This is a genomic window from Streptomyces sp. SCUT-3 (assembly GCF_014083985.1).
Lineage (GTDB): Bacteria > Actinomycetota > Actinomycetes > Streptomycetales > Streptomycetaceae > Streptomyces_H > Streptomyces_H thermolineatus.
Window position 1 is genome coordinate 3,716,399 of the sequence record NZ_CP046907.1, and the last position, 919,044, is coordinate 4,635,442.

Consider the following 919,044-nt stretch of genomic DNA (forward strand, 5'->3'; position numbering starts at 1 on the left):
TGAACCGTGGCGCCAAACCGCAGGAGAAAACGGACATAGCGTTCGGATTCTCTGCGGTATGGCGCCACGCTTCGCCCGGGGTGGCCGTGGGGCCGGGGCGTGGGCGGGGTGGTTGCCCGGTGCTCGCTCAGGCGGTGAGCGGCTGGGTGGCGGCGAAGCCGACGAAGGCGGCCCACGCCTCGGGCGTGAAGGCGAGCGAGCCGCCTTCGCGGTCCTTGGAGTCGCGCACGTGCACCGTGCCGGGGGCGGCGGCGACCTCGACGCAGTTGCCGCCTTGATCGCCGCTGTGGCTGCTCTTGAACCAGATGAGATCGCCGGAAGCAGTCGTGCTGTGCTGGATGTTCATGAATCTCCTAGCACCTCGTCGATGAAGGACACCGACTCCTCGGGATTGAGAGCCTGCGCGCGGAGTGTGCCATAACGCTGCATCAGCGCGCTCACCTCTTCCCGGTCCGTGACGAGGAAACTGCCGCTCTGCCCCTCCACATAGGCCACATGGTGGCGGTCCGCCGTTTCCAGGAGAACGAGAGGGCCGTTGAGGCCGCCGTGCCTCTCCCGCCACAGCGGCATGACCTGGACGGAGACGTGGCGCATCTCCCGGAACGTTCTCAGTCGCAGCAGCTGCTCCCTCCACACTGTCGTTCCGCCGATGGGGCGGCGCAGAGCCGCCTCGTCGATCACAAAGCTCAGCGTTGGCGCGGGCCTGCGGTTCAGTAGTTCCTGGCGGCCGAGCCGAGCGGCCACCCGTTCCTCGCGTCCGCCGTGCCAACCGTGCCTCCGCCCGCCCGGTCACGGCCCGCGCCGCGTACAGAGGCGTCCGCCGCGCGTACAACCGTCCTGCCGTGCCGGTGCGGTTTGAAGCGTGCCGGGTGACGTGCGGGCGCGGCTGCGGCGAGGACGGACCCGGTGGTGAGGGATGGGCCCGGCCACGTACGGCCACGGGCACGTCCCCGCCGATCATCCGGCACCACGTGACACCGGATGGCGCCGAGTGGTGCCGCTCGGTGCCACTTGGTGTCGTGTGGTGCCATTCGGTGCCACTTCGTGGCTCCACGGGTGCGCGGAGAGGCGTGGCGCTGTGGTGAGACGAGTCTTCTTCTTCGCGTTTTCGCAGGTGAATGGAGGTTTACTGGACTCGCTCCAAGTGAGGTGCCATTTGGGCTTGATGGTGTGCCAACTTGGTGTCATCATGGCGTCATGGATCTCACCCCGTATGTCGACGCCCTCCGCCGCGAACTTGCGGTGGCCGCCGAGGCCGGCGGCGACGAAGCCCGCGAGCTGGCCGAGAGACTCACCGCCCCCCTGGAGTCGGCGACCCGGCTGACCATGCTCAACGTGCTCTCCGCCGCGATGGACGAGATCACCCGTGAACTCGCCCCCGGCTCGGTCGACGTACGGCTGCGCGGGCTCGACCCCGACTTCGTGGTGACGCCGCCGCCCGCCGACGGCGGCGCCTCCGCGGAGCCGGCCGCGCCCGCCGAACCGTTCAGGGCCCCGGCCCCGGCCGACGGCGACGAGGGCGGCACCGCCCGCGTCAACCTGCGTCTGCCGGCCCATCTCAAGGCACGCGCCGAGGAGGCCGCGGCCCGCGAGGGCCTGTCGGTCAACGCGTGGCTGGTGCGCGCCGTGTCGGCCGCGGTCGACGGCGGCGCCCGGCCGCGTACGGCGGAGAGGGCCCGGACCGTCGGGCAGAGCTTCACGGGCTGGGTGCGCTGACCGCGCCCCCGCTCGCACCACTTCACCCGCACCACACACCCGCACCACTTCACCCACGCCGCGTTTCACCGGCGGGGACGTTCCCAAGACCCAGGAGGACGGGACAGCCATGCCTTCTTTCGACACTCCCGAACCGATCTCGGCCACGGTGCACGTGGAGGCCGGGTCCGTCCGGTTCGCCGCGGGCGACCGCCCCGACACCGTCGTCGAGGTGCAGCCCCGCGACCCGAAGCGGGACCAGGACGTACGGGCGGCCGAGCAGACCGAGGTCACGTACGCGGGCGGCGTACTGACCGTCAGGACGCCCAAGCCTAATCTGTTCGGCCGCACCGGCACCGTCGACGTGGAGGTCGAGCTGCCCGCGGGCTCGCGCGTCGACATGACCGGCGCCTGGACCCAGGTGCTCGGCGAGGGCCGGCTGGGGGAGGTCCGTGTGAAGACCTCGTCCGGCGACGTCCGCCTCGACACGACCGGCCCGCTGAGGCTGACCGCGTCGCACGGCTCGATCACCGTGGACCGGGTCGAGGGCGCGGCCGAGATCGCCACCAGCTCCGGCAGCCTGCGCGTCGGCCTCCTCGACGGCCCCGCCGTCCTGAAGAACTCGCACGGCACCACGGTCGTCGGCGCCGCGACCGGCGAGCTGCGGGTGAGCGGCTCCAACGGCGACATCGAGATCCGGCGCGCCGAGGACTCGGTCACCGCCACCACCGCCCACGGCACCCTGCGAGTTGGCGAGGTCGCCTGCGGCACGGTCCGGCTGGAGACCTCCTACGGAGCCATCGAGGTCGGTGTCCGCGAGGGCACGGCCGCCTGGCTCGACGTCAGCTCGGGCGCCGGCCAGGTGCGCAACACCCTCGCCGCGTCCGAGGCCCCGGAGAAGGCCGAGGACACCGTCGAGGTCCGCGCCCGCACCCGTTACGGCAACATCGACATCCGCCGCGCCCAGGCCTGAGTGCCGCGTCCCCGACCGGTCCGTTCTCCATCCACTTCAGCTTTTGAGCGGAGGGCCCCATGCCTTCTTTTGTCATGCCCACATCCAGAAAGGGTGACGGTCGCCCGCCGCAGGCCGCCGTCTCCGCCGTCGGCCTGCGCAAGTCGTACGGGGACAGGACCGTCCTCGACGGCGTCGATCTGCACGTCCCGGCCGGATCCGTGTTCGCGCTGCTCGGACCCAACGGCGCCGGCAAGACCACCACCGTGAAGATCCTGTCCACGCTCGTCACCGCCGACGGCGGGCAGGCCCGGGTCGCCGGCCACGACATCGCCACGTCACCGGACGGGGTGCGTGCCGCGATCGGCGTCACCGGACAGTTCTCCGCCGTCGACGGGCTGATCACCGGCGAGGAGAACATGCTCCTCATGGCGGACCTGCACCACCTGCCCAAACGCGAGGGACGGCGCGTCGCCGCCGAGCTGCTGGAGCGGTTCGACCTCACCGACGCCGCGAAGAAGCCCGCACAGAGCTACTCCGGCGGCATGAAGCGCCGCCTCGACATCGCCATGACCCTCGTCGGCGACCCGCGGATCGTCTTCCTCGACGAGCCGACCACCGGCCTCGACCCCCGCAGCCGCCACACCATGTGGCAGATCGTCCGCGAGCTCGTCGCGGGCGGCGTCACCGTCCTCCTCACCACCCAGTACCTGGAGGAGGCCGACGAACTCGCCGACCGCATCGCCGTGCTCGACGACGGCAGGATCGTCGCCGAGGGCACCGCCGAGGAGCTGAAGCGGCTCGTGCCCGGCGGGCACGTCCGGCTCCGCTTCTCCGACCCGGCCGCGTACCGGAGCGCCGCCTCCGCCCTCCGCGACGCCCTCCCCGACGACGAGTCCCTCGAGCTCCGGATCCCCGGCGACGGCAGCCAGCGCGAGCTGCGCGCCGTCCTCGACCGGCTGGACTCCGCCGGCGTCGAGGCGGACGAGCTGACCGTGCACACCCCCGACCTCGACGACGTGTTCTTCGCCCTGACCGGCAGCACCGGCGTTCCCGACCGGTCCGACCGGTCCAACCAGTCCAAGGAGGATGTCCGGTGAGTTTCTTCTCCCTCGCCGTGCGCGACTCGTCGACGATGCTGCGCCGCAACCTGCTGCACGCGCGGCGCTACCCGTCCCTGACGCTGAACCTACTGCTCACGCCGGTCATGCTGCTGCTGCTCTTCGTCTACGTCTTCGGCGACGTGATGAGCGCCGGCATCGGGGACGGCGACGCCGACCGGTCCGAGTACCTCGCGTACCTCGTCCCGGGCATCCTGATGCTGACCATCGGCGGCACCACGATCGGCAGCGCGGTGTCCGTCGCCACGGACACGACCGAGGGCGTCATCGCCCGCTTCCGCACGATGGCGATCCACCGCGGGGCGGTGCTCACCGGGCACGTCGTCGGCAGCGTGCTGCAGTGCGTGACGAGCGTGGTGCTCGTCGGGGCCGTCGCCGTGGCGATCGGGTTCCGGACCGTGAACGCCACCGTCCTGGAGTGGGTCCTGGCGGTCGGGCTGCTGACGCTCGTCTCCCTGGCGCTCACCTGGATCGCGGTCGGCATGGGCCTGGCCGGCCCGAACGCCGAGGCGGCCAGTAACAACGCCATGCCGCTGATGGTCCTGCCGCTCGTCTCCAGCGCCTTCGTGCCGGTCGACGCGATGCCGGGCTGGTTCCGGCCGTTCGCCGAGTACCAGCCGTTCACTCCGGCCGTCGAGACGCTGCGCGGACTGCTGCTCGGCAGCGGCATCGGCCACAACGGGTGGCTGGCCGTGGCCTGGTGCGTGGGGCTGGCCGTGCTCGGCCACGCCTGGTCCAAGTCGCTGTTCAACCGCGACCCGAAGTAGCGGCCGGCGGCCCACGGGCCGCGCCAGGGCCGGGCCGAGGCCGGGCCGGGGCCGTGTCGCCGACATCGTGGGCCGGTACCTGCTCCGCACTCCCGTTCGTTCGTTCTGCGCATCGAGTACCACCGCGCGCAGAAGCGGGCGCCGCGCGTACAACCTTCCTGCCCTGACGGTGGTCCGACGTGTGCCGGGTGGAGTGTGTTCAGGCCCTGCCCGGCCCCGGGGAGCGTTCGCCGACTGGTCCCGTCGCATCCGCCCGCCTCCCGGGGCACCGGAGACGTCCCCGGTGCCCCGGGAGGCGCGGCACCGTCCGGGAAGGCGTGACACCGTTCGTGCCCGCCTCGCCGCCCGGGACGATCCGCAGTTCCCGCGGCGGGCAGTCGGCCCGCCGCGCAGACGCTCGACCCAGGGGTGGGAATTGATCACTTCGACATCGGCTGCTGCTCCGCAGCGGCACAGGTCCTCGGCCGCGCGGCGCGCTGCCACCGCGGCGGTGGCCGGGGGCATGGCGCTGGTGGGCGTGGGGCTCGCGGCGCCGGCCGCGCACGCGGCCGACAGCGATATCTCGTTCTCGAACGTCGTGTTCAACAACGGCAAACCCGTCGTCGTCGGCATCAGCGCCGAGGTCGAGGCTCCGCTGACGTACACGGTGAAGAGCAGCGTGGCGCTCGACAGCTGGTGGGTCGACGCGTACCGGGGCACCTACGGGACCAACGAGTACAAGCTCGCGGTCTTCACGACCCGGTGGGGCTGCGGCCAGTCCTCCGCGGGCGGCTACACCTTCCACGACTGCGACGAGACGGTGACCGTCGATCCCGACAACATGCCGGGCGGCAACGGCAACAAGCTCGTCAACAGCGACGCCACCGAGTGGAAGACCGTCGCCACGGCCATCAAGAAGGGCGGCGGCTACGACACCGACCTGCTCTCCGCTACGGTCCGCCTCCAGCGCGCCTCGCGCATCCAGAACATGAACGCCTCCCCGGAGCCCGTCGCCAAGGGCAAGCCGATCACCGTCACCGGCACCGTGCAGCGCGCCAACTGGAGTCTGCACCGCTACGACAACTACGGCGACCGCCTGGTGAAGCTGCAGTTCAAGCCCGCCGGCTCCAGCACCTGGACCACGGTCAAGTCGGTGACCGCCAGCAGCACCGGCTACCTGAAGACCACGGTGACCGCCGCCGAGGACGGCACATGGCGCTGGCGCTACAGCGGCAACACCACGACCGGCGCCAGCAACTCCTCCGGCGACTACGTGGACGTGAACTGACCCTCCCGGTGAGGACCCGTCGGCCCTCCCCGAGCGCGCCGAAGCCGAAGCCGACGCCCGCCCGCAGACACGACGCCGGCCTCCACGCCCCGTTGCGGGGCGTGGAGGCCGGCGTCGTGCCCGGCGCAACCGGGGCCGCTAGAAGACGCCCTTGTAGGTCCAGCCGGTGGCGATCTTCGTCCGGGCGGTGAAGGTGCCGTCGCCCTTGCCGTTGTTGCGGTAGAGGTTTCCGCTGCTGTCCCGGACGACCAGGTCCGCCTTGCCGTCGCCGGTGATGTCTCCGGCGCCGACGATCGCGGTGTAGGTCCCTCCCCAGCCGGAGAAGACCTTCACGCGGTCCTTCAGCTTCCCGGTCCCCAGGCCGTCGTAGCGGTAGAGCGTGCCGTCCTTGTGGCGTGCCAGGACGTCGCCGTGGCCGTCGCCGTTCAGGTCGCCCGCGCCGACGATCTTCGTGTACGAGGTCCAGCCGGAGCGGATCCTCTGCCCGGCCGCCAGCGTTCCGTCGCTCTTCGCGGCGAACAGGAAGACGTCCCCGGTCGAGGACTTCCGCGCGAGCAGGTCGGCCCGCCCGTCGCCGGTCATGTCGCCCGGCGAGGTGAGGACGTTGTACGCGGACCAGCCCGTGCCGAGGAACATGTACCGCGTCGAGGTGGTGGGCGGATGGCCGCACTTCGGCTTGTAACTGCGCAGCGAGCCGTCCGCCGTCCGCACGAGGACGTCGTTGCAGCGGTCGTTGTTCAGGTCGCCGAACGGCACGGCGACCACGGAGGTGGACCAGCCGCTCGCCGAGGTCTTCCCGGAGAAGGCGCCCTTACCGTTGCCGTGGTGGAAGGCCAGTTCGCCCGAGGAGTTGAGGGTGAGCAGGTCGCTGGTGCCGTCCGGCTCGAAGTCCGGACTCGTGTGGTCCCGGCGCACGGGGCTGCCTGCCCGCAGCGCCACGGTGCCCCGCACTTCCAAGGGATCGCCGGTGCCGTCCGCCGGGGTGACGGACAGCGTCCAGTCGTACGCCCCGTTCGGGAGGAAGCCCTCCCCGGGGGCCGAGTAGTCGCTCCCGTCCCAGCCGACGACCAGCTTGCCGCGTGCGGCGCCGCCCGTCGCGGTGTCCACCACCTTGCCGGTCGCCTTGTCCCGCACTGTCAGCCGCCACTTCGCCGAGGGCTTCGACAGCCGCAGCGTGGTGAGGGTTTTCGGTACGGAGTCGAAGGTGACGGGCTCGATGCGCGCCGCCTTGTCGGCCGGCGCCAGCAGGCTCAGGGGCTGCGTGGGCACCCCGGACGGCACGAGGTGCACACGCTCCTGGTCGTCCACGTAGGCGGCGTTCGCGCCGTACTCGTCCACGGTCCAGCGCACGTCGCGCTGCGAGACCCCGGTGTCGGGCAGCTCCCCGATGACGCGGCCGGCGGGCGTGCCGTCCGCGACGGTGGTGAGGGTCAGCTTCCCGGCCTGCTTGTCGTGCGTGACCACGTAGCCGTCGCCCAGCTTCGCCTCGCCGGAGGGCACGGGCACCGACTTCCGCGTCGTGCGGTCGTAGACCCCGGCCCCGCCGCCGGATCCGCAGTTCCAGTACAGCCAGCGGCCGAGGGCCTGCAGTTCCTCGGGCACGCAGCCCGCGCCTGTGGCGAGGGTCTCCGTCTGCTCCTTCGTCGTCAGGTCGAGGCCCGTGACGCTGCCGGGGGTGCTGTCGGCGGTCCACAGCACGCTGCCCCAGACCGCGGCGGCGCCGGGGGCGCGGGTCACGGTGGGTGCGGCGTAGTTGTCGATCCTGGAGACTTGCTGCCGGTCGGCGGTCGTGTGGATCACGTACCTGCCGGAGACGTCGGTGATCTGCCCGCCGGCGGGCACCGAGCCGTGGAAGTAGTCGCCGGAGGAAGGTCCGTTGGCGTAGAACCCGTCGGAGCCTCCCGAGTCGCGGGCCAGCCACGTGATGCGTCCGTCGCCGGTCCCGTGGATCTGGAAGCAGGCGACGTCCTGGGGCAGGCAGGTGCTGGGCAGCGAACCGGAGGGCGTGAACGGGCTGCGCTCCCCGTACTCGGGGGTGCCGGTCACGGCGACGGTCCTCACGTAGTCGTCGCGCTCCCCGTCGTTGGTGTCGGCGACGACGAGCCTGCCCTGGGCCAGGGCGATCCCCTGGATCTTCCGTGGCGGTTTGGGCAGGGGCTTGACCTGTGTGAGGGCGGGACTGCCGTCGTCACTGCGGTGAATCCGCCAGATGCCCCGGTTGTCGGTGGTGGTGCTGCCGATGGCGAGTGCGGTGCCGTTGGGAGCGGTGGCCACTTTGGATTCCGACGTGAGCAGGGGGACCGATGCGCCGCCCGCGATCGGCTTGGCCTTCACCACCGTGCCGATGCTGGGACGGTGCACCAGCCAGTCGCCGACGACGGTCAGGCCCAGCGTGGGGTTTCTGCTGCCGTCGCCGTCCAGTACGACCTCGGCCGGGGCCGCCGACAGGTCGGCGCGCGGCAGCACCAGCACCTTGGTGTTGGTGAGGTTGTGCACGACCACGTGGTCCGCGGACAGCGCGGCGTAGTGATAGTCCGCCGGAAGTTCACGGGTCCAGCTCAGGACCTGGCCGGTCTCGCGGTCGACGGACACCATGCGGTAGGTGTCGTCCAGCCTGGCCAGGAAGAACAGGGCCGTTCCCTCCGCCCCGCGGGGCGAGCCCAGGACCATGCCTGCGGGCAGGCCCTCGACCGTCGTGTCGAGGGTGGTTCCGTCGGGTTCCGGGGTCAGCAGGTGGACGACCCGGGTGGTCGTCCCGTCCTCGGCGGTGACGCTGTGGTAGCTGACGACCGTGGTGCCGAGGACGCCGAGTGTGCTCTGCCCTTCGGGCAGCCGGACCGTGCGTGTCGTCCCGTCGGTCGCGTCCCACAGGTCGATCCGGCCTTCGCTGTAGTGGTACGCGAGGACATCGCTGCCCGTTCCACTGGTGTACAGCGTGCCCCGCGTCGTCGGCGCGGGGACGGTCCTGCCGTCCGCGTATCGCGTCCAGACCGGGGTCGTGTAGCCCTCCAGCCGGTGGAAGACGCCCTGGTCGCCCGCCCCGTCGGTCCCTGTCGACGTGTCGGGGTTGAACAGCGACGCCGAGGTGTAGCTGCTGCGCAGGGTGGCCGGTACGACGGTCTCCTGCGGCGCGTCCTCCGCGGAGGCCGTCGGCAGCAGGGGGCTCAGCCCGGCGGCCAGGGCCGCCGACGCGGCGACGGCGACGGCCGCACGACGTGCGGCACGGTGGCGTACGAAGACATGACGGGCCAAGTGGGTCCCTCCCCGGGAGCGCGAGGGGGCGCGCACCGGCGCAGACGCCGACCCGGCCCCCCGGCCGTCGCGTCCCCCTCGGAAGTCGGCCGATCGTACAGCGTTTCCCACCGTGGCGTACCTTCTTCCCCGCCCTGGTGACACGCCGACAGGCCGCAGGAATAGGGGAGTTGGCGTGCGCGCCCGGGACGGCCGGGCCCTCGGCGCCGGCCCGGGACCGTCCCCGCGCGTCGTCGGTCAGCCGCTGCGGGGGAGGGCGGCGAGGAGGCGGGCGAGGTCGTCCTCGGTGTTGTAGTAGTGCACGGAGGCGCGTACGGCGGCGGGGCCGGGGTGGGGCTCGAAGTGCGGGCGGCCCTGGGTGCGGCTGACGTTGACGCCCTGTTCGCGCAGGGTGTGCATGATCTGTGCGGGCTCGTGGCCGTCGACGGTGAAGGTGACGATGCCGCAGCGGCGCTCCCCGCGGTCCAGGACCGAGACGCCCGGCCGGTCCGCCAGTTCCTCGCGCAGTCGGGCGGCGAGGCCGGTGATCCGCTCCTCGACGGCGTCCGCGTCCAGGGCGGTGGCGTACCGGACGGCGGCCGCCAGGCCGATCTGGCCGGCGACGTTGCGCTCCCACGTCTCGAAGCGCCGGGCGTCGGGCCGCATCTCGTAGCGGTCCGGTGCGGTCCAGCGGGCCGAGTGCAGGTCGAGGAAGGGCGGCTTCAGGTCCTCCAGGACCCGGCGCCGGACGTAGAGGAAGCCGGTGCCGCGCGGGCCGCGCAGGAACTTGCGGCCCGTCGCGGAGAGCATGTCGCAGCCGATGTCCTCGACGTCGACGGCCAGTTGGCCGACCGACTGGCAGGCGTCCAGCAGGTACAGGACGCCGGCCTGCCGGCACAGCCGTCCGATGCCGGCCGCCGGGTTGACCAGGCCGTTGTGGGTCGGCACGTGGTTGACCGCCACCAGCCGCACGCCGCCCCGGCCGAGTTCGGCGGCGAGGGCGTCGAGGGAGAGCTGCCCGTGCTCGTCGTCGGGGACGACGTCGACGCGCACGCCGTACCTCTGCGCCGCCTGCAGGAAGGCGATGGCGTTGCTGGCGTACTCGCTGGTGGTGGTCAGGATGCGGTCGCCGGGCGAGAACGGCACCGAGTGGAAGGCCATGTCCCAGGCGCGGGTGGCGTTCTCGGTGCAGGCGATCTCGTCGCGGTGCGCGCCGATCAGCTCCGCCACCGCGTCGTAGAACCCCTCGACGGCCTCCCGGGCGGCGTCGGCCGCCTCGTAGCCGCCGATCCGCGCCTCGAGGTCGAGGTGGCGGGCCACGGCGTCGGTCACCGGCCGGGGCGGGAGCGCGGCGCCGGCGTTGTTCAGATGTGCCCTGGTCGCGCAGCCCGGTGTCTCCGCCCGGGCCCTGTCGACGTCGATGCATGTGCTCATCCGGGGTTCCCCTCCCGTGCCGTGTCGCGGTGTCCGACGGCCCCACCCTAGGCCGGGCCGCCGCGCGGCGCGGCCGAACGGGCAGCCGGGGCGGGGGAGGGGCGCCTCGCGCGGGGCACCCTGCGCGACTCCCGGCGGACCCTGACGGGCCTTGACGGGCCCCGGCGGGGTCCGGGCCGGGGCCGGGTGCATGCGGGGGTGCCCGCGGGGCTGCCCCGCATGCGGCGGCGCTCCGGAGCCCTCCCCCCACGGGGGGCTCCGGAGCGCCTGCTTCGGTGCGGGCCCCTGCCGGGCCCGGGTTCCGGGCCCTGTGCCGCGCGCTGCGCGGTCCGGGGCCCGGTGGGGCGTCAGAGCTTCAGGCCCCAGGAAGAGGAGTCGTAGGTGAGGCCCGGGGAGACCTCGACGTCCAGGTTCTTGGCGTCGGCGGGGGTGTCGAAGGCGAAGACCACGCTGACCTTCTTGCCGGGGGCGACGGACCCGGTGAAGAGGCCCTCGACGCCGTCGTCGATGATCTGCTCGGCCTCGACCCCGTCCTTGCCGGCGCGGCCGTCGACGGTGAGCAGGGCGGTGTCGAACTTCTCCTTGCCCTTGTTCTCGACCACCACGGTCACCTTGTAGGCGTTGTTGCCCTTGGTGTGGCCGGCGGCCCATTCGCTGGGCTTGTAGGCCTCCGGCTCGTTGACGGTGACCCACAGCTCGTCGTCGTAGACCGCGCTGTCGCCGGCCGCGAGGACCTCCGCCTTCTCGGAGCCGCCCTTGCCGGAGCCCTCCTTGCCGCCGTCCTTGCCGGAGTCGCCGGAGGACTTGTCCTTGCCGGAGGTGGCGGTCGAGCCCTTGTTCAGGTCGTCCACGACGTCGTTGACGGCGGTGACGGTGGCGATGCCGACGACCACCGACAGGATCACGGAGAGCAGGCCGAGGATCGCGCCGCTGAGGGTCACGCCCTTGTTGGTGGCCTCGCCGCGCTTGGTGCGGCCGAGGCCGGCCAGGCCCAGGATCAGGGCGATCAGGCCGAGGATGCCGCCCAGCCAGAACATGAACGGGATGATCGCGAAGACGGCGCCGATCAGGCCGAGGATCAGGGCCGCGGTGCCGAGCCCGTTGCGGGCGGGGGCCGCCGGGCCCGGCGCCTGCGGGAACTGCCCGGGCTGGGGCGGGAGATGCATCTGCTGAGACATGAGGGTGCCCCTTCCGGGCGTCGTGGGAACTCCGTGGATCGCTGGGTCAATAACAGCATCTCTTGTGAACCGAGTCAACGTGAATGAGGATGTCTATTCTGTTCACGAGGCGAATCGAGGTGTCCGGAGCTCATGGGTATATTCAGGACCACAGGGGTGGCTGCACAGGACGGAGCCGGACGCATGCCGGAGAACGCAGCAGAAGTGACCGCCGCCGGGATCGCCCGGCTCGCCGGCGTCGGACGGGCCGCCGTCAGCAACTGGCGCCGTCGGCACCCGGACTTCCCGCAGCCGGTCGGAGGCACCGACGCCAGCCCCTCCTTCTCCCTCCCCGAGGTCGAGAAATGGCTGCGCGACCAGGGGAAACTCGCCGAGGTGCCGCTGCGCGAGCGGGTCTGGCAGCAGCTCGCCTCCCACCCCGGGGGCACGGCCGACGCACTCCGCCTGGCCGGCGCCGTCCTGCTGCTGGCGGCCGAACGCCCCGAGGAGTGGCGGGCCCTGTCCCGCGAGCCCGACCGAACGCTCCCCACCCGGCTGGCCGAGGCCGCCGCCGAGGTGTTCACACAGCGCTTCGGCGGCCCGCCCCCCGCCGCCCCCGCCACGGCCGTCACCGCCCCGGCCGCTCCCGGAGCGGCGGCGCACGCCCCGGCCGCTCCCGCAGCGGCGGCCCTCGCCCCGGAGGCCCCCGACCCGGCAGCACTTGCGGCAGCCGTCCCCCTGGTCCGCGCCGCGGGCCGGCTGGCCGCCGAACTCGGCCCGCGCCAGGCCTACGAGTTCCTCCTCGGCCGCCACCTCGACACCAACCCGCGCCAGTACACGCTCACCCCGCCCGGCCTCGCCGAACTCATGGCCGCGCTCGCCCTGCCCGGCACCGCGCGCCCCGGCGCCCCGCCCGTGCAGGCGTTCACCGTCCTCGACCCGGCCTGCGGCACCGGCGCGCTGCTGCGCGCGGCCGGCGACTGCGGCACGCTCCTGGGGCAGGAGGCCGATCCGGCCCTGGCGGCGCTCACCGCCGTGCGGCTCGCCCTCCGTACCCGTGCCGAGGTGCGGGTGCGTGCCGGGGACAGCCTGCGCGCCGACGCCTTCCCCGGCCTCGCCGCGGACGCCGTGCTCTGCCACCCGCCGTTCAACGAGCGCAACTGGGGCCACGACGAACTGACCTACGACCCCCGCTGGGAGTACGGGCTGCCGGCCCGCACCGAGTCCGAACTGGCCTGGGTGCAGCACGCCCTCGCCCACGCTCGCCCCGGCGGCACCGTCGTGGTGCTGATGCCGCCCGCCGCCGCGTCCCGCCGCTCCGGCCGCCGCGTCCGCGCCGACCTGCTGCGCCGCGGAGCCCTGCGCGCCGTCGTCGCCCTGCCCGCCGGGAGCGCGCCGCCGTACGGCATCCCCCTGCACCTGTGGGTGCTGCGCCGCCCGGACCCGGCCGGCGCCGCCGGGGCCGTCCCGCCGTCGCCGCACCTGCTGCTCGTCGACGCGGCGGGACTGCTGCCGGAGGGCCACGGGGGCCACGGCGGACACGGGGGCCGGGAGGCCCTGCCCCGGCAACTCCTGCGCGATGCCGTCCTGGAGGCGTGGGAGTCCTTCGACCGGCACGGGACGACCGAGGCGCGGCCCGGCGTCGCCCGCGCCGTGCCGGTCATCGAACTCCTCGACGACGACGTCGACCTCGCCCCCGCCCGGCACCTACCCCCGCCCGCCACCGACGACGGCCCGGAACTCACCAGCCTGCGCGAACGCCTCGCCGCCACCCTGCGGCACACCGCGGAGATCACCCCGGCCCCCGGCGTCCCGGTCTCCGGCGCCCCGGCCCCCGGCACTCCGGTCTCCGGCGCCCCGGCCCCCGGCACTCCGGTCTCCGGCGCCCCCGGCGCCCGGCGCCCGACGACCACCGTCGGCGAACTCGCCCGGGCCGGCGCCCTCCTCATGCGGCCCGGCGGCCCCGGCGCGGTCCCCGGCGGGGACGGCCCCGCCGTGCTGACCGAGCACGACGTCGTCGCCGGCACCGGCCCCACCGGGACCCTGCCCGCCGGAGCCCCCGAGGACCCGGTGCTCACCGAGGAGGGGGACGTGGTGGTGCCCGTCCTGGGACGCGGCGCCGTCGCCCGCGTCGTCGACCGGGAGACTGCCGGGGCCGCCCTCGGCCGCAACCTGTGGCTCCTGCGCCCCGACCCGGCCGTGCTCGACCCCTGGTTCCTCGCCGGGTTCCTGCGCGGCACCGCCAACACCCGCCGCGCCAGCAGCTACGCCTCCACCACCGGCCGGCTCGACGTACGCCGCCTCCAGGTGCCCCGCATGCCCCTGTCCGACCAGCTCCGGTACGGGGCCCGGTTCCGCGAACTCGCCGGTTTCGAGAGCGCGCTGCGCGAGGCCGTCGCCCTCGGGGAGCAGCTGGTCCGGGGACTCCACGACGGCCTCACCGACGGAAGGCTCAGCCCCTGAGGAGGGCCGGTTCGGCACACTGCGGCCCCGGCCGTCCGCGGCGGTCGATACGCTCTCGCTGACAGCAGGACCCCGACCGCCTGCCCGACCGCCTCCCGACCGCCCGACAGGTCATCACAGGAGTTGCCATGAACGGCCCCGGCGCCGCGCCGAGACCCCTCCCCGACGACAGAGTGGTGATCTCGCTGCGCGTGCTGTTCTGCGCGGCGGCACTGCTGTCCTGCGGCCTGCTCTCCTGGGTGCCGATGCTGAGGCTGGCCCTGCTGAGGCTGCGGACCGTCGACTGGGTCCTGTGCGGAGCCGTGTTCGCGGCCGCCTTCGGGCTGCTGGCGACGGTCGGCGAACTGCCGGAGGCCAGCCCCTGGTCGGACGCGGCCGTGGGGGCGCTCCTGCTCCTCTCCGTGCTCGTCACCGTGTACTACCTGGTGGTCGACATACGCCACCACGGCGAGCGGCGCGCACGGGCCGCGCAGGCGGCGCACGCCGCGCACGCCCCCTACGGGCAGCAGCAGTACGGGTACGGCTACCCGCACCCGCAGGCGCCGCACCCGCAGGCGCCCCCGCCGCAGCCGGGGATCCCCCACCAGCAGCCGTCCCCGTACGCCGCACCGCCCCCGCAGGCCCCGTACAACCCCTACCGCGACACCCCGCCGGGCGGCTCGCCCGCCGGTCCGCCCGCCCCCGCCGCGCCCGCGCACGTGCGGCCGCAGGGCGCCCCCGGACCCGCCGCGCCCCGGCGCATGGACCAGGTCCGCGCCGAACTCGACGAGCTCAGCGACCTGCTGCGCCAGGAGGAGGGCGAGCGGTGACGGGACGGATCGTCGCCGGCCGCTACGAACTGTCCACGGTGATCGGACAGGGCGGCATGGGCCAGGTGTGGACCGCCTACGACCGCCGCCTGGACCGCCGGGTCGCGGTCAAACTGCTGCGCCCCGACCGGGTCGCGGGCACCGCCGAGGCGGGCGACCTGCAGCGCCGCTTCGAGCGCGAGTGCCGGGTCACCGCCCAGGTCGACCACCCCGGCCTGGTCACCGTGTACGACGCGGGCAGCGACGCCGACGAGCTGTACCTGGTCATGCGGTACGTCGAGGGCGCCGACCTCGCCGACCACCTCGCCGAGAACGAGCCGTACCCGTGGACGTGGGCGGTCGCCGTGGCGGCGCAGCTGTGCTCGGTGCTCTCCGCCGTGCACGCCGTGCCCATCGTCCACCGCGACCTGAAGCCGCGGAACGTCATGGTGGGCCAGGACGGCGCGGTCACCGTCCTCGACCTGGGCGTGGCCGCGGTGCTCAACACCGACACCACCCGCCTGACCCGCTCCGGCTCGTTCCCCGGGACCCCCGTCTACATGGCCCCCGAACAGGCCATGGGCGGCGCCGTCGGCCCCCGCACCGACCTGTACGCCCTCGGCATCGTGCTGCACGAACTCCTCAGCGGCAACGTGCCGTTCCACGGTTCCACGGCCCTCGGCGTCCTCCACCGCCACCTGCACGAGGCGCCCGTCCCGCTGCGGCAGGTCCGTCCGGAGGTGCCCGAGCCGCTGGAGGCGCTGGTCCTGCGGCTGCTCGCCAAGGACCCGCAGGACCGGCCCGCCGACGCACAGGAGGTCTACCGGGCGCTCGCCCCGATGCTCCCCGGACCGCAGCCCGCCGTCCCCCCGGCACCCGGCGGCTCCCGGCCGATGGACCCCACCCGTCCGTTCGTCCGGCCGCTCGCCCCCTGGCCCGACCGCCCCGCCCCGCCCCCGGCAGGCCCCCGGCGAGCCCGCCGGGCGCTCACGGCTCCCCCGGCTCCCACGGCGGCGGCAACCCGGACCGCGGCGGCACGTACGGCAACGGCACGTACGGCACGTACGGCGCCCCGGGCACTTCCGGTACCCCCGGCGCTTCCGGCACGTACGGCTCCCACGGCACGTACGGTTCCCACGGCGCCTACGGTGCCCCCGGCGGCGCCCACGCGGGCGTGCCGGGCGCCGGGGGCCTGCCCGGCGGGCCGGCCGCCCCGGACAGCAGCGGCACCGGCTCCGGCCTCGCGGCGGCGGTCGAGGAGGTCAAGCACCTGCTGGACGCGGGCCGCATCACCCAGGCCGTCGACATCCTCGGCAACGCCCTGTCCGTAGCCGTGGCCCGGCGCGGCGAGGGCTCCCCGGCCGTGCGGATGCTGCGCAGGCACTACGCGGCGACCCTCATGGAGGACGGCCAGTACCGCCGCGCCCTGCCCGAACTGCGCACCCTCGCCGGCGAGTACGCGGCCGAGCACGGCGCCGCCGACCCGCAGGCGCTGCGCTTCCGCTACGAGGCCGCGCAGTGCCTGGAACAACTGGGCGATGCGGCCACCGCGCTGACCGAGTACCGGTACCTGCTGCCCCACTTCGAGGCCCGGGCCTTCGCCGACCCCGTCCTGCCGCTGGAACTGCGCCGCCGCATAGGCAACCTGCTGCTCTCCGTCGGCGACCGCGGCGCCGCCCGCGAGGTCCTGGTGCGCCTGCTCTACGACGCCGAGCGGCTGCACGGCCCGCACCACCCCTTCCCCGCGGAGATCCGCAGGTCCCTGGACTGGCTGAACCAGATCCGCGGCTGAAGGCCCCCTGTCCGCGCGGGCGGAGGGCCCGCTACCGTTCACGGATGGACCGACCCCACCGTCACCGCGGCGCGCCCGCGGGCGTGTTGCTCGCCGCGGCCCTCGCCCTCGCCGGCTGCACCCCCGCCGGCGACGGCCCCGCGCCCGGAGGCGGAACCGGGGCCGGCGGCGCGGGGACGGCCGCCGCCGCGCTCGGGGAGCTGGCCGTCGCCCCGGCCGGATCCTCGTCCGGCTACGAGCGCGACGAGTTCGGCCGCTCCTGGGCCGACACCGACGGCAACGGCTGCGGCACCCGCGACGACATACTGGCCAGGGACCTCACCGGCGTCGACCGCGAGGACGGCTGCACCGTCGTCTCCGGAACCCTCACCGACCCCTACACCGGCACACGGATACGGTTCGAACGCGGACGCAGCCGGATCGACATCGACCACGTCGTCGCGCTCTCCGACGCCTGGCCCAAGGGCGCGAGCGAGTGGGACCGCAGCAGGCGGACGCGGTTCGCCAACGACCCCCTCAACCTCCTCGCCGTCGAGGCCCGCGCCAACCGCACCAAGGGGGACGGGGACGCCACCGAGTGGCTGCCCCCCGACGAGTCCTTCCACTGCGCCTACGTGGCACGCCAGGTGGCGGTGAAGAAGAAGTACGAGCTCGAGGTGACGAAGGCCGAGAAGGCCGCCATGGAGAAGGTGCTGGCCGACTGCCCCGGTGAACGGCTGCCCACCGGCGGGAAGCCGCAGGCCCCGACGGCGGGGGAGACGGCGGCGGATCCGGGAGCACCGGGAGCACCGGCGGATCCGGGAGTACCGGCGGATCCGGGGGGACGGTGGAGTACGTGAACTGCGACGCCGTGCGCGAGGCGGGCAAGGCCCCGCTGCACCGCGGCGACCCCGGCTACACGGAACGCCTCGACCGCGACGGCGACGGAGTCGCCTGCAGCGACTGACCCGAGCCCGCAGCCGTCACCCCGCTCTCCGGGCCCGCTCCCGGACAGCTGCGGACAGCCGCGGACAGTCGTGGACAGCCACGGACAGCCCGGGGAAGCGGCGGACCGTCTCCGTTCCCGTAACCGTGCGGATCGTTCTGCGGAGTGCTGGATATCACACCCCCGCACTCCATATCCTCGATCAACGCCGGACCGGAGCACCGACGCCCGGTCCCCGCTGCCAGGAGGCCCCGTGATCCGCAGGTCCGTGTCGCTCCTCGCCGCCGCCGCTGTGCTGGGCGCGGCCCCACTGCTCAGCGCGTGCGGGACCCCGCACGCGGGCGCCGCCGCCGTGGTCGGCGGGGAGGCGGTCTCGGTGTCCGCGCTCCAGGCCAAGGTCAAGGAGGTCCGCGACGCGCAGGCCGACAGCGTGACCGCGGCCGGCGTGCCCGAGCCGAGCAGCGACCTCTCCCGCGCCACCCTGAACGGAATCGTCTTCGACAAGGTGCTGTACCGGGCCGCGGCCGACGCGGGCGTGAAGGCCACCCGGGCCGAGGTCCAGGAGGACTGCGCCGAGCGCGCACGGCAGGCCGGCGGCACGGAGGCGCTGCGCACCATGCTGCTGCAGCGTTACGGCATCGCCCCCGGTGAGGTGGAGGAGTTCTGCCGCAACCAGGCCACGGCGCAGAAGCTGGCCCGCAAGCTGGGCGCGGACCTGCAGACGCCGGAGGGGCAGGCCGTCGTCCTCAAGGAGCTGAGCACCACCTCCCGGTCCCTCGACATCGACATCAGCCCCCGGTACGGGACCTGGGACGACAAGGAGCTCTCCCTGAACGGCGTGAAGGAGGAGTGGCTGCGCCCGGCCGAGCCGCAGGGCGCGTAGGCCCGCCCGTACCCGGAGGACGTCGCCGTGCCCCGGCCGGAGCCGGGCCGGGCCGGGGCTGGATCCGGCGCCGCGTCCGTGCCCGGCTCCCGGCCCTGCTCCGGCCCTGCCCCTGCTCCGGCCCTGCCCCGGGCCCCGTTCCGGGGCGCCCGGCGGGAGGAGGCGCCGCGCGGGCGCAGGGTGCGGGTACGGTCGGGACTCGTGGCTGCTTCGAACGACGACACGCGCGAGGCCGGTACTCCCGGTACCGGCCGACTGGTCCTGCTCACCACCACCCACCGGATCGCCCCCGGCCTGCTGTCCTGGCCCGCCTGGAAGGTCCTGCACGAGGCGGACCGGGTGGTCTGCTCCGACCCCGAACACCCCCAACTGCCCTACCTGAGGGAAGCGGGGATCGCGGTCGAGACCGCCGCCCCGACCGCCCGGGAACTGGTGGACGACGCCGCCTCCGGGGAGGGACGCACCGTCGTCGTGGTCTCCGCCGCCGACGGCGAACCGGCCCTGACCGACGGCCTGGCCCGCATCGCCGGCTCCGGCCGCGACACCGTGCCGGAGCTGGAACTGCTGCCCGGCTCCTACGACCTGCCCGGCGCCCGCCTGCTCGACCTCGTGCACGTCATGGACCGGCTGCGCTCGCCCGGCGGCTGCCCGTGGGACGCCCGGCAGACCCACGCCTCGCTCGTGAAGTACCTCCTGGAGGAGGCGTACGAGCTCGTCGAGACCATCGAGGAGGACGACCGCGAGGCCCTGCGCGAGGAACTGGGCGACGTCCTCCTGCAGGTCCTCTTCCACTCCCGCATCGCCGAGGAGCACCCGGACGACCCGTTCTCGATCGACGACGTGGCCGGCGGCATCGTCGACAAGCTCATCCACCGCCACCCGCACGTCTTCGGGTCCTCCGGCGCCCCCACCACCCCCGCCGAGATCGAGCAGAGCTGGGACCGGCTGAAGGCCCAGGAGAAGCAGCGAGAGTCGGTCACCGAGGGCGTGCCGCTCGGCCAGCCCGCCCTGGCCCTGGCCGCGAAACTGGTGCAGCGGGTCCGCCGGGGCGGCCTCGACGTCCCCCTGCCCTCCCCCGGGACGGAGCCCCTGGGGGCGGAGGCCCCCGTCGCGGAGGTCACCGCCGCGGAGGCGGAAGGCCTCGACGAGGAGCGGGCGGGCGACCTGCTGATGGTGCTGGCGGCGCGGGCGGCCGAGCACGGTATCGACCCCGAGTCCGCCCTCCGGGCCGCCGCCCGCCGCTACCGCGACGCCGTCCTGGCCGCCGAGCGCGGCGCGGGCACGGCCGCCGGCTGAAGCACCGCGCCCCCGGCCGCCGGGCCACCGGGTCCCGGCGGCCGGCTGGTACCGCGGGCGGGCACTGCGGGCGGGCACCGTACCCCGGTGCCCGCCCGGCCCGGCTCGGCCTGCCCGGCCCGCCCGGCTCGCCCGGCCCGCCTCGGCGTCTGCCCGTCCCGTGCCGCGCGCCCGTCTCGTGCCGCCCGCCCGTCCGGTCCGAGCCGGTCAGCACGCCCCCGCCGCCGTACCGCAAAAGGGGGGCCGTGTTCCGGTACGGCGGCGGGGTAGGCGCGTGGGCATGACCAACGATCTGCTGAACCTCGCCGCACGCGACCACCTCGTCGGCATCTGGCCGATGGTGGTCGGCGTCGCCGTGGTCGCGCTGCTCCTGACGGCCTTCTGGTACGGGCGGCAGCGGCGGCTGCGCGAACCCCCGCCGCCCGTCGAGCCGCAGCCCCGGGCGGGTGCCTGGCAGACCCGCGAGGAGTACGGCCGCAACACCCCGCCGGACCACGGGCCCGGCCACCAGGACGGCGACGCCGACCGGGTCGGCTACGAATCCACCACCGAGCCGCACCCGGAGATGCCGAAGGACGGCCACCGCTACCTCCCCCAGGAGATCGCGGGGATGCCCAGCACCGGCGACGGCCGGGAGACGTCCCGCCGAACCGGCCCGTCCTCCGGCAACCCGGCGGCCGGAACCCCGCGCGACCACCGGAACCCCGGCCGTCCCTGACCCCGGGCCCCTCCCGGTCTCCGGCCCCTCCTGACCCGGGCCGCCCCTGACCCCGCCCGCCGCCCGCACCCCGTGCCGGCGGCGGGCGGGGTCTCCCCGTCACCGCATTCGTCCCGCCCCGCTAACCTCGTGTCCGTCGGAGACCGGCCACCGGCCCGTCGACCAGGGGGACTGATGCATATCGAGCTGCCGCACGACTGGCCGGCCACCGAGGCGGAGGCGATCGCCCTCCAGCTCTCGCTGGCGCCCCTGGTGGACCGCACGGGCCCCGGGCCGCAGGAGCCCCGCCTCATCGCCGGTCTCGACGTCGCCTACGCCGGCGACGGCCGGGACGGCACCCCGGCCACTGCGGGCTCCCCGCCCCTGCCGCCGTCCCCGGCTGCGCCGCCGTCCTCGGGCGGGGTGCGGGTGGCGGCGGGGATCGCAGTCCTGGACGCCCGCAGCCTGGAGGTCGTGGAGACCGCCACGGCCGTGGGCGTCACCGCCTTCCCCTACGTCCCCGGGCTGTTCGCCTTCCGGGAGCTGCCCGTGCTCCTCGACGCGCTGCGGGCCCTGCGCACCGTCCCCGACCTGCTGCTGTGCGACGGGCAGGGCGTCGCCCACCCCCGCCGCTTCGGTCTCGCCTGCCACCTGGGGGTGATCACCGGGCTGCCCGCCGCCGGGGTCGCCAAGACGCCGTTCACCGGTTCCTCCGCCCCACCCGCCGACGAGCGCGGGGCCTGGACGCCGATGCTCGACGGGGACGAGGTCGTCGGCCGCACGCTGCGCACACGCGCCGGCGTCAAACCGGTGCACGTCTCCGTCGGCCACCGCATCGACCTCGACACCGCCTGCCGCCACGTCCTGGCGGCTGCTCCGCGCTACCGCCTTCCCGAGACCACCCGCATCGCCGACCGTCTCAGCCGCGACGCCCTGGCCTCCGCCCTCCCCTGACCGGCGCCCCGCCGCCCCCGCCGCGTCGCCGTGATCCGAAGCGGGGTGGCAAAGCGCAGAAAAGCTGTCCGTTTCGCACCTTTCGCATTGCGGTTTGCCGCCTCGGTTCGCCTGTTCCACCGTTCGGGTGGGTGATGCGGTTGTTCACCGGGCGCCGGGTGTCCACAGGGAGCGCGAGGGGTTGCCCGTTCGTCCGCCGCAGAGGGTGTGCTCGGGGAGTGAACGCGAACCCGCCCTCCCTGGAATCCCTGGCCGCCCGCTCGGGCGGCATCCTGCTCACGGAGCGGGCCGTTGCGGCCGGGTGGCCCGAGTCCCGGCTGCGGTACCGGCTGCGGCGGGGCGGGTGGCACCCGGCCCAGCACGGCGTCTGGCTGCACCCGCAGCTCCGCCCGGACCTGCGGGTCCGGCTGCGGGCGGCGCAGTTGCGGCATCCGCAGCTGGTCGCCAGCCACAGGTCCGCGGCCGCGCTCTGGGGGTTCGACCTGTTGAACGAGGGGCGCGAAGAGCACGCGGAGGTCGAGCTGACCTGCCGCGCCGGACGCCGCCTCGTGCTGCGTGAGGCGCGGGTGCACCGGCTGCGCCTCGGGGAGGACGAGGTCGCCGTGCGGGAGGGCCTGCGGCTCACCGCCCCTGTCAGGACGGTCGCCGACCTGCTGCGGAGCCTGCCGCTGCACGAGGCGGTGATCGCCGCCGACTCGGCCTTCCGGCAGGGAGCGGCCTGCGTCCCCCAGGTCTTTGCGGCCCTGCGCGCGGACTCGCGGCGCAGTCGCACCGCTGACGCCCGGCGCGCGCTGGAGCAGTGCGATCCGGCGAGCGGCTCGGCGGCGGATAGCAAGGCCCGGCTGGAGATGCGCGGGGCGGGACTGTTCCCCGAGTCCCAGGTCGAGGTGGTCACCCCCTCGGGGCGTCTCTACCGGCTCGACTTCCTGTTCCGCAGGGAGGGGCTGGCGGTGGAGATCGAGGGCCACCGGTGGCACGGAACCAGGCTCGCCCACCGCCGGGACGCCGCCCGGTTCAACGACCTGGCCCGGTGCCCCGCCGTCCGCCGGGTCCTCCGCTTCACCGCCGACGACGTCTTCCACCGCCCCCGGCAGATGATCCGCACCGTCCGCAGAACCCTGTCCGCTCTCCCCCGACCCACTGAGACCCCGCCCCGTCGCCCCGCCGCGATCCGAAGTGAGGTGGCAAAGCGCAGAAAAGCTGTCCGTTTCGCTCCTTTCGCATTGCGGTTTGCCGCCTCGGTTTCGGTGGGGGCCGGGTACGGGCGGCGGGGCGGGGCGCGGACGGTACGGGCGGCGGGGGCGGAGTCCCGTGCGGGCATGCCACGCCGTACGGTCGAGGCATGCACGACCCCATCCCCGCGGCCTGCCCCGCCGGACCCGCCGGTCCGGCCGGTCAGGTCGGGCCCGCTCCCGAGCCGCCCGCCCTCTTCACCTGGGAGTTCGCCGCCGACCCGTACCCGGCCTACGCATGGCTGCGCGAGCACGCCCCCGTGCACCGCACCACCCTGCCCAGCGGGGTCGACGCGTGGCTGGTCACCCGGTACGCCGACGCCCGCCGGGCCCTGGCCGACGGGCGGCTGTCGAAGAACCCCGACACCCACAGCGGGCGCGCGCACGCCAAGGGCAAGGTCGGCATTCCGGGCGAGCGCAACGCCGAGCTGGTCTCGCACCTGCTGAACATCGACCCGCCGGACCACACCCGGCTGCGCCGCCTGGTCTCCAAGGCGTTCACCCCGCGCCGCGCGGCCGCCTTCGCGCCCCGCGTGCAGGAGCTGACCGACCGGCTGATCGACGGCTTCGCCGCGCGCGGCAGCGCCGACCTGATCCACGAGTTCGCCTTCCCGCTGCCCATTTACGCCATCTGCGACATGCTGGGCGTCCCCGCCGAGGACCAGGACGACTTCCGGGACTGGGCGGGCATGATGATCCGCCACGGCGGCGGGCCGCGCGGCGGGGTCGCCCGGTCGGTCAAGAAGATGCGCGGCTACCTGGCCGACCTCATCCACCGCAAGCGGGCGGAGCTTCCGGCGGAGGCGCGGCCCGGCGAGGACCTGATCTCCGGCCTGATCCGGGCCAGTGACCACGGCGAGCACCTCACCGAGAACGAGGCCGCCGCGATGGCCTTCATCCTGCTGTTCGCCGGCTTCGAGACCACCGTCAACCTCATCGGCAACGGCACCTACGCCCTGCTGCGCAACCCCGCCCAGCGCACCCTCCTCCAGGAGTCCCTCGACCGGGGCGGGTCGGCCCTGCTGGCCACCGCCGTGGAGGAGCTGCTGCGCTACGACGGCCCCGTGGAGCTGGCCACCTGGCGGTTCGCCACCGAGCCGCTGACCCTGGCGGGGGAGCGGATCGCGGCGGGCGACCCGGTCCTGGTCGTCCTGGCCGCGGCGGACCGCGACCCGGCCCGCTTCGACGGCCCGGACACCCTGGACCTCGCCCGCCGCGACAACCCCCACCTCGGTTTCGGCCACGGCATCCACTACTGCATCGGTGCGCCCCTGGCCCGGCTGGAGGCGCAGACCGCGCTGGCCACCCTGCTGCGCCGCCTGCCGGACCTGCGCCTTGCCGCGGACCCGGACGACCTGCGCTGGCGCGGCGGCCTGATCATGCGGGGCCTGCGCACCCTGCCGGTGGAGTTCACCCCCGAGCGACGTTGACGCCGCGGCAGGCGTCCGGGTCGGGGGCGGAGCCGGAGGGGACGAGGGCGGCGGCGATGATGCGTTCCGCGGTCCGCGGCTGGGCACCGCCCATGTGCAGGGTGTTGACGGAGTAGACGAGCCTGCGGCTCAGGTCCTCGGTGGCGCCGACACCGTTGTTGTAGCCGGGCCGGTCGCCGCTCTTGCCCCACACGGTCAGGCCGCCGATGTCGTACCGGGTCAGGCCGACGCTGTAGGAGGCCTTCTCCTTCCCCTCCGCCCCGTGCTTCCACACGTCGGGGACGGTGAACATCTCCGCCAGCTGCTCCTTCGGGACGACCTCGCCGCGGAAGAGCGCGGTGACGAACCGGTCGAGGTCGGCCGCGGTGGAGACCATCCCGCCGGCGGTCCACGTGAGGGAGGGGCTCGCCTCGGTGATGTCGACGTACCGGGTGCCGTCGGCGGTCTCCACGGCCTCGTAGCCGCGGGCGTGCGGGCCGCGCAGTTCCGGGCCGGAGGGCAGGGAGGTGTGGCGCAGGCCGGCGGGGCGCAGCACTTCCTCCTCCAGGACCTCGGCGTAGGGGCGGCCGGTGACGGCCTCGACGACCAGCCCGGCGACCAGGTAGCCGGTGTTGCCGTACTGCTGGGCGCTGCCGGGGGCGAAGACCTCCCTGCCGCCCGCTCCGCGCAGGCCGCCGATGACGACCTCGCGGGGGTCGAAGACGTCGTAGCGGTGCTCGAAGAACCAGTCGGGGTCCTTGTGGGGGATGGTGTTCCCGGGGATGCCGTGGGTGTGGTTCAGCAGCTGCCGCACCGTCACGTCCGGGAAACCGTCGGGCAGCAGGCCGGGCAGGTACTGCTGGACGGTCCCGTCGAGGTCGACCTCCCCCCGGTCGGCGAGCCGGAGCACGACGGCGGCGGTGAAGGTCTTGCTGATGCTGCCGATGCGGAACCGGGCCCGGTGGGGGACGGGCCTGCCGGTGCGCAGGTCCGCGATGCCCGAGGTGGCGCGGAACTCCCCGGCGGAGCCGCTGATCCGCACCAGCGCGCCGCTGACCTCCTCGTTCGGGACGTCCGCCAGGACCCGGCACAGCGCGGTGCGGTCCAGGGGCGGGAGGGAGGCGGTGGATGCGCTCGCGGGGGCGGAGGCGCTCGCGGGTGTGGGGGCGGCTGCGGCGCCGGGGGCGGCCGCACCGGCGAGCGCGGTGCCGGCGAGCAGCAGGGCGGCCGTCGCTGCGCGTAACGGCCGACGGCGGTTCGTCGTGGTGCTCGGGCCAGTGCGCACGGTGTCCTCCGGGACGTCGGTGAATGTGCGGACAAGCCTTGCGGCCCGGGCACGGCCGGGGCGTCGGGGAAGCCCCCGAACCGTCCCCGAACCGTGCCCGGAGCTTCCCCGGACCGCCTCGGGGGCTTCCCCGGAACCTCGTTGACCTGCCGCCAGGAGGGACCGTGACCCGAACGTGATCCCGGATACACGGACTTGTGATCGATGTGCGCTGCCGCTACGTTTCGCTGCAGTCCGCACGCGCGGGCCCCGCAGCCGGTTCGCCGAATCCCGTCACCGGAGTGCGGGCCGAGGTGCATGTCCGAGCGAACCGTCGACGGGAGCGGGGGAACCAAGGCAGGTCGCCGCGCCGCCCGTCCGGGGCGCGGCTCGGGGTGAAGCCGCACGCGCGGCCGGGCTACCTCACGGCCCGAACCCGACAGCTCACCTCGTAGGCGTCGGAGAGGGACGTATTACATGCTGCTGTCCGGCAACGGGCGCCACCGGCGCCCCCGGCAGGCCCCCGGATTCGTCGTCGCTGCCGGTGCAACCGGCGCGGGGGTGGCACTGCCGCTCCTCGGGGCCGGCGCCGCGAACGCCGCCCCGACCGAGATATGGGACCAGGTGGCCCAGTGCGAGACCGGGGGCGACTGGGGGACCAACACCGGCAACGGCTTCTACGGCGGGCTGCAGCTCAGCCAGGCCACCTGGGAGGCCTACGGCGGCACGGACTTCGCCGAGCGCGCCGACCTGGCCGACCGCGCCCAGCAGATCGCCGTCGCCGAGAAGGTCCTGGGCGACCGGGGGCCGACCGCCTGGGAGAGCTGCGCCGTGATGGCGGGGCTCGAGGCCGGCGGGGAGCCGGCGGACGTGCAGCAGGAGGCCTACGAGGGCCACATCGTCCTGACGCCCGGGGAGGGCGCGGAATCCGGGAGCGGCGGCGAGGACGCGAACGAGGACCTGAAGAAGGACCCGAAGAAGGACGGGGAGAAGGAGAAGGACGCGGGCGGGGCCGGGGACGGCGCCTCCGACGGGGCGCCGGAGGCGGGAGCCCCCGGCACCGGAGCGCCGGACTCCGCCGACGGGACGCCGGTGGACGGGCGGTACACGGACGGGGCGGACGTGGCGGACGGGGCCGCCGACGGCGGCCGGGGGGCCGCGGAGGGCGGTGCGGCAGGGGCGCAGGGCGGGCCGTCCCGCGACGCTGCCGGAGCGTCGGAGCAGGAGCAGGAGCGGGCCGGTGGCTCCGCGGCGGACGGCGCTGCCGCCGGGGGCGCGGAGGCCGGTGCGGCCGGCAGATCCGCCGATGCGGCCCCGTCCGGCGGTTCGGACGGGAGTTACGTCGTCCGACCCGGTGACACCCTCACCCGGATCGCCGACTCGCAGGGGGTCGACGGGGGTTGGCACGGCCTGTACTCGGCCAACCGGGAAGCCCTCGGCGAGGACCCCGATCTCATCATCCCCGGCCAGGAGCTGCGCTTCGGCAACTGACCGCCGCACGAAGGGCGGTACGGTCCCCGGCGGACCGTGCCGCCCTTCGTGCCGTTCCGGCGCACGGGGGACGACGGCCGGTCACCTGACGGGGCCGGGGGCCGGCGCGGCCCCGCGGTGCCTGCCGCACCGTGCCGTCCGCGCGGTCCCTACGGGGTGTGCTGTGTGGGCCGTTCGTGTCGTGTGGGCCGTACGGGGGTGGCGGGTGGTCCGGTGGGCACCTGCCGGACCAACGTGCTCACAGCACGCGAATTCTCCGACGCCGATGCTTCTGACCTGCACGAACATCGGCAAGAAGGTCGGCAAGCGGCTGATATGACGATCCGAATGGTTCACTGCGGCGCTTTGCTGATGACGGAATCGTGTGCTTAACGTCATTTCTGTCCGCATTGCGGATCCCGTCGGACGGTACGCCGAATCCTGCCGCCTGCCGCCGGGAACAGTTGTCGCGCAAGCGCCGTAGGCAGGAGCGGGGGAACCAGGTAAGCCGCCGGGGCCGGACACCACCGGTCCCGGCTAGGGGTCAAGCCGCCGAAGGCGGCCGGGCACTCACTGGCCCGAACCCGACAGCTCACCCCGCAGGCGCCGGTGAGAAACACTTCCATGCTGCTTTCCGCCACCAAGGGCCGTCACCACCGTTCCTCCAGAGCCGCCCGCATCGCCGCGTTCGCCGGCGTCGCAGGTTCCGCCGCCGCGATGCCGCTGGTCGTCGCGGTCTCCACCGCGTCCGCCGCCGACATTCCCACCTGGGAGCGCGTCGCCAAGTGCGAGTCGAGCGGCAACTGGAGGACCAACACCGGCAACGGCTACCACGGAGGCCTGCAGTTCACCCCCGCCACCTGGCGGGCCCACGGCGGCACCCGGTACGCCCCGACCGCGGACCGGGCCACCAAGGAGCAACAGATCGTCGTCGCCGAGAAGGTCCTCGCCTCGCAGGGGCCGGGCGCCTGGGGGACCTGCGGGGCCCGGGCCGGCCTGGCCGCGGGCGGCCCCCCGGCCGCCGTCGGTGACGGCGCGAAGAAGGGCGGTGAGGGGAACCGGTGGACCGCCTCGGGGAACGGGGCCGCCGGCAAGTACGACAAGTACGGCAAGTACCGCAAGGGGGCGGCCGGTAAGCGGCAGGAGGCGTCGGGCGGGGCTTCGGACGGCGCGTCGGGCAGGGGCTCGGGCAGGGCGACGGGCGGAGTGCCCGGGAAGGAGAACGGGACCGGGCGCGGTGCCGGGAACGGAGCCGGGAGCGGGGCCGCGTCGCGCTCCGATGAGCGCGGATCCGCGCAGGCCCCCCGGCCCCTTGCGGGAAAGGGAGCCGGGAGGGAGTCCGGGAGGGAAGCCGGGAGGGAGCCCGGGAAGGGTGCCTCCACCCACCGGGTGAAGAGGGGCGAGACGCTCTCCTCCGTCGCGGTGCAGCGGGACGTCGGAGGTGGCTGGAAGAAGCTCTTCGAGCTCAACCGGGACATCCTCGGCAGCCCCGACCTGATCCGCGCGGGCCAGGAGCTGCGCCTGCGCTGAGCAGGCGGAACGTCCGCGGTGCGGCCGCCCGGGCCGGGGCGGCCGCACCGCGGGCAGGCGGGGGTGCGGGCGGGCGGGTACCCGCCGGCCGGGGGGATTCCCCGAACGGCCGGTCGACTGGACCCGCCCCCGGGTACGGCTAGGCTCAGGGCTGGCAAGACCCACACATCCCTAAGGAGATGCTCGTGTCGTCCATCGACGTCGTCGTAGCCCGGGAGATCCTCGACTCGCGAGGCAACCCCACCGTCGAGGTCGAGGTCGGCCTCGACGACGGCAGCACCGGCCGTGCCGCCGTTCCGTCCGGTGCCTCCACCGGCGCGTTCGAGGCCCTCGAGCTCCGCGACGGCGACAAGGGCCGCTACCTCGGCAAGGGCGTCGAGAAGGCCGTCCTCGCCGTCATCGAGCAGATCGGCCCGGAGCTCGTCGGCTACGACGCCACCGAGCAGCGGCTGATCGACCAGGCGATGCTCGACCTGGACGCCACCCCGGACAAGTCCAGCCTCGGCGCCAACGCCATCCTCGGCGTCTCCCTGGCCGTCGCGCACGCCGCTTCCGAGGCGTCGGACCTGCCCCTCTTCCGCTACCTGGGCGGCCCCAACGCGCACCTGCTGCCGGTGCCGATGATGAACATCCTCAACGGCGGCTCCCACGCGGACTCCAACGTCGACATCCAGGAGTTCATGATCGCGCCGATCGGCGCGGAGTCCTTCTCCGAGGCGGTCCGCTGGGGCGCCGAGACCTACCACGCGCTCAAGGCGGTCCTGAAGGAGCGCGGCCTGTCCACCGGCCTGGGCGACGAGGGCGGCTTCGCCCCGAACCTGGAGTCCAACCGCGCCGCCCTGGACCTCATCGTCGAGGCCATCAAGAAGGCCGGCTACACCCCGGGCCAGGACATCGCGCTCGCCCTGGACGTCGCCGCCACCGAGTTCTACAACGACGGCGCCTACACCTTCGAGGGCAAGCAGCTGTCGGCCGCCGAGATGTCGGAGTACTACGCCGAGCTGGTCGAGGCCTACCCGCTGGTCTCCATCGAGGACCCGCTGAACGAGGAGGACTGGGACGGCTGGAAGACCCTCACCGACAAGCTCGGCGACAAGGTCCAGCTCGTCGGTGACGACCTGTTCGTCACCAACCCCGAGCGCCTGCAGCGCGGCATCGACAACCGCACCGCCAACGCCCTGCTGGTGAAGGTGAACCAGATCGGCTCGCTCACCGAGACCCTGGACGCCGTCGAGCTGGCCCAGCGCAACGGCTACAAGTGCATGATGTCCCACCGCTCCGGCGAGACCGAGGACGTCACCATCGCCGACCTGGCGGTGGCCACCAACTGCGGCCAGATCAAGACCGGCGCCCCGGCCCGCTCCGAGCGCGTCGCCAAGTACAACCAGCTGCTGCGCATCGAGGAGATCCTCGACGACGCCGCGGTGTACGCCGGCCGCGCCGCGTTCCCGCGCTTCAAGGGCTGACCCGGCCGGCGCGGGGCCCGAGGCGGACCCGCCGGTCCGGCCCGGGCCCCGCGCCGTCTCCTTCCGCGCGTCCCCGCCGGTCGGGCGGGGACACGTGACGCGGCACCCGGACCCGTGGTCCCATGGGTGCCGGCGGCGGACGCACTGCCGCCCGCAGCCCGCCGCCCGCCGGCGTGTGCGGGCCGGCCCGCACACGGAGCGTCCGCACACGACGAAGTTCCGGCGCACGACGAAGTGCCCGCACAGGACGAGGAGGGGTTGAGGACGTGGCCGCGGAACGGGACCGGTTCTCCACCGCGACCAGGCTGCGCGCCCTCGGCAGCCAGGCCCGGGCCAAGGTCTACCGGGCCTCCGGGATCCGCCCGGCCCGGCAGCCCCGCCGCAGCCGGCTGACCGGCCGCGCCGCGGTCCTCGCGCTCGTCCTCTGCGCCCTGGTGGTCGCCCTCGCCTACCCGATGCGCCAGTACATCGCCCAGCGCTCGCAGATCGCCGAGCAGCAGGAGCAGGCGCGCCTGGCCCGGGAGAGGGTCGAGCGGCTGCGCGAGGAGAAGGCGCGCTGGAAGGACCCGGCGTTCGTGAGGTCCAAGGCCCGGGAGCACCTGCACTACGTGATGCCCGGCGAGACCGGCTACGTCATGGCGGACCCGTCGGGGAAGGACGGCGACGACGGGCGGGAGCCGTCCGGCGCCGCCGCGGAGCGCCCCTGGTACGAGTCCCTGTGGGACGGGGTGGACTCCGCCGACGCCGAGGGCGGCCGCTGACCCGGCCCGCCCCCGGCCCGGGGCCTTCCGGTCCGGCCGTGGGGCCTTCCCGTCCGGCCGACTGACCACCCGCGACGGGCGGCCCGCGCAGCCTGCGAAAATCGTGGGATGGAAACGCCACCGCCCCAGACCGACCCGACCCCGCCCACCGAGGCCGACCGCGCCGCCGTCGGCGAACAGCTCGGCCGCGTCCCCCGCGGCCTGCGCGCGATCGCGCACCGCTGCCCCTGCGGGCTGCCCGACGTGGTGGAGACCGCCCCCCGCCTGGAGGACGGCACGCCGTTCCCCACGCTGTACTACCTGACCTGCCCGCGGGCCGCCTCCGCCATCGGCACCCTCGAGGCGGAGGGCGTCATGAAGGAGATGACGGAGCGGCTGGCGGCCGACCCGGAGCTGGCCGCCGCCTACCGCGCCGCCCACGAGGACTACATCGCCCGCCGGGACGCGGTCGAGGTGCTCGAGGGCTTCCCGAGCGCGGGCGGCATGCCCGACCGGGTCAAGTGCCTGCACGTCCTGGTCGGCCACTCGCTGGCCGCCGGCCCGGGGGTGAACCCGCTGGGCGACGAGGCGATCGCGATGCTGCCCGAGTGGTGGCGCAAGGGGCCGTGCGCGGGCGGCTGCGCCGCGGCGGGAGACGCCGAGGGCGCCGGGGGCGTTGGGGACGCCGGGGGTGCCGGGGACGCCGGGACCGCGGGGGAGGACGCATGACCAGGGTGGCGGCAGTCGACTGCGGCACCAACTCGATACGGCTCCTCGTCGCCGACGCGGACCCCGCCACCGGCGCCTTCGCCGAGCTGGACCGCCGGATGACGATCGTGCGGCTCGGCCAGGGCGTGGACCGCACCGGGCGCCTGGCCCCCGAGGCGCTGGAGCGGACCTTCGCCGCCTGCCGCGAGTACGCGGAGGTGATCCGCGAGCACGAGGTCCCGGTGGAGCGGGTGCGGTTCGTGGCCACCAGCGCCTCCCGGGACGCGGAGAACCGGGACGACTTCGTGCGCGGGGTCGTGGAGATCCTCGGGGTCGAACCGGAGGTGATCACCGGTGACCGGGAGGCGGAGTTCTCCTTCACCGGCGCCACCCGGGAGCTGGCCGGCCGGGACGACCTGGAGCGGCCCTACCTGGTGGTGGACATCGGCGGCGGCTCCACGGAGTTCGTGGTCGGCGACGAGCACGTCGAGGCCGCCTGCTCGGTGGACGTCGGGTGCGTGCGGATGACGGAGCGCCACCTCGTCGTGGACGGCGCGGTGACCGACCCGCCGACCGCCGAGCAGGTCGCCGCGATACGGCGGGACGTCGAGGCCGCGATCGACCTGGCGTCCTCCACCGTGCCGATCGGGCGGGCCCGCACCCTGGTGGGCCTGGCCGGTTCGGTCACCACGGTCGCCGCGATCGCGCTGGGCCTGACGGAGTACGACTCCTCCCGCATCCACCATGCCCGCGTCTCCCTGGAGCAGGTCCGCGCCGTCACCGAACGCCTGCTCGCGGCCGACCACGACGAGCGCGCGGCGATCCCCGTCGTGCACCCGGGGCGGGTGGACGTCATCGGGGCCGGGGCGCTGGTGCTGCTGGCGGTGATGGAGCGGACCGGGGCCGCCGAGGTCGTGGTGAGCGAGCACGACATCCTCGACGGCATCGCCTGGTCGGCGAGCGAGGCACATTGAGGGTCGGCGCCTGCCGGTGACGGTGGCGGTGGGGTCGGGCGGGGCGTCACAGGGTGCGGTAGACGTCCCGCCGATCGCCCACCTTGACGACCAGGACGACGAGTTCACCGTCGTTGACCTGGTAGGCGACCCGATAGCTCCCGACCCGGAGCCGGTAGAGCCCCGACGGGCCGGTGAGCTTCTTGACGTCGGCGTCCTGGCGGTACGGGTCATCACCGAGCGCGGTCAGCGCGGTCAGGATGCGCATGGCGTCGGGGCGGCTGATGGCCTGGAGCTGCCGCTGCGCCGCCGTGGTGAACCGGAAGGCGTACTTCACGCCGCCTCGCCGCTCTGCTCGGTGAACAGGTCCGCCAGCAGTTCCGCCATCGTCACGGTGGTGCCGCCCTCGGCCAGTACCGCTTCCGCTTCGCGCGCCAACATCACGTCGGCCGCTTCCTCAAGCGCCTCGAAGTCCGAGATCGGAACCACGGCCGCCACTGGGGCGCCGTTGCGCGTGATGACGGTCGGAACGCCTTCCTCGGCCCGGTTGATGTGGTCCGCGAGGTGTGCGCGGGCTTCCCGTACGGTCACGGTGTTCTCAGCCATGAGTTCAGTGTACGCGTTTGCGTGTACACGTGGGTGGGAGTCGCCCTCGTGGGCGGATCTTCGGCGGCGCCGCCCTCTTCTGCCGAAACCTGCTCCCTGGTGGGTGTTGTCAGGGAGGATCGACACCGGAGTCCGTTCCGGGTGGGACACGTCCATGGCGCCGGGCGAGAGGGGGCGTGGTGACTGAGGGAATGTTCGGCATCGACCCCTGGGCCATCGGCTGCCTCCTTGTTCTCCTGGGCCTCGGCATGCTGGGTTTCAGGCGGTTCCGGCGCCGGGCGGCGGTCGGCAGACTGGCTGCCCCTCAGCCGGGGCGACCGCAGTCGCAACCGGGACGGCCACGGCTGACCGTTGCTGCCGAACTCGCCGGCATTGCGGGCTTGGTCATTGCCGTGGTCGCCCTCATCAAGTCGTGAACGATCGGCCTTCCGCCGCCGGACTCCGATGCGGTGCAGAGGGCCGCGGCGCGCAGGGGTCGCGCTCGCGGGCGATCCTCGGTGACATCGCCCGGTCGGCAACTTCGTGAATTTCTTCACATGAAGAAGTGCCGGAACGTCGCCCCCGGCCGTCCGGCGGACCCCCGCCGGCGGCTCCGGGGGTCCGTCGAAACCGTCGGCGGGTTCCGGCCGGAGGGGACGAAACGGGGATTCGCGTCTCTCCCGGACCGTCATCGGCCCAGGTGGGAACGGGCGTTCAACGCCGGGCGCAGGGCTTCGGTTCCCGTTGCGCACTGTGTCCTGGGTCACGAAAGCGGGGCAGTGTAGCAGAGGCCTCCGCAAACCTTGTGAAGGGGCTCACGAGGTACCCCCGAAGGCGTGCTGGATACTCGATGCCATGAGCACCACGGAGCGTCCTCGCATCCTCGTCGTCGGAGGCGGGTACGTCGGACTGTATGCAGCGCGCCGCATTCTGAAGAAGATGCGGTTCGGTGAGGCGACCGTGACGGTCGTCGACCCCCGCTCGTACATGACGTACCAGCCCTTCCTGCCCGAAGCTGCCGCCGGCAGCATCTCCCCGCGCCACGTGGTGGTCCCGCTGCGGCGCGTGCTCCCCAAGGCCGAGGTCCTGACCGGCCACGTCACCTCCGTCGACCAGGACCGCAAGGTCGCGTCGATCACGCCGCTGGTCGGGGACCCCTACGAGCTGCCGTTCGACTACCTGGTCGTCGCCCTCGGCGCCGTCTCCCGCACCTTCCCGATCCCCGGCCTGGCCGAGAACGGCATCGGCATGAAGGGCGTGGAGGAGGCCATCGGCCTGCGCAACCACGTCCTGGAGCAGCTGGACAAGGCCGACTCCACCACGGACGAGGAGGTCCGCCGCAAGGCGCTGACCTTCGTCTTCGTCGGCGGCGGCTTCGCCGGCGCCGAGACGATCGCCGAGGTCGAGGACATGGCCCGCGACGCGGCGAAGTACTACAAGAACGTCAAGCGCGAGGACATGCGCTTCATCCTCGTCGAGGCTGCCGACCGCATCCTCCCCGAGGTCGGTCCCGAGCTCGGCAAGTGGGGCCTCAAGCACCTGCGCGAGCGCGGCATCGAGGTGCACCTCGAGACCTCCATGAAGTCCTGCGTGGACAAGCACGTCGTGCTGGCCAACGGCCTCGAGGTCGACGCCTCCACCATCGTGTGGACCGCCGGCGTCAAGCCCAACCCGGCGCTCGCCCGGTTCGGCCTCCCGCTCGGCCCCCGCGGCCACGTCGACACCGCCCCCACCCTCCAGGTCAAGGGGACGGACTACGTCTGGGCCGCCGGCGACAACGCCCAGGTCCCCGACCTCGCCTCCGGCGAGGGCGCCTGGTGCCCGCCCAACGCCCAGCACGCGCTGCGCCAGGCCAAGGTCCTCGGCGACAACGTGATCGCCGGGATGCGCGGCTTCCCGCAGGCCGAGTACAAGCACAAGAACATGGGCGCCGTGGCCGGCCTCGGCCTGCACAAGGGCGTGGCGCTGCTGTTCGGCAAGGTCAAGATCAAGGGCCGTCTGGCGTGGTACTTCCACCGCGGCTACCACGGCATGGCGGTACCGACCTGGAACCGCAAGCTGCGGGTGTTCGCGGACTGGACCCTCGCGATGTTCCTCAAGCGCGACGTCGTCTCGCTGGGCGCCGTGGAGAACCCGCGCGGCGGCTTCTACGAGGCGGCCGCCCCGGTGACCGCCGCGGCCGCGGCCAAGGCCGCGCAGTCGGCCGAGAGCCGGCCCGAGGCGCAGAAGGCCAACGCCTCCTGACCCGGAGTCGGGTCCGGCGGTGGAGCACCGCAGGAGCAGTGGAGCAGGAACAGTGGAAGGGCGTCCGCCGTCCGTGGGGCGGGCGCCCTTCCGCATGCCCGGAAACGGCCGGAAGGCCGCCGGGAGGGGCGACCGGCGCATTCATTGTGCTTCCTCGGGGTGAGGTGGGAGCGTCGCAGGATCGGCCGACCGGTTGCCTTCTGCTGTCATTCCCGGGACGGGCGCAGCCGGCGTCCGGATCGTCCCGGAGGTGAACACCGTGGCACACGCGGCCGGTCGGTTGTGCAGGATCCTCGAACAGGCGCTGGGGGCCCCGCCGCCGCTGCGCATTCGTGCCTGGGACGGCAGTACCGCCGGACCCCCGGACGGCCCTGCCGTCGTGCTGCGCGACCGCAGGGCCCTGCGCCGCCTGATGTGGCGGCCCGACCGGCTCGGCCTGGCCCGCGCCTGGGTGGCCGGCGAGATCGACGTCGAGGGAGACCTCTACGAGGCTCTGGGGCGCCTCACCGGCATCGTCCTGCACACCGGGAAGGAACCTCCCCGGAGCCCCGCGGCCCGGGTGCTGCGGGCCCTGGAGGCACCGGCACGCCTCCGCGACCCGGCGGCGCGCCGCGCGCTCGCCGAGGCCGTCCTGCTCGCCGGACCGGGACTGCCGCCGCGTCCGCCGCGGGAGGAGGCCCGCGCCCGCCGCGGCCCCCTGCACGCCACGCACCGCGACCGCGCGGCGGTCAGTCACCACTACGACGTGGGCAACGACTTCTACGAACTGGTCCTGGGCCCGAGCATGGTCTACTCCTGCGCCTACTGGGAGGGCCCGGGAGCGAGTCTGGAGGACGCCCAGCGGGCCAAGCTGGACCTGGTCTGCCGCAAGCTCGGCCTGCGCCCCGGGCAGCGGCTGCTGGACGTCGGCTGCGGCTGGGGGTCCCTGGTGCTGCACGCGGCCGAGCACCACGGGGCGGAGGCGGTGGGCATCACCCTCTCCGCGGAGCAGGCGTCGTACGCCCGCGAACGGGTCGCCGCGGCGGGCCTGGCCGACCGGGTCGAGATCCGGCTCCAGGACTACCGGGAGACCGCCGACGGCCCCTACGACGCGATCTCCAGCATCGGGATGGCCGAACACGTCGGCTCCGCCCGCTACCGGGAGTACGCGGACCGGTTGTACGCCCTGCTCAGGCCCGGCGGGCGGCTCCTCAACCACCAGATCGCCCGCCGCCCCTGGAAGGACGAGAGCGCCTACCGCACGGACGAGTTCATCGACGCCTACGTCTTCCCCGACGGCGAACTCGCCCCGCTCGGCACGACCGTCACCCTGCTGGAGGAGGCCGGTTTCGAGGTGCGCGACGTGGAGTCCCTCCGCGAGCACTACGGGCTGACGCTGCGTCGCTGGGTGGAGAACCTGGAGACCGGCTGGTTGCGGGCGCTGGAGCTGGTCCCGCCGGGCCGGGCCAGGGTCTGGCGGCTGTACATGGCCGCCTCCGCGCTGGCCTTCGAGCAGAACCGGATCGGCGTCAACCAGGTGCTGGCGATGCGCACCGGCCCGGACGGCGCCTCGGGGATGCCCCCGGTCCGCGAGCGGTGGCTGCTCAGGCCCGGCTGACCGGCGCCGGCACCCGCACCCGCGTCCCCGGCCGCGGCGGGGACGAGGGCGGGCGCGTCGCCCGGCCGGACCGTGGTGGCCCGGCCGGGCGACGCGCCCGCGCGGCGGGGCTTTCCGTCCGCTACGCGCTCTTGACGGCGTCCAGCATGTTCGTCCGGGCGGCCCGTCGGGCGGGCCAGACGGCGGCCAGGACGCCGACCAGGGCGGCCAGGACCAGGAACAGGCCGATCCGGTCCCACGGCACCGTCATCGCGTAGCCGTCCAGCTCCTCGCGGATCGCCCCGCCGGCGGCCCAGGCGAGGAACAGTCCCAGGCCGATGCCCAGTACCGCGCCGAGCAGGGAGATGAGCAGTGACTCCAGGCGCACGGTCGTCCGTACGCCGCGCCGGTCGAGGCCGACGGCCCGCAGCATGCCGATCTCCTGTGCGCGTTCGAACACCGACATCGCCAGGGTGTTCACGACGCCGATGACCGCGATCACCACGGCCATGGCGAGCAGCCCGTAGAGGATGTTCAGCAGCAGGTTGAGCTGCGCGCTGAACTCCTCGACCATGTCCTGCTCGTCCTGGACGAGGATGGCGGGACTGTCGCCCAGTGCCCGGCGGATGTCCTCGCGGACCTGCTCGTCGGGGCCGTCGGCCGTCCCCACCAGGACCTGCCGGTCGCCGACGCGGTCCATGTGGGCGTCGGTGAGGGAGGCGGGCACCAGCACGCCCGGGAGCGCCTGGGCCTTCTCGTACACGCCGCCGACGACGACCCGGTCCTTCGCCCCGTCCCGGTGCACCACCGGCACGGTGTCGCCGGTGCTCCAGCCCTCCGCCTTCGCCGTGGCGGTGTCCACCACGATCCGGCCCTCGCGCAGGGAGTCGACGGAGCCCTCGGTGAACTCCAGGCCGAGCAGGTCGCCGATGGTGCGGCCGTCCACCCCGAAGGCGAAGGCGGTGGAGCCGTCCAGTTCCAGGCGGACGTCGCGCACCGGGCTGACCGCGGTGACCCCCTCGACCTTCCGCACCGTGTCGGCGACCTCGGGGGACAGGGGCGCGAAGGTGGACATGGTGATGGTGTAGTCCGCCTTCAGGTGGCCGGCGGCCTGCTCGGTGGCGGTCTCCTTGACCGAGAGCGCGATCGTCGTCAGGCCGGTGATCAGGGTCAGGCCGATCATCAGGGCGGAGGCGGTGGCCGCGGTGCGGCGCGGGTTGCGCACCGCGTTGCGGCGGGCCAGCATGCCGGCGGTGCCCAGCGGGCGCAGCAGCGGGCCGGCGGCGGCGACGAGCGGCCGGGACAGCAGCGGGGTGAGCACGAAGACGCCGACCAGCAGCAGGGCCGCTCCCGCGCCCACCGCCGTCTTGCCGTCCGTCCCCTGGGAGTGGCCCAGGGCGGTGAGGGCGGCGCCGAGCGCGGCCAGTGCGGCGCCGATGGTGTTGCGCACCACCAGGCCGCGCGCGGACGCCGGGGCGTGGACGCTGCTCATCGCCGCCACCGGCGGGATCTTCGCGGCCCGGCGGGCGGGCAGCCAGGCGGCGAGTACGGTGACCAGCACGCCGACGGCCGCCGCGGTGGCGACCGTGCTGCCGGAGACGATCAGGGGGCCGTCCGGCAGCATGTTGCCGGCGGACTCCAGCGCGGCGCGCATGCCCACCGCGATGCCGATGCCGGCCAGCAGGCCGGTCGCCGCGGCGACCGCGCCGACCACGAGGGCCTCCAGGAGCACCGAGCGGGTCACCTGGCGGCGGGTGGCCCCCACGGCGCGCAGCAGGGCGAGCTCCCGGGTGCGCTGGGCGACGAGCATGGTGAAGGTGTTGGCGATGATGAAGACGCCGACGAACAGGGAGATCCCGGCGAAGGTCAGCAGCGCCGTGTTCATGCCGGTCGTCTGGTCCGCGATCATCCGCGCCTGGTCGCGGGCGGCCTCCCCGCCGGTGGTGGACACGGCGTCCTCGGGGAGGACCCGGTCGATCCGCTTCTCCAGCGCGGTCTGGGAGGTGCCCGGGGCGGCCTTGACGTCGATCGACTGGTACTGGCCGGGGGCGGTGAACAGTTTCTCGGCGGTGGCCCCGTCGAAGAGGAGCAGGGTGCCGCCGGCCGCGACGTTGCCGTCGTCGGTGTCGAAGACGCCGACCAGCTTCTTCTCCAGCACCGGGCCGTCGACGGAGAGCCGAAGGGTGTCGCCGACGCGGAACCCGGCCCGCTGCGCGGTGAGGCGGTCCACGGCGACCTCGCCGGCCGTCCTGGGTCCCCGGCCCTCGGTCATCGGGTGGCGGGGGTCCTCGCCGCCGGGGCCGGGGGAGTGGTTGGCGCCCGTGGTGGACCAGCCGTTGCCGAGCAGTTCGCCGTCCTTGCCGGACAGGGCGGCGAGCCCGGAGGCGGTGCCGGTCGCGGAGGCGGCGCCGGGCAGGTCGCGGACCTGCTCGAGCAGGTCCCGGGTCAGGGGCTTCGAGGGGTCGGACGGCTCGATCCGGACCGAGACGTCCGTAAGGCTCTTGACGGCGCTCTTTCGGAAGGCTTCGCCGGCGGTGTCGGTGAACACGAGCGTGCCGGAGACGAAGGCGACGCCGAGCATGACGGCGAGGACCGTCATCAGCAGTCTGGCCTTGTGCGCGAGCACGTTGCGCAGGGCGGTGCGGAACATGGGTGTCAGTCCTGGTGAAGGTGCGTGCGGGACGGTGGGACGAGGGGGCGTCGGGGCCGCCGGGGCCGCCGGGGTGTGCCGGGGCTGCTGCGGGTCCGGTCCGCGGGTCAGTTGGTGCGGCCCCTGGCCTCGAACTGCTTCATGCGGTCGAGCACGCCGTCGGCGGTGGGCCCGTGCAGTTCGTCGACGATCCGGCCGTCGGCGAGGAAGATCACCCGGTCCGCGTAGGAGGCGGCCACGGGGTCGTGGGTGACCATGACGACGGTCTGGCCCAGTTCGCGCACGGAGCCGCGCAGGAAGCCGAGGACCTCGGCGCCGGAGCGGGAGTCGAGGTTGCCGGTGGGTTCGTCGGCGAAGACGATGTCGGGGCGGGAGGCGAGGGCGCGGGCCACTGCCACGCGCTGCTGCTGGCCGCCGGACAGCTGCGAGGGCCGGTGCGACAGCCGTCCGGACAGTCCGACGGTGGCGATCACCCGTTCCAGCCACGCGGCGTCGGGCTTCCGCCCGGCGATGTCCATCGGCAGGGTGATGTTCTCGGCCGCGGTGAGCGTCGGCAGCAGGTTGAACGCCTGGAAGACGAAGCCGATCCGGTCCCGGCGCAGCCGGGTGAGCTGCTTGTCCTTGAGCGAGGCCAGTTCCACGTCGCCGATCCGCACGGAGCCGGAGGAGAAGGAGTCCAGGCCGGCCATGCAGTGCATGAGGGTGGACTTGCCGGAGCCGGAGGGCCCCATGATCGCGGTGAACCGGCCCGCGTGGAAGTCGACGCTGACGTTGTCGAGGGCGACCACCCTGGTCTCCCCGCTGCCGTAGACCTTGCTCAGGCCGGTTGCTCGGGCCGCCGCGACTGCGGTCGTGCCGGGGGCGTGGGAGGGGACGGCGGTGCTGCTGGTGGTCACGGGGGACTGCTCCTGACGGGGTACCAAAGGGACGTCCCCATGCTTTCGCCGACCCCTCCCCCGGGGCATCGGCCGCTGCTCCGGTTCCGGGGACGGCCTGCGGGCGGACACGGCGCGCCGGAGTCATACCTGGGGCTGACGCCCCCCTCTTCCGGAAGTCGGGGGGATGCCGGGGTCGGACCCCGAGGCCGCCCGTGGGGCGGGGAGGGCGATTTCGCGTCATTTGCCGCGGGGGCGGTGCGCGGTGCGGGAGCGGCGGGGGAGGCGCGGGGGGCCAGTTCCGGGTGTGTGCGGTCTTCCGGCGGCGTGGCCTGAATCAGCGTCAGGTCCTCATGAAATAAGACAACCTGGCGCCGAACGTGGGGTGTTGGGGTGGTCCGGCGGGCTAGGCTCGGCGTGCCCCCTGGGGCGGCCGCGGGCTTCGCCGCGTGCCGTTCGGTCCCCTGCCCGGATGGTGGAATGCAGACACGGCGAGCTTAAACCTCGCTGGCCTTCGCGGGCCGTGCGGGTTCGAGTCCCGCTCCGGGCACTGCGGCAGGCAGAGCGCAGGCAGCGCAGAGGGGGCACTCGCCGGCCGGACCCCGGTTTCGCCCTCTCCGTCCGTGGAAGATCCTCCCCTGGCACGAGCCATTTCTTTTGCCTACGCATTACTCTTGGCTCAACGCTGCAACGTGCAGCTCTTGGAGGAGTGAGATGAGGAGCAGCAACCCGGTCTTCTCGCGGCGGGGCTTCAGCCGCGACGACAACGCCTACGCGGGGTTCAACGCCCAGCAGCAGCCGGCCGGCAACCCGTACGCCGCCCAGCAGCCGGGCGGGAACCCCTACGCGCAGGGGCCGGTGGCCGGCAACCCCTACGCCGCCCAGCAGCCCCTCACCCCCGATCAGATGCAGCAGATGTACCAGGCCCCGTCCGCGGGCCCGGTGCAGACCGGTCGGATGACCATCGACGACGTCGTCATGCGCACCGCGACGACGCTCGGTCTGGTGATCGTCGGCGCGGTCGTGGGCTGGTTCGTCCTGCCCGTCAGCGAGCAGAGCTACGGCATCGCCGTCGGCGCCGCCCTGGCGGCGATGGTGCTGGCCCTGTGGCAGTCCTTCGCCCGCAAGCCGATGCCCGCGGTGATCCTGGCCTACGCGGCCCTCGAGGGCGTCTTCCTGGGCGTGCTCAGCAAGCTGTTCAACTACCAGTTCCCCGGCGCCCCGGTGCAGGCCGTCCTGGGCACCATGGCGGTCTTCGTGGCCATGCTGATCGCCTACAAGACCAGGCTGATCCGGGTGAACCGCCGGTTCGTCGGCGTCGTCATGGCCGCGGCCATGGGCTTCGTCCTGCTGATGGCGGTCAACCTGCTCTTCGCCGTCTTCGGCGGCGGCGACGGCCTGGGCCTGCGCTCGGGCGCCCTGGGCATCGTCTTCGGCATCATCGGCGTCGTCCTGGGCGCAGCCTTCCTGGCGATGGACTTCAAGCAGGTCGAGGACGGCGTGCAGTACGGCGCCCCGCGCAACGAGGCGTGGCTGGCGGCCTTCGGCCTGACCCTCACCCTGGTGTGGATCTACCTGGAGCTGCTGCGCCTGATCTCGATCCTGCGCGGCGACGACTGACCCACGCCCGCACGGGCGGCCGCCGGGGCCCGCGGAAGCGCACAGCTTCCGCGGGCCCCGGCCCTTTTTCCGGCGTGTGCGCGCACTACGCTCGTCGCATGACCGACTGCACGCCCCTGCTGGACGCCGTCGACCGGATCGCCGACCGCTTCCGCTCCCTCCCGCAGAGCAGGCTGCTCGCCGCGGCGGACGGGGGCGGCGCGAGCAGGGCCGCCCTCGGACTGGAACTCGCCCGCACGCTGGCCGCCTCGGCCCAGCGGGAGGAGTTCCCGGGGGCCGAGCCCCGGCGGATCCCGGACCTGGGCGTGTTCGCGATCGGCGACCAGATCGCGGTGGCCGGCCACGACCTCGCCGCGGCGCTCGCGGCCGGCGGCGGCCGCGAGGGTGCGTCGCCGGGAGAGGCGTCCCGGGAGGACGTGCTCCAGGAGGCGCTGCGGGCCGTCGCGGAGACGACCCGGCGCTGCGGACTGTGAACCGCTGCGGACTGTGAACCGCCGCGAACGGTGAACCGCCGCGGACGGTGAACGGAACGGGCCGCGCCCGGTGGGGGCGCGGCCGCGTCGGCACCGGGCACGGCCCGGGCGGGTGCGGGAAGGCCTTTCCCGGCCCCGGTGGGCCTCAGAAGGAGGCGACCACCCGGTCGGCGAGGACGTAGACGTTCTCGCCGACCTCGTCGCTTCCGTCGCTCCCGCCGCCGAGGTCGAAGGTGAGCGCGTACGCGCCGCCGACGGCCGAGCCGCCGAGCAGCACGGGCGAGCCGCCGGCCCGCAGCGACTCGATCAGCCGACCGGTCGCACGGCTGTCGCCGGGGGTCAGGCACAGGGTGGTGCCGTCCTCGAAGGCGTACACGTCCAGGGTGCCGAGCGGGCCGGGGCGGACGTCGGTCAGCGGGATGCGCTCCTCGGCCAGCAGGGCCATGCGCTCGGTGGTGCCGGCCGGGTCGGCGACGGTGGGGGAGGGGACGAAGTCCGGGTCGGAGGGGTGGCTGCGTCCCGCCGGGCGGCCGGCCACGGCCTCGCCGGCGGCCGCGCGCAGGGCCTCCCCCAGCCACTCCTCGGAGTCGCGGGCCGGGTCGGCGCCGTCCGGGCCGTCATCGAGGCCGACCAGGTCGGCCGGGCGGGGCCGGAACGGCGACAGCTCCACGTCCGTGCGGCCGTCGAGGAGGGGGGCGTCCGCGGCCTCGCGGGCCTCCTGGGCGGCCCAGAAGGCCCGGGCCTCGGCGAGTTCGCGCTCCCGTTCGTCGGCCAGCGCGGCTGCCACGGCGGTGCGTATCGCGTCGGAGTCGGCGGCGGAGCGGGCGGCGGGGATGCGTCCGGCGCCGGCCAGGGCCAGCTCGGCGCGGAGCGCGGCGATCTCGCGCCGGGTCCCGCGGAGGCCGGCCAGCGCGCAGGCGCCCGCGCCGACGGCGGCACCGGTGAGGAGCAGCAGCGGGACGAGGACGGTAGCGGTCACGGGGTCTCTCCTGACGATCAGCCTTCGCACGAAGGACAGACGTGTCCCTACAGGCTGCCTCAGAATCCATGGCGCAGTCAGTGTGCTACGTCACGAAAGGGGTGTTTGTCCTTTTCGTGACTCACTCGTGTCCCTGCCCTGACCTGGGAAAAGACGAAACCCCCGGGACGTAAATCACATCCCGGGGGTGTTTACCGTCCGTGAGGGACGGGTACTGCGAGCGTCAGCTCAGGCGCTCGACGACCATCGCCATGCCCTGGCCGCCGCCCACGCACATCGTCTCCAGGCCGAACTGCTTGTCGTGCCACTGGAGGGAGTTGATCAGGGTGGTGGTGATCCGGGCGCCGGTCATGCCGAACGGGTGGCCGACCGCGATGGCGCCGCCGTTGACGTTCAGCCGGTCGATGTCGATGCCCAGGTCGCGGTAGGACGGGATGACCTGGGCGGCGAACGCCTCGTTGATCTCGACCAGGTCGATGTCGCCGATGCTCAGCCCGGCGCGCTTCAGCGCCTGCTTGGAGGCCTCGACCGGGCCGTAGCCCATGATCTCGGGGGACAGGCCGGACACGCCGGTGGAGACGATCCGGGCGAGCGGGGTGAGGCCGAGCTCGCGGGCCTTGGTGTCGGACATGATCACCAGGGCGGCGGCGCCGTCGTTGAGGGGGCAGCAGTTGCCCGCGGTGACGGTGCCGTCGGGGCGGAAGACCGGCTTCAGGCCGGAGACGCCGTCCAGCGTCACGCCCGCGCGCGGGCCGTCGTCCTTGCTGACCACGGTGCCGTCCGGGGTGGTGACCGGGGTGATCTCCCGCTCCCAGAAGCCGTCGGCGATGGCCTTCTCGGCCAGGTTCTGCGAGCGGACGGCGAACTCGTCCTGCTCGGCGCGGGTGACGCCCTTGAGCGCGGCCAGGTTCTCGGCGGTCTGGCCCATGGCGATGTAGACGTCCGGGAGCAGGCCGTCCTCGCGCGGGTCGTGCCACTCGCCGCCGCCGTTCTCGGCGCGGGACTGGGTGCGGGCCTGCGCGTCGGCGAACAGCGGGTTCATGGTGCCCGGCATGCCGTCGGAGGTGCCGTTGACCTGGCGGGAGACGGTCTCCACGCCGGCCGAGATGAAGACGTCGCCCTCGCCCGCCTTGATCGCGTGCAGCGCCATGCGGGTGGTCTGCAGCGAGGAGGAGCAGTAGCGGGTGATGGTGCAGCCCGGCAGGTGGTCCATGCCGGCCTGCACGGCCACCACGCGGCCCAGGTTGTGGCCCTGCTCGCCGCCGGGCAGGCCGCAGCCCAGCATCAGGTCGTCGATGTCGCGCGGGTCGAGCGCCGGCACCTTCTCCAGGGCCGCCTTGACGATCGCGACGGTCAGGTCGTCGGGCCGCACGTCCTTGAGCGAGCCTTTGAAGGCGCGCCCGATCGGGGAGCGGGCGGCAGAGACGATCACGGCTTCGGGCATCGAAACTCCTCGGGTACGGCAAGGCTTTGCTGCAGCAAGGCTCGGCAGCACGAAGTTACCCATACGTAACGGTGTGCGTCACGGCCCGGGGACTGTGACGCGAGACTCTTTTCTAAGCATGCGCTCAGTCGGGTGGTCCGGCAATCACCGTTCCCGTGCCGGACCGCCCGCCCGGATCGCCGGCCGCCTCCCCCTCCACCTCCCCCTCCGTGGCCCCCCGCACGCCACCCGGCCCGGTTTCCTCCGGCCCGGTCTCCTCGGGGAGGCGCCGCCTGCGGCGGAACTTCAGCAGGGCCCAGCGGGCCGGGGGGCGGCCCGTCGACGTCGGCGGCGCCGGGGTGACCTCGGTGCCGCCCTCGGCCGCCGCCTGCACCGCGGCCTGCTCCACCGGCAGGATGCCCTCGCGGCGCGCCGCCTCCGGCCGCTCGTCCTCGGGCCACAGCCCCAGCGCGGCGCACAGCGTCGGCAGCACGGCCGTCGCCGCGGTGGCGTAGCCCTCCGCGGAGGGGTGGTAGTTGTCCGGGCCGAACAGCTCCGCCGGGTTGGCCGTGAACTCCGGGCCCAGCAGGTTGCCCAGCGACACCGTCCGCCCGCCCTGCTCCACCACGGCGACCGTCTGCGCCGCCGCCAGCTGCCGGCTCAGCCGCCGCGCCACCCAGCGCAGCGGCTGGTGGACCGGCTCCACCGAGCCCAGGTCGGGGCAGGTGCCGACCACCACCTCGCAGCCGGCCGCCCGCAGCTGCCGCACCGCGTCCGCCAGCAGCCGCACCGACCTCGCGGGCGGCACCCGGTCGGTGACGTCGTTGGCCCCGACAATCACCACCACCACGTCCGGGGGCGGCCCGGGACGGTCCAGCAGCACCCCGGCCTGCCGGTCCAGGTCGTCCGACCGGGCCCCCGGCAGCGCCACGTTCACCAGGTCCACCGGCCGCTCGGCGACCGCGGCCAGCCCCTGTGCCAGCCGCGCCCCCGGGGTCTGCCCGGCCAGCGCCACGCCCTGCCCGGCGGCGGTGGAGTCCCCGAGGACGCCCAGTAACAGCGGCCGGGCGCCGTCCGCGGCGAAGTCGGATCCGTAGCGGCCGTCCGCGAAGGGCGGCTCCTCCTCCCACCAGCCGACCGTCCGGCGCGCCAGCCGGGCCTCGGTCAGCAGCACGCCGACCGCCATCCCGCCCAGCAGCCCCACGCCCCCGCCGCCGTACGCCGCCACCGCCGCGATCCGCCGCACCCTCCGTGCCCTGGACGTCGAAGACATCGGAGCAGTCACCCCCCTGCAGGGACGCCGGGGCCGTCCCGGGCCGTCCGTATCGGCTTGCCCGTATCGCGGCCGCCTGCAACGCCCCCGGCCGCCTGGGGTGCTCCCGCCCCGCTCACCCGGGCCCGCGATTCCCGCGGGCCCGCCGGGAACCCTCCGGACGGCCATAGAGTTGGGGCCGTATCCAACGGAAGACCCCGGAGGCGTCGTGCAGTACCACGACTCGATGATCGACCTGGTGGGCAACACCCCGCTCGTCAGGCTCAACAAGGTGACCGAAGGCATTCAGGCGACGGTCCTGGCCAAGGTCGAGTACTTCAACCCCGGCGGTTCGGTGAAGGACCGGATCGCCCTGCGGATGATCGAGGCCGCGGAGGAGTCCGGTGCGCTGAAGCCCGGAGGCACGATCGTCGAGCCGACCTCCGGCAACACCGGCGTGGGCCTGGCCATCGTGGCGCAGCAGAAGGGCTACCGCTGCATCTTCGTCTGCCCGGACAAGGTCTCCACGGACAAGATCAACGTGCTGCGGGCCTACGGCGCCGAGGTCGTCGTCTGCCCCACCGCGGTCGACCCCGAGCACCCCGACTCCTACTACAACGTCTCCGACCGCCTGGTCCGCGAGACCCCCGGGGCCTGGAAGCCGGACCAGTACTCCAACCCCAACAACCCCCTCTCGCACTACCACTCCACCGGCCCCGAGCTGTGGGAGCAGACCGAGGGGCGGATCACCCACTTCGTGGCCGGCATCGGCACCGGAGGCACCATCTCCGGCACCGGCCGCTACCTCAAGGAGGTCTCCGACGGGCGGGTGCGCATCGTCGGCGCCGACCCCGAGGGCTCGGTGTACTCCGGAGGCACCGGCCGCCCGTACCTGGTCGAGGGCGTCGGCGAGGACTTCTGGCCGAGCGCCTACGACCGCACGGTGACCGACGAGATCGTCGCCGTCTCGGACAAGGACTCCTTCCGGATGACGCGCCGCCTCGCCAAGGAGGAGGGCCTGCTGGTCGGCGGCTCCTGCGGCATGGCCGTGGTCGCCGCCCTGCGCGTCGCCGAGCGGCTCGGGCCGGACGACGTGGTGGTCGTGCTGCTGCCGGACAGCGGCCGCGGCTACCTGTCCAAGATCTTCAACGACGAGTGGATGGCCGACTACGGCTTCCTCGGCGAGGGCGGCCAGGACCTCGTCGGCGACGTCCTGGCCCGCAAGGAGCACGGCGGCATCCCGCAGCTGGTCCACATGCACCCCGAGGAGACCGTCGGCGAGGCGATCGAGGTGCTGCGCGAGTACGGCGTCTCCCAGATGCCGGTCGTCAAGCCCGGCGCGGGCCACCCGGACGTGATGGCCGCCGAGGTCGTCGGCTCGGTCGTCGAGCGCGACCTGCTGGACGCGCTGTTCGCCAAGCGGGCCGCGCTGACCGACCCGCTGGAGAAGCACATGAGCGCGCCGCTGCCGCACGTGGGCTCCGGCGAGCCGGTGGCCGACCTGATGGCCGTCCTCGGCGACGCCGACGCGGCGATCGTGCTGGTCGAGGGCAAGCCGACCGGTGTGGTCAGCCGCCAGGACCTGCTGTCCTACCTGGCGGGGACGACGGACCGCTGATACCGCTACGCCGCCGTCACGCGGCCGCAGCACGCCCTTAACACGGGACCGGCACAGTGGTCGGTGTCGGCACGGCAGGAGCCCCGCACGGGGACCGGCCGTGCGGCACCGAGTACGGCGACAAGGAACCTCCGGAGCGGCTCCCGGACCTCCTGATCGCCCGGACGCGGCGGCCCCGGCCCGACCGGCCCGCCGCATCCCCCGCGGGGACCGCCGCCGTCCCGCCCCGGCGCGAGCCGGGGTGCGGCGGTCCCCGCCCGAACCCCCCTCCGCCCCCGGCCCGGGTCCGCCCGGTCCGGGGGCGTGCGCATTCGCCGGGCCCGTGTGCGCCGCCGGGGCGCGGTGCGGGAGCATGATGGTGCCGCGGCCGGCACGGGGCCGGAGCCGGCGCCCGCCCGGTGCCCGTCCTCCCGGCCGCTCGGCCCGCAGCGGCCCCGACGACCCCGGTGGCCCCGGAGTTCCGGTGGTCCCGGAACCCCGGAGCCCGCGGTGCCGTTCCGGCCGCGAACCGCGGCCGCGGCCGTGCCGCGAACCCCGGCGGGAGCCGGCTTCTCCATCGACGGAACGACGGAACGACGGAACGACGGAAGGACCCAGCCGTGCCCCTGCTCCCCGCCCTCACCGCCCCGGGGACCGCCGGCCTGCCCGGCGGGGACTCGCCCGACGCGCTCCGCGTCGCGGACCGCGCGCTCTCCCGCGAGGAGCTGCTCGGCGCCGCCGGCGCGGTGGCCGCCCGCATCGCGGGCGCGCCGGCGGTCGCCGTGCACGCCCTCCCCACCGCGCAGACCGTGGCGGCGGTCGTCGGCGGCCTGCTGGCGGGCGTCCCCGTGGTGCCCCTGCCCCCGGACTCCGGGCCGGCCGAGCGCGGCCACGTGCTGCGCGACTCCGGCGCGGCCCTGCTGCTCACCGGCGACCCCGGCGCGCTGCCGGAGGCGGACGGGGCGCCGGGCGGGGTGCCGGGCGTCGAGGTGGTCCCGGTCGGCACGGCGGACCGGGCGCCGGCCTCCGCCGTCCTCCCGGCCGAGCCCGGCGACGGCGCCACCGCCCTCGTCCTCTACACCTCCGGGACCACCGGGGCGCCCAAGGGCGTGCCGATCACCCGGCGGGCGGTCGCCGCCGGCCTGGACGGCCTCGCCGACGCCTGGGACTGGACGGCCGAGGACACCCTCGTGCACGGCCTCCCGCTCTTCCACGTCCACGGGCTCGTCCTCGGCGTGCTGGGCGCCCTGCGCACCGGGAGCCGGCTGGTGCACACCGGCCGCCCCACCCCGCAGGCCTACGCCGCCGCGGGCGGGAGCCTGTACTTCGGCGTGCCCACGGTGTGGTCCCGGGTCGCCGCCGACCCGGCCTCGGCCGCCGCCCTGCGCGGCGCCCGGCTGCTGGTCTCCGGCAGCGCGGCGCTGCCCGCCCCGGTCTTCCGCGACATCGAGCGGCTCACCGGCTCCCGGCCCGTCGAGCGGTACGGGATGACCGAGACCCTGATCACCGTCAGCGCCAGGGCCGACGGGCGGCGCAGCCCCGGCGCCGTGGGCCTGCCGCTGCCCGGCACCTCCACCCGCCTGGCCGGGGAGGACGGCTCCCCGGTCCCGCACGACGGCGCCACCGTCGGCGAGCTCCAGGTGACCGGCCCGACGGTCTTCGACGGCTACCTCGGCCGCCCCGACGCCACCGCCGCCTCCTTCACCGACGACGGCTGGTTCCGCACCGGCGACATGGCGGTGATCGAGCCGGACGGCACGCACCGCATCGTCGGCCGGGCCTCCACCGACCTGATCAAGAGCGGCGGCTACCGCATCGGCGCGGGAGAGGTGGAGAACGCGCTCCTGGACCACCCGGCGGTCCGCGAGGCGGCGGTCGTCGGCGCGCCGCACGAGGACCTCGGCCAGGAGGTCGTGGCGTACGTCGTGGCCGACGGGGTGACCGAGGCCGACCTGGTCGGCTTCGTCGCGGGCCACCTGTCCGTCCACAAGCGCCCGCGCAGGATCCGGTTCCTCGACGCCCTCCCGCGCAACGCCATGGGCAAGCCGCAGAAGAAGCTGCTGCCCCCGCTCTGACCTCCCCGCCGCCCCGGCCCCGCCCCGGCCGCCCCGTGCCGGCGGGGCCCGGAGGCCGCACCGGTGATCGGCGCGGCGGTCTACAGTCATGCAGAGGACAGGAGGGCGCGATGGCGAACAACGACGCACCGGAGGGCGCCCCCGCACCGGAGGGCGGGCCCGGGACGGCGGTCGGGCCCGGGACGGCGGTCGGCACCGCCTTCGCGCCGGGCACCGGGCCGGGCGCGGGACCGGAGGCGGGGCCGGGCGCCGGGCCGGGCGCCGCACCGGGGTCCGAGCCCGCGGCCGCCCGCCTGCTGCGGCTGTTCGAGGGGCACCGGCTGACCCCCACCCAGCGCCGCATCGCCCACTGCCTGGTGCGGCGGGCCGCCGACGCGCCGTTCCTGTCCAGCGTGGAACTGGCCGAGCTGGCCGGGGTCAGCCAGCCGTCGGTGACCAGGTTCGCCGTCGCCCTGGGCTTCGACGGCTACCCGGCCCTGCGCCGCCATCTGCGCGAGGTCACCCCCTCCGGGCGGGGGCCGGCCGCCCCCCGGGTCAACGAGTACCAGCAGGCGGTGCAGGCCGAGATCGAGAACCTCAGGCACCTGGCCGCGCTCCTCGCCGACCCCGCCCCCGTGGCCCGGGCCGGCCGCCTGCTCGCCGCCTCCCGGCCGCTGCCCGTCCTGGGCCTGCGGGCGGCCGGGCCGCAGGCCCGCGGCTTCGCCTACTTCGCAGCCAAGGTCCACCCGGACGTCCGCCTCCTCGACGAGGGCGGCACGATGCTGGCCGACCGCATCGACGCGGCGGCGCGCGCCGGGGCGTCCGCCCTGCTGTGCTTCGCGCTGCCCCGCCACCCCCGGGAGGTCGTCGAGGCCCTGGAGTACGCGCAGGCGGCCGGCCTGACGGTGATCACGGTCGCGGACAGCGCGTTCGCCCCCGTGGCCGGCCACTCCGACCTGCTGCTCCCGGCGGCGGTCGGCACCGGCCTGGTCTTCGACACCGCGTGCGCGCCGATGATGCTCGGGCGGGTGCTGCTGGAGTCGATGTGCGACGGGATCCCCGACGCCCAGGCGCGCCTGGAGGAGTTCGACGCGCGCGCGGCGGCCCGCGGCCTCTTCGCGGACTGAGCGGCCGTCACCGCGCCCGTGCCGCCGGGCGGGCCCGTGCGCCGCGTCCGTCCCCCGCGCCGTGTGCGTCCCCCGCGCCGCGTCGGTTCCGCGGGTCCGGGGACTCCCGTGCGAACCCCGCCGGGCCGTGACTACCATCCGGGCACCGGATCGATGACAGGGAGGTTCGTGGTGGTTCGCGGGGCGTACGCGCTGAGCCGGGTGGCGGTACTGGTGAGGACCTCGGGCACGTGGCTGTGGTGGACGGGGCTGGCGGCCGCCGCGGCCGGCGCGGCGGTGCCCGGCCTGACGGGGCGCCGGATCGGGCTGTTCGCGGGGCTGGCCCTGTTCGTGGTGGGTGCGGCCGTCTCCTTCCTCGTGCGGCAGGGCCGCTACCGGAGGCTGGCGGAGGAGGCGGTGAAGGTGCCGAAGGCGCCGGGCGCCGTCGTCCTGCAGGACCGCGCGGTCACCGCGCGGCTGTGGCTGCGCTCCCGGCGCCGGTGGCTGCTGCTCGCCCTCGTCGCGGCGGTCGCCTCGTCGTTCCTGGTACCGGTGGCCGCGGGGCTGCTGCTTGCCGGGCTCGGCGCCGGGCTGCGGTTCAAGGCGGCCCGCCTCGGCCGCCTGGAGAGCGAGCACGAGGTGCTGCTGTGGGTGCGCCCGGAGCAGGTGCGCCGCGGCCCGGCGGGCAAGGACGTCACCGGCTACGAGACCACCGGTGTCCGCGCCGGCGACGCCCGTCCGGGCGGCGCGAGGCGGTGAGCGGTCCCGCCCGCGCCGCCCGGCCCGGGCGGGAGCCCCTGCCGCCGCCCCGCTCGCCCTGCTCGTCCCGCTCTCAGGCGTGGGAGAGGGCGAAGGAGGTCAGGAACCCGGCGACGGTGATCAGGCCCATTGCCAGGTGGGTGTCCTCGAAGGCCTCGGGAATCATGGTGTCGGCGATCATGGCCAGGATCGCGCCCGCGGCGACGGCGGTCACCGCGGCGACCACGCTGTCGGGGAACCCGCCGACGACGGTGTAGCCGAGGACGGCCGAGACCGTGCTCGCCGCCGCGATGGCCCCCCACACCCCGAAGACGTAGCCCGCACTGCGGCCGGAGTTGCGCATGCCGGCCGAACTGGACAGCCCCTCGGGCACGTTGCTGATGAAGACGGCGGCCACGGTGACCGTGCTGACGGCCCCGCCGTCCAGCAGGCTCACCCCGATGACCGCCGACTCGGGAACACCGTCGAGCAGCGCCCCCAGGGCCAGGGCCAGGCCGGACCCGGCCTTCTGCGACTCCGAGGGCTGGCGCCGCTCGTCCATGTGCCCGGAGCGCTTGCGGTGCCGCGCCCCGCGCCGCGACAGGGCGATGTTGCCCACCGTGTAGGCGAGCGCGCCCACGACCGTGCCGACAACCGCCGGCAGCATCCCGGCCTGTCTGTACGCCTCGCCGACCAGTTCGAAGGAGACCGCGGAGAGCAGCACCCCGGCGCCGAAGGCCATCACCGAGGCGATCAGCAGCCGGGGGACGCGCAGGAAGTAGCCGAGCCCCGCGCCGATCAGCAGCGCGGAGCCGGCCACCAGGCCCCAGAGCCCCGCCTGCACCGTTTCGCCCACGGGGCCCCGGCTACCCGGTGCGCCGCGCTGTATTCCCCGGGTCACGGCGGCCGGTGCGCCCCTGCCGGGCCGGGTTCAGCCCTGCCCGGTCCGCCCGGCGCCCTCCGTACCCGCCGCGCCCCCCGCGCCCTCCGTGCGTTCGGCGTCCTCCGCGCGTTCGGCGCGGCGCAGGAACAGCCGGTTGACGCCCCACAGGGCGATGCCGACGACCAGCAGGATCCCGGCGCGGACGTAGACGTCGGCGGAGCGCTCGGCCAGGGGGCTGGCCAGGACCAGGCTGGTGATCGCGCCGAGGACGGGCAGCGCGGTGGGGGTGCGGAAGTGCTCGTGCCCGACCCGGTCCCGGCGCAGCACGAGCACCGCGACGTTGACCACCGCGAAGACGCACAGCAGCAGGAACGACGTGGTGTCGCCCAGGCCCTCGATCTCGCCGGTGGAGACCAGCGCGACGGCCAGGAGCGCGGTGAAGACGATGCCGGCCACCGGCGTGCGGCGGTGGGGCAGCACCTTGCCCATGGCCTTGGGCAGGACGCGCTCGTTGGCCATCCCGTACACCAGGCGGGAGGCCATCATCATGTTGATCAGGGCCGAGTTGGTGACCGCGAACAGGGCGATGAGCGCGAACAGCGCGGGCGGGAAGACGGCCCCCGCGGCCTTGACGACCTCCAGCAGCGGGCCGGATGAGGCGGCCAGCGTCTCGTGGTCCACCAGGAGCGAGGAGACCACCGCGACGAGGACGTAGACGGTGCCGGTCAGGGCCACGCCGAGGAAGATCGCCCGGGGGAAGGTGCGGTGCGGGTCCTCGGTCTCCTCCGCCATGTTGACCGAGTCCTCGAAGCCGACGAAGGCGAAGAACGCCAGGGCGGTGGCGCCCAGCACGCCGGACAGGGCTGCCGTGCCGGTGCCCGAGGCCTGGAAGTCGGTGAGCCGGGACGGATCGCCCTCGCCGTGCAGGACCGCCCACGCGCCGAAGCCGAGGACGACGAGCAGGCCGGTCAGCTCGACCAGGGTGAGCACGACGTTGGCCTTCACCGACTCCGAGACGCCGCGCAGGTTGAGCGCCGCCAGGGCGAGGACGAACACGATCGCGACCAGGGTCGGCGGGAGGCTGACGAACTCGGCGAGGTAGTCGCCGGAGAAGGCCCGGGCTGCGGCGCTCGCGGACGACAGCCCGGAGCTCATCACCATGAAGGCCACGATGAAGGTCAGGAACGGGACCTTGAACGCCTTCTGGGTGTAGAGCGCGGCGCCCGCCGCCCGCGGGTACTTGCCGACCAGTTCGACGTAGCTGGCGGCGGTGAGGATCGCGACGAGGAAGCCGATCAGGAACGGCAGCCACAGGGCGCCGCCGACCTTTCCGGCGACCTTGCCGGTGGTGGCGTAGATGCCGGTTCCCAGGATGTCGCCGACCACGAAGAGGACGAGGAGCTTGGGCCCGATGACCCGCTTGAGCGGGGTCTGCACGACGGAGGAGGTCATGAGGGACGTGTATATCCCACCGGTGCGCCCCGGAAGGGCCGGACGGCGCCGGGCGGCGCCGGGGCAGCACGGGGACGGCACCGGGCGGCACCGGGACGGTACCGGGCGGCCACGCCGTGTTGACTGACCTTATTCACAAAGGGAGTATGTGAATGGATACTTCCATCCGGTCGAGCGAGAGGCAGCCTGCGATGCCAGGACCGCGTACCGTCCGCGCCCCCCGGGGCCCCGTGCCGAGCGCCCAGGGGTGGCCCCAGGAAGCCGCCCTGCGGATGCTGCAGAACAACCTCGACCCCGAGGTGGCCGAGCACCCCGACAAGCTCGTCGTCTACGGCGGCACGGGGAAGGCGGCGCGGGACTGGCCCTCCTTCGACGCGATGGTGCGCACCCTGCGCGGCCTGAGGGCGGACGAGACGATGCTCGTCCAGTCCGGCCGCCCCGTCGGGGTGATGACCACTCACGAATGGGCGCCGCGCGTGCTCATCGCCAACTCCAACCTCGTCGGCGACTGGGCCACCTGGGAGGAGTTCCGCCGCCTGGAGGCCCTCGGCCTGACCATGTACGGCCAGATGACGGCCGGCTCGTGGATCTACATCGGCACCCAGGGCATCCTGCAGGGCACCTACGAGACCTTCGCCGCCGTCGCCGCCAAGAGGTTCGGCGGCTCGCTCGCCGGCACGATCACCCTCACCGCCGGGCTCGGCGGCATGGGCGGCGCCCAGCCGCTGGCCGTCACCATGAACGGCGGCGTCGCGATCTGCATCGACTGCGACCCCAGCCGCATCGACCGCCGCATCGAGCACGCCTACCTCGACGTGAAGGCCCACTCCCTCGACCACGCCCTGAAGCTGGCCGTCGAGGCCCGCGACGCCCGCCGCCCCCTGTCGATCGGCGTGGAGGGCAACGCCGCCGACCTGGTGCCGCGTCTGCTCGCCTCCGGCGCGCCGATCGACGTCGTCACCGACCAGACCTCGGCCCACGACCCGCTCAGCTACCTGCCCCTGGGCGTCGACTTCGCCGACATGGCCGCCTACGCGGCCGAGAAGCCGGCCGAGTTCACCGAGCGGGCCCGCGAGTCCATGGCCCGTCACGTCGAGGCCATGGTCGGCTTCCAGGACGCCGGCGCCGAGGTCTTCGACTACGGCAACTCCATCCGCGGCGAGGCGAAGCTCGCCGGGTACGGGCGCGCCTTCGACTTCCCCGGGTTCGTCCCCGCCTACATCCGCCCGCTGTTCTGCGAGGGCAAGGGCCCCTTCCGGTGGGCCGCGCTCTCCGGCGACCCGGCCGACATCGCCAAGACCGACCGCGCCGTGCTCGACCTGTTCCCCGAGAACGAGTCCCTGGCCCGCTGGATCCGCCTCGCCGGCGAGAAGGTCCGCTTCCAGGGCCTGCCCGCCCGCATCTGCTGGCTCGGCTACGGCGAGCGCGACCGCGCCGGCGAGCGGTTCAACGACATGGTCGCGAGCGGTGAACTGGCCGCCCCGGTCGTCATCGGCCGCGACCACCTCGACTGCGGCTCCGTCGCCTCCCCCTACCGCGAGACCGAGGCCATGCTCGACGGCTCCGACGCCATCGCGGACTGGCCGCTGCTCAACGCCATGGTCAACGTCGCCTCCGGGGCCTCCTGGGTGTCGATCCACCACGGCGGCGGCGTCGGCATGGGACGCTCCCTGCACGCCGGCCAGGTCACCGTCGCCGACGGCACCGCGCTGGCCGGGGAGAAGATCCGCCGGGTGCTCACCAACGACCCGGGCATGGGCGTGATCCGCCACGTCGACGCCGGCTACGAGCGGGCCGAGCAGGTCGCCGCCGAACGCGGCGTCACCGTCCCCATGCGGCAGGGCCACCCGGAGGGGCAGCACCCCTCGGAGGGGCAGCACCGCCCCGAGGGGGAGGACGCGTGACCGCCGCCCCCCGCACCCCGGCCTCCTCGCAGGCCCCCGGGGCCGCCGCGGGCGCCGCCGCCGGGGCCGCCGCGGCCCCCGGGGGCGGCACGTGCGGCGCGGACAGCTTCCTCGCCATGTGGCGGGACCTGCTGCCGGTCGGCCGGCACGCCCCCTCCGGCGGCTACCGCCGCCACGCCTGGACGCAGGCCGACGCCGAGTGCCGGGCCTGGTTCGCCGAACAGGCCCGCGCCCGCGGCCTGGCGTACGAGACCGACCGCAACGGCAACCAGTGGGCCTGGCTCGGCGACCCGGAGGCGGGCGACGCGGTCGTCACCGGCTCCCACCTGGACTCCGTGCCCGACGGCGGCGCCTTCGACGGCCCCCTCGGCGTCGTCTCCTCCTTCGCGGCCCTCGACGAGCTGCGGGCCCGCGGCGCCCGCCCGCACCGCCCCCTGGCCGTCGCCAACTTCGGCGACGAGGAGGGCGCCCGCTTCGGACTCGCCTGCGTCGGCTCCCGCCTGACGGCCGGGGCGCTGACCCGCGAGCAGGCGCACGCCCTGCGCGACGCCGACGGCACCGGCTGGGCCCGGGCGGCGGAACGCGCGGGCCACGACCCGGACGCCGTCGGCCCCGACCCCGAACGGCTCGCCCGCATCGGCGCGTTCGTCGAACTGCACGTCGAACAGGGCCGCGCCCTGGACCTGCTGGACGCGCCCGTCGGCATCGCCTCGGCGATCTGGCCGCACGGCCGCTGGCGGTTCGACTTCCACGGCGAGGCCAACCACGCCGGCACCACCCGGCCCGCCGACCGCCGCGACCCGATGACGACCTACGCCGCGACCGTCCTGGCCGCCCGCGCCCTGACCGGCACCACCGGGGGACTGGCCACCTTCGGCAAGGTCGCCGTCGAACCCAACGGCGTCAACGCCATCCCCTCCCTGGTACGCGGCTGGCTCGACGGCCGCGCCGCCGACGAGGAAACCCTGGCCGCCCTGGTGGAGGGCGTCGGGCGCGCCGCCGCCGAGCACGCCGCGCGCGAGGGCGTGCGGGTGGACGTCACCCGCGAGTCCTTCACCCCGGTCGTGGAGTTCCGCCACGACCTGCGCGACCGGATCGCCGAGCTGCTCGACCCGGAGCGGCCCCGGTCCGTCCCCGTCCTGCCCACCGGCGCCGGCCACGACGCCGGCATCCTGTCCGCGGCGGTCCCCACCGCCATGCTGTTCGTGCGCAACCCCACCGGGGTCTCCCACTCCCCGGCCGAGACCGCAGCCGAGGACGACTGCCTCGCCGGGGTGGGCGCGCTCGCCGACGTACTGGAGGGCCTGGCATGCCGCTGACCGACCCGCCCCCGGGGCCCGGGGAACCCTCCCGGGCCCCCTCCGGGAGCACCCCGGCGGGCCTGCTGTGGCTGGAGCACGCCTGGCTGGGCGAGGCGGTCGAGGACGGCGTGCTGGTGGAGACCGGCGGCGGCCGGATCACCGCCGTCCGCACCGGCGTGCCCGCACCGCCCCCCGGAGCGGAGGCGCTGCGCGGCCTGACCCTGCCGGGCCTGGCCAACGCCCACAGCCACGCCTTCCACCGCGCCCTGCGCGGCACCACCCAGGCCGGCCGCGGCAGCTTCTGGACCTGGCGCGAGGTGATGTACGAGGTCGCCGACGCCCTCACCCCCGACACCTACTTCGAGCTCGCCAGGGCCGCCTACGCCGAGATGGCACTGGCCGGCATCACCTGTGTGGGCGAGTTCCACTACCTTCACCACAACCCCGGCGGAACCCCCTACGACGACCCCAACGCCATGGGCCGGGCGCTGGTCGCAGCCGCTGCCGAGGCCGGGATCCGCATCACCCTCCTGGACACCGCCTACCTCTCCTCCGGCTTCGGCGCCCCGCCCGCGGGGCCCCAGCGGCGCTTCAGCGACGGAACCGCCGACGCCTGGGCCGAACGGGTGAGCGCGATGGCGGACGCGGGCCCGCCGGGACCGGCCGCAGCCGGGGGGCCGGAGCACGCCCGCACCGGCGCGGCGATCCACTCCGTGCGCGCCGTCCCGGCCGGGCAGCTGACCGTGGTCGCGGACTGGGCCGCCGACCGGGACGCCCCGCTGCACGTGCACCTGTCCGAGCAGACCGCCGAGAACGACGCCTGCCTGGCCGCCCACGGGGTCACCCCCACCCGCCTGCTCGCCGACCGCGGCGCGCTGGGCCCGCGCACCACCGCCGTGCACGCCACCCACCTGACCGACGACGACGTCCGGCTGCTCGGCGCCTCCGGCACCGGGGTGTGCATGTGCCCCACCACCGAGCGCGACCTCGCCGACGGCATCGGCCCGGCACCCCGCCTCTCGGCCGCGGGCTGCCCGCTGAGCCTGGGCAGTGACAGCCACGCCGTCGTCGACCCCTTCGAGGAGGCGCGGGCGATGGAGATGGACGAGCGGCTGCGCACCCGCACCCGGGGCCACTGGACGGCGGCCCGCCTGCTGCGCGCCGCCACCGAGGACGGCCACGCCGCCCTCGGCCGCCCCGACGCCGGACGGATCGCGCCCGGCGCCCCGGCCGACCTGACCACGGTCGCCCTGGACACCGTCCGCACCGCCGGCCCGCCGCCGCGACTCGGCGCCCAGACGGCCGTCTTCGCCGCCACCGCCGCCGACGTGCGGCACGTGACGGTCGGCGGCCGCGCCGTCGTCCGCGACGGCGTCCACCTGCTGGTCCCCGACGTCCCCGCCGCCCTCGCCCGGGCGATCGCCGCAGTCCGCCCGGACTGACCCGCCCCTCCGCCGGGCGCGGGGGCCGCCCGGCCCCCGCACCCGGCGCGTCCGGCGCGTCCGGCAGCCCCGACCGTCCAGTACCTCCCGGACCGCCCCGGCCGCCCCCGACAGCCCTCGACCGCTCCCGACCGCTCCCGACCGCCCCGGCAGAACCGAGGACCCCGTGCCCGCCGCTTCCGTCCCCGCTCCCACCGCCCCGCACAGCGCCGCCCCGGCCACCCTCGTCACCAACATCGGCAGCCTGGCCACCAACGACCCCGCCCTCGGCGAGGGCCCGCTCGGCCTGCTCGCGGACGCCGCCGTCGTCCTCGACGGCGACCGGGTCGCCTGGGTGGGGCGGGCCGCCGACGCGCCCGCCGCCGACGCCGTCCACGACGCCGGCGGCCGCGCCGCCGTCCCCGGGTTCGTCGACTCCCACTCGCACCTGGTCTTCGCCGGCGACCGCACCGAGGAGTTCAGGGCCCGCATGTCCGGCCGCCCCTACGCGGCCGGCGGCATCCGCACCACCGTCGCCGCCACCCGGGCCGCCGGCGACGAGCAGCTGCACGCCACCGTCGCCCGCCACACCGCCGAGGCCCTGCGCCAGGGCACCACCGTCCTGGAGACCAAGTCCGGCTACGGCCTGACCGTCGAGGACGAGGCCCGCTCACTGCGCGTCGCCGCCGCCCACACCGACGAGGTCACCTACCTCGGCGCGCACGTCGTCCCGCCCGAGTACGAGGACGACCCGGCCGGCTACGTCGACCTGGTCACCGGGCCCATGCTGGACGCCTGCGCCCCCCACGCCCGCTGGGTGGACGTCTTCTGCGAGCGCGGGGCGTTCGACGGGGACCAGGCCCGCGCGGTGCTGACCGCCGGCGCCGCCCGCGGCCTGGTTCCGCGCGTGCACGCCAACCAGCTGCACCACGGGCCCGGCGTGCAGCTCGCGGTCGAGCTGGAGGCCGCCTCCGCCGACCACTGCACCCACCTCACCGACGCGGACGTCGACGCCCTGGCGAACGGCCGCACGGTCGCCACGCTGCTGCCCGGCGCCGAGTTCTCCACCCGCTCGCCCTACCCCGACGCCCGGCGCCTCCTCGACGCCGGCGCCACCGTCGCGCTGTCCACCGACTGCAACCCGGGCTCGTCCTACACCAGCTCCATGGCCTTCTGCATCGCCCTCGCGGTGCGGGAGATGCGCATGACCCCGGACGAGGCGCTGTGGTCGGCCACCGCGGGCGGCGCCGCGGCCCTGCGCCGCACCGACGTCGGACGGATCACCCCCGGCGCCCGCGCCGACCTGGTGCTCCTGGACGCCCCCTCGCACGTGCACCTCGCCTACCGGCCGGGCGTGCCGCTCGTCCACGGGGTGTGGAGGGCCGGCCGCCCCGTCTGACCCGCCCGGCGGGCGGAAAAGAGCCCGGCCCCCGGATCAGGGTCCGGGGGCCGGGCGGTGCGGCACGGTGTGCGCTGAGGCGGGGCGGGGAGGTCACTCCTCGACCAGCAGCCCCTTGCGCAGCTTGGCGAGGGTGCGGGAGAGCAGGCGGGAGACGTGCATCTGGGAGATGCCCAGCTCCTCGCCGATCTCCGACTGGGTCATGTTGCCGACGAACCGCAGCGACAGGATCTGCCGGTCGCGCGGCCCCAGCTCGGCGATGAGCGGCTTGAGGGACTCGATGTACTCGATGCCCTCCAGCCCGTGGTCCTCGTAGCCGATGCGGTCGGCCAGCGCGCCCTCGGAGTCGTCCTCCTCGGGCTGGGCGTCCAGCGAGCTGGCCGTGTAGGCGTTGCTGGCGGCCATGCCCTCGACGACCTCGTCCTGCCCGATGCCCAGGCGCTCGGCCAGCTCGGCCACGGTCGGGGAGCGGTCCAGCTGCTGCGCCAGCTCGTCACCGGCCTTGGCCAGGTCCAGCCGCAGCTCCTGCAGCCGGCGCGGCACGCGGACCGACCAGCTGGTGTCGCGGAAGAAGCGCTTGATCTCGCCCACGATGGTGGGCATCGCGAACGTGGGGAACTCCACGCCCCGGTCCATCTCGAACCGGTCGATCGCCTTGATCAGCCCGATGGTGCCGACCTGGACGATGTCCTCCATCGGCTCGCTGCGGGAACGGAAACGGGAAGCGGCGAACTTCACCAGTGCGAGGTTGAGCTCGACCAGGGTGTTGCGCACGTACGAGTACTCGTGCGTCCCTTCCTCGAGCGTCTCCAGACGCCGGAAGAGCGTCTTCGACAGCGCCCTCGCGTCCAGCGGCCCCACCTCGTCGTACGGGGGGATCTCGGGGAGGTCCAGCCCTTCGAGATCCGGTGTGTGCTGGGTGGCGGGGTCCGTCGACGACACCGCCTGTTCTGTACGGCGCGTTTCGTCGAGCTGGGGTGCCATGTTCTCCTCCCTCGGTTCCGGCAATAAGGCTGCCGTTGCCTGCGTACCTGATGTTTTTTGCGGCGCCTCCTGGCCGGCATTCGGGTTTGTGCGTTGTTCAACCCCTACCCCTTCCGTACTCCGCCCCGCAAGTTCGAACAGTGCGGTTCCGGCGGCCCCGGGGACGGAAACGAAACGGGGAAAGATCGAGAAGCAGGGCCGGGAAAAAGACGGTAAGGGGGGTTGACTACCGGTCGGGGGTGCACAGGGCGTATCGTTCGAGCGCGCAGTGGCACCGGACCAGGAGGGCGCATGGAACACGGGATCGCCGGTACGACCGGTCGCGACCGGCTGCACGTCGCGGTGCGGCGGCAGGCGGAGGCTGCCGTGGTCACGCCGGCCGGCGAGCTCGACCACCACACGGCCGACCTGCTGCGGGCACCGCTGGAGGACTGCGTCGAGGCGGGCTGCACCAAGCTCGTCGTCGACTGCTCGAGGCTGGACTTCTGCGACTCGACCGGCCTGAACGTCCTGCTCGGCGCCCGGCTGAAGTACGAGTCCGCGGGCGGCGCCGTCCACCTCGCCGGCATGCAGCCGGCGGTGGCCCGGGTCTTCGAGATCACCGGCGCCGAAGCAGTCTTCTCCATCCATGACACAGTCGACGAGGCCCTGTCCGGCAAGTAGGGCGGATCCCTCGCACTGCACGTGCGGAAGAGAGGTGGTGTTCCTCTCGTCCCGCAGGGCAGGAGACCCCTCGAAACCGTCGGAGATCGGTGAGGTGAAGCGCTGATGAGCACCACCCGGCCCTTCGTGCCGGACGACCGCGGCCCCGGCGCGGGCGACGCGGCCGTCGCCCCGGCCGGCCAGGTGCGCAGGCTGCTGCTCGCCGGGGCCAGCGGGATCGTTCCGCTGGCCCGTGACTTCACGAGGCAGGCCCTGCACGACTGGGGCTGGATGCCCGCCGCGACCCCGGAGCACCGGGCCGCGGCCGAGGACGTCCTGCTCGTCGTCTCGGAGCTCGTCACCAACGCGTGCCTGCACGCCGGTGGACCACAGGAGTTGAGGCTGCGTTGCGGGGACTCCTCGCTGCGCATGGAGATCTCCGACAACGGCGCCGGCACCCCGGCCCCGCGCAGCCCGCACCAGGCGGGCCGTCCGGGGGGCCACGGCATGTTCATCGTGCAGAGGCTGTGCCGCGACTGGGGCGTGGCCCCCAATCCCGACGGCCGCGGCAAGACCGTCTGGGCAGAACTGACCGCCCCGTAGGGCGGTTCTTTTACGGGCGTCCGGCGGCGTTCCGGCGGGTTCCCGCCCGCCGTGCCGACGGGGCGTCACCGCCGTACCGGAACACGCAGGGCGTCGGAGCGTCACCGCTCCGACGCCCTGCGTGCGCGCCGTGCGCCCGGGGGCCCGCCGTCCGTGGCGGGCCCCCGGGCGCACGTCACCTCACTTCACGTCGCCCATGAGGGCGCGCACCTTCCTGGAGCCGACCATGAAGGCGCCCCCGCCGAGCACCGCGAGCACGCCCCACAGGGTGTAGTAGGCGGCGTCGCCCATCGGCTCGTTCAGCTTGGTCGCCCAGCCGTTGAGCGCGTTGCCGGTGGCGGTGGCCATGAACCACAGGCCCATGATCTGGCTCGCGAACCGGGCCGGCGCCAGCTTGGTGGACAGCGACAGGCCCACCGGGGACAGGCACAGCTCACCGAGCGTCTGAACCAGGTACACGCCCAGCAGCCAGAAGACCGTGACCTTCCCGGTGTCGCTGCTCGCGGCGGCCGCGCCCGCCAGGCCCATCAGCCCGAACGACCCGCCGATGAGCAGCATCGCCAGGGCGAACTTGGTCACCGTCCCCGGCTCGCGGCCACGCCGGGCCAGGGCCACCCACAGCGAGGCGAACAGCGGGGCCAGGACCACGATGTAGACCGGGTTGACGGACTGCAGCCAGCTGGCCGGGAACTCCCAGCCGCCGACCGTGCGCTCGGTCTTGTCGGCCGCGAAGATGTTCAGCAGCGAACCGGACTGGTCGTAGATCATCCAGAACAGCACCGACGTGACGAAGAACCACATGAAGGCGCGCACCTTCGAGCGGTCCTCGTCGCCCAGGCCCGGGCTGCGGAACATCACGGCGAAGTACACGACCGGGATCGCGATGCCAAGCACCGGCATCACGTTGACGACGTGCTCGAGGGTGAAGGTGCCCAGCGCCACGTCGACGGCGATCGCGGCGGCCGCCACGCCCAGCCACAGGCCGGCCTTGCGCAGCATCCTGCCGCGCTCCTCGGGCGAGGCCGGGGTCGGGGGCACCCGGCCCACGTCGCCAAGGTGCCTGCCGCCGAGCGCGTACTGGACCACGGCCAGCGTCATGCCGACACCGGCGACGCCGAAGCCCAGGTGCCAGTTCACCTTCTCGCCCAGGGTGCCGACGACCAGCGGGGCGACGAGGGCGCCGAGGTTGATCGCCATGTAGAAGATGGTGAAGCCCGCGTCGCGGCGGGCCCCGTCGCTGCCCCGGTAGAGCCCGCCGACCATCGTGGAGATGTTCGGCTTGAGCAGGCCGGTGCCGAGGGCGATGACGAGCAGGCCGACGTAGAACGTCCACTCGGCGGGGATCGCCAGGATGTAGTGGCCCGCGGCGATCACGACGCCGCCGACCAGCACCGCCCTGCGCGCACCCCACAACCGGTCGGCGATCCACCCGCCGGGCATGGCGAGCATGTAGACGAGCGCGTTGTAGATGCCGTAGAGGGCCACCGCGGTGCTCTCGGCCATGCCGATGCCGCCGTCGGTGACGGCGGCGGTCAGGTACAACACGAGGATGCCGCGCATCCCGTACCAGCTGAAGCGCTCCCACATCTCGGTCATGAACAGGGTGGCCAGACCGCGTGGGTGGCCGAAGAAGGTCTTGCCGCCGCCAGGGGTCTCCTGTGGCTGGGCGTCCCTCGTCAGGCTGGAAGCCATGGTGGGTTTCCTCGTTGGTGCGCGACGTGCGCGTGGGGACGCACGCCCGGACGGCGGAGCCGGCACCGGCGCGGGGCAGACCCTCCCCGTGCCCGGGATCGGAAGGCGCGTGGCGCGCCGGGCCCGCCGCGCACCGGGATCCACACCCGCACGGCGGGTCCGGCCCGTGGGTCGACGACTGACTGGGCCGGAAGGACACCGGCCCGCACCTGAACAGAGCTTTTGTCCGGCGGTGAGGCCGAAGTCCCTGTTGGTGTGCTCATGGGCGTTCGAACACTTTACATGGATTCAACACCTACTCTGCCACCTCCGCTTTCCGGCGAAACCGGGACGAGGAGTGACGGAAATCACCCCGCCCCGCCGGGTGTTGTGACCGACCCCCTACACCCGGTCCCCGGCGGACTACCATCGCCCCATGACCCGAGTACTGCTCGCAGAGGACGATTCCTCCATCTCGGAACCGCTCGCCCGGGCCCTGCGCCGCGAGGGCTACGAGGTCGAGGTGCGCGAGGACGGCCCCACCGCACTGGAAACGGCCCTCGCGGGCGGAGTGGACCTGCTGGTGCTCGACCTGGGCCTGCCGGGCATGGACGGACTGGAGGTGGCCCGCCGCCTGCGGAGCGCCGGCCAGGGCTTCCCCGTGCTGGTCCTCACCGCCCGCGCCGACGAGGTGGACACCGTCGTCGGCCTGGACGCGGGGGCCGACGACTACGTCACCAAGCCCTTCCGCCTCGCCGAACTGCTCGCCCGCGTCCGGGCCCTCCTGCGCCGCGGCCCCGCCGCCGAGCAGCAGAGCGTCACCACGCACGGCGTGCGCATCGACGTCGAGTCCCACCGGGCCTGGATGGGCGAGGAGGAACTCCAGCTGACGGCCAAGGAGTTCGACCTCCTGCGGGTCCTGGTCCGCGACGCCGGCCGGGTCGTCACCCGCGACCAGCTCATGCGCGAGGTGTGGGACACCACCTGGTGGTCCTCCACCAAGACCCTCGACATGCACATCTCCTGGCTGCGCAAGAAGCTCGGCGACGACGCGGCGAACCCCCGCTACATCTCCACCGTGCGCGGCGTCGGCTTCCGTTTCGAGAAGAACTGAGACGACCCGCACCGTGCGCCGCCGCCTGATCAGCTCCACGCTCGCCGTGGTCCTCGTGGTCATCTCGGTCTTCGGACTGTCCCTGGCCCTGGTCGAGGCCAGGACCATCACCGAGGGGGCCCGCGAGAGCGTCGGGGCCGAGGCGGTCCGCCTGACGGGGGTCGTCGAGAACCGCCTGGCCGCCGGCGAGGCCGTGGACTCCGGCACGCTCGCCGAACAGCTCCCGCCCGGCCGCCGCGCCCGCATCGACATCCCCGGCCGGCCGCCCGTCCTCATCGGCCCCCAGCCCTCCGGCGACGTCATCGAGGCGAGGGTGGAGGGGGCGCGCGGCGAGACCGTCACCGTCCAGCAGCCCCGGGCCGCGGTCACCGACGAGATCGTCCGGACCCTGCTGGTCATCCTCATGGTGTCGCTGCTGGCCGTCGCCGCCGCCGTGTTCCTGGCCCTCGGCCAGGCGCGCCGGCTCGTCAGCCCGCTCACCGACCTCGCCGAGACCGCCGAGCGCCTCGGCTCCGGCGACCCCCGCCCCCGGCACCGCCGCTACGGCGTCCCCGAGCTGGACCGGGTGGCCGACGTCCTGGACGCCAGCGCCGAGCGGATCGCCCGCATGCTCACCGCCGAACGCCGCCTCGCCGCCGACGCCTCCCACCAGCTGCGCACTCCGCTGACCGCCCTGTCGATGCGGCTCGAGGAGATCATCGCCACCGACGACCAGGACACGGTCAAGGAGGAGGCGGCCATCGCCCTCACCCAGGTCGAGCGGCTGACCGACGTGGTGCAGCGGCTGCTGACCAACTCCCGGGACCCGCGGACCGGCTCCGCCGTCGCCTTCGGCCTCGACGAGGTCGTCCGCCAGCAGGTGGAGGAGTGGCGCCCGGCCTACCGCAGCGCCGGCCGGGCCATCGTGTGCACGGGGGTGAAGGACCTGAGGGCGGTCGGCACCCCCGGCGCGGTCGCCCAGGTCCTGGCCACCCTCATCGAGAACGCCCTCATGCACGGCGCGGGCGCCGTCGTCCTGCACACCCGGGTGACCGGGAACCAGGCCGTCGTCGAGATCACGGACGAGGGCCAGGGCGTACCGGCGGAACTGGGCAGCCGGGTCTTCGAGCGCACGGTCAGCGGCCGCAACTCCACCGGCCTGGGCCTGGCCGTCGCCCGCGACCTCGCCGAGGCCGACGGCGGCCGCCTCGAACTCCTCCGGCTCAAGCCCCCCGTGTTCGCGCTCTTCCTCGGACGCGAAGCGGTCCGGGAGTGACAGGAGGGGCCTCGGACGCGAAGCGGTCCGGGAGTGACAGGAGGGGCCTCGGACGCGAAGCGGTCCGGGAGTGACGGCTCGCGGCGTGGTCACGCCGCGCGGCGGCGCACCCTCCGCTGCTCCTCCGGCCCCTCCCACCGCTGTCCGCGGGCTGCCCCCGCGGGGCCGGGGCCGGGGGAGGGGAGCGCCCGGAACACCCAGGTCCGGTAGGACCAGAAGCGGAAGAGCGTCCCCACGCCCAGTCCGACGACGTTCTTGGCCACGTTGTCCGCCAGCGTCGAGGTCAGGCCGAGACCGTAGTGGGACAGGGCCAGGATGCCGTTCTCGATCACCAGCCCGACGCCGCTGAACAGCAGGAACAGGGTGATCTCGCGGGTGCGGCGCGTCTTGTCGGTGTGCCGGTACGTCCAGTAGCGGTTGCCCAGGTAGTTCGTCCCGATCGCCACCGCGGTGGCGATCACCCCGGACCGCACGGTGGCCAGCCCGAACGTCTTCAGGCAGACGTTGAAGACGACGATGTTCACCAGAACGCCGAACGCCCCGACCGTGCCGAACTTGGCGATCTCGCGGAAGAGCCGTCCGACGCGGTTCCGCAGGGCTTGCAGTGCGCTCATGGTGTTCGCGGGCCCCGTCCGTCGGTGGTCGTCCGGTTCATGCTAGTGCGGGACCCCTACCCGCGAGGGTGCACGCCATGAACCCGGTGCGGACGTTCCCCCGCCCGCCCGCACCCGCCTCCCGCCCGCCCCCACCCGCCCGGGCCGGGCCGCCGACCGGGGCCGATACCCTGGGAGCGTGACATTCCCGGTAGTCGGCATGGTCGGCGGCGGTCAGCTCGCCCGCATGACCCACGAAGCAGGCATCCCGCTCGGCATCAGGTTCAAGCTGCTCAGCGACACACCCCAGGACTCGGCGGCGCAGGTGGTCGCGGACGTCGTCGTCGGCGATTACCGCGACCTCGAGACGCTGCGCGACTTCGCCCGCGGGTGCGACGTGATCACCTTCGACCACGAGCACGTCCCCACCGAGCACCTCAAGGCGCTGGAGGCCGACGGAATCCCCGTCCGCCCCGGCCCCGACGCCCTGGTGCACGCCCAGGACAAGGGCGTGATGCGCGATCGGCTCGCCGCGATCGGCGTGCCCTGTCCCAGGAACCGGATCGTCGCCGGTCCCGCCGACGTCGCCCGCTTCGCGGCCGAGGGCGACGGCTGGCCGGTCGTCCTCAAGACCGTGCGCGGCGGCTACGACGGCAAGGGCGTGTGGGTCGTCCGCGACGAGGCCGGGGCGGCCGAGCCGTTCCGGGCCGGCGTGCCGGTCCTCGCCGAGGAGAAGGTCGACTTCGTCCGCGAGCTGGCCGCCAACGTCGTCCGCTCCCCGCACGGGCAGGCCGTCGCCTACCCGGTCGTGGAGTCGGTCCAGGTCGACGGGGTGTGCAACGAGGTGGTCGCCCCCGCCCCGGGCCTGTCCGAGGAGCTGTCCGGCGAGGCCCAGCGCATCGCGCTGACCGTGGCCGAGGAGCTCGGCGTCGTCGGTCACCTCGCCGTCGAGCTGTTCGAGACCCGGGACGGCCGCGTCCTCGTCAACGAGCTGGCCATGCGGCCGCACAACTCCGGCCACTGGACCATGGACGGCGCGGTCACCTCCCAGTTCGCCAACCACCTGCGGGCCGTCCTCGACCTGCCGCTGGGCGACCCGCGCCCGCGCAGCCGCTGGACGGTCATGGCCAACGTCCTGGGCGGCGACTACCCCGACATGTACCCCGCGTACCTGCACTGCATGGCGCGCGACCCCGGCCTGAAGATCCACATGTACGGCAAGGACGTCAAGCCCGGCCGCAAGGTCGGTCACGTCAACACCTACGGCGACGACCTGGACGAGGTGCGCGAGCGCGCCCGCCACGCCGCCGACTACCTGCGAGGGACGATCACCGAGTGAACACCGGTCAGCCGCTGGTCGGCATCGTGATGGGTTCGGACTCCGACTGGCCGGTCATGGAGGCCGCCGCACGGGCACTCGACGAGTTCGAGGTGCCCTACGAGGTCGACGTCGTCTCGGCGCACCGCATGCCGCGCGAGATGGTCGCCTACGGGGAGCAGGCCGCCGGCCGCGGCCTGAAGGCGATCGTCGCCGGCGCGGGCGGCGCCGCCCACCTGCCCGGCATGCTCGCCTCGGTCACCCCGCTGCCGGTCATCGGCGTGCCCGTGCCGCTGAAGTACCTCGACGGCATGGACTCGCTGCTGTCCATCGTGCAGATGCCGGCCGGTGTGCCGGTCGCCACCGTCTCGGTGGCCGGCGCCCGCAACGCGGGCCTGCTGGCGGTGCGCATGCTCGCCGCCCACGACGACGAGCTGCTGGAGAGGATGAAGCACTTCCAGGAGGAGCTCAACGAGCAGGCCACCGAGAAGGGCAGGCGCCTGCGCAACAAGGTCTCGGGCAACGCCGGCTTCGGGTTCGGCAAGTGACCGCCGCGGGCCCCGCGGGCCCGGCCGGTCCCGCGGGGGCCGGTGCACGGGCCGCCCTGCTGGAACGCGCCCGCACGCTGCTGGCCGCCCACCCCGTCGCGGACGGCCACAACGACCTGCCCTGGGCGCTGCGCGAACAGGTCCGCTACGACCTGGACGCCTGCGACATCGCGGCCGACCAGAGCCACCGCCTGCACACCGACCTGGCCCGGCTGCGGGCCGGCGGCGTCGGCGCCCAGTTCTGGTCGGTCTACGTGCGCAGCGACTACGCGGGCGACCGCGCGGTCAGCGCCGTCCTGGAGCAGATCGACGTCGTGCTCCGCCTCGTCGACCGCCACCCCGGCGACCTGCGGCTCGCCCTGACCGCCGACGACATGGAGGCGGCCCGCGCCGAGGGCCGCATCGCCTCCCTCATGGGCGCCGAGGGCGGGCACTCCATCGCCTGCTCCCTCGCCGTCCTGCGCGCCCTGTACGCGCTCGGCGTGCGCTACATGACGCTCACCCACAACGACACGATCGAGTGGGCGGACTCCGCGACCGACGAGGCGCGCCACGGCGGCCTGACCCGCTTCGGCGAGGAGGTCGTCCGGGAGATGAACCGCCTCGGCATGCTGGTCGACCTCTCGCACGTCTCGGCCGGCACCATGCGGGACGCGCTGCGGGTCACCGAGGCCCCGGTGCTCTTCTCGCACTCCTCGGCGCGCGCCGTCTGCGACCACCCGCGCAACGTCCCCGACGACGTGCTGGAGCGGCTGCCCGCCAACGGCGGCGTGGCGATGGCGACCTTCGTGCCGAAGTTCGTCCTCCCCGAGGCCGTCGAGTGGACCGCGCGGGCCGACGCCAACATGGAGGCCCACGGCTTCCACCGCCTGGACACCACCCCGGAGGCGATGGCCGTCCAGCGGGCCTACGAGGCCGCCCACCCGCGGCCCGTCGCCACGGTGGCCACCGTCGCCGACCACCTCGACCACATGCGCGAGGCGGCCGGTGTCGACCACATCGGCATCGGCGGCGACTACGACGGCACGGCCTTCACCCCGAAGGGCCTGGAGGACGTCTCCGGCTACCCCAACCTGATCGCCGAACTCCTCGGCCGCGGCTGGTCCGGGACCGACCTGGCGAAGCTGACCTGGGGCAACGCGGTGCGCGTCCTGCGCGACGCCGAGGACGCCGCCCGCGACGCGCAGCGGCGCCGCGGCCCCTCCGTCGCCACCATCGACCGGCTCGACGGGCCCGACGGCACGGCCTGACACACTTGGCGCACCCGGCCCCGGAGCCCCGCCCGATGAACGGGCCGGGCTCCGGGGCCGGGTGCGCCGGGCGTCCGGATCAGGCGTTGGGGCGGCCCATGGCGCGGAACGTCCAGCCCGCCGCCCGCCACAGCTGCGGGTCGAGGGCGTTGCGGCCGTCGAGGACGACCTTCGCCGCGGCCACCTCGCCCAGCTCGACCGGGTCCAGCTGGCGGAACTCGCGCCACTCCGTCAGGTGCAGCACCACGTGGGCGCCGCGCACCGCCTCCAGCGCGCTCGGCGCGTAGCCGAGGGTCGGGAAGAGCCTGCGGGCGTTGTCCATGCCCCTGGGGTCGTAGACGGTGACCTGGCCGCCCTGCAGGTGGATCTGCCCGGCCACGTTGAGCGCGGGGGAGTCCCGCACGTCGTCGGAGTCCGGCTTGAACGCGGCGCCGAGCACCGCCACCCGCTGCCCCAGGAAGCTGCCGCCGACCGCGGTGCGGGCCAGCTCCACCATGTGGGTGCGGCGCCGCATGTTGATCGAGTCGACCTCCCGCAGGAAGGTCAGCGCCTGGTCGGCGCCCAGCTCGCCGGCCCGCGCCATGAACGCCCGGATGTCCTTGGGCAGGCAGCCGCCGCCGAAGCCGATGCCGGCGCGCAGGAACTTGCTGCCGATCCGCTCGTCGTGGCCGATCGCCTCGGCGAGCTTGACCACGTCGCCGCCGGCCGCCTCGCAGACCTCGGCCATGGCGTTGATGAAGGAGATCTTCGTGGAAAGGAAGGAGTTGGCCGCGTTCTTCACCAGTTCGGCGGTCGCGTAGTCGGCGACGACGAACGGCGAGCCCTCCTCGATCGGTGTCGCGTACACCTCGCGCAGGAGCTTCTCGGCCCCCTCGCTCGCCACCCCCACGACGATGCGGTCCGGGTGCAGGGTGTCCTCGACGGCGAACCCCTCGCGCAGGAACTCCGGGTTCCACGCCAGCTCGACCCCGGCCCCGGCCGGGGCCAGCTCGGCCAGCCGGGCCGCCAGCCGGGCGGCGCTGCCCACCGGCACGGTCGACTTGCCGACCACCAGCGCCGGCCGCTTCAGGTGCGGCGCCAGGGACTCGAAGGCGCCGTCCACGAAGGACATGTCGCACGCGTACTCGCCGTGCTTCTGCGGAGTGTTGACGCAGACGAAGTGGACGTCGCCGAAGTCGGCCACCTCCTCCCAGGAGGTGGTGAAGCGGAGCCGGCCCGTGGAGCCGGGCACACCGGCCACGTGACGGGAGAGCAGTTCCTCCAGGCCCGGTTCGTACATCGGCACCCGGCCCGCCGACAGCATCTCTATCTTGGCGGAGTCGACGTCCAGTCCCAGCACCTCGAAGCCGAGTTCGGCCATGGCGGCGGCGTGCGTGGCACCGAGGTAACCGGTACCGATCACCGTGACCTTCAGACTCATGCGCTGGTCCGTCCTCTTCCTGTTCCCGCGGCTGCAATGGGGCGTGCAGGCAGCATAGTCGGGCCCGTCCGCGCGGAAGCCGGGGCGAGGCGGCCCCGGGTGCGGCAGTGCCCGCGGGTGCGCGGGGGGCCCGCCGGGGGGATGGTGTTCGTGGGAGCCCCCGGCGGAGGGGGCCGGTACGGCCGGCGGCCGGTCCGCCGCCCCCGGCGCGCAGGGGGGTGAGTCCGATCTCATACCGGCGGAAGGTGTCCGCCCTGCGGACAGGCGGCCTACCATTCAACATACTTAACGGTAGTTAACGTACGTGGGAGTGAGGACACCTTGGCGGGTTCCACCGATTTCGACCTCTTCCGGACCTCCGAGGAGCACGAGATGCTCCGTGAGTCGGTGCGCGCGCTCGCAGAGGCGAAGATCGCGCCGTTCGCCACCGAGGTGGACGAGGAGGGCCGCTTCCCCCAGGAGGCGCTGGACGCACTGGTCGCCAACGACCTGCACGCCGTCCACGTCCCCGAGACCTACGGCGGCGCCGGCGCCGACGCGCTGGCCACCGTGATCGTCATCGAGGAGGTGGCCCGCGTCTGCGCCTCCTCCTCCCTCATCCCGGCGGTCAACAAGCTCGGCTCGCTGCCGGTCATCCTCTCCGGCTCCGAGGAGCTCAAGGCCAAGTACATGGCGCCGCTCGCCAAGGGCGACGCCATGTTCTCGTACTGCCTGTCCGAGCCCGAGGCCGGATCCGACGCGGCGGGCATGAAGACCCGCGCCGTGCGCGACGGCGACTTTTACGTCCTCAACGGCGTCAAGCGCTGGATCACCAACGCCGGCGTCTCCGAGTACTACACGGTCATGGCCGTCACCGACCCGGAGAAGCGCTCCAAGGGCATCAGCGCCTTCGTCGTCGAGAAGGGCGACGAGGGCGTCTCCTTCGGCGCCCCGGAGAAGAAGCTCGGCATCAAGGGCTCCCCGACCCGCGAGGTCTACTTCGACAACGTCCGCATCCCCGCGGACCGCATGATCGGCGCCGAGGGCACCGGCTTCGCCACCGCGATGAAGACCCTGGACCACACCCGCGTCACCATCGCCGCCCAGGCCCTCGGCATCGCCCAGGGCGCCCTGGACTACGCCAAGGGCTATGTCCAGGAGCGCAAGCAGTTCGGCAAGGCCATCGCCGAGTTCCAGGGCGTCCAGTTCATGCTCGCCGACATGGCGATGAAGATCGAGGCCGCCCGCCAGCTCACCTACGCGGCCGCCGCGAAGTCCGAGCGCACCGACTCCGACCTCACCTTCTTCGGCGCCGCGGCCAAGTGCTACGCCTCCGACGTCGCCATGGAGGTCACCACCGACGCCGTCCAGCTCCTCGGCGGCTACGGCTACACCCGCGACTACCCGGTCGAGCGCATGATGCGCGACGCGAAGATCACCCAGATCTACGAGGGCACCAACCAGATCCAGCGGATCGTCATGGCGAGGAACCTGCCGTAACAGGATCCTCGCAGGTCGCAGGCGCCTTCGCGGCCCCTCGGCAGGCCCTTCGGAAGGCCCTTCGGTCCTCCGCCCGCCACAGCCCCCGGCACGGTGCCGGGGGCTGTCGTCGTGAGGGGGCCGCCGCGGGCACGGCCCGCCGCCCGCGCTGGGGAGACGCAGGTCACACCCGTCCGTGTCACAGGGCGCCGGGCCGTTCCGTCCCAAGGGGTGCAGTCACCGACCGACACGGAGGAGCACACCATGGACGCGCGACTGGACTACTTCGCCGACCCGACCGCCGGCAAGGCCCTCAAGCACATCATGGCGGCGGGCAGGACGATCGAGGAGTCGCCGCTGCCGACCGCCGTGCAGGAACTGGTGGCGCTGCGCGTGAGCCAGATCAACGGCTGCGCCGTCTGCATCGACATGCACACCAAGGACGCCGCCGCCGCGGGCGAGACCGCGGTGCGGCTGAACCTGGTCGCGGCGTGGCGGGAGGCCACGGTCTTCACCGGGGCCGAGCGTGCCGCGCTGGAACTGGCGGAGGAGGCGACCCGGATCGCGGACGGGGCCGGCGGGGTCGGCGACGAGGTGTGGGCGCGCGCCGCCGAGCACTACGACCAGGAGCAGCTCACCGCCCTGGTGCTCATGATTTCCTTCATGAACATGGCGAACCGGTTGAACGTCGTCGCCCGGCAGCCGGCCGGCGACTACGTGCCGGGGCAGTTCCACTGAACGGCACCGGCCGTCGGCCCGGGGCCCACCTGCGGGCACCGGGCCGGCGGCCGGCCGGAGGAAGCCGCCGGCGCCGGCGGGCACGGCCGGGCGGAAGGACGTCAGGGAAAGGGGACCCGGCGTGAGCAAGGTGGAGGAGTTCGAGGAGCTGCGGCCGCTGCTGTTCTCGATCGCCTACCGGATCCTGGGCAGTGTGAGCGAGGCCGAGGACGCGGTGCAGGAGACGTGGCTGCGCTTCGACGGCTCGTCGGCCCGGCCCGTGTCGACCAAGGCCTTCCTGTCGGCCGTGGTGACGCGGATCTCCATCGACGTGCTGCGCTCCGCGCGGGTGCGGCGGGAGAAGTACGTGGGCCCGTGGTTCCCCGAACCGCTGCTCGGCGACCCGTACCAGGACCCGGCCCGGTCGGCGGAGCTGGCCGACTCGGTGTCGATGGCGGCGCTGCTGCTGCTGGAACGGCTCAGCCCCCTGGAGCGGGCGGTCTTCCTGCTGCGGGAGGTGTTCGGCTTCGGGTTCGACGAGGTCGCCGCGGCGGTGGAGCGGTCCGAGGCCGCGTGCCGGCAGCTGCTGGTACGGGCCCGGCGGCACATGGAGGCCGGGCGGCCGCGCTTCGAAGCGGACCGGAAGGAGCAGCGGGAGCTGGCGACGCGGTTCTTCGAGGCGCTGAGGAGCGGCGACGTGGACGGGCTGCAGAGCCTGCTGGCCGCGGACGTGCAACTGGTCGGGGACGGCGGCGGCAAGGCCCCGCAACTGGCCAGGGCCGTCACGGGCGCGGACAAGGTGGCCCGGGTGCTGAGCACCGGCCTGCCCCTGCTGTTCCGGATCGGCGTGACGTTCGAGCCGCACGAGGTCAACGGCCGGCCGGGCGCGGTCTTCCGCGACCGGGACGGCAGGGTCCTGCACGTCATGGTCCTCGAGGTGCTCGGCGGGCGGGTCCGGACCGTCCGCGGGGTGAGCAACCCCGACAAGCTCGGCCACCTCGGGCCGGTCGCCGACGCCTGGGCCGTCGACCGCGAGGCGAAGCGGGCCCGACGGCGGCCGCGCTGACCACGGGAGGGGCCCGGGCCGGCCCGATCACCGGCCGCGACGGCCGCGGTGGCCGTGGACGGAAGCGGGCCGGGAGTACCGGCTCACGCGCCGCCGAGGTCGCCGAGGAGGGCGGGCACGTCCAGGTCGACCGTGAACTCCCCGGCGACCGGAACGCCCTGCTTCCCCGTCACCACCACGGCCTCGCGGTAGGTGTCGCCCGACAGTTCGTGCACCAGCACGGCCGGCTCGGGCTCCAGCTCCACCCGCCAGTACGCGGGCACCTTGGCCTGGGCGTAGAGCGCGGGCTTGAGGATCCGGTCCGCGGCGCGGTTGAACGGGGAGACGATCTCCACCGTCAGCAGCACCGCGTCCAGCGGCACGCTGACGGTGTCCCGGCCCACCGCCCCCCGGTCCACGACGACGATGTCGGGGATGAACAGCCGCGAGTCGCCGACGACGTTCGCGGCCTCGGCGACGAGGAACGGCACGCCGGCGGAGGCGACGGCGTCGTCGATCCGGCGCGCAAGTTTCAAGGAAACAATCTGATGGGCCCAACCGGGTGCGGGGGACATCATGAGGACACCGTCCACCAGTTCGTAGCGGGCGCGTGCCGGGTGCTCGGGCAGGGCCAGGACGTCCTCCACGGTCCACGGACCGTCGTGGTCGTCCACGTGCTCGCGCTTCGTGACGCTCATGGCCGTCATCACCGCCTCCTCGCGTTCCTCGGCAACAGCATCGCATGCGGTCCTGTACGCCGCCGATGTTCGCGGGCCGAGCTCCGGGACGTGCCGCTTTCCGCTCCGCGCCACCCGCACGGGTGAACGAACGAGGCCCCGGCGCACGGAGCGCCGGGGCCTCGCCGGTGGCGGCCGGGGGCCGGCCGGCCGGGGTCATTTGGTGACGGTGACCTTCTCGTCGTTCTTCAGCTGCTCGAAGAGCGGCTTGGCCTTCGCCATGTCCCACTGGACGGCGGAGCCCTTGGGGGTCGGCAGGCTGGGGTTGGCCACGGGCACGTTCAGCGTCTGCCCCTCGCCCCCGGAGACGCCCTTCATGGCCCAGAACATCGAGGCGAGGTCGAGGACGCCCATCTCCTCGTCGACGATCACCGTCTCCAGCCCGGCGTTCAGCGTCGGGTAGAGGGTGAAGGGGTTGAGCACCGTGCCCGGGCCCGCGGCCTGGTTCGCCAGGGCGGACAGGAACTTCTGCTGGTTCTTGGTCCGGCCCAGGTCGCCCTCGGCCTCCTGGTAGCGCTGGCGGACGAAGGCCAGCGACTGGGCGCCGTCCAGCTCCTGGCAGCCCGCCTTCAGGTCGGCGCCGGAGTTCTTGTCCTTGACCGGCTTGTCCAGGCACATCTCGACGCCACCGAGCGCGTCGACGATGTTGGCGAAGCCGGCGAAGCCTATCTCCACGTAGTGGTCGATCCGCAGGCCGGTGTTGAACTCCACGGTCTGGGCCAGCAGGCCCGCGCCGTCCATCGAGAACGCGGCGTTGAGCTTGTTCTGGGTGGCGCCGTACTGCTTGCCGCTCTCCGAGCCGGTGAAGGCGGGGATGGTGACCCAGGAGTCGCGGGGCAGGGACATCAGGGTGTTCCCGTTGTCGCCGACGTGCAGGATCATCATCGAGTCCGTGCGCTTGCCGGCGGCCCGGCCCGTGTGCAGGTTCTTGCGGTCCTCGTCCGACAGGCCCTCGCGGCTGTCCGAGCCGACGATCAGGTAGTTCGTCCCCTCGCCCGCCTCCGGGCGGTCGGGGAGGGCCTCCAGGTCGACCTCGCGGCGCAGTTGGGAGCCGGCCCAGAACCAGGTGCCGCCCGTGACCACCAGCAGGAACACCAGCACGGCGACGAGCCCGCGCTTGATGCGGCGGACGGGGTCCGGGCGCTGCGCGGCGTACCCGGCGCCCCCGGGACCGCCGTGGCCCCCGGCGCCCCCGGGACCGCCGTGGCCCCCGGCGCCCCCGTGGTCGTCACGGCCTCCGCGGCCGCCCCCGTAGCCGTCGTCGTACCGCGGCTGGGGCGGGACGGCGGCGCTCCGGCCCTGGTGGCGGGAGGCGGCGGCGCGGCGCGGGGACAGCCCCGGCGGCAGCGGCGGCTCGGCCGGCGGCGGGGGGTAGGCGCCTCCGCCGCGCTGCACGTGCCCCATCACGCGTGTGGGGTCGGAGTCGCCGGTGCGTCGGCGCGGTTCCTCGGTCCAACCGTCGGGCCATCCGTTCATGCGCAGTAGTGTGCCCTGCCCGGAGCCGGTCCGGCAGACCCGGGGAGGGTCTGTAGCAGAGCTGATGCAGGGTGCTGGTGCGGGGTCCGCGGGCCCGGGGCGCCGTCGGCGCGCGGACCGTGCGGAGCTGCGGGGCGGGTGGGGCGGGTGTGATTCTTGAGGCAGGCGGGATGTGGGCGGGTGTCCGGCATCGCCCGGTTCGCACGGCATAGAGTGGAACGCATGATCGATCCTGTCGCACTCCCGGGGAAGCCCACGTCGGCCTCCCGCACCACGCTGTCCCACATCATGACGGCGAACGAGACGAACCTGCTGGGAACCGTGCACGGCGGCGTGGTCATGAAACTGGTCGACGACGCGGCCGGCGCGGTCGCAGGCCGCCACTCGGGCGGGCCCGCGGTGACGGCCTCCATGGACGAGATGGTGTTCCTCCTGCCGGTCCGCGTGGGCGACCTCGTCCACGTGCACGCGCAGTGCAACTGGACGGGCCGGACGTCCATGGAGATCGGCGTGCGCGTCATGGCGGAGCGCTGGAACGAGTCGACCCCTGCGCAGCAGGTCGGATCGGCGTACCTGGTGTTCGCCGCGGTCGACGCCGAGGGGAACCCGCGGCCGGTCCCCCCGGTGGTCCCGGAGACGGAGCGGGACCGTCGGCGGTTCCAGGAGGCGCAGATCCGGCGCACGCACCGGCTCGCCCGGCGCCGCGCCATTCTGGAACTGCGCGGCAGGCACCCGGACGAGTGATGCACGGCGTCCCCGGCGTCCCCGGCGTCCCCGGCGTCTCCCGAGGGGGCCGGGTGCGAGGGCGCGGCGACGCGGGGACGGCACGTCGGCGGCGGTGCGGCCGCGGCCGGGCGACCGCGTGTGCCGCCCGGCCTGCCCCGGGCCTCTCCGGGGGACGCCGGGCCGTCCCGCCTGCCGCCTGCCGCCTGCCGCCGGTCGCCTGCCGCCGGTCGTCAGTCGCCGGCCGGTCCGGCGGCGAGGCCCGCGTTCGAGTAGGCGCGGTCGCCGGTGATGTCCCTGCCGGCCCAGGGCGGCGCGGGCGGAGGCGTGTCCGGATCGCCCGTCCACTCGACCTCGGCCACCGCGAGGCCCGAGTGCGCGCCGGTGTACTCGTCGACGACCCAGCCGTCCGGGAGGGAGTGCCGCCGCTTCTCGAGCACCCGCCCGCCGCAGAGGGCGAGGAGTTCCAGGGCGTCCGCCACGGGGACGGGGTACTCGTACTCAGGACGCACCGGGCCGGTCCGGCGGCCCTTGACGGTCAGGAAGGCCGCGGTGCCGCTGACGACCCGGACCCGGACCTCGCGCTCCGGGTCCGCGCAGAGATAGCCCTGGCGCAGGGTGTGCGTCGCGCGGACCAGCACGCGCCAGCGCGGGTCGTCCACGCGGACGAGGTACTTGCGTTCGGTTTCCGTGGGCACGTCCCGGGCTCCTTCACAGGGTTCCGAGCATCAGCGCGATGCCCGTGACCATCACGGCCGCGGCGGCCATGCGCGGGCCGCCGAAGCGCTCCTTGAAGAGGAACGCGGCGATGACGGCCCCGGCTATCACGCTGAACTCGCGGAGCACCGCGACGGGCGCGAGCGGCGCCCGGGTCTGCGCCCAGAGCACCAGGCCGTACGAGAGGACCGAGAGCACACCCCCGACGAGGCCCGGCAGGAGCACGGGGCGCAGCCTCGGGGTCAGGGCGCCGCGCAGCCTGACCGCCGCGTACGCGGGGATCGCCAGGCCGTCGAGGACCATCAGCCAGGCGATGTAGCCGAGGGCCGCGCCGGCCTCGCGGACACCGACGCCGTCCACGACCGTGTACACGGCGATCATCAGGCCCGTGGCCGCGGCCATCGCCACGGCCGGACCGCTGGGCCGGTTCGCCCGGTCACGGACGCCCCACAGGGCCAGGCCGACGATCCCGGCCGTCGCGACCAGCACCCCGGCCGCGCTCGCGCCCCCCAGGTGCTCGTCCAGCGCGAGGACGGCGAACAGGGTGACGAGCAGGGGCGCCGTCCCCCGGGCGATCGGGTACACCTGCCCGAAGTCGCCCAGCCGGAAGGAGCGCATCAGCGCCACCTGGTAGCCGATGTGCAGCAGGACCGAGGCGATCAGGTACGGCCAGGCGGCCGGCGCGGGGAGCGGAGCCAGGCACGCCAGGACGGCGCCGGACAGGGTGCGTCCGGCGCCGACCAGGCTGAGGCAGGCCAGCTCGTCCTTGATGCGGTGGGTGATCGCGTTCCAGGAGGCGTGGGTGACCGCGGCGAACAGCACCACTGCGGCGACGAAGGGGCTCACGGCCCCACCGGGTCCGCCGCCGTGCCCGGTCCACCGCCCGGGGCCAGCTCCTCCAGGACCGCCGCACGGACGGACGGGTCGAGCATGTCGACGTTCGCCCGGTAGCAGCGCGCGCCCTCGACCAGGGCGGTGAGCTGCTTGCGCAGGGCGGCCAGGGAGCCGGTGAACGCGTCGAAGTCGCCGCCGTGGTGGGCCAGCAGGTCGTCCTTCAGGCCGTAGTTGACGACCGCGTCCGCGAACAGGCCGAGGAACAGGCCCGCCTGCTCGGCGGTGATCCTCTCGAACCCCCGGGGCCGCTCGGGGGCGAAGTCGGTGATCACGATGTTGCGGACGCGCCCGTGATCCCTCGGCGGGCCGGGGAAGAGGAGTTCCGGCGCGGCCACGAAGTCCCCGCTCTCCAGGTGTGGGGTGAGCACGCGCCCGTCGATCAGCTCCTCGAACTGCGGGGACCGCCGGACCCGGACCGCGGAGGGCACGGCGTGCGCCTCCCCGTCGCGCACCAGGACGTGCGTGTTGGTGAGGAACCGCGCCCCGTCCAGGCACGCCTGGGTGAGGAACACTGTCTTGCCGCCGGCGTTGGGGCCGACGAGGAGCGTGGCGCTGCCGTCCTCGAAGGTGAAACCGCCCGCCTTCAGGTGCAGGTACCCGTGGTCGACCGCGAAGTCGGTGAGGATCCGCTTGACGAAGTACGGCCAGACCGTGCGTTCGAGGCGCCGCCCGAAGACGTACGAGCGCCTTCCCTCGGTGACGAGGTACGCCGGATCGCCGAAGATGTGGTTCAGGTAGTAGCCGGAGCGGAAGCGCTTGGCCCGCAGCGTGCGGTCGCTCAGCGCGCGCAGCACCTCCACGTCGTACGGGTCCCGGTCCAGGTCGACGCAGACGATCTCGTGGTCCGGCGCGGTTCCGTCGGGCGCCTCGCGGGAGAAGTACGCGTAGGCGTCGAAGTCCTCCAGGTTGCTGGAGATCCGCACCGTGAGCAGGTTGAGGTCCACGAGCCGCGAGGAGCGGACCGGCAGCGCGCCCGAGCCGGCCGGACCGGCGACCGTCCCGGTGCCGGCCGCGGCGGCGGTCACTCCTCCACCAGGGTGTCGACGGCGGCGGTGATGCGTTCCACCGAGGAGAAGGTCTCGCGGGTGAGCAGCTCGTCGGGGAACTCGACGTCGAACTCGTCCTCCAGGGCGACGAGCAGGCTCACGCTCAGCAGCGAGTCCATGCCCGCCTCCCACAGGTCGGCTCCGGGGTCGACGCGGGAGACGTCGAGGGAGGCGCCCAGGACCGAGAGCAGGACCTTGCGGACCCGCTCCGTCGGTCCGGACGCGGCCGCGGCGGTGTCTTCCATGGTGTGCATGCTCCTGTCCGTGGGGGTGTCAGGCCGCCGCGGCGGCGCGGAACCGCTCGACCAGCTGCTGGGGGGTCCACTCCACGCGCTTGCCGGCGTGTGCGCCGCGCGGGGCGCAGGTGATGTGCAGCAGGGAGGGGACGCCGGGCTCGGGGCGTACGGCGGCCAGCTCTTCGGCCGACGCGACGGCGTACGCGGCGGAGTAGCCGGCGGCGAGCGCCATGCCGGCCGGGTCGGCGATGCGCACCGGCCGCTGGCCGCCGGTGCTCTCGTGGACGCCGTTGTCGAGGACGACGTGCACCAGGTCGGGGGAGTGTTCGGCGATCATCGGCAGGGCGCCGGGGTTCATCGCGAAGGAGCCGTCGCCGTCGAGGACGACGACGTGGCGGCCCGGCCGGGCCAGCGCCACGCCGAGACCCACGGGGGCGGCCATGCCCATGGACCCGACCAGGTAGAAGTTCTCGGGTCGGTCGGCGGTGTTGTAGAGGTCGCGGGTGATGAACCCGCAGGTGGACACGTACAGGGACGTGGGGAACTTCTCGGTGACCGCGCGGATCGCGTCCTGGATGCCGAACACGTTCAGATGCCTTCCTTGACGATGAGGACGGGAGTGGCACGCCCGTCCTCGGCGGCCGCCAGACAGCGCTCGACGGAGGCGTGGGGCTCGTTCGGGTCGAAGACGGTGTGGCGCAGGCCGAACACGTCCAGCAGGTTGAGCAGTTCGCGGCCGATGATGTCGTGCTCGACCGCGTCGTTCCCGTCGTGCCCGCGCCAGCTGACGATCAGCGGAACGTGCAGGTCGTAGATGAGGTTGAGCGAGGTGAGCACGTTCAGGGAATAGCCCAGGCCCGAGTTCTGCATGAGGACTGCGGGTCTGGCACCGGCCGCCGAGAGGCCCGCGGCGACACCGAGCGCCGAGTCCTCGCGGGGCGCGGGGAGGTAGGTGACACCCTCGGCGGGCCCGGCCCCGGACTCCAGCACCCGGAAGACGCCTTTGAGGAGCGAGCAGGGGACGCCGGTGAAGTGGGTGAACCCGTGGTCCACGAAGGCTTGGACGAGGGTCTCCGCCGCGTTCTCGCGGCCCGCGGCGGAGGCCGGCGGTGGTGCGGTGGAGGTCTGGGCTTGTGCCATGGGGAGGGGAACTCTCTTCCGGGGTACGGGTTCCACGCGACCGGCGGGGTGCGGAACACCTGACGCCGAACGGCGTTCGGTGCTCGGTGTTCCGCACCCCGTCCGGCGCGGGACGTCAGGGGCGGGGCGGGCCCGCGGGGCGCGGGCCCGCCGGAGCCGGCCGTGTCACGGCCAGGCGTTCAGCTCGGGGAGCGCCGCGGCCGGGTCGCCGTCCGCGACGGGCAGGACCCGGTGCGGACGGCCGGAGATCCACGCGGCCAGTGCGCGCAGCGGGCCTCGGACCACCACCGGGTCCTGGCCCCCGGCCGCGGTGGACCACTCCTCGCCGGTGTCGTCCGCGTTCAGCACGACCCCCTGCGGCAGCCGGGGCTGCAGGAAGGCGACGACGTGCGAGGAGAGCGCGTTGCTCCACTCCTCCGAGCCGTGGCCGACACCGAGGTCGACGGTGTGCAGCTCGACCTCCCGCCACCAGGCGAGCTGGGTCGCGAAGAGGGGCGAGTTGCGGTAGGCGCAGGGCAGTTCCCAGCCGTCGGGGCCGAGGGCGTCCCACGCCTCCTCGATCGCGGTCAGGCCCTCTTCCAGCTGCTCCCGCAGCCACTCGGCCGGCCGGCCGTGCAGCTCCTCGATGCGCCGGTCGCGGGTGGGCCGTCCGCCGTCGTACACCTCGACGGTCCTGCCCTCGGCGGCGTAACGCGCCTGGCGGGCGAACGCCCGGGAGAGGTCGGCGAGGTGGATCAGGACGTGGCCGCGCGTCCAGCCCGGGAGGTGGACGGCCTCGCGGGCGCGCTCCTCCGTGACCTCTGCCGCGGCGGCGCGCAGCCGGTCGTGCGCGACGCGGATCTCCTTCAGCCGCTCGGGCACGTCGATGCCGCCGTACTCGCGGGCCGTGTAGTCGATGGAGGTACTCATGACGGGTTCCTTTCGAGTTCCTTCGTCTCCCCTCCGGCCGGGGACTCCTGCGGCATGAAGGCGTGGATCCAGCAGAGGATGTCCCGGATCACGTGGTGGTCCTTGTTCGGCCGGAGAGCGCCGATCTGGTGGTACATGACCCCCTCGCTGGGCGGGCCCAGGAAGGTGATCCGGGGCTCGACACTGCCATCTGCGCGGACCGGATGGAATTCGGGGGTGAGATCCAGGCCACCGGGGACGAAGTCGGGTTCTCCGACACCGGGGTTGACCCACTTGCGGACGATGCCGCGGCGCAGCAGGTTCGGGTAGATCGGCATGACGTCGCGTTCGGCGTCGAAGCTGTGGACCCGGGCGTCGACGAGGGCGTCCGCGTACCGCACGGCGCCGGTGACGGGGCTGCCGACCCGGAACAGGCCGCGCTCCTCGTCGCACTCCACCCGGGCGCCCGGACCGACCGAGATGTCGACCCGGCCGCTCTTGATCAGCGCGGTGACCTTCTCCATCGCCTCCACCGAGGCGCCCTGGCACAGCCGGTTGTGGTGCGGGGTGTAGACGCCGAGGAAGGTGCGGTGCGAGGAGGCGAGCAGCCCGCCGAAGTCGACCGCTTCGATGACGACGCCGCGCATGTCGCGCCAGGCGGCGTCGGCGGCCGCCTTCGCCGGGTTGCTCAGATTGCCCTGGGAGGCCCAGCGGATGTCCCGGTCGAGGAAGTCGAGGAAGGTCTCGACGTACTCCTCGGGGCTCGCGTAGCCGGCTTCCGGCACCGGGACGGGGTTGATGGTCCGCTCCCAGGAGAACCGGTGCTCCGCCGCCCGCGTGGCGTGCCGCCACGGGGACTCGGCCGCGGCGACCGCGGCGGCGAAGGCCTGCGGGTCGCCGGCTTCGGAGAGCAGGGCTTCGGCCTGCTCCGCGCCGTACACGACCGTGAGGAAGGAGCGCACCGCCCGGTCGACCGGCGGCAGGCCGTCGGCGGACTCCCCGTCGAGGTGCGCCGCCTGCACGGTGCGGCCGGCCAGGACGTCGTCGACCCGCTCGGCGAGGCCCCGGGCCAGCTCCTCGACGGGCGCGACGAGGAAGGCGCCGGCCTCGTGGTGGTCCGCGAAGGCGTCGGCGTCGGCCAGGAACTTCTCGTACGCCGGCTGCGCGGCGCGCACCGCGGCCTCCCGGAACTCCGGCCCGTACAGCACGCCGTACTGGATCAGCGCCATCTCCAGCAGGATCAGCGGGAAGACGTGCCGCTCGAAGTCGAGCTGGCGCTTGGGGGCGCCGCCGATGACGTTCGGCACGCCGACGGTCCGCCGCAGTTCGGCGACGGCCGCCGTGGTGAGGAAGGGGCCCTTGTACTCCAGGGCCGCGATGTCGCGTTCCTTCTCGTTGTACGGCCGGGCGAAGGTGAACAGGCCGGAGCGGCTGAAGGCCACGATCGAGTCGGGTTCGGCGCCGCACGGGCGGTAGACGAGTTCGCCGTCCGCGTCGCGCTCGAACCTGCCGCCGCGGCCCTCGGTGAGGTACAGCAGCACGTCGATGCCGGTGAGCCCCATGCCCAGGCAGGCGACCGTCGTGCCCGGGCCGGTGTGCGCCGGGGTCAGCGACCGCTCCAGCGGGTACGCGGAGGGGATGAAGTGCGCCGGGTGCTCGGCGGAGAACCGGGCCAGGGGGGCCTGGCGCGGGTCCAGCTCCGGCCGGTTGGACGAGTGCCCGGTGAGCATGAGCACGTAGTCCGCCTCGTACGCGGGAGCGCCGTCGGCGGTGAGGACGGCGAACCGGTCGCCGCGCTCCTCCAGGTCGACGACCTCGGCCTGTCGCAGGGTCACCTCGACGCCCTCGACGGCGCGCAGGATCTCCACGTACACGGTGAACTGGTCGCGCAGGGCCTCACCGTGCACGAACCGCCTGGGCCAGTCCTCGGCGACCACGTCGTAGAGCGGGTCGCCGGTCTCCTCGAACTTCCTGCGGCACCACTGGAGCAGCGTGGGCCGCTCGCTCGTGGGGAGCAGGGGCCCCGCGTCGACCACGCTCTCGTCGGCGGCGAACGCCACCTGGCCGACGACCCGGTTGAGGTAGCTGGTCCTCGTCTGGTCGGGGCTGTGGACCTGGCCGGGCCCGAACTCCCCCGAGAGGTCGTAGATCACGATCTCCAGGGCGGCCGCCTCCCGGCGCCCGCGCACCAGGGCGGCGAGGCGTTCCAGGACGTACGTGCAGGTCGGGCCGCCGCCCACGATCGCCAGGTGGATCGGCGCAGCGTTCACGGAATTGTCGGTTGCCACCGGCTCACCGCTCCATCTCTCTTCTCGGCTGGGGTCAGGAATGCGAGGCCGCGCACCGGGCGACGACCTGGTCGAAGGCGCGGAAGAAGCCGGCGATGTCGTCACCGGTCAACTGGCCCATGTTGGCGAGGCGGAACACCCCTGCGGACTTCTCCTGGGTCGCGTAGATCACGTAGCCGTGCTCCTTGAGCCCGTCGTGCAGTTCGTCGTACGTCATGCCGTTGGACAGGTGCGCGTTGGTGATCGAACCGGCCCGCCGGTCCGGCGGCAGGAGCAGCTCGATGCCGCGCTCCTCGAGACCGGCGCGGATCTCGGCGGCGCGGGCCGCGTAGCGTGCGGTCCGGGCCGGGACCCCCTCGGCGAGGGTGAGGTCGAGGGCCGCGTCGAGGGCGCGCAGCACCTGGACGGCCGGGGTGAACTGCGGGCTGCCCCCGAGGACCTGGGCGCGGTAGTTCGCCGACAGGTCGAAGTAGAAGGTGCGGGCGGGCACGTCCGCGAGCGCCTCGAGGCGCTCCCGGGGGGCGCAGACGAAGCTGATGCCCGGCATGCCCTCCAGGCACTTGTTGGCGGTGCCGACGCACCAGTCGACGTGGTCGCGGACGACGTCCAGGTCCTCGGCGCCGAGGCTGCTGATCGCGTCGACGATCAGGGAGCGCCTGTGGCGGGCGACCAGCGCGCCGAGTTCGCGCAGCGGGTTGAGCATGCCGGTGCTGGTCTCGTGGTGGACGACCGCGACGTGCGTGATGTCCGCGTCGGCGGCGAGCGCGCGGTCGACCGCGTCGAGGTCGACGGGGACGGCCCAGCCGAACTCCAGCCGCACGCAGGCGATGCCGTGGGTGTGCGCGATGCGCAGCAGCCGCTCGCCGTAGTGGCCGTTGTCGAGCACCAGCAGGCGGCCGTCGGCGGGGAGGACCGAGCTGATCACGGCCTCCAGGGCGGCCGTGCCGGAGCCGGTGATCAGGACGGTGGCGTGGCTGTCCGGGCCGGCCCCGCACACTTCGGTGATCTTGCCGCCGACGCTGCCCAGGAGCGCCTGGGTCTCGGGTTCCCGGTGGCACTCGTCGGGGCCGGCCATGGCGGCGCGGACCCGGTCGTGCACGTTGACGGGCCCCGGGTTCAGCAGGACGACGCGGCCGGGCCGTCCGGTTGTGCCGGTCATGTGAGGTCCTCCTGGGACGGTTCGGCGGCGGCGGAGGCACGGCGCCGGATCAGGGTGCGGGGCACGTCGTGCGGCCAGGCGTCGAGCGGGGCGAAGAGGTGGCGCAGCCCCCCGGGGCCGCGGTCGCCGCGGGTGATGACGCACTCGGCGCCGCGGCGGGCGTGCGCGGCGAGCGCCTCGACCTTGCCCTCCATGGCTCCTGTGGCGTCCCACGCGTCGTCCCAGAACAGCTGCCGCACGGCGGTCAGGTCGTCGGGGTCGAGGTGCGGCAGCACGGGGCTGTCCGGGTCCTGCGCGAGGTGGATGCCGGACACGTCGGTGAGGGCGACGACCCGGACGGGGCCGGGGGCCGCGGCGGCGTCGAGCACCACACCGGGGACGTCGTCGCTGCTGAGGATGCGCAGGGTGCCGGCGGCGGTGACCACGCAGTCGCTGGACAGGACCGGCAGCGCACCTTCGGCGAGGAGCCGGGACACCACACCGGTCTCGGTGACGACGGTGCCGTCGGGCAGCTCGTTGAGCATCGAGGTCGTCTGGAGCGGCACGGCCCGCACCCCGCGGGCGCGGAGCGCGGTGGTCCACGCCCAGCGCATGCGGAAGGCCGGTTCGGTCAGGGCGACGGCCGCGTACGGGTCGTTCTCGGCCGCCTTGATCCGCAGGCCGACGGGGTGGCACAGGGCACCGCCCCCGGTGACCAGGACGATCCGGCCGGGGTGCTCGGCGACCAGCTCGGCGACCATGGCCGCGTACTCGTCGACGGCCGCGTGGTCGGTCTCCCCGCTGTGCCGCTTGTCGGAGAGGAGGCTGCCGCCGACCTTGAGGACGAGCAGCCCCGGCTCCCGGCCCGGTGCGGGCTCCCGGCCCGGCGCCGCGGCGGGGGCCGGGGGCACGGCGGCGGTCACCGGAGCGGGACGTTGGAGACGGTCCCGGCGGTGTGCCGGCGGGCGTTGAACAGCCTCTCGAGGAAAGGCTGTTCCCAGCGGGCGCTCTGCCCGTCGAGGGAGCCGTACAGCTCCAGGTAGTCCGTGTCCTCGGGGCGCAGGGCGTCCAGGACGTGCGCCGGGACGGCCTCCGGGTAGAGGACCGCGGTGAAGTGCAGCGCGTAGTACACGATCTCCTCGGCGCCGACCGACACGACCCGCTTGAGGAACCGCTGCCAGGCGTCCTCCCCGCAGCCCTCCGCCACCAGGGCGAGGTCGAGGAACTTGCTCAGCTGGAGGTCCTGGCGGTCCTCGATGAAGTGGAGACTGGTGGCCTCCTTGTGCAGGTGCGAGCAGAGGTCGAGGAGCCGGTCGTCGGGCGCGGGCTCCCAGGCGGGGGCGCCGCACAGGACGGCGGGCACGGCCCGGTCGAGCAGTTCGGCGGCGCCGGCGCTGATCCCGGACTTCTTCTGGAAGATGTCGTGGCAGATGTCGACGTTGAAGTCGGTGATGTCGGGGCGGCCGCCGGGCTTGCGGTACGGCAGCTGGTTGCTCAGGTTCATCTTCCAGAACGCCTGCGTCTCGCGGCTGTACGGCTCGATCCGCTCGCCGTCCTCGGCGACCCTGCCCTGGATGTAGCCGAGGCGGAGCAGGACCTCGTGGGCGGCGCGCGCGTCCTCGCGGGACAGCAGCACGTCGAGGTCGGCGATGCGGCGCAGCGCCGGGTCGCGGTACTCGCCCTCACCGAGGGAGAAGCCCTTGCGGACCGCGAACCTCAGTCCCGCGGAGGAGAGTTCGGCGAACACCCGGCCGAACTCGTCGGACAGGGCCTGGTTGCGGGCCCTGTTGGCGAGGTAGGCGCCGATGAAGACCCACGGGTAGGGGAAGCCCGGCTGCTCGCCGGCCTTGCGGTCCAGGCGGTGGCGGTCGACGTGCCGGCCGACCAGCGGCAGCAGCTTGTGCCAGGCGGCGGCCTCCAGGAAGGCGCCCCAGTCGAGGTCGGGGCTGCCCGCCAGCTCCCGGATCGCGGCGACGTCGTCGGGGCCGAGGCGCAGCCGGGCCATCCTCAGCAGCAGCCGGGAGTGCGCGGGCAGGTCGTCGGCGGTCAGGTCACGAGAAGCGGTCTTGTCTGCCATGTCACACCTCTGCAGGGGACGTGCCGTCCTGCGCGAGTCGTCGCAGCGCACGGTGGTCGGTCTTGCCGTTGGGGGTCAGGGGGAGCGCGTCCAGCTCGGTGAGCCGGCGCGGCACCATCGCCTCGGGGAGGGAGTCGGCCAGGTGGGCGAGGAGCTCCTCGGGGGTCACGGGTCCGCGGACCGTGTAGTGGGCGGCGAGAACGGGGCGTCCGTCGACGACGGGCACGGTGACGGCCGCACGGTCGACGGCCGGGTGGCGCAGCAGCACGGCCTCGACCTCGTCGAGCTCCATGCGCACGCCCGCGATCTTGACCTGGCGGTCGACCCGGCCGAGGTAGAGCACGACGCCCTCCTCGAAGCGGGCGAGGTCGCCCGTGCGGTAGAGCCGGCCGGTGGGCGAGTCCGGGTCCAGGGTGTCGGTGAAGAACGCGCGGGCATTGTTGTCGGGGTCGTTGACGTAGCCGAGTCCGACGACGACGCCGCCGACGAAGAGCTCCCCGGCCTCGCCGGGCCCGGCGGCCCGCCACGGGCCCCCGTCCTCCTCCTGCACCAGCAGGTAGAGCCGGGCGTTGGCGACGGGCCCGCCGACGGGCAGCCGCGGCCGGGCGGTGTCGGCGGCGGTCACCTCGTGGTGGGTGACGTCGTCGGAGCACTCGGTGGGCCCGTAGGCGTTCAGCAGGCGCACGTGGGGGAGGGCCGCGAGGGCGCGGGCGGCGAGCTCGGGGCGGAGCTCCTCGCCGGTGGAGATCAGCCGGCGCAGGGAGGGGAGCACCGGGCCCCGCCGCTCGGCCTCGCCGACGAGCCAGCCGACGACGGTGGGGACGAGCTCGACCACGGTGACGCCGGTGCGCTCCAGGACGGTCCTCACGCGGCGCGGGAAGTCGAGGTCCTGCTGCTGTACGACCACGACGGCACCGCCGACGAGGAGGGGGGCGAGCATCTGCCAGACGGAGATGTCGAAGACCAGGGGTGCGGTGAACGCCAGCCGGTCGTCGGCGGTGAGCTCCAGGTCGGCGACCTTGGCCCACAGGTGGTTGACCATGCCGCGGTGCTCGACGGCCGCGCCCTTGGGGCGCCCGGTGGTGCCCGAGGTGAAGATGCAGTACCGGGCCTCCGAGGACTGGTCGCGGCCGTCGGGGGTGTACGGGGCGACGGCGGCGTCCGGTCCCGGGGCGGCGACGACGGTGGTGCCGAGCCCGGCGGCCGCCTTGACGGCGGTCTCCCCGCCGTGACCGCCGTCAAGGCCGCCGGAGTTGTCGAGCAGGAACCCGGCCGCGCTGCGCCGGAGGACCTCGGTGACCCGCTGGGCCGGCCAGTCGGTGGCGACGGGCAGGTAGACGGCCCCGAGCCCTTCGAGGGCGAGGAAGGCGGCGATCGTGTCCGCGCAGCGGTTGCCGACGACGGCCACGACGCTGCCGGCGCCGCAGCCGGCCGAGGCGAGGGCGGCCCGGAACCGTGCGGCGCGGGTCAGCAGCCCGGGGTAGGTGAGGGTGGTGTCGCCGTCGACGACGGCGGGCGCGTCCGGGGTGGCGGCGGCGAAGCGCGCGACGTGGTGGAGGACGCCGGAGGCGGTGTCGAACTCCGCGGACCGGCCGAGGGAGAGCGCGGTGGCGCGGGCCGCGGCGCCCTCCGCGAGCGGCAGCGGGGCGAAGGCCGGCACGGCGGGGGCCGGGGAGGCGGCGGCGGGCCGGGGGGTCATGACGCCCCCGCGCTCTGGTGGCGGTCCAGCTCGTGGAAGAAGCCGTCGACGGCGACGGCCTCCCCGGCGGCGACGGCCGTCCGGTGGACGTGGGCGCCGACGACGAGGTCGAGGATGCCGAGTCCGAAGGGGGAGAACACCACGGTCCGGTCTGCGGGGGCGGTGAGGCCGCCGGTGAGCACGTCGTACAGCGTGCCGTGCAGGAAGTCCCTGTTTCCGGTGCGCTGTTCGGCCAGGTGCACCGAGGTGTCGGCCTTCAGCACGTGCTCGACGTCGTCGACGATGTTGACGCTGTCCAGGATGACGTCGGTGCCCAGGTCGCGCAGCGAGACGTGGAGGACCAGCGGGTTGTGGGAGAACCAGTCCGGGTCGTTCACGTGGGGCACGGCGGCGGTGGTGGCGAAGACGACCAGGTCGCAGGAGCGGACGAGGTCCTCGGCGGAGGTGTGGACGCGGACCGGCCGACCGGTGGGCTCCAGGACCTGCCGGGCGAAGGAGGAGGCGTAGTCGCCGCTCAGGTCGAAGGCGTGGTACTCGTCCACGTCCCAGGCGAGTTCGGCCAGGTACTCCTGGATGAACCGGGCGATCAGGCCGGTGCCGAAGAAACCGATGCGGCGGGGTGTGCTGCCGCGCCCGGCGGCGATCCGGCGGGCCGCGGCGGCGGCCGACGCGGCGGTGCGCACCGCGCTGATGATGGACCCCTCCAGGCAGGCGTAGGGGTAGCCGGTGGCCGGGTCGTTGAGCAGCAGGACGGCCGAGGCGCGCGGGATGCCCCGCTCCAGGTTGGAGGGGAAGCTGGAGATCCACTTGATGCCGTCCACGCCGTCGGCGTCGTCCGTCCCGCCGACCGAGGCCGGCAGGGCGATGATCCGGGCGGTGGGCCGGTCGGGGAACCGCAGGAAGTACGAGGGCGGGTTGACGGTGCCGCCCTCGCCGTGGCGCCGGTAGGCGTCCTCCACCAGGTCGACGACCTCGGCCCGGCGCCCCTCGAGGCTGCGGTGCACCGCAGCGCCGGGTACGACGGAGAACCGCGGGGGCCCGCCCTGCTGCTCAGCCATTGCTCTCTTCCTGTTCCTTGTCGAGGTCGCCGTAGGTGCTGCGCACCCAGGCGTCGTCGTAGACCGTTTCGATGTAGCGGTCGCCCATGTCGGCGGAGATGGCCACCGAGGTGAGGGTGGAGCCGGGGTCGTGCTGCTCCAGCCAGCGGGCGGCGCCGCTGACGACGGTTCCGGTGGAGCCGCCCAGGAGGAACCCGTGCCGGGCGAGACGACGGCACATCCGCACGGTGTCGTGCTCGTGGACCCGGACCACCTGGTCCACCCGGGCGGCCTCGATCAGGGGCATCGGCTCGCTGGCGCCGAGGCCCGGCAGGTAGCGGGGGCCGGAGGGCATGCCGAAGTTGACCGAGCCCACGGTGTCCACCGCGACGATCCGCACGCCGGGGCGGTTGTCCCGGAACCACCGGGCGCAGCCGGTGAGGGTGCCGCCGGTGCCGGCGCCGATGAACAGCACGTCGAGACCGGGGAACCGCTTGGCGATCAGCGGCGCGGTGTTCTCGTAGTGGGCCAGCCAGTTGGCGGGGTTCTCGTACTGGTTGAGCCACACGTAGCCGGAGTTGCGGGAGCACAGCTCACGGACGAGTGCCTTGCGGGCGGTCAGGTAGCTGCCGTCCGCGTCGGGCCGGTCGACGACGACGACCTCGCTGCCGAGGGCCCGCATGAGCTTGACGGTCGCGGGGTTGCACTTGGGGTCGGTGACACAGACGAACCGCAGGGAGCGGGCGGCCGCGACCACGCTGAGCGCCACTCCGAGGTTTCCGGAGGACGATTCGACGAGGGTGGAGTGCTCGTCGACCAGGCCGTTCCGGACGGCCGACGTGATCATGGAGGTGGCGGCCCTGAGCTTCACAGAGCCGGCGAAGTTGAAACCCTCGCACTTGAGGTGCAACGGGATGCGGAGCGTGTGTCCGAGGTCGACGTAGACGTCGCTGTCGAACAGTTCGTCCGCTGTGGAGATGATGGCCAAGAGTCGTTTCCGCTTCTTTCGTCCCGCCCCCTACGGTCCGTCCCGGCGATCAGACGTCGAGCTTCTGCCATGCCTCCAGGCGCTGCAGGGCGAAGATGTCCTGGACGGAGGCGATGGAGTTCTCGACCGCCGTGGAGTCGCCGGTCTCGTAGACGGAGCGGTAGGTCTCGCGCAGCGCGCTGACGGTGGCGCGCAGCCCCTGGTTGGCGTAGATGACCACGGAGACGCCGGCCTGCTTGATCTCGTCGATGTGCCAGTTCGGATAGGTCGTCGGCACGATGACCACCGGGCAGCGGAAGTCCCAGCCCTCCAGGAACCCGACGATCTGGTCGCGGGTCTTCGTCTTGGAGTGGACGAGGACCGCGTCCGCGCCGGCGTCGGCGTAGGCGCGGCAGCGTTCGAGGGCCGCTTCGACGTCGAGCCCGCTGATGAGGGCCTCGGTGCGGGCGATGACGAACATCTCCCGGGTGGCCTGGGCCCCCTTGGCGATGCGGATCTTGTCGACGAACTCCTTGGTGCCGAGAAGGGTCTGACCGCCTGCGACGAAGCTGTTCATCTTGGGGAACAGCTTGTCCTCGATGCAGATCGCGGTGATGCCGGCCGCCTCGAACTCGTGGACCATGTGCGCCACGTTGAGGTTGCCGCCGTATCCGGTGTCGCAGTCGGCGACGACCGGGATCCGCAGCGCTTTTTGGATGTTGGCAGCCGCCTCGAGGTACTCGGTCATGCTCAGGATGCTCGCGTCGGGCAGAGCGCGTGACGCCGACACCTCGAGGCTGGACGACCAGACGGCCTGGAATCCGGCCTCCTCTGCGAGCAGCCCTCCGAGGGCGTGGTTGGCACCCGCCACACGAACAATTTCGTTCTCGGCCAGAACAGAGCGAAATGAAGGATAGGTGGACCGCTGCACGCCTGAGACTCCTGAATCGTTCGATGTGGTGGATCGAATCGCGATCTGCGCCGTTCTGGGAATTGCTGTAGCAATTAATAGGCAATTCTTTGCCCGGTCTTCAGTTGCCTTTAATCGGGCTTGTAGCCGGACGGCATGGGAGTGAAGGTAGGGCGGCGGCCCAGAGATGTCAACAGTCTTGTCAACGACTTGCCTACATGGTGCAATGCTTGCCGGGCCCGCCGTGGGTCACCGGGAATCCCAGAGAGGAACAGCAGAGAATGAGCACCACGCTCGTACCCGCGCACCCCCGCACCCTGGAGGTTCCGACAGAGGCTTTCCACACCTTCTCCGAGCAGGCGCAGCGCGAGGTCGCCGCCTACGTCGCCCGGCTCGACCGGGACTTCCCCACGGGCCGCGTCGACGCGATCGACGTCGACCTCGGCGCCGTCCCGCTCTTCACGGCGGAGGTCGACGCCGTCCGCCACGTCGTCGACGACACCGTGCACTTCATCGTGTACGACCGCGTCGCCGGCGTGGACAGTCTCCGGGGACAGGCGCTGTACGCCTGGGTCCTCGGCACCGCCCTCGGCCGGCCCATGGTCCAGAACACCGACGGCTGGCGGCTGATCGAGGTCTACGACCGGGGCGTCCGCAGGACCATCGAGGACGGCGCCCGCTACCACCAGACCAAGCAGGGCTCGTACATGCACAACGACGCCGTCAACGACGTCGACCCCATCGACTACCTGCTGCTGTCCTGCGGCCAGTCCGCCTACATCGGCGGCGAGAGCATCCTCGTGGACGCCAAGCCCGTCCACGAGGTCCTGGAGCGGCACCCGGACGTCCTCGCCGTCCTCACCCAGGACTTCTGGTTCGAGAAGCGCGGCATGTCGCTGTCGGAGGAGACCGGCTTCTTCCGCTCGCCGATCATCCGCTACACCGCGGACGGCGAACCCCTGGTCCGCTACTTCCGCACCTACATCGAGGTCGCCCACGACAAGGTCGGCGAGCCCGTCACCGACGAGCAGCGTGCCGCGCTCGACTTCTTCGACGCCGTGCTCGACCAGTCCTCGGTGCAGTACCGCGTCCGCCTGGAGCGCGGGCAGACCCTGGTCTCCGCCGACGACCGCTTCCTCCACACGCGCACGGCGTTCTACGACCGCTTCCCGCCCCGCGAGATCGACATGGCCGGCGACCGGACGGACGAGGTCAACCGCTACATGTTCCGGATGTGGTCCACCAAGGCCTGACGGCCCCCCGCCGCGCCCGAACATCCCGAATTGCCAAGGAGACCAACGATGCACCCGCGTGAGGCCCTCCGGGCGGTGGGCCACGACCTGGCCGCCGAGCTCCGGCGGAACCGCCCGAAGGACCAGTTGGCCGCGTCCGGCGAGGTGCAGGCCTGGCACCGCACCAGCGGCCGGCTCGCCGAGGGCCGCGTCAGCGACATCAGCGTGCAGTGGGGACAGGCCACCGCGGCGCGGTACGTCACGCGCGAGACGTTCCTGCACCGCTCCGTCTCCGGCTTCGACCCGTCCGTGGCCCGGACCGCCGCCGGGGGCGGCGGCACCGCCCCGGACGGCTCCCGGGCCGCCGGCGCCGGCCTCCACGACCCCGGGCCCGGCCGGGCCCCCGCCTGGACCGAACCTGGTGCGGCACTCACCGCCCTGCGCGAACTCGAGCAGGCCGCCCGCGACTTCGACCCCACCGTCGCCCAGGTCGTCATCGACTTCGAACTCGCCGAACAGGACCTCTGCCTCGTCGACTCCGAGGGCCTCGTGCACGACGAGACCCGGCTGCTCAGCTACCTCACGGTCCGCGTCATCGCCCGCAAGGGCGGCCGCGTCGCCACCGGCTTCTACACCCCCGGCGTCAGCGGCCCCCTCTCCGGCATCGACATGCGTGCCGCCGGGGCCGAGGTCGCCCGCCGCGCCGTCACTGGCCTGGCGGCCCGGCCCGCCCCCGTCGGCCGGATGCCCGTCGTCGTCGCCGGCGGCCGCGGCATGGTCCTGCTCCACGAGGCGTGCTGCCACCCGCTGGAGGGCGACGAGGTGCTGCGCGGCTCCGTCTACGCCGGACGGATGGGCGAGACCATCGCCTCCCCGCTGGTCACCCTCAGGGACGACCCCACCGTCCCGGGCGCCGTCGGCTCGTACGCCTACGACGACGAAGGGGTGCGTGCCACCCCCACCACCCTGATCGAGGACGGCGTCCTCACCGGCTGGCTCACCGACCAGGAGTCCGCTGCGCGGCTGGGCCTCGCACCGAGCGGCAACGGCCGCTGCACCACGGCCCTCCAGCCGCCCCAGCCGCGCATGACCAACACCTGTCTCGCCGCCGGCACCTCCACCGTCGACGAGATCATCGCCTCCACCGAGTACGGCATCTACGCCGAACACGTCGGCGGCGGCGAAGTCATCGAATCCACCGGCGAGTTCACCTTCCGGGTGACCAACGGCCATCTGATCGAGAACGGGCGGGTCACCGACCCCGTCGAGGAGACCACCATCACGGGAACGGGAACACAGGTGCTGAGGGACATCGACGCCGTCGCCGACGACAGCACGGTGGGCGCGGCCAAGTGCGGCAAGTTCGGCCAGTGGGTGACGGTCGGCGTCGTCGGACCGACTCTCCGGGTCGGCTCCCTCCTGGTGGGAGGCACGAACCGATGACCGCCTCCCGGGAACACACCGCCGGCGTCGGGACGAGGACCTGCGCGAGCGAGGTCCTCCTCGCCGAGGCCGCACGGCACGGCGCCGACGCCGAGGTCTGGACCGCCCGGCACGAGACCGACGAACTCGTCTGCCGCGCCGGGACCGTCGAACGCCGCAGCGAGGTCTCCTCCGGCGCCACCGCGCTGACCGTGTGGGCCGAGGGCAACGAGGGCTACGCCGTCCGCAACGCCCCCGGCGCCACCGACCCCGCCCTGGTCACCACCGCCCTCGACGTCGGCCGCGTCCTCGCCGCCGGGAACGCGGTCCCCGCCCCCCGGGCGGACCGCGCCCCCCGCACCCCCGCGGCGGCCCCCCCGCCCCGGATCGGCGCCGACGCCGCCGAACGCCTGCGCGCCCTCACCGGGGGCGCCGGCGACCTGGAGGTCGAGCTGCGGGCCCGTGCCGACCGCACCCGCGTCCGGCTCCACCGCGCGGGCACCGGCCCCGCCGAGTACGACACCGGCGTCGCGCAGCTCTTCGTCCGGATCACCGCCCGCGGAGAGGGCACCGGCTACATCGGCCACCAGCTCTTCGGCCGCACCGTGGAGGAACTCCTCGACGAAGCCGAGCGCACCGAACTGCCCGGACTCACCTCCCTCGCCCGGGTCCTCGCCTCCCGGCCCGCCACCGCCCTGGACCACGACGACCTGCTCGTCGACGGCCGGGTGCTCTCCCGGCTGCTCACCCTCGTCGCCCCCGCGTTCCTCCTCGACTCCGTCCTCGAGGGCCGCTCGCCGCTGAAGGACCGCGTCGGCGAACGCGTCGCCTCACCCGGTGTCACGCTCCTCGACGACCCCACGTCCGCGGACTGCCCGCTCCCCACCCCCTGGGACGGGGAGGGGACCCCCACCGGCCCCACCGTGCTCGTCGAGGACGGCATCCTGCGCGGCTTCCTCTCCTCCCGCCGCACCGCCGCCGCGGCGGGCGCGCCCGCCACCGGCTCCGCCCACCGCGGCGCCAACGGGGAGATGCCGACCGTCCAGCCCGGCCACCTCCTGCTGAGCCACACCGACGACCTGGGCACCGAGGTCCGCCCCGGCCGCACCGTGCTCCACGTGGTCCAGGCCAACGGCGCCCACACCTCCAACCCCATCACCGGGGACTTCTCCATCGGCGCCAACGCCGTGCTCGTCGCCCCCGACGGCACCCGGCGCAACGCAGGCAACACCACCCTCGCCGGCAACGTCTTCGAACTGCTCCGCTCCATCGACGGACACGACGGCCGCGTCCGGGTGAACCGCAGCAACAACTCCTTCATAGCCGGCCCCGGCGTCTGGACCCGCAGCCTCACCGTCGGCCACCAGGACAGCGCATGAGCCTCCTGAAGAACCCCGAGTTCCGCCTGTTCTGGGGCGCGCAGACGGTCAGCATGGTCGGCACCAACATGACCAGGGTCGCCATCCCGCTCCTCGCGGCCGGCACCCTGTCCGCCACCCCGTTCCAGATGGGGCTGCTCCAGGCCGCGCAGACGGTGGCCTTCCTCCTCGTGGGCCTGCCCGCGGGCGTCTTCGTCGACCGGTCGCGGCGCCGCCCGATCCTCATCGTCTGCGACCTGCTGCGGGCCCTGCTGATGGCGGTGATCGTCCTCGGCTTCGTCCTCGACCTGGTCACGTTCCACGCCCTGCTCGCAGTGACGCTCCTCGTCGGCCTCGCCACCGCGTTCTTCGAGATCGCCTACCAGTCGTACATCCCCGTCGTCGTCGGCAGGAACAACCTGGTCGAGGGCAACGCCCGGCTGGAGAGCACCAACGCGGTCTCCCGGCTGGCCGGCCCCACCCTCGGCGGCGGGCTGGTCCAGCTCGCCGGCGCCGTCGCCACCGTCTCCGTCCAGGCCGCCACCCACGTCGTGTCCGCGTTCCTGCTCTCCCGCATCCGCACGCCCGAGGCGGTCCCGGAGCGCACCGAGCGGCGCCGCATGGGCGCCGAGATCCGCGAGGGCCTCCGGTTCGTCCTGCGCGAACCGGTCTTCCGGGCCATCACCGGCTCCGCCGCCACCTACAACTTCTTCTACGCGGTCTCCCTGCCGCTGGTGATGCTGCTGCTGGTCGACGAGATGGGGCTGTCCGGCACCGCCGTCGGCGTCCTGATGGCCGTCAGCGGCGTCGGCGGGGTGCTCGGAGCCTCCTTCGCCGACCGCCTGGGCCGCCGGTTCGGCCAGGTGCGCATGATGTGGACCTCGTACCTGCTGACCGTGCCCACCGCGCTGCTCATCCCGTTCGCCGAGAGCGGCTGGCGGAGCCTGCTGTTCGCCGTGCCCTGGTTCGTCATGAGCTTCGGGATCGTCGTCTACAACGTCGGGCAGGTCAGCATCCGGCAGCAGCTGTGCCCGCCGGAGCTGCTCGGCCGGATGAACGCCAGCGTGCGCTTCCTCGTCTGGGGAATCCTGCCGCTCGGCTCGATCGCCGGCGGGGCCCTGGGCGAGTGGCTCGGGGTCCGCGGCGCCCTGCTCGTCGGCGGCATCGGCATGAGCGCGGGCGTCCTGTGGCTGGTCCTCTCCCGGCTGCGCCCCCTGCGTGACATCCCCGCACCCGAGGAGTCCCCGTCGGCGGACGGCACTCCCCTGCGCGCCTGAGACGTGCCCCACCCTCCTGGAACGACCGAATGGAGTACCCAGTGTCCCCCCGTTACGTAGTGTTCATCGACTCCCCGTGGACCGGCGCCGGCCAGGACTGCGCACGCTTCCTGCTGGAGCAGGGCATCACGCCGGTCATCCTGGCCGCCGAACCGGAGCACCTGCACCCCTCGCTGCTCCACGACTACGCCGAACTCGGTGTGGAGATCCGCGCCTGCGACGTCGACTCCGCCGACGCGATCGTGGCCTTCTGCGAGGAGCTCGCCACCAGGGGCGAGCTCGTGGGCGTCACCTCCGTCTACGAGTACTACTGCGACATGGGCGCCCGCGTCGCCGCCCGGCTGGGCCTGGCCGGCCCCGATCCGGCCGCCGCCGCCGTCTGCCGCTCCAAGTCCGCCATGCGCGAGGCGATGGCCGGCGTGCCCGGCCTCAACCCGCTGTTCCGGGTCGCCGGAACGCCGGAGGCCGCCGCGGCCGCCGCCGAGGAGATCGGCTACCCCGTCGTCGTCAAGCCGCTCGACCTCACCGGGAGCCTGTTCGTCCGCCGCTGCGAGAACGCGGAGGACGTCACCGCCATCACCGCGGAGGTCATGCGGCTCGGCGAGTACCTCGGCCACACGGTCACCCCGAAGGTGATCGTCGAGGAGTGCGTCCCGGGTGCCGAGTACTCCGCGGAGATCATGCACGGCAAGGTCCTCGGCCTGACCGAGAAGATCGGCAGCGAGCCGCCGCTCTTCCTGGAGATGGGCCACGTCTTCCCGGCCTCCCTGCCCAGGGAGCAGGAGCGCCTGCTCGTCGAGAAGGCCGAACTCGCCGTCAAGGCCGTCGGCATCACCTGGGGCCCGTCCCACGTCGAACTCAGGCTCACCGCCGACGGCAAGGACGCCCGGGTGATCGAGGTCAACGGCCGCATCGCCGGGGACCGCATTCCCGAGGCCGTCCGCATCGCCAGCGGCGTCGACATGTGCCGCCTCCACATGACCGCGCTGCTCGGCGGCACGCCGGACCTGACGCTGAACGCCGACCGCACAGCCGCCATCCACTTCCTGATGCTCCGCTCCAGCGGCCACCTCGACGCGGTCGACGGGACGGAGGAGGCCCTCGCCCTCGACGGCGTCCACGAGGTGCACCTGCGGCCCGGCGTCCAGGCCGGCATCGACTACCGGGCCAACGGCTCCAACCGCGACCGGGCCGCCTGGATCATCGCCGAGGGCGCCGACCGCGAGCAGGCCCTGGCCCGCGCCCGCGCGGCCGGCGACATGCTGACCTTCACCTGGTCGCCCCTCGACGAGACCGCCCCGGAGGCGTAGGGCCGTGTCCCGCACCGCTTCCGCCACGGCGCCGTCCGCGCCCCCGGTCCGCACCGTCCCCGTGCACTTCTGCGCCGCCGGCCCTGTGCCGGCGGACGCGGGGGCGGACGGCGCGGTCGAAGTGCCGCTGACCTGGAGCCAGCAGTACTACCTGGCCGAGGTCGACGCCGCCCGGACCCACGGGCGGGGGCTCAACGTGCCCCGCCTGTACCGGCTGCGCGCGGGGACGACCGAGGACGACGCCGCCGCCGCGCTGCGCGGACTGGTCGAACGGTACGAGGTGCTGCGCAGCCGGATCGTCCGGGACGGGCCCGGCGGCGTGCGCCAGCGGGTGCACACCCGGGGCACCCTGCACCTCGCCGTCCACGAGGCGCCCGCTGCCGCCGGGGACCGTGCGCGGGCCGTCCTCGACGCGCTCGCCGCCCCGCCCCTGGACGTGACGGAGTGCTGGCCGCTGCGCGCGGCGCTCGTCACCGAGGGCGGCCGCGCGAGCCACCTCGCCCTGGCGTTCAGCCATGTCGCCGTGGACGCGTACGCGCTGGTCCCGGTCTCCGCGTACCTGGTCGAGCGGATCGCCGAGGCCGATCCGGTGGCCCGCACCGCCCCGGCCCCGGGCGGTCCGTCGCGCGGGCCGCGCGAACAGGCGGCCGCCGAGGCGTCCCCGGCGGGGGAGAGGGCCGCGCAGCGGGCCCTGCGCCTCGCCGAGGAGGCGTACCGCCGCACGCCGGGCGCCCCGCGGCCGGCGGGCGCCCCTCCGGCCGGGCCCCGGTACCGGTTCCTCCGCCGCCGCTCGCCCGCCCTGGACCTCGCCGTCGGCGCCGTCGCAGCCCGCACCGGGGAGTCCCCGGCCACCGTCCTCGCGGCCGCCCTGGCCGCCCTCGACGCGACCAGGGCCGCTCCCGTACCGGGTGACGGCACGGCCGCCACCCGGTACGGGACGGTGCAGCTGATCTCGGCGAACCGGCTGCGGCCCGAGACCGCGGCGGCCGTTCTGCCGTTGTCCCAGCCCGTGCCCTGCTGCGTGGACACGGCCGGAGCCACCTTCCACGAACTGGTGCGCCGGACCGCGGCGGCCTCGCTGCGCGCCTTCCGGGCCGGCGGCTGCCCGCCCGACCGGCTGGCCGCGCTGCTCCGAGCCGTGGAGGAGGAGCGCGGAGTACGGCTGGACGCCGCCCCCACCCTCAACCATCGGCCGCGCTCCACGGCCCTGCCCGTCCGTCCGGCGACGGCCGCGGAACTCGCGGACGCCGCGGCGGGGGCCGTGACGGAGGAGGCCGACGCCGATCCGTGGCGGGCCGGCCACTACCTCAGCGCCGACGTGGACGCCTTCGGCATCCGGCTGCTCCTGCAGGTCGACACCGCGGTCCACCCACCGGGGTGGGCCGAGCGGTGGACGGACGCCCTCGAACGGCTGCTGTGCGCGGCGGCACTGGACGCGGACTGCCCGGCGCTGCCGGAACCGCCCTGCCCGGCGCCGCCGGACGCGAACCCGCCGGGCCCGGACCTCCCGGCGGGCTGACCCCGCCACGAGAAAGATTTGGGAGTACGAAAGATGGCAGACGATCAGCAGCGCACGGTCCTCCTGGTCGGGGCCGGGGTGATGGCGGAGGGGTACCTGCACGCGGCCCGGGCCATGGGGCTGCGGGTGGGAGTCGTGGAGACCCCCGCCCGGCACGCGGCGCTCGCGGACCGCTTCCCCTGCATCGTGGACTTCGAGCCCGTCGACGAGGCTGCCGCCGGCCGGGACGAGAGCTGGACGGCGCCCGCGGCGACGCTGGCGGCCCGGTTGCGGCCGGACGCCGTCTGGGCGTTCGCCGAGCCGCACGTCCTGGCCGCTGCGATGGTCCAGCACCGGCTGGGGCTGCCCGGTCCCGGGCTGGACGCCGCGGTCGTCTCCCGCAACAAGGCACTGCAGCGCGCCGAGTTCGGCCGCACGGGCCTGCCCCAGCCGGCCCACCGCCACACCCGGCGGCTGTCGGAGTCCACCGGCTGGGCCCTGGAGCGGCTGCCCGTCGTGGTCAAGCCGGTGTCCTCGCAGGGCAGCCAGGGCGTGGAGCGGATCGGAACCCCGGACGACTGGGCGGACGCGGTCGCCCGCCGGGACGCCGAGGGACCGCTGCTCGTCGAGCAGTACGTCGAGGGCCGGGAGTACAGCGTGGAGGCCCTGGTGCACCGGGGCCGGGTGCTGTTCACCAACCTGACCCGCAAGGAGACCACCGGCCCGCCGCACTTCGTGGAACTGCTCCACGAGGCGGGCCACGGAGCGGACCGCCCGGTGCTGCGCAAGGCGGCGGACGAGCTGTGCCGCGGTGTGGTGGCCGCGCTCGGCATGGTGACCGGCGTCGCCCACCTGGAGTTCCGGGCGGTCGCCGACGACGAGCCGGTGATCATGGAGGTGGCGGTCCGCACCCCGGGCGACCACATCATGGAACTCGTCGCCCGCGCGCACGGGTTCGACGTCTTCGGGGCGTGCCTGCGTCTCGCCCTGGGCGAGGAGCCGTCCGTGCCGGACGGCCACGGCCCGGTGCGCTCGGCGGGCAGCCTCTTCCTCTCGTCCCCGGGCACGGGCACACTTGCCGCACTCGACCTGTCCTCGTGGGCGGGCCGTCCGGAGGTGGCCCGGTACGACGCCAGGCTGGCGCCGGGTGCGCGGGTGCGTCCCGCCGAGGACTCGGGGGACCGGCTGGCGTGGGCGGTCCTGGACTGCGACTCCCCCGGCCGGATGCGGGAGCTGGCGCGGGAGCTGGCCGCCGGGGCCGTGGTGGAGCTCGCCGAGGACGCGGAGCCCGCCGCCGGCGTGTGAGACCCGCCTGCCCGGAGGACCGCACCACCGTACTTTCCATGTCAAGGAGCATCATGTCCCAACAGCACGTGCTGATCGTCGGCGGCCGGATCGAGAACATCCGCAAGGCGAAGGAGCAGGGCCTGGGCGTCGTCCACCTCCAGCAGCCCGACCAGTTCACCACCGAGCACGCCTCCCTGGTGGACGCGGCGCTGCTCGTGGACTACACCGACTGGTCGGTGACCGGTCCCCTGGTTGCCGCCGCGCACCGCGTCTACGGCTTCACGAGCGTGGCGACCACGACGGAGGCCGGTGTGGAGCCGGCCGGCCGGATCAGCGACCTGCTGGGCCTGGGCGGGGTCTCCCACGAGGTGACCCGCCTGCTGCGGGACAAGCTGAGCATGCGCCGGCACCTGGCCGCCGCGGCCCCGTCGATCTCGGTCGCCGCGGAGGAGGTCGGCGACCGCGGGAGCCTGGAGGCCTTCGGCGCGCGCCACGGGTACCCGTTCATCGTCAAGCCGGTCGACGGCATCGGCAGCCTGGGACTCCAGCTGGTCGAGTCGGCGGACCGGCTCGACGAGGTGTGGGAGACGATCGCCCGGCTGCGCCACTCGGACCACCAGTTCGCCCGTTTCTTCCCGCTGGAGCGCTTCCTCATGGAGGAGTACATCTCCGGTCCGGAGCTCAGCGTGGAGGCGTTCACCTTCGGGGGCCGCCACGTGGTGGCGGCCGTCACCGAGAAGCTGACGTACGACAACTTCGTGGAGCTCGGGCACGTGGTGCCGGCCCGGATCACCCCGGCGGACGAGGCGGCGGTCGTGGCGTGCGTGACCGAGTTCCTGGACGCGGTGGGGGTGGCGAGCGGTCCCAGCCACACGGAGGTGCGGCTGTCGGAGCGCGGGCCGCTGGTGATCGAGTCGCACAACCGGCCGGGGGGCGACCGGATCAGGGACCTGGTGGAGGAGGCGTACGGCTTCGACATCGAGAGGTACACGGTGGCCTGGCCCGGTGGGGGGCTGCCGGCCCTGGAGGAGCGGCCGGCCCCGCTGCGGGCGGCCGCCACCCGGTTCCTGGGGGCCGAGCCGGGCACGGTGACGGCGGTCGAGGGGCTGGAGGCGGCCAGGTCCCTGGCCGGAGTGCTCGACGTGGATCTGGCGGTGGAGCGGGGGAGCACGGTCCGCCCGCTGCGGTCGAGCTGGGACCGCCCGGGCCAGGTGATCGCCGTGGCCCCGGACGCGGACGCCGCGGTGGCGCTGTGCGAGAAGGCGTGCGCGACGGTCCGGATCAGCACGGCGCCCGACCCGGCGGAGTGACCCGTGGAGTACGAGGAGGTGACCACCGAGGAGGAACTGCGGGAGCTGGTCGGGCCGGCGAACCCCGTGGTGTTCCGCAAGGCGACGCCGGTTCTTCGCACGTACGAGAGCGAATGGATCCGGAACTCGCCTTTCTGCCTGATCGCGACCGCCGCGGCCGACGGGACGTGCGACGTCTCCCCGCGGGGCGATCCGCCGGGGTTCGTGCGCATTCTCGACGAGCGGACGCTCGCGGTGCCCGACCGGCCGGGAAACCGCCGGCTCGACACCTTGCGCAACGTGCTGCAGAACCCGAGGGTGGGAATGATCTTTTTGATTCCGGGGCGGGGCGACACGCTCCGGGTCAACGGCCGCGCGCGCCTGGTCCGCTCGGCCCCCTTTCTCGACGACATGACGGTCCGGGGGAACCGGCCGGGGCTGGCCCTCGTGGTGAGTGTCGAGGAGTGCTACTTCCACTGCGCCAAGTCGTTCATGAGGGCGAGGCTGTGGGACACGGACTCGTGGGCTCCGGAATCGGTTTCCTCGCGGGCCCGGATCGCCCGGGCGACGGAGTGGACCGAGGCCTCGCTGGAGTCCCTGGAGCGCCGCTACGGCCCCGAGTACGAACAGCGTCTTTATCCCGGGTCCCCCTGAGGAGTCGATGAAGATCCAGTGAAGCCGGTGTGTACGGGCCGAGAATTTTCTCCCTTGCCAACTCTTGTCAAATGTTCATCAGAATCGATATGTTGACACCGCTCCGCCGCAAGCGATCACTGAGTTCCGGCAAAGGATTTCCATGAAGAAGACCTTGGTTGCTCGTGCATTGGCTCTCGCCTTTTTCGCTCTTCTCCTCGCGGGGACGCTGCCGGCGGGCGCGGGGGAGGCGCGGACCGCTGCCATCGGCGCCGGCAGCATGATCGACTGGCCGTAGTCCGCCGCTCGCTCTTCGCTCGTTTCTGGAGTTGCGAGGCTCCCGGGGGTGCGGTTACCAACGCGAGTCAATCTTTGTCACAATGTGTCGGGGGAGCTAGAATAGCTCCCCCGACACATTGTGTGGAGCATTGGACGAAACCCTCGAAGACGGTGGTCGCATGCTGGAGCAACCTGGCTTTGGACGACGCCTGCGTCAACTGAGGCTGCAGCAGGGCAAGACCCAGGCGGAGCTGACCGGGCCGGGAATGTCCGCGGCGTACCTCTCCCGTCTGGAGTCGGGTGCCAGGTCTCCCACCCGGCGCGCCGTCGACTACCTCGCGGACCGCTTGGACGTCCCCGTCGAGAGCTTCACCGAGGACAGGGGGGACGACCTCTCGGACCTCGTCGCGACCCTGGCGTCCCGGCCGGACGGTGAGCGTGACGCCGAGATGCGCGACCTCCTCGCGGACGGACTCGAGCGGGCCGCGGACGCGGACTCCTCGACCCGCTGGCAGGCGTTGGCCCTGCTCGCCCAACTGCACTCCTCGTTCGGGGAGTTTCCCGAAGAGCGCAACGTCCTCGAGGAACTGGCCAAGCTCACCGAGGAACTGGCGCGTCCCGTGCTCCAGATCTACACGAAGCAGCGGGTGGCCCGGTGCGCCCGCAACCGCGGCGACATGGAGCTGGCCCGGCAGGCGGTCCGCGAGGCCCTGGAACTGGGCGAGCAGCACCGCGTCCGGGTCCCCGCCGCCGATCTGCTCCGCAGCCGGCTGCTCCTGGTCTCCGCGGAGGCGGAACTGGGCAACGTCGACGAGGCGAAGCGGCTCAGCCTCGACATCCTCGCCGCGCTGCCGTCCGAGCGGGGCGCCCTGACCGCCGAGGCGTACTGGACCGCCGCCACCGTGAGCACCCGCCAGGGCGATGCCGAGGGGGCGCGCCGGTACCTGGACAAGGCGATCGACGCCCTGGACAGCCGGGAGGACATCACCCTCTGGATGCGGCTCCGGCTGGGAGCGGCCTCGCTCTGCCTCCAGAGCCTGCCGCCGAGACTGGACCGGGCGCAGGAGCTGCTGTCGGTCGTCGAACCGGTACTGGACTTCGCCGGGCCGCCGCGGCACCGCCAGGAGTTCCTCTTCCTCCGGGCCCAGGTGGCCTTCCAGCAGGGTGACTCCGGCCGCGCGGCCGAGCTCGCGGAGGAGGCCGGGAAGTGCCTCCAGCTCTTCACGTACCGTGACCGGATCCGCTTCCGGATCCTCCGGGAGAGGCTGGCCGCCCGCTCCGGCGACATGCACGCGGTGACCCGGCTGAAGGAGCTCGCCACCGAGGTGCAGAGCACCCGGATGCCGGAACTCGTCGCCGAGGTGTGGCGGGCGGCGGCCGAGTGCGCCGCGGAGACCGTGCCGTCCACCCGCTGAGGGGACGCCGCGGTGGACGGCGCCACCGGGGCCCTCTCCCGCCCGGGGCGCGGCGGGCGTCACGGGTCGCAGAGCACCTGGTCGCCGGTGACCGCGCCCGTGCCGTTCGCACCGGCCCGGTTCAGGGGGTCCGCCGACCGGACGGTCCGCACCTTCCGCTGCGCGAAGTCGCTGCCGACGGTCACCAGCATCGTGGCGCCCCGGCCCTCGACCGGTTCCAGCCGGGCCCCGGGCAGCGCGGCGGCCAGCGACCGCACCGAGCGGTCCCAGCGGGGGTCGTAGCTGACGACGGTGTGGGTGACGTCGGTGCGCCCGGCGTTGCCCGCCGGGCCCGCGGTCAGGAAGCCGGTCGCGCGCAGCGCCCTGTGGGTGCGCGCGCCGAGGCCCGGGACGGCCGTGCCGTTGCGGACCTGCACGCGGACCGAGGCGGGGTCGACGTCGACCGGCACGCCCTCCCGCCGCTTCGGGGGCCGGCGGTCCGCGCGGTCCGCGAGGGGGCGGTCCTCGCGGACCGCGGCGAAGAGCTTTCGGGCCTCCTCCTCGTCCCACCGCACGGCGGAGCCGCCGCCGGGCACCTTCACCTCCTTGCCGGACAGGGGCACCGAGACGAACTCCGAGGAGCCCGGCTCCAGGTCCTTCATCGCCCGCCCGAGGAGGAGGAGGTCCCCGGCGGTGAGGCCCTCGTCGGCGCGGACGGAGTCCAGGAGGGTGCGGGCGAGCCGACCGAGCCGGACCGGATCGGTCAGGAAGCCGCTGCCGGCCGCCGTCTCCACGAGCTGGGCCAGGAAACGCTGCTGGCGGTGCATGCGGCCGAGGTCGGAGGAGCCGTCGAGGTGCCGGGCCCGCACGTACTGCAGGGCGCGGCCGCCGTCGAGGACGGTGGTGCCCGCGGGCAGGTCCAGTCCGGAGTGCGGGTCCTTCAGGGGGTGCGTGGTGCACACGGGGACGCCGCCGACGAGGTCCACGGTCTTCATGAAGCCGGTGAAGTCGACCTCGACGTAGTGGTCGATGCGCACCCCGGTCATCCTCTCCACGGTCCGCACGGTGAGGCCGGGGCCGCCGCGGGCGTAGGCGGCGTTGATCTTCCCCGCGCGGCCGGCCTGTCGGCCCGCCCGGCCCGCCCGGCCCGCCCGGCCCGTGGGCTCGACGCGGGGCGGCAGGTCGGCGTAGGAGTCGCGGGGGATGCTGACCACGCTGGTGCGGTCGCGGTCCGCGGACACGTGCACCAGCATGATCGTGTCGGTGCAGTTGCAGGGTTCGCCGCCCAGGCGCAGTTCCTTGCTCCGCGCGGGGTCCAGGCCGTCGCGCCCGTCGGTGCCGACGAGGAGGAAGTTCAGGCCGTCGTCGTCTCCGCCGCCGGGGCGGGCGGCCGTCCCGGCGAAGGGGTCGACCCGGTCGATGCTCGAGTCCAGCCGGTCCGCCAGGGACCAGCCGATCCCGCTGGTGGCCAGGACCGCCGCGGACAGGGCGAGGGCGCCGCGCGCCGCCCAACGGGGCCGGCGGCGGCCGTGCGGGCGGTTCCGAGCCCGCGGTACGGCCCGGTGGGCCGTGTCCGCCGCGGGGCGCCGGAGCGGCCGTGCGGGCTCGGGCGGGCGTGACGGCCGGGTGTTCGGGGACGGCATCAAGCACACCTCCGGGAGGGGGAGCCTGGGCCGGTCAGGCTAGGAGCGGCCGGTGGGCGCGGAGGGGTCCACACGCCGCCGTCCGGTCCCGGCCACACAGAAGGATGAACGTTTCTCCTCCGGTCTCTTCCTGTCCCCTCCGGCCTCTTCCGCCCCGCGCCGCCCGGCCCGGCCCCGCGGCCCCGGGCCGCCGGACCGGGATCCCGGCCGGGCGGGGTACTGTGTGCCGCGATATGACTGCGACGACTGACAACGGCTCCGCCGCCGAGCCGCTCCCTGCGGTTTCCGTGATCATGCCGGTGCTCAACGAGGAACGGCACCTGCGCACCGCCGTGCGGCACATCCTGGAGCAGGACTACCCCGGCGAGACCGAGGTCGTGATCGCCCTGGGCCCGTCCACGGACCGCACCGACGAGATCGCGGCCGAGCTCGTGGCCGAGACGGCCTCCCTGCCCGACCGGCGGGTGCGCACGGTCCCCAACCCGACCGGCCGGACCCCGGCGGCGCTCAACGCCGCGATCGCCGCCTCCGGCCACCCGGTCGTCGTGCGGGTGGACGGCCACGGCATGCTCAGCCCCGACTACGTCTCCACCGCGGTCCGGCTGCTGCGCGAGACCGGGGCGGCCAACGTCGGCGGCATCATGCACGCCGAGGGGGAGAACGACTGGGAGCACGCGGTCGCCGCCGCCATGACGTCGAGGATCGGCGTCGGCAACGCCGCCTTCCACACCGGCGGCGCCGCCGGGCCCGCGGACACCGTCTACCTGGGGGTCTTCCGCCGCGAGGTCCTGGAGCAGCAGGGCGGCTACAACGAGGAGTTCATCCGGGCCCAGGACTGGGAGCTGAACTACCGCATCCGCGAGGCGGGCGGGCTGATCTGGTTCTCGCCCGAGCTGCGGGTGTCCTACCGGCCGCGCCCCAGCGTCCGCGCGCTCGCCAAGCAGTACAAGGACTACGGGCGCTGGCGCCGCGTCGTCACCCGCTACCACCGCGGGTCGGTGAACCTGCGCTACCTGGCGCCGCCGGCGGCCCTGCTGGCCATCGCGGCCGGCGCGGTGGCGGGGGCCCTGCTGCACCCGGTGGGCTGGATCGTCCCCGGCGGGTACCTCGCGGCCGTCGTCGTGGGCTCGGTGCCGGCGGGCAAGGGCCTGCCGGTCGCGGCACGGGCGCGGATCCCGCTCGCCCTGGCGACCATGCACATGTCCTGGGGCTGGGGCTTCCTGACCAGCCCCAGGTCCCTGGCCCGCAAGGTCATCGCCAGCCGCCGCCCGGCGCCCGCCGACGGCGGCGCGGGCACGGCGGCGGCCGGGGCCCCCTCCGACACCCCGGCCTGACCGGCCCGCCGGCCCGCCGGGCCGCGGACTTCCCCGGCCCGGCGGGCCGGGGAAGTCCGCCCCGGGAAGCCGCCCGGCAAAGCCCGTGTCGGCTACCAGGAGTACCGCGGGTTGACCTTCATGCAGGCCCCGTCGTCGGCGGCGTTGAGCGCGGAGGCGCTGTCGGGGGCCTTGTCGTCCTGCCCGGCGGCGGGCTTCTCCGGGTACGTGCGGCCCTCCCGCCAGTCGGCTCCGACCACCACGGTCACCGACTGCACGGCGGACGACTTGCGCACCGCGCTCCCCGGAACGCCGAGGGCCTCGGCCACCAGCTTCGCGTCGGCCTCGAGGTCCGCGGACGGGTAGGAGACCGTGGTGTCCGCCTGGGACTTGGGCACGGCGTCGGCCGCGGCCTGCGTGAAGCCGTCCGCGGTCAGCAGGCCGGCCACCGCCGCGGCGCGGCCGGGGACGGGCGCCTGGGCGACGGTTCCGGTGCCGTTCAGCACGGTGACCGCGATCCCGTCGCGTGCGGCCGGGGCGTCCTCGGGCCTCGCGGAGCCCTTCTCCTTCTTCCCCTTCTTCCCCCTGCCGTCCAGCGGGGTGTCGCTGCGGATCATCGAGAACAGCTTCTCGGCGTCCGCGGTCGGTATGACGTGGGCGCCGGGGTTCTGCGGGTCCTGCTGCCACGGCATGGTGGTCATGGTGATCCGGTCGGTGGGGATCTTCTGCAGCTGCTCGCCCAGGTCGTACAGCTTCTTGACGCTGCCCAGCCCGTCGTCGACGGTCAGCGCCTTTGTGGCGGCCTCGGCGAGCGAGGTGAGCCTGCCCGGGTCGGTGAGCTTGGTGCCCGACTTCAGCTGGCGGATCATCGCGTTCAGGTACATGTGCTGGCCGTGGGTGCGGCCGATGTCGCTGCCGTCCTCGAAGCCGTGGCGGGTGCGCAGCCACTGCAGGGCCTGTTCGCCCCTGATGGTGTGGTCGCCCTCGGTGAGTTTCAGCCCCGAGTCGGAGTCCTCGACGTTGGCGTCCACGCAGACCGGCACTCCGCCGACGGCGTCGGCCATGGACACCACACCGGCGAAGTCGATCATCATGAAGTGGTCGACCGGGATGCCGGTCAGTTCCTCCCAGGCGGCCACGGTGCAGCCCGGACCGCCGTGCTGGAGGCTGGAGTTGATGGTGTCGTCGGTCTCCGGGTAGACGGTGCCGTCGTCCGGGTCGGTGCACTTGGGGATCTTCACCCGGGTGTCGCGGGGGATGCTGACGACCGAGGCGTTGCTGCGGTCGGGGGAGACGTGCAGCAGCATCTGCACGTCGGCCAGCGGTTTGCGGCCGGCGTCCTTCTTGGCCCCGCCGAGTTTCTGGTTCTCCTTGGACGCCCGGCTGTCCGAGCCGAGCAGGAGTATGTTGAGCGGCGTCTGCCCGAACTCGTTGGCCTCGGCCCTGTCCAGCCGGTTGTCGCCCAGGTTGAGGCGGTCCTTGTCCAGGTTGCCGTTGAGGTGCTCGTAGTAGACGTAGCCGGCGCCCGCGCCGGCGAGGACGGCCGCGGAGACCACGACCGCCGTCCACTTCAGGGCCTTCCGGCCCCTGCCGCCGCGCCCGTCCGGGAGCGGCGGGGCGACGGCCCCGCCGCCGGTGCCGCCCGTGTGCGGCGTGCCGGGCCGCGCGCCGGGGACGGCGCCGTCCCCGGGCCTCCTCGGCCCCGGCGTGAGGGGACGGGTACGGGCGCCTTCGCGCATCAACGGCCTCCTGGTGGCCCACTCGTCGGTCGAGGACCGCGCCGGACCCGGTGGTCCGGCGCGGTGCGCAGCCGCAGCGTGTGCCGACCCGTCGCACTGCTGCATCGCGGATGTGTGGTCAGATCCTGACACGTCCGGGCGAGCCGGTTCGGTTGCCCCCCGAACCGCACCGGCGCCGCACAGTGGCCTCCGTCACACCCGGAGTGCGGTGTCACTTGGCGCAGACGTTCTCGTCCCCGCCGTTGACGCTCTGCACCCCCTCGGGGGCCTTGGTCGGTGCGGCGATCGGCGTCCCGGCGCCCTCGTAGTCCTTGCCCAGGGTCAGCGTCATGGGCTCGTCCTCCGCCGCCGCGCTCCCGGTCTCCTTCAGCGCGGAGTCGGGCAGGCCCATCATCTCGGCGAGGGTGCGCGCCTGGTCGCCCTGGCCGGGCGCGTACTCCAGGGTCGTCCCGGCCTGCGTGGCGCCGGCGTTGCCGCCGTTGCTGGAGAGGGCCACCCCCTGGTCGTTCTGGAGCCAGGCGACGGTGTCCTGGGCGGCGCCCACCGGCCCGCCGCCGTTGACCACGGTGACCCGGACCTCGGAGGGGTCGGCCTTCGAGGTCTCGGTGGGCTTCGGGGCGGACTTGCCCTTGGACTTGTCCTTCTTCTTCACCTCGGTCAGCGACCGGTCCGCCCTGATCATGGCGAACAGCGGCTTGGCCTTGGCCTCGTTCAGCTCGACGGTGGCGCCGTCGGCGCTGTCGACCACCGGCACCGTGGCGAAGGTGATGTTCTTGGTGTTCACCTGGCTGAGGTCCTGGGCCAGGCTCGTGAGCTTCGCCACGCTGCCTATGCCGCTGTCGACGGTGAGCGCCTTCGTGGCCGCGTCCGCCAGCCTGTACAGCTTCTTCGGGTCCGTGAGGGTGTCGCCGGACTTCATCTTGCGGACCATCGATCCGACGAACTGCTGCTGCAGCTCGATGCGGCTCAGGTCGCTGCCCATGCCGACCGAGTAGCGGGTGCGCACGAACGCCAGCGCGTCCTCGCCCTGGACGACGTGCCGGCCGGCCGTGAGGTTCAGCTTCGACTTGGAGTCGTTGATGTCCTTGGCCACGCACACCTCGACGCCGCCGATCGCGGTGGAGAGCGTCTTGACCGCGTTGAAGTCCACCAGCATGAAGTGGTCGACCCGGATCCCGGTCAGCTCCTCGACGGTCTTCCAGGTGCAGCCGGGGTCCCTGCCGCCCTGGCCGAGGCTGGTGTTGAACCGGACCTGCTGCGTGCCCGGGATCGACACGGCGGAGCCGTCCGCCTGCTTGGTGGAGCAGTCGGGTACGTCCACCAGCATGTCGCGCGGGATGCTCAGCACGGTGGCGTTGGTGCGGTCCTCGGAGACGTGGAAGAGCAAGGTGGTGTCGGCGTGCCCGACGCTGCCCTCGTCGCCGTACTTTTTGCCCAGTCCCTGGCGGCTGTCGGTGCCGATGACCAGGATGTTCATCGGCCCGTCCGCGCCGGCCGGGCGGTCGCCCCCCAGGTCGACGTCGACGGTGTTCAGGTTGCCGTTGAAGTGCTGGTAGGCGTAGTAGCCGCCGCCGCAGCCCGCGACGAGCAGGAAGCCGAGGCCGCCCGCCGTCCAGTGCAGGGCCTTCTTGCGGCCGGCCTTGGCCTTGCGGCGCCCCGTCCCCCGCTCCTGCTCGGGGGCCGGCCTGCGTCCGCGCCCCGCCGCGGCGCGGGCCGCCCGGCGGCCCCCGGACGGCGGCTGCTCGGCAGCGCGCCGCTGCTCGGGTACGCGGCGGGATCTTCCGGGGGAGGCCGTCGGGGCGCCGGCTTCCGCCGTGCCGCCGGTGGTTCCGGTGGTTCTGTCGGACGTGCCGGTCCCCGGCCGGTCGTCCTGGACCAGCCGCAGCTGGTAGCTGCCGGTGTCCGGATCGAACACCCACTGGTCCGCGGGGTCGATGTCTCCGGAACGGTCCGGGCCGTCCGGGCCGCTGTACCTACGGCCATGCGAGTCCACGGTCGCCTGTGCCCTCCGTCGGTGCCACGCGGCGCCTCCCCCAAGGCGCACTACGGTCGATACGTGCGCGTGCCGGCCACGGGACCAGGCCGGACGGCTCACATTAGCCGCCCAGTCCAGCGCCTGAACACGCCGATGACAAGTTCCGATCCCCTACAACTGGTCAAACCTTCCAATATCCGCAGAGGTCGTTCCGGCTCCGTGTGTCACTTTCCGCCGCATACGTCCCTTCCGGCCGTCGTCCCGTCGAACGACGGTGACGACGAGGGGGACGCGGACGCGGAGGCCGACGGCGACGCGGAGTCCCCGGTCCTGGCCGAACCCGCCTGCTGCACCGGTCCGTCCGCCGCGCTCCCGAAGGGCCCGGCGGCCCGGACGTGGCCCCCGCCGGCGGACGGGGAGCCGTTTCCGGCCTCCGGCGTCCCCTCCCCGGACTCCTTCCCGGACTTCTCCCCGGAGTCCTTCCCGGCGGCGACCTCAACCGGCTCGTCGTTGCGCAGCGCCTCGAACAGCTCGTCGGCGGCCGGCTGGACCAGCTGGTCGCGGTTGGCGTTGAGGGCGTACGGCTCGCGCGGCACGGTGAGGAAGACGAAGTTCTCGGTCGGGGTGGAGCGCAGGCCGGAGGCCAGCTCGTACAGCTCGCCGATCGAGTCCAGGCCGCCGCTCGCGGTCAGGGAGGAGGTGGCGGCGCTCGCCAGCGGGAACAGCCTGGCGGGGTTGAGCAGCACCCCGTTGCTCTGCACCTTCTGCACCAGGGAGGCCAGGAAGGCCTGCTGGCGCCCCATCCGCTCGGTGTCGCTGCCGTTGCCGAACCCGTGCCGGGCCCGCACGTACGCCAGCGCGTCCTCGCCGTACAGCGTCTGGCGGCCGGCCGGGAGGTCCAGCTTGGCCTCCTTGTCGGTCACCGGCTCAGTCAGGCAGACCTCGACGCCCTCCACCGCGTCGACCATCTCCTTGAACCCGGTGAAGTCGACGATCAGGTGGTCGTCGATCCGGATGCCGGTCAGCTGCTCCAGGGTCAGGATCGTGCAGGCCGCCCCGCCGAACTGGAACGCCCAGTTGAACTGCGCCTTCTGCGCGGCCGTGGCGGTGCCGTCGTCCGCGGTGCAGGAGGGGATGTCCACCATCAGGTCGCGCGGGATGCTGACCGCCGTCGCGCTGCCGCGGTCGGCCGCGACGTGCAGCAGGATCGTGGAGTCCGAGCGGCGCCCCTCGGCCCTTCCGTACTTGCTGTTGCCCCCGCTGCGGTCGTCGGAGCCGATCAGCAGGATGTTCAGGGCCTCCTTGGCCTCGGCGACCTGCTGGGGCCGGTCGTCCTCGTGCCGGAGCAGCTCGTCGGCGGTGGCGTCGTCGGTGCGTATGTTGGAGTCCAGGCGCTGGAAGCCGTACCAGGCCACTCCTGCGGAGGCCAGCAGCAGCAGAGAGGTGGCGAGTGCGACGTGGCGCAGGATCCGGCGGCGCCGGGGGCGCTTCGGCCCGTCCGGCGCCCCGGATATCGCGCCGTCGTCACTTCCTTCCGTGTCCGCTGCGGAGTCCTCCGGAGGCGCGGGAGTGTCTGCGGTCGTGGTCACCTGTAGAGCTCTTCCCTGAACAAGTCGTGGGTGCCGGGAGCGTTTCCGCCGATGCCCGTGCGGAGGCCGGTCCGGCGGGCGCGTGTCGGCGGACGCCTGCCGGTACACGATGCAGACTCCCGGGAGCCGTCAAAGGTTGTGCGCCCCGCGGCAATTCGCCGGCCGGAAACCGCGGGGCGCCTCCGTCAGGCCCGGACGGCCCGATGGGTCACCCGCTCGGCCTCCCCGCGCCGGTCGAGCTCGCCGGGCGCGGCGCGGTCGGCGTTGCGGCACAGCACCACGGAGCCGCCCGCCGCCAGCGGGGCGAGCAGACCGGCCGCGATCCCCTCCCAGTCGTCCATGTCCAGAGCGGACAGCAGCCGGGAGTCCGCGTCCAGCCCCAGGTCCCGCGCGCTCCGCACGGCCCGCTCGACGACCTCGGCGCCGGTCAGCTCCTCGCCGCCCACCTCCAGTGCGGCGGCCGACGGGTCGACGGGGACGTGGGGGACGAAGCGGTCGCCCTGCCCGGGGACCTCGGCCGCGTAGTCGGCGAAGCCCTGCGGAGGCTGCGGGAAGCGTCCGCCGAGCGGCCGCAGGGCGAGCGCCACCCGCTCCCCGGCGCACGCCGCGGCGGCGTCCAGGGTGTCCGGGCCGCTGACCACGAGGTCGCAGCCGGCCGGGTCGCCCCCGGGGACGGCCACCACGCCGGTGGAGAAGCACGCCATCAGCCAGACGGCGGTCTGCCAGTGGGCGGGCAGCAGCAGGGCCAGGCGGTCGCCGGGCTCGGCGCCCAGGTCCTCCTGCAGCAGGTTGGCGGTCTTGGCGACCCAGTTGTCGAAGGTCGTGACGGACAGCTCCACCCGCTCGCCGGTGGCGTCGTCGTAGAAGGTGACCAGCGGGCGCGAGGGGTCCGAGGCGAGCGCGGAACGCAGCAGGTCGGCGGGGGTCCGTTCGGTCTCGTTCATCGCCACAAGGGTACGCGGCGCGGTCCGACGGGGAATCAGGAACCTTCGGGGTGAAGTGTCCTGAAAGTACGTACTGCCGGGTGTGAGGGGGTGGGTTGGCGATTGCTTTTCATATCGCTTATGCAAGCATCTGTCCCATGCGTCCATTTATTGCTTCCGCGATCGGTGCCCTCTGCGCGGTCGGGCTCGCCGTCACGCCGGCGCTGTCCGCCGCCCGCGGGCCCTCCACAGCCGCCCCCGGAGGAGAGGACGTCCCGTCCGCGGGCGGCGTCCACACCCTCCCGCTCCGCCCGCTCGCCACGGCCCGCGCCGCGGGACCGGCCGTGCGCGGAGTGCCCGCGCAGTCCGTCGAGCCCTTCTCCCTCCTCGGCGTCACCTGGGACGACGCCGGGGAGGACCTGCACGGCGCCGTCCGGGTCCGCACCCGCGACGCGGGCACCGGGACCTGGTCCGAATGGCAGGAGGTGCAGACGCACCGCGACGACGCACCCGACCCGGTATCGGCGGAGCGGGCCGCGGACGGGGTCCGCGGCGGCACCGCGCCGCTGTGGGTCGGCCCCTCGGACGGCGTGCAGGTCCGCGTGGTCCCCGCAGTCGCCCGTCACGCGCACGGGGACGCCCACGCGCACGGGGACGCCCGTGTTGAATCCCGGCGCGGCCGGGGCGGCCGGAGCGACGACCCGCTGGGCGACGTGCTGGACGCGCTCCCCGACGGCATGCGCCTGGACCTGATCGACCCGGGAGGGTACGAGCCGGGCCCGCCCTCCGGCTCCGGGGACCGGGACGACGGCCCCCGGGAGGACGAGTGGTCCCACGAGGACGACGACCCCCGCGACGACGACGGCACCGCGCCCAGGCCCGGCATCGTCACCCGCTCCGGCTGGGGCGCCGACGAGAGCATCCGCGAGAGCGGCTACGCCTACACCGACACGGTGAGGGCGGCGTTCGTCCACCACAGCGGCACCGGCAACGACTACAGCTGCGACGAGGCACCCTCGGTCGTCCGCAGCATCTACCGCTACCACGTGCAGAGCAACGGCTGGCGCGACGTCGGCTACAACTTCTTCGTCGACAAGTGCGGGACGATCTACGAGGGCCGCGCCGGCGGGGTGACCCGGGCCGTGCAGGGCGCCCACGTCCTGGGCTTCAACACCGACACCATGGGCGTCGCCGTCCTGGGCACCTACTCCTCGGCCCGGCCCACCGCCGACGCCTTGGACGGCGTGGCGAAACTGACTGCGTGGAAGCTCGGCCTGTACGGACGCGACGCGGGGGGCCGCACCACCCTGGTCTCCGGGGGCAACGGCAAGTACCCGAAGGGCGAGAGGGTGAGTGTGAGAGTGATCTCCGGTCACCGGGACGGGTTCTCCACCGACTGTCCCGGGGCAGAGCTCTACAACCGGCTCGACCGCGTCCGCGACCTCGCGGCGGACCTGCAGGGCCGGTAGGGGGCGCCATGGGGAGTGCGCCGGTGGGGACCCGTTGCGACGGGCCCGGATCCGAGCTGCCTACACTGCGCGTCCCTGTCGAAGACGACTCGGACCCCGGTTAGGAAGCAGGAAGACCACAGGTGACTGAAGCCATCCTCCTGGTCGGCGGCAAGGGCACACGGCTGCGCCCGCTGACGGTGCACACCCCCAAGCCCATGGTTCCAGCGGCCGGGGTGCCCTTCCTCAGCCACCAGCTGGCCCGCGCGCGGGAGGCGGGGGTGGAGCACATCGTGTTCGCCACCTCCTACCTCGCCGAGGTGTTCGAGCCGTACTTCGGCGACGGCTCCGCGCTCGGGCTCCACCTCGAGTACGTCACCGAGGAGGAACCGCTGGGCACCGGCGGGGCCATCCGCAACGCCGCCGAACGGCTCACCGGCGCCCCCGGGGACCCCGTCCTGGTCTTCAACGGGGACATCCTCACGGGCCTGGACATCCGGGCCCTCGTCGACACCCATACCGGCAGCGGCGCCGACGTCTCCCTCCACCTGACCCGGGTCGAGGACCCGCGGGCCTTCGGGCTGGTCCCCACCGACCCGACCGGCAGGGTCACCGCGTTCCTGGAGAAGCCCCAGACGCCGGAGGAGATCGTCACCGACCAGATCAACGCCGGCGCGTACGTCTTCGACCGCGCGGTGATCGACGCCATCCCCACCGGGCGGCCGGTCTCGGTCGAGCGGGAGACCTTCCCAGGGCTCCTGCGGGACGGGGCGCACCTGCAGGGCATGGTCGACTCCACCTACTGGCTGGACCTGGGCACCCCGCAGGCCTTCGTGCGAGGGTCGGCCGACCTCGTCCTGGGCCGCGCCCCCTCGCCCGCCGTCCCGGGCCGCTGCGGGGACAGCCTGGTCCTCGACGGGGCCGACGTGGCGCCCGACGCCAAGCTGGCCGGCGGCACGGTGGTCGGCCCCGGCGCGGTGGTCGGCGCGGGGGCGCGGATCGACGGCAGCGCGATCCTGGACGGCGCGGTCGTCGAGCCCGGCGCACGGATCGTCGACAGCCTGGTCGGGGCCCGCGCGCGGATCGGTGCCCGCACCGTCGTGCACGACGCCGTCGTCGGCGACGGCGCGGTCGTCGGCGCCGACAACGAGCTGCGCTGCGGCGTCCGCGTCTGGTGCGACGCGCGCATCCCCGACGCCTCGGTCCGCTTCTCCTCCGACCAGTGACCCGGGCCGTCCCGTCCGCCGTCCCGTCCGCCGTCCCGTCCGCCGGGCCGCCCGGTGCTGTCCGTGCGTGCGTCCGTGCGTGCAGGCCGGGCGGCGGGGCGGCCCGGCGCCGGTAGCCCGTCCGGGTTAGTCTCGACGGGCACCCGCACCGGATCAGGACTGTCCGTGGAACTCACCGACCGGCCCACCGCGAGCCCCGCGCGGCCCCCGCACGTCCCCGCCCCGGGCCGGGAACGCGGCCCCGCGGCGCCCCCCGCCCCCGAACTCACCCGCACCTGGCGCCCGCCCGGCCCGCTGGACCCCGCGCTGGTCCTCGGCGTCCTGCGCCGGGGCCCCGGCGACCCCGCGCTGCGCACCGCGGCCGACGGCTCGCTGTGGCGGGCCTCCCGCACCCCCTGCGGCCCCGGGACCCTGCGCGTCGCGCGTCGCCGGGGCGAGGACCTCGTGGAGGCGTCCGCCTGGGGGCCGGGCGCGCCGTGGCTCCTCGACGCGCTCCCGTCGCTCCTCGGCGCCGACGACGACCCCGCCGCGTTCACCCCGCGCCACCGGGTCCTCCTCCACGCCCACCGGCGCCACCCGGGCCTGCGGCTGGGCCGCACCGGCCTGGTCCTGGAGTCGCTGATCCCCGCGGTGCTGGAGCAGAAGGTCACCCTGAGCGAGGCGCACCGCGCCTGGCGGCTGCTGCTCCGGCGCCACGGGGAGCCGGCCCCCGGCCCGGCGGGGTCCCCCGCCGAGGGGATGCGGGTCATGCCCGACGCGCGCACCTGGGCGCTGATCCCCTCCTGGGAGTGGCACCGGGCCGGCGTCGACGGCAAGCGCTCGGCGACGGTCCTGCGGGCCGTACGCGTCGCGCCCCGGCTGGAGGAGGCCGCGGGGATGGACGGCGCGTCGGCCGCCGACCGCCTGCGGCTGGTCCCCGGCATCGGCCCGTGGACCGCCGCCGAGACCCTGCAGCGCAGCAACGGCGACCCGGACGCCGTCTCCGTGGGCGACCTGCACCTGCCCGGCCTCGTCGGCCACGCGCTGGCCGGCGCGCGCACCGACGACGCGGGCATGCTCGAACTCCTGGCCCCCTACGCCGGCCAGCGCCACCGGGCCTGCCGGCTCGTCCTGCTCTCCGGCGTGCGCCCGCCCCGCCGCGCCCCGCGCGCCGCCCCCCGGGACATCGCCCGGCTGTGAACGCGGACCGGCCCCCGGCCCCGGCGGGCCGGAGGACCGGAGAGCCGCAGCGCCGTGCAGCACCGGCGGGAGGGCCGGGAGGGCCGGGAGGGCCGGGAGCCTCAGCGGACCTCGACGAACGCCTCGGCGGTGCGCTCCGGCCGCGGCCTCGGCGGGGCGGCGGGACGGCCGACGGCGACCGCGCCCATCGGGTCCCAGCCGTCCGGCAGGTCCAGCGCCCTGCGCACCACGTCGCGGCAGAACATCGTCGACGACACCCACGCCGAGCCCAACTGCTCGCCGGCCAGGGCCACCAGCAGGTTCTGCACCGCGGCACCGGCGGCCACCACGAACATCTCGCGCTCGGCCGCGCTGCGCCGCTCGTCGGGGTAGTGGTGGGCGCCGTCGGCGACCAGGCAGGGGACGACGAGGTACGGGGCGCGCCGCAGGACGTCGCCGCGCGCCACCCGCCGCTCGATCCGCTCCGGCGGCAGCCCGTCGGCGCGCAGGTCGGCGATCCACGCCTCGCGCATGGCGTCCAGCAGCCGGGTGCGCGCCCCGGCCGACTCCAGCAGGACGAACCGCCAGGGCGTGGTGTGGTGCGGCGCGGGTGCGGTGACGGCCGCGGCCACCGCGCGGCGCACCGCTTTGGGGTCGACCGGCTCGTCGGTGAACTCCCGCACGGTGCGGCGCAGGTGGACGGCCTCGCGCACGGCCTCGGAGGTGCCGAGCCGGAACAGGTCGGCGGCGGCGTCGCGCACCAGCGGACGGGCGCCGTCGCCGTCCTCCGGCACGGTGAGGCGGTCCAGTCCGCGCACGACGGCGACGGGCAGCCCGCCGGTCTTGCCCTTCACCAGGTCGGCGGCGGCCGCCAGTTCGTCGGCGACCGCGGTGACGGTGACGGCCAGTTCGTTGCCGTGGGCGTCGGTTCCGCCGCGCAGGTCCTCCAGGGCGTGCAGGCCCGCGGCGCCGATCGCCACGTCGGTGAGGCCGTTGCGCCAGGGCCGGCCGAAGGTGTCGGTGATCACGACCGCCACGTCCACGCCCAGCCGCTCGCGCAGTCCGGCACGCAGCCGCCGGGCGGAGGCGTCGGGGTCCTCCGGGAGCAGGAGCACGGTGCCGGCCGGGGTGTTGGAGGCGTCGACCCCCGCGGCGGCCATGACCAGGCCCCTGCGGTCCTCGACGATGCGCAGCCGGCCGCGGCGGGCCACCACCCGCACCGTCTCGGCGTCGATCGCCGCCTCGCGGTCCTCGGCGCGCACGACGCGGCCCTCCGCCTTGCTGACGATCTTCGAGGTGACCAGCAGCACGTCCCCGTCGGCCAGGCCAGGGCCGCCCCCGGGCCCGGCCGCGTCGGCGGCCGCGCCGGCGACCAGCGCGGCGAGGTCGTCGCCGGGACGTATCTCGGGCAGGCCCGGCAGGGCCCACGCCCGGAACGAGGGCGCCCCGGACGGCGGCGCGGGACGGCCGGCCGTCACGCGCGCACCTCCTCGGCCAGGTCCAGGGCCTCCTGCGCCATCCGCGCGGTCGCATCGGTGTCGGTCATCATCAGCGGCACCGCGCGGCAGCGGATGCCGGCCTCCTCGACCTCGGCCGCCGAGGCCGCGTCGACGGTGTCGACCAGCCAGCCGTCGAGCAGGCCGCTGCCGTAGTGCCGGGCGACGGCGGCGGCGGTGGACTCCACGCCGACGGCCGCCAGCACCTTGTCGGCCATGCCGCGCACCGGCGCACCGCCGACGACGGGGGAGAGGCCGACCACCGGCACGGCCGCGTCGGCGATCGCCTCGCGGATCCCGGGGACGGCCAGGATCGTGCCGATGCTGACCACCGGGTTCGACGGCGGGAACAGCACGACGTCCGCCGCGCCGATCGCCTCCAGCACGCCGGGGGCCGGCGCGGCCCTGTCAGCGCCGACCGGCAGGACGGCGTGCGCGGGCATCGAGGCCCGGTGCCGCACCCAGTACTCCTGGAAGTGCACCGCCCTGCGGCCCGAGCCGTCGGGGGAGTCGATGAGCACGTGGGTCTCCACCCGGTCGTCGCTCATCGGGATCAGCCGCACCCCCGGCCGCCAGCGGGCGCACAGGGCCTCGGTGACCGCGCTGAGCGGGTAGCCGGCCGCGAGCATCTGCGTGCGGACGATGTGGGTGGCGAAGTCCCGGTCGCCCAGGCCGAACCAGTCGGGGCCGACGCCGTAGGCGGCCAGCTCCTCCTTGACCGACCAGGTCTCCCCGGCCCGCCCCCAGCCCTTCTCCTCGTCGATGCCCCCGCCGAGGGTGTACATGACGGTGTCCAGGTCGGGGCAGACCTTGAGGCCGAACAGGTGAATGTCGTCCCCGGTGTTGCCGACGACGGTGATCTCCGCGTCGGGAGCTGCCTGCTTCAGGCCGCGCAGGAAACGGGCGCCCCCGATGCCTCCGGCCAGTACCACGATGCGCATGGGGGCAGTCTGTCAGCCGGACGGCCGCTCCCCGTCGCCGGGAGCGGTGCGGGCCCGTCCCGCTCCGCCCGTTCCGGCCCCGGCCCGCACCCCGGAGGGGGCGCCCGGACCGGCGGAACCCGAGGCGGCGGCGGGGACGGGGCCGTACGGGGTCATCCGGGTCAGCCCCGGCGAGTAGAGGTGCAGGCTGACCGCGGGTTCCAGCGAGTCGTTGACGACCTCGTGCACGTGTCCGGGCGGGAGGACCCGCTGCGCGCCCGCCCCCAGCGACCTCCGCCGCTCGCCGCCCAGGCCCAGCGAACGCTCCGTCAGGCGCCCGCGGAGCACGGTGAGCACGCCGGACGAGGCGCCGTGGTCGTGCAGCCCGCTGCCCTGGCCGGGGAGCCAGCTCAGCAGCCACAGCTCGTGCCCGGGGCCCCGGTCCAGCAGGTGGTACCAGCGGGTGGTGGCGTCGTAGTCGACCAGGGGCTCCCAGCGCTCCCGGTCGGCGGCGACGGCGCGGGCCAGGCCGGAGAACTCCGCCACGGTCACCGGGTGGCGGGGTACGGGCGGCAGCAGGTGGGGGACGGCGAGCGGGTCCCCGGCGATCGAGATGTCGGACAACCGGGGAGCGGCGTCGGGGGCGACAGCAGGGGCGGGGGCGACGGCGGGGGTGCGGTCGGTGGCGCGGTGCACGGTGGTCCTCGGGGGAGAAGGCAGGAACAGGCGAGGGATGCGCGTGAGGGGGGTGCTGCGTCGGATCCGCCGGTGTCCGGCCGCTCGACGGCGGGGCCGGTGGATCAACGGGCCGGACGGAACCCGGCCGGGGCGGTCAGCGGCAGCAGCAGGTACAGCGGTGACAGCCGGTACAGCAGTGACAGCCGGTGCGACAGAGGCACGGAAGGAAGCAGTGGCTCGGCACGGCGCGGCGGGACTCGGCCTGGCGAGTCCGCAGGGGCACGTGGGTCACTGACACGCGGTCCAGGACACCTGGTCGCTCCCGCGTTTGTCAACCTGATGGTCAAAGAGGGGGGTTTGTGTCCCCTGAACCGGTTGTCCGATCCGCTGAAAGGTTTGCTCACCAGGAACCGGGGGAGAAGGCGCAGCATCCGACCCCCGGGCGGGTTCCGGTGCCCCCCCTCGATTCAGGTTGATTTGCACACTTTCTGCGGGACCTTGGTTCTGCGGAGTGAATAAGCGGCCCAATAGCAGATTCCGGCTTGACTGCCCCGGATCGCCGCACTTGTAATTCAACCCGTGTCGTTCGGCCGTACCGGCAACGGCTGCATCACGGGGACGCACAGAGGAGCGAGGGGCGCGCATGACCGAGCTTTTCCAGCTACTGCTGGGCGAAGAGGTGGAAGAAGAGGAGCTCGGGTGGCAGGAGCGCGCATTGTGCGCCCAGACCGACCCGGAATCTTTCTTCCCCGAGAAGGGCGGTTCCACGCGTGAGGCCAAGAAAGTCTGCCTCGCGTGCGAGGTCCGCTCCGAGTGCCTGGAGTACGCACTCGCCAACGACGAGCGCTTCGGCATCTGGGGAGGCCTCTCCGAGCGCGAACGCCGCAGGCTGAAGAAGAGCGCCGTCTGAGGCACGCGTTCCGCAGTCCGGCCCCGGCCGTCGACCCCGGACGCATCGGACGCATCGGACGGACGGATGCGGTCCGCCGCCGGACCACGGTCCGACGACCCGGGCGGAGGTCCGTGCGTGAGCCGTTAGTGTGGGGCCCCGTCCGAGACGTGCGCGCGGCCCGCGGGCCCGGTGCGCGTCCACCGCAGTCCAGCGAACCGGGGCCCGTACCTCGATGTCCGTGCACAGTCATACGGCGGCTCAGCACCCCGCCGACACACCTGAGTTCCCGCGCCACGTGGTCACCGCGGTGCTCGTCGCCCACGACGGCGCCCGCTGGCTCCCCGACGCCCTGGCCGGCCTGACCGGCCAGGAACGCCCGGTGCAGAGCGTGATCGCCGCGGACACCGGAAGCTCCGACGCGTCCGCGCAGTTGCTCGCCGACGCGCTCGGTTCCGACCGCGTCGTGCACCTCGCCCGGCGCACCGGATTCGGCGCCGCCGTCGCCGAGGCCGTGCGGGTCGCCGGCCCGGTCCCGGTGGAGAGCCTGCCCCACCTGTACCGCCAGGGCGGCTGGAACCCCGCGGCCCGCGCCTGGGACGACGACCCCGACCGTCCCGGCCCCGGCGAACCCGTCCAATGGCTGTGGCTCCTGCACGACGACTGCGAACCCGCCCCGGACGCCCTCGCCGAACTCCTGCGCGTCGCCGACTCCAGCCCCTCCGCCGCGATCGTCGGCCCCAAGCTGCGCAGCTGGTACGACCGCCGCTCGCTCCTCGAGGTCGGCGTCAGCATCGCCCGCAGCGGCCGCCGCTGGACCGGCCTGGAGCGCCGCGAACAGGACCAGGGCCAGCACGACCAGGTCCGCCAGGTCCTCGCCGTCTCCTCCGCCGGCATGCTGGTGCGCCGAGACGTGTGGGAGGAACTGGGCGGGTTCGACCCCGCCCTGCCCCTGATGCGCGACGACGTCGACTTCTGCTGGCGGGCGCAGTCCGCCGGGCACCGGGTCCTCGTCGCCCCCGACGCCGTGCTCCGCCACGCAGAGGCCGCCTCCCGCGAGCGCCGCCCCGTCGACTGCGCGGCCGACCGCCCGCACCAGGTCGACAAGGCCGGCGCCGTCCACACCCTCCTGGCCAACACCCGGGGGCCCCTCCTCGCCTACGTCGCCCTGCGGATCGTGCTCGGCACGCTCCTGCGCACCGTCGGCTACCTCGTCGGCAAGGCGCCCGGCCAGGCACTGGACGAGATCACCGGACTCCTCGGCGTCCTGCTGCGCCCGGGCAGGCTGATCGCTGCCCGCCGCCGCCGGGGCAGGCCGCAGGCGGACCCGGCCGAACTGCGCCCCCTCTTCCCGCCGCCCGGCGCCACCGTCCGGCTCACCGTCGAGCAGTTCGCCGGCAACGTCTCCGGCCGGGTCGAGCCCGAGAGCCCGCGCGGCCGGCACGGAGCCGTGGAGAGCGGCCCCTCCGACGAGGACGGCGACTTCATCGAGGTCGAGCAGTTCGCCCGGCTCAAGCGGATCGCCCGCAAACCCGCCCCGGTCCTGTTCGCCGTCCTGCTGCTCGTCTCGCTCGTCGCCTGCCGCGGCCTGTACGGCACCGGGGTGCTCTCCGGCGGGGCCCTGCTGCCGGCCCCCGATGCCGCCTCCGAGCTGTGGTCCCGCATCGCCGAGGGCCGGCACACGGTCGGCGTGGGCGGCACCGCCTCCACACCCCCCTACCTGGCCCTCGTGGCCCTGCTGGGCACCTTGATGCTCGGCAACGCCGGCCTGGCGGTGGCCGTCCTGCTCGTCGGCTCGGTACCCCTGGCCGGCCTCAGCGCCTACTTCGCCTCCCGGCCGCTGGTGGAGTCCCGGCTGATCCGCGCCTGGGCAGCCGTCGCCTACGCCTTCCTGCCCGCCGTCACCGGCGCGCTGGCCGGCGGCCGCCTCGGCACCGCGGTGCTCGCAGTGCTCCTGCCGCTCACGGCCCGCGCCGCCGTCGCCGCGACCGGCCTGGCCCTCGACCGCGACCGCATCGCCGACGGCGCCCGGCCCGGCTGGCGCGCCACCTGGGCGTTCGCCCTGCTGACCACCGTGACCACCGCGTTCACCCCGGTCGTGTGGCCCCTCACCCTGGTGCTGTGCGCCGCCGCGATCGCCTTCCGAGCCGCGCGCGGCCACCGGCAGCTGCTGGTCCCCCTGCTGCTGCGCGGCGCCGCGGTCCTGGGCACCCCGGTGCTGCTGCTCGCGCCCTGGTCGCTGGCCCTGTTCACGCACCCCGGCCGCTTCCTCCTGGAGGCCGGCCTGCCCTACGGGGGCGACCCCGCCTCCGCCGCCGACCTGCTGCTGCTGAACCCGGGCGGCCCCGGCACGGTCTCCGGATGGCTGATGGCCGGCGTCCTGCTGGCCGGGCTCGGCGCCCTGCTGCGCACGGAGCGGCGCACCGCCGTCCTGGGGGCGTGGGCCGTCGCCCTGGCCTCCCTGGCCGCCGCCGTGCTGCTCAACGGAGCCTCGGTCACCCCGGCCGACGGCACCGCCCCCGGCACCGCCTGGGCCGGCCCCGCCGTGCTCGTGTACGGCCTCGCCCTGCTGACCGCGGCGGCCGTCGGCGCCGAGGGGGCCCGCGAGCGGGTCACGGCGATGGACTTCGGCTGGCGCCAGCCGGCCGCCGCCCTGACCGCCGCGGCCGCGGTCCTCGCCCCCCTCGCGGCCTCCCTGACCTGGATGGTCGCCGGGGCCGAGGACCCGCTGCGCCGCGGGCGGACCGACCAGGTCCCCGCCTTCGTCGCCGAGGAGAGCACCAACCAGGACCGGGCCCGCACCCTGGTCGTCGACGGCAGCGCCGGCACCGTCTCGTACGCGCTGGTCCGCGGCGCCGGCGCCGGACTCGGCGACGCCGAGGCGGCGGTGGGCGAGGGCGGTGACGCCCGGCTGGGCACCCTGGTGGGCAACCTGGTCGCCGGCTCCGGCGCCGACCAGGCGTCCCAGCTGGCGAACTACGCCGTGCGCTACGTCCTGGTCCGCGACTCCGCACCGCGCTCCTACAAGAGCGTGCTGGACAGCACCCCCGGCCTGAGCCGGCTCAGCCAGAGCAACGGCATCTCCCTGTGGCGGGTCGACCGGCCGGTCGCCCGCGTCACCGTCACCGACGAGGGCGGCAAGGTCACGACGGTCGCCTCCGGCCCCGTCGAGGTGCACACCGACGTCCCCGCGGGCGACGGGAAGCGCATCCTCCGCCTCGCCGAGGCCGCGGCACCCGGCTGGACCGCCACCCTCGACGGCAAGGAGCTCGGCCCGGTCACCCTCGACGACTGGGCCCAGGGCTTCGCGCTGCCCGCGCAGGGCGGCCGGCTCGACATCACCTACGACACCCCCCTCGCCCACACCGCCTGGGTGTGGATCCAGGGCTTCCTGCTGCTCGTCGCCGTCGTGCTCGCACTGCCGGGACGCCGGCGCGAGGTGGACGACGACCTCCCCGAGGCCGAGGACACGGCAGCCGAGGACCTCGGCGAGGGCCGCAGGGCCCGGCGGCTGCGGGCGGCAGCCGAGGCGGAGGCGGCCGCACGGCCGCCCGGGGCGCCGCAGGACCCCGCGTCGGACGACGCCGCAGGGGACGCCGCCGGGGACGGGCACGGCCCGTACGCGGCCGTCCCCCGCCAGGCGGGGCCGCCGCCCGGGACCGCCGGCCCGGCGGACGCCGAGGACCGGCAGGAGCAGTACGGGAACGAGCAGTACGGGCAGGAGCAGTACGGGCAGGAGCAGTACGGCCAGGAGCAGTACGGCTGGGCCGGGGACCGGCAGCCGGAGCCCGCGGAGGGCCAGGCCCCCTACGCCCAGGACCCGTACACCCAGGCGCAGTACGCCCAGGAGCAGTACGCCCAGGCCCCGTACACCCAGGACCCCTACGCCCAGGACCCGTACGCGCAGGGCTTCCCCGCCGGGGACTCCGGCGCCGGGCACCCGGGTCCGGAGCAGCACCCGGGCTCCTACGACTACGCGTACGACCCGGCCGGCCGGGAGCCGCAGGCCGCCCGGCCCCCGCAGCAGTACGCCGCCGAGGGCGGCACGACGTACGGCGGCGAGCAGGACCGCCGTGACGGGAGCGAGAAGTGAACCGCACCACCCTCTCCCTGGCCGGGACCGTCGTGGCCCTCGCCGTGGTGACCGGAGCCGCCGTGCTGACCGCGCCGCAGGCCGGCCGGGCGGACACGCCGGCCCCGGCCGCCCGCAAGCCGGTGGAGCGCTCCACCCTGGCCTGCCCGGCCCCGACCTCCTCCGACTACGGGTCGACCACCTACACCGTCTTCACCCCCGAGACCGGGACCGAGGGCGCCAGCCGGCGCGGCACCGCCCAGCTGGCCCCCGCCGTGCAGGGCGGCGACGGCGGCGACGAGGGCGCCCGGGGCACCCCGGAGGCGTTCGTCGAGCTGCTCAAGCCGGGGAACCCGGTGGTGAAGGAGAGCAGCAAGGCGGACACGCCCGCGCTGGTCGGCACGGCCGACGGCATCCTGGCCCCCGGGTTCTCCGCGCAGCTGACCACCGTCGTGGACGCGGGACCGGGGCGGGGCCTTCTCGGCACGGCCTGCCAGGCCCCCGACACCGAGTTCTGGTTCCCCGGCGTCAGCACCGGGAAGGACCGGCAGGACTACGTCCACCTGACCAACCCGGACGACGACGCGGCCGTCGTCGACCTCGAGCTGTACGACGCCAAGGGCCTGCTGGAGACCCCGGCGGGCGACAACATCACCGTCCCGGCGCGCTCCACCACCGCCGTCCTGCTGTCGACGCTGACCGGCGACCCGACGCAGAACCTCACCCTGCACGCCGTGGCGCGCTCCGGCCGGATCGGGGCCGCGGTCCAGGCGGCCGACCGCGAACTGGGCAGCGACTGGCTCCCCGCCTCCGCCGATCCCGCCGCGACCGCGATGCTGCCCGGCATCCCCAAGGACGCGGGAGCCGTGCGCCTGGTGCTCCACGCCACCGGCAGGGAGGACGTGGACCTCGCCCTGCGCGTGTCCACCCCCAGCGGCACCATCACCCCGGCGGGGCACGAGTCGGTGCGCGTCAGGGGCGGGACGACCACCGCCGTCGACCTCGGCGACATCGCCCAGGACGAGGTCGGCTCGCTGATGCTCCGGCCGACGGAGAAGGGCGCCACGGCGCCGTTCGCTGCCTCGATCCGGGTGGTCCGAGGCGCGGGCGACCGGCAGGAGTCCGCGTTCGTGGCGGCCGCCGACCCGGTGGGGGGACGCGCCGTGTCGCCGGACAACCGCCGGGAGGGCTCCGCCCTGTTCCTGACCGCGCCGGAGAAGGGCGCGAAGGTGAGGATCACCTCCTCGCCAGTGGGGGGCGGCAAGGCGGTGTCGGAGACCGTGACGGTCAAGGGCGGGACGACCCTCGACACCCCGCTGCCCCAGCCGTCGTCCGGCAAGGGAGCCTTCGCGGTGACGCTGGAACCGGTCTCCGGGGGCCCGGTCTACGCGGTGCGGATGCTGGCGCCGCCCTCGAACAGCATCCAGCGGTTCACCCTCCAGACCCTCTCCGACGACCGCGGCACGGTCTCGGTGCCGAGGGCCGAGCAGGACCTGTCCGTCCTCACCGCCGGCTGAGCCCCGCCCGGGTGCCGGGGCGGCCGCCCCGGCACCCGGGCCCGGGCGGGCGGGGCGGCGTCAGTCGTCCTGCCCGTAGCGGGGGTCGACGGTCTCGGGGGAGAGGCCGAGCAGCTCGGCGGCCTGCTCGACGACGACGTCGTGCACCAGCAGGGAGCGCTCGTCGCGGCCCTTGGCGCGGATCTCCACCGGACGGCGGTAGACCACGACGCACCCGGGCGAGCCGTCCCGCGCGGGTACGGCCAGGCCCAGCGGCACGGTGTCCGCGGCGCCCGGCCCGGGGCGCCCGTCGGGGACGTCCCTGGTGACGAAGGCGACGTCGGCCAGCTGCGGCCAGTGCCGGCGCAGGCGGTCGGCCGAGTCCTGGACCAGGTCGTCGAAGGCGACGGAGCGCGGGACGGACAGCGGTACCTGCGGGGGCGCGACGGGACCGCGCATCCCGCGTCCGTGGCGGTCCCGGCGGCGTGGGCGTGCTGCGGGCGGTCGGGGAGAGGCGGGCGTGTCCATCACCTCAGAGGGTAAGCCGTCGAACGGACGCCGAGGGGCTCCCCGGACGCTTTCGGCGGGGGTTCCCCGGCCCGCGCCCCCGCCGGAGGCTCCCGCGGGGCGGCGAAACGCCCCTTTCGCCGCGACACGAGGACACCGGGAGGGGGAGAGTCGTCGCGGCCCGCTCAAGAGTGCGGTACCGTCCAACATCGTGAGCCCTGTACGTCGCTGTTCGCGCACCGCGTGCGGTCGTCCCGCCGTCGCGACGCTGACGTACGTCTACGCGGACTCGACCGCCGTCCTCGGACCGCTCGCCACCTACGCCGAGCCCCACTGCTACGACCTGTGCTCGGAGCACTCCGAGCGGCTGACCGCCCCCCGCGGCTGGGAGGTCGTCCGGCTGGCCGTCGACCCCGGTCCGGCCCGCCCCAGCGGCGACGACCTGGAGGCCCTGGCCAACGCCGTGCGCGAGGCCGCCCGCCCTCCCCGGCGCCCCGCGGCCAACGACACGCCGACGCCCGGCTCCCGCAGCACGGACCCGATGGAGGTCGCCCGCCGCGGCCACCTGCGGGTCCTGCGCTCCCCCGACTCCTGACGGCGGCACCACGCCACGACGCCCCGGCCCCGGCCTTGGACCCGACTCCGGCCCCGGGCCCGCACTTGTGCACGGACCGTGCCGCACCGGTGCGGGACTCGTGAAGGGTTCTTCCGTTCCCCGCGGGTAGGTTGGGAACACCTGACCGCTTCGCCGATCGACGGCGCCTGCCGAGACTGGAGCTGCTGTGCCCGATCTCTCCCAGATCGTGAAGGCCTACGACGTTCGCGGCGTGGTCCCCGACCAGTGGGACGAGTCGTTGGCCGAACTGTTCGGGGCCGCGTTCGTCCAGGTCACCGGCGCGAGCGCGATCGTGACCGGCCACGACATGCGCCCCTCCTCGCCGGGCCTGTCCCGGGCCTTCGCCCGCGGGGCCGCCTCCCGCGGCGCCGACGTGACCGAGATCGGCCTGTGCTCCACCGACCAGCTGTACTTCGCCAGCGGCCACTTCGGGATGCCCGGCGCGATGTTCACCGCCAGCCACAACCCGGCGCAGTACAACGGCATCAAGATGTGCCGGGCCGGCGCCGCCCCGGTGGGCCAGGACACCGGACTCGCCGAGATCCGCGAGCTCGTCGAGGGGTGGGCCGACACCGGCCTGCCCCCCACCGACGCCGCCCCCGGGAGCATCACCTCGCGCGACACCCTCGCCGACTACGCCGCCCACCTGCGCGGCCTGGTCGACCTGACCGCCTCCCGCCCGCTGAAGGTCGTCGTCGACGCGGGCAACGGCATGGGCGGCCACACCGTCCCCACGGTCCTGGCCGGCCTGCCGGTCGACCTCGTCCCCATGTACTTCGAGCTGGACGGCACCTTCCCCAACCACGAGGCCAACCCCCTCGACCCGAAGAACATCACCGACCTGCAGGCCGAGGTCCGCAGGACCGGCGCCGACATCGGCCTGGCCTTCGACGGCGACGCCGACCGCTGCTTCGTCGTCGACGAGCGCGGCGAACCCGTCTCCCCCTCCGCCATCACCGCGCTGGTCGCCGCCCGCGAGCTGGCCAAGCACCCCGGCGGCACGGTGATCCACAACTGCATCACCTCCTGGTCGGTGCCCGAGGTGGTGAAGGAGAACGGCGGCACCCCGGTGCGCACCAGGGTGGGGCACTCCTTCATCAAGGCCGAGATGGCCCGCACCGGCGCCGTCTTCGGCGGCGAGCACTCCGCCCACTACTACTTCCGCGACTTCTGGAACGCCGATACCGGCATGCTGGCCGCCCTGCACGTCCTGGCCGCCCTGGGCGAGCAGGACGGCCCGCTGTCGCAGCTGGTGGCCCAGTACGACCGCTACGCCGCGTCCGGCGAGATCAACAGCACCGTGGACGACCAGGCCGGCCGCGCGGCCGCGGTCAGGGCCGCCTATGCCGGCCGCGACGACGTCGAGCTCGACGAACTGGACGGCCTGACCGTCACCGGCGACGGCTGGTGGTTCAACCTGCGCGCCTCCAACACCGAACCGCTGCTGCGGCTCAACGTCGAGGCGCGGGACGGGGCGACCGTCGCCGCCGTCCGCGACGAGGTCCTCGCGATCGTCCGGGCCTGACGACCGGCCCGCCCGCGTCCGACGACCGGCCCGCCCGCGCCGTGCCGCCGCCCTGACCCCTCGGGGACGGGCGGCGGTACGCTGCACGCGTCCCGCCCGACCGACCGCAAAGGCCCACCGTGAAGCTCGAACCCTTCTTCCTCGACGTCGCCGCCTGCCCCCAGTGCCACGCCCCCCTGCGGGCCGACGAGGAGGCCGAGGAGCTCGTCTGCACCTCCGACGAGTGCGGTCTCGCCTACCCGGTCAGGGACGGCATCCCCGTCCTCCTCGTCGAAGAGGCCCGCCGCTAGCACCCGCCGCCGGTACCCGCGGCCGGTACCCGCGGCCGGCCCGGCCGCGCCACCGGCCCCGGCCCTGCCCGGCCGGCCCTGTGCCCGTCCCGGCCCGCCCTGCGCCCGCCTCCCGCCCGCCCTGCGCGTGTACTCCGTCCGAGTGAGCGTCCGGCCGCAGGCACCGCCTGCCGCGGGCCACGCGCGGCACCCGGCCCGTGCCCTGCCCGCTCCCGGCCCCGGGGCCGCTCCCGCGGCGCCCGGCGCATCCCGCGGAGCCGCTCCCGCGGGGCGTCGGTTCCGGCCCGGTGGGTACGGTTGATCCCACGGCGACCGCCTGGAGAGAGGACCGGAACCCATGCTGGACGAGTCACTCCTCGACGACGGCGCGGCACTCGAAGAGCGGGACCGCAGCGGGCTCCTCCTCGGCGCCGCAGCCGCCGGAGCCCGTGTGCGCATCGCCCTCCGCCTGGCCCAGGAGGCCGGAGCGGCCGGTCTCACCCCCGACGGGCGCCCCCGCAGCCTGCTAGTCGCGGGCCACGGGGACACCTGCCACGTCGGCGACCTGATCGCCGCCCTCGCCGGCAACGTCTGCCCGGTCCTCACCCTCCACCCCACCGGCGACACCGCCGCCGCCCGCCCGGCCCCGCCGCCGGAGGCCCCCGCCGTCGGCGGGCCCGCCGTCCCCGGTACCGTCCTCGACCTGCGCTGGTCCCTGCCCGGCTGGGCCGGCCCGCTCGACCTGCTCATGATCGGCAGCTCCACCGGCACCGAACCCGGCCTGGTCGCCCTGGTCGAGCAGGCGTACCAGCACGGGAGCACCGTCGTCTGCGTCGCGCCGCCGGGCACCCCGCTCGCCGACGCCGTGGCCCAGACCCGCGGCATGGCGCTGCCGTTCGCCCTCTCCACGGTCGGCCTGCCCGAGCCGCCGGCCGCACCGGAGACCACCGCCTTCCACGACCCCGGCCGGTTCTGGGCCATTCTCGTCCCGCTCCTCGTCCTCCTGGAGCGGCTGGGCATCACCCGGACGACCACCGAAGAACTGGGCGCCCTCGCCGACCGGCTCGACGCGGCCGCCGAGCGCTGCGGCCCGGCCGCCGCCGTCCACCTCAACCCGGCCAAGGCGCTCGCCGTCCAGCTCGCCGACTCCCTGCCGCTGCTGTGGAGCGAGGGCGCCGTCCCGTCCGCGGTCGCCCGCCGCTTCGCCGCCCTCCTCGCCGAACGGGCCGGCCGCCCCGCCCTCGCCGCCGAACTGCCCGAGGCCCTCCTGACCCACCGCGGCCTGCTCTCCGGAGCCTTCGCCGGCGAGGCGCACACCGACGACTTCTTCCGAGACCGGGTCGAGGACCCCGCGCCCCTGGAACTGCGCATCGTCCTGCTGCGCGCCAACGACGGCGAGGAGTCCGCCCCCGGCCCGGCCCACCGCCTGGCGGACGAGCACGAAACACCCCTGAGCGAACCCGCCGCGTCCGCCGCCGGCCCGCTGGAGACAGCTGCAGATCTGTTGGCCCTCGCCGATTTCCTCTCCGTTTACCTGGCGGTGGCCGACGCCGGTAGATCATGACCCCATGAGTGTCGACCGCCTGACCAACACGGTGCGGCCCTACGCCTGGGGCTCCGTCACAGCCATCCCCGAGCTGCTCGGGACCGAGCCCACCGGCGAGCCGCAGGCGGAGATGTGGATGGGCGCCCACCCCGGCGCGCCGTCCCTGCTCGACCGGGGCGCGGGCCCCGTCTCCCTCGCCGACGTGGTGGCCTCCGACCCCGAGGCGGAGCTCGGGGCCGCGACGGCCGGCCGGTTCGGCCCCCGGCTCCCCTTCCTGCTCAAGATCCTCGCGGCGGACGCCCCGCTCTCCCTCCAGGTCCACCCCGACCTCCAGCAGGCCCGCGCCGGCTTCGCCGAGGAGAACGAGCGCGGTGTGCCCCCCGACGCCCCGCACCGCAACTACAAGGACGCCGGCCACAAGCCCGAACTCCTCTGCGCCCTCACCCCCTTCGAGGGCCTGTGCGGCTTCCGGCGCCCCGAGCGGACCGCGGACCTCCTCGACGCCCTCGGTGTCGACGAGCTCAAGCCCCACGCCGACGCCCTGCGCACCCTCCCCGAGGAGCAGGCACTGCGCGAGGTCCTCACCGCCGTACTGGCCGCAGACCGCGACGCGTTCGCCGGGACCGCCGACGCCGCCGCCCGCGCCGCCGGCCGCCTCGCCGACGCGGACGGCCCCCACCGCGCCGCCTGCGCCGCCTACGCGGCGATCGCCCGCCACCACCCCGGCGACCCCGGCGTCGTCGCCGCCATGCTGCTCAACCACGTCGTGCTCCGGCCCGGCGAGGCCCTCCACCTCCCGGCCGGCGTCCCCCACGCCTACCTCGGCGGCCTCGGCGTCGAGATCATGGCCAACTCCGACAACGTCCTGCGCTGCGGCCTGACCCCCAAGCACGTCGACGTCCCCGAACTCCTGCGCGTCGTCCGCTTCGCGACCACCGAGCCCGCCGTCCTGCACCCGGAGGCCGACGGAGGCGGGGAGGAGCTCTACCGGACCCCCGCCGAGGAGTTCCGCCTGTCCCGCTACGTCCTCGCCCCCGACGGCGCCCTGCGCACCCTGCCCGGCGGAACCGCCCAGATCCTGCTGTGCACCGAGGGGGAGGCCGAACTGACGGACCCCGGCGGCCGGTCCGTCGTCCTCACGCCCGGACGCTCCGCCTACCTGGCCGCGTCGGCCGGCCCCGTCCGGCTCGCCGGCCGCGGAACCGTCTTCCGCGCGACCACCCCTCCCTGATCAGGCCCGGGTTTCCGCCACTGCTGCAACAATGGCCCGCCGTAGGGAAGAAGCAGGGCCGGGAAAGAAGAGGAAGAGGACTGTTCGGATGAGTGCACAGGGCGGAACCAAGGCGATCGTCGCCGCACTGGCGGCGAACCTCGCCATCGCGGTGGCGAAGTTCGTGGCCTTCCTCTTCAGCGGGTCCTCCTCGATGCTCGCCGAGTCGGTGCACTCCGTGGCCGACTCCGGCAACCAGGGCCTGCTGCTGCTCGGCGGGAAGAAGGCCAAGCGGGCGGCCAGCGAGGAGCACCCCTTCGGCTACGGGCGCGAGCGGTACATCTACAGCTTCCTCGTCGCCATCGTGCTGTTCACCGTCGGCGGCCTCTTCGCCCTCTACGAGGGCTACGAGAAGATCACCCACCCGCACTCGCTGGAGCACTGGTACTGGCCGGTCGGCGTCCTCGTCTTCGCGATCGTCGCCGAGAGCTTCTCCTTCCGCACCGCCATCAAGGAGTCCAACCCCCTGCGCGGTTCGCAGAGCTGGGTGCAGTTCGTCCGCCGCGCCAAGGCGCCCGAGCTGCCCGTCGTCCTCCTGGAGGACCTCGGCGCCCTGGTCGGCCTGGTCCTCGCCCTCGGCGGCGTCGGCCTGGCCCTCCTCACCGGCGACGGCGTGTGGGACGGCATCGGCACCCTGTGCATCGGCGTGCTGCTGATCGCCATCGCGATCGTCCTCGCGCTCGAGACCAAGTCGCTGCTGCTGGGCGAGTCCGCGGACGCCGAGTCCGTGAGGCGCATCCGCGAGGCGGCCGTCGACGGCGACACCGTCACCCGCGTCATCCACATGCGCACCCTGCACCTCGGCCCCGAGGAGCTGCTGGTCGCCGCCAAGATCGCCGTGCGCCACGACGACACGGCCGGCCTGGTGGCCGGCGCCATCGACGCCGCCGAGCAGCGCATCCGCGAGGCCGTGCCGATCGCCCGCGTGATCTACCTCGAGCCCGACGTCTACGACGCCGCGCGCGCCGCGGCCGGCCCCGACCAGGCCAAGACCCCCGGCGGAGCCGACGCCGCGCACTGACCGCCCCGCCGCCCGCACCGTGGGCCCGGCACCCGGTTCCGACCGGGCGCCGGGCCCACGGCCGTCAGGGGCCGGAAAGGGCCGCGGGGACCGTCGGGTTCCGGCCCCGGTGACCCTTCGCACCCCCTCGGACGCACCCGGCGGTGTTAGATTCGTCGGTGGACAGACGTCGCTGCTGATGGCGGTCGGGCGGCTCCCGCAGCGCCGGGGCCGACCGAGGGAGAGAGGGCCTCCGACGGACTGTGCTGCGACCGTGGGACGGGTGTGCCCGCACGGCGGGGCGACCGCGCCGCCGACGCCCCCGGGCCGGAGGCGCCGAGCACGCACCGGCCGCCCCGACGACGCAGACCGGACCGAGACGACCACCCTCGACCCTTCAACGAGGAGCAGCCTTCATGACGTCCAACGACGCCGTCACCGGTGACTTCAAGGTCGCCGACCTCTCCCTGGCCGCCTTCGGCCGCAAGGAGATCACCCTGGCCGAGCACGAGATGCCCGGCCTGATGGCGATCCGCGCCGAGTACGCCGACGCGCAGCCGCTGGCCGGCGCCCGGATCACCGGCTCCCTGCACATGACCGTGCAGACCGCGGTGCTCATCGAGACCCTGGTCGCCCTCGGCGCGCAGGTCCGCTGGGCCTCCTGCAACATCTTCTCCACCCAGGACCACGCCGCCGCGGCGATCGCGGTCGGCCCGGACGGCACCCCCGAGGACCCCCGGGGCGTGCCGGTCTTCGCCTGGAAGGGCGAGACGCTCCAGGAGTACTGGTGGTGCACCGAGCAGGCCCTGACCTGGCCGGACTCGCCCACCGGCGGCCCCAACATGATCCTCGACGACGGCGGTGACGCCACCCTCCTCGTCCACAGGGGCGTCGAGTTCGAGAAGGCCGGCGCCGCCCCCGCCCCGGAGACCGCGGACAGCGAGGAGTACCGCGAGGTCCTCACCCTGCTCAACCGCACCCTGGCCGAGGACGCCACCAAGTGGACCCGCCTGGCCTCGGAGATCCGCGGGGTGACCGAGGAGACCACCACCGGCGTGCACCGCCTGTACGAGATGCACCGCGACGGCAGCCTGCTGTTCCCGGCGATCAACGTCAACGACGCCGTCACCAAGTCCAAGTTCGACAACAAGTACGGCTGCCGCCACTCCCTGATCGACGGCATCAACCGCGCCACCGACGTCCTCATCGGCGGCAAGGTCGCCGTGGTCTGCGGCTACGGCGACGTCGGCAAGGGCTGCGCGGAGTCCCTGCGCGGCCAGGGCGCCCGGGTGATCGTCACCGAGATCGACCCCATCTGCGCCCTGCAGGCCGCGATGGACGGCTACCAGGTCACCACCCTGGACGAGGTCGTCGAGACCGCGGACATCTTCGTGACCACGACCGGCAACCGCGACATCATCATGGCCTCGGACATGGCCCGGATGAAGCACCAGGCGATCGTGGGCAACATCGGCCACTTCGACAACGAGATCGACATGGCCGGCCTGGCCGCGATCCCCGGCATCGTCAAGGACGAGGTCAAGCCGCAGGTCCACACCTGGACCTTCCCCGACGGCAAGAAGATCATCGTGCTGTCCGAGGGCCGCCTGCTCAACCTGGGCAACGCCACCGGCCACCCCTCGTTCGTGATGTCCAACTCCTTCGCGAACCAGACCATCGCCCAGATCGAGCTGTTCACCAAGCCCGAGCAGTACCCGACCGACGTCTACGTGCTGCCCAAGCAGCTCGACGAGAAGGTCGCCCGCCTCCACCTCGACGCCCTCGGCGTCAAGCTCACCGAGCTCCGCCCGGAGCAGGCCGCCTACATCGGCGTCCCCGTCGAGGGCCCGTACAAGGCGGACCACTACCGCTACTGAGCCCGACCCGCTCCACCTACGGACCGCGGCTCCCCGTCCTCGGACGGGGAGCCGCGGTCCGTAGGCTTTCGGACATGCCACGCGGCCGCTACTCGCTCCACGACCCCCACGACCACACCCCTCTCGGCGACGAGCACTTCCACTGCGCCACCGGACCCCAGGGCTGGCGCTACACGGCGCAGACCACCACCCCCGCGGGGGAGCACGCCGGCTCCGTCGACCTCACCACCGACCTCCTCGGCCGCCCCGTCCGCCTCCAGCTCACCGCGGGCGGCTGGCAGGTCCGCGGAGGAACCCTCGACGGCGTCACCTGGGTCCGCACCGACCCCGCGGGAGCGCAGGCCCGGGAGGGCAACGCACCCGCCCGCGCCTTCACGGGCTCGTCCCCGGCCTTCCTCGTCGCCACGGCCCGCCTGCTGCGCCCGGAACCCGGGGCCCCGGCCGTCCGGGTCCGCCTGGTCGCCCTCACCGAGCCGGTCCTCGCGCCCCGCACCGTCGACCAGGCCTGGGCCCTGGCCGACACCGAGACGCACTCCACCGACAGCGGGCCGCTGACCGTCCACCACTACGAGGTGACCGACCTCGACACCGGGGAGCAGCACGCCGTGCACATCGCGGGCGACGTGGTCCTGGCCGCCCCGGGGGTCGAACTGGAGGAGCTGGAGACGCCGCCCTCCCGTTTCGACCACCCCGGCACGGACTGATCAGGCTGGCGGCGCGAACCCGGTGGCCCGCGGAGCCTCCGCCGTCCCGGCCCCCGCCGCTCCAGCCCCGGTCCCGGCCGTGCCCGGCACGCCCGTCGCGGGAGGGGCGGAGGGCCCGGGAGGCGCCGCCGCGTGCGCCGGGGACGGAGGCGGGGGCGGCGCCGCGGAGGGGGACCCGCCCTGCGGCACCACGACCGAAGGCCGGCCCGCCCCCGGGGCCCCGCCTGCCTTCGCCCGCTCCCGCGACTGCCGTTCCGCCAGGGCCGCCGCCAGGAACGCCGCCGGGTGCACCCCCTGCGGGACCGGGGCCCCGGACCGGGCCACCAGGTCGTCGGCCAGCCGCACCCCCGTCGACCAGGCCGCGGCCGGATCCAGCCGGCCCGTCCTGGAGAGGTACTGGCGCACCGCCAGCCACAGCCCGTCCGGCACCGCGGACAGGTCCACGCCCTCGAAGTGCCCCGCCAGCCACGGCGGCGGCGCCGGCAGGCTCCGCCCCGCGGCCGCCCGCACGGGCACCCGCTCGCGCACCACCAGCGTCCCGGCGAACACGTCGCCGAGACGCCGCCCCCGGGCGGACACCAGGGACGCGACGCAGGCCACCACGCCCATGGAGGCCTGCAGTTCGAACACCCCGACCGCCCCGCGCACCAGAGCCTGCCGGAACCGCACGGGCCCGCCGTCGTCGCGCACCACCCGCAGCCCGAACAGCAGCTTCCCCGGCGACCGTCCGCGGGACAGCGTCTCCACCGCCACCGGCACCCCCACCAGGACCAGGACGTAGGCGGCGACCGCGACCGCGGCCGCCGCGGCCTCGTCCAGCCCGACGGTGGCCACCGCGAGCCCCACCAGAACGGCGAGGTAGACGGACCAGAACACGACGAGGTCCACCATCACCGCCAGCGCCCGCGTCGGGAGTTTCGCCGTCTGCACGCCCAGGGCGACCGCTTCCCCCGTGACCAGCCCGCTCATCCTCGCCCCTCGCCCCTCGTGCACGCCCCGCCCGGGCCACGCCCCGGACCGCCGACGCCCCCAGTCTGCCTCCCGGGCCCGACGGGCGTCTGCGAAGCTGTGGCCACCCCTGTCGCCGCCCGTGGAGCGAGGAGCAGCCGAGCCCGATGGACCTGGACATCTTCGTCTCCGCGCACAGCGGCGAGTGGGAGCGCCTCGAAACCCTGCTCCGCCGGGGCCGGCGCCTGACCGGCGAGGAGGCGGACGAACTGGTCCGCCTCTACCAGCGCACCACCACCCACCTCTCCCTGCTCCAGACCGGCGCCCCCGACCCGGCGCTCGTCGGCCGGCTGACGCACCTGGTGGCCCGGGCGCGCAGCGTCGTCGCGGGAACCCGCGCTGCGGGCTGGCGGGACGCGGCCCGCTTCTTCACCGCGGGCTTTCCCGCCGCCGTCTACCGCAGCCGCCGGTGGTGGATCCCCACGGCCCTGCTCTCGATCGCGGTGGCCGCGCTCGTCGGCTGGTGGATCGCCGCGCACCCGGAGGTCCGTGCGGCGATCGCGGCCCCGGCCGAACTGCGGGAGATGACCAGGCCCGGCGGACAGTACGAGACCTACTACTCAAGCCACCCCGCGGCGTCCTTCGCCGCCCAGGTCTGGACGAACAACGCCCAGGCCGCCGCCGTCTGCCTCGTGCTCGGGGTCTTCCTGGGCGTCCCGGTCCTCTGGGTCCTCCTGCTGAACATGCTGAACCTGGGCGTCGGCATCGGACTGATGGCCTCGGCCGGCCGCCTCGACGTCTTCCTGGGCCTGGTGATCCCGCACGGGCTGCTCGAACTCACCGCGGTTTTCGTGGCCGCCGGCACCGGCCTGCGCCTCGGCTGGACGGTCGTCGACCCCGGACCGCGCACCCGGCGGGCCGCTCTGGCGGAGGAGGGCCGGAGCGCCCTGGGCATGGCCGTCGGGCTGGCGGCGGTCCTCTTCGTCAGCGGCCTGATCGAAGGCTTCGTGACCCCCTCCGGGCTGCCGACCTGGGCCCGGATCTCCATAGGCGTCCTGGCCGAGCTGCTCTTCCTGGCCTACGTGTGGACGGCAGGCGGACGAGCAGCAGCACGGGGCGAAACGGGTGATGTCGAGGCGGCCGACCGGGGGGACCAACTCCCCGGCGTGGCCTGATGTGCATCGCGCCCCGTCGAACTGCTACTGTCTCCCTCGCCGACAGAAACCCGTTGACACAGGTCCTGTTGGCGCGTAGATTCGAACGGTTGCCTCGAGTTCGACAGACTCGGCAGCAGTCGCTAGAATCAAAATCGCTTCGAGCGGGAATTAAATTCCCCGGGAAGCATTCCGAATCCTCTGGAAAGAAACGCGAAAGCGGATCTGATAGAGTCGGAAACACCGAAGGGAAAGCCCGGAGGAACCGGTGAGACGGTTCCGAAGGAAGCTTCCGTTCCTTGAGAACTCAACAGCGTGCCAAAAGTCAACGCCAGACTATAAAACACCCCGGGCAGTCGCCGGAAGTCTTCTTCCGGGTGCTGCTTGAGGTTCCTTTGAAAAAGTCCTTCCGCGGGCAGTGCCGGCGGGAGGCGACACACAGCGAGGACGCTGTGCGCGGGCCGGATCATTCCTTCGGCCTGCGCCGCTCTGCCGCGATGTTTCATACATTCACGGAGAGTTTGATCCTGGCTCAGGACGAACGCTGGCGGCGTGCTTAACACATGCAAGTCGAACGGTGAAGCCCTTCGGGGTGGATCAGTGGCGAACGGGTGAGTAACACGTGGGCAATCTGCCCTGCACTCTGGGACAACCCGGGGAAACCCGGGCTAATACCGGATACGACCCTCCAGGGCATCTTGGGGGGTGGAAAGCTCCGGCGGTGCAGGATGAGCCCGCGGCCTATCAGCTTGTTGGTGGGGTGATGGCCCACCAAGGCGACGACGGGTAGCCGGCCTGAGAGGGCGACCGGCCACACTGGGACTGAGACACGGCCCAGACTCCTACGGGAGGCAGCAGTGGGGAATATTGCACAATGGGCGCAAGCCTGATGCAGCGACGCCGCGTGAGGGATGACGGCCTTCGGGTTGTAAACCTCTTTCAGCAGGGAAGAAGCGCAAGTGACGGTACCTGCAGAAGAAGCACCGGCTAACTACGTGCCAGCAGCCGCGGTAATACGTAGGGTGCGAGCGTTGTCCGGAATTATTGGGCGTAAAGAGCTCGTAGGCGGCTTGTCGCGTCGGTCGTGAAAGCCCGGGGCTTAACCCCGGGTCTGCGGTCGATACGGGCAGGCTAGAGTTCGGTAGGGGAGATCGGAATTCCTGGTGTAGCGGTGAAATGCGCAGATATCAGGAGGAACACCGGTGGCGAAGGCGGATCTCTGGGCCGATACTGACGCTGAGGAGCGAAAGCGTGGGGAGCGAACAGGATTAGATACCCTGGTAGTCCACGCCGTAAACGTTGGGAACTAGGTGTGGGCGACATTCCACGTCGTCCGTGCCGCAGCTAACGCATTAAGTTCCCCGCCTGGGGAGTACGGCCGCAAGGCTAAAACTCAAAGGAATTGACGGGGGCCCGCACAAGAGGCGGAGCATGTGGCTTAATTCGACGCAACGCGAAGAACCTTACCAAGGCTTGACATACACCGGAAACTGGCAGAGATGTCAGCCCCCTTGTGGTCGGTGTACAGGTGGTGCATGGCTGTCGTCAGCTCGTGTCGTGAGATGTTGGGTTAAGTCCCGCAACGAGCGCAACCCTTGTTCTGTGTTGCCAGCATGCCCTTCGGGGTGATGGGGACTCACAGGAGACTGCCGGGGTCAACTCGGAGGAAGGTGGGGACGACGTCAAGTCATCATGCCCCTTATGTCTTGGGCTGCACACGTGCTACAATGGCCGGTACAATGAGCTGCGATACCGCGAGGTGGAGCGAATCTCAAAAAGCCGGTCTCAGTTCGGATTGGGGTCTGCAACTCGACCCCATGAAGTCGGAGTCTCTAGTAATCGCAGATCAGCATTGCTGCGGTGAATACGTTCCCGGGCCTTGTACACACCGCCCGTCACGTCACGAAAGTCGGTAACACCCGAAGCCGGTGGCCCAACCCCTTGTGGGAGGGAGTCGTCGAAGGTGGGACTGGCGATTGGGACGAAGTCGTAACAAGGTAGCCGTACCGGAAGGTGCGGCTGGATCACCTCCTTTCTAAGGAGCACATACCAGTCACGGGCGAACGCCCCGTGATGGTCGCTCATGGGTGGAACGTTGACTATTCGGCTGGTTTCCTCGGAGGCCGTCTTCCTAGTACTGCCCGCTTGCGGGTGTGGAACGGGACGCGGTGGACGGGGGCCGGCCGGGCGCGCTGTTGGGTCCTGAGGGAACGTGAGTTTTCTCAGTGCCGGTCCCGGACTGGTGCCAAACCGCCCTGTGAGGGCAGGTGGCCCGTGCATGGTTCGGGTGTCTGGTCGTTGCTTGAGAACTACATAGTGAACGCGAGCATCTGTGGCCAAGTTTTTAAGGGCGCACGGTGGATGCCTTGGCACCAGGAACCGATGAAGGACGTGGGAGGCCGCGATAGGCCCCGGGGAGCTGTCAACCGAGCTGTGATCCGGGGGTGTCCGAATGGGGAAACCCGGCAGTCGTCATGGGCTGTCACCCGCTGCTGAACACATAGGCAGTGTGGAGGGAACGCGGGGAAGTGAAACATCTCAGTACCCGCAGGAAGAGAAAACAACCGTGATTCCGGGAGTAGTGGCGAGCGAAACCGGATGAGGCCAAACCCGTTACGTGTGATACCCGGCAGGGGTTGCGTGGCGGGGGTTGTGGGAGTTCTCTGGACCGGTCTGCCGGCCGGTCGGCGAGTCAGAAACCGTATGGATAGTCGAAGGGCATGCGAAAGGCCCGGCGTAGAGGGTAAGACCCCCGTAGACGAAATCTGTGCGGCTCGTTTGAGAACCACCCAAGTAGCACGGGGCCCGAGAAATCCCGTGTGAATCTGGCGGGACCACCCGCTAAGCCTAAATATTCCCTGGTGACCGATAGCGGATAGTACCGTGAGGGAATGGTGAAAAGTACCGCGGGAGCGGAGTGAAATAGTACCTGAAACCGTGTGCCTACAAGCCGTGGGAGCGTCGGGACGAGCTTGCTCGTCCTCGTGACTGCGTGCCTTTTGAAGAATGAGCCTGCGAGTTTGCGGTGTTTGCGAGGTTAACCCGTGTGGGGAAGCCGTAGCGAAAGCGAGTCCGAACAGGGCGATTGAGTAGCGCGCCCAAGACCCGAAGCGGAGTGATCTAGCCATGGGCAGGTTGAAGCGCGGGTAAGACCGTGTGGAGGACCGAACCCACCAGGGTTGAAAACCTGGGGGATGACCTGTGGTTAGGGGTGAAAGGCCAATCAAACTCCGTGATAGCTGGTTCTCCCCGAAATGCATTTAGGTGCAGCGTCGTGTGTTTCTTGCCGGAGGTAGAGCACTGGATAGGCGATGGGCCCTACCGGTTACTGACCTTAGCCAAACTCCGAATGCCGGTAAGTGAGAGCGCGGCAGTGAGACTGTGGGGGATAAGCTCCATGGTCGAGAGGGAAACAGCCCAGAGCATCGACTAAGGCCCCTAAGCGTACGCTAAGTGGGAAAGGATGTGGAGTCGCAGAGACAACCAGGAGGTTGGCTTAGAAGCAGCCACCCTTGAAAGAGTGCGTAATAGCTCACTGGTCAAGTGATTCCGCGCCGACAATGTAGCGGGGCTCAAGCGTACCGCCGAAGTCGTGTCATTGCAGTACATGCCCCCAACGGGGACTGTGATGGGTAGGGGAGCGTCGTGTGCCGGGTGAAGCAGCGCCGGAAGGCAGTTGTGGACGGTTCACGAGTGAGAATGCAGGCATGAGTAGCGATACAAGAGTGGGAAACTCTTGCGCCGATTGACTAAGGGTTCCTGGTCAAGTTGATCTGCCCAGGGTAAGTCGGGACCTAAGGCGAGGCCGACAGGCGTAGTCGATGGACAACGGGTTGATATTCCCGTACCCGCTTCGAAGCGCCCACGCTGAACCCTCTGATGCTAAGGCCGTGAAGCCGCCGGTGGTCTTCGGACCGCTGGTTGGTGGAGCCGCCGGCCCGAGGGGGTAGTAGGTGAGCGATGGGGTGACGCAGGAAGGTAGTCCAGCCCGGGCGGTGGTTGTCCCGGGGTAAGGGTGTAGCCCGGAGGATAGGCAAATCCGTCCTCCATGCAGGGTGAGACCTGATGCCGAGCCGATTGTGGTGAAGTGGATGATCCTATGCTGTCGAGAAAAGCCTCTAGCGAGCAGTGAAGCGGCCCGTACCCTAAACCGACTCAGGTGGTCAGGTAGAGAATACCGAGGCGTTCGGGTGAACCGTGGTTAAGGAACTCGGCAAAATGCCCCCGTAACTTCGGGAGAAGGGGGGCCACGGCCGGTGACGGGCTTTGCGCCCTGAGCTGGTGGTGGCCGCAGAGACCAGCGAGAAGCGACTGTTTACTAAAACACAGGTCCGTGCGAAGCCGTAAGGCGATGTATACGGACTGACGCCTGCCCGGTGCTGGAACGTTAAGGGGACCGGTTAGCTCGTCTTCGGACGGGCGAAGCTGAGAACTTAAGCGCCAGTAAACGGCGGTGGTAACTATAACCATCCTAAGGTAGCGAAATTCCTTGTCGGGTAAGTTCCGACCTGCACGAATGGCGTAACGACTTCTCGACTGTCTCAACCACGGGCCCGGTGAAATTGCACTACGAGTAAAGATGCTCGTTTCGCGCAGCAGGACGGAAAGACCCCGGGACCTTCACTACAGCTTGATATTGGTGTTCGGTTCGGCTTGTGTAGGATAGGTGGGAGCCGGTGAAGCATGCACGCCAGTGCGTGTGGAGGCGTCGTTGAAATACCACTCTGGTCGTGCTGGATGTCTAACCTGGGTCCGTGATCCGGATCAGGGACAGTGTCTGGTGGGTAGTTTAACTGGGGCGGTTGCCTCCTAAAGGGTAACGGAGGCGCCCAAAGGTTCCCTCAGCCTGGTTGGCAATCAGGTGTTGAGTGTAAGTGCACAAGGGAGCTTGACTGTGAGACCGACGGGTCGAGCAGGTACGAAAGTAGGGACTAGTGATCCGGCGGTGGCTTGTGGAAGCGCCGTCGCTCAACGGATAAAAGGTACCCCGGGGATAACAGGCTGATCTTCCCCAAGAGTCCATATCGACGGGATGGTTTGGCACCTCGATGTCGGCTCGTCGCATCCTGGGGCTGGAGTCGGTCCCAAGGGTTGGGCTGTTCGCCCATTAAAGCGGTACGCGAGCTGGGTTTAGAACGTCGTGAGACAGTTCGGTCCCTATCCGCTGTGCGCGTAGGAGTCTTGAGAAGGGCTGTCCCTAGTACGAGAGGACCGGGACGGACGAACCTCTGGTGTGCCAGTTGTCCTGCCAAGGGCATGGCTGGTTGGCTACGTTCGGGAGGGATAACCGCTGAAAGCATCTAAGCGGGAAGCCTGCTTCGAGATGAGGGCTCCCACCCCGTGAGGGGGTAAGGCTCCCAGTAGACGACTGGGTTGATAGGCCAGATGTGGAAGCCGGGCAACCGGTGGAGCTGACTGGTACTAATAGGCCGAGGACTTGTCCATAGCTGCTCGCGTTCACTGTGTGGTTCTGAAGTAACGGCCGCCGAGCCCACCCCGTGCGGGGTTGGTGTTCCGGCCGGCAGCTTCACAGCGTTTCGGTGGTTATAGCGTTAGGGAAACGCCCGGTCACATTCCGAACCCGGAAGCTAAGCCTTTCAGCGCCGATGGTACTGCAGGGGGACCCTGTGGGAGAGTAGGACACCGCCGAACAAATTTTACGGGCCCGGTCCCGGGAGTCGAGGAATCGACTCCCGGGACCGGGCCCTTTTCTGCGTTCCGCGTGATTCCCGCGGCGCTCCCGCGGGGGCTGCGGGCAGCGGAACGGTCCGGGGGACTGCCGTTGGGTGCCGGCTGTCGGCGGGGGCCGGTCCGGTGTTCTCGTTGAGGTTCGGGGCGCGTCCTTTTTGGCCCACCTGATCCGGTCGGCTCGGTGCTCCGATGCTCCGGGGCTGGGGATCGAGGCCCGACTCACCGGTGCGTTCACGACATGGTCATTGGACCGGTCTGCTCGCGGCCGGTGTTCCGGCGTCGAGGGCGCGGGTTCGTCCTCGCCCGGTGTTCCGTTAAGTGGTTTTGCTACCGGCCGTGTTGCTGGGCCGGGGCGGTTGTCACAGGCGGCCGGCGGCCTTGAGCGAGAGGTAGGCGTCGGCGAGGGCCGGGGGGAGGTCGGAAGGAGAGGCGTCGATGACGGTGACGCCGTGGCGGCGGAGGAGGTCCGCGGTACGGCGGCGTTCGGCCCGGGCCTGTTCGGCCGCGGCGGACTCGTACACGGCCTCCAGGGTGCCGCGTGCCGCGGCCATCTCCTCCACGCGCGGGTCGGCGACCGCCGCGACGAGGACCTCGTGGCGGCGGGTGAGCCGGGGGAGCAGGGGAAGCAGGCCCTCCTCGACGGGAGCCGCGTCCAGGTTGGTGAACAGGACGATCAGGGAGCGGCGGGGGGACCGCCGGAGGACTTCGGCCACGAGGGCGCGGGCGTCCGACTCGACGAGCCGGGGCTCCAGGCGCGCCATGGCGTCGGTCAGGGCCGGGAGGAGGCCGGAGACCGAGCGGGGCTCGACGGAGGCGCGGACCTGCCGGTCGTGGGCGAGCAGGCGACGTGGTCGCCGGCGCGCGAGGCCAGGGCGGCGAGGAGCAGCGCGGCGTCGAGGGACGCGTCCAGGCGCGGTGCGTCGCCGACGCGGCCGGCGGAGGTGCGGCCGGTGTCGAGGACGAGCAGGACGTGGCGGTCCCGTTCGGGGCGCCAGGTGCGGACGGCGACCTCCGACCGGCGGGCGCTGGCGCGCCAGTCGATGGAGCGGGTGTCGTCACCGGGACGTACTCGCGCAGGCTGTCGAACTCGGTGCCCCGGCCGCGGATCATGAGGCTGGTGCGGCCGTCGAGCTCGCGCAGCCGGGCCAGCTTGCCGGGCAGGTGCTTGCGGCTGGTGAACGGGGGGAGGACGCGGACGGTCCACGGGACGCGGTGCGACCCCTGGCGGGCCGCGAGGCCGAGGGGGCCGTGGGAACGGACGGTGACCTGCCGGGGCGTGCGGTCGCCGCGGCGGGTGGGGTGGAGCACCGTGGTCACCCTGCGGCGTTCCCCGGCGGGGACGGTGAGGCGGTGGCGGTCGGCGCCGGGCGCGGTCGGCGCCGTGCCGCCCGCGCCGGCGCTGGGGGCCAGGCGTCCCGCAGGTGGGCCCGCAGCGGCCGGTTGCCGCGGTTGGCGGGATGCGTGACGGTGAGGGTCACCTCCGCCCGTTCGCCCAGCCGTACGGAGGTGTCGCCGCTGCGGGTGAGGAGCAGCGTGCGGACCGGGCGGCGAGGAGCAGGTCGGCCAGGACGCCCAGGACGAGCAGTCCGCTCACGGCGGCGACCCCCGTCCAGGTGGGCGCGAGCAGCCCGACGGCGAGGGAGCCGAGGGCGGCGAGCAGGGCCGTGCGCCCGGTGAGTGCCATCAGCGCGGGACGGGGACGTGGGCGAGGACGGTGGTGATCACCGCGTCGGTGGTGACGCCCTCCATCTCGGCCTCCGGGCGCAGTTGGACCCGGTGCCTGAGGGTGGGCAGGGCGAGGGCCTTGACGTCGTCGGGGGTGACGTAGTCGCGGCCGGTGAGCCAGGCCCAGGCCCGGGACGTGGCCAGCAGGGCGGTGGCGCCGCGCGGGGAGACGCCGAGGGTCAGGGAGGGCGACTCGCGGGTGGCGCGGCAGAGGTCGACGATGTAGGCGGCGATCTCCGGCGAGACGGAGACCTCGGCGACCGCCGACCGGGCGGCATCCAGGACGGCGGCGTCGGCGACCGGGCGGACACCGGCGGCGGCCAGGTCCCGGGGTCGAAGCCGGAGGCGTGCCGGGTGAGGACGTCGATCTCGTCCTGGCGGCCGGGCAGGGGGAGGATCAGCTTGAGCAGGAACCGGTCCAGCTGGGCCTCGGGGAGCGGGTAGGTGCCCTCGTACTCGACGGGTTCTGGGTCGCGGCGACCATGAAGGGCTCCGGCAGGGGCCGGGGGGTGCCGTCGACGGAGACCTGCCGCTCCTCCATGGCCTCGAGGAGCGAGGCCTGGGTCTTGGGCGGGGTGCGGTTGATCTCGTCGGCGAGGAGGAGGTTGGTGAAGACCGGGCCGGGCTGGAAGGAGAACTCGGCGGTGCGGGCGTCGTAGACGAGCGATCCGGTGACGTCGCCGGGCATCAGGTCGGGGGTGAACCGGACCCGCTTGGTGTCGAGGCGCAGCGCGGCGGCCAGGGTGCGCACCAGGAGCGTCTTGGCGACGCCGGGCACGCCTTCGAGGAGGACGTGTCCGCGGCACAGCAGGGCGACGACGAGGCCGGTGACGGCCGGGTCCTGGCCGACGACGGCCTTGGCGATCTCCGTGCGCAGCGCCTCGAGCGAGGCGCGTGCTCCGTCGGCGGCCGGGCCTGCCGGGCCGGGCGGGGCCGTGGGGCCGGTCGCGGGGGCGGGGGTCGCGGCCGCGCCCGCCGGGGGCGCGGAGTCGGTCGGGTCGGTCACTGCTCGCGTACCTGCCTTTCGAGGGCGTCGAGTTCGTCGGCGAGGCGCACCAGGGCCGCGTCGTCGCGCGGTGCCGGGCCGAAGAGAGCGGTGCGGACTGGGGCGCCGGGGCCGGTTGTTCCGGTGCTTCCGCGCGGGGCGCTTCCAGGCGGGGTGCTTCCTGGCTGGGGCCCGCCCGGTTGCGTGATTCCGGACAGGTCGGTGCCGGGCAAGGCGCTGCCGGTCCGGGCTGTGACGGCGGGTACCAGGACGGCCGGGTCGTGGGCGGAGGCCGGGGCGACGCCGACGAGCGGGGCGAGGCGGGCGCGGGCGGCCCGGCGGAGCGACTCCGCGGCGCGGTCGCGGGCGTTCGCCCTGCGGTACAGGCGGGCGCGGCCTTCGGTGGTCTCGGCTGCGCGGACGGTGACGGGCAGGGGCTCGGTGACGACCGGGCCCAGCCGGCGGCTGCGCCACAGCGCGGCCAGGACGGCGGCGACGCCGAGCTGGACGGCGCCGAAGACCCAGCCGTCGGGAACGAGCTCGAAGAAGGTCTTCCTGCCCTCTTCGGGCACGGCGGCCTCGTCGTCCGGGGAGGGCAGGTACCAGACCAGCCGGGGGTGCTCGCCGAGGAGTTGCAGGGCGAGCGAGGCGTTGCCGCGGTCGGCGAGGCGCTGGTTGTGGAGGAAGTGGTCGGTGCCGACGACGACGGTGGCGGCGCCGCCGTCCCCGGGGGCCAGGCGCAGCAGGGTCGGGTCGGCCGGGTCGTCGCCGCGGTAGCAGCCCAGGGCGTCGCCGGTGCGGGAGCGGTAGGTCGTGCCGCCCATGTCGGCGTTCCCGGCGCGGCGCGCGGGGGCGTAGGAGCAGCCCGGGGCGAGGGGCTCGACCCGGACCCGCCCGGTCTCCTCCACGCCGGGCGCCAGCCCTTCGAGGGAGAAGCGGGTGGGGGCGACCAGGACGGTGGTCCCGCCGCCGGCGCCGGCGCGGCGCAGGGTGTCCTGCTGGGAGGGGACGAGCAGGTCGGGGGCGGTGACGAGCAGGGTGGAGCCGGGACCCGTAAGGGCCGCCGCCTCGGCGGTGGTGGTGACGGTCCGGACGGTGACGCCGCGGTCGGCCAGGAGTTGCGCCACGGCCCGGCTGCCGGTGCGTTCGGTGGAGCGGGGGTCCAGCCGCCCGTGGCGTTCGGCGGGGGCCAGGGCGGCGTAGCCGATCCCGAAGAGGAGGAGGGCGACGGCGGCGGCGAGGAGGCCGCGGGAGCGGGCCCAGATCCGGCGACCGGTGGGGGAGAGGGGCGTGGACGCCCCGGGCGCGGCACCCGACGGCCCGGCGTCGCCGGACCCGGTGCCTGCTGCCCGGTGCCTGTCGGGGTGGTGCCGATCGGTCCGGTGACGGCCGAGGCGGTGCGTGTGCGGAGGGGTCGGTCATGCCGGGCCTCCCCGGTCGTGCGCCGCCGTTCCGGGCAGGCGGGGGCGGGTGTCCTGCACGGCGGCGTCGAGGTCGCGCAGCCGGGCGTAGGCGTCCCGGTCGGCGTGGCGGCCGCCGTAGCACACGTCGTCGAAGGTGCGGGCGGCCCCGCGGAGCCCGTCGCGGTGCTCCGGGAGGGCGCGGCCGGCCTCGGCGGCCGCCTCGTCGGCGGTGCGGCCGGGGCGGGGGTCGAGGACTGCGCGTTCCTCCAGCGACCGGACCAGGGCGCGCATGCGTTCGAGGACGGCGGTGTCCCAGTCGCCGTCGGCGGCGTGGCGTTCGGCGGCGGCGCGGTGCCCGGCCGCGTCGAGGGCGGCGTCGGCGAAGACGTCCCCGGGGGTGGAGGAGGAGCGGCGCACCGGGCCGAGCCGCAGGACGAGGGCGGCGACGAGGAGCACCACCAGGACGGTCACGACGACGACGCCGGTGCCGCTGCCGGCGCCTCCTCCGGGCAGGGCGTCGAACAGGTCGGCGACGCGGTCCCAGAACCACTCGGCCGCCTGCTGGAGGAGCCCGGGCTCGGACTGCTGGTACTCGGGCCTGCTCAGCTCCTCCTCGGCCGCCTCCCGGGCGGGGACGCGGGGGACGGTGACGACGGGCGTGCCGCCGCCGTCGGCGGCCGGCCGCCCGGCGAACTGCGCGCCGCCCCCCGCCACCGGGTCAGGCCCCCGCAGGCGGGGCCTCGGCGCCGTTGTCGTCGCCGTACCCGGGGACGCCCGCGGCGCGGGCCAGTTCGAGGTCGAGGGCCTCGCGGCGGATCCGCTGGTCGACGTAGAGGAGGGTGGTGACGCCGGCGCTGATCGGCAGGGTGATGGTGTAGCCGATTACCCCTCCGACGCCGCTGATGGCGACGGCGGCGGCGCTCATCCTCATCGGAGCCCCGCCGTTGAGGAAGTCCGTCATCGAGTCGCCGTTGGCGGCCATGGAGAACAGGCTGAAGGGCATCGAGACGATCATGACGACGATGCCCGTGAGGATGCCGGTCAGCACGAGGACGCCGAAGACCCGCCACCACGATCCGCGTACCAGCCGGGCCGACCGGGACATGGCCTTGAGGATGCCCTGCTTCTCCAGCATCAGGGCGGGGACGGCAAGGCTGTAGCGGATCATCAGCCAGACGAGGACGAAGAACGCGGCGGTCAGGCCGAGGAAGAACGTCCCCGCGGCCGCCAGTTCGTTCCCCGCGGCGAGGAACAGCACGCCGGGGACCGCGCCCGCACCGAGGACGCCGACCGACAGGAGGGTCAGCAGCAGCGTCAGGCCGAACATCGCGCCCAGCCGGGGCCGGGCCTCCTGCCAGGCCAGGCCCGTGGAGACGGGCCGGCCGAGGACGGCGCGGCTGACCACCATGGTGAGCAGGGCGGTGGCGATGCACGTGCTGACCAGCTGCACGAGCGCGGCCACGCCGTTGGTGGTGAAGACGCCGGTGAACAGGGCCATGACCTCGCCGAAGGAGGGGGCCTGCGAGGTGGCCGCCGACGCCTCGAACTCCTCGAAGCGGTCCGCCATGTCGTTGAGCGTCCACCAGGAGGCGACGCCGAGAGCCGCCTGGGTCACCACGGAGACGACGAGGGAGATGCCCAGGACGGTGCGCCAGTGGGCGCGCAGGGTGGAGACGGAACCGTCGAGGATCTCGCCGAGGCCCAGGGGGCGCAGCGGGACGACGCCGGGCTTGGCGGCCGGCGGGCGGCCGTCCCAGGCGGGGCCCCGGCCCGGGCCCTGCCCCCAGCCCTGGCCCCAGCCCTGGTTCTGACCGCCTCCCCAGCCCTGCCCGGGGCCGGCGGGGCCGGGGGGCGGGGTGCCTGCCCGGCCCGGGGCGTGCCAGTCGGCGCGCGGCGGCTGGTTCTCGGACCACTTGGTGCCCGGTCCGTCGGTGCCCGGCCCGGCCCCGGGGGACGGCTCGCCGGCGGCTGCGGGTTCCGCGGCGCGGGGGTCGTCGGGGGCGGCCTCCGGAGCGCCGGCCCGTCGTGCGTCCCCGCCCTGCGGATCCTCGGGGGATCCGGGCGGGGCCCAGCCCGGGGTGTCGGTCATGACTGCTGCTCCCTCGTCCCTTGCCGTGCTGCAGCGGTGACGGTCGTTGTGCCGCTGCTGTGTTGCGGTTGTGCCGAGTCCGTGGTCCTCCGGCGGGTCCACCGGTGAGAGGGCCATCGTGCCATGGCGCTGTGACGGCGGTCCGGGGCCCCGCCTCCCGGGCCCCGGGGGGCCGTCCCGGGCCCCGGTTGTCGGAGAGGGTGCCCTGGCCGGCGTCCCGACAGTGCAGACTGGTCGGATGGGTGATCGGAGCGCTGTACCTGAAAGCGGTGCGCCAATGTCTGCGCCGCCGTCCGTGTCGGTGTCCGGGGCGGGGGCCCGGCCGGAGGCCGGTGTCTCCTCGCTGCGGTGGGAGGAACGCCCGGAGGGGCCGGTGCTGGTCCTGCTGGACCAGACCCGGCTGCCGCTGGAGGAGGTGGAACTGGTCTGCACGGACGTCCCGGCGCTGGTGGAGGCTATCCGGACGCTGGCCGTGCGCGGGGCGCCGCTGCTGGGGCTGGCGGGGGCCTACGGGGTGGCGCTGGCCGCGGCCCGCGGGTTCGACGTCGAGGAGGCCGCCGGGATGCTGGAGCGGTCCCGGCCGACTGCGGTGAACCTCGGCCACGGGGTGCGGCTGGCCGTGCAGGCGTACCGGGCCGGGCTGCGGGCCGGCGGGGACGGGGCGCGGGCCGCGGCCGCGGCACTGGAGGCGGCGCGCACGCTGCACCGGGAGGATGCCGGGGCGAGCGCCCGGATGGCACGCCGGGGCGCGGAGCTGCTGGACGAGCTGCTGCCGGGCGGCGGCCTGCGGATCCTGACCCACTGCAACACCGGGGCCCTGGTCTCCGGCGGCGAGGGCACGGCGCTGGCCGTGGTGACGGAGGTCCACCGGGCCGGACGCCTGCGCAGGCTGTGGGTGGACGAGACCCGTCCGCTGCTGCAGGGTGCCCGGCTGACCGCCTACGAGGCGGCCCGGCACGGCATGCCGTACTCGCTGCTGACGGACAACGCGGCCGGCTCGCTGTTCTCCGCGGGCGAGGTGGACGCGGTGCTGATCGGCGCGGACCGGATCGCGGCGGACGGCAGCACGGCCAACAAGATCGGCAGTTACCCGCTGGCCGTGCTGGCGAAGTACCACAAGGTGCCGTTCGTGGTGGTCGCGCCGATGACGACGGTGGACCCGGAGACGCCGGACGGCGCGTCGATCGAGGTGGAGCAGCGCGCGGGGCACGAGGTGACGGACGCGCCGTCGCTGCCGGGGGCGGGCGGCGGGTTCGCCGTGGCGCCGCCGGGGACGCAGGCCTACAACCCGGCGTTCGACGTCACCCCGCCCGAGCTGATCACGGCGATCGTCACGGAGGAGGGGGTGGTCTCCCCGGTGACGAGGGACGCCCTGGGGGAGCTGCGCACAAGGTCACGATCCGGCAATGGGATGATGTCGGCATGAAAGGACGCGTCCTCGTAGTAGACGACGACACCGCCCTGGCGGAGATGCTGGGCATCGTGCTGCGCGGAGAGGGGTTCGAGCCGTCGTTCGTCGCGGACGGCGACAAGGCCCTCGCCGCCTTCCGCGAGACCAAGCCGGACCTGGTGCTGCTCGATCTGATGCTGCCCGGGCGCGACGGTATCGACGTCTGCCGTCAGATCCGCGCCGAGTCGGGCGTGCCGATCGTCATGCTCACAGCCAAGAGCGACACGGTCGACGTGGTGGTCGGCCTGGAGTCCGGCGCCGACGACTACGTCGTCAAGCCGTTCAAGCCCAAGGAGCTGGTGGCGCGGGTCCGGGCGCGGCTGCGCCGCGCCGAGGAGCCGACGCCCGAGCAGCTCGCCATCGGCGACCTGGTCATCGACGTGGCCGGGCACTCGGTGAAGCGGGACGGGCAGTCGATCGCGCTCACCCCGCTGGAGTTCGACCTGCTGGTCGCCCTCGCCCGCAAGCCCTGGCAGGTCTTCACCCGCGAGGTCCTGCTGGAGCAGGTGTGGGGCTACCGCCACGCGGCGGACACCCGCCTGGTCAACGTGCACGTGCAGCGGCTGCGCTCGAAGGTCGAGCGGGACCCGGAGCGCCCGGAGATCGTGGTGACCGTCCGCGGTGTCGGCTACAAGGCCGGACCCAGCTGACATGACCGGGGGCGAGGACCGGGCGGCCGCGCCGCGCGGAAGGGGCGCCGACGCGCCGGGCGGGGTGATGCCCCTGGTGCGCTCGTCGGTGCGGTGGGGCGGCCGCCCGGTCCAGGCCGGCGTGCGGGCCTGGCGGCGCTCCATCCAGCTGCGGGTGGTGGCGACGACGCTGATGATGTCGCTCGCCGTGGTCCTCGTCCTGGGCGTGGTCGTCATGGGGCAGGTGCGCAACGGACTGCTGGAGGCCAAGCTGCAGTCCGCGCAGAGCCAGGCGCTGGGCGGGTTCCGGGTGGCTCAGGAGAACGCGGACGCCGCGGCCGACCCCCGCAGCGCCGCGGACGCCGGGCAGGCCGGCCGGGGCGTGCAGGAGGCCAGCACCTGGCTGACCGAGCTGGTCCAGCAGCTGGCCAGCGGCGGGCAGGGCCTGTACTCGGTGGTGGCGCTGAACTCCGACGGCGCCCCGGGCAACAGGGGCGCGCGGGCCTCGGGCAAGGTGCTGCCGGAGGAGAGCGTCCCGGCCGAGCTGCGCGAGGCCGTGGAGGAGGCCGGCGGCGGCGTCCGCCAGCAGTACACGACGATCGTGCGTCCCGGCGACGGCCCCGGGGAGGGCCAGGCGGCCCTGGCGATCGGCAAGCGCCTCAACGACCTCAACGGCAACCCCTACCAGCTGTACTACCTGTTCCCCTTCACCCAGGAGGAGAAGACCCTCAGCCTGGTCACCGGGACCCTGGCCACGGCCGGGGTGTTCGTCGTCGTGCTGCTGGGGGCCATCGCCTGGGTCGTGGTGCGCCAGGTGGTGACGCCGGTGCGGATGGCCGCGCGGATCGCCGAGCGGCTGGCGGCCGGGCGGCTCCAGGAGCGCATGAAGGTCTCCGGGGAGGACGACATCGCGCGCCTGGGCGAGTCGTTCAACAAGATGGCGCAGAACCTCCAGGTCAAGATCCAGCAGCTGGAGGAGCTGTCGAGGATGCAGCGGCGGTTCGTCTCCGACGTCTCGCACGAGCTGCGCACCCCGCTGACCACGGTCCGCATGGCCGCCGACGTCATCCACGAGGCGCGCGAGGACTTCGACCCGGTGACGGCGCGCTCGGCGGAACTGCTGCAGAACCAGCTGGACCGCTTCGAGTCCCTGCTGGCCGAGCTCCTGGAGATCAGCCGGTTCGACGCCGGCGCCGCCGCGCTGGAGGCCGACGAGGTCGACCTGCGGGACGTGGTGCGCCGGGTGGTCGAGGCGGCTGAGCCGCTGGCGGAGCGCAAGGGCAGCCGGATCGTGGTGCGCGGGGCGGAGCGGCCGGTGGTCGTCGAGGCGGACGCCCGGCGGGTGGAGCGGGTGCTGCGCAACCTGGTGGTCAACGCGGTCGAGCACGGCGAGGGCCGGGACGTGGTGGTGCGCCTGGCGGCCTCGCGCGACGCGGTGGCGGTCGCCGTGCGGGACCACGGGGTCGGGCTCAAGCCCGGCGAGGCCACCCGGGTCTTCAACCGGTTCTGGCGCGCCGACCCGGCGCGGGCCCGGACCACGGGCGGCACCGGGCTGGGCCTGTCCATCGCCCTGGAGGACGCCCGCCTGCACGGGGGCTGGCTGCAGGCGTGGGGGGAGCCGGGCGGCGGCTCCCAGTTCAGGCTGACCCTGCCGGTCACCGCGGGCGGGCCGGTGGGCAGCTCGCCCCTGCCGCTGGAACCGGAGGACTCCCGGCGCAACCGGGGCCTGAGCGCCTCCGGGGCGCCGGTGCGCACCGCCGCCCACCCGCCGCACGGGGCGTCCCCGATCGGTGCCGCCCCCGCCCCGCGGCCGCCGTCGGTGCCCGGCATCGGGCCGATCCGCCCCGTGCCGTCCGCGCCGGCGATCCCGCCGGGGTCACCGGCCGCCGACCCGGCCTCGCTGCCGGGCGGCGGGGGCGGGGACGGCCCGACCGTCTCCCGCGTGGTCGGGCGGCGCGACGGCGGGGGAACACAGGACCCACCGGTGGAGGACGGCAGGAATGGACGCTGAGCACCTGCGGCACGCCCGGGGCACCGGCGCGGGACCGGGCGGTGGGCCGGGCGCGGGGTCGCACGCGGGCCCGCCGCGGGGACGGGCCCGGCCGGCGCGCCGCCGCGGGGTGAGGGCGGCCGTCGCCGCCGTGGCCCTGTCCCTGCTCGCCGCAGGCTGCGCGGCCATGCCCAGCAGCGGGGAGGTCAAGGCGGTCGAGGACGACCGGCGGGCGGACGCCGACTCGCAGGTGCAGGTGTTCGGGGTCAAGCCGCAGGGCGGCGAGTCCCCCGAGGCACTGGTGCGCGGCTTCCTGGAGGCGACCACCAGCGACGAGGCCGAGTACGACACCGCCAAGGAGTACCTGTCGCCGGACGCCCTCAAGCAGTGGAACCCCTACGCCGGGGTGACCGTCCTGGCGGGCGGCCCCGTGGCCCGCGCCGTCCCGGGACGCAGCGGCACGGGCGAGGGCGGCGGGCAGCGGGTGCGCGTGGAGGTGAGCGGCTCCCGGGTCGCCCACGTCGACCGCAAGCACGCCTACAGCCCGGCCGGCGAGGAGTACGAGGGGGCCTTCCAGCTGTCGAGGAACGACGACGGCGAGTGGCGGATCGACAGGCTCCCGGACGGGCTGCTGCTCGGGGAGTCCGACTTCCAGCGCCTCTACCGCTCCGTCAACATCTACTACTACGCGTCCCCCGCGGACGGCAGGGGCGACGCCTCCGACGGACGGGACGTGCTGGTCGCGGACCCGGTGTACCTCAGAGCGCGGATCGACCCGGTGACCGAGACGGTCCAGGCGCTGCTGGAGGGGCCGACCGCCTGGCTGGACCCCGTGGCCGACTCCGCGATCCCCCAGGGCACCTCCCTGCGCTCCGACGGCCCCCTCGCCCCGGACGACGAGGGGGAGCTGCGGGTGCGGCTCAGCGGCCGGATCGGCCGTTCCGGCCGCGCCGAGTGCGAGCGGATGGCCGCCCAGGTCCTGCACACGGTGCAGGAGCAGCCCTCGGCCAAGCTCGGCAAGGTGGTGCTGGCCGACGACAAGGACGCCGAGGTCTGCTCCCTCAGCCGGGACCAGGCCGCGGTCTACGACCCGGCGAGCATCGCCGGCACAGCGGCCCGCCAGTACTACATCGACGCGGACAGCCGGCTGCGCAGCCTCGCGGTGGGCGAGGACCGCAGCGCACCGGTCCCGGGCCCGCTGGGCGACGGCCGGGTGAAACTGGGGTCGGTCGCGGTGGCCAGGGACGAGGAGTCCGCGGCCGGGGTGACGCACGACGGCCGACAGCTGTACGTGACCGGCCTGGACACCGGCGCCGACCTCGGCGAACCGCTGCTGGTCAGCGGCGCGGCGAAGGCGGAGGACGGTCTGAGCGCGCCCAGCTGGGACGGTCAGGGCGACCTGTGGATCGCCGACCGCGACCCGCGGGACCCCGGGCTGCTGGTGCTCCGCGGCGACAAGAAGATCGAGGTCGCGGTGCCCGAGCTGGACGGCGGCCGGATCCAGGCGCTGCGGGTCTCCGCGGACGGCGTGCGGATCGCGATGCTGGTGCTCAGGGACGGCCGCACCGGGCTCCAGGTGGGCCGGGTGGAGCGGTCCGAGGGCGAGGGCGGCCCGCGGATCACCGTGGCCGGGCTGCGCCCGGTCGCGCCGCAGATGGAGGACGTCACGGCGGTCTCGTGGGCGGGGAGCAGCCGGATGGTGGTCGTCGGCCGGGAGTCCCAGGGCGTGCAGCGGCTGAGCTACGTGGACACCGACGGCTCGGCCTCGTCCCCGCCGACGCTGCCGGGCATCAGCGGGGTCACGGCGGTCGCCGCGTCCGAGGACGAGGCCAAGCCGCTGCTCGCGGACTCCGAGGACGGGATCTTCCGGCTCACCCCGGGCGCCGACTGGAAGGCCGTGGCGGCCGAGGGATCCTCGCCGGTCTACCCGGGCTGACGGCCCCGGGGCCCGGCCCGTGTTCCGGCCTGTGTCCCGGGTCCGGCCGCCCGGGGGCCGCCCGTGTTCCGGGTACGTCAGCCCGGGGTCGCCCGGTGGTCTCCCGGTGGCCCCGGCGGGTTTTCCACAGGGGGTGCGGCGTCGGCGGGCCGGGTGGCACGGTGGGCGCGTGACCTGTCCGCGCGACGTCCTGGACATGCTGCTGCCGGCGGACTGCGCCGGGTGCGGCCGCCGCCGGACGGTGCTGTGCGGGGAGTGCCGCGGGCGGTTGTGCGGCGGCGGGCCGTACCGTGTCCGGCCGGCGGCCGCGGGACTGCCCGCGGTGTTCGCGGCGGCCGACTACGGCGGGGCGGTGCGTGCGGTGATCCTCGCCCACAAGGAGCGCGGCGCCCTGCCCCTGGCCGCGCCGCTGGGCGGGGCACTGGCGGGGGCGGTGCGGGCGGCGCTCGACGCGGCCCGCGCGTCCCCCGGGGGCGGGGGTGCGGCCGCGGGGCCGGTGCTGCTGGTCCCGGTCCCCTCGGCGGGCCGGGCCACCGCGCGGCGCGGGCACGACCCGGTGCGGCGCGTCACCCGTGCCGCCGTCCGCTCCCTGCGCCGCGGAGGGGTCCCGGCCCGGTCCGCGCCGCTGCTGCGCCAGGGGCGCCCGGTGGCGGACCAGGGGGGCCTGGGCGCGGCCGGGCGGGCCGCCAACCTGGCGGGCGCCCTGCGGGTGGTCCCCGGCGGCGAGGCGGTGCTCCCCGGGGCGGTCGTGGTGGTCGTGGACGACCTGGTGACCACGGGGGCGTCGCTGGCCGAGGCGGTGCGCGCGCTCCGCGCCGCGGGCGGCCGGCCCGTCGCCGCGGCGGTGGTGGCCGGAGTGCGGAGCCCGGCCGCGGGAGCCCCGCCGTCCGGCCGCGGGACGGGGCTGGAACCCGCCGGGCCGGATGATCGTTCACCCTGATACCGGCGACGGCACCCCTTCCGGGGGTAACACCACCGGAAGGGGTGCCGACAACCGTCCGGTGAGGCTATGTTCGGTTGTGACGAATGACGGAGGTATGCATCCCGTTCGGAACCGATGTCCTGTCCGCCCGTTGTGTCGGGTGCGATGTTCGGACATTTTCCGAGAGGGCCATTCCTCGCTCTCCGGGAGGGTTTTGATCCTCCAGGAGGGGGAGGAGGAGGTGAGAGTCGCAGTGCCGCGGCCGCGGAGGCCCCCGGTGCCTCCGGTGATCGCGATGCGGCTGCGAACTCAGGGCCGCGCGGGCCCTGCGCCCGCCGGCACAGCGCGAGGGAACGGAGTTCTGCGTGGACATCGTCGTCAAGGGCCGCAAGACCGAGGTGCCCGACCGGTTCCGCAAGCACGTGGCCGAGAAGCTGGAGAAGATCCAGAAGCTCGACGGCAAGGTGATCAGCCTTGAGGTCGAGATGTCCAAGGAACACAACCCCCGTCAGGCGGACCGCTCCGACCGGGTCGAGATCACCCTGCGCACCCGCGGGCCGGTGATCCGGGCGGAGGCCGCGGCGGCGGACCCCTACGGAGCCCTCGACCTTGCGGTCGGCAAGCTCGAGGCGCGGCTGCGCAAGGCCGCCGACAAGCGCCGCGTGCACCGGGGCGGCAGCCGTACGCCCACCAGCGTCGCGCAGGCCACCGCGGGCCTGCCCGTGGCGCCCAACGGCGGCACCGCGCTGACCGAGGCCGAGGAGCCCGTGCCCACGAAGAAGGTCGGCCCGCTGGAGGTCAAGGGCGAGGGGCCCCTGGTGGTCCGGGAGAAGACCCACGCCGCGCCGCCGATGGAACTCGGCCAGGCGCTCTACGAGATGGAACTCGTCGGGCACGACTTCTACCTCTTCGTCGACTCCGACACGGGCCTGCCCTCGGTGGTGTACCGCCGGCACGGCTACGACTACGGCGTCATCCACCTCAAGGCGGACCCCGAGGCGAACGGCTCCCCCGTCGAGGCGGGCGACGCCCTGCACGCCTGATCCGCGCCGCCGGTCGGCCGATCCGTTCGGGTCACCACGGGTGACCCGAACGGATCGGCCGTGTCGGGCGGTCGGCATGAAATCATGGCGACAGCCAACCGGCCGACGACCAGAGGTATTTCAGGGGGAGACACTCGATGGCGGACAGCAGCGGGCCCGCGTCGGTCGACGACACAGGTCCCGGCGGGGACCGTTCGCGCGCGGAGCCGATCAGGGTTTTGGTGGTCGACGACCACGCCCTCTTCCGCAGGGGGCTGGAGATCGTCCTCGCGCAGGAGGAGGACATCCAGGTCGTCGGCGAGGCGGGCGACGGGGCCGAGGCGGTGGACAAGGCCGCCGACCTGCTGCCCGACATCGTCCTGATGGACGTGCGCATGCCCAAGCGCGGCGGCATCGAGGCGTGCACCTCCATCAAGGAGGTGGCCCCCAGCGCCAGGATCATCATGCTGACCATCAGCGACGAGGAGGCCGACCTCTACGAGGCGATCAAGGCCGGGGCCACCGGGTACCTCCTCAAGGAGATCTCCACGGACGAGGTCGCCACGGCCATCCGTGCCGTCGCCGACGGACAGTCGCAGATCAGCCCCTCGATGGCCTCCAAACTGCTCAGCGAGTTCAAGTCGATGATCCAGCGCACCGACGAGCGGCGACTGCTCCCGGCGCCCCGGCTCACCGACCGCGAACTGGAGGTGCTCAAGCTGGTGGCCACCGGGATGAACAACCGGGACATCGCCAAGGAGCTCTTCATCAGCGAGAACACGGTGAAGAACCACGTGCGCAACATCCTGGAGAAGCTCCAGCTGCACTCCCGGATGGAGGCCGTGGTCTACGCGATGCGGGAGAAGATCCTCGAGATCAGGTGAGCCTGTCCACGGCCGCGGCCAGCGGCGCCGCCAGGCCGGCCGGCTCCACCCGCTCCGGGCGCACCGCGTCGCACCCCACCCACTCCGCCGCCTCGCGCAGCGCACGCGCCACCGGCTCCACCGCCCCCGCACCGGCCACCGACACCTGACGGGCCACCAGCGTCCTTCCCTCACGGGCGGGATCGACCCGGCCGACCAGCCGGCCCCCGGCCAGCACCGGCATCGCGAAATAGCCGTGGACCCGCTTGTGCCTGGGCACGTAGGCCTCCAGCCGGTGGTGGAAGCCGAAGAGCCGCAGGGTGCGCGGACGGTCCCAGACCAGGGAGTCGAAGGGGGACAGCAGGGTGGTGCGGTGCCTGCCGCGCAGGGGCGCGGCCAGGGCCCCGGGATCGGCCCAGGCGGTGCGGTCCTTGCCCGTCCACCCCTCGACCGTCACCGGCACCAGCCCCGAGTCGGCCACCACCGAGTCGACCTGCGCACCCGTCAGGCGGTGGTAGTCCGCCAGGTCGGCACGGGTCGCCACGCCCATCGCCCGGCCCGCCTGCCCCACCAGCCGCCGCAGGCACTCGGCGTCGTCGAGGTCGTCGTGCAGCAGTTCACCGGGGACGGCCCGCTCCGCCAGGTCGTACACCCGCTTCCAGCCGCGCCGCTGCGCGCAGACCACCTCGCCGGTGTCCAGCAGCCACTCCACGGCGATCTTCGTCTCCGACCAGTCCCACCAGGGGCCGCCGTTCTTCGCGCCGCCCAGGTCGGTCGAGGTCAGCGGCCCGTCGGAGCGCAGCCTGGCCAGCACCTCGGCGCACGAGCGCTGCTTGTCCTTCAGCATGTGCCAGCGGTGGCCCCGGGCCCGCCGGGCGCGGCGGCGGAAGGCGAAGTACGGCCACTCCTCGACGGGCAGCACGCACGCGGCGTGCGACCAGTACTCGAACGAGCGGCCCCCCGACCAGTAGGCGGACTCCACCGCCTCCCGCCCGACCGCCCCCAGCCGGGCGTACGGCACCAGCTCGTGCGAGCGGGCGAGCACGGAGATGGTGTCCAGCTGCACCGCGCCCAGGCTCCGCAGCACACCGGCCACCCCCGCCCGGCGGTCGGGGGCGCCCAGCAGGCCCTGCGCCCGCAGGGCGATCCTGCGGGCCTCGTCGGCGGACAGACTCACGGTCGTGGTCGCAGGGGTCGTCATGACCGACAGCGTAGGGGCGGGCACCGACAGCGCCCGGGCCCAGGGGGTCAGCGGGGGACCGCGCCCGGGCCGCCGTCCGCGGCGCCGTCCGGGCCGCCGTCCGCGGGGAGGTAGGGCAGCCGCGAGGGAAGGCCCAGGTCCGAGGGCAGCAGGGAACCCGCCCAGGCGTCCCGGCGCGTGCCGCGGTGGAGGACCCGGGACCGCAGCGTGCCCTCCATGGTGAAGCCCGCCCGCCGCGCGACCGCGCGCGAGCCCTCGTTGCCCACCTCGGCGTACCACTCCAGCCGGTCCGCGCCGCAGGCCGTGAACGCCCAGCGGGCCACCGCCCGCAGTGCCTCCGCGGTGTACCCGCGGCCGCGCTGCCCGGGGGCGGTCCAGTAGCCGACCTCCGCGGTGCGCTGCTCGCCCGGCATCAGCGCCAGGCCCACCAGGCCGATCGACGACACCAGCCGGCCGCCGTCCCGGGTGAAGCTGCCGAAGTTGTACCGCGTGTCCTGCTGCCACCCCTCCGGGCAGACACGCTCCACGAAGTACTCGGCGTCCTCGCGGCGGTACGGGGACGGCACCTGTGTCCAGCGCTGCACGGCGGCGTCCTGGCACGCCCCGTGCACCGCGTCGACGTCGGCGGGGGCGAACGGGCGCAGGACCAGGCGTTCGGTGGTCAGTGTCACGGGCTCCACCGTCGCAGTATCCGGCATCCGTGCCCGGACGGAGCAATCGTTTTCGCGGCCGGCCGGAGGATGATGCGCGGGCCGTGCATTGACGGACCTCCCGGGGGACGGGGCTCCTCGCTTACGATGGCCGGTGCGGTGGCGAACAGAACACGAAGCCCCAAGGAAGCCCCCGCCGCGCCCAGCGCGCGCCATCGTGCCAGGCCGACCGGCAAGGAGCCAGCCTACGTGTCCGTCCTCGACAAGATCCTGCGTGCAGGTGAAGGCAAGATCCTGCGCAAGCTCCACCGCATCGCGGACCAGGTGAATTCCATCGAAGAGGACTTCGTCAGCCTGACGGACGCCGAGCTGCGGGCGCTCACCGACGAGTACAAGCAGCGGTACGCGGACGGCGAGACCCTCGACGACCTGCTCCCCGAAGCGTTCGCCACGGTCCGCGAGGCCGCCAAGCGGGTCCTCGGACAGCGCCACTACGACGTGCAGATCATGGGCGGCGCCGCCCTGCACATGGGCAACATCGCCGAGATGAAGACCGGTGAGGGAAAGACCCTCGTGGGTACCCTCCCCGCCTACCTCAACGCACTGTCCGGCAAGGGCGTGCACCTGATCACGGTCAACGACTACCTGGCCCAGCGCGACTCGGAGATGATGGGCCGGGTCCACAGCTTCCTGGGCCTGACGGTCGGCTGCATCGTCGCCAACATGACCCCGGCCCAGCGCCGCAGGCAGTACGCCTGCGACATCACCTACGGCACCAACAACGAGTTCGGCTTCGACTACCTGCGCGACAACATGGCGTGGTCGAAGGACGAACTGGTGCAGCGCGGCCACAACTTCGCGATCGTCGACGAGGTCGACTCGATCCTCGTCGACGAGGCCCGCACCCCGCTGATCATCTCCGGCCCGGCCGACCAGGCCACCAAGTGGTACAGCGACTTCGCCAAGCTGGTGCGCCGCCTGGAGCTGGACCGCGACTACGAGATCGACGAGAAGAAGCGCACCGTCGGCATCCTCGAGGACGGCGTCACCCGCGTCGAGGACTGGCTGGGCATCGACAACCTCTACGAGTCGGTCAACACCCCGCTGGTGGGCTACCTCAACAACGCGATCAAGGCCAAGGAGCTCTACAAGAAGGACAAGGACTACGTCGTCATCGACGGCGAGGTCATGATCGTCGACGAGCACACCGGCCGCATCCTGGCCGGCCGCCGCTACAACGAGGGCATGCACCAGGCGATCGAGGCGAAGGAGGGGGTGGACATCAAGGACGAGAACCAGACCCTCGCCACGATCACCCTGCAGAACTTCTTCCGCCTCTACGACACGCTCTCCGGCATGACCGGAACGGCCATGACCGAGGCCGCCGAGTTCCACCAGATCTACAAGCTCGGCGTGGTCCCGATCCCGACCAACCGGCCGATGCAGCGCGTGGACCAGCCCGACCTGATCTACCGCACCGAGGAGGCGAAGTTCACCGCGGTCGTGGAGGACATCGTCGCCAAGCACGAGAAGGGCCAGCCGGTCCTGGTCGGCACCACCTCGGTCGAGAAGTCCGAGTACCTGTCCGCGCAGCTGAAGAAGCGCGGCGTCCCGCACGAGGTCCTCAACGCCAAGCAGCACGAGCGCGAGGCGTCGATCGTCGCCCAGGCCGGCCGCAAGGGCGCGGTCACCGTCGCCACCAACATGGCCGGCCGCGGCACCGACATCAAGCTCGGCGGCAACCCCGACGACCTGGCCGAGGCCGAGCTGCTCCAGCGCGGCCTGTCGCCCACCGAGACCCCCGAGGAGTGGACCGCGCACCTGCCGGCCGCCCTGGAGCGGGCGGAGAAGCTGGTCAAGGAGGAGTTCGAGGAGGTCAAGCGCCTCGGCGGCCTGTACGTCCTGGGCACCGAGCGGCACGAGTCCCGCCGCATCGACAACCAGCTGCGCGGCCGCTCCGGCCGCCAGGGCGACCCCGGCGAGTCCCGCTTCTACCTCTCCCTCGGCGACGACCTGATGCGCCTGTTCAAGGCCGCGATGGTCGAACGCGTGATGGCCATGGCCAACGTGCCGGACGACGTGCCGATCGAGAACAAGATGGTGACCCGGGCCATCGCCTCGGCGCAGTCCCAGGTCGAGCAGCAGAACTTCGAGATCCGCAAGAACGTCCTCAAGTACGACGAGGTCCTCAACCGGCAGCGCGAGGTCATCTACGGCGAGCGCCGCCGCGTCCTGGAGGGCGAGGACCTGCACGAGCAGGTGCGCCACTTCATGGACGACACCATCGACGCCTACATCCAGGCCGAGACCTCCGAGGGCTTCGCCGAGGACTGGGACCTGGACCGGCTGTGGGGAGCCTTCAGGCAGCTCTACCCGATCAAGGTCACGGTCGAGGACCTGGAGGAGGCGGCCGGCGAGCGCGCCGGCATCACCGCCGAGTTCCTGGCCGAGATGGTCAAGGACGACATCCACGAGCAGTACGACGAGCGCGAGAAGCAGCTCGGCCCGGAGATCATGCGCGAGCTGGAGCGCCGTGTGGTCCTGTCGGTGCTGGACCGCAAGTGGCGCGAGCACCTGTACGAGATGGACTACCTGCAGGAGGGCATCGGCCTGCGCGCCATGGCGCAGCGCGACCCGCTGGTGGAGTACCAGCGCGAGGGCTACGACATGTTCACCGCCATGATGGAGGGCATCAAGGAGGAGTCCGTCGGCTACCTGTTCAACCTGGAGGTCCAGGTCGAGCAGCAGGTCGAGGAGGTCCCCGTGTCCGAGAAGCCGGTCCTGGAGAAGGCCGCGGCGGAGGCGGACGGCGCCCGCCCGGAGATCCGGGCCAAGGGCCTGGAGGCCCCCCGGCGCCCCAAGCAGCTGCACTTCTCCGCCCCCACGGTGGACGGCGAGGGCGGTGTCGTCGAGGGCGACTTCGTCTCCCCCGACGGGGCCGACGAGGACCCCTACGCCGGGATGACCCGCGCCGAGCGCCGCAAGGCGCAGAAGAGCGGCGGACGCCGCCGCAAGAAGTGAGCCGGGCGGCCCCGGCGCGCACGCGCCGGGGCCGCGGACGGTGAGGGAGGGCCGGGACGGCCGCACGCAGGGGCGGCCGTCCCGGCCCTCCCGCGTGCGGGCCCGGCTCAGGCCGTCTCGACGGCCGTGCAGCGCCAGCGGCGGTCGGGGGCGAGCTCCAGGCGGAACGCCAGCGCGTGGAACCGTCCCGCGGCGAAGACCACCGCCGCCGCCTCGACCACCCCGCGGGCCGGCCGGGCCGCCACGCACCGCCGGACGTACGGCGTGCGGTGCCCGCCGCACTGCCAGTCGCGGCACTGCTCCACCAGCTGCCACAGCTGCTCCCAGGCGGGGTTGCGCACGTGCCCCATCAGCCGTCCCACCGGGCGGCGGCCGGTGAGGGCCTCCAGCAGCCGCTCGGCGAACCACTGGTGGGGGAGGACCGGGTGCTGTGCGCCGCGTGCCGCGACACCCGTCCCCGGCCCTCCGCCCGGTGCTCCGCCGGGCACTCCGGCCGGCCCTCCGGTCGGCCCTCCGCCCGGTCCCGCCCCGGGCCTGCGCCCGCCCGGGCGGGCGGGGTCGCGGCGGCCCGGCGGTCCCGGGGGCGCCGGGGGCCTGTGCCGGGAGGGGTGGTGAGTGGCCGTCATGTCTGTCCCCGTTCGTTCTGCCGGTGCCGGCGTCTTCCGGTACCTGTGTCTTCCGGTACCGGTGTCGGCAGGTTCGGGTCGGCAGCCTGCGGCTCGGCACTGCGTCCGGGGGCCGTGGGGAGTTCACCTATCCGGCCGATCCGGGTCCTTCCGGCCCGCTCCCGGCCGGGCGGGCGTCGCCCTCCGCCCGGCCGGGGAACGGCGTGCGCGACCACCCGAACGTGGACGCCGGATACGGCCGGCGGGGGGAGGAGGGGCCTCCCGGCGCGTCCGCGGCCCGCGGTTCCGGGGAGGAGGGGAAGCAGGCTGTCTATGATGGGATCATCTCCCACCGGCCTTGCGACGGAAGCGGACCCGATGCGCGTCTACGTTCCCACCACCCTGCGCGCCCTCGCCGAGGCCCACCGGACCGGCAGGCTGGGCTCCGGCCCGGTCGACGCCTACGCGGTCACACCGGGCCTGCGCGAGTGGTACGTCTCCGACGACATCGAGGAGCTGGAGTACGCGGCCCTCACCAGGGCGGCACAGGCCGCCCTGCGCCTACTGGCCATCGACCCGCAGGCACCGCGCCGCCGGGTCGTGGTGGCCGTCGACACCCCCGACGGCGACGCGGTGGCCGACCCGGACCGGGGCCTGGACCCGTCCTCCGTGGGAGCGGTGCGGCTGGCCGCCCCGGTGGAGCTGGCCAAGGCCGCCGCCGTGCACCTGGACGCGGACGACGCCGAGGAGGACGTGGCCGCCGCGGCCGCGGCGCTCGGCGCGGCCGACGCCGGGGACGACGACGCGCAGTTCACCGTGGACGGCGCCGAGGACCACGAGCTGCTGTGGTACGCCACCCAGGAGATCCCCACTCTGATCGCCGGGGAGTGACCGCCCCGCCCTCCCGCCGCGTGCCGTCCCGCCTTCACCACCGTCCGCCGTCCGCCTGCGGGTCCCGCGGGCTGGGGGAGCGGGCGGGGGGCGAGTAGATTTGCAGGAATGACCGCGCACATCGTCTGGGACTGGAACGGCACGCTCTACCACGACATCGACGCCGTGATCGCCGCCACCAACGCGGCCTTCGCGGAGATCGGTCTCGACCCGATCACCCTGGAGCAGTACCGCGAGCTGTACTGCGTGCCGATCCCGCGCTTCTACGAGCGGCTCCTGGGCCGGCTGCCCACCGGGGACGAGTGGGAGGCGATGGACACGGCCTTCCACGGCCACTACGTCCGCCACCGGGTCGAGTGCGGTCTGACCGAGGGCGCGGAGACGCTGCTGGAGTCCTGGCGGACGGCCGGGTGCACTCAGTCCATCCTCTCGATGTACGGCCACGAGGACCTGGTCCCGCTGGTGCGCGACTTCGGCATCGAGCGGCACTTCGTGCGGGTGGACGGGCGGACCGGGCCGTCGGGCGGCAGCAAGGCCGAGCACATGGTCCGGCACCTGTCCGCCCTGCGCGGCACGGCGGTCGCGGCCCGCACCTGCGTGATCGGGGACGCGGCCGACGACGCGATGGCGGCCCGGGAGGTCGGGGCGCGGGCCGTCCTCTACACGGGCGGCTCGCACAGCCGGGCGAGCCTGGTGGCGGTCGGCGTCCCGGTCGTGGACACCCTGGCGGAGGCGGTCGAACTGGCCGGGACCATGGTCGACTGAGCGGTTCGCCTCCCGGGTCGCGGGAAGTAGGATGATTTGTCCACTTCCTGCGGAGGTCGGCCATGGATGCTGTGACCCAGGTACCCGTTCCGGTCAACGAGCCGGTGCGCACCTATGCCCCGGGCAGTGCGGAGCGTGCCCGGTTGGAGGCGGCACTGAAGGAGGTGGCGGGCGGTCCGCGGGAGTTGCCGATGACGATCGGCGGGGTGCGGCGGATGGGCGGCGGTGAGCGGGTGGACGTGGTGCAGCCGCACCGTCACGCGGCGCGGCTGGGCACGTTCGCGGCGGCGACCGTGGAGGATGCGCGGGACGCGGTGGAGGCGGCGCTGGCGGCGGCGCCGGGGTGGCGGGCGTTGTCCTTCGATGACCGGGCGGCGGTGCTGCTGCGGGCGGCGGACCTGCTGGCGGGGCCGTGGCGGGAGCGGATGGCGGCGGCGACGATGCTGGGGCAGTCCAAGACGGTCCAGCAGGCGGAGATCGACACGCCGTGCGAGCTGGTGGACTTCTGGCGGTTCAACGTGCATTTCGCGCGGCAGGTGCTGGCCGAGCAGCCGGTGTCCTCGCCGGGGGTGTGGAACCGCAGCGACCACCGGCCGCTGGAGGGGTTCGTGTATGCGATCACGCCGTTCAACTTCACCGCGATCGCGGGGAACCTGCCGACGGCGCCGGCGTTGATGGGCAACACGGTGGTGTGGAAGCCGTCGCCGACGCAGACGCTGGCGGCGGTGCTGCTGATGGAGCTGCTGGAGGAGGCGGGGCTGCCGCCGGGGGTGATCAATCTGGTCACCGGGGACGGGGTGGCGGTCTCGCAGGTGGCGCTGGCGCATCCGGAGCTGGCGGGGATCCATTTCACCGGGTCCACGGCCACCTTCCAGCACCTGTGGCGCACGGTGGGGGAGAACATCGCGAACTACCGCACGTATCCGCGGCTGGTGGGCGAGACCGGGGGGAAGGACTTCGTGGTCGCGCACCCCTCGGCGGACCCGGCGGTGCTGCGGACGGCGCTGGTGCGCGGGGCGTTCGAGTACCAGGGGCAGAAGTGCTCGGCGGCCTCGCGGGCGTACGTGCCCCGTTCGATCTGGGAGGGCGGGTTCCGCGAGGAGCTGGCCGCCGAGGTCGACGGCCTGCCGGTGGGTGACGTGAGCGACCTGTCCAACTTCATGGGCGCGGTCATCGACGCCCGCGCCTTCGCCAAGAACAAGGCCGCACTCGACCGGGCGGCGAACGACCCGACGGTCGAGGTCGTGGCCGGCGGCACCTGCGACGACTCGGTCGGCTACTTCGTCCGCCCCACCGTGCTGTCCTGTCCGGACCCCGCCGACGAGGTCTTCCGCACCGAGTACTTCGGGCCGATCCTCGCCGTGCACGTCTACGAGGACGGTGAGTGGGAGCGGATGCTCGCGCAGATGGAGTCGGCCGCGCCCTACGCGCTCACCGGCGCGGTGATCGCCCAGGACCGGGCGGCGATCGCGCACGCCGCGGAGGTGCTGCGGTTCGCGGCCGGCAACTTCTACGTCAACGACAAGCCCACCGGCGCCGTCGTCGGCCAGCAGCCCTTCGGCGGCGGCCGCGCCTCCGGCACCAACGACAAGGCCGGCGCCAAGCAGAACCTGATGCGCTGGACCTCCACCCGCTCGGTCAAGGAGACCCTCGTGCCCCCGACCGACTACCGCTACCCGCACATGGAGTGACCGTCGGGCCCCGCACGCCGTGCCCCGGCCGCCGGCCCCGGCTCCCGGGCCGTGCGCCGGCCGTGCGCCCTGCGTACGCCCCCGCGCACTGTCCGGAACGTCAAAGTTCTTCCCGTGGTTTTGTACACAAAGAGCCACTGACAGCCCCCCGGAGCAGAGCGATAGCCTTGCAGGCGTGATCAGCGAAGTGCCTGCCGGGGGCGACGTGGCCCCCACTCCGGCCCCCGCGCGACGCCGCGCCCGGGTGAACGCTGCTCACCTTCGGGGGCATTGGCGTGAACAATCCACCCCGTGCCTCCTCCACGGCCTAACGTCGTCCCCGTACACCGCTTCCGCGGCGGGACACGTGCCGTACCCCACCTACGTCACGCAACGGCGCGCGACAGGAGCCAAAGGATCATGCAGACCAAGCTGGACGAGGCCAAGGCCGAGCTGCTCGTGCGGGCGGCCCGGGTAGCGGACCGCGGTTCGGGGGAGGCGGGCCTCGAAGGTGAGGCCCTGGAGGCGTTCCTCCGGCGCTACTACCGCCACACCGCGCTCGAGGACCTTCTCGACCGGGACCCGGTGGACGTCTTCGGGGCGGCGATGTCCCACCACCGCCTCGCCGTGAACCGGCCCCAGGGCACCGCGAACGTGCGGGTGCACACGCCCACGGTCGAGGAGAACGGCTGGACCTGCAGCCACACCGTCGTCGAGGTCGTCACCGACGACATGCCGTTCCTGGTCGACTCGGTCACCAACGAGCTGTCCCGGCAGGACCGCGCCATCCACGTGGTGATCCACCCGCAGGTCGTGGTGCGCCGGGACGTCACCGGCCGGCTCCTGGAGGTCCTCGGCGAGTTCTCCTCCGTCTCCGGCACCGAGCTGCCGCACGACGCGGTGTCGGAGTCCTGGATCCACGTGGAGATCGACCGCGAGACCGAGCGGGAGGACCTCAAGCAGATCACCGCGGACCTGCGGCGTGTCCTGTCCGACGTCCGCGAGGCCGTCGAGGACTGGCAGAAGATGCGCGACCGCGCCCTGCGGATCGCCGACGAGCTCGCCGCCGAACCGCCCGAGCTGCCCGAGCAGGAGGTCGGGGAGGCCTGGGAGCTGCTGCGCTGGCTCGCCGACGACCACTTCACCTTCATCGGTTACCGCGAGTACGAGCTGGTCACCGAGAAGGGCGAGGACGGCGCCGAGGAGGACGTGCTGGCAGCCGTCCCCGGTACCGGACTGGGGATACTGCGCTCGGACCCCCACCACGACGGCCCGCACGGCCCGCACGGCGCCCACCCGGTCTCCCCGTCGTTCAACCGGCTGCCCGCCGACGCCCGCGCCAAGGCCCGCGAGCACCGGCTGCTCGTGCTGACGAAGGCCAACAGCCGCTCCACCGTGCACCGCCCGTCCTACCTGGACTACATCGGCGTCAAGAAGTTCGACGCCGAGGGGAACGTGGTCGGCGAGCGCCGCTTCCTCGGCCTGTTCTCCGCCGCCGCCTACACCGAGTCGGTGCGCCGGGTGCCCGTCGTGCGCCGCAAGGTGCAGGAGGTCCTGGACAACGTCGGCCTCGTCCCGGAGAGCCACGACGGCCGCGACCTGCTCCAGATCCTGGAGACCTACCCGCGCGACGAGCTGTTCCAGACCGACGTGGCGGAGCTGCAGTCCATCGCCACCTCCGTGCTCTACCTGCAGGAGCGCCGCCGGCTGCGGCTCTTCCTGCGCAAGGAGGAGTACGGCCGCTACTACTCGGCGCTGGTCTACCTGCCGCGCGACCGCTACACCACCGCCGTGCGGCTGCGGCTGACCGCCATCCTCAAGGAGGAGCTGGGCGGCCACACCGTCGACTTCACCGCCTGGAACACCGAGTCGGTCCTGGCCCGGCTGCACTTCGTGGTGCGCGTCGACCCCGGCACCCGGGCCCACGACCTGTCCGACGCCGACGTCGAGCGCATCGAGGCCCGCCTGGTCGAGGCCGCCCGCTCCTGGGACGACGGCTTCCACGAGGCGCTGCTGGCCGAGTGCGGCGAGGAGCGCGCCGCGGTCCTCGCCCGCCGCTACGCGCACGCCTTCCCCGAGGGCTACAAGGCCGACTTCACCGCCCGCACCGCGGTCGCCGACCTCCAGCGCATGGAGCAGCTGACCGAGGAGAGGGACTTCGCGCTCAGCCTCTACGAGCCGGTGGCGTCCACCCCCAACGAGCGCCGGTTCAAGATCTACCGGGTCGGCAGGCCCATCTCGCTCAGCGCCGTCCTGCCGGTGCTCCAGCGCCTCGGCGTCGAGGTCGTCGACGAGCGCCCGTACGAGCTGCGCCGCTCCGACGGCGTCTCGGAGTGGATCTACGACTTCGGGCTGCGGCTGGACCACGCGGCCGGCGAGCTCGGCGACGGCGCCCGCGAGCGCTTCCAGGAGGCCTTCGCAGCCACCTGGACCGGCGAGGCCGAGAACGACGGCTTCAACTCCCTGGTCCTGCGCGCCGGCCTCACCTGGCGGCAGGCGATGGTGCTGCGCGCCTACGCCAAGTACCTGCGGCAGGCCGGCTCCACCTTCAGCCAGGACTACATGGAGGACACCCTCCGCACCAACGTCCACACCACCCGGCTGCTGGTGAACCTCTTCGAGGCCCGGATGTCCCCGGACCACCAGCGGGCCGGCAGCGAGCTCACCGACGGCCTGCAGGAGGAGCTGGACTACGCCCTCGACCAGGTCGCCTCGCTCGACGAGGACCGCATCCTGCGCTCCTTCCTGACCCTGATCAAGGCCACCCTGCGGACCAACTACTTCCAGCGCGCGAGCGACGGCCGCCCGCACGCCTACCTGTCGATGAAGTTCGACCCGCAGGCCATCCCCGAGCTGCCCGCCCCGCGCCCCGCCTACGAGATCTGGGTGTACTCCCCGCGGGTCGAGGGCGTGCACCTGCGCTTCGGCAAGGTCGCGCGCGGCGGCCTGCGCTGGTCCGACCGGCGCGAGGACTTCCGCACCGAGATCCTCGGCCTGGTCAAGGCGCAGATGGTGAAGAACACCGTCATCGTCCCGGTCGGCGCCAAGGGCGGCTTCGTCGGCAAGCACCTGCCCGACCCGTCCGTCGACCGCGACGCCTGGCTGGCCGAGGGCGTCGCCTGCTACCGGACCTTCATCTCCGGCCTCCTCGACATCACCGACAACCTGGTCGGCGGGGAGGTCGTGCCGCCGCAGGACGTGGTCCGGCACGACGAGGACGACACCTACCTGGTGGTCGCGGCCGACAAGGGCACCGCGAGCTTCTCCGACATCGCCAACGAGGTCGCCCAGGCGTACGGCTTCTGGCTCGGGGACGCCTTCGCGTCCGGCGGGTCGGCCGGCTACGACCACAAGAAGATGGGCATCACCGCCCGCGGCGCCTGGGAGTCGGTGAAGCGGCACTTCCGCGAGCTGGGCCACGACACCCAGACCCAGGACTTCACCGTCGTCGGCGTCGGCGACATGTCCGGCGACGTCTTCGGCAACGGCATGCTGCTCAGCGAGCACATCCGGCTGGTCGCGGCCTTCGACCACCGGCACGTCTTCATCGACCCCGAGCCGGACGCGGCCGTCTCCTACGCCGAGCGGCGCCGCCTGTTCGAGCTGCCCCGCAGCTCCTGGGCCGACTACGACACCTCGCTGATCTCCCCCGGCGGCGGCGTCTTCCCCCGCTCCGCGAAGTCGGTCAACGTCACCGCGGCGATGCGGCGGGCCCTCGGCCTCGCCGACGACGTCACCAAGCTGACCCCGGCCGAACTGATGAAGGCGGTCCTCAAGGCGCCGGTGGACCTGCTGTGGAACGGCGGCATCGGCACCTACGTCAAGGCGTCCTCGGAGTCCCACGCGGACGTCGGCGACAAGGCCAACGACCCCATCCGGGTCGACGGCTGCGACCTGCGCACGAAGGTCGTCGGCGAGGGCGGCAACCTGGGCCTGACCCAGCTCGGCCGGATCGAGTTCGCCCTGTCCGGGGGCCCGCACGGCAAGGGCGGCAAGGTCAACACCGACGCCATCGACAACTCCGCCGGCGTCGACGCCTCCGACCACGAGGTCAACATCAAGATCCTGGTCAACTCGGTCGTCGCCGACGGCGACATGACGGTCAAGCAGCGCAACGCCCTGCTCGCCGAGATGACCGACGAGGTCGGCGCCCTGGTGCTGCGCAGCAACTACGCGCAGAACGTCGCCCTGGCCAACGCCACCGCCCAGGCGACCAGCCTGCTCCACGCCCAGCAGCGGTACATCCGCCGCATGGTGCGCGAGGGCAAGCTCGACCGGGCCCTGGAGTTCCTGCCCAGCGACCGCACCATCCGCGAGCGGGTGAGCAACGGCCACGCGCTGACCCAGCCGGAGCTGGCCGTCCTGCTCGCCTACAACAAGATCAACGCGGCCGAGGAACTGATCGCCACCTCCCTGCCGGACGACCCGTACCTGAGGTCGCTGCTGCACCAGTACTTCCCCCAGCCCCTGCGGGAGCGGTTCGCGGCCCAGATCGACGGCCACGCGCTGCGGCGCGAGATCGTCACCACGGTGCTGGTCAACGACACCGTCAACACCGGCGGGACCACCTTCCTGCACCGGCTGCGCGAGGAGACCGGAGCCTCCACCGAGGAGATCGTCCGGGCGCACACCGCGGCCCGCGCCATCTTCGGCCTCGGCAGCATCTGGGACGAGGTGGAGTCGCTGGACAACAAGGTCCCCGCGGCCGTCCAGACCCGCATCCGGCTCCACTCGCGCCGGCTCGTCGAACGCGGCACCCGCTGGCTGCTGAACAACCGCCGCCAGCCCCTGGAGATCGCGGAGACCATCGAGGCCTTCTCCGACGGGGTCGCCGAGGTCTGGTCGGAGCTGCCGAAGCTGCTGCGCGGCTCGGACATGGAGTGGTACCAGAGGGTCCACGACGAGATGGCGGACGCCGGGGTCCCCTCGGACCTGGCCGTCAAGGTCGCCGGCTTCTCCTCCGCGTTCCCGACCCTGGACATCGTGGACGTGGCGGAGCGGCTCGGCCGGTCCCCCCTGGAGGTCGCCGAGGTGTACTACGACCTCGCCGACCGGCTGCAGATCGCCCAGCTGCTCGACCGCATCATCGAGTTGCCGCGCGCCGACCGCTGGCACTCCATGGCCCGCGCCTCCATCCGCGAGGACCTGTTCTCGGCGCACGCCCAGCTCACCGCGGAGGTGCTCGCCGCCGGAGGCCCGGCCGCGATCACCCCTGAGCAGCGGTACGCCGCCTGGGAGGAGAAGAACGCCCCGCTGATCACCCGGGCCCGCACCACGCTCGAGGAGATCCAGGGGTCGGAGACCTTCGACCTGGCCAACCTCTCGGTGGCCATGCGGACGATGCGCACCCTCCTGCGCTCCCACCGCTGACCCTGCCGGACGCCGCGCGGCCGCGACCCCTCGGGGCCGCGGCCGCGCGGCGTTCCCGGGCCCGTTCCCGGGCCGTTCAGGGACTCGCGGGGCCCGCGGCGTCCGCGGGAGCCGGGGCGGGGCGGAACACCAGGGAGCGGGTGCCCCAGAAGCGCAGCGCCGTGGCCAGCGCCATGCCGACCACGCTCCCCGAGACGAGGTCGGCCCGCGCCCCGGTGAACCCCAGGAGGTGGTGGGAGACGGCGATGCAGCCGAGCTGGACCGCCGCCCCGGCCGCGTTGACCGCGAAGAACAGCGCGTACTGGCGGGCCGCGCCGTCCGCCCGCCGCCCCCGGTAGGGGCCGAGGCGGTTGCCGAGGAAGGCGACCGTGCAGCCGCCCACGAAGGAAAGCGCCTTGGCGGTCAGCGGGTCGGTGCCCAGCGGGCCGCGCAGCCAGACGAACAGCGCGACGTCGGTGAGGTAGGCGGCCAGTCCGGCGGCCGCGAAGCCCAGCACCTCGCCCCGCGCCCCCGGGCGCCCCGCACCGCCCCGCGCCCCCCGGCGCGGCCGGCCCGCGGCCACGCTCAGACCCCCGCGACGGCGAGCCCGTACAGCACCGTCCACGCCAGCGCGGTGCACAGCAGCGGACGGTCCCGCAGGACGATGTCCTCCGGGGACCCGGCCCCGGCCCGGTCGGCGAAGACCGCGTAGCGCAGCACCGCCAGCAGGAACGGCACCACCGACAGCTGGCGCCACGGGACCGGCTCCCCGCCGGCCGGGGTGCCGCCCTCCAGGGCCCACAGGCAGTAGGCCAGGACCATCCCGCCGGCCGCCAGCTGCCAGACGAACCGCAGGTAGCCGGGGGTGTAGGAGGTCAGCAGGGGGCGGGTCTCCCCGGACAGGCCGGCCAGGGCCACCAGCTCCGAGTACCGCTTGGCCGAGACCATGAACAGGGCCCCGAAGCCCGCGGTGACCAGGAACCAGCGGGAGAGCGGCACCCCGGCCGCGAACCCGCCCGCCACGGCCCGCACCAGGAAGCCCGAGGCGACCACGGCCAGGTCCACCACCAGCACCTGCTTGAGCGCCATGCAGTAGGCCAGCTGCAGCACCAGGTAGCCGCCGACGGCGGCGGCGGTGGCCGCGTTGCACAGCAGCGCCGCCGCCGCGGGCGCCAGGACCGCCAGCACCGCCCCGGTCCCGTAGGCGACGGCCACCGGCACCTGCCCGCTGGCCACCGGACGCCGGCACTTGGCCGGGTGCGCGCGGTCGGCCTTCGCGTCCCGGGCGTCGTTGACCAGGTAGACGGCGGAGGAGGCGCAGACGAAGACCACGAGCACCGCGGCCAGCTCCGACAGCACCCGGGGGGAGTCCAGCTCGCCGGCCGCCGCGGGAGCCGCCAGCACCAGCAGGTTCTTCACCCACTGGCGGGGCCTGGCGGTGCGCACCAGGCCCGCCGGAACGGCCAGCACCCCGGCCGCGGTCCCGCCGCGGGCCCCGGGGGGAGCCCCCGCCGGGGCCGCGCCGGCGGCCCCGGCCGCGGGGGGCGGGCGTTCCTCGCCGAGGACGGCGACGTTCTCCCGGTCACCCACGGCCCGCCCCGTCCCCGTCCGCCCACGGGCCGCCGAGGCCGGCCAGGGCGGCGCCGAGCGCCGCGCCGGCCGCCACGTCCGACGGGTAGTGGACACCGGCCACCAGCCGGGACAGGCACACCGCCGCGGCCAGCCGGCCCAGCGGCGCCCGCGGCAGCAGCCGGCCGAAGGCCACCGCGGCGGCCGCCGAGGAGACGGCGTGGCAGCTGGGGAAGCTGTGCCGTCCGGCGGTGCGCACCAGGGGCGCCAGCTCACCGGGGAGGCGGGGACGGGGCCGGCGCACGACCCGCTTGGCGGCCATGCCGGCCGCGTGGGCACCGGCCACCAGGGCGGTGGCCCGCAGCCAGCGGCCGCGCCGCCCGGGGTCGGCGGCGGAGCCCGCCAGGCCCAGCGCGATCCACACCGCGCCGTGCTCCGCGCTCCGGGAGAGGGCCCGGGCGGCGGAGGCGACGTGCGGCAGGCGTGCGGTCGACCGCACGGCGGCCAGCATCTCGTTGTCGGCGCGCAGTACGCCGGTCGGACGATCCATGTCTCCCGCTCTCCCGCGTGCTGCACCACGGCCGTGTCGGACCGGGTGTCTCAATACCGACAATAGAGATGCAAGGGTTCTGTCGCGGCATCACGGGTGTATGTGCGTGTCCCGCATGAAAGACGGTTATATCTTCTCCTTCATGTCGTCGACCACCGATGCCCCGGCCCCCGTCCCGGTCAGCGGATGGGGCCGCACCGCACCCACCGCCGCCCGCCTCACCAGTCCCCGGAGCCCCGACGCGGTACTGCGGGCGGTGGCCGAGGCCGCCGGGCCCGGCGGCCGGCGCGGCGTCATCGCCCGCGGCCTGGGCCGCTCCTACGGCGACGCGGCGCAGAACGCCGGGGGAACCGTCGTCGACATGACCGGCCTGGACCGCATCCGCTCGGTCGACGCCGAGAACGGCGTCGTGGTCTGCCAGGCGGGGGTCAGCCTGCACCGGCTGATGCAGGCGCTGCTGCCCCTGGGCTGGTTCGTGCCCGTCACCCCGGGGACCCGCCACGTCACGGTCGGCGGCGCGATCTGCGCCGACGTCCACGGCAAGAACCACCACGCCGACGGCTCCTTCGCCCGCCACGTCCGCTCGTTCGAACTGCTCACCGCGGACGGCACCGTGCGCACCGTCACCCCCGACGGGACCCCCGACCTGTTCCGGGCCACCGCCGGCGGCATGGGGCTGACCGGCATCGTCCTGGAGGCCACCGTCGAACTGCGCCCGGTGCGGACCTCGATGATGACGGTGGACACCGAACGGGCCACGGACCTCGACGACCTGATGGCCCGCATGGCCGCCGGCGACCACCTCTACCCGTACTCCGTCGCCTGGATCGACCTGCTGGCCAGGGGGGCCCGCACCGGCCGCGCCGTACTCACCCGCGGCCACCACGCCGAGCCCGACGCCCTCCCGCGCAGGCTGCGCCGCACCCCCCTGGACTTCCGCCCCGGCACCCTGCCCGCGGCCCCCCGCCTCGTCCCCGACGGGCTCCTGCGCCCCTCCACCGTCGGACTGTTCAACGAACTGTGGTACCGGCGGGCGCCCCGCGCGCGGTACGGCGAGCTGCAGCGGATCCCCGCCTTCTTCCACCCCCTGGACGGCCTCCCGCACTGGAACCGCATCTACGGGCCCAGCGGCTTCGTGCAGTACCAGTTCGTCGTCGGCCACGGGCAGGAGACGGCGCTGCGGCGGATCGTGGAGTGGATCGGACGGCACGGCTGCCCGGCGTTCCTCGCCGTCCTCAAGCGCTTCGGGCCGGGCGACCCCGGCTGGCTCTCCTTCCCCATGCCCGGCTGGACCCTGGCGCTGGACCTGCCCGCGACGCTCCCCGGCCTCCCCGGGCTCCTGGACGGACTCGACGAGCTCGTCGCCGCCGCCGACGGCCGCGTCTACCTCGCCAAGGACTCCCGGCTGCGCCCCGAACTCCTCGGCCGCATGTACCCGCGGCTGGAGGACTTCCGGCGGCTGCGCCGGGAGATCGACCCCCGCGGGGTCTTCACCTCCGACCTCGCCCGACGCCTGTCCCTGTGAGCCCGCGCCCGGACGGGCCCGGCCCGCCGGTCACCCCCGTCCGGCGCCCGCCTCCCGTCCGGCGCCCGCCGCCGCTGCCCACCGCGAAGGAAAGAACACCATGAAGGACGCCTTCGGCATCCCGCAGTCCCTGCTCGTGCTCGGCGGCTCCTCGGAGATCGCACTGGCCGTCGCCCGCCGCCTGGTCGCCCGCCGCACCCGCACCGTGTGGCTGGCGGGGCGGCCCTCCCCGGCCCTGGAGGCGGGGGCGGAGGGCCTGCGCGCACTGGGCGCCGAGGTGCGCACCGTGCCCTTCGACGCTCTGGAGACCGCGACCCACGAGGAGGTGCTGGGCAAGGTCTTCGCCGAGGGTGACGTCGACATGGTGCTGCTGGCCTTCGGAGTGCTGGGCGACCAGCGGCGCGCCGAGCGGGAGCCGGCCTCCGCCGTGCACACCGCGCAGGTCAACTACACCGGCGCCGTCTCCGCCGGACTGGTCTGCGGCGCGGCCATGCGGCGGCAGGGCCACGGCTCGATCGTCGTGCTCTCCTCGGTGGCGGGCGAGCGGGCCCGCCGCTCCAACTTCGTCTACGGATCCACCAAGGCCGGCCTGGACGCCTTCGCGCAAGGACTGGGCGACGCCCTGCACGGCCACGGCGTGCACGTCATGGCGGTGCGCCCCGGCTTCGTGCGCACCCGGATGACCGAGGGCCTGTCCCCGGCCCCGATGGCAGTCGGCCCCGAGGCGGTGGCCGAGGCCGTCGAGGAGGGGCTGCGCCGCCGCGCCGCGACCGTGTGGGTGCCCGCCCGGATGCGGTGGGCCATGGCGGTGCTGCGGCACCTGCCCCGCGCCGTCTTCCGCCGCCTCCCCGTCTGACCGGGCGGACGGCGATGCGTATGCGGACGGCGATGCGTATGCGGACGCGTGAAGCGGCGCGGGTGCTGGGAGCGGTGCGGGAGGGGGGCCGGGAACGGGAGGGGGGCCGGGGACGGCCGGGACCGGCGGGGTTCCCGCGGGGTGCCGCGCGCCGGACGGCCGCCTGGTCGCTGCTGCTGGCCGTCGTCTGCGCACTGTGCCAGCTGCCGACCTGGATCGGCCGGGAGTCGCCGGACACCAGGAGCTACCTCTCCTACTCGCTGCGGGTGCTCGGCGACAGCCGGGAGGAGGCCACGGCCCGCACCGTCGACTACTACTGCCACAGCCGGGCCGTCGCCTCCACCCGGCCGCGCGCGGCCGACCCCAGGGGGCTGGGCCGTTCCAGCGGCTACCTCCGCGAACGCACCTCCTGCGAGCGCGACCTGGCGGCCCGGGTGAAGCGGCGCACCGCCGAGGGCAACACCGCGGGGATGGTCGCGCCGTTCACCGGCAGCCGGTTCGCCGCCATCTTCGAGGCCCGCCCCGGCTACCCCTACGTCCTCGCCCCCTTCATCGCCTGCTTCGGGGTGGTGGGGGGCTGTGGGCGGCCTCGGTGGTCCTGACGGTGCTCGGCGGGGTGGTGGTGCTGCTGGTCCTGCGCGCCGCGGGCGCCCCGGCCCCGGTCGCGCTGGTCGGCCAGGGCCTGTACTACGCGCTGCCGTCGGTCCTGGAGACCATGCGGCCCATGGCCGAGGGCGCGACGCTGCTGTGCACCGGCCTGGTCCTGCTCGGCTGCGTCCGGGCACTGCGGGGACGGGCGCGGTCGGGGGCCGCCCTGGTGGCGGCCGCCCTGGCAGCCCAGTTCTGGGTGAAGTACTCCCAGGGGCTGCTCCTGGCCGGCTGCCTGGCCGCCGCGTACGCGGTGCTCGTGGCCCGCGCGGCCCTGCGGGACCGGGCCGCCGTACGCGACCGGGCCGTACGTGACCGGGCCGTACGTGACCGGGCCGTTCGGGACCGGGCCGTAGGGGAACGGGGGCGGGAGCGCGGGCCGGGGCGCCGCCGTGCGCCCGAGGGCGCGGGCATGCTCGCCGTCCTCCTCGTCCTGGCGGCGGCGACGGCGGCGGGCCCGCACCTGCTGGGGTGGCCCGGCAGCTCGGAGAGCATGCAGGAACTGCTGACCGACCACTTCAACAAGCCGGACGTCACCGATCCCTGGCCGCTGTTCGTCGAACTGTCCCTGCACTTCTGGGCGGACTGGCTGCGCCGGGGGCTGATGGCCCCCCTGATGCTCTTCGCCCTCGGCGTGTCGGCCTGGGCGGTGCTGCGGTACGACCGCCGCATCGGGACGGTCGTGATCGCCGCGGCGCTGGCCGGGGTCCTCAACCAGGCCGGGCACCCCGACATCGTCATCGGCCCCCGGCTGATCGTCCTGGTGTGGTTCCTGCCGCTGATCGGCCTGCCGCTGCTGCTCCAGCTCCTGCTCGACGGCCGTGTCCCCGGCTTCCGCCCCGCGCCGCCGCCCGTGCCGCCGGCCGCCCCGGCCCTGCCGGACGGCGGTGACGGCGCGGAGCCGTCCGCCGAGCCCGCCGCGGGCGCCGGGAGCCGGGGCCGGCCCGAGGGCGGTCCCGGCCGCGGTGCCCCCGCTCCGGCCCCCGCCCTCCGGCGCCCGGCGGCCTGACCGGCGGCGTGGAGAGAGGGGAGGGGCGGGGAGACCGGGGCACTGCGACGGGCGGGCCGGGCCGCTCCGGGTGCGGACGTGCGGTCACCCGGGCGTCGCTGCCCCGACCCCGGGACCTGCCGCCCGCTCGGGGGGACCGCTCTCCTCCGGGTCCCGGGAGCGGGGGCCGGGAGGGGCGGCACCGGGAGGGCCGGTTGTGGGGGTGTCGGCCGTGGGGATGTCGGCCGCGGGGGCTTTCCCGGCCCGGGCGGCTTCCCGCTGCCGGTCAGCCTCCCGCCACTCGGGGCGCAGGCCGGTCAGGGTGGTGGTGAGGAAGTACAGCGCGCCGGCCGTCACGAGCACGGGGCCGATGCCGACCGCGGCCACCGCGGCACCGCCGGCCAGGCCGCCGAGGGGGATGCCGGCCCAGGACAGGGAGTCGCCCAGCGCCCCCACCCGGCCCAGCAGTCGCCGCGGTACCCGTTCGAAGAGCACCGCGCCCAGGATCGGGTTGAGGAACCCGGCCCCGAAGCCGCCGACGGCGAAGACCGCCAGTACCGCCCACATCGGCGCGTCCAGGGCCAGGGCCAGGAACCTCGGGGCGCCCGCGAGGAGGAAGCCGGTGAAGAGCACCGTCCGGCGCCGCAGCCGGTGGGCCACCGCCGTCGCTATCAGGCTCCCGCCGACCGCCGCCGTGCCCCACACGCTCCCGACCAGGCCGATCGCGGCCGGCCCTCCGCCGTACTCCTTCGCCCACACCGGCACGAGGACGGTCTGGAACGCCGCGTCCAGCAGGTTGGTGACGGAGATCATGGCGATCACGGTGAGCAGCAGCCGGTCGCGCTTCAGGAAGGCGAACCCCTCGCCGAGGCGGCGCCAGTAGCCGGGTTCCTTCCCGTCCGCGGGCGCGCCCTCCTGCCCCTGGTCCGCCGCGCCGCCGTGCCCGGTGCCGTGCCCGCTGCCGTGCCCGGTACCCCGGGGCAGGAACAGTGCGATGATCACCGATCCCAGGGCGAAGGACACGGCGTTGACGACCAGGCCGGCCATCGGTCCGGTCAGCGCCACCAGCGTGCCGCCGGCGGCCGGGCCCGCGGTGGAGGCGAGCCGTTCGGCCACCCCGGACATGCCGGTGGCCCGCTCCAGCGGCACCCGGCCGTGTTCGGCGGCCTCCGGGACCATCACCTCCTTGGCCAGGTCACCGGGGCCTCGCACCGCCCCGACCACCGCCACCAGGGCCAGCAGCAGCGGGAAGGTGAGCAGGTCGAGGGCGTGGAGCAGGGGGACCAGGCCGACCGCGGCCGCGCTGACCGAGTCGGTGGTCCAGGAGACGGTCCGCGGGCCGGTGCGGTCGATCAGGGGACCCGCGAACGCCTTGACCAGCACGTAGGGGGCCATCTCGCAGAAGGCGACCAGTCCGGTGCGGGTGGCGCTGCCGGTGGTGACGAGCACGAACCACGGCAGCGCGACGGCCGATATGCGGGTGCCGGTCAGCGACACCGCCATGGCCGTGAGCACCCCGGCCAGCGGCCGTAAACTCCGCGGGCCGGACGCGTCGGTGCCCGGAGGGCGGTTCGTCTCGGGGGAGCGCACGCTCATGCCTCCCCCTCCGGTCCGTTCCCGTCCCCGCTTCCGGGGCCGGTTCCGTCCCCGGCGGCGGGAATGCCCGGTTCGGGGAGGACGAGGGTGATCAGGGAGACCCGTTCGGAGCCCTCCGGGGCGCCGGCCGCCTCTTCCGGGGTGTCCCGGCGGTAGCGGCCGACGACCGCCCGCAGTTCGTCCCGCAGCCGCTCGGTCTCCTGCGGGGTGAGCCGCAGGGGGACGTCGCTCATGTCGGAGGCCTCCTGCCAGGCGCGCGGCAGGCTCGGGTACTCGTTCAGCACCTGCTGGGTGCGCTGTGCGTACACGGCCGCGACGGACTGCAGGTAGGCCGTCGTCGCCTCGGGTTCGTGCTCGGCCATCTCCGCGTGGGCGACCCAGGTCGACCGGTGCACCGCGCGCCACCAGCGCTCCCGGGCGTTGCCCCGTCCGGCGTCCTCCTCGACGAAGCCGGCGGCGGCGAGCTGCCGCAGGTGGTAGCTGGTCGCGCCGGAGGTCAGGCCCGTCCGGTCGGCCAGCCGGGTGGCCGTCGAGGGGCCGTGGGTGCGCAGCAGGCCGACCAGTTGCACCCGCACCGGGTGGGCCAGGGCGCGCAGCCCCTTGGCGTCCAGGACCACGTCCTTGACGGGGTCGGGGCGAACTGCCACGGGCTGTCCGCGCGTTCGCGTGCGTGTTCGTCCTCGGTGTCCATGCCGACACGCTAGACTGCAAAGAGTTCTTTGCAAAGAGGTTTTGCAAAGAACTCTTTGCGGTCTTCGGGGGAGGGCCGGAAACGCGGGAGGGGGAGGCCCGCCGTCCGGCGGACCTCCCCCTCCCGCGGTCGCGGGCCCCGGCTACTTCACCGCGCCGGCCATCACCCCGGTGACGAACTGGCGCTGGAAGGCGAAGAACACGATCAGCGGGATCACCATCGACACGAACGCGCCCGGCGCGAGCACGTCGATGTTGGCGCCGAACTGCCGCACCTGCTGCTGCAGGGCGACGGTGACCGGCGCCGACCCGCTGTCGGCGAAGATCAGCGCCACCAGCATGTCGTTCCACACCCACAGGAACTGGAAGATGCCCAGCGAGGCGATCGCCGGGCCGCCCAGCGGCATCACCACGGTGGCGAAGAGCCGGATCTCGCCCGCCCCGTCCAGCCGGGCCGCCTCCAGCAGCTCCCGCGGGATCTCCGCGAAGAAGTTCCGCAGCAGGAAGACGGCGAACGGCAGGCCGAAGGCGACGTGGAAGGCGACCACCCCGGAGATGTCGCCGAAGACGCCGATGCCCCCGAAGAGCTTGGCCACCGGGACCAGCGCCACCTGGATCGGCACGACCAGCAGGCCCACCACCACCAGGAACAGCCAGTCCCGGCCGGGGAACTCCATCCAGGCGAACGCGTAGCCGGCCAGCGCGCCGATCACCACCACCAGCACGGTGGACGGCACGGCGATCAGCACGGTGTTCAGCAGCGAGCCGGTCACCGCGTCGTTCGCCATCAGCTCGGCGTAGTTGGACACGGTCAGCTGCGCCGGCTCGGTGAAGACCTCCCACCAGCCGCTCGAGGCGATGTCGGTGGAGTCCCGCAGCGAGGACAGCAGCAGGCCGACGGTCGGCATCAGCCAGAACAGCGCGACCACCAGCAGCACCGCGCGCACTGCGGCCCCGCCCAGCCCGGCGGCGATCCGGGAGGCGGCCCGCGGGGCCGCACCCGCGGCGGCCCGGCCGGCGGTCCCGGGGGCGGCCGGCGGGCGCCCCGCGCCCCCGTCGGTCTTCTCCGCGGTGGTCATCGGCGGCCCTCCCTTCGGATCCTGCGGACGTTGAAGAACATCACGGGGAGCACGAGCAGCAGCAGGAGCGTGCCGATCGCGCTGCCCACGCCCTGGTCGTTCCCGCCGCCGAACGACGACAGGTACAGCTGGAGGGCGAGCACGTTGGCGTCGGCCTGGGTGGGGCCGGGCGCGATGATGTAGATCAGGTCGAAGATCTTCAGCACGTTGATCATCAGCGTCACGAAGACCACCACCAGCACCGGCGCCAGCAGCGGCACGGTGACCCGGCGGAAGACCTGCCACTCGTTCGCGCCGTCCACCCGGGCCGCCTCCAGCAGCTCCCGCGGCACCCCGGCCAGCCCCGCCGCGATCAGCACCATCGCGAAACCGGCCCACATCCACACGTACGAGCCGATGATCGACGGGGTCACCAGGGTCGGGCCCAGCCAGTCGACGCCCGCGTACTGCTCGGTGAAGTTCGAGGCGGGCAGGCGCAGCACCGCGTCCCGCGGCGTGCTGCCGGCGGGGAAGGAGAAGGTGCCGTCGGCCGCGGTGGTGGCCTCGGCCACCACCTTCCCGCCGCTGACCGCCTCGACCTTCATCCCGGGCAGGCCCTTCTCGCCCGGGTCGACCACGCCCGGCTCGCCCCCGCCGCCCGGCTTGAAGTCCAGCCACACCGTGCCGGAGACGCCGTCCCCGGCGGGCGCCCGCGCCGCGTCCCGCGCGTCCTCGGGCAGCTGCGCGGCCGGCAGGCCGACCAGGGCCAGGTCCGCGGGGGAGCCCGGCCGCGCGGGCGACGCGGCGGTGAACGCCCCGTCGCCGGACGGCTTCAGCACCCCGTCCGGCCGGGGCCTGGCACCGGGATAGGCGGACGCCTCGGCGAAGGTGTCGTGGACGCCGACCACCACCGCGTTGGCGATCCCCTTGTCGGGGTCCTGCTCGTACACCAGGCGGAAGATGATCCCGGCGGCGAGCATCGAGATCGCCATCGGCATGAAGACGACCAGCTTGAACGCCGTCCCCCAGCTGATCCGCTCGGTCAGCACCGCGAAGACCAGCCCCAGGGCGGTGGCGACCGTGGGGGCGACGGCCACCCAGATCGCGTTGTTGCGCACCGCGACCAGGATGTCCGGGTCGGTGAAGACCTCGGCGTAGTTGCCCAGCCCGACGAACTCCGACCCGCCGGCGTCGAACAGGCTGCGCACCAGGGTGTACCCGATCGGGTACACCACCAGCGCCCCGAGCAGCACCAGCGCGGGCATCAGGAACAGCACCGCCAGCCGGCGCGGCGTTCCCACCACGCTCCTGCGGCCCTTCGCGGGGGGCGTCGCCGGTGCGGCGGCGCCCCCCGCGGTCACGGCAGAGGACTTCACGCCGTCAGCCGTTCCCGTAGGCCTTGGCGGCGTCCGCCTCGAGCGCGCGCTGGGCGCCGGCCACGTCGTCCGGGTTCTTCAGGAAGTCCTGCAGCCGCTTCCACTCGCCGGCGCCCTTGGTGCCGCCGAACGCCGCCGGGGCCTGGTCGGACATGTCGAACCGGAAGTCGTCGCCCGCCGCGATCAGGGCCTCGGCGATGCCCCGGGTCACGTCGTCCGGGTAGGCGCCGGTGTCCAGCGCCTTGTTGGGCGAGACGAACCCGCCCTGCTCGGCCCAGATCCGCGCGGCGTCGGTGGAGGCGAGGAAGGTCAGCATGGCCCGGGCGCCCTCGGAGTCCTTCAGCGCCACGGCGACGTCGCCGCCGCTGACGACGGGGGAGTCGGCGCCGACGGCCGGGAACGGGAAGACCTTCGCGTCCTCGCCGACCTTCGCCTTCGTGTCCGCGGCGATCACACCGGCCACGAAGTCGCCCTCGAAGACCATTCCGGCGGCGGGCGGCTCGGCGAAGGCCTGCGACACGGACTTGGGGAACTCGGTCTGCAGCGCGCCGCTCGCCCCGCCCGCGACCAGGTCCTTCTTGCCGAAGAGCTCGCCCAGCGTGGTGAGCGCCTTCTTCACCGACGGGTCGGTCCACTTGATCTCGTGCGCGGCCAGCTGGTCGTACTTCTCCGGGCCGGCCTGGCTGAGGTAGACGTTCTCGAACCAGTCGGTGAGCGTCCAGCCGTCCGCGCCGCCGACGGAGACGGCCGGGGTGCCGGAGTCGGAGACGGTCTGCGCGGTCTCCAGGAACTCCTTCCAGGTCTTCGGCTCGTCCGTGACCCCGGCCGTCTCGAAGGCCGCGGTGTTGTACCAGATCAGCGACTTGTTGGCGGCCTTGAAGTAGACGCCGTACTGCTTGCCCCCGTACGCGCCCAGCTCCCTCCAGCCCTTGCCGTAGTTCTTCTCCAGCTGCGCGGTGGCCTCGTCGCCGACCGGCTTCAGCCAGCCCTTCTCGGCGAACTGGTGCATGACGCCGACCTGGGCGAGGAACGCCACGTCCGGCGGCTCGCCGCCCTCGATCTTGGTGCCGAGGGCGGTGGAGGCGCTGTCACCGGTGGGGACGAACGTCACCTCGGCACCGGTGCGCTTCTCGAACTCGTCCAGGACCTTGGTGAAGCTCTCCTGCTCGGCGCCGGTCCACACCGCCGCCACCTGCAGCTTCTGGCCCTTCAGGTCCGGCAGGTCGACGGTGGGCTTCGCCCCTCGGCGGCACCGCCGCCCTTCTCCTTCTCCCCGCCCCCGCCGCAGCCGGCCGCGGTGAGCGCCAGGGCCCCTGCGGCGACCGCCGCCAGGACCGCACGAGTCGTCCGTCGCGGTGTGAGCATTGTCGTGTCCATCCCTCCGTGCGGGGGCCCGGAGGAACGGGACGGCCCCGGCGCCCGCACCGTGCGTCCGCCCTGCCGACCGCGTGCCCCCGCGGCACCCCGATGTCCCGCGGTGTCCCGCGGTGTCCTGCTCGGTCGTCGAACCTCCCCATGGGGAAGCGGAGTTGGCGGTCCACGCCGGATCCCCGCCACCCGTGAGCGGCACGTCCGACAGTCCTACGCCGAGGCAGGGACGTCCGCAAGGCCCCCGGGCTGGCAGGAAGATGCATCGTGACCCGTCCGTGACGCGAGCATCGCTTTCGGTGACGGTGACGGTGACGGTGACGGCGGCGGCTGCGGAGGTGGTGGCGCTTGTCGGCGGTGAAGGCGGTGGCGGTGGCGCGGCCGGGGCCGGGCCACCGCCGTCACGGGGAGGGGGCGGGAACGGGGACGGCGCCGGCCGACTCCGCCGCCCGCTGCAGGGCGCTGGCGAGCAGGGCGAGGTCGGTCGGCCCGTTGCCCAGCTCGCGCAGCCTGCGCCGGGCGGGCGGGTCGCCCGCGCGCTCCGGGTCCAGCGGCACCACCGTGGGCCGCACCGTCGCCGTACGCGGTATCCGGCCGCTGATCCGGCCCGCTTGGAAGGCGGTCACCGCACCGCCGGGGCGCAGCAGGAGCCCGCGGCCGGGCACGGCCTCGTCCAGCGAGGCCGCGTCCTCCGTCCCGACCAGCAGCAGTGACGACTCCGCGTCGTCCGTGCGCAGCGCGATCCTCAGCCGGGAGTGCTCGTCCGCGCCGGTGCCGGCCGTCCGCTCGGGGCGCCCGGTGGACGCCACCAGGTGCACGCCCAGCCGCGCGCCGTCGCGGGCCACCGCCTCCAGCGCCCGCAGCACCGAGCCGGCCGACGGCCTGCCGGGGCTGCCCAGCGGCGGGTCGACCAGCGCGTCGAGGTCGTCCACCAGCACGACCAGGCGCGGCAGGGCCCCGGCCGCCGCGGTCCACCCGCCGGCGGCCGTCCCGGGGCGGTCCGCCGGGACCGCCGGGGCGGCGGCCCGGCCGCCCGACCCCTGGCGGGGAAGGAACGGGACGGCGCCCGCGGCCTCCTCCGGCGGGCGGCGCTGCGCCACCAGGTGCCCGGACAGGGAAGCTTCACCGCGCGGGCCGGCGGGACCCGCCCCGGACAGGGCCTCCTCGCGCCGCTTCAGCCCGGTGGTGAGGGCCTGCGCCAACTCCCGCATCCGCAGCGGGTCGGAGGCGGTGACGTGGGCGGACACGTGCGGCAGGTCGGTGCACGGCGCCAGGCCCTCGACGCGGCCGGCCGCGCCCTCCAGCAGGACCAGCGACAGGCGGTCCGGGCGCTCGGCCAGAGCGAGGGAGGCGGCGACGGCACGCAGCAGCTCCGTCTTCCCCGACCCGGGGGCGCCGCCCACCAGCAGGTGGGAGCCCTCCAGGGCCAGGTCCACCGCCACCTGCCCGTCCGCGCCGGGGCCCAGCACCGCCCGCGCGGCCGGACCGCCCGGCGGCCTGCCGTCCCAGCGGGCCGCGACCTTCGCCGGGGTGGCCAGGGCCAGGTCCAGCTCGTCCAGCAGCCGTGCCGAGGAGGGCAGGGCAGTGGGCGCGGGCGGCGCGCAGTCGGCCTCCCGCAGCGGAGCCAGGGCGCGGGCGAACCGCTCGGCCCACGCGGCCGAGACGGCGTCCGCGGTCACCCCGTCCAGCGGAGCGGCCACCGCCCCCCGGTCCAGGTGCAGGGTGGTCGCCACGTCCGTGTCCAGCGTCGCCAGCGCGCCGCAGCCGGCCGGGAGCCGCCGCCGGTCCTCGGCGAGCGCGAGCAGATGGACGCCGACGGAGGGGCCCGCGGCGGCCAGCCGGGCCAGGAGCTCCCCGGCGGCGGCCGAACCGGGGTCGCCGTCGACGACGAGGACGGTGAACGGGCCGGTGTGCGCGGCGGCGGCCTCGGCGACGGAGGCGGGGGAGGCCCCGGCCCAGCCGCTGCCCAGGGGGCCCTCCTCGACCCGGCGGGCCAGCTCGGCCAGCCGGGCGTCCGCCTGCTCCCGGTCGTGGGCCGTCAGCAGGCGGCACTCCTGGCCGTGCGCCGGGCGCAGGTGGGGCAGCCACGCCGCCCAGGCCCACTCCCGCAGCCGCTGCTCGGCCGGCCGCTCCCGGTCGGCGCTGACCACCACGACCTCGAGCACCCCCGGGGCGTGCAGGGCGCAGAGCTGCGCGACCACCGAACGCGCCAGGCCGGCCAGGCGGGGGCGCGGTCCGACGAGCCCGAGGGACCGGCTGCTCCGCAGATCGACGACGACCGGCGCGGACGGCAGCAGCGTGCCGTCGCCCGCGGGCGACGGCAGGTCGGCGGTCCCCAGCCGGACGGTGAGCGCGTCGTCGTGCCCGGGACGGCGCTCCCACAGGCGGGGGCCGGGGCCGAGCGCGGTGAGCAGCAGGGTGGCCGGGTCGGGCCAGCGTTCGCGCGCCCGGCGCGCGTCGGCGGCCGCCTGCGCGGCGGCGTCGCGCTCCGCGCGGCCCGTCACGAGCCCGGCGGTCACCCGCCGGGCGAGGTCCTTGAGCCCGTCGGAGACGGCGGACCACCCCCAGGGGCTCGCCGAGTCCTGGACGGGCCCGGTCCGGGCGTCCTCCCTTGCCGGGACGCGGATGCTGTGCGTCTCCTCCGCAACGGCGGGAGACGTGTGACCGGCCGGCGTGCCGCCCTGGGCAGTGCCGTCCGGGGCCGTGCCGTGGTGGGCCGTGTCGTGGTGGGGCGCGCAGCCGGGGGCCGTCGTCCCGCCCGGGACGCCGGGGGGCGCCCCCGCACCGCTGTCCGCCGCGTCGTCCGCCGGGGCAGCCGGGGCCTCCGGGACCGGTGCAGCCGTGGCCGGGGTGACGCACAGGTGGCCCTCGCCGTCGGGGACGGCGGGGCCGGCCGGGGGCGCGGCGGGGAGTGCCCCGTCGTCCGCCGGGAGTTCCAGTTGCAGCGTGGTCTCGCCGATCCTCAGCAGCGCGCCCGGTTCGAGGGCCACGGGACGGTTGCCGACCGCGCGGCCGTCGACCGTCGTGCCGTTGGTGGAGCCTAGGTCGGCGACGGTGACGCGGCTGTCGTCGACCGTCACCGCGCAGTGCAGCCGGGAGACGTCGGGGTCGTCGAGCGGCACGTCGGCCTCGGCGGACCGCCCGACCCGCACCGGCCCTCCCCGCAGCAGGTGCACGCCGCCCGCGTCGGGCCCGCCGGTCACGTGCAGGCGGGGGCCGGTCGCGGTGAACGCCGCGGGCGCCGCGGCGGGCGCGTCGGAGGGGGCGTGCAGGGAGACCACCGCGCCGTCGACCAGCGGCGGGCGGCCGAGCGGGGCCGCCGGGTCCAGCCGCTTCCCGTCCGAGTAGAGGGGGACGGCCGAGCCGGGGGAGCGCACGGGCTGCCCGGAGCCGGCCGCGGCGGCGATCCCGCCGGCGACCGCGCCGAGCTCCGTCCCCGAGGGCGCGGTGACGAGAACGTCGCAGGTCTGGCCGCTGCGCGGCCCGAGGACGGTCAGCCGGATCTGCATCGTCGTCCGCGGTCCCTTCTGCTCCCTGGTGCGCGGGAGGGCCGGTCGCCCCGTCCGCCGCCCCCGGTGCTTCGACTACCGGGGACACATCCTCGCACCTGTCCCGGACACCGTGCCGCGGATCCCGCCACGAATGATCTTGACCGGTCGTTCCCGGTCGCGGCCGGGCGGAGCTTTCCGCCCGAAACCGTCCGGGAGCAACCAGAACCCCTCCCGGAGCGTCCCACCAGGACACGGGAGCCGTGCGTGCGGCGTTCCGGCTCCCGCCGGGCACGGGTGCCGGGACGGGCACCCCATTACAGTGGGGCGGCAATGGCAAGGGTTCGACGCAGGCGGGCGACGGCGGAGGGCGGGGCGGGCGACCCCCTCCTCCCGGTGCCCCTCACGACCAGGGAGCGCATGACGTGCGGCCGGTAGGCAGTAAGTACCTGCTCGAGGAGCCGCTCGGCCGCGGGGCCACGGGCACCGTGTGGCGGGCGCAGGTGCGCCGGGCTCCGTCCCCCGGCGAGGAGGCCGTGCCCTCGCAGCCGGGGGAGACCGTCGCGATCAAGGTCCTCAAGGAGGAGCTCGCGAGCGACCCCGACATCGTGATGCGGTTCCTGCGCGAGCGCTCGGTCCTGCTGCGCCTGACCCACCCCAACATCGTGCGGGTGCGCGACCTCGTCGTCGAGGGCGACCTCCTCGCCCTGGTGATGGACCTGGTCGACGGCCCCGACCTGCACCGCTACCTGCGCGAGAACGGCCGGTTCAGCCCGGCCGAGGCCGCCCGGCTGACGGCCGGGATCGCCGACGCGCTGGCCGCCAGCCACGCCGACGACGTCGTGCACCGGGACCTCAAGCCGGCCAACGTGCTGCTGGCCACGGTGCAGACGCCGTCCGGCCCGCAGACGCAGCCGATGCTCACCGACTTCGGCATCGCCCGCCTCGCCGACTCGCCCGGCATCACCCGCACCCACGAGTTCGTCGGCACCCCCGCGTACGTGGCCCCCGAGTCCGCCGAGGGCCGCCCGCAGACCTCGGCCGTCGACGTCTACGGCGCGGGGATCCTGCTGTACGAACTGGTCACCGGCCGCCCGCCGTTCCGCGGGGACAGCGCCCTGGAGGTGCTGCACGCCCACCTGCGCCAGGACCCCGAGCGGCCCCGCACGGTCCCCGAGCCGCTGTGGACCGTCATAGAGCGCTGCCTGCGCAAGAACCCCGACGAGCGGCCCGGCGCCCGCGACCTGGCCCGGGCCCTGCGGGTCGTCGCCGACGGGGTCGGGGTGCACGCCACCCCGGCCCAGGCCGAGGCGGCCTTCGGCGTCGCCGCGCTGCTGGGCCCCGACCTCTCCCCGGCGCCCGCGGGCGGGAGCGGTGACGCCGACCCCACCCAGGTCCTGCCCTCCGCCGCGCGGCAGGGCGCCCACGACCCGGCCGCCGCGACCAGCGTGCTGCCCGCCACCGGCCCCGCGGCCGGCCGGGGCGGCGGGGCCGACGGCCCCGAGGGCACCCGCGTGATGCCCCCGGTCCCCGGCGGGCCCGCGCAGCCGCAGGCCCCCCAGGGGCCCCAGGGGCCGCACCCCTGGGAGAGCCAGCTCGACGCGGCCCGCTCGCGCAACGAGCAGACCGAGGTCCAGTACCTCGACCCCGGCCAGGACCCGCTGCGCCGCCGCCCCCACCGGCAGGCGCCGCCGGACGCCTACCACCGGGAGCCCGAACCCGCGCCCCACCGGGAGCCCGAGCCGCGCCGGCGTGCCCCGGAGCGGTCCCCGGCCCCCTACGCGCCGGACCGGGAGCCGCCGCAGCGCCGTGAACCGCCCCGCCGCCCGGCGCCCCGGCCCGCCCCGGAACCGCCCGCCCCGCGCCGCGAACCCCGGCAGCGCAGCCGCACGCGCATCCCCGGAACGGGCTGCCTCAAGGGCTGCTTCACCATGATCGTGCTGCTGGTCGTGGGCAGCTGGCTGGTGTGGGAGTTCACCCCGCTGCAGGACTGGGTGGCCCATGGCCAGAGCTGGTGGGAGGCCACCAGCGGCGCCGTGAGCGACTTCTGGAACTGGGCGCGGGACCTGGTCGGCGCCGCCGAGGAGGTCCGGCAGAACGTCCCCGACGTGCCGGACGTGCCGACCGACCTGCCCGACGTGCCGACCGACCTGCCCACCGGTTTCTCCACGCCCTGACGGGTCCGACGGACTCGACGGGTCCGACGGGTCCGACGGGTCCGTCGAACCTGACGGGCCGCAGGAGCGGTGTCCGCCCCGCCGCCGGGGCGGACACCGCCGCAGCAATGGGGACTTGTCGACTTCCGAGGGGTGATTTCCCCCGCGCCGCCGCTGCTCACCGGCGGCGGGTTCCCCCAACAGGCCGCCACCCGCGTAGCTTTGTCGCCAACGTTTCCTCTCTGGCGCAGACGGAGAAGCCTTGGCACGGAAGATCGGCAGCCGGTACACCGCCCACCAGGTGCTCGGCCGGGGGTCCGCCGGCACGGTGTGGCTCGGCGAGGGCCCCGACGGGCCCGTCGCCATCAAGCTGCTCCGCGAGGACCTCGCCTCCGACCAGGAGGTCGTCGGCCGCTTCGTGCAGGAACGCACGGCCCTGATGAGCCTGGACCACCCCAACATCGTGGGCGTCCGCGACCTCGTGGTCGACGGCGACGACCTCGCCCTCGTCATGGACCTGGTGCGCGGCTGCGACCTGCGCTCCAGACTCGACCGGGACCGCAGGCTCGCCCCCCGGGCGGCGGTCTCGATAGCGGCCGACGTCGCCGACGCCCTCGCGGCCGCCCACGCCGCGGGCATCGTCCACCGGGACGTCAAGCCCGAGAACGTCCTCCTCGACACCGAGGCGCCCCCCGGCCCCGGCGGGGCGCCCCCCGCACTGCTCACCGACTTCGGCATCGCCCGGCTCGTGGACTCGCCCCGGCGCACCCGCGTCACCCGGATCATCGGCACGCCCGACTACCTCGCCCCGGAGATCATCGAGGGCCTGCCACCGCGCGCCTCCGTCGACATCTACGCCCTCGCCACGGTCCTGTACGAACTGCTGGCCGGGTTCGCGCCCTTCGGCGGCGGCCACCCCGGCGCCGTCCTGCGCCGCCACGTCACCGAGGCCGTCACGCCGCTGCCCGGCATCCCCGACGAGCTGTGGGCCGTCCTCGCGCAGTGCCTGGCCAAGGCCCCCGCCTCCCGGCTCACCGCCGGCGAGCTCGCCGCCCGGCTGCGGGAGCAGCTCCCCCTCCTCGTCGGCATGCCGCCCCTGGACGTCGACGCCCCCGGCAGCCCCGGCGACGAGGACGACGAGGAGGACGCCGAGGACCGGGCGGACGAGGACGGCGGGCCCGTGGAGGGCGCCGGCGGGGCCGGACCGTCCCGGCGGGGCGGGGCGGTCCCCCTGGTCCGCGGCTCCGCCCCGGACTCCAGCCGCGACACCCACACCAGCATCAAGCTGCCCAGCGCCGAGGAACTCGCCGGCCACCGGCGCCCGGCCGGCTCCCCCGCGGGCGACCGGCGGTCACCGCACCGCCGCACGGGCGCGGAGGAGCTGCGCCGGCGCCGCATCCGCATCGGGACGGCCGCGGCCGCCGCCCTCCTGGCCGCCGGACTCGGCGGCTGGGCCCACCTGGCGGGCGGTGACGACTCCGCGTCCACCTCCCGCGAGGACCGCGACCCCGAGGACACGGCCCCCGACGGGACCGACGGCGCCGAGGGCGAGGGCGCGGGGGCGCCCGGCGGCCTCCCGGCCGGCATCCCCACCGCCCCGACCGCGGGCGCCGCCTCCCCGCAGGGCGGCACCGGGACCGCCCCGCTGCCGCGGTGGTCCTCCTTCCGGGAGGCCCCGGACCCGGCCGTCCGGCTCGCCGGCGGCCCCCGCGCCGTCGCCCTGGGACGCACCACCTTCGTCTTCGCCCGCGGCGAGGACGGCAACGTCTGGTACCTCACCCGCACCGGCGGGAGGTACGGCTCCTGGCACCGGCTCACCGGCATAAGCACCGAGGGCGACCCGGCCGTCGTCTCCTCCCGCGCCGGGCAGCTCGACGTCTTCGCCCTCGGCACCGACGGACTCCTCTACCGCCGGACGCTGAGCGGCGGGGAGTGGGGCGTGTGGTCCCAGGTCGACGGGCGCACCACCTTCGACGCGGCCCCCGCCGCCGCGTCCTCCGCGCCCGGCCGCATCGACCTGGTGGGCCGCACCGGCGGCGACCTGGTGACCGCGTCCCTGGTCGACGGCCGCTGGAACGCCTGGGCCGTCGTGCCCACCGCGGGCCGCATCACCGCGGCCCCCGGCCTCGTCTCGCGCGCCGACGGCACCCTGGACGCCTTCGTCGTCCGCCGCGCCGACGGCGCCGTGCTGCACCTGCCCCACGCCAACGGCGCGTGGCGCCCGTCGCAGAGGGCCGGCACCCTCGAGGCCGCGGGACGCCCGGAGGCCGCCGCCGCCGGGGGAGTCGTCCACCTCCTCGCCCCCGCGGCCGGCGGGACCGGCCTGGTCCAGGCCGCGGCCGAGGGCGCAGGCGCATGGGGCGCCCCCGGGCGGGTGGCCGCACGGACCGCCGACGCGCCGGCCCTGGTCGCCGCGGACGGCTTCCTGGAGGCGTGGATCCGCACCGCCGACGGAGGGCTGGCCCGGGCCGCGGCGGACCGCTGACGCGCCCGGCACGCGCCGGCGCCGCGCCCGGCGCCCGCACCCGCGCCCGGCGGCCCGGGTCCGCGCGGCCCTGTCATGGTCGCTCCGCACAACCAGTACGCTGGTGGGGTGGCAGTCGTCGATGTTTCCGAAGAGCTGAAGTCCCTCTCCTCGACCATGGGGTCGATCGAGGCGGTCCTCGACCTGGACAAAATGAGGGCCGACATTGCCGCGCTCGAGGAGCAGGCGGCGGCCCCCGACCTCTGGGACGACGTGGAGGGCGCCCAGAAGATCACCAGCAAGCTCTCCTACCTCCAGGGTGAGCTGCGCCGCGTCGAGGCCCTGCGCGGGCGCATCGACGACCTCGAGGTGCTCTTCGAGCTGGCCGAGGCCGAGGACGACGCGGACACCCGCGCGGAGGCCGAGTCCGAGCTGGAGTCGGTCCGCAAGGCCGTCGAGGAGATGGAGGTCCGCACCCTCCTGTCCGGCGAGTACGACGCGCGCGAGGCGCTGGTCAACATCCGCGCCGAGGCCGGCGGCGTGGACGCCGCCGACTTCGCCGAGCAGCTGCAGCGCATGTACCTGCGCTGGGCCGAGCGGCACGGCTACCCGACGGAGGTCTTCGAGACCTCCTACGCGGAGGAGGCCGGCATCAAGTCGACCACCTTCGCCGTGAAGGCCCCGTACGCCTACGGCACGCTCTCCGTCGAGCAGGGCACGCACCGCCTGGTGCGCATCTCGCCGTTCGACAACCAGGGCCGCCGCCAGACGTCGTTCGCCGGCGTCGAGGTGCTGCCCGTGGTCGAGCAGAGCGACCACGTGGACATCGACGAGTCCGACCTGCGGGTCGACGTCTACCGGTCCTCCGGCCCCGGCGGCCAGGGCGTCAACACCACCGACTCGGCGGTGCGGATCACCCACATCCCCACCGGCATCGTCGTCTCCTGCCAGAACGAGCGCTCCCAGATCCAGAACCGCGCCAGCGCGATGAACGTCCTCCAGGCCAAGCTGCTCGAGCGGCGCCGCCAGGAGGAGCAGGCCGCGATGGACGCCCTCAAGGGCGACGGCGGCAACTCCTGGGGCAACCAGATGCGTTCGTACGTCCTGCACCCGTACCAGATGGTCAAGGACCTGCGGACCGACCACGAGGTCGGCAACCCGCACGCCGTCCTGGACGGCGAGATCGACGGCTTCATCGAGGCCGGGATCCGCTGGCGCAAGAGCACCCAGCAGGCCAACTGACCTGTTCGGTAACAGTGTTGTACCCCTCGTGACCGGCAAATCCGGACATCCCTCTCCAACCCCGGCGCAACGCGCTTGACGGGTCGGCCGAAAGTGGGAATCGTGAGCGGTCGTATGCGTACGACTGGGGCGTGATTCGACGGGGGACGCGCGAACGTGAACGTGTCGGCGCGTCAACACCCCCGCATCCCCGGTCCCATGAACAGCTACTGGGGGTAGTTGGCAGATGACCAATCACAAGACGCGCCTGCGCGTCGCGCGGATCGCCGCCGGTGCGGTGTTCGCCGCGGGCCTGTCGCTCACGGCGACCGGCGTCGCCCAGGCCGTGAACACTCCTGAGCCGGGCATCGTCGCACAGGACGAGACGGACGGCGGCACCACCGACGGCTCCGTCGACGGCAGCGAGGGCGGCCTCATCGAGGGCGTCATCGAGGGCGTCATCGGTGGCGACGACGAGGGTGCCGAGCAGGGTGGCGCTCAGCAGGGCGGTGCCGAGCAGGGTGGCGCTCAGCAGGGCGGTGCCGAGCAGGGTGGCGCCCAGCAGGGCGGTGCCGAGCAGGGTGGCGCCCAGCAGGGCGGTGCCGAGCAGGGTGGCGCCCAGCAGGGCGGTGCCGAGCAGGGTGGCGCCCAGCAGGGCGGTGCCGAGCAGGGTGGCGCCCAGCAGGGCGGTGCCGAGCAGGGCGGTGCTCAGCAGGGTGGCGCCGAGCAGGGCGGTGCTCAGCAGGGTGGCGCCGAGCAGGGTGGCGCCGAGCAGGGCGGTGCTCAGCAGGGTGGCGCCGAGCAGGGTGGCGCCCAGCAGGGCGGTGCCGAGCAGGGCGGTGCTCAGCAGGGCGGCAGCACCACCGGTGGCGACACCCCCGCCTCCGTCGGCGGTGGCGGTGACGATGTCGGCACCTGCATCCTCGACGAGGAGTCCGTGGTCTGCGAGGACAACACGGCCCCGAACGGTTCCGCCCCGCAGCAGGTCGCCCAGGGCGAGGCCAAGGAGGAGCTGGCCGAGACCGGTGCCGGTCAGACCACGTTCCTGCTGGTCGGCGCCGCCACGATGATCGCCGGCGGTGTCGCCTTCCGGATGATGCCGAACCTGGTCAACCGCGGTACCGCGGCCTGAACCACGCCGGGCGTCGTCCCCGGACCGGGTGACGTCGCCGCACGGTGAGCACCCGGCCGCACACGGCAACGACCGAGGGCCCGGAGCGCATCCAGCGCTCCGGGCCCTCGGTCCGTCCGTCATCGGCCCGCGGCCGTCGTCCGGCCCGGGTGTCTTCCGCGGCGGGTCCGCGCAGCCCTCAGGCGGCTGCCTGCTGGACGGCCGCGGCCACGGCCAGCGCTGCCACCAGCGCCGCCAGCAGCGCGATCAGCGCGCCCGGCGTGAGCCGCTCGAACAGTCCCTGCTGCTGCTCCATCCGCTGCCGGCTCGCGCGGCACACGGGGCAGCGGCCCTCGGTGACCGGGCCGGCACAGTTGGCGCACACCAGTCGGTCGCACGTCATGCGATCTCCTCCTCAGCTCCGCCAACGCGCCGGGGCGCGGATACGTTCCCCGTCCACCACTGTGCCAGGTGCGGGAGGGCGGTGCGACAGCTGCCTGCTTTGTCCTGCTAAGTCCCGTGGGTCGGTCCGTCAACGGCCTCGCATCTGCGAGCACGTGCGCGGTTCGCGTATCGTCACCGGTCCAGGAGAGCCACTTCGCGCTGTCCGTTCCCCTACACAGGTCGACCGTGGTGCAGCCGTGATCCGATTCGACAACGTCTCCAAGACATACCCGAAGCAGAACCGTCCTGCACTCAGGGACGTGACGCTCGAGATCGAGAAGGGGGAGTTCGTCTTCCTGGTGGGCTCCTCCGGCTCCGGAAAGTCCACCTTCCTGCGCCTGCTCCTGCGGGAGGAGCGCACCGACACCGGTTCGGTCCACGTGCTGGGCAAGGACCTCAACCGGCTGTCCAACTGGAAGGTGCCGCAGATGCGGCGCCAACTGGGCACCGTGTTCCAGGACTTCCGCCTCCTGCCCAACAAGACGGTCAGCGAGAACGTGGCCTTCGCCCTCGAGGTGATCGGCAAGCCGCGCGCCACCATCCGCAAGGTGGTGCCCGAGGTGCTCGACCTGGTCGGCCTGGCCGGCAAGGAGGACCGCATGCCGGGCGAGCTGTCCGGCGGTGAGCAGCAGCGGGTGGCGATCGCCAGGGCGTTCGTCAACCGGCCGATGCTGCTGATCGCGGACGAGCCGACCGGCAACCTCGACCCGACCACCTCGGTCGGCATCATGAAGCTGCTGGACCGGATCAACCGCACCGGGACCACGGTCGTGATGGCCACCCACGACCAGCAGATCGTGGACCAGATGCGCAAGCGCGTCATCGAGCTCGACAAGGGGCGACTGGTCCGCGACCAGTCGCGCGGTGTCTACGGCTACCAGCACTGACCGCACGCCCGGGCGGCCGCGGCGGCGGCCCGCGAGCCGCCGCCGGGTGCCACCGGCCGCAGTCACCACCTGAAAGGACATCATGCGGGCCCAGTTCGTCCTGTCGGAGATCGGCGTCGGTCTCCGGCGGAATCTGACGATGACCTTCGCGGTCATCGTCTCCGTCGCGCTCTCCCTCGCCCTCGCCGGTGGCTCCCTGCTCCTGCGCACGCAGGTCGAGTCGATGAAGGGCTACTGGTACGACAAGGTCCAGGTCTCGATCTTCCTCTGCAACAAGAACGACGCGGAGACCGACCCCAACTGCACCAAGGGCGCGGTCACCGACCAGCAGAAGAAGGAGATCCTGGCCGACCTCAAGAAGCAGCCGGTCGTCGAGACCGTCCACCACGAGTCGAGCCAGCAGGCGTACAAGCGCTACAAGGAGCAGTTCGCCGACTCGCCCCTGGCCTCCTCGCTCACCCCGGACCAGATGCAGGAGTCGTTCCGGGTCAAGCTGAAGGACCCGGAGCGCTACGAGGTGATCTCCAGCCTCTTCGAGGGCCGCCCCGGCGTGCAGGAGGTGCAGGACCAGCGGGCCCTGCTGGAGAACCTGTTCAACCTGCTCAACGGCCTCACCTGGGTCGCGGTCGCGGTCATGGTCTTCATGCTCGTGGTGGCGATGCTGCTGATCGTCAACACGGTGCGCGTCTCGGCGTTCAGCCGCCGGCGCGAGACCGGGATCATGCGGCTGGTGGGTGCCTCCAGCTTCTACATCCAGATGCCGTTCATCATGGAGGCCGCCTTCGCCGGCCTGATCGGCGCGCTGGTGGCGTCGGTGATGCTCCTGGTCGGCCGCTACTTCCTGATCGACGGCGGCGTGGGGCTGGCCGAGAAGATGCAGCTGATCGACTTCATCGGCTGGCAGGAGGTGGTCAGCGTGCTGCCGCTGGTCCTCGCGGTGGGCGTGCTGATGCCCGCGGTGGCCGCGTTCTTCACGCTGCGCAAGTACCTGAGGGTCTGACGCGGAGGGGGACGTCCCGCGGCCGCCCGTGCGCGCTCCGGTGCGCCCCCGGTGCTCCGCGCCGTTTCCCGACACACCGTCATGCACGTGCCCCGGGTGGGGAATCCCACCCGGGGCACGGGTGCGTCCGGGGGGTTTTCGGGGGGTTCGGGCCCCGGTCCCGCCGTGCCGGTGTCCTAGAATCCGAGCCATGTCAGGCTCCTCCACGCCAGGGAGTCCTCGCCGCAGCAGGCGCGGGGCGACCCTGACACTGGTCTTCGGGGCGGTGGTCGCGGCCGGTGCGTCGAGCGGCGGCTGGCCCGCGCTGGGCGGCTCCGCGCCGGGCGCGCACGCCGTCCCCGCGGCGGTGTCCGACGACGCGGCGGCGGCCGCGGAGGCCGGCGAGCTCCGTGCCGCCATCGAGCGCGACGACCCCGAGGCGGCCGAGGAGCTCGTCAGCCGCAGCGGGGACCGCTGGGCGGCCTTCTACACCGCCAGGGAGTACGAGGGGCTCCGGCGGAGCCTGGACGGCCGCTACGTGGGCGTGGGCCTGTGGGTGCGGCGCACCGCGGACGGCGGCGTCGAGGTCTGCCGGGTGCAGCCGGGCGGCCCGGCCGCCGGGGGCGGGGTGCGGGTCGGCGACCGGCTCCGGGCCGTGGACGGCACGCGGACGGCCGGGCTGTCGGTCACCGAGGTCGTGGCCCTGCTGCGCGGCGAGGCCGGCAGCCGGGTGGAACTGGAGCTGCGCCGGGGGGAGCGGGCGCGGGAGGTGACGCTGGAGCGCGCGGTGCTGGCCACCGAGGAGGTCTCGGTGGAGCGCATGGGCGGGCGGGTGACCCGGATCCGCATCGCCTCGTTCACCAAGGGCGTCGGCGGGCAGGTCCGCGAGGCGCTGGAGGGCGCCGGCGCGGCGCGGGGCGCGGCCGGCGGCGGGGGCGTGGTGCTGGACCTGCGGGGCAACTCCGGCGGCCTGGTCGCCGAGGCCGTCTCGGTGGCCTCCGCGTTCCTGGACGGCGGCCTGGTGGCCACCTACGACGTGCGCGGCTCCCAGCGGGTGCTCGACGCGGACGGGGGCGGGGACACCGCCACCCCGCTGGTGGTGCTGGTCGACGGCGGGACGATGAGCGCCGCCGAACTGCTCGCCGGGGCCCTGCAGGACCGGGGACGGGCGGTGCTGGTGGGCAGCCGGACCTTCGGCAAGGGTTCGGTGCAGATGCCCAGCACGCTCTCCGACGGCTCTGTCGTGGAGCAGACGGTGGGCCACTACCGCACGCCCTCCGGGCGGAGCGTGGACGGGTCGGGCGTGGTGCCGGACCTGAAGGTGCCCGCGGCGGCGGAGCCGGCGGCCGCGGACGCCAAGGCGGTCACGGTATTGAGTGGCCTCGGGGGGAGGCCGTGATGCGACAATGGGGCGCATCATGGCGAAGGTGAAAGCGAAAGACACCAGCAACAAGCTGATCGCGCAGAACAAGCGTGCGCGGTACGACTACCACATCGTCGATACGTTCGAGGCCGGCCTGGTGCTGACCGGCACCGAGGTCAAGTCGCTGCGGCAGGGCAGGGCCTCGATCGTCGACGGCTACGCGTACGTCCAGGGCGGCGAGGCGTGGGTGGACAACCTGCACATCCCCGAGTACGCCCAGGGCACCTGGACCAACCACTCGGTCCGCCGCAAGCGGAAGCTGCTGCTGCACAAGGCGGAGATCGAGAAGCTGTCCTCCAAGACCAAGGAGACCGGCCACACGATCGTGCCGCTGGCGCTGTACTTCAAGGACGGCCGGGCCAAGCTGGAGATCGCCCTGGCCAAGGGCAAGAAGGAGTACGACAAGCGGCAGACGCTGCTGGAGAAGCAGTCCAGGCGCGAGGCCGAGCGGGCGATCTCCGCGGCCCGCCGCCGGCAGCAGTCCCGCGGGCGGGGCTGAGCCGCCCGTCGGCCACCGCCTGCCGGCCGCTCCCCGCGCCGGACGCACGGCCCGGTCCGGGAACGGTCCGGACGCCCCGGAATACTGTGGCATCCACCCCGGTTGTTCACGTACGATGGGTGCAGTACCGAGGGGCCCCGGCCCTTCGGGCACATTGATAAGAAAACATGGGGATGATCGGTTTCGACTGGGGATGTCGAAGCAGGGGAAGCGAGCCGAGGAAGCGGCAATGATCTCGTAAACCACCTGCCGAAAAAAATAATCGCCAACACCAAGCGCGATTCCTTCGCCCTCGCTGCCTGAGTAGCGACTTGCGAAGTGTCGGCCCGGGAGTGTTCCCGACCCGGATCCCGGCATCAGCCAGGGAACTAAACCTTTGAGCCCGGTCACGGGGCCCAAAGGGAAACCAAACAGTGACTGAGCCCGTCGGCAGCTTGTCTGCGTGACTGCCGGGGCTGAGAAAAGCACAGCAGACTGCGCTCGGAGAAGCCCTGTTTCCGCACCACAGGACGCGGGTTCGATTCCCGCCATCTCCACAACCCCATGGGCGAGGGCCCGCTGCACCCGTGCAGCGGGCCCTCGCCGCGTTTCCGTCCGGGGTGCTCACAGCCCGGCCCCCGCCCGGGTGAGCGCGTGGTTGCCCCGATGTCACCTCGCGCCACGGCAGGGAAACGCCGCCCCCCTAGCGTCGGGTGCCGTTACCGGACACCTGGAGGCGTCATGACGGCTGCGGCGAGGGCCCGCAGGGGAGGCCGCTGGATCGAGCGGTGGGACCCCGAGGACGAGGAGTTCTGGCAGCGCACGGGCAGGCGGACCGCGACCCGCAACCTGGTGTTCTCGATCCTCTCCGAGCACGTCGGCTTCTCGGTGTGGAGCCTGTGGTCGGTCATGGTGCTCTTCATGGGGCCCGAGTACGGGGTCGACGTGGCCGGCAAGTTCTTCCTGGCCGCCGTGCCCACCCTGGTCGGAGCGGTCGTGCGGGTGCCGTACACCTTCGCCGTGGCCCGCTTCGGCGGGCGGAACTGGACGGTGGTCAGCGCCCTGCTGCTCCTGGTGCCCTCGGTCGCCGCGGCGTTCGTGATGCACCCGGGCACCTCCTACGCGACCTTCGTCGCGGTGGCCGCGCTCACCGGCGTCGGCGGCGGCAACTTCGCCTCCTCCATGACCAACATCAACAGCTACTACCCGCTGCGGCTCAAGGGCTGGGCCCTCGGCCTGAACGCGGGCGGCGGCAACCTCGGCGTCCCCGTCCTGCAACTGGTCGCCCTGCTGGTCATCGGCACCGCCGGCGCCGCGCACCCGCGGTACGTGCTGGCCGTGTACATCCCGCTGACCGTCGTGGCCGCCGTCTGCTCGGCCCTGTTCATGGACAACCTCGCCCCGGTGCGCAACGACACGGGGGCGGCGAGGGAGGCCGCGAAGGACCGCCACACCTGGATCATGTCCTTCCTGTACATCGGCACCTTCGGCTCGTTCATCGGGTACAGCTTCGCCTTCGGCCTGGTCCTGCAGAGCCAGTTCGGACGCACCCCGCTGCAGGCCGCGTCGCTGACCTTCGTCGGCCCGCTCCTCGGATCGCTGGCCCGCCCCGCGGGCGGGCGGCTCGCGGACCGGCTGGGAGGCGCACGGGTCACCCTGTGGACCTTCCTGGCGATGGGAGCGGCGACCGGCGTGGTCGTCGGGGCGGCGGTCGCCGGGTCGCTGCCGCTGTTCCTGGCCGGTTTCGTCGCCCTGTTCGTCCTCGGCGGAGCGGGCAACGGGTCGGCGTACAGGATGATCCCCGGCATCCACCACGACAGGGCCCTGGCCATGGGCCTGCGGGGCGAGGCGGCGGCCGCGTACGGGCGGCGGCTGTCCGGGGCCGCCATGGGCCTGATCGGGGCCGTGGGGGCGCTGGGCGGGCTCGGCATCAACCTCGCCTTCCGCCAGGCGTTCCTGACCACCGGCAGCGGCACCCCGGCGTTCGTCTCCTTCCTCGCCTTCTACGCCGCCTGCTCCGCGGTCACCTGGGCCGTGTACCTGCGCCGCCGCCCCGGGAGGGCCGCCGCCGGGGCCCCGGCCGGGCGGGCCGGGGACGCGGGCCTGCCCGCCCACGCCCGCGGCTGACCGCCGGGCCCGCGCAACACGGGGGAAACACGGGTGATCCGCGACCGTCACGGGGGGTTGGAACCATTCCCGGGTACCTCCAGCGAAACGGGGCACGACGATGAACCCAGCGGACGAGCGGCAGGAACGGGCGGAGCCGGCAGGAGTCCTCCCCCTGGCGGGATTCACCGTGGGCGTCACCGCCGCCAGACGCGCGGACGACCTGGTCGCCCTGCTGGAGCGGCGCGGGGCCGCGGTGCTGCGGGCCCCCGCCCTGCGCATCGTCCCCCTGGCCGACGACGCCGAACTGATGGCCGCGACCGAGGCGCTGACCGCCTCCCGCCCGGACGTGGTGGTCGCCACCACCGCGATCGGCTTCCGGGGCTGGATCGAGGCGGCCGAGGGCTGGGGGCTGGGGGAGGCGCTGCTGGAGGGGCTGCGCGGCACCGAGCTCCTCGCCCGGGGGCCGAAGGTGCGCGGGGCGATCCGCGCGGCCGGACTGCGGGAGGACTGGTCGCCGACCTCGGAGTCGATGGCCGAGGTCCTTCGGCGGCTGCTGGACGAGGGCGTGGCCGGCCGGCGGGTCTGCGTCCAGCTCCACGGCGAGCCGCTGCCCGGGTTCGTCGAGTCGCTGCGGGCGGCCGGCGCCGAGGTCGTGGGCGTCCCCGTCTACCGCTGGATGCCGCCGGAGGACACCGCCCCCGTCGACCGGCTGCTGGACGCGGTCGCCGCCCGCGGGGTCGACGCGGTCAGCTTCACCAGCGCCCCGGCCGTCGCCGGCCTGCTCGCCCGGGCGGCCGAACGCGGCATGCGCGAGGAACTGCTGGAGGCGCTGCGCGGGGACGTGCTGGCGGCCTGCGTCGGCCCGGTCACGGCGATCCCGCTGCAGGAGGCGGACGTGCCGACCGTGCAGCCGGAGCGCTTCCGCCTCGGCCCGCTCGTCCAGCTGCTCTGCGCCGAGCTGCCCGGCCGGGTGCGCCCGCTGCCGGTCGCCGGGCACCGGCTGGAGATCCGCGGCCGCGCCGCGGTCGTCGACGGGCGGCTGAGGGCCCTGCCCCCGGCCGGGATGGCGCTGCTGCGGGCCCTGGCCCGCCGCCCCGGGTGGGTCGTCGCCCGCGCGGAGCTGCTGCGGGCGCTGCCCGGGGAGAGCAGCGACGAGCACGCGGTGGAGACCGCGATGGCCAGGCTGCGCGCGGCCCTGGGGGAGCCGGGGCTGGTGCAGACCGTCGTCAAGCGCGGCTACCGGCTGGCCCTGGACCCTGCCGCGGACACCAAGTACGGCGACCGGCGGGACTGACCCCGTTCGCCCGCCCGCCTGCTCGCCCGCCCGTCCGCCGCCCCGACCACCCGCTCCGCCCCGCGCGCCGTGCGGGGCCGCGACGGGGCCCTGCGCCGTGCCCTGGCCGCCCCTCCCACCTGCGAGCAACTGCTCGGCGCGGTCGCCCGGGACGCGGTGGACCTGCTCACCGACCCCGCCGCGCGGGCCCGGCTGCGCCGCTGCGAGGGCGAGGCGTGCCCGCTGGTCCACCTGGACTCCTCGCGGGGCGGGCGCCGCCGCTGGTGCAGCAGCGAGACCTGCGGCAACCGGGAGCGGGCCGTCCGCCACCGGCGCCGGACGGCGGGGGAGCGCCGCCCCGTCCCGCACCGGCGCCGACCTCCGGTCCCGCGCCGGCCGCCGTACGGGGTGCCGGGCGTGCGTGCGGGCTCCGGGGTGGGATACGGTGCCAGGCTGCCTCGCGGGAATCCGCACGCGGTCGCGTGCGTTGCCCTCCGGGCGGCCTCGCGGGGGGAACGAACAGCGCGGGGCAGGGACGAGCACATGCAGAAGGGGGTCCTTGCGTGACCGCGCAGGACACTGTCCGGGACCGGGAGATCGCGGGCGAGCAGCAGCACCTGGACCGGGTGTACCACCGGCTCGAGGAGAAGATCCACGAGGCCGAGTTCCTCATGGACGACGCCGCCAGGCGCAGCCAGGTGGGCACGCCCGGGGCGCTCGCCGAGCGCGACGCCCAGGTGTTCCGGGCCGGCCTGCACCTGAACCGGCTGAACAACGAGTTCGAGGACTTCCTCTTCGGGCGCATCGACCTGCTCCGCGGGCAGGACGGCCGGCGCGGCCCCGACGGCGCGTTCACCTCCGTCGATCCCGCCGAGGACGCGGTCGGGGAGGGCGGCGAGGCGGCGATCGGCGAGACCCTGCACATCGGCCGCCTGGGCGTCCTGGACGCCGACTACGCGCCGCTGGTCATCGACTGGCGGGCGCCCGCCGCCGCGCCCTTCTACCGGGCCACCCCGGTCGACCCGGGCCGGGTCGTGCGCCGCCGGGTGATCCGCAGCAAGGGCCGGAAGGTCCTGGGCGTCGAGGACGACCTGCTGCGCCCCGAGCTGTCCGTGACCCTGGACGGGGACAGCCTGCCGGTGGTCGGCGACGGCGCGCTGATGGCGGCCCTGGGCCGAGCCCGCAGCCACACCATGCGCGACATCGTCGCCAGCATCCAGGCCGAGCAGGACCTGGTGATCCGGGCCCCGGCCGGCGGCGTCACCGAGGTCACCGGCGGGCCGGGCACGGGCAAGACGGCCGTCGCCCTGCACCGGGCCGCCTACCTGCTCTACCAGGACCGGCGCCGCTACGCCGGCGGCATCCTGGTGGTCAGCCCCACTCCGCTGCTGGTCTCCTACACCGAGGGCGTGCTGCCCTCCCTCGGCGAGGAGGGGCAGGTTGCGATCCGCGCCCTCGGCTCGCTCGCCGAGGACGCGGCCGGGGCCTCGGCGGACGTCTACGACGAGCCGCCGGTGGCCCGGGTCAAGGGGTCGCTGCGCATGGTCAAGGTGCTCCGCAGGGCGGCCCGCGGCGCGCTGGAGGCGCCCGTGCCGGCCGTGCGGCAGGGGCGGGGGGCGGAGTCCGGCGACGACCTGCGGCTCTTCGACGACGAGCCGGCCGGCGCCGCCCCGGCCGGTCCCGCCGTCCCGGCCTCGCTGCGCGTCGTCGCCTTCGGCCGCACCCTGGTGCTGGAGGAGGCGGAGCTCCGCCGGATCCGCAACGCCGCGCTCGGCGGCACCGCCCCGGTCAACCTGCTGCGCCCCAGGGCCCGCCGGCTGCTGCTGGACGCGCTGTGGGCGCAGGCGGCGGCCGGCCGGTCCTTCCCCGACCCGGAGCTGGCCGCCGAGGAGCGCCGCGCCTTCGACGAGGACGTCACCACCGAGGACTCCTTCACCGGCTTCCTCGACGCCTGGTGGCCCGCGCTCACCCCCCGCGCGGTGCTGGCCGCGATGTCGGACGAGAGGCGGCTGGGCCGCTGGGCGCGCCGGGTGCTGAACCCGCGCGAGGTGCGGCTGGTGGCGCGCTCCCTGCGGCGGCTGGACGAGCGGGGGCGGGGCCCGCTGTCGGTGCACGACGTGGCGCTGCTGGACGAACTGGACACGGTCCTGGGCCCGCAGCCGCGCGCGCGGGTGCGCCAGGTCGACCCGCAGGACCAGCTCACCGGGCTGGACGAGGTGACGACCTACGCCGACCGGACGGCCGGCCGCGGCCGGCGGGACCGGCAGGCGGAGGAGCGCACCGACTACGCGCACGTCATCGTCGACGAGGCGCAGGACCTGACGCCGATGCAGTGGCGGATGGTGGGGCGGCGCGGCTCCAACGCGACCTGGACGGTCGTCGGGGACCCCGCGCAGAGCTCGTGGAGCGACCCGGAGGAGGCGCAGCAGGCCCGTGACGAGGCGTTGGGCCGCAGGACCCGCCGCAGTTTCGAACTGACCGTCAACTACCGCAACCCGTCCGAGGTCGCGGAGGTGGCGTCGAAGGTGCTGGCGCTGGCGATGCCGGGGACGAGGCCGCCGGTCGCGGTGCGCTCGACCGGCCTGGTCCCGCGGTTCGCCGTGGCCGGGCCGGACCTGGGCGCCTCGGTGCGGGCGGAGGCCGAGCGGCTGCTGGACGAGGTGGAGGGCACGGTCGGCGTGGTGGTCCCGATGGGGCAGCGGCAGCGGGCCCGCGGCTGGCTGAAGGGCCTGGGCGACCGGGTGGTGGCCCTGGGCAGCCTGGAGGCCAAGGGCCTGGAGTACGACGCGACGCTGGTGGTCTCCCCGGCCGCGGTCGCGGACGAGTCCCCGGCCGGCCTGCGCGTGCTGTACGTGGCGCTGACCCGGGCGACGCAGCGGCTGACGGTGCTGTCCGCGGAGGCGGACCTCCCGGACGCCGACGGCGTGCCGGACCTCCTGCGGGACTGACGCCGACCGGCCGTGCGGTGCCCGAAGAAGGCCGGGCACGAAGAAGGCCGGGCGCCCCTCTTCCGAGGGGCGCCCGGCCGACGCCTGCGACACCGACCCGCCATGCTCGCCTCGCGGCAAGTGGTCGCTCGAAGCGACTAAGGTTGGGCCCGGGGGCTTGGATCGGGCCGGTGCCACGTCCAGGCTAACAAACCCTCCGCGGTTGTCATTCCGTCACGGCTCCGGACCCGCGACCGTTTGGAACGCAAGCTTTCCCCCGCGCCGTCCCCCCGGCAGCTTCGTGCTGCGGCCGCAGGACGGGTTCACGCCTACCGGCCGGTAGGTGGCAGCATCTGTTTGTCACAACAGACAGTGAAAAAAGCGGAGGAAAGTCGACCATGTCAACGGCACCGAGCGTCTCCAACTCCATCACGGTGCGGCTGGAGGTCCCCGCGAGCGGGACCGCGGTCAGCCAGCTGACCACCGCGGTGGAGGCGTCCGGCGGCTCGGTCACCGGCCTGGACGTCACCGCGTCCGGCCACGAGAAGCTCCGCATAGACGTCACCGTCGCCGCCACCTCCACCGGCCACGCCGACGAGATCGTGGAAAAGATCCGCGGCATCGAGGGCGTCTCGATCGGCAAGGTCTCCGACCGGACCTTCCTGATGCACCTCGGCGGCAAGATCGAGATGCACTCCAAGCACCCCATCCGCAGCCGCGACGACCTGTCCATGGTCTACACCCCGGGCGTGGCGCGCGTGTGCACCCAGATCGCGCAGAACCCCGAGGACGCCCGCCGGCTGACCATCAAGCGGAACACCGTCGCCGTCGTCACCGACGGCTCCGCCGTCCTCGGGCTGGGCAACATCGGCCCCATGGCGGCGCTGCCGGTCATGGAGGGCAAGGCCGCCCTGTTCAAGACCTTCGCGGGCATCGACGCCTGGCCGCTGTGCCTGGACACCCAGGACACCGACGCGATCGTGGAGATCGTCAAGGCCGTCGCCCCCGGCTTCGCGGGCATCAACCTCGAGGACATCTCCGCGCCCCGCTGCTTCGAGATCGAGGCCCGGCTGCGCGAGGCCCTGGACATCCCGGTCTTCCACGACGACCAGCACGGCACCGCCATCGTGGTGCTCGCCGCCCTGACCAACGGCCTGCGCGTGGTCGGCAAGAAGATCGAGGACGTGCGGGTCGTCATGTCCGGCGCCGGCGCGGCCGGCACCGCCATCCTCAAGCTGCTGATGGCCGCGGGCCTGCGGCACGCGGTCGTCGCCGACATCCACGGGGTGGTGCACTCCGGCCGCGCCGACCTGGTCGACGCCGACCCGGGCAGCGCCCTGTGCTGGATCGCGGACAACACCAACCCCGAGGGCTTCACCGGCACGCTCAAGCAGGCCGTGCGCGGCGCCGACGTCTTCATCGGCGTCTCCGCCCCCAACGTCATCGACGGCGACGACGTCGCCGCGATGGCCGACGGCGCCATCGTCTTCGCGCTGGCCAACCCCGACCCGGAGGTCGAGCCGGCGGTCGCCCGCCGCACCGCCGCCGTGGTCGCCACCGGCCGCAGCGACTTCCCGAACCAGATCAACAACGTGCTGGTCTTCCCGGGCGTGTTCCGCGGTCTGCTGGACGCGCAGAGCCGTACCGTCGACACCGGCATGATGCTGGCAGCGGCCCGGGCGCTGGCGGACGTGGTGCACGAGGACGAGCTGAACGCGAACTACATTGTGCCCAGCGTCTTCAACGACAAGGTCGCCGGCGCGGTCGCCACGGCGGTCCGGGAGGCCGCCAGGGCAGCGGGTGCCGGAGCGGCGTGACGACACAGAGTCATCAAGCCGTTTACAAGCCGCTTTTCGTGTGACCCTCGCGGGCGCCGGATTGGCATTCCCCCTCTGTATAAGGGCAGGATGCGTATCCGGGCGAGAAGTAGCAACAGCTTGGTACTCACGCCTCAATGGCTCAAACGCAAGATGAACACGGGAGTACGTAATGAACCGCAGTGAGCTGGTTGCCGCTCTGTCCGAGCGTGCCGAGGTGACCCGCAAGGACGCCGACGCGGTGCTGGCCGCCTTCGCCGAGGTCGTCGGCGAGATCGTCGCCAAGGGCGACGAGAAGGTCACCGTCCCGGGCTTCCTGACCTTCGAGCGCACCCACCGCGCCGCGCGCACCGCGCGCAACCCGCAGACCGGTGACCCGATCCAGATCCCGGCCGGCTACAGCGTCAAGGTCTCGGCCGGCTCCAAGCTGAAGGAAGCCGCCAAGGGCAAGTGAGCCCCCGCGGCACCGGCAGGACGACCACCGGTGCCGTGACCGGCCCGGGAGGGCCGCACACAAGCCGCGAGGGCGGCCGCCCGCGAGTCCCGCGGGAGGCCGCCCTCCGCTGTTTCCGCAGGCCCCCGCCCCGGGGGGCCGGGGCCTGCGGCGCCGGGTCCGTCAGCCGGACCGGCCGGGCAGCTCCACCTTGGCGCCCAGCGCCGGGAGCTTGTCCATGAAGTTCTCGTAGCCGCGGTTGATCAGGTCGATGCCGTGCACCCGGGAGGTGCCCTGGGCCGCCAGCGCCGCGATCAGGTACGAGAAGCCGCCGCGCAGGTCGGGGATGACCAGGTCGGCGCCCTGCAGCTTCGTCGGGCCGGAGACCACCGCCGAGTGCAGGAAGTTGCGCTGCCCGAAGCGGCAGGGCGTGCCGCCCAGGCACTCGCGGTACAGCTGGATGTGCGCGCCCATCTGGTTCAGCGCCGAGGTGAAGCCCAGCCGCGACTCGTAGACCGTCTCGTGGACGATGGACAGGCCGGACGCCTGGGTCAGGGCGACCACCAGCGGCTGCTGCCAGTCGGTCTGGAAGCCGGGGTGGACGTCGGTCTCCAGGGCGATCGCGTTCAGCGGGCCGCCCGGGTGCCAGAAGCGGATGCCCTCGTCGTCGATGTCGAAGGCGCCGCCGACCTTCCGGAAGGTGTTGAGGAAGGTCATCATCGAGCGCTGCTGGGCGCCGCGCACGTAGACGTTGCCCTCGGTGGCCAGGGCCGCGCAGGCCCAGGACGCGGCCTCCAGGCGGTCCGGGAGCGCCTGGTGGTTGTAGCCGCCGAGCCGGTCCACGCCGGTGATCCGGATGGTGCGGTCGGTGTCCATGGAGATGATCGCGCCCATCTTCTGCAGCACGCAGATGAGGTCCTCGATCTCCGGCTCCACGGCCGCGTTGCTCAGCTCGGTGACGCCCTCGGCCAGCACGGCCGTCAGCAGCACCTGCTCGGTCGAGCCGACCGAGGGGTAGGGCAGCCGGATCTTGCAGCCGCGCAGCCGCTGCGGGGCCTCCAGGTACTGCCCGTCGGCCCGCTTCTCGATGGTGGCGCCGAACTGCCGCAGCACGTCGAAGTGGAAGTCGATCGGCCGGCCGCCGATGTCGCAGCCGCCCAGGCCCGGGATGAACGCGTGGCCCAGCCGGTGCAGCAGCGGCCCGCAGAACAGGATCGGGATGCGCGAGGAGCCTGCGTGCGCGTCGATGTCGGCGACGTTGGCGCTCTCCACGTGGGAGGGGTCCATGACCAGCTCGCCCGGCTCCTCGCCGGCCCGCACGGTCACCCCGTGCAGTTGCAGCAGGCCGCGGACGACGCGGACGTCCCGGATGTCGGGGACGTTGCGCAGGCGGCTCGGGCTGCTGCCGAGCAGGGCGGCCACCATGGCCTTGGGCACGAGGTTCTTCGCACCTCGGACACGGATCTCGCCCTCGAGCGGGGTGCCGCCATGGACAAGCAGGACGTCGTCGGTCATGGATCTCGCGTTCCTGGAGTTGGGCAGGGGCCAAAGGCCGGTTGGGCCTGTCTGTTCGGTGCCGGCCCTCGGTTCGAGGGGGCCGCCGCACCGCTCATGGAATGGTAATGGCCGCCCGGGGGGCCGCCGATAGGTCCGGGGGTGCGCGGGCGCGTTCCGGACCCGCGGCCGCGCACCCGGCGTCCCCGTACGGGCGCCCAGCGTCACCGCCGCGTCCCGGCGGTGCACCGGATCCGTTGTTGACCATCCCGTTGCGGCCCCGGATGCGGGATCATGTGGGCATGACGGAGGTGTCCTCGCTCACCGGCCGGCTGCTCGTCGCGACACCGGCACTGGCGGACCCGAACTTCGACCGGGCCGTGGTGCTCCTCCTCGACCACGACGAGGAGGGATCGCTCGGAGTGGTCCTGAACCGCCCCACCCCGCTCGGCGTGGGGGACGTACTGGAGCCGTGGGCCGGGCTGGCCGGCTCCCCGCAGGTGGTCTTCCAGGGCGGCCCGGTCTCCCTGGACTCCGCGCTGGGTCTGGCCGTCGTGCCCGGCGAGGCGCAGGAGGGCGACCCGCTGGGGTGGCGCCGGGTGCACGGGGCGATCGGCCTGGTCGACCTGGACGCCCCGCCCGAACTGCTGGCCGCCGAGCTGGGCTCGCTGCGGATCTTCGCCGGTTACGCCGGATGGGGCCCCGGGCAGCTCGAGGACGAGGTCGCCGAAGGCGCCTGGTACGTCGTGGAGTCCGAACCGGGGGACGTCTACTCGCCGGACCCGGAGCGGCTGTGGCGGGCCGTCCTGCGCCGGCAGCGCAGCGAACTGGCGATGGTGGCGACGTACCCGGACGACCCGTCCCTCAATTAGGCTGGCCGTCATGAGCAGCACTCCTCTCGAGCCCGAGCGCGGCGCGGGCACCGGAACCCTCGTCGAGCCGACCCCGCAGGTGTCGAACGGCGACGGCGACCACGAGCGTTTCGCCCACTACGTGCAGAAGGACAAGATCATGGAGAGCGCGCTCTCCGGATCCCCCGTGGTCGCACTGTGCGGCAAGGTGTGGGTGCCCGGGCGCGATCCCAAGAAGTACCCGGTCTGCCCCATGTGCAAGGAGATCTACGAGACCATGGGCCCCGGCGGGGACAAGGACCGCGGCAGGGGCGGCAAGGACAAGGGCGGGCAGAAGGGCTGACACCGCCCGGACCGCACCCGGCGCCGGCCGCCCGGTGCGGTCCGGCCCGGGGCGCGGGCGGCCCGGCCGCCCGCGCCGGCCGTCGCCGCCCGTCGTGGACCCAGGCAGCACACGGACCCGAAGATGTGCCAGAGTTGCCACGTCCGCGCTGTCGGCACGTACCGTACGGCGCACAGCGACGATCGCGGCTGCCGCCGCGCGGCCGGGGAAGGGGCAGCTGGGTGAGCACATCCGGACGGCACATGGCGCGCACGGTGACCCTGCCCGCCTCGCTCGACGAGGCGGTGGCGGCACTGTCGGCCATGCCCGCGGCGGTGCCCGTCGCCGGCGGAACCGACCTGATGGCCTCCGTCAACTCCGGACTGCTGCGCCCCGCCGGGCTCATCGGCCTCGGCCGGGTCAACGAACTGCGCGGCTGGCAGTACCAGGACGGCCACGCCCTCCTGGGCGCCTGCCTCACCCACGCCCGCATGGGCCGCCCCGACTTCGCCGCGCTGATCCCCGGACTGGCCGCCGCCGCCCGCGCCGCCGGCCCCCCGCAGGTCCGCAACGCCGGCACGCTCGGCGGCAACATCGTCACCGCCGCGCCCACCGGCGACGCGCTGCCGGTGCTGGCGGCTCTGGAGGCGACGGTGCTCCTCCTCGGCCCCGAGGGGGCCCGGGAGGTCCCCGTCAGCCACCTGCTCACCGGCATGGACCCGCTGCGCCCCGGCGAACTCCTCACCCACGTGCGCGTGCCGCTGCTGCACGCGCCCCAGACCTTCCTCAAGGCCACCGGCCGCACCGGCCCCGGACGCGCCACCGCCTCGGTGTGCGTCGTCCTGGACCCGGCGCGCCGCGGAGTGCGGTGCGCGGTGGGCGCGGTGGCCCCGATGCCGCTGCGGCCCCTGGAGGCGGAGGCCTGGGTGGCCTCCCTCGTCGACTGGGACGGCGAGCGGAAGCTCGACCCCGAGGCGTGCACGGCCTTCGGCGAGTACGTCGCCGAGGCGTGCATCCCCGCCCCGGCGCCGGACGACGGCAGCGCCGAGTCCGGGACGCTCTCCGCCGCCGTCGTGCACCTGCGGCGTACCGTTGCCGCACTGGCCCGCCGAGCACTGGGAAGGGCGCTGGCATGACCGACGCGGACGACACCCGGGGCGAGGGGATGGACGGACAGCAGCCGCAGTACGAGGGCGGGTTCGAGCCGGGCCGGGGCGTGTGGCAGCCGCTGCCCCACGGGGGCGAGTACGACTCCGACTCCACCATGAGCGTGCCGCTCGACGCCATGGGCCTGCCGGACCTGTCGGCCATGCCCGGCCTCACCGACCCGCTGGCCGCACCGGGCCACGGCTACGCGCCGCCGCCCGGGCAGTGGCACGCGGACCAGGACCGCCCCCACTCCGCCCCCGCCGCGCCCCACGACGGAACCCCCTACCCGGACGCCCCCCACGACGGGGCGGCGTACGGGGACGCCCGGCACGGCGACACCTCCTACGGCGGGAGCCCGTACGGGGCCCAGTACGCCGGCGCCCAGTACGCCGGCGCCCAGTACGCCGGCGCCCAGTACGAGGGAGCGCCGGGCTACGGGAGTGCGCAGTACGGGGAATCCCACTACGAGGAGCCCCGCTACGGGGAGGCGCAGTACGGCGCGCCGGGCGAGGGCGCCCCGGGGGACTCGGGGCAGTGGCAGGTCCCCGGTCCGGGTGAATACGCGGAGCAGTCCGGCGCGGAGTCCGGTGCTCCCGGGTCCGGTGCCCCTGGGGGCGGGGGTTCCGGGGAGTACGGGTTCGAGTACGGGGTCCCGGACGGTTCCGGGCAGTGGCAGGTGCCGCAGGAGGCCGCGCAGGGCGTTCCGGAGGGTGTGCCGCAGGGCGAGGGGTCGGGGGAGTACCGCTTCGACCACGGTGTTCCGGGGGATTCGGGGCAGTGGCAGGTCCCCGGTCCGGGTGAATACGCGGAGCAGTCCGGCGCGGAGTCCGGTGCTCCCGGGTCCGGTGCCCCTGGGGGCGGGGGTTCCGGGGAGTACGGGTTCGAGTACGGGGTCCCGGACGGTTCCGGGCAGTGGCAGGTGCCGCAGGAGGCCGCGCAGGGCGTTCCGGAGGGTGTGCCGCAGGGCGAGGGGTCGGGGGAGTACCGCTTCGACCACGGTGCCCCGGGGGATTCCGGGCAGTGGCAGGTCCCCGACCCGGGTGAATACGCGGAACAGCCCGGCACGGACGCCGCCGACGGGCGGGGAACGCCCGCGCAGGAGGAGTACGCGCAGGACGGGTACACGCAGGGCGGGTACGCGCAGGACCGGCACGGGGAGCAGTCGGCCGTGCACGGGGAGCCCGGACCCGCCTACGAGGTCCCCGCCGCCCCGGCGGAGGACGTGCCCCCGCACGACCCGCACGTCCCGGACGCACAGCACGTCCCGGACGCACAGCACGTCCCGGACGCACCGCACGTCCCGGATGCTTCGGACGCTTCGGAGCCCTCCGACGCGCCGCACGCCGGGGGCGGCGGCGAGTACGACGGACACGGTGACGGTGTCCGGGAGCCGTACGACCCCCGTGCCGTCTCCGGCGGGCAGTTCGGCCACCCGGGCGGGTTCGGCGGCACCGGCCAGTGGGAGATCCCGGCCTCCTCCGACCTGCGGGACGAGTCGATCGAGTACCCGATCGACCGGATCGCGTCCCTCGGGGCCGCCGCCGGACCGGCCGGGGAGCCCGGCGTCCCCGGCGCCGGGCTCCCCGGATCCGCCGCGCCCGCGCTCGAACCCGAACCCGAACCGGCACCCGAACCCGCGGACGGCACCGGCGACCGGGGCGGGGACGCAGGGCCCTCCCTCCCGGACGGCTCCGGCGAGTCCGCCGTGCCGCCGTCCGCCGCGCCGCCGCCCCCCGCCCCCGGGGACCCCGAGGGCGAACCGGTCGACGACCCGTACCTCGAGCACCCCCTGGCCTCCTACGTGCTGCGGGTCAACGGCGCCGAGCGGCCCGTCACCGACGCGTGGATAGGGGAGTCCCTCCTCTACGTGCTGCGCGAGCGCCTCGGGCTCGCCGGGGCGAAGGACGGCTGCGAGCAGGGGGAGTGCGGCGCCTGCTCGGTCCAGGTCGACGGCCGCCTGGTCGCCTCCTGCCTGGTGCCCGCTGCGACCACCGCCGGCTGCGAGGTGCGCACGGTGGAGGGCCTGGCCGTCGACGGGCGGCCGTCCGACGTGCAGCGGGCCCTGGCCGAGTCCGGCGCGGTGCAGTGCGGCTACTGCATCCCGGGCATGGCGATGACCGTCCACGACCTGCTCGAGGGCAACCACCGGCCCACCGAGCTGGAGGCCCGCCAGGCGCTGTGCGGCAACCTGTGCCGCTGCTCCGGGTACCGGTCGGTGCTCGACGCGGTCCGCCGCGTGGCCGACGAACGGGAGGCGGCCGAGGCGGCCGCCGCGGGCGACGCCTACGGCGCCGCCGACGCCGACACCGACGCGGCGGGCGTCCCGCACCCGACCGGCCTCCAGGGGGCCGACAGCAGGGACGGAGGAGACCCGGCGTGACCACCGGACCCGACGCGACGACGGTTGCTCCGTCCGGTGGAACGCCGGTCGGCCCGGCCGGTGCGCAGGAGGCGCCCGCCCCGTTCGGGCTGGGGGCGTCCCTGATGCCCGAGGACGCCTCCGCGAAGACGCAGGGCACCTTCCCCTACGCCGCCGACCTGTGGGCGGAGGGGCTGCTGTGGGCCGCGGTGCTGCGCTCCCCGCACCCGCACGCCCGCATCGTCTCCGTCGACACCTCGGCCGCCGAGGCGATGGCCGGCGTGTGCTCCGTCGTCACCCACGACGACGTGCCCGGCGACCCCATGCACGGCCGGCGCGTCGCCGACCGGCCGGTGTTCGCCAAGGACGTCGTGCGCCACCACGGGGAGCCGATCGCCGCCGTCGCCGCCGACCACCCGGACACCGCCCGGCTGGCCGCCGCGGCGATCGCCGTCGAGTACGAGGTGCTGGAGCCGGTCACCGACCCGGAGAAGGCGTTCAACGAGCCGCCGCTGCACCCCGACGGCAACCTGGTGCGCTACATCCCGCTGCGCTTCGGCGACGCCGGGGCGGTCGGCGAGGTGGTGGTCGACGGCCTGTACCGGATCGGGCGTCAGGACCCGGCGCCGATCGGGGCGGAGGCCGGCCTGGCCGTGCCCCGGCCGGACGGCGGCGTGGAGCTGTACGTGGCCTCCACCGACCCGCACGCCGACCGCGACCTGGCCGCCGCCTGCTACGGCCTGGAGCCGGAGCGGGTGCGGGTCGTCGTCACCGGCGTGCCCGGGGCGACCGGCGACCGCGAGGACCCGGGGACGACGATCCCGCTGGGCCTGCTGGCACTGCGCACCGGCCGCCCGGTGAAGTACGTGGCCACCCGGGAGGAGTCGTTCCTCAGCCACGCACACCGCCACCCCACCCTGCTGCGCTACCGTCACCACGCCGACTCCGAGGGCCGGTTGGTGAAGGTCGAGGCGCAGATCCTGCTGGACGCGGGCGCCTACGCGGACACCTCCGCCGAGGCGCTGGCCGCCGCGGTCTCCTTCGCGGCCGGCCCGTACGTGGTGCCGCACGTCTTCGTCGAGGGCTGGGCGGTGCGCACCAACAACCCGCCGTCGGGGCACGTGCGGGGCGAGGGCGCGATGCAGGTGTGCGCGGCCTACGAAGGGCAGATGGACAAGCTCGCGGCGAAACTGGGCCTGGACCCGGTCGAGCTGCGGATGCGCAACGTGATGGCCACCGGCGACCTGCTGCCGACCGGGCAGGCCGTCACCTGCCCCGCTCCCGTGGGCGAGTTGCTCAAGGCGGTGCGCGACGAGCCGCTGCCCGCACTGCCGTTGGACACCCCGGAGAGCGAGTGGCTGCTGCCGGGCGGCCTCGAGGGCGCGGGGGAGCCGGGCGCGGTCCGGCGCGGCGTCGGCTACGCGCTGGGCATGGTGCACATGCTGGGCGCCGAGGGCGCCGACGAGGTGTCCACGGCGACCGTCCGGGTCCACGACGGCGAGGCGTCGGTGATCTGCGCCGCGGTCGACACCGGCCAGGGCTTCGCCACGCTGGCCCGCCAGATCGTCCAGGAGGTCCTGGGGGTGGAGACGGTGCACGTGCTGCCCGTCGACTCCGACCAGCCTCCTGCCGGGCCGTCGGCGCGCGGCCGCCACACCTGGGTCTCCGGCGGGGCGGTGGAGCGGGCCGCGAAGATGGTGCGCACCCAGCTCCTGCAGCCGCTGGCCGCCAAGTTCGGCATGTCGGCCGAGCTGCTGACCATCGCCGACGGGAAGATCACCTCCTACGACGGGGTGCTGAGCACCACGGTCGCGGAGGAGGTCGCGGGCAAGGAGCTGTGGGCGACCGCGCAGTGCCGCCCGCACCCGACCGAGCCGCTCAACGACAGCGGGCAGGGCGACGCCTTCGTCGGCCTGGCCTTCGCCGCGATCCGCGCGGTGGTCGACGTGGACATCGAGATGGGCTCGATCCGGGTCGTGGAGATGGCCGTGGCCCAGGACGTGGGCCGGGTGCTCAACCCGCGCCGGCTGCGGGCCAGGATCGAGGCCGGGGTGACGCAGGGTGTCGGCATGGCGCTGATGGAGAACCTGCGGACCTCGCGCGGCCTGGTCAAGCGGCCCGACCTGACCGGGTACTCCCTGCCGACGGCGCTGGACGCGCCGGACGTGCGGGTCGTGAAGCTGATCGAGGAGCGGGACGTGGTCGCCTCGTTCGGCGCCAAGGCCGCGAGCGCGGTGCCGGTGGTCACCTCCCCGGCGGCCGTCGCGGCGGCGGTGCGGGCGGCCACCGGCCGCCCGGTCAACCGCCTGCCGATCCGCCCGCAGAGCGCCGTGGCCGCCCCCGGCCCGCAGGGCTGACGGGCGCCGGGCCGCCGGCGGGACCCCGCCCCGGCCCGCCGCCCGGCCCGGCGCCGCGGGATCCCGCCGCGGCCCGCCGCCCGGCCCGGCGACGGCAATCCCGCCCTCGGCGCCCGGTCAGGCCGTGGTCTCCGTGCTCAGCCAGGCGAGGTACTCGTCGCTGCCGGCGGTGATCGGGGTGGCGATGATCTCGGGCGTGTCGTAGGTGTGGACGGCCTTGATGTGGGCCTCCAGTTCCGGGTAGCGCGCCGCGGTGGTCTTGTAGAGGACCCGCCACTCGGCGTCGTGCTCCACCTTCCCCTGCCAGCGGTAGACGCTGCGGACGGGGCCGTCGACCTGCGCGCAGGCGGCGAGCCGCTTCTCCACGGCGCCGGCGGCGAGCGCCTCGGCCCGCTCCGCGCTGTCGGCCGTGGTCAGGACGGCAAGGTGGTCGGACACGGTCGGCCCCTCCTTCGTCGGTCGACAGGACCGTACCGCGCCCCGTCCCCGGCCGGCGGTCAGCCGCCTGCGGCCTCGCGGACGAGTGCGGCGGCCCGCTCCGGGGACACGCCGACCACGACCAGGCAGGCCCGTGCGGTGGCGGCGGCCGCGCCGTCGGTGGGCAGCAGGCCGTCGTTGAGGGCCTGGAGCAGGGTGATGACGGACGACATCAGCAGGCGGGTGAGGACCGCGGGGGGAAGGTGGTCGGAGAACAGGTCCTGCCGCCGTCCCTGCTCCAGCAGGTCGGTGATGAATGTCAGGGACGGGTCCAGGGCCGTGACGAGGCCGCGGTCGCTCTGGGGGCCGGCGCACTCGTCGACCGTCATCAGCAGCCGCCACTGGTCGCCGACCGCGAAGGCCGCCAGCAGGGCCCGGGCCAGGGCCAGGTCGGGGGCCTCGTGCGGACGCCGGCTGCGTTCGAGGGCGGCGTGGGCCTCGGCGCCGGCCAGCCCGGAGAGGCCGTCGATCAGGGCGTCGCGGCTGGGGAAGTGCCCGTAGAGGGTGCGGCGCACCACGCCGGCGGCGCGGGCGATGTCGTCCATCGTCGCGGCCGGGTCGCGGATCAGCTCGGCCTGGGCGACGGCCAGGATCCGCTGCCGGTTCTGCAGGGCGCGGCTGCCTGCGGGGCGGGGCTCGGGCTGCCCCGCCCGGTCCTTCCGCTCCGGCCGGGCCTCCGGCTGCTCCGGCCGGAGACCCGGCCGTTCCGCCCGGACTTCCGGCTGCTGCATGCGGCTCTCCTCGTGCGCTTGTATCCCTTCAATCATATTTGCACATCGCTGTGCAATTGATTAAGTTGCACAAGGGTGTGCAACTGAGGCCCGGCGGTGTGCCGTCCTCCCCCGGCAGCCCTTCCCGCAGTCCTTTCCCGCAGTCCTCTCCCGAGGAGTCACAACCACGATGGCCTCCCTGCTCTACAGGCTCGGCCGCGCCGCCTACCGCGGCCGCCGGCTCGTCCTCGCGATATGGGCCGTCCTCCTGGCGGCCCTGGTGGGCGCCGTGCTGGCCTTCGGCGGCACCATGGACGACGAGTTCACGATCCCCGGATCCGAGTCCCAGAAGGCGCTCGACGAGATGGCGGAGACGTTCCCCGCCGCCGCCGGCACCAGCGCCCAGATCGTCTTCACCGCCCCCGACGGCGAGAAGGTGACCGACCCGAAGTACGCCGCCGCGATCACCGCCGTGCTGAAGGAGGCCGAGGGCGCGCCCCAGGTCACCGCGGTCGTCTCGCCCTTCGACGCGAAGACGATCACGCGCGACCGGGGCACCGCGCTCGCCCAGGTCCAGTACGGCACCGACGTGCCCGGCCTGCACGAGGGCACCCTCGACGCCCTGGAGGAGACCCCGGCCGCCGCCGAGAAGGCCGGCCTGGAGACCCGCGTGGGCGGGCTCGCCTACGCCGAGAAGTCCGTGCCGGTCAGCGCCAAGGAGGGCATCGGCGTCCTCGTCGCGCTCGTCGTCCTGGGCGTCACCTTCGGCTCGCTGCTGGCCGCCGGCATGCCGCTGCTCACCGCCCTGGTCGGCGTCGGCGCGGGCATGGCCGGGCTGATGGCCCTCACCGATGTCGTCACCGTCTCCTCCAGCGCCCCCACCCTGGCCCTGATGCTCGGCCTGGCCGTCGGCATCGACTACGCGCTGTTCATCCTGTCCCGGCACCGCTCCCAGCTGGCCCGGGGCATGGACCCCGAGGAGTCCACGGGCGTGGCCACCGGCACCGCGGGCAGCGCCGTGATCTTCGCCGGGCTGACCGTCGTCATCGCCCTGGCCGGCCTGACCGTGGTGCGGATCCCGTTCCTGACCGTGATGGGCCTGGCCGCCGCCGCCACGGTCGCCGTCGCCGTCGTCGTCGCGATCACCCTGCTGCCCGCCCTGCTCGGCTTCGCCGGCAACCGCCTCGCCCCCAAGCCGGGCTCGCGCGCCGACCGCCGCGAGCAGGCCGCGGCCGCAGCCCACGCCGACGACGCCCCCGCGGGCAATTTCGGCGAGCGCTGGGCGCAGCTGGTCACCGCCAAGCCGCTGCTGACCGTCCTGGCCGTGGTCGCCGCCCTGGTCGCCGTGGCCGTCCCCGCCCGCGACCTGCAGCTCGCCCTGCCGGACAACGGCTCCGCCGCGGCCGGCAGCAACGAGCGCGAGACCTACGACCTGGTCTCCGAGAAGTTCGGCCCCGGCTTCAACGGCCCGCTGGTGCTCTTCGCCGACATCTCCGCCGTCCCCGCCGGCAAGGACGGGCAGGGCGTGCAGAAGGCCCTGCAGGCCATCGTGGCGGACCTCGACAAGACGGACGGCGTGGTCGGCGCGGCGCCGCAGCAGGTCGACCCGGAGAAGGGGAAGGCCGTCGTCACGGTCGTCCCCGAGACCGGGCCGAGCGACGAGCGCACCAAGGACCTCGTCCACGAGATCCGCGACCGCGCCGGGCAGTGGGAGGACGAGACCAAGGTGACGTTCGCCGTCACCGGCGCCACCGCCGTCGCCATCGACGTCTCCGAGCGCCTCGACGAGTCGCTGCTGCCGTTCCTGCTCGTGGTGGTCGGCCTCTCCCTGGTCCTGCTGCTCCTGGTCTTCCGCTCCCTGGTGGTGCCGGTCAAGGCGACGCTCGGCTTCCTCCTCAGCGTCGCGGCGAGCTTCGGCGCCGTGGTCGCGGTCTTCCAGTGGGGCTGGCTCGCCGACGCCCTCGGCGTCACCGCCACCGGCCCGGTCATCAGCTTCCTGCCGATCATCCTGATCGGCGTGCTCTTCGGCCTGGCCATGGACTACGAGGTCTTCCTCGTCTCCCGGATGCGGGAGGCGTACATGCACGACCGGCACCCGCTGCGCGCCGTCCACACCGGCGCCCGCTACGCCTCGCGCGTGGTCACCGCCGCGGCGCTGATCATGTTCGCGGTCTTCGCCAGCTTCGTCCTCGCCGACGACGCCATCATCAAGTCGATGGCCTTCGGGCTCGCCCTCGGCGTGCTGGTGGACGCCTTCGTGGTGCGGATGACCCTCGTGCCGGCGGTGCTCGCCCTGGTCGGGAAGGCCGCGTGGTGGCTGCCCCGGTGGCTGGACCGGCTGCTGCCCGACCTCGACATCGAGGGCGAGAAGCTGACCCGCACCGCTGCCGCCGAGCACACCGCCGAACCGCAGGGCGACCGGACCGCCGCCGGGGCGGACCTCGCGAAGAAGGGCTGACGGCCCGAAGCCGCCACGCTCCCGGGCGCGCCCTCCCGGCGCCCCCGGCACGCTCTCCCGGCACGCCCGCCGGACGCCCCGTCCGCCGGACGCCCGGCCCGGGTGCGGCCCCCGGACCCCGGGCCGCACCCCCGATCCCCCGGACCTGTGCCAAGGTCCGGGGGATCCCCCGTTCCGAAGGAAGGGGCCCGGGCGCCCTGCACCCCTTACTCTGAGCGGGTGACCGTCCCCGACCGAACCACCGGCACCGGCTCCGAGCCCCACCCCGACACCGGCCCGGACAGCGGCCCCGCCGGCCCCGCCACCGGCCCCGGCCCCCTGCCCGACGGCGAGGGGGCCTTCGGCCGCACCTACCGTGCCCTGACCCTGGGCATCGTCTCCTGCGTGCTGCTGGTGGCCTTCGAGGCGACCGCGGTGAACACCGCGATGCCGGCCGCCGCCCGGGACCTGGACGGCCTCGCCCTCTACGCCTACGCCTTCTCCGGCTTCTTCACGACCTCGCTGTTCTCCATGATCGTCAGCGGCCGGTGGTGCGACCGGCGCGGCCCCCTCGCGCCCCTCTTCGCGGGCATAGGCCTCTTCGCCGGGGGACTGGTCGTCTCCGGCACGGCCCCGGACATGTGGCTGTTCGTCCTGGGGCGCGCCGTGCAGGGCCTCGGCGGCGGCCTGCTGATCGTGGCGCTGTACGTCGTCGTCGGCCGGGCCTATCCGGAGAGGCTGCGCCCCGCCGTCATGGCGTCCTTCTCCGCGGCGTGGGTCGTGCCGTCCATCGTCGGCCCCCTGGTCTCCGGGACCGTCACCGAGCAGCTGGGCTGGCGGTGGGTCTTCCTCGCCGTCCCCGTGCTGGTCGCCCTGCCCGTCGCCGTCATGCTGCCCGCCCTGCGGCGGATCGCGGGCCGGGACGTCGACGGGCCCGCGCCCGGAACCGGCCCCGAGCCGGACGGCGACCGGCGGGACGGCCGCCGCCGGATCCGGCTCGGTGCGGCCGCCGCGCTCGGCGCGGCGCTGCTCCAGTACGCGGGGCAGGACCTGCGCTGGTCCGCCCTGCTGCCCGCGGCCGCCGGCGCCGCGCTGCTCGTCCCCTCGATCCTGCGGCTGCTCCCGGCCGGGACCTTCCGGGCCGCCCGCGGCCTGCCGTCCGTGATCCTGCTGCGCGGCCTCGCCGCGGGCGCCTTCTTCTCGGCGGAGAGCTTCGTGCCGCTGATGCTGGTCACCCAGCGGGGCCTGACCGTCACCCAGGCCGGGCTGTCCCTGGCCACGGGCGGGGTGAGCTGGGCGCTCGGCTCGTACCTGCAGAGCCGGCCGGCCCTGCAGCAGCACCGCCACCGGCTCGTCCGGGCCGGCATGGTGCTGGTCGCCGTGTCGATCGCCGGGGCCGCGGCGGTCCTGATCCCCGGCGCGCCCGTCTGGATCCCCGCACTGGCCTGGTGCGTCGGCGGGTTCGGCATGGGGATGACCATCAGCAGCGTGGGCGTCCTGCTCCTCCAGCTCTCCCCGCCGGCCGAGGCGGGCAGCAACTCCGCCTCCCTGCAGGTCTCCGACGCCCTCGGCAACGTCGGCCTCGTCGCCGCCTGCGGGGTCGTCTTCGCCGCGCTCGGCGCCGACCGCTCCCCGGTGGCCTTCGCCGCCGTCCTGCTGCCCATGGCCTTCGTCGCCCTCCTCGCCGCGGCCGTCGCCGGCCGCCTGCGCCCCCGGCGGGGGTGAGCCCGCGCCCGGGCCGGCCGGGCCCGTCCCGCCCCTCCCGCCCCTCCCGCCGCGGCGGGAGCCGAAGGGGCTGCGGGCTGCGTTGCCCGGGGCCGGCCGGGGAAGGGGCAGGGAATGCCCGCCGTACCCGAACCCGTGGTGCAGATCGTCAGGAGGAGCAGGGAGCCCGTCGTCGTGCAGACGGTGCGCTCCACGGTGGCCGCGGTCCTGGCCTATGCGACGGCCCTGTGGCTGACCGACATCAAGGCCCCGCTGACCGCCCCGCTGACCGCGCTGCTCGTCGTCCAGGTCACCCTCTACGCCACCCTCACCACCGGCATCCGCCGGGTCAACAGCGTGGTGGTGGGGGTGGTGATCGCGGTCGGTTTCAGCTCCATGGTCGGCCTGAGCTGGTGGAGCCTGGGGCTGATCATCCTCGCCTCGCTGGTCGTCGGGCACTTCGTGCGGGTCGGCGAGTTCGTCCCCGAGGTGGCGATCAGCGCCATGCTGGTGCTGGGCGTGAGCAGCGCGCAGGCGACCGCGCTGGAACGGGTGGAGGAGACCCTGATCGGCGCCGCCGTCGGCCTGCTGCTGAACGGCCTGTTCGCCCCTCCGGTGTGGGTGCAGTCCGCCGGGGAGGCCATCGAGGACCTCGCCTCCCGGCTGGCCGGGCTGCTGCGCCGGCTCGGTGACGAGCTCGCGGCCGAGACCTCCGTCGAGCGGTCCGCGGAGCGGCTGCACGAGGCCCGGAGGCTGGACAACGAGATCACCCGGGTGGACGCGGAGCTCTCCCAGGCCGAGGAGAGCCTGCGGTTCAACCCGCGGGTCCGTGAGGGCCTGCTCACCCGGGTCGTGCTGCGCACCGGACTGGACACCCTGGAGATCTGCGCGGTCCTGACGCGCACCGTCTCCCGCGCACTGACCGACCTGGCCAAGGAGCGCACCGACGAGCCGATGTTCGCCGAGCCGGTGTGCTCGGCGGTCAAGGAGCTGTTCGGGCACGTCGCCGGCGCGGTGCACAGTTTCGGCCAACTCGTCACCACCTCGGCGTCGGCCAACGCCGAGGAGGCGGAGACCCGGCTGTCCGCCGAGCTCGCCGCGAGCCGGGCCGCCCGCGACCGCGTCGCCGACCTGCTGCTCGTCCAGGTCCAGGACCACCCGCGCCAGTGGCAGCTGCACGGCGCGCTGCTGGCCGACGTCGACCGGCTGCTGGACGAGCTCGACGTGGAGAAGCGGTCCCTGCGGCTGGCCGAGGAGCTCGACCGCTACTCGCGCGAGCAGGGGCCCTCGGGCCCGGTGGCCCGCCGCCTGGGCAGGCTCCTGCGGCGCCGCCGCACCAGGCGCCGCAGCTGACCGGGCCGCCCGACGCCGGGCCCGGAGAACCGCCCCGGCCCCGACCCGGAGAGCCGCCCCGACCCCGGGCCCGGAGAGCCGCTCCGGACCACCCGGTCGGCCGACCGCCGAGAGGCGGTACGCGGCAGTACGTGGTCGCATGGGGTGCAGGCATCCGGGGGGGCCGCGGGCCGCGACCGAAGCCGCCCCGGCCCCCTCGGACAGTGCCACCGCACGGACGCCGACAGGCGGAAGGGAAATGCCACCATGGCCAAGGGACAGAAGATGAAGGCCCGCGAGATCATGCACAAGGGCACCCAGTGCGTCGCCGAGGACCAGACCCTGATGGACGCGGCGAGGATGATGCGGGACCTGGGAGTGGGCTGCGTCCCCATCTGCGGTACGGACGACAGGCTCAAGGGCATGATCACCGACCGTGACATCGTGGTCAAGTGCGTCGCCGAGGGCCGGTCCGCGCAGGACATCAAGGCCCGCGAGTTCGGCGGGGAGCTGTACTGGATCGACGCCGACGCGGACATCTCCGAGGCGCTGGAGACCATGGAGCAGCACCAGATCAAGCGCCTGCCGGTGATCGACACCAAGAACAACCACCGGCTGATCGGCATGATCAGCGAGGCCGACCTCGCCCGCAACCTCAGCGACGAGAAGCTCGCCGAGTTCGTGGAGCACGTCTACGCCACTGCCTGACGCAGGGGCGCCGCCCCGCGGTGCGGGAGCCGGCGGCCGGGAGGCCCGTCGTCCGGGACGGGCCTTTCGGCCGCGCCGCTGTGAGACGGGTCGCACCCTCGGGGGACGGCGGCCGGTCCCAGCGGGTGGGGGCCCGGGTCCCGGGTAGTCTGGCGCGGCCGTCCGATCGTCGAGCACCCCGTCGGAGACCGTGACTACCACCGCCTCGCACACCGCATCGCACCACCTGTCCCCGGCCTTCCCCGGCCGCGCCCCCTGGGGCACGGCGAACAGGCTGCGCGCCTGGCAGCAGGCCGCCATGGACGAGTACGTCGCCAAGCAGCCGCGGGACTTCCTCGCGGTGGCGACGCCGGGAGCCGGCAAGACGACCTTCGCGCTCACCCTCGCCTCGTGGCTGCTGCACCACCACGTCGTCCAGCAGGTCACCGTGGTCGCGCCGACCGAGCACCTGAAGAAGCAGTGGGCCGAGGCCGCCGGCCGGATAGGCATCAAGCTGGACCCGGAGTACTCGGCGGGGCCGCTGTCGAAGGAGTACCACGGCGTCGCCGTCACCTACGCGGGCGTCGGCGTGCGGCCGATCCTGCACCGCAACCGCTGCGAGCAGCGCAAGACGCTGGTGATCCTCGACGAGATCCACCACGCCGGCGACTCCAAGTCGTGGGGCGAGGCGTGCTTCGAGGCGTTCGAGCCGGCCACCCGCCGCCTCGCCCTGACCGGAACCCCGTTCCGCTCGGACACCAACCCCATTCCGTTCGTGGCCTACGGCGAGGACTCCGAGGGGGTGCGCCGCAGCGTCGCCGACTACACCTACGGCTACGCCGACGCCCTGGCCGACCACGTCGTCCGGCCGGTCATCTTCCTGTCCTACAGCGGCAACATGCGCTGGCGCACCAAGGCCGGCGACGAGATCGAGGCCCGCCTGGGCGAGCCGATGACCAAGGACGCGATCTCCCAGGCGTGGCGCACCGCCCTCGACCCGGCCGGCGACTGGATGAAGAACGTCCTGCGGGCCGCCGACACCCGCCTGACCGAGGTGCGCAAGGCCATCCCCGACGCCGGCGCCCTGGTCATCGCCACCGACCACCGGTCGGCCAAGGCGTACGCGAAGTCCCTGCGCACCATCACGGGGAAGAGCCCGACCGTGGTGCTCTCCGACGACGCGGGCGCCTCGAAGAAGATCGAGGAGTTCAGCGCCGGCGACGACCGCTGGATGGTCGCGGTCCGCATGGTCTCCGAGGGCGTCGACGTGCCCCGCCTGGCCGTCGGCGTCTACGCCACCTCCATCTCCACCCCGCTGTTCTTCGCCCAGGCGGTCGGCCGCTTCGTGCGGTCGCGCCGCCGCGGCGAGACCGCCTCCGTCTTCCTGCCCTCGGTGCCCACCCTGCTCGGCTTCGCCAACGAGATGGAGCTCCAGCGCGACCACGTGCTGGACCGGCCGCGGAAGGGCGACGACGACAACCCCTACGCCGAGGAGGAGGACCTCCTCAAGGAGGCCGAGAAGCAGCAGGACGAGGACACCGGGGAGCAGGACATGCTGCCCTTCGAGGCCCTGGAGTCCGACGCCGTCTTCGACCGGGTGCTCTACGACGGCGCCGAGTTCGGCATGCAGGCCCACCCCGGCAGCGAGGAGGAGCAGGACTACCTCGGCATCCCCGGACTGCTGGAGCCGGACCAGGTGCAGCTGCTGCTGCAGAAGCGCCAGGCGCGGCAGATCGCGCACAGCCGCAGGAAGCCGGACGACGAGGCGGACCTGCTGGAGCTGCCCGCCGACCGGCGGCCGATCGTCACCCACAAGCAGCTGCTGGAACTGCGCAAGCAGCTCAACACCCTGGTGTCGGCCTACCACCACCAGAGCGGCAAACCGCACGGCGTGATCCACAACGAACTGCGCCGGCTGTGCGGCGGCCCGCCCAGCGCGGAGGCCACCGCCGGACAGATCAAGGAGAGGATCAAAAAAGTACAGGAGTGGGCGACTCGGATGCGCTGAGCCGGGTTCGGGGCCCGAGGTGATCCGGATTCTGGACCAGGTCTTCCGCTGAGCGGTGCGGATGGCTACCGTGCCCTTCACCCGCGCACCGTGGCAGCGCCGCCGCGGGGTGCAACCGGTGCCATGGGTGCCATGCGACCGGTGGCCCTTCCGCGCGCCCTGCCGAGTTGCCGGCGTCGGTGCACGTACGGCCGCCACTCACTGAGGAAGAGGGGGCCAGAGGTGACCGCGGAGACCTCGCAGACGCTCGACCGGGGCCTGCGCGTGCTGAAACTGCTCGCCGAGACCGACCACGGCCTGACCGTGACCGAGCTGGCGAACAAGCTGGGCGTCAACCGGACCGTGGTGTACCGGCTGCTCGCCACTCTGGAGCAGCACAGCCTGGTCCGCCGCGACCTGGGCGGCCGGGCCAGGGTCGGCCTGGGCGTGCTGCGCCTGGCCCACCAGGTGCACCCGCTGCTGCGCGAGGCCGCCATGCCCGCGCTGCGCAGCCTCGCCGAGGACGTCGGCGCCACCGCTCACCTGACCCTGGTCGACGGCAACGAGGCACTGGCGGTGGCCGTCGTCGAACCCAGCTGGACCGACTACCACGTCGCCTACCGCACCGGGTTCCGGCACCCGCTCGACCGGGGAGCGGCCGGCCGGGCCATCCTGGCCGGCCGCAGGATCCAGGACGGCGCGGCCGACGCCGCTCCGGACGAGGGGCCCTCCGGCTGCGTGACCACCGAGGGCGAGCTGGAGGCCGGGGCCAGCGGGGCGGCCGCGCCGCTGCTGGGGGTCGCCGGGATCGAGGGGAGCGTCGGCGTGGTGATGCTCGCCGGCAGGGTCCCCGACCGGGTGGGGCCCAGGGTGGTCGAGGCCGCCGCCGAGGTCGCCGACGCCCTGCGCTGACCCCGGGGAGCCGCCGCGCCCGGCCGGCCTGTCCGGCCCGCGCCCGGCCGGCCTCGCGCTCGGCCCGCCCGGCCCCGGGCGGCGGTGGACTAGATTTTGTGCATGCCCTCGCTGTCCCGCCGCACCCGCGCCCTCGCGTTGTGCTCCGTGCCCGTCGCGGCGCTCCTCGCCACGGCCGCGCTGGCCCCCCTGCCCTACGTCCTGGCCGAACCCGGGATGACCGCCGACGTCCTCGGCGAGGACCACGGCCGGCAGATCATCTCCGTCTCCGGCCACGACACCCGCGACACCAGCGGCCGACTGCTCATGACGACCATCGCGGCCACCTCCCCGGACGCCGCGGTCCGGCTGCCCGACGTGCTCTCCGCCTGGTTCCGCACCGACCGGGCGGCCATGCCGGCCGACGTGGTCTACCCGGAGGGCGAGTCGCAGAAGGAGATCGAGGAGTACAACCAGGAGCAGATGACGAAGTCCCAGGACGACGCGACCGCAGCCGCCCTGTCGCAGCTGCGGCTGCGGCCCGACGACGTCGACGTCACCCTGCACCTGGCGGAGGTGGGCGGCCCCAGCGCCGGGCTGATGTTCACCCTGGGGATCGTCGACAAGATCGACGGCGACGGCAGCGGGGGAGACCTGACCGGCGGGAGGACGATCGCCGGCACCGGCACCATCGAGCCGGACGGCACGGTCGGCCCGGTCGGCGGCGTCCCCCTGAAGACCCAGGCGGCCAAACGCGACGGGGCCACCGTCTTCCTGGTGCCGGAGGCCGAGTGCGCGGCCGCCCGGGCCGAACTCCCCGAGGGGCTGCGGCTGGTGCCGGTCGGGGAGCTGGACGACGCCCTGGAGTCCCTGAAGGCGCTGCGCACCGGCGGCACCGTGCCCGCCTGCTGAACGGGACGGCCTGGAGACCCGCCGGACGGCACGGCCGAAGCCGAAGCCGGGGCCGCAGCCGGGGTCGGGAGCCGGGACCGGAGGGCCGCCGGGCACCGGCCCCGTGAGTGTCCGGCCGGGATGGTTGGATACCGCCCATGACCGATCCGCACCGGCGCGACGTGCCCGCGAACAGCGCCCACCGGCCCGGACCGGACCTTCGGACGCCGTACCCGCACGGCCCCTTCGTACCGGCGGGCCCCGCGGGCGGCCCGCCGAAGGAACTGCTGGGCGACGTGGGGAAGCGGCTGCTGGCCCGGATCGTGGACGGCGTCCTCGTCGTGGTGGTCCTGGTCGCGACGGTGCTGCCCTTCGTCTTCGCGGCCACGGCCCTGGAGGACGACGGCCCCGCGGCCACGGCGCTCGTCGCCACGGGGATCGTCCTGGGCCTGCTCCTGGCCCTGGCCTACGAACCGTGGACGACGGGCCGGTACGGCCGGACGCCCGGCAAGCGGCTGTACCGGCTGGAGGTGGTGCGCCTGGCGGACGGAGGGCGGATCGGGCACGGACGCTCCTGGGCGCGTGCGCTGTCCGGGCTGGTGATGGGCCAGATCCCGTTCCTGGGCCTGCTGGACGTCCTGTGGTGCCTGTGGGACGGCGACCGCCAGTGCCTGCACGACAAGGCGGCCGGCACCGTGGTGGTCCGCTCCGGCCCTCCCCGCTGAGGCGGCACGCCGCGCCGCGGGGCCGCCGTTCACGGGCCGCCGTTCACGGGCCGTCCGAGGCCGCCTGCTCCACCAGGGGGATCACCCGGTAGGGCACCGGGTTCTCCATCACGATGGCGGTCGCGGCCCGGACGATCCCGCCGAAGCCGACGACCCGGTCGATGACGCGCTGCAGGTCGGCGTTGGAGCGGGCCACCAGCCGGCACAGCATGTCGCCGCGCCCGGTGATGGTGTGCAGCTCCAGGACCTCCGGGACCGACGCCAGGTGCGCCCGCACGTCGTTGCCCTGGCCCTGGCGGATCTCCAGCGTGGCGAACGCGGTGACCGGGTAGCCCAGCGCGGCCGGGTCCACCTGGGGGCCGAACCCGCGGACCACCCCGCCCGCCCGCAGCCGGTCCAGGCGCGCCTGCACGGTGCCGCGCGCCACGCCGAGGCGGCGGGACGCCTCCAGGACGCCGATCCGCGGCTCGGCCTCCAGGAGCTTGATCAGCCGTCCGTCGAGCGCGTCGATCGCCATGTCCGTCTCCCGGTGGTCACACTGCGCAGATCTGCCGCACCTTGCGGCATTCGACTGGTCGGATTGACCAGTGAATCAGCAAACTATTGCGCACATTGGGGAACGGAGGGAACCTGCGGTCATGACCGAGATCCAGGAGAACATCCCCAGCACCGCCCGCCGCGCCGACCCCTTCCCGGTGAAGGGGATGGACGCGGTCGTCTTCGCCGTGGGCAACGCCAAGCAGGCCGCGCACTACTACTCGACGGCCTTCGGCATGAAGCGCGTCGCCTACGCCGGTCCGGAGACCGGCAGCCGCGAGACCGCCTCCTACGTCCTGGAGTCGGGCGGCGCCCGGTTCGTGTTCACCTCCGTCGTCAAGCCCGCCACCGAGCGCGGGAAGTTCCTCGCCGAGCACGTCGCCGAGCACGGCGACGGCGTGGTCGACCTGGCGATCGAGGTCCCCGACGCGCGGGCCGCCTACGCCTACGCCGTCGAGCACGGCGCCACCGGCCTGGAGGAGCCGCACGAGGTCCGGGACGAGCACGGCACCGTCGTGCTGGCCGCCGTCGCCACCTACGGCGAGACCCGGCACACCCTGGTCGACCGCTCCGGCTACACCGGCCCCTACCTGCCCGGTTACGTCGCAGCCGACCCGATCGTCGAGCCCCCCGCCAAGCGCTTCTTCCAGGCCATCGACCACTGCGTCGGCAACGTCGAGCTCGGCCGGATGGACGAGTGGGTGAGCTTCTACAACCGGGTCATGGGCTTCACCAACATGAAGGAGTTCGTCGGCGACGACATCGCCACCGAGTACTCCGCGCTGATGTCCAAGGTGGTCGCCGACGGCACCCGCAAGGTCAAGTTCCCGCTCAACGAGCCGGCCGTGGCCAAGAAGAAGTCCCAGATCGACGAGTACCTGGAGTTCTACGGCGGCCCCGGCGTCCAGCACGTCGCGCTGGCCACCAACGACATCGTCGCCACCGTCCGCGCCATGCGCGCCGCCGGCGTCGAGTTCCTGGACACCCCCGACTCCTACTACGACACCCTCGGCGAGTGGGTCGGCGAGACCCGCGTGCCGCTCGAGGAGCTGCGCGAGCTGAAGATCCTCGCCGACCGGGACGAGGACGGCTACCTGCTGCAGATCTTCACCAAGCCGGTCCAGGACCGCCCGACCGTCTTCTTCGAGATGATCGAGCGGCACGGCTCCATGGGCTTCGGCAAGGGCAACTTCAAGGCCCTGTTCGAGGCGATCGAGCGCGAGCAGGAGCGCCGCGGCAACCTGTAGGCGCCGCCCCCGCCCGCACCGCCCGGCCTGCTGGTCCCCTTCCCGCGGGCCGGGCGCGGTGCGACTCTTGGGCCATGGGCGATCTGGTGGAACGACTGCGCGAAGGACTCCCGGACACCGCGGTGCTGACGGACCCCGACGTCACCGCCGCGTACCGGAACGACATGGCGAGCTTCTGCCCGTCCGGCCGGCCGGCCGCGGTGGTGCTGCCCCGCACCGTGGAGCAGGTGCAGCACGTCATGCGGACGGCGACCGACCTGCGGGTCCCCGTCGTCCCCCAGGGGGCCCGGACCGGCCTGTCGGGCGCGGCCAACGCCTCGGACGGCTGCATCGCGCTGTCCCTGGTGAAGATGGACCGGATCCTCGAGATCGACCCGGTCGACCGGATCGCCGTCGTCGAACCGGGCGTGGTCAACGCCGACCTGTCGCGGGCGGCCGGCGAGCACGGCCTGACCTACCCGCCGGACCCCTCCAGCTGGGAGTCCTGCACCATCGGCGGCAACATCGGCACCGGCTCGGGCGGCCTGTGCTGCGTGAAGTACGGGGTCACCGCCGAGTACGTGCTCGGCCTGGACGTGGTGCTCGCCGACGGCCGGCTGCTGCGCACCGGGCGGCGCACCGCCAAGGGCGTGGCCGGCTACGACCTGACCCGGCTGTTCGTCGGCTCCGAGGGCAGCCTCGGCGTCGTGGTGCGGGCGGTCCTGGCGCTGCGCCCGGCCCCGCCTCCGCAACTGGTGCTGGCCGCCCGGTTCCCCGGCGCGGCGGCCGCGGGGGAGGCCGTGCGCCGGATCATGGCCGGCGGCCACACCCCCTCGCTGCTGGAGCTGATGGACCGCACCACCGTCACCGCCGTGAACGCGGTCACCGGCGGGATCCTGCCGGAGGACACCGGCGCCCTGCTGCTGTGCGCCTTCGACACCCCCGACCCGGCGGCCGACCTCGCCGCCGTCGGGGCGCTGTGCGAGGCGGCGGGCGCCTCGGCGGTCGTGCCGGCCGAGGACCGGGCCGAGTCCGAGATGCTGCTCCGGGCCCGGCGGCTGGCGCTCCCGGCGCTGGAGCGGCTCGGCGCCACCATGATCGACGACGTCGCCGTCCCCCGGTCGCGGCTGGCGCAGATGCTGGAGGGCGTCGAGGGGATCGCGCGCGAGCAGGACCTGACCATCGGGGTGTGCGCGCACGCGGGGGACGGCAACACCCACCCCGTGGTGTGCTTCGACCCGGCCGACGCGGACCAGGCGCGGCGCGCCCGCGCGTCGTTCGACGCGATCATGGAACTCGGCCTGCGGCTCGGCGGCACCATCACCGGCGAGCACGGCGTGGGGGTGCTCAAGAAGGAGTGGCTGGCCAGGGAGCTCGGGCCGGTGGGCGTGGAGATCCAGCGGGGGATCAAGCAGGTCTTCGACCCGCTGGGGCTGCTCAACCCCGGCAAGCTCTTCTGACGGCCCGGCACGGCCCGGCACGGTGCGACGCGACATGGCACGGTGCGGCCGGGGGTCGGCGCGACGCGGCGCCGGGGCGTCCCGCCGCGCGGGGTCACGCCCCCGCGTTCTGGTCGGGTGCCTCGTCGAGGCCGGGCCGGGGGTCGCCCGCCCTCAGCTCGTCGAGGGCGGCCGGTGCGAGCAGCCCCGCGATGCCCTCGTCGATGCACAGGCGCTCCTGCTCCGTGCCCGGCGGGACGACGCGCAGCGTGCGTTCCAGCCAGGCCGCGACGGGCGAGGAGGGCGCCTCGAGCAGCGCCTCGCCGTCGGGGGAGGTGAGCGCCATGCACACGACGCCCCGGGTGCCGGCCTTTGCCGGCCAGACCCGCACGTCGCCGTGGCCGCAGGGCCGGAACACGCCCTCCACCAGCAACTCCCGCGAGAACGTCCAGGTCACGGGCGACGGGGAGCCCACGTGGAACGTGACGTGCACCGCGTACGGGTCCGACGGCAGGTACCGGAACACCGTCGGCACCTCGATGGTGTGTCCCGGAGAGAGCACCAGGCTCAGTTCCAGTTCTCGCTCGACCACGGTCAGTTCTGCCATGGAAACGCCCCTTCCCTGTGAAGCGGTGGCCACTCGTGGCAGATGCCGCGGCGGCCCGCACAGGAAGGGAGCGAGTACGGCCCCCGTCATTACGCGGATTCCGCGCACCGGTTGGGAAAGCCGCCCGGTGCGCACATTTTTGTTCCGTCATACCCGTTTCCGAGTCTTGCGCGGCGCGCCCGTCCGACGACCAACCGTCGCCGGGCGGACACAAGGAGCAGCGGACGGGCCACGGGTCCCGGTCGCCGTCTGGTAGAAGATGTGGACCACCACAAGCACGAGCACGGTAAGAGCCGACGACGGGACAGGGACTCAAGGGATCATGAACGCCCCCTCCAGCGGATCCGCCAGCGGCGGCCCCTCGGCCGGTTACTACGCGGACCCCTCCATCCCCGGCTACATCAGGTACTGGAACGGGTCGGCATGGGTGCCCGGGACGTCGCGTCCCGCACCGCAGGAGGGCGAGGTCCTCGCCCCGCCGCCGGGGGTCGTCGTGCCGCCCGCGGCCCCGGCGGGCCCCTCCGCCCCGCCGGTGGCCAGGGTCCCGGCGGTGGACGAGTCCGGCCCGGTCTTCCTGGACGAGGTGCCGCAGTCCGCGCCGGACTCCGGGTCCGCCGTGCCCCCGCCCTCCGTCCCCGAGCCCGTCTCCTGGCCCGAGCCGCAGTCCCGGCCGGAGGAGGGGACCGGGGCGGGGCAGGACCTCGCGCAGGAGGCCGGCCGGGTGCCGGAGCAGGCGGAGGCCCGGACGCCGGGGCAGGCGCAGGAGCAGCTCCACGGCCCGCCGTCCGGTGCCGCGTGGGGCGCCGACGCCTCGCGGCAGAGCGGCCTGGACGCCGGGTCCGGCCGCGTCTCGTGGGGTGCCGGGGCCGCCACCGCGGAACCCGGCCCCGCCCGGCAGGCCGCCCAGCCCGCCCCGTCCGCCCCGTCCGTCCCGGGGGCGGGGGCGCCCCACCCGGGAGCCCCGTCCGCCCCGGTCCCCGACCCCCATGCCCGGGCCGAGTCCGGGACCGCCCCCGCCGCGGCGGGCGGACCCGTCCAGGCGGCGCCCGCGCAGTCGAATCCGGCGCCGGGCCCGGCGCAGGGTGCGGCGCCGGGACCGTCCGCCGCCGTGCCGCACCAGGCCGCAGGCGGCCACCAGCCCCACGGCACGGGCCAGGGGGCGCCCGCCCCCTGGCCGCAGCAGCTCCAGCAGCTCGCCCGGCAGGAGCCGTCCGCCGCCGAACGGCCCGTCCCGTGGCGGCCGGTCGCCGAGGACCCGTTCGCCAGTGCGGCCGAGCCCGCCCGGCCGGCGGGCCTCGGCCGCCGGCTCGCCGCCCGGCTGCTGGACCTGGTCCTCGTCGGCGCGGTGGTGGGCGCGGTCGGCACCCCGCTGATCATGGCGTCGATCGCCCACATCGAGGACAAGATGCGGGCTGCCGAACTGACCGGGCAGACCGTCACGGTATGGCTGATCGACGGCACCACCGGCCCCTACCTGGGGATGCTCGTCGCCGCGCTGCTCGTCACCGGGCTGCTGTACGAGGCGCTGCCCACCGCGAAGTGGGGGCGCACGCCGGGCAAGAAGCTGTTCGGACTGCAGGTGCTCGACGTCGAGTCGCAGATGCCGCCCACCCTCGGCCGCTCGCTGCGGCGCTGGCTGGTCCACCAGCTCCTCGGCGCGCTCGTCGTCGGGGTCCTGGACGCGGCCTGGTGCCTGGTCGACAAGCCCTGGCGGCAGTGCTGGCACGACAAGGCGGGCCGCACCTTCGTGGCCGCGGACAGCTGACAAAGCGGCCCCGCCGGACAGGGCGGGGCCGCCCGGCCGGATCCCCCCATCGGCCCCCTCCCGGCGGCGTCCGGCCCGGCCCGGGGTTTGACTGGGCGCCATGAGCAGCGACGGCCCGACGCCCGGATCCGGTCCCCCGCCGGAGGACGACCCGTTCCGGAAACGTCCCTGGGAACCCGGGGAGCGGGCGCCCGGCTCCTCCCCGCAGGAGGGCCCGCCCGGCGGCCCGCCCCCGGGCGGGGAACAGACCCCGCCCCCGCCACCGCCTCCGGGCCCCTGGGGAGACCGGGGCCCGGGCGGGTACGGCGGCCCGGGCGGGTACGGCCCCGGCGGGTACGGCCCCGGCGGCCCCGGTGGGTACGGCCCCGGCGGCCCCGGCGGGTACGGCCCGGGCGGGTACGGCGACTTCGGCGGACCTCCGCTGCCGCCCGGCATGCCCCGGCCCGCCGGCAGCGGCTGGCGCCTCCTCGCCCGCGTCGTCGACAGCCTCCTGGTGGGCTTCGTCGGGAGCCTCGTCCTGTGGACGGTCCTCGGGTTCCCCGACTACGGGAGCGCGCCCGGCCTCCTGTACAGCGGCCTCGTCGCCCTCCTCTACCTGGTGTACGAGGGCGTGATGCTCTCGCGCGACGGTCAGACGGTCGGCAAGAAGTTGGTGAGGATCCGGGTGGCGATGCTGGCCGACGGGTCCTCACCACCGGCCTCGGCCGCCTGGCTGAGGGCGGGCGTGTACTCGCTGGGAGCCTGGGTCTGCTGCATCTTCTGGCTGCTGGACGTGTTGTGGCACCTGTGGGACAAGCCGTACCGGCAGTGCCTGCACGACAAGGCGGCCCGGACCGTGGTGGTCCCCACGGACTGAATCGCCCGCCGGGAGACCGAATACCACTGTCCCGTCACCCGTACGGCTGATTTACTCAAGGCATGAGTGGAAATCAGCCGCCCGGATACGGCTACCCGCAGGGCGGATCCGGCCAGGATCCGTACGGCCAGCAGAACCCGTACGGCCAGCAGCCCCAGCAGAACCCGTACGGCCAGCAGCCTCCCCAGCAGAACCCCTACGAGAGCGGCGGCTATGCCGCACCGGGCACCCCGCCCGCGGCCGGTGGAAACCCGTACGACCAGGGCCAGTACGCACAGGGCCAGTACGCCCAGGCGCCCTACGGTGCGCCCGGCGGCGCCCCGGCCGGCATGCCGCCGCTGGCCGAGTCCGGACAGCGCTTCCTCGCCCGGCTGATCGACACCGGCGTGCTGATCGCGTTCTTCGTGGTCGCGACCGCCCTGTTCGTGGACTTCGACGACGCGACCGCGATGTCCTTCTCGGGCAACATCATGGCCTCGCTCATGGGTTACGGCCTCTACTTCGTCTACGAGGGCGTGATGCTCTCGCGCGACGGACAGACGCTCGGCAAGAAGGCCATGAAGATCCGGGTGGCGATGCTGGCCGACGGCCGCGTCCCCGGCTCCGCCGGATGGATCCGGGCCGCGGTCTACGCCCTCCCCGGCGTGATCAGCTGCCTCGGTGTCATCTTCTGGCTGCTCAACTCGCTGTGGCACCTGTGGGACAAGCCCTACCAGCAGTGCCTGCACGACAAGGCCGCCAAGACCGTCGTCGTCAAGACCTCCTGACCCGGTACCGGGCAGCGGCAGGGCCCCGGGGCGGGAGGACCGCCCCGGGGCCCTGCGCGTGCCGGCGGCGGGTTCCGGCGGCCGTTCCGCCGGCCGGCCCGCCGCAGCCGTCGCGCTTCCTCCCCCTCCCCTCCCGTTGGCCGACAGTCGCTGCACCGTTCCACAGCCGGCCACATGATTGAGGAGAAGCGGGAACCACGGGGATCGGAGCGGACATGGCCGGCGGCTTCGTCGCACTTCCGGACGGCAGCGTCGTCGTGGCGCTCCACCTGCACAGACCCCACCACCGGGACTGGGACGGCTCCCGGGTGCGGGTGATCGTGCACGCGGCTAACAGGCAGCGGGCCCTGACCCGGCTGCGCAACCTGGGCTTCCGCTCCGTCCACCTGCGGGGCAACGCCGAACCGCCCACGTCCGACGAGATCACGGCGGTCCTGCACCACCCCGAGGGCCTGGTGTGGAGGCGTCCGGACGCGGCGGAGACCGACGGCTGGCAGGCGGTCCGGGCCCTGCGCCGCCTCTCCTGACACCCCCGCGCCCCCGCCCTCCCCGCGCCCCGCGCCCGCCCTCCCCGCGCCCGCCCTCCCCGCGCCCGCTCGCCCGCCCGCCCCGCCGGGCCGCGGCGGAAAACCGGGGGCGCCGCCGTACCGGGGACCGGCAGGATGGCGGGCATGGACGAGCAGGAGGCACCGCTGCGGTCGGTGGAGCAGCTGGTGGCGGCCGTGGGGCGCGGGGAGCGCCTGAAGTACCTCTTCTTCTGGGGGCACCGGCCGCAGCGCGACGGGAGCGCGGGCGCAGGCTGCCTGAGCCAGTGGTGGCCCGCCCCGTTCCGGGTGGACGGGACGGAGTACGCGACCGCCGAGCACTGGATGATGGCCGGCAAGGCGCGGCTCTTCGGCGACGACGGTGCGCTCGCCCGGGTGCTCGGGGCCGCGCATCCGGGGGAGGCCAAGGCGGCCGGGCGGACCGTGCGGGGGTTCGACGAACAGGTGTGGGTCGAGCGGCGGTTCGAGCTGGTGGTCCGCGGCAACGTGGAGAAGTTCCGCCAGAACCCGGGGATCGGGGCATTCCTGCTGGGCACGCGGCACCGGGTGCTGGTCGAGGCCAGTCCCGTCGACCGGGTCTGGGGGATCGGGCTCGCCGCCGACGACGAGCGGGCCCGGGACCCGGCGAGGTGGCGGGGGCCGAACCTGCTGGGGTTCGCCCTCATGGAGGCGCGCGCCCGGCTGACCGCCCCGGCCTGAGGCCGACCGTGCGGGCGGAGGGCCGTGCGACCGACCCACGGCCCGCGCCCCACGGCCCGCGCCCCACGGCCCACGCCCCACGGCCTCACGGCCCACCGCCTCACGGCTCACCGCCCACGGGCCTTCCGTCCGCCCGGCGCCCGGCGCCCGGCGCCCGGCGCCCGGTGTCCGTGGTCCGGGTCAGCCGGCCCGGACGACCGGCGTCCCGCTCAGCTCCACGCCCGCCCCGCGCAGCTCCTCCAGGGCCCGCTCGGTGGTCCCGGGCGCCACCCCCGCGGTCAGGTCCAGCAGCACGCGGGTGCGGAACCCCTCGCGGGCCGCGTCCAGCGCGGTGGCGCGCACGCAGTGGTCGGTGGCGATCCCGACGACGTCGACCTCCTCGACCCCGCGCGAGCGCAGCCACTCGGCGAGGCCCGTCCCGTTCTCCTCGGTGCCCTCGAAGCCGCTGTACGCGGCGGAGTGCGAGCCCTTGTCGAAGACCGCCTCCACGGCGCCGGAGCCCACCGCGGGCGCGAAGCCGGGGTGGAACTCGGCCCCCTCGGTGCCCGCCACGCAGTGCTCGGGCCAGGAGCGGACGAAGTCGGGTTCGGGGGAGAAGTGCTCCCCGGGGTCGACGTGGTGGTCGCGGGTGGCGACCACGTGGTCGTAGCCGGGGGCCGCCGCGCCGACCAGGTCGGTGATGCGGGCGGCGACGTCGGCCCCGCCTGCCACGGCCAGACTGCCGCCCTCGCAGAAGTCGTTCTGTACGTCCACGACGATCAGTGCCCGGTTCATGGTGAGCCTTTCGTGTCGAAATCGGATCGTGCCGGATCGTGCCGGACCATGTCGCACCGGGCCGGACCGCGTCGCGCCGGAGGGACGGGCGGCGCGGGCGGGCCGGCGCGCCCGCCGCCGGTGGTCAGGCCGTCTCGGTGGGCAGTACCGGTTCCCCCCGCGACAGCTGGGTGGCGGACAGCGGCAGCTGCGCCCGGGCCCGCACGTGCCGGTTCCGGGCGGCGTCCAGCGGCTCACGTCCCACCGTCTCACCGCGGACCACCAGCGGCACCAGCAGCTGCCGGTCGGCGAGGTCGTCGGGCACCGGCCCGCTGCCGACGACCTCGGCCTCGGCGACCCCGTGCTGGTCCAGCCGCCGCGCCGCCCACTTGCGCCCGCCCGTGCTGGCCTTGCCGCCCGCCGACCGCTTGGCCACCGGCACCAGCGGGGCGTCGGGGGAGTCGGAGGCGGCCCTGGCCACCAGCTTGTAGACCATCGAGGAGGTCGGGTGGCCGCTGCCGGTGACCAGCGAGGTGCCCACGCCGTAGGCGTCGACGGGGGCGGCGGCCAGCGAGGCGATCGCGTACTCGTCCAGGTCGCTGGTGACGGTGATCCTCGTGCCGTGCGCGCCCAGTTCGTCCAGCTGGCGGCGGACCCGGTGGGCCAGGAGCAGCAGGTCGCCGGAGTCGATGCGCACCGCGCCCAGCTCGGGGCCGGCGACCTCCACGGCGGTGCGCACGGCCTCGGTGAGGTCGTAGGTGTCGACCAGCAGGGTCGTGCCGCGGCCGAGGGAGTCGACCTGGGCGGTGAAGGCGTCCCGTTCCTCGTCGTGCAGGAGGGTGAAGGCGTGGGCGCTGGTGCCGACGGTGGGGATGCCGTAGCGGAAGCCGGCGGCCAGGTCGGAGGTGGAGGAGAAGCCGCCGACGTAGGCGGCCCGGGAGGCGGCGACCGCGGCCAGTTCGTGGGTGCGCCGGGCGCCCATCTCGATCAGCGGGCGGCCGCCGGCGGCCACGGCCATCCGGGAGGCCGCGGCGGCGATCGCGGAGTCGTGGTTGAGCACGGACAGGATCACGGTCTCCAGGAGCACCGCCTCGGCGAAGGTGCCCTCGACGCGCAGGACGGGGGAGCCGGGGAAGTACACCTCGCCCTCGGGGTAGCCGAGGATGTCGCCGCGGAAGCGGTAGCCGGCCAGCCAGTCCAGGGTGGGCCGGTCGACGACCCGCTGCCGTTCCAGGAAGGCCAGGGCCGCGTCGTCGAAGCGGAAGTTCTCCACCGCGTCCAGGACCCGTCCGGTGCCGGCGACCACCCCGTAGCGGCGGCCCTCGGGCAGGCGGCGGGTGAAGACCTCGAACACCGACCGGCGGTGCGCCGCTCCGCTGCGCAGGGCGGCCTGAACCATCGTCAGTTCGTAGTGGTCGGTGAACAGGGCCGTGGACGGCACGGTGACGGGGAGCCCGAGGGCGGAGCCGGTCTCGTGGGCCAGGCCGTCTGCTGCGGGAGTGCTCTTGCTGTCCATGGAGGGGATACTACCCCCCCATAGCGTCAAAGTGACGATTTCTGTTCGGGTAGGGGATCCGGTGCGCGACCCGCCGGGCCGGGGACCCGGATCGCCTCCCGAATCCGGCAGTGGCAGCATGGGGGGCGTGAGTGTCGCACCCGTGGAGATCGAGCGCCCCGAGGCCGGCGAGGCGCCGTCCTCCGACGTCCCCTGGATCACCCTCGTGCACAACGACCCGGTGAACCTGATGAGTTACGTCACCTACGTCTTCCGGACCTACTTCGGGTACCCGAAGGAGAAGGCCGAGAAGCTCATGCTGGACGTGCACCACAAGGGTCGCGCGGTGGTCTCCAGCGGCTCCCGCGAGGAGATGGAGCGGGACGTCCAGGCCATGCACGGCTACGGACTGTGGGCCACCCTGCAGCAGGACCGCTGACCGTCCGCCCGCCCCGCCCGGCAGGCCCCGCCCCGCACCCCCGTCCCGTCCGCACCCCGCCCGGCAGGCCCGCCCGCCGGATTCCCGCAACCGCCCCCGCACCAGGGAGAGTCACAGGCCCCATGGCCGGATACTTCGAAGCCGCCCCCGACGGAGCCGCCGTGATCGCCCTGGACGAGGTGGAGGTCTCCATCCTGCGCAGCCTCGCCGTCCAGCTGCTGGAGCTGATCGGGCCGGGCCGGGAGCACGAGGAGGGCGCCGATCCGCTGGCGGCGCTCTTTGCCGAGGGGCCGAGCAGCCCGCCGTCCGACCCGGCGCTGGCCCGCCTCTTCCCGGACGCGTACGTCGACCCGCAGGCCGGTGACGCCGCCGGCCGCGAGGCGCGGGAGGCGTCCGCGGAGTTCCGCCGCTACACCGAGAACGACCTGCGGGCGCGCAAGCGCGAGGACGCGCTGGCCGTGGTCCGGGACCTGGACGGGCTGGAGCCGTCCGGGGGCGGCGCGGTCCTGCGGGTGGCCGGGGACGACGCGCGGCACTGGCTCGGCACCCTCAACGACCTCCGGCTGACCATCGGCTCCCGGCTCGGGGTGACCGAGGACGACGAAGAGCTGTACCGGCTGCCGGACACCGACCCCCGCAAGCCCCTGGTGATGGCCTACCTGTGGCTGGGCGGCCTCCAGGAGAGCCTGCTGGAGACCCTGATGTGACCACGTTGTGGTCACAAGGTGTTCATGGTGTGACGCCGGGGTGATCTCGTGGTGACCTCGATTTGAGGTTACTTTGAGCTACTGACTCGTAGTCGGAAAGCGGTTTCCCTGTTTCGGATAACGGTCACACCCCGTTGAGCTGCGGTTTTCCGGAGGTTCGGAGCTCGGTTTTTATTGCGTGCTACACGCATCGGTCGCCATCGGTAGCTCTCAGTGGTAGGAATTCCCGAACCCGATTCCGGCCCTTTGTGTTCGGTTCTCAAACAGTGGCGCTCGACCGTCCGACGCAACCGACTCCAGCTGCTCGTGCAGCGTGCGATCCAGAGGACTCCATGGCTTCGATCGACTCATTCACCGCAAGCGTCGAAAGCACCGTCAACGGCTTCTTCGACCCCGCCTCGACCTTCATGACGGGCTTGATCTTCGCCGAGGTCACCGTCTTCGGCGTGAGCTTCCCGTGGATCGTCGCCTGGCTGGTGGTCGCGGGTGCGGTGTTCTCCCTCGTCTTCGGCTTCGTCCAGGTCCACAAGATCAAGCTTGCCGCCGACCTGGTGCGGGGCAAGCACGACGAGGGAGGCCCGGGCGAGGTCAACCACTTTCAGGCGCTCACCTCGGCGGTCTCCGGGACCGTCGGACTGGGCAACATCGCCGGTGTGGCCGTCGCGGTCACCATCGGCGGCCCCGGGGCCACGTTCTGGATGATCCTGTGCGGCCTGCTCGGCATGGCCACCAAGTTCGTCGAATGCACCCTGGGCGTGAAGTACCGCGAGGAGCACGAGGACGGCACCGTCTCCGGCGGGCCCATGCACTACCTGCGCAAGGGCCTGGCCGAGCGGGGCCTGGGCGGCCTCGGCAAGGTCCTCGCCGTGCTCGCCTCCGTCTGCCTGCTGTTCTTCGGCCTGTTCGGCGGCAACATGTTCCAGTCGAACCAGAGCTACGCCCTGCTGAAGTCGGTCACCGGCGGCGACAACGGCCTGCTCGGCTCGTCCGCCGGCGCCCTGGGCTTCGGCCTGCTGATCGCGGCGTTCGCCGCCCTGGTGCTGATCGGCGGCATGCGCTCGATCGGCCAGGTCACCAGCCGCCTCGTCCCGGCCATGGCCGGGGTCTACATCGTCGCCTGCCTCGTCGTCATCCTGGTGAACATCACGCACCTGCCCGCGGCCTTCGCCGAGATCGTCGAGGGCGCCTTCGCCCCCCGGGGCGTGGCCGGCGGCATGATCGGCGTGCTCATCATCGGCTTCCAGCGCGCCGCCTTCTCCAACGAGGCCGGCCTGGGCTCGGCGCCCATCGCGCACTCCGCCGTGAAGACCCGGCACCCGGTCACCGAGGGACTGGTGTCCATGCTGGAGCCGTTCATCGACACCGTCGTCATCTGCACGATGACCGCGCTGACCATCGTCATCGCCTCCACCCCCAGCTGGCACAAGGCCCGCGAGGTCGCGGCCGAGACCGGTGCCTCCCCGGAGGGCGTGACCCTCACCTCGGACGCCTTCGCCACCGTGATGCCCTGGTTCCCCTACGTCCTGACCGTCGCGGTGCTGCTGTTCGCCTTCTCGACGATCATCACCTGGGGCTACTACGGCCTGAAGGCGTGGACCCACCTCTTCGGCCGCAGCCGGGCCAGCGAGACGACCTTCAAGGTCGTCTACTGCCTCTTCACCGTCCTCGGTGCGATGCTCACCCTCGGCGCCCTGCTCAACCTCGCCGACGCGGTGCTCTTCGCCCTCGCGGTCGTCAACATCGTCGGCCTCTACCTGCTCGCCCCGGTGGTCAAGAAGGAACTCGCCTCCTTCCTCGCCCACCTGCGGCACAAGGAGGCCCGGCGAAAGGACGCCCCGCAGGAGGCCCCGGAGCCCGAGGCCGTCTGAGCCGGCTCGCGGACGACTTCCCCGCCCGCCCCGCGGGCGCGGCCCAGGAGGCCCCCGGACACGTCCGGGGGCCTCCTGCTTATGCTCTCCCTCATGCTGACCATCACCCGGGCCCTGCACGACCAGATCGTCGCCCACTCGCGGGCGGACCACCCCGACGAGGCCTGCGGAGTGATCGCGGGCCCGGCCGGCACCGGCCGCCCCGAGCGCTTCGTCCCCATGCTGAACGCGGCCCGCTCGCCCACGTTCTACGAGTTCGACTCCACCGACCTGCTCAAGCTCTACCGCGAGATGGACGACCGCGACGAGGAACCCGTCGTGATCTACCACTCGCACACCGCCACCGAGGCCTACCCCTCGCGCACCGACGTCTCCTACGCCAACGAGCCCGGAGCGCACTACGTGCTCGTCTCCACCGCCGACTGCGGCAACGGCGAGGGCCCCTTCCAGTTCCGCTCGTTCCGCATTGTGGACGGCGAGATCACCGAGGAAGAGGTCGAAATCGTGGAGTCCTACGGCTGAACGGACCGGCGTCCGCACGGCCGTCCGCATACTGGGACGGCCGTCCCGGCCGTTCACCGGGAATCGTTACGATGAGCCCATGGTTTCCTACGACGTGAGCAACGACAGCCGGAGCACCCTGCTCGTGGCGCGGCTGCACGTCGACCTGTGCCGGCTCGCCAGCGCCATGTAGCGCCGGGCCGCGCTGCCCGATCGAGCAGCAGCCGCGCGGCTCCGCCGCACCCGTCGATCGCGCACCACCACGACCGCACCGCGCGCCGGAAACGCCGCTCGTCGTACCCGCCCGCCCACCACTCCACAGGAGCCCACGCCATGGCCATCGAGGTCCGCATCCCGACGATCCTCCGCACCTACACCGACGGGCAGAAGGCCGTCGAGGGCAGCGGCTCCACCCTCGAGGAGCTCATCGCCGACCTCGAGAGCCGCCACGCCGGCATCCGCGAGCGCATCGTCGACGGCGACCAGCTGCGCCGCTTCGTCAACGTCTACCTCAACGACGAGGACGTCCGCTTCCTCAACGGCATCAACACCGAGCTCTCCGACGGCGACAGCGTCACCATCCTCCCCGCCGTGGCGGGCGGCTCGCTCTGATGCGGTACGACAGCCCGCTCGCCGCGGTCGGCAACACCCCGCTGGTCCGCCTGCCCAGGCTCTCGCCCTCCGAGGACGTGAGGCTGTGGGCCAAGCTGGAGGACCGCAACCCGACCGGCTCGATCAAGGACCGCCCGGCCCTGCACATGATCGAGCAGGCCGAGGCGGAGGGCCGGCTCACCCCCGGCTGCACCATCCTCGAGCCGACCAGCGGCAACACCGGGATCTCCCTCGCGATGGCGGCCAGGCTCAAGGGCTACCGCATCGTGTGCGTCATGCCGGAGAACACCTCCGAGGAGCGGCGCCAGCTCCTCGCCATGTGGGGTGCGGAGATCGTCTCCTCCCCCGCGGCCGGCGGCTCCAACACCGCGGTGCGCGTCGCCAAGGAGCTGTCGGAGCAGAACCCGGACTGGGTGATGCTCTACCAGTACGGCAACCCCGGCAACGCCGCGGCCCACTACAACGGCACCGGCCCGGAGATCCTGGCCGACCTGCCCACCATCACCCACTTCGTGGCGGGCCTGGGCACCACCGGCACCCTGATGGGCGTGGGCCGCTACCTGCGCGAGAAGGTCCCCGGTATCACCGTCGTCGCCGCCGAACCGCGCTACGACGACCTCGTCTACGGCCTGCGCAACCTCGACGAGGGCTTCGTCCCCGAGCTGTACGACGAGAGCGTGCTCTCCACCCGCTTCTCGGTCGGCTCCGAGGACGCCGTCCGGCGCACCCGCGAACTCCTGCAGCAGGAGGGCATCTTCGCGGGCGTCTCCACCGGCGCCGCCCTGCACGCCGCCATCGGCGTCGGCAACAAGGCGGTCAGGGCCGGCGAGAGCGCCGACATCGTCTTCGTCGTCGCCGACGGCGGCTGGAAGTACCTGTCCACCGGCATCTACACGGCCGAGAGCACCGAGGCGGCCGTCGCCGCCCTCCAGGGACAGCTCTGGGCCTGAGGCCCGACGGGACCGCCCGCGGGGCCGTCCGCACACCGCCCGCCCGGCGTCCGCGCCGGACGGAACGGCGCGGACGGCCCCGCGGCCTTTCCGGCCCCGCGGCCTTTCCGGCCTCGCGTCCCCGCCCCCTTCCGGGCCCCGTGCCCTGCCCCTTCCCGGGCCCCGCGCGCCCTCCGTCCCCCTGCCTTTTCCGGCGGCCCCGCGGGCGCCGCGCCGCCCCCCGGCGCCCGCGCCGCACCCCGCGCCCCCGCAGCCCGCCCGTACTGGTGATTCCAACCACAACAGGCCTCCCGGGCAGAGGCAGTGCCCGCGCCCAGCCTTACTCTCGTCAGACAATGGCGGCACGCACCCACCGCCATCGACGGACCCGGCCTCCGAGCCCGAAGTGGCCGCCCGGCCCCCGCCCCGCGGACCCGGGCACCGGCGGCGCGCCCGAGGACGTGCCGCTGCCGGGGTGTGCGTCCCCTGTCCGCTCCCACCGCATGACCCCCGGACCCACCCCTGGAGGTTCCTGCACATGAAGCTCACCGTCGTCGGCTGCTCGGGGTCGTTCCCCTCCGCGGACTCGGCCTGCTCGAGCTACCTCGTAGAGGCCGACGGCTTTCGGATGCTGCTCGACATGGGCAACGGCGCCCTCGGCGAACTGCAGCGACACTGCGGTCTGTACGACCTCGACGCGGTGGTCCTCAGCCACCTGCACGCGGACCACTGCATCGACATGTGCAACTACTGGGTCGTCCGCTACTACCCGCCGGACAGGGCCATCGGCCCGCGCCTGCCGGTCTACGGCCCCGAGGGCACCGAGCAGCGGCTGGCCACCGCCTACGGCGGCGACCTGCCGTCGGACAAGGCGATGAGCGAGGTCTTCGACTTCCGCACCCTCACCCCCGGCCGCTTCCGGATCGGGCCGTTCACGGTGGAGGCCGACCTGGTCAGCCACCCGGTGGAGGCGTTCGGCCTGCGCGTGGAGCACGGCGGCCGGACGCTGACCTACTCCGGGGACACCGGCCCGTGCGAGGCGCTGGACGTCCTCGCCCGCGACGCCGACCTGTTCCTGTGCGAGGCCTCCTTCACCCACGGCAAGGAGGACATCCCCGACCTGCACCTGAACGGCCGTGAGGCCGGGCAGGCCGCCGAGCGCGCCGGGGCCTCCCGCCTGGTCCTCACCCACATCCCGCCGTGGACCGACCCGAAGACGGCCGAGCGCGACGCGAGGACGGCCTACGCCGGCCCGCTGGAGCTGGCCAGGGCCGGCGCGGTGTACGAGGTGTAGTCCGCGGCCCGCGCACCCGGCGTCCGCACCCGCGCGCCCCGCGGGAACTTCTGTTCGAAAAATGTCACCACTCGCGAAGTTGTCCGAACGCTGGGTTAACGTGTTCATACGGGCCGATAGGCCGCAGAACAGGAGTTACGGACATGGCCAGCAAGGCTGAGAAGATCGTCGCCGGCCTCGGGGGCCTCGACAACATCGTCGAGGTCGAGGGCTGCGTCACCCGCCTGCGCACCGAGGTCGACGACGTCTCCAAGGTCGACGAGACCGCGCTCAAGGCAGCCGGAGCCCACGGCGTCGTCAAGATGGGCAAAGCCGTCCAGGTCGTCGTCGGCGCCGACGCCGACCCCGTGGCCACCGCCATCGCGAAGATGAGGTGAGCGGCCCCGACCCGGCCCCGGCCCGGCCCCGACCCGGCCCCGGCCCGCCCGGCCCCGCACCGGGCGGGCCGGGGCCGCGACGATTCCCGGGACCGGCCGCGCCCCCGATAGGGTCGGGGCATGTCTTCGAACGATGCCGTGCGCGGCGACGGCCGCACCCCCGGACAGCTCCGCCCCGTCACCGTCGAACGAGGATGGAGCAAGCACGCCGAGGGCTCCGTCCTCGTCTCCTTCGGCGACACCCGCGTCCTGTGCACCGCCAGCGTCACCGAGGGCGTCCCGCGCTGGCGCAAGGGCAGCGGCGAGGGCTGGGTCACCGCCGAGTACTCCATGCTCCCCCGCGCCACCAACACCCGCGGCGACCGCGAGTCCGTCCGCGGCCGCATCGGCGGCCGCACCCACGAGATCAGCCGCCTCATCGGCCGCTCGCTGCGCGCCGTCATCGACTACAAGGCCCTCGGCGAGAACACCGTCGTCCTCGACTGCGACGTCCTCCAGGCCGACGGCGGCACCCGCACCGCCGCCATCACCGGCGCCTACGTCGCCCTCGCCGACGCCGTCGCCTGGGCGCAGCGCAACAAGCTCGTCAGGCCCAAGGCCCAGCCGCTGACCGGCACCGTCTCCGCCGTCAGCGTCGGCATCGTCGGCGGCGTCCCCATGCTCGACCTCGCCTACGAGGAGGACGTGCGCGCCGAGACCGACATGAACGTCGTCTGCACCGGCGACGGCCGCTTCGTCGAGGTCCAGGGCACCGCCGAGGGGCAGCCCTTCGACCGCGCCGAGCTCGACGCCCTCCTCGACCTCGCCGTCACCGGCTGCACCGAGCTCGCCCTCGCGCAGCGCACCGCCCTGGAGCAGGAGCTCCCCGCGTGAGCGCCCCCGACGTGAGCGCCCCCCGCCTGGTCCTGGCCACCCGCAACCGGCACAAGGTCGGCGAGCTGCACGCCATCCTCGCCGACGCCGGCCTGGAGCTCGACATCGTCGGCGCCGACGCCTACCCCGAGGTCCCCGACGTCAAGGAGACCGGCGTCACCTTCGCCGAGAACGCCCTGCTCAAGGCACACGCCCTGGCGAAGGCCACCGGCCTGCCCGCCGTCGCCGACGACTCCGGCCTGTGCGTCGACGTCCTCGGCGGCGCCCCCGGCATCTTCTCCGCCCGCTGGTCCGGCCGGCACGGTGACGACCGCGCCAACCTCGACCTGCTGCTCGCCCAGCTCGCGGACATCGCCGACCCCCACCGCGGCGCCCACTTCGCCTGCGCCGCAGCCCTCGCCCTCCCCGACGGCCGCGAGCACGTCGTCGAGGGACGGCTGCGGGGGACGCTCCGCCACACCCCGGCCGGCCGGGGCGGCTTCGGCTACGACCCGATCCTCCAGCCGGACGGCGAGACCCGCACCTGCGCCGAGCTGACCCCGGACGAGAAGAACGCCATCAGCCACCGCGGCAAGGCCTTCCGCGCCCTCGCCCCCATCCTCCGGGCCCACCTGGGCTGAGCCCCGGGCACGGGAAAGGGCGTGGCGCCGTCACCGGTGCCACGCCCTCGGCGTAGGCCTGGCGGGATTCGAACCCGCGACACACCGCCCCTAAAACGGTTCCCTCTAGCCACTGGGGTACAGGCCCGCACCAACCTTACTGCGAGGTGTCTTCGTCGCGCCAAGAAGCGGCCGCGGACCGCTGCGGAATCGAATGGCTTCTCGTCTGGCTGTGGCAGGAGGGGCAGAGGTATCTCAGGTTGCCCTGCGTGTTGTTGAGCCTGTTGCCGTCGATGTGATCGATCTCGTGGACAAGCCGTTTCCCCTGCCAGCTCTCGCCGAGGCCGCATTGGGCGCACCGTCGCTCCACACCGCGTTCGTCGAGGGCGCGCCGCAACAGGGCGTGCTTCTCCCGGTGGGAGCCGGATGGACGGCGTGTCAGGATCTCGTCCGCGCTCTTTCGGCGGGGTGACGGCCGGCCGTGGTTGTGGCCCTGGCCCGTGAAGTGGTCGGCGCGGATCCCGTGGGCCGACATGTCCGCCGCGATCCGTCTGCGAGAGGAGCCGTTGTCCTTCATGCCGAGGGCGGCGAGGACACCGGCGATGCTGCGGGATCTCGCGACGGCGTCGGCCAGTTCGTCCGCAGGAAGCAGGCCGCCGCGAGGGACGAAATGGGAGGTGTCGATGCCGTAGTGGTTCAGCCGCCTCTTCAGGTAGTACTGCTGCTCGCTGGTGGGGGGCGTACCGAGGCGGTGCATCATGTCGACGAGATCGGTGGAGTTCGCGGCCGCTTCGGTGAGCAGATCACGCGTGTAGCGCTTCTTCTCCGGCATCCGGACTCCCCCCTCGACAGTGCTGCGGCGCGCGGCCGCGGTAGGTGTCCGTGACGGAGTGACAGTTGGGACACAGGAAGCGCAGATTCTCCGGCCGGTTGTCCCACCAGTCACCATTGACGTGGTCGACTTCCAGCCGTAGCGGCACCCCGTACCACTCGGTGCCGGTACCGCATCCGGCGCAGATTTCAGCACGCCCGTGTGCTTTCAGGGCCTTGCGCAGGCGGCTCGGGCGCGCCCGCCCCTGCTCCGGATCGGAGAGGACGAGCAGCGGACGGTGCGTCTTCGGAGAGCCGCCGGTGCCCCCGTGCTCGAAGTGGGAGGTGTCGATCCCCAGTGTCCTGATCCGCCGGCCGATGTGCGCCTGGTTGCCGCCCACAGGGCTGATGCCCAGTTTCCGAACGACTTCGTTCACGCTGCGGGAGCAGCGGACGATCTCGCGAAGCCGCTCCTCCGTGTGCCGCACGCCCTCCTGCCGGAAGTGCGACGTGTCGATGCCGTGGGTGCGTACCAACTTCCTTGCGTACCTTCGGCTTCCTGCGGTGGGTACGCCTCCCGCTGCCCGGACGAGGTCGGAGTAGCACATCGACCGGGCGGCGGCCTCGGTGAGGAGTTCGCGGGTGTACTTGGCCGGCATGGGACCCCCGTTCAGTGTTCGCACTGGAGAACGAGCGAGGGGGTGCCGGGTCACGCGTTCCTCCCCGCGCCGGCCGGCGGGCGGGCGCGGGGAGGGACGGCGCGGGTCAGAGGGAGAGGTCGCGGATGAGCTTGGCCACGTGGCCGGTGGCCCGGACGTTGTACAGGGCGCGCTCCACCGTGCCGTCGGGGCCGATGACGAAGGTGGAGCGGATGACGCCGGTGACGGTCCGCCCGTACATGGTCTTCTCGCCGAAGGCCCCGTACGCGGTGAGGACCTCCTTGTCCGGGTCGGACAGCAGGGTGATGCCCAGGTTCTCCTTCTCGCGGAACTTCGCGAGTTTCTCCGGCTTGTCCGGGGAGACGCCGACGACGTCGTAGCCGGCGTCCGCCAGCAGGGCGAGGTTGTCGGTGAAGTCGCACGCCTGCTTGGTGCAGCCGGGGGTAAGAGCGGCGGGGTAGAAGTAGAGGACGACCCGGCGCCCCTTGTGGTCGGAGAGCGAGTGCTGCGCTCCGTCGGCGTCGGGGAGGGTGAAGGCCGGCGCGGGATCGCCGGGCTGCAGTCGCTCGCTCATGGGTGGGCTCCTCGCATATCGCGCTGTGGCGTACGGCACGAGGGTAGTGCGCCGGCGGTGCGGGGTGCCGCCGGGCGGTGGCGCGGCGGGGCTGACAGACTGTTCATCACGTATCCGGTCGATGTTACGGAGGCAGTGCAGTGTCGGAAGGCAGGACGCCTGCGCAGATCGAGGCGGACATCAACCGCAGGCGGCAGGAACTGGCCGCGACGCTGGACGAGATCGCCGTGCGGGTGCACCCGAAGACGGTCGCCGCCGACGTGCGGGTGAAGGTGGCCGACGCGGTGGACCGCACGGCGGGCCGGGCGTACGTGGCGGCCAACCGTGTGGTGTCCGACGTCCGGGGGCGGATGGTGACGGAGGACGGCGAGCCGAGGATGGACCGGATCGTCCCGGTCGCCGTGGCGCTGGTGGTCGTGGTCGGCCTGGCGGGGATCGCCATGAACCGCCGCAGGCGGTAGCGGCCGGCGGCGGCGCCTTCGGCGCGGAGTGCGGCGGATGCCCGCCCTGGGGGCCACATGCCTTCCCGGGGCGGGTAACGTCGTGGCGTGAGCTCGAGACAGTCCCAGGAAACCCACGACAAGCTGCCCATCCGGATGCTGCACGACCGCGTGCTGGTGCGGACCGACATCCCGGAGGGCGAACGCCGCTCGACGGGCGGCATCCTCATTCCCGCGACGGCCGCCGTCGGCAAGAGGCTGGCGTGGGCCGAGGTGGTGGCGGTCGGCCAGAACGTCCGGACGGTGGAGCCCGGCGACCGTGTGCTGTTCGATCCCGAGGACCGGGCGGAGGTCGAGGTCCGCGGGGTGGACTACGTGCTGATGCGCGAGCGGGACCTGCACGCGGTGGCCGCCGGCAGGCTGGAGGACGCGGAGGGCACGACCGGCCTGTACCTGTAGGGATCGGACCTGCGAGCCGGACCCGGCGAGCCGGATCGATCCGGCTCGCCGGGTCCGGCTCGCCGGGGCTTCGGACGTGGCCCGGTGGGCGGGTTCCCGGCGAGCGACCCCCAGGCCCTCGACGAGCGGCCCCCGCCGGACGGCCCCGGCCCCCGGACGGCCCCGGCCCCCCGGGCGGCCCGCGGTGGTCAGGCCACCGCGGCGCCGTAGGGCTCGGCCAGGGTGCCGACGTCGGTGCCGCCGCTTCCGCCGTCGGCCCCGGAGACGTCCCCGCCCGGGTCGCCGCCCGGGCCGCCGTCCCCGCCTGTGCCGCCTCCGGGCCGGCCGCCGGTGCTTCCGCCGTTGTCCGCGTCGCCGTCGGCGCCCCCGGGGTCTCCGGGCCAGGGGGGCACGGGGATGCTGGGCCAGTCGCTGGGCGTGCCCGGGTCCTCCGGTTCCTCCGGCTCGGTGCCGGGGTCGGTGGGCTCGGTGGGGGTGTCGATGGGCTCGGTCTCGGTCGGGGAGCTGCTGCCCGAGGGGGAGGGGGTGCCGGAGGGCGCCTCGGTGGGGCCGGACACGACGTCGAGGTCGAAGTCCTCGACCGGTTCGCCGCGCAGGGCCTCGGTCATGTACCCGGCCCAGATCTGGGCCGGGTAGCCGCCTCCGTTGATCCGGGCCAGTCCGGTGGCGCCGTAGAGGGACTTGTGGGAGCCGTCGGGGTCCTGGCCCATGATCGATACGACGGTGGCCAGTTGGGGGGTGTAGCCGGCGAACCAGGCGGCGGTGTCCTCCTCCGCGGTGCCGGTCTTGCCCGCGGCGGGGCGGCCGAGCGCCTGGGCGGCGGCGCCGGTGCCGCCGGCGCCGGAGACCACCGAGCGCAGGACGGAGGTGGTGGTGTCGGCGGCCTTGCGGCTGACCGCCTGCCGGGGCTCGTGCTCGGGCAGGTCCAGTTCCTCGTCGCCGCGGGTGACCTTCTGCACCATCCAGGTCTCGGTGTGCTCCCCGTGGTTGGCCAGGGCGGCGTAGGCCCCCGCCATGTCGGTGACGCTGGCGCCCGCGACGCCCAGGGGGACGGAGGAGACGGGTGCCAGGTCCGGGGTGTCCTCGGGGAGGCCGAGGGCGACGGCGGTGTCCACGACCTTGTCCGGGCCCACGTCCTGGCCCATCTGGGCGAAGACGGTGTTGACGGACTTGTTGGCGGCCTCGGTGACGGTGATGTTGCCGTAGGAGCGGTTGTCCTGGTTCTCCGTGACGTACCCGCCGGGCTGCACCGGGCGCTTGTTCGTCCCGTCGTAGACGGTGTTGGGGGTGATCGGGCGCCCGTCCTGGGTGGTGGAGCCGTTGTGGACGGCGGCGGCGAGGACGAACGGCTTGAAGGTGGAGCCGACCTGGTAGTCGTGGCGGGTGGCGTTGTTGACGTACTGCTCGGTGAAGTCGCGGCCGCCGTACATGGCGACGACCTTGCCGGTGGCGGGGTCGACGGACGCGGCGCCGGCCCGCACGTAGGAGTCGACCTTGCGGGCCTTCGGGTCGAGCTTGTCCAGCAGAACGTCCTCGACGGTCTCGACCAGGGCCTCGTTCTTCTTCCGGTCGATGGTGGTGGTGATCCGGAAGCCGCCGGACTCCAGGGTCTGCTCGTCGAGGATGCCGTGCTCGAACATGTAGGCGTTGACGGCCTCGACGAGGTAGCCGCGCTGCCCGGACATGCTGGAGGAGGCCCTGTTCCGGCGCGGTTCGGGGAACTCCATCGCCTCGCGTTCGGACTGCTCCAGCCAGCCCTCCTTGACCATGCCGTCCAGGGCGTAGTTCCAGCGGGCGACCGCCTTGTCCTTGTTCTGGGGGTTGGCCACCACGTCGTAGGCGCTGGGCTGCTGGAGCAGGGAGGCCAGGTAGGCGCCCTCGGCGGTGGTCAGCTCGGCGGCGTCCTTGCCGTAGTAGGCGTGGGCGGCGGCCTGGATGCCGTAGGAGCGGCGGCCGAAGTAGCTGGTGTTGAGGTAGCCCTCGAGGATCTCGTCCTTGGTCTCGCGCCGGTCCAGTTTGACGGCGATGAACAGCTCCTGGACCTTGCGGGCGACGGTCTGCTCCTGGCCGAGGTAGTAGTTCTTCACGTACTGCTGGGTGATGGTGGAGCCGCCCTGGCGGCCCTTGCCGGTGACGGTGTTCCACGCGGCGCGCACCAGGGCGCCGGGGTCGATCGCGGCCTCGGTGTAGAAGTCGCGGTCCTCGGCGGCGAGCACGGCGTGCTGCGCCTCGAGGGAGACCTGGTCGAGGCGGACGTTCTCCCGGTTGTACGTGCCGGTGCGGGCGAGCTGGGAGCCGTCGGAGTACAGGTAGACGTTGCCCTGGGCGACCGCGGACGCGTTGGCCGAGGGGATGTCGACCAGGAGGTAGCCGGCGAACACGGCGCCGAGGCCGAGGAGCAGGACGCAGGTCAGGGTGCCGAGGACCGCGCGCCAGGAGGGCAGGAGGCGCCGCAGCCCGCGGCGCCGGGGGGGCGGGTGCTGCTCCTCCGGGGTGTCCGGTCCGTCCGCCTCGTTGCGTGCCACGCTGTTCTCCGACCCGTCGCTCATGCTGCTACCGACTCTCCGGCGGCCTCGTGCGTTGTATCCTCATCGCCTTTTGCCCCGCTCATGGACACTTTCGCATCACCGTTCCGTCTCGTACCCGCTGTGCGCGTCCATGACGTGGTGGCGACGGCCGAACGGGGGGCTTCTTCGTCTCTTCCGGAGTGTCCTTCCCCCGATTCGGCGGATCACGGCCGGACGGCCCGGGCAGCCGTCCCCGGCCCTCCCGTCCCCGGGCCCACGGGGCCGGGAGGGCGGGCCCTTCGCGGGAGCGGATTTGTTTGGCATCGGCCGCACGGGAAACGCGTTGGTCGAACAAACCGTGAAGGAACGTCAGGGAAGAGGTAACCGTTCATGGGAATCATCGCTTGGATCCTCATCGGCCTGCTCGCCGGCGCCATCGCCAAGGCCCTGATGCCGGGTAACGATCCCGGCGGCATCATCGTCACCATGCTCATCGGCATCGTCGGCGGCCTGCTCGGCGGCTGGCTCGGCAAGGTGATATTCGGTGTCGACTCGATCGACGGCTTCTTCGACCTGTCGACGTGGATCGCGGCGATCATCGGTTCGGTCATCGTGCTGGCGGTCTACCGAATGATCGCCGGCCGACGCGCTCATGCCTGACCCGGACGCCCGCCCGTCCCGGTGCCGTTCCGGCGGCCGGGCACCGGGCGCCGTGAGACCGCCCCGCCCCTCCAGGGACGGGGCGGTTCCACGTGTCCACGTCGTTCCCGGCGGCGCGGGCGCCTCAGGTGACGACGGGCGCCGGGGGCCGCAGCCGGTCGAGGTCGACGACCTCGGCCATCCGCCGGTAGCCGGCGTCGCTGGGGTGCAGGTGGTCGCCGCTGTCGTACGCGGGCAGCAGCCGGTTGGTGCGGTTCGGGTCGCGCAGCGCCAGGTCGAAGTCCACGACCGCGTCGAAGACCTGCTCGTTGCGGATCTGCCGGTTGACCTCCTGGCGCACGGCCTCCAGCCGCGGGGTGAAGCCCCGGTGGCCCCCGAAGGGGGTGAGGGTGGCGCCGACGACGCGCAGGCCGCGCTCGTGGGCCAGGGCGGTGATCTCCCGCAGTCCCCCGACGATCGCGTCGGGGTCGGTCTGGTGCGGGACCTTGAGGATGTCGTTGATGCCCAGCTCGACGACCAGGGTGGCCGCGCCGGTGCGGGACAGGGCGTCGGACTCCAGCCGGTTGAGGCCGCTGACGCCGTTGCCCGGGGAGCGCGGGGGCGCGTCGCTGAGGATCCGGTTGCCGCTGATGCCCTGGTTGAGCACGCCCATGCGGGGCGCGTCCTTCTCCTGGAGCAGCCGGGCGGCCAGGAAGTCGGTCCAGCGGTGGTTGGCGCCCGCGGTGGAGGTGATGCCGTCGGTGATGGAGTCGCCGAGGACGACGACCGCGCCCTCCGCGTCGCGGCTCCACACGTCCACGGCGGTGACGTAGCGCCAGTACGGGCTCTGCTCGGTGAACGCCGTGCCGGTGGTGTCGGCGGCGTGGTCGCCGTGGGCCAGGTAGGACGTCTGCCGGGCGAACGGGTGGTAGGTCACCGGGCCCGACGGGGTGGGCGAGTAGGTGGTGACCAGCAGGTCGGCCGAGTCCGGCACGTCGATCCGGACCGGGTCCGAGACGGCGGTCTCCCCGGCCGGGAGGGTGACGGTCGCCTTGTTGCCGAAGGTCAGCCTGCGCATGGTGCCGGCCGCGGGGACCGGGCTGCTCGGCGCGGAGGCCACGGCCACCGTGGCGCGGCTGATCACCAGCGGCAGCGCGCCGTACTGGTTGGACAGGTGGATCCGGGCCGAGGAGCCGCCGACGCTGACGTGCACCACGTTGCGTATGGACATGTCCGGGTAGCCGTCGTCGGTGTTCGGTTCGGCGGAGACGGCCGAGGCGGACCAGGTGCCCGTCCAGGCGCCGCTGGAGGCCTGCTCGGCCGGCGGGCGCTTCGCGCCGTTGGCGGAGTGCAGCCGCCCCCCGGGGCCGTCGGTGCCGACGAGGGCGAGGGTGGTGACGAGGATCACCGCCGAGACGAGAGCGGCGAGCAGGGCATAACCCGCTTTCCTGGCCATGCGGTGCTTCTTCCCCTCGAACGGACGTGGCCGGAACGGCGCCGGCGTGCGTGGCATGGGTCGTACCGGCTGTCCCCGGTCCCTGCTCCATGATCCCATGGGTCTGCGGGGGAGGTCCGGGGGCGTGGAGCGCGCCCCGGGCGGCCGAGTACTTCCCACGTACTGGTTCGGACGCAGGCGCAGGCCGGTTCGTTCCGGGGAACAGGTGTGGCGTGGACAATACGCGGGTTGGGCGGACGGGCCGGGCACGGCCGGCGGGGCCCACGGGAGACGCTTGCGGGGCCGACCGGGTGACGGGAGGTCGGGTGTGAGAGCCGACCGGGTGACGGGGAGTCGGACGGGGGGCCGGGCTGCGGACGCCGGTGCCGGCGCGGCGCCGGGGCCGTTCCGCCCGGGCGGCGACGCGGCGGACGAGGAGCGGCGGCGCGGGGTGCGCCGGATGAAGGCGATCGCCACCGGGCTGTTCCTCCTGGCGACGGTGGTCTACGCGCTGGCGCACTGGGCGGAGACCGCGGGTGCCGGGCCCTGGGCGGGGTACGTCGCGGCGGCGGCCGAGGCCGGCATGGTCGGCGCGCTGGCCGACTGGTTCGCCGTCACCGCCCTGTTCCGCAGGCCCCTGGGGCTGCCGATCCCGCACACCGCGATCATCCCCACCAAGAAGGACGTGCTCGGCCGCAGCCTCGGCGACTTCGTGGGCGAGAACTTCCTGTCCGAGGAGGTGGTCCGGCAGCGGCTGCGGGCGGTCGGGATCGGCGCCCGGCTCGGCGCCTGGCTGTCCCGGCCCGAGCACGCCGACCGGGTGACGGAGCAGGTGGCCGCCGCGCTGCGCGGCGCGCTCACCGTGCTGCGCGACTCCGACGTCCAGGCCGTCGTCGGGGAGGCGATCAACCGCCAGGCCGGGGCCCGCGAGGTCGCCCCCGCGCTGGGCCGGATGCTGGAGAAGGTGGTCGTCGACGGCGGCCACCACCGGGCGGTGGACCTGGTCTGCACACGGGCCGAGTACTGGCTCATGGAGCACGAGGAGTCCGTCATGACGGCGGTCGCCGGCGGTGCGCCCGGCTGGACCCCGCGGTTCGTCGACCGGAAGGTGGGCGAGCGCGTCTACAAGGAGCTGCTGCGCTTCGTCACCGAGATGCGCCACATGCCCGACCACCCGGCCCGGCAGGCGCTCGACCGCTTCCTGACCGACTTCGCCGCGGAACTGCGCTCCGACCCGGGGACGAAGGCGCGGGTCGAGCAGCTCAAGTCGGACCTGCTGGCCCGCGACGAGGTGCAGGACCTGATCGAGTCGGCGTGGAACGCGGTGCGCACCACGGTGGTCGCCGCGACCGAGGACCCGGGCAGCCAGCTGCGGCTGCGGGCCCGGGACGCGCTGCTGTCGCTGGGCGGGCGGATGGCCGGCGACGAGCGGCTGCAGGGCAAGGTCGACGGCTGGCTGGAGGACGCGGCCACCTACGTGGTGACGACCTACCGCGACGAGATCACCTCGCTGATCACCGACACCGTCGCCGGCTGGGACGCGGACCACACCTCGCGCAAGATCGAGATGTACGTCGGCCGCGACCTGCAGTTCATCCGGATCAACGGAACGGTGGTCGGAGCCCTGGCCGGCCTGCTCATCCACACGGTCTCCGAACTGCTCTGACGCCGGCGTCCCGCGCGGCCGTCCGGCGCGGCGGGTGCCCGGGCCCGGCGGGCGGCGGGGACCGGCCGGGAACCGTCCGCCGCCGTCCGTCGTCGTCAGGGTGCGGGCCCCGCGCACCGGGGCCGGTCCGGCCGTCCGGCCGGGAAGCACGACGAGCGGGGGAGGGGCGCGGATGCCGTACGGCGGTGGGTGCCTCCCGGTGCCGCGCGCGTGGCTGCCGCCGGCCCTGCGGGCACGCGCGGGCGTCCTCCTCGTGGCCCTGTTCGCCGGCCTGCTCCTCGCCCAGAACGGCACGGGCACCGTGCTGGCCGCTGCTGCCGCCGGTGCGGTCGTGGCGGCTCTGGCCCTGTGCGGTGCCGTCGCGGCACGCCTGGCCCGGCCGGTGCCCGCGGCGCGGGTGCGCACCGCCTTCCGCGACCGTGAGCGCCGCACCGCGTTCCTGCCGCAACGCGACCCGGACGCCTCGGGGCGCCCGCGTCCCAGGGCTCCCGGGCTCCCGCCCCGCCGGTGACGAGGGGCGCCCCGGCCCGGCCCGACCCGACGGTCCGGCCCGTCCGGCCCTGCCCGCCTCCCGCACCGGCCGCGGTCCACCACCGGTTCGACGAGACCCCCGGGGCTTTCGCATGTCCTTCTCCGCACGACTCCTTTCCCTCCTGACCGACTTCTCCGAGACGCTGACCCCGCTGCTCGGCGCCTCCGCCACCGCCGCGGCCGTCGTGCTGGCCACCGCCGCGGTGCGGCTGGCCCTGCACCCGCTGGCGCGCGCCGCCGCGCGCGGCGAGAAGGCCCGGGCCCGGCTGGCCCCGAAGGCCGCCGCCGTGAGCGCCGCGCACGGCGGCGACCCGGAGCGCATGCGGCGCGAACTCACCGCCCTGTACGCGAAGGAGGGCGCCTCGCCGCTCGCCGGCTGCCTGCCGGTGCTCGTGCAGCTCCCGGTGTTCTTCCTGATGTACCGGGTGTTCTCCTCGGCCGAAGTGGACGGCCGGGCCAACGCACTCCTGCGGGACTCGCTGCTCGGCACCCCGTTGGGGGCGCGCTTCGCCGACGTGGCCGGCACGCCGCAGCAGGCGGTCTTCTGGGTGCTGTTCGCCGTGCTGGGGGCCGTGGGGCTGTGGTCCTTCCTGCGGGCGAGGAAGGCGGCCGCGGGCGCGGCGGGCGCGACGGAGGCCACCGGTGCGGCGGGCACCTCCCCGGGCCGCCGGCCCGGCCGGGGGCGGGCCGGGGCCCGCGTCTCCGGGCAGGGACGGCCCGGGTCCGGGGCCGGGCGGCCCGTCGCGGGTGCTCCCGGCGCAGGGGTGGGGGCGGGACTGGCCCGGGCGCTGCCGTGGCTGTCCTTCGGCACGCTGCTCACGGCGGCGGTGGTGCCGCTGGCCGCGGGCCTGTACCTGGCCACCGCGGCAGTCTGGACCGCGGCGGAACGGGCCCTGCTGCACCGGGGGACCGCGGAGGCCGGCGCCCGCCCGGAATGAGCGTCCCCGCCGCCGGCGGGGACACTCCCGCGGACCTCAGTCCTGTTCCAGGTCCTCGCCGAGGAACTGCTCCAGCGCCTCGACGACCAGGGCGTGGTCGTCGGCCTGGCGGAGGCCGGAGACGGCGACCGAGCCGACCACGCCCACCCGGTGGATCCGCAGGGGGAACGCCCCGCCGTGCGCGGCGTAGGCGCCGGGGTCCAGCCGGGAGGACTCCTCGAAGGTGGTGCCCCTGGCCACGAAGCGCCGGCCGACCAGGTAGGAGGAGGCGGCGTACCGCTCGACCACGCGGTGCTTGCGCTCCAGCCAGGCGTCGTTCTCCGCGGAGGTGCCCTCCAGGGCGTGGTGGAACAGCAGCTGGGCGCCGCGCCGGATCGCGACGGCCACCGGCAGGCCGCGTCCGCGGGCCGTGTCGACGAGGAGGAACCCCAGGCGCCAGGCGTCGTCGTGGGTGAAGCGGGACAGGACGAGCCTGCGCTCCTGCTCCTCGAGCTCGGCGAGCAGCGTCTCGACGGGGGTGTCGCTCATGCTCCGGCCTCCAGGGCGATCGTACGGCCCTCGGCGGCCGAGCGGCGGGCCGCCTCCAGCACGCGCAGGGCGGCCACGGCCTCGTGCGGGGCTACCGGGGCGGGGGAGCCGGTGCGCAGTGCGGCGGCCACGGCGCGGTAGTACGCGGGCCAGTCGCCGTCGGCGGTGGGCACGGGTTCCGCGTCCCCGTCCGTGCCGAGCACGCCCCAGGCCGCCTCCGGCTCCGCGCCCCAGCGGGCGCCCGGGGACGGGCGCAGTCCCTCGCGCAGCGCGGCCTCCTGGGGGTCCAGTCCGTGCTTGACGTAGCCGGCCCGGCTGCCCAGGACGCGGAAGCGCGGCCCGAGCCGTGCGGTGGTGGCGCTCATCCACAGGTGGGAGCGGACGCCGTTCTCGTGCTGCACGGCGACGAAGGCGTCGTCGTCGGCCTGTGCCCGGGGGCGGCGCACGTCCAGTTCGGCGTAGACGCGGGCCGCCGGGCCGAAGAGGGCGAGGGCCTGGTCGACCAGGTGGCTGCCCAGGTCGTACAGGAGGCCGCCGATCTCGTCGGGGTCGCCGGACTCGCGCCAGCCGCCCTTGAGGTTCGGGCGCCAGCGCTCGAAGCGGGACTCGAAGCGGTACACCTCGCCGAGGCCGCCGTCGGCCAGGAGGCGGGAGACGGTCAGGAAGTCGTTGTCCCAGCGGCGGTTCTGGAAGACCGAGAGCAGCAGGCCGCGGGAGTCGGCCAGCGCGGCCAGCTCCGCGGCCTCCGCGGCCGTGCCGGCGAGCGGCTTGTCCACCACCACCGGCAGGCCGGCCTCCAGGGCGGCGCGGGCCAGCGGCACGTGGGTGCGGTTGGGGGAGGCGACGACGACGAGGTCCAGTTCCCCGGCCCGGGCCAGCAGTTCCTCGGGCCGGGCGGCGAGCCGCACCCCCGGGTGCTCGGCGAGGGCCTGCTCGCGGCGCGCGGGGTCGCCGGTGACCACGGTGTCGAGGACCAGGCCGTCGGTGGCGGCCACGAGCGGGGCGTGGAAGACCGAGCCGGCCAGGCCGTAGCCGACCAGGCCGACGCGGAGTGCCGGGGTGCTGGTGTCCATGCCCCCACTTAAGCAACGCTGTTGCCTAAGTGCAAGCGGCAGGGACAATGGGGGAGTGACCATCGGACCCAACGGCGCCAACCTCCTGGCGCTGCGCAGCCACAACACCGCCCTCGTCCTGGACCTGCTCAGGGCCGCCACCGCCCAGGGAGGCCCCGGCCTGGGCCGGCGGGCGCTGGCGGAACGCACCGGGCTGACCCCGCAGGCGGTCAGCAAGATCGTCGCCCGGCTGCGGGACGAGGGGCTGGTCGCCGAGGCCGGGCGCGGCGCCTCCACCGGGGGCAAGCCGCACACGCTGCTGCGCCTGGCGGCCGGGGCCCGGTACGCGGTCGGCGTCCACCTGGACCGCGACGAGCTGACCGTGGTCCTGGCCGACCTGACCGGCGAGCCGGTCGCCCTCCGCAGCGGGCCGTTCGACTTCGGGGACGCCCCGGACCGGGTGCTGGACGGCGTCGCCGGACGGGTGCGGGAGGTGACGGCCGGCACCGGCCGCGAACGGCTGCTCGGGGTGGGCGTGGCCTGCCCCGGCCCGCTGGACCACTTCGAGGGGGTGCTGCGCCGGGTCGTGCGGCTGCCGCAGTGGGACGGCTTCCCCCTGCGGGACGCCCTCGCGGCCCGCCTGGGCCTGCCGGTGGTGCTGGACAAGGACACCAACGCCGCCGTGCTGGCGGTCCCGGCCGGCGCGGGGAGCGGCTCGTTCGCCTACCTCCACCTGGGCACGGGGCTGGGCGCCGGGCTGGTGCTCGACGGGGAGCCGTACCGCGGCGCACGCACCGGCGCGGGCGAGTTCGGCCACCAGACGGTGCAGCTGGACGGGCCGGTGTGCGGGTGCGGCAACCGCGGCTGCCTGGAGGTGCTGTGCCTGGCGGCCGTGGCGGCGGGGGACCACGTGCGCGCGGCCCGGCTGATGGGCACCGGCGCGGCCGACCTGGTGCGCCTGCTCGACCTCGACCGCTTCGTGCTCGGCGGCCGGGTGGTCGGGGCCCGCCCGGAGCTGTTCGCCGCCGAGGTGGCCGGCGAACTGGAACGGCGCGGGACCCCGGTGCCGGTGGAGGCCGGCCCCGCCCGCCCCGCGGCGGTGGCCGTCGGCGCGGCGGCGCTCGTGCTGGGCCCGTTCTTCGGCGCGCGGACGCCGCGGCCGCCCGCGGTGTCCGCCGGTTAGGGTGTGCTGGTACGGCCCCACGAACCCCAGGGTGAGGAGCGGACCAGTGTCGGAGCGCAAGCCGGTCGAGTCGTGGCTGACCGACATGGACGGGGTGCTGATCCACGAGGGCGTCCCGATCCCGGGCGCGGAGCAGTTCGTCAAGCGGCTCCGCGAGTCCGGGAAGCCCTTCCTCGTCCTGACCAACAACTCGATGTACACGCCGCGCGACCTGCACGCCAGGCTGTCGCGGATGGGCCTGGACGTGCCGGTGGAGTCCATCTGGACGTCCGCGCTGGCCACCGCGAACTTCCTGGAGGACCAGCGCCCCGGGGGCACCGCCTACGTCATCGGCGAGGCCGGCCTGACCACGGCGCTGCACGACATCGGCTACATCCTCACCGACACCAACCCCGACTACGTCGTCCTGGGGGAGACCCGCACCTACAGCTTCGAGGCGCTCACCAAGGCGATCAGGCTGATCAAGGACGGGGCGAGGTTCATCGCCACCAACCCCGACGAGACCGGCCCCTCGACCGAGGGGGTGCTGCCGGCCACCGGCTCGGTGGCCGCGCTGATCACCAAGGCCACCGGTGTGCGGCCGTACTTCGTCGGCAAGCCGAACCCGCTGATGATGCGTGCCGGGCTCAACCAGATCCAGGCGCACTCCGAGAGCAGCGCGATGATCGGCGACCGGATGGACACCGACGTGCTGGCCGGCATGGAGGCCGGCATGGAGACCGTCCTGGTGCTCACCGGGGTGACCCAGCGCAACGAGGTCGAGCGCTTCCCCTACCGCCCCTCCCGGGTGGTGGACTCCATCGCGGACCTCGTCGACCGCATCTGACCGCCCGGGCGACCGCCTGACCGCCCGGGCGGCCGCCCGGGGCCGTCCCCGGGCGCTCACCCCCGCCCGGACGGCCCGCCGTCGTGGCCCGGTCCGCCGGCCCGTCCCGGCCCGTCCGGGCCGGTCCGCTGCCCCGGCACGGTGTGTGCGGCGGCCGCCCCCGGGACGGGCAGGCGGGCGGTGAAGCGGACCAGCACCGCGCCGTCCCGCGCGTGGTGCACCTGCACGTCCTCCAGTCGCACCCCCTCCGCCGCCGCCGACAGCTCCCGGGACAGCTCGCCCGCGGCGCGCGCCCGGGTCACCGGGTCGCCGACGCAGCCGGAGGAGGGGAGGTCGAAGCCGTAGTCGGTGACGGTGACCGAGCAGCGGGGGCCGTCCACTCCCAGGGCCACCCGGTACCGGCGGGCGCAGCCGTGCGCCAGCAGGTGGGCGCAGGCCAGGCCCGTGGCGCGGGAGATCCGGGCGCCGTGCGCGGAGCCCGTCCCCAGGGCTTCCAGGGCGGCCCGGGTCATCCGTGCGGCCAGTTGGTCGCTGCCGGGGGCGCGGCCCAGGGAGAACGCCCAGGACAGGTCGGCCGGGGCCGCGGGGCGGCCGGCCGGCGGCGGGGGGAAGGAGGAGGCGAGCTTCGCCATGGCGGGACCACGTCCTGCGTCGTCATCGGTTGCCCCGGGGCGGATCGTCCACGCGGGGGGAAGGCGCCGGGCGGGCATGCGCCCGCAGCGCCTCGTGCAGCCTGGGTCCTGGGCGGCAGCCACCACGTTAGGGCAGCAAGTTCCTTGAGAACAGAGTGAATTGACGCCAAGTCACTAAACAGGCACTCAGGGTCGCCGTCCGGTCGGCGTGCAGGAGCGGAACCGGGACCGCGGCGGGGGAGGGGCGCGGTCCGGGAGGGGCCGGGCGTGCGGCCGGGAGGGGCCGGGCGTGCGGCGCGCCTCGCCACCGGGGTCCTGGGTGGCGGGGGCAGGCCTGCCGTCCCCGGGGCCGGCCGTGGTACTCCGTGGCCGGATTCCTTCGGGGTCCGGTCAGGACGGCCGGTCGGCGTGCCTGCGGAGCAGGGAGGTGTCCAGGCTGCCGTCGACCACCCGGCGGGCGACCTCGGACAGCCGTTCGTTGTGGGAGCGGGCGTGGCGGCGCAGGGCCGTGAACGCCTCGCCCACGCCCACCTGCCACCGCTCGGCGAGCACGCCCTTGGCCTGTTCCACCACCACCCGGCTGTTCAGCGCGGACTGCAGCTGCGAGGCGAGGAGCTCGGCCCGTGCGACGGCGCGACGGTGCAGGAGGCCGATGGCCGCCGCGTCCGCCAGCGCCTGGGCCAGTTCCAGCTCGCCCTCGGGGCGCCGCCCCGGGCTGTCGCAGAACAGGTTGAGGGCGCCGATCGCCTCGCCGCGCAGCCGTATCGGCACGGCGTAGGTGCTGCGCACCCCGCCGGCCCCGGCCCTCGCCGCGAAGCGCGGCCAGCGCCCCGCCGCCTCGGCCAGTCCCACCGGCGGTATCGGCGAGGCCCCGCGCAGGCAGTCCAGGCACGGGCCCTCGTGGTCGTCCTGCTCGAACAGCTCGACCAGCCAGGGCTGTTCGCCCGAGGTGGCGGTCTGCAGTCCGCCGCGCCGGTCGGTGAGCATCAGGCCCGCCGCCGAGACGTCCAGCAGTTCCACGCACCGGCCGGCCAGCCGCCGCAGGAACCTCGGCGCGTCGAAGTCGTCCGAGAGGGTGTCGCCGAGTTCGACGAAGGCGGCGGCCAGTCGTCGGTCCCGGCGGGCACGGGTCACGTTCTCGTCCACCGCGCCCCCTGCTCCTTCTCCGTGGGGCTGGGAGCTTGCCGCGCTCTCATGGGGCGGTGCCTTTCTCTCGGGGGTGGCGTCGCCGGTCCGGTCCGCCGCGGACGCCGCCGTCCGGCCGGCGGGTCGTGGGCGGGCCGGGCAACGGTTCGGTCTCCCGCACGGACGTGCGCGCGGCCCCGTGGCGTGCCGGCGGAGGCCGCCGGTCCGGACCGGGACCGTGCCGGGGGCGGGCGGGGCGTTCCGGGCGTCCGGGCCGGGCGGCCCGGTTCCGTCCGGGCGCGCCGCGGGACCGGCGGCACGGGCCGAGCGGCGGACGACCACGACAGGGCCTCCCGTTCCTCCGCGCGCCGGACTGCGCACATGGTAAGACCCGCGTCGCCGGGGCGAGGGCCCGTGCCACCGGCCGGCCCGGACGGGGCAAGGGGCCGTCCGGTCTCTTGACCGGGCGGCCCTCCGGGGTCAGGCTGGCGCCCCGACCGGCGGTTCCGCCGGACGGGGAACGCGACGGGGCGGACCTGGAAGGCGGCGGCATGGCGGGAATCGGCGAGGGCGCGGCGGGAGTGCACAGCAGCACGGTCGACGGAGTGCTGCGGCGCAGCGCCCGGCGGGTGCCGGAGCGCCCCGCCCTGCACTACCGGGACCGCACCTGGACCTACCGGGAGCTGGACGGGGCGGTGACCGCCGCCGCGGCGGTGCTGCGCGGCCTCGGCCTGGAGCCGGGACAGCGGGTCGCCGCCTACGGCCACAACTCCGACGCCTACCTGATCGGCTTCCTCGGCTGCGCCCGGGCCGGCCTGGTGCACGTCCCCGTCAACCACGGCCTGACCGGGGACGACCTGCGGTACGTGGTCGAGCAGTCCGGCAGCACCGCGGTGCTCGCCGACCCCGACATCGCCGGCCGGCTGCCCGCGGGCACGCGGGTCGTGCCGCTGCGCGACGCCGACGACTCGCTGCTGGCCCGCCTGTCCGCGGCGCCGGCCCCGCCCCTCCCGGGAGCCGCGGACGCGGCGGCGGACACGGACGCGGAAGGGGAGGCGGGCGCGGGCGGTGACGGTGCCCGGAGCGGAAGCGGCCCCGGCGCCGAGGACCTCGTCCAGCTCCTCTACACCTCGGGCACCACCGCGCTGCCCAAGGGCGCGATGATGACCCACCGCGCCCTGGTGCACGAGTACCTGAGCGCGATCACCGCCCTCGACCTGAGGGAGACCGACCGTCCGCTGCACTCGCTGCCGCTGTACCACTCGGCGCAGATGCACGTCTTCCTCATGCCCTACCTGGCGGTCGGCGCGGAGAACACGATCCTGGACGCGCCCGACCCGGTGGCCGTCTTCGACCTCGTCGAGGCGGGCCGGGCGGACAGCCTGTTCGCCCCGCCCACGGTGTGGATCGGACTGTCCGGCCACCCGCAGTTCGCCGAGCGCGACCTGACCGGTCTGCGCAAGGCCTACTACGGCGCCTCGATCATGCCGGTCCCGGTGCTCCGGCGGCTGCGCGAGCACCTGCCCGGCCTGCGGTTCTGGAACTGCTTCGGGCAGAGCGAGATCGGCCCGCTGGCCACCGTCCTGGGCCCGGACGAGCACGAGGGCCGGATGGACTCCTGCGGCCGCCCGGTGCTCTTCGTGGAGGCCCGGGTCGTCGACGACAAGGGCGAGGACGTGCCCGACGGCACCCCCGGCGAGGTGGTCTACCGCTCCCCGCAGCTGTGCGAGGGGTACTGGGACAAGCCCGAGGAGACCGCCGAGGCGTTCCGCGGCGGCTGGTTCCACTCCGGCGACCTCGCGGTCCGCGACCCCGAGGGCTACCTGACGGTCGTGGACCGGGTGAAGGACGTGATCAACTCCGGCGGCGTGCTGGTCGCCTCCCGCCAGGTGGAGGACGTCCTCTACGAGCACCCCGCGGTGGCCGAGGTCGCGGTCGTCGGACTGCCGGACGAGCGGTGGATCGAGGCGGTCACCGCGATCGTCGTCCCGCACGGGGACGCGGAGGTGACCGAGGAGGAACTGGTCGGGCACGCCCGCGACCGCATGGCGCACTTCAAGGCGCCCAAGCGGGTCTTCCTGGTCGACTCCTTGCCCCGCAACGCCAGCGGCAAGATCCTCAAGCGCGAACTCCGCGACCGCTACGCCGGCGCCTGACCGCGCGGTGCGCCGCCCCGCCCCGCTCCGCCGCGGGGCGGGGCGGGGCTGCCGCACGGGGCCGCTCCCCGCCCCGATGCTCACTCCCCGCCCGGGGCGCCCCCGTCCTCCAGGGCGGCGAGCTGCAGGCGCAGGGCCAGGCGCGTCCGGGGCGAGGAGAGGTCCAGGTCCGCAGCCTCGCCGAGCCGCCGCAGCCGGTAGCGCAGGGTGTTGGGGTGGACCCGCAGCTCCCGCGCGGCGCTCCGCGGGTCGCCGAAGTGGTCGAGCCAGGCGGCGAGCGTCACCAGGTGGCAGGTGCCGTGCGCCCTGTCGTGGGCCTCCAGGGCCGCGAGCGGGCCGCCGAGCAGGGCGGACCCGGACCGCAGGACCGCCGCACGGGCCCGCTCGACCACGACGGCGTCCCAGACGTCCTCCAGGAACACCGCCCCCGACGCGTCGGTGTCGGCATCGGTGCCTGTGCCGGTGCCTGCGTCGACGGCGAGCCGGCCGGAGGCGACCAGCCGGTCCAGCTCGACGGCCTCGGCCCGCGAGCGGGGCAGCTCCTCCGGGGAGTGCGCGGGCCCGCCGACCGTCGCGTACAGGCCGGGGTCGTGGGGGCGCACCCGGGCGAGCACGTGCCGCAGCCAGGCCGCCGAACCGCACCCGGGCGCCGCGCCGTCCCGCGCGCTGCCCTCCGCCCCGCTTCGCGGGGCCTCCGTGACCAGGGCGAACAGCAGGCCGTCGAGATCGGCCAGCAGGGGCTGGTGCCAGCCGAACCGGCGCACCACCGACTCCCACACGTCGAGCCGCGGCCGCACGTCCCCCGGCCCGCCCGGGGCGCCGAGCAGCGCCACCCGCCACGGGCCCCCGGGCAGCCCGGGGCCGCCGTCGGAGTCCGGGGCGCCGCCGCGCAGCGCCGCGCGCAGCCGCCCGGCGGACACCCGCCGGGCGATGCCCGCCTCCGCGCGCAGGCGCAGCAGGTGCAGGGCGAGGACGGACGCGATGCCGGTGAGCTCGCGGACCCGTTCGGCGGGCACCGGCCGCCCCGCCACCGCCCAGACGGAACCGAGCCATTCGCCCCCGGCCCGCACGGGCACGACCAGCCGGGGCAGAGTCCCGTCCGGGCCGGCGGGGACCAGGACCGGCTCGTCCGAGCGCGCCAGCCGGCGGAAGACCCCGGCCGCCCGGTAGTGGGCGAGTACCTGCGGGGGCACCCGCCGCCCCACGATGGTCGACAGCCGCGCCGGGTCGGCGGTGTCCTGGCGCGCGGAGTGGGCGAGCACCCGCGACCGGGTGTCCTCGATCGTCACCGGGGCGTCCACGATCTCCGCCGCGGTGTCGGCCAGGGCGAACAGGTCGTTGTGCACCCCGGGGGTGCCGAAGGCTCCGGTGTCCGGCGCCGAGGCCCGGTCGACGGCGCCGCGCAGCAGCCACACCACGTGCGCCCAGGAGGCGTGCGGCCTGAGTTCGACGAGCGCCGCGCCCAGGCGCCGGGCGGCCCGGCGCACCCGCGGGTCGCGGGCCGCCGGCGCCTTCACGACGACGCCCCCGGCCCCCGCCGCGGACGCCTGCTCCAGGAGGGCGACGGCCGCGTCGGGGCCGGTCAGGGCGACACCGAGGACGAGCGCGCCCCGCTGGCCCGCTGCATCGCCCGGCTCGGCCAGGACGACGTCGTGCACCTCGGCGTCGCGCCCCTCGACGACCACCTGGAGCAGCCCGGGGCCCAGGGACTCCACGAGGTCGGTCACGGTGATCACGGCAGGGACCCCCTCGCCCCGCGGGCCCGCCCGCCGCATCCGTCGCACGCGCCGCACCCGGCTGCACGGCCCCCGGCGGCGCCGGAAGCCGCCCGGGGAGCGCTCCGGGGAGCCGTCCGCCGACCGGACCGGGGGACGCCCGCGGGGGTGGCCCGGGAGACGGCTCCGGGGGCGGTTCGGGGGGCGGTTCCGGATGCGGAAAGGGTGGACACGGCCGACATTGTGCCCCACCGGACTGTGCCGGCCGCACGATCGGCCGCCCTCCGACTGGCCCCCCGGCACAAAGACACCGCCGCCCGCGGGCCGCACCATCGGATCAACTCCGAAGGAAGGACCGATTCCCATGGCGTTCCACCCCCCGGCCGCCCGGCCGCGGCCCGGCCGCGTCGCCGTCGTCGGCGCCGGCATGGTCGGACTCTCCACCGCCTGGTTCCTGCAGGAGCACGGCGCGGCGGTCACCGTGTACGACAGGGAGGGGGTGGCCGCCGGGGCGTCGTGGGGCAACGCGGGATGGCTGACCCCGGGCCTGGTCGCCCCGCTGCCCGAGCCCGCCGTCCTGAAGTACGGCCTGCGCGCGGTGCTCAGCCCCTCGTCGCCGGTCTACGTCCCCCCGAGCGCGGACCTGCGCCTGGCCAGGTTCCTGGCGGGGTTCGCCCGCAACAGCACCGCCGTCCGGTGGCGGCGGGCGATGGACGCGCTCGTCCCCCTCAACCGCCTGGCGCTGCCGGGCTTCGACGCGCTCGAACGGGGCGGCGTCGCGGAGCCGACGGCCGAGGCCAAGTCCTTCGTCGCCGCGTACCGCACGGCGGGGGAGCGTGCGGCCCTGCTGGAGGAGATCGAGCACATCCGTGCCGCGGGCCAGGACATCGGGTTCGACGTCCTCGACGGCGACGAGGCCCGCGAGGCGGAACCGTCCCTCTCGCCGGCGGTCGGCGCTGCGGTCCGGCTGCACGACCAGCGCTACATCGACCCCGGCCGCTTCGTGCGGGCGCTGGCCGACTCGGTGCGCGCCCGCGGCGGCGAGATCCGCACCGGCGCGGGCGCGGCGGTGGCCGACGTGCAGGACGGCGCCGGCGGCGCGGCCGTCGTGACCGCCGGGAGCGCGGACGCCCCGGCGGGCGTGCCGGAGCGGTTCGACGCGGTGGTCCTGGCGACCGGCGCGTGGCTCGGCGGCCTCGGCAGGAGGTTCGGCGTCCGCAGCGTCGTGCAGGCCGGGCGCGGCTACAGCTTCAGCGTCCCCGTGGAACGGGTGCCCGCCGGGCCGGTCTACTTCCCGGCCCAGCGCGTCGCCTGCACACCGCTCGGCGACCGCCTGCGCGTCGCGGGCATGATGGAGTTCCGCAGGCCCGGGGCGCCCCTGGACGCCCGCCGGATCAAGGCGATCGCCGAGGCCGCGCGTCCGCTGCTGCGCGGCGCCGACCTGGACGCCCGCCGGGACGAGTGGGTCGGCTCGCGTCCCTGCACGCCCGACGGGCTGCCGCTGATCGGCGCCACCCGCTCGCCGCGGGTCTTCGCCGCCGGCGGGCACGGCATGTGGGGCATCACCCTGGGCCCGGTCACGGGCCGGCTCCTCGCGGAGACCGTGGTCACCGGCCGCACCCCCGCCGAACTCGCCCCCTTCGACCCCCTGCGCTGACCCGCGGCCGGCCCCGGGACGCCGCCCGGGGCCGGCCGCAGGCGGCGACGGCAGTCAGGGCCGCCACCGCCGCCGCGGTCCGGGCAAGCCTCCTCGGACAGCGAGTGTGCGGGAACGGCGAAGGCCCCCCGTCGGTGACGGAGGGCCTTCGTGTCGTGTGCGCCGCCAGGGACTCGAACCCCGAACCCGCTGGTTAAGAGCCAGCTGCTCTGCCAGTTGAGCTAGCGGCGCTCGCTGACAACGAGAGAAGCCTACCCGATTCCGGGGAGTGCTCGCGCACACGGCGGGGCGGCCGCGCGGCCCGGCCGGCGGACGCGGGCTACGCCTCGCCCGGACCGGGGCCCGGACCGGGTTCGTCGCCGGGCGTGGTGCCGGGCGTGGCGTCCCGACCGGTCTCCGGGGCGGTCTCCGGGGCGGTGTACGGGGCGGTCTCCGGGCCGGCCTCCCGGCCGGTGCCCGGGGCGGGCCGGGGGCGGCGGGGCATGAGGAAGTACGCCAGGACCGCCACGGCCAGCGGTGCGAGGGCCACGGTCAGCATCGTGAGCCTGACGGCGTTCGTGAAGTCCAGGTCCAGCGCGAGTCCCGACACCTGCCGGACGAGGTTGGGGTCGTATCCGGGCGAGCCCGGGGCGTTCGCCATCGAGCTCCTCGCCGCGTCCACGGCCTGCTCGCCCTGCCGTGCGGACAGCCCGCGGGACTCGGCGTCCGCCAGCCACTCCTTCCGGAAGAAGAGGTCGAGCAGCAGGATGTAGACCGTCGGTCCGAGGGCGTAGCCGGTCATGCCGAAGGTGGGCTGCACGGCGGCCACGGACCCGGCCTTCCCCTGCGGGGCGTGCGCGAGGATCGTGTCGGAGACGGGCGTGGACGTGACGAAGGCGCCGAGGTTGCACGTCCAGGTGGCGAGGACGAGGAGCCACAGCGCCATCGTGGGCGAGACGGTTCCCGCCAGCACCAGGGTGCTCGCGACGAGCATCAGCAGGCCGGTGATCATCACCGGCCGGGCGGTGCGGCTCGCGACGGCGCGCCCGGCGAGGACGCTGGCACCCGCGATCACCAGGGTGCCCGGCAGGTAGAGCAGGCCGACCTGCTCCGGGGTCAGCGCCATTACGGCGCCGCCGAACAGCCCGAGCACCACTCCCAGCCCCGCGGAGAGGAAGTCGAGGGTCAGGACGGCCCGCGACAGGTTCAGGGTGAGCATCAGCGGGTCGACGGCCGTGACCGAGTAGGCGAGTGAGAGGCCCAGGACGGTGAGGAGGGTCCGGCCCGTCAGCCGGGGGCGGGGACCGTCGTCCTCCTCCGCCGTCCCCGCCGCCGGCGTGCCGGGGGCGGCCGTGTGACGTCGGCGCATGCGCGGCTCCTTCCGGGCGGGCGCGGGGCCGCCCCGGGGCCGCGGGGTCCGCGGCCCCCGCGGGGTGCGGGGGACCGGGCCCCGCGGCGGTTCGGGGCACTGCCCCAACGTAAGCCGGACGGGCCGCCCGCGCAGTCCGCGGAAGCACGGGCGCGGGTACGGGGTGCGGGTGCACGGGCGCGGGAACGGCGAAGGCCCTCCGTCGGTGACGGAGGGCCTTCGTGTCGTGTGCGCCGCCAGGGACTCGAACCCCGAACCCGCTGGTTAAGAGCCAGCTGCTCTGCCAGTTGAGCTAGCGGCGCTCGCTGACGGGAAAATACTACCCGGTCCGCGGGGGTGCTCCGCACCGCGTCGCACCGCGTCCGGCCCGCGGGTTTCCGCGCGGCCGGGGCGGGGCCGGGAGGCCTGGCCGGGGGCCGGGCGGCGTGGCCGTGCTCGTGCACGGGGCCGCGCCGCCCCGGCGTGCGCCTCCGGCATGCGCCCTCCGGCGGGGCGCCGTTCGCCGGTGCCCCGCTAGAGGACGGCGCTGAGGAACTCCTGGGTGCGGGGGTTGTCCGGGTCGGTGAAGATCTTCTCCGGCGGCCCGGACTCGATCACCCGTCCGCGGTCGAACATCAGCACCTTGTCGGAGATGTCGCGGGCGAAGTTCATCTCGTGGGTGACGGCCACCATGGTGATGTCGGTGCTGCGGGCGATGTCCCGCAGCAGGTCCAGCACGCCGGCGACCAGTTCGGGGTCGAGCGCGGAGGTGACCTCGTCGAGCAGCAGCACCTGGGGCCGCATGGCCAGGGCCCGGGCGATGGCCACCCGCTGCTGCTGGCCGCCGGACAGCCGCGTGGGGTAGGCGTCGGCCTTGTCGGACAGGCCGACCATCTCCAGCAGTTCTCTGGCGCGCGCCTCGGCCTCGTCCTTGTCCATCCCCAGGACGTGGACGGGGGCCTCGGTGATGTTCCGCAGCACCTTCATGTTGGGGAAGAGGTTGAACTGCTGGAAGACCATGCCGATGCGCTTGCGCACCTCGCGGACGTGCTTCTCCCCGGCCGGGACGAGTTTCCCGTCCTTCTCCTCGTGGGTGAGGTAGTCGCCGGCGACCCTGATGGTGCCCTCGTCGGGTTTGATCAGGGTCATCAGCAGCCGCAGGATCGTGGTCTTGCCCGAGCCGGACGGGCCGATCAGGGTGACGTGCTTGCACGGGTCGACGGTGAAGTCCAGGTGGTCCAGGACCACGTTGTCGCCGAACCGCTTGGTGACCCCGTCGAAGCGGATCAGTTCGCCGCCGTCGGCGGCCGGGGTCGCGGGGGTGGGGTCAGTAGCTGGCAAGACGGCGCTCCAGGGCTCGCAGCATCAGGGAGGTCGGGTAGGACAGGAGGATGAAGGCGATGCCCACGACGGTGAACGGCTCGACGTACTGGAAGGTCTGCGCGCCGAAGAGCCGGGCCTCCTGCAGCATCTCCAGCACGGTGATCGCCGCGAGCAGCGGGGTCTCCTTGAAGATCGCGATCACGTAGTTGCCCAGGGCCGGCACGACGCGGCGCACCGCCTGCGGCAGGACGACCGCCTTCCAGGTGTGCAGGCGCGGCAGGCCGAGCGCGACGGCCGCCTCCCACTGCCCCCTCGGCACCCCGTCGATGCCGGCCCGGTACACCTCGGCGGTGTACGTCGAGTAGTGCAGGCCGAGCGCGATCACGCCGGTGACCAGCGGCGACGCCTGGACCCCCCACACGGGCAGCACGTAGAAGAAGAAGAACAGCTGGACCAGCAGCGGGGTGTTGCGCACGAACTCGGTGACCACGCCCACCGGCCAGCGCACGAAGCGGGTCGGCGAGCGCAGGGCCAGCGCCCACACCAGGCCGAGGGCGAAGGCGAGCAGCGAGCCCAGCAGGGTCGCCTGGAGGGTGACCACCAGGCCGTCGAGCAGGCGCGGCATGAAGTCGGCGACGGCCGACCAGTCCCAGTTCACTGAGCCCCTCCCGCGGTCGTGGCGATGCTGTCCGGCGACGTCTTCTCACGGACGGCGAGCCTGGCGGCGAGGCCGCCGGTGCGGTCCGGCCCCGGCCGATCCCCGCCTTGGCCCGGCTCTCCAGGACCCGCATCCCGCGGGTGAAGAGGAAGGCGAGGACGAAGTACATCACCAGCACGATCGTGTAGACCTGCGCGCTCTCGCCGGTGGCCAGGCGCACCAGCTGGGCGCCGAAGGCGATGTCCCCGACACCCATGATCGACACCAGGGAGGTGCCCTTGAGCAGCTCGATCAGCAGGTTGTTGAAGGGCGGCATCATCTCGGGGACCGCCTGCGGGAGCAGGATCCGGCGCAGCCGCTGCCAGGGGGAGAAGCTCAGGGCGACGCCCGCCTCCTGCTGGGCCGCGGGCACCGCGGCCAGGGCGCCGCGCACGATCTCCGATGCGTAGGCGCCGTAGGACAGGCCCAGGGCCAGGGTCGCCGCCCACATCGGGACCAGCTGCCAGCCGGCGAACGGCGGCAGCACGAAGAACAGCCAGAACATCAGCACCAGGGCGGAGGTGCCGCGGAAGGCCTCCATGTACACGCCCGACAGGAAGCGCACGGTCCAGTGCCGCGAGGTGCGGGCGATGCCGACGACGAATCCGACCACGGCGGCGAGCACGGCACTGAGGACCGTCAGCTGGACGGTCACCCACACGCCCGACAGGAGGATTTCCCACAGACCCGCTGTCATGAGCACAGCTCCTCGGCGGTCAGGTCGGTCATCTCGGTCTCGGTGAAGCCGAAGGGCCTGACCAGGCGGAGCAGTTCGCCGCTCTTCTTCATTCTGTGCAGCTCGGTGTTGAAGGCGTCGCGCAGCCGGGTCTCGTCGGGACGGAAGGCGAAGCCGCCCGCCCCGCGGGCCGGTTCGCCGCCGACCTCGGGGACGAAGGGCTCGGTCATCTCGACCTTCTTGCTCCCCGTCTGCCGGATGACGTTGCGGACCGTCAGGCTGGTGCCGGCGAAGGCGTCGGCGCGGCCCTGTTCGACGGCGAGCAGGCCGGCCAACTGGTCGGGGTAGATGGATATCTCCTTGCGCGGGATGCCCGCGTCGACCGCGTAGTCGATCTCGGCGTAGGCGCTTCCGCTGGCGAGCTTGGCCCCGGTGCGCCTGACGTCGGCGTAGGTCCGCAGGTTCTTCGGGTTGCCCTTGCGGACGATGAAGGCGTCCATCACCTCGTAGTCCGGGTCCGCGAAGATCACCTGGGCGCACCGGTCGGGGTTGATGAACATGCCGGCCGAGATCACGTCGAACTGCTGGGAGTTCAGGCCGGGGATGAGAGAGGCGAACTCGGTCGGCACCGGCTGGACCTTCGGCACCCCCAGGCGCTGGAAGATCGCCCTGGCCAGCACGGGCGCCTCGCCGGTGAGTTCGCCGTCCTTGTCGATGTAGCCGAAGGGGACCTCGCCGGCGATTCCCAGCCGCACCGTGCCCAGCTTGCGCAGCCGCTCCAGGAGGTTGCCGCCGTCGGTGCCCGATGCGGTGGGGACCCGGCCGCAGCCGGCCGCCCCGGCCGCGCCGAGGAGGCCGAGGGCCGCCCCGCCGCGCAGCAGGGTCCTCCGGCCCACGGCCGCGGGTGGCCGCTGTCTGTGGAGTTTCGTTCGGTACCGCATGCCCTCCATCGGGTTTCACCGGACATGTCCCGGGTAGACGTGCCCGCTGTCGGCGCCCGGCTACCCGGGAACAGCCGTTCCACACCCGGTGGATGGGTACTCTCTTCAACTTTTTCCCTGCCGGTCTCTCAATCCTTGGACGGAACGGTGGCCGCCGCGACCGCCTCCGCCCACACCTCCAGGGCCCGGTCGACCTGTTCACCCGTCACCACCAGCGGCGGGATCATCCGCACCACGTTCCCGTACGCGCCGCAGGTCAGGAGCAGCAGGTCGCGCTCCTCGGCCTGCTGCCGGACCCACGCCGCGGTCTCCGGGGCGGGGCGCCCGTCGGCGTCGGTGAACTCCGAGGCGCACATCAGCCCGAGCCCGCGGACGTCGGCCACGGCGGGGTGGACGGCGGCGACCTCGCGCAGGCCGGCCAGCAGCCGCTCCCCCTGCGCGGCCGCGTTCTCCACCAGCCCCTCCCGCTCCACCACCTCCAGGGTGGCGACGGCCGCCGCGCAGGCCACCGCGTTGCCGCCGTAGGTCCCGCCCTGGGAGCCGGGCCGCGCCCTCGCCATCAGCTCCTCCGGCGCGGCGATCGCGGACAGCGGGAAGCCGCTGGCCAGGCCCTTGGCGGTGATCAGGACGTCCGGGAGGGTGCGCCCGTCCTCCGGGGCGAAGTGCTGGTGCCCCCAGAACCGTCCGGTGCGGCCCACCCCGGTCTGCACCTCGTCCAGGACCAGCAGGATCCCGTGCCGGTCCGCCCGCTCGCGCAGGCCCGTCAGGAAGCGGGCGTCGGCCGGGACACAGCCGCCCTCCCCGAGCACCGGCTCCACGACGAACGCGGCCGTGTCGGACGGCGCGCTCACCGTCGCCAGCAGGTGGTCCAGCTCCTCCAGCGCGAAGTCCGCCGCCCGCTCCTGCGTCCACCCGTACCGGAAGGCGGCGGGGAACGGCGCTACCACCACCCCCGGCATCATCGGGCCGATCCCGGCGCGGAACTTCGTCGACGAGGTGGTCATCGCGGCCGCGCCCATGGTCCGGCCGTGGAAGGAGCCCTGGAAGACGACGACGTTCTGCCGTCCGGTGGCGTGCCGGGCCAGACGCACGGCGGCCTCCACCGCCTCGCTGCCGGAGTTGGCGTAGAAGAGGGAGTCCAGGCCCTCGGGCAGCACCCCGCCCAGCCGCTCGGTGAGGGTGAGCAGGGGGCGGTGGAGGACGGTCGTGTACTGGCCGTGGACGAGGGAGGCGGTCTGCTCCTGGGCGGCCCGCACCACGTGCGGGTGGCAGTGGCCGGTGCTGGTGACCCCGATGCCCGAGGTGAAGTCCAGGTAGGCCCGGCCCCGGTCGTCGTACAGGTGGACGCCCTCGCCGCGGACGGCGAGGACGCCGGTGGCCTGCTTCAGGCGGGGGGAGAGTGCAGCCATGGCGGTGGCCTCCAGAGCGTCGTGGGGTTGTCGGCGACCTGTGCCTCATGCAAACACGGATCGGTGGTCAAGTCCACGAACTGCCATGGAACGCCAGGAGAGTTGGCATACCTGGGTAAATGGTGCAACGGGGACGGCCGGTGGGGCCGGTGCGGACGGCGGGGCCCGCCGGGAGCGCCGGGTTCCCCGGGCAGGGGTTCCGGGCAGAGGGCTCCTGCCCGGAACCCCCGCCCGGAACCCCCGCCCGGGACCTCCTCAGTTTCTGCCGGGGGCGGACGAGCCGGCCCGGAGCCGCTCCGCCTCGCGGGCCTCGGCCCGCGCCTGCACGTGCTCCAGGAGCGTCAGCAGGACCTCCTTGCTGTCCTGCCGCTCCCGCGCGTCGCACAGCAGCACCGGGACGTCCGGGTCCACGTCCAGCGCCGCGCGCACCGCGTCCGGCGTCGTGTCGCGCCGCCCGTGGAAGCAGTTGACCGCCACCGCGAACGGGATCCCGCGCTGCTCGAAGAAGTCGACCGAGGCGAAGCTGGACTCCAGCCGGCGGGTGTCGGCGAGCACGATGCCGCCGAGCGCACCCGTGGCCAGGTCGTCCCACATGAACCAGAAGCGGTACTGGCCGGGGGTGCCGAACAGGTAGAGGACCAGGTCCGGGCTGATCGTGATGCGCCCGAAGTCCAGGGCCACCGTGGTGGTCGTCTTCTCCTCCACGCCCGCCAGGTCGTCCACGCCCAGGCTGGCGCCCGTCATCAACTCCTCGGTCTCCAGGGGGGCGATCTCGCTGACGGAGCCGACCAGCGTGGTCTTGCCCACGCCGAAACCCCCCGCCACCAGGATCTTCACCGCGGTCGGGACGTCCTGCGACGCCCGCTCAGAGCCTTCGTACACCTTCGATCACCGCCTGCAGCAGTCGTATGTCCGGGGTGTCCACCTGCATCGGCGCCCGGACCAGCACCGTGCCGCTGTCGACCAGGTCGCCGAGCAGCACCTTCACCACGCTCACCGGAAGGTCCAGCCGTCCGGCGATCTCCGCGACGGCCATCGCCCGGTCGCGGCACAGCTCGACGATCGCGGCCGGCTCGGGGTCCAGCCGGTCGGTGCCGGCCCCGGGGTCGCGGGTGACGACCAGGGTGATGAGGGTGAAGTCGCTGCGCGACGGCCGGGTCCGTCCCCCGGTGATGGCGTAGGGCCGCACCAGGTGGCCCTCCTCCGCGCCCGGCCGGTCGCCGTGGTGGGGGGGTCCGGTCATGCGCCCTCGTTGCGGGGAGCGGCACTGAGGAAACGGCCCACCTGGGTGACCAGCATGTTCATCTCGTAGGCGATCAGCCCGGCGTCCACGTTCTCACCGGCGATGACGGCCAGGCGCGCCCCGCGGCCGGCGTCGGTGACGAACAGGAACAGCCGCTCCAGCTCGATGACCGTCTGCCGGACGCCGCCGCCGTCGAAGTGCTTGCCCACGCCGCGCGCCAGGCTCTGCAGACCGGAGGCGACCGCGGCCAGGTGCTCGGCGCCTGCCTGCTGCAGGCCGCTGGAGCGGGCCACCGGCAGCCCGTCCTCGGAGAGGACGACCGCGTGCCGGGTCTCGGGGACCTGGGAGACGAGGTTGTCCAGCAGCCAGCCCAGCTCACCGGTGGGACGGTCCTGATCGGTCATGGTTGATCCTTCTGTGCGTGCGGGGGGTTCGGGGTGGCGTCGCCGCCACCCGCGTCGGCGTCGCGGGCGCGCCGGGTGGCCGCCTGGATGGCGGCCATGCGAGCCCGCGACGCCTCCGGCGACAGCTCGGGGGCGGGTTGCGCTCCCCGGCCGGGCCGTTCGTCGTTCGTCCCCCGTCCCGCCCAGGCCTCGGCCTCGGCGGCCTGCCGCAGCTGCACGGCCAGGCTCGCCTGCTTCACCCGCTTGGGCAGCACCTCGGGCGTGACCGGCTCGTCCGCCGGGCCGTCGGGGGCGGGGCGGGCGGGGTACGCGCCGCCGGACGCGGGCGCCGACGGGGGGACGGGTGCGGCGTAGGCCTCGTAGAAGCCCTGCGCGTTCTGCGCCTCCTGCGTGTTCTGCGCGGCCTGCGTGTTCCGTGCGTCCTGCGGACCGCGACCGGGGTGGGCCGCTTCGGGGTTCCGCGGCGCCGGCGCCTGCTGCGCCTCCCACGGCGAGGAGCTCTGCCCGTGGGGCGCGGCAGGAGTGGCGGGCGCTGTGCCGGCCGCGCCCCGGCCCCCGGCCGCGGGCTGCGACGGCCGGACGTGGGAGGGCTGCTCCCCGGGCCCGGCGGCGTGCGCCCCGGCGGAGGCGGGTGCGGAGGGGGCCGGGGCGGGTGCCGCGGCGGGACGTCCGGCGGTCGTGCGGCCGGTGTCCGCGCGGGGCTGTTCCAGGAGGGCCTGCGGCAGCAGCACGATGGCCAGCGTGCCGCCGTAGGGCGAGCGGCGCAGCGAGACGCCGATGCCGTGCCGGCGGGCGAGCCGCGCGACGACGTGCGCACCGAGCCGGGGGTCGTCGCCCACCGGGCCGCCCGGGGAGTCGGAGGTGTCGGAGAGCAGCGCGTTCAGCCGCAGCATCTCCTCCTCGGACATGCCCAGACCCCGGTCCTCCACCTCGACGACCAGTCCGTTGGCGACCTCGTGCGCGGTGAGGTGCACCTGGGTGTGCGGCGGCGAGAACGACGTGCCGTTCTCCAGCAGCTCGGCGATCAGGTGCACCACGTCGGCGACGGCGCGGCCGGCCACGGTCGTCCGGGGGACCGTGCCGATCTTGACCCGGGTGTACTCCTCGGTCTCGGACACGGCACTGCGCAGGATGCTCGTCAGCGCGACGCCGCTGCGCCACTGCCGGGCCGGCAGGTCGCCGCCGAGGATCACGAGGTTCTCGGCGTGCCGGCGCATGCGCGTCGACAGGTGGTCGACGGCGAACAGCTCCTCCAGCAGGTCGGGGTCCTCGTGCTTGCGCTCCATCGTGTCGAGCATGGCGATCTGGCGGTGGATCAGGATCTGCGTCCGGCGGGCCAGGTGCAGCAGGACCTTGCGGGAGTTCTCGCGCACCTCGGCGAGCTCCTCGTTGTGTCGTGCGGTGAGGGCCATCTCGTTCGCGGTGGTCTCGAGGTGGTCCAGGCTCTGCATGGTGGCCCGGCGCAGGTGCCGGCCGCGGACGAGCAGGAAGCCCACCCCCGCCGCCGCGATCACGGTGGCGACCCAGACCCGGGCGGACTCGCCCTCCTCGGCGTGGTGCGGGACGGTGGCCAGCCAGAGGCCTGCGATCGCTGCGGCGGGAACCAGGGAGGAGAGGAGGAGCGCCACCCGGAGGGCTGCGCGGTCCACGGGGCGGGGACCCTGTCGGGGGTCGCGTGTGCCTGGCATCTGATTCCTCGACGGCGTGGGGGCTGGCAGTGGAACTGGGGGCGGCCGTCCGGCCTCGGAACCTACCAGCCCGCAGCGGAGATGATCACATCAAAGTCGGCGGTTGTGTAGGCGCCGGGAGGCGCCGGAGACAGGTAGACGCACAACTGTTGCCTCCGGGGCCCCGGCCGTCACAGGAGGCGCAGGAGTGCCTGCGGAGCGTGGGTGCGGCGGGACGGCGGGGAGGCGGGGTGGGACAGGGGAGGCGGTGCGGCGGGGGCGGATCCGGAAACGGGTTCGGAGGGGGAGTCGCCCGCACGGAGGGTGCCGGACCGGGCCCGGGCGGGATCGGCGGACCGGCCGGAGGAATAACCGGGGGGTGTCCCCGGTTGTACCGGGCCGCGAACGACCCGCCACGAGGAGGCGCCCCGGTGAGCAACGGCAACGGCATCCGCGCGACAGCGCGCGGCACGGCCCCCGTCCCGCTGTCCGTACTGGACCTGGCCACGGTCGGCAGCGGCACGACCGCCGCGCAGGCCCTGCGCACCAGCGTGGAACTGGCCAGGACGGCCGAGACGCACGGCTTCCACCGGTTCTGGGTGGCCGAGCACCACTCCATGCCGGGGATCGCCAGCTCCTCGCCCGCCGTCCTCCTCGCCCACCTGGCGGCGCACACCGGGACGCTGCGTCTCGGCTCGGGCGGGGTGATGCTGCCCAACCACGCCCCGCTGGTGGTCGCCGAGCAGTTCGGCACCCTGGAGGCGCTGGCCCCCGGCCGGATCGACCTCGGCCTGGGCCGCGCGCCCGGGACCGACCGGGCGACCGCCCGCGCGCTGCGCCGCTCCGGGGCGGACGGCTCCGCCGACGACTTCCCGCAGCAGCTCTCGGAACTGGTCCGCTTCCTCGACGACGACTTCCCCGACGGCCACCCGTACTCCCGCATCCACGCGGTCCCCGGGCCGGTCCAGGGCCGGGTCGCCGGAGGGGTGCAGTCCGCGGCCCGGCCCCCGGTCTGGCTCCTGGGGTCCAGCGGGTTCAGCGCGCAACTGGCCGGCTCGCTCGGCCTGCCGTTCTCCTTCGCCCACCACTTCTCGGCGCGCAACACCGTCCCGGCGCTGCGGCTGTACCGGGAGTCCTTCCGGCCCTCCGCGGTGCTGGACGAGCCCTGGGCGATGATCGGCGTCTCCGCGGTGGCCGCCGACAGCCGCGAGGAGGCGCGCCGCGCGGTGCTCTCCGGCGCGGTCTCCATGCTGCGGCTGCGCACCGGACGCCCCGGCCTGGTGCCCACGCCCGGGGAGGCGGAGGCAGTCGTCGCGGAACTCGGGCCGATGGAGGAGGAGTTCGTGGACAGCTGGATGTCCGACATCGTGTACGGCACCGGGGAGGAGGTCCGTGAGGGGCTGGACGCGCTCGCCGCCCGCACCGGCGCCGACGAGCTGATGATCACCGCCAACATCCACGGCCACGAGCCGCGGCTGCGCTCCTACGAGCTGATCGCCAAGGCCTACGGCATGGGCTGAGCGCCCGTGGCGAGGGAGACCCCGGCCGCCCGGTCCGAAGCGGCCGCCCGGCCGGGAGCGGCCGTCCGGTCCGGAGCGGCGGCCCGGTCCGCGGTGGCGGCCCCGTCCGCGGCGGCCCGGTCCGCGGCGGCCCGGGTGCGGTCCGCCGCGGCGGCCTCGTCCAGCAGCTCGCGGATCCGCGCCGCGGGCGCCGGGCGGGCGTAGAACCAGCCCTGTCCGGTGTCGCAGCCGATGGCGTGCAGCCGTTCGGCCTGCTCGCCGGTCTCCACGCACTCGGCGGTGACGGTCAGCCCCAGGTCGTGGGCGAGCCGGACCAGTGCGGTGACGATGGTCTCGTCGGCCGGGTTGGGGTGCTCGGCGGCCTTGAAGCCCTGCACGAACGACCCGTCCAGCTTGAGGGCGGAGACCGGCAGCCGGCTGAGGTAGGCGAGGTTGGAGTAGCCGGTCCCGAAGTCGTCGATCGCGATCCGCACGCCCATCTCGCTGAGCGCGTGCAGGGCCTGCAGGGGCCGGCCGGCCGAGCCCATCACCGCGGACTCGGTGAGCTCCAGCTGCAGCAGGTGCGGCGGCAGTCCGGTCTCCTCCAGGATCGCCGCGGTGTCCGCCACGAGGTCGGAGTCCCACACCTGCCGCACCGCGACGTTGACGCTGACGAAGACGGCCCGCTGCGGGTGGGCGTCGTACCACTCGCGGGCGCGGCGGCAGGACTCGGCGAGCACCCAGCGGCCCAGCGGGACGATGGCCCCGTTCTCCTCGGCCAGTCCGACGAACCGGTCGGGGGAGAGGGTGCCGAACTGCGGGTGGCGCCAGCGCACCAGGGCCTCGACCCCGCGCATCCGGGCGTCGCCGAGACCGACCAGCGGCTGGTACTCCACGGCGAACTCGCCGCGGTCGACGGCCGACCTGAGGGTGCGGGAGAGCTCCTGGCGGGTCACCCGGTGGGCGTTGCGCTCGGGGTCGAAGAGGGTCCAGCGGGCCTTGCCGTCGGCCTTGGCCCAGTACAGCGTCGTGTCCGCGGCCTGCATCAGGCTGGTCGCCGAGGTGCCCGCGGTGGGCCGCTCGACGACGCCGATGCTCGCGGAGACGGCGATCCGCTGGCCGGCGAGGTCGAACGGGCGCTGGAGCGCGGCGAGGACCTCCTCGGCCAGCCGCGCCGCCTGCTCGGTGCCGGAGGAGTCCTCGACGAGCAGGGCGAACTCGTCCCCGCCCAGGCGTGCGACGAGGTGCCCGTCGCGCTCGGTGCAGGCGGTCAGCCGGCGGCCCACGGCGGCCAGCAGGCGGTCGCCGACCCGGTGGCCGAGGGTGTCGTTGACCGCCTTGAAGCCGTCCAGGTCGAGGTAGCACAGGCCGATGCGGGTGGAGCCGGGCTCCTCGGCGAGGACCGCCGCCAGCCGTTCGAAGAAGAGAGTGCGGTTGGGCAGCCGGGTGACCGGGTCGTGCAGCTGCAGGTGCCGCAGCCTGCGCTGCAGGGTGCGGCGTTCGGTGACGTCCTCCACGGCGAGCAGCGCGCAACGGGTGTGCCCGGCCTCGTCCCTGACGGGGGAGAGGGTGATCTCGGCCCAGACCTGGCGGCCGTCGAGGTGCTTGAACCGGCGCGTGCACTGCAGGCGGTCGCGGTGCCCGCGCAGCACCTCGGTCCAGGCGGTCCGGGAGACCGGGTCGTCGCCCAGGCCCACGAGGTCGGCGGCGGGCCGGGAGGCGAGCCGCTCGGGCTCCGAGCCGACGAGCGCGGCGAAGGCCCGGTTGGCCTGGAGGACGCGGCCGTCGAGGTCGGCGAGCGCCATGGCGGCGCCCGCCTCGGTGAAGACGGCGCGGTAGCGCCACAGGTCGGTGCGCGCGGGGACCGGCACCGGAACGTGACGCTCCGTGACCGGCGCGGCGGCCGCGGAGGGCCCGTCGTCCGGACCGACGCCCGGTCCGTCGTCGGATCGTTCCCGCATGGCAGTCGTCTCGCACAGGTAGTGGGGCGGTCGCCGATGGTCCGCGTTCCGCGGAATCCGCGCTGGAAATGTGGCGATCATAGAGGTTCCCGAGTGGACGGTTCCACTGGACCCACGGTGATTCGCGGCACCCGTCGCCCCGCCCGACCGCACCTGTCCTGTCGTAAGAACGAAGTGAACGGAAATGATCGAATACTACGTAGAGTAGTCAGATCTTCTGGTGACCCGGTTGGACCTCCCGGCGTGCGGAGCCCCGCAAAACGTCACAAGGTGGCACACAGGCGGCAAGGTGTGTCGGCCCGACACCGTCCGGGAGGTCGTTGTGCAACAGGCGCGCATGGATTCCCGCGAGTGGGGCCCGGGCCGCCGGGCCTGCGCCGCGCTCACCGCGCTCACCGCGGCCGTCACCTGGTCGGTCTCCACCTCCCAGCCCACCGTCGCCGTCGCCGCGCCGGCGGCCCCCTCCGGCCTCTCCCTCCCCTCCGGCCCCTGCGCGCTGCCCCGGACCGGGGTCCACCACTCCGAGGGGCTCGACTCCTGGCACCCCGACTACCCGGTGCCCCGGGGAGAACTGCGGGTCGCGCTGATCTTCCTGGCCTTCCCCGACTCCGAGCCCCGGCTCTCCCCGGCCCGGCTGGCCGCCGACCACTTCCCCGCCACGCGGGAGTTCTTCCACCGGGCCTCGTACGGCCGGCTCGGCCTGCGCGTCGAGGCCCTGTCGCGCTGGCTCGTCATGCCCCGCCCGTCCGGCGAGTACGGCATCAGCCGGGACTGGGACGCCGGCCTGCGCGACCGCTACCTGCGCGACGCGGTCCGGGCCGCGGACGACCTGCTCGACTTCCGCCGCTACGACATGGTCCACCTCGTCGCCGACCCGGACGCCCCCGGCGTCGACTCCGACGCCACCAAGGTCGTCAACCTCGATCCGCCCCTGACCGCCGACGGGCACGCGATCCGGCGGTTCGGCACGGTGTTCGAGAAGCACCCGCCGGACCACAACGTGCTCGCCCACGAGACCGCCCACGTCTTCGACCTGCCCGACCTGTACTCCCGGCCGCCCGCCGGCAGCAACGCCGACTGGGACACCCACGTCGGGGACTGGGACCTGATGGGCAGCCAGTTCGGCCTCTCGCCGGACCTGCTCGCCTGGCACAAGTGGAAGCTGGGCTGGCTCGACCCCGGCCAGGTCGACTGCGTCTTTGCGCCCGGCACCACCGTCCACCGCGTGACGCCGGTCGAGACCCCGGGCGGGAAAAAAATGGTCGCCGTGCGCACCGGCCCGTCCACCGTCCATGCCCTGGAGGTGCGCAGCACCGCGGGCAACAACGCCACCTCCTGCACCACCGGCGTCCTGGTCTACCGGGTGCGCAACGACCTGGCCTCCGGCGACGGGCCGGTCCGCGTCCTCGACGGCCACCCGCGCACCTCCGCCTGCCGGGGCCGGTCGGTGTACCCCCCGCTCGCCGACGCCCCCCTGCGGCCCGGCGAGACCCTGCGGACCGGCAAGGACGTGGGCGTGACCGTCCGCGTGGAACGCCGCCACCCGGACGGCTCCTACAGCGTCCGTGTCACCCGGGAACGCACCGGCTGACCCGGCGCCGTCCGGCGCCGACGGGAACGCCCCCGCTCCCGGTACCGATGGTCCTCCGGGAGGGTGAGGCCCGCCGCAGCGTGCGGGGGCCGGGGCGCGCCCGTGCGCACGACGAAGAGGGCCCCTCGCTCGCGCGAGGGGCCCTCTTCAGTCTTGTGCGCCGCCAGGGACTCGAACCCCGAACCCGCTGGTTAAGAGCCAGCTGCTCTGCCAGTTGAGCTAGCGGCGCTCGCTGACGTCGTTGACCTTAGCATCCGCGGGCGGCTTGGCAAAAACCGGTTTCACCCCGGGACGGGGGACGGGAAGGGGGAGAGGAGCGGGGCGGGCGCCCGCCCCGGGAAGGAGAGCCGGCCCCGGGCCCCGGGCCCGGCCCCCGCCGACGCCCCGGCGGTCCCGGCGACCCCGGCGACCCCGGCGCGGGCCGCGCGGATGCAGGCCCACAGCAGGACCCCGGGGCCGGGCAGCCACGGGGTGCGGGAACGCGGCGCGACGACCCAGTGGGCCCGCGACCCGGGGGCCGGGATGAGCGGAGGGAGGGAGATCTCGTCGCCCAGGCCGTGACAGAGCGGGGGCGGGACCCGGTCGCCCCACTCCTCCCAGCCCAGCAGCGAGGGGAGGCGGTCGGCGGTGCCGGGGGCGGTGAGGAACGTGAGCCGCCCGCCCTGCCGGGCTGCCGGGCCGGACCCCGGGCCGGCCGTCCACAGCTGGTCCAGGACCCGGCGGCCGAAGAGGGCCGGCAGGCTCACCGCGTCGAACAGCGCGCCGCAGGGCAGGGCGCGCACGGACGAGGGGTCGGCTGACCACAGGGCCACGACGCTGCGCGGGAAGCGGCTCGCCGACGCCAGCCATGCCAGTCCGTCCGGGGTGACGCGCTCGGCCGGTTCCTCCGGGTGTCCGATCCATCCACTCATGGTGACTACGTCTACCCGCCGGAATGTGCAGCGTTGAAGAAAACAGCGAAACGCGTACACGGTTCGTCACGTTCAGCTACCCTGCCCTGCATATGCCACGGGCGTGTGTTCGATCGGGCCGCTCGCGGACGCCACGGACGGGCCCCGGGCCGCCGGCGGGTCCGGCCCCCGGCGGCCTCAGTCCTGCACCGCGCCGTTCCGCAGCAGGACCTGGCCGAACTCCACCATCTTCTTGGCGTAGTCCTCGCTCCACTCCGCCCGCTCGGCGATCCCGGCCAGGGACACCCGGTCGAACCGCTTGGGGTCCGCCAGCTGCGCCGCCGCCATCGCCTGGAACTCCGTGGCCCGGTCCGCGGCCGCGCGGAACGCCAGAGCCAGCTCCGTGGAGCGGTCCAGCAGCCGCCGGGGATCCTCCTCCGACTCCAGGTCGAAGAAGTGCTCGGCCTCGTCCCCGGCGTCGCGCGGCTCGAAGAGCAGCGGCGCCGGCCTCAGGCGGCGCTTCTGCTCCTGCGGCTCCGACATGTGGGTACCTCCAGATTTTCGCGTCGCCTTCCATTGTCCCGCCCGGCGCAAGCGTGCCGTGCGGGCCCGGTGCTCAGGGCCGGTGCGGGACCCGGTGCCGGGCCAGGTGCGCCAGCACCGTGTGGTTCGCCTCCCAGCCGTCCGGGAACTTCACCGTCACCCCCAGCTGCACCGGCTCGGTCGAGGGATGCTCGTCCAGCAGCTCGGCCACCCCCTCCCGGCACACCACGATGCAGGCGTTGCGGTGCCGGGAGGCCAGCACGCACAGCCGCCCGGTCTCCAGGTGGAACGCGGTCGCGTCCGGCCGCCCGGACAACGGGTGCAGCACGACGGTGACGTCGAACTCCCGGCCCTGCAGCCGGTTGGCGGTGTCCACCGCCACCCCCGCGGCCTCCGTGCCGGCCAGCGCGGCGCGCACCGCCGCGGCCTGGTCCCGGTGGGCCGTGCCCACCGCGATCCGGTCCGCCGTCAGCGCCGCGCGCCCCTTCTCGGAGACCGTCGAGCCCCTGCGCTCCAGCAGCCGCCGCACCACCTGCGCCACCGCGGCGACCGCCTCGGGGTCGGTCCGCGGGGTGTGCCGGGCGGGCAGCTCCAGCAGCCCCCAGCCCGACTCGGCGGCCACGTCCAGCACCCGGTCGGGGCCGGAGCCGTCCGAGGCCGCGGAGAAGGACAACCGCCGCTCGCCCTCGCCTGTTCCCGAACGGAACGGGGTGTAGGGGTAGAAGGCCTCGGACACCAGGGGCGCGGCCGAGGCGGGCAGCCGCCAGGAGACCGGCAACCGGTGCTGGGGCAGCCCCGGGTTGTGCGCCAGCAGCGTCACCACCGCGCTGGCCGACGGGTCGTGGCCCAGCCCCGCCCACTGCTCCGCGCCCACCACGCTGAACGGGTCCAGCTGCCCCGGGTCGCCGACGAACAGCGCCCGTTCGAACAGCCCGGCCACGGCCAGCAGCGCGTCCGACCGCATCTGGTACGCCTCGTCCACGATCGCGTACCGCCACGGCTCGGCGTTCTTCACGAACGCCCACTTGGCGGCGGTCGCGATCACCACCTTCTGGCCCAGCAGGTCGGAGACCCTCGCCGACTTCAGCACCGACGGGTGCCGCTCCAGGACCGGGTCCGGCGCGCCGTCGGTGCTGTGCAGCCGGCCGACCGGCAGCTCCGGGTCGGCGGTGGCCAGCCGGTCCGCCAGGTCGTCCACCTGTGCGTTGGTCTGCGCCACGATCATCAGCTGCTCCCCGGCGGCGACCAGCTCGCGCGCCGCGCGGACGACCAGGGTGGACTTGCCGGCACCCGGCGGGGAGTCCACCACGACCCCGCGGTGGGCGCCGTGCAGGGTGTCGTGCAGGATCCGCGCGGTGGCCAGCGCCGCGGCGGCGGCCGGATCCGCCCCGCCCCCGGCGGCCTGTGCGGTGGGCGAGGCCGGTGCGGAGGGGGACGCGGCGGCGGGCGGGCGTGCGGCGGTCACCGGCCGTCCTCCCCGGCGCCCGTGCCCTCGGCCGCGCCCGTGCCCTCGGCCGCGCCCGTGCCCTCGGCCGTCCGCGTGCCCTGGTCGGGCAGTGCGCCCTGCGCGGCGGCCGGCGGGCCGCCGTGCGTCCACGGCGTCGACTCGGGGTCGGGCAGTCCCGGCCCGCCGCGCGGGTTGTGCTCGAACGCGGTGAAGCACACCCGCTCGCCCTCCACCGGCACCGAACCCTCCTCGGGCACCTTGCCCCGCCCCATTCCGTTCACCAGCCGCACCACGATCCGCCCCGGCCCTCCCCGCACGCCCGGTTCCACCGAGACCAGCTGCGCCTCCTGGGTGCGCTCGCCGAGCGCCCGGTACAGCTTCGCGTCCGCGTCCAGGTAGGGCTCGTCGTCGGTCACCACGGTGACCAGGGGGCGGGGCCGGGGCGCCCGCCCCTCCGAGTACGTCATCTCCACCGCGTCCACCACCCCGGCGAAGGCCTCGCCGGCGAGGCGCCGCCCGGCCATCACCAGCGGGTCGTCCAGCGCCTCCTGCGCGTCCAGCCGCACCTGGGCCGTCTCCCGGGACGACAGCTTCTGCGCGGCGGTGACCGCGTCGTCGACCCGGGGCTGCGGGGGCTCGCCGGCCCGCAGCCGGTCCCGGTGCATGGTGTACGACCAGCGGTCGCGCCGCCACCGCTCCTCCACCCGCCGCCCGGCGGGCAGCGCGCGCAGCAGTTCCAGGCCGTCCCACACCCGGTGCCAGGTCGGCTCCAGCTGGCCGCGCACCAGTTCCTCGACCTCCTCGGCCGCCCGCCTCCGCGCGGCGGCGTCCCCGGCGGACCGGGCCGCGTCGTAGCGGCCCATCGCGGGGGCGAGGTGCTTGTTGTCGAACTCCGGGTCGGTGGCCGGGCCGGCCGGCGGGCACACCAGCAGCCCGTCCGGGCGCCGGGCCAGTTCGGCCGCGGCCGCCGCCTCCGCGCCGTCCGTGCCGCCCGGCGGGTCGATCCAGGCCAGCAGCGCCCCCAGGTGCTGGTCCTCCAGGCCGCTCTGGCCGGTGGCCCAGTGGCGGGACAGCAGTCCGGTCATGGACAGCAGCAGCGAGGAGCCCGGGGTCAGCGCGCGCTCGCCCAGGTGGGTGAGCCAGCGGCCCAGCAGGGGCACCCGAGCCGGCACCGGGTGCGGTTCGTCGGGGTCGTCCTCGGCGGTGCGCCGGAAGCGCGTCGACCGGCCCAGCAGCCGCACGTACTCCACGCCCGAGCCGCTGGGGACGATCACCTGGGGGGCGTCCCGGCACAGCTCCACCTCGACCTCGGTCCGCTTGCCGGTGACCGGGTCGGTCTCCTTGCGGAGCTCCGTGTCGACGTCGTCCGCGAACCCCTCCAGGTAGGGCAGCATCCGCTCCGCCAGGCCCGCCAGGAAGGCGAAGCGCAGGTCGCGGTCGCGGGGCTGGGGCACCACCAGCAGTGAGGCGTCGTCCCGGGCCCCGCCGACCATGGCCCCCAGGGGGGCGCCCGTCTCGCCCGCGGTGGTCAGCGGCACGAACACCATCGGGGTGGGCGACAGGTGGCGGTGGCGCACCGTCGTCAGGGGGCGGGCCCGCCCGGCGGCCACGGCCTCGGCCTGCGCCAGAGTGGCCATCAGCGACATGCGACGGCCTCCCGGCCCCGGCCGCCCGGTGCGGCGGCGCCTTTGGGGGCGTGCTCCGCGGCGCCCGGCCGTTCCGCGGGGTCCGCCCCGGCCGGCGCCCCGGCCAGCGCCTCGGCGCGCAGCCGCGCGGCGCGGTGCAGGCGGCGGGCCGCCGGGTCGTCCGGGTCGACCGGGCCGCGGGCCGCCGCCAGGACCTGCTCCACGGTGGTCAGCCCGCCCAGCTCCCCGCGCACCGCGCGCCCCAGGGCCTGCACCGCGCCGCACTGCCGGGCCCGCTCCCGGCAGTGGAAGGCCAACTCGCAGGTGGACAGGCACTCGGGGGAGTAGGCGGCGGGCACCGAGTCCACGGCCGCGGCAAGTTCCCGCGGCGGCCGGGTCGGCGTCCTGCCGTCCTCGGCCGGCCGCAGGTCGAAGGTGGTGCCCTCGGGCAGGGCGGCGGCGATCTCCTCGATGCGGGTGAGACGCGCCAGTTGGCGCCTGGTCACCGAGAGCTGCTTGCGCACGTCCACCGGGGAGGCGGTGGGCAGGTTGGAGAAGTCCCGCGGGCAGACCAGCAGGACGGTCCCGCCCGGCCGGCCGCGGCCGGTGCTCCGGGCCGCCTCCTCCAGGGCCAGGACGTACACGGCCGCCTGGCGCGCCGCCGCGCCCACCTTGGACGGATCGGCCGAACCGTCCAGGATCGGGAACGACTTGACCTCCACCACGGTCCAGGTGCCGTCGGGGTGGACCACCACGGCGTCCGGCTCCAGGTGGACCGGCGAGCCCGCCACGTCCAGCCGCAGCATCGGGTGCTCCAGCAGCGCCCAGCGGCCGGCCGCCGTCGCCTCCGCCAGCGCCAGGCGGGTGCGCTCGGTGCGCCCGGCCGGGCCCGCGGCGTCCAGGTCGGGCAGGTCCACCTCCCCGGTCACCGGCACGCCCAGCCGCTCGCCCAGCAGGCGCAGCAGCTCCGCGCACCGGTCCGCCGTGACCCGGGCCTCGAAGGCGTGGCCGCGGGCGATGGCGAACTGCGACTGGCCGAAGGGCGCCGGACGGCCGATCCGCGACGCGACCGCGGACTTGTCGACCCCGGCGGCGTCGAGTATCGCGCGCCGTCTGCATCCGGGGTTCGTGGCGAGGGCGGCGAGCGCGCGGGCGTCCAGGGGGCGCGGTGCGACCGGCCCGCGGAGTTCGGCGAGCCGGGCCCTGAGCGGTGCCGGCGCCGTCGCCGGGGCCGGTACCGCGGGGGCCGTGCTGTCGGGGTAGGGACTCACCTGCCGCAGTGTCGCATCCCCCACCGACAATCGTGCGGTGGCGTCCCGGGCGCCGCAGTCCTGCGGCGCCCGGGACACGGCCGGTTGACGCCCGGTCAGACCGCCCCGGCCCGGTCCGCGCGGGCCTGCGCGTAGTGCTCCAGGAAGGCGGCGGCGGCCGGATTGCCGCGGTGCCCGCGCAGCCCGCGGGCGGCGTCGTCCAGCATGCCGCGGATGCGCGAGGAGCGGACCCGGTCCATCAGCAGCAGCGCCTCCTCCGCCTGGTGGGCGGCCTCGTCCACGCACCCGGCGCCCACCAGGTCGACGACCAGTTCGGCGGTGAACAGGGCGATGTTGCGACCGAAGTGGGGGTCCTGGAGCTCCACCGCCCGGCGGGCGTACCCGGCGGCGCGCGCGTGCTCGCCGAGCGCCGCCCAGCACTGGGCCTGCAGCCCGTACAGCTCGGCCTCGCCGAAGAACGACATCCACTCGGGGTCGTCGTCGCAGGTGCCGCGGCCGAACAGGGCGTGCGCCCGGTTCAGCGCGCCCTCGCACGCCGTCCGGTCGCCCAGCCCCGCCCAGCCGCCCGCCTCGCGCAGCGCCAGCAGCGACTGCAGCCGCGCCGAGGGGACCTGCCGCGCGGCCCGGCGGGCGGCCTGCGCCGCCCGCACCGCCTCGCGGGGGCGTCCCGCGTCCCGCGCCAGGAAGGCCGTGTTGCAGAAGGCGTGCGCCTCCAGGGCCGGGTCGTCCGACAACCGGGCGGTCGCCAGGGCCTCCGCGTAGTGCGCGCGGGCCTCGGCCAGGCGGCCCGAGTCGTGGGCCAGCCAGCCCACCGTGATGGCCAGTTCGCCGGCCCCGGCGTGCAGCCGGTCGGCCACGGCGGCGGAGCCGGGCTGCTCGTCGAGCAGCCCGTGGGCGACGCGCAGGATGTGCCCGGCCCGCCGGTAGATGGCGTCGGCACCGTACTGGTCGTCCAGCAGCCGGATGCCGCGCACGGACTCCTCGACCGCCCGGACCTCGGCGGTACCGACTCCGCGGCCCCCGCCCGCCGGCACGTCCGGCACGTCCGGCACGTCCGACGCACCGGTGCCGGTGCCGTGCCCGGCTGCCCGGGCCGGGCGGGGCCCCAGGGCGAGCGCCGAGGCGATCGCCACGGAGCCCCCTGCCATGAATGCGCGACGCAGCACGTCGCTCTCCTCGTCGTTCTCGTTCCGGTGCCCGGAAGGGCAGTTCTCGGGCTCCCCCTCCGACAGGGGCCGGGACCTGCGCCCCCGCACGCTGTGCCGGGGGGCGAAACCCAGGTCCTCCAGCGTCCTGCCGGGGAACATGTGCCTGAAGACCCGTTCGTAGGCGTAGTTGGGGCAGCGGATCTCCCCGGCCTCCACCCGCCCGATGTAGCGGGCGTCGCACGAGACCTGCTCCCCTATCTCCCTCGCCGCGCGGCGCACCGCGGCGGCGAACTCCCCGGGAGACAGGCTGCCGCGCAGCCGCCGGAAGGTGGTGTTGGGTGCGCTGGGTGCTCGCGAAGGCGCCATGGTGACCGGCATCCCCTCGGCCGTGCCTGCTGGGTGGAGCTGCGCCGCCTGCGGATGTGCCGACGGCGGGACGACCGTACCCGCTGGAACTGCACGTCCGGCCCGGTTTTCCAGACAAACCGGATCTCTCGCCCGCGATCTGCTATGAAATGCCACTCCTCGCAGCGAACCGCCCCGTGGCCGTTGACGGTCCCGCGCGTTGTGCTGGACGTACCGGCAGAAGCGCGGCGCGCCGGCGCCGCTGAATGTTGGGAGGACGGCCCAGTGCGGACGGACGACGGATCGCGCGCGGCGCGCACGAGGACAGGCGGCATCGTACGGCACGGGGCGGAGGGCGGAACCCCCTCCTGCGACGTGGTGACCGTGCCCGTCCGGCAGGGCCTGGAGGCGGTCGACATCATGCGGCTGCGCACCGGGGTGGGCCCGGTCCTGCACGACCGGGCCGCCGGGACGCTCGGCTTCCTGGTGCCCCCGGGCGCCGCCTGCGGATGGGACCTCCCCGGCGTCTCCTGCACGCGCTCCGGGGTGCGCGCCCGGTCCGCGGACGGCTGGCTGCTGCCCCCGCGCAGCACCGCCGGCCGGCACACGGACCCGGCCGTGCTGCACGAGGCGCTCGGCGAGGCGCAGCGCACCCTGGCCGCGGCCGACGGCTCCCTCGCCGCCCGCGGCTGACCCCGCCCCACGGCGACCCGCGGCCCCCGCGGCGCCCCGCGGCAACGCCCCGCCCGCCGCGGGCGATACTGGCCGCATGGCGAGGAATGCGAACAGAAGTGCGGGACGACGCCGGGCCGGGGCCGAAGCGGTCACCCACCCGGTGGACTCCGGCCTCGCCGAACTGCGCCCGGACCGCGACCGGCCCAGGGCCTGGACCGTCCTGGTGGACGGCGCGCCCCAGTCGCACGTCGACCTCGACGACCCCACGCGCCTGGACTTCGCCTACCAGCGGATCCTCGGCCACGTCGCCGACCTGGCGGCCCCTGCGGGCCGTCCGCTGCGGGCCGTGCACCTGGGCGGGGGAGCGCTGACGCTGGCCCGCTACGTCGCCGCCACCCGGCCGCGCTCGCGCCAGCAGGTCGTGGAGCTGGACGCCGGGCTGGTCCGGCTGGTCCGCGAGCACCTGCCGCTGGAGCGCACCTGGCAGATCCGGGTCCGCGGCGGGGACGCCCGGGCCGGGCTCGCCGGGCTCCCCGACGACTCCGCGGACCTGGTCGTCTCCGACGTCTTCGGGGGCGCGCGCACCCCCGCCCACCTGACGAGCACCGAGTACCTCGCCGAGGCCGCGCGCGTCCTGCGGCCCGGCGGCCTCTACGCCGCCAACCTCACCGACGGCGGAGCGCTGGCGTTCGCCCGCGCCCAGGTCGCCACCGCCCTGGCCGTCTTCCCCGAGGTCTGCCTGGCCGCCGACCCCGCGGTGCTGCGCGGCAGGCGCTTCGGCAACCTGGTGCTGGTGGCCGGGGACGGGCCGCTGCCGGTCGGGGAACTGGCCCGCCGCACGGCCGGCGACCCCGCGCCCTGCCGGGTCGAGCACGGGCGTGCCCTGGCCGGATTCACCGGCGGCGCGGCACCCGTCACCGACGCGACCGCCCGGCCGTCGCCGCCCCCGCCCGACGGGGTCTTCGGCTGACGTCCCGCCGCCGGACCGCCCGGCCCGGCGGCCGGCCCCGGTACGACTCCCGGCCCCCGGCCCGGCCCCCGGCCCGGCCCCCGGCCCGGGCCCGGGGCGGGTCACCCCTCGAGGGGCACGATGCCGCTGCGGGCGACCCGGGAGTACCAGTGGGCGCTGGCCTTGGGGATGCGGGTCTGGGTCGCGTAGTCCACGTACACGGCGCCGAAGCGCCTGCCGTACCCGTAGGCCCACTCGAAGTTGTCCAGCAGCGACCACTGGAAGTAGCCGCGCAGGTCCACGCCCGCCCCGATCGCCCGGTGTGCGGCGGCCAGGTGGCCGCGCAGGTACTCGATGCGCTCGGGGTCGCGCACCTCCCCCTCGGGGTTGACGTAGTCGTCGAACGCCGCGCCGTTCTCCGTGATGTACAGCGGCAGGCCGGGGAAGTCCGCGTGCACCCGCAGCAGCAGCTCCTCCAGGCCGCCCGGGTCGATCGTCCAGCCCATCGCCGTGGTCCCGCCCGGCGTGCGGTGGAACGCCACGTCGTCCGCGCCCGTCCAGGGGCTGTGGTCGCTGGCGCCGTGCCCGTCGGCCCCGGTGTCGGTGCCGGACCCGGAGGCGGAGACCAGGGTGGGCGAGTAGTAGTTGACGCCCAGGGCGTCCAGGGGCTGGTGGATCTGTGCGAGGTCGCCGTCGCGCACGAAGGACCAGTCGTCGACGTGCGCGGTGTCGGCCTGCAGGTCCTCCGGGTAGGCGCCCCGCAGCATCGGGCCGGTGAAGACCCGGTTGGCGATCGCGTCGATGCGGCGGGCGGCGTCCAGGTCCTGCGGGCTGTCGGTGAGGGGCCGCACGTGGTGGAGGTTCAGGGAGACGGACGTCCGCGCGGAGGAGGGCAGCGCGGCCCGCAGCGCCTGCACGCCCAGGCCGTGCGCGAGGTTGAGGTGGTGCGCGGCGCGCAGGGTGGCGGCCGGCTCGGTGCGGCCGGGGGCGTGCACCCCCGAGCCGTAGCCGAGGAACGCGCTGCACCACGGCTCGTTGAGGGTCGTCCACAGCTTCACCCGGTCGCCCAGCGCGCCGGCCACGATGCCCGCGTACTCGGCGAAGCGCTGGGCGGTGGCGCGCTCGGGCCAGCCGCCGGCGTCCTCCAGGTGCTGGGGGAGGTCCCAGTGGTAGAGGGTGACGACGGGCTGGATCCCCTTGTCCAGCAGTTCGTCGGTGAGCCGCCGGTAGAAGTCCAGGCCCTTCTGCACGGCGGGGCCGCGCCCGGTGGGCTGGACCCGGGGCCAGGAGACGGAGAAGCGGTAGGCGCCCAGGCCGAGTCCGGCCATCAGGGCGACGTCCTCGGGCATGCGGTGGTAGTGGTCGACGGCCGTGTCGCCGGTGTCGCCGTTGCGGACCTTCCCGGGGGTGCGGGAGAAGGTGTCCCAGATGGACGGGGTGCGGCCGTCCTCGGCCACCGCGCCCTCCACCTGGTAGGCGGCGGTCGCCGCCCCCCAGAGGAATCCGGTCGGGAAGACGAGGCCGTTGCCGGTGTGCGGCCGTGCCGAGGGGGTGTCGTAGGTGATGGCCACGCGGGTCCTCCAAGGACGTGCGGAAGGATCGGGAGGAAGGTTCGGGGAGGGGGAGGGGAGGAGGTCAGCCCTTCACGGCGCCCTGCATGATGCCGCCGACGATCTGGCGGCCGAAGACGACGAACATCACCAGCAGGGGGAGGGTGCCCAGCAGGGCGCCGGCCATGACGACGGACATGTCGGGGACGTAGCCGGTGCTCAGCTCGGTGAGGGCGACCGGGATGGTGGGGTTGGTCGTGTCCAGCGCGATGTAGGGCCAGAAGAAGTCGTTCCACGCCTGGACGAAGGTGATCATGAACAGCACGGCCATCGGGGGCCTGCACACCGGCAGCACGATGCTCCGGAAGATCCGCAGGCTGTGCGCGCCGTCGACCCGCCCGGCCTCGATCAGCTCGTCGGGCAGGGCCTCCGCCAGGTACTGCCGCATGAAGAACACGCCGACCGCGCTGACCAGCGTCGGGAAGATGACGGAGGGCAGCTTCTGCCCCAGGCCCAGGTCGGCCATCATCATGAACAGCGGCACCACGCCCAGCTGGGGCGGGATCATCATCGTGCCGATCACCAGCATCAGCAGGACGTTGCGGCCGGTGAAGCGCAGCTTGGCGAAGGCGAAGCCGGCCAGGGTCGCGAAGAGCACCGTGCAGGTCGCGATGGACCCGGCCACGATCATGCTGTTGATCATCGCCGTGCCCATGTTCGCCTGCTCCCAGGCCTTGCCCAGGTTGGTGAACAGGTTGGGGCCGGGGACCAGCGGCGGCGGGGTGTTCGTCACCTCGCCGCTGGTGCGCGAGGCCGCCACCAGCGTGTAGTAGATGGGGAACAGCGACAGCAGCGAGGCGACGCCGAGCAGCAGGTAGGCGACGGGGCCGCCGTGCAGCTGGCGTCCCGCGCCCGGGCGCAGGGCCCGGGCCACGCGCCCGGCGCCGGAGGTGCCCCCGCCGGACCTCCCGGTCCCGCCGGACCTCCCGGTCCCGCCGGCCCTGCCGGCCTTGCCGGGGGTGGTGGCCGGCCGCACTGCGGGTACGGCTTCGGTGGTCATCGCCGGCCTCCCTGGGGCGAGGACGCGCGCGACGCCAGGGAGGCGAGCACGCGCTGCAGGACGAGGATCAGGACGAGGAGGAGGAACATCGCCCAGGCCACGGCGGCGGCCTGGCCCATCCGGAAGTTCCGCCAGCCCTCCTGGTACAGCAGCAGGCCCAGGGTCTGGTACTGGTTGTCCGCGCCGCCGGAGACGCCGTTCGGCCCCTTGCCGAAGATCAGCGGCTCGCCGAACAGCTGGGTGGCGCCGATGGTGGACAGCACGACGGTGAAGACGACCGTGGCGCGGATGCCGGGGACCGTCACCTTCGTGAACTGCTGCCAGCGCGAGGCGCCGTCGATCGCCGCGGCCTCGTAGAGGTCCTTGGGCACGGCCTGCATGGCGGCCAGGTACAGCAGGGCGTTGTAGCCGGTCCAGCGCCAGACCACGATGGAGGAGATGGCGAGCTGGGCGGGCCACTTCTGCGCCTCCCAGTCGATGTTCTCGACCCCGAAGATCCCCAGGAACCAGTTGATCATCCCGAAGTCGCGCTCGAAGAGCATGGTGAACACCAGCGCCGCGGCCCCGATCGAGGTGGCGTACGGGGTGATGGAGGCGACCCGGAAGAACAGCGAGCCGCGCAGTTTGTAGTTCAGCAGGTGGGCCAGGCCGAGCGCCATCAGCAGCTGCGGCACGGTGGAGATGACGCCGATGGTGAAAGTGTTGGCCAGCGCGTTCCAGAACTGGGCGTCCTTCAGCAGGGCGGTGTAGTTGTCGAGGCCCACCCAGGTCTTGTCGTCCAGCGTCAGCAGGTTCACCTCGTTGAGCGAGATCCACGAGGTGTGGACCAGCGGGTAGAAGCTGAACGCCGCGAAGACGACGAAGAACGGGGCCACGTAGGCGTAGGGGGCGGCCTTCAGGTCCAGCCGGTGCAGCAGGGCGCGCCGTGACTGGCGGCCGGCGGGGGCCAGGGCGGAGGTGGCCACGTCGGGCTTCCTTCCCTCGGGCGGTCGGGCGGTCGGGCGGAGGTGCGCGCGGGCGGCTCCGGCGGCCGCCGCCGTACGAGGGGCGGCCGTCGGAGCGGGGTGCGGCGGGAGGAGCGGGTGCGGCGGGAGAGGGCGGGGCGCCGTCAGCCGACGGCCTTGCGGATCCGCTCGTCGGTGGTCCGCCACGCCTCGGCCGGGCTCTTGCCCTGCGACTCCACCAGCTGCAGGCCCTGCGAGAAGGTGTCCTTGATCGTGCCGTCCTTCGGGCCGAGCACCTGGTCGCCGGGGATCTCGGCGGCGGCCTTCCCGAAGATCTCGCCGATCGGCGCGTCGCTGAAGTACGCGGACTTCGCGTTCTTCACGGTGTCCGACTCCAGCGCGGTCCTCGACGAGGGGAAGTTGCCGATCTCGGCGAAGACGTGCTCCTGCTGCTCGGGGGCGGTCAGCCACTTGACCAGCTTGACCGCCTCCTCCTTGACCGGGCTGGTCTCCATGACGCCCAGGAACGAGCCGCCCCAGTTGGCGCCCTTGGGGGCCTCGGCGACGTCCCACTTGCCCTTGTTGGCCTCGCCGGCCTTCTCGCTGATGTGGGCGAGCATCCAGGCGGGGCAGACGGTGGTGGCGAAGGTGCTGTTGGACAGTCCCGGGTCCCAGCCGTCCTGGAACTGGCGCAGCTCGGCGGTCAGTCCGGACTGCGCGGCGTCGACGGCGGTGTCCCACGCCTCCTTGACCACCGGGCTGTCCCGGTAGACCAGCTCGCCGTCCTTGCCGTAGAAGTACTCGGAGTTGCCGTAGATCTGGGCGTTGAACAGGCCGGTGGAGCTGTCCATGTAGGCGACCTTCTTCCCGCCCTCGTAGTTCTTCTTGAAGTCCTTGCCGACCTCGACGTACTTCTTCCAGTCGCCCTTCCACAGCTCGGCGACCTTCTCGCGGTCGGTGGGCAGGCCGGCCTTCTCGAACATGTCCTTGCGGTAGCAGACCGCCATCGGGCCGATGTCAGTGCCCAGGCCGATGACCTTGCCGTCCTTGGAGGTGACCTGGCCGGCCTTCCAGGGCAGGAAGTGGTCGGTGCCCTCCTCCTCGCCGAGGTCGACGAAGCGCGGGGCGAGGGTGTCGGCCAGTTCGCGGGCGCGGTTGACCTCGATGCCCTGGATGTCCTTCAGGCCGCTGCCCGCGGCGAGTCTGGTCTGCAGCGCGCCGTAGTAGGTCTGCTCGTCGGCGGCGATGTCGGCCTTGATGGTGACGTTCGGGTTCTCCTTCATGTACTTCTCGAGGAGTCCCGTCTCCTTGAGCCCCATGACGCCGAACAGGCCCATGGTGATGGTGACCTTGCCGTCCTTCGACGCGGCCCCGGTGCTGTCACCGCCGCATCCCGCGACGAGGGCGAGGGAGAGGGCGGCCGCGGTGGCGGCCGCGACTCTGGTGCGGAAGCGAGTGCGGGCAGTGGGCATTGCATCCTCCTTGCGCGACGACGGCGCACCGGGCGGCGTCGCGCGCGGCTCACGGACAGGTGCGGTGCGGGTCGGGCGTGTACGATCACGGGAGTGGGAGCGCTCCCACCCGGTGGTTGTCGGAAGGTTCGCCGCTCCGGACGGGCGCTGTCAAGACGTGCGTGGGCTCCGTTGCCGGAGCGTGTCCTGGAGGGCGCCCCTCCGGTTGCGCCCCGGACACCGGCACGGGAATACCGGCACAATGCCGCATGCGGAACAGGCACGACCGAAGGGAACAGGCCATGGGCACGAATGGGCGGCGCACCGGACGGCCGACGCTCGAGGCGGTCGCGCAGCGCGCCGGCGTGGGGCGGGGAACGGTCTCCCGGGTGGTCAACGGGTCGCCCCGGGTCAGCGACCAGGCCCGGGCCGCGGTCCAGGCCGCGATCGCCGAACTCGGCTACGTCCCCAACCGCGCCGCGCGCACCCTGGTGACCAGCCGCACCGACTCCGTCGCCCTGGTCATCCCCGAGTCGGAGAGCCGGCTGGTCGCCGAGCCCTACTTCACCGCGATCATCCGCGGTGTCAGCGCGGAGCTCGCCGACACCGACATGCAGCTGCTGCTGATACTGGTCCGCAACGCCCGCGAGCGCGAACGGCTGGCCGGCTACCTGACCTCGCACCGCGTCGACGGGGTGCTGCTGGTCGCCGTGCACCGCGACGACCGGCTGGCCGAACTGCTGGAGAGGATCGAGATCCCGGCGGTACTGGCCGGCCGCCGCTCCGGGACCGAGCCGCTGACCCACGTCCACCCCGACAACGTCGGCGGCGCCGTCCGCGCCGTGCGGCACCTGCTGGAGCGGGGCTGCCGCAACGTCGCCACCATCACCGGCCCGCTGGACATGGACGTCGGCCACGCCCGCCTCCAGGGCTGGAGCGAGGCCCTGCGCGCCGGGGGGGCCGAGCCCGAGGACGACCTGGTCGCCACCGCGGACTTCACCGAGGAGGGCGGCCGGGAGGCGATGCGGGCCCTGCTGGAGCGGCGCCCGGACCTGGACGGGGTCTTCGCCGCCTCGGACGTGATGGCGGCCGGGGCCCTGCAGGTGCTCCGCGAGCACGGGCGCAGGGTCCCCGAGGACGTGGCGGTGGTCGGGTTCGACGACTCCATCGTCGCCCGGCACACCGACCCGCCGCTGACCAGCGTCCGGCAGCCGGTCGAGGAGATGGGCAGGACCATGGCCCGCCTGCTGCTGGAGCAGATCGCCGAACCGGGCGGGGAACGCCGGCACGTCGTGCTGGACACCGAACTGGTGCTGCGCGACTCCGCCTGAGCCCGGCGCAGGGCCCCGCCCCGGCCCGCGGCCGGCCGTCCCGGTGCCCGGCCGTCCCCGCCCGGTTGTGTGCCGGGGTCAGCGCAGGGAGGCCAGGGGGATGCGGGCGAAGGTGATCGTGTCGTGGGAGCCGGACGGGCCGGTCTCGTACAGCAGGCCGACGGTGGCGGGGTCCAGCTGGACCAGGTCGGAGTAGCCCGCGGGGTCGGGGGAGAGCCGCAGCGCCTCCCGCCAGGTCCGCCCCCCGTCGTCGCTGGCCCGCAGGGCCATGGCCAGGCGCCTGGCGGGGTGGGTGGGGCCCGAGTACAGCAGCGGCGCGGCGCCGCCGGGGACGACCGGCTGCAGGACGCTGCCCTGGACGACCGGCCCGGCCAGCTCCGGCTGCGGCCGGAACGGGGCGGCCAGCGTCAGCCCGCCGTCGGGGCTGCGGGCGTCGGCGCGGGTCGCGGGCGAGGTGCCGTGGTGGTTGCGCGCGTTGACGTAGAGCGTCCCGGAGGGCAGATCGGCCACGGTGGTCTCGCTCAGGTGCAGCTCCTCGCCGGGCGGCTGGTCGGTCCAGCCGACGGCCCACGTCCGGCCGCCGTCGTCGCTGTGGAGCGAGTGCGCGCCGCCCCATGCGGAGGCGGTGTCCCCGCCGGGGCCGGTGCGCAGGGTGCTGTGGTTGGCGGGGGCGACCAGCCGCCCGGCGAAGGGCCCGTGCCGCAGGGCGACCGCGTGCCCGGGGCCGGTGGCGTACCAGCGCCAGCCGGCGGGCTTGACCCGGGCGGTCAGGTCGCGGGGCGCGGACCAGGTGGCGCCCGCGTCCGTGCTGCGCTGCAGGTACACCCGCCTGGCCCGGCCGCCGCCGCGGGGCCGCGCAGGATCTGCTGCTTGGTGACGTCCCCGACGGTGCGGCAGGTCAGCAGCACGACGTCTCCGGAGGCCGGGTCGACGACCGGGGCGGGGTTGCCGACGGTGTCGCCGCCGGCGTCGTCGACGGTCTTCAGCGGCCCCAGGTGCATCCGCCGTCGAAGGACCGGCGGGAGACCAGGTCGATGTCCCCGTCGTCCGCGGCGGAGTCCCTGCGGCCTTCTGCGAGGGCGACCAGGACCGGCCGGCCGTCGGGGGAGGCGGAGGCGGGCACCTGCACCACGGCGGGGATGCGGAAGGTGAAGTAGCCGTGGCTGCCGGAGGAGAACGGCACGGAGCGCGTGCAGCCGCCGTCCGGGGGCTCCGGGCGGCCACCGCCGGCCCGGGTCGGCGGAAGCGGTCCGGGCGGGGGCGGCGGCCGGAGCTGCCGGAGCTGCCAGGGCGGCCAGGACGGCCAGGGCGGCCGCGGCGGCCAGGGAGAGAGGGAGCAGGGGCGTGCGGGCGGCGCGTGACGCCGCGTCGGTCCGCCGGGGAGCGCCGGGTGCGGCGCGCCGCCGGGCCGCGGGCCGGGTGGTCGTTCGGGAGCACGGTGGCAGTGTGCCGCGGAGGGCGGCCGGGGCCGTGAGGCGGGCGGGCGCGGCTCCTGCTCCGTGCCCGGGCCCCACTCCTCCGGGTCAACCGTCCGGTCGGCCGTCCGGTCAACCGTCCGGATCCGACCCGGGAATGCGTCAGGCCCCCGACCGCTTGCGCAGGTCGGGGGCCTGACCCCATGAGGGTGAGTGACGGGACTTGAACCCGCGACTTCCTGGACCACAACCAGGTGCTCTACCAGCTGAGCTACACCCACCGTGTGTCGGTGCTGTTTCGCACCGGCCAGAAGAAGCATACAGGGTCCGGGAGGGTGCTCGCGCCACCGTTTCCCGGACCCCGGCCCCGAAGGGTCAGGAAGGGGGCAGCACGTGCCGGGCCGCGATGGCGCGGGCGGTGTCGCCGTCCGGCCCGGGCGGGGGCACGAAGACCGCCTCGCGGTAGTACCGCAGCTCGGCGATGCTCTCGCGGATGTCGGCGAGCGCCCGGTGGTTCCCGGCCTTCTGGGGGCTGTTGTAGTAGGCGCGCGGGTACCAGCGGCGTGCCAGCTCCTTGACCGAGGAGACGTCCACGATCCGGTAGTGCAGGTACTGCTCGAGCTCGGGCATGTCGCGGGCGAGGAAGCCGCGGTCGGTGCCCACCGAGTTCCCGCACAGCGGGGCCTTGCGGGGCTCGGGCACGTGCTCGCGCACGTGGTCGAGCACCAGCTTCTGGGCCTCGGCCAGAGTCGTCCCGTGCTCGAGCTCGTCCAGCAGCCCGGAGGCGGTGTGCATCTCGCGCACCACGTCCGGCATGCAGTCCAGGGCCTCGGCAGGGGGCGGATCACGATGTCCACCCCCTCCCCGAGGACGTTCAGCTCGGAGTCGGTGACCCGCGCGGCCACCTCCACCAGGGCGTCGTCGGTGAGCGACAGCCCCGTCATCTCGCAGTCGATCCAGACCATCCGGTCGTTCATGCGTCTCACCCTAAGGGGCGATTCCGCTGACCGGGCACCCCCGGGCCGCGCCCGCTCCCGGCCGGGCCGCGCCCGGCCGCGCCGCCGCGCCCTGTCCGGGGCTGCCGGCCGGGGCCGTCGGCGTCGGGGCGCTGCGAGGACTGCTCCGGGACCCTGGCCGAGGCGTACAGGTCGGAGTCGGGCCTGCCCGGTTCGCCGCCGGCCGGGCCATGGCCGCTGCCGCCGGAGGAGCCCGGGCCGGACACCGCGGGGCCCGCCGTGCGGTCGCCGTGGGGGGCCGACGGGCCCGGGACCCTGCCGCCCTGACCCCCGTCCGGCCTGCGGGCGCGGTAGGCCGCCCGGTAGGCGGCGGGGGAGGAGCCCAACTGCCTCCGGAAGTGGGGGCGCGCGCCACCGGCGAGCGGAAGCCGCAGCGCCCGGCGACCTCGTCCACCGAGTAGTCCGAGGTCTCCAGCAGCCGCTGCGCCTGGAGCACCCGCTGGTGATCAGCCACTGCAGCGGGGCGCTGCCGGTCAGCGAGCGGAACCGGCGGTCGAAGGTCCGCCGGCTCATGTAGGCGCGCGCGGCCAGCGCCTCCACGTCGAACTGCTCGTGGAGGTGCTCCAGGGCCCAGGCGACGACCTCGGCGAGCGGGTCGCCGCCCATCTCCTCGGGTAAGGACCGGTCCAGGTAGCGCTCCTGGCCGCCCCCGGCGCGGCGCGGCGGCACGACCAGGCGGCGGGCGAGCGCGTTGGCCGCGTCCGCGCCGTGGTCGGTGCGCACCACGTGCAGGCACAGGTCGATGCCGGCGGCGGTGCCGGCCGAGGTGAGGACGTCCCCGTCGACGAACAGTTCGCGGGGGTCGACGTGCACCGAGGGGTAGCGCTTGGCGAGCGTCGGCGCGTACATCCAGTGGGTGGTGGCGGGGCGGCCGTCGAGCAGGCCGGCGGCGGCGAGCACGAAGGCCCCGGTGCACAGCCGATGATCCGGGCGCCCTCCTCGTGGGCGCGCCGCAGCGCGTGCAGGGCGGCCGGGGGCGGCGGGCGGCTGATGGACCGCCAGGCGGGCACGACGACGGTGCCCGCCTTGGCGACGGCCTCCAGGCCGTGCGGGGCGGTCAGTTCGAGGAGCCTGCGGCCGCTCCGGCCCGGCCCCGGGGACGGCGAACGGCCGGCCGGCCCCCCCTGCTCGGGGGAAGCAGCCGCCGCCGGCCACCCGGCGGTCGCCCCGCCGGGCCTGGACTCCTGGCTCATGGCACTCAAGCCCCCCTCGGTCCTCGCGTCCTCCGGCGCCGTTAAGTCGCACTCCGGGCAACCCGGCGCATGTCCGTTCGGTTCTGCACGTTCTCCCCGCCGTGGTACCCAAGATCGAATCTACTGTGTCTCTTGGGCTGGTGTGACAAGTTCGGCAACCCGGCGTTATGTCGACATGGCACTTGGCGTGAAGCATTCGATCACGAAGCGTTGCACCGGCGGGCCGCTGTGTGAAGTGTCCGGGCAACCCGCCCATGCCCGGTCCCGTTTCCCCGCCGTTTCGCTGGTCTCGGGCGGACGTTCGGCCCCGGCGTTAGTCGCATGCAACTTGGCGTGAAGCATTCGATCACGAAGCGTTGCACCGGCGGGCCGCTGTGTGAAGTGTGCCTGGGGCACATCCGCCCCCGCACCCGGGTCCCCGGGTTTCGCACCGGCCGTTTGCGCTGGTCGCGGGGCGGACGGCGGCCCCCCGGAGCAGGGCTGCGCGCATGCCAAGTTGGCCGAAAAATAATGTGACGCGGGTGCACGCAGGGGCTGTTGTGCCGGTGCGCGGCGGTTCTGCTGCGGTGCGCCCCGGTGCGCCCCCGTCCCGCACCGCCCGGCCGGGGCGGCGAGTGGCGAAAACCGGCCCACCGTTTCCTCCGGCCGTCACGGTGCGCGACGACCCTGGACGTATTGCACGACCGGGCCGCCTCCGGCATGCTCCGGTGAACACTTGGCGCACACCGCGCACCGCGGCCGATGCCTGGCGAGAAAGGAGTGCCGCCGTACCCTGGGGGTAGTAGCGGGAGAAGGCGATTCCCGGCCTCCCTGGGGGTGCCCCGCACCGCTCCGTCCCGTTGCACCCTTCCTGCACACGACAGCTGAGGCCCGCACTCGAGACATCCCATGGCCGGTCACGAGATTCCGACCCCATCGACCGCAACCCGCTCGCCGACTGGGCGGCCGAGCCGGCGGCGGCGGAACGCCCGCACGACTCCTGCGACCCCGCCTTCCGGCACGGAGTGGTGGTGGGTTTCGACGGCTCCCTCTCCAGCGAACGGGCGCTGGCCTACGCCGTCGGCATGGCGCGCCGCACCGGCTCCGCCCTGATCATCGTCCACGTCGCCAACCGCCTCCCCGCCACGGTCTGGGCGGGCTGCGAACCCCCGGTCTTCGTCGACGTGCCCGACCACCGCACCGAGGTCATCGGCCTCGAACTCGCCTGCGCCGACCTGGCCGGTGCCGTGGATCCTCGTCGAACGGGGCGGCGACATCTGCCACGAACTGGAGGAGGTCGGCCGCGAGTACTGCGCCGACGCCATCGTCGTCGGCGGTACCCACGGCGTCATCGGCAGGGTCTTCGGCTCCGTCGCCGGCCGCCTGGCCCGGCGCGCGCAGCGGCCGGTGATCGTCATCCCCTGACGCCGTGGCGGCCTCGCGGAAGCCCCGCCGCGCACCGGCGGCGCGGGCCCGGGCGCGCGGCGGCCTGCCGGCTCAGTCCACGGTGACGCTCTTCGCCAGGTTGCGCGGCCGGTCGACGTCCCGGCCCAGGGCCAGCGCCGTGTGGTAGGCCAGCAGTTGGAGCGGCACGCCCAGCAGGACCGGGTCCAGCTCCGGCTCGTTCCTCGGCACCACCACGGTGTGCTCGGCGGTCTCCTGCACCCGGTGCGCCACGGCCAGGATCCTGCCTCCGCGGGCGGCGATCTCCTCCAGCGTCGCCCGGTTCTTGTCCAGCAGTTCGTCGTCCGGCACGACCGCCACCGTCGGGACCTCCGGCTCGATCAGCGCCAGCGGGCCGTGCTTGAGCTCCGAGGCCGGGTACGCCTCGGCGTGCACGTAGGAGACCTCCTTGAGCTTCTGCGCCGCCTCCCGGGCCACCGGGTAGCCGCGCACCCTCCCGACGAACATCGCACTGCGCGCCCGCGCGAGACCGGCGGCCAGCTCCGCGATCCCCTCCTCCTGCTCCAGGACCTGCCCGATCTGCTCGGGCAGCCGGCGCAGGCCGGCCAGGATCCGGCGGCCGTCGGCCACCGACAGGTCCCGCACCCGCCCCAGGTGGAGCGCGAGCAGGGCGAGGGCGACGGCGGTGTTGGTGAAGCACTTGGTGGACACCACTGACACCTCGGGGCCGGCGTGCAGGTAGATCCCGCCGTCCGTCTCCCGGGCCACCGCGCTGCCGACCACGTTCACCACGCCGAGGACCCGGGCGCCCTTGCGCTTGAGCTCCTGGACGGCGGCGAGGGTGTCGTAGGTCTCGCCGGACTGGCTGACCGCCACGTACAGGGTGTCCGGGTCCACCACCGGGTTGCGGTGGCGGAACTCGCTCGCCGGCTCGGCGTCGGCCGGGATCCGGGCCAGCTCCTCGATCATCTGCGCCCCGATCTGCCCGGCGTAGTACGCGGACCCGCAGCCCAGGATCTTCACCCGGCGCACCGCCCGCGCCTCGCGGGCGTCCAGGTTGAGCCCGCCGAGGCGGACGGTGGCGAACCGGTCGTCGATCCGGCCGCGCAGCACCCGGTCCCCGCCTCGGGCTGCTCGCAGATCTCCTTGTGCATGAAGTGGGCGTGACCGCCGATGTCGTAGTTCTCCTCCTCCCACTCCACCGTGGTGGGGGACTTGGCGGTGCCGGGCCCCGCGGTGCTCCAGGTGCGGTGGCCCGACGCCTGCACGGTCGCCGTCTCGCCGTCCTCCAGGGTGACCACCTGGCGGGTGAAGCGGACCAGGGCGGCGACGTCGGAGGCCACGAACATCTCGTGCTCGCCGATGCCGAGGACGACCGGGCTGCCGTTGCGGGCCACCACGATCCGGTCGGGGAAGTCCGCGTGCAGAACGGCGATCCCGTAGGTGCCCCGGACGGCCTCCAGGGCCTGCCGGACCCGGTCCTCCAGGGTGGCGGCGTCCGAGCGGCCGATCAGGTGGGAGAGCACCTCGGAGTCGGTCTCCGAGGCGAACTCCACTCCCTCGGCGGACAGTTGCGCCCGCAGCTCGGCGGCGTTGTCGATGATGCCGTTGTGGACGACCGCGACCCGCCCCGAGGAGTCCAGGTGCGGGTGGGCGTTCTCGTCGGTGGGGGTGCCGTGCGTGGCCCACCGGGTGTGGGCGATTCCGGTGGTCCCGGCGAAGCGCTTCGGCAGGCGCGCCTGCAACTCGCGCACCCGGCCGGCCGACTTGGCGGTCCGCAGCGCGCCGCCGCGGCCCACGACCGCCACGCCCGCGGAGTCGTACCCCCGGTACTCCAGTCGCTGCAGGCCCTCCAGCAGCAGCGGCGCGGCGTCGCGCTTTCCGATGTATCCCACGATTCCGCACACGGTGCGTCACGTCCCCTTCGGTGTCGTCGGTGGTGCCCGTCCGCCGGGCGCGCGGCCCGGTGCACCCGGGGTCCGGCGCGGCTCAGCCGTAGACGATGCGGCGGAGCTGGCGCAGCGAGAACTCGGGTGCGGCCACTGCCCGGTGGGGCAGTTCGGCCGCGATCCGCTCGAAGATCGCGGCGTTGGCCAGGCCCCCGGACTGCAGCTCGCGGTGGCGTCGCCGGACGAAGTCCTCGGCGCTCTCGTCGAAGTACGCGAGCACGTCCATCACGACCCGGGCCGCCTCGCCGCGGCGCAGCGGCGTGGTGCGGACCAGGTGGTCCAGGAGGTCCTCGTGCAGAGGTCGGTGATCGGGCACCGGACGATGGTGCTGGGGAAGGGGAGCGGTTTTCAAGATTCCTGCCCGATATCGGGCAGGGAGCGGTTCGAAGGCGGTGGAATCCCGCACGGAAGGCCGCCCGGTGGTCGCCGGGCGGCCCGGGAAACCGTGGCGTGAAACAGCAACGACACGCCGACGAGCTGTCGGCGTGTCGTTGCTGTTCGCCACCACGGTTCCGCGCGGGGCCCGGGGCCCGGGGCCCGGACCCGGCCCGTGCGGCCGGGGTCAGCCGGTGGGCAGGCCCAGTTCGCGGGCGATCAGCATGCGCTGGACCTCGCTGGTGCCCTCGCCGATCTCCAGGATCTTGGAGTCGCGCCACATCCGGGCCACCGGGTACTCGTTCATGAAGCCGTAGCCGCCGTGGACCTGGGTGGCCTCGCGGGCGTTGGTCACCGCGCTCTCCGAGGAGAACAGCTTCGCCAGCGCTGCCTCCTTCTTGAACGGCTCGCCGTGCAGCAGCCGCGAGGCCGCGTCCCGCCAGGCCAGCCGGGAGGTGTGGGCGCGCATCTCCATGTCGGCGATCTTGAACTGGATAGCCTGGTTGGCGCCGATGGGCCGGCCGAAGGCGTGCCGCTCGTGCGCGTAGGACACCGACTCGTCGACACAGCCCTGGGCCAGGCCGGTGGCGAGCGCGGAGATCGCGATGCGGCCCTCGTCCAGGATGCGGAGGAACTGGGCGTACCCGCGGCCCTCCTCGCCGAGCAGGTTGGCCACCGGCACCCGCACGTCGGAGAAGGACAGCTCCCGGGTGTCGGAGGCGTTCCAACCGACCTTGGAGTACTTGGGCGCCACGGTGAAGCCGGGGGTTCCGGAGGGCACGATGATCGAGGAGATCTGCGGACGCCCGTCCGGCTTGCGGCCGGTGACCGCGGTGACGGTGACCAGGCCGGTGATGTCGGTGCCGGAGTTGGTGATGAAGCACTTGGTGCCGTTGATCACCCACTCGTCGCCGTCGCGGCGGGCGGTGGTGCGGGTGCCGCCCGCGTCCGAGCCGCACTCGGGCTCGGTCAGGCCGAAGGCGCCCAGCATCTCGCCCGAGCACAGCTTCGGCAGCCACTCGCGCTTCTGCTCCTCGGTGCCGAAGCGGTAGACCGGCATGGCGCCCAGCGACACCCCGGCCTCCAGGGTGATGGCCACCGAGGAGTCGACCCGGGCCAGCTCCTCCAGGGCCAGGCACAGGGCGAAGTAGTCGCCGCCCATGCCGCCGTACTCCTCCGGGAACGGCAGCCCGAACAGGCCCATCCGGCCCATCTCGCGGACGATCTCGTACGGGAACTCCTGGTTCTCGTAGAACTCGCCGATCTTGGGGGCGATCACGTCGTGCGCGAACGCCTCGACGGTGCTGCGCAGTTCCTCGTACTCGGCGGGGAGACGGTGGTCGATCGACATGGCGGTCACTCCTGGTGGGTCAGGGCTCGGACGGTGCGGGACGGGCTGGGGCGGCCCAGGTGCCCGGCCATCCACGCGCTCGTGGCGGCGAGGCGGGCGAGGTCGACGCCGGTGTCGATGCCGAGGCCGTTCAGCATCCACACCAGGTCCTCGGTGGCGAGGTTGCCGGTGGCGCTCTTCGCGTACGGGCAGCCGCCCAGGCCGCCGGCGGAGGCGTCCACGACGGTGACGCCCGAGCGCAGGGCGGCCAGGGTGTTGGACAGGGCCTGGCCGTAGGTGTCGTGGAAGTGCACGGCGAGCCGCTCCACGGGCACCCCGGCGCCGGTCAGGGCGTCCAGCAGGACGGTGACGTGGCCGGGGGTGGCGACGCCGATCGTGTCGCCCAGGCTCAGCTCGGTGCAGCCCATGTCGTGCAGGCGGCGGGCGACGGAGACCACCTGGTCGACCGGGACCCGGCCCTCCCAGGGGTCGCCGAAGCACATCGACAGGTAGCCGCGCACGCCCAGCCCCGCCCCGCGGGCCCGGGAGACCACCGGCTCGAACATCGCCAGGGACTCGTCCACCGTGCGGTTGAGGTTGCGGCGGGCGAAGGTCTCGGTGGCGCTGGCGAAGACCGCGACGTCGGTGACGCCCAGGGCCAGGGCCCGGTCCAGGCCGCGGGCGTTGGGCACGAGCACCGGCAGCCGCAGCCCGCCGTGGCGGCCGTCACCGCCGGAGCCGTCGCCCCCGCCCACCGGCCCGCCGTGGCGGGCGCGGACCGGCTCCAGCAGGGGCATCAGCGCCTCGGCGTCGGCCAGCTGGGGCACCCACTCGGGGCGCACGAAGCTGGTGGCCTCCACGGTGCGCAGCCCGGCGTCGGCCAGGCGGGCGATGAACTCGGCCTTGACCCCGGTGGGGACCGGCTTCTTCTCGTTCTGCAGCCCGTCGCGGGGGCCGACCTCGTGGATGCGGACCCGGGAGGGCAGGGACGGGTCGGGGAAGGCGGCGGGCAGCCCCAGGCCGAGGGGGCCGGCCTGCCCGGCCGCGCCGGCGTCGGCCGCGCAGGCGGCGTCGGCCGTGCCGCCTGTTCCGGCGGCGCGGAGGGTGCCGTCGGTGCTCATGCGTCCTCCCGCGGGGCGACGACGGCGAGCACCTGGTCCATGGCGACGGTGCTGCCGGGGGTGACGTCCAGTTCGGTGACGGTGCCGTCGTGCGGGGCCGCGATGACGTGCTCCATCTTCATCGCCTCGACCACCAGCAGGCTCTGCCCGGCCACGACCTCCTCGCCGACCGAGGTCTTCACCACGGTGACGGTGCCGGGCATGGGCGCGGTCAGGGCGCCGCCGGAGGCGGAGGCGCCGCCGCCGCGCAGCAGCTCCTCGACGGGGTCGTACGGCTGGAGCGCCCAGCCGTCGCCGTCCCGGCCGAGCCAGCGGGTGCCGTCGGCCGCGGCGCGGTGGTGGAAGGTGTGCACCACGCCGTCCAGGGCGAGGGCGGGCCGCCCGTCGGGGCCGACGGCCAGGGAGGCGGGGACGGGCGGGGCGTCGCCGACGCGGACCTCGGCGGCGTCGACCGGCCCGCAGGTGCGGACCTCGACCGGGTCGCGGCCGGGCACCTTGAAGCGGTGCACGGTCCAGGCGGGCTCGCCGCCCAGCCGCCAGCCGCCGGGCACGGAGAACGGGTCGGTCCAGCCGGGGGCGGCACCGCGGCCGGTGGAGTCCGCCGCCGTCGGCTCCGGGTCGCCGGCCAGGTCCAGCAGGGCCGCGGCGGCGTACACCTCGTCGGGCACGCCGTCGGGGACGAGGCCGGCGGCCACGCGCTCGACCAGGCCGGTGTCCAGGCGGCCGGCGACCACGTCCGGGTCGGCCAGGAGGCGGCGCAGGAAACCGGCGTTGGTCGGCACCCCGAGCGTGACGGTCCCGGCGAGCGCGGCCCGCAGCCGGCGCAGCGCGGTGGCCCGGTCCGGGCCGTGCGCGATCACCTTGGACAGCATCGGGTCGTACAGGCTGCCGACCTCGGTGCCCTGCGCCAGGCCGGAGTCGGTGCGCACCCCTCGCCGTCCGGCTCGCGCAGCAGCAGCACGCTGCCGCCGGACGGCAGGAAGGCGGGGGAGCCGGCCGTGACCGACACGGTCTCGGCGCAGATCCGCGCCTCGACCGCGTGCCCGTCGAGGGCGACGTCCTCCTGGGCGAGGGGCAGGTGCTCCCCGGCGGCGGTGCGGATCTGCCACTCGACCAGGTCCAGGCCGGTGACCATCTCGGTCACCGGGTGCTCCACCTGCAGCCGGGTGTTCATCTCCATGAAGAAGTACGACGACGGGTCGTCGCCGGGGACGATGAACTCCACCGTCCCGGCGCCGGTGTAGCCGCAGGAGCGGGCGGCGCGCACGGCGGCCTCGCCCATCGCGGCGCGGGTGGCCGCGTCCAGCAGCGGCGAGGGCGCCTCCTCGATCAGCTTCTGGTGGCGCCGCTGCAGGCTGCACTCGCGCTCGCCGAGGTGGATCACGCCGCCGTGGGCGTCGGCCAGGACCTGGATCTCGATGTGCCGGGGCCGGTCGATCCACCGCTCCAGCAGCAGGGTGTCGTCGCCGAAGGAGCCGCGGGCCTCGCGGCGGGCGGCGGCGATCTCCTCGGGGAGGGCGGCCAGGTCGCGCACCAGCCGCATGCCCTTGCCGCCGCCGCCCGCGGACGGCTTGAGCAGCACGGGCACGCCGATCTCCTCGGCGGCGGCGACCAGTTGCGCGTCGGTCAGCCCGGAGCCGCTGCTGCCGGGCACCACCGGCACCCCGGCGGCCTTCACGGTCTCCTTGGCGCGGATCTTGTCGCCCATCAGCTCCACGGCGGAGGCCGGGGGGCCGACGAAGACCAGGCCGGCGTCGGCGCAGGCCCGGGCGAACGCGGCGTTCTCGGCGAGGAAGCCGTAGCCGGGGTGGACGGCCTGCGCTCCGGTGCGCAGGGCCGCCTCGACGATCCGCTCGGCGGACAGGTAGGAGCCGGAGGCGGCCGGCGGGCCGATGCGCACCGCGGTGTCGGCCTCGGCGACGTGCCGGGCGCGGGCGTCGGCGTCGCTGTACACGGCGACCGAGCGGATCCCCAGGCGGCGCAGGGTGCGCACGACGCGGACGGCGATCTCGCCGCGGTTGGCGACCAGGACGGTGTCGAACAGGGTGGTCATGGTGGTGTTTCCCCCTACATCCGGAAGACGCCGTAGCCGGGCTGGCCCGGTTCGCGCTGCGGCAGCGGTGCGTTGGCGCAGGCGGTCAGCGCCAGGCCGAGGACGGTGCGGGTCTCGGCCGGGTCGATCACGCCGTCGTCCCACAGGCGGGCGGTCGCGTAGTAGGCGCTGCCCTGGGTCTCGTACTGGTCGCGGATCGGGGCGCGGAAGGCGTCCTCCTCCTCGGCGGACCACTCCTGCCCGGCGCCCTCCATCTGGTCGCGCTTGACGGTGGCCAGCACGGACGCGGCCTGCTCGCCGCCCATGACGGAGATCTTGGCGTTGGGCCACATCCACATGAAGCGCGGCGAGTACGCCCGGCCGCACATCGAGTAGTTGCCCGCCCCGTAGGAGCCGCCGACCACCACGGTCAGCTTCGGCACGCGGGTGCACGCCACGGCGGTGACCATCTTGGCGCCGTGCTTGGCGATGCCCCCGGCCTCGTAGCTGCGGCCCACCATGAAGCCGGAGATGTTCTGCAGGAACAGCAGCGGGATGCCGCGCTGGTCGCACAGTTCGACGAAGTGCGCGCCCTTGAGGGCGGACTCGGCGAACAGGATGCCGTTGTTGGCGACGATGCCCACCGGGTGGCCGTGGATCCGGGCGAAGCCGGTGACCAGCGTGGTGCCGTACTCGGCCTTGAACTCCTGGAAGCGGCTGCCGTCGACGACCCGGGCGATGACCTCGCGCACGTCGTAGGGGGTGCGGGAGTCGACGGGCACGGCGCCGTACAGCCCTGCCGGGTCCACGGCCGGCTCCTCCACGGGCGCCACCTCCCACGGCATCGGGGCGCGCGGGGCCAGGGTGGAGACGATGGTGCGCACGGTGCGCAGCGCGTGCTCGTCGTTCTCGGCGAGGTGGTCGGTGACGCCGGAGACCTTGGAGTGCACCTCGCCGCCGCCCAGCTCCTCGGCGGTGACGACCTCGCCGGTGGCGGCCTTCACCAGCGGCGGGCCGCCGAGGAAGATCGTGCCCTGGTTGCGGACGATCACGGCCTCGTCGCTCATCGCCGGCACGTACGCGCCGCCCGCGGTGCACGAGCCCATGACGGCGGCGATCTGCGGGATGCCCGCGGCCGACATGGTGGCCTGGTTGTAGAAGATCCGGCCGAAGTGCTCCCGGTCGGGGAAGACCTCGTCCTGCATGGGCAGGAAGGCGCCGCCGGAGTCCACCAGGTACACGCAGGGGAGGCGGTTGTTCAGCGCCACCTCCTGGGCGCGCAGGTGCTTCTTGACCGTCATCGGGTAGTAGGTGCCGCCCTTGACGGTGGCGTCGTTGGCGACGATCACCACCTCGCGGCCGGCCACCCGCCCGATGCCGGCGATCACCCCGGCGGCCGGTGCCGCGCCGCCGTACAGGCCGTCGGCGGCCAGCGGGGCGATCTCCAGGAAGGGCGACCCGGGGTCGAGGAGGGCGTCGACCCGGTCGCGGGGCAGCAGCTTGCCCCGGGCGGTGTGGCGGGCGCGGGCCCGTTCGCCGCCGCCGAGGCGGGCCGCGGCCAGTTTCGCGCGCAGCTCGGCGACGAGTGCGGTGTGCGCCTCGGTGTTGGCGCGGTACGTCTCGGACGCCGGATCCACACCGGTGCCGAGCACCGGCGGCGGTGCGGTCGCTGCCTGGGTCCCCATGCGTGCCAAGCTCCCTTGCTCCTGCTCGCCCGCCCGCCGGCCGCGGTGGTGCCGGACCGGGCGGTGTTAGTGACCGTTAACGTGTCCCGGAACACGTTAACGACCGCTAACCGGCTTGTCTACAATGGCCTTCTGTCCAGACCAGGAGCGGGGCCATGCACACCAGGACCGGCACACGGGCCGCCGCCGGCACCGGCACCGGCGCACGAACCACCGGCGCCGGAGCGGCGGCCGGGGCGGGGGCCGGGGCGCCGGGGAACGGTGCGCGCACCGGCCGCCGCGAGCAGATCCTGCGCGAGGCCGCCCGCCTCTTCGCCGACCGCGGTTTCCACGGCGTCGGCGTCGACGAGATAGGCGCCGCCGTCGGCATCAGCGGCCCCGGTCTGTACCGGCACTTCGCCGGCAAGGACGCGATGCTCGCCGAACTCCTCGTCGGCATCAGCGAACGCCTCCTGGCCGGCGGCCGCATGCGCATCGAGGAGGCCGACGGCCCCGAGCAGGCCCTGGACGCCCTCGTCCGCGGCCACATCGACTTCGCCCTCGACGACCGCCCCCTGATCACCCTCCACGACCGCGAGCTCGACCGGCTCCGCGAGGACGACCGCAAGCAGGTCCGCCGCCTCCAGCGCGCCTACGTCGAACTGTGGGTGCAGGTGGTGCGCGAACTGCGCCCAGGGCTCGGCGAGACCGAGGCCCGCGTCGCCGTCCACGCCGTCTTCGGCCTCCTCAACTCCACCCCCCACCTGGGCACGCGCGGCGGCCTGCCCGGCCGCGACGCCACCGCCGACCTCCTGCACCGCCTCGCCCTCGGCGCCCTGGCCGCGGCCGACGGGGACGCCGGTGACGGGGACGACGGGGACGGGAGCGGGGACGGTGGCGGTGGCGGAGGCGGTGCTGCCCCGGCCCCTCCACCGGGCTGACCTGCCCGTTCCTCACGCCGCCGCGGGGCTTTGCCGCGGCCGTCGGGAAACGGACCCTCCCCTGCCGTGCCCGCACGAGGATGGCCCCCGGACCCGGCCGACGGGCCGGGAGGACGACGGACGGGAGCGGGGAGTGCGCGTGGTTGCCGAAGGGCGTGTCGTGTACCGGCGGGCGGAGGAGCGGGACCTGGAGGCGGTCCGCGGGATCGACGGCTCCTTCACCACCGGCACCGTCTACGAAGTCGTCGCCGGGGACGGCGGGTTCGCGCTCCGGGAGGTGCCCGTGGACCCGCCGCTCGTCAAGGTCTTCCCCGACGACGACGACGAGGAGGAGGGCGGGGAGGGCGACGGGGACGGCGGCGCGTTCCCCGGCCGGTACGCCGAGGTGGCCGTCGACGGGGGCGAGGTGTGCGGCTTCGTCGTCGCCGGGGTGGAGGAGTGGCACAGCCGCCTCGTCGTCCACGAGATCACCGTGGCTCCCGCCCACCGGGGACGCGGGATCGGCGCCGCCCTGATGCGGCGGGCCTGCGCGTACGGGCGCGGCCTGGGGGCGCGGACGGCCTGGCTGGAGACGTCGAGCCTGAACGTCCCGGCCGTCCGCGCGTACCGCCGGATGGGGTTCGCCCTCTGCGGCCTGGACACCACCTTCTACCGGGGGACCCCGTCCGAGGGCGAGACCGCGTTGTTCATGAGCCGGCCGCTCGACGGCCCGTGACCCGCGGCGCCGCCGGCCGCTGACGGGGGTGCGGACGGAGCTGTGGTGCCGAAGCTTCGACTTTCCGCCGTTCTTGACGGCGTGTCGTTGCGTTTCGGCACCACAACTCTTTCCGGTGAGGTCCGGCCCGGCGCCGGTCAGCAGGTGGGGACGCCGGGGAGCCAGGATTCGGGGGTGTTGACGAAGATGTTGGAGATGTAGCCGCCGTAGTCGGGCAGGTAGGCCCAGGCGTCGTTGGTGTAGCCCTGGTAGGTGACCAGCTGGCCGCGGACCTGGCAGCGCACCCGGACGGTGGTGGGGCCGGCCAGGGAGGCGACGGCGGTCGAGGTGGTGGTGGGGGCGGAGCGGACGTTCACCCCGGAGCCCCAGGTGGTGAAGGTCTTGTCCGAGACGTTGCCGTCGCCGCGGACCAGCTGCATGTAGTACGCCCAGTCCCAGTACTGCCCGGGGTCGGTGTGGTCGTTGTCCGGCAGTTCGTTGTGGCCGAGGATGTGCAGGCGGTCCTTGGGGATGCCGTACTGGTCGCACAGGTGGCGGGTGAGGGCGGCCGAGGCGCGGTACATCGCGTCGGTGAACCAGGACGGGTTGGTGACGTACCCCTCGTGCTCGATGCCGAGCGAGGAGGAGTTGGCGGACCGGGCGTGCCAGGCGGTGTCCTTGTTGCGCACGCTCTGGGTGATCTGGCCGTCGGAGGAGCGGATCACGTAGTGGGCGCTGACCTGCGCCGAGGGGTTCTGGAACCAGCTGATCGCGCCGGCGTACGAGCCCTGGGTGACGTGGACGACGACCTTGTTGATCGCCGAGGTCCGGCCGACGGTGTAGTTCCCGGAGTAGGCGGGGTTCCACAGGGCGGCCGGGTAGTCGGTGCTCTGCGCGCCGACCTCCCCCTCGCCTGCGGCCTCCCCGCCGAAGCCCTCGGGGACGTCCTCGTACCGGCCGCGCTCCGGCTCGGTCTTCCGGGCGCGGGTGTGCAGCAGTTCGTCGCCGTCGAGGCGGGCGAGGACGCCCTCGGCCATGATCTCGTAGACGGTGTCGGCGTACAGGCGGGCCGTGCGGTCCTCGGTGGCGCCGCCGTAGCGGACGACGGCCGGGTACCAGGCGCCGGGCCGGTCCCGGTCGGAGGCGTCGAGGCCGGCGGCGTCGGCGTGGGCGCGCAGGACGGCGGCGCCGCCGCGGATGTTGGCGGCGGTGTCGTGCTTCAGCTCGGAGACCGTCTCGCCGGTGGCCCGCGCGGCCCGCTCCAGGACCCGGTTGCCGGGGACGCTCACCAGGTGCATGACGCCGTAGCCGCCCGCGTGGCTGGGTTCGCCGTCGTGGTCGTCGAGGTGGGTCTCGCCGTAGCCGACGGCGACGAGGAGGTCGCGCGGCACGTCGAACTCGGCCGCGGCCCGGGAGAAGGCCCGGCCCACCGGGCCCTGGGCCGCGTCCGCGTTGCGTGCGGCCGCGTCCCGTGCGGCCGTGCCCCGGGTGCCCGCGTCCGGCGGGGCCGCGGTGGCGGGTTGTGCGGTGAGTGCGAGGGCCGCGGCGACCGCGGCGCACAGGGCCGCCGCCCACCTCGGTCTCCGTGAGGGTTCGAAGCGCCTGCCGATTGCTGCGGTCATGGGGTTCCTCCCGTTGCGCGACGCGTGCGGAAGGGTGCGGGTGTTCCCGTGCCGTGCTCCGGGGCCGCCCGCACCGGGGGCCTCCAGGAAACCAGTTACGTCATGTACGCGACAATACTGCGGAGCCGTGCGGAGCCGGACCGGCCCGCGGCAGGAGCCGGCGGACGAGCGAGAACCCGGGGCGGGGCCCGTGGAGGGGGAGGGGGTCAGAAGGAGAAGGGCGGGGCGGTCGGGCGGTACTCGACGAGGGTGAAGGCCAGGTTGACGTAGCGGGTGACCAGGTCGTCCACGGTCAGCTCGCCGCCGGGGCGGTACCACTCGGCCACCGCGTTGCACATGGCGATCACCGCGCGCCTGGCGTCGTCGGGCCAGCGGGGGTTGAAGATCCCGGCCTCGATGCCGTCGGCGATCGCCCGCTGGAAGCGGCCCGTCGCCTCCCGCAGCTGCCGGGAGTGGCGCGCCCGGAACTCCTCGGAGACGCTGCGGGTCTCGGAGAAGACGATGCTGCTGTCCACCTGCTGCTGCGCCCGGTAGCGCACGGTCGCCGCGACCAGGGCGGCCAGCCGCCGGGCCGGGTCGTCGCCGGCTGCGCCGAGGGCGGCGGCGCACGCGGTGTCGTACGAGCGCAGGCCGGCCTCGACGATGCCCTCGAGCAGCGCCTGCTTGCCCGGGTAGTAGTGGTAGAGCGCCGACAGGCTGACGCCGGCCCGCGCCGCGATGTCGCGCACCGGGACGGCGTCGTAGCCGCGCTCCCCGAACTCCCGGCGCGCCGCGTCGATGATCACCTGCTGCCCGGCGGTGCGCGCCGTCGCGGGGGCGGGCGCCGCAGCCGGGGCCGTCACCGGGTTCGTCGCCCGGTTCGTCGCCGGGGCCGCGGCCGGGGTCGTCGCCCTCTCTGTCCTGTCGCTCACGTCCCCCAGGCTAACGGGTCGGTTAACAACTGTTCGGGATGGCGTGGCGTTCTTCACGAGAGAGGGCCCTCCGGGCCTCTGGACAGCGAGGGCAACTGGTCCGTAACTTAACAAGCGTTCGAACAGGTCTACTGTGCAGAGGGGCAGACAGGTGCGCCGTACCGTTTTCAACGAGGACCACGAGGCGTTCCGGTCCACGATCCGGGACTTCATCGAGAAGGAGGTCGTGCCCGCCTACCCCGAGTGGGAGAAGGCCGGCCACCCGCCCCGCGAGTTCTACAACCGCCTCGGTGAGCTGGGCGTCTTCGGCATCGAGATCCCCGAGGAGTACGGCGGCGCCGGCGAGACCAGCTTCAAGTTCTCCGCCGTGATCATGGAGGAGACCGCCCGGGCCGGCGTCAGCTTCGGCAGCAGCGGCGTGCACACCGGTCTCGTCCAGCCCTACCTGCTGGCCTACGCCACCGAGGAGCAGAAGCAGCGCTGGCTGCCGAAGTTCGTCACCGGCGAGATGATGACCGCCATCGCCATGACCGAGCCCGGCACCGGCTCCGACCTGGCCGGCATCGCCACCACCGCCAAGCTCTCCGCGGACGGCACCCACTACGTCCTCAACGGCGCCAAGACCTTCATCACCGGCGGTGCGCTGGCCGACATGGTGCTGGTGGTCGCCCGCACCTCGCCCGCCACCCCGGAGAACCGCCGCGCCGGCCTGTCCATCCTCGCCGTCGACGCGCACGCCGAGGGCTTCTCCGTCGGCCGCAAGCTGGAGAAGATCGGCCTGCGCACCTCCGACACCGCCGAGCTGTCCTTCGTCGACGTGAAGGTGCCGGCCGAGGACCTGCTGGGCGAGGAGGGCAAGGGCTTCTACTACCTGGCCCACAACCTGCCGCAGGAGCGCCTGTCGATCTCCTTCGGCGCCTACGCGCAGGCTTCGGCGGCCGTGCAGTTCGCCCTCGCCTACACCAAGGAGCGCACGGTCTTCGGCAAGGAGGTCGCCTCCTTCCAGAACACCAAGTTCGTGCTCGCCGACTGCGCCGCCGACGTCCGCGCCATGCAGGCCGTCGTCGACCAGGCGCTGGAGGCCCACGACGCGGGCGAGTACACCGCCGCCGACGCCGCCGCGGACAAGCTGTTCTGCACCGAGACCGCGAACCGCGTCATCGACAAGTGCCTGCAGCTGCACGGCGGGTACGGGTACATGCTGGAGTACCCGATCGCCCGCCTCTACACCGACAACCGGGTGACCCGCATCTACGGCGGCACCAGCGAGGTGATGAAGACCATCATCGCCAAGTCGCTGGGGCTGTGAGACATTCGACCCGGGGCTACTGATCAGTAGCCCCGGGTCGGGGGCCGTCGGGCCCCACGACCGCAGGGCCCCGCGACCGCGGGGCCGCAGGGCCGCAAGGCCGGACGACCGGGGCCGGGAGTCCGGGAAGCCAGGGAGTTAGGGAACCACAGCCATGCGTGACGCAGTGATCGTCGATGCCGTGCGGACCCCGGTGGGCCGTCGCGGCGGCGCGCTCGCCGGCATCCACCCGGCGGACCTGTCCGCCCACGTCCTCACCGCGCTCGCCGAGCGCACCGGCCTGGACCCGGAGCTGGTCGACGACGTGATCTGGGGCTGCGTCTCCCAGGTCGGCGAGCAGGCCGTCAACATCGGCCGGTACGGCGTCCTGGGCGCCGGATGGCCCGAGACCGTGCCCGCCACCACCGTCGACCGGCAGTGCGGGTCCTCCCAGCAGGCCGTGCACTTCGCCGCGGCCGGCGTGGTCTCCGGCCACTACGACATCGCGGTGGCCGGCGGCGTCGAGTCGATGACCCGCGTGCCCATGGGCTCCCCCCTCGCCGGCGGCGCCTACGGCAGGCCCTACGGCGAGACCGTCCTGAACCGCTACGGCATCGAGGACTTCAACCAGGGCATCGGCGCCGAGATGATCGCCGCCGAGTACAGGCTCTCCCGCACCCGCCTCGACGAGGCCGCCCTGCGCTCCCACGAGCGGGCCGCCGCCGCGATCGACGAGGGCCGCTTCGCCTCCCAGACCGCGCCCGTGACCGTCACCGGCGAGGACGGGACCGAGCGGGAGTTCGCCACCGACGAGGGCGTGCGCCGCGGCGGCACCCTGGAGGTCCTCGGCGGGCTGAAGACCCCGTTCAAGGCCGACGGCGTGGTCTCGGCCGGCAACGCCTCCCAGATCTCCGACGGCTCCTCCGCCGTGCTGGTGACCACCAGCGAGACCGCCGCCCGCCACGGCTGGCGGCCCCTGGCCCGGGTGCACACCGTCGCCCTGGCCGGCGTCGACCCCGTCAGCATGCTCAAGGGCCCGATCCCCGCCACCGCCAAGGTCCTCAAGAAGGCCGGCCTGTCCCTGTCCGACATCGGCACCTTCGAGATCAACGAGGCCTTCGCCTCCGTCACCGAGGCCTGGCTGGAGGAGACCGGGGCGGACCCGGCCCTGGTCAACCCCGACGGCGGCGCCATGGCCCTGGGCCACCCGCTCGGCGCCTCCGGCACCCGGCTGATGACCACCCTCGTGCACCGCATGCGCGAGCGCGGCATCCGCTACGGCCTGCAGTCCATGTGCGAGGGCGGCGGCATGGCCAACGCCACGATCCTCGAACTCCTGTGAGCAGGCGCCGCCCGTGAACGACGACGACGCACTGCAGTCGCTGGTCGACCTGCTCGACCTGGAGCAGATCGACCGCGACATCTTCCGCGGCCGCAGCCAGTCCGCGCTGCTGCCGCGGGTCTTCGGCGGACAGGTCGCCGGACAGGCGATGGTGGCCGCCGGACGCACGGTGCCGCAGGAGAGGGCCGTGCACTCGCTGCACGCCTACTTCCTGCGCACCGGCGACCCCGGCTCGCCGATCGTCTACCAGGTCGACCGGATCCGCGACGGCCGCTCCTTCAGCACCCGCCGGGTCGTCGCGATCCAGCACGGCAGGCCCATCTTCCACTTCTCCGCGTCCTTCCAGGACCCGGAGGAGGGCCTGGAGCACCAGGCAGACATGCCCGACGCGCCCGACCCGGAGACCCTGCCCACCCCGCAGGAGTTCTTCGGACGCCACGGCCACCTGCTGCCCGACCCCGAGATCCCGCGGCGGCTGCTGGGCTTCCGCGCCGCCTGGGACCTGCGGTACGCCACCGACCCGCCGTTCGTGGCCGCGGCCACCGGCGGGCCCGGCCCGGCGCGCCAGCAGGTGTGGTTCCGCACCGTCGGGAAACTCCCCGACGACCCGCTGCTGCACGTCTGCGCGACGACCTACCTGTCCGACATGACCCTGCTGGACTCGGTGCTGCTGCCGCACGGGCTCGGCGGCTGGGCCACCGGGGACGTGGTGGGCGCCAGCCTGGACCACGCCATGTGGTTCCACCGGCCCTTCCGGGCCGACGAGTGGCTGCTCTACCACCAGGACAGCCCGTCCACCTCCGGCGGACGCGGCCTGGCCCGCGGCAGCATCTACACCCGCGACGGCCGCCTGGTCGTCTCCGTAGTGCAGGAGGGCGTGGTCCGCATCCCGCGCTCCTGACCCCGGGACCGGACGGCCCGGCGGCGGACGGCGGACGGGCCGTCCTGCGGGCCCCGGCGGCCGCGGGACGGGCCCCGGTCAGCGGCCCGGCAGGCCGGCGAGGGCCTCGCTGCGGCCGGCCGCGGCCGGGCCGGGGCCGTGCCACTCCAGGAGCAGGACGGTGCCGTCGTCGTTCAGGTGCCCCTGGTGGTACTCCATGACGCTGCGCGTCAGGCGGCGCAGCGTCTCGGGGACGGGCAGGCCGGCGGCGTCGTGGCGGACGAGGAAGTCCACCAGCCGGTCCAGGCCGAACTCCTGGCCGTCGGGGCTGCGGGCCTCGGTGAAACCGTCGGTGTACAGCAGCACCCGGTCGCCGGGCTCGAGCTGCTCGCGGCACAGGACGGACTTCAGGCCCAGGTTGGTGCCCAGGGGGTGTGCGGGAGGGCAGCTCAGGGTGCCGGCCCACCGGCCGCCGCGGATGACCACCGGCGGGTGGTGGCCCCTGTTGACCCAGCTGAACAGGCCGGTGCGGGTGTCCAGGTGCGCCAGGACGGCGGTCGCGTAGCCGGACGTGCCGAACTGCCCGGTCAGGACGCGTTCGATCGCCTCCCCCGTCTCCACCAGGTCCTTGCCCTGGCGGCGGTTGTTGCGGCAGGCGGCCATCGCGAGGTTGGCGGTCAGGCCCGCCGTGGCGTCGTGGCCCATGGCGTCGAAGACCGCCAGGTGCACGGTGTCGCCGGACAGGGCGTAGTCGAAGGCGTCGCCGCCGATCTCGTACGCCGGCTCCATCGCGGCGCTGACCACCACCCGTTCGCCGGCGAACGTCAGCGGCGGCATCAGGTTCCACTGCATCTCCGCGGCCACGTTCATCGAACGGGTCCGCGTCAGGCGGGCGTAGGAGTCGCTGAGCCCGGCCTTGCTGACCACGATCAGGGCCACCAGCGACGCCAGGTGGTGGAGGTTCCCCCTGGTGGACTCGTCGTCGGGACCGGTTGCCTGCAGTACGCCCAGGCGCTCGGCACCGTCGACCACCGGGACCCACCACTGGCACGAGCCCTCGGCGCCTCCCGGGGCGGTGACGGTCCGCCCGTGCTGGAAGGCCCGGCCGGCCAGGCTGCCCTCGATGCCCAGCTCCTTCGCGGGACCGCCGGGGCCGGCCTCCCCCGCGTCCTCCCCGTGTCCGGTCAGGAGGCGCAGCACGCTCTCCTGGAGGTCGGCCAGGTAGATCCGCACCTGCCGGACACCCACGGCCCGGGCGTGCTCGGCCACCTTGCCCGGCAGATCCTCGAACGCCATCAGGTGGCTGTCCCTGAGAAGGCCGCCGAGCATCCGCTCCGTGCCGGAGGGTCCGGTCACCGGCCCAGCTCCTTTCCTGCCGCCCCTGCCACGGCCCTGGTCCTGGTTCCGGCCCCGTGAGCGGGACGGGGCCCGTGCGCACCGGCCGGGCCCCGGTCGGCGGCCGCCGTGCCGTGCGCGGTCCCGCAGGCCGTGCGGGCCGTGCAGGCCGAGCGTCCCGGCCCTTGGAGTCCGTGCTTCCCGGTTTCCGGGGTTCCATGTGCCCCGGCCCCGGCCCCGGCGCTGCGGCGCCCCCGCGGCTCCGGTCGGCCCGTGGCCGGCCGGGCAGGCCGCGGTCGGCCGGGCAGGCCCGCGGTCAGTCGGACAGGCCCGCGGCCGCCAGCAGGTACGCGGTCATGGGGGCGTAGTGGAGCGGGGGCACGTTGTCGTCCAGCGGGACGGTGGCCAGCAGGCGGCCCTCCGCCTCGCCGACGAACAGCGCCGGGTCGTTGCAGTCCGCGAAGCCGACGGTGTCGATGCCCTGCTGGCCCGCGTACCCGGCCCAGCCGTGGTCGGCGAAGACCAGGTCCGGCGGCTGCAGGCCGGCGCGGGCGCGGGCGTCGAGGATCTCGCGCATCGGGTCGGGGGAGTGGGTGTGCATCAGGTTGCCCCCGCGGTGGACCATCGCCACGCCGCCGACCTGCCGGATGTCGCCGTTGTCGGCGTACAGGCCGGCGGGGACCCCGATGACCTCGCAGCCGGCCGCCTGAAGGGCCAGGGCGGTGGCCTGGTGCACCGGCAGGAGGCCGGCGGGGTGCCCGGTGGCCAGCAGCACGCGGCTGCCGGACTCGGCGGCCTTGCGCAGGGCGACGGCCGCCCGGTCCAGCGCGTCCACGGTCAGTTCGGCGCTGATCGTGTCGTGGCCGGCGACGTGCTCCGGGTCGGCGACGACACCGCACCGCTCCACCATCAGCTCCAGCACCGCGTCCGCGTCCGTCCACCGGTCGCCGAGTTCGAGGCCGAGCCAGTAGTAGCGGTCGCCGTCGGCGAGTTTGGCGTAGTGGTCGAGGTTGTTGTCGCGCGGCGTGGCCACGTTCCCGGCGATGCGGGTGCGCTCGAGGTGGTCGACGAGTTCCTGGCGACTGGGTACGGCAGCTATCGGCATGAGGCCATTGTCACGCCTTCCGGGCCGGGGAGTGGCGTCACGACGCACCGCGGACGGTGAACGGGTGGTTCCGCACCGCTGTTCCACCGGGGCGGGGAGGGGGCTCGCCGGGGCCGGGACGCGGGGTTCGCCGGCCCCGGACAGGTTGCGTCCGGGGCCCTGGCGGGTCCCGCCGGTCCCGGGCGGGGTCAGCGCGGATGCGGGGGCGGCTGCGCCGGGAGGCAGCGCAGGGCGAGCCACAGTTCGGTGCGGACGTCGGCGTCGCCGAGGTCCGCGTCCAGCAGTTCGCCGGTCCTGGCGATCCGCTTGCGGACGGTGTTGCGGTGGACCCCCAGGGCGACCGCGGTCCGGTCCCAGCTGCCGTGCAGGGACAGCCAGGTGCGCAGGGTCTCCAGCAGGGCGGGGGCGCCGGACAGCGGGGCCAGCAGTCCGGCCGCCGCCGCGGCGGACTCCTCCGCGGGGAGCAGCGCGGTCAGGCCCGCGTCCTGCGGCCGGTGCCGTACGAGGGGGCGCCGGTCGGCCACGGCGCGCCGCAGCGCCCGTTCCGCCTGGAGGTTGGCCGCGGCCAGGTCCGCGGGCCCGGCGGGCGCGCTCACGCCGATCGTCCATCCCGGCAGCTCGGTGACGGCCGCCCCGGTCCCCTCCTCGGGCAGCAGGGCGCGCACGCCGCCGTCGCGGGTCCGGTCGACCAGGGCGGTGCCCAGGGCGTCCCCCAGGGCGTCGGCGGCGAGGGCGTCGGCGGCCGGCGGGCCGGGGGTGGGGGTGCCGGGCGGTGCGGCTGCCGTCCCGGTCCCGCTCCTGGTCCTGGTCCCGGTCCCGGTCCCGGTGCCGGTGGCGGTTCCGCCACCGGTGTCGTACGGACGGTGCGGGCCGCGGCGGCGTGCCCGCACCACCTGCCAGCGGCCCGGGTGGAGCAGCACGGCGGCGTCCTCGGGAGGGCCGCCCAGCAGCAGACGCACCAGCGCCGACCGGGCGGGCAGGCCGGCGGCCCGGTGCCGGGGGCCGGTGAGCAGGGACAGCAGCACGGCGGCGACCCCGGCGATCGTGCCGTCGGCCGGTTCTCGCCGGCGCGACACCACGCCCAGCGCGGGGCGCGCCCGTCCGGACGCCGGGCCGGGCAGGGCGTAGACGGCCAGTTGCAGCCCGGCGGCCGTGCCCGACGCGGACAGCGGCGCCACCCCCGCGTCCGCCCCGGCAGCCGCTCCGGCCCCGGTTCCGGCCCCCGCTCCGGTCTCGGGCCCGGTACGGCGCGGTCCGAGGGCCGCGGCCAGGGAGACCAGCGCCTCGCGCGCCGCGGCGGGCGGACGGCGGCCCGCCGCGTGCAGTTCGGCGCCGTCGGCGTCCAGCAGCACCGCCCACGCGTCCAGCCGCCGTGCCGTCTGCCGCAGCACGGCGGGCACCGGGTCCGGCCGGGCGGCGGCCGTCGCCAGGCTCGCCTGCGCCTCGGCGACGCGGCGCAGCTCGCGGTGCCGGGCCTCGGTCAGGGCCTGCCACACGGCCCTCTCCACAGAGGCGAACCGGGTCCCGCGCGGGACCTCCAGCAGCGGCAGCCCGTACCGGTCGCAGGCCTCCACCAGTGACCGCGGCGTCTCGTCGTGCACGGGTGCCAGCCCGAAACCGAGCGCCGCCGCACCGCCCTCCACGGCCCGCGCGACGTAGCGGTCCCAGTGCGGGGACGCGCCGTCGGAGGCGTCGCCCGCGCCGCGCAGGCCGCCGTGCGGGGCGGCGTCGGACCCGTCCGGGCCGGGGAAGCGGACGCCGGCGGAGAGGATCAGCTCGCCGCCGAGCAGGTACGGCAGCGGGTCGTCCATCTCGCTGGTGTGCACCAGGGAGATCGCCACGTCCCGGCGCGGTCCGCCGACCTGCCGCAGTCCCAGGTCGGACCGGCCGACCAGCTCCCGGAGGGAGACGGCCGGCAGCACCGGGCCGGTGTCGTGGGCGGGCATGTGCGTTTCATCCTCTTCGGGCGTCCTGGATGGAGGAAACGTACACTTCCCCGTCTTCCGGTGGCCACCTACTGTCGGGCCGTGGAGCAGCGCACGGCTCCCCGCCCCCGCCCCTCCCCCCGAGGGCGGGGGCGGCCTTCCCCCGCCCCTGCCCCCGGGACGGGGGAAGGACCCCGTCCACCGGGACCCCGCTCACCGCACCCGCCACCAGGAAGGCGCCCTCCCCGATGACCAGCAGCAACGGATTCCGCGGCCCCGTCGACTCCTCGCGCGTCCCGCGCTACGCCGGGCCGGCCACCTTCGCCCGGCTGCCCCGGCTGGACGAGGTCGGCACCGCGGACGTCGCCGTCGTCGGGGTGCCCTTCGACAGCGGCGTCTCCTACCGGCCCGGCGCGCGCTTCGGCGGCAACGCCGTCCGCGAGGCGTCCCGGCTGCTGCGCCCCTACAACCCGGCGCAGGACGCCTCGCCGTTCGCCCTCGCCCAGGTCGCCGACGCGGGCGACATCGCGGTGAACCCGTTCGACATCAACGAGGCCGTGGAGACCGTCCAGGCCGCCGCCGACGACCTGCTCGACACCGGTGCCCGCCTGATGACCCTCGGCGGCGACCACACCATCGCGCTGCCCCTGCTGCGCTCGGTCGCCAGGAAGCACGGCCCCGTCGCCCTCCTGCACTTCGACGCCCACCTGGACACCTGGGACACCTACTTCGGCGCCGAGTACACCCACGGCACCCCGTTCCGCCGTGCCGTCGAGGAGGGGATCCTCGACACCTCCGCCCTGTCCCACGTCGGCACCCGCGGCCCGCTGTACGGCAAGCAGGACCTCGACGACGACGCGAAGATGGGCTTCGGCATCGTCACCTCCGCCGACGTCATGCGGCGCGGCGTCGACGAGGTCGCCCAGCAGCTGCGCGAGCGCATCGGCGACCGCCCGCTGTACATCTCCATCGACATCGACGTGCTCGACCCGGCGCACGCCCCCGGCACCGGCACCCCCGAGGCCGGCGGCCTGACCTCCCGCGAGCTGCTGGAGATCCTGCGCGGCCTGGCCGGCTGCAACCTGGTCTCCGCCGACCTGGTCGAGGTCGCCCCGGCCTACGACCACGCCGAGATCACCTCGGTCGCCGCCTCCCACACCGCCTACGAGCTGACCACGATCATGTCCCGCCGGATCGCCGCCGCCCGCGCCGCGGACGCGGACGCGAAGCCGCAGGCCTGAACCCCGGCCGGTCCGGCCGACCCGGTTTCCCGGAGGCAGGGGGAGCTGAGTGCCGGCCCGGGCCGACGTACCCCGTTCGTGTGGTCCTGGCCCGGAGGAGCTCGCGGTCGGCGACGGCGAATATAGCGTTGATGCTATGGGATGGGGTAGCGTCGAACTCGAACCGGAGGTCGCGTCGTTGTGACGGCAGAGAGCACACGGACCGGTCTGGAGCAGGCGCGCCGTGCCCGGGCCGCCACGCCCGTGATCCAGGAGGAGTACGCCGCCGCGCGGCTGCGCTTCGAATTGGGTGAAGCCGTCCGCGGGCGCCGGTTGGAACTCGGTCTGTCGCAAAGCGAACTCGGCCTCATGGCAGGCATGACGCAGTCGGCCGTGGCGCGTTTCGAGGGTGGTGGCACGGTTCCGACGATCCCGGTGCTCGACCGCCTCGCGCGGGCGCTCGACCTCGGGCTGAAGGTCGAACTGACTCCCCGGGCCGAAAGTGCATAGCCCCGCGCCGCGCAGTCGCGTGGAGCGGGGGAGACAGGCCGAGTGTGCCCGCGCCTGCATCGAGGAGAACTTCCTGACGGGGGCTGCGCTGTCCGAGGAGGAGATGGTTCGGGCGCGCGGCATGCTCGCGGCGAACAAGGCGCGCACCGCAGCACGGCGCACCGATGGGACGAGCACGGTGTGAGTGACGGCACCGCCCTCGACCACCACCCGGGCCCCACCCCGGGACGGGGCCGGGGAACCGGTGCGGCCCCGATGCCCGTCGGCGCGGGCCGGGCGGACTGCGAGGCGGCCCGAGCGGGCGGAGTCCGGAACCAGGAGCCCGCGGCGCGGCGGATCCGGGCGGCGGAAACCGGGTGCGGTTCGTACACGTGGATGAAACGCTTCCCCGTCGGTGTTGAGTACTGCGGCGCAGTGCCGACGTGATCGCGGGAGGTATACCGGTGGCAAGGCCGAGCGGGGCGGACGGGCCCGGGGACGGGCAGGACGGGCGAGGACGAACACCGGAGGAGGCGCCGGTCGAACAGCCGTCGGGCGATCGGTCGTCGGACGGGCGGCCGCCGCAGGGGTGGGTGCGCAGGCTCGGCGCCTACTGCATGCGCTACCGGCGCAACGTGTGGATCGCCCTGGGCGCCTCGCTGCTGGGCATGGGCGTCACCGCCCTGATGCCGCTGATCCCCATGGTGATCGTCGACGACGTGATCGTCGGCGGCACCCGGCCGCTGGCCCCCTGGGCCGGGCTGCTGATCGCCGCGGCGCTGGCCGTCTACGGCCTGACGTACCTGCGCCGCTACTACGGCGGCAGGCTCGCCCTCGACGTGCAGCACGACCTGCGCACCGCGATGTTCCGCTCGCTGACCAGGCTCGACGGGTCCCGGCAGGACGAGCTGGACACCGGGCAGGTCGTCGGCCGCGCCACCGGCGACCTGCAGCTCATCCAGGGGCTCCTGTTCATGCTGCCGATGATGATCGGCAACGTGCTGCTGTTCGTGCTCTCGCTCGTCGTCATGTTCGTGCTCTCGCCGCTGCTGACGCTGGTGGTGCTCGCCGTCGCCCCCGCCCTGTGGTGGATCGCCGACCGCAGCCGCAAGCGCCTCTTCCCCGCCACCTGGTACGCGCAGGGCCAGGCCGCGGCCGTGGCCGGCATCGTCGACGGCTCGGTCACCGGCGTCCGCGTGGTCAAGGGCTTCGGGCAGGAGGCCCAGGAGATGGGCAAGCTGCGCGACACCGGGCGGCGCCTGTTCGCCGCCCGGCTGCGCACCGTCCGGCTCAACGCCCGCTACACCCCGGCCCTGCAGGCGGTCCCCGCCCTGGGCCAGGTCGGGATGCTCGCCCTGGGCGGCTGGATGGCCACCCGCGGCCAGATCACCCTGGGCGTCTTCGTCGCCTTCTCCACCTACCTCGCCCAGCTGGTCGGCCCGGTGCGGATGCTCGCCATGATCCTGACGGTCGGGCAGCAGGCCCGCGCCGGCGTGGAGCGGGTCGTGGAGCTGATCGACACCGAGCCGCGGATGCGGGAGCGGCCCGACGCGGTGGAGCTCGCGCCGCAGGAGGCGGCGACCGTCGAGTTCGACCGCGTCACCTTCGGCTACGACCCCGAGCGCCCCGTCCTGCGCGACCTGTCGCTGCGGCTGGAACCGGGCGAGACCCTCGCCGTCGTCGGCGCCTCGGGCAGCGGCAAGTCCACCGTCTCCCTCCTGCTGCCCCGCTTCTACGACGTGACCGGCGGCGCCGTGCGCGTCGGCGGCCACGACGTGCGCGACCTGACCCTCGAATCCCTGCGCGCGGCGATCGGGCTCGTCCCCGAGGACAGCTTCCTGTTCTCCGACACCGTCCGCGCCAACATCGCCTACGGCGCCCCCGACGCCACCGAGGAGCAGATCCTCACCGCCACCCGGGCCGCCCAGGCGCACGAGTTCGTCTCCGCCCTCCCCGACGGCTACGACACGGTCGTCGGCGAGCACGGACTGACCCTCTCCGGCGGCCAGCGGCAGCGCATCGCGCTCGCCCGCGCGATCCTCACCGACCCGCGCCTGCTCCTCCTGGACGACGCCACCTCGGCGGTCGACGCGCAGGTCGAGTCCGAGATCCACGACGCGCTGCGGCACGTGATGGAGGGCCGCACCACCCTGCTGATCGCCCACCGCCGGTCCACCCTCGCCCTGGCCGACCGGATCGCCGTCCTGGAGGCCGGGCACCTGGTGGACCTGGGCACCCACGAGGAACTGCAGGAACGCTGCCCGCTCTACCGCGCCCTGCTCACCGACCCCGACGCCCTGGGCGCCGACGTCGTCACCGCCGACCCGGCGGGCACGTGCGCGCGCGGCGGTTCGGAGACGGACGGGCGCGCGGACGCGGACCTCACCGCCGTCCGCACGGCGTCCGACGGCCGGGCGTCCGACGGGCGGGCAATCGGCGGCCGGGCGCTCGACGGCCACGCGTCCGACGGCCACGCGCCCGGCGGGGTGACGCCGTCGCTGTGGAAGAGGCGCGACGGGGACGGCGGCACCGGCGCCGGCGACGCCGCGACCCCCGCCGCGGCGGCGCTGCCCGCAGCCGCGGCGAGCGGCCGCCCCGGCAGCATGGCGGCCGGTATGGCCGGCATGCCCGCCAGCCCCGAACTGCTCGCCCGCGTCGAGGCCCTGCCGCCCGCCACCGACACCCCCGACGTCGACGAGGACCGGGCCCTGGCCGCCGAGAGCGACTTCGGCCTGCGCACCCTGCTGCGCGGCTTCACCGCGCCCCTCCTGCTGGCCCTGCTGCTGGTCGCCGTCGACGCCGGCGCCGGCCTGCTGCTGCCGATCCTGATCCGGCACGGCATCGACGACGGCGTGCAGCGGCTCGCGCTCGGCGCGGTGTGGGCGGCCTCGGCCGCCGGCCTGCTCGTGGTGCTGGCCCAGTGGGCCGCCCAGGCCGGGTCGATCCGGTCGGTCGGGCGCACCGGCGAACGCATCCTCTACGGCCTGCGGCTGAAGATCTTCTCCCAGCTTCACCGCCTCGGCCTGGACTACTACGAGCGCGAGCTGGCCGGGCGGATCATGACCCGGATGACCACGGACGTGGACGCCCTGTCCACCTTCCTGCAGACCGGCATGGTCACCGCCTTCGTCAGCCTCCTCACCTTCCTCGGCATCATGGTCGCCCTGGTGGCCATCGACCCGCAGCTGGCCCTGGTCGTCTTCGCCACCCTGCCCCTCCTGGTCGTCGGCACGATCGTCTTCCGCCGCCGCTCCACGGCCGCCTACGAGCTGGCCCGCGAGCGGGTCTCGGTGGTCAACGCAGACCTGCAGGAGAGCATCGCCGGGCTGCGCATCGTGCAGGCGTTCCGCCGCGAGCGCACCGGCGCCGAGCGGTTCGCCGAGCGCAGCGACGGCTACCGGCGGGCGCGGGTGCGCGGCCAGTTCCTGATCTCGGTCTACTTCCCCTTCGTGCAGCTGCTGTCGACGGTGGCGGTCGCCGCGGTGCTGGCCGTCGGCGCCGGGCGGGTGGAGGCCGGCACGCTCACCGCGGGCGCCCTGGTCGCCTACCTGCTCTACATCGACCTGTTCTTCGCCCCCGTCCAGCAGCTCTCCCAGGTCTTCGACGGCTACCAGCAGGCCGCCGTGTCCCTGGGCCGCATCCGCGAGCTGCTGAACACGCCCACCACCACCCCGCACGCGGAGAACCCCGAGCCGGTGGAGAGGCTGCGCGGCGAGATCGACTTCGACGACGTCCACTTCTCCTACGGGGACGACGGCGAGGCGATGGCCGGCATCGACCTGCACATCCCGGCCGGGCAGACGGTGGCGTTCGTCGGCGAGACCGGGGCCGGCAAGTCCACCCTGGTCAAGCTGGTCGCCCGGTTCTACGACGTCACCTCCGGCGCCCTGCGCGTCGACGGCACCGACGTCCGCGAGCTGGACCTGACCGCCTACCGCCGCCGCCTGGGCGTCGTACCCCAGGAGTCCTACCTCTTCCCCGGCACGGTGCGCGACGCCATCGCCTACGGCCGCCCCGACGCCACCGACGCCGAGGTGGAGGCGGCGGCCCGCGCGGTCGGCGCGCACGACATGATCGCCACGCTCCCCGACGGCTACCTCAGCCGCGTCGGCGAGCGCGGGCGCAACCTCTCCGCCGGCCAGCGGCAGCTGATCGCCCTGGCCCGGGCCGAACTGGTCGACCCGGACATCCTGCTGCTGGACGAGGCCACGGCCGCCCTGGACCTGGCCACCGAGGCCCTGGTCAACCGGGCCACCGACCGCCTGGCCCGCCGCCGCACCACCCTGGTGGTCGCCCACCGGCTCACGACCGCGGCCCGCGCCGACCGCGTGGTCGTCCTCGACCACGGCCGCATCGCCGAGGACGGCACCCACGAGGAACTCCTCGCCGCCGACGGCCGCTACGCGCACCTGTGGCGCACCTTCGCCGGGGAGGAGGAGCCGGAACCCGCCCCGGTCGCCTGACGCGCCGTCCCGAACCGCCGAATCGCCGCGCCGTTGCACCGCCGCCCCGCCGGGCGTCCGGAGTCCGCTCCGGGCGCCCGGCGGGGCGGAGCCGTTCCCGGGCCGGCTCGGCCCGGTGCCGGTGCCGGACGGGACGCCGCCACCGGCCGGAACCTGCGGCCACCGGCCGGAACCTGCGGCCACCGGCCGGAACCTGCGGCCACCGGCCGGAACCGACCTGACGCACCAGCACAACCCCTGTCGCAGAAGCCTTTTCATCCCTTAGGGTCACCGCCGTCGTGACCTCACAAGGGAGACCCATGCGCACAAGACTCAGGCGGCTGCTGACCGCGGGCGCCCTGGCGCTGACCATGGCCGGCACGGCGGGCGCGGTCCCCGCCGGCGCCGCGACCACCGGCACCACCGCCACCGCGGACGGCGCCGCCGCCGCGCAGTCCACGGACATCCTCGACCGGCTCGAGGCCGTGCCGGGGATGAGCCTGGTCCAGGAGAAGCCGGTCGACGGGTACCGCTACTTCATCCTGAACTACACCCAGCCGGTCGACCACAGGCACCCGCGCCGGGGAACGTTCCAGCAGCGCCTGAGCGTGCTGTACAAGTCGGACGACCGCCCCACCGTCTTCCACACCTCCGGTTACGGCCTGTCGACGAACCCGGGCCGCTCCGAGCCCACCCGGATCGTCGACGGCAACCAGGTGTCGATGGAGTACCGGTTCTTCACGCCGTCCCGGCCGGACCCGGCCGACTGGACCAAGCTGGACATATGGCAGGCCGCCACCGACCAGCACCGCATCTTCCGGGCGCTGCAGCCGATCCTGGACCACAACTGGATCTCCACCGGCGGCAGCAAGGGCGGCATGACCGCCACCTACTACCGCCGGTTCTACCCCGAGGACATGGACGGCACCGTCGCGTACGTGGCGCCCAACGACGTCGACAACGACGAGGACTCGGCGTACACCGAGTTCCTGGCGAACGTGGGCACCGACGAGTGCCGCGGCAGGCTCGAGGACGTCCAGCGCGAGGTGCTGCTCCGCCGCGACGACCTCGTCGCCCGCTACGAGGCCTACGCGAAGGAGAACGGGTACACCTTCACCACCGTCGGCAGCGCCGACCGGGCCCTGGAGGTCTCCGTCCTCGACCTGGCCTGGGCGTTCTGGCAGTACTCGGGCGAGTCCGACTGCGCGTCGGTTCCGGTGGCCGACGAGGCCACCGACGACGAGCTGTGGGAGTACGTCGACCTGATCGCCGGTTGGAGCTTCTACACCGACCAGGGCCTGGAGTACTACACGCCGTACTACTACCAGGCCGGTACCCAGCTCGGTGCGCCCAGCTTCGACACCCCCCACCTCAAGGGCCTGCTGAAGCACCCGGACGTCTACGAGGTGCGCAACTTCGTGCCCCGCTCCATCCCGATGGAGTTCGACGAGCGGGCGATGCGCGACGTCGACCGCTGGGTGCACGCGAAGGCCGAGCGCATGCTCTTCGTCTACGGCGAGAACGACCCGTGGCGCGCCGAGCCCTTCACCGTGGGCCGGAAGGCGAAGGACTCCTACGTCTACACGGCGCCGGGCGCCAACCACGGCGCGAACATCGCACGCCTGGTGGAGGACGAGAGGACCGCGGCCGTCGCGAGCGTCCTGGAGTGGGCCGGGCTGGCCGAGGACGCCGACTCCCTCACCGCGGCCGAGGCGCGCCCGCAGGCGAAGTACGACGCGAAGCTCGACAAGGCCGGCAAGGACTACTACCACCGCAACCGGCACGGCCGGCCGTAGTACTGCTACCGCCGGGGCCCCGCCCGCCGGACCGGGCGGGGCCCCGGCGGCCCCTGCGCGGTCAGGCGGGCTCAGGCGCGGTCAGGCGGGTCTGACGGTGATGTCCCCGTTGCTGGTGACCAGGTCGATCCGGTGCTTCCCGGCCGGGTCGTCGGGAACGCCGATGTCCTTCTCGCCGTTGCTGGTCCTGGCGGAGACCCGGTACCGCCCGGCCGGCACGGTGAGCTCGACGGCGCCGTTGGACGTGTGCGCCCGGACGTCCTGCGGCGCGGACACGGTGAGGTCGACGGCGCCGTTGGAGGTCTGCACCCGGACGGGCCCGCCCTCCAGCCCGCGTCCGGTGATCCGCCCGTTGGAGGTCCGCGCGTCGACCGGGCCGGTGACCCCGTCCAGGGCGATGCTCCCGGAACCGGTGGTCACCGCCACCTCGCCCACCCCGGACAGGGTGATCGAGCCGGCCGAGGTGCCGCCGCTCACCGGGAGCCCCGCCGGCAGGTCGACCGTGTAGCTCACCGAGCAGCTTCCGCCGCAGTCCCCGAGTACCAGGACGCCGTTCTCGACCCGGTGCGTGGCCCCCTCCGGCCGGTCGCCCCGGTAGTCGACGGAGCGGTGCACGGACACCTCGGTGAGGTCCTTCCCGCCGCGCAGTTCGACACGGCCGGAGTCGTTGTCCAGCCGCACGGACGTGATCGCCTCAGACAGCACGGCGTCGTCCTCGAAGGTCTCGCCGGGCAGCAGGCCGCAGGCACCGAGCCCGCCCGCGCCGATCAAGACCGCCGCGGCGACCGCGAGTGAACCGCTCCGTAAACGCATGGGATCCCCCGAACATGCGACAAGGCCGCCCCGGCCCCTCCGGGGCGGTACCCGTCGAGGGTATTGCACGGGTGCGGCGCGGCCGCAGTGCGAAACCGCCCCCGCCGCATGGCGGCCGGCTCAGGCGGCGGAGCCGTCGGCGAGCGCCGCCAGGCGGTTCCGGGCCGCGGCCGCCGGCCGGCCCGGCTCCGGAGCGTCCGCGTACGACTGCTCCCCGTGCTCCCAGCACAGCCAGCCGTCGTAGCCGTGCGAGCGCAGCGCCCGCACGGCGGCGCGCAGCGGCGGCGGGGCGGCGTCCCCGTCCGGGGCGGAGTCCTTGACCCGGACGTACCCCAGGTGCGGGGCGAGCACCGGCAGGGTCTCGTGCGGCTCCTCCCCGGCGTGCCGGGTGTGCGCCGGGTCCCAGACGACGCCCACCGCGCGGTGCCCGACCAGGCCGGTGATCCGGGCTACGTCCGCGCCGCGCGGGTGCGAGCCGCGGGTCTCCAGGAGGATCCGCACCCCGCGGTCGGCGGCCTCGGGCGCGACGGCGGCCAGCCTGCGGGCCGCGACCACGTCCGCCTCCTCCGCGGACGGGGCGCCGACGACGGGAAGGGTGCTGCCGGGGAAGGCGTCTCCGGGAAGGGCGCCGCCGGGGAGGACCCGCACGTACGGGGCGCCCAGGTCGGCGGCGAGCCGCACCGCCTCCCCGAGCTCCTCGATCACCGGGCCGTCCTCGTCCCCGCCCGCCGCCCGCACGGGGGCGGCCACGGACAGGACCGTGAGCCCGGCCTCCGCGGACCGGGCGGTGATCCGGGCCCGTTCGGCCGCGCCGGTGCCCGGGTGGACCGGGCCCTCCGGCCGGGAGTGCAGCTCCACGCCGTCGAAGCCGCTGTCGGCCGCGAGGCGCAGGACGTCGTCGACGGGCGTGCCGGGGAGACCGAGGGTGGAGAGCGCGAACTTCATGGGACGGCGGCTACCCGCCCGCGGCCGGGGCAAGCGTCCGCCGCGGCGGGCGGCCCCGTTCCGCCCGGGGCGATTCCGCTCACGGCGGTTCCGCCCGGAGCGATTCCGCCCAGGGCGAGAAACCGTTCCCCCGGGGTGCCGGGCGGGGGAGTGTGAGCCCATGAGACTGCTGATTCTGGGAGGGACCGAGTTCGTCGGACGGGCCGTCACCGACGAAGCCCTGGGACGCGGTTGGGACGTGACGGTCTTCCACCGGGGGCGCCACGCGCCGCCGCCGGGGGTCACCGAACTGCTGGGCGACCGCACGGCCCGGGGCGGTCTCGCCGCCCTGGAGGAGGGGGAGTGGGACGCCGTCGTCGACACCTGGTCGTGGGCGCCCTCGGCGGTGCGGGACGCCGCCCGCCTGCTGGCGGGGCGGGCCGGGAGCTACGCCTACGTCTCCAGCGGGTCCGTGTACACCTTCCCGGCCCCGGCCGGGTCGGACGAGGACGCCCCGGTGGTCGAGGCCTCGCCCGACGACGGGGAGAGCGACTACCCGCGGGCCAAGCGGGGCGGTGAACTGGCCGCCCTCGACGCCTTCGGCGACCGGGCGCTGCTGGTGCGGGCCGGGCTGATCCTCGGCCCGCGGGAGAACATCGGGAGGCTGCCCTGGTGGCTGCGGCGGATCGCCCGCGGCGGCCCGGTCCCGGCGCCCGGACCGCGCTCCCTGGAGCTGCAGTACGTCGACGCCCGGGACCTCGCGGCCTGGACGCTGGACGCGGCCGGGCCGGCCTCGGCGGGCCGTTCAACATCGTGTCCCCTCCCGGGCACACCACCACGGGGGAACTGCTGGAGGCGTGCGTCCGCGTCACCGGCTCCGACGCGGAGCTGCGCTGGACCGACCCGGAGCGGATCCTGGCCGCCGGGGTCGAGCCGTGGTCCGACCTGCCGGTCTGGGCGCCGCCGGGAGAGCTCCACGACGCCCTGCACCGCAGCGACGTGTCCAGGGCGCTCGGGGCGGGGCTGCGCTGCCGGCCGGTGGCCGAGACGGTCGCGGACACCTGGGAGTGGCTGCGGTCGCTGGGCGGCGAACCCCCGCAGCGGCCCGACCGTCCGCCGGTCGGGCTGTCCCCCGAGCAGGAGGCGCGGCTGCTGCGGGGGTGACCGGCAGGGGCCCTCGGGGGCCTCCGAAAAATTTTCGGCCCCGGGTGCAACCAATCGCGGGGACGGAGGGTCATATCTGTCGAACGGCTCCTGTGGGGGGACACGGGGTGAAGCAGGAGCCGGGGGGTGCAGAGGAGGGGTCCGGTCCATGTCCGGACCCCTCGGTCTGCTCCGGGCGGCGCCCGGACCCCGGGGGCCGAGGGCCGGGAGGCCCGGGCCCGGGGGATTTCAGAAGAAGACGCCGCAGCGCAGGAGCACGTTCGCGTAGGGGCTGGCCTCGCCGGTGCGCACCACCAGGCGGGCGTCGCGCGACAGCCGCTTCAGCTCCTCGTGGGGCACGAGCTCCAGGCCGGGGAAGCGCTCCCGCAGCAGCGCTGCCGCCGCCCCGTTGCCGTCGAGCACCTCCTGCGCGGCCGCGGCCCCCTCCACCACCAGTTCCTCCAGCAGCCCGTCGAGCACCTCGGCGAAGGACGGCACCCCGGCCCGGAAGGCCAGGTCGACCACGCGCGGCCCCGGGGGGACCGGCATCCCGGCGTCGCAGACCAGCACCAGGTCGGTGTGGCCCAGCTCGGCCAGGGCCCCGGCGAGGTGCCGGTTGAGGATTCCGGACTTCTTCACAGGCGGTCGACCTCCTCGGCGGTGGGGAAGGACGCCTGGGCGCCGGTGCGGGTGACCGCGGCGGCGCCGACCCGCACGGCGAACCGCACGGCGGCCTCCAGGCCGTCGCCGACGCCGAGCCGCCAGGCCAGGGCGCCGGTGAAGGCGTCGCCCGCGCCGGTGGTGTCCACCGCGCGGACCGCCGGGCTGGGCACCAGCGCCGTGCCCCCGGGGCCGCAGACCAGGGCGCCGGCCGCCCCCAGGGTGACGACCACCGAGCGCGGGCCGCGCCCGAGGAGGGCCCGCGCCCACTCCTCGTACGCCCCCGGCACCGCCCCCGCCCCCGGGGCCGGCCCCGCCCCCGGCCCGGCGTCCGGCGGGTCGCCCAGCAGGAAGCGCGCCTCGTGCTCGTTGACCACCAGGGGGTCGCAGGCGGCCAGGACGTGCGCCGGCAGGTCGGCGGGCGGGGAGGGGTTGAGCACCACCCGGGTTCCCGGGCCGACGGTCCGGACCACCTCGGCTACGGTCTCCGGCGGTATCTCCAGCTGCAGGGAGACCACCGCCGCCGAGGCCAGCACCTCCCGGGCGGCGCGCACGTCGGCGGGGGTGAGCCGGGCGTTGGCCCCGGGGGAGACCACGATGCTGTTGTCGCCCGACGGGTCCACGGTGATCAGCGCCACGCCCGTCGGCGCGCCGCCGGTCAGCACCGGCCCGGTGTCCACGCCCGCGTCCCGCAGGGAGTCCAGCAGCAGGCGGCCGTGGGCGTCGTCCCCCACGCGGGCCAGGAGGGCGGCGCGGGCGCCCAGCCGGGCGGCCGCGACCGCCTGGTTGGCCCCCTTGCCCCCGGGGTGGACGGCCAGGTCGGAGCCGAGCACCGTCTCGCCGGCCGCGGGGCGGCGTTCGACGGCGGTCACCAGGTCGGCGTTGGCCGAGCCCACGACCAGCAGGTCGCAGCCGTGCATCCGCAGTTTCCTTTCGTGCCGGGACGGGAGGGCGTTCCGCGAGGGGCGGTCAGGAGAAGTCCGCGACGTTCTTCCCGGTGACGACCTTGACCGGCACCTTGACCGTGCTCTCGAGCTTCTTGCCCTCGGCGGCCTTGACGGCGTTCTCCAGGGCGAGGCGGCCGAGCTCCTCGGGCTGCTGGGCGACGGTGGCGAACAGGGTGCCGGCCTCGACGGCCTTCAGGCCGTCGGGGGTGCCGTCGAAGCCGACGACGGTGACGGACTTGCCGGCCTTGGGGCCGAGGGCCTTCGCGGCGCCCAGCGCCATCTCGTCGTTCTCGGCGAAGACGCCGTCGACGCCGGGGTTGGACTGGAGCAGGTTGGTCATCACGTCCAGGCCCTTGGTGCGGTCGAAGTCGGCCGGCTGCTTGGCGACGACCTTGATGCCCGGGTACTTCTTCAGCCCCTGGGCGAAGCCCTTGCCGCGCTCCCGGCTGGCCGAGGTGCCCGCGGTGCCCTGCAGGACGACGATCTCGCCCTTGCCGCCGAGCTCCTCGGCCAGGGCCTCGGCGGCCTGCTCGCCGCCGGCGACGTTGTCGGAGGCCACCGTGGTGGCCAGCTTCGCGCCGGTGACGCCGCGGTCGGCGGCGACGACCGGGATGCCGGCCCGGTCCGCGGCCTTCACCGACGGGGCGGCGGCGTCGGAGTCCACCGGGTTGACGATGATCGAGTCGACGTTCTGCCCGGTGAAGTTCTGCAGCTGGTTGGCCTGCTGCGAGGCGTCGTTCTGCGCGTCGGTGACGGTCAGCTCCACGCCGGAGGACTCCGCCTCGGCCTGGGCGCCCTTCTTGAGCTGGACGAAGAACGGGTTGTTGAGGGTGGAGACCGACAGGCCCACCTTCAGGTCGGAGGAGCCGGAACCGGAGCCGGATCCCGAGCCGGAGCCGCAGGCGGTGGCGCCGAGGGCGAGGACGGCGGCGGTGGCGGTGGCGGCGAGTGCGGTCTTCCTGGTGCGCATGGCGGTGTCCTTCGTACGGGGCGGTGGCGGTGGCCGAGGTGTGACAGCGGGGTGGCGGAGGGGCGGGGACGGGACGGGGCGGGGACGGGCGGGGGCCGGGGCCGCGGGGGTCAGGCGGTGCGGCGGCGCAGGGTGTCCTGGAGGACGGCCAGCGCGATCACCACGCCGATGACCACCTGCTGCCAGAAGGCGGAGACCGACAGCAGGTTCAGGCCGTTGCGGAGCACGGCGAGGATCAGCGCGCCGATCAGGGTCCCGGAGGCCTTGCCGACGCCGCCGGACAGGCTGGCGCCGCCGATGACCACGGCCGCGATGGCGTCCAGCTCGTAGCCGGCGGCGGCCTGCGGCTGGGCGGAGACCAGGCGGGAGGCCAGCACGATGCCGGCGACCGCGGCGAAGCCCCCGGAGAGGGCGTAGACGACGAGCTTCTGCCGCTTGACGCGGATCCCGGACAGCCGGGCCGCCTCCTCGTTGCCGCCGATGGCGTACATGGCGCGGCCGGAGAAGGTGCGGTTGAGGATCACGGCGGTCACGACCGCCATGGCGGCCATGACCAGCACCGGGACGGGCAGCCACCCGCCGACGGTGTCGCCCAGGACGGAGACGGACTCGGGGAAGGCGATGGGGCTGCCCTGGGAGATGACCAGGGCCAGGCCGCGACCGACCGAGAGCATGGCCAGGGTGGCCACGAACGAGGGCAGCCTGCCGTAGGAGACCAGGGCCCCGCTGACCAGGCCGCAGGCGATGCCGGTGCCGACGGCCAGGACCACGGACAGCCACACCGGCAGGCCCGCGTCGGTGGCGGTCCAGGCCAGGACGGTCGCCGACAGCGCCGCGACCGAGCCGACCGACAGGTCGATCCCGGCGGAGACGATGACGAAGGTGACGCCGAAGGCCAGGATCGCGGTCACCGCGGCCTGGACGCCGACGTTGAGCAGGTTCTGGGTGGTCAGGAAGTCGCCGGAGAGCAGCGACAGCGCCACCACCAGGATCACCAGGGCGCCCAGGGCGCCGTTGTCGCGCAGCAGCCGCAGGGCTCCGGGCGCGCGGCCGGCCCCCTTGTCCCCGGACGGGCCCGGGACCTTGGCCGGACCCGCGCTGTCGAGTGTGTCAGTGGCCACGGGAGCCCTCCGTCTCTTTCACTGCCAGGGCCATGACGGCGTCCTGGGTCGCTTCCCGGTGGGGGAGTTCGCCGGCGATCCGGCCCTGGGACATCACCAGGACCCGGTCGCTCATGCCCAGCACCTCGGGGAGGTCGCTGGAGATCATCAGGACCGCGTGCCCCGACGCGGTCAGCCGGTTGACCAGCTGGTAGATCTCGACCTTGGCGCCGACATCGATGCCGCGGGTCGGCTCGTCGAGGATCAGCACCCTGGCGTCGGCCAGCAGCCACTTGCCGATGACGACCTTCTGCTGGTTGCCGCCGGACAGGGTGCGCACGTGCTGGTCCGGGCCGGCCATGCGCACACGCAGCTGCTCGGCCATCAGACCCGCGGCCCGGCGCTGCCCGGCCCGGTCGACCAGGCCTGCGCGGGTGGCGCGGCGCAGGGTGACCAGGCCGAGGTTCTCGTGCACGGGCGCGTCCAGGACCAGCCCCTGGCCCTTGCGGTCCTCCGGGACCAGGCCGAGGCCCGCGTCCAGGGCGGCGCCCACGTCGTGCCGGGGCAGGCGGCGGCCGAGGACCTCGACGGTCCCCGAGTCGTAGGGGTCGGCGCCGAAGACGGCGCGGGCGACCTCGGTGCGCCCGGCGCCGACCAGCCCGGCCAGGCCGACGACCTCGCCGGCGCGCACCTCGAAGCTGACGTCGTCGAAGTGGCCGCGGCGGGTCAGCCCGGTCACCCGCAGCAGCGGCTCGCCGGCCCCGGCGCGCTCGCGCGGGAACTGCTGCTCGATGCTGCGGCCGACCATCAGCCGCACCAGCTCGTCCTGGTCGGTGCCGGCCGGGACCTCCGCGACGCTGCGGCCGTCGCGCAGGACGGTGACGCGGTCGCCGAGGGCGGCGATCTCCTCCAGGTGGTGGGTGATGAAGACGACGCCGACGCCGTCCTCGCGCAGCCGCCGCACGATCCGGAAGAGCTTGTCGACCTCGCCGGTGGTGAGCACCGCGGTCGGCTCGTCCATGATCAGCACGCGGGCGTCCAGGCTGAGCGCCTTGGCGATCTCCACCATCTGCAGCCGTGCGATGCCCAGTTCGGCCACCGGGGTGCGCGGGTCGACGTCCACGCCGACCCGCTGCAGCAGCGCGGCGGCGTCGGCGTTCATCCGCCGCCGGTCCACCAGGCCGAACCTGCGGGGCTGGCGGCCCAGGAAGATGTTCTCGGCGACGCTGAGGCCGGGGACGAGGTTGAACTCCTGGTAGATGGTGGCGATGCCCAGGCGCTCGGCGTCCTGCGCGCTGCCGATGCGCACCGGCTCGCCGTCGACGAGGATGCGGCCGGCGTCGGGGCGGTGGGCGCCGGAGAGCATCTTGATCAGGGTGCTCTTGCCGGCGCCGTTCTCGCCGAGGAGGACGTGCACCTCCCCGCGGCGCAGGTCGAAGTCGACCCGGTCCAGGGCGACCGTGCCGGGGAAGACCTTGCGCACGCCCTCCATGCGCAGCAGTTCGCCGCCGGCCGGCGCCCGGCGGCCGTCCGGGGTCACGGGGGTCTTCAACGCTTGCTCCCTTCGGGCTCGCCGCAGGACCGGCGCACCACCAGACGGGCGGACAGGGTGACCGAGGCGGCCTCCCGGCCCTCGACGCGGTCGATCAGGGCCCGCACGGCGGCGTGGCCGAGTTCCGCGGTGGGCTGGGCGACGGCGGTGATCGGCGGGTCGGTGTGCACGAACCACGCGATGTCGTCGAACGCGGCGAGCGCCACGTCCTGCGGGACCCGCAGCCCGCGGGAGCGGATCTCGTCCATGGCGCCGAGCGCCATCAGGTTGTCGGCGGCGAAGACGGCCTGCGGGGGTTCGGGCAGGTCCAGGAAGCGGGCGGTGGCCCGGCGTCCGCTGGCGGCCCGGAAGTCGCCCTGGCCGATGTACTCCTCGGGCAGCGGCAGGCCGAACTCGCGCATCGCCTCCCGGAAGGCGTCGACGCGCTCGTTGCCGGTGGTGGTCGCGGCAGGCCCGGCGATGATGGCGAGCCTGCGGTGGCCGAGGGAGTGCAGGTGGGCGACGAGGTCGCGGACCGCGGCGCGGCCGTCGGCCCGGACCACGGGCACGTCCAGGCCGGGGATCCAGCGGTCCACGAAGACCATGGGGGTGCCGGAGGCCGCGGCGTCGGTCATCAGGGCCGAGCCGCCGTCGGTGGGGCTGACCAGCAGGCCGTCGATGCGGCGCTCCAGCAGGGTGCTCATGTGGTGGTCCTGCAGCTGCGGGTCCTCGTCGGCGTTGCCGATGACGACGCTGTAGCCGAGGGCGCGGGCGGCGTCCTCCACGGCGCGGGCCAGTTCGGTGAAGAAGGGGTTGAGGACGTCGCTGATGACCAGACCGAGGGTGCGGGTCTGGTGGGTGCGCAGGGAGCGGGCCACGGCGTTGGGCCGGTAGCCGAGGGCGGCCGCCGCGGCGGCCACCCGCTCCCGGGTGGCAGGGGACACCGAGGGGTGGCCGTTGAGGGCGCGGGAGACGGTCGCGACGGACACCCCGGAGCGGGCGGCGACGTCCTTGATGCTCGCCATCGTCGGAACCCTTCGGCAGTCGGGCGGTCGGTCGGGCCGACCCGGGACGGGCCGCCCCGGCGGAAACCGCCGGGAAACCCCGTGGAAACGATTACACCGCCGATTGGAAACGATTACACGGAGCCGGTCAACCCCCGGACGCGGGGTGGGGCCGGGTTCGAGACCCGATCGTGACCCGGCGCGCGGCGGACCGTGGCCGGGCGTGACGGACCGCAATCGGGGCCGGGGCTGCGCCCGTGGCCGGGGTTGTCCACAGGGGTGCGCGCGGTGTCGGCCCCGGCCGGTAACGTCGGACGGGGACAGCGCAGAGGGAGGGCACGCCGTGGGCAGCGCCGAGGCTCCGGCCGGTGGGGTCCGGCTCGCCGTGCTCGAGGGGGTCCTCGAGCGCATCACCTATGCCAACGAGGAGACGGGCTACACCGTCGCCCGGGTGGACACCGGCCGCGGCGCCGGCGACCTCCTCACCGTCGTGGGCTCACTGCTCGGCGCCCAGCCCGGGGAGAGCCTGCGCATGCACGGCCGCTGGGCCTCCCACCCCCAGTACGGCAAGCAGTTCGCGGTGGAGAACTACACCACCGTCCTGCCCGCCACGATCCAGGGCATCCGCCGCTACCTGGGCTCCGGCCTGATCAAGGGCATCGGCCCCCGGATCGCCGAGCGGATCGTGGAGCACTTCGGCACCGGCACCCTGGAGGTGATCGAGACCGAGCCGAAGCGGCTGGTCGAGGTCCCCGGCCTGGGGCCCAAGCGCACGGCGATGATCGCCGCGGCCTGGGAGGAGCAGAAGGCCATCAAGGAGGTCATGGTCTTCCTCCAGGGGGTCGGGGTCTCCACCTCCATCGCGGTGCGCATCTACAAGAAGTACGCGGACGCCTCGATCTCCGTGGTGAAGAACGAGCCCTACCGGCTGGCCGCGGACGTGTGGGGCATCGGCTTCCTGACCGCGGACCGGATCGCGCAGGCCGTCGGCATCCCGCACGACAGCCCGCAGCGGGTCAAGGCAGGCCTGCAGTACGCCCTGTCCCAGTCCGCCGACCAGGGGCACTGCTACCTGCCGCAGGAGGTGCTGATCGCCGACTCGGTCAAGCTGCTCCAGGTGGACACCGGACTGGTCATCGACTGCCTGTCGGAGCTGGTCGAGGAGGAGGGCGTGGTGCGCGAGAGCGTGCCCGCCCCGGACGGCGGGGACCCGGTCACCGCCGTCTACCTGGTGCCCTTCCACCGCGCCGAGCTCTCCCTGGCCGGGCAGGTGCGCAGGCTGCTGACCGCCGCGGAGGACCGCATGCCGGCCTTCGCCGGCGTCGACTGGGACAGGGCCCTGGCCTGGCTGAAGGAGCGGACGGGGGCCGAGCTGGCCCCCGAGCAGGAGCAGGCGGTGAAGCTGGCCCTGACCGAGAAGGTCGCGGTGCTCACCGGCGGCCCCGGCTGCGGCAAGTCGTTCACGGTCCGCTCGGTGGTGGAGCTGGCCCGGGCCAAGAAGGCCAAGGTGGTGCTGGCCGCGCCGACCGGGCGCGCCGCCAAGCGGCTGGCCGAGCTGACCGGCGCCGAGGCCTCGACGGTCCACCGGCTGCTGGAGCTCAAGCCCGGCGGGGACGCCGCCTACGACCGGGACCGGCCCCTCGACGCCGACCTGGTGGTGGTCGACGAGGCGTCGATGCTCGACCTGCTGCTGGCCAACAAGCTGGTCAAGGCGGTCCCGCCCGGCGCCCACCTGCTGTTCGTGGGGGACGTCGACCAGCTGCCGTCGGTCGGCGCCGGCGAGGTGCTGCGCGACCTCCTCGACGACGGCGGCCCAGTCCCGGCGGTGCGGCTGACCAGGATCTTCCGCCAGGCCCAGCAGTCCGGGGTGGTGACCAACGCCCACCGCATCAACTCCGGGGTCCCCCCGCTGACGCAGGGGCTGCCCGACTTCTTCCTCTTCGCCGAGGAGGACACCGAGGAGGCCGGCCGGCTGACGGTGGACGTGGCCGCCCGCCGCGTCCCGGCGAGGTTCGGCCTCGACCCGCGGCGCGACGTGCAGGTGCTGGCCCCGATGCACCGCGGCCCGGCGGGGGCCGGCACGCTCAACGGCCTCCTCCAGCAGGCCATCACCCCGGCCCGCCCCGACCTTCCCGAGCGCCGCTTCGGCGGCCGGGTCTTCCGGGTGGGGGACAAGGTCACCCAGATCCGCAACAACTACGAGAAGGGCGCCAACGGGGTCTTCAACGGCACCGTCGGCGTGGTCACCGCCCTGGACACCGACGAGCAGCGGCTGACCGTGCTCACCGACGAGGACGAGGAGGTCGGCTACGACTTCGACGAACTGGACGAACTGTCCCATGCCTACGCGGTCACGATCCACCGGTCCCAGGGCAGCGAGTACCCGGCGGTGGTGATCCCCGTCACCACCGGGGCCTGGATGATGCTCCAGCGCAACCTGCTCTACACCGCGGTCACCCGGGCGAAACGGCTGGTCGTGTTGGTGGGATCGCGCAGGGCGATCGGCCAGGCGGTGCGGACGGTCTCCGCCGGACGGCGCTTCACGGCCCTCGATCACCGGCTGGGAGGCGGCCAGTACTTGTGAGCCCTCCACAACCGGGCCCGGAAAGGAGAGGATAGGGGCACTGCGTGCCACCTTTCGGCCGTCCGGTCGACCCCGGGTGCACGGGCCTCCGGCAAATGGGGGAAGGTAGTGGCAGTCAGGGCACCTCGAAAAATAGAGGCAAAATCGTCGGTGAGGGATCACGTGAGCGACAACTCTGTAGTACTGCGGTACGGGGACTCCGAGCACAGCTACCCGATCGTCGAAAGCACCGTGGGTGACCAGGGCTTCGACATCTCCAAGCTGCGCTCCCAGACCGGTCTGGTCACCCTGGACGGCGGTTTCGGGAACACTGCGGCCTACAAGTCCGCGATCACGTTCCTCGACGGCGAGAAGGGGATCCTCCGCTACCGCGGCTACCCCATCGAGCAGCTCGCCGAGCGCGGCTCCTTCCTGGAGACCGCCTACCTTCTGATCAACGGCGAGCTGCCCACGGTGGACCAGCTCTCCGGCTTCCGCGACGACATCACGCAGCACACGCTGCTGCACGAGGACGTCAAACGCTTCTACGACGGCTTCCCGCGCGACGCCCACCCGATGGCCATGCTGTCGTCCGTGGTCAGCGCGCTGTCGACGTTCTACCAGGACAGCCACAACCCGTTCGACGAGAAGCAGGTCCACCTCTCGACGATCCGGCTGCTCGCCAAGCTCCCGACGATCGCCGCCTACGCCTACAAGAAGGCCATCGGGCACCCGTTCGTCTACCCGCGCAACGACCTGGGCTACGTCGAGAACTTCCTGCGCATGACCTTCGCGGTGCCCGCGGAGGAGTACGAGATCAACCCCGTCGTGGTCAGCGCGCTGGACAAGCTGCTGATCCTGCACGCGGACCACGAGCAGAACTGCTCCACCTCCACGGTCCGCCTCGTCGGCTCCAGCCAGGCCAACCTCTTCGCCTCCATCTCGGCCGGCATCAGCGCCCTGTGGGGCCCGCTGCACGGCGGCGCCAACCAGGCGGTGCTGGAGATGCTGGAGAGCATCCAGGCGCAGGGCGGGGACGTCGACTCCTTCGTCAACAAGGTGAAGAACAAGGAAGACGGCGTGAAGCTCATGGGCTTCGGGCACCGCGTCTACAAGAGCTTCGACCCGCGGGCGAAGATCATCAAGGCGGCGGCGCACGACGTCCTCTCCGCCCTCGGAAAGTCCGACGAGCTTCTGGACATCGCCCTCAAGCTCGAGGAGCGGGCGCTGTCGGACGACTACTTCACCGAGCGCAAGCTCTACCCGAACGTGGACTTCTACACCGGCCTGATCTACCGGGCCATGGGCTTCCCGACCACCATGTTCACCGTGCTGTTCGCCCTGGGCCGCCTGCCCGGCTGGATCGCGCACTGGACCGAGATGATCCGCGAGCCCGGCAGCCGCATCGGCCGCCCCCGCCAGATCTACACCGGCGTGGAGATCCGCGACTACGTGCCCGTCGAGGAGCGCTGACCCGGCCGCCCGGCGCGAACGCAGCGGCGCCCCGTACCGGATCCCCCCACGGGTCCGGTACGGGGCGCCCTGTTTCCCGGGGCGGATCCCCCCACGGGTCCGACCGGGCTCGTCCCGGACCGGATCCCCCCACGGGTCCGGCCGGGCGTTGCGAGCGACCCGCGTGCGCCCTCGAGGGCGTCCGCGTGCCGTGCCGGAACGGGATGGCCGGGAGGGCCGCTCAAGCTCTCCGCTCCACTCCGCCCCGGCGGGACGCCCGGGTCCGCCCCCACGACGGTCCTGTGCGTCCACCTTCCCGGGCCTCCCGCCGGAGGCCCGGTGCTGACGGGTTTGACTCGCGGCCCGGGAAAAGGTTGTACACGTGGATGTGTGACCTGTGTCACATGTTCCGGCGACCCTGCCCGCACGGCCCGCGGGCCCGTCGCGTAGCGTTTTCTCCCTCGCGAACACCCCTTTTCCGCCGGGGTCGTTGTGCAGGGAAAAACAGCAAGGGGAGCAGTGATGATCGAGGCGTCCGGGCGCAACGTGGTGGTCACCGGAGGTGGAACGGGCATCGGCCGCGCAGTGGCGGCCCGCTTCGCAGCGCTGGGCGACCACGTCACCATCATCGGCCGGCGCCGGGACGTCCTCCAGGGGGCCGCCGAGGAGCTGCGCGCCGACGGCGCGGCGGACGTGGTGCCCCTGGTCTGCGACCTCGCCGACCCCGACGACGTCGAGGCCGTCCTGGCCCGTCTCCCCGAGCGGATCGACGTCCTGGTCAACGCCGCGGGCAGCCGGGAGCTGGCGGTCGGCGCCGGGCCGCACGGCGTCCTGGCCCGCTGGCGCGGGGACTTCGAGCGCAACGTGCTCACCGTCGTGCTGCTCACCGAGGCGGCCCGCGACCGGATCACCCCCGACGGGGGCCGGGTCGTCACCGTCACCTCGGTCGCCGCGCTGCGCGGCGCCGGCTCCTACGGCGCCGCGAAGGCCGCCCTCCACGCCTGGAACCACTCCCTGGCCGCCCAGCTCGGCCCGCAGGGCATCACGGCCAACGTGGTCGCCCCCGGCACCGTCGCCGGCACCGACTTCTTCGGGGCACGCCTGGACGAGGCGGAACTGACGCGCCGGGCCGGCCGCACCCTGGTCGGCAGGGTGGGCCGGCCCGACGAGGTGGCCTCCGCGGTGGTCTTCCTCGCCTCTTCCGAGGCGGGCTTCATCACCGGCGAGATCCTCCACTGCAACGGCGGCGAGATGCTCGGCCGCTGACCGGCCCGCCCCGCGGCGGGACGGCCGGCGGCCGAGCATCTCGCCGCCGCCGTCAGCGGAACGTGCGCAGCCGCAGGCTGTTCGTCACCACGAACACCGACGAGAAGGCCATCGCCGCACCCGCGATCATCGGGTTCAGCATGCCCGCCGCGGCCAGCGGCAGCGCCGCCACGTTGTAGCCGAAGGCCCAGAACAGGTTGCCCTTGATGGTGCCCAGGGTCCGGCGCGCGAGCCGGATGGCGTCCGCCGCCGCCCGCAGGTCGCCGCGCACCAGCGTCAGGTCGCCGGCCTCGATCGCCGCGTCCGTGCCGGTGCCCATGGCCAGGCCCAGGTCCGCCTGGGCCAGCGCCGCCGCGTCGTTCACGCCGTCGCCGACCATGGCCACCGTCCGGCCCTCCTCCTGGAGCCGCCGCACCACGGCGACCTTCTCCTCCGGCAGCACCTCGGCGATCACCTCGTCGATGCCCACCTCGCGGGCCACGGCCTCGGCCACCGCCCGGTTGTCGCCGGTCAGCAGGACAGGCCTCAGGCCCAGCGCCCGCAGCTCGCGCACGGCCTCGGCGCTGCTCTCCTTCACCGCGTCGGCGACGGCGAGCAGTCCGCGCACCCTGCCGTCCCAGGCCGCCACCACGACCGTGCGGCCGCCCGCCTCCTCGCGCTCCAGGTCGGCGGCCAGGTCCTCGGGCATCTCCAGGCCCTCGCGGCGCACCAGCTGCGTGCGGCCGACCAGGACGGCGTGCCCGCCGACGGTCCCCCGCACGCCCAGGCCCGGCACGTTCTCGAAGTCCGCCACCTCCGGCAGGGGGGCGTGCAGCCGGGCGGCCGCCGCGTCGGCCACGGCCCGGGCGATCGGGTGCTCCGAGGCGTTCTCCACGGCTCCGGCCAGTTCGTACAGCTCGTCCGGGTCCGTGCCGGCGACGGTGTGGACGCCGGCCAGTTCCATCCGGCCGGTCGTCACCGTGCCGGTCTTGTCCAGGACCACGGTGTCCACCCGCCGGGTGGACTCCAGCACCTCCGGCCCCTTGATCAGGATGCCGAGCTGGGCGCCGCGGCCGGTGCCGACCATCAGGGCGGTCGGCGTGGCCAGGCCCAGGGCGCAGGGGCAGGCGATGATCAGCACTGCCACGGCGGCGGTGAAGGCCGCGACCGGCTCGCCGGTGACCAGCAGCCAGCCGGCCAGGGTGCCCAGGGCGATGACCAGCACCACGGGCACGAACACCGCGGAGATCCGGTCGGCGAGCCGCTGCACCTGCGCCTTGCCGTGCTGCGCGTCCTCCACCAGCTTCGCCATCCGGGCCAGCTGGGTGTCCGAGCCGACCCGGGTGGCCTCGACGACCAGGCGGCCGGAGGCGTTGACCGTGGCGCCGGTGACGGAGTCGCCGACCGCCACGTCGACCGGCACCGACTCGCCGGTGAGCATCGAGGCGTCCACGGCCGAGCGGCCCTCGACGACCACCCCGTCGGTGGCGATCTTCTCCCCGGGCCGGACCACGAACCGCGTGCCGACGGCCAGGGCGGACACCGGGACGCGCTCCTCGCGCCCGTCCCGCAGCACGGTCACGTCCTTGGCGCCCAGTTCCATCAGGGCGCGCAGCGCGGCCCCCGCCTTCCGCTTCGACCGCGCCTCCAGCCACCGGCCCAGCAGCAGGAACGCGGTCACCCCGGCCGCGGCCTCCAGGTAGATGGCCGACGAGCCGTCGGTGCGCGACGGGGTGAGGTCGAAGCCGTGCGTCATGCCGGGCATCCCGGCGTGCCCGAAGAACAGCGCCCACAGCGACCAGCCGAACGCCGCCAGGGTGCCGAGCGAGACCAGGGTGTCCATGGTCGCCGCGCCGTGCCGCAGGTTGGTCCACGCGGCCCGGTGGAACGGCAGCCCGCCCCAGACCACCACGGGCGCGGCCAGGGTCAGGGACAGCCACTGCCAGTTGGTGAACTGCAGCGCCGGGATCATGGCCATGGCGATCACCGGGACCGACAGCACCAGCGAGACGAGCAGCCGCTGCCGCAGCGCGTCGAGCTCCGCGGAGTCCTCCGCCCGCTCCGCCGCGGCGGCACCGGCCGGCTGCGCCGCGGCGTCCGCACCGGACGGGCCCGGGGCCGGGCCGGCGGGCTGCGGGGCCGGTTCCGGGCGGGGGAGCGCGGCGGTGTAGCCGGTGCGCTCCACGGTGGCGACCAGGTCGGCGACGTCGATTCCGGCCCCGTACTCGACCCGGGCCTTCTCGGTGGCGAAGTTGACGCTCGCGCTCACCCCGTCCATCCGGTTGAGCTTCTTCTCCACGCGCGCGGCGCAGGAGGCGCAGGTCATGCCGCCGATGGAGAGCTCGACCCGGTTGCGGGCCGCCTCCGCGCCGGGGGCGCCCGCCGCGGCCTGCGGGGGACGGGAGGAGGGGGCGGTGGTGTGCGGTGCGGTGCTGCTCATGCTGGCTTCTCCTTACGGGGGGGGCGCTGCGCCGGGCCGGTCCCGGGGGAGGCGGACCGGCCCGGGGCGGATCAGACCCGGCCGGTCAGCTCGTAGCCGGCCTCGTCGACCGCGGCGCGCACCGAGTCCTCCTCCAGGGGGTTCTCGGAGACGACGGTGACCGTGCCGCCCGCGGCGTCGGCCTTGACCTCGGCGACGCCGGGAAGGGCGGAGACCTCCTCGGTGACCGCCTTCTCGCAATGGCCGCAGGTCATGCCGGTGACGTTGTAGACAGCGGTTACGGACATGGGATCTTCCTCCGTGCTCTCATGGGCGGTAACGGGATCAACACTATACCCCCCTGGGGTATTCCCTCCTGTGGGGGCGGAGTGTGCGTCGCCGTGTCGCGCGTCCGGGGGGAACGGAGCCGGCCCCCGCCCGTCGGATGCGACGGACGGGAGCCGGGGTCGGGGGCCGGTGCCGGGGGCCGGTGCCGGGGTGGCCGGAGCCCGGGCGGACGAGGGCGGGTCGTCCCCGGGATCCGGATCGGCGGGCGGCGGACGGCGGCGGCCCGGCGGTCCGGTGGTCGTCAGCGGGGGCGGCGGCGGTTGCCGGGGCGGGCGGCGCTCCAGGCGCGGACGGTGTCGGCGTACCAGAACGGTCTGCCGCCCTCGGTCACGTCCGGGGGAGGCAGGAGGCCGTGCTTGCGGTACGAGCGGACCGTGTCGGTCCGTACCCCGATGTGCGCGGCGATCTGCGCGTACGACCACAGCGTCCGGTCGGTCGTCATCCAGTACACCTCCGGGCGGGCGCGCGGCAGCCACGGCAGGGCGCCTACGGGGGAGCTGCGGTGCGACCGCTGTCGGTCAGCCACCATGGGGCCGCGCGGCGGTCCGGGGCGGCGCCGACGGGGCCCTGTCGACCGTCTGTGACACTGCGGGCACGCAGCGGCGACAATCGGCCCGGGAACGGGACGATTCGGTATGAAAATATGCCCTCGTTCTTGGGGTGGCGGGCCCGGGTGTCAGAGCGCCAGGAGGGCCTCCGCGTGCTCCGGGCCGCTCTCCGCGACCACCTGCGCGATCGTCTGCGCCGAACGGATCGGGGCGAACCGCACCCGGCCCGCCGGGTCGACCCGGTAGCCGTGGACGGCCGGGCGCGGCATCGAGTTGTAGGAGTAGTGGGCCGAGAAGTAGTACGCCCCGGTGTCCAGCAGCGCCACCACGTCACCGGGCTCCAGCAGGGGCAGCTCCCGCCCCCGGGCCGTCAGGTCGCCCGCGAAGCAGCACGGCCCGGCGACGTCCTGCACCACCGGGGGCCCCTCCTTGGGCCGGCCGGCCCGGTCGAGGGCGAGCACCCGCAGCGGCCACGTCCCGGGGTCGAGGACCGTGCGCGCGGCCACCTGGACGCCCGCGTGCGTCACCGCTATCGCCCGCCCGCCCGCGGACTTGGTGTACTCCACCACCGAGGCGATCGTGCCGTGCCTGGCCAGCACCGACCGTCCGAACTCCGTGACCAGCCGGTACCTGCCGTCGAACAGCCCCGGCACCGCCCCGCGCAGCGCCGCCACGTAGTCGCGGTACGTCGGCCGGACCTCGTCGCCGTCGAAGTTCACCGGCAGCCCGCCGCCGATGTCCAGGGTCTCCACCCGCTGCTCGCCGGCCTCGGCGTCGATCCGCCCGGCCAGCTCGTGGAGCACCCGCACCCCCCGGGCCATCAGCTCCGGCGGGCACCCCTGGGAGCCCACGTGCGCGTGCAGGCTCCGCAGCCACGGCCGCCGCACGAAGGCGTCCACCACCCTCTGCTCCGCCCCCGGGTCCCCCAGGGCCACACCGAACTTGGACGTCGCGGTGGCCGTGCTCGTCGCCCCGATGCTCCCCCCGCCCACCTGCGGATTGACCCGCAGGCCCACGCGCGGCGCGGACGGCGCCCCGTCCCGGGCGACGATCGCGTCCACCCGCTCCAGCTCCTGGAAGTTGTCGATGTTGACCGCCGTGCCCGCGGCCAGGGCGAACTCCAGCTCCGCCACCGTCTTGGCGGGGGAGTCCAGCACCATGCGCTCGGGCACGAAACCGGCCGCCAGCGCCTGGGCGGTCTCGCCGGGCCCCGCGACCTCGCACCCCATGCCGGCGTCCGCCAGCAGCCGCAGCACGGGCACCAGACCGCACGCCTTGGCCGCGAAGGTGTGCAGCACCTCCCCCGGGCCGTCGAACGCCGCGTGCAGCTCCTCCACGGTCTCCCGCACCCCGTCGACGTCCAGCAGCCCCGCCACCGGCGCGTCCGGGCCCACCAGGCCGGAACGGACGGCCGCCCCGAGGGCCAGCTCCCTGCGACGGGCCACGTCGTGCACCACGCAACACCTCACTGCTCACGGGCCGGCCCCGCGGGGAGGGGCCGCACGGGACGGGCGGACGGCCGGGCCGCCGGAACACCGCGCGGCACGGATCCCCCGTTGATTACCCACCCCGCACCCGGTCCATGACCGCGAACGGCGACGACAACGGCAGCGACAGCGGGAACGGCGGCGGCAGCGGGAACGGCGGCGGCAGCGGGAACGGGGCGGGCCGGCCCGTTCCCCTCCGGACGGCCGGGGGCGGTTCCCGGACGACCGTCCCTGACGGGGTGTCGGCAAACGCCCTCCGTCGGGCACTCTTGGCCGGTGCCGCCACTGCCCTTCCCCCGGTCCCGCTTCCCCTTCCGCCCGTTCCGTCCCCCGCGGCCCGCCCGTCCGTCCGTCCGGGGCAGGGCGGCCGCGCCCGCCGCACCGGACCGCGCCCCTCGCGACGGCCACATGGTGGTGTGCGGCGACGACGCCCTGGCCTACCGCCTCGCCCGCGAACTGGCCGGCCTCTACGGCGAGGAGGTCACCGTGCTGGTGCCCTCGCTGCGCCGCGGCTACGGCCCGTGGATCGCCGCCCTCGCGGACGACAGCGACGGCCTGGTGGAGGTGCTGGAGGTGCCCGGGTACGACGACGCGGCCCTGCTGGACGCGGGCGTCGACCGGGCCACCGCCCTGGCCCTGACCTCGGAGGACGACCAGGAGAACATCCACCTGGCGCTGCGTGCCCGCCGGCTCAACCCCGACGTGCGCCTGGTCGTACGGCTGTTCAAGCGCAAGCTCGGCCGCCGCCTGGAGGACCTGCTGGACCGGGCCGTCTCCGCACGCCTGCCCGGCCTCGACCGGCGTTCGCTCGCGGCCACGACCACCGTGCTGTCCGACGCCGACACCGCCGCCCCCGCGCTCGTCGCCGCGGCGGTGGCCGGCGTGAGCAAGACCGTGCAGGCCGACGGCATGCTGCTGCGGGCCGTCGAACGCCCCGCCTCCGAGGCGGGGGTCCAGCCGGCCCTGTGCACCCTGGCCCTGATGTCCGCCCCCGCCGCCGTCACCGAGGGCGGCGACCTGGAGGGGGACGGCGACTCCGACCCCTCCGACGCGACCGACACCACCGGGGTCACCGCGCACTCCGACCATCCCCGGCTGCTGCCCGCCGACGCCGTGGTGGCCGCGGCCGACCCCGACCGGCGGGTGATCGTGCTGGAGACGATCACCCGGGACGAGCCGCGCACCACGCCCCCGGTGCGCCTGCCCGGTGCGTTCCCCCTCGGATCGTTCTTCTCCCGCCGCCTGCGGGCCGCGATCGCCGGCCTGGCCGCCGTCGTCGTCCTCTTCGCCCTCCTGACCTGGAAGATCACCGGCAAGCCCTTCCTGGAGGCGACGCACCTCGCCCTCCTGGACGTCTTCGCCATCGGCGACCCCGCCCTCGACGAGGAACCGGAACGGCGGATCCTGCAACTGCTCTCCGCGCTCAGCGGCATGCTGCTGCTGCCCCTGCTGCTGGCGGTCGTGCTGGAGAGCTACGGCACCTTCCGGGCGGCCTCGGGGCTGCGCCGCCCGCCGCGCGGCACCGCCGACCACGTCGTCCTCGTCGGCCTGGGCCGCATCGGAACCCGGGTGCTCGACCGGCTGCACGCGCTCGGCATCCCGGTGGTGTGCGTCGAACGGGACCAGAACGCGCGCGGCATCGCCCTGGCCCGCAGCCTCAAGGTGCCCGTCCTGGTCGCGGACGCCACCGAGGAGGGCGTCCTGGAGGCCGCCAGGATCGGCCGCAGCCGCGCCCTCCTCGCCCTGACCAGCAACGACAGCATCAACCTGGAGACGGCCCTGTACGCCCGGGAGTGCAACCCCGTCCTGCGGGTGGTGCTCCGGCTGTTCGACGACCGCTTCGCCGCGACCGTCAACCAGGCCCTGCGCGACTCCTACCCGGACGCCCTCACCCGCAGCCGCAGCGTCTCCGCCCTGACCGCCCCCTCGTTCGCCGGCGCCATGATGGGCAGGCACGTCCTCGGGGCGGTCGCGGTCGAGCGCGGCGTGCTGCTGATAGCGGCCATGGACGTCGGCGGCTGCCCGGAACTGGAGGGCCGCACCATCGCCGAGGCGTTCCGGCCGGGAGCCTGGCGGGTACTGGCCCTGGACCTGTCGTCCCCGGACGACCGCCAGCCGGACTTGGCCACCACCCCGCACACCGGCTCACGCCACCTGGGCACCGGACTGGAGTGGAACCTGCACCCCGGGCACGTCCTGGGGCCGCAGGACCGGGTCCTCCTGGCCGCCACCCGCCGCGGCCTCGGCCTCCTGCAGAGCGCCTGCGCCGCCCCCGGCACCCCCGCCCCGGAGCGGTCCGGGCCGTAAGGGGCGGCCCTCTCCGCTGCGGGACGGCCCTCTCCGCAGCGGGGCGACCGGGGAGAGGGCGGCCGGGCGGGCGTCAGAGCGCCAGCTTGAAGCCCACGTGCGAGGCGGTGAAGCCCAGCCGCTCGTAGAAGCGGTGCGCGTCCTCGCGGGTGCGGTCCGAGGTCAGCTGGACCAGGCTCGCACCCAGGGCGCGGGACTCCTCCACGGCCCACCGCACCAGCTCCGCGCCGAGCCCCGCGCCGCGCTCGTCCGCGTGGACCCGGACGCCCTCGACGACCGTGCGGGTCGCCCCGCGCCGCGACAGCCCCGGGATCACGGTGAGCTGCAGGGTCCCGACCACCCGGCCGTCGCGGACCGCGACCGTCAGGTGCTGGTTGGGGTCGCCCTCCAGGCGGGCGAAGGCCTCGTGGTAGGGGGTGAGGTCGTCCGGGGACTCCCGCTGCACCCCCAGCGGGTCGTCAGCCAGCATCGCCACGATCGCGGGAATGTCCTCCACGGCCGCCGGCCGGATCTGAAGATCAGTCATGCCGACACCCTATGCGCCCGCTCATCCGCCGCACCGCCCCTCGGCGGCCCCACCCTTTTCGCGGCCCGCCCTTTCGCGGCGGCGCCGCGAGCCACGGCCGAGCCCCCGCCGCCCCCCGTCACCTCCCTCGCCACCCGGCGGAGCCGCTCTCCACCTCCGGCAAACACTTCCAAGAGGGACAATCTACGCATGAGCCCCTGCTCGGGAGACCGCCTCCCGGGCGCCCGTCACCCGGAGGTCCAGCCGTGCCACGGACCCGCTTCGCCCCCGACCGGGGACTGGTCACCCGCATGGTGACCACCATGTTCCTCATCGGCCTCCTCTACGTGGTCTTCGTCGGGGTCCTGATCGCACTGTTCGGCAGGTCGTGGCCGATCGTCGCGGTCGTCGCGGGAGGCCTGTTCGTCGCCCAGTTCTGGTTCAGCGACAGGATCGCCGCCTTCGGCATGGGCGCCCACGAGGTCACCCCCGAGCAGGCCCCCGAGCTCCACGGAGCCGTGGACCGGCTGTGCGCCCTGGCCGACATGCCCAAGCCCAGGGTCGCCGTCGCCGACAGCGACGTGCCCAACGCCTTCGCCACCGGCCGGAACCAGCGCAACGCCCTCGTCTGCGCCACCACCGGGCTGCTGCGCCGCCTGGAGCCCGACGAGCTCGAGGGCGTCCTCGCCCACGAGCTCTCGCACGTCGCCCACCGGGACGTGGCGGTGATGACCATCGCCTCGTTCCTCGGCGTGCTCGCCGGAGTGATGACCCGGGTCGCCCTGTGGGGAGGGATCGGCCGCAGCCGCGACAGCACCACCGGCCTCGTGATGGTGCTGGTCCCGCTGGTCAGCGCGGTGGTGTACGTGATCAGCTTCCTGCTGACCCGGTTGCTCTCCCGCTACCGCGAACTCTCCGCCGACCGCACCGGCGCGCTCCTGACCGGCCGTCCCTCCGCCCTGGCCTCCGCACTCACCAAGGTCACCGGCCAGATGGCCCGCATCCCCACCCGGGACCTGCGCCGGGCCGAGCCCTACAACGCCTTCTGGTTCGCCCCCGCCCTCTCCCCGGGGACGAGCCTGGCCAACCTCCTCTCCTCCCACCCGACCCTGGAGCAGCGGCTGGAGCAGCTCGGCCGCATCTCCGCCCAGCTCGGCAGGGGCTGACCGCCGTGGGACTCCTCGACACCATCCTCGGACGCAGCAAGCCGGTCCGCCCGGACCTGGACCGGCTCTTCGGTCTCCCCGCCGCCGCGATCACCCTCCGGGCCGGCGCCGGGTTCGCCCCCACCGGCCTCGGATCGGTCTGCTTCGCCGGGGTCGAGGGCGGGGCCTTCTCCCGGGTCCGGGCCGAGGTGCGCGACCTGCTCGACACCGACACCGGCCCCGACACCGGGCCGGGGGGCGGCACCGGGCCGGGCGGTGCGCCCGTGGAGTTCCACGAGGACCAGTACGGCTACACCTGGCTCCTCACCCGCCGGGACCCGGACGACACGGCCTCCCTGGTCAACGACCTGCACGCCGTCAACACCCTCCTGCAGGACGCGGGCTTCGGCCCGCACCTGCTCTGCTCCCTGATGGGCTTCCGCGACGCGGAGGGGCGCTCCCTCGCGCTGGTCTACCTCTACAAACGCGGCACCTTCTACCCCTTCGCGCCCCTGCCCGGCGCCGCGGAGAGGCGCGACAACGCCCTGGAGCTCCAGGTCAGGGCCCTGCTCTCGGACGACGTGCGGATCGAGCCCGACCTCGGCCGCTGGTTCCCCGTCTGGGGCGCCCCCGGCCTGTGACCGCCTCCGGCCCGCGGGTGGCGGGGCCTCCGGACGGGGGGCGGCAGACGGCGCCCCACGGGCAGGGCGCACCGAACGCGGGCATGATGGACCACACCGGGCAAGCGCCGTCGTTCCGCGGGAGAGGAGCAGGAGGTGGCCGGTGAACCCGTCTGGCCGACCGGGTTGCTGGCGGCTGCGGAGGCCGTACCGCCGGCGGAGTCGGTCGGCGCGGTGAATTCCCGCATCCGGGAGCGGTTCGACGCCGCGTCGGTGTCCTTCCTCATCACCGACTTCTCCGGCAATTCGCTGGTCCGCCTGGGAAGTTCCGGAGACGTCGGCGAAGCCGCGGACGACATGAACGCACCGGTCGTCGAACTGGCCGGCACCGTCCACGACCGGGTGATCCGCACCCAGCAGCTGTACGTGGAGGACGGCGGGGAGAGCGGGCGCGGGGGGCCGGTGCGGGTGATCGCCCCGGTGACCAGCCGAGGGGACTCCATCGGCCTGCTGGAACTCCTCGTGCAGCGGCGCCCGGGCCCCGCAGACCTGAGGGAGATCGACGAGGCCGCGCACGTCCTGGCCTACGTCGTCATCACCGACCGGCGCTTCACCGACCTCTACCAGTGGGGGCAGCGCACCACGCCGCTGACCCTGGCCGCCGAGATCCAGCACCAACTGCTGCCCCTCGCCCTGGCCTGCCGGGCGGGCCGGTTCGCGGTCGCCGGCGCGCTGGAGCCGGCCGAGAGCATCGGCGGCGACACCTTCGACTACGCCCTCGACCGCGATGCCCTGCACCTCTCCCTCACCGACGCGATGGGCCACGACGTCGCCTCCGCGCTGGCGGCCACACTGCTGACCGGTGCACTGCGGGGCGCCAGGCGGGTCGGCGCAGACCTGGGAGAACAGGCCGAGCGGGCCGACCGGGCCCTGCTCGACCACGGCCACCGGGCGATGGCCACCGGGCAGCTGCTGCGCATCGACCTGAGGGACGGCCGGGCCCGGATCGTCAACGCCGGCCACCCCAGGCCCCTGAGGCTGCGGCGGGGAAGGGCCCAGGAGGTCGCTCTCCACGCCGACCTGCCCTTCGGCACCCCGTTCCCGCACACCTACGACGTGCAGTTTCTGGACCTGGAGCCGGGCGACCGCCTGGTCATGCTCACCGACGGCATGCTCGAACACAGCGGCACGGACCTCGACCTCTCCCTCTTGATCGAGAGGACCGGCCACCTGCACCCGCGCGAAGTGGTCCGAGCCCTGACCGGTGAGGTGCTCCGGGCCCACGGCGGCACCCTGCAGGACGACGCGGCCGTACTCTGCCTGGACTGGTACGACAACGGTCGCCCATGAGGTGCTGCGGGCTGTCGCACCCGCCCCGCCGGGGGCTCTTCCCCCGCACGCCCTGCCTGTTTCCTGCCCGTGCCCCGTGCCCGGCCGCAAAGCGGCCGTTCGGACGGGCCCGCTGCCGGTCGGCGGCACGACGGGTCCGCGCAGTGTCCCCGGGGCTCCGGGCACACGCGGCTCCGGGCACACGCGGCAGCGGGTACGCGCGGCAGCGGTCAGACGACGGTGGCGCCCAGCAGCACCCCGACGCCGTAGGTGATCACCATGGCCAGGGTGCCGCCGGCCATGTTGCGGAGCACCGCGGGGCGCGGCCTCGCCCCGCCCATCACGGCGCTGCTCCAGCCGCAGGCGACGAGGGCGACCAGCACCGCGCCGACCGTGATCCACAGGCGGGTCCCCGGCGGCGGCAGCACGATGGCCAGCAGCGGCAGCAGGGCCCCGACGGTGAACGCGGCGAAACTGGCCAGGGCGGCGTGCCACGGATTGGTCAGCGACTTCGGGTCGATGCCCAGTTCGGTCTCGGCGTGGGCGGCCAGGGCATCGTGGCGGGTGAGTTCCTCGGCCACCTGCCGGGCGAGCGCGGGGGGCAGGCCCTTCTCCTCGTACAAGTGGGTGAGTTCGGCGAGTTCGGCCCGGGGCGTCTCGGCGAGCTCGCGGCGCTCGGTGGCCAGGGCGGCGCGCTCGGAGTCGCGCTGAGTGCTGACGGACACGTACTCGCCCACGGCCATCGAGAGGGAGCCGGCCAGCAGCCCGGCGAGCCCCGCGACGAGCAGCGCGGAGCGCGAGTCGGTGGCGCCCGCCACGCCGACCACCAGGCCCGCGGTGGAGACGACGCCGTCGTTGGCGCCCAGCACGGCGGCGCGCAGCCAGTTCAGTCTGGTCCCCAGGCCGCCGGCCGGGTGCGGCTCCCCGTGCTCCGGCACCACGGCCCCGGGGCGGCCGGTCTCCGGTGAATCGTCCACGGTCTCAACGTACGACGCGCGGGGCCGGACCGAAAACGGTACGACACACCCGGAGGCGCCTCCGCGTCCGGGGGCATAGGCTCGGGACCAGGAGCCCATCGGGAGCGAGGTGGTCCGGAATGCCCCCGCACTGCGATTCCCTCGACGGCCCCGTCGTCACCGCCGCGCGCCGGGCGCTGGAGGACACGGACGTCGACCTGGTCCTCCCGTACGTCCACGCGGATGCGGAAGCGGAGGTCCGTGAGGCATTCGGGGCCGCGGCCCGGGTGCGCACGCTCGGCCCGGACGCCCGGAAGGTGGCGGAGCGCTGGTTCTTCGAGACGGTCGTGCGCCTGCACCGCCAGGGCGAGGGCGCGGGGTTCACGGGACTGAAACCGGCCGGGCTCGACGTCGGCCCGGTGATCCCGGTGGCGGAGCGGGCCCTGGAGAGCGGCTCCGCCGGAGAACTGGTGGACGTGCTGTGCGGGGCCGTCCGCGAGCAGGCCGAGTACCGCCACTCCCGCGCCCTGGCGCTGAAGGAGAAAGCCGGCAAGGACGTGGCCGCGGCCCGCGAGTACGTGGAGGCCGCCCTCGGCCTGCAGGTGTGGGCCCACCACCTCTACCGGCAGGCTCTGACGGACCCGCACTCCCGTCCGGGCTCCGGCGGGCACGCCTGAGCACCGCCCCCGCTCGCCGCCCCCCGGCCGGGTGGGCCGGGCCGTCCGCTCACGGACCCACGAACCGCTCACGGGCCTGCCGGGCGGGGCCCACTCACGGCACCCCGAGTTCGAACAGCACGTACCCCGCGTACGAGCCCGAGGCCAGGGCTGCGATGCCGAACAGGGAGCACTGCACGGGCAGGCTCAGCCGGCGCATCCCGACAGCGAGCGGGACGAACAGCGGGAAGCACGGGAGGAGGTAGCGGGAGACGTTGGCGAAGATCTGCTGGCTGCCGAGGACCAGGACGAGGGTCAGCAGCGTGTGGACGACGAGGACCGCGGGCGGGCGCAGCCGCAGCAGCAGGGGGACGAGCGCGAGGGCCAGCAGGACGACCCCGACGCCGATCACGTCCGCGAAGGGGAACGCGAACAGGTAGGTGAAGCGGCCCACGGGGACGGAGGTCAGCACCTCGAAGGTCTGCCTGCCGTAGTCGAACTCGTGCGCCCAGGCGCCCGACTGGAGCGCGAAGTAGCCGCCGGGGTCGCCCATGCGGTGGCCCACCCAGAGCAGGTAGCCGACCAGGCCGAGCGGGGCCAGCGCGAGGGCGAGCAGCGGGCGCAGGGGGCCGTCCTCGCGTCGGCGCAGCGCGAGCAGCGCGGCGACGCCGATCCCGGCGATCAGCGCCCCGGCCGTGGGCCGGTTGAGGCCGGCCGCAAGGGCGAGGAAACCGGCGGTGAGCCAGCGGCGGTTCATGACCGCGTAGCAGGCCCAGGCGGCGAGGGCGACGTACAGGGAGTCGGAGTAGACCGCCCACTCGACGCCGGACCCGGGCCACACGGCCCACAGCCCGGCCGCGGCGAGACCGGCCCGCCGGCCCCCGAACCACTCGGCGACCGCGTGGATGCCGAGGGCGGCGGCGAACGAGGCGAGGACGGAGACCAGCATGCCGGCGCCGTACGAGCCCAGGCCGGTGACCGTCATGGTCAGCCGTATCAGCGCCGGGTAGAGCGGGAAGAACGCGGCCGAGTTGCCCTCGAGAGTGATCAGGCCCGTGGCGCCGGGGATCGGGACGAGTTCCGGGTCGTAGCCGTACAGGGCGATCTGCTGGTACCACCAGCCGTCCCAGGTGGCCAGCACGTCCCAGGGGTGCGCTCCGCCGCCGAAACGGGGGTGCTTGTCGCGGAAGCTGCCGGTGGAGGACAGCAGGAACATGAAGGAGCAGAGGCCGACGAGTTTGAAGGCGCCGAACAGGGCGAGGACCGGGCCGTGGCGGCGGGCGGCGGCACGCAGGCGGGGCCGGAGCGCGCGGTACGCGGCCGAGGCCTGCTCCCGTCCGAAGACCGTGGTCGTGTTCATGCGGCGGCCCGTCCCGCGCGGCGGCGGAGCGGGCCCGTGCGCATGCGGGCGATGCCGCGCAGGTCGGCCAGCGCGGTGGAGAGGATGTCGACGCTGCTGTCCGGGTCGTCGACCCAGTCCACCGGCACCTCGTGGATCCGCATCCCGGCCCGCTCGGCGAGCACCAGCAGTTCGGTGTCGAAGAACCACTCCTCGTCCCGCACCAGCGGCAGCAGCCGCTCGGCCGCATCGCGGCGCATCGCCTTGAACCCGCACTGCGCGTCGGAGAAGCCGACCGCGAGAGTGCAGCGCAGCAGGAGGTTGTAGCAGCGGGAGATGGCCTCCCGCTTGGGCCCGCGCACCACCCGGGAGCCGGGCGCGAGCCGGGTGCCGATCGCCAGGTCGGAATGGCCCGAGATCAGCGGTGCGACGAGCGGCAGCAGCGCCGCCAACCCGGTGGACATGTCCACGTCGACATATGCCAGCACGGGTGCCCGCGACGCCGACCAGGCCGCGCGCAACGCCCGCCCGCGCCCCTTCTCGGGCAGCCGTATCCACTCCGCCTCGACCAGCTCTTCCGCGAGCCGGGCGGCGATGCGCGGGGTGCCGTCGGTGCTGGCGTTGTCGGCGACGGTGATCCGGAACGGGTACGGGAACGTGTCCCGCAGGTGGGCGTGGAGCCGCCGTACGTTCGGCTCCAGGTCCTTCTCCTCGTTGAACACCGGCACGACCACGTCCAGCACGGCCTCCTCGTGGTGCCTGGGCAGGGGAGCGCGCCGGGGCGGACGTGCCTCGGACGGTGCGGGCCGCCCCGGTCGGAGACTCATCACTCGGGTACCTCTTGTTCGCGTGTGCGGGTCGTTCGCGTGTGCAGGCTGTTCACGTGTGCGGGTTGTCCGCGTGTGCGGGTTGTCCACGTGTGCAGGGCGTGCCGAAGGCGGGCACGGCGGTGCGGTGAAGGGACGGGCGCGCTATCCGGCCGTGCCGGGCACCGACGACGGGCGGTCGTCCGAGGGGCCGCCCGACGGACTTGCGGACTCCGTGGCCGGCGGCGCGCCGGCCGTGTCGCCGGAGGTCGCCGTGGCACTGCCCCTGGGCGGGCCGCCGGGGGTGGACGTGAAGGCGCCGCCCGCGCCGGGCGGCTCCGAGGACCGCGGGGGTCCGCCCACGGCCGGGGACTCGGTGCCGAGGGGCCGGGCGGGCGGTGCGCTCGAGGAGCCGTCCGGGGCGGGTGACGTACTCGGATCCGGCGTCGGGCTCCACGTCGGGCTCTGCGTCGGCCTGACGGCGGGCCGCAGGGGCGGCGTGCCGGGCCGGTCGTCGACCGGAGTGGGCGGCCACAGCAACACCCCGAGACCCAGCCCGGCCACGGCCAGCACGGAACCGACGGCCCGGCGTGCCGCCCGCACCCGGCGCCGGGCACGCACCCCGGCGTGCAACCGCTCACGATGCCTGGCCGTGAAGGGGACCTGTTCCTGCTCGCGGTGCATCAACTGCACCAGTTGCCGCTCGAATTGATCCGTGCTGTCCATGTGGTCCACGGGCTCTCCCTCACCCCACCGGCTCGACGACATCGACCAGGAGCCGTCGCAGCCGGGCCACCCCGCGCGAGGCGTGGGACCGCGCGGTGCCCACCGGGCAGCCCAGGGTCTCGGCGACCTGCCGGTCGGACAGGTCCTGGTAGTAGCGCAGCACGACGGCGGCCCGCTGCTGCGGGCTCAGCAGGGCGAGCGCCGCCTCAAGCCGGGAGCGCTCGGCCACGGCCGCCGAGACGTCACCCGCCGCCGCGACCTCGGGCAACTCGTCGACGGGCCGCTCGCTCCACCACCGCCTGCGGGCCGACCGGGCCGCGGCCCGCACCAGCACCTTGCGCACATAGGCCTCCGGCGCCTCGTCGGCGACCTTCGACCAGACGAACCACAACTTGACCAAGGACTCCTGCAGCAGGTCCTCGGCCCGGTGCGGATCGCCCCCGGTGAGCAGGCGGGCCAGACGGAACAGCGCCGACCAGCGGGCCGCCACGAACGCGTCGTACCCACCGGCCCGATCGTGCTCCATTCCCGCGGTCCCCGTTCTCGCCGACTGTCCACACCAGGAGAAAGGCCCTGGCCCCCCTGGGACGCTGCACCCGGAAGCTGTGATGCGCGTCACGCACACGTGTCGCGCCGTACCGGACGCGACGACTTCGCCTCCGGGACGTCCGGGTTCGGGCCGCAGCCACCGCGCCGGGCCGGTGCTACGCACCGGCGCGCGACGCTCCGGCCCGCCGGGGAACGCACCCCGGGACGCCCCGTAGCGCGCCGCTCCCCGGCGACCGACCCGCCCGATTACGGGCGCAGACGGGCCAGCAGACCGTCGTCGGCGGGATACGGGGGCTCCTCGGGCAGCAGCCCGCGGGCAGCGGCGAGGTCACCGGCCCGCACCAGCGCATGGACCTCCCGGGCGAGCGGCGTCACGTCGGTGATCGAGACCGTCCACTCGTCGGCGTAACGGCGCGCCGCTTCTCCGGCCAGGCCCAGTTGCAGGGAGCGGTAGGGCAACGGCCGGAGGAACAGGTCGCGTTCGGGGTCCCACTGGACGCGGGCGGGAGCATGCCTCAACTGCTGCTTCCACGCGGCGCGGTCCGCGTGGAGACCGTGCTCGTAGTGGGACAGGCAGGCATGACGCAACGCCCACTCGAAGCCCTCGCGGGAGATCTCGACGGCGAGCACGGTCTCCTGACCTTCCTTGGTGCCCCAGCCGCAGCGGTACATCATCCACAGGAACGACGGCTTGATCCACGTCATCCGGTCCCGCTTCCAGGCCGGGGGAAAGACGCCGTCCCTGGCCGCGGGCAGACCGATGTGCGGCGCGTACGCCTGGTAGACGGTGACGGTCGTCGCCGTGTGGCGCGCACGGATCCTCTGCTTCGGTTCTTCCACGCCACGAGCATCGGGCCGACCGCACGAAGCGGGCCACCTGTTTTCGCGCTCGACCCAGGACGGCAACAGCGCCACCGTCCTCCTGGCCACCCACGCCCGCTGCATCTCCGGCCGGACCGAAGACCTCCAACGGCGCATCGAGGCCGCCCAGGACATCTCCGGGCCGGCACCCGAGCCGGAGCCGTTCCGCAGAATTTCAGTGTTGACGACCCGTCGCCGGTTGCTGGTGGGGACTCGGCGGTACATGCCGTCCGCTGGTTTTCGGGAGTGTGCACCAGTGAGCGTCTTCAGCTTTCTCGTACTGATCGCCTTTCTCGTACTGACCGCCCTCCCGGACGGGGCAGGTTCGGGGCTCGCCGCGTGGTTGACGACCCTCGGTGTGCATACTGTGACCGGCAGAGGGGCCGTCGTCCGACCGAACGGCGATGGGTGTGGCCGACAGGCCGCGGGCCGGGCCGGACGATCAAGGAGACCAGCGGTGGATGTCGAGGAAAGCTGGCGCCGCTACGGGCTTCGCCCCGTCGGCGCGGACCTCGACGAGATCCGTGCACTCCTCAGAGAGCACACGGTGCGTGAGCGACGCGCCCAGGGCGAGGGCGACACTGAGCTGATGAGGCTCTGCTGCTTCCAGCTGTTCAACAGCGGCGACCTCGACGACGTGCTCCTGATCTGGAGTGCGAAGCAAGCCAGCTTCGACGCAGCGTGCTCGATCGACATCGAATTCCTGCTTGGGCACGGGCTCGCCGCGACGAAGGCCCACCTCTCGGCCAACCGTGCACCTTCTGCGACGGCAGCACTGGATCGACTGCGCGAGCTCGAGGCAAACGGTGAATTCGAGGGCTTCTCGGTGGAGGAACGCTCCGCCGTCTACGACCGGTACTACGACGACTGACGAATCTGCAGCGCCGGTCAGTCGTCCGTGATGAGGCAGGTGCCCGCAAGGCAGCTGTCGGCCAGATCCGGGCGATACCGGATCTGCTTGAGCCTGCACTTCACAGCCCTGGTGATCCGGCCCAGGTCGGCTGCGGCGAGATTGCCGAGGTCTCGCTTGACCAGCGACCAGATGCCCTCCTGCGGGTTCAGGTCCGGCGCGTAGGTGGGGAGCTGGAACACAGTGAGCCAAGCGGCATTCGCGGCGATGAACTCCCGCATCCCGGCGGTCAGATGGAAGCGGACGTTGCCCCGGACCAGCACGATCGGCCCGCCGAGCTGGATGCGGGCACGCACCAAGAGGTCGCGGAGGTCCCGCCGGCCGAAGCCCTTCGGCTCGCCCTTGCGCCCTCGGTACTCGCGGACGGCGTAGATCAGCCGGGACCGCTCGCCCGGCTTGTAGCAGGTCATACCCGCCGTCGACACCCGTCCGGAGCCCCGGTCGCGAACCCGGACGACCGGGGTTCGGCCGATCCACCCCCAGGTTCGAGAGCGCGGCGACGTCGTCCCGGTGGACGGCCCGGCCCCGGACGGGCCCGGGTTCCTGGGCCGGATCGCCGGGGCTCGGCGGCGGCCGATCCTGCCCGCCCGGCTGCTCTCCCGCGCCGAGCTGGCCGTCGCCGTGCGGTGGGTTGCCAGGCACTACGCCCATCCGACCGGCCACCACGCGGTGCGCGCCCCGGTCTACGCCGCGAAGCTGGCCCTGCGCGCCTCGGTCGGGACCGCGCGGCTGACCGGCGGCACCCTGCGGTGGGTGCACGACGCCGAGGGCGAGCCGGTACGGCTGGCCGCGGTGCGCCGAGAAGACGCCGCCATCGAGATCAGCCTGGCCCGCAAGATCTGCGTGCACGACCGACTACTGCCAGCTGCGGTGCGCCGCCGGTGCCTATTGAGTCCCCGAAGCCGGGAAAGCCGAGGGCACGGAATGAGGCCTCCCGGCTGTTCCGGCTCACCGAGAGGAACGCGAACTGAACACCGCAGTAGCCGGACGCCGCCCGATGCTCACGCTCACCGAGGTCTGCGAGGACCGCGGCTGATGAACGACACCACGTACAAGGTCACCGTCTGGAAGATCAGTACCTATAAGGGCAAGCGCGGGACGACCTACACGACCAGGTGGGCCGTGGACGGCACCGAGCACCGCCGGACCTTCGCGACGTTCGCCCAGGCCGACGCCTTCCGGGCCGAGCTGGTCGGCGCCATCCGCCGTGGCGAGGCGTTCAGCCTCGCCACGGGGCTGCCCGTCTCGCACCGTTCCGGGGCCGCTGCTGTGAGCTGGTACGACTTCGCCGTCCGGTTCGTGGATGCGAAGTGGTCCCGCAGTTCGGCGAACAACCGCAAGAACGTCGCCAAGGCGTTCATGACGGTGACCGTCGCCCTCCTCCGCAGTGAGCCGAGGAACTTCCGGCCCGTCACGGTCCGCACGGCGCTGCGGGAGTGGGCGTTCAACCGCAACCGGCGCGACAGCGCGCCGCCGGACGTGGCGGCCGTCCTGCGGTGGGTGGAGCGGAACACGCTCACCATGGCGGCCTGGGAGGACCCGGCGAAGGTGGAGGAGGTGATGGAGGCCATCGCCACGAAGCTCGACGGCACGCCGGTCGCGGCGTCGACGGTCAAGCGCAACCGTCGGGTGCTGAACGTCGCGCTCGAGTACGCGGTCAAGCGCGGCGTTCTGAAGGCCAATCCGCTGCCGAAGGGGAAGGGGACCAGCCCCAGGACCTCGACGGCGGTGGACAAGCGGTCGTTGCTCAACCCGGCCCAGGCGGCCGCGCTGCTCGGCTGGGTCCGCAGCCGGCCCCGGGGCGGCCCGCGGCTGCACGCCTTCTTCGCCACCCTCTACTACGCCGGGCTGCGGCCGGAGGAGGCCGTGGCCCTGCGGGTGCGCGACGCCCACCTGCCGCCGACCGGCTGGGGTGAGCTCCTGGTGCACACCGCCACTCCGGAGGTGGGCCGCCGGTGGACCGACTCCGGCCAGGTCCACGACACCCGGCACCTCAAGGGCCGCGCCCAGGGCGACACGCGGCCGGTGCCGTGCCATCCGTCCCTGGCCGCGATCCTGCGCGAGCACATCGCGGACGAGGGACTGCGGGTCGGCGACCGGCTGTTCAACGGCGAGAAGGGAGGCGTCCTGGCGGGCTCGGTCTTCCGCCGGGCCTGGGAGAAGGCCCGGAAAGAGGTACTGGCCGAAGACCTGTACGCGTCCCCGCTCGGCAAGCGTGTGTACGACCTGCGGCACACGTGTCTGACGACGTGGCTGAACAACGGCGTTCCACCGGCCCAAGTGGCCGAATGGGCCGGCAACAGCGTCGCCGTCCTCCTGGCCACCTACGCCCGCTGCATCTCCGGCCAGACGGAGGACCTCCAGCGGCGCATCGAGGCCGCACAGGACATCTCCGGGCTGACGCCCGGGCGGTGAAGGGCCCTCGATGAACTTCACCGTGTATTCACCGTGGACAGCCGTAGAAACCCGCTGACGGCCGGACACAGCCGGACGCCGCGACCCTCCGGGGGAGCGGCGTCCGGCTTTTCTGCGTTCGGGGCGCACCTGCTCTGACCAGCAAAAACGCCCCTCCGGAGGGGAGGGGCGACGTGGGGTGGTGGAGTGCCCCCGGCAGGACTCGAACCTGCGACCAAGTGCTTAGAAGGCGCCTACCGCGTCGCGTCCCCACAAGCTTCTGACCTGCAGTTACCCGGTTCTCGTCGCCCGCCCCCTCGTCAACTTCGACGCGTATTCGACGTAGCCCCTGCGAACAGGGGCCGACGGACACGGACACCGGCCCACACGCCAAGACCACCGGAAGTCGCCTTCGGCTCCTACGACCTGAGGAGGCCGGCTTCGCCGGGCTGGAACACGCAGGCAGTGTTCCAGCCGCTACAGCTCCAGCGAGCCGGGACAGCCGGGACACCCCCGGGACAGCTGTCCCGATTGTTTCTGCAGGTCAGAGAGATACCGGGACAGCAGGACAGGGCAGACATCGGCGTTTAGGAGGCAGCTAGCCTTCCCACAGGCTCAAGGCGCCGTGCATACACGCGGTGCGGTACCCGTTCGCACTGCTCCCTGGCCCGAGCACCGCATGTGACAAGCAGACCAGTGAGGCTTTTCCATCATCGGTCTGAGCTGGCCAGATGCAGGGTGAGGACGGCTTGGACGAGGCCGGTGATCCGGGTGGTCGCGCACCGGAGTTTGCGCAGGAGCCGCCAGGACTTGAGGGTGGCGACGGCCTGCTCGACAAGGGCCCGGATCTTCGCGTGGGACCGGTTGGCTGCCTGCTGGCCCGTGGAGAGGGTCTCCCACCGGCCCCAGTAGGGGACCCGGACCGTTCCGCCGGCACCGCGGTATCCCTTGTCCGCCCAGCAGCGCGCGCCAGCGCCGGCCAGGGCGTCGACGATGCCGTGCTCGCGGGCCGCGCGGACGTCGTGGACGGCCCCGGGCAGGGCCGGCGAGGCCCACAGCAGCCGGCCGAAGGGATCGGCCAGGACCTGCACGTTCATCCCGTGCCGCTTGTGCTTCCCCGAGTAGTAGGGCCGGTCGGCGGCGACCCGGTCGATCGGCAGCAAGGTGCCGTCGAGGATCACGAACGCTTTCAGCGACGCGGCCCGTGCGGCTTCGGCGAGGGTGGGCGCGAGGGCGGCCAGGAGCGTGACGGCCTCGGTGATGTACCGGTACGCGGTGGTCGTTCCGATGCCGAACCCGGCCGCGAGCTGGGCATACGGGTGGCCGTTGCGGAGGTGGGCGAGGGTGAGCAGGGCCTGCCGGCCCGCGCTCAGGCGCCGCCAGCGGGTACCGAGCTCCCGGCGGTGTTCCCGCAGGCGGTCGGAGAGGAAGCGCAGGGCGGAGCTGGACACGTCGACGCCGGACGGGTAGACAAGCACACGAAGCCTCTGGTGGAGACGGTTCTTCTTGGTCGAAAACCCATCTACCAGGGGCTTCACCTGTCTGTCAGCCCAACCGGCCACTCCGAGCGTCAGGTTGGAAAACGCTCAGTGTCCCGACTACTTTTTCAGGGATCTTTCGTTCGTCTGTGAGCACGTAGTGGTGAGGAGGTGAGACACGGGTTGGCTCTCTCCTCGGTCAGGCAGCTTTGCCCGACCGAGGAGAGGCCTACTCTGTCACCAGTCGAAACGTGAGGCTGGCCTTGCTCTAGGCATCCATCCCGGACCCTGAGCCCCCCTAAGGAAATCGACCAACAAGTTATTCAACTGACCTAGGATCTACTTCCTATTCCTCGCCAGCTACATCTGACTATTTTGTGAAATCAAGGAGCATTTTACTGATTCTCCCCATCGCGCTAGTTTCTTCCAGATCGCGAAGCTGTGATCGAGAAATACCCAACTTTGCGAATTCAGAAAAATCGAGCAGGTACATGCTCCTTTGTAGCTTCACACAGCCAATATGTTGGAGGAACTCCAGGACCGCCCGGGCACGCTTGTTCGTTCCAATCACTAGGTTATCCATCATAGGCTGATAGACGGCAGCTTCGCGTCGCTTCGCATCCTTGAATCGCAGGACAATCCTACGAAATTCGAGGTAAAGAGCTGACGCTTCTCGCGCTTCTGATGCCAACTTCGTAAAGTCCAGATCCTTCCTGTATCTGGACCAAGGAAACGGCAGCTCGTCGTCACAGACAATTAGCATGTCAGCCGATTCCACTTGGATTTTTACATTGTCACTAGTCACCGACTTTGCCGCGATGAATACCGGCAGGCCCTCCTTCTCTGCATAGACCTGCAATTCATTCGATGACACCATGAGGTCGCCGCATGAAATATAAACACGCGGGCCAAATTTGAACGATCGGTGGTCTCCTCCGAGGATCACCTCAGGCACTTCCCAAATATCAGTATGGCTCAACTCGCGTGGAAAGGAAAGAGTAGTGGTCCCTTCGTGAGACAGGAAATTAAGGGGGCGCATCACAGAATCACCGTTCGGACGTGATGCTACAAAGGTCGCTCTCAATCGATTGCCGAGCCGGCCGATAGTCATATGCAGTTCGTCTTCCGATTCGCACATTGACTTAAACGACTCGTAGAGAGCGCCAATCTCCTCGGAATGACAGGATGATACTTTTTCGGAATCCTCCGCTCCCAATGCGTGAGAAAAATATCCGAACATAGGGGAGTGTTTCCAGTCCGACGAAAGGAGGCTTTTCCGGATGGCCTGCAGTGATCTTCCCGGCGTTATAGGACTTGTCAAGGATCTAGCTGTCACATAGTCACGGAAGATGACATTGAACCACAAATCGCCACGTAGGAATGGGTGATTTACCAATTGAGCTTCTACGGCACTCTCGTAGGGATCACGCAATTCCGTTGGCAGTGTAACCGGGAGGTCCAAATCCAGCAGGAGATTTTCAACGTAGTCCAACAAGCGCGCGCACTGCTCTTCGGCTGAGTACAGGTTAGCTTCAATCGAAGAGTTCCCGTGCTGCTGAAACTCGTTTGTCTCTTTAAATTGCTGAACGAATTTATCCTGCTCGCGAGACAGGAGTTGGTCAATCACATTTGCAACGAGATTCCAATGCGCCAATCCTGACCTGCTGGACTCGTCAATATTCTTACTCAGGGTTGCAAAATTACCCACGGCCAAGTATTCGGCCGCAACGTCCAATACTGGAGCGTACCCGAGAAACTCTCGTACTGCCGCCTCTGACCAAATATTTTCTGTTTTGCGAGTTAGTGCTGAAGCGAGAGCTTTAAAGAGTTGATCCCGCGCTACTTCGTAAGGTCGAAGATACTTGCGGTGGACCATCTCCTTGCCTTGAATGCTGTAGACTTCACACACCTTTCTGTCGAGATAGTTCTCGGCTTGCTTCTCATTGAACGGCTGGATCTCAAAGTGAGAATACTGAAGATTGCGTTCTGTGAATACCTCTTGCAGTGATCGAGCGCTCTCCGCGCGCGAAAATACAACGATAGCGGGTCCTCCTGTTATCTGGGAAGCTGTGTCAGCGAGGCCGCGGACGAACGCACGGAAATTAGCTTGCCCAGACCTCACCTCGGCTTCATCCAGAGCGTCAATAAGAAGAGTTGCATTGGAATTCAACAAAGCTTCGGAAAACTCAGCATTCTTGCGAATTCCAAGCGACTTGGCTAGAGAACCCTCCAGTGTGGCATCCCCAACTTGCAGCCTTGAGAGATCGAGAACAGGGGCCTTAAGTAGGTTTCCGATGTAAGCGGCGGCGGTGCTCTTTCCCACCGCTGCTGGGGCTGTAACCAGAAGCAAAGATGGAGTTAGAGGAGCACAGCTTTGCACTTCGCGAACTTCGGGTACTTCGTAATTAGAGTTGGCTTCACGTTCTTCGTGGATTCCGTATTCAGTTGACTGCAGTCCAAGCCAATCGCGCTGCACGCTGAGGGTGTGGCAGAGATCAGAGAGAAGCAATTTCAATCGCCCTTCCGGTGTGATCTATATAGCAAAGTTAGTACTAGCAGCTCGGCGGGCTCTCCGCATGCTGAATCAGATATCTAAAGGTATGTCTTGATTGGTCGCATACGTGACTATTTTTATTTTCTGGGACTAGATGCGCCATTTGTCAAATTGATAGATGATTGGAGATTCTTAATACTTTTGAGCAACGAAGAGCTGAGTTGGGCAGGGTCAGGTGCACATCTGGGCGCGTAACCTGGTGTGCACCAGTGAAGCGAGTCGGGAGTGTGCAAGGGGATGGGCACGACGACGGCGCGGGTTGAGGCCGCGATCCGTGGGCGGATCACATCGGGAGAACTGGAGCCGGGTGCCAAGTTGCCGTCCGAGCGCACGCTGACGAAGGAGCTGTCGGCCGGCCGCACGACCATCCGCGCAGTGCTTGCGAGGCTCGTGACCGAGGGGTTGGTGGAGGCGCAGCATGGGCGAGGGTACTTCGTGGCCAAGATGCCGACGGTGAGTCGAAGCGTAGTCAGTAACCCGGCGGTAGAGCTGGAGCCTTGGAAGATCCATGGTGAGCGGCGGATTTACGACAACCGCTGGGTGAAGCTGGACCTGGTCGACGTCGAGCCCCCGGGCACTGAGCGGTTCGAGCACCACGTGGTGCGGCTTCACCACGTCGCCATTTCTGCAGTGTTGGACGACCAGGACCGCGTTCTCATGCTCTGGCGCTACCGCTTCGTTCCGCAGAAGTGGGGGTGGGAGCTCCCCGGTGGAATCGTGGATGCGGGCGAGGACGCTCACAGCGCCGCGCTGCGGGAGGTGGAGGAAGAGACCGGCTGGCGGCCGGTGTCGCTCAAGCACGTGACCACCTATGAGCCCATGGTGGGGATGGTGGAGTCGCCCCACGAAATCTTCGTGGGGCGAGGTGCTGAGCACGTGGGAGAGCCCACCGACGCCGAAGAGTCCGGCCACGTCGCGTGGATTCCGCTCAAGGACGTGCCGACGCTCATGGCCCGCGGTGAGCTGCTGGGGTCCGGCACCCTCGTGGCACTCCTGTACCTGCTGGCCTCAAGGGAGTAGCCCTACAACTCGCCGGTGAGCTGCTCGATCCGGCGGCGGTGACGTACGGAGCCGGTCCTGTTGGCCAGCAGGCGGGCTTGCTGGAGGTGGGTCCTGGCTTCCTCGTGTTCTCCGCGAACCAGGTGGGCTTGGGCCAGGTCGCACCGAAGGCCGGAAGCTGCTCGTACGAAGGTGGGGTCCATCGCAGCGAGTGCGTCGTAGGAGGCTGTCACGGCGTCGTCGTTGCCCAGGAGCACGAGGGCGTTTCCTCGCCACCGGGCGAGGTGCGCCCTGTTGAGGAAGATGCTGGGCATGTCCGAGTCCCGTGCTTCTTCACCGCCCGGTAGAACCGCGGCGGCCGCGTCCAGCGCCTGGCGGCACTCGTCTGGCCGCCCGGCTCGCGCGCACAGTTCTGCCTCTGCTGCGTAGAGCCATGCGGTGAGTCGGGGGGACAGTCGTGTTCCTCCGGCTTGCCGTGCGTCTCGTATCAGCTCCACACCGAGCTCCGGCCGCCCGGCGTCAGCCAGGACGTAAGCCTGCTCTCCCTTGGCGTGGGCCAAGTACATCGGCTCGTCGGCTTCCTGGGCTGCCCGTTTGCCCAGTTCGTAGTTACGCCAGGCCCGGTCGACGGCTCCGGCGTCCAGCGCCTGCCAGGCCGCGAGCGTTGCTGCGCCGGCGAGGGCGCGGGCGATGGGGCGCCGGGTTCCGGGGAGGACGGCGAAAGTCAGGGCTTCCTCGAGTGCCGCGAGGTGGCCGGCCATTTGGTCCACGAGGCTCGCGGCGCCCATCTGTCTGTCCATGGAACGCAGGAGCTCGGTCTGGTTCATGAACGTGTCCACCATGGTGAGGCTGACGCTGCGGGCCGAATCCACCCGGCTGATCAGTTCCTCGTAGCCGTCGACGGGGGCCGCTGCGAGAGGCCGCGGTTCTTCCTTGAAGAGTTCGCGGTCGGTCATCCCCAGCAGTGCCCGTAGGACGGCTGCGTATCGGGACGAGACTGTGCGCCGGCCGTTCTCCCACTCGGAGACGTAGACGCGCAGGCTCGCCGTCGAGGCAACGTCCAGCACGTGCTGCCGAGCATGGCGCTCGATCTCGCGCACCAGCCGTTCCTGCGACCACCCTCGTGCCTTGCGAGCCTGCCGCAGTTTCTCGCTCATCAGCTGCGCCCCCGTGCTGGTCGGTCCGACTGCCGTGCACAGCAGGATGCCCGAAGAAGCCGCAGGTCGTCAGGGGTTAACACGCACGGGGTTAACCCCTGTTGGCTACCGGGGCCTCGTCCACCAGGGGTTTCCTGACACTGTCGCCGATCACCGAGAGCAACTGGTCGGAGACTCATTTCTTGACAGTGGTGCGCACCAGTTGCTGTACTGATGCGCACCAGTTGGGGAGTGGTTCCGGCGGGCTTCTTCGGCCTGCTGGAGCCCCATGCCCACACCGGAGCGCCCGGAGGGCCCCGTGAGACGGGCCCGAAGGAAGCGCTCGTTCCTTGAGAACTGAACAGTGAACTTGCGACGGGGTGAGAGTCCCCGTCCCCGCGACGGCCGGGTGATGCCGTCGGCGGCACGTTCCGTGCACCGGCTCTGGAGAACACGCGGACCACCTCGCGTGCCACCCGCTGCAAGCCGCCCTGCTGGCGTCAGAGCAGAGACAACGATGACGCTGCCGAACGCAGGCTCGGTACGCCCCTGGCAGGGCAAGCCCTGCAGGCCCGCACGACGGGCTACCACCGATGCACTTCCCGGCCGGCCCCCGCGACAGGGCGGCCGGTTCGCCTGTCGGCCGTACGACGGACTGGCAGTTGCCCGCGCTGCTCAAGCCCTGCGGCCTGAGCAGCAAGGGGAGCCACGGTCCGGCTCCGTCCACCGACATGCAGAAGGGCGCGCCCTCCGCCTGGCAGCTTCCGGGCGCGCCCTCGTGACCCCCAGGAGGGATCAATGAGGAGCGTATTCGGCTCCCGCAGTTCCGACCAGTCCCAGGCGGGCAACGGCCCGTCGCCGGAGGCCCAGCGGCTGCTGGACGAGGCGGCCAAGGACTACGCCAAGCACAACAGCGCCGAGACGCAGGCGGCCTACCGCGAGCAGCTCGGCCAGGTCATCACGAACGGCAACGCGCAGGCCGGCTCCGCCCGGCGCTGACCGCTGCCCGTACGTCACCCGCCTCCGGCGCGGTGGCCGGCCCCGCCCAGGGGCGGCCGCCGCGCCGGTTGGCGCACCCACAGGACTTGCCCGGGGCGGCCCACTCCCGACCAAGGACCGACCGCCCCGGGCTTCCCCGTCCGATTCACGACAGGAGCACTCCCTATGAGGAGCTTCATCGGCCGCCACCAGGCCGTCACCGACGACGACTTCTTCGAACTCGCCCTGGGCACCCCGCTGGAATTGTGGCTGGGGGAGGAGGGCGAGAGCGACGAGGAGCGCGCGGCCCGTCTGGACGCGGCGCGCGACATCCTCGCCGACGACCCCGGCCTGTACGACCGCGCGGTCCGCGCGGCGGTGCGGGCCGTCGAGCACGACGCCCCGCACCTCCTGGTCCTGCCGATCACCCCGCGCCCGGTCGCGGCCGGGCGCCGCGCGGTCTGGAAGCAGGTGGCCGCGTGACCACCCCGGAGAACACCGCCCCGGCACGCTGCCGGGCCGCCCACCCCGACGACCCCACCGCCTGCACGGGCGCGGGGGACGCCGCGGTGGTCGCCGACCGCACCGGCACCCGCGTCCCCGGCTGTGTGCTGCACGCCGCCCGGATGCTGGCCTCCCTGGACGGCGGCACCGTCCACCCCGGGAGCGTTCACGGCGCCGCGACCGATGTTCACCGCCTCGCCGCGAGCACGCCGCCGTTCGCTTGGTGGCAGGACGGGGGTGCCCAGTGAGCCGCACCGCACCGCCGGACTCCACCGTCCCGGCCCCGCCCCCGACCACTGCGCCGGCCCCGGCTCCGGCAGGGGCCGGGACGGCTGTTCACCGCACGGTGAACGCTGTTCAGATCCGTTCGGCCGAGCGCGCGTTGTCGGTGGGGACGTGGTTGATCGTCGCCGGGGCGATGCTCTACAGCGTCCTGACCGTCACCCCGCTGATGTGGAAGCACACCCCGGACGGGTGGCAGTGGACGGCACCGATCCTGCCGGTCGTCGTGGACGCCGCGGTGGTCATCGTCGTCCGGCTCGATTCCGTGCTGGCCCGCTTGGGTGGGCACGGCGGCCGGTGGCCGATCGCCCTGCGCTGGATGACCGGCGGCATGACCCTCGCGCTGAACGTGGCCGACTCCGCCCTCAAACGCGACCCGGTCGGGGTGGCCGTCCACGCCGTCGCTCCGCTGCTGCTCATCGTCACCGCGGAGACCGGCCTGGCCTACCGCCGGGCCATCGCCGCGGCCGTGGCCGCCCTCGCCGCCCAGGAGGCCGCCGAGCGGGCCGCCCGCGAGCATGCGGCCGCCGAGCGGGCGCGGCTGGCCCGGGAGGAGCGCGAGGCCGCCCGGGAGGCGGCCGAGCGGCGGGCGCGGGAGGAGCGCGAGCACGCCGCCCGGCTGGAGCGTGAACGCGACGAACGCGAGCGTGAACGCGCCCGGGAGGAGCGTGAGCACGCCGAGCGGATGCGGCGTGAGGAGTGGGAGCGGGCCGAGCGGCGGGAGGCCGCCGAGCGGGCCGAGCGCGAGCGCCGTGAACGCGAGCGTGAACAGGAACAGCGCGAGCGTGAACGGCGCGAACGCGAAGAGGCCGAGCGTGAACGCCGTGAACGCCAGCGTGAACACGAACGCCGCGAGCGTGAACGCCGTGAACGGGCCGAGCGGGAGGCCGCAGAGAGGGCCGCCCTGCTTGCCCTCGGCCCCGCCGAGGAGAAGCGGCCGGAGGAGGAGGCCCTGCAGATCGTGCGGGCCGCCTTCACTGAGGGCCTGCCGGTGCGCGGCGCGGCCGAGCTGACCGGCTGGTCCCTCGGCTGGGTCTCCGCCCGCTACCAGGACCTGCGCGACACCCACACCCCCACCGCCCCCACCGTCCGCGTCCTTGAGGAGAGCGCCGCATGATCACCGTCTGCCGCACCCGCACCCTGCAGGCCCTGCGCGCCGACTTGGCCACCGCCGAGGAGGCTACTGCCGCTGCCCGCAGCGAGGCCGCCGGCCACCGTCAGGAGGCCGGGACCGCCATCGCCACCGCGGTCCGTGCCGAGACGGTCGCCGAGGAGCTGCGGGCCCGACTGGCCACCGCGGCGGCCGAGGCTGCCCGCGCCGCCGGGGAGCTGGAGGCGCTGCGCGCCCAGGTCTTTCTCGACACCGAGGACCGGGCGGCGCTGCGCATGCTGCTGCGCACGGCCCGCAGGTCGGCCGCACCTCGGCACGTCTTCGCGCTCCTGCGCCGCGGGGAGCTGCACAGCGTCCACGCCACCTGGGAGGAGGCCCACGCCGCCGCGGAGGCCGAGGGCGCCTCGCCCACCGGATGGGCCCCCCACCCCCCAGGGGAGCTGCGCCCGGCCTCCGAGGTCGAGTGGCGGGTGCAGCCGGTTCCCCTCGGCGGTGCCCGGTGATTGCCCGGATGCGGTTCTACGACCCCGACGGAACCCGCTACGGCATCCCCACCTACCCGTGGCGCATGGCCCCCGAGGGACTGGCCACCCGGCGGCAGTTACGCACCGCCGGGTTGCGGCCGGGCGGGCAGGAAGTGGCCGCACAGGTGATGTGGCGCTCGCGCCGTTCCCGCACCGGGATCCGCGTCGCCTACCTCTACCCGCTCGCCGGCGCCCGCCCGGTACGCCCGATGACCCCGGCCAAACGGGCGGCGCTCACCAAGGCGAACGCCGCCCGCCGCCGGTGCCCGCAGTGCCACCGCGACGCCGGATACACCCTGCCGACCTCGCTCGGCTGCTGCGCCTCGTGCGCTGGCCTCCCCGCGCTCGCCGCGTGATTGTCCCTCCGCCGACAAGGAGTTGTGCTGTGCCTGTTCAGAACCCCGATGTGCGGATCGTCTCGTTCGGCTACCTGCACGGCGAACCGCCCGCCGCTCACCTGACCGCCGACCTGCGGGTGCACTTCCGCGACCCGCACGTCAGCCCCGAGCTGCGGTACATGACCGCCGAGGACCAGGCGGTGCGCGACGCGGTGCTGGGCACCGCCGGTATCCCCCAGCTCGTCGCCACCCTCGCCGACGCGGTCACGGCCTACCGCTCCGGCCCCTCCGCCGGGCCGCTCACCGTCGCCGTCGGCTGCGCGGGCGGCCGTCACCGCGCCGCCACCGTCGCGGCCGCCCTGGCCGACCGGCTGGCCGGGATGGACGTCCCCGCCGACGTCGTCCACCGCGACCTGCACCGGGCCGTGGTCGAGCGCGGCCCGGACGGCACCGCCGCCCGCTGACGGCTGCCTGTCCCCGCCCGGCCCGCGGCCGCCGCGCCGCACGGCCGGGCGGGGGCGGGGAGCCGGAACAGCCGGCCCCGCACCGCCACACCCGTACCAGTGCTTGAGAGGAGCCCCGTGATGGGCCTGTTCGGCAAGAAGACCGCCCGCTACGAGACCGAGGTTGACGTCCAGACCAAGGACGGCAAGTCCGTGACCTACCGCGGCGACGGCGTCGGCCCGGCCGGGCTGACCGGCGACCAGATCCTCAACTCCGCCGAGGCCGCCGCCCTGGCCCAGGAGCCGGGCGGCCGGGTGACCGGCTCCCGCGCCCGCCGGGCCCGCTGACGGCCGCCTGCCTGCCGCACCACCGCGTTCGAGCACGTCATCGAGGGCCCGGCCGCCAGCCGACCAAAGCGCCGGCCGGGCCCTCTCACTCCCCATGAAGGAGCACTGTCATCGTGACCGACATCAACATCCCTGACCAGCCGGGGGCGCCGGAGCGTCCCGGTGCCGCGCCGGTGGTGGACATCGCCACCAAGCGCCCCGCCCCCGCTGCCGAGCAGCTGGCCGAGGCCGACCCGGAGGTCGTCGTCCCGGTGGACGGCCCGGCCCCGGACGGCCCCGGCTTCCTGGGCCGGATCGCCGGGGCCCGGCGGCGGCCGATCCTGCCCGCGTGGCTGCTCTCCCGCGCCGAGCTGGCCGCCGCCGCGCGGTGGGTGGCCGGCCACTACGCCCACCTGACCGGCTACCACGCGGTGCGCGCCCCGGTCTACGCCGCGAAGCTGGCCCTGCGGGCCCCGGCCGGGGCCGCGCGGCTGACCGGCGGCACCCTGCGGTGGGTGCGCGACGCCGAGGGCGAGCCGGTGCGGCTGGCCGCGGTGCGCCGCGAGGACGCCGCCGAGTACCTCAAGCTCTCCCGGCAGCGGGACGGCCGGGTGCGGCTGCGCACCCTGCTCGCCACCCTCGCCTCCCTGACCGGCCTGACCACCGCCCTCGCCCTGTACGTCCTGGCCCCGGGGTGGCTGCAGGCCGTCTCGGTCACCGCCGTGCTGCTGGCCCTGGGCCGGGCCGGCACCCCCGCGGACGCCCCGGTGGCCACCCGGGCGGTGGAGGTGCCCAAGGCCCAGAAGCTCACCAGCGACATCGTCCTGCGCGCCCTCGGCTCGCTGGGCATCCCGGCGATCAACCAGGCCATGGGCAAGGGCCGCGACGGCTTCACCTTCACCGCCCCCATCACCCGCGACGGCCCCGGCTGGCGCGCCGAGGGCGACCTGCCCTACGGCGTCACCGTCACCGACGTGATCGACAAGCGCGACAAGCTCGCCTCCGGACTGCGCCGCCCGCTGGGCTGCGTGTGGCCCGAGGCGGTGCCCGAGGAGCACACCGGCCGCCTGGTCCTGTGGGTCGGAGACCAGGACATGTCCAAGGCCAAGCAGCCCGCCTGGCCGCTGCTCAAGGCCGGGGCGGTGGACCTGTTCAAGCCCGTGCCGTTCGGCACCGACCAGCGCGGCCGCTGGGTCGAGCTGACCCTGATGTACATCGCTGCGGTTATCGGGGCGATCCCGCGCATGGGCAAGACCTTCCTGCTGCGCCTGCTGCTGCTCATCGCCGCCTTGGACCCGCGCGCCGAGCTGCACACCTACGACCTCAAGGGCACCGGCGACCTGGACCCGGTCGGCGACCGCGTCGCCCACCGCCACCGCGCCGGCGACGAAGACGACGACATCGAGTACGCCCTGGCCGACATGCGCGCCCTGCGCGAGGAACTGCGCCGCCGCGCGAAGGTGATCCGCAACCTGCCGCGCGACATCTGCCCCGAGTCCAAAGTCACCTCGGAGTTGGCGTCGAAGAAGTCGCTGGGGCTGCACCCGATCGTGGTCGGGGTGGACGAGTGCCAGGTGTGGTTCGAGCACCCCAAGCACGGCGGGGAGCTCGAGGAGATCTGCACCGACCTGGTCAAGCGCGGCCCGGCCACCGGCATCGTGCTGATGCTGGCCACCCAGCGCCCCGACGCCAAGGCCCTGCCCACCGGCATCTCGGCGAACGCCTCGGCCCGGTTCTGCCTGAAAGTCATGGGCCAGCTGGAGAACGACATGGTCCTGGGCACCTCCGCCTACAAGCGCGGGGTGCGGGCCACGATGTTCGCCTGGGCCGACAAGGGCGTGCACTACTTCGTCGGCGAGGGCGCCGACGCCCGCATCGTCCGGTCCGTCTTCGCCGACGCGGTCACCGCCGACCGCATCGCCCTGCGCGCCCGCAAGCTCCGCGAGGACGCCGGCACCCTGTCCGGCCACGCCCTGGGCGAGGAGCCCGAGACCGACCCGGGCACCTCGTTCGACCTGCTCGCCGATGTCCTCGCCGTCGTCCCGGCCGCCGAGGCCAAGGTGTGGAACGAGACCCTGGCCGAGCGGCTGGCCGAACTGCGCCCGGAGGTCTACGACGGCTGGGCCGCCGAACAGCTCACCACCGCCTTGAAGCCGTTCGGCATCGAGACGGTGCAGATCGGCCGCCGCGTGGACGGCAAGGTCGTCAACCGCCGCGGCATCGAACGCGCCAAGATCGCCGCTGCCGTCGCGGAGCGTGACGGAAAGCGCGACGTCGGATGACCCGCCGGGGCCGCTGACGCTAGCGGATACGCCCGCTAACGTTAGCGGCCTCGCTAGCGCCTCACATCGTCCCTGATCAGGCCGCTAGCGGATAGCGGCCTCCCCTCCGCACGCCCCGAAACCGGCCCGGGAGGCCCGCCGTGACCCTCGTCGCCACCGCTATACCCCTCGCCCTGCTCGTCACCCTCGGTTACGCCGCCGTGTGCGCCGCCAACCCGTTCGCCGCCTGCCGACGGTGCGGCGGCATGGGCCACGCCCTGACCACCGACCGCAAGGGACGGCCCCGGCGCGGCAAGGACTGCCGCCGCTGCAAGGCCACCGGGCGGCGCATCCGCACCGGCCGCCGACTGTTCCACCGCGCCGCCCGCATCCACCGCGACGGCACCCGCTGACCCCTCGCTCCGGAAGGAGGCACCACCCGTGGTTCTGACCGTCTCCCTCGTCCTGCTCTTCGGCCTCGCCCTGGCCTTCCTGCTCAAGACCGGCGCCCTCGGCCCCGGCTCCGCCTTCACCGCCGTGATCTTCGGCTTCCTGCTCGCCGGGACCGGCGCCTACGGCCCCGTCAACGGACTGCTCACCGCCCTCGCCCAGGCCGTCCCCGGCATCGACCCCTGAGGGCCCTCCCGGAAGGAGACGACCGATGAACGCCGACCTGATCGCCGCTGCCGTCCTGTTCGGCCCCGGCGTCCTCATCACCCCGCCCGTGCTCCTCGCCCGGCGTCGCGTCCTGCGCGAGGACGCCGCCATCGCCCAGGCCCTGGCTGAGAACACTGCGCCCGCCGACCCCGGCGTCCCGCTCGACGGCGGCCAACCCCAACCCCAGCCCCGGCCCGAGCCGGACACCGGCGAGCTCGCCGACGTGATCCCGCTCCCCGTCCGCCGCGCCGCCTGACCGAAGGCACGCGGAACGCAAAGCGCCCGGGGCGGCCCACTCCCGACCAAGGACCGGCCGCCCCGGGCTTCACCTGTCCGATTCACAGAACAGGAGACCCCAGCATGACGCATAACCCCGCCCCCGCGCTGCTGTCGGCGGCACTGACCGCCGCGGAACGCGGCTGGCCCGTCTTCCCCCTCCGCCCCGGCGACAAGCGCCCGGCCGTGGCCGCGTGGGAGCAGCGGGCCACCACCGACCGGGCCCGCATCACCCGCTGCTGGCAGGCCGGCCCCTACAACGTCGGCTTGGCCACCGGCCCCGGCCGCCTGGTCGTGGTCGACCTCGACACTCCCAAGCACCCCGGCGACACCCCGCCGGAGGAGTGGGCCCTGCCCGGCGTGGTCGACGGTGCCGACGTCCTGGCGGTGCTGTGCGAGCGGCACGACCAACCCTTCCCCACCGAGACGTACAGCGTCCGCACCGGCCGCGGCGGAACCCACCTGTACTTCACCGCCCCGGCCGGGACCGAGCTGCGCAACACTAGCGGCAGGCTCGGCTGGAAGATCGACACCCGTGCCGCGGGCGGCTACGTCGTCGCCCCGGGAAGCACCGTCGCCGACCTGCCTTACACCGTCGTCCACGACGCGCCCCCGGCCCCGCTGCCCGACTGGCTCGCTGAGCTGCTGCGCCCCGCCCCGCTGCCGCCGCAGCAGCCGGTGGCCGTACCCCTGGTCACCGACAGGCGCAGCGCCTACCTGCGCCGCGCGCTCGACGGCGAACGGGCACGAGTCACCGGCGCCCCGCCCGGCGAGCGCAACAACGCGCTCTACCTCGCAGCCGTCGCCCTCGGCCAGCTCGTCGCCGGCGGCGCGCTCGCCGAGGACGAGGTGACCGCCTGGCTCACCGACGCCGCCCGGCAGGTCGGCCAGGGCGCGGGCGAGACCGCGCGCACCATCCGGTCCGGCCTGCGGGCCGGCGCCCAGCGCCCGAGGACGGTCGCCGCGTGACCGTCCCGCACCCCGCCTCCCCCCACCTGCACGCCGTCCCGCCGCCGAACGTCCCGCAGGACGCACCGAAGCCGCGGATCCAGACGGCGTGGACGGCGGCCGAGCTGATGGCCGCCGAGTTCCCCGAACCGCGCTGGGCCGTGCCCGGCATCATCTGCGAGGGGGTCAACCTGCTCGCCGGACCGCCCAAGGTGGGCAAGTCCTGGATGTCCCTGGGCCTGGGGTTGTCGGTGGCCGCCGGGGAGAACGCCTTCGACACGCAGCCGGTCGAACGCGGCCCGGTGCTCTACCTCGCCCTCGAGGACACCCCGCGCCGCCTGCAGTCCCGCATGGGCAAACTCCTTGGCGGCCGCCCGGCCCCGAAGGAACTCACCCTCGCCACCCAGTGCCCGCCCCTGCCCCAGGGCGGCACCGAGGCCATCGCCAACTGGCTCGACCGCAACCCCGACGCCCGCATGGTCGTCATCGACGTCTTCGCCAAGATGCGCGGTCCGTCCCTGCCCGGCGCCTCGGCCTACGACGCCGACTACGCCGCCGTCGGCCGCGCCAAGCGGCTCGCCGACCACTACGGCGTGGCCGTCGTCCTGGTCCACCACGTCCGCAAGGCAGGCTCGGACGACTTCCTCACCGAGGTCTCCGGCACCAACGGACTCGCCGGCGCCGCCGACGCCACCCTCGTCCTCAAGCGCGGCCGCGGCCAGGCCGACGGCGTCCTGCACGTCACCGGCCGCGACGTGGACGAGGCCGAGTACGCGCTGTCCTTCCAGGCCGCCTCCGGCGCCTGGTGCCTGCTGGACGGCCCCGTCGCCGAGCACACCATCGGCGACACCCGGGCCACGATCCTGCGCTACGTCAAGGCCCACCCCGGCGTGCGGCCCAAGGACCTGTCCGAGGCCACCGGCATCGAGATCAGCCTGGCCCGCAAGACCTGCGCGCGCATGGCCGACGACTGCCAACTGCGGCGCGACGCCGCCGGCGCCTACTACGCCCCCGAAGCCGGGACAGCCGAGGACAGGGCATGAGGTGTCCCGGCTGTCCTTCTGTCCCGGCTTACCGCCTGACCTGCGAAAACAGCCGGGACAGTGCCAAGTGCGCACTGTCCCGGCTGTCCCGGCTCACCGAGAGGAACGTGAACTGAACACCGCAGTAGCCGGACGCCGCACGATGCTCACGCTCACCGAGGTCTGCGAGGAACTGCAGATCTCCCGCTCCACCTTCTACGACTGGCGGCAGAAGGGCCGCGCGCCCCGCTGCATCAAGCTCCCCAACGGGGACCTCCGCATCCGCCGCAGCGACTTCGACCACTGGCTCGACGACCGCGAGGACCGCGGCTGATGGACACTACGTACGACGTCCGGATCTGGAAGATCAGCGCTTACAAGGGCAAGCGTGGGACGACCTACACGGTCCGGTGGGCCGTGGCCGGAGAACGGCGGCGAGAGACCTTCGCGACGTTCGCCCAGGCCGACGCCTTCCGCGCCGAGCTGGTCGGCGCCACCCGTCGTGGCGAGGCGTTCAGCCTCGCCACGGGGTTGCCCGTCTCGCACCGTTCCGGGGCCGCTGCCGTGAGCTGGTACGACTTCGCCGTCCAGTTCGTGGACGCGAAGTGGTCCCGCAGCTCGGCGAACAACCGCAAGAACGTCGCCAAGGCGTTCATGACGGTGACCGTCGCTCTCCTGCGGAGCGAGCCGAGGAACTTCCGGCCCGTCATGGTCCGTACGGCGCTGCGGGAGTGGGCGTTCAACCGCAACCGGCGCGACGGCGCGCCGCCCGAAGTGGCCGCCGTCCTGAGGTGGGTGGAGCGGAACACGCTCACCATGGCGGCCTGGGAGGACCCGACGAAGGTGGAGGAGGTGATGGAGGCCATCGCCACGAAACTCGACGGGACACCGGCTGCGGCCTCGACGGTGAAACGCAACCGCCGGGTGCTCAACGTCGCCCTCGAGTACGCGGTCAAGCGCGGCGTCCTGAAGGCCAATCCGCTGCCGAAGGGGAAGGGGACCAGCCCCCGGACCTCGACGGCGGTGGACAAGCGGTCGCTGCTCAACCCGGTCCAGGCGGCCGCGCTGCTCGGCTGGATCCGTAGCCGGCCCCGGGGCGGCCCGCGGCTGCACGCCTTCTTCGCCACCCTCTACTACGCCGGACTGCGGCCGGAGGAAGCCGTGGCCCTGCGGGTGCGCGACGCCCACCTGCCGCCAACTGGTTGGGGCGAGCTCCTGGTGCACACCGCCACCCCGGAAGTGGGCCGCCGGTGGACCGACTCCGGTCAGATCCACGACACCCGGCACCTCAAGGGCCGTGCCCAGGGCGACACGCGCCCGGTGCCGTGCCATCCGTCCCTGGCAGCGATCCTGCGCGAGCACATCGCCGACGAGGGACTGCGGGCCGGCGACCGGCTGTTCAACGGCGAGAAGGGAGGCGTCCTGGCGGGATCGGTCTTCCGCCGGGCCTGGGAGAAGGCCCGGAAAGAAGTACTGGCCGAAGACCTGTACGCCTCGCCCCTGGGCAAGCGTGTGTACGACTTGCGGCACACGTGTCTGACGACGTGGCTGAACAACGGCGTTCCACCGGCCCAGGTGGCCGAATGGGCCGGCAACAGCGTCGCCGTCCTCCTGGCCACCTACGCCCGCTGCATCTCCGGCCAGACCGAGGATCTCCAGCGGCGCATCGAGGCCGCGCAGGACATCTCCGGGCTGGCACCCGAGCCGGAGTCGTCCCGCAGAACTTCGACACGTATTCGGCACAGACAGCCGTAGAAACCCGCTGACGGCCGGACACAGCCGGACGCCGCGACCCTCCGGGGGAGCGGCGTCCGGCTTTTCTGCGTTCGGGGCGCACCCGCTCTGACCAGCAAAAACGCCCCTCCGCGAGGGAGGGGCGACGTGGGGTGGTGGAGTGCCCCCGGCAGGACTCGAACCTGCGACCAAGTGCTTAGAAGGCACCTGCTCTATCCGCTGAGCTACGGGGGCGGGACGTGGTGCGCGGCGCTCTCCTGCCCCCTGCGTGCCGTCCGCGGCTCGGCGGGCTCAGCGGTTCCGTGACCTTGCCGGAGACAAGGATAGAGCGCTTTGTACCTCGTGCTCGCTGCTTCACGCCCGTGCCACGTTGTGGAGGTTCCGTGAAGCAGCCTGAATGATTGCAGTCCCGGGCGTGGAACGCATCGATTTTTCGGCCACTCGGGGCGGCTGTTGTGCACTCGTTATGCCCGCGTTGCTCCGATCGTTGCCTCTGTCCGGGGGACGGGGGCACTGCGCCGCGCGGGTCGAATGCCGGGGGAACGGAGCACGGAAGCTTCAATATCACCTCAAAGTAGGTCATCCTTCGCGTGTGGTGATCATGGAAGCCCGACCCGAGCTGCTCGATGCGCTCTCTGCGCTCCGCGAACGCGTCGACGCCGCGCGCTTCCCGCTGCCGGTGTCCGGTGCGGCCCGCGCCCGCCGTACCCGCCAGGAGCTGCTGGCGCAACTCGACGACCATCTCGTGCCCCGTCTGGAACGGCCGGAGGCGCCACTGCTCGCTGTCGTAGCCGGTTCCACCGGTGCCGGCAAGTCGACCCTCGTCAATTCCCTGGTCGGCGGTCACGTCACCGAGCCCGGCGTGCTGCGGCCGACGACGCGCACCCCCGTCCTCGTCTGCCATCCCTACGACCGCGAGTGGTTCGGCCCGCGCCGCATCCTGCCCGGCCTCACCCGCGTCCCGGTCGACCGTGACCGGGACCGCGGCCGGGACCGAGACCGAGACCGTGACGGGGGGAGCGGTCGGAGGCGCGAGGGAGGGGGCAGCCCGCTGCACGGGCGCGGGCCAAGGACGGAGGGCGCGCCGGGAAGAGGTGGAGGAGAGGACGGCGGGGCCGTACTGCGCCTGGCCACGTCCGAGGCGCTCTCGCCCGGACTCGCCCTGCTCGACGCGCCGGACCTGGACTCGGTGGCGGCCCCTGTCCGCGACCTCGGGGCCGAGCTGCTGTGCGCGGCCGACATCTGGATCCTGGTCACCACCGCCTCCCGCTACGCGGACGCCGTGCACTGGAACGTCCTGCGGGCCGCCAAGGAGTACGACGCAGTGGTGGCCACGGTCCTGGACCGGGTGCCCCACCCGGTGGCCGACGAGGTCTCCCGCCACTACACCGCCCTGCTCGCCAGGGCCGGTCTCGGCCGGGTCCCGTGCTTCACCGTCCCCGAGCTTCCGGAGTCCACCGGCGGCGGCGGGCTGCTGCCCTCGAGTGCGGTGGCGGGCCTGCGCGACTGGCTGTGCCTGAGGGCCGGGGACCCGCGGACGCGGGGCGCGGACGCGGAACGCACCGTCTCTGGTGCGCTGGACTCCCTGCGCAGCCGTGTCCCGGGGCTCGCCTCTGCCTCGGCGGCCCAGCACGCCGCGGCCCGCAGGCTGGCCCGCCGCGTGGAGGAGGCCCGCGAGGAGGCACGGGAGCGCATCGCGCGGGCACTGGACGAAGGGGTGCTGCTGGCCGGCGAGGCACTGGTCCGCAGCCGCGCCTACCCGGACGGTGCGGCCGAGTTGGAGGAGGCGCTCGCCGACGGCCTCGGCGCCCTGCTGCGCGCCGAGATCGACGCCGCGCAGGAGCGGGTGGCCGCGGCCTGGCGCCGTGACGGCGCGGGCCGGGCCCTCGCCGCGGTCCGCCTCGGACTGCCGGAGCGGGAGGAGACCCGCCGCAGGGTCGACGAGGCCGTCCGGCAGTGGCGGGACATCGTCTCCGAGGCGGCCCGGCAGGCGCGGGAGGAGCGGCGGAGGCAGATGGCCGAGGGCCGGAGGGGCGTGTGGCGGAAGGGCCTGCGGGCGGCGGAGGCCCGTGTGGCGGGGGCCCGTTCGGCAGGCACCCGTACGGCGACCGGAGCGGAGGGGCGGGAACCCACTGCGGCTCTGCTGGCCGTCGAGGTACTGGCGGGCAGGGGGCTGCCGTCGGACCTGCGGGCGGGGCGGCCGGCGGCTGGGCGGCCGTCGGCGGAGGGTCCGGCGGCGGAGGGGCCGGCGGCGGAGGGTCCGGCGGCGGTTGCTGCACGGGCGGGGGAGCCCGCGGGCGGCGAGTGCGGGTGCGGCCGGCGGGAGGACTGCCCGCCCGTTGTCGGCCCGCAGTTGCGGCAGCGGGTGCGCGCGGCCCTGGACGGGGTCGTTGACGCCCTGCTCGGGGCCGAGGCCGCCGACGCCGTCGCGGGGCTCCGCTCGCTGGACGTGACGCCCCGCCAGCAGACGGCGCTGGTCGCCGCACTGTCCGTTCTGCAGAGGGAGAGGTGACCGAGGTGTACCGGAACACGCGGCAGGCGGAATGCGCCGGGCCGACGGAATGCGCCGGGCGGACGGAACGGGCGGGGGCGGGGGTGTGGGCCGGGCCGTGGTCCGTCCCCGGCCCGGCGTCGCCGGAGGCGTGGGAGAGGCATCCCGGTGCGGTGCCCGGGACGGAGCACGGCGCCGCACCGGACGCGGCCCCGCCCGGGCGCGAGGCGGCCTCACCGGACCCTGACGAGCAGGTCGGGCCGGAGGAGCAGGGCGGGCGGGGCGAGCCGGGCGGGGCGGAGGAGCGGAGTGAACGGGGAGTGCCGGGCGAGGTGGTCCGGACCCAGGTCGGGCCGCCCCGGCCCGGCGGGTCCCGCAGCGGCCCGTCCTCCGCGGGGCGGCCCGCCCGCCGTCCGCAGCACAGCCCCGCCCGGGAGGATCCGGACGGGTTTCCCGGCGGGGGAGCGGACGGTGACCCCGAAGCGGTGCCGGCCCCGCCGAACGGGCGCTCCGGCCGGGGGACGGCGTCCGCCGCGGCCCCGCACAGGACCCCGGACGCCGGTCCGGAGCCGGGGCCGTACACGGAAACCGGGCCGTACACGGAAACCGGGGCGGGGACGGAGGCCGGGGCGGAGACGGACGCGTTCCCGGGACCGCTCTCCGGGCCGTACCGGGAGACCGGGCCGCGTCCGGAGGACGGGACCGCGGGAGTGCGGCCGGACGCCGGTGCGGACGCCGGTCCGGCCGCCCGGGCGGAGGCGCTGGGGGAGCTGCTCGGGCTCTCGCGGAGCCGTGTGGACGCGAGTGTGCTGGCCGGTGCGGGCGACCTGCTCGACCGGATCTCCGAACGCAGCAGGTACTCCCTCGACCACACCGTCGTGGCGATCGCCGGAGCCACCGGCAGCGGTAAGTCCTCGCTCTTCAACGCGCTCGCCGGGGCGGAGCTCTCCCCGGCCGGGGTCCGCCGCCCCACGACGGCCTCCCCCCTGTCCTGCGCGTGGGTCCCGGGGGGAGCCGCACCGCTGCTCGACCGCCTCGGCGTCCCCGCCGCCGACCGCCGAGACCGCCGCGACCGCCGCGCGGACTGCGACGGCCCTGCCGGGGAGGCGTGTCCTGCGGAGGACGGGGCCCTCGCGGGACTCGTCCTGCTGGACCTGCCCGACCACGACTCGGCGGTGGGGACCCACCGGCGGGAGGTGGAGCGGATGCTGCGCCTGGTCGACGCGGTCGTGTGGGTGGTGGATCCGGAGAAGTACGCGGACGCCGTGCTCCACGACCGCTACCTGCGTCCCCTGGCGTGCCACGCGGACGTGACGGTGGTCGTGCTGAACCAGGTGGACCGGTTGCCGTCGGACACCGTCGAGCAGGTCCTGGACGACCTGCGGGGCTTGCTGGACGAGGACGGGATCGCCGTGGGCGAGCACGGCGAGCCGGGTGCCGTGGTGGTGGCGGCCTCCGCCGTCACGGGCCAGGGCGTCGGCGAACTGCGCGAGGTGCTGGTGCGTACGGTCGCCGAAGGCCGGGCCGCCCGTCGGCGGCTCGCGGCGGACCTCGACCGCGTGGTCGAGGAGCTGCGGCCGTTCTACGTCGGCAGTGGCAGGGCCGGGCTCACGGAGGAGGCCCGCGAGGAGTTCTGCGACCGGCTGGCGGACGCGGTCGGTGCGACGGCGGAGGGCCGTGCGGCCGAACGCGAGTGGGCGCGGCGGGCCGCCGAGGCGTGCGCCACCCCGTACGGGAGGTGGTGGCGGGACCGCCGGGCAGGACGGGACCGCCGGACGGAAGGGCCTCGGCGACCGGAGCACGGGCCGCTGGACCACGGGCAGCCGGAGGACGGGCAACTGGAGCACGGGCAGCCGGAGGGCGGCGGCGCCGAGCCGTCCGGGGGGCGTGTCGTCGCAGCGCGTCCGGTGGTCGAGGAGGCGGTGCGCACCGTGGCACGCGAGGCGGCCGCGGGCCTGCCCGACCCGTGGGCGCGGGCGGTGCGCGGTGCCGCGCTGCGCGGCGGTGTCCGGCTGCCCGGGGAGTTGGAGGAGGCGGCGCTGCGGGCGGGGACGGGGATCAGTGCGGGGCCGGGCTGGTGGCGGGCCGTGGGCCTGGTGCAGTGGGTGCTCCTCGGGCTTGCCGTGCTGGGGGCGGTGGGTCCGGTGGTGCTGCCCTGGTGGGTGGCGGTTCCGGTGGCGGTCGGTGCGCCGGCGGCGGGGTTCGTCCTCGCCCGTGCCTGCCGGTCGGCGGCCCGGGGCCCGGCTCGCCGGTTCGGGCAGGAGGCGGAGCGGCGGCGGCGTGCGGCGGCGGCGGAGTGCGGCCGTTCGGCGGTGCTCGAGCCGATCGCGGCGGAGCTGCTGCGCTACCGCGAGGTGCGGGAGCGCTACGGGATCGCGGCCGGCGCCTGAATGGGGGTTCCTCCTGCGCACGGCCGCGATTCCGCGGCAGGGGGAGAGGGGAGAGGCAGCGGGGAAGAGGCGGCAGGGAAGAAAGGGTCGGGCTGTCGGGGTGGTGATCCGGTTGTCCGGAACCGGCCTGACCGGAAGCGGAAAGGAAGCGGATCGGGGGCGGGCGGTGCCGGTTGCCGGAGCGTTGCGGAATCCCTTGCCGGACCGGTTGACGAGGAGTTTCCGGGTATTTCGGCGGCGTTCCGGAACGGGATTCGCCGCGACGGCCCGGTTGCGTGTTTATGAACGGTGCCCCGGCGGAAGGGTATGGCCAGGACGAGGTTGAACCTCGTACGAAAGAGGGTCAGATGGTGCCGGTAGCAGGGGTGTTGTGGCTACTGAGCCGGTTCGTCCGGGGAATCACCCTTGGTGCTTGTTTCGGGCACGTTGTGACTCTGGTGACTTGTCGATAATTCCCTTCCGGGGGGCCACCCCGGGTAACGATTCCGGTTCGGATTGGTTATCGTGTGGGCTTCCTGGTTGCCGTGAAGCGGCTGCTTCCTAGGATTCTCCCGAAAGCGCGGGGGATTCGGAGTTTGCAGGCAAGGCGTGCGCCCCCCCAATTTTTGCCATCGTGGCGCAGCCCTGCCCGGAGGGGAAAACTTATGTTCCGTGTACGGAGGCGTGCCGCTGCACGTCTGTCCGCCGCGATGCTGGTCACCAGCCTCGCCGTCGCCGGTTCCGTCGCCACGGCCGGCTCGGCCGCGGCCGAGGACGGCCAGAACCCGTCCAGCGGTGCGACTGCGAAGCTCAACGGTCTCAAGATCGCCGACGACGCCAAGCTCGAGGGCAAGCCCGTCAAGGCCGGCCTGTTCGAGATGGCCGTGGACAACGGCGGCACGCTGCAGAGCTACTGCATCGACGCCCACACCCCCACGGTGAAGGACGCCCGCTACCAGGAGGTGGCGTGGGACCAGTCCTCGCTGCACAACAACGCTGACGCGGGCAAGATCCACTGGATCCTGAAGAACTCGTACCCGCAGGTCAACGACCTCGGCGCGCTGGCCGAGGCCGCCGGTGCCGGGAGCCTCACCGAGAAGCAGGCCGCAGCCGGCACCCAGGTCGCGATCTGGCGCTTCTCCGACCACCTGAAGGCCGAGGCGGTCAACGAGGACGCCGAGAAGCTCGCCGACTACCTCGAGAGCAAGGCGCAGGACATCGCCGAGCCGGCGACCTCGCTGTCGCTGAGCACGGCCGCCGTCTCCGGCAAGGCCGGCGAGAAGCTGGGCCCGATCACGGTCAGCACCAACGCCGGCAGCGCCACCGTCGCCACGGCCGCCGAGGGCGTCAAGGTCGTCGACGGCTCCGGCAACCCGGTGACCTCCGCGGTCAACGGCACCGAGCTGTTCTTCGACGTCCCCGAGGACGCCCCGGCCGGCACCGCCTCCCTGACGGTCAAGGCCACCACCAAGCTCTCGGTCGGCCGCGCCTTCACCGGCATCGGCGTCAAGACCCAGACCCAGATCCTGGCCGGCTCCTCCGACAGCACCGTCGAGGCCACCGCCACCGCCACCTGGGGCGAGAAGGAGCACACCGGCCCGGTCCTGGCCGCGGAGTCGGTGAAGAACTGCGCCAAGGGCGGCGTGGACGTCAAGGTCACCAACAGCGGCGACCAGCCGGGCGAGTTCACCGTCGGCGGCGAGAAGCACACCGTCGAGGCCGGCAAGGACGTCACCGTCACCGTCCCGGTGAAGGAGGACGCCGAGTACACCATCGAGGTCACCGGCCCGAACGGCTTCACCGAGACCTTCACCGGCATCCTCGACTGCGAGACCGCGGGTGAGGAGACCACCGGCGGCAGCACCGGCGCCACCACCGGCGGCGAGAGCCCCGAGCCCTCCTCCGCGCCGAGCCCGGCCTCGGCCGGCGGTTCCGACGCCACCACCGGCGGCGACCTGGCCGAGACCGGCGGCAGCAGTGCCACCCCGGTGATCGCCGGCATCGCCGTGGCCCTCGTGGTCGTCGGCGGCGCCACGGTCTTCCTGATCCGCAAGCGCAAGTCCGCCTGACCCCTCGGGCACGCCCGACCCCTCGGGCACGCTCGATCCCCGGGCGCGCCCGACCCCTCGGGCACGCCCTGACATCTCGGGCACACCCCGGCCGGGCCCGGCCGGTCGTCGGCGACACCGCCGAACGACCGACCGGGCCCGGCCGCGTTGTGGACGGCATGTGACCCGGGGCGGGCCGGTACGGCAAGATGGGGGTATCCAGACATCCCCCCTTGAACGCCGGACGGTTTCCTTTGGCTGAGTTCATCTACACCATGCGCAAGGCGCGTAAGGCGCACGGCGACAAGGTGATCCTCGACGACGTGACGACGAGCTTCCTCCCGGGAGCCAAGATCGGCGTCGTCGGTCCGAACGGCGCCGGCAAGTCGACCATCCTCAAGATCATGGCGGGGCTGGAGCAGCCGTCCAACGGTGACGCCTTCCTCACGCCCGGCTACACCGTCGGCATGCTCCAGCAGGAGCCGCCGCTGGACGAGTCCAAGACCGTGCTGGAGAACGTCCAGGACGGCGTGGGCCCGATCAAGGCGAAGCTGGACCGCTTCAACGAGATCGCCGAGCAGATGGCGACCGACTACTCCGACGCGCTGCTCGAGGAGATGGGCAAGCTCCAGGAGGAGCTCGACCACGCCAACGCCTGGGACCTCGACGCCCAGCTCGAGCAGGCCATGGACGCCCTGGGCTGCCCGCCCGGCGACTGGCCGGTCACCAACCTCTCCGGTGGTGAGCGCCGCCGCGTCGCGCTGTGCAAGCTGCTCCTCGAGGCCCCCGACCTGCTCCTCCTCGACGAGCCCACCAACCACCTGGACGCCGAGTCCGTCCAGTGGCTGGAGCAGCACCTGGAGAAGTACGCCGGCACCGTCGTCGCCGTCACCCACGACCGGTACTTCCTGGACCACGTCGCCCAGTGGATCTGCGAGGTCGACCGCGGCCGCCTCTACCCGTACGAGGGCAACTACTCCACCTACCTGGAGACCAAGCAGTCCCGCCTGAAGGTGGAGGGCCAGAAGGACGCCAAGCGCGCCAAGCGGCTCAAGGAAGAGCTGGAGTGGGTCCGCTCCAACGCCAAGGGCCGCCAGGCCAAGTCCAAGGCGCGCCTCGCCCGCTACGAGGAGATGGCCGCCGAGGCGGACAAGGTCCGCAAGCTGGACTTCGAGGAGATCCAGATCCCGCCGGGCCCGCGCCTGGGCAACGTCGTCGTCGAGGTCGAGCACCTGTCCAAGGCGTTCGGCGACAAGGTCCTCATCGACGACCTGTCCTTCACCCTGCCGCGCAACGGCATCGTCGGCGTGATCGGCCCCAACGGCGCCGGCAAGACCACCCTGTTCAAGATGATCCAGGGCCTGGAGAAGCCGGACTCGGGCACGATCAAGGTCGGCGAGACCGTCAAGATCTCCTACGTCGACCAGACCCGCGCCAACATCGACCCCAAGAAGACGCTGTGGGCCGTCGTCTCCGACGAGCTGGACTACATCAACGTCGGCCAGGTCGAGATGCCCTCGCGGGCGTACGTGTCCGCGTTCGGCTTCAAGGGCCCGGACCAGCAGAAGCCGGCCGGGGTGCTCTCCGGCGGCGAGCGCAACCGCCTCAACCTGGCGCTCACCCTCAAGCAGGGCGGCAACCTGCTGCTCCTCGACGAGCCGACCAACGACCTCGACGTCGAGACCCTGTCCTCGCTCGAGAACGCGCTGCTGGAGTTCCCCGGCTGCGCCGTGGTCGTCTCCCACGACCGCTGGTTCCTCGACCGCGTCGCCACGCACATCCTGGCGTACGAGGGCGACAGCAAGTGGTTCTGGTTCGAGGGCAACTTCGAGTCCTACGAGAAGAACAAGATCGAGCGGCTCGGCGCCGACGCGGCCCGCCCGCACCGCGCCACCTACAAGAAGCTGACGCGGGGCTGACCGTGGCGAGGCACATCTACCGCTGCCCGATGCGCTGGTCGGACATGGACGCCTACGGGCACGTCAACAACGTGGTCTTCCTCCGCTACCTGGAGGAGGCGCGGATCGACTTCATGTTCCGGCTGGCGCCCGGTGACGGGGACGAGTCGTTCTCCGGCGGGTCCGTCGTGGCCCACCACGAGATCGACTACCTGCGGCCGCTGGTGCACCGGCACGAGCCGGTCACCGTCGAGACCTGGGTCACCGGGATCGGCGCGGCGAAGCTGACACTCGCGTACGAGGTCAAGGACGAGGACACCGTCTACGTCCGGGCCTCGACCGTCATGGTGCCGTTCGACTTCGCCGCGAACCGGCCGCGCAGGATCACCCCCGTCGAGCGGGAGTTCCTGGAGGAGTACATGGACGAGGAGCGGGAGGCCGCCGCCGCATGACGGCACCCCGCCTCCGGCTCGCAGCGGCCGGGGAGGCGGCGGGCCTCGCCGCCTTCCTGGCCCGCCTGCTGCACTTCGACAAGGCGGCAGTGGTCCGCCTGAGGGCGGGCGGCGAGGCACTCGCCCTGTTCGGCAACCCGCCCTTCGGCGGCGTCCTCGCCGTCCGCACCGCCCGCCTGGCGCAGGCCGCCGACCTCGACGTGACGGTCTCCGCCGGGCAGCTGCTCGACGGGACCGACGAGGAGGACGGCACGCTGGCCGTCCCGTCCGGCGTCACCGGCCCCCCGTGGACCGGCCTGCTGCCGCCGCGCGGCGGCTGGAGCAGGACCGCCGAGTTCGACGCGGACGACGCCCGCCGGGTGGTCGCCGCAGCCGTCGCCGAGTTCCGCGCCCGCAGCGAGGCGCTCGACCCGGACCGGCGCACCCGCGCCGGACTGGACGCCCTCGCCGACGAGATCTGGTCCCGCTCCCCGGGCGGCACCGGGCTGCCGCTGCGCGCCCTGCACGCGGCCCACGCGCTCGGCTTCCTGCGCCCCACGCACGCCACGTCCGCAACCGGGGCCGCAGCCACGTCCGCAGCCGGGATCGCTGCCGGCAGCACGGGCGGGGGAGAAGGCGCGGAGGGCGCCGCAGGCCCGGCCGAGGAGCTGGTACTCCTGGCCGCCGGACCCTGGCTGATGCTGCGGACCCCCTACGGTGCCGTCGCCGTCCGCCGCGCCGGACCCGCGTCCGGCCTGAGCGTCACCCCCGCCTGAAGGGCACCACCTGCCCGAAGGCCACCCCGCCCGAGCGGCATCCCGCCCGGGGGGACCGACACCGGGACGCCCCGGTCCGGATCGCCCGGGCCGGGGCGTCCCGTTTTTGGGCCCGGTCCCGAGCCCCCGTCGGCGCGGCCGCGTCAACCGAGGAGTGCCGCCGTCGGCGCGAGCAGGGTGGCCGCGGCGAAGCACAGCACACCGGTGTGGACGCAGCGGTGCTTCACGACCGCGATGCGGCTGGTGACGGTCAGGACCGCCATCAGCGACGGGAGCGGATCGGCGGCCGCCTCCCGCAGCGCCTCCCGCAGGGCGGCGCCGCCCCCGGTGCGCCGCACGTCGCCGAAGTAGGACAGCGGCATGCCGGGCCGCCAAGGGCTCCGCACGTTGCGCGGCACCACGGCGGCCAGCAGCAGGACCAGCGCCGCGGCCCAGCCCGCGCACCCCACCCACCACAGGACCCGGGAGGGGGCCGACAACTGCCCCGGCCACCACTGCTGCCCGGCCAGGACGCCGATCAGCGCACCGCCGACCGCGCTGACCATGCCCAGCAGGACGGAAGCCTTGGCGTCCGCCCTGCTGATCTCCTCCCGGGTCTCGGTGAGGAGCCGCCGGGCCAGCTCTACCTCCGGCCCGTGCGACGTGCGGGAGAGCCCGGCCGCGGGGGCGGAGCCGCTCCCGGCCCCGCCCTCCGGGGCGGGGTGGGGGACGGACGCGGAGGGGGAGGGCGAGGCGGAGGGTGAGGCGGTCACCCGGATCACCGGTCCCGGTACGGAGAGCCGGGCTGCGGACCCGGGGGCGGCGGGGGAGGCGGGGGCGGCGGTGCGCCCCAGCCGTGGCCGGGCGCGTACGGCGGCCCTTCCGGGGGCGGGGGAGCGGGCCAGGCCGGAGCGGGCGGCTGTCCCGGCTGCTGTTGCGGCTGTTGTGGCGGCTGCTGCCCGGACGGTTCGGATCGTCCGGGCTGCCCGGGCGGTTCTGGCTGCTGCCGGACTTCCTGCTGCCCCTGCTGCTCCGGCGGCCCCTGCTTTTCCTGCTGCGCCTGCGGGGCCTCCGGATCGTCCGCCCGATGGGGCGGGGGCGGCGGGACCGCGGCCGGGGCCGGGGAGGGGAGGGCTCCGGCCGCCGGGCCGGTGAACAGCATCCGCAGCCACTGCGCCGCGTCGCGCACCGACTGCTCCAGGTGGTGGGGTTCGACGTGGTTGTCCTGGATCAGCCGGTTCACCGTCTCCACCTGGAACTGCAGCTGCCGCTGCTCGGCCTCGTGGAGGCCGGCGAGCAGGCCGATCCTCTCCTGCGGGGACGCCTGCGCCATCTGCAGGGCGACCCGTTCCAGGACACCGCCGCGCAGCTGCTCGACCAGGAACTGCGTCCGGTCCATGAGGAGTTCCTGCTCCTGCTGCTGCTTGAGCCGGGTCAGTTCGAAGTCGTCCCGGGTGTCCTGGATCCGGTACTGGCGGCGCCGCTTGTTGCGCAGGTACTCCGCCGCCTCCGCGTCCGGTGCCAGCCGTGCCGTGCACCAGGTGCGCAGCCCCAGCTGCTCGCCGGGCGGACGTTCGGCCAGGGCCCGGTTGACGGCGGCCTCCGCCTGCGGGCTCTGCCCGATGTCGAACGCCCTGGTGGTGGAGCGGAGCAGGGCGAGGAGGGGCTGCAGGGCGGTGCGCACGTCGCGCAGCGACTCCTGCACCACCTTCCCGGGGTCGGCGACCTGCCACGTCACGTCGATCTCGGTGTCGAAGTGGAAGGTCTCGCCCTCGCTCGGCAGCTGCAGCCGGAACGCCATCTGGTGGCGGCCGGTCGTCACCTCGTAGTAGAGGCGGTAGGTGCGCCACAGGGGCTCGCCCCCCTGCCGGTTGGCCACCGGGCCGGAGACCACCAGCCGGCCGCTCTGGTCGACGAGGACCAGGGTGGTGTCCGCAGCGGCCGACGGCTTGCGGATCAGCAGGTCCAGCCGGCGCAGTTCGAACGGCCCGGCGACGGGGTCGTTGACGACCACGGGCGTGTTCTCGCGGCCGTGCAGGCCCTGGTGGCTCGAGGTCCCCTGTGCCCAGTCCCGGCGTCCGACGGACGGCTGCCGCGCCCCCTGCTGCCAGCGGCCGCCCTGCTCCCAGTAGCTCCAGCCCTCGGGCCGGGGAGCGGGCTGTTCCCAGATGCCGTTCCACTGCTCGTTGTGCGGTCCCTGGTTCATCGGTTGTTCTCCGCTCCTCTGCTCTTGCCGTACCACAGGGCCTGTCGCAGTTCGCGGACGGCGGCAGGCGGATCGTCCGGACTGCCCGTCGCGTGCCGCAGCAGGTGGTCCAGGCGGTCCCGGTCGTTGACGTCCTGCACCAGCGCCGGCAGCAGGCCGGTCATCGCCGAGCGCAGCTGCGGGTCGTCCTCGGTGCCGCGGATCCACTCCTGGAGGACCTCCCCGGCCCGCCGGCCGTGGCCGCGGTCCCGCAGCACGGCGCGCCACAGCCCCTGCACCAGCCGGCCGGCGCCCCCGGCGCCCCCGGGGTCTCCAGTGCCCCCGAGGTCCCCGGCGCTCCCGGTGCGGCTGCCCTCCGCCTCCTGGAGGCGCAGCAACAGCGGCCACGGACCGGTGTCCTCGCCGCCCCGGTCCCACTCCACGGCCATGGCGGTGAAGGCCTCGGCGGCGGTCCGGCGCAGGTGAGGGTCCGTGCCGCGCAGCCACTCGTCCAGCTCGGCCAGGACCTCCGCGGCGGCCCCGCTGCGGACGAGGGAGGCCAGGGCGTCCACCACGGCGGAGCGGAGCCCGTCGTCGTCCGAACGCGCGGTCGCGCGCAGGTTCCGCAGGGCCCGGGCGGCGTGGTCGACGCCGAGGGTCGCCCAGGCGCGGGCCGCCGTCCACCGGCGTGCGACGGACCCCTCGGCGGCCGGGTCGCTCCACCGGCGCAGCAGTTCCAGCACGACCCGCTGCCGGCCCTCCTGCGCCGCGACGTGCAGGGCCCAGGCGGCGGACTGCCGCAGCCGCAGGCTGCGCCCGCCGGACCAGGGCCGGACGAGTTCCCCGACCACGCCGGGGAAGTCGACGGCGGCGAGCACGCCGGTGGCGATCGCGGCGCGCACCCGCGGCAGCACGGAGTCGGCGCGGGAGAGGCCGTTCAGCCACTCCAGCAGCGCGGGCCGGGCCGCCGGGTGCTCCAGCCAGAGCCCGGTGAGCACGGAGTCGGCCATGAGGACGCTCTCGAACCGCACCGAGGTGCCGGGCAGGAGACCGAACTCCGTCTCCTCCAGGCCGTTCTCCTCCACGGCGCGGGCCCAGGCCAGGAGGTCCGGCTTGCTCCTGCCGAAGACCGGCAGCCCCGCGCCGCCCTCGGGCGACTCCGAGGCGGTGAGGAGGCGGCACAGCTCGTCGCCGTGGGCGTGGACCTGCGGGTAGGGGGTCCGGTCGAAGACCGCGAGGGAGACGAGGAACGCCTTGTCGCGCAGGCCCCTGGCGGGGTCGGCGAGCGCCTCGGCGGCACGGGCCGCGACGACCGCGTGGTTGTGGCCGGCGAGCTCCCCGGCGGTGACGAGTCCGCGGTGGTGGGCCGCCAGGATCCCGGCGAACTCGCCGATCTGCTCCATGGAGGGCCGGCCGGCGATGAACTCCGCGGTCTGCTCCAGGCCGGCCAGGGACCGCACCGTGCGGTCGTCCGCCTCCCGGCCCAGGGCGCGGCGCAGGTGGCCGGCCAGCACGTCGGCCGGCTCGGGGGGCTGCCAGAACACCGGCCGGGCTCCGGCCGGGACGGCGCCCGCGTCCGCCGTGACGATCAGCCAGCAGCCGGTCTCGGCCAGCCGGCCGCGCAGGATGTTCAGCCGGTGCGCGCCGAGCGCGCCGCGCCCGCGGAGCCTGCCCGGGAGGCCGCCCCCGGCGCCCTCCCCGGCCCCGTCGGCCCCGTCGGCCCCGTCGGTCGCGTCGTGGAGCAGGTAGGCGCTGTTCCGGGCGCCGTCGGTGGCGATGTCGTCGAACCCGGTGCCTGTGTCGAGGAGGAAGACCGCGCCGTCCGGGCCCGATACCTGGTGCAGGAGCTGCTGGGCCGCCGTGTACCGGCCGGAGCCGGGGCGGCCGGTGAGCACCAGTACGCGTTCCTCCCGCAGGCGTTCCAGGGCCTCGCGGTGGTCGGGGCCCGGCACGTAGAGGGCGGAGACGGCCTCCAGGGCCGACCGGTCGAGGCGGCCGGGACGGACGCGGGGTGCGGTCGGGGAGTGGTAGATGTGCGTGTGCTTGTCGCCGCCGACGACGTCGCCGCCCGCGCCGGCCCCGTCCACGCGGTTGCCGCCGATGTCGACCCTGCCGCCGCCGTGGCGGAAGAGCGCCTCGGGGTTCTCGACCGGTGCCTCGGCGGGCGCCGCCGCGCCGGCCGGGTTCTCCCCGGCCCGGTCCGGGTCGGCCCCGCCCGCGTCGGCCCTGCCCTCACCGGCCCGTTCCGCGCCCTGCCGTTCCGCGCCCGCCCGTTCCGCCTCGGGCCTGCCCGGGGCGGGGCGGCCCGCCGGGGGCTGCGCGGCCGGGGGCGGGGGCGCGACGCCTGGCTGCTGCACGGCTCTCATCCCCGTCCGTAGTGGTGGTGGGTGGTCGTGGTCCTGTCGCCGCCGACGACGTCGCCGCCCGCGCCGGCCCCGTTCACCCAGTTGCCGCCGACGGTGTGCGGGACCTCCGGCCGCGGGGTCTCCGGGGCGCCCGGGGTCCCCGGGGCGCCCGGGGTCCCGGCCGGCACGGCCTGCGGACCCTGCGGGTCCCGGCCGCCGCCGGTCCGGGCCGTCCCGGGGGCGTCGCCGAGGACGCCGGAGGGGTCGTGCACCCATGCGGTCAGCGGGCCCTCCTTCGCGGCCACCGAGACCTGTCGGAAGGCCGCGGGGTCGATGCCGCGGTGGCCGTGCCGCACGACCCCGTCGTGCACCGCGGCGGACACGCACACCGCCGCGGCGGACGGCGAGCCGGCCAGCACGGCGCGCAGCTCCGCCCCGTCCAGCAGGCGGAACGCGGCGTCCAGGTCCCGGCCGAGCGCACCGTGCTCGTCGAGGGTGACCTCGCCGCCGTGCAGCACCGTCCGCAGCCGCACCCGTGCCCCCGGGCTCGCCACGCGGTTGCGGTCGGCCAGGTCCTCGGGCAGCGAGTGCAGCAGGGCGTGCAGGAGCCGGGGCTTGGAGACCGACGGGTCGACCAGCAGGAACACCCCGTCGCCCCGGTCCTCGGTGCGGTACCGGGTGCGCTCGGCGCCGGCCGAGGAGAGGGCGGCGTGCACGACCTCGTACAGGGTGCGCCGCACGACCCGCTTCTCCACGTCGTCACGGAGTCCCGACCCCTCGATGTCGAAGAGGAGGATCGTCCGGTACACGGGCTCGTTCACGAAGACTCCCGGGGTTGCCGGTGTTCAACGGAATTGGTCGGGGGTGCCGCTCCCGCCGCGCGCCCCCGGCGTGCCGTCCATGGTGCTGCGCCGCGCACCGGCGGACGATGACGGACGACGCACTGCGTCTGTGACCGATTGCACGGAACTCGCCGTCTGCCGCAGCACCTCGGGCCGGGTGACGACGATGCGCCTGCGCATGGTGAGGATCGCGCCCCGTTTGCGCAGCTTCTCCAGTGCGCGGGCGACCGCCTCGCGGGAGGCGCCGACGCAGCCCGCCAGTTCGCGCTGCGACAGGGGCACCCGCAGGGCGATGCCCTCGGGGGTCTCCTGCCCGTGCTGCTCGGCCAGGTCGAGCAGCAGCCGGGCGAGGCGCTCGTCCACCCTGTGCGCGGCGGACTCCAGGCGCTTGCGGTCGCCGGTGCGCAGCCGGTCCGCGAGCAGGCCCAGGAGCACGACGGCCACCTTGGGCCTGGTCTCCAGGTGCGCGACGAAGTCCTCCGAGCGGACGGTGACCACCCGGACCGGGCCCAGGGTGGTCACCCGGGCGGAGCGGGGCCGGCCGTCGATCGCGGCCAGTTCGCCGACCACGTCGCCGGGCCCGCGCAGAGCCAGCAGCGCCTCGTGCCCGTTGGCGGAGGTCGCGGTCACCTTGAGCCAGCCGTCGAGGACGAGCAGGACGTGCCGGGACGGCTCGCCCTCGTGGAGGACGACGGTGTCGTCGGGCAGCGGCTGGGGGACGCCGAGCGCCAGCAGTTCCTGCCGGGCGGCGGGTTCCAGGCGGGCCAGGAAGGGCACGCGGTCGCCCAGCGCGGAAGACAATGCCGAACCCCCGTCCCCGCCGCGACACGGAACAACATGACGGTCAGTCAGAAAATCCGTCGATGCGAATGGTAGGGCGGGCGGGACGGGGAAGGCGGAGTGTTTTCGGAACCGGCGACTTCGGGATCGTTCCCGATCGTTTGCCGATCGGTTGTGGTCGCCGGAGGGTTACTGCTGGTCCTCGGCATTGATCATGAAGTTGGCGGCGTGGAGCATGTAGTCCCACAGCTGCCGCTCGTACCGCTCCTCCAGGCCGAGCTCGTCGACCGCCGTCCGCATGTGCCGCAGCCAGGCGTCGTGCGCGGCCCGGTCCACCCGGAACGGCGCGTGGCGCATGCGCAGCCGGGGGTGGCCGCGCAGCTCGCCGTAGGTGCGGGGGCCGCCCCAGTACTGCATCAGGAACAGTGCGAGCCGCTCCTCGGCCGGCCCGAGGTCCTCCTCCGGGTACATCGGACGCAGCAGGGGATCCTCGGAAACCCCCTGGTAGAAACGGTGCACCAGGCGACGGAAGGTCTCCTCCCCGCCCACCGCGTCGAAGAACGTCTGCTGCTCGAGCGTGTCGCGCCGGATCTCAGTCACCCCCCCATCGTCGCAGACGTGCCCGCCCCCGCCGGAAGCCCCGCGACGGCCCCGCCCGACGGGCCCGTGCGGCGGGGCGGGCGGCGGGGCGGGCGGCGGGGCGGGGTCAGGAGCGGCGCAGGGTGATGGTGGTCCAGGCGCCGACGTGCACGCGGTCCCCCTCCCGGAGCGGGACGGGCACGAACGGCTCGACGGACCGCTCCGAGCCGTTGACCGTCGTGCCGTTGGTCGACTGCCGGTCGACGAGCGACCAGGTGCCGTCCGACTGGCGGACGAGGACGGCGTGCCGGTGCGAGACCCCGGGGTCCTCGAAGGCCCCCGACAGGTCGATGCCCGGGACCTCGCCCGTCGCGTTCCGCCTGCGGCCGACGGTGACCTCGCCGCCGGCGAGCGGGACGTGCCGCTCGGGCGCGTGGGAGGGGAAGCGCAGGCCGCGCGCGTCCGGGCCGCTGCGGGCCAGCATGGCCTCGAAGTACCCGCGGTCGGCCGCCACCACCGCGGTCCAGCCGGTCTCCCACCCGCTGCCGGACGGGGCCCTGCCGCCGGCGGGCGGGGAGAGCAGGAAGTCCCCGTCGTCCTCGTGTCCGCCCTGGTCACCGGGGGTGTTCCGGGCCTCGTGCCCGCCGCGGCCGACGAGCCCGTCGTCCTCGCCGACGCGGTCGGCCGCGCGGCTCCAGCCGCCCTCGCCGTACGTCTCCGGGCTGTCGTCGTCCTCGACGGCGCCGGGGGCCTCCGGCGGCAGCGGCCCGGGGCCGGGGACCGGCCCGGACGCGGGGACCGGCGGGGGAGCGGGAGGTGCGTACTCGGGCGGCGCGGTGGGCGGCACCGCGAGCCGGGCGAACCCGCCGGTGAACCCGTTGACGGCCGGACCGGGGGTCGGAGCAGGGGGCTGCGCCGGGACCGGAGCAGGGTGTGCCGCCGGTTCCTGGGCCGGGGCCGGGAAAGGCATCCGGGTCGGGGCCGGGAACGGCACCTGGGCCGGAACCTGGGGAGCCTCCCGGGGCATGGGCGGGAAGGGCGGCGGCGCCACCGGTCCCTCGACGGTGCGGTGACCGCACACCTCGCAGCGGTCGCCGTCGTCCGAACGGTGGCCGTACGGGCAGGTCGGCATCGTGGAACCCCTCAGTCGTCGTCCCGAAGCTCCGTCCGGACGCGCTGCGTTCCCGCCCCCGCGGCCCCCGGCCGCGCCCGGGTGCCCGTCCCGCCCGCCTCGGCTGCTCTCGCCTTCAGCCGAACAGTATCGGCGTACGCGGCGGCGCCCGTCCACGGCCCCGTCCACGACCCCGGGCGCGGCTGCGGACAGCGGTCGAGGAGCGGGGGCGGTCAGGGCGCGGGGGCGGTCAGGGGATCGAGGGGGGCCGCACCGGCTGAGGGGGAAAGGCCATCACGGCGACGGTGATGTTGTCGTGCCCGCCTCCCTCCAGGGCGAAGTCCAGCAGGGTCCGGGCGCAGTCCAGAGGCCTGGTGCGGGCGTCGGGCGGCAGTACCGAGGCCAGGGCGGCCGCGGACTCGGCGTAGTTCCACAGCCCGTCGGTGCACACGACCACCACGCCGGGCTCCTCGGGGCGGAAGGAGACGGTGTGCGGGTCGACCTCCAGGGCGTCCGCCCCCAGCCAGCCGGTGATGGCGTGGGCCCGCTCGTCGGCGTACGCCTCGTCCCGGGACATCAGTCCGACGGCGACCATGCGCTCGGCCCAGGAGTCGTCCTCGGTGAGCCGCTCGGCCTTCGAGGTCCGGTCGTCCGGCACCCAGTAGGCCCGGCTGTCGCCGACCCAGCTGACGGTCACGATGCCGCCCGTGCACAGCGCGGCGACGTAGGTGCAGGCCGGCGCGTTGTGGTCGGGGCTGGGCCCGTCGACCAGACCGGCGACGGCCTCGCCCGCGGCCAGCACGGCGTCGTGCATGGCCTGCCTGCCGTCCCCGCCCGCCTCCAGCGCGGCGAGGACGGACGCCTTGCCGCGGGCTGCGGCCGCCGCGGACGCCTCGTCGGGGCGGGTCGCCGAGGACACGCCGTCGCAGACCACCGCCACCACCGCGGTGCCGTCCGGTTCCGGCAGCGCCGTCACGGCGATGTCGAACGCGTCCTCGTTGCGGTGGTGGCGAAGCCCGCGGTCGCTGACCGCCGCCACGCCATCCAACTCGCGCTCCATGTCGTCCCTTTCGCGCGGCTGGGCAGGTCCGCGGTGTTCGCAGTGTTCGTACGGTGTCCATCCCCCCGATCCCGTCGGCCACACATGGCGGCGGGCGGGAGGGGGAGCCTTTGTCGTTGCCGCCGGAGCCGGAGCCGGAGCCGGAGCCGGAGCCGCAGCCGCAGCCGCAGCCGCGGGTGGTGCGGGCCTGCGGCGGCGCTTCCGGCCCTTCCCGGCCGTTCCCGGCTGCTCTGCCCTCCCGGCCGCTCCGGCTGCCCCCGCTTTCCGCGGCCGGAGTTGCGGGCCGGCCGTCCCGGCTCGTCCCGCTCCCCGCCGGTGCCGGTCCACGGGCCTTGCCGGGCACGGTGGTTCGGCTGTGTGCAGAGGGGAGGACGGCGGCGGCACGCTGGCACTGTACGCCCCGGGCGCGGCGCGGTCCGGGATGCGGGTGGCGAGCAGCCCGGGTGTCGCGGCCGGGCCCGACGGCTCCGCGCCTTCCTCACCGCCGTGCCCCGTCGCGCGGGCCGGCGTCCTTCCGGAATCCGGCCCGCGGGCCCGCGGGCCCGCCCCGGTCGGCGGGGAGGAGTTCCGCGGCCGCCTGCCGGTAGCGCCGCACCGCGCGTTCCGCCGCGCGCAGGTCGCACGGGGCGCTCCACAGCAACCGCCTCGCCCGGTCGTGGTGTTCCACCAGTTCGGGGTCCCCGTCGTACCCGAACCGGTTCACCCTCGCGCGGCAGGAGTCCAACTCGCCGCGCAACCGCGCACGCACCGCCAGCGGTTCGGTGACCGCGGCCAACGACTCGCGGGCACGCACCAGTTCGGCGTCCGCCTCCTCCTCCAGCCGGTCCAGCACGGGGGACAGCCGGTGCCACTGCCCGTCCCTGCGGTACTCGGAAGCGGTCACCAGCTGCCGGTGGAGGGCGGCCGGTGCGCCGGTGACCGCGGGCACCTCGACGGCGGCGATTCCCGCCAGTACCTCGCCGCGGGCGGCGCGCGCCTCGTTCAGCGTGCGGTCGGCCCGGGAGAGCACGTCACGCACCCGCAGCAGCCGCTGGTCGGCGTCCTCGCGGACGTGCATCACGGTCTCGACCTCGCGGCGGATCTCCTCCAGGCGCCGCTCCGCCCGGCCGTAGCCGCCGACGGCCACCCTGCCCCCGCCCGACGGCAGCGGGCGCCAGAAGCGCAGCGGGTCCCGCAACGCCTCGCCCCGCATGCGGGCCAGCTCGTCGGCGAGTTCGTCCAGGCCGTCGGCCGCAGGGTGCCCGCCGGGGTGCATCCCGAGCGCGTGCGCGAGGGACCGCACGCGCCGCAGCTCGGCCGTGAGCAGGTCGATCCGTGCGGGCAGGGACGACCAGACGGCCTCCGCGGCGGTGACGACGGCCATGGCGCGGGCGTACTGCTCGTTCATCCGCTCGGCCAGCACCTCCAGGCCGGTGCACTCGGCCGTGCGTCCCGGGCCGCCGGGAACCGTAACGCCCGACCCGCGCAGCAGCTCGGTCAGTTCGGCCAGTTCCTCCCGCGACGGGCGGCTCCGGCGGCCGCGCACCTCACGGGCCCGGGCGAGCGCCGCGTCCCACGCTTCGAAGTGCGCCCACAGCCCCGACACCGCCTCCCCGGCCGCGGCCCAGCGCTCCTCGGTGACGCCGCTCAGGTCGGCGCCCTCCAGCAGCCTGCGGCCGGAGTGGTCCTGCAGCGCCGACAGCGCGGACTCGACGGAGTCGCGCTCCGCCCCGAGACGCGCGAGCGCGCGGTCCACCTCCTCCCGGCTCATCACCGGACCGGCCGGATCCACCGCCATGGCACTCCTCTCCGTCGCGCGCCCGCACCTGCGGCCACGGCGGACGGTCGCAGGGACTCCGCTGCTCCTGCTGCTCCTGCCGCTCCCGCGGTTTCCGGCCGAGGACCGCTCGTCGCTTCCCCTCCACGGGTTGTCCATGCCGCAGTCGCGGTAATCCTCCCGGGCCGCATCCGTCCGCCGCGACCGTTGCCCCCGGCGTGTCCGGCCCCGTGCCGCACCCGGGCCCCGTGCCGCGCCCGGACCCCTGTCAATCCCGGTCCGTGTCCCGCCCGCCGGCCGCCCCGCCGGGCAGGGCGGCCCGCAGGCGGGCCTGCGCCTGCGGCGGGCAGACCCCGCCGGTGACGAGGTCCAGGCCCAGCAGGGCCGCCCCGATCACCGGGGGGCCGGTGAACAGCCTCGGGACCGCCCGCGGCGCCCGTGCCCGCAGCAGCTCCCGGACGGCCTCCGTCAGCAGCGGCCGGCGGGCGGCGAGCACACCGCCGCCGAGCACCACGACGGTCTCCTCCGCCAGCAGCCCCAGCCGTTCCAGGGCGACCGCCGCGAGCGCCACGACCTCCTCCGCCTGACGGCGCACCAGCCGCACCGCCACCGGGTCGCCCTCCTCCGCGGCCGCGAACAGCACCGGGACCAGTTCGTGGCGGCGGGAGGACGGCACCGAGCCGAGGTGGAGCGCCTCGATCAGCGCGCCCATGTCCGGCAGGCCGAAGTGCGCGGGCAGGGCCCGTGCCAGGGAGGTCGGTCCGCCCCGCCCGTCCCAGGCGCGGGCGGCCCACCACACGGCCTCCTCCGCGAGGAAGGCGCCGCCGCCCCAGTCGCCGGAGATCCGGCCGACCGCCGGGAACCGCGCGGTGCGGCCGTCGGCCCGCATCCCGGCGCAGTTGATCCCCGCCCCGCAGACCACCGCCACGCCCTGCGGCCCGTCGGCGCCCGCCCGCAGCAGCGCGAAGACGTCGTTGGCGACCCGGGTGCGCACGCCCCATCCGTGCCGCCGGAACTCCGCCTCCAGGGCCTGTTCCTCCACCGGCAGGTCGGCGTTGGCCAGGCAGGCCGAGACCTGTTCGACCAGCGGCCGGCCGTCCCCCGGTGCGAGTCCGGCGGCCGCGGCCGCCGCGGCGACCAGGGGCGCCAGGCCGTCCACGGCGGCCGCCGCGCCCGTCACCGGCGGCTGGAAGCCGCCGCCGCGGGCGGTGCCGAGGACGGTGCCGTCCGGGCCGACGAGCGCCACGTCGGTCTTGCTGTTGCCCGCGTCGAAGGCCAGCACGCCGCCCGGGACCACAGGGCCGGCCGGGGATCCCGCGGCCGAGGGCCCCGCGGCCGGGGGTTCCGGCACGCTCACGCCCACGCCAGGTGGTCCCGGTTGTGGGCGATCAGACGGTCGGTCAGCTTCTCGGCGTACTCGAACTGTCCGACCAGGGGGTGGGCGAGCAGCGCGTCGAAGACGCGGTCCCGGCCGCCGTGCAGCGCGGCCTCCAGGGCCAGGTGCTCGTAGGCGGTGACGGCCGAGACCAGCCCCGCGTACAGCGGTTCCAGCGGGGCGACGGGCAGCGGCACCGCACCGGAGGGGCCCACCGCGGCCGGCACCTCCACCACCGCGTCGTCGGGGAGGAACGGCAGGGTGCCGTTGTTGAAGGTGTTGACCACCTGGACGTTGCGCACCGCCCCGGCGCCGCCCGGCCCCTCCAGCACGCCCGGCCCGTCCGCGCGGCCCAGTAGGGCGGCGGTCAGTGCGACGGCCGCCTCCGAGTAGTGGGCGCCGCCGCGTGTCCCGAGCAGTTCGGGTTTCTCGTCCAGTGCCGGGTCGGCGTACATCTCCAGCAGTCGTCGCTCCGTCGCCGCCACCTCGGACGCGCGCGACGGCCCGGTGCGCAACTGCCGCACGACCTCGTCGTGGGCGTAGAAGTAGCGCAGGTAGTAGGAGGGGACGACGCCGAGGCGGGCGATCACCGGGAGGGGCATGTGCAGCAGCCCGGCGATCCGTTCGCCGTGCTCGGCCAGCAGGCGGGGGAGGACCTCCTGCCCGTCGACGCGCACCCCGCGCTCCCAGGTGAGGTGGTTCAGCCCGACGTGGTCGAGCTCGACCTGCTCGGGCCGGACCCCCAGCATCGCCGCGAACCTGTACTGGAACCCGACGGCGACGTTGCACAGCCCCACGGCCCGGTGCCCGGCGGTCAGCAGGGCGCGGGTGACGATGCCCACGGGGTTGGTGAAGTCGACGATCCACGCGTCCGGGTTGGCCCGGCGCACCCGTTCGGCGATCCCCAGCACCACCGGGACCGTGCGGAGCGCCTTGGCCAGGCCGCCGGCGCCGGTGGTCTCCTGGCCGACGCAACCGCACTCCAGCGGCCAGGTCTCGTCGTTCTCGCGGGCGGCCTGGCCGCCGACGCGCAGCTGCAGCAGCACCGCGTCCGCCCCGTCGACGGCCGCCTCCAGGTCGCCGGTGGTGGTGATCCGGGCGGGGTGGCCCTGCCGGGCGAGGATCCGCCGGGCCAGGCCGCCGACCGGTCCCAGCCGGTCGGCCGCCGGGTCCATCAGGGCCAGCTCCTCCACCGGGAGGATGTCGCGCAACCGGGCCAAACCGTCGACGAGCTCGGGGGTGTAGGTCGAACCCCCGCCGATCACTGCCAGCTTCACGGTGTCTTCCCCTCGCTCCGGACCCTCCCGAGGCGCCCGTGACTGCCCGGTGCCGCTCGGGACTGCTCAGTACTCCTCAGTACTCCTCAGGAGTGTTCCGGACCGGCGGCCCCGGCGGGGCTCACTTGGACAGACCCGCACCGCCGGCCTGGAGCTGCTGGCCCGGCAGGGGGGAGGCCGCGGCGGACTGGGGGGAGGAGGGGTTGGCCAGGGCGGAGGGCGGCGAGATCCCGGCGGACGGGTCCGCGTCCTCCGCCGCGGGGGCCGCGACGGGCAGCCCGCCGACGATCCTGATGCCGGAGCGGTCCAGGGCCTGCTTGATCCGCAGGCGCAGTTCCCGCTCCACCGCCAGGTTCCGGCCCGGCATCGTCTTGGCACGTACCTGCAGGGTCATGGACTCGGCCGTGACGTCGGACAGCCCCAGCAGTTCGACGGGCTCCCACAGGGCCTCGTTCCACGGCTCCTCCGCGCCCATCTCCTCGGTCGCCCCGGCGACGGCCTTGCGCACCCGGTCCAGGTCCTCGTGGTAGCCGACCCGCACGTCCACCAGGGCGGTCGCCCAGCCCTGGCTGAGGTTCCCGATCCGCTTGACCTCGCCGTTGCGCACGTACCAGATCTCGCCGTTGTCGCCGCGCAGCTTCGTCACCCGCAGGCCGACCTCGACCACCGTGCCGGAGGCCACGCCCGCGTCGACCACGTCGCCGACGCCGTACTGGTCCTCCAGGATCATGAAGACGCCGGAGAGGAAGTCCGTCACCAGGTTCCGTGCGCCGAAACCGATCGCCACGCCCGCGACGCCGGCGCTGGCCAGCAGCGGCGCCAGGTTGATGTTCAGCACCGACAGCACGGTCAGCGCGGCCGTGCCCATGATCACGAACGAGGCGACGCTGCGCAGTACCGAGCCGATGGCCTCGGACCGCTGGCGGCGGCGCTCGGCGTTCACCAGCAGCCCGCCCAGCCTCCCCGGCGCGCTGCCGCCCCGGGCCATCCGGGCGACCAGCTTGGTGATCATGCGGCGGACCAGGGCCCGCAGCACCACGGCCAGGGCGATCACGAACAGGATCCGCAGGCCGCCGGCCAGCCAGTCCTGCCAGTTCTCGTCCACCCATCCGGCGGCGTTGACAGCGGTGGTGTGGGCCTCGTCGACGGTGGTCACACCGGGGATCGGCGAGTCCGCGAGCAGCGGGGCGGTCGTTGTGGACCGGAACACTGGGTTGCCTTCCGTTCGGCCTGGTCCTCCTGAGGACGCTCCGGGACCCATCAACACTAACCGGCCCGAACGGCCCCTCCCGCCGGACTCCGCAGGAGCAAACGCCCGTTCCGCTGGGCAATCAAGGAGTGTGGTCGAAAACACCTCTGGTCCGTTACGTGCTCTTGGTGGCGCCGCCGCCCGGGTTGCCGACACACTGGAGGAGATCGTCCCGGCGCGAGCCACGCGTCGCCGGCGTTACAAGGAGGCACCCGTGCCGCACGTCCTGGTCCTCAACGCGTCGTACGAGCCCCTGGGGGTCGTACCGCTCCGACGCGCTCTCGTCCTCGTGCTCAACGGCAAAGCCGTGTGCCTGGAGGAGTCGGGCGCTTTCATGCACAGCGCCACCCAGGCCGTCCCGGCCCCCAGCGTCGTGAAACTCACCCGGTTCGTGCGGATACCCTTCCGGGGCCCCGTCCCCCTGACCCGGCGGGCCCTGTTCGCCAGGGACGGCGGCCGGTGCGCCTACTGCGGCGGCATCGCGACCAGCGTCGACCACGTGGTCCCGCGAAGCAGGGGAGGGCAGCACTCCTGGGAGAACGTGGTCGCCGCGTGCCGGCGGTGCAACCACGTCAAGGCCGACAAGCACGTCGCCGAGATCGGCTGGCGGCTGCGCCGACAACCCGCGCCGCCGTCCGGGCTGGCCTGGCGGATCATCGGAACGGGGCACCGCGACCCCCGGTGGCTGCCCTACTTGCAACCGTACGGAGCCGAGGAAGCCATGGCCCGGATCGACGGCGTGTCCGCCTGAGACCGGGCCATCGACGTCCCCGGAGCCCGCGCGGCCCCGGGGACGTGCTTTGCCCGGGCCCGTGCCCTGCCCGGGCCCGTTCGTGCCCGGCAGCCGCCCGGCCCGGGACCGCACCCCCGTGGCGGTCCCGGGCCGGGCGGCTGCCGGCGTCGCGGCCTACTCGAAGCGCAGCTCCGCCGGATGCACGCTGCGGCGCAGCAGCGGGAAGACCGCCGCGGTCGCGGCCAGGCAGGCGGCCACGGCGACGGCCACCGCGATCGCCGGGCCGAAGAGCGGCAGCGGGTACATCCCCGTCGAGACGGGCACCAGGTAGCCGTAGCTGCCAACCCCGGCCAGCACCAGCGCCGGGACCAGGGGCAGTGCCGTCTGCCACAGCAGGGCGCGGCGCAGCACGGAGGCCGGCACCCCCGCGGCGACCTGCGCCGCCAGGGTCCGCCGCTGCTCGGTCACGGACTCCACCCAGCCGACCAGCAGCCCGCCCGCGCCCACGGCCAGGGCCACGGCCAGGGCGAGGAGCGCCAGGCCGAAAGCGGCCCCGTAGTACGGGTCGGGCTCCTCTCCCGGGTTCATGGCGGCCAGCCCTTCCAGGACCGACTCCCGCACCCCCAGCGTGCCCGCGCCGACGAGGGTGCACAGCACCAGGGCGGCGTGGGTGCGGGCGCCGGCCCACGGGTCGGCCTCCAGGCGGCGGCCGGCCAGGAGCAGCGCGGCGCTGTTCCCGCGACGGGCCGCGAACCGGCCCAGGACGAGGGAGAAGACCGCCGTGCTGGTCAGCAGCCCGACGACGAAGCAGACCAGGCACAGCAGGAGCGCGGCGAAAGGAGGTTTCGCGCTGTCGCGCGTCAGCGCCGTCAGCGGCACCGCGGCCACGGCGGAGGCCGGGAGCAGCAGCAGGATCCACGGGCTCGGCACACGGCGCGGCGCGCGGCGGGCAGTGCCCAGCGGGGCGGTGGAGACGCGGCGCAGCGCCAGGCGGGTGGTGAGGCCGCCGAGCAGCGCCACCGCGAGGACGGCGGCCACCGCCCAGCCCCAGGAGAACGGCACGTCGGTGGGGTAGAGGAGCCGTTCGATCACGTGCGTCGAGCCGAACATGTCGGTGCCGCCCCGGCCTCCCTGCGCCTCCGGAGGAATGTCCAGGCGGAGGGGCCCGGGGTTCGCGGCGTCCAGCACCGCCCGCACGGCGAGGAACAGGCCTGTGCCGGCGGTCGCACCCGCGCCGCCGACCAGCGCGGTCTCCCCGGCGGCGATCCGGTGCACCTGCGCCGGGGACGCGCCGGTCAGCCGCAGGGCGGCGAACCGCTGCTCCCTGCGGGCCGCGCCCAGCCGGGCGCACTGGCCGACGAAGGTCAGGACGGGGACCAGCAGGAGCAGGAAGGCCACGACGAGGCCGCGGCGCGACCCCGGGTCGCTCAGCAGTTCGGAGGAGTACTGGCGGGCCCAGCCCGGTGCCGCGGCGTCCTGCGGGTTCCAGTCGGCCTCGATCCGGGCCACGGTGATCGCGCACAGGACGAAGACGGTGCCAAGGGCGGCGCCGAGGGCGGTCAGGGCGAGCCGCCACCACTCGCGGCGGTCGGCGCCGCCCAGCAGCAGCCGGGCGACGGTGAGGTCGGCGCGGGTCACGCGTCCTCCCCGGTGCGACGGGCCGCGGCGCCGCCCGTCGCGGAGGCCGCGGCGGGCGGGCCGGACCTGCCGGACGGGTCGTGGACGGTGCCGTCGAGGACTGTGACCTCGCGCTCGGCGAAGGCGGCGGTCCTGGCGTCGTGGGTGACCAGCAGCAGCGCCGTGCCGGACTCCCGGACGGCGTGCACCAGGGCGGTCATCACCTGCTCGGCGGCGAGGGAGTCCAGTGCGCCGGTGGGTTCGTCGGCGAAGACGGCCCTCGGGCCGGTGACCAGGGCACGGGCGAGCGCCACGCGCTGCGCCTGGCCGCCGGACATCTCGCCGGGACGCAGGCCGGCCTGCCCGCGCACGCCGAACCGCTCCAGCCAGGCGCCGGCCGTCTCCTGCGCCTCCTTGCGGCGGGCCCCGCCGAGCAGCAGCGGCAGCGCGGTGTTGTCCAGGGCGGTCAGCTCCGGGACGAGCTGCCCGAACTGGAAGACGATTCCGAATTCGGTGCGGCGCAGGGCGGAGCGGCGTTCCTCCGGGAGGGTGTCCAGCCGTTCGCCGTCGAGGCGGACCTCGCCGCTGTCCGGGCGCAGGATGCCTGACATGCAGTGCAGCAGGCTGGACTTGCCGCTGCCGCTGGGCCCGGTGACGGCGACGGTCTCGCCGGCGGAGACGGTCAGCGAGGCCCCGCGCAGGGCCGGGGTGGCCCCGTGGGACAGGTGCAGTCCGCGGGCCGCCAGCAGGGGCGCGGCGGACGCGGTGGGAGAGGCGCTCATGGGGCCTGGACCTCCTGGGCCAGTGCGTCGAGGCGCTGGGCGGCGTCCGCCATCCAGCGCAGGTCGGCGTCGAGGTGGGACAGGGCGTAGTCGGCGGAGAGCACGGTCGACAGGTCGGCCCCGGGGGCGGTCTTGACGGCGGTCAGCTCGCGCATGCGCGCCATGTGGGCGGCGCGCTGGGCGTGCAGGTAGGCGGCGGGGTCGGGGGCGGGGGCGTCGTCGCCGCCCTGCCGCCCGGCGCCGCCGGCCCGGTCCGCGCCGGACAGCAGGGCCACCACGACCTTGGTGAAGATCTCGTTGGCGACGAAGGGTGCGGGCGGGGCGACCTCGGCCAGCCACCGGTGGAGGGTCCGTGCGCCCTCCTCGGTGCGCCGGTACGTCGTCCGTTCGGGGCCGCCGTCGGACTCGGAGCCCTCCACCTCGGCGAGGCCGTCGCGGACCATCCGCTGGAGGGTCGAGTAGACCTGCCCGTAGGCGAGGGGGCGGGCCTGGGGGAAGCGTTCGTCGTGCCGCCGCTTGAGGTCGTACCCGTGACTGGGGCCCGCGGCGAGGAGGCCCAGCAGCACGTGACTGGTGGACATGAAGATCACTGTACACCGAGTGTATGTATCGAGTGAATAGTTGGACGTGGGGACCCGCGGGGACCTGCGAGGGCCCGCGAACGCCCGGAGCCCGCACCGGCGGACCGGTGCGGGCTCCGGGCGCCGGCGCGCCCCGGGCGTCAGTCGGCGACGGGGAACGCCTCGACGGAGAAGAGGGAGTAGCCGTACTTGGTGGCCCGCTCCACGCCCTGGACGCGCAGGTAGCGGGTGCCGGGGGCGTCCATGCGGATCTGCTCGGTGCCGCCCCGGCCGTCGCGGACCACCGCCGCGGTCGACCAGGTGCGGCCGTCCGCGGAGGTCATGATCCGGTAGCCGGAGGCGTACGCGTCCTGCCAGCGCAGCACGACCTTGCCGATCCGCTCCTCGCGCCCGAGGTCCACCTGTACCCAGGAGCCGTCCTCGGCCGGGGAGGACCAGCGGGTGGACGGGTCGCCGTCGGAGACGGCGGAGGCGGGGAAGTCGTCGGTCTCGTCGGCGGAGGAGGTCGCGGCGGCGCCCAGGGCCAGGTCCTGCCCGGTGGTCCTCGGGTACGCCCGCACCGTCACCTGCTGCCGCACGGTGCGCCCGTCGACGGTGAAGCCCACCGGCACCGTGTACTCGCCGGAGGGGGTGTCCTTCGGCACCGAGATCTCCACCGCGGCGGTCAGCCGGCCGCCCCGCTGCAGCACCACGCGGCCCGGGGTCTTCGCCTCGATGCCCTTCGGGGCCTTCGCCGACATCCTGCCGCGGGCGGCGTCCGCGCGGGTCGCCTCCAGTTCGGCCTCCACCCGCACCGGCCTTCCGCCGATCTCGGCGTCGACCGTGGTGCGGTCCAGCTTCATCCGGGCGGCGGGGGCGTCGGCGAACCACGGCACCATCTCGTGCACGGCCGGGGGCTCGGCGCCCTGCGCCCACACCAGCCGCATCGCGTCCGCGCGCACGCCGCCCGCGGCCAGCTCCGTCCAGCCCTGCCCCAGCCCGCCGAGGCGGCGCCAGGAGCCGTCCTCGGTGCGCACCTGCACGGACGCCGAGGAGTGCGGGCCGGGGCCGGACAGCACGGTCACCTTGTCCAGCGGCCGCACCGCGCCGAACTCGACGCTCAGGGCGCCGGCGGCCCGCGTGGCGGCCCGGTAGGCGGTCTCGGGGTCGCCGTCGGTGGCGGCCGCGGGGGAGGAGCCGGCCGCCGCGGGCGGCGCGGCGACCCGCCCGGACGAGCGGGCCGACTCCGCCGCCGTCACCGCGAAGGAGCGCACGGCCACCGCGTTCGGCTGGGTGCTCAGGGCCCGCACCCGCAGGTGGCGGGCCTGCGCGCCCTCGGGCAGGGAGAACGCCACGGTCCTGCGGCCGTGGAAGGTGCCCGCCCGCTTCCAGTCCGAGCCGGTCGCGGAGTACTCCAGCACCCCGTGGCGCAGGTAGTCGTCGTCGGCCGCGGAACCGTCGCCGGAGCCCATCTCCACGCGCACCCGGCCGACCCGCTGCACCGACCCCAGGTCGACGCCGAAGGAGTCCCCCTCCTCGGGCGGGCTGTCGGTCCAGTAGAACGTCGAACCGCGCCCGTCCAGCATCAGCGCGGGGGAGGAGGCGCGGGCCGACCCCATGGTGCTGGTGGCCGTGCGGCCGTCCGGCCGCACGCCGGTCCAGCCGTCGGCCTCCCGGGCCGCCCGGTCCAGGAACGGGTCGAGCACCCCGTCGCCGACCGTCGCGGAGGACGCGGAGATCGCCGCGGCGGTCTTCTGCAGCACCAGCTGCGCCTGCCAGCCCCCGGCGCCGTCGCCCCTGCGCTGGGCCGCCAGCATGTCCACGGCGGCCTCCCCGGCCCTGCCGTACCGCGACAGCTGCGCCAGCCAGGGACGGGCCTCGCTCTCCAGGGCGCCCCCCGCCACCCGGCCCAGCCGGTCCGGGGCGGACCGCATCGTGGTGAAGGCGGCCCTGAGCCTGCCGGCCGCCCGCTCGAACCGCCTGTCGTCGGAACCGCCGCGCGCCGCCCAGAACTCCTTGATCAGGGGGCGCAGGTAGGACGACTCGGCGGTGCCCAGGGCCGAGGACGCCTGGTGGGAGGCGAGCACCTCCAGCGCCTCGCGGCCGGCGCCGCTGCCCGCGGCCAGGTCCGCGACGGCCGCCTCCCACGAGGCGTCGGGCCGGTAGGCGCGCGGGTTCCAGGCGTAGTCGGCCACCGTGAACAGCGCGATCCGGGAGGCGGCCGGCTGCTGCATGGCGTTGGCGAGCAGGCCGGCGGAGGCGGCCGCGACCGCCGGGTCGCGGCCGGTGTAGGGGCCGAGGAAGAGCCGGTCCTCCGCGTAGTCGTTGACCGGGTAGTTGTCCATGGTCAGCAGCGGGTGCCCGAACGCCTCGCGGGCCTTCGACAGCTGGGTGCCGGTGATCCTCTCCGGGACCACGCCGACGCCGGTCCAGGCCACCTGCACCCGCCCGTCCAGGTTCTCGGCCAGCGCGGTCCGGTACTTGGTCGCACCGGCCTGGTAGTACTCGGTCGGCATCAGCGACAGCGGCGGGGCCGAGGGGTGCTTCGCGCGCAGGTGGGCCGAGAGCGCGTTCGCCACCTGGGCCTGCGCCCGGGCGGCGGCCTGCGGGCCGCTGCCGTAGGCGTGCGAGTCGTCCCCGCAGTGCCACTCGGTGTAGCTGACGTCCTGGAACTGCAGCTGGAACGCGCGCACACCCGCGTCCCACAGCTGGTCCACCTTGCGCCTGAGCGCCTCGGAGTCCTCGGGGGAGGAGAAGCACAGCGACTGGCCGGGGGAGACCGCCCAGGCCAGCGTCACGTGGTTGGCCCCCGCCCTCCGGGCCAGCTCGCGCATCCTCTCCAGCTCCTCAGCCGGGTAGGGGTCGCGCCAGCGGGCCTGGCGGTAGGGGTCGTCACCGGGCGCGTACAGGTAGAGGTTCTGCTTGGTGCGGCCCATGAAGTCCAACTGCTCCAGGCGCTCCCGGTGGGTCCACGGCTCCCCGTAGAAGCCCTCGACCAGGCCGCGCACCGGCGCCGACGGCCAGTCGCGCACCACCACCTTCGGGAAGCCGCGCCCGCCGCCGGTGACGCCGGTCAGCTGACGCAGCGTCTGCACGGCGTGGAACAGGCCGTCCCCGCCGACGCCATGCATCGCCACCACGTCCCGGCCGGCCGTCCGACCGGCCGCCAGCAGGTAGCCGCCTGACGGCAGGTCGCCCCGCTCCGGGGCGTCCAGCGCGGCCAGGACGGCGTCGGCCCGCGCCCCGCCCGCGTACACCAGCAGGCCGTCGTCGGGGACGGCGCCGTTCGGGCCGACCGTGGAGACCTCCGCCGCACCGGCCGACCGCAGGACCTCCCGCAGCGCCTCCAGGGAGTGCCGGTCGGCCTCGCGGGCGGCGACCACGGTGACCCGGGGGGTCACGGTGACCTCGCCGCCGCGGCGCTGCGCCGACTGCGGACGCGGCCACACCCGCGCCGTCGACGGGGAGTCGCCCTCCTCCACGCCCCCGGCCCCCTCCCCGGGGCCCGGTGGGTCCGAGGCCTCCCGGGCGCCCGTGGAGACCGGATCGGGGACGGCCGAGGCGGACCGGGCGCCGACGGGGGCCGCCGCAGCCCCGGAGGGGGCGCCGAACACGCTGCCGATGACAGCGGCCACCAGGGCCGCCGCGCCCGCCGCCCTGGGCCTGCTCCGCCGCGACTGCACGTACATCTCCTCCGACTGGCTCAAGTACCGCACGCGCGTAGGTCCGAAAGCCCATCACCTGCCCGGCGGGGTGTCAACGACGGTGGATGATATGGCCGTTTTGCCCACCGGGACGGATGCGGCGCACCGGCCGAAAACACCCCGGGAGCCGCCGCGGCCGCCGTACCGCGCCCATGACCCCCGCGGGATCCTGGACGGGGCCTACAGTGGGCGGCGTGGGCGACGAACTTCACCGGATGACGATGCTCCAGCAGGCCGCCGCGATCCGCTCGGGCGACCTCTCCCCGGTCGAGCTGGCCGAGCACTACCTGCGCCGCATCGAGAGGTACGACGACGACCTCGGCGCGTACGTGACCGTCACCGCCGACCGGGCGATGGACGACGCCCGCCGCGCGCAGGAACTCCTGGCCGGCGCGGCGCGGCACGGCGCCCGGGGCGCCGACCGCGGGCTGCCGCCGCTGCTCGGGGTGCCGGTGCCGATCAAGGACCTCACCCCTGTGCCCGGAGTGCGCTTCACCGCCGGCTCCGCCGTCCTGGCCCGCAACGTCGCGCGCCCGGACACCGAGACCCGCGTCGGGCAGCTGCTGCGCGAGGCCGGCACCGTGCTGCTGGGCAAGACCAACACCCCCGAGTTCGGCCTCCCCGCCTACACGGAGAGCGCGGTCGCCCCGCCGGCCCGCACCCCGTACGACACCACCCGCGGAGCGGGCGGCTCCAGCGGCGGCGCGGCGGCGGCCGTCGCCGCCGGCCTGGCCCCGGCCGCGCACGGCAGCGACGGCGGCGGCTCGATCCGCATCCCGGCCTCCTGCTGCGGCGTCGTCGGCCTCAAGCCGAGCCGCGGGCGGGTCAGCCCCGGCCCCTACGGCGACGTCAGCGGCCTGGCGGTCAACGGGCCCATCGCCCGCACCGTCCGCGACGCCGCCGCGCTGCTGGACGTCATGGCCGCGCCCACCCCCGGCGACCCGTTCCCCCTGCCGCCGCCCGAGACCTCCTTCCTGTCCTGGTGCGACAGCGAGCCGCGCGGCCTGCGCATCGCCCGCTGGGCCGACCCCGACCCGCCCGGCGTCACCGTCGACCCGCAGGTCCTGGCCGCCTACGAGAAGACCTCGGAACTGCTGGAACGGCTGGGCCACACCGTGGTCGACGTCCCCCAGCCGCTGGGCCCGCACGACCGCGACGCCTTCACCCCGGTCTGGGCGGCACTGGCCGCCCTCGTCCCGGTCCCCGACGGGCTCGAGGGCGAGCTGCAGCCCCTCAGCCGCTGGCTGCGCGAGCAGGGCCGGGCCGTCACCGGCGTCGGGTACGCCCGGGCCCTGGACGCCATGCAGCGGGCGGGCCGCAGGCTGGGCGCCGCCGTCGCCGGGTACGACGCCGTGCTCACCCCCACCCTCGCGCAGCTCCCGCAGCCCGTCGGAGCACTGCGCGACGACGCGGACCCGGCGGCCGACTTCGCCGCGCAGATCGCCTTCACCCCCTTCACCGCGCCGTGGAACATCGCCGGCCACCCGGCGGTCTCGCTCCCGCTGCACCGGTCCGCGGAGGGCCTGCCGATCGGCATGATGCTGGCCGCGCAGCCCGGCGGCGAGGGGGTGCTCCTCCAGTTGGCCGCCCAGCTGGAGACCGCCCTGCCGTGGAGCGACCACCGGCCGCCGCAAACGTGAGTCGCGTCACGGGACGGGTCCGATCGTGGCTGCCCCCGCACCTGCGTGGGTAGGAATGGTGCGTTCACACGACGTCGAGCCCTACGGAGACCCCGAAGTGGCCGTTCCCGCCGACCTACTGGTGTCCGCTCTGTCCAACACGCCGGAAATCCCGGAGAGTCGCCGGCCGTGCGACTACGGTGACGAAGTGGACTCCTCGCACGGCTCCCCCGAGCCGCCCCTGACCTCGGAGCCCGCGTTCGCCGAGGACACCCCGCTCACCAGCGAGGCGCCGCTGGCGGACGAGGTCCCCCTGACCAGTGAGCCGCCCGCCGTCGGCCGGATGCACGCCGACGAGTCCTGGAGCGAGGAACTCACCGAGCCGATGGAGCACACGGAGCCGACGGAGGTCTGATGACCCGACCCGACGGGGGAACGCACGGGGGGACGCACGGAGGACGGGGCGCGGCGGCGGGCGGGGGCTGCGGTCCCGCCCTGGCCGAACTGGCCGCCCGCCACGGCGTGGACACCCGGTTCCGGCCCTTCCCGGACCGGCCGGCGGGCGTCCCCCCGGAGACGGTGGTCGCGGTCCTCGGCGCCCTGGGCGTCGACGCGACCACACCCGGCGCGGTCCGGGCCGCCCTCGCCCGCCACGACGAGCAGGCCGCCGAACGCCTGCTGCCGCCCTGCGCCGTCGCACGGACCGGCACGGGCGCCCGCGGCCGCCCGCCGGTGCCCCCGGGCACCGCCCTGCACGTCACCCTCGAGGACGGCACCTCCCGCGAGTGGGACGGCACCGACGGGCTGCCGCCCGGCCGCCACCGCCTGACCGCCCGCGCCCCCGACGGCCGCACCGACACCGCCCCCCTGATCGTCGCCCCGCCCCGGCTGCCCGGGCCCCCGCGGCGCGGACACGGCCTGATGGTGCAGCTGTACTCGCTGCTGTCGCAGCGCTCCTGGGGCATGGGCGACCTCGGCGACCTGGCCGACCTGGCCTCCTGGGCCGGCCGCCGCCTGGGCTCGGACTTCCTCCAGATCAACCCGCTGCACGCGGCCGTGCCCGCCGCCGGCGGGGCCCCCACCGACCCCTCCCCCTACCGGCCCTCCTCCCGCCGCTTCGCCGACCCGGTCCACCTGCGCGTCGAGGACGTCCCCGAGTTCGCCCTGCTGCGCGGCACCGACCGCGAGCGCGCCGGGGCGCTGCTGGAGCGGGCCGACAACCTGCGCGAGTCCGTGCTGCGCAAGGGCGCGCTCATCGACCGCGACGCGGTGTGGGCGCTGAAGCGGGAAGCCCTCCACCTGCTGCGCCGCGTCCCCCTCGGCCCCGGCCGCACCGCCGAGTACCTCGACTTCCTCGCCGAGCAGGGCCGGTCCCTGGACGACCACGCCACCTGGTGCGCACTCGCCGAGGCCCACGGCCCCGACTGGCGCACCTGGCCGGCCGGCCTGCGCGACCCCCGCTCCGGGCAGACCGCCCGCGCCCGTCAGGAACGCCGCGAGGAGGTCGACTTCCACCGCTGGCTGGCCTGGCTCGTCCACGGCCAGCTGGTCGCGGCACAGCGCACCGCCCGGCAGGCCGGCATGGCCGTCGGCATCGTCCACGACCTGGCGGTGGGCGTGCACCCGCACGGCTCCGACGCATGGGCGCTCCAGGACGAACTGGCCGCCGGCATGTCGGTGGGCGCCCCGCCGGACGCCTTCAGCCCCCACGGCCAGGACTGGGGACTGCCGCCCTGGCGGCCCGACGCCCTGGCCGCCCGCGCCTACGCCCCCTACGGCGAGCTGCTGCACAACCTGCTGCGGTACGCCGGCGGCCTGCGCGTCGACCACGTGATGGGGCTGTTCCGCCTGTGGTGGGTGCCCGAGGGCAGGCCGCCGACCGAGGGCGCCTACGTCCGCTACGACGCCGACGCCATGCTGGGCGTCCTCGCCCTGGAGGCCCACCGGGCCGGGGCCGTCGTGGTGGGGGAGGACCTCGGCACGGTCGAGCCCGGAGTGCGCGAGGAACTGGCCGGCCGGGGGATCCTGGGCACCTCCGTGCTCTGGTTCGAACGCGACCACGACGGCGACGGCGCGCCCCTGCCCCCCAGGGCGTGGCGCGACGACTGCCTGGCCACCGCGACCACCCACGACCTGCCCAGCACCGCGGCCCGCCTGACCGGCGAGCACGTCGGCCTGCGGCACCGCCTCGGCCTGCTGGCCCGGCCCCTGGCGGAGGAGCAGGAGGAGGCCGCCGCCGAGGTCGCCGAGTGGATCACCGTCCTGGAACGGCTGGGGCTGCTGCCCGAGGGGCGGGCCGGGGACGAGGAGGAGGTGGTGCGGGCCGTGCACCGGTTCCTCCTGCGCACCCCGGCGCGGATGGTCGGCGTCTGGCTGCCGGACGCGGTCGGCGACCGCCGCCCGCAGAACCTCCCCGGCACCTGGGACCAGTACCCCAACTGGCGGCTGCCGGTCGCCGACGCGCAGGGCCGCCCGGTCACCCTGGAACAGCTCGCCGCCTCCCCCCGGCTGCAGGCCCTGGCCGACGAACTGCGCCGATTGCCCACCGGCACGCCCCACTGACCGGCGGGGCCGGCTGACCGGCGGGGCCGGACCCGATCCGTCCGGCCCCGCCGGCCGTCACCCGCCCCGCCCTCCCGCGGGGGCGCCGGGGCAGCATCCCTCCCGACACGGGTACCCCGGTCGCGCGCGCCGCGGAGGCGTTCGCTACGTTAAAGGCGTGGTCAACAAGAACGCCCTGCGAGCAGGCACCGTCTCCGCTGCCGCGACGCTGATGCTGCTGATGTCGTCCCCCGCGTTCGCGCTCATGCGCGACGACGGCGACGACCCGGGTCCGGGCCTGAGCGCCGTCGAGACGCTCGGCCTCTACGTCGTGGCGCCGATCGTGGCCTTCCTGGTCATCACCGGCCTCGTGATGGTCACCAGCAAGTCCGACAAGGCCGTGAAGACCGGCAAGTAGGGCCCCGGCCCCACCGGCCGGCGTCCTCCGCCGGCCGACGGAGGCTGCGTCCTGCCCGGAAGCGCCCCCGGTGCCCCGAAGCGCCGAGGGGCGCTCTGTCATGCCCGTCCCCGGGTATCAGCCAGCCCCGCGCCCGGTGCCCTGCCCGCCCGGCGTCAGTCCAGCCGGAGCTCCCGGTGCGCGGTCCCGCAGGCAGTAGGAGCCGGAGGACTCCGCCTCCACCGCGACCGGCATCTCCTTCGTGCCGCCGACCGTGCGCACCAAGTCGTCCCCGCCCGTGTTCTGCGGCCCGTTCAGTTCCGGTACGTGACGGCGAACCCGTACGCCCAACCGTCCGGCTTCCGGTGCAGTTCGCCGACGGTCACCTCGAATCCGTCCTCGTACCGCGCAGTGCCGCCGGGGCCCGACGGGTCGTATGCGCTTCCGTGGCCTTCTCCGACCTGCCGTCCGTGTCCAGCTCCTTCTCGAACTCGGACAGATCCCGCATGCCCGGCCCCACCGGTCCGGCGAAGACGGTTGGCGCTGCCGTGCAACCGATGCGGGCGTACGTGGGTGGTTGTAGGGCTGCTTGGGACGGGGCGTCGGGGTTGTGAGGCGTGTCCTTCTCAGGGCTGGTCGGTTGGTCGTGGGGGAGGCCGTGCGAGGAAGTGCGGTCCGGGAACGACGGAGGTGCAGGCCGGTGGCTGGTGCGGGGCGACCTGATCAACCGGAGGGGGACGGCTCGGGGGCCTTCCTGAGGTGTTTCGGCAGGCAGGTGAAGCTCTTCCGGGAGCGGGCAGGGTGGACGCAGGCGCAGTTGGGTGCGCGGATGGGCTACGGGGAGGACATGGTCGCGGCGGTGGAACAGGCCCGCCGCATCCCGAAGCCGGAGTTCGTAGACCGTGCGGACGAGGCCCTTGCCGCCGAAGGTGTGTTGTCCGCGATGAAGGAGGAGGTGGCGCGGGCCCGCTATCCGGCGTTCTTCCGGGACTACGCACGGCTTGAGACGGAGGCGGTGGAGGTGCACGCATACGCCGGCCAAGCTGTGCCTGGTCTTCTGCAGACGGAGGAGTACGCACGAGCGGTCTTCCAGATGTGGCGTCCTCAGCTGGACGAGGAGACGGTCGAGCAGCGGGTGGCTGCTCGTATGGCTCGCCAGGAACTCTTCTCCCGAAGAGCGGCACCGTCCCTGAGCTTCGTGATCGAAGAGGTTGTTCTGAAGCGTCCCTTCGGCGGGAAGCATGTCCTGCAGGGCCAACTGGAACAGCTACTGCTGGCCGGCCGACGTCGCAACGTGGAGATTCAGGTCATGCCCACGGACCGGGAGGACAACGCTGGGGTGGACGGACCGTTCACCCTGGTGACTCCCGGCGACGGGGAGCAGCTTGCATACCTCGAAGGGCAAGGACGTAGCACTCTGGTCACGAGGCGAGCGGAAGTCCGCGGGATTGCGCTCCGATATGGAATCATCCGGGCACAGGCTCTCACCCCTCGGGAGTCTCTCGTCCTCATCGAGAAGTTGCTGGGAGAGCGATGAACATCGAGGAGCCCGTAGCCCGTGGGGCGGAGCCGGCCTGGTTCAAGAGCAGCTACAGCGGTGGCGCGGGTGGTGAGTGCGTCGAGGTGGCTGCCGGTCGCGGTGTCGTCCGTGTCCGGGACTCGAAGGACACGGCGGGGCCGGTGCTCGCCTTCTCTCCCGAAGAGTGGGCAGCATTCGTGGAGTTCGCCGCACGGGGCTGAACAACCACCGAGCGACGGGTCGGTACCGGTGGTCGGCCGGTACTGGAGGAGGGCTTCGTAGCGAAGTGATGTGCTCTGCCGCGCGTCGCCCCCGCCCGTCTTGGTGCCTTTGGGGCACAAGCCGGTCAAACCGCGAACCAGGTCAACGGCCACGCCCGTTAGCATGCCCGCTCCAGGGAGCCCCTGATGTCTGCCACGGCGACGGCCTGTTTAGCCTTGACGACCCCTACTGCGGGGATCGGAATACCTCACCGCACCTGAGGCAGCCGTGTTCGCCACGTGGCTGCGCAGCGCAGTCCTGGACCCTGCCGCGCCGGTCGAATACGCCGTCGAACAGGCGCTGCAGACAGAAGAGATCGAACAACCCTGGCAGCGCCTGCCGAGCACGCCCGGACAGATCCACGGCGTCCTGACCGGTTTTGTCCAGGCGATCCTGGACCGAAGAGCTCTGAAGATCCCGGACAGGGGCCCGATGAGGTTGTCCTCGGTGTGCTTCTGTGCGCCCGGGGGGCCTGAGCGGGGAGTCCAGCACCGCGGTGCAGCCGATGCAGGCCCATCGTCTCGTCCGGGCGGTGTCGGTGAGCTGGAATTCGCCTGCCCACATGCGGGCCGACGCCGGGAAGGCGGTTCCGGCTCTCCTGGGCGTTGTTGCCTGCACCCACCTGAGTGCTCCGGCCGCCAGCGGACCGCCGCCGGCCGGAGACCTGGAACCAGGCGCTTCCAGGTCGGCACTCAACGGCAGGAACCGCTCCGCCGGCCATGCAGCACCGGCTAGGGTGAGTGGCCGTTGATACCAGTGGTGCCGATGTTCAACGGGGGTTGACATGACGGACGGTACGAAGGTCACCGCATCCTCGCTCCGCTCCGCGGCTGCGGTGGGGACCGATCTGAAGCAGAGCGTGCAGACCGGGATCCAGGAGCTGGACGCCGTGCAGGAATCCGTACCCGGGCACACCCGGGGCTTCGCCTTCGCAACTGCGCTGAGCACCGTGCACACCTCCTGGAAGAACCGCTTGGGGGACGTCCGGGACGAGTGCGGTGCGGTTGCCCGGGCACTGCGCTCCTCGGCGGACAACTACGAGGAGAACGAGGAACAGACCAAGTCCTCGTTCACACCGTCGTCCACCGGTCGCCCCGCCGTTGCCTCCCCGTTCGGGTGATGCGGTCGTGGTGACCATGCGACAGTTACAGGACCTCAACCTCTCCTCGGTGGACAAGGCGGCCGACGAATGGGGCCGCATGATGGCCCGTCTGGGAGCCGGCCAGGACCGGGTGGACCGCGAGATGTCGGCGAAGCTGCGCAACGCCTGGGGCGGTACGGCCGCCAAGACGGCCATGGACCGGCTGGACCGACTGAGCCAGAACTTCCAGTACGGCTACCAGGAGTCCGGTTACGTCCGCACGCTGCTCAACGGCTGCGCCGATGAACTGCGAGTGCAGCAGAAGAATCTCAAAGCGGCTCTGGAAGAGGCCGAGAGCCACAAGTTCACGGTGGACGACACCGGAAAGGTGACCTACCCTCCGATCCCGGAGGAAGAGATCCCCATGCAGCTGGGCACGCCGGACGACGGCCCCGCATGGCAGCACCCGACCCAGGTCCGGGCCCAGGACATCGCCGACCGCATCGCGAAGGCCGTCACCAAGGCCACCGAGATCGACCAGCGGTACGGTACCTCGCTCAAGCAGCTCACCACCGACGACGGTCTGAAGATCAGCGCCGCGACGTGGGCGGACGTGGCCAAGGACCGCAAAGCCATCGGCAAGGACACCGAGGCGGCGCTGGACCTCGCCGGCATTCCCTCGGGCAGCACCCCGGCGCAGAACGCCGCCTGGTGGAAGGGGCTGTCGAAGGAGGACCAGCAGCAGTACCTCGCCCTCCACCCCGAGCGCATCGGCGCCCTCGACGGGCTTCCCTCGGCCGTCCGGGACGACGCGAACCGCGTGGTGCTCCGCACCAGCCGCGGCGAGCTGGAGATGAAGATCGCCGAGCTGAAGAAGAACGAGCCGAAGCAGGAGTTCTACGACGACTGGTGGGTGGTCGGCAGCAACACCGAGCACGACAAGTGGCAGAAGGAACTCGACGAGCTCGAGGGAAAGCGTGACGGGGCCGCGGCAGTCCAGAAGCGCCTCGACCACGCGGGCACGGACGGTCTGCCGGACGCGTACCTTCTGGGCTTCGACACCGACAAGCTGGGCCACGCCGTAGTGGCCAACGGCAACCCCGACACGGCCGACCACACGGCCGTCTTCGTCCCCGGAACCGGGTCCAACCTCGCGGGTGCGGACGGGGACATGAAGCGGATGGCCGACCTGTGGCGGGAGAGCAGCGAGAAGGCGCCCGGACAACAGGTCTCCACCATCACCTGGATCGGCTACGACGCACCGCAGAGCATCGTCCCGGAAGCGATGGACAGGTCCTACGCCGTCGACGGGGCTCCGCGCCTGAACGGGTTTCTCGACGGACTGCAGACGGCACAGGGCGGACCGGATGCGAGCCACACCACGGTCATCGGGCACAGCTACGGCAGCACGACAGTGGGAGCCGCCTCCATGCACGGCGACTTGCCCGCGGACGACATCATCGCAGTGGGAAGCCCCGGCATGCTGGTCGGCGAGGCTGACCAGCTCGACGTGGGTGGGGAACACGTATGGTCCCAGAAGGCCCCGTTGCTGAACGACCAGGTGGCCCTGGGCGGAAAGATCGCCGGCCACGGCGGCCTCGGACCGGACCATGATCTCTGGGACGTCCCCATCGGCAATGTTCCGTCGGACGAGGCGTTCGGAGCCAACAGGATGGCTACCGATTCCCCTGACCACAGCAGCTACTGGGAGCCTGAATCCGTGAGTCTGGAGAATCAGGCGTGGGTGGTTACCGGAAGGTACGACGAGGTGACCGATGGCTGACCGGGTGAGGAAGGCGCGTGCTCCAGGGCGGTTTGGTGGCGCGCTGGTGGGCCTGGTGATTTTGGCGTTGTGCGTGATGGGGTGCGGGAAGATGGACGAACTCGGTTACGAGCCAGAGGTGCGTGATGTCGATGTGGCCCGGCGAGACATCAAGGAGGTGTCGAGCCGGATCCTGGACGCGGTGGCGGTCAAGGGTGGAAAGGTGTCGCCCGCCGGGGCCGGGGTGTCGATCTGCGAGCCGGACCCGGAGCATCTCTACGTGATGCGACACCCGTGGTCGGTGTCCGGGGTGCCGAATGCTGAATTGGAGCGTGGGATGGAGAACCTGCGCGAGCGGCTCCCGGGACTGGGCTGGAAGATCACCGAGTACGGGAGAAACAACAGCAAGGCCAGGAGCCTGCAGATCCGCGCGGAGCATACTGAGAAGCCGTACAAAGTGTCGATCACCTGGGCGAGAGGCGAGAGCGGTGGGGAGCCGTTGATCAGTGTCAGCGTGACCTCGTCGGTGTGTTTTCGTGCCCCCGAGGGGACGGATCTGAGCGGGGAGTACTGATCGGCGGCCCCGGAGTGTCCTGCCACGGGGCTGCTCTGGTCCGACGGGGACGGGGACGGGCCCCCGCCGCGGGTGCGGCGGGGGCCCGTCGGGTGGTGCGGGTGGTGCGGGGGCGGGTCAGCGGTCCGCGGCGGCGCGGTCGGCGGCCCGGGCGTTGAGGGCGCGGGCCACGCCGGCGCGGGACTCGACGACCAGGCGGCGCAGGGCCGGGGCCGGGTCGGCGGAGGCCAGCCAGGCGTCCGTGGCGTCCAGGGTCTCCTGGGAGACCTGGATCGCCGGGTAGAGGCCGACCACGATCTGCTGCGCCATCTCGTGGCTGCGGGTCTCCCACACGCGCTTGACGGCGTCGAAGTACTTCGCCGTGTAGGGCGCCAGCAGTTCGCGCTGGTCGGTCTGGACGAAGCCGCTGATGACGGCCTCCTGCACGGCGTTGGGCAGCTTGTCGTCCTCGACGACGGACGCCCACGCCTCCGCCTTGGCCTGCTCGGTCGGGCGGGCGGCGGTCGCGGTGGCGGCGTGCTGCTCGCCGGCCGAGGTGGCGTCGCGGGCCAGCTCGGCGTCGATCTCGGGCTTGCCGGCCCGGCCGACGGCGGCCAGGCGCTGCAGGAACGCCCAGCGCAGGTCGGTGTCGACGGCCAGGCCGGGGACGGTCTGCGAGCCGTCGAGCAGGCCGGCGAGCAGGTCCAGCTGCTCGTCGGTGCGGGCCGCGGCGGCGAACGCCCGGGCCCAGGCCAGCTGGTGGTCGCTGCCGGGCTCGGCGGCCCGCAGGTGCTCCAGGGCGGCGGCGGTCCAGCGGGCCAGGCCCTCCTCGCGCCACTGCGGGTCGGCGTACAGGTCGAGGGCGAGCTTCACCTGGCGGTGCAGGGACTGCACCACGCCGATGTCGCTCTCGCGGCCGATGCCCTTGAGGACCAGTTCCAGGTAGTCGCGGGTGGCCAGTTCGCCGTCGCGGGTCATGTCCCAGGCGGAGGCCCAGCACAGGGCGCGCGGCAGCGACTCGGTGAAGTCGCCCAGGTGCTCGGTGACGGTGGCCAGCGACTGTTCGTCCAGGCGGACCTTGGCGTAGGACAGGTCGTCGTCGTTGAGCAGGATCACGGCGGGGCGGGGCTTCCCGGCCAGCCGGGGGACGTCGGTGGAGGCGCCGTCGACGTCCAGCTCGATCCGGTCGGTGCGCACCAGCTTCCCGGAGCCGTCCAGGTCGTAGGTGCCGATCGCGATGCGGTGCGGGCGCAGCACGGGTTCGCCCTTGGCGCCCTCGGGCAGGGCCGGGGCCTCCTGGAGGACGGCGAAGGAGGCGATGGTGCCGTCGTCGGCGAGCTCGATGCGCGGGCGCAGGACGTTGATGCCGGCGGTCTCCAGCCACGCCTTCGACCAGGCCTTCAGGTCCCGGCCGCTGGTCTCCTCCAGGGCGCCGAGCAGGTCGGACAGGCGGGTGTTGGACCAGGCGTGGCGCTTGAAGTAGGCCTGCACGCCGCGGAAGAACTCCTCCTCGCCGACGTAGGCCACCAGCTGCTTGAGGACGGAGGCGCCCTTGGCGTAGGTGATGCCGTCGAAGTTGACCAGGACGTCGTCCAGGTCCTTGATCTCGGCCATGATCGGGTGGGTGGACGGCAGCTGGTCCTGCCGGTACGCCCAGGTCTTCATGGAGTTGGCGAAGGTGGTCCAGGCGTGCGGCCAGCGGCTGCCGGGGGCGGCGGCCTGGCAGGCGATGGAGGTGAAGGTGGCGAACGACTCGTTCAGCCACAGGTCGTTCCACCACTCCATGGTGACCAGGTCGCCGAACCACATGTGGGCCAGCTCGTGGAGGATGGTCTCGGCGCGCGTCTCGTAGGCGGCGTCGGTCACCTTGGAGCGGAAGACGTACTGGTCGCGGATGGTGACGGCGCCCGCGTTCTCCATCGCGCCGGCGTTGAACTCCGGCACGAACAGCTGGTCGTACTTGGCGAACGGGTACGGGTGGTCGAACTTCTCCTCGAACCAGTCGAAGCCCTGCCGGGTGACCTCGAAGACCGCGTCGGCGTCCAGGTGCTCGGCCAGCGACGGGCGGCAGTAGATGCCCAGCGGCACGCTGCGGCCCTCGCCCTCCCAGGTGCTGTGCACCGAGTGGTACGGGCCGGCGATCAGCGCGGTGATGTAGGTGGAGATCCGCGGCGTCGGCTCGAAGCGCCACACCCCGTCCTCGGTCTGCGGGGTGGGGGAGTTGGAGATCACCGTCCAGCCCTCGGGGGCCTTGACGGTGAAGGCGAAGGTGGCCTTGAGGTCGGGCTGCTCGAACGAGGCGAACACCCGGCGGGCGTCCGGCACCTCGAACTGGGTGTACAGGTAGGCCTGCTGGTCGACCGGGTCGACGAAGCGGTGCAGGCCCTCCCCGGTGTTGGTGTAGGCGCAGGTGGCGACGACCTTCAGCTCGTTGTGCGCGGCCAGGTCCGGCAGGGCGATCCGGCTGTCGGCGAAGACCTCCGCCGGGTCCAGTGCGGTGCCGTTGAGCACCACCTCCTGCACCGAGGGGGCCACCAGGTCGATGAAGGACGACGTGCCCGGCTCGGAGCAGTCGAAGCGCACCACGGTCGTGGAGGGGAAGGTGCCCCCCTCCTGGGCGCCGCTGATGTCCAGGTCGATCTCGTAGGAGTCGACGGTGAGCAGGCGGGCCCGCTGCTGCGCCTCTTCACGGGTGAGGTTCGTGCCAGGCACGGTAGGCAACTCCTTATGCGTAATGCGTAGGACTGTCCGCCATCCTGCCACCGGGGGTGGCCGTGCGGCAGGACGGCGACGGGGCGGACACCCTTGGGTAGGGGGTGTCCGCCCCGTATCAATCAGCTGCTGGGGGGCAGCTGAAGCGGGTCAGCCGGTGTTCAGCCGGTGGTTCCCGTGATCACCACGGAGCCGGAGCCCACGAGGGTGCCGCGGGAGTTCAGCAGCTTGACCTCGCCGAAGAACCGGCGTCCCTCGGGCGCGGCGGCGGCCGGGACGACCTCCGCGGTGACCGTGGCGGTCGCGCCGTTGGCCAGGGTGATCTGCTTGCCCTCGTCGACCTTCACGGAGCCCAGGCCGGCCGAGTAGTACACGTCGCGGTAGTCGTACTCGGTGGTGCCGGCCGGGACGGAGTAGCCGTCGACGGTGACGGTGTAGGTGCCCGCCGCCGGGTTGGCGATGCTCACCGACTCCTCGGAGTCGCCGTCCGCGGAGGAGGCGACGACCTTGCCGTTCAGCGAGACCGACAGGTCCAGGTCGGCGCCGGTGTCGGCGGTGGAGCCGATGGCCACGTCCAGGCGGGAGACGCCCTCGCCCACGACGATCTCGGTGGTCTTCTCCTCGCCGTTGGCGATGGTGGGACGACCGGTGAACGCCGAGCCCAGGGAGCCGCCGGCCAGCTTGCCGTCGACTGCGGCGAAGCCGTTGGTGACGGTCCACTCCACCGGGGTGGCCTTGCCGACCTCGGCGTCGGGCACGGTCTTCACGGCCGGGTCGAAGGTGGCGCCGAGCGCGGTCGCGGTGACCGTGTACGGGTTCTCCAGCAGGCCGGAGGTGCGGCGCGACTCGACCTCGATCTCCCACACGCCCGGCATCGGGTCGGTGTAGGAGCGCAGGTCGGGGCGGCACTTGTTGTTCGGGTTGGTGTAGTTCGGGTAGCAGTTGATCGTCGACGTCGGGTCGACCGGCACCCCGTACGGGTTGAGCGCGATGAAGCGGGTCTGGCTCTTGGGGAGCAGGCCGTTCATCTGGATCTCGAGGGACTTGGCGCCCTCGGGGACCGTCACGAAGTACGAGTCGGTGCCGTTGCGCTCGGTGACGCCCTTCTCGGTGGTGGAGAAGGACGGCGCGGCGAGGTCCTTGGCGACGACCGCGGTGGCCATGACCTGCTTGTCGACGCCGCGGGTGGCGGGGTCGTCGACGTTGATCAGGGCGCTGTGCACGCCGTAGTCGGCCTTGGCGGTGACCTTGATCTTCACCGGCTGGTTCAGCGGCAGGGCGACGCTGCTGGCGCCGAGCTTGAAGGCGCCGTCGCCGTTGGCCAGGCTCAGGTAGTGCGTGACCGCCTTGTCCGGGCCGGAGGTGCGGGTCACGGTGACCGTGTAGGTCTTGGCCTTGTTGGCCTTCAGGCCGCCGCGGTCGTACAGGCCGGCGCCGGTGTGCGGGGTGGCCAGGAACTGGGACAGCGCGGTGTTCACCGGGGCGGAGACGCTGTAGGTGCGGTCGGAGACCGAGCCCTTCTTCAGCAGCTTCCAGGCCTTGACGATGTTCATCAGGCCGGCGCCCTGCTCGTGCGCCTGGTAGTTGTCGATCTCCTCGGCGGTGCTCACCAGGGCGGTGCGCAGGGTGGCCGGGGTGAGCGCCACCTTCTCGGCCTTGGCGGCGGAGATCAGCAGCGCGGCGGCGCCGGCGGCCTGCGGGGAGGCCATCGAGGTGCCCTGCAGCATGCCGTAGCCGGCGGGCAGGGAGTACCCGGCCTCGGCGACCGGCTGGCCCGGCTGCCAGGTCGGCACGGTGTTGATCGAGGCGCCCGGGGCGGCGAGCACCGGGGTGGCGCCGCCGTCCTCGCGCGGACCGCGCGAGGAGAACGGGAACATCGAGTACTCCTCGGAGACGGCGGAGCCGTAGTTGGCCGCCCAGGTCTCCTTGGAGACCGACGCGCCGACGCTGATGACCTTGTCGGCCAGCGAGGGGTCGCCGATGGTGTTGGTGCCCGGGCCGCTGTTGCCGGCCGAGATGACCAGCTGCACGCCGTACTTGTCGATCAGGCGGGTGTACAGCTGGGCGCGGGCGTTGTTGCCGTCGTTGAGCGCCGGCAGGCCGCCGATCGACATGTTGACGATGTCGACGCCGCGGTTGGCGACGAGGTCGATCATGCCCTCGGTCAGCGCGGTGGAGGTGCAGCCGCCGGACCAGGTGCAGGCGCGGGAGGAGACCAGCTTGGCGCCGGGGGCGGCGCCGTTCATCCCGCCGCCGAACAGGCCGTTGGCGGCGGTGATGCCGGCCACGTGCGAGCCGTGCGAGCCCTCGACGACGCCGATGTTGACGAAGTCGACCTTCTTGCCGACCCAGTCCCCGCCGTAGGGGTCCATCGGCACGTTCTTGCGGACCTCGACGACGAACGGGATCGACTCGGCGATGTCCGTCGACGGGTCGTCGGTGCCGAAGTGGCCGATCTGGAAGCCGTCCTTGTACGGCTTCATGGCCGGTTCCTCGGCCAGGTCGCCGTCGTCGTCCAGGTCGACGCGCACCGTGCCGGCCGCGGCGTCGTACAGCAGCGCCCAGCTGTCGGTGGTGTCGCCGTCGCGGTTGAGGTCGCCCTCCATCTCGCCGCCGAGGGTGGCGCTCTCCCGGAACAGGCTGACCGAGTAGTCGCCCTCGGGGGCGGTGTACTCGCGCTTGTTGAAGGTGAAGGTGCCGCCCTTGACGGAGTTGACCATCGGGCGCCAGGTGCCGTCGCCGTCGACGATCGGGTCGGTGGCGGTCACCCAGTCGACGATCTTGCGCTCGCCGGTGGTGGTCTTCTGCAGCGCCGGGTGGCCCAGGTCGACACCGGAGTCCAGGATGCCGATGGTCACGCCGCGGCCGTCGGCCTTCGGGTGGTCCTCGACGAAGTCCACCGCGCCGGTCTCGAAGGACGGCTGGTAGGGGTTCTCCGCCGGGGTGTCCTTGCCCGGCGCGGCGTACTCGCCGGCGCTCGCGGAGGTCTTGGCGTCCTTGGCCCGGTCGGCGGCCGGGTCCGGGTCCGGGAGCTCGATCTCCTCGTTGAGGTCGATCGCGGACACCGACTTGTTCTTGACCGCTGCGGCGATCGCCTTGTCGGCCTTGCCGGTGGCGACGGTCACGCGGACGTAGCCGAGGTCGTTGTCGACCTTGCCGACGCTGGCGCCGGAGAGGGCGTCCAGCTCACCGGCGACGGACTTCGCGGCGCCCTTGTCGGTGGCGACCATGAAGGTGACGTGCTTGTCGCCGTTCTCCTTGGCCTCGGCCAGGAGGTCGGCGTCGTGCTGGCCGAGCTTGTCCTCGGCGGCGGCCTTGACCGGGCCGTCCTGCGGTGCCTCCTGGGCCGGCGCGGCGAACGCGACCGCGATCCCGGAGGTGGTCAGCGCGGCGACCATGCCGGCTGCGAGCGCGACGCGGGCGGTGCGTCTGCGCGAGGGTATGGACTCTGTCATGGGCATCCTGTTCAAGCTGCGCCCGGAAACGGCGCGTGGACCCGGATGACGCATCAGATTTGTGGATGTGAGGGGGGTTTGGGGAGGGATACGGGTGGCGTAATGCGGCCATGGCACGAACACGCCACCTTGCAAAGGGGTTATACCGACCCGTTCGGGGCATCAGGAGCGTCCGGCGGGCGGGTCCGTGTCTCGTATTCCGGGACGCCGCGGGCGGCCGGCCGCGCGGGTGCGGGCCGGCCGCCCGCGGCATGCGGACACGCCGGGGTCAGCGCGCCGGGGTCCGGGGACGCACTTCCTCCAGCAGGCCCGTCTCGAGGTGCAGCAGGAAGCCCCGCACCGACTCCTTGCGGGGGAGGAAAGGGCTGGAGAGGACGCGGTCGAGGGAGAGGCGGAGGTTCTCCGCGGCGTCGGTGAAGCTCTCCGGGGCCCAGGCGGGCCTGCTGCCGGCGTCCCGCTCGACGCCCTCGAGGAACTCCTCGTCGGTGAAGGTGGCCATGCCGCAGTCGGTGTGGTGGATCAGGACGACCTCCCGGGTGCCCAGAAGCCGCTGGCTGACGGCGAGGGAGCGCACGACGTCGTCGGTGACGATGCCGCCGGCGTTGCGGAAGACGTGCGAGTCGCCCTCGGACAGGCCGAGGAGGCCGTAGACGTTCACCCGCGCGTCCATGCAGGTGACCACGGCGGTGCGCCGGGCCGGCGGCATGGGCAGCAGACCCTGGTGGGAGGCCGCGTAGAGGGCGTTGCGGGCCAGGTAGTCGTCGGTGGCGGTGGGCTGTTCGTGCACGGGGTGTTCACCGTTCCTGGGGAAGGGGGTGCGAGGGGGGTGCCGGGGACAGGAGGGGGTCGGCCTCCAGCCGCGCGCGCAGGGCGGCGTTCTCCTGCTCCAGCTGCTCCAGCCGCAGGCGCAGCGGGGCGACGGCCTCGTTGACCTCTTCGACGCTGTAGCGGGGGAGGATGTGCTGGCGGCAGTTCCAGTCGAAGGCCTCGACAGCGATGACGATCACGCGCTCCGTCGGCACGCGGACCTCCTGCGGGTGCAGGCGCGCCACGAGGTCGCCCGCCTCGGAGGCGTCCACGGCCCGGGCCCGTCCGTAGATCTTCAGCCGCGCCTGCATCGGGTAGTCCATGAGGAGCAGCGAGACGCGGTCGTCGTGGTCGAGGTTGCCGGTGGTGATGTACTGCCGGTTGCCGCGGTAGTCGGCGAAGGCCAGCGTGCCGGGGTCCAGGGCCTGCAGGAACCCCCGCGGCCCCCCGCGGTGCTGGACGTAGGGCCAGCCGGTCTCGCCGGTACTGGCCAGGTAGAAGCTGTCGCGCCCGGCGACGAATTCGAGTTCGCCGGGTCCGAGCCGGTCCGGCTCCGGGGGGCCCTGCTCCATGCGCGCGTAGCTGCTGCGGCTGCGGTGCGTCTCCTGGTGACGGCGGACGGCATCGGTGAAGGCGACCTGGGCGTAGCGGTGAGTCATCGTGGTCCTCGCCGGAGGAGCGGCATGTGCGGTCGGCCGGGGTGCGGGTTCACCACCAGTAGGTGGGGTAGCGGGTGGCGCCGCGGACGCGCCCGACGGCGACCCCGACGGCGCACAGGAGCGCCGAGGCGGCGGCCAGCAGCCCCAGGAAGAGCAGCGGGTCGGGGGACTGGGCCACGACGATCACGGCGGTGGCCGCCGCGGGGGAGTGGGGCGTGCGGGCGAGCATCATCACGCCGAGGGCGAGACCGCCTGCCACGCCGGCGCCCCAGACGGAGCTCCCGGAGACGGCCAGGACGGCGAATCCGGTCAGGGCCGACAGCAGTTGGCCGCCGACGACGCTGCGGGGCTGGGCCAACGGCAGCGCGGGGGCGCCGAAGATCAGCGCGGAACTCGCCGCGAGCGGGGGGATCAGCCAGACCAGACCGGACCACTCGCCCAGGGCCACCAGCAGGACGAGCCCGACGACGGAGCCCGCAGTGGCCAGGGCCACGGTGAGGGCGCGGGGGCGGGCGGGGGCCCGGCTGCTCAGCCGGCCGGAGGCGGGGCTCTCCCCGCCTCCGGCCGGGCCCGCGCCCGTGGCCGCCGGTGCCGCCGGCACGGCGGTGATGGTGCTCGGTGCTGCTGTCACGGAAACCTCCGGGGTGCCGTCAGTGTTAACGGGTGAACCGCTTACTAATCCATTAGATGGGGAGTATGGCATTATCGATCGGAGGGCAACAAGCCGGTTCGAGGGAAAGGCGGCGGCCACGGAGAGGACCAGAGCGCCCGAACCTCCCCTGACCGGGGAGCCGTTGGCGCTGGACCTGGTGAACACCACGTTCGTCCGCGGCGGACTGCGCGGCGGCGTGGTCGACGCGCTGGCCGGCCCGCAGGACCTGGACCGGTGGCTGGAGGCGCACCGGGACGTCCTTCCGGACGGGCTCGCCCGGCGGGCGGTGGCGGTGACCGCGACCGAGCGCCACGTGCGCGAGTTCCACCGGCTGCGCGATGCGCTGCGGGAACTGAGCCGGGCCTGCGTGACCGGGGAGCCCTACACCCGGGAGGCGGCCGGCGTGATCAACGACGCGGTGCCGCTGGCGCTGTACTGGCACGAGCTCGGCCCGGCCTCGGAGGCCGGGCCGGTGGTGCGCTGGGCCGAACCGGACGGGCACCTCGCCGCTCTGGGCGCGGTCGCCGCCTCCGGGGTGGACCTGCTGACCGGCGAGCGGCGTCTCGACGTGCGGGCCTGCGCGGCCCCCGGCTGCATCCTGTACTTCGTCAAGAGCCATCCGCGCCGGGAGTGGTGCACGCCGGGCTGCGGCAACCGGGTGCGGGTGGCACGCCACCAGGGGCGCCTGCGGCCGTGAGAACGCGAGGTCTCCCCGTGCCCGCCGGAAGGGCGGGCACGGGGAGACCTCGCGTGCCGGCGGGGCCGTGCGGTGCGCCCGCCGGCCCCTCGGTCAGCGCAGGGTGTTGGCGAAGACGTAGTCGGCGACCTGGTAGCCCTGGGTCAGCGCCACGTCGTTGTCCATGCGGAAGTGGACGCCGGCGTACATGCGGCTGTCGGCCTTCTCCTGGGCGGCGGCGCTCAGGCTGGCGAAGCTGCGGGTGACGCCGACGGCCTGCGGGTCGTCGGTGGTGCCGGTGAAGCTGATGTCGTCACGGCCGTAGTAGTTCTGCAGCAGGCCCGCCCACGCGCCGGCGATGCCCGAGTGGCCCGAGGCGTAGGTGGGGAAGGACGGCGAGAAGTGGACGCCGGCCGGGGTGGAGGACAGCGGCTTCCAGTCCGGGTCGGCCACCGTCTTGTCGGTGTAGTCGGTGTCACCGAGCTTGATGGCGGTCTCCGGACGCCACAGGTTGGTGTGGTACTTCGACTCCCAGACCGCGATGGCGGCGTCCGCCAGGGTGATGGACATCAGGGCCATCAGCTTGGAGTTCTCGTAAGAGCCGGCGGTGGGACGCAGCTTCTTCTGGATGATCATCGTGTGCTCGTACTGCTGGCCGACCGGCTTGTAGGTGCCGTCGACGTCGTTGGCCCAGAAGCGCGCGATCTGGGTCTGGTCGGCGGTACGGGTCGTGGAGGTCGCGCCGCCGATGGCCTTGATCTCGTTGACCTGCGCGGCGTACTCGTCGCTGGCCAGCAGGTCCTGCATGGAGGAGAAGCCCAGGGGCACACCCGGGCGGAACTGCGAACCGCTCTGCAGGGACCAGGGCTTGACCTTGCCCCAGTTGGCACCGCCGGCGCTCGCGCCGGGGGTGGTCGGCCGCCAGTAGCCGGGCGCGTCGGTGCCGACGTAGGGCGTGGTGTCCGCCGAGCCGTCGTTGGTGCGGGCCGCGATGATGGCGTTGGCGACCTTGGTGCCCAGGTACTTGCCGAAGGACCGGTCCGTGGTGTTGCCGCCGTCGGGCAGGGCCAGCGCCGTGGCGAGCTCGTCGTCGAAGTTCACCCCGGGGAAGGCGTTCGTGAGGGTGCGGTGGGCGGCGTAGTCGAGGCCGCTGTTCAGGGAGCCGTAGGCCTTGTACGCCTCGGGCGCCTTGGTCAGGTAGGGCTTGCCGGTGCCGTAGATGGAGTTGGCCACGTCGTACATGGCGGTGTTGAGCATCGCGCCGCCCCGGGTGAGCGGACCGGGGGTGCCGCCGAACTCGCGGTAGGCGTCGAGGAGCACGTCGTTCCAGTAGTAGACGCGGTCGACCCTCTGCTGGGGCGGGCGGCTCTCCTCGGCGGCGGCGCCCGCGGGTGCGACCGTGGCCAGCGCCCCGACGGCCAGGCCGACCGCCAGGGTCTTGACCGCGGTACGGCGCGCAATGCTTCTGGACATGCGGAAGTCCTCTCAATGGGTGGGACGACGGGCCTTCTCCCTGTGCGGCCACCCGCGGCGTTCCGCGGTGCCGGCCCTTCAGGAGGCCCGGTTGAGGACGCTAACGGTGCTCCGGGCGCCGTCCGGGCCGAGTGATCGATGCCAGTGATCGGCCGCCCTGATGGCCGGAACCGGAACCTCCGCACCCCCCGGACGAACATGATCCGTCTGTGAATTTTTTCTTCGCTCTCGCGGGACCCCGGGTGACCCGAGGGCCATTTCCTCACGTTCGGTCACCGGGGTGGCGCTCCCGATGGCGTGCCACCCGCGCCCGGTTGCCGCAGCCGTCCGAGCACCACACCCGGCGGGGGTGGTTGCGGGAGAAGAACAGCACGCACCCGGGGCCGCGGCAGATCCGCAGCAGGGCGCTGTGGTCCCCGGTCAGCAGGGCGACCAGGCTCCGGGCGATCTGGGCCCGGGCGTCGGTGGCGGTGTCCGTGGTGCGCAGGTGGGCGGCGCGGGGGGCGCTCTCGCCCTCCCAGGCCAGGACCGGCCAGGACCTGGAGAGGGCGCAGGCGCGGTTGACCTGTGCAACGTCCCACGGGTCGGGCGCCGTACGGCCGATCCGCGCCGTGAGCAGCCGCCGGGTCGAGTCGCGCAGCATGCGGGTGTGCAGCAGCTGCTGTTCGCTGGCTCGGATCGGCACGTCCTCGGGGAAGGGGTGGGGGAACAGCCCCCGGCAGCGGCGCAGCCAAGCCTCCAGCGCGGCCGGCGAGGAGAGGCCCTCGACGAGGACGCCCCGGGAGGCGGAGAGGGTGTTGGCGAACTCGACGGGAAGCGGTTCGACGGGGGCGTGGTGATCACTTTGGGTGATCAAATGTTCCGTCACTGACATCTCCTAATGGTTGTTGAGCGCTGCTATCGTGTCGTCCGCTACGCAGGCATGGGGTGGTCTTGACCATGTTGCGAAGCGGGGATGGGCCGGGGGGCAACTGCGGAGGGCGGGGGTCGGAGCGCTGATCGGGCGTGTGCGGGCACGTGTGCGGGCACCCGGAGGAGTCGGTGCGCCCGCCGGCCGGGCGCCCGCGTCCGCCGCGGACGCCCGCCGCGGCCGGGTCGGCCGGGAAGTCTGCTTGAGCCGTCGTGGGGGAGAGTCATATGGATTTTGCCGTCTATCAACTCAGAAGCTTTTGGGAAGTGGCCCGCACCGGGAGTCTGACGAAAAGCGCCAAGAACCTCGGGTACTCCCAGTCGAGCATTACCGCACACGTGAGGTCCCTGGAGTCGAGGGTGGGGGTTCCGCTTTTCTACCGCCTGCCGCACGGTGTTCGCCTCACCGCCGCCGGGGAAACGTTCCAGTCGTATGTGGGTAAGATATTCAACGTCATGGACGAGATGTCCACGGCGCTCAAGAACAACGGTGAGGCGACCGGCCGGGTGGTGGTCGGGGCGACCGCGCTCCTCATGGAGTACGAGATGGAGGGGCTGGTCCGCGAGTGCCGCTACCGCTACCCCCATGTCCAGGTCTCGTTAAAGGTGATGACCTCGAAGGATGTGGAGAAGGCCGTCGCCTCGGGGGGAGTGGACATCGGCCTCACCCTCGCCTGCGGCCAGGGTGAGGCCCCGGCGGGCGTGCTGCGGCAGGCCCTCTTCCCGGTGCCGTTCGTCCCGGTCGGTGCTCCGGGGATGCAGTCCGGACCGGCCCCCCGGACGGTGGAGCGGGTCCTGGTGGTGGACCCCGACTGCGCCTCGCAGGAGGTCCTGCTGCGGCACCTGGCCTCGGTGCAGGAGAGCGTGCCGTCCCTGATGGAGACCGGCTCCACCCGCAGCGCGCTCGGCCTGGCCGGGGCCGGCCTGGGGGTGGCCATGGTCCCCGAGGCGGCGGTCGACGGCGCCGCGGGCCCGGCCGGCCCGGTGGTGCTGGAGGACCTGCCCCGCGCCAGCGTGCACGTCCAGGCGCTGTGGTCGGGTGACGGATGGCTGTCTCCCGCGGTGTCGGCCTTCCTCGACCTGGCGCGCAGGGCCCGGGGCTCGCACGTCCGGCCGCCCCACGGCGAGCGCGGCGCGGCGGACGCGGCGGACGGCGCGGCGGACGCGGCGGACGCCGGGGCGGACGAGGGTGGACAGGGGGTCAGCGGGGCGGCGGCCCCGGTCATGGTCTGACCCGGCCCGGTCGGGTTCGGGCATTTCCGTCGTGGTCCGACCCGTGCTGATACGGTCCGCACCGATCCGGCTGCCGCAGCGGCGCCGGGTGCGGAACCGAGGACGTGCTTTTCGCCGCCGCAGCCGGCCCCGTGTCACCGGGGCCGGCTCCTGTTGTTCTCCAAGAATCCCCTGCCGCTTTGCGGAAGGGGATTCTCCATTTTATCCGGGGCGTTTTGAAGGAACACCCGGAAAGGGGTATCGAAATCTTCGATACCGGAAATCGATGAACTGCCGCGGGGGGATTTCTTTTCGGGCTAGCCTGGTATGCGATTGGTTTCTGCCGGGCCGGCCCGCGGTCTCCCCCGGGCTTTTCGTCCTTTTCCGGCGCTTCTTCGGGGGCGGCCTCCCGCCGATTCCCGTACGAGAGGAAGAAATGTCTGACGTCGAATTCATACCCAACGTCTTCCGCAGTGGCTTCGAACTCACCGACCTCTCGTGGGTCCCCTGGAGCGAGCCGGGACGGGTCGGCGTCGAGCACCATGTCCTGTGGGCGCCGGACGCCGAGCAGAACGAGGACTCCGTCGGGCTGCTGCTGCGCTTCCCGCCCGGCGCCCACGGCGACTTCCACGAGCACCTCGGCTACGAGCTGATGCTCGTCCTCGACGGCGTCCTCGACCACAGCGACGGCCCCTCGTACGCCAAGGGCGACCTGATCGTCGAGGCCCCGGGCACCCGCCACCAGATGTCCAGCGCCACCGGCTGCACCGTGCTGGCCATCCGCACCCGCCCCGCCGCCGCGCGCACCCCCGACCGACCCATCCGGCCCGTCGGCGACGCGGTCCCCGCGCAGGCCTGACCCCCGCGGCCCCGGGGCCCGCTCTTCGCGCCGGAGCCGGAAGTCCCGGGGCCGCGGGCCGGCGCCCGCCCCGCCCCACGTCCCGTACCGCCACGACACGGAAGACACGCATCCCATGTCCGCTGCACCAGCAGTGATCGCTCCCGAACCACTGCCCAGCACCACCGGCCGCCGCCGGGTGCTGGTCTCCAGCGTCTCCTCGGACTCCCACACCTGGAACCTGGTCTTCCTCCAGCTGCTGCTCGAGGAACTCGGCCACACCGTCACCAACATCGGTGCCTGCGTCCCCGACGACCTCCTGATCGCCGAGTGCCGCCGACACCGCCCCGACATGGTGGTCATCAGCAGCGTCAACGGTCACGGGTACCTCGACGGGCGCCGTCTCATCGCCCGCCTGCGCGCCGAGCCCGACCTGGCCGGGATCCCGGTGGTCATCGGCGGCAAGCTCGGCACCCGCGGCGCCGAAGGCGGAAGCCACGCCTCCGAACTGGTCGAGGCCGGCTTCGACGCCGTCTTCGAGGACTCCGCCGGCATCGGCGAGTTCCGCCGCTACCTCGCCGCGCCGCAGACCCCGGCCCTGCACCACGACACCCCGCCGGTGCCGGTCCCGTGAGCGCCGCCGGACTCCCGCAGCCCCGGCCCGCCGGCTCGTTCGCCGACGCGGTCGCCCGTGCCCGTGCCGCGGGGGAGTTGCTCGTCCAGCCCCGCATGGGGTTCCCCACGGTGGAGCAGATGGGCGCCGGCCTCAGGGCCGTCCACGACGCGCGGGCCCGCACCGTGGGCACCATCACCCTGGACAGCTACACCAGGGTCGGCGACCACGGCTCCGCCAGGCGTGCCCTGCAGGCGGGCGAGGACCTCAACGGCTTCCCCATCGTCGCCCACGGCGGACAGGTCACCCGGCGGATGATCGACGACGCCGGGACCGGCGGCTTCGCCGTCCAGGTGCGCCACGGCTCCCCGCTGCCCCTGGGCATCGTCCAGGCCCTGGTCGACGCCGGACTGGACGCCACCGAGGGCGGACCGGTCTCCTACTGCCTGCCCTACAGCCGCACCCCGCTGACCGAGGCCGTCGACGCCTGGGCGCGCAGCTGCGAACTGCTGGCCGAACAGGTCCCCGGGGCACACCTGGAGAGCTTCGGCGGCTGCATGCTCGGGCAGCTGTGCCCGCCGAGCCTGCTGGTCGCCCTCTCCGTGCTCGAGGGGCTGTTCTTCCGCCGGCACGGGCTGCACAGCATCTCGCTCAGCTACGCCCAGCAGACCAGTTTCCCCCAGGACGTCGCCGCCCTGGCCGCCCTGCGGCGGCTGTCGGGGGAGTACCTGGAGGGCGCCGACTGGCACGTGGTGCTCTACACCTACATGGGCGTCTTCCCCCGCAGTGTCCCGGGGGCCCTGGCCCTGCTGCGCGACAGCGCGCGGCTGGCCGCCGTCACCGGCACCGAGCGCCTCATCGTCAAGACACCCGCCGAGGCCCACCGCATCCCCACGGTCGAGGACAACGTCCGGGCCCTGGAGGAGGCCGCCGCGGCGGCCCGCGACGCGGCCTTCACCGAGGCGGACCTGCCCGACGACGGCGAGGCGGACGACCTCTACCGCGAGGCGCGCGACCTGATCGAGGCCACCCTGGAGCTGAACGGCGACGTGGGCCGGGCCCTGACGGCCGCGTTCGCCCGGGGCCACCTCGACGTCCCCTACTGCCTGCACGCCGACAACGCCCAGCGCACCCGCAGCCACATCGACCGGCGCGGGCGGCTGCAGTGGACGTCCGCCGGCCGCATGCCCGTCCGGGCCGCGGCCGACCGCGGAACCGGGGCGGTCGGGGCCGAGGAACTGCTCGGCATGCTCTCGCACGTCCAGAACACCTTCGACCGTGCCGCCCTCGAGCCCTCCGCGCAGTCGAGTCCTGCTCTGCGCGCAGGCCACGCCTGACCCATGAAAAGAAGTGAGGAACAGTGAACGGATCCCAGGTTGATCCGCAGCCGCTCACCGTCGCCGTGATAGGCACCGGCCCCCGCGGACTGTCCGTTCTGGAGCGGCTCGCCGTCCGTCTGCGCGAACTCCCCGTGCCGCGGCGGCTGCGCGTCTACGCCGTCGATGCGGTCGAGGTCGGTGCGGGCCGCATCTGGCGCACCGACCAGCAGGACTGGTTCACCATGAACACCGTGGTCGGCCAGGTGACGATGTACTCCGGCGACCCGGACGGCGGCCCCGCCCGACCCGGTGCCGGCCCCAGCCTGGGGCAGTGGATCACCGAGCGCGCACGCACCCACGGCGAGGAGCCCCTGGGGCCCAACGACTACGCCTCCCGCCTGCGCTACGGGCAGTACCTGCGCTCCTTCCACCGCACGATCGTCGAGAACCTCCCCGAGGGCACCGAGCTGGTCGAGGTGCGCGACCGGGTCACCGCGCTGCGCCCCCGCCCCGAGGGCGGCTACGAACTCGCCCTCGAGTCCGGGCCGGTGCCGCTGACCGCGGACAAGGTCGTCCTCACCACCGGCCACCCGCGCAACGAGCCCGACCGCTTCGAGCGCGAGATGCTCGACTTCGCCGCGGACCGCCCCGGGGTCCACTACCTGTGCGGCGACTCGGCGGCCGACCTCGACCTGGGGCCCGACACCGTCCCGGCCGGCGCCACCGTGGGCATCCTCGGCATGGGCCTGTCGTTCTACGACGTGATGGTCGCGCTCACCCTCGGCCGCGGCGGTGCCTTCACCACCCTGCCCGACGGCACGCTGCGCTACGAACCCAGCGGCGCCGAGCCCCGCATCGTGGCGGGTTCGCGCAGCGGACTGCCGATCCCGGCCCGCGGGAGGAACCAGAAGGAGCCCCACCACAGCCACCGGGCCCTCTTCCTCACCACCCAGGCCGTCGAACTGGCCCGCAAGCGGCGGGAGGCGGAGACCGGCAGCAGCCGCCTCGACTTCGACGAGGACGTCCTGCCCCTGCTTCTGCAGGAGCTCGACCACGTCTACTGGACCGCGCACGTCACCGCCCGCGACGGCAAAGAGGCCGGGGAGGAGTTCGCCCGGCGCCACGCCGACGCGCTGCTCACCGGCTGCGACAGCGACGCCCTGCTGCGGGAGGCCGGCCTCGACGCGCTGCCCGCCCTGGACCTCCAGCGCCTGGCACGCCCCTTCACCGGCCGGCACTTCCCCGACCCGCAGGCGTTCCGCGCCGAACTGCTGGACGTCATGCGGCAGGACCTGGCCGAGGCGGACCTGGGCAACAGCGCCGGGCCGCTCAAGGCCGCGCTGGACGTCCTGCGCGACATCCGCAACGTGGTCCGGGAGGCGGTCGACTACGGAGGGCTGCTCCCCGCCTCGCACCAGGACGCCTTCCTGCGCCGCTTCCTGCCCGTCAACGCGCTGCTGTCGGCCGGTCCTCCCCGGTACCGGGTCCGCCAGCTGGTGGCCCTCGTCGAGGCCGGGATCGTCGAGGTCGTCGGCCCGGCCGCCGTTTTCGGCACGGACGAGGACGAGGGCGCCTTCCGCATCGAGTCCCCGCAGGTGGAGGGCTCCGCGCGGACGGCCCGGGTGCTCGTCGACGCGCGCATTCCCACCCCGGACCTGGCCCGGGACACCTCGCCGCTGATGCGCGGGCTGCTCGCCGACGGCCTGGTCTCGGAGTACGTCGTCGAGGACGAGGTGCACGGCCAGCGGCGCGAGTCCGGCGGACTGGCCGTCACCCGCGCCCCGTTCCACGTGCTGGACGCGGCCGGCCGGCCCCGCTCCGACCTGTACGCGCTGGGCATCCCGACCGAGCACACCCGGTGGTTCACCCAGGTGGGCAGCAGCCGCCCGGGCGTGCGCACCCTGTTCAGCCGGGACGCGGACGCCGTGGCGGCCGACCTGCTCGCCCCGCTCCCGCAGGACCTCCTCCCGCAGGAGCCCGCCCTCGACGCCGGACCGCTCGTCGGAGCGGCCGCGGGCGCCCTCGCCGCGGGGAGGACGGCATGACCTTCGGCGAGTCCGGACTCCTGTTCCGGCAGGCCCGCGACACCCTCCTGCGCCACCGGGAGGACCTGGAGGCCGCGCGCCGGGAGTTCACCTGGCCCCGGCCGAAGACCTTCAACTGGGCCCTGGACTGGTTCGACCCGATGGCCCGCGGCAACCACCGCACCGCGCTGCGGGTGGTCGGCGAGGGGGCGGACACCGAGCTGACCTTCTCCCAGGTCTCCCGGCGCTCCGACCGGGTGGCCAACTGGCTGCGCGGCCACGGGGTGCGCCGCGGCGACCCGGTGCTGGTGGTCCTGGACAACCGGCCCGCCCTGTGGGAGACCGTGCTCGCCGCGATCAAGCTCGGCGCGGTCGTGGTCCCCACGTACAGCACGGCCACGCCGGCCGAACTCGCCGACCGCCTGACCCGCGCGCGGGTCCGCCACGTCGTGGCCGAGGCGTCCCTCGCCCCGCGCTTCGAGGGCCTTCCGGGCCGGTGGAGCAGGATCGCCGTGGGCGGTGCGCCGCAGGGGTGGAGCGACTACCGGGACGCCTCGGCCGCGCCGGCCGACTTCCGCCCCGACGCCGACACCCCGGCCACGGACCCCCTGTTCTGCTACTTCACCTCGGGCACGACGTCGCTGCCGAAGATGGTGGTCCACACCCACCTGAGCTACCCGGTCGGCCACCTGTCCGGCATGTACTGGAACGGACTGCGTCCCGGGGACGTCCACCTCAACATCTCCGCCCCCGGGTGGGCGAAGCACGCCTGGAGCTCGTTCTTCGTCCCCTGGAACGCCGAGGCGCAGATCGTCGCCCTGCCGGCCGAGCGCTCCGCCCCGCAGCACGTGCTGGAGGTGCTGGCGAGCCGGGGAGTGACCACGTTCTGCGCGCCCCCCAGCGTGTGGCGCGCCCTCACGCGGCACGGCATCGGACCGCGGCCCCCCGAGCTGCGCGAGGCCACCAGCGCCGGCGAGCCCCTGGACCCGCAGGTCTTCGCCGAGGTCGCGGACGCCTGGGGGATCGAGATCAGGGACGGCTACGGCCAGACGGAGACGACCGGCCAGATCGGCACCCCGCCCGGGCGCCCGGTGGTGCCGGGGCGCATGGGCTGGGCGCTGCCCGGCTACCGGCCCGTCGTCCTGCACCCCGAGACGCTGGCCCCGGTCCCGCCGGGAGAGGCGGGCGAGCTGTGCATCGACCTGTCCGACTCGCCCGCGGGAGTGATGGCCGGGTACGACGGCGACGAGCGGCGCACCGCGGCGGCCTTCGCGGGAGGCCACTACCACACCGGGGACCTCGTGGTCGCCGAGGAGGACGGCGGCTTCCGCTACCTGGGGCGGGCCGACGACATGTTCAAGTCCTTCGACCACCGGATCTCCCCCCTGGAGCTCGAGCGGGTCCTGCTCGCCCACCCCGCGGTGGCCGACGCGGCGGTCGTGCCGCACCCGCACCCGGTCGGGCAGTGGGTGGCCAAGGCGTTCGTCGTCCCCGCCGAGTCCCGCTCCGGGGACGGGGACACCGCGGCGGAGGTCTTCGACCACCTCGACCGCGAACTGCCCCCGGAGAAGAGGGTGCACCTGATCACCTTCACGGACCGGCTGCCGCGCACCGTCTCCGGGAAGGTCCGCCGGGTCGAACTGCGCGAGCGCACCGGGACGGCGGACTTCCACCGCGACCGGCCCGCCGCGCCCGTCGAGCCCGTCGGGCCCGCAGCGTCGGCCGAGTCGGCAGTGTCGGCCGCGCCCGCCGCGGTGGCCCGGTGAGCCCGGGTCCGGCCGGCACCGCGGCGTCGGCCGCCCGCGTCGCCGCGGCCCAGGAGCGGTTCCGGGCCACGGTCGAGACCCTCGGGGAGGCCGGCCTGTCCGAACCCTCGGCTCTGCCCGGCTGGACCCGCGGACACGTCTGCGCCCACCTGGCCCGCAACGCCGACGGACTGCGCAACCTGCTGTCCTGGGCGGAGACCGGCACGCCGCGGCCGATGTACGCCGGTGCGGACAGCCGGGCGGCCGACATCGAGCGGGACGCGCCCCGCCCCGCGGCCGTCCACCTGGCGGACCTGGAGCGCTCGGGGGATGAGTTCCTGGCCCACGCGCGGCGGCTGGAGCCGGTGGCCTGGTCCGCGGAGGTGGTCCTGCGCAACGGCGACCGGGTACCGGCGCACCGGTTGCTCGGGCACCGGCTGCGGGAGGTGCTGATCCACCATGTGGACCTGCGGGCCGGGTTCACCCCGGCCGACTGGCCGGCCGAGGACGCGCGGCTGCTGCTGGAGAGCCTGGCCGGGGACTGGTCCCGCCGCTCGGACTGCCCGCCGCTGGAACTGCACGCGGAGGACACCGGGGACCGGTTCACCGCCGGGGCCGGGGCCGGGACCTCGGTGCGGGTGACGGGGGCCGCGCACGAGCTGGCCGCGTGGCTGGCGGGCCGGTCCGGTGGGCGGGGACCGCGCTGCTCCTCCGGCCCGCTCCCCGTGCTCCCGGCCTGGCTGTAGCGGCCGGGGGGCCGAGCAGCCGGCGCCGGGTCCGAACCCCGGCGCCGGCTGCTTCGCCGTGTCCGGCGCCTTCGGCGTCCCCGGGGCTTATGGCGTCCGGCCCTCCGGCGGTGCGGTGCGGCGGGTGCGTGCGTAGTGGCGGGACGCCTTGGCCCGGTTGCCGCAGCCGGCCATCGAGCACCAGCGCCGGGTGCCGTTCTTGGAGACGTCGTAGAAGTGCAGGATGCAGTCGTCGTTGGCGCACGCCCGGATGCGGTCGGGGGCGGTGCGCAACAGGTGGAGGTAGTCGTCGGCGGCCAGCCAGGCCGGCCGCCAGGCCGGGTCGTCGGCCTCGGCGTGCTCGACGGGTCCGTCCGGTCCGAGGCTGCGCCGCACGCGGCCGTGCGCCAGCACGGCGTTGAGCAACTCCCTGGCGCGCGGGTCCCGCGGGTCGGTGACGGCTGCCTCCAGTGCCTCGCGGGCGTGCAGCGCGGCCGCCAGAGCGGCGGGGGTGGCGGCGTCCGCCAGTCCTCGCCCGGCCAGCCACAGGCCGAGGCCGTCGGTGTCGCGGAGCAGGTCGTGGCGGGTTCCGCCGTCGATCCACCGGGTGTTGAGAAGGTCCAGGCAGAGGGGCTCGCCCTGGAGGGGGCGCGGGTCGGCGCGCGTCGCACCGGGGGGCGGGCCGCCGGTGTCTCCCATGACTGCGCTCATGCGGGCTCCTTGTGTGTGGCCGTTCCCCCAACCCTAACCCCCTACCACTGATTCGGCGGTTGACGCATCGATCCTCTAACCCTTAAAGTCTCTTTCAATGGTTAGTCCGGGATGGTCCCGGGCGTCACCACGGAGGTCTTCCACCATGTCCGCAACCGCCGTTCCCGCCGCCCTGCAGACCGGCCACATCGGTCTGAACGTCACCGACCTGGACCGTTCGCTCGCCTTCTACCGGCGGGTCTTCGGATTCGAGGTGCAGGGCGAGGGCCGCGAGCCCGGCCGCGCCTTCGCCTTCCTCGGCCGCGAGGGCCGGCTGATGCTGACCCTGTGGGAGCAGAGCAAGGGCGAGTTCGCGGCCGAGCTGCCCGGCCTGCACCACCTGTCCTTCCAGGTGGACTCCATCGAGGAGGTGCGCGCCGCGGAGGGTGTCCTGCGCGAGCTGGGCGCCACCTTCAAGTACGACGGCGTCGTCCCCCACGGCGAGGGGGCCGCCTCCGGCGGCATCTTCTTCACCGACCCCGACGGCATCCGCCTGGAGATCTACGCCCCCTCCGGCGCGGACTCCGCCGCCGCGCCGGTCGCAGCCGCTCCCACCTGCGGCTTCTTCTAAACGGCCAGGGCGGCCCGACGGCTGCTCCTTCCCCCCGAACCCGGCAACCGCCGGGCCGCCCCGGCTCCGCCCACCCGTACAGCTCCCAGGAGTCCCACTGTGACCGGCCCCTACCACCGCGGAGAACGCGAGGCCCACCGCCGCGCGGGACTGGGCGAGGAGGCCGAGGTCTCCGGCCGCGCGATCCGCGACACCGTGCCGCCCGTCGCCGCCGCCTTCCTGACCACCCAGCGCCTGCTGGTCGCCGGTGCCGCCGACAGCCGCGGCGACGTCTGGGCCACCCTGCTCACCGGACCGGCCGGCTTCCTGCGGGCCCCCGACGAGCGGACGCTGGAGATCGGGGCCCGGACCGCCCCCGACGACCCCCTGGCGTCCACCCTGGCCGGCCCGGCCCGAGTGGGCATGCTGGCCATCGAGGCCGACACCCGCCGCCGCATGAGGATGAACGGGCACGCCCGCCCGGACGGCGACGGCCTGCGCGTCGCCCTCGACCAGGTCGTCGCCAACTGCCCCAAGTACATCCAGAAACGCACGCCCCCGGAGGCCGACGCCCCCGGGCCGCACGGCGGCCCGGCACGGGCGCGGACCGGCGACCGGCTCACCCCGGAGCAGCAGCGCTTCCTCGCCGGCGCCGACACCTTCTTCGTGGCCACCGCTGACGAGGACGGCCACGCCGACGCCTCCCACCGCGGAGGCAACCCCGGCTTCCTGCAGGTCCTGGCCCCCGACCGGCTGCGCTGGCCCGACTACACCGGCAACGCCATGCTCCTGACCCTGGGGAACCTCCTGGTCAACCCCCGGGCCGGACTGGTCGTCCCGGACTACGCCACCGGCAGCACCCTCCACCTCACCGGCACCGCGCACACCACCTGGGACCCCGGCGCGGCCGGGATCCCGGGGGCGCAGCGCCTCGTCGACTTCACCGTCACCGGCGTCGTCGAACTCGCAGGCACCCTGCCCGCGGGCTGGAGCCCGCCCGCCTACTCCCGCTTCAACCCCGCCGTCCCGGGAGGCGCGTCCCTCCCCGCGGTCTGACCCGTCCCCGGCCCGTCATCCCGAACCAGGAGCCACCCGTGCGCATCCACGTCGACATGAACCGCTGCGAGAGCCACGGACAGTGCGTCTTCGCGGCCCCCGACCACTTCTCCTTCGACGAGGACGACGTCCTGCTCGTGCAGGCCGACGTCCCCGACGACGAGGCGGTCCGCGCGGCGGTCCGCGAGGCCGCCACCGCCTGCCCCGTCCAGGCCATCACCCTCCAGCAGGACGGGGAAGCGGCGTGAGCACGCGGCACATCGTCGTGGTGGGCGCGTCCCTGGGCGGCACCAGAACCGCCCAGGCGCTGCGCGAGCGCGGCTTCGACGGGCGGCTGACCCTGGTCGGCGACGAACCGCACCTCCCGTACGACCGCCCGCCGCTGTCCAAGCAGCTCCTCGCCGGCACGTGGGAGCACGAGGAGATCGCCCTCCCCCTGGCCCCCGACCCCTGCCTGGAGCTGCGCACCGGCAACCCCGTGACGGCCGTGCGCCTCGCCGACCGCGCGCTCGAACTCGCCGACGGCAGCAGCCTGTCCTGGGACTCCCTCGTCATCGCGACCGGCGCGGGGGCCCGCCCCTGGCCCGGCCCGGTGCCCGCCGGGGTCCTGACCCTGCGCACCCTCGACGACGCGCGCGCCCTGCGGGACGCGCTGCGGGCCCCGGACGCCCGGCTGCTCGTCGTCGGCGCCGGCTTCCTCGGGGCGGAGGCGGCCGCCACCGCCGCGGCCGCGGGCGTGCCGGTCACCCTCGTCGAGGCCGAGGCGCGCCCCCTGGCCCGCAACGTGGGGACCGCCGCCGGCGAGTTCCTGGCCCGGCTGCACCGGGAGGCCGGCATCGACCTGCGCACCGGCACCACGGTCCGGTCCTTCACCGGCACCACCCGGGTGACGGGGGCCGACCTCGACGACGGCACCCACGTCCCCGCGACCGTCGTCCTGCTCGCCCTCGGGGCAGTGCCGCGCACCGAGTGGCTGCACGGCAGCGGCCTGCGGCTGGACGGCGCCGTCGTCTGCGACGAGCACGGCCGTGCCCGCACCGACGACGGGGCCGTGGCGGAGGGGGTCGTCGCCGTCGGGGACGCCGCCAGGTGGCCGAACCCCCTCACCGGGGACACCCTCCACCTGGGGCACTGGAGCAACGCGGTCGAGCAGGCCGCCGTCGCCGCCCGCACCCTGCTGCACCCCGCGGAGGCCGGGGAGCTTCCCGAACCGCCCCTGTCCGTACCGTCGTTCTGGTCCGACCAGCACGGCGTGCGCATCCGCTCGCTGGGTCTGCCGCACCTCGCCGACGAGGTCAGGGTCGTCGAGTACGACCTGCCCGGCCGTCGGCTGGAGGTCGCCTACCACCGCGACGGCGAACTGGTCGGCGCCCTCACGGCCAACCGCGTCCGGCGCCTGGCCGACTACCGGCCCCGCCTGGCCGAGACTCTGCGCCGCCGACGCACCGCCGCGGTCGCGGCCGCCGCGGCCGCCGCGGCGGGCTGACGCGAAGGGCGGGAGGCAGGTCCGCCCGGGGCCGCAGGTCCCCCCGGGGGGACGGGAGAACGGTGTTCCGCGTTCGGTCGGAGTTCGACCCCCCGCCACCGGGGGTGCCGATGCTCCGGGGAGACGGACACACCTTCGCACCCGTACCCCGGGGGGACCGCGCATGTCCCGGACCACACACGCCACCTCCAGGATCGACCGACGCACCCTGCTGCTGGCCGGGGGGACCGCCGTCGCGGCGTCCGCGGCCGGCTGGGGGGCCGGCACCGGCCCCCGCAGCGCGACCGCCGCACCACCGGCCGGGGTGCACACCGCCTCCCGGCGGCTGCCGGGAGGCACGAACCGCCCGGTGGGCACCGGCACCACCCTCGAGGCCGCCTCGGCCTTCCCCGGCGGCACCGGCTACCGGCGCATGCGCCCCGGCCCCGCCTGGCCCGCCGTGGTGCGCACCGACCTGGCGGACGCCGGTGGCGGCAGGGACGCCCGGCGCACCCCGCTGGGCTGCTTCGTGCAGTTCACCGACCTGCACGTGGTCGACGTGCAGAGCCCGCTGCGCTACGAGTACCTGCGCGGGCAGACGGCCAGCGCGTGGCGGCCGCAGGAGGCGCTGTCGGTGGCGGGCGCGGTCGCCCTGGTGGAACGGGTCAACGCCCTGCGGGGCGGCCCGAACACCGGGCTGCCGGTCTCCTTCGTCATGACCACCGGCGACAACACCGACAACAACTCCTCGATCGAGCTGGACTGGTTCCTGGCCGTCATGAGCGGGGGCCGGATCACCCCCAACAGCGGGGACCCGAGGTCGTACGAGGGCGTGCAGGACTCCGGGCTGGAGCTGTACTGGCATCCCGGCAGCGGACTGCGCGACGCCGACAAGCGGGCCGGCTTCCCCCGCATCGACGGCTTCCTCGACGCCGCCCTGCGCACGGTGCACAGCCCCGGCCTGTCCGTGCCGTGGTACTCCACGGTCGGCAACCACGACCGGCTGCCCGGCGGCTGCTACGCGGCGGGCGACCCGGTGCTGGCCGGCTTCGTCACCGGCTCGCGCAAGCTGGAGAGCCTTCCCGGGCCCGAGGGCGCAGCGCTGTGGAAGGCGGTCCGCAAGGGCCGCGACCCGCAGGGGGAGATCTTCAAGGACGTGCTGCGGCGGTACGCGGGGAGGATGCGCACCGTCACCCCCGACGAGCGGCGCGCCCCGTACACGCCGAAGGAGTACGTCGCCCGCCACCTGCAGGAGCGCTGGGCGGGAAAGGGGCCGGCCGGGCACGGCTACACCGCCGCGAACCTGGAGACCGGGCGGATGTACTACACCTTCGCCGTGGCCGAGGGCGTGGTCGGCGTCAGCCTGGACACCACCGACGCGGGCGGCCACTACGAGGGCTCCCTCGGCACCGCCCAACTGCGCTGGCTGGAGCGCACGCTGGAGCGGCACGCCGACGCCTCGGTGATCGTCTTCAGCCACCACACCAGCACCACCATGCGCAACCTGCACCCCGACCCGACCCGGCCCGCCCCGGCGAGACGCGGCACGGCGGGGACGAGGTCGTCGCCCTCCTGCACGAGCACCCCTGCGTCGCGGCGTGGATCAACGGCCACAGCCACCGCAACAGGATCACCCCCCACCGCCACCCCGACGCCGCGCGCTCCTTCTGGGAGATCAGCACGGCCTCGCACATCGACGACCCCCAGCTGGCCCGGGTCGTCGAGCTGGCCGACAACCACGACGGCACGCTGTCGCTGTTCGCCACCCTGATCGAGTCCGCGGCCCCGTACCGCACCGACTTCGGCGACCTGTCGCAGACCGGGCTGGCCGCGCTCTACCGCGAACTCGCCCACAACGCGCCCGGGGCCCGGCCCGGCAAGGCCGGGGAGCCGGGCGACCGCAACACCGAGCTGCTGCTGAAGAAGCCCTGACCGCCCCGGGCCCCGGCCGCCCCGGCCCCCTCCGCCGGGGCGGTGCGGGGCGGGGCCTCAGCGGGGGAGGACCACCAGGCGTGCGGCACCGGGGAGTTCGGAGGACATCAGCAGGGCGGTGCGCAGGGTCCGCGCCTGCTGCGGCACGGAGTCGCGCAGCTGGTCCGGGGTGACCCGCAGGACCTGCAGTCCCAGCAGCTCCAGGTGCTCGCGCCGTTCCACGCCGGCCGACCACAGCGCCTCGCCGTCGTCCACCGAGCGGGTGTCCAGCTCCAGCACCACGCCGTGGTCCGGCCAGTAGGCGTCCACCCCGCCCAGCCAGGGGCCGCCGGGGACCTTCAGGTCGACGTTCCACAGCGGGTCGGGCACCTCGGCGCCGCGCACCATCTCGTACAGCAGGCCCTCCGACGCCGTGCGGTCCTGCGCCAGCAGGGCGTCGGCGGCGTCCACCACGTGGGGGCGGGAGAGCTGGCCGGCCGCGGCCAGTTCGCGGACCGCCGAGGCCGCGTCGCAGCGGCCGCCGCGCACCGCCTCAACGAGCAGCGTCCGCACCGAGTGCGGGTCGTGCAGCCGGGCCACCGCGTCGGCCAGGGCGCGCGGCACCGGCGCGCACGGCACCCCGTCGACCACGACGGGGTGCGGCAGCGAGCCGCGGACGGCGCCGGTCACGCGTACGAAGCCGGCGTCGGCGGGCCGGTGCGGACCGGCGACCAGCACGTCGACCCGGGGCGCCGCGGGACGGGCCCGCGTCTGGCGCTGCCGGGCCGCGTCGAGACCGTGCAGCGCCAGGGCGGCCATGCCGGTGACCATCGGGGCGCAGGAGCCGCCCCCGTACGTCCCGGCCCCCTCCGCGCCGTCCGCCTCCTCCGCGCCGTCCGCCGCCTCCCCCGGCTCTTCCTCCGCCGGTGCGGCGTACAGCAGCGCCGCGTGCAGCCGGTCCTCGGGGGTCGGGGGCAGGTCGTGCAGCAGGAGGACGCCCGGCAGCAGTTCCTGCCACGGCCCGCCGGGCCGGCAGCGGTCGGCGACGACGTCGGCGGGGAGGCCGTGCTCGACGAGCAGACGGGCGGTCACCACCCTGCGGTGGGTGCGCGCCGGGCGGTCCGGCCGGCGGGAACTCAGAGGGGTCTCGTGGTTCATGCCCTTCCCGATTCCCGCGGGCGGCAGGTCCCCTAACCGCTGTTACAGAGCTGTCGACAAATGCGGACAGTCCAGCGCTAAAGTACGCATGTTCGAGTGTCGGCCGTCCTCCCGGGCGGGGTGTGCCCGCGCCCGGGAGGGCTGCGGGCGCTGCGGCCGGGGCCGGGTTGCGGCGCGCTCCCGCCCGCCGCAGCCCGGCCGCCGCACCTCGGCCTGCGCAACCCGGCCTGCGCAACCCGGCGGCAGGCAGCCGCCGGTCAGCCGCCCGCGGCCGTGTCGCAGGCCCGGGCGCGCAGCGCGCGTGCCATGTCGTCGCGGCCCTCCAGCACCAGGCGGCGCAGCGCGGGCGCCGCGTCCTCGTGCCCGGCCAGCCAGGCGTCGGCACGCTCCAGCATCCCGGGCGATGCCTGGTGCATCGGGAACAGGCCGCGCACCACCGCCATCGCGATCTCGATCGACCGCTCCGCCCAGATCCGTTCCAGCACCTCGAAGTACGGCTCGGCGTAGGGGGCCGTCAGCTCCCGCTGACCGCTGCGGGCGAAGCCGGCGATGGTGGCCTCGACCAGGGCGTTGGAGAGGGCGTCGGACTCCACGACCGCGGCCCACGCCTCGGCCTTGGCCTGCGCCGAGGGCCGGGCTGCCAGGCAGCGGGTTTGGTGGCGCCTGCCGGAGGCGGTGTCGTCGCGGGCGAGCTCGGCCGCCAGTGCGGCTTCGTCCGCCGCCCCGCCGGCGGCCAGGGCGTCCTGGAACGCCCACCGCAGCTCCTGGTCCACGTCCAGGCCGTCGATCTCCTCAGCGCCGTCCAGCAGGCGCTTCAGCAGGGCCAGTTCGGGCTCGGTGGAGGCCGTGGCGGCGTAGAGGCGGGCCCAGGCCAGCTGGTGGTCGCTGCCCGGCTCGGCCCGGCGCAGCTCGCGCTCCGCCCCGCGGGCGAGGAGCAGGCGGCCCTGCTCCCGGGAGGCGGGGTCGGTGTAGTGCTCGAGCGCGGTCCGCGCCTGCTGGTGCAGTGCCTGCAGCACGCCGACCTCGCTCTCCCGGCCGGCGTGGCGCAGCACCAGCCCGATCCACTCGCGGGCGGGCAGCAGGCCGTCGCGGGTGGCGTTCCACAGCGCCGACCAGGCCAGGGCGCGGGCCATCGGGTCGGCGAAGTCGCCCAGGTGCTCGCGCACGGCGGCGAGGGAGTCCTCGTCGAACCGCGCCTTGCAGTACGTCAGGTCGTCGTCGTTGACCAGCACCACGTCCGCCCGCTCGGCGCCGGCCAGGGCGGGCACGGCGGTGCGGGCGCCGTCGACGTCCACCTCGGCGCGCTCGGCGCGCACCAGGGCGCCGTCCGCGTCGAGCCGGTACAGCGCCACGGCGACCCGGTGCGGGCGCAGGGCCGGGTGCTCCCCGTCCGCCCCCTGCAGCACCGCGATCTCGGCGATGCGGCCGTCGGGGCCGTGGGTGACCTGCGGGGTCAGGGAGTTGACCCCGGCGGTCTGCAGCCAGGCGCGCGACCAGGCGGCCATGTCGCGCCCGGAGGTCTCCTCCAGCACGGCGAGCAGGTCCTCCAGGCGGGTGTTGCCGAAGGCGTGCCGCTTGAAGTAGCGCCGCGCGCCCTCCAGGAACGCGTCCTGCCCCGCGTAGGCGACGAGCTGCTTGAGGACGGAGGCGCCCTTGGCGTAGGTGATGCCGTCGAAGTTGAGCTTGGCGTCCTCCAGGTCCCGGATGTCGGCGGTGACCGGGTGGGTGGAGGGCAGCTGGTCGGCCCGGTACGCCCACGCCTTGCGGCGGTTGGCGAAGGTGATCCAGGCGTTCGGGAAGCGGGTCGCCCCGACCTGGGAGAAGGTGCCCATGAAGTCGGCGAAGGACTCCTTGAGCCACAGGTCGTCCCACCACCGCATGGTGACCAGGTCGCCGAACCACATGTGGGCCATCTCGTGCAGGACGACGTTGGCCCGGCCCTCGTAGGAGGCCTGCGTCACCTTGCCGCGGAAGACGTACTCCTCGGTGAAGGTCACGCAGCCGGGGTTCTCCATCGCGCCGAGGTTGTACTCGGGCACGAACGCCTGGTCGTACTTGCCGAACGGGTACGGGTAGTCGAAGTGGTCGTGGAAGAAGTCCAGGCCCTGCTTGGTGACGGTGAAGACGTCGTCGGCGTCGAAGTGCCGGGCCAGGGAGGCGCGGCACAGCGCGCCCAGGGGGACGTCCAGCACGGTGCCGTCGGGCAGGGTGCGCGCGTAGTGGTCGCGCACGACGTGGTACGGCCCGGCGACCACGGCGGTGATGTAGGTGGAGATCGGCAGGGTGGGCGCGAACCGCCACACCGCCGCCCCCTCCCCGGCGGGCTCGGGGTCGCCGGTGGCCGCGGAGTTGCTGATCACCGTCCAGTGCGCGGGGGCGGTGACGGTGAAGGTGAAGGGGGCCTTGAGGTCGGGCTGCTCGAAGTTGGCGAAGACCCGGCGCGAGTCGGCCGGCTCGTACTGGGTGTAGAGGTAGGTCTCGCCGTCCACCGGGTCGGTGAAGCGGTGCATGCCCTCCCCGGTGCGGCTGTAGGCGCAGGAGGCGTCGACCACGACCTCGTTCTCGGCCTCCAGTCCGGCCAGCGCGATCCGGGAGCCGTCGAAGACCTCGGCCGGGTCCAGGGCGCGGCCGTTGAGGGAGACCGAGCGCACCGCCGGGGCGATCAGGTCCAGATGGGTGGAGGCCCCGGGGGAGGAGCACCGGAACCGGACGGTGGTGACGGAGCGGAAGACCCCCGCCGAGGCGTCGGCGACCGGCTCGGTGGCCGACCGCAGGTCGAGCGCGACGTCGTAGCCGTCCACTGTCAGCATTGCGGCCCGCTCCCGGGCCTCCTCGCGGGTGAGGTTCTCGCCGGGCACTTCGCGACTCCTTCGTCGGAACGGGTACGTACAAAAACGGCTGCGGCGGGCAGATCGACGGCCGTCGGCATCATCCCACGGAGCATTTGCGGGAATGCGCGGCTCCCCGGCCGCGTTGCCGCTGAACCGGGAACCGTGCCGGGCCGGCCGGCCCGGACCACCGCGTGAAGGAGCAGCCGTGACGGCAGAGGCCGAGAGCAGGACCGCCGACTTCTGGTTCGACCCCCTGTGCCCGTGGGCCTGGGTGTCGTCCCGCTGGATGCTGGAGGTGGAGAAGGTCCGCCCGGTCACCGTGCGCTGGAACGTGATGAGCCTGGCCGTGCTCAACGAGAACCGCCTCGACGAACTGCCCGAGGAGTACCGGGAACTGCTGGAGCGTGCGTGGGGCCCGGTGCGGGTGTGCGTCGCGGCCGCCGAGAAGTACGGCCAGGACGTCCTGGGGCCCCTCTACACGGCGATCGGCACCCGTTTCCACAACGAGGGCCTGCCGCAGGACCGGGACACCCTCGCCGCCGCCCTGCGCGAGGCCGGTCTGGACGCCTCCCTCGCGGACGCCGCCGACAGCGACGAGCACGACGGGAGGCTGCGGGCCTCGCACCGGGCCGGCATCGACCTGGTGGGCGAGGACGTGGGCACCCCGGTCATCGCCGTGCCCGGCCCCGACGGCGAGCGCGTGGCGTTCTTCGGCCCGGTCGTCACCCCCGCCCCCAGGGGGGAGGCCGCCGGCCGCCTGTGGGACGGCACCCTGCTGGTCGCCGCCACCCCCGGCTTCTACGAGCTCAAGCGCACCCGCACCGTCGGCCCGTCCTTCGACTGAGCGGGCGGACGAGCGACCGCCCGCCGCGACGGGGGGCGGCCCGGTACGGCGGAGGGCCCCGCGCGGTGCGAACGCGCGGGGCCCTCCCCTGTGCCCGCGCGGCCGTGAAGGGTGAGAAGACGATCACGCGCGCGGGCCGTCCGAGGGTATGCCGCGGCACCGGCGGCCGTCCTCATCCTTCCCCGCCGGGAAACCTGCGAACCGTTCGCAACTGCGTACTGTCTGCGATTTGCTCGCGGGCCCGGGGGCGGGGCGGGAGGGCCGGTTACTCGCCGGCCGGCGCCGCAGGGGCGGCCCGCCGCAGCCGCCGCTCGCGCACCAGGCCGACGGCCAGCACCACGGCCGTCAGCACCGCGCAGCTGGCCACCTGCACCCGGGCGGCGGCGTCGGTGAGCATCAGGACCAGCACCGCCGCCATCCCGGCCAGAGCCGCCCAGGTCAGCCAGGGGAAGCCCCACATCCGCAGCTTCAGCCGGTCCGGGGCCTCCCGCTCCAGCACGCGCCGCAGCCGCAGCTGCGAGGCCGCGATCAGGCTCCACACGACCAGCAGCACCGCGCCCACGGCGTTGAGCAGGTAGAGGAAGACGGTGTCCGGCCACAGCAGGTTCAGGCCCACCGAGACGAAGCCGAAGGCGACCGAGGCGATCACCGCGAACCGGGGGACGCCCGCCCCGGACACGGCCAGCAGCGCCTTCGGGCCCTCGCCCCGCTCGGCCAGCGAGAACGCCATCCGGGAGGCGCCGTAGAGGTTGGCGTTGAGCGCCGACAGCAGGGCCACGAAGACCACGACGTTCATGATCTGGCCCGCGCCCGGGACCCCGATCCGGTCCAGCACCGCCACGTACGGGCTGGTGCCCGGCCTGACGGAGTCCCACGGCAGCAGGGCGACGACCACCAGCATCGATCCGACGTAGAACAGCAGGATGCGCCACACCGCGCTGCGCACCGCGCGGCCCACCGAGCGGGCCGGGTCGTCGGACTCGGCGGCCGCGATGGTCACCACCTCCAGGCCGCCGAAGGCGAAGACCACGGCGAGGACCCCCGCCAGCACCCCGCCCCAGCCCTGCGGCAGGAAGCCGCCGTCGCCGGTCAGGTGGGACATGCCCACCGGCGAGGTGTCCGGGAGCACGCCCAGGACCGCGAGCAGGCCCAGGACCAGGAAGAGCACGATCGCGCCCACCTTGATCGCGGCGAACCAGAACTCGAACTCGCCGAACGACTTCACCGTGGCCAGGTTGACCGCGGTGAAGACCACCATGAACAGCAGCACCCACGCCCACTGCGGCATCCCGGGCAGCCACCCGGACGCGATCGTCGCCGCGCCGGTGGCCTCCACCGCCAGCACCACCACCAGCAGGATCCAGTACAGCCAGCCGACGGTGAAGCCCGCCCAGCGGCCGAACGCCCGCTCCGCGTGCACCGAGAACGAGCCCGAGGCCGGGATCGCCGAGGACATCTCCCCGAGCATCCGCATGATCAGCATCGCCAGCGCGCCCGCGATCAGGTAGGACACCACGATCCCGGGGCCGGCCAGGGCGATTCCGGCGCCCGACCCGACGAAGAGCCCGGCGCCGATCACCCCGCCCAGCCCGAGCATGGTCAGGTGGCGTTGCTTCAGGCTCGGCGAGAGCGGTTCGGGCGTTTCCGGGAACTGCTGCTGCATGGTGCTCACGATCTTGCGGGTGCTTTGGCGGGACTCCACAGTGTCAGCACGGAGCCGCCCCCCGGGCAACGGTGCCCCGGCGCGCCCGGCCCAACCGTGATGATCCTCACGTGACCTGGGGGTATGCCGTGACCTACGGTCGCCGCCCGCCACCTCGCCGTTGCACCGAAGCCTCCAAGCGGACCGGCGAGTGTTTGTCGTCACCTCACGGTGATGAGGTGGTGAGCGGTGAGTTAACGTCACACCGAACCTTCACGTCCCCGACCCCCAGGGAGAGCCGATGAGCACCGCCGTCGCCCCCGCCCGGACCGGCACGGTCCTGGCCGACCTGCTGCCCGCATCCACCGTCTCGCGGGCCCGCGTACGCGACGCCGCCCTCGTCCTCGGCGGCGCAGCCCTCACCGGAGCGGCCGCCCAGCTCTCCCTCCCGGTGCCCGGCTCCCCGGTCCCGGTGACCGGCCAGACCTTCGCCGCCCTGCTGGTGGGCACCGCGCTCGGCACCCGCCGCGGCTTCCTGTCCCTGGCGCTGTACGCGGTGGCCGGCGTGGCGGGCGTGCCGTGGTTCGCCGAGGGCTCCTCCGGCGCGGCCATGCCCAGCTTCGGCTACATCCTCGGCATGCTGCTGGCCGCGGCCGTCGTCGGAGCGGTCGCCCGGCGCGGCGGCGACCGCAGCGTGCTGCGGACCGCGGGCACGATGGCCCTGGGCAGCGCGGTGATCTACGCGGTCGGCGTGCCCTACCTGGCGTTCGCCCTGAACGTCTCCCTCGGCGAGGCCGCGGCCCTGGGCCTGGTGCCCTACCTCGTCGGCGACGCCCTCAAGGCCGCGCTGGCCATGGGGGCCCTGCCGACCGCCTGGAAGCTGGCCGGCCGCCGCGGCTGAGGCCGGGCCCTCCCGCACGTCCCGCGACGGGGCCCCGCACCGGCAGTCCGCCGGCGCGGGGCCCCGTCGCCGTTGTGCCGCGGCGGCGCGTCGCCGCGGCGCGTCACCGCGGTGCGCCGCCCCGCCGGCGGCCGGGCCCCGGGGCCTCAGGGGCGCGGGGAGCGGGCGCGGCGGCCGCGCACGAGGCCGACGGCCAGCACCAGCACGCCCACCAGCACCGACATCACCATCTGCTCGCGCCCCTCGGGGTCGACGAACATGTACCCCACGACGCACAGGATCAGGGCGATCGTGGCCCAGGTCAGGTACGGGTACAGCCACATCCGCACGGTCAGCCGCTCCGGCGTCTCCCGCTCGATGATCCGCCGCATGCGCAGCTGCGAGAAGCAGATGACCAGCCACACGAACAGCGCGACCGCGCCGGAGGAGTTCAGCAGGAACTGGAAGACGGTCTCCGGGGAGGTGTAGTTGAAGAACACCGCCACGAAGCCGAAGGCCACCGAGGCCCAGATCGCGGCGGCGGGCACGCCCCTGCCGGTGGTGCGGCCGAACGAGGCCGGCGCGTCGCCGCGCCGCCCCAGCGAGAACGCCATCCGCGAGGCGGTGTACAGGCCGGAGTTCAGGCACGACAGCACGGCGGTCAGCACGATGACGTCCATCACGGTGCCCGCGTGCGGAATACCGATCTCCTTCAGCGCCGCCACGTACGGGCCGTGCGCGACGATCCCCTCGGCGTCCCAGGGCAGCAGCGAGACCACGACCAGGATCGAACCGAGGTAGAAGACGCCGATGCGCCAGATCACGCTGTTGGTCGCCCGGCCGACCGCCTTCTCCGGCTCGGCGGACTCCCCGGCGGCCAGGGTGACGATCTCGCTGCCCATGAAGGAGAAGACGACCAGCAGCATCCCGGACAGGACCGCGCCGGGCCCGTTGGGCAGGAAGCCGCCGCGGTCGAGCAGGTTCGAGGTGCCGACCGCCTCGGTGCCCGGCAGCAGGCCGAACACGGCCAGGCCGCCGACGACGATGAACGCGCCGATCGCCACGACCTTGATCCCGGCGAACCAGAACTCGAACTCGCCGTAGGCGCCGACGGCGGCCAGGTTGGTGGCGGTGAGCACCACCATCACCAGCAGCGCCCACGCCCACTGCGGGACCGCGGGTATCCAGCCGGTGAGGATCTGCGCCCCGGCCGTCGCCTCGACGGCGAGGACCACGACCCAGAAGAACCAGTAGAGCCAGCCGATGGTGAAGCCCGCCCACCGGCCCAGGGCCCGGTCGGCGTAGGCGGAGAACGAGCCGCTGGTGGGGTGTGCCGCGGCCATCTCGCCCAGCATCCGCATCACCAGCACGACCAGCAGGCCGGCCAGCGCGTAGGAGATCAGGATGCCGGGCCCGGTGGCCGCGATGCCGGCCCCGGAACCGACGAAGAGCCCGGCGCCGATCACGCCGCCGATGGCGATCATGGACAGGTGGCGGTTCTTGAGGCCCGCCTTGAGGCCGGATTCGTCCTCCCGGCCGACCGGCGTCCGACCGGCCCCGGGGTCTCCGGGACGGGTGGTCGCCCCGGTCGTCTGCGGTGGTTGCACGGTCATGCAGGTTCCTTCTGTTCGGTGGTTCGAACCCGGGCATTGAAACCTGTGCCGCACAGAAACGGAATCCCCGGTTCCGGACGGGTTCCGTGGCGGAGAGTGACCTCCGCGGCTTGCCGGCACCCGGCCGCGACTACCCCGCCGGAGCCGTGTCACACTCGTGGGCATGCGCGTGTACCTCGGCTCCGACCATGCCGGTTACGAACTCAAGAACCACCTCGTCGAGTGGCTGAAGGCCAACGGCCACGAGCCCGTCGACTGCGGCCCCCACGTCTACGACGCCCAGGACGACTACCCGCCGTTCTGCCTGCGGGCCGCCGAGGGCACCGCCGGCGACGCCGGCAGCCTGGGCATCGTCATCGGCGGCTCCGGCAACGGCGAGGCCATCGCCGCCAACAAGGTGATCGGCGTCCGCGCCGCCCTCGCCTGGAGCGTCGAGACCGCGAAGCTGGGCCGCGAGCACAACAACGCCAACGTGATCAGCGTCGGCGCCCGGATGCACACCACCGAGGAGGCGGTGAGCTTCGTCGAGGCATTCCTGGCCACCCCGTACTCCGACGAGGCGCGCCACAACCGCCGCATCGCGATGCTCTCCGACTACGAGACCACCCGCGAGCTCCCCCCGCTCCCCGAGCAGCAGTAACGGCCCCGACGTGCCCGAGGGCCACACCATCCACCGGCTCGCCCTGGACTGCCGCACCCGGTTCGCCGGGTCGGCGGTCCGGGCGAGCAGCCCGCAGGGGAAGTTCTCCGACGGGGCGGCGCTGCTGGACGGCCAGGTCCTCACCGGCACCGACGCCCACGGCAAGCACCTCTTCCTCGGCTTCGCCGACGGCGGCTGGGTCCACGTCCACCTGGGCCTGTACGGCACCTTCCGCTTCGGGGACGCCCCCGCCCCGCCGCCCGTGGGCGCGGTGCGGCTGCGCATCGAGGGCTCCGGCGCCTACGCCGACCTGCGCGGCCCCACCGCATGCGAACTGATCACCGAACCCGAGAAGCAGGCGGTGCACGACCGCCTCGGCCCCGACCCCCTGCGCGCCGACGGCGGGGAGCGTGCGTGGCTGCGGATCTCCCGCAGCCGCACCACCGTCGCCGCTCTGCTGATGGACCAGAAGGTCCTGGCCGGGGTGGGCAACGTCTACCGCGCCGAGGTCCTCTTCCGGCACGGCATCGACCCGCGCCGCCCCGGCCGCGACCTCGCCCGCGCCGAGTGGGACGCGATCTGGGACGACCTGGCCGTCCTGATGCGCGAGGGCGTGCGCGCCAACCGGATCGACACCGTGCGGCCCGAGCACACCCCCGAGGCGATGGGGCGCCCGCCCCGCGTCGACGACCACGGCGGCGAGGTCTACGTCTACCGCCGCGCCGGGCAGCCGTGCCTGGTGTGCGGCGACGAGGTCCGCACCGCGTCCCTCGCCGCCCGCAACCTCTTCTGGTGCCCCACCTGCCAGCACGGCTGACCGCCCGGCCCCGCCCCGGACGGCCGCCCGGAAGACGGCCGCCCGGAAGCGGACGGCCGCTCAGAAACCGTGCGGCAGCCAGGGCGCGACGGGGGAGAGGAAGGCCGTCGCGGCCCGCTCCAGCGCGCCCGCGCGCAGCTCCCGCACCCGCCCCGCACCCGCCAGGGCGGCCAGGCTCACCCCGCCCAGGTAGGCCGATCCCAGCTCCCGGACGGACAGGGCCAGGTCGGCCGCGTCCCGGGTCGGCGCGCACACCGCGCCCCCGGTGTCCCCGGTCAGCCGCCAACGCCCGGTGTTCCAGGGGCAGAAGGCGTCCTCGACCTCGAACACCACGTCCACCGGGGCCGCGTAGGCCCGCGCCGACAGCGCGGCACCGACGTCCACCGGCCGGACGTGCAGCAGGTCGCGAACCGACACGTGGCAGCGCCGGACGTCGGAGACCAGGTGCAGCACCGGGTCGTCGACCGGGCGGCTGTGCGCCACCACCGAGGAGGTCAGGTCGATCCCGGCCAGGAACCGCCACAGCGCCGCGTACGCCCGGGGCGAGCGGGCCTCGACGTCGCGCACCCTCACCGTCCCGCTCGGCCCCGCCGCCTCCCACTCGGGCTTGACCGAGTACAGCGCGTAGCCGCAGAACCGGCCGTCCTCCTCGGCCACCACGCAGCGCAGCGGCGACCCCCCGTCCCGCCGGGACTCCGGGTCCAGCAGCGGCAGCCGCTCCCAGCCGGGACTGCGGGCCACCATGCCCGGTCGCAGCGGCACCCGCTCCGCGTACAGCTCCTCGCAGCGGTCCGCGGCCTTCTCCGGCGGGACGAGCCGCAGCCGCACCGCGTCCGTGCCCTCCGGCGCCGACAGCGAGACCCGGGTGGTGTCGATCGACAGCGACATCCGCTCGACCGCGCAGCCGTAGCCGAAGCGGCCGTAGATCGTCGGCTCGGAGGCGGTCAGCACCGCCAGCGGCTCGGTGCCGCGGGCGCGTATGTCGTCCAGCTGGCGCCGCATCAGGGAGCGGAGCACCCCGCGCCTGCGGTGGGTGGGCAGGACTCCCACCATCGTCACGCCCGCGGCCGGCACCGGGGAGCCGCCGGGGACCGTCAGGCGGAAGGAGAACGCCCCCGCCGTTCCCACCACTTCGTCGCCGTCCCAGGCGGCGAGGGAGCGGCCGGTCTCGGTCAGCGCCCTCCACAGCGCCCGCTCCTCGGGCGCCTCGGCGACTCCTCCGAAGGCCTCCTCCAACGTGGCGTACCAGGCGTCCCACTGCTCGGGTACGAGGGTCCTCAACTCCACCGGGACGGTGGCACCTTGTGCACTCATGCCCCTCTGCCTACCAGTGCGCGCACGCGCGGGCGACTGCTTTTCGCCCGCTCCGGACGGCTCCCCGGCCGCCTCCGGCGGGCCGCGGGGGCGCCGTGACCGGTCCCCGCACCGGGCGGGTCCCCGGAGCACGCCCGGCGGCCCCCGGCCGGAACGCGATTCCCCGGTCCGCCGGTGGGATAAGGTCCTCGGGCATGGCACGCGCAGCGGCAACCGAACCACTGACGGCCCGGTCGCGCAGGGCGCTCCACCGGGTCCGCGTCGGCCTGCGCAAATCCGCGGTCGACTACTTCCGCGGTGACGGGTCCGACTGGATAGCCCTGACCGTACTCCTGCTGTGCGTACCCCTGATAGCCGCGACCACCGTCCACGTCCCCACCTGGTGCCCGCCCAGCGCGCTGGTGCTGCCGGTCCTGGCGGGCGGCCTGGTCCTGCGCCCCGCCAGCCTGTTCCTGCTCTACACCTGCTCCGCGACCGCCCTGGTGGTCGAGTCCGCCGTCCTGGGCCCCTGGGACTCCGGCCCCGGACGCGTCACCCCCGGCTCGATCCTGGTCACCGCAGCCGTCGGCCTGGCCGGCCTGCTCATCGCCCAGTTCCGCTCCCGGGTCGGCGTCCCCTGGATGCGCGGGCACACCATGCTGTTCGACCTGCGCGAGCGCATCCGCGTCCAGAGTGAACTGCCGCCCCTGCCGGAGGGGTGGCACGCGGAGATCGCCCTGCGCCCGGCCGGCGGCCAGTCCTTCTCCGGGGACTTCGTCGTCGCCACCCGCAGCGCGGGCGGCCGCTACCTGGAGGCCGTGCTCACCGACGTCTCGGGGAAGGGCATGGACGCCGGGTCGCGCGCCCTGCTGCTCTCCGGGGCCTTCGGCGGCCTCCTCGGCTCCCTGCCCCCGCACGACTTCCTCCCGGCCGCCAACGGCTACCTGCTGCGCCAGGACTGGGCGGAGGGGTTCGCGACCTCCGTGCACCTGGTGCTGGACCTGCACACGGGGGAGTACGAGCTGCTGTCGGCCGGGCACCTGCCGGCCATGCACCTGGTCTCCGGCGCGGGCCGCTGGGACCTCAAGGAGGCCGAGGGGCCGCTGCTCGGCGTCTACGACGGGGCCAAGTTCGAGGGCGTCAGGGGGCGGCTGCGCTCCGGGGACGTCCTGATGCTCTACACCGACGGCCTCGTCGAGACCTCCGACCGGGACATCTCCGAGGGCATCGACCGGCTGACCGGGGAGGCCGACCGGTTCATCGTGGCCGGCTTCCGCGGCGCCGCCTGGCGGCTGATCGACGCGGCGGCCAAGGACGTCAACGACGACCGCGCGCTGCTGCTGATCTGCCGGGACTGACCGCACGGGCCGCAGGCCCCTCCGTCCCCCGCCGCCTCCTCCGCACGCGTCGAGGGCCCCGGACCGCGCTCGGTCCGGGGCCCTCGACGCGTGCGGGGCGTTCCGCCTAGCGGCGCACGACCTCCCGCTCCCGGGGGGCGTCCGCGCCGGAGGCCTTCGCGCCGGGGGCGTCCGGGCCGGGGGCCGCCTGCCGGGGGCCGCGGGCCGGGAGCCGGAAGGCCCAGGCCATCTTCGGCTCCATGACCGGCCGGAAGATCCGCTGGAAGGGGGTGGTGCACAGCACCAGGATGATCGCGACGGCGATGAAGGTGACCGCGATCATGCCCAGGGGGGTGCGTACCCAGTCGACGTCGTACCAGCCCCAGAAGCGCGACCCCTTGGCCAGGAAGCCGTGCAGCAGGTAGCCGTACAGGGTGCTCGCGCCCAGCGCCGTGACCCACAGCCGGCGTCCGGGCGTCCAGGCGAAGAAGCAGGCGCTCAGCACGATCGAGCAGGCGAACAGCGCCATGGTCATCACCAGGCCGGTCCACCAGGGGGCGCCGAGCTCCTGGGCGCTGTCGCGGTGGTAGAACCACGCCGAGCTCATCCGGGGCGCGGCCCAGTAGGCGACGACCAGGGCCACGGCGAACACCGGGACGGCGGCGATGCGCACTGAGCGGCGGCGCACCAGCTTGAAGTGCTCCGGCCGCAGGGACAGGCCGAACACGAAGAAGGGCAGGAACTGCAGGACCCGCTGGAGGTCCAGGTCGTCGCCGATGTCCGGGGAGATGGCGGCGAGGGAGGCGATCGCCAGGGCCAGCGGCACCGGCCACCGCACGATCCGCCACAGCGGCGCGGTCAGCCGCCAGACGAACAGGGCCACCAGGAACCAGGTGAGGTACCAGGGGTCGAGCAGGGTGATCGCGTGGGTCGGGTCGTCGTCGGCGTACCTCTTGAAGAGGCTGTAGGCGACCTCGAAGACCACGTAGGGGACGACGACGCCGGTCACCAGCCGCACCAGGCGGTCCGGCCGGGCGTCGAAGCTGCGGGAGAAGTAGCCGGAGACGATGATGAACGCCGGCATGTGGAAGGCGTACACGACCATGTACAGCGCTTCCGCCGTGCGGCTGGACGAGGTCAGTGGCTGCCAGGCGTGGCCGCAGGCGACCAGCACGATGGCCAGCAGCTTGGTGTTGTCGAAGAACGAGTCCCGGGGCTTCTCCGGCTTGCCGGGCGGCGGCCCGGGGGCTTCGGGTGACCCCCCGACCGCCGGGGCTTTCGCCCTCTCGTACGTGTGCGGGGGGAGGGCTCGGGTCATGGGGCGTCCACCCACCCGGTGCCTGTCTGGAAGGTATCTGGAGCGTGGATCATCCGCAGCACCATAGCGTTAAACATGCCCTCCGTAAATTCTTCGTTTGCTTTGGCGCATAACCAGCAATGAGACAAACATGCGCCCCGCGCACGCACTTTTCGGGTGCTCTATGTGCCGATATGAGGCGAAAAATGAGCCGAGGGTGCAATGCGATCGACAAGAGGAATGTCTGCTTCCTTCCTTTTTTCAATCGGCACGCGGGGGTTTGTGAAAGGTTCGTGAGGGCTATTTCCTCACGGGATCGTGAATTACCGCCGGTGACGCGCCGGGGACCGGCCTGGCGCGCCGGAGCCCCCGCGGGGCCGGACCGGTGGCACGATGTACCCCGGGGGGTCGGACGCATGCGGTCCCCCGGACCGGCGAGGCGTTCCGAGCGAGGAAGTGATCCGTTGTGGCCATCTCTCTGTCCGTCGTGCTCCTTTTGGCGATCATCCTGGTCGTCATGATCAGAAATGGTTCGCTGAAGGGCGGGCCGGCGGCCGTCGCGGTCCTCTTCGGTTTCTTCCTCGCCTCGTCCGGTATGGCCCCGACCATCCAGAATTTCCTGGACTCGATAGCGGACACCATTCAGCGGATCAGCTTCTGAGGCCGGACCGGCGGCGGGGTGCAGGCCGCCCCGTCCCGGCCGGCGGGCGATCGGCGACAGGGGGAGCGGTGGGCACGGAACGTGCGGGCGGACCGTCGGCGGGCCGGCAGGCCGGGGTCGCCGCGGTGCTGCTCCTGATCGACCTGATGGTGATCGCCTGGCTGCTGTACGGCTACGGGATCACCGGATGGGCCGACGGCTACGACGACGCCGATGCGCCGGAGGCGCCGCGGGCGGCGCTTCGGGCGACGTGGATCCTGGCCGGCGGCGCGGCGGTCACGGGCGGTGCCCTGCTCGCCTCGAGGTGGCGCGTCCCCGGTGCCGTGCAGTTGCTGGTCCTGGGCGGCGGGGCGGCGATGTTCGCCCTCCTCGCGGCGCGTCCGTAGCGTGCGCCGGCCCGGGCCAGCCCGGGCCGGCCCGGCTTCGCGCGGCCGGGCAGGACCTGTGAAAACACCGAGGCCCGGGCGGGGGATCGACTCCCCGGCCGGGCCTCGGTCGTGCAGAGCGGGCGACGGGAATCGAACCCGCGTAGCCAGTTTGGAAGACTGGGGCTCTACCATTGAGCTACGCCCGCGACGGCCAGCATTCTGGCACACACGGCATCCTGCCACACCCGCGGCCCCCGGCGCGAACAACCATGCAGACTCAGCGGGGCGGGGGCTGTACCCTTCGTGTCGTCCCACCACGGGGTGTGGCGCAGGTTGGTAGCGCGTCCGCTTTGGGAGCGGAAGGCCGTCGGTTCAAATCCGGCCACCCCGACCACGGGTGACGGGCCCGCCCGCGGACGCCTCGGCGACCGCGGGCGGGCCCGTCGACCGTACCGGTACTATGCAGAATGCGCCTGTATACGGGGCGACGAGGGGCAAGCCCCCGACCGCACGTCTCGTCGGCGACCGGTATCCCTCGACGGGGAGGCCGGTTGTTGGCGCGTTCGGCGGGTCCTACGGGCCCGTGCACCACAGCCCCTGATGTCAGCCCAAGGAGACCCAACCGTGAAGAGCGCCGTCGAGACTTTGAACCCCACTCGGGTTCGACTCACCGTCGAGGTGCCCTTCGAGGAGCTCAAGCCCAGCCTCGACGCGGCCTACAAGAAGATCAACCAGCAGGTCACGGTGCCGGGCTTCCGCAAGGGCAAGCTTCCCGCGCGCATCATCGACCAGCGGTTCGGCCGTGGCGCGGTCCTCGAGGAGGCCGTCAACGACGCGCTGCCGAAGTTCTACACGGAGGCGGTCAACGAGGGTGAGCTGAGCGTGCTCGGCCAGCCCGAGATCGACATCACCGAGTTCAACGACGGCGAGCAGCTGAAGTTCACCGCCGAGGTGGACGTCCGCCCGACCCTGGAGATCCCGGACTACTCCGGCATCGAGGTCACCGTCGACGCCGTCGAGGTCAGCGACGAGGACGTCGAGAAGTCCCTGGAGCAGCTGCGCGACCGCTTCGCCTCCACCACCGAGGTCGAGCGCGCCGCCGCCGAGGGCGACGTCGTGGTCGTCGACCTCGAGGCCAGCGTCGACGGCGAGGTCCTCGAGGACGGCGTCGCCAAGGGCGTCTCCTACACCATCGGCTCCGGCCAGCTGCTGGACGGCATCGACGAGGCCGTCACCGGCCTGGAGGCCGGCGGCTCCGCCACCTTCGAGTCCGAGCTCAAGGGCGGCTCCGCCGCGGGCCGCACCGCGCAGATCAAGGTCGACGTCACCAGCGTCCAGGCCCGTGAGCTGCCGGAGCTGGACGACGAGTTCGCCCAGATGGCCAGCGAGTTCGACACCCTCGAGGAGCTGCGCGCGGACAGCCGCAAGCGCCTGGAGCGGATGAAGGAGTACGACCAGGCCACCCAGGCCCAGGAGAAGGTCCTCGACAAGCTCATCGAGATCGTCGAGGTCCCGATCCCGGAGAAGCTCCTCGAGGACGAGATCAACACCCGCAAGCACAACCTGGAGCACCACCAGTTCCCGGCCCTGGGCCTGGACTGGGCGAGCTACCTGGAGCGCGAGGGCAAGACCCAGGAGGAGTACGACGCCGAGGTCGCCGAGCAGGCCACCAAGGGCATCAAGACCCAGTTCATCCTCGACGAGCTGGTCTCCAAGGAGCAGCTGTCGGTGAACCAGGAGGAGCTCACCGAGCACCTCATGCGCCGTGCCGCCTCCTCCGGCATGAGCCCGGACCAGTTCGCCCAGGCCGTCGTCGAGGGCGGCCAGGTGCCGATGCTCGTCGGCGAGGTCGCCCGCGGCAAGGCGCTGGCCCACGTGGTCGAGGCCGCCAAGGTCGTCGACACCGAGGGCAACGAGGTCGACCTGAGCGACGACGAGGAGGACGAGACGGGCGAGACCGTCGAGGCGTCCTCCGAGGAGTCCGGCTCCGAGGCCGAGGCCGCCCCGGCCGAGGACGAGGCCGGCGAGAAGGCCTGACCCCTCCCGCACCCCGAGGTCCGGCCCTTCGGGCCGCACCGCACCGGCACGGGCCCGGACGCCCCCGCGGCGTCCGGGCCCGTGCCGGTTTCCCTCGGTGAGCCTGCGCTCACAGCGAACAGTTCCGTGAGCGGGATGGCACGGCTCCACCTGCGCGTTAGGGTCCTTGGTACGAGGGCAGGGGAGTCCCGACACCGGGCCGGGCGAGCACCAGCGGCCACGCGCACTCCCCGCACCCTGAGAAGACGCTGAGACGGCGCGCCGCCGTCCGAGAACGAGCAGGTGGATACGTGACGATTCCGATGCCTTCCGCCGCCGGAGAGCCGACCATCGGTGGCCTCGGCGACCAGGTCTACAACCGACTGCTCAACGAGCGCATCATCTTCCTGGGCCAGGCGGTCGACGACGACATCGCCAACAGGATCACCGCACAGCTCCTGCTCCTGGCCGCCGACCCGGACAAGGACATCTACCTCTACATCAACTCGCCCGGCGGCTCGGTGACCGCCGGCATGGCGATCTACGACACGATGCAGTACATCAAGAACGACGTCGTGACCATCGCCATGGGCCTGGCTGCCTCGATGGGCCAGTTCCTGCTGACCGCGGGCGCCCCGGGCAAGCGGTTCGCGCTGCCGAACGCCGAGATCCTGATGCACCAGCCCTCCGCCGGCCTGGCCGGCTCCGCCTCGGACATCAAGATCCAGGCCGAGCAGCTGCTGCGCACGAAGAAGCGGATGGCCGAGCTGACCGCCCAGCACTCCGGCCGCACGGTCGAGGAGATCAACCGCGACGCCGACCGGGACCGCTGGTTCTCCGCACACGAGGCCAAGGAGTACGGCCTGCTCGACGAGGTCATGCACTCCGCCTCCGGTGTCCCGGGCGGTGGCGGCACCGGCGCCTGAGCCGCCCGCAGGCCCGGCCCCGCAGGCCCAGGGCCCGGACCCGCCCGCCCGACCGCACCCGCAGCCACTGCTCATCACCAGGACGGTGAACACACCCATGAACAACTTCCCCGGACGCGCCCTGTACGAGGGCGCCGGTGCCGCCGAGTCCCGCTACGTCGTCCCGCGCTTCGTGGAGCGCACCTCGCAGGGCGTGCGCGAGTACGACCCGTACGCCAAGCTCTTCGAGGAGCGGGTGATCTTCCTCGGGGTGCAGATCGACGACGCCTCCGCCAACGACGTCATGGCGCAGCTGCTGTGCCTGGAGTCGATGGACCCCGACCGCGACATCTCGATCTACATCAACTCCCCGGGCGGCTCGTTCACCGCGCTGACCGCGATCTACGACACGATGCAGTTCGTGAAGCCGGACATCCAGACGGTGTGCATGGGCCAGGCGGCCTCCGCCGCGGCCGTGCTGCTGGCCGCCGGGACCCCGGGCAAGCGCATGGCGCTGCCGAACGCCCGTATCCTGATCCACCAGCCGTACACCGAGACCGGTCGCGGCCAGGTCTCCGACCTGGAGATCCAGGCCAAGGAGATCGCCCGGATGCGTGAGCAGCTGGAGCAGATGCTGGCCAAGCACTCCAGCAAGGACGTGGCGCGGGTCAGCGAGGACATCGAGCGGGACAAGATCCTCACGGCGGAGGAGGCCCTGGACTACGGTCTGGTGGACCAGATCGTCTCCACCCGCAAGAGCTCCGTCATGATGGGCTGACGTCCGCCTCCAGGACGTGCCCCCCTGGGCCGGCGGATGCCGAGTCGGCCCAAGGGGGGCCCACAGCGGGGGTCCGGCAATGTACCGTCGGACGGGGGACCGGGGTTTTTCCCGGCATCCCGCAGCAAGCACCAGGGCCCGTCGGACCGGCGGGACCAAGGCGAAGGGGAAGCACCTCGTGGCACGCATCGGTGACGGCGGCGATCTGCTCAAGTGCTCTTTCTGCGGAAAGAGCCAGAAGCAGGTGAAGAAGCTCATCGCAGGGCCCGGCGTGTACATCTGCGACGAGTGCATCGACCTGTGCAACGAGATCATCGAGGAGGAGCTCGCCGAGTCCTCCGAGGTGCGCTGGGAGGACCTGCCCAAGCCCCGGGAGATCTACGAGTTCCTCGAGGGCTACGTGGTCGGCCAGGAGACCGCCAAGAAGGCCCTGTCGGTGGCGGTCTACAACCACTACAAGCGGGTGCAGGCCGGCGAGAACAGCAGCCACAAGGAAGACGGCATCGAACTCGCCAAGTCCAACATCCTGCTGCTCGGCCCGACCGGCTCCGGCAAGACGCTGCTGGCGCAGACCCTGGCCCGGATGCTCAACGTGCCCTTCGCGATCGCCGACGCCACGGCCCTGACCGAGGCCGGCTACGTCGGCGAGGACGTCGAGAACATCCTGCTCAAGCTGATCCAGGCGGCCGACTACGACGTCAAGAAGGCCGAGACCGGGATCATCTACATCGACGAGATCGACAAGGTCGCCCGCAAGAGCGAGAACCCGTCGATCACCCGCGACGTCTCGGGCGAGGGCGTGCAGCAGGCGCTGCTGAAGATCCTCGAGGGCACCACGGCCTCGGTGCCGCCGCAGGGCGGGCGCAAGCACCCGCACCAGGAGTTCATCCAGATCGACACCACGAACGTGCTGTTCATCGTGGGCGGCGCCTTCGCGGGCCTGGAGAAGATCATCGAGTCCCGGGCCGGCAAGAAGGGCATCGGCTTCGGGGCCACCATCCACTCCAAGCGGGAGCTGGACGCGATCGACCGCTTCGGCGACGTCATGCCGGAGGACCTGGTCAAGTTCGGCATGATCCCCGAGTTCATCGGCCGCCTGCCCGTCATCACCTCCGTGCACAACCTCGACCGCGAGGCGCTGCTGCAGATCCTCGTCGAGCCGCGCAACGCCCTGGTCAAGCAGTACCAGCGGCTGTTCGAACTGGACGGCGTCGAGCTGGAGTTCGACCGCGGGGCGCTGGAGGCCATCGCCGACCAGGCGATCCTGCGCGGCACCGGCGCCCGCGGCCTGCGCGCGATCATGGAGGAGGTGCTGATGTCCGTGATGTACGAGGTCCCCTCCCGCAAGGACGTGGCCCGCGTGGTGATCACCGACGACGTGGTGCTCTCCAACGTCAACCCGACCCTGGTCCCGCGCGAGACCCGCGGCCTGGGCAAGGGCGAGCAGAAGAGCGCCTGACGCCCCTTGAGCACTCGCGGGGGCCCCGCACCGGTCCGCCGGCGCGGGGCCCTCGCACGTGCCGCGGACGCGGGCGGGGCGTCCCGGGTCACTCGACGGGGACGCGGGTGTCCTCCCGGACGTCCTGGGTGACGATGGAGACCCGCTGCATCGACTTCGGGTCGGGTTCGGCCGGCGCCAGGGTCGGGCCGCTGAAGGTCACCACGCCCACCGTGCTGGAGTCGCCCCACGCGCACAGCACCGAGTAGAGCCTGTCGGCCCGCACGCCCTGGCAGCGCATCAGTTCCCCGTCGAAGCCGGGGGGCGGCTCCTCGGTCGGCTCGCCCACCAGCTCGGCGTCCTTGCTCGCCTCCGTCTGCGCGAACACGGCGTCCACGGCGGCCCGGGGATCGGTGACGGTCCCCCAGGCGCCGCTGAAGGTCAGCGTCTCCTTGTCCGCGCCGCGGTAGCTCGCCACCACGGGGTGGGGGTCGGTGACGCCGGGGAGGGCCTGCCCGTCCTTGACGAGGGCGCTCGCGTCCACTCCCTTGCCCTGCCGCTGGTAGGCACTGGCGACGGTGTCGGGCGTGGCCAGCCGGTACGGTCCGTCCTCGGCCAGTGCCCACCAGGCCACGCCCCCGGCCAGCGCCAGCGCGCCGGCGAGGAGGCCCGCGACCGCCCCGGTCCGCTTCTTCCGCGGCCGCTGCGGCTGCTGCGGGGGCGCGCCGTGCGGTGCGCCCGGGTGCGGGAAGCCCTGCTGCTGCGGGAGGCCCTGCCGGGGGAGGCCCTGCTGCGGGTGGCCGCCCTGCTGCGGAGGACCGGTCCGCGGGCCGCCGTACGGCCCGGCGGGACCGGGCTGCGGGCCGCCGTACGGCTGCTGCCCGTACGGCCCGGGCTGCTGCCCGTACGGCCCGGGGGGCTGCGGGGGGCCGTACGGGCCGGGCTGCGGGGGAGTGCCGCCGTAGCCCGGACTCGGCGGCTGCTGGGGATAGTTCATCGACCTGCGGTCCTCCCGTTGCTGTTGTGTCCCCGACATCCTCGCCGATCCCCGGCGGCACGGGGACGACAGGGCGAAACCGGTTCGAGGAGGGGGCCGCACCGCCCGTACACTGGCCGTCGTGACCGACATGAACCAGCGCCCCCGCGACGGGGCCAACAGCGCCTCCGACCACCTGCCGACCCAGTACGTCCCGGCCGAGGTAGAGGGGAAGCTGTACGAGCGCTGGGTGGAGGCCGGGTACTTCGAGGCGGACGAGAAGAGCGACAAGCCGCCGTACACCGTCGTCATCCCGCCGCCGAACGTCACCGGCAGCCTGCACCTCGGGCACGCCTTCGAGCACACGATCATCGACTCGCTCACCCGCCGCAAGCGCATGCAGGGCTACGAGACGCTGTGGCAGCCGGGCATGGACCACGCCGGCATCGCCACCCAGAACGTCGTCGAGCGCGAGCTGGCCAAGGAGGGCGTCTCCCGCCACGACCTGGGCCGGGAGAAGTTCGTCGAGCGCGTCTGGCAGTGGAAGGCCGAGTCCGGCGGCCAGATCTCCGGCCAGATGAAGCGCCTGGGCGACGGCGTGGCCTGGTCCCGCGAGCGCTTCACCATGGACGAGGGCCTGTCCAAGGCCGTGCAGACCATCTTCAAGCGGCTCTACGACGACGGGCTGATCTACCGCGCCGAGCGCATCATCAACTGGTGCCCGCGCTGCCTGACGGCCATCTCCGACATCGAGGTGGAGTACCAGGAGGACGACGGCGAGCTGGTCTCGATCCGCTACGGCGAGGGCGAGGACTCCATCGTCGTCGCCACCACCCGCGCCGAGACGATGCTCGGCGACACCGCGGTCGCCGTCCACCCCGACGACGAGCGCTACGCGCACCTGGTCGGCCGCGAGATCGAGCTGCCGCTGACCGGCCGCCGCATCCCGGTCGTCGCGGACGCCCACGTCGACCCGGAGTTCGGCACCGGAGCGGTCAAGGTCACCCCGGCCCACGACCCGAACGACTTCGAGATCGGCCGCCGCCACGACCTGCCGTCGCTGACCGTCCTGGACGAGCACGGCGTGATCACCGTGCACGGCCCCTTCCAGGGCCTGGACCGCTTCGAGGCCCGCTCGACGATCGTCGGCGCCCTGCGCGCCGAGGGGCGCATCGTCGCGGAGAAGCGCCCCTACACGCACTCGGTCGGCCACTGCTCGCGCTGCAAGACCACCATCGAGCCGCGGCTGTCCATGCAGTGGTGGGTCAAGGTCGCCCCGCTGGCGCAGGCCGCCGCCGACGCGGTGCGCGACGGCCGGGTCGACATCCACCCCAAGGAGATGGAGTCCCGCTACTTCGGCTGGGTCGACAACCTCCACGACTGGTGCATCTCGCGCCAGCTGTGGTGGGGCCACCGCATCCCGGTCTGGTACGGCCCCGACGGCGAGACGGTCTGCGTCGGCCCCGGCGAGGAGCCGCCCACCGGCGAGGGCTGGCACCAGGAGACCGACGTCCTGGACACCTGGTTCTCCTCCGGCCTGTGGCCGTTCTCCACCCTGGGCTGGCCGGGGAAGACCCCGAGCCTGGAGAAGTTCTACCCGACGTCCGTCCTGGTCACCGGCTACGACATCCTGTTCTTCTGGGTCGTGCGGATGATGATGTTCGGCCTGTACGCGATGGACGGCACCCCGCCGTTCCGCACCATCGCCCTGCACGGCATGGTCCGCGACCAGTTCGGCAAGAAGATGTCGAAGTCCTTCGGCAACGCGGTCAACCCGCTGGACTGGATGGACGCCTACGGGTCCGACGCGGTCCGCTTCACCCTGGCCCGCGGCGCCAACCCCGGCACGGACGTGCCGATCGGCGAGGACTGGGTCCAGGGCTCGCGAAACTTCGCCAACAAGATCTGGAACGCCACCCGCTTCGCGCTGATGAACGGCGCCACCGTGGACGGCCCGCTGCCGCCCGCGGCGGAGCTGAGCACGGCCGACCGCTGGATCCTGTCCCGGCTGAACGCCACCGTCGCCGAGGTGGACGCGTACTACGAGGACTACCAGTTCGCCAGGCTCTCGGACGCCCTGTTCCACTTCGCCTGGGACGAGGTCTTCGACTGGTACGTCGAGCTGTCCAAGACCACCCTGGCCAAGGGCGGGGCGGCGGCCGACGCCTCGCGCCGCGTCCTGGGCGAGGTCCTGGACACCACGCTGCGCCTGCTGCACCCGGTGATGCCGTTCGTCACCGAGGAGCTGTGGACCGTGCTGACCGGACGCGAGTCCGTCGTCGTCGCCGAGTGGCCGTCCGCCGACGCCTCGCGCCGCGACGAGGCCGCCGAGAAGGAGATCGCCCTGCTCCAGCAGGTCATCACCGAGGTGCGCCGGTTCCGCGCCGACCAGGGCCTCAAGCCCGGCCAGAAGGTCCCCGCCAGGCTCGTCCTGGACGGCACCGCCCTGACCGAGCACGAGGACGCCATCCGCGCCCAGGCCCGCCTGACCGCCCCGGAGGACGGCTTCACCGCCACCGCCTCGCTGCCGGTCGCCGGCGCCACGGTCGAACTCGACCTGTCCGGCGCGATCGACGTCGCCGCCGAGCGCAAGCGCCTGGCCAAGGACCTCGCGCTGGCGGAGAAGGAGAAGGCCCAGGCCACCGCCAAGCTCGGCAACGACGGCTTCCTGGCCAAGGCCCCCGAGCACGTCGTGGAGAAGATCCGCACGCGCCTGGCGGCCGCGGAGGCCGACATCGCCCGCATCACGGCCCAGCTGGAGTCCCTCCCGCAGGCCTGACGCACCCCGCCGGAGGGCGGGCGGCGGCACTTGCCGACGCCCGCCCTCCGGCGCACTCCGCCCCGGGTGGGGCGCGCCGCGCCGGGCCGCGCGCCTCCGTAGACTGGGCACCGTGAGCGAGCGCCCCAAGAACGACGAACCGTCGGACCGGCCGACGGACCCCTTCGACGAGATCATCGCCTCCGAGGCGGACCGGGACCCCGACCTGGCGGTGATCGAGGCGGGCAGCCGCACCCTGCGGGCCCAGGCCGCCCCGGAGGCGGGCGACGACGCACCGCGCCGCCCGCAGGACCCCGAGGTCGCCGCCGCCCTGCGCGAGGTCGAGGCCGAGCTCGCCGGCCGCTGGCCGGAGACGAAGCTGGAGCCCTCGCTGGACCGGATGACCGCGCTGATGGACATCCTGGGGGAGCCGCAGCGCGCCTACCCGGCGATCCACATCACCGGCACCAACGGCAAGACCAGCACCGCCCGGATGATCGAGCAGCTGCTGCGCGCCTTCGACCTGCGCACCGGCCGCTACACCAGCCCGCACGTGCAGATGGTCACCGAGCGGATCAGCCTGGACGGCGCCCCGATCGACCCCGAGCGGTTCGTGGAGACCTACCGGGACATCGAGCCGTACGTCGGGATGGTGGACGCCTCCCAGCCGCACCGGATGTCGTTCTTCGAGGTGCTCACCGGCATGGCGTACGCGGCCTTCGCCGACGCACCGGTGGACGTGGCGGTCGTCGAGGTCGGCATGGGCGGCGGCTGGGACGCCACCAACGTGATCGACGGCCAGGTCGCCGTGGTCACCCCGGTCGCCCTGGACCACACCGACCGGCTCGGGCAGACCCCGGGCGAGATCGCCGTGGAGAAGGCCGGGATCATCAAGGAGGGCGCGTCCGTCGTGCTGGCCCAGCAGCCGGTCGACGCCGCCCAGGCGCTGCTCAAGCACGCGGTCGAGGTGGACGCCACGGTGGCCCGCGAGGGCATGGAGTTCGGCGTGCTGCAGCGCGAGGTGGCCGTCGGCGGGCAGCTGCTGACCCTGCGCGGCCTGGGCGGCGACTACGAGGACGTCTTCCTGCCGCTGCACGGCGAGCACCAGGCGCACAACGCCGCGGTGGCGCTGGCGGCCGTGGAGTCGTTCTTCGGCGTCGGCCGGGACCGCAGCGAGGCGCTGGACGCCGACGTGGTCCGCCGGGCGTTCGCCTCGGCCTCCTCGCCGGGGCGGCTGGAGGTCGTGCGGCGCAGCCCGACCGTGCTGCTGGACGCGGCCCACAACCCGGCGGGCGCCCGGGCCGCCGCCGCGGCGGTCTCCGAGGCGTTCGGCTTCACCCGCCTGGTGGGTGTTGTCGGCACCAGCGCCGACAAGGACGTGCGCGGGCTGCTGGAGGCGTTCGAGCCGGTCCTCGCCGAGGTCGTGGTCACCCGGAACTCCACGCAGCGGGCGATGGACGCCGACGAGCTCGCGGCCCTGGCCGTCGAGGTGTTCGGCGCCGACCGCGTCCAGGTGGAGCCGCGGCTGGACGACGCCATCGAGGCCGCCGTCACGCTGGCCGAGGAGGAGGGCGAACTCGCCGGGGCGGGCGTGCTCGTCACCGGATCGGTGATCACGGTGGGCGAGGCCCGCCTGCTGCTGGGCAAGGAGTAAGAGGACCATGCGAACCCTGTGCGCGAGCACCCTGATCGGCGAGTTCTTCGTCATCGGCTTCGCCGGACTGGTGGCCATGCAGCTGTCCGGCCTCCCGGCGGGCACGGTGTGGGCGGTGAGCGGCACGGCCATGGTGCTGTGCGTCCTGCTGTGCGGAGTGATCACCCGGCCCGGCGCGGTGGCCGCCGGATGGGTGCTGCAGGCGGCCCTGGTCGCGAGCGGTTTCGTCGTCCCTGCCATGTTCTTCCTCGGCACGGTCTTCGCGGCCCTGTGGTGGGCGGCGGTGCACTACGGCCGGAAGGTCGACGCGATCAAGGCGGCCCGTGTGCAGGAGGCGGCGCCGACGGCGTAGCCCCTGATCGCGGGGCGGAGGGGGACAGGTAGTGTCTGTTCCCCACCTTCCCCGTCACGCCGGCATCGGCGTGCCGCCGAGACCTCCAGGAGCCGCAGCATGAGCCAGCGCACCCTCGTCCTCCTCAAGCCGGACGCGGTCCGTCGGGGCCTGATGGGCGAGATCATCGGCCGCATCGAGCGCAAGGCGAACTGGTCGATCACCGCCCTGGAACTGCGCACCCTGGACCGGGCCACCCTGGAGCAGCACTACGGCGAGCACGAGGGCAAGCCGTTCTACGAGCCGCTGGTCGCCTTCATGGAGTCCGGCCCGACCGCCGTGATGGTCGTCGAGGGCGAGCGGGTCGTCGAGGGCGTGCGCGCGCTGGCCGGCCCGACCGACCCGATCGCCGCCGCCCCCGGGAGCATCCGCGGGGACTTCGGCACCGTCGTGCGGGAGAACCTCGTCCACGCCTCGGACTCGGAGGAGTCCGCCGAGCGCGAGATCAAGCTGTTCTTCCCCGGCCGCGGCTGACGCCTCCTCAAAGACCCTTCGAGGGAACCGGTGACGGCCGCCCCCGCGGCGGCCGTTACTCCAGGGGAACCAATCCTTCCGACACGGCGTCCACAATGCAGCGCACCATGGTGTTCGCACGGACAATGGTCGGTGGTACCGTCGGCGCCCCTCGCGCGGGTCTCGCTACGATGAAGCACAGGCTGCCGTCGGAGCACTGCCCGTCCCGTACACACCGCCGTCCTCACCGCTCGAGCTCGGGAAGGCTTTCGTATATCCATGGCGAACAACATGTCGTTCATCGGCCGTGACATGGCTGTCGACCTCGGGACCGCCAACACGCTGGTGTACGTCAGGGGTCGCGGGATCGTCCTCAACGAACCCTCCGTGGTCGCCATCAACACCAACACCGGCGGGATCCTCGCGGTGGGCGCCGAGGCGAAGAAGATGATCGGCCGGACCCCCGGCAACATCGTCGCGGTCCGTCCCCTCAAGGACGGCGTGATCGCGGACTTCGAGATCACCGAGCGCATGCTCCGGTACTTCATCCTGAAGATCCACAAGCGCCGCTACCTCGCCCGCCCGCGGGTCGTGGTCTGCGTGCCCTCCGGCATCACCGGCGTCGAGCGCCGCGCCGTGATCGAGGCGTCCACGCAGGCCGGCGCCCGCCAGGTGCACATCATCGAGGAGCCGATGGCCGCGGCCATCGGCGCCGGGCTCCCGGTCCACGAGGCCACCGGCAACATGGTGGTGGACATCGGCGGCGGCACGACCGAGGTGGCCGTGATCTCCCTCGGCGGGATCGTGACCGCGCAGTCGATCAGGGTGGCCGGCGACGAGCTGGACAACGCGATCATCCAGCACATCAAGAAGGAGTACTCGCTCCTCCTCGGCGAGCGCTCGGCCGAACACATCAAGATCACCATCGGCTCGGCCTTCGACCTCGGCGAGGAGGAGCACGCCGAGATCCGCGGCCGGGACCTGGTCAGCGGCCTGCCCAAGACCGTGGTGATCTCCGCGACCGAGGTCCGCAAGGCCATCGAGGAGCCGGTCAACTCGATCGTGGACGCGGTCAAGACCACCCTCGACAAGTGCCCGCCCGAGCTGTCCGGCGACATCATGGACCGCGGCATCGTGCTCACCGGCGGCGGCGCCATGCTGCGCGGCCTCGACGAGCGGCTGCGCCGCGAGACCGGGATGCCGATCCACATCGCCGAGGACCCGCTGGACTCCGTGGCCCTGGGCTCCGGCAAGTGCGTCGAGGAGTTCGAGGCCCTCCAGCAGGTGCTGGACTCCCAGCCGCGCCGCTAGTCCCGGCGCGGCAGACCGTACGGCCGGCCGCCCCCGCGGGTGGCCGGCCGCACGTCATGTCACTCCTGCGGGTGATTTTCCCCGCCCGGCCCCGGAACTGCCCGGGGCACCCTGCAACCGCCAGGTCCTACCGAGGAAGGCATTGCCGCGAACGTGAGGGACACACGAGAGAGCCGGTTGCTGTTGGTGCTGCTGGTCGCCATCGCGTTCGCCCTGATCACCGTGGACATCAGAGGCGGTGAGAAGTCCCCCCTCGACGGTGCGCGGCACGTCGCCGCCTCGGTGTTCGGGCCGGTGGAGAAGGGTATGGCGGCCGCGGTCGACCCGGTCGGCAACGTGATCGGCGCGGTCCGCGAGGCGGGCTCGCGCGACACGCAGATCAGCCGGCTCGAGCGGGAGAACGCCGAGCTGAAGCAGAAGCTGGCGGCCGAGGGCTCGTCCACGGGCCGGGCGGCCGAGCTGGACAGGCTGCTGGGCACCGCCGGCGCGGGCCAGTACCGCATCAAGGCCGCCGAGGTCATCGCCATCGGACCGGCCCAGGGCTTCTCCTGGACCGTCACGATCGACATCGGCAGCGAGGACGGCATCGCCCGCGACATGACGGTGATCAACGGCGACGGACTCGTCGGCCGCGTCACCACCGTCGGCCCCTCCACGTCCACCGTCCTGCTCGCCAACGACCCCGACTTCACCGTCGGCACCCGGATGGAGGGGACGAAGGAGCTCGGCTTCGCCACCGGCCAGGGCGACCGGCCGCTGCGCGTCCAGCTGCTCAACGGCAAGGCGAAGGTGAAGAAGGGCGACCGGCTGGTCACCTTCGGCTCCCAGGGCGACAAGCCGTTCGTCCCCGGCGTCCCGGTTGGCAGGGTCGTCCGGGCCGACTCGGCGGCCGGGGAGCTCACCCGCACCGTGCAGGTCGAGCCGTTCGTCGGCTTCACCAAGCTCGACGTCGTCGGGGTCGTCGTCCAGGCGCCGCGCGAGGACCCGCGCGACAGCGTCCTGCCGGACAAGCCGGAGAAGAAGCGGCCGGCCCCCGTGAAGAAGCCCGCCCCCGAGGCGACCCGCCCGGGCGAGGAGGACGGCCCCGGCGCCGCCGCCAGCCCCGGGACGGGCCCCGGCGACGGCACGGACCCCGACCCCGACCCCGGCACCGGCACGGAACCCGGTCCGGGCACCGGTCCCGGCACCGGGACCGACCCGGGCACCGGAACCGACCCCGGGACCGACCCCGGGACCGATCCCGGAACCGGGACCGGAACCGACACCCCGCCCGCGACCGACACCAGGAACTGACGATGCGTCTGAACCGTGTCCTGCTCTCCGCCGTGCTCATCGTCGTCGCACTGGTCGTCCAGGTGAGCGTGCTGGCCCGGCTCCAGCTGCCCGGGGCGGTTCCCGACCTGCTGCTGATGGTCGTCCTCGGCCTGGCCCTGACCTACGGTCACACCGGCGGTGCCCTGGTCGGTTTCGCCGCCGGGCTGCTCGCCGACCTCGCCCCTCCCGCCGACCACGCGGTGGGCCGCTACGCGCTGGTGCTGTGCGTCGTCGGCTACCTCGCCGGGCTGGCCAAGCCCGAGAGCGGGCAGCCGCGCACGGCCGCCGGCCCCATGCTCGTGGTGGCCGCCGCCGCCCTGGCCAGCACCCTGCTGTACGCGGGCGTCGGCGCCCTCGTCGGTGACACCGCGGCCCGGCAGGTGGGCCTGGCCAAGCTGCTGTTCACCGCCACCCTGTACGACCTGCTGCTCGCGCCGTTCACGGTGCCGTGGATCCTGGCGCTGGCCAGGAAGCTCGAACACGACCCGGTGTCCGGGGACAGCGGTCCCTCCGGGGACCTCTACCGGGGCCTGGGCACCGGCATCTCCGGGTTCGGCCGGGCCCGCGGCGGGCTGCTGGGCCGGGTCGGCAGCCAGCGGGGCGGCTTCCTCGGGAGGTCGGCGAAGCGATGAGCAACATCCCCGAGACCGGACGGACCACGCGGGTCACCATCCGCCTGGTCGTCCTGCAGATCCTCGTGCTGTCCCTGCTGCTGACCCTCGGCGGGCGGCTGTGGTACCTGCAGATCCGCAACGGCGACGAGTACACCCAGGAAGCGGCGAGCAACCACGTCCAGGAGGTCGTCACACCGGCGACCCGCGGCTCCGTGCTCGACGCCAACGGCGTGCCGCTCGCCGACAACGAGACGCGGCTCGTCGTCTCGGTCAGCCGCACCGAGATGCTCAAGCAGAAGGACGACGGCGAGGCCGTCCTCGGCCGCCTGGCCGAGGTCCTGGGGATGAAGCCGAAGGAGGTCACCGACCGGGTGCGGCTGTGCAACGCGGAGACCCCGCAGCCGTGCTGGAACGGCTCCCCGTACCAGCCGATCCCGATCACCGACGAGGCCACCACCCAGCAGGCACTGCAGATCATGGAGCGCCGCGAGGACTTCCCCGGCATCACCGCCGAGCCCACCGCCGTGCGCCGCTACCCGGCGCCGGGCGGGGCGCAGACCTCCCAGGTCCTCGGCTACCTCTCCCCGGTGACCGACGAGGAGATCACCGAGAGCGAGAAGCCCGGCAGGACCCCGCTGCTGCGCTCCGACCAGGTCGGCCGCTCCGGCCTGGAGCGCACCTACGACGAGGAACTGCGCGGGCGGGCGGGCATCACCCGCTACCAGGTGGACAACCTCGGCCGGGTCATCGGCAACGCCGGGGACACCCCGGCGAGGGCCGGCTCCACCGTGGTCACCAGCATCGACTCGCGCGTGCAGGCCATAGCGGAGAGGGAGCTCCTGGCGGCCATGAAGGAGGCCCGCAAGGCCCACGACCGCAACACGGGCCGCAACTACGAGGCGGACGCCGGCGCGATCGTGGTGATGGAGTCGAGGACCGGCCGGGTCGTCGCCATGGCGAGCAACCCCGACTACGACCCCAACGCCTGGGTCGGCGGGATCTCCGCCAAGGACTACGCGAAGCTCACCGGCAAGGACTCCAACTACCCGCTGCTGAACCGGGCGATCCAGGGCCAGGCGGCGCCCGGCTCGATCTTCAAGGTGGTCTCCTCGGCCGCCGCGGTGCGGGCCGGCCACCCCTTCGACGGCAACTACAACTGCCCCAGCTCCTTCAACATCGGCGGGCAGGTCTTCAAGAACTTCGAGTCCCAGAGCCACGGCGTCATCGACCTCGGCCGGGCGCTGGAGGTCTCCTGCGACACCGTCTACTACGACCTCGCCTACAAGGAGTGGCTCAAGGACGGCGGCAACAACCCGAAGAAGAAGACCGCGGACTGGTTCTACCGCACCGCCCACGACTTCGGCCTGGGCGAGGAGACCGGCATCGACCTGCCCAACGAGGTCCCCGGCCGCGTCCCCGACCGGAAGTGGAAGAAGGACTACTGGGAGGCCAACAAGGACGCCTGGTGCAAGCAGGCCAAGAGCGACGCCAAGGACTACGTCACCCAGATCGCGCGGGAGAACTGCGCCGAGGGCTTCAAGATGCGCGCCGGTGACTCCGTCAACTACTCCATCGGGCAGGGCGACACCCTCGTCACCCCGATCCAGATGGCCACCATCTACGCGGCCATCAGCAACGGCGGCACGCTCTACGAGCCCACCGTCGGCAAGGCGATCATCAGCCCCGACGGGAAGAAGGTGAAGCAGATCCGGCCGAAGGCCAAGGACCGGCTGCCCATGGACCGCGCCACCTTGAAGGTCATGGACAAGGCGCTGGAGGGCGTCGCCACCCGGGGCACCGCGGCCTGGCGTTTCGGGGGCTGGCCCCAGGACGAGATCCCGATGCACGCCAAGACCGGCACCGCCGAGGTCTACGGCAAGCAGACCACCTCGTGGTTCGCCACCTACACCGAGGACTACTCGATCGTCATGACGATCTCCCAGGGCGGCACCGGCTCCGGGGCCTCCGGCCCGGCCGTGCGCAAGATCTACGACGCGCTCTACGGCGTCCAGGAGGACGGGAAGATCGACCGGAAGAAGGCACTGCTGCCCGAGCCGAAGGCGGAACTGCCGAAGATCAACGCCGACGGCAGCATCGAGCCGGACCCCTCCGCCACCAAGGCCCCGCCGACCGCATCCCCCTCGCCGAGCGCGTCGGCAGTCCCGGCCGCGCTCACCGCGCCGGCCCCGGGCGCCGCCCCGGCGCCGACTGCCTTCGCCGGAGCCCCGCTGCCCGGCGGCGCAGCCGCGGGGGGCCCGTCCACGGTGTGGGCGGCCCGGCCGCCCGAGCGGCCCGACCCGTGGGCCGCCCCCCGGCAGCCCGGGAGCGCGGCATGACGACCTCCCCCGAGTACACGGTTCCCCGCTACACCCCCGAACGCTCCACCCTGGCCAAGGTGTTCGCCCGCAACTCGATGCTGTGGCGGCTGGACTGGCTCCTGCTCGGCTCCGCCCTGCTGCTGTCGTTCGTCGGCACGCTGCTGGTGTGGTCCGCGACCCGGGAGCGCACCGAGCTCAACCAGGGGGACCCGGAGCACTTCCTGTTCCGCAACGTCCTCAACGTGTGCATCGGCCTGGCCCTGGCCGGCGGGACGGTCATGCTCGGCCACCGCAGGCTGCGCGGCGCCGTCCCGGCGATGTACGGGATCTCGGTGCTGCTGGTGGCGCTGGTCCTCACCCCGCTGGGCAGCACCATCAACGGCGCGCACGCCTGGATCAAACTCGGCGGCGGCTTCTCCATCCAGCCCTCGGAGTTCACCAAGGTCACCATCGTCCTGGGCATGGCGATGCTGCTGGCCGCCCGGGTGGACGCCGGCGACCGCGAGTACCCCGACCACCGCACGGTCGTGCAGGCGCTCGTCCTGGCCGCGGTGCCGATGGCCGTCGTCATGCTGATGCCGGACCTCGGCTCGGTCATGGTGATGGCCGTCATCGTCCTGGGCGTGCTCCTCGCCTCCGGCGCCTCCAACCGGTGGGTGCTCGGCCTGATCGGCGCGGGCGCCGGCGGCGCCGTCCTCGTCTGGCAGCTCGGAGTGCTGGACCAGTACCAGATCGACCGCTTCGCCGCCTTCGCCAACCCCGCGCTCGACCCCTCCGGCGTCGGCTACAACACCAACCAGGCCCGCATCGCGATCGGCTCGGGCGGACTCTTCGGCAAGGGGCTGTTCGAGGGCACGCAGACCACGGGCCGGTTCGTGCCCGAGCAGCAGACCGACTTCGTCTTCACCGTGGCGGGGGAGGAGCTCGGCTTCCTAGGCGCCGGCCTGATCATCGTCCTGCTCGGCGTGATCCTGTGGCGGGCGTGCCGGATCGCCCGCCAGGCCCCCGACCTGTACGGCACGATCGTCGCGGCCGGCATCGTGGCCTGGTTCGCCTTCCAGTCCTTCGAGAACATCGGCATGACGCTGGGCATCATGCCCGTCGCCGGCCTGCCGCTGCCGTTCGTCTCCTACGGCGGTTCCTCGATGTTCGCCGTCTGGATCGCCGTCGGGCTGCTCCAGTCCGTCAAGATGCGACGACCCCTGAGCGCCTGACCCGCCGGCTCGCCCGGCCCTGCCCCGTCCGGCCCCCGCCCCGCCCTGTCCGGCCCTGCCCGCGGCCCGGCGGGGCGGGTTAGGCTCGACGCACCGGCGGGCAGGAGGAGCGTCATGGCTTCCACGGTGCACGAGGTCGAGCGCAAGTACGAGGCCGCGGACGGCGTTCCGCTGCCGCCCCTGGACGGGCTGCCCGGCGTGGCCCGCGTCGAGGACGCGGGGACCGCCGCCCTGGACGCCGTCTACTTCGACACCGCCGGCCTGCGGCTCGCCGCCCGCCGCATCACCCTGCGCAGCCGCACCGGAGGCGACGACGCCGGCTGGCACCTCAAGCTCCCCTCCGACGCGCCCGACACCCGCACCGAGGTCCGGCTGCCCCCGTCCGGGGGCCGCGACGTCCCCGCGGAACTGGCCGCGCAGGTCGCCCGCCACCTGCGCGGCGAACGGCTGCTGCCCGTCGTGCGGATCAAGAACAGCCGTGAGAGGCACCACCTGTACGACGCAGACGGCCGACTGCTCGCCGAGGTCGCCCGGGACCGGGTCACCGCCCAGCTCCTCGAACCCGGCGGCCGACCGTCCTCCGCGGTGACCGCCACCGGCTGGTCCGAGATCGAGGTCGAACTCGCGCCCGGCGCGCCGCGGAGGCTGCTGGACGAGGTGGAGCGCAGGTTCGCCGCTGCCGGCATCCGCCGCTCCTCCTCCCCGTCGAAGCTCCTGCGCGCGCTCGGCGACCGCGCCCCGCAGCCGGCGCCGCCGCCCCCCGCCCCGCCCGGGGGCACCGGCACCGCCGGGGACGCCGCCGTCGCCTACCTGCACGGCCGCCTGCTCGCCCTCCTGGCCGTGGACCCGGCCGTGCGCCTCGACGAGGAGGACGCCGTGCACCGCATGCGGGTGGCCACCCGCCGCCTGCGCAGCGCCCTGAAGACCTACCGCCGCGAACTCGACCGCACGGCCACCGACCCCCTCGCCGAGGAGCTGAAGTGGCTCGCCGGCGTACTGGGCCGCGAGCGGGACCGCGAGGTCCTGGACGCGCGCCTGCGCACCCGGCTCGGCGAGCTGCCCGCGGCCGCGGGAACCGCCGCGGCGGACCGCCGGCTCCGGGACCGCTTCGCCGCCTCCCGCGCCGGCAACCGCGACCTGCTGCTGCGGGAGATGAACGGAGCCCGGTACTTCCGGCTGCTCGACGCCCTCGAGGAGCTCGTCGCCTCCCCGCCCCTGCGCCGCCCCGCCCGGAAGCCGGCGCGCGGCGCCGCCGTGCGCGCCCTGCGCCGCGAGCGCCGCCGCCTCACCCGGCGCATGGACGCGGCCCGGGGCCTGCCGCCCGGCGAGGAGCGCGACCGCGCCCTGCACGAGGCGCGCAAGGCGGCCAAGCGCGCCCGCTACGCCGCGGAGTCCGCCGCACCGGTGCTGGGGAAGCCCGCGAAGAAGCAGCAGAAGGCGCTGAAGAAGGTGCAGAAGCTGCTCGGCGAGCACCAGGACAGCGTGGTCGCCCGTGAGGCCCTGCTGCGGATCGCCGCCGAGACCCGGGCCGACGGCGGCGACACCTTCCCCTTCGGGGCCGCCTACCAGCTGGAACGCCACCGCGCCGCCGAGGTGGAGGCCCGGCTGCCGCGCACGTGGCGGAAGGCGCGCAGGCGCATGCCCGTGGGCTGAACCTGCCCGCCCCGGGACCGCCGGGGAGGGCCGGGAACCGCGGCGGCGGGGGAGTGCCCTCGGCCGCGCTACCCTTGAGGGTCAACCCTGCCAGCTGTCAGAAAGACACTCCTCTATGCCTGTCGAGTCGGTCTTCCCTCGTCTGGAAGCGCTTCTCCCGCACGTCCAGAAGCCGATCCAGTACGTCGGCGGCGAACTCAACTCGACCGTCAAGGACTGGGACGCCTGCGACGTGCGCTGGTCGCTGATGTACCCGGACGCCTACGAGGTCGGCCTCCCCAACCAGGGCGTCATGATCCTGTACGAGGTGCTCAACGAGCGCGAGGGGGTCCTCGCCGAGCGCACCTACAGCGTCTGGCCGGACCTCGAGGCCCTGATGCGCGAGCACGGGGTGCCGCAGTTCACCGTCGACTCCCACCGCCCGGTCAAGGCGTTCGACGTGTTCGGCCTGAGCTTCTCCACCGAGCTCGGCTACACCAACATGCTCACCGCCCTGGACCTGGCCGGCATCCCGCTGGAGGCGAAGGACCGCGGCCTCGACGACCCGGTGGTGCTGGCCGGCGGCCACGCCGCCTTCAACCCCGAGCCGATCGCGGACTTCATCGACGCGGCCGTCGTCGGCGACGGCGAGCAGGCCGTGCTGGAGATCACCGACGTCGTCCGCGCCTGGAAGGCCGAGGGGCGCCCCGGCGGCCGCGACGAGCTGCTGCTGCGCCTGGCCCGCACCGGCGGCGTGTACGTGCCGAAGTTCTACGACGTGGAGTACCTGGAGGACGGCCGGATCGCCCGCGTCGTGCCCAACGCCTCCGGCGTGCCGTGGCGGGTGTCCAAGCACACCGTCATGGACCTCGACGAGTGGCCCTACCCCAAGCAGCCCCTGGTGCCGCTGGCCGAGACCGTCCACGAGCGGATGTCGGTGGAGATCTTCCGCGGCTGCACCCGCGGCTGCCGCTTCTGCCAGGCCGGCATGATCACCCGCCCGGTGCGCGAGCGCAGCATCACCGGCATCGGCGCGATGGTCGACAAGGGCCTGAAGGCCACCGGCTTCGAGGAGGTCGGCCTGCTGTCGCTGTCCTCCGCCGACCACACCGAGATCGGCGACATCGCCAAGGGCCTGGCCGACCGGTACGAGGAGGACAAGATCGGCCTGTCCCTCCCCTCGACCCGCGTCGACGCCTTCAACATCGACCTGGCCAACGAGCTGACCCGCAACGGCCGCCGGTCCGGCCTCACCTTCGCCCCCGAGGGCGGCAGCGAGCGCATCCGCAAGGTCATCAACAAGATGGTCTCCGAGGAGGACCTGATCCGCACCGTCGCCACCGCCTACGGCAACGGCTGGCGCCAGGTGAAGCTGTACTTCATGTGCGGCCTGCCCACCGAGACCGACGAGGACGTCCTGCAGATCGCCGAGATGGCGAAGAACGTCATCGCCAAGGGCCGCGAGGTCTCGGGGAGCAACGACATCCGCTGCACCGTCAGCATCGGCGGCTTCGTGCCCAAGCCGCACACCCCCTTCCAGTGGGCGCCGCAGCTGTCCTCGGAGGAGACCGACGCCCGCCTGGCCAAGCTGCGCGACGCCATCCGCGGCGACCGGAAGTACGGCCGCTCCATCGGCTTCCGCTACCACGACGGCAAGCCCGGCATCGTCGAGGGCCTGCTCTCGCGCGGCGACCGCCGCCTCGGCGCGGTCATCCGCGCGGTCTACGAGGACGGCGGCCGGTTCGACGGCTGGCGCGAGCACTTCTCCTACGACCGCTGGATGGAGTGCGCGGACAAGGCCCTCGCCGGCACCGGCGTCGACGTCGACTGGTACACCACCCGCGAGCGCACCTACGAGGAGGTCCTGCCCTGGGACCACCTCGACTCCGGTCTCGACAAGGACTGGCTGTGGGAGGACTGGCAGGACGCCCTCGACGAGACCGAGGTCGAGGACTGCCGCTGGACCCCCTGCTTCGACTGCGGCGTCTGCCCGCAGATGGACACCAGCATCCAGATCGGCCCCACCGGCAAGAAGCTCCTGCCGCTGTCGGTCGTCGAGAAGTGACGGGGCCGCGGGGCCGGTGTCCGCACCGGCCCCGCGGACGGGGGCGCGCCTTCGCACCCGGCCGGTGCGGCGGCCCTGGGGCAGGGGCGGCGACACGCCCGGGACGCCGCGTACCCTGGAAACCTGCAGCACCCGCTGCGTCCGCAGCACCTGCCGCGGCCGCGGCACCCGTTCCACCCGCTGTATCCGCTGTATCCGCAACGCCTGCGGTACCGCGACACCCGCGGCGTCCGCATCCGTACGACTCCACGAAGGACTGAGCGACCCTGGCCCGCCGACAGCCCGAAGGTCCGCCGCCCGCTCCGGCGGTGCAGCGCATCCGCCTGCGCTACACCAAGCGCGGCCGCCTCCGCTTCACCAGCCACCGTGACTTCCAGCGCGCCTTCGAGCGGGCACTGCGCCGGGCCGAGGTGCCCATGGCGTACTCCGCGGGCTTCACCCCGCACCCCAAGGTCTCGTACAACAACGCCGCGCCCACCGGTGTGGCCAGCGAGGCCGAGTACCTGGAGATCGCCGTCGTCCGCGAGGTCGACGTCGAGAAGCTGCGGGCCCTGCTCGACGAGTCGCTGCCCGACGGGCTGGACGTGATCGACGCGGTCGAGGCCCGGACCTCCGGCTTCGCCGACCGCCTCCAGGCGTCCGAATGGCTGGTCCGGCTCGACGGCGTCGACGCCGCGACCGCGGAACGGGCCACCGCCCGCTTCCTCGCCGCGGACGAGGTGAGCGTCGAGCGCCTCACCAAGAACGGCGTCCGCACCTTCGACGCGCGGGGCGCCGTCGTCCGGCTGGAACCGTTCCCCGAGGGTGCGGAGGGGCTGCCCCCCGCGGTTTCCGGGCCGACGGCCGATAGGCCGGGCGTGGGAGGCTGTGCGATACTGCGGCTGGTTGTTCGGCATGCGACACCTGCCGTGCGACCCGACGACGTCCTGTCCGGCCTCCGCGTGGCTGCAGACCTGGCGCCGCCGGTCCCCGCAGCGGTGACCAGGCTGGCGCAGGGGCCGCTCGACGAGCAGGCCGGAACGGTGACCGATCCGTTCGCGCCCGACCGCGACCCGGTCCCGGCCGCCACACCCAGGGCCGCCGGACTGACGCCCGCAGGCGCGCCGGACGGTTCCGCCTAGGAGCGGTCGTCGAAGCGTCGCCGAGGCGCCAGGAGCGATCCGGACCCGGGCGGCGCACTGACCAGGAGACTTTTCGCCGGTGCCGCAAGGACGGACCCGGCGGAGCGAGAAGACAGCTCCCGTGCGGCGCCCACGCCCCTGGCAGCGGACCCGCTAAGTGTCGCGCGGGTCGCGGCCGGATCGGGGCGCGGCGCCCGGGAGCGTGACGGGAGATACGCCCGCATGCTCGAGAACACCGAGCCGAACGACGAAACGTCGAACGGCTCCGATACCGAAGAGAGCGCCGCGCCTGCCGCGCCGCGCCGCCGTCGCCGTGCCGCCAGCCGTCCGGCCGGCAGCCCGGCCGTGACCGGAGGGGCCGGCGACGCCGTCGGTCCCGTGACCGTTCCCGCGCCCGCCGCGGCCGAGCCCGCCCCGCAGGCACCGGCGGAGACGGAAGCGGAGACCGCGGCCGCCCCGGCCGAGCCCGAGGCTCCGGCCGCTCCGGCCCGTACCCGTCGCCGTCGTGCGGCTTCCGCCCCGGCGGGTTCGCCCGCGGTGCGGGAGACCCCGGCGGCGGAACCGGCTCCCGCGGCCGAGGCCGCCCCGGTCGAGGCTGCCGCGGCCGCCGAGCCCGTGGTTGCGGAGGAGGCTCCGGCCGCCCCGGCCGAGCCCGAGGCTCCGGCCGCTCCGGCCCGTACCCGCCGCCGTCGTGCGGCTTCCGCCCCGGCGGGCTCGCCCGCGGTGAAGGAGACCCCGGCGGAGCCTGCGGCCGAGGCCGCTACGGCCGCCGAGCCCGCGGCCGCGGAGGAGGCTCCGGCCGCCCCGGCCGAGCCCGAGGCCCCGGCCGCTCCGGCCCGTACCCGCCGCCGTCGTGCGGCTTCCGCCCCGGCGGGCTCGCCCGCGGTGAAGGAGACCCCCGCGGCGGAACCGGCCCCTGCGGCCGAGTCCGCCCCGGCCGAGCCGGCCGCGGCCGCCGAACCCGCACCCCGGACCCGCAGCCGCCGCCGTACGGCCGCAGCCGCGGCCGAAACCGTCCCGGCCACCGAGGCCGCTCCGGCCGCCGAGGCCGTCCAGGCCGGGAGCGCTGCTCCCGCCGGGGGCGCCGGAGCCCCCGAGGCGCCCGAAGAGGCCGCCCCGGCCGCTCCCCGCCGGCGCACCCGCCGCCGCGCGACGTCCGCCGCCACGGAGGTCGCGGAGACCGCCCCCGCCGTGGACGAGGCGCCTGCCAAGGCGCTGCAGGCCGAGCCCCCGGCTGCACCCGCCCCGGCCGCACCCGCCCCGGCATCCGCGGAGACCGAGCCCGAGGCCGAGGCCCCGGCTGCCCCGGCCCGCACCCGCCGCCGTGCGGTGCGTCCGCCGACCGCCCTGTTCCAGGCCCCGGTGTTCACCGCCCCGGTCTTCCAGGAGGAGCCCGAGCACGTCCCTGCCGCTCCCGAGGAGGCCGAGGAGGAGGAAGAGGAGACCGCCGACCGGCAGTTCGCCGAGGCCGGTACGCGTCGCCGCCGGCGCCGCCGCTCCGCCTCCCCGGAGGACGTGCACGGCGAGGCCGAGCAGGTGGAGGAGGCCGAGGAGGAGCCCGAGGCCGAGTCCGAGTCCGAGGCCGCCGGTGCCGAGGAGTCCGAGTACGAGACGGACGAGTCCGGCGCCGAGAGGCCCTCGCGCCGCCGCCGCAGGGGCGGTCGTCGCCGCCGCCGGGGCGAGGCCGGAGAGGCCGACACCTCCGAGGCCGAGGAGTCCGAGGAGGGCGGGGCCGAGTCCGAGGAGGGCGCCGAGGGCGCGTCCGAGGAGGCCGGTGGCCCCGAGCCGGAGGAGGGCGCGGGGAGCAGCAGCCGCCGTCGCCGTCGCCGCCGTCGCCGCAGCGGGGAGGCCGCCGAGGCCGAGCCGGGCGGTGACGAGCCGGAGCGAACCGTCGTCAGGATCCGGGAGCCGCGCAAGCGCGCCGAGGAGGAGTCCGCCCCGAGCGACGAGGTGCAGTCCATCAAGGGCTCGACCCGTCTGGAGGCGAAGAAGCAGCGCCGCCGCGAGGGCCGCGAGCAGGGCCGCCGCCGCGTGCCGATCATCACCGAGGCGGAGTTCCTCGCCCGCCGCGAGGCCGTCGAGCGCGTGATGGTCGTGCGGCAGAACGGCGACCGCACCCAGATCGGCGTCCTCGAGGACAACGTGCTCGTCGAGCACTACGTCAACAAGGAGCAGTCCACCTCCTACGTCGGCAACGTCTATCTGGGCAAGGTCCAGAACGTGCTGCCGTCGATGGAGGCCGCCTTCGTCGACATCGGCAAGGGGCGCAACGCCGTGCTCTACGCCGGTGAGGTGAACTTCGAGGCGCTCGGCCTCGGCCACGGCCCCCGGCGCATCGAGAGCGCGCTCAAGTCCGGGCAGCCGGTCCTGGTGCAGGTCACCAAGGACCCGATCGGCCACAAGGGCGCCCGGCTCACCAGCCAGGTCTCCCTCCCCGGCCGCTACCTGGTCTACGTGCCCGAGGGCTCGATGACCGGCATCAGCCGCAAGCTCCCCGACACCGAGCGCGCGCGCCTGAAGCAGATCCTCAAGAAGATCGTCCCCGAGAACGCCGGCGTCATCGTGCGCACCGCGGCCGAGGGCGCCAGCGAGGACGAGCTCGCCCGCGACGTGGAGCGCCTGCAGGCGCAGTGGGAGGAGATCCAGAAGAAGGCCAGGAGCGGCAACGCCCCGACGCTGCTGTACGGCGAGCCGGACATGACCGTCCGGGTGGTCCGCGACATCTTCAACGAGGACTTCACCAAGGTCATCGTCTCCGGCGACGAGGCGTGGGAGACCATCCACGACTACGTCAGCCACGTCGCCCCCGACCTCGCGCCCCGGCTGAGCAGGTGGACCTCCGAGGTCGACGTCTTCGCCACCTACCGGATCGACGAGCAGTTGCTGAAGGCGCTGGACCGCAAGGTCTGGCTGCCCTCGGGCGGCTCGCTGGTGATCGACCGGACCGAGGCGATGGTCGTGGTCGACGTCAACACCGGCAAGTTCACCGGCCAGGGCGGGAACCTCGAGGAGACGGTCACCAGGAACAACCTGGAGGCGGCCGAGGAGATCGTGCGCCAGCTGCGGCTGCGCGACCTCGGCGGCATCATCGTCATCGACTTCATCGACATGGTGCTGGAGTCCAACCGGGACCTGGTGCTGCGCCGCCTGCTGGAGTGCCTGGGCCGGGACCGGACCAAGCACCAGGTGGCCGAGGTCACCTCGCTGGGCCTGGTGCAGATGACCCGCAAGAGGGTCGGCCAGGGGCTGCTGGAGTCCTTCTCCGAGACCTGCGTGCACTGCAACGGCCGCGGCGTCATCGTCCACATGGACCAGGCGACGGTGTCCGGCGGCGGGGGCAAGCGCAAGAAGAAGAAGGCCGGCGCGGCCCAGCCGGTGCACGAGCACGAGCACGTGCACGAGCCCGCCGAGGAGGCCGAGGAGGCCGCGGCGGTGTCCGCCGGGGCGCCTGCGGCTCCCGAGGCGCCCACGGCGCCCGAGCCCGCGGCGGAGGCCGAGGAGCAGGCCGCGGCGGAGGAGGAGTGGTTCGGCAGCCCGGCCGAGGCGGAGGCCGCCGCGTCCCGTCGTCGCAGCCGCCGTCGTGCGGTGCGGAAGGCGACCGCTCCGGCGGGTGCGCCGGAGGCGGCGGAGGCCGTCGTGGTCGTGGAGCCGGCGGCTCCTGCGGAGCCGGAGGCGGTCGCGGAGGCCGCTTCGGCCGAGCCGGTTGCCGAGGCGGAGGCGAAGCCCGAGCCGGAGGCCGAGGTGAAGCCCGAGGCGAAGCCGGAGCCGGAGGCTGCTCCTGCGCGTCCGCGCCGTCGTGCCGTGCGCAAGGCGACCGCTCCGGCGGGCCCGCCGGAGGCGGCGGAGGCCGCCGTCGTGGTGGAGCCAGCGGCTCCTGCGGAGCCGGAGGCGGTCGCGGCGGAGGCCGCGCCTGCGGAGCCGGAGGCCGAGGCGAAGGCCGAGCCCGAGGCTGCTCCGGCGCGGCCGCGTCGCCGTGCGGTGCGGAAGGCGACGGCCCCGGCGGGTGCGCCGGAGGCGGCGGAGGCCGTCGTGGTCGTGGAGCCGGCGGCTCCTGCGGAGCCGGAGGCGGTCGCGGAGGCCGCCCCGGCCGAGCCGGTTGCCGAGCCCGAGGCGAAGCCGGAGCCGGAGGCTGCTCCGGCGCGTCCGCGCCGTCGTGCGGTGCGCAAGGCGACCGCTCCGGCGGGCCCGCCGCAGGGGGAGCCGGGCGACGCGGCCGTGGTGGTCCTGACGGTACCCACGCCCGAGCCCGAGGCCGCTCCCGCGCCCGAGGCCGCCGAGGCGGTGCAGGAGGAGGCTCCCGCGCCGAGGAAGCGCGCCGTCAAGAAGGCCGCGACGACGAAGAAGGCCGCCGCGAAGAAGGCACCGGCCAAGAAGGCCGCCGCCAAGAAGACCGCGGTGAAGAAGACGGCCACGGCCAAGAAGACGGCCACGAAGAAGGCCGCGGCGAAGAAGACGGCCGCGGTCAGGGCCGCCGAGGACGCGGAGGGCTGAGCCGGGTCCCGTCCCGTCCGGCCGGCGGCGCGATGCCGCCGGCCGGACGGGACGGACCCGCGCCGGTTTGACCCCTGTCAAGACCCCCCGTAACCTTGACCCTCGGCGTGTCTGCGCCACGCTCCTGAGCAACCACCTCCCGGGCTCCCCGGGGGAGGCCCCCTGTCGCAATGAATCCGGACCCCGTGTCCGTGCTCACCGAGGCGGGCTGGCATCAGGGGCATCGTCTACGAGTGAGAGAGAGTGACTCCGCGTGTACGCAATCGTGCGCAGCGGCGGGCGCCAGCACAAGGTGGCCGTCGGCGACATCGTCGAGATCGACAAGCTTTCCGCCAACAAGGTGGGCGACGCGGTCGAGCTCTCGACCCTCCTCGTGGTCGACGGCGACACCGTCACCAGCGACCCGTGGGTGCTCGCCGGTGTGAAGGTCCACGCCGAGGTCGTGGACCACCACAAGGGTGAGAAGATCGACATCCTGAAGTACAAGAACAAGACCGGTTACCGCAAGCGGATCGGCCACCGCCAGCAGTACACCTCGGTGAAGATCACCGGCATCGACTCGGCTGCGAAGTAAGGGACTGAGGGAAGATGGCACACAAGAAGGGCGCATCGTCCACCCGGAACGGTCGCGACTCCAACGCTCAGCGGCTCGGCGTCAAGCGCTTCGGCGGCCAGGCCGTCAACGCCGGTGAGATCCTGGTCCGCCAGCGCGGCACCCACTTCCACCCCGGTGTGAACGTGGGCCGCGGCGGCGACGACACGCTGTTCGCCCTCGCCGCCGGCGCGGTCGAGTTCGGCACGCGTCGTGGCCGCAAGGTCGTCAACATCGTCCCGGCCGCCGAGTAGTTCCGGCCCGGAGCGACACACAGACACAGCACCGAGGGCGGACCCCTCTTCCCCTGCCCGGCACCGTCCGGGAGGGAAGAAGGGCCGCCCTCGGCGCGTTGAGCACGCATCGGCCGCACCGCACGCGCACGACCGGGACCTCCCGGCCGTACGGCGCGGCGGCGGCCGCCGGGACGGCCCGCTCCGCACGGCCGCCCCGCCCGGTACAACCCCCAGTTCGGACCCCAGGAGGCACCGACCATGACCACCTTCGTGGACCGCGTCGAGCTGCACGTCGCCGCGGGTAACGGAGGCCACGGCTGCGCCTCCGTCCACCGTGAGAAGTTCAAGCCGCTCGGCGGACCCGACGGCGGCAACGGCGGCCGCGGCGGCGACGTGATCCTCGTCGTCGACCAGGACGTCACCACGCTGCTCGAGTACCACCACTCCCCGCACCGCAAGGCGACCAACGGCAAGCCCGGCGGCGGCGGACACCGCACCGGCGCCGACGGCCAGGACCTGGTCCTGCCGGTGCCCGACGGCACCGTGGTGCTGACGAGGAGCGGCGAGGTGCTGGCCGACCTGGTCGGCCAGGGCACCACCTTCGTCGCCGCCCAGGGCGGCCGCGGCGGCCTCGGCAACGCGGCCCTGGCCTCGGCCCGCCGCAAGGCGCCCGGCTTCGCGCTGCTCGGCGAGCCCGGGGAGGAACGGGACATCGTCCTGGAGCTCAAGACCGTCGCCGACGTGGCGCTCGTGGGCTACCCCAGCGCCGGCAAGTCGTCGCTGATCTCGGTGCTCTCCGCGGCCAGGCCGAAGATCGCCGACTACCCCTTCACCACCCTGGTGCCCAACCTCGGCGTGGTCACCGCCGGCAGCACCGTCTACACCGTCGCGGACGTCCCCGGCCTGATCCCGGGCGCGAGTCAGGGCAAGGGGCTGGGGCTGGAGTTCCTGCGGCACGTGGAGCGCTGCGAGGTGCTGGTGCACGTCCTGGACTGCGCCACCCTGGAGTCCGAGCGGGACCCGGTCACCGACCTCGACACCATCGAGGCCGAGCTCGCCCAGTACGGCGGCCTGGAGGACCGGCCGCGCGTCGTCGCCCTCAACAAGACCGACGTGCCCGACGGCCAGGACCTGGCGGACATCATCCGCCCGGAGCTGGTCGAGCGCGGCTACCGGGTCTTCGACGTCTCCGCGGTCTCCCACAAGGGGCTCAAGGAGCTCTCCTTCGCGCTCGCCGGGATCGTCGCCGAGGCCCGGGCCGCCAAGCCGCACCAGGAGGCCACCCGCATCGTCATCCGGCCCAAGGCGGTCGACGACGCCGGGTTCACGGTCACCGAGGAGGACGGCCTGTACCGGGTGCGCGGCGAGAAGCCGGAGCGCTGGGTGCGCCAGACCGACTTCTCCAACGACGAGGCCGTCGGCTACCTGGCGGACCGCCTGGCCCGCCTGGGCGTCGAGGAGGCGCTGCTCAAGGCCGGTGCGCGCGAGGGCGCCGAGGTCGTGATCGGCCCCGAGGAGAACGCGGTCGTCTTCGACTGGGAGCCCACCATGGCCACCGGCGCCGAGATGCTCGGGCGCCGCGGCGAGGACCACCGCTTCGACGCCCCGCGGCCGGCCGCCCAGCGCCGCCGCGACCGCGACGCCGAGCGCGACGAGGCGCAGAAGGCGTTCGAGGACTTCGAGGCCTTCTAGCCCCCGGGCGGGGGCCGGGAACACCACGGGGCCCCGTCGTCCCCCGGCTGCGTGCCGGGCGGACGACGGGGCCCCGTGCCGTGTGCGGTCAGACCCCGACGGCCTCGCTGTCCTCGCTGCCGTCGCCGCCGTCACCGGAGGACCCGGAGGACTCCGGGTCCTCCGCGGCGTCCTCCCCCTGCGCGTGGGAGACCGGCAGCTGCGCCTCGCGGGCGGCCGCGCGGGCCCGGCGCTCCTCCGCCTTGCGGGCGAGGGCGAGGGCGGCGTCGTTGAACCGGACGGGGGAGGGCGGGTCGGCCGGGCCGAGCAGGTGCTCCTTGAGCTCGGCGCGGGCCGCCGCGTAGGGGTCCTTGGAGGGGTCGCGCACCGCGTCCAGCAGCGCGGGGACCTCCTTGGCCCCGGCCGTCAGCACCCAGGCCGCGCGCACCGTGGGGAATCCGGCGCGGAACTCCTCCTCGGCGAACCGGCTGGTGTTGGCGACCGCGTACGGCTTCTCGCTGGTCAGGTAGTCGGAGACCACGCTGGAGACGTCGCTGATCAGCAGGTCGGCCCGGTTGAAGCAGGAGTACAGGGCCGGGCGGGGGCCGGTGACGACCTGGTGCTCCCACTCCGGCAGCGACGACCAGTAGGCCCGGTCCCAGGCCGCCGCGGCCGCGTCCACGGCCGCGGCGCGGCCCTGCTCGGGACGGCCCTGGAGCATCATCCGCTCCGTCTCGTCCGAGCTGGTCCGGAAGGAGGACTTGGTGAGGGCGTCGAGCTCCTCGGTGCGGCGGCGCAGCTCCTCGGCGGCCCCGGCGTCCGGGCGGGTGCGGCCGGGCTCGGCGGCCCGCACCCGGTTCGCCTCCTCGATCATGGCCATGATGCGCGCGTTGGCGGCCCCGGCCCGCGGGTCCACCGAGCCGGTCATCGGGTGCGGCTTGTACAGCAGCCGCACCTTCGGGTCGGCGAGCAGCTCGCGGACGATGTTCTCGCCGGCCAGGATCACCGAGGTGTTGCCCGGGTCGTCGGTCCAGCCCTCCCAGGTGGGGGCGTACAGGACGGTGGTGAGCTCGCCGGTGGGGGCGCCGGTGTAGGGGGCGATGGGGGCCAGCTGGGGCCGCCCGACCTCGACCACGTCGCGGTCGTCCACGCCGATGTCGGCCAGCTGGTAGCGGTCGCGGGCCGCGGGGCCGGCCACCCACACCTCGTCGTAGGCCTTGGCGTACGGGTTGCAGCTGGAGAGCTTGTCGCTCTCCCCGTGGTTGATGAAGGCGTGCTTGATCGAGGGGATGCGCAGGATCTGCGAGGTCTTCCCGGAGTTGGCCGGGTGCAGCAGCACGTTCAGCGTGGTGTGCTCCAGCCGCATCAGGTTGGCGACCTTGGGGATGCACACGACCGGCACGTCGGTGGCCTCGATCTTCTGCATCATGAAGCGCTCGCGCAGCACGATGATCGGGTTTCCGTCGAGGCCGGCCAGGGTGGAGAGCCACATGTTCGCCTGGTAGGCGGAGGTGGTGCCGCCGGAGAAGTACAGGCCGACGGTGGGCCGGTAGGCGGCCAGCCAGGAGTCCAGCCACTCCAGGACCTTCTGGTCGCTCGGGGTGCGGCGCCCGGGCAGCAGCCAGGACGCGAGGTGGACGGTGCCGCCCAGGGCGAGGGCCAGCCCTGCGGCCAGGCCGATCCCGCCCCACGTCGCGTCGGCGGTCGCGGCGGTGGCCAGCAGGCCGGCCGAGACCGGGACGGAGAAGTACAGCAGGCGGTGGCCGGCACGGCGGGTGAGCAGGCGCGGCGGGGCGGCGGTCAGCCTCAGCCCGGAGGTGTCGATGTTGCGGGTGAGCACCGGCAGGGTGCGGTCCCGGCGCACCACCACCGCGACCGCCTGGCACGCGAAGTGCAGCAGGTAGAACACCAGGAGCGCGCCGACCAGCGGAAAGTGCTCCGCCATCGGGTTTATCCCCTCGATCCTCAGCAGACCGACCAGGATGATCATGTCCCGTGCCAGCTGCCGCACGGTGACGTCCATGCGGATCTTGCCGAGCAGGGAGACCAGGCCCGGCCGGGACCGGTGCAGGTACAGGTCGAGTGCGAGGCCCAGCGCGGTGGCCGCGACCAGCAGCGGCACGTTCGGCAGCACGGCACCCGCGAGCTGGAGGGCGAACGTCGCCATCAGCGCGGTGAGGGTGGCCAGCTGCGCAGCGCGTTGGGGGGAACCGGCAGAGGGCACGGTGAGGACTCCTGGCAGAGGGTCGAAGGTGTTCCGGGGGACGGCCTGAGCCGGCCCGCGCCCGACGGCGGCTGCGTACGCCGGCGGGGGATGTCAAGCCTTGAAAGTATGACGCCCGCCCGTCCGGTGACAATCCGGGGTGGCCCCCTCCACCCGACGTGTCGGCTCCTCCCCACGCTTCCTTCACTTCTCCCCGAGCCGGGCCGGACGTGTCGGGGTCCGCCCGCCGGAACGCGCAGGCGTCGTCCGGCCCGGCTCGCGTAGATTGCAGGGACGGAGCACGCACACGGAACAAGCAGTGGGGACGAACGTGGCAGGGGCGTTGCGCAGCGAGGTGACCGCGGCGCGCAGGATCGTGGTCAAGATCGGGTCGTCGTCGCTGACGACGGCCTCGGGCGGACTGGACGCGGACCGGGTGGACGCCCTGGTCAACGTCCTGGCCAGGGCTCGCGGCGACGTCCCCTACGGCGGCAGGCCCCCCGGTGCGCACGGCGGGCCCGAGATCGTGCTCGTCTCCTCCGGCGCGATCGCCGCCGGCCTGGCCCCGCTGGGCCTGAAGAAGCGGCCGAGGGACCTGGCCCGCCAGCAGGCGGCGGCCAGCGTCGGCCAGGGCCTCCTGGTCGCCCGCTACACCGCCTCCTTCGCCCGGTACGGGGTGCGCGTCGGGCAGGTCCTGCTGACCACCGACGACGTCGCCCGCCGCGCGCACTACCGCAACGCCTACCGCACCCTGGAAAAACTGCTGTCGATGGGCGCCATGCCGATCGTCAACGAGAACGACACGGTGGCCACGGACGAGATCCGGTTCGGCGACAACGACCGCCTCGCCGCCCTGGTCGCCCACCTCGTCCACGCCGACCTGCTGGTGCTGCTCTCCGACGTGGACGGCCTGTACGACGGCGATCCCCGCATCCCGGGCACCACCCGCATCGACGAGGTCCGCGGGGAGGAGGACCTGGAGGGGGTCTCCATCGGCAGTGCGGGCAAGGCCGGGGTCGGCACCGGCGGGATGGTGACCAAGGTCGAGGCGGCGCGGATCGCCTCCGACGCGGGCATCCCGGTCGTGCTCACCTCGGCCGTGCACGCGGCCGACGCCCTGGCCGGCCGCCGGACGGGCACCCTGTTCCACCCCACCGGCAGGCGGTCGGCCGACCGCCTGCTGTGGCTGGCGCACGCCAGCGCGCCCCGCGGGGCGCTCACCCTGGACGGCGGTGCCGTCGAGGCGGTCGTCCACCGCCGCAAGTCGCTGCTCCCGGCGGGCATCGCCGGCGTGGAGGGGCACTTCGCCGCGGGCGACCCGGTGGACCTTCTTGACGAAAACGGCCACGCCGTCGCCCGCGGACTGGTCAACTTTGACGCGAAGGAACTGCCCCGGCTGCTCGGCCGGTCCACCAGGGAACTGGCCCGGGAGCTGGGCCCGGCGTACGAGCGGGAGGTCGTGCACCGGGACGACCTGGTCCTGCTGCCCCGCTGACGGGGAGGGCGCGGCCGGCACACGCCGAACGGGAGGCCACCGGTGGAACGACGAGCGCGACCGGGGGAGCGGGAGGCGGTCCGCAGGACCTCCGGGCGGGCACCGGCCGGCGCCGCGCCGCTCCGGGCCGTACGGGACACCGCCCCGCCGGACGCCGACCCGCCGGACGCGGACGGGCAGGGCGCCGGCCCGCAGAGCGCGGACGCACCGGACGCGGACACGCCGGAGGCGCACCTGCGGGAGGCCCCCGGGGCCCGGCAGGAGGGGCCGTCCCGCCTGTGGCACGTGACGCTCAGCGCCTCCGGACCCCGGACGCCGCTGCCCCGGGTGCGCGGCGCGATGGAGAGGTTCTCCCAGGCGCACCCCTTCCTGCCCGCCGTCCGCTACGCGGCCGACCGCGCCGAGATCCGGTACTGGGAGGAGGCCCGCGACCTGCACGACGCGGCGGCCGTCGCCCTGCGGCTGTGGGGCGAGCACCGTTCCAGCGCGGGGCTCCCGCCGTGGGAGATCGTCGGCCTCGAGGTCATCGACCGCCGGACATACCGGCAGCGGGTCGCCGAGGGCTGCGGCCCGGCCCCGGCCGTGGCGGCCGGGGTCCACCCCTTCTGAGGGCTCCGCTCCGGCCTCCGGGGGTTCCGCTCCGGCCTCCGGGGCGCACCCCTGCGGGCTCCCGGACCGCGGCCCCGCCCGGCCCCCGGGCGTTCGCGGGGCGACCGGCCGCGGCCCCGTCCCGAGGGCCGGAACGGGACGCCGCCGCCCCGGACCCGCCCAGTACCCTCTGCTGGTATGAGCAGCGCATCGAACTCGCCCGTCCTGGAGACCGCCCGCCGCGCCCGGGAGGCCGCAGCCGTCCTCGCCCCGCTGTCGCGGGAGGCCCGGGACCGCGCGCTGCTGGCCGTCGCCGACGCTCTGGTCGCCCGCACCGCGGAGATCGTCGACGCCAACATCGTGGACGTGGAGAAGGCGCGGGCGGCCGGCACCGCGGAGTCGGTCGTGGACCGGCTGACCCTCACCCCGGAGCGGGTGGCCGCCATCGCCTCCGACGTGCGCGACGTGGTGGCGCTGCCCGACCCGGTCGGCGAGGTGGTCCGCGGCTCCACCCTCCCCAACGGCCTGGAGCTGCGGCAGGTCCGGGTCCCGCTCGGCGTGGTCGGCATCATCTACGAGGCCCGGCCCAACGTCACGGTGGACGCCGCAGTGCTGTGCCTGAAGTCCGGCAACGCGGTCCTGCTGCGCGGATCCTCCTCCGCCTACGCCTCCAACACCGCCCTGGTGAACGTCCTGCGCGACGCGGTGGCCGGCGCGGGCCTGCCGGCCGACGCGGTGCAGCTGGTGCCCGGCGAGAGCCGGGACTCGGTCAAGGAGCTGATGACCGCCCGGGGCCTGGTCGACGTCCTGATCCCGCGCGGCGGCGCCTCGCTGATCCGCACGGTCGTCCAGGAGTCCACGGTCCCGGTGATCGAGACCGGCACCGGCAACTGCCACGTCTACGTCGACGAGCACGCCGACCTGGACACGGCGGTGCGGATCCTGGTCAACGCCAAGGCGCAGCGCCCCAGCGTGTGCAACGCGGCCGAGACGGTGCTGGTGCACGAGGCGGTGGCCGGCGAGTTCCTGCCGATGGCGCTGGCCGCGCTCGGCGAGGCCGGGGTGACCGTGCACGGCGACGAGCGCTGGCAGGCCGCCGCACGGGGCGGGGAGGAGCAGGGCGCGACGGTCGTCCCGGCCACCGACGAGGACTGGGAGACCGAGTACCTCTCCTACGACATCGCCGCCGCCGTGGTGCCCTCGCTGGACGCCGCAGTGCAGCACATCCGCCGCTGGTCCTCCGGGCACACCGAGGCGATCGTCACCCGCGACCAGGGCGCGGCCCGCGCCTTCACCGCCCGGGTGGACTCCGCCGCGGTGATGGTCAATGCCTCCACCCGCTTCACCGACGGCGGGCAGTTCGGCTTCGGCGCGGAGATCGGCATCTCCACCCAGAAGCTGCACGCCCGCGGCCCGATGGGCCTGCCCGAGCTGACCTCCACGAAGTACGTGGTCACCGGCGACGGGCACGTCCGGCCGTAGGGGGAGACCCGGGACGGGGTGCGGGGGAGCCCGCGGGGTCCCCCGTACGGAGCAGTGCGGTTCCAGCAGCGCGGTTCCCGCACCGCGGCCCGGTGCCGGGCGGCCGGACCCCGGTCCCGCGCGGAGTTTCGTGGATTTCCCCGCCCGCGGGGGCGCTGTCGGTAATACGCTGGAGCGATGCCGGACGATGTGGGGGGCACGCCGCCCGAGGACGGTAGTGACCACGAGAGCCGCCACCACGGAGAAGCGGACGACGAGTTCGCGGCCGTGGTCCTCGACGAGGACTTCGTCAGGTCCGCGCCCGTGCACGAGCCGACGGCCGCCGAGCGGCTGCTCGCGGCCGCGCGGGCCCGGGCCGAGGCCGAACGCGGCCGCCCGGCCGGCAGGGACGGCTTCGGACCGCCGTACGAGGAGCACGGCCGGGAGCACGACGGCGAGTGGGACGACTTCGAGGACGACTCCCCGGACGGCTACCCGCCCCTCAGCCGGCGTTCCCGCCCGGGCCGCTGGCACCGCACCGTCGCCTGGGTCCTGGCCCTGGTCATGGGCATCGGCGTCGTCGCCCTGACGGTGCTTGCCGTCTACCGGGGGGCGTCCTCCGGGCGCCAGCAGCCGACGCCTGTGCCCACCGGCACCAGCCGGTTCGACCCTCCGGCCTCCGGCCTCCCGGTGCTCCCGCCGGTGGCCGAGCACACCCCGCCGGTCCACGCCCCGCCGGTCCCCTGAGGTCCGCCAACCTCCTGCGGTCCGCCGACCTCCTGCGGTCCGCCGACCTCCCGCGGCCCGCCGACGCCCTCCCGCCCTGCGCGTCCCGCGGGCCGGCCGGGCCCGGGTCCCCGGCGGGGCCCGGAGCCCGGGGCGGCCTGCGAACCCGGGCGTCGAGAGGCTGTCAGGACTCCGTCCACCACCGGACGTTCCTCCCGCGCCGCTCCGGCCTACCCTGGTTACATGCCCGCGCGAGGAGACCCTCCCGAGGGGACACCCGAGGACGTCCCCGGTCCGGGAGGCGAGGAGGAGTACCGGTCCGTCGTCTTCGACGAATCGTTCGTGCGGGCTGCCCGGATACTGGAGTACTCGGCGAAGGAGCGCAGCGGCCCCGAGGCGCGCCCGGTGCGGACGGTCGGCCCGCGGCGGGAGGGGCCGGTCGGCCACTCGGCGGCCCGGCAGGTGTACGCCATCGTCCTGCTGGTCGCCGTCGCCCTCGGGGTGGTCGTCTTCATGGGGAGGAACAACCCCTACGAGCAGGCCGGGCAGCCGCCGGCCGGGGACCTGCGGATGTCCGTGACGCCGCTGGTGCCCCGGGGCCCGGTGCCCGCGGCGTCGGAGAACCCTGACGCCCGTTCGGAGGGGCTGTTCGCCGGGTCGCCCGCGGCGGACTACCGGTCCGGGGCCGAGGGGATCACCCTCCCGGGTGCACGCGCCACCGCCCACTTCACCGAGGACCAGGTGCTCCGCGGCCTGGTGACCGTCAAGGACTTCCTGGTGGCGTCCTCCATCGACCCCGGAGCCCTGACCGGGGGCGACGTGCGGGGCGTGCGGACCCTGCTCGACCCGGGCCAGCACGACCAGTTCGACCGCAGCCTGGAGGCGCCGGAGGACGACGGCCGCCACCTGGCCACCGGGTGGATGGTGCGTTTCGACCCCGCCCGCACGGAGCTGGCGGACCCCAGGGTCAGGGTGCGCGGGACGCTGGAGGTGCGCGAGGCCGCCGGGAGCCTGCTGCAGATCGAGGCCGACCACACCTATGTGTACGCGGTGCGGCCGGCGGGCGGGAAGGGCGGCGGGAAGGGCGGCGAGCCCTCGCTGTTCGCGGTCCGGCGCGCGATCACCTTCCAGCTGACCCGGGAGGACCTGCGCGACGGGCACGTGGTGCTGGTCCGCTCGGTCGCCGAGGCGGGCCCGCAGGCCTGCGAGGAGTCCTTCGCGGAGTACTACCGTCCGCTGCCGGCCGGTGCGGAGGCGGACGGCAGGGGCGGCACCGACCCCTACGACCACGGCCGGCCCGTGGCCGCGGCCTGCGGCGTGCTGGTCCGGAAGGGCTGACCGCGACCGGCCCGGCCGCCCGCTGCGGGAAGCAGGGCGGGAGCGGCGGGAAGCAGCGGGGGCGGTTGCGGGGAGCGGGGCCGGGAGGCGGTAGGAGACAGCGCGGGAGGCGGGGCCGCGGCCCCGCCTCCCGCCGTCCGCCGGGACGCGCCTCCCGGCGGGGTCAGTTCCCGGGCCCCTCGGCCCCGGCTCCGCCGCTCTCCGCGCCGTTCCCCCCGGGGCGGCTGCCCGCGAAGCGGTCGCGCAGCTTCCCGCCTATGTCGCCGGCCCCGGCGCCCAGGTCCCGCAGCAGCCCCATCAGCGGGTCCTTGCTCTCCCGCACGTCCTTGGCGTAGGAGTTCGCGGACTCCTTGAACGACTCGTACACCGAGGTGTCGCGGTCCTCGGACCGGCGCGGGTAGTGGCCGTCCAGGATCCGCTGGTGGTCGCGCGAGCCGGCCCACCGCTTCAGCTCGGCCGCCCGGACCGTGGTGAACGGGTGCCGGCGCGGCAGCACGCTGAGGATCTTCAGCACGGAGTCCCGCAGGTCGCCGGCGGACTCGTACTCCTCGGCCTGGGCGAGGAAGGCGTCGACGTTCATCTCGTGCAGGTGGTTGCCGCCGGCCAGCTTCATCAGGCCCCGCATGGACGCCTGCAGGTCCTGCCCGACCAGGAGGCCGGCCCGGTCCGCGGACAGTTCGGACTTGCGGAACCACTCGTACAGCGCAGTGTTGATCGCCCGGAACGCGATGCTGCCCAGCGGCAGCCAGGCCACCCGCTCGGCGAGGCCGGTCAGGAACTCCATGAGCGTGCGGTAGACGGCGTGGCCGGACAGGGCGTGGCCGACCTCGTGGCCGACCACCGCCCGCATCTCCTCCTCGTCGAGCAGTTCCACCAGCGCGGTGGTGACCACGACGACCGGCTCGTCCAGGCCGATGCACATCGCGTTGGGCCTGGGGTCCTGGACCACGTACATCTGCGGGACCTTCTCCAGGTCCAGGATGTAGCAGGCGTCCCGCAGCATGTCGTACAGGTGCGGGAACTGCTGCTCGCCCACGCGGACGGAGTCCGAGAGGAAGAGCAGGCGCAGGGAACGCTCGGGCAGCAGCCCGCTCAGCGTCTTCAAAACGGTGTCGAACCCGCTCAGCTTGCGCAGCGCCACCAGCGCCGAGCGGTCCGCCGGGTGCTCGTAGGCGCGCGATGAGATCCCGGGGAAGCGGGTGCGGTTGCGGCCGGGCACGTTCTCGTCGGACTCGGACATCAGGTGTCCACCCCCATGGTTGCCGTTGCTGACTCGTCCCCCGCCCCACAGTAGGGCCCCAAGCGCCCCCGGCTAGGCTGGACGCCAGGAAAGAGAAGGAGCCCCCCATGAACGACCTGACCGCCCTCCTGGCCGCCGCCCCCGCCGGTGACGGCATCGGCGTCCTGCGCTGGGTACTGATCGTCTCGGTGGTGGGGATCGTCCTCCTCGCCTGGTTCCTGCTGCGCGGCTACGGGGACAAGTAGCAGGCAGCAGACTCCGTTGACGTACCGGTTGCCTGAAAGGACGCGTCCGGACCGTCCGGGGTTCCCCCCGGACCGCATCCGCGGACGCGCCCGTACGATGAGGCACGACATCCTGCCGCGACCACTCACCGCAAAGGGCCCCGTCTGACATGATCACCACCTCCGCCGCCGCGCTGACCCTCCTCGCCTCCGAGAGTGGCGAGCACGAGAACCTCAACCCGTACGTGACCGGCATCGGCGCCTTCCTCTTCCTGATGGTGCTGCTGTGGATCACCACCCGCTTCAACCGGGACTGAGCACGCGGCCTTAAGCTCTGGTCGCATGGGAGAGCAGCCGAAGCGACGACTGGGTGTGATGGGCGGCACGTTCGACCCGATCCACCACGGACACCTGGTCGCCGCCAGCGAGGTGGCCAGTCTGTTCGACCTCGACGAGGTGATCTTCGTACCGACCGGCCAGCCGTGGCAGAAGAGCCACAAGACGGTGTCCCCGGCCGAGGACCGCTACTTGATGACGGTCATCGCGACCGCCTCCAACCCGCAGTTCTCGGTCAGCCGCACCGACATCGACCGCGGCGGCAAGACGTACACCGTCGACACGCTCCGCGACCTGCGGACCGAGCACCCGGACGCGGAGCTGTTCTTCATCACCGGAGCCGATGCGCTCTCCCAGATCCTGAGCTGGCGCAACGCCCGGGAGATGTTCGGGCTCGCCCACTTCATCGGGGTGAACAGGCCGGGGCACGAACTCCAGGACCCCGGCTTCCCCGAGGGCGGCGTGTCCCTGGTCGAGGTGCCCGCGCTGGCCATCTCCTCCACGGACTGCAGGCAGCGGGTGGCCAAGGGCCAGCCGGTCTGGTACCTCGTGCCCGACGGGGTGGTCCGCTACATCAACAAGCGGAAGCTGTACCGGCAGGACGCCGGATAGATCCCGGACACAGCCGGAGACAGCCGGACACAGCACGGACGAGATCGGCAAGGGGCCGCTGGTGAACGACCGACACTCCGCCGACCACTACGGCGACGAGCCGTACGGGACGGGCGCGTACGACGCCGGCCGGCAGCAGGGCCACGCGCAGGACCCCTACGGGCAGCAGACCCCGTACCCGCAGGAGTACGGACAGGGCCAGGAGTACGGGCAGGGCTACGCACAGCAGTACCCCCAGGACCAGGGGCAGTACGCCCAGGACCAGGGGCAGTACGCCCCGGGCGGGCAGCAGTCCTACTCCGGCGGCGGGTACGCCGAGGGGTACTCCGGGCAGCAGCAGTACCCCGGGCAGCAGTACCCCGGGCAGCAGTACTCCGGGCAGCAGTACCCCGGGCAGGCCACGGGGCTCCGGGACCAGCAGGCCTGGATCCCCCAGCAGCAGCCCCACGAGCAGCAGCCGCCGCCCAGGGACCCGTCCTACGGGCAGCCGCAGCCGCAGCCGCACCGGGAGCAGCCCTACGGCGGGCAGCAGCACGACGCGCGGTACGAGGAGGAGCGGTACGAGGACCCGGAGCCGGCCGCACGGCCCGACGGGGATCCCGGACACGGTTCCGACCGGGGGCCCGACCGGGGGCCCGACCGGGGCCACGGCCCGGAGGCCGACCGCGGCGAGGATTACGCCACGGAGCAGTTCGCCTTCGTGGAGGAGGACGACGAGGACTCCGAGGACGTCATCGACTGGCTGAAGTTCAGCGAGTCCCGGACCGAGCGGCGCGACGAGCGCAAGCGGCGCGGCCGCAACCGGGTGATCGCCGCGTGCGTGGTGCTGGTGCTCGCCCTGGCCGGCGGCACCGGCTACCTGTGGGCGACCGGCAGGCTCCCCGGCGGGGAGACCGACGTGTCCGGGCCGGCCGTGGCGGGCGGGCAGAAGCGCGACGTCATCGTCGTCCACCTCAAGCCCGTCGACAGCACCGAGTCCTCCACCGCCCTCCTGGTCGGCAACACGACCAGGAACAAGGGCACCACGGTCCTGCTGCCCAACTCCATGGCGGTCTCCACCGACGACGGCGGCGCCACGACCCTGGGCAAGTCGGTGGAGGACGAGGGCGCGGGCCCCACCCGCGACGCCCTCAACTCCCTCCTGGGAGCGAACATCAAGGGCACCTGGCGGCTGGACACGCCGTTCCTGGAGAACCTGGTCGAGCTCAACGGCGGCATTGTCGTCGACGCCGACGCCACGGTCAGGGACGGTGACGGGGACGACGCCAAGACCCTCGTCACCCGGGGCAAGGGGCGCGAGCTCAACGGCCGCGCCGCCGTCGCCTACGCCACCCACCGGGCGCAGGGCGAGTCCTCCGACAAGCAGCTCGCCCGCTTCGGCCAGGTGCTGCAGGGGGTGCTGGAGAAGATGCCCAGCGGCGCCACGGACGCCACCCGCACGGTGCAGAGCCTGGGCGCCATCGCCGACCCGTCGCTGCCGGAGGGGGAGCTCGGCGCCTCGCTCGCCTCCCTCGCCGAGATGGCCAAGACCGGCGCCTACTCCACCGTCCCCCTGCCGGTCGAGGCGGACGGCACGCTGGACGGGAGCACCACCGAGGGCGTGGTCAAGGAGGTGCTCGGCGGCACCGTGGACAACACCGACGCCGACTCCACCCCCCGGGTCAGCGTCCGGAACGCCACCGGCTCCCGGGAACGGGCCGCGGACGCCGAGGTGGCGATCGTCAACGGCGGCTGGTCCTACGTCCCCGGCGGCACCGCGGAGGGGGCGGCCTCCTCCCGGGTGACCTACGCCGACGCCGCGCACGCCGCCGCGGCGAAGGAGGTCGCCAAGACCCTCGGCCTGCCCGCCACGGCGGTGGGCAAGGGCCGGGCGGCCCAGAACGCCGACGTGGTCGTCGTCCTGGGGCAGGACTACGACGGGAAATGACGGGAAGCACCCCTCCGGGGTCATGAGACCCTGGAGGGGTTCATCCTGCTCCCGAACCGAAAGCACAAAACTTCGTGACCGCAACGGACCGCGCCGTCGAACTCGTCACTGCTGCCGCCCAGGCGGCGGCCGACAGGCTGGCGCACGACATCATCGCCTACGACGTCAGCGACGTCCTCGCCATCACGGACGCCTTCCTCCTGGCCTCGGCGCCCAACGACCGCCAGGTCAAGGCGATCGTCGACGGCATCGAGGAGGCCCTCCTGAAGGAGCACGGCGCCAAGCCGGTGCGCCGGGAGGGCGAGCGCGACGGCCGCTGGGTGCTGCTCGACTACGTCGACATCGTGGTGCACGTCCAGCACGCCGAGGAGCGCGTCTTCTACGCACTCGAGCGGCTGTGGAAGGACTGCCCCGAGATGGAGCTGCCCGAGGACGCCAGGGCCACCCGCGGCCGCGCCGAGGAGCACGCCCGCGCACACGGTGCCGAGGCGGACGGAGAGCTGAGCTGAACGGCAGGAAGTACGGCCGCGGCCGGCGCATCGTCCTGTGGCGGCACGGCCAGACGGAGTGGAACCTCGAGGGCCGCTTCCAGGGCACCACGGACATCCCGCTGACGGAGACCGGCATCGCCCAGGCCAAGCGCTCCGCACGCCTGCTGGCTGCCCTGCGGCCCCACCGGATCATCGCCTCGGACCTCAAGCGCGCCGCCGCCACCGCGGCCGAGCTCGCCGCCGTCACCGGCCTGCCGGTCGACCACCACCACGGGCTGCGCGAGACCTACGCGGGCGTGTGGCAGGGGCTGACCAACGCCGAGATCCAGGAGAAGTACTCCGAGGAGTACGACGCCTGGAAGCGCGGCGAGCCGGTGCGGCGCGGCGGCGGCGAGCTGGAGACCGAGGTCGCCGACCGCTCCGCCCCGGTGGTGCTGGCGGCGGCGGACGAGCTGCCCGAGGACGGCACGCTCGTCGTGGTCGCCCACGGCGGGAGCATAAGGGTCACCCTCGGCCGCCTCATCGGCCTCGACCCGCACCAGTGGGAGTCCCTGGGCGGCCTGTCCAACTGCTGCTGGTCGGTGCTGGGGGAGGGCGCCTCGGGCTGGCGCCTGCTGGAGCACAACGCCGGCACCCTGCCCGCGCCGGTCATCGGCGACGACACGTAGGCGGCGGCCGCCCGTCCGGGGTACCGGCCCCGGACGGACCCGCCCACGGGGCTCCGTGGCAGGGCCCGCAGGCGGGACCGGGACCGGATTTCAGGATTCGGGGGATCACCGGTTAAGCTTCTTCTCGTTCGAGGCGGTCACCGCCGAAGAACGGCGGGGCTATAGCTCAGCTGGTAGAGCACTTGCATGGCATGCAAGGGGTCAGGGGTTCAAATCCCCTTAGCTCCACAGAAAGAACGCCTCCGGGATCTCCCGGGGGCGTTCTGCTTTTGTGCCGCCATTCGCCCCGCGGGGACCGATCCGTCCGTCCGGCCGGCGCATCCGGCCGGCTGACTACCCCGCGGAGCCGTCGTCCGGGGCCGACGCGGCGCTCGGCGTCCGGCCCAGGGGCGACGGGCGGGCATCCGGGGCCGGGACCCCGTCCCGCCCCGCTGTCCCCGTCCGCGCCACCGCCCGCCGCAGCACCGCCGTGGCCAGGAGCAGGAACGCCGCGCCGACGGCCGGGTAGAGGGCGGACAGGGCCGCTTCGCCCGCGCCCTGGTGCAGTTCGAGGCGGCCCTCGCCGTGCGGCACCAGCCAGATGCCGAACGAGCAGAACACCAGCCCCGCGGCCCCCGCGCCCGCCCACCACGCCCGGCTGCGTCGCCGCGCCGCCTCGCGGCCGAGCAGCAGCACCAGCGGCACGCCCCAGACCCAGTGGTGCGACCAGGAGACGGGGCTGACCAGCAGCGCCGTCACCGCCGCCGTCACCACCGCCCAGGCGTGCCCGTGCGGCAGCGCCGGGCCCGCGGCGGCGGCGCCGACCGCGACGGCCAGCCCGCAGGCCGCGACCACCGCGGCGGTGACGGCCCACCACGCGCCGGGGTCACCGGTGTGCAGGGCCCGCGCCAGGACCCCGCGCAGCGACTGGTTGGCGGTGTCCTCGGCGAACCCCACCCGGCCGGCGGCGAACACCGCCTCGGTCCAGAACCGCCTCGAGTCGGCGGGGAGGGCCAGGACGGCCACCAGGACCGTCGCGGTGAAGCAGGCCGCCGCCGTCGCCGCGGCCCGCAGCCACGGGTTCCACAGGCGCGGCCCCCGGCCGGACGGCCCGCCCCTCGCGGTGGTCCCGTCCGGCCCGGCGGCCCCGCCCGGCCCGCGTGCCGCGCGCACGGCGTGCACGATCCCCACCAGGGCCAGGAACAGGGCGAACAGACCCGGCGTCAGCTTGATGCCTGCCGCGAGCCCGATCCCCGCGCCCGCCCACCGGTGGCCGGGGCGGCGGGTGAGGTCCCACAGCACCAGCACCGCCAGCAGCAGGTTGACCTGCCCGTAGCGCAGGGTCGTCCACACCGGCTCGCACCACACCGCGAGGGCGGAGACGAGCAGCACGGCGGCGGGCCGCGCCGGTCCGCGGAGTTCCCCGGACGGGCCGGCGCGGTCGAGGAGCCGCAGCGACAGGTGCACCAGGGCGACCAGCAGGGCGAGGTTCCCGGCTGTCGCGACGGTGCGCATCGTCCCCGTCCCGACCCAGGTCAGGGGCACGAAGAGCAGTGCCGCGAAGGGCGGGTAGGTGGCGGGTAGCTCCGCGTGGGTGGCACGCATCGCGTACAGGTCGCCGCCGGTGCGAACCGTCCACCCCTCGGCCCGGTAGACCATCAGGTCGATCATCGAGACCTCCGCGGCCCGCTGCGCCGCCCAGAGCCCGGCGAAGGACAGCAGGCACAGCGCCGCGGCGGCCGGCACGGGCCTGCGGCGGAGGGCGGCGCGGACGCGGCCGGCGGTGAGACCGCGGGCGCGCGCCGGGAAGGTGCGGGACGGTGTCGCGGTCACGGGGCGACAGTACCGGGGCGCTGAGGGCCTGACCAGGAACGCGTTTGGCAAACGACCCCCTGAGCCGTGTAATGTATGCGGAGTCGCCGGGGGAACCCGGAGGACAAACAACACGGGGCTATAGCTCAGTTGGTAGAGCGCTTGCATGGCATGCAAGAGGTCCGGGGTTCGAATCCCCGTAGCTCCACAGCAGTACGGGCCGTCCGATTCGTCGGGCGGCCCGTAGTCGTTACCCCTCCGTCCGTTCGCCGGCCCGGCACGTCCGGCCGGCCGTTCACCCGGCCGGCCCGTTCTCGGGCCGTGTTCCGGCCCGTGTCAGGCCCGTGCCGGCTGCCGGACGTGATGCGGCCGCTTTCCGGCATTGCGGTACCCTGGCGCCATGCGAGCCGTGCGCCTTGTCCTTACCGGGCCGCGCTGACCAGTCCCGGCCGGTGACCGATCCCCGGCCGGAGTCGGCGCGGCGTCCCCTCCTGTGCGAGGGGTTTTTCTGTTTCCCGGCGCGTCGGCCCCCTTCGGTGCACGCAGGGCTACTGTCGGTATCCGCAGGGCGCGCACGATCGCGATGACACCCATGGAGCTTCGAGGACGATGAGCGAGACCACCCCAGCCGCCAAGTACGACGCCGCCCTGGCCGCCGAGATCGAGGCCCGCTGGCAGGACTTCTGGGAGGACCACGGGACCTTCGAGGCCCCGAACCCGGTCGGCCCGCTGGCCGGTGAGGCCGGTCTCGTCGAGCGGCCCAAGAAGTTCGTGATGGACATGTTCCCGTACCCCTCGGGCGCGGGGCTGCACGTCGGCCACCCCCTGGGGTTCATCGCCACCGACGTCTACGCCCGCTACCAGCGGATGACCGGGCACAACGTCCTGCACACCCTGGGCTTCGACGCCTTCGGCCTGCCCGCCGAGCAGTACGCCGTCCAGACCGGCACCCACCCGCGCACCACCACGCTGGAGAACATCGGCAACATGCGCCGCCAGCTGCGGCGCCTGGGCCTGGGCCACGACAAGCGCCGCTCGATCTCCACGATCGACCCGGACTACTACCGCTGGACCCAGTGGATCTTCCTGCAGATCTTCAACTCCTGGTACGACCCCCAGGCCGGGAAGGCCCGCCCGATCGACACCCTGGTCGAGCAGTTCGCCACCGGCGCCCGCCCCGTCCCCGGCGGCCGCGACTGGTCCGCGCTGAGCGCCGCGGAGAAGGCCGACCTGCTGGGCGAGTACCGCCTGGCCTACGCCTCCGAGGCCCCCGTCAACTGGTGCCCCGGCCTGGGCACCGTGCTGGCCAACGAGGAGGTCACCGCCGACGGCCGCTCCGAGCGCGGCAACTTCCCCGTCTTCAAGGCCAAGCTGCGCCAGTGGATGATGCGCATCACCGCCTACTCCGACCGGCTGATCGACGACCTGGAGCTGCTGGACTGGCCCGAGGCCATCAAGCTGCAGCAGCGCAACTGGATCGGCCGCAGCGAGGGCGCCCGCGTCGACTTCGCCGTCGACGGCCGCGACGAGAAGATCACCGTCTTCACCACCCGCCCCGACACCCTGTTCGGCGCCACCTACATGGTCCTGGCGCCCGAGCACGAGCTGGTCGACCGGATCGTCCCGGCCGCCTGGCCCGAGGGCACCAAGGACGCCTGGACCGGCGGGCACGCCGACCCGGCCGCGGCGGTCGCCGCCTACCGCCGCGAGGCCGCGGCCAAGTCCGACGTGGAGCGCCAGAGCGAGGGACGGCAGAAGACCGGCGTCTTCACCGGCTCCTGGGCGGTCAACCCGGTCAACGGCGAGCGCGTCCCCGTCTTCGTCGCCGACTACGTGCTGATGGGCTACGGCACCGGCGCCATCATGGCCGTGCCCGCCCAGGACCAGCGCGACTGGGAGTTCGCCACCGTCTTCGACCTGCCGATCGTGCGCACCGTGCAGCCCTCGGAGGGCTTCGACGGCGAGGCGTACACCGGCGACGGGCCGGCGATCAACTCCGCCAACGACGAGATCGACATCAACGGCATGGGCGTCGCCGAGGCCAAGCGCACCGTCATCGAGTACCTGGAGCGCCGGGGCATCGGCGAGGGCACGATCAACTACAAGCTGCGCGACTGGCTGTTCAGCCGCCAGCGGTACTGGGGCGAGCCGTTCCCGATCGTCTACGACGAGGACGGCGTCGCCCACCCGCTGCCCGACTCGATGCTGCCGGTCGAACTGCCCGAGATCGAGGACTACTCGCCGCGCACCTTCGACCCCGACGACGCCGACACCTCCCCGGAGACCCCGCTGTCCCGGAACGAGGAGTGGGTCACCGTCGAGCTGGACCTGGGCGACGGCCCGAAGAAGTACCGCCGCGAGACCAACACCATGCCCAACTGGGCCGGTTCCTGCTGGTACTACCTGCGCTACGCCGACCCGTCCAACGCCTCCGCGGTCGTCGACCCCGAGAACGAGGCCTACTGGATGGGCCCGCGCGAGGGCATGCCCGCCGGCGGCGTCGACCTGTACGTCGGCGGCGCCGAGCACGCCGTGCTGCACCTGCTGTACGCCCGCTTCTGGCACAAGGTCCTGCACGACCTGGGCCACGTGTCCTCCTCCGAGCCCTTCCACAAGCTGTACAACCAGGGCATGATCCAGGCGTTCGTCTACCGCGACGCCCGCGGCTTCCCCGTGCCGGCCGCCGAGGTCGAGGAGCGGGACGGCACGTACTGGTACGAGGGCGAGCAGGTCAAGCGCGAACTCGGCAAGATGGGCAAGTCCCTGAAGAACTCCGTCACCCCCGACGAGATCTGCGCCGAGTACGGTGCCGACACCCTGCGCCTGTACGAGATGGCCATGGGCCCCCTGGACGTCTCCCGCCCCTGGGACACCCGGGCCGTCGTCGGCTCCTACCGCTTCCTGCAGCGGCTGTGGCGCAACGTCGTCGACGAGGCCACCGGCGAGGTCACCGTCACCGACGACGCGCCCGACGAGGAGACCCTGCGGGCCCTGCACAAGACGATCGACGGCATGCGCACGGACATGGAGAACCTGCGCTTCAACACCGCCATCGCCAAGGCCACCGAGCTGAACAACCACCTCACCAAGCTGCCGGCCGTGCCCCGCCCGGTGGCCGAGCAACTGGTCAAGCTGGTGGCCCCGCTGGCCCCGCACATCGCCGACGAGCTGTGGAACCGGCTGGGCCACACCGGCTCCCTGGCCCACGCGGACTTCCCCGTCGCCGACCCGGCGCTGGTGAGGGACGAGACCGTCACCTGCGTGGTCCAGATCAAGGGCAAGGTCAAGGCGCGGCTGGAGGTCGCCCCGGACATCGCCGACGACGAGCTGGAGAAGGCCGCCCTGGCCGAGCCGGTCGTGCAGACCGCGCTGGGCGGCGCCGGCATCCGCAAGGTGATCGTGCGGGCGCCCAAGCTGGTCAACATCGTCCCCGCCTGACGGCGCCCCGGCCCGGTGCCCCGCCCGGGGCGCCGGGCCCGGAGCCCCGGGCCCGCGTGCGCACCCGGCACGCCGGCCGCGACCGCTGCGCGCCCGGAGGGGCGGGAACCCCCGCCCCTCCGAGCGCGTTGTCGTCTACGGGCGCGCGGCGCGGTGACGGGCACGCCCGCCCACCGGACCCGCCGGCCCACCGGCACCGCGGACCCTGGAGACGGAGCACATGGAGTACATCCTCGCCGTGATCCTGCTGATCCTCGTGCTCGTCGCCGCGGCGGCCACGGTGGCGGCGGTCAAGACCACCAGGGCGGTCAGGCGGAAGGTGGAGCAGACCGTCCCCCAGGCCCGCCGCATGGTCGAGGACACCACGCTCAAGGCCCGCAGCTACACCCGGCCCGGCGCGGCCGGGGAGATCGCCCAGCTGCGGCTGTCGGTGCGCACCTCGGTCGACTCCACCCGCCAGGTGCTCCGCGCCGCCCTGCCCGAGGACCCGGCGCTGCACGAGTCGCTCGCCCTCCTGGCCCGCCTGGAGGAGCACGCCGGGGCGCTCGACGCCGAACTGAAGGGCCTGGAGCGCGAGCCCGACCGGGCCCGGGCCGCCCAGCGCCTGCCCGAACTGCGCGAGCGGGCCGGCCGCATCACCCACGCCGCCGAATCCCTGCGCTGGGCGGTGCGCGACCGCAGCCGCCGCTTCGCCGCCGACGACCTGGCCTCGCTGAGCGCGCAGATCGAGACCGAGGCGGGGGCGCTGCGCCACTGGGAGCCCACGGAGGGGCGGGAACCCGCCGGCGGGCGGACCGCCGGTCCGGCAGGGGCGTCCGGCGCCCCCGGAACGGCGGACGCCCCCGGAGCAGCCGGCGAGGGCGCGTCCCGTCCGGCGATCACCGGCGGAGACCCGCTGCGCAAGAGCACCCGGCTCCCCTGGGAGGAGCCCGCCCGCGAACGCGGTGAACAGCGCGACCACCGCCCGCGGAACGGTTCCTGAACACTTTCCGGCGTCCTCGCCGCGGCCCGCGCTGTGTGTCGCGGGAGACGCCGGGTAATCTCCCGCTCATGTCCCGCCATGTCGCCATCGTCACCGATTCAACGGCGTACCTCCCGCAGGAGGCCCTGGAGCGCCACCGCATCACGGTGGTCCCGCTGACGGTGGCCGTCGGGGACGGGGTGATGACCGAGGGGGCGGACGGCGTCACCGCCGCGGTCTCCCGGGCACTGAAGGACAGGCAGCGGGTCACCACTTCCCGGCCCGGCCCGGAGGAGTTCGCCGCCGCCTACCGGGAGGCGGCGGAGGCCGGCGCCCGCGGGATCGTCTCCCTGCACCTGTCCTCCCGGCTCTCCGGAACCCACGAGGCGGCCGTGGTCGCCGCCGCGAACGCGCCGGTGCCGGTCCGCGTGGTCGACACCGGCATGGTCGCGATGGCCCTCGGCTTCACCGTCCTCGCCGCCGCGGAGACCGCCGAGGCGGGCGGCTCGGCCGACGAGGCTGTGGCCGCGGCGGAGCGGCGCGCGGCCGGAACCTCGGCCTTCTTCTACGTCGACACCCTGGACCACCTGCGCCGGGGCGGCCGGATCGGAGCGGCGCAGGCACTGCTGGGCTCCGCGCTCGCGGTCAAACCGCTCCTCCACCTCGAGGACGGCCGCATCCAGCCGCTGGAGAAGGTACGCACGGCCTCGCGGGCGATCGCCAGGCTGGAGGAGATCGTCGTGGAGCGGGCGGCCGACGCGGCGGTGGACGTCGTCGTCTACCACCTGGCGGCACCCGAACGGGCCGGACTGCTGGCCGAACGCCTGCGCGGACGGCTGCCGGGGCTGAAGGACCTGTACGTCGACGAGGTGGGCGCGGTCATCGGCGCGCACGTCGGGCCGGGACTGCTCGGCGTCGTCGTCTCCGCCCGGTCCTGAGCCTCCGTTCGGTCCTGAGCCTTCGCCCGGTCCTGAGCCTTCGCCCGCTGGGCCGTACCCGGTCCGTGTTGTGCGGCGCGGGCGGTGCGGGTGGCGTGGGCGGTGCGTGCCCCGCGCTCTCCCGACGTGTCCCGGGCGTGCCGAGTGCCCCTGTGGACCGAGGCCGTCCCTGATCCGGATTCACCCGGAAGAAGTGCGCCTTCGTCCACAGGCTGCGTGTCGTCCCCAGGGAAAACCTGTGATCACCGGCGCCCGCACCCCCGCCCGTACCGTCCCCCCATGCGCACCCCACAGCCGCCCCGTTCCCGCGCCCGCCTCCGTGCGGAGGAGGATGCCACCGAGCTGACCAGGCGTCGGGCCGCACGGCTCTTCGAGCCGCCGCCCCGACGCCCCGGCGGGTCCGGCCGCCCGTCACCGGCCCCGCCGGTCCGCACGGCGCCCCCTTCCGGACCGGAGCCGTCCGTCCCGATGCCCTTGGGCGCGGAGCTCTTCGGGCCGGGGGCCTCCGCGGAGACGTCCTCCGGTCCTGCGCCCTCCGGTCCGGCTTGCTCCGGGGTAGTGCCGGCCGAGGGCGCCGCTGCTCCGAAAGCCCTTCCCGGCAGAGCGCGGGTGGCTGACCGGGGCGGGGCCGTACTCAGGAGCCTGCGGCTGTGGCTGGTGCCGCGCTGCGGGATGGAGCCCCGGTCGGTCGCCGCCCTCGCAGTGGTCCTGGCCGTCGCGGGCGGCCTCGCGCTCCACCACTTCTGGACCGGCCGCCCCCAGCCCGTGCGCGTACCGGCGCTCACGTCGGGACCGGCAGGGACCGCGCCCTCCCCGGAGCACGGCCCCGCACCGGCCCCGGCGACCGCCCGAAGGACGGTCGTCGTCGACGTGGCGGGGAAGGTCCGCGACCCGGGGGTGCACCGGTTGCCCCAGGGCTCCCGGGTGACCGACGCGCTGGAGGCCGCCGGGGGAGCGCTGCGCGGAGCGGACACCCGTCCGCTCAACCTCGCCCGTGTCCTGAACGACGGCGAGCAGATCCTCGTGGGGGCACCTGCCACAGGGGCCGGCGGTGCCGCCCTCCCCGGTGCCGTTCCCGGCGGGTACGCCGCCGGCGGTACGGCACCGGCGGGACCGGTCAGCCTGAACACGGCGACCGCCGAGCAGTTGGACGCGCTCCCCGGTGTGGGCCCGGTCCTCGCCCGGCACATCATCGACTTCCGCACGCGCACCGGCGGTTTCCGCTCCGTCGCCCAACTGCGGGAGGTCAACGGGATCGGCGACCGCCGGTTCTCCGACCTGAAGGACCTGGTGACGCCGTGAGGAGCCTCCGGGCAGCACGCCGACCGGGCCGTCCCCCCGCCGGACGCGCGGGCCGGTCCCCCGCGGGCGGCCCCGGTACCGCACCGCACGGGCCGTACGGGCTGTACGGGCCATATCGCCTCCGGCGCCTTCCGCCCGCCCCGGAACGGCAACCCGCCGACCCCGCCCTGCCGACGGTCGGCCCCGGGCCGCTCGTCACCGGCTCCGACCGGGCGGCGGCCGGTCCCGCACCGCAACCCACGGCGGTGCTCCACGAGGCCGTGCTCGAAGAGTCCCCGGAACTCGGCCGGGGCCTGCCGCCCCCCGGAGCCCGGTCACCGGGTGAGAACCCGTCACCGGGCGGGACGCCGGTACCCGGCGGGACCGGTCGGTGCGGGACCGGTCGGTGCGGGGCCGGTCGGTGCGGGGCCGGTCGGTGCGGGGCCGGTCGGTGCGGGGCCGGTCGGTGCGGGGCCGGGGCGGGTGAGAACGGAGATGACACGGAGAGCTGACCCGGCTTCCGTCACACCTGCACCCTCGCGCAGGCGTTCTCCTCCCCGGCGGCAGGCCTCCCTCCGGGCGCCCTCGCGCCTGGGGGATCCGAACCCGCGGGCCGTCGGCCCGGCCGACCTGCGGCTGGTGCCGCTCGCGTCGGCCGCGTGGGGCGCGGCCGCGCTGACCCTCTCCCTGCCCCGGACCACCGCGCTCCTCCTCCCGGCCGGATGCGCCGCGCTCGCGGCCGTCCTCGCGGCGGCACTGCTCGCCGTGCGGCGGACGGAGGCCGCCCGCGCCGCGGCCGCGGTCCTGCTGTGCGCGGCGTGCGCCGCGGCGGTGGCCACTGCGCACGCCGCCGACCTGCGCCGCGGCCCTCTGCCCGCGGCGGCGGCGGAACACCGCACAGTCACCGTCGGGTTGACGGTGACGTCCGACCCCCGGACCACACGGCCGCGGGTGAGCGGCCCTCAGCAGTTCCCGCCCTCGGTGGTCTTCGAGGCACGGGCCGAACGGGTCGCCGTCTCCGGCGGTCCGGCGACGCGGGTCCGCACCCCCGTCCTGGTCCTGGTCCGCACCCGGGAGGCCCGGTCCGCCCCGTGGCTGTCACTGCTGCCCTCCACCCGTCTGACAGTCACGGCCACCGCCGTGCCGCCGCTCGGCCCGGGCGACCGCGCCGCGGCGGTCCTGCGCGTCGGTGACGGGCCGCCGCACGTCACCGACGGCCCGAACGCCGCGCAGCGCACCGCGGGGACACTGCGCGCCGGACTGCGCGACGTCACCGACGGCCTGTCGCCCGACGCCCGCGCCCTGCTCCCCGGGCTCGTGGTCGGGGACACCTCCCGCGTCCCCGCCGACCTGGCCGACGCCTTCCGCGCCACCGACCTGTCCCATCTGCTCGCCGTGAGCGGCGCCAACCTGACCATCGTCCTGATACTGCTCATCGGTCCTCCGGGCAGGGCCGTCCGCGCCGAGCGCGGCGGGCTGGCACCACTCCTGGGCCTGTCCCTGAGGGCGACCGCGGTCCTGGGCGGCCTGCTCACCGTCGGCTTCGTCGTCCTGTGCCGCCCGGATCCCAGCGTGCTGCGCGCCGCCGCCTGCGGGCTGATCACCCTGCTCGCGATCGGCACCGGCCGCCGCCGCGCCCTGCTGCCGGCCCTCGCCGGGGCCGTCCTGCTCCTCGTCCTGTACGACCCGTGGCTGGCCCGCTCCTACGGTTTCCTCCTCTCCGTCCTGGCCACCGCCTCGCTCCTGCTCGTCGCGCCCCGCTGGGCCGAGGCGCTGCGTGGTCGCGGGGTGCCCGCGCGCCTCGCCGAGGTGCTGGCCGCGGCGGGGGCGGCGCAGGCGGCCTGTGCCCCGGTGGTGGCGGTGATCGCGGCGCAGGTCAGCCTGGTCGCCGTCCCGTGCAACCTGTTCGCCGAACTCGCCGTCGCCCCGGCCACCGTCCTCGGGTTCGCCGCGCTCGCCACAGCTCCCTTCGCCGAGCCGCCGGCGAGGTTCCTGGCCCGGGTCGCGGCCGAGCCCGTCGAGTGGATCGCGGCGGTCGCCCGCGCGGGGGCGGGGCTGCCGGGCGCCACGGTCGACTGGCCCGGCGGGTGGGCGGGCGGCGCGCTGCTGGCAGCGGCCGCCGCGGCGGTCTGCCTGGTGGCGCGCCGCGTCGTCCTGAGGCCGTGGCTGTGCGCGGCCCTGGCCGTCGCGCTGCTGCTGGTCGTGGTGCGGCCGTCTCCGCTGCCCCGCATCGTCACCGGCTGGCCGCCGCCGGACTGGCGGGTGGTCGCCTGCGACGTGGGCCAGGGCGACGCCATCGTCCTGGCGGCCGGTCCCGGCCGGGCCGTCGTGGTGGACGCCGGCCCCGACCCCGCCCCGGTCGACCGCTGCCTGCGCTCCCTGGAGGTGACCGCGGTGCCGCTGGTCGTCGTCACGCACTTCCACGCGGACCACGTCGCGGGACTCGCGGGCGTGCTGCGGGGCCGCGAGGTGGGGGCCGTCGAGACGACGGTCCCGGCCGGCCCGCCCGGGCAGCGCCGCGCGGTGCGCCGCCTGGCCGCCTCGGCAGGCGTGCCGCTGCTGCGCGCGGCCGCGGGGGAGCGACGGCGGGTGGGGGACCTGTCCTGGGAGGTCCTCGCGCCCGGCCCCTCGGCCGCGGCCGAGGCCCCGTACGGCAACCCCAACGACTCCAGCGTGGTGATGCTGGTGCGCACCGCCGGCCTGACCGTGCTGCTGCTCGGTGACGTCGAACCGCCCGCCCAGCGCAGTCTGCTGGAAGCGGTTCCGGACCTGCCCCGTGTGGACGTCCTCAAGGTCGCCCACCACGGCTCCGCCCACCAGGACGGAGAACTGCTGCGCCGCGTCGCCCCCCGGCTGGCCCTGGTGTCCTGCGGCCGGGACAACGACTACGGGCACCCGTCCCCGCGCACCCTCGCCGCCCTGCGGGCCGTCGGTACCACCGTCCTGCGCACCGACCTGCACGGCTCCGTGGCCGTCACCGGAACCCCGTCCGACCTGCGCGCGGCCCGGGCCGGTCCTCGGTGACCGGGAACGGGCCCCGGGGACCGGCGGGGCGGGGTCCGGACGTTCAGGTGCGCAGGCGTTCAGGCGTCCTCGCGCCAGCCGCCGTACTCCTCGGCGAGGGCGTCGAGGGCCCCGGGGTCCAGGGCGGAGTCCGGGTCCTCCAGGACGACCAGCCACTGGGCGTCCTCGGCGTCGTCCTCCCCGGCGAGGGCGTCGCGCACCAGCTGCGGCTCCTCCGGCAGCGGGAAGCGTTCGGCGGCCTCTTCGGCCGCCTCCTCGGCGGCGTCGCGGTCGGGGAGTACGAGGAGGTGCCGGACGGCCCGGGTCGTGCTGTTCATCCGGACATTGTGGAGGACGGCGCGCGCCGGGCGGCAACGGGGACCGGCGACCGTGGAGGGGCCTCCGGGAGGTTCCCCGGAGACGCCCGCCGGAGACGCCCGCCGGAGGTGACCGCGGGGAGGTGTCCGCGGGGCGTGGGATGCTGGTCGGCGATGGCCAGGAAGAGTTCCACAGACAATCCGCTCGCCCCGCTGACGGTCGCCGTCGGCCAGGAGGAGCTGCTGCTCGACCGGGTGGTGGCCGAGGTCGTGGCAGCCGCCAGGGCGTCCGACCCGGACACCGACGTGCGCGACCTGACCCCCGACGTGCTGCAGCCGGGCACGCTCGCGGAGCTGACGAGCCCGTCGCTGTTCGCCGAGCGCAAGGTCGTGGTCGTCCGCGACTCGCACAACCTGTCGGCGGACACCGTCAAGGACGTCAAGGCGTACCTGGGCTCCCCGGCGGAGGAGATCACCCTGGTCCTCCTGCACGCGGGCGGGGCCAAGGGCAAGGGGCTGCTGGACGCGGCCCGCAAGGCCGGTGCGCGCGAGGTGGCCTGCGCGAAGATGACCAAGCCCGCCGACCGGCTGGCCTTCGCCCGCGGCGAGTTCCGTGCCGCGGGGCGTTCGGCGACGCAGGAGGCGTGCGAGGCGCTGGTCGAGGCGATCGGCAGCGACCTGCGGGAGCTGGCGAGCGCGTGCAGCCAGCTCGCCGCCGACGTCGAGGGCACCATCGACGAGCAGGTCGTCGCCCGCTACTACACCGGCCGGGCGGAGGCGACCGGTTTCGAGGTGGCCGACCTCGCGGTCACCGGACGCGCGGCGGAGGCGCTGGAGCGGCTGCGCTGGGCACTGTCGGTGGGGCAGCCGCTGCCCGGGATCACCTTCGCCCTCGCCTCCGGGGTGCGCTCCATCGGCAGGGTGGCGAGCGCGCCCCGCGGGGCGCGGCCCGCCGACCTGGCCCGCGAGCTGGGCATGCCGCCGTGGAAGGTCGACCGGGTGCGGCAGCAGGCGCGCAACTGGACCGGGGACGGGGTGTCGGTGGCACTGAGGGCGGTCGCCGAGGCGGACGCGGCGGTCAAGGGCGCGGTGGGGGACCCGGCGTACGCGCTGGAGAAGGCCGTGGTGACGATCGCGCAGGCCGCGCGCGGCGGGCGCCGCCCGTAACCGGGCGGACGCCCCGGGCCGAGCACGGCCGAGCCGATCCGGTCCGGTCCGGTCTGGGGGCTGTTCCGGCCCAGGGTCCGACGCCGACGCCCGTTCCGGGAGCCGACGTCCGGCCCGGGCTTTCGGCCCGGGCGTCCGGGAACGCCGAAGGCCCCGGCGGCCGTCCGGGGACGACGGCGGCAGGGGCCTTCGGTTCGAGCTGTGCGCCGCACCCGCGTGGCGAACGCAGGCCGCGTGCGGCGCGGAGGTTCGTGCGGCCGGACCGGGCGGTTGAGAGGGACCGTTCTCCGGTGCCGGCGGGTGGGCCCGCAGGGCCCGGCGGAGGTCAGGCCTGGAGGGAGGCGACCTTCTTGGCCAGCGCCGACTTCTTGTTGGCGGCGGCGTTCTTGTGGATGACGCCCTTGCTCACGGCCTTGTCGAGCTTCTGGGAAGCCTCGCGGGCGGCGACGTTGGCCTTCTCCACGTCGCCGGCGGCGACGGCCTCGCGGGTCTTGCGGATGGCGGTCTTGAGCGACGACTTGACGGCCTTGTTGCGCAGGCGCGCCTTCTCGTTGGTCTTGTTCCGCTTGATCTGGGACTTGATGTTCGCCACGAAAGAGCCTCGATGGAATTCGTCGGATTGCTGGACGTGTCCCGGGTCAGAGGGCACGAGACACAGTGGTCCACGCTACCAGCAGCCGCGATGCGCTCCCAAACCGGACGTGCGCGGGCCCGGGCGCGGTGCGCGCGCCGGCCGCAGCCCGGGCCGTGGGGGCCGGATCGCATGACGGATCGCGTGACTGGCCGCGTGACGGGCCGCGGGCCTGCGGGGGAGGGGTGCGGGGGAAGGGCGGGCCCGGTCGGGACGGGTTCGTGGGACGATGGGTGCGACGTCTCTAGGAACGTCGCCGATCCTGGCCCTACGGAAACTGGACCCTGCGTGCCCGCGACCCCTCTCAATGTGCCGGAGCCGAGCCGTACCGACCCGGCGCTGATCCGCAACTTCTGCATCATCGCGCACATCGACCACGGCAAGTCGACGCTCGCCGACCGGATGCTCCAGCTCACCGGTGTCGTCGACCAGCGGCAGATGCGCGCCCAGTACCTCGACCGCATGGACATCGAGCGTGAGCGCGGCATCACGATCAAGTCGCAGGCGGTCCGGCTGCCCTGGGCCCCCACGGCCGGTGCGGGCCAGGGCACCACGCACATCCTCAACATGATCGACACCCCGGGCCACGTCGACTTCACCTACGAGGTCTCCCGGTCCCTGGCGGCGTGCGAGGGCACGGTGCTGCTGGTGGACGCGGCCCAGGGCATCGAGGCGCAGACCCTGGCCAACCTCTACCTGGCCCTGGAGAACGACCTCACGATCATCCCGGTCCTGAACAAGATCGACCTGCCGGCGGCCCAGCCGGAGAAGTACGCCGCCGAGCTGGCGCACATCATCGGCTGTGACCCGTCCGACGTACTCAAGGTCAGCGCCAAGACCGGCGAGGGCGTCGGCGAGCTGCTGAACAAGGTCGTCGAGCAGATCCCGGCGCCGGTCGGTGTGGCGGACGCCCCCGCCCGCGCGATGATCTTCGACTCGGTCTACGACCCCTACCGCGGCGTGGTCACCTACGTGAAGGTCGTGGACGGGCAGCTGTCCAAGCGCGAGCGCATCCAGATGATGTCCACCGGCGCCGCCCACGAGCTGCTGGAGATCGGCGTCTCCTCGCCGGAGATGACCGCCTCCGACGGCCTGGCCGTCGGCGAGGTGGGCTACCTGATCACCGGCGTGAAGGACGTGCGCCAGTCCAAGGTGGGCGACACCATCACCCAGCTGCACAAGGGGGCCACCGAGGCGCTGGGGGGCTACAAGGACCCCAAGCCGATGGTGTTCTCCGGCCTGTACCCGCTGGACGGCTCCGACTACCCGGAGCTGCGCGACGCCCTGGACAAGCTGCAGCTCAACGACGCCGCGCTGGTCTACGAGCCGGAGACCTCGGCGGCGCTGGGCTTCGGCTTCCGCGTCGGCTTCCTGGGCCTGCTGCACCTGGAGGTCATCCGCGAGCGCCTGGAGCGCGAGTTCGGCCTGGACCTGATCGCCACCGCGCCCAACGTGGTCTACCGCGTGGTGATGGAGGACGGCACCGAGCACACGGTGACCAACCCCAGCGAGTTCCCCGTCGGCAAGATCGCCGAGGTGCACGAGCCGGTGGTGCGGGCCACGATCCTGGCGCCGAACGACTTCGTCGGCGCGATCATGGAGCTGTGCCAGTCGCGGCGCGGCAACCTCCAGGGCATGGACTACCTGTCCGAGGACCGGGTCGAGCTGCGCTACACCCTCCCGCTGGCCGAGATCGTCTTCGACTTCTTCGACCAGCTGAAGTCCAAGACCCGCGGCTACGCCTCGCTCGACTACGAGCCCACGGGCGAGCAGACCTCGGACCTGGTGAAGGTCGACATCCTGCTGCACGGCGACAAGGTGGACGCCTTCTCCGCCATCGTGCACAAGGACAAGGCGTACACCTACGGCGTGCGGATGGCCTCCAAGCTGCGCGAGCTGATCCCGCGCCAGCAGTTCGAGGTGCCGATCCAGGCGGCCATCGGTTCGCGGGTGATCGCCCGCGAGACGGTGCGCGCGATCCGCAAGGACGTGCTCGCCAAGTGCTACGGCGGTGACATCTCCCGCAAGCGCAAGCTGCTGGAGAAGCAGAAGGAGGGCAAGAAGCGGATGAAGGTGGTCGGCCGGGTGGAGGTCCCGCAGGAGGCCTTCATCGCAGCCCTGTCCACCGACTCCGAGGGCGGCGACGCCAAGGGCAAGAAGTAGGCACGGACCGGGGGAGGGCGGCGCACCGCGGTGCACCGCCCTCCCCCGGGGTTTTGTTGCGAACTGTTCGCAACTGCGGGCCGGGTGCACTGGTGCGGGTGTCCTGCGGTCTGCCAGACTGAGCGCCATCATCCGGGCGGCGAAGGCCAGGAAACCGGTGCGATTCCGGTACGGTCCCGCCACTGTGACCGGCCCCCGCGGGGGCCGGGAGTCAGACACTGACGCGCCGCCTCCATTCCGGCAGGGGACGAGGATCCCCCGGAGAGGCACGGTCATGACACGACCCGGCGCCGCCCTGCGCGCGCTCACCACCACGGCACTCCTGCTCCCCCTCGCGGCCTGCGGCTCACCGGCCGGGGGAGCCGATGCGGGAACGAGGAGCGCGGCGTCCGCCCCCGCCGCCGAGGGCTTCCCGTACACGGTGACCAACTGCGGGGTGAGGACCACCTACACCGCCCCGCCCCGGCGGGCCGTCACCATGAACCAGCACGTCACCGAGATCATGCTGGCGCTCGGCCTCCAGGACCGCATGGCCGGCACGGCCTACCTCGACGACGCGGTCCTGCCCGCCCACCGCGAGGCGTACGGAACGGTCGAGGTCCTGGCGGAGGAGTACCCGTCGAAAGAGGTGCTCCTGGGCACGGCCCCCGACTTCGTGTACGGCGGGTTCGCGAGCGCCTTCGACAAGGGGGAGGGCCGGGACCGCGCCGCCCTGGAGGAGAGCGGCGTGCGCACCCGGCTCAGCGTCGAGAACTGCACCGACGGGCCGGTCGGTCTCGACACGCTCAGGACCGAGATCAGGCAGGTCGCCCGCATCTTCGGGGTCCCCGGGCGCGGCGAGGAGCTGATCCGGGAGCAGCAGGAGCGGATCGACGCGGTGACCGAGGGACTGGAGGGCGCGGACCGCCCGTCGGTGTTCGTGCACGACTCCGGCGAGGGCTCCGCCCTCACCGCCGGGGGAGGGGGCGTCGCGGACCGGATCGTCTCCCTGGCCGGGGGCGACAACGTCTTCTCCCACCTCGGGGGCGCCTTCGCCGACGTGTCCTGGGAGGAGGTCGTCGAACGCCGCCCCGAGGCCGTCGTGATCCTCGATTACGGCGGCACCTCGGCCTCCGCGAAGAAGAAGCAGCTCCTGGACGATCCCGCGCTCGCCGGGGTGCCCGCGATCCGCGACGAGCGGTTCGCGGTGCTCCCCCTGTCCTCGGCCGTACTGGGGGTGCGGGTCGCGGACGCGGTGGAGGACCTGGCCGCCCAGCTCCACCCGGACGCACCGTGAGGGGCGCCCGCGGCCCCGCCGGTACCCGCGCCCCCGCCGGTACCCGCGCCCCCGCCGGCCTTCGCGGCCCCGCCGGTACCTGCGCCCCCGCCGGTCCCCGTGCCCCCGCCGCTCCCCGTCGGACTGCCGGGGCCCGCACCCCGGCCGTCCTCGCCGTGCTGGTCGCCGCGCTCGTCGTGACGGCCGTCGCCGGCCTGGCCCTGGGACCGGTGCGCGTTCCGCCGCGCGACGTGCTGGGCGTCGTGCTGGGCGGGGAGCGGGCCGGGCCCCTGGCGGCGGTCGTGTGGGACCTGCGGATGCCGCGGGTGCTGCTGGGCGCGGTCGTGGGGGCCGGCCTCGCCGTCGCCGGCACCGTCCTGCAGGCCCTGGTGCGCAACCCGCTCGCCGACCCGTTCCTGCTCGGCGCGTCCTCGGGCGCCTCGGCCGGCGCGGTGGTCGTCGTCGTGCTCGGGGTCGGTGCGGGGGCGGCGGCCGCGGTGGCGCTGCCGTCGGCCGCGTTCGCCGGGTCGATGTGCGCGCTCGTCGTCGTCTGGGCGGCGGCCCGGCGCGGCGGCACCATGACGGCGGGCCGGCTGGTCCTGGCCGGAGTGGCGGTCCAGTACGTGCTGTCGGCGTTCACCGGCCTCGTGCTGGTGCTGTCGGCCGACGCCGAGCACGCGCGGACGATCATGTTCTGGACGCTGGGGAGCCTGGGCGGGGCGCGCTGGGACGAACTCGCCCTGCCCGCGGTCGTGCTGGTTGTGGGGACGCTGCTGCTGACCGCCCTGGCCCGCCCCCTCGACCTGCTGCTCGCGGGGGAGGAGGGCGCGCACACCCTGGGGCTGGACACGCACCGCTTCCGGGCGGCGGTCTTCGTGCTGGCCTCACTGGTCACCGGCGTCCTGGTGGCCTTCAGCGGCGCGATCGGCTTCGTCGGCCTGATGGTGCCGCACGCGGCCCGCGCGGTCGTCGGCGCGGGACACCGTCGGCTGCTGCCCGTCGCGGCCCTCGGGGGCGCGGTGTTCCTGCTCCTGGCCGACCTGGTGGCGCGCACGGCCGCCGCCCCGCGGGAGGTGCCCGTCGGCATCGTCACCGCGCTCGCGGGCGGCCCGTTCTTCCTGTGGCTGCTGCGCCGCTCCTCCCGCACGGAGGGGATCGCCGGATGACCGCGCGGCCGGCCTCCCTGCGTGCGGAGGGCGTGGGGTACGAGGTGCACGGGCGGACCCTGCTGGACGGCGCGGACCTGACCGCGCACCCGGGCGAGACGGTCGGCCTGGTCGGCCCGAACGGCAGCGGCAAGACGACCTTCCTGCGCTGCGTGTACGGCACCCTGCGGCCCACGGCCGGCCGGGTGCTGTTGGACGGCCGGGACGCGGCCGCGCTCGGGGTGAAGGAACGCGCCCGGCGGGTCGCGGTCGTGGCGCAGGACGCGGGGAGCGCCTTCGGGCTGACCGTCCGCGAGACGGTCGCGATGGGCCGCAGTCCGCACAAGCGGTTCTGGGAGCAGGACGGTCCCGGTGACGCCCGGCGCGTCGCCCGGGCCCTGGAACGGGTCGGCGCCGAGGCCCTGGCGGACCGGCGCCTCGACGAGCTGTCCGGCGGGGAGCGGCAGCGCGTCCTGGTCGCCCGCGCCCTCGTGCAGGACCCGGGCCTGCTGGCCCTGGACGAGCCGACCAACCACCTCGACGTCCGCCACCAGCTGGAGATCCTCGGCCTCGTCCGCCGCCTGGGCACGACCAACCTGGTCGTCCTGCACGACCTGAACCTGGCCGCTGCCCACTGCGACCGACTGTACGTGCTCGGCGCCGGGCGGGTGGTCGCCTCGGGGCCGCCGGGCGAGGTGCTGACGGAGGAACTGCTGGCCGAGGTCTACGGGGTGCGGGCCCGGGTGGCCGTCCACCCCGCGACCGGGGTGCCGAACGTCGTCTACCTTCCGCCGCCGTCCCCGTCACGGCGGCCCGGCCCCGACGCGCAGGAGGTGCGCATCCGGTGAGGCACGCCCTCGACCGCCTGGCCGCTCTCGGCCCGTACTTCGCCGTGCGCTGCGGCGACCGGCCCGACGGCGACGGCTTCCGGCCGCTCGCCGAGCTGTACGGTGACGGGCTCGGCCCGTACGTCGCCGGGGTGGGCCGCCGCATGCGCACCGACCAGCCGCGCGTCGCCGCCTCCACCGCCCAGTTCGGCATCGCCTCCCGGCTGTGGTCCCTGGCGCTCGGCTCGGCGGCCCTCGACGGCCGGGTGCCCGACCTCTCCCCGGACGCCCTGTGGTGGCGGTACCCGCCGTCCGGGTCGTTCGAGCTGTGGCTGCCGGGCCCACGGGCACTGCCCGGCGCGCCGGCGGAGGCCCTGCGGGCCTCCGTCCTGGAGTCGAACCTCCGCGTCCTGGACGCGGCCTTGAGGGAACGCCACGGCCTCTCGCCGCAGGTGCTGCGCGGCAACACCGCCTCGGCGCTGGTCGGTGCCCTGCGCGTCCTCACGGACCGGGCGCCCGACGCGCCGTTCCGGCCCGCGCCCCTCGTGGAGGAACTGCTGGGCACCGATCCCCTCTCCGGCAGCGGCACGTTCGTGCACGAGGAAGGGCTGGGCCCGTACTTCGCCCGGCGCAGCTGCTGCCTCTACTACCGGGTGCCGGGCGGCGGCATCTGCGGCGACTGCGTCCTGCGGACCCGCCCGCGCCCCTGAGCCGCGGACCCGGCGGGACCCGGCAGAGCCGGCGGGCCCCGGGCCCGGAGCAGGACCCGGAGCCGGGGGCAGGTGCGGCCCCGGGGACAGGTACGGACACGGACACAGGCGCGGACATGGACACGCAGGGGTCCGGGCGGGGACAACGGCCCATACCGGCAGGTATGCCCGCGCGGTACCCGGCGGTATGTTCCGGGACGACCGCGGCCTGCGCGTATGCGACCGTCCGACGGCGGCCCGCGGCCCGAACTGCGCTGCGGGCCGCCGTTCGTGCGCTCCGCGGGGGCTCCAGGTAACGGATCGGCTCATGACCCGCGTCACCCCCTTACGCGGAAGCGACCTCGCCCGTACGCTGTCCCTGCCTGAAGGTTACTCGCGAGTTAAACCACTTGAGCCGATATGTCCCGTGCGGGCACCGGAGGTCGTTGTGAGCGATACGCAGTCCTTCATCGAGAGCAGGCCGCCCTCCGTGGCGCACCTCTTCCTCGATCGAGTCGAGGCCACCCCGGACGTCGAGGCGTACCGTTACCCGGTGCCGGCGGCCGCAGGGGGCCCCGACGAGTGGCTGTCCCTCACCTGGTCCCAGGCCGCAGAGCGGGTCTTCAACATCGCGGCCGGCCTGATGGCCCTGGGCGTACGCCCGGAGGAGCGCGTGGCCATCGCGTCCAGCACCCGGCTGGAGTGGATCCTCTCCGACATGGGCGTGATGTGCGCGGGGGCGGCGACCACCACCGTCTACCCGAGCACCAACGCCGACGAGACGGCGTACATCCTCTCCGACTCCAACAGCCGCGTGCTCGTCGCGGAGGACGCCGCCCAGCTGGCCAAGGCCCGCGAGCGGCGCGCCGAACTGCCCGACCTCCGGCACGTGGTGCTGATCGACCCGGTCACCGAGGTCCCCGGGGACGGCGACGACGACTGGGTCCTCACCCTCGCCGAGCTGGAGAAGCGCGGCGCCGCCCACCGCGAGCAGAACCCGGAGTGCATCAAGGACACCGTCGCCGGGCTGCGTCCGGAGCAGCTCGCCACCCTGATCTACACCTCCGGCACCACCGGCCGCCCCAAGGGCGTGCGCCTGGCCCACGACTCCTGGTCGTACCTGGGACGCGCCATCCACGCCACCGGGCTGCTGAACCCGGACGACATGCAGTACCTGTGGCTGCCGCTGGCGCACGTCTTCGGCAAGGTGCTGATCGCCAGTCAGGTGTCCATCGGTCACCCGACCGCCGTCGACGGCCGGGTCGACAAGATCATCGAGCACCTGCCGATCGTCCGGCCCACCTACATGGCCGCCGTTCCCCGGATCTTCGAGAAGGTCTACAACGGGGTCGCGGCCAAGGCCCGCGCCGGCGGCGGCGCCAAGTACAAGATCTTCAAGTGGGCGGCCGAGGTGGCCCGCGAGTACGCGAAGGCCACCCAGGAGAACTTCCGCCGCACCGGCAAGGCGTCGGCGCCCTTCGGCCTGACGGCCAAGCACGCGGTGGCCGACAAGCTCGTCTACGCCAAGATCCGCGAGGCGTTCGGCGGCCGGATGCGGGCCTGCGTCTCCGGCTCGGCCGCGCTCGCCCCGGAGATCGGCTACTTCTTCTCCGGCGCCGGCATCCACATCCTCGAGGGCTACGGCCTCACCGAGTCCAGCGCGGCCAGCTTCGTCAACCCCGGCGAGGCGTACCGCACCGGCACGGTGGGCAAGCCGGTCCCCGGCACCGAGGTGCGCATCGCCGAGGACGGCGAGATCCTGCTGCGCGGCCCCGGCATCATGCAGGGCTACCACGGCCTGCCGGAGAAGACCGCCGAGGTCCTGGAGGAGGACGGCTGGTTCCACACCGGCGACATCGGCGAGCTGTCCGAGGACGGCTACCTGAAGATCACCGACCGCAAGAAGGACCTGATCAAGACCTCCGGCGGCAAGTACATCGCCCCCACCGAGGTCGAGGGCCAGTTCAAGGCGGTGTGCCCGTTCGTCAGCAACGTCCTGGTCATCGGCGCCGCCCGCAACTTCTGCACCGCGCTGATCGCCCTGGACGAGCCGTCGATCATGGGCTGGGCGAAGGAGAACGGCCTGGGCGGGAAGTCCTACGCCGAGGTCGTCGCCTCCCCGCAGGTCGAGAAGCTGGTCAAGGGCTACGTCGACCGCCTCAACGAGGGGCTGCAGCGCTGGCAGCAGATCAAGAAGTTCCGCGTCCTGCCGCGCGACCTGGACATCGAGCACGGTGAGCTCACCCCGAGCCTGAAGCTCAAGCGCCCCGTGGTCGAGCGCGAGTTCAAGGGCCTCATCGACGAGATGTACGCCGGCTCCAACGAGGCGTAGCCGCCGGGCCGGGCGGGGCCGGGCCCCGGGCCGGCGGCCCCGCCCCGACCCCGCCCGGCGCCCCGCCGGGCGGGGACCGGCGTCCGGCCGCCCGTCCCCGGAAACCGCCTCCGGGAACGGCCGGCCGATGCCGGACAATGGGACCCATGCCCTCCGCACTCCCCGACGGCGAACCCGTACCCGACGACGGCGCCCTGCCCGACAGCGCCCGCGCCGGGTCCGGCGGCCGCCCGCTCGGCTTCTACGTCCACGTGCCCTACTGCGCCACCCGCTGCGGGTACTGCGACTTCAACACCTACACCGCCACCGAGCTGCGCGGCTCCGGCGGCGCCCTCGCCTCCCGGGAGAACTACGCCGACGCCCTGGTCGAGGAGGTGCGGCTGGCCCGCAAGGTGCTCGCCGGGGACGACCGGCCCGTCTCCGCCGTCTTCGTCGGCGGCGGCACCCCCACCCTGCTGCCCGCCGCCGACCTCGGCCGCATGCTCGCCGCGGTCCGCGACGAGTTCGGACTCGCCGACGGCGCCGAGGTCACGACCGAGGCCAACCCCGAGTCCGTCGACCCCGCCTACCTGGCCCGGCTGCGCGAGGCCGGGTTCAACCGGCTCTCCTTCGGCATGCAGAGCGCCCGGCAGCACGTGCTGCAGGTGCTGGACCGACGGCACACCCCCGGCCGCCCCGAGGCGTGCGTCGCCGAGGCCCGCGCCGCCGGCTTCGAGCACGTCAACCTCGACCTGATCTACGGCACCCCGGGCGAGTCCGACGACGACTGGCGCGCCTCCCTGGACGCGGCGATCGCCGCCGGCCCCGACCACGTCTCGGCGTACGCCCTGATCGTCGAGGAGGGCACGCAGCTCGCCCGCCGCATCCGCCGCGGCGAGGTCCCCCCGACCGACGACGACGTCCACGCCGACCGCTACCTCATCGCCGAGGAGCGCCTGGCCGCGGCCGGCTACTCCTGGTACGAGGTGTCCAACTGGGCGACCTCCCCCGAGGCCCGCTGCCGCCACAACGAGCTGTACTGGACCGGCGGCGACTGGTGGGGCGCAGGCCCCGGCGCGCACAGCCACGTCGGCGGCGTCCGCTGGTGGAACGTCAAGCACCCCGCCGCCTACGCCCAGCGCCTGGACGCGGGGAAGTCCCCCGGCGCCGGCCGCGAACTGCTCACGGACGAGGACCGCCGCGTCGAGCGCATCCTGCTGGAACTGCGCCTGGCCTCCGGTGCCCCCCTGGACCTCCTCGCCCCCGACGGTGCCCGCGCCGCCGCCCGCGCCGTCGCCGACGGCCTGCTGGAGCCGGAGCCGTACGCCGACGGCCGCGCCGTCCTCACCCTCCGCGGCCGCCTCCTCGCCGACGCCGTCGTCCGCGACCTGGTCGACTGAGGCCGGGTGTTCGGGGCGGTATCCGGCGAAGTGCGGCGGCAAACCGCGGAACAAAAAGACCAAAACGGGCAGAAATTCTGCGCTCTGCCACCGCGCTTCGCCGGTCCCTCCTTGCTCGGCCTCCTCACCGGAGGGAGGCGGGGCGGATGCTGTGGTGGCCCCCGCGCCTGCGGGGGTCAGTCCGGGGCGGTGACGAAGTCGATGAGTTCCTCGACGCGGCCGAGGAGGGCGGGTTCGAGGTCCTTGTAGGTGCGGACCGAGGCGAGGATGCGGCGGTGCCAGACCTCGCCGGTGGACTCCGGCCAGCCCAGGGCCCGGCACACCCCGGTCTTCCAGTCCTGCCCGCGCGGCACCGCCGGCCAGGCGGGGATGCCGACGGAGGCCGGCTTGACCGCCTCCCACACGTCGACGTACGGGTGGCCGACGACGAGGACGTGCTCGCCGGTGACCTGTGCGGCGATGCTCGACTCCTTCGAACCGGGCACCAGGTGGTCGACCAGGACGCCCAGGCGCGCGCCCGGGCCGGGGGAGAAGTCGGCCACGATCGCCGGGAGGTCGTCGACGCCCTCCAGGTACTCCACGACCACGCCCTCGATGCGCAGGTCGTCGCCCCAGACCCGCTCCACCAGTTCGGCGTCGTGCCGGCCCTCGACGTAGATCCGCCCGGCCCGCGCCACCCGGGCCCGGGCGCCGGGCACCGCCACCGACCCGGAGGCGGTCAGCCGCGGCCCGCGCGCGGCGGCGGGGGGACGGGCGGCCGGGCGCACCAGGGTGACGGGCCTGCCCTCCAGCAGGAAGCCGCGCGGCTCCATGGGGAAGACGCGGTGCCGGCCGTGCCGGTCCTCCAGGGTGACGGTCGGGCCCTGGGCGGTCTTCTCGCAGCGGACCACGGCACCGCAGAAGCCCGTGGCCGCCTCCTCCACCACCAGTCCGTCGTCGGCCGGGACCTCGGGGACCGGCCTGCTCCTCTTCCACGGCGGGGTCAGATCGGGGCCGTAACTCCTGCTGCGCATGAGGGCAGACGATAGGAGGAAAACACCCCGCCCGGTCACGACACGCCGAAGCCCCTGGTCACGACACGCCGAAGCAGCCGGTCACGGCACGCCGAAGCGGCGGGCCAGTTCCTCCCGCTGGGCCCGGACGAAGCGGGCGTCCACCGTGGCGCCGTGCCCGGGGACGTACAGCGCCGTCTCCCCGCCGAGTTCCAGCAGCGCGTCCAGGGTGGCGGGCCACTGCCGGGGCTCCGCGTCCCAGCCGTCCTGCGGGGGGCCGGACTCCTCGACCAGGTCGCCGCAGAAGAGCACGGGCGGGGTGCCGGGGACCAGCACTGCCAGGTCGTGGCCGGTGTGCCCGGTGCCGGGGCGGGCCAGGACGACGGGCCGCCCGCCCAGGTCGATCTCCAGGCGGTCGCCGACCTCGGTGCGGGGCAGCACCAGGGCGTCGGCGGCCACGGCGGCCTGCTCCGGGTCCACGCCGTGCCGTACCGCGTCCGCGCACAGCTCGTCCCGGTTGCGGCGCAGGTACCGGCCCAGACCGCGGGCGCCGATCACCTCGACCCCGGCGAAGGCCGCCGTGCCGAAGACGTGGTCGAAGTGGCCGTGCGTCAGGGCCACGTGCGTGGCCGGCCGGCCGGTGAGGGCGTGCAGGTCGCGCCGGAGCGCGGCGCCCTCGGCCAGTGTCGATCCGGTGTCGACCACGAGCATCCCGTCGGTGCCCACCACGACGCCGACCGTCGCGTCGAGTCCGGGGAGCCTGCGCCGCGCGCACCCGGTGGCCAACCTCTCCCAGCGTGCCTCTTCCCATCCGTGCTCCACACCGCGACGCTAGCGGTGTCCGGCGGCGCCCGCAGGCGCGGGGCGCACGGTGGTACGACGGCAGTACTCGGCGGTACGGTGTCCGGCCGGTCCTTGTCGAGCTTTCGGGACCCGGCCGTACACTGGCACGGGAAGCCTGGCACTCGACAGGACAGAGTGCCAGAAACGGGCAGGGAACGGCATCGGGACCTGCGGTCTGGAGGTGAGCGCGAAGTGCTGAACGAACGCAGGCTCGAGGTGTTGCGCGCCATCGTCCAGGACTACGTCGGGACGGAGGAGCCGGTCGGCTCCAAGGCGCTCACCGAGCGGCACAACCTCGGCGTCTCTCCCGCGACGGTCCGCAACGACATGGCGGTGCTGGAGGAGGAGGGCTTCATCGCCCAGCCCCACACCAGCGCCGGCCGGGTGCCCACCGACAAGGGCTACCGGCTCTTCGTCGACCGGCTCGCGGGCGTCAAGCCGCTGTCGTCCGCGGAGCGCCGCGCCATCCAGAGCTTCCTGGACGGCGCGGTCGACCTGGACGACGTCGTGGCCCGCACGGTGCGCCTGCTCGCGCAGCTCACCCGGCAGGTGGCGGTCGTCCAGTACCCGTCGCTGACCCGGTCCACGGTGCGCCACGTCGAGCTGCTGGCACTGTCGGCGTCCCGCCTGATGCTGGTGCTCATCACCGACACCGGGCGGGTGGAGCAGCGGCTGGTCGACTCGCCGACGCCGGTGGGGGAGACCCTCCTGGCCGACCTGCGGGCCCGGCTCAACAGCAAGGTCGCCGGGCAGCGCTTCGCGGACGTGCCGCAGCTGGTGCAGGACCTGCCCGACGCCTTCGAGCCCGACGACCGGCCCGTGGTCTCGATCGTCCTGTCCACGCTCCTGGAGACCCTCGTGGAGGAGACCGAGGAGCGGCTGATGATCGGCGGCACGGCCAACCTGACCCGTTTCAACCACGACTTCCCCCTCACCATCCGCCCGGTCCTGGAGGCCCTGGAGGAGCAGGTCGTCCTGCTCCGCCTCCTCGGGGAGACCAAGGACTCGGGGATGATGGTGCGGATCGGCCACGAGAACGCGCACGAGGGGCTCAACTCCACCTCGGTCGTCTCGGTCGGCTACGGTTCGGGCCGCGAGGCGGTCGCAAAACTCGGCGTGGTCGGACCGACCCGCATGGACTACCCCGGAACGATGGGAGCGGTACGCGCAGTGGCACGTTACGTCGGACAGATCCTCGCGGAGTCGTAGGTGGCCACGGACTACTACGCGGTGCTCGGCGTCCGTCGCGACGCGGGCCAGGACGAGATCAAGAAGGCGTTCCGGCGCCTCGCCCGCGAGCTGCACCCGGACGTCAACCCGGATCCGAAGACCCAGGAGCGGTTCAAGGAGATCAACGCCGCCTACGAGGTGCTCTCGGACCCGCAGAAGAAGCAGGTCTACGACCTCGGCGGCGACCCGCTCTCCTCCACCGGCGGCGCCGGCGGCGCGGGCGGTTTCGGGGCCGGCGGCTTCGGCAACTTCAGCGACATCATGGACGCCTTCTTCGGCCAGGCGACGCAGCGCGGCCCGCGCTCGCGCACCCGCCGCGGCCAGGACGCCATGATCCGCCTGGAGGTCGAGCTCGACGAGGCGGCCTTCGGCACCACCAAGGACATCCAGGTCGACACCGCCGTGGTGTGCACCACGTGCAGCGGCGAGGGCGCGGCCCCGGGCACCTCCGCCCAGACCTGCGACATGTGCCGCGGCCGCGGCGAGGTCAGCCAGGTCACCCGGTCCTTCCTCGGGCAGGTCATGACCTCCCGGCCCTGCCCGCAGTGCCAGGGCTTCGGCACGGTCGTGCCCACCCCGTGCCCGGAGTGCGCGGGCGACGGCCGCATCCGCTCCCGCCGCACCCTCACCGTCAAGATCCCGGCGGGCGTGGACAACGGCACCCGGATCCAGCTGGCCGGCGAGGGCGAGGTCGGCCCCGGCGGCGGCCCGGCCGGCGACCTGTACGTCGAGATCCAGGAACTGCCCCACCCGGTCTTCCAGCGGCGCGGCGACGACCTGCACTGCACGGTCACCATCCCGATGACCGCGGCGGCGCTGGGCACCAAGTGCCCGCTGGAGACCCTGGACGGGCTGGAGGAGATCGACATCCGGCCCGGCACCCAGTCCGGCCAGTCCATCCCGCTGCACCAGCGCGGCGTCACCCACCTGCGGGGCGGGGGGCGCGGCGACCTCATCGTGCACGTCGAGGTGACCACCCCGACCAAGCTGGACGCGGAGCAGGAGGACCTGCTGCGCCGCCTGGCTGCGCTGCGCGGGGAGGAGCGGCCCTCGGGCACCTTCGCCCCCGGCCAGCAGGGCCTGTTCTCCCGGCTGAAGGACGCCTTCAACGGCCGCTGACCCGGCCGCGCAGCCCTGACGGCCGACCCGGCCGCGGGGCCGCAGGCCGGTCCGTCTCCGGTGCGCCCCGCCCCCGTCCGCCCGACCCGGCGGCGGGGGCGGGGCGCACTGCTGCCGCCCTCCCGGCCCGTCCCGACCCCGGTCCCGTCCTGCCCCTGTTCCCGGTCCCGTTCCCGGTCCCGCTCCCCGTGCCCGCCCGGCTACGGACCGGTTCCGGTGCCGTGGCACGATGGGTCCATGCCCCTCGGCCCCCTCCTCCAGCACCCCGTCGTCCAGGCCCCGATGGCGGGCGGCGCCTCGCGGCCCGAACTCGCCGCCGCCGTCTGCGAGGCGGGCGGCCTCGGCTTCCTCGCCGGTGGCTACAAGAGTGCCGAGGCGGTGCAGGAGGAGGTCCGCGCGCTGCGTGCGCTGACCCCGCAGCCCTTCGGCGTCAACCTCTTCCTCCCGCAGAACCCCTCCACCGACCCTGCCGCGGTCGCCCTCTACGGCGAGCACCTGGCGGGTGAGGCCGCCTGGTACTCCACCCCGCTCGGCGACCCGAACCGGGGCGGGGACGACGAGTTCCACGCCAAGCTGACCCTGCTGGTGCGCGACCCGGTGCCGATGGTGAGCTTCACCTTCGGCTGCCCGACCCGGGAGATGCTGGACGCGCTGCGCGAGGTCGGCACCGTCACCGCGGTCACCGTGACCACGCCCGCCGAGGCCGTCGCAGCCGAGGCCGCCGGGGCGGACGTGCTGTGCGTCCAGGGGGTCGAGGCCGGCGGGCACCAGGGCACCCACCGCGACGACCCCGGGCAGGACGGGGCCGCGCTGGGACTGCTGGCGCTCCTGCCGCAGGTGCGCGAGGCGGTGGACCTGCCGATCGTGGCGGCGGGCGGCATCGTGCGCGGCTGCCAGATCGCCGCGGTCATGGCGGCCGGGGCGGACGCGGCCCAGCTGGGCACGGCCTTCCTGCCCTGCCCCGAGTCCGGCGCCCACCGGCTGCACAAGAAGGCCCTGACCGACCCGTCGTTCACCCACACCGAGCTGACCCGGGCGTTCTCCGGCCGCCCGGCCCGCGGGCTGGTCAACCGTTTCATGCGCGAGCACGGCCCCTACGCGCCCGCCGCCTACCCCCAGGTGCACCACCTGACGGCCGGGCTGCGCCGGGCCGCGGCCGCCGCCGGCGACGCCCAGGGGATGGCCCTGTGGGCCGGGCAGGGCCACCGGCTGGTCCGGGAGATGCCCGCGGGCGACCTCGTCCGGCTGCTCGTGGACGAACTGCACGAGGCGTGGACGCACCCGTACGGCACCGGGGCCCGGGAGCAGGCGGGCCCGCCCGGCACCACCCCCGGCACCACGACCCCTGTCACCACGACCCCCGGCGCCGCGGCCACCGCGGCGCCCGCGGACGGAGCCCTCGGATGACCGCCCCCGTCTTCGTCGTCCCCACCGACGTCCTGGCCGCCGCCACCCCCGGCGCCCACCTCCTCCTGGACGGCCCGGAGGGTCGCCACGCGGTGTCCGTGCGGCGCCTCGGCCCGGGCGAGGAGATCGTGCTCTCCGACGGGGACGGCCGGGCGGCGTTCGGCCACGTCCACGCGGTGGAGGGCAAGGACCACCTGTACGTCGAGGTCGAGGGCATCCGCTCCGACCCGGGGCCCAGCCCGCGCATCACCGTCGTCCAGGCGCTGCCGAAGGGCGACCGGGGCGAGCTGGCCGTGGAGACGATGACCGAGACCGGTGTGGACCGCATCGTGCCCTGGGCGGCCTCGCGCTGCATCACCCAGTGGCGGGGCGAGCGCGGCCCGAAGGCGCTCGCCAAGTGGCGGGCCACCGCCCGCGAGGCCGGCAAGCAGTCGCGGCGCCTGCGCTTCCCCGACGTGGAGGAGCTGATGTCGACCCGGCAGGTGGCGCAGTTGCTCGCCTCCGCGTCCTTCGCCGCCGTGCTGCACGAGGAGGGCTCGCACGCCCTGGCCACCGCCGAGCTCCCCGCCGGGGGCGAGATCGTGCTGGTCGTCGGGCCCGAGGGAGGGGTGAGCCCGGAGGAGATCGAGGAGTTCCGGGCCGCGGGCGCCGCGCCGTACCGCCTGGGCGCCAGCGTCCTGCGCACCTCCACCGCCGGGGTCGCGGCGACCGCCCTGCTCCTGGCCCGCACCGGCCGCTGGAACTGACACCCGCCCCCGCCCCTCCCTCCGTCCCTCCCCCCAACTGCACCCCTTTCCGGGGGCGCCGTGCCGCGTCGGCGACGAGCCGGACGCGGCGTCGGCGTGTCCGGCGCGGCCCCTCCGGCGCGCTGGCCGGTTTGTGCGTTTTTCTGTGTTATTGCTGGTGACCCCCGCCACATCCTGCGGGAAATTGTGCATACGTCTCCGCTTCCCGGGCACGGCTCGCCTTCGCTGCCAATGGCAGAGAGTCACCGAACAGCCAGGAAGGCGACACGCAGTGTCAACAGTCGAGAGCATTCATGTGGACGGGGTCTGGAAGCAGGCCGCGTCCGGAGGGACGAGGGAGGTCGTCGACCCTGCGGACACCGAGGTGATCGCCGTCGTCGCCGAAGGGGGCGCGGAGGACGTCGACGCGGCCGTGGCCGCGGCCTGCCGCGCCTTCGACACCGGCCCGTGGCCCCGCACCCCCGCCGCGGAGCGCGCCGCGCTGCTGCACCGCACCGCGGACCTGCTGCGGCGCGACCGCGAGGAGATCGCGCTGGTCGAGAGCCGCGACACCGGCAAGACCCTCGAGGAGGGCCGGGTCGACGTGGACTGCGTCGCCGACGCCTTCCGGTACTTCGCCGACCTGGTCGCCGGGGAGCCCGCCGGACGCGTGGTGGACGCGGGCACCCCGGAGGTGCACAGCGTCGTCGTGCACGAGCCGGTGGGCGTGTGCGCGCTGATCACCCCCTGGAACTACCCGCTGCTCCAGGCCAGTTGGAAGATCGCCCCGGCGCTCGCCGCCGGCAACACCTTCGTCGTCAAGCCCAGCGAGGTCACCCCGCTGTCCACGCTCCGCCTGGTCGCGCTGCTGGCCGAGGCGGGTCTGCCCGCCGGCGTGGCCAACGTGGTCACCGGCGCGGGCGACCCCGTCGGCGCCCGCATGAGCGAGCACCCGGACGTCGACCTGGTCTCCTTCACCGGCGGCCTGGCCTCCGGCACCAAGGTGATGGCCGCCGCGGCCGCCGGGGTGAAGAAGGTCGCCCTGGAGCTGGGCGGCAAGAACCCCAACGTGGTCTTCGCCGACGCCTGCGCCACCGACGAGGGCTTCGACACCGCCGTCGACCAGGCGCTGAACGCGGCATTCATGCACAGCGGCCAGGTCTGCTCGGCCGGCAGCCGCCTGATCGTCGAGGAGTCCGTGCGCGAGCGGTTCGTCACCGAACTCGCCCGCCGCGCCGACCTGGTCCGGCTCGGCCGCGGCACCGCCGACGGCGTCGAGTGCGGCCCGCTGGTGTCCGCGCAGCAGCTCGCCCGCACCGAGGAGTACGTGGCCTCCGCCCTGGCCGAGGGAGCCGTGCTGCGCTGCGGCGGCACCCGGCCCGAGCCGGACGCCGACCGCCCCGCGGCCGGCTACTTCTACCGGCCGACCGTCCTGGACCACTGCGACCGCACGATGCGCGTCGTCCGCGAGGAGGTCTTCGGCCCGGTCCTGACCGTGGAGACCTTCCGCACCGAGGACGAGGCCGTCGCCCTGGCCAACGACACCGAGTACGGCCTGGCCGGCGCGGTGTGGACGTCGGACGCCGGGCGCGCCCGGCGGGTGGCCGGCCTGCTGCGCCACGGCACCGTGTGGATCAACGACTTCCACCCCTACCTGCCGCAGGCGGAGTGGGGCGGCTTCGGCAAGTCCGGCATCGGCCGGGAGCTGGGCCCCTCCGGACTCGACGAGTACCGGGAGGCCAAGCACGTCTACCAGAACCTGAACCCGCGGCCCGTCCGCTGGTTCCGCGGCTGAACCCCGCGGAACCGGCGGCCGCAGGGACCGCACCGCAGGAAGCAGGAAGCAGGAAGCAGGAAGCAGGAAGCAGGAAGCAGGAAGCAGGACACCGGACGCCGGTGCCAGCGCACGGACGTCCGGCCGCCGCACAGCCCCGGGCCGTCCAGCTCCGGGCCGCACCGTCCCGGGCCCGGCCGCCCTGCGCCGCACAGCCCTGTACCGGGCCGCCGTACCGGCCCGCAGAAGATCACGAGGAGCGCTACCCCCATGCCCGTACCTGACACCTACGACTACGTCGTCGTCGGCGGCGGCACCGCAGGATCGGTGATCGCCTCCCGGCTCACCGAGGACCCGGACGTCACCGTCGCCGTCATCGAGGGAGGACCGTCCGACGTCGACCGGCCCGAGGTGCTCACCCTGCGCCGCTGGCTCGGCCTGCTCGGCGGGGAACTCGACTACGACTACCCGACCACCGAGCAGCCGCGCGGCAACTCCCACATCCGGCACAGCCGCGCCCGCGTGCTCGGCGGCTGCTCCTCGCACAACACCCTGATCAGCTTCCGGCCCCTGCCGTCGGACTGGGACGAGTGGGCCGGTGCGGGCGCGAAGGGCTGGGACGCCGCCTCCATGGACCCCTACTTCGACCGCCTGCTGAACAACATCGTCCCGGTCGACGAGAAGGACCGGAACGCCGTCGCCCGCGACTTCGTCGACGCCGCGGCGAAGGCCCTGGGCGTCCCCCGCGTGGAGGGGTTCAACAAGGCCCCCTTCCACGAGGGCGCGGGCTTCTTCGACCTGGCCTACCACCCGGAGGACAACAAGCGCTCCTCCGCCTCCGTGGCCTACCTGCACCCCTTCCTGGACCGCCCCAACCTGCACCTGATGCTGGAGACCTGGGCGTACCGGCTGGAGCTGGAGGGCGACCGGGCGACCGGGGTGCGGGTGCGCAGCGCCGACGGCGCGGAGAAGCTGGTCGCCGCGGCCCGCGAGGTCGTCCTGTGCGCCGGGGCCGTGGACACCCCGCGCCTGCTGCTGCACTCCGGCGTCGGCCCGGCCGCCGACCTGTCGGCCCTGGGCATCGACGTGCGCCACGACCTGCCGGGTGTCGGCGAGAACCTCCTGGACCACCCCGAGTCGGTGATCGTCTGGGAGACCGACGGGCCCATCCCGGACAACTCGGCGATGGACTCCGACGCGGGCCTGTTCGTGCGCCGCGACCCCGCTTCGCCCGGGCCCGACCTGATGTTCCACTTCTACCAGATCCCGTTCACCGACAACCCCGAACGGCTGGGCTACGAAAGGCCCGAGCACGGGGTGTCGATGACCCCGAACATCCCCAAGCCGCGCAGCCGCGGACGGCTCTACCTCACCAGCGCCGACCCGTCGGTCAAACCCGCCCTGGACTTCCGGTACTTCACCGACGAGGACGACTACGACGCGCGCACCCTCGTCGACGGGATCAGGCTGGCCCGCGAGATCGCGGCGACCGAGCCGCTGGCCGGCTGGCTCACGCGCGAGGTGTGCCCCGGCCCGCAGGTCACCACCGACGAGGAGATCAGCGAGTACGCGCGCCGCGCCGCGCACACCGTCTACCACCCCGCCGGCACCTGCCGGATGGGCGCCGCGGACGACGAACTGGCCGTCGTGGACCCGGAACTGAGGGTCCGCGGGCTGGACGGCGTCAGCATCGCCGACGCGTCCGTGTTCCCCACCATGACCGCCGTCAACCCCATGGTCGCCGTCCTGATGCTGGGGGAGAAGGCGGCCGAACTGCTCCGAACCCGACCCCGCACCGGAGGAGACGCCCGATGACCACCACCGCACCCGTGCCCGCACCCGCGCCCGCGACACCCGGCGGGAAGAACCGGCCGGGGGACGCGCCCGCGCCCGTGTTCTCCGTCCGCAACCTGTGGAAGGTCTTCGGCCCGAAGGCCGAGCGGATCCCCGGCAGCGAGGCGGCCGGCCTGTCCGCCGCCGAACTGCGCGAACGCACCGGCTGCACCGCCGCCGTGCGCGACGTCTCCTTCGACGTCCACCCCGGCGAGGTCTTCGTCGTCATGGGCCTGTCCGGCTCCGGCAAGTCCACGCTGGTGCGCTGCCTGACCCGGCTGATCGAGCCGACCAGCGGCTCCCTGTCCATCGACGGCGAGGACGTCCTGGGCATGGACCGCTCCCGGCTGCGCGAACTGCGCCGCCGCCGCGCAGCCATGGTCTTCCAGCACTTCGGCCTCCTGCCGCACCGCACGGTCGTCGACAACATCGCCTACGGGCTGGAGATCCAGGGTGTGGGCCGCGCCGAACGCCGCCGCCGGGCCGCCGAGATGCTGGAGAAGGTCGGCCTCGCCGGCATGGGGCGCCGCCGCCCCGCCCAGCTCTCCGGAGGCCAGCAGCAGCGCGTCGGCCTCGCCCGCGCCCTCGCCTGCGACCCCGAGGTGCTGCTGTTCGACGAGCCGTTCAGCGCCCTCGACCCGATCGTCCGCCGCGACATGCAGGACGAGGTCGTCCGCCTGCACCGCGAGGAGGGACGCACCATGGTCTTCATCACCCACGACCTGTCCGAGGCGCTGCGCCTGGGCGACCGGATCGCGCTGATGCGCGACGGCCGCATCGTGCAGCTCGGCATCCCCGAGGAGATCGTGGGCTCCCCGGCCGACGACTACGTGCGCGACTTCGTCCGCGACGTCCCCCGCGAGCAGGTCGTCACCGCCCGCACCGCCATGCGGCCCGCCCGCGGCGACGAGGCGGAGTCCTCCGGCCCCGCGGTCTCCCCGGACGCCACCGTCGCCTCCGTCATCGAGGCGGTCGCCCGCACCGGCGGCCCGGCCAGGGTGATGGACGGCCGCAGGTGCCTGGGCGTCGTCGACCAGCAGCGGCTGCTCGCCGTCGTCGCGGGAATCACCCCCGACGCCGCCCCCGCCGCCCCTGCGGCCCCCGGCACTGCGGAGGCCGCGTGAGTACCGCCACCGCCGCGCCGACGGACGACTCCCGCACCGGCACCACCCGCAACGCCGTCGGCGCCGGCACCGCCCGCGGGCCCGCCCGGCCCGCTGCCCCCGCCCCCCTGGCCCCGCCCCCGGCCGTCGGCCGCCTGCGGCGCGCCCTCGACCCGGGGACGGCCCGCGGCAAGCTCGCCCGGCTCGCCCTGGCCGCCGTCGTCCCGGTGGCGGTCGCCGCCGTCCTGTGGGGCAGCGGCACCTGGCCGGCCGCGCTCACCGTCGACGCCACGGCGCCGCTGGACCGGGTCAGCGACTGGATCGTGGACAACCGCGAGACCCACTGGGTCTTCCTGTACGTCCTGCTGCACTGGAGCAACACGGCGATCGACGCGATCGACGGCGTCTACCTGCTGCTGCGCTGGCTGGGATGGGCCGGGACGGGCACGGCCGCCGTGCTGCTGTCCTGGCGCGCCGCGGGCGGGGGCCGCCGGGGGCTGCGGGTGGCCGTCACCACCGCCGCGGTGTTCGCGGCCTGCGGACTGCTGGGCATGTGGGAACCCACCATGGTCACCCTCGCCCTGATGGCGGTCTCGGTCGCCGCCGCCGCCGTCCTCGGCGTGCTGCTGGGCCTGGCCGCCGGACTGTCCGACCGCGTCCACCGCGCGCTGCGGCCGGTCCTGGACACCATGCAGGTGCTGCCGGCCTTCGCCTACCTCCTGCCGTTCGTGCTGGTCTTCGGCATCGGCAGCCCGGCCGCCCTGTTCTCCACCGTCATCTACGCCGCCCCGCCGATGGCCCGGCTCACCGCCATGGGCCTGCGCGGCGCCGACCCCGGCGTGCTGGAGGCGTCCGCCTCGCTGGGCGCGAGCCGCCTGCAGCGCCTGCGCACCGCCCGGCTGCCGCTGGCCCGCGCCGAGATCCTCCTCGGCCTGAACCAGACCATCATGATGGCGCTGTCCATGGTCGTCATCGCCTCCGTGATCGGCGCGGGCGGCCTGGGCGACGAGGTCTACCAGGCCCTGGCCACCGTCGACGTCGGCCGCGCACTGGCCGCCGGCATCCCGATCGTGCTGCTCGCGGTGTGGCTGGACCGCACGACCGCCGCCGCGGGGGAGCGGCTGGACGACCCCGTCCGCGCCGACGGCTTTGGCCCGCTGCGCACGTGGGCCGCCCGGGCCGCGGCGCCCGCCGCCGTCGCGGCAGCCGTCACCGCGGCCCTCGCCGCCCGGGCCGCCGGGGCGACGGCCTGGCCCGAGGGCTGGACCGTGGCGATCGCCCGGCCGGTCAACCTGGCCAAGGACTGGATCGTCGCCAACCTCTCCGAGGGCGTCCCCGTGGTCGGCGGCACCCTGGTGTGGGCGGGCAACTTCACCGAGTGGCTGCTCAACCCGCTGCGCGACGGGCTGCAGGCCATGCCCTGGTGGTCGGTGCTGCTGCTGGTCGCGGCCCTCGCACGGCTGGTCGGCACCTGGCGCACCGCCGCCACCGCCACCGCCGCCATGGCGGCGGTCGGCGTCCTCGGCGTGTGGGGCAGGTCCCTCAACACCCTCTCCCAGGTCCTGGCCGGCCTGGCCGTCACCCTGCTGCTCGGCATCGCCGTCGGCATCCTCGCCGCCCGCGTCCGATGGGTGGAGCGGGCCCTGCGCCCGGTGCTCGACACCTTGCAGACGATGCCGCAGTTCGTCTACCTGATCCCCGTGGTGGCGCTGTTCAACGTCGGACGGGCCGCCGCCGTGGCCGCCGCCGTGGTCTACGCACTGCCCGCCGTCGTCCGCATCACCACCCAGGGCCTGCGGCAGGTCGACCCGGCCGCCATGGAGGCCGCCCGGTCCTTGGGCGCCACCGGGGTGCAGCAACTGCGCCAGGTCCAGCTGCCGCTGGCCCGGCCGGCGCTGCTGCTCGCCGTCAACCAGGGCGTCGTCCTGGTCCTGGCCGTCGTCATCATCGGCGGCATGGTCGGCGGCGGGGCGCTCGGCTACGACGTGGTCAAGGGCCTGTCCCGCGGCGACCTCGGCCTCGGCCTGGTGGCCGGCACGGCCATCGTCTGCCTCGGCCTGGTCCTGGACCGGGTCACCCAGCCCGCCGGCGCGAGGACGAAGCAGTGACCCCGAACCCGAAGCCGGCCCCGAAGCCGAACCCGATTCCGGCCCCTGCCGCGACCAGAAGGAGCACCCCTCCCGTGCACACCGGCGAACGGCCCCGGACCCCGGCCCGCGCCCGGACCCGGACCCGGACCCGCGTCGCCGTCGCCGCCGCCTGCGCGCTCGGCACTCTCGTGCTGAGCGCCTGCGGCGCGGCGGAGACCGGCAAGCAGAGCCTGGCCGACAGCAACACCGTCAACCTCACCGCCCCGTCGTGGGTCGGCGCGGAGGCCAACACGGCGGTCGCCGCGCACCTGCTGGAGGAGGAGCTCGGCTACAACGTCAGGACCCGGCAGATGGGCGAGGTCCTCGCCTGGGACGCCCTCAGCCGCGGCGACGTGGACGCGATCCTCGAGGACTGGGGCCACCCGCAGGAGGAGAAGCGGTACGTCGAGGAGAAGAAGACAGTCGTGTCCGGCGGAGACCTCGGCGTCACCGGCCACATCGGCTGGTTCGTGCCGAAGTACTTCGCCGACGAGCACCCCGACGTCACCGACTGGAGGAACCTCGACAAGTACGCCGACGAGCTGAGGACCCCCGAGAGCGGCGACAAGGGCCAGCTCCTGGAGGGCTCCCCGGACTACGTCACCAACGACGAGGCGCTCATCAAGAACCTGGACCTGGACCTCAAGCCCGTCTACGCGGGCAGCGAGGCCACCCAGATCACCCAGATCCGGCGCAGCGCGGAGAACCGGAAGCCCTTCCTCACCTACTGGTGGACCCCGCAGTGGCTCAACGCCGAGGTCGAGATGGTCGAGGTGGAGCTGCCCGAGCGCACCGAGGGCTGCGACGCGGACCCGGAGCGGATCGACTGCGCCTACCCGAAGACCCCGCTGCAGAAGTTCCTCAACGCCGACTTCGCCGAGAACGGCGGCAGGGCGGCGCAGTTCCTGAAGAACTTCCGCTGGACCGAGGACCAGCAGAACGAGGTCGCGCAGATGATCGCCGGCGAGAGGATGCCTGCGGAAGAGGCCGCCGAGAAGTGGGTCGAGGAGAACCCGCAGGTCTGGAAGAAGTGGATCCCCTGACCCCCTGACGCCCCGCGCCCGACGGCCCGTCGGGGGAACCGCACCCGTGGATCTCCCGGCGGGCCGTCAGTGCGTCGCCGGCACGTCGTCAACACGCCGCTCGCCGAAGCCGCCCGCACGGTCCGTCACGTGCCGAAAAGCGTGGTCGGAGCCGCGTTCGGTGGTTAGTGTGGCGAGGGTGACGCAGCCTTCGTACCTTCGGTTTCCCCATCTGCACGGCGACCTGGTGACCTTCGTCGCCGAGGACGACGTCTGGATCGCCCCCCTGGAGGGGGGCAGGGCCTGGCGGGTGAGCGCGGACAACCTCCCCGTCAGCCGCCCGCGTTTCTCGCCCGACGGCGAACACGTCGCCTGGGCCTCCACCCGCGACGGCGCGCCCGAGGTGCACCTCGCCCCCGTCGACGGCGGGCCGTCCACCCGCCTGACGCACTGGGGCAACCGGAAGACCTCGGCGCGCGGCTGGACCGCCGACGGCGAGGTGCTGGCCCTGACCGCCTCCGGGCAGGCCTCGTACTCGCGCACCTGGGCGCACGCCGTGCCCGTCGACGGCGGGCCCGCCCGCCGCCTGCCGTACGGCCCGGTCGGCGACGTCGCGCACGGCCCCGGCGGCGCCGTGCTGCTGCAGTCGGCCGGCATGGGCCGCGACGCCTCCTCCTGGAAGCGCTACCGCGGCGGCACCGCCGGCAAGCTGTGGATCGACCGCGACGGCGACGGCACCTTCGTCCGCCTGCACGCCGACCTCGACGGCAACATCGAGTGCCCCCTGTGGGTCGGCGACCGGATCGCGTTCCTCTCCGACCACGAGGGCACCGGCGCCCTGTACTCCAGCCTCCCCGACGGCTCCGACCTGCGCCGCCACACCCCCCTCGACGGCTTCTACGCCCGGCACGCCGCCACCGACGGCACCCGCGTCGTCCACGCGAGCGCCGGCGACCTGTGGCTGCTGGACAGCCTGGAGGCGGACGCCGCGCCGCGCCGCCTGGAGGTCCGCCTCGGCGGGCAGCGCACCGACCAGCAGCCTCACCCGGTCTCCGCCGCGGACAACCTCGGCGCAGCCGCCCCCGACCACACCGGCCGCGGCAGCGCCGTCGAGGTCCGCGGCACCGTGCACTGGGTCACCCACCGCAGCGGCCCGGTGCGCGCCCTGGCCGCCGAGCCGGGCGTGCGGGCCCGCCTGCCGCGGGTCTTCCAGGACGCCGACGGCGACCAGCACGTCGTGTGGGTCACCGACGCCGAGGGCGAGGACGCCCTGGAGTTCGCCCCCGCCACCGGCACCGCCCCCGGCTCCACCCCGCGCCGCCTGGGCGCCGGGCGCCTCGGCCGCGTCCTGTCCCTGGCCGTCGCCCCCGACGGCGGCCGGGTCGCCGTCGCCTCCCACGACGGCCGGGTCCTGCTGGTCGAACGCGACTCCGGGGAGGTCCGCGAGGTCGAGAACAGCGACAACGGCCACGCCTCCGGCCTGGTCTTCTCGCCCGACTCCTCCTGGCTGGCCTGGTCCTCGCCCGGCCCCCTGGCCATGCGCCAGCTCAAGATCGCCAACACCGCGGACCTGACGGTCGCCGAGGCCACCCCGCTGCGCTTCGACGACTTCTCGCCCGCCTTCACCGCCGACGGCAAGCACCTGGCGTTCCTCTCCCAGCGCACCTTCGACCCCGTCTACGACGCCCACGTCTTCGACATGGCGTTCCCCAACGCCTGCCGCCCCCACCTGCTCACCCTGGCCGCCACCACCCCGTCCCCGTTCGGCCCCCAGCGGCACGGCCGCCCCCTCGGCCACGACGACAAGGGCGACGGCGGCGACGACAAGCGCGAGGGCGACGAGAGCGGCCGCCGTACCCCCACCACCCGGGTGGACTTCGACGGCCTCGCCGACCGCATCGTGCCGTTCCCCGTCGAGGCCGGCCAGTACTCCGCCCTGCGCGCCGCCAAGGGCGGCGTGCTGTGGCTGAGCCACCCGCTGCGCGGCGTCCTGGGCTCCGCCCTGGCCGGCCCCGCCGCCGAGGGCCCCACCACCTCCCTGGTCCGCTACGACCTGGCGTCCCTGCGCGACGAGGAACTGGCCGACGACGTCGACTCCTACGCGGTCAGCGGCGACGGCCAGCGGCTGCTGCTCGTCCAGAGCGGCAAGCTGCGCGTCGTCCCCTCCGACAGCAAGCCCGGCGGCGACGAGGACGGCGGCTCCGACGACAACGTCGCCGTCGACCTGAGCCGGGTGCGGGTCACCGTCGACCCCGCCGCCGAGTGGCGGCAGATGTACGACGAGACCGGCCGCCTGATGCGCGACCACTTCTGGCGCGCCGACATGGGCGGCGTCGACTGGGACGGCGTCCTGCAGCGCTACCGCCCGCTGGTGGACAAGGTCGCCACCCACGACGACCTCGTCGACCTGCTGTGGGAGGTCCACGGCGAACTGGGCACCTCGCACGCCTACGTCGTCCCGCCCGGCGGCTACGGCGAGTCCGCCCGCCGCCAGGGCCTGCTCGGCGCCGACGTCGAGCGCGACGCCGACGGGAAGTGGCGCATCGTCCGCATCCTGCCCTCGGAGAGCTCCGACCCCGAGGCCCGCTCCCCGCTGACCGCGCCCGGCGTCGCCGTCCGCCCCGGCGACGCGGTCCTCGCCGTCGACGGCCGCCCCGTCGACCCGCTGCGCGGCCCCGCACCCCTGCTGGTCGGCACCGCCGGCAAGCCCGTGGAGCTGACCGTCGCCCCCGCAGGCGGCGGCGACCCGCGGCACGTGGTCGTCGTGCCGCTGGCCGACGAGGAGGCGCTGCGCTACCACGACTGGGTCGCCGGGCGCCGCGCCCACGTCCACGAGAAGTCCGGCGGACGCCTGGGCTACCTGCACGTCCCCGACATGGTCGGCTCCGGCTGGGCGCAGCTCCACCGCGACCTGGGCACCGAGATCGCCCGCGAGGGCCTCGTCGTCGACCTGCGGGAGAACCGCGGCGGCCACACCTCGCAGCTGGTCGTGGAGAAGCTGGCCCGCCGCATCGTCGGCTGGGACCTGCCGCGCGGCATGCAGCCGCAGAGCTACCCGCTGGACGCCCCGCGCGGCCCGGTCGTCGCCGTCGCCGACGAGTTCTCCGGCTCCGACGGCGACATCGTCAACGCCGCCATCAAGGCCCTCGGCATCGGCCCGGTCGTCGGCACCCGCACCTGGGGCGGCGTCGTCGGCATCGACTCCCGCTACCACCTCGTCGACGGCACCCTCGTCACCCAGCCGAGGTACGCCTTCTGGCTGGAGGGCTACGGCTGGGACGTGGAGAACCACGGCGTCGACCCCGACATCGAGGTCGTCTTCGCCCCCCAGGACCACGCTGCGGGCCGCGACCCGCAGCTGGACAAGGCGATCGCCGTCGCCCTCGACGCCCTGGCCACCACCCCCGCCAAGACCCCGCCCCCGGTCCCGGGCCGCACGGCGGAGTGACCCGGGGGGCCGGTCCCGTACCGACCTGCTCCCGCCCCCGCCGCCGTCGGTGTCCGCCGACGGCGGCGGGGAGGGCGGCCGCCGGCGCTTCGACAGCCTTGTTGACAATGATGTGATCACGTCCACGGGGAGGCACGCGGCAGTGCCGGGAAGAGATGGCGATGACGTTGATCGGCGCTGACACCTCGGACCGGAAACTGTGAGCGTTACGCGCTTCAGCGTGCACGCGCAGTCCGTGCGGGAGGAAGCAGCTTCCGGGTTTCAGTGGGTCATCAAGGTACGGGGCGGTGACCCTGTCCACGTCCGGGGGCAGTTCCCGACGGTGGGCGTGCCGGGCGGCCCCGGCCCCGAGTTCACCCTCTACGAGGACCGAGCAGGCCACAAACCTTTGTGTTCCGTGGCCCGGCGGTCGAACGGGACGGGTTCGGACGACGGTCTTGTCGTGACGGGGCCCGACGGAGACGTGCTGGGTGTGCTCCGGCCGCCCGCCCGACGGACTCGCCTGCGGCCCCGGTACGAGATGGAACTGCCGGACGGTACGAGACTGGTCGGCATCGGCGGGACCGTCGGCTCGTGGGTCCTGTACGCCGTTCTCTCGCCGCTGCTGCTGGTCTACAACGTGGGGAGTTTCGTCGGCGGGTACGGCGGCCCCGACTGGTTCCTGCCCACGCGTACGGCGTGGCGGACGAGGGACGGTCTCGGACTGGGACGCGCGCCCTTGAAGTTCTACGGGCTCACCGACAAGTACAAAGTCCGCACGGCACGCCTGGATGCACGCGTGGCCTATGTGCAGGCCGTCCTGCACGACTGGTGCAGCTGAGTTGGGGCCGCCGTGTCACGGACAACAGCCCCGGCGGTCTCCTGCCGGTCGGCCCGCGCACTCGTACCCCTCCGACCGGCCGGGACCGCTTGGCCGGGCAGGGCCGCCGGGTGCTGTTCAACCGAACGGTTGATAATGTGGGAGTCCGGCGGCAGGGTATTTAACCAAACGGTTGAATATGCGAGGTGCGTGGTGGCCGACGACCGGCTGTCCCGGGTGTTCTCCGCCCTGGCGGACCCGACCCGGCGCGACATCGTGGCCCGGCTCGCCGCCGGGGACGCCACGGTCGGCGAACTGGCCGAGCCGTACGACGTCACGGTGCAGGCCGTGTCCAAGCACATCAGGGTCCTGGAGGACGCCGGCCTGGTCAGCCGCAGCAGGGACGCCCAGCGGCGGCCCTGCCACCTCGAAGCAGAGGTCTTCGACCTGATGACCAAGTGGATCGAGCGTTACCGGCGCGAGGCGGAGGACCGTTTCCGTCGCCTCGACGCACTCCTCGAGCACATGGACGAGCAGCCGGTGACGGGCACCCCCGAGAAGGAGGCGGCATCATGAGCACCCCCGGCACGCAGCACCGCAACGAGACGCGGATCGAGGTCGACCCGGCCCTCCCCACCATTGTGATCACCCGGGAGTTCGACGCCCCGCCGGAGCGGGTGTTCCGGGCCCACACCGACCCCGGCCTGGTCGCACAGTGGCTCGGCCCCCGCCGGCTCACGCTGCGGATCGACCGGTACGACGCGCACAGCGGCGGCTCCTACCGCTACGTGCACCGCGAGGACGACGGGACCGAGTACGGCTTCCGCGGCGTGTTCCACGAGGTGCGCCCCGCCGAGCGCATCGTGCAGACGTTCGCCTTCGACGGCTTCCCGGACGAGGTCAGCCTGGAGACGGCGGTCTTCGAGGACCTCGGCGGCCGCACCCGGCTCACCACCAAGTCGCTCATGGACTCCGTCGAGGCCCGTGACGCGATGATCGCGAGCGGCATGGAACACGGCGTCCGCGAAAGCTACGAGCGGCTCGACGAACTGCTCGGCGGACTGCCCGCTGAAATGCCCCGCTGAAATGCCCCGCTGAAATGTCCGGCGAAATGCCCGGCACCCGGAGCGGCAGCGCCGACCCGCCCTAAGAAGCCATCTCATTTGGCCCGGTAGGCTGCCGGCCGTGGTGGGAATGGTTGAGCGGCTGGTGCCGGACGAGTTGTGGGAGTTGTTCCAGCGGGTGGTGCCGGAGGCGCCGTCGCGGCCCCAAGGCGGCGGCCGGCGCCGGCACGGGGACCGTGAGGTGCTGGCCGCGATCATCTTCGTGGCGACGTCGGGCTGCACGTGGCAGCAACTGCCCGCGGCGTCGTTCGGGCCGTCCGGGGCGACGGCCCACCGCCGGTTTACCGAGTGGACCAAGGCCCGGGTGTGGGCCAAGCTGTACCGCCTGGTCCTGGACGAACTCGGCTCCCGCGGCGAGTTGGACTGGTCCCGGTGCGCGATCGACTCGGTGAACATGCGGGCGATGAAAAAGGGGACCTGACCGGTCCGAATCCTGTTGACCGGGGCAAGTACGGCTCGAAGATCCACCTGATCACCGAACGGACCGGTCTGCCCCTGTCCGTCGGGATCTCCGGTGCCAACACCCACGACAGCCAGGCCCTGATCCCGCTGGTCAAGGGCATCCCCCCGATCCGCTCCCGCCGCGGCCCGCGCCGGCGCAAGCCCGGCAAGCTCCACGCCGACAAGGGCTACGACTACCGCCACCTGCGCCAATGGCTGTCCGGGCGCGGCATCCGGCACCGCATCGCCCGCAAGGGCGTCGAGACCTCGCAGCGGCTCGGTCGGCACCGCTGGACCATCGAACGGACCATGGCCTGGCTCACCGGCTACCGGCGCCTCCACCGCCGCTACGAGCGCAAAGCCGAGCACTTCCTCGCCTTCACCAGCCTCGCCTGCACCCTCATCTGCTACCGCAGACTCGCCAAATGAGATGGCTTCTAAAGTGGCGGGATGCCCCTGCCTGCCGACCGGACCGCCCTGGACCTGCTCGACACGCACCTGGAGGCGCTCCGGGACCGAAGGGAACTCCCGCTCCCGCAGGGACCGGGTCACTCCGAGGCGGCAGGAGGGGGCGAACTCCTCCGCCGGACCCTCGAGCAGCTCCGGAGCATCCCCCGCGAGCCGAAGGACGCCTTTGTCCGTCGGGTCGGCAGTCTGCTGGAGGAGTTCCGCAGCCGTCGCTGTCCCTGGAATGCGGCGGCGCTGCGGTTGCTCGGCGACACGTACACCTTCGCGGCCACCGGTCCTCGGCGTCACGAGGACTGGGCGAAGGACGTCCGCGCCGTGCTGCACCGGTCGGTCCCCGACCCCCGGGGCCGGGTCCGACTGGACTGGGACCGCACCAATACCGCCCGCCACGTGGTGCCCGCGTACCCCTTCGACCCTCCGGACGCGGCGGAGTTGCGTGGACGCCTGTATCCCCTGGAGGCGGAGGCGGCGGTCGCCGCGCTCGCCGTCATGGCGGAGGAATGGCAGTCGGAACCCGCCCCCGTCCGCTGCCGTCCGGACCGGGACGCCGTGGTGGCGGACGCCCGGACCCTGCTCGGCCGGTACGGGCCCGCCGCCCGCCACTGGACGAACGCGACTGCCGCCGCCTCCGACCCGGCCCCGGACTTCCTCGCATCGGGCCTCGGAGGCACTGAATCCCGGAGTTTCCTCACCTCCGAGTACCTCAACGGCCTCGACCTCTTCGCGGACCTGGGCCTGATCGCGGTAACCGACGACGAAGTGGGCGTTTTCTGGTCGTTCGGGGCGTCCTGACGGCATTCGAATTCCGCGGCGGGGGTCCGGCGTCCGAGCCGCACGCCTCGACGAAGGGGCGCCGGCAGCCCGGGCGGCCGTCCGCCGGGTTCCGGATCAGCAGTACCCTCGTTCCTCCACCGACCACGACGACAGGGGGAGTCGGACCGTGCGCAGCGCCGCAGTGACGACCGAGGGTGACCGGATCCGCTGGGTGGAACTGCCCGGCCGGGAGCGTACCCGCGTCTACGTGCACGGTCTGGGCGCCACGTCGCCCGCCTACTTCGCGGAGACGGCGGTCCACCCGCGGCTGGCCGGACACCGCTCGCTGCTGGTCGACCTGCTCGGCCACGGCATCAGCGACCGCCCGACGACGTTCGACTACACCCTGGAGGCGCACGCCGACGCCCTCGCCGACGCCCTGACCTCCGCGGGCGTCACCGGGGCGGAGCTGGTCGCCCACAGCATGGGCGGTTCGGTGGCCGTCGTCCTGGCGGCCCGGCACCCGCACCTGGTCTCCCGCCTGGTCCTGGTCGACGCCAACCTCGACCCGCTTCCTCCCCGGCCCGGTGCCGTCGGCAGCAGCGGCATCGCCGCCTACTCCGAAGAGGAGTTCCTGGCGGGCGGCTGGCAGGAGGTCCGCGACCTGGCCGGCCCGCACTGGTGGTCCACCATGCGGCTGGCCGGTCGTGAGGCCCTGTACCGCAGCGCGGTCCACCTCGCCCGCGGCACCACCCCCACCGTGCGTGAACTCCTGCTGGGCCTGGAGATCCCTCGCGCTTTCCTGTTTCCCGAGGACGACGGCCCCCTTCCGGGCGCCGACGCGCTCACCGAGGCCGGGGTGGCCGTGGTCCCGATCCCCGACTGCGGGCACAACATCATGCTGGACAACCCGGAGGCCTTCGCCTCCGCCGTCGCGGCCGCACTCGACCGGGAGTAACCGCCCTTCGCGGGCGACGGCAGCACGCGGCCCGGCGGAAGCCGGGAACCGTCACCGGGAGAGACGGCGTCACCCAGAACCTGTGCGCAAGACCGCGAAGAACCGCGAAGGGGCCCTGGACATGACGGGAACGGCCACCCGCTACCTGTACCTGGTGCGCCACGGCGAGGCGCTGCCGGACGAGAGCGGACTGTCGGAGAACGGTCGCCGACAGGCAGTCCTGCTCGGCCGACGACTGAGCAACCGTCCCGTCTCTGTGGTGCACCACGGCCCGCTGCCCCGGGCCGCGCAGACCGCGCGCCTGATCGGCGAACACCTGGACGGCGCTGCGGTCACGGCCTCGGAGATCGCCGGTGACTATGTTCCGTACTTCCCCGACCGGGACGAGTTGCCGTCCGACTGCGCCGACTTCCTCCTGCGTTTCCTCTCCTGGGCCACGGCCGAGGACCGCGAACGCGGCCCGGTGCTGGCGCGCCAGGCGCTGGAGCGCTTCACCGGCCCGGTGGCGGGCGACGAGGAGCGCCACGAACTGGTCGTCACCCACAACTTCCTCATCGGCTGGCTGGTGCGGCACGCCATGGACGCCCCGGAGTGGCGTTGGCTCGGCCTGAACCAGGGCAACGCCGCCCTGACCGTCATCCGCTACGCGCCGGGCCGGCCGTCCTCCGTCCTGGTCCACAACGACGTGCGGCACCTGCCTGCCGAACTGTCCTGGACCGGCTTTCCGCCCGGGTTGCACGTATGAACGTGCTCACCGCACCCGGCAGTACCTGCGTCGGATCGGCGTCGAGGACCTGAACCGGGACGATTCCCTTCAAGAGAGGAACACGACGATGGAGATGTCGCCCACACACCTGGCCCTTGAGCAGGACCGGCTGGAGGACCTCCGCGATCTGCTCGCAGCAGGAGCCGACGTCCACGAGGAGTACAACGGGTTCACCCTTTTGCACAGGGCTGTCGACGGGGAGATCGACGGACACACCCAGACCGGTGAACCCCTCCACGTGGATGCCACCGCCCTCCTGCTGTCCCAGGGGGCGGACCCCGTACGCCGTTCGCACAACGGCAAAGGCCTGTCGGCCCACCACCTGGCCTTCGTCAACCGGCACTGGCTCGCCTGCGCCCTCTTCGAGGCCTGGATCGCCCACTGCGGAGACTCCCCGAGGGATCTTTGAACACGGAATCCGGGGCTTTCGTTCTCGCCCTCCCGGACCGGCCGCATTCTGGCGGACTTGGACCTCGAGCCGCACAAGGTCCGCGGCCGGCTCACCCGCGCCGAGACCGCCAAGCCCTTCTGCCGGGCCTGTGACGGAACTCCGCTCAAAGGCGCGTGAGCCGCGCGGTTGCAGGAAGCCGGTAAATGAGGCGACCCGCCGCATCCCTGTCACCACCGGCCTGGAGGCCCAAGCGCTCGGCCAGTCGCCCGGAAGACGTGTTGTCCTCCCGGATCAACGCGACCACGGCAGTGTCCGGGAACAGCGGGCAGGCGAAGTCCAACGCAGCCCGGGCGGCCTCCCCGGCGAACCCCCGGCCCCAGGCCGACGGCACGAAGCGGTAGTAGAGATTGAGCACGTCCTCGCCTTCAAGCCGGCTGACCCGGACCCCCGCGAAGCCGATCACGGCCTCTGGCTGCCCGCGAAGCGCGACGGCGCAGTAGCCGACGCCGTCGCGGACCCAATCGTCGAGCCAGCCCTCCAGGCATGCCTCGCTCTCGTCGAGCGATCGGTGGGGCCCGTCTGGATTGTGCAGGTTTGTGGCCGGATCCCCGTGAACGGCGAACACGGCAGGCCCGTCGTCCGCATGAGGACGCGTCAGGGTCAATCGTTCAGTTTCCGCCACCCGGACGCGCTCGGTCACCGCAGCACCCTCCATCATTCGGTAACAACTGAAAGTGCGATCAGCCTATTACATCGCTCATGCTCGGGGGCGGCTGATACGCACCCCACCCCTCCACGAACTTTTACGGAGCAGTACTAGGACCAGCGGCCGATGGCACACGGCCCCCGGATCCCTAGGCTTTCCGCAGTCCGTGCCCCCGGGGCGCGGACCGCTGATCCGTACCGGGCCCGCTCGACCAGGAGGAAAAAATGTCGGCCGACGCCACGGCTCACATTCGTATGGCACGGCCCTCACGGGACCTCCGAGCCGCAGAGCGTTTCTGGGTCTCGGGCCTCGGTCTCGACGTCCTGTACCGGCATGATGCGGACGGCACCCCCGGCCGGAGTTCGCTTCTCATGGTCGGCTGGCCCGGTGCCCACTGGCACCTGGAGCTCGTTCACGACCCCGCGGCGCCCGTGGAACCGCAGCCGACCCCCGAGGACCTGCTGGTCCTCTACCTCGGGGAACCAGTTCCCGACTCCCTGGTGGAACGGCTCGAACGGCACGGCGGGAAGCGCGTAACGGCCCACAACCCGTACTGGGACACCTGGGGAGTCACCGTCCACGACCCGGACGGCTACCTGCTGGTGCTCTCCACCCGCACCTGGTCCGACTCGCACTGAACCGAAACGGTTCGGTTCGGTTCGGTTTCCGGTCCGTCGGTGCCGAGTTCCCTCTCCCGGTCCACGGTCGGGGGCCGCCGTCCCCGCGCAGCGGGCGCGTGACGTGCCACCCGTGCCGCGTGGCCTCACACGCCGCGCAACCAGCCGTCGAGCAGGGCGAAATCCGCGTCGGTCAGCCCTGTGCGAGGATCGACCCGGTGGAGCAGGGCCCGCTCGCCGCAACGGGCGGCTGTCCACGCCCGGTCCCTGTCGGTGATCTCGTCGTCGACCCAGACGAACGGCCGCCCTCCCGCCCAGTCGAGGAGCGGACGGGTCTTCCAGTGCAGCCCTGCCCGCACGTCCCGCTCCTCGTCCTCGGACGACTCGGGCCAGTCCACAACGGGCAGCTCCGGCAGCCCGAGGCGTGGCGCGACGTACTCGTTCGCGTCGGCCGTCCACGTGGTCGCCCAGACCAGGTCGCAGGGAAGAGCCGCCAGCCTGGGACCGTGCCCGGGGTCGAGCCTGGCGAGAAGCGGGTTCGAGTCTGAAGTCGACTCGTTCCCTACTCGGGATGTCGAGGGCTCACGGACATGTTGGAGTGCCGTTGCACCAAAGGGGATGAGCGGTCCGTCGACGTCGAGAAAGAGAACAGGGCGACCTGCGGAATCCGTCACTGCAGCAAGGTAGCGGGTCGTCGTGTCACCTGCTGCGGCATCGATGTCGGACGTGCGTATGCTCCCGTGCCATGACCGGGAGCGAAGGCGACGAATCGACTTGGCAGTACTGCAATGGTGGTGTCAGTTGTGCCTACTACCGTCGGCGGCATGACCGAACCTGACAGGACGTACGACCCGACCCGGCACCCTGACCTGCTCAGGTGGTTGGGTGAGCGCCGGGACGCCCACGAAAGGTGGGCCGAACAGACCTCCTTCGCGGACGCACTGGATTTCACCCCGGTCTCCTTGGGGATCCTGGACCGTCTGATCCGGGAAACCGCGAACACCATGGAGGAGATCACCGACCAGCGCATGACGCCCTTCGTCCAGGGCGCGGTCTGGTACGTGGGAGAGGTGTTCTGCCGCCACCAGAAGACGGTGTGGAAGTACATCCCCGACATCCTCAGCGGGGAGATCGAGCCGTTCTTCAACGCGGCGGGGGAGACCTCCGCGCTCGACCACCCCTGCGTCGGCGCCCCCGATGACCCGGAAAGCTACCTGTACCCGCTGAACATGCTCCGCCGGATCCTCATCACCGAGGACTCGGTCGGCAACCCGGTCGAAGAAACGCTGCCGTCGATCTTCGCCGATCCCTTCGAAGAGGACGACGAGGACGACGACGAGGAGCCGGACCCGACCGGCGGTTGGGGATGACCCCGGCCCGCACGCTGACGCCGCCCACCCTCGCCCGGGGCGCGGCCCTGGTGGCGCTCGCCCTCATCGGCCTGTTCGGGCTCGTGCTGCCGGGCCTGGCCTTGAAGGGGCTCGCCGGGCGGGAGCCCGCCCAGCCCGATCCGGGGGGACGGGCTGCGGCCGCAAGCAGACCAGAGTGACCGGCACTCGGTCGACGAAGGCAAGCCGGTGATCCGCTCCAGCGCCGGCCGCACGCCGACGGTTACGGCCTCACCGTTCCCGCAGAACCGACTCGAACTGCGGATCGACGAGATCTCCCACCACAAAGGACCCTGTCCCAGCATGTCGACGATCAATAACTACAGCTATCGCGGCCGAAGACCTCGGCTTCAAGGATTCGGGTCACGTCGGGCCAGGCCACCTGAAGTGGTTCGACAACACTCCAGTACTCGTGGCAGACCCGGATCATGTTGCCGAAGCCGAGCGGAGAAGCAGACGCAGGGACCTTGGTCAGGAGCCGGCGGGTGATGCTGCCGACACCGCGAGCTGACGGCTTGATGCCGTTGCCGATGAGAAGGGTGGCAGCGCGGAGCGAGTCCAGGACGGCAAAGGGAGCGACAGCAGATGCGCGCCCGAAAACGAGTTCGTGCCAGGGCGCGCGGGAGCGGGCCCAGGCCAGTCGTTCGACGGCTGTGCCGAGATCGACTGCGAGGGCTTCGGGATGGTCCGTGTTCCACAGCAACACGATGTCCCCCAGTGGAAGATCGACATGCCGGAAACGAAGGGTTATGCCCTGGACCTGACGACGGCGCCACACGTTGAGACGGCCGTGGACGCTGATGTGCCGGGCGTGCAGACCCAGGCGGGACAGGACGGTCAGCCACTCGTCGAGGACCGTGGCATAGGCGCTGCTGTCGCTTACCGGCTCGACTCGTGAGACGTTGACGAAGGAGGTCAGGAAGCCGTCTCGTAGAGAGCCGTCGGCATTGCGCTGACCGGTGAAGCGGACAACGGGCTGCGGCAGAAAGCCTCGGCGGTAGGGAATGGGGTGCCCCTGTTTGAGGTACGGGTCAAGGGCTTGGACTGCTGAAATGGTCAGCTCGGTCTCCCTGCCCCAGCGGAGAGGCAGACACTCGGCACGCGGCACCCCTTGTTCGGCGAAGGCTTGCTCCAACGCGCTCAGCAGGTCCGGCCAGGGGAGCCTCCGGCGAGGTGGTTCGTAGGGAGTGCCGCGGTTCGCGTGACGGATCTCCAAACGGTCGTCGTCGGTTGTGATTTCCCAGCGTGGTCCGAGGACCTTCCGGAACAGGTAAGGCACTTGGCTCGACGCGGGTGCGCGCGTCATGGGCGACTCGCCAGGGACCGGTAGTGACGGAGCGGGTCGAAGCGCTGTAGTCCGATCGCCTGCACTTCCGCATGGTCGAGATCAGCGGTCCGTGTGATGGCGGCGGCGAGTGTCTCAGCGGCGGCCTCGTCGTCCTCATCCGGAGAAAGCGTGGCGACTGTCCCCGTGCGATCGCAGAGCGCGGCTTCTGCGCAAGTGCCCCTGCGCCAGGCGAGAGCGGCCACAGGCGTGCCGGCGCGTAAGGACTCGCCGAACACGGCGGCGCCTGCTTCGACGTAGGTACGGGCATAGGTGTAGACGAAGACGGCGGCGTCTCGGAACGCGGCGGTCTTGGCGCGGCCCCCGAGTTCTCCGGTCCATTCGACATGGTCCGCGGCGAAGAGCTTCTTGTGGCGCTGGACGTAGTCGGCATCGAAGACCGGACCGACGATGCGGATGCGGCGGCCGAGGATCTGGGCAGCGCGGACGGCGAGATGGGGTGCCTTTTCCGCATCGATGCGGCCCAGCCAGACAAGGTCGCGGCCGGCGACTGCCGACGGTTCTTCTTCGCCCAGCCCGAGGTGTACTGCCAGCTCCGGTATCGGCTTGTGGGCGGCGTACCGCTCGGCCATCTCCGACGAGTAGCAGTAGAGACGGGTACGGGTCTCGTCGAAGGCACCTTCGGCGTGCTGGAAGTTCGGGTTGTGTTGGAATGTGGCGACGTCGCAGTCCAGCGTTTCACGCACGCGTCGCCATGCGGGTAGTGAGGGGTATTCGTGGCCGACGACGAGCAGGTCGTAGCCGGCCGCTCGTAACTCGCGGGCAGCGATGGAGCCAGGCTCCAGGTTCTCGAGACGCAGCGGTTTGCGGATCCATTCGGCGCTCAGGTCTTCACGCCAGAGTGGGCCCAGGAGGTGTACATCGGCGCCCGCGGCACGGGCGCCTTCGGCGACCGCCCAGAGCCATCGTTCGATCCCGCCGTAGCCGGCTGGGGGGAATGCGTAACTGCCGGGGAAGTCGCAGACGCCGACCAACACTTATGCCTCCGATGAGGTTCCGTCCGCCTTGATACGGCGGAAACCGAGGTACTTGACGAGAGACTCGGGCAGCAGGACCGAGCCGTCGGCCTGCTGGTGCTGCTCGAGAACGGCGGCCAGGGTGCGGCCGATGGGCAGGCCAGAACCGTTGACTGTGGCGGCCGGTACCGTCTTTCCGCCGGTGTCACGTGTGCGGATGCCGGCGCGGCGCCCCTGGAAGGTGCCGAAGTCGGAGACTGATGAGATCTCCCGGTAGGTGTGCTGGCTCGGCAGCCACACCTCGATGTCGTAAGTCAACTGGGCTGAGAATCCGGTATCGCCGGCGGCGAGGGTGACGACGCGGTATGCCAGGTCGAGTTCCTTCAGGCATGCTTCCGCATGGCCGACCATCTTCTCCATCTCGGCACGAGAGTCCTCAGCCGCGCAGATGCGCACCATTTCGACCTTTGAGAACTGGTGTTGCCGGATCAGACCCCGGGTGTCCCGGCCGTACGAGCCGGCTTCGGAGCGGAAGCACGGGGTGAGCGCGGTCATGGCGATGGGCAGTTCAGCGGGTGCGATGATCTCGTCCGCGTACAGGTTGGTGAGCGGGACCTCCGCCGTTGGAATGAGGAACAGATCCCGGTCGGCGACCTCGGTCCTGAAGAGGTCTTCCTCGAACTTGGGGAGTTGCCCGGTGCCGGTCATGGTCTTGCGAGTGACGAGGAACGGCACTGAGTGCTCGACGTAGCCGTGGCGGCGGGTGTGGAGGTCGAGGAACAGAGCCGCGAGTGCCCGTTCCAGTGCCGCGCCGACACTGCGCAGAACACTGAAGCGTGGGCCGGAGAGCTTGGTGGCTCGGCCGAAGTCCAGAATGCCCATGGCCTCACCGAGGCTGACGTGGTCCTTGGGTTCGAACGAGAAGGCGGGCGGGTTGCCGACACGTCGCTGTTCGACCGCGAACTCTTCGGAGTCCCCGTCGGGTGCCTCGTCCAAGGGCAGGTTCGGAATAGTCAGGAGGAGTTGGGTGAGTTCCTCCTGGATCTGCTCCTGCTCGGCTTCTACCTCGCGGATCTGCTCCTTGAGCTTGCGAGCAGTGTCCTTGAGTACGGAGATGTCCCCGCCGGCCTTGGCTGTCTGCTGGACCTCTTGGGCGATGCGCTTGGATTCCGCGCGAAGATCGTCAACGGTACGGATGCTCTGGTTTCGTCGCGTCTGGAGGCTTTCCAGAGAGGCGAGGTCCAGGGTGTAGCCACGGCGAGCGAGTCGGCGGACCGCTTCCTCACCCATATCAATCAGAGCGCGGGCGTCATGCATGAGGGAACTTCTCCTCCAGCGGGTTCGATGGTGGCTCGACGTTAGCAACATGAGGCGAGGCAGCTTCCTGTTCCAGTGCGCGTGCCTCGCTCTGAGCGGGTGAGTGGACTTCCCGGTCCTGAGCGCCCAGTGCCCGCAGCAGGACGGCGGTGCGGGTGGCCAGCCGTTCGTCGGTCATGGTCAGGGGCTCCAGGTACGGGGCTTCGGGGAAGAAGAGAGGTATGGGATGACCGGGCGTGCGGGTGAGATGCCACTCCAGGACGGAAAGCAGCAGACCATGGGCGACAACGACCCGGGGACCTGGGCAGTCCAGAACGCCGAGCAGACCGTGAAGCATGCGCCGGATGCCCTCGCGCTGCGACTCTGCAGACCCGGGCGGTCTCGCACAGGGCCCGTGCCGCTGGAGCCACGTGGCGTAGTCGAGGAACGGCGAGCCGTCGAAGTCGCCGTAGTCAAGCTCGTTGAGTGCCGGGTTCACGGTGGCAGGTGGGCCGGCTGGGTGCTGCAGGAGGGCAGCGGTCTGCTGAGCTCGGGGGAAGGCGCTGGTGATCCAGGGCTGCACATTGCTGATGGGCAGCATGCGTCGTGCTGCCTCACAGGCGCGCACACCTTCATTGTCCAGGAGGAGAGGAAGGCGGGGATTGCCGTTGACGAGGTAGCGCGCACTGTAGTTGGTGCGTGCATGACGGAGCAGATGCGTGGTCATCAGAGACACCTTGTGGAGAGGGCGAGCAAGTTGTTCAGCACGGCGGTCATGCCGCTCACGCGCAAGTCGGCCGTCTCCTCGTAGTAGAGGAGACCGTCCAGGCTGAGCAGCACGCACCAGGGCAGGACCGCCTCTGCCGGAATCCCCGAGACTCGCAGGGCTTGGTGGAGGCGGTGGCCGGTGTCGTGGCCGAGTTGGTAGTACACGCTCCAGAACGCCCAGTCGTAGGCCGCGTCTCCGGCCATGGGCAATGGGTCGAGGAGGACTGGACGGCCTTCCTGCGTGAAGAGGACGTTCTCGCGGTAGAGGTCCGTGTGGAGGATCGTTGTGCGGGCTGAGTTCTCAAGGGTTCGGGCGGTGTACGGCAGCGCTCGCTCAACCAGATGTGGCTTTCCCGTGGCGGCTCGCCGGCGGTGGATGCGCGGCAGCACCTCGTCGGCGATGAAGTCGTGCAGGGTGGGAAGTCCGGCCAGGAACGGATCACCACACCCAATCTCATGGGCGCGTTGCAGAGCGGCTGAGACGAGCCCGGCCTCGTGTCGTGGCCGGTTCGCGCCACCGGGCACGCCTCCGACCATGAGCAGTGCGGCCGCTGCCAGGTCGTCGTCCGTGGCCCGGACGACGGCATCCGGACCACGGTGCCACAGCCGGAGGGCCGGTATCTCATGGCTGTACCTGTCACGATCGGCCCACACCTTGACGAGCAGGAGAAGGCCGTCCTGGTCGGTGGCGGTTGCCAGTACCGAGGCGTGACCGGCGTCGTAATAGCCAACGAGTGTGAGGGACCATCTCTCAGCGGCCGTGGCCAGCAGGCCCGGTACTGAGTCGAGCCAGATGTTGACCTGCTGACCGTAGTGGGCGGTCAGCCGCCGACGGCAGCCCGGGGGTACGGGCGGAAGTGTGGTGACGGCCATCAGCTGAGCAGCACGCCTTCGTGCACCAACTCGTTCGTCAGGGCCGGGAAGCCGGCGAGCGTCTCGTCGATGAGGGCCTGGACCTTGTCGACCTGGACACTCGGTTCGGAGAGCCGCACGAGAATGCGCCATGGCTGGTCGAGCCGTTCTCCGGTAGCACTGACCATGTGTACTTCGGCATGCCCACCGGTCTCCTCGTGGAGTTTCTGGGCGAGCCGCACAGCGGCAAGGTTGTAGAGCTTGCCGACGTGGTAGACGGGGTTCTTGCCGTTGGCGCCCTCCATATTCATCGGGCGAAGTGGGGTGATCAGGCCGTTCACCCGGTTGCCCCGGCCGACGACACCCTCGTCGCCCGACTCGATGGAGCTGCCGGTGCAGGTGAGGTAGAACTCGTCCTTCTCGGGGACGTCACGCACGTTGAGCCGGAAGTCCACCGGAGTGTCGGGCAACCGCAGGCCGGCCAGACGGCGGCACTCGGCGAGAACGACCTGCTTGTTCTCCAGATACGCGGCCCGACTGCTGACGTGGGGGGACTTCTGCGGTACGCACAGCACGACATCGGCGCGGTCGCCTTCGCAGTAACCCATGAGCTTCACGTCCGTGCCGCACCAGAGATGGGTGTCGGTGAACGCGCTCTTCCCGGAGAAGTTGTCGACCAGTTCCCGCACGAAGGACTCGAAGGGGCTTTGCGGGGCCCATCCCGTACCGAGCGAGGTGTCGTTGGCGAGCAGGATCCGCCGCTCGCGGAGGTCGTCCACCGAGCGCGGGGCGAACCAACGCGTGCGGTCGGGGGTCTGCCCGCCGGTGAGGACGGCGCCCGGACTGGAGTTGCTCGTGATGTGGAACTTGATGTCCAGGTGGTCGGACACCTCGGGCAGCCGCTCGGCGAAGAAGTCGCGGACGGTCGACTCGGCCAGTTCTTCCACCGGGATCGACTCGTCACCGCAGGCCCGTGCCGCGCGCCCGTTCACCAGGACGCGGACCGGGGACGTCATGCGTCCCGCGCCGTAGCGGACCTCGCTGGCTCCTCCCAGAAGTGCCAGCTTGTCGAAGTTGTGGTGCAGGACGGCACCGAAGTGCTCCAGCGTGTATTGGCTGTATGCGCGGGACAATTGCTCGGCCAAGTGGTCGGCGAGCGTGTCGGGATGGCCGAGACCCTTGCGCTCCACGATGGTCGTCATATCGGGCTGCGGGGTACCGGTCTCGATCACTAACCGGCTTCGGCCACAGGACCTGGTGACTCGGTTCACGGCGTGCTCCAGTCTGTCTCGGGTACAAGGTGCGGAGTCGTCGAGCGGTGTGCGGGCGCCGGCGTCTCTTCGGGGCGTTGCCGCAGGTGCCGGTTCACGCTTTATCGGGGGGTGCCGCGGTTCCGGCACGCCGCGACGACACGTCCGACTGCCAGCACGGCGTCCGCACCGGCGGGGGCGTGTGCCAGTTGATTGAGGTCGGACGACGACAGCGCGTCGATGTCCTGTGGGCGCCGTCGATCGAGCCACAGCGCAATACGCCAGGCAAGGATCGGGCCGACCGATGGAACTCGGCCGATGGCGTCGGCCGGTAGGTCTCGGAGGCCGACGGCGGAGTAGGCCAGGTCGCGGACGAGGTGAAAGACGATGTCCGCGTGGTCGCACGCGGCCGGCCCGCGGGAACTGGCTTCCCAATCGACGACATGGAGTGTCTCGCCGTCGACCAGGAGATGGTCGGGCTTGATGTCTCCGTGCAGGTAGACCGTGGGCAGTTGGTCAATCTGGTGCAGATGACCGTTCAGGTCTTCCCACCACGGCTGCTCGCGGCAGCGGGGCGATAACTGGGAGAGGAGGAAACCGCTGTGCGAGGTAGCGGCCTCGCTGTCTCGGCGGCGTCCCCATCCCGTACCGGAGGTGGCGTCGGGGACGGCACGGTGCAGTACCGCTCCGATGGCCATGGCGCGGGCGACGAAGGCTTCGACATCGGCGTTCGTCGAGATGGCGGACGGTTTGCCGGGAACGACAGAGAGCAGAGCCCAAGCCCGGTCACCGTCCTCACCCGCCGCAAGGACGTCCGGGACGGCAAGGCCCCATTCGGAAGCCAACGTCAGTGCCTCGACCTCTCGGTCACGACGTGCTCCGGGCTCAATCACACGGTAGGTCTTCAACAGCGCCTTGCCGTCGTGGGTACGCCGCGTGATCGAGAAGGGCTTGACGACGGCGGCACCGAAGGGGCCGTACTCGTCCGCTGCCCTGCTCGCCCGCACGTCCGTCAGCACGCCTGCTCCGAAGGCACTGCCGCTTGGGTTCTGCCGCATCCGCACCATGCGGAAATCTTCGATGTTTTGGGTATGTGGAGCCCTGACAAACTGTCCGGGGCTGCTGTCGCCGCACCTCAGAGGGTCAGACCGGCCCCTTCACAGCCCGATCGATCATGTCCAGTACTGCCGCCCACGGCAGTTCACGTCCGGCTGGCGCCTCTCGCGGCTCGTACAGCGGCCAGATGTCCGTCCCGTGGACAATATGGGCACCGGCTTCCTGCAGTGCTGCGATGTGACGCTTCCACGCGGGGTGGCGGGCGTGGGCCGCGTTGATCCGCGGGAAGACCACGACCGGCAGCCCCAGGGTGCCGAGGGCTTCCCCGACCTGCGTCAGCGCCTGGTTGTCGGCGATGCCGGTGGCGAGTTTGGCCACCGTGTTGGCACTGGCGGGGGCGACCACCCAGCAGTCCACCTTCGGGTGCGGGCTTCGCTCGCCGGGCAGGCGGGGCTCGTCCCGGACCGGTAGCCCGGTCAGGTTCTCCAGCCGGTCGACTTCACCGCTCATGCGCAGCCAGCGGCCGGCTGTCGGTGTGAGTGTCACGGCAACCCGCCAGCCCTTCGCCATTGCCGGCTCGACCAGTCCGGCCCGCAGGGTCTCGACTCCGCCCGCGCCGGAGCCGACAACTCCGAGCACGCGATCACCGTTCATGTTCACTGCACCGCCCTGCACCGTTGGGCCATCACGAACAACTCCGACGAACGAGCGCCGCCCGTGACCGGAGACTGCTTCATCAGGTCGCGCAGCGTTTCGCGGACGCGAGAATTGTTCCGCACGAGCTGTGGCGACGATGATTCGGCCGTCCGCAGTTCCGCGAACGCCTCGTCGCCCCGCCCTGCGAGCGAGAGCGCCCGTGCGTGGTCGATGCGGTGGGAGACGGCTCGTTCGGCCGCCATGCGATCGACGTCTATACGGCCGTGCTCCACGACGTACGAGACGTTCTCCAGATCCAGTTCCGCAGACAGCCGGTGCAGCATCACGTTCGTCGGCCCGAAGGAGGTCCGCCAGTGGTTCTCGTCGGACCCGAGTCGCTCGGCGAGTTGCTCGGCGCGGCCCAACAGGCTCATCGCCGTTGGCCGGTCCTGGTACCGTGCAGCGGCGATGGCCGCGCGAAGGTGGATCATGCCCAGCAGACTCATGGCCGCAGGGTCGCTCTCCCGGACCCGGGCGGACAGCCAGGCCGAGGCCGTCGTCGCCAACTCCAGAGCGCTCTCGTACCGGCCGTTGGCCAGCAGGGCATGAGTGCCGGACCGAGCTGCGGAGGCCAGAACGAGCGGGTTTCCCGACTCATCGGCGGCCCTTATCGCCTGCTCCGCCGCCAGCCACGAAATGTCGGACTCCCCCACCTTGGCAAGCGTGGTGGCCGCAAGATGGTGGACGCGAGCGGAGACCGCCCAGGCTTCCCGCCGATCGTCGGCGGATCCCACAGCCCGGTCCTCGAGCCCATGGGCTGTTTGTAGAAGTCCGGGAAGCGCGGCGATCACCTTCCCGAGACGGCCGGCCTGATAGTCGTCCCAGGCCGCCTCGACAAGAGGGGCGGTCGTCCCGGGGCTTGGGAGCTGGGCCTCGGCCTCCGGCCCGAACAGTAACCGGGAAAGGCGCCGTGGACTCATGAGCGTGTCCCGGACAGCCGGGATGTCGTCCTGCCGTCGCTCGTCCTCCATCAGCACGGGCTGCCCGAGCAGGTCCCCGAGCGGGACGCGCAGCACACGGGCCAGTTCCGCGAGCATGTCGATGCGTGGAGGCTTTCGCCGCCCGGACTCCGCTTTGGCCAACCAGTCCGTGCTGCGCCCCACCAGGCCGGCGAGGACTTGTTGGGTGTACCCACGCCGCTTGCGGTGGAAGGCGATCCGCTCGCCGATGCTCAGGTGATCTCCGAGACCGCGCATGCGTACGCCTCCTGCGCCATAGGGGCGGTCCTCACGATAGCGACGGCTCCAAGAGAACGGACCGTCTCCAGTATGCGGAGGCAACGCGTTCCATCGGGCCCGCACATTGAGCACCCCAGCCCGACGGGGTCACGGCCGGTCGCCGATGAGGCCACGGTGGTTGCGAAGCACGTCAATTAGGACAACGAGTTCGCCTTTGACCCACGGGCGTCGTCGCCCTGGGAGCCCGTCCCGTCAACAAGACCTGCCGCTGTCGACGGTGCCCGCCTACGGCGGTGGGACGGGCTTCCGGAGGCGGTCCCGTAGGGCGGTCAGTCCCGTCCGGTCGGCTGCCGTGCGGCGAACTCCACGAACGCCGACCATGCCTGCGGGGGGAAGGCGAGGCTTCCGCCGTCCCGGTCCTTCGAGTCCCGTACGTGCACCGCGTTTGAGCCGAAGGCGATCTCGACGCAGTTGTCGCCCTCCGTGCCGCTGTAACTGCTCTTGAACCACGTCAGGTTCACCGGGGCGCCGACCCCACGTCCGATCCTCATAGCTCCCCTGCCATCCGTTCGATGAGACGCGCTGATTCCTCGGTGTTGAGGGCTCGGGTCCGGATGACCCCGTACCGCTGCCCGTACGCGCTGACGGCCTCCCGGTCCCAGATGAAGGTACTCACACCCTGCGTCTCGATGTAGGCCACCGTATGGCGATCCGCTGTCTCCATCAGCAGGAGGGGGCCGTTGAGGCCGATGTGAGCCCCGCTGCGCATGGGCATCACCTGGATCGAGACGTTGCGCAGTTCCATGCAGTCCAACAACCTCTGCAACTGTCCCCGCATAACTTCCGCGTTGCCGATCCGGCGGTACAGAGCGGCTTCCTCGATCACGAACCCCAGGACTGTCCCTGAGTTACGTTCCAGGAGCACCTGCCGGTCCATCCTTGCTGTTACGCGTTGTTCGAGTGTCCCGTCGTCCAAGGGCGGGCAGTGCGCACTGATCAACGCGCGTGTGTACTCCTCCGTCTGCAGCAGGCCCGGAACCAACACGGTCTCGTACGAGTAGAGGCTGACCGCTTCGGCCTCCAGTTGCGCGAAGTCCCTGAAGTGAGCGGGGTAGCGCGCCTGTGCGATGAACGGCGCGCCCGCCGTCAACAGCCCGTCCGCCCCGAGGACATCGTCGACCCGATCGATGAAGTCCTTCTGCGGAATGCGCCTCCCCTGCTCCACCGCAGCGACCATCGCCTCCGAGTAGCCGATCAACCTGGCCAGTTCGGGCTGGGTCAGACCGGCCCGCTTGCGGAGCAGGCCCATCTGGCTGCCGAAGTAGCGGACCGCGGCGGTCGCCGCGTCCCGGTGAGCTTTCGTCGTCCCCACAGCTGTCACCTCCTGCCCGCCCAACTTTCCGCGCCGTGCCGCCGTCACGGCTCCCCGGCCCCACACCTGGGACCGACACCCCTACAAGCCCTGGTTGTGGGGCTCTGCGACGAGCGGCGGTTGCGGGAGCGGCGGCGTCACGCGTTCACGGGCAGGTCGAGTTCCGCCCAGACCGTCTTGCCCGTGCCGGGGCCGGGGGCCCAGCCCCAGCGGGTGGCGAGGGCGTCCACGAGCAGCAGGCCGCGTCCGGACTCGGCGCCGTCCTCCGCGCTGCCGGCGGTGTGGACGGGAACGGGCCCCGGCTGGACCGGGGCCGGGACCGTCCCGCTCCGGGCGTCGGACACCTCGACCCGCAGGACGGCCGGGTCCGGCAGCAGCAGAAGGCGGAGTTCGAGGCTCTGCCCGTCGCAGGAGCCGTGCCGGACGGCGTTCGCCGCCAGTTCGGACACGACCAGGACCGCCGCGTCGTGGGCCTCGCGCCCGGGCGGCAGCCCCCATGCGGCGAGCTGCCCGCCCGCCGCGACGCGGGCCAGGCGAGCGCCGTGCGGAGTCGGGGCGAACGGCAGGCAGAACAGGACCGATGCCGGAAGAGTCGTCTCGTACGTCACACTCCGTGATCCTGGCCCTGTCAACGGTCGCCGAACAGGACATTCCCCGGCACAAGGGCGGCTGTGGGGACGGGAGCGTGCGGGCTCTGCCCGGACGCCGTACGGCCGTGCGGGCGGTTGCGCGCCCGCGATTCCTCCGCGACGCCCGGCGACGGCGGGCCCCGCCCCCGCCGCCCCCCGACGCGGGCGACATCGGCAGGACGCCCGGTCGAGGTGCTTTCGCCCGTGAGTGCAACCTTCGTCCGTACGGAAACGTCTGAAGATGTGTCAGTCCGGCATGCCATCATCGCCGGAACGGGACGACTCTCCCGCGTCGGCAGGGCGCAGGAGTGACGGCTCGGGCACATACCTTCCGACCGCTTGCCGCAAGCGGTCCTTCGGCAGTTCTTTCACCGGGCACGGTCACCACGCCCGGAGTGGCCTCCTCCGGGACGCCGCGAGGAAGGGGAAGTACGTGGGCAGCACCACGCGCGACGACGTCATCGCCATCGAGCAGAAGGCGGTGGACCGCGCCTACGCCTGCTACGAGGCGCAGTTGGCCGAGCTGACCGGTGGCTCCGTCGCCAAAGCCTCCGCCACCGGGAAGGACGGCATCGCCAACCGGCGCGAGGCCGAGGAGCAGGCGAGGGCGTACGGCGGGCTCGGCGGGGAGGCGCTGGTCGTCAGCCGTGTCGACACCCAGGACGGCCCCGGCGGGGAACGCGAGACCTGGTACGTCGGGCGGCGGCGGGTGAGCGACCCCGGGTCCAGCGAACTCGTGGTCGTGCACTGGGCCAGCCCGGCCGCCAAGACGTGGATCGAGGCGCTGCCCCAGGACCCGGGCGAGGTGCTCCTGCGGCGGCAGTTGAGGTGCGCGCAGCGCATCGTCGAGGACTACTTCGACGACATCGCCGTCTCCGTCCCCGGGCTTGTCCCGGACGCGGCGCCCGTTCCCGTCCCCGTCCCGGCCACCGTTCCCGTTCCCGTCCCGGCCACCGTCCCTGAGCCGCGTCCGGCCGCCGACGACGCGGGGACGGACGCGCAGGAGCCCGGCCAGGAGGCGCCGGACCAGGCGGACTCGGTGGACCCGGCGGACCCCGCCACCGTGCCGCCGCAGCGCCGGAGGCTGCGTCCGCCCGCCCCCACCCCCGGCGACGTCGTCCGCATGCAGCGCCGCAAGCCGGCCCAGCCCGACGATTTCCTCCTGCGCGAGCTCCGGCGCTCCCGCAGCGGGCGCATGCGGGACATCGTCGAGACGATCCGCCGCGACCAGATGGCCCTGGTCACCGGCTCGCCCTCCGACATCCTCGTCGTGCAGGGCGGGCCGGGCACCGGCAAGTCCGCGGTCGGCCTGCACCGCGTGACGTGGCTGGTCAACAACGAGCACTTCAAGGCCCGGGACATCCTCGTCGTCGGCCCCCACCAGCGGTTCCTCGACTATGTCGGGCAGGTCCTGCCCACCCTCGGCACGCGCGACGTCAACGCCGTGCAGCTGGACCGCCTGTGGGAGGGCGAGATCCGCGGCACCGACGGCCCGGAGGCGCGGCGGGTGAAGTCCGACGAGCGCATGGCGGCCGTGCTGCACCGGCGCGTCGAGAACGAGTGTCGGCCCGAGGCGGTCGACGGCCTGCTCACCGAGGCCTCCTACGAGGGCGACGAGCCCTCGTTCACCGTCACCGCCGGCCGCACGACCCTGCGCGTGCCGCGGACCGAACTCCTCGCCCTCCTCGACGAGGCCCGCCGGGGCGACGGCGCCTACCGGGAACGCCGCACCCGCTTCCGCAGCATGCTCGTCGACCGCCTCCTGCGCGAACTCGCCGCCGTCTTCCCCCGCCGCGGTGCCGACGGCACCATCCGCCGCGACCTGGAGCGCAACCGCCGGGTCGAGCGGCTCGTGGAGCGCCTCTGGCCGTCACTGGGCGCCCGGGAGGCACTGCGCAGCCTCTACGACTCGCCCGACCTCCTGCGCGCCTGCGCCGACGGCATCCTCGACGAGGACGAGCAGGCAGCCCTGCACCGCCCCCGCGGCGCCACGGCCGCCGACGACCCCTGGACCCTCGACGACCGCGTCTGCCTCGAAGAGCTCCGGTACCTCGTCGACGGGGAGGTCCCGCCGCGCTACGGCCACATCGTCGTCGACGAGGCGCAGGACCTGACGCCCATGCAGGCCCGCTCCCTGCGCCGCCGCTGCGCGGCGAGCGGCTCCATGACGGTCCTCGGCGACCTCGCCCAGGCCACCGGCCCCCACACCCACACCGCCTGGGACCGCCTCGGCGCGATCCTCTCCGACCACGGCGACTGGAGCGTCGCCCAGCTGAACACCAGCTACCGCGTGCCCGCCGAGATCATGGACTTCGTCGCGCCCCTGGCCCGCGCGGTCGCCCCCTCGCTGCCCTACCCGCAGGCCGTGCGCGCGGCCGGCCCCGACGCCGTCCGGACAGTGGCGACCGAGCCGTGGAAGCTCCTCGACGACACCGCCGCCCAGGTCGCCCGCCTCGTCGGGAGCAGCGACGGGAACACCCTGCGCTCGGTGGCCGTCGTCGTCCCCGACGACTCCGGCTGGATCGACGAGATCGGCCGCCGGCTGGAGCAGGACGCGGACGTCACGGACCAGGAGCGCGAGGCGGTGTCCGTGCTGCCCGCGGCCGAGGCCAAGGGAATGGAGTTCGACCACGTCCTCGTCGTCGAACCCGCCACCGTCGCCGACCGCGGCCCCGCCGGCCTGCGGCAGCTCTACATCGCCCTCACCCGCAGCACCCAGTCCCTGACCGTCCTCCACACCTCCCCGCTCCCCGCCGCCCTCACCGGCCACGGAGACGGCCCCGACGGCGGCGCGGAGCAGCCCGCGGCGGAGTCTGCGGCGGAGTCTGCGGCGGAGTCTGCGGTGGGCTCCGGGCAGCCGCAGGACGGCGGCGCGCAGCCGGCCGCGGACGCCGGGCCGGGCGCTGCCCCCGGGCCGGGCACGGCACCGGCCGGAGAGGATTCGGCTGCGACGCGGGCCGGGACGGCCCCGACCTCGGACGCGGCCCCGACCTCGGACGCGGCCCCGACCTCGGACGCGGCCCTGACCCCGGACGCGGCCCTGACCCCGGACGCGGCCGTGTCCGGCATCCCGGAGATCGGCACCGACGTCCGGGTCCGGGTGGTCGGCCACACGACCGGCGGCCACTACAAGGTCGAGGCCCTGTCGCCGGCCACGGACCGCCCGCTGCTGCTGGCCGTGCGCCACGGCTCCGCGCCCCCCGCCGCCGGGGAGGAACTGGACGCGTGGGTGCTCCGCCACGACTCCAGCGTCAGCTTCGTCACGACCGACCGGCGCGGACGCAGCCCCGTCTCGCCCCGCATGGCGGCCCGCTACGTCGACGCGCTCACCGTTCTCGACGCCCTGGCCGGAGGGGAGAACCCCGAGGACGCCCGCGCCCGCCTGTCCGAGCTCAAGGGCATGGCCAACCGCTGCCTGCGCCTGGACCAGCCCGACTGGCTGGACGTCTGGCACCTCCTCGGATCTCCCGACAGGGCCCGGCTGAACCGGCTGCGGGACCTCACGGTGACCACCGCCCGCGCCCTGGCCTCCGGCACGCCCGACCCCGACCGCATCGCCGCCGACCTGCGGGCCGGCGGCTGGGCCGACGCCCTGGCCGCCGCCCGCCACGCCCTCGAACAGCGCCTGGCCGCCGCAACCGCCCCGGACACCAAGGCTGACGGGGCCACCGGGACCACCGGGGCCGACGGTGTCGGCGAGGCCGCCGAGAGCAGCCCTGCGGACGCAGCGCCCGAAACCGCCCCGGACGCCACCGACAAGGCACTCCCCGCCGCCGCACCGCAGCAGCCCGAGACGAAGGACACCGACCCCGTGCCCACCACCGCAGCCGCCGTCGACGCCCCGGCCCCGCAGACGGAACCGAAGCAGACGGAACCGAAGCAGACAGAACCGAAGCAGACGGAACCGAACGCGTCGTTCCTCCGGATGCTTGAGGCATCGGCCGCCGACGACCGGACGCACAAGACCCACGAGACGGTGCGCCACCGGCTGATCTCGGACCTGTGGGACGCCGACCGCCAACCGACCAGCACGCCCGTCGTCGACATCTCCTGCACCACGGAGGACAGCCGGTTCCTCTACGAGGTCCTCGACGCAGGCCACTCCTCCTACGCCGACCTCCGCGCGGGCGCGGTCCGTCTCCTGGAGATCAACCACACTCTGCCTGCGCCCGCCGACCGTCTCCACCTGGTCCTCTCCGAGCCGCCGGCCGAGGACTGGGCGGCCGAGACCGTCCGTGCGGTCTTCGGCGTCCACGTCCTGTGGCGCACCCCCGAGGGCTGGGCCGGCCAGGACGTGGACACCGCCCTCGGCTCCCGCCCCGGTGGGCACTGAGCAGGCTCGAACCCTTTACGGTCGGCGACGCCCGCCGGGTCGACTCCGGCCCGGTGGGCGGGCGGTCAGGCATCACTCGGTCGAGTTCGGCAGTGCCTGCGGTTCGACTGCGCACCTCCGGTGCGCACGTCCGATCACGGTGCGCTGGATATTCTTCCGAGATGAAGATCATCGGGGGAAGTCTCGTCGTGGGAGCCGGGTTCGGGGCGGCCACTTCGCTCATCAATGCGGTCTCGTCCCCGTACTCGCTCGGTGCCCCGCTCACCGACACCGTCTGGATGAGCGCGGCCAAGGTGCTCAGTCTGCTCATGGATGCCGGCTGGGCATGGGCCGCCCTCGCGGTGGTGGTGGGGCGGTCGGCCGGGACGCGGGCCCGGGGCGCAGTGGCCGGTGTACTGGCGTTGGTCGCGGCCACCGCGGCGTACTACGCGACGGACTCCTTCGCCCGGGACGAGCCGTTCGCCTGGTACGGGGGAGAGATGCTCATGTGGTGGGCGGCGAGCGTACTGTTCGGGTCGGCCCTCGGGGCGGTCGGGGCAGCCGTCGGGCGCCCGGGCGTGATCGGCCTGCTCGCCGGATTGACGGTACCGGTGGGCGCCGCCGTTCAGATGATCATTCTCCCGCCCGGGTCGCGCATCACCTCTATCTCGGAATCCGATCTGGCCGTGGCCATCGTCTGGACGGCCGCCGTGGCCGGTGCGATCTGGGCCGTTCACCGCTTCTGGACGGCGAAGAGCGAGACCGTGACCGGTCGTTGAGGTCAAATCCGTGATGTCGCTCGATCGTTGATGCTCAGGCCGGGACGGGCGAGGCAGCCGTCGATCGCATCGGGCCGGTACTGGATCTGCTTCAGCCTCCGTTTGACGGCCCGGGCCGCCCGGGCGACCCGGGCCGGGGCGGCGGGCTGCGAGGTTGCCGAACTCTCGTTCCGCAAGTGACCGGATGCCTTCTCTCAGGGTTGAGGCCGGGCGCGCAGGTCGGCAGCTGGAACACGGTCGGCCGGTAGCCCTGATGACCTGGGCCGCCGTCGCCTTGACGACCAGGCGCATCACCCGTCGGCCCTACCCCCGGAGCGGACAACTGGACCCCGCGAAGCCCGCCGGGACCGACGCTCACGACGACGCCGGTCAGCCCCACCGTCCTCATTCGCCGAAGGCCGTCTCCAGGCTCGCTTTTGCAGGGAGATTCCCTATGCCACAGGAGTCTGCTGATACAGAGCGAGACGCCAAGCGCCCTCCCGGCGCGTGTACGTGCTGGACATGACAGCGATGAAGGCAGAATCCTCCGACTCCCGGTAAGCGCGACCGGTGTACACAAAAATCACCTGCCCCTCTCCCAAAGGAATCAGACGCTCGTCGGAGATTTCATAGCCCCGCCACGGAGGCGCCTGATTCAAGGAATCGATGACGTCCTGGCGGCTGAACACCTGCCCCCGGGCCAGCAGCATCAGGCCGTCACTCGTCATGATCCGGCCGTAGAAGTCCGCCCCTGTGCTGTTGCAGAGGGATCTCCATCCCTGATGTTCAAGGTCCCTGATCTCGTCGAGCAGCATGTCCGGCTTCCCTGACCGATCCGTATATGACAATTACCGGTAGCGTATCCGCGCCCCAGCCACGGGGTCAGGTCAAGACACCTGATCGTGAATCTGCGGTATGTCCGGAGTGGAAACGCACGGCATCGATCCCCAAGGGTGAAGCGTCGCCAGGAATTCGACAGCAGGTTCCCAGGACGGAGGGGCCGTCTCGGGCACCCTGGTGATCGTCGGTCCCGTGCCTGTGCTGCTACCGCGTCAGCCTCCGTTCGACGCGGACGATCCGCGCGATCCCGGAACCTGCAACCGCCCCGTCCCGGGCCCGCACCCGATGCGGTCCGAAGACCGCCGCGACCAGGCAGGCCACCGCCCCGCAGGCCGAGGCCGTCACCGGGCCCGGTCAGGCTGTGCTCGGCGAGGGACTTCAGCTCGTCGGGGGCGGGGTGGCGGCAGCCGGAAGCGTCCTGGAGCTGCCAGGTGCCGTCCCACTCGGCCCGCCGGACCTCACCGTGGCGGGTGCCGGTACCGGTCATGGTCGGTCAGCACAGTGATCGCCCCGGGACAGGGGGGTGCCGAGAGGCCGTCGGCCACGGGCGGAGTGCGGCTACGGCCCGCCTCGTGCCGGTGGAGTCCTCGCTGGTCGACGCACCCGCCCTCCTCCTTGTCGCACCTCGCAGGGGAGAGGGGAGGGGCGGCGTATGAGGGCTCCGTCCGAGGGGAATCACAGCTTGGTGAAAACAACGGGGTACGGGCGGGATTGGTACCACAGGCGGTTGCCCGTCCGGTTACGGGGCCTGGTTGTCCTCGCGGCCGGATGGGGACTCCTTCTCTGCGGTCAGCAGGTCGCCGAAGGGTACGGGGCGACCATGGAGTACCGCGACGCGCCGGTCTGCGAGGCCGGGAGCCCGAGGGGGAACGGGAGCGACGGCGAGGCGTGCGTGCGGCGCGAGGCGGGCACGGTGCTCGACCGCCGGACGGGCGAACGCTGTACCACCAACAGCACGAGTGGCGGCATCACGAGCGGCGGTGGCATGGCCGGCGGCGGGATCACGAGCGGCGGCATGGCCGCGGGCGGCGGCATCACGGGCGGCGGCACGGTGACCGGCGGGGTGACGGCAGGGGGCGGCGGGGGCGGCAGCACGTGCACGACGTACTACAAGGTCGAGGTCGTGTGGCCCGACCGCACCGCCTGGTTGGAAGTGCACTCGGAGATGTACGACGAGGTCAGGGCGGGAGACCGCGCCGAAGTGCGGCTGTGGCGCGGTGAGGTCGTGGAGCTCGGGGTGCGCGGCCGCACCCACCCCTACGCACTCTCCTCGCAGGGGGAGGTTCTGGGGTGGCTCGCGCTGGGCTGCCTGATCCTGGCGGCGGGCGCGTGGGGAGTGGTGAGCGGGCGGCTCTCGGGCCTCCTCGCCTTCCCCAACTTCGGCTGGCTGTTCGTGGCCGTCGGGGTCGGATGGCTCGGTGCCACGGCGCTGTTCGGCGGACACCCCGTGGTCTGGGGCTTCGCGATCGTGTGGACGGGGTTCGCGGTCTCCTGGACCGTGGGCGCCTGGCGGGATTGGTGACGGCCCCGCCCGGGCCGCCGGTCGGCGCGCCGGCTCTCGGACATCGCCCGACGAGCGAGCGACGGCGTCGGCGGGCAGGGTGAGAGCGACGTCTGCCAGGTCGGGGTGGGCGACGGTGACGGTGACGGTGACGGTGCGCAGAGTCCGCAGGAGGGACCGCGTACACCGAAGCCGCCCTGGGACCTGAGCGTCCTGCGTGCAGTTCGCCGCCGTGCAGTGAGTACTCCGAGCACCGACGGCGGCCGCGGGGCGGCGCGGGGCGCGGTACTGCTGCCGCCCGCGCCGCCCCGGGCCCCGGGCCCCGGATCACGGGGCCCCAGGGTCACGGGTTGGTGGTCACCTGGAAACCCGAGCCGTAGACGTCGGCGGGGTCGGCGGCGTCCCTGGCGCGCAGGTCGGCGAGGATGTTCGCCGAGCTCGTGTAGATGTAGGGGGGAACCCCCAGGATGATCGCCCTGGTGATGCCCGCCCAGGGGCCCTCGGCCTGGAAGCCGTTGGCCTCGGAGGGGTATGCGCTGCCCGGCACGTGCCAGATCGTCGGCCCGCCCGAGTCGCCGGCCTTGTGCTGGGCGTGCGACTGGTAGATGCCGTTGCTGTTGTTGGTGATCCGCCCGTACCAGACGCCCAGTTGGCCCGACACCACGAGCTCGTTGTTGTTGAACAGGGCGGCGCCGAGGAGGCGTTCCTCGTCGAGGGCGGGGGAGAGGGCGTTCGGGCTGGCCTGCCCGCCGGGGACCTTCAGCACGCCGGTCTGCTTCAGGTGCGGCCCCTGCGAGGAGGGCGTCACCTCCGGGACCAGCTCGATGATCATGTAGTCCTTGGTCGGGTGGCCGGTCATCGAGCCCTCGGCGTCCTTGAAGTACCGCACGTGCCCGATCGGGCCGAACCCGATGTCGTGGCGGTCGTAGACGGGGGCGATGTCCTCGTGGATCTCACGGTCCGCGTAACGGGGGTCGTTGATGCAGTGGCCCGCCGAGACGGCTATGTCCCGCCCGTACTTGTCCGTGCCCACCGCGCCGATCGTGCAGAAGGCGTCGGGTGCCGAGGGGCTGAAGACGATCTGCATGGCGTTGTGGACGCGTTTGCCCGGCTCGGCCTGTGCGGTACCCGCGCTCAGGGTCGCGACGACCGCCAGGGTCATCAGTAAGGTGCACAACCGCTTGATCACTTGCGATTCCTCTCCGTCAAGGAAGAAGTGCATGTGGTGAAGAACAAAGCGGCTCATGATGGCAGCGCCGGTCCGTCGCGCGGACCCGTAATCAGGCCCGAGTGAGGGACCTCACGGACCGCCAGGGCCCCGGGCCGTCCTCGCCCGGGACCGTGCGGGCCTTGCGGGGTTCGCCGCCCCGCCGCGGCGGTGTGTGGCGGAGGCAGTCCGTCGCCGACCCCCGTACGGCGTCGGACTGCCTCCGGGACCGTGGCTCACCTCTGACCACGGTCGTCTCGTGCCGGGCGCTGCTGCGCGCCCGTCAGCCCCGGGCCCCGGTCGGCCGGGCGGCTGCCAGCCGCTCGGCGGCCGGAGGCCAGGGCTGTGGCTCCTCCGGATCGCCCCTCTCGTAGGAGTCCTCCTCGAACCAACCGGTTCCCGAGAGCCACTTCTCCAGCCACTCGGCCAGGCTCCCGGAGTCGAGGAACCAGGCGTCCTTCCAGTTGTCGTCGCTGTCCACCGGGTTCGGTTCGAAGAGCAGGACGGGACCCGCATCGTCCGTGCAGTCCACCGCGGCGTACATGCCGCAGCCCCAGTCCAGGACCGGCAGCACACCGGCCGGCCAGTGCGGGCGGGTGCTGTCCGCACAGCCCGCGAGTTCGAGGTGGTACAGCCCGACGGCGGTGCGACCCTCGCCCGCCAGCGGGAAGAGCCGGTAGTCGGGACCGAAGCCGCCGTTGCCGACCTCCCGGTACAGCCGGGCGAGCAGCGGAGGCAGCGTCAGGCCGAGGGCGGCCTCCGCGGCCGCAAGCTCCTCGGCGCCCACAGGGGGCGGCAGTTCACCCGAATCGGTCCGGGCGCGCGTCACCACCCGGCCGACGAGGTCGTCGAAATCCGTCACGGCCAGGACTCTGCCAGACCACACTGACAACGCACCGCGCCCGGCCGATGACGGACCGGACGCTCAAGGGCGCCGGGCGGCCGCGTCGACCCTCGCAGGGCGTACGGAGCACCTGGACGCACGCGTACGAGCCTTGGCCGGCCCCGGACAGGGCGACGGCCCGTCACCGGTTTCGCGCGGTGACGGGCCGTCGTCGGGTGCTGCGTGCCAGGGGGTGCGACCGGCTGCCGCACCCCCGTTGCGGCGGGGTGGTGACTACTGGACGTCCACGTAGTCGCCGGTCGCCTTGACCGCCGGGGTGGTGGAGGTGCCGGCGAAGTTCCAGCGCCAGTAGCCGTCGACGGAGGCGGTGACGGTGGTCTTCAGGGCGCCGTAGCTGCCGGAGGTGACCGTCTTGACGGTCGAGTAGGTGTCGGTGCCCTTCTTGCGGAACTGCAGCTTCACCGACTGGTTGGTGTAGCCGTGGTACTTGTGCGTCTCCCAGTTGGCGCGGGTCAGGTTGCCCGTGACGGTGATCGTCTTGCCCTTGACGACCGGCTCCGGCGAGGCGTTGACCGTCAGCTTGGAGTACCGCTGGACGCGGTGCTTGGCGTGGAAGTCGTTCCAGTAGACCTCGCCGTCGTTGGAGATCACGCCGGCGGTGACGTTCCAGCTGCCGGCCAGGGAGTTCGCGTACAGGTCGACCTGCGGGTCGACCGTGATGGTCATCTTGCAGGTCGAGGTGGTGGCGGAGGAGGCCGTGCAGGTGGCCGCTTCCTCGTTCATCATCAGCAGGCCGTCGATGTCGGTCTCGACGTTCGTGCCGTGCCACAGGTCGACGTACGCGTCGTAGATGCCGGACGCGTGGGAGGCGGTCACCGAGACGTTGATCGTCTTCGCGTTCGTGGTGCCAAGGACGATGTCCTTGCCGCTGTTCACGGTGACCTTGCTGATCGTGGGCAGCGCGGTCGCGGCACGCGCCGACTGGCGCGCGGACGGGGCCTCGGCCCCGGAGAAACGCTCGGTGGCGGTCGGCTTGTCCAGGGAGGGAGCCCCCTGGTCGGCCTGCGCGGCAGGGACGGCGAGGGCCGCCAGGGCCAGGACGCCGGTCGCGACGGCCACGGTGGAGCGAATACGCATCTGTTCCCCAAGGATGAGGCGGGATCCGCGGCTGTTGTCCCCCGGCGGATCCCGAAGTGGTCTGTCGAGTCTGTGCGACTCGACAGGCCAGACACGCGGCGGGAGCGAAAGGTTGTACGGACGTGGAAACTTCATGGCTGTGAGGTGAAGTCGCCCTCACGAACGGGCGGTTCGTGCCGTTCGTGCCGACGGCCGGCCTCAACTGCCGCAGGCTGTAGGTGACGTGCCGCCCGGCCCCGGCGCGGGCCGGGCGCCGCCGCGAGACACTCCGGCAACCTGTTGCCCCTCCGGCGCCCGGCGCGAGGAGGGTTCGTCCGAAGGCGTCGTGACGGTTCTCATCCGCCGAGGGAGTCCGGCCGCTCAGGCCGGCCGCCGACCTTCACGATGCCCGACTCGTAGGCGAACACCACCGCCTGGGCGCGGCTGCGGAGATTCAGCTTGGTCATCGCCCGGTGCAGGTGCGTCTTGACGGTGGACTCGCTGACGCACATGCGCTCGGCGATCTCCTCGTTGGCGAGGCCCTCGGCGACGAACCCGAGCACTTCCACCTCGCGGCTCGTGAGCATGCCCGTCGAGTCGGTCCGGGTTCGGGACTGCTGGTGGTGGGCGGTGTGTCTTTCGACCAGTTGCCGGACACGGGCGGGGGCCACCAGCAGGTCGGCGCTGAGGGTCGCGGTGACGGCGCTGAGCAGTTGGGCCGGCGGCATGTCCTTCAGCAGGAAACCGCTGCAGCCGGCGCGCAGGGCCGCGTAGACGAACTCGTCGTCGTCGAAGGTGGTGAGGACGACGATGCGCGGAGTCGGGTCGAGGCCGAGGGCGAGGATGCGCTCGGTGGCGGCGAGGCCGCTGAGCCGGGGCATCTTGATGTCCATCAGGACGAGTTCGGGGCGGTGCTCGCGTGCCGCGGCGACGGCCTCCTCCCCGTCCGAGGCCTCCGCCACCGGGCCCAGCCCCTCCACCGTGCGCAGGAGTGTGACGATGCCGGAGCGGATGAGGTGCTGGTCGTCCACCACCAGGATGCGGGCCACAGCGCTCCTCGGAAGATGCTCGCGTCACGGATCAGCCGCCGGCCCGGTCCTGTTCCAGGGGAAGACGGAGCTGTACCCGGAAGCCGCCCCCCGGGCACGCTTCGGCAGTCAGCGAGCCGTGCCAAATCTTGGCCCGTTCCCGCATCCCGATCAAGCCGTGCCCGGGCCCCTCGGAGGGTGCGGCCGAGAGCGCACCGCCCCGGTCGAGAACGGTGACCCGCAGTTCGTCGTCCAGGTATCGGACGGCCACTTCGGCGGCGGACGCCCCGGAGTGCTTCACGACATTGGTCAGGGCCTCTTGGACGACGCGGTAGGCGCACAGTTCGATCCCCGGGTGCAGGGGCCTGCGCTCCCCCGAGAAGCGGACCTCGACGCGCACGCCGGCCGCCTCCAGCCGCTCGGCGAGCGCGGGTATGCGGTCGACACCGGCCAGCAGGTCGACGGGGACCGGAGCGGCGGGGTCCTCCGGGCCGGCCGCGCCGCCGAGATCGTGGGTGCGCAGTACGACCAGTAGCCGGCGAAGCTCGTCCAGCGCCTCCCGTCCGGCTGTGGCGGCGGCGTCGAGCGCCTTGTGGGCGCCGGGAGGATCGGAGAGGAACAAGTACTCGGCGAGTCCCGTCTGCAGGGTGATGATCGTCATGTGCTGCGAGATCGTGTCGTGGAGCTCGCGCGCGATGCGGAAACGCTCGTCGAGGACGGCCCGACGTGCCTCCTGGCGCTGCTGCCGGTCGAGCAGGGCGGTGAGCCGCCGCAACTCCGCGTTGCGTTCGGCGAGACGGCGCTGGGTGAGCCCGAAGGCGAGGGCGACGGCCGGCACGATCAGGGCCTGAACGGCCACGACGGGCCAGGGCAGCCGACCGCACGCCCCGCTGAGCGCGATGACCGTCGCCAGCAGTGCGGCACCGCACACGATGCGGGCACGCCGTTCACGGGCCGAGACGGAGAAGAACGCGATCGCCGGCACCCAGAAGTTGAGGGAGGGCTGGTACCCGAGCACCAGGTACCCGGCGAAGCCCGCCGCCGTGATCACGAGCACGCCGAACGGCCGGTTCTCCCGCAGGGCGAGCGACAGGGCGATCACCACGGTGAGCAGATGGGCCCACAGGTCGAACGGCCGCCAGGGCTCAGGGTGGTAGAAAGCCCCGGCCAGGGAGCCGGCGACGGCGAAACCCACGGCCAGGGCGACGTTGGCCGGGCGCGGGCGGAAGGCCTGCATCGCGGGCATCCGGACATGGTAGGCGACGGTTCCCAACTGCTCCCCCGCTGTGAGTCGCACTCGGCAGCCTGCCCTGCCGGTGACGTCCCGGCAGGGCAGGCTGCGGCCGGTGTGGGCGGCGGCCGGCGGGCGGCGGTGCACCGCATGCCCCTGCCGCCCGGGTCCGTCAGGAGGACATGATGAAGTCCAGGGCGAAGCCGGAAGCGGTCGTCCAGTGGGTGAGGCGGGCACCGTCGTCGAACGCCACCGTGCGGGGCAGGTCGACGCTGATCGGCTCGCGCCCGTCGCTGCTGTCGCTGCCGTGCTCGCGGCCGTGGAGGAAGAGGGTGAAGAAGTCCGTCTCGTACTGGTCCATGGGGATGCCGCCGGCGAGCATGGCGCTGTACGCCTCGTCGCCCGGAGCGAGCGTGACGGGCTCCTCCATGGCGCTGTCCTCGTACACGTCGACGGGGTACCGGGCATCGGTGTGGTCGCCGAGGTACACGTAGGGGTAGTGGTGGACGCTGCACTCCCTCTCGCCGACGTTGGTCGCGGTGATGAGGATGTGCCTGGGGTCCTCGCCCTTCTTGTCCTGGAGCGTGGTGCTGAACGAGAGGTCCTTCGAGGCGCAGAGGGCGGCGGCGCCGCCACCGCCGCCACCGCCGCCACCGCCGGTGCTGCCGCTGCCGACGCCACTGCCGCCGGTGCTGCCGCTCCCGACACCGCTCCCGACGCCGCTGCTGCCACCGGCGCTTCCGCCCCCGCCGCCGGTGCTGCCGCTGCCGACACCGCTGCTGCCGCCGGTGCTGCCCGAATCCGTCTTGTCGGGCCTGCCCGATCCCGTCCGGTCCGGCTGCGTCGCTCCCTCCGCTCCCGCCGCGCTCGACCGGTCCGACGAACCGGAAGTGTTCGCGCTGTTGGCCGTGTTCGGCTGGCACGCCGTGGAGGCGAGCACCGTGGCGACCGCCACGGCCGCGAGGGCGCAGGACTTCCAGCCCCCGGGGCTCCTGGAGGTCGTGCGGTCGTTGCGGGCAGGAGTGTTCATTGCGTTCCCCCGTAATCGGTCGTACATGGCCGCTCTCGGTTCCCGGCGGCAGGCCGAGTCCCGTCCTCGTGCCGTGACTCTCCTCGCCGGGGTGGTGCGCCGGCACGTCGTCCCGGCGATGCCGAGGCTAGGAGAGCGGAGGTGTCAACGGCGTCCCGCAGAGAGCCGATGGTTCCGTCAACTTCGTTCGGCGATTCGCTGTTCGAGGTAAACCTCGCGCTGACGGCCGGGGTCGTCCTGCGGTTGACCCGTCAGCCGCAGGACGCCCCCGGGGACTGCACGCGGTGAACCTCGGCCCGGAGGAGGCCGCCACGCACCTCGCGGTGGGGATGGCCGCGCAGGAGCTGGGGCGCGGGAAGGTCGCGGAGCAGGCGCACGCCCGACGGGGACTGATCCCCCGCATGCCGCCGCGGACCGAGGGCGTGCGGCCTGTGGTGGCACTGGCGGTCCCGGACTCCGGATCCCGAACCCCGCCCGGTGCCGGCCGGAGTCGGCGGGCGGGGGAGCTGCCGGGGCGCTGAGGGGGCACTGCCGGGGTGCTGCGGGGCCTCATGGACGCGCGTTGACTCCCCCTGGACGCGTGCTTGGAGCCCGCTTGAGCCGCGTTGACCGGGGCGAGCGACCCCTGTGAGTCTCTGCGGCGTCACACCCCGGCACTCCGATGGTCCGGCACATCGGGCCGGCCCCTGCCGGAGCCCCGTTTGCCCCCCACCCCCACGGACGGGAGCGAGTCCCCCATGCCCTCCCAGAGCTTTCTCGGGTCGTTCGCCGAGTCGGCGGAGGAGCACCCCGACAGGTGCGCCCTCGCCCTGGACGACCGTCAGGTCACCTACCGGGAACTGCAGGACGCCGCCTCCTGGTTCCGTACCGGGACGGCACTGCCCGGTCTGCCCGCGGGGCGGCCGGTGTGCGTTCCCGCGGTCAAGACCCCGGAGACCCTCGCGCTGCTCCTCGCCGCGCTGGCGGACCGCCGGCAGATCCTGCTGCCCTCGCCCGAACTGGGAGAGGAGGTGCTGCTGCGCCTGTGCCGGCAGGCGTCCTGCTCCGCCGTCCTCCTCGCCGGGCGTGACGCGGACGGCCGCCCCTCGCTGACCGTCCGAGCTGTGGAGGCGGTGCCGGAGGAGGCCGAGGGGTTCCGGCTGCCCGGCCCGGACGAGGCGCAGCTGATGCTGACGACCTCCGGGTCGACGGGCACCCCGAAGATCGTCCCGATCCTCGCCGAGGCGGCCGACCGCTTCATGGAGTGGGGTGCCGGGCAGTTCGGGCTGCGGCCGGGGAAGAGGGTACTGAGCTACGCGCCGCTGAACTTCGACCTCTCCCTGCTCGACGTGTGGGCGGCGCTGCGGGCGGGGGCCGAGGTGGTCCTGGTGGACCAGGAGCGGGCCACCGACGCCGCGTACCTGGCAGGTCTCCTGGAGAGGTACCCGGTCCACCTGGTGCAGGCGGTGCCGCTGTTCTACCGGCTCCTGCTGGACGGCGGACCCTCCGGCGCGCGCCGGTTCCCCGACGTCGGGCACGTGGTCTTCACCGGCGACGCGATGCCGTACGACCTGCTGCGCCGGCTCCCCGACGCGTTCCCCGGGGCGTGTCTGCACAACGTCTTCGGCTGCACCGAGACCAACGACAGCTTCCGCCACGAGGTGGACCCGGCCGCGGTCGCGCCGGGGGAGGTGCTTCCCGTCGGCCGGCCCCTGCCCGGGGTGGAGGCGGTGGTCACCGGCTCCGACGGCGCGGTCCTGGAAGGGCCGTGCACCGGGGAGCTGCTGGTGTCCACGCCGTTCCAGACCTCCGGCTACCTGGAGACCCGCCGCAACGCGGACGTCTTCGTCCGGCTGCCGGGCGACGCCTCGGGGCGCGTGTACTACCGCACCGGCGACATCGTGACGCGCCGGGCCGACGGCCTGTACCTGCTGGAGGGCCGCAGCGACTTCCACGTCAAGGTCCGCGGGGTGCGCGTCAACCTGCAGGAGATCGAGCAGGTTCTCCGCGACCACCCGGAGGTGGGCGACGCCGCCGTGGTGGCCCTTCCCGACGAGGTGGCCGGTGTCCGGCTGCACGCCCAGGTGCAGCGCCTTCCCGGCAGCGGCCTGCGCTCCCTGGCCCTGCGCACCCACTGCTCCCGTCACCTGCCCCGGCCCGCGGTCCCCGCCTCCCTCGTGGTCGCGGACGATCCGCTGCCGCGCATGCCGACGGGCAAGCCCGACCGAAACCTCATCAGGAAGAACCGGATGGAGAAGGAGCCCGCATGAGCGGCGACATCAAGGACTTCATCATCACGCAGTTCCTGCCCGACATCGACCCGGCCGAACTGTCCGACGACTACGACCTGGTGGAGAACGGAGTGGTCGACAGCCTCGGGCTCCTGCGCGTGGTCGCCTGGGTGTCCGAGACCCACGGGCTGTCGCTGGACGACATCCCGATCGCCCCGGACAACTTCCGCAGCGTCGAGGCCATACGGCGCTTCGTGGCCGAGGCCCGGGTCTCCGCCGGCCTCCACTGAGCCGCTCCCGCACCATCGGGTCCTTCCGGACCGCAGTTCCTCTCCCTCGCCGTACGCGGCGACCGCACATCACGCTGTCGCCGTCACACAGAAGGCCACAGCCGACAAGAAAAGGGGAAAGTCGTGATCATTCGCAGCCTCGAGGACGTCAAGGACATCGAGTGGGGCAACGGCCTCAGCCGGCGTCTGCTGACCGAGGAGGACGGCATGGGTTACACCCTCACCGACACGGTCGTCTACAAGGGGACCTCCTCCGCGCTCCAGTACGAGCGGCACCTGGAGGCCTGCTACTGCATCGAGGGCAGCGGCGCGGTCCGCACCGTCGACGGCGAGGTCATCCCGATCAAGCAGGGCACCATGTACGCCCTCGACAAGCACGACGCCCACCACCTGATCGCCTCCGACCACGAGGACTTCCGCCTGGTGTGCGTCTTCTCCCCGGCGTTGCGCGGCGACGAGGTCCACACCCTCAGCGAGGACGGCTACTCGCGTTACTGACACAGGGCCTCACATCCCATCGCCGTGTCCGGCCGGGGCGCGCCCGCGCGGACCCCTGCCGGACACGGCCACGAGGAGAGCGGGACACACCGTGATCAACTGGACGACCGAGCAGCTGGCTCACCGTGAGCGGCTGCGCCCGTACGCCGAGGAACTCGGCGCCGACCACGCCGAGTGGGACCACCGCGAGGAGTTCCCTCGGGAGAAGTGGGAGGTCCTGAGGAAGACCGACCTGCTGCGCCTGCCCTTCGAGCGGGAGTGGGGAGGGCTGGGCGAGGACCTGACGACCACCATGTGCGTCCTGGAGGAGCTGGGGCGCAGCTGCCGCGACGCGGGCCTGAACTTCTCCGCCTCCACGCAGATCGTCAGCGTCGGCGTGCCGCTGCAGAGGTTCGGCTCGCGGGAGCTCAAGGAGCGCTACCTGCCGGGCATCGTGGACGGTTCCCTGATCTGCGCGCACGCGATCACCGAGCCGGACCACGGGTCGGACGTGCTGAACATCACCACCACCGCCGTCCGCGACGGCGACCACTACGTCATCGACGGCGGCAAGAAGTTCATCACCAACGCACCCGTGGCCGACGTCTTCCTGCTGTACGTGCGCACCGGCGGGGCGGGCAACCCCTGGGACTGAGCGTGTTCCTGGTCGAGCGCGACACCCCCGGACTGACGGTAGGGCCGGCCCTGGGGAAGATGGGGCTGCGCACCTCGCCGCTGAGCGAGCTGACCTTCGAGGGGATGCGGGTGCCCGCCGCACACCTGGTCGGCCCTGCGGGAGCCGGGCTGATGGTCCTCGACCACGTGATGAAGCGCGAGATCCTCTTCTCCTTCAGCATCACGCTGGGGGAGATGGAGCACCGCCTGGCCCGCTGCGTCGAGTACGCCCGCACGCGGCGGCAGTTCGGTCGGAGCATCGGGGAGTTCCAGTCCGTCTCCCACCGGATCGCCGACATGCGGATCGCGGTGGACACCTCCCGCAAGTGGCTGCACGACACGGCGGAGAAGGTTCTCGCCGGCAAGGACACCACCTTGGACGTCGCCGCCACCAAGACGGTCGTCAGCGAGGCGAACTCGGCCACCGCCCTGGCGGCCCTGCAGATCTTCGGCGGCAACGGCTACCTCACCGGGACCGGCGTGGAGCAGGACGTGCGCAACGCGCTGGCGGGGACCGTCTACTCGGGCACGTCCGAGATCCAGCGCAACCGCATCGCCGCCGTGCTCGGCCTCTAGCCGCCCCGCACCGTGCCGCCTCCCCCACCCGTCCTGCCACCGAAGCGGTTCACCCACCGGAGGACACCCATGCCCGCGACCACCGGCTCACCGACGGACCACGAGCACCTGCTGCGGTCCACCGAGTTCCTCGACCACGACTCCCCCGAGGTGCGCGCCTTCGTCGACCGCGTGGTCACCGACCACGACGCGCCCGCCCGGGAGAAGGCGGTGCGGCTCTACTACGCCGTCCGCGACGACGTCTTCTACGAGGTGTACGGGGCGGACCTCTCGCGCGCGGGACTGCGGGCGAGCTCCGTGGCCCGCGGGGGGAAGGGCTTCTGCCTGCACAAGTCCGTCCTGTACGCGGCCGCGGTGCGGGCGGTCGGCGTCCCCAGCCGCCTGGTCTTCGGCGACGTGCGCAACCACCTGGCCTCGGACCGGCTCAAGGAGCACATCGGGGGTGACGTCTTCTTCCACGCCCTGACCAGCGTCCGTCTGGAGGGGCGGTGGGTGAGGGCGACGCCGGTGTTCAACAAGACGCTGTGCCGGCTGTACGGCATGAGTCCGCTGGAGTTCGACGGCACCGCGGACAGCCTCTACCACCCCTTCGACGACCGGGGGCAGCAGCACATGGAGTTCCTGGCGATGCACGGAGAGTTCGACGATCTGCCCCACGACTTCGTCATGGAGCGGATGCGCTCGCAGCACCCGAACTTCCTGAAGGGGACCGGCACCGTGGGCGGCGGTTCCCTGGCCGACGAGGCCGGCCGGTGACCGCGGCCGTGCGGCCTGCGTGGCCGGTACGCCCCGTGCGCCCCGCGCGTCCCGTGCGTCCCGTGCCGTCAGGAGAAGGCCCTGCGCAGCGCCGCCACGGCGGTCCCCAGCTCCGGCGAGGACCGCGCGGCCTCGTCCAGGGCGGCGGCGAGGGTCTGCTCGTAGGTGGAGCGCGCCCGGGAGTGGAGGGCGCGGCCCGCGTCGGTGAGAACGGTGTAGACGCCGCGCTTGTCGTTCATGCACACGTCCCGGTAGGTCCAGCCGGCCTCGTTCATCCGGGCGACCAGGCGGGTGACGGAGCTCTGGTTCAACGCGATCCGGTCGGCCAGCTCCTGCATGCGCAGTTCGCTGTCGTCCGCCGCGGACAGGTGGCCGAGGGCGCGGTACTCCGACAGCCCCATGCCGTGGTGCCGTTGCAGAGCGGTGGTGAGCCGGTGTTCCACACGACTGTGCAGGGCGGCCACCTGGCGCCACATCAGGTCGTCGACGGCGGCTTCGGCGGTGTCGGGAGCGGTGGTGTCGGGAACGGCGCTGTCGGGACGGGACTGCACGGAAACCTCCTCGGAGCGAGCTCTTCCGGTCATCCGGACCCCCATGCTTGACACGAGAGTACATGCACATACATTCTTCTGGGAAATAACTTGCAAGCGCATTCAAATAGCACGTGCACCCCCACGAGGAGGCACCATGGTACGGAACCGTCCGCTCGTCGCCTCCCGTCCGGAAACCCTCCCCGAGCCCGCCCCGGAGGCGTGAGGCGATGCCTGCGACGTACGCGGACCTGTACGAGTACGCCCGCCTGACGGTCGACCTGTCGGTCCGGCACGTCGCGGAGGGCGGGGTCCCGTTCGCGGCCCTGGTCGTGCGCGGGGATCGGGTCCTGGGCACCGGCGTCGACCGGGTGCAGGAGGACCGCGACCCCACCGCGCACGCCGGGATGGTCGCCCTGCGCCGCGCTGCCGCCGAGCACGGCCCCGCCGCCCTGGCCGGATCGCTGCTCGTGGCCTCCGGCGAACCCTGCCCGCTGTGCTACGCGGCCGCGATCTGGTGCCACGTCGACCAGGTCGTCTTCGCCGCCGACCGGCACACCGCCGCCAGTGCGGGCTTCGACTACACGGACTCGTACGCACTCCTCACCGCCGACCCGGCGGACTGGCCCATGAGGGCGACGCACCTGCCCGTGCCGGGAAGCCGGCGCCCCTTCGACGACTGGCGGGCGCGCACCCTCTCCTGACCGGCCCCCTCCGGGTCCGCCCGCACCCGCACGGAAACACCTCGCACGGAAACACCCCGCACCGCCCCGCGGAGCGGCCGGGCACCCGCCCCGGCCGCCCGACGAGAACGTCCACCGAACGTACGTCCCCGTCACAAGGAGGCACCATGTCCCTGGCCGCCGGCGCCGGCACCGACCTGCTGGACATCGCGGAGGAGGTGGCCGAGGCCGTCCACGAGGGCAGGCCCGTGGTCGCCCTGGAGTCGTCCAACATTCCCCAGGGGCCCGCCTATCCGGCCAACCTGGAGATGGCCGTGGCCATCGACAAGGCCGTCCGGGACGCCGGAGCCGTGCCCGCCCGGATCGGCCTCCTGGACGGCCGGATCCTCGTGGGCATGACCGACGACCACCTGGAGCGGTTCGCCACCACCCCCGACGCACCCAAGGTCAGTACCCGCGACATGGGCGTCGTCCTGGCTGCCGGAGGGCCGGGCGGCACCACCGTCTCGGCCTCGCTCATGGGGGCCGAGCTGGCCGGCCTGAGCGTCTTCGCGGTGGCCGGCATCGGCGGCGTGCACCGCGACGCCCCGCAGTCCTTCGACATCTCCGCGGACCTGGCCCAGTTCACCCGCAGCCGCCTCGCCGTGGTCTGCGCCGGGGCCAAGTCGATGCTCCACCCCGCGCTCACCCTGGAATGGCTGGAGACCGCGGGCGTCCCGGTCATCGGCTACCGGTGCGACGACTTCCCGGCCTACCTCAGCGTCTCCAGCGGGGTGCGCAACCCGCACCGCCTCGACGACCTCGGGGAAATCGCCGCGGCCGCCGTCACGCACTGGGCCGCCGGCGGGTCCGGCTCGGTCCTGGTCACCCACCCCATCGCGGAGGCCGACGGCATCCCCTCCTCCGACATCGAGCAGGCACTGGCCGACGCCACCCTCCTGGCGGAGCGGGACGGGGTGAGCGGTCCGGCGATCACCCCCTACCTGCTCAAGGCGATCGCCGCGGCGACCGAGGGGCGCACCACCGCCGCCAACCGTGCGGTGCTGCTGTCCACGGCCTCCCTGGCCGGCCGGTTCGCCGTGGAGATGACCGCGGCGCTCGGCTCCACCGGGGGGCGTGCCCGATGAGCCCCGCGGTCCTGTTCGACATGGACGGCACCCTGGTGGACACCCCGGGCGCCATCGTGACCACCCTGTGCACGGTCCTCGAGGAACTCGGCACCCCCCGGCCCGATGCCCTGGAGGTGCGGGCGACCGTCGGGCGCCCCCTGGTCCCGTCCTTCGCCTCCCTGCTGCGACTCGACGAGGGCGATCCGACGGTCTCACGAGCCGCCGAGCGCTTCCGGACCCTCTTCCGCGACACCGTGGTGCCCGACGCCCCCCGGCTCGTCCTGCCCGGCGTGGTGACGCTCCTGCAGGAACTGCGAAGCGACGGCCACCCGCTCGCGGTCGTCACCAGCAAGGTCCGCGCGGGGGCCGAGGAAATGCTCGAGTCGGCAGGGCTGGCGTCCTGTTTCGACGCCGTGGTGTGCCACGGCATGGCCGAACGGGGCAAGCCGCACCCCGACCTCGCCCTGCTGGCGGCGGACCTGTTGCGCCGCCCCGCCGCCGAGTGCGTCGTGGTCGGTGACGCAGTGGATGACATGCGCATGGCTCGGTCCGCCGGCATGACCGCGATCGGGGTCTCCTACGGAGTCGCCGACACCCGGGCCCTGTTCGAGGCCGGGGCCCACCGGGTGGAGCACTCCGCCCCGGCGGTCGGACGGGCCCTGTCCGAACTCACCCTGTCCGGATCCACCCTGTCCGGGCCCGCACCCGACCGGGCACCCGCCTCCCGGGACGGCGAGGAGCCCCCGTACCCCGCAACCCCCAGCACCGAAGTGGTGATCAGCACATGACCGTATCCGACCGGACGGCCCAGGCGGCCCCGAAGCCGTCGTCGCGGGCCGCCGCCGGACTGGCGACCCTGTCCGCCGCCCAGTTCCTCATCGCCCTGGACTTCTCCGTCATCTTCGTCGCGCTGCCCAGCATGGGCGCCGACCTGGCCCTCTCCGAGAGCGCCGTGCAGTGGGTCGTCAGCGCCTACGCGGTGTTCTTCGCCGGATTCCTCGTGCTCGGCGGGCGGGCCGCGGACCGCATCGGTGCACGCACCCTGTTCGTCGCGGCCCTGCTGCTGTTCGGGGTGGCCTCCTTGGCCGGGGGCATCGCCCAGGGAGCGGCCGTGCTGCTGGTCGCCCGCGCGGCCCAGGGCGTGGCGGCCGCCACCCTGCAGCCCTCGATCCTGGCCCTGGTGAACACCACTTTCGAGCCCGGTCCGGCCCGTACCCGGGCCCTGGCCGTCTGGGGGACCGTGGGCGCCAGCGGCCTGGCCGCCGGCGTGGTGCTCGGCGGCCTGCTCACGACGGTGTCCTGGCGCTGGACCTTCCTGGTCAACCTCCCCTTCGCCCTGGTGTGCGTGCTGGCAGCCCCCAAGGTCCTGCCGGCCCCCGTGCGCCTCGCGCGCTCAGCGGCCCCGCTCAACGTCGTCAGCGCGGTGCTGTGCACGGCGACGGTGCTCGTCTCCACCCTCGGCCTGACCCGGGCCTCGGAGGCGGGCTGGGGCGACCGGACGGCCCTGGCGTGCTTCGCCGCGACCGCCGTGCTGCTCGCCGCCTTCCTCCTGCGCGAGCGTTCCAGCGCGCAGCCGCTGGTCGCCCCGGTACTGCGCCGCACCCGCACCCTACTGGCCGGATGCGGTGCCGCCGCCCTGTACATGGCCAGCGTCGCCGGAGTGGAGTTCTACCTGGTCACGCTGGCGCTGCAGGACCAGCGCGGCTTCACGCCCCTGCAGGCGGGAATCGCGTTCCTCCCGCTGGCGGTGTGCATCACCCTCGGCAACACCGTCGCCGGGCGCCTGCTCACCCCCTGGGGCGTCAGGCGCACCCTCTCCGCCGCCTTCCTCCTCGGCGCCGCGGGGCTGGTCCTGCTGGCGCTGTCCGTCGGCCTGGAGGGGTACGCCGCCGCGATGCTCCCCGGCCTTCTGGTCAGCGGCATCGGCCACGGAATGATCTACACCAGCATGTTCGTGGGAGGCACCCGGGACGTTCCCGACTCCCACCAGGGCACTGCGGGCGCACTGATGACCACCAGTCAGTACGCGGGCGGAGCGCTGGGGGTGGCCGTCCTGGTGCTGGTGCTCGGAACCGCCCCGGACACGGGGAGCTTCGCGGCCGGTTTCACCATGGCCGGTGGGATCGCCCTGGTCGGTGCGGTGCTGGCCTGGACAAGTTTCGCCGGCGGGGCGCGACAGAGCGCGACGGCCGGCACGACCGCGGAGGTGAAGGCATGACCGGGACGTCCCCCGCCACCGCCCGGCTGGGCGCGCTGGTGATCCACAACGATCCCGTTCCGGAGATCGAACTGGGCCTGGGCCGGGTGCCGGGAGTGTCCGTGCACGCCGCGCGGTTCGAGTGCCCCCGCCCCGTCGACGGCGAGTACACCGGCAGCGCCGCCCGCGCGCTCGCCGAGGCGCCCGACGTCGTCCGCGGCCTGGACCAGCTGGGCAGGCTCGGCGCGGACTGCATCGCTCTGTGCTTCGGGTCCAGCAGCTTCTTCGGGGGCCAGGACTTCGACCGGGAGTTCACCGAGGTCGCCGAGGGGTTCTCCCACGGCGTGCCGGTGTTCACCGCGGCCACGGCCATGACGGCCGCCATGCGCGCCGGTGGCGTGCGCAGGCCGCTGGCGGTGATGCCGCCGTGGTTCACCGAGCCCACGTTCCGTGCGACGGAGGAGTACCTGGCCGGGGCGGGGATGCGGCCGTGCGGGCTGCTGCAGTTCGACCTCGGACCCCGGTGGGAGGGGGTGGCCCGGTACAACGCCTTCGACCTCGGCGCCCGCTGGGAGGTGCACCCGCAGGAGGTCTGCGACCAGGTGCTGCGGGGCCTGCCCGGGGACGCCGACGGCATCCTGCTGCCCGGCAGCGGCTTCCGCTCCTGGGAGGCGATCGTCTCCCTGGAGCGGGAGACCGGGCTCCCGGTGGTCACCTCCAACCAGGCGGTCCTGTGGTACGGGCTGGCCCTGGCCGGCGGCCCCGCCGGCCCGCCCGGGGGCGGTCGGCTGATGGACCGCCCCGGGCCGCCGCCCGCCGGCCGTTCGGCGTCCGAGGGGGCGGACGCGGAAGGGGAGGGTGCCGCCGTCCCCGCGCGCTGAGCCGGGGTCTTCCGGCGCTCCCCTCCACCGTGTCGCGGGCCCGTCCGCAGGGCCGGGCCCGCGACACGGAGAGAATCCGAAGGTTTACTCGACGTGCGTGAAAAAAAACCGCTCCTGTGGTATTTTTTCAAGGAGGGGAGTGTGCCATGACCCCGTCAGTCGTTCCACCTTGTCGGATGAACTGCCCTCGAAGGGGTCGCCGCAATGGACGTTGCCGTGCTCGGACCACTGACCGTCAGATACTCGGGACTCTCCGTGGTGCCCACCGCGGCCAAGCCCCGTCGACTCCTCGGCCTGCTGGCGGTCCGCGCGGGTCAGCCGGTTCCGGTGGAGACCATCTGTGCGGAGTTATGGGGAGGCGACCGTCCGCGCACGGCCCATCTCACGCTCCAGGGGTACGTCTCCTCCCTGCGTGCCCGCGTGCGGGCCGCGGCCGAGCAGGGGAGCGGCGGGGAGGAACCGGTCGACCCCAAGGAGATCATCGTCGGAACCAGCTGCGGGTACGTCCTCAGGGCAGGGGAGAGCAGCAGCGACGTGCGGGAGTTCGACCGGCTGGCCGAGGCCGGGCACGAGGCCCAGAAGTCCGGGAACCACCGCCTCGCGGCCCAGCGTTTCGGCCGGGCACTGGCCCTGTGGCGCGGCCCGGCGCTGGCCGACGTGCGCAGCGGCCCCGAACTGCACCGTGAGGCGCTCCGCCTGGAGGAGTCGCGGCTGAGCGTGCTCGGCTGCCGGGTCGAGGCCGACCTGAACATGGGGCGCCATCACGCGCTGGTGGGCGAGATCGCAGCGCTCTGCGCGCAGTACCCGCTGCACGAGGGCCTGCACCGGCAGCACATGATCACCCTCTGCCGGGTGGGGCGGCGCCTTGATGCGCTACGCGCGTATAACCGGCTGCGCGCTGCCCTCAAGGCCGCCCAGGGCATCGAGCCCTCGATCGAGCTCAAACGCCTCCACCACCAGGTCCTGCACTCCCGCATCGCCCCCTTCGCCGGAGCGGTCGAACCGATGCCCGCACTGTCCGCCACGTCCGGGGGCGGCGAGGCCACCGTGGCCTGAGGGCGTCACCGCTGTCCGGCGGTGGAAGGCACCTCCCCGTTCCGGGGTCCGGCCGCGGGACGCCCTCCGGACCGGTTCCGGAGCGGGGGAGGCGTCCCGCCGGGTGCCTCCGTGCGCAGGCGCGGCAACATCCCGCACGCGGCGATGCCGGGCAGCAGGTGCTGCCACAGCGCGGTCACGCGCGCGGACAGGTCCCGGTGGCCGCCGCGGGCCCGGTCGAGCACCTGGGTGCCGATGAAGCTTCCGACCAGTAGTTCCGCGGTCTCCTCCGGGTCCACGTGCGGCAGCAGCTCGCCCTCCGACAGGGCGGCGGCCAGCAGCCGCTCGTACGCCTCGATCCACGCCTGGTAGGGGGCGGCGCCCGGCAGGCCGAAGACCCCGCCCTCCACGGTGAGCCGGATGCCGGCCCGCAGCACGACGTCCGTCTGCAGCCTGTCGGCGATCCGCAGGCTCGTGTCGATCAGGGACTGCAGGGGCGAGTCGCCCTCGACCACCTGCAGCACTTCGCCCTGAGCGGCGACCACACCGCGGGCCAGGTCCTCCTTGGAGGTGAAGTGGAAGTACAGGGCCCCCTTGGTCAGCGCGCCGCGCGCCAGGATCTCGGCGATGCTCGCGGACTCGTAGCCCCGCTCGTCGAAGATGGACGCGGCAGCCTCCAGGATCGCCTGCCGTGTCCTGACCGCCCGCTCCTGCTTGGCCACTGCACCTCCTGTTTCCCGGTTTCGAGACGGTTTTGCGGGCAGGCGTCGGAACATGCCCTGAGGAAATAAACCACTCGGTCTGTATATTTTAGCCCTTCCGTACACTTTCGGTGACGCCACTTGCCGACAAGGGCGGCAGCGGTGGAGATTCGTCCCGTTCGCAGGGGAGTCCGGCCAGGCCCGCCGCAAGAGGCGGCGGGTTCGCGCCGCGGCCGATTGCGGAGGAACGGGATTCGCGGCGCTTCGCCCGACGGCTCGCGCCCGGACGAGCACGGGAGCACGGGAAACCGCGGCGGACTCGGCGGGGGCGACTGTCCGGATTCTAGGCCGTGGCCCGCGCCGCCGACGGCGGCTTTGCCCTCCCGACACCCGCCTGCGCGGACCGGGCGCCGTCGGGGTCGGCCCGGTGTCGCCGCGGGCCGATAGCATGCCGCCCGTACGGCACAGCTGATCCAGGAGGGCCCAGTGGCCGGTGAATCGCAGGCGGACTGCCTGTTCTGCAAGATCGTCGCGGGCGGCGTGCCGGCGACCGTGGTGCGCGAGACCGAGACCACCGTCGCGTTCCGGGACATAAACCCGCAGGCCCCGACCCACGTCCTCGTCATCCCCAAGGCGCACTACCCGGACGCGGCCTCGCTGGCCGCCGCCAAGCCCGAGGTGGCCGCCGACGTGCTGCGCGAGGCACGCGAGGTGGCGCTGGAGGACGGCATCGACGGGACCGGCTACCGGATCGTGTTCAACACCGGGACCGGCGCCGGCCAGACCGTCTTCCACGCGCACGCCCACGTCCTGGGCGGCCGCGGCCTCGAGTGGCCCCCCGGATAGGGTCCCCGCATGTCAGTGCGTGAACTGGTCGTCCTCGGCACGGCCAGCCAGGTCCCCACCCGGCACCGCAACCACAACGGCTACCTGCTGCGCTGGGGTTCGCACGGCCTGCTGTTCGACCCGGGCGAGGGAACCCAGCGGCAGATGCTGCGGGCCGGCGTCGCCGCCCACGACCTCACCCGGATCTGCGTCACGCACTTCCACGGGGACCACTGCCTGGGGCTGGCCGGGGTGGTGCAGCGCATCAACCTGGACCGCGTGCCGCACCCGGTCACCGCGCACTACCCGGCGAGCGGGCAGCGCTTCTTCGACCGGCTGCGGCACGCCAGCGCGTTCCGCGAGACCGTGTCGATCCGCCAGGCACCGGTGAGCGCCGACGGTGTCCTGGACACCACGGAGGACTTCACCATCGAGGCCCGCCTGCTGTCGCACCCGGTGGAGGCGTTCGGCTACCGGCTGGTCGAACCGGACGGGCGGCGCATGCTGCCCGGGCGGCTCGCCGAGGCCGGCCTGTCCGGGCCCGCCGTGGGCCGGCTGCAGCGCGAGGGCGCCGCCGCCGCGCCGGACGGGCGGACGGTCCGCCTGGAGGACGTCAGCGAGCCGCGCCCCGGGCAGAGGTTCGCCTTCGTCATGGACACCCGGCTGTGCGAAGGGGTGTTCGCCCTCGCCGAGGACGCCGACATGCTGGTGATCGAGTCCACCTTCCTCGCCGAGGACGTCTCCCTCGCCACCGAGCACGGCCACCTGACGGCCGGGCAGGCCGGGCGGGTGGCGGCGCAGTCCGGCGTCCGGCACCTGGTGCTCACCCACTTCTCCCAGCGCTACACCGACCCCGCAGAGTTCGCCCGCCAGGCCCGGGCGGCCGGCTTCGACGGCGAGCTGACCGTCGCCGCCGACCTGATGCGCGTCCCCCTGCCCAAGCGCCGCTGACCGCGGCGGCCGACGGGCGGGCGGGAAGGCGGCAGGAACCGTGCCCGGACCCGGGCCGGGACCGGCGGGCGGGTCAGGGGCGGCTGCGGTCGAGGATGCGGGCGGCGGCCGCGGCGGAGTCGACCAGGGGGTGCAGCGCCAGGGCGCGGACCGCGGCGGCCCGGGAGCCGGTGGTGGCGGCCTCGATCGTGGCGCGCTCGACCGCCTTGAGCGAGAGCATCAGGCCGGCCTGGTCCTCGCGCACCGGTCCGGCCGCCAGCGGCACCGCCCCGCCCGCGCCCACCGTGCACACCGTCTCGACCACGGCGTCGGCGTCCAGGAACGGCACGGCCGAGCGGTTGCGCACGTTCAGCACCAGCGTCGTGCGCTCGTCGTTGCGGATCGCCCGCATCAGCGCCATCGCGACCCGGTCGTAGCCGCCGCCCTCCAGGTCGGAGGCGTCCCGCTCCCAGGAGCCGGAGGCCGCCCGGGCCTCGGCCAGGTAGGTCTCCTCGCGCTCCAGCCGGGTGTGCTCCCACAGCTCGTACGCCTGGTCGGGGCGTTCGGCGGCGGCCGAGAAGAACGCCTCCTGCTGGTCGCGGAGGAACTCCCCGCGGGTGGTCTCGGAGGCCCTCACCGCGGCCAGCGCCTCGCGCCGGAAGTAGTAGTAGTGCAGGTACTCGTTGGGCAGCGCGCCCAGGACCCGCAGGAACCCGGCCCCGAAGAGCCTGCCCTCCTCGAACGAGGCCAGCGCCTCGTCGTCGGCCAGCAGCTCCGGGAGCCGGTCGCGGCCGTCGACCACCAGGCGGCGCAGCCAGCCCAGGTGGTTGAGCCCGACGTAGTCGTACATCGCCCGGTCCGGGTCCGCGCCCAGGGCGCGGGCGGCCCGCCGGCACAGGCCGACGGGGGAGTCGCAGATGCCGATCACCCGGTCGCCGAGCACCCGCGACATCGCCTCGGTGACCGTGCCCGCCGGGTTGGTGAAGTTGATGACCCACGCCTCGGGGGCCAGCGCCGCCACCCGCTCGGCGATCGCGGTCGCCACCGGCACGGTCCGCAGCCCGTACAGCACGCCGCCCGCGCCGACCGTCTCCTGGCCCAGCACGCCCTCGGCGAGGGGGGCGCGCTCGTCGCCAACCCGTCCGTCCGTCCCGCCCACCCGGATGGCGGAGAAGACGAAGTCCGCTCCGCGCAGCGCGTCGTCGAGGTCGACGGCGGCGCGGAAGGACACCGGCGCGGGCCCCGGGCGCGCCGCGGCGACCCGCTCCAGCACGGACAGGACCACCTTCAGCCGTGCCGGGTCGGTGTCGTGCAGGACCAGCTCCACCGGGGCCCCGTCGCGGCCCAGCACGGGGGCGTCCTCCAGCAGTGCCCGGTACACCAGCGGGACCCGGAAGCCCCCGCCGCCCAGTACGGTCAGCCTCATCTGCTTGCGCCCTCCAGCCGCCGCGGCCCGAACGGATCCGGTGCAACGTACCGCAGCGGGCGGCGGTCGGCACGGAGGGATCCGGTGGGTCGGGACGGCCCGCGCCGGAGGACTTGGAGGATGCTGGGCACATGACGGCAGGGCACACGGCGGACGGGCGCGCCGCGGACGGACGGGCCGCCGGCGGACAGGCCGCGGACGAGCGCACCGGGGGCGAGCGCACCGGGGAAGCACGGAGCGGGGGCGGTCGCGGCGCCGCGGGGACGGTCGCCGCGGGGACGGCCGGCGCGGGGACGGGCGGCGCGGGGACGGGCGGCGGCGCGGTGGTGGCGGCCGGTGCGGCCTCGGTCGGCGGCGCGGCCCGGGGCGTGGTGCTCGACCCGCTGGCGGCACTGCGCACGCCCGACGACCCGCCCTGCGACGTCTACCTGACCGGCACCGTCTTCCTCGACATCATCTTCACCGGCCTGGACAGCGCCCCTGTGTGCGGCACGGAGACCTGGGCGCGCGGGATGGGCTCGGGGCCGGGCGGCGTGGCCAACATGGCCACCGCCCTGAGCCGGCTGGGCCTGCGCACCTCCCTGGCGGCGGCGTTCGGCGACGACGTCTACGGCGACCACTGCTGGGACACCCTCTCGCTCGACGAGGGGATCGACCTGTCCCCGTCCCGCAAGATCGCCGGCTGGCACTCGCCGGTCACGGTCTCCATGGCCTACGACGGCGAGCGCACCATGGTCTCGCACGGCCACGACGCCCCGCCGCTGGCCTGCGCCGGGGCCCCGCCGACCCCGCCGCCGGCCAGGGCGTGCGTCGCCTCCCTGGTCCCGGGCCGCCGGGAGGAGTGGATCGCCCGGGCGCACGCGCAGGGCAGCCGGGTCTTCGCCGACGTCGGCTGGGACGAGAGCGGCCGCTGGGACCCGGCGGACCTGGCCGACCTGGAGCACTGCGAGGCGTTCCTGCCGAACGCCGCCGAGGCCGTGCGCTACACCCGCACCGACTCCCCGGAGGCCGCCGCCCGCGCCCTCGCCGAGCTGGTGCCGGTCGCCGTGGTGACGACGGGCCGGGCCGGTGCGGTGGCGGTCGACTCCTCCACCGGGGAGAGCGCCGCGGTGCCGGCCCTGGCGGTGGAGGCCCTGGACCCGACCGGCGCCGGGGACGTGTTCGTGGCCGGCTACACCACCGGGGCGCTGGCCGGGTGGCCGCTCGCGGACCGCCTCGCCTTCGCCAACCTCACCGCCGCCCTGTCGGTGCAGGAGTTCGGCGGCGCCCTGGCCGCGCCCGGCTGGGCGGAGATCGCGGCCTGGTGGAAGCACGTCAAGCAGTTCGACGACCAGGAGACCTCCACCGGCGCCGGCGACGTCCTGCGCCGCTACGCCTTCCTGGACGACCTGCTGCCGGGACGGTGCGGCCGGCGCACCCTGCGCCGCGCGGTGCCCACGATCGGCTTCGGCCGCCCCGCCCCCGGCGACTGACAGCATTCCGGCGGCCGGCGGCGCCCCGGCGGTTGACGGCCGCGGACGCCGCGGCCTCCCGCGCGCCCGCGGGAGCACGCGAAAGCGCCTGCGCGTGCGCCCGCGGGAGCACCCGTGCGGGTGCGTGCGCGGGCGTTCGTACGAAAACCCCTGGCACCCCCGGCGCCCTCCCGTCGTACCCTGGTGGTGAAGGCCCACGAGGCGTGTCCCACATACGAAAGCGGGATGAGAGCAGGCCCTAGAGCCGGCCCATGACTCAGACACCGACGCAACCGCAGGCACGTGCCCACTTCGTCGTCCCGGCCAAGCACCCGATGGTCAGCGTGCTGGGTTCCGGCGACGCCCTCCTGCGAGTCATCGAGAACGCGTTCCCGTCCACCGACATCCACGTCCGCGGGAACGAGATCAGTGCGACCGGCGACGCCGCCGAGGTCGCCCTCGTCCAGCGGCTCTTCGACGAGATGATGCTGGTCCTGCGCACCGGTCAGCCGATGACCGAGGACGCGGTCGAGCGCTCCATCGCCATGCTCCGCGGCACGGGGGAGGGCGGCGCCGAGAGCCCCGCCCAGGTGCTCACCCAGAACATCCTGTCCAACCGCGGCCGCACCATCCGTCCCAAGACTCTCAACCAGAAGCGCTACGTCGACGCCATCGACAAGCACACGGTCGTCTTCGGGATCGGCCCGGCCGGTACCGGCAAGACCTACCTGGCGATGGCCAAGGCCGTGCAGGCCCTGCAGTCCAAGCAGGTCACCCGGATCATCCTCACCCGGCCGGCGGTGGAGGCCGGCGAGCGGCTGGGCTTCCTGCCCGGCACGCTCTACGAGAAGATCGACCCGTACCTGCGGCCGCTGTACGACGCCCTGCACGACATGCTCGACCCCGACTCCATCCCGCGGCTGATGGCCGCCGGGACGATCGAGGTCGCCCCGCTGGCGTACATGCGCGGACGCACCCTCAACGACGCCTTCATCATCCTGGACGAGGCGCAGAACACGAACCCCGAGCAGATGAAGATGTTCCTGACCCGGCTCGGGTTCAACTCCAAGATCGTGATCACCGGAGACGTCACCCAGGTGGACCTCCCCGGCGGCACGAAGAGCGGCCTGCGCCAGGTCCAGGAGATCCTGGACGGTGTCGAGGACGTCCACTTCTCCCGCCTGACCAGCACCGACGTGGTCCGCCACAAGCTGGTCAGCCGGATCGTGGACGCCTACGACCGGTACGAGAACTGAACATCCGCATCCCCCGCGGGACCCGAGAACGACAGGGCAACGACAGCACGATGGCGATCGACGTCAACAACGAGTCCGGCTGGGACATCGACGAGGAAGCGGTGCTCGACGTGGCCCGCTACGCGCTCCAGCGGCTGCGCATCCACCCGCTCTCCGAGCTGTCGGTGATCGTCGTCGACACCGAGGCCATGGAGCAGCTGCACGTGCAGTGGATGGACGAGCCCGGCCCCACCGACGTCCTGTCCTTCCCGATGGACGAGCTGCGTCCGGGCAAGGAGGACGAGGAGCCGCCGCAGGGCCTGCTCGGCGACATCGTCCTGTGCCCGGAGGTGGCGAAGAAGCAGGGCGCCGACGCCGGGCACTCCATGGACGAGGAGCTGCAGTTGCTCACCGTCCACGGCGTCCTGCACGTCCTGGGCTACGACCACGAGGAGCCCGACGAGGAGCGCGAGATGTTCGGCCTGCAGAAGGCGATCCTGGACGGCTGGCGCGCCGAGCGCGGCGTCGAGGGTCCCTCTCCCGCCCCGACCACCCGCTGACCGCCGTGGAGTCCGGAAGTCCCGACTCGACCATGGTGGTCGCCGCCGTCCTGCTCGTCGTGGTGGGCTGGCTGGCGGCCTGCGCCGAGGCCGGCCTGGCCCGCGTCTCCACCTTCCGGGCGGAGGCGGCCGTCCGCGCCGGCCGGCGCGGCGCGGAGAAGCTGACGGCGGTCGCCGCCGACCCGACGCGCTACCTGAACGTGGCGCTGCTGGTGCGCGTCGCCTGCGAGATGGCCGCCGCCGCACTGGTGACGGTGGTGTGCGTGCACACCTTCGAGGAGACCTGGCAGATCCTGGCCGTCGCGATCGGCGTGATGGTGGTGGTCTCCTACGTCGCCCTCGGCGTCTCGCCGCGCACCATCGGCCGCCAGCACCCGCTGAACACCGCCACCGCCGCCGCCTATGTGCTGCTGCCGCTGGCCCGGATCATGGGCCCGGTGCCCCGGCTGCTGATCCTCCTCGGCAACGCGCTCACCCCCGGCAAGGGCTTCCGTCAGGGGCCGTTCGCCTCCGAGGCGGAGCTGCGGGCCATGGTGGACCTGGCCGAGTCGGAGTCGCTGATCGAGGACGAGGAGCGCCGCATGGTGCACTCGGTCTTCGAACTCGGCGACACCCTCGTGCGCGAGGTGATGGTGCCGCGCACCGACCTGGTCGTCATCGAGCGGTTCAAGACCATCCGGCAGGCGCTGACCCTGGCGCTGCGCAGCGGCTTCTCCCGCATCCCGGTCACCGGGGAGAACGAGGACGACATCGTCGGCGTCGTCTACCTCAAGGACCTGGCCCGCAAGGTGCACATCAACCGGGACCTGGAGAACGAGCTGGTCTCCACCGCCATGCGCCCGGCCACCTTCGTCCCCGACACCAAGAACGCCGGCGACCTGCTGCGCGAGATGCAGCGCGACCGCAACCACGTCGCGGTGGTCGTCGACGAGTACGGCGGCACGGCCGGTGTGGTGACCATCGAGGACATCCTGGAGGAGATCGTCGGCGAGATCACCGACGAGTACGACCGGGAGCTGCCGCCGGTGGAGCCCCTGGGCGACGGCACCTACCGGGTCACCGCCCGCCTGACGGTCGAGGACCTGGGCGAGCTGTACGGGCTGGACCTGGAGGACGAGGACGTCGAGACCGTCGGCGGCCTGCTCGCCAAGGCCCTGGGCAAGGTGCCGATCGAGGGCGCCACGGCAGTGGTGGAGGGCCTGCGGCTGACCGCCGAGTCGGTGGCCGGCCGGCGCAACCGGATCGGCACGGTCCTGGTCGAGCGGGCCGAGGCGGACGGCCGGGAGGAGCAGGACGAGCGGGACGGGCCGGACGGGCGGGACGGGAAGGGGCCGCGGGACGAGAAGGACGCGGAGGCCGCCCGGGACGAGGATCAGGGCCGCCGGGACGGGCGGGCCGGGGCCGAGGGGCCGCAGAACCCCGGAGCCGTCCCCGAACTCCGCGGGACCGCCGACCGCTGAGGCGCCCCGCTGCGCCGCACCCGGCGCCCTTCCGGTCTCCCGGCCGGGCGCTTCCCGGGACCGGGCAGCAGCCCGTACGAGCCGCCCCGGACCCCTCCGGGGCGGCTCGTCTACGCTGACGGTCATGAGCGACGAGACTGCCCTGGACCCCGAAGATCTGAAGATCATCACGCTGGCTCGCAGCGCCCGCGCCCGCAACGGCGTCCCGGAGGGCGCGGCCGTACGCGACGAGACCGGCCGCACCTACGTCGCCGGCACCGTCGACCTGCCCTCGCTGAAACTGAGCGCGCTGCAGACCGCGGTGGCGATGGCCGTCGCCAGCGGGGCCCGCGGCCTCGAGGCCGCAGCGGTGGTCGGCTCCGCCGAGGCCGTCGGCGAGGACGACCGCGCCGCGGTGCGCGACCTGGCCGGCGCCGGCACCCCGGTCCACCTCGCCGGACCCGACGGCGTGCTGCGCGCCACCGTCGCCGCAGGCTGAGCCGGACCCCTGCGGCCCGGCCCCGGAGATCCGGCCTCTGCGGCCCGGCCCCGGAAGGCCCGGCCCCGTGCGGGGCCCGCTCCGGGGGCCTGCGCGTGCCGTCCCGTGCCGTCCCGCACCGTCCCGGGCCGTTCCGGCCGGGACGGTGCGGGGGCCGGCCGAACATCGGGGACAATGGGCGCCATGAGCGTTCCTTCCTCCTCCTCCCCGACGCCGCACCGTTCCGGCTTCGCCTGCTTCGTCGGCCGCCCCAACGCCGGCAAGTCCACCCTCACGAACGCTCTGGTGGGCACGAAGGTGGCGATCACCTCGGGGCGTCCGCAGACCACCCGGCACACCGTGCGGGGCATCGTGCACCGCCCCGACGCACAGCTGGTGCTCGTCGACACGCCCGGCCTGCACAAGCCGCGCACCCTCCTCGGCGAGCGGCTCAACGACCTGGTCCGCTCCACCTGGGCCGAGGTCGACGTGATCGGGTTCTGCCTGCCCGCCGACCAGAAGATCGGCCCCGGCGACCGCTACATCGCCAAGGAGCTCGCCGAGGTCAAGCGCACCCCGAAGGTCGCGGTGGTCACCAAGACCGACCTCGCCGACCGGGACCGCCTCACCGAGCAGCTCATCGCGATCGACCGGCTCGGCAAGGAACTCGGCATCGAGTGGGCCGAGATCGTGCCGGTCTCCGCCGTCGCCGGCGACCAGGTCGGCCTCCTCGCCGACCTGCTGGTGCCGCTGCTCCCCGAGGGGCCGGCGCTCTACCCGGACGGCGACCTCACCGACGAGCCCGAGCAGATCATGGTCGCCGAGCTGATCCGCGAGGCGGCGCTGGAGGGCGTGCGCGACGAGCTGCCGCACTCGATCGCCGTCGTGGTCGAGGAGATGCTGCCCCGCGAGGGCCGGCCCGCCGACCGTCCGCTGCTGGACGTCCACGCCAACCTCTACATCGAGCGCCCCAGCCAGAAGGGCATCGTCATCGGCCCCAAGGGCGCCCGGTTGAAGGAGGTCGGCAGCAAGTCCCGCAAGCAGATCGAGGCGCTGCTGGGCACCCCGGTCTTCCTCGACCTGCACGTGAAGGTGGCCAAGGACTGGCAGCGCGACCCCAAGCAGCTGCGCAAGCTGGGCTTCTGATCCGCGGCCCCGGCCCCGGTGCCTGTGCCGCGCCGGGCGGTGCCGTTCCCTCAGTGGCCCTCGGCGAGCACCCGCTCCACCAGTTCGGCCTGCTCCTCGGTCAGGTACGGGTCCGCCCAGTGGGCGGTGCGGCCGCCCGCGCTGATCCCGTAGTGGAAGCCGTCCGGGACCCCGCCGCCGCTGCCCGGCGGCGGGGCGGCGGCGAGCGCCCGGTCGGCCAGCGCGTGCCACTCCGGCGCGTCGGGGCGTCCGTCGGTCTCCACCGCCGCCCGGCGGGTCCGTCCCGCGAACCCGCCGCTGCGGACCACCTCGATGCGCACCGCGCTCATCCCTCCGTCACGACACCGACCTGTGCCCACGCCTTGGAGACGGCCTGCGCCTCCGGTCCGTCCCCGCCGAACCGCTCCCGCGCCGCCCGGGCGGTCAGCGCGGCGAAGTCGGCGAAGCCGGCGTCCGGCCGCAGCCGTCCCCCGGCGAGCACGTCGTACCAGATCTGCCCGGCCCGCTCCCAGGCGTAACCGCCCAGTTCGGCGGCGACGAGGTGGAAGGCGCGGTTGGGGATGCCGGAGTTGATGTGGACCCCGCCGTTGTCGCTGCGGGTCTCCACGTAGTCGTCCATGGTGGCCGGCTGCGGGTCCTTGCCCAGCACGTCGTCGTCGTAGGCGGTGCCCGGGGCCCGCATGTCCCGCAGCGCCCGCCCCCGCACCCGGTCGGTCAGCAGGTCGGCGCCGATCAGCCAGTCGGCGTCGGCCGCGGTCTGCTCCAGGGCGTACTGCTTGACCAGCGAGCCGAAGACGTCGGCCATCGACTCGTTCAGCGCGCCGGACTGGCCGTGGTACTCCAGGGCCGCGGTGTACTGCACCACCCCGTGGGTCAGTTCGTGCCCGATGACGTCCAGGGAGAGGGTGAAGTCCTTGAACACCTCGCCGTCCCCGTCGCCGAAGACCATCCGCGAGCCGTCCCAGAAGGCGTTGTCGTAGCCGCGGCCGAAGTGCACGGTGGCGTCCAGCGGCAGCCCGCCGCCGTCGATCGAGTACCGGTCGAACTCCTCCAGGTAGAGGGAGAACGTCGCCCCGAGGCCGTCGTAGGCCCGGTTGACGGAGGCGTCGGCCACCGCCCCCTCGCCCTCCGCCCGCGCCCTGCGGCCCGGCAGGGCCTGGCGGTGCCCGGCGTCGTACACCGTGCGGCGCGGCCGGGGAGCGGGGGGCCGTTCGACGGCCCGGGGGAGGATCCGTGCCCGCTGCGCCGCGATGCGGGCGTTGCGCTGCAGGACGTCCGTGCCGGCCGTGCGGCGGGCCGCCTCGCGCAGCCGCGGGTCGTCGCTGCGGGCCAGCCGCTCCGTGATGTGGGGCGGAACGATGGTGCAGAACGGAAGTCGCGTGGTTTCCATGGCCGCAATGTGACAGAGGTCATGGCGGGGTGTCCGGGATTGCTGCGATGATTACTGAAAAAGGGTGCAAACCGCCCTTTGCGGTGGACTGCTGTATCAGCGCACCGTCTTGCATGGTGGAATCCGCCCGGCCGTTGATGCGCGCGGCGGACGGGTTGGGCTAGCGTGTTTCCCATCATGCGATTCGGGCTGCTCCTCCTTAGCCGCCGCGGCGAGGGCCTGCACTTCTAGGCCGACCCCCTCCCCGCGGAGTCTGGTGCTGCAGTGATCACGCCGTCGTCGGCCGTTCCGAGCCCCCGCGACAGGAGCCCCTCGCAGATGTCCTCCCACGCCACCGCCGGTGCCGCAGGCAGCCCCACCCCGATCACCGCGGCCACCGTCGCGCAGCGCCCCTCGGGGATGCCGGTCCACAAGTACGCGCCGTTCCAGACCGTGGAGCTGCCCGACCGGACCTGGCCGAACAAGCGGATCACCAAGGCCCCCCGCTGGCTGTCCACCGACCTGCGCGACGGCAACCAGGCCCTGATCGACCCGATGTCCCCGGCCCGCAAGCGCGCCATGTTCGACCTGCTGGTACGGCTGGGCTACAAGGAGATCGAGGTCGGCTTCCCCTCCTCGGGCGCCACCGACTTCGACTTCGTGCGCTCCATCGTCGAGGAGGGCGCGATCCCCGAGGACGTGACGATCTCGGTGCTGACCCAGGCGCGCGAGGAGCTGATCGAGCGCACCGTGGAGTCCCTGAAGGGCGCCCCCCGGGCCACCGTCCACCTGTACAACGCCACGGCCCCGGTCTTCCGCCGGGTGGTCTTCCGCGGCAGCAAGGACGACGTCAAGGCCATCGCCGTCGACGGCACCCGGCTGGTCATGGAGTACGCGGAGAAGATCCTGGGCGGCGAAACCGTCTTCGGCTACCAGTACAGCCCGGAGATCTTCGTCGACACCGAGCCGGAGTTCGCCCTGGAGGTGTGCGAGGCGGTCATGGACGTCTGGCAGCCCGAGGCCGGCCGCGAGATCATCCTGAACCTGCCCTCCACCGTCGAGCGCTCCACCCCCAACCTGTACGCCGACCAGATCGAGTGGATGTCGCGCAACGTCTCGCGCCGCGAGTTCGTGTGCATCTCCGCCCACCCGCACAACGACCGCGGCACCGGCGTCGCCTCCGCCGAACTGGCGGTCATGGCCGGCGCGGACCGCGTCGAGGGCTGCCTGTTCGGCCAGGGCGAGCGCACCGGCAACCTGGACCTGGTCAACGTCGGGATGAACCTGTTCTCCCAGGGCGTCGACCCGCAGATCGACTTCTCCGACATCGACGAGATCCGCCGCACCTACGAGTACTGCAACCAGATGCCGGTGCCCGAGCGCCACCCCTACGCCGGCGACCTGGTCTACACGTCCTTCTCCGGCTCCCACCAGGACGCCATCAAGAAGGGCTTCGAGGCCATGGAGGCCGAGGCGAGGGCCAAGGGCGTCACGGTCGACGAACTGACCTGGGCCGTCCCCTACCTGCCCATCGACCCCAAGGACGTCGGCCGCTCCTACGAGGCCGTCATCCGGGTCAACAGCCAGTCCGGCAAGGGCGGCATCGCCTACGTCCTGAAGAACGACCACAACCTGGACCTGCCGCGCCGGATGCAGATCGAGTTCTCGAAGATCATCCAGGCGAAGACCGACAGCGAGGGCGGCGAGATCACCCCGGCGCAGATCTGGTCCGTCTTCGAGGACGAGTACCTGCCCACCCCCGGCAGCGCCTGGGGCCGTATCGCCCTGCGCAGCGCCCAGAAGCTGACCACCGACGACGGCCGCGACGCGCTGAGCGTCGAGGCCGTCGTGGACGGCGCCGACACCGTGCTGACCGGCCACGGCAACGGCCCCATCGCCGCCTTCATCGACGCCCTGGCCTCCATCGACGTGGACGTGCGGGTGCTGGACTACAGCGAGCAGTCCCTGAGCGAGGGTGCCACCGCGCAGGCCGCCGCGTACGTCGAGTGCGCGGTCGGCGGCAAGGTCCTGTGGGGCGTGGGGACGGACACCAACACCGTCCGCGCCTCCCTGAAGGCGATCGTCTCCGCCGTCAACCGGGCGGAGCGGGGCTGACCGTCCGGGGCCGGCCGCGCGGCCGGCCCCGGGGCGGCACGGCGGGACCGGGAACGGCCCCGGACCCGGGCGCGGACCCGGCTCCGGGGCCGTTCCCGGGGCCCTCGGCCCGCGGTGTGTTTTCGGCTGACTTCGGGCGGGGTACTGACGTCGCATCACGACTGTGGTTAACATCACGTTCACATGCCGGGACAGGCGCTCGACGAGGAGGCCGGAGGTACTGGCTGTGCTGCGGATCTTGGGCCTGTGCGTATGGGGCGTGCGGACGGTCTGGCACACCGAGTCCGACGGGGTCTTCTTCTGCCCCGACTGCGGCGGCGACCGCAGCTACCGGCGGCGCACCGGCCGCAGGCTGCTGACCGTCATGGGCCTGCCGGTCGCCCCCCGCGGGCAGGCGGGGCCGGTCGTGGAGTGCTCGGCCTGCCACGGCCGCCACGGCACCGAGGCCCTGGAGCACCCCACCAGCGCCCGCCTGACCGCCATGCTCCGCGACGCCGCCCACGCGGTGGCCCTGGCCGTCCTCGTCGCCGGCGGGCCGGACAGCCGCCGGGCGCGCCGCGCCGCCGCCGAGGCGGTCCGCGAGGCCGGGTTCCCCGACTGCACGGAGGAGGAGCTGAGGGCCCTGCTCGCCGTGCGGTGCCCGGACGGGACCCCGGCCGACGACTGCGGGAACAGGCTGGCCGAGCAACTGCGCGACGCCCTCGGGCCGCTCGCCGGCCACCTCGCCCTCCAGGGCTGCGAGCACCTCCTCGTCCAGGGGGCCCGCATCGCCCTGTCCGACGGCCCCTACCTGCCGGCCGAACGCGAGGCCCTGGCCGCCGTCGGCCGCTGCCTGATGATGTCCCCCGAGCACACCGACAGCACCCTCGAGGCCGTCGCCCGCACGCCTTCCTGAACCGCCGGGCCGGTGCGCCCGGGGCGGCGCCCGGCGGGCCCGGCGGCTGCGGGACAATGGGTCCATGAGTCTGTTCCGCGACGACGGCATCGTGCTGCGCACCCAGAAGCTCGGTGAGGCGGACCGGATCATCACCCTGCTGACCCGCCGCAACGGCCGGGTGCGGGCCGTCGCGCGCGGGGTGCGGCGCACCAAGTCCAAGTTCGGCGCCCGGCTGGAGCCCTTCTCCCACGTGGACGTGCAGTTCTTCGCCCGCGGCGGCGAACTGGTCGGCCGCGGGCTGCCGCTGTGCACGCAGGTGGAGACGATCGCCCCCTACGGCGGCGGCATCGTCACCGACTACGGCCGCTACACCGCCGGCACCGCGATGCTTGAGACCGCCGAGCGCTTCACCGACCACGAGGGCGAGCCGGCCGTCCAGCAGTACCTGCTGCTCGTCGGCGGCCTGCGCACCCTGGCCTCCGGCGCCCACGCGCCCCACCTGGTCATGGACGCCTTCCTGCTGCGCTCCCTCGCGGTCAACGGCTACGCGCCCAGCTTCGACGCCTGCGCCAAGTGCGGAATGCCCGGCCCGAACCGTTTCTTCTCGGTGGCCGCCGGCGGCTCGGTGTGCGGGGAGTGCCGTCCGGCGGGAAGCGTCGTACCCTCTCCGGAGTCCCTGGAACTCCTCGGAGCCCTGCTCACGGGGGACTGGGAGACGGCGGACGCGTGCGAGGCGCGCTTCTGCCGGGAGGGCAGCGGCCTGGTGGCCGCCTATCTGCAGTGGCACCTGGAGCGGGGCCTCCGCTCGCTGAGATACGTGGAGAAATAAGCGCATGGCCATGGCACGTCGCGGGTTCCTGGGTCGGCAGCGTCGGGAGTACCGGGCCCCCGACCCGCACCCCTCCGGCGCCCGGCCGCCCGAGATCCCCTCCGACCTGGTGCCCAAGCACGTGGCGGTCGTCATGGACGGCAACGGCCGCTGGGCCAAGGAGCGCGGCCTGCCGCGCACCGAGGGCCACAAGGTCGGCGAGGGCGTCGTCATGGACGTCCTCAAGGGCTGCCTCGAACTCGGCGTGAAGAACCTGTCGCTGTACGCCTTCTCCACCGAGAACTGGAAGCGCTCGCCCGACGAGGTCCGCTTCCTGATGAACTTCAACCGGGACGTCATCGCGCGCCGCCGCGAGGAGATGCACGAGCTGGGCATCCGCGTCCGCTGGGCCGGCCGGATGCCCAAGCTGTGGAAGAGCGTCGTCCAGGAGCTGCAGATAGCGGAGGAGCGCACCCGCGACAACGACGCCATGACGCTGTACTTCTGCGTCAACTACGGCGGCCGCGCCGAGATCGCCGACGCCGCCGCCGCCCTGGCCGCCGACGTCAGGGCCGGGAAGCTGGACCCGTCCAAGGTCAACGAGAAGACCCTGGCCAAGTACATGTACCACCCGGACATGCCGGACGTGGACCTGTTCCTGCGCCCCTCCGGCGAGCAGCGCACCTCCAACTTCCTCATCTGGCAGTCCGCCTACGCCGAACTGGTCTTCCAGGACGTGCTGTGGCCGGACTTCGACCGCCGCGACCTGTGGCGCGCCTGCCTGGAGTACGCCCAGCGCGACCGCCGCTTCGGCGGCGCCCAGCCCAACGAGGCCCCCGCCGCCCCCGCCGCCCCCGCCGCCCCCGGCGAGGAACCGACCGGAGTCTGACGGCGCCGCGGGCCCCCGCCGCCGGGCAGGGCCCCGGACGAGGCCCGCAGGGCCCCCGCCGGCGGCGTGTGGTGAACTTTCCCGGTTGTACCGCCCGCCCGCGCGCGGGAACGCACGGCAGAACCGGAGAGAGGGAATGACGGAGACCGACGGGCTGCTCGCCGACCGGCGCGCGGACGACGCGCCGCGGACGTTCGACGGGGCCGCCGGCGGCGACCCGGCCGCAGCGCCGCCCGCGGTGCTGCGGATCGCCGGGACGGCGGTGCCGCGGCAGGTCGGCCCGTACTTCACGAGCGACCCGGCCGACCCGGTCGAGCTGCACCGGTACGCGCAGGCGGCCGGACTGGCCGTCCTGGGGGACACCGCGCGGCGGCACTGGGCCCGCCTGGGCTCGGACAGCGGCTACGAGATCTGCGCGGACCCGGACGGCGTCGTGCGGGCGGTCCTCCTGGACTGGGACGAGCCGCTGCGCTTCGTCAACACCACCCCCGAGGCGTTCGCGGACGGCCTGCGGGCGCTGGACGAGGCACTGGCCGGGTTCGCGGCGGCGAAGGACGGGACGGAGGCGACCACGGCCTTCCGGCGGCTGAAGGAGCGGCTCGCGCAGGCCGACCCGCAGGCGCTCGCGGACCCGGAGAGCTGGTGGCCGCTGGTGCTGGACGACATCCGGCACACCTCGGGCACCGAGTGGTACGCCGCCGTCGAGTACCGGGACGCCTCCGGGAAGCTGACGATCGTCACCGCCTCCGGGGGGATCTGCCTGCACCCGGAGGAGCGGCTGTGGGCCGAGCTGCACGCCGCGGGCGTCGAGCCCGAGCAGGTCACCCGCATCCACACCGACCTGGAGGTGTGCTTCATGCCGGGCCACTACTGCTCGATGTGGATGGCGCAGCTCTTCCCCGACGCCGAACTCACCCACGGCATCCCCTACGGCGAGACGGCCGAGTCCCGTGCCGAGGGGCTGCGCCTGCTGCGCGAGAGGACCGCCCGGCAGAGCCGGGACTGACGGGCGCGGTCGGGGGACCGGGGCGGGGCGTTCGGGCCGGTCCTCGGGGACGGGGGTGGGTGGCGGCGGTACCCTCGTGGCTGCGAAGCCCACCCGAAAGGATCAACGCCATGCCCGGGCCCCAGTCCGTGGACCGCGCGCTGGTCCTGCTGGACGCGGTGGCCGACGCGCCGGGACCGCTGAGCGCGAAGGCGCTCGCGCGGCGCGCGGGGTGTTCGCTGTCGACCGTGTACCACCTGCTGGGCCCCCTGACGGCGCGCGGGTACCTGATGCGGGGCCCGGAAGGATACGCTCCCGGGCCCCGCATCCCCTCCCTGCACCGGTCCTTCCAGCGGCACACGGGCGCCGGGACGGCGGTCGCCGCGCTGCTGCGGCACGTGCGGCGGGCCACCGGCGCCGAGGCGTACTTCACCGAGTACCGCGGCGGACGCATCACCGTCGTCGACACCACCGCGCCCCTCACCGACACCCGGCACCCTTTCGCCCCAGGACCCGAGACCCGGGCGCACGCCACCGCCCACGGCAAGGCCCTGCTCGCCCCGCTGCCCCGGGCCGCACGGCGGCGCTACCTCGCCGACCACGGGATGGCACGCCTCACCGAACGCACGATCACCGACGAGGAACGCTTCGAGGCGGAGCTCGCGGGCGTCCGGGACCGGGGCATCGCGGTCTCCGTCGGCGAGGCGGACCCGGCCTACACCTGTCTCGCCGTCCCGCTGTCCGGCCGTCCCGACCGCGCCCTGTCCGTCTCGCTCCCCGTCGAGGACTTCCGGCGACGCCGGGGCGAGGTCGGCTCCCTCCTCGCAATGGCCGCGGCCGCGTTTCCGGCAGCGTCGGAATGAACCCGCCCGCGGCTGGCCGCAGGCTGCCGGACACTGCATCGTGAAGCCATGATTTTCATCGCCGTACGCTTCACCGTCCGCCCGGAGCACACCGACGAGTGGCTGTCCCTCGTGGGCCCCTTCACCGAGGCCACCCGCGCCGAGCCGGGCAACCTCTTCTTCGACTGGTCCCGCGACGTCGACGACCCGAACAGGTTCACGCTGCTGGAGGCGTTCGAGGACGACGCCGCGGGAGCGGCCCACGTGCAGTCCGACCACTTCGCGGCAGGGCTGGCCGCGATGGCCACCGCCATCGCCGAGACGCCCGAGATCATCAATGTGAACGTTCCCGACCAGCACGGGTGGGGCCCCATGACCGAGCTCGCCCCGCAGGAGTAGTCCGGATCGTCGCCGCCGCGTCTTCGCGCCCGCGCCCTGCGCGCCGGCGGAGGCGGGAGCACCGGCCCGGTCCCGGACGGGGGCGCGCCGGTCCTCGGCCTCGGCGGACACGGCCCGCCCCCGGCCCGGGGCAGTGGTGTGCAGCTGTGCCGGGGCGCGGGCGGCGGTTCAGGCGCCGGCGCCCGAACCGGCCTCGACGGCCCCGGCCGCCTCGGCCTCGGCGCAGGTGGCGCAGGTGCCGAAGATCTCGACGGTGTGGGCGACGTCGACGAAGCCGTGGTCGGCGGCGACCGCCTCGGCCCAGCGCTCGACGGCGGGGCCCTCGACCTCGACGGCCCGGCCGCAGCGCCGGCACACCAGGTGGTGGTGGTGCCCGCTGCTGCAGCGGCGGTAGACGGCCTCGCCCTCGTCGGTGCGCAGCACGTCCACCTCGCCGGCGTCGGCGAGGGACTGCAGGGTGCGGTAGACGGTCGTCAGACCGACAGAGTCACCGCGGTGCTTGAGCAGGTCGTGCAGTTCCTGGGCGCTGCGGAACTCGTCGACCTCCTCCAGGGCGCTCGCCACGGCGGCGCGCTGCCGGGTGGATCGCCCGCGAACCGGCGGCTTGGCGGTGGTCACCGTTGGTCCTCCTCGTCGGTGGTGCCGTCGTCCCCCCTTCTCGGGGCGGGATCCTTCGGCAGGGTCCCGCCATTGTGCCAGTCGTGGCGGCCGGTCCTTCGCGTCCGTGCCGACGACCCGGCCGGGGCGTCGGCACGGACGCCGGTCAGACCTTCACGTCGTCCCCGGGGGCCCGGGTGCCGGAGGCGCCGGACGCGCACGCCTCCTCCGCGCGGGCCGCACCGCGGGCCCTGCGCCGGGCCAGGGGCGCGGCGAACGCGGCCACCAGGCCGAAGACCGCGATGGCCAGGACGACGATGCTGGCTCCGGGCGGCACGTCCGCGTAGTAGGAGCCGACGGTGCCGCCGAGGGCGACGGCGGTGCCGATGCCGACGGCCGACGCCAGGGTCGCGGAGAACGCCCGGGTGAACTGCTGGGCGGCGGCGACCGGCACCACCATCAGTGCGCTGACCAGCAGCAGGCCGACGACCCGCATGGCCACGGTGACGGTGACGGCGGCGGTGACCGCCAGCAGCAGGTTGAGCAGGCGCACCGGCAGCCCGGTGACCTTGGCGAACTCCTCGTCCTGGCAGACGGCGAACAGCTGGCGGCGCAGTCCGAAGGCCACCGCGAGGACGAAGACCGACAGCACGCAGATGGCGGCGACGTCCTCGGCGGCGACGGTGGTGATCGACCCGAACAGGTAGGTCGTCAGGTTGGCGGTGGAGCCGCCGGGCGCCAGGTTGATGATCATCACGCCGCCGGCCATGCCGCCGTAGAAGAGCAGGGCGAGGGCGATGTCGCCCTGGGCCTTGCCGCGGGAGCGGATGTACTCCATGGCCACCGCGCCGGCCGCCGAGACGAGCACGGCCGTCCACACCGGGTTGGTGCCGGTCAGGAAGCCGAGGGCGACGCCGGTCAGCGCGACGTGCCCGATGCCGTCGCCCATGATCGCCTGGCGGCGCTGGACGAGGTAGGTGCCCACGGCCGGCGCGGTGATGCCGACCAGGACGGCGGCGAGCAGGGCGCGCTGCATGAACGCGTAGTCGAGGAGGTTCACGTGAGCAGTCCCGTCCGGATCGTCTCGGCGTCGGCGCCGGTGTGCGGGTGGACGTGGTCGTGACCGGGCAGGGCGTGCTGGCCGGTGGCCGGCGGCGGGGGGCCGTCGTGCACGACGCAGCCGTCGCGCAGCACCACGGCGCGGTCGATCAGCGGCTCCAGCGCGCCGAGCTCGTGCAGGACCAGCAGCACGGTGGTGCCCGCGGCGACCTGCTCGCGCAGGGTGCCGGCCAGCACCTCCTGGCTGGCCAGGTCGACGCCGGCCATCGGCTCGTCCATGATCAGCAGCTCGGGGGCGGAGGCCAGCGCGCGGGCGATCAGCACGCGCTGGTGCTGGCCGCCGGAGAGCACCTCGACCGGGTCGCCGGCCCGCCCGGCCATGCCGACCAGTTCCAGGGCCCGCGTCACGGCGGCGCGGTCGGCCTTCCGCAGCGGGCCGATCCGGTTGCGGGACAGGCGTCCGGCGGAGACGACCTCGCGCACGGTGGCCGGGACGCCGCCGGAGGCGGTGGTGCGCTGGGGGACGTAGCCGACCCTCCGCCACTCGCGGAAGCGCCGCAGCGGGGTGCCGAACAGCTCCAGGTCGCCGTCGGTGAGCGGCACCTGGCCGACGACCGCGCGCACGGTCGTGGACTTTCCGGAGCCGTTGGCGCCGAGCAGGGCGACGACCTCCCCGCGCCGCACGGTCAGGTCCACGCCGCGCAGCACGCGGCGCCCGCCCAGCACGGCGGTGCCGCCGCGCAGGGATATGACGGGTTCGGCCGCGGTGCCTGCCGCGGGTGATCGGTCCATGGTCACGCCTCCGGGGCTGGTGCGCTGGGGGTCACTTGCTGCCGAGGGCCTTCTTCAGGGCCGCGAGGTTGCTCTCCATGACCTCGAAGTAGTCGTTGCCCTTCGAGGCGCCGGTGATGCCCTCGAGGGGGTCGAGGACGTCGGTCCTCAGCCCGAGGTCGTCGGCGAGGGCCTTCGCGGTCCGGTCGCTGGCGAGCGTCTCGAAGAAGATCGTGGAGACATTGTCCTCCTTCGCGTGCTCGTGCAGTTCCTTCATGCGGGCGGCGCTGGGCTCGCTCTCGGGGTCGAGGGCGATGGCCTCCTGGTCCAGGCCGTAGCGCTCGGCGAGGTAGCCGAAGGCCGCGTGGGCGGTGATGAAGGTGTCGGTGGAACGGTTCTTCAGCCCGTTCTCGAAGTCGGCGTCCAGCCCCTTCAGCTTGGCGACCAGGGCGTCGGTGTTCTTCGCGTAGGCCCCGGCGTGCTCGGGGTCGGCCTCGGCGAGGGCCTTGCCCACGCCCTCGGCGACCTCGGCGTACTTGACCGGGTCGAGCCAGACGTGGGGGTCGGGGGCCCCCTCCTCGCCGTGCTCCTCCCCGGCGTGCTCGCCGTCGGCTTCCTCGCCGTGGTTGTGGCCGTCGCCGCCGGTGCCGTGGCTCTCCAGCTCGGTCAGCGTGGCGGCGTCGACGGTGGCCGCGGCCCCGGACTGCTCGACGGCCTCGTCGACCGCGGGCTGCAGGCCCTTGAGGTAGACGACCAGGTCGGCCTCGGAGAGGGCCGCCACCTGCTGGGGCTTGAGCTCGAGGTCGTGCGGCTCGACGCCCGGCGCGGTCAGCGCGGTGACCTTCACGTGCTTCCCGCCGATCTCCTCGGCGAGGAACTGCACGGGGTAGAAGGACGCCACGACGTCCACCCGGCCGTCGCCGCCCCCTCCCTGCGCCGAGCCGGAGGAGGAGCAGCCGGTGACGGCAGTCAGACCGACGGCGGCGAGTCCGGCGAGTGCGGCGGGGAGGAGGCGGCGACGACGTATGTTCATGACTCTCATTTTCAACAAAACTGGAAACGATTGTCAATTGGCCTCCCAACTGCACCGACCGGGAGGGGGATTTGCTGGCCGGGCGGGGCACGCCGGTAACCTGAGGTATTCGCTCGGCCGCAGCGGCTCGGCCGCGTGCACCGGCGAGTGACTCGACCGCCTCCGTCGTAATGAAGAGAGCACCGTGGCCGCCGACAAGATCGACACCATCGTCAGCCTGAGCAAGCGCCGTGGCTTCGTCTACCCCTGCAGCGAGATCTACGGCGGTCAGCGTGCCGCCTGGGACTACGGGCCGCTGGGTGTGGAGCTCAAGGAGAACATCAAGCGCCAGTGGTGGCGCTACATGGTCACCTCCCGCGAGGACGTCGTCGGTCTCGACTCGTCGGTGATCCTGGCCCCCGAGGTCTGGGTCGCCTCGGGCCACGTCGCGACCTTCAGCGACCCGCTCACCGAGTGCACCGCCTGCCACAAGCGCTTCCGCGCCGACCACCTGGAAGAGGCGTACGAGGCCAAGCACGGCCGCCTCCCCGAGAACGGCCTGGCCGACGTCAACTGCCCCAACTGCGGCAACAAGGGCCAGTTCACCGAGCCCAAGCAGTTCTCCGGCCTGCTCTCCACCCACCTCGGCCCGACCCAGGACAGCGGCTCCGTCGCCTACCTGCGGCCCGAGACCGCCCAGGGCATCTTCACCAACTTCGCCCAGGTGCAGCAGACCTCGCGCAAGAAGCCGCCGTTCGGCATCGCCCAGATGGGCAAGTCCTTCCGCAACGAGATCACCCCCGGCAACTTCATCTTCCGCACCCGCGAGTTCGAGCAGATGGAGATGGAGTTCTTCGTCAAGCCGGGCGAGGACGAGAAGTGGCAGGAGTACTGGATGGAGCAGCGCTGGAACTGGTACACCGGCCTCGGCATGCGCGAGGAGAACATGCGGTGGTACGAGCACCCGCAGGAGAAGCTCTCCCACTACTCCAAGCGCACCGCCGACATCGAGTACCGCTTCCAGTTCGGCGGCAGCGAGTGGGGTGAGCTGGAGGGCGTCGCCAACCGCACCGACTACGACCTCGGCGCCCACGCCAAGGCATCCGGCCAGGACCTGTCGTACTTCGACCAGGAGGCCGGCGAGCGCTGGACGCCGTACGTCATCGAGCCCGCGGCCGGCGTCGGCCGCACGATGCTGGCGTTCATGCTCGACGCCTACACCGAGGACGAGGCCCCCAACGCCAAGGGCGTCATGGAGAAGCGCATCGTGATGCGCCTCGACCCGCGCCTGTCCCCGGTCAAGGTCGCCGTGCTCCCGCTCTCGCGCAACCCCGCCCTCTCCCCGAAGGCCAAGGGGCTCGCCGCCGACCTGCGCCAGAACTGGAACGTCGAGTTCGACGACGCCGGCGCCATCGGCCGCCGCTACCGCCGCCAGGACGAGATCGGCACCCCGTTCTGCGTGACCGTCGACTTCGACACCCTCGAGGACAACGCGGTCACCGTGCGCGAGCGCGACACCATGAAGCAGGAGCGGGTCTCCCTGGACCAGGTCCAGGCGTACCTCGGCAGCCGCCTCCTCGGCTGCTGACGCCACCGCGTCACCCCGCGACGGCCCGCGTCACCCCGCGACGGCCACCGCGGCCCCGACGGGCCCCGGCTCCCCGAGCCGGGGCCCGTCCCGTTCCCGCGCCGCCTGCGGCCGTGCGCGGCGGCCGGCCCTCCGGGGCGGTCGGGGGCCGCGGCCCGGATGGGGGACAATGGGAGGCCGCCCCAGCAGCCGAGCCACGAGGACGCACCCCGCCATGACCGCTGACGCCGCACCCCTGCAGATCGGCCCGCACACCGTGTGGCCGCCGGTGGTGCTGGCGCCGATGGCCGGGATCACCAACGCCCCCTTCCGCACCCTGTGCCGGGAGTTCAGCGGCGGCAAGGGGCTGTTCGTCAGCGAGATGATCACCACCCGCGCGCTCGTCGAGCGGGACGCCAAGACGATGCGGCTGGTCCACTTCGACGCCTCCGAGAAGCCGCGCTCGATCCAGCTCTACGGGGTCGACCCGGCCACCGTCGGCAGGGCCGTGCGGATGATCGTCGAGGAGGACCTGGCCGACCACGTCGACCTCAACTTCGGCTGCCCCGTCCCCAAGGTCACCCGCAAGGGCGGCGGGTCCGCGCTGCCCTACAAGCGCAACCTGCTGCGCTCCATCCTGCGCGAGGCGGTCGGCAACGCCGGATCCCTCCCGGTCACCGTCAAGATGCGCAAGGGCATCGACGACGACCACCTCACCTACCTCGACGCCGGCCGGATCGCCGTGGAGGAGGGCGTCAGCGCGATCGCCCTGCACGGCCGCACCGCGGCCCAGCACTACGGCGGCACCGCCGACTGGGAGGCGATCGCCCGCCTGAAGGAGGCGGTCACCGAGATCCCGGTGCTCGGCAACGGCGACATCTGGTGCGCCGAGGACGCGGTGCGCATGATGCGCACCACCGGCGCCGACGGCGTGGTCGTCGGCCGCGGCTGCCTGGGCCGCCCCTGGCTCTTCGGCGACCTGGTGAACGCCTTCGAGGGCCGGGGCGGCTCCGCCCGCCCCACGCTGGGCGAGGTCGCGAAGGTCATGCGCCGCCACGCGCAGCTGCTGGGCGAGTGGCTGGAGGACGAGGAGCGCGGCGTGATCGACTTCCGCAAGCACGTCGCCTGGTACACCAAGGGGTTCTCGGTCGGCTCGCAGCTGCGCCGGGACCTGGCCATGGCATCCTCGCTCGCCGAGCTGGACGGGCTGCTGGCCGGCGCCGACCCCGGCCAGCAGTGGCCGGCCGGCGCGGAGGGACCGCGCGGACGCACCGCCGGCGCCAAGCGGGTCGTCCTGCCGGACGGCTGGCTCGACGACCCCTACGACTGCGCGGCCGTCGGCGCCGAGGCCGAGCTCGACACCTCCGGCGGCTGACCGGCCGGCGCCGGCCGCAGCCGGGCCCCGCCTCCCGGGCAGGGCCCCGCCGGACGGGTGCCGGTCAGCGGCGGGCCGCCGATGCCTCCGCCGCGATTACCGCCGGGGCCGCCGCGGAGGCGGTCCGCGGCGCGGGGACGGACAGCCCGGGCGCGCCGCCCGGCGTGCCGAGCGGGAAGTGGTCGTCGGGACCGTCCAGCAGGTCGACGGTCAGGGCCGCCGTCCAGCTGAACGAGCGGGCGCCGCAGGCCCGGCCGGTGAACGGGTCGACGTACTCGGCGAAGCCGGAGGCGCCCGCCGCGGCGAACAGCCCGCTCCGCAGCGCGTCGGCCTGCTCGGTGGCACCGTGCAGGCGCAGGCCGCGCTCGATCAGCCAGTTGGTGTTGAACCACGCCGGGCCGCGCCAGTAGCGGGAGGGGTGGAAGGACTCGCCGTGCAGGTCGTAGCTGGGCACCATCGCCAGCCGGCCGAGGGCGAAGCGCTCGCCGTGCGCGGTGGCGACCATCGCCGCCACGACGTGCCCCGGCAGGCCGGGCACGATCAGCGGCACCAGGCCGGCCACGCTGCGCTCGCGGATCAGCGTGCCGCCCTCGCCGTCGCGGACGTCCCGGCACAGGAACATCCCCGACTCCGCGTCCCACAGCCGCTCCACGAGGGCGGCCGTCAGACGGGCGGCGTGCCGCTCGTGGGCGTCCGCGTCCGCGCCCGTCTCGCGGGCGATCCGGGCCAGGGCGAGCTCGGAGACGATCAGCAGCGCGTTCAGGCACGGGTCCTCGACGGCGAACCGGTGCGGGGCGTCGGTATCGCTGTAGCCGTGGTCGCGGTAGTCGGCGGCCAGCCGCACGTAGCGGCCGTAGTCGAGGTCGGTGGGCCGGTGGTCGGCCGCGCCGTGGGCGAGGTCCGCGCGGCGGAAGGCGCGCGGGTCCACGGGCTCGATCCGGTCCAGCGGGCCGTCCCAGCAGGGGCTGTTGTCCATGCCGGACTCCCACGGATGGACCACCGAGGCCAGTCCGGCCCCGCCCAGGTCCCGGGCGGTCGTCAGGTAGCGGTGCCAGGCGGCCAGCCGCGGGTAGACCCGGGCCAGGAAGCCGCTGCGGGCCGAGCCCGCGGGGTCGGCCTCGTGGACCAGCCACGCGGCCAGCGCGTGCACCGGCGGCTGGACGATCCCGGAGGTCTCCGTCCGGGCGGGTGAGCCCGCCCCGGTGGCGGCGCCGCCGGAGCGCCAGAAGTCGGGCCCGGGGAAGTACGAGCCGAGCGGCACGGACGGGTTGAAGACGATGTGCGGGACGCGCCCGTCGAGCCACTGTGCGGCCAGCAGCGTCTCCAGCTCGCCGCGCGCCCGCCCGGGGGAGAAGTGCCGCAGGCCGATCGCCACGAACGCCGAGTCCCAGCTCCACTGGTGCGGGTACAGGGTGCGGGACGGGACGGTGGAGGCGCCGGTCCAGTTCCCCAGCAGCACCTGCTGCGCGCCGTGCCGCAGCGCCCTGCCCGCGCCGTCGGGGGAGAGGCGTGGAGAGGGGAGTGCGCCCGGTGCCGGGTGGGGAGCGGTATGAGGGGGACGCTGTCCACGGATTCTCCACGCAGGGTGACCGAACAGGTACAGGGCTCGGACGAGCCCTGCCTGTTGCCGAAGTTAATACGAAGACAACAATTGTCAACAAGCGGGGACGGCGTTGTGATCCATGTCAAAAGACGCAGATCGGCCGGGTGTGGTTCGTGCGCAGATGCTCTTTTCTCCCCTTCCGCCCCCTGAGGGCGGTCGCGGCGGTGGCGGCCGCCGTACTGGCCGCCGGACCGGCCGCCGGCTGCGCCGACCGCGGCGCCGACCGCTCCGACGGCCGGATCACGGTCTGGAGCCTGGAGAACCTCCCCCCGCGCATGGAGGCCGCCCGGCGGATCGCCGACGACTTCGAGGAGGAGTCCGGGATCGAGGTCGAGCTGGTCGGGGTCGCCGAGGCGCAGCTGCCGCAGATGGTGATGTCCGCCGCCGCGGCCGGCCGGCTGCCGGACGTCATCGGCGCCGTGCCGCTGGCCCAGGTCTGGCAGATGCACGGCAACGGGCTGCTGGACACCCGCACCGCGGGCGGGATCGTCGAGGAGCTCGGCCCGGAGACGTTCGACCGGAACGCGCTGGCGCTCGCCTCGGACGGCCCCGTCCGCCTCGCCGTCCCCAGCGACGCCTGGCTGCAGGTGCTCGCCTACCGCAAGGACCTCTTCCGACGGGCCGGCCTGCCCGCCCCCACCACCTACGACGCCCTCCTCACCGCCGCGCGCACCCTGGACCGCGGCCGCACCGAGGGCATCGCCGCGGCCACCGACCCCGGGGACGTCTTCACCCAGCAGAGCTTCGAGGACCTCGCCCTGGCCAACGGCTGCCGCCTCGTCGACGACCGGGGCGCCGTGGCCCTCGACAGCGGCCCCTGCCGCACCGCGTTCGGCCTCTACGGCGAGCTCACCGGGGAGCACGGCCCGCCGGGCACCCAGACGGTGGACACCACCCGGGCGACCTACTTCTCCGGCCGGTCCGCCATGCTCCTGTGGTCCTCGATGGTCCTGGACGAACTCGCCGGACTGCGCGCCGACGCCCTGCCCGCCTGCCCGCAGTGCACGGGCGACCCCGGCTTCCTCGCCCGCAACACCGGGATCGTCACCGCGCTGCGCGGACCGGACGGCAGGGCCCCCGCCCAGTACGGGGAGGTCACCTCCTGGGCCGTCACCCGCACCGCGGAGACCTCCGCCGCGCGAGACTTCGTCCGCCACATGACGGGCCCCGGCTACGAGGCGTGGTTCGGCACGGCGGCCGAGGGCAAGATCCCGGTCCGCTCCGGCACCCGGGACGACCCCGACCGCTACACCCGGGCGTGGCGGTCCGCCCCGATCGGCACCGACACCCGGCGGCCCTTCGACGAGGTCTACCCCGACGCCCTCCTCGACGAGCTGCTGGCCGGGGTCGGGGCCATGCGGCGCTGGGGCATCGCCGAGGGGCAGGGAGCGCTGGTGGGCGCCACCATGGGAGAGCTGCCCGTGCCCAGGGTGATCGGAGCCGTGGCCGACGGCCGGATCACCGCCGCGCAGGCCGCGCGGGAGGCCGCGGAGGAGGTCGAGGCACTGCGCACCTCCCTGGAATGACCGTCCCGGAGCGGCCGTCCCGCAGTGGCCGGCCCGCGGCCCCCGATTCCCACCGCCCCCGACCCTCCGACTCCTCCGACCCCTCGGCCCCGAGGTCACCCGATGAGCACAGTCCGCCGCGCCGTGGGGCGCCGCCGTCCCCCGACGCTCGCCGCCCGGGAGAACAGGGCCGGGCTGGCCTTCGTCTCGCCCACCGTGGCCGTGGTCGCGGCCGTCGTCCTGCTGCCGGTGGTCTGGACCGCGGTGCTGGCCTTCCAGGACGCCCGGCTCGCCGACATCCAGGAGACGGACCTGCTGTCGGGCTGGACCCTGGAGAACTTCCGCCGGGTCTTCGCCGCCCCCGGTTTCTGGCCGTCCCTGTGGACCACGCTGTTCTACGCCGTGGGGGGCACCGCGGGCTCGATCCTCCTCGGCCTGGCCGCCGCGCTGGCCCTGCGCAGGCCCTTCCGCGGGCGGGGGCTGCTGCGCGGCGCGATGCTGCTGCCCTACGTCGCCCCGGTCGTCGCCGTCGCCTTCGTCTGGGAGGTCGCCCTGAGCCCGCAGTACGGCGTGGTCAACGAGTGGGGGGCGCGGCTGCCGGGGTGGGACGCACCGGTCCCCTTCCTGTCCTCGCGCAGTCACGGGGTCTCCGTGCTCGGGGCGCAGTTCGAGGTGCCCCTGGCCCTGCTGACCGTCGTCGCCTTCGAGGTCTGGCGGTACTTCCCCTTCGCCTTCCTGTTCCTGCTCGCCCGGCTCCAGGCCGTCCCGCGGGAGCTGGAGGAGGCCGCCACGGTCGACGGCGCGGGACCGGCCCAGCGCCTGAGGTACGTCCTGCTGCCCCAGCTGATGCCGGTGATCGCCCTGCTGGCGGTGCTGCGCTTCATCATGACGTTCAACAAGTTCGACGACGTCTACCTGCTGACCGGAGGGGGCGCGGGCACCGACGTGGTCGCGGTGCGGGTCTACGACTTCCTCACCGCGCGCTACGACGTGGGTGCGGCCGCGGCCCAGGCGCTCGTGCTCGCGGCGGTGCTGATGCTCCTGCTCGGGCTCTACTTCGGCTTCTTCGCGGACAGGGCGGAGGACGAGGCGTGAGCGCGCGGCCGGCCGCGGCCCGGGCGGGCGGTACGGCGGGGGATGCGGTGGGGGGCCGGGGTGGCGGACGGGCACGGGGCCGGTCCGGTGAGCGGACGGTGTCCGTCCTGCGCCGGACTGCGATCGCCTTCTTCGCGGCGGTGACCGTGCTGCCCTTCCTCTACATGCTGCTGCTGTCGGTGAAGCCGGTGGAGCAGCTGCTCGCCGACCCCGGCGGGCTGTGGCCGCGGGAGGCGACCTGGTCCACCTACCGCGACGTGCTGCTGCCGGCCTCGTCCGGCGGCCAGGGGTTCCTGCGGATGCTGGGCAACTCCGCACTGGTCTCCCTGGCCGCCGTCGCCCTGGCCCTGCTGGCCGCCGTGCCCGGCGCCTACGCGGTGGCCAGGCTGCGGTTCTTCGGGCGGCGCCGTGTCGGCGTGCTCTTCCTGGCGCTCTACCTCTTCCCCGCCACCCTGCTGGCCGTCCCGCTGTTCGTGATCTTCGCCCGGCTCGGCCTGCAGGGCAGTCTGGGCGGCCTGGCGGTGGTCTACGTGGCGCAGACGGTGCCGGTCTCGGTGCACATGCTGCGCAACTACTTCGCCACCGTGCCCCGCGGCGTTGAGGAGGCCGCGGCGCTCGACGGGTGCTCGCGCCCGCAGACCGTGTGCCGGGTCGTGCTGCCGCTGGCCGCGCCCTCCCTGGCCGCCACCGGCCTGTACGTCTTCGTCATCGCGTGGAACGAGTTCCTCTTCGCCCTGCTCTTCCTGGTCGCGGAGCCGGGGAAGTGGACCGTCTCCCTGGGGCTGCAGCAGCTCGCCGGCGGGGTGGAGGTGCCCAAGACCGTGCTCATGGCCGGCTCGGTGGTGCTGACGGTGCCGGTGGTCGTCCTCTTCCTGGCCGCGGAGCGCCTCCTGGCCGAGGGGCTGACCAGCGGGGCGGACCGGGGGTGACCCCGCCCGCCCCACCTCTCCCTCCGATTGCTCAGATGAGCAGGGTCCGGCCCGAATGGGTCCGTCACGTGAGACATGGGGCGTGATCCTCGCCACCCGGGAGGGGTTTTTCCCGGCCCCGCAGGGTGCTCATCTGAGCGCTTTACTATCACATGGTGCAACTACGTTCTCAAATCTTGCAGCCGCTCGATCCGGGGAAAATGTCCAACAGGTCAACACGGGGCGAACGAAGGGAGTGGAAAAGAGCGGGCAAATTTGGCATATGCCAGCACAGCTGGAACTCATGTGTTCAAAGAATGAAGACAGGGATGCCGGTTGGAACTGCTCATCTGATCGGGCGGGGAGTGGTCCCCGTCACTTTCGATCGTTCGGCCGACGGATGGTTACAGCCGTGTGACGTGCAGTGGATGTACTGCGGAACCTTCGAAATGGGTACGCTCCGCGGCGTCAGGGCACCCGTGCGCGAGGAGAGTCGGTCCCGTGTCGGATCAGAAGAAATTCGTTTACGACTTCACCGAGGGAAACAAGGACCTCAAAGACCTGCTCGGCGGCAAGGGCGCCAACCTCGCCGAGATGACCAACCTCGGTCTGCCCGTCCCTCCGGGCTTCACCATCACCACCGAGGCGTGCAAGACCTACCTCGCCAGCGGCGCCGAGCCCCCCGAGCTGCGTGACGAGGTCAGCGCTCACCTGGAGGCGCTCGAGCGACGGATGGGCAAGAAGCTGGGACAGGCGGACGACCCGCTGCTGGTCTCCGTCCGCTCCGGCGCGAAGTTCTCCATGCCGGGGATGATGGACACCGTCCTCAACATCGGCCTGTCGGACGCCTCGGTCGAGGGCCTGGCCGCGCAGGCGGACAACCCCCGGTTCGCCTGGGACTCCTACCGCCGCCTCATCCAGATGTTCGGCAAGACCGTGCTGGGCGTCGACGGCGAGCTGTTCGAGGACGCGCTGGACGAGGCGAAGAAGGCCAAGGGCGCCGAGAGCGACGTCGACCTGGACGCCGACGACCTCAAGAAGCTCGTCGAGCAGTTCAAGGGCATCGTGGCGGCCGGGACCGGCCGCGAGTTCCCGCAGGACCCGCGCGAGCAGATGGACCTCGCCGTCCGCGCGGTCTTCGACTCGTGGAACACCGAGCGGGCCAAGCTCTACCGCCGGCAGGAGCGCATCCCCGGCGACCTGGGCACCGCGGTCAACGTCTGCTCCATGGTCTTCGGCAACCTCGGCCAGGACTCCGGCACCGGTGTGGCCTTCACCCGCGACCCGGCCAGCGGCCACCAGGGCGTCTACGGCGACTACCTGCAGAACGCCCAGGGCGAGGACGTCGTCGCCGGCATCCGCAACACCGTGCCGCTGGCCGAGCTGGAGAACTACGACAAGGCCTCCTACGACCAGCTCATGCAGATCATGGAGACCCTCGAGACGCACTACAAGGACCTGTGCGACATCGAGTTCACCATCGAGCGCGGCAAGCTGTGGATGCTCCAGACCCGCGTCGGCAAGCGCACCGCGGCCGCGGCCTTCCGCATAGCCACCCAGCTCGTCGACCAGGGCCTGATCGACGAGGCCGAGGCGCTGCAGCGGGTCAACGGCGCGCAGCTGGCGCAGCTGATGTTCCCCCGCTTCGACGAGAAGGCGGGCGGACGGAAGATCGCCACCGGCATCGCCGCCTCCCCCGGAGCCGCGGTCGGCAAGGTCGTCTTCGACTCCTACACCGCCGTGAAGTGGTCCCGCTCGGGCGAGAAGGTCATCCTCGTCCGCCGCGAGACCAACCCCGACGACCTCAACGGCATGATCGCCGCCGAGGGCATCCTCACCTCGCGCGGCGGCAAGACCTCGCACGCCGCCGTCGTCGCCCGCGGCATGGGCAAGACCTGCGTCTGCGGCGCGGAGGAGCTCGAGGTCGACACCAAGCGCCGCTGCATGACGGCCCCCGGCGGGATCGTCGTCGAGGAGGGCGACGTCGTCTCCATCGACGGCTCCTCCGGCAAGATCTTCCTCGGCGAGGTGCCGGTCGTGCCCTCCCCGGTCGTGGAGTACTTCGAGGGCCGCACGGCCCCCGAGGACGGCGACGACCTGGTGCGCTCGGTGCACCGGATGATGACCTACGCGGACGGCGTACGCAGCCTGCGCGTACGGGCCAACGCCGACAGCGCCGAGGACGCCGCCCGCGCCCGCCGCTTCGGCGCCCAGGGCATCGGCCTGTGCCGCACCGAGCACATGTTCCTCGGCGAGCGCCGCGAGCAGGTCGAGCGGCTGATCCTGGCCGACGACGACGCCGAGCGCGAGGCGGCCCTCGCCGCCCTGCTGCCCGTGCAGAAGAAGGACTTCACCGAGCTGTTCGAGGCGATGGACGGCCTGCCGGTCACCGTCCGCCTGCTCGACCCGCCGCTGCACGAGTTCCTCCCCGACATCACCGAGCTGTCGGTGCGCGTCGCCCTCGCCGAGGCCCGCAAGGAGCCCCAGGAGAACGACCTGCGCCTGCTGCAGGCCGTGCACCGCCTGCACGAGCAGAACCCGATGCTGGGCCTGCGCGGCGTGCGCCTCGGCCTGGTCATCCCCGGCCTGTTCGCCATGCAGGTGCGCGCCATCGCCGAGGCCGCGGCCGAGCGCCGGGCGGCGGGCGGGGACCCGAAGGCGGAGATCATGATCCCGCTGGTGGGCACCGTGCAGGAGCTGGAGATCGTGCGCGAGGAGGTCGAGCAGGTCGTCGCCGACGTCGCCCGCGCCGCCGGCACCGACCTCGACCTCGCCATCGGCACCATGATCGAGCTGCCGCGCGCCGCCCTCACCGCCGGCCAGATCGCCGAGGCCGCGGAGTTCTTCTCCTTCGGCACCAACGACCTGACCCAGACCACGTGGGGATTCAGCCGCGACGACGTCGAGGCCAGCTTCTTCACCGCCTACCTGGAGAAGGGCATCTTCGGCGTCTCCCCGTTCGAGACGATAGACCGGGACGGCGTCGGCTCGCTGGTCCGCTCGGCCGTCGAGGCGGGCCGGAGGACCCGTCCGGGCATCAAGCTCGGCGTGTGCGGCGAGCACGGCGGCGACCCGGAGTCGGTGCACTTCTTCCACGAGGTCGGACTGGACTACGTGTCCTGCTCGCCCTTCCGGATCCCGGTCGCCCGCCTGGAGGCGGGCCGCGCCGCGGCCGAGAGCGCCGGCAGCGACAGCCGCTGACGCGGCGGCCGTCACCGGCCGGCCCGGGACCCGATCCCTTCCCGGTCCGGCCGGCGACGGCACCCATCGACCATCCCGAACGGGGGCGGCGCCTGTGCGGAGGCGCCGCCCCCGGCCTTCTTCCGCACAGGCCCGTGCCGCGGCCCGGAACCGGGGGCGGTGAGGACCGGACGGTCACCCGCCCGTGCCGGGGGACCCTGGGGCGGTGCCCCCGCCGGGCCGGGCGAGGTCCGGGCGCAGCACGGCGGCGCCCCCGAGGTAGACGTGCCGGATGTCGGCCGGCCGCCTGTCGGTCTCCGCGTGCGCCAGGATGCGCACCGTGCGGGGGAGCCCGCCCTCCACGTCGAGTTCCCGGGCGCACATCAGAGGGACGTCGACCAGGCCGAGCTCCCGGGCGGCCTCGGCGGGGAACGCGCTGACCAGATCGGAGGTCGCCGTGAAGATCATGCTGATCAGGTCGTCGGGCTCCAGGCCGTTGGCCCTCAGGATCTCCGTGATCAGCAGCGCGACCCGGCTGCGCAGCACATCCGGTTCGTCCCGTTCCACCTGGATCGCGCCGCGGACGGCGCGCACCGTCATGCCCGGCCCCCGGGACGGCCGGGCGCCGTGCGGGGCGCCGTCGTTCCGCGGAGCACTTCCGCGACGAGGAAGGCCAGGTCGAGGGACTGGCTGCGGTTGAGCCGGGGGTCGCAGGCGGTCTCGTAGCGCTGGTGCAGGTCGTCGACGAGGATCTCGTGGCCGCCGCCCACGCACTCGGTGACGTCGTCGCCGGTCAGCTCCACGTGGATGCCGCCCGGGTGCGTGCCCAGGGCCTTGTGGACCTCGAAGAAGCCCTTGACCTCGTCGAGCACGTCGTCGAAGCGGCGGGTCTTGTGGCCGCTGGCGGCCTCGAAGGTGTTGCCGTGCATCGGGTCGCACACCCACACCGGCCGCGCGCCCGAGGCGGTGACCTTCTCCACCAGCTCCGGCAGCAGGTCGCGGATCCTGTCCGCGCCCATCCGGGTGATGAAGGTCAGGCGGCCCGGCTCGCGCTCGGGGTCCAGCCGCTCGATGAGGGCCAGCGCGTCCTCGGCCGTGGTGGTCGGGCCGAGCTTGACCCCGATCGGGTTGCGGATCCGGGAGGCGAACTCGATGTGCGCGCCGTCCATCTGCCGGGTGCGCTCGCCGATCCACAGCATGTGGCCGGAGACGTCGTACAGGTTCCCGGTGCGCGAGTCCACCCGGGTCAGGGCGGACTCGTAGTCCAGGATCAGCGCCTCGTGGGAGGCGTAGAACTCCACGGTGCGGAACTCCTCCGGGTCCACCCCGCAGGCGTGCATGAAGTTCATCGCGTTGTCGATCTCGCGGGCCAGCGCCTCGTAGCGCTGCCCCGACGGGGAGGACTTCACGAAGTCCTGGTTCCAGGCGTGCACCTGGCGCAGGTCGGCGTAGCCGCCGGTGGTGAAGGCGCGCACCAGGTTCAGCGTGGACGCCGAGGCGTGGTACATGCGCTTGAGGCGCTCCGGGTCCGGGATCCGGGCCGACTCGGTGAACTCGAAGCCGTTGACCGAGTCGCCCCGGTACGACGGCAGCGTCACCCCGTCGCGGGTCTCGGTCGACTTCGAACGCGGCTTGGAGTACTGGCCGGCGATCCGCCCGACCTTGACCACCGGGACGGAGGCCGCGTAGGTCAGCACCGCCCCCATCTGCAGGAGCGTCTTGAGCTTGTTGCGGATCTGGTCCGCGGAGACGGCGTCGAACGCCTCCGCGCAGTCGCCGCCCTGCAGCAGGAACGCCTCGCCACGGGCGACGGCCCCCAGGCGCGCGCGCAGCTGGTCGCACTCTCCGGCGAAGACGAGGGGCGGATACGACTCGAGGTCCGCGATCACATCACGCAGAGCCCCGGAGTCGGGCCACTCGGGCTGCTGCGCCGCGGGAAGGTCCCGCCAAGTGCGCCCGGCCCCCGCCGCACGCCCCGCGGGGGGTGCGGCCGGCCCGGGAATCCGGGAGACCGGGGCGGAGGAGCGGGGGAGCGGCGGGGGTACGCGGGTGGTCACTGGGTTTCTCCGCTGCTGGAAGGGACGGGGGCACCCGCCGGCGGCGGCCCGCGTCGGCGCGGACGCACGGCGGCGGCTCTTCTCCAGGAGGGGCGGAGGCTTTCGGGGCACGGGGAAGCAGTCGGGCCTCCGCCCGGCCGGACGGCCGGACGGCCGGACGGACGCCGCCGTCCGGCCGCACGACCGTGCGCGCCCGCGGCAACCGGACGGGTCCTTCGTCCGGTTGCCGCGGGCGTTCGCGGCGACCGCGGTCCGCGCGGTCGCCGCCGTGGTGCTCGGCCGGAACGCGCCGTGGTCCGACACGGTCGCCCCGGGAGCCCCGGAGGATCAGAGGAAGGGGCTGCGCGACTCGCCGCCCAGGAGGACCTGCCCGGTGAGTTCGAGGATCGAGTCCTGGGCCACGGCGTGCTGGCACATGGTGTTCGCGTCGCGCAGCCAGCGGTCCAGGGGGGACTTCTCGCGGTAGACGGAGGAGCCGCCCACGAGGTCGAACAGGGCGGACACGATGTTCCGCGCGGTGCGGAAGGCGTGGTAGCGGGCCAGTGCGGTGGCGGTGCGCTGCTGCGCCGTGGGCTCGTCGCCGCGTTCCAGGGCGGCCCACTGCGCCTCCAGCCCGGAGTAGACGGAGGCGCGTGCCGCGGCCAGTTCCATCTCCGCCCGCGCCAGGGCCGACTGCACCCGCGGGCTGTCCGTCCACGGCGTCCCGCTCTCCCGGTCCACCCGGGTGCCGGCGAGGTCGCGCACGTGGTCGATCGCGGCGCGCGCCATGCCCAGGGGGACGCCGGACATCTTCCGCAGGATCGCGTCGGGTGCGGCGTGCAGCGGGCCCGTGCGCCGCGGCACCTGGAAGGAGAAGGAGTGCTCCTCCGGCACGAACAGGTCGGTCACCCGGTAGTCGCCGCTGCCGCTGCCGGCCAGGCCCGTGGTGAACCAGGTGTCCACGAGCTCGTACTGGTGCGGGCGGGCCACCATGACGCGCCACTGCACCGGGTCCCCGGTGACGGGGTCGGGCTCCGGCTCCCCGTCCTTGAACACCCGGCACCCGGCGACCAGCACGTCGCAGTGGGTGGAGCCGCTGCCGAACCGCCAGTGCCCGGAGACCCGGTAGCCGCCGGGCACGCGCTCGGCCCGTCCCTGCGGGTGGATCCAGCCCGAGTTGGCGGTGTCCAGGTCGCCGTAGAACTCCTGGACCGCGTCCTCCTCCAGATAACCCGCGTAGATGCCCGAATCCATGCCGATCATGGAGCACCAGGCGGTCGAGACGTCGCCGGTCGCCAGCGTCTCGATGAGCTCGGTCTGCTGCACGGAGGTCAGCTCCGGTCCGCCGCGGTCCTTCGGCGCGGCGGCGCGGAACACGCCGTTGCGGCGCAGCAGGGCGACGACGTCCTCGGGCAGCCTGCGGCCGGCCTCGATGTCGGCGGCCCGCTCCCGCAGGAACGGCACGGCCTCCCGAGCGCGGCGGAGGATGTCCTCCGCGGTGTTGGGTATGCGCACGGACCCGTCCACGTCGTGCGTCTCCGGGGTGGTCACGTTCTCCTCCAGGGGTGTGGGGGCGGGTCAGGCGTACCTGCCGGGCGCGATCACCCGGCGGGGATCGAGGGTCTCCTTCAGCCGGCGGACGAAGGCGCGCGCGGCCGGGTCGCCGGAGAACCGGTCCATCCAGGCGTGGTGGTCGGAGTCGAGGCGGTAGGGGTGGAAGCCGGCTTCGGCGAACAGCTCGTACGTCCGGTCGAGGGCGCGGTGCGCCTGCCGGGCGTGGTGCTCGGTGCGGGGGAAGCGGAAGGAGACCACCAGGTCGACCACGTCCGGGTCCAGGGCGTTGACGGTGGAGCCGGGCCGTATGCCCGTCTCGGCGTGGACCCGGTCCAGGAGCTCCTGGGCGCGGGCGACCGAGGGGCCGGTGAAGGGGATCAGGGGGAGGAAGAAGAGCCATCCGCCGCCCTCGGCGTCGACCCGGTCCGCCTCCTGGCCCACGGCGGACCTGAGCATCGCCTCGTTGCGCGACGGGTCGCCGGCGTAGAGCCGCTCCACCGCGCGCGCGACCAGGTCGTCCGGTGCGGGAGGGTGTTCGTCCGAGCGCAGGACCCGGGTGAACAGGCCGCTCTCCTCGGCCTCCTCCTCGATGACCCGGGTGACCGCCGCCACGGAACGCTCGGTCCCGCTGACGCACAGGTGGGTCAGGTACTCGTCGCCGAGGCCCCCGTACGACCGGGTGGAGACGGGGTCGTAGACCTTCAGGACACCGGAGACGAGTCCCTGCGCCGTCCAGCGCCGCAGTTCGTCGACGGCCTCCGCGAGCCGGCCGCTGCCGAAGCCCAGGCGCAGCACGCACTGCGCCTCGGGACGGGGCAGCAGCCGTACGACACCCGCCGTCACGATGCCCAGGTCGGACTGGGTGAACAGAGCCAGCGGCGAGGGCCCCAGGCCCTGCGGGTTGATCGCGCCCGGGTGCTCGCCGTGCGGCCACCAGCCCGTGCGGATCAGCTCCCCGTCGGGAAGGACCACTTCCAGGCCCACCAGGTCCAGGGTGCGCTGCCGGCGCAGGCCCACGCCCCGGTCGACGGCGTTGCCCAGCACGCTGGTGTGCCCGGAGGAGGCGGTGACGTTCAGCATCCGGCCGGTACCGGAGAGCAGTTCGGCCAGGCGCAGCTGGGTGACTCCCGGTTCGACGACCGCCCAGCCGCCCTCGACGCTCAGTTCGCGGACCGCGTCGAGCCCTCCGAGCTCCAGGGTCACCACTCCGTCCCGGGCCGGCTCGCGGGACCCCAGGCCCCAGTTGCGGCCCGTGCTCAGGGCCTGCAGCCGGGGGCCGTCCTCGGTCCGGGCGAAGGCCCGGACGATGTCGCGCACCTCGTCGACCGTGCGCGGCCGCACGACGCCGTAGACGTCGCGGGGGACGAACATGCTGACGTTCGCGCCGGGCGGCAGGGGCTTCGACCCCTCTCCCACCGCCCGCACCGCTCCGGTCGGAATTCCTGCAGGGAGAACAGACAAGGGACAACACCTCACCGATGCGTGGTTCCGAGAATTCCGCGGTGGAACACCAGGGGCTCTCCGTCTTTTTCGCCGTGCCCGATCGATTCCACCCGGCTCAGGAACAGGCTGTGGTCGCCTCCTTGGAAGACCTGTTCCACGGAGCATTGCAGTGCGGCCAGGGCGGCCGGCAGCACGTCCCGTTCCACCAGGGCCTCCAGGGCCGTGCCGCACGGCTTGTCCCGGGAGGCGAACAGTCCGGCGACCGCGGCCTGCCGGTCGCTGAGGAAGTGGACCGAGAAGGACCGGCTCTCGCACAGGACGGGGTGGGCCCGTGCCGTCCTCAGAACGCTCACCAGGATCCGGGGCGGCGCCAACGAGACCGACATCAGCGCGTTGACGGTCATGCCCACGGCTCTTCTCCCGGTCCCGGTGCACAGCAGGGCCACGCCGGTCGGGAACAGGCGCATGGCCGAACGCAGGTCCACGCCGTCGGGCGGCGGATCCTGCACGTCGATCCGGCGCGTACTGCTGTAAGCCGTCGTGGACACAGCCCCTCGTTTCACTCTGCAGCCGGACCGGAGAAACCTCTGGTTTCTCCTGTGATCGGCCGGTCACGGTTCGTCGCAGGTGCTCCGGGGGAAAAGTAGCCAGCCCGCCGGAGCGGTGGCTACTGATAACCCGAGTAATCGTTTTCCTACTCGGCCTACTCGTTCGGGTAGAACGGCGGCGTGCGGCCCGGGCGTGCGGCGGGGGCGGGCGGCCCGGAATCCCTCAGGAAGGGCCCGCTGCGCCCGGCGCCCTCTACCCGGACCGGTAGGGGCGGGTAGCGGTCGGACTACCCGCGCCACTAGTGGTTCCCGGGCCGGGGCTGCTCTAGCGTGTTTGCGTGTCCCGCGCGGCTGCGGCCGGGCGACGCCCCCCGTTCCGCACGCCTGTGCGGGGCGCATGCGTGACGGAGGGCGGGGGAACGTGCTCCCGCGGCGCGGGGGACCGGACTCCGAAGGAGCCGCCGACGCGGCGGCGGTGTCCCCGGGGCCGGGCGCCGGCCGCCGGTGCCCGTCGGGCAGCTCCCGGCGTGCGGCGGCCGGGCCGGTGACGCCGGGACGCGCGGAACCGCTTCAGCCGTTCGCCGCCCCCGCGGCAGGGCCCCGGCGCATCACCGGTTGAAGTGCACACATCCCGACGGCCGTGCCGTCTTGCCGTGGTGACCGGAGGTTGAGCAGCCATGACCGATTCAGCGGTGATCGACATACGTCCCGTCACCGAGGAGGACCTCCCCGCGTGGACCCGCGCGTGGGGCAACGGATACCTGCGTCCGTACGCCGAGAGCAGTGTCGACAGCATCCGGTCGGCGGCGGCCCGGGACCGGCTCATCGGCGCCTTCGACCGGGACAGGTGCGTCGGGACCTATCGGAGCTCCCCCCAGGAGCTCACCGTGCCGGGCGGCGCGGTCCTCCCCGTGTCGGCGATCTCCAGGGTCAGCGTGGCCGGCACGCACCGCCGCCGCGGGCTGCTGCGCAGGATGGTGGTGACGGACCTCGAGGAGGCCTTCGCACGCGGGGAGCCGCTGGCCGTCCTGGACGCCGCCCGGTACCCCCTCTACGGCCGCTTCGGATTCGGCCCCGCGACCGCGATGGCCTGGTTCGAGATCGACGTGCACCGGGCGGGGGTGGACCCCCTGCGGACCGGGGACACCTCCGGTGTGCTGCTGGTCGACCCCCGCGAGTACCTCAAGGCGGCTCCCGGGGTCTACGAACGGCTGCGCGCGATCCAGCCCGGAGCCCTGCGCCGGGACGAGGCGTGGTGGCAGGAGGCCACCGGGCAGCACGTCACGGGTTCCGCCTCCGAGGGACCGGAGCCGTTCTTCGCCCTGCACCTGGATCCGGACACGGGCGAGGCCGACGGCCTGCTCTGCTTCGACGCCGAGGAGACGTGGGAAGCCATGCTGCCCCGGTCCCCGCTGTGGGTGCGCGACCTGATCGCGGTGTCCCCGCGGGCGGAGGCGGCGCTGCTGCGGTACGCCGTGACGGTCGACTGGGTGACCGCGGTCCACCTGCCCTACCGCGCCCCGGACACGCTGCTGCCGCTGTGGCTGGGCGATCCGCGGGCCGCGCGGATCAGTGCCCTGAGCGACTACATGTGGCTGCGCATCCTCGACGCGCCCCGCTCCCTGTCGGCCCGCACCTACGGCGTCGACGGGAGCCTGGTGCTGGAGGTGGCGGACGCGGCCGGGTACGCGGCCGGCACCTGGCTGCTGGAGGGCGGCCCGGACGGCGCCTCCTGCGTGCGCACCACGCGCGGCCCGGACCTCAGGATCCAGGTGCGGGACCTGGCCTCCCTGTACCTGGGGGACGACTCGGCCACGCGGCTGGCGGTGCTCGGCGGCACCGAGGAGGTGCGGCCGGGCGCGCTCGCGCGGGCCGATGCGATGTTCCGCACCGGGCGCCGCCCGTGGTCGCCGCGCGCCGTGAGGGGGTCGCGTTACCAGGCCGGCGCCCCGTGACCGCGGGCCGGCCGCTGCCGGACCGGCCGGACCGGCCGGTGTCCGGGGCGCGGCCGCGCTGAGAGGTGGTGCTGCGGGCGGCGCACCGCGGGCGACGGAACGGTCGTCCGCGGTGCGCCGCCGTTCGGTGTGCCGCCCCGTCCGCCGGGCGGACTCCCGGGCGGACTCCCGGCGGAGGGCCGGCGGAGGGCCGGCGGGCGGAGCCGGGGGCACGGCGGACCTTGGTTTGCGCATTCAAATGGATTTTGATCGTTCGTTCATCAAGTTGGCCAGTTTGAGCTTGTGTTGCGCCATGGGACAGCGGAATATCTTGTTTCGCTCTTCGGGATCCGCAGTGGATCACCCGTGCGCACACCACGGCGGGGCGGCGCGGGGCCGGGTTCTCCGGGGAAGGCGGAAGGGGGCAGGTGCGAGCCGTGCGGACGCGACACCCGATCCTGCGGGTCGCTGCGAACGGATCCGGCCGCCACCGGTGCACCGGCGCGCCTTTGAGCCGTCCCCCCGGGGCCGCCGACACCCCGACGGGGGGCGAGGAGCGCGCCCACCGCGCCGCCCCGGAGCGCGGGGGGGACCGCTGCGCGGAGCCGTGTGCCCCGGCCGGGCCCTCCGGTCCCGGTGTGACGGAGCGGGGCCACATGAACCGCTGTTCCCGCGCCGCCGCCTGCTCCGGGCGGCGGTCCGCCCGGCGACGGGGCCGGCACGGCCCCGCCGCCTCCACGGTCGCGCCGGACGGATGTCAGGCACGCTTCGACCGACCGGAGTGCTGGCTCTGCACCACGGCTTCTCCTCCACCCTCGTCGACAGAAGGTGACTGAAACGTGAACACAGTGCTGAAGGCCGGAACGCCCCCTCTGCGAGGCCGATCGGCGGAGGTCTCCGCGCTCCGTGAGGCCCTGCGGTCCCCGCGCCGTCCGGGAAGCCTGCACATGTCGTTCGAGGGCGCACCGGGCATGGGCAAGTCCCGCCTGCTCGCCGAGGCCGGGGCCGTGGCGGAGGCGTCCGGCGCCGAGGTGGTCCGGGGACTGCACGGGAGCCACGGGGTGTTCGACCGCCCTCTCGTCGTCCTCCTGGACGACACCCACCGCTCGGACACGGCGGACGCGAGGGCGCTGGCGGCTCTGCGCCCGAGCACGGCGAACGTGCCGGTCGTGTGGTGCACCGGTCGGCGGTGCGGCAGCCCCAGCAGCCCGCTGGAGTCCGCCCTGGAGTCCGCGGCGGTCTCCCGCCGGTCGTTCCGGCTCGGCGCGCTCGACGACCGGGCGGCCCAGGAGATGGTGGGCGACCTGCTGGGAGCACGACCGGACGCGGCGCTCGCCCGGGCGGCCGCGTCGCTGTCCGGCCACCCCCGGGCATTACGGGCCTTCGTCGAGGGACTCCTGGAGGAGGGCCGGGTGGAGGTCGGGGCGGCCGCCTGTCTGACGCGGCCGGGAATTCCCGAGAGGCTGGGCGACCTGGTGCGGCGGTACGTGCAGGACTGCTCGCGCCCCTGCGCCACCATGCTGCTCGTCGCCTCCACCCTGGGAATGCACCTCATTTTCGGGGAACTCGCCGAAATCCTGGGCGCGAAGCCGTCGTGCCTGCTGCCGGACCTGCAGGAAGCGGTGTTCTCCGGCCTGCTCAGCCAGGACGGGGACGACGTGAGGTTCGCCAACGAGCCGTTCCGGGACATCATCCGGGGCATGGTCCCCGCCGCGGCGCGTGCCGCCATCCGCGAGCAGGCGGACCATTACCGCGCACGGCAGTTCGAGGAGGCGTTCGCGGGTTTCCCGGGTTCCCCGGGGTTCCCGGGGAACGCGGCGCCCGGTCCCGCGGCGGTCCTCCTGCGGACGCCCCCGACGCACCGGACGGCCGGGGGCGTCGTCCTGTCCGGTCCCTGCCGCGGTCCGGAGCCGGCAGGCGTCCCGGCCGACCGCCGTGCTCCCGCGGTCGCGTCCGTCTTCGCCCCGCGGGCGGCGGACACGGCCCCGGGCGTCCCCGCCGGGCCCCGGTGTGCGGAGTCCGCGGGCAGCGGGGCGGCCGCGATCCCGGGGTGGGAGCGGTTGACGGAGAAGCAGGTCGCCGCGGCCGAACTCGCGGTGGAGGGCATGACGAACAAGGAGATCGCCGCGCGCCTGCACCTGTCGCCGCACACGGTCAACTACCACCTGCGCAAGATATTCCGGGCGCTGTCGATCCGGTCCCGCACCGAGCTGATACGCCTCGTCCACGCGGCCTCCCCCGCCGCCGGGCTCCGACCGGCCCGCGAAGGGCTGTTCCCGGGGGGTGCGGCCTGAGTCCTCCGCGGGCCCGCCCGAGGGGGCCGGTCCTGAGCCGCCCCCGGCCGCCGCGTCCGGGGGCGGCTCAGGACCGTTCCGGCTGTTCCGGCTGTTCCGGCTGTTCCGGCCGGCGGAGTCCGGCGAGGGCCAGGTCGACCATGGAGTGCAGTTCCGAGCGGCTGGCCCCGCTGCGTGCCTGCACGGCGATGCCGTGCTGCACCGTGGCGACGTAGGTGGCCAGCGCCTCCGGGTCGGCCCCGGCCGACAGGTCGCCGCTGTCGACCGCGCGCCGGAACCTCTCCCGGAGGCGCTGCCGGTCGCTGCGCCGGATCTCGGCCAGGCGGGCCCGCACGGCGTCGTTGTCGGCGGAGCAGCTGAGGGCGCCGTGCACGATCAGGCAGCCGTGGGGCGTGTTCTCGTCGGTGGTGGCCTCGACGGCGCCGCGCCAGACGGCGGCGACGACGTCGTGGGCCGTGGGCAGGAGGACGGCGCGGGCGATGTACCGGGCGATCGTCTCGCCGTAGCGGAGCAGCACCTGGTCGAAGAGCGCCTCCTTGCTGCCGAAGGCGGCGTAGAGGCTGCCGCGGCGGATGCCGATCGCGTCGGTCAGGTCGGCGAGGGTCGCGCCCTCGTACCCCCTGTCCCAGAAGACGGCGAGGGCGGTGTCGACGGCCTCGTCGACGTCGAACTCCCGGGGACGTCCTCTCGCCATCGTTCCTCCCGCGGTGCCGCACCGGTGGGCCTTCTGGACGGGGGCGTCGGTTCCGGACGCCGCGCCCGTCTCCGGGCCCCCAGGTTACAGGTTGACAGGGCGCCTGCGAGGAATGTAATGATGACCTATCGGTCAAGAATTGATCGCCGTGCTCACGAGATGGCTCCGCCCCGTCCACCGACTCCAGGAGAGGCAGAGAGGACAGGCACATGACGAACGTCTCCTCCGATGCACCCGCAGCCCCCGGCACCGCGAGCGCGCACCCGTTCCTCCACGTACCCGCCGGCGGAGGGCCGGCGGTGTGGCTCAACGGCGACGTGTACTCCGTCAAACTCGACAAGGAGGAGTCGGACGGCCGGCTCACGGTGCTCGAGGCGTCGGTGCCCCCCGGCGGCGGTCCGCCGATCCACAACCACACGCGCGAGGAAGAGGCGTTCTACGTCCTCGAGGGCGAGCTCGAGATGTACGTCGCCGGGCGCACCCTGACGGTGCGCACCGGGGACTTCGTGTTCGTCCCGCGCAACACGATGCACGGTTTCCGCAACAAGGGCCTCCACCCGGCCCGGCAGCTCCTCCTCTTCACGCCGGGCGGCTTCGAGCGGTTCTTCCTGGAGGCCGGCGAGCCCGCCGTGCCGGGCGTCCCGGTGCCCCCGTTCCGGCCCACCGACAACCCGAGGGCCGTCGAGGTGGGCGGCCGCCACGGATCGTTCCAGGCCGACGCCGGCACCGCCTGACCTGCGCGGCGCACCGCGCTCCGCCGAGAGGAACACCAGCTACATGTCCATCGCCGTATACGTCCTCGGACTGGGGATCTTCGCCCTGGTGACCAGCGAGCTGCAGGTCACCGGAATGATGCCCGAGATGGCTCGGGACCTCGGCGTCCCCGCCTCCGGGATCGGTTACCTCATCTCCCTGTACGCCCTCGCCATGGCGGTCGGCGGCCCGCTCCTCACCACCGCACTGCTCAAACTGCCCCGCCGCTCGGCGCTCATGGTCCTGTTCGCCGCCTTCGTCGCCGGCGAGGTACTCGGCGCGCTGGCCCCCGAGTACTGGCTGCTGGTGGTGGCGCGGTTGATCACCGGTGCGGTCTCCGGAGCGTTCTTCGGCGTGGCCATCGCCGTGGCGATCGAGCTGGCCCCGCCCGGCGCCGCGGCCCGGGCGAGCTCGATCGTCCTGAGCGGCCTGATGGGCGGTACCGTGCTCGGCCTGCCGCTGGCCAGCTGGATCGGCTCGTCGTTCGGCTGGCGCACGAGCTTCTGGGTGGTGGCCGCCATGGCGGTGGTGATGGGCGCGCTCACCGCCTCCCTGGTGCCCCGCATGGAGGCCGCCGGGGGCACGAGCGTGCGGGGCGAGCTCGCGGTGTTCAAGCAGCGGAAGCTGTGGGCGGTCTACTCGACCAGCACGCTGGTCATCGGGGCCACCTACGCGGCGTTCAGCTACTTCACCCCCATCCTGTCCGAGGTCACCGGCTTCGGCAGGACCACGGTCACCACGCTGCTGTTCGTCTACGGCGCGGCCACCATCGTCGGCAACTACGTCGTCGGCAGGATCGCGGACGCCCGACCCGTCGCCACGCTGACCGTCGGCCTGGCGTCCCTGGCCGTGCTGCTCGTCGTCTTCGCGCTGTTCACCGGGCAGAAGGCGGTCACCGTGGTCGCCATGACCGGGATCGGCCTGGTCGGGGTCTCCATGAACCCCGCGCTGGTCGCCCGCGTGATGCGCACGGTGGGCAGCAGCCCGCTGGTCAACACCGTGCACACCTCCTGCATCACGATGGGCGTGGTGATCGGCGCGTGGGCCGGCGGACTCGGCATCAGCGCCGGCCACGGCCTGCGCGCCCCGCTGTGGATCGGCGCCGTGATGGCGGTGGCCGGATTCCTCACCCTGCTGCCCGACATGGCGGGCGACCGGGCCGCAACCGGAGCACCGCGGCGGAACGCCGACGCCGATGCCCCGGCCGCCCCGACGACCCTTCCCGACGGAACTCTGGAGCCGAGATGAGCGAACTCGCCGGCAAGGTGGCGCTGGTCACCGGTGGCAGCCGGGGCATAGGCGCCGCGATCGCCCGCGCCCTGGCGCAGGCGGGTGCGGACGTGGCGATCACCTACCTGCAGAACAAGGACGCCGCCGAGGCGGTCCTCGACGACGTGCGCGCCGCAGGCCGCCGGGGGCTGGCACGGGCGGCGGACACGACGGTGCCGGAGGACATCACGGCCGCGGTGGAGGAGACCGCGGCCGGCCTCGGCAGGCTCGACGTCCTGGTGAACAACGCCGGGTACATGGACGTGTCCGGGACGGCGTTCCAGGACCTCCCCGTCGAGACCGTGGACCGCACCCTCCTGGTCAACGTCCGGGCCTACCTGCTCACGGCCCGGGCGGCGGTGCGGCACCTGGGCCCGGGGGGCCGCATCATCAACATCGGGAGCTGCCTCGGCGCACGGGTGCCGGCTCCCGGCGCCACGCTGTACGCGACGAGCAAGGCGGCGGTCACGGGCCTGACCAAGGGGCTGGCCCGCGACCTCGGCCCCCGGGGCATCACGGTGAACCAGATCTCGCCCGGGCCGGTGGACACCGACATGAACCCGGCCGACGGCCCCCACGCGGAGTTCCAGCGCAGCCTCACGGCGCTCGGCCGCTACGGGGAGGCGTCGGAGATCGCGGCGGCGGCGGTGTTCCTGGCGGGGGACGGCGCGTCCTTCATCACGGGCGCCACCCTGGCGGTCGACGGCGGCAACACGGCCTGACGCCGCCGCGGCAAGGGCCGGGCGCACCCGCCGGGACCGGCGGCCGGCGGGTGCGCCTCCCCGGGCGGGCCCACCCGCCGCCGGCTACCCCCCGCCGGCACCGGGCCGCAGGCCCAGCAGCGCCACGTCGTCGGCGAAGGCGCCGCCACGGTGGGCCAGCAGCGCGTCGCACAGCCCGGGCAGGGGCGAGTCGGCCAGGGCGAGCGCGGCGCGGGCGAAGTCGTCCATCCCGTCCTCCAGGGAGTGCCGGGAGTCCTCGACGAGCCCGTCGGTGAACATCAGCAGGGTGCTCCCGCCGGCGACGTCCTCCTGCTGGTCGGTGCGCGGCAGGCCCGGGTCGACGCCCAGCGGAACCCCCTGGTCGTCCCCGTAGAGGTAGCGGGCCCGGCCCCCGGGGGCGAGCAGCAGCGGGGGCAGGTGGCCCGCGCTGGCCCACTCCAGCCGCCAGCGGCCCCGGCCGCGTTCCTCCATCCGGGCGACCAGCACGGTGACCATGGCCTCCTGGCGCAGCCGTCCCATGACCTCGTCCAGCCGCCGCAGGATCCTGCTCGGCGGGCCCTCCTCCTCGCAGGCGATCACCCGCAGCATGTTGCTGACCCGGCTCATCACCGTCGCGGCGTGCACGTCGTGGCCGACCACGTCCCCGACGACCAGGCACGGCGCCCCGCCGGGCGGGTGGATCACGTCGTACCAGTCGCCGCCGATGCGCGGCTCGACCGAGGCGGGAAGGTAGCGGGCCTGCAGCTGCAGCGGGCCCAGGTCGGGGAGCTCGGGCAGCAGGCGACGCTGGAACTCCTCGGTCGCCTGCCGCAGCCGCTGGTACAGGCGGGCGTTCTCGATCGCCACGCCCGCCGCGCCGGCGAGCGCGGTCACCACTGCCTCGTCGGTGTCGCTGAACGCGTCCCCGCCGGGCCTGTCCGCCAGGTAGAGGTTGCCGTAGACGTTCTCCCGCACCCGGATCGCCACCCCGAGCAGTGAGGCGGCCGGGGCGTGGCCCTCCGCCCGGTTCATCCGGTCCGCCCGGTCCGCCCGGTCCGGCGTCCGTGGTGCTTCCGGGGCGCGGGCCAGGTCCCGCAGCAGGCCCCCGCCGCAGGGGAGGCGGCCCGCCGCGAAGAACTCCCGGGAGCCGGCGCCCGAGCAGATGAGCTCGACCGGCCTCCCCCGCTCGTCGAGCACGCACAGCGCGCCGTGGCGGGCGCCGGCCAGTTCCCGGGCCGCGTCCACCACGGTGCGCAGCACCGCGTTCAGCTCCAGTTCGCCGCTGACGGCCAGGACCGCGTCCAGCAGCTGCCGCAGCCGGCCGTGCAGGTGCCCCACCCGGCGCAGCCCGGCCTGCAGGCGGTCCAGTTCGGTCTCCCCGATCCCGCCGAGCAGGGGCAGCCCCGCCTCCCCGCGGCCCCCGTCGCCTGCTGTGGACATCGAGCCTCCCGTTGCTCTCCCGGGGACGGCGACCCGTACGGGCGGTGAGCCGTCCCCGGGGGGACGCATGCCATTTTCCCGCATGTGTCCGGCGTGCGCCCGGCCCGGTGCCGGGGCGGGGCCCCGGCGTCCGCCTCAGGCGGCCTGCTGCGAGGCGGCCGCCTCGGGGCGCAGGTCGGCCGTGCGCAGCCGGTGCGCGGGCTCCTCGGGCAGGACGGTCCGGGAGGCGACGGCGAGGTCCGGCCCGACGTGGAGCAGCTCGCCGGGCTCCATGAGGCGCCAGTCGGGGTTGTCGTCCATGCGCTCGCTGGCCACGACCACGGAGGGGGCGCCGGCCAGGTCGCGGGAGTGGACGCGCATGCGGCCCGCGGTGCCGCTGTGGTCCAGGTGCCGGTCGCCGTGCCGGCCGCCGGCGGCGCGCGCGAGCACGTACAGCTTGTGGGTGTCCGGGTAGCGCAGCGCCCACATCCCGTCCGGGGCGGTGAGGATCACGTTGAGGGCGTAGAGCGGCAGGTTCCGGGCGACCCAGCGGGCGGCGTGCACGATGCCCGCGGCGACGTCGCCGCCGCGGGCCCGGGTCTCGCGGGTGACCAGGGCGAAGAAGCGTTCGGAGTCGGTGTCGCCCCGGACGAGGGAGCGGTCCCCGGCCAGTTCGGCGTCGAGCAGGTCCAGCCCCTCGATCACCCCGTTGTGGGCGAACAGGCGGCCCTCCTGCTCGAAGGGGTGGGTGTTGCGGGCCTCCAGGCCGCCGGTGCTGGCGAAGCGGATGTGGGCGAGGAAGGTGGTGGACTCCACCTCCCGGGCCTCCTCGGCGAAGTCGCGGTCCTCGTAGGCGGCCAGGGGCGCCTTGCGCAGCTGCGCGCCGCCGCCGGCGGCGTACCAGCCCAGGCCGGTGCCGTCGGGCATGCGGTGGCTCTGGTACTCCAGGCTGTCCGGGGCGTCCAGCAGCCAGAAGGTCGCGCGGGTACGTCGCGGGGCACTGCTCATACCGAACAGACGGCACATGGCGGCCCTCCCTGTCCCGGGGGTGCGTGGCTCTTCCCCGTCGGGTACCCCGAAGCCGCGCCGTGACGCCGCCGCGCCGTGACGCCGCCCCGCCGTCCGCCGGCGGAGTGCGGCCCGAGCCGGCGGCGTCACGGCGGGGGCGGCTTCCGGCCCGCCGTCCCGCCCCCCGGGGCCCGCCCGCCGTGGTTGAAAGCGGTCCGGGGCCTGCCGGAGGGCAGCGGGGCGGTCAGCCGCTCCAGGTACGCCGTCTCCTCGCGGATGTCGGCCAGCAGGCTCTCCGCCAGGTCCAGGCCGAGGCCGTTGCGGACCACGATCCGCTGGACGGTCGTGTCGGCCAGGTCGTCGGGCATCGGGTAGGCCGGTACCAGCCAGCCCCTCATCCGCAGGCGGTCGGACAGGTCGTACAGGCTCCAGTTCTCCCCCGCGCCCGGTGCCAGCCGCCAGGCGAACACCGGGATGTCGGAGCCGTCGTTCCACAGCTCGAAGGCGTCGAGCGCGGCCACGCCGTCGGCCAGGTACCGGGCCGTGTCGCGGGAGGCGCCCTGCACCGCCCGGTAGCCCTCCCGCCCCAGGCGCAGGAACTGGTAGTACTGCAGCAGGACCTGGGCGCCGGGGCGGGAGAAGTTCAGCGCGAACGTCGGCATCTCGCCGCCGAGGTAGTTCACCTTGAACACCAGGTCCTCGGGCAGGTGGTCGCGGGTGCGCCACACCACCCAGCCCAGCCCCGGGTACACCAGGCCGTACTTGTGACCGGAGGCGTTGATCGAGTGCACCCTCTCCAGCCGGAAGTCCCACTCCAGGTCCGGCTGCAGGAACGGCGCCACCATCGCGCCGGACGCGCCGTCCACGTGGAGGGGGACGTCCAGGCCCGTGTCGCGCTGGAGGTCGTCGAGCGCGCGGGCGATCTGCGCGACCGGCTCGTACATGCCGGTGTAGGTCACGCCCATGATCGCGACGACCCCGATCGTGTTCTCGTCGACGCGGCCCTGCAGCGTCTCGGCGTCCAGCGTCCGGTGCTCCTCGGTGATGGGCACGTACCGGGGCTCGACGTCCCAGTAGTTGCAGAACTTCTCCCACACCACCTGGACGGCCGAGCTCATCACGAGGTTGGGGCGGTCGGCGGGACGGCCCGCCGCGCGCCGCTTCTCCTGCCAGCGCCGTTTGAAGGCGAGGCCGGCGAGCATGCACGCCTCGGAGGAGCCGATGGTCGAGGTGCCGATCGTCCGCGTGGGCTCGGGCGCGTGCCACAGGTCCGCGAGGATCTTCCAGCAGCGGTCCTCGACCGCGGCGGTCTGCGGGTACTCGTCCTTGTCGATCATGTTCTTGTCGACGGTCTCGGCATACAGGCGGGCTGCGTGGGTGTCCATCCAGGTGCCGACGAACGTGGCCAGGTTCAGCCTGGCGTTGCCGTCGAGCATGACCTCGTCGTGGACGATCTGGTACGCCGTCTCGGGCATCATCTGCCCCTCCGGCAGCCGGAAGCGCTCCACGAGAGTGCGCTCGCCGGGACGCGCGAACATCGGGTTGATCGTCACTGCGGTTTCCCGGGCGCTCATGCGCAAGGCCTCATCTCGTACGGTCGGCGGTGTCCTCGGCCCCGCCCCCGACGGCCACGACTCACTCTAGGAAGGCCTCTCCGGCGGCTGCCACCGCTGGTCGGGCCCCCTCCGCCACCCGGGTGCACGGGTCGCGGACCTCCGGCGGGAGCGGCTCCCCCCGCCGCGGGAACGGCGCAGCCGCGGCAGGCCGACGTCGACGAAGGCCTCCGCCCGCAGCACCGCCAGGCCGATGCGGGGCAGGTCCCGGGCAGAGGGGTAGACGAGGAAGCGCGGCACCCACTGCGGCCGGAACTTGGCGTTGAACCGGTACAGCGACTCGATCTGGAACCAGCGGGAGAGCAGGAGCAGCAGCCTGCGCCAGACGCGCAGCACCGGCCCGGCGCCGATGCGCTCGCCGCGCGCCAGCGCGGAACGGAACACCGCGAAGTTCAGCGACACCCGCCGCACGCCCAGCCGCGGCGCCGCCTGCAGGACGGCGACGATCAGCAGCTCGTTCAGCCCGGCGGCCGCGGCGCGGTCGCGCCGCATCAGCTCCAGCGAGATCCCGTCGGACCCCCAGGGCACGAAGTGCAGGACGGCCCCGAGCCGGCCGGGGGCGCCCCGGGCCGCCCCCTCCTCCCGCGGCGCACCGTGGGCGGTGGCCACCACGCACGCGTCGTCGGCCGGGTCGCCGAAGCGGCCGAGCGCCATGGAGAAGCCGCGCTCGGTGCCGGTGCCGCGCCAGCGGTCCGCCGCCTCGGCGATCTCCTGCCGCTCGGCGCGGTCCAGCTCCCCGACCCGGCGGACCCGGCAGGTCCAGCCCTGCCGCTCGACGCGCCTGACCATCTGCCGGACGTTGCGCATCTCCCGCCCGGACAGGGAGAACTCCGCGGTCTCCACGACCGCCTCGTCGCCGATCTCCAGCGCGTCCAGCCCGGCCTCCCGGACCCACGCCCCGGCGCCGGTCTCGCTGCAGCCGACCACGGCCGGAACCCAGGCGTGCGCACGGGCCCGGGCCGTGAACTCGGCGATCGCCCCGGGCCACGCCTCGACGTCGCCGACCGGGTCGCCGGAGGCGAGCATCACCCCCTGGACGACGCGGTAGGCGACGGCGGCCTTGCCCGTGGGGGAGAACAGCACGCTCTTGTCGCGGCGCAGCGCGAAGTAGCCCAGCGAGTCCCGCGCCCCGTGGCGGTCCAGCAGCGCCCGCACCCGCGCCTCGTCCCCGTCGGTGAGGGACGGCTCCGGGTGCTCGGGACGCAGCGCCAGGTAGCCGGTGGTGAGGGCGGTGAGCAGGCCGAGCGTGCCGAGCAGGGCGGCGACCTCGTCCGCCTCCCCGGCCCCGTAGCGGATCGGCCCGGTGACGCCGAACAGCCCCAGGACGGTCTCCTGCAGCCGCTCGCCCCAGCCCGGGCTGCCGGCCGCCGCACAGGAGTGGACGGTGACGACCACGAGGCCCAGGAGCAGGGCCGCCGCGCCCGTGCAGACCAGGTTGGCCAGGGCGTACCGGCGGCTGCGCGGATCGGGCAGGGCGTAGAACTCGCGCCGGTGGACCAGCATCACCGCGAGCAGGGCGAGGGAGACCACCGCCGCGCCGGTGCGGTGGCCGTGCACGAGGTGCGCCGCCGCGCCGACCGGCAGCAGGAGGCAGACGGCGCGCCAGGCGCGGCGTTTGCGGCGGCGCAGCGCGTGGGCGAGCAGCACCAGCAGGAATCCCACGGTGAGCGTGCCGGTGGTGCTCAGGGCGGTCACGGCGCCGGGGAGGTCGACGGCCAGGGCGCCGACCGTGCCGCGCCGCAGCCGGGGCAGGACCGCGACGGCGACGTCGAGGAGGCCGATCAGCAGGCACGCGCGGCCGACCGCCTCCGGCACCCAGGGGCGGGCCGGGGCGGCGCCCCGCCCCTCAGCCGACGTGGACATGGGGACGGCGCTCCGGGTCCGGTTCGGCCTCGCGGAGCACCTCGTGGGTGACCGTGGCGACCTCCCCCTGGCCGAGGAGGAAGAACCGCAGGAACTGGGCGAGGGGGTTGCCCTCGGTCCACTCGAAGTAGATGTGCGGCCGCCGGCCGGTCAGGTCCCGCACGTGCAGCAGCAGCGCGGCGAGGGCGTTGGGCACGGTGGTGCTCCTGACGGTCAGCACCCGGTAGCGGCCGTGGAGGACGGTGCCGCGCACCTCCAGCGCGGCCTCGAAGTCGGAGGGGTCCAGGACGGTGACCTCGACGAAGACGAGGTCCTCCTCCTCGGGGAAGTCGTTGTCGGCCCGGAGCTGGCGGAGCTTGTCGCGGTACTCGGCGGCGTCGCGGAGCTGGGGCTCGTTGGCGACGAACCGGATGGTCCGGTGGGCGATGTCGCGGACGAAGCGGGCGGCCGTGTCGTCGAGCGTCACACCGGTGGCCCTCAGCTCGAAGGAGCGGCCCAGCCGGGACAGCAGGGACACGGCGACGATCCCGGCGATGAAGCAGGCGCCGACCTTCATCCCCTCCGGGCGCTCGGCCACGTTCGCCGCCGTGGTGTACAGGAAGATCCCGGAGACGGCGGCGAAGGCCACCGTGCCGCCGTGCCGGCGGGCCCTGCGCGCGGAGACGGTGACGGCGACCGCCGCGGAGGTGATGAGCACGAGGACCCCGGTGGCGTACGCGCCGCCTTGGGCCGTCACGTCGGCGTCGAAGACGAAGGTGACGGTGAACGCGACGGCGGTCAGGACGAGCACCATCGGGCGCACGGCCCGCACCCAGTCCGGTGCCATGCCGTAGCGCGGGAGGTAGCGGGGCACCAGGTTGAGCAGCCCCGCCATGGCCGAGGCGCCGGCGAACCCCAGGACGGCGACGGTGGAGGCGTCGTAGAGGCTGCCGAAGCCGGACCCGAGGTACCGGTGGGCCAGGTGGGCCAGGGCGCGGCCGTTGGCCGGGCCGCCCGGCTCGAACTCCGGGAGGGGGATGAGCAGGGTCGTGACCGTGCTGCTGGTGATCAGGAAGGCGCTCATGACGACCGCGGCCGTGGTCAGCAGCTTCTTCGTGCCGCGGATGCGTCCGGCCGGGCGCTCCTCGGTGTCGCCGGGGGCGCCGGCGACGTGCGGCATGACCGTCACGCCGGTCTCGAAGCCGGACAGGCCCAGGGCCAGCTTGGGGAAGACCAGCAGGGCCGGCAGCAGCAGCACGACGGGGTCGCCGTGCCGCGCGGTCAGCGCACGGGTCCAGTCCTGGACCACGTGCGGCTCGGTGGCCACGTGCCACAGGCCCACCGCGACGACGACGGCGTTGAGCGCCAGGTACGCCCCCACGAGCACCACGGCCACGCCGACGGCCTCGGTGAACCCCTTGAGGAACACGCCGCCGAGCAGGGTGATCAGCACCAGGGTGACGGCCACCCGCTGCCCGCCCAGGAAGCCGCCCAGGTGCGGGTTCTCCACCAGGTGGGCGGTGGCGTCGGCCGCCGACAGCGTGATCGTGAGCATGAAGTCGGTCGCGGCGAAGCCGAGCAGCACCAGCACCAGGAACTTGCCCTTCCAGAAGGACAGCAGGTGTTCCAGCATCGCGATCGACCCCTGGCCGTGCGGGCTCTCCTGCGCCACCCTGCGGTACACCGGCAGCGCGCCGGCGAGGGTCACCACCACCAGCACCACCGTGGCCACCGGCGACAGCACCCCGGCCGCCAGCACGGCGATGCCCGGCTGGTAGCCCAGGGTGGAGAAGTAGTCCACCCCGGTCAGGCACATCACCTTCCACCAGGGGTGGCGCCGCTCCTCGGCCGTGACCCGGGCGTGCGGTCCGGGCTGCTGCTGGACCGTGTCGGCCGGGCCGCCGAGCAGCCAGGCGCGGAAACGCCGCTGCCGCTGGGTGCGGACCGGACGAGCAGGGACAGCCACCCCGCCATCGTCCCCCGGACCGGCCCGGCCGGGCCACGGCAGGCGGGCCGAACGGGCACCGGGGCGGCCGGGAGAACCGGCCGCGGCCCGGGAACGGCCGGGGCCGGCCCCGGGCCGGGTCCGGGCCGGCCCCGGGCCGGGGGTCAGACGACGCGGGCGGGGTGGACCGGGACGGTCACCGACCCGTCGTCCAGGCAGACGCCGGTGACCAGGTCGAAGCGCTGCTTGAGCACCGGGGACGCCACGAACGGCCGCCCGTCCCTGCTGCCCAGCAGCCCGCGGGAGAGCACGTACGCCCCGCTGAACGGGTCGCGGTTGCCGATCGCGTGCACCGCGCCGTGCCGGTCCAGGAAGAGCGCCGCCTGCCGCCCGTCCGGCAGCAGCACCGCCACCCCGCGCCCGGGGACGAGGTCGGCGAGGCCGCACACCCGCGTCCAGGCCCCGGAGGCCCGCACCTCCACCCGCCCGGTCGTCGGGGTCGTGCGTCCGGTCGTCGTGGTCGTCATGCGGACGCCTCCTGAAGGGTGCGGACCGGCAGGGCGGGGCCGGCGAGGATCTCCAGGTCGGGCTTGACCTGGTCGCGCTCCGGCACGAACCGCACCGTCGGGTCGGGCGTGCCGGGGGCGTTCACGAAGGACACGAAGCGGCTCAGCCGCTCGGGGTCGTCCAGGGTCGCCGCCCACTCGTCGCGGTAGCCGGCGACGTGCTGCTCCATCAGCCCCTCCAGCTCCGCGCACAGCCCCAGGGAGTCCTCCACGACCACGTCGCGGACGTGCTCCAGGCCGCCGGGGATGCGCTCCAGCCAGGCCGAGGTGCGCTCGAGGCGGTCCGCGGTGCGGATGTAGAACATCAGGAAGCGGTCGATCAGCCTCACCAGTTCCGTGTCGTCCAGGTCCTGGGCGAGGAGGTCGGCGTGGCGCGGGTCGGCGCCGCCGTTGCCGCCGACGTACAGGTTCCAGCCGTTCGAGGTGGCGATGACCCCGAAGTCCTTGCCGCGGGCCTCGGCGCACTCGCGGGCGCACCCCGAGACCGCCGACTTCAGCTTGTGCGGGGAGCGCAGGCCCCGGTAGCGCAGCTCCAGGTCGATCGCCATGCGCACCGAGTCCTGCACGCCGTAGCGGCACCAGGTGCTCCCCACGCAGGACTTCACCGTGCGCAGCGACTTGCCGTAGGCGTGGCCGGACTCGAAGCCGGCGTCCACCAGGCGGGCCCAGATCTTCGGCAGCTGCTCCACCCGGGCGCCGAACAGGTCGATCCGCTGCCCTCCGGTGATCTTGGTGTAGAGCCCGAAGTCGCGGGCCACCTCGCCGATCACGATCAGCTTCTCCGGGGTGATCTCGCCGCCGGGCACGCGGGGCACCACCGAGTACGAGCCGTTGCGCTGCAGGTTGGCGAGGAAGTGGTCGTTGGTGTCCTGCAGGGCGGCCTGCTCGCCGTCCAGGACGTAGCCGGAGGCGCCCACCGCCGGGGCCAGGGAGGCGAGGAGCGACGCCACCGTCGGCCGGCACACCTCGCAGCCCTCGCCGCCGCGCGCCTCCTGCCTGCCGTGCTCGTCCAGCAGCCGGGTGAAGGAGGTGATCCGCCCGACCCGGACGATCTCGTGGAGCTCGGCGCGGGTGTGCGCGAAGCAGCCGCACAGCCCCTTGTCGACGACCGTGCCGCCCGCCGCGAGCTCGTCGTCGACGAGGGCGGTGAGCGTCCTGACGCAGGAGCCGCAGCCGGTGCCGGCCCGGGTGCACTTCTTCACCGACGGCACGTCGGTGCACGCGTGCTCGGCTACCGCGGCGCGCACCGCGCCCTTGGTGACGTTGTGGCAGCTGCACACCACCGCCCCGTCCGGCAGGGCGGACGGGCCCGCGGCGGCGGGGGCGTCGGCGCCCGCGGGCAGGAGCAGCTGCTCGGGGGGCACCGCGGGGACGGTGCCGGTCAGCGGGCGCAGCGTGCCGTAGGCGTCGGCGTCGCCGACCAGGACGCCGCCGAGCAGCGTCCCGTCCGCGCCGACCACCAGCTTCTTGTACACGCCCGCCCGCGAGTCGGAGTAGAGCACGTCCAGGCTGCCCGGGGCGGCGCCGTGCGCGTCGCCGAAGCTGGCCACGTCCACGCCCAGCAGCTTGAGCCTGGTGGAGGTGTCCGCGCCGGTGAAGACGGGACCCCGGGCCCGCTCCGCGTCCGTCGCGGCGGCGATCGCGCCGGCCGCGGCCAGGGCCATCCCGTAGCCCGGCGCGACCAGGCCGTACACCCGGCCGTCGGCGGCCTGTGCGCACTCGCCGATCGCGTACACGTGCGGGTCGGCGGTGCGGCACCGCTCGTCCACCACGACGCCGCCGCGCTCGCCCACCGGAAGGCCGCAGTCGCGGGCCAGCTCGTCGCGGGGGCGCACCCCGGCGGAGAAGACCACCAGGTCGGTGTCGAGGGAGGAGCCGTCGGACAGCCGCATCGCCGCCACCGAGCCGTCCGGGCCGGCGGTGATCTCCCGGGTGCCCACGCCGGTGTGCACCACCACACCCATGTCCTCGACGGTGCGCCGCAGTGCGGCGCCGCCGCCCTCGTCCACCTGCACCGGCATCAGCCGGGGGGCGAACTCCACCACGTGGGTGGTCAGCCCCAGCCCCTTGAGGGCTCCCGCCGCCTCCAGGCCCAGCAGGCCGCCGCCGACCACCGCGCCGCAGGTGGCGCCGGCGGCGTACTCCTCGATGGCCAGCAGGTCCTCGACGGTGCGGTAGACGAAGCAGCCGGTGGTGTCCTTGCCCGGCACCGGCGGCACGAAGGGGTAGGAGCCGGTGGCCAGCACCAGCGTGTCGTAGGGGACGACCGCGCCGGAGCGGGCTGTGACGGTGCGTCCGCCGCGGTCGATCCGCACGGCCGGGTCGCCCAGGCGCAGTTCCACGCCGTGCCGCTCCATGAACCCGGGCTCGACCACCGACAGCTGCTCGGGGGTGGTGCCGGAGAAGTAGGAGCTCAGCCGGACCCGGTCGTAGGCGGGCCGCGGTTCCTCGCAGAGCACCACGACGCGCGCGCGTCCGGTCACCCCGCGGTCCGCCAGGGACTCCAGGAATCGCTGGCCGACCATTCCGTGGCCCACCAGCACGATCGTGGGAATGGTGGTCGTCATCGGTGGCCTCCGTCGGTCGTGAGCAGGTGGATCGGGTGTCCGGGCGGCGGTTCGCCGCCCTCCCAGGCGCGGGCGAGCGTGCCGACGGCGGCGAGGTCGCCGAGCAGGATGCCGCCGACGAGGCGGCCGTCGCGGAGCACGACCTTGCGGTACGAGCCCCGGGTGGCGTCCGAGAGGAGCAGTTCGTGGTCCTCCGGGCCCGCGGCGACCTCGCCGAACGCGGCGAGGTCGAACACGTCGCCGGCGCCTTCACCGGCGGCGGAGAAGGGGTTCGGGGCGGGGCCGGTGCCCGTCCGGGGGCCCGTGAGGGTGAGCCGGGTCAGCACCCGGCTGCCCCTGTAGAGGGGGACGCGCCCGGTGCCTCCGGCTCCGCCCGGGTCCGCGAGCCGGCGGGCCAGCAGGTCGGCCTGGTCGTGGGCGGGGCCGGCCAGGCCGTGGACGGTGCCGCGGTGCTCGGCGCAGTCGCCGATCGCGTGGATGCGCGGGTCGTCGGTGCGCAACCCGTCGTCGACGACGATCCCGCGCCGGACGGTGAGGCCGGCGGCGGCGGCCAGGCCGGTGCGCGGCCGCACCCCGCAGGCGGGGACGACCAGGTCGGCCTCCGTCCGGGACCCGTCGGCCGTCTCCACGCCCTCCACCGCGCGCCCCTCGCCGCTTCCGCGGACGAGGAGGCCGCGCACCCGGCACCCGGTGCGGACCTCCACGCCGAGCGACTCCAGGTGGGCGCGGAGCAGGGCGGCGGCCCGCGGGTCGAGGTGGCGGTCCATCAGGTGCCCGCCCCGGTGGGCGAGGACGACCCGCACGCCGCGCGAGGCCAGGGCCCGTGCCGCGCAGACCCCCAGCAGCCCGCCGCCGACCACCACGGCCCGCACCCCCGGCCGGGCCCGCGGGGCCAGGGCCAGGCAGTCGTCCATGGTGCGGAAGGTGCGGACCCCTTCGGGCAGCCGGGGGGAGCCGGGGCCCGCGGTGCCGGACAGGCCGCGCAGCGGAGGGAGGACGGCGCTGCTGCCGGTGGCCAGCACCAGGGTGTCGTACGGCACCCGGTCGCCGTTGTCGCACACCACCGCGGCGTCGTCCCGGTCGATCCGCACCGCGCGGACCCCGGACAGGTACGCGGGCCCGTCGGGCCGGGGGAGTTCCACGACCTCCGGCGGGTACCGGCCGGCCAGCACACCGTCCAGCAGCAGCCGGTTGTACGGCGGGTGCGGCTCCTCGCCGATCACGGTGACGCCGTCGGCCGCGCCGAGCGCGGCCAGCCGGTCCACCAGCCGGACGCCGGCCGTTCCGCCGCCGACCACCACGGTGCGGGAGGTTGTCGATGTCATGCGGACCACCGTGCGGCCCGGACGTTAACCGGCCGCGTCCCGCCCGTTTCCCGGCGGGAACGTTGCCCTCAGCGCGCGGCGCCCCCCTCTGTGAGAGGAGGGCGCCGGGCCCGGGCGGCGGGGCGGCCCGGGGGGTGGGGTCAGAGCGCGGATACCCAGTACGGCTGGACGTTCATCCAGCCGTTGGCCGCGGCGCCGTTGCGGCGGCCGGTGTACTCCTTGGCCAGGGTGTACCAGGAGTCGACGTAGTCCGGGTCGTCGGTCCACCAGGAGGTGGGGACGGCGTCCAGCAGGGCGTCGACCAGCGGGATGTACATGCCCTGGTCGGTGATGGTGAGCAGGACCGCGGCGATGGCCTTGGCCAGGGACTGGTAGTTGGTGTCGCCGTCGTCCTCCATCATCACGGCGTCGGCGAGGTTGTACTTGTAGTTCGACCAGTTGACCAGGACCTGGTTGGGGTAGTAGGTCGTGTTCTCGCTGTCGAGGTAGGGCATCTGGACGGGGTCGACCCGCGGCACGCCGTCCTTGCCGAAGCCCGTCACCAGGGTGAAGACCTCGGCGTCGCCCTTGAACCAGGGCTCCTTGAGGTCGCCGACGCTGACCGAGGTGATCTTGGTGGTCCAGAAGCCGGTGGAGTTGGTGCCGATGTCGGCCAGGGCCCGGGAGCCGCTCTTCGTGCCGGTCTGCTGGGCGGGGGAGGCGAGGCCCTGCCGGTCCAGTTCCTCGTTCAGCACCTCCAGGCCGGCCCGCACGGCCTTGGCGCCGTCGACGCCGACGATGTAGACGGGCCGCTCGGGGACGGTGTCGGCGTCCAGTTCGTGCGCCGCGCCCCTGCTGTCGTAGGCGGTGATCGTCGAGGCGTCGTCGTCGGCCGGGGCGGCGGCCACCAGCGGGGCGGTCCGCGCGGTCAGGTCCTCGCGCATCGACGCGTCGGCCAGGCGCACGCGCAGCAGGGAGCCGATGTCGGAGCCGAGCCCCTTGGCCTCGGCGATGCGCACGTCGGCGTCGGCGACCTCGGCCTTCAGTTCCCTGCCCGCCCCGGCGGGCGCCGCGGCGGTCAGGGCCTGCAGGTCCACCTCCTCGGAGGCCAGGGCGGCGTTGCGCACCCGGTTGCGCCAGGCGGCGTCGGTCAGGGACTCCGCGAGCGCCCGGGCGGTCTCCGCCTCGATCCCGCCGACGGTGGACGCGGCCGGCGCGGCGGCGGCCGGCTGCGCCTTCGGCGCCTTTGTCGCGTCCGCAGCGAGGGCGGTGCCCTGCAGGGTGGTCAGGGCGGTGGCGGAGAGGACGATCCCGGTGAGGGCTGTGCGCAGCAGCTTCGTTCCGCTCAAGACTTCCTCCGGTGTGAGGGTGTGGGGCGTGGACGTGCGGGAGCGTTCGGGACGTGCGGGAGCGGCCGGGTGCGCGGCTGCGCAGCGGCTCGGGTCGTGCGGTGGTGCGGGTGCGGGGGGCGCGTCCATGATGGATCCGTGAAGATCTATGCGGGTAGACCTTCACGTGTAAAGAATTAATGACAGTTGCATGTCAAAAATGTGTGCGGGGTGCGCCCCGGGCCGGGCCCCGCGCGGCAGGACCGGCGGCCCGGCCGGTCACGCCCGCGCCGCCGGCTCCAGCCGGACCGCGCACACCTTGAACTCCGGCATGCGGGAGACCGGGTCCAGCGCCGGGTTGGTGAGGGTGTTGGCGCAGCCCTCGCCGGCCCAGTGGAAGGGCATGAACACTGTGTCGGGCCGGACGTCCCGGCTGATCCGGGCCGGCGCCACGGCCCGGCCGCGGCGGCTGGTGACCGCCACCGGGTCGCCCTCGGCCACCCCGATCCGCTCCGCCAGCTGCGGGTGCAGCTGGACGAACGGCCCGGGAGCGGCCGCGTTGAGCTCGTCCACCCGGCGGGTCTGGGCACCGGACTGGTACTGGGCCGACACCCGGCCGGTGGTCAGGAACACCGGGTACTCCGCGTCCGGCTCCTCCGCCGACGGGCGGTGCGAGACCGGCACGAACCGGGCCCGCCCGTCGGGCGTGGCGAACCGGTCGAGGAACAGGCGGGGCGTGCCCGGGTGGGGCGCGGACGCCCCGCCCGTTTCCGGACAGGGCCAGAACACGCCCTGTTCCTCGGCGATCCGCCGGTAGGTGATGCCGGAGTAGTCCGCGGGGCCGCCCGCCGAGGCGCGGCGCAGCTCCTCGAACACCTCCTCGGGGTCGACCGGGAACCCCTCCTCCCACCCCAGGCGCGCGGCCAGCCCGTTGAGGACCTGCAGGTCGGTGCGGACCCCGGGCGGGGGCGCGACGGCCCGCCGGCGCAGGATCACCCGGCCCTCCAGGTTGGTCATGGTGCCCGTCTCCTCCGCCCACTGGGCGACGGGCAGGACGACGTCCGCCATCGCGGCCGTCTCCGAGAGCACCACGTCCGCCACCGCCAGGAAGTCCAAGGAGGCGATCCGCCCGGTGACGCGGGCCGCGTCCGGGGCGGAGACCACCGGGTTGGACCCCGACAGGAACAGGGCCCTCACCTCCCGGCCCAGGGAGTCCAGCAGCTCGTAGGCGCTGCGCCCCGGCCCGGGCAGGTCGCCGGGGTCCACCCCCCACACGGCGGCGACGTGCGCGCGGGCCGCGGGGTCGTCCAGCCTGCGGTACCCGGGCAGCTGGTCGGCCTTCTGGCCGTGCTCGCGCCCGCCCTGCCCGTTGCCCTGGCCGGTCAGGCAGCCGTAGCCGGAGTACGGGCGGCCGGCCCGGCCGGTGGCCAGGCACAGGTTGATCCAGGCGCCGACGGTGTCGGTGCCCTTGGCCTGCTGCTCGGGCCCGCGTGCGGTGAGCACCATGGACGAGGGCGCGTCGCAGAACATCCGCACCGCCTCGCGCAGCTGCGGCACGGGGACGCCGGTGATGCGCTCGACCAGCTCGGGCCAGTGCGCCATCGCCGCCGCCCGGGCCTGCGGCCAGCCGGTGGTGCGCCCGGCCACGAACGCCTCGTCGACCCGGCCCTCGGCGACCACCAGGTGCAGCATCCCCAGGGCGAGGGCGAGGTCGGTCCCCGGGCGGGGCCGCAGGTGCAGGTCGGCCTGCTCGGCGGTGCGCGTGCGGCGCGGGTCGACGACGACCAGCGTGCCGCCGTTCTCCCGCAGTTCGGTGAAGTACCGCAGGGCGGGGGGCATGGTCTCGGCGGGATTGGAGCCGACCAGGACCACGCAGCCGCTCCGGGGGACGTCCTCCAGCGGGAACGGCAGGCCGCGGTCGAGACCGAATGCCCGCTGGTGCGCGGCCGCCGCGGACGACATGCAGAAACGTCCGTTGTAGTCGATCGAGGGCGTGCGCAGCACCGCGCGGGCGAACTTGCCCAGCAGGTACGCCTTCTCGTTGGTCAGGCCGCCGCCCCCGAACACCCCGACGGCCGCGCGGCCGTGGACCTCGGCGGTGCGGGCGAGACCGGCCGCCGTGCGGTCCAGCGCCTCGTCCCAGCCCGCCGGCACCAGCTCGCCGCTCGCCGCGTCGCGCACCAGCGGCCCGGTGAGCCGGACGGCCCGCGAGAGCACGGCCGGCGCGGTCCGCCCCTTGCTGCACAGGGCACCCCGGTTGACGGGGAAGTCCGGGCGCTCGACGACCTCCGCTGGGGCCCCCGCTGGGGCCTCCGCGACGGCGTCCGCGGGGGCGTGGCCGGCCCGCGGCGCGGACTTGGGCGCGAGGCGCATCCCGCACTGCAGCGCGCAGTAGGGGCAGTGGGTGTCGACCGTCGTGGTGCTCATGCCGACCACCGTGCGCGAGAGGTGTTTCGCAGCCCAGCCCCGCCGCGTTAAACACCCGGAACGCCCGCCTCAGCGCACCCGGCGGCCCGCTGTGAGGAGCCGGCCCGGAAGGCCCGCGTGGTGGACGCGCCGGTCGTGACCGTTGCGGTTCAGCACCAGGCTCCGGTGGTCACCAGTGATCCCGGTGACTTGAACCGTATCGCCGATGCGATCGGTGTGAAGATCGGACTGTTCACCGTCCGAACCACTCCGGATCACCCGGCAGCGGCCAGGGCCCGCGCGACGCCGGGCTCGCGGGGGCCGAGGAAGTGGGGGTCTGGCCGGGCCGCCGCGTCGAGCGCGGCCTTCGCCGCCCCCGGGATCTCGCGCACCGAACCGTAGAGCCACGTGACGTCGCGCGGCTCCTCCACCGGGACGCCGTGCGCGTCGATGCCCGCCGCCGTGCACAGGGCCAGCGCCCTGCGGACGTGGAACCCCTGGGTGACCAGCAGCGCCTCGTCCACGCCGAAGATCCGCTTCGCGCGGATGCACGAGTCCCAGGTGTCGAAGCCGGCGTAGTCCAGCACGATCCGCTCCCGGGGCACGCCCAGACCGGTCAGGTAGTCGCGCATGGCGCTCGGCTCGTCGTAGCCGCTGCGGCTGTTGTCGCCGCTGACCAGCAGCACGCGGACCTTGCCCGCCCGGTACAGCCCGGCCGCCGTGTCGAGGCGGTGCGCCAGGTAGGGGGAGGGCACGCCGTCCCACAGTCCGGCGCCGAACACCACGGCCACCGGGGCGGAGGGGGCCGCCGCCGCGTCGCGCACCCGCGGGGAGGCGGAGGCGTGCGCCCACAGGGCGGGCAGCAGCGCGGCGGTGCAGGCCAGGGCCAGCGCCTGCACGGCCCTGCGCCGCCCGGCCCACCCGGCAGGCCGGGTCGGCCGGTACCGCAGATACCGCAGGCACCGGTCGCGCAGCGTCCGTAGGGCCTGGCGGGTCCGGCCCGCCGCGGTACCGTCCGCGGCGCCCCCGCCGTCCGTCGCCGTGCCCGTCCCCGTGCCTGTCCCCGTGCCCGTGCCCGTGTCCGTGCCAGTTCCCGACACCGCACTCCGTCCCTCGTCGAAGCCCGACCGGCCCCGCACCGACCGCGGCGGGGCGCCCCCACTGTCCGACGCCCCGGGGATCGCGCCCGGTTCCCGTGGCTCTCCCGCGGCCGTTCTCACGGGGTGCGTCCGCGGTGAGAGGCGGCCGAAACCGCCCGTGACGGCCGTGCAACGAGGGCGCAATCCCCGCACCCCAGACTCGCCGCATGACGGAGTCGACACCTGCTTCCGGTCCCGGCCCGCTCGACAGCACGGCGCAGACCGCGAGCCGGACCACCGGCCTGCCCGGGGCCCGTCCCGCCCGCCTCCCGCGGCCGTACGCGCCGATCCGGCGCCCGCCGGCCCTGGTCGTCGTCGCGCACGGCAGCCGGGACCCGCGGGCGCTGCGGACCGTGCGGGCCCTGCTGGCCGAAGTGCGGGCGCAGCGCCCCGGGGTCCCCGTCGCCCTGGGGCACATCGAGCTGAACGAGCCCCTGCTCGGCGACACCCTGGCCCGGCTGAACGGGGAGGCGGTGCTGGTACCGCTGCTGTTCGGGCGCGGTTTCCACGTCAAGGAGGACCTGCCGGGGGCGTTGGCGCGCGCCCCGCACCTGCGGGCGCGCGTCGCTCCACCGCTGGGCCCGCACCCGCTGCTGGCGCAGGCGCTGCACGCGCGGCTGGTCGAGGCCGGATGGAGGCCGCCCCCGGCCGGGCGCCGGGGCCCGGCCGGGGGCGGCCGGGCACGGGGCGGCGCGGTGGTGCTCGCCTCGGCCGGCTCCCGGGACCCGCAGTCCGCCGACGACGTCCGCGGCATCGCGCACCTGCTGGCGTCCCGGCTGGGGGTGCCGGTGGTGCCGGCCTGGGCCACCGCCGCCTCGCCCTCCGTGCCCGAGGCGGTCGCCGACCTCACCGCGCGCGGGCACGACCGGATCGCGGTCGCCTCCTGCTTCACCGCCCCCGGGCGCTTCTCCGCCCGGTGCGCGGCCGCCGCGCCGCCCGGAGCCGTGGTCTCCGCACCGCTGGGGGACCACCCGGCGATGGCCCGGCTGGTGCTCCACCACTACGACAGCCTCGCCGCCGGTCCCGCTGCCGGCCGCGCTGCCGGTCCCGCCGCCGCCCCGCCGCACGACGCGCCCGCGCCCTGCGGTTAACGTCGCTTCCATGAACGGGATCGACGGCTACAACGACGCGGCGACCGAACGCTGGGTGCCCGAACCCGACAAACGGCCGGGCCGCACCGCCTTCCAGCGCGACCGGGCCCGCGTACTGCACTCGGCCGCGCTGCGCCGCCTGGCCGGCAAGACGCAGGTGGTCGCCCCGCTGGAGACCCCGGCGCAGCTGAGCACCAGTCCGCGCACCCGGCTCACCCACTCCCTGGAGTGCGCCCAGGTCGGCCGGGAGCTGGGGGCGGCCCTGGGCTGCGACCCGGACCTGGTGGAGACGGCCTGCCTGGCCCACGACCTCGGCCATCCGCCGTTCGGGCACAACGGCGAGCAGGCCCTGGACGAGGTGGCCCGGCCCTGCGGCGGTTTCGAGGGCAACGCCCAGTCGCTGCGGCTGCTCACCCGCATCGAGCCGAAACGCTTCACCACGACCGCCGACGGCCGCGTCACCGGCGTGGGGCTCAACCTGACCCGCGCCTCCCTGGACGCCGCCACCAAGTACCCCTGGCCCCGCGGCAAGCACCCCGAGGCGCCCGGCTCGCCGAAGTTCGGCGTCTACGAGGACGACCGCCCGGTCTTCGACTGGATGCGGGAGGGCGCCCCCGGCGACCGCCGCTGCTTCGAGGCCCAGGTCATGGACTGGTCCGACGACGTCGCCTACTCGGTGCACGACCTCGAGGACGGCCTGCACGCCGGGCACCTCGACCCCAATCTCCTCCTCGCCGACCCCGAGCGCGCCGACCTGTTCGAGGTGGCGGCCGCCCGCTACGCGCCCCTGGGAACGTCCGCCGGGGAACTCGCCGAAGCCCTGGACCGGCTGCTCGACCAGCCGTGGTGGCCGCACGGCTACGACGGGTCCGCCGTCGCCCAGGCCAGGCTCAAGGACGCGACCAGCCAGCTGATCGGCCGGTTCTGCCTGGAGGCGGAACGGGCCACCCGGGAGGCCCACGGCCCCGGCCGCCTCACCCGCTACCGGGCGGAGCTCGTCGTGCCGCGCGCCGTCCGCCTGGAGTGCGCGGTGCTCAAGGCCGTCGCCGACCGCTACGTCATGCAGCGCGACGAGCAGGAGGCGCTGCGCCGCCGCCAGCGGGTGGTGATCGCCGAGCTGGCCGAGGCACTGGTGCGCCGCGCCCCCGACGGCCTGGAACCGCAGTTCGGGGCGCTCCACCGGGCGGCGTCCGACGACGCGGAGCGGCTGCGGGTCGTGGTCGACCAGATCGCCTCCCTCACCGACGCCTCCGCCCTCGCCCTCCACCACCGGCTCACGCGGTGACGCGGTGACGCGCCGGGGACGCCGTCTTCACCGGGAGCGCCCGGTGGGGGAGGCTCGTTGAGAACGGGGGAGGCTCGTCGAGGACGGGAAACGTACCGAGCGGGGGCAGGAGCGACAGCAGGAGGCGTCCAGTGGTGGACGAACACCGCACGTTCGTGATCGTCGGAGCCGGCCTGGCGGGAGCCAGGGCCGCCGAGACCCTCCGTGCGGAGGGGTTCGGAGGCAGGGTGATCCTGGTCGGCGACGAACGCGACCGCCCGTACGAGCGGCCGCCCCTGTCCAAGGGCTTCCTGACCGGGGCCGCCGACCGTTCCTCGGTCTTCGTGCACGACCCCGCCTGGTACGCGCAGGCCGGGATCGAACTCCACCTGGGCCAGCCGGCGACCCGCCTCGACCCCCTCTCGCGGACCGTCGTGCTCGCCGACGGCACCCCGCTGACCTACGACAGGCTGCTCCTGGCCACCGGGGCCGAGCCGCGCCGCCCGGACGTCCCCGGCACCGGCCTCGCCGGGGTCCACCGGTTGCGCAGGCTCTCCGACGCCGAGCGGCTGCGCGGTGCGCTCGCCGCGCGCGGGCAGGAGAACGGGCACCTGGTGATCGCCGGTGCGGGCTGGATCGGCCTGGAGGTCGCCGCGGCCGCCAGGGGCTACGGGGTGGAGGTGACGGTCATCGAGCCCGAACCCACCCCGCTGCACTCCGCGCTCGGCCCCGAACTGGGCTCCCTCTTCGCCGACCTGCACCGCGAGCACGGCGTCCGGTTCCACTTCGGGGCCCGGGCCGCCGAGATCGTCGGACACGACGGGACGGTCTGGGCCGTCCGCACCGACGACGGGGAGGAGCACCCCGCCCACGAGGTCCTCCTCGCGGTCGGGGCGGCACCGCGCACCGCCCTGGCGGAGGCTGCCGGGCTGGCCCTGGCCGGCCGGGACGAGGGCGGCGGCATCGCCGTCGACGCGTCCCTGCGCACCTCCGACCCGTACGTCTTCGCCGTCGGCGACGTCGCTTCGGCCGAGCACCCGCTGTTCGGCCGCAGGCTGCGCACCGAGCACTGGGCCAACGCCAACGACGGAGGGCCGGCCGCCGCCCGCGCCATGCTGGGCTGGCACGTCTCCTACGATCCGGTCCCCTACTTCTTCTCCGACCAGTACGACCTCGGCATGGAGTTCTGCGGCCACGCGCCGCCCGGCGCCTACGACCAGGTGGTGTGCCGCGGGGACATGGGAAAGCGCGAGTTCATCGCCTTCTGGCTCTCGCAGGGGCGGGTGCTGGCCGGGATGAACGTCAACGTGTGGGAGGTCAACGAGCGGATCCAGCAGCTCGTCCGCTCCGGCGCGCAGGTCGACCCCGACCGGCTCGCCGACCCGGGCGTCCCGCTCGAGTCCCTGGCCCCGTGACCGGGGCCCGTGACCGGGGGCCCGTGACCGGGCGGGTCCGCGAGGCCGGGCGCATGGGCGTTCCGGTCCGGCCCGGGCCGTAGACTCGCAGCGTGGCCGGGAAGATCAGGGAAGAGGACATCAAGGCGGTGCGGGACGCGGTCCCCATCGACTCCGTCGTCTCCGAGTACCTCCAGCTGCGCAACGCCGGCGGCGGCAACCTCAAGGGCCTGTGCCCCTTCCACGACGAGAAGAGCCCCTCCTTCCAGGTCAGCCCCAGCAAGGGCCTGTACCACTGCTTCGGCTGCGGCGAGGGCGGCGACACCATCGCCTTCGTCATGAAGCTGGAGCACCTCTCCTTCGCCGAGACGGTCGAACGCCTGGCCGCGCAGGCCGGCATCACCCTGCGCTACGAGGAGAGCGGCGGCGGCTACACCCCCGGCCACCGGAAGGGGGAGCGCACCCGGCTCGTCGAGGCCCACCAGGCCGCCGCGCAGTTCTACCTGGAGCAGCTCGACGGCGCGGAGGCCGAGATCGGCCGCCGCTTCCTCGCCGAGCGCGGCTTCGACCAGGCCACCGCCCGGCACTTCGAGGTCGGCTACGCCCCGGCCGGCTGGGACCACCTGGTGCGCTTCCTGCGCGGCCGCGGCTTCACCGACAAGGAGCTGGTCGTCTCCGGCCTCGCCCAGGAGTCCCGGCGCGGCAGCCCCATCGACCGCTTCCGCGGACGCCTGATGTGGCCGATCAAGGACATCACCGGCGAGGTCGTCGGCTTCGGCGCGCGCAGGCTGCGCGAGGACGACCAGGGGCCGAAGTACCTCAACACCCCCGAGACGCCGATCTTCAAGAAGTCCCAGCACCTGTACGGCATCAACCTGGCCAAGCGCGACATCGCCAAGTCGCTGCGGGTGGTCGTCGTCGAGGGCTACACCGACGTGATGGCCTGCCACGCCGCCGGCGTCACCACCGCCGTCGCCACCTGCGGGACGTCCTTCGGCGACGACCACATCAAGGTCCTGCGCCGGCTGCTGATGGACACCTCCGAGCTCAAGGGCGAGGTGATCTTCACCTTCGACGGCGACGCCGCGGGCCAGAAGGCCGCCACCCGCGCCTACGAGGACGCCGACAAGTTCGCCGCCCAGTCCTACATCGCCGTCGCCCCCGACGGCATGGACCCGTGCGAACTGCGGCTCTCCCAGGGCGACTCGGCGGTGCGGGCCCTGGTCGACGGCCGGGTCCCGCTGGTGGAGTTCGCCCTGCGCAGCAAGATCGCCGGCTACGACCTGGACAACGCCGCCGGCCGCGCCTCCGCCTTCGACGCCGCGGCGCCGCTGCTGGCCCGCTTCACCAACCAGACCCAGCGCCACACCTGGGCCGTCGAACTCGGCGCCATGCTCGGCTACATGGACGAGCGGTGGGTCACCCGCCGCGTCGACCAGTTCGCCCGCTGGGAGCGCGAGCGGCGGCAGCAGCCGGACGGCGGCCGGCGCGGCGGGCCCCGGCAGCACGGCGGAGCGCCCGGGCCCGGCGGACCCGCCGGGCCGCCCGGACCCGGCGCCGTGCCCGCCGCCCCGCGCGGCCCCCGCGGCCCGCGCCTGGACCTGCGCAACCCCGCGCACCAGACCGAGCGCGAACTGCTCAAGCTCGCCCTGCAGTTCCCCGAGCTGGTCTCCCCGGCCTTCGACGCCTACGGCGAGGACGAGTTCACCGCCGCGCCCTACGCCGCGGTGCGCCGCATCATCGCCGACGCCGGGGGGGCGGAGTCCGCCCCGGCGGGCGACTACCTGGCACGCGTCTCCGAGGCCGCGCCCGACGAGGCGGCACGCACCCTGATCCGCGAGCTCGCCGTCGAACCGCTGCGCACCCGCCGCCCGGTGGACGAGCTGTACGCCGGGGCCCAGTTGGTCCAGGTGCGCAGCCGGGCCGTCGCCCGCCGCATCGCGGAGGTCAACTCCCAGTTGCGCCGCCTGGGTTCGCACGGCGACCCCGAGCAGGTGGCGGCCCTGCAGGGCGAGCTGTGGGCACTGGAGCAGTACGGCCGGGCGCTGCGCGAACAGGGCGCCGCGGCCCTCTGACCGGTCCCGTCGGCGGCCCGGGGCCCACGGCTGCCCGGGGCCCGCGGCGGCGCCGGCTCCGCGGCCCGGCCCTCCCGCGGCGGCCGGGCGTTGCGCCGGAAGGCGGCCGGGAACCGCCAGAAAGTGGCCGCACGCCTCTCGTGGACGGAGTGTGTCGTACCCCACACTGGGGGCGGTACCTGAGTCCTCGGAGCGCGGAGTCCCACGAACCCCCGCAGGCTCGCGGGCGGCACACCGGACGGAGGTACGGCCCGGTCGCGCCCGTTCCCGCCGCGGCGCACCCCGTGCCGGCCCCGCCGGTGCCGCCGGTACGCCTCCCGCTCCTGCCGCGAACGCGCTCACCGTGGAGGTCGTGTCCGTGCAGACCCTCGTCAAGGAGCCCGCGGCCCCCGCCGGGGCCGTCCCCGCAGCGCCGCGCAACCCGGCCGGTGCCGCGCCCGCCCACCGCCCCCGGGGCCGGCAGGAGCCCGCCGTCCCCGACGCCTCCTCCGACCTGTTCCGCCAGTACCTGCGCGAGATCGGCCGCATCCCCCTGCTGAGCGCGGAGGAGGAGGTCGAACTGGCCCGCAGGGTCGAGGCGGGGCTGCTCGCGGAGGAGAAGCTCACCACTCTTGCGGACCCCGCCCGTGCCGACTTTGAACTCGTCCGCGACCTGGACCGGCTGGTCGTCCTCGGCCGGGCCGCCAAGCACCGCCTGATCGAGGCGAACCTGCGGCTGGTCGTCTCCGTCGCCAAGCGGTACGTCGGCCACGGGCTCGCCATGCCGGACCTCGTCCAGGAGGGCAACATCGGCCTGATGCGGGCGGTCGAGAAGTTCGACTACGCCCGCGGCTTCAAGTTCTCCACCTACGCCACCTGGTGGATCCGCCAGTCGGTGAGCCGGGCCCTGGCCGACCAGGCCCGCACCATCCGGGTGCCGATCCACGTCGTGGAGCTGATCAACCGGGTCGTGCGCCTCCGGCGGACCGTCCTGCAGGAGCACGGCCGCGAGCCGTCCGCCGCCGAGCTCGGCGTGCTGCTGGACCTGCCCGAGAGCCGCGTCCGCGAGCTCCTGCGCCTGGCCCAGGACCCGGTCTCCCTCCAGGCGCCCGTGGGCGAGACGGAGGACGTGGCGTTCGGCGACCTCATCGAGGACTCGGACGCCGTCTCCCCGGCGGATTCCGCGGCCTTCCTGCTCCTGCGCGAGCACCTGGAGGCCGTCCTGTCCACCCTCGGCGAGCGGGAGCGCAAGGTCGTCCAGCTGCGCTACGGGCTCGTCGACGGGCGCTCCCGGACCCTGGAGGAGATCGGGCAGGTCTTCGGCGTCACCCGGGAACGCATACGGCAGATCGAGTTCAGGAGCCTGAGCAGGCTGCGCGAGCACACCTTCGCCGCACAGCTCCGCTGCTACCTCGACTGATCCGCGGCGCGGCCCCCCGGGCCTTCGGGAACGGGCCGCGGGCGCGGTCCGCGGCCCGGCCGGCCGCCCACCCGCTCATCAGGCCACCTGCTCGCCTGGTCACCTGGTCATCCGCTCACCCGGTCCCGAACGCCCCCGGGTGGGTCTGGTCCCGGATCGCCGCGTACTGCTGCCGCACCGCCTGACCGATCGCCAGTTCCTCGCCCGGCTCCAGCAGCTGCACCGCCGACGACCGCCACTGCGGGGGCTCGGCCCCGCCCGACAGGGCCCACGCGGCCTGCCGCGCGGCGCCCAGTGCCGTGTAGTCGGCCGGCTGCGGCAGCGCCACGGGGGCGCCGAGGAGGACGGGGGCCATGGCCCGCACCGCGGGCAGTTCGGCGGCCTGCCCCAGCAGGAACACCCGGCGGACCTGCACGCCGCGCCCGCGCAGCACGTCGAGGGCGTCGGCCAGCCCGCACAGCATCCCCTCGAAGGCGGCCCGGGCGAGGTGCTCGCGCTTCATGCTCTCGCGCCGCAGCCCGGCCAGGGTGCCCGCGGTGTGCGGCAGCTGCGGTGTGCGTTCGCCCTCCAGGTAGGGCAGCAGGACGAGGCCGTACGAGCCCGGGGTCGACTGCAGGGCGGCCTCGGACAGGCCCGCCAGGTCCGTCCCCAGCAGGTCGGCGGTGGCGCGCAGCACCCTGGTGGCGTTGAGGGTGTGCACCACCGGCATGTGATGGCCGGTGGCGTCGGCGAACGAGGTGATCATGCCGCCGGGGTCGGTCAGCGCCTCGCCGTGCACGGCGAAGACCGTGCCCGAGGCGCCCAGCGACACCACCGCGTCGCCGATGCCCAGGTGGAGCCCCAGGGCCGCGGCCATGTTGTCGCCGGTCCCGGCGGAGATCAGCAGGCCCTCCGGGGTGCGGCCGGCCGGTTCGGCGGGCCCGAGGACGTCCGGCAGCGAGACCCGGTGGCCGAGGGCGAGCTCGACCAGGTCGTGCCGGTACTGCTCCGCGGCCGCCGACCAGTAGCCGGTCCCGGAGGCGTCGCCCCGGTCGGTGGTGCGGCGCGCGGGGCGCCCCATCAGCTGCCACACCAGCCAGTCGTGCGGGAGCAGCACCTCTGCCGTGCGGCCCGCGGCGGCCGGGTCGTTCTGCGCCATCCAGCGCAGCTTGGAGACCGTGTGGGCGGCCTGCGGGACGGCGCCCACCGCCCGGGCCCAGGCCCCCGGGCCGCCGAGGGCCTCGGTGAGGTCGGCCGCCGCCCCGGTGGACCGCTTGTCGTTCCACAGCATCGCCGGGCGGACGGGGACGCCCTCCGCGTCCTGGGCGATCATGCCGTGCTGCTGGGCGGCGACGCCGATCGCCTCGACGCCCTCGAGCAGGCCCCCGGCGGCCGCCTCGCCGAGCGAGTACAGCCAGGCCTGCGGGTCCGTCTCGGAGCGGCCGACGGCGGGCCCGGCCGGTTCGCCGGGCGCGGGCCGCAGCGGGAGTTCGGGGTGCGGGGCGTGACCCTCGCGGATCACCGCACCTGTGTCGGCGTCGCAGACGACGATCTTCGTGAACTGCGACGAGCTGTCGATTCCGGCGACTGTCCCCATGGATGCAGATCATGCCGCATCCGGCGGGCGGGGGTCCCGCAGGACCCGTACCCGCCGGACGGCGGTCCGGTCAGGGCGTGCCGGTGCCGGTGCTCGTGCCCGCGCCGTTCCCGGTCCCGGTTCCCCAGTCGTCGTGCGGGGCAGCCTTGTCCCGCAGCGCGCGCACCTTGTCGGTGACCGCTCCGGGAAGGCGGTTCCCGGCCCGGTCGACCACCGTGTCGGCAGCCTTCACCGCGGCGGCCCGGCTGTTGTCCGCGGCGCTGTGGGCCGCGTTCTGCACGGCGGGGTTGCCGGCCACCCGTTGTGCGAGCTTGCAGAGCTTGTCGTACTGTTCCCGGCCTGCACGCGTGCCGAACACGTAGCCGACCGCAGCTCCGGCGACGAACATGAGCCGCTTGGCCATGGCTCCACCCTTTCCCTCGCGACGTCCACGGGCCGGCGGGGGCGGCCCCGCCGGCGGTCCGTACTGCGGTTCGCGCCTACCCGTGCGCCCCGGCGGCGAACCCTGCGGCCCCCGCGACGCCGCGCGACGCCCCGGAAGGCCCGCGACGCCCCGGGAGAACCGGTTGGCGGAGCACCCCCCTGCTTGCGCTAATGTATGTGTCGCAGCGAGCGCACACCGCCCCAATGCCGGGACCGGGTGCACTCCGAAGCATTCCTGCGTAGCTCAATTGGCAGAGCAGCCGGCTGTTAACCGGCAGGTTACTGGTTCGAGTCCAGTCGCAGGAGCTCGGTCCCCTGTAGCTCAATTGGCAGAGCAGCCGGCTGTTAACCGGCAGGTTACTGGTTCGAGTCCAGTCGGGGGAGCCATACGGAGGAGGACCCCCGCGGGGGTCCTCTTTCGCGTGCGCCCCGTTCCCCGCGCGGGGTGTCGGGAGCTTTCCCGGGGGTACGTTCGGACCCGCGGGCACGGCAGATCGTATGAGCGGCTATGCTGCGGCAAGCAGTGCGTTCGACGAAGCCTGACGTGCTGTTACGGGGCGGTAGCTCAGCCGGTTAGAGCAGCGGACTCATAATCCGTCGGTCGTGGGTTCGAGTCCCACCCGCCCCACCAGTCCCCCGGACCGCTGCCGGGGCATTCGCCCCGACAGCGACAACGAGGGGACCCGGCGCGGGTCACGCATCCCCTCCGAACCTCCCCGCGCCTCCCTTGCGCCGACGGGCTCTCCCGGTCGCGGTGCGTGCGCGCCGGCCGTTCCCGGCCCCGCCGGGCGGTTCAGCAGTTGTAGGAGTGCAGAACGCGGTCGAATCGCCCGGCGAGCAGGTCCTGGCGGTTGCTGATCCAGCCCAGCTCACCGTCGCCCTGGTCGCCGGGTCCCGGGATCTGCCATTCGAGGATGTCCCACCTCGAGGCGCACTCCAGAACCAGCGACCAGCGTCTCGCCCTGGAACACCACGTCGACGAGGGCGTGCCCCCGGGAGGAGCCGAACAGGGAGACGTACGCCCCGACGGTGAGCCTCCCCTGGGGGATGTCCCGCGGGTCCGCCACCCCGAAGTCCAGGGTCACGCTCCCGCCCGCGACCACTCCTGTGCGGTTCCCGGAGAACAGGCACAGGTGGTGCCTGACGTCCGTCCCGGAAACCCGTCCCGGAAACCCGTACCGGGTCGACGGAGAAATCGGCGGAGAGACCCGGGGAGCCCACGCTCGCACACGTCCTGACGGTTGGTCGGAAAACCCGCGCCGAGGGATTGACGCCGGTGATCACGCGCCCCAGGGCGCCGGTCCGACAACCGGGGAGGCACCCGGGAGGCCCCGGGCCCCGGCCGTCCCCGGCCGGGGCCCGGGGCCCGGGGACAGCCGGGGACGGCCGGTCAGGCGTCCGGGTCCGCTCCCGTGGGGAGCGGCGGGCCGTCCTCCAGCGCCTGCGCCTCCTCGTCGGTCAGCAGCCGGGAGCGGAGCAGGAACCGCACGCCCTCGGGCGCCTCCAGGGAGAACCCGCCGCCCCGGCCCGGGACGACGTCCACGGTCAGGTGGGTGTGCTTCCAGTACGCGTACTGGTCGGCGCTCATCCAGAACGGCGTGCCGCCCGCCACCCGGCCGAGCAGCACGTCCGACGCCCCCACCCTGAACTCGCCGCGCGGGTAGCACATGGGCGAGCTGCCGTCGCAGCACCCGCCGGACTGATGGAACATCAGCGGCCCGTGCCGGTCCGCCAGGCGGCGCAGCAGGTCCTCCGCGGCCGGCGTCAGCCCCACGCGGCCGGGCGCCGCGTCCCGGCCGGTCGCGTCCCCCTCGGTCCCGTCCCGGCCGGTCGCGCCGTCCATCAGAAGAACCCGAGCTTCTTGGCCGAGTAGCTCACCAGCAGGTTCTTGGTCTGCTGGTAGTGCTCGAGCATCATCTTGTGGTTCTCCCGGCCGATGCCGGACTTCTTGTAGCCGCCGAAGGCGGCGTGCGCGGGGTAGGCGTGGTAGCAGTTGGTCCACACGCGGCCGGCCTTGATCCCGCGGCCGAGGCGGTAGGCGGTGTTGCCGTCGCGGGTCCACACGCCCGCGCCGAGGCCGTACAGGGTGTCGTTGGCGAGCTCCAGCGCCTCGTCGACCGAGTCGAAGGTGGTGACCGAGACCACCGGGCCGAAGATCTCCTCCTGGAAGATCCGCATGTCGTTGGTGCCGCGGAAGATCGTCGGCTCGACGTAGTAGCCGTTCTCCAGCCCCTCGACGGTGCGCGGGCCGCCGCCGGTGAGGATCTCCGCGCCCTCGCGCTTGCCGATGTCGATGTAGGACAGGATCTTCTCGTACTGGTCGTTGCTGGCCTGGGCGCCGACCATGGTGGCCGGGTCCAGCGGGTTGCCGCTGACGATCGCCCGGGTGCGCTCGACGCAGCGGGCGATGAACTCGTCGTAGATCGAGGAGTGGATCAGCGCGCGTGAGGGGCAGGTGCACACCTCGCCCTGGTTGAGGGCGAACATCACCATGCCCTCGACGGCCTTGTCGAGGAAGTCGTCGTCGGCGGCCGTCACGTCCGGCATGAAGATGTTGGGGCTCTTGCCGCCCAGTTCCAGGGTCACCGGGACGATGTTCTCGCTGGCGTACTGCATGATCAGCCGGCCGGTGGTGGTTTCGCCGGTGAAGGCGACCTTGGCCACCCTCGGGCTGGAGGCCAGGGGCTTGCCGGCCTCCACGCCGAAGCCGTTGACCACGTTGAGCACGCCGGGCGGCAGCAGGTCGGCGATCAGGTCGACCAGTACCAGCAGGCTGGCCGGGGTCTGCTCGGCCGGCTTGATCACCACGCAGTTGCCGGCCGCCAGGGCGGGGGCCAGCTTCCACGTGGCCATCAGGACGGGGAAGTTCCACGGGATGATCTGGGCGACCACGCCCAGCGGCTCGTGGAAGTGGTACGCGACGGTGTCGGCGTCGATCTCCGCGATGCTGCCCTCCTGGGCCCGCAGCGCGCCGGCGAAGTAGCGGAAGTGGTCCACGGCCAGCGGCAGGTCGGCGGCCAGCGTCTCGCGGACCGGCTTGCCGTTCTCCCAGGTCTCGGCGACCGCGAGCTTCTCCAGGTTCTCCTCGATGCGGTCCGCGATCCGGTTGAGGAGGTTCGCCCGCTCCGTGGCGGAGGTGCGGCCCCACTTGTCCGCGGCCGCGTGCGCGGCGTCCAGGGCGCGGTCGACGTCGGCCGCCGTCGAGCGGGCGACCTGGCAGAACACCCGGCCGTCGACGGGGGAGGGGTTGTCGAAGTACTGCCCCTCGGCGGGAGCGGCCCACTCGCCGCCGATGAAGTTGTCGTACCGCTTGGCGAAGCTGACGATGCTGCCTTCGGTTCCCGGCTGCGCGTACACCATGGTGCGGCTCCTCGGTGAGGGTACGGGTGCGGTGCGCCGCGGCGGCCCCGCCGCCGCGACACACCGCACTGTGGCTCCCGGAGGTTGGCGAAAGGTTGGCGCACCGCCCGGCGCGCCCCGTGGTTCACCCGTGCGACGCGGTTCGTCCCCGTGCGGCGGTGCACCGCGGCCCGTCGCGTTTCAGTCGTGCGACGCGGTGCTCAGCCGGCCCGCGGCCACCGCGCGGCGCGCGTCGTGCGGGCCCAGCAGCCGCAGCGCGTGCTCGTGGACCTCCGCGTCGTGCGGGACGCGCTCCCCGTAGCACAGGGCGAGTTCCGCGCTGGTGCCGGACAGCACGGCCTCCCGCACGCCGACCTCCAGCCGCTCGCGCCACTCGGCGATCCCCGGCGCCTCCGACTGCGGCAGCAGGGGGCCGCGGTGGAGCCGCACCGCGGTCGCGGCGTCGCCCCGCTCCAGCGCCCGCAGCACCTCGACGGCGTCGCAGGACACCGGCACCGTCAACGCGTACCTGCGCGGTGCGATGCCGCCGCCGAGGGCGCGCCGCAGGTGCGAGACCTCCGCCTTGAACGTGGAGGCGGTGACCGGACGGTCCCCGTACAGGGCCTCGCGGAGCCGTTCGGGCCAGAACCCGTCCGGCTCCAGGGCGAGCAGCGCCAGGATCTCCCGCTGGCGCGGCCGCAGCCGCAACGGCTCCCCGCCGTGCAGCACCTCCTCGTGGCCCAGGCAGGACAGCCGCAGCGGGGAGGCGGCCGGGACCGCGGGGGAGGCGCCGGGGCCCGCCCCCGGCGGGCCGCCGTGACCGCCGTGACCGCCGTGACCGGTGCGGCCGGTGCGGCCGCCGGCCTCCTGCCGTTCGGCGCGCAGCCGGGCCTCGATCGTGGAGACCGCGGTCCGCACGGCCCCCATGGCCAGCGGGTGCGAGCGGTCCCACGTGGTCGACAGGTCCAGCACGCCCAGGATCCGGCCCTCCGGGCTGCGGATCGGGGCGCAGTAGCAGACCCAGCCGTGCAGCGCCGCCACCAGGTGCTCGGCGGAGAACACCGAGCAGGGGCGTCCGGTGAGCAGGGCCAGGGAGAGGGCGTTGGTGCCCATGGCCCGCTCGTCCCAGCGCCCGCCCGGCGCGAAGTTGACCCGCTCGGCGCGCCGCCGCATCACGCGCCCCCCGCAGGTCCACAGGATGGTGCCGGTCTCGTCGGTGACCGCGGCGACGAAACCCGCGTCGTCCGCGATGCTGCGCAGCTCGTCGGCCAGTTCGTGGACCGGGCGGCGCAGGGGGGAGCCGGACCAGCGGGAGTCCACCCGGCCGTCGTCGGCCACCGGCGCGCTGTCTCGCGCCGGGTCCACGGTGCCCAGGGACCGCAGCCAGGACCGGGTGACCTCGTCGCGCAGCGGCGGGCCGCCGCCGGACGCGCGGGCCGCGGGCAGCCCGGGCACCCAGCGCGCCCATTCGCGTTCCAGGTCCGTCCTTCGCCGCCGGAGTGCGTTCCGCTCTGACATTGGCTTCCCGAGGCCGTTCCGAACATCTCCGCCCTTGCCGCCCCGCCCCCGCCGCCCGGCGCGGCCACCCGGTCGAACGCCTGGTCGGAGCGGGTGGAACGGCACGGGCGACGTCGGCGAGTCTAGCGTTGTGTGCCGCAGGTCACACCAGTGCCGCAGGCGGTTCCCGCGGGAGCGGAGCCGGCGGCGGTCGTTCAGCCGGGCAGGGAAGTGCTCCGCACCTCCTTGCCCTCCCCCGCGCTGGCGATGTGGCGGCCGTCGGGATAGAAGACGACTGCGTTGACCGCCCGGGGATGGAGGACCTGGGACCTCTGCGCTCCGTCCCGGCAGTCCCAGATCCGCACCGCCCGGTCCTCGCCGCCCGTGGCGACCAGGGTTCCGTCCGGAGCGAACGCCACACTCCTGATTCCCCGCGCGTGGCGCACCGAGAAGCGCTGCGCCCAGGCTTCCGTGTCCCAGACCTGGGCCGTCCTGTCCTCGCTGCAGGAGGCGAGGGAACGGCCGTCGGGCGAGAAGGCGACGCCGAGGACGAAGTGCTTGTGGCGGATCTCCAGCCGGGGCTCCCAGGCGGCCGTGTCCCACACGCGCGCCGTCCGGTCCTCGCTCCCGCTGAGGAGGAGGGCGCCGTCCGGGCTGAACGCCAGCCCCTTCACCGCGAGCCTGTGCTTCACCCGCGCGACCGGCTCGCCCGTCTCCGTGTCCCACAGTTGCACGGTGCCGTCCGCACAGCCGGTCGCCAGGTGCCGGCTGTCGGGACTGAACGCCACCGCGTTGACGAAGTGCCCGTGCGGGAACCGGAAGACGGGCTCGTCGGCGTCCATGGCCCACACGCGGGCCTGGTTGTCCGTACTGCCGGCGGCCAGGTGGCGGCTGTCGGGACTGAACGCCACCGCGCCGACGGAGCAGCTCCACCCCTTCGAGCTCTTCTCCCACACCTTCCGGCCGGTCGCCGCGTTCCACACCCGCAGCCACCTGCGCGACCCGGTGGCGAGCAGTCCGCCGCCCGGGTGAACGTCCAGGGCGAGGACCCACTGGTCCACGCCGATCGTCGGCAGCGGACAGGGGCCCTCTCCGGCCGCCGGGGCGGAGGCGGCGGTGGGGGCGCCGGGCCGCGGGGGCGCGCCGACCGACGGGCGCGGGCCCCCGGCCGGCCAGGACGTGCCCGCCGGCCGGGGCGCGCCGACTCCCCAGGAGCCTGCGGAAGGCCGTTCCCGTCCGCACCGGGCGATCCGCTCGCGCGCTCGTGCCGCCGAGCCGTCGGGGTCGGTCCACGAGGGGTCGAGCGCGCGGATCCGATCGGCGGTGCGCACGGCGGCCTCGTCGTCCCCGGCGTCGGCCTGCCGCCGCAGCAGGTCCTGCAGGCGGCGGGCCTCCGCCCGGTCCTCCGCCCGCCTCAGCCGTGCGTGCGCCTCGGCGTGGCCGGGATCGGTGCCGAGCACGGCCCGGTAGTGCTCCTGCGCGGTGTCGAGGTCCCCCGCCTCCTCGGCCCGGACGCCCTGCGCGTAGTCACTCTGCAGCCGGACGTGCTCGAGCATGTTCCGGACGTCGGCGTCCCCCGGCAGCCGCCGGGCCGCGGCGGTCAGCTGCAGCACCGCCGCCTCCCAGTCCCGGTCGTGCTGTGCCTGCCAGAACGCGGCGGAGGCCTCCTCCCGTACCTGCCGCGCCGTCTTCTCCGGCTCTCCGCCGGGGGTTCCCTGCTCCCCGGCGGGAACCTTTGTCGCCGCCTCCGCCTCCGCCTTCGGTGTCTCCTCCGGCTCCTCGGGGGGTGTGGAGCCTCGCAGGTCGAACAGCCGGGCGTCCCCGCTCCTCTGGTACAGGATCGGGGTGAAGCACTCCAGGCTGTCGTCCTTGTACACGCGCAGCGCGACCCGGCCCGCGCGGACCGCCTCGTCGACGGACCGGTTGGCCGCCAGCGCCTGGTAGAAGGCGTAGGAGAACAGGACGGCCGCGTGGTCGGTCACGGCGAACTGCATGGCGACCACCGCCGGCACCGTGTGCTCCAGCACCGCTGCCGCGCTGGAGAACAGGTCCTCGGAGCTGCCCGTGCCGGTCTCGCAGCTGTTGAGCACGACCAGACGCGGACGGGGGCGGGCCAGGCTGATCAGGGCGCCCAGCGCCTCGGCGTGCAGCGGGTCCTCGCGGCCCCGCTCGTCGGCGAAGATGATCATTCCCTCGCGCCGCTGCTCGTCGAACTTCCCGTGGCCGACGAAGTGCAGCACGTGGCAGCCGGACAGCAGCGCCGCCGTGAGGTCCTGTTTCGTCTGGCCCTGCACCCAGGTCAGCCGCACCAGCCCCTCCTCGACGAGCGGGGTGAGCGCGGCCTGCAGGCTCTCCTTCTCCTTCTCGGCGTCCAGCGTCCCCAAGGAGCCGGGCAGGGCGACCATGCCCAGGATGTGCAGCGGCGGGGCGACCCGCAGCGGGGCGACGGGCTCCAGCACCTCCACGTGGCGCACCAGCGGCTGGCTCAGGCTCAGGTAGCCGCCCATTTTGGAGTTGTGCAGCAGCTCCCAGGGCAGGGCCGCCAGTTCCGGTGAGCGGATGCGGAAGACCAGCCGCAGGACCTCGTCCTGCTCCTCGGCCTTCTGCCGGCTGGACAGGTACAGCCCCGGGATCGAGTTGCGGAACACCGCGTCGAAGAGCTTCTTCCCCACCTCCCGGGCCGGCCGCTCCAGCTCGGTCTGGGCCGCGCGGGAACGGACTGCCGACCCCAGTACCGAGGCCTGCAGCATCGGCATGCTCTGCAGGATCTCGTCGGCGTCCAGTTCGGTGGACGTGCTGTCCTCACCGGCGGGGGAGGAGACATCGACCCGGTACCGGTCCGGCCCCCCGCTGATCTCCACGACGAAGTCGCTGGTGTGCGCCATGGGTTGTCCCGCCCTTCGGGTGGGGTGGTCACGGGACGGCGGCTGTCGCGCGCCCCGGACCCCGCGGCAGCCGCTGTGTCACGATCCGGGCGCTGCCGCCGTGGCTGCGGAGGAGGAGTTGTCCAGGACGGGACCGGACTTCTCCATGTCCATTGCCCAGTTGATGAACGCCTCGAGGTCGACGTCCAAATGCTCTTCCTCGGCCATTGCCACGATGCTCAGGAATTCTTCGGTCCAGAGGACAATGGGTTTATTGTCCACGACGGCGCAGATGATGAACCCGTGCTGGCCGTTTTCCGTCTCGTAATTACTGTAACCCCCGTTTTCGAAATCCTCCCTGGTCTTGCAGTTGGACTTCGGAAGTTCGCTCACGTCGGTCACCCCGAGGAGGTCGGTGACGTAGGAGTTCATGGACGGACTGTCGGGAAAAGAGATGTAATCGACGTACTCCGGGGCGTCCGGGCTCCTGTCGCACTCGGCGCCTTCGACCGCTCCTCGAGGAAGGTCGCTCATCGGCCGGCAGTCGTCCACGAAGTTCTGGGGGATGTGCTGTCCGATCTCACCCAGGCTGTTCGTGGGTGAACTCGGAGGAGGAGAGGATGTCGGCGCCTGCGTCGGCGTCGAGGCGGTGGGGGAGGGCGTGGGGGTGGACCCGGTCACCGGACCGTCCCCGCCCTCTTCCTCGGTGACCGCGAACAGTACGACGCTCGTCAGCACCAGGACGGTTCCGGCGCCCGCGGCGAAGAGCCGGGGGATTCGTTGCATCCTCGGTACGGAGAATTCCCGGATCGAGACTCCGCCGCCGATGAACGCCAGGACCAGGAGTAAGGCGCCGATGGCGAACAGGAGGATTTTCAGTGCGGTGGGCATGATCGTGGATCCCTTCGATCGATCCGGAATCGGCCCATGCTGTGTCGCGGCGGGTCGGCGGCCTTCGTCGGTCCGTCGGACCGGTGTCGAACGGCGGTGCCGGGTGGTGGTGCCGTGGCACCGTTGCGCGCCGATGAGGTCTGTATACCCTTCGGTAAACAGGGCATACACGCACATATGAGGACGGTTGAGTTCCCGTTGGAGGACGGCGGCGCCGTGCTGGTGCGGCTTCAGGAGGAGCCCTGGCCCGACTCGGTGGTGACGCGGGGGGTGTCCGGGGCGGCCGCGGTCGAGCAGGCCGAGCGCACCTTCGAGTCGGCCATGGACACGGTGCGCGATGTGGCCCGCAGTGTCGCCGCCCGGGTCCGGGGCTTCCCCGGTGGCCCGGACGAGCTCGTCGTCGAGTTCGGGGTGGAGATGAGCGCGAAGGCCGGCGCGGTGGTCACCGCGGTGGGCGCCTCGGCGCAGTTGAAGGTCAGCCTGAAGTGGCAGGCACCCCCGAAGCAGCAGGCGCCGCAGCAGTTGTAGGGCCGGTGCGGCGGCCGTTCCGTGTGCGGGCCGGTCCCCGTACGGAGTAATCGGGGAATGGCGCGGGGGACCGGGGAAAGGGAGCGGAGCATGAGCACTGGCGAGCGCACGCTGTACACCACGACCGCGGTCTCCCTGCGTGATCCGGACCGGGTGCGGGTCGGCGAGGAGGGGCACAGGGAGCTGTTCGTGGTCGGGCCCGACGCTTCCGAGACCCTCTTCGACGAGCCGGCCTGGAACCCCGAGCAGATGTACGCGGCGGCCGTGGCCTCCTGTCTCCACCAGGCGCTCGCCCTGGTCGCGAGCGAGGTCGGGGTCGACACGCACGGCAGCCGGGTGAAGGCCGTGGTCTCCCTGGAGCACACCGGTCCGCTGCGGTACTCCTTCTCCACCACCGTCTCGGTCGACCTGCCGGGAGTGGAGCCGCGCCGGCGGGACGAGGTGATCGCCGAGGCGCTGCGGTCCTGTCCGATGGGACAGGGGATGGAGGTCAAGGCCACCCCCTGAGCCGCGCCCCGCGGGGCGGGCCCCGCGCGGCAGGCCGCCGGACGGGGTGCCGCAGGCCGTCCTTTTTCCGAGGGGGCCCGCGCGGTCGCTCCCTCGTGGCCGGTCCTTCGCGGTCAGTCCTTCACGTCCCCGTCCCGGCCGCCCTCGCTCTCGTCCCCGTCCGCGTTCTCCGCGTTCTCGCCCAGCATGCGGCGCAGCAGGTCGCGCAGGGTGGCGCGCTCCTGCTCGGTCAGCCGGGCCAGCGGTTCGCGGGCGAAGTCCAGGGAGGCGCGCAGCCGCTCCTCGGTCCTCCTGCCCTCCTCGGTGACCGCGGCGAGCTTGACCCGCCGGTCGGAGGGGTCCGGGCGGCGCTCCACCAGGTCGCGGGCCTCCAGCCGGTCGACTATTCCGGTGATGTTGGAGGGCTCGCACTTGAGCCGTACCGCGACCTTGCGCATGGGCATGGGCCGGTGGGACAGGAGGGACAGCACGCGGGCCTGGGCGCCGGTGAGGTTGTGGGCGCAGGCCGCCTCCTCGTACTCCTCGTGGTAGCGGGTGACGACCGAGGCGATCAGGTCGACGACCTCGAGGGTGAGGGGATCGGCGTGCTGTGACATGACTCAAGGGTACGCAGCCGTTTGACAACCTCGAACATCGAGCGCATGGTTACTTAAGAATGTGAAACATTGCCATGGTGAAACTGTGGCGCAAGGAGGCACCCGCACCCATGTCAGCACTTCCCCCCACCAGCCGCGAATGGCACCTGGTCGCACGCCCCCAGGGCTGGCCGACCCCCGACGACTTCGCCCTGCGCGAGGCGCCGGTCGCCGAACCGGGGCCCGGGCAGGTGCTGGTGCGCAACCTGTACGTGTCCGTGGACCCGTACATGCGCGGCAGGATGAACGACGTCAAGTCCTACGTGCCGCCGTTCCGGCTGGACCGGCCGATGGACGGGGCCGCGGTCGGCCGGGTCGTCGCCTCCGGGGACGACTCGTTCGCGGTCGGCGACCACGTGCTGCACCCCCTCGGCTGGCGCGAGCACGCGCTGGTGAAGGCCGAGCACGCCACCCGGGTCGACCCGGACCTGGCCCCGCTGAGCACCTACCTCGGCGTGCTCGGGATGCCCGGGCTGACCGCCTACGCCGGACTGCTGCGCGTTGCGGACTTCAAGGAGGGCGACGCGGTCTTCGTCTCCGGCGCGGCCGGGGCCGTCGGCAGCGAGGTCGGCCAGATCGCCAGGCTCAAGGGCGCCTCGCGCGTCGTCGGCAGCGCCGGGTCGGCCGAGAAGGTCAGGATCCTCACCGAGGAGTACGGCTTCGACGCCGCCTTCAACTACAAGGACGGCCCGGTCGCCGAGCAGTTGAGGAAGGCCGCCCCCGACGGCATCGACGTCTACTTCGACAACGTCGGCGGCGAGCACCTCGAGGCCGCGATCGACTCCCTGAACGTGCACGGCCGCGTCGCCGTGTGCGGCATGATCGCCCAGTACAACGCCACCGAGCCCACTCCGGCCCCGCGCAACCTCGCCCTGGTCATCGGCAAGCGGCTGCGCATCCAGGGCCTGCTGGTCGGCGACCACTACGACCTGCAGCAGCAGTTCGTCGAGGAGGTCTCGGCCTGGATCCGCTCCGGCAAGCTGAAGTACGACGAGACGGTCGTCGAGGGCATCGAGAACAACGTGGAGGCGTTCCTGGGCATGCTCCGCGGCGAGAACACCGGCAAGATGGTCGTCTCCCTGCCCGAGTGACCCCCTCCTCCCCGGCGTCCGGCGCGGTCGTACGGCTGAATGCGGACGCCGGGGTCACGCTTTCGTGTGAACCGGGCAACCGTGCCGCAGAGGTGGGCCGGGGCCCGCGCGGGGGCCCCGGAGGCGGGCCGACGGCCCTGCGCGCCCCCGTGGCCGCCGTTCCCGTCGGCCCCGCCTGCGGCGGGTGCCACCGGGGGAGTACGGGGTCGCGCGTTCGTTCCCAGCCGACGAGCGGGTGATATCCGGGCCGGCCCGACGGTACGTCACTCTCCCGGTACCGGCGCGCGGTAGCGTTTTCCCGAGCCGGACGGGCGCGGGTGTGCTTCGTTCGGCTCCGGCGGACCGAAGGGTGTGCGGTTGTACACAGGACGGTGACACGGCGTCACTTTCCGTCCCTTTAATGGTGTTTGTTCCCGATAGTGTTTACTGAATGTCACCTGGGGAACTGGTACGACAACGACATCTGGGGCAGGATGACAGTCGTCGTGCGGACCGAAGGGCACCGGACGCGAGGCCGCTGGGGAAGGCGAACCTCGTCCACAGCCTGGAGGTCCCGGTGACGACACGTGGAGTTCTGTATGTGCACTCCGCACCGCGCGCGCTGTGCCCGCACGTCGAGTGGGCCGTCGCGGGCGTACTCGGTGTGCGCGTGAGCCTCGACTGGACCCGCCAGCCGGCCTCCCCCGGCACCTGGCGGGCCGAGCTCTCCTGGCAGGGGGAGCCCGGTACGGCATCGAAGCTGGCCTCCTCACTGCGGGGCTGGCACCTGCTGCGCTTCGAGGTGACCGCGGAGCCGGTCACCGGCACGGAGGGCGAGCGGTACAGCAGCACTCCCGGGCTCGGCATCTTCCACGCGGTCACCGGCGTGCACGGCGACATCCTCGTCCCCGAGGACCGGCTGCGCGCCGCGCTGCAGCGCGCGCACCACGGCGAGACCGACCTCGAGGCGGAGGTCGCCCGCCTGCTCGGCAAGCCCTGGGACGACGAGCTGGAGCCCTTCCGCCACGCCGGCGAGGGCGCCCCGGTGCGCTGGCTGCACCAGGTCGTCTGAGCCGCCCAGCCCGCCCCCGGGGGCGCACCGTCGTCCTCACCGTCCCCACCGTCCTGACGCACGGCCGGGTCCGCACGGACACGGCGGGCCGGCCGGGTACCGAAGGAACGGGCGGAAGTACTTAAGCACGTCGGATTCCCCGTCGGTCCCGTCCCCCTAGCGTGGTGGCCACACGAGAGCACAGTCACCGGGGAGAGACATGAGCGACACGAACGAGCTGGTCCAGCGCTACATCGCCGCGTGGAACGAGACCGACGCCGCCGTGCGGCGGGCCGTTCTGGCGGAGGTCTTCGCCGAGGACGCGGTGTACGTCGACCCGTTGGTCTCCGTCCGGGGCAGGGACGGGCTCGACGCCGCCATCGCGGCGGTCCAGGGGCAGTTCGGCGGGCTGGTCTTCAGCCTCGGCGGCGCCGTCGACGCCCACCACGACGTCGCGCGGTTCACCTGGCACCTGGGGCCCGAGGGCGCCGAGCCGGTCGTCGTCGGCTTCGACGTCGCGGTGATCGGTGAGGACGGGCGGATCAGCCAGGTGCTCGGCTTCCTCGACAAGGTGCCGGCCGGAATCTGAACGCCCCGGGGCGGACCGCCCGGCCGGTCCGCCCCGATCGTCCGCGGAACACAGGGAGGAACCATGACCGCCTATGTCATAGCCCGCCTGCGGGAGGCGGCTCCGCACCCGGAGATCGCCGAGTACATCGAGCGGATCTCCGGCACCTTCGAGCCCCACGGCGGGCGCTTCCTCGTGCACGCCGCGCAGCACGAGGTGAAGGAGGGCAGCTGGCCCGGGCACGTCGTGATGATCGGCTTCCCCGGGACCGCCGAGGCGCGGGCCTGGTGGGACTCGCCCGCGTACCGGGAGATCGCACCGCTGCGCTCGCGGCACATCGAGGGCGACATCATCCTGGTCGAGGGCGTCCCCGAGGGCTACGACCCGAGGTCCACCGCGAAGGCGATGCGGGAGGCGTCGCCCGCCGGGTGACCCCCGGGGGGCGGGCCGTCGTGCACGGGCGACCGCGCGGCCGGAGCGGACGAGGAACACCCGGCGGCGGGCCACGGGCTCTTCACCGGGCCGCAGGTACCGGCCCGGTGCCGGACTCCCGGGGGGCAGGCCGGTCCGTCGGGCCGGTCCGTCAGGCGGGGACGTCGTGGTTGAGGCCGAAGACGCGTGCACCGGTTTCCGTGTCTCACAACCCCAGCCGGTCGGCGGAATCCCTGAGCTCGCTCCGGGAGGCGACGCCGAGCTTCGGATAGGCCTTGTAGAGGTGGTGGCCGACCGTCCGGTGGCTGAGGAAGAGCTGCGCGGCGATGTCGCGGTTGGACAGGCCCTGCGCGGCGAGCCGGGCGATCTGCAGTTCCTGCGGGGTCAGGCCGACGGCCCCGCCCCCGGCGGGTCCGGGGCCCCCGCCCCGGGCTCCGGTCGCGGCGAGCTCGTTGCGGGCGCGTTCGGCCCACGGCCGCATGCCGAGCCGGTCGAAGACCTCCAGCGCGTCGTTCAGCGACCCGCGCGCCTCGGCCTTCCGCCGGGCCCTGCGCAGCCACTCGCCGTGGAGCAGTGCCGTCCTGGCGTACTCCACCGCGCGGCCGTCCCGGTCGTGCAGTTCGAGGGCCGCCGTGTAGAACGCCTCGGCCCGGTCGCCGTCCGCGAGGAGCCCGCGGCAGCGCAGCACGAGCGCGTCGGCCCACGGCTGCCGGACCGCCCCGGCCCACCGCTCGAAGCGGGCCAGAGGCTCGGCGGCGCGTTCCGGCGCCCCCACCCGTACGGCCGACTCCACCAGGTCGGGAGTGGAACGGACGGCGCAGATGTGATGACGCATCGGCTCGCGGGTCAGGCGCTCGAAACGGGTGAGCGCCGCCTCGGCGCGGCCGAGGCCCAGGTCCAGCAGGCCGAGCGACCAGTGCGCCCACGGCGCGCCGGGGGAGACGGTCCCGGCGGTGGCCCCTGCCAGCCCCTCCTCGGCGTTGCGCCGGCAGGCCTCCTCCTCCCCCCTGGCCGCGTCGAGGTGGGCGAGCACGCTGCCGAACTGGCTGATCCACTGCTGCTGGCCGGTGGCGCGGGCGAGTCCCAGGGCCTCGGTCGCCGTGGCGAGCGCGTCCAGGTGCCGTCCGGTGAACACCTCTCCCTCGGCCACGAAGAACAGCACCGTCGGCAACCGCCCGGCGCCGCCCCGGGCGCGGTGCTCGGCGGCGAGCGCGGTCGCCAGCCCGTGGGCGTCGGCGTCCTGGCCCAGGGCGAGCGCCGCCCCGCAGAGGATCGTCAGCACCTGCTCCGGGATCCGGCCCCGCCGCCGCACCTCCGCGAGGGTGTCGCCCAGCGGCGGCGGCCGCTCGGAACGGCCCCGGTCGAGGTGGCCGAGGCGGCTGAGGCGGCCGAGGTGGGCCAGGTAGGGCCCCACCGGCGCGAGCGGGTCCGCAGCGTCCAGCGGCAGCGCGGCCAGCCGGTCCAGGGTGGCCGCGAGCTGCCGCTCCCCCAGGTACCACGCGGTGTGAACGGCCTGGATCAGCAGGAGGGCGGCCCGGCCCGGGTCGGTGTCGCGGACGAGCCCGGCCCCGTCGACCAGCAACCGGTGGGCGGGGGAGTAGGAGCCCTGCCAGAAGTCCGCGAGCGCCCGCACCTGGGCGACCCGCGCGTTCACCGCCGGGTCCTCGCCCGGCCGCCGGGCCGCGCGGCCCCCCAGGACCCGGGCACGCTCCAGGTCGCCCGCCTCCAGCGCCGCCTCCGCCGCCAGGGCCTCGCGGCGGGCCCCGGCGGCGGGCTCGGCGCTCAGGCGGGCGGCCCGTTCGTACGCCGCTGCGGCCGCCTCGTGGCCGCTGCGTTCCCGGGCGCGGGCGGCGGTGCGTTCCAGCGCGGCGGCGGCCTCCTCGTCGGCTCCGGTGGCGGCGGCCGCCAGGTGCCAGGCCCGGCGGTCGGCGTGCCCCGGCGAGTCGAGGGCGGCGGCGAGCGCGCGGTGGACGGCGAGGCGCTGCCCGAGCGGCGCGCGCTGGTGGACGGCGGCGCGGACCAGAGGATGACGGAACCGGATCGTGGTGCCGTCGGCGTCGCCGCGGACCACCAGGCCCGCCCGCTCGGCGGGGGACAGGTCCTCGACGGCCGCCCCCAGCGCGGCGGCGGCACGCAGGATCACGGCGAGCTCGCCGGTCTCGTCGGCCGCCGCCACCAGCAGCAGGCTCTGGCAGGCCTCCGGCAACCGGCTGACCTGGCCGTGGAAGGCCAACTGGAGACGGCTGGTGAGGGGGAGCGCCCCTGGCGGGGACACGCCGCCGCCCTCGGCGGCCAGGGCGACCGGCAGCTCCAGCAGGGCCAGCGGGTTGCCGCCGGCCTCGGCGAGCAGGCGGCGGCGCACGGCGGGCGCGAGCGGATGCCGGTCGATCAGGGCCGCGGCCGCCTCCGGTCCCAGCCCGGGCAGGCGCAACTCCGGAAGACCGGGGGAAGGGAAGGAACCCTCGCCGTCCCGGGCGGCGAAGAGCATGACCACGCCCTCGGCGTGCAGGCGCCGGGCGGCGAACAGCAACGCGTCCCGCGACGCCCGGTCGAGCCACTGCGCGTCGTCGACGAGGCACAGCAGCCCCGCCCCCTCCGCGTGCTCCGCCAGCAGGGAGAGCACCGCCAGCCCTACCAGCATCGGCTCGGGGCCGGCCGCGGGCCCGAGCCCGAACGCCGCCTCGAGGGCCTCGCGCTGCGGGCCGGGCAGAGCGGCAAGGGCCCCGAGCGCGGGGCGCAGCAACAACTGCAGCCCCGCGAACGGCAGCTCCGCCTCGAACTCGGCCCCCGCGCCGCGGACCAGCCGCATGCCCCCGGCCGCCGCGGCGGCGTGGTCGAGCAACGCCGTCTTGCCGATACCCGGCTCGCCGCGCAGCACCAGCGACGAGCTGGTGCCCGCCCGGGCGCCCGCCAGCAGCTCGGCGATCGCGTCCTCTTCGGGCTTCCTCCCGTGCAGTTCCCCCGCGCACATGGCCCCATCCTGACATCCGCCGGGATCCCCGCCGGTCTTCTAGGGTGGGAACCATGGCTTCCGAACCTCTGCGCACGGCAGTCCTCGGCACCGGCATCATGGGCGCCGCGATGGCCCGCAACCTGTGCCGGGCCGCCGGGACCCGCGTCCGCGTCTGGAACCGCACCCGGGGCAGGGCCGAACCGCTGGCCGGTGACGGCGCCCTGGTCGCGGTGGACCCGGCCGAGGCCGTGGAGGGCGCCGACGTGGTGCTCACCGTCCTCCACGACGGCCCCGCCCTCCTGGACGTCGTGCGACAGGCCGCCCCCGCGCTCCGCCCCGGCACCGTGTGGCTGCAGGCGACCACCGCAGGGCTGGAGGTGCTCCCGGAGATCGCCGAATTCGCCCGCGAGCACCGCCTGCTCCTCGTCGACGCCCCCGTCCTGGGCACCCGGCAGCCTGCCGAGCTGGGCAGGCTGACCGTTCTCGCGGCGGGACCGCAGGAGGCGCGCGAACGGTCGCAGAAGGTCTTCGACGTGATCGGCGAACGCACCCTGTGGCTCGGCGAGGACGCCGCCGGCGGCGCGGCCACCCGGCTCAAACTCGTCTGCAACAGCTGGGTGCTGGCCCTCAACAACGCCACCGGCGAGACACTGGCCCTGGCGGAGGGGCTCGGGGTCGACCCGCAGGCATTCCTGGACGCGGTGGCAGGAGGCCCGCTGGACAACGGCTACCTGCGCACCAAGGCGGCGGCGATCCTCTCCGGCGCACTGGAGCCGCCGAGCTTCGCCGTCGCCACCGCCGCCAAGGACGCCCGGCTGATCGTCGAGGCCGCACGCGGCTGCGACATCCGGCTGGACCTGGCCGAGGCCGGGGCCGAGCGCCTGCGCCGCACCGAGCGGCAGGGCCGCGGGGGCCAGGACATGGCGGCCGCCTACTACGCCGGTTTCGAGTCCTGACCGCCCCCGGCAATCACCGTCTCCCCGCAGCCGCCGGACGGCATACTGTGCCCGGCACACACGTGCCCGTCTGCCGTGTTCCTTGGGGGGAATCGTGCGAGGAAGGAACTTCGCCTCCGCTGCGCTGACCGTGGCGGGCGGGGCGGTGGTCGGACTGGCCGTCATGTACCACCTGCTCGGCTGGACCGTACTGGTCATCGAGAGCGGGGGCGGTTGCGGAGGGCGCTACTCGCCCTGCCCGCGGGGGATCGGGACCGCCATCCTCCTCGCCTTCGCCTTCACCGTCGCGGGAGCCCTCCTGCTGCAGAAGGCGCGGGAGGCGACCGAGCGGCTGCTGAGGGGGCACCGGTTCACCGCTGTCGTCCTGGCCGGTGCCGTACTGGCGGTCTGGCCCGGGTGGCTGGGGTACCAGTGGTTGCGCGGCCCGCACGCGGAGCTCGTGTGGCAGGCTGCGGCCGACCGTCCGTCGTCGGTGCGCGGTGTCGGGAACTGGGGGGTGGACGGCGCGGTGGTGCGGGGGCGCACCGACGGTCTGACCTCCTACGCGGTCGGGGACGGTGCGGAGCGCTGGAACCTTCCGGCCCCGGCGCGGGAGTCGGTGTGCAGGATGAGCCGGGGTACCGCGGACGGCACGGGCCTGGTGGGTTCCGGCCGTCACGGCAAGCCGTGCGCGACGGTGACCGCCGTGGACCTGGAGACTGGCCGGGCCCTGTGGACCGAGCGGGCCGGGAAGGGCGATCCGCACCGGAACTACGACGCCGCCGCGGGGCTGGCCGTGGCCGGCGGCCTCGCCGTGGTCGCCGAGACCGGGGCCGGGACGGAAGCGGTCACCGCCCTCTCGCTCGAGGACGGTTCCCGCGCCTGGAGCCGGAAGGCGGGCAGGGGCTGCTCGGTCTCCGGAGTCCATGCCTCCGACAGCCGGGTTCTGGTCGTCAGCAGCTGCTTCGACGGCCACGACTACGCCACCGACCAGGACGACGAGAGGACGGCGGACGCCGCCGCCCTCGACCCGCGCACCGGCAAGCAGCAGTGGAGGGCCGTGCTGCCGGTGGAGAGCACGCTGGAGAACCTCTCCCTCCTCTCCGCCGACCCCGCCGTCCTCCTCGTGGACGAGGAGGACGAGCGCGGCACCGCCGCGGTGCTCGCCCTCGACGACTCCGGCCGCACGACGGCCACGATCCCCTTGGCCGGCCGCACCGAAAGCCTTTCCGCCCTTCCCGAGTGGACCACCGGCTTTCCGGCCAGGCCCGTCCTCCGGGCCGTGGTGCACGACGGCCTGTTCGCCACGGCCGTGACCGCGCCGGGCGACGACGAACCGTACGGGGTCGCCGCCTACCTCCTGGCGGACGGGCGCCGGGTCTGGGGCACGGAGTTCGAGGAGCCGGTCAGGTCCCTGGCCGTCCGGGGGGACGAGCTGGCCCTGGTCACTGGTCATGAATACGGGGACCGCTCCTTGCTGCACATCCTGGAGGGGAGGACCGGCATCCGGCGGGACGAGGGCGTGGTCCTGCGCGGCGCGAAGCTCGAGGGTGGTGCCGAGCACCTGCCGGCCGGCAAGGGGATGCACGTCTTCGTCAACTCCGACGGCACCGGCGACCACAGGCCGGCGCTCGCCCTGCGCTGACACGCGGCGAGGGGCCCGCAGGACCGGTACGTGGTCCTGCGGGCCCCTCGCCGCGTTCGCGGGTGCGGTGACTACAGCGGGATGTTGCCGTGCGCGCCGCGACGGGCGGGCGCCTCGACGATGGCCCGGGCGATCGCCGAGCGGCTGACGTCGGGCTCGACGACCTCGTCCACCACGCCCAGCTCCATGGCCTTCGTCAGCCCGCCGGCCACGATCTCGTGCTCCGCGGCGAGCTCCAGCTCGACCTGCGCCTTCAGCTCGTCCGGCACCTCGGCCAGCTTGCGGCGGTGCAGGATGCGCACGGCGGCGACCGCGCCCATGACTGCGACGGTGGCCGACGGCCAGGCGAACACCTTGGTGGCGCCCAGCGAGCGGGCGTTCATCGCGATGTACGCGCCGCCGTAGGACTTGCGGGTCACCAGGGTGACGCGCGGCACCACGCACTCTCCGAAGGCGTGCAGCAGTTTCGCGCCGCGGCGCACCACGCCGTCCCACTCCTGCCCGACGCCCGGCAGGTACCCGGGCACGTCGACCAGGACGACCAGCGGGACGCCGAACGCGTCGCACATCCGCACGAAGCGCGCGGCCTTCTCCGCCGAGGCGGAGTCCAGGCAGCCGCCCAGCCGCAGCGGGTTGTTGGCGACCACGCCGACGGTGCGGCCGCCCATGCGGCCGAGCGTGGTGGTGATGTTCGGCGCCCACTTGGGGTGCAGTTCCAGGCCGGGGGAGTCCAGCACCCGGTCCACCAGCGGGTGGACGTCGTAGGCGCGCTTGACCGACTCCGGCAGCAGCTCGCCCAGCGGCCGGTCCTCCACCGCGTCCACGTCCAGCTCGCCCTGGGCGCCGAGCAGGGACGCCAGCTCCCGGCCCCGCTGCAGGGCGTCGGCCTCGGAGTCGGCCAGCACGTGGACCACTCCGGAGCGGCGGCCGTGCGGCTCGGGGCCGCCCAGGCGCGCCATGTCGACGTTCTCGCCCGTCACCGAGCGCACCACGTCCGGGCCGGTGACGAAGATGCGGCCCTCGGGGGCCAGGACCACCACGTCGGTCAGCGCCGGCCCGTAGGCCGCGCCGCCCGCGGCCGCGCCCAGCACCACGGAGATCTGGGGGATCTTCCCCGACGCCTGGATCATCGCGTGGAAGATCCGGCCGACGGCGTGCAGCGAGCCCACACCCTCCTGGAGGCGGGCGCCCCCGGAGTGGTAGATGCCGATGATCGGCGCGCCCTCGGCGACCGCGCGCTCGTAGGCGCGCACCACCACGTCGCAGCCGTCGACGCCCATGGCGCCGCCCTGCACGGTCGGGTCGGAGGCGAAGACGACGGTCTTCGTGCCGTCGACGGTGCCGATCGCGGCGAGCATCCCCGAGGTGTCGTACTCGGAGATCTCCTGGTAGCTGCCCGGGTCGAGCAGCGCCTGCATGCGCAGCCGCGGGTTGCGCGGGTCCTCGTCGCGGGCCGGCCTGGCCGGCTTGGCGGCTCCGGCGGGTGCGGCCGCGGGGGCGGCGGGTTCGGTGACGGTCATGGGACGGGATGGCCCTCTCTGCGGTGGAGGTCCGGGTCAGGACCGGCGGAAGGCCAGGACGACGTTGTGGCCGCCGAAGCCGAAGGAGTTGTTGAGGGCGGAGATGGTGCCCCCGGGGAGGGCGCGGGCCTCGCCGCGCACGACGTCCGCGTCGACCTCGGGGTCGAGGTTGTCGATGTTGATCGTCGGCGGGGCCAGGCGGTGGTGCAGGGCCAGCACCGTGGCCACGGTCTCGACGCCGCCGGCACCGCCGAGCAGGTGGCCGGTCATCGACTTGGTGCCGGAGATCGCCATGTGGTCGACGTCGTCGCCGAAGACCTTGCGCAGCGCCTTGATCTCGGCCACGTCGCCCTGCGGGGTGGAGGTGGCGTGCGCGTTGATGTGCACGATCTCGGACGGCTTCAGGTCGGTGGCGTCGAGCAGGTTCTGCAGGGCGGCGGAGACGCCCCGCCCCGACGGCTCGGGCTGGGTGATGTGGTGGCTGTCGGCCGAGATGCCCTGGCCGAGGACCTCGCAGTACACCCGTGCGCCGCGGGCCGCCGCGTGCTCGGCGGACTCCAGCACGACCACGCCCGCGCCCTCGCCCATCACGAAGCCGTTGCGGTCGGTGTCGTAGGGGCGGGAGGCGCCCTGCGGGTCGTCGTTGTTCTTGGACATCGCCATCATGTTGGCGAAGGCGGCGATCGGCAGCGGGTGGATGGCCGCCTCGGTGCCGCCGGCGACGACGACGTCGGCGCGGCCGGTGCGGATCATCTCGACGGCGTAGCCGACGGCCTCGGAGCCGGAGGCGCAGGCGCTGACCGGGGTGTGCACCCCGGCCCGGGCGCCGACCTCCATGCCGACGTTGGCGGCGGGGCTGTTGGGCATCAGCATCGGGACGGTGTGCGGGGAGACCCGGCGCACACCCTTCTCCTTGAGGACGTCGTAGGCGTCCAGCAGGGTGGTGACGCCGCCGATGCCGGAGGCGATGACCGCGCCCAGGCGGTCGGGGTCCACGACGCCGTTCTCCCCGGCGGGTCCTTCGAAGCCCGCGTCCGCCCACGCCTCGCGGGCCGCGATCAGCGCGAACTGCGCCGAGCGGTCCAGCTTGCGGGCCTGCGGGCGCGGGATGATCCCGGAGGGGTCCACGGCGATCTGTCCGGCGATGCGCACGGGCAGCTCGGCGGCCCACTCCTGCTCGAGGGCGGAGACACCGGACCGTCCTGCGGTCAGTCCCTCCCAGGTCGATGCGCTGTCGCCACCCAGAGGTGTGGTTGCGCCGATACCGGTGACGACCACGGTGCGGTTGGTCGCGTTCACTGGAATGTTGTCTCCACGTCTAGATGGTGTTCGGTCGTTTCGCCGCCCCCGGCCGGGGGCGTGCACCGCCCGGAAGGGAGGCACACGCCGCCCGGCCGGACGGCTACAGGCGCATCAGCCCGATGCGTACCTCAGACCTGGGCCTTGAGGATGTAATCGGCAGCGTCGCCCACGGTCTTGAGGTTCTTGACGTCGTCGTCCGGGATCTTCACGCCGAAGCGCTCCTCGGCGGCGACGACGACCTCGACCATGGACAGCGAGTCGACGTCCAGGTCGTCGGTGAAGGACTTGTCCAGCTGGACGTCCTCGACGGGGATGCCGGCGATCTCGTTGACGATCTCGGCGAGACCGGTGACGATCTCGTCCTGGGTGGCGGCCATGCGGCGCTCTCCTTCGGTGTTGTGTGGTGACGGCGGGCCACACGGGGGCGTGACCCGCGGGGGACTTGCTAGGGGAGGGTAACCACGGTCGCGGCGTAGACCAGACCCGCCCCGAAGCCGATGACGAGCGCGGTGTCGCCGCTCTTCGCCTGGCCGGTGGCCAGCAGCCGTTCCATCGCCAGGGGGATGGAGGCCGCCGAGGTGTTGCCGGTGGTCTCGATGTCGCGGGCGACCGCGACGTGCTCCGGCAGCTTCAGCGCCTTGATCATCGAGTCGATGATCCGCATGTTCGCCTGGTGGGGGATGAACACGTCCAGGTCGGCGGCGGTGATCCCGGCGGCGTCCAGCGCCTGCTGGGCCACCTTGGCCATCTCCCACACCGCCCAGCGGAAGACCGTCTGGCCCTCCTGGGTGATCGCGGGGAACCGGATCTCCTCCTCGGCGGACCGGTCGCGGTAGACGTCCCAGGGCAGCGTCTGCTTGATCACCCCGGCCTTGTCGCCCTCCGAGCCCCACACGGTGGGGCCCATCCCGGGCTCCGCGGACGGGCCGACGACGACCGCGCCGGCGCCGTCGCCGAACAGGAAGGCGGTCGCCCGGTCCTGCAGGTCCGTCAGGTCCGACAGCCGCTCGACACCGATGACCAGCACGTACTTCGCGCTGCCCTCGACGACCATGCCCTTGGCCAGGGTCAGCCCGTAGGTGAAGCCCGCGCAGCCCGCCGAGATGTCGAACGCGGCCGGCTTCCCCGCGCCGACCCGGTGCGCGATCTCGGTGGCGATCGCCGGGGTCTGCTTGAAGTGCGAGACCGTCGAGACGATCACGCCCTCGATCTCGTCCGGGGAGATGCCCGCGTCGGCGATCGCCTTGCCCGCCGCGATCACGGACATCTCCGCGACCGTCTCCTCCGGCCCGGCCCAGTGCCTGGTGGCGATGCCGGAACGCGAGCGGATCCAATCGTCGCTGGAGTCGATGTGCTCGAGGATCACCTCGTTCGGCACCACACGGGAGGGGCGGTAGCCGCCCACGCCGAGGATGCGCGCGTACGGGGCGCCCTTGCTGGGCTTGATCCTGGCAGTCATTGAGGTGTTCGGTCCCTTCGGGAGAGCGGCTCGCTGTCGGGCTCGGGCGGCCTGCGCCGCGCCGGTTGCTACAGGGACGCCTCGGGGTGCAGGCGCAGCAGGGGCTGGCCGGGCGAGACCGGGTCGCCGTCCTCGACGAGCCACTCGACGACGGTGCCGCCGTGCGCGGCGACGACCGTCTGGCGGTCCCGGTTGTTGGCCACCACGGCGATCTCGGCGCCCGGGACGAGCACGTCCCCCGGCTTCACGCCGCCGGTGCTGACCGTGCCCTTGAAGGGGGCCACCGCGAGCCGCCAGGTCGGCGAGTGCTCCAGCGGGTTGTCCTCGTGGTTGCCGTGCTCGGCGACCAGGGCGCGCGCCTTGTCCAGGTCGTCGGGGGTCTTCAGGGCGACGGTCTGCACGCCCGGCAGCGCCCGCTTGGCCAGGCCGGTCAGGGTGCCGGCCGGGGTCATCTCGATGATCCCGGTGACGCCGAGCTCCTTGAAGGTCTCCATGCACAGGTCCCAGCGGACCGGGTTGGACACCTGGGAGACCAGCCGCCGGACGATCTCCCGGCCGCTGTGCACGACCCGGCCGTCCTGGTTGGAGACGTAGCGGGTGCGCGGGTCCCGCACGGTCACGCCCGGCACCAGGGCCTCGAGCGTGGAGACCGCCGGGGCCATGTGGTGCGTGTGGAACGCGCCGGCCACCTTCAGCGGCATCACGCGGGCCTTCTCCGGCCGGTCCTCGGCCAGCGCGGCCAACTGCTCGACGGTGCCGGCCGCGACGATCTGGCCCGCGCCGTTCATGTTCGCGGGCGTCAGGCCGTGCTCCTCGAGCTTGGCCACCACCGCCTCCGGGTCGCCGCCGAGGACCGCGGACATGCCGGTCTCGGTGACGGCGGCGGCCTTCGCCATCGCCAGGCCCCGCTGGCGCACCAGCACCATCGCGGACTCGGCGCTCATCACGCCGGCGCCGGCCGCCGCGGTGATCTCGCCGACGCTGTGGCCGGCGGCGGCGCCCACCAGGCGCTGGCCGTCCGAGGGATGCGGGAAGAGCGACAGGGCCGACACCAGGCCGGCGGCCACCAGCAGCGGCTGGGCCACCGCGGTGTCGCGGATCTCATCCGCGTCGCCCTTGGTGCCGTAGTGGACCAGGTCGAGGCCGGCCACCGCGGACCACCAGTGGAGGCGGTCGGCGACGCCGGGCAGTTCGAGCCAAGGACTGAGGAAGCCGGGCGTCTGGGAGCCCTGGCCGGGAGCGACGAGTACGAGCACGGTCACAACTCTCCACGGCGCGGGTGATCCGTGCCCGTGGGGACAGGGACCAAGAACCACTCGGCGTTTTGTGGGTGTCCCACAAAAACTCAGCGCCGCTGTTCTGCGTCCGCGAGACGTCCCAGGATGAGCGCCGTCCGCAGGGTGAACGCGGAACGGACGTCGGAGGGTGACCATCCGGTGACGTCCGTCACACGTCTGAGCCGATAGCGCACGGTATTCGGGTGCACGAACAGCATGCGCGCCGCGCCTTCCAGGGAGGACGCCTGCTCCAGGTAGACACTCAGCGTTTCCAGCAGGGCCGACCCGGCTTCTTCCAGCGGTCTGTAGATCTCCTCCACCAACTGCCTCCGGGCGCCCGGGTCACCGGCCATCGCGCGCTCGGGCAGCAGGTCGTCCGCGAGCACCGGACGGGGCACGTCCGGCCACGCCGCGCACGCCTTCAGACCGGCCGCCGCGGCCTGCGCCGACCGCGTCGCCGACACCAGGTCCGGCACGACCGGGCCCACCACCACCGGCCCCGGCGCGTACGGGCCGATCAGCGCCTTCGCGATGCGGATCGGGTCCCCCGGACCGCCGGCCACCACCACCAGCCGCTCGCCCAGGACCCCGGTCAGCACCTGGAGCCTGGCGTGCCGGGCGGCCCGGCGGATCGCGTCCACCGTCAGCTCGTTGTCCCCGTCCGGCGCGGTGCCCAGCACCACCACCACCCGGTCCGGCGACCTCCAGCCCAGCGCCGCGGCGCGCGAGAGCATCCCCTCCTCCGCCTCGCCCGACAGGATCGCGTTGACCACCAGGGACTCCAGCCGGGCGTCCCACGCGCCGCGCGCCTCCGCGGCCTGCGCGTACACCTGCGCGGTGGCGAAGGCGATCTCGCGCGAGTAGACCAGCAGCGCCTCGCGCAGCGCAGACTCGTCCCCCGGCGCGGCCACCTCGTCGATCGCCGACTCCATCACCTCGATGGTGGTGCGCACCATCTCCACGGTCTGGCGCAGCGTCACCGCCCGGGTCAGCTCGCGCGGCGCGGTGCCGAACACGTCCGTGCTGATCGCCTGCGGCGCCTCGGGGTGGCGGAACCACTCGGTGAACGCGGCGATGCCCGCCTGCGCCACCAGGCCGATCCACGACCGGTTCTCCGGGGGCATGGCCCGGTACCACGGCAGCGCCTCGTCCATCCGCGCGATGGCCGCGGCGGCGAGGCGGCCCGCGGACTTCTCCAGGCGGCGCAGGGTGGTGGGGCAGGGATGTCCGCTGCGGTCGTTGCGGTCATTGCGGGAGGCATCAGGCACGTGACAAGCCTGCCTCATCGCGGGCAGTGCTCGTCACCGGCCTCGTCACCGGCCCTGTCAGTCGTCTCCTCACCGGTCCTGCCGCGGGCCCGGCGGTGCGGCGGGCGCGGTCGGCGGTGCGGGCGGGCCCGGCGGGTGCGCGGGACCGGCGGCGGCCGCGGCGGCCGTAGGCTGGCGGGCGTGATCGACATCAGGCGGGCGGACACCCGGTACCGGGGCGGTGACCGGCAGGCCGGCATCGACACCCGGCACGCCTTCTCCTTCTCCGGGCACTACGACCCGGACAACACCGGGTTCGGCCTGCTGACGGCCGTCAACGACGAGCGGCTCGAACCCGGCGCCGGGTTCGGCGAACACCGGCACCGCGACACCGAGATCGTCACCTGGATGGTCGAGGGCGCACTGGAGCACCGCGACTCCACCGGCGCCGCCGGCACGCTGCGGCCCGGCCAGGTGCAGAGCACCGGCTCCGGCGCCGGGATCCTGCACACCGAGCGCAACGCGCACACCGGCCCCACCCGCTTCCTGCAGATGTGGCTGCACCCGGACCGCCACGGCGGCCCGCCCCGCCACGACCGCGCCGACGTGACACTCCCGCAGGACGGCGGCCTGGTCCCGGTGGCCTCCGGCCGCGGGCACGCCGGCGCGGTCGCGCTCCGCCAGGCGGACGCCGTGCTGCACGCCGCCCGGCTCGGGGAGGGTGGCACGGCGGCTCTGCCGCGGGCGCCCTTCGTGTACGTGCACGTGGTGCGCGGCGCGCTGCGACTGGGCGAGGAACCGCTGGGGGAGGGGGACTCGGCGCGGATCACCGGCTGCCGGGACCTGGAGGTCGCCGGCGCGGAGGGCGGCGGGGAAGCCCTGGTGTGGGAGATGCACGCCGAGCCCTCGTACGGCTGACCGGGCCCGGTCCCGGCCGGGGACGGCCTCGCGCAGGCCGGGGTCAGCGGCCCTTCAGCTCGGCGAGGACCGCGTCCGTCAGCGCCGGCCACACCTCGACCGCCCACGGGCCGAAGGGCCGGTCCGTCAGGCACACGCAGGCCGCGCCCGCGTCCGGGTCCACCCACAGGAAGGTGCCCGACTGCCCGAAGTGGCCGAAGGTGCGGGGGGAGGAGGACGCCCCCGTCCAGTGGGGGGACTTGCCGTCCCGGATCTCGAACCCGAGCCCCCAGTCGTTGGGCTTCTGGTTCCCGTAGCCGGGCAGTACCCCGTTCAGCCCCGGCATGACCACCGAGGTCGCCTCCGCCAGGGTCGAGGCGTCCAGCAGCCGGGGCGCCTGCAGCTCGGCGGCGAACCGGACCAGGTCGTCCACCGTGGAGACCCCGGCCGCGGCGGGGGAGCCCGGCAGCTGCGTGGCGTTCATCCCCAGCGGTTCGAGCACCGCCTGCCGCAGGTACTCGGCGAACGGCATCCCGGCCGCCGCGGCGACCGTCTGCGCCAGCTGCTCGAAACCGGCGTTGGAGTACACCCTGCGGGTGCCCGGGGCTGCCATGGAGCGGGGCTCGTCGAACGCCAGGCCCGAGGAGTGGCACAGCAGGTGACGCACCGTCGAGCCCTCCGGGCCCGCCGGGTCGTCCAGCTCGACCGCGCCCTCCTCCACGGCGATCAGGGAGGCGTACGCGGTGAGCAGCTTGGTCACCGACGCCAGCGGGAAGGGGCGCCCGGTCGGGCCGTGCGCCCCGGCCACCGTTCCGTCGCGGCGCACCACGGCCGCCGCCGCCGTGTCGACCGGCCAGTTCTCGATCACCCGCAGAGACTCCATGCCTGCGACTGTAACGGTGCCCGCCCGTCCCTCGTTCCCCGGCCTGCGCTTGCCTGGAGTGCACTCCAACTCTCTAGCGTGGTGACGACCGCGAGGACGGCAGGACCCGCCACGGCGGCAGGACCCGGGAGGTGCGGCATGACCGCAGTGCAGGCCGGGAACGGCCACGGACCGGACGGCGCCACGGCGCTTCCGTGCACGCAGCCGCGACCGCGCCCGCGGCCGGCGGACCGCGACCGCTACACGATCGGCGAGGTCTCCGAGCACACGGGGCTGAGCGCGCACACCCTGCGCTGGTACGAGCGCATCGGCCTGATGCCGCACGTCGACCGCTCGCACGGCGGACGGCGCCACTACAGCGACCGCGACCTGGACCGGCTCGACTTCGTCGGCAAACTGCGGCTGACCGGGATGCCGGTGGCGGACATGGTCCGATACGCCGAGCTGGTGCGCGAGGGCGAGCACACCTTCGCCGAACGGCAGGACCTGCTGCGCGCGCACCGCGAGAACGTGCGCTCCCGGATCGCCGAACTGCGGACGACGCTCGCCGTCCTCGACTTCAAGATCGACTCGTACGCTGACGCCCGGAGGGCGTCGGAGAGGAACTGATCCCCCATGAACGGCGAGAACACGCAGAACACGCAGAACACGGGGAGCGGGCGGGGCTCGGAGGGCGGCGCAGGGAGGATCCCGGCCGTCGAGCTCGGCACGGGCGGCCCGGAGGTGGGCGTCCAGGGGCTGGGCTGCATGGGGATGAGCGAGTTCTACGGGGACACCGACGTCCCCGAGGCGCGTGCCACCCTGGAGGCCGCCCTGGAGGCGGGGGTGACCCTGTTCGACACCGCGGACATGTACGGCCGCGGCGCCAACGAGGAGTTCCTCGCCCCCTTCGTCCGGGCCCACCGCGACGAGATCACCCTGGCCACCAAGTTCGCGATCGTCCGCGGCGAGGACGGTGCCGTGCGCGGCGTCCGCAACGACCCCGCCCACATCCGCCGGGCCGTCGAGGGCAGCCTGCGGCGCCTGGGGACCGACGTCATCGACCTCTACTACATGCACCGGCGCGACCCCGCGGTCCCCCTCGAGGAGTCGGTGGGCGCGATGGCCGAACTGGTGAGGCAGGGAAAGGTGCGGCACCTGGGCCTGTCCGAGGTGACCGGCGCCGAGCTGCGCGAGGCGCACGCCGTCCACCCGATCGCGGCCCTGCAGTCCGAATGGTCGCTGTTCAGCCGGGACGTGGAGCGCAGCGCGGTCCCGGCCGCCGCCGAACTGGGCGTGGCCCTCGTCCCCTACTCCCCGCTCGGCCGGGGCTTCCTGACCGGCTCCTTCACCGACGCGTCCCAGGACCTGGGGGAGACCGACTACCGCAGGCAGCACCCCCGCTTCACCGGGGACAACGCCCGCGCCAACGCGGCCCTGCTGGAACCGGTGCACAGGATCGCCGGGGCCCACGGCGCCACCGCGGCCCAGGTCGCGCTGGCCTGGGTGCACCGGCGGGCCGAGGTGCACGGCCTGACCGTGGTGCCGATCCCCGGCACCCGCAAGCGCTCCCGGCTCGCGGAGAACCTCGCCGCGATCCGCCTGGAGCTGACCGCGGACGACCTCACGGCCCTGGACGCCGTCGCGGAGAGCGTCGCGGGGAACCGCTACCCGGACATGAGCGGCACCTCGGCAGCCCGCGAATGACGCAGTGACCGCCCCGCGGGCGGCCGGCCCGGGCCGGGCACCCGGTGCGGGCCGGGGCACCGGCACCGGGCCGGGTCGGCGCGGGGGGTGTCAGAGCTCGGCCAGCAGCTGCGCCTTCTTCGTCGTGAACTCCTCGTCGGTGAGCAGCCCGGCGCCGCGCAGCTCGCCGAGGTGGCGGATCCGGTCGGCGATGTCGGCGGCGTCGCTCCTGTACCGGGCGCTGCCGGCCGCGGCGGGGAGGCCGGGCCCGCCGGCCCGGGCCGCGGACGCCGCGGGGTGCGAGGAGAGCGCGGCGTGCGCGGCGTGCGCGGAGTACGCGGAGTACGCGGAGGGTGCGGGCGCCGCGCCGCCCGCGGCCCGGGACGCGGCCAGGACCGCTGCGGCGAAGGGCAGCGAATCGTGCACCGCTCCGTGAACGAGCCCGAGGACCACCGCCGCGGGGTCCTCGGCCGGGTCGGCCGGCTGGCCGCCCTCGCGCAGCAGGAGGCGCAGGTGCCCCCCGGTGCCCCTCGGCGGGCGCCATTCCACGCCGGCCAGCCGCTCCACCGGGAACGTCTGGTCCCCGGCCTTCCACTTCGCCGCGGAGGCCCCGGTCAGGGACCAGCGGAAGAACACCTCCCGGCCGTCGAAGGACGCCCTGCCGTCCCTGCCGCCGAACTGCAGCGGGACGGGGGGAGCGGGCAGCAGGAAACCACCGTTCCGCCCCCGCCCGGAGCCGGAGGCCGCTTCCCGCACCAGGCGGGCGCAGCGCTCGGCGAGCCCCTCCCGGTCGGCCGGCAGCACCAGCCGGTACGGGTCGGCCGAGTCCCTCAGCTGCCCGTCCGCCGCGTCCGTCAGCGGGTCCGTGCCCGGCCGCGGCCGGGCACGCAGGACCACCGTGCCGCGCCTGCCGCGGCCCGTCTCCACCGACGCCACGGCCTCGTACGGCAGCCGGCGTTCCCCCAGCACCTGAAGCAGTCTCGGCGTCCGCACACCCCGCTCGTAGCGGATGTGCACGGCATCCGTCCCGAACTCCCAGGTGGCGTGGACCCCCGTCAACACCTCGCCCATGGCCTCACATCGTAGGTGCGGGAGTCCCCGGGGGACCCCGGCGTGCGCAGGCCCGTCCGGAAGCGGCCAGTTCCGGTTGCGGTCAGGAACGGACCCTGGCGCCGGCGCCCCCCGCGGTGCGGTCGTTCCCCGCCGTGCACTCCACGGTCCCGTAGCGGCCCAGTGCTATCCGGGCGAAGTTCTCCAGGCTGCCGGTGCCCGGCGCGAAGTAACCGGAGTGCCCCCGGGCCCGTTCCGAGCCGACCACCCGTGCGCCGAAGGCGGGGGAGACCGGGTCGCCGCCGTGGCCCAGGCCGGCGAACTCCAGGTGCGGGACGTTCCCGATCCAGTCGTCCCGGTCCCGGGCCGCCCACACCCGGGCGCCGGTGCGCAGCTGCGCCGCGTTGTCCACCCGCATTCCCGGGCTGCCGGAGACCGCGATGTCGGTGACCCGACCGTCCAGCCGCGGCGCGGCGACCCCGCACACCACCGACCCGTAGCTGTGGCAGAACAGGGAGACCGGGGAACGGCCGGGGAGCGCGCCCAGCAGGCGCTCCAGCCGGACGGCGCCGCCGGCGGCCAGGGTGCCGGTGGCCGCGTCCACCCCCACGCCGAGGGGCGTGGTGTAGTCGGCCCAGGCGATGACCGCCACCTTCGCGCCGGGCTCGAGCCGCCGGGCCTCCCGGTAGAGGGAGCCGGCCATGCCCGAGGGGGCGGAGTACCGCCTGCGGGTGCGCTCGAAGGTGTCCAGGTCGGTGTCGGAGCCGGGGACGACCACCGAGACCCGGCGGGCGGTGGACAGGTCGCCGAAGACCTCGGCGGCCCGGCCGCGTCCGGCCGGGTCGAAGGCGAGGACCTGACGGCCGCCCTGCAGCAGGGACGCGTACCGGTGTGCGCGTCGTCCGGCCTCGTGCCGGCCCTGCACGGTCAGCCGGGGGTCGCGCGCCCTCTCGCGGGCATCGGCCAGGGCCCGGGAGATCGCCGTCCGGTTGGCCCGGTAGCGCAGCCGCACCGGTGCGCCGTCGAGGTTGCCCACGACCAGGGGGTGGCGGTCGGCGAGCCGGACGGACTGCCGGGAACCGATGGCGGAGAAGAAACGGGCGATCGCCGTCGGAGCGGAGTCCGTGCGCGGCAGTTTGCGGGAGCCGACCGAACCGTGCAGCCAGGCGGCCAGGGCCGCCTTCCGCGGGTCGGGCGGACGTGCGTGCCGCTGGGAGGCGGTCCAGCCGCTGGTGGCCAGCAGGACGAAGACGATCAGCACGGCCAGCGCGGCTCTGCCCGGCGGGGCCGCGTCCTGCGCGAATGCGCGCAGCCAGTACCAACCGATTGCGTGGGGGGAGGAGCCGAATCGCTCGTCGAGAGGAGTCACCGGGGGTCACCCTAGGAGATCCCGTGGCCTGTCCGTGATCAAAGTGACGCAGGTCACGGAGGAAACAGGTTTGAACGGCGAGGGTCATACGACGACGAATGCGTACACAGCGAATCCCGAGGTCAGGGCCGCGACGACCGCCCGGGCCCGCCGCGGCACGCCCGTCCACGGGGCCTCGAAACGCCGCACCCGTGAACCGACGGCGACCAGCACCCCGGCGAATACCGGCAGCCAGCACAGCCGTGCCGCAACCCACCCGAGGGAATCGGGGGGAGCGGTCAGGCCGGGGACCGTGCCGAGGAGCCCGCCGGGGACGGCGACCGCCAGCATCGCGCTCTGGTGCCAGCACAGGACCGTCATCGCGGACAGGTTCAGCACCACGACCGGAGCCCACAGCCCGGGACGGCGCAGCCACCGGCCGATCCGGTCCCGCAGGAGGACCGCCGCGCCGCACTGCGCTCCGGCGAGGGCGATCACCAGCAGGGACGGGGGATGGGAGTTGGCGCGCGCAGCCCCCGGCACCCCCACCATGCTCGCGGGATAGCCGAAGGCCACCAGCAGTACGGCGAACATGGCGACGCCGCCCGTCAGCAGCACCCATCCGCCCCGCCGGCCGATGCGGCCCCCGCCCCAGGCCACCCCCAGCTGGTAGGCGAACAACCAGCCGGGCACGAGGTTGACCAGCCCGGTCCAGGAGGGCACGGACTGTGCCCACGGACCGTAGCGGAGCAGGTCCACCACAGCGACGCACAGCAGCAGCGGGGCCGCGGTCCAGCCGCCCAGCCGGTCCGCCGCGGCCGCGCAGCAGGGGGTCAGGGCCGTCAGGACCAGGTAGATCCCGACGAACCACAGGGGCTGGACGACCAGCACCGCGGCCGTCCGCAGCGTGCCCGCGGGCACCCCGGCCGCATGGAGCACAGGCAGCAGCACCGCCCACGCCGCGGTGACTGCCAGAACCGGCCGGCCGAGCCGGGCGACCCGGGCGCGCAGCCAGACGGACACCGGGACACCGCGCCCGGCGGCCCGGCGCAGCGACAGCACCGACGCGGCACCGCCCACGAGGAAGAAGATCCCGAGCATCTGCAGGAACCAGGAGGCCGGGGCGAGGAAGGGCATCGCGGACAGTGGACTGGCGTTGCGCAGGGAGCCGTCGGGGGCGAGGACGAGACCGCCCAGCAGCCAGTGGCCGGCGGGTACGGAGAGCAGGGCCAGGGCCCGCAGCCCGTCGAGCGCACGGTCGCGGTCGGGCGGAGTGCGCGCGTCGGTCCGTGCCGCCGCGTCGCCGAGCCGTCCGCGCAGCCCGCCGCGGGGGAGAGGACGGGGGCCGGGCGTGTTCCGGTGGTCAGGGGAGGTCACGGCGGCACTCCGGATCGGTGTCGGCGCAGGCCACGTCGGACCAGCGGCCCAGGACGAGCGCGGTGAGGCTGGCCAGGGAGCCCGTGCCCGGGGCGAAGTAGCCGCTGTGCCCGCGGGCCCCGGCGGTGGACAGCCGCCGCGCGCCGAACGCCGGGTCGACGGGGTCGGTCCCGTGGCCCAGCCCGGCGAGGCTGACGTGGGGCACGTGCCGGATCCAGTCGTCGGGGGCGCGGCCGGCCCAGACGCGGGCGTCGGTGCGCAGCTCCTCGGCGGAGCCGGCGCCCGCGCCGGGACTGGCGAGGAGGACCAGGTCCGACGCCTCGTCCGGGGCGAGCGAGGACGCGGCCAGGCCGCACACCACCGAGCCGTAGCTGTGGCACAGCAGGGCCGGAGGCGCGGCCGGGGCGGTGGAGGCCGCCAGCCCCTCCAGGAACCGGTCCAGCCGGGGCGCACCCGCCCGGGCGAGGCGGGAGGAGGCCGCGTCCGGGCCCACCCCCACCGGGGTGGTGTAGCCGGCCCAGACGACCACGGCGACCGGGACGCCCGGGGCCGTGCGGGCCGCCCGCCGGTACAGCGCCGCGGCCGCGGCAGCCGGCGTGCCGCCCTTGGTGCCCGGCCGGTCGTAGGTCGTCAGGTCGGTGTCCGACCCGGGGACGAGGACGGCGACGCGGCGCGCCTTCCCGAGGTCTCCGAGGACCTCGGCGACGGTGCCGCGCCCGCGGGGGTCGAAGGAGAGGATCTGCCGGCCGGGCCGGGCGAGCGCGAGATAGCGGGCGGCCTGCCCGGGCCGGCCGGCCGCCCGGGCGGCCCGCCCGGCGGCCTCCAGGGCCGCGCGGTTGGCCGCGTACCGCAGGGGAACGGGCGCACCGTCGAGGTTGCCGACGGTCGAGGGGTGCCGGGCGGCGAGGGCCCGCCGCCGGTCCGCGTCCAGTCCGGCGAAGAAGCGGGCGACCTCGCGGGCGGAGGCGGACGCGGGGTCGGGCAGCCGGCCGGAGGAGGTGTCCGCCCGCCAGGCGGCGGCGCCGGGGGCCGGGCCGGTGACGGGGGTCTGTGCGGACGCGGCGCTCCAGCCGACCGTGGTGCACACGGCGGACAGCACGAGCCCGAGGGCGACCGCGGTGCGCCGCAGCCTCGCCCCCCGCCGCCTCTCGCGCGCCCCCGTCCGGATCCGGCGGCGCGGGAGCCTGCTTCGGCCGTCGGCGGTGTGCGGGCGGAGTGCGGTCCCGGTGGCGGCGGTCGGCCGGTGCGGGGCCTCGGTGGGGGCGGTCGGCATCTTCCCTCGTTCCCTCGTCGGTGGGGCGGCGGAGGGAAAGGTAGGAAGGAGACGCACTGCGGCACGTCACACCGGGGAGCCAACTCCCCGGTGATACCGGAGTACGAGGTGACGCCGGAATGCGGGTCGGCGTCGGGATGCGGGTCGGCGCCCTGCCCGTGCCGTGGCTAGCGCCCCGCCCGTTCGCCGTCCCCGGGACGCACCAGGCCGCTCTCGTAGGCGCAGATCACCGCCTGCGCCCGGTCCCGCAGGCCGAGCTTGGCCAGGATGCGGCCGATGTGCGTCTTCACGGTCTGCTCGGCCACGACCAGGGCGGAGGCGATCTCGGTGTTGGACAGCCCGCGGGCGACGAGTCCGAGCACCTCGGTCTCACGGGGGGTCAGGCCGTTGAGCCGGGTGGAGCGTTCGCGCCGCGGCACCGGGCGCTGCCGGGCGAACTCCTCGATCAGACGCCGGGTCACGGAGGGGGCGAGCAGTGCGTCGCCGGCCGCGGCGACGCGTACCGCCGAGATCAGGTCGGCCGGAGGGGCGTCCTTGAGCAGGAAGCCGCTGGCCCCGGCCCGCAGCGCCTCGTAGACGTAGTCGTCGATGTCGAAGGTGGTCAGCATCAGCACCTTCGGGCGGTGGGTGACGTGCGGCGGCGGGTCGAGGAGCCGGCGGGCGGCCTCCAGGCCGTCCATCTCCGGCATGCGGACGTCCATCAGCACCACGTCAGGAAGGGTGTGCCCGCACACCTCGACCGCCCGCAGGCCGTCGGGCGCCTCGCCGACGACGTCGATGTCCGGCTGGGCGGCCAGCAGCGCGGCGAACCCCGCCCGCACCATGGCCTGGTCGTCCACGACGATCACGCGGATGGTCATGAGGTGCTGACGTCCTCCCTGCCGGCGCCTTCGCCGGCTCCTGTAGCAGTGCCGTCGGCGCCTCCCGCGCCGTCGGTCCCCGGGTGCGCGGCGAGCGGCAGCGCCGCGGCTACCCGGAAGCCGCCCTCCGGCGTCGGACCCGTTTGCAGGGTCCCGCCGAGCAGCCGGACGCGCTCGCGCATGCCGACGAGCCCGTGCCCGGTCCCTTCCGCCCGCGGCTCCAGCGGTTCCCCGGGGGCGCCGGCGGCGTCGTTGACGACCTCGATCCGCAGTTCCCGCTCGCCCGCCGGGCCGCGGGACGCGAGGCCGACCGTGACGAGGGCCCGGGCTCCCGGCGCGTGGCGGACCACGTTCGCCAGGGCCTCCTGCACGATCCGGTAGGCCGACAGGTCCACTGCAGGCGGAAGCCCCCGCACCTGTGCGCCCTCGAACGACAGCGTGGTCGGGACCCCGGCCCGGGAGACGGCGTCCACCAGGGGGAAGAGGCGGTCCACCCCCGGCTGCGGGGTGCGCTCGCCGCCGTTGTCCTCGCTGCGCAGCACCCCCAGCAGCCGCCGCATCTCGGTCAGCGACTCCCGGGCCGACGCGCCGATCGCGGTGAACTCCTCCAGCGCCTCCTCGGGGAGCCCCTCGATCCGGTACGGCGCGCTGTCCGCCCGGACGGTGATCACCGACATGTGGTGGGCGACCACGTCGTGCAGCTCGCGGGCGATGCGCGTGCGCTCCTCCAGCAGGGTGCGCCGGGCGCGCTCGGCCTCGCTGATGCCCACCTGCTCGGTCAGCCGGCGCCGCGCCTCGCCCCGCTCCCGCAGCGCGCCCCCCAGCAGGAGGAGCACGCCGCCGAGGACGAAGACCAGCACGCTCGTGCTCGTGCCGGACCGGCCGGGGGCGATCAGGTCGAGTCCGAACCCCGCGGCCCCGGTCGTCAGCCAGACGGCGGTCAGGGTGCGCGCCCGTTCGCGCAGTGACAGGGCGGTCAGCAGGGCCAGGTAGCCGATGACCCCGGGAGGGGTCCACGGCCAGGCGCTCACGGAGTCCGAGGAGAGGAGGGAGGCGACGGCGCCGGCCAGATGGGCCGGGGCGACGATCCACCAGGCCTGCAGGGGCCGGGCGACGGCCAGGAGCAGCGGGGCGGTCTGCGCGGTGGCGAGCATGCCGGCCACCCCTCCGCCGACACCGTGGTCGTTCCCGAGGACCACCACGGTGACGGGCAGCAGCGAGGCGACCAGGGCCACCGCGACGACGTACGGCAGTGCGCGCTGCCACGGCGCGGACGCGCCGGACAGCAGGGGAGCGGTGTCGGAGGAGGGCCGGGCGAGACTGCGCGCGAGGTCGCGGACGAGCGCGTACGGGCGCCGCGGGGGCGTACGCGGACCGCTCTCGGCATTCGGAGTGTTCACCGTCGCCCAGCGTAGACGGCGGGTGCCGCGGGGGGAGTCGTACCAGGGTCGGGAACTCCCGTAGTACCGGGGTATGACGAGCCGCGCCGGTGCCGGCGAGGACCGGGTACCGGTGATGCGCGCGGACTCCGGCCGTACCCGCGGAGGCACGGCGGCCGGGCGTCACCCTTCCGGCCCCAGGTGCCTCCCCGTACGGGTGAAGTGCGGGCCGCGCCCCTTGCTCCGGCTCTCCGGGGGCCGCAACGCTTGCCGGGCCGCCGGCTCACGGGGGGCCGGCCCGCACGGGGGAGCCGTCGCCGATGCGCCACGTCCTGACCATGACTCTGACCATGACCTCGGCCCTGGGCCTGGCCGCCCCGGCCCAGGTCCCGGCGTCCGCCGCCCCGGCCGCGCCCGCGGCCCGCCCGGCCGCCGCGGCCGAGCCGCACCAGGGGCGCTGCGCCCGCGGTGAACTGTGCCTGTGGACCGGGGAGAACCACACCGGCCACCGGTACGCGTACGACCTGTCCACCGCCGACGTGGAGAGCTGCGTCCCGCTGCCGGGCCGGGCCGTCGCGAAGTCTCTCGCCAACCGCACGGGCCGCCCGGTCACCACCTACCAGTCGCGCGAGTGCGCCACCGAGGGCGACTTCGAGACCTATCCCGGCTCGGGCAACTGGACTCCCGAATCGCCCTACGCGGTGCGCGCGTTCCAGATCCAGCAGCACTGACCGGCCGTCACGTCGGTACGCATGGATGTCCGGAGCCGGGGCAGTCGGAACTCACCGGCGCGAGCCGGTACACAAGCTCTGGAGGAGGACATGATGTCGGGTTTCGGGAACAGTGCGGGCAGATCGGGTTCCAACGCCGGGACGCTGGGCATCGCCTCGCTGGTGTGCGGGATCCTCGGGCTCTTCTTCCTGGGTATCGTCCTCGGTCCGCTGGCGATCGTCCTCGGATACCTGGGGCAGGGGAAGAGCTACCGCAACACCGGCGCGATGCCCGCCTTCATCGGCATGATCCTCGGCATCGTTGTCACGGTGCTGTCCGTGGTCTGGCTGGCCACCTCCGCCGGCACCGGCCTGGTCGCCTGAACCGCCGCCCCGGCGCGGTGACACCGCGCACCGGCGGAGCACGACGGCAACGACAACGGCAACCGCAACCGCAACGGACGGGGCGGGGGCGGCAGCACCGGAAAGATGCTGCCGCCCCCGCCCCGTCCGTTGCGGCGGGCGGTCCGGCCGGCCGCGTCACCGCGGCCGGCCGGACCGCTCTCAGGCGTCGCCGCCCGCGGCGCCCGGGTCGGCCGCGGCCACGTCCAGCAGTTGGTAGCGGTCGATGGCCTGCTTGAGCACCGAGCGGTCGACCTTGCCCTCGCGGGCGAGCTCGGTGAGCACGGCCAGGACGACCGACTGCGCGTCGATGTGGAAGAAGCGGCGGGCCGCACCGCGGGTGTCGGCGAAGCCGAACCCGTCGGCGCCCAGCGACTGCCACGTCCCCGGGACCCAGCGGGAGATCTGGTCCGGAACGGCGCGCATCCAGTCCGAGACCGCCACGAACGGGCCCTCGGCGCCGGAGAGCTTGCTCGTCACGTACGGGACGCGCTGCTCCTCCTCGGGGTGGAGGAGGTTGTGCTCCTCGCACGCCACCGCCTCGCGGCGCAGCTCGTTCCAGGAGGTGGCGGACCACACGTCGGCCCGCACGTCCCACTCCTCGGCGAGGATCCGCTGGGCCTCGAGCGCCCACGGCACGGCCACGCCGGAGGCGAGGACCTGCGCGGGGACCGAGCCGGACTCGCCGGCGCGCAGCCGGTACAGGCCCTTGAGGATGCCGTCGACGTCGACGCCCTCGGGCTCGGCGGGCTGCTGGATCGGCTCGTTGTAGACGGTCAGGTAGTAGAAGACGTCCTCGGAGTCCGGGCCGTACATCCGGCGCAGGCCGTCCTTGACGATGTGCGCGATCTCGTAGGCGTACGCCGGGTCGTAGGAGACCGCCGCCGGGTTGGTCGAGGCGAGCAGCTGCGAGTGGCCGTCGGCGTGCTGCAGGCCCTCGCCGGTCAGCGTGGTGCGGCCGGCGGTCGCACCGAGGACGAAGCCGCGCGAGAGCTGGTCGGCCATCTGCCAGAACTGGTCGCCGGTGCGCTGGAACCCGAACATCGAGTAGAAGACGTAGACCGGGATCAGCGGCTCGCCGTGCGTGGCGTAGGCGGAGCCGGCGGCGATCAGCGAGGCGGTGCAGCCGGCCTCGGAGATGCCGTCGTGCAGCAGCTGGCCGGTCGGCGACTCCTTGTAGGCCAGCAGCAGCTCGCGGTCGACGGACTCGTACGTCTGGCCCAGCGGGTTGTAGATCTTCGCCGACGGGAAGAACGCGTCCATGCCGAACGTGCGGTACTCGTCGGGGGCGATCAGCACGAAGCGCTTGCCGATCTCCTTGTCCCGCATGAGCTCCTTGAGGATGCGGACGAACGCCATGGTGGTGGCGATCGACTGCTGCCCGGTGCCCTTCTTCGCCGTGGCGTAGGCCTTGTCCCCGGGCAGTTCCAGTGCCTTGGACCGCACGACCCGGGTCGGCACGTAGCCGCCCAGGGAGCTGCGGCGGTCGTGCATGTACTGGATCTCCTCGGAGTCCTTGCCCGGGTGGTAGTACGGGGGCAGTCCGGACTCGAGTTCGCGGTCGGCGATCGGGATGTGGAGCCGGTCGCGGAAGCGCTTGAGGTCCTCGACCGTGAGCTTCTTCATCTGGTGGGTCGCGTTGCGGCCCTCGAAGTTCGGGCCGAGGGTCCAGCCCTTGACGGTCTGCGCCAGGATCACGGTCGGCTGGCCCTTGTGGGCCTTGGCCGCCGCGTACGCCGCGTAGATCTTGCGGTGGTCGTGGCCGCCGCGCCCCAGGTGCAGGATCTGGTCGTCGGTGAGGCCCTCGACCATGCGGCGCAGGCGGTGGTCGTCGCCGAAGAAGTGCTTGCGGATGTAGGCGCCGGTCTCGGTGGCGTAGGTCTGGAACTGCCCGTCGGGGGTGGTGTTGAGCTTGTTGACGAGCACGCCGTCGCGGTCCTGGGCGAGCAGCGGGTCCCAGCTGCGGTCCCAGACCAGCTTGATCACGTTCCAGCCGGCACCGCGGAAGACCGACTCCAGCTCCTGGATGATCTTGCCGTTGCCGCGGACCGGGCCGTCGAGGCGCTGCAGGTTGCAGTTGACCACGAAGGTGAGGTTGTCCAGGCCCTCGCGGGCGGCGATGCTCAGCTGGCCGGTGGACTCCGGCTCGTCCATCTCGCCGTCGCCGAGGAACGCCCACACGTGCGACTTGGAGGTGTCGGCGATGCCGCGGGCCTCCATGTAGCGGTTCATGCGGGCCTGGTAGATGGCGCCGATGGGGCCCAGGCCCATGGAGACGGTGGGGAACTCCCAGAAGTCCGGCATGGACCGCGGGTGCGGGTAGCTGGACAGGCCCTCGGGGGCCTTGGACTTCTCCTGGCGGAACCCGTCGAGCTGCTTCTCGCTCAGCCGGTCCAGCAGGAACGCGCGGGCGTAGATGCCGGGCGAGGCATGGCCCTGGAAGAAGATCTGGTCGCCGCCGTCGCCCTCGTCCTTGCCGCGGAAGAAGTGGTTGAAGCCGACGTCGTACAGCGACGCCGACGAGGCGAAGGTCGCGATGTGGCCGCCGACGCCGATTCCGGGGCGCTGGGCGCGCGAGACCATGACGGCCGCGTTCCAGCGGGTGGCGTTGAGGATCTTGCGCTCGATCTCCTCGTTGCCGGGGAAGAACGGCTCGTCCTTGGTGGCGATGGTGTTGACGTAGTCCGTGCTGCGCATCTCGGGCACGGCCACGCGCTTCTCGCGGGCACGCTCGATCAGGCGGAGCATCAGGTAGCGGGCGCGTTCGCGACCCCGCTCACTGATGGCCGCGTCGAGCGAGTCGAGCCATTCCGCCGTCTCCTCGGGATCAAAGTCCGGGACCTGGCTGGGAAGGCCGCCAATGATGATCGGGTTGCGATCGGATCCGGAAGCCACGCTGTTCCTTCACTCTCGGTCTTGCTCTGCTGTGTCGCGCCGCCTCCATCGTGTACCGCTCATGGAGAATCCGTCATCTCTACTGTGCGGTAACCGCCACGTGGTGAGATGGCGGCCCTTTTCGGGCCTGTGGATCGGTCCGACGGGTGGCCCGCAAGTGCCTGTGGGCGACTGTGGTCCAAATCGCAACTGTACGCCCGTGCCGTCACCGGTCGGACACCAGTTCCGAGGTGCGGAACCCCGGCGGCGGAGGGGGCGGAGGGGGTGCACCGGGGCCTGCGGCCGTTCGGGTCCGTTCCGCAGGGGTGTGAGGGACACTGGAGGGGTAGGGGAAAATCCCGCCGCAACCCGGGCGAATCCCTGTGGCGCCGGTCACCGGGAGATGCGCGACTTGCGGTGAGAAGTCGACGTTTGGGCGGGATGCGGGGTCAGGTACTTGCGCGAACCGCCCGTCACGTGTGGACTACGGCCATCGCCCCGCACACGCGCGGGACCGATGACATCCACAGGACAGGAGGCACACGGTGAGCGCGACCGCGGACCACGCGGAGGAGCGGACCAACCCGGCCGGCAGGTTGGGTTTCCAGCCCGGACAGGTGGTCCAGGAGCTCGGTTACGACGACGACGTCGACCAGGAGCTCCGTGACGCCATCGAGGAGCTCACGGGCGAGGAGCTCGTCGACGAGGACTACGACGACGTCCCGGACGCCGTGGTGCTGTGGTTCAGGGAGGACGACGGCGACCTGACGGACGCGCTCGTCGACGCCCTGGGGCCCATCGACGACGGTGCGCCGATCTGGCTCATGACCCCGAAGACGGGTCGGGACGGCCACGTCGAGCCCAGTGAGATCAACGAGGCCGCGCAGACCGCGGGCCTGGCCCAGACCAGCAGCGTCAACGCGGGCAAGGACTGGTCGGGCACCCGGCTGGTGACCCCGAAGACGGCACGCGCCGGAAAGCGCTGAACCAGCTGCCGGGCGGCGGGCCCCGCCGGTCACCGACCGGCGGGGCCCGCGGCCGTCCGCCGTCCCGCCGCGGCCGTCCGGGCTTTCCCGGCTTCTTTCCGGCCCCGGCGCCGTTCGGGGCGGCCGCAGTGAAAGACTGGCCGCACCGCGTGCCGAGCCGGCGCGCGGACAGGCGACACGAAAGGGACGGCACACATGGCGATCGAGGTCGGCACCGAGGCTCCGGACTTCGGGCTGAAGAACCAGAACGGCGAGACCGTCCGGCTGTCCGACTTCCGGGGCTCCAAGAACGTGGTCCTGCTCTTCTACCCCTTCGCCTTCACCGGCGTGTGCACCGGGGAGCTGTGCGCCCTGCGCGACGAGCTGCCGACCTTCGTCAACGACGACGTCCAGCTGCTCGCCGTCTCCAACGACTCGCCCTTCGCGCTGCGCGTCTTCGCCGAGCAGGAGGGCCTGGAGTACCCGCTGCTGTCGGACTTCTGGCCGCACGGAGAGGTCTCCCGCGCCTACGGCGTCTTCGACGAGGACAGGGGCTGCGCGGTGCGCGGGACCTTCGTCATCGACAAGGAGGGCGTCGTGCGCTGGACCGTCGTCAACGGCCTGCCGGACGCCCGCGACCTCAACGAGTACGCCAAGGCCCTGCAGGCGCTGTAGGGGCGACGCGCCGCCGGTGGACCGGCCGGGCCGGGGAACCCCGGACTAGGATCGGCGCGTTGACCTGATGGCACTGCACGAGGGGGGCACACGATGCTCCTCGGACCTTGGGAGAACTCGTGGGAGTCAGCCTCAGCAAGGGTGGAAACGTCTCGCTGACCAAGGAGGCGCCGAACCTCACGGCCGTCGTCGTGGGTCTGGGATGGGACGTGCGCACCACCACCGGCACGGACTTCGACCTCGACGCGAGCGCCCTGCTCACGAACGAGGGGGGGAAGGTGTCGTCCGACGCGAACTTCGTGTTCTTCAACAACCTCACCAGCCCGGACGGCTCGGTGGAGCACACCGGGGACAACCTCACCGGTGAGGGCGAGGGCGACGACGAGCAGATCAAGGTGAACCTGGCCGGGGTCCCGGCCGACGTCGCCAAGATCGTCTTTCCGGTCTCGATCTACGAGGCGGAGGCCCGTCAGCAGAGCTTCGGCCAGGTGCGCAACGCGTTCATCCGGGTGGTGAACCAGGCCGACGGCAACGAGCTGGCGCGCTACGACCTGACGGAGGACGCCTCCACCGAGACCGCCATGGTCTTCGGCGAGCTGTACCGCCACGGTGCGGAGTGGAAGTTCCGGGCCATCGGCCAGGGATACGCCTCCGGCCTGCGCGGCATCGCCCAGGACTTCGGCGTCAACGTCTGAGGCCGTTTGCACGGCCCGCCGGGCCCCGCCCCGCCGTGAGGCCGGGGCGGGGCCCGGCGGGATCCGGGGCGGCGGGCCCGCCCCGGCGACGGCCGCACGCCGGGGGGCGGACGCCCGTCCGGCTGCGGAGTATCGGAACAGGGGAGGATGCGGCAGCCATGAGCGTCACGCTCGGCAAGGGGGGAAACGTCTCCCTCTCGAAGACGGCCCCGGGACTTCGGCAGGTGATGGTCGGCCTGGGGTGGGACGCGAGGTCCACCACCGGCGCCCCGTTCGACCTCGACGCGAGCGCCCTGATGTGCTCCGGAGGACGGGTGCTCGGCGACGACTACTTCGTCTTCTACAACAACCTCACCAGCCCCGACGGCTCGGTGGAGCACACCGGGGACAACCTCACCGGTGAGGGCGACGGCGACGACGAGTCGCTGCTGGTGGACCTGGACCTGGTCCCCGAACGGGTCGACAAGATCGTCTTTCCGGTCTCCATCCACGAGGCCGAGGAGCGCCGGCAGAGCTTCGGCCAGGTGAGCAACGCATTCATCCGGGTGGTGAACCAGGCGGACGGCAACGAGCTGGCGCGCTACGACCTGACCGAGGACGCCTCCACCGAGACCGCGATGATCTTCGGTGAGATCTATCGCTATCGAGGGGAATGGAAGTTCCGGGCGGTGGGGCAGGGGTATGCATCCGGACTCCGGGGTATCGCCCTAGACTTCGGAGTCAACGTTTCGTAAAAACACGCGTGTCCTGCGCGGGAGACCGCCGCACAGAGATTGGGAATGTCAGTGCTCCTACGGACTTTCGGGTGGTCGTTCGCCGTCACGGTGCTCGGTCTAGCCTTCGCTTTCTGGGCCTGGGGGTGGCAGGGATTCGCGATCGTGGCGATCCTGTCCGTCCTCGAGATCTCCCTCTCCTTCGACAACGCCGTGGTCAACGCGAGCGTGCTGAAGAAGATGAACGCCTTCTGGCAGAAGATCTTCCTCACCATCGGCATCCTGATCGCCGTCTTCGGCATGCGGCTGGTCTTCCCCGTCGTCATCGTCGCGGTCACCGCCCAGCTGGGGCCGATCGAGGCAGTCCAGCTGGCCATCGACGACAAGGCGAGGTACGAGGAGCTCGTCACCGCCGCCCACCCGGCGATCGCCTCCTTCGGCGGCATGTTCCTGCTGATGATCTTCCTCGACTTCATCTTCGAGGAGCGCGAGCACAAGTGGCTCGCCTGGCTCGAGCGGCCGCTGGCCAAGCTCGGCCGCCTCGACGTGCTGTCGATAGTCATCGCCCTGATCACCCTGCTGGTCGCCGCCACCACGGTGGCCACCAACGTGCCCGGCTCCGGTGACAAGTCGGGCACCGTGCTGCTCTCCGGCGTCGCCGGCCTGCTGACCTACCTGGTCGTGGGCGGCCTGTCGGACTTCTTCGAGGGCCGCCTGGAGGAGGACGAGGCAGCCGCGGACGAGGCCGCGGAGAAGCAGGCCGCGGAGGCGGCGAAGACCGGCCGCAAGCCGCAGTCGGCCGTCGGCCTGGCCGGAAAGGCCGCGTTCTTCCTCTTCCTCTACCTCGAGGTGCTCGACGCCTCCTTCTCCTTCGACGGCGTCATCGGCGCCTTCGCCATCACCAACGACATCTTCGAGATGGCGCTGGGCCTGGGCATCGGCGCGATGTACGTGCGTTCGCTGACGGTCTACCTGGTCCGCCAGGGCACCCTGGACGACTACGTCTACCTCGAGCACGGCGCGCACTACGCGATCGGCGCCCTGGCCGTCCTCCTGCTGGTCTCCATCCAGTTCCACATCAACGAGGTGATCACCGGCCTGATCGGCGTCCTGCTGATCGGCGCGTCGTTCTGGTCGTCGGTGGTACGCAACCGCCGACTGGGGGAAAACTCCTCGTCGAAGGGCACGGCGGAAGTGTCGTCCGGAGTGTGAGGCAGCGGCGCCGCAGGCGGCGCGCAGCACGCTCCTGACGGGGGCGGCGGCAACGGCAGGAACCGTTGCGGCCGCCCCCGAGGCATGCCGCCGGGCGGCGACGGACGAGGTACGAGGGGTGGGACTCTCCCATGCGGGACATGCAGCACTACCTGCGCAGGCTGCGGACGGCCCAGGTCGACAGCAACGCGCCCTACAGGGTCACGCTGACCAGGCGCACGCCGCTGGTCTCGCTGGACGAACAGGGCGCGGCCTCCGGCACACTGCGGGTCAACCTGGCCTGGTCGATGCGCTCGACCGACTTCGGGCAGCGCAGCCGCGGCCTGAAGGACGTGCTGCGCGACCCGGGCAGCCTGTTCCGGCCCGAGATCGTGCACGCGCAGGGCCCCGCCGTGGTCAACATCGACCTCGACCTGGCCTGCATGTACGAACTGGCCGACGGCTCCAAGGGAGTGGTCCAGCCGCTGGGCGACTTCTTCGGGGACATCAACCAGCCCCCGTACGTAGAGCTGAGCGGCGACGACCGGTTCGGCGGCTCCTCGGGCGAGACGCTCTACATCAACCTCGACAAGAAGGACGAGATCAAGCGGCTCCTGATCTTCGTCTACATCTACGACGGCACGCCCGCCTTCGACCGCACGCAGGGCAAACTCACCCTGTACCCCAACAGCGGTCCCCGGGTGGAGATCGACCTGGACGAGCGGGCCCCCCAGGCCCGGTCCTGCGCGGTGGTGCTCATCGAGAACATCAAGGGCGAACTGCTCGTCCGGCGCGAGGTGAAGTACGTCTACGGCTTCCAGTCCGAACTGGACCGGCTCTACGGCTGGGGCCTGCAGTGGGCCCGGGGCTACAAGAGCAAGATCTGACGCCGGGCCCCTCCGGCGGGAGCGGCCCGGCCCCGGCGGGGCCGGACCGCCCCGCCGGGGGCCGGGGCTCAGTGCCGGGCGGTCTGGAACTGCGGCCCCTGGGGCGGCAGGGCGAAACCGCCCGGCCGCCCGTGGTGCGCGTGCTGCCCGTGGTGTGCGGGCGGTGCGTGGTGCCCGTGCTGCGCGGGCGGCGGTACCTGCGGGGGAGGCGGATAGCCGTACCCGTGGCCCTGCGGGTGCTGCGGCGGGGGACAGCCGTAGCCGCCGTGCTGCGGGGGCGCGGCGGGTGCGGGCGGGGCCTGCGGGGGGTAGCCGTAGCCGCCGCCCTGCCCGGGACCCGCTGCCGCGGGAGCCGGGGCGACAGGGGCCGCCGGCGGATAGCCGTAGCCCCCGTGCTGCGGCGGCGCGACGGGCGCGGGGGGCATCACGGCCCCGGGGGGCATCACGGTTCCGGGGGGCATCACGGTTCCGGGGGGCACTGTGGCACCGGGAGGCATCACGATCCCGGGGGGCACCGTGGCGCCGGGGGAGTGGGCCACGGTCGCGTCCTGGTCCTGCGGCTCCGGCCAGGCGGGCGCGGGCGGCACGGACGACACCGGCGGTGCGGGCGGGAGGGGCGGCATCGGCGGCGCCTCCCCGGGGGCCGGGGAGGGCGCGTGCGGGACGTCCCCGCCCGCTCCGGCCCCGGCGTCGGCGCCCGGGTCGAGGTCTCCGGGCCCGTCGTCCCCGGGCCCGTCGTCCCCGGTCCGGACGGCCTCGGCTCCGTCGTCCCCGGTCCGGTCGTCCCCGGCTCCGTCGTCCCCGTGCTCGGCGTTCCCTTCCACGGCGACGCCGAACTCGGTGGCCAGGCCGATCAGGCCGCTGGTGTAGCCCTGGCCCAGGGCCCGGAACTTCCAGGTGTCGCCGCGCCGGTACAGCTCGCCGCACATCAGCGCCGTCTCGTCCCCGGTGTCCGGCACCACCTCGAAGAGCGCGACGGGCTCGGAGCCGTCCCCGGCGGAGGCGTCGTGGATCAGCAGCCGCAGGTCGGACACCCCGGCGAAGGTCCCCGCCTCGGCGGACGCCGCGACGACCACCCGGTCCACCCCGGCGTCCAGTTCGGACAGGTCGATCTCGACGCCGTCGCTGAGCCCGTCGGGGGTCTGCGACTTGGAGCAGTGACGGGCCAGCCCGGAGGGGTGCAGCGGCTGGTTGTAGAAGACGAAGTCCTCGTCGGAGCGCACACGGCCGTCGGCTCCCAGGAGCAGCGCCGAGGCGTCGACGTCCGGTACGCCGGTACCGGGACTCCAGTGCAGTTCGGCGCGGACCGAGGCCGCCGAGAGCGGGATGTTGGACCCCTTCACCATCGCGTGCGTCATGGCCGCAATCCTGCCCTCCCGGGCCCGCGCGGGACAATGCGGGTGCACCTGTGCACTGTTTCAGCCATGTGGGGGAAGCAGTTCGGTCACCGGATCTTCATGGTCCCGGGAACAAAATGTCGGTCTTCATACGTACGATAATCGGCCAGTTGCCGGGCGATGCCGCCCCTACCAGGCCTCATCACTCGGGAGTCGCATGCGTCATTTCGGGCACCTGGACGAGCAGGTGCAGGAGGCTCTGTTCCACCGCAGGCCCGCGGAGTTCGACTCCGCGTCCCCCGCGGCCGTCCTGTCCGTGGCACTCGGAGCCACCCTCTACAGCCCCGCGAACCGGCCCCGGCTCGCCGACGACGTCCTCAAACAGGCGGCCCAGGGCGTGGTCTCCATGGTCCTGTGCCTGGAGGACTCCATCGACGACGCCGAGGTGGAGCAGGCCGAGGCGAACCTCGTCGGGCAGTTCGCCGACCTCGGCCGGCGCGCCGGCCAGTGGGGCGGCCGGGGGGCCTGCCTGCCCCTCCTCTTCATCAGGGTCCGCACCCCCGGGCAGATCACCGACCTCACCGCTCGCCTCGGCGGCGACCTGCGCCTGCTGTCCGGGTTCGTCCTGCCGAAGTTCACCGAGGGCAGCGGGATCCCGTTCCTGGAGGCGCTCACCGCCGCCCAGGAGGAGCACGGGCAGCGCCTGCTCGCCATGCCGGTCCTGGAGTCCCCCGAGCTGCTGCACCTGGAGACCCGCCAGGAGACGCTGGCCGGCATCGCCCGCACCGTCGACAAGTACCGCGAGAACGTGCTCGCCCTCCGTCTGGGCGTCACCGACTTCTGCTCCGCCTACGGCCTGCGCCGCGCCCCCGACATGACCGCCTACGACGTGCAGATCGTGGCCGGCGTCATAGCCGACGTGGTGAACGTACTCGGACGCGCGGACGGCACCGGCTTCACCGTGACGGGGCCGGTCTGGGAGTACTTCCGGGTCCAGGAGCGGATGTTCAAGCCCCAGCTGCGGCGCACCCCCTTCACGCCGAAGGCGGAGAAGCTGCGGGCCGCACTCATCGAGCACGACATGGACGGCCTGCTGCGGGAGATCGAACTCGACCGCGCCAACGGGCTGCTGGGCAAGACCTGCATACACCCCAGCCACGTGCCCGCCGTGCACGCACTGTCGGTGGTCTCGCACGAGGAGTACTGCGACGCCGCCGACATCCTGGACGGGGACCGCAGCGGGGGCGGCGTCCTGCGCTCCGCCTACACGAACAAGATGAACGAGGTGAAGCCGCACCGGGCCTGGGCCGAGCGCACCCTGCGGCGGGCCGAGGTGTTCGGCGTGGCGCGGGAGGGCGTGACGTTCGTGGAACTGCTGGCGGCCGCGCTGCCGTCCTGACCCCGGCCCGCCGCGCACCCCGGAGGGCCCCGCGTACCCCGGAGGGCCCCGCGCACCCGTACGCCCCGCACCTTCCGCACGCCCCGCACGACCGAAGACAGGGAAGAGAAGCACCGCATGACATCAGCAGCACCGCAGACCTGGTCGGGCCGGTGGGTCGCCGACCGCCTCGGGGTCGGCCTCGTCCCCGCGGACGGCCCGGCGGACGCACCCGCGGGCACACCCGCGGACGCGTCCGCGGGCGGCCCGGGAGGCGGTTCTGCGGGCGGCCCGGCCCCGGCCCCGGCCCTCGCTGAACTGCTGGGGCTCGCCCTGCGCCGCAACCCCCGGCGGGCCCACCTGCTGGTCTCCAACGTGCTGGGCAAGCACGTCCCCCAGTTGCCCGCGACGGTGCACGGCGCGGGTGTCCGGCTGGGCGAGCGGGTCCGGGAGCTGCTCGGGGAGGAGGACGCCGCGCGCGCCGTCGTCCTCGGTTACGCGGAGACCGCGACCGGGCTCGGCCACAGCGTCGCCGACGGACTCGCCCTCGCCCCGTACCTGCACTCGACCCGCCGGCCCGTCGCGGGGGTGCGCCCGGTGGGCGGCTTCGAGGAGGAGCACAGCCACGCCACCTCCCACCTGCTGCTGCCCGAGGACCCGCGCCTGCTGGCCGGGGACGGCCCGCTGGTGCTCGTCGACGACGAGTTCTCCACCGGCAACACGGTGCTCAACACCGTCACCGCGCTCCACGCGCGCCACCCGCGCGATCACTACGTGATCGTCGCCCTGGTGGACATGCGGTCGCGGGCCGACCGGGCCCGGCTGGAGGAGTTCGCCGCCGGGCTCGGCGCCCGCACGGACGTCGTCTCCCTCGCCGGGGGAACGGTCCTGCTGCCGCCGGACGTCCTGGCCCGCGGCCAGGCGCTGGTGGCCGAGCACGAGACGGCCTCGGCGGCCGCCGCCCCCGCATCACCGGCGGCTTCCGCATCACCCGCTGCCGCCGCCCCGGCCCCCGCCGAGCGCGTCGACCTCGGCTGGCCCGAGGGCCTGCCCGACGGGGGCCGCCACGGCTTCACCCCCGCCCACCGCGCCCGCCTCGAGGCCGCCCTGCCCGCCATGGCAGCCCGCCTCGCCGCCCGCCTCGGCCTCCCGGCCCCGGCCCTCCCGCTCCCCGCCGTTCCCGGCGGTCTCCCCGCCGCGCCCGGCCCCGGCGCGCGCCGGGTGCTGGTCCTCGGCAGCGAGGAGCTGATGTACGCGCCGCTGCGCCTGGCCGGCGCCCTGCAGGACGCCCTGGGCGGGGCGGCCGAGGTCCGCTTCTCCACCACCACCCGCTCGCCCGTCCTGCCCGTCGACGACCCCGGGTACGCGATCCGCACCCGCATCTCCTTCCCCGCCCACGACGACCCCGCCGACGGCCCCGGCGAGCGCTACGCCTACAACGTCGCGGCCGGCACCGACCCCGCCCGCGCCTTCGACGCCGTCGTGGCGGTCGTCGACTCCGCCGGGGACACCCCCGCCCTGCACGCGCCCGGCGGCCTCCTCGCCCGCCTGGGCGAGGAGACCGGCCGCGTCCTGCTGGCCGTCGTGCCCTCGTACACCCCCGACGGACAGGCCCGGCCCGTGCACCGTCCCGCATCCCACGACCTTCCCGAGCCGCTGCGCGGACCGGCGTTCTCCTCGTACGCGGCCGACGAGGTCGGCTGGCTGCTCAAGGACCTCTCCGACGTCACTCTCGAGGCGCCCACCGAGGAGCGGGAGGAGGCGATCCAGAGCGGCGGCGCCCACTACGCCGAGTCGCTGCCGGTCGAGTACCAGCCCACCGCCGAGTACCGGGCGCTCTTCCGCAGTGCCCTGGACGCCTCCGCCGCCCGCATCGCCCGCGCCGTCGGAACGGTCACCGAGACCCTGCTCGCCGAGCGCGGCCCCGGCGCCGTCCTGGTCTCCCTGGCCCGCGCCGGAACGCCCGTCGGCGTGCTGATGCGCCGCTGGGCGCTGGCCGCGCACGGCACCGCCCTGCCCCACTACGCCGTCTCCATAGTCCGCGGCCGGGGCATCGACACCAACGCCCTGCGCTGGCTGGCCGACCACCACGACCCGGCCGACGTCGTCTTCGTCGACGGCTGGACCGGCAAGGGGGCCATCGCCCGTGAACTGGCCGCCGCCGTCACCGCCGGCGACGTCCCGGCCGGCTTCGACCCGCGGCTGGCCGTGCTCGCCGACCCCGGCCGCTGCGTGGACACCTACGGCACCCGCGACGACTTCCTCGTCCCGTCCGCCTGCCTGAACTCCACCGTCTCCGGCCTGGTCTCCCGCACGGTGCTGCGCGCCGACCTGACCGGGCCGGGCGACTACCACGGCGCCAAGTTCTACCGGGAGCTGGCGGACTCCGACGTCTCGGGCGTCTTCCTCGACGCCGTCACCGCCCGGTTCGAGGAGGTCGCCGACGCCGTCGCCGGCGACGTCAAGGAGCTGCGGGCGCAGGACCGCACCCCCACCTGGGAGGGCTGGGCCGCCGTCGAGCGGATCAGCGAGGAGTACGGCATCGGCGACGTCAACCTCGTCAAGCCGGGGGTGGGCGAGACCACCCGGGTGCTGCTGCGCCGCGTCCCGTGGCGGGTCCTCGCCCGGCGCGGCGCGGGCGCCGACCTGGACCACGTGCGGCTGCTCGCCGGACAGCGCGGCGCGCCCGTCGAGGAGGTCGACGACCTGCCCTACTCCTGCGTGGGGCTGATCCACCCCCGCTTCACCCGGGGGGCCACCGGTACCGGCGGAACGGCGGTGGCCGCGCGATGACCGCCGCCCCGACTCCCGCCGCCGGTCCGGCAGTGCCGGCCCCCGCGGCCGGCCGCGCGCCCCTCCTGGCCGCCAGCGACCTGGACCGCACCCTGATCTACTCGGCCGCCGCCCTGGCCCTGGACGTCCCCGACGAGCAGGCGCCGCGCCTGCTGTGCGTGGAGGTCTACAACAGCGCGCCGCTGTCCTACGTGACCGAGACCGCCGCCGGCCTGGTCCGCGAACTCGCCGACGCGGCCGTCTTCGTCCCCGCCACCACCCGCACCCGCGAGCAGTACCGGCGCATCCGCCTGCCGGGCCCCGTCCCGCCGTACGCCATCTGCGCCAACGGCGGCCACCTGCTCGTCGACGGCGCCACCGACCACGACTGGCACGCCGAGGTCCGCCGCCGGCTCGACGACGGCTGCGCCCCGCTGGCCGAGGTCCGCGCCCACCTGGCACGCACGGCCGACCCGGCCTGGCTGCTCAAGGACCGCGTGGCCGAGGACCTGTTCGCCTACCTGGTCGTGGAACGCTCCCTGCTGCCGGACGGCTGGGTCGACGAGCTCGCCGCCTGGGCGGGCGAGCGGGGCTGGACCGTCTCCCTGCAGGGCCGCAAGGTCTACGCGGTGCCCGGGCCGCTGACCAAGAGCGCGGCGCTGGCGGAGGTCGTGCGGCGCACCGGCGCCGGCGAGGTGCTCGCCGCCGGCGACTCGCTGCTCGACGCCGAACTGCTGCTGGCCGCGGACACCGCCTGGCGGCCCGGCCACGGGGAACTCGCCGACACCGGGTGGACGGGGCCGGGAGTCACCGCACTGGAGACGGCCGGCGTCGCGGCGGGCGAGGAGATCCTGCGCCTGATGCTCGCCCGCGCCCGAGCCCGAGCGGGCGCGCCTCCGCGGCCGGGGACCGCCCGCGGTGTTTCCGGTGCACCGGCCCCCCGCCCCTGAAAGGCTGGCCCCGTTGGTGGACGACGACACAACGAGGTGGCAGCCATGACCGAGTCCAGGATCCTCGCCGTGGACCTTCCCGCGGGCCTGCGGCAGTACGTGCCGGCCCAGAACCCGCAGCCGGACCCGGTGGAACAGGAGCTGATCGACCGCACCCGGGAACTGGGCGGCGTGGCCGGCATGCAGGTCTCGCCCGCGCAGGCGGCACTGCTGCGCTTCCTGGTGGGCCTTACGGGCGCCCGGAACGTCGTGGAGATCGGCACGTTCACCGGCTACTCGACACTGGCGATGGCCCGGGCCCTGCCCGACGGCGGGCGGCTGACCGCCTGCGACGTCTCGCGGGAGTGGACGGCGCTGGGGCAGGAGGCGTGGGCGAAGGCGGGGGTGGCGGACCGCATCGACCTCAGGATCGCCCCGGCCCTGGAGACCCTGCGCGCGATGCCCGCCGAGCCCCGCGTCGACATGGCCTTCCTCGACGCGGACAAGGAGGGCTACATCGCCTACTGGGAGGAGCTGGTGCCCCGGATGCGGCCGGGCGGCCTGCTGGTCGTGGACAACACCCTCTTCCACGGCGAGGTGGGCGACCCCGGCGCCACGGGCGCGGCCGCCCACATCCGGGCGTTCAACGACCACGTCCGGGCCGACCGGCGCACCGAGTCCGTGCTGCTGGCCCTCGAGGACGGCGTCACGCTGGCCCGCCGGCTCTGAGGGCCTCCCCGGCCCGGGACGCCGGCCCGGGCCACCGGGACGGGACCCTACGGCCCGTCCCGGTCACCGGCGCGGCCAGGTCCGGCCCTCCGGGGGCCGGTGCCGTGCGGGCCGGTCAGCCGCAGCAGCCCCCGCCGCAGCACCCGCCGCCCCCGCCGCCGGCGGCGGACTGCGGTGCGGGGGCGCCGCCGGAGGCGGTGCCGGTGACGGCGACGGTGGACAGCAGTTTCACGGTGTCGCCGTGGCCCTCGGGACACACGGCCGGGTCGGAGGACTCGGCCATCGGGCGGCTGAGCTCGAAAGTGGTCCCGCAGGCGCGGCAGCGGTAGTCGTAGCGAGGCATGCCGGAAGGATAACCGCGAGGAGGGCCTCGCCTCCTGCCCGCGGCGTCCTGCCCGCGGCATCCTGTTCGACGCGGCTGTCAGTGCCCCGGCGGTCAGTGCCCCGGCTGTCCCCCGCGCTCCTCCCGGATGAGCCGGACGACCCGCTCGGCGGTGTCGCGCACCGCCGCGGTCTCGGTGAGGAAGTGCCAGTAGTCCGGGTGACGGCCGTTCAGGCCGTCGATCGCGCGCTCGAGCCGGGCGACCGCGTCGTCCAGGGGCCGGGCGTGCCGGGGGTCGGGGGTGCTGCGGCCCGTCATGGCCAGCCGCTGGGCGTCCCGCAGGGCGAACCGGGTGCGGTCGATCTCCGGCTGCCGGTCGCGGGCGACGTCGTCCAGCAGCCGCAGCCGTTCCTGCACGGCGGAGACCGCCTCGTCCACCTCGTTGAGCAGGGCACGTGCCGTGCTCGTCCGGGAGGTGGCGTCCGCCCACGCCTGCGCGTCGTGCGCGCGCCGGGCCTCGGCGAGCCTGTCCTCCGCCTGCCGCAGCGCCTCGGCGGCCCGGGCGGGCAGCGGCTGCAGGTCCTGCCAGCAGGCCGCGCTGAATCGGCGCCGCAGCTCGCTCAGCACCGGCCCGACCTGCCCGGCGCGGGTGGCCAGCGCTTCGGCGCGGGTGGCCAGGGAGCGCAGCCTCCGGTCGATCTCCCGGGCGCGCTCGGGCAGCCGCTCGGCCTCGCTGCGCAGTGCCTCGGCGCTGCGCAGCACGTCGTCGGCGCGCTGCAGGGTGGCCCGGACGCCGTGCGTGCCGGCGCCCTCGTTGAGGCGTGAGAGTTCCGGGCCCAGCCGTGCCAGGCGGGCGGCCAGGTCGTCGGCGCGGAACCCGGCGGCCCGGACGTCGTCGAGCGCCCGGGTGGCGGCGAGCAGCGCCTGCCGGGCCCGCTCCACGGCGGGCAGGAGCCGGGCGAGCTGCGTCTCCGCCCGTTCCAGCAGCGGGGCGGACGACTGCGCGAAGCGGTCCAGGGCGCCCTTGACCCGCACCAGTTCGTCCCGGGCGGCGAGCAGTTCGACGCGGGCCCGCGACGCGGCGGCGGGGGAGAGGTCGTCGCGGTCGAGGTCGCACGCGTCGACGGCGGCTATGTAGCCGGCGCTGGCGGTGTCCACGGCCTGCCCCAGGGCCGCGAACTCCGCCGCGGCGCGCTGCGCGTCCGGGGAGTCGTCGACCGCGGCCAGGGTCTCCACGGAGATCCTCAGGTCGCGCTGGGCGGAGTCGAGCTCGTAGAACGCGTGCGCGGCCGCGTCCTTGGCCTCCTGCGCGTCCGCCCGCAGGCCGTCCCCGCCGCGCCGCCACCACGAACGTGCCGTCGTCACTTCCCCGCTCCCGCAGTCCCCGCTCCGGCCGTGCCGGCTTGCCGCTCCATCCTCCCACCCGCCGGCCGCGGGCACACGGGGCCGTGCGCGAGGGCGGGGGAGGGGCTGTGGCCCGCGGTGCGCACACAGTGTTTAATTGCGATTTGATTGCAACAACTTTGGATCTTCAATTGGGGTGGGCGATGACTGCCAGGACCGGACGGGGGCTCGCGGCGACCGCGGCGGCCGGCGCGATACTGGCCGCGACGGCGGCCTGCTCGGTGCCGAGCAGCGGCGGCGGGAACAGCGGCGGCAGCGGGGACGGCGGGAGCGGCGGGAGCGGCGCCGGGGACGGTACCTCCCTCGTCGTCGGAATCGCCCAGGAACCCGAGACCCTCAACCCGCTCCTCGGCTACGGCAAGGACGGCAACTCCAAGATCTTCGACGGCCTGCTCACCCACGACGCCGGAATGAAGCTGCGGCCCGCCCTCGCCGAGGAACTTCCCGACGTCTCCGACGACGGCCGCACCTACACCTACCGGCTGCGCGAGGGCGTCGAGTTCAGCGACGGCGAGGAACTCACCGCCGAGGACGTCGTCTTCACCTACGAGACCATCCTCGACGAGGGCACCAACAACCCCTCCAAGGGCGAACTCGACGCCGTCGCCGACGTCCGGGCGAAGGACGACCGCACCGTCGTCTTCCGCCTGAAGTACCCCTACGCGCCCTTCGCCGAGCGCACCGTCCTGCCGATCGTCCCCGAGCACGCCGCGGGCAAGGGGGACGTCAACACCGGCCCGTTCAACACCGCCCCGATCGGCACCGGCCCCTACGTGCTCACCGGCTGGAGCCGCGGCGAGAAGCTCACCCTGAAGGCCAACCCCGACCACTGGGGCGGCGCGCCGAAGGTCGAGCGGCTCACCATGGCCGTCGTCGAGGACGACGACGTCCGCGCCACCCGGCTGCGCTCCGGCGACCTCGACGCCGCCGTCCTCCCCCGGCCCTCGCGGCCGGATTCGAGGACGACGAGGGCCGCAGGCGGATCGACGCCCGCACCGCCGACTACCGCGCCGTCACCCTGCCCACCGGCAACAAGGTCACCGGCGACACCGCCGTCCGCCGCGCCCTGGACACCGCCGTCGACCGCGACGCCATGGTCGACGGAATCCTCGACGGCGCCGGCCGGGCCGCCCACGGCCCGATCCCGGTCCACAGCCCCTGGTTCGCCGAGGGCACCGAGCGCCCCCACGACCCGGCGAAGGCCCGGAAGATCCTCGACGAGGCCGGCTGGAAGCCCGGCGAGGACGGCATCCGCACCAAGGACGGCCGCCGCGCCTCCTTCACCCTCTGGTACTTCTCCGGCGACAAGCTCCGCCAGGACCACGCCCTCGCATACGCCTCCGACGCAAAGAAGATCGGCATCGAGGTGAAGGTGCAGGCCGGCACCCGCGAGACCGTCCGCGCCCGCCTCGGCAAGGACGCCATGCTCATGGGCAACGGCTTCCCCGCCGACCCCGACTTCGACCTCTACGGCCTCCTCCACTCCTCCCTCGCCGGAGACGGCTGGAACAACATGAGCCGCTACACCTCCGACGAGGTCGACGAAGCGCTCGACGAGGGCCGCCGCAGCAACGACCCGAAGACGCGGGGGAAGGCCTACGACCGGGTGCAGCGCGCCCTCGTGAAGAACCCCGGCTACACCTTCCTCACCCACATCGACCACGTCTACGTCATGGACGACGACTGGGACGGCGTCACCACCCAGCTCGAACCCCACGACCACGGCCTCGGCACCGGCCCCTGGTGGAACGTCGAGGACTGGACCCCGAAGAAGTGACCCCCGCAGCGCACCCGGGCCCGGACGCCCGCCCCGGGCCAAGCTCTCCTCCTGAGGCGGGCTCTCTTCCCGCGGCGGGCTCCCGTCCCGGCAAGGGCCCCCGGCCCGCCGAGGGTCCCCGGCCCGCCGAGGGGCGCCGCCCAGGGGCCGGCCTGCCCCTGGGCCCGATGGCGAGGATGGCCGGGCGGCGGCTGCTGGCCGCCGTCCCCGTCCTCCTCGCCGTCACCCTCGGCATCTTCGCCGTCGCCGCCGCCTCGCCCTTCGACCCCGCCCAGGCCTACGCCGGCACCGCGGGCCTCAACGCCTCCCAGGAGACCCTGGACCGGCTCCGCGCCAACCTCGGGGCCGACCGGCCGCCGCTCGCACAGTGGTGGGACTGGCTCACCTCCGCCCTCCGCGGCGACCTCGGCCACTCCGCCGCCCTGCGCCGGCCCGTCGCCCAAGTGCTGGCCGAACGCCTCGGCTGGTCCGTCCTGCTGGGCGGCGTCGCCTTCGCCGTCACCGTGCTCGCGGGCACGGCGCTCGGCGTCGTCGCCGCCCGCCGCCGCGGCGGCCCGCTCGACCGCCTCGTCACCGGCGGCTCCTACGTCCTGCAGGCCGCGCCGCCGTTCTGGATCGGCCTGCTCGCCATCTGGCTCTTCGCCCTCCACCTGGGCGTCCTCCCGGCCGGGGGGCTCACCGACACGGGCTCGGACACCGTCACCCCAGGCTCCGTCCTGCGCCACCTGGTGCTCCCCGCCCTCGTCCTCGCCGCCTCCCAACTGCCGTGGTTCGTCCTGTACGTGAGGCAGTCGGTCGGCGACGCGCTCGACGAGGACCCGGTGCGCGGCGCCCGCGCCCGCGGCCTGCGCGAACGCACCGTCCTGCTGGGCCACGCACTGCGCTCCGGCCTGCTGCCCGTCCTCACCCTCGTCGGGTCCCGGGTGCCCGAACTGATCACCGGAGCGCTGCTCGTGGAGACCGTCTTCAGCTGGCCCGGCATCGCCGACGCCACCGTGCGGGCCGCCACCGCGGTGGACTTCCCGCTGCTCGCCGCCCTCACCGTCCTCGCCACCGCCGCGGTGCTCCTCGGCAACCTCGCCGCCGACCTGCTCCACGGAATCGCCGACCCCCGGGTGGGATTCGATGGCTGACCCCGCACCGGCCTCCGCACCGGCCGCACCGGCCCCCACTCCCGCCTCCGCTTCTGCTCCTGCCTCCGCTCCTGCTCCCGCGCCGGCCGCTCCCGTCCCCGGCGGTCGCGGCCGACGCGGCCTCCGCCCCGGCCGACCTCGCCGTTCCGGCCGACCCCGCCGCCCCGCAGGCCGTGGCGTCCGCGCCCTGCGGGTGTGGTCCTCCGCCGCCGTCGCCGTCCTCGCCGTGGGCGCAGTCCTGATCGTGCCGCCGCTCGTCCAGCTCGACGAGCAGGCCGTCGACCTGTCCGCCAAACTCCTGCCGCCCTCCTGGGCGCACCCCTTCGGCACCGACGACCTCGGGCGCGACCTGCTGCTGCGCTGCGTCCACGGGCTGCGGGTCTCGCTCCTGGTGGGCGTGGTCGCCGCCCTCGCCGCCACCGTCGTCGGCACGGCGGTCGGCGCGTCCGCGGGCGCGCTGGGAGGACGGGCGGACCGGGCCGTCATGCGCGTGGTCGACGCCTTCTCCTCCGTGCCGCACCTGCTCATGGGCATCTTCGTCGTGGCGATGTTCCGGCCCGGGGTGTGGCCGGTCGTGGCCTCCGTCGCCCTCACCCACTGGCTGACCACCGCCCGCATCGTCCGCGCCGAGGTGCTGTCGCTGCGCACCCGCCCGTTCGTGGACGCGGCGGTCTCCGGCGGCGCCTCCCGGTGGCGCGTCGGCGTACGGCACCTGCTTCCCGGCGTGCTGCCGCAGGCAGGGCTGGCGGCGGTGCTGATGGTCCCGCACGCGATCTGGCACGAGAGCGCCCTGTCGTTCCTGGGCCTGGGCCTGCCCACCCACCGGGCCAGCCTCGGCACGATGATCCAGGCCGCGCGGGGCTCGCTGCTCGCCGGAGACTGGTGGCCCACCCTCTTCCCCGGCCTGTTCATCATCGTGCCGACCCTGGCCGTCGCCGGCCTCGCCGGCGCCTGGCGGGAACGGATCAACCCGCGCCGCCGATCGGAGCTGATGCTTTGACGCCCCCGCCCCCGCCCCCGCCCCCGCCCCCGCCGTTTTTCCCTTCCCCGTCACCGCCCCCGCGGCCGTCCCTGTCCGTCCGGGACCTGTCAGTGCGCTTCCGCATGCGGCGCGGCGCGGACGTCGCCGCCGTCACCGGCGCCTCCTTCGACCTCGACGCCGGGCAGTGCCTGGCTCTGGTGGGGGAGAGCGGCTGCGGCAAGTCCGTCCTCGCCTCCGCCCTCCTCGGCCTCCTGCCGGGCAACGCCCGCGCCACCGGCACCGCCACCGTCCGCACCGGCGCCGATGCCACCGTCCGCACCACCGGCCGTGGCGGTGGCGCCGAGACCGACAGCGGCCCCGCAACCGCCCGCCCGGCCGGCAGCGCCGCCGCCCGCCTCCGTCCCGGCCTCCGTAGTCACACCCGGCCCAGCCCCCGGAATGCCCCCGGAGTTCCGGACGTCCTCGACCTGCTGGCCGCGGACGAGGAGACCCTCGCCCGCCGGGTCCGCGGCCGGCTCGTCGGACTCGTCCCGCAGAGCCCCGCCGCCCACCTCACCCCCGTGCGCACCGTCCGGTCCCAACTGGAGGAGACGGTGCGGGAACTGTGCGCCCCCGCCCGGCAGGACCTGCGTGCCGCGGCCGAGGCGGCGGCCGGGCGCGCGGCCTTCCCCGCCGACCACCTCGACCACTACCCCCACCAGCTCTCCGGGGGCCTCGCCCAGCGGGCGGCCCTCGCCCTGGCCCTCGTCGGCGACGCCCCCGTCCTCCTCGCCGACGAACCCACCACCGGCCTGGACCGCGACCTGGTGAACCGCACCGCCGACGAGCTGCGCCGCCACGCCGACAGCGGCCGCGCCGTCCTGCTCGTCACCCACGACCTCGTCGCGGCCGAACGCACGGCCGACCGCGTCGCCGTGATGTACGCCGGCCGCATCGTCGAACTCTCCGACGCCCGCGACTTCTTCGGCACCCCCGGCCCCCGCCACCCCTACGCGGCCGGACTCCTCGACGCCCTACCCACCCGCGCGTTCCGCACCATTCCCGGCACGCCGCCGGAACTGGGCAGCCTCCCCGCCGGCTGCGCGTTCGCCCCCCGGTGCCACCGCGCCACCGACACCTGCACCACCACCCTGCCCGCGCCCCCGGCCCCCACCGGCGGAGCCGCCTGCCACCACCCCCTCGAACCGGCCCCCGCCACCCCGGCCTCCGCCGCCCCGGGCCCGGCCTCCATCACCTCGCCGACGCCACCCGCCCCCGTCCCCCTCCCCGCGCCCGCCTCCGCCCGTCCTGCTGCGCACACGGGCCCGGCCGGCCCCGCACACCCCGACCCCACGGAGGCCGCCGCCGATGCTTGAACTGCGCCGTATCACCGCCGGCTACGACCGGCGCGCGCCCGTCCTGCGCGGAGTCTCCCTGGACATCGCCCCCGGAGAGGCCGTCGGCCTCCTGGGCCCCAGCGGCTGCGGGAAGTCCACCCTCGCCCGGGTCGCGGCCCTGCTGCACCGCCCCGACTCCGGGGAGGTCGTCGTCGACGGAACCCCCGCCCGCGGCTGGCGGCACCGCGCACCCCGCGAGCAGCGCACCGCCTTCGGGGTCGTCTTCCAACAGCCCCGCCTCTCCACGGACCCCCGTCTCACCCTCGCCGCGGCCGTCGCCGAACCGCTGCGCGCGACCGGCCGCCGCGCCGAGGCAGGCTCCCGCACCGCCGAACTGGCCGAGGCGGTCGGTCTCACCCCCGACCTCCTGACCCGCCGGCCCCACGAGGTCAGCGACGGCCAGTTGCAGCGCGCCTGTCTGGCCCGCGCGCTGGCACTGCGCCCGCGCTGGCTGGTGTGCGACGAAATGACGGCGATGCTGGACGCCTCCACCACCGCGGCCCTCGTCGGCGTCGTCGAGGACTACCGGCGGCAGACCGGCGCCGGCCTCCTGGCCGTCGGACACGACCGCGACCTGCTGGAACGCTGGTGCGACCGCACCGTCACCCTCGAGTCCCTCACGGCCCCGCCCGGCGGACCCCGCTCACCGGTCGCCGGACGGTGAGTCGGACCCGCGGCCGGTGACCCCGGCCGGCGGTGGTCCCGGCCCGTGACGGCCCGGCCGGAACCGGGACAACGGTTCGCCCGCCTGCCCGGTTGAACGGCAGGGCACGAAACACGGTAGCCTGTGCACTCACCTACGGCCGGGCTCAGCCGGTCCGGTCGCAGGGGCGCATAGCTCAGTGGTAGAGCACTGCTCTTACAAAGCAGGGGTCGGCGGTTCGAAACCGTCTGCGCCCACCCCGCACCAGCAGCGCAGAGCCCCGGACCGCACCACGGTCCGGGGCTTCTTCATGCCCGACGACGTCCACGGGTGACCTCAACGGTGGCGTGACAGCCTGTCCGTGCGGCTCATCACCTTCCGCCGGGCACCCTGGGCAACGGCACGAAGCGAGTAACAACTTTCTTCACGGGTGCGAGGCGGCTCGCTCCGCCCGCGCGCCAACGACAACCGCCTCACGGGGCGAGCACCATCACGACCGGATCGTCATCGGCCAACGACCACGGCCCACACCCGGAGGTGCCGGCCAGGCCGCGAATCGACAGCCCGCATCGGGAGGGGCGGAATCAGGAGGGGGCGGGATCGGTGGACCGGCTTACACGGTGGGTGCGCGACCGAGTGCGGCACACCTGTTGTGCGCGCACAGAGGCTGGCTATGAGGGAGGCGTTCCCGCGGCTTGAGCGCCGTCGCCAACGACTTCCGTCGCCGGTGCAAGCCGGTGAGGTCGGCTGCCGCCGAGCTGTGGCGGGCCACCGTCGTATCGGTGCCCAACGAGACGGCTGGGCTTCCTGCGAAGGACGGATCGGAAGCCTTCTGCTGTCCGTGCCCCTTCCGTGCCGCGTCTGACGGGGAACCACAGGGGCTACGGGGACGTCGCGGTACCGGGTACGAGGACGGCCCCTGGCCGAACTTGCTGGTCAGAGGCCGCTTTGTTGCTTCCGCCTGCGGAGGGTGTGGGTTTTGAACCCACGGTGACATCGCTGCCACGACGGTTTTCGAGACTGCTCATGACGGGCCCCGCTACGGACGGACACAGCCGATCGGCAGCTACGGGAGGTCGCTGTTGCCGCCGAGGTTGGCGATCATCCGGCGGAGCACGTTCAGGGTGGTGACGTAGTCGGCGGTCTCCACGCCGTTGTGCATCTGCTCGTGGACCTTGAGGGTGCGGGCCTTCGCGCGCTGTCGTCCCCCTTCGCCGGCGTCGGTGAGTGTGAGGCGGCCGTTGAACTCCGCGATCCAGCCCCGGGAGACGAGGTCGGCGTAGACGGCCTCGAAGTCGGTGTCCTGACGGTCGAAGGGGGAGAGCTTGGCGGTGAGGGAGACGCGGGTCCACTGCTCGGGGGCGCCGGCGAGGTGGTTGAGGATCCACCAGTGCGGTTGTGTGAGCCTTTCCTCTGCGAGGGCGGCACGGATGCAGCCGACTACGATCTCGTTTGCGACCCCGCTCCAGTAGCCGATGGGCTGGGCGGCAAGCTGCTCTTGCGAGTACTCCGTGATCGTCATGCCTGGACCGTAAAACTCGAAGCGCAGTTGAGGTCAACAGGTGACATCCAATGGCGGAGGCGTCGCCGCAGGGCGTGATCGGTCTGATGTCCCGGACCGCTGGGGAATTGCGCAACCGCTACGGTGGTTCATCGCCCGGCAACTGAGAGCCGGCAAAGCCGCAGGCCGCCGCCAAGACGTCTCAGCCTCTCCTGCAAACCGGTGGTCGTCCGCATGCCCGGCCTGACACGATCCGGGCGTGACCACGTTGTTCCTGCTGGTCGGCCTGCCCGGGGCCGGCAAGACCACTCGTGCCCGGCAGCTCGCCGAGGAGTACGGCGCGCTGCGCCTGACGCCCGACGAGTGGATGATCCCGCTGTTCGGTCTGTTGGAGGCGGACGGGAAGCGCGATGTACTGGAAGGGCGGATGCTCCGGCTCGCGCTGGAGGCGGTAAAGCTCGGCACCGACGTAGTGATGGACTTCGGCTGTTGGTCCCGGGACGAGCGGTCCGCGATCCGCTGGCTGGTGGAGGCCGAGAGCGCGCGCTTCCGCATGATCTACCTGCCGGTGGATGACGCGACCCAGCGCGCCCGGATCGCCCACCGCCGGGCGACCGCCCCCGAGGAGACGCTGCCGATGTCCGAGGCCGACATCCTCTACGGGCGGGCGCACTTCGAGGAGCCCGACAAGGCGGAACTCGACGGGTGCACGATCGACGGCCCGCCTTATGGATGGCCGACCTGGCGGGAATGGGCCGCCGACCGGTGGCCGTCTTTCGCGTGACTGTTTCGGCCCACGACAACGAGCGCCCGGTAGTGCGCCGCGGCCGTTGTCCTCCTTCGGGGCGGCCTCTACGGTGTGCGCATGCGTCTGAGTGCCCGGGAGTGGGACATCGAGAGGTTCGGCCCCGGTGCCCGCCGGTGGCTGGTGGGCCTGTCCGCGGTGCTGTTCCTGGTGGTGCTGATGGTCGTGGTGCCCGGGCTGTGGCGCTGGTTGGACAGTGCCCCGTTCCTGGGGGCGGCGGCGACGGCGGTGCCCCTCGACGACGGCCCCGGCTGGGGAAGGCTGTACACCGCCGCCTACGTGTCCTCGCTGGCGCCGGGGCTGGTCGCGGTCGGCGCGCACCTGTCCTGGGCGGTGCGCCGCAGGCCCGGCGGCCGGGTGCCCACGCCGCTGCTGGTCGCCGTCGGCGCCCTGGCCGTCTGCCAGTGCGCGTTCGTCGCCGCGGGTTGGGGGGAGCCCGCCACCGGGGACGCGCTGGGCGAGAGCCTGGAGAGGGCGGGGGTCGGCGTGTGGGGCCGCGACGTCGTCGAACGCGGCTGGTACGTCGGTTTCGCCGCGCTGGCCGCCTGGCTCGCGGCCGCCGTGTTCGCCTCCACCCGGCGCACTCGCTCGCACACCTGGTTCGCCGTGCTCCTGGTCCCCGCCACGGTGCTGCCGTGGCTGCTGCTCTCCGGCCCCCACCTGTTCCGGCCCTGACCGCGGCCCTCCCGTGCACGGCAACGGCCCCGGACCGTCCTGGATCGTCCTGGATCGTCCGGGACGGTCCGGGGCCGTCGCCGCTCTTCAACTCCTCACGGTCGGCCGGTCGGCCGTGGACGGTTCCCTGTCCCCGGCCGGTTCCCCGGTCAGTTCCCCGATCAGGGAGGCCACTTGTTCCGTTTCGACCAGGAAGCCGTCGTGGCCGTGGGGCGACTCGATCACCCGCAGCCGGTCCGCCCCCGGGACGCCGGCGGCCAGTTCCGCCTGCTGGGCGAGCGGGTAGAGCCGGTCGGAGTCGACGCCGGCGACCAGGGTCCGGGCGGTCACCCGCCGGAGCGCCGCCGCCGTGCCGCCGCGTCCCCGGCCGACGTCGTGGGCGTTCATCGCCTCGGTCAGCGTCACGTAGCTGCCCGCGTCGAAACGCCTCACCAGCTTGTCGGCGTGGTGGTCGAGGTAGGAGTCCACCCGGTACCGGCCGCCCCGCCGGGGGTCCTCGCCGTCCTGCGGCAGGCGGCCGAACCGGGCCTGGAGCTCCGGTTCGCTGCGGTACGTCACGTGGGCCGTCCGCCGGGCGAGGCCGAGTCCCGTGTGCGGGCCCCGTCCGGGGCCCGCGTCGTGGTAGTCGCCCCCGCGCCACCCGGGGTCCGAGCGGATGGCCCGCAGTTGGACGCCCGCCCAGGCGATCTGCTCGGCGCTCGCTGCGGCCGTGCAGGCCAGCAGCAGCAGTGACCGCACGCGCCGCGGACGGGTCACGGCCCATTCCAGGGCCCGCATGCCGCCCATCGAGCCGCCGACCACCAGCGCCCAGCTCTCGATTCCCAGGGCGTCGGCCAGGCCGGCTTCGGCGGCCACCTGGTCCCGCGGGGTCAGGTGCGGGAACGCGCTGCCCCAGCGCCGCCCGTCGGGCCGGTGCGAGGCGGGGCCCGTGGTGCCCTGGCAGCCGCCCAGGACGTTGGGCGCTACGACGAACCAGCGGTCGGTGTCCAGGGCGCGCCCCGGCCCGATCAGTCCGTCCCACCAGCCCGGGGTGGGGTGGCCGGGGCCGGCCGGGCCGGCGGCGTGGCTGTCCCCGGTGAGGGCGTGCAGCAGCAGGACCGCGTTCGAGGCGTCCGGGGCCAGGTGCCCCCACGTCTCGTAGGCGATGCGGACGCCGGGCAGTGTGCCGCCCGCCTCCAGCGGCAGCGGTTCCCCCCTGGCCGCCCAGCGGCGGTCGCCGGGAGGGTTCCCCTCCTGCCAGGCGCCGGTCGCCGGCGGGAGGGAGGCCGGAAGGGAGGCCGGGGGAGAGGGGGCGGGTGCGTTCGCCGGGGTCTTGGTCCGGATGTTCAGGACGCCTCCTTCGCCGCGCGGAAGCCGGCCTCGAGGTCGGCCTTGAGGTCCTCGACGTCCTCGATGCCGACCGACAGTCGCACCAGTCCCGGGGAGACGCCCGAGGCGGCCAGTGCCTCCTCGTCCAGCTGGCTGTGGGTGGTCGACGCCGGGTGGATGATCAGGCTGCGCACGTCCCCGATGTTGGCCAGGTGGCTGAAGAGCTCCACGGCGTCGACGAAGCGCTTGCCCGCCTCCACCCCGTCGCGCAGTTCGAAGGACAGCACCGCTCCCGCGCCGCGCGGCAGGTACTGCTGTGCGGCCCGGTGCCAGCGGTTGGACGGCAGGCCCGGGTAGTGCACCGCCGCGACCTCGTCGCGTCCCTCCAGCCACTCGGCCAGTGCCAGGGCGTTGGCCGAGTGGCGTTCGAGGCGCAGCGACAGCGTCTCCACGCCCTGCAGGAGGAGGAAGGCGGAGTGCGGGGACAGGGCGGGCCCGAGGTCGCGCAGCAGTTGGACGCGCAGCTTGACGGCGAAGGCGCCCGGGCCGAGGGCCGGCCAGTAGCGCAGGCCGTGGTAGCTGGGGTCGGGCTCGGAGAAGTCGGCGAAGCGCTCGGGGCGGGCGCCGAAGTCGAAGGTGCCGCCGTCCACCACGACACCGGCGATGGTGGTGCCGTGTCCGCCCAGGAACTTCGTCGCCGAGTGCACGACGATGTCGGCGCCGTGCTCGATCGGCCGCAGCAGGTACGGGGTGGGCACCGTGTTGTCGACGATCAGCGGTACGCCCGCGGCGTGGGCGACGTCGGCGACGGCGCGCACGTCCAGCACGTTGCCGCGGGGGTTGCCGAGCGTCTCGGCGAACAGTGCCTTGGTGGTGGGGCGGATCGCCGCCCGCCAGGCCTCCGGGTCGTCGGGGTCGTCGACGAAGCTCACCTCGATGCCGAACCTGGGCAGGGTGTGCCGGAAGAGGTTGTACGTGCCGCCGTACAGGGAGGTGCTGGAGACCACGTGGTCCCCGGCGCCCGCCAGGGTCAGGACCGCCAGGGTCTCCGCGGCCTGCCCGGAGGCGAGGGCCACCGCGGCCACGCCCCCTTCGAGCGCGGCGACGCGCTGCTCGAAGACGTCCTGGGTGGGGTTGTGGATCCGGGTGTAGATGTTGCCCGGCTCGGCCAGGGAGAACAGGTCCGCCGCGTGCCGGGTGTCCCGGAACACGAAGGAGGAGGTCTGGTAGATCGGCACCGCGCGTGCCCCGGTGGCCGGATCGGGTGCCGCTCCGGCGTGGACCTGCTTGGTCTCGAAGGACCACCCCGCGGCGGCCGGCCGGGCGTGTTCCCCGGAGGGGGTGCGGCCGGCGGTGACGGAATCGACGGACTGCTCGCTCATGATTCTCCGTAAGGGGTCGTATGGGGTGTGAGGGGCCGTAAGGGGCTGTGGGGGCTGTGGGGAGCGGGGACGGGGTGCAGGGGCCGGTGAAGGACCGGGCGGTGCGTGGCGGGTGCGGGGAGGCCGGTGGTGCCGGGCCTCCTGCGGCCGGGGAAGCAGCTCCCGCCCGGTTCGCGGGCGGGGCCGCCCGGAGGCCGGTCCGGCAGGAACCGGCTTCTGCGGGAGGCGGCTTCCGGGGAGCGTCCGGTTCCGGGGCTCGCCGGGGTGACGGCGGGTGCGCGGAACCCGCCTCCCGGTCGGGGTCGACAGGAAGGCGCTGCGGGCCCTGAGGGCTCGGGGAGTGCGAGGGTGCGGGCGTGCGGGGGAGGGCAATGCCGCGGCGTGCGCACGGCCGGGGACGGAAAGGGTTCCGCCGGCCGCGGGAGGGATCGTTCAGGAACGCGGGAAAGCGGCGCGCGGCGGCATCAGCACACGGCGGTACAGCCGGTGCTGGTAACACGCGCGTAGTCGATGTGACGCCGCATCACGAGCATGACCATGAGCGCAGTGAAGCACACGGGTGCCCGGCGTGCCATCGCTTTGTGCTGTGACGGCGGGCACGCGCGGCACCATTCCCTATTTTTCCTACCGATTACCTGGGGAAGCGTTGACGGACGGGAACGGCGCGGGGAGGATGAGGAACATGTCCCGCACGCAGCAGCCGCTCGTACGCCGCAGGCATGTCGACTTCCGTCGCGTCGCCGGCGCCGTCTGCTGTCGCGACTAGAACAGCGGTCGCCGCGCTTTCCCGCGCCGCTCTTCCCCGCTCGCCCTGCGCCCTCCCGCCCTCCGTCGCCGTGCGACGGGCCCGGGCGCGGCCCCTGCGGCTGCGCCGCGGGCCGCTGCCGGCCGGGAGCCTCGCCGCAGGCCCCCCTCCCCGCCGATCCGCCGCGCACCCTGGTTCCCGCGCGCCCCCTGAAGGACGACTGCCATGACCACGACGCTGTCCGCGCACGCCTTTCGACCCGCCTCCCCGCCCTCCGCCCCGGGCCGCCTGCGGCTCGTGGGCGAGGACGGGTGCGAAGGCGCGGGAACCGACGTCCCCCCGGGTCTCGTCGGGTATCTCGTGCTCCTGCCCGAGGGGGTCGACCCCGCGGCCCTCCTGGCCGCCAACGGGGTGCGGCCGGAGATCCGCCCCCTTCCGCACGACGGCGCACCGCCCTCGCCGCCCCCCGGGGACGATCCGATCCGCATCGACCGGGAACGGCACGTCGTGGAGGTGGACGGCCGCGAACTCGACCTCACGTTCCTGGAGTTCGGACTGCTGGCCCAACTGGCCGAGCATCCGCACCGGGTGCACTCGCGCGACTTCCTGGTGTCCAACGTCTGGGGCTACGGGCACGTCGGCGACGGCCGCACCGTCGACGTCCACGTCGCACGCGTGCGGCGCAAGCTGGGGGAGGCCCACCGGCACCGGATCGTCACCGTCAGGAGACTGGGCTACAAGTACGTGCCCGACCCGCGCTAGCGCCGTGTCAGGCAACGTTTGCCCTGTCGACGACGGTCCGTAGACGTCGGTCGTCGGCGTGGCGGTTTCGTCAGATGATGTAGCGGCGGATCATGCTGCCCTGTTCTTTGTGGTCGATGTGGTCGGTGCCGTCGAGGGTGAAGTAGCGCAGGGCGGTGAACTGGGCCTCGATCCGGTTGATCCAGGATGAGTTCGTCGGTGTGTAGGCGATCTCGACGTTGTTTGCCGCGGCCCAGGTGCTGACGCGCTGACACTTCTTCGTGGTCAGGTGCGGGGAGAAGTTGTCGCAGACGATCGCGATCCGCACCGTAGGTGGGTAGAGGGTGCGGAGGTAGCGGCAGAATTCCAGGAACTGGGTGCGTCGCTTGACGGGTTTGATGTGGCCGTAGAGCTTGTCCTTGGCCAGGTCGAGGGCTGCGAACAGGTGTCGCACTCCGCCGTAGCGGTGGTAAGTTGCCCGCCGCCGACGGCGGGGTTCGCGGTCGGGGTCCTTGTGTTTGCCGCTGCGCTCGGCCCACTGCCGGCCGGGGTGGGGCATCAGATTGAGCGGGCCGAACTCGTCCATGCAGAAGACGACGTCGGGCTCACCCTCCTCGGGTATGACCTCTCCGTCGGCGATCGCGTAGAGGTGTTCGACGCGGGCCTTCTTGGCCGCGTAGTCCGGATCACGAGAGGTCTTCCAGGTCTTCACCCGTTGAAAGGAGACGCCTTCCTCGCGGAGCAGGATGCGCAGGCCCTCGTGGCTGATGTCGTCGACCACCCCCTCGGCGACCAGGAAGTCCGCCAGTTTGGTCAGGCTCCACGACGAGAACGGCAGGCCGTGCTCGGTCGGCATCGACTTCGCGACCTTCTTGATCTCCCGCCGCTCGGCCAGCGTGAACGTCCTGGGCCGGCCGCCGGAGTACTTCGGACACAAAGACGCGAAGCCGTCGGCGTTGAAGTTGTGGATCACGTCCCGGACCCGGTCGGGGCTGGTGAACGACACCTCGGCGATCCGTGTGACCGGCATGCCTTGCGCGGACAGCAGCACCACCTGGGCCCGCCTCCAGGTCACCACCGACCCTGTGCCCCTGCGGATGATCCGCAGCAGTCCGTGTCTCTTGTCGTCATCGATCTCGCGTAAACGCACCGGTGCGGCCATAGCCGCATACTCGCTGGTTTTTCCCGGCGGCGTCGTAGCAGTATGTGCACGGAATACCTGGGCAGAGCCCGCTTATCAGACTTAAGCGCCACTGAAGGAACGCATGAACACCGGCTTCGACAACACCGCCTGGCATTACGGACCGCTGGCAACCTTGTTCTACGAACTCGACAAGCCTGTTGGCACCTCCTTCGGAGACGTCGAGTTCTACGCCGACCGTCTGCGGCACGTGACCGGCCCCGTCCTGGAGCCAGCCGTGGGCACCGGCAGAATCCTGATCCCCCTGCTCGAACAGGGACTGACCGTGCGCGGCTACGACACCTCGGCCTCCATGCTGGAGCAGTGCCGCGCCAACTGTGCCCGGCGAGGCCTGAAGGCCGACGTGTTCGAGGGCGACATGATCACGCACCACGACCCCGGAGCCTTCGAAGCGATCGTGATCCCCACCGGCTCCTTCGCCCTGCTTGCCGACCGTGACAGTGCGCAGACCGCGCTCACGGCCATGCACGACAACCTGGCGCCGGCGGGCCGGCTGATCGTCGACATCGAACCACCCTCTACAGGCACAGCCCCCGATACCGGACCCGTCCCCCACCAGTGGAACGGCAGCGATCTCCTCACCCTCACCACCTGGCGCACACAAGTGGACCCGGTAGCCCAGCGCGTCACTCGCTGGATGCGCTACGAAGCCTGGAAGGACGGCACCCTGACACGCACCGAGCTCCAGATCTTCTCCCTGCTGTGGTTCGGACTGTCCGAGTTCACCGCCATGCTGCACCAGGCGGGCTTCACCAACGTCGTCGTCCATGGCGGGTACCGGGCAGGCAGCGCACCAACCGTGGCAGACGACATCTGGACCTTCGAGGCCACCCGCGCATAGCGCACTGCCCCACCATTCAGCCCTGGGTAAACGTTGCCTGACACGGCACTAGGGGGTGTGTGATGTCGTGATCACGCGGTGGTCACGAGGCCTCCGGGACAGGCCGAACCGCAGAAATCAGCCCAACCAGTAGTGCTCGACCTTGTCGAACCGTCTGGCTTGAAGGTTGTCGCGGCTGATCAACCAGCTGATGTCGCCGTCCATCCAGTCGTACTGGAGCGACTCCATGTTGAAGGTCGCGAGGTGCAACAGCGGTTGTCCGGGCAGCTCCCGCCATGCCCGGTCGTAGACCTCGTCGAACCGGTCCGGGGCGTCCCTGAGTTCGCGGACCGCCTCCTCCCGCAGGCGCTGGAACGCCTCTGTGCTCTTGTCCCAGCTGTGGTGGATGTTCCCCTGCACTCCCCGCAGCTTGTCGGTGCTGTTGTCCATGGCCGGTCTGACGCCGACCTTGGCGGCGTACTCCTCGACGGCGGCCTCCAGCCGGGCGTGCCACTCGGCTTCCTCCCCTTCCGGCTCGCCCCAGATGCCCCCGTGGTCCTCGCCGATGAGCCAGGCGTGGGCGTCCCATGCGTCGTTGTGGGAGGCGACCATGGTCCAGCGGTCCAGCATCATGTGGGAGGACCCGAACTGCAGGTCCAGTTCGCTCGGGACGGGGGCCGGGCGCACGGTCGTCTTGGTCCCGGGCGGTATGTAGAGCGCCTTGCCGCCGCCGGCGTCCGACCAGGTGAACAGCAGGAGGTGCCCCTCCCGGGGCAGCCCGTCGTCGAACAGCGTGCGGGGCACCGCGGCGAGGTCGAAGGATGCGACGAAGATGTCGCCCACCTTCCACTCCATGTCCAGGGGCAGCGCCGGCGCCCCTCCGATGTGACCGATCACCCGGTCGCCGGGCCGGACGCTCTCCGGCGTCTTCTGCTTGAAGTACACGGCCGGCTCCATGCTCCACAGCAGGCGGGTGATGGCGTCGTCGGACACCCCGTGCCGCCGGGCGAAGGCCCGGAAGGCACTGCTGCGGGACGTCTGCCCCACGGGATCGCCGGAGGGGCCGACTGTGCTGTCCCAGTTGCTCACGAGTTCGCTTTCTGACGAGGGATCGGTGACCGGCACCGTGCGGGCGGAGCCCGATGCTGATCAACACGGTAGAGCACCCCTCCGACAACGCCCTCGTCGCCAACTGCCGGTGCCCCTAAGGCTGTCCACACGCCGCGTCACCCTCGGACCATCGTCGGCCTGAGGGTGGCGCGGCGCCGGCGACTCCTGGGGCCTGTGTGTTGTCGTGATTAGTTGCCGGGTTCTGAGCTCTTCGCGAGGTGGAAGCCGGTAGGACTGTGGTCGTGACGCGTAGGCAACTCACCGATGCTCAGTGGAAGTTCATCGAGCCGTATCTGCCGATCGGTAAGTACGGCCCGTATCCGGAGCGTTTGCGGGAACAGTTCGAGGGGGTGATCTGGCGGTTCCGCTCCAGCGGTCAGTGGCGGGAGATGCCTGCCGAGTTCGGCCCATGGGCCACCGTCTACGGACGTTTCCGCATCTGGCGAGACGCCGGTGTGTTCACCGCCCTGCTGGAAGGCCTGATCGCTCAGGCAGCCCGCGCGGAGCAAACAGATTTATCGCTGGTCAGCGTGGACTCCACTACGGTCCGTGCCCACCATGACGCCGCGGGGCTCCGCGTCAGCAAGCACCTCATGTCGGCCCTGGAGGAGGCTGCGCACAAGCAGGAGACAGCCCGGCAAAAAGGGGTGGTACGGAGGAACAGAACGGACAGGACGAGCGCCGGCGTATCCGGCGCCGACACAAGCTCCGTCTGAAGCAAGCCCTGCTCGGCCGGTCCCGGGGCGGCCTCACCAGCAAGATTCATCTCGCGGCGGACCGCAGATGCCGTCCGCTCGCCTTCGTCTTGACCGCCGGGCAGGCCGCGGACAGTCCGCAGTTCATCCCCGTGCTCGAGAAAGTGCGAGTCCGTCTGCCGGTCGGCCGTCCCCGCACCAAACCTGGCGCAGTCGCCGGTGACAAGGCCTACTCATCGCGCGGAAACCGCCGCTACCTGCGAAAACGCAACATCAAAGCAGTCATCCCGGAGAAGAAGGACCAGGCCGCAAATCGCAAGAAAAAGGGCTCACGCGGCGGCCGGTCCATCAGCCACGACGCCGACCTCTACAAGGAACGGAACACTGTCGAACGCCTGATCAACAAGCTGAAAGCCTGGCGGGGCGTCGCCACCCGCTACGACAAGTCACCCGAAAGCTACCTTGCCGGCCTCCACCTCCGAGCCTCCATAATCTGGATCGACGACTCGCTCAAGTACACCGTGTGATCACGACATCACACAGCCCCTAGTTCCGGGGCCCGCCTCCGTGCGGGCCGACGACAGGCGTGCGACGCCCCCGGCCGCCGGGAAACCCCCGGCGGCCGGGGGCGTCCCGTCCGCAGTGCCTGCCGTGTCCGCCGGGGTCCGGACCCCGGCGGACACGGCAGGCACGTCAACGCGGGCCGTGGCCGGGGCCGGTGACGAGGCCGGCGTGGTGGCGCCGGGCCACCTCGGGGTGTGCCCGGAGCCAGCCCTTGAGCTCGTTGCGGCCGTACTCGGCGAACAGGGGGTTGGCCGGGTCGCGGGTGGCACCGGGGGCCCGGTGGGCGTGCGGGAAGGGCACCGGGTCGATGCGCGCGTCCAGGCGCGGGTTGTAGAAGAAGGGCACCGAGAACCGCTCGCGGCTGCCGGGCGGGCTCACCACGCGGTGGTTCGTGGCCCTGAGGTAGCCGTCGGTGGCGACCTCCAGCAGTTCGCCGAGGTTCACCACGAACGCCCCGGGCAGCGGCGGCACGTCGACGAACGTGCCGTCCGGCGCCTGCACTTGGAGGCCGCCCACGTCGTCCTGGAGGAGCAGGGTGAGGAAGCCGTAGTCCTTGTGGGCGCCGACGCCCTGGTCGGCCCCGTCGGGGGCGCGGCCGGGGTAGCGGACCAGCTTCAGGTGCAGGTGCGGTCGTCCGGCGAAGGCGTCGGCGTAGAAGTCGGGGGGCGCCCCGACGGAGGCCAGCAGTTCGCGCAGCAGCCGGTCGGCCACCTCGCTCAGCCTGTCGATCCATCCCAGGGCGGCGGTGCGCAGTTCGGGCAGGGCGTCGGGCCACTGGTTCGGGCCCTCCAGCCACCAGAACGGCGGCTCGTCCGGTCCGGGGGCGCGCGGCGGGCGTTCGGCGCCGATGTCGAGCTGGTCGCGCCAGTCGCGGCTGCCCGCGGTGAGCTCGTCGCCGGTCCGGGTGTAGCCGCGGAAGTGGGGCGAGTTGAGGTTGGAGACGGCGAGCCGGTCCTTCTCGGGGAGGGCGAAGAACCTGTGGACGGCGGTCATCAGCGCCCGGGTCTCGTCGGGGCCGACGCCGTGGCCGACGAGGTGGAAGAAGCCGGTCCGGTGGGCTGCGTCGTGCAGGGCGAGGTGGAGACGAGCGCGCTCGTCCTTCCCCCCGTCCGCCGCGGAGAGGTCGATCACCGGCAGGTCGTGCGCAGGGGTGTTCTCAGGCATGGAGACATCCAAGGAACCGTGAGGGCGGTGGCGTCCGGCGGTGGACGGACGCTTCGGGGACGGCGGGGTGCGCCGATGTGCGGAGCCGGCTGCGGTGAAGGGGTGCCCGGACGGGGCACCGCGGCAGTCACGGCTGCGACGAGGGCGTCAGGCGCAGGGGCGACAGGAGGCACTGGCCACGCGGAGCAGGTCCACGTGGCGGCGGCTGACGAGCACGGTCATGACTCGAGCATAGGCGACGGAATCCGTCCCCGGGAGCCCGGAGGACCACTCGCCCTCCGCCTTCACCTCCGCCTCCGCCTTCCCCGAGGAGGGCTGCGGGCCGGCGCGGCGGGGCGGCCCGCGGGCGGTGGCCGGTGGGTGGAGGCGGTGCGGGATAATGCGGTCATGCGGATTTCGGCCAGGGCGGACTATGCGGTGCGGGCGGCGCTGCAGCTCGCCGCCGCCCGGGACGAGGGGCCGCTCAAGGCCGAGGCCATCGCCGACGCCCAGGAGATCCCGCACAAGTTCCTCGAGGGCATCCTGAACGACATGCGCCGGGGCGGGCTCGTGGTCAGCCAACGCGGCGTCAACGGCGGCTACCGTCTGGCCCGTCCGGCGGATTCCGTCAGCATCGCGGACGTGATCCGCGTCGTGGAGGGGCCGTTGGTGTCGGTGCGCGGGGTCCGGCCGCCGGACTTGTCCTACACGGGCCCCGCCGGGTCGCTGCTGCCCCTGTGGGTCGCACTGCGGGCAAACGTCCGTCAGATCCTGGAGGGCGTCTCCCTCGCCGACGTGGCGTCGGGCGAGCTTCCCCGGGGCGTGTCCGCCCTGACCGAGGACCCCGCCGCCTGGGCCAACCCCTAGCCGGTCCCTCTCCTGTCCCACCTGTCCTGCCTTTCCCACCTGCGGTTTCTCATTTTCTGAGATATCGTCGTCCATTTGATGAACACCCTTTGCCGGGGCGGGGGTTCGCCGTCAAAATCCCTATCACTCCAGTGGGAATACTAGGGATTCTGCGAGGTGGCCGTGAGAACACTGATCCTGTTGGCCCTGGCCGGGCTGGGAGCCCAACTGGTCGACGGCAGCCTGGGCATGGCCTACGGCGTCACGTCCACGACCTTGCTGCTGGCCGTCGGCACCAACCCCGCGGCGGCCTCCGCCACCGTGCACCTGGCGGAGATCGGCACCACACTCGCCTCGGGCGCGGCGCACTGGCGCTTCGGCAACGTCGACTGGCCCGTCGTCGCGAAGATCGGCATACCCGGCGCCGTCGGCGCCTTCGCGGGAGCGACCTTCCTGTCCGGCCTCTCCACCGACCTCGCCAAGCCGGTGATGGCCTTGGTCCTGCTGGGACTCGGCCTCTACGTGCTGCTGCGGTTCACCTTCCTCGGGCTCCCCGAGGGCAACCTCGGCAAGCCGCTGCGCAAGAGGTTCCTGGGCCCGCTCGGCCTCGTCGCCGGGTTCCTCGACGCCACCGGTGGCGGCGGCTGGGGACCGGTCGGCACCCCGGCCGTCCTGGCCGGCGGCCGCCTGGAACCGCGCAAGGTCGTCGGCTCGATCGACACCGGCGAGTTCCTGGTCGCCGTCGCCGCGAGCCTCGGCTTCCTCGTCGGCCTCGGCTCCGAGGGGGTCGACGCGGCCTGGGCGGCGGCCCTGCTGATCGGCGGCCTGATCGCCGCGCCCCTCGCCGCGTGGCTGGTGCGCCACGTGCCCCCGCGCATCCTCGGCTCGGCGGTGGGCGGCCTGATCGTCCTCACCAACATCCGCACCCTGGTGCGCAGCGACTGGATCGGCGCGGGCGACGCCGCCCAGTGGACGGTGTACGGGATCGTCTACGTCCTGTGGGCAGCCGCCCTGGCCCACTCGTTCAGGGCGCACCGCCGCCTGTCCTCGGCGGCGGGGTCCGGAGCGGCGGAGCCCGCGGCCGACACCGCGGACACCCGCCCCTCCGGAACCGCCACCACGGTCTGAACCCGCAGGGAGGTGAACGGCGCCGTGTCACGTGAACCGGAGGCGCTTCCCGCGCCCCCCGGGGGCGAGCACCCTGCCGTACAGCAGGTCTGGGGCCGCGTCGTCCGCGAGCTCGCGGACGACCTCGCCATCGACGCGGCCGCCCGGGACCGGAAGGGCGGCCTCCCGTTCGACGAGGTCTCACGGCTGCGCGAAGCAGGGTTGCCGGCGCTGCTGAACCCGCACGGCCCGATGCGGCGGGGAGCCGACTGGCGCACCGCCTGTGCGGCCGTCCGGGAGATCGCGGCGGCCGACGGGTCCGTCGGTGAACTCCTCGGGCGCCACTACGCCCTGTCGTGGAGCGGACGGTTCTTCAGCACGCCGGAGAGAGCCGCCGCGCTCGAACTCCGCGCCGTCCGGGAACAGTGGCTGTGGGCCGGCAGCACCGCCGCCCCGGACACCGGGGCGGAGCCCGACCTCTCCCTCGAACCGTCCGGCGGCGGGCACCTCCTCAACGGGAGCAGGGAGATCGCCGCGGGCGTGGCAGTCTCCGACCGGCTGGTCCTCGACGCGGTGTGCACCGCCACGGGGGACTCGCTGGTCGTGCTGGTGGACCCGGCCCACCCCGGAGTGTCGCTCGAAACGGCGCACGGACGCCTCGGCCAGCGCCTCGCGGCAGCGGGACGGGTCGGTTTCGACGGTGTCCCGGTGGACGCGGAGCACCTGCTCGGCACGGGGCTGCGCGACGAGCACGCCGTCCCGCCCTTCACCGCGCTCGCCCCGCTCGCCCTCCGGCTCGTCCTGGCCCACGTCGCCCTGGGGATCGCAGAGGGGGCGTTGGCCGATGCGCGGGACGTCCGCAGGACTGCTCCGTCCGCCCAGCTGCCCGCCCCGCCGTCCGCCCCGCCCCACGGGAACGGGTGCACAGAGTGCTGCTGCGCCGGAACGGAGCAGGGCCTCCTCGTGGCGTACGGAGAGATGGTGACCGCCGCCCGCGCCGCCGACGCGCTCCTCGAACGCGCAGGAGGAGCCCTGGAGAGAGGAGTCCTCGCCGGAGGGGAGCTCGGCGCCGACGAGCGCGCGGACATCGCGGTCCTCGTCGCCACCGCGGAATCCGTCGCCGAGAGGGCGGCGCTGCACATCACCGCAGGCGTCCTCACGCCGGCCGGCGGCCCCGGGCTCGACAGGTTTTGGCGCAACGCCCACACCCTGACGGCGCAACGCCCCGCCGCCGGCGGACTCCGCGACGTCGGCGACCACTACCTGAACGGGACCCACCCTCCTGCCACGGGCCGGCCCGGTCCGTACGGACTCCCCGACGCGTACCGGGTCCGGTGGCACGGGAACGCCGGACGCCCCGCCGGACGCCCCGGCGCCGGCCCCGCCGGGCAGCCGCTGTGTCCCGCGGACGGCTCTGGACCCCCGTGACGACGACGGCGGAACCGGGACCCGTTCCGCCGTTCCCGGCCTCGGACACGTCGGCCGCCCGGCCCGCACCGGCGCGGCCGGGGGCGGGGTCAGGCGGCGCGGACCAGTTGGGAGCGGACGGCGGTCAGCCACTGCCGGCGCAGTTCGGCCAGCTCGGCGAGCTCGGCCGACGTCCACGGCCGGTCGCCGTGCAGGCGCACCAGCTCGCGCAGCGCCCGGTTCGCCGTCTCCACGACCCCCGCCGTTCCCGCGGTCTCCGCGGCCGTCCCCGTGGTCCTCGTGGTCTCCACTGCCTTCCTCGACTTCACGTCCCCCATCACCCGGGTGAGTCTACGAGGGGGGTCCGACAACGTCGTCCGATTTGTTGGGCCGCGCCAGTGGGACCACTCTGGACTGGACAGCTGTCACTCCGCAGGTGTGGGACGGACGACATGGGCGCCGGATCGTGCGACGAGGCGCAGGAGCCGCAGGCCCCTGCGTACACCGCCACGGCCACGGCGGACGCGCGGTGGGTCCTGACCGGGTGGAGCGAGGGGGCCCGGCGCATGCTCGGCTACTCCTGCGCCGAGGCGGTAGGGCGTCCCGCGGCCGAGTTGCTGGCCGGGGACGGCCCGGGCGCCGGTACTGCGGCGGCGGCCCCCGCTCCCGCCTCCGGCGGAACCCCCGCACCCCCGCCTCCGCCCCTGCCCGTTCCGGCCGGGCCGGGGAGGGACCCCGCCGAGGCGCTGCCGTGGAGCGGGCCGGTGGCCCTGCGCCACAGGGACGGCCACCGCCTGGAGCTCGACCTGTGCGCGTACCCGCTGCTCGACGGGGGCGGCTGCTCGCAGGGCTGGCTCCTGACGGCCGAGTCGCAGGGGCTGCGGCAGAGGAAGCAGGACCGGGAGATCCTCGAGCGGACCTTCGACCAGTCCCCGTTCAGCATGTGGATCTACGACGCCGATCTGCGGTTCTGGCGGGTGAACGAGGCCGCGGCCCGGCTGATGGAGGCCGGCGAGGACGAGGTGCGCGGGCGGCCCTTCGAGACCGCGGTCCCCGACCCCTCCTACGTGGGTTTCCGGGAGCGGATGCGCCAGGTGGTGCGCACGGGGGAACCCGCCCGGCACATCAGCTTCCTCAAGGAGGGGAGCGGGCAGGAGCGGGCCTGGGCCTCCAGCATCTGGGCCGCCAGGGACGAGTCCGACCGGGTGTGCGCCGTGACGGCCTGGGGGCTCGACATGAGCGAGGAGTACTGGGCGCGCCGGCGACTCGTCCTGCTGAACGAGGCCAGCAGGTCCATCGGCCTGACCCTGGACATGGTGCGCACCACCGAGGAACTGGCCGAGGTGGTGGTTCCGCGCTTCGCCGACCACGTGCGGGTGGAACTGCTGGAGTCCCTGTTCGGCAACGGCGAGCTGCGGGACGGACCGGCTGCGGACCCCGTCCGCCTGCGCCGCACCGCACAGCGTTCCGCGGGCGGGGACGGGCCCGCGGACGGGCGCGCGGGTGCGGACGGGAGGCCGGGACCGGACGGGGCCCGGGGCCCGGCGCGGCCCGGACCGGAAGGCGCCGGTCCCGCCGCCCCCGCCGCCCCCGCCGCGCCCGGCACCCCCGGCGGGCTTGCGGTGGTCGAGTGCCTGGCGACCGGCAGGCCGTCCGTGCGGTTGGCCGCCGAGCCGGAACAGCCTGCCTCCTTCGGGCTCGGCCCCGTGCTCGGGCCCGGGCACGGCCCGGCGCGCTGGCCGGCCGGCAACCCGGTCGTGGACCCCGGCGTCCGCGCCGAGGGCTTCCACTCGGTGATGACCGTCCCGCTGATCGCCCGCGGCACCGTGCTGGGCGTTGCCGTCCTCGCCCGGGGCGCGCACCTGCGGCCCTTCAGCGCCGACGACCTCATGCTCGCCGAGGAGCTCGCCGCACGTACCGCGGTCTGCATCGACAACGCCCGCCGCTTCGCCCGCGAGCGGGCCGCCGCGATCACCCTGCAGCGCAGCCTCCTCCCGCAACGCCTGCCGGGGCAGACGGCGGTCGAAGTGGCCTCCCGCTACCTGCCGGCCGGTGCCCGGGCCGGCATCGGCGGCGACTGGTTCGACGTGATCCCGCTCTCCGGGGCCCGGGTGGCCCTGGTCGTCGGCGATGTCGTCGGACACGGCCTGCACGCCTCGGCGAGCATGGGACGGCTGCGCACCGCGGTGCGCACCCTCGCCGAGGTGGACCTGCCGCCCGACGAGCTGCTCACCCATCTGGACGATCTGGTCCTCCACCTCAACGAGGAGGCGGAGGGTCTGGGCGCGGAGGCCGACCCGTTCGGGGGCGTCCCCGTCACCGACATGGGCGCCACCTGCCTGTACGCGGTCTACGACCCCGTCTCCCGCCGCTGCCGGGCGGCCAGCGCCGGCCACCCGGCGCCCGCCGTCGTCGCGCCGGACGGGACCGTGGAGTTCCTGCCGGTGTCCCCCGGGCCCCCGCTCGGGGTGGGCGGCCTGCCCTTCGAGGCGGTCGAGGTGGAGCTCGACGAGGGCAGCCTGATCGCCCTCTACACGGACGGCCTGCTGGAGGCGCGCGGCAGGGACGTGGACGAGGGGCTGGAGCGGCTGCGCCGCGCCCTGGCGGCCGCGCACACGGCCGACCCGGAGACCACGGGCAACGCCGTGGTGGAGGACATGGTGCCCGGCGCGGCCCCGGACGACGTGGCCCTGCTGCTCGCCCGCACCCGGGCCCTGGCCCCGCACCAGATCGCCACCTGGCAGGTGGAGGACGATCCCGCGTCCGTTCCCCGGGCCCGCAAGCTGGCCGCCGAGCAGCTGGCGGCATGGGGCCTGGACGACCTCACGTTCGTCGTCGAGCTGGTGGTCAGCGAACTGGTCACCAACGCCGTCCGCTACGGCAGGCCCCCTGTCCGGCTGCGGCTGATCCGCGACCGCACCCTCATCTGCGAGGTGTCCGACAGCAGCGCCACCGCCCCCCACCTGCGGCGGGCCCGCGCCTTCGACGAGGGGGGCCGCGGACTCCTGCTGGTCGCCCGGCTCATGCAGGGGTGGGGCGCGCGCCAGGACGCCGGGGGCAAGACGATCTGGGCCGAACACCCCCTGCCCCCGCGTCCTTGAGGGGGCGCCGCTCCCGGGCTCCCCGCAGCCCCGGACCACGGCACCGGGCCCGCGGTCGGCGGCATATGACGGAGTGATGTTCGCAACTCCGCCGCATCGTGAAGGAGGCGTGTGCGACCCCGGGTGCCCGGGGCGTTCCCGGCTCCCCGTGCGGCACGGAGGGGGCAAACCGCTGGTCAGAGGGGTGAATCGGGGCACCCGGTGCGGAGGTGGGGGTGTGCGGGGAGGCGGCGCGGGGGAACGGTGCGTGTTCTCCTGGTTACGTGATTCACTGCACGGGCGGAGGTTTTGTCCGAGGTTGCTCGTAAGATGTCTGCCATGCAGGGGGATTCGCAAGAGAATGTTGCGGCCGCCAACGAGGCGGTCAGGGAGTTCGTGGCGCGCCGCGCCGGACGCTCCTGGTCCCGCGAGGACCTGGAGGAGCTGGACCGGCTGCGCCGCACGTACACGCAGGCCGTCCGGGCGGCGCAGGGCATGGAGCCGCAGCCGGTCTGAGGCACTTCGCCCCGGGGCCCGCCGTCATTCGCGCCGCCCGGTCCGGACAGGACGGGCGGAACGGACGGGAGGGGCCGACCCGTCGTCCCCGCGCCGACCCGCCCGTGCGGCCGTCCCGGGACCCTCCTCGGACGGGGACGGGGACGGGGACGGGGACGGGGAAGAGGGCAGGCGCTTCGCGGTCGCGTACGCGCCGTCGTGGCGCAGCAGTGCCGGTGCTTCCCTTCGGACGCCGCCGCCGTCGACCGCACCGACGACCAGCACGTGGTCCCCGGCGCGATGCCGCGCGACGATGCGGGCGCTGAGCCAGGCGGGCGCGGCGGTGAGGACCGGCAGGCCGTCGGGCCCGTACGCGCCGGCCGTGCCGGCGAACCGGTCGACGCCGCTGCGCGCGAAGCGGTCCGCGAGCTCGGCGTCGTCGGGCCCCAGCAGGTGGACGGCGAAGCGGTCGGCCCGCTGCACCGCCCCTGCGACCGAGGCGGCCGACGCCACGCAGAAGGAGACCAGGGGAGGCTCCAGCGAGACGGAGGTGAAGGACGTGGCGGTGAAGCCGGCCGGTCCGGCCACGGTGATGATCGTGACGCCGGCGGCGTGGCGCCGCAGGGTCCGGCGCAGAATCGTTTCGCCGATGGCGTTCGCAGTCTCCTGCGCCCGGGGCGGCGTGATGTTCCGGGACATGGTTCTTCCTCGGCTCCGGGGTCCGGCGGGCCGGTGTGTTCCTCCGGCGCGCGCCGTCGGGTGAGGGAGACCCCGGGGGTCGGCGCTCCCGCACGGCCGCGCTGTCCGACGGCCGTGCGGGGCGGTTCGGATCGCTGGTGCCGTCCGCCCGTGCCTCCCGCCCGGCGGACGCGGGCGGGAGGCACGGGCCGGCCTCAGGAGGCGGGCCCTGCCGTTCCGGCGGCCGCGTTATCCGGCAGCGGGCGGGAGGCGAGCCGCTCCAGCAGTTCCCGGAGCTGCTCCGCCTCCTCGGCCGGCAGCGGCAGCAGCGGCGCCCGGGGAAGGCCGACGCCCCTGCCCTGGATCTCCAGGCCCGCCTTGACGGCCCGCGGCAGTCCGTGGCCGACGATGAACCTCAGGAACGGCAGGAGCTCCTCCAGGACCGCGTCGGCCCTGTCCTCCTCGCCCCGCAGCGCCGCGGCGTGGAGTTCGAGGCACCACCGGGGCACCAGGCAGGGCGCTGCGGTGCACCAGCCGACGGCGCCGGCGCGGAACGCCTCCAGGGCCACGGGGTTGTTCCCGTTGTAGACCGACAGCTCGCCGTCGGACATCTCGAGGATGTCGCGGAAGCGGGAGACGTCGCCCGAGCTCTCCTTGACCATGGTGAGGCCGGGGATCCTGCGCGCGAGCGCCACCACCGTCTCCGGCCGCAGGTCGACGCCGGTCGTGCCCGGGTTGTTGTAGAGCATCACCGGGAGGTCGGCCGCCGCCGCGACCGCGGCGAAGTGCTGCTCGAGCTCCGCCGTGGTGAGCTTCCAGTACATCTGCGGAAGCACCATGATCGCGGTGGCTCCGCCGCGGGCGGCGACGCGGGCGCGGCGGACGGTCTCCTCCGTGCTCCAGTGCGAGACGCCGACCAGGGTGGGGACCCGTCCCGCCACGGCCTGCAGGGTGGTCCGGCAGACCGCGTCCCACTCGCCCTCCCGCAGGTAGGCGCTCTCACCGGTGCTGCCCAGCGGGGCGACGGCGTGGCTCCCGGCGGCGACCAGCTCGTCGGTGAGCCGGTGCAGCGCGGGCAGGTCGACCTCGCCCGTGGCCGGGGAGAAGGGGGTGACGGGGTACGAGACGATGCCCTTCAGGGGCGGTGTCGCCATCAGATCTCCACCTTGTTCGTGAGGCAGTCGGGGTGGTTGCGCAGTGCCCTGCGCGCGTAGTAGGCGAAGTTCGCCCGGTTCCGCCGGTCGGTGGAGGTCCAGTCGTGGGCCTCGCGGGCGAGGGCCGGGGGCAGCGGCCGGACGGTTCCCGCCGACATGGCGAGCAGCTGGAGGCGTGCGGCGCGCTCGATGAGGACCGCCAGGCTGCACGCCTCCTCGACGGTGCGGCCGGTGACGAGGTGGCCGTGGTGCGCGAGGAGGATGGCGCGCTTGTCGCCGAGGGCCGCGGAGATGATCTCGCCCTCCTCGTTGCCCACCGGCACGCCGGGCCAGTCCTTGAGGAAGGCGCAGTCGTCGTACAGGGGCGTGGTGTCCATCTGGGAGACCACGAGGGGGACTTCCAGCATCGACAGCGCCGCGGTGTGCAGCGAGTGGGTGTGGATGATGCAGTTGACGTCCTCGCGGGCCCGGTAGATCCAGGTGTGGAACCGGTTCGCGGGGTTGGGCATGCCCTCGCCCTCGAGGACCTGCAGGTCCTCGTCCACGAGGAGCAGGTTGTCCTCGGTGATCTCGTCGAAGCCGAGGCCGAGGCGCTGGGTGTAGTAGGTGCCGGGTTCCTGTCCGCGGGCGCTGATCTGGCCGGCGAGTCCCGAGTCGTGCCCGCCGTCGAAGGCGATGCGGCAGGTCAGGGCCAGTTTCTGCCGGACGGTCAGCTTCGGGTCGGTGAAGTGTTCGCGCATCTGCTGCTCGGCGCGGCCGACGAGCACGTCCTTCGTGTCCCGGAGTGTTTTTGCCATGTCTGCTCCAGTCCCGGGGCGCCGGCCTTGCGGAGGGCCCCGTCGTCGGGTGCCGCTCGGAGCGACACCTTGAGGAAACGTTGTTCACTATAGGACACAAAGTTTCCTGACGTGAAGGCGGCACCGGGCCGGGACCGCGTGAAGGAGCGCGGCGGGACATACTGGGGTGCCGCCCGGCCGCTTCCCGGCCCGCGGGGCGGCGTGAGGGGAAGTGACAGTGATCAATCGGGTACGGCAGCTGCGCAAGGAGCGGCTGATGACGCTGGAGGTGCTTGCCGAGCGTTCCGGCGTCACGAAGAGCTACCTGTCCAAGGTCGAACGGGGGCAGAGCGTCCCGTCCATCGCGGTCAGCGCCTCACTCGCGCGGGCCCTGGACGTCCCGCTGGACAACCTGTTCGCCGATGCCGAAGAGCTCGCCGACGTCACGGTCACCCGGGCCGGAGAACGGCAGATGCTCACGGCCGACCAGGAGCCCGGGTCCCGCTACGAGGGCATGGCGCTCCGGGCCGGCACCAAACGGATGACGCCGTTCATGCTGTACCCGCCGCACGACGCCGACTCGGTGCCCTTCCGGGACCACCCGGGCGAAGAGTTCCTCTTCGTCCACCGGGGCCGGGCCGAACTGCTCCTTCCCTCCCGCTCCATCGCCCTCGAACCGGGCGACTCCGCCTACTTCAGGGCCACGGTGCCCCACAAGGTCCGGTCCGTCGGCACGGAACGCGCCGCACTCCTGCTCCTGGTGTGCGACGACCGCACCGGGGCGGAGGCCTCCCACCCGCACCTGCCCTGACCCGCGGAGCCCTGAGCTGTCGTGCCGGCCTCCGTGCCGTCCGTCGCGCCGTCCACCGCGGCCCGGGCGGCGCGGGCCAGGTCGCGCCGGTCCCGGTGGGCCCCGGCCGGTATCGGGGGCAGGACCGTCACCTCGGCGACCAGGCCGCGGGCCCCGGCCACCCGCCGCACCGAGGCGAGCAGCGTGTCCTCGCCGACGAACGAGGCCACCGTGGTCGGCGTGCCGTCCGCCAGCCGGTAGCCGACCGCCACCGGCTGCACGGGAACGCCAGCGTCCAGGGCCGCCTGGAAGACGGCCCGGCGGAACGGCCCGCCCGGCCGCCCGCACCAGGTGGTCCCCTCGGGGAACGCCACCACGGTGGAGCCGCCGCGCAGCGCGGCGGTGATCCCGGCGACGGTGCCCGGCAGCCCGCGCAGCCGGTGCCGGTCGACGAACAGGGTCCCGCCGGCCGCGGCCAGGCGGCCGAGCACCGGCCAGCGGCGCACCTCCGCCTTGGCCAGCATCCGGCCCGGCCGAACGGCGGCGGCCAGCAGCACGTCCAGCCACGAGACGTGGTTGGCCACCAGGAGCATCCCGCCGGCCGGGGCCGTCGCCGGGACGCCGGAGATGCGCGTGCGCACCCCGAACGCGCCGGTGATCGCCCGCGCCCACCACCGCACCGCCCGGTGCCGGTGCGGTGCCGGCAGCCGCATTACCGGCGCGGTCAGGACCAGCCCGGCCAGTACGACCCCGGCGGCCGCCGCGTACCGGGACCAGCGCCGGACGCGGCCGACGGACGGCGCGGTGCCGGCCAGGCAGTCCTGCGGGGTGCACGGGGCCACCGGGGACCACGGGTTCACCGGGCGGATCCGAGCGACATGAAGTGCCGCAGGTAGCGGGGGTCGGTGCGCTCCAGGGAGAGCAGCACGTACAGGTCGGCCACCCCGAAGCCGGGGTCGTGCGCGGGGGCCCCGCACACCTGGGCGCCCAGGCGCAGGTATCCGCGCAGCAGGGCGGGCATCGCCGTCCGGGCCGCGGGCTCCGGCCCGGCGGCCCCGGCGGCGTCCCACGGGCGGTGCGGGGTGACGCGGTACTCGGCGGGGGAGAGGTGCCGGGCGCGGACGGACTGCCAGACCCCGGCGGCCGTCGCCCCGCCGTCGGCCAGGGGCACCGAGCAGCACCCCGCGACCCAGGTGTGCCCGCGCTCCAGGAGGTAGCGCAGGATGCCGGCCCACATCAGGCCCACGACTGCGCCGTCCCGGTGGCCGGGGTGGACGCAGGAGCGTCCGGCCTCCACCAGGGCGGGACGCAGCCCGGCGAGGCGCGACAGGTCGAACTCGGTCTCGGAGTACAGGCCGCCCGCCGCGGTGGCCCCGGCGGGGGAGAGCAGGCGGTAGGTGCCGACGATCTCGCCGGTCGCCTCCTCCCGGACGAGGAGGTGGTCGCAGTGGGCGTCGAAGGGGTCGACGTCCAGACCGGGGACGGGGGTGGAGAGGGAGGCTCCCATCTCGCCCGCGAACACCTCGTGGCGCAGGCGCTGCGCGGCGCGCACGTCGTCCTCGTCGGCGGCGAGCAGGACCGAGTAGCGGGCGGGCGCGGTCCCGGCCGGGGCGGCGGGCACGGAGCGGGCGGGCGCGGACCGGACGGGCCCGGGCCCGGGCGCCGCGGGCGCGGGCACGGGGGGAGCGGGGACGAAGGGCGCGGTGGCGGTGGCGGCGGTGGCCGGTGCTGCGGTCATGGGCGTGTCTCCGGAGCGTGGGGAGAACGGTGGGCGGATGGCGCTCCCCCATGTCTCGCCCCGCCCGCTGACCGTGACATGACGGATTCGGGACCCGTGGGTGTGCAGGGGCTGAAGGACGTCCCCGGGCGCCGGTGCGGGTCCCGCGGTTCACGCTGCGGACACCCCGCGGTGGCCCCGGGCGGTCCGGACCGCCCCCCCCGGGGACCGGCCGCGCGGCCCCCGGGACCGGCTGCCCTCCGGGCCGGTCACCACTCCCGGGGTCCGGTCGCCCGCCCCCGGTCGGGTCAGCCCTGCTGCCGGGCGGGGGTGCTGCCGCGCAGGGCGCGGGCGGCGAGGGCTCCGGTGCCGAAGAAGGCGAGGACCGACAGCAGCGGGGTCAGCCAGGGTACGTCGATCCAGGTGCTGCCCAGGTAGCCGAGACCGACGCTGTAGCCGGCCCAGGCGATGCCGGCCAGCCCGGACCAGCACAGGAACTCGCGGCTCCCGCGTTCGACGGATCCCGCGCCCAGACTGAGCACGGAGCGTCCCGCGGGGGCGAAGCGGGCCAGGAGGAAGAGGGTCGCGCCGCCACGGGACAGGACTTTGCCGAAACGTTCCTGCGCCCTGGTCAGACGCTTCGAGCGAGCCAGCAGCCGCTCCAGGTGCTCGCTGCGGCGCCGGGCCAGGCGGAAGGCGGCGTAGTCGCCCAGGCAGGAGGCGGCGGCGGTGCAGAGCAGCAGCAGGAGGATCCGCACGGGTCCGTCGGCCGTCCCGGCGCCGACGGCGGTCACCGCCGTCACGACGAGGACGCCGCTGGGCAGCACCGGCAGGAAGACGTCCAGGACGACCGAGAGGGCGACGAGGGCGTACATCCACTGCGACTCCAGCAGTGACCCCAGGGGTTCGAGCACCTTTTCTCCATGTCCGACGTGCGGTGCCCGACCGTCCGGGCCCGCCCTGCTGCTGCCGCGACGTCGCAGCGGACGCCCGGCGGCGTCCGGAGCGGCGGCAGGGGCGGCCCTCCCGGGCACGCCCCGTGGCGGCACGCCCAGCACAGGGTACGTCGGGCGTCCGGCCAAAGCGTCGGCAGGGTCCGTAACGGGACAGTCCGGACGCCGGGGGCGAAGCACGGCGGCCGGAGAGGTGACGGAGAGGAATGCGGCGCCGGGAATGCGACGACGGGGAGGCGGGCTGCCGGGCGTCACCCGGTCCGGGGCGTGCCGGCGGCACCGCCGGGCCCGGCGGCGCCGCCGACGCCCGGGGTCAGTGCCCTGTCCAGCACTGTGACCAGCCGCGGGCCTCCCGGTGCGGGGCGGGCCTGTTGCAGGCGCAGCCTGGCCGCCCGCCCGGTGAGGGTGAGGGTCATCAGCTGGTTGCCGAAGAACGGCCCCGCGCTCCTGCGCCAGGCCACCGACGGGGCGGCCCCGTGCCCGTGCCGGCGGAGGGCCCGGCCCGCCCAGCGGGCCGGGCGGCTCCAGCCGAGCCGGAACCCCAGGCGGATCGCGGCCGGGACGCTGTTGTGCACGGGGGAGCAGGTCAGCTGGAACACCGCGCTGCCGGGCCGTTCGCCCTTCCGCCACCGGGCGTCGGCGACGTAGGCGTGGTGCACGTCGCCGGAGAGGACGCAGACCGACGCGGGCGCCTCCGGTCCGCGGCCGGCCCGGGCCACGACGCCGGCCAGGGCCTCGAAGGACTCCGGGAAGGCCGCCCAGTGCTCCAGGTCCCCGGCCCGGCGGATCCTCTCCGACAGCCGGGCCCAGCGGGGGCCGCGCCGGCCCGCGCACAGGGCGGCGTTCCACGTCTCGGCGTCGTGGACGGCGTGCGGGAGCAGCCAGGGCAGGGAGGTGCCGATCAGCAGGTGGTCGAAGGACCCGTCGGGGGTGCACTGCTCCCGCAGCCACTCCATGCCGTCCTCGCCGAGGATCCGCCGGCCGTCCTCCTCGAGGATCCGGCCGGCCCGGGAGTCCACCATCACCAGCCGCACCCGGCCGAAGTCCCGGCGGTAGCTCCAGCGCATCGCGCCGGGGTCGGCCTCGGCCCGGGCCGCGAACTCGCGCAGCAGGGGGTACGCGTCGCCGTCGCCCGCGCCCGCGGCGCGGACCTCGGCGTACAGCTTGTCGGTCTCCAGCTCGGCGGGGGAGAGGTTGCCCAGGTGCTGGTGGACCCAGTAGGAGGCGAAGCCGCCGAGGATCCGCTCCCGCCACCAGGGCGTGCCGCGCATCCCGGCCAGCCAGGCCTCGGAGGTGTTCCAGTCGTCGATGACGTCGTGGTCGTCGAAGATCATGCAGCTGGGGACGGTGGAGAGCAGCCTGCGGATCCCGGGGTCGAGCCAGCTCTCGTGGTAGAGGTGCGTGTACTCCTCGTAGTCCGCCACCTGGTCGGCGGGCGCCTCGCCGGGGCTTCCGGTGCGGCGGCCGGCCAGGTAGCGGCGGGTGCCGGGGGAGACCTCGTCGGCGTAGACCTGGTCGCCCAGCAGGAGCAGTACGTCCGGCCACTCGCGCCGGGGGCTGCGGGCGAGGTGCGCGGCGAGAGTGTCCAGGGCGTCGGGACCGACGGAGGGGCTGTCCGCGGCGCCCGGGGTCGTCCAGCGGCAGGAGCCGAACGCCACGCGGACGGTGGCGTCGCCCCGGACGGCGCCGGAGTCGTCGGGCAGGGTGCGGACGGTGCTCGGCGGGTGGCCGGCGTCCGCCGGGGGCCACACGGGGGCGCCGTCCAGCAGCACCCGGTAGGGAAGGACGCTGCCCGGGGGCAGGCCGGGCACCACCACGAGGGCGTAGTGGTGCCCGGCCACCCGCCAGGTGCGGCAGGAGGCGGAGGCCGCGTTCCCGCTGCCGCTGCTGCCGCCGCTGCTGTCATCGCCGGTGCCGCCGCCGTCGAGGGGCGCGCCGCACACCACCTCGACCTCGCAGGGCCGGTCGGTCTCCACCCACACGGTCGCGGTGGTGGTGCCGACGTGGCGCAGCAGCGGTCCCAGCCTCAGTCCGGCCACTCCGGTCACCTCTTCCGCCGCGGGTTCCGACGTCCTACAGGATGGCCGGAGTTCCCGCCGCGTGCAGCGGGCGCGCCCGGGGAGCGCGGGACGCGCCCCGGGCGGCGGCCGTCAGCAGCCGTTGAGCGTGGAGCTCAGGGCGTTCTTCTCCGCGGAGTCGACGCTGAGGCCGTAGTAGTACTTCACCCACACCCACATGCGCGCGTAGGTGCAGTGGTAGGTGGTGCGCGACGGCATCCACTCGGCCGGGTCCTGGTCGCCCTTGGCCTGGTTGACGTTGTCGGTGACGGCTATGAGCTGGGAGCGGGTCAGGTCGTTGGCGAAGCCCTGCCGCTTCGAGGTGGTCCAGCTGCTGGCGCCGGACCTCCACGCCTCGGCGAGCGGCACGACGTGGTCGATGTCGACGTCGGAGGCGGCGTACCAGGTGGCCCCGTCGTAGGGGGAGTACCAGCTGCCGCTGGTGGCCGCGCAGCTGCTGTCCTGGACCACGTTGGTGCCGTCGCGCTTCAGGACGACCTCGCGGGTGTTGCAGGTGCCGCTCTGGGTGATCCAGTGCGGGAAGAGGTCGCGGGAGTAGCCGGTGGAGGAGCCCTCGGTCTTGACCGTGAGCGAGGCCAGGTAGGTGCGGGCCGTGGACGCGCTCGGCGGGGTGGGGGGCGCGGCCTGGGCGGGCGCGGTGCCGAGCATCAGGGTCAGGGCGGACGCGGCGGCGGTGAGCGCGCCGAGGAGCCCGACGCGTCGACGCGCGTAGAAAGCGCTCCGGGGAGACCGGCTGGAGGAGCGGAACATGAGACCTTCTGGGGGCGAGGTGAGCGGTCATGGCCTGGCGGCCGCCGCCAGAGTGGTGGCGGCGGATTTCCTGGTGGGGTACGCCAGGTAACAGGGTGAAGTCATGTTCACGACATGCGCAAGGGGGGTGGGGTGAATGTGACCGTTCGACAACCTGTGTGAAACGGCGGGCGATTGGGGGCTCGGCCAGGCGGTTCGTCCGGGCCGGTCTGCAAGGGGGGCGGGGCCGCATGGCGCCCGGCGTCCGTGCTCCACCGCCGCCTGCGCGGTGTGCGGCCTGCCGCCTGCGCGGTGTGCGGCCGGTGCGGTGTGCAGTCAGTGCGGCCTGCGGTCAGTGCGGCCTGCGGTCAGTGCGGCGACTCCACCGCCACGCGCAGCAGGTCCGTGCCGTCGCCGACCGGCTCCACCCGCACCTGTTCCAGCGTTGCGACCGCCACGGTGGGTGCTTGCGGTCCGGTCCCGGCGCGCGGGCCCACGCCGATCACCCGCATTCCTGCCGCGAGCCCGGCGGCGATCCCCGCCGCGGAGTCCTCGAAGACCACGCAGTCCCGCGGGGCGAACCCGAGTTCGGCCGCGCCCTTGAGGAACCCCTCGGGGTCCGGCTTGCTCGCGCCGACGCACTCCGCCGTCACTGCGACCTGCGGCACGGTCAGCCCTGCGGCGCCCATCCGGGCCCGGGCCAGGCCGGAGTCGGCCGAGGTCACCAGGGCGTGCGGGAGGGCGGAGACGGCGGCCATCAGAGCGGGCGCGCCGGCGACCGGAACGACGCCCTCGGTGTCGGCGGTCTCCCGGTCGAGGATGCGGCGGTTGTCCGCCAGGTTCAGCTCCTCGGGGCGGTCGGGCAGCAACTCGGCCATGGTCGCCTGCCCCTGGCGCCCGTGCGCCACCCGCAGGACCTCGTCCGGGTCCAGCCCCACCTCGTCCGCCCGGCGGCGCCAGCAGCGCTCCACGGCCGCGTCGGAGTTCACCAGGGTCCCGTCCATGTCGAACAGCAGGGCGCGGGCGGTGAACTCGGTGACCGGCATCGGAGATCTCCTCTGGTGATGCACGTTGCACGAAGCGGTCCCGCCCCTCCTGGTCAGGGAAAGGTGGGCGGGACCACTTTGTTCCTCCACGATACAAAACCTGGGGCGAAGAAGCCACTCCCTTCGCTCGCCGATTCCGTGCCGTCGCCCCGCACCGTCACCCCGTACACCTCACGGGTGACGGCAGCCCCACTGGTCACATGCGTACCGGGACTTCGCCCGCGCCGCCCCGGGCTCACCGTCCCGGGCCCACCGGACCGTCCAGCGGTTCCCGCGCTCAATCCGTCCGGTCCACGTACTGCAGCAGTCCCCAGGTGAAGTGCGCGACGCTCCCGTCGCCCAGTGCGAGCCGCCACCGGGACGGAGCCGTCCCCTCCATCGGGCGCACAGGGCGCAGGGCGGGAGCCGCGGCCACCTCGTCCACCGTGCACGACCACGGCCGCAGGTCCTCCACCGAGGCCAGGGCAGGGCCGGCGGCCCCCGGGGCACGCACCAGCCACTCGTTCCACACCGCCCCGCCGGGGCCGGTCAGCACCTCGAACCGCAGGTCCGGCCACAACGGCACCGGCCACAGCAGTGCCCGGCACTCCAGGTCCCCGATCCGCCGCGCGGAGACCGTCCCGGCGGGCCCGAGCACCGACCGGAAACGGCGCTCGCCGTGCGGGAAACCGCGCGAGCGGACCATCGCCTGCCAGCGGCGGTTCGCCTCCCGCATCTCGGCCCTGTCGACGCCGAGGGTGCGCAGCGCGTCCTCGACCAGGTGCGGCTGGTGGTCCGCCATGCGGCGCAGCAGGACGAGCTGGAACTGGAGCGGACCGAAGTCGTTCACCGGCACGGCGGAACCTCATGGGACGGAAGCGGCGGGCGGCGGGTGAGGAGCGGGCCCCGGGCCCGGGGACGGCCGGGCCGCCCCATCGTCCAGCCTGCCGCACCCGGGCTGCCGCGCCCGGCCCGCCGCGCGGAGTCCCGCCGCGCCCGGGGCCCTCCGCCCGGCCCGCCGCGTGGGGCCGTGCCGGCCGCTCCGGGCGAGGAACGGCGTCCCCGGCCCGGTTGCCGCGCCCCGTTCGCAGTGCGCCGCCCCCCCCCGGCGCGTCCCTGCGTACTGTCCCCGCCCCGGTGCGCTGCGCCGGGGCGGGGGGTCTCAGGTCTCGGACTCCAGGGCCCGCCGGGTGGACGGGCCGTAGACGCCGGGGGCGTCGCCCTCGATGCCCTCGCGGGCCTGGTAGCGCGCCACCGCGTCCTTCACGTCCTCGTCGAAGACGCCGTCGCTCTGGCGGGTGCCGTACGTCCCCGCCGCGCTGAGCCGGTACTGCAGTTCCACGACCTCGGAACCGCTGTCCCCGACGCGCAGGACCGGTCCCCTGCCGGGTCTGCCGTTGTCGGACCAGGTCGGAGGGGCCGACTCCGCGGACGTGCCGGAGGGGGCGGACGAGGAAGCCGGGGCCGACGCCCGGGCCGATGTGCCGGTGCCGGACGGGGAGGCGGTGGCCGAGGAGGAGGCGTCCGCGGAGGAGCTGCCCGGGGCCGTCGGCGAACCGGTCGGCGAACCGGGCTCCGCGGTGGCCGTCAGGGAGGGCAGGGGAACTGTCGGCAGGGCCCGGCCTCCGTCCGGCCCGGAAAGGTCGTGCCGTTCGCCGTCCCCGCCGGACAGGGCGACCACCAGGGCCGTCACCGCGGCCACTCCCGCGGCCGCCCCGGCCGCGGCCAGGGGGCGGACACCGCGTTTCCGGGCCCGCCGCCGACGCCCCGGGGCTGCAGCGCGTCCGAGGGTCACGACGGGCTCGTCCGGGGCGCCCGCGTCCTTCCCGGCCTCCCCGCGGCCCTCCGTGGTGCCTCCGCCCTCGTGCCCGTGCCCGCCCGCGTGGCCGCTTCCGTGCTCGTGCGGGCGGGAGCCGGCCCCGGGGAACAACTCCACGTCGTCGAGGCGGGAGTCTGCCGGGCCGTGCGCGAGGGACGGCATCAAAACCGTGGCGGCCGCGGCCCCGGGAACGCCCCCGCCCGCCGGGCCCGGCCCGCCGGTGCCCGCGGGCCCGGTGTCCGCGCCGCCCCTGCCGTCCCAACCGTCCGTGCCGTCCCGCCCGTCCCCGGGGGGAACGGCCGGTGCGTAGGGCCTGACCCGCAGCGGACGGAAGGACTCCGGTCCCGTTCCCGGTCCCGTTCCCGGGCCGGTCCCCGGGGCCCCCAGGGGCCCGGTGCCGTCCACCGCGTGCCGCCCGGGGCATCCGCAACCCGGTGCGCCTTCCGGCCCCGGCGTCACCGCGCCGCACACGGCGCAGGGCTCTGCGCCCACGAGCTCTCCTTCTCCTGCCCCCGACGGTCCTGTCGGGGGGTGATTATGCAGAAAGGGAGCGCCGCCGCACAGAAAAGCAAGAGCGTGAATGCGGTACTCGGCAGGTCATTTCCGGACATGGAAGTGAAGATTGGAATGCGACGGTGACGCGGAGCGCGACGCGAGGAGCGGGCCATGGCACACGGACCGGCGACCCCCACCGCACCCGGACGGGCGGAGTCCGCCCCCGGGCGGCCGGGCGGCCCGGTCCTGCCGGCCGTCGGAGCGCTGCTGACCGGCATGCTGCTGGCCGCCCTCGACCAGACCGTCGTCGCCACCGCGCTGCCCACCATCGCCAGTGAACTGGGCGGTCTGGAGCACCTGTCGTGGGTGGTCACCGCCTACCTGCTCGCCTCGACGGCGGCCACGCCCCTGTGGGGCAAGCTCGGCGACATGTACGGGCGGAAGAAGCTCTACCAGGCCGCCATCGTCGTCTTCCTCGCCGGTTCCGCGCTGTGCGGCGTGGCGCAGGACATGACGCAGCTGATCGCCTTCCGCGCCGTCCAGGGGCTGGGCGGCGGAGGGCTGATGGTGCTGTCCACGGCGATCGTCGGCGATCTCGTGGCGCCCCGCGACCGCGGCCGCTACCAGGGCGTGTTCGGCGCGGTCTTCGGGGCCGCCAGCGTCCTGGGGCCGCTGCTGGGCGGCCTGTTCGTCGACCACCTGAGCTGGCGCTGGGTCTTCTACGTCAACCTGCCGCTCGGCGCCGCCGCGCTGGCCGTCGTCGCCGTGGCCCTGCGCATCCCCGCCCGCCGCACCCCGCACCGCATCGACTACCCGGGCGCGTTCCTCATCGCGGCCGTCGCCGCCTGCCTGGTGCTGGTGGCCTCCCTGGGAGGCACCACCTGGGCGTGGGGCTCCGGCCGGGTCCTCGGACTGGCGGCCCTGGCCGCGGTGCTGCTGGCGGCGTTCGTCGCCGTCGAGCGGCGGGCCGCCGAACCCGTCCTGCCGCTGCGGCTGTTCCGCAACCGCACCTTCACGCTGTGCGCGGTGATCGGCTTCGTCACCGGCTTCGCGATGTTCGGATCCCTCACCTACCTGCCGACCTTCCTCCAGGTCGTCCACGGCGTCTCGCCGACGATGTCCGGGGTCCACATGCTGCCCATGGTGCTTGGCATGCTGGTGACCTCCACCGCCTCCGGGCAGCTGGCCGCCCGCACCGGCCGCTACAAGGCGTTCCCCGTGGCGGGCACCGCGGTCACCTGCGCCGGCCTCTACCTGCTGCACCTGCTCGACGAGGACTCCTCCACCGGCCGGACGAGCCTGGCCTTCCTGGTGCTCGGCCTGGGCCTCGGCATGGTCGTCCAGATCCTGGTCCTGGCCGTGCAGAACGCCGTCGCCTACGAGGACCTGGGCACGGCCACCGCCGGCGTCACCTTCTTCCGCTCCGTCGGGGCGGCCTTCGGCGTCGCCGTCTTCGGCGCCGTCTTCACCGGCCGGCTCGCCGGCGAGCTGGAGCGGACCCTGGCCGGCCGGAAGCTGCCCCCCGGGGTCTCGCGGGAGGGGCTGCAGGGCGACCCGCGCGCCGCGGCGGCCCTGCCGGCGGACCTGCGCCAGGGGGTGCTGCACGCCTACTCGGAGGCGGTCACCACCGTCTTCCTGTGGGCGCTCCCGGTCGCCGCGCTGGCCTTCGTGCTCTCCTGGTTCCTGAGGGAACTGCCCCTGCGCGCCTCGGTCACCGTCCCCGAGATGGGCGAGACCGTCGGCACCAACCCCGTCGAGCGCTCCTCGCTCGACGAGGTCGCCCGCGAACTGTCCGTGCTCGGCTGCCGCCAGGCGCGCCGCGACCTGTACACCCGCATCACCGCCGCCGCCGGCCTCGACCTGTACCCCGCGTCGAGCTGGCTGCTGCTGCGCCTGCTCAGGCACGGGCCCGTCGACCCCGTGGAGCTGGCCCGGCGCGCCGCCGTCCCGGGCGAGGTCGTCGAGGACGCGGCGTTCCAGGTCGAGTCCCTGCGGCTGGCCGAGCGGCTGGGCCTCCCTCTCAGCCTCACTCCCGCCGGACGCGAGGCGGCCGGCCGGCTGTCCGCCGCCCGCCGGCAGGAACTGGCAGCCCTGCTCGGCGACTGGGAGCCCCGCGAGCACGCCGAACTCGCCGACCTGCTCGACCGGCTCAGCGACGACCTGTGCGGGGGCGACGACGACCGCCCGTCCGCCCACCGCGACCCCTACCGCCCCCACCACCCCCACATCCGCGCCTAGGACCCGGCCGGCCGATCATGCGGCGGGGGCCCGAGGCGATCCCGGGCCGGGCTCGGGGCGGTCCAGGTACGGGTCCAGGTACGGGTCCCGGACGGGGCCCGGGGCGCGTCGTCGATGCGGGCGCGGCGGCGGAGCGGTCCGGGTGCCGCCCCTGACCGTCACGCCGAGGCAGCGGCCGGACCGTGCCCGGCGCGCCCTCCGCGGGGAGGACGGCCCGCCGGGCGGTCTCAGGCCTTCGGCTGGGTGAAGCGGATGCGGTTGCCGAAGGGGTCGCGCAGACCGCAGTCGATCCCGTACGGGCGCTCGGTGGGCTCCTCGGTGAACTCCACCCCCCGCTCCAGCAGCGTCTCGTAGGTCTTGCGGCAGTTGTCCGTGGTGAGGATCAGCCAGCCGCCCATCGCACCCTTGGCCACCAGCTCGCGGACCTGCTCCGCCGTCTCCTCCGACATCGCCGGAGCGCCCGGCCGCTCCAGCAGGACCTGCCGTTCGGGGTGGCCGGGAACGCTGACGGCCAGCCAGCGCATGAAGCCCATGTCTATGTCGGCTGCGATCTCCAGGCCGAGCTTGCCGACGTAGAAATCGACGGCCTCGTCCTGGTCGAGGACGTACATCTGCGAGTGCGTGATGGCGTTGAACATGGATCTCACGCTAGTGGGCCGGGGGGACGGAAACTTATCCGAAACTGCTCAATCGGCGGACGGCCGGGAACCCGGCCGCGTCCACGCCATCGTGAAGCACGTCGGGACGCGCGCGGCCACCGCCTCCCTTCGGTACGTCCGCGGCGGCCGGCCGACGATGTCGCGGAACGTGCGGCTGAAGGTGCCCGTGCTGCCGAAGCCGACCTCGTAGCAGATCTCCGTCACGGTGCGGTCGGTCTCCCGCAGCAGGAACATCGCCCGCTCCACCCGGCGGCGCTGCAGGTAGCGGTGCGGTGTCTCGCCGAACACGGCCCGGAAGGTCCGCGTGAAGTGCGCCTCCGACACGTGGGCGATCCGGGCCAGGGCCGGGACGTCCAGCGGCCGCGCGTAGTCGCGGTCCATCGCGTCCCGTGCCCGGAGCATGCGTCGGTTGCTTTCTTCTGCGGCGCGGGTCACGGTGCCATCCCACCACGGCCCTTCCGCCGCCGGCCATGCCCGGTCCGGCGACCGCCCCGCCGTACGTCTCGCCGTACGTCCCGCGCGCTGTCCGACGCGCCGGGCACGAGGGGACAAGGGATTGTTGAGGTCATGTCAACGCGGGTAGAGTGGCCCGGCCGGCGGACCGGGCGGCGCTCGGTCCGCCGGCCGTGTCCGCGCTCCGCACCCCTGCTCCGCGCCCCTGTTCCACGCACCACGTCCCGTGCTCGCCCCTCCGGCCCGAGGAGCCACCGCCGTGTTCTTCAGACGCGCACTCTCCGCGCTCGCCGTACTCGCCGCGGCCGTCGCGGTCCCGCTCGCCGTCCCCGGGCAGGCGCATGCCGCCCCCAACTTCAAGGCCCCCTTCGCCTGCGGGCAGAAGTGGACCTACAGCCACCACTCCGCCGAGGTCAGGCGCGCCCTGGACTTCGTGCGCTCGGACGGCGGGACCACCTCCGGTGCCCCCGTGCTCGCCTCCGCCGGCGGCACCGCGACCCGCATGTCGCAGCCCGACGGCGCCGGCAACTACATCGTCATCGACCACGGCGGCGGCTGGAAGACCTACTACTTCCACCTGGCGAGCTACTCGGTCGCCAGCGGGACCTACGTCAGCCAGGGCCGGCAGATCGGCACGACGGGCAGCACCGGGAACTCCTCCGGCCCGCACATCCACTACGAGCAGCTCTACAACGGCGTCGGGCAGGACATCCGCATCAACGGATCCGCGCTGCCCTACCCGTCCTCCTACGGGCAGTACCACCTGACCAGCGACAACGGCTGCAGCAGCGGCGGGACCGCCTTCCGCACCTGGGGCAGCGACGTGCGCGTCCGCGCCGACGCCTACCTGAGCTCGGCGGTGGTCGGCAGCCTCTCCGGCCCGACCGACGTCGTGGTCGTGTGCCAGAAGCAGGGCGACACCGTGAGCGCCGAGGGCTACACCAACAACTGGTGGAGCAAGCTGCGCGACCAGGGCGGCTTCATCACCAACATCTACATCGACCACCCCGACGCCAAGCTGCCGGGCGTGCCGTTGTGCTGACCGCCGGCCGCCGCCGGTGACACCGCCGCCCCGCCGCCTCGTGGAAGAGGCAGCGGGGCGGCGGCGTTCCACGGCGCTGTTCCGCGGCGGTCTCAGCCCTGCTTGGGGCCGGCCTGCTGGACGACCTCGAAGGACCACACGGTGGACCCGGTCGCGGCCGGCTTCGGGCGCTCCCCGCCCTCGCCGCCCGCACCGCCGCCCTGGTGGGCGGCCTTCATCGGCCCCTCCATCCACGCCTGGAAGTCCTCCTCGCTGCGCCACCGGGTGTAGACGAGGTACTGGTCGGTGCCCTCCACCGGGCGCAGCAGCTCGAACCACTCGAAGCCGTCGGAGTTCTCCACGGCGCCGGCGCGGGCGCCGAACCGCTTCTCCAGCACCTCCCGCTGCTCGGCCGGCACGGTCAGGACGTTGATCTTCACGATGCTCATGCCCCCATCCTGCCGCACCCGCCCCGGCCGGTCCTCCGGGGCGGGGCCCTGAGCTGCTACCGGGCGCCGAAGTCGGGGAGGACGACCGAGCCGTCCTCGGCGAGGGGGATCCCCGGGTTGTACGCGATCTCCCACGGGTGGCCGTCGGGGTCGGTGAAGACCCCCGCGTAGCCGCCGTAGAACGTGGGGGCCGGGGGCTTGGTGACGGTGGCGCCCGCCTGCCGGGCCTGCTCGACGAGGTCGTCGACCTCCTCCCGGGACCGCACGTTGTGCGCCAGGGTGAAACCGCCGAAGCCCGACGGCCCCTTGTCGTCGATCCCGCAGTCGCGCGCCAGTTCGTCACGGCCCCACAGGACCAGTGCGATGCCGCCGGCCTGGAGGAAGACGGTCTTCTCGACCTCCTGGCCCCGCCAGCCGAGGTGCTCGTAGAAGGCCCGGGACCGCCCGACGTCGGCCACACCCAGGGTGACCATGCTGAGACGTTGCTCCATGGGCCCACGCTATCCGCGCGGAAGCGCCGCGGTCCGGCGTTCGCCCCGGCCCCGACGGAAAACCGGTGCCCGCGCCGCCGCGCCGGGGTTAGCGTTCCGGTCCATGACGGACACCGATCTCCCGCCCCGCCTCACCCGCCTGGCCTTCCACGGTCCCATCTCCGAGGACCGGGCGGCCCGCCTGGTCGACAGGCTCGCCCGGAGCGCCCCGGCCGGCGTCCTCGACATCGGCTGCGGCTGGGGAGAGCTGATGCTCCGCATCCTCGAAGCAGTGCCCGGGGCCACCGGCCTCGGCGTCGACGTCAACGCCGACGACCTGGCCCGGGGGCGGCGCAACGCCGCGGCCCGCGGACTCGCCGGGCGCGCCCGGTTCGTGGAGGGGCCGGCGTCCACGACGGCCCGGGGGCCGGCCGACCTCGTCCTGTGTGTCGGGGCCGGCCAGGCCCTTGCCGAGGAGGAGCCGTACAGCCCTGCCGCGGTGCTCCGGGCGCTCCGCGGCCTGGTCGCCCCGGGCGGGCGCGTCCTGCTCGGCGAAGGTTTCTGGCAGCGGCCCCCGGCCCCCGGCGAGTTGGCCCTGATGTGGCCGGGCGCCTCGGCCGACGACCACCACGACCTCGCAGGGCTCGTCGACCTCGCCGTCGGTGCGGGGTTCCGCGTCGAACGGATCGAGACGGCGAACGACGACGAGTGGGAGGAGTTCGAGTCCGGCTACCTGGCCGACGAGGAGGAGTGGCTCGCCGCCAACGCCGACCACCCCGCCGCAGCCGGGATCCGCGAGCGCGTGGACCGGCACCGGGCGTCCTGGCTGCGCGGCTACCGCGGCATCCTCGGAATCGCCTACCTCACCCTGGTCCCCGTCGGCTGACGCGCGCCCGGCGCCCCCGCCCGGCGGGGGCGCCGGACTCAGGAGGGGGCGACCACCGGCAGGCCGATCCCCATGGCGGCTGAGGCGAGGCGCTTGTCATAGGTGACGAAGGCACTCAGCTCCGGACGGACCTCCTCGGCCGTGGCGAGGTGGATCGCGTCGAGGGAACGCAGGAGCGGGTCGGGATAGGCCGCTGCGCGCCGACGGACGGCCTGGTCGATCTCGATCAGGTCGAAGGCGGCCAGGAGGCCGGGGAGTCGCGGCAGGGCTTCAGGGTCGGACCGGCGCAGGGCGCGTGCCGCCTCGACCTCTGCCAGTGCGCTGCTCACGCGCCGGTTCTCCGTGGGACTGCTCAGCAACCATGCTCTGAGGGCGGAGGACTCTGCTTCCCGGTGGGCGAGTTTCAACAGGGCGCAGGTATCCAGGTAGATCATCAGTAGCGCTCTTCGTCCCTCAGGTCGGCAAGGGCCTCCGACGGGCTGGGGCCCTCGTCGGCGAAGGAGATCTCCGCAGGGAGCTCCGTGGTGAGGGCCGGGCGGAGGCGCCCTTCGGAGATCAGCCGGTCCCTGACGGACTCGCCTTCCTTTATCGGAACCAGGCGCAGGATGGGTTTGCCGTGGTCCGTCACTTCGATGACCTCGCCCTGTCGGACGCGGTTGACGATGCGGGACGTGTGGTGGCTGAGATCCCTCAGCCCGATGCTCGCCATACAGGAAAGTTACCACATGTGCCTACATTCGGCCCCGGTCTTCGCTCCCGCCCGGGGTGAAGGTGACGGGGGCGCCGAAGGCGGTGCGGCGGGTGGCGCGGCGCAGGGCGAGCAGGACGGGGCGGCCCAGGGCGAGGGTGAGCACGGCGGTGAAGACGGCCCGGGACAGGTCCCACCCGGCGGAGCGGACCACCCAGTAGGCGCCGAAGCGTGCCAGGTTCTCGTGCAGCGGCGCACCCGGCTGGAAGGCGGCGTTCGAGGACGGGTCCAGCTCGTACGGCCAGCCGGACATGTTCATGATGAACCCGTAGGCGACGCCGGTGACCGCCCCGTACGCGGCGAGCAGGAGCAGTTCGCCCCTGCCGCGCAGGGTTTCCGGGCGGGGCAGCAGACCTGCGCCCATGGTCACCCAGCCCATGGTGAGCATCTGGAACGGCAGCCACGGGCCCACGCCGCCGGTGAGCAGCGCCGAGGCGAACATCGACAGGGACCCGAGGACGAACCCGAAGCCCGGCCCCAGGACCCGGCCGGACAGCACCATCAGGAAGAACATCGGTTCCAGGCCGGCGGTTCCCGCGCCCAGCGGCCGCAGTGCCGCCCCCGCGGCGGTCAGGACGCCGAGCATGGCGACGGCCTTGGCGTCCAGCCCGGTGTCGGAGACGGTGGCCATGACCACCGCGATCAGCAGCGGCAGCAGCGCCGCGAACAGCCACGGCGCGTCCTGCGCGTGGGCCAGGGACGAATCGGGGGCGGCCAGCAGCGGCCAGCCGAAGCCGACCACGCCGACCGCCGAGACCAGGACCAGCGCGGCGATCGAGCGGGGGCCGAGCCGGACGGGCCGGGCGGCTCGGGCGGGGCGGGCGGCTCGGACGGGGCGGGTGGTCCGGTCCGGTCCGGGGGACGGGGACGGGGCCGGGGCCGGGGGCCGGGCGGTCACGACGCCTCCCCGAGAGCGGCGGCGACCTGCCGGACCGTCAGCCACCTCTGCGGCTGCAGGACCTTGGCCACCTGCGGGGCGAAGGTGGGGGAGGAGACCACCACCTCGGCCGAGGGGCCGTCCGCGACGACCTCGCCGTCGGCCAGGATCACCACCCGGTGGGCCACCTCGGCGGCCAGCTCCACGTCGTGGGTGGCCAGTACGACGGCGTGGCCGCGGGCGGTGAGGCCGGCCAGGTGCTCGACCAGGCGGGCCTTGGCCGCGTAGTCCAGGCCCCGGGTGGGCTCGTCCAGCAGGAGCAGCGGGGGCTCGGCGGCCAGGACGACGGCCAGGGCGAGGGCGAGCCGCTGCCCCTCGGACAGGTCGCGGGGGTGGGCGGCGTCGTCGACGCCGGGGAGGAGGGCGGAGACCAGGGCGCGGCAGGTGCCCGGCTCCGCGCCGGCGTCGCGGTCGGCGGCCTCGCACTCGGCGGCCACGGTGGAGGCGGTCAGCAGGTCGCGCGGGTCCTGCGGGACCAGGCCGACGTGGCGCAGCAGTTCGCGCGGCCCCGTGCGGTGCGGGGTGCGCCCGCCGACGGTGACGCTGCCGGAGGAGGGGGCGTGCAGGCCGACGAGGGTGCCCAGCAGGGTGGACTTGCCCGCCCCGTTGCGGCCCATCAGGGCGACCGCCTCGCCGCGGCGGACGGTCAGGTCCACCCGGCGCAGGGCGGGCACGGGGCCCCGCCGCACCGACAGCCCGGCCGCCTCGGCGAACGGCCCGCCGGTTCCGGGGCCGTCGGCGTCGCCCGGGGCGCCCGCAGGCGCGGCGGGGGACGGGACCGCCGCGGCAGGGGCGCCGCCGGCCGGGCCCGGGGCACCGGAACGGCCCTTCGGGGAGGCGGCGTTCCCGGAACCGAGACGGGTGCGCAGACGGGACCACAGACCGCCCCGCCCGTCCGGCCCGCCCCGCCCGGCGGTTTCCGGTGTCCCGGCCTCCTCCACGGCTCCGGCCCCGGGCGCGACGGCGGGCAGGGGGGAGGGGCCCGCGGCGGCCGCCGGCACGCCCACGACGCCTGCGGCGTCCGGGGCGCCCGAAGCGGGCACGGTGGGCACGGAGGCGAGGCGCTCGCGCAGGTCCCCCGCCCTGCGGCGCGCGTCGCGCACGGTCAGTGGGAGCGGCGACCAGCCGGCGAGCCGGCCCAGGGCCACCACCGGGGGGAAGACGGGGGAGACGCCCATGACGTCGGCGGGCGTGCCGACGACCGGCGCCTGCCCGGGGCCGGGCAGCAGCACCACCCGGTCGGCGTACTGCACGACCCGCTCCAGGCGGTGCTCGGCCATCAGCACCGTCGTGCCCAGGTCGTGCACCAGCCGCTGCAGGACCGCCAGCACCTCCTCGGCCGCCGCCGGGTCCAGCGCGGACGTCGGCTCGTCGAGCACCAGCACCTTCGGGTGGGTGGTCAGCACCGAGCCGATGGCCACGCGCTGCTGCTGGCCGCCGGAGAGGGTGGCGATGGGCCTCTCGCGCAGGTCGGTCAGGCCCAGCAGGTCCAGGGTCTCCTCGACCCGGCGCCGCATGGTGTCGGCGGGCAGCCCAAGCGACTCCATGCCGTAGGCGAGTTCGTCCTCGACGGTGTCGGTGACGAAGTGCGCCTGCGGGTCCTGCCCCACCGTGCCGACCAGGTCGGCCAGTTCGCGGGGCCGGTGGGTGCGGGTGTCGCGGCCGTCGACCGTCACCCGGCCGTGGAGCGTGCCGCCGGTGAAGTGCGGCACCAGTCCGCTGACCGTGCCCAGCAGGGTGGACTTGCCCACGCCGGACGGCCCGACGAGCAGGCACAGCTCACCCTCCGGGACGGTCAGGTCCACGCCCGCGACCGCCGGGGCGGGAGCGCCGGGGTGGACGACGGAGACGTCCTCGAAACGGATCACTGGACCTCCTTCTGGGGGCGCGCGGCGGGACGCGCGGGGACCGGGGCGACGAGGGCGGGCAGCAGCCCGAGCAGCACGCCCGCGGCCGGCAGCAGGGGCAGTTCGGGGGCGGTCAGCGGCACGGCGGGCGGGTTCATCGCCTGCGGGTACGCGCCCGCGGCCCACACCGTCACCGCGGCCACCGCGACCCCGGACAGCGAGACGGCCCAGGCCCGCGCCCCCCAGCGGTCGGGCCGGTAGCGGGTGCGCACCGAGCGCCGCCCGCCCAGGTACAGGCCGCCGAGGGCGGCGGCCAGCCCGGCCAGCAGCAGCGGCAGCCCGAAGGCCCCGCCGACGGTGGTCAGCAGGCCGTAGGAGCCGACGCACACCCCCAGCAGGCCGCCCAGCGTCAGGACGGCGGTGGTCCTGCGGACCGCGGCCGGCACGGCAGCGGTGCGGCCGTACCCGCGCGCGTCCATCGACGCGGCCAGGGCCACGCTGCGCTCCAGGGCGCCCTCCAGGACGGGGATCGCGACCCGCACCAGCGCCGCCGGCCCCTTGTCCTTGCGCCCGCGCAGCCGGCGCGCGGAGCGCAGCCGGGCCATGTCGGCGACCAGGGTGGGGGCGGACGTCATCGCCACGACCACGGCCACGCCCACCTCGTACAGCGCCGCGGGCAGCGACTTGAGCAGCCGCGCGGGGTTGGCCAGGGCGTTGGCCGCACCGATGCAGACCAGCAGCGTGGCCAGCCGCAGGGCCTGGCGCAGTGCGAAGGCCACGCCCTCGGCGCTGACCGGCCCGCCCAGCCGGATGCCCTGCGCCCAGTACGGCAGCGGGATCTCCGGCAGGGTGAACAGCACACGGGTGCCGGGCACGGAGGAGCCGAGGAGGACGGTGAACACCAGCCGGATCACCAGCACCGCCAGGCCCAGCTTGAGGAACGCCCCGTAGGAGCGCGCCCACGGCGCGGCGGTGCGGCGTACCGCCACCACGTACCCGGAGACCGCGACGAGCAGGGCGAGCAGCAGCGGGTTGGTGGTCCGGGAGGCGGCCGCGGCCAGGCCGAGAGCCCACAGCCACCACGCTCCGGCGTGCAGGGCGTTGCTGCGGTCGGCGACCGGCGCGGTCATGAGCGGCGGCGTGCCTGCCACGCCGCTGCCGCGCCGAGCAGTACGACGGCGCCGACGCCGGCGAGGACGCCCACGGAAGGCCCGCCGTCCCTGCCGCCGTCTCCGTTGCCGTCCCCGCCGCCGTTCCCGTTGCCGTTCCCGGAGGAGGCCCCGGGGGCGTCCCCGCCGGCGTCGGCGCCGTCGGTGTCCTCGCCGGTGTCCTTCCGGCCGTCGCCGGCCACGGCCTCGCCGCAGCCCGAGGCGGGGAAGCCGTCGATGGCGCAGAGCAGGCCGTCGGAGCCGTAGCGCAGGGGCGCGGCCACCTCGGCCAGCGCCTCGGCGGAGGTGGCGCCCTCCGGCACCCGGGCGCAGGCGGTGCGCGGCCGGGGCGGAGTCTCGCCCCCGGGGGCGTCGTCCGCCGTGCCGAAGTCCAGGACCAGCGCGATGCGCTTGGTGCCCTTCTCGGCGGGGGTGTCCGCGCAGATCTCCGCGAAGTCCCGGTCCCCGCGCGGCCGCGCAGCCTTCTCGGAGGAGTCCTCGCTGACCGAGAACCGCCAGCCCTCGACGCTGCCGTCGAGGGGGCGGCTGACCGACGGCCCCTGCCGGGCGTAGGCCCAGGCGTCGCCGTCGGTCTGCCAGAAGGACCAGTAGCGGTAGCCGACGGCCTCGGCCGGCGAGGCCGTGGCGGCCAGCAGGGCCGCGGCGGCCGGCAGGGCCGCGGCCACCGCCCTGCGGCGGAGCCGGCCCGCCGCAGGGGTGCGTCCCGCGCGTATCACTTGTTGTTCCGGCCCCGCAGGCTGATGACGACGCCCGCGACGAGTCCCACGAGCAGGCCGGCGCCGATGATCCACCACAGGGCGCTGCCGGAGGAGTCCTCGGCCTCCTCCTGCTGCCCGTCGCCGTTGCCGGCGTCCTCGGAGGCGGCCTTCGGCTCGGGGCCCAGTGCGGTCAGCTGCTCGACGTGGGCGGAGGCGTCGCCGCCGGTCGCCGCCGCGGTGAGGACCAGCTTGCCCAGGGCGGCCGGCTGGTCCTTCGCCCACTCGGAGGAGTTCTTCCCCAGCCACGCGGCGGGGGCCTTCGCCGCCTCCAGGTGGCCGCCGGCGGCGAGGGCGAGCACGGCGTCGGCGGTCGTGCCGTGGTCGGGCGCCGGCTTGTCCGCGCCCGGCTGGAGGGCGCTCAGGTGCTGCCCGTCGGCCTTCAGCCGGGACACCAGGTAGGCGGCGGCCGCATCGGCCGCTTCCTCGGCGGAGCCGAAGCCCTCGGCGTCGCCGCCGGAGCACTTCGGCGCCTCGACGGGCCGGTCGCCCTTCGGGGCGGGGACGGCGTGGCCGCTGCCGAGGGAGGCGAGGGCGGCCGCCGCGGTGGCGTTGTCGTTGGCGACGAGTCCGCCCTCGGCGTCCGGCTGGTAGGCGAACGCGCCGCGCCCGTCCTTCTCGTCCGCGTCGCAGCCCAACTGGAAGGAGAGCAGCGCGTCGTAGGGGGACTTCGACCCCTTCAGCACGTCCGCGACCTTCTGCCCGGAGGCGTCGAGGGCGCCGATCACCACGGAGGTGGAGTTGGCGTCGCTGGGGTTGCCCGGGTTGTACGGCCAGCCGCCGTCCTTGTTCTGAACCTCCTTCAGCCAGTCCACGGCCCTGTCCACCGTCGCGGACTCGCCGCCGAGGGCCGCGAGGGCCTGCACGGCCATGGCGGTCGCGTTGGTGTCCTGGGTCTTCGGGTCGCACTTCACGCCGGTGTCGGCGCGGTAGGAGGCGAAGCCGCCGTCCTCGCACTGCTGGCCCGTGAGCCAGTCCACGGCCTCGTCGGCGGGGGTGACGCCGGCGGTGTCGAGGGCGAGCAGGGCCAGGGACTGGCGCCACACGCCGTCGTAGGCCGGGTCGGCCTTGCCGTACAGCCCGGCGGGGAGCTCGGGGGAGGGGGAGGCGGAGGCCGCGGGGGAGGCGGCGGCGACGGGGGCCGCGGCGGTGCAGAGGACGACGCCGGCGGCCAGGACCGCCGCGCTGCGGCGGACGGTCGCGGTGAACATGGTGGACATGGGAAGCCCGGTTGCCTTTCGGTGAGCGGTCCGTTGCCGGACACCGCTGCACACCCGCCCGGGAGGGCGGGGGCACCGGACTCCAGCTCCGTATACCTCGACGGTGCCGGACCCGGTGGCCGGCGGCGCTCGCGCGCCGGCCACCGGGTCCGGGAGCCGCTCGTGCCCGTCCGGGTGTTCCGACTCACGGCCCTGTGCGGGCCGTTCACGGTTGCGGGTCAGCGCCGGATTCGCACCGGCTTCCCCCGATCGGACACGGATGAAGTTTTCTGGCCAACACTGTAGCCGGACGGGGCACCTCCGGAACCTTCCGTGAGGCGCATCACCCCCGGCCCCGCCCGGCGGGGGCGTCGCACAGGCGGCGCAGCGCCCCTTCCTCCGGGGACCCGGGCCCGGCCAGGTGCACGACGACGCTGTGGCCGGGGGTGCCCTCCACCGCCAGGCGCAGGTGGGTGAGGGTCAGGTCGCCGGTGTCCGGGTGGCGGAAACGGCGCACGGCGCTCGGTGCGGGCCGGGCGTCCGGGCCGTTCCACAGGTCGCGGAAGAGCCCGTTGGTGCGCTGGAGGGAGGCGACCAGCTCGGTGAACCGGGGGTTGTCCATCTCGAGGGGGGACACCTCGCGCAGCTCCGCGACGAGCCGGGCCGCCTCCGCGTCCCGGTCCGGCAGCAGCCCGCCCACCCACGGCTCGTTGAACACCAGCCACAGCACGTTCAGTTCGGCCGGCGGCCGGTCCCGGCCGAGGCCGCCGGCGAGCGCGGACGCCGCCCGGTTCCAGGCCAGGACGTCGAAGCAGCGGTCGACCACGAACGCGGGGTTGGGCACCAGCGATTCCAGCAGCAGCCGCACGTCGGCCCCGACGGCGGTCGCCGGGGGCAGCGCCGGGCGTTCGGCGACCCGGCCGCGGCCGGCGAGCCGGAACAGCTCGGCGCGGTCGCGCGGGCCCAACCCGAGGGCGGCCGCCAGGGCCCGGAGCGCCGGTTCGGAGACCGCGACGGAGCGCCCCTGCTCCAGCCAGGTGTACCAGGTCAGGCTGAGCCCGGAGAGCACCGAGACCTCCTCGGGCCGCAGCCCGCGGGTGCGGGGCGCCCCGCCGTCCGGCCCGCCGTCCGGCCCGCCGTCCGGCGTTCCGGCCGCGGCCACCCCCTCGAGGAGCCCCGCGCGCTCGCGGCACGAGCGCAGGAAGGACGCCAGTTCCCTGCGCGCCCGCTCGTCCATGACGCCCGCGTCCGAAGCCATGGGCCCCCTCGATCCTCGTGCCGGCAGCATCACCCCTTCCTTCTTCCACCCACCGCGCCGTTGAAGCGTGGGAGGCGCGAACGGGCGGGCGGGGGCGGCGGAGGCGGAGGGCCTGCGCGTCGGAGGGCCGCCGGAGGCGGAGGGTCAGTGCGGCGGGCACGCGGCGTCGACGAGGCGGCACGCCGTCGCGATGTCGGTCTCCACCTGGTCCGCGTCGGCCCGGCCCGCCAGCCAGGCGGCCAGGGAGAGCACCCAGGTGTGCTCGACGACGCGGACCGCGGAGAGCAGTTCCCCGCCCGGTTCGCCGTGCAGCCCGGTCGCGTCCAGCACGATCGCCACCGTCAGCCGTTCGACGGCCTCCACCTGCGCGCAGGCCGAGCGGTCGGCGAAGGTCAGCGCCCGCACCATGGCGTCCGCCAGCTGCGGTTCGCGCCGCAGGGCGCGGAAGGCCCTGCCCAGGACGTCGGCGACGCGTTCCCCCGGAGTGGCGCCGGCCGGGGGCCGCGAGCGGATCTGCGCGCGCAGGCGGTGCAGCTGGTCCTCCATGACGGCCACCAGCAGGTGCACCTTGGAGGGGAAGTACCGGTAGAGGGTGCCCAGGGCCACCTCCGCCGCACCGGCGACCTCGCGCATCTGCACCGCGTCGAACCCGCCCCGGCCGGCCAGCAGCGCGCCGGCGGACAGGATTCCGGCCCGGCGGGCCTCCTGCCGCTCGGTCAGGGGCGAGGGGGGAGCCTTCGTGTGCTGGGTGGGCATGCGTCCCGTTCCGCTCTTTTCCGCCGCTGGGGCGGGTGCGACGAATGGCTGGGCTCCGGCAGGGGCGGGACCGTGGCGTGAATCACCCGTCCCTCCTGACGGCAGGCGGCGTACCGCCGGGTAGATTCGAGTTTCCTCGAACGAACAGATCTGAAACTTGTTCTAGATTACTGCGGGCGGTTACGCTCCGCCTTCAAGTGCAGCGAGAAGGGGGCCGTGAGTGACCGCCGAGGCCACGCAGCCCGCGCAGGCGACGGGCTCCGCGCCCGCCAGTTCCCCGGCCGGGGACGGACCCCTGCGCATCGCCATGCTCACCTACAAGGGGAACCCCTTCTGCGGGGGGCAGGGCGTCTACGTCCGGCACCTCTCCCGCGAACTGGCCCGGCTCGGGCACACCGTCGAGGTCATAGGCGCCCAGCCCTACCCCGTCCTCGACGAGGACGCCGCCCCCGGCAGGCTCTCCCTCACCCGCCTGCCCAGCCTCGACCTGTACCGGCAGCCCGACCCCTTCCGCACCCCGCGCCGCGAGGAGTTCCGGGACGCCGTCGACCTCCTGGAGGTCGCCACCATGTGGACCGGCGGCTTCCCCGAGCCGCTCACCTTCTCCCTGCGCGCCCGCCGCCACCTGGCCGCCCGCCACGGCGAGTTCGACGTCGTCCACGACAACCAGACGCTCGGCTACGGCCTGCTGGACGGCCGCGCCCTCGGCGCGCCCCTGGTCACCACCGTCCACCACCCCATCACCGTCGACCGGCAGCTGGACCTGGACGCCGCCGACGGCTGGAAGCGCCGCCTGTCGGTGCGCCGCTGGTACGGCTTCACCCGCATGCAGAAGCGGGTCGCCCGCCGCCTGCCGTCCGTGCTCACCGTCTCGGGCACCTCCCGGCAGGAGATCGTCGACCACCTCGGCGTGCGCCCCGAACGCATCCACGTCGTCCACATCGGCGCCGACACGCAGCTGTTCTCGCCCGACCCCTCGGTCCCCGAGGTCCCCGGCCGGATCGTCACCACCTCCAGCGCCGACGTCCCCCTCAAGGGCCTGGTCCACCTGGTGGAGGCGCTGGCCAAGCTGCGCGCCGAGCAGCCGGACGCCCACCTGGTGGTCGTCGGCAAGCGCGCCGACGACGGACCGGTGGCCGCCGCGATCGACCGCTACGGACTGGGCAACGCGATCGAGTTCGTCAAGGGCATCAGCGACGCCGAACTCGCCGACCTGGTCCGCAGCGCCCAGGTCGCCTGCGTCCCCTCCCTCTACGAGGGCTTCTCCCTCCCCGCGGCCGAGGCCATGGCCACCGGCACCGCCCTGGTGGCCACCACCGGCGGCGCCATCCCCGAGGTCGCCGGCCCCGACGGCGAGACCTGCCTGGCCGTCCCGCCCGGCGACCCCGGCGCCCTGGCCGCCGCCCTGGGCCGCGTCCTGGCCGACGACGGCCTGCGCCGCCGCCTGGCCGCCGCCGGCCGCGAGCGCGTGCTCGCCCGCTTCACCTGGGAGGCGGCCGCCCGCGGCACCGCCGAACGCTACCGGGCGGCGATCGCCGCGCAGGGAGCGGCGGCCAGGACCCGCTGACCGGCCGACCGGCCCGCCCACCAGCCCGCCGACCGACGACCGCCGACCGACGACCGCCCGGGCCCGTCCCCCCATCCCGCCCGGCACCGCCCCTCGACCCCTCGGACGAAAGCAGACCCCCGTGCTGACCGTGGACTTCTCCCGCTTTCCGCTCGCCCCCGGCGACCGGGTCCTCGACCTCGGCTGCGGCGCCGGCCGGCACGCCTTCGAGTGCTACCGCCGCGGCGCCAACGTCGTCGCCCTGGACCGCAACGGCGAGGAGATCCGCGAGGTCGCCAAGTGGTTCGCCGCCATGGCCGAGGCGGGCGAGGCCCCGGCCGGCGCCACCGCCACCGCGATCGAGGGCGACGCGCTCGCCCTGCCCTTCCCCGACAACAGCTTCGACCGCGTGATCATCTCCGAGGTCATGGAGCACATCCCCGACGACACCGGCGTGCTCGCCGAGATGTTCCGCGTCCTGCGGCCCGGCGGCCTCATCGCCGTCACCGTGCCGCGCTGGCTGCCCGAGAAGATCTGCTGGATGCTCTCCGACGAGTACCACGAGGTCGAGGGCGGCCACATCCGCATCTACCGCGGCGACGAACTGCTGGGCAAGATGCGCCGGGCCGGCCTGCGGCCCTACGGCACCCACCACGCCCACGGTCTGCACTCGCCCTACTGGTGGATCAAGTGCGCGGTCGGCGTCGACAACGACAAGGCGCTGCCGGTGAAGGCCTACCACAAGCTCCTGGTGTGGGACATCATGAAGCGCCCGCTGGCCACCCGCGTCGCCGAGCAGGTCCTCAACCCCCTCATCGGCAAGAGCTTCGTCGCCTACGCCACCAAGCCGCACCTGCCCGCGAACACCGCCGCGCCCGCCGCCGCGGCACCGGTCGGCGGAGCCGCCGAATGACCTCCCCCGGACGCACCGAGCGCCTCGTCCTCCCCGGCGTCCTCACCGCCGAGCAGGCCGCCGCCACAGTGCGCGGCATCCTCGCCGTCCAGCGGCCCGACGGGGCCGTCCCCTGGTTCACCGGCGGGCACCTCGACCCGTGGGACCACACCGAGGCCGCCATGGCCCTGGACGCCGCGGGCGAGCACGAGCGCGCCGAGGCCGCCTACGACTGGCTCGCCTCCCGCCAGAACCCCGACGGCTCCTGGTACGCCGCCTACGGCTACGGACCCGGCGAGGACGGCCGCCCCGCCGAGGGCGAACCCACCGACCGCGGACGCGAGACCAACTTCTGCGCCTACATCGCCGTCGGCGTGTGGCACCACTACCTGTCCACCGGCGACGAGGCGTTCCTCGACCGCATGTGGCCGTGCCTGTACGCCGCCGTGGAGTTCGTCCTCTCCCTCCAGCTGCCCGACGGCACCGTCGGCTGGAAGCTCGACGACGGCGACACCCCCGACCGGGCCCCGCGGGAGGCCCTGCTCACCGGCTGCTCCAGCATCTACCACGCCCTGCGCTGCGCCCTGGCCGTGGCCGAACAGCGCGAGGACCCCCAGCCCGACTGGGAACTGGCCGCCGGCCGCCTCGGCCACGCCGTCGCCCGCCACCCCGAGCGGTTCCTCGACAAGGACCGCTACTCCATGGACTGGTACTACCCGGTCCTGGGCACCGCGCTGCGCGGACCGGCCGCGCAGCAGCGAATCGCCGACCACTGGGACCGCTTCGTCGTCGACGGCCTCGGCGTCCGCTGCGTCGACGACCACCCCTGGGTCACCGGCGGGGAGAGCGCCGAACTCGCCCTCGCCCTCTGGGCGATCGGCGAGTCCGAGCGCGCCGTGCAGATACTGCGGTGGATCCAGCACCTGCGCGCCGAGGACGGCATGTACTGGACCGGGTACGTCTTCGCGGACGAGGCGATCTGGCCCGAGGAGCGCACCAGCTGGACCGCCGGCTCCGTCCTGCTCGCCGTCGCCGCGATCGGCGGCGACGAGGCGACCACCGCCGTCTTCGGCGGGGAACGGCTGCCCGCCGGCCTGGCACCCGCCGAGGACGACTGCGACTGCCTCCCCGGAGCCTGACACCGCCCCGGAGGCCCGTCCCGGAGGCCCCGGACAGCACTGCGCCCCACCGGTCCGTGACCGGTGGGGCGCAGTGCTGTGCCCGGCGGGATCGGCCCCGGGACGGGGCCGCCCTCAGCCGCGCTGGATGCCGGTGGTGTCCTGCAGCACGCCGCGGCGGCCGTCCTGGGTCTGCGCGACCAGCGACTGCCCGCGCTGGTCCACCGCCAGGTACCAGACGCCCGGCGTCAGTTCGGCCACCGGCGAGGGCGAGCCGTCCTCGCCGTACAGCGGGCGGTTGACCGGGACGGCGAACCAGAACGGGGCGAACTCCGGCGCGTGGCCCGGCGACCCGGCCTCCGGGTGCCCGCCCTGCGACGGGACGCCCTGCTGCGGGCCCCCCTGCTGGTGACCGCCCGGCTGCCGGCCGCCGTACGCCGCCGGGCCACCCGTCCCCGGGTAGCCGTAGCCGCCGGCGGCCTGGCCCACGCCCGCGGCCGGGTGCGGCTGCGCCTGCGGCCGGGGGGCGGGCAGGAGCGCGGCGCGCAGGGCCGGGACCTTGCCGCCCGCCACGGCCAGCCCCGCCAGCACCATGGCGAACACCGCGGTCAGGAAGGCGCCGTAGCCCAGGGCCGTCTTCTCGTTCAGCGTCTCGAAGGGGCTGACCACCCCCTCGGGAAGCTGCGCGGCGGCCTCCTGGGCGTCGGGCTCGTACCACAGCTCGGAGAAGAGCGACCACAGCGCCGACCAGGCGGCGAACACGCTCAACGCCACGCCCCACTGGCCGAGTTCGAGCCCCAGTACCTTGCGGCCGGCCGGCAGGAAGCGAGCCGCGACGACCAGCGCGGCGGCGAGCAGGCCGAGCAGGTGCACCGACGGCAGCACCGGGAACACCGCGGTGCTCCAGGCGCTGACGGTGCAGTCCTCCTTGGCGCTGTCGCACTCGTCGAAGCTGAAGAACGGCAGGAAGGAGGTGATCAGCAGCAGCACCGCTGCGCCGATCACCGCGCCGTCTCCTCGGGTGAGGGAGCGGATGTTCAAGGGAGGTCCTTCGGGATGACGTGCCGGGCGCGGGACTTCTGAGCGGGGCACCATCCTAAGGGGACGCCGGACGGACCGTGGTCCGGGTTTGACCATGAGTGCACGGCCGGCCCTCCGAGGGCCGTACGCGGCCCCGGGCGGTCGCGGCCGGTCTCAGGAGCGGCCGTGTCAGGAGAGGAAGTCCGTGACGCCGTCGGCGATGCCGCGGGCCGCGTCCTGACGCCAGGCGGGATCCTTCAGCAGGGCCGCGTCGCGCGCGTCGCGCATGTTGCCGCACTCGACGAACACCTTGGGCACCGTGGACAGGTTGAGCCCGCCCAGGTCCCGGCGCACCGTCAGCCCGGTCCCCTCGCCCAGGTAGTTGGAGACCGGGCTGCCGGTGGACCGGGCGAAGTTCTCCTTCACCGACTCGCCCAGGCGCCGGGACGGGCCGGTGATCGCGGTGGTGTCGGCGCCGCCGGCCCGCACCTTCGCGGGGAGGATGACGTGGAACCCGCGGTTGCCGGAGCCCGATCCGTCCGCGTGCACCGACACCACCGCGTCCGCGTCCGCCTTGTTGCCGATCCGCGCCCGCTCGTCGATGCACGGCCCCCAGGGGCGGTCGCCGTCCTGGGTCAGCCGCACCGTCGCGCCCTGCCGCTCCAGCAGTTCGCGGGCGCGGCGGGAGACGTCCAGGGTGAACGCCGCCTCCGCGTAGCCGTCGTCGGTCGAGGTGCCCGTGGTGTCGCACTCCTTGCGGTGGGTGCCGACGTCCACCGTTCGGTTGATCTCGGAGGTGTGGCGGAAGTTGCCTGGGTTGTGGCCGGGGTCGAGGACGACGACCCGGCCGGCCAGCGGCAGGGTCTTCGCGTGCGGGCCTTTCCCCCCGCCCTTGCCGTCCCCGCTCTTGCCGTCCCCGCCCTTGCCGTCCCCGCTCTCAGGGGCGGAACCGGCCGGGGAGGCCGCCGACGGGGCCGGGCCGGGGGATGGGGGCCCGTTCCCGGCCCACACCAGCCAGCCCGCGAAGACCGCCGGGACCAGTACGCACACGGCGATCACCGCGGACCTGCCGGCTCCCCTCCGGGGTTCCTCAGAAGGCATCCGCGGACCTCTTCTCGAGGCCGTGCTCGGCCGCTGTCGCGTTCCACTGCTCCACGAACGTCTCCTTGGCCGCCGACGCCTTGCCGCTGCTGGTCACGCCCCGACGATAGTCCGCGTCCTGCGGGGCGGTCCCGGAGGCGCACGCGCCGCCGGCCGCCGTGTCCGCCCAGTCGGCGAACGCCCGGTCGGCGGCGGCCGAGTGTCGCCAGGCGCTGAGCAGCACCGAGACGGCGTCCCGCCCGCCCTCCAGTGCCGAGACGTCCAGGCGGCGGAGCCGCGCTACCAGGTCGTCCCGGTGCTCGGCGGCCTCGTCGAGGTCGTCGCGGGCCGAGGCCAAGGAGGAGGCGGAGCCGCAGGCGGAGACGGTGCCGACCGCGTCGATCACCTTCTGCCGGTCCTCGGAACTCTCCTCCAGGAGGGCGTCGAGCGCGGCCGCCTGGCCCGCGGCGTCCCGCGGGCCGCTCGGGGAGGGAGAGGGTGAGGGCGAGGCGGACGGTCCGGGCCCCGCCGTCCCGCCGCCGGGGGCGGTGACGGTGCCGCCCGGCTCGGTCGGGTCCGCCGTGGGGGAGGCCGCAACCCCGCCCCCGTCGTCCTCGGAGACCAGGGCCACGACGCCGACGCCGAGCGCCGCGCACAGCAGCGCGGCCCCCGCGAGCAGTGCCCACCGGCGCGGCCCGCCCCGCCCGGGGGGCGCCGCGTCCGGCACGGGAACCCCGGGCCCGCCGTGCGCGGCCCCGGCCGGTCCCGGCTGCCCGTGGGGGAACTGCTGCCCGTAGGGGGACTGCTGGCCGGGGAGGAGGGGCTGCCCGTGAGGGGTTCCCGGCCGGCCGTACGGCGGCGGTGGTGCGGTGTACGGCGGCGGGGTCGGGGTGACCTGCGGTGGCATCGGCGGCATCGGAGGCCGCTCCTGCGGAGGGACGGTCCGCGGCGGCCCCGTCCGGTCGCCGTCCCCGGGGCCCGTGCCGCCGTCCCCGGGGCCCGTGCCGCCGCCGTCGCTCCTGCCGCTGTCGTGCGTGCCGCCGTGGGTGCCGTCGTGCGGGGGCAGTTGCCGGGACGGGAACGGCCGGTCGGCCGTTCCGTCCGGTGGGCCCGCGGGCCGAACCCATCCGCCCGCGCCCCCGTCGGCCGTCGGGTCCCACACCGCCCGTGCGCCGTTGTTCCAGCCCGTCATGACCCCGCCCCTGTCCGCCCGCTCCGTTCCGCCAACCGCAGGGGAACGATTCTCACCCGGCGGGACGGCCGGGCTCCAGCGGATGCGGCAACAGTCGCGTCACGGGGTCAGATGCCGGTGCCGGTGCGGCGCAGCACCCGCAGGGAGCGGGTCGCCGAGACCTCGGTGAAGGCGCCGGAGTCCAGGGCCCGGCGGTAGATGCGGTACGGCGCCTGCCCGCCGTCGGCGGGGTCGGGGAAGACGTCGTGGACGACGAGCAGGCCGCCCTCGGCGACGTGCGGGGCCCAGCCCTCGTAGTCGGCCGTCGCGTGCTCGTCGGTGTGCCCGCCGTCTATGAAGACCAGGCCCACCGGGCGGTTCCACAGGGCGGCCGCCTGCGGGGAGCGTCCGACCAGCGCCACCACGTGGTTCTCCAGGCCTGCCGCGTGCAGGGTCCGGCGGAAGGTCGGCAGCGTGTCCATCAGGCCGACCTCGGGGTCGACCAGCCCGGCGTCGTGGTACTCCCAGCCGGGCTGCTGCTCCTCGGAGCCGCGGTGGTGGTCGACGGTGACGGCCACCGTCCCGGCCTCCCGCGCGGCGGCGGCCAGCAGGATCGTGGACCGGCCGCAGTAGGTTCCGACCTCCAGCAGCGGCAGCCCGGTGCGGGCGGCCTCGGAGGCCGCGGCGTACAGGGCAAAGCCCTCGTCCACCGGCATGAAGCCCTTCGCCGCCTCGAACGACGCGAGCACGCCGTCGTCCGGGCGCCCGGCGGCGCGGTCCTCGGTGCGGTCGGCGGTGGTACGGGCGGCCTGTGCCATGTCCTGCCCTGCTCTTTCGTGCGCGCGGATCGACGGTGCACATCGTGCCTCACCCCCGCTCCCGGCGAACCGCTGGCCCCGCCCCGGCCCCGGAGCACACGCCGCAGCCGGGGCAGGCGCCGGAGCCGGGACCGGGACGTGGCCCGGGGCACGGCCGGACCTTCCGGCCCGGCCGCGTGCTCAGTCTTCCTGCGGGACGGAGGCGGCGCGGCGGTGCCGGCCGCTCGCCCCTCCCTCCGCGTCGCGGGGGGAGGCGGGTCCCCGGTGCCTGCCGTGGCCGGCTCCGGGAGCGGCCGCATCAGGGGCACGGTCCTCGGCGGTGTCGGGTCGGGCGTCGGACATGCGTGTCTCTCCGTCGGGTCGTTTCGGTTCCGGGAAATTCGGGGCCGCGGGTCTTCCGGTCCGGAGTGCGCGACCGTCCCGCTGCGACCGCGGACAGGCGCGTCGACCGGCTGCGTGACGACCCGTGGGGCCCGGCTGTCCGGTCCCCCGCCCCACAGGGTTCACGACCGCACGGGCCCCGCCGGTTCCACCCGCCGTCCCGCCCGTCCGCGCCGGTTCAGGCGGACAGGCCGCCGGCCGCGGGCCCGGGTCCGGCGGCCCCGGCCGTGGCCGCCGTTGCGGGCAGGGGGATGCGGACGGCTTCCCAGCGGCCCGGCCGGGGCCCGCCGTCCGCCGTCCCGTTCCGGACCGGAGCGGGACGGGACGGGAAAGCCGGGCCCGGGCCCGGGAGGGGACGTTCCTGCGCCGTCCCGCGGGCGCCCGGTCCGCGGCGGCCGTCCGGCCCTCGGCGGGCGGCGGCCGCGGCGGCGGTGAACAACGCCACCGCTCCGGTGTCGGCGCCCCGTCCGGCCCTCGGCGCCTCCCGGCGCACCTGCGCCCGTCCCGCGCCGCCGACCGTCGGTGCGGGCGCGGCGGGGGTGGCCGGACCGACAGGTGCGGCGGGTGCGGCGGGTGCGGCCGGACCTGTGGCCGCCGACGGGGTGCCGGGGACGGCCGTGCCGCCGGGGGCGGGCGGGTCCGCGGGAACGGCCACTCCGCAGCCGCCTTCCGCCTCGAAGAACGGCAGGCACAGGCCGTGCGGGGTCCAGCGCCCCGCACCCGCCAACCAGCCCCGCGGGGCGGGGAGCTGCCGCAGGCGCCGCTCCGCGGGCCGCCACACCGCGAGCCCGGTGCCCTGCGGCCCGTCCACCCGCAGGGCCACCCCGGCCGCCTCCGGTGCCAGCGCCTCGCCGGGCTGCACGGCGAACGGCGTCAGCCGGACGTCGGGCGGGGCGAGGCAGTCGGGGAAGCGCACCGGCAGCCTGCTGCCGAGCACGCCCCAGCCCAGCCGGGCCGTCCCCGGTGCGTCGCTGCGCAGGACGAGCAGGCCGCTGTCGGGGTCGGCGAGCAGCAGCCGGTCGTCGCTGTCCGGGGTGAGCTGGAGCAGCGGGGTGACGGCCCCGGTGGCCAGGTCCACGACCACCGTCTTCGCGCCGCCCGTCCCCGGGCCGTCGCCGGCGTGCCGGTCGACGGCGAGCAGCCGGGCCGTGCGGTCGAGCCAGACGCCCCCGGTGCAGCGCCCGTCCACCGAGGCCACGGGGCGCGGCACACCGGCCGTCCGGCCGTCGTGGACCAGCCACACGGTCGTGCGGTCCCCGTGCCGTGCCAGGGCGAACACCAGGTCCGCCGCGGCCCCGGGGCCCTGCACGGGCGGGGGAGGGAGGAGCCGCACCTCGGTCCCGGCGAGCGAGCCGAGCGGCAGCTCGCCGGTCCGGGGGCCGGTGGGGTGGAGCAGGGCCAGGTGGTGGCGCGAGCCGTCCGGCGACGGCCGGCGGATCAGCACCCTCCCGTCGGGAAGTGCGGCCACCTCGCTGCCGGGCCCCTCGGGCCGCGCTCCGGGCAGCGGGACGGTGTACGGCTCGGGGCCGTCCAGCGTCCAGCGCTCGACGTGCGGTCCGGTGCCGTCCGGGCCGGGGGCCAGGCACGCCGCGTAGGAACCGTCCGCGGCGAACGAGAAGCCCGCCCTCCCCGCACCCCGGGCGCCCGCGCCGGACCCGGCCGCCGGGGCGGGCCCGTCCCGGCGGCCGAGGGTCTCGCCCCGGGGGAACGCAGTAGTGACGCAGGCCGTCATCTTCGGGTCACCTCCGGGCCCGAAGCTAGTTTTCGCACTCCGTGACGACCAACGCGAGACGGGTCGATTCACACGTAAGGGTGTACCGGTCCGATTTACGCAGAAGTTGTGGGCGGGGTGTGCCGACCGGAGGCCGCGGCCCCTCCTCCTCCGTCCCCGCCCGCCCGCCGGCCCGGCCGCGCCGCGATTGAGGCCGGGATCCCCCGCCGGGGTAACCTCTCACCCGTGCCCACACTGTCCGACGTCATCGCAGCCCTCGAAGTCCTGTGGCCCCCGGAGCGGGCCGAGTCGTGGGACGCGGTCGGCCTCGTCTGCGGCAACCCCGACGCCGAGGTGGGCCGGGTCCTGTTCGCGGTGGACCCGGTGCAGGAGGTCGTCGACGAGGCGGTGAGCCTGGGGGCCCAGCTCCTGGTCACCCACCACCCGCTCTACCTGAGGGGCACCACGACCGTCGCGGCGACCACCTTCAAGGGCCGCGTCGTGCACCGCCTCGTCGAGAACGGCGTGGCCCTGCACGTCGCCCACACCAACGCCGACCGCGCGGCCCCCGGCGTCTCCGACGCGCTCGCGGCCGCCGTCGGCCTGCGCGTCACCGGCCCGCTCGTCCCCGACCCCACCGACCCCGACGGCCGGCGCGGCCTGGGCCGCGTCGGCGAACTGCCCGAGCCGACGACCCTGGCCGCCTTCGCCGCCCGGGCCGCCGCCGGACTGCCCCGCACGGCCACCGGCCTGCGGGTGGCCGGCGACCCGGACGCCACGGTGCGCACCGTCGCCGTCTGCGGCGGCTCCGGCGACAGCCTCTTCGACGACGTCCGCCGCGCCGGGGTCGACGTCTACCTCACCGCCGACCTGCGCCACCACCCCGCCTCCGAGGCCCTGCAGGCGGGCCCGCCCGCCCTGGTCGACGCGGCCCACTGGGCCACCGAGTGGCCCTGGGTGGAGCAGGCCGCGGCCCAGCTGGACGACATCGCCGCCCGCAACGGCTGGGACCTGGAGACCTCCGTCTCCCGCACGGTCACCGACCCGTGGACGGCCCACACCCCGAACCCCGCCCCGGCTCCCGCCCCCGAAGACTCCTCCGCCCCCGCCCCGTCGCCGGCGGCCGGGGCGGCAGCAGCACCCCGATCCGTCCCGACCAGCAGCCCAGGAGCCCCACGCTGAACGCCTCGCCCGCCGACCAGATCCGACTGCTCGACCTGCAGGCCCTCGACTCGCGCCTGGGGCAGCTGGAGCACAAGCGCAACACCCTGCCCGAGCACGCCGAGATCGAGAGCCTGGGCAGCGACCTCACCCAGCTGCGCGACCTCCTCGTCGCCGCGCAGACCGAGGAGAGCGACACCGCCCGCGAACAGGTCAAGGCCGAGCAGGACGTGGACCAGGTGCGCCAGCGCGCGGCCCGGGACCAGAAGCGCCTGGACTCCGGCGTCGTCAACTCCCCCAAGGACCTGGAGAACCTCCAGCGCGAGATCGCCTCGCTGGCCAAGCGCCAGGGCGACCTGGAGGACGTCGTCCTGGAGGTCATGGAGCGCCGCGAGAGCGTCCAGGAGCGGGTGGCCGAGCTGACCCGCCGCCTGGAGTCGGTGCAGGCCAAGGCCGCCGAGGCCGAGGGGCGCCGCGCCGCCGCCCTGGAGGGGATCGACGCCGAGCGCGGCACGCTGGCCAAGGAGCGCGAGGTGGTCGCCGGCTCCGTCCCCGCCGACCTGCTCAAGCTCTACGAGAAGCTGCGCGACCAGCACGGCGGCGTCGGCGCCGCCCGCCTGTACCAGAAGCGCTGCGAGGGCTGCCGGCTGGAGCTGAACATCACCGAGCTGAACGAGGTGCGCGCCGCCGCCCCCGACGCCGTGGTGCGCTGCGAGAACTGCCGCCGCATCCTGGTGCGCACCCCCGACTCCGGCATCTGAGCGGCAGGACGCACCCGACCCATGTCCAACCGTTTCGTCGTCGAGGCCGACGGCGGCTCCCGGGGCAACCCGGGGCCCGCCGGCTACGGCGCGGTGGTGCGCGACGCGGCCAGTGGCGAACCGATCGCCGAGGCCGCCGAGTACATCGGCCACGCCACCAACAACGTCGCCGAGTACCGGGGGCTGATCGCCGGCCTGCGGGCGGCCCACGGGATCGACCCGCGGGCCGACGTCCTGGTCCGCATGGACTCCAAGCTGGTCGTCGAGCAGATGTCCGGCCGCTGGAGGATCAAGCACCCCGACATGCGTCCGCTCGCCGCCGAGGCCAAGGCGGTCTTCCCGCCCGGCCGGGTCACCTACGAGTGGATCCCGCGCGAGAAGAACAAGTACGCCGACCGGCTCGCCAACGAGGCGATGGACGCCGGCAAGGCCGGCCGGGTCTGGAAGTCCAAGCAGACCTTCGCCGTCCTGGGCAGCACCGCCGCCTCCGCCGCCGAGTCCGACGACCCCCTGGCCGAGGCCGCCGCGGAGACCTCCGCCGGGGCCGTGTCCGCGGCGACGGTGCCCGCGGCGGCGGTGGCGCGTCCGGCCCCCGCGGCCGAGGAGCCGCTGGCCGAGCCGCCCCCCGTCGCCGTCGGCTGGGCCCCCGACCTGGGCACCCCGACCACCTTCGTCCTGATGCGCCACGGCGAGACCGCCCTCACCCCCGAGAAGCGGTTCTCCGGCAGCGGCGGCAGCGACCCCGACCTGTCCGACAAGGGCCGCTGGCAGGCGGAGCGCACCGCCGCCGCCCTCGCCGCGCGCGGCACCGTCCAGGCCGTCGTCAGCTCCCCGCTGGCCCGCTGCCGGCAGACCGCGCAGACGGTCGCCGACCGGCTCGGGCTCGAGGTGCGGATCGAGGACGGGCTCCGGGAGACCGACTTCGGCGCCTGGGAGGGCCTGACGTTCGCCGAGGTCAAGGACAAGTACCCGGCGGACCTGGAGGCCTGGCTCGCCTCGTCGAAGGCCGCGCCGACCGGCGGGGAGAGCTTCGCCTCCGTCGCCCGCCGGGTCTCGGTGGCCAGGGACAAGCTGCTCGCCCGCCACAGCGGCCGCACCGTCCTGCTGGTCACCCACGTCACCCCGGTCAAGACCCTGGTCCGGCTCGCGCTCGGCGCACCGCCCGAGTCGCTGTTCCGCATGGAACTGTCCGCGGCCTCGGTCTCCGCCGTCCAGTACTACGCGGACGGCAACGCCTCCCTGCGCCTGCTCAACGACACCTCGCACCTGAGGCAGCCCGGAGCCTGACGCCCGGCCGCGGCCCGCCCGGGCCGGCCTGCCCGGGAAGCCCCGGGCCGGGCGGACGGGGCAGGCCGAGCGGGCCGGGCAGGCCCGCGGGGGTCCGGGGCGGGCCATCAGTCCCGCAGGTGTGCCAGCACGGAGCGCACCGCGCGGTCCACGGCCCGGCGCGCCTCCTCGGTGTGGTCGATCGTCTCGAAGCCGTGCCGGCCGTTCGGCACGTCGACCACCTCGACGTCGGCTCCGCAGTCCCCGGCCGCGGCCAGGAACTCCTCGACCGTCGCCGCGATCCCGGCGTCCTCCTTGCCCACCCGGGTCAGGACGACGGGCAGCCGTCCCGCGGTGCGCACCGCGGCCACGGGGCGGAACCGGGGGTCGAAGCGGCCCCAGCCCGGCAGCGGCGCGAGGACGGGGTAGGTCGCCGCCACGCAGCGCAGCCACGGCGGGGGCGCCGCGAGCCAGTCCGCCGACAGCGGCCCGCCGCCGGAGAAGAACCACAACGCGACGCGCTCCCCGTCCACGCGCGGGTCGGCCCGCACCAGTTCGACCGCCTCGGCGACGTCCCCGGCGGCCTGCCCGTAGTCGGCGACGTCGTGCAGCCGGTGGTCGAGCGTCACGCCGACCGCCCCCAGCCCCGCCGCGTACTGTGCGTAGCCGACGAGAGTCGGCCAGTCCCGCGGCGTCGGACGGGCCTCGGCGGGGACCGGGCCGCCGTGGACGAACACCACCGCCGGCCGGGGCCCGTCGGCGTCGGGCAGGTGGAGGTCGACCCGCCCCGTCCGCTCGCGGGGCCGCTCCGGCACGTCCAGGAGGAACGGCCTCAGGTGCGCGGGCCGCCGGTCCGCCGGCGCGGCCGGCACGTGCCCCTCCCCGGCGGCGGCCCGGATCAGCACCTCGGCCAGCTCGTCGGGGCGGGAGAGCATCGGCCAGTGGCCGGTGGCGAGTTCGAAGAAGGTCACCCCGGGGCGGGTGAGCTCCAGGAAGCGCGGGTCGCCGAACCCCACCAGGGCCTCGACCATGGCGATGCTCGCCCCGTTGGCGGTGCACAGGACGCCGGTCGTCGGTATCCCGGCGGCCGCCCCCGTCAGCCGGAGCGGCTGGACGAGCGTGCCCAGCGGCTGCGGCGCGGCGAGGCGGGCCAGCCGGTCCAGGGCCTCCGCCGGGACACCGTCGGTGCTGCCCGTACGCGCCCACTCGCCGGGCGCCGGCGGCGCGACCCACGGGCCGTCCCCGGCCGGCCCGGCTCCGGCGGACCCGTCCCCGGCCGGCCCGTCCTGCTGCTGCAGCAACCGGTCGCGGAGCGCCTGGTCGGGCACCGACACGAGGGCCGGGTCTCCGTCCCCGGGCACGGCCACGTCCAGGCAGACGATGCGGGCGATGCGCTGCGGGCGCCGGTCGGCGGCGCCGAACACCGGGTGGATGCCGTAGTCGTGACCGACCATCACGATCTCCGGGTCGTCCACGCCGTCGATCAGCCGCACCAGGTCCGCCACGTGCGTCTCCAGGTCCGTGCCCGGTTCCGCCGGATTCCGCCCGTCCCCCATGCCGGTGAGCGTCACCGGGTGCGCCCCGGCCCCCGAGGCCCGCAGCCGGGAAGCCACCTCCTCCCACGCCCAGCCGCCGGTGAAGGTGCCCGGCACCAGGATGAACGCCGTCATGAACGTCTCCTCGCACGTCTCGGTCCGCGGCTCCGGCCCCACCGGCCGTCCGCGCTCACCGGTACGGTAGGAACTCCCCCTGAGGGAGGTTCAAGGAGTGTTCCCGTCCCCCGACGGCCTGTGGAGCATCGGAGAGCTCGCCGAGCACGCGGGCGTCACCGTCAAGGCCGTCCGCTTCTACTCCGACCGCGGCCTGCTGCCCGAAGCGGCCCGCAGCGCGGGGGGCCACCGCCGCTACGGCCCCGAGGCCCTCGACCGGCTCCGCCTGATCCGCTCGCTGCGCACCCTCGACCTGCCGGTCCCGGAAGTGGGCCGGGTCCTCGACGGGGACGACGTGAGGGAGGACGCGCTGGAGGACGCCGTCGCGGGGAAGCTGAAGGAGCTCGGCTCGCAACTGGCCGCCCTCCGCTGGCGGGAGGCCGCCCTCCGACTGATCCAGGACTGCACCCCCGAGGAACGCGCCGACCGGCTGCGCCTGGTCGGCGCCGTGACCGTGCCGCCCAGCACGGCCGCGCTGGCGCGCTTCTGGAAGAACTGGCTGCCCCCGAGGCTCCCGGCCCGGCTGACCTCCGTGCTCATCGAGCATTCGGTCCCGCAGCCCCCCGCCGAGCCGACCCCCGCCCAGGTGCTGGCCTTCGCCCGGCTGCACGCCTTCGTCTCCGGCCCCTGCCCCGGGACCGGCCGCGGCCAACCCGCGGTCCACCGGTCCGACACGGGCTACCGTCCGGCCGTGCTCTACGACGGCCTCCGCGAGGCCCACGAGCTGGCGTCGGCGGAGATGCGGGCGCAGCGGCCGCCGCGTCCGGGCGGGGCACTGGACTGCTTCGTCGCCGCCTACGCCCGCTCGCGCGGCACGCAGGACACCGCGGCCTTCCGCCGCCTGCTCGGCGAGCAGCTCGCCGCGGACCCGCGGATCGACCACTACTGGCAGCTCGTCGCCGAACTGGTCTCTCCCGCGTCCGGCCCGCCGGAACCGACGCTCGGCGCCACCCATGAATGGCTCCGCGCGGCCCTGGACGCACAGGTCGCCCGGACGGCCGCCTGAGGCCGCGTCCCGCATCCCGCGCGGCCTGCGGCCCCTCAGCCCCCTCAGCCCCCGCGACCTCCGGCTTCCCGGTTCGCCCGCCCCCGTTCCCGGAGCGGTTGATCGACAGGAGGCGACTGCGGGCCCGTGTCAGACTGCGGGAGGGGGCACCCGCACCTCGGTGGAGGCGACATGCATGCCGATGCACCGGATCCCCGGCCCTGGCCGCCCCTGCCCGTCGCGCAGTGGCAGGCCACCCGCGACACCCTGCACCTGTGGACGCAGGTCGTCGGCAAGGTGCGCCTCGCCAGGACGCCGCTGTCCAACCACTGGTGGAACAGCACCCTCTACGTGACCGCCCGCGGCCTCACCACGTCACTCGTCCCGTACGCCCCGGGCCGCGGCTTCCAGATGGACTTCGACTTCCTGGACCACCGGCTCGTCACCCTGACCACGGCCGGCGACACGCGCTCCGTCGACCTCGCCCCCCGCCCGGTCGCCGACTTCTACTCCGACGTCGTGCACTGCCTGGACGACCTCGGCCTCCCGACACGGATCTGGCCCGTCCCGGTCGAGATCGAGGGCGCGATCCCCTTCCCCGACGACCGCGTGCACGCGTCGTACGACGCCGCGCAGGCGCAGCGGTTCTGGCGCGTCCTGGTGGAGGCGGACCGGGTGTTCTCGCAGTTCCGGGGGCGCTTCGTCGGCAAGGTGAGCCCGGTCCACTTCTTCTGGGGCGCCCTGGACCTGGCGGTGACCCGCTTCTCCGGCCGCCCCGCACCGCCCTACCCCGGCAGCGCCCCGAACTGCGGGCCCCACGTCATGCGGGAGGCGTACTCCCACGAGGTGAGCAGCGCCGGGTACTGGCCCGGAGGGGAGGACGAGGGCGTCTTCTACTCCTACGCCTACCCCGAGCCGGACGGCTTCCGCGAGTTCCCGGTCGCCCCGGCCGGGGCGTACTACAACGAGGAGCTCGGCGAGTTCGTGCTGCCCTACCGGGAGGTGCGGACCGCGGAGGACCCGGACGGCACCCTGCTGGAGTTCCTGCAGAGCACCTACGAGGCCGCGGCCGCCCTCGCCCACTGGGACCGGGCCGCCCTGGAGCACGCCGGTGCCTGACGGCGCCGGTGCGGAAGGCCCCGCCGCGGCGTCCGGGGCACGCGTGCGACGGCGGTCGGCGGGTCAGTGCACGTCCGTCACCAGCACGTCCACCTGCCAGGGACGGCCCGCCCGCTGCGGCGCGGAGGCCTCCACCCGGTAGCCCAGGCCCTCCAGCGTCTCCACCAGCTCCTGCGGGCCGGCCGGCTCGGCGCCCGACACCAGCAGGTCGCGGGTCAGCCGTCCCTTGGTCGCCTTGTTGAAGTGGCTGACCACCGACCGCTTCTCCACCCCGTCGACCACCTTCACCTGCAGCACCCGCACTGCCGCCGTGCGCCCGGCGACCTCGCCCCCGGGCTTCCACGCGGCCGCGTACGCGGCCGAGCGCAGGTCCAGCACCAGGCCGCTCCCCGCCGCCTCCGGCATCACAGAATCCATCGGCCCGCGCCAGAACGCGCCCAGTGCCCCCGTCCCCGGGAGCTTCACGCCCATCGGGCACCGGTAGGACGGGACCTCGTCCGTCACCCGCAGCGCCCCCCACAGCCCGGAGAAGACCAGCAGCGACCGCGCCGCCCGCTCCGCGGCCGCGCCGTCCAGCGACCCCAGGCCGAGCGCGTCGTACAGCACGCCGGTGTACAGCCGACCGGCCGGCACGGTCGGGGCCCCGCGCAGTCCGGCGTTCTTGGCGACCTCGCCGCGCAGCCCCTCGCTCAGCCCCAGCACCTCCCGGGCCTTGTCCCCGTCGCCCGAGCACAGGCCGACCAGCTCCTCCAGCACCGTGGACCGCGCCTCGTTCAGCCCGGGCAGCGACAGTCCCTCCAGCCCCGGGGACAGGGCCGGGCCGGCCCCTCCGGAGGCCTTCCCCTCGGACGGCGGAAGCAGGACGAGCACGGCGGATCTCCTCGGGCGGTGGGCGACGGTGCGGCGCGCGGGGCGCCGACCGGCAAGGATAGGCCGCCCCGCGGCAGGTCCCGCAGCGTGCCCCGGCCCGTCCCCCGCGGCCGCATTTCCTGTCGACGTCCGTCGCCGTGTGCCACGATCGAGTGGAACGATCTCCTTTCCCGAACCGCGACCGTCCCCGGTCCGACAACGGCCCCGACCACAGGGAGGGGCGTGAGGATGAGCGCCATGGCACACGAGCCGCTCACGCGGGAGGACGTCCTGCTGGAGGGCTTCCTGGCCCTGGACACCTCCGGGCTCGGCTGACTCGGCGGCGGTCCGCCGGGGTGGTCCGACAGGGCGGTCCGGCGGGGCGCCCGGCGGGTGATCCGCCGCCCCTCCCGGCGGGTAGCATGGGCGGCACGGCGGACGAGCCGGCCGGGCGGCCGCGTCGGGGTCTTCGGGCCCCGCCGAGGAACGTCCGGGCTCCACAGGGCAGGGTGGTGGGTAACGCCCACCCGGGGTGACCCGCGGGACAGTGCCACAGAAAACAGACCGCCGGGGGCCTCGGCCCCCGGTAAGGGTGAAACGGTGGTGTAAGAGACCACCAGTGCCCAGGGTGACCTGGGCAGCTAGGTAAACCCCACCCGGAGCAAGGTCAAGAGGAGCGCCGCGAGGTGCTCTGCGCGGACGTTCGAGGGCTGCCCGCCCGAGTCCGCGGGTAGACCGCACGAGGCTGTCGGCAACGGCAGCCCTAGATGGATGGCCGTCTCCCGACGGGCCGCGAGGCCCGCCGGTGACAGAACCCGGCGTACAGGCCGACTCGTCCGCCGCCGCGCTTCGCCCCCTCCCGCCCGTCCCGCGGACCGGCGGGTGGGGGCTTTCTCCTGCTCCCGCTCCCCGCCCGCGCCGCCGGGAGGGGTGTTCCGCCGGGAATCCCCGCCCGAATTCGCACGTATTGACGACACCGCAGAGGATGACGGGGTGTCACGGGTGGGTATGAAACGTGTGGGGCGGGGGTGACACCGGAACGGACGAGCCGGAGGGCGGTTCCATGGTGCAGCGTGCCCTTGTGGCGTTGGTGGCGGCCGCCGCGGCCGGGCTGGTGGTGGCCGGACTGTTCCGGACGGCCGGGGCGGACACCGCCTCCCCGGACATGTGGGTCGCCGTCTCCCTGGCCGGCCTGGTGGCGGCCACGGCGACGGTCGTGGGGCACTCGATGTCCCACGAGGCGGTGAAGCTGGTGACCGACAGCTGGCAGCGCGCCTACTACCACCAGTCCTCCGCGGACACCCACATCGGAGACCGGCGCCGGCCCTTCAGCCGCATGGCGCTGCTGGGCGGATGGCTGGTCACCCAGGGCCGCGACGACCCCTGCCTGCACCTGCAGGTGCGGGACGTCTACGACGCCCGCCGCCGGCTGCGGATGCTGGAGCTGTGGCACGTGCTGTGCCTGGCCGCCGTGGCCTGCATCGCGTACGTCGTGGCCCACCGTGCGACGTGGAACCTGCTCGACCGCGTCACGCGGGACGGCTGGGGGCCGTCGGACACGGTCCTGCTGATCACCGCGGTCAGCGCCCTGGCCGTCGGGGTCGTGACGGTCGTCGTGGCGATCGTCAAGACCCTGGGGGTGATCACCCACGCGCGCGCGGACATGATCCGTGCGCGGGCGGGGCTGCTGCCGCCGGAGGGCGCGGTGGCCGTGGAGTCCGCCGAGGAGCCGGTGATGCCGCGGTGACGCGGCGACGCGGCGGCCTGCCGGTGCAGTGGCGGCCTTCCGGTGACGTGGTGGTGCGCCGGGGCCCCGGCGTGGCCCGGAGGCGGTCAGACGGCAGCCGCCGCGGCGGTCCCGGCCGCGTCCCTGCCCCCGTCCGTGTCCCTGTCCGCGTCCGCGTTCCCGTTCTCGTCCTCGGCCTGTTCGAACTGGGTGCGGTACAACTCCTCGTAGCGGCCGCCCGCGGCGAGGAGCTCGGTGTGGGTGCCGCGTTCGACGATCCGGCCGTCCTCGACGACGAGGATGAGGTCGGCCGCCCGCACGGTGGAGAGCCGGTGGGCGATCACCACCGCGGTCCGCCCGTCCAGGGCCTCGGCCAGCGCCTCCTGCACCGCCGCCTCCGAGGTGGAGTCCAGGTGCGCGGTAGCCTCGTCGAGGATCACCACCCGGGGGCGGGCGAGCAGCAGGCGGGCGATGGTCAGCCGCTGGCGCTCGCCGCCGGAGAGCCGGTAGCCGCGTTCGCCCACCACGGTGTCCAGCCCGTCCGGCAGGGAGGCGATCAGCTCGTCGAGCCGGGCGCGGCGCAGCACCTCCCACAGCTCCTCCTCGCCGGCCTCGGGGCGGGCGAGGAGGAGGTTGGCGCGGATGGTGTCGTGGAAGAGGTGGCCGTCCTGGGTGACCATGCCCAGGGTCTGCCGGAGCGACTCGGCGGACAGGTCGCGCACGTCCGTCCCCGACAGCCGCACGGCGCCGGCGTCGGCGTCGTAGAGCCGGGGGAGCAGCTGGGCGATCGTGGACTTGCCGGCGCCGGAGGAGCCCACCAGCGCGACCATCTGCCCCGGCTCCGCGCGGAAGGACACGTCGTGCAGGACCTCGGTGCCGCCGCGGGTGTCGAGGACGGCGACCTCCTCGAGGGAGGCGAGGGAGACCTTGTCGGCCGACGGGTAGGCGAAGCGGACGCCGTCGAACTCCACGGACACCGGGCCGTCGGGCACCTTCCGGGCGTCCGGCTTCTCGGTGATCAGCGGCTTCAGGTCGAGCACCTCGAAGACCCGCTCGAAGCTGACCAGCGCGCTCATCACCTCCAGCCGGGCCCCGGCCAGGGAGGTCAGCGGGGCGTACAGGCGGGTGAGCAGCAGGGCGAGGGCGACGACGGCGCCCGGCTCCAGGCTGCCGCGCAGCGCGTAGAAGCCGCCGAGGCCGTAGACGAGGGCCAGGGCCAGGGCGGACACCAGGGTCAGGGAGGTGATGAAGACCGTCTGCACCATGGCGGTGCGCACGCCGATGTCCCGCACCCGCCTCGCCCGGGCGGCGAACTCCGCGGACTCCTCGGAGGGCCGGCCGAAGAGCTTGACCAGGGTCGCGCCGGGGGCGGAGAACCGCTCGGTCATCTGGGTGCTCATGGTGGCGTTGTGGTTCGCGGCCTCGCGCCTCAGCTGCGCCAGCCGTCCGCCCATCCGGCGGGCGGGCAGCACGAACACCGGCAGCAGGACCAGTGCGAGCAGGGTGATCTGCCAGGAGATCCCGAGCATCACGACCAGGGTGAGCGTGAGGGTGACGAGGTTGCCGACCACGCCGGAGAGGGTGTCGCTGAACGCCCGTTGGGCGCCGATCACGTCGTTGTTCAGCCGGCTGACCAGCGCGCCGGTGCGGGTGCGGGTGAAGAAGGCGACGGGCATGCGCTGCACGTGGTCGTAGACCGCGGTGCGCAGGTCCAGGATCAGGCCCTCGCCGATGCTCGCCGACAGCCAGCGGACCACGAGCCCCAGTCCGGCCTCGGCCACCGCGATGGCGGCGATCAGCAGGGCGAGGCGGACGACCGTGCCCGGTTCGGCCCCGGAGACGATCGAGTCGACCACCCGGCCGGCCAGGACCGGCGTGGCCACCGCCAGCAGTGCGCCGCCGGCGCTCAGCAGGAGGAACCGGATCAGGCGGGCCCGGTGCGGGCGGGCGAAGGCGCCGATGCGCCGCAGGGTCGCCCGGGAGAAGGGCCGCCGGTCCTCCTGCGCGTGCATGGTGCGGTAGAGGGAGTGCCAGGCGACGGACTCCATGCTCATCGGGTACCTCCGTGGTCTCGCGACCGGTCGTGGCGCGGCGCGTGCGGCACCGGACCGGACAGTACCGGCCGGGTGTGACACCGGGAACGGTACGACCTCGACAAAGGTTGAGGTAAAGCCTCCCGGTCCCCGGCCCGCCGGACCCCTGCGCCGGTCCCGATCCCTGCGCCGGTCCCGGGGCCCCTGCGCCGGTCCCGGCCGCCGCCCCGGGGAGGCCCCGCCTCCCCGGGGCGGCGCCGCTCAGGCGCGGAACGGCCCGGTCACCTCGTAGGTGATGCCGCCGGAGGAGCTGCCGCTGGTGCCGCGCTGGCTGGAGAAGTACAGCCGCCTGCCGTCGGGGGAGAAGGCGGGGCCGGTGATCTCGGACCCGGACTGCCCCTCGATGCGCAGGAACGGGGCGACGACGCCGTCCGGGGTGATCACGCAGATGTCCATGGAGCCGCCGTCCTCGGCGACGAACAGGTCGCCGGAGGCGGAGCCGGTGACGTTGTCCACGCCGGTCAGAGGGGCGCTGCCGGAGGTCACCAGGGAGTCGTCGTAGGTGAGGGAGACGGTGGAGGCGGCGGCGTCGTAGGCCCACACCCGGTTGTCGCCCTTGGTGGTGAAGTAGCAGACGCCGTCCGCGTAGTAGCAGCCCTCGCCGCCGTTGAACCGCTTGGCGCCGGAGACCTGGTTGCGGGTGGCGGTGGGGGAGCCGTCCGGGTCGGGGACCGTCGCCCAGGTGACCGCGCCCGAGGTGCCGCTGCCGCCGACCATGACCTCCAGGCGGCCGGAGGACAGGTCGCCCCAGGTGGTGGGGGTGAAGCGGTAGAAGCACCCGTCGGTCTCGTCCTCGGTCAGGTAGACCACCTTGCGGACCGGGTCGCAGGCCGCTGCCTCGTGCTTGAACCGGCCCATGGCCGGGCGCTGCACGGCGGCCTTCACGCCCCACGGATCGGTCTCGTAGACGTGTCCGCGGCTGACCTCCTCGCAGGACAGCCAGGTCTTCCACGGTGTGGCGCCGCCGGCGCAGTTGGAGTTGGTGTTGGACAGGATGCGGTACGCGCCGGTGACCGATCCGGAGGAGTCGAAGCGGACCGCCCCCGCGCCGCCGGTCAGGGAGATCTCGGAGTTGGAGACGTAGATCCAGCCGGTGCCGTCGGCGAAGCAGGCGCCGCCGTCGGGGGCGTTGTGCCAGGTGTAGGAGGTGCCGGCGACCTTCTGGCCCGAACGGGCGATCACCCGGCTGGTGAAGCCGGCCGGGAGGCGGACGCCGTTGGCGTCGGCGGCGCCCAGGGCGCCGTAGGGGCCGATGCCGGGCTGGGCGGGCGCGGCGACCGCGGCACCGCGCCACAGCGATCCGCCGAACGCGGCGACACCGCCGCCGACTACTGCTCCGCGCAGGAAACTACGACGCTCCATGGTCTGCTCCGTGGGTTCGGGGAATCGGACGGGACGGCCGGAACCGTAGGGGCCGCGGGTCGACGCACCGCCAACGGCCGGTTAACGGCTCATGCGTATACGCGTACATGACAGATTGGGGTCGCGGGGTCATGATGCCGCACGGCGATGCACCGCCGCGCGGTGACGCGGCGTCGCACGGCGGCACGGGGCCGCGCGGTGACGCGGCGTCGGCCGTCCGACCGCGCCTGCCTCGGACGGCGTACCCGGATTACGGCGAATGCCCTTTCGAGGGGCGGAAATCACCGCTCCGTCGCATCGTCTTTGTGCTCACGACAGCGCGCGGCCCCCGCGGGCCGTTCGAATGCTCTGCGACCGCACAAGTCCGGGAGGGGACATGACAGACGCGCTGTCGTACCAGCACGAGACCGCCCAGGAGATGCGCACCGCGGCCCGCGTCAACCGCCGGCGGTTCCTCACCGTCACCGGCGCGGCCGCCGCACTCGCCTTCAGCACCAACCTCCCCACCGCCCACGCCGCGCAGATCCGCCCCAAGGACATCACCGAGGACCCCTTCACCCTCGGCGTCGCCTCCGGAGACCCGCTGCCCGGGGGCGTCGTGCTGTGGACGCGTCTGGCCCCCCGGCCCTTCGAGCCGGGCAACGGCATGGCGCAGGGCGACGTCACGGTCCACTGGGAGGTCGCCCGCGACGAGCGGTTCGCCCGCGTGGCCCGCCGCGGCGCGGCCACCGCCCGCTGGGAGTTCAACCACACCGTGCACATCGACGTGCAGGGCCTCGACGCCGACCGGGTCTACTGGTACCGCTTCAGGGTCGGTTCGTGGACCAGCCCCGCCGGCCGCACCCGCACCGCCCCCGCGCGGGGGGCGGCCCTCGACCGGGTGCGCTTCGGCATCGTCTCCTGCCAGGCCTACCACCAGGGCTACTACACCGCCCTGCGCCACCTCGCCGACGAGGACCTCGACGCCGTCTTCCACCTCGGCGACTACATCTACGAGTACGCCGTCAACGCCACCGGCGGGGACCGCGCCTACACCGACCGCACCCTGCCGTCCCTGTTCGACCGCGAGACGGTCACCCTCGAGGACTACCGGCTGCGCTACGCCCTCTACAAGTCCGACGAGGACCTCCGGGCCGCGCACGCCGCGTTCCCCTGGGTGGTCACCTGGGACGACCACGAGACCGAGAACAACTACGCCGGCGACACCCCCGAGAACGGCGTGCCCCGGGAGGAGTTCCTGCTCCGCCGGGCCGCCGCCTACCGCGCCTACTGGGAGAACCAGCCGCTGCGCCTCCTCCAGCGGCCGAACGGGCCGGACATGAGGCTCTACCGGCGCTTCCACTACGGCCGGCTGGCCCAGTTCGACGTCCTCGACACCCGCCAGTACCGCTCCGACCAGGCGTACGGCGACGGCTGGCAGACCCCCGGGCCCGAGTCCGAGGACCCCGCGCGCACCATGCTCGGCGAGACCCAGGAGCGCTGGCTGCTCGACGGCCTTCGCTCCTCCGGCGCCACCTGGAACGTCGTCCCCCAGCAGGTGACCTTCTCCCGGCGGCGCAACGTCCCCGGCGACGGCTACAAACTCAGCATGGACGCCTGGGACGGCTACCCCGCCGCCCGCGAACGCCTCCTGGCCGGCGCCGAGCAGGCCGGCGCGGACAACCTCGTGGTCCTCACCGGCGACGTGCACGTCAACTACGGCTTCGACATCAAGCGAGACTTCGACGACCCGTCCTCGCGCACCCTGGGCGTCGAACTGGTCGGAACCTCGGTCAGCAGCGGCCGCAACGGATCGGACCGCCCCGCGAGCTACGACAACCAGATGACGGCCAACCCGCACATGAAGTTCTTCAACGGCCGCCGCGGCTACGTCACCACCACCCTGGAGCCGCAGCGGCTGACGGCCGAGTACCGCACCGTCGACCGCGTCACCACGCCGGGCGCCCCGGTGAAGACCGCCGCCGTCTTCGTCTCCGAGGCCGGCGACCCGGGACTGAAGCCGGCCTGAACGAGGCCCGCCGCGGGCCCGGGGACACACCCGGGCCCGCAGCCGGGAGCGCGGCCGGGAGTACGACTGGGGGTGCGGCCGACGCGGGAGCGCTCCCACGAAGAGGCGTCAGCCGTCCTCGCCCGGGTAGCGCACGCCGATTCGCTCCCGGACCGCGTCCAGGGTCCGCATCACGGCGAGGGTGCCGTCCAGCGGCACCAGCGGCGACTCCGTCTCGCCCGCGCGCAGCGCCCGCATCACCTCGGCCGCCTCGAAGGCGTAGGTGTGGGCCGAGGGCGCCCCGCCGTGGTCGGCCAGGGCGAACTCCTGCGGGTCCCGCCCGGGGCGGTGCAGCACGAAGCGGTCCGGGGCGTAGAAGCCGTGCGGGAACTCGATCCGCCCGCGGGTGCCGCTCACCGTGGCCAGCGCCGGCAGGTCGGCGCCGATCGAGCAGGCCAGGGTGGCCACCGCCCCGCTGTCGTAGCCCAGCAGGATGCCGGTGTTCTCGTCCACTCCCCGCGGGGTGAGCCGCGCCCACGCCGACACCTGCGCCGGCTCGCCCAGCAGCAGGTGCGCGAAGGCCACCGGGTACACGCCCAGGTCCAGCAGCGCCCCGCCGCCCTGCGCCGGGTCGAGCAGCCGGTGCGCCGGGTCGAACGGCCCGGCCAGGCCGAAGTCCGCCTGGACGGCCCGCACCGTGCCGATCGCCCCGTCACGCACCAGTTCGGTCATCCGGCGCACCAGCGGGTTGCAGTAGGTCCACATGGCCTCCATGAGGAACAGCCCGCGCCCCCTGGCCAGGTCCACCAGCTCCCGCGCCGTGCGGGCGTTCAGGGTGAAGGGCTTCTCGCACAGCACCGCCCGCCCCGCCCTCAGGCACACCTCGGCCGCCGCCCGGTGGGCGGAGTGCGGCGAGGCCACGTAGACCACGTCCAGGTCGTCGTCGGCGGCCAGCTCCGCCCAGCTCCCGTAGGTGCGGGGGATGTCGAAGCGCTCGCCGAACCGCTTCGCCGACTCCGCACCGCGCGAGCCGACGGCGAGCACCTCGGCGTCCGGGAGCGCCGCCAGGTCGCGGGTGAACGCCGCGGCGATCCCCCCGGTGGCCAGCACGCCCCATGCGATCGTTCCACTGCCGTCCCTCATCGGTTCCCACCTGTCTCGTACCGGCGCTCCGCGGGGCCGCGGAATGGTGGGAGCATAGGGAAGGTTGTCGTGCGGGAAGAAGAGGCATCCGGAACCCCCGGGTGCCTCCTGCCGTGCCCGCCCACCGGGCACACCGAGCCCGCAGAGACCACCGCCCCGCGCCCCGGCCCCCGGCAGCCGACCACGGACCGCCGAACGCCGAACCGACGCGTGTAGCAGCCACAGACCCAGGAGTCCCGACGCCATGCCGGAACCGACGACAGTGCCCCAACCGGACAATGCCGCCGACGCGGTCTCGGGGACGGGGGCCTCCGGCCCCGCCGCGGTCCCGCCCGCAGCCGGGCCGTCCGCCCCGGGGCTGTCCACCCCGCGCCCGGCGGGGCTGCTCGTCACGCTGATCCTGGGCGGGCTGACCGCGCTGGGACCGCTGTCGATGGACATGTACCTGCCGTCGCTGCCCCAGATCTCCGAGACCCTGCACAGCCCGGTCGCCACGGTGCAGCTCACCCTCACCGCCTGCCTGCTCGGCATGGCCCTGGGCCAGCTCGTCGCCGGGCCGATGAGCGACCGCTGGGGACGCCGCCGCCCCCTCCTGACCGGCCTGGTCGTCTACGTCCTGGCCACCGCGGGCTGCGCGCTCGCCCCCACGGCGGAGATCCTGATCGGGGTCCGGCTGCTGCAGGGGCTGGCCGGCGCGGCCGGCATAGTCATCGCCCGCGCGGTGGTGCGCGACCTGTACTCGGGGCTGGAGATGGCCCGCTTCTTCTCCACCCTGATGCTGATCTCCGGCACGGCGCCCATCCTCGCCCCGGCCTTCGGCGGGCAGATCATGCACTTCGCCGACTGGCGCGGCATCTTCGCGGTCCTCGCCCTCATCGGCGTCGTGCTCGTCGTCCTCGTCGCGCGGTGGCTGCACGAAACCCTGCCGCACGAGCGGCGGCACGACGGCGGGATCGGCCAGAGCCTGCGCACCATGCGCAACCTCTTCGCCGACCGGGTCTTCTCCGGCTACCTGCTGACCGCCAGCTTCGGCTTCGCCGCGCTGTTCGCCTACGTCGCCGCCTCCTCGTTCGTGATCCAGGAGATCTACGGCGCCTCCCCGCAGACCTACAGCCTGCTGTTCGGCCTGAACTCCGTCGGCCTGATCGCGGTCGGCCAGATCAACGGGAAGATCCTGGTGGGACGGGTGCGGCTGGACCGGGCGCTGGCCTTCGGTCTGGCCGTCACGGTCGCCGCCGCGGCGGCCCTGGTGCTCATGACCTCCGGGGCGTTCGGCGCGGTGGGCCTGGTGCCGGTGGCCGCCGGGCTGTTCGTGCTGATGTCCGCGATGGGCCTGGTCATGCCCAACAGCAGCGCCCAGGCGCTGATGCGCACCCCGCACGCGGCCGGATCCGCCTCCGCGCTGCTGGGCACCTCGCAGTTCCTGGTCGGCGCGGTCGCCTCGGCGCTGGTCGGGCTCGCCGGCGAGCACACCGCCGTGCCGATGGCGGCGGTGCAACTGGCCTGCGGGGCGGTCGCGGTGCTGTCCTTCGTGGTGCTTGTGCGGCCCTGGCGCCACCACGACGCCGACGGGAACGCGACGGAAGCCGCGGCCCCCTCCCGCGCCGGGCGGAACGGCTGACGGGAACGGCACGCGCGGGAGCGGCACGCGGAACCGCCGCCCCGGCCACGGGCCGCGCCCCGACCACGGGCCGCGCCGGTCGGCCCGTGCCCGTGGCCGGGGCCGTTCAGCGGGTCCGCAGGCGCCGCTGGTTGTAGCGGTCGGCGGCTCGGTCGCCCAGCACGGTGAGGCGGTCGCGCAGGCGGGACGGCGACGCGGCCGCCGCCTCCGCGCCCTCCTCCTTGTGCGGGTCCGTGCCGCGGGGCATGACCCGCGCCGCCAGCGCGGAGACCCGGGAGACCGTGGCGGGGGCCACCCCGTGCGCCAGGGAGGCGGCCCTGGTCCACGGGGTCAGCATCAGCAGGGTGCGCCGCCGCCGCACCGCGCGGACGATCCGGGCGGCCGCGCGCTCGGCGTCCATCGACAGCAGAGGCATGGACGCCAGCGCCGAGAACCAGCCGTACTCGCGCCGCGACGGCCCGCCGAACCGGGCGTGCAGGTGGGAGCCGGTGCGCATCAGCCCGGGGAAGACCGAGGTCACGCTGACCCCCTGCGGGCCCAGTTCGGCCCGCAGCCCCTCCGAGAGCGCCCCGGCGGCGAACTTGGCGCAGGTGTAGGGCAGCAGGTGCGGCACGGGGACCCGCCCGCCGATCGAACTGATCACCGCGATCCGCCCGCCCGCCGGACTGCGGCGCAGCAGCGGCAGCGCGTGCAGCACCGGGTACAGGGCGCCGTAGAACATCGTGTCCATGGCGTCGCGGAAGTCCTCCGTGCGCTGGGCCTCCAACGGCGCGACCTGGATCACCCCGGCGTTGGCGATCATCACGTCGATCCCGCCGAACTCGCCCTCGACGCGCACCACCGCCTCGCGCACCTCGTCCTCGTCGCGCACGTCGCACGCCACCGGCAGCACCTCGACGCCCTCCGCGCGCAGCTGCCGGGCCGCCGCCTCCAGCGATCTCGGGTCGCGTCCCCACACCGACACCGAACAGCCCGCCCGGCCCAGCTCGCGCGCGATCAGCAGTCCCAGCCCGCGGGACCCGCCGGTGACCACGGCGGTCAGACCGCCCATGTCTCCCGTACCGCCCATGGCGGCCTCCTCGTGTCGGTGCCTGCCCGTGCCCGCCCGGCGCCCGCGGCCGTCCCGGGGGCACGGGGCCCGGGGCACGAGCGGCCGCGGGCGGTGCGCGGCCCTTCGCCGTGCTCCTGCCCGCGCAGAACACCGGTGCACCCGGTTTTCGCCCCGATTGCCGGGGTATGGGCTGCGGGCACAGGATGGTCCCGAGGGCAGTCCCGCCCATGAGGAGGCGTGCCATGAGCAGTGAAACGAGCAACGACGAGACGAACCTGAGCGTCTTCCGCACCCCGGACAGCAAGCTGCACACGGGGAGCGAGAACCCGATCGACCCCGAGGACCTCGTGCGCGCCTCCGGGCGCGAGCCCACCCCCGAGCGGCTCGCCCGGGCCGCCAAGCTCCTCGAGGAGGAGGGCCCGTCCGCAGTCGAGCGGTATCTGCCCTGAGGGCGTGACCGCATCCCGGGCGCCGGCCGGGACCGCCGCAGCAGCGGCCCCGGCCGGCGGTCGTCCCCGGGTCAGGACGCCCGCGAGGCGGGAGCGCCCGGACGGGCAGGCATGCGACGAACGGCGCCTGCGGCGGGTGCCGCGACCCGAGTGCGGAGGGACGACCATCACCACCACCACCGACCCCGATCCCGGCAGAGCGCCCGGCCCCCGTCGGCCCGTGCTGCGGCGGGGGAGCGCGGAGGAGGCGGGGCTCGACCCCGGCGGCCTCGCCGCGCTCGTCGACGGCCTGGCCGCCCACCTCGTCCCCGGCCCGGGGAGGCCGCGTCCGTGGTGCGCGGGGGCCGTCGTCCTGGCCGGGCGCGGCGGCACCGTCGTCCTGGAGGAGGCCCTCGGCCACGCCTTCCGCTACACCGCCTACGACGAGGCCACCGACACCGGTGTGGAGGCGCCCCCGGAGGAGTGGGTGCCGGCGACCGTCGGCACGGTCTTCGACATCGCCTCGCTGACCAAGCCGTTCACCGCGCTCGTCGCCGTCCGGCACGCGCTGCTCGGCGACCTCGGCCTCGACGACCCGGTGGCCCGGCACCTGCCGTCCTTCTCCCGAGCGCGCGAGGCCGGGATCACCGTCCGCCACCTGCTCACCCACACCTCCGGCCTGCGCCCGGAACTGCCCCTGTACGAGGCGGGGACGGCCGCGGAGCGGCTGCGGATGCTGCGCGACGAGGCCCCGCTGCACGCTCCGGGAACCGCCGTCGTCTACTCGGACCTGAACATGGTCCTCCTGCAGCTGCTGCTGGAGGAGGTCACCGGGCGGGGCCTGGACGCGCTGGTGGCGGAGGAGGTCACCGGGCCCCTGGGCATGCGCTCCACCCGCTTCGTCCCGCCCGCCTCCTGGCGTGCGCGCACAGCCGCCACCGAGGACCAGCGCCGGCCCTGGGCCCGGGCGGACCGGGGCATGCTGCGCGGCGAGGTCCACGACGAGAACGCCCACGCCCTGGGCGGGGTCGCCGGCCATGCGGGGCTGTTCTCCACCGCGCGGGACCTGGCGCTGCTGTGCCGCGGCCTGCTCGACGGCGGGCCGGCCGCCGACCTCGTGCTCGGGGAGGGGCTCGGCCTCGAACTCGACCGCCCCTGGTACATGGGGGAGCTTTCGGGCCCGCGCACCGCCGGGCACACCGGATTCACCGGCACCTCCCTGGTCCTCGACCCGGTGCGGGACGTCTTCCTGGTGCTGCTGGCCAACTCGGTGCACCCGGTGCGCTCGTGGCGCAGCGGCAGCGTCCCCCGCGCGACGGCGGCCACACACCTGGCCCGCGCGTGCCTGCCGTGACGGGGCTGCGCCTGCCGTGACGGCTGTGCCCGCCATGACGGCTGCGCCTGCCGTGACGGCCCGTGTCGCCGCGGCAGCGGCCCGGGCCGACCGGTGGCCCTCCCGGCACCCCGGCACCGGTTCCTCCTCCCGTTCCCTCCCCGCCGGCACCCGTCCCGCACTGTCCCTGTTTCCGCATAAGCCCAGGCCGGGGCCGGGGTCCGTCCGCCCGTGTGAGACGTTGGGGCGGTACGGGGCACGGTTCGAGAGAAGGGGACCCGCATGGCACGACCGGCCACCGCGTCCGCTGCTTCCGCGGCAGGCGCCCCGGCCGCCGACGACGGCCGGGGACGACAGGGCGGGGCAGCGCTGCTGGTGCTCGGCGGGGCGCTGTCCACGCAGTTCGGCGCCGCCGTCGCCGCGCTGCTCTTCCCGGCGGCGGGGCCCCTGGGAGTGGTCGTGCTCCGGCTGGCCGTCGCGGCCGTCGTCCTGATGGTGCTGGTCCGGCCGCGGCTGCGCGGGCGCAGCCGGGCGGACTGGGGGATCGTCGCCGCCTACGGCCTGGTCCTGGCGGGCATGAACGCCACGATCTACCAGGCGATCGAACGGGTGCCGCTGGGCGTCGCGGTGACGCTGGAGTTCCTGGGGCCGCTCGCCCTCGCCGTGGTGATGTCCCGCCGCCCGCTGGACGCCGTGTGGGTGGTCCTCGCCGGGGCCGGGGTCCTGCTGCTGGCCCGCGCCGAGTCCGGCGGCGGGCACGGAGGGGCCGGGGGCGGACTCGACCCGGTCGGGGTGGCCTTCGCCCTGGCCGCCGCCGTCTGCTGGGCCGGCTACATCCTGCTGGCCGCGCGGGCGGGCGCCCGCTTCCCCGGTACCGACGGCCTGGCCCTGGCCATGACGGTCGGCGCCCTCGCCGTCCTGCCGCTGGGCGTCGCCGACGCGGGCGCCGCCCTCGTCGAGCCGCGGGTGCTTGCGCTGGGGGCCGCGGTGGCGCTGCTGTCCTCCGTCCTGCCCTACACGCTGGAGCTGTTCTCGCTGCGGATCCTGTCCACGGGGACGTTCGGGATCCTGATGAGCCTGGGCCCGGCCCTCGCGGCCCTGGCCGGGTGGCTGGTGCTGGGCCAGGCCCTGGCCTGGCAGCAGACCGCGGCGATCGTCATGGTCGTCCTCGCCGGCGCCGGCTCCGTCCGCTTCTCCCGCCCGCCCTCCTGAGAGGGCGGGCGTGGCCCGATGCCCGTTTCCCGATCGGGGAGGCTCAGCTGCGGCGGCCTCCTCCTCCGCCACCGCCCGGACTCGTGCCGCTGTTCCCGGAGGTCACGCACCCGGTGCAGGGTCCGGTCCCCTGCTGGAGATACCGGTGCTGGTTCGCCAGGTCGACCACCTGCGCCATCGAGGGCTCCTCGACAGGAATGCCGATGCCGAACCGGGCGTAGAAGGCGAGCATGCCGGCGTCGGCACGTTCCACCGCCTCCTGTGTCCTGCCGTACGCCACCGAAGCCAGGTTCCTGACATCGATGCGGACGAGCCTGCCGCCGTCGGGCGGGGCTTGGCCGGTCCTCTCGGCCCACCGGAGGAAGACCTTCTTCACCGGGCCGTCCTCCACCAGCCCGCCCAAGTACTCCTTGAGGATCTGCACGGCCCCGTTGTCTCCCAGGTCGGGGATGTCGAAGGTGCGGGTGATCGCCAGGGAGGCGAGCTCGGCGAACCGGTCGGCCTGCGCCTCCCGTTCTTCGGCGCGCTGCTGGCCCTCGTCGAGCTGCTCGAGCTGACCTGTGACGTCCTCGGCCTCCGACACTTCCGCGGGTTGCGGCGGGTCCGGGTCGTCGAGGCCGAGCGTGGCTGCCTGGAACCGGCCGACCTGCCGCGCTGTCTCCAAAGCCGTCCGGTTCACGGGTCCTCCGGCCGGCGAAGGGGCGGCCCGGTTCACGGCCACCACCACAGCCCTCAGCCGGGCAGCGGCCCGGGGGTGCGTCGTGACGTACTGGCGGATCGCCTCGTAGGCGTCCGCAGCGCCCTCGGCGTACTGCCGGCGCTGCACCTCGAACGCGTACCTGTGAGCCAACGGTTTCTTCCACGTCCCCTCGGACACCGGAGCCAGAACGACGGCGAACAGCAGGGCGACCATGAGTCCGACGTTGATCCCGGTGAGGGACCGCCGTCCGAAGTTGACGAAGGCGCCCAGCGGCAACCGGGCTTCGCCGAAGCGGGCCGGCCGCAACCGCTGTCTGATCCGCGTAACACGGTCGGGCCGGCGCACCACGGCGTAGCTGCCGACGGCCAGCAAGGTGTACGCCACCAGCCAGTACAGCCAGTGCACTTCGGTCAGTCCCTGAATCCGTTCCATCACCCTGCGTGTGGCAGCGACTTGAGCCGGCGAGAACGACAGTGCGTTGGCCAGCCACACCACGAGCAGCGCAAGCACCAGGCCGAGTTCCACGGAGAGGACGATGTCGGCCACCGCCTTCACCGTCGGCCGCGTGGAGTCCTTCATCTTCCGCCAGCCGCGCCAGGACAGCCCGATCGCCAGCGGGAAGAACAGCCCGGCGGCCGGGGCCGTGGTCAGTACGTCGCCGCGAACGAGCTGCTGGGCGGCGAGGGCGACCAGCGCCATTCCGGGAAGGTCGGGAAGGTGGCGCACGACCCAGCGCTCGGACTCACTGCACCGCTTCACCGCGAGCAGCAGCGCCCAGCCGCCGAAGAAGAGCAGCGTCACCAACGGGACTAACCGGGAGGGAAACTCGCGGAGCAGGAAGAAGCCGAGCGCCACCACCAGGTCGACAACACCGAGTGCGAGGGCGCCTGCCGCAGCGTACCGGCGATGTCTTGTCCAGCGGGCCAGCGTTTTGACAAGCGTCTCGCCCGCCGCTGTCGACGCAGCCGCGAGGGCCAGCCCGAAAACCGCCCCGGAGAATCCTCCCAGGACTGCCCCGAGGGCGGCCAGTAAGAAATCCCCCGCACCCTCGACCTCGTTCCGCGTGCCCAAGCGCCATGCCGCCCATGCGGCCAGACCGAACGTGACGTACAGCCCCATGAGCGCGAGGGTTTCGCTCATGTCCTCGTCGTTGCGGGCAGCCGGAACCGGTGCGGCCGGCGCCCTGCGCCCGTGCAGCCGACGGGCGACATCGAGGAAGACCTCGGCATTGGGTACTCGGTGGAGGGGCTTTGCGTAATGCGACGGAAAGTCGTTCCCTCGCGAGGCAATGACGAGGCCGTCCCTGTCCGTGAGTGCGACCGAGCCGACGTCCTCCCAGGAAGTGAAGTCGTCCCGGCCGTGGCCGCGCCGCACGGTCAACCCGTCCTGCCTCACCACGAGGTTCCCGAAGGCGACTTCACCGCCGCTCAGGACCGCTGCGACAGCCGGCCGCGTCCGGGACTCCCGGACCCCCCGCCGGATCGCCGAACCCCACTCCCTCTCGTCCGGGAACTGGACGCCCCTGATCACCGTCCGGGTACGCATTCCCCGGATCCTGTCCCCGGACAGTGGGGGCGTGCGGTAAGCAGCTGCGATCGTGATGACAGTTCCCTCGGAATTGGCCAGCTTGTAGCGATTCCAGCCGTCCATGAAGAGAACGGTCGACGACCACGGAAAGACCACTTCCGACCCGTCGGCCGTGACCGCGACCAGACCGTGCTCGTAAAGGTGCATCCCCCTTGCGGGCCTTCGGTACCGCAGCACCCTGACGGCGGACAGTCCCAGTACCACCAGGCCGGACGTCACCGCGATCGAGGCAGCGCGCGCCAGGCCGAGGATCTCACCGAGAAGGAACACCAGCAGGAGGACCAGGGCCGACAAAGGCACCAGGGACAGTAACTGCAGCGCATACCTGGCAGGTCCCCAGCGCTGCGGGTGGTAGGTGCGGCGATGGCGCCCCAGGCCCGGGCGCTCCGCACTGTCCTGTGCCTCCATCAGCCCGTCCCTCCCGTGGTGCGCACCTTGCGACACCTGTTGTAGAACCAAGTCGATTTCCGCGGCACGGTAGCAGCGTCGCCGGTGCCGGGCCCGCCGCGCCGTCCGGATTCCCCGGGTTCCGGACTCCAGAGCCAATCCTTCGATTCTCAGGTATTCGTTCGCCCGGCCTTCGAATCCCAGAGTTCTTGCTTCCCTGTCTTTGGATCATGGATCCCGGGTGCCGATTCCCCGCGATGCCGTCAGGAACCCGTCAAGATCGTCGGCCGGGACGTTAGCGCTGTGTCAATGCCCTCTCCGTGCGGCCTCCCGGGGATGTGTCCTGGTACTCGCGGGCCCTGACGCCCGACAACGCGTCCCGAGGAGCAACCGATGGCTGATCCGGCCTTCATCGTCACCACCGTCGCGGTGTTCGCGCTGGTGGCACTCGTCGCCCGGGGGGTGGCGAAGCTGTGAGCGTCGAGAACGTCGTCGGCCTGGTCGTGGCCGTCGCCCTGCTGGGCTACCTGGTCCTCGCCCTGTTCTTCCCGGAGAGGTTCTGAGCGGCCCGATGAGTCCGATACTCGCCGGCGTGCTGCAGGTCTCCGCCCTGGTCGCGGCGCTGGCCCTGGTGCACCGTCCCTTCGGCGACTACATGGCGACCGTCTACACCTCCCCCCGTCACCTGCGGGCCGAGCGGTGGATCCACCGCGCGATCGGCTCCGACCCCGACGCCGAGCAGCGCTGGCCCGCTTACCTGCGCGCGGTGCTGGCGTTCTCGGCGGTCTCGACACTGTTCCTGTACCTGCTGCTGAGGCTCCAGGACCGGTTGCCGCTCTCCCTCGGCTTCCGGGCGATCGACCCGGACCAGGCGTTCAACACCGCGGCGTCGTTCGTGACCAACACCAACTGGCAGTCGTACGCCGGTGAGTCGGCCATGGGCCACCTGGCGCAGACCGGTGGCCTGGCGGTGCAGAACTTCGTCTCCGCGGCGGTGGGCATGTCCGTGGCGGTGGCGCTGGTGCGCGGCTTCGCCCGCTCCCGCACCGGCACCCTGGGCAACTTCTGGACCGACCTGGTGCGCGGGGTGGTGCGGATCCTGCTGCCGGTCTCGGTCGTTGCCGCGGTCGTGCTGGTGGCGGCGGGGGCGGTCCAGAACTTCGCCGCGCCGCAGGAGGTCACCACGCTCAGCGGTGCCGTTCAGCACCTGCCCGGCGGTGCGGTCGCCTCGCAGGAGGCGATCAAGAACCTCGGCACCAACGGGGGCGGCTTCTTCAACGCCAACGCCGCCCACCCCTTCGAGAACCCGAACGCGCTGAGCAACCTGTGGGAGGTCTTCCTGCTGCTGGTGATCCCGTTCTCGCTGCCGCGCACCTTCGGCAGGATGGTCGGCAGCGTCCGGCAGGGCTACGCGGTCGTGGCGGCGATGGCCGCGATCTGGCTGTGCGCCGTGGTCGCGGTGACGGCCCTGGAGTACGCCCACCCCGGCGCCGCGGCGCAGGCCGCGGGGGGAGCCATGGAGGGCAAGGAGGCCCGCTTCGGCGAGGGCGCCTCCTCGCTGTTCGCGGTGTCCACCACCATGACCTCCACCGGTGCGGTCGACTCCGCGCACTCCTCGTACAGCGCCCTGGGCGGCGGCGTCCTGATGCTGGGGATGATGCTCGGCGAGGTCGCGCCCGGCGGGACCGGCTCCGGTCTGTACGGGATGCTGGTGATCGCGGTGATCGCGGTGTTCGTCGCCGGCCTCATGGTGGGCCGCACCCCCGAGTACCTGGGCAAGAGGATCGGCGCCGCGGAGATGAAGCTGGCCGCCGCCTACATCCTGGTCACCCCGGCCCTGGTCCTGTGCTTCACCGCCGCGGCCGTGGCCCTGCCCACACCGCCCGACTCGACGCTCAACCCCGGCCCGCACGGCTTCTCCGAGATCCTGTACGCCTACACCTCCGGCGCGAACAACAACGGCAGCGCCTTCGCCGGCCTGAACGCCGACACGCAGTGGTTCAACACCACGATCGGCCTGGCGATGCTGCTCGGCCGGTTCCTGCCGATGGTGTTCGTCCTGGCCCTGGCCGGCTCCCTGGCCGGACAGAAGCCCGTGCCGGACACGGCGGGCACCCTGCACACCCACAAGCCCCTGTTCTCGGGGCTGCTGGTCGGCGCGGTGCTGGTCGTGGCGGGGCTGACCTTCTTCCCCGCCCTGGCCCTGGGCCCGCTCGCGGAGGGGCTGTCATGACCGGTTCCGTCCGCCACCACCGTCCGCCGCGTCCCCGGCCCGCGCACCCTGCGGAGGCTCCCGCTCCCATGTCCCCGACCTCTTCCGTTCCCCGCCCAGAACCCGCCCCCCACCCCGCCCCCGTCCCGCCGGCCCCGGCCGGGCCCGGGCGCCGCCGGACAGCCGGCGGCCTGCTCGACCCGCGGCAGCTGGCCGCGTCCCTGCCGGACGCCGTCCGCAAGCTCGACCCGCGGGTGATGGTCAAGTCGCCGGTGATGTTCGTGGTCGAGGTCGGCTCGGTGCTCACCACCGCGCTGGCGATCGCCGACCCCGGCTGGTTCGCCTGGGCCGTCGCGGCCTGGCTGTGGCTGACCGTGCTGTTCGCCAACCTCGCGGAGGCGGTCGCCGAGGGCCGCGGCAAGGCGCAGGCCGACACCCTGCGCAGGGCCAGGACCGACATCACGGCGCGCCGCCTGACCGACGGCGGTGAGCAGCGGGTCCCCGGCACCGCGCTGCGCGTCGGCGACCTGGTGGTCTGCGAGGCCGGCGACGTCGTCCCCGGCGACGGCGACGTCGTGGAGGGCGTGGCCAGCGTGGACGAGTCGGCCGTCACCGGCGAGTCCGCGCCGGTGATCCGCGAGTCCGGGGGCGACCGCTCGGCAGTCACCGGAGGCACCAGGGTGCTCTCCGACCGCATCGTCGTCAGGATCACCTCCCGGCCCGGCGAGACCTTCATCGACCGGATGATCGCCCTCGTGGAGGGCGCGGCCCGGCAGAAGACGCCCAACGAGGTCGCGCTGAACATCCTGCTCGCCTCGCTGACGATCGTCTTCCTGCTCGCCACGGTCACGCTCCAGCCGTTCGCGGTCCGCGCCGGCGCCGAGCAGTCGACGGTCGTGCTGGTGGCGCTGCTGGTCTGCCTGATCCCGACCACGATCGGGGCGCTGCTGTCCGCGATCGGCATCGCGGGCATGGACCGGCTGGTGCAGCGCAACGTGCTGGCGATGTCCGGCCGCGCGGTGGAGGCCGCCGGGGACGTGTCCACGCTGCTGCTGGACAAGACCGGGACCATCACCCTGGGCAACCGGCAGGCCGCCGGGTTCGTGCCCGTGGACGGTGTCACCGCCCGCGAACTGGCCGACGCCGCCCAGCTGTCCTCGCTCGCCGACGAGACGCCCGAGGGGCGTTCGATCGTGGTCCTGGCCAAGGAGGCGCACGGGCTGCGCGCCCGCCGGGAGGGCGAGCTGGGCCACGTGGCGTTCGTCCCCTTCACCGCGCAGACGCGGATGAGCGGGGTGGACGTCACCGGCCCGGGCGCGGCGGTGCGCCGGGTGCGCAAGGGCGCCGCGTCCGCCGTGGACGCCTGGGTCGCCGAGCGCGGCGGCACCGTCCCCGAGGACGCGCGGCGCGCAGTGGACGCCATCGCCGCCGAGGGCGGCACCCCGCTGCTGGTCGCCGTCGAGGACGGCGGCGGGGCCCGCGTCCTGGGCGTCGTCCACCTCAAGGACGTCGTCAAGCACGGCATGCGCGAACGCTTCGCCGAGCTGCGCCGCATGGGCATCAGGACCGTGATGATCACCGGTGACAACGCGCTCACCGCCAAGGCCGTCGCCGAGGAGGCGGGGGTGGACGACTTCCTGGCCGAGGCCACGCCCGAGGACAAGATGGCCCTGATCAAGCGGGAGCAGGCCGGCGGCCGGCTGGTCGCGATGACCGGCGACGGCACCAACGACGCCCCCGCGCTGGCCCAGGCCGACGTCGGGGTGGCGATGAACAGCGGCACCTCGGCCGCGAAGGAGGCCGGGAACATGGTCGACCTGGACTCCGACCCCACCAAGCTCATCGAGATCGTGGAGATCGGGAAGCAGCTGCTCATCACCCGCGGCGCGCTGACCACCTTCTCCCTCGCCAACGACATGGCGAAGTACTTCGCGATCATCCCGGCGATGTTCGCCGCCGCCTACCCGGGCCTGGACGCGCTCAACATCATGCGGCTGTCCTCGCCGCAGTCCGCGATCCTGTCCGCGGTGATCTTCAACGCCCTGGTCATCGTCGCCCTGGTGCCCCTGGCCCTGAAGGGCGTGCGCTACCGGCCGGCGGGCGCCGACGCGATGCTCCGCCGCAATCTCGCCCTCTACGGCCTCGGCGGGCTCCTCGTCCCGTTCGCGGGCATCAAGGCCGTCGACCTGCTCGTCTCCCTCGTCCCCGGGATCGGATCATGAACGCCGCCGCCCTCCGCAGCACCTCGCGCCTGACGGGCGCCGCCCTGCGCGCCCTGCTCGTCCTCACCGCGGTCACCGGGGTCCTCTACCCCCTGGCCGTGACCGGGATCGCCCGCGCCGCCCTCCCCGGCAACGCCGGCGGCTCCACGGTCGAGGTCGACGGCCGGACCGTGGGATCCGCACTGATCGGGCAGGCCTGGAACGGCCCCGACGGCCGCCCCGACCCCCGCTGGTTCCAGCCGCGCCCCTCGGCCGGGGGGTACGACGCGCCGGCCTCCGGGGCGTCCAACCTGGCGGCCACCAGTCCCGAACTGCTTCGGCTCGTGGAGGAGCGCCGGGCGCAGGTCGCCGCGTTCAACGGCGTGCGGCCCGCCGCCGTGCCCGCCGACGCCGTCACCGCGAGCGGTTCCGGCCTCGACCCGCACATCTCGCCTGAGTACGCCCGCCTCCAGGCCGACCGCGTGGCCCGGGCCCGCGGCCTGGACCCGGCCGCAGTGCGCGCACTGGTCCGGGAGCACACCCGCGGCAGGCCGGGAGGCTTCCTCGGCGAGCCCGTGGTGAACGTCCTGGAGCTGAATGCGGCCCTGCACGAGGCGGCCCCCTGAGCGGGCCGGACCCCCGCGACCGACCCGACCCGCCCCGTCCCGTTCCCGACCGGCAAGGGAGACAATGGCACTCATGGCCCGCGGCACACTGCGCATCTACCTCGGAGCGGCCCCCGGCGTCGGCAAGACCTACGCCATGCTCTCAGAGGCGCACCGCCGGGCGGAGCGCGGCACCGACGTGGTGGTGGGCTTCGTGGAGTCGCACGGACGCCCGCGCACCGAGGCGCTGCTGCACGGACTGGAGGTCGTCCCCCGGCGCGGGATCACCCACCGGGGGGCGGTCTTCACGGAGATGGACCTCGACGCCGTCCTCGCCCGCCGCCCCGCCGTGGCCCTCGTCGACGAGCTGGCGCACACCAATGTCCCCGGGTCCCGCAACGCCAAGCGGTGGCAGGACGTCGACGAACTCCTCGACGCCGGCATCGACGTCGTCTCCACGGTGAACATCCAGCACCTGGAGTCCCTCGGCGACGTCGTGCAGGCCATCACCGGTGTGCGCCAGCGCGAGACCGTCCCCGACGAGGTCGTCCGCCGCGCCGACCAGATCGAACTCGTGGACATGTCGCCCGAGGCGCTGCGCCGGCGCATGGCCCACGGCAACGTCTACTCCGCCGACCGGGTCGACGCGGCGCTGTCGAACTACTTCCGGCCCGGCAACCTCACCGCGCTCCGCGAACTGGCCCTGCTGTGGACCGCCGACCGGGTCGACGAGTACCTCCAGCGCTACCGGGCCGACCACGGCATCTCCTCCACCTGGCAGGCCCGCGAGCGCATCGTGGTCGGCCTCAGCGGCGGGCCGGAGGGCAGTACCCTGATTCGCCGCGCCGCGCGGATGGCGGCCAAGGGCTCCGGCAGCGAGGTCCTCGCCCTCTACGTCGCCCGCAGCGACGGCCTGACCTCGGCCTCGCCCGAGGAGCTCGCCGTCCAGCGCACCCTGGTGGAGGACCTGGGCGGCACCTTCCACTCCGTCATCGGCGACGACGTCCCCACCGCCCTGCTGGAGTTCGCGCGGGGCGTCAACGCCACCCAGATCGTGCTCGGAGCCAGCCGCCGCAGGGCGTGGCAGTACGTCCTCGGCCCCGGCATCGGCGCCACCGTCGCCCGCGAGTCCGGCCCCGACCTGGACGTGCACATCGTCACCCACGAGCACGCCGCCAAGGGCCGAGGGCTCCCCATGACCCGCGGGGCGAGGCTGGGCCGCTCCCGCGTCGTCGCCGGATGGCTCACCGGCACCGCGGGGCCCGCCCTCCTCGCCCTCGCGCTCACCGCCGCGGCACCCGGTCCGGGCTTCGCCAACGCGATGCTGCTGTTCCTCACCCTGACGGTGGCCGCCGCCCTGCTGGGCGGGCTGCTCCCCGCGCTGGCGTCGGCCGTCGTCGGTTCCCTGCTGCTGAACTACTTCTTCGCCCCGCCGGTGCGCACCTGGACCGTGGCCCAGCCGGAGAACATCCTGGCCATCGCGGTCTTCGTGGTGGTGGGCAGCTCGGTGGCGTCCGTGGTGGACCTGGCGGCCCGCCGCACCCAGCAGACCGCGAGGCTGCGCGCGGAGGCCGAGATACTGAGCTTCCTGGCCGGCAGCGTGCTGCGGGGCGAGACCGCCCTGCCGGCGCTCCTGGAACGCGTCCGAGAGACCTTCGGCATGGAGTCCGTCGCCCTGCTGGAGCGCACGGAGGACCGCGGCCGGTGGACCCGCGTGGCCGGCGTGGGACCGGACCCGGCGGCCCGCCCCGACGAGGCCGACGTGGACGTCCCCGCCGGGGACCGCACGGCCCTGGCCCTGCGCGGCCGCGTGCTGCCGGCCGAGGACCGGCGCGTGCTCGGCGCCTTCGCCGCCCAGGCGGTCGTCGTCCTGGAACGCCGGCGGCTGGTGGACGAGGCCGAGCGGGCCCGCCGGCTGGAGGAGGGCAACCGCATCCGCACCGCCCTGCTCGCCGCCGTCTCCCACGACCTGCGCAGCCCGCTGGCCGCCGTCAAGGCGTCGGTGTCCTCCCTGCGCTCCGGCGACGTCGCCTGGTCGCCCGAGGACGAGGCCGAACTGCTCGCCGCCATCGAGGAGGGCGCCGACCGGCTCGACCACCTCGTCGGCAACCTCCTGGACATGAGCCGGCTGCAGACCGGAGCCGTCAACCCCCTGCTGCGCGAGACCGCCCCGGACGAGGTGGTGCCGCCGGCGCTCAAGGGCGTGCCCGCGCACAGGGTGCTCCTGGACATCCCCGAGACGCTGCCGATGGTCGCCGCCGACCGGGGGCTGCTGGAGCGGGCCGTCGCCAACATCGTGGAGAACGCCGTGCAGTACAGTCCCGACGGCGAGCAGGTGCTGCTGACCGCCAGCGCCCTGGGCGACCGCGTGGAGCTGCGCGTCGTCGACCGGGGCCCGGGCGTGCCCGACGCCGCCAAGGAGCAGATCTTCGAGCCGTTCCAGCGCCACGGGGACGCTCCGCGCGGCAACGGCGTCGGCCTCGGCCTGGCCGTCGCCCGCGGCTTCACCGAGGCCATGGGGGGCACACTCGCCGCCGAGGACACCCCCGGCGGGGGCCTGACCATGGTGCTGACCCTCAAAGCCGCGGCCGGCCGGTCCGCGGCCCGCCCCGATCTCCCGACGGAAGTGACCACATGAGCGGACGGCAGGCGGAGGCGCCGCGGCGCGATGCCGCGGGCACGGCACCCCGCGTCCTGATCGTGGACGACGAGCCGCAGCTCGTCCGCGCCCTGGCGATCAACCTGCGCGCCCGCGGGTACCGCATCGATGCCGCCCCCGACGGCGCGACAGCCCTGCGGTCCGCCGCCGAACGCCGCCCCGACGTCGTCGTCCTCGACCTCGGGCTGCCCGACATGGACGGCACCGACGTCATCAGGGGGCTGCGCGGCTGGACCCGGGTGCCCGTCATCGTGCTCTCCGCCCGCCACGCCTCCGACGAGAAGGTCGGCGCCCTCGACGCCGGCGCCGACGACTACGTCACCAAGCCCTTCGGCATGGACGAACTCCTCGCCCGGCTGCGCGCCGCCGTCCGCCGGGCCGCGCCCGCCGACGGCGAGGACCTCGCGGTCGTCGAGACCGCGTCGTTCACCGTGGACCTGGCGGCCAGGAAGGTCGACCGCGGCGGCGCCGACGTCCGCCTCACCCCCACCGAGTGGCACGTGCTGGAGGTCCTGGTGCGCAACCCGGGCCGCCTGGTGGAGCAGAAGCGGCTCCTGCGCGAGGTGTGGGGCCCGGGGTACGAGACGGAGACCAACTACCTGCGCGTCTACCTGGCCCAGCTGCGCCGCAAGCTGGAGGCCGACCCCTCGCACCCCCGGCACCTCATCACCGAGCCCGGCATGGGGTACCGCTTCGAGTTCTGACCCGGGCCGGGGCGGCCGCCGCGGCGGGGGCGGCCGCCGTCAGGCCGTGCCGCGGACGGTGACGACGGGCTCGTGGCGGACGGGGAAGTTGACGGAGTTGGCGATGAAGCAGGCGCGGTGGGCGTCCGCGTGCAGGGCGGCGGCCTTCTCCGCCATTCCCGCCGAGGCGACCTCGACCCGCGGGTTCAGCACCGCCTCGGTGAAGCGGCCGCCGTCGGCGCTCTCCTGCATCGTGCCGCGGGCCCGGTCGGCGTAGCCGGTGACGACGACGCCGTTGACGGAGCAGAAGTGCAGGTACCACAGCATGTGGCACTGGGAGATCGAGGCGAGGAGCAGCTGCTCGGGGTTCCAGCGGGCCGGGTCGCCGCGGAACGCCGGGTCGGAGCTGCCGGGGATCGGCGGCGGGGCGGTGACGCCGGGCGCGGTCACCTCGTGCTCGCGCCCGTAGGCGCGGTAGGTGCTGGTGCCCTCGCCGCGGTCACCGGTCCAGACGACCTCGGTCTCGTAGGTGTGCAGTTTCGACGGCATGCTTCCCCCTGCGGTGCGGTGCGGTGCGGTCCGGTCGGGCCGGGGGCGGGCCCGTCCCCGGCGGCAGGCGCAGGATACGGGCCGGTGCGGCCGGCGCGCCGCCGGTTTCCCGCACCCAGCGCCTTACCCGGCCCCGGCGTCCCTTTCCGAGGGGGCCGGCCGAAGGGCGCCCAGGACCAGCGGGACGCCGCGCCCTCTTCCCGCCGCGCCCTCTTCGCACCGTGTTCTTTTCGCACCGGGTTCTTTTCGCGCCGGTCGGGTGCGCTACTTGGTGGCGGTGGGGAGCAGGGCCATCTCCCGGGCGTTCTTGATCGCCCGTGCGAGGAGGCGCTGCTGCTGCGCGCTCACCCGGGTCACCCGCCGGCTGCGGATCTTCCCCCGATCCGAGACGAACCTGCGCAGGAGGTCGGTGTCCTTGTAGTCGATGTACTCGATTCCGGCGGCGTCCAGCGGGTTGGGACGCTTGCGGTCCTTCGCCGCGCGGGTCTTCGGGTCGGAGCGGTGTGCCATGGGCGGTTTCCTTCTCTCGGGTCTATCGGACGGGGTCGAGGAGTTCGTCGAAGGCGCGGGGGAGCCGCGCCCAGGCGCCGGGCCCGCCCGCGTACTCCTCGTCGGTCAGCAGGCAGGACTCCAGCAGTGCGAGCAGGCCCTCCCGGTCCAGGCCCGGCGAGGTGAACGTCAGGTGCTGGGCCCGGTCGCCGTGTTCGGGGTGCCAGTCCAGGGCGGCGGCCACCCGCCGGGTGGCCGGCACCAGTTCCCAGGCGGCGTCCGGCAGCGAGGCCAGCCACGGTCCGGCGTCCTCCACGCACAGCGCGCCGCCGGCGGCGTCCCACGACAGCAGGGTGTCCGGACGGTCGGCCAGCCAGAACCGGCCGCGGCTGCGGGCCGCGCAGCAGGTCAGGTCCTCCAGCGCGGCGTGCAGCCGGCCCGGGTGGAACGGCCGGGTGCGGTGCCACACCAGGGTGGTCACGCCGTCGGCGTCCGCCTCCTGCGGCAGCAGGGCGCAGGCCGGGTGCTGCCGGGCCGCGGCGGCGGCCGTGTCGAAGCCGGTGCGCGCCGCCGCGGCCAGTGCGCCGGAGCCGACGGGCACCTGCCGGGCGGTGGGGTGCAGCTGCGCGAGCAGCGCCGTCCCCTCCTCGGCGTCGGAACCGCCGTCCGGGGCGCCGTCCGGGGCGTCGCCGCCGTGGAGGGCGAGCAGGGACGGGTACTCCAGCTGCCGGGCGAAGGTGTCGGCCAGGGTGCGCTGGTCGGCGGGGGCCGCGGCCAGACCCAGTTCCGACAGGTCGTCCCCGCAGGAGATGTAGGGCAGGACCAGCGCGGGGTCCACGGCGGTGACCACACCGGTGAGGTCGAGCACCTCGGCCGAGTGCCGGTCGCCGACCTGTGTGCCGGTGATCACCTCCGCCATGGACTGCGGTTCGACCGAGTCCCACAGTTCGACGACGGCCAGCCGGCACGTTCCGGAGTCGGCCAGCCGCAGCAGTTCGGGCACCAGGTCCTCGCGCAGCGCGCAGCAGGCGCAGTCGTTGACCAGGGGCGTCCGGCCGGTGGTGAGGGTGCCGCGGGCGTCCCCGACGGTGCGCAGCACCGAGCCGTCCTCTGCGGCGGAGCCGAGGTCGTGGTGGAGGACGACCGCGCCGGGCGCCGACCGCAGCAGTTCCGCGACGGCGGCCCGCCGCGCGTCGGCGTGCAGCCCCGCGACCAGGACGACCGGCAGCCGGGAGGGGTTTTCCATGGGTGACCTCTCTGGTCTCTCCGCTGCTCTCTACTGCTTCTTGCCGTACCGGCGCTCGAAGCGCTCGACGCGTCCGGCGGTGTCCAGCACGCGGCCGCGTCCGGTCCAGAAGGGGTGGCTCGCCGAGGACACCTCGACGTCGACCACGGGGTAGGTGTTGCCGTCCTCCCACTCGACGGTGCGGTCGCTCGTCATGGTCGAGCGGGTGAGGAAGGCGAAGTCCGCGACCCGGTCGCGGAAGACGACGGGGCGGTACTCGGGGTGGATTCCGGGCTTCATCGCGGGGTCAGCGCTCCTCTCGGTACGTCACGTGGCGGCGGACCACGGGGTCGTACTTGCGCAGGGTGAGGCGGTCCGGGTCGTTCCGGCGGTTCTTGCGGGTGACGTAGGTGTGGCCGGTGCCCGCGGTGGAGCGGAGCTTGATCACCGGCCTGAGTTCGTTGCGGGCCATGCCACGACTATACAGAAATGGTTTTCGTTTTCATATAGGGTGCTGCACGACAGCGACCACGACACGACGACAAGGAAGCGGTGCACACATGTCCGCCCACTGCCAGATGACCGGGCGCAGCCCCGGCTTCGGCAACTCCGTCTCCCACTCCCACCGCCGCACCCCGCGCCGCTTCGACCCCAACATCCAGCGCAAGCGGTACTGGCTGCCCAGTGAGGGCCGCCACGTGCGGCTCACCCTGAGCGCCAAGGGGATCAGGACGGTCGACGCGCTCGGCATCGAACAGGCCGTGGCCCGGATGCGCGCCCGCGGCGAGAAGATCTGAGGGGCCGGGAGACCGTGGCCAAGAAGAGCAAGATCGTAAAGAACGAGGCGCGGCGGATCGTCGTCGCCCGGTACGCGGCCCGGCGCGCCGTCCTCAAGGCGGTGGTCCGGGACCCGCGGAGCAGCCCGGCCGAGCGTGAGGAGGCGCAGCGCGAACTGCAGCGGCAGCCGCGCGACGCCAGTGCCACCCGGGTGCGCAACCGCGACAGCGTCGACGGCCGCCCGCGCGGCCACTTCCGGGCCTTCGGGCTCTCCCGGATCCGGCTGCGCGAACTTGCGCACGCCGGCCACCTGCCCGGCGTGCGCAAGTCCAGCTGGTAGAGCGGTTCCCGCCCGCCCCGGGCGGGGCGGTCAGCCGGCGTCGGAGGCCGCCAGCGGGGCCGTCCCGCCGGGCGCACCGCCGCCGTCCGCCGCGGCGGACGCTCCGGAGGCGGCGGCCCCCTCCGGGGCGGCCGCTTCCGACGCCTCGGCCAGGACCTCGGCGGAGGTTCCGGTCAGGACCTCGACGGGAGCCCCGGCCGGGGTCCCGGGGAAGGACGCGGCCGCGTCCCCGGCCCGTTCCTCCGGCCCGGAGACGGCCGGCACCGGCGGCCGCAGCTCCATGGTGCAGCACTTCACACTGCCGCCCGCCTTCAGCAGCTCCGACAGGTCCACCCCTACCGGTTCGAAGCCGCGCTCGCGCAGCGGGCCGAACAGGCCGGAGGCGGCGAGCGGCAGGAAGACGTTGCGGCCGTCGCACACCGCGTTGAGGCCGAACGCCGCCGCATCCTCGGCCGTGGCCCGCAGCGCGTCGGGGAACAGCCGGGCCAGCACCGCCCGGCTGCCCGGGGAGAACGCCTCGGGGTAGTACATGATCTCGTCCCCGTCGAGCACGGCCAGTGCCGTGTCCAGGTGGTAGTACCGGGGGTCGACCAGGTCCAGCCCGATCACCGGGCGGCCGAAGAACTCCTGCGCCTCGGCGTGCGAGCGGTGCGTGGTGCGGAAGCCGCGTCCGGCCAGCACCCAGGAGTCGGTGACGGCGAAGTCCCCCTCGCCCTCGTTGATGTGCTCGGGCACGCAGACGTCGGTGAAGCCGTTGAGGCGGAACCATTCCAGGTGGGCCAGCGCCTCGGCCTCCCGCTGCGCGGTGGCGAAGCGGGCCCCGAACACGCGGCCGCCCACCACGGTCGCGCCGTTGGCGGCGAACACCATGTCGGGCAGCCCGGGGACCGGCGGCAGGAGCTCGACGGTGTGGCCCAGGGCCAGGTAGAGGGCGCGCAACTGCTCCCACTGGGTGAGGGCCAGTTCGGGGTCGACCGGCCGTTCGGGGTCCATCCAGGGGTTGATGGAGTAACTGACCCGGAAGTGGATCGGCGCACACATCAGGTAGCGGCGCGGAGTGACGGTGCGGGTGCCGGTGAAGGCTGCGGATGCGCGCAAGGGAGTCTCCTCGGGGGAGGGGCTGCGGCAGGTCCGGTTGGAGTGCCTGTGCGCATGAATGGTCCCCTCGGCGAGCCGAAAAGGCACCGGGTGGAACGGGTGAAATCCTGACGGGTCCGCATTCGGAGCCCCCTTCGGGGCCTTTTTCGAGACCCGGCCGGCTCCCGGCAGGCCGACGGTCACCCCCGCCCCGGGCCGCCTGCCCCGGTTCCCCCGCCCCCGGGCCACCTCCCGGCCGCGGGTCCTCCGCCGCCCGGTGCGGCGTCCGGCCCCGGGGGGAACTCCCGCCCGAGTTCGGCGAGGACCGCCGTGTTGCGGGCGAAGGCGTCCCGGCACTCCTCCACGACGCGGTGCCGATTCTTCGGCCGGCGGGCCGCCCGGGTCAAAGCGTCACCGTGCCCGCCGCCGGGGAATCCGGCCCCCGCCGGTGGGCACGGGTGTTCGCGGGAAGGCGGGAAGGGGCGAACCGTGGACCGGTCCGCCTGAATCACCCCCGGGCGTTCCGTAGTGTGGAGGGGCGGCGGAGGTCGAGGAGAGGGGTCCGATGGAGCGCAGGAGCAGGGTTTCCCGGTGGTGGCGGCGCCGGAGCGGCTCGTCCGGGACGCTCCCGGAACAGGACCGCGACGACCTGCTCCGCCAGGCCGTGGACGCCGGCTTCCCCGTCGCCCCCGCGGCCCACCCCTCCGGATTCGGCTGCTCCTGCGACCGGATCGGCTGCCCCGCCCCGGGCATGCACCCGGTCTCGTTCGCCTGGCAGACCCAGGCCACCACCGACCGCGAGACGGTCGAGCGCTGGCTGCGCACCCAGCCGGAGGCCAACTTCGTCACCGCCACCGGCATCGCCCACGACGTGCTCGACGTCCCCGCGGAGGCGGGCCGAGCCGCCATGGCGCGGCTCGAGGCGCAGGGCGCGGAGATCGGCCCGGTGGCACTCGTGCCCCCGGGGCGCCACCTGTTTTTCACCGCCACCCGGGGGACCCCGGAGGACGAGGACGAGTGGTGGCCGTGCGTACTGGACTGCCACCCCGAGACCCTCGACGAGCACCCGGGGCTGCGCTGGCACTGCCGCGGCAGCTACGTGCTCCTGCCGCCCTCCCTGCACCCCTCCGGGGAGCGGGTGACCTGGCTGCGCGGGCCGGGGCTGCCCCTGCCCGACCCGCTGCCCCTGCTGGAGGTCCTCACCGACGCCTGCGACCAGGCCGCCGCGGCCGCCGCGGCCGAGGAGGACGAGGCGGGCCGGACCGCGGGCCGCGAGGCGGCGGGCACTACTCGCCGCGGGCGCTGACCAGGCCCTCGACCCGGTGCAGGAAGGAGACCTTCTCGTCGGGGTCCTTCTTCGCGGCCGCCTTCGAGGGCACCGTCACCAGCTGCTCGGCCACCCGCACCTGCAGCAGCGCGGTCTTCGGGTCCCCGGTCACCAGCGGCCGCACCGCCGGCGGGACGTTCAGCGGGTAGCCCTTGCCCACGGTCTCCTTGACCTGGTGGTGGGTGGCGAAGAAGACCAGCGCCCCGCCGTCCTCGGTGCGCAGCGCCACCGGGGCGAAGTCCCCCTTGCCCGCGGGCTGGTCGGCGTACTGGGTGACCTTGCCCCGCGTGCGCTGCTGCGCGCCGCGGCGCTCGCGCAGCTGCGAGGTGGCCGGCCCGTCGGCGAACGGCGAGCCGCCGGCCCGCGGGCCCTTCTGCAGGTAGTCGGCGTACTCCCGGCCGAGCCTGCCCGGGGGCACCAGCAGGTCCGACCCCGAGGCCGGGACCGCCTCGGCGTACCCCTCGTCGTCGAGGACGGGTTCGGGCATCCGCCGCTCGGAGACCACCGACAGGTAGGAGGCGCGCCACGCCTGGTCCGGGGAGGGCCGGGTGAAGACCACCAGCCAGTGGCCGCCGCCGCGGTTGCTGTCGGCGTCCGCGACGAACCACTTGGGCCACCCGCTGGTGCGGGGTATGAGGAACTTCGGGTCCGTCAGCTCCAGCGGCTTGAAGCCGGGGTTGCCGTCGGGGTTCCGGGCCGCCCGGGCCTTGATGCCGGCCTGGTCGATGGCGGCCAGCGGACCGGACTCGACGGGAACGGTCAGCTTCGCGTCCAGCTCGGTGTTGGCCTCGTTGGTGGCCTCGGTGAACCTCTCCAGGACCTCGGCGGCCTCGGTGCGGTCCACGGAGGGGATCACCGCACTCTCGCCGTGCACCGTGACGCACCCGGTGGCCGCCACGGACACGGCGGCCACCAGCGTGCAGAACCTGCGGACTGCGTGTGAACGGCGGGTCATCTGACTCCCTGTCGTCTGCCGACCGGGAGAACTTTAACGGGTGCCGCTCTCCTGCGGGGCCGCCGTCCCCGCCTGCGCATCCCCGCCGCCCCCGGCCTTCCCGGGGCGGCGCGCGGCGCGCTGCGGGGCCAGGAAGAGCCCCAGCACCGGGACCACGTACAGCGTCCACGCCACCACCTGCAGGACCGTCGGGTCCGGCTGGAAGTTGAACACGCCCTTGAGCAGGGTGCCGTACCAGCTGTCCGGGGGGATCGCCGCGCTGACGTCGAACGCCCTGTCGGCCAGGCCGGGCAGCCAGCGGGCCTCCTGCAGGTCGTGGAAGCCGTAGGCGAGCACCCCGGCGGCGACCACGACCAGCATCGCGCCGGTCCAGGTGAAGAACTTCGACAGGTTGATCCGCAGCGCGCCCCGGTAGAACAGCCACCCCAGGACGACCGCCGTCAGCAGCCCGAGGACCGCGCCGATCAGCGGGCTGGCGCCGCTCCCGGTGGCCTGCACCGCGGCCCACACGAACAGGGACGTCTCCAGGCCCTCGCGGCCCACGGCCAGGAAGGCGGTGGCCACCAGCGCGCCGGTGCCGACGGACAGCGCCTGGTCCACCTTGCCGTGCAGCTCGGACTTCAGGCTGCGGGCGGCCCCGCGCATCCAGAACACCATCCAGGTCACCAGGCCGACGGCGACGAGCGACAGCGTGCCGCCCAGCGCCTCCTGCGCCTCGAAGGTCAGCTGCGTCGAGCCGTACTGCAGCACGGCGCCGAAGGCCAGGCTGATCCCGGCGGCGATGCCGACCCCGGCCCACACCGGCGGCAGCTTGTCCCGGTGCCCGGTCTTGACCAGGTAGGCGACCAGGATGCACACCACCAGGCTGGCCTCCAGGCCCTCCCGGAGACCGATCAGGTAGTTGGCGAACATGCGGGGGCTCCTTCAGGAGAACAGGGTGCGGCCCCACCAGTCGCCGGCTCCGCCGACGCCCGGGGGTACGGCGAAGACGGCCGAACCGACGTGCTGGATGTACTCGTTGAGCAGGTCGCTGCGGGCCAGGCTCCGCTGCACGGGGACGAACCCGGAGCGCGGGTCGCGCTGGTAGGCGATGAAGAACAGGCCCGCGTCCAGCCGGCCCAGCCCGTCGGTGCCGTCGGTGAACGAGTAGCCGCGGCGCAGGATCGTCGCCCCGCCGTTGGTGTCGGGGTGGGCCAGCCGCACGTGGGAGTCGGCCGGCAGCCGGTTCAGCACCGGCTCGTCGTGCTCGTGCTTCCTGCCGTAGGCCGCGCCCTCGCCCTTGGTGCGGCCGAAGACGTCCTCCTGCTCCTTCAGCGGGGCGCGGTCCCAGGTCTCGATGTGCATGCGGATGCGCCGGGCGACCAGGTAGGAGCCGCCCGCCATCCACGCGGGGCCGTCCCCGCGGCTCACCCACACGTGCTTGTCCAGGGCCCCGGTGTCGGTGCCCGCGATGTTGCGGGTGCCGTCCTTGAAGCCCATCAGGTTGCGCGGGGTCTGCGCCTCGGGGGTGGTGGACGAGGTCTTGCCGAAGCCGAGCTGGGACCAGCGGATCGCGACCCGGCCCATGCCGATCCTGGCCAGGTTGCGGATCGCGTGCACCGCCACCTGCGGGTCGTCGGCGCAGGCCTGCACGCACAGGTCGCCGCCGCTGCGGGCGGGGTCGAGGTTGTCGCCGGGGAAGTGCGGCAGGTCGGCCAGCGCCTCGGGGCGGCGGCCGGCGATCCCGAAGCGGTCCTCGCCGTCCTTGTCGAACAGGGTGGGGCCGAAGCCCACCGTGAGGGTCAGCCGGGACGCGGGCAGGCCCAGGGCCTCCCCGGTGTCGTCCGGCGGGGCCTCGGGGATGCCGCCTACGGCGCCCTCGCCGACCGCGCGGCCCGCGGTCATCGCGGCGGCGGCCTCCGTCCAGTCCTTCAGGAGCCGGACGAGGTCCTCGCGGTCGTCGGTGGTGACGTCGAACGCGGCGAAGTGCAGCCGGTCCTGGACCGGTGTGGCGATCCCGGCCTGGTGCCTGCCGTGGAAGGGGACGACCTGCCGGTCCGGCCCGGACGGGGCGTCGCGGCCCCCCAGGGCGACGGCGGTGCCCCCGGCGGCGGCCGCGCCCAGGGCGACCCCTGCCCCGGCCCAGCCCAGCACGGCGCGCCGGCCGACCGTCCGCGCGGCGCCCCCGCCCCCGGCGGCCTGCTCCCGCTCCTGCGCCTGCTCCCGCTCCTGCTCCATGCCGTGCCCCGTTACTGCTTCGCCACGGCGGCGGCGAGGCGGGACAGGGGCTCGGCGAGGGAGTTGACCGCGTCGGACAGCTCCTTGCGGTCGGCCTTGCCGACGGTGTCGTAGGAGACGAAGCCGTCGCCCTTGCGGTAGTCGTCGAGCTTGTCCTGCAGCGCGGCGAACTGCTCGTCGAGCTCCTCGGTCAGCTCCGGGTCGTTCTCGGAGGCGACCGGCTCCAGCAGCGCGTACGCCTTCTTCGCCCCCTCGACGTTGGCCCGGAAGTCCCACAGGTCGGTGTGGGCGTAGCGGTTCTCCTCGCCGGTGACCTTGCCGGTGGCGACCTCGTCGAGGAGTTCCTTGGCGCCGTTGGCCATGCCGGTGGGGGTGAGCTCGGCCTTGCCGACCCGCTCGTTCCAGTCCTCGAGGTCGGTCAGCAGCCGCGCGGCGAGCTTCTTCTCGTCGGCGCCGATCTTCCCTTCCTCCCACAGCGCCTTCTCCAGGCGGTGCCAGCCGGTCCACTCCTGGCCGGGCTCGAGGCCGTCCTCGCGGACGTCGACCTTGGGGTCGATGTCGCCGAAGCTCTCGGCGACCGGCTCGATCCGCTCCCAGCCGACGCGGGACTTCGCGTACTCGGCCCTGGCGGCCTCGACGTCGCCGTCCTTCACCGCGTCGGTGAACTTCCACACGGCGGGGATCGTCAGGTCGGCCTGCTCCTGGACGTAGGCGCGGTAGTCGGCGACCGCGGAGGCCAGGCGGGGGTCGAGCTTCTTCGCGGCGCCCTTGCCGGTGACGGTGACGGCCTGGCGTATGCCGTCGCCCTTCATGCCGGGCTTGCAGGCGATCTCGTACTCGCCGGCCTTCATCTCGGTGGTGATGGCGGCTTTCGTGCCGGGGCCGATGTTCTCCCGCTCGGTGACGATGCGGTCGCCCTCGGCGTAGACGTAGACCTCGGTGACCTTGCTGCCCTTGTTGTGCACCGCGAGCTCGACGTGCCCGGCCGGGAACTCGGTCCGGGAGAGCCGGCACTCGGAGTCGGTCGCGGTCACCTGCACCGCACCGTCACCGGCCGCGTCGGACTTCTCGGCGCAGCCGGTGAGGGCGGTGAGGACGACGGCCGCCGACAGGGCGGTGGCCGCGGTGAGTCTGCGGGCGGGCATGAAGGCTCCAGCGCTCAGGTGGGAAGAGGCCGATTAGGCTTACCTAAGTTAACTGAGCCTTACCTGGATCACCTCATGAAAAGGTACAGAATCGGTAATGACTTCCCCAAGCGGACGTTCAGGGGAGAGTCAGCACCTCCGCACCGGAGTCGGTGACCACCAGGGTGTGCTCGAACTGGGCGGTGCGCTTGCGGTCCTTGGTCACGACCGTCCAGCCGTCGTCCCAGATGTCGTACTCGTGGGTGCCCAGGGTGAGCATCGGCTCGATGGTGAACGTCATGCCCGGCTTGATCACGGTGGTCGCCCGCGGATCGTCGTAGTGCGGGACGATCAGGCCGGAGTGGAACGAGGTGTTGATGCCGTGCCCGGTGAAGTCGCGGACCACGCCGTAGTTGAAGCGCTTGGCGTACGACTCGATGACCCGCCCGATGACGTTGATCTGCCGGCCCGGCCGCACCGCCTTGATCGCCCGGTTCAGCGACTCGCGGGTGCGCTCCACCAGCAGCCTGGACTCCTCGTCCACCTCGCCCACGAGGTAGGTGGCGTTGGTGTCGCCGTGCACGCCGTGGATGTAGGCCGTCACGTCGAGGTTGACGATGTCGCCCTCGTTGAGGACGGTCGAGTCCGGGATGCCGTGGCAGATCACCTCGTTGACCGACGCGCACAGCGACTTGGGGAAGCCGCGGTAGCCCAGGTCGGAGGGGTAGGCCTTGTGGTCGCACATGTACTCGTGGGCGACCCGGTCCAGTTCGTCGGTGGTCACGCCCGGCGCGATGTGCTTGGCGGCCTCCTCCATGGCCCGGGCCGCGATCCGCGAGGCGATCCGCATCCGCTCGACGACCTCCGCGGGCTGCACCTCGGGGCCGGTGTACGGGGCGGGCGCCTCCTTCCCCACGTACTCGGGCCGCGGGATGTCGGCGGGGACGCTGCGTGTGGGGGAGAGCTTGCCGGGAACCAGGACAGACATGTGGGCGAGTGTATAGCCGCCCGGCAGGGCACCATTGCGGCTGTGGAGCAGTGCGGACAAGGAGGTTGACGATGGGCCTGTTCAGCAGGGGGAGAGCCTCCGGCGGACCGGGGGAGTGGTTCTACTGCCTGGTGCACAAGAAGGTCGAGGAGGGGCCGGAGTGCCCGGCCAGGGACCGGCTCGGCCCCTACGCGACACCGGCCGAGGCGCAGCACGCGACGGAGATCAGCGAGCAGCGCAACCAGGAGTGGGAGAACGACCCCCGCTGGCACGACGAGCCGGACGACGGGCCGCGCGGCCCCCGTCCCTGACCGCCCCGGGCCCCGCGGGCGCCGGCCGGGCCGCCCCGGCCCGCGCCCGCGAGGCCCGGGGCTGCTCCCGCCGCCCGGGACCGCTCCCGCCGGTCAGGGCTGCTCCTGCCGCTCCCGGCGCAGCTCCCGCATGCGCACCGCGTGCTCGTCGGTGCGGGCGTCGTAGGACATCAGCTTCGGCAGTGCGGCGGCCAGCAGGCCGACCGAGGCCGCGCACATCAGGCCGCCGGACCAGAACGAGGCCCGCACTCCGACCAGCGAGGCCGCCGTGCCCGCCCGCACCTGGCCGCCCTGCGGGCCGACGGTGAAGCTGAGAAGCTCCAACCCGGCCAACCTGCCGCGCAGTTCGTCGGGAATCGTCTGGTTCCACAGGGTGGACCGGAACAGTCCGCTGACCATGTCGGCACCGCCGGCCGCAGTCAGGCACAGCAGCACCAGCCACACGTTCGACGTCCACCCCGCCGCGGCCACGGCCAGCCCCCAGGCGGCAGCCCCGTACGCCACCGCCCGGCCGTGCCGGTGCACCCGCGAGGTCCACCCGCTGGTCATGCCGACCAGCATCGACCCCACCGCCCCGGCGCCGTACATCAGCCCCAACGACCACGGCGCGTCCAGCCGGTCGGCCAGGAACGGGAAGAGCGCGTTCGGGAAGGCGAAGAACATCGCGGCCGCGTCGACCGCGTAGGTGCCCAGCAGCTCCGGACGGCTCCGGGCGTAGCGCACCCCCTCGGCGATCCTCCTCAGCGACGGCTTCTCCCCGCCCGTCGGCGGGGGCGAGGTCCGCAGCCGCAGCAGCAGCACCAGCGACACCGCGAAGGAGACCACGTCCAGGGCGTAGGCCGTCTCCACCCCGCCGGTGGCCACCAGCACCCCGGCCAGGGAGGGGCCCACGATCGCGCCGATCTGCCAGCGGAGGGAGTTCAGAGCGGCGGCCGCGGTGAGCCGGTCGTGTGCGACGACCTGCGGGACCAGCGCGTCCAGGGAAGGCCGCTGCAGGCCGTCCAGGGCGGACAGCAGGGCGACGAACAGGTACAGCGGCCACAGCATCGGCTCCGGCAGCAGGGCGTTGACCAGCAGCATCACCGACAGCAGCCCCAGGCCCAGCTCGGAGGCCAGCACCAGCCGGCGGCGGTCGACCGAGTCCGCCAGCGCCCCGCCCCACAGGCCGAAGACGATCGTCGGCACGATCTCCGCCGCGGCGATCAGGCCGACCGCCAGGTAGGAGCCGGTCATCTCCTTGACCTGGAGGGGGACGGCGACGTAGGTCAGGAAACCGCCCAGCACCGACACCGCCCCGGCCGACCACAGCAGCCGGTAGTCGCGGGAGGACCGCAGGGGGGACAGGTCGGGGAGCATCCCGCGCAGCGGCGACCGTCTCCCCGGAGGGGGACCGTCGTCGTCCGGGGCGCCACCGTCCGCCGGGGCTTCGCCCACGGGGGTGCCCTCCACGGGGGTGCCCTCCGCGGGGCCGTCGCACACAGGGCCGCTGCTCACGGCCGCCCATGCTCCGCCACGGCGCCGACGGCGGGCAAACGGTTTTACGCCGGGGCCCGGCGCGCCCGGCGGTCGCAGCCGGTCGCAGCCGGTCACGGCCGTTCTCACAGACCGGGAGCCGGGCTGCGATCCGCCGCGCCCGCTGGCAGGATCACCCCCATGACTACTCCTGACGCCGCGACCAACGACGTTCCCCAGCCCGGCCCCCACGACCTGCCCGACGTGTCCGGCCTCGTCGTCGGTGTCCTCGGCGGCACCGGCCCGCAGGGCCGCGGCCTGGCCTACCGGCTCGCCCGCGCCGGGCAGAAGGTGGTCCTCGGCTCCCGCGACGCCGGGCGGGCGAAGGCCGCCGCCGACGAACTGGGCCTGGGGATCGAGGGCGCGGACAACGCCGAGTGCGCCCGCCGCAGCGACGTGGTGATCGTGGCCGTGCCGTGGGACGGGCACCGGGCCACCCTGGAGGCCCTGCGCGAGGACCTCGCCGGCAAGATCGTCGTCGACTGCGTCAACCCGCTGGGCTTCGACAAGAAGGGCGCCTACGCGCTCGAACCGGAGGAGGGCAGCGCCGCCGAGCAGGCCGCCGCGATCCTGACCGACTCCCGGGTCACCGCCGCGTTCCACCACCTGTCCGCGGTCCTGCTGCAGGACCCGGAGATCGAGCGGATCGACACCGACGTGATGGTGCTCGGCGAGAAGCGCGCGGACACCGACGTCGTCCAGGCCCTGGCCGGGCGCATCCCCGGCATGCGCGGGATCTTCGCCGGACGGCTGCGCAACGCCCACCAGGTCGAGTCCCTGGTGGCCAACCTGATCTCCGTCAACCGCCGCTACAAGGCCCACGCCGGGCTGCGCATCACCGACGTCTGACCCGCGGCGCGCCGGGCCGCGGTACCGGGGCGCGGCGCCGGCCGGGGTACCGGCCGGTGTGCCGGGTCGCGGCGGCCCGGCACGCCGGGAGCACCCCGGGCGGGGGCCGCGCCGGGGGAGGAGGACAATGGACGGGCAGTGTCCGCATCGTCCAGGAGCGCCCCCATGCCCCGTACCGCCCTCTTCGCCGTGGCCCTGTGCGTGCTCGCGGTCGTCGCCGCCGTCGTGTCCTTCGCGAACGGGACGTGGCTGGGCGTCGTGTGGATCCTGATCGCCGGCCTGTCCAGCAACATGGCCTGGTACTACATCCGCCGCGCCCGCCTCGAGCGCCGCGCGCAGTAGGGGCGGGCCCGCCGCCGGGCCGCGGGGTCAGCCCGCGACCTGCGGCTCGCCGTCCCAGAAACGGAACCAGTCCAGGCCGAAGGCCGGCAGGTACGGCTCCACCCCGAACAGCCCCATCACCGCGTCGACCAGCCCGAAGAACGCCGCGTTCACCTCGGGGATCCACAGGCAGCCGAAGACGATCAGCAGCCCGAACGGGGCGACGGGCTCGACCTGCCGCCGGACGTTGTACGACAGCCACGGCTCGACGATCCCGTAGCCGTCCAGGCCCGGCACCGGCAGCAGGTTCAGGATCGCCGCGGTCACCTGGAGCAGGGCCAGGAAGGCGATCGCCGCCAGGAACGGGAGCGGCATCCCCGCGCCCAGGTCCGGCAGCAGGAACGGCAGCATCAGCACCACCGCGAACACCACGTTGGTCAGCGGCCCGGCCGCCGAGATCAGACTGTGCTTCCACCGTCCGGCGACCCGGTCCCGCTCGATGAAGACCGCCCCGCCCGGCAGGCCGATCCCGCCCATGATCACGAACAGCACCGGCAGCACGATGCTCAGCAGCGCGTGGGTGTACTTGAGGGGGTTGAGCGTGAGGTAGCCCTTCGCCCCGACGGTGATGTCGCCGCCGTGCAGCGCGGTGCGGGCGTGTGCGTACTCGTGCAGGCACAGCGAGACGATCCAGCCGGAGACCACGAACAGGAACACCGCGAAGCCGGTGCTCGCCGAGAAGCCGGTCCACACCGCCCAGCCGCTGACCCCCATGACCGCGACCAGGGCGAGGAAGACCGGGCTGACGCCCCGGTCGCTGCGGGTGGCTGTGCTGCTCATGGACGCGTCTCCAGGGCCGGGACCGGGGCCGGGGCCTGCGGCGGGCGGAATCGGGCCCGGACGGCCGTCCGGGACGTCCGATCATGCCCGCCCGCGCACGGCACGGACAAGCGCCCGGCGCCCCCGCCCCCGCGCCCCCACCGGAACCGCGGCGGCAAACCGCAACACCAAAGGCGCGAAACGGACAGTACTTCCACGCTTTGCCACCCTGTTCCGGACGGAGGCGCGGGGGGCGGCCCCGCCCGCAAGCGGGCCGTCAGCCCGGCAGGGGAGGGGCCAGCAGGCCGGGGTCGAGACCGGCGGGGCCGGTGTGGCCGGTCAGGGCCAGGGAGAGGTCGAGCTCGGCGAGCAGGCAGCGCAGGACGTGCCGCACCCCGGCCTCGCCGCCCAGGGCCAGGCCGTGGACGTACGGCCGGCCGACGAGCACGGCGCGGGCGCCCAGGGCGAGGGCCTTGAGGACGTCCGAGCCGGTGCGCACCCCGCTGTCGAACAGCACGGTGATCTCCTCGCCGACGGCCCCGGCCACCGCGGGCAGGGCGTCCAGGGCCGCGACCGCGCCGTCGACCTGGCGGCCGCCGTGGTTGGAGACGACCACGCCGTCCATGCCGGCGTCGCGGGCGCGGCGGGCGTCGTCCGGGTGCAGCACGCCCTTGAGGACGATCGGCCCGTCCCACTGCTCGCGCAGGAACGCCAGGTCCTCCCAGGTCTTGGTGGGGTCGGCGAACATGCCGGCCCAGTGCGCGACGGCGGCGAGCGGGTCCTCCTCGACCGGCTTGGCGAGCCCGGCCAGGAACGCCGGGTCGCTCAGGTAGTTGGCGATCCCGATCCGCCGGAGGAACGGCAGGTGGGCGCGGTCCAGGTCGCGCGGGCGCCAGCCCAGCAGCCAGGTGTCGAGGGTGACGACCAGGGCGGTGTACCCGGCGGCGCGGGCCCGCCGGAGGAGGCTGACGGTGACGTCCCGGTCCTTCGGCCAGTACAGCTGGAACCAGCGCGGGCCGTCGCCCGACGCCTCGGCGACCTCCTCCAGGGTGGTGGAGGACGCGGTGCTCAGCACCGTCGGCAGCCCCAGGCCCGCCGCGGCCCGGGCCGCGGCGGGCTCCGCGTCGGGGTGCACGATCGACAGCACCCCCACCGGGGCGAGGAGCAGCGGGGCGGGCAGCCGGGTGCCGAACAGGGTGTACGACAGGTCGCGCACCCCCACGTCGCGCAGCATCCGGGGCACGAGAGCCCTGCGTTCGAACGCGGCCCGGTTGGCGCGCATCGTGGCCCCGGTGCCGGCACCGCCCGCCACGTACCCGTACGCCTCGGGGGACATCCGTTCGCGGGCGGCGTCCTCCAGGCCCGCCGGGTCCGTCCCGAACGGGGGAGCCTCTCCCGTCAGCAGGCCGTGGAGGTAGATCTCGTCCTGGAAGGAGGAGAACGGGGGCATGGGCGTCCCTTCTGGCGGAGCGGCGGGTGCGGGCGGCGGACGGCGGGAGGCGGGTGGGGTCGGCGGGCGCCGGCGGGTGCGGCGGGCGGGGTCAGCGGGGGCGGACCGCGTCGCGGGGGCCGGTGCCGTCGAGGTGGCGTCCGACGTTCTCGACGGCGGCCAGGGCGATGCGCACCAGCGTCTCGCGGGTGACGGCGCCCGCGTGCGGGGTGAGGACGGTGTTGGGCGCGGAGAGCAGCCGCGAGCCGGCCTCGGGCGGCTCGGGGTCGAAGACGTCCAGGCCCGCGGCGGCGATGCGGCCGTTCTCCAGGGCGTCGGCGAGCGCGTCGGAGTCGACCAGGGGCCCGCGCGCGGTGTTGACGAGGATCGCGGTGGGCTTGAGCAGGGCCAGGCGGCGGGCGTCGAGGAGGTTGCGGGTGGAGTCGTCCAGCGGCGCGTGCAGGGTGACGACGTCGGCGGTGCGCAGCAGGTCGTCCAGTTCCGTCCAGCGGGCGCCGGTGCGCTGCTCGACCTCGGCCGGCGCGCGGCGCGGGGAGGCGTAGAGGACGGTCATGTCGAAGGCGGCGGCCTTGCGGGCGACGTCCCGCCCGATGTGGCCCAGGCCGACGATGCCGAGGGTCTTGCCCGCCAGCTCGGTCAGCTCCGGGCGCAGCCGGTCCAGGGCCCACTCGCCGCGGGCGAGCGCGGTGTGCGCGGGGACGACCTTCTTGGCGCAGGCCAGGATCAGGGCGAAGGCGTGCTCGGCGACGGTGTTGCCCTCGGCCCCGCTGGAGGCGATGGTGCACACCGTCACCCCGCGGCGGTGCGCGTGCGCCAGGTCGACGTGGTCGTGGCCGTGGCCGACGCACTGGACCATCTCCAGCCGGGGCGCGGCGTCGATGTGCCCGGCCCGCACGGGGGCGAGCGCGGTGACGATCACCTGCGCGGCGGCGAGCGCGCCGGGGTCCTCGTCGGTGCTCTCCACGACGGTGACGTCGGCGCGGTCGGCCAGGAGCAGGGCGACGCCGGCTCCCGCCTCGCGCCCGCCGACCTGCGGGGGGACGACGGCCAGGACGGAGGTGCGGGACACGGGTCTCTCCCTGCGGTGCGCGGCGGCGGTGGCCCCGGCGGTTGTGCCGGCGACGGCTGTGCCGAGGACGGTTGTGCCGGCGGCGGTCGTGCCGGCGGCGGTTGTGCCGATGGTGGCGGCAGAACCGGCGCGGGTCCACCGTTCGGACGGCCGCTGTCTCCCCGTGACGGGGGAGTTTGTCACCCGGTGACAGGAGCGGAGCCGCGTACGGGGCGCCGGACGGCGGCGGGTCAACCGTGGACGGTGCGGGCGATCTCCAGCATCAGGCGCTGCCAGGGGTCGCGGGGGTCGCGGCCGGTGAGCTCGCGGACGCGGCGCATCCGGTAGCGCAGGGTCTGGGGGTGCAGGTGCAGGGCCTCGGCGGCGGCCGTCGCCGACCCGGTGCCCAGATAGGCGTCGAGGGTGGCCGCCAGGTGCTGGTTGCCCGGGTCCAGGAGCGGACCGAGGACGTGCCGGCGCACCGTGGCGGGGGTGGCCCCGGGCGTGGCGTTGAGCAGCCCGACCACGTGGGCCTCGGCGGTGTGCAGCAGCCCGTCGGCATCGAAGGCGCGGGCGGGCGCCGCCCCGAGGGCGTCGCGGGCCAGGCGGTAGGCGCCGGCGAGCTCGTCGGGGCCGTGCCCGGCGACGAGGCAGCCGCGCCGGGCGGTCCCGCGCAGCAGCGGGCCGGTGAGGGCCGCCAGGCCGGGGTCGAGGAGGAGCACCAGGTGGTCGGCCCGGGTGGTGTGCAGGACGTCGGCGCCGCCGGCCGGCCGGGCGCGGAGGAGGCGGGCCGCCAGCTCCGCCCCGGCCGCGGCGGTGGCGGTGGTCGCGGTGGCGGTGGGGTGGGAGGTGGCCGCGGCGGCGGGGGTCCGGTCCGGGGCGGAAGGTGTCCGGTCCGGGGCCGGGGCCGCCGCCGCGGCCGGGGCGCCGGCGGCGAGGCGGACGGGTCCGGCGACGAGCAGGACGCCCGACTCCGGGAGGCAGACGCCCAGGGCGCGGGAGCGGTCGGCGACGGCCGCGGGGGAGGCCTGGCGGCCGACGAGCAGGTCGTCCAGGAAGGCGCGCAGGGCGCGGTCGCGGTCGGCGTCGAGCCGTTCCGCGGCGTCGGCGTGGCCTGCGGCCAGGGCCTCGGTGAGCGTCTCGAGCTCCCGCAGCCAGATGCGGTTGAGGGCGAACACGTCGCCGGGGGACAGCCGGTCCCCGGCGTGCTCGGCGACGATCCGGTCCGCGGCGGCCGCCCCCACCCGGTAGGCGCGCACCACGGCGTCGACCGACCTGCCGTCGGCGGCCCGGGCCCGCCCGATCTCCCGGGCCCGTTCGACGTCGGCCGCGGTCGTCCCGGTGTCCTCCGCCCACATGCGCAGCAGGCGCGAGGACGCCCACCGGGTGATCGCCCGGACTTCGGCCAGCCGGCTGCCGTGCAGGCCCCGGTAGGCGGGCACCTCCCGGCGGACCTCGTCCACGATGCGGGCGACCAGGCCGGGCTCCGCGTGCAGCATGTCGCGGCAGACCGCCTCGCGTTCCGCCCGTCCCATGCGCCCGCCCTCCTCCGGCCCGCCTCTTCCGGCCCGCCGTCCCGGGCTTGTCAGCCGCTGACAAACCTCTTCGCACTGTAGCCGCAACACCGTTGCCGCCCGGCCCGCCGTCCATGACGGTGAACCTCGACACGACAGCCGTGGGAGAGGTGGCGGGACATGGCGTTCGACGCCGACGTGATCGTGGTGGGTGCGGGCCTCGCGGGGCTGGCCGCCACGGCGGAGCTCGCCGACGCGGGCCGGAAAGTGCTCCTGCTCGACCAGGAGCCGGAGGCGTCCCTCGGCGGCCAGGCCCACTGGTCCTTCGGCGGCCTGTTCCTGGTGGACTCGCCCGAGCAGCGCCGCATGGGCATCCGCGACAGCCGCGACCTGGCTTGGCAGGACTGGCTGGGCACGGCCGGCTTCGACCGGCCCGAGGACGCCTGGCCGCGGCGCTGGGCCGAGGCGTACGTCGACTTCGCGGCGGGGGAGAAGCGGGCCTGGCTGCGGGCGCAGGGGCTGCGGCTTTTCCCCGTCGTCGGCTGGGCCGAGCGCGGCGGCTACGACGCCACCGGCCACGGCAACTCCGTGCCGCGGTTCCACATCACCTGGGGCACCGGCCCCGGCCTGGTGGAGCCCTTCGAGCGCCGGGTGCGGGAGGCAGCCGGGCGGGGCCTGGTGTCCTTCCGCTTCCGCCACCGGGTCGACGAGCTGCTGGTCACCGACGGGCGGGTGCACGGTGTGCGCGGCGCCGTCCTGGAGCCCAGCGGCGTCGCGCGGGGGCAGGCGTCGTCCCGCACGGAGACCGGGGAGTTCGAGCTGAACGCCCAGGCCGTCGTGGTGGCCTCCGGCGGCATCGGCGGCAACCACGACCTGGTGCGCGCCAACTGGCCCGAGCGGCTGGGGAAGGCGCCGGAGCGGATGCTCTCCGGGGTGCCCGCGCACGTCGACGGCCGGATGATCGGCATCACCGAGCGGGCCGGTGGCGCCGTGATCAACCGCGACCGCATGTGGCACTACACCGAGGGCATCGAGAACTGGGACCCGGTCTGGGCGCGGCACGGCATCCGCATCCTGCCCGGCCCGTCCTCGCTGTGGTTCGACGCCCGCGGCCGCAGGCTGCCCGTCCCGCTGTTCCCCGGGTTCGACACCCTCGGCACGCTCGAGCACATCATGAGGTCCGGTCACGAGCACACCTGGTTCGTCCTCAACAAGCGGATCATCGGCAAGGAGTTCACCCTCTCCGGCTCCGAGCAGAACCCGGACCTGACGGGCCGCAGCGTGCGCGGGGTGATCGGCCGCGCCCGCGCCGACATGCCCGGGCCGGTGAAGGCGTTCGTCGAGGGCGGCGCGGACTTCGTCGTGGAGGAGGACCTGGGCGCGCTGGTGCGCGGCATGAACGCCCTCACCGGGGAGGCGCTGATCGACGAGGCGGACCTGCACCGGGAGATCACCGCGCGCGACCGGGAGATCGCCAACCCCTACACCAAGGACCTCCAGATCACCGCGCTGCGCGGGGCCCGCTCCTACCTCGGCGACCGGCTGATCCGCACCGCCGCGCCGCACCGGATCCTCGACCCGAAGGCCGGGCCGCTGATCGCGGTGCGGCTGAGCGTCCTCACCCGCAAGACCCTCGGGGGCCTGCACACCGACCTGGACTCCCGCGTCCTGGACGCCTCCGCCGAACCGGTGCCGGGGCTGTACGCGGCGGGGGAGGCCGCCGGCTTCGGCGGCGGCGGGGTGCACGGCTACCGCTCGCTGGAGGGCACCTTCCTCGGCGGCTGCCTCTTCTCCGGCCGCATCGCCGGCCGGGCCGCCGCCGCGGCCACCGCCTGACCCGGCCACCGCCCGGCCCGGCCACCGTCCGGCCCGGCCACCGTCCGCCCCGGGCAGTGGCCGTTCCGGGCCGGGCGGCGGGGCGAGGGCGGTGAGTACGGCCGACCGGTGTGGCTGGAGCACAGGGTGCGGGGCGTGGATGTGGGGCCCGGGCACGTGCCCGGGCCGGAGTGCGAAACCTACTGTGACGCACGTCTCCTGACGCCCACTCCGACCGGGGAGCGCCCATGCCCGTACATCCGCGCGGTACGTCGGTCCGGCTGTTCGCGGCCGGCTGCGCCGCCGCCCTGCTCGCCCTGCTCCCCGCCCCGGCCGCGCAGGCGGCACAAGCCGCCTCGGCCGCGCAGGCCGCCCCGGCCGCGCAGGCGGTGCAGCAGGACCCGTCCCACCTGACCCGCGAGGCGGTCTTCACCTCGGCGGCGAACGGCTGGGAGCGGGTCGAGCGCTACCTCGACACGACGCCCGGGTTCACTCAGGAGGACTACCCGCCCGACGGGCGCGGCGACCAGGACGGCCTGCGCCGCACCTACTTCGGTGGCGTCGCGAAGCCCTTCTCCGGCCGGTTCCTGCTCTACTCGGCGCCCGGCTGGGACACCGGCGGCGGCACCCCCGTCCTCCTCGTGCACGGCGCCAACGACAACCCCGACCGCGCATGGGCCAACCCCGGCGAGTCCGGGGGCTTCGGCTGCGGCGCCGCCTCCTGCCCCTCCTCCGGCCTGATGCAGTACCTGGACGGGCGCGGCAAGCGGGTCTTCGCGATCGGCTTCGCCCACAAGGAGGGCGACAACCTCATGCAGGCCCAGCAGGTCGGCGACGCCGTCGCCCTGATCAGGGCGCGCCTGGGCGTGGAGAAGGTCGACCTGGTGGGCTGGAGCAAGGGCATGATGTCGGCCCGCATGTACGTGTCGTCGGTCAAGCCGTCCTGGGGGCGGCCGTACGCCGGGGACGTGCGCAAACTGATCACCCTGGGCGGCCCGAACGGCGGCTACGACTACCCGTTCGCCCACGGCTGGGCGCACAATTTCTCCATCTGGAGCGAGTGCGGGGGCTCCGTCAACTCCCCGTCCCCGCACACCTCGATGACCTGCTACGGGGCGAGCCGCTACCACCCGGAGTTCTCCTTCGTGCCCACCGACGGGTGGGACGCCTACCCCGGCCAGCGGCAGATGCTCGCCCGCTTCGACCACGTCTACGGGGTCAACCAGACCCAGCAGGACTGGTACACCACCTACTACGGCGGCCGGGGCTTCTACACCTCCGGCCCCGGCATCCAGGCCGCGATCGACGCCGGCTCCCTGATCGACCGCATCCAGCGGGCGGGCGTCCCGGCGGACGTGCAGACGTACCTGCTGGCCGGCGGGGCGGCCACGGTCGTGGGCATCGTCAACGAGACCCGCGGCCCCGGCGACGGGGTCGTGTTCACCACCAGCGCCCTCGACGGCACCGGCATCGGCAACCTCGCCGGGACCGCCGTCGTGGGCACCGCCAACCACCTCGAGCTGGGCTGGAAGACCGCGGTGTCCTCCCAGGTCGCGGCGTGGCTGGGCTGACCGTACGAGGAGAGACGACGATGGACCATCTCATGCCGGGCATCACCGCGCGGCGCGTGCCGACCGCGCGGGTGACCACCCACGTCCTGGAGGCCGGGGAACCGGACGGCACGCCGGTGGTGTTCGTCCACGGCAACGTCTCCTCCGCCCTGTTCTGGCAGCCGACGATGCTCGCGCTGCCGGCCGGGTACCGGGCGGTCGCCCCCGACCTGCGCGGCTTCGGCTCCACCGACCGGGCACCGGTCGACGCCACCCGCGGCCTGCGCGACTTCTCCGACGACCTCGGGGCGCTCCTGGACGCCCTCGGCCTGCCCGCGGCCCACCTGGTGGGCTGGAGCATGGGCGGCGGCGTGGTGCTGCAGCACCTGCTCGACGCCCCCGGCCGGGTCGCCTCCCTCACCCTGGTCAACCCCGTCTCGCCCTTCGGCTTCGGCGGGACGAAGGGGCCGCACGGCGAGCTGTGCGCGCCCGACGGGGCCGGGTCCGGCGGCGGCGCCGGGAACCCCGACTTCGTCGCCCGGCTCGCGGCCGGCGACACCGGCGACGACTCCCCGCTCTCCCCCCGGCGCGTCCTGCTCGCGCAGTACGTGAAGGAGGGCTGCGTGCCCGAGCCGCTGGAGGCAATGGTGCACTCCATGCTCACCACGGCCACCGGCGACGACCACTACCCGGGCACCTCGGCCCCCAGCGGCAACTGGCCCGGCTTCGCCCCCGGCGACCGCGGCGTGCTCAACACGATGGCCCCCACGCACTTCCGCATCACCGCCGACGACCTCGCCGCCCTGGACCCCAAGCCGCCGGTCCTGTGGATCCGGGGGGCCGACGACGTGATCGTCTCCGACACCTCCATGCACGACCTCGCCCACCTGGGGTCGCTCGGGATCGTGCCGGGCTGGCCGGGCGAGGACGCCTGCCCGCCCCAGCCGATGGTCACCCAGACGCGCACCGTCCTCGACGGCTACGCGAAGGCCGGCGGCCGGTACACCGAGACGGTGATCGAGGACTCCGGCCACGGACCGCAGCTGGACCGACCGGAGGAGTTCCGCGCGGCCCTGCTCGCCCACCTCGCCGCCGCGGCGGCGGTGTGAACGGCGGTACGAGCGGCGGTCCGGGCAGCGGTGCGGGCGGCGGTCTGAACGGCGGTCTGAGCGGTACTGCGGGCACCACCGCCGCCGTCCCCGTGACCGCCCCGGAGGTCCCCGGCGCCGAGCACCGGACGGCCGCACGGCTGCCCGACCTGACGACGGCGGGGACGGTCCGCACCGGGCACACCGTGCCGGCCGACTGGCAGGGCCTGCACGCCGCGTCCGCCGTGCGCCGGTACGGCCCCGTCCCCGGGGTGCAGGTCGACGGGTACTTCCCGGCGCGCACCGGGCTGAACACCCACCACGGGTGGGACCACGACGCCCAGTTCGTCCTGCGGATGCCTGACGCGTGGAACGGCGGGCTCGTCGTCACCGGCGCGCCCGGGGTCCGCCGCCAGTACGCCGTCGACGTCCTCGTCGGCGACCGGGCGCTGGCCCGCGGCTACGCCTTCGCGGCCACCGACAAGGGCGGCAGCGGCCCGGAGTTCTTCACCACCGACCCCGCCCCGGGCAGGTCCCTCGCGGGGTGGAACGCGCGGACGACCGAACTGCTGGCCGCCGCCAGGGAGGCCGTCGCCTCCCACTACGGCGGCCCGCCGCGGCGCACGTACGTCACGGGAGTCTCCAACGGCGGCTACCTCACCCGCTGGCAGCTGGAGAACAACCCGGACCTCGTCGACGGCGGCGTCGACTGGGAGGGCCCGCTGTGGCGCGCCGACGGACCCAACCTCCTCACCCACCTGCCCGCCGTGCTCGCGCACTACCCGGCGTGGCGGGCGAAGGGCGGACGGGAGGACCACGAGGCGCTGCTCGCCGCCGGCTGCCCGCCCGGCTCGGAGTTCCTGTGGGAGGAGCACCACCGCACCTACTGGGGCGTCACCCAGCGCATCTACCGGACCGCCGTCGACCCGGACTACCGCGGGGCCGAGGAGGAGTACGCCTACCGGGCCCGCCCGGCCGCCGTCCGCGCCGCCGTCGCCGGTGTCGAGCTGACCGGTGCGATCGGCAGGCCCCTGCTGTCCCTGCACGGCACCCTCGACGCGCTCCTGCCGGTCGGCCTGCACGCCGACGCCTACGCGGAGCTCGTCGCCGCCGCGGGGCGCGGGGACCTGCACCGGCTCTACCGCATCGAGGGCGGGAACCACGTCGACGGGTACTGCGACCTCCACCCTGACCGGCTGCGCCCGCTGCAGCCCTGGTACGAGGAGGCGTTCGACGCCCTCGAGCGCTGGGTGGAGGACGGCGTCGAGCCGCCGCCGGGCGGCACCGTCCCCGCCGGGGCGCGGACGCTCGGCGCGGCCGCGGACTGAACCCCCGGGCCCGGGAGCAGGGTCGGGACCGGAACGGGGGACCGGTCCCGACCCACGCCCGGGCCGGGAGCGGACCGGCGGACCGGCGGCCCGCGCACGACGGCGGGGCGGGGACGGCCTGCGCCGTCCCCGCCCCGCCGTCCCCCTGCACGGGGGTCCTTGTGAGGATCAGCCCGCCGGGGTGAGCTCCTTGCCGTTCCCGTCGGCGGCCTCGGCGGCCTCGGCGGCCTCGGCAGCGTCGGCGGCCTCGGCGGCCTCGGCGGCCTCGGCAGCGTCGGCGGCCTCGGCAGCGTCGGCGGCCTCGGCGGCCTCGGCGGCCTCGGCGGCCTCGGCGGCCTCGGCGGCCTCGGCGGCGTCGGCGGCGTCGGCGGCGTCGGCCTTCTCGGCCTTCCCGGCCGCGTCGGCCTCGTTGGCCGCGTGCCACTCGTTGCTCTGGGCCAGCGGCTTCTCCTTCAGCAGCAGGGCGAGCACCAGCCCGACCGCGAAGACCGGTACCAGGTACAGGAAGATCGGGACCAGGGCCTCCTGGTAGGAGTCGACCACGATCCGGCGCAGGTCCTCCGGGAGGCTGCGGACCAGGGCCGGGGTCAGCGAGTGGCTGTCGCCGACCGCGGCGGCCGAGCCGGCCGGGAGGTCGGCGGCGAGCCGGTCGGTGAGCCGGTTGGCGAAGATCGCGCCGACCACGGCGGTGCCGAGGGTGGCGCCGATCTCGCGGAAGAAGTTGTTGGCGGAGGTCGCCGTGCCGACCTCGCTCGGCGGGAAGGCGTTCTGCACGGCCAGGACCAGGGTCTGCATCAGCAGGCCGATGCCGGCGCCGGCCAGCGCCAGGTAGGAGCAGACGAGCCAGATCGGGTTGTCGGTCTCCAGGGTGGACATCAGGAGCACGGCGACGATCAGGATCACGGACCCGACGATCGGGTAGATCTTGTAGCGGCCGGTCTTGCTCATGATCGCGCCGGACGGCAGGGCGGTGGCCATGATGCCGACGACCATGGGTATCAGCAGCAGGCCGGACTCGGTGGCCGACTTCTGGTACACCATCTGCAGGTAGGTGGGCATGTAGCCGACGACGGCGAACATGCCGAGCCCGATGGCGATCATGCCGATCAGGGTGGCGACGTTGAAGATCGGGTTGCGGAACAGGTGCAGCGGGATGATCGGTTCGGTCGCGTGCTTCTCGGCCAGGAAGAACAGCAGCCAGGCGACCGCTCCGCCCACGCCCAGTCCGACGATCACCGGGTCCGACCAGTCGTACTCGGTGCCGCCCCAGCTCGCGAAGAGCACGGTGCAGGTGACGGCGACGGCCATCAGGGCGGTCCCCAGGTAGTCGAGGACGACCGTGACCTCCTTGCGCGGCAGCCTGATGGCGAGCGCCGCGACCGTGAGGGCCACCGCGCCCAGCGGCAGGTTGATCCAGAACGCCCAGCGCCAGGTGAGGGAGTCGGTGAACCAGCCGCCCAGTAGCGGGCCGGCGACCGAGGCCAGACCGAAGACGGCGCCCATCGGTGCCATGTACTTGGCGCGTTCGCGGGGCGGCACCAGGTCGGCGATGATCGCCTGTGAGGTGATCATGAGTCCGCCGCCGCCCAGGCCCTGCAGGGCCCGGCCGGCGATCAGGACGCCCATGGAGTCGGCGAGGCCGCAGACCACGGAGCCGATCAGGAACAGGACGATGCCGGCCAGGAAGATGGTCTTGCGGCCGATCAGGTCGCCGAGCTTGCCGTAGACCGGCATGCCGACGGTGGCGGCGAGGATGTAGGCGGTGGTGACCCACGCCATGTGCTCGATGCCGTGCAGCTCGCCGACGATGGTCGGCAGCGCGGTGCTGACGATCGTCTGGTCCAGGGCGGCCAGCAGCATGGTCACCATCAGCGCGCCGAAGATCAGACCGAAGCCGCGCGGTTTGGCGGCTCCGGTTCCGGTCTCGGACGCGTCGGGGTCCATGGTCGGGTCCGCCGTGGCGGAAGGATGGGACATCTCCGGGTCTCCGTCGGTGTGCGTCGGTGTGCGTCGGTGCTCGTCGGTGTGCTTCGGTGAACTTCGGTGTACTTCGGTGTCGTTCGTGGCGCGGTGCGGCACGTGGTGCGGTGCGCGGCGCCGCGCACGTGCCGGGCCCGGCGGCGGGCGGGCGCGCCCGTCAGCCTTCGGGTCCTGCTCGTCGTGGGGGTGGGGGTGGGGTGGGGGTTGCGGGTGCGCGGCCGGTGCGCCGCACGGCCGTGCTCGCCGTCGAGCCGCGGCCGGTGGGGGAGTCCGGTGGTCAGGAGGAGGCGGTGGCCGCTTCCTCCAGGGGGGAGGTGAGGTCCTTCAGGAGCGCGAAGGACTCCCTGACGAACTCCGGTGCCGCCTGCTCGCACCCGTGGTCCTGCGCCCATCGCCGCATGGCGACGCGCACCGCGGCCATGGAGATGCCGGCGACGAGGTCCGCGGTCCGGTCGCCGGTCCCGCGGCCGGTGCGTTCGGCCACCAGGGCCCAGAGCTCCCGCTCGAGGGCGTCGAAGCCGGCCAGTACCGCGGCGAGGACCGAGGGGGTGCGCTCGGCGATCCGGAAGACCTCCTCGACCTCGTCCCGCCTGGGCGGCGAGGCCTCCAGGTACGAGGCGAAGAGTTCGCCGACGTCCTCCAGGACGGAACGGGTGTCCCGTGCCGGTGCGGCGAGGAAACGGGCCCTCGCCTCCGGGGTGAAGGAGGCCGACCAGATCAGCAGCGCCGACTCTTTGGAGGGGAAGTAGTTGAAGAAGGTTCGAGGGGAGACGCCGGCCTCCTCGCTGATCATCTCCACCGTCACCTGCTCGAATCCCAGCTCCCGGGAGAGTCGCAGGGCCGCCGCGTGCAGCTCGTCGCGGGTCTCGCGACGGCGGCGCTCGCGCAGGCTCTCGCGCGGGGCGGCGGTGCGGCAGGGAAGATCCATGCCCGAATTATTGCACGGACTGCAAACACTGCACGGGGTGCAATGGGGGGAAGGGGCTGTGGGCTGCGTCACCCCTCCCGCGGGGCGGGGCGGCCTGCGGGTCCGGGGAGGGCGGAAAAGCGGCCGGCCCCGCGGAGTGCCGGAGCACTCCGCGGGGCCGTGGGGTCGGGCCGGGGGACGGACCCGAGTCCTGCGGGACGCCTCGCGGGCGTCGCGGCGGCCGGGGCCGCCGGGAGGGGGAGGTCAGTGGAAGCTGTGCTCCTCCGCCGGGTAGGCGCCGCCGACGACGTCCTCGGCGTAGGCCTTCGCCGCGTCGGAGAGCACCCGCCGCACGTCGGCGTACTGCTTGACGAAGCGCGGCACCCGGCCGCCGGTCATGCCGGCCATGTCGGTCCACACCAGCACCTGCGCGTCGCACGCCGCGCCGGCCCCGATGCCCACGGTGGGGATGTGCAGGACGCGGGTGACCTCGGCGGCCAGCTCGGCCGGGACCAGCTCCAGCACCACGGCGAAGGCCCCGGCGTCCTGCACGGCCTTGGCGTCGCGCAGCAGTTGGGTGGCGGCCTCCTCGCCGCGGCCCTGCACCGGGTAGCCGCCGAAGGCGCCGACCGACTGCGGGGTGAGCCCGATGTGCGCCATGACGGCGATCCCGGACTCGGTCAGCAGCCGGATGCTGTCCGCCGAGCGCTCCCCGCCCTCGAGCTTCACCGCGCCCGCACCGGTCTCCTTGACCATCCGGGTGGCGCTGCGCAGGGCCTGCACCGGGCCCTCCTGGTAGGTGCCGAAGGGCAGGTCGGCGACGACCAGGGACCGCTTGGTGCCGCGTACGACGGCGGCGGTGAGCATCACCATCTCGTCGAGGGTGACCGGGACGGTGGTGTCGTAGCCGAGGTGGCAGTTGGCGGCGGAGTCGCCGACCAGCAGCACCGGGATGCCGGCCTCGTCGAACGCGGAGGCGGTCAGGGCGTCGTAGGCCGTGAGCATGGGCCAGGCCTCGCCGCGCTGCTTGGCGGCGGCGATGTCCCGGACGGTGACGCGGCGGCTCGAGGTGCCGCCGTAGAGGGCCTTGTCGTTCGCAGCGGGCTTCGGACCCTGCTCCGATCCCTGGTTCAGGGCGTGCGTCATCGCAACGTCTCCTCTGTGTCGTCTCGAGGCGCCCTGGCGGCGTCCCCGGACCTCCCCCCATGCTGGCACGGACCGCGGCTGCTTCAAAGCCCCCGTCCGGACTCCCCGCGTTCCGCCTCCCGGGCGTATTTCCGCCCGCCCCTGCGATACGAGACGGTGCCGTATCGAAACCTGACCTAGCGTGAGCCCATGACGAGACCGACACCGGAGCCCGCAGCGCCGTCCCGCGGCGTCCCCGAGGCCGTCCACCGCAGGCGCTGGGCGGTCCTGGCCGTCCTGCTGTCCAGCCTGCTGGTGGTCGTGCTGGACAACTCGATCCTCAACGTCGCGCTGAAGACCCTGGCCATGCCCCCGCCCACCGGCCTGGGGGCCAGCCAGAGCGCACTGGAGTGGGCGGTCAACTCCTACACCCTGGTCTTCGCAGCCCTGCTGTTCACCGGCGGCCTGCTGGGCGACCGCCTGGGTCGCAAGAAGACCCTGACGGCCGGCATGGCGGTGTTCGGCCTGGGCTCGCTGCTGTCGGCGTTCGCCGGCTCCACCGGCGAGCTGATCGCCTTCCGCGCGGTGATGGGCCTGGGCGGCGCCCTCGTCCTGCCCGCCACGCTGGCGATCATCGTGAACGTCTTCGAGCGCGACGAGCAGCCCAAGGCGATCGGCATCTGGTCCGGGGCCGTGGGCGTGGCCATCGCCCTGGGGCCGGTCACCGGGGGCTTCCTGCTGGAGCACTTCTGGTGGGGCTCGGTCTTCCTGGTGAACGTGCCCGTCGTGGCACTCGCCCTCATCGGCATGGCGGTCCTCGTCCCCGACTCCCGCGACCCCCGGCCGGGCCGCACGGACCCCGTCGGGGTGGCGCTGTCCGTCGTCGGGCTGGTCCTGCTGGTCTACGGCATCATCGAGGGGGGCCGGCTGGCCGACGCCACCGCCCCCCTGGCGTGGGGGCCGGCCCTGGGCGGCCTGGCCGTCCTCGTCCTCTTCGTGCTCCACGAGCGGCGCACCGCCCACCCCGCGCTGGACGTCGGGTACTTCCGCGACCCGCGGTTCGCCGTCGCCGTCGGCGCCGTCGCCCTGGTGTTCTTCTCCATGATGGGCGTGACCTTCTTCATGGTCTTCTACACCCAGAGCGTGCGCGGCTGCACCCCGCTGGAGTCCGGGCTGCTGATCCTGCCGCTCGCCGTGTCGCAGCTGCTCTTCTCCTCGCGGGCCAGACTGGCCGTCGACCGCTTCGGCGCCCGCGCGGTGTGCACCACGGCCATGGTGTTCGTCGCGGCCGCCTTCCTGGGCTGCCTGCTGCTGGACCGCGACACCCCGCTGTGGGTGCTGGAGGTCCTGCTCTTCGTCCAGGGCACGGCGACGGCCCACGTCATCCCGCCCGCCACCGTCTCCATCATGTCCTCCCTGCCGCGCGAGAAGGCGGGCTCGGGCTCGGCGGTCAACAACGTCTTCCGCCAGGTCGGCGCCCTGCTCGGCGTCGCGGTCCTCGGCTCGCTGCTGTCGGCCGTCTACCGCGGCGGCGTCGAGGACGACCTGGCCGCGCTCCCGCCGGGGGAGAGGCACGCCGCGGGCGAGTCCGTCGAGGCCACCCTGGCGGCCGCCGGCCGGATCGGGGAGGCGGGGCAGGCGCTGGCCGGGCACGCCGAGGAGGCGTTCGTGCACGCCATGCACGTCACCTCCTCGGTCGCGGCCGCGGTTGCGCTCGCCGGCGCCGCCGTGGTGCTGTTCTTCCTGCCCGGGAAGTCCGCGGGGGCACCCGGCCGGCCCGGGGGCGGCCGGCCGGCCGGCGTGGTCGCCGTGAGCCGGGAGCCGCAGGGGCGGACCGAACAGACGGGGTGAGGGGTGAGGGGCGCGTGCGGGAAGCGGCGGACCGGGCCGGCGGTACGGACCGGGCCGGCGGCGCGGGCGGCGCGGGCGGTGCGGCCGGGGCGGACGGGGCCGGGGACCGCGACGTCACCGGGGGCGGCCCCGGGAACGGAAGCGGGGGCGGGGGCGGCCCCGGGGGCGGGGCCGAGGTCCGCCGGGGGCGGCCGCGGGACGCGTCCGTGGAACGGACGGTCGTCGAGGCGGTGCTGCGCCTGATCGAGGAGGGCGTCTCGGTCGACGGGCTGTCGATCGAACGGATCGCGCGCACGGCCGGCGTCGGCAAGGCGACGATCTACCGCCGCTGGTCCGGCCGCGACCCGCTGCTGCTGGACGTGATGCGCTCCCTGGACGACCCGCCCCCGCCCCCGGCCGGCCACTCGGTCCGCGACGACCTGGTGGCGCTGCTGGAGTTCATCCGCCGCCGGGGCCTCGCCAAACGCGGATCCGCGGTCATGCGCACCGCTGCGGCCCAGTTCCAGAGCCGGCCGGACCTGTGGGACCAGTACCACGAGGTGATGGTGCGCAACCGCCGCGAAGCCCTGCAGCGGATCCTCAGGCGCGGCACGGAGACCGGCGAGGTCCGCAGCGACCTCGACCTCGACCTGCTCACCGACCTGTTCGCCGGCCCCATGCTCAGCCGGACCATGCTCCACCGCTGGACGCCGCTGGAGGAAGGCCTGTCGGAACGCATCGTCGACACCGTGCTCGAAGGCGTCCGCCCCCGGGAGTGACAGTCCGTCAATGTCCTTGTTCTGTCACAGTGACCACCCTCCCGACACGCCGAGGAACCTGACGGGCGGCCGGATTCGTCCTGCTGGTGTGGCCCGGGCACCGGTCCGTGGGGCAGGCTCTTCCCGGGCGGCACCCACCCGGCGCGGTCCGCCCCCTCCGGGGGCCGGCCGTTCCGCTCCGGGGCCCGGCACCACGGGCGGCACACGCACGGCGAGCAAGGCACGAAGGGCACCTCATGGCGCAGGCGAGCACGACGGAAGCGGCGACGGACGGACACGGGTCCGGCCTCCCCTCCCCGGGACCGTCCGGCCGTCCCCGGTGGCGGGACGGGCGGACGTGGCGGCGCGGCCGGGTGGTCGCGGCCCTGGCGCTCCTGGTATCGCTGGTCATGGCCTTCCACTCCGGCATCCCCAACGACATCGGCAACCTCGGCAGCCTGACCGAGACCTTCCTGCCCTGGCTGGGGCTGGCCGTGCCGATCCTGCTCCTGGCGGCCCTGCTGCGCCGCTCCGCGACCGCGCTGGTCGCGCTCGTGCTGCCGGCCTACGCGTGGGTCCACCTCTTCGGCGGCCTCACCCTGGACAAGGCGGAGGCCCGCGGCAGCGGCGACCTGACGGTCCTCACCCACAACGTCGACGCCGCCAACACCGACTACGACCGCACCGTGCGCGAGGTGATCGCCTCCGGCGCCGACGTGGTGGCCCTGCAGGAGCTCACCGAGGCGGCCGTCCCGGAGTACGGGAACGGGCTGGCCGCCTCCTACCCGTACCGGGCGGTCGAGGGGACCGTCGGGCTGTGGAGCAAGTACCCGCTCGACGACACCGACGAGGTCGACATCGGCCTGGGCTGGACCCGGGCGCTGCGCTCCACCGCGGCCACCCCCGAGGGCCCGGTCGCCTTCTACGTGGCCCACCTGCCCTCGGTGCGGGTCAAGGTCGACGCCGGCTTCACCGCCGACCGGCGGGACCGCAGCGCCGAGTTGCTGGGCGAGGCCATCGTGGACGACCCGGTGGGGCAGGTCGTCCTGCTCGGCGACCTCAACGGCACGATGAACGACCGCAGTCTGGCCCCGGTGACCTCCCAGATGCGCTCGGCCCAGGGCGCCGCGGGCGACGGGTTCGGCTTCAGCTGGCCGTCCTCGTTCCCGGTGACCAGGATCGACCAGATCATGACCAAGGGGATCGACCCGGTCTCCTCGTGGGTGCTGGAGGACTCCGGCAGCGACCACCTCCCCCTCGCCGCCGAGCTGCGGTTCCGGCAGTAGGGGCCCCGCGGTCCCGGCCCGGGGGGCCCGCGGTCCCGGCCCGGGCGGCCGCCGGGGTTCCGGCCCGGGGGGCCGCCGGGCGGGCGCTCAGCCCGGGACGAGTGCGTCCCACCGGGCCCGGGTCGGGCCGTCGTGCTCCGGGGAGAAGTCCGGGTGGGCGGCCAGCCAGGCGGTGACGTGCCGGTCCACCTCGTCGGTGCCGTAGGCGTCCTGGGCCTGTCGCAGGAGGTGGCGTACCTGGGCCCGGGCCCTCATGACCACGGGGTCCTCGAAGGCGCAGACGGCCAGGGCGGCGGCCCGCCGGTCCGGGGGCGGCGGGTCCTCGGCGAGGCGCTCTCCGTTGGCGCGGTCGGCCGTCACCTGCGCGTCGAACCACGGGCGGAGGGTGCGTACCGCCCAGGTGTGGTGGACGACGGGGTCCGCGGCGATCCGGTCGGCACTGGCGGCGAGGTGCTGGGCGGCGAGCAGGCCGAGGGCCGCGCCGTGGCCGAAGGTGGGATTGGTGTGGATGAGGCTGTCCCCGGCGTTGACCAGGCCGGTGACGACGGGCCCGTCGTCGTCGACGAGGGCGGTCCAGCGGTTGTCCAGGCCGGCCATCGCCAGGACGGCCGACTGCGGTTCGGGGTCCAGGCCGAGCCAGGCGGCGGTGGCGGGGAAGAGGCGGGCGGCGGCCTCGAACACGGCGGGGTCGGTGAGCGCGCCGCGGGTCGGGTCGCCCGTGGAGAGCACCAGGCTCACCGCGAAGGTGTCGTTGTCGGAGGGGAAGACGCCGGCGAACGCGAACGACGAGGTCGAGCCGGTCTTCACCCGCCCGGGGTCGCGCGGGCCGTCGGCACGCAGGCGGTACCAGCGGCACAGGTAGGCGATCCCGGCGCGGTGGCTGTCGACCACGGGCGGGCGGCAGCCGGCCGCGGCCAGCCAGCCGGGAACCGGCGAGCGACGACCGGACGCGTCGACGACGAGGTCCGCCCGGTGCACCTCCTCGCCCACCCGCACGCCGGTGACCCGGGCAGGGTCGCCCTCCTCGACGGTGAGGCCGTGCACCCGGCGGCCCAGCCGCACGTCGACGGTGCGTTCCCGCCGCACGGCCGCGGCCAGGGCGGCCTCCAGCACGATGCGGCGGGTCCGCAGGGTCACCAGGTCCTCGTCGCCGGCCCGGTGCGGCGGGTGTTCGTCGAACCAGTCGAACTCGTGGTACTCCCGCGCTCCGCGGGCCAGCAGGTCCGCGTGGACGTCGGGGGCCTCGGCGAGCAGTACGGTGCGCACGGGCGCCAGGAACGAGTGGGGGTGGACGGCCTGCGGGGTCCGGGGCCTGTCCCAGTGGAAGAAGTCCCGGTCCGGGTCCTCCCCGGCCTGCCGCGCGTCCTGCTCGAACAACGTGACCGTGTGGCCCCGCCGCCCGAGCATGAGCGCCGTCCCCAGCCCGCTGACACCCCCGCCGATCACCGCAACCCGCACCACTGAAGCTCCCCTTCGCGTCGTGTTGCGGAACGACCCTACTGTTCGGCGGTCTCCGGTCGGGAACCCGCGTCGTCCACCGCATGCGACGCGTTCGCAAAGGGGTGTTCACCGGGGACGGGCATCGGCATGACACTGGGCGCGCCGGCTGCCGGCCCGCTCACCGGCCGCGCCCTGCGCCCGACCCCGTACGGCTCGCCGGCCGCTCTCGCCGCCGTCCTGCTGCGGGGACGACGGCCGGGGCCGCCGGGGGGGGCCGGCAGCCCCGGGGAGGTCAGCCCGTCTGCAGGCAGGAGGGGCCCAGGAGGGCCTTGAGGTCGCCGAACAGCGCCGGGTCGGCGCTCACCCGGTGCCGGTCCAGCCTCAGTACGGTGGTCGAGCGGACCCCTTCCAGCCTGACCCGCACCTCGGTGTTGCCGCGGTGCTGGCTGAGGACGTCGCCGAGCCGGGCCACCAGCGGCGGGGTGACCTTCAGCGAGGGGATGGTGATCGTCACCGGCGCGTCCACCCCGGCGTCGGACAGGTCCGGGACGGCCAGTTCCATCGCCACCAGCCGGGGCACGTCCTCGCGCTTGTCCAGCCGCCCCTTGACGAAGACGACCGCGTCCTCGACCAGCTGGGTGGAGACCAGCTGGTAGGTGGCGGGGAAGAACATGCAGTCGATGGAGCCGGCCAGGTCCTCCACGGTGGCGATGGCCCAGGCGTTGCCCTGCTTGGTCATCTTGCGCTGCAGGCCGGTGATGAGGCCGCCGACGGTGACGATCGCGCCGTCGGCGTGCTCGCCGCCGGTCAGCTGCGAGATCGCCGCGTCGGACCGGTCGTTGAGGACGTGCTCGATGCCGAACAGCGGGTGGTCGGAGACGTACAGGCCGAGCATCTCGCGCTCCTGGGAGAGCAGGAACCGCTTGTCCCACTCGTCCTCGCCGATCGGGGTGTCGAGACCGAAGCTGGGACCGGAGGCGTCTTCGTCCCCGCCGAGGTCGCCGAAGAGGTCGAACTGCCCCTCGGCCTCCTTGCGCTTGACCTGCACGACGTTGTCGACCATCGACTCGAAGACCGCGGACAGGCCCTTGCGGGTGTGGCCGAGGCCGTCGAAGCCGCCCGCCTTGATCATCGATTCGATGGTGCGCTTGTTGCAGACCACGGCCTCGACCTTGTCGAGGAAGTCGGGGAAGTCGGAGTACTTCCCCTTCTCCTTGCGGCACTTGACGATGGAGTCGACGACGTTGGCGCCGACGTTGCGCACCGCGGTCAGGCCGAAGACGATCGTGTCGTCGCCGCGCGGCGTGAAGTTGGCCTCGGACTCGTTGACGTCCGGGGGGAGGACCTTGATGCCCATGCGGCGGCACTCGTTGAGGTAGAGCGCCATCTTGTCCTTGTCGTCCTTGACGGATGTCAGGAGCGCGGCCATGTACTCGGCCGGGTAGTTGGCCTTGAGGTAGGCGGTCCAGTACGACACCAGGCCGTACGCGGCCGAGTGGGCCTTGTTGAAGGCGTAGCCGGCGAAGGGCACCAGCACGTCCCACACGGCCTGGATCGCCTCGTCGGAGTAGCCCCGTTCGCGGCAGCCCGCCCGGAAGGGCACGAACTCCTTGTCGAGGACCTCCTTCTTCTTCTTGCCCATCGCGCGGCGCAGCAGGTCGGCCTGGCCGAGGGTGTAGCCGGCCAGCACCTGCGCGGCTTTTTGCACCTGCTCCTGGTAGACGATCAGGCCGTAGGTGACGTCGAGGACCTCGCGCAGCGGTTCCTCGAGTTCGGGGTGGATCGGGGTGATCTCCTGCTGGCCGTTCTTGCGCAGGGCGTAGTTGATGTGGGAGTTCATGCCCATCGGCCCGGGCCGGTACAGGGCCGAGACGGCGGAGATGTCCTCGAAGTTGTCGGGCTTCATCATGCGCAGCAGTGAGCGCATCGGGCCGCCGTCGAACTGGAAGACGCCCAGGGTGTCGCCGCGGGCGAGGAGGGCGTAGGTGGCCGGGTCGTCCAGGGGCAGGGAGAGCAGTTCGAGGTCGATGCCCTTGTTGGCCTTGATGGCCTTCTGGGCGTCGTCCATGATCGTCAGGTTGCGCAGGCCGAGGAAGTCCATCTTCAGCAGGCCCAGCGACTCGCAGCTGGGGTAGTCCCACTGGGTGACGACGGCGCCGTCGTTCTTGGGGGAGAAGATCGGCACGTGGTCGACCAGCGGCTCGCTGGACATGATGACGCCGGCCGCGTGCACGCCCATCTGCCGCACCAGGCCCTCGATGCCGCGCGCCGAGTCGATCACCTTGGTGACGTCCGGCTCGTTCTCGTACATCGCCCGGACCTCGGCGGCCTCGCTGTAGCGCGGGTGCTCGGGGTCGGTGATGCCGGAGAGCGGGATGCCCTTGCCCATCACGTCCGCGGGCATGGCCTTGGTGATCCGGTCGCCCATGGCGAACGGGTAGCCCAGCACCCGCGCGGAGTCCTTGATCGCGGCCTTGGCCTTGATGGTGCCGTAGGTGGCGATCTGCGCCACCTTGTCGGAGCCGTACTTCTCGGTGACGTACCGGATGACCTCGCCGCGCCTGCGCTCGTCGAAGTCGATGTCGACATCGGGCATGGACACGCGCTCGGGGTTGAGGAACCGCTCGAAGATCAGGCCGTGCGGAACGGGGTCCAGGTCGGTGATGCCCATGGCGTAGGCGACGATCGAACCGGCCGCCGAGCCGCGGCCCGGACCGACGGCGATGCCGTTGTTCTTCGCCCACATGATGAAGTCGGCGACCACGAGGAAGTAGCCGGGGAACCCCATCTGGATGATGGTGTCCATCTCGTACTCGGCGAGCTTCTGCCGGTCCTCGGGGATCCCGCCGGGGAAGCGGCGGGCCATGCCGCGCGCCACCTCCTCGCGGAACCAGGTGACCTCGGTGTACCCCTCGGGCACGTCGAAGCGGGGCATCAGGTTCTTCGGCTCGAACATGCCCGAGATGTCGACCCGGTCGGCGATCAGCAGCTGGCTGTTGCGGCAGCCCTCCTGCCAGGCGTCGGAGGAGTCGATCGCGTACATCTCGGCGGCCGACTTCAGGTAGTAGCCGGAGCCGTCGAACTTGAACCGGTCCGGGTCGGAGAGGTTGGAGCCGGTCTGGATGCACAGCAGAGTGTCGTGTGCCGCCGACTCGTGCTCGTAGGTGTAGTGCGAGTCGTTGGTGACGACGAACGGCGCGCCGATCTTCTTGGAGATCTCCATCAGGCCGTCGCGGGCGCGGCGGTCGATGTCGATGCCGTGGTCCATGATCTCGACGAAGAAGTTCTCCTTGCCGAAGATGTCCTGGTACTCCCCGGCCGCCTTGATCGCCTCGTCCATCTGGCCCAGGCGGATCCTGGTGGAGATCTCCCCCGAGGGGCAGCCGGTGGTGGCCATCAGGCCCTCGGCGTACTCCGAGAGCAGCTCGCGGTCCATGCGGGGCTTGCGGAAGAAGCCCTCCAGGCTGGCCCGGGACTGCGCGCGGAAGAGGTTGTGCAGGCCGGTGTTGTTCCGCGCCCACATCGTCATGTGGGTGTAGGCGCCCGCACCGGAGACGTCGTCCCCCTTCTGATGAGGGGCGCCCCACTTGACCGGCTTGTTGTGGTAGCGCGACTCCGGTGCCAGGTAGGCCTCGATGCCCATGACGGGGGTGACCCCGGCGTCCTTGGCCTGGTGGAAGAAGTCGTAGGCGCCGTGCAGGTTGCCGTGGTCGGTGATCGCCACGTGCGTCATGCCCATCTCGTTGCACGCCTTGAACATGTCCTTCAACCGCGCCGCACCGTCCAGGAGCGAGTACTGGGTGTGGACGTGCAGGTGCGTGAACGGCTGGTTGGTCACCGAACGGGCCTTCCGAAGGAGGGTCGGACTGGGACAGCGTTCCGACAGGGCCGTCCCGGGGGGACGCACACAGTGTCGGAAGCATCGACCCTATACCGCTCCAGCCCCGGCGGAGCCTCCCCCCGCACGCCCCTCACGCTTCCTCCGCGCCGGTCGTTTCCGCAGGTCAGCACGGTTTTCCGGGGAAGAGGCCAAGGTCAGCGGAGTGCGGAATCCGACACGGAACGGCGACGCGTTCCCGCTGCAGCCCGGACGTGCGGGGTGGTGGTGCGGTGAGGCGGGGGTGCTCGGTTCCTTGTGCCCGGTGCCCGGTGCCCGGTGCCCGGTGCTCGGTTCCTGGTTCCCGGTATTGCGGTGGCTGGTGGTTCGGTGGTGCGGGTCACGGCCGGGGTCGGTTCGGTGGGGCAGTTCGCTTTCGTTGCCGGGTGCGGGCCGTCGTCGCGGCCTCCGGCCGCAAAGAAGGGCGGGCTGCGAGGGGGAGGGGTGCGGGCGGGGCTTGTTCGCTGGGTGGCGGCTGGTCCTCGGTGGCGGTCACCGCGCCGGGAACGCTGCGCGCCCCCGGGTGGGCGGTCGGCGCCGCCTCGTCACCGTGCGGGCCGTTCCCGATGCCCGTCACTACTCGGCTGGTGCTTCGCACCCGTGGCGGGCCCGACCGGTCAAGCGCCGGCCCGGTGGGGCGGGGATCCGGCCCGGTGGGGCGGCCCGGCCCGGACGGGCGGCGGCCCGGCGCGGTCGGGCGGCCCGGCCCGGTGGGTCGGCCCGGCGAGGTCGGGCGGCCCGGCCCGGTGGGTCGGCCCGGCGAGGTGGCGCAGGGCTGTGGTCTCCCCGTTCGCGGGGCTGTGGCCTCCCGCCCGTAGGAGTGGGGGAGGGGCGAGCTCGGCGGTTGGGCCATTGGGGTGGTCCGATTACGGTTTGCCGCCGCACTTTTGGCAGGCGTCCCCCATGTGGCCCAATTTCTTGCTCCATGTGAGGGACGAAAGCAGCCCGTGTGGAAGCGGCTGCGAAAAGTGCGGGGCCAAACCGTAGAAACGGCCGGGAAGCGCGGTGGCAAACCGTCGATTCCCCTGTCGCATCCGCCTTCCTGCGCAATCTCGGTGCGAGCGGAGTGGGGCCTACTGGGCCACCGCCCGACCGGGCCGGGCCGCCCCACCGGGCCGGCTCCCCGCCCCACCGGGCCGTCGCTTGACCGGTCGGGCCCGCCACGGGTGCGAAGCACCAGCCGAGTAGTGACGGGCATCGGGAACGGCCCGCACGGTGACGAGGCGGCGCCGACCGCCCACCCGGGGGCGCGCAGCGTTCCCGGCGCGGTGACCGCCACCGAGGACCAGCCGCCACCCAGCGAACAAGCCCCGCCCGCACCCCTCCCCCTCGCAGCCCGCCCTTCTTTGCGGCCGGAGGCCGCGACGACGGCCCGCACCCGGCAACGAAAGCGAACTGCCCCACCGAACCGGCCCCGCACCGTTGTCCCTGGGCTCACGAAGGTCCTGGCGGCGGCCCGGCCTGGCGGTGGGCACGGGCCCACCGCCAGGCCGGGCCGCCGCTGGCACGGGCCCACCGCTGGGCCCGGCCCACCGCCGGGCCGGGCCCGCAGCCAACCCCCGGCCTGGCGGCCCAGGTGGCTCAGGTGTGTTCGCGCCAGCGGTTGGTGATGGGCAGGCGGCGGTCCTTGCCGAAGCCCTTCGGTGAGATCTTGGTGCCCGGCGGGTACTGGCGCCGCTTGTACTCGGCGGTGTCCACCATCCGCAGGACCCGGCTGACCAGCTCCGGCTCGAAGCCGGCGGCCACGATGGCGTCCCGGCCCCGGTCGCGGTCCACGTACAGCTCCAGGACCTGGTCCAGCAGCTCGTAGTCGGGCAGCGAGTCGGTGTCCAGCTGGCCCGGGCGCAGTTCGGCGCTGGGCGGCTTGGAGATGGAGTTCTCCGGGATCGGCGGGGTCAGCCCGCGGTCGGCAGCGGCCTTGTTGCGCCAGCGGCACAGCCGCCACACTGCCGTCTTCCACACGTCCTTGATGGGGGCGAAGCCGCCGACCGCGTCGCCGTAGAGGGTGGAGTAGCCGCAGGCCAGCTCGGACTTGTTGCCGGTGGCCAGGACCAGGTGGCCCTCCTGGTTGGACAGGGCCATCAGTGTGGTGCCGCGCAGCCGCGCCTGGAGGTTCTCCTCGGCCAGACCGGTCAGCGACAGCTGCCCCATGTAGGCGTCGAACATCTGGCCGATGGGGACGGTGCGGTAGTTCAGCCCGGTGCGGCGGGCCAGGTCCGCGGCGTCGTCCATCGAGTGGTCGGAGGAGTAGCGCGAGGGCATGGAGACGCCGTGGACGTTCTCCGCGCCGATCGCGTCGCAGGCGATGGCGGCGACGAGGGCGGAGTCGATGCCGCCGGACAGGCCCAGGAGCACCGAGCGGAAGCCGTTCTTGGCCAGGTAGGCGCGCAGGCCGACGACCAGGGCCGTGTAGACCTCCTCGTCGTCGTCCAGCCGCTCGGCCTGACCGGGCACCACCGCGGCGGCGGCCGGCTCGTCCGGGGCGGCGGAGATCGTGCGGTGGTCGACGGTGAGCCCGTCCCGCAGGGGCCCGGAGGGCACCTCGCCCGCGGCGGGCAGGTCCAGGTCCACCAGGACGCAGCCCTCCTCGAACTGCGGGGCGCGCGTGATCACCTCCCCGTCGGCGTCCACGACGATCGAGTCGCCGTCGAAGACCAGCTCGTCCTGGCCGCCGATCATCGCCAGGTAGGCGATGGGGCAGCCGGCCTCCCGGGCGCGGCGGCTCACCAGCTCCAGCCGGACGTCGTCCTTGCACTGCTCGTAGGGGGAGGCGTTGATCGACAGCAGCAGGCCCGCGCCGGCCTCGCGCGCGGCGGGCACCCGCCCGCCGTCCTGCCACAGGTCCTCGCAGATGGCCAGGGCCACGTCCACTCCGCGCACCCGCACCACCGGCAGGGTGTCGCCGGGCACGAAGTAGCGGAACTCGTCGAAGACGCCGTAGTTCGGCAGGTGGTGCTTGGCGAAGGACAGCACCACCTCGCCGCCGTGGAGCACCGCCGCCGCGTTCTGCGGCGCGCCGGCCGGCTGCCCGTACCGGGGCTGTGCCCTCTCGCTGCGGTCGAGGTAGCCGACGACCACCGGGACCTCGCCCAGGCCCTCGGCGGCGAGCTGCCCGGCGAGGGCGGTCAGCGCGGCGCGCGAGGCCTCCACGAAGGAGGAGCGCAGGGCCAGGTCCTCGACGGGGTAGCCGGTCAGCACCATCTCGGGGAACGCGACGAGGTGGGCTCCTTGCTCGACCGCGTGCCGGGTCCAGCGGAGCACCGATGCGCCGTTCCCGGCGAGGTCGCCGACGCAGGAATCGATCTGGTTCAGGGCGAGACGAAGTTGAGGCACGGCTCCCAGCCTAATCGTCTCTTCGACGCGATCTTCCGCAGGCGGGTGCCGACGGATCCCGGCGATTCCGGTCCTTCCCGTTCCATACCGGCTCCGGCCTGCCGGTTCCCCGTGATCCCGGACGCCCCGGTCGTCCACGCCCCGGATGTCCGCGCCCGAGCCGTCCCGGCCGCCCGGGCCAGGGTTACAACAGGCCGGCCTCGCGGGCCCGTACGGTCGCCTCCATCCGGTTGCGGGCGCCGAGCTTGTGCATGGCGGCCTGCAGATAGGTCTTGACCGTGTTGCGGGCCAGGTCCAGTTCCTCGGCGATCTCGGGATTGGTGCGGCCGACGGAGACCAGCCGCAGTACTTCGTACTCGCGCCGGGTCAGGCCCGCCTCGCGCAGCCGCACCCGCAGCCCCTCGTCCGCCACGGTCCCGCGGCGCACGCCGGTCCCGCTCCGCATGACGGGGGAGCCGTGGGCCTTCGAGGACCGCAGCAGCGCCCGCGCCTCCGCCAGCCGGTGCTCCAGGTGCTCCAGCCGCTCCCGGCACCCGTCGCGCTCCGGCCCGCCCCTCCAGCTCTCCCCGCCCCTCCAGCTCTCCCGGCTCTCCCCGGCCCCGGCCCCGGCCCCGGCCCCGGGCCGGGTCCCGCGGGGCGGGAAGCCCCCGGTCCGGGGCGTCCCGTCGGGGCGGCCCGAGGGGCCGCGGCGCCCGGCCCGCAGCCCCCGCACCTGCTCGTCGAGGGTGTCCAGCAGCAGGCCGACCGAGTCGTGGAGCGCGTCCAGCCGCCGCCGTTCGGCCGCGAGTTCCGCCTCGCGCCTGGCCCGGGCCCGGTCGGCGACCGTCAGGGCCAGCGCCGTCGCGTCCGCGAGCCGGCGCAGCTCGTCGAGTGCGGTGTCGGCGAACCCGGACGCCTCCCGCCGGGCGGCGTACAGGGTGCCGATCACCCGGCCCTCCACGGACACCGGCACGCCCGCCATTGCCCGGATGCCCTCCGCGCGGATCGGCTCGTCGAAGTGGTGGGTGATGCTCCGCGAACGCGGGTAGTCGCGCACCCAGTAGGGCCTGCTGGTCTGCAGGACCTTCCCGCCCAGGCCGAAACCGGCGGGCACGACGAGGTCGTGCAGCCCGTCGCGGCGGGTACCCGCCCAGGTGCGCAGTACGGCCGCGCCGCCTGCCTCCACCTGGCCGGCCAGGCCGATGTCCGCGCCCGTCAGCTCCCGGGCCCGCCGGGCGGCCTCGAGCAGCGCGGCGCGGCGGTCCAGCAGGCCCACCAGGTCCGTGTGGGCGGAGGCGGAAACAGAGGCGGAAACAGCGGAAACCGCGGGAACGGAGGCGGAGGCGGGGGCGGAACGGGAGACCGGCCGGGGGGCGGGGACGACGGCCGGAACGGAGGCCGGGACGGCGGAGGTGTCCATGCCCTCAACTGTGCCACCGCGGTCCCGTGGGCGTCTCCGGGGCTGCGGCAGGGTTTCCGGCAGGTTTCCAAGGGTCTCCATATGGAGGTGGTGCGGGGTGGGTACCCGTCCGATGATGTCGTCCGCCCGGACTGCGTTCCTCGGACGGCTGTACCGGGAACGTCCTGCTCATGGGCCGGACGGCCGGCCGCCCACCCCCGCGGCCGGCCGGACCGCTCCGCCCGCGGGACCGCGGTCCCCCTCCCTCCCGCCCTCCCGACGCCGGTACGGGCGACGGGCCCGGGGGAAGAGTCGCACCGTCGGACGGCCGTCGGCAGGGGACGACGGCGAACGGCCCGCCCGGTCCGGCGGGCCGGGAGAACGAGAAGGGAGTGCACGCCACGATGGACGCGTACCGCAGGGCCTACGAGCAGAGCATCACCGACCCCGAGGCATTCTGGGGCGAGGCGGCCGAGGCCGTGGAATGGGTCCGGAAGCCCTCCCGGGTGCTGGACTCGAGCCGGCCGCCGTTCCACCGCTGGTTCCCCGACGGGGAGCTGAACACCTGCCACAACGCACTCGACCGGCACGTCGCGGCCGGCCACGGCGACCGGGTCGCGCTGCACTACGACAGCCCCGTCACCGACACCCGCCGCTCCCTCACCTACGCGGAGCTGCTGGAGCAGACCGCCCGCTTCGCCGGGGTCCTGCGCGGCCTGGGCGTGGAGCGCGGCGACCGCGTGGTGATCTACATGCCGATGGTGCCGCAGGCCGTGGTCGCCATGCTGGCCTGCGCCCGCATCGGCGCCGTGCACTCCGTGGTCTTCGGCGGCTTCGCCCCCAAGGAGCTCGCGGTGCGCATCGACGACGCCCGGCCCAAGGTCGTCGTCTCCGCCTCCTGCGGCATCGAGCCCGGCCGGACCGTGCACTACAAGCCGATGCTCGACGAGGCCCTGCGCCTGGCGGAGCACACCCCCGACCGCTGCGTGATCCTGCAGCGCCCCCAGGCCCGCGCCGACATGGGGGAGCTGGACCTGGACTGGGACGAGGCCGCGGCCGCGGCCGAGCCCGCCGACTGCGTGCCCGTCGCCGCCACCGACCCGCTCTACGTCCTCTACACCTCGGGCACCACCGGCCGCCCCAAGGGCGTGGTCCGCGACAACGGCGGCCACGCCGTCGCGCTGGCCTGGACCATGGCCAACACCTACGACGTCGGCCCCGGCGACGTGTGGTGGACCGCCTCCGACGTCGGCTGGGTCGTCGGCCACTCCTACATCGTCTACGCGCCGCTGCTGGTCGGCGCCACCACCGTGCTGTACGAGGGCAAGCCGGTGGGCACCCCGGACGCCGGCGCGTTCTGGCGGGTGATCTCCGACTACCGCGTCAAGGCGCTGTTCACCGCGCCCACCGCGCTGCGGGCCGTGCGCAAGCAGGACCCGGAGGGCGAGCACACCACCCGCTACGACCTGTCCTCGCTGCGCTGCCTGTTCATGGCGGGGGAGCGGCTCGACCCCGACACCTACGCCTGGGCGTCGAAGGTCCTGGGCGTGCCGGTGATCGACAACTGGTGGCAGACCGAGACCGGCTGGCCGATCGCCTCCAACCACCGCGGCCTGGAGCCGATGCCCGTCAAGCCGGGCTCGCCCACCGTCCCCTCGCCCGGCTACGACCTGCACGTCCTCGACGCGGACGGCAACGAGTGCGCCCCCGGCGAGGAGGGCTCGATCGTGCTGCGGCTGCCCCTGCCGCCCGGCACCCTGCCCACCCTGTGGAACGACGACGAGCGCTACGTCGACTCCTACCTGTCGCGCTTCCCCGGCCACTACCTGACCGGGGACAGCGGCTACGTCGACGAGGACGGCTACGTCTTCGTCATGGGGCGCACCGACGACGTCATCAACGTCGCCGGGCACCGCCTGTCCACCGGCTCGATGGAGGCGGTCGTCGCCTCGCACCCGGCGGTGGCCGAGTGCGCCGTCATCGGCGTGCACGACCCCCTCAAGGGCCAGGTGCCGCGGGCACTGGTGGTCCTCAAGGCCGGGGTGACGGCCGACCCGGACGACCTCCAGGGCGAACTGGTGCGGATGGTGCGCGAGCAGATCGGCCCGGTGGCGGCCCTGAAGGAGGTGGCGGTGGTGCCGGCGCTCCCCAAGACCCGCTCGGGGAAGATCCTGCGCCGCTCCATGCGCCTGATGGCCGACGGCAAGGAGGCCGCCGTCCCCTCCACCATCGAGGACCCCGACGTCCTCGAGGCCCTGCGACCGGTCCTGCGCCGCGAACCCGGACAGTGACCCCGTCGGCACCGTGAGGGCGGTGCCGCAGCCGGCACCGTGAGGGCGGTGCCGCAGCCGGCACCGTGAGGGCGGTGCCGCGCCGGGGCCGGCCCCGCCTCCGGGCGGAGCCGGCCCGCCGACCGTGCACAACAGGAACAGGACAGAACAGTGACCCACACCCCCGGACCCGGCGGCAGGATCCACGACCCCGCATTCGCCCGCAGGGTCGTGTCCGCCGAGGAGGCGGCCGCGATGATCCCCGGCGGGGCGACGGTCGGCATGAGCGGCTTCACCGGGGCCGGCCACCCCAAGGTCGTGCCCGGCGCCCTGGCCCGCCGCATCAGCGCGGCCAACGCGGCGGGCGAGCGCGTGAGGGTCAACGTGTGGACCGGGGCCTCCACGGCCCCCGAGCTCGACGGCGTCCTCGCCGAGGCCGACGGGATCAACCTGCGCCTGCCCTACCAGTCGGACCCGGTCACCCGCTCCCGGATCAACGACGGGTCGATGGAGTACACCGACATCCACCTCTCGCACGTCGCGCAGATGGCCTGGGAGGGCTTCCTCGGCCCCCTGGACGTGGCGGTCGTCGAGGTCTCCGGGATCACCGAGGACGGACTGCTGATCCCCTCCTCCTCGGTCGGCAACAACAAGACGTGGCTGGACCGGGCCGAGAAGGTGATCCTGGAGGTCAACTCCTGGCAGCCCCCGGAGCTGGAGGGCATGCACGACGTCTACTACGGCACCGCCCTGCCGCCGAACCGCAAACCCGTGCGCATCCTCCACCCGGGCGACCGGATCGGCTCGCCCTACCTGAGCTGCCCGGTGGACAAGGTCGTCGCCGTGGTCGAGACCCACGCACCCGACCGCAACGCCCCGTTCAAGGAGCCCGACGACGTCTCCGCGCGCATCGCGGGCCACGTCCTGGACTTCCTCGCCGCCGAGGTGCGGCACGGCCGCCTCCCGCAGAACCTGCTGCCGCTGCAATCCGGCGTCGGGAACATCGCCAACGCGGTGCTGGCCGGCCTGGAGGACGGCCCCTTCGAGGGCATGACCGCCTACACCGAGGTCATCCAGGACGGCATGCTCCGCCTCGTCGACTCCGGCCGGCTGGAGACCGTCTCGGCCACCGCCTTCTCCCTCAGCCCCGACGCCGCCGAGCGGTTCAACGCCCGCGCCGGCGAGTACCGGGACCGGATCGTGCTGCGCCCCCAGGAGATCAGCAACCACCCCGAGGTCGTGCGCCGCCTGGGCTGCCTGGCGATGAACGGCATGATCGAGGCCGACATCCACGGCAACATCAACTCCACCCACGTCATGGGCAGCCGCATCCAGAACGGCATCGGCGGCTCCGGGGACTTCGCTCGCAACGGCTACATCTCCTTCTTCCTCAGCCCCTCCACGGCCAAGGGCGGCGCGATCTCCTCGATCGTGCCGATGGTCTCCCACGTCGACCACACCGAGCACGACGTCGACGTGATCGTCACCGAGTACGGCCTGGCCGACCTGCGGGGCCTGTCGCCCAAGCAGCGCGTCCGCCGGATCATCGACAACTGCGCCCACCCCGACTTCCGCCCCGCCCTGGAGGACTACCACCGGCGGGCCATGGCCTCCTCGTACGGACTGCACACCCCGCACCTGCTCGGCGAGGCCCTGTCCTGGCACACCCGCTACCTGGAGACCGGCACCATGCGCACCGACTGAACCGGCCGGGACGGGGCAGGTCGGTGGGGAGCGGCGACGTGCCCCACAATGGCGGTGACCGACGCGTGGACCACAGGGACGCGGGAGGTGCCGGGAGCCCGCGCACTCAAGGCGGGGGACCGGGGCGCGGGCGTAACGCACCGGTAACCGCGCGGCGTGATACTGATGTGTTCCGGCACCGGTGAACAGGCCGTCTGACCTGCAAGGGTAGGAAAAAATGGGCAAGCAGCAGGAGTTCGTGCTTCGCACGTTGGAGGAGCGGGACATCCGTTTCGTGCGGCTGTGGTTCACCGACGTCCTCGGCTTCCTGAAGTCGGTCGCGGTGGCCCCCGCCGAACTCGAGCAGGCCTTCGACGAGGGCATCGGCTTCGACGGGTCCGCGATCGAGGGCTTCGCCCGCGTCTACGAGTCCGACATGCTCGTCAAGCCGGACCCGGGGACCTTCCAGATCCTGCCCTGGCGGGCGGAGGCGCCCGGCACCGCCCGGATGTTCTGCGACATCCTCATGCCCGACGGCTCCCCGTCCTACGCCGACCCGCGCTTCGTGCTCAAGCGCAGCCTGGAGAAGGCCTCCGACCTGGGGTTCACCTTCTACACCCACCCCGAGATCGAGTTCTTCCTCCTCAAGGACAAGCCGCTCGACGGCCGCCCCCCGGTCCCCGCCGACACCTCCGGCTACTTCGACCACACCCCGCAGAACGTCGGCCAGGACTTCCGCCGCCAGGCCATCACCATGCTGGAGTCGATGGGCATCTCCGTGGAGTTCTCCCACCACGAGGGCGCCCCCGGCCAGCAGGAGATCGACCTGCGCTACGCCGACGCCCTGTCCACCGCCGACAACATCATGACGTTCCGCCTGATCATGAAGCAGGTGGCGCTGGAGCAGGGCGTCCAGGCGACCTTCATGCCCAAGCCGTTCTCGGAGTACCCCGGCTCGGGCATGCACACCCACCTGTCCCTCTTCGAGGGCGACCGCAACGCCTTCTACGAGTCCGGCGCCGAGTTCCAGCTCTCCAAGGTGGGCCGCTCCTTCATCGCCGGCCTGCTCAAGCACGCCGCGGAGATCTCCGCCGTCACCAACCAGTGGGTCAACTCCTACAAGCGGATCTGGGGCGGCTCCCAGCGCACCGCCGGGGCCGGCGGCGAGGCGCCGTCCTACATCTGCTGGGGCCACAACAACCGCTCGGCCCTCATCCGGGTGCCCATGTACAAGCCGGGCAAGACCGGCTCCACCCGCGTCGAGGTCCGCTCCATCGACTCCGGCTGCAACCCCTACCTGACCTACGCGGTGCTGCTCAGCGCCGGCCTCAAGGGCATCGAAGAAGGGCTGGAGCTGCCCCCGGGCGCCGACGACGACGTGTGGGCGCTGACCGACGCCGAGCGCCGCGCGCTGGGCATTGAGCCCCTGCCGCAGAACCTCGGCGAGGCCATCGACCTGATGGACCGCAGCGAGCTGGTCGCCGAGACCCTCGGCGAGCACGTCTACGACTTCTTCCTGCGCAACAAGCGGCAGGAGTGGGAGGAGTACCGCTCCGAGGTCACCCCCTTCGAGCTCCGCAAGAACCTCCCGGCGCTGTAGCCGCGGGCCGGAGCAGGTTCAGTACGCCCACTGCCTTCCGGGCCGGCGGTCTCAAACCACCGGCCCGGAAGCGTCCCGCCCGCCCCGGGCCGTCGAGCGCCGGAGAGCACGCATGCCGTGCTCGCAGGCGCCTCGCAGCGTCCACGGCGAAGTCGGCGGACAAAGATGCCCGTGAGTGAGTCCCCGTCGAATCCACCGTCCTCCGGAATGCGCTTTTCCTGGGGGTTGAGGAGAGCTTCGTGTGGCGAATTGAGGAGCCGTGGTGAACAAGTCGCGAAATAATTCGGGTGCGTTTTTTGCCTTGGGTTCGGTCGCTTTCGTGGCAGGTGTCGCCTTCTGGGCCGTTTTGGGGAGGGGTGAATCGGAACCTTTCTTTGCCTGTTCGGCTGTCATGTTTGCGGCTGCATGGGGTTTCGAACGCATCTCGCAACGAGGGGGAGACGGCTGAAGGGTTTGTTTGACCGATCCCTTCCGGGCGTGCCCGGGGCGAGCGGCGGCGTCGTGTGTGTTCCAGCCGAATTCCCTGGGGACAGGGGTCGAAATGACTGCGGGAAGCAGGTCGGTGCCGAATTTTCCCGGTTCCGTCGCCCGGCCGGCTGGCCCTTTCGCGGAACTTGAGCGGTGACGGATCCAGGAGTGCGTAGCCGTCAACCCGAACCGCACCACTGTACTGTCGTGCATGGTCCTCGTCATCCATTGCGTGGCATTCACTCGCCCGGGCGTGGACCGGAATTACTCACAAATAAAAAGAAGGTCGCATGTACAGGTACAGGTTGACGTTCCTGCTCTTCTTCGCCCCTTTCATGCTGGTGAGCGGAGTCGGGAACCTGCAGGAGGCGGGCTGGTCGCGCCTGTGGGGGGTGTGCGAGGTCGCTCTGGCTCTCGCCGTCTCGATCGGCGCGGCCAAGGAGATCAGGGACGGCCGGAAGCGTCGGGACCGGGCATGACCGCTGGGAGGTGTTCCACCCCGGGCGGCCCGAACGAACGGGCCCCCGCCCCTCGCCACGACCACCGGCCTCGGCGTCCCCGGTTCCCGGTCGCGGCGGCCGGGGGTCCGGAGCGGGCCGGTCGCGGGCCCGTCCGCGCCGGACGGGCGGGGCGGTACTAGGCTCGGGAAGGCCCGCCGACGGGCGGGCCCGGACCGCGGGAGGGACGCATGACAGTACCGGCGGGACGCAGGAGCAGCATGTACAGCCGGCTGCTCCGGCACGGTTTCACCGACGCCCGCGCGGCCGAGCGCCTGCTGGACGCCCCGGAGCTGTCCGCCCTGCGCGCCGACCCGGTCCTGCTGGACTCCCTCGGCGCCACCGCCGACCCGGACCTGGCGCTGCTGGGCCTGGTGCGCCTGGTCGAGGCGCTCGACGACGCCCCGGGCGGGTCCCGGCGCAGGCTCCTGGACACCCTGATCGCCTCGAAGCCGCTGCGCGACCGCCTCCTGGGGGTCCTGGGGGCGTCGGCGGCCCTGGGCGACCACCTCGCCCGCCACCCCCACCACTGGGAGGTCCTGGCGACCTTCGAGGTCACCGACATGAACCCGGGGGCGGAGGACTTCGAGCGGGCCCTGCGCGAGGGCATGCGGGAGGCGGGCACCGAGGACCGCCGCGACGCCCTGCGGATCGCCTACCGCCGCTGCCTGCTGGCCGTCGCGGCCCGCGACGTGTGCGGCACCACCGACGTCGCCCGGTGCTCCGCGGAGCTGGCCGACCTGGCCGCGGCCACCCTGCGCGCCGCCCTGGACATCGCCGCGGACGAGGCGCCCGAGGACGCCGCGGCCTGCCGGCTCGCCGTCATCGGCATGGGCAAGTGCGGCGGGCGCGAGCTGAACTACGTCTCCGACGTCGACGTCATCTTCGTCGCCGAACCGGCCGGCGGGCCCGGTTCCGGCGGGCCCGGGGCCGGCGGGGCCGGGGCCGGCGGGGCCGGGGCCGACGAGACCGGGGCCCTGCAGGCGGCCGGGCGGCTCGCGGCCCGCATGATGCGGGTCTGCTCCGAGACGACCGCCGAGGGCACCATCTGGCCGGTGGACCCCAACCTGCGGCCCGAGGGGAAGAACGGCCCCCTGGTGCGCACCCTGTCCAGCCACGTCGCCTACTACGAGCGGTGGGCCAAGACCTGGGAGTTCCAGGCCCTGCTCAAGGCCCGGCCGCTGGCCGGCGACGAGGCGCTGGGGAAGGCGTACGCCGAGGCGCTGGCCCCCATGGTGTGGAAGGCCGCCGAGCGGGAGAACTTCGTCACCGACGTGCAGGGGATGCGCCGCCGGGTGGTCAGCTCCATCCCCGTGGCCGAGCTGGACCGCGAGCTCAAGCTCGGCCCGGGCGGCCTGCGCGACGTCGAGTTCGCGGTGCAGATGCTGCAACTGGTGCACGGCCGCGCCGACGCCTCGCTGCGCAGCGGCAACACGTTGGAGGCGCTGCGCCGGCTGTCCGAGGGCGGCTACGTCGGCCGCGCCGACGCGGCGTCGCTGGACGCCGCCTACCGCTTCCTGCGCACCCTGGAGCACCGCATCCAGCTGTACCGGATGCGCCGCACCCACCTGATGCCGCAGGCGGAGGAGGACCGGCGCCGCCTCGGCCGCTCCCTGGGGTTCCGCACCGACCCGCCGGCCGAGCTGGCCCGGGAGTGGCGCAGGCACGCCGTCGAGGTCCGCCGGCTGCACGAGAAGCTGTTCTACCGTCCGCTGCTAGACGCCGTCGCCCAGCTCGGCCCGGGAGAGACCCGGCTGACCTCCGACGCGGCCCGCGCCCGCCTGGAGGCCCTCGGCTACGCCGACCCGGGCGCCGCCCTGCGCCACCTGGAGGCGCTCGCCTCCGGAGTCAGCCGCAAGGCGGCCATCCAGCGCACCCTGCTGCCCGTGCTGCTGGGCTGGTTCGCCGACTCCGCCGACCCCGACGCCGGGCTGCTGAACTTCCGCAAGGTCTCCGACGCGCTCGGCCGCACCCCCTGGTACCTGCGGCTGCTGCGCGACGAGGGCGCGGCGGCGGAGAACCTCGCCCGGGTGCTCTCCGCGGGAAGGCTCGCCCCCGACCTGCTGATGCGCGCGCCCGAGGCGGTGGCGCTGCTCGGCGACCCCGACGGGCTGCGCCCGCGCCCGGGGGCCGCCCTGGAGCAGGAGGCGATGGCGGCCGTCGGGCGCGCCGACTCCCCGGAGGCGGCGGTCGCCGCGGCCCGGGGGGTGCGCCGCCGGGAGCTGTTCCGCACCTCGGCCGCCGACGTGCTCGGCGCCCTCGCGCCCGAGGACGACCCGGGCGCGGCGGTCGACGCCGTGGGCCTGGCGCTGACCGACATCAACGCGGTGACCGTCGCGGCCGCCCTGCGCGCGGCCGTCCGCGCCGTGGAGTCGGCGTCGGGCAGCCCGCTGCCCACCCGCATGGCCGTCATCGGCATGGGCCGGTTCGGCGGGCGGGAGCTCGCCTACGGCTCCGACGCCGACGTGTTGTTCGTCCACGAGCCGCTCGACGGTGCCGACGAGGCGGACGCGGCGAAGGCGGCCGGGCAGGTCGCCAACGAGCTGCGCAGGCTCCTGCAGGTGCCCACCAGCGACCCGCCGCTGCTGATCGACGCCGACCTGCGCCCGGAGGGCCGCAGCGGCCCGCTGGTGCGCACCCTGGCCTCGTACGCCGCCTACTACCGGCGCTGGTCGCTGGCGTGGGAGAGCCACGCACTGCTGCGGGCCGCCCCGGTGGCCGGCGACGCGGACCTGGGGCGCCGGTTCGTCGAACTGGTCGACCCGCTGCGGTACCCGGCGGGCGGTCTGACGGAGGAGGCAGTGCGCGAGATCCGCCGGCTCAAGGCCCGGATGGAGTCCGAGCGGCTGCCGCGCGGCGCCGACCCGGCCACTCACACCAAGCTGGGCCGCGGCGGGCTGTCCGACGTCGAGTGGGTGGTGCAGCTGACCCAGTTGCGGCACGCCGCGGAGGTCCCCGGCCTGCGCACCACCCGCACCCGGCAGGCCCTGGCCGCGGCGCGGGAGGCGGGGCTGGTGGACGGCGAGGACGCCGCCGTGCTGGACGAGGCGTGGGTGCTGGCGACCCGGGTGCGCAACGCGGTGATGCTGGTGCGCGGCCGGCCCGGCGACACCTTCCCCGCCGACTCCCGCGAGCTGGCCGGTGTGGGCCGCTACCTGGGCTACGGCCCGGGCCGGGCCGGGGAGATGCTCGACGACTACCGCCGCACCACCCGGCACGCGCGGGCGGTGGTCGAGCGCCTCTTCTACGGCGGGTGAGACGCCTCCTCCGACGGGAGGGGCCGCCCGCCCGTGCCGGAGGCGGTGCGCCGCCCGGTGCGGCCCGAAGCCGCCCGGCGCCGTCGTCCGGCGCGGCGGGTCACCGGTCGTGCCGGCCGGCGGGGGCCGGCACCCGGCCCGTCGCCGGCAGCTCCGGCAGGCGGGGCAGGTGCCACGGCGGGGTGCGGTAGACGAGGTGGCCGGTGGTGAAGCCGAACGCCAGGCACAGCAGGCCGCCGACCGCGTCCAGCCAGAAGTGGTTGGCGGTGCAGACGATCACCAGCAGGGTCGTCGCGGGGTAGAGGACGGCGAGGACCCGCACCCACCGCCGCCGGACGATCAGTGCGACGACCACGCCGCACCACACCGACCAGCCGACGTGCATGGACGGCATCGCCGCGTACTGGTTGGAGACGTTCGCCAGGTCGCCCGAGGCCATCGACCCCCAGGTGTGGTGCACCACGACGGTGTCGACGAAGCGGCCGCCCTCCATCAGCCGGGGCGGGGCCAGGGGGAAGAAGTAGTAGCCCACCAGCGCGACCGCGGTGGTGGAGAACAGCACCAGGCGGGCGGCGGCGTAGCGCCCGGAGTGGGCGCGGAACAGCCAGACCAGCACCCCCAGGGTCACCACGAAGTGCAGGGTCGCGTAGTAGTAGTTCATGCCGACGATCAGCCAGGTGACGGAGTTCGCGGCGCGGTTGACCGCGTCCTCGACGGCGATGCCCAGGCTCTGCTCCAGGGACCAGATCCGGTGCGCGTTGGCCATCGCCGCGTCCCGCTGCTCGGGGACGGCGTTGCGGATCAGCGAGTACACCCAGTAGCTCAGGGCGATCAGCACGATCTCGATCCACAGGCGCGGCGCCCGCGGGACCCACGGGCCGGGGAACCCAGTGCCGGCCGCGGCCCGGCCCGCCGGGGCGTGCGGGCCGCCGGGGGAGGTGACGGCCCGTTCGCCGTCCCGGTCCGCCGCGGCGTCCCCGCCTGTCGCGGCGTCCCGGTCCGTCGCGGCGTCCCGGTCCGTCACGGCGGTCACGGTCCGGCCGGCAGGCGGCTCGGCCCCGCCCGGGGGGACGGGGCCGACGGCGTCGGCCGGACGGTGTTGCGGCCGGCTTTCCGGGAAGTTCGTCGTCGGTTCCCCCATGGGGCGACAGTCTGCCAGAGAGAGCCTCCTCGGCCGATCATCCTCCGGACGGGTTTTCACCGCCCTCCGCCCCGCCCTCCGGCGTACGTCCCGGAGCGACTACCCCTGGTCCTGCCCCTGACTCCTCGGGCCCGAGGCGGTCGAGCCCCGGACCACCAGCTCGGGCATGAAGACGAACTCGCTGTGCGGGGCCGGGGTGCCCCCGACCTCCTCCAGCAGGGCCCGCACCGCCGCCTGGCCCATGGCCGTGACCGGCTGGCGGATGGTGGTCAGGGGCGGGTCGGTGAAGGCGATCAGCGGCGAGTCGTCGAAGCCGACGACCGAGACGTCCCCGGGCACGGACAGGCCCGCCTGGCGGGCGGCCCGGATCGCGCCGAGCGCCATCATGTCGCTGGCGCACACCACGGCCGTGCAGCCCCGCCGGATCAGCTCCGAGGCGGCGGCCTGGCCGCCCTCCAGGGAGTAGAGGGAGTGCTGGATCAGCTGCTCGGCCTCCGCCCCGGGCATGCCCAGCACCTCGTGCACCGACTCGGTGAACCCCTGGATCTTCCGCTGCACGGGGACGTACCGCTTGGGCCCGACGGCCAGCCCGATCCGCTCGTGCCCCAGGGACGCCAGGTGGGTGACGGCCAGCCGCATCGCGCCCCGGTCGTCGGGGGAGACGAACGGCGCCCGCACCTTCTCGGAGAAGCCGTTGATCAGGACGAACGGCACCCCCTGCCCGCGCAGCCGGTCGTACCGGCCCATGTCGGCGGTGGAGTCGGCGTGCAGCCCGGATATGAAGATGATCCCGGCGACGCCGCGCTCCACCAGCAGCTCGGTCAGCTCGTCCTCGGTGGAGCCGCCGGGCGTCTGGGTGCACAGCACCGGGGTGTACCCCTCGCGGGCCAGCGCCTGGCTGATCACCTGGGCGAAGGCCGGGAAGATGGGGTTCTCCAGCTCGGGGGTGATCAGCCCGACCAGGCCCGCGCTGCGCTGCCGCAGCCGCACCGGACGCTCGTAGCCGAGCAGGTCCAGTGCGGCCAGCACCGACTGGCGGGTGGCGGCGGAGACCCCGGGCTTGCCGTTGAGGACCCGGCTGACCGTGGCCTCGCTGACTCCTGCCTGGGCCGCGATGTCGGCAAGCCGTGGGGTCGTACTCACACCACGGGACTGTACCGCTCGCACGTCAGAGAGCCCACCAGACGCAGGAGTCGGCCGGCAGCCGCACGCTCCCGCCGGTGAAGGAGACCGGCTCGCTGCTGAGCACCGGGCGCCCCGGGACGGGCAGTTCGGCCTCCGCGTCCGAGGTGTTCACGGTGCACACGAACCCCGGGCGGGAGAAGGCCAGCACGCCCTCGGGGGCCTGGAGCCACTCCATCGGGCCGTCGCCCAGGCCGGGCAGCTCGCGCCGCAGCCGCAGCGCCGAGCGGTACAGCTCCAGGGTGGAGCGCGGGTCCCCGGTCTGGGACTCCACCGACAGGTCCCGCCAGGAGTCGGGCTGGGGCAGCCAGCTGCCGCCGGGGCCGAACCCGTAGGGGGCCTGGTCGCCGGACCACGGCAGCGGCACGCGGCAGCCGTCGCGGAAGCCGTCCTGGCCGTTGTCGCGGAAGAACGACGGGTCCTGGCGCACCTCGTCGGGCAGGTCCACGACCTCCGGCAGGCCGAGCTCCTCGCCCTGGTAGACGTAGGTCGAGCCGGGCAGGGCCAGCATCAGCAGCGCGGCCGCCCGGGCCCGCCGCAGGCCCTGCTCGCCGCCGCCGTAGCGGGTCACGTGCCGCACCACGTCGTGGTTGGAGAGCACCCAGGTGGTGGGGGCGCCCACCGAGCCGGCGGAGGCCAGGGACTCGTCGATGACCGACCGCATCGTCCGCGCCTCCCACTCGCAGCCGAGGAAGTGGAAGTTGAAGGCCTGGTGCAGCTCGTCGGGGCGCACGTACATCGACAGCCGGGCCGGGGTCGGCGCCCACGCCTCGGCGACGCCGATCCGCTCGCCCGGGTAGGAGTCCAGCAGGGTGCGCCAGGAGCGGTGGATCTCGTGGACCCCGTCCTGGTCGAAGAACGGCAGCACCTGGGCGCCGATCATCTTCACCTGCTCGGTGTGCCCGATGTCGGGCAGTCCCTCGGCCTTGACCATGCCGTGCGCGACGTCGATCCGGAAGCCGTCCACGCCCAGGTCGAGCCAGAACCGCAGGACCGACTCGAACTCCTCGCGGACCTCGGGGTTCTCCCAGTTGAGGTCCGGCTGTTCGGGGGCGAACAGGTGCAGGTACCACTCGCCGGGCGTCCCGTCCTGGTTCCGCGTGCGGGTCCAGGCCGGGCCGCCGAAGACCGACTCCCAGTCGTTGGGAGGCAGTTCGCCGTCCTTCCCCTTGCCGGGGCGGAAGTGGTAGCGCGCGCGGGCCGGCGAGCCGGGCTCCGAGGCCAGCGCCTCGGCGAACCAGGCGTGCCGGTCGGAGGTGTGGTTGGGGACGATGTCCACGATCACCCGCAGGCCGCGGGCGTGCGCCTCGCGCACCAGGGCGTCGGCGTCCGACAGGTCGCCGAACAGGGGGTCCACGGCCCGGTAGTCGGCCACGTCGTAGCCGCCGTCCGCCTGGGGGGAGGCGTAGAACGGCGTCAGCCACAGCGCGTCCACGCCGAGCTGCTCCAGGTAGGGCAGCTTGGCGCGGACGCCGGCCAGGTCGCCGACGCCGTCGCCGTCGCTGTCGGCGAACGAGCGCACGTACACCTGGTAGATGACGGCGCTGCGCCACCAGTCCGGCCGGACGTCCTCGTCGGAGCGGTGGGAAGCCTGGTCGGGGACGTGGGGGGCGAGGTCCTGGGTCATTCGGTGTCCCTATCGGGTAGGCCCATGGGTTGGCAGGGCACGTGGAGCGGCCGGGGAGCCGGCGCGCCGGGCGCGTGGGGGTGTCGGGGCGGGGGCTAGCCCTTGGTGCCTCCCGCGGTCAGGCCGGCCACCAGGTGCTTCTGGGCGAAGAAGAAGACCAGCCCGGCGGGGACGGTGATCAGCACCGCGGAGGCGGTCAGCAGGCCCCACTCGGCCTTCTGCTGGCTGATGAAGGTCTGCAGGCCGACGGAGAGCGTGTACATCTCCTCGCTGCTGAGGAACTGGGTGGCGAAGGCCACCTCGGCCCAGGCGGTGAGGAAGGTGTAGAAGGCGGTGACGGCCAGGCCGGGGCGGGCCAGCGGCAGGATCAGCCGCCAGAAGGTGCCGAACGGGGTGAGCCCGTCGACCCGGCCGGCCTCGTCGATGTCGACCGGGATGGTGTCGAAGTAGCCCTTGAGCATCCAGGCGCAGAAGGGCACCGACACCGAGCAGTAGGTGATGATCAGGCCGGCGTAGGAGTCCAGCAGCCGCATCGAGCCGAGGATGTTGTACAGCGGCACGATCAGCACCGCGACGGGGAACATCTGGACGATCAGGAAGACCCACATCAGCGGCCGGTGGCCGGGGAAGCGCATCCGGGAGACGGCGTACCCGGCGCTCGCCGCGATCGCCACGCCCAGCACCGTGGTGCCGGCGGCCAGGACCAGCGAGTTGACGAACCAGGTCGTGAACGAGGTCTCGGTGAGGACCTGGGTGTAGTTGGTCAGGCTGAAGCCGGAGAACTCGGTGGGGTGGGTCCAGCCGCTGCGCCCGCGCAGCGAGACGAAGACCAGGAAGACCACGGGGAAGACGGCGACCAGGGCGGCGAGGACCAGCGTGCCGTGCAGGGCGGCCGACGCGGCGCGCGAGCGCTCGCCGCGCAGGCGGCGGCGGGGCCCGGGGACCGGCGCGGGGAGGGGCGCCGCGGGGGTCGTCGCGGGCTGTTCCAGGGTGGTGCTCATCGGGTGGCCTCCTGACGGTCGAGCATCCGCCGGTAGAAGACGGAGAAGACCAGGAGCAGGGAGAGGATGAGGATGCCGTAGGTGGCCGAGCCCGCGTAGTCGCGCACGCCCTGGAAGGCCAGCCGGTAGGCATAGGTCACCAGGATCTCGCTCTCGCTGCTCGCTCCTTGGCCGATCACCAGGTAGATGATCGGGAACATGTTGAACGTCCAGATGGTGCCCAGCAGGATCACCGTGCTGGAGACCGGCCGCAGGCCCGGCAGGATGACGTTCCTGAACCGCTGCCAGGGGCTCGCGCCGTCCATCTCGGCGGCCTCGTGCAGCTCGGCCGGGATGGACTGCAGGCCGCCGAGGATCGCGACCATCATGAACGGCACGCCCAGCCAGACGTTGACGGCGACGACCGCGACCTTCTGCATGAGGGGGTCGCCCAGCCAGTCGACGGGGGAGACGCCGACGCCGGCGAGCAGGGCGTTGAAGACGCCGTACTCGCTGTTGAACATCAGCCTCCAGGCGAAGGCGGCGACGAACGCGGGGACCGCCCACGGCAGGATCAGCAGCACCCGGTACAGGGCGCGGAAGCGCATGGGCCGGTTGAGGAGCAGGGCCAGGCCCAGACCGACGGTGTAGTGCAGCAGCACGCAGGAGGCGGTCCACACCACGGTCCACAGCAGCCGCGGGTAGAAGTTGCCCTCCTGGCCGGAGAGGACGTTCCAGTAGTTGTCCAGGCCCACGAACTCGTAGGTGGCCGGGATGTGGTTGACGCCGATGGTGCGGCCGATGTTGGCCTCGTTGGCGTCGGTGAACGACAGGAGGATGCCGCGGCCCAGCGGGTAGCCGACCAGCACGCCGATGACCACGACCACCGGGAGCACCATCGCCCAGGCGTACCAGTGCGTGTCGAAGGAGCGCCGGATCCTGCTGAGCAGTCCGGTGCGCGGGCGCTCCGGGGCGCTGCCGGACTTCGTGACGGCTGTGGTCATCGCTCCACGGCTCTCTCTTCTTCGGGGCAGGTCTGTGAAGGTGCGGCGGTCCGGCGCGGGCGGTGCACGGCGGTGGACCGCCCGGCCTGTCGCCGGGCGGTCCGGGCCGGCCCGGTCGGCCGGGCGCGTGGGGCCTTCCGCGGGGAGGTGGTCCGCCGGCCGTCAGTGCGGACGGCGTACCGGCCCGTCCCTGAGCCGGTCCTGCGGCGGACCTCCCGCGGCGGGCCCCCGGCCGGCCGGGCCGGGGCTCGCCGTCACTTCTCGACGGTGTAGTCCTTCAGCAGCTGCTTCTTCCAGGCGTCGGCGGTGGCGGTCAGGCCCTCCTCCGGGGTCTCGGTGCCCTGCAGGATCTTGACGTAGTGCGGCAGGAAGTCGGTGAACAGGTCACCGCCCTCGGCGATCGCCGGACGCGGGTGCGCCTTGCCGAGCGCGTCGTAGAACGCCTTGCGGACCGGGTCGGAGAGCACCTTGTCGGTGTAGGCGTCCTCGCGGGTCGGCAGCACGCCGATCTCGGCGGACACCTGCTCCTGGGCCTTCGCCGAGGTCATGTGCTTGATGAACAGGTAGGAGGCGTCCAGGTTGCCCGAGCCCGCGTAGGCGACCAGGTTGTGGCCGCCGACCGGGGCGCCGGCCTCGCCGGTGCTGCCGGCCGGGACCGGGGCGATGCCCAGGTTCTCCTTGTTTTTGAAGGACTTGCCGCTGAAGATGTCGGCGGTCGCCCACGGACCGTTGACGATCATCGCGACCTTGCCGTCCTTGAAGGACGTCTGCATGTTGTTGTAGCCGTCGGTGGTGTCGGGCTTGGGGGCCGCACCGGACTTGATCAGGTCGACCGCGGTGCTGACGCCCTTGACGGCGGCGTCGTTCGCGATGGTGATCTTCTTGCCCTCGACGTCGACCATGTCGCCGCCCTCGCCGTACACGAACGGCAGGGCGAAGTAGGAGTCGGGGTTGAGGTAGATGCCGTCGGCGCCGGTCTTCTTCTCGATCTTCTTCGCGGCGTCCTTGACCTCGGTCCAGGTGGCCGGGGCCTCCTTCACGCCGGCCTTCTCGAGGAGCTCCTTGTTGTAGAGGAGGCCGAGGGTGTCGGTGACCTGGGGGACGCCGTAGGTCTTGCCCTCGTAGCCGCCGCTGGCGGCCGGGCCGTCGAGGAACTTGTCCTTGTCGTCCAGGGCCGGGGTGCCGTCGAGGGCGGCCAGGTAGCCCAGCTTGGCGAAGCCCGGGGTCCAGCCGACGTCGGAGCGCAGCACGTCGGGGGCGCCCTTGCCGGACTGCGCGGCGGTCTTGAACTTCTGCTGCGCCTGGGCGAAGGGGACGTTGACGTACTTGACCTTGACCTTCGGGTACTTCTTCTCGAAGTCCGCGATCAGCTTCTTGAAGGCCGGGGCCTCGCTGGTGTTGTCGGAGGTGTCCCACCAGGTGACGGTGCCGGAAACCTCGCCCGGCTCCTTGGCCGCCTTGTCCTCGCTGTCGCTGCCGCCACAGGCCGTCGCCGTCAGCGCCACCACGGTGGCCAGGGCGGCGACAGATATGCCTCGTCGCATGTGGATCTCCTAGAAGAAGCGCCCGGCCGACTCTCCGGTGCCGTCCGTCCCTGGGCGGCAGCCGGGCTGTGGAGGAACGTAACAGGGCTGCAAGAGATTACGAAAGAGTTTGCAAGCAAGTTTCTGCAAGATGTTGAACTCTTGCTGAAATGGGGGTACGGAGGGTAGCGTCCGCGCCACCGGCAGTGCGGCCGGCTGTACCACGTGGACGGGCGCGTACCACGGGGCGTTCTTTTCCGTTCGGTGACTCACCCGAGGAGAACCGTGTCCGTGTCCTCCCGCGCGCCCTCGCGCACGCGCACCGCGGCGGCCGCCCTGGCCGCGGCCGTGCTGCTGGGCGCAGCCCCGGCCGCGACCCCGGCGGCCGCCGCCGCGCAGCCCCCGCCCCCGCCGTCCGACAAGGCACTGGCGGCCGCCCCGGACCGCCACGACCTGACCCGGGAGCAGTTCTACTTCGTCCTGCCGGACCGCTTCGCCGACGGCGACCGGGGCAACAACACCGGCGGGCTGTCCGGCGGGCGCACCACCACCGGCTACGACCCCGCCGACAAGGGCTTCTACCACGGCGGCGACCTCAAGGGCCTGACCGAGAGGCTCGACTACATCAAGGGCCTGGGCACCACGGCCCTGTGGATGGCCCCGATCTTCAAGAACCGGCCCGTGCAGGGCGAGGGCAAGGACGCCTCGGCCGGCTACCACGGCTACTGGATCACCGACTTCACCCGGGTGGACCCGCACTTCGGGACCGACGCCGACCTGGAGAAGCTGATCGACACCGCCCACGCCAAGGGCATGAAGGTCTTCTTCGACGTCATCACCAACCACACCGCGGACGTCGTCGGCAACGAGGAGAAGGCCCACGGATACCTGTCCAAGGGCGCCTTCCCCTACCTGGCGAAGGACGGCCGGCCCTTCGACGACTCCGACGGGGTGAAGGCCTCCGACGTCGACGCCGACTCCTTCCCCTACACCCCCGCCGTCGACCCGGCCGAGAAGGACGTCAAGGTCCCCGCCTGGCTCAACGACCCGGAGATGTACCACAACCGGGGCGACTCCACCTTCGCCGGGGAGAGCGCCGGGCACGGCGACTTCTCCGGCCTGGACGACCTGTGGACCGAGCGCCCCGAGGTCGTCGAGGGCATGGAGCGGATCTACGAGCGCTGGGTGAAGGACTTCGACGTCGACGGGTTCCGCATCGACACCGTCAAGCACGTCGACATGGCCTTCTGGACGCAGTGGGCCACCGCCCTGGACGCCTACGCCGCCAAGCAGGGCCGGGACGACTTCTTCATGTTCGGCGAGGTCTACTCCGCCGACCCCGCCGTCACCGCGCCCTACGTCACCCGCGGACGCCTCGACTCCACCCTGGACTTCCCCCTCCAGGACGCCACCCGCGCCTACGTCTCGCAGGGCGGGTCCGCGCAGCGGCTGTCGAAGGTCTTCGCCGAGGACCACCGGTACACCACGGACCGGGCCAACGCCTACGAGCAGGTGACCTTCCTCGGCAACCACGACATGGGCCGCATCGGCGCCTTCCTGAAGCAGGACAACCCGGGGGCGTCCGACGCCGAACTGCTGCGCCGCTCCCGCCTCGCCGACGAGGTGATGTTCCTCGGCCGCGGCAACCCGGTCGTCTACTACGGCGACGAGCAGGGCTTCACCGGCGCCGGCGGCGACAAGGACGCCCGCCAGACCATGTTCGCCTCCCGCACCGCCGACTACCTCGACGACGACCGCATCGGCACCGGCGACGGCCACGACACCGACGCCTACGACACCTCCCACCCCTTGTACCGCACCATCGCCGGGCTGTCCGCGCTGACGAGGAAGCACCCGGCGCTGCGCGACGGCGTCCAGACCGAGCGGTACGCGGACGACGGCGCGGGCGTGTACGCCTTCTCCCGCACCGACGCCCGGCAGCAGGTCGAGTACGTCGTCGCCGTCAACAACGCGACGGAGCCGAAGAAGGCCCGGATACCCACCTTCTCGGCGGAGACCGGGTTCACCGCCCTGTGGCCGAAGGCCGCCGCCGAGGCCGGGAGGAAGGCCGTCACCGACGCCGACGCGGCCCTGTCCGTCGAGGTGCCCGCGCTGTCCGCCGTCGTGTACCGGGCCGACGGGCGCCTGCCCGCGCCGGACGCCGCACCGAGGATCACCCTGCGGGCCCCGGAGGCCGGCGCCACCGGCACCGCCGCCGTCACCGCGACCGTGCCCGGGGACGGCCTGAACCGCGTCGTCCTCGCCGCCCAGGCCGGCAACGGCAAGTGGAAGGTCCTCGGCAGCGCCGACCACGCCCCCTACCGGGCCGGCCACGACCTGACCGGGGTCGCGCCCGGGACCGTCCTGCGCTACAAGGCCGTCGTGATCGACTCCGCGGGCCGCACCGCGAGCGCCACCGCCACCGGCACCGCCGGCGCCCCCGAGCCGGAGGCGCCGCCCACCGCCGTCTCCCGCGACCACGCGGTCGTCCACTACAAGCGCCCCGACGGCGACTACGACGGCTGGCAGCTGTACGCCTGGGGCGACCTGGCCGACGGCGAGGCCACGCAGTGGCCGGCCGGCCACGCCTTCACCGGCCGCGACGCCTACGGCGCCTTCGCCTGGGTGAAGCTGAGGAAGGGCGCCTCGAACGTCGGCTTCGTCGTCGTCAAGGACGGCGTCAAGGACGGCGACGCCGACCGCTCGATCGACCTGTCGAAGACCGGCGAGGTGTGGATCGAGCAGGGCGAGGAGAAGGTCCTCGACCGGGCGCCCGAGGGCGCGTACCCCGAGCCGGACCGCTCGAAGGCCGTCCTGCACTACCACCGCGCCGACGGCGACTACGCCGGCTGGGGCCTGCACACCTGGACCGGCGCCGCCGAGCCCACCGACTGGGCGAAGCCGCTGGAACCGGTGCGCACCGACGCCTACGGCGCCGTCTTCGAGGTGCCCCTCGTCGAGGGGGCGACCGGCCTGAGCTACATCGTCCACAAGGGCGACACCAAGGACCTGCCCACCGACCAGTCCCTGGACCTGGCCGGCACCGGGCACGAGGCCTGGCTGATCGCCGGGCAGGAGAAGTACCTGCTGCCGCAGACCTCCGGCTCCGCCGCCGACCTGGACCTGGGCGAGGCCCGGGCCCAGTGGGTCGACCGGGACACCGTCGCCTGGAAGGCGTCCTCGCCCGACGCCGCGAGCACCCAGCTGGTGTACGCCCCCGACGGCGGCATCGAGGTGGCCGGCGGCCGGCTCACCGACGAGGGCCACTGGCTGCGACTGAAGCCCGCGCGCGGAGGCCTGACCGAGGAGCAAGAGGAGAAGTACCCGCACCTGAAGGACTGGGCGGCCTTCACCGTCGACCCGCGCGACCGCGACCGGGTGCGCACCGCGCTGACCGGCCAGGTGATCGCCACCCAGCGCACCGCCGACGGCGCCCTGCTGACCGCCACCGGCGTGCAGACCGCCGGCGTCCTGGACGACCTGTACGCGAAGAGGGCCGCCGGCGCGGAACTCGGCCCGGTCTTCACCGGCAGGGGGGTGGCGAAGCGGCCCGTCCTGTCGGTGTGGGCGCCCACCGCGAAGAAGGTCGCCCTCGAACTGGACGGCAGGACCGTCGCGATGCGGCGGGACGCCGGCAGCGGCGTGTGGAGCGTGACCGGCAGCCCGGGATGGCGGAACAAGCCCTACCGCTACCTGGTCACCGTCTGGGCCCCGCAGGCGGGGAAGGTCGTCACCAACAAGGTCACCGACCCGTACTCCACCGCCCTGACCGCCGACTCCGCCCGCAGCCTCGTCGTCGACCTGGCCGACCCCAGGCTCGCGCCGAAGGGCTGGAAGGGCCTGGACAAGCCGCGGGCCGCGCCCCTGACCGACGCCCGCATCCAGGAACTGCACATCCGGGACTTCTCGGTGGAGGACCCCACCGTCCCGGCCGCCGAGAAGGGCACCTACACCGCCTTCACCCGCACCGGCAGCGACGGCATGCGGCACCTGCGGAAGCTGGCCGACGCCGGCACCACTCACGTGCACCTGCTGCCCGCCTTCGACTTCGCCACCGTGCCGGAGCGCAGGGAGGACCAGAAGTCGCCCGACTGCGACCTGGCCGCCCTGCCCGCCGACTCCGCGAAGCAGCAGGAGTGCGTGTCCGCCGTCGCCGCCGACGACGCCTACAACTGGGGGTACGACCCGTACCACTACACCGTCCCCGAGGGCTCGTACGCCACCGACCCCGACGGCACCGCCCGCACCGTGCAGTTCCGCGAGATGGTGCGCGGCCTCAACGACGCCGGCCTGCGCGTGGTGATGGACGTGGTCTACAACCACACCGCCGCCTCCGGGCAGGACGCGAAGTCCGTCCTGGACCGCATCGTGCCCGGGTACTACCACCGGCTCCAGGAGGACGGCTCCGTGGCCACCTCCACCTGCTGCGCCAACACCGCGCCGGAGAACGCGATGATGGGCAAGCTGGTCGTGGACTCCGTCGTCACCTGGGCGAAGGAGTACAAGGTCGACGGGTTCCGCTTCGACCTGATGGGCCACCACCCCAAGGCCAACATCCTCGCCGTCCGCAAGGCGCTCGACGGACTGACCGTGGAGAAGGACGGCGTCGACGGCAGGTCCGTGATCCTCTACGGCGAGGGCTGGAACTTCGGCGAGGTCGCCGACGACGCCCGCTTCGAGCAGGCCACCCAGAAGAACATGGCCGGCACCGGGATCGCCACCTTCAGCGACCGGGCCCGCGACGCGGTGCGCGGCGGCGGCCCGTTCGACTCCGACCCCGGCGTGCAGGGCTTCGCCTCCGGCCTGTTCACCGACCCCAACGGCTCGAAGGCCAACGGCACCGCGGCCGAGCAGAAGGCGCGGCTGCTGCACTACCAGGACCTGCTCAAGGTCGGCCTGTCCGGCAACCTGGCCGACTACACCTTCACCGACACCGGCGGCAGGCGGGTCAAGGGCTCCCAGGTGGACTACAACGGGGCGCCGGCCGGGTACGCCGACGCCCCCGGCGACGCCCTCGCCTACGCCGACGCCCACGACAACGAGACCCTCTACGACGCGCTGGCGTTCAAGCTGCCGAAGGACACCCCGGCCGCGGACCGCGCCCGCATGCAGGTCCTGGCCATGGCCACCGCGGCCCTCTCCCAGGGCCCGGTGCTCTCCCAGGCCGGCAGCGACCTGCTGCGCTCGAAGTCCCTGGACCGCAACTCCTACGACAGCGGCGACTGGTTCAACGCGATCCAGTGGCCGTCCTCCTCCGGGTCCTCCGGCGGGTCCTCCGGCGGGTCCGGGAAGGGGTGCCCGGCCGGCAACGGCTTCGGCCGCGGCCTGCCGCCCGCCGCGGACAACGAGGACAAGTGGCCGTACGCCGGGCCGCTGCTGCGCGGCGCCTCCGTGCAGCCGGACTGCGGGCGGATCACCGGGGCGTCCGCCGCCTACCGGGACCTGCTGCGCATCCGCTCCACCGAGGACGGCTTCGGCCTGACCACGGCGGGGCAGGTCCAGGAGCGGCTGTCCTTCCCCCTGTCGGGGCCGGACGAGACCCCGGGCGTGGTCACCATGCGCCTCGGCGACCTGGTCGTGGTCTTCAACGCCACGCCCGAGGCGCAGGAGCAGGAGGTGGCCTCCCTGGCCGGCGAGGAGTACGCCCTGCACCCGGTGCAGGCGTCCGGCTCGGACGCCGTGGTGAAGAGGTCCGGCTACGAGGCCGGCAGCGGGACGTTCACCGTCCCCGCCCGCACCGTCGCCGTCTTCACCGCGGACTGACGGCGCGCCGGCCCCCGGCGGTACGTCCGCCGTGGGGGCCGGCCCGGCGCCCCGGGCCCGTCCGCACGAGCGGGCGGGCCCCGGGGCGTTCGTGTGGCGGTCGTGTGGGGGTGGTGTCACGCGTCTTGTGCGACGGGCGCGCCATGCACGACCCTGAGGGGCGAGTCCCGCATACCGTCGGTAACACCTCCGTGAGGATCTGACCCGTCCTGATGCTTGCCGCCTCCACGTACACCGCCCACTCCGCCCCCGAGGCCGCGGCACCCGTGCGCACGGTCACCGCCGGCGTCCGCGCCGCGTACCTGTGGCCCCTGTTCCTGCTCTGCACGGGGCTCGCCCTGGCCCTGCTGCTCTTCTCCGGGGACACCGGGAAGTTCTTCGTCTGGACCGTGCGCTCGCCGCTCACCGCGGCGACCATCGGCGCCTACTACGCCAGCGCCGCGGCGCTGTTCGCGGAGAGCCTGCGGCAGCGGCGCTGGGTGGACGCCAGGATGGGCGTCCACCTGTCGCTCCTGCAACTGCTGATCATGCTGACCGTCACCCTGTTCAACTACGACAAGATCCACCTGATCGACACCAACAGCACCAGCTTCGTCGGAGCCTGGCTGTGGCTGGTCGTGCACATCGTCTTCCCGGTGATCGCCCTCACCCTGCTGGGGGCGCAGGCGCAGACGCCCGGCGTCAACCCGCCGCGCCGCGAGGCGATGCCCGTCCCCCTCGTCGTCCCCCTGGCGGCGGTCTGCCTGGCCGCCACCGCCCTCGGCCTGGCCATGCTGGTCGTCCCCGAGCGGCTGGTGGACCTGTGGCCGTGGCAGGCCAGCCCGCTGGACCTGCGGGCGATGGGCGCCTGGACCCTCGTCTACGGACTCGGCACCGGCTGGGTGATCCGCGAGGGCGAACCCGAGCGGATGCGCGCCGGCGCCACCGCGGTGTGCGCGCTCGGGGTGGTCGCCCTGGTCACCGTGGTGGGCTTCTTCGAGGAGATCGACTGGAGCCGCGAGAGCGTGTGGGTGTACGTCTCGGTGATGATGCTCCTGGTGCTCGTCGGCCTCTTCGGCCGGTTCCTGGCCAACCAGCCCCCGCAGGACGACGCCTGACCCCGGCGGCGCTCCGGCCCCGGGAGTGCTCCGGTTCCGGCGGTGCTCCGGTCCCGGCGGTGCTCCGGGCCCGGGCCGACGGCAGCTCCCGCCGCCGGGCCGGGCCCCTCACGGCACCCGTGCCCTTCAGAGGACCCGCATCCTCACCGCGCCGGCGTCCTCGCAGTCCCGCAGCCTCCGCTCCACCACGAACTCGGCCAGGGCGTCGATCTCCTCCGCCGCGGGCCCCGCCAGGGCCAGGCCGTCCAGCGCGTCCCGCGCCGACTCCAGCGCCCGCCGCGCCTCGCGCACCGCGAACTCCCGCCCGCCGGCCTCCTCCACCAGCTGCGCCGCGTACGCCGCCCGCGCCCGCGTCAGCGGCTCCCCGCCGCCCAGCAGCTTCTCCAGCCGCCCCGCCACCACCTGGTCCAGCGCGGCGGCCGCCACGACCGGCATCGTGCGCGCGCCCCTGAGCAGGCTCCCGTGGTCGGGCCTCCGGCCCGCCGTCGGGGGCCCCCAGATCCCCGTCACCTCCCGGGCGAGCTGCAGTGCCAGCCCCAGCCTGCGCCCCGCCGTGCCGAACGCCTCCACGCTGCCCGCCGAGCCACCCGCCAGCAGCGCGCCCAGCGCCGCCGCGCAGCCCAGCAGCGTGCCGGTCCGGCGCAGTGCGGCCTCCCGGTACTCGGCCGGCCGCACCGCATCGGGCCCCGCCCAGGGCCGGGACCCGAAGAGCGCCTCCTCGGAGCGGCCGTGGACGAGCCCGGCCAGCGCCCCCGAGACCAGCCGCACCGCCTGCGCGGAACGCTCCCCGCCGACCCGCGAGACCACGTCCACGGCCAGGGCCAGCAGCGCGTCGCCGGAGAGCACGGCCGGGCCCGTGCCGAACTCCTTCCAGGCGGCGGGCCGTCCGCGGCGCTGCTCCCCGCGGTCCGCCACGTCGTCGTGCACCAGCGTGGAGGCGTGCACCAGCTCCACCGCGACCGCTCCGGGCACCGCCGACCCGCACGCGCCCCCGACGGCCTCCGCCGCCAGTACCGCCAGCGCGGGGCGGACCCCCTGGCCGGTCCCGCCGCCGCTCCCGGGGGCGGCGCGTTCCGAGCCGTCCGCGGCCACCCAGCCGAAGGAGTACGAGACCACCCGCCGCGGCCACGGATGGAGCCGGTCGACGGCGGTCCGCAGGGCGGGACGCACCAGCTCGCGGCAGCGGAGGAGGGTCTCCTCGGCAGCCGGAGCGTGGTCGACGTACGGGGTGGACAGCAACAACGGTGTTCTCCCCTCGACGCGGCGCCCGGCGCGGCGCCGACGGTCGGACCGATTCGGTGATCACGGTATCGACGGCCGCTCCGATCCCCGCCGATCACTCGAACGGCGTCGTGTCGTGACCGTTGATCATCCGATCGTCATCACGGCACGGTGCGTGCGGCACGGCACGGCACGGCACGGCGCGGGGGAGGGGGAGGGGGAGGGGGAGGGGGGCGGGGACGACGGGGGCCGGGGGACGGCAGGCGGCTTGCCGTCCCCCGGCCGGCCGGGGAGGTGGTGCGTGGTGGGGCGGGCGCCCCGGGTGGTCAGCCCAGGCCGCGGTGGATGGCGGTCATCAGTTCGCCGTCGGCGGTGTCGCCGCTGAACTCCCAGAAGAACGCGCCGCCCAGGCCCTTGGACTTGGCGTAGTCCATCTTGCCGGTGACGGTGGCGGGGGTGTCGTAGCTCCACCACTGGTCGCCGCAGTGGGCGTAGGCGGTGCCGGCGACGGTGCCGTTGGCCGGGCACTTGCCCTTGAGGACCTTGTAGTCCTCGATTCCGGCCTCGTAGGTGCCCGGCGCGGCGCCGGTGGCGGTGCCGCCGGGCTCCTTCTGGGTGACGCCGGTCCAGCCGCGGCCGTAGAAGCCGATGCCCAGCAGGAGCTTCTTCGCCGGGACGCCCTTGGCGCGCAGCTTGGTCAGGGCGGCGTCGGTGTCGAACCCGGCCTGCGGGATGCCGGGGTAGGAGGTGAGCGGGGAGTGCGGGGCGGTCGGGCCCTTGGCCGCCCAGGCGCCGAAGAAGTCGTAGGTCATGACGTTGTACCAGTCGGCGTACTGCGAGGCGCCGGCGTAGTCGGCGGAGTCGATCTTCCCGCCGTCGGAGGCGTCTGCGGTGATGGCGGCGGTCACCAGGGCGTTCGTGCCGAACTCGGCGCGCATCGCCCTCATCATGTCGGTGAAGGCGCCGGGACCGCTGGTGTCGCAGGTCAGGCCGCAGGCGTTGGGGTACTCCCAGTCCAGGTCGATGCCGTCGAAGACGTCGGCCCAGCGGGGGTCCTCGACCAGGTCGTGGCAGGACTTCGCGAAGGCGGCGGGGTTCTTGACCGCGTCGCCGAAGCCGCCGGACCAGGTCCAGCCGCCGAAGGACCACAGCACCTTGATGTGCGGGTACTGCGCCTTGAGCTTGCGCAGCTGGTTGAAGTTGCCGCGCAGCGGCTGGTCCCAGGTGTCGGCCTTGCCGTCGACGCTCTGGTCGGCGGTGTAGGCCTTGTCGTAGTCGGCGTAGGCGTCGCCGATCGTGCACTTGCCGCCGGTGACGTTGCCGAAGGCGTAGTTGATGTGCGTGATCTTGTTCGCGGAGCCGGAGGTGACGATGTTCTTCACGTGGTAGTTGCGCCCGTAGACGCCCCAGTTGGTGAAGTAGCCGAGCTTGACGTGCTGGCCGGGGGGCTGCTCGCCGCCCCCGCCGCCGGTGGTGCGCACGGCGACCGAGCCGCTCGCCGGGCCGGTCTGGCCGGCGGTGTCGCGGGCCCGCACCGCGTAGGAGTAGTCGGTGCCGGCGGTCAGGCCGCTGTCGGACCAGCTGGTGGTGGTGACGGTGGCGACCTTGGCGCCGTCGCGCAGCACCTCGTAGTCCTTGACGCCCTTGTCGTCGGTGGCCGCGCTCCAGGACAGCTTCACCGAGGTGTCGGTGATGCTGCTCGCGGACGGCGTGCCGGGCGCGGACGGGGGCTCGTCACCGGGGACGGACGTGCCGTCGCAGGAACCGCCGTTGAGCCTGCAGCCGGTGGGGCTGCCGCTCCCGGTGCCGTTGAAGCCGAAGCTCACGCTCGCGCCGGGGGCCAGCGAGCCGTTCCAGGACAGGTTCTTGGCCGTGTAGTGGTTGCCCGAGGCGGTGACGGTCGCGTCCCAGGAGGAGGTGACCTTCGTGCCCTCGGGGAAGTCCCACTCGACGGTCCAGCTGCTGATCGTGGTGGTCCCGGTGTTCTTGACCGTCCACTTGCCCTCGAAGCCGCTGCCCCAGTCGGAGGCCTTGGCGTAGGTGGCGGTGGCGCCGATGTCGGCGGCGCGGGCCGGGGTGGTCAGGCCGACGAGGCCGGCCACGGGGAGCAGCAGCGCCACGAGCCCGGGCAGGGCGCGGCGCCGGATGCTTCTGAAGCGGCGGGTGGTGCGTTCGGAAGTGCCTGTTCTCAAGGGTGCTCCTCGAGCTGGGTCCGGACAGTGGGGGAACCTGTGCCGCCGGACGGGCCCGTACGAAATGGCATGCCCATCACAGTTGCGAGGAGAATAGAAAGGTCTGGACCACCGGTCAATAGGTCTGGACCAATTTCAACCGCCGGTGCTCCCTCCGCACCACTCCAACAGGAAGCGCGTCGCGGGATCGTCGCGCCCGGCCGCCGCCCGGGGCACCGCCACCAGTGGAGCCAGGGACCGGCACCACCCGAGGATCCGCCCGGACGACGAGCCGGGCACCAACGCGGCCAGCTCCCCGGCCCGCCGGACCGCCTCCGCCGCGTCCGCCACGCCCTCCAGCACCCAGTCCGCGGCGTCGAAGTCCGGGACCCCCACGCAGGGACGGGGGTCGACAGCCACGAAGCCCCGCCCGGAGCCGCCGTCCAGCACGTTGCCCGGGTGGAGGTCGCCGTGCACCAGCCCCGCCGGGCCGGAACCGGCCAGGGCCGCCGCCTCCTTCCGCCCCCGCTCCAGCAGGCGCCGCAGGGACGGCTCCTCCGCCCCGCACCGCCCGGCCAGGCGGCGCCCGGCCAGGTCGAACAGGAACTCCACCCGCTCCGCCAGTGTCGGCAGCACCGACCCCGGCCCTCCCGCCGGCGCGTGCCCGCGCAGCGCCCCCAGCAGCCCGGCGGCCCGCTCCGGCCGCCACGGACCGCCGGGCAGCTCCCGCAGCGGGGTGCCCGGATCGACGCCCTCCAGCAGCAGCGCCCCGGCCTCCGGGTCCTGCGCCACCAACCCGACCACCGCCGGGATGCCGGCCCAGGCCCGCAGCGCCTCGGCCTCCTGAGCCGCGATCAGCGGATCCGGCGTCAGCTTCATCCACACCACCGCGCCGTCGCCCCGTCGGACGCACCGGAACACCCGCGAGGTGCCGCCCCCGCCGGCCTCCAGCACCTCCAGACCCCAACGCCCGGCCAACTCCCCGACCAGCGCGGGCAGCCGGTCGCACCACTCCCGGGCCTTGGGCCCGAACCGCACCGCGAGCCGCTCCCGCGCCTCCCGCCCCACCTCGGCGATCCCCACCGTCCGTCACCCTCCCGCCCGGCCCCTGCGCGGTGGGGCCTCCGCCCCCAGTCTGAACGCCCGGTCCCGCCCCGCCGGGCTGTGGCAGGGCGGGAACCGGCGCAGCGTCAGCCGGTGGGGGAGCGGCGGGGCGGGCGGGGGACGAAGCCGCTGGTGCGGGCGGCGTACTCGGCCCAGCCGGGGCGGCCGGCCATGTGCCGCTCCAGCAGCCGCTTCCCGCTGCCGACGGTCAGCAGCGCGGTCATCACCAGCGGCGAGACGACGGTCGGCAGCCCGGCCCAGTGGCCGCAGGCCAGCAGGAACAGCCCCCACCACACCAGGAAGTCCCCGAAGTAGTTGGGGTGCCGGGTCCAGCTCCACAGGCCGCGGTCCATGATCCGGCCCCGGTTGGCCGGATCGGCCTTGAACCGGGCCAGCTGCCGGTCGCCGACCGCCTCGAAGAACAGCCCAGCCGCCCACAGCGCGACCCCCGCCGCGCCGAGCGCGCCCAGCGGCGCGGCCTGGTACATCGCAGCCTGGACCGGCAGCGACACCAGCACCACCAGGGCGCCCTGGAGGAGGTAGACCTTGCGGAAGGCGTAGGCGGTGCGGCTGCCCGGGGCGCGGGAGAGCATCTGCTCGTACCGCGGGTCCTCGCCGTGACCGCGGCCGCGCGCGGCGATGTGGGCGGCCAGCCGCAGCCCCCACACCGCCGTGAGCGCGGCCACCACCGCGCGCCGCGCCCCGTCCCCGCCGTCCCCGGCGGAGACGGCGTACGACACCAGGGCCACGGCGGCGAACGCGGCGCCCCACGCCACGTCCACCACCCGGTGCACCCCCTTGGCCGCGCCCACGGCGAAGGCCACCAGCATCACCGCCAGGGCCGCGCCCGCCGCCGCGAGCACCCCTTGGGCGAACTGCTCCCACGGGAAGGGCCCGGTCACCGCGCCGCCCCCGCCGGGGCCGCAGGGGCGCCTGGCTCCGCCGGGGCGCCGGCCGGGCCGGCCCCGCTGCCGTCCCGGGCGCGCAGCCGCACCGGCAGCCCGCCCCCGCCCAGTGCCCTCTCCGCCGGCCGGGCCGGCCGCTGCGCGATCCCGGTCACCGGGCACCGCCCCCGTTCCGCGTGAGCAGCAGCTGCTGCACGTCCAGGTAGCCGGACCGGAACCCGGCCTCTGAGTAGGCCAGGTAGAAGTCCCACATCCGGCGGAAAGTGGCGTCCAGGCCGAGGGCCCCGACCTCCTCGGCGCGCCCGGCGAACCGCTCCCGCCACAGCCGCAGCGTCTCGGCGTAGTGCGGGCCGAACGCCTCCCTGCGAACGATCCTCAGCCCGGTGTGCCGGCGGGTCGCCGACTCCAGGGCCTCCACGGAGGGGATCAGCCCGCCGGGGAAGACGTACTTCTGGATCCAGGTCCAGGTCGACCGGGAGGCCTCCATCCGGTCGTGCGGCATGGTGATCGCCTGCAGGGCGATCCGCCCGCCGGGCGCCAGCACCCGCTCCAGGACGCCGAAGTACACCGGCCAGAACTCCGCCCCCACTGCCTCGATCATCTCCACGCTGACGACCGCGTCGTAGACGCCCCCCACCTGCCGGTAGTCGCGCAGCAGCAGCGTGACGCGGTCCTCGTACCCGGCCTCGGCCACCCGCCGGGACGCCAGCCGCAGCTGCTCCTGCGACAGGGTCACCGTGGTCACCCGCGCGCCGCGGGCGGCGGCGCGCAGCGCCAGCTCGCCCCAGCCGGTGCCTATCTCCAGCAGCCGGGTGCCCGCACCGACCCCGGCCGCGTCCAGCAGCCGGTCGACCTTCGCCCGCTGCGCGGCGGCCAGGCCGTCCCAGGAGGCGTCCGGCCGCCCGTCCGGGCCCTCGGGGAAGACGGCCGAGGAGTACGTCATGGTCTCGTCGAGGAAGAGCGCGAACAGGTCGTTGGACAGGTCGTAGTGGCGGTGGATGTTGCCGCGGGTGTTCGCCACGGTGTTGCGCTGCGCGGCCGGCTGCCGGCGCGCCCACGCCCCGCGCAGCCGCTGCAGCGGCGCGGGCACGAGCTCCGCGGCCCCGGACGCCAGCACGGTGAGCACCCCCACCGGGTCCTGCGCGTCCCACTCGCGGGCCGTCCAGGACTCGCCGAACCCGATCAGGCCGTCGGCCCCCAGCCGCCGGAAGAACGCCTCCGGCCGGAGCACCTCCAGCACAGGGGACCCGGGGTCCCCGGCGCCCAGCACGGTGCCGTCCGGCAGGACCGCCCGCAGCGGCAGCCGGGCCAGGGCCCGCTCCACCAGCAGCCGTGCCGCCCGGCCGCGCAGGACGGCCCGCGGCACCCGGGCCACGTCCGGCCACCGGGCCGGGTCCACGGCGCCGGGGCCGGCGGGCCCCGCGGCGGCCGGGGGGCCGTCGGCCGGGGCGGCCGGGGCGGCCGGGGTGCCGTCGGCAGGGCGGACGGTTTCCTCGAAAGAACCGGTCGTCACATCACACCTTCTCGAACTCGGTACCGGTGGCCGCCCCCGTGCCGGGGCGGTCCGGGCGCGGGAAGACCTTCAGCCCGCGCAGGAACAGGGCGGTGCCCCGCAGCCGGATGTGGGCCGACACCCAGGCGGTGGCCAGCGGCCTGCGCACGGCCAGCCGCAGCAGCTGCCCGGCCGTGCCGGGCCTGCGGACCCCGCGCACGGTGGCGGAGAACGGGCGCCCGCCCCCGCGCTCCAGGCGGACCGCGACGTCCAGCCGGCCGTCCGGCTCCGGCAGCCGCATCCGGTAGCGGCCGTCGACCGGGAAGAACGGGGAGACGTAGAACTCCTTGTCCGCCTCCGCGACCTGCCGCCCGTCCGGGCGCAGGAGGTAGCAGTGCCGGCCGCCGTACGTGTTGTGCACCTCGGCCACCACGCACACCGGCGCGCCGGCCGCGTCGCGGCACCAGTAGAGGGTCACCGGGTTGAACACGTGCCCCAGCACCCGGGCGGCGGTGAGCATCAGCACCCGCAGCCCCGAGGGGTCCACGCCGTTCGCCGCCAGGAAACGGTCCAGGCCGGCCCGGACCGTCGGCGCGGACCCGTCGAAGTGGTCCCGGGCGTCGAAGCCGGCCAGCGGGCGCGCCCAGCGGGGCAGCACGGGCAGGGCGTCGGGGTCGACCAGCCACAGGTAGGTGCGGTGCCGGAAGGCGTCGCGCAGCGGCGAGGTGCGCACGTGGACGACCGTGCACGGGTACAGGGCGGGAGCCGGCCCCGGGACACCGCCCGGGGCCGGGTGCGCGCGGCCGCTCACCACTCGGCGCCCAGGGACCGCGCCGCCGCCACCCCGGAGCGGCAGCCGTCCTCGTGGAACCCCCAGCCGTGGTAGGCCCCGGCGAACGCGGTCACCCCGGTGTTCAGGCCCGGCAGCAGGGACTGGGCGGCCACCGACTCGGCCGTGTACACCGGGTGCTCGTAGACGGTGCGGGCCAGCACCTTCTCCGGCGCCACCCGGTCGGCGCCGTTGAGGGTGACCACGTGCGGCTGCGGCGAGCGCAGCCGCTGCAGCCGGTTCATGTCGTAGCTGACCCGGACCGCGTCCGCCGGGCCGTCGCAGGACGGCATCAGGTAGTTCCACGAGGCGCGGGCGCCCGCGGCGCGGGGCAGGAGTCCGTCGTCGGTGTGCAGCAGGGTCTCGTTGCGGGAGTAGCGGAACGCCCCCAGCGCGGCCCGCTCCTGCCCGGTCGGCCGGTGCAGCAGCCGCAGCGCCTGGTCAGGATGGGTGGCGACCACCACCGCGTCCACCGCGTGCACGGCGCCGTCCTCGGTGACCACGTCCGCGGACGAGGCGTGCCGCACCACGGTCCGCACGGGGGCGCCGGTGCGCACGGCCGTCAGCTGCTTCGCCACCCGCTCCACGTACTCGCGCGAACCGCCGCTGACCGTGCGCCACTGCGGCGAGCCGGTCACCGACAGCATCCCGTGGTGCTCCAGGAAGCGGAACAGGTAGCGGGCCGGGTACTCCGCGGCGGTGTGCGGCGCGCACGACCACACGGCCGAGACCAGGGGGGTCATGAAGTGCGAGACGAAGTAGGGGGAGAAGCCGCCGCGCCGCAGGAACAGGCCCAGCGACGGCCCGGCGCCCCCGCCGGCGCCGTCCCCGGTGCCGCTCTCCGCGAGCAGCCGGCGGGCGGCCCGGTGGAAGCGCGGCACCTCGGCGAGCATCCGCAGGTACCGCGGGCGCAGCGCGTGGCGCGGGGAGGCCAGCAGGCCCGCGGGCCCCCTCGCCCCCGCGTACTCCAGGCCGCAGCCCTCGCACCGCACCGACATCGACATCTCGGCGTCCTGCGTGGCCACCTCCAGCTCGCGGAACAGCCGCAGCAGGTTCGGGTAGGTGCGCTCGTTGTGCACGATGAACCCGCTGTCCACGGCCAGCACCCGCCCGTCCGGGGAGGCCACGTCGTGGGTGTGCGCGTGGCCCCCCAGCCGCCGGTCCGCCTCGAACAGCACCACGTCGTACCGGCGCTGCAGCAGGTACGCCGCAGTCAGCCCGGACACCCCGCCGCCGACCACCGCGACCCGCCGCCGTGACGACCCCATCCGCTCCTCCTCCGCCCCGCCCGGAGCCCTTGCTCCGGACCCTTCCGGATCCGCCCGCCCCCGTACGCGCGCTCCGCCGTCCGGCCGGTATTCGGTGCCCCCCGGACGGCGGATTGGTCCGACTGCTGGCGAAGAGGTGAGGACCGCGCCGAAGCGAGGTAGAGATCGGGTCATGACCCCGCCGCACCGACCCCTGCGCTGCCTCGTCACCGGAGCCACCGGCTACATCGGCGGACGCCTCGTCCCCGAGCTGCTGGCGGCCGGGCACAGCGTCCGCTGCCTCGCCCGCACCCCCGCCAAGCTGCGGGACCTGCCCTGGGCCGACGACGTCGAGACCGTCGAGGGCGACGTCACCCGACCGGAGACCCTGCCCGCGGCGCTGGAGGGAATCGACACCGCCTACTACCTGGTGCACGCCCTCGGCGCGGGGAAGGACTTCGAACTCACCGACCGCGAGGCGGCCCGCGCCTTCGGCCGGGCGGCCCGCGAGGCCGGGGTGGGCCGCATCGTCTACCTCGGCGGCCTCACCCCCGCCGGGGTGCCCGAGAGCAGGCTCTCCGCGCACCTGCGCTCGCGCGCCGAGGTCGGCCGCATCCTCATGGACTCCGGGGTGCCCACCGCGGTCCTGCGCGCCGCCGTCGTCATCGGCTCCGGCTCCGCCTCGTTCGAGATGCTGCGCTACCTCACCGAGCGGCTCCCGGTCATGGTCACCCCCTCGTGGGTGCGCACCCGCCTCCAGCCGATCGCGGTCCGCGACGCCCTGTACTACCTGGTGGGCTGCGCCGACCTGCCCGCGGACGTCAACCGCACCTTCGACATCGGCGGCCCGGACGTGCTGACCTACCGCGACATGATGCAGTGCTACGCCGGCGTCGCCGGGCTGCCCGCGCGCGTCATCGTCCCCGTGCCCGTCCTGACCCCCCGCCTGTCCAGCCACTGGATCGGCCTGGTCACCCCCGTGCCCGCCTCGGTGGCCCGGCCTCTGACCGAGTCGCTGCGCCACGAGGTGGTCTGCACCGAGCACGACATCCGCGGTTACGTCCCCGACCCGCCCGAGGGGCTGACCTGGCTCAACGACGCCCTGCGGCTGGCGCTGAAGAAGATCCGCGAGGCCGACGTGGCCACCCGCTGGACCTCCGCCGCCACCCCCGGCGCCCCCAGCGACCCGCTGCCCACCGACCCCGACTGGGCCGGCGGCAGCCTCTACACCGACGACCGCACCCTCACCACCGTCGCCTCCCCCGAGTCCCTGTGGAAGGTCGTCGAGGGCATCGGCGGGGACAACGGCTGGTACTCCTTCCCGCTGGGCTGGGCCGCCCGCGGCGGCTTCGACCGGCTGGTCGGCGGAGTCGGCCTGCGCCGCGGCCGCCGCGACCCGCAGCGGCTGCGCGTCGGCGACAGCCTGGACTTCTGGCGGGTCGAGGAGATCGAACGCGGCCGGCTGCTGCGGCTGCGCGCCGAGATGCGGCTGCCCGGCCTGGCCTGGCTGGAGTTCACCCTCGGGCAGGAGGAGGAGACCGGCTACACCACGTTCCGGCAGCGGGCGGTGTTCCACCCGCGGGGGCTGGGCGGCCACGCCTACTGGTGGGGGATCAGCCCCTTCCACGCCCTGGTCTTCGGCAGCATGGCCCGCAACATCACGGCCGCGGCCGCCCGGCTCGACGGATGGGACCCGGCCGCTCCGTCGCCGCGGACCGTTGACGCCCCCGACGCACGCTCGACACGATGACCGCATGCGCATCGGACTGCTGGGCACGGGCCCCTGGGCGGAACGCGTGCACGCCCCCTCCCTGAGCGAGCACCCCGGGGTGGAACTGGTGGGGGTGTGGGGCCGCCGGGCGGAGGCGGCCCGGGAACTGGCGGAGCGGCACGGGGCCCGCGCGTACGACGACCCCGACGCGCTCGTCGCCGACGTGGACGCGGTCGCACTCGCCCTGCCGCCCGGCGTCCAGGCCGAGCTGGCGGCGCGGGCCGCCGGGGCGGGGCGGCACCTGCTGCTGGAGAAGCCGCTCGCCGACACCGTGCCCGCCGCCCGCCGGGTCGCGGAGGCGGTCCGGCGCACCGGCGCGGCGTCGGTGGTCTTCTTCACGCTGCGCTTCGGCACCCCGGAGCAGCAGGCGTGGATCAGCGAGCAGGCCGCGCACGGGGGCTGGTTCACCGCCCGCGCCGAATGGCTCGCCCCCGTCTTCGGGGACCGGCCGGCCCCGGGGCCCGGCTCCCCGTGGCGCCGGGAGCGGGGTGCCCTGTGGGACGTCGGGCCCCACGCCCTGTCCGTCCTGCTCCCGGTGCTCGGCGACGTCACCGACGTCACCGCGGCCCGCGGCCCCCTGGACACCGTGCACCTGGTCACGCACCACGAGGGAGGGGCGTCCGCCACCCTGACCCTCAGCCTGAGCGCGCCGCCCGCCGCCGCGGGGACCGCCGTGGAACTGCGCGGGAGGGCGGGGACCGCCGCACTGCCCGTGCACGGCGACGGCCCGCAGGCCGCCCACGGCCGGGCGGTCGACGCCCTGCTCGCGACGGCCCGCAGCGGCGGGCCGCACCCGTGCGGCGCCGGGTTCGGCCTGCGCGTCGTGGAGGTGCTCGACGCCGCCGAACGGTCCCTGCGCGACGGCGGCTCCGTGCAGCGGCCCCCGGCCCCGCACTCCTGAGCGGCCGGCTTCCCGCCGCCACGACCCTGCCGCCGCGACCCTGCCGCCGCGACCCTGCCGCCGCGACCCTGCCGCGACTGCCCTGCTTCCGACACCTGCGGCAGGTAATCATCGCCTCAAAAACATGCTCATAACGGGTGAAAAGGAGCACAATGAAGTGTGCGGTACATGCCGCATCGTGTGATCGCCCAGCGTGGAACCTAAGGAGGCGAGTCGGATGGCCGACGTGTCACGCCACAGGGGCGACATGGCCACCCACCCCGACGTGCGCGAGATGAGGGAGCGGTTCGCGCGCACCGCGGACGAGAGGGACGTGGCGCTCGTCGATGCGTCGGTGCTCCTGACCGGCCTGTACTGCGCCGTCTCTCCCTGGGTGGTCAACTTCTCGCTCACCCGCCCGGACCTCGCGGCCAACAACCTGATCATGGGAATCGCCATCGGCCTGACGGGCCTCGTCCTCTCCGTGGCACCGGCCAGGGCGTACGGGCTGAGCTGGGCGATGATCGTGATCGGCGTCTGGCTGATCGTGTCCCCGTGGATCGTCACCAGCGGCCCCACCGCCGGGATGATCTGGAACAACATCGTCGTCGGCGTCCTCACCTGCCTGTTCGGCCTGCTGGCCGCGAGCAGGCTGATGAAGATGAAGAAGGGACCTGCCGTCTGAGGCGGAGCACGGCCGCGCCGCCCCCCGCCACCCCCGCCACCCCGGCCCGCTCCGGTCACCGGCCGTCCGCGTCGGTGACGGTGACGGGCGGGGGCGGCGGTCCGTTCCCCGCCCCGTGAATCCCCGCACCGGGAGCCCCGCTCCCGGAGCCCCACTCCCGGAGTCCCCGCCCCGGAGGCCGGGCGCCGCCCGGTCACCGGGCCGGTGTACTCCGGCGGCGGCCGGCCGGGGCGGCGTAGTACGGCACCAGGTACCGGTCCTGCCCGCGCCGGCCCGCTGGCACCGTCACCAGGGCGGGCAGCACCTCCGGTGCCAGCCCGGCGGAGATCGCCCGGCGGCACCGGGCGCAGGCCGGGCGCCGCTCCGCGGCCACGTCCCGGGCGCGGACCCGGCGCCGTTTCGCGGCCTTCCGGGAGCCGGACGCCGAAGCGCCACCGCCCTCGTGGGCGGCGCCGTGCAGGGGGTTGTAGAAGCACCGCACCACCGGTGGCCGCGGCCTGCGCCCGGCGTGCAGGTCGTGCGCGGCGGCGAACAGCTCCAGCGCCCGGTCGGCGAGCACGACGGCGAACGCCGCGTCGGTCGCGTCCACCGGCCCCGGGCCGTCACCGCCGCCGCGGCCGCCGTTGTGGTCGCCGTCGCCGTCGCCGTCGCCGTCAAGCAGCCGGCCGGCGGCGTGGTAGGCGTCCAGGGACGCGGTGTAGGCGGCCCGCGCCTCCGACTCCTCGGCGTCCAGGTCGAGTTCGGCGGTCCGCAGCACCTCGCCCACCTCGGCGACCCGCTCCGACGCCGCGGCCGAGAGCCGCTCGCACAGGTCCTGCCACACCCGGGCCACCAGTTCCTGCTGCGCCCTCCTCGCCCGGGGGTCGGCGGGCGGCCGCGCCGCCCCGGTCCCGGCGACCGCCCAACCGCGCCACCGGCCGGGCGAGAGGGACCACCGCACCCACTCCGCCCGTCCCGCGAGCCACTGCCCGAAACCCTCGCCCATGCGCACCCTCCCTGCCGCCCGTGCACTCTCCCGCACCCGCCGCGTCCGGGCAAAGCACCGCCGCCCCCCGCGACCCGGGTCGCGAGGGGCGGCGGCGGGAGGGCCGCCCGGCCGGGAAGGCTGCCCGGCAGGGCGGGTTCCGCGTCAGGCCCGACCGGTCCTCGCGGGGGCGACGGTGCCGGCGACCTCGCCGAAGCCGATGCGCACCCCGTCCGCGCCCGGCGCGCCGGCCCGGATCACCACGGTGTCGCCGTCCTCCAGGAAGGAGCGGGTGCTGCCGTCGGCCAGCTTCACCGGCTCCTTGCCGCCCCAGGACAGCTCGAGGAACGAGCCGCGCTGCCCGGGCTCGGGGCCGGAGACGGTGCCCGAGGCGTACAGGTCGCCGGTGCGCAGGTGCGCGCCGTTGACCGTCATGTGCGCCAGCTGCTGCGCCGCCGTCCAGTACATCTGCCCGAAGGGCGGCCGGGAGACCACCTCGCCGTTGAGCTCCACCTCCAGCTGCAGGTCCAGCCCCCACGGCTCGTCCTCGCGCAGGTAGGGCAGCGGCTGCGGGTCCGGGGCGGGCGGGGCGGTGCGCGCGTGCTCCAGCGCGTCCAGCGGCACCACCCAGGGGGAGACGGAGGTGGCGAAGGACTTGCCGAGGAACGGGCCCAGCGGCACGTACTCCCAGGCCTGGACGTCGCGGGCGGACCAGTCGTTGACCAGGACCGCGCCGAAGACGTGCTCGGCGAAGTCCGACACCGGCACCGGGGTGCCCGGCTCCGAGGGGACGCCGACGACGAAGCCGACCTCCGCCTCGATGTCCAGCCGCGCCGACGGGCCGAAGACCGGGGCGGGCGCGTCCGGGGCCTTGCGCTGCCCGCACGGGCGCACCACCGGCGTGCCGGAGACCACGACGGTCCCGGCCCGGCCGTGGTAGCCGATCGGCAGGTGCTTCCAGTTGGGGGTCAGCGGGTCCTGCCCGGGGCGGAAGATGCGGCCCACGTTGGAGGCGTGGTGCTCCGAGGCGTAGAAGTCGACGTAGTCGGCGACCTCGAACGGCAGGTGCAGCCGCACCCGGTCGCGCAGGATCAGGTGCGGCTCCACCGCGGAGCGGTGGGCCTCGTCGGTGAGGAGCCGGACCAGCGTCTCGCGCACCTCCCGCCAGGCGGTCCGCCCGCGGGCCATGAACGGGTTGAGGGTGCGGGCGGCGAGGTCGGAGGCGTACGGCAGCCCGACGCGGGAGACGTCGAGGACGAAGTCGCCGATCGCCACGCCGACCCGGGGCTCCTGCCCGGGCAGGGAGAACACCCCGTAGGGCAGGTTCTGGACGGGGAAGTCGGAGTCTGCGGGTACGGGAACCCACGAGCGGGTCATGCGTCGTTCTCCTTGCGGGCCGGGGGTTCGGTCACGGGCTCCGCCGTGCCGCCGGCCGGGTCGTCGTCGGTCAGGCCCAGGGCCCGGAGGTCTTCCAGCGGCTCGGCGGTGCTGCACGAGCCGTAGGCGGTGAACAGGGTGCGGGCGGTGCGGGCGAGGGCGTCCGGGACCGCGCGGGCCTCGGCGGCCAGCGCCGCGGTGTCGCCGGACTCCAGCACGGCCACCACGTCGGCGGCGCTGCCGCCGTCCACCGCGCGGCACACCGCGAGCAGCAGGTTGAGGAACCCGTGGTGGGTGAAGCCGGTCCGCCCGTCGCGGTACCGCACCGCACGGTGCAGTCCCGCGGTGGCCTTGAAGGGCAGCCGCAGCCCGGCGCAGGCGTGCACGAAGGCGCCCAGCGACCCGGTGGACGGGAACAGCTCGGGCCGCACCCCGCCGCAGCGCACCTTCGCGCCGAGCCCGGCGGCGGCCAGTTCGGGCAGCACCTCGCGCCACGGCCCGGTGAGCGGCACCTCCACGTGGCACGGCAGGTCCCGCCGCGCCCCCGGCTCCAGCACGTCGAGGGCGGCGCGGGCCCGCCGCGCCGCGTCCGCGGGGTCCGCGGCCTGCGGCAGCGGGCCCTCCGCGGCGACGAGCCGCAGCCCGGCCCCGGCGCCGTCCAGGTTTTTCAGCGCCGCCCGTGCGGCGTCCGGCTCCAGGGGCGTGATCAGCCCCAGGAGGACGGGCTCCCGTCCGTCCGGCGCGCTGCCCGGTGAGCCGTCCGGTGGGCCGTCCGGCGAACCGGCCCGTTCGCCGGAGAGGGCCTCGGACAGCTCGGGGAGACGGCCGGCCGGGCACAGGAACCGGTGGGTGAGCACCGGGTGCGCGGCGGCGGAGTCCGCACGGTGGCGGGCCAGCGCCGCGGCCATGGGCAGCTCCTCCGGGGGGAAGATCCCGGCGTCGTCGACCAGGCGGGCCAGCAGGGCGGCCGGGGGACGCGGGCCCGCCGCGGGGGCGGCCGTCACGACCGCCCCTCCGGGCCGCGTCCGCTCCACGTCCAGGGGTAGGCGGGGTCCTCGCAGGCCCGGCCGCCCTCGCCGAGCTCCAGGGGGCGGAAGGTGTCGACCATGACGGCCAGCTCGTCGAAGAACTCCACCCCGATGCTGCGCTCGTAGGCGCCGGGCTGGGGGCCGTGCGGGTGGCCGCCGGGGTGCAGGGAGACCGAGCCCTGGCCGATCCCCGAGCCCTTGCGGGCCTCGTAGTCCCCGCCGCAGTAGAACATCACCTCGTCGCTGTCGACGTTGGAGTGGTAGTAGGGGACCGGGATCGACAGCGGGTGGTAGTCCACCTTGCGCGGCACGAAGTTGCAGACCACGAAGTTGTGGCCCTCGAAGACCTGGTGCACGGGCGGCGGCTGGTGGACGCGGCCGGTGACCGGCTCGAAGTCGCGGACGTTGAAGGCGTAGGGGTACAGGCAGCCGTCCCAGCCGACCACGTCGAACGGGTGGGTCGGGCAGACCAGGACGGTGCCGGCGATGCCGTGGGCGCCGGGCCCGCGGTGCTTGACGTACACCTCGACGTCCTCGCCCTCGGCCAGCAGCGGCCCCTGGGGCCCGCGCAGGTCCCGCTCGCAGTACGGGGCGTGCTCCAGCAGCTGGCCGAACCGGGACAGGTAGCGCTTCGGCGGGGCGATGTGGCTGTTGGCCTCGATCGCGTAGAGCCGCAGCGGGTCCTCGCCGAGCGGCACCCAGCGGTGGGTGGTGGCCCGCGGCACGACCACGTAGTCGCCCTCGCCGGCCTCCAGGGTGCCGAACACCGTCTCCACCAGGCCGCTGCCGCTCTCGACGTACACGCACTCGTCGCCCAGCCCGTTGCGGTACAGCGGCGAGACGGCCCCGACGACGGCGTAGGAGATGCGCACGTCGTCGTTGGCCAGCACCAGCCGCCGCCCGGTCACCGCGTCCAGCCCCCTCCAGCCGTCGGCGGGGAAGAGCCCGTGCAGGCGCAGGTGGCGCGGCTTGAGGGGGTGGTTGGGGACGGTGGACAGGTCCGGCAGTTCCCAGGGGCGGCTGTCGACGATCGCCGAGGGGATCTCCCGGTGGTACAGCAGCGAGGAGTCGGAGGAGAACCCCTCCTCCCCGATCAGCTCCTCGTAGTACAGGCCGCCGTCCGGACGGCGGTGCTGGGTGTGCCGCTTCGGGGGCACGTCCCCGATGCTGCGGTAGAAGGCCATGGCGTTTCCTCGCGGTGCGCTTTCCCGGGCGTTCGGACGGGGCGGAGGGACCGCCGCGGGGTGCACCCCGCCTCCTCCGTGTTCGGATATCGGACACTTGGATCCGTTATCGGGCAACACCTTCGGACCTGCGGTCCGTGACTGTCAATACCCGCTCCGGCCCGCCCGCCGAACGGGGTGCCGCCGGCCGGGCGCACCGCAGGACCGGCCGGGCACGCGGAACGGCCGCGGGCCGGCACCCGTGGAGGGGTGCCGGCCCGCGGCCGTGTCCTGTGCGCGGTCTCCCGCGCGGCCCGGATCAGAGGTCGAAGTACATCTCGAACTCGTGCGGGTGCGGGCGCAGCTGGATCGGGGCGATCTCGTTGGTCCGCTTGTAGTCGATCCAGGTCTCGATCAGGTCGGAGGTGAAGACGCCGCCGGCCTGCAGGTACTCGTTGTCCTCCTCGAGGGCCTCCAGGACCGCCGGCAGGGAGGTCGGGACCTGCGGGACGCTCGCGTGCTCCTCGGGAGCCAGCTCGTACAGGTCCTTGTCGATCGGCTCGGCCGGCTCGATCTTGTTCTTCACGCCGTCCAGGCCGGCCATCAGCAGCGCCGCGAAGGCCAGGTACGGGTTGCTGGACGGGTCCGGGGCGCGGAACTCGACGCGCTTGGCCTTCGGGTTCGAGCCGGTGATCGGGATGCGCATCGCGGCGGAGCGGTTGCGCTGCGAGTACACCAGGTTCACCGGCGCCTCGAAGCCCGGCACCAGGCGGTGGTAGGAGTTCACCGTCGGGTTGGTGAAGGCCAGCAGCGACGGGGCGTGCTTGAGGATGCCGCCGATGTAGTAGCGGGCGGTGTCCGACAGGCCGGCGTAGCCCTGCTCGTCGTAGAAGAGCGGGGAGCCGCCCTGCCACAGCGACTGGTGCACGTGCATGCCCGAGCCGTTGTCGCCGAAGATCGGCTTCGGCATGAAGGTCGCGGTCTTGCCGTTGCGCCAGGCGACGTTCTTGATGATGTACTTGAACAGCATCAGGTCGTCGGCGGCGGCGAGCAGCGTGTTGAACTTGTAGTTGATCTCGGCCTGGCCGGCGGTGCCGACCTCGTGGTGCTGGCGCTCGATCTGCAGGCCGGACTTCTCCAGCTCCAGCGACATCTCCGCGCGCAGGTCGGCGAAGTGGTCGACGGGCGCGGTCGGGAAGTAGCCGCCCTTGTAACGGACCTTGTAACCGCGGTTGTTCTCCACCGCACCGGTGTTCCAGGCGCCGGCCTCGGAGTCGATGTGGTAGAAGGACTGGTTCGCGCTGGTCTCGAAACGCACGCTGTCGAACACGTAGAACTCGGCCTCGGGGCCGAAGTACGCGGTGTCGGCGATTCCGCTGGAGGTCAGGTACGCCTCCGCCTTCTTCGCAACGTTCCGCGGGTCGCGGCTGTACTGCTCGCCGGTGATCGGGTCGTGGATGAAGAAGTTGATGTTGAGCGTCTTGTCCCGGCGGAACGGGTCCACGCGGGCGGTCGACAGGTCCGGCAGCAGCGCCATGTCGGACTCGTGGATCGCCTGGAAGCCGCGGATCGAGGACCCGTCGAAGGCCTGCATCTCGGACGGGTCGAACGTCGCGGCCGGGATCGTGAAGTGCTGCATCACACCGGGCAGGTCGCAGAACCGGACGTCCACGAACTTGACGTCCTGGTCCGAGATGAACTTCTTCACCTCGTCGGCGTTTTGGAACATCCAAATCCTCCTAGGCCCGGCCCGTGCGGCACGGAAATTGCTTTGCGGTGCGCCCGGGTGCGGGTGCGCAACGTCGTGGTCGACCATAAGGACCCGGGATTTCCCGGGCGTGACCCGTTTGTTTCGCAGGCGTTAACCGCCCCGGTGGCGTGTTCCTGCCCGCCACGGTACTCGCGGCGGGAGCCGGACGCCGTCCGGAGGAACCGCCGGGGGAACCCCCGGAGGACGGGCCCGCGGCCTCCGCGGAGGGCCGCGCTACCGTTGGGGACGTGGACAACAGGGACGTTCTCGGATCGTGGATCTCGGGCCCGCGGGCCGCCGCCGAGGAGATGGGCGCGGACTTCGGCTACCGGGGCGAGAGGCTCGGACTGCCTCAGGAGGGGCCGGGGTCGATCGCCTCCATGGGCCGGCGCCTGGCGGCGCTGTTCATCGACTGGACGCTGTGCGTGGTGATCGCCTACGGGCTCCTGGCGGGCGGCGACGCCCAGCGGGCGAACCCCTGGACCACCGTGGTCTTCCTGGTCATGAGCGTGGCGCTGGTGGGCACCGTGGGCACCACCCCGGGCAAGCGCCTGCTGGGCCTGCGGGTGATCGGCGAGGACGGCCGGCGGCTCGGCTTCGGCCGGGTCCTGCTGCGGACCGTGCTGCTGCTCCTGGTGATCCCCGCGGTGGTGTGGGACCGGGACGGCCGCGGACTCCACGACAAGGCCGCGCGGGCCGTCCAGGTGCGCACTTCCTGAACCACGCCGGGCCCCGCCGGCGAAAGGCCGGCGAAAAGGAGCGGCGGCCCCGGGAAGTACCGGGACCGCCGCTCTCGGCGTCTGCTGTCGTGTGCGCTCCGCTGCTGCCCGTTGTATGCGATCCGGGTCCGGGCCGTCAGCGCATCTTCCCGCGCGGCATGCGCAGGTTCTTGGGCATCGGGCCCTTCGGGATCGGCATGTTGCTCATCAGGTCGCCCAGGGCGCGCAGCCGGTCGTTGACCGTCGTCACCTGGGAGCCGGGGAGCACCCGCGGCATCTTCATCAGGGTGGTCTGCAGCTTCTTCAGCGGCACCTGGCCCTCGCCGTTGCCCACGACCAGGTCGGTGACGGGCACGTCGGAGACGATCCTCGCCATCCGCTTCTTCTCCGCGGCCAGCAGGGCGCGCACCCGGTTGGGGTTGCCCTCGCCGACCAGCACGATGCCGGGGCGGCCCACCGCGCGGTGCACCACGTCCTGGTTGCGGTTGGCGGCCACGGCCGGGGTGACCGTCCAGCCGCGCCGCATGTTCTGCATGACGGCGGCCGCGGCACCGGGCTGGCCCTCCATCTGCCCGAAGGCCGCCTTCTCCGCGCGCCGCCCGAAGACGACCGCCATGGCCAGGACGGCGAGCAGGAAGCCCAGGATCCCGGCGTAGACGGGGTGATCGATGATGAAGCCGACGGCGAGGGCGACACCGAAGGTGACGACTCCCACGGCCGCGACAATGAGCCCGACCTTGCGGTCGACCCGCTTCGTCATCTGGTAAGCCAGGCGGATCTGCTTCAGCCGCCCGGGGTTCTCGGATTCTTCCTGCCTCGCCATGCGGCCCAGGATACGTGGCGGGAGGCGGCCGGGAGCAAGCGCCCCGGGCCGCCCCCGGCGGTGCCGCGGCGGTTCGGGAAGGGGGTGCGGGGGTCAGCCCGCCCAGGGGCCGGAGCCGCGGGAGCCGGCCAGCGACTCCAGCACGCTCTGCGCCTCGTGGCGGTCCCTGGCCCGGCGGCGGTCCTCGCAGACCGCCGCCCAGGCGTTGCGGCGGGCGGTCTGCTGCCCGCCGCGCATGAGGAAGGACTCGACGGCGCGCAGTGCGCCGGCGACGTACACGGTGGTACCCGGAGTGCCCTGGCGGTTCTGCTCCCGTACGGCATCGGGCAGCATCGGCGTCCTCCTTCGGAGGGGTGCGGAGAGGAAGGGAAGGCGGCGGCGCGACCCCGAGGGGCCGGAGGCCGCGTGTCCCAGGATCACCACACAGTGTTACCGCGCGGTGACGGTCCGGTCAAACGTGCGCGAAAGGAACACCTCTCCTTTCACCCCCGACCGGTGGAAAGGCTGCTCCCTCCGGGCGGGAACGCCCCGCCACGCGCAGGGGCCCGCACGCCCTCCCCGGGCGTGCGGGCCCCTGTACGGGCGACCCTCAGACGGTCTCCGGCGCGGCGAGCGCCTCGCCGCGCCTCTCGACGGCCTGCTGGTACAGGCGGCCGGCGCGGTAGGAGGAGCGGACCAGCGGACCGGACATCACGCCGGCGTAGCCGATCTCCTCGGCCTCCTCCTTCATCTCCACGAACTCGTGCGGCTTGACCCACCGCTCCACCGGGTGGTGCCGGGGGGTCGGCCGCAGGTACTGGGTGATGGTGATGAGCTCGCAGCCCGCGTCGTACAGGTCCTGCAGCGCCCGGCTGACCTCCTCGCGGGTCTCGCCCATGCCCAGGATCAGGTTGGACTTGGTGACCAGCCCGGCCTCGCGGGCGCGGGTGATCACCTCCAGCGAGCGCTCGTAGCGGAACCCGGGACGGATCCGCTTGAAGATCCGCGGCACGGTCTCCACGTTGTGCGCCAGCACCTCCGGGCGCGAGGAGAACACCTCGGCCAGCTGCTCGGGCACCGCGTTGAAGTCGGGGATGAGCAGCTCGACGCCCGTGCCCGGGTTCAGCGCGTGGATCTGGCGGACCGTCTCCGCGTACAGCCAGGCGCCGCCGTCCTCGAGGTCGTCGCGGGCGACGCCGGTGATCGTGGCGTAGCGCAGCTCCATCGCCTGGACGGACTCCGCCACGCGGCGCGGCTCGTCGAGGTCGAGCGCCTGCGGCTTGCCGGTGTCGATCTGGCAGAAGTCGCAGCGCCGGGTGCACTGGTCACCGCCGATGAGGAACGTCGCCTCGCGGTCCTCCCAGCACTCGTAGATGTTGGGACAGCCGGCCTCCTGGCAGACGGTGTGCAGGCCCTCGCGCTTCACCAGGCCCTGCAGTTCGGTGTACTCGGGGCCCATTTTCGCCCGGGTCTTGATCCACTCGGGCTTGCGCTCGATGGGGGTCTGGCTGTTCCGGACCTCCAGGCGCAGCATCTTGCGACCGTCGGGTGCGACAGCGGACACGTCCGGCTCCCTACGACTTCGATTCTTCGGTGCACCCAAGGGTACGCCCGTACTTTGCGAGCTCAGACGGCGCGGGGCAGCGGCTCTGCGGAGGTGAGGACGTCCCGCAGGTGCTTCTCGACCACCGGCAGCACCTCGGCGACGGTGACCCGCCGGCCCAGCTCGTCGGAGAGCGAGGCCACCCCGGCGTCGCGGATGCCGCAGGGCACGATCCGGTCGAACCAGGTGTTGTCCGGGTCGCAGTTGAGCGAGAAGCCGTGCATGGTGACGCCCTTGGCGACCCGGATGCCGATGGCGGCCAGCTTGCGGTCCTCGCCGCGCTGCCCGGCGTTGGACGGCGCGTACTCCGGCCCGCTCAGCCGCAGGTCGAACTCCTCGTCCTGCCGCGGGTCCGACCCCGCGTCGAAGTGCAGCTCCAGGCCGCCCGGAGCGGGCCGCCGCTCCACCGGGTCGCCCAGCACCCACACCCCGCTGCGGCCCTCGATCCTGGTGGTGGCCAGGCCGAACTCGGCGCAGGTGCGGATCAGCGCCTCCTCCAGGCGGCGCACGTGGGCGATCACGTCCACCGGGCGGGGCAGCTTCAGGATCGGGTAGCCCACCAGCTGGCCGGGGCCGTGCCAGGTGATCTTCCCGCCGCGGTCGACGTCCACCACCGGGGTGCCGTCGAGCGGCCGCTCGCTCTCCTCGGTCCGCCGGCCCGCCGTGTACACCGGGGGGTGCTCCAGCATCAGGCATGTGTCGGGGATCTCGTCGGCGAAGCGGGCGGCGTGCACCCGCCGCTGCTCCTGCCACGCCTCCTGGTACTCCACGGCCTCCGGGCCGAAGCCCAGATGGACGAAGCGCAGCTCACTCACGGCGGCTCCCGGTTCCTCTTCGCGTCCTCGCGTCGGTTGCGGCGCCCGTGTGCCGGTTGCCCGCTGCACTGCCGGCGCCTCCGCCACTCTACGGCCGACCCGGCCCGGCGACGAAGGGGGACGAAGGGGAAACCCTCTACCACGCCCGCGCCGCGGAGGCGACCGCTCCGCCCTCCCGCAGCAGGAGGTGTCACCCGTTATGGGGAATGCCTGGCCAAACGGCGGATTCCGGGGGGCGCCCGCGCATACATTCGCGCCGTTGAACGAGGAACGAACAGGGCGCCAGGATCCCGCCCCGGAAGCCAGGAGACCGGAAGCCAGATGACCGACCGCACCTCCCACCGGCCCGTCAACCACCAGCTCGCCTCCCTCATCGCCGAGGCGGGCTTCTCCAACGCCGGACTGGCCCGCCGGGTCGACCAGCTCGGCATCGAGCACGGGCTGGACCTGCGGTACGACAAGACCTCGGTGACCCGCTGGCTGCGAGGCCAGCAGCCGCGCGGCACCACCCCCGCGCTGATCGCCGAGGTCTTCACCCGGCGGCTGGGCCGCCGCCTGACCGCGCAGGACCTCGGACTGGACGCCTGCGCCCCCGTCTACGCCGGACTGGAGTTCGCGGCCACCCCCCGCGAGGCGGTGGAGATCGTCAGCGGGCTGTGGCGCAAGGACACCGGCACCCAGCAGGACCTGGCCAGGATCGCCTTCACCCCGGCCGGGCTGGTGGTGCCCAGCCGGGACTGGCTGATCGGCCGCAGCGACGACTGCGTCGCCCACGACCCCGAGCAGCCGCCCCAGGCGGCCCCCGCCCCCCGCATCCCCGCGCAGAACAGGGGCGTCCAGCCGCCCTCCGGCGGCCCCGGCCGGCAGGCGCGCCCCGCCCGGTCCCCCCATCCGCAGCGGCTGCACGGGAACCGGGTCAGCGCCGGGGACATCGCCGCGCTCCGCTCGGTCGGGGAGATGTTCCGCTCCCTGGACAACACCTACGGCGGCGGCCACGCCCGCCAGGCCCTCGTCCGCTACCTGGAGCACCAGGCCGAGCCGATGCTGCGCGGCAGCTACGGCGAGGAGACCGGCCGCAGGCTGTTCGCCGCCGTCGCCGACCTGACCCGGCTGGCCGGCTGGACCTCCTACGACATGGGCGCGCACGGCCTCGCCCAGCGGTACTTCGTGCAGGCGCTGCGCCTGTCCCAGGCCGCCGGCGACCGGGTCTTCGGGGCGTACGTGCTGGTGACGATGAGCCGGCAGGCCGTCTACCTCGGCCACGGCAGGGAGGCCGTGCAACTGGCCCGCGTCGCGCAGCAGGGCGTGGGCACCACCGTGCCCCCCGTGGTGCGCGCCCTGCTGCACGCGGCCGAGGCCCGCGGCCACGGGCTGCTGGCCGACGCCCGGTCCTGCACGGCCGCCCTGCTGCGGGCGGAGCGGGCGCTGGAGGAGTCCGGCCCCGGCGACGAGGTGCCCGCCTGGGCCCGGTTCTTCGACGAGGCGCAGCTCGCCGACGAGTTCGGCCACTGCCACCGCGACCTGGAGCAGTACCGGGCCGCCGCGCAGCACGCCGAGCGCTCCCTGCAACTGCGCGACCCCGGCTACGCCCGCAGCCGGGTCTTCTGCCGCACCGTGCTGGCCTCGGCCCGCCTGGGGCTGGGCGAGGTCGACCGGGCCTGCGCCCTCGCCTCGGAGGCGATGCAGCAGGCGTGCGAGATGCGCTCCACCCGCGCCCTGGAGTACGTCCGCGGCTTCGCCCAGCGCCTGGAGCCGCACCGCGGCGTCCCCGCCGTCCGCGCCTTCCACGAACGCGCCGCCGCCCTGGGCGTCCCGGTGGGGTGAGGCCGCGGGCCGCGGGCCGTGGGTGCGGTGTACGGGGTGCGGGGCGCGGGGCCCGCTATTCGGCGGGCTCGGCGATCAGGGCGGTGGCCGCGCGTCGGAAGCCGAGCCGGGCGTAGATCCGGGCGACGTCGTCGTCGCCGGCGGACAGGAGCACGGTCCCGGCGCCCCGTGACCGGGCGTCGGCGGCCAGGGCCGCGGTGACCGCGAGCCCGAGGCCGCGGCGGCGCGCGGCCGGCAGGGTCCCCACCCCGACGATCTCGCTGACCCCGTCCACGGGCTGGTGCTGGCCCGCACACAGCGCGACCCCGCCCTCCACCGCGGCGGCGACCCGGCTCAGACCGGCGCGGATGCGCTGCGCCACCGCCTCCACCGACCCGTCGCCGGCACTGTTCCGCACGGCTTCGTCCAGCTCCGCCCTTCCGGCCGCGCCCACCCGGGTCCCGGCGTCGGCGAAGGCCAGGTGGGGGACGGCCAGCGCGCTCGGCAGCACCGGGTCGTCCGGGCCGACGATCCGCACCGCCACGCCGTCGGCCCGCCCGGTCGCCCCGGGCAGCGGCACGTCGGGGAGCGGTGCGTCCGGACCGAGCACCATCAGGGGGTGCTCGTGCACCACGAGTCCCGCCCGCTCGGCCGCGTCCCTCAGCGCGGGCGCGTTCTCGGCCACCCACTCGAAGCTCTCCGGAACGCCGAGTTCCCGCTGCCGTGCGCGCACCCGGGCCACGTCGTCGGCGCTCACCGCGCCGGAGTGCCCCAGGGTCGGGCGCGCGTAGTAGGGCCACCCCTCTCCCTCGCGGACGAACAGGGTCAGCGGCCCGAAGTCCTCGGCCCGGGCCCCGGAGCGGGGCACCGCGTCGTAGTACCGCTCGAGCCGGTCCAGCAGGTCGCGGGAGTCGCTGTGATGAGTAGGAGTCACGCCGCGCATCCAAGCAGCGGGTCGCCGGCCACCGCCACCGAATTGAACCCGGGCGCGGGCGGGCCCGGCGCGGCGTGCGGGGCGGGGGGAGCGTCTCCGGAGCGGTTAAAGAACGCTCGTTCTTGACTGATTGTTCTTTAACTCTGTACGGTCATGGACATGGGACGACCACGCGCCTTCGACACCGATCGGGCCGTCAGTGCCGCGGCTGCCCTCTTCGCCGACCGCGGCTACGAGGGCACTTCGGTGGACGACCTGGTCACCGCCACCGGTGTCCACCGGGGCAGCCTCTACAAGGTCTTCGGCTCCAAACGGGGCCTGCACCTGGCCGCCCTCCGCAACCACCTCGACCACGAGATCCACCCGCTCACCACCGCGGTCGCGACCATCACCGACCCCGCGCAGGCGCTGGCAGCGGCCATCGCCTCGTACGACAACGGCCCGGCCCCCGGGCTCCTCCTCCTGGCCGCCGCCGAACGCGCCCCCCACGACCCGGAGGTCGCCGCACTGGTCGCGGAAGGCATCGCCGCGCTGGAAGCCGCCCTGCGTCCCTCCCACGGCGACGAGGCCCCCCGACTCGCCTCCACCGTCCTCGGCACCCGCCTGCGCATGCGCGCCCGGCCGACCACCCCCAAGGAGCACTGACATGGCGCTGATCTCGATCGACCGCGAACGCGGCCTGCTGATCGCCGAATTCCAGGGACTCGACAAGCTCTGGAGCCTCAAGAGCCGTCTGGAAATCCCCCTCGCCCACGTGCGCGGCGCCACCCACGACCCCGGCATCGCCCGCGAACCGAAGGGCATCCGGGTCGGCGGCACGTACCTCCCCGGGGTGATCACCGCCGGCCGCTTCCGCCGCGACGGTGAACGCCTCTTCTGGGACGTGAAGAACCCGGACAAGGCGGTCGTCGTCGAACTCGCCGACGCCGAGAGCTACGACCGCCTCGTCATCGAGGTCGACGATCCCCGCGCCACCGTGGCCCTGATCGAACGGTCCCTCGCCTGAGGCCGAAGCGCGGCTCCCGGCCCGGACGCCCCTCCGGGCGGTCCCGTACGCATCCGCCGGCGAACGGCCGCGTGCCGGGGGACCGCGCGCCGGGGGACCGCGCGTGTCGGCCCCCGGCGCACGGCGGCCCGGGGTGAAGGTGGTCCCGGCACCCAGGACCCAAGCACCGGGACGGGAGCGTGCCGTTCCGTCCCCCCGACCGCCCCGTGTGCGGGGCACCCAGGAGGTTCGGACCCATGCAGCACGCACGCGCCCGGCGCGCCGTACTCGGCCTGTCCGCCGCCCTCGCCCTCGCCCCCGTCGCGGCCTGCGGGCAGAGTGGCCCCCCGGCCCCGGAAACCCCGGCCGCGAAGGCGCCGGCCGCGAAGGCCCCGGCCTCCCCGTCCGCGGGGGCGGCGGGCCGGGAAGCGGCCGCGGAACCGTTCGTCCGCGAACTCGAGGACCTGGAGCGGAAGTTCGACGCGCGGCTGGGCGTGTACGCCGTCGACACCGGCACCGGGCGCGAGGTGGCCCACAACGACGGCGAGCGGTTCCCCTACGCCTCCACGTTCAAGGCGCTGGCCGCCGGCGCCGTGCTCGACAAGCACTCTCTGAAAGGCATGGACAAGGTCGTCACGTACTCCCGGGACGACCTGGTCGCGCACTCGCCGGTGACCGAGAAGCACGTCGGGACCGGGATGACCCTGGACGAGCTGTGCGAGGCCGCCGTCCGCTTCAGCGACAACACCGCGGCCAACCTGCTGCTCGACGAACTCGGCGGCCCCCGGGGCCTGGACGCCGTCCTGGAGGAGATCGGCGACGACGTCACCCGGGCGGAGCGCCGCGAGCCGGAACTGAGCCGATGGGTCCCGGGCGAGACGCGGGACACCACCACCCCGCGGGCGCTGGCCGGGGACCTGCGCGCGTTCGTCCTGGGGGACGTCCTCGGCAAGGACGAGCGGGCACGGCTCACGAAGTGGCTGCGGACCAACGTCACCGGGGACGACCTCATCAGGGCCGGGGTGCCCGGGGACTGGGTGGTGGGCGACAAGACCGGGACCGGCAGCTTCTACGGCGCCCGCAACGACATCGCCGTGGTGTGGCGGCCCGGTGCCGCCCCCGTCGTCATGGCGATCATGTCGAACCGCAAGGAGCGGGGGGCCGAGCCCGACGACCGGCTGATCGCGGAAGCGGCGTCCGTGGTGGCCGACGCCCTGTCCTGACGGGCGGGCGGGCCCTGTCCGGGCGGGCGGCGTCACGGGCGGGGTGGCGGGTCGGGGTCAGCGGTCCCGGGCGTACCGGCACAGGTACGCCCACACCAGCTCGCCGAGCCGCCGGTCGCACGGCCCGCACAGGTACATCGGGGCGTGCGAGCCGTGCGCCTGCACCGGGCCGGCCCACGCCACCGGCCGGTCGACCGCCTCGCACCGCCAGCACAGGCCGGTGGTCCAGCCGGGCCGGCCGGCGGGGTGCTGCCGGGAACGGGCGCGCGGCGGTGCGGGGCGGCGGGGGCCGGTCGTGCCGGTCGTGCCGGTCGGGTCAGTCGGGTCAGTCAAGGGAGAACTCCGCCCACACGGTCTTGCCGGGAGCGCCCCGGCGCGGCGCGACCGCCCAGCGGGTGGCGAGGCAGGAGACGAGGACCAGGCCGCGGCCCGACTCGGCCTCGGGGCAAGGCGCGGCGGGGGCCGTCGGGGAGGCCGCCCTCTCGGCCCGGCCGTCGCTCACCTCGACGCGGACGGCGGCCGGGGACGCGGTCAGGAGCAGGTGGAAGCCTCGTCCGGGCACGTGCCCGTGGCGCACCGCGTTCGCGGCCAGTTCGGCGGTCACCAGCGTCACCGCGTCATTGGTGCCGGAACCGTACGGGAACCCCCAGCCGTCCAGCCGGTGCGACACCAGCCGCCGCGCCAGGCGCGCCCCGCGCGGGGTGGAGGTGAACCGCATCGCGAACTCGCGGACGGGGGAAGGCGCGGAAGCGGGGGAGGGGGAGGGCGCGGGCTCCGGCGCGGGGGGCGCGGCGGCGGCCGTGCGCGTCCGCCCGTACGGGGGGATCTCGGTCGGCATGCGTACGAGCCTGGCGGCGCACACCCGCCCTGACCAGCGGATCCGCTGCTACGGATCATGACTGTAGGAGCGCCTTCGGTGTGTTGTCGGGTCCGTCGGCCGTGTCCGTCGGCCGGGCGCTCGTTGAACCGTCGGGGGCCGCACGGGGACGCGGCCCGGGCACGACGGAGGTGTGGGGGTCATGACCGGTACGGCACGGCCGGAGCAGGCGGACGGGGAGGGCTCGGGAGCCTTTCTGAAGTGCTTCGGCAGGCAGTTGAAGCTCTTCCGGGAACGCGCGGGCCTGACACAGGCGCAGCTGGGTGCGCGGCTGGGGTACGGCGAGGACATGGTGTCCGCGGTCGAGCAGGCCCGCCGCATCCCGAAGCCGGAACTGGTCGACAGGGCCGACGAGGTGCTGGAGGCGGGCGGCGTCCTGAGCGCGATGAAGGAGGAGGTCGCCCGGGCCCGGTACCCGTCGTTCTTCCGGGACGCCGCCCGCCTGGAGGCAGAGGCCGTCGAACTGCACGTCTACGACACTCATTTGGTCAACGGGCTGTTGCAGACCGCGGAGTACGCACGGGCGATGTTCACGATGCGCCGGCCGATGCTGGACGAAGAGGTCGTCGAGCAGCGGGTGACGGCACGACTGGCCCGCCAGGAAATCTTCGACCGGCGGCCCGCACCCGCCTTCAGTTGCGTCATCGAGGAGTCCGTGTTGAGACGCCCGCTCGGCGGGAGCGAGGTCCTGCGGGGACAACTGGAGCACCTGCTCCTGGTCGGCCGCAGGCGCAACGTGGAGATCCAGGTCATGCCGCTGAGTCGCGAGGACAACGCGGGTATCGACGGTCCGTTCACCGTGCTGATTCCCAAGGGGGGAGAGCAGCTTGCCTATGTGGAGGCGCAGGGCCGGAGCGTCATCATCACGGCCCGGGACGAGGTCCGCCGCATCGTCTCCCGGTATGGAATCATCCGAGCCCAGGCTCTCACTCCTCGGGAGTCGCTGGCCTTCGTCGAGAAGTTGCTGGGAGACCCATGAACACCGAAGCGCCCCGGGCACGTACGGAGCAGGCCTGGTTCAAGAGCAGTTACAGCGGTGGTGAAGGCGGTCAGTGCGTCGAGGTGGCGGCTTCCCCCGGCACCGTCCATGTGCGGGACTCCAAGGACAGGACGGGGCCCGTCCTGTCGTTCACGGCGGACGAGTGGGCCGCGTTCGTGGAGTTCGCCGCGCGGGGCTGAACCGTCAGTGAGCGCGACGCCTCGGTGTCGGTGACGAACGGACACCGGGGTGTCGTGTTTCAGTTCGAGCGGACTTCAGGTGAGCATCTTCTCGCCTTCCTCGGCAATTCGGCCGGACGGGAAGAGACCCGCGCCATCGCTTCATGGCATGGAATCATCCGGGCACAGGCTCTCGCCCCGCGGGAGTCGTTGGACCTCATTGAAAAGCTGCTGGGAGAGCTATGAGGATCGAGGAATCCATGCAGACCGGACCGATACTGGCGTGGTTCAAGAGCAGCTACAGCGGCGGTGAGGGCGGGGACTGCGTCGAGGTGGCGGCTTCCTCCGGGGCCGTTCACGTGCGGGACTCCAAGGACAGGACGGGGCCCGTCCTGTCGTTCACGGCGGACGAGTGGGCCGCGTTCGTGGAGTTCGCCGCGCGGGGCTGAACCGCCGGAGCCGCCCGGGGACGGGTCCCCGGGCGGCTCCGCGCCGCGGTGCGGTCCGGCGGCCGGGCTACCGCACCGCGGTGATGCGGCCGGAGGAGCCGGTGAGCATGCCCCGGTCGTACAGCTCGGCGACGTCGGCCTCCAGGAGGGCGCGGACGTCCTTGGTCAGGCGCTTCCAGCCGAAGAACTCGCAGGTGCACCGGACCAGTTCGTCGCGGGACATGCCCGGGCACTCGGCCGCCAGTTCGTGGAGGGCGAGTTGCCGCTCGGCCGGGGCTATGTGGCCGAGCTTGCGCGGGGTGCCGTCGCCGTGCTGCCTGGCGCGCAGCCCGTCCCCGCCGGCCGCCGCGACGAAGTCGCCGTCGATGCCCACCGCGCCCGCCCGTGCCATGCCGCGCAGCACGGTTCGGATGTTCTCGCGGATCCTGGGGCCGGCCTTGGCCACGCCCCAGGCCGTGCGGGCCCGCAGCACGAGCAGTTCCTCGTGCACGGGGCCCTCGGTCCGGACGATCCCGCGCAGGAGGCGCTCCAGGGCGGGCCGCGCCTCCGCGGTGTGCAGTTCGTACGGGGAGGCGACGGTCCCCTCGTACGTTTCGTACGGGGTGCTCCACAGGCGTTCCGGTGCGGCCACGGGCACCCGCTCGTGCTGCACCGGCACCTGCACCTGCGCCTGCACCGGGCCGCGCGGCGCGGGGACGGCGGGCTCCGTGGCGGCCCGGTCCGGCGCGGAGCCGCCGCCCGGTGCGCCCGCCGCGGCCTCCGGCGTCTCCGCCGCGGCCCCCGCGTCCGCCGTTCCCGGTGCGGCTGCCGGGGGAGCCGTCGCGGCGGTCGGCGGGCCGGCGGCGATCGCCTGCTCCACTGCCTCGCGCAGCCGCTGCTCGGCCGCCTCCCGGCCGCGGTACCAGTCGGTGCCCCAGATGCGGTGCAGCCGCCAGCCGAGGCCGACCAGGACCTGCTCGCGGAGCCGGTCGCGGTCGCGGGCGGCCTTGGAGGAGTGGTACATCGCCCCGTCGCACTCGATGCCCAGGGCGTAGGCGCCGGGGGCGGCCGGGTGCCGCAGGCCGATGTCGATGCGGTACCCCGCGACGCCGACCTGCGGCTGGACCCGGTGGCCCCAGCCCTTCAGCACCTCGATCACGGACTCCTCGAAGGGGCTGTCCGGTTCGGCGTCGCCCTGGACGAGGTCCCGGGCGAGGACGGCGGGGCCGTTCTCCGCGTACTCCAGGTACCGCTTGAGGTGCTGGACGCTCTCGTTGGTGCTGTCGGCGAGGCCGTTGCCGTGGAAGGAGGCGACGACCTCCATGCGGTAGCGGGCCCGGGTGACGGCCACGTTCAGGCGGCGCCAGCCGCCTCCCTTGTTGATGGGGCCGAAGTTGAGGCCGAGCCTGCCGTGCTCGTCGGGGCCGTAGCCGATCGACATGATCATCACGTCGCGCTCGTCGCCCTGCACCGATTCGAGGTTCTTGACGAAGAAGCCGTCGAGCCGGTCCTCGGTGAAGCAGTGGTTGAGGTCGGGGCGGCGCAGCCGGGCCTGTTGGACGGCCTGGTCGATGGCCGAGGCCTGGGCCTGGGAGAGCGCGACGACGCCGAGGGTGCGGCCGGGGCGGGTGTCGAAGTGGTGGATGACGCGCTCGGCGACGAACTCCGCCTCGGCCCGGTTGTCGCGGCGGCCGCCCCGGTCGTAGACGCCGTCGGCCTTGAGGAAGGCGACGCCGACGTCGTTGCCCTCGTCAAGGGCGCCGGGGAAGGTCACCATGGAGTTGCCGTAGAACGAGCGGTTGCTGAAGGTGATCAGGTCCTCGTGGCGGCTGCGGTAGTGCCACAGCAGTTGCAGCTCCCGCAGCGCGCCGGCCTTGCAGGCGTTCAGCAGCGACTCGAAGGAGTCGGGGACCGCCTCGTCGTAGGAGTCGGAGTCGTCCTCGACGGAGGAGTCGAAGAACGAGGTGGGCGGCAGCTGCTTGTCGTCGCCCGCCACGACGAGGGAACGGCCGCGGTAGATGCAGTTGACCGCGTCGGCGGGGCGCACCTGCGAGGCCTCGTCGAAGATCACCACGTCGAACTCGTAGTCCGCGGGGAGGAACTGGCTGACGGTCAGCGGGCTCATCATGAAGCACGGTTTGACCGCCTGCACGGCCCCGCGGGTGCGGCCGAGCAGTTCGCGCACCGGCATGTGCCGGGTCTTCTTCTCCGCCTCCCGGGTGATCACCCTGACGTCCCCGCCGCCGGAGCCGCGGGGCCTGCGGCTGTTGCACGCCTCGATGACGGCCCGGTGCGCGGCGTCGACCAGGTGGCGGTCGGCCTCCTGGAATTCCTCGACGCGGGCGTCGAGGTCGGCGGAGCGGGTGGTGCGCAGCCTGTCGTCGGTGGCGAGCAGGTCCTCCGCCCACGCCTTGAGCAGCGCCTGCTCGACGACGTCGGGGAGGCACCGCGGGTCGACGCCGCGCTCGGCCGCCCGGGGCACCAGCTCGTCGGCGGCGTGGCGGGCCAGCACGGCGAGACCGTCGCGGTGGGCCTGCCACTCCTCCGGGCCCCGGCGGTCG

At 73.9% G+C, this 919,044-nt stretch carries 752 protein-coding genes, 15 tRNA genes, 3 rRNA genes, 2 other RNA genes, 22 pseudogenes and 4 riboswitches (1 of these 798 running past the window's edge); of the genes and pseudogenes, 443 read left to right on the forward strand and 351 right to left on the reverse strand.

The genetic code is table 11. The features are described from left to right. Positions 1-127 precede the first annotated feature (127 nt). Both GQS52_RS16515 and GQS52_RS16520 read right to left on the reverse strand, forming a co-directional pair. Positions 128-346, reverse strand: a complete 219-nt coding sequence (locus GQS52_RS16515; RefSeq protein WP_182314158.1) for a DUF397 domain-containing protein — start codon at positions 344-346, stop codon at positions 128-130. After that, entirely contained in the window at positions 343-744 is a 402-nt protein-coding gene (locus GQS52_RS16520; protein WP_220472771.1) for a DUF5753 domain-containing protein, read from the reverse strand. Before GQS52_RS16520 ends, GQS52_RS16515 begins: the two co-directional genes overlap by 4 nt. Before the next feature lie 453 nt (positions 745-1,197). On the opposite strand from GQS52_RS16520, the gene GQS52_RS16525 reads away from it, so the two are divergent. From GQS52_RS16525 to GQS52_RS16545, 5 genes are all read left to right on the forward strand, one after another. Further along, positions 1,198-1,716 carry a toxin-antitoxin system HicB family antitoxin gene (locus GQS52_RS16525; RefSeq protein WP_182314160.1) on the forward strand — a complete coding sequence of 173 codons (519 nt, stop codon included), beginning with the start codon at positions 1,198-1,200 and terminating at the stop codon, positions 1,714-1,716. Positions 1,717-1,825: 109 nt separating this feature from the next. Continuing rightward, positions 1,826-2,668 carry a DUF4097 family beta strand repeat-containing protein gene (locus GQS52_RS16530; RefSeq protein WP_182314161.1) on the forward strand — a complete coding sequence of 281 codons (843 nt, stop codon included), beginning with the start codon at positions 1,826-1,828 and terminating at the stop codon, positions 2,666-2,668. Between the two features lie 74 nt (positions 2,669-2,742). Further along, positions 2,743-3,747 (forward strand): ATP-binding cassette domain-containing protein, encoded by a 1,005-nt coding sequence (locus GQS52_RS16535; RefSeq protein ID WP_182314162.1) that lies wholly within the window; start codon positions 2,743-2,745, stop codon positions 3,745-3,747. Next, positions 3,744-4,535, forward strand: a complete 792-nt coding sequence (locus GQS52_RS16540) for an ABC transporter permease (protein WP_182314163.1) — start codon at positions 3,744-3,746, stop codon at positions 4,533-4,535. Before GQS52_RS16535 ends, GQS52_RS16540 begins: the two co-directional genes overlap by 4 nt. Before the next feature lie 415 nt (positions 4,536-4,950). Next, the gene (locus GQS52_RS16545; protein WP_182314164.1) at positions 4,951-5,802 is read left to right on the forward strand and encodes a hypothetical protein; all 852 of its coding nucleotides are present in this window, start codon (positions 4,951-4,953) and stop codon (positions 5,800-5,802) included. A gap of 138 nt (positions 5,803-5,940) precedes the next feature. Here the strand turns inward: GQS52_RS16545 and GQS52_RS16550 are convergent, their stop codons facing one another. The 3 genes from GQS52_RS16550 to GQS52_RS16560 form a co-directional block, all read right to left on the reverse strand. After that, a complete protein-coding gene (locus GQS52_RS16550; protein ID WP_182314165.1) occupies positions 5,941-9,054 on the reverse strand; it encodes a VCBS repeat-containing protein in 3,114 nt (1,037 codons plus the stop codon). Positions 9,055-9,291: 237 nt separating this feature from the next. Continuing rightward, positions 9,292-10,467 carry an aminotransferase class V-fold PLP-dependent enzyme gene (locus GQS52_RS16555; protein WP_182314166.1) on the reverse strand — a complete coding sequence of 392 codons (1,176 nt, stop codon included), beginning with the start codon at positions 10,465-10,467 and terminating at the stop codon, positions 9,292-9,294. Positions 10,468-10,814: 347 nt separating this feature from the next. After that, on the reverse strand, positions 10,815-11,645 hold the full coding sequence (locus GQS52_RS16560; protein ID WP_182314167.1) for a DUF4352 domain-containing protein: 831 nt from the start codon (positions 11,643-11,645) through the stop codon (positions 10,815-10,817). A 183-nt stretch (positions 11,646-11,828) separates the two neighbouring features. On the opposite strand from GQS52_RS16560, the gene GQS52_RS16565 reads away from it, so the two are divergent. The 11 genes from GQS52_RS16565 to GQS52_RS16610 all read left to right on the forward strand — a co-directional run bounded on the left by GQS52_RS16565 (position 11,829) and on the right by GQS52_RS16610 (position 24,084). Beyond that, a complete protein-coding gene (locus GQS52_RS16565) occupies positions 11,829-14,087 on the forward strand; it encodes an N-6 DNA methylase (RefSeq protein ID WP_182314168.1) in 2,259 nt (752 codons plus the stop codon). 128 nt (positions 14,088-14,215) lie between these two features. Continuing rightward, positions 14,216-14,896, forward strand: a complete 681-nt coding sequence (locus tag GQS52_RS16570) for a hypothetical protein (RefSeq protein ID WP_182314169.1) — start codon at positions 14,216-14,218, stop codon at positions 14,894-14,896. Continuing rightward, a complete protein-coding gene (locus tag GQS52_RS16575; protein ID WP_275946477.1) occupies positions 14,893-16,206 on the forward strand; it encodes a serine/threonine-protein kinase in 1,314 nt (437 codons plus the stop codon). Before GQS52_RS16570 ends, GQS52_RS16575 begins: the two co-directional genes overlap by 4 nt. Before the next feature lie 2 nt (positions 16,207-16,208). Continuing rightward, positions 16,209-16,667 carry a hypothetical protein gene (locus tag GQS52_RS28240; RefSeq protein ID WP_346268246.1) on the forward strand — a complete coding sequence of 153 codons (459 nt, stop codon included), beginning with the start codon at positions 16,209-16,211 and terminating at the stop codon, positions 16,665-16,667. A gap of 44 nt (positions 16,668-16,711) precedes the next feature. Further along, complete coding sequence (locus GQS52_RS16580; protein WP_182314170.1) at positions 16,712-17,506, forward strand: HNH endonuclease family protein; 795 nt, start codon at positions 16,712-16,714, stop codon at positions 17,504-17,506. After that, on the forward strand, positions 17,494-17,613 hold the full coding sequence (locus tag GQS52_RS16585) for an excalibur calcium-binding domain-containing protein (RefSeq protein ID WP_182314171.1): 120 nt from the start codon (positions 17,494-17,496) through the stop codon (positions 17,611-17,613). The genes GQS52_RS16580 and GQS52_RS16585 overlap by 13 nt, the downstream gene beginning before the upstream one ends. 232 nt (positions 17,614-17,845) lie before the next feature. Beyond that, a complete protein-coding gene (locus GQS52_RS16590; protein WP_182314172.1) occupies positions 17,846-18,475 on the forward strand; it encodes a SurA N-terminal domain-containing protein in 630 nt (209 codons plus the stop codon). 201 nt (positions 18,476-18,676) lie between these two features. Then, on the forward strand, positions 18,677-19,771 hold the full coding sequence (locus GQS52_RS16595) for a MazG family protein (RefSeq protein ID WP_182314173.1): 1,095 nt from the start codon (positions 18,677-18,679) through the stop codon (positions 19,769-19,771). 280 nt (positions 19,772-20,051) lie between these two features. Continuing rightward, the gene (locus tag GQS52_RS16600) at positions 20,052-20,489 is read left to right on the forward strand and encodes a DUF6479 family protein (protein ID WP_182314174.1); all 438 of its coding nucleotides are present in this window, start codon (positions 20,052-20,054) and stop codon (positions 20,487-20,489) included. Between the two features lie 174 nt (positions 20,490-20,663). Further along, complete coding sequence (locus GQS52_RS16605; RefSeq protein WP_182314175.1) at positions 20,664-21,422, forward strand: endonuclease V; 759 nt, start codon at positions 20,664-20,666, stop codon at positions 21,420-21,422. A 1,342-nt stretch (positions 21,423-22,764) separates the two neighbouring features. Continuing rightward, positions 22,765-24,084: a cytochrome P450 gene (locus GQS52_RS16610; RefSeq protein WP_182314176.1), complete on the forward strand. Its 1,320-nt coding sequence runs from the start codon at positions 22,765-22,767 to the stop codon at positions 24,082-24,084. On the opposite strand, the gene GQS52_RS16615 is transcribed toward GQS52_RS16610, so the two are convergent. Then, the gene (locus GQS52_RS16615) at positions 24,065-25,348 is read right to left on the reverse strand and encodes a serine hydrolase domain-containing protein (protein ID WP_259370822.1); all 1,284 of its coding nucleotides are present in this window, start codon (positions 25,346-25,348) and stop codon (positions 24,065-24,067) included. The two genes, GQS52_RS16610 and GQS52_RS16615, sit on opposite strands and share 20 nt — an antisense overlap. 294 nt (positions 25,349-25,642) lie before the next feature. Beyond that, positions 25,643-25,800: riboswitch (cyclic di-AMP (ydaO/yuaA leader) on the forward strand. Positions 25,801-25,804: 4 nt separating this feature from the next. Between GQS52_RS16615 and GQS52_RS28245 the strand changes: the two genes are divergently transcribed. From GQS52_RS28245 to GQS52_RS16645, 6 genes are all read left to right on the forward strand, one after another. Continuing rightward, positions 25,805-26,818, forward strand: a complete 1,014-nt coding sequence (locus tag GQS52_RS28245; RefSeq protein ID WP_182314177.1) for a transglycosylase family protein — start codon at positions 25,805-25,807, stop codon at positions 26,816-26,818. 445 nt (positions 26,819-27,263) lie between these two features. Next, positions 27,264-27,418, forward strand: a riboswitch (cyclic di-AMP (ydaO/yuaA leader). A 3-nt stretch (positions 27,419-27,421) separates the two neighbouring features. Continuing rightward, entirely contained in the window at positions 27,422-28,327 is a 906-nt protein-coding gene (locus GQS52_RS28250; protein ID WP_182314178.1) for a transglycosylase family protein, read from the forward strand. Positions 28,328-28,506: 179 nt separating this feature from the next. After that, a complete protein-coding gene (gene eno / locus GQS52_RS16630) occupies positions 28,507-29,793 on the forward strand; it encodes a phosphopyruvate hydratase (RefSeq protein WP_182314179.1) in 1,287 nt (428 codons plus the stop codon). Positions 29,794-30,059: 266 nt separating this feature from the next. Next, on the forward strand, positions 30,060-30,554 hold the full coding sequence (locus tag GQS52_RS16635; RefSeq protein WP_259370823.1) for a septum formation initiator family protein: 495 nt from the start codon (positions 30,060-30,062) through the stop codon (positions 30,552-30,554). 108 nt (positions 30,555-30,662) lie between these two features. Beyond that, the gene (locus tag GQS52_RS16640) at positions 30,663-31,262 is read left to right on the forward strand and encodes a DUF501 domain-containing protein (protein WP_182314181.1); all 600 of its coding nucleotides are present in this window, start codon (positions 30,663-30,665) and stop codon (positions 31,260-31,262) included. Then, positions 31,259-32,215, forward strand: a complete 957-nt coding sequence (locus tag GQS52_RS16645; protein ID WP_182314182.1) for a Ppx/GppA phosphatase family protein — start codon at positions 31,259-31,261, stop codon at positions 32,213-32,215. The genes GQS52_RS16640 and GQS52_RS16645 overlap by 4 nt, the downstream gene beginning before the upstream one ends. A gap of 46 nt (positions 32,216-32,261) precedes the next feature. Here the strand turns inward: GQS52_RS16645 and GQS52_RS16650 are convergent, their stop codons facing one another. Beyond that, the gene (locus tag GQS52_RS16650; RefSeq protein WP_182314183.1) at positions 32,262-32,531 is read right to left on the reverse strand and encodes a type II toxin-antitoxin system RelE/ParE family toxin; all 270 of its coding nucleotides are present in this window, start codon (positions 32,529-32,531) and stop codon (positions 32,262-32,264) included. After that, complete coding sequence (locus tag GQS52_RS16655; RefSeq protein ID WP_182314184.1) at positions 32,528-32,800, reverse strand: type II toxin-antitoxin system Phd/YefM family antitoxin; 273 nt, start codon at positions 32,798-32,800, stop codon at positions 32,528-32,530. Before GQS52_RS16655 ends, GQS52_RS16650 begins: the two co-directional genes overlap by 4 nt. A gap of 191 nt (positions 32,801-32,991) precedes the next feature. Between GQS52_RS16655 and GQS52_RS16660 the strand changes: the two genes are divergently transcribed. The 3 genes from GQS52_RS16660 to GQS52_RS16670 all read left to right on the forward strand — a co-directional run bounded on the left by GQS52_RS16660 (position 32,992) and on the right by GQS52_RS16670 (position 36,620). Beyond that, on the forward strand, positions 32,992-33,216 hold the full coding sequence (locus GQS52_RS16660) for a hypothetical protein (protein ID WP_182314185.1): 225 nt from the start codon (positions 32,992-32,994) through the stop codon (positions 33,214-33,216). Between the two features lie 418 nt (positions 33,217-33,634). Continuing rightward, on the forward strand, positions 33,635-35,023 hold the full coding sequence (locus GQS52_RS16665; RefSeq protein ID WP_182314186.1) for an NAD(P)/FAD-dependent oxidoreductase: 1,389 nt from the start codon (positions 33,635-33,637) through the stop codon (positions 35,021-35,023). 259 nt (positions 35,024-35,282) lie between these two features. After that, on the forward strand, positions 35,283-36,620 hold the full coding sequence (locus tag GQS52_RS16670; RefSeq protein WP_182316509.1) for a cyclopropane-fatty-acyl-phospholipid synthase family protein: 1,338 nt from the start codon (positions 35,283-35,285) through the stop codon (positions 36,618-36,620). Positions 36,621-36,741: 121 nt separating this feature from the next. Here GQS52_RS16670 and GQS52_RS16675 read toward each other — a convergent pair whose 3' ends face one another. After that, complete coding sequence (locus tag GQS52_RS16675) at positions 36,742-39,249, reverse strand: ABC transporter permease (protein WP_182314187.1); 2,508 nt, start codon at positions 39,247-39,249, stop codon at positions 36,742-36,744. Between the two features lie 107 nt (positions 39,250-39,356). Next, positions 39,357-40,214, reverse strand: a complete 858-nt coding sequence (locus GQS52_RS16680) for an ABC transporter ATP-binding protein (RefSeq protein WP_182314188.1) — start codon at positions 40,212-40,214, stop codon at positions 39,357-39,359. Positions 40,215-40,590: 376 nt separating this feature from the next. On the opposite strand from GQS52_RS16680, the gene GQS52_RS16685 reads away from it, so the two are divergent. The 3 genes from GQS52_RS16685 to GQS52_RS16695 all read left to right on the forward strand — a co-directional run bounded on the left by GQS52_RS16685 (position 40,591) and on the right by GQS52_RS16695 (position 42,217). Further along, positions 40,591-40,674, forward strand: a tRNA-Leu gene (locus GQS52_RS16685). Positions 40,675-40,838: 164 nt separating this feature from the next. Further along, the gene (locus GQS52_RS16690; RefSeq protein WP_182314189.1) at positions 40,839-41,744 is read left to right on the forward strand and encodes a Bax inhibitor-1/YccA family protein; all 906 of its coding nucleotides are present in this window, start codon (positions 40,839-40,841) and stop codon (positions 41,742-41,744) included. 98 nt (positions 41,745-41,842) lie between these two features. Then, a complete protein-coding gene (locus tag GQS52_RS16695; protein ID WP_182314190.1) occupies positions 41,843-42,217 on the forward strand; it encodes a hypothetical protein in 375 nt (124 codons plus the stop codon). A gap of 145 nt (positions 42,218-42,362) precedes the next feature. Here the strand turns inward: GQS52_RS16695 and GQS52_RS16700 are convergent, their stop codons facing one another. From GQS52_RS16700 to GQS52_RS16710, 3 genes are all read right to left on the reverse strand, one after another. Beyond that, complete coding sequence (locus GQS52_RS16700) at positions 42,363-43,196, reverse strand: hypothetical protein (protein ID WP_182314191.1); 834 nt, start codon at positions 43,194-43,196, stop codon at positions 42,363-42,365. Positions 43,197-43,419: 223 nt separating this feature from the next. Continuing rightward, positions 43,420-44,640: an acetyl-CoA C-acetyltransferase gene (locus GQS52_RS16705; protein ID WP_182314192.1), complete on the reverse strand. Its 1,221-nt coding sequence runs from the start codon at positions 44,638-44,640 to the stop codon at positions 43,420-43,422. A gap of 124 nt (positions 44,641-44,764) precedes the next feature. Then, positions 44,765-45,892 carry an SGNH/GDSL hydrolase family protein gene (locus GQS52_RS16710; RefSeq protein ID WP_182314193.1) on the reverse strand — a complete coding sequence of 376 codons (1,128 nt, stop codon included), beginning with the start codon at positions 45,890-45,892 and terminating at the stop codon, positions 44,765-44,767. 208 nt (positions 45,893-46,100) lie between these two features. Between GQS52_RS16710 and GQS52_RS16715 the strand changes: the two genes are divergently transcribed. From GQS52_RS16715 to GQS52_RS16730, 4 genes are all read left to right on the forward strand, one after another. After that, positions 46,101-47,489: a cystathionine beta-synthase gene (locus GQS52_RS16715; protein ID WP_182314194.1), complete on the forward strand. Its 1,389-nt coding sequence runs from the start codon at positions 46,101-46,103 to the stop codon at positions 47,487-47,489. Positions 47,490-48,094: 605 nt separating this feature from the next. Beyond that, positions 48,095-49,543: an acyl-CoA synthetase gene (locus GQS52_RS16720; protein WP_259371135.1), complete on the forward strand. Its 1,449-nt coding sequence runs from the start codon at positions 48,095-48,097 to the stop codon at positions 49,541-49,543. Between the two features lie 110 nt (positions 49,544-49,653). After that, positions 49,654-50,649 carry a MurR/RpiR family transcriptional regulator gene (locus tag GQS52_RS16725; protein WP_182314195.1) on the forward strand — a complete coding sequence of 332 codons (996 nt, stop codon included), beginning with the start codon at positions 49,654-49,656 and terminating at the stop codon, positions 50,647-50,649. Between the two features lie 171 nt (positions 50,650-50,820). Next, a complete protein-coding gene (locus tag GQS52_RS16730) occupies positions 50,821-51,387 on the forward strand; it encodes a hypothetical protein (RefSeq protein WP_182316511.1) in 567 nt (188 codons plus the stop codon). Positions 51,388-51,460: 73 nt separating this feature from the next. Here GQS52_RS16730 and GQS52_RS16735 read toward each other — a convergent pair whose 3' ends face one another. Next, complete coding sequence (locus GQS52_RS16735; protein WP_182314196.1) at positions 51,461-52,222, reverse strand: ZIP family zinc transporter; 762 nt, start codon at positions 52,220-52,222, stop codon at positions 51,461-51,463. A 75-nt stretch (positions 52,223-52,297) separates the two neighbouring features. After that, on the reverse strand, positions 52,298-53,701 hold the full coding sequence (locus GQS52_RS16740) for an APC family permease (protein ID WP_182314197.1): 1,404 nt from the start codon (positions 53,699-53,701) through the stop codon (positions 52,298-52,300). A gap of 191 nt (positions 53,702-53,892) precedes the next feature. On the opposite strand from GQS52_RS16740, the gene hutU reads away from it, so the two are divergent. The 4 genes from hutU (at position 53,893) to hutI (ending at position 59,726) form a co-directional block, all read left to right on the forward strand. After that, positions 53,893-55,605 (forward strand): urocanate hydratase, encoded by a 1,713-nt coding sequence (gene hutU / locus GQS52_RS16745; protein ID WP_182314198.1) that lies wholly within the window; start codon positions 53,893-53,895, stop codon positions 55,603-55,605. Further along, positions 55,602-56,924, forward strand: a complete 1,323-nt coding sequence (locus GQS52_RS16750; RefSeq protein ID WP_259370824.1) for an allantoate amidohydrolase — start codon at positions 55,602-55,604, stop codon at positions 56,922-56,924. Before hutU ends, GQS52_RS16750 begins: the two co-directional genes overlap by 4 nt. Beyond that, positions 56,915-58,348, forward strand: coding sequence for a formimidoylglutamate deiminase (locus tag GQS52_RS16755; RefSeq protein ID WP_182314199.1), 1,434 nt, complete (start codon positions 56,915-56,917; stop codon positions 58,346-58,348). The genes GQS52_RS16750 and GQS52_RS16755 overlap by 10 nt, the downstream gene beginning before the upstream one ends. A gap of 166 nt (positions 58,349-58,514) precedes the next feature. Then, positions 58,515-59,726, forward strand: a complete 1,212-nt coding sequence (hutI, locus tag GQS52_RS16760; RefSeq protein ID WP_182314200.1) for an imidazolonepropionase — start codon at positions 58,515-58,517, stop codon at positions 59,724-59,726. Positions 59,727-59,819: 93 nt separating this feature from the next. Here hutI and GQS52_RS16765 read toward each other — a convergent pair whose 3' ends face one another. After that, positions 59,820-60,710, reverse strand: coding sequence for an RNA polymerase sigma factor SigF (locus GQS52_RS16765; protein ID WP_182314201.1), 891 nt, complete (start codon positions 60,708-60,710; stop codon positions 59,820-59,822). A gap of 291 nt (positions 60,711-61,001) precedes the next feature. Between GQS52_RS16765 and GQS52_RS16770 the strand changes: the two genes are divergently transcribed. Next, positions 61,002-61,373: an STAS domain-containing protein gene (locus GQS52_RS16770; protein WP_182314202.1), complete on the forward strand. Its 372-nt coding sequence runs from the start codon at positions 61,002-61,004 to the stop codon at positions 61,371-61,373. A gap of 105 nt (positions 61,374-61,478) precedes the next feature. Further along, a complete protein-coding gene (locus GQS52_RS16775; protein WP_182314203.1) occupies positions 61,479-61,955 on the forward strand; it encodes an ATP-binding protein in 477 nt (158 codons plus the stop codon). Positions 61,956-62,135: 180 nt separating this feature from the next. Here GQS52_RS16775 and GQS52_RS16780 read toward each other — a convergent pair whose 3' ends face one another. Beyond that, positions 62,136-63,647 carry a peptide MFS transporter gene (locus tag GQS52_RS16780; RefSeq protein ID WP_182314204.1) on the reverse strand — a complete coding sequence of 504 codons (1,512 nt, stop codon included), beginning with the start codon at positions 63,645-63,647 and terminating at the stop codon, positions 62,136-62,138. A 415-nt stretch (positions 63,648-64,062) separates the two neighbouring features. On the opposite strand from GQS52_RS16780, the gene GQS52_RS16785 reads away from it, so the two are divergent. After that, on the forward strand, positions 64,063-64,740 hold the full coding sequence (locus GQS52_RS16785) for a response regulator transcription factor (RefSeq protein ID WP_182314205.1): 678 nt from the start codon (positions 64,063-64,065) through the stop codon (positions 64,738-64,740). Between the two features lie 13 nt (positions 64,741-64,753). Next, the gene (locus GQS52_RS16790; protein ID WP_182314206.1) at positions 64,754-65,995 is read left to right on the forward strand and encodes a HAMP domain-containing histidine kinase; all 1,242 of its coding nucleotides are present in this window, start codon (positions 64,754-64,756) and stop codon (positions 65,993-65,995) included. Positions 65,996-66,084: 89 nt separating this feature from the next. Here GQS52_RS16790 and GQS52_RS16795 read toward each other — a convergent pair whose 3' ends face one another. Continuing rightward, positions 66,085-66,609 carry a GtrA family protein gene (locus tag GQS52_RS16795; protein ID WP_182314207.1) on the reverse strand — a complete coding sequence of 175 codons (525 nt, stop codon included), beginning with the start codon at positions 66,607-66,609 and terminating at the stop codon, positions 66,085-66,087. A 178-nt stretch (positions 66,610-66,787) separates the two neighbouring features. Here GQS52_RS16795 and GQS52_RS16800 point away from each other — a divergent pair, with 178 nt between their 5' ends. From GQS52_RS16800 to GQS52_RS16810, 3 genes are read left to right on the forward strand one after another with little or no spacing between them, the layout of a single operon-like run. After that, complete coding sequence (locus tag GQS52_RS16800) at positions 66,788-67,927, forward strand: 5-(carboxyamino)imidazole ribonucleotide synthase (protein WP_275946478.1); 1,140 nt, start codon at positions 66,788-66,790, stop codon at positions 67,925-67,927. 29 nt (positions 67,928-67,956) lie between these two features. Continuing rightward, positions 67,957-68,454 (forward strand): 5-(carboxyamino)imidazole ribonucleotide mutase, encoded by a 498-nt coding sequence (gene purE / locus GQS52_RS16805; protein ID WP_182316514.1) that lies wholly within the window; start codon positions 67,957-67,959, stop codon positions 68,452-68,454. Positions 68,455-68,510: 56 nt separating this feature from the next. Then, positions 68,511-69,704 carry a dipeptidase gene (locus GQS52_RS16810; protein ID WP_259371136.1) on the forward strand — a complete coding sequence of 398 codons (1,194 nt, stop codon included), beginning with the start codon at positions 68,511-68,513 and terminating at the stop codon, positions 69,702-69,704. A 79-nt stretch (positions 69,705-69,783) separates the two neighbouring features. Here the strand turns inward: GQS52_RS16810 and GQS52_RS16815 are convergent, their stop codons facing one another. Continuing rightward, entirely contained in the window at positions 69,784-71,124 is a 1,341-nt protein-coding gene (locus tag GQS52_RS16815) for a UDP-glucose/GDP-mannose dehydrogenase family protein (RefSeq protein ID WP_182314209.1), read from the reverse strand. A gap of 321 nt (positions 71,125-71,445) precedes the next feature. Between GQS52_RS16815 and GQS52_RS16820 the strand changes: the two genes are divergently transcribed. From GQS52_RS16820 to GQS52_RS16830, 3 genes are all read left to right on the forward strand, one after another. Then, positions 71,446-72,603, forward strand: a complete 1,158-nt coding sequence (locus tag GQS52_RS16820; RefSeq protein WP_182314210.1) for an acyl-CoA dehydrogenase family protein — start codon at positions 71,446-71,448, stop codon at positions 72,601-72,603. A 243-nt stretch (positions 72,604-72,846) separates the two neighbouring features. Continuing rightward, positions 72,847-73,320 carry a carboxymuconolactone decarboxylase family protein gene (locus GQS52_RS16825; RefSeq protein ID WP_182314211.1) on the forward strand — a complete coding sequence of 158 codons (474 nt, stop codon included), beginning with the start codon at positions 72,847-72,849 and terminating at the stop codon, positions 73,318-73,320. A 121-nt stretch (positions 73,321-73,441) separates the two neighbouring features. Then, a complete protein-coding gene (locus tag GQS52_RS16830) occupies positions 73,442-74,365 on the forward strand; it encodes an RNA polymerase sigma-70 factor (RefSeq protein ID WP_182314212.1) in 924 nt (307 codons plus the stop codon). Positions 74,366-74,448: 83 nt separating this feature from the next. On the opposite strand, the gene GQS52_RS16835 is transcribed toward GQS52_RS16830, so the two are convergent. Both GQS52_RS16835 and GQS52_RS16840 read right to left on the reverse strand, forming a co-directional pair. Further along, positions 74,449-75,051 carry a Uma2 family endonuclease gene (locus GQS52_RS16835; protein ID WP_182314213.1) on the reverse strand — a complete coding sequence of 201 codons (603 nt, stop codon included), beginning with the start codon at positions 75,049-75,051 and terminating at the stop codon, positions 74,449-74,451. A 186-nt stretch (positions 75,052-75,237) separates the two neighbouring features. Further along, positions 75,238-76,557, reverse strand: coding sequence for an LCP family protein (locus GQS52_RS16840; RefSeq protein WP_182314214.1), 1,320 nt, complete (start codon positions 76,555-76,557; stop codon positions 75,238-75,240). A gap of 222 nt (positions 76,558-76,779) precedes the next feature. Here GQS52_RS16840 and GQS52_RS16845 point away from each other — a divergent pair, with 222 nt between their 5' ends. Then, positions 76,780-77,301 carry an acyl-CoA thioesterase gene (locus tag GQS52_RS16845; RefSeq protein WP_182314215.1) on the forward strand — a complete coding sequence of 174 codons (522 nt, stop codon included), beginning with the start codon at positions 76,780-76,782 and terminating at the stop codon, positions 77,299-77,301. Between the two features lie 212 nt (positions 77,302-77,513). On the opposite strand, the gene GQS52_RS16850 is transcribed toward GQS52_RS16845, so the two are convergent. From GQS52_RS16850 to GQS52_RS16920, 15 genes are all read right to left on the reverse strand, one after another. Then, complete coding sequence (locus tag GQS52_RS16850; protein WP_182314216.1) at positions 77,514-77,978, reverse strand: CYTH domain-containing protein; 465 nt, start codon at positions 77,976-77,978, stop codon at positions 77,514-77,516. A gap of 13 nt (positions 77,979-77,991) precedes the next feature. Next, entirely contained in the window at positions 77,992-78,843 is an 852-nt protein-coding gene (locus GQS52_RS16855; RefSeq protein ID WP_182314217.1) for a DMT family transporter, read from the reverse strand. Continuing rightward, positions 78,840-79,859: a FomB family phosphonate monophosphate kinase gene (locus GQS52_RS16860; protein WP_182316515.1), complete on the reverse strand. Its 1,020-nt coding sequence runs from the start codon at positions 79,857-79,859 to the stop codon at positions 78,840-78,842. Before GQS52_RS16860 ends, GQS52_RS16855 begins: the two co-directional genes overlap by 4 nt. 53 nt (positions 79,860-79,912) lie before the next feature. Continuing rightward, entirely contained in the window at positions 79,913-80,191 is a 279-nt protein-coding gene (locus GQS52_RS16865; RefSeq protein WP_220472772.1) for an acyl carrier protein, read from the reverse strand. A gap of 19 nt (positions 80,192-80,210) precedes the next feature. Continuing rightward, the gene (locus GQS52_RS16870) at positions 80,211-80,759 is read right to left on the reverse strand and encodes a thiamine pyrophosphate-dependent enzyme (RefSeq protein ID WP_220472773.1); all 549 of its coding nucleotides are present in this window, start codon (positions 80,757-80,759) and stop codon (positions 80,211-80,213) included. Between the two features lie 2 nt (positions 80,760-80,761). After that, positions 80,762-81,313, reverse strand: coding sequence for a thiamine pyrophosphate-binding protein (locus tag GQS52_RS16875; protein ID WP_182314218.1), 552 nt, complete (start codon positions 81,311-81,313; stop codon positions 80,762-80,764). A 165-nt stretch (positions 81,314-81,478) separates the two neighbouring features. Then, positions 81,479-82,222, reverse strand: coding sequence for a maleylpyruvate isomerase family mycothiol-dependent enzyme (locus GQS52_RS16880; RefSeq protein ID WP_182314219.1), 744 nt, complete (start codon positions 82,220-82,222; stop codon positions 81,479-81,481). Beyond that, a complete protein-coding gene (locus GQS52_RS16885; RefSeq protein ID WP_182314220.1) occupies positions 82,219-84,489 on the reverse strand; it encodes an FAD/NAD(P)-binding protein in 2,271 nt (756 codons plus the stop codon). The genes GQS52_RS16880 and GQS52_RS16885 overlap by 4 nt, the downstream gene beginning before the upstream one ends. Positions 84,490-84,523: 34 nt before the next feature. Further along, positions 84,524-85,648: an aminotransferase class V-fold PLP-dependent enzyme gene (locus GQS52_RS16890; protein ID WP_182314221.1), complete on the reverse strand. Its 1,125-nt coding sequence runs from the start codon at positions 85,646-85,648 to the stop codon at positions 84,524-84,526. Next, a complete protein-coding gene (locus tag GQS52_RS16895; protein ID WP_182314222.1) occupies positions 85,645-86,550 on the reverse strand; it encodes a hypothetical protein in 906 nt (301 codons plus the stop codon). Before GQS52_RS16895 ends, GQS52_RS16890 begins: the two co-directional genes overlap by 4 nt. Further along, the gene (locus GQS52_RS16900; protein WP_182314223.1) at positions 86,547-87,704 is read right to left on the reverse strand and encodes a nucleotidyltransferase family protein; all 1,158 of its coding nucleotides are present in this window, start codon (positions 87,702-87,704) and stop codon (positions 86,547-86,549) included. The genes GQS52_RS16895 and GQS52_RS16900 overlap by 4 nt, the downstream gene beginning before the upstream one ends. Before the next feature lies 1 nt (position 87,705). Then, positions 87,706-89,403, reverse strand: coding sequence for an amino acid adenylation domain-containing protein (locus tag GQS52_RS16905; protein ID WP_182314224.1), 1,698 nt, complete (start codon positions 89,401-89,403; stop codon positions 87,706-87,708). Continuing rightward, positions 89,400-90,461, reverse strand: a complete 1,062-nt coding sequence (gene sbnB / locus GQS52_RS16910; RefSeq protein ID WP_182314225.1) for a 2,3-diaminopropionate biosynthesis protein SbnB — start codon at positions 90,459-90,461, stop codon at positions 89,400-89,402. Before sbnB ends, GQS52_RS16905 begins: the two co-directional genes overlap by 4 nt. Beyond that, the gene (gene sbnA / locus GQS52_RS16915; protein ID WP_182314226.1) at positions 90,454-91,428 is read right to left on the reverse strand and encodes a 2,3-diaminopropionate biosynthesis protein SbnA; all 975 of its coding nucleotides are present in this window, start codon (positions 91,426-91,428) and stop codon (positions 90,454-90,456) included. Before sbnA ends, sbnB begins: the two co-directional genes overlap by 8 nt. A 49-nt stretch (positions 91,429-91,477) precedes the next feature. Next, complete coding sequence (locus tag GQS52_RS16920; protein ID WP_182314227.1) at positions 91,478-92,338, reverse strand: isocitrate lyase/phosphoenolpyruvate mutase family protein; 861 nt, start codon at positions 92,336-92,338, stop codon at positions 91,478-91,480. A 260-nt stretch (positions 92,339-92,598) separates the two neighbouring features. On the opposite strand from GQS52_RS16920, the gene GQS52_RS16925 reads away from it, so the two are divergent. From GQS52_RS16925 to GQS52_RS16970, 11 genes are all read left to right on the forward strand, one after another. Beyond that, positions 92,599-93,570, forward strand: a complete 972-nt coding sequence (locus GQS52_RS16925; RefSeq protein WP_182314228.1) for a TauD/TfdA family dioxygenase — start codon at positions 92,599-92,601, stop codon at positions 93,568-93,570. A gap of 48 nt (positions 93,571-93,618) precedes the next feature. Beyond that, positions 93,619-94,992 (forward strand): TldD/PmbA family protein, encoded by a 1,374-nt coding sequence (locus GQS52_RS16930; RefSeq protein WP_182314229.1) that lies wholly within the window; start codon positions 93,619-93,621, stop codon positions 94,990-94,992. Further along, positions 94,989-96,350 carry a metallopeptidase TldD-related protein gene (locus GQS52_RS16935; protein WP_182314230.1) on the forward strand — a complete coding sequence of 454 codons (1,362 nt, stop codon included), beginning with the start codon at positions 94,989-94,991 and terminating at the stop codon, positions 96,348-96,350. The genes GQS52_RS16930 and GQS52_RS16935 overlap by 4 nt, the downstream gene beginning before the upstream one ends. Then, positions 96,347-97,606, forward strand: a complete 1,260-nt coding sequence (locus GQS52_RS16940; RefSeq protein ID WP_182314231.1) for an MFS transporter — start codon at positions 96,347-96,349, stop codon at positions 97,604-97,606. Before GQS52_RS16935 ends, GQS52_RS16940 begins: the two co-directional genes overlap by 4 nt. Before the next feature lie 29 nt (positions 97,607-97,635). Next, complete coding sequence (locus tag GQS52_RS16945) at positions 97,636-98,916, forward strand: ATP-grasp domain-containing protein (protein ID WP_182314232.1); 1,281 nt, start codon at positions 97,636-97,638, stop codon at positions 98,914-98,916. 4 nt (positions 98,917-98,920) lie between these two features. Then, positions 98,921-100,435, forward strand: coding sequence for a condensation domain-containing protein (locus tag GQS52_RS16950; RefSeq protein WP_182314233.1), 1,515 nt, complete (start codon positions 98,921-98,923; stop codon positions 100,433-100,435). Positions 100,436-100,468: 33 nt separating this feature from the next. After that, positions 100,469-101,719 (forward strand): ATP-grasp domain-containing protein, encoded by a 1,251-nt coding sequence (locus GQS52_RS16955; RefSeq protein ID WP_182314234.1) that lies wholly within the window; start codon positions 100,469-100,471, stop codon positions 101,717-101,719. 53 nt (positions 101,720-101,772) lie between these two features. Then, complete coding sequence (locus tag GQS52_RS16960) at positions 101,773-103,011, forward strand: ATP-grasp domain-containing protein (RefSeq protein WP_182314235.1); 1,239 nt, start codon at positions 101,773-101,775, stop codon at positions 103,009-103,011. Between the two features lie 3 nt (positions 103,012-103,014). Further along, complete coding sequence (locus GQS52_RS16965; RefSeq protein WP_182314236.1) at positions 103,015-103,644, forward strand: MSMEG_1061 family FMN-dependent PPOX-type flavoprotein; 630 nt, start codon at positions 103,015-103,017, stop codon at positions 103,642-103,644. 142 nt (positions 103,645-103,786) lie between these two features. Beyond that, positions 103,787-103,921 (forward strand): hypothetical protein, encoded by a 135-nt coding sequence (locus GQS52_RS27910; protein WP_259370825.1) that lies wholly within the window; start codon positions 103,787-103,789, stop codon positions 103,919-103,921. 160 nt (positions 103,922-104,081) lie between these two features. Further along, positions 104,082-105,317 carry a helix-turn-helix transcriptional regulator gene (locus tag GQS52_RS16970; protein ID WP_182314237.1) on the forward strand — a complete coding sequence of 412 codons (1,236 nt, stop codon included), beginning with the start codon at positions 104,082-104,084 and terminating at the stop codon, positions 105,315-105,317. Between the two features lie 59 nt (positions 105,318-105,376). Here GQS52_RS16970 and GQS52_RS16975 read toward each other — a convergent pair whose 3' ends face one another. Continuing rightward, positions 105,377-106,939: an LCP family protein gene (locus GQS52_RS16975; RefSeq protein ID WP_182314238.1), complete on the reverse strand. Its 1,563-nt coding sequence runs from the start codon at positions 106,937-106,939 to the stop codon at positions 105,377-105,379. A gap of 233 nt (positions 106,940-107,172) precedes the next feature. On the opposite strand from GQS52_RS16975, the gene GQS52_RS16980 reads away from it, so the two are divergent. Beyond that, positions 107,173-108,273 (forward strand): glycosyltransferase family 2 protein, encoded by a 1,101-nt coding sequence (locus GQS52_RS16980; RefSeq protein WP_182314239.1) that lies wholly within the window; start codon positions 107,173-107,175, stop codon positions 108,271-108,273. A gap of 92 nt (positions 108,274-108,365) precedes the next feature. Here GQS52_RS16980 and GQS52_RS16985 read toward each other — a convergent pair whose 3' ends face one another. The 4 genes from GQS52_RS16985 to GQS52_RS17000 all read right to left on the reverse strand — a co-directional run bounded on the left by GQS52_RS16985 (position 108,366) and on the right by GQS52_RS17000 (position 114,499). Continuing rightward, a complete protein-coding gene (locus GQS52_RS16985; protein WP_182314240.1) occupies positions 108,366-109,991 on the reverse strand; it encodes an LCP family protein in 1,626 nt (541 codons plus the stop codon). A gap of 211 nt (positions 109,992-110,202) precedes the next feature. Next, positions 110,203-111,906 (reverse strand): LCP family protein, encoded by a 1,704-nt coding sequence (locus tag GQS52_RS16990; protein WP_259370826.1) that lies wholly within the window; start codon positions 111,904-111,906, stop codon positions 110,203-110,205. A 284-nt stretch (positions 111,907-112,190) separates the two neighbouring features. Then, complete coding sequence (locus GQS52_RS16995; protein WP_182314242.1) at positions 112,191-113,555, reverse strand: LCP family protein; 1,365 nt, start codon at positions 113,553-113,555, stop codon at positions 112,191-112,193. A 185-nt stretch (positions 113,556-113,740) separates the two neighbouring features. Continuing rightward, a complete protein-coding gene (locus tag GQS52_RS17000) occupies positions 113,741-114,499 on the reverse strand; it encodes a TIGR03089 family protein (protein ID WP_182314243.1) in 759 nt (252 codons plus the stop codon). Positions 114,500-114,636: 137 nt separating this feature from the next. Between GQS52_RS17000 and GQS52_RS17005 the strand changes: the two genes are divergently transcribed. The 3 genes from GQS52_RS17005 (at position 114,637) to GQS52_RS17015 (ending at position 118,331) form a co-directional block, all read left to right on the forward strand. Continuing rightward, on the forward strand, positions 114,637-115,947 hold the full coding sequence (locus tag GQS52_RS17005) for an N-acetylmuramoyl-L-alanine amidase (protein ID WP_182314244.1): 1,311 nt from the start codon (positions 114,637-114,639) through the stop codon (positions 115,945-115,947). Positions 115,948-116,069: 122 nt separating this feature from the next. Further along, positions 116,070-117,152, forward strand: coding sequence for an NDP-sugar synthase (locus tag GQS52_RS17010; RefSeq protein ID WP_182314245.1), 1,083 nt, complete (start codon positions 116,070-116,072; stop codon positions 117,150-117,152). 294 nt (positions 117,153-117,446) lie between these two features. Then, the gene (locus GQS52_RS17015; RefSeq protein WP_182316518.1) at positions 117,447-118,331 is read left to right on the forward strand and encodes a DNA-3-methyladenine glycosylase 2 family protein; all 885 of its coding nucleotides are present in this window, start codon (positions 117,447-117,449) and stop codon (positions 118,329-118,331) included. A gap of 101 nt (positions 118,332-118,432) precedes the next feature. Here the strand turns inward: GQS52_RS17015 and GQS52_RS17020 are convergent, their stop codons facing one another. From GQS52_RS17020 to GQS52_RS17030, 3 genes are read right to left on the reverse strand one after another with little or no spacing between them, the layout of a single operon-like run. Beyond that, positions 118,433-119,788, reverse strand: coding sequence for a coenzyme F420-0:L-glutamate ligase (locus GQS52_RS17020; RefSeq protein ID WP_182314246.1), 1,356 nt, complete (start codon positions 119,786-119,788; stop codon positions 118,433-118,435). Next, positions 119,785-120,747, reverse strand: a complete 963-nt coding sequence (gene cofD / locus GQS52_RS17025) for a 2-phospho-L-lactate transferase (protein ID WP_182314247.1) — start codon at positions 120,745-120,747, stop codon at positions 119,785-119,787. Before cofD ends, GQS52_RS17020 begins: the two co-directional genes overlap by 4 nt. Positions 120,748-120,759: 12 nt before the next feature. After that, entirely contained in the window at positions 120,760-121,350 is a 591-nt protein-coding gene (locus tag GQS52_RS17030; RefSeq protein ID WP_182316519.1) for a cysteine dioxygenase family protein, read from the reverse strand. A 697-nt stretch (positions 121,351-122,047) separates the two neighbouring features. On the opposite strand from GQS52_RS17030, the gene GQS52_RS17035 reads away from it, so the two are divergent. The 3 genes from GQS52_RS17035 to GQS52_RS17045 all read left to right on the forward strand — a co-directional run bounded on the left by GQS52_RS17035 (position 122,048) and on the right by GQS52_RS17045 (position 127,882). Then, complete coding sequence (locus GQS52_RS17035) at positions 122,048-122,314, forward strand: WhiB family transcriptional regulator (protein WP_182314248.1); 267 nt, start codon at positions 122,048-122,050, stop codon at positions 122,312-122,314. 214 nt (positions 122,315-122,528) lie between these two features. After that, entirely contained in the window at positions 122,529-126,386 is a 3,858-nt protein-coding gene (locus tag GQS52_RS17040) for a glycosyltransferase family 2 protein (RefSeq protein ID WP_182314249.1), read from the forward strand. Continuing rightward, the gene (locus tag GQS52_RS17045; RefSeq protein ID WP_182314250.1) at positions 126,383-127,882 is read left to right on the forward strand and encodes a DUF5719 family protein; all 1,500 of its coding nucleotides are present in this window, start codon (positions 126,383-126,385) and stop codon (positions 127,880-127,882) included. Before GQS52_RS17040 ends, GQS52_RS17045 begins: the two co-directional genes overlap by 4 nt. A gap of 60 nt (positions 127,883-127,942) precedes the next feature. Here GQS52_RS17045 and GQS52_RS17050 read toward each other — a convergent pair whose 3' ends face one another. Next, positions 127,943-128,389: a metallopeptidase family protein gene (locus GQS52_RS17050; protein ID WP_182314251.1), complete on the reverse strand. Its 447-nt coding sequence runs from the start codon at positions 128,387-128,389 to the stop codon at positions 127,943-127,945. Between the two features lie 187 nt (positions 128,390-128,576). Between GQS52_RS17050 and GQS52_RS17055 the strand changes: the two genes are divergently transcribed. From GQS52_RS17055 to GQS52_RS17090, 8 genes are all read left to right on the forward strand, one after another. Beyond that, positions 128,577-128,963: a DUF3499 domain-containing protein gene (locus GQS52_RS17055; RefSeq protein ID WP_182316520.1), complete on the forward strand. Its 387-nt coding sequence runs from the start codon at positions 128,577-128,579 to the stop codon at positions 128,961-128,963. Positions 128,964-129,150: 187 nt separating this feature from the next. After that, positions 129,151-130,509 (forward strand): phosphomannomutase/phosphoglucomutase, encoded by a 1,359-nt coding sequence (locus GQS52_RS17060; RefSeq protein WP_182314252.1) that lies wholly within the window; start codon positions 129,151-129,153, stop codon positions 130,507-130,509. Positions 130,510-130,628: 119 nt separating this feature from the next. Further along, on the forward strand, positions 130,629-130,799 hold the full coding sequence (locus GQS52_RS17065) for a Trm112 family protein (protein WP_182314253.1): 171 nt from the start codon (positions 130,629-130,631) through the stop codon (positions 130,797-130,799). A gap of 337 nt (positions 130,800-131,136) precedes the next feature. After that, the gene (locus GQS52_RS17070) at positions 131,137-132,342 is read left to right on the forward strand and encodes an SIS domain-containing protein (protein WP_182314254.1); all 1,206 of its coding nucleotides are present in this window, start codon (positions 131,137-131,139) and stop codon (positions 132,340-132,342) included. A gap of 4 nt (positions 132,343-132,346) precedes the next feature. After that, on the forward strand, positions 132,347-133,555 hold the full coding sequence (manA, locus tag GQS52_RS17075) for a mannose-6-phosphate isomerase, class I (RefSeq protein WP_182314255.1): 1,209 nt from the start codon (positions 132,347-132,349) through the stop codon (positions 133,553-133,555). Positions 133,556-133,643: 88 nt separating this feature from the next. Beyond that, positions 133,644-134,615 (forward strand): cation diffusion facilitator family transporter, encoded by a 972-nt coding sequence (locus GQS52_RS17080; RefSeq protein ID WP_182314256.1) that lies wholly within the window; start codon positions 133,644-133,646, stop codon positions 134,613-134,615. 395 nt (positions 134,616-135,010) lie between these two features. After that, on the forward strand, positions 135,011-136,471 hold the full coding sequence (ahcY, locus tag GQS52_RS17085) for an adenosylhomocysteinase (RefSeq protein WP_182314257.1): 1,461 nt from the start codon (positions 135,011-135,013) through the stop codon (positions 136,469-136,471). 74 nt (positions 136,472-136,545) lie between these two features. Continuing rightward, on the forward strand, positions 136,546-137,175 hold the full coding sequence (locus GQS52_RS17090) for a hypothetical protein (RefSeq protein ID WP_182314258.1): 630 nt from the start codon (positions 136,546-136,548) through the stop codon (positions 137,173-137,175). On the opposite strand, the gene GQS52_RS17095 is transcribed toward GQS52_RS17090, so the two are convergent. Then, complete coding sequence (locus tag GQS52_RS17095; protein ID WP_182314259.1) at positions 137,176-138,144, reverse strand: RDD family protein; 969 nt, start codon at positions 138,142-138,144, stop codon at positions 137,176-137,178. A 146-nt stretch (positions 138,145-138,290) separates the two neighbouring features. Between GQS52_RS17095 and GQS52_RS17100 the strand changes: the two genes are divergently transcribed. From GQS52_RS17100 to rrf, 4 genes are all read left to right on the forward strand, one after another. Then, positions 138,291-139,298, forward strand: a complete 1,008-nt coding sequence (locus tag GQS52_RS17100; protein WP_182314260.1) for a stage II sporulation protein M — start codon at positions 138,291-138,293, stop codon at positions 139,296-139,298. A gap of 488 nt (positions 139,299-139,786) precedes the next feature. After that, a 16S ribosomal RNA gene (locus GQS52_RS17105) occupies positions 139,787-141,312 on the forward strand. A gap of 299 nt (positions 141,313-141,611) precedes the next feature. Beyond that, a 23S ribosomal RNA gene (locus GQS52_RS17110) occupies positions 141,612-144,722 on the forward strand. 91 nt (positions 144,723-144,813) lie between these two features. After that, positions 144,814-144,929 (forward strand): 5S ribosomal RNA (gene rrf / locus GQS52_RS17115). Together the 16S, 23S and 5S rRNA genes form the textbook arrangement of a ribosomal RNA operon. A gap of 398 nt (positions 144,930-145,327) precedes the next feature. Here the strand turns inward: rrf and GQS52_RS17120 are convergent. The 5 genes and pseudogenes from GQS52_RS17120 to GQS52_RS17140 form a co-directional block, all read right to left on the reverse strand. Continuing rightward, positions 145,328-146,652: pseudogene (locus GQS52_RS17120) on the reverse strand (DUF58 domain-containing protein). After that, a pseudogene (locus GQS52_RS17125) lies at positions 146,652-147,570 on the reverse strand (MoxR family ATPase). Before GQS52_RS17125 ends, GQS52_RS17120 begins: the two co-directional pseudogenes overlap by 1 nt. Before the next feature lie 125 nt (positions 147,571-147,695). Further along, a complete protein-coding gene (locus tag GQS52_RS17130) occupies positions 147,696-148,943 on the reverse strand; it encodes a DUF4350 domain-containing protein (protein WP_346268276.1) in 1,248 nt (415 codons plus the stop codon). A 153-nt stretch (positions 148,944-149,096) separates the two neighbouring features. Further along, complete coding sequence (locus tag GQS52_RS17135) at positions 149,097-149,795, reverse strand: DUF4129 domain-containing protein (protein ID WP_182314261.1); 699 nt, start codon at positions 149,793-149,795, stop codon at positions 149,097-149,099. A gap of 4 nt (positions 149,796-149,799) precedes the next feature. Further along, a complete protein-coding gene (locus GQS52_RS17140; protein ID WP_182314262.1) occupies positions 149,800-151,170 on the reverse strand; it encodes a glycerophosphoryl diester phosphodiesterase membrane domain-containing protein in 1,371 nt (456 codons plus the stop codon). A 277-nt stretch (positions 151,171-151,447) separates the two neighbouring features. On the opposite strand from GQS52_RS17140, the gene mtnA reads away from it, so the two are divergent. From mtnA to GQS52_RS17175, 7 genes are all read left to right on the forward strand, one after another. Then, positions 151,448-152,596 (forward strand): S-methyl-5-thioribose-1-phosphate isomerase, encoded by a 1,149-nt coding sequence (gene mtnA, locus GQS52_RS17145; protein ID WP_182314263.1) that lies wholly within the window; start codon positions 151,448-151,450, stop codon positions 152,594-152,596. Beyond that, the gene (mtrA, locus tag GQS52_RS17150; protein ID WP_182314264.1) at positions 152,593-153,270 is read left to right on the forward strand and encodes a two-component system response regulator MtrA; all 678 of its coding nucleotides are present in this window, start codon (positions 152,593-152,595) and stop codon (positions 153,268-153,270) included. The genes mtnA and mtrA overlap by 4 nt, the downstream gene beginning before the upstream one ends. 1 nt (position 153,271) lies before the next feature. Next, entirely contained in the window at positions 153,272-155,260 is a 1,989-nt protein-coding gene (gene mtrB / locus GQS52_RS17155) for an MtrAB system histidine kinase MtrB (RefSeq protein ID WP_182314265.1), read from the forward strand. Beyond that, positions 155,250-157,175, forward strand: coding sequence for an LpqB family beta-propeller domain-containing protein (locus GQS52_RS17160; RefSeq protein WP_182314266.1), 1,926 nt, complete (start codon positions 155,250-155,252; stop codon positions 157,173-157,175). The genes mtrB and GQS52_RS17160 overlap by 11 nt, the downstream gene beginning before the upstream one ends. A 196-nt stretch (positions 157,176-157,371) precedes the next feature. Further along, on the forward strand, positions 157,372-158,115 hold the full coding sequence (locus GQS52_RS17165; RefSeq protein ID WP_182316521.1) for a phosphoribosyltransferase family protein: 744 nt from the start codon (positions 157,372-157,374) through the stop codon (positions 158,113-158,115). A 347-nt stretch (positions 158,116-158,462) separates the two neighbouring features. Then, positions 158,463-159,140 (forward strand): ribosome-associated translation inhibitor RaiA, encoded by a 678-nt coding sequence (gene raiA, locus GQS52_RS17170; protein WP_182314267.1) that lies wholly within the window; start codon positions 158,463-158,465, stop codon positions 159,138-159,140. A gap of 137 nt (positions 159,141-159,277) precedes the next feature. Continuing rightward, the gene (locus tag GQS52_RS17175; protein ID WP_182314268.1) at positions 159,278-160,003 is read left to right on the forward strand and encodes a response regulator transcription factor; all 726 of its coding nucleotides are present in this window, start codon (positions 159,278-159,280) and stop codon (positions 160,001-160,003) included. On the opposite strand, the gene GQS52_RS17180 is transcribed toward GQS52_RS17175, so the two are convergent. Together GQS52_RS17180 and GQS52_RS17185 are read right to left on the reverse strand one after the other, a co-directional pair. After that, positions 159,996-161,183 (reverse strand): crosslink repair DNA glycosylase YcaQ family protein, encoded by a 1,188-nt coding sequence (locus GQS52_RS17180; protein ID WP_182314269.1) that lies wholly within the window; start codon positions 161,181-161,183, stop codon positions 159,996-159,998. The two genes, GQS52_RS17175 and GQS52_RS17180, sit on opposite strands and share 8 nt — an antisense overlap. Before the next feature lie 47 nt (positions 161,184-161,230). Further along, on the reverse strand, positions 161,231-161,863 hold the full coding sequence (locus tag GQS52_RS17185; protein ID WP_182314270.1) for a GNAT family N-acetyltransferase: 633 nt from the start codon (positions 161,861-161,863) through the stop codon (positions 161,231-161,233). Between the two features lie 219 nt (positions 161,864-162,082). Here GQS52_RS17185 and secA point away from each other — a divergent pair, with 219 nt between their 5' ends. Then, positions 162,083-164,854, forward strand: coding sequence for a preprotein translocase subunit SecA (gene secA, locus GQS52_RS17190; protein ID WP_182314271.1), 2,772 nt, complete (start codon positions 162,083-162,085; stop codon positions 164,852-164,854). Positions 164,855-164,961: 107 nt separating this feature from the next. On the opposite strand, the gene GQS52_RS17195 is transcribed toward secA, so the two are convergent. Beyond that, positions 164,962-165,342: an Rv3235 family protein gene (locus GQS52_RS17195; RefSeq protein ID WP_182314272.1), complete on the reverse strand. Its 381-nt coding sequence runs from the start codon at positions 165,340-165,342 to the stop codon at positions 164,962-164,964. A 495-nt stretch (positions 165,343-165,837) separates the two neighbouring features. On the opposite strand from GQS52_RS17195, the gene GQS52_RS17200 reads away from it, so the two are divergent. From GQS52_RS17200 to GQS52_RS17215, 4 genes are all read left to right on the forward strand, one after another. Beyond that, the gene (locus GQS52_RS17200) at positions 165,838-166,350 is read left to right on the forward strand and encodes a hypothetical protein (protein WP_182314273.1); all 513 of its coding nucleotides are present in this window, start codon (positions 165,838-165,840) and stop codon (positions 166,348-166,350) included. Positions 166,351-166,458: 108 nt separating this feature from the next. Next, entirely contained in the window at positions 166,459-167,115 is a 657-nt protein-coding gene (locus GQS52_RS17205) for an HAD family hydrolase (RefSeq protein WP_182314274.1), read from the forward strand. A gap of 62 nt (positions 167,116-167,177) precedes the next feature. After that, the gene (gene pruA / locus GQS52_RS17210; RefSeq protein WP_182314275.1) at positions 167,178-168,806 is read left to right on the forward strand and encodes an L-glutamate gamma-semialdehyde dehydrogenase; all 1,629 of its coding nucleotides are present in this window, start codon (positions 167,178-167,180) and stop codon (positions 168,804-168,806) included. 399 nt (positions 168,807-169,205) lie between these two features. Next, positions 169,206-174,155 carry an NAD-glutamate dehydrogenase gene (locus GQS52_RS17215; RefSeq protein ID WP_182314276.1) on the forward strand — a complete coding sequence of 1,650 codons (4,950 nt, stop codon included), beginning with the start codon at positions 169,206-169,208 and terminating at the stop codon, positions 174,153-174,155. Positions 174,156-174,231: 76 nt separating this feature from the next. Here the strand turns inward: GQS52_RS17215 and GQS52_RS17220 are convergent, their stop codons facing one another. The 3 genes from GQS52_RS17220 to GQS52_RS17230 all read right to left on the reverse strand — a co-directional run bounded on the left by GQS52_RS17220 (position 174,232) and on the right by GQS52_RS17230 (position 176,253). Continuing rightward, entirely contained in the window at positions 174,232-174,717 is a 486-nt protein-coding gene (locus GQS52_RS17220; protein WP_182314277.1) for a GtrA family protein, read from the reverse strand. A gap of 2 nt (positions 174,718-174,719) precedes the next feature. Further along, positions 174,720-175,604 carry a decaprenyl-phosphate phosphoribosyltransferase gene (locus GQS52_RS17225; RefSeq protein WP_182316522.1) on the reverse strand — a complete coding sequence of 295 codons (885 nt, stop codon included), beginning with the start codon at positions 175,602-175,604 and terminating at the stop codon, positions 174,720-174,722. A gap of 112 nt (positions 175,605-175,716) precedes the next feature. Further along, entirely contained in the window at positions 175,717-176,253 is a 537-nt protein-coding gene (locus GQS52_RS17230) for a phosphatase PAP2 family protein (RefSeq protein ID WP_182314278.1), read from the reverse strand. A gap of 142 nt (positions 176,254-176,395) precedes the next feature. On the opposite strand from GQS52_RS17230, the gene GQS52_RS17235 reads away from it, so the two are divergent. From GQS52_RS17235 to GQS52_RS17250, 4 genes are all read left to right on the forward strand, one after another. Further along, positions 176,396-177,778, forward strand: coding sequence for an FAD-binding oxidoreductase (locus GQS52_RS17235; RefSeq protein WP_182314279.1), 1,383 nt, complete (start codon positions 176,396-176,398; stop codon positions 177,776-177,778). A 100-nt stretch (positions 177,779-177,878) separates the two neighbouring features. Continuing rightward, a complete protein-coding gene (locus GQS52_RS17240) occupies positions 177,879-178,634 on the forward strand; it encodes a decaprenylphospho-beta-D-erythro-pentofuranosid-2-ulose 2-reductase (protein ID WP_182314280.1) in 756 nt (251 codons plus the stop codon). A 32-nt stretch (positions 178,635-178,666) separates the two neighbouring features. Then, positions 178,667-179,236, forward strand: coding sequence for a hypothetical protein (locus tag GQS52_RS17245; RefSeq protein ID WP_182314281.1), 570 nt, complete (start codon positions 178,667-178,669; stop codon positions 179,234-179,236). Beyond that, a complete protein-coding gene (locus GQS52_RS17250) occupies positions 179,227-180,291 on the forward strand; it encodes a hypothetical protein (RefSeq protein WP_182314282.1) in 1,065 nt (354 codons plus the stop codon). Before GQS52_RS17245 ends, GQS52_RS17250 begins: the two co-directional genes overlap by 10 nt. A gap of 84 nt (positions 180,292-180,375) precedes the next feature. Here the strand turns inward: GQS52_RS17250 and GQS52_RS17255 are convergent, their stop codons facing one another. The 6 genes and pseudogenes from GQS52_RS17255 to GQS52_RS17280 form a co-directional block, all read right to left on the reverse strand. Next, positions 180,376-181,866 (reverse strand): MFS transporter, encoded by a 1,491-nt coding sequence (locus tag GQS52_RS17255; RefSeq protein ID WP_182314283.1) that lies wholly within the window; start codon positions 181,864-181,866, stop codon positions 180,376-180,378. Further along, entirely contained in the window at positions 181,863-182,513 is a 651-nt protein-coding gene (locus GQS52_RS17260; RefSeq protein ID WP_259370827.1) for a winged helix-turn-helix domain-containing protein, read from the reverse strand. The genes GQS52_RS17255 and GQS52_RS17260 overlap by 4 nt, the downstream gene beginning before the upstream one ends. A gap of 186 nt (positions 182,514-182,699) precedes the next feature. Beyond that, the gene (locus GQS52_RS17265; protein WP_182314284.1) at positions 182,700-183,635 is read right to left on the reverse strand and encodes a carbohydrate ABC transporter permease; all 936 of its coding nucleotides are present in this window, start codon (positions 183,633-183,635) and stop codon (positions 182,700-182,702) included. Then, on the reverse strand, positions 183,632-184,879 hold the full coding sequence (locus GQS52_RS17270) for a sugar ABC transporter permease (RefSeq protein ID WP_182316524.1): 1,248 nt from the start codon (positions 184,877-184,879) through the stop codon (positions 183,632-183,634). Before GQS52_RS17270 ends, GQS52_RS17265 begins: the two co-directional genes overlap by 4 nt. Before the next feature lie 115 nt (positions 184,880-184,994). After that, positions 184,995-186,367: pseudogene (locus GQS52_RS17275) on the reverse strand (ABC transporter substrate-binding protein). A 392-nt stretch (positions 186,368-186,759) separates the two neighbouring features. After that, positions 186,760-189,867, reverse strand: a complete 3,108-nt coding sequence (locus tag GQS52_RS17280) for an FHA domain-containing protein (RefSeq protein WP_182314285.1) — start codon at positions 189,865-189,867, stop codon at positions 186,760-186,762. 404 nt (positions 189,868-190,271) lie between these two features. Between GQS52_RS17280 and GQS52_RS17285 the strand changes: the two genes are divergently transcribed. The 4 genes from GQS52_RS17285 (at position 190,272) to GQS52_RS17300 (ending at position 196,819) form a co-directional block, all read left to right on the forward strand. After that, positions 190,272-192,023 carry a serine/threonine-protein kinase gene (locus GQS52_RS17285; RefSeq protein ID WP_182314286.1) on the forward strand — a complete coding sequence of 584 codons (1,752 nt, stop codon included), beginning with the start codon at positions 190,272-190,274 and terminating at the stop codon, positions 192,021-192,023. Positions 192,024-192,264: 241 nt separating this feature from the next. Then, positions 192,265-194,487 (forward strand): protein kinase, encoded by a 2,223-nt coding sequence (locus tag GQS52_RS17290; protein ID WP_182314287.1) that lies wholly within the window; start codon positions 192,265-192,267, stop codon positions 194,485-194,487. A gap of 108 nt (positions 194,488-194,595) precedes the next feature. Next, positions 194,596-195,708, forward strand: a complete 1,113-nt coding sequence (gene prfB, locus GQS52_RS17295; protein ID WP_182314288.1) for a peptide chain release factor 2 — start codon at positions 194,596-194,598, stop codon at positions 195,706-195,708. A 226-nt stretch (positions 195,709-195,934) separates the two neighbouring features. Next, on the forward strand, positions 195,935-196,819 hold the full coding sequence (locus GQS52_RS17300) for a hypothetical protein (protein WP_182314289.1): 885 nt from the start codon (positions 195,935-195,937) through the stop codon (positions 196,817-196,819). A gap of 178 nt (positions 196,820-196,997) precedes the next feature. Here the strand turns inward: GQS52_RS17300 and GQS52_RS17305 are convergent, their stop codons facing one another. Beyond that, positions 196,998-197,201, reverse strand: a complete 204-nt coding sequence (locus tag GQS52_RS17305) for a hypothetical protein (protein WP_182314290.1) — start codon at positions 197,199-197,201, stop codon at positions 196,998-197,000. 238 nt (positions 197,202-197,439) lie between these two features. Between GQS52_RS17305 and ftsE the strand changes: the two genes are divergently transcribed. From ftsE to GQS52_RS17360, 11 genes and pseudogenes are all read left to right on the forward strand, one after another. Beyond that, positions 197,440-198,129, forward strand: coding sequence for a cell division ATP-binding protein FtsE (gene ftsE, locus GQS52_RS17310; RefSeq protein ID WP_182314291.1), 690 nt, complete (start codon positions 197,440-197,442; stop codon positions 198,127-198,129). Positions 198,130-198,211: 82 nt separating this feature from the next. Beyond that, complete coding sequence (gene ftsX, locus GQS52_RS17315; protein ID WP_182314292.1) at positions 198,212-199,129, forward strand: permease-like cell division protein FtsX; 918 nt, start codon at positions 198,212-198,214, stop codon at positions 199,127-199,129. Positions 199,130-199,319: 190 nt separating this feature from the next. After that, positions 199,320-200,507 (forward strand): S41 family peptidase, encoded by a 1,188-nt coding sequence (locus tag GQS52_RS17320; RefSeq protein ID WP_182314293.1) that lies wholly within the window; start codon positions 199,320-199,322, stop codon positions 200,505-200,507. A gap of 19 nt (positions 200,508-200,526) precedes the next feature. Next, entirely contained in the window at positions 200,527-201,030 is a 504-nt protein-coding gene (smpB, locus tag GQS52_RS17325) for an SsrA-binding protein SmpB (protein ID WP_182314294.1), read from the forward strand. Positions 201,031-201,199: 169 nt separating this feature from the next. After that, positions 201,200-201,569, forward strand: a transfer-messenger RNA (tmRNA) gene (gene ssrA, locus GQS52_RS17330). Positions 201,570-201,750: 181 nt separating this feature from the next. Then, positions 201,751-203,136 (forward strand): nitrate/nitrite transporter, encoded by a 1,386-nt coding sequence (locus GQS52_RS17335; protein WP_182314295.1) that lies wholly within the window; start codon positions 201,751-201,753, stop codon positions 203,134-203,136. 100 nt (positions 203,137-203,236) lie between these two features. After that, positions 203,237-204,412: a uroporphyrinogen-III synthase gene (locus GQS52_RS17340; RefSeq protein ID WP_182314296.1), complete on the forward strand. Its 1,176-nt coding sequence runs from the start codon at positions 203,237-203,239 to the stop codon at positions 204,410-204,412. A 57-nt stretch (positions 204,413-204,469) separates the two neighbouring features. Beyond that, a pseudogene (locus GQS52_RS28425) lies at positions 204,470-204,739 on the forward strand (CGNR zinc finger domain-containing protein); the annotation flags it as partial. A gap of 215 nt (positions 204,740-204,954) precedes the next feature. Beyond that, the gene (locus tag GQS52_RS17350; RefSeq protein WP_182314297.1) at positions 204,955-207,339 is read left to right on the forward strand and encodes a UvrD-helicase domain-containing protein; all 2,385 of its coding nucleotides are present in this window, start codon (positions 204,955-204,957) and stop codon (positions 207,337-207,339) included. 377 nt (positions 207,340-207,716) lie between these two features. Continuing rightward, positions 207,717-209,135: an NAD-dependent malic enzyme gene (locus GQS52_RS17355; protein WP_182314298.1), complete on the forward strand. Its 1,419-nt coding sequence runs from the start codon at positions 207,717-207,719 to the stop codon at positions 209,133-209,135. A gap of 172 nt (positions 209,136-209,307) precedes the next feature. After that, on the forward strand, positions 209,308-209,589 hold the full coding sequence (locus tag GQS52_RS17360) for an HU family DNA-binding protein (protein WP_182314299.1): 282 nt from the start codon (positions 209,308-209,310) through the stop codon (positions 209,587-209,589). Between the two features lie 162 nt (positions 209,590-209,751). On the opposite strand, the gene murA is transcribed toward GQS52_RS17360, so the two are convergent. Next, positions 209,752-211,083 carry a UDP-N-acetylglucosamine 1-carboxyvinyltransferase gene (gene murA / locus GQS52_RS17365; RefSeq protein WP_182314300.1) on the reverse strand — a complete coding sequence of 444 codons (1,332 nt, stop codon included), beginning with the start codon at positions 211,081-211,083 and terminating at the stop codon, positions 209,752-209,754. A 281-nt stretch (positions 211,084-211,364) separates the two neighbouring features. Between murA and GQS52_RS17370 the strand changes: the two genes are divergently transcribed. From GQS52_RS17370 to GQS52_RS17390, 5 genes are all read left to right on the forward strand, one after another. Continuing rightward, the gene (locus GQS52_RS17370) at positions 211,365-211,934 is read left to right on the forward strand and encodes a YqgE/AlgH family protein (RefSeq protein WP_182314301.1); all 570 of its coding nucleotides are present in this window, start codon (positions 211,365-211,367) and stop codon (positions 211,932-211,934) included. 10 nt (positions 211,935-211,944) lie between these two features. Then, the gene (locus tag GQS52_RS17375) at positions 211,945-212,256 is read left to right on the forward strand and encodes a DUF3039 domain-containing protein (RefSeq protein ID WP_182314302.1); all 312 of its coding nucleotides are present in this window, start codon (positions 211,945-211,947) and stop codon (positions 212,254-212,256) included. Positions 212,257-212,477: 221 nt separating this feature from the next. Beyond that, positions 212,478-213,371 carry an FAD binding domain-containing protein gene (locus tag GQS52_RS17380; protein WP_259370830.1) on the forward strand — a complete coding sequence of 298 codons (894 nt, stop codon included), beginning with the start codon at positions 212,478-212,480 and terminating at the stop codon, positions 213,369-213,371. After that, positions 213,368-215,764 carry a 2Fe-2S iron-sulfur cluster-binding protein gene (locus GQS52_RS27095; RefSeq protein ID WP_259370831.1) on the forward strand — a complete coding sequence of 799 codons (2,397 nt, stop codon included), beginning with the start codon at positions 213,368-213,370 and terminating at the stop codon, positions 215,762-215,764. The genes GQS52_RS17380 and GQS52_RS27095 overlap by 4 nt, the downstream gene beginning before the upstream one ends. Beyond that, on the forward strand, positions 215,761-218,100 hold the full coding sequence (locus GQS52_RS17390) for a molybdopterin cofactor-binding domain-containing protein (protein WP_259370832.1): 2,340 nt from the start codon (positions 215,761-215,763) through the stop codon (positions 218,098-218,100). Before GQS52_RS27095 ends, GQS52_RS17390 begins: the two co-directional genes overlap by 4 nt. A 117-nt stretch (positions 218,101-218,217) precedes the next feature. Here GQS52_RS17390 and cutA read toward each other — a convergent pair whose 3' ends face one another. Continuing rightward, positions 218,218-218,538 carry a divalent-cation tolerance protein CutA gene (cutA, locus tag GQS52_RS17395; protein WP_182314303.1) on the reverse strand — a complete coding sequence of 107 codons (321 nt, stop codon included), beginning with the start codon at positions 218,536-218,538 and terminating at the stop codon, positions 218,218-218,220. 59 nt (positions 218,539-218,597) lie between these two features. Next, entirely contained in the window at positions 218,598-219,308 is a 711-nt protein-coding gene (locus tag GQS52_RS17400; RefSeq protein ID WP_182314304.1) for a TetR/AcrR family transcriptional regulator, read from the reverse strand. Between the two features lie 169 nt (positions 219,309-219,477). On the opposite strand from GQS52_RS17400, the gene GQS52_RS17405 reads away from it, so the two are divergent. From GQS52_RS17405 to GQS52_RS17440, 8 genes are all read left to right on the forward strand, one after another. Further along, positions 219,478-221,745, forward strand: coding sequence for an MMPL family transporter (locus GQS52_RS17405; protein ID WP_182314305.1), 2,268 nt, complete (start codon positions 219,478-219,480; stop codon positions 221,743-221,745). Positions 221,746-222,063: 318 nt separating this feature from the next. Next, positions 222,064-223,449: an MFS transporter gene (locus GQS52_RS17410; protein ID WP_259371138.1), complete on the forward strand. Its 1,386-nt coding sequence runs from the start codon at positions 222,064-222,066 to the stop codon at positions 223,447-223,449. A 114-nt stretch (positions 223,450-223,563) separates the two neighbouring features. Beyond that, entirely contained in the window at positions 223,564-224,781 is a 1,218-nt protein-coding gene (locus GQS52_RS17415; protein ID WP_182314307.1) for an aromatic acid exporter family protein, read from the forward strand. Between the two features lie 246 nt (positions 224,782-225,027). Continuing rightward, entirely contained in the window at positions 225,028-225,468 is a 441-nt protein-coding gene (locus tag GQS52_RS17420) for a CBS domain-containing protein (RefSeq protein ID WP_182314308.1), read from the forward strand. A gap of 190 nt (positions 225,469-225,658) precedes the next feature. Then, positions 225,659-227,455, forward strand: a complete 1,797-nt coding sequence (locus tag GQS52_RS17425) for a DEAD/DEAH box helicase (RefSeq protein WP_182314309.1) — start codon at positions 225,659-225,661, stop codon at positions 227,453-227,455. 222 nt (positions 227,456-227,677) lie between these two features. Then, positions 227,678-228,346 (forward strand): helix-turn-helix domain-containing protein, encoded by a 669-nt coding sequence (locus GQS52_RS17430; protein WP_182314310.1) that lies wholly within the window; start codon positions 227,678-227,680, stop codon positions 228,344-228,346. A 102-nt stretch (positions 228,347-228,448) separates the two neighbouring features. Further along, a complete protein-coding gene (locus tag GQS52_RS17435; RefSeq protein ID WP_182314311.1) occupies positions 228,449-229,237 on the forward strand; it encodes a S16 family serine protease in 789 nt (262 codons plus the stop codon). A 137-nt stretch (positions 229,238-229,374) separates the two neighbouring features. After that, the gene (locus GQS52_RS17440) at positions 229,375-229,941 is read left to right on the forward strand and encodes an RDD family protein (RefSeq protein WP_182314312.1); all 567 of its coding nucleotides are present in this window, start codon (positions 229,375-229,377) and stop codon (positions 229,939-229,941) included. A gap of 43 nt (positions 229,942-229,984) precedes the next feature. Here GQS52_RS17440 and GQS52_RS17445 read toward each other — a convergent pair whose 3' ends face one another. Beyond that, entirely contained in the window at positions 229,985-230,458 is a 474-nt protein-coding gene (locus GQS52_RS17445) for an Lrp/AsnC family transcriptional regulator (protein ID WP_182314313.1), read from the reverse strand. A gap of 121 nt (positions 230,459-230,579) precedes the next feature. Between GQS52_RS17445 and hppD the strand changes: the two genes are divergently transcribed. After that, a complete protein-coding gene (gene hppD / locus GQS52_RS17450; protein WP_182314314.1) occupies positions 230,580-231,725 on the forward strand; it encodes a 4-hydroxyphenylpyruvate dioxygenase in 1,146 nt (381 codons plus the stop codon). 74 nt (positions 231,726-231,799) lie between these two features. Beyond that, a complete protein-coding gene (locus tag GQS52_RS17455) occupies positions 231,800-233,164 on the forward strand; it encodes an FAD-linked oxidase C-terminal domain-containing protein (RefSeq protein WP_182314315.1) in 1,365 nt (454 codons plus the stop codon). A 94-nt stretch (positions 233,165-233,258) separates the two neighbouring features. Here GQS52_RS17455 and GQS52_RS17460 read toward each other — a convergent pair whose 3' ends face one another. After that, positions 233,259-233,750 (reverse strand): SsgA family sporulation/cell division regulator, encoded by a 492-nt coding sequence (locus GQS52_RS17460; protein WP_182314316.1) that lies wholly within the window; start codon positions 233,748-233,750, stop codon positions 233,259-233,261. Positions 233,751-234,072: 322 nt separating this feature from the next. Here GQS52_RS17460 and GQS52_RS17465 point away from each other — a divergent pair, with 322 nt between their 5' ends. The 5 genes from GQS52_RS17465 to GQS52_RS17485 all read left to right on the forward strand — a co-directional run bounded on the left by GQS52_RS17465 (position 234,073) and on the right by GQS52_RS17485 (position 238,382). Then, positions 234,073-235,515 carry an RDD family protein gene (locus GQS52_RS17465; protein WP_182314317.1) on the forward strand — a complete coding sequence of 481 codons (1,443 nt, stop codon included), beginning with the start codon at positions 234,073-234,075 and terminating at the stop codon, positions 235,513-235,515. A 433-nt stretch (positions 235,516-235,948) separates the two neighbouring features. Next, positions 235,949-236,371: an RDD family protein gene (locus tag GQS52_RS28430; protein WP_330166870.1), complete on the forward strand. Its 423-nt coding sequence runs from the start codon at positions 235,949-235,951 to the stop codon at positions 236,369-236,371. Positions 236,372-236,433: 62 nt separating this feature from the next. Continuing rightward, the gene (locus tag GQS52_RS17475; RefSeq protein ID WP_182314319.1) at positions 236,434-237,138 is read left to right on the forward strand and encodes an RDD family protein; all 705 of its coding nucleotides are present in this window, start codon (positions 236,434-236,436) and stop codon (positions 237,136-237,138) included. Between the two features lie 215 nt (positions 237,139-237,353). Further along, a complete protein-coding gene (locus GQS52_RS17480) occupies positions 237,354-237,665 on the forward strand; it encodes a hypothetical protein (protein WP_182314320.1) in 312 nt (103 codons plus the stop codon). 144 nt (positions 237,666-237,809) lie between these two features. After that, positions 237,810-238,382 (forward strand): NADAR family protein, encoded by a 573-nt coding sequence (locus GQS52_RS17485; RefSeq protein WP_259370833.1) that lies wholly within the window; start codon positions 237,810-237,812, stop codon positions 238,380-238,382. A 180-nt stretch (positions 238,383-238,562) separates the two neighbouring features. Here the strand turns inward: GQS52_RS17485 and GQS52_RS17490 are convergent, their stop codons facing one another. Together GQS52_RS17490 and GQS52_RS17495 are read right to left on the reverse strand one after the other, a co-directional pair. After that, the gene (locus tag GQS52_RS17490) at positions 238,563-239,156 is read right to left on the reverse strand and encodes a nicotinamidase (RefSeq protein ID WP_182314322.1); all 594 of its coding nucleotides are present in this window, start codon (positions 239,154-239,156) and stop codon (positions 238,563-238,565) included. Between the two features lie 124 nt (positions 239,157-239,280). Further along, positions 239,281-240,651, reverse strand: a complete 1,371-nt coding sequence (locus GQS52_RS17495; protein ID WP_182314323.1) for a nicotinate phosphoribosyltransferase — start codon at positions 240,649-240,651, stop codon at positions 239,281-239,283. Positions 240,652-240,769: 118 nt separating this feature from the next. Between GQS52_RS17495 and clpS the strand changes: the two genes are divergently transcribed. The 11 genes from clpS (at position 240,770) to rdgB (ending at position 248,850) form a co-directional block, all read left to right on the forward strand. Beyond that, positions 240,770-241,069: an ATP-dependent Clp protease adapter ClpS gene (gene clpS, locus GQS52_RS17500; protein ID WP_182314324.1), complete on the forward strand. Its 300-nt coding sequence runs from the start codon at positions 240,770-240,772 to the stop codon at positions 241,067-241,069. Positions 241,070-241,191: 122 nt separating this feature from the next. Next, positions 241,192-241,776, forward strand: coding sequence for a DUF2017 domain-containing protein (locus tag GQS52_RS17505; protein ID WP_182314325.1), 585 nt, complete (start codon positions 241,192-241,194; stop codon positions 241,774-241,776). Between the two features lie 332 nt (positions 241,777-242,108). After that, positions 242,109-243,644: an alanine/glycine:cation symporter family protein gene (locus GQS52_RS17510; protein WP_182314326.1), complete on the forward strand. Its 1,536-nt coding sequence runs from the start codon at positions 242,109-242,111 to the stop codon at positions 243,642-243,644. A gap of 93 nt (positions 243,645-243,737) precedes the next feature. Further along, on the forward strand, positions 243,738-244,166 hold the full coding sequence (locus tag GQS52_RS17515) for a M67 family metallopeptidase (protein ID WP_182314327.1): 429 nt from the start codon (positions 243,738-243,740) through the stop codon (positions 244,164-244,166). A 79-nt stretch (positions 244,167-244,245) separates the two neighbouring features. Further along, positions 244,246-244,338, forward strand: coding sequence for a putative leader peptide (locus GQS52_RS28435; protein ID WP_330166869.1), 93 nt, complete (start codon positions 244,246-244,248; stop codon positions 244,336-244,338). A gap of 140 nt (positions 244,339-244,478) precedes the next feature. Beyond that, a complete protein-coding gene (locus GQS52_RS17520; RefSeq protein ID WP_182314328.1) occupies positions 244,479-244,757 on the forward strand; it encodes a MoaD/ThiS family protein in 279 nt (92 codons plus the stop codon). After that, positions 244,757-245,707 carry a cysteine synthase gene (locus GQS52_RS17525; protein ID WP_182314329.1) on the forward strand — a complete coding sequence of 317 codons (951 nt, stop codon included), beginning with the start codon at positions 244,757-244,759 and terminating at the stop codon, positions 245,705-245,707. The genes GQS52_RS17520 and GQS52_RS17525 overlap by 1 nt, the downstream gene beginning before the upstream one ends. A gap of 517 nt (positions 245,708-246,224) precedes the next feature. After that, positions 246,225-246,980, forward strand: coding sequence for an MBL fold metallo-hydrolase (locus GQS52_RS17530; protein WP_182314330.1), 756 nt, complete (start codon positions 246,225-246,227; stop codon positions 246,978-246,980). Between the two features lie 143 nt (positions 246,981-247,123). Further along, positions 247,124-247,357, forward strand: coding sequence for a PTS glucose/sucrose transporter subunit IIB (locus GQS52_RS17535; protein WP_182314331.1), 234 nt, complete (start codon positions 247,124-247,126; stop codon positions 247,355-247,357). A 120-nt stretch (positions 247,358-247,477) separates the two neighbouring features. Then, positions 247,478-248,230 (forward strand): ribonuclease PH, encoded by a 753-nt coding sequence (gene rph, locus GQS52_RS17540; RefSeq protein ID WP_182314332.1) that lies wholly within the window; start codon positions 247,478-247,480, stop codon positions 248,228-248,230. Positions 248,231-248,241: 11 nt separating this feature from the next. Continuing rightward, the gene (rdgB, locus tag GQS52_RS17545; protein ID WP_182316529.1) at positions 248,242-248,850 is read left to right on the forward strand and encodes an RdgB/HAM1 family non-canonical purine NTP pyrophosphatase; all 609 of its coding nucleotides are present in this window, start codon (positions 248,242-248,244) and stop codon (positions 248,848-248,850) included. Positions 248,851-248,903: 53 nt separating this feature from the next. On the opposite strand, the gene GQS52_RS17550 is transcribed toward rdgB, so the two are convergent. The 4 genes from GQS52_RS17550 to bcp form a co-directional block, all read right to left on the reverse strand. Continuing rightward, positions 248,904-248,977, reverse strand: a tRNA-Leu gene (locus tag GQS52_RS17550). 9 nt (positions 248,978-248,986) lie between these two features. Further along, on the reverse strand, positions 248,987-249,661 hold the full coding sequence (locus GQS52_RS17555; RefSeq protein ID WP_259370834.1) for an HNH endonuclease signature motif containing protein: 675 nt from the start codon (positions 249,659-249,661) through the stop codon (positions 248,987-248,989). After that, positions 249,633-250,298, reverse strand: coding sequence for an HNH endonuclease signature motif containing protein (locus tag GQS52_RS17560; protein WP_182314333.1), 666 nt, complete (start codon positions 250,296-250,298; stop codon positions 249,633-249,635). The genes GQS52_RS17555 and GQS52_RS17560 overlap by 29 nt, the downstream gene beginning before the upstream one ends. 106 nt (positions 250,299-250,404) lie before the next feature. Next, entirely contained in the window at positions 250,405-250,872 is a 468-nt protein-coding gene (bcp, locus tag GQS52_RS17565; RefSeq protein WP_182314334.1) for a thioredoxin-dependent thiol peroxidase, read from the reverse strand. A 140-nt stretch (positions 250,873-251,012) separates the two neighbouring features. Here bcp and GQS52_RS17570 point away from each other — a divergent pair, with 140 nt between their 5' ends. Both GQS52_RS17570 and GQS52_RS17575 read left to right on the forward strand, forming a co-directional pair. Beyond that, positions 251,013-251,333, forward strand: a complete 321-nt coding sequence (locus tag GQS52_RS17570) for a DUF3618 domain-containing protein (protein ID WP_182314335.1) — start codon at positions 251,013-251,015, stop codon at positions 251,331-251,333. A gap of 135 nt (positions 251,334-251,468) precedes the next feature. Then, entirely contained in the window at positions 251,469-251,771 is a 303-nt protein-coding gene (locus tag GQS52_RS17575; protein WP_182316531.1) for a co-chaperone GroES, read from the forward strand. A 188-nt stretch (positions 251,772-251,959) separates the two neighbouring features. Here GQS52_RS17575 and GQS52_RS17580 read toward each other — a convergent pair whose 3' ends face one another. Beyond that, entirely contained in the window at positions 251,960-254,320 is a 2,361-nt protein-coding gene (locus tag GQS52_RS17580) for a transglycosylase domain-containing protein (protein WP_182314336.1), read from the reverse strand. Between the two features lie 348 nt (positions 254,321-254,668). Here GQS52_RS17580 and GQS52_RS17585 point away from each other — a divergent pair, with 348 nt between their 5' ends. Next, on the forward strand, positions 254,669-254,938 hold the full coding sequence (locus tag GQS52_RS17585; protein WP_182314337.1) for a GlsB/YeaQ/YmgE family stress response membrane protein: 270 nt from the start codon (positions 254,669-254,671) through the stop codon (positions 254,936-254,938). A 124-nt stretch (positions 254,939-255,062) separates the two neighbouring features. On the opposite strand, the gene GQS52_RS17590 is transcribed toward GQS52_RS17585, so the two are convergent. Continuing rightward, positions 255,063-256,373, reverse strand: a complete 1,311-nt coding sequence (locus tag GQS52_RS17590; protein ID WP_182314338.1) for an SGNH/GDSL hydrolase family protein — start codon at positions 256,371-256,373, stop codon at positions 255,063-255,065. A 322-nt stretch (positions 256,374-256,695) separates the two neighbouring features. Between GQS52_RS17590 and GQS52_RS17595 the strand changes: the two genes are divergently transcribed. The 3 genes from GQS52_RS17595 (at position 256,696) to GQS52_RS17605 (ending at position 259,487) form a co-directional block, all read left to right on the forward strand. After that, positions 256,696-258,018, forward strand: coding sequence for a DUF445 domain-containing protein (locus tag GQS52_RS17595; RefSeq protein WP_259371139.1), 1,323 nt, complete (start codon positions 256,696-256,698; stop codon positions 258,016-258,018). Positions 258,019-258,271: 253 nt separating this feature from the next. Beyond that, positions 258,272-258,529, forward strand: a complete 258-nt coding sequence (locus GQS52_RS17600; protein WP_259371140.1) for a DUF6412 domain-containing protein — start codon at positions 258,272-258,274, stop codon at positions 258,527-258,529. A gap of 112 nt (positions 258,530-258,641) precedes the next feature. After that, positions 258,642-259,487, forward strand: a complete 846-nt coding sequence (locus GQS52_RS17605; RefSeq protein WP_182314340.1) for a YidC/Oxa1 family membrane protein insertase — start codon at positions 258,642-258,644, stop codon at positions 259,485-259,487. Between the two features lie 36 nt (positions 259,488-259,523). Here the strand turns inward: GQS52_RS17605 and GQS52_RS17610 are convergent, their stop codons facing one another. Continuing rightward, positions 259,524-260,015 (reverse strand): heme-degrading domain-containing protein, encoded by a 492-nt coding sequence (locus tag GQS52_RS17610; RefSeq protein WP_182314341.1) that lies wholly within the window; start codon positions 260,013-260,015, stop codon positions 259,524-259,526. After that, entirely contained in the window at positions 260,012-261,088 is a 1,077-nt protein-coding gene (locus GQS52_RS17615; protein WP_182314342.1) for a Gfo/Idh/MocA family oxidoreductase, read from the reverse strand. Before GQS52_RS17615 ends, GQS52_RS17610 begins: the two co-directional genes overlap by 4 nt. Before the next feature lie 55 nt (positions 261,089-261,143). Between GQS52_RS17615 and GQS52_RS17620 the strand changes: the two genes are divergently transcribed. Both GQS52_RS17620 and GQS52_RS17625 read left to right on the forward strand, forming a co-directional pair. Then, a complete protein-coding gene (locus GQS52_RS17620) occupies positions 261,144-262,250 on the forward strand; it encodes an ROK family transcriptional regulator (protein WP_259370835.1) in 1,107 nt (368 codons plus the stop codon). Between the two features lie 46 nt (positions 262,251-262,296). Beyond that, complete coding sequence (locus tag GQS52_RS17625; protein ID WP_182314344.1) at positions 262,297-263,076, forward strand: HAD-IIA family hydrolase; 780 nt, start codon at positions 262,297-262,299, stop codon at positions 263,074-263,076. Between the two features lie 56 nt (positions 263,077-263,132). Here the strand turns inward: GQS52_RS17625 and GQS52_RS17630 are convergent, their stop codons facing one another. Both GQS52_RS17630 and GQS52_RS17635 read right to left on the reverse strand, forming a co-directional pair. Further along, positions 263,133-263,708 (reverse strand): hypothetical protein, encoded by a 576-nt coding sequence (locus tag GQS52_RS17630; protein ID WP_182314345.1) that lies wholly within the window; start codon positions 263,706-263,708, stop codon positions 263,133-263,135. Positions 263,709-264,098: 390 nt separating this feature from the next. Next, complete coding sequence (locus GQS52_RS17635; protein WP_259370836.1) at positions 264,099-264,854, reverse strand: GAF and ANTAR domain-containing protein; 756 nt, start codon at positions 264,852-264,854, stop codon at positions 264,099-264,101. Between the two features lie 530 nt (positions 264,855-265,384). Between GQS52_RS17635 and GQS52_RS17640 the strand changes: the two genes are divergently transcribed. Continuing rightward, positions 265,385-266,989 carry an acyl-CoA synthetase gene (locus GQS52_RS17640; protein ID WP_182314346.1) on the forward strand — a complete coding sequence of 535 codons (1,605 nt, stop codon included), beginning with the start codon at positions 265,385-265,387 and terminating at the stop codon, positions 266,987-266,989. A gap of 80 nt (positions 266,990-267,069) precedes the next feature. Here the strand turns inward: GQS52_RS17640 and GQS52_RS17645 are convergent, their stop codons facing one another. Continuing rightward, complete coding sequence (locus GQS52_RS17645; RefSeq protein ID WP_220472775.1) at positions 267,070-268,725, reverse strand: helix-turn-helix domain-containing protein; 1,656 nt, start codon at positions 268,723-268,725, stop codon at positions 267,070-267,072. Between the two features lie 343 nt (positions 268,726-269,068). Here GQS52_RS17645 and GQS52_RS17650 point away from each other — a divergent pair, with 343 nt between their 5' ends. After that, positions 269,069-270,361 (forward strand): FAD-dependent oxidoreductase, encoded by a 1,293-nt coding sequence (locus GQS52_RS17650; protein WP_182314347.1) that lies wholly within the window; start codon positions 269,069-269,071, stop codon positions 270,359-270,361. 158 nt (positions 270,362-270,519) lie between these two features. Here GQS52_RS17650 and GQS52_RS17655 read toward each other — a convergent pair. From GQS52_RS17655 to GQS52_RS17710, 12 genes and pseudogenes are all read right to left on the reverse strand, one after another. Continuing rightward, positions 270,520-270,592 (reverse strand) — tRNA-Lys (locus tag GQS52_RS17655). Between the two features lie 88 nt (positions 270,593-270,680). After that, positions 270,681-271,709: an MFS transporter gene (locus tag GQS52_RS17660; RefSeq protein WP_182314348.1), complete on the reverse strand. Its 1,029-nt coding sequence runs from the start codon at positions 271,707-271,709 to the stop codon at positions 270,681-270,683. A 229-nt stretch (positions 271,710-271,938) separates the two neighbouring features. Beyond that, positions 271,939-272,011: transfer RNA gene (locus GQS52_RS17665), tRNA-Lys, on the reverse strand. 211 nt (positions 272,012-272,222) lie between these two features. Continuing rightward, positions 272,223-273,029, reverse strand: a complete 807-nt coding sequence (gene ehuA / locus GQS52_RS17670; RefSeq protein WP_182314349.1) for an ectoine/hydroxyectoine ABC transporter ATP-binding protein EhuA — start codon at positions 273,027-273,029, stop codon at positions 272,223-272,225. Further along, positions 273,016-273,669, reverse strand: coding sequence for an ectoine/hydroxyectoine ABC transporter permease subunit EhuD (ehuD, locus tag GQS52_RS17675; protein WP_182314350.1), 654 nt, complete (start codon positions 273,667-273,669; stop codon positions 273,016-273,018). Before ehuD ends, ehuA begins: the two co-directional genes overlap by 14 nt. Positions 273,670-273,760: 91 nt before the next feature. Next, positions 273,761-274,405 (reverse strand): annotated as a pseudogene (gene ehuC / locus GQS52_RS17680) (ectoine/hydroxyectoine ABC transporter permease subunit EhuC); the annotation flags it as partial. Next, positions 274,402-275,325, reverse strand: coding sequence for an ectoine/hydroxyectoine ABC transporter substrate-binding protein EhuB (ehuB, locus tag GQS52_RS17685; RefSeq protein ID WP_182314351.1), 924 nt, complete (start codon positions 275,323-275,325; stop codon positions 274,402-274,404). The gene ehuB and the pseudogene ehuC, both read right to left, overlap by 4 nt. Before the next feature lie 128 nt (positions 275,326-275,453). Next, on the reverse strand, positions 275,454-276,734 hold the full coding sequence (locus GQS52_RS17690) for an aminotransferase class III-fold pyridoxal phosphate-dependent enzyme (protein ID WP_182314352.1): 1,281 nt from the start codon (positions 276,732-276,734) through the stop codon (positions 275,454-275,456). A 255-nt stretch (positions 276,735-276,989) separates the two neighbouring features. Further along, on the reverse strand, positions 276,990-277,616 hold the full coding sequence (locus tag GQS52_RS17695) for an ATP/GTP-binding protein (protein ID WP_182314353.1): 627 nt from the start codon (positions 277,614-277,616) through the stop codon (positions 276,990-276,992). After that, positions 277,600-277,977 (reverse strand): DUF742 domain-containing protein, encoded by a 378-nt coding sequence (locus GQS52_RS17700; RefSeq protein WP_182314354.1) that lies wholly within the window; start codon positions 277,975-277,977, stop codon positions 277,600-277,602. The genes GQS52_RS17695 and GQS52_RS17700 overlap by 17 nt, the downstream gene beginning before the upstream one ends. After that, positions 277,974-278,381, reverse strand: a complete 408-nt coding sequence (locus tag GQS52_RS17705) for a roadblock/LC7 domain-containing protein (RefSeq protein WP_182314355.1) — start codon at positions 278,379-278,381, stop codon at positions 277,974-277,976. Before GQS52_RS17705 ends, GQS52_RS17700 begins: the two co-directional genes overlap by 4 nt. Beyond that, positions 278,378-280,030 carry an ATP-binding protein gene (locus GQS52_RS17710; protein WP_182314356.1) on the reverse strand — a complete coding sequence of 551 codons (1,653 nt, stop codon included), beginning with the start codon at positions 280,028-280,030 and terminating at the stop codon, positions 278,378-278,380. Before GQS52_RS17710 ends, GQS52_RS17705 begins: the two co-directional genes overlap by 4 nt. 449 nt (positions 280,031-280,479) lie before the next feature. Here GQS52_RS17710 and GQS52_RS17715 point away from each other — a divergent pair, with 449 nt between their 5' ends. Continuing rightward, a complete protein-coding gene (locus GQS52_RS17715) occupies positions 280,480-281,568 on the forward strand; it encodes an LLM class flavin-dependent oxidoreductase (RefSeq protein WP_259370837.1) in 1,089 nt (362 codons plus the stop codon). Here the strand turns inward: GQS52_RS17715 and GQS52_RS17720 are convergent. After that, the gene (locus tag GQS52_RS17720) at positions 281,553-283,508 is read right to left on the reverse strand and encodes an EAL domain-containing protein (RefSeq protein WP_182314358.1); all 1,956 of its coding nucleotides are present in this window, start codon (positions 283,506-283,508) and stop codon (positions 281,553-281,555) included. The genes GQS52_RS17715 and GQS52_RS17720 overlap by 16 nt on opposite strands. A gap of 337 nt (positions 283,509-283,845) precedes the next feature. On the opposite strand from GQS52_RS17720, the gene GQS52_RS17725 reads away from it, so the two are divergent. Then, complete coding sequence (locus GQS52_RS17725; protein WP_182314359.1) at positions 283,846-285,099, forward strand: M6 family metalloprotease domain-containing protein; 1,254 nt, start codon at positions 283,846-283,848, stop codon at positions 285,097-285,099. Positions 285,100-285,255: 156 nt separating this feature from the next. Here GQS52_RS17725 and GQS52_RS17730 read toward each other — a convergent pair. The 7 genes from GQS52_RS17730 to GQS52_RS17760 all read right to left on the reverse strand — a co-directional run bounded on the left by GQS52_RS17730 (position 285,256) and on the right by GQS52_RS17760 (position 292,389). Continuing rightward, positions 285,256-285,328 (reverse strand) — tRNA-Lys (locus tag GQS52_RS17730). A 52-nt stretch (positions 285,329-285,380) separates the two neighbouring features. Then, the gene (locus GQS52_RS17735; protein WP_182314360.1) at positions 285,381-286,010 is read right to left on the reverse strand and encodes a bifunctional DNA primase/polymerase; all 630 of its coding nucleotides are present in this window, start codon (positions 286,008-286,010) and stop codon (positions 285,381-285,383) included. Between the two features lie 177 nt (positions 286,011-286,187). After that, complete coding sequence (locus tag GQS52_RS17740) at positions 286,188-286,532, reverse strand: hypothetical protein (RefSeq protein WP_182314361.1); 345 nt, start codon at positions 286,530-286,532, stop codon at positions 286,188-286,190. A 73-nt stretch (positions 286,533-286,605) separates the two neighbouring features. After that, positions 286,606-287,895, reverse strand: a complete 1,290-nt coding sequence (locus GQS52_RS17745) for an AAA domain-containing protein (RefSeq protein WP_259371141.1) — start codon at positions 287,893-287,895, stop codon at positions 286,606-286,608. Between the two features lie 98 nt (positions 287,896-287,993). Then, entirely contained in the window at positions 287,994-289,625 is a 1,632-nt protein-coding gene (locus tag GQS52_RS17750) for a hypothetical protein (RefSeq protein ID WP_259370838.1), read from the reverse strand. Next, positions 289,616-290,764 (reverse strand): hypothetical protein, encoded by a 1,149-nt coding sequence (locus tag GQS52_RS17755; protein ID WP_182316535.1) that lies wholly within the window; start codon positions 290,762-290,764, stop codon positions 289,616-289,618. The genes GQS52_RS17750 and GQS52_RS17755 overlap by 10 nt, the downstream gene beginning before the upstream one ends. A gap of 206 nt (positions 290,765-290,970) precedes the next feature. Further along, positions 290,971-292,389, reverse strand: coding sequence for a tetratricopeptide repeat protein (locus tag GQS52_RS17760; protein WP_182314363.1), 1,419 nt, complete (start codon positions 292,387-292,389; stop codon positions 290,971-290,973). 312 nt (positions 292,390-292,701) lie between these two features. Between GQS52_RS17760 and GQS52_RS17765 the strand changes: the two genes are divergently transcribed. Together GQS52_RS17765 and GQS52_RS17770 are read left to right on the forward strand one after the other, a co-directional pair. After that, positions 292,702-293,061 carry a hypothetical protein gene (locus tag GQS52_RS17765; RefSeq protein ID WP_259371142.1) on the forward strand — a complete coding sequence of 120 codons (360 nt, stop codon included), beginning with the start codon at positions 292,702-292,704 and terminating at the stop codon, positions 293,059-293,061. A 76-nt stretch (positions 293,062-293,137) separates the two neighbouring features. Beyond that, entirely contained in the window at positions 293,138-294,013 is an 876-nt protein-coding gene (locus tag GQS52_RS17770; RefSeq protein WP_182314364.1) for a fused MFS/spermidine synthase, read from the forward strand. A 101-nt stretch (positions 294,014-294,114) separates the two neighbouring features. On the opposite strand, the gene GQS52_RS17775 is transcribed toward GQS52_RS17770, so the two are convergent. From GQS52_RS17775 to GQS52_RS17790, 4 genes are all read right to left on the reverse strand, one after another. After that, positions 294,115-295,557 carry a GH1 family beta-glucosidase gene (locus GQS52_RS17775; RefSeq protein ID WP_182316537.1) on the reverse strand — a complete coding sequence of 481 codons (1,443 nt, stop codon included), beginning with the start codon at positions 295,555-295,557 and terminating at the stop codon, positions 294,115-294,117. A gap of 70 nt (positions 295,558-295,627) precedes the next feature. Then, entirely contained in the window at positions 295,628-296,602 is a 975-nt protein-coding gene (locus GQS52_RS17780; RefSeq protein WP_182314365.1) for a carbohydrate ABC transporter permease, read from the reverse strand. Next, positions 296,599-297,567, reverse strand: coding sequence for a sugar ABC transporter permease (locus tag GQS52_RS17785; RefSeq protein ID WP_182314366.1), 969 nt, complete (start codon positions 297,565-297,567; stop codon positions 296,599-296,601). Before GQS52_RS17785 ends, GQS52_RS17780 begins: the two co-directional genes overlap by 4 nt. 143 nt (positions 297,568-297,710) lie before the next feature. Further along, on the reverse strand, positions 297,711-299,018 hold the full coding sequence (locus tag GQS52_RS17790; RefSeq protein ID WP_182314367.1) for an ABC transporter substrate-binding protein: 1,308 nt from the start codon (positions 299,016-299,018) through the stop codon (positions 297,711-297,713). Between the two features lie 281 nt (positions 299,019-299,299). Here GQS52_RS17790 and GQS52_RS17795 point away from each other — a divergent pair, with 281 nt between their 5' ends. Beyond that, positions 299,300-300,328: a LacI family DNA-binding transcriptional regulator gene (locus GQS52_RS17795; protein ID WP_182314368.1), complete on the forward strand. Its 1,029-nt coding sequence runs from the start codon at positions 299,300-299,302 to the stop codon at positions 300,326-300,328. Positions 300,329-300,406: 78 nt separating this feature from the next. Here GQS52_RS17795 and GQS52_RS17800 read toward each other — a convergent pair whose 3' ends face one another. The 6 genes and pseudogenes from GQS52_RS17800 to GQS52_RS17815 form a co-directional block, all read right to left on the reverse strand. After that, positions 300,407-301,153 (reverse strand): sialidase family protein, encoded by a 747-nt coding sequence (locus tag GQS52_RS17800; RefSeq protein ID WP_346268247.1) that lies wholly within the window; start codon positions 301,151-301,153, stop codon positions 300,407-300,409. Next, entirely contained in the window at positions 301,096-301,329 is a 234-nt protein-coding gene (locus GQS52_RS28440) for a hypothetical protein (protein ID WP_346268248.1), read from the reverse strand. The genes GQS52_RS17800 and GQS52_RS28440 overlap by 58 nt, the downstream gene beginning before the upstream one ends. Then, positions 301,311-301,511: a sialidase family protein gene (locus tag GQS52_RS28445; RefSeq protein WP_346268249.1), complete on the reverse strand. Its 201-nt coding sequence runs from the start codon at positions 301,509-301,511 to the stop codon at positions 301,311-301,313. The genes GQS52_RS28440 and GQS52_RS28445 overlap by 19 nt, the downstream gene beginning before the upstream one ends. A gap of 440 nt (positions 301,512-301,951) precedes the next feature. Then, positions 301,952-302,024: transfer RNA gene (locus GQS52_RS17805), tRNA-His, on the reverse strand. A 94-nt stretch (positions 302,025-302,118) separates the two neighbouring features. Next, positions 302,119-302,720, reverse strand: a pseudogene (gene orn / locus GQS52_RS17810) (oligoribonuclease). Positions 302,721-302,725: 5 nt separating this feature from the next. Beyond that, positions 302,726-303,826, reverse strand: a pseudogene (locus GQS52_RS17815) (helix-turn-helix domain-containing protein); the annotation flags it as partial. 1,014 nt (positions 303,827-304,840) lie between these two features. Here GQS52_RS17815 and GQS52_RS17820 point away from each other — a divergent pair. Then, a pseudogene (locus GQS52_RS17820) lies at positions 304,841-305,356 on the forward strand (universal stress protein). Positions 305,357-305,428: 72 nt separating this feature from the next. Here GQS52_RS17820 and glmS read toward each other — a convergent pair. From glmS to GQS52_RS17850, 6 genes and pseudogenes are all read right to left on the reverse strand, one after another. Continuing rightward, positions 305,429-307,242: pseudogene (gene glmS / locus GQS52_RS17825) on the reverse strand (glutamine--fructose-6-phosphate transaminase (isomerizing)). 82 nt (positions 307,243-307,324) lie between these two features. Then, a complete protein-coding gene (locus tag GQS52_RS17830) occupies positions 307,325-307,600 on the reverse strand; it encodes a hypothetical protein (RefSeq protein ID WP_182314369.1) in 276 nt (91 codons plus the stop codon). Between the two features lie 246 nt (positions 307,601-307,846). Next, the gene (locus tag GQS52_RS17835) at positions 307,847-309,010 is read right to left on the reverse strand and encodes an acyl-CoA dehydrogenase family protein (RefSeq protein WP_182314370.1); all 1,164 of its coding nucleotides are present in this window, start codon (positions 309,008-309,010) and stop codon (positions 307,847-307,849) included. A 5-nt stretch (positions 309,011-309,015) separates the two neighbouring features. After that, positions 309,016-310,110 carry a hydroxymethylglutaryl-CoA lyase gene (locus GQS52_RS17840; RefSeq protein WP_182314371.1) on the reverse strand — a complete coding sequence of 365 codons (1,095 nt, stop codon included), beginning with the start codon at positions 310,108-310,110 and terminating at the stop codon, positions 309,016-309,018. Next, positions 310,107-312,163, reverse strand: a pseudogene (locus GQS52_RS17845) (biotin carboxylase N-terminal domain-containing protein). Before GQS52_RS17845 ends, GQS52_RS17840 begins: the two are co-directional and overlap by 4 nt. 14 nt (positions 312,164-312,177) lie before the next feature. Then, positions 312,178-313,827: a carboxyl transferase domain-containing protein gene (locus GQS52_RS17850; protein ID WP_182314372.1), complete on the reverse strand. Its 1,650-nt coding sequence runs from the start codon at positions 313,825-313,827 to the stop codon at positions 312,178-312,180. Positions 313,828-313,982: 155 nt separating this feature from the next. Between GQS52_RS17850 and GQS52_RS17855 the strand changes: the two genes are divergently transcribed. Together GQS52_RS17855 and GQS52_RS17860 are read left to right on the forward strand one after the other, a co-directional pair. Continuing rightward, the gene (locus GQS52_RS17855) at positions 313,983-314,747 is read left to right on the forward strand and encodes a TetR/AcrR family transcriptional regulator (RefSeq protein WP_182314373.1); all 765 of its coding nucleotides are present in this window, start codon (positions 313,983-313,985) and stop codon (positions 314,745-314,747) included. 139 nt (positions 314,748-314,886) lie between these two features. Next, entirely contained in the window at positions 314,887-315,462 is a 576-nt protein-coding gene (locus tag GQS52_RS17860; RefSeq protein ID WP_182314374.1) for a GNAT family N-acetyltransferase, read from the forward strand. A 137-nt stretch (positions 315,463-315,599) separates the two neighbouring features. Here GQS52_RS17860 and GQS52_RS17865 read toward each other — a convergent pair whose 3' ends face one another. Next, positions 315,600-317,063 carry an N-acetylmuramoyl-L-alanine amidase gene (locus GQS52_RS17865; RefSeq protein WP_182314375.1) on the reverse strand — a complete coding sequence of 488 codons (1,464 nt, stop codon included), beginning with the start codon at positions 317,061-317,063 and terminating at the stop codon, positions 315,600-315,602. A 206-nt stretch (positions 317,064-317,269) separates the two neighbouring features. After that, a complete protein-coding gene (locus tag GQS52_RS17870; RefSeq protein ID WP_182314376.1) occupies positions 317,270-317,974 on the reverse strand; it encodes a TetR/AcrR family transcriptional regulator in 705 nt (234 codons plus the stop codon). 151 nt (positions 317,975-318,125) lie between these two features. Here GQS52_RS17870 and GQS52_RS17875 point away from each other — a divergent pair, with 151 nt between their 5' ends. From GQS52_RS17875 to tesB, 3 genes are all read left to right on the forward strand, one after another. Beyond that, positions 318,126-319,283: an acyl-CoA dehydrogenase family protein gene (locus GQS52_RS17875; protein ID WP_182314377.1), complete on the forward strand. Its 1,158-nt coding sequence runs from the start codon at positions 318,126-318,128 to the stop codon at positions 319,281-319,283. A 154-nt stretch (positions 319,284-319,437) separates the two neighbouring features. After that, on the forward strand, positions 319,438-320,604 hold the full coding sequence (locus GQS52_RS17880; RefSeq protein ID WP_182314378.1) for a thiolase family protein: 1,167 nt from the start codon (positions 319,438-319,440) through the stop codon (positions 320,602-320,604). A gap of 13 nt (positions 320,605-320,617) precedes the next feature. Further along, a complete protein-coding gene (gene tesB, locus GQS52_RS17885; protein ID WP_182314379.1) occupies positions 320,618-321,505 on the forward strand; it encodes an acyl-CoA thioesterase II in 888 nt (295 codons plus the stop codon). 78 nt (positions 321,506-321,583) lie between these two features. Here tesB and GQS52_RS17890 read toward each other — a convergent pair whose 3' ends face one another. From GQS52_RS17890 to GQS52_RS17900, 3 genes are all read right to left on the reverse strand, one after another. Continuing rightward, the gene (locus GQS52_RS17890) at positions 321,584-322,840 is read right to left on the reverse strand and encodes a PP2C family protein-serine/threonine phosphatase (RefSeq protein WP_346268250.1); all 1,257 of its coding nucleotides are present in this window, start codon (positions 322,838-322,840) and stop codon (positions 321,584-321,586) included. A gap of 295 nt (positions 322,841-323,135) precedes the next feature. After that, positions 323,136-323,924 carry a phosphatase gene (locus GQS52_RS17895; RefSeq protein WP_182314380.1) on the reverse strand — a complete coding sequence of 263 codons (789 nt, stop codon included), beginning with the start codon at positions 323,922-323,924 and terminating at the stop codon, positions 323,136-323,138. Between the two features lie 188 nt (positions 323,925-324,112). Beyond that, on the reverse strand, positions 324,113-325,870 hold the full coding sequence (locus GQS52_RS17900) for a PucR family transcriptional regulator (RefSeq protein WP_182314381.1): 1,758 nt from the start codon (positions 325,868-325,870) through the stop codon (positions 324,113-324,115). Between the two features lie 227 nt (positions 325,871-326,097). On the opposite strand from GQS52_RS17900, the gene speB reads away from it, so the two are divergent. The 5 genes from speB (at position 326,098) to GQS52_RS17925 (ending at position 333,796) form a co-directional block, all read left to right on the forward strand. Further along, positions 326,098-327,090 (forward strand): agmatinase, encoded by a 993-nt coding sequence (gene speB / locus GQS52_RS17905; RefSeq protein WP_182314382.1) that lies wholly within the window; start codon positions 326,098-326,100, stop codon positions 327,088-327,090. Between the two features lie 180 nt (positions 327,091-327,270). Then, positions 327,271-327,579, forward strand: coding sequence for a helix-turn-helix transcriptional regulator (locus tag GQS52_RS17910; RefSeq protein ID WP_259370839.1), 309 nt, complete (start codon positions 327,271-327,273; stop codon positions 327,577-327,579). A gap of 19 nt (positions 327,580-327,598) precedes the next feature. Beyond that, entirely contained in the window at positions 327,599-327,763 is a 165-nt protein-coding gene (locus GQS52_RS17915) for a hypothetical protein (protein WP_182314383.1), read from the forward strand. A 412-nt stretch (positions 327,764-328,175) separates the two neighbouring features. Beyond that, positions 328,176-332,021: an ABC transporter ATP-binding protein gene (locus tag GQS52_RS17920; RefSeq protein WP_182316540.1), complete on the forward strand. Its 3,846-nt coding sequence runs from the start codon at positions 328,176-328,178 to the stop codon at positions 332,019-332,021. A 299-nt stretch (positions 332,022-332,320) separates the two neighbouring features. After that, positions 332,321-333,796, forward strand: coding sequence for a S28 family serine protease (locus GQS52_RS17925; protein WP_182314384.1), 1,476 nt, complete (start codon positions 332,321-332,323; stop codon positions 333,794-333,796). A gap of 81 nt (positions 333,797-333,877) precedes the next feature. Here GQS52_RS17925 and GQS52_RS17930 read toward each other — a convergent pair whose 3' ends face one another. Both GQS52_RS17930 and GQS52_RS17935 read right to left on the reverse strand, forming a co-directional pair. After that, entirely contained in the window at positions 333,878-334,609 is a 732-nt protein-coding gene (locus GQS52_RS17930; RefSeq protein ID WP_182314385.1) for a DUF4097 family beta strand repeat-containing protein, read from the reverse strand. Positions 334,610-334,729: 120 nt separating this feature from the next. Next, positions 334,730-335,554: a sugar phosphate isomerase/epimerase family protein gene (locus GQS52_RS17935; protein ID WP_182314386.1), complete on the reverse strand. Its 825-nt coding sequence runs from the start codon at positions 335,552-335,554 to the stop codon at positions 334,730-334,732. 160 nt (positions 335,555-335,714) lie between these two features. On the opposite strand from GQS52_RS17935, the pseudogene GQS52_RS17940 reads away from it, so the two are divergent. Continuing rightward, positions 335,715-336,697: pseudogene (locus tag GQS52_RS17940) on the forward strand (NAD-dependent epimerase/dehydratase family protein). 228 nt (positions 336,698-336,925) lie between these two features. Here the strand turns inward: GQS52_RS17940 and rbsD are convergent. The 5 genes and pseudogenes from rbsD to GQS52_RS17965 all read right to left on the reverse strand — a co-directional run bounded on the left by rbsD (position 336,926) and on the right by GQS52_RS17965 (position 342,909). Next, positions 336,926-337,315, reverse strand: a complete 390-nt coding sequence (rbsD, locus tag GQS52_RS17945) for a D-ribose pyranase (protein WP_182314387.1) — start codon at positions 337,313-337,315, stop codon at positions 336,926-336,928. Then, a complete protein-coding gene (locus GQS52_RS17950; RefSeq protein ID WP_182314388.1) occupies positions 337,312-338,256 on the reverse strand; it encodes a ribokinase in 945 nt (314 codons plus the stop codon). The genes rbsD and GQS52_RS17950 overlap by 4 nt, the downstream gene beginning before the upstream one ends. A 49-nt stretch (positions 338,257-338,305) precedes the next feature. Further along, positions 338,306-340,287 (reverse strand): annotated as a pseudogene (locus tag GQS52_RS17955) (substrate-binding domain-containing protein). Positions 340,288-340,363: 76 nt separating this feature from the next. Continuing rightward, positions 340,364-341,845, reverse strand: coding sequence for a sugar ABC transporter ATP-binding protein (locus GQS52_RS17960; RefSeq protein WP_182316541.1), 1,482 nt, complete (start codon positions 341,843-341,845; stop codon positions 340,364-340,366). Positions 341,846-341,901: 56 nt separating this feature from the next. Beyond that, the gene (locus GQS52_RS17965) at positions 341,902-342,909 is read right to left on the reverse strand and encodes a LacI family DNA-binding transcriptional regulator (RefSeq protein WP_182314389.1); all 1,008 of its coding nucleotides are present in this window, start codon (positions 342,907-342,909) and stop codon (positions 341,902-341,904) included. A gap of 322 nt (positions 342,910-343,231) precedes the next feature. Here GQS52_RS17965 and GQS52_RS17970 point away from each other — a divergent pair, with 322 nt between their 5' ends. From GQS52_RS17970 to GQS52_RS17980, 3 genes are all read left to right on the forward strand, one after another. Beyond that, on the forward strand, positions 343,232-345,472 hold the full coding sequence (locus GQS52_RS17970; protein ID WP_182314390.1) for an ATP-dependent RecD-like DNA helicase: 2,241 nt from the start codon (positions 343,232-343,234) through the stop codon (positions 345,470-345,472). Between the two features lie 162 nt (positions 345,473-345,634). Beyond that, complete coding sequence (locus GQS52_RS17975) at positions 345,635-346,924, forward strand: citrate synthase (RefSeq protein ID WP_182314391.1); 1,290 nt, start codon at positions 345,635-345,637, stop codon at positions 346,922-346,924. Positions 346,925-347,425: 501 nt separating this feature from the next. After that, positions 347,426-348,169 (forward strand): SDR family oxidoreductase, encoded by a 744-nt coding sequence (locus GQS52_RS17980; protein ID WP_182314392.1) that lies wholly within the window; start codon positions 347,426-347,428, stop codon positions 348,167-348,169. A 52-nt stretch (positions 348,170-348,221) separates the two neighbouring features. On the opposite strand, the gene GQS52_RS17985 is transcribed toward GQS52_RS17980, so the two are convergent. The 4 genes from GQS52_RS17985 to GQS52_RS18000 form a co-directional block, all read right to left on the reverse strand. Continuing rightward, the gene (locus GQS52_RS17985) at positions 348,222-350,588 is read right to left on the reverse strand and encodes a heavy metal translocating P-type ATPase (RefSeq protein ID WP_182314393.1); all 2,367 of its coding nucleotides are present in this window, start codon (positions 350,586-350,588) and stop codon (positions 348,222-348,224) included. Between the two features lie 71 nt (positions 350,589-350,659). Then, a complete protein-coding gene (locus GQS52_RS17990) occupies positions 350,660-350,875 on the reverse strand; it encodes a heavy-metal-associated domain-containing protein (protein ID WP_182314394.1) in 216 nt (71 codons plus the stop codon). A gap of 281 nt (positions 350,876-351,156) precedes the next feature. Then, on the reverse strand, positions 351,157-351,357 hold the full coding sequence (locus GQS52_RS17995) for a MerR family DNA-binding transcriptional regulator (protein ID WP_182314395.1): 201 nt from the start codon (positions 351,355-351,357) through the stop codon (positions 351,157-351,159). A 234-nt stretch (positions 351,358-351,591) separates the two neighbouring features. Beyond that, complete coding sequence (locus tag GQS52_RS18000; RefSeq protein WP_259370840.1) at positions 351,592-352,920, reverse strand: diaminopimelate decarboxylase; 1,329 nt, start codon at positions 352,918-352,920, stop codon at positions 351,592-351,594. Positions 352,921-353,226: 306 nt separating this feature from the next. On the opposite strand from GQS52_RS18000, the gene GQS52_RS18005 reads away from it, so the two are divergent. Then, entirely contained in the window at positions 353,227-355,257 is a 2,031-nt protein-coding gene (locus GQS52_RS18005) for an NAD-binding protein (protein ID WP_259370841.1), read from the forward strand. 73 nt (positions 355,258-355,330) lie between these two features. Here the strand turns inward: GQS52_RS18005 and GQS52_RS18010 are convergent, their stop codons facing one another. Next, positions 355,331-355,783, reverse strand: coding sequence for a GNAT family N-acetyltransferase (locus tag GQS52_RS18010; protein ID WP_182314397.1), 453 nt, complete (start codon positions 355,781-355,783; stop codon positions 355,331-355,333). A gap of 245 nt (positions 355,784-356,028) precedes the next feature. On the opposite strand from GQS52_RS18010, the gene htpX reads away from it, so the two are divergent. The 3 genes from htpX (at position 356,029) to GQS52_RS18025 (ending at position 358,877) form a co-directional block, all read left to right on the forward strand. Then, positions 356,029-356,928, forward strand: a complete 900-nt coding sequence (htpX, locus tag GQS52_RS18015; RefSeq protein ID WP_182314398.1) for a zinc metalloprotease HtpX — start codon at positions 356,029-356,031, stop codon at positions 356,926-356,928. A 5-nt stretch (positions 356,929-356,933) separates the two neighbouring features. Next, entirely contained in the window at positions 356,934-357,548 is a 615-nt protein-coding gene (locus GQS52_RS18020; protein WP_182314399.1) for a hypothetical protein, read from the forward strand. 135 nt (positions 357,549-357,683) lie between these two features. Continuing rightward, positions 357,684-358,877 (forward strand): PP2C family protein-serine/threonine phosphatase, encoded by a 1,194-nt coding sequence (locus tag GQS52_RS18025; protein ID WP_182314400.1) that lies wholly within the window; start codon positions 357,684-357,686, stop codon positions 358,875-358,877. A 209-nt stretch (positions 358,878-359,086) separates the two neighbouring features. Here the strand turns inward: GQS52_RS18025 and GQS52_RS18030 are convergent, their stop codons facing one another. Continuing rightward, on the reverse strand, positions 359,087-359,797 hold the full coding sequence (locus tag GQS52_RS18030) for a VIT family protein (RefSeq protein WP_259371144.1): 711 nt from the start codon (positions 359,795-359,797) through the stop codon (positions 359,087-359,089). A gap of 155 nt (positions 359,798-359,952) precedes the next feature. Here GQS52_RS18030 and GQS52_RS18035 point away from each other — a divergent pair, with 155 nt between their 5' ends. Continuing rightward, the gene (locus tag GQS52_RS18035; RefSeq protein WP_182314402.1) at positions 359,953-360,489 is read left to right on the forward strand and encodes a DUF6448 family protein; all 537 of its coding nucleotides are present in this window, start codon (positions 359,953-359,955) and stop codon (positions 360,487-360,489) included. Between the two features lie 94 nt (positions 360,490-360,583). Here the strand turns inward: GQS52_RS18035 and GQS52_RS18040 are convergent, their stop codons facing one another. From GQS52_RS18040 to GQS52_RS18055, 4 genes and pseudogenes are all read right to left on the reverse strand, one after another. Next, positions 360,584-361,828 (reverse strand): glycosyltransferase family 39 protein, encoded by a 1,245-nt coding sequence (locus GQS52_RS18040; RefSeq protein WP_182314403.1) that lies wholly within the window; start codon positions 361,826-361,828, stop codon positions 360,584-360,586. Between the two features lie 41 nt (positions 361,829-361,869). Beyond that, positions 361,870-362,574 (reverse strand): annotated as a pseudogene (locus tag GQS52_RS18045) (dolichyl-phosphate beta-glucosyltransferase); the annotation flags it as partial. A 784-nt stretch (positions 362,575-363,358) separates the two neighbouring features. Next, on the reverse strand, positions 363,359-363,865 hold the full coding sequence (locus tag GQS52_RS18050; RefSeq protein ID WP_182314405.1) for a SigE family RNA polymerase sigma factor: 507 nt from the start codon (positions 363,863-363,865) through the stop codon (positions 363,359-363,361). A 269-nt stretch (positions 363,866-364,134) separates the two neighbouring features. Further along, the gene (locus tag GQS52_RS18055; protein ID WP_182314406.1) at positions 364,135-364,728 is read right to left on the reverse strand and encodes a DUF4291 domain-containing protein; all 594 of its coding nucleotides are present in this window, start codon (positions 364,726-364,728) and stop codon (positions 364,135-364,137) included. Positions 364,729-365,206: 478 nt separating this feature from the next. Between GQS52_RS18055 and GQS52_RS18060 the strand changes: the two genes are divergently transcribed. Beyond that, positions 365,207-365,620: a hypothetical protein gene (locus GQS52_RS18060; RefSeq protein WP_182314407.1), complete on the forward strand. Its 414-nt coding sequence runs from the start codon at positions 365,207-365,209 to the stop codon at positions 365,618-365,620. Between the two features lie 17 nt (positions 365,621-365,637). Here the strand turns inward: GQS52_RS18060 and GQS52_RS18065 are convergent, their stop codons facing one another. Further along, on the reverse strand, positions 365,638-366,213 hold the full coding sequence (locus GQS52_RS18065) for a transposase (RefSeq protein ID WP_182316543.1): 576 nt from the start codon (positions 366,211-366,213) through the stop codon (positions 365,638-365,640). Positions 366,214-366,694: 481 nt separating this feature from the next. On the opposite strand from GQS52_RS18065, the gene GQS52_RS18070 reads away from it, so the two are divergent. Beyond that, positions 366,695-368,074, forward strand: a complete 1,380-nt coding sequence (locus GQS52_RS18070) for a tyrosine-type recombinase/integrase (protein WP_182314408.1) — start codon at positions 366,695-366,697, stop codon at positions 368,072-368,074. 689 nt (positions 368,075-368,763) lie between these two features. Here the strand turns inward: GQS52_RS18070 and GQS52_RS18075 are convergent. Together GQS52_RS18075 and GQS52_RS18080 are read right to left on the reverse strand one after the other, a co-directional pair. Further along, positions 368,764-369,531 carry an IS5 family transposase gene (locus tag GQS52_RS18075; RefSeq protein WP_182314409.1) on the reverse strand — a complete coding sequence of 256 codons (768 nt, stop codon included), beginning with the start codon at positions 369,529-369,531 and terminating at the stop codon, positions 368,764-368,766. Between the two features lie 370 nt (positions 369,532-369,901). Next, positions 369,902-372,007, reverse strand: coding sequence for a hypothetical protein (locus GQS52_RS18080; RefSeq protein WP_182314410.1), 2,106 nt, complete (start codon positions 372,005-372,007; stop codon positions 369,902-369,904). A gap of 315 nt (positions 372,008-372,322) precedes the next feature. Between GQS52_RS18080 and GQS52_RS18085 the strand changes: the two genes are divergently transcribed. Then, positions 372,323-373,105, forward strand: coding sequence for a GntR family transcriptional regulator (locus GQS52_RS18085; protein WP_182314411.1), 783 nt, complete (start codon positions 372,323-372,325; stop codon positions 373,103-373,105). Positions 373,106-373,107: 2 nt separating this feature from the next. Here the strand turns inward: GQS52_RS18085 and GQS52_RS18090 are convergent, their stop codons facing one another. Continuing rightward, positions 373,108-374,241, reverse strand: a complete 1,134-nt coding sequence (locus GQS52_RS18090; RefSeq protein ID WP_182314412.1) for a helix-turn-helix transcriptional regulator — start codon at positions 374,239-374,241, stop codon at positions 373,108-373,110. A 572-nt stretch (positions 374,242-374,813) separates the two neighbouring features. Here GQS52_RS18090 and GQS52_RS18095 point away from each other — a divergent pair. From GQS52_RS18095 to GQS52_RS18175, 17 genes are all read left to right on the forward strand, one after another. Continuing rightward, entirely contained in the window at positions 374,814-375,002 is a 189-nt protein-coding gene (locus tag GQS52_RS18095; protein WP_182314413.1) for a hypothetical protein, read from the forward strand. Positions 375,003-375,018: 16 nt separating this feature from the next. Continuing rightward, entirely contained in the window at positions 375,019-375,219 is a 201-nt protein-coding gene (locus GQS52_RS18100; RefSeq protein WP_182316769.1) for a hypothetical protein, read from the forward strand. A 165-nt stretch (positions 375,220-375,384) separates the two neighbouring features. After that, complete coding sequence (locus GQS52_RS18105) at positions 375,385-375,681, forward strand: hypothetical protein (RefSeq protein ID WP_182314414.1); 297 nt, start codon at positions 375,385-375,387, stop codon at positions 375,679-375,681. After that, a complete protein-coding gene (locus GQS52_RS18110) occupies positions 375,678-375,950 on the forward strand; it encodes a hypothetical protein (protein ID WP_182314415.1) in 273 nt (90 codons plus the stop codon). Before GQS52_RS18105 ends, GQS52_RS18110 begins: the two co-directional genes overlap by 4 nt. A 98-nt stretch (positions 375,951-376,048) precedes the next feature. Next, positions 376,049-377,101, forward strand: a complete 1,053-nt coding sequence (locus tag GQS52_RS18115; protein WP_182314416.1) for a DUF2637 domain-containing protein — start codon at positions 376,049-376,051, stop codon at positions 377,099-377,101. Next, positions 377,098-377,598, forward strand: coding sequence for a hypothetical protein (locus tag GQS52_RS18120; protein WP_182314417.1), 501 nt, complete (start codon positions 377,098-377,100; stop codon positions 377,596-377,598). The genes GQS52_RS18115 and GQS52_RS18120 overlap by 4 nt, the downstream gene beginning before the upstream one ends. Before the next feature lie 8 nt (positions 377,599-377,606). Continuing rightward, the gene (locus tag GQS52_RS18125; protein WP_182314418.1) at positions 377,607-377,975 is read left to right on the forward strand and encodes an RRQRL motif-containing zinc-binding protein; all 369 of its coding nucleotides are present in this window, start codon (positions 377,607-377,609) and stop codon (positions 377,973-377,975) included. A 29-nt stretch (positions 377,976-378,004) separates the two neighbouring features. Further along, a complete protein-coding gene (locus GQS52_RS18130) occupies positions 378,005-378,421 on the forward strand; it encodes an RNase adapter RapZ (protein WP_182314419.1) in 417 nt (138 codons plus the stop codon). A gap of 120 nt (positions 378,422-378,541) precedes the next feature. Beyond that, entirely contained in the window at positions 378,542-378,748 is a 207-nt protein-coding gene (locus GQS52_RS18135) for a hypothetical protein (protein WP_182314420.1), read from the forward strand. Between the two features lie 113 nt (positions 378,749-378,861). Beyond that, on the forward strand, positions 378,862-381,009 hold the full coding sequence (locus GQS52_RS18140; RefSeq protein ID WP_182314421.1) for a cell division protein FtsK: 2,148 nt from the start codon (positions 378,862-378,864) through the stop codon (positions 381,007-381,009). Between the two features lie 140 nt (positions 381,010-381,149). Beyond that, entirely contained in the window at positions 381,150-381,401 is a 252-nt protein-coding gene (locus tag GQS52_RS18145) for a hypothetical protein (protein WP_182314422.1), read from the forward strand. Between the two features lie 28 nt (positions 381,402-381,429). Continuing rightward, positions 381,430-381,624, forward strand: coding sequence for a hypothetical protein (locus tag GQS52_RS18150; protein ID WP_182314423.1), 195 nt, complete (start codon positions 381,430-381,432; stop codon positions 381,622-381,624). Between the two features lie 25 nt (positions 381,625-381,649). Then, the gene (locus GQS52_RS18155; RefSeq protein WP_182314424.1) at positions 381,650-381,901 is read left to right on the forward strand and encodes a hypothetical protein; all 252 of its coding nucleotides are present in this window, start codon (positions 381,650-381,652) and stop codon (positions 381,899-381,901) included. 104 nt (positions 381,902-382,005) lie between these two features. After that, positions 382,006-382,890: a bifunctional DNA primase/polymerase gene (locus GQS52_RS18160; protein ID WP_182314425.1), complete on the forward strand. Its 885-nt coding sequence runs from the start codon at positions 382,006-382,008 to the stop codon at positions 382,888-382,890. After that, the gene (locus tag GQS52_RS18165) at positions 382,887-383,912 is read left to right on the forward strand and encodes an AAA family ATPase (RefSeq protein ID WP_259370842.1); all 1,026 of its coding nucleotides are present in this window, start codon (positions 382,887-382,889) and stop codon (positions 383,910-383,912) included. The genes GQS52_RS18160 and GQS52_RS18165 overlap by 4 nt, the downstream gene beginning before the upstream one ends. A 142-nt stretch (positions 383,913-384,054) precedes the next feature. Further along, entirely contained in the window at positions 384,055-384,225 is a 171-nt protein-coding gene (locus GQS52_RS18170) for a helix-turn-helix domain-containing protein (protein ID WP_182314426.1), read from the forward strand. Next, positions 384,225-385,646 (forward strand): tyrosine-type recombinase/integrase, encoded by a 1,422-nt coding sequence (locus GQS52_RS18175; protein ID WP_182314427.1) that lies wholly within the window; start codon positions 384,225-384,227, stop codon positions 385,644-385,646. Before GQS52_RS18170 ends, GQS52_RS18175 begins: the two co-directional genes overlap by 1 nt. 140 nt (positions 385,647-385,786) lie before the next feature. Here the strand turns inward: GQS52_RS18175 and GQS52_RS18180 are convergent. Continuing rightward, a tRNA-Arg gene (locus GQS52_RS18180) sits at positions 385,787-385,859 on the reverse strand. Between the two features lie 367 nt (positions 385,860-386,226). On the opposite strand from GQS52_RS18180, the gene GQS52_RS18185 reads away from it, so the two are divergent. The 6 genes from GQS52_RS18185 (at position 386,227) to GQS52_RS18210 (ending at position 395,638) form a co-directional block, all read left to right on the forward strand. Beyond that, entirely contained in the window at positions 386,227-388,137 is a 1,911-nt protein-coding gene (locus GQS52_RS18185; RefSeq protein ID WP_259371145.1) for a dynamin family protein, read from the forward strand. Between the two features lie 773 nt (positions 388,138-388,910). Continuing rightward, positions 388,911-390,506: a GTPase gene (locus GQS52_RS18190; protein WP_346268251.1), complete on the forward strand. Its 1,596-nt coding sequence runs from the start codon at positions 388,911-388,913 to the stop codon at positions 390,504-390,506. 644 nt (positions 390,507-391,150) lie between these two features. Then, on the forward strand, positions 391,151-392,554 hold the full coding sequence (locus GQS52_RS18195; RefSeq protein ID WP_182314428.1) for a Cys-Gln thioester bond-forming surface protein: 1,404 nt from the start codon (positions 391,151-391,153) through the stop codon (positions 392,552-392,554). A 233-nt stretch (positions 392,555-392,787) separates the two neighbouring features. Next, on the forward strand, positions 392,788-394,452 hold the full coding sequence (gene ettA, locus GQS52_RS18200) for an energy-dependent translational throttle protein EttA (RefSeq protein WP_182314429.1): 1,665 nt from the start codon (positions 392,788-392,790) through the stop codon (positions 394,450-394,452). A gap of 2 nt (positions 394,453-394,454) precedes the next feature. Further along, the gene (locus GQS52_RS18205) at positions 394,455-394,883 is read left to right on the forward strand and encodes a thioesterase family protein (protein ID WP_182314430.1); all 429 of its coding nucleotides are present in this window, start codon (positions 394,455-394,457) and stop codon (positions 394,881-394,883) included. Continuing rightward, a complete protein-coding gene (locus tag GQS52_RS18210) occupies positions 394,880-395,638 on the forward strand; it encodes a hypothetical protein (RefSeq protein ID WP_182314431.1) in 759 nt (252 codons plus the stop codon). The genes GQS52_RS18205 and GQS52_RS18210 overlap by 4 nt, the downstream gene beginning before the upstream one ends. Positions 395,639-395,781: 143 nt before the next feature. Here the strand turns inward: GQS52_RS18210 and GQS52_RS18215 are convergent, their stop codons facing one another. From GQS52_RS18215 to GQS52_RS18270, 12 genes are all read right to left on the reverse strand, one after another. After that, positions 395,782-396,390: a Pycsar system effector family protein gene (locus GQS52_RS18215; protein ID WP_182314432.1), complete on the reverse strand. Its 609-nt coding sequence runs from the start codon at positions 396,388-396,390 to the stop codon at positions 395,782-395,784. A gap of 5 nt (positions 396,391-396,395) precedes the next feature. After that, positions 396,396-397,823: a hypothetical protein gene (locus GQS52_RS18220; protein WP_182314433.1), complete on the reverse strand. Its 1,428-nt coding sequence runs from the start codon at positions 397,821-397,823 to the stop codon at positions 396,396-396,398. Next, complete coding sequence (locus GQS52_RS18225; protein WP_182314434.1) at positions 397,820-400,159, reverse strand: hypothetical protein; 2,340 nt, start codon at positions 400,157-400,159, stop codon at positions 397,820-397,822. The genes GQS52_RS18220 and GQS52_RS18225 overlap by 4 nt, the downstream gene beginning before the upstream one ends. A 5-nt stretch (positions 400,160-400,164) precedes the next feature. Next, a complete protein-coding gene (locus GQS52_RS18230; protein WP_182314435.1) occupies positions 400,165-400,968 on the reverse strand; it encodes a hypothetical protein in 804 nt (267 codons plus the stop codon). A gap of 24 nt (positions 400,969-400,992) precedes the next feature. Then, positions 400,993-401,790 carry a Crp/Fnr family transcriptional regulator gene (locus GQS52_RS18235; protein WP_182314436.1) on the reverse strand — a complete coding sequence of 266 codons (798 nt, stop codon included), beginning with the start codon at positions 401,788-401,790 and terminating at the stop codon, positions 400,993-400,995. A gap of 168 nt (positions 401,791-401,958) precedes the next feature. Next, positions 401,959-402,369 carry a globin gene (locus GQS52_RS18240; RefSeq protein ID WP_182314437.1) on the reverse strand — a complete coding sequence of 137 codons (411 nt, stop codon included), beginning with the start codon at positions 402,367-402,369 and terminating at the stop codon, positions 401,959-401,961. 106 nt (positions 402,370-402,475) lie between these two features. Then, complete coding sequence (locus GQS52_RS18245) at positions 402,476-403,480, reverse strand: FHA domain-containing protein (protein ID WP_182314438.1); 1,005 nt, start codon at positions 403,478-403,480, stop codon at positions 402,476-402,478. Between the two features lie 229 nt (positions 403,481-403,709). Further along, entirely contained in the window at positions 403,710-404,519 is an 810-nt protein-coding gene (locus GQS52_RS18250) for a PP2C family serine/threonine-protein phosphatase (RefSeq protein ID WP_182314439.1), read from the reverse strand. Between the two features lie 478 nt (positions 404,520-404,997). Continuing rightward, the gene (locus GQS52_RS18255) at positions 404,998-406,296 is read right to left on the reverse strand and encodes a hypothetical protein (protein ID WP_182314440.1); all 1,299 of its coding nucleotides are present in this window, start codon (positions 406,294-406,296) and stop codon (positions 404,998-405,000) included. Positions 406,297-406,543: 247 nt separating this feature from the next. Beyond that, on the reverse strand, positions 406,544-407,557 hold the full coding sequence (locus tag GQS52_RS18260; RefSeq protein ID WP_182314441.1) for a BadF/BadG/BcrA/BcrD ATPase family protein: 1,014 nt from the start codon (positions 407,555-407,557) through the stop codon (positions 406,544-406,546). A gap of 71 nt (positions 407,558-407,628) precedes the next feature. Next, entirely contained in the window at positions 407,629-408,927 is a 1,299-nt protein-coding gene (locus GQS52_RS18265) for a 6-phospho-beta-glucosidase (RefSeq protein WP_182314442.1), read from the reverse strand. 121 nt (positions 408,928-409,048) lie between these two features. After that, positions 409,049-410,092 carry a mechanosensitive ion channel family protein gene (locus GQS52_RS18270; RefSeq protein WP_259371146.1) on the reverse strand — a complete coding sequence of 348 codons (1,044 nt, stop codon included), beginning with the start codon at positions 410,090-410,092 and terminating at the stop codon, positions 409,049-409,051. Between the two features lie 298 nt (positions 410,093-410,390). Here GQS52_RS18270 and GQS52_RS18275 point away from each other — a divergent pair, with 298 nt between their 5' ends. Further along, positions 410,391-410,927 carry an HNH endonuclease gene (locus GQS52_RS18275; RefSeq protein ID WP_182314444.1) on the forward strand — a complete coding sequence of 179 codons (537 nt, stop codon included), beginning with the start codon at positions 410,391-410,393 and terminating at the stop codon, positions 410,925-410,927. Positions 410,928-411,083: 156 nt separating this feature from the next. Here the strand turns inward: GQS52_RS18275 and GQS52_RS18280 are convergent, their stop codons facing one another. The 4 genes from GQS52_RS18280 to GQS52_RS18295 all read right to left on the reverse strand — a co-directional run bounded on the left by GQS52_RS18280 (position 411,084) and on the right by GQS52_RS18295 (position 417,557). After that, positions 411,084-412,547 (reverse strand): FtsX-like permease family protein, encoded by a 1,464-nt coding sequence (locus GQS52_RS18280; RefSeq protein WP_182314445.1) that lies wholly within the window; start codon positions 412,545-412,547, stop codon positions 411,084-411,086. Continuing rightward, on the reverse strand, positions 412,544-413,308 hold the full coding sequence (locus GQS52_RS18285; RefSeq protein WP_182314446.1) for an ABC transporter ATP-binding protein: 765 nt from the start codon (positions 413,306-413,308) through the stop codon (positions 412,544-412,546). The genes GQS52_RS18280 and GQS52_RS18285 overlap by 4 nt, the downstream gene beginning before the upstream one ends. After that, complete coding sequence (locus tag GQS52_RS18290; protein ID WP_182314447.1) at positions 413,305-413,889, reverse strand: PadR family transcriptional regulator; 585 nt, start codon at positions 413,887-413,889, stop codon at positions 413,305-413,307. The genes GQS52_RS18285 and GQS52_RS18290 overlap by 4 nt, the downstream gene beginning before the upstream one ends. A gap of 140 nt (positions 413,890-414,029) precedes the next feature. After that, positions 414,030-417,557 carry a beta-N-acetylglucosaminidase domain-containing protein gene (locus tag GQS52_RS18295; protein WP_182316546.1) on the reverse strand — a complete coding sequence of 1,176 codons (3,528 nt, stop codon included), beginning with the start codon at positions 417,555-417,557 and terminating at the stop codon, positions 414,030-414,032. Between the two features lie 209 nt (positions 417,558-417,766). Here GQS52_RS18295 and GQS52_RS18300 point away from each other — a divergent pair, with 209 nt between their 5' ends. From GQS52_RS18300 to GQS52_RS18340, 9 genes are all read left to right on the forward strand, one after another. Next, on the forward strand, positions 417,767-419,212 hold the full coding sequence (locus GQS52_RS18300; protein WP_346268252.1) for an amidase: 1,446 nt from the start codon (positions 417,767-417,769) through the stop codon (positions 419,210-419,212). Between the two features lie 97 nt (positions 419,213-419,309). After that, the gene (locus GQS52_RS18305) at positions 419,310-419,606 is read left to right on the forward strand and encodes a hypothetical protein (RefSeq protein ID WP_182314448.1); all 297 of its coding nucleotides are present in this window, start codon (positions 419,310-419,312) and stop codon (positions 419,604-419,606) included. After that, complete coding sequence (gene malQ / locus GQS52_RS18310) at positions 419,606-421,753, forward strand: 4-alpha-glucanotransferase (protein ID WP_182314449.1); 2,148 nt, start codon at positions 419,606-419,608, stop codon at positions 421,751-421,753. Before GQS52_RS18305 ends, malQ begins: the two co-directional genes overlap by 1 nt. A gap of 157 nt (positions 421,754-421,910) precedes the next feature. Next, the gene (locus GQS52_RS18315) at positions 421,911-422,150 is read left to right on the forward strand and encodes a hypothetical protein (protein ID WP_182314450.1); all 240 of its coding nucleotides are present in this window, start codon (positions 421,911-421,913) and stop codon (positions 422,148-422,150) included. A 733-nt stretch (positions 422,151-422,883) separates the two neighbouring features. Then, positions 422,884-423,666, forward strand: coding sequence for a helix-turn-helix transcriptional regulator (locus GQS52_RS18320; RefSeq protein WP_259371147.1), 783 nt, complete (start codon positions 422,884-422,886; stop codon positions 423,664-423,666). Then, positions 423,663-423,869: a DUF397 domain-containing protein gene (locus GQS52_RS18325; RefSeq protein WP_182314452.1), complete on the forward strand. Its 207-nt coding sequence runs from the start codon at positions 423,663-423,665 to the stop codon at positions 423,867-423,869. Before GQS52_RS18320 ends, GQS52_RS18325 begins: the two co-directional genes overlap by 4 nt. A gap of 824 nt (positions 423,870-424,693) precedes the next feature. Beyond that, a complete protein-coding gene (locus GQS52_RS18330; RefSeq protein ID WP_182314453.1) occupies positions 424,694-425,029 on the forward strand; it encodes a WXG100 family type VII secretion target in 336 nt (111 codons plus the stop codon). 16 nt (positions 425,030-425,045) lie between these two features. After that, positions 425,046-426,773, forward strand: a complete 1,728-nt coding sequence (locus tag GQS52_RS18335) for an alpha/beta hydrolase family protein (protein WP_259371148.1) — start codon at positions 425,046-425,048, stop codon at positions 426,771-426,773. Next, positions 426,766-427,326: a hypothetical protein gene (locus tag GQS52_RS18340; protein ID WP_182314455.1), complete on the forward strand. Its 561-nt coding sequence runs from the start codon at positions 426,766-426,768 to the stop codon at positions 427,324-427,326. Before GQS52_RS18335 ends, GQS52_RS18340 begins: the two co-directional genes overlap by 8 nt. A gap of 117 nt (positions 427,327-427,443) precedes the next feature. On the opposite strand, the gene pepN (GQS52_RS18345) is transcribed toward GQS52_RS18340, so the two are convergent. The 5 genes from pepN (GQS52_RS18345) to GQS52_RS18365 all read right to left on the reverse strand — a co-directional run bounded on the left by pepN (GQS52_RS18345) (position 427,444) and on the right by GQS52_RS18365 (position 435,470). After that, on the reverse strand, positions 427,444-430,017 hold the full coding sequence (gene pepN, locus GQS52_RS18345) for an aminopeptidase N (protein WP_182314456.1): 2,574 nt from the start codon (positions 430,015-430,017) through the stop codon (positions 427,444-427,446). 161 nt (positions 430,018-430,178) lie between these two features. Continuing rightward, on the reverse strand, positions 430,179-433,472 hold the full coding sequence (locus GQS52_RS18350) for a S8 family serine peptidase (RefSeq protein ID WP_259370843.1): 3,294 nt from the start codon (positions 433,470-433,472) through the stop codon (positions 430,179-430,181). Positions 433,473-433,740: 268 nt separating this feature from the next. Further along, positions 433,741-434,259: a carbonic anhydrase gene (locus GQS52_RS18355; RefSeq protein WP_259370844.1), complete on the reverse strand. Its 519-nt coding sequence runs from the start codon at positions 434,257-434,259 to the stop codon at positions 433,741-433,743. Positions 434,260-434,266: 7 nt separating this feature from the next. Next, the gene (locus GQS52_RS18360) at positions 434,267-434,938 is read right to left on the reverse strand and encodes a pyridoxamine 5'-phosphate oxidase family protein (RefSeq protein ID WP_182314458.1); all 672 of its coding nucleotides are present in this window, start codon (positions 434,936-434,938) and stop codon (positions 434,267-434,269) included. A 49-nt stretch (positions 434,939-434,987) separates the two neighbouring features. Further along, entirely contained in the window at positions 434,988-435,470 is a 483-nt protein-coding gene (locus tag GQS52_RS18365; protein ID WP_259371149.1) for an HPP family protein, read from the reverse strand. Positions 435,471-435,732: 262 nt separating this feature from the next. Between GQS52_RS18365 and GQS52_RS18370 the strand changes: the two genes are divergently transcribed. Continuing rightward, the gene (locus GQS52_RS18370) at positions 435,733-436,287 is read left to right on the forward strand and encodes an ABATE domain-containing protein (RefSeq protein ID WP_259370845.1); all 555 of its coding nucleotides are present in this window, start codon (positions 435,733-435,735) and stop codon (positions 436,285-436,287) included. 93 nt (positions 436,288-436,380) lie between these two features. On the opposite strand, the gene GQS52_RS18375 is transcribed toward GQS52_RS18370, so the two are convergent. Both GQS52_RS18375 and GQS52_RS18380 read right to left on the reverse strand, forming a co-directional pair. Next, on the reverse strand, positions 436,381-437,739 hold the full coding sequence (locus GQS52_RS18375; protein WP_182314461.1) for a vanadium-dependent haloperoxidase: 1,359 nt from the start codon (positions 437,737-437,739) through the stop codon (positions 436,381-436,383). 262 nt (positions 437,740-438,001) lie between these two features. Further along, positions 438,002-438,607, reverse strand: coding sequence for an ABATE domain-containing protein (locus GQS52_RS18380; RefSeq protein ID WP_182314462.1), 606 nt, complete (start codon positions 438,605-438,607; stop codon positions 438,002-438,004). A 497-nt stretch (positions 438,608-439,104) separates the two neighbouring features. On the opposite strand from GQS52_RS18380, the gene GQS52_RS18385 reads away from it, so the two are divergent. The 7 genes from GQS52_RS18385 to GQS52_RS18415 all read left to right on the forward strand — a co-directional run bounded on the left by GQS52_RS18385 (position 439,105) and on the right by GQS52_RS18415 (position 447,145). After that, a complete protein-coding gene (locus tag GQS52_RS18385; protein WP_259370846.1) occupies positions 439,105-439,881 on the forward strand; it encodes a substrate-binding domain-containing protein in 777 nt (258 codons plus the stop codon). Positions 439,882-440,296: 415 nt separating this feature from the next. After that, a complete protein-coding gene (locus GQS52_RS18390) occupies positions 440,297-440,719 on the forward strand; it encodes a cupin domain-containing protein (RefSeq protein ID WP_182314464.1) in 423 nt (140 codons plus the stop codon). A gap of 115 nt (positions 440,720-440,834) precedes the next feature. Further along, complete coding sequence (locus tag GQS52_RS18395; protein ID WP_182314465.1) at positions 440,835-441,332, forward strand: cobalamin-dependent protein; 498 nt, start codon at positions 440,835-440,837, stop codon at positions 441,330-441,332. Then, positions 441,329-442,648, forward strand: a complete 1,320-nt coding sequence (locus GQS52_RS18400) for a methylaspartate mutase (RefSeq protein ID WP_182314466.1) — start codon at positions 441,329-441,331, stop codon at positions 442,646-442,648. The genes GQS52_RS18395 and GQS52_RS18400 overlap by 4 nt, the downstream gene beginning before the upstream one ends. 23 nt (positions 442,649-442,671) lie before the next feature. Next, positions 442,672-444,675 carry an FAD/NAD(P)-binding protein gene (locus GQS52_RS18405; protein WP_182314467.1) on the forward strand — a complete coding sequence of 668 codons (2,004 nt, stop codon included), beginning with the start codon at positions 442,672-442,674 and terminating at the stop codon, positions 444,673-444,675. After that, positions 444,672-446,420: an AMP-binding protein gene (locus GQS52_RS18410; RefSeq protein WP_182314468.1), complete on the forward strand. Its 1,749-nt coding sequence runs from the start codon at positions 444,672-444,674 to the stop codon at positions 446,418-446,420. The genes GQS52_RS18405 and GQS52_RS18410 overlap by 4 nt, the downstream gene beginning before the upstream one ends. Beyond that, entirely contained in the window at positions 446,417-447,145 is a 729-nt protein-coding gene (locus GQS52_RS18415) for a maleylpyruvate isomerase family mycothiol-dependent enzyme (RefSeq protein ID WP_182314469.1), read from the forward strand. Before GQS52_RS18410 ends, GQS52_RS18415 begins: the two co-directional genes overlap by 4 nt. An 87-nt stretch (positions 447,146-447,232) precedes the next feature. Here the strand turns inward: GQS52_RS18415 and GQS52_RS18420 are convergent, their stop codons facing one another. Beyond that, the gene (locus tag GQS52_RS18420) at positions 447,233-447,835 is read right to left on the reverse strand and encodes a CGNR zinc finger domain-containing protein (RefSeq protein ID WP_259370847.1); all 603 of its coding nucleotides are present in this window, start codon (positions 447,833-447,835) and stop codon (positions 447,233-447,235) included. 145 nt (positions 447,836-447,980) lie between these two features. Between GQS52_RS18420 and GQS52_RS18425 the strand changes: the two genes are divergently transcribed. The 5 genes and pseudogenes from GQS52_RS18425 to GQS52_RS18445 all read left to right on the forward strand — a co-directional run bounded on the left by GQS52_RS18425 (position 447,981) and on the right by GQS52_RS18445 (position 452,877). Continuing rightward, entirely contained in the window at positions 447,981-448,445 is a 465-nt protein-coding gene (locus tag GQS52_RS18425) for a VOC family protein (protein ID WP_182314470.1), read from the forward strand. A gap of 99 nt (positions 448,446-448,544) precedes the next feature. Further along, positions 448,545-449,480 carry a pyridoxamine 5'-phosphate oxidase family protein gene (locus GQS52_RS18430; RefSeq protein ID WP_182314471.1) on the forward strand — a complete coding sequence of 312 codons (936 nt, stop codon included), beginning with the start codon at positions 448,545-448,547 and terminating at the stop codon, positions 449,478-449,480. A 38-nt stretch (positions 449,481-449,518) separates the two neighbouring features. Continuing rightward, entirely contained in the window at positions 449,519-449,728 is a 210-nt protein-coding gene (locus GQS52_RS18435) for a ferredoxin (RefSeq protein WP_182314472.1), read from the forward strand. Then, the gene (locus GQS52_RS18440) at positions 449,725-450,966 is read left to right on the forward strand and encodes an FAD-dependent oxidoreductase (protein ID WP_182314473.1); all 1,242 of its coding nucleotides are present in this window, start codon (positions 449,725-449,727) and stop codon (positions 450,964-450,966) included. Before GQS52_RS18435 ends, GQS52_RS18440 begins: the two co-directional genes overlap by 4 nt. A gap of 163 nt (positions 450,967-451,129) precedes the next feature. Next, positions 451,130-452,877: pseudogene (locus GQS52_RS18445) on the forward strand (TIGR03767 family metallophosphoesterase). Positions 452,878-452,934: 57 nt separating this feature from the next. Here the strand turns inward: GQS52_RS18445 and GQS52_RS18450 are convergent. Both GQS52_RS18450 and pepN (GQS52_RS18455) read right to left on the reverse strand, forming a co-directional pair. Next, positions 452,935-454,014 (reverse strand): hypothetical protein, encoded by a 1,080-nt coding sequence (locus tag GQS52_RS18450; RefSeq protein ID WP_182314474.1) that lies wholly within the window; start codon positions 454,012-454,014, stop codon positions 452,935-452,937. 257 nt (positions 454,015-454,271) lie between these two features. Beyond that, positions 454,272-456,872 (reverse strand): aminopeptidase N, encoded by a 2,601-nt coding sequence (gene pepN, locus GQS52_RS18455; RefSeq protein ID WP_182314475.1) that lies wholly within the window; start codon positions 456,870-456,872, stop codon positions 454,272-454,274. Positions 456,873-457,050: 178 nt separating this feature from the next. Between pepN (GQS52_RS18455) and GQS52_RS18460 the strand changes: the two genes are divergently transcribed. Then, the gene (locus GQS52_RS18460; RefSeq protein WP_259370848.1) at positions 457,051-457,689 is read left to right on the forward strand and encodes a DsbA family protein; all 639 of its coding nucleotides are present in this window, start codon (positions 457,051-457,053) and stop codon (positions 457,687-457,689) included. A 265-nt stretch (positions 457,690-457,954) separates the two neighbouring features. Here the strand turns inward: GQS52_RS18460 and GQS52_RS18465 are convergent, their stop codons facing one another. Beyond that, complete coding sequence (locus tag GQS52_RS18465; RefSeq protein WP_182316550.1) at positions 457,955-459,352, reverse strand: amino acid permease; 1,398 nt, start codon at positions 459,350-459,352, stop codon at positions 457,955-457,957. Between the two features lie 280 nt (positions 459,353-459,632). On the opposite strand from GQS52_RS18465, the gene GQS52_RS18470 reads away from it, so the two are divergent. Further along, positions 459,633-460,232, forward strand: coding sequence for a biotin transporter BioY (locus GQS52_RS18470; protein ID WP_182314477.1), 600 nt, complete (start codon positions 459,633-459,635; stop codon positions 460,230-460,232). 146 nt (positions 460,233-460,378) lie between these two features. Here GQS52_RS18470 and GQS52_RS18475 read toward each other — a convergent pair whose 3' ends face one another. Continuing rightward, positions 460,379-461,824 carry an amino acid permease gene (locus GQS52_RS18475; RefSeq protein WP_182314478.1) on the reverse strand — a complete coding sequence of 482 codons (1,446 nt, stop codon included), beginning with the start codon at positions 461,822-461,824 and terminating at the stop codon, positions 460,379-460,381. Between the two features lie 163 nt (positions 461,825-461,987). On the opposite strand from GQS52_RS18475, the gene GQS52_RS18480 reads away from it, so the two are divergent. Next, a complete protein-coding gene (locus tag GQS52_RS18480) occupies positions 461,988-462,464 on the forward strand; it encodes a ribose-5-phosphate isomerase (protein WP_182314479.1) in 477 nt (158 codons plus the stop codon). Positions 462,465-462,474: 10 nt separating this feature from the next. Next, the gene (locus GQS52_RS18485; protein ID WP_182314480.1) at positions 462,475-463,281 is read left to right on the forward strand and encodes a DNA-formamidopyrimidine glycosylase family protein; all 807 of its coding nucleotides are present in this window, start codon (positions 462,475-462,477) and stop codon (positions 463,279-463,281) included. 60 nt (positions 463,282-463,341) lie between these two features. Here the strand turns inward: GQS52_RS18485 and GQS52_RS18490 are convergent, their stop codons facing one another. Beyond that, positions 463,342-464,595: a GNAT family N-acetyltransferase gene (locus GQS52_RS18490; protein ID WP_182314481.1), complete on the reverse strand. Its 1,254-nt coding sequence runs from the start codon at positions 464,593-464,595 to the stop codon at positions 463,342-463,344. Between the two features lie 194 nt (positions 464,596-464,789). Here GQS52_RS18490 and GQS52_RS18495 point away from each other — a divergent pair, with 194 nt between their 5' ends. Further along, entirely contained in the window at positions 464,790-465,932 is a 1,143-nt protein-coding gene (locus GQS52_RS18495; RefSeq protein ID WP_182314482.1) for a PP2C family protein-serine/threonine phosphatase, read from the forward strand. Between the two features lie 106 nt (positions 465,933-466,038). Here the strand turns inward: GQS52_RS18495 and GQS52_RS18500 are convergent, their stop codons facing one another. After that, positions 466,039-467,229 (reverse strand): acyltransferase family protein, encoded by a 1,191-nt coding sequence (locus tag GQS52_RS18500; RefSeq protein WP_182314483.1) that lies wholly within the window; start codon positions 467,227-467,229, stop codon positions 466,039-466,041. Between the two features lie 445 nt (positions 467,230-467,674). Here GQS52_RS18500 and GQS52_RS18505 point away from each other — a divergent pair, with 445 nt between their 5' ends. Together GQS52_RS18505 and GQS52_RS18510 are read left to right on the forward strand one after the other, a co-directional pair. Then, positions 467,675-467,869 carry a hypothetical protein gene (locus GQS52_RS18505; RefSeq protein ID WP_182314484.1) on the forward strand — a complete coding sequence of 65 codons (195 nt, stop codon included), beginning with the start codon at positions 467,675-467,677 and terminating at the stop codon, positions 467,867-467,869. A gap of 68 nt (positions 467,870-467,937) precedes the next feature. Next, positions 467,938-468,255 (forward strand): DUF6234 family protein, encoded by a 318-nt coding sequence (locus tag GQS52_RS18510; protein WP_182314485.1) that lies wholly within the window; start codon positions 467,938-467,940, stop codon positions 468,253-468,255. Positions 468,256-468,372: 117 nt separating this feature from the next. Here the strand turns inward: GQS52_RS18510 and GQS52_RS18515 are convergent. Beyond that, a tRNA-Gly gene (locus GQS52_RS18515) sits at positions 468,373-468,443 on the reverse strand. A gap of 111 nt (positions 468,444-468,554) precedes the next feature. Between GQS52_RS18515 and GQS52_RS18520 the strand changes: the two genes are divergently transcribed. From GQS52_RS18520 to clpX, 5 genes are all read left to right on the forward strand, one after another. Further along, positions 468,555-468,631: transfer RNA gene (locus tag GQS52_RS18520), tRNA-Pro, on the forward strand. Between the two features lie 230 nt (positions 468,632-468,861). Beyond that, positions 468,862-470,274 carry a trigger factor gene (gene tig / locus GQS52_RS18525; protein WP_182314486.1) on the forward strand — a complete coding sequence of 471 codons (1,413 nt, stop codon included), beginning with the start codon at positions 468,862-468,864 and terminating at the stop codon, positions 470,272-470,274. Between the two features lie 302 nt (positions 470,275-470,576). Next, positions 470,577-471,179: an ATP-dependent Clp protease proteolytic subunit gene (locus GQS52_RS18530; RefSeq protein ID WP_182316551.1), complete on the forward strand. Its 603-nt coding sequence runs from the start codon at positions 470,577-470,579 to the stop codon at positions 471,177-471,179. 97 nt (positions 471,180-471,276) lie between these two features. Then, the gene (locus tag GQS52_RS18535; protein WP_182316552.1) at positions 471,277-471,936 is read left to right on the forward strand and encodes an ATP-dependent Clp protease proteolytic subunit; all 660 of its coding nucleotides are present in this window, start codon (positions 471,277-471,279) and stop codon (positions 471,934-471,936) included. Positions 471,937-472,114: 178 nt separating this feature from the next. Next, positions 472,115-473,395, forward strand: coding sequence for an ATP-dependent Clp protease ATP-binding subunit ClpX (gene clpX / locus GQS52_RS18540; protein WP_182314487.1), 1,281 nt, complete (start codon positions 472,115-472,117; stop codon positions 473,393-473,395). 88 nt (positions 473,396-473,483) lie between these two features. Here clpX and GQS52_RS18545 read toward each other — a convergent pair whose 3' ends face one another. Then, on the reverse strand, positions 473,484-474,371 hold the full coding sequence (locus tag GQS52_RS18545; protein ID WP_182314488.1) for a hypothetical protein: 888 nt from the start codon (positions 474,369-474,371) through the stop codon (positions 473,484-473,486). A gap of 130 nt (positions 474,372-474,501) precedes the next feature. On the opposite strand from GQS52_RS18545, the gene GQS52_RS18550 reads away from it, so the two are divergent. The 16 genes from GQS52_RS18550 to obgE all read left to right on the forward strand — a co-directional run bounded on the left by GQS52_RS18550 (position 474,502) and on the right by obgE (position 498,206). Continuing rightward, complete coding sequence (locus GQS52_RS18550) at positions 474,502-477,129, forward strand: valine--tRNA ligase (protein WP_182316553.1); 2,628 nt, start codon at positions 474,502-474,504, stop codon at positions 477,127-477,129. A 112-nt stretch (positions 477,130-477,241) separates the two neighbouring features. Beyond that, positions 477,242-478,762 carry a folylpolyglutamate synthase/dihydrofolate synthase family protein gene (locus tag GQS52_RS18555; protein ID WP_182314489.1) on the forward strand — a complete coding sequence of 507 codons (1,521 nt, stop codon included), beginning with the start codon at positions 477,242-477,244 and terminating at the stop codon, positions 478,760-478,762. A 7-nt stretch (positions 478,763-478,769) separates the two neighbouring features. Further along, complete coding sequence (locus GQS52_RS18560; RefSeq protein ID WP_182314490.1) at positions 478,770-479,114, forward strand: DUF4233 domain-containing protein; 345 nt, start codon at positions 478,770-478,772, stop codon at positions 479,112-479,114. 99 nt (positions 479,115-479,213) lie between these two features. After that, complete coding sequence (gene ndk / locus GQS52_RS18565) at positions 479,214-479,627, forward strand: nucleoside-diphosphate kinase (protein WP_182314491.1); 414 nt, start codon at positions 479,214-479,216, stop codon at positions 479,625-479,627. Positions 479,628-479,897: 270 nt separating this feature from the next. After that, the gene (locus GQS52_RS18570; protein WP_182316554.1) at positions 479,898-480,917 is read left to right on the forward strand and encodes a rod shape-determining protein; all 1,020 of its coding nucleotides are present in this window, start codon (positions 479,898-479,900) and stop codon (positions 480,915-480,917) included. Positions 480,918-481,070: 153 nt separating this feature from the next. After that, positions 481,071-482,210 (forward strand): rod shape-determining protein MreC, encoded by a 1,140-nt coding sequence (gene mreC, locus GQS52_RS18575; RefSeq protein ID WP_182314492.1) that lies wholly within the window; start codon positions 481,071-481,073, stop codon positions 482,208-482,210. Between the two features lie 2 nt (positions 482,211-482,212). Further along, on the forward strand, positions 482,213-482,863 hold the full coding sequence (gene mreD, locus GQS52_RS18580; protein ID WP_182314493.1) for a rod shape-determining protein MreD: 651 nt from the start codon (positions 482,213-482,215) through the stop codon (positions 482,861-482,863). Next, complete coding sequence (gene mrdA / locus GQS52_RS18585; RefSeq protein ID WP_182314494.1) at positions 482,860-485,181, forward strand: penicillin-binding protein 2; 2,322 nt, start codon at positions 482,860-482,862, stop codon at positions 485,179-485,181. Before mreD ends, mrdA begins: the two co-directional genes overlap by 4 nt. Then, positions 485,178-486,377 carry a rod shape-determining protein RodA gene (gene rodA, locus GQS52_RS18590; protein ID WP_182314495.1) on the forward strand — a complete coding sequence of 400 codons (1,200 nt, stop codon included), beginning with the start codon at positions 485,178-485,180 and terminating at the stop codon, positions 486,375-486,377. Before mrdA ends, rodA begins: the two co-directional genes overlap by 4 nt. Before the next feature lie 114 nt (positions 486,378-486,491). Beyond that, positions 486,492-488,030 carry a CYTH and CHAD domain-containing protein gene (locus GQS52_RS18595; RefSeq protein WP_182314496.1) on the forward strand — a complete coding sequence of 513 codons (1,539 nt, stop codon included), beginning with the start codon at positions 486,492-486,494 and terminating at the stop codon, positions 488,028-488,030. Between the two features lie 115 nt (positions 488,031-488,145). Continuing rightward, a complete protein-coding gene (locus tag GQS52_RS18600) occupies positions 488,146-490,074 on the forward strand; it encodes a TIGR03960 family B12-binding radical SAM protein (protein WP_182314497.1) in 1,929 nt (642 codons plus the stop codon). A gap of 308 nt (positions 490,075-490,382) precedes the next feature. Beyond that, positions 490,383-491,195, forward strand: a complete 813-nt coding sequence (locus tag GQS52_RS18605) for a TIGR03936 family radical SAM-associated protein (protein WP_182314498.1) — start codon at positions 490,383-490,385, stop codon at positions 491,193-491,195. A 222-nt stretch (positions 491,196-491,417) separates the two neighbouring features. Continuing rightward, positions 491,418-495,686 carry an Rne/Rng family ribonuclease gene (locus tag GQS52_RS18610; protein WP_182314499.1) on the forward strand — a complete coding sequence of 1,423 codons (4,269 nt, stop codon included), beginning with the start codon at positions 491,418-491,420 and terminating at the stop codon, positions 495,684-495,686. A gap of 253 nt (positions 495,687-495,939) precedes the next feature. Continuing rightward, entirely contained in the window at positions 495,940-496,260 is a 321-nt protein-coding gene (gene rplU, locus GQS52_RS18615) for a 50S ribosomal protein L21 (RefSeq protein WP_182314500.1), read from the forward strand. Between the two features lie 14 nt (positions 496,261-496,274). Continuing rightward, entirely contained in the window at positions 496,275-496,532 is a 258-nt protein-coding gene (gene rpmA / locus GQS52_RS18620) for a 50S ribosomal protein L27 (protein WP_182314501.1), read from the forward strand. A gap of 240 nt (positions 496,533-496,772) precedes the next feature. Further along, on the forward strand, positions 496,773-498,206 hold the full coding sequence (obgE, locus tag GQS52_RS18625; protein ID WP_182314502.1) for a GTPase ObgE: 1,434 nt from the start codon (positions 496,773-496,775) through the stop codon (positions 498,204-498,206). Positions 498,207-498,294: 88 nt separating this feature from the next. Here obgE and GQS52_RS18630 read toward each other — a convergent pair whose 3' ends face one another. Then, a complete protein-coding gene (locus GQS52_RS18630) occupies positions 498,295-500,409 on the reverse strand; it encodes a hypothetical protein (protein ID WP_182314503.1) in 2,115 nt (704 codons plus the stop codon). Positions 500,410-500,743: 334 nt separating this feature from the next. Here GQS52_RS18630 and proB point away from each other — a divergent pair, with 334 nt between their 5' ends. The 5 genes from proB to GQS52_RS18655 all read left to right on the forward strand — a co-directional run bounded on the left by proB (position 500,744) and on the right by GQS52_RS18655 (position 505,996). Further along, positions 500,744-501,883 (forward strand): glutamate 5-kinase, encoded by a 1,140-nt coding sequence (gene proB, locus GQS52_RS18635; RefSeq protein ID WP_182316555.1) that lies wholly within the window; start codon positions 500,744-500,746, stop codon positions 501,881-501,883. A gap of 234 nt (positions 501,884-502,117) precedes the next feature. Beyond that, positions 502,118-502,492, forward strand: coding sequence for a hypothetical protein (locus tag GQS52_RS18640; RefSeq protein ID WP_259371150.1), 375 nt, complete (start codon positions 502,118-502,120; stop codon positions 502,490-502,492). Positions 502,493-502,669: 177 nt separating this feature from the next. After that, positions 502,670-503,953: a glutamate-5-semialdehyde dehydrogenase gene (locus GQS52_RS18645; RefSeq protein WP_182314505.1), complete on the forward strand. Its 1,284-nt coding sequence runs from the start codon at positions 502,670-502,672 to the stop codon at positions 503,951-503,953. Between the two features lie 177 nt (positions 503,954-504,130). After that, the gene (locus GQS52_RS18650; RefSeq protein ID WP_182314506.1) at positions 504,131-504,679 is read left to right on the forward strand and encodes a hypothetical protein; all 549 of its coding nucleotides are present in this window, start codon (positions 504,131-504,133) and stop codon (positions 504,677-504,679) included. Positions 504,680-504,901: 222 nt separating this feature from the next. After that, entirely contained in the window at positions 504,902-505,996 is a 1,095-nt protein-coding gene (locus GQS52_RS18655) for a hypothetical protein (protein ID WP_182314507.1), read from the forward strand. 163 nt (positions 505,997-506,159) lie between these two features. On the opposite strand, the gene GQS52_RS18660 is transcribed toward GQS52_RS18655, so the two are convergent. Beyond that, a complete protein-coding gene (locus GQS52_RS18660; RefSeq protein WP_182314508.1) occupies positions 506,160-507,236 on the reverse strand; it encodes a M48 family metallopeptidase in 1,077 nt (358 codons plus the stop codon). A 107-nt stretch (positions 507,237-507,343) separates the two neighbouring features. Between GQS52_RS18660 and GQS52_RS18665 the strand changes: the two genes are divergently transcribed. The 7 genes from GQS52_RS18665 (at position 507,344) to GQS52_RS18695 (ending at position 511,722) form a co-directional block, all read left to right on the forward strand. Continuing rightward, positions 507,344-507,481, forward strand: coding sequence for a hypothetical protein (locus tag GQS52_RS18665; protein ID WP_182314509.1), 138 nt, complete (start codon positions 507,344-507,346; stop codon positions 507,479-507,481). A 149-nt stretch (positions 507,482-507,630) separates the two neighbouring features. Beyond that, entirely contained in the window at positions 507,631-507,777 is a 147-nt protein-coding gene (locus tag GQS52_RS18670; protein ID WP_182314510.1) for a hypothetical protein, read from the forward strand. Positions 507,778-507,802: 25 nt separating this feature from the next. After that, the gene (gene nadD, locus GQS52_RS18675; protein WP_182314511.1) at positions 507,803-508,408 is read left to right on the forward strand and encodes a nicotinate-nucleotide adenylyltransferase; all 606 of its coding nucleotides are present in this window, start codon (positions 507,803-507,805) and stop codon (positions 508,406-508,408) included. Positions 508,409-508,469: 61 nt separating this feature from the next. After that, positions 508,470-510,335 (forward strand): LCP family protein, encoded by a 1,866-nt coding sequence (locus GQS52_RS18680; protein WP_182314512.1) that lies wholly within the window; start codon positions 508,470-508,472, stop codon positions 510,333-510,335. A gap of 74 nt (positions 510,336-510,409) precedes the next feature. Next, complete coding sequence (rsfS, locus tag GQS52_RS18685) at positions 510,410-510,844, forward strand: ribosome silencing factor (protein ID WP_182314513.1); 435 nt, start codon at positions 510,410-510,412, stop codon at positions 510,842-510,844. Beyond that, positions 510,841-511,494 carry a histidine phosphatase family protein gene (locus GQS52_RS18690; protein WP_259371151.1) on the forward strand — a complete coding sequence of 218 codons (654 nt, stop codon included), beginning with the start codon at positions 510,841-510,843 and terminating at the stop codon, positions 511,492-511,494. Before rsfS ends, GQS52_RS18690 begins: the two co-directional genes overlap by 4 nt. 155 nt (positions 511,495-511,649) lie before the next feature. Continuing rightward, a tRNA-Ala gene (locus GQS52_RS18695) sits at positions 511,650-511,722 on the forward strand. 105 nt (positions 511,723-511,827) lie between these two features. Here GQS52_RS18695 and GQS52_RS18700 read toward each other — a convergent pair. Continuing rightward, a complete protein-coding gene (locus GQS52_RS18700; RefSeq protein WP_182314515.1) occupies positions 511,828-513,306 on the reverse strand; it encodes a glycosyltransferase 87 family protein in 1,479 nt (492 codons plus the stop codon). Positions 513,307-513,420: 114 nt separating this feature from the next. Here GQS52_RS18700 and GQS52_RS18705 point away from each other — a divergent pair. From GQS52_RS18705 to GQS52_RS18730, 6 genes are all read left to right on the forward strand, one after another. After that, a tRNA-Ala gene (locus GQS52_RS18705) sits at positions 513,421-513,493 on the forward strand. Between the two features lie 401 nt (positions 513,494-513,894). Then, entirely contained in the window at positions 513,895-516,723 is a 2,829-nt protein-coding gene (leuS, locus tag GQS52_RS18710) for a leucine--tRNA ligase (RefSeq protein WP_182314516.1), read from the forward strand. A gap of 220 nt (positions 516,724-516,943) precedes the next feature. Beyond that, positions 516,944-517,705, forward strand: a complete 762-nt coding sequence (locus GQS52_RS18715) for a hypothetical protein (protein WP_182314517.1) — start codon at positions 516,944-516,946, stop codon at positions 517,703-517,705. Between the two features lie 68 nt (positions 517,706-517,773). Then, positions 517,774-518,622: a DegV family protein gene (locus GQS52_RS18720; RefSeq protein WP_182314518.1), complete on the forward strand. Its 849-nt coding sequence runs from the start codon at positions 517,774-517,776 to the stop codon at positions 518,620-518,622. Between the two features lie 468 nt (positions 518,623-519,090). Next, on the forward strand, positions 519,091-519,924 hold the full coding sequence (locus GQS52_RS18725) for a ComEA family DNA-binding protein (protein ID WP_259370849.1): 834 nt from the start codon (positions 519,091-519,093) through the stop codon (positions 519,922-519,924). Positions 519,925-520,398: 474 nt separating this feature from the next. After that, positions 520,399-522,927 carry a ComEC/Rec2 family competence protein gene (locus GQS52_RS18730; protein WP_182314520.1) on the forward strand — a complete coding sequence of 843 codons (2,529 nt, stop codon included), beginning with the start codon at positions 520,399-520,401 and terminating at the stop codon, positions 522,925-522,927. Between the two features lie 59 nt (positions 522,928-522,986). Here the strand turns inward: GQS52_RS18730 and GQS52_RS18735 are convergent, their stop codons facing one another. Continuing rightward, positions 522,987-523,244, reverse strand: a complete 258-nt coding sequence (locus GQS52_RS18735; RefSeq protein ID WP_182314521.1) for a hypothetical protein — start codon at positions 523,242-523,244, stop codon at positions 522,987-522,989. A 153-nt stretch (positions 523,245-523,397) separates the two neighbouring features. On the opposite strand from GQS52_RS18735, the gene holA reads away from it, so the two are divergent. Then, positions 523,398-524,390 (forward strand): DNA polymerase III subunit delta, encoded by a 993-nt coding sequence (gene holA, locus GQS52_RS18740; protein ID WP_182314522.1) that lies wholly within the window; start codon positions 523,398-523,400, stop codon positions 524,388-524,390. 325 nt (positions 524,391-524,715) lie between these two features. Here the strand turns inward: holA and rpsT are convergent, their stop codons facing one another. Continuing rightward, a complete protein-coding gene (rpsT, locus tag GQS52_RS18745; protein WP_182314523.1) occupies positions 524,716-524,982 on the reverse strand; it encodes a 30S ribosomal protein S20 in 267 nt (88 codons plus the stop codon). Between the two features lie 327 nt (positions 524,983-525,309). Between rpsT and lepA the strand changes: the two genes are divergently transcribed. From lepA to hemW, 7 genes are all read left to right on the forward strand, one after another. After that, positions 525,310-527,184, forward strand: coding sequence for a translation elongation factor 4 (lepA, locus tag GQS52_RS18750; protein WP_182314524.1), 1,875 nt, complete (start codon positions 525,310-525,312; stop codon positions 527,182-527,184). Positions 527,185-527,331: 147 nt separating this feature from the next. Then, a riboswitch (cobalamin riboswitch) is annotated at positions 527,332-527,405 on the forward strand. Between the two features lie 53 nt (positions 527,406-527,458). Next, the gene (locus GQS52_RS18755) at positions 527,459-528,460 is read left to right on the forward strand and encodes an ABC transporter substrate-binding protein (RefSeq protein ID WP_182314525.1); all 1,002 of its coding nucleotides are present in this window, start codon (positions 527,459-527,461) and stop codon (positions 528,458-528,460) included. A 155-nt stretch (positions 528,461-528,615) separates the two neighbouring features. After that, on the forward strand, positions 528,616-529,605 hold the full coding sequence (locus tag GQS52_RS18760; RefSeq protein ID WP_182314526.1) for an iron ABC transporter permease: 990 nt from the start codon (positions 528,616-528,618) through the stop codon (positions 529,603-529,605). Beyond that, a complete protein-coding gene (locus GQS52_RS18765) occupies positions 529,602-530,432 on the forward strand; it encodes an ABC transporter ATP-binding protein (RefSeq protein ID WP_182314527.1) in 831 nt (276 codons plus the stop codon). Before GQS52_RS18760 ends, GQS52_RS18765 begins: the two co-directional genes overlap by 4 nt. After that, the gene (locus GQS52_RS18770) at positions 530,429-531,121 is read left to right on the forward strand and encodes a (2Fe-2S)-binding protein (RefSeq protein WP_182314528.1); all 693 of its coding nucleotides are present in this window, start codon (positions 530,429-530,431) and stop codon (positions 531,119-531,121) included. Before GQS52_RS18765 ends, GQS52_RS18770 begins: the two co-directional genes overlap by 4 nt. Positions 531,122-531,548: 427 nt before the next feature. After that, positions 531,549-533,432, forward strand: coding sequence for an AMP-dependent synthetase/ligase (locus GQS52_RS18775; protein ID WP_182314529.1), 1,884 nt, complete (start codon positions 531,549-531,551; stop codon positions 533,430-533,432). A 146-nt stretch (positions 533,433-533,578) separates the two neighbouring features. Beyond that, on the forward strand, positions 533,579-534,811 hold the full coding sequence (hemW, locus tag GQS52_RS18780) for a radical SAM family heme chaperone HemW (RefSeq protein ID WP_182314530.1): 1,233 nt from the start codon (positions 533,579-533,581) through the stop codon (positions 534,809-534,811). A 176-nt stretch (positions 534,812-534,987) separates the two neighbouring features. Here the strand turns inward: hemW and GQS52_RS18785 are convergent, their stop codons facing one another. Further along, positions 534,988-535,824, reverse strand: a complete 837-nt coding sequence (locus GQS52_RS18785; RefSeq protein ID WP_182314531.1) for a DUF3097 domain-containing protein — start codon at positions 535,822-535,824, stop codon at positions 534,988-534,990. A gap of 81 nt (positions 535,825-535,905) precedes the next feature. After that, the gene (locus GQS52_RS18790) at positions 535,906-536,625 is read right to left on the reverse strand and encodes an MBL fold metallo-hydrolase (protein WP_182314532.1); all 720 of its coding nucleotides are present in this window, start codon (positions 536,623-536,625) and stop codon (positions 535,906-535,908) included. A gap of 213 nt (positions 536,626-536,838) precedes the next feature. Here GQS52_RS18790 and hrcA point away from each other — a divergent pair, with 213 nt between their 5' ends. The 18 genes from hrcA (at position 536,839) to GQS52_RS18880 (ending at position 558,154) form a co-directional block, all read left to right on the forward strand. After that, positions 536,839-537,855, forward strand: coding sequence for a heat-inducible transcriptional repressor HrcA (gene hrcA / locus GQS52_RS18795; protein ID WP_182314533.1), 1,017 nt, complete (start codon positions 536,839-536,841; stop codon positions 537,853-537,855). Then, the gene (gene dnaJ / locus GQS52_RS18800) at positions 537,856-538,995 is read left to right on the forward strand and encodes a molecular chaperone DnaJ (protein ID WP_182314534.1); all 1,140 of its coding nucleotides are present in this window, start codon (positions 537,856-537,858) and stop codon (positions 538,993-538,995) included. A 237-nt stretch (positions 538,996-539,232) separates the two neighbouring features. Then, complete coding sequence (locus GQS52_RS18805; RefSeq protein WP_182314535.1) at positions 539,233-540,402, forward strand: nitronate monooxygenase; 1,170 nt, start codon at positions 539,233-539,235, stop codon at positions 540,400-540,402. Beyond that, positions 540,399-541,148: a 16S rRNA (uracil(1498)-N(3))-methyltransferase gene (locus tag GQS52_RS18810; protein WP_182314536.1), complete on the forward strand. Its 750-nt coding sequence runs from the start codon at positions 540,399-540,401 to the stop codon at positions 541,146-541,148. The genes GQS52_RS18805 and GQS52_RS18810 overlap by 4 nt, the downstream gene beginning before the upstream one ends. A 271-nt stretch (positions 541,149-541,419) precedes the next feature. Beyond that, positions 541,420-542,922 carry an aldehyde dehydrogenase family protein gene (locus GQS52_RS18815; RefSeq protein ID WP_182314537.1) on the forward strand — a complete coding sequence of 501 codons (1,503 nt, stop codon included), beginning with the start codon at positions 541,420-541,422 and terminating at the stop codon, positions 542,920-542,922. Positions 542,923-543,171: 249 nt separating this feature from the next. Beyond that, a complete protein-coding gene (locus GQS52_RS18820) occupies positions 543,172-544,716 on the forward strand; it encodes a GMC oxidoreductase (RefSeq protein ID WP_182314538.1) in 1,545 nt (514 codons plus the stop codon). Then, on the forward strand, positions 544,713-545,858 hold the full coding sequence (locus tag GQS52_RS18825) for a betaine/proline/choline family ABC transporter ATP-binding protein (RefSeq protein ID WP_182314539.1): 1,146 nt from the start codon (positions 544,713-544,715) through the stop codon (positions 545,856-545,858). The genes GQS52_RS18820 and GQS52_RS18825 overlap by 4 nt, the downstream gene beginning before the upstream one ends. A gap of 134 nt (positions 545,859-545,992) precedes the next feature. Then, positions 545,993-547,945 carry an ABC transporter permease subunit gene (locus GQS52_RS18830; RefSeq protein WP_259371152.1) on the forward strand — a complete coding sequence of 651 codons (1,953 nt, stop codon included), beginning with the start codon at positions 545,993-545,995 and terminating at the stop codon, positions 547,943-547,945. Between the two features lie 74 nt (positions 547,946-548,019). Then, entirely contained in the window at positions 548,020-549,009 is a 990-nt protein-coding gene (locus tag GQS52_RS18835) for an ABC transporter substrate-binding protein (RefSeq protein WP_182314540.1), read from the forward strand. 178 nt (positions 549,010-549,187) lie between these two features. Further along, on the forward strand, positions 549,188-552,436 hold the full coding sequence (locus GQS52_RS18840) for a S41 family peptidase (RefSeq protein WP_182314541.1): 3,249 nt from the start codon (positions 549,188-549,190) through the stop codon (positions 552,434-552,436). Between the two features lie 520 nt (positions 552,437-552,956). Further along, positions 552,957-553,256, forward strand: coding sequence for a hypothetical protein (locus tag GQS52_RS27915; RefSeq protein ID WP_259370850.1), 300 nt, complete (start codon positions 552,957-552,959; stop codon positions 553,254-553,256). A 189-nt stretch (positions 553,257-553,445) separates the two neighbouring features. Continuing rightward, positions 553,446-553,811, forward strand: a complete 366-nt coding sequence (locus GQS52_RS18850; protein WP_259370851.1) for a metalloregulator ArsR/SmtB family transcription factor — start codon at positions 553,446-553,448, stop codon at positions 553,809-553,811. Further along, positions 553,808-554,320 carry an SRPBCC family protein gene (locus GQS52_RS18855; protein ID WP_182314543.1) on the forward strand — a complete coding sequence of 171 codons (513 nt, stop codon included), beginning with the start codon at positions 553,808-553,810 and terminating at the stop codon, positions 554,318-554,320. Before GQS52_RS18850 ends, GQS52_RS18855 begins: the two co-directional genes overlap by 4 nt. Positions 554,321-554,429: 109 nt before the next feature. After that, positions 554,430-555,229, forward strand: a protein-coding gene (locus GQS52_RS18860) for an IS5 family transposase (protein ID WP_182316116.1) whose coding sequence is annotated in 2 segments (ribosomal slippage) — positions 554,430-554,769 and positions 554,769-555,229 — 801 coding nt in all. Because the reading frame shifts where the segments join, the coding sequence is not laid out codon by codon here. Between the two features lie 21 nt (positions 555,230-555,250). Beyond that, positions 555,251-556,060: a hypothetical protein gene (locus GQS52_RS18865; protein ID WP_182314544.1), complete on the forward strand. Its 810-nt coding sequence runs from the start codon at positions 555,251-555,253 to the stop codon at positions 556,058-556,060. A 148-nt stretch (positions 556,061-556,208) separates the two neighbouring features. Further along, positions 556,209-556,979 carry an alpha/beta hydrolase gene (locus GQS52_RS18870; RefSeq protein WP_182314545.1) on the forward strand — a complete coding sequence of 257 codons (771 nt, stop codon included), beginning with the start codon at positions 556,209-556,211 and terminating at the stop codon, positions 556,977-556,979. A gap of 121 nt (positions 556,980-557,100) precedes the next feature. Then, positions 557,101-557,724, forward strand: coding sequence for a histidine phosphatase family protein (locus tag GQS52_RS18875; RefSeq protein ID WP_182316558.1), 624 nt, complete (start codon positions 557,101-557,103; stop codon positions 557,722-557,724). Between the two features lie 88 nt (positions 557,725-557,812). Then, positions 557,813-558,154 (forward strand): ankyrin repeat domain-containing protein, encoded by a 342-nt coding sequence (locus GQS52_RS18880; RefSeq protein WP_182314546.1) that lies wholly within the window; start codon positions 557,813-557,815, stop codon positions 558,152-558,154. Positions 558,155-558,299: 145 nt separating this feature from the next. Here the strand turns inward: GQS52_RS18880 and GQS52_RS18885 are convergent, their stop codons facing one another. Next, positions 558,300-558,836: a GNAT family N-acetyltransferase gene (locus GQS52_RS18885; RefSeq protein WP_182314547.1), complete on the reverse strand. Its 537-nt coding sequence runs from the start codon at positions 558,834-558,836 to the stop codon at positions 558,300-558,302. A gap of 230 nt (positions 558,837-559,066) precedes the next feature. On the opposite strand from GQS52_RS18885, the gene GQS52_RS18890 reads away from it, so the two are divergent. Beyond that, positions 559,067-559,480, forward strand: a complete 414-nt coding sequence (locus GQS52_RS18890; protein WP_182314548.1) for a VOC family protein — start codon at positions 559,067-559,069, stop codon at positions 559,478-559,480. A 125-nt stretch (positions 559,481-559,605) separates the two neighbouring features. On the opposite strand, the gene GQS52_RS18895 is transcribed toward GQS52_RS18890, so the two are convergent. Further along, on the reverse strand, positions 559,606-560,133 hold the full coding sequence (locus GQS52_RS18895; RefSeq protein ID WP_182314549.1) for an HAD domain-containing protein: 528 nt from the start codon (positions 560,131-560,133) through the stop codon (positions 559,606-559,608). A gap of 150 nt (positions 560,134-560,283) precedes the next feature. Here GQS52_RS18895 and GQS52_RS18900 point away from each other — a divergent pair, with 150 nt between their 5' ends. Together GQS52_RS18900 and GQS52_RS18905 are read left to right on the forward strand one after the other, a co-directional pair. Continuing rightward, positions 560,284-560,829 (forward strand): hypothetical protein, encoded by a 546-nt coding sequence (locus GQS52_RS18900; protein WP_182314550.1) that lies wholly within the window; start codon positions 560,284-560,286, stop codon positions 560,827-560,829. Then, positions 560,820-561,008 (forward strand): hypothetical protein, encoded by a 189-nt coding sequence (locus GQS52_RS18905; RefSeq protein ID WP_182314551.1) that lies wholly within the window; start codon positions 560,820-560,822, stop codon positions 561,006-561,008. The genes GQS52_RS18900 and GQS52_RS18905 overlap by 10 nt, the downstream gene beginning before the upstream one ends. A 152-nt stretch (positions 561,009-561,160) precedes the next feature. Here GQS52_RS18905 and GQS52_RS18910 read toward each other — a convergent pair whose 3' ends face one another. From GQS52_RS18910 to GQS52_RS18965, 12 genes are all read right to left on the reverse strand, one after another. Beyond that, a complete protein-coding gene (locus GQS52_RS18910; RefSeq protein ID WP_182314552.1) occupies positions 561,161-562,153 on the reverse strand; it encodes a hypothetical protein in 993 nt (330 codons plus the stop codon). After that, a complete protein-coding gene (locus tag GQS52_RS18915; protein ID WP_182314553.1) occupies positions 562,150-563,169 on the reverse strand; it encodes a glycosyltransferase in 1,020 nt (339 codons plus the stop codon). The genes GQS52_RS18910 and GQS52_RS18915 overlap by 4 nt, the downstream gene beginning before the upstream one ends. Next, positions 563,170-564,465, reverse strand: a complete 1,296-nt coding sequence (gene serS, locus GQS52_RS18920; RefSeq protein WP_182314554.1) for a serine--tRNA ligase — start codon at positions 564,463-564,465, stop codon at positions 563,170-563,172. It abuts the gene before it with no gap. Continuing rightward, positions 564,458-565,171, reverse strand: coding sequence for a histidine phosphatase family protein (locus GQS52_RS18925; RefSeq protein ID WP_182314555.1), 714 nt, complete (start codon positions 565,169-565,171; stop codon positions 564,458-564,460). Before GQS52_RS18925 ends, serS begins: the two co-directional genes overlap by 8 nt. Next, on the reverse strand, positions 565,171-566,085 hold the full coding sequence (locus GQS52_RS18930; protein WP_182314556.1) for an aminoglycoside phosphotransferase family protein: 915 nt from the start codon (positions 566,083-566,085) through the stop codon (positions 565,171-565,173). Before GQS52_RS18930 ends, GQS52_RS18925 begins: the two co-directional genes overlap by 1 nt. Beyond that, a complete protein-coding gene (locus GQS52_RS18935) occupies positions 566,085-567,266 on the reverse strand; it encodes a methionine adenosyltransferase (RefSeq protein ID WP_182314557.1) in 1,182 nt (393 codons plus the stop codon). Before GQS52_RS18935 ends, GQS52_RS18930 begins: the two co-directional genes overlap by 1 nt. A 170-nt stretch (positions 567,267-567,436) precedes the next feature. Next, positions 567,437-568,381, reverse strand: a complete 945-nt coding sequence (locus tag GQS52_RS18940) for an aminoglycoside phosphotransferase family protein (RefSeq protein WP_182314558.1) — start codon at positions 568,379-568,381, stop codon at positions 567,437-567,439. A 76-nt stretch (positions 568,382-568,457) separates the two neighbouring features. Then, positions 568,458-569,009, reverse strand: a complete 552-nt coding sequence (locus tag GQS52_RS18945) for a flavoprotein (protein WP_259370852.1) — start codon at positions 569,007-569,009, stop codon at positions 568,458-568,460. Positions 569,010-569,026: 17 nt separating this feature from the next. After that, a complete protein-coding gene (locus GQS52_RS18950) occupies positions 569,027-570,262 on the reverse strand; it encodes a helix-turn-helix domain-containing protein (protein ID WP_182314559.1) in 1,236 nt (411 codons plus the stop codon). A gap of 311 nt (positions 570,263-570,573) precedes the next feature. Continuing rightward, entirely contained in the window at positions 570,574-570,795 is a 222-nt protein-coding gene (locus tag GQS52_RS18955) for a DUF397 domain-containing protein (protein ID WP_182314560.1), read from the reverse strand. Beyond that, entirely contained in the window at positions 570,792-571,616 is an 825-nt protein-coding gene (locus tag GQS52_RS18960; RefSeq protein WP_182314561.1) for a helix-turn-helix transcriptional regulator, read from the reverse strand. Before GQS52_RS18960 ends, GQS52_RS18955 begins: the two co-directional genes overlap by 4 nt. Before the next feature lie 137 nt (positions 571,617-571,753). After that, entirely contained in the window at positions 571,754-572,224 is a 471-nt protein-coding gene (locus GQS52_RS18965; RefSeq protein ID WP_259370853.1) for an ATP-binding protein, read from the reverse strand. A gap of 454 nt (positions 572,225-572,678) precedes the next feature. Here GQS52_RS18965 and GQS52_RS18970 point away from each other — a divergent pair, with 454 nt between their 5' ends. After that, positions 572,679-576,578 (forward strand): ATP-binding domain-containing protein, encoded by a 3,900-nt coding sequence (locus tag GQS52_RS18970; protein ID WP_259370854.1) that lies wholly within the window; start codon positions 572,679-572,681, stop codon positions 576,576-576,578. Between the two features lie 161 nt (positions 576,579-576,739). Continuing rightward, positions 576,740-577,336: a hypothetical protein gene (locus GQS52_RS18975; protein WP_182314563.1), complete on the forward strand. Its 597-nt coding sequence runs from the start codon at positions 576,740-576,742 to the stop codon at positions 577,334-577,336. A 431-nt stretch (positions 577,337-577,767) separates the two neighbouring features. Here GQS52_RS18975 and GQS52_RS18980 read toward each other — a convergent pair whose 3' ends face one another. Then, positions 577,768-578,130 (reverse strand): nuclear transport factor 2 family protein, encoded by a 363-nt coding sequence (locus GQS52_RS18980; RefSeq protein ID WP_182314564.1) that lies wholly within the window; start codon positions 578,128-578,130, stop codon positions 577,768-577,770. Between the two features lie 845 nt (positions 578,131-578,975). Here GQS52_RS18980 and GQS52_RS18985 point away from each other — a divergent pair. After that, complete coding sequence (locus tag GQS52_RS18985; protein ID WP_259370855.1) at positions 578,976-579,677, forward strand: hypothetical protein; 702 nt, start codon at positions 578,976-578,978, stop codon at positions 579,675-579,677. Positions 579,678-579,999: 322 nt separating this feature from the next. Here the strand turns inward: GQS52_RS18985 and GQS52_RS18990 are convergent, their stop codons facing one another. From GQS52_RS18990 to GQS52_RS19015, 6 genes are all read right to left on the reverse strand, one after another. Further along, positions 580,000-580,845, reverse strand: a complete 846-nt coding sequence (locus GQS52_RS18990; protein ID WP_259370856.1) for a hypothetical protein — start codon at positions 580,843-580,845, stop codon at positions 580,000-580,002. 301 nt (positions 580,846-581,146) lie between these two features. Then, positions 581,147-581,725 (reverse strand): SMI1/KNR4 family protein, encoded by a 579-nt coding sequence (locus tag GQS52_RS18995; RefSeq protein WP_182314565.1) that lies wholly within the window; start codon positions 581,723-581,725, stop codon positions 581,147-581,149. Between the two features lie 255 nt (positions 581,726-581,980). Next, entirely contained in the window at positions 581,981-582,844 is an 864-nt protein-coding gene (locus GQS52_RS19000; RefSeq protein ID WP_182314566.1) for a DUF5707 domain-containing protein, read from the reverse strand. A gap of 335 nt (positions 582,845-583,179) precedes the next feature. Beyond that, positions 583,180-583,872, reverse strand: coding sequence for a response regulator transcription factor (locus tag GQS52_RS19005; RefSeq protein ID WP_182314567.1), 693 nt, complete (start codon positions 583,870-583,872; stop codon positions 583,180-583,182). A gap of 31 nt (positions 583,873-583,903) precedes the next feature. Continuing rightward, positions 583,904-585,097 (reverse strand): sensor histidine kinase, encoded by a 1,194-nt coding sequence (locus tag GQS52_RS19010; RefSeq protein ID WP_259370857.1) that lies wholly within the window; start codon positions 585,095-585,097, stop codon positions 583,904-583,906. 157 nt (positions 585,098-585,254) lie between these two features. Beyond that, positions 585,255-586,112, reverse strand: a complete 858-nt coding sequence (locus tag GQS52_RS19015) for a DUF4232 domain-containing protein (RefSeq protein ID WP_182314568.1) — start codon at positions 586,110-586,112, stop codon at positions 585,255-585,257. 737 nt (positions 586,113-586,849) lie between these two features. On the opposite strand from GQS52_RS19015, the gene GQS52_RS19020 reads away from it, so the two are divergent. The 6 genes from GQS52_RS19020 to GQS52_RS19040 all read left to right on the forward strand — a co-directional run bounded on the left by GQS52_RS19020 (position 586,850) and on the right by GQS52_RS19040 (position 591,096). After that, positions 586,850-588,361, forward strand: a complete 1,512-nt coding sequence (locus GQS52_RS19020) for an AMP-binding protein (protein WP_182314569.1) — start codon at positions 586,850-586,852, stop codon at positions 588,359-588,361. Continuing rightward, entirely contained in the window at positions 588,358-588,612 is a 255-nt protein-coding gene (locus GQS52_RS19025) for an acyl carrier protein (protein ID WP_182314570.1), read from the forward strand. The genes GQS52_RS19020 and GQS52_RS19025 overlap by 4 nt, the downstream gene beginning before the upstream one ends. A gap of 123 nt (positions 588,613-588,735) precedes the next feature. Beyond that, positions 588,736-589,110 (forward strand): ectoine synthase, encoded by a 375-nt coding sequence (locus GQS52_RS19030; RefSeq protein ID WP_182314571.1) that lies wholly within the window; start codon positions 588,736-588,738, stop codon positions 589,108-589,110. Positions 589,111-589,201: 91 nt separating this feature from the next. After that, positions 589,202-589,744 carry an acyl-CoA dehydrogenase family protein gene (locus GQS52_RS28450; protein ID WP_346268253.1) on the forward strand — a complete coding sequence of 181 codons (543 nt, stop codon included), beginning with the start codon at positions 589,202-589,204 and terminating at the stop codon, positions 589,742-589,744. A gap of 2 nt (positions 589,745-589,746) precedes the next feature. Beyond that, positions 589,747-590,340, forward strand: a complete 594-nt coding sequence (locus GQS52_RS28455) for an acyl-CoA dehydrogenase (protein WP_346268254.1) — start codon at positions 589,747-589,749, stop codon at positions 590,338-590,340. Between the two features lie 69 nt (positions 590,341-590,409). Then, entirely contained in the window at positions 590,410-591,096 is a 687-nt protein-coding gene (locus GQS52_RS19040) for a transglutaminase-like domain-containing protein (protein WP_182314572.1), read from the forward strand. A gap of 68 nt (positions 591,097-591,164) precedes the next feature. On the opposite strand, the gene GQS52_RS19045 is transcribed toward GQS52_RS19040, so the two are convergent. Then, entirely contained in the window at positions 591,165-591,647 is a 483-nt protein-coding gene (locus GQS52_RS19045) for a MarR family transcriptional regulator (protein ID WP_275946479.1), read from the reverse strand. Positions 591,648-591,856: 209 nt separating this feature from the next. On the opposite strand from GQS52_RS19045, the gene GQS52_RS19050 reads away from it, so the two are divergent. The 6 genes from GQS52_RS19050 to GQS52_RS19075 all read left to right on the forward strand — a co-directional run bounded on the left by GQS52_RS19050 (position 591,857) and on the right by GQS52_RS19075 (position 597,552). Further along, positions 591,857-592,330: a nucleoside deaminase gene (locus tag GQS52_RS19050; protein WP_182314573.1), complete on the forward strand. Its 474-nt coding sequence runs from the start codon at positions 591,857-591,859 to the stop codon at positions 592,328-592,330. 146 nt (positions 592,331-592,476) lie between these two features. After that, the gene (locus GQS52_RS19055; protein ID WP_182314574.1) at positions 592,477-593,436 is read left to right on the forward strand and encodes a pseudouridine-5'-phosphate glycosidase; all 960 of its coding nucleotides are present in this window, start codon (positions 592,477-592,479) and stop codon (positions 593,434-593,436) included. Then, a complete protein-coding gene (locus GQS52_RS19060) occupies positions 593,433-594,206 on the forward strand; it encodes an HAD family hydrolase (protein ID WP_182314575.1) in 774 nt (257 codons plus the stop codon). Before GQS52_RS19055 ends, GQS52_RS19060 begins: the two co-directional genes overlap by 4 nt. Then, positions 594,203-595,636 carry an MFS transporter gene (locus tag GQS52_RS19065; RefSeq protein WP_182314576.1) on the forward strand — a complete coding sequence of 478 codons (1,434 nt, stop codon included), beginning with the start codon at positions 594,203-594,205 and terminating at the stop codon, positions 595,634-595,636. Before GQS52_RS19060 ends, GQS52_RS19065 begins: the two co-directional genes overlap by 4 nt. Further along, entirely contained in the window at positions 595,633-596,496 is an 864-nt protein-coding gene (locus tag GQS52_RS19070) for a hypothetical protein (protein WP_182314577.1), read from the forward strand. The genes GQS52_RS19065 and GQS52_RS19070 overlap by 4 nt, the downstream gene beginning before the upstream one ends. A 216-nt stretch (positions 596,497-596,712) precedes the next feature. Then, the gene (locus tag GQS52_RS19075) at positions 596,713-597,552 is read left to right on the forward strand and encodes an AfsR/SARP family transcriptional regulator (RefSeq protein ID WP_259370858.1); all 840 of its coding nucleotides are present in this window, start codon (positions 596,713-596,715) and stop codon (positions 597,550-597,552) included. Positions 597,553-597,557: 5 nt separating this feature from the next. On the opposite strand, the gene GQS52_RS19080 is transcribed toward GQS52_RS19075, so the two are convergent. Then, positions 597,558-598,253 carry a ScbR family autoregulator-binding transcription factor gene (locus GQS52_RS19080; RefSeq protein ID WP_182314579.1) on the reverse strand — a complete coding sequence of 232 codons (696 nt, stop codon included), beginning with the start codon at positions 598,251-598,253 and terminating at the stop codon, positions 597,558-597,560. 465 nt (positions 598,254-598,718) lie between these two features. Between GQS52_RS19080 and GQS52_RS19085 the strand changes: the two genes are divergently transcribed. After that, complete coding sequence (locus tag GQS52_RS19085; RefSeq protein ID WP_182314580.1) at positions 598,719-599,078, forward strand: histidine triad nucleotide-binding protein; 360 nt, start codon at positions 598,719-598,721, stop codon at positions 599,076-599,078. Positions 599,079-599,087: 9 nt separating this feature from the next. Then, the gene (locus GQS52_RS19090; RefSeq protein ID WP_182314581.1) at positions 599,088-600,008 is read left to right on the forward strand and encodes a ribonuclease Z; all 921 of its coding nucleotides are present in this window, start codon (positions 599,088-599,090) and stop codon (positions 600,006-600,008) included. 73 nt (positions 600,009-600,081) lie between these two features. Here GQS52_RS19090 and GQS52_RS19095 read toward each other — a convergent pair whose 3' ends face one another. Then, on the reverse strand, positions 600,082-601,413 hold the full coding sequence (locus GQS52_RS19095) for a 6-phospho-beta-glucosidase (protein WP_182314582.1): 1,332 nt from the start codon (positions 601,411-601,413) through the stop codon (positions 600,082-600,084). Positions 601,414-601,544: 131 nt separating this feature from the next. Between GQS52_RS19095 and GQS52_RS19100 the strand changes: the two genes are divergently transcribed. From GQS52_RS19100 to era, 6 genes are all read left to right on the forward strand, one after another. Then, positions 601,545-602,885: a PfkB family carbohydrate kinase gene (locus GQS52_RS19100; RefSeq protein WP_182314583.1), complete on the forward strand. Its 1,341-nt coding sequence runs from the start codon at positions 601,545-601,547 to the stop codon at positions 602,883-602,885. A 251-nt stretch (positions 602,886-603,136) separates the two neighbouring features. Continuing rightward, on the forward strand, positions 603,137-604,120 hold the full coding sequence (locus GQS52_RS19105) for a PhoH family protein (protein ID WP_182314584.1): 984 nt from the start codon (positions 603,137-603,139) through the stop codon (positions 604,118-604,120). Between the two features lie 50 nt (positions 604,121-604,170). Beyond that, positions 604,171-604,659 (forward strand): rRNA maturation RNase YbeY, encoded by a 489-nt coding sequence (gene ybeY / locus GQS52_RS19110; protein ID WP_182314585.1) that lies wholly within the window; start codon positions 604,171-604,173, stop codon positions 604,657-604,659. Between the two features lie 32 nt (positions 604,660-604,691). Beyond that, the gene (locus tag GQS52_RS19115; protein ID WP_182316565.1) at positions 604,692-606,119 is read left to right on the forward strand and encodes a hemolysin family protein; all 1,428 of its coding nucleotides are present in this window, start codon (positions 604,692-604,694) and stop codon (positions 606,117-606,119) included. 124 nt (positions 606,120-606,243) lie between these two features. Next, positions 606,244-606,597, forward strand: coding sequence for a cytidine deaminase (locus GQS52_RS19120; protein WP_182314586.1), 354 nt, complete (start codon positions 606,244-606,246; stop codon positions 606,595-606,597). A 174-nt stretch (positions 606,598-606,771) separates the two neighbouring features. Then, positions 606,772-607,722: a GTPase Era gene (gene era / locus GQS52_RS19125; RefSeq protein ID WP_182314587.1), complete on the forward strand. Its 951-nt coding sequence runs from the start codon at positions 606,772-606,774 to the stop codon at positions 607,720-607,722. Between the two features lie 50 nt (positions 607,723-607,772). On the opposite strand, the gene GQS52_RS19130 is transcribed toward era, so the two are convergent. Both GQS52_RS19130 and GQS52_RS19135 read right to left on the reverse strand, forming a co-directional pair. Next, a complete protein-coding gene (locus GQS52_RS19130) occupies positions 607,773-608,042 on the reverse strand; it encodes a protealysin inhibitor emfourin (RefSeq protein WP_182316566.1) in 270 nt (89 codons plus the stop codon). Between the two features lie 5 nt (positions 608,043-608,047). Beyond that, the gene (locus GQS52_RS19135) at positions 608,048-609,112 is read right to left on the reverse strand and encodes a M4 family metallopeptidase (RefSeq protein ID WP_182314588.1); all 1,065 of its coding nucleotides are present in this window, start codon (positions 609,110-609,112) and stop codon (positions 608,048-608,050) included. Positions 609,113-609,430: 318 nt separating this feature from the next. Here GQS52_RS19135 and leuA point away from each other — a divergent pair, with 318 nt between their 5' ends. The 7 genes from leuA (at position 609,431) to GQS52_RS19170 (ending at position 616,006) form a co-directional block, all read left to right on the forward strand. Continuing rightward, positions 609,431-611,206: a 2-isopropylmalate synthase gene (gene leuA, locus GQS52_RS19140; RefSeq protein ID WP_182314589.1), complete on the forward strand. Its 1,776-nt coding sequence runs from the start codon at positions 609,431-609,433 to the stop codon at positions 611,204-611,206. A gap of 235 nt (positions 611,207-611,441) precedes the next feature. Then, positions 611,442-612,101 (forward strand): TerB family tellurite resistance protein, encoded by a 660-nt coding sequence (locus tag GQS52_RS19145; RefSeq protein WP_182316567.1) that lies wholly within the window; start codon positions 611,442-611,444, stop codon positions 612,099-612,101. 64 nt (positions 612,102-612,165) lie between these two features. Then, on the forward strand, positions 612,166-612,912 hold the full coding sequence (gene recO, locus GQS52_RS19150) for a DNA repair protein RecO (protein ID WP_182314590.1): 747 nt from the start codon (positions 612,166-612,168) through the stop codon (positions 612,910-612,912). Between the two features lie 10 nt (positions 612,913-612,922). Then, positions 612,923-613,780, forward strand: a complete 858-nt coding sequence (locus GQS52_RS19155; protein ID WP_182316568.1) for an isoprenyl transferase — start codon at positions 612,923-612,925, stop codon at positions 613,778-613,780. Between the two features lie 136 nt (positions 613,781-613,916). After that, positions 613,917-614,786 (forward strand): nucleic acid/nucleotide deaminase domain-containing protein, encoded by an 870-nt coding sequence (locus GQS52_RS19160; RefSeq protein WP_182314591.1) that lies wholly within the window; start codon positions 613,917-613,919, stop codon positions 614,784-614,786. A 110-nt stretch (positions 614,787-614,896) separates the two neighbouring features. Next, a complete protein-coding gene (locus tag GQS52_RS19165) occupies positions 614,897-615,628 on the forward strand; it encodes an IclR family transcriptional regulator C-terminal domain-containing protein (protein ID WP_182314592.1) in 732 nt (243 codons plus the stop codon). 48 nt (positions 615,629-615,676) lie between these two features. Beyond that, positions 615,677-616,006, forward strand: coding sequence for a putative quinol monooxygenase (locus GQS52_RS19170; RefSeq protein ID WP_182314593.1), 330 nt, complete (start codon positions 615,677-615,679; stop codon positions 616,004-616,006). 168 nt (positions 616,007-616,174) lie between these two features. Here the strand turns inward: GQS52_RS19170 and GQS52_RS19175 are convergent, their stop codons facing one another. The 4 genes from GQS52_RS19175 to GQS52_RS19190 form a co-directional block, all read right to left on the reverse strand. Next, the gene (locus GQS52_RS19175) at positions 616,175-616,624 is read right to left on the reverse strand and encodes a transcriptional repressor (RefSeq protein WP_182314594.1); all 450 of its coding nucleotides are present in this window, start codon (positions 616,622-616,624) and stop codon (positions 616,175-616,177) included. A gap of 145 nt (positions 616,625-616,769) precedes the next feature. After that, positions 616,770-617,663 (reverse strand): metal ABC transporter permease, encoded by an 894-nt coding sequence (locus tag GQS52_RS19180; protein ID WP_259370859.1) that lies wholly within the window; start codon positions 617,661-617,663, stop codon positions 616,770-616,772. Then, the gene (locus GQS52_RS19185) at positions 617,660-618,454 is read right to left on the reverse strand and encodes a metal ABC transporter ATP-binding protein (protein WP_182314595.1); all 795 of its coding nucleotides are present in this window, start codon (positions 618,452-618,454) and stop codon (positions 617,660-617,662) included. The genes GQS52_RS19180 and GQS52_RS19185 overlap by 4 nt, the downstream gene beginning before the upstream one ends. 31 nt (positions 618,455-618,485) lie before the next feature. Further along, the gene (locus GQS52_RS19190) at positions 618,486-619,466 is read right to left on the reverse strand and encodes a metal ABC transporter substrate-binding protein (protein ID WP_182314596.1); all 981 of its coding nucleotides are present in this window, start codon (positions 619,464-619,466) and stop codon (positions 618,486-618,488) included. 184 nt (positions 619,467-619,650) lie between these two features. On the opposite strand from GQS52_RS19190, the gene GQS52_RS19195 reads away from it, so the two are divergent. Together GQS52_RS19195 and dusB are read left to right on the forward strand one after the other, a co-directional pair. Further along, positions 619,651-621,033, forward strand: coding sequence for a glycine--tRNA ligase (locus GQS52_RS19195; RefSeq protein ID WP_182314597.1), 1,383 nt, complete (start codon positions 619,651-619,653; stop codon positions 621,031-621,033). A gap of 214 nt (positions 621,034-621,247) precedes the next feature. Beyond that, the gene (gene dusB, locus GQS52_RS19200) at positions 621,248-622,387 is read left to right on the forward strand and encodes a tRNA dihydrouridine synthase DusB (protein ID WP_182314598.1); all 1,140 of its coding nucleotides are present in this window, start codon (positions 621,248-621,250) and stop codon (positions 622,385-622,387) included. Positions 622,388-622,451: 64 nt separating this feature from the next. On the opposite strand, the gene GQS52_RS19205 is transcribed toward dusB, so the two are convergent. After that, positions 622,452-623,867, reverse strand: coding sequence for a trehalase family glycosidase (locus GQS52_RS19205; RefSeq protein ID WP_259371154.1), 1,416 nt, complete (start codon positions 623,865-623,867; stop codon positions 622,452-622,454). A 236-nt stretch (positions 623,868-624,103) separates the two neighbouring features. Here GQS52_RS19205 and GQS52_RS19210 point away from each other — a divergent pair, with 236 nt between their 5' ends. The 4 genes from GQS52_RS19210 to ppdK all read left to right on the forward strand — a co-directional run bounded on the left by GQS52_RS19210 (position 624,104) and on the right by ppdK (position 630,699). Further along, positions 624,104-625,516, forward strand: coding sequence for an extracellular solute-binding protein (locus GQS52_RS19210; RefSeq protein ID WP_259370860.1), 1,413 nt, complete (start codon positions 624,104-624,106; stop codon positions 625,514-625,516). A gap of 102 nt (positions 625,517-625,618) precedes the next feature. Beyond that, the gene (locus GQS52_RS19215; RefSeq protein WP_182314600.1) at positions 625,619-626,590 is read left to right on the forward strand and encodes a sugar ABC transporter permease; all 972 of its coding nucleotides are present in this window, start codon (positions 625,619-625,621) and stop codon (positions 626,588-626,590) included. Positions 626,591-626,688: 98 nt separating this feature from the next. After that, positions 626,689-627,519 carry a carbohydrate ABC transporter permease gene (locus GQS52_RS19220; RefSeq protein WP_259370861.1) on the forward strand — a complete coding sequence of 277 codons (831 nt, stop codon included), beginning with the start codon at positions 626,689-626,691 and terminating at the stop codon, positions 627,517-627,519. Between the two features lie 480 nt (positions 627,520-627,999). After that, on the forward strand, positions 628,000-630,699 hold the full coding sequence (gene ppdK, locus GQS52_RS19225) for a pyruvate, phosphate dikinase (RefSeq protein ID WP_182314601.1): 2,700 nt from the start codon (positions 628,000-628,002) through the stop codon (positions 630,697-630,699). 174 nt (positions 630,700-630,873) lie between these two features. Here ppdK and aroH read toward each other — a convergent pair whose 3' ends face one another. The 5 genes from aroH to GQS52_RS19250 all read right to left on the reverse strand — a co-directional run bounded on the left by aroH (position 630,874) and on the right by GQS52_RS19250 (position 636,259). Beyond that, on the reverse strand, positions 630,874-631,278 hold the full coding sequence (gene aroH, locus GQS52_RS19230; protein WP_182314602.1) for a chorismate mutase: 405 nt from the start codon (positions 631,276-631,278) through the stop codon (positions 630,874-630,876). Continuing rightward, on the reverse strand, positions 631,275-632,681 hold the full coding sequence (locus GQS52_RS19235) for a 3-deoxy-7-phosphoheptulonate synthase class II (RefSeq protein WP_182316572.1): 1,407 nt from the start codon (positions 632,679-632,681) through the stop codon (positions 631,275-631,277). The genes aroH and GQS52_RS19235 overlap by 4 nt, the downstream gene beginning before the upstream one ends. A gap of 381 nt (positions 632,682-633,062) precedes the next feature. Then, on the reverse strand, positions 633,063-634,265 hold the full coding sequence (locus GQS52_RS19240) for an acyl-CoA dehydrogenase family protein (protein WP_259370862.1): 1,203 nt from the start codon (positions 634,263-634,265) through the stop codon (positions 633,063-633,065). Positions 634,266-634,292: 27 nt separating this feature from the next. Beyond that, entirely contained in the window at positions 634,293-635,684 is a 1,392-nt protein-coding gene (locus GQS52_RS19245) for an FAD-binding oxidoreductase (protein WP_220472779.1), read from the reverse strand. A 56-nt stretch (positions 635,685-635,740) separates the two neighbouring features. Continuing rightward, a complete protein-coding gene (locus GQS52_RS19250) occupies positions 635,741-636,259 on the reverse strand; it encodes a flavin reductase family protein (RefSeq protein ID WP_182314603.1) in 519 nt (172 codons plus the stop codon). Between the two features lie 677 nt (positions 636,260-636,936). On the opposite strand from GQS52_RS19250, the gene GQS52_RS19255 reads away from it, so the two are divergent. Further along, a complete protein-coding gene (locus GQS52_RS19255; protein WP_182314604.1) occupies positions 636,937-638,214 on the forward strand; it encodes a GNAT family N-acetyltransferase in 1,278 nt (425 codons plus the stop codon). Between the two features lie 818 nt (positions 638,215-639,032). After that, positions 639,033-640,487 (forward strand): LuxR C-terminal-related transcriptional regulator, encoded by a 1,455-nt coding sequence (locus GQS52_RS19260; RefSeq protein ID WP_182314605.1) that lies wholly within the window; start codon positions 639,033-639,035, stop codon positions 640,485-640,487. A 67-nt stretch (positions 640,488-640,554) separates the two neighbouring features. Here the strand turns inward: GQS52_RS19260 and GQS52_RS19265 are convergent, their stop codons facing one another. After that, positions 640,555-641,181 (reverse strand): TetR/AcrR family transcriptional regulator, encoded by a 627-nt coding sequence (locus GQS52_RS19265; protein WP_182314606.1) that lies wholly within the window; start codon positions 641,179-641,181, stop codon positions 640,555-640,557. Positions 641,182-641,390: 209 nt separating this feature from the next. Here GQS52_RS19265 and GQS52_RS19270 point away from each other — a divergent pair, with 209 nt between their 5' ends. Genes GQS52_RS19270 through GQS52_RS19280 form a run of 3 tightly spaced genes read left to right on the forward strand, consistent with a single transcriptional unit; the run spans position 641,391 to position 643,925 of the window. Further along, positions 641,391-641,915: a quercetin 2,3-dioxygenase gene (locus tag GQS52_RS19270; protein WP_182314607.1), complete on the forward strand. Its 525-nt coding sequence runs from the start codon at positions 641,391-641,393 to the stop codon at positions 641,913-641,915. Between the two features lie 43 nt (positions 641,916-641,958). After that, positions 641,959-643,182 carry an MFS transporter gene (locus GQS52_RS19275; RefSeq protein ID WP_182314608.1) on the forward strand — a complete coding sequence of 408 codons (1,224 nt, stop codon included), beginning with the start codon at positions 641,959-641,961 and terminating at the stop codon, positions 643,180-643,182. Then, complete coding sequence (locus tag GQS52_RS19280; protein WP_182314609.1) at positions 643,179-643,925, forward strand: SDR family oxidoreductase; 747 nt, start codon at positions 643,179-643,181, stop codon at positions 643,923-643,925. The genes GQS52_RS19275 and GQS52_RS19280 overlap by 4 nt, the downstream gene beginning before the upstream one ends. A gap of 84 nt (positions 643,926-644,009) precedes the next feature. On the opposite strand, the gene GQS52_RS19285 is transcribed toward GQS52_RS19280, so the two are convergent. The 11 genes from GQS52_RS19285 to GQS52_RS19335 form a co-directional block, all read right to left on the reverse strand. Then, positions 644,010-645,344, reverse strand: coding sequence for a GAF domain-containing SpoIIE family protein phosphatase (locus GQS52_RS19285; RefSeq protein WP_182314610.1), 1,335 nt, complete (start codon positions 645,342-645,344; stop codon positions 644,010-644,012). Positions 645,345-645,479: 135 nt separating this feature from the next. Next, on the reverse strand, positions 645,480-646,349 hold the full coding sequence (locus GQS52_RS19290; RefSeq protein ID WP_182314611.1) for a class II glutamine amidotransferase: 870 nt from the start codon (positions 646,347-646,349) through the stop codon (positions 645,480-645,482). 128 nt (positions 646,350-646,477) lie between these two features. Next, positions 646,478-647,869, reverse strand: coding sequence for a glutamate decarboxylase (locus tag GQS52_RS19295; protein WP_346268277.1), 1,392 nt, complete (start codon positions 647,867-647,869; stop codon positions 646,478-646,480). Between the two features lie 102 nt (positions 647,870-647,971). Then, positions 647,972-649,807 (reverse strand): phosphatidylglycerol lysyltransferase domain-containing protein, encoded by a 1,836-nt coding sequence (locus tag GQS52_RS19300; RefSeq protein WP_182314613.1) that lies wholly within the window; start codon positions 649,805-649,807, stop codon positions 647,972-647,974. Further along, entirely contained in the window at positions 649,791-651,602 is a 1,812-nt protein-coding gene (locus GQS52_RS19305; RefSeq protein WP_259371155.1) for an amino acid transporter, read from the reverse strand. The genes GQS52_RS19300 and GQS52_RS19305 overlap by 17 nt, the downstream gene beginning before the upstream one ends. 293 nt (positions 651,603-651,895) lie before the next feature. Beyond that, the gene (gene nirD / locus GQS52_RS19310) at positions 651,896-652,258 is read right to left on the reverse strand and encodes a nitrite reductase small subunit NirD (RefSeq protein WP_182314615.1); all 363 of its coding nucleotides are present in this window, start codon (positions 652,256-652,258) and stop codon (positions 651,896-651,898) included. Further along, positions 652,255-654,864 carry a nitrite reductase large subunit NirB gene (gene nirB, locus GQS52_RS19315; RefSeq protein ID WP_182314616.1) on the reverse strand — a complete coding sequence of 870 codons (2,610 nt, stop codon included), beginning with the start codon at positions 654,862-654,864 and terminating at the stop codon, positions 652,255-652,257. The genes nirD and nirB overlap by 4 nt, the downstream gene beginning before the upstream one ends. After that, positions 654,861-656,189, reverse strand: a complete 1,329-nt coding sequence (locus GQS52_RS19320; RefSeq protein WP_182314617.1) for an FAD-dependent oxidoreductase — start codon at positions 656,187-656,189, stop codon at positions 654,861-654,863. Before GQS52_RS19320 ends, nirB begins: the two co-directional genes overlap by 4 nt. A gap of 140 nt (positions 656,190-656,329) precedes the next feature. After that, positions 656,330-657,517 (reverse strand): DUF3103 domain-containing protein, encoded by a 1,188-nt coding sequence (locus GQS52_RS19325; RefSeq protein ID WP_259370863.1) that lies wholly within the window; start codon positions 657,515-657,517, stop codon positions 656,330-656,332. Positions 657,518-657,775: 258 nt separating this feature from the next. Then, complete coding sequence (locus GQS52_RS19330; protein WP_182314619.1) at positions 657,776-659,923, reverse strand: molybdopterin oxidoreductase family protein; 2,148 nt, start codon at positions 659,921-659,923, stop codon at positions 657,776-657,778. A gap of 254 nt (positions 659,924-660,177) precedes the next feature. After that, complete coding sequence (locus GQS52_RS19335; protein WP_182316575.1) at positions 660,178-660,861, reverse strand: ElyC/SanA/YdcF family protein; 684 nt, start codon at positions 660,859-660,861, stop codon at positions 660,178-660,180. Positions 660,862-661,208: 347 nt separating this feature from the next. Between GQS52_RS19335 and GQS52_RS19340 the strand changes: the two genes are divergently transcribed. From GQS52_RS19340 to GQS52_RS19360, 5 genes are all read left to right on the forward strand, one after another. Next, a complete protein-coding gene (locus GQS52_RS19340; RefSeq protein WP_182314620.1) occupies positions 661,209-662,132 on the forward strand; it encodes a CbiX/SirB N-terminal domain-containing protein in 924 nt (307 codons plus the stop codon). 10 nt (positions 662,133-662,142) lie between these two features. Then, positions 662,143-663,417, forward strand: coding sequence for a deoxyguanosinetriphosphate triphosphohydrolase (locus GQS52_RS19345; RefSeq protein WP_182314621.1), 1,275 nt, complete (start codon positions 662,143-662,145; stop codon positions 663,415-663,417). Between the two features lie 131 nt (positions 663,418-663,548). Beyond that, on the forward strand, positions 663,549-664,811 hold the full coding sequence (locus GQS52_RS19350) for an FAD-dependent oxidoreductase (protein WP_182314622.1): 1,263 nt from the start codon (positions 663,549-663,551) through the stop codon (positions 664,809-664,811). Positions 664,812-664,903: 92 nt separating this feature from the next. Next, positions 664,904-666,865: a DNA primase gene (gene dnaG, locus GQS52_RS19355; RefSeq protein WP_182314623.1), complete on the forward strand. Its 1,962-nt coding sequence runs from the start codon at positions 664,904-664,906 to the stop codon at positions 666,863-666,865. A gap of 151 nt (positions 666,866-667,016) precedes the next feature. Continuing rightward, positions 667,017-668,264, forward strand: a complete 1,248-nt coding sequence (locus GQS52_RS19360) for an RNA polymerase sigma factor (RefSeq protein WP_182314624.1) — start codon at positions 667,017-667,019, stop codon at positions 668,262-668,264. A 115-nt stretch (positions 668,265-668,379) separates the two neighbouring features. Here the strand turns inward: GQS52_RS19360 and GQS52_RS19365 are convergent, their stop codons facing one another. Together GQS52_RS19365 and GQS52_RS19370 are read right to left on the reverse strand one after the other, a co-directional pair. Then, the gene (locus GQS52_RS19365; RefSeq protein WP_182314625.1) at positions 668,380-669,840 is read right to left on the reverse strand and encodes an FGGY family carbohydrate kinase; all 1,461 of its coding nucleotides are present in this window, start codon (positions 669,838-669,840) and stop codon (positions 668,380-668,382) included. A 70-nt stretch (positions 669,841-669,910) separates the two neighbouring features. Further along, positions 669,911-670,243 (reverse strand): YtxH domain-containing protein, encoded by a 333-nt coding sequence (locus GQS52_RS19370; RefSeq protein ID WP_182314626.1) that lies wholly within the window; start codon positions 670,241-670,243, stop codon positions 669,911-669,913. Between the two features lie 253 nt (positions 670,244-670,496). Between GQS52_RS19370 and GQS52_RS19375 the strand changes: the two genes are divergently transcribed. From GQS52_RS19375 to GQS52_RS19385, 3 genes are all read left to right on the forward strand, one after another. Beyond that, positions 670,497-670,569 (forward strand) — tRNA-Asn (locus tag GQS52_RS19375). 5 nt (positions 670,570-670,574) lie between these two features. After that, positions 670,575-670,650, forward strand: a tRNA-Asn gene (locus GQS52_RS19380). Positions 670,651-670,817: 167 nt separating this feature from the next. Beyond that, positions 670,818-670,894: transfer RNA gene (locus GQS52_RS19385), tRNA-Ile, on the forward strand. A gap of 238 nt (positions 670,895-671,132) precedes the next feature. Here GQS52_RS19385 and GQS52_RS19390 read toward each other — a convergent pair. The 6 genes from GQS52_RS19390 to GQS52_RS19415 form a co-directional block, all read right to left on the reverse strand. Continuing rightward, positions 671,133-671,348, reverse strand: coding sequence for a hypothetical protein (locus tag GQS52_RS19390; RefSeq protein ID WP_182314627.1), 216 nt, complete (start codon positions 671,346-671,348; stop codon positions 671,133-671,135). A gap of 305 nt (positions 671,349-671,653) precedes the next feature. Further along, the gene (locus GQS52_RS19395) at positions 671,654-672,106 is read right to left on the reverse strand and encodes a DUF779 domain-containing protein (protein WP_182314628.1); all 453 of its coding nucleotides are present in this window, start codon (positions 672,104-672,106) and stop codon (positions 671,654-671,656) included. Continuing rightward, entirely contained in the window at positions 672,106-673,623 is a 1,518-nt protein-coding gene (adh, locus tag GQS52_RS19400) for an aldehyde dehydrogenase (protein ID WP_182314629.1), read from the reverse strand. Before adh ends, GQS52_RS19395 begins: the two co-directional genes overlap by 1 nt. Before the next feature lie 180 nt (positions 673,624-673,803). Beyond that, on the reverse strand, positions 673,804-675,120 hold the full coding sequence (locus GQS52_RS19405; protein WP_182314630.1) for a helix-turn-helix domain-containing protein: 1,317 nt from the start codon (positions 675,118-675,120) through the stop codon (positions 673,804-673,806). A 194-nt stretch (positions 675,121-675,314) separates the two neighbouring features. Beyond that, entirely contained in the window at positions 675,315-677,984 is a 2,670-nt protein-coding gene (locus tag GQS52_RS28255; protein WP_182314631.1) for a CHAT domain-containing protein, read from the reverse strand. A gap of 78 nt (positions 677,985-678,062) precedes the next feature. Then, complete coding sequence (locus GQS52_RS19415; RefSeq protein ID WP_182314632.1) at positions 678,063-678,854, reverse strand: hypothetical protein; 792 nt, start codon at positions 678,852-678,854, stop codon at positions 678,063-678,065. 177 nt (positions 678,855-679,031) lie between these two features. On the opposite strand from GQS52_RS19415, the gene GQS52_RS19420 reads away from it, so the two are divergent. Both GQS52_RS19420 and GQS52_RS19425 read left to right on the forward strand, forming a co-directional pair. Continuing rightward, positions 679,032-679,382, forward strand: coding sequence for a CU044_2847 family protein (locus GQS52_RS19420; RefSeq protein WP_182314633.1), 351 nt, complete (start codon positions 679,032-679,034; stop codon positions 679,380-679,382). Positions 679,383-679,472: 90 nt separating this feature from the next. Next, entirely contained in the window at positions 679,473-679,889 is a 417-nt protein-coding gene (locus tag GQS52_RS19425; protein ID WP_182314634.1) for an OsmC family protein, read from the forward strand. 113 nt (positions 679,890-680,002) lie between these two features. On the opposite strand, the gene GQS52_RS19430 is transcribed toward GQS52_RS19425, so the two are convergent. Beyond that, positions 680,003-680,485, reverse strand: a complete 483-nt coding sequence (locus tag GQS52_RS19430; RefSeq protein WP_182314635.1) for a MarR family transcriptional regulator — start codon at positions 680,483-680,485, stop codon at positions 680,003-680,005. Between the two features lie 110 nt (positions 680,486-680,595). On the opposite strand from GQS52_RS19430, the gene GQS52_RS19435 reads away from it, so the two are divergent. The 4 genes from GQS52_RS19435 (at position 680,596) to GQS52_RS19450 (ending at position 683,645) form a co-directional block, all read left to right on the forward strand. After that, complete coding sequence (locus GQS52_RS19435) at positions 680,596-681,615, forward strand: NADP-dependent oxidoreductase (protein WP_182314636.1); 1,020 nt, start codon at positions 680,596-680,598, stop codon at positions 681,613-681,615. Positions 681,616-682,171: 556 nt separating this feature from the next. Continuing rightward, positions 682,172-682,666 carry a DUF3145 domain-containing protein gene (locus GQS52_RS19440; RefSeq protein ID WP_182314637.1) on the forward strand — a complete coding sequence of 165 codons (495 nt, stop codon included), beginning with the start codon at positions 682,172-682,174 and terminating at the stop codon, positions 682,664-682,666. Positions 682,667-682,865: 199 nt separating this feature from the next. Beyond that, positions 682,866-683,234: a nuclear transport factor 2 family protein gene (locus GQS52_RS19445; protein ID WP_182314638.1), complete on the forward strand. Its 369-nt coding sequence runs from the start codon at positions 682,866-682,868 to the stop codon at positions 683,232-683,234. 63 nt (positions 683,235-683,297) lie between these two features. Beyond that, positions 683,298-683,645: a DUF1330 domain-containing protein gene (locus GQS52_RS19450; RefSeq protein WP_182314639.1), complete on the forward strand. Its 348-nt coding sequence runs from the start codon at positions 683,298-683,300 to the stop codon at positions 683,643-683,645. 205 nt (positions 683,646-683,850) lie between these two features. Here the strand turns inward: GQS52_RS19450 and GQS52_RS19455 are convergent, their stop codons facing one another. Then, positions 683,851-686,616, reverse strand: coding sequence for a LuxR family transcriptional regulator (locus GQS52_RS19455; protein ID WP_182314640.1), 2,766 nt, complete (start codon positions 686,614-686,616; stop codon positions 683,851-683,853). 53 nt (positions 686,617-686,669) lie between these two features. Here GQS52_RS19455 and GQS52_RS19460 point away from each other — a divergent pair, with 53 nt between their 5' ends. Further along, positions 686,670-687,554: an NAD(P)-dependent oxidoreductase gene (locus tag GQS52_RS19460; protein WP_182314641.1), complete on the forward strand. Its 885-nt coding sequence runs from the start codon at positions 686,670-686,672 to the stop codon at positions 687,552-687,554. 94 nt (positions 687,555-687,648) lie between these two features. Then, the gene (locus GQS52_RS19465; protein ID WP_182314642.1) at positions 687,649-689,178 is read left to right on the forward strand and encodes a PQQ-binding-like beta-propeller repeat protein; all 1,530 of its coding nucleotides are present in this window, start codon (positions 687,649-687,651) and stop codon (positions 689,176-689,178) included. A gap of 71 nt (positions 689,179-689,249) precedes the next feature. Here the strand turns inward: GQS52_RS19465 and GQS52_RS19470 are convergent, their stop codons facing one another. From GQS52_RS19470 to GQS52_RS19495, 6 genes and pseudogenes are all read right to left on the reverse strand, one after another. Beyond that, complete coding sequence (locus GQS52_RS19470) at positions 689,250-690,596, reverse strand: carboxyl transferase domain-containing protein (protein WP_330166918.1); 1,347 nt, start codon at positions 690,594-690,596, stop codon at positions 689,250-689,252. 138 nt (positions 690,597-690,734) lie between these two features. Continuing rightward, entirely contained in the window at positions 690,735-691,997 is a 1,263-nt protein-coding gene (gene fabF / locus GQS52_RS19475; protein ID WP_182314644.1) for a beta-ketoacyl-ACP synthase II, read from the reverse strand. A 131-nt stretch (positions 691,998-692,128) separates the two neighbouring features. After that, positions 692,129-692,377 carry an acyl carrier protein gene (locus tag GQS52_RS19480; RefSeq protein WP_182314645.1) on the reverse strand — a complete coding sequence of 83 codons (249 nt, stop codon included), beginning with the start codon at positions 692,375-692,377 and terminating at the stop codon, positions 692,129-692,131. A 68-nt stretch (positions 692,378-692,445) separates the two neighbouring features. After that, on the reverse strand, positions 692,446-693,459 hold the full coding sequence (locus GQS52_RS19485) for a ketoacyl-ACP synthase III (RefSeq protein WP_182314646.1): 1,014 nt from the start codon (positions 693,457-693,459) through the stop codon (positions 692,446-692,448). A gap of 335 nt (positions 693,460-693,794) precedes the next feature. Continuing rightward, positions 693,795-694,715: pseudogene (locus GQS52_RS19490) on the reverse strand (ACP S-malonyltransferase); the annotation flags it as partial. Between the two features lie 89 nt (positions 694,716-694,804). After that, the gene (locus tag GQS52_RS19495; RefSeq protein ID WP_182314647.1) at positions 694,805-696,004 is read right to left on the reverse strand and encodes a helix-turn-helix domain-containing protein; all 1,200 of its coding nucleotides are present in this window, start codon (positions 696,002-696,004) and stop codon (positions 694,805-694,807) included. 180 nt (positions 696,005-696,184) lie between these two features. Between GQS52_RS19495 and GQS52_RS19500 the strand changes: the two genes are divergently transcribed. Further along, positions 696,185-696,901, forward strand: coding sequence for a pirin family protein (locus tag GQS52_RS19500; protein ID WP_182314648.1), 717 nt, complete (start codon positions 696,185-696,187; stop codon positions 696,899-696,901). A 43-nt stretch (positions 696,902-696,944) separates the two neighbouring features. On the opposite strand, the gene GQS52_RS19505 is transcribed toward GQS52_RS19500, so the two are convergent. Beyond that, positions 696,945-697,763 carry a serine hydrolase domain-containing protein gene (locus tag GQS52_RS19505; protein WP_182314649.1) on the reverse strand — a complete coding sequence of 273 codons (819 nt, stop codon included), beginning with the start codon at positions 697,761-697,763 and terminating at the stop codon, positions 696,945-696,947. Positions 697,764-697,901: 138 nt separating this feature from the next. Between GQS52_RS19505 and GQS52_RS19510 the strand changes: the two genes are divergently transcribed. Both GQS52_RS19510 and GQS52_RS19515 read left to right on the forward strand, forming a co-directional pair. Then, positions 697,902-698,372 carry a MerR family transcriptional regulator gene (locus tag GQS52_RS19510; protein WP_182314650.1) on the forward strand — a complete coding sequence of 157 codons (471 nt, stop codon included), beginning with the start codon at positions 697,902-697,904 and terminating at the stop codon, positions 698,370-698,372. 6 nt (positions 698,373-698,378) lie between these two features. After that, the gene (locus tag GQS52_RS19515) at positions 698,379-699,449 is read left to right on the forward strand and encodes an aldo/keto reductase (protein ID WP_182314651.1); all 1,071 of its coding nucleotides are present in this window, start codon (positions 698,379-698,381) and stop codon (positions 699,447-699,449) included. A 90-nt stretch (positions 699,450-699,539) separates the two neighbouring features. On the opposite strand, the gene GQS52_RS19520 is transcribed toward GQS52_RS19515, so the two are convergent. From GQS52_RS19520 to GQS52_RS19545, 6 genes are all read right to left on the reverse strand, one after another. After that, a complete protein-coding gene (locus tag GQS52_RS19520; protein ID WP_182314652.1) occupies positions 699,540-700,499 on the reverse strand; it encodes a DUF4429 domain-containing protein in 960 nt (319 codons plus the stop codon). Between the two features lie 82 nt (positions 700,500-700,581). Further along, on the reverse strand, positions 700,582-701,790 hold the full coding sequence (locus GQS52_RS19525; RefSeq protein WP_259371158.1) for an alpha/beta hydrolase family protein: 1,209 nt from the start codon (positions 701,788-701,790) through the stop codon (positions 700,582-700,584). A 141-nt stretch (positions 701,791-701,931) separates the two neighbouring features. Next, positions 701,932-703,146, reverse strand: coding sequence for an acyltransferase (locus tag GQS52_RS19530; RefSeq protein ID WP_182316577.1), 1,215 nt, complete (start codon positions 703,144-703,146; stop codon positions 701,932-701,934). A 43-nt stretch (positions 703,147-703,189) separates the two neighbouring features. After that, positions 703,190-704,476: an alpha/beta hydrolase gene (locus tag GQS52_RS19535; protein ID WP_182314654.1), complete on the reverse strand. Its 1,287-nt coding sequence runs from the start codon at positions 704,474-704,476 to the stop codon at positions 703,190-703,192. Between the two features lie 167 nt (positions 704,477-704,643). Then, positions 704,644-705,336: a response regulator transcription factor gene (locus GQS52_RS19540; RefSeq protein WP_182314655.1), complete on the reverse strand. Its 693-nt coding sequence runs from the start codon at positions 705,334-705,336 to the stop codon at positions 704,644-704,646. Then, a complete protein-coding gene (locus tag GQS52_RS19545) occupies positions 705,333-706,736 on the reverse strand; it encodes a sensor histidine kinase (protein ID WP_182314656.1) in 1,404 nt (467 codons plus the stop codon). The genes GQS52_RS19540 and GQS52_RS19545 overlap by 4 nt, the downstream gene beginning before the upstream one ends. A 299-nt stretch (positions 706,737-707,035) precedes the next feature. On the opposite strand from GQS52_RS19545, the gene GQS52_RS19550 reads away from it, so the two are divergent. Together GQS52_RS19550 and GQS52_RS19555 are read left to right on the forward strand one after the other, a co-directional pair. Then, entirely contained in the window at positions 707,036-707,446 is a 411-nt protein-coding gene (locus tag GQS52_RS19550) for a peptidase inhibitor family I36 protein (RefSeq protein ID WP_182314657.1), read from the forward strand. Positions 707,447-707,536: 90 nt separating this feature from the next. Further along, complete coding sequence (locus GQS52_RS19555; RefSeq protein ID WP_259370864.1) at positions 707,537-707,809, forward strand: DUF4190 domain-containing protein; 273 nt, start codon at positions 707,537-707,539, stop codon at positions 707,807-707,809. Between the two features lie 180 nt (positions 707,810-707,989). Here GQS52_RS19555 and aceE read toward each other — a convergent pair whose 3' ends face one another. Further along, the gene (gene aceE, locus GQS52_RS19560) at positions 707,990-710,722 is read right to left on the reverse strand and encodes a pyruvate dehydrogenase (acetyl-transferring), homodimeric type (protein WP_182314658.1); all 2,733 of its coding nucleotides are present in this window, start codon (positions 710,720-710,722) and stop codon (positions 707,990-707,992) included. Between the two features lie 524 nt (positions 710,723-711,246). Here aceE and GQS52_RS19565 point away from each other — a divergent pair. From GQS52_RS19565 to GQS52_RS19590, 6 genes are all read left to right on the forward strand, one after another. Next, on the forward strand, positions 711,247-711,687 hold the full coding sequence (locus tag GQS52_RS19565) for a DUF3052 domain-containing protein (protein WP_182314659.1): 441 nt from the start codon (positions 711,247-711,249) through the stop codon (positions 711,685-711,687). Between the two features lie 195 nt (positions 711,688-711,882). Next, positions 711,883-712,341 carry a peroxiredoxin gene (locus GQS52_RS19570; protein WP_182314660.1) on the forward strand — a complete coding sequence of 153 codons (459 nt, stop codon included), beginning with the start codon at positions 711,883-711,885 and terminating at the stop codon, positions 712,339-712,341. A 119-nt stretch (positions 712,342-712,460) separates the two neighbouring features. Next, a complete protein-coding gene (locus GQS52_RS19575; RefSeq protein ID WP_182314661.1) occupies positions 712,461-713,036 on the forward strand; it encodes a TerD family protein in 576 nt (191 codons plus the stop codon). Between the two features lie 158 nt (positions 713,037-713,194). Next, a complete protein-coding gene (locus tag GQS52_RS19580) occupies positions 713,195-713,770 on the forward strand; it encodes a TerD family protein (protein WP_182314662.1) in 576 nt (191 codons plus the stop codon). 51 nt (positions 713,771-713,821) lie between these two features. Beyond that, entirely contained in the window at positions 713,822-714,961 is a 1,140-nt protein-coding gene (locus GQS52_RS19585) for a DUF475 domain-containing protein (protein ID WP_182314663.1), read from the forward strand. Between the two features lie 140 nt (positions 714,962-715,101). Continuing rightward, entirely contained in the window at positions 715,102-715,827 is a 726-nt protein-coding gene (locus tag GQS52_RS19590; RefSeq protein WP_182314664.1) for a Tellurium resistance, read from the forward strand. A gap of 68 nt (positions 715,828-715,895) precedes the next feature. Here GQS52_RS19590 and GQS52_RS19595 read toward each other — a convergent pair whose 3' ends face one another. Next, on the reverse strand, positions 715,896-717,185 hold the full coding sequence (locus tag GQS52_RS19595; RefSeq protein ID WP_182314665.1) for a TerD family protein: 1,290 nt from the start codon (positions 717,183-717,185) through the stop codon (positions 715,896-715,898). Between the two features lie 196 nt (positions 717,186-717,381). On the opposite strand from GQS52_RS19595, the gene GQS52_RS19600 reads away from it, so the two are divergent. From GQS52_RS19600 to GQS52_RS19615, 4 genes are all read left to right on the forward strand, one after another. Next, positions 717,382-718,563 carry an HpcH/HpaI aldolase/citrate lyase family protein gene (locus GQS52_RS19600; protein WP_182314666.1) on the forward strand — a complete coding sequence of 394 codons (1,182 nt, stop codon included), beginning with the start codon at positions 717,382-717,384 and terminating at the stop codon, positions 718,561-718,563. 117 nt (positions 718,564-718,680) lie between these two features. Further along, positions 718,681-721,335 carry a phosphoribosyltransferase gene (locus tag GQS52_RS19605; RefSeq protein WP_182314667.1) on the forward strand — a complete coding sequence of 885 codons (2,655 nt, stop codon included), beginning with the start codon at positions 718,681-718,683 and terminating at the stop codon, positions 721,333-721,335. Beyond that, the gene (locus tag GQS52_RS19610) at positions 721,332-722,264 is read left to right on the forward strand and encodes an HAD family hydrolase (protein WP_259370865.1); all 933 of its coding nucleotides are present in this window, start codon (positions 721,332-721,334) and stop codon (positions 722,262-722,264) included. Before GQS52_RS19605 ends, GQS52_RS19610 begins: the two co-directional genes overlap by 4 nt. Before the next feature lie 45 nt (positions 722,265-722,309). Further along, a complete protein-coding gene (locus tag GQS52_RS19615) occupies positions 722,310-722,972 on the forward strand; it encodes a class I SAM-dependent methyltransferase (RefSeq protein WP_182314668.1) in 663 nt (220 codons plus the stop codon). A 115-nt stretch (positions 722,973-723,087) separates the two neighbouring features. On the opposite strand, the gene GQS52_RS19620 is transcribed toward GQS52_RS19615, so the two are convergent. Both GQS52_RS19620 and GQS52_RS19625 read right to left on the reverse strand, forming a co-directional pair. Beyond that, a complete protein-coding gene (locus tag GQS52_RS19620; RefSeq protein WP_182314669.1) occupies positions 723,088-723,315 on the reverse strand; it encodes a zinc ribbon domain-containing protein in 228 nt (75 codons plus the stop codon). 93 nt (positions 723,316-723,408) lie between these two features. Next, positions 723,409-724,659 carry a hypothetical protein gene (locus GQS52_RS19625; protein WP_259370866.1) on the reverse strand — a complete coding sequence of 417 codons (1,251 nt, stop codon included), beginning with the start codon at positions 724,657-724,659 and terminating at the stop codon, positions 723,409-723,411. A 182-nt stretch (positions 724,660-724,841) separates the two neighbouring features. Between GQS52_RS19625 and GQS52_RS19630 the strand changes: the two are divergent. The 6 genes and pseudogenes from GQS52_RS19630 (at position 724,842) to GQS52_RS19655 (ending at position 730,866) form a co-directional block, all read left to right on the forward strand. Then, positions 724,842-726,475: pseudogene (locus GQS52_RS19630) on the forward strand (ABC transporter substrate-binding protein). 167 nt (positions 726,476-726,642) lie between these two features. Further along, positions 726,643-727,608 (forward strand): ABC transporter permease, encoded by a 966-nt coding sequence (locus GQS52_RS19635; protein ID WP_259370867.1) that lies wholly within the window; start codon positions 726,643-726,645, stop codon positions 727,606-727,608. 187 nt (positions 727,609-727,795) lie between these two features. Continuing rightward, a complete protein-coding gene (locus tag GQS52_RS19640; protein WP_182316582.1) occupies positions 727,796-728,608 on the forward strand; it encodes an ABC transporter permease in 813 nt (270 codons plus the stop codon). Between the two features lie 71 nt (positions 728,609-728,679). Next, positions 728,680-729,945 (forward strand): ABC transporter ATP-binding protein, encoded by a 1,266-nt coding sequence (locus GQS52_RS19645; protein WP_259371159.1) that lies wholly within the window; start codon positions 728,680-728,682, stop codon positions 729,943-729,945. Further along, positions 729,938-730,630: an ATP-binding cassette domain-containing protein gene (locus GQS52_RS19650; protein ID WP_182314670.1), complete on the forward strand. Its 693-nt coding sequence runs from the start codon at positions 729,938-729,940 to the stop codon at positions 730,628-730,630. The genes GQS52_RS19645 and GQS52_RS19650 overlap by 8 nt, the downstream gene beginning before the upstream one ends. 164 nt (positions 730,631-730,794) lie before the next feature. Continuing rightward, a tRNA-Val gene (locus tag GQS52_RS19655) sits at positions 730,795-730,866 on the forward strand. Between the two features lie 809 nt (positions 730,867-731,675). On the opposite strand, the gene GQS52_RS19660 is transcribed toward GQS52_RS19655, so the two are convergent. Beyond that, entirely contained in the window at positions 731,676-732,131 is a 456-nt protein-coding gene (locus GQS52_RS19660; protein ID WP_182314671.1) for a MarR family transcriptional regulator, read from the reverse strand. Positions 732,132-732,369: 238 nt separating this feature from the next. Here GQS52_RS19660 and GQS52_RS19665 point away from each other — a divergent pair, with 238 nt between their 5' ends. Continuing rightward, on the forward strand, positions 732,370-732,894 hold the full coding sequence (locus tag GQS52_RS19665) for an ATP-binding protein (protein ID WP_182314672.1): 525 nt from the start codon (positions 732,370-732,372) through the stop codon (positions 732,892-732,894). An 81-nt stretch (positions 732,895-732,975) separates the two neighbouring features. Beyond that, positions 732,976-733,590, forward strand: a complete 615-nt coding sequence (locus GQS52_RS19670; RefSeq protein WP_182314673.1) for a hypothetical protein — start codon at positions 732,976-732,978, stop codon at positions 733,588-733,590. An 87-nt stretch (positions 733,591-733,677) separates the two neighbouring features. Here the strand turns inward: GQS52_RS19670 and GQS52_RS19675 are convergent, their stop codons facing one another. Beyond that, entirely contained in the window at positions 733,678-734,913 is a 1,236-nt protein-coding gene (locus tag GQS52_RS19675; RefSeq protein ID WP_182316583.1) for a homoserine O-acetyltransferase, read from the reverse strand. 2 nt (positions 734,914-734,915) lie between these two features. After that, entirely contained in the window at positions 734,916-736,280 is a 1,365-nt protein-coding gene (locus GQS52_RS19680) for a bifunctional o-acetylhomoserine/o-acetylserine sulfhydrylase (protein WP_182314674.1), read from the reverse strand. Between the two features lie 970 nt (positions 736,281-737,250). On the opposite strand from GQS52_RS19680, the gene GQS52_RS19685 reads away from it, so the two are divergent. Then, positions 737,251-737,787 (forward strand): winged helix-turn-helix domain-containing protein, encoded by a 537-nt coding sequence (locus GQS52_RS19685; RefSeq protein WP_182314675.1) that lies wholly within the window; start codon positions 737,251-737,253, stop codon positions 737,785-737,787. 7 nt (positions 737,788-737,794) lie between these two features. Here GQS52_RS19685 and GQS52_RS19690 read toward each other — a convergent pair. Then, positions 737,795-738,928: pseudogene (locus tag GQS52_RS19690) on the reverse strand (IS630 family transposase). 103 nt (positions 738,929-739,031) lie between these two features. On the opposite strand from GQS52_RS19690, the gene GQS52_RS19695 reads away from it, so the two are divergent. Continuing rightward, positions 739,032-739,808, forward strand: coding sequence for a class I SAM-dependent methyltransferase (locus GQS52_RS19695; RefSeq protein WP_182314676.1), 777 nt, complete (start codon positions 739,032-739,034; stop codon positions 739,806-739,808). A gap of 117 nt (positions 739,809-739,925) precedes the next feature. On the opposite strand, the gene GQS52_RS19700 is transcribed toward GQS52_RS19695, so the two are convergent. Continuing rightward, the gene (locus GQS52_RS19700; RefSeq protein ID WP_109186237.1) at positions 739,926-740,876 is read right to left on the reverse strand and encodes a DUF1963 domain-containing protein; all 951 of its coding nucleotides are present in this window, start codon (positions 740,874-740,876) and stop codon (positions 739,926-739,928) included. 263 nt (positions 740,877-741,139) lie between these two features. Between GQS52_RS19700 and GQS52_RS19705 the strand changes: the two are divergent. Next, positions 741,140-742,119 (forward strand): annotated as a pseudogene (locus GQS52_RS19705) (IS5 family transposase). 166 nt (positions 742,120-742,285) lie between these two features. Here GQS52_RS19705 and GQS52_RS19710 read toward each other — a convergent pair. Then, on the reverse strand, positions 742,286-743,320 hold the full coding sequence (locus tag GQS52_RS19710) for a 2-oxoglutarate and iron-dependent oxygenase domain-containing protein (protein WP_182314677.1): 1,035 nt from the start codon (positions 743,318-743,320) through the stop codon (positions 742,286-742,288). Between the two features lie 387 nt (positions 743,321-743,707). On the opposite strand from GQS52_RS19710, the gene GQS52_RS19715 reads away from it, so the two are divergent. From GQS52_RS19715 to GQS52_RS19725, 3 genes are all read left to right on the forward strand, one after another. Then, positions 743,708-744,166, forward strand: coding sequence for an Rrf2 family transcriptional regulator (locus GQS52_RS19715; protein WP_182314678.1), 459 nt, complete (start codon positions 743,708-743,710; stop codon positions 744,164-744,166). A 162-nt stretch (positions 744,167-744,328) separates the two neighbouring features. Continuing rightward, complete coding sequence (locus GQS52_RS19720; RefSeq protein ID WP_182314679.1) at positions 744,329-745,273, forward strand: sulfite exporter TauE/SafE family protein; 945 nt, start codon at positions 744,329-744,331, stop codon at positions 745,271-745,273. Between the two features lie 24 nt (positions 745,274-745,297). Next, the gene (locus tag GQS52_RS19725) at positions 745,298-746,680 is read left to right on the forward strand and encodes an acyl-CoA dehydrogenase (RefSeq protein ID WP_182314680.1); all 1,383 of its coding nucleotides are present in this window, start codon (positions 745,298-745,300) and stop codon (positions 746,678-746,680) included. An 89-nt stretch (positions 746,681-746,769) separates the two neighbouring features. Here GQS52_RS19725 and GQS52_RS19730 read toward each other — a convergent pair whose 3' ends face one another. After that, the gene (locus tag GQS52_RS19730) at positions 746,770-746,970 is read right to left on the reverse strand and encodes a hypothetical protein (RefSeq protein WP_182314681.1); all 201 of its coding nucleotides are present in this window, start codon (positions 746,968-746,970) and stop codon (positions 746,770-746,772) included. Between the two features lie 141 nt (positions 746,971-747,111). Between GQS52_RS19730 and GQS52_RS19735 the strand changes: the two genes are divergently transcribed. Together GQS52_RS19735 and GQS52_RS19740 are read left to right on the forward strand one after the other, a co-directional pair. Then, positions 747,112-749,760 carry a SpoIIE family protein phosphatase gene (locus GQS52_RS19735; RefSeq protein WP_182314682.1) on the forward strand — a complete coding sequence of 883 codons (2,649 nt, stop codon included), beginning with the start codon at positions 747,112-747,114 and terminating at the stop codon, positions 749,758-749,760. Positions 749,761-750,069: 309 nt separating this feature from the next. Beyond that, positions 750,070-750,255 carry a hypothetical protein gene (locus tag GQS52_RS19740; protein ID WP_182314683.1) on the forward strand — a complete coding sequence of 62 codons (186 nt, stop codon included), beginning with the start codon at positions 750,070-750,072 and terminating at the stop codon, positions 750,253-750,255. 24 nt (positions 750,256-750,279) lie between these two features. On the opposite strand, the gene GQS52_RS19745 is transcribed toward GQS52_RS19740, so the two are convergent. From GQS52_RS19745 to GQS52_RS19755, 3 genes are all read right to left on the reverse strand, one after another. Continuing rightward, positions 750,280-750,933, reverse strand: a complete 654-nt coding sequence (locus tag GQS52_RS19745) for a flavin reductase family protein (protein ID WP_182314684.1) — start codon at positions 750,931-750,933, stop codon at positions 750,280-750,282. Positions 750,934-751,127: 194 nt separating this feature from the next. Then, positions 751,128-752,066, reverse strand: a complete 939-nt coding sequence (locus tag GQS52_RS19750) for a dihydrodipicolinate synthase family protein (protein ID WP_220472780.1) — start codon at positions 752,064-752,066, stop codon at positions 751,128-751,130. Next, the gene (locus GQS52_RS19755; protein ID WP_182314685.1) at positions 752,066-752,863 is read right to left on the reverse strand and encodes an aldolase; all 798 of its coding nucleotides are present in this window, start codon (positions 752,861-752,863) and stop codon (positions 752,066-752,068) included. Before GQS52_RS19755 ends, GQS52_RS19750 begins: the two co-directional genes overlap by 1 nt. 217 nt (positions 752,864-753,080) lie before the next feature. Between GQS52_RS19755 and GQS52_RS27940 the strand changes: the two are divergent. Then, positions 753,081-753,539: pseudogene (locus GQS52_RS27940) on the forward strand (XRE family transcriptional regulator); the annotation flags it as partial. Here GQS52_RS27940 and GQS52_RS19760 read toward each other — a convergent pair. From GQS52_RS19760 to GQS52_RS19795, 8 genes are all read right to left on the reverse strand, one after another. After that, positions 753,533-754,492: a lysophospholipid acyltransferase family protein gene (locus GQS52_RS19760; RefSeq protein WP_182314686.1), complete on the reverse strand. Its 960-nt coding sequence runs from the start codon at positions 754,490-754,492 to the stop codon at positions 753,533-753,535. The pseudogene GQS52_RS27940 and the gene GQS52_RS19760 sit on opposite strands and share 7 nt — an antisense overlap. Continuing rightward, the gene (locus GQS52_RS19765; protein ID WP_182314687.1) at positions 754,489-755,370 is read right to left on the reverse strand and encodes a GNAT family N-acyltransferase; all 882 of its coding nucleotides are present in this window, start codon (positions 755,368-755,370) and stop codon (positions 754,489-754,491) included. The genes GQS52_RS19760 and GQS52_RS19765 overlap by 4 nt, the downstream gene beginning before the upstream one ends. A 287-nt stretch (positions 755,371-755,657) precedes the next feature. Continuing rightward, positions 755,658-756,263, reverse strand: coding sequence for a VTT domain-containing protein (locus GQS52_RS19770; protein ID WP_182314688.1), 606 nt, complete (start codon positions 756,261-756,263; stop codon positions 755,658-755,660). Between the two features lie 290 nt (positions 756,264-756,553). Next, the gene (locus GQS52_RS19775) at positions 756,554-758,341 is read right to left on the reverse strand and encodes an alkaline phosphatase D family protein (RefSeq protein ID WP_182314689.1); all 1,788 of its coding nucleotides are present in this window, start codon (positions 758,339-758,341) and stop codon (positions 756,554-756,556) included. Positions 758,342-758,452: 111 nt separating this feature from the next. Then, a complete protein-coding gene (locus tag GQS52_RS19780; RefSeq protein ID WP_182314690.1) occupies positions 758,453-759,130 on the reverse strand; it encodes an HNH endonuclease family protein in 678 nt (225 codons plus the stop codon). 347 nt (positions 759,131-759,477) lie between these two features. Further along, entirely contained in the window at positions 759,478-760,155 is a 678-nt protein-coding gene (locus tag GQS52_RS19785) for an HAD-IA family hydrolase (RefSeq protein ID WP_182314691.1), read from the reverse strand. 277 nt (positions 760,156-760,432) lie between these two features. Then, positions 760,433-760,936 (reverse strand): hypothetical protein, encoded by a 504-nt coding sequence (locus tag GQS52_RS19790; protein ID WP_259371160.1) that lies wholly within the window; start codon positions 760,934-760,936, stop codon positions 760,433-760,435. A gap of 360 nt (positions 760,937-761,296) precedes the next feature. After that, positions 761,297-762,115: a peptidoglycan-binding domain-containing protein gene (locus GQS52_RS19795; protein ID WP_182314693.1), complete on the reverse strand. Its 819-nt coding sequence runs from the start codon at positions 762,113-762,115 to the stop codon at positions 761,297-761,299. A gap of 504 nt (positions 762,116-762,619) precedes the next feature. On the opposite strand from GQS52_RS19795, the gene GQS52_RS19800 reads away from it, so the two are divergent. Continuing rightward, positions 762,620-764,686, forward strand: a complete 2,067-nt coding sequence (locus GQS52_RS19800) for an MDR family MFS transporter (RefSeq protein ID WP_182314694.1) — start codon at positions 762,620-762,622, stop codon at positions 764,684-764,686. A 227-nt stretch (positions 764,687-764,913) separates the two neighbouring features. Here GQS52_RS19800 and GQS52_RS19805 read toward each other — a convergent pair whose 3' ends face one another. Together GQS52_RS19805 and GQS52_RS19810 are read right to left on the reverse strand one after the other, a co-directional pair. Next, positions 764,914-765,324: a VOC family protein gene (locus tag GQS52_RS19805; protein ID WP_182314695.1), complete on the reverse strand. Its 411-nt coding sequence runs from the start codon at positions 765,322-765,324 to the stop codon at positions 764,914-764,916. A gap of 48 nt (positions 765,325-765,372) precedes the next feature. Continuing rightward, the gene (locus tag GQS52_RS19810; RefSeq protein ID WP_182314696.1) at positions 765,373-765,780 is read right to left on the reverse strand and encodes an AraC family transcriptional regulator; all 408 of its coding nucleotides are present in this window, start codon (positions 765,778-765,780) and stop codon (positions 765,373-765,375) included. Between the two features lie 277 nt (positions 765,781-766,057). Between GQS52_RS19810 and GQS52_RS19815 the strand changes: the two genes are divergently transcribed. Continuing rightward, a complete protein-coding gene (locus GQS52_RS19815; RefSeq protein WP_182314697.1) occupies positions 766,058-766,840 on the forward strand; it encodes a M23 family metallopeptidase in 783 nt (260 codons plus the stop codon). 92 nt (positions 766,841-766,932) lie between these two features. Here the strand turns inward: GQS52_RS19815 and GQS52_RS19820 are convergent, their stop codons facing one another. Together GQS52_RS19820 and GQS52_RS19825 are read right to left on the reverse strand one after the other, a co-directional pair. Then, complete coding sequence (locus GQS52_RS19820; RefSeq protein ID WP_182314698.1) at positions 766,933-767,268, reverse strand: antibiotic biosynthesis monooxygenase; 336 nt, start codon at positions 767,266-767,268, stop codon at positions 766,933-766,935. Positions 767,269-767,324: 56 nt separating this feature from the next. Then, entirely contained in the window at positions 767,325-767,759 is a 435-nt protein-coding gene (locus GQS52_RS19825; protein ID WP_182314699.1) for a VOC family protein, read from the reverse strand. A gap of 103 nt (positions 767,760-767,862) precedes the next feature. Here GQS52_RS19825 and GQS52_RS19830 point away from each other — a divergent pair, with 103 nt between their 5' ends. Next, entirely contained in the window at positions 767,863-768,624 is a 762-nt protein-coding gene (locus GQS52_RS19830) for a class I SAM-dependent methyltransferase (protein ID WP_182314700.1), read from the forward strand. A 38-nt stretch (positions 768,625-768,662) separates the two neighbouring features. Here the strand turns inward: GQS52_RS19830 and GQS52_RS19835 are convergent, their stop codons facing one another. The 9 genes from GQS52_RS19835 to GQS52_RS19875 form a co-directional block, all read right to left on the reverse strand. Further along, positions 768,663-769,058 (reverse strand): type II toxin-antitoxin system VapC family toxin, encoded by a 396-nt coding sequence (locus GQS52_RS19835; RefSeq protein WP_182314701.1) that lies wholly within the window; start codon positions 769,056-769,058, stop codon positions 768,663-768,665. Beyond that, the gene (locus GQS52_RS19840) at positions 769,058-769,333 is read right to left on the reverse strand and encodes a type II toxin-antitoxin system prevent-host-death family antitoxin (protein ID WP_182314702.1); all 276 of its coding nucleotides are present in this window, start codon (positions 769,331-769,333) and stop codon (positions 769,058-769,060) included. Before GQS52_RS19840 ends, GQS52_RS19835 begins: the two co-directional genes overlap by 1 nt. A gap of 22 nt (positions 769,334-769,355) precedes the next feature. Further along, positions 769,356-770,147, reverse strand: a complete 792-nt coding sequence (locus GQS52_RS19845) for an ECF transporter S component (RefSeq protein ID WP_259371161.1) — start codon at positions 770,145-770,147, stop codon at positions 769,356-769,358. 119 nt (positions 770,148-770,266) lie between these two features. Continuing rightward, positions 770,267-772,177: an ABC transporter ATP-binding protein gene (locus GQS52_RS19850; protein ID WP_182314704.1), complete on the reverse strand. Its 1,911-nt coding sequence runs from the start codon at positions 772,175-772,177 to the stop codon at positions 770,267-770,269. Further along, the gene (locus GQS52_RS19855; protein ID WP_182314705.1) at positions 772,174-773,286 is read right to left on the reverse strand and encodes a CbiQ family ECF transporter T component; all 1,113 of its coding nucleotides are present in this window, start codon (positions 773,284-773,286) and stop codon (positions 772,174-772,176) included. Before GQS52_RS19855 ends, GQS52_RS19850 begins: the two co-directional genes overlap by 4 nt. Then, the gene (locus GQS52_RS19860) at positions 773,283-774,038 is read right to left on the reverse strand and encodes an SCO2322 family protein (RefSeq protein WP_259371162.1); all 756 of its coding nucleotides are present in this window, start codon (positions 774,036-774,038) and stop codon (positions 773,283-773,285) included. Before GQS52_RS19860 ends, GQS52_RS19855 begins: the two co-directional genes overlap by 4 nt. Next, positions 774,038-775,291, reverse strand: coding sequence for a prenyltransferase/squalene oxidase repeat-containing protein (locus GQS52_RS19865; protein ID WP_182314706.1), 1,254 nt, complete (start codon positions 775,289-775,291; stop codon positions 774,038-774,040). Before GQS52_RS19865 ends, GQS52_RS19860 begins: the two co-directional genes overlap by 1 nt. Positions 775,292-775,451: 160 nt before the next feature. After that, positions 775,452-775,574: riboswitch (cobalamin riboswitch) on the reverse strand. Positions 775,575-775,622: 48 nt separating this feature from the next. Continuing rightward, a complete protein-coding gene (locus GQS52_RS19870) occupies positions 775,623-776,537 on the reverse strand; it encodes a helix-turn-helix domain-containing protein (RefSeq protein ID WP_182314707.1) in 915 nt (304 codons plus the stop codon). A 144-nt stretch (positions 776,538-776,681) separates the two neighbouring features. Continuing rightward, the gene (locus tag GQS52_RS19875) at positions 776,682-777,293 is read right to left on the reverse strand and encodes a TetR family transcriptional regulator (protein ID WP_182314708.1); all 612 of its coding nucleotides are present in this window, start codon (positions 777,291-777,293) and stop codon (positions 776,682-776,684) included. A 220-nt stretch (positions 777,294-777,513) separates the two neighbouring features. Between GQS52_RS19875 and GQS52_RS19880 the strand changes: the two genes are divergently transcribed. The 3 genes from GQS52_RS19880 to GQS52_RS19890 all read left to right on the forward strand — a co-directional run bounded on the left by GQS52_RS19880 (position 777,514) and on the right by GQS52_RS19890 (position 780,870). Next, positions 777,514-778,860, forward strand: a complete 1,347-nt coding sequence (locus tag GQS52_RS19880) for a glycosyltransferase family 4 protein (protein WP_259370869.1) — start codon at positions 777,514-777,516, stop codon at positions 778,858-778,860. Positions 778,861-778,981: 121 nt separating this feature from the next. Next, a complete protein-coding gene (locus GQS52_RS19885) occupies positions 778,982-779,752 on the forward strand; it encodes a class I SAM-dependent methyltransferase (RefSeq protein ID WP_182314709.1) in 771 nt (256 codons plus the stop codon). Then, entirely contained in the window at positions 779,749-780,870 is a 1,122-nt protein-coding gene (locus GQS52_RS19890) for a prenyltransferase/squalene oxidase repeat-containing protein (protein WP_182314710.1), read from the forward strand. The genes GQS52_RS19885 and GQS52_RS19890 overlap by 4 nt, the downstream gene beginning before the upstream one ends. 114 nt (positions 780,871-780,984) lie before the next feature. On the opposite strand, the gene GQS52_RS19895 is transcribed toward GQS52_RS19890, so the two are convergent. The 5 genes from GQS52_RS19895 to GQS52_RS19915 all read right to left on the reverse strand — a co-directional run bounded on the left by GQS52_RS19895 (position 780,985) and on the right by GQS52_RS19915 (position 787,051). Then, complete coding sequence (locus GQS52_RS19895) at positions 780,985-781,890, reverse strand: DUF5336 domain-containing protein (protein ID WP_182314711.1); 906 nt, start codon at positions 781,888-781,890, stop codon at positions 780,985-780,987. Between the two features lie 168 nt (positions 781,891-782,058). Beyond that, entirely contained in the window at positions 782,059-782,970 is a 912-nt protein-coding gene (locus GQS52_RS19900) for an N-acetylmuramoyl-L-alanine amidase (RefSeq protein WP_182314712.1), read from the reverse strand. Continuing rightward, positions 782,960-784,141 carry a hypothetical protein gene (locus tag GQS52_RS19905; protein WP_182314713.1) on the reverse strand — a complete coding sequence of 394 codons (1,182 nt, stop codon included), beginning with the start codon at positions 784,139-784,141 and terminating at the stop codon, positions 782,960-782,962. Before GQS52_RS19905 ends, GQS52_RS19900 begins: the two co-directional genes overlap by 11 nt. Positions 784,142-784,248: 107 nt before the next feature. Further along, a complete protein-coding gene (locus GQS52_RS19910; protein WP_182314714.1) occupies positions 784,249-784,938 on the reverse strand; it encodes a class I SAM-dependent methyltransferase in 690 nt (229 codons plus the stop codon). 559 nt (positions 784,939-785,497) lie between these two features. Further along, entirely contained in the window at positions 785,498-787,051 is a 1,554-nt protein-coding gene (locus GQS52_RS19915) for a hypothetical protein (RefSeq protein WP_182314715.1), read from the reverse strand. A gap of 225 nt (positions 787,052-787,276) precedes the next feature. On the opposite strand from GQS52_RS19915, the gene GQS52_RS19920 reads away from it, so the two are divergent. Genes GQS52_RS19920 through GQS52_RS19930 form a run of 3 tightly spaced genes read left to right on the forward strand, consistent with a single transcriptional unit; the run spans position 787,277 to position 790,239 of the window. Then, positions 787,277-788,212 (forward strand): Nif3-like dinuclear metal center hexameric protein, encoded by a 936-nt coding sequence (locus GQS52_RS19920; RefSeq protein WP_182314716.1) that lies wholly within the window; start codon positions 787,277-787,279, stop codon positions 788,210-788,212. Beyond that, positions 788,209-788,952 (forward strand): C4-type zinc ribbon domain-containing protein, encoded by a 744-nt coding sequence (locus GQS52_RS19925; RefSeq protein ID WP_182316587.1) that lies wholly within the window; start codon positions 788,209-788,211, stop codon positions 788,950-788,952. Before GQS52_RS19920 ends, GQS52_RS19925 begins: the two co-directional genes overlap by 4 nt. Positions 788,953-788,973: 21 nt before the next feature. Continuing rightward, positions 788,974-790,239, forward strand: coding sequence for a bifunctional RNase H/acid phosphatase (locus GQS52_RS19930; RefSeq protein ID WP_182314717.1), 1,266 nt, complete (start codon positions 788,974-788,976; stop codon positions 790,237-790,239). A 107-nt stretch (positions 790,240-790,346) separates the two neighbouring features. Here GQS52_RS19930 and GQS52_RS19935 read toward each other — a convergent pair whose 3' ends face one another. Further along, the gene (locus tag GQS52_RS19935) at positions 790,347-791,888 is read right to left on the reverse strand and encodes an alpha/beta fold hydrolase (RefSeq protein WP_182314718.1); all 1,542 of its coding nucleotides are present in this window, start codon (positions 791,886-791,888) and stop codon (positions 790,347-790,349) included. Between the two features lie 97 nt (positions 791,889-791,985). Between GQS52_RS19935 and GQS52_RS19940 the strand changes: the two genes are divergently transcribed. Both GQS52_RS19940 and GQS52_RS19945 read left to right on the forward strand, forming a co-directional pair. After that, positions 791,986-792,933: a MerR family transcriptional regulator gene (locus tag GQS52_RS19940; protein WP_182314719.1), complete on the forward strand. Its 948-nt coding sequence runs from the start codon at positions 791,986-791,988 to the stop codon at positions 792,931-792,933. A gap of 171 nt (positions 792,934-793,104) precedes the next feature. Continuing rightward, complete coding sequence (locus tag GQS52_RS19945) at positions 793,105-794,031, forward strand: DUF5996 family protein (RefSeq protein ID WP_182314720.1); 927 nt, start codon at positions 793,105-793,107, stop codon at positions 794,029-794,031. Between the two features lie 63 nt (positions 794,032-794,094). Here GQS52_RS19945 and yaaA read toward each other — a convergent pair whose 3' ends face one another. Beyond that, entirely contained in the window at positions 794,095-794,901 is an 807-nt protein-coding gene (gene yaaA / locus GQS52_RS19950) for a peroxide stress protein YaaA (RefSeq protein WP_182314721.1), read from the reverse strand. Between the two features lie 418 nt (positions 794,902-795,319). Between yaaA and rnpB the strand changes: the two genes are divergently transcribed. Both rnpB and GQS52_RS19965 read left to right on the forward strand, forming a co-directional pair. Continuing rightward, positions 795,320-795,719: RNase P RNA component class A (gene rnpB, locus GQS52_RS19960), an RNA gene on the forward strand. Positions 795,720-795,943: 224 nt separating this feature from the next. Beyond that, positions 795,944-796,627, forward strand: a complete 684-nt coding sequence (locus tag GQS52_RS19965; RefSeq protein ID WP_182314722.1) for a hypothetical protein — start codon at positions 795,944-795,946, stop codon at positions 796,625-796,627. Between the two features lie 86 nt (positions 796,628-796,713). Here the strand turns inward: GQS52_RS19965 and GQS52_RS19970 are convergent, their stop codons facing one another. Beyond that, positions 796,714-798,660 carry an ABC transporter ATP-binding protein gene (locus GQS52_RS19970; RefSeq protein ID WP_182314723.1) on the reverse strand — a complete coding sequence of 649 codons (1,947 nt, stop codon included), beginning with the start codon at positions 798,658-798,660 and terminating at the stop codon, positions 796,714-796,716. A gap of 240 nt (positions 798,661-798,900) precedes the next feature. Next, the gene (locus GQS52_RS19975) at positions 798,901-800,061 is read right to left on the reverse strand and encodes an alkaline phosphatase PhoX (RefSeq protein ID WP_182314724.1); all 1,161 of its coding nucleotides are present in this window, start codon (positions 800,059-800,061) and stop codon (positions 798,901-798,903) included. A gap of 376 nt (positions 800,062-800,437) precedes the next feature. Here GQS52_RS19975 and GQS52_RS19980 point away from each other — a divergent pair, with 376 nt between their 5' ends. After that, a complete protein-coding gene (locus tag GQS52_RS19980; protein ID WP_259370870.1) occupies positions 800,438-802,069 on the forward strand; it encodes an alkaline phosphatase D family protein in 1,632 nt (543 codons plus the stop codon). Between the two features lie 108 nt (positions 802,070-802,177). Here GQS52_RS19980 and GQS52_RS19985 read toward each other — a convergent pair whose 3' ends face one another. Continuing rightward, positions 802,178-803,191, reverse strand: a complete 1,014-nt coding sequence (locus GQS52_RS19985) for a Gfo/Idh/MocA family oxidoreductase (RefSeq protein WP_182314725.1) — start codon at positions 803,189-803,191, stop codon at positions 802,178-802,180. 244 nt (positions 803,192-803,435) lie between these two features. Between GQS52_RS19985 and GQS52_RS19990 the strand changes: the two genes are divergently transcribed. Beyond that, positions 803,436-804,812: a Bcr/CflA family multidrug efflux MFS transporter gene (locus GQS52_RS19990; RefSeq protein ID WP_182314726.1), complete on the forward strand. Its 1,377-nt coding sequence runs from the start codon at positions 803,436-803,438 to the stop codon at positions 804,810-804,812. A gap of 106 nt (positions 804,813-804,918) precedes the next feature. On the opposite strand, the gene GQS52_RS19995 is transcribed toward GQS52_RS19990, so the two are convergent. Then, positions 804,919-805,881: an SDR family oxidoreductase gene (locus GQS52_RS19995; RefSeq protein WP_259370871.1), complete on the reverse strand. Its 963-nt coding sequence runs from the start codon at positions 805,879-805,881 to the stop codon at positions 804,919-804,921. Positions 805,882-806,105: 224 nt separating this feature from the next. Between GQS52_RS19995 and GQS52_RS20000 the strand changes: the two genes are divergently transcribed. From GQS52_RS20000 to GQS52_RS20010, 3 genes and pseudogenes are all read left to right on the forward strand, one after another. Beyond that, entirely contained in the window at positions 806,106-806,312 is a 207-nt protein-coding gene (locus GQS52_RS20000; RefSeq protein ID WP_182314727.1) for a hypothetical protein, read from the forward strand. A 211-nt stretch (positions 806,313-806,523) separates the two neighbouring features. Further along, positions 806,524-807,633, forward strand: a pseudogene (locus tag GQS52_RS20005) (serine hydrolase domain-containing protein); the annotation flags it as partial. A 273-nt stretch (positions 807,634-807,906) separates the two neighbouring features. Beyond that, positions 807,907-808,836 carry an EamA family transporter gene (locus tag GQS52_RS20010; protein ID WP_182314728.1) on the forward strand — a complete coding sequence of 310 codons (930 nt, stop codon included), beginning with the start codon at positions 807,907-807,909 and terminating at the stop codon, positions 808,834-808,836. Between the two features lie 43 nt (positions 808,837-808,879). On the opposite strand, the gene GQS52_RS20015 is transcribed toward GQS52_RS20010, so the two are convergent. Further along, entirely contained in the window at positions 808,880-811,531 is a 2,652-nt protein-coding gene (locus GQS52_RS20015) for a hypothetical protein (protein WP_182314729.1), read from the reverse strand. Positions 811,532-811,983: 452 nt separating this feature from the next. Here GQS52_RS20015 and kdpF point away from each other — a divergent pair, with 452 nt between their 5' ends. The 6 genes from kdpF to GQS52_RS20045 all read left to right on the forward strand — a co-directional run bounded on the left by kdpF (position 811,984) and on the right by GQS52_RS20045 (position 819,891). Then, the gene (kdpF, locus tag GQS52_RS20020; RefSeq protein WP_182314730.1) at positions 811,984-812,073 is read left to right on the forward strand and encodes a K(+)-transporting ATPase subunit F; all 90 of its coding nucleotides are present in this window, start codon (positions 811,984-811,986) and stop codon (positions 812,071-812,073) included. 8 nt (positions 812,074-812,081) lie between these two features. Beyond that, positions 812,082-813,743, forward strand: a complete 1,662-nt coding sequence (kdpA, locus tag GQS52_RS20025) for a potassium-transporting ATPase subunit KdpA (RefSeq protein WP_182314731.1) — start codon at positions 812,082-812,084, stop codon at positions 813,741-813,743. Between the two features lie 68 nt (positions 813,744-813,811). Next, positions 813,812-815,944, forward strand: a complete 2,133-nt coding sequence (gene kdpB, locus GQS52_RS20030; protein ID WP_182314732.1) for a potassium-transporting ATPase subunit KdpB — start codon at positions 813,812-813,814, stop codon at positions 815,942-815,944. Beyond that, the gene (gene kdpC, locus GQS52_RS20035) at positions 815,941-816,549 is read left to right on the forward strand and encodes a potassium-transporting ATPase subunit KdpC (protein ID WP_182314733.1); all 609 of its coding nucleotides are present in this window, start codon (positions 815,941-815,943) and stop codon (positions 816,547-816,549) included. The genes kdpB and kdpC overlap by 4 nt, the downstream gene beginning before the upstream one ends. Before the next feature lie 73 nt (positions 816,550-816,622). Then, the gene (locus GQS52_RS20040) at positions 816,623-819,166 is read left to right on the forward strand and encodes a sensor histidine kinase KdpD (RefSeq protein ID WP_182314734.1); all 2,544 of its coding nucleotides are present in this window, start codon (positions 816,623-816,625) and stop codon (positions 819,164-819,166) included. Next, complete coding sequence (locus GQS52_RS20045) at positions 819,163-819,891, forward strand: response regulator (RefSeq protein WP_182314735.1); 729 nt, start codon at positions 819,163-819,165, stop codon at positions 819,889-819,891. The genes GQS52_RS20040 and GQS52_RS20045 overlap by 4 nt, the downstream gene beginning before the upstream one ends. Positions 819,892-819,930: 39 nt before the next feature. Here GQS52_RS20045 and GQS52_RS20050 read toward each other — a convergent pair whose 3' ends face one another. From GQS52_RS20050 to rpmG, 5 genes are all read right to left on the reverse strand, one after another. Beyond that, complete coding sequence (locus GQS52_RS20050) at positions 819,931-820,419, reverse strand: OsmC family protein (RefSeq protein ID WP_182314736.1); 489 nt, start codon at positions 820,417-820,419, stop codon at positions 819,931-819,933. Between the two features lie 264 nt (positions 820,420-820,683). Next, on the reverse strand, positions 820,684-820,929 hold the full coding sequence (gene rpsR / locus GQS52_RS20055) for a 30S ribosomal protein S18 (RefSeq protein ID WP_182314737.1): 246 nt from the start codon (positions 820,927-820,929) through the stop codon (positions 820,684-820,686). Between the two features lie 22 nt (positions 820,930-820,951). After that, complete coding sequence (locus GQS52_RS20060) at positions 820,952-822,154, reverse strand: GTP-binding protein (RefSeq protein ID WP_182314738.1); 1,203 nt, start codon at positions 822,152-822,154, stop codon at positions 820,952-820,954. A 30-nt stretch (positions 822,155-822,184) separates the two neighbouring features. Next, on the reverse strand, positions 822,185-822,433 hold the full coding sequence (locus tag GQS52_RS20065; RefSeq protein WP_182314739.1) for a type B 50S ribosomal protein L31: 249 nt from the start codon (positions 822,431-822,433) through the stop codon (positions 822,185-822,187). A gap of 7 nt (positions 822,434-822,440) precedes the next feature. Then, a complete protein-coding gene (rpmG, locus tag GQS52_RS20070) occupies positions 822,441-822,605 on the reverse strand; it encodes a 50S ribosomal protein L33 (RefSeq protein WP_182314740.1) in 165 nt (54 codons plus the stop codon). An 88-nt stretch (positions 822,606-822,693) separates the two neighbouring features. Here rpmG and rpmB point away from each other — a divergent pair, with 88 nt between their 5' ends. Both rpmB and rpsN read left to right on the forward strand, forming a co-directional pair. Continuing rightward, positions 822,694-822,930, forward strand: a complete 237-nt coding sequence (gene rpmB, locus GQS52_RS20075; RefSeq protein WP_182314741.1) for a 50S ribosomal protein L28 — start codon at positions 822,694-822,696, stop codon at positions 822,928-822,930. 14 nt (positions 822,931-822,944) lie between these two features. Next, complete coding sequence (gene rpsN / locus GQS52_RS20080; RefSeq protein ID WP_182314742.1) at positions 822,945-823,250, forward strand: 30S ribosomal protein S14; 306 nt, start codon at positions 822,945-822,947, stop codon at positions 823,248-823,250. A gap of 270 nt (positions 823,251-823,520) precedes the next feature. On the opposite strand, the pseudogene ddaH reads toward rpsN, so the two are convergent. Beyond that, a pseudogene (gene ddaH / locus GQS52_RS20085) lies at positions 823,521-824,348 on the reverse strand (dimethylargininase); the annotation flags it as partial. Between the two features lie 544 nt (positions 824,349-824,892). Between ddaH and GQS52_RS20090 the strand changes: the two are divergent. Continuing rightward, positions 824,893-825,633 (forward strand): bifunctional DNA primase/polymerase, encoded by a 741-nt coding sequence (locus tag GQS52_RS20090; protein WP_182314743.1) that lies wholly within the window; start codon positions 824,893-824,895, stop codon positions 825,631-825,633. Here the strand turns inward: GQS52_RS20090 and GQS52_RS20095 are convergent. The 5 genes from GQS52_RS20095 to map all read right to left on the reverse strand — a co-directional run bounded on the left by GQS52_RS20095 (position 825,614) and on the right by map (position 830,938). Continuing rightward, entirely contained in the window at positions 825,614-826,609 is a 996-nt protein-coding gene (locus GQS52_RS20095) for a hypothetical protein (protein WP_182314744.1), read from the reverse strand. The genes GQS52_RS20090 and GQS52_RS20095 overlap by 20 nt on opposite strands. A 33-nt stretch (positions 826,610-826,642) precedes the next feature. After that, positions 826,643-827,521 (reverse strand): iron uptake transporter permease EfeU, encoded by an 879-nt coding sequence (gene efeU, locus GQS52_RS20100; RefSeq protein WP_182314745.1) that lies wholly within the window; start codon positions 827,519-827,521, stop codon positions 826,643-826,645. A gap of 12 nt (positions 827,522-827,533) precedes the next feature. Continuing rightward, a complete protein-coding gene (efeB, locus tag GQS52_RS20105) occupies positions 827,534-828,826 on the reverse strand; it encodes an iron uptake transporter deferrochelatase/peroxidase subunit (protein ID WP_182314746.1) in 1,293 nt (430 codons plus the stop codon). A gap of 11 nt (positions 828,827-828,837) precedes the next feature. Next, a complete protein-coding gene (efeO, locus tag GQS52_RS20110) occupies positions 828,838-829,971 on the reverse strand; it encodes an iron uptake system protein EfeO (RefSeq protein WP_182314747.1) in 1,134 nt (377 codons plus the stop codon). A 118-nt stretch (positions 829,972-830,089) separates the two neighbouring features. Further along, the gene (map, locus tag GQS52_RS20115) at positions 830,090-830,938 is read right to left on the reverse strand and encodes a type I methionyl aminopeptidase (RefSeq protein ID WP_182314748.1); all 849 of its coding nucleotides are present in this window, start codon (positions 830,936-830,938) and stop codon (positions 830,090-830,092) included. Between the two features lie 71 nt (positions 830,939-831,009). Between map and GQS52_RS20120 the strand changes: the two genes are divergently transcribed. Then, on the forward strand, positions 831,010-831,249 hold the full coding sequence (locus tag GQS52_RS20120; RefSeq protein ID WP_182314749.1) for a hypothetical protein: 240 nt from the start codon (positions 831,010-831,012) through the stop codon (positions 831,247-831,249). A gap of 93 nt (positions 831,250-831,342) precedes the next feature. Here the strand turns inward: GQS52_RS20120 and GQS52_RS20125 are convergent, their stop codons facing one another. Then, complete coding sequence (locus tag GQS52_RS20125) at positions 831,343-832,605, reverse strand: MFS transporter (protein WP_182316591.1); 1,263 nt, start codon at positions 832,603-832,605, stop codon at positions 831,343-831,345. 297 nt (positions 832,606-832,902) lie between these two features. Here GQS52_RS20125 and npdG point away from each other — a divergent pair, with 297 nt between their 5' ends. Next, positions 832,903-833,610, forward strand: coding sequence for an NADPH-dependent F420 reductase (gene npdG, locus GQS52_RS20130; RefSeq protein ID WP_182314750.1), 708 nt, complete (start codon positions 832,903-832,905; stop codon positions 833,608-833,610). Between the two features lie 165 nt (positions 833,611-833,775). After that, the gene (locus GQS52_RS20135; RefSeq protein WP_182314751.1) at positions 833,776-833,952 is read left to right on the forward strand and encodes a hypothetical protein; all 177 of its coding nucleotides are present in this window, start codon (positions 833,776-833,778) and stop codon (positions 833,950-833,952) included. 27 nt (positions 833,953-833,979) lie between these two features. Here the strand turns inward: GQS52_RS20135 and GQS52_RS20140 are convergent, their stop codons facing one another. From GQS52_RS20140 to GQS52_RS20155, 4 genes are all read right to left on the reverse strand, one after another. After that, positions 833,980-834,771, reverse strand: a complete 792-nt coding sequence (locus GQS52_RS20140) for a site-2 protease family protein (RefSeq protein ID WP_182314752.1) — start codon at positions 834,769-834,771, stop codon at positions 833,980-833,982. A gap of 256 nt (positions 834,772-835,027) precedes the next feature. Beyond that, positions 835,028-836,200, reverse strand: a complete 1,173-nt coding sequence (locus GQS52_RS20145; protein ID WP_182314753.1) for a lactate 2-monooxygenase — start codon at positions 836,198-836,200, stop codon at positions 835,028-835,030. A gap of 91 nt (positions 836,201-836,291) precedes the next feature. Beyond that, on the reverse strand, positions 836,292-837,269 hold the full coding sequence (locus tag GQS52_RS20150; protein ID WP_182314754.1) for an NAD(P)-dependent oxidoreductase: 978 nt from the start codon (positions 837,267-837,269) through the stop codon (positions 836,292-836,294). Between the two features lie 230 nt (positions 837,270-837,499). Further along, positions 837,500-838,783 (reverse strand): helix-turn-helix domain-containing protein, encoded by a 1,284-nt coding sequence (locus GQS52_RS20155; RefSeq protein ID WP_182314755.1) that lies wholly within the window; start codon positions 838,781-838,783, stop codon positions 837,500-837,502. A 159-nt stretch (positions 838,784-838,942) separates the two neighbouring features. On the opposite strand from GQS52_RS20155, the gene GQS52_RS20160 reads away from it, so the two are divergent. The 4 genes from GQS52_RS20160 to GQS52_RS20175 all read left to right on the forward strand — a co-directional run bounded on the left by GQS52_RS20160 (position 838,943) and on the right by GQS52_RS20175 (position 844,543). Continuing rightward, positions 838,943-840,598, forward strand: coding sequence for an FAD-binding dehydrogenase (locus GQS52_RS20160; RefSeq protein WP_182314756.1), 1,656 nt, complete (start codon positions 838,943-838,945; stop codon positions 840,596-840,598). Between the two features lie 227 nt (positions 840,599-840,825). Then, complete coding sequence (locus GQS52_RS20165; protein ID WP_182314757.1) at positions 840,826-842,148, forward strand: lipase; 1,323 nt, start codon at positions 840,826-840,828, stop codon at positions 842,146-842,148. 20 nt (positions 842,149-842,168) lie between these two features. Continuing rightward, entirely contained in the window at positions 842,169-843,236 is a 1,068-nt protein-coding gene (locus GQS52_RS20170) for an alpha/beta hydrolase (RefSeq protein WP_182314758.1), read from the forward strand. Beyond that, positions 843,233-844,543 carry a tannase/feruloyl esterase family alpha/beta hydrolase gene (locus GQS52_RS20175; protein WP_220472781.1) on the forward strand — a complete coding sequence of 437 codons (1,311 nt, stop codon included), beginning with the start codon at positions 843,233-843,235 and terminating at the stop codon, positions 844,541-844,543. The genes GQS52_RS20170 and GQS52_RS20175 overlap by 4 nt, the downstream gene beginning before the upstream one ends. A gap of 168 nt (positions 844,544-844,711) precedes the next feature. On the opposite strand, the gene GQS52_RS20180 is transcribed toward GQS52_RS20175, so the two are convergent. The 3 genes from GQS52_RS20180 to panB form a co-directional block, all read right to left on the reverse strand. Further along, positions 844,712-846,520, reverse strand: a complete 1,809-nt coding sequence (locus GQS52_RS20180; RefSeq protein ID WP_259370872.1) for an MDR family MFS transporter — start codon at positions 846,518-846,520, stop codon at positions 844,712-844,714. A gap of 280 nt (positions 846,521-846,800) precedes the next feature. Then, positions 846,801-847,451, reverse strand: a complete 651-nt coding sequence (locus GQS52_RS20185) for a TetR family transcriptional regulator (protein ID WP_182314759.1) — start codon at positions 847,449-847,451, stop codon at positions 846,801-846,803. 243 nt (positions 847,452-847,694) lie between these two features. Next, entirely contained in the window at positions 847,695-848,576 is an 882-nt protein-coding gene (gene panB, locus GQS52_RS20190; protein ID WP_182314760.1) for a 3-methyl-2-oxobutanoate hydroxymethyltransferase, read from the reverse strand. A gap of 189 nt (positions 848,577-848,765) precedes the next feature. Between panB and GQS52_RS20195 the strand changes: the two genes are divergently transcribed. From GQS52_RS20195 to GQS52_RS20205, 3 genes are all read left to right on the forward strand, one after another. Continuing rightward, the gene (locus tag GQS52_RS20195) at positions 848,766-850,406 is read left to right on the forward strand and encodes an MFS transporter (protein ID WP_182314761.1); all 1,641 of its coding nucleotides are present in this window, start codon (positions 848,766-848,768) and stop codon (positions 850,404-850,406) included. Between the two features lie 206 nt (positions 850,407-850,612). After that, positions 850,613-851,164, forward strand: coding sequence for a TetR/AcrR family transcriptional regulator (locus GQS52_RS20200; RefSeq protein ID WP_259370873.1), 552 nt, complete (start codon positions 850,613-850,615; stop codon positions 851,162-851,164). Between the two features lie 236 nt (positions 851,165-851,400). After that, positions 851,401-852,429: an endonuclease/exonuclease/phosphatase family protein gene (locus GQS52_RS20205; protein WP_182314763.1), complete on the forward strand. Its 1,029-nt coding sequence runs from the start codon at positions 851,401-851,403 to the stop codon at positions 852,427-852,429. Between the two features lie 87 nt (positions 852,430-852,516). Here the strand turns inward: GQS52_RS20205 and GQS52_RS20210 are convergent, their stop codons facing one another. From GQS52_RS20210 to GQS52_RS20225, 4 genes are all read right to left on the reverse strand, one after another. Further along, positions 852,517-853,890, reverse strand: a complete 1,374-nt coding sequence (locus GQS52_RS20210; protein ID WP_182314764.1) for an FAD-dependent oxidoreductase — start codon at positions 853,888-853,890, stop codon at positions 852,517-852,519. A 271-nt stretch (positions 853,891-854,161) separates the two neighbouring features. Then, the gene (gene dnaE / locus GQS52_RS20215; RefSeq protein ID WP_182314765.1) at positions 854,162-857,707 is read right to left on the reverse strand and encodes a DNA polymerase III subunit alpha; all 3,546 of its coding nucleotides are present in this window, start codon (positions 857,705-857,707) and stop codon (positions 854,162-854,164) included. Between the two features lie 1,620 nt (positions 857,708-859,327). Continuing rightward, on the reverse strand, positions 859,328-861,079 hold the full coding sequence (locus GQS52_RS20220; RefSeq protein WP_182314766.1) for an NAD+ synthase: 1,752 nt from the start codon (positions 861,077-861,079) through the stop codon (positions 859,328-859,330). A gap of 184 nt (positions 861,080-861,263) precedes the next feature. After that, positions 861,264-862,478 carry a LuxR C-terminal-related transcriptional regulator gene (locus GQS52_RS20225; protein ID WP_182314767.1) on the reverse strand — a complete coding sequence of 405 codons (1,215 nt, stop codon included), beginning with the start codon at positions 862,476-862,478 and terminating at the stop codon, positions 861,264-861,266. 371 nt (positions 862,479-862,849) lie between these two features. On the opposite strand from GQS52_RS20225, the gene GQS52_RS20230 reads away from it, so the two are divergent. The 5 genes from GQS52_RS20230 (at position 862,850) to GQS52_RS20250 (ending at position 872,232) form a co-directional block, all read left to right on the forward strand. Then, the gene (locus GQS52_RS20230; RefSeq protein WP_275946480.1) at positions 862,850-864,748 is read left to right on the forward strand and encodes a propionyl-CoA synthetase; all 1,899 of its coding nucleotides are present in this window, start codon (positions 862,850-862,852) and stop codon (positions 864,746-864,748) included. 150 nt (positions 864,749-864,898) lie between these two features. Then, positions 864,899-866,431 carry an acetyl-CoA hydrolase/transferase family protein gene (locus tag GQS52_RS20235; protein ID WP_220472782.1) on the forward strand — a complete coding sequence of 511 codons (1,533 nt, stop codon included), beginning with the start codon at positions 864,899-864,901 and terminating at the stop codon, positions 866,429-866,431. Positions 866,432-866,648: 217 nt separating this feature from the next. After that, on the forward strand, positions 866,649-868,010 hold the full coding sequence (locus GQS52_RS20240) for a glutamine synthetase family protein (RefSeq protein ID WP_182314769.1): 1,362 nt from the start codon (positions 866,649-866,651) through the stop codon (positions 868,008-868,010). 758 nt (positions 868,011-868,768) lie between these two features. Next, the gene (locus tag GQS52_RS20245; protein ID WP_182314770.1) at positions 868,769-868,957 is read left to right on the forward strand and encodes a hypothetical protein; all 189 of its coding nucleotides are present in this window, start codon (positions 868,769-868,771) and stop codon (positions 868,955-868,957) included. A gap of 209 nt (positions 868,958-869,166) precedes the next feature. Beyond that, entirely contained in the window at positions 869,167-872,232 is a 3,066-nt protein-coding gene (locus tag GQS52_RS20250) for a bifunctional [glutamine synthetase] adenylyltransferase/[glutamine synthetase]-adenylyl-L-tyrosine phosphorylase (protein WP_182314771.1), read from the forward strand. A gap of 100 nt (positions 872,233-872,332) precedes the next feature. Here the strand turns inward: GQS52_RS20250 and GQS52_RS20255 are convergent, their stop codons facing one another. The 6 genes from GQS52_RS20255 to GQS52_RS20280 all read right to left on the reverse strand — a co-directional run bounded on the left by GQS52_RS20255 (position 872,333) and on the right by GQS52_RS20280 (position 879,710). Beyond that, positions 872,333-873,256, reverse strand: coding sequence for a phosphatase PAP2 family protein (locus tag GQS52_RS20255; protein WP_259370874.1), 924 nt, complete (start codon positions 873,254-873,256; stop codon positions 872,333-872,335). 216 nt (positions 873,257-873,472) lie between these two features. After that, positions 873,473-874,516: a LacI family DNA-binding transcriptional regulator gene (locus tag GQS52_RS20260; protein ID WP_259370875.1), complete on the reverse strand. Its 1,044-nt coding sequence runs from the start codon at positions 874,514-874,516 to the stop codon at positions 873,473-873,475. A 25-nt stretch (positions 874,517-874,541) separates the two neighbouring features. Then, positions 874,542-876,182, reverse strand: a complete 1,641-nt coding sequence (locus GQS52_RS20265) for a glycoside hydrolase family 13 protein (RefSeq protein ID WP_182314774.1) — start codon at positions 876,180-876,182, stop codon at positions 874,542-874,544. Positions 876,183-876,277: 95 nt separating this feature from the next. Then, positions 876,278-877,183: a carbohydrate ABC transporter permease gene (locus GQS52_RS20270; RefSeq protein WP_182314775.1), complete on the reverse strand. Its 906-nt coding sequence runs from the start codon at positions 877,181-877,183 to the stop codon at positions 876,278-876,280. Continuing rightward, entirely contained in the window at positions 877,180-878,166 is a 987-nt protein-coding gene (locus GQS52_RS20275; protein WP_182314776.1) for a sugar ABC transporter permease, read from the reverse strand. Before GQS52_RS20275 ends, GQS52_RS20270 begins: the two co-directional genes overlap by 4 nt. Positions 878,167-878,420: 254 nt before the next feature. Next, complete coding sequence (locus GQS52_RS20280; RefSeq protein ID WP_182314777.1) at positions 878,421-879,710, reverse strand: extracellular solute-binding protein; 1,290 nt, start codon at positions 879,708-879,710, stop codon at positions 878,421-878,423. 327 nt (positions 879,711-880,037) lie between these two features. Here GQS52_RS20280 and pulA point away from each other — a divergent pair, with 327 nt between their 5' ends. Together pulA and GQS52_RS20290 are read left to right on the forward strand one after the other, a co-directional pair. After that, the gene (gene pulA / locus GQS52_RS20285) at positions 880,038-885,452 is read left to right on the forward strand and encodes a pullulanase-type alpha-1,6-glucosidase (RefSeq protein ID WP_259371164.1); all 5,415 of its coding nucleotides are present in this window, start codon (positions 880,038-880,040) and stop codon (positions 885,450-885,452) included. A 212-nt stretch (positions 885,453-885,664) separates the two neighbouring features. Continuing rightward, positions 885,665-886,549: a hypothetical protein gene (locus GQS52_RS20290; protein ID WP_182314779.1), complete on the forward strand. Its 885-nt coding sequence runs from the start codon at positions 885,665-885,667 to the stop codon at positions 886,547-886,549. A gap of 126 nt (positions 886,550-886,675) precedes the next feature. Here GQS52_RS20290 and GQS52_RS20295 read toward each other — a convergent pair whose 3' ends face one another. The 7 genes from GQS52_RS20295 to GQS52_RS20325 form a co-directional block, all read right to left on the reverse strand. Then, on the reverse strand, positions 886,676-887,788 hold the full coding sequence (locus GQS52_RS20295) for a polyprenyl synthetase family protein (RefSeq protein WP_259370876.1): 1,113 nt from the start codon (positions 887,786-887,788) through the stop codon (positions 886,676-886,678). A 308-nt stretch (positions 887,789-888,096) separates the two neighbouring features. Continuing rightward, positions 888,097-889,962, reverse strand: coding sequence for a glycoside hydrolase family 18 chitinase (locus GQS52_RS20300; protein ID WP_182314780.1), 1,866 nt, complete (start codon positions 889,960-889,962; stop codon positions 888,097-888,099). A 135-nt stretch (positions 889,963-890,097) separates the two neighbouring features. Continuing rightward, positions 890,098-891,024 (reverse strand): aminoglycoside phosphotransferase family protein, encoded by a 927-nt coding sequence (locus tag GQS52_RS20305; protein ID WP_182314781.1) that lies wholly within the window; start codon positions 891,022-891,024, stop codon positions 890,098-890,100. Between the two features lie 107 nt (positions 891,025-891,131). Continuing rightward, entirely contained in the window at positions 891,132-891,947 is an 816-nt protein-coding gene (locus GQS52_RS20310; protein WP_259370877.1) for a DUF1295 domain-containing protein, read from the reverse strand. Between the two features lie 154 nt (positions 891,948-892,101). Then, on the reverse strand, positions 892,102-893,349 hold the full coding sequence (locus tag GQS52_RS20315) for a cyclopropane-fatty-acyl-phospholipid synthase family protein (protein ID WP_259371166.1): 1,248 nt from the start codon (positions 893,347-893,349) through the stop codon (positions 892,102-892,104). Between the two features lie 115 nt (positions 893,350-893,464). Continuing rightward, positions 893,465-894,253, reverse strand: a complete 789-nt coding sequence (locus GQS52_RS20320; RefSeq protein WP_220472783.1) for a DUF1365 domain-containing protein — start codon at positions 894,251-894,253, stop codon at positions 893,465-893,467. Then, positions 894,250-895,539, reverse strand: a complete 1,290-nt coding sequence (locus tag GQS52_RS20325; protein ID WP_182314783.1) for an FAD-dependent oxidoreductase — start codon at positions 895,537-895,539, stop codon at positions 894,250-894,252. The genes GQS52_RS20320 and GQS52_RS20325 overlap by 4 nt, the downstream gene beginning before the upstream one ends. Before the next feature lie 172 nt (positions 895,540-895,711). Between GQS52_RS20325 and GQS52_RS20330 the strand changes: the two genes are divergently transcribed. The 3 genes from GQS52_RS20330 (at position 895,712) to GQS52_RS20340 (ending at position 898,854) form a co-directional block, all read left to right on the forward strand. Further along, on the forward strand, positions 895,712-897,268 hold the full coding sequence (locus tag GQS52_RS20330; protein WP_182314784.1) for an SDR family oxidoreductase: 1,557 nt from the start codon (positions 895,712-895,714) through the stop codon (positions 897,266-897,268). 4 nt (positions 897,269-897,272) lie between these two features. After that, positions 897,273-898,190 (forward strand): Gfo/Idh/MocA family oxidoreductase, encoded by a 918-nt coding sequence (locus GQS52_RS20335; protein WP_182314785.1) that lies wholly within the window; start codon positions 897,273-897,275, stop codon positions 898,188-898,190. Between the two features lie 217 nt (positions 898,191-898,407). Then, on the forward strand, positions 898,408-898,854 hold the full coding sequence (locus tag GQS52_RS20340; RefSeq protein ID WP_182314786.1) for an SPW repeat protein: 447 nt from the start codon (positions 898,408-898,410) through the stop codon (positions 898,852-898,854). A 193-nt stretch (positions 898,855-899,047) separates the two neighbouring features. Here the strand turns inward: GQS52_RS20340 and GQS52_RS20345 are convergent, their stop codons facing one another. The 5 genes from GQS52_RS20345 to glnA form a co-directional block, all read right to left on the reverse strand. Further along, positions 899,048-899,839, reverse strand: a complete 792-nt coding sequence (locus GQS52_RS20345) for a hypothetical protein (RefSeq protein ID WP_182314787.1) — start codon at positions 899,837-899,839, stop codon at positions 899,048-899,050. 144 nt (positions 899,840-899,983) lie between these two features. Then, the gene (gene fahA, locus GQS52_RS20350) at positions 899,984-901,195 is read right to left on the reverse strand and encodes a fumarylacetoacetase (protein ID WP_182314788.1); all 1,212 of its coding nucleotides are present in this window, start codon (positions 901,193-901,195) and stop codon (positions 899,984-899,986) included. Then, positions 901,192-902,199: a hypothetical protein gene (locus GQS52_RS20355; RefSeq protein ID WP_220472784.1), complete on the reverse strand. Its 1,008-nt coding sequence runs from the start codon at positions 902,197-902,199 to the stop codon at positions 901,192-901,194. The genes fahA and GQS52_RS20355 overlap by 4 nt, the downstream gene beginning before the upstream one ends. Beyond that, positions 902,196-903,407, reverse strand: a complete 1,212-nt coding sequence (locus tag GQS52_RS20360; protein WP_182314789.1) for a cupin domain-containing protein — start codon at positions 903,405-903,407, stop codon at positions 902,196-902,198. The genes GQS52_RS20355 and GQS52_RS20360 overlap by 4 nt, the downstream gene beginning before the upstream one ends. A 298-nt stretch (positions 903,408-903,705) precedes the next feature. Beyond that, positions 903,706-905,115, reverse strand: a complete 1,410-nt coding sequence (glnA, locus tag GQS52_RS20365) for a type I glutamate--ammonia ligase (protein WP_182314790.1) — start codon at positions 905,113-905,115, stop codon at positions 903,706-903,708. Between the two features lie 269 nt (positions 905,116-905,384). On the opposite strand from glnA, the gene GQS52_RS20370 reads away from it, so the two are divergent. Beyond that, positions 905,385-905,855 (forward strand): RDD family protein, encoded by a 471-nt coding sequence (locus tag GQS52_RS20370; protein ID WP_182314791.1) that lies wholly within the window; start codon positions 905,385-905,387, stop codon positions 905,853-905,855. A 136-nt stretch (positions 905,856-905,991) separates the two neighbouring features. Here GQS52_RS20370 and GQS52_RS20375 read toward each other — a convergent pair whose 3' ends face one another. From GQS52_RS20375 to lipB, 4 genes are all read right to left on the reverse strand, one after another. Further along, a complete protein-coding gene (locus tag GQS52_RS20375) occupies positions 905,992-906,678 on the reverse strand; it encodes a DUF4191 domain-containing protein (protein WP_182314792.1) in 687 nt (228 codons plus the stop codon). Between the two features lie 93 nt (positions 906,679-906,771). Continuing rightward, positions 906,772-907,011 carry a hypothetical protein gene (locus tag GQS52_RS20380; RefSeq protein ID WP_259370878.1) on the reverse strand — a complete coding sequence of 80 codons (240 nt, stop codon included), beginning with the start codon at positions 907,009-907,011 and terminating at the stop codon, positions 906,772-906,774. Positions 907,012-907,267: 256 nt separating this feature from the next. Beyond that, positions 907,268-908,221, reverse strand: a complete 954-nt coding sequence (gene lipA / locus GQS52_RS20385) for a lipoyl synthase (protein ID WP_182314793.1) — start codon at positions 908,219-908,221, stop codon at positions 907,268-907,270. Positions 908,222-908,283: 62 nt separating this feature from the next. Then, positions 908,284-909,075: a lipoyl(octanoyl) transferase LipB gene (gene lipB / locus GQS52_RS20390; RefSeq protein ID WP_182314794.1), complete on the reverse strand. Its 792-nt coding sequence runs from the start codon at positions 909,073-909,075 to the stop codon at positions 908,284-908,286. Positions 909,076-909,396: 321 nt separating this feature from the next. Between lipB and GQS52_RS20395 the strand changes: the two genes are divergently transcribed. Beyond that, positions 909,397-910,899 (forward strand): regulator, encoded by a 1,503-nt coding sequence (locus GQS52_RS20395; RefSeq protein WP_182314795.1) that lies wholly within the window; start codon positions 909,397-909,399, stop codon positions 910,897-910,899. 55 nt (positions 910,900-910,954) lie between these two features. Here the strand turns inward: GQS52_RS20395 and GQS52_RS20400 are convergent, their stop codons facing one another. Next, entirely contained in the window at positions 910,955-911,812 is an 858-nt protein-coding gene (locus GQS52_RS20400) for a GNAT family N-acetyltransferase (RefSeq protein ID WP_259370879.1), read from the reverse strand. Positions 911,813-911,971: 159 nt separating this feature from the next. Here GQS52_RS20400 and GQS52_RS20405 point away from each other — a divergent pair, with 159 nt between their 5' ends. The 3 genes from GQS52_RS20405 (at position 911,972) to bla (ending at position 914,020) form a co-directional block, all read left to right on the forward strand. After that, on the forward strand, positions 911,972-912,457 hold the full coding sequence (locus GQS52_RS20405; protein ID WP_182314797.1) for a TetR/AcrR family transcriptional regulator: 486 nt from the start codon (positions 911,972-911,974) through the stop codon (positions 912,455-912,457). Position 912,458: 1 nt separating this feature from the next. Then, positions 912,459-912,818: a hypothetical protein gene (locus GQS52_RS20410; RefSeq protein ID WP_182314798.1), complete on the forward strand. Its 360-nt coding sequence runs from the start codon at positions 912,459-912,461 to the stop codon at positions 912,816-912,818. Positions 912,819-913,054: 236 nt separating this feature from the next. Then, entirely contained in the window at positions 913,055-914,020 is a 966-nt protein-coding gene (gene bla, locus GQS52_RS20415) for a class A beta-lactamase (protein WP_182314799.1), read from the forward strand. Between the two features lie 57 nt (positions 914,021-914,077). Here bla and GQS52_RS20420 read toward each other — a convergent pair whose 3' ends face one another. Both GQS52_RS20420 and GQS52_RS20425 read right to left on the reverse strand, forming a co-directional pair. Beyond that, on the reverse strand, positions 914,078-914,353 hold the full coding sequence (locus GQS52_RS20420) for a hypothetical protein (RefSeq protein WP_182316770.1): 276 nt from the start codon (positions 914,351-914,353) through the stop codon (positions 914,078-914,080). Next, a complete protein-coding gene (locus GQS52_RS20425) occupies positions 914,346-914,738 on the reverse strand; it encodes an ATP-binding protein (RefSeq protein WP_182316599.1) in 393 nt (130 codons plus the stop codon). Before GQS52_RS20425 ends, GQS52_RS20420 begins: the two co-directional genes overlap by 8 nt. A 301-nt stretch (positions 914,739-915,039) precedes the next feature. On the opposite strand from GQS52_RS20425, the gene GQS52_RS20430 reads away from it, so the two are divergent. The 4 genes and pseudogenes from GQS52_RS20430 (at position 915,040) to GQS52_RS20440 (ending at position 916,504) form a co-directional block, all read left to right on the forward strand. Further along, positions 915,040-915,876: a helix-turn-helix transcriptional regulator gene (locus GQS52_RS20430; RefSeq protein ID WP_182314800.1), complete on the forward strand. Its 837-nt coding sequence runs from the start codon at positions 915,040-915,042 to the stop codon at positions 915,874-915,876. Next, positions 915,873-916,076, forward strand: coding sequence for a DUF397 domain-containing protein (locus GQS52_RS20435; protein WP_182314801.1), 204 nt, complete (start codon positions 915,873-915,875; stop codon positions 916,074-916,076). The genes GQS52_RS20430 and GQS52_RS20435 overlap by 4 nt, the downstream gene beginning before the upstream one ends. Positions 916,077-916,193: 117 nt before the next feature. Next, positions 916,194-916,301: pseudogene (locus tag GQS52_RS27955) on the forward strand (XRE family transcriptional regulator); the annotation flags it as partial. Continuing rightward, positions 916,298-916,504 (forward strand): DUF397 domain-containing protein, encoded by a 207-nt coding sequence (locus tag GQS52_RS20440; RefSeq protein ID WP_182314802.1) that lies wholly within the window; start codon positions 916,298-916,300, stop codon positions 916,502-916,504. The pseudogene GQS52_RS27955 and the gene GQS52_RS20440, both read left to right, overlap by 4 nt. 67 nt (positions 916,505-916,571) lie before the next feature. On the opposite strand, the gene GQS52_RS20445 is transcribed toward GQS52_RS20440, so the two are convergent. Beyond that, positions 916,572-919,044, reverse strand: partial view of a DUF3320 domain-containing protein gene (locus GQS52_RS20445; protein WP_182314803.1) — the 3' portion only. 2,507 nt of this gene lie beyond the right edge of the window; 2,473 of the gene's 4,980 nt are visible here — the last part of the coding sequence; the start codon falls outside the window, past its right edge; its stop codon occupies positions 916,572-916,574.

What these genes read in the sequence shown, in the direction of transcription:
- GQS52_RS16515 (WP_182314158.1), bottom strand. Translation starts at nt 346, where the DNA reads ATGAACATCCAGCACAGCACGACTGCTTCCGGCGATCTCATCTGGTTC.
- GQS52_RS16525 (WP_182314160.1), top strand. Translation starts at nt 1,198, where the DNA reads ATGGATCTCACCCCGTATGTCGACGCCCTCCGCCGCGAACTTGCGGTG.
- GQS52_RS16530 (WP_182314161.1), top strand. Translation starts at nt 1,826, where the DNA reads ATGCCTTCTTTCGACACTCCCGAACCGATCTCGGCCACGGTGCACGTG.
- GQS52_RS16535 (WP_182314162.1), top strand. Translation starts at nt 2,743, where the DNA reads ATGCCCACATCCAGAAAGGGTGACGGTCGCCCGCCGCAGGCCGCCGTC.
- GQS52_RS16555 (WP_182314166.1), bottom strand. Translation starts at nt 10,467, where the DNA reads ATGAGCACATGCATCGACGTCGACAGGGCCCGGGCGGAGACACCGGGC.
- GQS52_RS16560 (WP_182314167.1), bottom strand. Translation starts at nt 11,645, where the DNA reads ATGTCTCAGCAGATGCATCTCCCGCCCCAGCCCGGGCAGTTCCCGCAG.
- GQS52_RS16565 (WP_182314168.1), top strand. Translation starts at nt 11,829, where the DNA reads ATGCCGGAGAACGCAGCAGAAGTGACCGCCGCCGGGATCGCCCGGCTC.
- GQS52_RS16570 (WP_182314169.1), top strand. Translation starts at nt 14,216, where the DNA reads ATGAACGGCCCCGGCGCCGCGCCGAGACCCCTCCCCGACGACAGAGTG.
- GQS52_RS16580 (WP_182314170.1), top strand. Translation starts at nt 16,712, where the DNA reads ATGGACCGACCCCACCGTCACCGCGGCGCGCCCGCGGGCGTGTTGCTC.
- GQS52_RS16600 (WP_182314174.1), top strand. Translation starts at nt 20,052, where the DNA reads ATGACCAACGATCTGCTGAACCTCGCCGCACGCGACCACCTCGTCGGC.
- GQS52_RS16605 (WP_182314175.1), top strand. Translation starts at nt 20,664, where the DNA reads ATGCATATCGAGCTGCCGCACGACTGGCCGGCCACCGAGGCGGAGGCG.
- GQS52_RS16610 (WP_182314176.1), top strand. Translation starts at nt 22,765, where the DNA reads ATGCACGACCCCATCCCCGCGGCCTGCCCCGCCGGACCCGCCGGTCCG.
- GQS52_RS28245 (WP_182314177.1), top strand. Translation starts at nt 25,805, where the DNA reads ATGCTGCTGTCCGGCAACGGGCGCCACCGGCGCCCCCGGCAGGCCCCC.
- GQS52_RS28250 (WP_182314178.1), top strand. Translation starts at nt 27,422, where the DNA reads ATGCTGCTTTCCGCCACCAAGGGCCGTCACCACCGTTCCTCCAGAGCC.
- eno (WP_182314179.1), top strand. Translation starts at nt 28,507, where the DNA reads ATGCTCGTGTCGTCCATCGACGTCGTCGTAGCCCGGGAGATCCTCGAC.
- GQS52_RS16640 (WP_182314181.1), top strand. Translation starts at nt 30,663, where the DNA reads ATGGAAACGCCACCGCCCCAGACCGACCCGACCCCGCCCACCGAGGCC.
- GQS52_RS16645 (WP_182314182.1), top strand. Translation starts at nt 31,259, where the DNA reads ATGACCAGGGTGGCGGCAGTCGACTGCGGCACCAACTCGATACGGCTC.
- GQS52_RS16655 (WP_182314184.1), bottom strand. Translation starts at nt 32,800, where the DNA reads ATGGCTGAGAACACCGTGACCGTACGGGAAGCCCGCGCACACCTCGCG.
- GQS52_RS16660 (WP_182314185.1), top strand. Translation starts at nt 32,992, where the DNA reads ATGTTCGGCATCGACCCCTGGGCCATCGGCTGCCTCCTTGTTCTCCTG.
- GQS52_RS16665 (WP_182314186.1), top strand. Translation starts at nt 33,635, where the DNA reads ATGAGCACCACGGAGCGTCCTCGCATCCTCGTCGTCGGAGGCGGGTAC.
- GQS52_RS16675 (WP_182314187.1), bottom strand. Translation starts at nt 39,249, where the DNA reads ATGTTCCGCACCGCCCTGCGCAACGTGCTCGCGCACAAGGCCAGACTG.
- GQS52_RS16680 (WP_182314188.1), bottom strand. Translation starts at nt 40,214, where the DNA reads ATGCCCCGGGGGAGGGGTCGGCGAAAGCATGGGGACGTCCCTTTGGTA.
- GQS52_RS16690 (WP_182314189.1), top strand. Translation starts at nt 40,839, where the DNA reads ATGAGGAGCAGCAACCCGGTCTTCTCGCGGCGGGGCTTCAGCCGCGAC.
- GQS52_RS16695 (WP_182314190.1), top strand. Translation starts at nt 41,843, where the DNA reads ATGACCGACTGCACGCCCCTGCTGGACGCCGTCGACCGGATCGCCGAC.
- GQS52_RS16705 (WP_182314192.1), bottom strand. Translation starts at nt 44,640, where the DNA reads ATGCCCGAAGCCGTGATCGTCTCTGCCGCCCGCTCCCCGATCGGGCGC.
- GQS52_RS16710 (WP_182314193.1), bottom strand. Translation starts at nt 45,892, where the DNA reads ATGTCTTCGACGTCCAGGGCACGGAGGGTGCGGCGGATCGCGGCGGTG.
- GQS52_RS16725 (WP_182314195.1), top strand. Translation starts at nt 49,654, where the DNA reads ATGGCGAACAACGACGCACCGGAGGGCGCCCCCGCACCGGAGGGCGGG.
- GQS52_RS16740 (WP_182314197.1), bottom strand. Translation starts at nt 53,701, where the DNA reads ATGACCTCCTCCGTCGTGCAGACCCCGCTCAAGCGGGTCATCGGGCCC.
- hutU (WP_182314198.1), top strand. Translation starts at nt 53,893, where the DNA reads ATGCCAGGACCGCGTACCGTCCGCGCCCCCCGGGGCCCCGTGCCGAGC.
- GQS52_RS16755 (WP_182314199.1), top strand. Translation starts at nt 56,915, where the DNA reads ATGCCGCTGACCGACCCGCCCCCGGGGCCCGGGGAACCCTCCCGGGCC.
- GQS52_RS16765 (WP_182314201.1), bottom strand. Translation starts at nt 60,710, where the DNA reads ATGGCACCCCAGCTCGACGAAACGCGCCGTACAGAACAGGCGGTGTCG.
- GQS52_RS16770 (WP_182314202.1), top strand. Translation starts at nt 61,002, where the DNA reads ATGGAACACGGGATCGCCGGTACGACCGGTCGCGACCGGCTGCACGTC.
- GQS52_RS16775 (WP_182314203.1), top strand. Translation starts at nt 61,479, where the DNA reads ATGAGCACCACCCGGCCCTTCGTGCCGGACGACCGCGGCCCCGGCGCG.
- GQS52_RS16780 (WP_182314204.1), bottom strand. Translation starts at nt 63,647, where the DNA reads ATGGCTTCCAGCCTGACGAGGGACGCCCAGCCACAGGAGACCCCTGGC.
- GQS52_RS16785 (WP_182314205.1), top strand. Translation starts at nt 64,063, where the DNA reads ATGACCCGAGTACTGCTCGCAGAGGACGATTCCTCCATCTCGGAACCG.
- GQS52_RS16795 (WP_182314207.1), bottom strand. Translation starts at nt 66,609, where the DNA reads ATGAGCGCACTGCAAGCCCTGCGGAACCGCGTCGGACGGCTCTTCCGC.
- purE (WP_182316514.1), top strand. Translation starts at nt 67,957, where the DNA reads ATGGGTTCGGACTCCGACTGGCCGGTCATGGAGGCCGCCGCACGGGCA.
- GQS52_RS16815 (WP_182314209.1), bottom strand. Translation starts at nt 71,124, where the DNA reads ATGAGTCTGAAGGTCACGGTGATCGGTACCGGTTACCTCGGTGCCACG.
- GQS52_RS16825 (WP_182314211.1), top strand. Translation starts at nt 72,847, where the DNA reads ATGGACGCGCGACTGGACTACTTCGCCGACCCGACCGCCGGCAAGGCC.
- GQS52_RS16835 (WP_182314213.1), bottom strand. Translation starts at nt 75,051, where the DNA reads ATGACGGCCATGAGCGTCACGAAGCGCGAGCACGTGGACGACCACGAC.
- GQS52_RS16840 (WP_182314214.1), bottom strand. Translation starts at nt 76,557, where the DNA reads ATGAACGGATGGCCCGACGGTTGGACCGAGGAACCGCGCCGACGCACC.
- GQS52_RS16845 (WP_182314215.1), top strand. Translation starts at nt 76,780, where the DNA reads ATGATCGATCCTGTCGCACTCCCGGGGAAGCCCACGTCGGCCTCCCGC.
- GQS52_RS16865 (WP_220472772.1), bottom strand. Translation starts at nt 80,191, where the DNA reads ATGCACACCATGGAAGACACCGCCGCGGCCGCGTCCGGACCGACGGAG.
- GQS52_RS16875 (WP_182314218.1), bottom strand. Translation starts at nt 81,313, where the DNA reads ATGGCACAAGCCCAGACCTCCACCGCACCACCGCCGGCCTCCGCCGCG.
- GQS52_RS16880 (WP_182314219.1), bottom strand. Translation starts at nt 82,222, where the DNA reads ATGAGTACCTCCATCGACTACACGGCCCGCGAGTACGGCGGCATCGAC.
- GQS52_RS16890 (WP_182314221.1), bottom strand. Translation starts at nt 85,648, where the DNA reads ATGACCGGCACAACCGGACGGCCCGGCCGCGTCGTCCTGCTGAACCCG.
- GQS52_RS16900 (WP_182314223.1), bottom strand. Translation starts at nt 87,704, where the DNA reads ATGGCAGACAAGACCGCTTCTCGTGACCTGACCGCCGACGACCTGCCC.
- GQS52_RS16905 (WP_182314224.1), bottom strand. Translation starts at nt 89,403, where the DNA reads ATGACCCCCCGGCCCGCCGCCGCCTCCCCGGCCCCCGCCGTGCCGGCC.
- sbnB (WP_182314225.1), bottom strand. Translation starts at nt 90,461, where the DNA reads ATGGCTGAGCAGCAGGGCGGGCCCCCGCGGTTCTCCGTCGTACCCGGC.
- GQS52_RS16925 (WP_182314228.1), top strand. Translation starts at nt 92,599, where the DNA reads ATGAGCACCACGCTCGTACCCGCGCACCCCCGCACCCTGGAGGTTCCG.
- GQS52_RS16930 (WP_182314229.1), top strand. Translation starts at nt 93,619, where the DNA reads ATGCACCCGCGTGAGGCCCTCCGGGCGGTGGGCCACGACCTGGCCGCC.
- GQS52_RS16935 (WP_182314230.1), top strand. Translation starts at nt 94,989, where the DNA reads ATGACCGCCTCCCGGGAACACACCGCCGGCGTCGGGACGAGGACCTGC.
- GQS52_RS16940 (WP_182314231.1), top strand. Translation starts at nt 96,347, where the DNA reads ATGAGCCTCCTGAAGAACCCCGAGTTCCGCCTGTTCTGGGGCGCGCAG.
- GQS52_RS16945 (WP_182314232.1), top strand. Translation starts at nt 97,636, where the DNA reads ATGGAGTACCCAGTGTCCCCCCGTTACGTAGTGTTCATCGACTCCCCG.
- GQS52_RS16955 (WP_182314234.1), top strand. Translation starts at nt 100,469, where the DNA reads ATGGCAGACGATCAGCAGCGCACGGTCCTCCTGGTCGGGGCCGGGGTG.
- GQS52_RS16960 (WP_182314235.1), top strand. Translation starts at nt 101,773, where the DNA reads ATGTCCCAACAGCACGTGCTGATCGTCGGCGGCCGGATCGAGAACATC.
- GQS52_RS27910 (WP_259370825.1), top strand. Translation starts at nt 103,787, where the DNA reads ATGAAGAAGACCTTGGTTGCTCGTGCATTGGCTCTCGCCTTTTTCGCT.
- GQS52_RS16970 (WP_182314237.1), top strand. Translation starts at nt 104,082, where the DNA reads ATGCTGGAGCAACCTGGCTTTGGACGACGCCTGCGTCAACTGAGGCTG.
- GQS52_RS16975 (WP_182314238.1), bottom strand. Translation starts at nt 106,939, where the DNA reads ATGCCGTCCCCGAACACCCGGCCGTCACGCCCGCCCGAGCCCGCACGG.
- GQS52_RS16980 (WP_182314239.1), top strand. Translation starts at nt 107,173, where the DNA reads ATGACTGCGACGACTGACAACGGCTCCGCCGCCGAGCCGCTCCCTGCG.
- GQS52_RS16985 (WP_182314240.1), bottom strand. Translation starts at nt 109,991, where the DNA reads ATGCGCGAAGGCGCCCGTACCCGTCCCCTCACGCCGGGGCCGAGGAGG.
- GQS52_RS17000 (WP_182314243.1), bottom strand. Translation starts at nt 114,499, where the DNA reads ATGAACGAGACCGAACGGACCCCCGCCGACCTGCTGCGTTCCGCGCTC.
- GQS52_RS17005 (WP_182314244.1), top strand. Translation starts at nt 114,637, where the DNA reads ATGCGTCCATTTATTGCTTCCGCGATCGGTGCCCTCTGCGCGGTCGGG.
- cofD (WP_182314247.1), bottom strand. Translation starts at nt 120,747, where the DNA reads ATGCGCATCGTGGTACTGGCCGGAGGCATCGGGGGCGCCCGTTTCCTG.
- GQS52_RS17035 (WP_182314248.1), top strand. Translation starts at nt 122,048, where the DNA reads ATGACCGAGCTTTTCCAGCTACTGCTGGGCGAAGAGGTGGAAGAAGAG.
- GQS52_RS17040 (WP_182314249.1), top strand. Translation starts at nt 122,529, where the DNA reads ATGTCCGTGCACAGTCATACGGCGGCTCAGCACCCCGCCGACACACCT.
- GQS52_RS17050 (WP_182314251.1), bottom strand. Translation starts at nt 128,389, where the DNA reads ATGGACACGCCCGCCTCTCCCCGACCGCCCGCAGCACGCCCACGCCGC.
- GQS52_RS17070 (WP_182314254.1), top strand. Translation starts at nt 131,137, where the DNA reads ATGCTGGACGAGTCACTCCTCGACGACGGCGCGGCACTCGAAGAGCGG.
- manA (WP_182314255.1), top strand. Translation starts at nt 132,347, where the DNA reads ATGAGTGTCGACCGCCTGACCAACACGGTGCGGCCCTACGCCTGGGGC.
- GQS52_RS17080 (WP_182314256.1), top strand. Translation starts at nt 133,644, where the DNA reads ATGAGTGCACAGGGCGGAACCAAGGCGATCGTCGCCGCACTGGCGGCG.
- ahcY (WP_182314257.1), top strand. Translation starts at nt 135,011, where the DNA reads ATGACGTCCAACGACGCCGTCACCGGTGACTTCAAGGTCGCCGACCTC.
- GQS52_RS17090 (WP_182314258.1), top strand. Translation starts at nt 136,546, where the DNA reads ATGCCACGCGGCCGCTACTCGCTCCACGACCCCCACGACCACACCCCT.
- GQS52_RS17095 (WP_182314259.1), bottom strand. Translation starts at nt 138,144, where the DNA reads ATGAGCGGGCTGGTCACGGGGGAAGCGGTCGCCCTGGGCGTGCAGACG.
- GQS52_RS17100 (WP_182314260.1), top strand. Translation starts at nt 138,291, where the DNA reads ATGGACCTGGACATCTTCGTCTCCGCGCACAGCGGCGAGTGGGAGCGC.
- GQS52_RS17140 (WP_182314262.1), bottom strand. Translation starts at nt 151,170, where the DNA reads ATGACCGACACCCCGGGCTGGGCCCCGCCCGGATCCCCCGAGGATCCG.
- mtnA (WP_182314263.1), top strand. Translation starts at nt 151,448, where the DNA reads ATGTCTGCGCCGCCGTCCGTGTCGGTGTCCGGGGCGGGGGCCCGGCCG.
- mtrA (WP_182314264.1), top strand. Translation starts at nt 152,593, where the DNA reads ATGAAAGGACGCGTCCTCGTAGTAGACGACGACACCGCCCTGGCGGAG.
- mtrB (WP_182314265.1), top strand. Translation starts at nt 153,272, where the DNA reads ATGACCGGGGGCGAGGACCGGGCGGCCGCGCCGCGCGGAAGGGGCGCC.
- GQS52_RS17160 (WP_182314266.1), top strand. Translation starts at nt 155,250, where the DNA reads ATGGACGCTGAGCACCTGCGGCACGCCCGGGGCACCGGCGCGGGACCG.
- GQS52_RS17165 (WP_182316521.1), top strand. Translation starts at nt 157,372, where the DNA reads ATGCTGCTGCCGGCGGACTGCGCCGGGTGCGGCCGCCGCCGGACGGTG.
- GQS52_RS17175 (WP_182314268.1), top strand. Translation starts at nt 159,278, where the DNA reads ATGGCGGACAGCAGCGGGCCCGCGTCGGTCGACGACACAGGTCCCGGC.
- GQS52_RS17180 (WP_182314269.1), bottom strand. Translation starts at nt 161,183, where the DNA reads ATGACGACCCCTGCGACCACGACCGTGAGTCTGTCCGCCGACGAGGCC.
- GQS52_RS17200 (WP_182314273.1), top strand. Translation starts at nt 165,838, where the DNA reads ATGCGCGTCTACGTTCCCACCACCCTGCGCGCCCTCGCCGAGGCCCAC.
- GQS52_RS17205 (WP_182314274.1), top strand. Translation starts at nt 166,459, where the DNA reads ATGACCGCGCACATCGTCTGGGACTGGAACGGCACGCTCTACCACGAC.
- pruA (WP_182314275.1), top strand. Translation starts at nt 167,178, where the DNA reads ATGGATGCTGTGACCCAGGTACCCGTTCCGGTCAACGAGCCGGTGCGC.
- GQS52_RS17215 (WP_182314276.1), top strand. Translation starts at nt 169,206, where the DNA reads ATGCAGACCAAGCTGGACGAGGCCAAGGCCGAGCTGCTCGTGCGGGCG.
- GQS52_RS17230 (WP_182314278.1), bottom strand. Translation starts at nt 176,253, where the DNA reads ATGGATCGTCCGACCGGCGTACTGCGCGCCGACAACGAGATGCTGGCC.
- GQS52_RS17235 (WP_182314279.1), top strand. Translation starts at nt 176,396, where the DNA reads ATGTCGTCGACCACCGATGCCCCGGCCCCCGTCCCGGTCAGCGGATGG.
- GQS52_RS17240 (WP_182314280.1), top strand. Translation starts at nt 177,879, where the DNA reads ATGAAGGACGCCTTCGGCATCCCGCAGTCCCTGCTCGTGCTCGGCGGC.
- GQS52_RS17245 (WP_182314281.1), top strand. Translation starts at nt 178,667, where the DNA reads ATGCGTATGCGGACGCGTGAAGCGGCGCGGGTGCTGGGAGCGGTGCGG.
- GQS52_RS17255 (WP_182314283.1), bottom strand. Translation starts at nt 181,866, where the DNA reads ATGAGCGTGCGCTCCCCCGAGACGAACCGCCCTCCGGGCACCGACGCG.
- GQS52_RS17265 (WP_182314284.1), bottom strand. Translation starts at nt 183,635, where the DNA reads ATGACCACCGCGGAGAAGACCGACGGGGGCGCGGGGCGCCCGCCGGCC.
- GQS52_RS17270 (WP_182316524.1), bottom strand. Translation starts at nt 184,879, where the DNA reads ATGCCCGCGCTGGTGCTGCTCGGGGCGCTGGTGGTGTACCCGATCGGG.
- GQS52_RS17280 (WP_182314285.1), bottom strand. Translation starts at nt 189,867, where the DNA reads ATGCAGATCCGGCTGACCGTCCTCGGGCCGCGCAGCGGCCAGACCTGC.
- GQS52_RS17300 (WP_182314289.1), top strand. Translation starts at nt 195,935, where the DNA reads ATGACCAATCACAAGACGCGCCTGCGCGTCGCGCGGATCGCCGCCGGT.
- GQS52_RS17305 (WP_182314290.1), bottom strand. Translation starts at nt 197,201, where the DNA reads ATGACGTGCGACCGACTGGTGTGCGCCAACTGTGCCGGCCCGGTCACC.
- ftsX (WP_182314292.1), top strand. Translation starts at nt 198,212, where the DNA reads ATGCGGGCCCAGTTCGTCCTGTCGGAGATCGGCGTCGGTCTCCGGCGG.
- GQS52_RS17320 (WP_182314293.1), top strand. Translation starts at nt 199,320, where the DNA reads ATGTCAGGCTCCTCCACGCCAGGGAGTCCTCGCCGCAGCAGGCGCGGG.
- smpB (WP_182314294.1), top strand. Translation starts at nt 200,527, where the DNA reads ATGGCGAAGGTGAAAGCGAAAGACACCAGCAACAAGCTGATCGCGCAG.
- GQS52_RS17335 (WP_182314295.1), top strand. Translation starts at nt 201,751, where the DNA reads ATGACGGCTGCGGCGAGGGCCCGCAGGGGAGGCCGCTGGATCGAGCGG.
- GQS52_RS17340 (WP_182314296.1), top strand. Translation starts at nt 203,237, where the DNA reads ATGAACCCAGCGGACGAGCGGCAGGAACGGGCGGAGCCGGCAGGAGTC.
- GQS52_RS17355 (WP_182314298.1), top strand. Translation starts at nt 207,717, where the DNA reads ATGTCAACGGCACCGAGCGTCTCCAACTCCATCACGGTGCGGCTGGAG.
- GQS52_RS17360 (WP_182314299.1), top strand. Translation starts at nt 209,308, where the DNA reads ATGAACCGCAGTGAGCTGGTTGCCGCTCTGTCCGAGCGTGCCGAGGTG.
- murA (WP_182314300.1), bottom strand. Translation starts at nt 211,083, where the DNA reads ATGACCGACGACGTCCTGCTTGTCCATGGCGGCACCCCGCTCGAGGGC.
- GQS52_RS17370 (WP_182314301.1), top strand. Translation starts at nt 211,365, where the DNA reads ATGACGGAGGTGTCCTCGCTCACCGGCCGGCTGCTCGTCGCGACACCG.
- GQS52_RS17375 (WP_182314302.1), top strand. Translation starts at nt 211,945, where the DNA reads ATGAGCAGCACTCCTCTCGAGCCCGAGCGCGGCGCGGGCACCGGAACC.
- GQS52_RS27095 (WP_259370831.1), top strand. Translation starts at nt 213,368, where the DNA reads ATGACCGACGCGGACGACACCCGGGGCGAGGGGATGGACGGACAGCAG.
- GQS52_RS17400 (WP_182314304.1), bottom strand. Translation starts at nt 219,308, where the DNA reads ATGCAGCAGCCGGAAGTCCGGGCGGAACGGCCGGGTCTCCGGCCGGAG.
- GQS52_RS17405 (WP_182314305.1), top strand. Translation starts at nt 219,478, where the DNA reads ATGGCCTCCCTGCTCTACAGGCTCGGCCGCGCCGCCTACCGCGGCCGC.
- GQS52_RS17415 (WP_182314307.1), top strand. Translation starts at nt 223,564, where the DNA reads ATGCCCGCCGTACCCGAACCCGTGGTGCAGATCGTCAGGAGGAGCAGG.
- GQS52_RS17420 (WP_182314308.1), top strand. Translation starts at nt 225,028, where the DNA reads ATGGCCAAGGGACAGAAGATGAAGGCCCGCGAGATCATGCACAAGGGC.
- GQS52_RS17435 (WP_182314311.1), top strand. Translation starts at nt 228,449, where the DNA reads ATGCCCTCGCTGTCCCGCCGCACCCGCGCCCTCGCGTTGTGCTCCGTG.
- GQS52_RS17440 (WP_182314312.1), top strand. Translation starts at nt 229,375, where the DNA reads ATGACCGATCCGCACCGGCGCGACGTGCCCGCGAACAGCGCCCACCGG.
- GQS52_RS17445 (WP_182314313.1), bottom strand. Translation starts at nt 230,458, where the DNA reads ATGGCGATCGACGCGCTCGACGGACGGCTGATCAAGCTCCTGGAGGCC.
- hppD (WP_182314314.1), top strand. Translation starts at nt 230,580, where the DNA reads ATGACCGAGATCCAGGAGAACATCCCCAGCACCGCCCGCCGCGCCGAC.
- GQS52_RS17455 (WP_182314315.1), top strand. Translation starts at nt 231,800, where the DNA reads ATGGGCGATCTGGTGGAACGACTGCGCGAAGGACTCCCGGACACCGCG.
- GQS52_RS17460 (WP_182314316.1), bottom strand. Translation starts at nt 233,750, where the DNA reads ATGGCAGAACTGACCGTGGTCGAGCGAGAACTGGAACTGAGCCTGGTG.
- GQS52_RS17465 (WP_182314317.1), top strand. Translation starts at nt 234,073, where the DNA reads ATGAACGCCCCCTCCAGCGGATCCGCCAGCGGCGGCCCCTCGGCCGGT.
- GQS52_RS28430 (WP_330166870.1), top strand. Translation starts at nt 235,949, where the DNA reads ATGCCCCGGCCCGCCGGCAGCGGCTGGCGCCTCCTCGCCCGCGTCGTC.
- GQS52_RS17475 (WP_182314319.1), top strand. Translation starts at nt 236,434, where the DNA reads ATGAGTGGAAATCAGCCGCCCGGATACGGCTACCCGCAGGGCGGATCC.
- GQS52_RS17480 (WP_182314320.1), top strand. Translation starts at nt 237,354, where the DNA reads ATGGCCGGCGGCTTCGTCGCACTTCCGGACGGCAGCGTCGTCGTGGCG.
- GQS52_RS17485 (WP_259370833.1), top strand. Translation starts at nt 237,810, where the DNA reads ATGGACGAGCAGGAGGCACCGCTGCGGTCGGTGGAGCAGCTGGTGGCG.
- GQS52_RS17490 (WP_182314322.1), bottom strand. Translation starts at nt 239,156, where the DNA reads ATGAACCGGGCACTGATCGTCGTGGACGTACAGAACGACTTCTGCGAG.
- GQS52_RS17495 (WP_182314323.1), bottom strand. Translation starts at nt 240,651, where the DNA reads ATGGACAGCAAGAGCACTCCCGCAGCAGACGGCCTGGCCCACGAGACC.
- clpS (WP_182314324.1), top strand. Translation starts at nt 240,770, where the DNA reads ATGGGGGGCGTGAGTGTCGCACCCGTGGAGATCGAGCGCCCCGAGGCC.
- GQS52_RS17505 (WP_182314325.1), top strand. Translation starts at nt 241,192, where the DNA reads ATGGCCGGATACTTCGAAGCCGCCCCCGACGGAGCCGCCGTGATCGCC.
- GQS52_RS17510 (WP_182314326.1), top strand. Translation starts at nt 242,109, where the DNA reads ATGGCTTCGATCGACTCATTCACCGCAAGCGTCGAAAGCACCGTCAAC.
- GQS52_RS17515 (WP_182314327.1), top strand. Translation starts at nt 243,738, where the DNA reads ATGCTGACCATCACCCGGGCCCTGCACGACCAGATCGTCGCCCACTCG.
- GQS52_RS28435 (WP_330166869.1), top strand. Translation starts at nt 244,246, where the DNA reads ATGGTTTCCTACGACGTGAGCAACGACAGCCGGAGCACCCTGCTCGTG.
- GQS52_RS17520 (WP_182314328.1), top strand. Translation starts at nt 244,479, where the DNA reads ATGGCCATCGAGGTCCGCATCCCGACGATCCTCCGCACCTACACCGAC.
- GQS52_RS17525 (WP_182314329.1), top strand. Translation starts at nt 244,757, where the DNA reads ATGCGGTACGACAGCCCGCTCGCCGCGGTCGGCAACACCCCGCTGGTC.
- GQS52_RS17530 (WP_182314330.1), top strand. Translation starts at nt 246,225, where the DNA reads ATGAAGCTCACCGTCGTCGGCTGCTCGGGGTCGTTCCCCTCCGCGGAC.
- GQS52_RS17535 (WP_182314331.1), top strand. Translation starts at nt 247,124, where the DNA reads ATGGCCAGCAAGGCTGAGAAGATCGTCGCCGGCCTCGGGGGCCTCGAC.
- rph (WP_182314332.1), top strand. Translation starts at nt 247,478, where the DNA reads ATGTCTTCGAACGATGCCGTGCGCGGCGACGGCCGCACCCCCGGACAG.
- GQS52_RS17555 (WP_259370834.1), bottom strand. Translation starts at nt 249,661, where the DNA reads ATGCCGGAGAAGAAGCGCTACACGCGTGATCTGCTCACCGAAGCGGCC.
- GQS52_RS17560 (WP_182314333.1), bottom strand. Translation starts at nt 250,298, where the DNA reads ATGCCGGCCAAGTACACCCGCGAACTCCTCACCGAGGCCGCCGCCCGG.
- bcp (WP_182314334.1), bottom strand. Translation starts at nt 250,872, where the DNA reads ATGAGCGAGCGACTGCAGCCCGGCGATCCCGCGCCGGCCTTCACCCTC.
- GQS52_RS17575 (WP_182316531.1), top strand. Translation starts at nt 251,469, where the DNA reads ATGCTGCACGACCGCGTGCTGGTGCGGACCGACATCCCGGAGGGCGAA.
- GQS52_RS17580 (WP_182314336.1), bottom strand. Translation starts at nt 254,320, where the DNA reads ATGAGCGACGGGTCGGAGAACAGCGTGGCACGCAACGAGGCGGACGGA.
- GQS52_RS17585 (WP_182314337.1), top strand. Translation starts at nt 254,669, where the DNA reads ATGGGAATCATCGCTTGGATCCTCATCGGCCTGCTCGCCGGCGCCATC.
- GQS52_RS17590 (WP_182314338.1), bottom strand. Translation starts at nt 256,373, where the DNA reads ATGGCCAGGAAAGCGGGTTATGCCCTGCTCGCCGCTCTCGTCTCGGCG.
- GQS52_RS17605 (WP_182314340.1), top strand. Translation starts at nt 258,642, where the DNA reads ATGTCCTTCTCCGCACGACTCCTTTCCCTCCTGACCGACTTCTCCGAG.
- GQS52_RS17610 (WP_182314341.1), bottom strand. Translation starts at nt 260,015, where the DNA reads ATGAGCGACACCCCCGTCGAGACGCTGCTCGCCGAGCTCGAGGAGCAG.
- GQS52_RS17615 (WP_182314342.1), bottom strand. Translation starts at nt 261,088, where the DNA reads ATGGACACCAGCACCCCGGCACTCCGCGTCGGCCTGGTCGGCTACGGC.
- GQS52_RS17630 (WP_182314345.1), bottom strand. Translation starts at nt 263,708, where the DNA reads ATGGCGAAGCTCGCCTCCTCCTTCCCCCCGCCGCCGGCCGGCCGCCCC.
- GQS52_RS17640 (WP_182314346.1), top strand. Translation starts at nt 265,385, where the DNA reads ATGGCGGGAATCGGCGAGGGCGCGGCGGGAGTGCACAGCAGCACGGTC.
- GQS52_RS17650 (WP_182314347.1), top strand. Translation starts at nt 269,069, where the DNA reads ATGGCGTTCCACCCCCCGGCCGCCCGGCCGCGGCCCGGCCGCGTCGCC.
- GQS52_RS17660 (WP_182314348.1), bottom strand. Translation starts at nt 271,709, where the DNA reads ATGCGCCGACGTCACACGGCCGCCCCCGGCACGCCGGCGGCGGGGACG.
- ehuB (WP_182314351.1), bottom strand. Translation starts at nt 275,325, where the DNA reads ATGCGGTACCGAACGAAACTCCACAGACAGCGGCCACCCGCGGCCGTG.
- GQS52_RS17690 (WP_182314352.1), bottom strand. Translation starts at nt 276,734, where the DNA reads ATGGCTGCACTCTCCCCCCGCCTGAAGCAGGCCACCGGCGTCCTCGCC.
- GQS52_RS17700 (WP_182314354.1), bottom strand. Translation starts at nt 277,977, where the DNA reads ATGACCGGACCCCCCCACCACGGCGACCGGCCGGGCGCGGAGGAGGGC.
- GQS52_RS17705 (WP_182314355.1), bottom strand. Translation starts at nt 278,381, where the DNA reads ATGACCGATCAGGACCGTCCCACCGGTGAGCTGGGCTGGCTGCTGGAC.
- GQS52_RS17720 (WP_182314358.1), bottom strand. Translation starts at nt 283,508, where the DNA reads ATGCGGGAACGATCCGACGACGGACCGGGCGTCGGTCCGGACGACGGG.
- GQS52_RS17725 (WP_182314359.1), top strand. Translation starts at nt 283,846, where the DNA reads ATGGATTCCCGCGAGTGGGGCCCGGGCCGCCGGGCCTGCGCCGCGCTC.
- GQS52_RS17735 (WP_182314360.1), bottom strand. Translation starts at nt 286,010, where the DNA reads ATGAGTGGATGGATCGGACACCCGGAGGAACCGGCCGAGCGCGTCACC.
- GQS52_RS17740 (WP_182314361.1), bottom strand. Translation starts at nt 286,532, where the DNA reads ATGTCGGAGCCGCAGGAGCAGAAGCGCCGCCTGAGGCCGGCGCCGCTG.
- GQS52_RS17750 (WP_259370838.1), bottom strand. Translation starts at nt 289,625, where the DNA reads ATGTCGCTGATGGCCACTCTGGCGCAGGCCGAGGCCGTGGCCGCCGGG.
- GQS52_RS17760 (WP_182314363.1), bottom strand. Translation starts at nt 292,389, where the DNA reads ATGGCGCCTTCGCGAGCACCCAGCGCACCCAACACCACCTTCCGGCGG.
- GQS52_RS17770 (WP_182314364.1), top strand. Translation starts at nt 293,138, where the DNA reads ATGGCGAGGAATGCGAACAGAAGTGCGGGACGACGCCGGGCCGGGGCC.
- GQS52_RS17780 (WP_182314365.1), bottom strand. Translation starts at nt 296,602, where the DNA reads ATGACCACCGAAGCCGTACCCGCAGTGCGGCCGGCCACCACCCCCGGC.
- GQS52_RS17790 (WP_182314367.1), bottom strand. Translation starts at nt 299,018, where the DNA reads ATGCCCACTGCCCGCACTCGCTTCCGCACCAGAGTCGCGGCCGCCACC.
- GQS52_RS17795 (WP_182314368.1), top strand. Translation starts at nt 299,300, where the DNA reads ATGGGCACGAATGGGCGGCGCACCGGACGGCCGACGCTCGAGGCGGTC.
- GQS52_RS28440 (WP_346268248.1), bottom strand. Translation starts at nt 301,329, where the DNA reads ATGCACCTGGGGCCGCTGAAGACCGTCGACGACGCCGGCGGCGACACC.
- GQS52_RS17835 (WP_182314370.1), bottom strand. Translation starts at nt 309,010, where the DNA reads ATGTCGATCGACCACCGTCTCCCCGCCGAGTACGAGGAACTGCGCAGC.
- GQS52_RS17840 (WP_182314371.1), bottom strand. Translation starts at nt 310,110, where the DNA reads ATGAGCACCGACGGCACCCTCCGCGCCGCCGGAACAGGCGGCACGGCC.
- GQS52_RS17850 (WP_182314372.1), bottom strand. Translation starts at nt 313,827, where the DNA reads ATGGGGACCCAGGCAGCGACCGCACCGCCGCCGGTGCTCGGCACCGGT.
- GQS52_RS17855 (WP_182314373.1), top strand. Translation starts at nt 313,983, where the DNA reads ATGCACACCAGGACCGGCACACGGGCCGCCGCCGGCACCGGCACCGGC.
- GQS52_RS17865 (WP_182314375.1), bottom strand. Translation starts at nt 317,063, where the DNA reads ATGACCGCAGCAATCGGCAGGCGCTTCGAACCCTCACGGAGACCGAGG.
- GQS52_RS17880 (WP_182314378.1), top strand. Translation starts at nt 319,438, where the DNA reads ATGCGTGACGCAGTGATCGTCGATGCCGTGCGGACCCCGGTGGGCCGT.
- GQS52_RS17895 (WP_182314380.1), bottom strand. Translation starts at nt 323,924, where the DNA reads ATGCCGATAGCTGCCGTACCCAGTCGCCAGGAACTCGTCGACCACCTC.
- GQS52_RS17900 (WP_182314381.1), bottom strand. Translation starts at nt 325,870, where the DNA reads ATGCCCGCCCACGACACCGGCCCGGTGCTGCCGGCCGTCTCCCTCCGG.
- speB (WP_182314382.1), top strand. Translation starts at nt 326,098, where the DNA reads ATGACCAGCAGCAACGGATTCCGCGGCCCCGTCGACTCCTCGCGCGTC.
- GQS52_RS17920 (WP_182316540.1), top strand. Translation starts at nt 328,176, where the DNA reads ATGCGCTACCGGCGCAACGTGTGGATCGCCCTGGGCGCCTCGCTGCTG.
- GQS52_RS17925 (WP_182314384.1), top strand. Translation starts at nt 332,321, where the DNA reads ATGCGCACAAGACTCAGGCGGCTGCTGACCGCGGGCGCCCTGGCGCTG.
- GQS52_RS17930 (WP_182314385.1), bottom strand. Translation starts at nt 334,609, where the DNA reads ATGCGTTTACGGAGCGGTTCACTCGCGGTCGCCGCGGCGGTCTTGATC.
- GQS52_RS17935 (WP_182314386.1), bottom strand. Translation starts at nt 335,554, where the DNA reads ATGAAGTTCGCGCTCTCCACCCTCGGTCTCCCCGGCACGCCCGTCGAC.
- GQS52_RS17950 (WP_182314388.1), bottom strand. Translation starts at nt 338,256, where the DNA reads ATGCACGGCTGCGACCTGCTGGTCGTGGGCTCGGCCAACGCCGACCTG.
- GQS52_RS17960 (WP_182316541.1), bottom strand. Translation starts at nt 341,845, where the DNA reads ATGGAGGGCGTGCGCAAGGTCTTCCCCGGCACGGTCGCCCTGGACCGG.
- GQS52_RS17965 (WP_182314389.1), bottom strand. Translation starts at nt 342,909, where the DNA reads ATGGCGAGCATCAAGGACGTCGCCGCCCGCTCCGGGGTGTCCGTCGCG.
- GQS52_RS17980 (WP_182314392.1), top strand. Translation starts at nt 347,426, where the DNA reads ATGATCGAGGCGTCCGGGCGCAACGTGGTGGTCACCGGAGGTGGAACG.
- GQS52_RS17985 (WP_182314393.1), bottom strand. Translation starts at nt 350,588, where the DNA reads ATGAGCAGCACCGCACCGCACACCACCGCCCCCTCCTCCCGTCCCCCG.
- GQS52_RS17990 (WP_182314394.1), bottom strand. Translation starts at nt 350,875, where the DNA reads ATGTCCGTAACCGCTGTCTACAACGTCACCGGCATGACCTGCGGCCAT.
- GQS52_RS17995 (WP_182314395.1), bottom strand. Translation starts at nt 351,357, where the DNA reads ATGACGACCGACCGGACGCTGTGGTCGTACGCGCAGATCGCCGCGCAC.
- GQS52_RS18010 (WP_182314397.1), bottom strand. Translation starts at nt 355,783, where the DNA reads ATGACTGATCTTCAGATCCGGCCGGCGGCCGTGGAGGACATTCCCGCG.
- GQS52_RS18035 (WP_182314402.1), top strand. Translation starts at nt 359,953, where the DNA reads ATGCCCCCGCACTGCGATTCCCTCGACGGCCCCGTCGTCACCGCCGCG.
- GQS52_RS18040 (WP_182314403.1), bottom strand. Translation starts at nt 361,828, where the DNA reads ATGAACACGACCACGGTCTTCGGACGGGAGCAGGCCTCGGCCGCGTAC.
- GQS52_RS18050 (WP_182314405.1), bottom strand. Translation starts at nt 363,865, where the DNA reads ATGGAGCACGATCGGGCCGGTGGGTACGACGCGTTCGTGGCGGCCCGC.
- GQS52_RS18070 (WP_182314408.1), top strand. Translation starts at nt 366,695, where the DNA reads ATGAACGACACCACGTACAAGGTCACCGTCTGGAAGATCAGTACCTAT.
- GQS52_RS18085 (WP_182314411.1), top strand. Translation starts at nt 372,323, where the DNA reads ATGGGCACGACGACGGCGCGGGTTGAGGCCGCGATCCGTGGGCGGATC.
- GQS52_RS18090 (WP_182314412.1), bottom strand. Translation starts at nt 374,241, where the DNA reads ATGAGCGAGAAACTGCGGCAGGCTCGCAAGGCACGAGGGTGGTCGCAG.
- GQS52_RS18095 (WP_182314413.1), top strand. Translation starts at nt 374,814, where the DNA reads ATGCACTTCCCGGCCGGCCCCCGCGACAGGGCGGCCGGTTCGCCTGTC.
- GQS52_RS18100 (WP_182316769.1), top strand. Translation starts at nt 375,019, where the DNA reads ATGAGGAGCGTATTCGGCTCCCGCAGTTCCGACCAGTCCCAGGCGGGC.
- GQS52_RS18105 (WP_182314414.1), top strand. Translation starts at nt 375,385, where the DNA reads ATGAGGAGCTTCATCGGCCGCCACCAGGCCGTCACCGACGACGACTTC.
- GQS52_RS18120 (WP_182314417.1), top strand. Translation starts at nt 377,098, where the DNA reads ATGATCACCGTCTGCCGCACCCGCACCCTGCAGGCCCTGCGCGCCGAC.
- GQS52_RS18125 (WP_182314418.1), top strand. Translation starts at nt 377,607, where the DNA reads ATGCGGTTCTACGACCCCGACGGAACCCGCTACGGCATCCCCACCTAC.
- GQS52_RS18135 (WP_182314420.1), top strand. Translation starts at nt 378,542, where the DNA reads ATGGGCCTGTTCGGCAAGAAGACCGCCCGCTACGAGACCGAGGTTGAC.
- GQS52_RS18155 (WP_182314424.1), top strand. Translation starts at nt 381,650, where the DNA reads ATGAACGCCGACCTGATCGCCGCTGCCGTCCTGTTCGGCCCCGGCGTC.
- GQS52_RS18160 (WP_182314425.1), top strand. Translation starts at nt 382,006, where the DNA reads ATGACGCATAACCCCGCCCCCGCGCTGCTGTCGGCGGCACTGACCGCC.
- GQS52_RS18170 (WP_182314426.1), top strand. Translation starts at nt 384,055, where the DNA reads ATGCTCACGCTCACCGAGGTCTGCGAGGAACTGCAGATCTCCCGCTCC.
- GQS52_RS18175 (WP_182314427.1), top strand. Translation starts at nt 384,225, where the DNA reads ATGGACACTACGTACGACGTCCGGATCTGGAAGATCAGCGCTTACAAG.
- GQS52_RS18185 (WP_259371145.1), top strand. Translation starts at nt 386,227, where the DNA reads ATGGAAGCCCGACCCGAGCTGCTCGATGCGCTCTCTGCGCTCCGCGAA.
- GQS52_RS18195 (WP_182314428.1), top strand. Translation starts at nt 391,151, where the DNA reads ATGTTCCGTGTACGGAGGCGTGCCGCTGCACGTCTGTCCGCCGCGATG.
- GQS52_RS18210 (WP_182314431.1), top strand. Translation starts at nt 394,880, where the DNA reads ATGACGGCACCCCGCCTCCGGCTCGCAGCGGCCGGGGAGGCGGCGGGC.
- GQS52_RS18220 (WP_182314433.1), bottom strand. Translation starts at nt 397,823, where the DNA reads ATGAACCAGGGACCGCACAACGAGCAGTGGAACGGCATCTGGGAACAG.
- GQS52_RS18245 (WP_182314438.1), bottom strand. Translation starts at nt 403,480, where the DNA reads ATGCCGACCTGCCCGTACGGCCACCGTTCGGACGACGGCGACCGCTGC.
- GQS52_RS18250 (WP_182314439.1), bottom strand. Translation starts at nt 404,519, where the DNA reads ATGGAGCGCGAGTTGGATGGCGTGGCGGCGGTCAGCGACCGCGGGCTT.
- GQS52_RS18255 (WP_182314440.1), bottom strand. Translation starts at nt 406,296, where the DNA reads ATGGCGGTGGATCCGGCCGGTCCGGTGATGAGCCGGGAGGAGGTGGAC.
- GQS52_RS18285 (WP_182314446.1), bottom strand. Translation starts at nt 413,308, where the DNA reads ATGAGCGCCTCTCCCACCGCGTCCGCCGCGCCCCTGCTGGCGGCCCGC.
- GQS52_RS18290 (WP_182314447.1), bottom strand. Translation starts at nt 413,889, where the DNA reads ATGTCCACCAGTCACGTGCTGCTGGGCCTCCTCGCCGCGGGCCCCAGT.
- GQS52_RS18295 (WP_182316546.1), bottom strand. Translation starts at nt 417,557, where the DNA reads ATGTACGTGCAGTCGCGGCGGAGCAGGCCCAGGGCGGCGGGCGCGGCG.
- malQ (WP_182314449.1), top strand. Translation starts at nt 419,606, where the DNA reads ATGACCCGACCCGACGGGGGAACGCACGGGGGGACGCACGGAGGACGG.
- GQS52_RS18325 (WP_182314452.1), top strand. Translation starts at nt 423,663, where the DNA reads ATGAACATCGAGGAGCCCGTAGCCCGTGGGGCGGAGCCGGCCTGGTTC.
- GQS52_RS18330 (WP_182314453.1), top strand. Translation starts at nt 424,694, where the DNA reads ATGACGGACGGTACGAAGGTCACCGCATCCTCGCTCCGCTCCGCGGCT.
- GQS52_RS18335 (WP_259371148.1), top strand. Translation starts at nt 425,046, where the DNA reads ATGCGACAGTTACAGGACCTCAACCTCTCCTCGGTGGACAAGGCGGCC.
- GQS52_RS18340 (WP_182314455.1), top strand. Translation starts at nt 426,766, where the DNA reads ATGGCTGACCGGGTGAGGAAGGCGCGTGCTCCAGGGCGGTTTGGTGGC.
- GQS52_RS18350 (WP_259370843.1), bottom strand. Translation starts at nt 433,472, where the DNA reads ATGACAGAGTCCATACCCTCGCGCAGACGCACCGCCCGCGTCGCGCTC.
- GQS52_RS18360 (WP_182314458.1), bottom strand. Translation starts at nt 434,938, where the DNA reads ATGACTCACCGCTACGCCCAGGTCGCCTTCACCGATGCCGTCCGCCGT.
- GQS52_RS18375 (WP_182314461.1), bottom strand. Translation starts at nt 437,739, where the DNA reads ATGTCCAGAAGCATTGCGCGCCGTACCGCGGTCAAGACCCTGGCGGTC.
- GQS52_RS18385 (WP_259370846.1), top strand. Translation starts at nt 439,105, where the DNA reads ATGGACGAGATGTCCACGGCGCTCAAGAACAACGGTGAGGCGACCGGC.
- GQS52_RS18390 (WP_182314464.1), top strand. Translation starts at nt 440,297, where the DNA reads ATGTCTGACGTCGAATTCATACCCAACGTCTTCCGCAGTGGCTTCGAA.
- GQS52_RS18395 (WP_182314465.1), top strand. Translation starts at nt 440,835, where the DNA reads ATGTCCGCTGCACCAGCAGTGATCGCTCCCGAACCACTGCCCAGCACC.
- GQS52_RS18410 (WP_182314468.1), top strand. Translation starts at nt 444,672, where the DNA reads ATGACCTTCGGCGAGTCCGGACTCCTGTTCCGGCAGGCCCGCGACACC.
- GQS52_RS18420 (WP_259370847.1), bottom strand. Translation starts at nt 447,835, where the DNA reads ATGAGCGCAGTCATGGGAGACACCGGCGGCCCGCCCCCCGGTGCGACG.
- GQS52_RS18425 (WP_182314470.1), top strand. Translation starts at nt 447,981, where the DNA reads ATGTCCGCAACCGCCGTTCCCGCCGCCCTGCAGACCGGCCACATCGGT.
- GQS52_RS18450 (WP_182314474.1), bottom strand. Translation starts at nt 454,014, where the DNA reads ATGAACCACGAGACCCCTCTGAGTTCCCGCCGGCCGGACCGCCCGGCG.
- GQS52_RS18465 (WP_182316550.1), bottom strand. Translation starts at nt 459,352, where the DNA reads ATGCAGCAGCAGTTCCCGGAAACGCCCGAACCGCTCTCGCCGAGCCTG.
- GQS52_RS18470 (WP_182314477.1), top strand. Translation starts at nt 459,633, where the DNA reads ATGAGCACCGCCGTCGCCCCCGCCCGGACCGGCACGGTCCTGGCCGAC.
- GQS52_RS18475 (WP_182314478.1), bottom strand. Translation starts at nt 461,824, where the DNA reads ATGACCGTGCAACCACCGCAGACGACCGGGGCGACCACCCGTCCCGGA.
- GQS52_RS18480 (WP_182314479.1), top strand. Translation starts at nt 461,988, where the DNA reads ATGCGCGTGTACCTCGGCTCCGACCATGCCGGTTACGAACTCAAGAAC.
- GQS52_RS18490 (WP_182314481.1), bottom strand. Translation starts at nt 464,595, where the DNA reads ATGAGTGCACAAGGTGCCACCGTCCCGGTGGAGTTGAGGACCCTCGTA.
- GQS52_RS18495 (WP_182314482.1), top strand. Translation starts at nt 464,790, where the DNA reads ATGGCACGCGCAGCGGCAACCGAACCACTGACGGCCCGGTCGCGCAGG.
- GQS52_RS18500 (WP_182314483.1), bottom strand. Translation starts at nt 467,229, where the DNA reads ATGACCCGAGCCCTCCCCCCGCACACGTACGAGAGGGCGAAAGCCCCG.
- GQS52_RS18530 (WP_182316551.1), top strand. Translation starts at nt 470,577, where the DNA reads ATGCCTTCCGCCGCCGGAGAGCCGACCATCGGTGGCCTCGGCGACCAG.
- GQS52_RS18535 (WP_182316552.1), top strand. Translation starts at nt 471,277, where the DNA reads ATGAACAACTTCCCCGGACGCGCCCTGTACGAGGGCGCCGGTGCCGCC.
- GQS52_RS18545 (WP_182314488.1), bottom strand. Translation starts at nt 474,371, where the DNA reads ATGAACTATCCCCAGCAGCCGCCGAGTCCGGGCTACGGCGGCACTCCC.
- GQS52_RS18550 (WP_182316553.1), top strand. Translation starts at nt 474,502, where the DNA reads ATGAACCAGCGCCCCCGCGACGGGGCCAACAGCGCCTCCGACCACCTG.
- GQS52_RS18560 (WP_182314490.1), top strand. Translation starts at nt 478,770, where the DNA reads ATGCGAACCCTGTGCGCGAGCACCCTGATCGGCGAGTTCTTCGTCATC.
- ndk (WP_182314491.1), top strand. Translation starts at nt 479,214, where the DNA reads ATGAGCCAGCGCACCCTCGTCCTCCTCAAGCCGGACGCGGTCCGTCGG.
- GQS52_RS18570 (WP_182316554.1), top strand. Translation starts at nt 479,898, where the DNA reads ATGTCGTTCATCGGCCGTGACATGGCTGTCGACCTCGGGACCGCCAAC.
- mreD (WP_182314493.1), top strand. Translation starts at nt 482,213, where the DNA reads ATGCGTCTGAACCGTGTCCTGCTCTCCGCCGTGCTCATCGTCGTCGCA.
- mrdA (WP_182314494.1), top strand. Translation starts at nt 482,860, where the DNA reads ATGAGCAACATCCCCGAGACCGGACGGACCACGCGGGTCACCATCCGC.
- rodA (WP_182314495.1), top strand. Translation starts at nt 485,178, where the DNA reads ATGACGACCTCCCCCGAGTACACGGTTCCCCGCTACACCCCCGAACGC.
- GQS52_RS18595 (WP_182314496.1), top strand. Translation starts at nt 486,492, where the DNA reads ATGGCTTCCACGGTGCACGAGGTCGAGCGCAAGTACGAGGCCGCGGAC.
- GQS52_RS18600 (WP_182314497.1), top strand. Translation starts at nt 488,146, where the DNA reads ATGCCTGTCGAGTCGGTCTTCCCTCGTCTGGAAGCGCTTCTCCCGCAC.
- GQS52_RS18610 (WP_182314499.1), top strand. Translation starts at nt 491,418, where the DNA reads ATGCTCGAGAACACCGAGCCGAACGACGAAACGTCGAACGGCTCCGAT.
- rpmA (WP_182314501.1), top strand. Translation starts at nt 496,275, where the DNA reads ATGGCACACAAGAAGGGCGCATCGTCCACCCGGAACGGTCGCGACTCC.
- obgE (WP_182314502.1), top strand. Translation starts at nt 496,773, where the DNA reads ATGACCACCTTCGTGGACCGCGTCGAGCTGCACGTCGCCGCGGGTAAC.
- GQS52_RS18645 (WP_182314505.1), top strand. Translation starts at nt 502,670, where the DNA reads ATGAGCAGCGCATCGAACTCGCCCGTCCTGGAGACCGCCCGCCGCGCC.
- GQS52_RS18650 (WP_182314506.1), top strand. Translation starts at nt 504,131, where the DNA reads ATGCCGGACGATGTGGGGGGCACGCCGCCCGAGGACGGTAGTGACCAC.
- GQS52_RS18655 (WP_182314507.1), top strand. Translation starts at nt 504,902, where the DNA reads ATGCCCGCGCGAGGAGACCCTCCCGAGGGGACACCCGAGGACGTCCCC.
- GQS52_RS18660 (WP_182314508.1), bottom strand. Translation starts at nt 507,236, where the DNA reads ATGTCCGAGTCCGACGAGAACGTGCCCGGCCGCAACCGCACCCGCTTC.
- GQS52_RS18665 (WP_182314509.1), top strand. Translation starts at nt 507,344, where the DNA reads ATGAACGACCTGACCGCCCTCCTGGCCGCCGCCCCCGCCGGTGACGGC.
- GQS52_RS18670 (WP_182314510.1), top strand. Translation starts at nt 507,631, where the DNA reads ATGATCACCACCTCCGCCGCCGCGCTGACCCTCCTCGCCTCCGAGAGT.
- nadD (WP_182314511.1), top strand. Translation starts at nt 507,803, where the DNA reads ATGGGAGAGCAGCCGAAGCGACGACTGGGTGTGATGGGCGGCACGTTC.
- leuS (WP_182314516.1), top strand. Translation starts at nt 513,895, where the DNA reads ATGAGCGAGACCACCCCAGCCGCCAAGTACGACGCCGCCCTGGCCGCC.
- GQS52_RS18715 (WP_182314517.1), top strand. Translation starts at nt 516,944, where the DNA reads ATGGAGTACATCCTCGCCGTGATCCTGCTGATCCTCGTGCTCGTCGCC.
- GQS52_RS18720 (WP_182314518.1), top strand. Translation starts at nt 517,774, where the DNA reads ATGTCCCGCCATGTCGCCATCGTCACCGATTCAACGGCGTACCTCCCG.
- GQS52_RS18725 (WP_259370849.1), top strand. Translation starts at nt 519,091, where the DNA reads ATGCCCTTGGGCGCGGAGCTCTTCGGGCCGGGGGCCTCCGCGGAGACG.
- GQS52_RS18730 (WP_182314520.1), top strand. Translation starts at nt 520,399, where the DNA reads ATGACACGGAGAGCTGACCCGGCTTCCGTCACACCTGCACCCTCGCGC.
- GQS52_RS18735 (WP_182314521.1), bottom strand. Translation starts at nt 523,244, where the DNA reads ATGAACAGCACGACCCGGGCCGTCCGGCACCTCCTCGTACTCCCCGAC.
- holA (WP_182314522.1), top strand. Translation starts at nt 523,398, where the DNA reads ATGGCCAGGAAGAGTTCCACAGACAATCCGCTCGCCCCGCTGACGGTC.
- GQS52_RS18755 (WP_182314525.1), top strand. Translation starts at nt 527,459, where the DNA reads ATGACACGACCCGGCGCCGCCCTGCGCGCGCTCACCACCACGGCACTC.
- GQS52_RS18765 (WP_182314527.1), top strand. Translation starts at nt 529,602, where the DNA reads ATGACCGCGCGGCCGGCCTCCCTGCGTGCGGAGGGCGTGGGGTACGAG.
- hemW (WP_182314530.1), top strand. Translation starts at nt 533,579, where the DNA reads ATGCCCTCCGCACTCCCCGACGGCGAACCCGTACCCGACGACGGCGCC.
- GQS52_RS18785 (WP_182314531.1), bottom strand. Translation starts at nt 535,824, where the DNA reads ATGCGCAGCAGGAGTTACGGCCCCGATCTGACCCCGCCGTGGAAGAGG.
- GQS52_RS18805 (WP_182314535.1), top strand. Translation starts at nt 539,233, where the DNA reads ATGCCCCTCGGCCCCCTCCTCCAGCACCCCGTCGTCCAGGCCCCGATG.
- GQS52_RS18810 (WP_182314536.1), top strand. Translation starts at nt 540,399, where the DNA reads ATGACCGCCCCCGTCTTCGTCGTCCCCACCGACGTCCTGGCCGCCGCC.
- GQS52_RS18820 (WP_182314538.1), top strand. Translation starts at nt 543,172, where the DNA reads ATGCCCGTACCTGACACCTACGACTACGTCGTCGTCGGCGGCGGCACC.
- GQS52_RS18825 (WP_182314539.1), top strand. Translation starts at nt 544,713, where the DNA reads ATGACCACCACCGCACCCGTGCCCGCACCCGCGCCCGCGACACCCGGC.
- GQS52_RS27915 (WP_259370850.1), top strand. Translation starts at nt 552,957, where the DNA reads ATGGAACTGCCGGACGGTACGAGACTGGTCGGCATCGGCGGGACCGTC.
- GQS52_RS18855 (WP_182314543.1), top strand. Translation starts at nt 553,808, where the DNA reads ATGAGCACCCCCGGCACGCAGCACCGCAACGAGACGCGGATCGAGGTC.
- GQS52_RS18865 (WP_182314544.1), top strand. Translation starts at nt 555,251, where the DNA reads ATGCCCCTGCCTGCCGACCGGACCGCCCTGGACCTGCTCGACACGCAC.
- GQS52_RS18875 (WP_182316558.1), top strand. Translation starts at nt 557,101, where the DNA reads ATGACGGGAACGGCCACCCGCTACCTGTACCTGGTGCGCCACGGCGAG.
- GQS52_RS18880 (WP_182314546.1), top strand. Translation starts at nt 557,813, where the DNA reads ATGGAGATGTCGCCCACACACCTGGCCCTTGAGCAGGACCGGCTGGAG.
- GQS52_RS18890 (WP_182314548.1), top strand. Translation starts at nt 559,067, where the DNA reads ATGTCGGCCGACGCCACGGCTCACATTCGTATGGCACGGCCCTCACGG.
- GQS52_RS18900 (WP_182314550.1), top strand. Translation starts at nt 560,284, where the DNA reads ATGACCGAACCTGACAGGACGTACGACCCGACCCGGCACCCTGACCTG.
- GQS52_RS18910 (WP_182314552.1), bottom strand. Translation starts at nt 562,153, where the DNA reads ATGACGCGCGCACCCGCGTCGAGCCAAGTGCCTTACCTGTTCCGGAAG.
- serS (WP_182314554.1), bottom strand. Translation starts at nt 564,465, where the DNA reads ATGCATGACGCCCGCGCTCTGATTGATATGGGTGAGGAAGCGGTCCGC.
- GQS52_RS18925 (WP_182314555.1), bottom strand. Translation starts at nt 565,171, where the DNA reads ATGACCACGCATCTGCTCCGTCATGCACGCACCAACTACAGTGCGCGC.
- GQS52_RS18930 (WP_182314556.1), bottom strand. Translation starts at nt 566,085, where the DNA reads ATGGCCGTCACCACACTTCCGCCCGTACCCCCGGGCTGCCGTCGGCGG.
- GQS52_RS18935 (WP_182314557.1), bottom strand. Translation starts at nt 567,266, where the DNA reads ATGACGACCATCGTGGAGCGCAAGGGTCTCGGCCATCCCGACACGCTC.
- GQS52_RS18940 (WP_182314558.1), bottom strand. Translation starts at nt 568,381, where the DNA reads ATGGTGCGGATGCGGCAGAACCCAAGCGGCAGTGCCTTCGGAGCAGGC.
- GQS52_RS18950 (WP_182314559.1), bottom strand. Translation starts at nt 570,262, where the DNA reads ATGCGCGGTCTCGGAGATCACCTGAGCATCGGCGAGCGGATCGCCTTC.
- GQS52_RS18955 (WP_182314560.1), bottom strand. Translation starts at nt 570,795, where the DNA reads ATGAGGATCGGACGTGGGGTCGGCGCCCCGGTGAACCTGACGTGGTTC.
- GQS52_RS18975 (WP_182314563.1), top strand. Translation starts at nt 576,740, where the DNA reads ATGAAGATCATCGGGGGAAGTCTCGTCGTGGGAGCCGGGTTCGGGGCG.
- GQS52_RS18980 (WP_182314564.1), bottom strand. Translation starts at nt 578,130, where the DNA reads ATGCTGCTCGACGAGATCAGGGACCTTGAACATCAGGGATGGAGATCC.
- GQS52_RS18985 (WP_259370855.1), top strand. Translation starts at nt 578,976, where the DNA reads ATGGAGTACCGCGACGCGCCGGTCTGCGAGGCCGGGAGCCCGAGGGGG.
- GQS52_RS19000 (WP_182314566.1), bottom strand. Translation starts at nt 582,844, where the DNA reads ATGCGTATTCGCTCCACCGTGGCCGTCGCGACCGGCGTCCTGGCCCTG.
- GQS52_RS19010 (WP_259370857.1), bottom strand. Translation starts at nt 585,097, where the DNA reads ATGCCCGCGATGCAGGCCTTCCGCCCGCGCCCGGCCAACGTCGCCCTG.
- GQS52_RS19015 (WP_182314568.1), bottom strand. Translation starts at nt 586,112, where the DNA reads ATGAACACTCCTGCCCGCAACGACCGCACGACCTCCAGGAGCCCCGGG.
- GQS52_RS19020 (WP_182314569.1), top strand. Translation starts at nt 586,850, where the DNA reads ATGCCCTCCCAGAGCTTTCTCGGGTCGTTCGCCGAGTCGGCGGAGGAG.
- GQS52_RS19025 (WP_182314570.1), top strand. Translation starts at nt 588,358, where the DNA reads ATGAGCGGCGACATCAAGGACTTCATCATCACGCAGTTCCTGCCCGAC.
- GQS52_RS19040 (WP_182314572.1), top strand. Translation starts at nt 590,410, where the DNA reads ATGCCCGCGACCACCGGCTCACCGACGGACCACGAGCACCTGCTGCGG.
- GQS52_RS19050 (WP_182314573.1), top strand. Translation starts at nt 591,857, where the DNA reads ATGCCTGCGACGTACGCGGACCTGTACGAGTACGCCCGCCTGACGGTC.
- GQS52_RS19055 (WP_182314574.1), top strand. Translation starts at nt 592,477, where the DNA reads ATGTCCCTGGCCGCCGGCGCCGGCACCGACCTGCTGGACATCGCGGAG.
- GQS52_RS19060 (WP_182314575.1), top strand. Translation starts at nt 593,433, where the DNA reads ATGAGCCCCGCGGTCCTGTTCGACATGGACGGCACCCTGGTGGACACC.
- GQS52_RS19065 (WP_182314576.1), top strand. Translation starts at nt 594,203, where the DNA reads ATGACCGTATCCGACCGGACGGCCCAGGCGGCCCCGAAGCCGTCGTCG.
- GQS52_RS19070 (WP_182314577.1), top strand. Translation starts at nt 595,633, where the DNA reads ATGACCGGGACGTCCCCCGCCACCGCCCGGCTGGGCGCGCTGGTGATC.
- GQS52_RS19090 (WP_182314581.1), top strand. Translation starts at nt 599,088, where the DNA reads ATGTCAGTGCGTGAACTGGTCGTCCTCGGCACGGCCAGCCAGGTCCCC.
- GQS52_RS19095 (WP_182314582.1), bottom strand. Translation starts at nt 601,413, where the DNA reads ATGAGGCTGACCGTACTGGGCGGCGGGGGCTTCCGGGTCCCGCTGGTG.
- GQS52_RS19100 (WP_182314583.1), top strand. Translation starts at nt 601,545, where the DNA reads ATGACGGCAGGGCACACGGCGGACGGGCGCGCCGCGGACGGACGGGCC.
- GQS52_RS19105 (WP_182314584.1), top strand. Translation starts at nt 603,137, where the DNA reads ATGACTCAGACACCGACGCAACCGCAGGCACGTGCCCACTTCGTCGTC.
- ybeY (WP_182314585.1), top strand. Translation starts at nt 604,171, where the DNA reads ATGGCGATCGACGTCAACAACGAGTCCGGCTGGGACATCGACGAGGAA.
- GQS52_RS19115 (WP_182316565.1), top strand. Translation starts at nt 604,692, where the DNA reads ATGGTGGTCGCCGCCGTCCTGCTCGTCGTGGTGGGCTGGCTGGCGGCC.
- GQS52_RS19120 (WP_182314586.1), top strand. Translation starts at nt 606,244, where the DNA reads ATGAGCGACGAGACTGCCCTGGACCCCGAAGATCTGAAGATCATCACG.
- era (WP_182314587.1), top strand. Translation starts at nt 606,772, where the DNA reads ATGGGCGCCATGAGCGTTCCTTCCTCCTCCTCCCCGACGCCGCACCGT.
- GQS52_RS19135 (WP_182314588.1), bottom strand. Translation starts at nt 609,112, where the DNA reads ATGGAAACCACGCGACTTCCGTTCTGCACCATCGTTCCGCCCCACATC.
- leuA (WP_182314589.1), top strand. Translation starts at nt 609,431, where the DNA reads ATGTCCTCCCACGCCACCGCCGGTGCCGCAGGCAGCCCCACCCCGATC.
- recO (WP_182314590.1), top strand. Translation starts at nt 612,166, where the DNA reads ATGAGTCTGTTCCGCGACGACGGCATCGTGCTGCGCACCCAGAAGCTC.
- GQS52_RS19155 (WP_182316568.1), top strand. Translation starts at nt 612,923, where the DNA reads ATGGCACGTCGCGGGTTCCTGGGTCGGCAGCGTCGGGAGTACCGGGCC.
- GQS52_RS19160 (WP_182314591.1), top strand. Translation starts at nt 613,917, where the DNA reads ATGACGGAGACCGACGGGCTGCTCGCCGACCGGCGCGCGGACGACGCG.
- GQS52_RS19165 (WP_182314592.1), top strand. Translation starts at nt 614,897, where the DNA reads ATGCCCGGGCCCCAGTCCGTGGACCGCGCGCTGGTCCTGCTGGACGCG.
- GQS52_RS19170 (WP_182314593.1), top strand. Translation starts at nt 615,677, where the DNA reads ATGATTTTCATCGCCGTACGCTTCACCGTCCGCCCGGAGCACACCGAC.
- GQS52_RS19185 (WP_182314595.1), bottom strand. Translation starts at nt 618,454, where the DNA reads ATGGACCGATCACCCGCGGCAGGCACCGCGGCCGAACCCGTCATATCC.
- GQS52_RS19190 (WP_182314596.1), bottom strand. Translation starts at nt 619,466, where the DNA reads ATGAACATACGTCGTCGCCGCCTCCTCCCCGCCGCACTCGCCGGACTC.
- dusB (WP_182314598.1), top strand. Translation starts at nt 621,248, where the DNA reads ATGACCGCTGACGCCGCACCCCTGCAGATCGGCCCGCACACCGTGTGG.
- GQS52_RS19215 (WP_182314600.1), top strand. Translation starts at nt 625,619, where the DNA reads ATGAGCACAGTCCGCCGCGCCGTGGGGCGCCGCCGTCCCCCGACGCTC.
- aroH (WP_182314602.1), bottom strand. Translation starts at nt 631,278, where the DNA reads ATGACGGTGCGCGCCGTCCGCGGCGCGATCCAGGTGGAACGGGACGAA.
- GQS52_RS19255 (WP_182314604.1), top strand. Translation starts at nt 636,937, where the DNA reads ATGACCGATTCAGCGGTGATCGACATACGTCCCGTCACCGAGGAGGAC.
- GQS52_RS19265 (WP_182314606.1), bottom strand. Translation starts at nt 641,181, where the DNA reads ATGGCGAGAGGACGTCCCCGGGAGTTCGACGTCGACGAGGCCGTCGAC.
- GQS52_RS19270 (WP_182314607.1), top strand. Translation starts at nt 641,391, where the DNA reads ATGACGAACGTCTCCTCCGATGCACCCGCAGCCCCCGGCACCGCGAGC.
- GQS52_RS19275 (WP_182314608.1), top strand. Translation starts at nt 641,959, where the DNA reads ATGTCCATCGCCGTATACGTCCTCGGACTGGGGATCTTCGCCCTGGTG.
- GQS52_RS19280 (WP_182314609.1), top strand. Translation starts at nt 643,179, where the DNA reads ATGAGCGAACTCGCCGGCAAGGTGGCGCTGGTCACCGGTGGCAGCCGG.
- GQS52_RS19285 (WP_182314610.1), bottom strand. Translation starts at nt 645,344, where the DNA reads ATGTCCACAGCAGGCGACGGGGGCCGCGGGGAGGCGGGGCTGCCCCTG.
- GQS52_RS19290 (WP_182314611.1), bottom strand. Translation starts at nt 646,349, where the DNA reads ATGTGCCGTCTGTTCGGTATGAGCAGTGCCCCGCGACGTACCCGCGCG.
- GQS52_RS19295 (WP_346268277.1), bottom strand. Translation starts at nt 647,869, where the DNA reads ATGTTCGCGCGTCCCGGCGAGCGCACTCTCGTGGAGCGCTTCCGGCTG.
- GQS52_RS19300 (WP_182314613.1), bottom strand. Translation starts at nt 649,807, where the DNA reads ATGTCCACGTCGGCTGAGGGGCGGGGCGCCGCCCCGGCCCGCCCCTGG.
- GQS52_RS19305 (WP_259371155.1), bottom strand. Translation starts at nt 651,602, where the DNA reads ATGTGCCTGACCGGGGTGGACTACTTCTCCACCCTGGGCTACCAGCCG.
- nirD (WP_182314615.1), bottom strand. Translation starts at nt 652,258, where the DNA reads ATGACGACCACGACGACCGGACGCACGACCCCGACGACCGGGCGGGTG.
- nirB (WP_182314616.1), bottom strand. Translation starts at nt 654,864, where the DNA reads ATGACGACCACCATTCCCACGATCGTGCTGGTGGGCCACGGAATGGTC.
- GQS52_RS19320 (WP_182314617.1), bottom strand. Translation starts at nt 656,189, where the DNA reads ATGACATCGACAACCTCCCGCACCGTGGTGGTCGGCGGCGGAACGGCC.
- GQS52_RS19330 (WP_182314619.1), bottom strand. Translation starts at nt 659,923, where the DNA reads ATGAGCACCACGACGGTCGACACCCACTGCCCCTACTGCGCGCTGCAG.
- GQS52_RS19340 (WP_182314620.1), top strand. Translation starts at nt 661,209, where the DNA reads ATGACGGAGTCGACACCTGCTTCCGGTCCCGGCCCGCTCGACAGCACG.
- GQS52_RS19345 (WP_182314621.1), top strand. Translation starts at nt 662,143, where the DNA reads ATGAACGGGATCGACGGCTACAACGACGCGGCGACCGAACGCTGGGTG.
- GQS52_RS19365 (WP_182314625.1), bottom strand. Translation starts at nt 669,840, where the DNA reads ATGGGGACAGTCGCCGGAATCGACAGCTCGTCGCAGTTCACGAAGATC.
- GQS52_RS19370 (WP_182314626.1), bottom strand. Translation starts at nt 670,243, where the DNA reads ATGGCCAAGCGGCTCATGTTCGTCGCCGGAGCTGCGGTCGGCTACGTG.
- GQS52_RS19395 (WP_182314628.1), bottom strand. Translation starts at nt 672,106, where the DNA reads ATGGACGGCGCGACCGGCCGGGACGGGACCGAGGGGGACGCGACCGGC.
- adh (WP_182314629.1), bottom strand. Translation starts at nt 673,623, where the DNA reads ATGGTGTACGCGCAGCCGGGAACCGAAGGCAGCATCGTCAGCTTCGCC.
- GQS52_RS19405 (WP_182314630.1), bottom strand. Translation starts at nt 675,120, where the DNA reads ATGTCAGAGCGGAACGCACTCCGGCGGCGAAGGACGGACCTGGAACGC.
- GQS52_RS28255 (WP_182314631.1), bottom strand. Translation starts at nt 677,984, where the DNA reads ATGGCGCACACCAGCGACTTCGTCGTGGAGATCAGCGGGGGGCCGGAC.
- GQS52_RS19415 (WP_182314632.1), bottom strand. Translation starts at nt 678,854, where the DNA reads ATGCCCACCGCACTGAAAATCCTCCTGTTCGCCATCGGCGCCTTACTC.
- GQS52_RS19420 (WP_182314633.1), top strand. Translation starts at nt 679,032, where the DNA reads ATGAGGACGGTTGAGTTCCCGTTGGAGGACGGCGGCGCCGTGCTGGTG.
- GQS52_RS19425 (WP_182314634.1), top strand. Translation starts at nt 679,473, where the DNA reads ATGAGCACTGGCGAGCGCACGCTGTACACCACGACCGCGGTCTCCCTG.
- GQS52_RS19430 (WP_182314635.1), bottom strand. Translation starts at nt 680,485, where the DNA reads ATGTCACAGCACGCCGATCCCCTCACCCTCGAGGTCGTCGACCTGATC.
- GQS52_RS19435 (WP_182314636.1), top strand. Translation starts at nt 680,596, where the DNA reads ATGTCAGCACTTCCCCCCACCAGCCGCGAATGGCACCTGGTCGCACGC.
- GQS52_RS19445 (WP_182314638.1), top strand. Translation starts at nt 682,866, where the DNA reads ATGAGCGACACGAACGAGCTGGTCCAGCGCTACATCGCCGCGTGGAAC.
- GQS52_RS19450 (WP_182314639.1), top strand. Translation starts at nt 683,298, where the DNA reads ATGACCGCCTATGTCATAGCCCGCCTGCGGGAGGCGGCTCCGCACCCG.
- GQS52_RS19455 (WP_182314640.1), bottom strand. Translation starts at nt 686,616, where the DNA reads ATGTGCGCGGGGGAACTGCACGGGAGGAAGCCCGAAGAGGACGCGATC.
- GQS52_RS19460 (WP_182314641.1), top strand. Translation starts at nt 686,670, where the DNA reads ATGGCTTCCGAACCTCTGCGCACGGCAGTCCTCGGCACCGGCATCATG.
- GQS52_RS19470 (WP_330166918.1), bottom strand. Translation starts at nt 690,596, where the DNA reads ATGCAGGCGCTGCTCGACCCGGGCAGCTACCAGGAGATCTCCGAGTAC.
- GQS52_RS19480 (WP_182314645.1), bottom strand. Translation starts at nt 692,377, where the DNA reads ATGGCCGCCACCCAGGACGAGATCGTCACCGGTCTCGCCGAGATCGTC.
- GQS52_RS19485 (WP_182314646.1), bottom strand. Translation starts at nt 693,459, where the DNA reads ATGACTGCCAGGATCAAGCCCAGCAAGGGCGCCCCGTACGCGCGCATC.
- GQS52_RS19505 (WP_182314649.1), bottom strand. Translation starts at nt 697,763, where the DNA reads ATGGAGTCTCTGCGGGTGATCGAGAACTGGCCGGTCGACACGGCGGCG.
- GQS52_RS19510 (WP_182314650.1), top strand. Translation starts at nt 697,902, where the DNA reads ATGACCGCAGTGCAGGCCGGGAACGGCCACGGACCGGACGGCGCCACG.
- GQS52_RS19515 (WP_182314651.1), top strand. Translation starts at nt 698,379, where the DNA reads ATGAACGGCGAGAACACGCAGAACACGCAGAACACGGGGAGCGGGCGG.
- GQS52_RS19520 (WP_182314652.1), bottom strand. Translation starts at nt 700,499, where the DNA reads ATGGGCGAGGTGTTGACGGGGGTCCACGCCACCTGGGAGTTCGGGACG.
- GQS52_RS19535 (WP_182314654.1), bottom strand. Translation starts at nt 704,476, where the DNA reads ATGCCGACCGCCCCCACCGAGGCCCCGCACCGGCCGACCGCCGCCACC.
- GQS52_RS19540 (WP_182314655.1), bottom strand. Translation starts at nt 705,336, where the DNA reads ATGACCATCCGCGTGATCGTCGTGGACGACCAGGCCATGGTGCGGGCG.
- GQS52_RS19550 (WP_182314657.1), top strand. Translation starts at nt 707,036, where the DNA reads ATGCGCCACGTCCTGACCATGACTCTGACCATGACCTCGGCCCTGGGC.
- GQS52_RS19555 (WP_259370864.1), top strand. Translation starts at nt 707,537, where the DNA reads ATGATGTCGGGTTTCGGGAACAGTGCGGGCAGATCGGGTTCCAACGCC.
- GQS52_RS19570 (WP_182314660.1), top strand. Translation starts at nt 711,883, where the DNA reads ATGGCGATCGAGGTCGGCACCGAGGCTCCGGACTTCGGGCTGAAGAAC.
- GQS52_RS19580 (WP_182314662.1), top strand. Translation starts at nt 713,195, where the DNA reads ATGAGCGTCACGCTCGGCAAGGGGGGAAACGTCTCCCTCTCGAAGACG.
- GQS52_RS19590 (WP_182314664.1), top strand. Translation starts at nt 715,102, where the DNA reads ATGCAGCACTACCTGCGCAGGCTGCGGACGGCCCAGGTCGACAGCAAC.
- GQS52_RS19595 (WP_182314665.1), bottom strand. Translation starts at nt 717,185, where the DNA reads ATGACGCACGCGATGGTGAAGGGGTCCAACATCCCGCTCTCGGCGGCC.
- GQS52_RS19600 (WP_182314666.1), top strand. Translation starts at nt 717,382, where the DNA reads ATGCGTCATTTCGGGCACCTGGACGAGCAGGTGCAGGAGGCTCTGTTC.
- GQS52_RS19605 (WP_182314667.1), top strand. Translation starts at nt 718,681, where the DNA reads ATGACATCAGCAGCACCGCAGACCTGGTCGGGCCGGTGGGTCGCCGAC.
- GQS52_RS19610 (WP_259370865.1), top strand. Translation starts at nt 721,332, where the DNA reads ATGACCGCCGCCCCGACTCCCGCCGCCGGTCCGGCAGTGCCGGCCCCC.
- GQS52_RS19615 (WP_182314668.1), top strand. Translation starts at nt 722,310, where the DNA reads ATGACCGAGTCCAGGATCCTCGCCGTGGACCTTCCCGCGGGCCTGCGG.
- GQS52_RS19620 (WP_182314669.1), bottom strand. Translation starts at nt 723,315, where the DNA reads ATGCCTCGCTACGACTACCGCTGCCGCGCCTGCGGGACCACTTTCGAG.
- GQS52_RS19635 (WP_259370867.1), top strand. Translation starts at nt 726,643, where the DNA reads ATGGCGAGGATGGCCGGGCGGCGGCTGCTGGCCGCCGTCCCCGTCCTC.
- GQS52_RS19650 (WP_182314670.1), top strand. Translation starts at nt 729,938, where the DNA reads ATGCTTGAACTGCGCCGTATCACCGCCGGCTACGACCGGCGCGCGCCC.
- GQS52_RS19660 (WP_182314671.1), bottom strand. Translation starts at nt 732,131, where the DNA reads ATGACGATCACGGAGTACTCGCAAGAGCAGCTTGCCGCCCAGCCCATC.
- GQS52_RS19670 (WP_182314673.1), top strand. Translation starts at nt 732,976, where the DNA reads ATGCGTCTGAGTGCCCGGGAGTGGGACATCGAGAGGTTCGGCCCCGGT.
- GQS52_RS19680 (WP_182314674.1), bottom strand. Translation starts at nt 736,280, where the DNA reads ATGAGCGAGCAGTCCGTCGATTCCGTCACCGCCGGCCGCACCCCCTCC.
- GQS52_RS19685 (WP_182314675.1), top strand. Translation starts at nt 737,251, where the DNA reads ATGACCACGACGCTGTCCGCGCACGCCTTTCGACCCGCCTCCCCGCCC.
- GQS52_RS19695 (WP_182314676.1), top strand. Translation starts at nt 739,032, where the DNA reads ATGAACACCGGCTTCGACAACACCGCCTGGCATTACGGACCGCTGGCA.
- GQS52_RS19710 (WP_182314677.1), bottom strand. Translation starts at nt 743,320, where the DNA reads ATGCCTGAGAACACCCCTGCGCACGACCTGCCGGTGATCGACCTCTCC.
- GQS52_RS19715 (WP_182314678.1), top strand. Translation starts at nt 743,708, where the DNA reads ATGCGGATTTCGGCCAGGGCGGACTATGCGGTGCGGGCGGCGCTGCAG.
- GQS52_RS19735 (WP_182314682.1), top strand. Translation starts at nt 747,112, where the DNA reads ATGGGCGCCGGATCGTGCGACGAGGCGCAGGAGCCGCAGGCCCCTGCG.
- GQS52_RS19740 (WP_182314683.1), top strand. Translation starts at nt 750,070, where the DNA reads ATGTCTGCCATGCAGGGGGATTCGCAAGAGAATGTTGCGGCCGCCAAC.
- GQS52_RS19745 (WP_182314684.1), bottom strand. Translation starts at nt 750,933, where the DNA reads ATGTCCCGGAACATCACGCCGCCCCGGGCGCAGGAGACTGCGAACGCC.
- GQS52_RS19750 (WP_220472780.1), bottom strand. Translation starts at nt 752,066, where the DNA reads ATGGCGACACCGCCCCTGAAGGGCATCGTCTCGTACCCCGTCACCCCC.
- GQS52_RS19755 (WP_182314685.1), bottom strand. Translation starts at nt 752,863, where the DNA reads ATGGCAAAAACACTCCGGGACACGAAGGACGTGCTCGTCGGCCGCGCC.
- GQS52_RS19765 (WP_182314687.1), bottom strand. Translation starts at nt 755,370, where the DNA reads ATGACCGCAGCACCGGCCACCGCCGCCACCGCCACCGCGCCCTTCGTC.
- GQS52_RS19780 (WP_182314690.1), bottom strand. Translation starts at nt 759,130, where the DNA reads ATGTTCCGCTCCTCCAGCCGGTCTCCCCGGAGCGCTTTCTACGCGCGT.
- GQS52_RS19785 (WP_182314691.1), bottom strand. Translation starts at nt 760,155, where the DNA reads ATGCCGGTCACCGAGTTCACCGCCCGCGCCCTGCTGTTCGACATGGAC.
- GQS52_RS19790 (WP_259371160.1), bottom strand. Translation starts at nt 760,936, where the DNA reads ATGGCGGACCACCAGCCGCACCTGGTCGAGGACGCGCTGCGCACCCTC.
- GQS52_RS19795 (WP_182314693.1), bottom strand. Translation starts at nt 762,115, where the DNA reads ATGCCGTCCCTCGCGCACGGCCCGGCAGACTCCCGCCTCGACGACGTG.
- GQS52_RS19800 (WP_182314694.1), top strand. Translation starts at nt 762,620, where the DNA reads ATGGCACACGGACCGGCGACCCCCACCGCACCCGGACGGGCGGAGTCC.
- GQS52_RS19805 (WP_182314695.1), bottom strand. Translation starts at nt 765,324, where the DNA reads ATGTTCAACGCCATCACGCACTCGCAGATGTACGTCCTCGACCAGGAC.
- GQS52_RS19820 (WP_182314698.1), bottom strand. Translation starts at nt 767,268, where the DNA reads ATGAGCATCGTGAAGATCAACGTCCTGACCGTGCCGGCCGAGCAGCGG.
- GQS52_RS19825 (WP_182314699.1), bottom strand. Translation starts at nt 767,759, where the DNA reads ATGGAGCAACGTCTCAGCATGGTCACCCTGGGTGTGGCCGACGTCGGG.
- GQS52_RS19830 (WP_182314700.1), top strand. Translation starts at nt 767,863, where the DNA reads ATGACGGACACCGATCTCCCGCCCCGCCTCACCCGCCTGGCCTTCCAC.
- GQS52_RS19835 (WP_182314701.1), bottom strand. Translation starts at nt 769,058, where the DNA reads ATGATCTACCTGGATACCTGCGCCCTGTTGAAACTCGCCCACCGGGAA.
- GQS52_RS19840 (WP_182314702.1), bottom strand. Translation starts at nt 769,333, where the DNA reads ATGGCGAGCATCGGGCTGAGGGATCTCAGCCACCACACGTCCCGCATC.
- GQS52_RS19855 (WP_182314705.1), bottom strand. Translation starts at nt 773,286, where the DNA reads ATGACCGCGCCGGTCGCCGACCGCAGCAACGCCCTGCACGCCGGAGCG.
- GQS52_RS19865 (WP_182314706.1), bottom strand. Translation starts at nt 775,291, where the DNA reads ATGTTCACCGCGACCGTCCGCCGCAGCGCGGCGGTCCTGGCCGCCGGC.
- GQS52_RS19870 (WP_182314707.1), bottom strand. Translation starts at nt 776,537, where the DNA reads ATGGCTTCGGACGCGGGCGTCATGGACGAGCGGGCGCGCAGGGAACTG.
- GQS52_RS19875 (WP_182314708.1), bottom strand. Translation starts at nt 777,293, where the DNA reads ATGCCCACCCAGCACACGAAGGCTCCCCCCTCGCCCCTGACCGAGCGG.
- GQS52_RS19890 (WP_182314710.1), top strand. Translation starts at nt 779,749, where the DNA reads ATGACCTCCCCCGGACGCACCGAGCGCCTCGTCCTCCCCGGCGTCCTC.
- GQS52_RS19900 (WP_182314712.1), bottom strand. Translation starts at nt 782,970, where the DNA reads ATGCCTTCTGAGGAACCCCGGAGGGGAGCCGGCAGGTCCGCGGTGATC.
- GQS52_RS19905 (WP_182314713.1), bottom strand. Translation starts at nt 784,141, where the DNA reads ATGACGGGCTGGAACAACGGCGCACGGGCGGTGTGGGACCCGACGGCC.
- GQS52_RS19910 (WP_182314714.1), bottom strand. Translation starts at nt 784,938, where the DNA reads ATGGCACAGGCCGCCCGTACCACCGCCGACCGCACCGAGGACCGCGCC.
- GQS52_RS19915 (WP_182314715.1), bottom strand. Translation starts at nt 787,051, where the DNA reads ATGACGGCCTGCGTCACTACTGCGTTCCCCCGGGGCGAGACCCTCGGC.
- GQS52_RS19930 (WP_182314717.1), top strand. Translation starts at nt 788,974, where the DNA reads ATGTCCAACCGTTTCGTCGTCGAGGCCGACGGCGGCTCCCGGGGCAAC.
- GQS52_RS19935 (WP_182314718.1), bottom strand. Translation starts at nt 791,888, where the DNA reads ATGACGGCGTTCATCCTGGTGCCGGGCACCTTCACCGGCGGCTGGGCG.
- GQS52_RS19945 (WP_182314720.1), top strand. Translation starts at nt 793,105, where the DNA reads ATGCATGCCGATGCACCGGATCCCCGGCCCTGGCCGCCCCTGCCCGTC.
- GQS52_RS19965 (WP_182314722.1), top strand. Translation starts at nt 795,944, where the DNA reads ATGGTGCAGCGTGCCCTTGTGGCGTTGGTGGCGGCCGCCGCGGCCGGG.
- GQS52_RS19970 (WP_182314723.1), bottom strand. Translation starts at nt 798,660, where the DNA reads ATGAGCATGGAGTCCGTCGCCTGGCACTCCCTCTACCGCACCATGCAC.
- GQS52_RS19975 (WP_182314724.1), bottom strand. Translation starts at nt 800,061, where the DNA reads ATGGAGCGTCGTAGTTTCCTGCGCGGAGCAGTAGTCGGCGGCGGTGTC.
- GQS52_RS19980 (WP_259370870.1), top strand. Translation starts at nt 800,438, where the DNA reads ATGACAGACGCGCTGTCGTACCAGCACGAGACCGCCCAGGAGATGCGC.
- GQS52_RS19985 (WP_182314725.1), bottom strand. Translation starts at nt 803,191, where the DNA reads ATGAGGGACGGCAGTGGAACGATCGCATGGGGCGTGCTGGCCACCGGG.
- GQS52_RS19990 (WP_182314726.1), top strand. Translation starts at nt 803,436, where the DNA reads ATGCCGGAACCGACGACAGTGCCCCAACCGGACAATGCCGCCGACGCG.
- GQS52_RS19995 (WP_259370871.1), bottom strand. Translation starts at nt 805,881, where the DNA reads ATGGGCGGTACGGGAGACATGGGCGGTCTGACCGCCGTGGTCACCGGC.
- GQS52_RS20000 (WP_182314727.1), top strand. Translation starts at nt 806,106, where the DNA reads ATGAGCAGTGAAACGAGCAACGACGAGACGAACCTGAGCGTCTTCCGC.
- GQS52_RS20010 (WP_182314728.1), top strand. Translation starts at nt 807,907, where the DNA reads ATGGCACGACCGGCCACCGCGTCCGCTGCTTCCGCGGCAGGCGCCCCG.
- GQS52_RS20015 (WP_182314729.1), bottom strand. Translation starts at nt 811,531, where the DNA reads ATGGAGGCACAGGACAGTGCGGAGCGCCCGGGCCTGGGGCGCCATCGC.
- kdpA (WP_182314731.1), top strand. Translation starts at nt 812,082, where the DNA reads ATGAGTCCGATACTCGCCGGCGTGCTGCAGGTCTCCGCCCTGGTCGCG.
- kdpB (WP_182314732.1), top strand. Translation starts at nt 813,812, where the DNA reads ATGTCCCCGACCTCTTCCGTTCCCCGCCCAGAACCCGCCCCCCACCCC.
- kdpC (WP_182314733.1), top strand. Translation starts at nt 815,941, where the DNA reads ATGAACGCCGCCGCCCTCCGCAGCACCTCGCGCCTGACGGGCGCCGCC.
- GQS52_RS20040 (WP_182314734.1), top strand. Translation starts at nt 816,623, where the DNA reads ATGGCCCGCGGCACACTGCGCATCTACCTCGGAGCGGCCCCCGGCGTC.
- GQS52_RS20045 (WP_182314735.1), top strand. Translation starts at nt 819,163, where the DNA reads ATGAGCGGACGGCAGGCGGAGGCGCCGCGGCGCGATGCCGCGGGCACG.
- GQS52_RS20050 (WP_182314736.1), bottom strand. Translation starts at nt 820,419, where the DNA reads ATGCCGTCGAAACTGCACACCTACGAGACCGAGGTCGTCTGGACCGGT.
- rpsR (WP_182314737.1), bottom strand. Translation starts at nt 820,929, where the DNA reads ATGGCACACCGCTCCGACCCGAAGACCCGCGCGGCGAAGGACCGCAAG.
- GQS52_RS20060 (WP_182314738.1), bottom strand. Translation starts at nt 822,154, where the DNA reads ATGGAAAACCCCTCCCGGCTGCCGGTCGTCCTGGTCGCGGGGCTGCAC.
- GQS52_RS20065 (WP_182314739.1), bottom strand. Translation starts at nt 822,433, where the DNA reads ATGAAGCCCGGAATCCACCCCGAGTACCGCCCCGTCGTCTTCCGCGAC.
- rpmG (WP_182314740.1), bottom strand. Translation starts at nt 822,605, where the DNA reads ATGGCCCGCAACGAACTCAGGCCGGTGATCAAGCTCCGCTCCACCGCG.
- rpmB (WP_182314741.1), top strand. Translation starts at nt 822,694, where the DNA reads ATGTCCGCCCACTGCCAGATGACCGGGCGCAGCCCCGGCTTCGGCAAC.
- GQS52_RS20090 (WP_182314743.1), top strand. Translation starts at nt 824,893, where the DNA reads ATGGAGCGCAGGAGCAGGGTTTCCCGGTGGTGGCGGCGCCGGAGCGGC.
- GQS52_RS20095 (WP_182314744.1), bottom strand. Translation starts at nt 826,609, where the DNA reads ATGACCCGCCGTTCACACGCAGTCCGCAGGTTCTGCACGCTGGTGGCC.
- efeU (WP_182314745.1), bottom strand. Translation starts at nt 827,521, where the DNA reads ATGTTCGCCAACTACCTGATCGGTCTCCGGGAGGGCCTGGAGGCCAGC.
- efeB (WP_182314746.1), bottom strand. Translation starts at nt 828,826, where the DNA reads ATGGAGCAGGAGCGGGAGCAGGCGCAGGAGCGGGAGCAGGCCGCCGGG.
- efeO (WP_182314747.1), bottom strand. Translation starts at nt 829,971, where the DNA reads ATGCCCGCCCGCAGACTCACCGCGGCCACCGCCCTGTCGGCGGCCGTC.
- map (WP_182314748.1), bottom strand. Translation starts at nt 830,938, where the DNA reads ATGTCTGTCCTGGTTCCCGGCAAGCTCTCCCCCACACGCAGCGTCCCC.
- GQS52_RS20120 (WP_182314749.1), top strand. Translation starts at nt 831,010, where the DNA reads ATGGGCCTGTTCAGCAGGGGGAGAGCCTCCGGCGGACCGGGGGAGTGG.
- GQS52_RS20125 (WP_182316591.1), bottom strand. Translation starts at nt 832,605, where the DNA reads ATGCTCCCCGACCTGTCCCCCCTGCGGTCCTCCCGCGACTACCGGCTG.
- npdG (WP_182314750.1), top strand. Translation starts at nt 832,903, where the DNA reads ATGACTACTCCTGACGCCGCGACCAACGACGTTCCCCAGCCCGGCCCC.
- GQS52_RS20135 (WP_182314751.1), top strand. Translation starts at nt 833,776, where the DNA reads ATGCCCCGTACCGCCCTCTTCGCCGTGGCCCTGTGCGTGCTCGCGGTC.
- GQS52_RS20140 (WP_182314752.1), bottom strand. Translation starts at nt 834,771, where the DNA reads ATGAGCAGCACAGCCACCCGCAGCGACCGGGGCGTCAGCCCGGTCTTC.
- GQS52_RS20145 (WP_182314753.1), bottom strand. Translation starts at nt 836,200, where the DNA reads ATGCCCCCGTTCTCCTCCTTCCAGGACGAGATCTACCTCCACGGCCTG.
- GQS52_RS20155 (WP_182314755.1), bottom strand. Translation starts at nt 838,783, where the DNA reads ATGGGACGGGCGGAACGCGAGGCGGTCTGCCGCGACATGCTGCACGCG.
- GQS52_RS20160 (WP_182314756.1), top strand. Translation starts at nt 838,943, where the DNA reads ATGGCGTTCGACGCCGACGTGATCGTGGTGGGTGCGGGCCTCGCGGGG.
- GQS52_RS20165 (WP_182314757.1), top strand. Translation starts at nt 840,826, where the DNA reads ATGCCCGTACATCCGCGCGGTACGTCGGTCCGGCTGTTCGCGGCCGGC.
- GQS52_RS20170 (WP_182314758.1), top strand. Translation starts at nt 842,169, where the DNA reads ATGGACCATCTCATGCCGGGCATCACCGCGCGGCGCGTGCCGACCGCG.
- GQS52_RS20180 (WP_259370872.1), bottom strand. Translation starts at nt 846,520, where the DNA reads ATGTCCCATCCTTCCGCCACGGCGGACCCGACCATGGACCCCGACGCG.
- GQS52_RS20185 (WP_182314759.1), bottom strand. Translation starts at nt 847,451, where the DNA reads ATGGATCTTCCCTGCCGCACCGCCGCCCCGCGCGAGAGCCTGCGCGAG.
- panB (WP_182314760.1), bottom strand. Translation starts at nt 848,576, where the DNA reads ATGACGCACGCCCTGAACCAGGGATCGGAGCAGGGTCCGAAGCCCGCT.
- GQS52_RS20195 (WP_182314761.1), top strand. Translation starts at nt 848,766, where the DNA reads ATGACGAGACCGACACCGGAGCCCGCAGCGCCGTCCCGCGGCGTCCCC.
- GQS52_RS20205 (WP_182314763.1), top strand. Translation starts at nt 851,401, where the DNA reads ATGGCGCAGGCGAGCACGACGGAAGCGGCGACGGACGGACACGGGTCC.
- GQS52_RS20225 (WP_182314767.1), bottom strand. Translation starts at nt 862,478, where the DNA reads ATGGACACCTCCGCCGTCCCGGCCTCCGTTCCGGCCGTCGTCCCCGCC.
- GQS52_RS20240 (WP_182314769.1), top strand. Translation starts at nt 866,649, where the DNA reads ATGGGCAAGCAGCAGGAGTTCGTGCTTCGCACGTTGGAGGAGCGGGAC.
- GQS52_RS20245 (WP_182314770.1), top strand. Translation starts at nt 868,769, where the DNA reads ATGTACAGGTACAGGTTGACGTTCCTGCTCTTCTTCGCCCCTTTCATG.
- GQS52_RS20250 (WP_182314771.1), top strand. Translation starts at nt 869,167, where the DNA reads ATGACAGTACCGGCGGGACGCAGGAGCAGCATGTACAGCCGGCTGCTC.
- GQS52_RS20265 (WP_182314774.1), bottom strand. Translation starts at nt 876,182, where the DNA reads ATGACCCAGGACCTCGCCCCCCACGTCCCCGACCAGGCTTCCCACCGC.
- GQS52_RS20270 (WP_182314775.1), bottom strand. Translation starts at nt 877,183, where the DNA reads ATGAGCACCACCCTGGAACAGCCCGCGACGACCCCCGCGGCGCCCCTC.
- GQS52_RS20275 (WP_182314776.1), bottom strand. Translation starts at nt 878,166, where the DNA reads ATGACCACAGCCGTCACGAAGTCCGGCAGCGCCCCGGAGCGCCCGCGC.
- GQS52_RS20280 (WP_182314777.1), bottom strand. Translation starts at nt 879,710, where the DNA reads ATGCGACGAGGCATATCTGTCGCCGCCCTGGCCACCGTGGTGGCGCTG.
- GQS52_RS20290 (WP_182314779.1), top strand. Translation starts at nt 885,665, where the DNA reads ATGCTTGCCGCCTCCACGTACACCGCCCACTCCGCCCCCGAGGCCGCG.
- GQS52_RS20325 (WP_182314783.1), bottom strand. Translation starts at nt 895,539, where the DNA reads ATGGGGTCGTCACGGCGGCGGGTCGCGGTGGTCGGCGGCGGGGTGTCC.
- GQS52_RS20330 (WP_182314784.1), top strand. Translation starts at nt 895,712, where the DNA reads ATGACCCCGCCGCACCGACCCCTGCGCTGCCTCGTCACCGGAGCCACC.
- GQS52_RS20335 (WP_182314785.1), top strand. Translation starts at nt 897,273, where the DNA reads ATGCGCATCGGACTGCTGGGCACGGGCCCCTGGGCGGAACGCGTGCAC.
- GQS52_RS20340 (WP_182314786.1), top strand. Translation starts at nt 898,408, where the DNA reads ATGGCCGACGTGTCACGCCACAGGGGCGACATGGCCACCCACCCCGAC.
- GQS52_RS20345 (WP_182314787.1), bottom strand. Translation starts at nt 899,839, where the DNA reads ATGGGCGAGGGTTTCGGGCAGTGGCTCGCGGGACGGGCGGAGTGGGTG.
- fahA (WP_182314788.1), bottom strand. Translation starts at nt 901,195, where the DNA reads ATGACCCGCTCGTGGGTTCCCGTACCCGCAGACTCCGACTTCCCCGTC.
- GQS52_RS20360 (WP_182314789.1), bottom strand. Translation starts at nt 903,407, where the DNA reads ATGGCCTTCTACCGCAGCATCGGGGACGTGCCCCCGAAGCGGCACACC.
- glnA (WP_182314790.1), bottom strand. Translation starts at nt 905,115, where the DNA reads ATGTTCCAAAACGCCGACGAGGTGAAGAAGTTCATCTCGGACCAGGAC.
- GQS52_RS20375 (WP_182314792.1), bottom strand. Translation starts at nt 906,678, where the DNA reads ATGGCGAGGCAGGAAGAATCCGAGAACCCCGGGCGGCTGAAGCAGATC.
- GQS52_RS20380 (WP_259370878.1), bottom strand. Translation starts at nt 907,011, where the DNA reads ATGCTGCCCGATGCCGTACGGGAGCAGAACCGCCAGGGCACTCCGGGT.
- GQS52_RS20395 (WP_182314795.1), top strand. Translation starts at nt 909,397, where the DNA reads ATGACCGACCGCACCTCCCACCGGCCCGTCAACCACCAGCTCGCCTCC.
- GQS52_RS20405 (WP_182314797.1), top strand. Translation starts at nt 911,972, where the DNA reads ATGGGACGACCACGCGCCTTCGACACCGATCGGGCCGTCAGTGCCGCG.
- GQS52_RS20410 (WP_182314798.1), top strand. Translation starts at nt 912,459, where the DNA reads ATGGCGCTGATCTCGATCGACCGCGAACGCGGCCTGCTGATCGCCGAA.
- bla (WP_182314799.1), top strand. Translation starts at nt 913,055, where the DNA reads ATGCAGCACGCACGCGCCCGGCGCGCCGTACTCGGCCTGTCCGCCGCC.
- GQS52_RS20425 (WP_182316599.1), bottom strand. Translation starts at nt 914,738, where the DNA reads ATGCGGTTCACCTCCACCCCGCGCGGGGCGCGCCTGGCGCGGCGGCTG.
- GQS52_RS20430 (WP_182314800.1), top strand. Translation starts at nt 915,040, where the DNA reads ATGACCGGTACGGCACGGCCGGAGCAGGCGGACGGGGAGGGCTCGGGA.
- GQS52_RS20435 (WP_182314801.1), top strand. Translation starts at nt 915,873, where the DNA reads ATGAACACCGAAGCGCCCCGGGCACGTACGGAGCAGGCCTGGTTCAAG.
- GQS52_RS20440 (WP_182314802.1), top strand. Translation starts at nt 916,298, where the DNA reads ATGAGGATCGAGGAATCCATGCAGACCGGACCGATACTGGCGTGGTTC.